The organism is Caldimonas thermodepolymerans (assembly GCF_015476235.1).
GTDB classification, from domain to species: domain Bacteria; phylum Pseudomonadota; class Gammaproteobacteria; order Burkholderiales; family Burkholderiaceae_C; genus Caldimonas; species Caldimonas thermodepolymerans.
Window position 1 is genome coordinate 607,579 of record NZ_CP064338.1, and the last position, 896,670, is coordinate 1,504,248.

Below are 896,670 nucleotides of genomic sequence, written 5' to 3' on the forward strand. Positions count from 1 at the left end.
CCAACCAGCGCACCGACCGCTGGGGCGGCAGCTTCGAGAACCGCATGCGCTTCGCGGTCGAGACCGTGCGCCGCACGCGCGCCGCCGCGGGTCCCGACTTCATCCTGGTCTACCGACTGTCGCTGATCGACCTGGTCGAAGGCGGCAGCACCTGGGACGAGGTGGTCATGCTGGCGCAGGCCATCGAGGCGGCCGGTGCGACGCTGGTCAACAGCGGCATCGGCTGGCACGAGGCGCGCATCCCCACCATCGCGACCATGGTGCCGCGCGCGGCCTTCGTCGACCTGACCGCGCGGCTGAAGGCCTCGCTGCGCATCCCGCTGGTGGCGAGCAACCGCATCAACGACCCGGCCGTGGCCGAAGGCATCCTCGCCCGCGGCGAGGCCGACATGGTCTCGATGGCGCGCCCGTTCCTGGCCGACCCGGCCTTCGTGCGCAAGGCCGCCGAAGGCCGTGCCGACGAGATCAACACCTGCATCGGCTGCAACCAGGCCTGCCTGGACAACATCTTCTCCGGCCGGATCACGTCCTGCCTGGTCAACCCGCGCGCCTGCCGCGAGACCGAGCTGGTCGCCCGGCAGCCTGCGGCGCCGCGCCGCGTCGCGGTGGTGGGCGCCGGCCCGGCGGGCCTGGCCTGCGCGGTGACCGCCGCCGAGCAGGGCCACCAGGTCACGCTGTACGAGGCCGGCGCCGACATCGGCGGGCAGTTCAACTACGCGCGGCGCATCCCCGGCAAGGAAGAGTTCGACGAGACGCTGCGCTACTTCCGCACCCGGCTGGCACGCCTGGGCGTGCAGCTGCACCTGAACCGGCGCGTGGGCGCCGACGAGCTGCGCGCGGGCGGCTACGACGACGTGGTGGTCGCCACCGGCGTGACCCCGCGCGTGCCGCCGATTCCCGGCATCGACCATCCCAAGGTGGCGGGCTACGTCGACGTGATCGAGGGCCGCAAGCCGGTCGGCGCGCGCGTGGCCATCATCGGCGCGGGTGGCATCGGCTTCGACGTGGCCGAGTTGCTGACGCATCGCGACCAGGGGGGCTCGCCGGTCGAGGCGTTCCGCCGCGAGTGGGGCATCGACGCCTCGGTGCGCGAGCGCGGCGGGCTGGTCGCACCCGACGAGGCGCCGCCGCCGCGCCAGGTGTGGCTGCTGCAGCGCAAGGCCGAGCGGGTCGGCGAACGCCTGGCCAAGACCACCGGCTGGATCCGCCGCACGCTGCTGGGGCGCCGCCAGGTGCACATGCTGGCCGGCGTGGAATACGAGCGCATCGACGATGCCGGGCTGCACCTGCGCGTCGGCGGCGAGCCGCGCGTGCTGGAGGTCGACACCATCGTCGTCTGCGCCGGGCAGGAGCCGCTGGCCGGGCTGCACGAGGCGCTGGCCGGCAGCGGCGTGCGCACCCACCTGATCGGCGGGGCGCGCCTGGCGGCCGAGCTGGACGCGGTGCGTGCGATCGAGGAAGGCACGCGCATCGCGCTGACGCTCTGAGCGCCGCGCCCGCCTGCGGAGAAGTCCGCAGCGTGCCCGTGCGGCCGGCGCGGTATCGTGCGCGTCGACACACCAAGGAGCATCCATGGAGCTGGAAACCATCGCCGTCCGCCAGGAGGGCCATGTCGCCTACCTCGACCTGAACCGCCCGGACAAGGCCAACGCGATCAACGAACGCATGTGGCAGGAGCTGCGCCAGGCCATGCAGTGGGTCGACCGCACCGACGCCGTGCGGGTGGCCGTGCTGGGGGGCGCGGGACGCCACTTCTGCGCCGGCATCGACCTGTCGATGCTGCACGCGCTGCAGCGCTACGCGGGCATGGAGTGCCGCGGCCGCGCGGCCGAGCGGCTGCGCCTGATGATCCTGGACCTGCAGGACACGGTGACCTCGATCGAGCGCTGCCGCAAGCCGGTGATCGCGCGCATCCACGGCGCCTGCGTGGGCGGAGGCATCGACGTCAGCAGCGCCTGCGACATGCGCTACTGCAGCAGCGACGCCTACTTCTCGGTCAAGGAGGTCGACGTGGGGCTGACCGCCGACGTCGGCACGCTGCAGCGCCTGCCCCGGCTGATCGGCGAGGGCATGGCGCGCGAGCTGGCCTACACCGCGCGCCGCTTCGACGCCGACGAGGCCGCGCGCATCGGCCTGGTCAACCGGGTGTACGGCTCGCAGGACGAGCTGGTGGCCGGCGTGCGCGCGATCGCCGGGGAGATCGCCTCGAAGGCGCCGCTGGCGGTGCGCGGCACCAAGGAGATGATCACCTACGTGCGAGACCACTCGGTGGCCGACGGACTCAACTACATCGCCACCTGGAATGCCGGGATGCTGGTGTCCAGCGACCTCGAGGAGGCCCTGGCCGCGGTCAAGGAAAAGCGGCCGGCGAAGTTCCTCGACTGAGGCCGGGCGCCGGCGCGGCCTTCAGCGCCGCGTCAGCGGCACCACCAGCTCGCGCACCGGGCCGCTAGCCAGCGCCGGGTAGGGCGGCTTGGGCCAGGCCCAGCGGTCGCCCGGGAACAGCGCGCGCATCGCGTGGATGTCGCAGTGGTAGGGCGGCCCCTTGATGAAGCCCTGCGCGGATTCCTCCGCGCGCGCCTGCACGAACAGCGCGAGCAGCCGCCCGCCCGGTTGGATCCAGGCGTGCAGCTGCTGCGCATAGCGCTGCCAGTGGTCCGGGTGCAGCGCGCACAGGCAGGTCTGCTCGTAGACCACGTCCACCGGCGCGTCCGGCTGCCACTCCAGCACGTCGGCCTGCACCAGCGGGGCCTGCAGCCCCTGCCGCTCCAGCAGCGCGCGGCACGCCTCGATGGCCGCCGGCGCGTAGTCGATGCCCGTGACCGGCACGCCGCGCCCGGCCAGCAGTGCCACTTCCCAGCCGCGCCCGCAGCCCGGCACCAGCACGCGGTGCTGCGGGCCGACCAGGCCCTCGTCCAGCCACTGCTGCAGCTGCGGGTTGGGGCCGCCCCGGTCCCAGGGCGTGGTGCCGGTCGCGAAGCGCTCCTGCCAGAAGCCCACGTCGGGTCCTGCCATCGGTCGTCTCCTGTGGTTCGGTTCGTGCGTCGACCTGCATCATGCCCGGCTTCGCGCCGGCTGTCTTGCGCCAGCCTGCCGGGGCCGCCCGCGGTTTGCGTCAACCTGCTGTATCGGCGGCGGTGCCCGGCCTCGTGCCTACAGTCGTCCACGAGACAACGTGGAGGACGAACGCCCCATGCAAAGGAGTAGGGCATGAGCGCCAGCACGGCGCAGACCGCCGGCCTGCCGCCGGGTTTCGACGTCGGGCGGCTGGAGCAGTACCTGCACGCCCACGTGGAGGGCTACGCGGGTCCGCTGCAGGTGCAGCGCTTCCCGGACGGCCAGTCCAACCCCACCTACCTGCTCGCCACCCCCACGCGGCGCTACGTGCTGCGCAAGAAGCCGCACGGCCAGCTGCTGCCCTCGGCGCATGCGGTCGAGCGCGAGTACCGCGTGATCCGCGCGCTGCACGGCCGCGGCGTGCCGGTGGCGCGGCCGTACTGCCTGTGCGAGGACGACGCGGTGGTCGGCACGCCGTTCTACGTGATGGAGTACGTGCACGGGCGCGTGCTGTGGGACCCGACCCTGCCCGGCATGCAGCCGGCCGAGCGCACCGCGCTCTACGACGAGATCAACCGCGTGGTCGCGGCGCTGCACGCGATCGACCCGGCGTCGGTGGGGCTGGCCGACTACGGGCGCCCCGGCAACTACTTCGAGCGGCAGATCGCGCGCTGGACCAGGCAGTACCGCGCCTCGGAGACCGAGCCGATCCCGGCGATGGACGCGCTGATCGAGTGGCTGCCGCAACACATCCCGGCCGTCGAGGAAAACGCGATCGTGCACGGTGACCTGCGGCTGGACAACCTGATCTTCCATCCGACCGAGCCGAGGATCCTCGCGGTGCTCGACTGGGAGCTGTCCACGCTGGGCCACCCGCTGGCGGACTTCGCCTACCACATGCTGACCTGGCGGCTGTCGGCCGACGAGTTCCGCGGCATGCGCGGCGCGGACCTGGCGGCGCTGGGCATCCCCGACGAGCGCACCTACCTCGACCTGTACTGCCGGCGCACCGGACGCGCTCCGGTGCCGGCGCACGAATGGGATTTCTACCTCGCCTACAGCATGTTCCGCCTCGCGGCCATCCTGCAAGGCATCCTCAAGCGCGCCTACGACGGCAACGCCTCCAGCGCGCACGCCCTGGAGACCGGGCGCCGCGCCCGCCCCATCGCCGAAGCCGGCTGGCGCCAGGCCCAGGCCGCAGTGACCCGCTGACACCCCACCGACAGGAACTGCCATGGATCTGTTCACGCTCTCGCCCAAAGTCCAGGACCTGAAGGCACGCCTGCTGGCCTTCATGGACCAGCATGTCTACCCGAACGAGGAACGCTACTTCCGCGAGTCCGCCGAGCACGGCCCGTGGGGCGTGCAGCCGGTCGTCGAGGAGCTGAAGGCGCTGGCGCGCGAGCAGGGGCTGTGGAACCTGTTCCTGCCCGACTCCGAACACGGCGCGGGCCTGAGCAACCTCGAGTACGCGCCGCTGTGCGAGATCATGGGCCGCTCGCTGCTGGCGCCCGAGGTGTTCAACTGCTCGGCGCCCGACACCGGCAACATGGAGGTGCTGGCGCGCTACGGCACCGAGGAGCAGAAGCGCCAGTGGCTGGTGCCGCTGCTCGACGGCCGCATCCGCAGCGCCTTCGCGATGACCGAGCCGGCGGTGGCTTCCAGCGACGCGACCAACATCCAGGCCTCGATCCGACGCGAGGGCGACGAGTACGTGATCGACGGCCACAAGTGGTTCACCACCGGCGCCACCGACCCGCGCTGCAAGATCATCATCTTCATGGGCAAGACCAACCCGGATCACCCGGACAAGCACAAGCAGCAGTCCATGATCCTCGTGCCCAAGGACACCCCGGGCGTCAAGGTGATCCGGCCGCTGCCGGTGTTCGGCTTCGCCGGCGTGCCCGACCGCGCCGCCGAGGTGGTGTTCGAGAACGTGCGCGTGCCGGCGTCGAACATCCTGCTCGGCGAGGGGCGCGGCTTCGAGATCGCGCAGGGCCGCCTCGGCCCGGGCCGCATCCACCACTGCATGCGCCTGATCGGCCTGGCCGAGCGCGCGCTCGAGAAGATGTGCCGCCGCACCAAGGAGCGCGTCGCGTTCGGCAAGCCGGTGGCCGAGCAGACCGTGACGCTGGAGCGCATCGCCGAGGCGCGCATCATGATCGACCAGTGCCGCCTGCTGACGATGCACGCGGCGCACATGATGGACACGGTGGGCAACAAGGCGGCCAAGGCGCAGATCGCGATGATCAAGGTCGCCGCGCCGAACATGGCGGCCAAGGTGGTCGACTGGGCGATCCAGGCGCACGGCGGCGGCGGCGTCACGAACGACTTCGGGCTGGCGGTGGCCTACGCGACCGCGCGCCTGCTGCGCCTGGCCGACGGGCCGGACGAGGTGCACCGCAACCAGATCGGCAAGCTGGAGCTGCGCAAGTACGCGTAGCCGGTTGGCGCAAGACTGCGCCGCCGCAGCCTCCTACGCTCGATCCAGGACTTCCGACCACACTGCCATGACTGACAACCTGCTGCTGTCCGCCGCGCGCAACTCCAACTACTACACCCCGGAGCACGAACAGTTCCGCGACACGGTGCGCGACTTCGTCGCGCGCGAGATCACGCCCCACGTCAACGCCTGGGACGAGGCGGGCGAATTCCCCCGCGAGCTGTACCGCAAGGCCGCCGAGGTGGGGCTGCTCGGCGTCGGCTACCCGGAGGAATATGGCGGCACGCCGGCCGACGTGTTCTACCAGCTGATCATCCCCGAGGAGGTCGCGCGCGCCGGCTGCGGCGGCGTCAGCGCCTCGCTGTTCTCGCACACCATCGGCACGCCGCCGATCCTGCACGCGGGCAGCGACGAGCTCAAGGCGCGCGTCCTGCCCGACATCCTGGCCGGGCGCAAGATCTCGGCGCTGTGCATCACCGAGCCGGGCGGCGGCTCCGACGTGGCCAGCCTGCGCACCACCGCGGTCCGCGACGGCGACCACTACGTCGTCAACGGCGAGAAGACCTTCATCACCTCGGGCATGCGCGCCGACTGGTTCACCGTCGCGGTGCGCACCAACCCCGAGGTCAAGGGCGCCGGCGGCGTGTCGCTGCTGCTGATCCCGGGCGACACGCCGGGCATCACGCGCACCAAGCTCGACAAGATGGGCTGGTGGGCCTCCGACACCGCGCACCTGCGGTTCGAGAACGTGCGCGTGCCGGTCGGCCACCTGCTCGGCGTCGAGAACGAGGGCTTCCGCATCATCATGCGCAACTTCAACAGCGAGCGCCTGTTCATGGCCGCCGGCGCCTACGGCTTCGCTAAGGTGTGCTTCGCCGACGCGCTGGACTGGGCGCGCGAGCGCAAGACCTTCGGCCTGCCGCTGGTCGAGCGCCAGGTGATCCGCCACAAGCTGGTGGACATGGCGATGAAGATCGAGTCGGTGCGCTGCATGATCGAGGACCTCGCCTGGCGCGTGCAGCAGAAGTTCGGCGACCCGCGCCTGCTGGTCGCGCAGACCGCGATGCTCAAGAACCTCGCGATGCAGACCATGCAGTTCTGCGCCGACGAAGCGGTGCAGATCCTGGGCGGCATGGGTTTCATGCGCGGTACCCGTCCCGAGCGCATCTACCGCGAGGTCAAGGTCAACATGATCGGCGGCGGCTCGGTCGAGATCATGAAGGACCTGGCGGCCAAGCAGCTGCAGCTGTGAACGGCCGGCACGCCGCCCCGGCGGCGTCCTGACCCCCGGGCGGGACCGCGCCCCGCATCCCCTGTTCCGTCACCCCATCCGGTTTCCCGTGGAGTGCCATCCATGCTGCAAGAACGCATCCAACGCCACGACTGGTACCACCGCACCATCCCGCAGCTGTTCGCCGAGACCTGCGCGGCGCTGCCGGACAAGCCCGCGATCGTCTTCGAGGGGCGCACGACGAGTTTCGGCGCGCTGCAGGCCGAGGTCGACCGGGTGTCCCAGGCGCTGCTGGACCTGGGCATCCGCAAGGGCGACGTGGTCACGACCCTGCCGAGCCCGACGCCGGAGTTCGCGGTGCTGTACTTCGCGACGCTGCAGGTCGGGGCGGTGGTCAACCCGCTGAACCTGCTGTGGGGCACGCTGGAGTTCTCCGGCGTGCTGCCGCGCAACGCGCCCGCCGTGATCGTCACGGTCGACCAGTACGGTGGCCGCGACTACCTGCAGCTGCTGCGCGAGTCGCTGCCGGACCTGCAGTTCCACGGCGCGGGCAAGGTGTCCTCGGCCAGCGTGCCGTCGCTGCGCCAGCTCGTGTGCGTCAGCCGCGAGGGGCGGCGCCACGAGGGCGTGCTGGACTTCGACGACTGGGTGGCCGCGGTGCGCGAGGTGGATGCCGGTCGCATCGCGCAGCTGCGCGACGAAGGCCACGCGACCGACATCCAGTTCATCTGCCAGACCTCGGGCACGACCGGGCTGTCCAAGAGCGCGCTGTGGGACCACCGCCCGCCGCTGGCCACGGTGAACTTCGCGGCCAAGGCGCTGGCCTACACCGAGGACGAGCGCTACATCAACCTCTCGCCCTTCTATCACAACAGCGGCATCTTCGCGCTCAACCTGAACCTGGTGCTGGCCGGCACCACGCTGTACCTGATGGAGGCGTTCCGCCCCGCGCCGGCGCTGGACCTGATCGACCGCGAGGGCATCACCGCGACCTTCGGCTTCGAGGCGCACTGGCAGGGCCTGCGCCGCGTTCCGGGCTTCGAGCAGAAGCGCTTCACGGTGCGCAAGGCGCTGCTGGCCGGCGAGCCGACCACCATCGACCTGGTGCGCAGCATGTGCCCGCCGGGCGCGGTGATCAACAGCCTGTACGCGCAGACCGAAAACGGCCCGCTGATCTCGCTGTCCGAGCACGACTGCGTCGACGCGCGCATCAACCGCTCCACCCACGGCCGGCCGCTGCCCGGCGTGGAGGTCGTGATCAAGGACATCGACACCGGCGAGCGCGTGCCGCAGGGCCAGGCCGGCGAGATCTGCTACCGCAGCCCGTACATGTTCCGCGGCTACCTCGGCCAGCCGGACGAGACGCGCCAGGCCTACGATGCCGAGGGCTACTTCCACAGCGGCGACTACGGCAACTTCGACAACGGCTACATCACCTACCTCGGCCGGCTCGGCGGGGTGGTCAAGTCCGGCGGCGAGAACGTCTCGACCACGCGCGTCTCGACGCTGCTGCTGGAGGTGTTCGCCGACCGCTTCGAGGACGTCAAGACCGTCGGCATCCCGGACGAGTACTGGGGCGCGCGCGTGGTCAGCCTGGTGCGCACCCGCGACGGCGCCCCGCTGGCCGACGACGCCGCGCTGCGCGAGGCCTGCAAGGGCAAGATGGCGGCCTACGAGATCCCGCGCAACTTCCTCGCCTGGGAAGGCGAGTGGCCGGTCTCGCCCGAAGGCAAGATCAACTTCAAGGCCCTGCAGGCCTGGGCGCAGGAGCAGCTGGCCAGGACGTGAGGCATGCCGGGCGCCATGCCCGGCATGCGCTCACATGTTGCGCCGGTACTGCCCGCCCACCTCGAACAGCGCGGCGGTGATCTGGCCCAGCGAGCAGACCCGCACCGCGTCCATCAGCACCTCGAACACGTTGCGGTTCTCGATCACGGCCTGCTTCAGGCGCGCGAGCATCGCCGGCGCCTCGGCGGCGTGGCGGGCGTGGAAGTCCTGCAGGCGCTTGAGCTGCGACTGCTTCTCCTCCTCGGTCGAGCGCGCCAGCTCGAGCGATTCGGGGATCGGGTCGCCGTGCGGGTTGCGGAAGGTGTTGACGCCGATGATGGGCAGCTCGCCGGTGTGCTTCAGCGTCTCGTAGTGCAGGCTTTCTTCCTGGATCTTGCTGCGCTGGTAGCCGGTCTCCATCGCGCCCAGCACGCCGCCGCGCTCGGCGATGCGCTCGAACTCGGCCAGCACCGCCTCCTCGACCAGCTCGGTCAGCTCGTCGATGATGAAGGCGCCCTGGTTGGGGTTCTCGTTCTTCGCCAGGCCCCACTCGCGGTTGATGATCAGCTGGATGGCCATCGCGCGCCGCACCGATTCCTCGGTCGGCGTCGTGATCGCCTCGTCATAGGCGTTGGTGTGCAGCGAGTTGCAGTTGTCGTAGATCGCGATCAGCGCCTGCAGCGTGGTGCGGATGTCGTTGAACGCGATTTCCTGCGCGTGCAGCGAGCGGCCGGAGGTCTGGATGTGGTACTTGAGCTTCTGGCTGCGCTCGTTGGCGCCGTACTTCTCCTTCATCGCCACCGCCCAGATGCGGCGCGCCACGCGCCCGAGCACGGTGTACTCGGGGTCCATGCCGTTGCTGAAGAAGAAGCTCAGGTTCGGCGCGAAGTCGTCCACGTGCATCCCGCGCGCCAGGTACGCCTCGACGTAGGTGAAGCCGTTGGCCAGCGTGAAGGCCAGCTGCGAGATCGGGTTCGCGCCGGCCTCGGCGATGTGGTAGCCGGAGATCGACACCGAGTAGAAGTTGCGCACGTTGTGATGGACGAAGTACTCCTGGATGTCTCCCATCACCTTCAGCGAGAACTCGGTCGAGAACAGGCACGTGTTCTGGCCCTGGTCCTCCTTGAGGATGTCGGCCTGCACCGTGCCGCGCACGTTCTGCAGCACCCAGGCCCGGATCTTCTGCGCCTCGTCGTCGGTCGGCTCGCGGCCGTTGTCGGCCTTGAACTTCTCGATCTGCTGGTCGATCGCGGTGTTCATGAACATCGCGAGGATGGTCGGCGCCGGGCCGTTGATCGTCATCGACACCGAGGTGGACGGGTCGCACAGGTCGAAGCCCGAGTACAGCACCTTCATGTCGTCGAGCGTGGCGATGCTCACGCCCGAGTTGCCGACCTTGCCGTAGATGTCCGGGCGCAGGTCCGGGTCGTGGCCGTACAGCGTCACCGAGTCGAACGCGGTGGACAGCCGCTTGGCCGGCATGCCGTCGGACAGCAGCTTGAAGCGGCGGTTGGTGCGGAACGGGTCGCCCTCGCCGGCGAACATGCGGGTCGGGTCCTCGTTCTCGCGCTTGAAGGCGAACACGCCGGCGGTGTAGGGGAAGGAGCCGGGCACGTTCTCCAGCATCAGCCACTGGAGCAGCTCGCCGTGGTCCTCGTACTTCGGCAGTACCACCTTGCGGATCTTGCTGCCAGACAGCGTGGTGTGGGTCAGCCGCGTGCGGACCTCCCGGTCGCGGATCTTCACGACGTACTCGTCGCCGGCGTAGGCCTTCTGCATGTCGGGCCACTGGGCGAGCAGCTTGCGCGCCTGGGCCTCGAGCTGCGCCTCGCGCTCGTCGGCGGCGCGCAGCAGGTGCTCGACCGGTGCCTGCGGGTCCTGCTCGCGCAGCATGCGGGCGGACTCGCGCAGCTGCTGCACCTCGCGCGCGAGCTTGGCCTGGCGCCGCACGCGCGCCTTGTAGCCACGCACGGTCTCGGCGATCTCGGCCAGGTAGCGCGTGCGCTGCGGCGGCACGATGGGCGTCTGGTGGGTGCTGTGGCGGGTCGAGACGCGCGGCAGGCGGCCTTCCTGCACGGGCAGGCCCAGCGACTGCAGGCGCGGCAGCAGCGCCTGGTACAGCGCCGTGACGCCGTCGTCGTTGAAGCGGCTGGCCATGGTGCCGAACACCGGCATCTGCTCCGGCGGCGTCGTGAAGGCCTCGCGGTTGCGCTGCACCTGCTTGGCGACGTCGCGCAGCGCGTCCAGCGCGCCCTTGCGGTCGAACTTGTTGATCGCGACGAACTCGGCGAAGTCCAGCATGTCGATCTTCTCGAGCTGGCTGGCCGCGCCGAACTCCGGCGTCATTACGTACATCGGCACGTCCACGTGCGGCACGATGGCGGCATCGCCCTGGCCGATGCCCGAGGTCTCCACGATCACCAGGTCGAAGCCGGCCACCTTGCAGGCGGCGATCACGTCGGGCAGGGCCTGGCTGATCTCGCTGCCGAAGTCGCGCGTGGCCAGGCTGCGCATGTACACGCGCGGGCCCTGCTGCCACGGGCCGATCGCGTTCATGCGGATGCGGTCGCCCAGCAGCGCGCCGCCGCTCTTGCGGCGCGAGGGGTCGATGCTGATGACCGCGATGCGCAGGCGGTCGTCCTGGTCCAGGCGCAGGCGCCGCACCAGTTCGTCGGTGAGGCTGGACTTGCCGGCGCCGCCCGTGCCGGTGATGCCGAGCACCGGCACCTTCAGCGCGGCGGCCTGCTCGCGCAGGGCCTGCACCAGCGCCGGGTCGGCGCTGCCGTTCTCCAGCGCCGTGATCAGTTGCGCGAGCGCACGCCAGGCGGCCTCGCCGTGGCCCTGGATCGCCTCGACGCGTCGCGGCGCATGTTCGCTCAGGTCGCGGTCGCAGCGCATCAGCATCTCGCCGATCATCCCCTGCAGGCCCATGCGCTGGCCGTCCTCGGGACTGTAGATGCGGGTGACGCCGTAGGCCTGCAGCTCGCGGATCTCGGCCGGCACGATCACGCCGCCACCGCCGCCGAACACCTGGATGTGCTCGCCGCCGCGGCGCCGCAGCAGGTCCACCATGTACTTGAAGTACTCGACGTGCCCGCCCTGGTAGGAACTGATCGCGATGCCGTGCGCGTCTTCCTGCAGCGCGGCCGTGACCACCTCGTCGACCGAGCGGTTGTGGCCCAGGTGGATGACCTCGGCACCCATGCTCTGCAGCAGGCGGCGCATGATGTTGATCGAGGCGTCGTGCCCGTCGAACAGCGAGGCCGCGGTGACGAAGCGCACCTTGTGCTTCGGGCGGTACTCGGCGAGGGCCTTGACTTCGGACAGGTCGGTCATCGGGCGGTCTCCTGGTGTCCTGGGGGAAAGGGCGCGAGGCCTGTCTGCTGGACGTGACGTTCAGGGAATTGACGTTTACGTCAACGTCAATCATGCCATAGGGCCCCGGCGCTGACGAGGCGGAAGACCCCGTATCCGCCTGGCACGGCACGTGCCAAGGGAGCTGGGAGGCGACCGCGACCCGCCGTCGCTCCAGGACGCTGCCGATGCATCCCTTGCCTGCCCATCGCGAACCCCCGCTCGGTCCCGGCGTGCCACCGCCCGACCCGGCCGAACCGCCCGAACCCGCGCCGCTGGATGCGCCGCCCGGGCCGGACCGCGACCACCCGGTGCTGTGGCGCAGGGCGCGGCGGCGCTTCGGTGCGGGCAATGCCTGGGTCTACAGGCTGCACCGCACCGGTGCCGGCGCGGTGCGCGGGCCGGTGGGCAGCTGGAACCCGCTGGCGCGCGGGCGCCTCGGCAACTGAGGGGAGTCGCCATGGCCAGGTGCGAGACCTGCGGCAACGACTATCACCTGTCCTTCGACGTGGTGATGGCCGGACGCCGCCATACCTTCGACAGCTTCGAATGCGCGATCCACAAGCTCGCCCCGGTGTGCAGCCACTGCGGCTGCCGCATCGTCGGGCACGGGATCGAATCGGTGTCCGGCTTCTTCTGCTGCGCCCACTGCGCGAGCGAGGCCGGCGTCAGCGGCGCGGTGGACAACACCCGCGCGGGGGAGGGCGCCGGTCCCTGAGCGCCACGGCTGCAAGACCGGTGCGGCGTGCGCGCGCCAGCGCGCGCCGGCGGGCGAGTTTCGGGATAATGGCCCGAACATGTTTCTCGCCATCGACATCGGTAACACGCGTCTGAAATGGGCGCAGTTCGAGGCAGCCCATCCCGGCGCGCGGATGGTGGCGCATGGCGCGGCGTTCCTCGAGACCATCGACCAGCTCGCCGATGGCGAGTGGAAGCACCTGGCGGTGCCCACCAGCGTGCTCGGCTGCTGCGTGGCCGGCGAGGCGGTGCGTCACCGGGTCGAGGAGCAGCTCGAGCTGTGGGACGTGCACCCGAGCTGGGTGATTGCCAGCGCCCAGGAAGCCGGCGTGCTCAACGGCTATGACCATCCGGCGCGGCTGGGCGCCGACCGGTGGGTGGCGATGATCGGGGCGCGCTGGCACGTCCTCAACGAAGGCCCGCCGCGCCCGACGCTGGTGGTGATGGTGGGTACCGCCGTCACGGTCGACGCGGTCGATGCGCAGGGCAAGTTCCTCGGCGGCCTGATCCTGCCCGGGCACGGCATCATGCTGCGCGCCCTGGAAAGCGGCACCGCCGGGCTGCACGTGCCCACCGGCGAGGTGCGCGACTTCCCCACCAACACCAGCGATGCACTGACCAGCGGCGGCACCTACGCGATCGCCGGCGCGATCGAGCGCATGTACCGCAGCCTGGAGCAGCGCTGCGGCGCCGAGCCGGTGTGCCTGCTGACCGGCGGGGCCGGCTGGAAGATGGCGCCGTACCTGACGGTGCCGTTCCGGCTGGTCGAGTCGCTGATCTTCGACGGCCTGCTGCGCATCGCGGAGCAGCGCGCCATCGAGCGGGTGCGGCGCTGAGGGGGTTGCCCGCAGAAGGTGCGGCGGTTGCGGATAATCCGCAGCCATGAACATCCTGATCCTCGGCGCCGGACGCGTCGGCGAGAGCGTCGCCGAAAGCCTGGTGTCCGAGCGCAACGACATCACGGTGATCGACACCGACCCGCGGCGCGTGCGCGAGCTGCAGGACCGCATGGACCTGCGCGGCGTGGTGGGCAACGGCATCCAGCCTTCGGTCCTGCAGGAAGCGGGCGCCCAGGACGCGGACATGCTGATCGCCTGCGCCCCGCTGGACGAGACCAACCTGGTCACCTGCAAGATCGCGCACGACGTCTTCGGCATCCCGAAGACCATCGCGCGGGTGCGCTCGCCCGAGTTCGTCGACGGCTCGCCGCTGATGGGCCGCACCGGCTTCGCGGTGGACCGGGTGATCTGCCCGGAAGCCTCGCTGACCCGCTACATCCGCAAGCTGATCGAGTACCCCGAGGCGCTGCAGGTGCTGGAGTTCGCCGACGGGCTGGTCAGCCTGATCGCGGTGCGCGCGATCTCCGGCGGCCCGCTGGTGCGGCACACGATCTCGGAGCTGCCGAGCCTGGTGCCCGACGTCGAGATGCGCATCGTCTCGATCTACCGGCGCGAGGCCGAGGGGCCGGACCGGCAGATCGTCTGCGAGGGTTCGACGCGCATCGAGCCGGGCGACGAGGTGTTCGTGCTGGCCGACACCCGCCACATCCGCACGGTGCTGGAATCGCTGCGGCGCCGCGAGCGCCCGGTGCGGCGCCTGATGATCGCCGGCGGCGGGCGGGTCGGCCTGCGCCTGGCGCGCCTGCTGCAGAAGGACTACCGCGTCAAGCTGATCGAGCAGGACCCGCTGCGCTGCGAATACCTCGCCTCGCAGCTGTCGGCCGACACGCTGGTGCTGCGCGGCGACTCCACCGACGAGGAGCTGCTGGTCGAGGAGAACGTCCAGGACATGGACCTGTTCCTCGCGCTGACCAACGACGACGAGGACAACATCATGTCCTGCCTGCTGGCCAAGCGCATGGGCGCGCGCCGGGTGCTGGCGCTGATCAACCGCAAGGCCTACGCCGACCTGGTGCAGGGCACCGAGATCGACATCGCGCTGTCGCCCGCGCAGGCGGTGATCGGCGAGCTGCTCGCGCACGTGCGGCGCGGCGACGTCGAGGCGGTGCACAGCCTGCGGCGCGGCGCGGCCGAGGCACTGGAAGCGGTCGCGCGCGGCGACCGGCACGTCTCCAAGGTCGTGGGCCGCAGCGTCGGCGAGCTCAAGCTGCCCAAGGGCGCGCAGATCGGCGCCATCGTGCGCGGCCTGCCCGGGCCGGAAGGCGAGATGCCGCCGGAGGAGCGCGAGAAGCGCCGCCGCGAGGCCCGCGTGCTGATCCCGCGCAGCGACACGGTGATCGAGTCCAACGACCACGTCATCGTGTTCCTGCCGCGCAAGCGCGACGTGCGCGAGGTCGAAAAGCTGTTCCAGGTCAGCGCCACCTTCCTCTGACGGGTTGTCCTTCCTCGATCTATGCAATCGCTGCTGCCCGTCCTCGGGATCCTAGGCGTCATCGTCATGTACTTCGGCCTCGCGATGCTGGTGCCGCTCGGCGTGGCATGGCGCGGCGACGAGCACGCGCTGCAGGCCTACTACTGGTCCGCCGGGATCACCTTCGCCTGCGGCCTGGCGATGTGGATCGTCACGCTGCGCCAGCGGCGCGAGCTGCAGCCGCGCGACGGCGTGCTGCTGGTGTCACTGGCGTGGACGCTGCTGCCGCTGTTCGCCAGCATGCCGCTGCTGCTGTACTTCCGCCGCGCCGGCCTGCCGCTGTCGTTCACCGACGCCTACTTCGAGGCCATGTCGGGGCTGACGACCACCGGGGCGACCGTGCTGACCGGGCTGGACCGGCTGCCGCCCTCGATCAACCTGTGGCGCTGCTTCCTGCAATGGCTGGGCGGCATGGGCATCCTGGTGCTGGCGGTGGCGATCCTGCCGCTGCTGGGCGTGGGCGGCAGCCAGCTGTTCAAGGCCGAGGCGGCCGGGCCGCTGAAGGACGCCAAGCTCACGCCGCGCATCACCGAGACGGCCAAGGGGCTGTGGACGGTGTACCTGATCCTGTCGCTGGCCTGCGTGAGCGTCTACCGGCTCGGCGGCATGTGCTGGCTGGATGCCTGGATGCACATGTTCACGACGGTCAGCCTGGGCGGGCTGTCGTCGCATGACGCGAGCTTCGCCCACTTCCGCTCGCCGCTGCTGGAGTGGGCCGCGGTGGTGTTCATGCTGATCTCCAGCTGCAACTTCGCGCTGTACTTCATCGCGCTGCGCAAGCGCTCGCTGGAGCGCGTCTTCGGCGACGTCGAGGTGCGCGCCACGATCGGCGTGCTGGTCGGCGCGAGCCTGGTCGTCGCCGCGCTGCTGCTGGTCAAGGGCACCTACGGCGACCCGTGGCTCGCGCTGCGGATGGCGTTCTTCAACGTGGTCTCGGTCGGATCGACCACCGGCTTCGCGTCCACCGACTACAGCCGCTGGCCGATCTTCGCCCCGGTGCTGATGCTCATGCTCTCGGGCGTGGCGACCAGCGCCGGCTCCACCGGCGCGGGCATCAAGATGATCCGGGTCATCATCCTGGTCAAGCAGGCGTTGCGCGAGATGTCGCGCATCGTGCACCCGCGCGCGGTCAACCCGGTGATGCTGGGGGAGACCCCGGTGCCCAACACCACGATCTTCGCGGTGCTGGCCTTCATGCTGGTCTACGGCGCGACCATCGTGGTGCTGACCATGGTGCTGCTGCTGACCGACCTGGACGTGGTGTCCGCCTTCACCGCGGTGGTGGCCAGCGTCAACAACATGGGCCCCGGGCTGGGCGTCGTGGGGCCGGCCGGCACCTACGCCGGGCTCACCGACTTCCAGACCTGGGTCTGCACCGCGGCGATGCTGCTGGGCCGGCTGGAGATGCTGTCCTTCATGGTGCTGCTGACGCCCTCGTTCTGGCGCAAGTGAATGCCCCGCGGGGGACGGGCGGCTGCCAGGGCAGCTGTCGTTCAGCTTGATTTAAGCTGTTTTTAAGCTTCGGCCGCCAGTGACGCGCACGGCCCTGCGCGGCGCGGGCGGATACGGGTTTTTTCCTGTCTCCATAGCCCGCAGCGGCGCGGGTTTTCGCTAGCCCCCCCTCTTGCGTCGCTGTCTACGATGGCGACGACCCACCCGTCCGGCAGAGACGAGGGGCCGTCCCATCCACCTCAAGAGCAGGAGACAGCCGTGAGTCAGACTTCCTCCCAACGCCGTCGCTTCCTCAAGCGCGCCGGTGCGGGCGCCGTTGGTGCCGGTGCCGCGGCCTTCCCGGCGATTTCGACCGCGCAGACCGTCACGATGCGCTTCCAGAGTACCTGGCCGGCGAAGGACATCTTCCACGAGTTCGCGCTCGACTTCGCCAAGAAGGTCAACGACATGGCGGGCAACCGCCTGAGGATCGACGTGCTGCCTGCCGGTGCCGTGGTGCCGGCGTTCCAGCTGCTCGATGCGGTCGGCAAGGGCACGCTCGACGGTGGCCACGGCGTGGTGGCCTACTGGTACGGCAAGAACCCGGCCGTGGCGCTGTGGGGTTCCGGGCCGGCGTTCGGCATGGACCCGAACATGGTGCTGTCCTGGCACTACTACGGCGGCGGCAAGGAGCTGCTGGACGAGATCTACAAGAGCCTCAACCTCGACGTGCAGTCCTTCCTCTACGGGCCGATGCCGACGCAGCCGCTGGGCTGGTTCAAGAAGCCGGTGGCGCGCGTCGAGGAGCTCAAGGGCCTGAAGTTCCGCACCGTGGGCCTGGCGGTGGACGTGTTCACCGAGATGGGCCTGGCGGTCAACCCGCTGCCCGGCGGCGAGATCGTGCCGGCGCTGGACCGCGGCCTGATCGACGCGGCCGAGTTCAACAACGCCTCCAGCGACCGTGCCCTGGGCTTCCCGGACGTGGCCAAGAACTGCATGCTGCAGAGCTTCCACCAGTGCAGCGAGCAGTTCGAGGTGCTGTTCAACAAGACCAAGTACGACTCGCTGCCCGCGGAGCTGAAGGCGGTGATCGACTATGCCGTGCAGGCGGCCTCCGCGGACATGAGCTGGAAGGCCATCGACCGCTACTCGAAGGACTACTTCGAGATGCAGGAGAAGGACGGCGTGAAGTTCTACAAGACGCCTGACCCGATCCTGCGCGCGCAGTTGGCGGCCTGGGACAAGGTGACGTCCAGGAAGGCGGCCGAGAACCCGATGTTCAAGCGCGTCATGGACTCGATGCGTGCCTTTGCGCAACGCTGCGGCCGCTGGCAGAACGACACCATGGTCGACTACAAGATGGCCTACAACCACTACTTCTCGGGCAAGCGCTGACGCGCTGCCGCCGTGCACGAGGGCGCCTGGGCGGCGCCCTCGTGTTGTCCCGCTTCCCCAGGCACGAAAGATCACATGCAGAAGTTGCTGCTTGCGGTCGACGCGCTGTCGACCTGGCTGGGAAAGGTTGCCGCCTGGGCCGTGGTGCTGCTGACCCTGCTGATCAGCTGGGAGGTGTTCTCCCGCTACGCTCTGAACCGCCCTCACGCCTGGGTGTTCGATGCCCAGATCATGCTCTACGGCACGCTGTTCATGCTGGCCGGCGCCTACACGCTGTGCAAGAACGGCCACGTGCGCGGCGACGTGCTGTACGGCTTCTTCTCGCCGCGCACGCAGGCGGCGGTGGACCTGGTGCTTTACATCGTGTTCTTCCTGCCCGGCATCGTCGCGCTGACCTGGGCCGGCTGGACCTACGCGCAGGAGTCGCTCGCGATCCGCGAGCAGACCTTCTCGGCCGAGCCGCTGCCGCTGTATCCGTTCAAGTTCGTCATCCCGGTGGCCGGCCTCGCGCTGCTGCTGCAGGGTGCCGCCGAGATCGTGCGCTGCGTGCTGTGCCTGCGCGACGGGCAATGGCCCTCGCGTGAACCCGACGTCGAGGAAGTCGACGTCGACAAGCTCAAGGAGATGGTGCACGCCGACGACACCGCCAGCGAAGGAGGCCGGCCGTGAAGATCCGCAAGGAACTGTGGTTCGGCCTGGGCCTGATGGCCCTGGTGGTGCTGTCGGCCGTGGTGATGCTGCTGGGCGTCGAGCGCATCACCCACGGGCACCTCGGCCTGCTGATGCTGTCGATGGTGGTGGTGGCCATCATGCTGGGCTTTCCCACGGCGTTCACGCTGATGGGCATGGGGATGATCTTCACGTGGCTGGCCTACGACGGCAACACCCAGCGCACGCTGGACCTGATGGTGCAGGCCGCGTACCGGACGATGGCCAACGACGTGCTGATCGCCATCCCGCTGTTCGTCTTCATGGGCTACCTCGTCGAGCGGGCCAACCTGATCGAGAAGCTGTTCCGCAGCCTGCACCTGTCGATGGCGCGCATCCCGGGGTCGCTGGCGGTTGCCACGCTGGTGACCTGCGCCGTGTTCGCCACCGCCACCGGGATCGTCGGCGCGGTCGTCACGCTGATGGGACTGCTGGCGCTGCCAGCCATGCTGCGCGCGGGCTACAGCGTGCCGCTGGCCGCGGGCTCGATCACCGCGGGCGGCTGCCTGGGCATCCTGATCCCGCCGTCGGTGCTGCTGATCGTCTACGGCGCGACCGCAGGCGTGTCGGTGGTGCAGCTGTATGCCGGGGCCTTCTTCCCCGGGCTGATGCTGGCCGGGCTGTACGTGCTGTACGTGATCCTGATGGCCAAGCTGCGGCCGCACACGGCGCCGCCGCTGTCGGCCGAGGCGCGGCGCGTCGAGCTGCCCCCGCCGCTGGCGCGGATCGCCGGCAACGACGGCCGCCGGCATGCGCTGCCGCGCCTGCTCGGGGCGCTCAAGGGCCCGCGCAACGCCGAGGTGCCGCTCGGCTACCTGCTGCGCCAGCTGGTGATCGTCGTGATGCCGGGGCTGCTGTTCCTCGTGCTGGCGGTGACCACGTACCGCAGCGCGACCGCGCCGGTCGAGGTGGTGGAGTACGACATCCAGCCGATCGGGTTCTCGACCCCCGGCCCGGCGGAATCCTCCGGCCTCGCCGAGCCCCCGGGGGCCGACGGCGGCCTGGCCGAACCACCGGGGGCCGACGGCGTGCAGGAGCCTCCCGGTGCGCAGGGCGTGTCGGAGCCGCCGGGGGCCGAAGAGGAAGAAGCGGCCGGCATGCCGGCCGAGGGCGTGGCCGAGCCGCCGGCGGCCACCGAGCCCGCTGCGGGGGCGGCGCCCGAAGCCCGGCCCCTGCCGAACTGGTGGTGGTGGACCTTCGGGGTGCTGGGGGTGGTCGTGCTGGCGTTCTACGCCGCGCTCAGCTTCACGCGCCTGGAGGTCTACAAGATGCTCCTGGGCTCGTTCTTCCCGCTGCTGGTGCTGATCCTGGCGGTGCTGGGCTCGATCGTGTTCGGCCTGGCCACGCCCACCGAGGCGGCGGCCATCGGCGCGCTGGGCGGCTTCCTGCTTGCCTTCGCCTACAAGCAGATGACCCTCTCGGTGGTCAAGGAGTCGGTGTTCCTGACCGCCAAGACCTCGGCGATGGTGTGCTGGCTGTTCGTCGGCTCGGCGATCTTCTCGTCGGCGTTCGCCCTGCTGGGCGGGCAGGAGCTGGTCGAGCGCTGGGTGCTGGGGCTCAACCTCAGCAAGGTCGAGTTCATGGTGCTGTCGCAGGTGCTGATCTTCCTGCTCGGCTGGCCGCTGGAGTGGACCGAGATCATCGTGATCTTCATGCCGATCTTCATCCCGCTGCTGGACCACTTCGGCGTCGATCCGCTGTTCTTCGGCCTGCTGGTGGCGCTGAACCTGCAGACCGCGTTCCTCAGCCCGCCGGTGGCGATGTCGGCCTTCTACCTCAAGGGCGTGGCGCCGCCGCACGTGACGCTGAACCAGATCTTCCTCGGCATGCTGCCCTTCATGGGCATCCAGATCCTGGCCATCTTCCTGCTGTACGCGTTCCCGGCCATCGGGCTGTGGCTGCCGCAGCTGCTCTACAAGTAAGTGGCGCGCGACCGGGGCAGCGTCCCCCGCGGCCTGCGCTGTGCGCACGGCGCAGGCCGCAAGCCCGGGTTAACGCTAGGTCCTCGCCGGCGGCCTCTGTCTAGCATGGCGGATTCCCCTGCACCCTGCAGGGATGCGGATGCCGCAACTGCAGTACAAGTGAGCCATGCCGTCACCGATCGACTTCTACTTCGACTTCTCGTCGCCTTACTCCTACATCGCCTCGGAATGGATCGACGCGCTGGCGGCGCGCCACGGGCGCACCGTGCGCTGGCACGCGATCCTGCTGGGCGCCACGTTCCGTGTCTCCGGCCTCAAGCCGCCGGTGGAGCACCCGCTCAAGCGAGAGTACGTGCTGCGCGACTTCGCCCGCTCGGCGCGCGCCGAAGGCGTGCCGTTCCGGCAGCCGTCCCGCTTCCCGATCGCGACGCAGAACGCGGCGCGGGTGTTCTGGTGGCTGTGCGGCAGCGATCCGGCGCGTTCCACCGCCTGGGCGCGCGCATGCTTTCGTGCCTACTTCGGGCGCGGCGTGGACCTGTCCGACCCCGAGGCGCTCAAGGGGCTGGCGGCCGAGTTCGGACTCGACCCGCAGGTGGCCGAGGGCGTGTGGAACGATCCGGTGTGGAAGGAGCGGCTCAAGCAGGCCAACGAGGCGGCGATCGCCGCCGGGGTGTTCGGCGCCCCGTTCTTCGTGATCGACGGCGAGCCGTTCTGGGGCAACGACCGCAAGGCACAGATGGAGCGGTGGCTGAGCCAGGGGCCGTTCTGAGCGGCAGGCCGTCATCGTCGAGACAGGAGACCGCGATGGGACTGAAGAAGGGCTACAAGGCCCTGGTCGACGAGGCCATGGCCGTCGTGAAGACCTACAGCGTCGAGGAAGCGCGCGCCCGGCTGGGCGACCCGTCGGTGCAGTTCGTCGACGTGCGCGACGTGCGCGAGCTGGAGCGCGACGGGGTGATCCCCGGAGCGGTGCACGCGCCGCGCGGCATGCTGGAGTTCTGGGTCGACCCCGAGTCGCCCTACCACCGCCCGGTGTTCGCCGAGGACAAGGAATTCATCCTGTTCTGCGCGGCCGGCTGGCGCTCGGCGCTGGCGACGAAGACGCTGCAGGACATGGGCCTGCCGAAGGTGGCGCACATCGACGGCGGCTTCACGGCCTGGAAGGCCGCCGGTGCCCCGGTCGAGGCCAAGGCGAAGAAGGGCTGAGCGCGCGCCTCACTCTTCTTCGCGCGGCAGCGGCAGGTAGCTCGCCATCGCCTCGCCCATGCGCACCGGTCGCTCCGGCGCCCAGTCGGCGTTGAAGCGCAGGCAGTCGCGCGGGAACAGCATCACCACCGTCGAGCCGAGCAGGAAGCGGCCCATCTCCTCGCCCTGCCGCAGCCGCACGTGTCCGTCGTAGTGCCACTCGCGCACCTCGCCCGGGCGGGGCGGGTTGACCATCCCGTGCCAGACGGTGGCCATGCTGCCGACGATGGTCGCGCCTATCAGCACCATCACGAAGGGCCCGCGCTCGCCGTCGAACACGCACACCACGCGCTCGTTGCGCGCGAACAGCCCGGGCACGCCGCGCGCGGTGGTCGGGTTGACCGAGAACAGGTCGCCCGGCACGTGGATCATGCGGCGCAGCCGCCCGCTGCAGGGCATGTGGATGCGGTGGTAGTCCTTCGGGCTCAGGTACAGCGTGGCGAACTCGCCGTCGAGGAACATCGCGGCCAGCATCGGGTCGCCGCCCAGCAGCGCGGGCACCGTGTAGTCGTGGCCCTTGGCCTGCAGGATGCGGTCGTGCCGGATGCGGCCGAACTGGCTGATGGCGCCGTCGACCGGGCAGACCAGGTCGGCACGCGCGATCGGCCGCGCCCCGGGCTTCAGCGGCCGCGTGAAGAACTCGTTGAAGCTGCGGTAGGCGGCCGGGTCCGGCTCGGCCGCTTCGCGCATGTCCACGCCGTAGCGCTTGATGAACCAGCGGATCGCCGCGGTGGTGAGCGCACCGCCTTCGGCGGCAGCCAGTCGGCCGGCCAGCGTGGTCAGCGCGCGTTTCGGGAGCAGGTACTGGGGCAGGACGGCAAGGCGTGGCGACACGTGGGCAGTGCAGGGCAAAACCACAAGTGTACCGAGGGGCTTGCGCCCTGGCGGCGGCAGGGCCGCGCGGGCCGGCCGCCTACAATCCGCCCCCTTCAGCCTGGAACTTGCCGCCATGTTCAAGAACGCCATCGTCTTTCGCATCCACCAGTGGGAGCGCCCCGAACTCGCGACGCTCGAGGCGCGGCTGGCCGGCGCGCGCTTTGCCGAGTGCGGCGCGACGCAGCAGGAGTCGGCCGGCTGGGTCGAGCCGCGCGGCGAGAAGCACGGCGCGATGATCGAGAGCGTGGGCGGGCAGTGGATCCTCAAGCTGTGCACCGAGACGAAGTCGGTGCCGGCCTCGGCGGTCAAGAGCCGCCTCGAGGAGCAGCTCGACCGCATCGAGCAGGAGACCGGCCGCCGCCCGCGCGGCAAGCGTGCCAAGGAGCTGAAGGAGGAGATCGTGCGCGAGCTGCTGCCGCGTGCCTTCCCCAAGCGCGGCACGACCACCGTGTGGATCGCGCCGGCGCAAGGCTGGGTGGTGGTCGAGGCCTCGGGCATCAAGCGTGCGGACGCGGTGGTGACGCGGCTGGTCGAGCTGTTCGACGGCGCCCTGAGCATGAGCCCGCTGCAGACCGAGACCGCACCGGCCACCGCGATGGCGCAGTGGCTGCGCAGCAAGGAGGCACCGGCCGGCTTCACGATCGACCGCGAATGCGAGCTCAAGCAGCCCGACAGCGAGAAGGCCACCGTGCGTTACACCCGCCACACGCTGGACATCGACGAGGTCGCCCGGCACATCGAGCAGGGCAAGCTGCCCACGCAGCTGGCCTTGACCTGGGACAACCGCGTGTCCTTCGTGTTGACGGAATCGCTGGTCCTCAAGAAGATCAGGCCGCTTGACGTGGTGCTCGAAGGCGCGCGCAGCGACGAGGATGGCGGCTTCGACGCCGACGTCGCGCTGATGACCGGGGAACTTGGCAAGCTGATCCCGGATCTGGTCGAGGCGCTCGGCGGCGAGCTCGATCGTGAGAAGTTGTACCGTGCGGCCGCCGCACCGCAGGCGAGCGCCGACGCGCACGCCGGCGTGCCGCCGTGGGAGGAGCCGGCCGCGGCCTGAGTCCCGCGGCGTGCGCGTGTGCGCCTTGTTTCAAAGGGTGTGTCCAACCGCGTTACCCTTGCGGGTGCTGCGACCCGCACCACCCCTGTTCTGCTGAGAAGAATTCCTTTCCATGTTCGGAAGACCCAAGCCCGTCGTGCTCGACCGCTACGGTTCACGACGTTCCCGTGCCGTGATGCCACGGTGGCTCGTGCTGTTGCTGATCGGCGCCGGGCTCGGCATCGGCGGCGTGTTCTACGTGCAGCAGCGCGTGCTGCCTCCGCGCCTGTCGATGGAAGAGTCGGCCCGGCTGCAGCGCGCCTATGAAGAAGCCGAGGCCGAGCGCCAGCGCCTGCAGGGCGAGCTGGGCAAGACCGGCGAGCAGCTCGAGGCCGCGCTGGCCGACAAGGAGCGCCTGAGCCGCGAGCTGGCCACCAGCCGCGAGACCATCGCCCGCCTGCGCGAGGACATGGGCGCGCTGGTCGCCGCGCTGCCGCCCGATCCGCGCGGCAGCGCGGTGGCGGTGCGCGCCGCGCGCTTCCAGCAGGAAGGCAACGCGCTGACCTACGACATCGTGCTGTCGCGCGATGCCAGCGGCAAGCGGCCGTTCCAGGGCGTGCTGCAGTTCGTCGTCGCCGGCTCGCCGATCGACGGCCCCGAGCGCACCATCCGGCTCGACCCGGTGCCGGTGACCATCGAGCGCTTCGAGAGCGTGCGCGGCAGCGTGCCGCTGCCCGAAGGCTTCCGGCCGCGCCAGACCACGGTGCAGGTGCTCGACCGCCCGGGCGGCACGCTGTCCGGGATGCGCGTGCTCTACGTGCGCTGAGGCGGCCGGCCCGCTCAGCGGTCGTAGACGCTGTCCAGCGACCGGAAGCCCTTGACCTCGATCGGGTTGCCCGAGGGGTCGCGGAAGAACATCGTCCACTGCTCGCCGGGCTGCCCCTCGAAGCGCACCTGCGGCTCCATCACGAAGGCCACGCCGGCCTCGCGCAGGCGCTGCGCCAGCGCCTGCCAGTCGGGCAGCTCCAGCACCACGCCCAGGTGCGGCATCGGCACCAGGTGGCCGTCGACGCGGCCGGTGTCCGTGGTGGGAAACGGCTCGCCCAGATGCAGCGAGATCTGGTGGCCGAAGAAGTCGAAATCGACCCAGGTGTCGGTGCTGCGGCCTTCGCGGCAGCCGAGCACGCGCCCGTAGAAGTCGCGCGCCGCGTCCAGGTCGTGCACGTGGTAGGCGAGGTGGAACAGGCTTTTCATGGTGCGCCCGATGTTACGCCGCGCCGTGTTCCCGTGCGCGGAACTCGCTCGGCGACAGCCCGGTCCAGCCCTTGAAGGCGCGCGCGAAGCTCTTTTCGTTGGCGAAGCCCGCGGCCAGCGCCACCTGCTTGACCGGCCGCGCGGTGCGGCGCAGCAGCTCGATCGCCTGCTCGCGGCGCGCCTCGTCCTTCAGTGCCTGCAGCGACACGCCCTCGTCGCGCAGCTGGCGGTGCAGCGTGCGCACCGACAGGTGCAGCGCCTCGGCCAGCGCTTCGGCGGTGCGCAGCCCGGCACCGCGCGTGCGCAGCAGCTCGCGCACCCGCTCGGCCAGCAGCCGGTCGCGCCGGTAGGGCAGCACGATCAGGCGCACGCCGTGCTGCAGCATGGCCTGCAGCGCGCGCTCGTCGCGCCGCTGCGGCAGCGCCAGGTAGCGCGCGTCGAAGCCGAAGCCGGCCGGCCCGGCGGCAAAGCGCACCGGCCCGGACGGGAACAGCAGCGGGTAGACGTCGGCATGCGGCGGCGCCTCGAACGGGAAGGTGGTCTCCAGCAGCGGGATGCGTGAATCGATCACCCAGGACGCGTAGCCGTGCAGGTTGCGCAGGCTGGTCAGCAGGCACAGCTCGCGCATCGGCGGCACCAGCGCGCGGCGCTCCTCGATCTGGATGCGCGCGGCGCCGTCCTGCACCGACAGGCGGAACAGGATGTCGTCGGTCAGCAGCGCGTGGTGGCGGCACCAGCGCTTGAGCGCCACCTCCAGCGTCGGCGCGCTCAGCGAGGCGCGGCTGAGCATCCCGTAGCTGCCCCAGGGCAGGCGGCGCGAGAACCAGCCCAGCGCCTCGTCGTCGAGCTGCTGCATCGCCAGGCGCGAGAAGGTCTCCATCTGCACCGCCGTGATGCGCGCCTGCGGCTGGCGCAACAGGGCTGGCGTGATTTGTGCCTGTCTGAGCGCCTCGGACGGGTCCGCGCCGTAGCGCTCGAAGGCCAGCAGCATGGCACGGATGAAGGCCACCGGCGTGACCGCGGCAGGGGGCTCGGAGGGACGGGGGGCGCGCACCCTGCAAGTGTGGCAACGGATGGCAGGATTTGCAACCTGGTTGACTTGTTCTGTGCGGTGCGGCTGCCTACCCTTGGCGTTTTACGGCGACCCCCTTCGTGCCTGCGCTGTGGTGGTTGCCTGCAGGAGACGCACCCATGCCCATGCTCGAATCCCGCCTCAATCCGCGCAGCGAGGAGTTCCGGCACAACGCCGACGCGATGCGGGCGCTGGTCGGTGACCTGAACGCGCAGCTCGAGCGCATCGCCCAGGGCGGCGGCGAAGCCGCGCGGGCCAAGCACCTGGCGCGCGGCAAGCTGCTGCCGCGCGAGCGGGTCGAGATGCTGCTTGACCCCGGCACGCCCTTCCTCGAGATCGCGCCGCTGGTGGCGCTGGACATGTACAACAACGAGGCGCCCGGCGCGGGGATGATCGCCGGCATCGGGCGGGTGTCCGGCGTCGAGTGCGTGATCGTCTGCAACGATGCCACCGTCAAGGGCGGCACCTACTACCCGATGACGGTCAAGAAGCACCTGCGCGCGCAGGAGATCGCGCAGCAGAACCGGCTGCCGTGCATCTACCTGGTCGACTCGGGCGGCGCCAACCTGCCCAACCAGGACGACGTGTTCCCCGACCGCGAGCACTTCGGGCGCATCTTCTACAACCAGGCCAACATGAGCGCCCAGGGCATCCCGCAGCTGGCGGTGGTGATGGGCTCGTGCACCGCCGGCGGCGCCTACGTGCCGGCGATGAGCGACGAGACCATCATCGTGAAGAACCAGGGCACGATCTTCCTCGGCGGCCCGCCGCTGGTGAAGGCAGCCATCGGCGAGGTGGTCAGCGCCGAGGAGCTGGGCGGCGGCGACGTGCACACCCGGTTGTCGGGCGTCGCCGACCACCTGGCCGAGAACGACCTGCACGCGCTCGCCCTGGCGCGCGCGGCGGTGGCGCGGTTCAACTGGCGCAAGTCGAGCCCGCTGGCATGCATCCCGCCGCGCGAGCCGAAGTACCCGGCCGAGGAGCTGTACGGCGTGATCCCCACCGACACGCGCAAGCCCTACGACGTGCGCGAGGTGATCGCGCGCATCGTCGACGGCAGCGAGTTCGACGAGTTCAAGGCCCGCTACGGCACCACGCTGGTGTGCGGCTTCGCGCACATCGAGGGCATGCCGGTGGGCATCGTCGCCAACAACGGCATCCTGTTCATCGAGAGCGCCGAGAAGGGCGCGCACTTCATCGAGCTGTGCTGCCAGCGCAAGATCCCGCTGGTGTTCCTGCAGAACATCACCGGGTTCATGGTGGGGCGCAAGTACGAGAACGCCGGCATCGCGCGCGCCGGCGCCAAAATGGTGACCGCGGTGGCCTGTGCGCAGGTGCCCAAGTTCACCGTGATCATCGGCGGCAGCTTCGGCGCCGGCAACTACGGCATGTGCGGCCGTGCCTACAGCCCGCGCTTCCTGTGGATGTGGCCGAACGCGCGCATCAGCGTGATGGGCGGCGAGCAGGCCGCCAGCGTGCTGGCCACCGTCAAGCGCGACGGCATCGAGGCCAAGGGCGGTCAGTGGAGCGCCGAGGAGGAGGAAGCCTTCAAGGCGCCGATCCGTGCCCAGTACGAGCGCCAGGGCCATCCGTACTACGCCTCGGCGCGGCTGTGGGACGATGGCGTGATCGACCCGGCCGACACGCGCCGCGTGCTGGCGCTGGGCCTGTCCGCCGCGCTCAACGCCCCGATTCCTGACGCGCGCTTCGGCGTGTTCCGCATGTGACGCGCGTTGCCGTGCACCAACCAGGCGAAAGGACAGCCGACATGCAGACTCCGCTGGAACTGCGCATCGACGGGCCGGTGGCCCGCGTCTACCTCAACCGTCCCGAGGTGCGCAACGCCTTCGACGACGAGACCATCGCGGCGCTGACCGCGACCTTCACGCGGCTGGGCCAGGACCCGACCGTGCGCGCCATCGTGCTCGGCGGCCACGGCAAGGCCTTCAGCGCAGGGGCCGACCTCAACTGGATGCGCAAGATGGCCGGCTACACCTGGGACCAGAACCGCGAGGACGCCTCGCGCCTGGCGCAGATGCTGTGGACGCTGTACAGCTGCCCGGTGCCGGTGATCGGCCGCATCCACGGCGACTGCTACGCGGGCGGCGTCGGGCTCGCCGCGGTGTGCGACGTGCTGGTCGCGGCCGAGGGCGTGCACTTCTGCCTGTCCGAGGCGAAGCTCGGCCTGCTGCCGGCCACCATCAGTCCCTACGTGATCCGCGCGATGGGCGAGCAGGCCGCGCGCCGCTACTTCGTCACCGCCGAGCGCTTCAGCGCCGCCGAGGCGTACCGCCTCGGCTTCGTGCACGAGGTGTGCGCGCCCGAGGCGTTCGACGCGAAGGTCGACGCCATCGTGCAGACGGTGGTGGCCAACGGGCCCGAGGCGGTCAAGGCCTGCAAGCGCCTGGTGCAGGACGTCGCCGGCCAGCCGATCACCGCCGGGCTGCGCGACGACACCGCGCGCCGCATTGCCGACATCCGCGCCAGCGACGAGGGGCGCGAGGGCGTGCGGTCCTTCCTCGACAAGCGGGCACCGGCCTGGGCCGTGTCGCAAGGGGGTTGAGATGTTCGACGAGATCCTGATTGCCAACCGCGGTGACCAGCCGGCGCGAGCCGGCGCAGCGGCGCAGACAGAACGCATGGCACGCGTAGCGTGCGCAGGCGATCTCACCGCGGGAGACTGACATGTTCGACAAGATCCTGATCGCCAACCGCGGTGAGATCGCCTGCCGCGTGGCGGCCACGGCGCGGCGCCTGGGCATCCGCACCGTCGCGGTCCACTCCGATGCCGACGCGCAGGCCAAGCACGTGCTGGCCTGCGACGAGGCGGTGCACATCGGGGGGGCGGCGCCGCGCGACAGCTACTTGCGCTGGGAGCGCATCATCGAGGCCGCGCGCCGCACCGGTGCTCAGGCCATCCACCCGGGCTACGGGTTCCTGAGCGAGAACGAGGCCTTCGCCGCGGCCTGTGCCGAGGCCGGCTTGGTGTTCATCGGCCCGCCCGCCTCGGCGATCGCCGCGATGGGCAGCAAGTCGGCCGCCAAGGTGCTCATGGAGCGCGCCGGCGTGCCGCTGGTGCCGGGCTACCACGGCGACCGGCAGGATGCCGACTTCCTGCTCGGCGAGGCCGACCGCATCGGCTACCCGGTACTGATCAAGGCCAGCGCGGGCGGCGGCGGCAAGGGCATGCGGCGCGTGGACCGCGCCGAGGACTTCATCGAGGCGCTGGCCTCGTGCAAGCGCGAGGCGCAGGCCAGCTTCGGCAGCGACCACGTGCTGGTCGAGCGCTACGTCACGCGCCCGCGCCACATCGAGATCCAGGTGTTCGGCGACACGCACGGCAACTACGTCCACCTGTTCGAGCGCGACTGCTCGGTGCAACGCCGCCACCAGAAGGTGCTGGAGGAAGCGCCCGCGCCGGGCATGACCGAGGCGCGCCGCCGCGAGATGGGCGAGGCCGCGGTGGCCGCCGCGCGCGCGGTGGGCTATGTCGGCGCGGGCACGGTGGAGTTCATCGCCGAGCAGGACGGGCGCTTCTACTTCATGGAGATGAACACCCGCCTGCAGGTCGAGCACCCGGTGACCGAGGCGATCACCGGGCAGGACCTGGTCGAGTGGCAGCTGCGCGTGGCCGCGGGCGAACGCCTGCCGCGCCTGCAGGACGAGCTGCGCATCGAGGGCCACGCGATGGAGGCGCGCCTGTGCGCCGAGAACCCGGAGGCGCAGTTCCTGCCGGCCACCGGGCGGCTGCGGGTGTTCCGCACCCCCGAGGCGGCCGAGTTCCGCGTCGCGCCGGTGCGGCTGGATGCCGGCGTGCGCGAGGGCGACGAGATCACGCCGTACTACGACTCGATGATCGCCAAGCTCATCGTGCACGGGGCCACGCGCGAGCAGGCGCTGGCGCGGCTGCAGGCGGCGCTGGCCGCGACCCATGTCGTGGGCCTGCACACCAACGTGGCCTTCCTGCGCCGGGTGGTGGCCAGCCGCTCGTTCGTGCAGGCCGACCTCGACACCGCACTGATCGAGCGTGAACGCGAGGCGCTGTTCGACGTGCCGGGGCTGTCGCTGCCCTGCGCGGTGGCCGGGGTGGCGGCCTGCGTGCTGGCCGAGGAGGCCGCCCTGCAGGACGACGACCCTTGGTCGCGGCGCGACGGCTGGCGCCTGCACGGTGCGGCGCGCCGGCGCATGGAGCTGGACGTGGGCGGGCAGCGCCACGTCGCCTACCTGGCCTACCAGCACGACGGTTCGCACCTGCTGCAGCTGGGCGAGCTGCAGCTGCCGCTGCAGGCGCGCGCGCTGGGCGGCGACCGCCACGACGTGCGGCTGGGCGAGCAGCGCTGGACGCTGTCGGTCTACCGCCACGGCGAGTCCTTCGCGGTGTTCGGCGCCGACGGCCACCTGTCGTTGACCTGGATCGACCCCATCGTCCATGCCGGCGAGGGCGGCCACGACGCCGGGCGGCTGACCGCACCGATGCCGGGCAAGCTGATCGCGCTGCACGTGCAGCCCGGCCAGCGCGTCGCCAAGGGCCAGGCGCTGGCGGTGATGGAGGCGATGAAGATGGAGCACAGCATCGTCGCACCGGCCGACGGGGTGGTGCAGGAGCTGCTCTACGGCGTGGGCGACCAGGTCGACGAGGGCGCCGAGCTGCTGCGCCTGCAGCCGGCGGACTGAGCCGGTGCCGGCCGCGGCGGCTGCAGCGCGCCGCGCGGCAGGTCACAATGAAGGGTCACGACGAGGAGTCCCGAGAGATGTTTCCACAGCGAGTCACCCTGGTCGACGTGGGGCCGCGCGACGGCCTGCAGAACGAGAAACAGGCCGTCAGCGCCGCGCACAAGGTCGAGCTGGTGCATCGCCTGCAGGCCGCCGGCCTGCGCGAGATCGAGGTCACCAGCTTCGTCAGCCCCAAGTGGGTGCCGCAGATGGCCGACAACGCCGAGGTGATGGCCGGCGTGCAGCGCCAGCCCGGCGTGCGCTACTCGGTGCTGGTGCCCAACATGAAGGGCCTGGAGGCGGCGCTGCCCACGCGCCCGGACGAGATCGTCGTGTTCGGCGCGGCGAGCGAGGCCTTCAGCCAGCGCAACATCAACTGCTCGATCGAGGAGTCGATCGAGCGCTTCCGCCCGGTGGTGGAGGCCGCACGCGCCCAGGGGATCAAGGTGCGCGGCGCGGTGTCCTGCGCGCTGGGCTGCCCCTACCAGGGCGAGGTCAGCCCCGACGAGGTGGAGCGCGTGGTGCGGCTGATGAAGGACATCGGCGTGCAGCACGTGGGCATCGCCGACACCATCGGCGTGGGCACGCCCCGGCGCGTGCAGGCGGTGATGGAGCGCGCGCTCAAGCACTACCCGATCGCCGAGGTGAGCGGCCATTTCCACGACACCTACGGCCAGGCCATCGGCAACGTCTACGCCTGCCTGGAGATGGGCATCCACACCTTCGACGCGAGCGTCGCGGGCCTGGGCGGCTGCCCGTATGCCAAGGGCGCGACCGGCAACGTCGCGACCGAGGACGTGGTGTTCCTGCTGCACGGCCTGGGCATCGAGACCGGCATCGACCTGGACCGCCTGGTCGACGCGGGCAAGTTCATTTCCGACGTGCTGGGCCGCAAGCCGGTCTCGCGCGTGGCCAACGCGGTGCTGTCGAGGCGGGGGGCTGCATGAGCGAGGATGCCGTGCTGCTGCAACGCCCCGAGGGCTTCCGCCGCGTCACGCAGGTGCTGCGCGAGGCGGGCCACCCGCACGCGCCGGTGTTCCTCGAGGTGCCCGCGCGCACCGCGCAGGAAGCCGCCGACGCGCTGGGCATCCAGCTCGGGCAGATCGCCAAGAGCATCGTGTTCCGCCGCAAGGACGACGACCGGCCGGTGCTGGTGATCACCTCGGGCGACAAGCGGGTCGACGAGAAGAAGGTCTCGGCCCTGGTCGGCGCGCTGGGCCGCGCCGACGCGGAGTACGTGAAGGCGCGCACCGGCTTTGCGATCGGCGGCGTCTCGCCGGTCGGCCACCTCGAGCCGCCGGTGCTGCTGATCGACCGCGAGCTGTTCCGCTTCGACGAGGTCTGGGCCGCGGCCGGCCACCCCAACGGGGTGTTCCGCGTCACGCCGCAGGACCTGGCGCGCCTGACCGGCGCCCCGGTCGAGGACGTCACCGCCGCCTGAGTCCGGGCGGCATGCCGCTCACGTCAGCTGGGCCAGCGCGGCGCGGCGTGCGTCGCGCAGCGCGCGCTCGAGCCGCTCCAGCTGCTCCTGCACCAGCGGCTGGCCGGCGCGCGCGGCGAGTTCCAGCTCGCGGGCCAGTTCCGACAGCGCCGACATGCCCAGCGTCGCTGCCGCCCCCTTGAGGCTGTGCGCCTCCCGCTGCTGGGTGTCGGGCGGGTCGCCGGCACGCACCGGACTGCGCTCGTACACCTCGGCGAAGCGCCGCAGCGCGCGCTTGTAGATCGCGGCGTTGCCGCCGCAGGCGCGCAGCCCCAGGTCCACGTCCAGCACCCGCAACGGGCCAGCCGCCGGCGGCGGGGGCAGGCGCGGCGGTGCCGGCGGATGCGTCGGGCCGGCGTGGCGCCCGCGGCCCCAGCGCAGCAGCGTGCGCAGCAGCACCGCCGAGTCGATCGGCTTGGCCAGGTGGTCGTCCATGCCGGCGGCCAGCGAGCGTTCGCGGTCGCCGGCCATCGCATGCGCGGTCATCGCGATGATGGGCACGAAGGCGCGCGGCCCGCCCAGCGCGCGCACGCGCCGCGTCGCCTCGAAGCCGTCCATGTCCGGCATCTGCACGTCCATCAGCACCACATCGAACTCCTGGCTCTGCACCGCCGCCAGCGCCTCGGCGCCGGTGCTCGCGGTGCTGACCTGCACCCCCGCGCGCTGCAGCAGCTCGATCGCCAGCTCGCGGTTGAGCGGGTTGTCCTCGGCCAGCAGCACCTTCATGCCGCGCAGCGAGGGCGGGGCCTGCAAGGGGGCCGGCGCGGTGTGCTGCGCCTCGGCGCTGCCGTCGAACAGGCTGGTCAGCTGTGCGGGCAGCAGCGGCTTGGCCAGGCAGGCGTGGGCGGCCACCGGCGGCGCGTGGGCGCGCAGCGCGTCGTATTCGTGCGGGCGGCAGGTCAGCACGATGTGCGGGCGGGGCGTGGTCCCGGCGAGCTCGGTGGCAAGCGCCAGGCCCGTGCCCTCGGGCAGGCCGGCGTCGATCAGCACGGCGGTGGCCTGCTGCGGGGCTTGCGCGCGGGCGAGCGCCCAGTGGCGGCGCGCCTCGTCGACATCGGCGGCCTCGGCCACGGTGTGCCCGGCCGCGCGCAGCTGGCGCGCCAGCGCGGCGCGGGTGGCCGCGTCGTCGTCGACCACCAGCACCCGGCGTTGCCGGCCGGGCGGCAGCGCCGGCACCAGGGGTTCGGCGGTCGCGCCGCGGCCCAGCGGCAGCTCGAACCAGAACAGCGATCCCTGCCCGGGCTGCGAGCGCACGCCGATCTCGCCGCCCATCAGCTGCAGCAGGCGCCGGCAGATCACCAGCCCGAGGCCGGTGCCGCCGAAGCGCCGGGTGGTGGACGCATCGGCCTGCGTGAAGGCCTCGAACAGGCGCGCCTGCTCGGTGTCGCTGAGCCCGATGCCGGTGTCGGCCACCTCGAAGCGCAGCCGCAGGTCCTGCGCCAGCGGCTGCACCGCCGAAGGCGCGACGCGCACGATCACGCGCCCGGCCTCGGTGAACTTGACGGCATTGGCCACCAGGTTGGTCAGCACCTGCGCGACGCGGGTCGGGTCGCCGACCAGGCGCGCCGGCAGCGCGGGGTCGACGTCGACCACCAGCTCCAGGCCCTTTTCCCCGGCCTGCAGCGCCACCACGTCGGTGACGCGCTCGAGCACCTCGTGCAGCACGAACTCGGTGCGTTCCACCTCGAGCCGGCCGGCCTCGATCTTGGAGAAGTCGAGGATGTCGTTGAGCACGCCCAGCAGGCTGCGCGCCGCGGCGTTGGCCTTGGCGATGTACTGGTGCTCGCGCGGCGGCAGCGCGCCGCCCAGGGCCAGCTCGGTCATGCCGATCACCGCGTTCATCGGGGTGCGGATCTCGTGGCTCATGTTGGCGAGGAACTCGCTCTTGAGCCGGTTGGCCTCCTCGGCGGCCAGGCGGGCGCGCTCGATCGCCTCGGTGGCGCGCTTCTCGGCGGTCACGTCGAAGGTGGCGCCGACCACGCGCTGCACGCCGGCCTGCGGATCGCGCACGTGGCTGAGGATGGTGCGCACGTGGCGCACCTCGCCGTCGGGACGCACGACGCGGTATTCGTTGACGTCCGAGTGCTGCCCGGTCCAGGTGCGCATCGCGGCGTTGAGCACGCGCTCGCGGTCGTCGGGATGGATGCGCTCCTCCCAGGCATGGACACTGGGGGGTACCTGCTGCGGGTCCAGGCCGAAGATGCGGTAGAGCTCCTCGTTCCACTCGCTGCGGCCGGTGTGGAGGTCCAGCATCCAGATGCCCAGGCGCGAGACCGAGATGGCCAGCTGCAGGCGGCTGGCCAGTTCCTCGGCGTGGCGCGCGGTCTGGCGTTGCGGCGTGACGTCCAGGTCCAGGCCGACGGTGCGCACCAGCCGCCCCTGGTCGTCGCGCTCGTTGCGGCCCACGCAGCGGATGTAGCGCAGGCCGCGCTGCGAGTGGCGGATGGTGTACTCGAGCTCGAAGGTCAGGCAGGCCGGGTCGCGCAGGTGGGTGCGCAGCGTCTCGACGGCCTGCCGCGCGCAGTCGGGCGTGAGCACCTGTTCCCAGGCGCGCAGGCCGCCGTTGGGGTCGACGCCGAACAGCTCGGCGCCGTGCTCGTCCCACTGCAGGCGCCCGGTGCGCGCGTCGTACTCCCACACCGAGGCGTGCACCGCCGACAGCGCGATCATCAGCCGTTCGTTGACCCGCCGCAGCGCGGTCTCGGCCATCACGTCGGCGGTGATGTCCCAGCTCACGCCGAGCAGGCGGTGCAGCCGCCCGTGCTCGTCGAGCTCGACCCGCCCGGCGCTGCGCAGCCAGCGCAGCCGCTCCTCGGTGCCGGCGCGGTAGCGCACCTCGACGTGCTGCGCGCCGTTCTCGACCGCGGCCAGCGCCTTCTCCAGCTCGGGGCGGTCCTCGGGGTGCACGAAGGCGAGCACCTCGTCCCACTGCGCTGCCGGCGCGTCGCCCATGCCTAGCTGCTCGCGGCCGATCGCGTCGATGTCGAAGCGTCGCGTGCGGAAGTCGAAGGCCCACACGCTCAGTCGGCCGGCCTCGGTGGCCAGGCGCAGCGTCTCGGTCAGCGCGCGCATGCGCTCGCGCGTCTCGACCTCGCCGGTGACGTCGATGTTGATGCCGGTGGCGCGCAGCACCCGGCCGTCGGCGTCGCGCTCGACCAGCACGTGCAGGCGCAGGTGGCGCAGCGAGCCGTCGCGGTGGTAGAAGGGCAGCACCTCTTCGATCAGCGCGTCCGGGCCGCGGCGGATGCGCTCGATGAAGCGCCGGCAGGCCTCGCGCGAGCCGGGCGGCACCTGGTGCAGCATCTCGTCGAGCGTGCGGATGCCTTCGTGCGGCGCCAGCCCCAGCAGCGAGGCCGCGCGCAGGTCGCGCGTCACGCGGCCGGTCACCGGGTCGTATTCCCAGACCATGCCGCGCATCGCGCGCACTGCCAGGTCGTGGCGCTGCATGGCCTGCTGCAGGCGCTGGCGGTTGAGTTCCTCTTCGGTGACGTCCTGGTCCTGGCCGACCACGCGCACCGCCTGGCCGTGCCCGTCGCGTTCGACCTTGCCGACGCTGCGCAGCCAGTGGATGCTGCCGTCCGGGTGCATCACCCGGAAGCGCATGTCGTAGATGTGGCCCTGCAGCAGCGCGTCGTCGAAGCGGGCCTCCAGCTTGGGCAGGTCTTCGGGGTGCACCCGTTCCTTCAGCCAGGACGCCGGCAGCCAGCGGCCCGGCCCGGGCTCGCCGTACAGCATGCAGAAGCGCTCGTCCACCAGGAAGCGCTGCTGCGCGACGTCGTACTCCCACACCCCCAGGTCGCCGATGCCGGCGGCCAGCTCCAGCCGGCTGGTCAGCAGGCTGAGCTCGGTGTCGTGCGCGTCGTCGGGCGTTCCCGGGCTGCGTGGCCGTTGCAGCGGGGCGCGCAGCGCCAGCCCGAGCAGGCAGGTCGCGACGGGCGGCAGCAGCAGGGCCGCCGCCCCCGTGCCGGGCGGCGCACAGGCCCAGCCGGCGGCCACGGCGACGATCGCGGTCAGCCAGCCGGCGCGCGCGCCCAGCAGCAGCGGCAGCGCGACCAGCACCGGCAGCGCCAGCATCCAGCGCAGCAGCGCGGGGCTGGTCGTGGCGGTGCTCCAGACGGCGCAGGCCACCAGCCACAGGCAGGCGGCGGCAGGAGGCAGCCAGCCCGGCTCGTGCCGCCGGGCGAGCCGGTGCAGCGCGTACAGCGCGGCCGCGGCCAGTGCCGCCACCGCGGCCGGAAGGACGGGAGCCGGCGTCAGCCCCCAGGCCGCAGGCGCGCCGCACAGCGCCAGCGCGGCGAGCACCGCGCAGCCGCCGGTCCAGAACGGCGCGAGGTCGCCGGCCGGCAGCAGCGGGGTCGCGTTCCACAGCCAGCCCCACGCGCGCGACGGGGCCGCCTCGCGCGACGGGAGGGGGGTGGGCAGGGAGGTGCGCATGGTGTGCGCAAACGTAACACGGGGGGCCTGCGCATGGTGAAGGGGAAACACGGTGGCGGACGGGGACCGGTCAAAGTTGGCCCGGCTGTGGTCCCGGCGCATCGCCGGTGCCGGGCGCCTGCGCCAGGCCGGGCATGGCCATGCACCAGCATGTGGCGGAAGGCACGGGTAAACTCCCTGGCTCCCCTTTCGAGCGCCCGGGCCAGGGCGCTCCTGTTGTCTCGGAGTTGGAAGACCGCAATGAACATCAAGCAGTTGCCCTGGAAGCCTCTCGGCGCCCTGACCCTGGCCCTGGCGGCCATGACCCCCGCGCTGGCGCAACAGAAGTCCGTCGCCGTGACGGCCATCGTCGAGCACCCCGCGCTGGACGCGGTGCGCGACGGCGTGCAGGCGGCGCTGAAGGAAGCCGGCTTCGAAGCCGGCAAGAACCTGAAGTGGCAGTACCAGAGCGCCCAGGGCAACACCGGCACCGCCGCGCAGATCGCGCGCAAGTTCGTCGGCGACAAGCCCGATGCGATCGTCGCGATCGCCACGCCTTCGGCCCAGGCCGTGGTCGCCGCGACCAAGACCGTGCCGGTGGTGTTCTCGGCCGTGACCGACCCGGTGGCCGCGAAGCTGGTGCCGAGCTGGGAAGCGTCCGGGACCAACGTGACCGGCGTGTCGGACCTGCTGGCGCTGGACAAGCAGATCGAGCTGCTGCGCCAGGTCGTGCCGAACGCCAAGCGCGTGGGCATGGTCTACAACCCCGGCGAGGCCAACTCGGTGGTGGTGGTCAAGCAGCTGCAGGCCCTGCTGCCCAAGCTGGGCATGACGCTGGTCGAGGCCGCCGCGCCGCGCTCGGTGGACGTGGGCAGCGCCGCGCGCAGCCTGATCGGCAAGGTCGACGTGATCTACACCAACACCGACAACAACGTCGTGTCGGCCTATGAATCGCTGGTCAAGGTCGGCCAGGACGCCAAGATCCCGCTGGTCGCCTCCGATACCGACAGCGTCAAGCGCGGCGCGATCGCTGCGCTGGGCATCAACTACCGCGACCTGGGCGAGCAGACCGGCCGCATGGTGGTGCGCATCCTCAAGGGCGAGAAGCCCGGCGACATCAAGCCCGAAGTCAGCACCAAGCTGGAGCTGTACGTGAACCCGGGCGCCGCCGAGAAGCAGGGCGTCAAGCTCTCCGACGAGCTGATCAAGTCCGCGGCCCAGGTCGTGCAGTGACCTGAACCGCCACGGGGGCCGCCGCGCGCGGCCCCCGCGTGTTTCCTGCCATCCCTTCGTTCTTTGCCCTGCCCGCCATGTCCCTGTTCTCGCTGCTCGGCGCCGTTGAGATCGGCCTGATCTTCAGCCTCGTTGCGCTCGGCGTGTTCATCTCGTTCCGCCTGCTGCGCTTTCCCGACCTCACGGTGGACGGCAGCTTCCCGCTGGGCGGCGCGGTGTGCGCCATCCTGATTTCCACCGGCACCAACCCCTGGATGGCCACGGCGGCCGCGACCGCCGCCGGTGCGGTGGCCGGCCTCGTCACCGGCTGGCTCAACGTCAAGCTGCGCATCATGGACCTGCTGGCGAGCATCCTGATGATGATCGCGCTGTACTCGGTCAACCTGCGCATCATGGACGGGCCCAACGTGCCGCTGATCAACGACCCGACGCTGTTCACCCAGCTGCAGCCCGAGAGCCTGGACGACTACGTCGCGCGCCCGCTGATCCTGCTGGTCATCGTGGTGCTGGCCAAGCTGCTGCTGGACTGGTTCTTCGCCACCGAGCGGGGCCTGGCGATCCGCGCCACCGGTTCCAACCCGCGCATGGCGCGCGCGCAGGGCGTCAACACCGGCGCGATGGTGCTGCTGGGCATGGCGATCTCCAACGCGCTGGTGGGGCTGGCCGGCGCCCTGTTCGCGCAGACCCAGGGGGGCGCGGACATCTCCATGGGCATCGGCACCATCGTGATCGGCCTGGCCGCGGTGATCGTCGGCGAGAGCATCCTGCCCTCGCGTCGCCTGGTGTGGGCCACGCTGGCGGTGGTGGTCGGCGCGATCGTCTACCGCTTCTTCATTGCGCTGGCGCTCAACAGCGACTTCATCGGCCTGAAGGCCCAGGACCTCAACCTCGTCACCGCCGTGCTCGTGGCCGTGGCGCTGGTGGTGCCGCAGCTCAAGCGCAAGCTGGCGCGGCGTGCGTCCTGATCGCTGCCGGGAGCCCCGACATGCTGAGTGCACAGAACCTTGCCATCACCTTCAACCCCGGCACGCCGATCGAGACCCGCGCGCTGCGCGGGCTGTCGCTGGAGATCCCCAGCGGCCAGTTCGTCACCGTGATCGGCTCCAACGGGGCCGGCAAGTCCACTTTCCTGAACGCCGTCTCGGGCGACCTGGCGGTCGACAGCGGCCGCATCGTGATCGACGGCACCGACGTGACCCGTGCCCCGGTGTGGGAGCGTGCGCAACGGGTGGCGCGGGTCTTCCAGGACCCGATGGCCGGCACCTGCGAGGACCTGACCATCGAGGAGAACATGGCGCTGGCGCAGCGGCGCGGCGCCTCGCGCGGGCTGTCGCTGGCGGTCAAGCCGGCGATGCGTGAGTTCTTCCGCGAGCGCCTGGCCACGCTGGGCCTGGGCCTGGAGAACCGGCTGAGCGACCGCATCGGCCTGCTGTCGGGCGGCCAGCGCCAGGCGGTGAGCCTGCTGATGGCGGCGCTGCAGCCCTCGCGCATCCTGCTGCTGGACGAGCACACCGCGGCGCTGGACCCGCGCACCGCGGACTTCGTGCTGCAGCTGACCGCGCGCATCGTGACCGAGAACAAGCTCACCACGATGATGGTCACCCACAGCATGCGCCAGGCGCTGGACGTGGGCGACCGCACCGTGATGCTGCACCAGGGCCAGGTGGTGCTGGACGTCTCCGGCGAGGAGCGCCGGCGCATGGACGTGGCCGACCTGCTCGCGATGTTCGAGAAGGTGCGCGGCGAGAAGCTCGCCGACGACGCGCTGCTGCTGGGCTGAAGGCGCCCGCGCGCCGCACGATGAAGCAGGGAGGCCGCGGCCTCCCTTTTTCGTTTCAGTCGATCAGCTCGTAGTGGAAGTCGGTGATGCGGCCTTCCGGCTGGTCGCGGAACACCACCTTCACCCGCGTGCCCGGCTGCAGGCGGCGCGCCGCGGCCGGCACGTCGGACAGGTCCAGGCCCTGCACGAAGTTGATCAGCGCGGTGTCCACGCCGTCCAGGCGCACGTAGGCGATCGCGTAGGGCGGCGGGGGCAGGTTCTCGAACGCGGCCGTCACGATGGTCGCGCATTCGATGGTGCCGGTGGTGCCGGCCTCGACCCATTCGTCGCAGGGCTGGAAGCTGCGCTCGCAGTAGGCGCGCGGCGGCAGGTAGCTCAGCCCCGAGGCGCTGCAGCGCGTGGCGAGGATCTTCTTCTCGCGCAGCGCGCTGAAGAAGCGCGTCCCGGTCTCGCCGACCGGGTAGTTGTAGCGCACCCGCCATTCGGCCGGCAGGATCATCGGTTCTTGAGTGGCAGTGGTCACGGCGGACTCCGTCGTCGAAAGTGGGTGGGAGGCTCAGGCCAGGGCGGCCTGGCCGCGCGGTTCGTCGGACAGCAGCGTGCAGGCGAAGAACTGCGCCGACCCGCCCGCGGCGGTGGCCAGCGCATTGCGCACGCCGCTGACCTGCATCGCGCCGGCGCGGCCCATCACCTGCAGCGCGGCGTCGGCCACGCGCACCAGGCCGGTCACGCCGATCGGGTTCGTGCACAGCGTGCCGCCCGAGGGGCCGACCGCGACCATGCCGTCGGGGTCGAAGGCGCCTTCGTCGCTCAGGCGCGCCGCGCTGCCGCGCGGGCAGAAGCCCATCGATTCCAGCTCCGGAAACTGGAAGGAGCTGAACGGGTCGTACATCTCGACCACCCGGATCTCCTTGGCCGGGTTGGTGATGCCGGCCTGGCGGTAGCACTCGTTGGCGGCGATCGCGATCTCGGCGTGCTCGGCGAAGTCGCAGTCGGCCGTGGGCACGCAGCGGTCGCCCTGGAACACGGTGTTCGAGATCGCGCCCACGCCGGTCACGAAAGCCGGCCGGTCGCACACCTCGCGCGCGGTGGCCTCGTCGGCCAGCACGATGGCCGCCGCGCCGGCCGAGCGCGGGCAGATGTCGAACAGCTTGTACGGCCAGGCGATGCGCGGGGAGTTCATCACGTCGTCCACCGTGATCTCGCCCTTGAGGTGCGCGTTGGGGTTGTGCATCGCGTTGCGGCGCGCGCGCACGACCACGCGGGCGTACTGCTCCTCCGTGACGCCGTAGCGCGCCATGTAGCGCTGCGTGGACAGCGCGGTCATGGTCACGGTGTTGAGCGCGAAGTCCTGCTCGTACAGCGGGTCCCAGATCAGGTTCAGCACGAACTGCGCGTCGGGCGTCTCGGTGATGCGGTCTGCGCCGATCACCAGCACGCGGCGGTACTGGCCGCTGGCCACGTGGGCCCAGGCGGCATGGAAGGCCGAGCCGCCGGTGGCGCCGCCCGTGTGCACGCGCATGAACGGCTTGCCGCGCGCGCCGATGAAGTCCACGGCCCACTTGTCGCAGTCGGCCACGCCCATGAAGTGCGTGGGCGCCATCGAGAAGACGACCGCGTCGATGTCGTCCGGCGTCAGCCGGGCGTCGGCCAGCGCGCGCAGCGCGGCCTGCTGGGCGAGCTCGACGTAGGTCATCGAGTCCCACCGGGCGCGGAAGCCGGTCTGGCCCACGCCGATGACGGCAACGTTCTGGCTCATGCGGCAACCCTTTCGAAAGCGACGAAGGTGTGTCCCTGCTGGGCGTAACCGTGGCTGCCGTGCGCGACGGCGAAGTGCACGTCCTCGACCTGCACGTCCCCGGCGCGGCCGGCGACCTGCAGCGCCGCCTCGGCGGCGTTGACCAGGCCCATGCAGAACAGCGGGTGCTGCGCCCAGGCCCCACCCGAGGGGCTGAGCGCACGCACGTCGCGGCCGGCCAGGTGGTGCTCGATCGCGGCCTCGTGCCAGCCGGTGGGGGCCTCGGCCTCGAACACGTCGATCGCGGCGTGATCGCGGCCGGCGCGGCGCAGCAGGTCCTCGAGGCCCGCATCGAAGCCGGCCATCGCGCCGACGCGCCCGGCGTCGAGCCGGTAGCTGTCGATGTGGCTGGTCACCGCGGCGATGCGTGCCAGCGCGCGGTGCTGCGGGTGCGCGCGCAGCCAGGCGCCGGAGGCGAGCACGAAGGCCACGCAGCCGTCGCTGGCCGGCGCCTGGTGGGCGCGCCGCAGCGGGTAGGCGTCGTAGCTGGAGGCGCGGATCGCCTCGGCCGACTGCGGTGCGCGTCGCAACCCGCGCGGGTTGCGCTGCGCCACTTGCTGGCGTAGCACGATGCGCGCGGCGACGGCGTCCTCGTCGACGCCGCAGCGGCGCTGCACCTCGCCGGCGAACAGCGCGTCGGCGATCGCGCCGTTCATGCCCACCGGGCGCAGCGTGAACGGTTCGGCGCGCATGCGCATCACGTCCTGCACGTCGATCTGCGAGGTGTGGTTCCAGCTCACGACCAGTCCCAGGTGGTAGCGGCCGGTCGCGACGCGCAGCGCCCCGAGCACCAGGCCGGTCAGGCCCGAGTCGGTGACGCGGATCTCGTCCTTCAGGTAGGCGCCGGACGGGGCGGCCATCAGCATGCTGCTGATGCTGCGACCGTCCATCTCGTCGCTGGTGGCCAGCGTCACGGCGTCGACCTCGGCGCGTTCGACGCCGGCGTCGGCCAGGGCGGCGCGCACGGTCTGGAAGGCGAGTTCCTCGGTGCGCAGTCGGCGCTGCGCCGGGTGGGGCGGGCTCATGCCCAGGCCGATGACGTAGGTCTCCATGAGGCTGTCTCGGTGGTCAGGGTGAAGTCATCGTAAGCGACAACAATCCGACAAGTCAATCGAGTGACCGACTGGTCGGTTTTATCGCGCTACAATGCGCCCCACGCACAAGGAGCTCCGACATGAGCACATGGAAGGGCGCCGTCCCGGGCGCCGATGCACAGTTCGTGGCCAAGCGCCAGGCCATCCTCCGCGAGGCCGCGGCCAGCTTCAACCGCAAGGGCTACCACGGCACCTCGCTGACCGACATCGCCGAGACGCTCGGGGTCAGCAAGGCCGCGCTCTACACCTACGTCAAGAGCAAGGAGGAGCTGCTGTACTTCTGCCATGACGTCGCCATGGGCGCCGCGGAGGAGAGCGTGCGCCAGGCGCGCGAGGCGGGCGGCACGCACCTGCAGCAGTTCTGCGCGGTGATGCGCAACTACCTGCGCCGCATCCTCTCGAACGAGGCCTGCTACGTGGTGCTGCTCGAGGAACACGCGCTGCCGCCGGACAAGGTGGCGCTGATCATCGAGCGGCGCGACCGCTTCGAGGCCGAGCTGCGCAGCATGATCGCCGCCGGCATCCAGGACGGCAGCGTCGCGCCGTGCAACCCCAAGCTGGCGGTGTTCGCGGCACTGGGGGCGCTCAACTGGGTGCAGAAGTGGTACGTGCCGGGCGGCGAATGGAGCGGCGAGCAGGTCGCGGTGGCGCTGGTGCAGTTCATCGAGCGCATGCTCTCGGCGCACCCGGCGCCGGCACTCAACGTCGATCCCTCGCTGATCCTGGTGGGGGCCGAGGGCGTGCCCGCGCCGGCGTCCGCTTGACGGCGTACGTGTTTTCCCTGGTTCGAAAGGCCGGCTTTGCCGGCCTTTTTCATGCCTGTTGGGGTAAGTCCTGAGGCGCTGACCGTCCAGTCAGTCGGTTTACCTACTTGACAGCGTGTGGCACGAATTCCAACATGACGCCATCCCATGAACCCGGTCCGCTGATGGCGGGCCGCCAGCCCGGAGGCATCGACCTTGGACTTCGTACTCACTCCCGACCAGCGCCGCCTGCAGGATCTCGTCGCCGAATTCGCGCGCGAGGAGGTGGAACCCCGCGCCGAACAGCTCGACCGCGACGGCGTCTTTCCCGTGGACCTGTTCCGCAAGGTGGGCCAGCTCGGCATCACCGCGATCCCGTTCTCGCCCGAGTATGGCGGCATGGGCCTCGGCGTGTTCGACATGGCGCTGGCCATCGAGCAGCTGGCCATCGCCGACCAGTCGCTGGCCGTGACCACCATGGTCAGCGTCGCCGCCGGCCTGATCGTGCAGCGCTTCGGCACGCCCGAGCAGAAGGCGCGCTACCTGCCCGCGCTGATCAAGGGCGAGGCGCTCGCCGCGCTGGCCGGCACCGAGCCGCAGGCCGGCTCCGACACCGCCTCGTTCACCACGCGCGCGAAGCGCGTGCCCGAGGGCTGGTGCATCAATGGCCAGAAGGCCTACATCACCAACGCCGGCACGGAGATCTCCAGCTTCGCGCTGACGCTGGCCGCCACCAACGAGCCCGACGCCGAGCGCAAGAGCTTCACGCTGTTCATCGTGCCCAAGGACGCCAAGGGCTACACGCAGGGCGAGCCCTACCGCAAGATGGGCTGGCGCTCCAGCGACACGCGCCCGCTGTACTTCGACGACTGCGTGGTGCCCGACAGCGCCGTGGTGGGCAACATCAACGAAGGCCGCTACCTCATGCACAAGGGTTACCAGCAGGCGCGCGTCTTCCTCGCGCACTGCTCGCTGGGCCTGGCCGAGGCGGCACTGCGCCGCTCGGTGGCCTATGCCAACGAGCGCAAGGCCTTCGGCGCCACCATCGGTCGGCTGCAGATGATCCAGGAGATGGTCGCGCAGATGGCGGTGAAGGTGGATGCGGCACGCCTGCTGGCCTACCGCGCCGCGTGGATGGGCGACCAGGGCATCGACTGCCAGCGCGAGCTGGCGATGGCCAAGTACTACTGCACCGAGATCGGCACGCAGGTGGCCGACACCGCGATCCAGGTGCATGGCGGCTGGGGCTACATGGACGACTGCCCGGTATCGCGCTACTACCGCGACAACCGCGTCTGCACGATCGGCGACGGCAGCAGCCAGATCCAGCAACTGCTGATCGCCCGCTCGCTGGGCCTGGACGTGCGCTTCGGGAGCTGAGCGCCATGAACGCCGCCGCTGTCGCGTTCGAGAACGAGGCCGTGCGCCTCACCGAGGCCGAGCCGGGCATCTGGCTGTTCCGCATGACGCGGCCGCGGGAGATGAACACGCTGACCTCGGAGCTGCTCGACGGCCTGCAGGCCACGATCGCGCACTGCCGGAAGGTGCGCACCCGCGCGCTGATCCTCACCGGCGAAGGCCGCGCGTTCTGCTGCGGTGCGCACCTGCGCTACTTCGCCGGGCCGCAGGCGATCTTCCACGATCCCCAGTCGGCCCGTGACCGGTACCTCGTGCGCATCGCCGAGCTGTTCGACGAGCTGGAAGCCTGCGCCTTCCCGACCATCGCGGCGGTCAACGGCTACGCGCTGGGCGGCGGCTGCGAGATGGCGCTGTCCTGCGACCTGCGCGTGCTGTCCAGCGAGGCCCGCATCGGCCTGCCGGAGACGAAGCTCGGCGCGATCGCCGGCGCGGGCGGCGTGCAGAAGCTGATCCGCCACGTGGGCCGCTCCAAGGCGCTGGAGTGGATCCTGCTTGCGCGCCATGTCGACGCCGCCACGGCCGATGCCCACGGGCTGGCCGCCGCCGTGGTGCCGCCGGACCAGGTCCTGCCCAGGGCGCTGGAGCTGGCGCGTGAGCTGCGCGCGCTGGCGCCGCTGGCGGTGAGCCAGAGCAAGGCGACGATCTACGCGAGCGAGGATGCCGACCTGCGCAGCGCGCGCCGCTACGGCGTGGACGCGCTCGCGATGCTGGTGGGCGGACGCGAATGGCGCGAAGGCATGAGCGCCTTCCTCGAGAAACGCGCGCCGGAGTTCGAGGCATGGTGAACACGCAGGTGCAACGCACGCAGGCGCTCGCGCGGCTGGTGCAGCGGCACCACGGCCGGGTGCCCGACCTGACCGCGCGGCTGGAGGCCGCCGGCTTCTCGGCGGACAACCCGCCGGACTGGACCGCGCTGGCGCGCGTGCCGGTGCGGGCCAAGGCCGAGCTGCCCGAGCTGCAGCGTCGCGTGCCGGACTTCGGCGGGCTTGCGCCGACCGGCCTGGTGCCGGGCGCGATGTTCTGGTCGCCCGGCGGCCTGCGCGAGCCCATGGTCGCGGCGGCGGTCGCGCGCCTCGCGCAGCTGCTGGAGGACGCGGGCTTGCGCGCCGGCGACCGGGTCGCCAACGGCTTTGCCTACCACTTCACCCCGGCGGGGCTGCTGTGCCATGCGGCGCTGGAGCGCCTGGGTGCGACGGTGCTGCCGATCGGCCCGCAGCAGACCGCGCTGGCGGCGGAATTCATGGTGCACGCCGGCGCCACCGGCTTCGTCGGCACCGCCTCGCACCTCAAGGCGCTGATGGAAGCGATCGACGCGCTGGTGGCCACGCAGGGCCTGCCGCGCCCGGCGCTGCGCTGCGCGCTGGCCGGGGCCGAACCGTTTGCCTCCACGCTGCGCGACGAGATCCGCCAGCGCTGGGGCATCGCCTGCCGCGACTTCTACGGCAATGCCGAAGGAGGCGTGTTCGCGCTCGAATGCGGGCAGCACCGGGGCCTGCACCTGCACCCCGACGTGCTGTGGGAACTGCTCGACCCCGTGACCCACGAGCGCGTCGACGGCGCGGTCGGCGAGCTCGCGATCACGCTCGATGCCGACGAGCTGCCGCTGCTGCGCTTCGCCACCGGCGACCTGGTGCGCATCGACGCCGCGCCCTGCGCCTGCGGCCGCGAGACCGCGCGCGTCACGGTGCTGGGCCGCACGGCCGACAGCGCCCGGGTGCGCGCGATGCTGCTGCACGCCTCGCAGGTCAAGGCCTTCGCGCAGGCCGCAGGCCTGGCCGCCTGCCGCGTCGTGCTGACGCGCCAGGCCGGGCGCGACCACATCGAGGTGCGCTGGCGCAGCGAGCAGCCCGCCGCGGTGGACGAGGAGCGCCTGGCCGCGCAGTTCCGCGACCACTGCCGGCTGCGCGCCGACGTGTTCCAGGCCGACGACGGCCTGGCCTTGCAGGACATTGCGCTCAGCGACGAGCGCCAGGACGGGCAGCCATGACCCACGCCGTGCTCGAAGCCTCCGGACTGACGTTGTCCTTCGGCGCGATCAAGGCGCTGGACAACGTGAGCTTCCGCGTTCATCCGGACGAACTGCTGTCCATCATCGGGCCCAACGGCGCCGGCAAGTCCAGCCTGCTGAACTGCCTGTCGGGCTTCTACCGCCCGCAGGCCGGCTCCGTGCGCTTCCTCGGCCAGGACATCACGCGCCTGCCCACGCACCGCTACGCCGAGCTCGGCGTGGGCCGCACCTTCCAGGGCATCCAGACCTACGCCAGCATGACGGTGCGCGAGAACATCCTGTGCGGCTTCCACACCCGCATGACGAGCGGGCTGTTCTCGGCCTTCCTGTACTGGGGCCGGGTGCGCCGCGAGGAAGACCGCTACGTGCGCGAGGCCGAGGCGATCATCGAGTTCCTCGAGCTGGAGGAACTGCGCCATGCCAGCGTCGGCGAGCTGCCCTACGGCCTGCGCAAGCGCGTGGACCTGGGCCGGGCGCTGGCAATGCAGCCCAAGGTGCTGATCATGGACGAGCCCATGGCCGGCATGAACCCCGAGGAGAAGTCCGACCTGGCGCGCTACATCCTCGACATCAAGGAGGGGCGCCGCATCCCGGTCGTGCTGGTCGAGCACGACATGGACGTGGTGATGGACATCTCCGACCGCGTGATGGTGATGGAGTGGGGCCGCTCCATCGCCGAGGGCACCCCCGAGGAGGTGCGCAACGACCCGCGCGTGATCCAGGCCTACCTGGGGGTGGAGGCATGAACGCTCGCGTCGAGGAGCCTGTCGTGGCCGAAGTGGCATCCGCATCGGCGCAGCCGGTGCGCCGCGTCAGCGGCAGCCACGGCACCGACCCGCGTTCGGGCCGGCGCCGCACGCTGCCGCAGCTGCTGCTCGCCCAGGCCGAACGCTATGGCGACCGTCCCTTCCTGCGCGCCAAGCGCCACGGCATCTGGCAGTCGACCAGCTGGAAGCAGGTCGTCGCGACGGTGCTGCAGCTGTCGCACGCGCTGCGCCAGCGCGGCGTGCGCGAGGGCGACGTGGTCGTGATGCTCAGCGAGAACCTGCCCGAGCTGTACCTGCTGCAGTACGCGACGCAGGCGCTGGGTGCGGCGGTGACCTGCCTGTACCCGGACGCGGCGCCGCACGAGCTGGACTACATCGTCGGCCACAGCGGCGCGCACCTGGTGGTCGCACAGGACCAGGAGCAGGTCGACAAGGCGCTGGCGCTCACCGAGCACGCGCAGCAGGTGCGCACCATCGTCTACCTGGAAGACCGCGGGCTGTGGAACTATGACGACCCGCGCCTGACGCCCTACCCGTCCCTGCTGGCCGAGGGCGCGCGCGCCACGCCCGAGGACGGGCGTGCGCTGCGCGAGCACATCGCGCAGGCCAGCGACGAGTCGGTCGCGGTGCTGTGCTACACCTCCGGCACCACCGGCAAGCCCAAGGGCGTGATCCTCACGCACCGCTACCTGACCGACAACGCCTACCGCGTGATCGCGAGCTTCGGCGTGCCCGAGCACACGGTGTACCTGAGCTACATCTCGCCGGCCTGGGCCGCCGAGCAGATCACCGGCCTGGCGCTGGGCCTGATGGCGCCGAGCATCATCCACTTCAGCGAGAAGCCCGCGACGGTGCAGGCCGACCTGCGCGAGATCGGCCCGCAGTTCCTGCTGTTCACGCCACGCCAGTGGGAGATGATGGCCTCGTCGGTGGCCGCCGCGATGCTGGATGCGAAACCCTGGCGGCAGCGCCTGGTGGACTGGGCGCTCAAGGCCGGCGCGCGGCGCGGCAGCTGGCGCGCGCGGATCGCCGAGGTGCTGGCGCTGCGCGCGATCCGCGACAACCTGGGCCTCAAGCACGCGCGCATCGCGCTGTCGGCCGGCTCGGGCATGTCGGCCGAGGTGTTCCGCCGCTTCCACGCGATGGGCGTGCCGCTGCGCAACCTGTACGGCTCCACCGAATACGGCCTGATCACCGCGCACTGGGGCGGCAGCTTCCATCCGGCCACGCTCGGGCGGCTGCTGCAGGTCGACCCGCAGGTGGGCGCGCCGCTGGAAGTCGAGGTCGGCGCCGACGAGCAGCTGCTGGTGCGCGGCGCGAGCGGCTTTGCCGGCTACTTCCGCGACGCCGCCGCGACGGCGGCCGTGCTGCGCGACGGTGCCTTCGCCACGGGCGACGCGATCCGCTTCGACGAGGGCGGGGAGTTCATCTTCCTCGACCGCGTCAAGGACCTGCGCCGGCTGGCCGGCGGCCGCCCGTTCCCGCCGCAGTTCATCGAGAACCAGCTGCGCGCCTCGCCGTACATCCGCGACGCGATCGCGATCGGCGACGCCAGCCGTCCCCACGTCACGGTGCTGATCAACATCGACCAGGCCATCGTCGGCCGCTACGCCGAAGGCCGGAGCCTGGCCTGGAGCACCTTCGCCGACCTGAGCCAGCTGCCCGAGGTGCACGCGCTGCTGCGCGAGACGCTGGTGGCGATCAACGAGCAGCTCGACGGTCATGCGCGCGTGCGCTGCTTCGCCACCTTCCCGAAGGAGCTGGACGCCGACGACGACGAGCTGACGCGCTCGCGCAAGCTGCGCCGCGACGTGATCGAGCAGCGCTACGCGGCGCTGATCGACGCGATGTATGCCGGCGCGTCCTCGTGCCCGCTGGACGTGGTGGTGCAGTACCGCGACGGCACCCGGGCGCGCGTGCACCAGGAGGTGCGCATCACACCGATCGAGGCAAGCTGAGATGGAACTGCTGCAAACCCTGTGCAACGGCGTGCTCACTGGCCTGGTCTACGGCGTGGTGGCGCTGTCCTTCGTCGTGATCTACCGCGCCTCGCGCATCGTCAACCTGGCGCAGGGCCAGGTGGTGATGGCCAGCGCCTTCTTCGTCTGGCTGTTCGTGCTCGAGCTGGGCTGGCCGCTGGGGCTGGGCCTGGTCGCGGCGCTGGCGGCCAGCGTGGCGCTGGGCGCGCTGATCGAGCGCACCGTGTTCCGCCGCCTGATCGGCCAGCCGGTGTTCACCGTGGTGATGGCCAGCATCGGCCTGCTGATCCTGCTGCAAGGCTCGGCGCAGCTGTTCTTCGGCGCGCAGACCCGGCCCTTCCCGCAGATCTTCCCGGAAGGCGCCTGGAGCGTCGGGCCGCTGCTGTTCAACAAGGCGCTGCTGATCGGCGCGGTGCTGACGCTGGTCACCAGCGAGGCGCTGCACCGCTTCTTCACGCACAGCCGCCCCGGCCTGCGCCTGGCGGCGGTGGCCGAGGACCATGTCACCGCGCTGTCGCTGGGCGTGTCGGTGCGCCAGGCCACCGCGATCGCCTGGATGCTGGGCACGGCGCTGGCGATGCTGGCCGCGGTGATCCTGCTGTCGGGCACGGTGCTGGGCCTGCAGGCTGCCGAGATCGGGCTGCGCGCGCTGCCCGTGGCGCTGCTCGGCGGGCTGGAGAGCGTGCGCGGCGCGAGCCTCGCGGGCGTGCTGGTCGGCGTCGGCGAGGCGCTGGCCTCGCGCTACCTCGACCCCCACACCGCCGGTGCCGCGTCGCTGGTGTTCCCCTACGTGCTGATGATCCTGGTGCTGCTGTTCCGTCCCCAGGGTCTGTTCGGCTGGAAGAAGATCGAAAGGCTCTGACCCATGAGTGCCGTCCTGCCCTCCGGTGTCTTCTTCGAACGCTACGCCGCCGAGCGGGCGCTGGTGCGCACCGGCCCGCAGTGGGTGGCGCTGGCGCTGTTCCTCGCGGGCCTGGCCGCGGTGCCGTGGCTGGCCAGCGACTACGTGCTGGGCGTGCTGACGCTGGCGGCCATCACGCTGGTGGCGGTGCTGGGCCTGCAGATCACGGTCGGCATGGCCGGCCTGCTCAACCTCGGCCAGTCGGCCTTCGTCGGCGTGGGCGCGTTCACCGCGGCGGCGTTGGCGGCCAAGGGCTGGAGCCCCTGGGTGTGCATCCCGGCCGCGGCCTTCGCCGCCGGCGCGGTGAGCCTGCTGTTCGGGCTGCCGGCCCTGCGCATCAAGGGCTTCTACCTGGCGCTGACCACCATCGCCGCGCAGATCATGTTCCCGATCGTGATGATCCGGCTGCCCGAGGACTGGTTCGGCGGGCTGGCGGGCCTCGCGGTCGATCCGCCGGTGCTGTTCGGCATCACGGCCGGCACGCCCGCGGCGATGTACGCGCTGTCGGTGGTGGTCGCCGCGATCGCCTTCGTCGCGACGATGAACCTGCGTCGCAGCCGCGTCGGGCGAGCCTTCCGCGCGATGCACGACAACGACATCGCCAGCTCCGTGATCGGCGTGAACCTGGCGAAGACCAAGCTGCAGGCGTTCTTCGCGGGCGCCTTCTTCGCCGGGGTCAGCGGCGCGCTGTATGCCTACTTCGTGCGCTACGTGTCGACCGAGCAGTTCACGCTGTGGCTGTCGGTCTGGTACGTGGGCATGCTGATCGTCGGCGGCCTGCACACGCCGCTGGGCGCGGTGCTCGGGGTGCTGGCGATCACCGCGCTGCACGAGCTGGTCCACGCCGCGGGCAACGTCGCGCTGGCGGGCCTGACCAACGTCAGCGGCGGCACCGTGTTCGCGATGACCAACGTGGTGCTGGGCGGCGTGATCTTGCTGATGCTGCTGTTCGAGCCGCTGGGCCTGGCACACCGCTGGGCCCTGCTGAAGGCCAGTTACCGGATGTGGCCCTATCCGCACGGCTAGGGCGACCGGGGGGAGCGTGCCGACCGGCAGCCGACAGAGCGGCCGGCGGCGGTGATCGAGCGCGGGCCCCGCGGCCCGCACGCCAAAGAGGAGACACGACGTGATGAACCTGCCTATCCCGAGCGTGGCCCGCCACGCCTTCGCTGCCGCCGCGCTGGCGGCCGGCCTGTGCGGTGCGGCGCAGGCGCAGCCACACCAGTACACGATCTCGGTGTCGCTGGACTACACCGGCCCGTTCGCCAACGTGATGGACAGCTGGTGGGGCGGCCAGCAGTCGGTGTTCGACTGGTGGAACGACACCCGCGGCAAGCAGCTCGGGGTCAAGCTCAACGTCAAGACCCACGACATGCGCTATGACCCCAGCATGGTCGCGCGCACCTGGCCGCAGGTACTGTCGCAGGACAAGCCCATCGTCTTCCTCGGCATGGGCACGCCGGACCTGATCAGCCTGATGAAGCGCCTGCCCAACGACAAGGTGCCGATGATCATGGGCACCGCGATGCTGGGCCCGCTGTGGACGCCCGACGGCTGGCACTTCTCGTACCGGCCGACCTACTCGCACGAGTTCGCGGGCCTGTTCGCCCACCTGCAATCGAAGCTGGGCGAGAACCGGCCGCTGCGCATCGGCACCGTCAGCACCCAGGGCCTGGCCGGCTGGGTCGACCAGGTCAACGGCGTCGTGGCCCTGGCCAAGACCTATCCGGACCGATTCCAGGTCGTCAGCTCCCAGTGGGTGGATCCGCAGCCGATCTCGGTGACCAACCAGGTGCGCGAGATGGCCAAGGAAAAGCCCGACGTGATCCTGGTCGGCACCAACACCGCACAGGTGGTCGCGACCGCCAAGGCGCTCAAGGAGCTGGGCCTGAAGATCCCCATCGTCACCTCGTCGCACAACGGCCTCAACGAGGCGGCCAAGGCCATCGCGCCGGCCGACCTGGAGGGCAGCTATTCGGTGTTCGCCTTCGCGCCGTACAACGACCCGAGCGTGAAGGTGGCCGAGATCTTCGCGAAGTACAACAAGACCAAGGGCACCTGGGGCATCACCTCGGCCCAGACCGCCGGCCAGGCACTGCTGGCGCTGGCCGCGATCGAGCGAGCGGTCGCCAAGGTGGGCGCGGACAAGCTCAGCGGCCAGGCCGTCTATGACGCGCTGCTGGCCGGGCCCTTCGAGGCGGACCAGTTCCTCGGCCTGCTGCCGCCGGTGGCGCTGACCCGCGAGGCGCCGTTCCCGACCGAGCGCCTGGCGGTCAAGGCCATGACGATGAAGAACGGCCAGCTCGAGGCCGTGTCGACCGACTGGATGCCGGTGCCGGCGCTGGCGAAGTGGTGAGCATGACGGCCCTCGATGCCGCCGCAGGGGCGCCGCCCGGACCCCTGCTGGCGCTGCGCAACGTCGACGTGGTGTTCGACGGCGTGATCCAGGTGCTGCGCAGCCTGAGCCTGGAGGTGATGCCGGGCCAGGTGGTCGCGCTGATGGGCGGCAACGGCGCGGGCAAGACCACCACGCTGAAGGCCGTCTCCAGCCTGCTCGCGGCCGAGCGCGGTGCGGTCACGGGCGGCCACGTCTGGTTCGCCGGGCAGGAGATCACCAACGGCGACCCCGGCGCGGTGGTGCGCGCCGGCGCCGTGCAGGTGATGGAGGGGCGGCGCGTGCTGCACCACCTCACGGTCGAGCAGAACCTGCGCGTCGGCGCGCACTTCCGCACCGACCGGGCCGAGGTCGCGGCCGACCTGGAGGCGGTCTACCGCTACTTCCCGCGCCTGAAGGACCTGCGCGAGCGCACCGCCGGGTTCCTCTCGGGCGGCGAGATGCAGATGCTGCTGGTCGGCCGCGCGCTGATGGCGCGTCCCGTGCTGCTGCTGCTCGACGAGCCCTCGATGGGGCTGGCGCCGCGCATCGTGCACGAGCTGTTCGAGCGCATCGCCGAGATCCGCCACGAGCGCCGCATGAGCGTGCTGCTGGTCGAGCAGAACGCGCGTGCCGCGCTGCGCATCTCCGACTACGGCTACGTGATGGAGAACGGCCGCATCGTGCTGCACGGCACGCGCGAGGACCTGGAGCGCAACGAGGACATCCGCGAGTTCTACCTCGGCCTGGGCGGCGCCGACGGCCGGCGCAGCTACCGCGAGGTCAAGCACTACAAGCGCCGCAAGCGCTGGCTGGGCTGATGGCGCGGCTGCACGAGTTCCTGCGCGGGCTGCGCGTGGTGGACCTGTCGCGCTACCTGCCCGGGCCGCTGGCCAGCCTGCTGCTGGTGGACCTGGGCGCCGAGGTCGTCAAGGTCGAGCCGCCGGGCGGCGAGCCGATGCGCCAGCTCGGCCCGCGCACCGCCGACGGGCAGGGCGCCTGGCACGCGGCGCTCAACGCCGGCAAGCGCATCGTCGAGCTGGACCTGGCCACCGGGGCCGGGCGAGATGCGCTGCTGGACCTGCTGGCCGGCGCCGACGTGCTGATCGAATCGTTCCGCCCCGGCGTGATGGCGCGCCTGGGGCTGGCGTTCCCGATGCTGCGCGAGCGCTTCCCGCGCCTGGTGTGCGTGTCGCTGTCCGGTTACGGACAGGACGGGCCGCTCGCCCAGGCCGCGGGCCACGACAACAACTACCTGGCGCAGGCCGGCCTGCTGGCGGGCGTGGGCCCCGCGCCCGAGGTGCCGACGCTGGTGTGGCCGCCGCTGGCCGACTGCCTGGGTTCCATGTTCGGGCTGTCGGCGCTGCTGGCCGCGCTGCTCGCGCGCGAGCGCAGCGGCCAGGGCTGCCACATCGACATCGCGCTCGCGGACGTGGCCTCGCCCTGGCTGACGCTGGGCCTGGCCAGCCTCGCCGCCGGCGAGCCGCCGCGCCGCGCGCAGGGGTTGCTGGACGGCGGCTGGGCCTGCTACGGCATCTACCGCACGGCCGACGGCCGCGAGGTCAGCCTGGGCGCGGTCGAGCCCAAGTTCTGGGCCGCGTTCTGCCAGGCGGCCGGCCGGCCGGATTGGATCGCGCGCCAGGACGAGCCGCTGCCGCAGCAGGCGCTGCGCGCGGAGGTGGCGGCCTTCTTCGCCGGCCTGAGCGCGGAAGACCTCGAGCGGCGCTTCGCGGGGGTGGACTGCTGCCTCGCGCGCGTGCTGACGCTGGAGGAAGCCTGCGCCTCGGCGCACGCCCAGGCGCGCCAGCTGGTGCGGCGCGGCCAGGACGGCGGGCTGCAGGCGCTGTTCCCCGCCTGGGTGGATGGCGCGCCGCCCGAGGCGCGCGGGGCGATGCGGCGCGGGGAACCGGGCTAGCGGGACGCCCGGGCGCGCGCGGGGCTCACTCGCCCTCGCCGAACTTGTCGTTGATCAGCGCGACGAGCGCGTCCATGCAGGCCTGCTCGTCGGGGCCTTCGACCTCGATCTCGACCTCGCTGCCCATGCCGGCGGCCAGCATCATCACGCCCATGATGCTCTTGGCGTTGACGCGCCGGCCGTTGCGGCTCATGAAGACGTCGCTGCGGAAGCTGCCGGCCAGCTTGGTGAGCTTGGCCGAGGCCCGGGCGTGCAGGCCCAGCTTATTGCTGATGGTGATGGTGGTCTTGATCATGTCCGGGAGGGAGGGCCTGGTTCTGCGGGCGCGGGGCTGCCACCTGCATCACGCCCTGGGTGGCGCCGGTGACGGCGCGCGCGACCAGGGTGTCCAGCGGCTCGCGCTGGTAGCACAGGGTGCGCCACAGCATCGGGACGTTCGCGCCGGCGACGACCTTGACCGACACGCCGTCGGCCAGGCGCAGCGCGATGTTGCAGGGCGTGGCGCCGAACACGTCGGTGAGGATGAGCGCGTCCGGGTTGCGCACCTTGGCCAGCAGGGTGCGCGCCTGGGCTTCGACCTGCTCCAGCGGTGCGTCGGACGGCACGTCCAGCGCCTCCAGCGTGGCCGCGCAGTCGGGATAGGTGTGCGACGCGCAGGCCTTGAGCGCGCTGGCCAGCGGAGCGTGGGCAATGATCAGGATGCCGGACATGGAACGCGGATTATCGTTGCACTGCACAAGTCCGGGGAGTTACGTAGGCGACACGCCACACGCGCGTGCGAAAGGCGTCGCGTTCAGGGGCGTCGCAGCCCGGCCAGGAAGGTGGCGACCGGCTCGTCCTCGGGCTGCGCGCCGATCACGCTGGCCTGGAACACCCGGGTGCCATGGGCGAACAGCACCAGCTGCTGGGCCAGTGCGCCGCCGTCGGGGCGCCGGCCCTGCACCGACAGGCGCAGTGCCGCGGGGTTGGGCGTCATGCCGGGCACCTCGGCCGGGCCGAGCAGGGTTTCCTGGCCGTCCAGGTTGGCCGAGGCCGCGGCGCGCAGCGCCTCCAGCGCCGGGGTGACGCGCGCCGGGTCGTCCAGCTCGGCGTAGGTCAGCGCGAAGGTCATCCCGCCGGTGGTGCAGGCATACAGCATCATGCGCGTCGGCGTCCCGGCCAGCGGCACGGTGCGGGCGTGGGTCAGCGGCTTGCAGGGGAACAGCGCCTCGATGCCGCTGTCTTCCGGGCGCACCTGGCGCCAGTCCAGCGTGGGGCTGCAGGCGGCCAGCAGCAGCGCGGCGGCCAGCGCCGCCGCCCGGCCGGTGGGGGCAGGTTTCATCGGCGTGATTATCCCCGCGTGCCGGCCGACAATGCGCTGGGCATGGCGATGCGGGGCCCTGGCCCCGCGGGACACACGAGGAGGACTGGACATGGCCGATTTCGTCCTGGTGCACGGCGCCTGGCACGGCGCGTGGTGCTGGCAACGGGTGCTGCCCGGCCTGTGGCGGGCCGGGCACCGCGCCTGGGCGGTCTCGCTGACCGGCGTCGGCGAGCGCAAGCACCTGATGGGCCCGTGGATCACGCTGGCCACGCACGTGGAGGACGTCCTCAACGTGCTGGAGGCCGAGGAACTGCGGGATGCGGTGCTGGTGGGCCACAGCTACGCCGGCATGGTGATCACCGGCGTGGCCGACCTCGCCCCCGAGCGGGTCGGGCAGCTGGTCTACCTGGATGCGGTGGTGCCGCTGCCCGGCGAGAGCTGGTCCAGCGGCCACGGCCCCGAGACGCAGCAGCAGCGCCGCGAGCAGATCGCCCGCCAGGGCCTGCTGCCGCCGGCCGACCCGGCGTTGTACGGGCTGCAAGGCGAGGACCACGCCTGGGTCGCGCGGCGCCAGACCCCGCAGCCGGGCGGGGTGTACGACAGCCCGCTGCATTTCGATCCGCAGCGGGTGTCGGCGCGTCCCCGCACCTTCGTCGACTGCACCCGCCCGGCGCTGCCGACCATCGACACGTCGCGTCGCCGGGTGCGCAGCGAGCCCGGCTGGCGGGTGGTCGAGCTGGAGACCGGGCACGACCCCATGGTCAGCGCGCCGCAGGCGCTGCTGCAGGTGCTGTTGTCGCTCGCGTGAGGCGCCCCTCGCGGTGCGATCTGTACCGTGCGCCACTTGTTCGGGGGATGGTGGCCGGAGGCGGGGTGTCGAATACTGTCACATCTGTAGCAATTTATTTCGGCGCCTGTCATGGATCTTTCCGAGCTGTCCCCGCATGAGGTGGCTGCGCTGACCCCGCCCGGCGGCAAGGAGGCTGCGCCTTCGGGCCAGCCCTGGACCGCGCTGGTCGCGCAGGTGGGGGAGGAGATCGCCGGGCCGCTGACCGCGGTGCTCGAGCGGGTCGATGCCTTCGCATCGACCGGCGCGATCGACCGCCAGGGCCTGCGCCGGCTGCGCGAGGAGGTCGAGCAGGCGCGCCGGGTCGGCATCGCCTGCCAGCAGATCGCCCGCTTCGCCTGCGGCAGCGTGCGCCAGGCCCCGGAGCGGCTGCACCTGACCCAGGCCCTGCAGGCCGTGCTGGCGCAGCGCAGCGGCGACCTGCACGCGCACGGCATCGAGATGCGGCAGGCGTTGCAGCCGATCGAGGTGATCGTCGACCCCACCTTGCTGTCCACGCTGCTGGACACGCTGGTCGACTGGATGCTGGCGCACGCGAAGTCCGCGGCCGAGCTGCGGCTGGACATGAAGCCGTGGCCGGCGCAGGCACGCTTCGTGTGCCGCTTCCACCACATGCCGCCGGACCTGCATGCCGACCTTGCCGCGCTGGCGGGGCCGGGCCGCGAGGTGCTGGACGACATGCACTGGCAGCTGCTGCGCCACGCCGCCGCGGCGATGGGGCTGGTGGTGCGGCGCAGCGTGCGCGAGGCGCGCGTCGAGCTGACGCTGGAGTTTCCCCGCACGGTGGCCGACCAGCTGCCGGGCCTGACGGTGCTGGAGGACGACGAGAAGGCCTTCCCGTCGACGATGAACTCGCAACCGCTGGCGGGCAGCCACGTGCTGGTCGTCGCCTCGCGGCGCGAGGTGCGCGTGCAGGTGCGCGAGGCGCTGCGCCACATGGGCCTGCTGCTCGATTTCGTCAACTCGGTCGGGGAGGCCGCCGCGTTCTGCAGCGAGGCGGTGCCGCACGCGGTGATCTTCGAGGCGCTGCTGCGTGGCGAGCGCTTCAACCGGCTGCGCGCCGACCTGCTGCGTCAGGCCCCGGACCTGGTCTTCATCGAGATCATCGAGGAAGGCGCGATCTTCGAAGTCTCGGGCGTGGGCAACTCGTCGGTGGCGCGCATCGGGCGCGACGCGGTGCCGACCTCGCTCGCCTCGGCGGTCGAGTTCGAGCTGCTCAAGGCCCAGCAGTGAGCGCCGGCGCCTACAGGGCGCCGAACACCTTGCGCAGGATCGCGCTGCCGGTGCCCACCGGGTCGCGCCGGATCTTCTTCTCTTCCTCGCCGATCATCAGGAACAGCCCGTCCAGCGCCTTGCCGGTGACATAGGGCTCGATGCGCGAGGACTGCGCGTCGACGATGCCGAAGCGCCCGGCACGCTCGACCACCTCGTTGTACTGGCGCGCCAGCCCGACCTTCTGGGTCGCGCGGGTCACGACGGGCAGGAACTTCTCGCCCAGCGGCTCGCGGGTCTTGCGCGAGAAGAAGTCGGTCACCGAGGTTTCGCCCCCGGTGAGGATCTGCTTGGCGTCGGACACGCTCATCGACTTCACCGCGTTGACCAGCAGGGCCTTGGCCTCCGGCACCGCGGCCTCGGCGGCGCGGTTCATCGTGGTCTCCAGCTCGTCCAGCCGCTTGGACAGGCCGAAAGTGCGCAATATGCCCGCGGCATCCTGCAGGTAACCGGGCAGCGGGATGCGAACTTTCGGGTTGCCGAGGAATCCATCCGTGCGTCCCAGCAGGTTGACGGCGGCCACGGCCCCGCGCTCCAGCGCCGTGCGCAACCCGGCCGTGGCGTCTGCATCGCTCAGGTCGGCCAGCGACAAGGCCCAGGCCGGCAGCGTGGCCGTACAACCCCAGCCGGCACCGGCGGCCAGCATCCACGTAAACTTGCGTCGATCCACGGAGTGCTCCATGAAGAAAACCACCTATCTTGCCGCTGCGGCCGTGGCCCTGGCAATCGGCGCCGCAGGCTATTTTGCCCTCGGCCAGCGCGAGACCGCGCCGGACGTGAGCTACGTGCTGCTCGACGGCACGCGGCAGAACTTCAGCGACCTCAAGGGCCAGGTGGTGCTGGTCAACTTCTGGGCCACCAGCTGCGTCACCTGCGTCAAGGAAATGCCGCAGATGGTGCAGACCTACCAGAAATACCGCGACCGCGGCCTGGACTTCGTCGCCGTGGCGATGAGCTACGACCCGCCGGCCTACGTCGACAACTTCGCCAAGACCCGCCAGCTGCCGTTCAAGGTCGCGATCGACAACACCGGCGAGATCGCCAGGCGCTTCGGCGACGTCAAGCTCACCCCGACCACCTACCTGCTCAACAAGCGTGGCGAGGTGGTCAAGCGCTACGTCGGCGAGCCGGACTTCGCCGCGTTGCACCAGCTGGTCGAGCAGCTGCTGGCCGAGACCTGAGCCCTCAGCCCTCGGCTCGCACGCCGACCACCGCGGCCCCGACGATCAGCGCCGCCGCCGCGGCGATCCAGCCGCTGAAGCCGCGCCCGGTGGCCAGCACCAGCAGCACGGTCGACGCCAGCGGCGTCAGGTAGCTCAGCACCCCGATGCGGCGCGGGTCGCCGCGCTTGAGCGCCACGTCCCACAGGAAGAAGGCCGCACCCAGCGGCCCCAACCCCATCGCCGCCACCAGCGCCCAGTCGCGCGCCGACAGGCTGGCCGCCGGCTCCAGTGCCACGTGGCAGGCCAGCGACAGCACCCCCGACACCAGCCCGAACAGCCCGATCGCCGCGGTCGGGAAGGCCGCCACCCGCTTGGTCAGCAGCGAGTAGCTGGCCCAGATGAAGGCCGAGCCCAGCGCCGGCAGGTAGCCCCAGGACCACGCCCCGGACAGTTCGCGCCCGCCGACGATGGCCAGCGCCGCACCGGCGAAGCCGGCCAGGGCCGCCACGACATGCACCGCGCGCAGCCGCAGGCCGGGCAGGAACAGCGGCGCCATCACGACGATCAGCAGCGGCCACAGGTAGTTGACCAGGTTGGCCTCCACCGGGGGCGCGTGGCGCAGCGCGATGAACAGCAGGAAGTGGAAGCCGAACAGGCCGTAGACGCCCAGCAGCAGGGTGGGCGCCGGCACGCGCCAGTCGCGCCAGCGCGGCCAGGCCGGCACGCTGCCGACCAGCAGCGCCAGCCCGGTCAGCAGGAAGGGCGGCACATGCGACAGGGCCACGCCGAGCGTGGCCAGCAGCGCCCACAGCGCGATCGCGCCCAGGGCGCAGAGGGTGGAGCGGGTCTGCGACGGGTTCGACATGGGCCGCGAGCATACGCGCGCGCGGGGCTTGGCGTCGTCGCGCGGCACCGGCGCATCGTCGCGCGGCGCCGGTCGTGCGCGCCCTTCAGCCCGCGCGCCGCAACGCCGCGGTCAGCGCCGAGGGCGAGCGGTAGCCGCAGCGCTCGGCGATGCGCTGCACCGGCCAGCCCGCGGCGCGCAGCCGGCGCGCCAGCGCCAGGCGCCTGCGGCGCACGTAGGCGATCGGCGCGAGGCCATGGGCCTCGACGCAGCGCGCCGCGAACTGCGAGGGGCTCAGGCAGGCCAGCGCGGCCAGCTGGGCGACCGCGATCGGCGCGCCCAGGTGGGCGTCGATCCAGGCGTCGATCGCCTCCCAGTCGATGCGCCGCGCCGTCGTGCGCGGCAGCGCCTGCGGGGCCGCGGGCAGGGCGGCCAGCAGCATCGCGGCGGCCGGGGCCTGCCAGGCCTCGGGCAGCGCCGGCTGCGCGGCGAGGAAATGCAGCAGGTGCTGCGCCGGCGCGTCCAGCGCCAGCGCGCGGCCGGCCAGGGCGGCGAGCGCGGGGTGCTGGTCTGCCGCGCAGTCGAGCACCAGGCAGGCGCTGCCGGCGGCCGACCAGAAGTCGTGGCGTTCGCCCGGGGCGATCACGACGGCGTCGCCGCGCCGCACCCGCAGGCCGCGGCCGCCCACCTCGAGGTCCAGCGCGCCCTGCCAGCCCCACAGCACCTGGACGTGCGCGTGGGCGTGGCTTCCCTTGGAGTGGCCGTAGCGGCGCAGGCTGAGGGCGGGGGTGGACACGGCGGCAGGCGATCGGGCGGATGCGCCACTGTAGCGCGGCGCGCCCGCGTCCGGGAGGGCCCGGGCGCGTCGCCGGGCGGGCCTCAGCGGCCCTGCAGCACCCCGTGCGCCTGCTGGTCGGCGTGGTAGCTCGAGCGCACCAGCGCGCCGACGGCGGCGTGGGTGAAGCCCATCTCGTAGGCCTTTTCCTCGAACATCCGGAACGTGTCCGGGTGCACGTAGCGGCGCACCGGCAGGTGGTGGCCGCTGGGGGCGAGGTACTGGCCGATGGTGATCATGTCGATGTCGTGGGCGCGCATGTCGCGCATCACCTCGAGGATCTCCTCGTCGGTCTCGCCCAGGCCCACCATCAGGCCGCTCTTGGTCGGCACGTGCGGGGCGAATTCCTTGAAGCGCTTGAGCAGGTTCAGGCTGTACTGGTAGTCCGAGCCGGGGCGCGCTTCCTTGTACAGGCGCGGCACGGTCTCGAGGTTGTGGTTCATCACGTCCGGCGGCGCGGCCTTGAGGATCTCCAGCGCGCGGTCCATGCGGCCGCGGAAGTCGGGCGTGAGGATCTCGATGCGGGTCTGCGGAGACCGCTCGCGCACCTGGCGGATGCACTCGACGAAGTGCGCCGCGCCGCCGTCGCGCAGGTCGTCGCGGTCCACGCTGGTGATCACGACATAGCTCAGCTTGAGCGCGGCGATGGTCCGGGCCAGGTTGACCGGTTCGTCCGGGTCCAGCGGGTCGGGGCGGCCGTGGCCCACGTCGCAGAACGGGCAGCGGCGGGTGCACTTGTCGCCCATGATCATGAAGGTGGCCGTGCCCTTGCCGAAGCATTCACCGATGTTCGGGCAGGAGGCTTCCTCGCAGACCGTGTGCAGCCGGTGCTCGCGCAGGATCTGCTTGATCTCGTAGAAGCGCGTGGTCGGCGAGCCGGCCTTGACGCGGATCCAGTCCGGCTTCTTCAGCTGTTCGGCCGGGACGACCTTGATCGGGATGCGCGCCGTCTTGGCCTGGGCCTTCTGCTTGGCGGTCGGATCGTATTCGGCCGCAGCCTGCGGCTGGTGCACGACGTTCGGGGTGGACATCACGGGATCTCCGGTCTCGCCCCGGCAGGCTGCCGGGCGTCAGGGGCTCAAGTGCGTCGCCAGGCGCTCGCCCAGGCGAGCGGCGGCGGTGCCCCAGTCAGTGGAAACCCCGAGTGTATCCAAGTCGATGGTCTTCAGCCCCGCATACCCGCAGGGGTTGATGCCGTCGAAGGGGCTCAGGTCCATCTTCACGTTGAGGGCGACGCCGTGGTAGGTGCAGTGCTGGGTGACCTTGATGCCCAGTGCCGCGATCTTGCCCAGCCCGGCGAACGGGTCCAGGCCGGGGCCGGTCGGGAGGGCGTGCCCGCGCGGGTCGGCCAGGTTCACGTAGATGCCCGGCGCGCCGGCCACGCGGTGCCCGGTGATGCCGTAGCTCTCCAGGGTCTGCAGCACCGCCTGCTCGAGGCGGAACACGTATTCCTTGACGTAGATGCCGAGCCGGCGCAGGTTGAGCAGCGGATAGGCCACCACCTGGCCGGGGCCGTGGTAGGTCACCTGGCCACCGCGGTTGGTCTGCACCACCGGGATGTCGCGCGGGTTCAGCAGGTGCTCGGCGCGGCCGGCCAGGCCCAGCGTGTAGACCGGCGGGTGCTCGCACAGCCACAGCTCGTCGGGCGTGTCGTCGGTGCGCGCGGCCGTGAAGGCGCGCATGGCGTCGTAGGTGGGCTCGTATTCCACGCGGCCCAGGACTCGGATCTGCATGCGGGAGGCGGCGGACATGTCGCGTAGCCGGGCAGTCTACCCGTCCCGGCAAAACCCCCGGTCGGCGCGGCGAACCCGGCGCGGCCGCGGCGCTCCAAGCAGGATCCCCCTTTCCGGAAGGAGCCGCCATGGAGACGCGTTCCGTCCCCGCGCGCTGCGGCGCGCTGATCGCCGGCCTGCTGGCTGCGGGCGCCGTGCAGGCGCAGGTGGCCGGGCCCGGTGCCCCGCCGCCCTCGGGCGCGGGCATCACGCCCCAGGCGGTGCAGCAGTTCCTGGCCGAGCGCCAGGAGGTCGAGGCCGCACTGGCCGCGCATGCCGCCGGCCGGCTGCGCGAGGCCGAGCAGCGCTTCGGCGCGCTGGCGCGCCAGGGCAACGCGCTGGGCCGCTACAACCTGGCGATGATGCACGTGCTGGGCGAGACGGCGCAGCCCGACCTGCAGGCCGCGGTGCAGCTGCTGGAAGCCTCGGCGCAGCAGGGCTTCGTGCGCTCCGAATACGCGCTGGCCCAGATCTACGAGCTGGGCGTGACCGGTGCGCCCGACCTGCCGCGCGCGGTGCAGTGGCTGCTGCGCGCCGCCGAGCACGGGCACCCGGACGCGCAGCTGGCGCTGGCCACGGCCTACTACCTCGGGCGCGGCACGGCGCAGGACCTGCCGCAGGCGGCGCGCTGGTACCGCATCGCCGCGCAGGGCGGCGACGTGGGCGCGCAGTACCTGATCGCGTCGATGTACGAGGCGGGCTACGGCGTCGCGCAGGACCTGCGCCTGGCGCGCTACTGGTACGAGGCCGCGGCGAGGAACGGCGACGCCGCGGCGCCGCACAAGGTGCGCGAGATCGACGCGCGCCTGAAGGCCGCGGCGGACGAGTGAGCCGGCCGGCTCAGAGCACGACCTTGACCAGCGGGTGCGAGGTCAGCGCCCGGTACAGGTCGTCGAGCTGCTCGCGGCTGGTGGCCGTCACGGTGAGGGTCAGGCCCAGGTAGTTGGCGCTGCGGCTCGGGCGCATCTCGATGGTGGCCGGGTCGAACGCCGGGTCGAAGCGCATCGCCACCTCGGCGATGGCCTGCGCGAAGCCGTCGACGTTGGCGCCCATCACCTTGATCGGGAAGGCGCTCGGGTACTCGATCAGCGACTGGTCGGGGGGAATGGGGCGGTTCATATCGATTGCACGGCCTTGGCGTGCTGGTAGGCCTCGTACAGGCGGGCATAAACCGGGCCCGGCTTGCCCCGGCCGGCGCCGTGGCCGACCGGCTCGCCGTCCAGGCGCGTGACCGGCAGCACTTCCTTGGTGGCCGAGGACAGGATGATCTCGTCGGCGACGTTGACCTCGGTCTCGGTGATCGGGCGCAGGTTGAAGCCGATGCCCAGCTCCTCGCACAGCTCGGCGATCAGCTCGTAGCGGATGCCTTCGAGCACGTGCTCGCTCTTGGGCGGGCCGAGCACCGCGCCTTCGTGGACGATCCACACGTTGCTCGACGAGCCTTCGGTCAGGTAGCCGTTGCGGAACAGGATGGTCTCGACGGCACCCTGGTCGGCCGAGATCTGGCGCGCCAGCACGTTGCCCAGCAGCGAGATCGACTTGATGTCGCCGCGCTCCCAGCGGAAGTCGCGCGCGGTGACACAGGCCACGCCGTGATGGCGCTGCTCGGGGCTGGGCGGCTTGAGCGGGCTGGTCATCATGAACACGGTGGGCGTGAGCCCGGTGGGCATCACGTGGTCGCGCATCGCCACGCCGCGCGTGACCTGCAGGTACAGCAGCTGGTCGGGCGCGCCGAAGCGCTGGGCGTGGTCGGCGATCAGCCGGCGCATGCGCTCCAGCCACTCGGCCTCGGTGTGCGGGTTGGGGATGCGCAGCTTGGCCAGCGAGCGCTCCAGCCGCACCAGGTGCTGGCGCAGCCGGAACAGCCGTTGCCCGTAGACCGGCACCACCTCGTAGACCCCGTCGCCGAAGATGAAGCCGCGGTCCAGCACCGAGACCTTGGCGTCGCACAGGCGCAGGTAGTCGCCGTTCAGGTAGCACAGGCTGTCGGGCAAGGCTTGCATGGGCTTCCTCCACCGGGGCGGTCTGCCCGCAGGTTACTTGATCCAGAGCCGGATGGCATCCCAGGCACGCCCGAAGATGCCGGCTTCCTTGACCGGATCCAGCACCACCAGCGGCACCTCGGCCAGCAGGTTGTTGCCGTAGACGACCTTCAGCTTGCCGACCGACTGGCCCTTGGCGAGCGGCGCGACCAGCGGGTCGATGCGCTCGACCTGCGTCTTGACCTTGTCGGCGTCGCCCTTGGGCACGGTGACGTACACCGGCGCCGGGCTGCCCAGCTTGACCTCGGAGTCGGTGCCCTTCCAGACCGGCGGCGTCACGATGGCCTGGTTGGCATCGAACAGCTTCAGCGCGTCGAAGGCCTGGTAGCCCCAGTTGAGCAGCTTCTGGCTCTCGCTGGCGCGCGCTTCCATCGAGGTGGTGTTGAGCACCACGGACAGCAGGCGGCGCTTGCCGTTCGGGAATTCGCGCTGCGCGGTGGCGATCAGGCAGTAGCCGGCCGCGGCGGTGTAGCCGGTCTTCATGCCGTCGACCGACGGGTCGCGGCGCAGCAGCAGGTTGCGGTTGGGCTGGGTGATGTTGTTGAAGCGGTACTCCCGCATCGAGTAGAGCGGGAAGAACTCGGGGAAGTCGGTGATGATGCGCGAGGCGATCGTCGCCAGGTCGCGCGCCGTGCTCACGTGCCCGGGTTCGGTGATGCCCGTGACGTTCTTGAACGTGGTGTTCTTCAGGCCCATGCGCTGGGCCTCGCGGTTCATCATCTCGACGAAGGCTTCCACCGAGCCGGCCACGCCTTCGGCCAGCGCGACCGCGGCGTCGTTGCCCGAGACCACGATCATGCCCTTGAGCAAGTCCTCCACCGAGACCTGCATGCGCGGCTCGATGAACATCACCGAGGCGCCGCCCTTGCGCTCGTCCCAGGCGCGCACCGACACCGGCAGCCGCTGCTCCAGCGAGATCTTCTTCTCGCGCACCGCGCCGAATACCACGTAGGCGGTCATCAGCTTGGTCAGCGAGGCGGGGTCGGCCGGGGCATCGGGGTCGCGCGCGGCGAGGATCTGGTTGCTCGTCATGTCGAGCAGCAGGTAGGAGCGCGCCGCCACCTCGGGCGGTTGCAGCTGGGCCCGGGCGCTGGCGGCCGTGCCCAGGCCGATGGCCACGGCCAGGCAAAGGGAAAAGAGTCGTTTCATTCGTTCAGCAATGACGGGACAGTGGGGGCGGCGGCCGGCTCAGGCCAGCGCGCGCACCACGAGGTTCTTCAGCAACGGCAGCTGCCCGTGGAAGAAGTGCCCGACCCCGGGCACCACCACGACGGGAAGGCTCTGCGGCCGCGCCCAGTCGAGGGTGGCCGCGAGCGGCACGACATCGTCCTGCTCGCCGTGGATCACCAGCGTCCGGGCGGGGACCTCGGCCACTTCGAAGTTGCGCGTGGCCGGGCCGACCAGCACCAGGTGGGCGACCTGGTCGTGCCCGACGCGCCGCGCCGCCTGCGAAGCGACATAGGCCCCGAAAGAGAACCCGGCCAGCGCCAGAGGTTCCCCGTCGCGCCGGTAATGCACGATCACGGCCATCATGTCGTCGATCTCGCCGCGTCCTTCGTCCCACTGGCCGGCCGATCCACCGACGCCGCGGAAGTTGAAGCGCGCGGTCCGCCAGCCCTGCTGCACGAAGGCACGCGCCACGGTCTGCACGACCTTGTTGTCCATCGTGCCGCCGTGCAGCGGGTGCGGGTGGGCGATCACGGCCAGCCCGCGGGCGCCCTGGCGCGGGCCGTCGAGCGCGCATTCCAGCGCGCCGGCCGGCCCGGCGATGGTCTCGCGTTCGGTCTGCGCGTTCATCGGCTCAACGCCCCAGGTGCGGCGGGGTCAGCAGGCGCTCGACCACCTGGCCGTTCTTGAGGTGGGAATCGACGATCTCGTCGATGTCGTGCGTGTCGACGTAGGTGTACCAGACCGCTTCGGGGTAGACCACCGCGACCGGGCCGCCGGCGCAGCGGTCCAGGCAGCCGGCCTTGTTGACCCGCACCTTGCCCGGGCCGGCCAGGCCCTCGGCCTTGACGCGGCGCTTGCAGTGATCGAAGGCTTCCTGGGCGTGGTGGTCGGCACAGCAGGCTTCGCCGTTGTCGCGCTGGTTGAGGCAGAAGAAGATGTGGCGCTCGTAATAGCTCATTGGAGGATTCTAGGCCGCGGCCGGCGGCGTCCCCCGCTCAGGGCTTTTCGGCGCGCGCGACGGTGCGCCCGATCAGGTACAGCAGCACCGCGTACGGCCACAGCCAGCCGACCCACTGCGCGATGCCGTGGAAACGGATGAAGCGGCCCTGTTCCCAGTTCTGCAGGCTGGAGGCGAAGTACGGGTCGGCCGGCGCCTCGTGGACCAGCGCGATCATCGCGGTCACCGCGACCAGCCCGAGCGCGGCGGCCAGCCGGCGCGGCACCGCGACCAGCAGCAGCGCCGCGACGAGGCCGACGATCCAGCCCGCCGGGGTGGCCAGCGTGACCCAGGCCAGGGCGTGGTCGGGCCCGAAGCTCAGCGCCGTCGACAGCGTGGTGGCGCCGAAGCCCAGCAGCGCGGCGCCGGCCACCAGCACCAGGCGGCGCCAGCCGCGCGGCGTCACCGCGTAGGCCAGCAGGCAGGGCACCAGCAGCCCGAGCGCGATGCCGACCATCTCGACCCCCGGCGGCAGCGGCGGGGCGATCGCGTCGTCCGGGGGGCCGATCCAGCCGTCCCAGGGCGTGCCGGCCAGCGCGCCGAGCAGCGCCTCGTGCAGGAGGTTGCCGACCCGGCCGAGCCCCAGCGGCACCGGGGTCGGGAACAGCAGCGCGGCCGGCCAGGACACCAGCAGCGCCAGCCCGCCCGCGCTCTGCGGCACGAACCAGCGGTCACGCAGCTGCTGCCAGCGACCCACCCAGCCGAGCGCGGCGACCAGCACCGCGAGCAGCGCCCCGGCCAGCGTGCCCAGGGCGTTCAGCCCCCAGTCGACGTTGGAGGGCACGCGCGCGGGCAGGTAGTTCTGCAGCAGCTCCATCGTGCCGGACAGCAGCGTGCCGGCCAGGGTGGCGAGGCCGGCCGCGGCCCAGCGCGGGCGGCCGGTGCGCAGCAGGGCGCCGCAGGCCAGCGCGCCGAAGGGCAGGTAGCCGAGCAGGTTGGAGATCAGGTCGAAGCGGGTCCACCAGCGCGGCCAGGGGGCGACGACGAAGGCGAAGGGGCTGATGGCGGGGACGCGCCAGCCGGTGAACGGGTACAGGCTGGCGTAGACGATCAGCGCGGCGTACAGCGCGGCCAGCGGGGCCAGCGACGTGCGGTGCGGCGCGGTCGTCATGGACGGCCGGCGGCGCTAGAAAGGCTTGACCACCACCAGCACGACCGCCAGCAGCAGGGCGATGACCGGCGCCTCGTTGAACCAGCGGTACCAGACGTGGCTGCGGCGCTGGTTCAGCTGCTCGAACTCGCGCAGCAGCTTGCGGCAGTAGTGGTGGTAGCCGACCAGCAGCACGACGATGGCCAGCTTGGCGTGCATCCAGCCGCTGCCCGGGCCGCGCCCGATGCCGTAGCCCAGCCACAGCCACAGCCCGAACACCAGCGCGGGGACCATCAGCAGGGTCATGAACCGGTAGAGCTTGTGCGCCATCAGCAACAAACGCTCACGTTCGGCGTGGCTGTCTGCGGGCACCATGGCCAGGTTGACGAAGATGCGCGGCAGGTAGAACAGGCCGGCGAACCAGCTGACCACGAAGACGATGTGCAGGGCTTTGATCCAGAGCATCGCGCGATGATAACGAGCCGGCAGTCCCCGCCGCGACCCGCCCGGGAGCGGTTTCGTCAAGAAAAAAGCCCCAGTCGACGACTGGGGCTGCAAAGCCTTAACGCTGTCATCACGGTAAGGCACCTGCTCAGGGAGGAAAAGCAGGGAATGACGCGCCTGGCGGCGTATCATTCACATGTAACTTTACCAGAACACAGATTTCATTTCACAACCGGCGCCACGCCGGTGGGGTATGGAAAACACCAGCTTTTTCCTGCCCTTGGCTGCTGTTACAGGACGGTTCCCTTGCGCACTCCCCCCGCTTTTCCCGCTGCCCGGCCGCGCCGCCTGCGCCGTGACGAGTTCACCCGCCGGTTGGTGCGCGAGGCCTCGCTGTCGGTCGACGACCTGATCTACCCCGTGTTCGTGCTGGACGGCCAGAAGGTCGCCCAGGACGTGCCTTCGATGCCGGGCGTGCGCCGCCTGAGCCTGGACCTGCTGCTGCCGGTGGCCGAACAGTGCCTGGAGCTGGGGGTGCCGGTGATGGCGCTGTTCCCGGCCATCGATCCGGCGCTCAAGACGGACGACGGCCGCGAGGCCTGCAACCCCGACGGCCTGGTGCCGCGCGTGGTGCGCGCGCTCAAGGAGCGCTTCCCCGAGCTGGGCGTGCTGACCGACGTGGCGCTGGACCCGTACACCACCCACGGCCAGGACGGCTTGGTCGACGCCACCGGCTACATCCTCAACGACGAGACCGTCGAGGTGCTGGTGAAGCAGGCCCTGGTGCAGGCCGAGGCCGGCGTGGACATCGTCGCGCCGAGCGACATGATGGACGGGCGCATCGGCGCGATCCGCCAGGCGCTGGAGGCCGGCGGCCACATCCACACCCGCATCATGGCCTACAGCGCCAAGTACGCGAGCGCCTTCTACGGGCCGTTCCGCGACGCGGTGGGCTCGCGCAGCAACCTGGGCCGCAGCAACAAGAAGGTCTACCAGATGGACCCGGGCAACAGCGACGAGGCGCTGCGCGAGGTCGCGATGGACATCGCCGAGGGCGCCGACATGGTGATGGTCAAGCCCGGCCTGCCGTACCTGGACATCGTGCGCCGCGTCAAGGACGAGTTCCGCGTGCCCACCTTCGCTTACCAGGTCAGCGGCGAGTACGCGATGCTCAAGGCCGCCGCGGCCAACGGCTGGCTGGACCACGACGCCGTGATGATGGAGTCGCTGCTGGCCTTCAAGCGTGCCGGAGCCGACGGCGTGCTGACCTACTTCGCGCTGGAAGCGGCGCGCCTGCTGCGCCGCGGCTGACGCCTGCGTCCCGCCCCGGCGCCCCTCAGCGGGCGCCGTCCGCCCAGCCGTCGGGCACGACGAAGCCGCGCCCGACTTCCTCCCATCCCCCGTCCCCGGCCGGCGCCATGCGCGCGACCAGCTGCGCGCTCGGCCAGCGCCGCACCCCGGGCGGCGGCGGGGCCTGCCAGGCCGCGGCGATCGCCGCGCCGATCTGCGCGCGCGTGCACAGCGCCGCCGCGTCCCCGCAGCGCGCCGGGGCCATCCAGCGCGAGCGCGGCAGGCCGAGCCAGGGGCCCTCGGGCAGCTCCGCCAGGCGCCCATGCTCGACCCACCAGCCGTGCAGGTGGCCGGGCGCGAGCGCCGTGCAGGCCGGCACGGCCTGGTCATGCCGGTAGAACATCCAGCCGCGCGCATAGGCGGCCGGCCGCCAGTCGCGTCCGTCCCAGGGCGGCGGGGGCGTCAGCGCGAGCTGCCGGCCGAACAGCCTGTCGAGCTTGCCGGGCAGCGTCTCGGCGCGGTCCGGGCCGACGAAGTCCGCCGGCCGGGCCACCGGGCCGGCGGCCGTGCAGAGGAAGAACTTCACCGCCAGCTCCCAGTGCCAGCCCTGTCCGGCGCGGTCCTCGAGCAGGAAGTCGATCTCGCCGCGCGTGGTGTGGTCGATGCCGGGTTGTTCGTCCGGGGCGTGGCGCAGCTGCAGGTTGGCCGCCACCAGCCGGTGCGTCGGGCCATGGCGCAGGAAGAACTCCAGCAGCCGCTCAGCGCGCCGTCCCAGGCGCAGCGGCGCGGGGCCGATCTGCTCGAGGAAGGCGGCCAGCGGCGCGGGCTGCCGCGCCAGCGCGTCCAGCCAGGCCGAGATGGCCTGCGCGTCGTCCGCATCGAAGCGCTGCACCGCGGCGGGATGCCGGCCCGGCGCCAGCAGCGGCGGCGACAGCAGCAGCCAGCGCAGGTCGCGCAGCGCGGCGTCGATGCCCGCGTCGGCCCTCAGCCCTGCTGCCGGAAGGTGTCCAGCGCCAGGCACAGGTCCTCCCAGCTCCTGGCCTTGTCCGGCAGGTTGCGCAGCAGGTAGGCCGGGTGGTAGGTGACGATCACCGGGATGTCGCGGTAGCGGTGCACCCGGCCGCGCAGCCGGCCGATCGCGTCCTGGCTCTGCAGCAGCGACTGCACCGCGAAGCGTCCCATCGCGAGGATGATGCGCGGCTGCGCCAGCTCGATCTGGCGCTTCAGGTAGTGCTCGCACTGCGCGATCTCTTCCGGCTGCGGGTTGCGGTTCTGCGGCGGGCGGCACTTCAGCACGTTGGCGATGAACACCTGCCGCTCGGGCGGCGCCTCGCTGCGCGTCAGCCCGATCGCGGCGAGCATGTTGTCGAGCAGCTTGCCGGCCGGGCCGACGAAGGGCTCGCCCTTGCGGTCCTCCTGCTCGCCGGGCGCTTCGCCGACGATCATCCACCGCGCCTGCTCGTTGCCGACGCCGAACACCGGGTTGCGCCGGCTGCTGCACAGCTTGCAGGCGGTGCAGCCGGCCACCGCGGCGCGCAGCGCGGGCCAGTCCATCTGCCCGATGCCGGCGGGGCGGCGGCCCGGCTCGGGGGCGGCCGGTCCGGGTTCGCCGACATAGGAGAAGCCGTCTTCCTGGACCCCAAGCGGCGCGTGCTCCGCGTCCGCGTACGCGGGAGGCGCCGCGGGCGGCGGTTCGGGCGCGGCGGCCTCGGCCGAGGCGTCCTCCGCCGGCGCGGCGTCGCGCGGGGTCCAGGCCGTCAGGCCCATCTCCCGCAGCATGGCCAGTTGGCGCTCGTCCCAGCTCATAGGCTCAGGCTCATCACGATGGCGTCCTCGCGGCCCTGCGCCGCGGGATAGTACCCCTTGCGCAGGCCGACGTTGCGAAAGCCGTAGCGTTCGTAGAGGTGGCGTGCGCGGGCGTTGCTGACGCGCACCTCCAGCCACAGTTGCGCGGCATGGCGCGAGCGCGCCAGCGCCTGCAGCGCGTCGAGCATGTACAGCGCATGGCCGCGCCCCTGGTGGGCCGGGGCCACGGTGAGGTTGAGCAGGTGCATCTCGTCGACGCCGGACATCGCGAGGAAATAGCCGAGCAGCTCGTTGCCCGCGCCGCGCAGCAGCAGCGCCGCGTACCCGGCGTGCAGCGAGTCGATGAAGTTGCCGCGCGTCCAGGGGAACTCGTAGGCGGCCTGCTCGATCGGCAGCACCTCGTTGAGCGAGGCCACCGTCATCGGCACGAGGCGGCGCTCGTCCTGGTGCACCGCCGCGTTCATGCGGCCTCCCTGGCGAGCTTGAGGGCCTCGCGCTCGGCGGTGGTCAGCGCGACCTTGTCGCGGATGTACAGCGGCAGCGCCAGCGCCGCGTCGACCGCCTCACCGCGTCGCCAGGCGGCGCGCCCCAGCTCGAGCAGCGCCGCGGCGTGCGGGCCGGCATGCGGCAGCGTGGCCATCGTGCCGACCTCCAGCGCATGCACCTGCAGCGCGTTGCCGGCCACGCAGTCGCCGCCGTCGCGCCGCAGGCGCTGCGACAGGGCCTCGGCGCTGTACAGCGCCGGCGGGGTCACCGTGTGCCAGTCCCCTCCGTCGTGGCGGTAGCGGGCGGCGTAGATCTCGTCCATGCGCGCGTCGAGCACGGCCCAGACGTCCTGCCCGGCGTCGGCGGCGCGCGCCGCTTCGGCGACCACCAGCAGGGTGTCGACCGGCAGCACCGGCTTGCCGGCGCCCAGCGCCAGCCCCTGGGTCACGGCGCAGGCGGTGCGCAGCCCGGTGAACGCGCCCGGCCCACGGCCGAAGACGATCGCGTCCAGGTCCTGCACGCGCAGCCCGCCGGCGGCCTGCAGCAGGTTCAGCACCACGGGCAGCAGCCGGGCCGAGGCCTGGGGGCCGCCCGGGCTTTCTTCGGTCAGCACGCGGCCGTCGACCGCGATGCCGACGTTCATGCTCTCGGTCGCGGTCTCGATGGCCAGCAGGGTGGGAAAACGGGTCACGGCGTCGTCGTCTGGTGCAAGGTCAGTCAGTTTAGCGGCCGGGCGATGACGACGGCCGCGCCAGGGGATGCGCCCGCGGGTGCCGCCGCCGGGCGGGGCCGGGATAATGAGCCCATGCGGATGCGTTCGATCTGGGCCTGGTGCTGCCGGGCCTTGTGCATGGTGGCCCTGGCCGGCCACGCGGTGGGGACGGCGGCGGCGACAGCGGACCTGCCGCCCGCGGTGCAGGCGGCGCTGGCGCGCGCGCGGGTGCCGGTCGAGGCGATCGCCGTGCAGGTGGTGGACGTGGGCGGGCGCACGCCGCGCCTGGCGCACCGGGTCGACGCAAGCGTCAACCCGGCCTCGCTGATGAAGCTGCTCACCACCTACGCGGCGCTGGACCTGCTCGGCCCGGCCTACACCTGGAGCACGCCGGTCTACGCCGACGGCCCGGTGCAGGACGGCGTGCTGCAGGGCAATCTCTACATCAAGGGCTCGGGCGACCCCCGCCTGGTGCTCGAGCGCCTGTGGCTGCTGCTGCGCCGCGTGCGGCAGCTGGGCATCGTCGAGGTGCGCGGGGACATCGTGCTCGACCGCAGCGCCTTCAGCGTGCCGCCGGCCGACCCCGGCGCGTTCGACGGCGAGCCGCTGCGCCCGTACAACGTGCAGCCCGACGCCCTGTTGGTCAACTACCGCGTGCTCGCGCTGGGTTTCGTGCCCGATGCGGCGCGCGGCATCGCGCGCGTGGTGGCCGACCCGCCGCTGGCCGGCGTGGCGGTCGATCCGGCCGTGCCGCTGGACCTGATGGCGCCCTGCGGCGACTGGCGCGCGGCCCTGAAGGCGGACTTCGCCGACCCCGGCCGGGTGGCCTTCCACGGCGCGTACAACGCGGCTTGCGGCGAGATGACCTGGCAGGTGGCCTATGTCGAGCCGGACACCCACGCGCAGCGCGCGGTCGCCGGGCTGTGGGCCGAGCTGGGCGGGCGGCTGGGCGGCACGGTGCGCGACGGCGTCGCGCCGGCCGGGCTGGCGCCGCTGGCGGTCAGCACCTCGCCGACGCTGGCCGAGGTGGTGCGCGACATCAACAAGTTCAGCAACAACACGATGGCGCGCCAGCTGTTCCTGACCCTGGGCCTGGCCGTGGGCGGGCAGGGCTCGCCGCAGGCGGCCCAGGCGGTGGTGCGGCGCTGGATGGAGTCGCGCTGGGGGCCGGTGCCCGAGGTGGTGCTGGACAACGGCGCCGGCCTGTCGCGCGAGGCCCGCCTGACGGTGCGGTTCCTGACCCGCCTGCTGCAGGCGGCCTGGGCCTCGCCGGTGATGCCGGAGCTGGTCGCCTCGCTGCCGGTGTCGGGGCTGGACGGCACCTTGCGCCGCTTCGGTGCCGGCCGGGGCATGGCGCACCTGAAGACCGGCTCGCTGCGCGACGTGCAGGGCGTGGCCGGCTACGTGCTGGGCGCCAGCGGCCGCCGCTACGTGCTGGTGGCCATCGTCAACCACCCCAACGCGCCGCAGGCGCGCGCGGCGATCGAGGCGCTGATCGACTGGACCGCCCGGGACCAGCCGTGAGGGCACGGCGCCGGCCGGCGCCGCAGCGTCAGAACGGGAAGTCGTCGATCAGGCCCACCGCCACGTCGCCGAGGATGTGGTTCATCGCCGGCGTCAGGTAGCGGTCGGCCGAGAAGATGTACTCGCGCCGGTTCGGGTTGGGATCGAAGTCCGGGCGCAGCGTGTGCTGCGTGCAGTCGGTCGCCGGCGAGACCGTGCAGCCGGCCGCGCTACGGTTGTCGAAGTTGTACTGGTCGTCGTCGACGGCCACCTGGACCCGGTCGTTCGCGCGCAGGAACGCGATGCGCCGGTTCGCCACGTCGGCCACGCGCTGGCGCAGCCCCTTGTTGAATTCGCTGGTCAGCTCGCGCAACCGGGTGCGCGCGTTCGACACCGTCTGGGCGACCGCGCCCGCCTCGGGGGTGGAGCCCTGGTTGATCACGTCCAGCACCAGGATGCGTGCGCCCCGGCGGGTCCATTCGTCGATGCGGGTCCCGAGGTCGCGGCCGCGCGTGCGGGCTTCTTCCGCCAGGGCGGTCCAGGATTCGCCGTTGACGCCGCGCTGGAACAGTTCCCACACGTCGTTGGCACCGACCTGGACGAGGATCAGGTCGCCGTCGCGGAAGCCGCCGAAGTTGTCGACCTGGGCCTGGATGTCGGCCGCCAGCGCGCCCGGCTGGGCCAGGACCTGGCCGCGCGTGTCGGGGTTGCGGTCCGGCGGGGTGCACTGCTCGAAGCGGATGCCGTAGTCGGCCGCGACGATCTGGTTCCACAGCAGGTACTCGTCGCAGTTGTAGGAGCCGTCGCTGCGGGCGCGGTTGACGCTGTACTTGGCCCCGGTGGCCGGGTCGATGTAGCTGTACTCGTCGCCGACCGAGAGGATGCGCGAGGGACGGAACCGGTCGTGGACGTCGCCGCCACAGGCGGTGAGGGCGGCCACCATCGCGACGCCGAGCACGGCGCGCTTGAGCCGGGGCAACCAGGGACGGGAACGCAGGGACATGGACACTCCGTTTCGGAAAAGGTGAGGGGGCCGGCCGGGCTCAGGCCGCGGCGGCCCGCGCCAGCCGGTCGCGCACGCCGTCCCACGCGGGATCGGGCGGCGGGCTTTCGACCCAGATGAGAGAGACGCCTTCGGCATCCAGTTCCCGCAGCACGGCGAACAGCTGCTGCGCGGCCTGGGCGGCGTCGTCGGGCATGCGACGGTACAGCATCCCGCGCGGCGCCTTCACGGTGCGCGCGTACAGCGCGAGCTGGGGCAGGTCCTGGTCGAGCACCTGCAGGGCGGTCTGCAGCACGTCGGTGCTCATCAGGCGCACTTTGGCGCGCGGCGCGTAGTGGGCGTCCAGCGTGCCCGAGGCGCGCGGCGCCGCGGCGTCGCGGTCGTGCAGCGGCTCGTCGATCGCGGCCTCGATCTCGGCGCGCGTCAGGATGCCCGGGCGCAGCAGCACCGGGTGGCCGCGCGAGCAGTCGATGATGGTCGACTCGATGCCGACCTGGCATGGCCCGCCGTCGAGCACCAGCACCTCGTCGCCGAACTCCGCGGCGACGTGCGCGGCGGTGGTCGGGCTGACCCGGCCGAACAGGTTGGCGCTCGGCGCGGCCAGGCCCACCAGCCCGCGCCGGGCGCAGGCCTCGAGCAGCGCCTGCGCCACCGGATGGGCCGGGCAGCGCAGGCCGATGGTGTCCTGGCCGCCGGCGGCCGCGGCGGCCACGCCCGGGCGGCGTGGCACGATCACCGTCACCGGGCCGGGCCAGAAGGCCTGCATCAGCTTCTGCGCCACCGGCGGGATCGCGCTGGCCAGGCCGTAGGCGCTTTCGGCGTTGGGCACGTGCACGATCAGCGGGTGGTCGGCCGGGCGTCCCTTGGCCTCGAAGATGCGCCGCACCGCGGCATCGTTGCCGGCGTCGGCGCCCAGCCCGTAGACCGTCTCGGTCGGGAAGGCGACCAGCCGCCCGGCCGCGAGCGCGTCCACGGCCTGTTGCAGGTGTTGCGGGTCCTGTCCGTCGAGTACGCGTGCCACGGGTCGATGCCTGTCGTCCGGTCAGAAGGGGTCCAGCCCCAGCAGCTCGCTGCAGCGCAGCGCGACCTCGCGCACCTGGGCGGCGCTGGCGCCGGTGACGTTCAGGTGGCCCATCTTGCGGCCGCGCCGGGCCGAGACCTTGCCGTACAGGTGCAGGTGCGTGCCGGGCAGCGCCAGCACGGCGTCCCACGGGGGCGTCGTCTCGGCCTCGCCGTGGCGGAACCACAGGTCGCCCAGCAGGTTGAGCATGATGGCCGGCGAATGCAGCCGCGGTGCCGGCAGCGGCAGCCCGGCCATCGCGCGCACCTGCAGCCCGAACTGCGAGACGTCGCAGGCGTCCAGCGTGTAGTGACCGGAGTTGTGCGGGCGCGGGGCCATCTCGTTGGCCGCCAGCGTGCCGTCGGCCAGCACGAAGAACTCGACGCACAGCACGCCGACGTAGCCCATCGAGGCGGCCACCGCCTCGGCCGCGCGCACCGCCTGCGCCTGCAGCTCGGGCGTGACCTGCGGCGCGGGCACGCTGGTGACCGCCAGGATGCCGTCGCGGTGCAGGTTCTGCTGCAGCGGGAAGTGCACCAGCTCGCCCTGCGCGTTGCGCGCGACGATCACGCTGACCTCGAAGGCCAGGTCCAGGCGCTTCTCGAGCACGCAGGGCACGCGCTGGAGCTCGTCCCAGGCGGCGGCGAGCTCCTCGGGCGTGCGCACGCCGACCTGGCCCTTGCCGTCGTAGCCCAGCCGCGCGGTCTTCAGGATGCCGGGCAGCAGGCCGGGGTCGACCGCCTGCAGCTGCGCCTCGTCGGCGATCACCGCGTGCGGGGCGCAGGGGACGCCGCAGGCGGTGAAATGGGCCTTCTCGCGGGCGCGGTCCTGGCAGATCGCCACCGCCTCGGCGGCGGGCGCGACCGGCAGGGTCCGCGCCAGGCGGGCCAGCGCCTCGGCCGGCACGTTCTCGAATTCGGTGGTGACCGCGTCGCACAGCCCGGCCAGCTCGTCCAGGCCTTGCGGGTCGAGGTAGTCGCAGCGCAGGTGACGGTGCGCCACCAGCCCCGCAGGGCTGTCGGGGTCCGGGTCCAGCACCACGGTGCGGTAGCCCAGCTCCTGTGCCGCGTGCACGAACATGCGGCCCAGCTGGCCGCCACCCAGCACGCCCAGCGTGCCCGCGCCGGGAAGCACGGTGCGGCGGCTCATCCCGGCTGCCCCGGCAGGGGGCCGAGCGTCATCGCCCGGGCCGTTTCGGTCTGGCGGGCGCGGAAGTCCTCCAGGCGCTGGCGCAGCGCGGCGTCCTCGTTGGCCAGCATCGCCACCGCGAACAGCGCGGCGTTGGCCGCCCCCGCCACGCCGATCGCGAACGTGGCCACCGGGATGCCCTTGGGCATCTGCACGATGGAGTGCAGCGAGTCCACGCCCTGCAGGTGGCGGCTCGGCACCGGCACGCCCAGCACCGGCACCGTGGTCTTGGCTGCCAGCATGCCCGGCAGGTGGGCCGCACCGCCGGCGCCGGCGATGATGGCCTTCAGGCCGCGGCCGGCCGCGGCTTCGGCGTAGCGGAACATGTCGTCGGGCATGCGGTGTGCCGAGACGACCCGTGCCTCATACGGCACGCCGAACTCGGCGAGAATCTGGGCAGCGTTCTGCATGACGTCCCAATCGCTGTTGGAACCCATGACGACGCCGACGAGGGGCGACTGACTCAAGTGAGCGCTCCGGTGCGGGAAAACTGCGATTTTAGGCGGGCTTGTGTCCAGGGCCCGACGACCTCATCTGGCATCCGAAGGATTTGCCTCCATGATCGACATCACTCTCCAGAATTTCGAAGCCGAGGTCCTGCAGGCCTCCCTGAAGCAGCCCGTGCTGCTCGACATCTGGGCGCCCTGGTGCGGTCCCTGCCGCACGCTGGGGCCCATCCTCGAAGCGCTGGAAGCCGAGTATGGCGGGCGCTTCGTGCTCGGCAAGCTCAACGCCGACGAGCAGCAGGAGATCGCCGGCCAGCTGTCGGCGATGTTCGGCGTGCGCAGCATCCCGTTCTGCGTGCTGTTCAAGGACGGCCAGCCGGTCGACGGCTTCGTCGGCGCGCTGCCGCGCGAGCGCATCCAGCAGTTCCTCGACAAGCACGTGCCGGCCGAGGCCCAGCTGGCGGCCGACGAGGCGGCCGACGAGGCCGGGCTGCTGGCCGACGAGGGCAATGTCGACGCGGCGCTGGAGCGGCTGCAGGAAGCGATCGCGATCGACCCGTCCAACGATGCCGCGCGGCTGGACTACGTCAAGCTGCTGCTGCAGGCCGGCCGCACCGCCGAGGCGCGCGTGGCCTACGAGCCGGTGGCGGGCAAGGCGTTGGGCGACACCCGCGTGGCCGCCTTCGGCCAGTGGATCGAGGCCTGCGAGAAGGCCGCCACGGCGCGCCCGGTAGAGGCGCTGCAGGCGGCCATCGCGGCCAACAAGCGCGATTTCGAGGCGCGCTTCGAGCTGGCGCAGCGCCTGTTCGCCGCCCAGCAATGGACCGCCGCGATGGACGAGCTGCTCGAGATCATCATGCGCGACAAGAAGTGGAACGACGAGGCCCCGCGCAAGGCCTATGTCGCGATCCTCGAGCTGATGGCCAAGCCTGCCCCCAGGACGGCCGAGCCGGCGCCGCAGTCGGGCACGCTGGAGATCGCCGGCAAGGCGGTGGCAGCGCCGGCCGACCCGGTGATCGACCAGTACCGGCGCAAGCTCAGCATGGCCCTGTTCTGAGCGGAACGGGGCGTTTCCGGGGCCGCGTCGCGCGCCCCGGGCAGGCGGCCGTCAGGCCGCCGCGGTCAGGCGCGTCAGCGCCTCGCGGTACTTGGCCGCGGTCTTCTCGATCACGTCGGCGGGCAGGGCCGGTGCGGGCGCCTGCTTGTTCCAGGGCTTGCCGTCGACCTGGGCCTGTTCCAGCCAGTCGCGCACGAACTGCTTGTCGTAGCTGGGCGGGTTGATGCCTTCCTGGTAGCCCTCGACCGGCCAGAAGCGCGACGAGTCGGGCGTCAGCACCTCGTCCATCAGGGTCAGGCGGCCCTGCTCGTCCAGCCCGAACTCGAACTTGGTGTCGGCGATGATGATGCCGCGCGTCAGTGCGTACTCGGCCGCGGTGCGGTACAGCCGGATCGAGACGTCGCGCACCTGCTCGGCCAGGTCGCGGCCGACGATCGCCACCATGCGCTCGAAGCTGATGTTCTCGTCGTGCTCGCCGACCTCGGCCTTGGTGGCCGGGGTGAAGATCGGCTCGGGCAGCTTGCTCGCGTTCTTCAGCCCGGGCGGCAGGGCGACGCCGCACACCGCGCCGGACTGCTGGTATTCCTTCCAGCCGCTGCCGGCCAGGTAGCCGCGCACCACGGCCTCCACCGGCAGGGGCTTGAGGCGCTTGACCAGCATCGAGCGGCCGCGCACCTGCTCGACCTCGTCGGGCGCGACCACGCTCTCGGGCGCCTCGCCGGTCAGGTGGTTGGGCACGATGCCCGCGAGCTTGTCGAACCAGAACAGCGCCATCTGGGTCAGCAGCGCGCCCTTGCCGGGGATGGGCTCGCCCATCACGACGTCGAAGGCGCTCAGCCGGTCGCTGGCGACCATCAGGATGCGGTCGTCGCCGACGGCATAGTTGTCGCGCACCTTGCCGCGGGCGAGCAGGGGCAGGGAGCGGATCGAGGAATTCAGCAGGGCAGCGGTCACGGCGCGTTCTCCGGAAACGAAAAAGCCCGCTGCGCGAGCGGGCTCCTGGGATCAGGGCTTGTCGGCTGCAGCGGGGGCAGCCCCGGGCGTCACTGGACGATCTGCGCCAGCTCGCCGGAGGCGTAGCGCTTGGCCATCTCGGCCAGCGCAACGGGCTTGATTTTAGCGCCCTGGCCTTCGCAGCCGAACTCGAGGTAGCGCTGCTTGCAGATCGCCTTGGCGGCCTCGCGCGCGGGCTTGAGGTACTCGCGCGGGTCGAACTTGGACGGGTTCTCGTGCAGGAACTTGCGGATCGCCGCCGTCATCGCCAGGCGGATGTCGGTGTCGATGTTGACCTTGCGCACGCCGTACTTGATGGCTTCCTGGATTTCCTCGACCGGCACGCCGTAGGTTTCCTTCATGTCGCCGCCGTACTTGCGGATCTCGGCCAGCAGCTCCTGCGGCACCGAGGACGAGCCGTGCATCACCAGGTGGGTGTTGGGGATGCGGGCGTGGATTTCCTTGATGCGGCTGATCGCCAGGATGTCGCCGGTGGGCTTGCGGGTGAACTTGTAGGCGCCGTGGCTGGTGCCGATGGCGATGGCCAGCGCGTCCAGCTGGGTCTGCTTGACGAAGTCGGCGGCCTGCTCGGGGTCGGTCAGCAGCTGCTCGCGGGTCATCGTGCCCTCGGCGCCGTGGCCGTCCTCCTTGTCGCCCTTCATCGTTTCCAGCGAGCCCAGGCAGCCCAGCTCGCCTTCGACGGTCACGCCCAGCTTGTGGGCCATCTCGACCACCTGGCGCGTGACCTCGACGTTGTACTCGTAGCTGGCGATGGTCTTGCCGTCGGCCTGCAGCGAGCCGTCCATCATCACCGAGCTGAAGCCCAGGTCGATGGCGCCCTTGCAGACGTCCGGGCTCTGGCCGTGGTCCTGGTGCATCACCACCGGGATGTGCGGATAGGACTCCACCGCGGCCTGGATCAGGTGCTTCAGGAAGCCTTCGCCGGCGTACTTACGGGCACCGGCCGAGGCCTGCATGATCACGGGCGCGCCGACTTCGTCGGCGGCGCTCATGATGGCCTGGACCTGTTCGAGGTTGTTGACGTTGAACGCCGGGATGCCGTAGCCGTTTTCGGCGGCATGGTCCAGCAGTTGGCGCATCGAGACGAGTGGCATGGCAAGGCCCTCAGGGAAGTTGGACAACCGGGAGGGCTGCGTGAAGGATTCCGCAGCCTGACTGGGGCCGATTCTACCGGCCGCCCCTGCAAAGCTCGCGATCCTGCAACGCGGGTGTTGCACCCGTCACCGGTGCACACGGGCGGAAAAAGCTCGGAACCGCGCAGGGACTAACGAATCGCAACACCCCCGGCCGGCGCTGCGCCTAGAGTCGGCCGGTTCGACGCATTGCCATCCAGGACAGAACAAGGAGTTCCCCGCCCATGTCCCGTTCCCTGCTCGTCGCCGTGCTGGCCGCCGCCTTGCCGGCGCTGGCCTGGTCCCAGGTCACCGTCAAGCCGGACGGCCGCTGGCGGCACCTGTTCGGCGCCGGCGCCAGCCTGTCGTCCGGCAACAGCGAGGCCTCGAGCTTCAACCTGAGCGCCGACAGCGTGCGCGCCACCGACCACGACAAGTGGATGGTCACCGCGCGGGCCCAGTACGCCAAGGTGGCCGGCGAGACCTCGGCCCAGCGCTTCGGCGCCGGCACCCAGTACGACCGCGACTTCTCTGCGCAGTGGTTCGGCTTCGGCCGGCTGGAGCTGCTGCACGACCGTCCCGCCAACCTGGCGCTGCGCCGCTTCGTCGGCAGCGGCGTCGGCCACCACTTCTTCCGCGACGACACCGGCTTCTGGGACGCCACCGTGGGCCTGGGCTACACCCACGACCGCTTCGACGAGCCGTCCGAGGTGGAGGGGCGCCTGCGCCGCAGCTACGGCCGTGCCGAACTGCTGCTGGCCGAGGAGTCCAGCCACACGCTGACGCAGAGCACCAAGTTCCGCCAGAAGCTGACCGTGCTGCCGGTGCTGGAGGAATCCGGCGCCTGGCGGGCCGAGTTCGACACCAACCTGTCGGTGGCGATGACCGAACGCCTGAGCCTGACCGCCGGCTTCACCTATCGCTACAACAGCCACCCGGGGGAAGGGCTCAAGCGCGGCGACGCGCTGTTCGTCACCGGCGTGTCGCTGCGCCTGGACTGAGGCCTGGCGTTCAGCCGCCGACGCGGCAGACCTTGAGCATGTTGGTGCCGCCCGGGTAGCCCATCGGCTCGCCGCAGGTGATCGCGTAGGTATCGCCCGGGCGCAGCAGCCCCTGCTCGACCAGCAGCGCCTCGGCCTTGGCCAGCGCGGTGTCGCGGTCGGTGCAGCTGGGCATCAGCATCGGGTGCACGTTGCGGTACAGCGCCATCTTGCGCTGCGACAGCGGCTGCGAGGTCAGCGCGTAGATCGGCACGTGGATCTTGTGGCGGCTCATCCACAGCGCGGTCGAGCCCGATTCGGTCAGCGCGACGATGGCCTTGCAGCCCAGGTGGTGGGCGGTGAACAGCGCGCCCATCGCGATCGACTGGTCGATGCGGCCGAAGCGCTTGTTGGTGAAGTCCGCGTCCAGCGAGATGTCCTCGGCGCGCTCGGCTTCCAGCGCGATCAGCGCCATGTGCTCGACGGTCTCGACCGGGTACTTGCCGGTGGCGGTCTCGGCGCTGAGCATCACCGCGTCGGTGCCGTCCAGCACCGCGTTGGCGACGTCGCTCACCTCGGCGCGGGTGGGCACCGGGTTGACGATCATCGACTCCATCATCTGCGTCGCGGTGATGACCACCTTGTCCATCTCGCGCGCCATGCGGATCATGCGCTTTTGCAGCGCCGGCACCGCGGCGTTGCCGACCTCCACCGCCAGGTCGCCGCGCGCGACCATGATGCCGTCGCTGGCCTTGAGGATGGCCTCCAGCTGCGGGATGGCCTCGCTTCGCTCGATCTTCGCGATCAGCCCCGGCTTGTGGCGCCACGGCTCGCCGGCCACGTTGGCGAGCTGGCGTGCCATCTCCATGTCGGTGGCGTTCTTCGGGAACGAGACGGCCAGGTACTCGCACTGGAAGCTCATCGCGGTCCTGATGTCTTCCATGTCCTTGGCCGTCAGGGCCGGGGCGGTCAGGCCGCCGCCCTGCTTGTTGATGCCCTTGTTGTTGGACAGCTCTCCACCCAGCCGGACGACGGTGTGCACCTCGTCGCCGACCACGCGCTCGACGGTCAGCACGATCAGCCCGTCGTTGAGCAGCAGCGTGTCGCCCGGCTTCACGTCGCGCGGCAGCTCCTTGTAGTCCAGCCCGACGCGCTCGTTGTTGCCCAGGTCGGTCCAGGCGGCGTCGAGGATGAAGCGCTGGCCGGGCTCCAGCTGGGTCTTGCCTCCTTCGAAGCGGCCGACCCGGATCTTGGGGCCCTGCAGGTCGGCCATGATGGCCACCTGCCTGCCCGCGCGCTCGGAGGCCTCGCGCACCAGGCGGGCGCGGTCGATGTGGTCCTGCGCCGTGCCGTGGGAGAAGTTCAGCCGGACGACGTCGACCCCGGCGAGGATCATGCGTTCCAGCACCTCCGGCGACGAGGAGGCGGGGCCCAGCGTGGCGACGATCTTGGTGGCGCGCGACATGTGCGGGAGTCTCCGGTGGGTTTGTAACTTTGTTCCGTATTGTCGGCCAGAATGCGTTTCAGAGTTACATCCTGCGTGCCGCCCGTGCGGCGTCTTCGTCCCCGAGCATAGCCAAGCCGCCTGCCCGTGCCCGGGCCGGGGGCGCAGGCGCGGCTGCAGCTGCGGTTTCCCGGCCACGAAAAAGCCCCGGGGGCCTGGCGGCCGCCGGGGCGGGGACGGGGCGCCGGGCCGTCAGCCCGCGGCGCGCTTGCTGAGGATCTCGAAAGCGGGCAGGGTCTTGCCTTCCAGCACCTCCAGGAAGGCACCGCCGCCGGTGGAGATGTAGCCGACGTCCTTCTCGATGCCGTACTTGGCGATCGCCGCCAGGGTGTCGCCACCGCCGGCGATGCTGAAGGCGCTCGACGCGGCGATCGCGCGGGCGATGGTCTCGGTGCCCTGGGCGAAGGCGTCGAACTCGAACACGCCCACCGGGCCGTTCCAGACGATGGTGCCGGCGGCCTTGAGCTTGTCGGCCAGGGCCTGCGCGGTCTGCGGGCCGATGTCGAGGATCATCTCGTCGTCGGCCACGTCGGTGGCGGCCTTCACGGTGGCCGGCGCGTCGGCCTTGAATTCCTTGGCCACCACCACGTCGGCCGGGATCGGCACCTCGGCGCCGCGCGCCTTCATCGCCTCGATCACGGCCTTGGCCTCGCCCACCAGGTCGGGCTCGGCCAGCGACTTGCCGATCTTCAGCCCGGCGGCCAGCATGAAGGTGTTGGCGATGCCGCCGCCGACCACCAGCTGGTCCACGTTCTTCGCCAGCGACTGCAGGATGGTCAGCTTGGTCGAGACCTTGGAGCCGGCGACGATGGCCACCAGCGGGCGCTTCGGGTTGTCCAGCGCCTTGGTGATCGCGTCGATCTCGGCGGCCAGCAGCGGGCCGGCGCAGGCGACGGGCGCGAACTGCGCGATGCCGTAGGTCGAGGCCTCGGCGCGGTGCGCCGTGCCGAACGCATCGTGCACGAAGATGTCGCACAGCGCGGCCATCTTCTTCGCCAGCTCCTCGTTGTTCTTCTTCTCGCCCTTGTTCAGGCGGCAGTTCTCCAGCAGCACGACCTGGCCGGGCTGCACGTCCACGCCGTCGACCCAGTCGGACACCAGCGGCACCTCGCGGCCGAGCAGCTCGCCCAGGCGCGCGGCGACCGGGGCCAGCGAGTCTTCCGGCTTGAACTCGCCTTCGGTGGGGCGGCCCAGGTGCGAGGTGACCATCACCGCGGCCCCCGCGTCCAGCGCCATCCGGATGCAGGGAATCGATGCGCGGATGCGGGTGTCTTCGGTGATGCGGCCGCTGTCGTCCTGCGGGACGTTCAGGTCGGCGCGGATGAACACCCGACGCCCCTGGACCTTGCCTTGGGCGATCAGATCGGAAAAGCGCAGTACGTTCATGGTGGTCTTGCTTGTGCTCGGAGTTGGGATCTCGAAACCCCGGATTGTGCCCCCTGCGGCGCTGCCGCCCCGTGTCGGGCGGCAACGGCGGGCGATGCGTCACCAGCCGAGGCCGATGTGCAGCGGCAGGTAGACCGCCATGCCGGTCACGATGGTGCCGAGGATGCCGCGGCGCCAGAAGTAGTAGGCGCTGGCCGCCACCACAGCGGGCAGGCGCGCGTCCTGCCAGGTGGCGATGAAGTCGCCCTGGGTCATCAGCACCTCGGGCGCGATGACCGCGATCAGCGCCGCCAGCGGGGCGTAGCGCAGCCCGCGCTTGACCCAGTCGGGCATCGGCAGCTCGCGGTCGGGCAGCATGAAGAAGCCGCGTGTGACCACGGTGATCACGGCCAGGCCGAGGATCGTGACGATGATCTCCCAGGTGGCCATCAGGCGCGCTCCCGGTCCTGCGCGTCGCGCCGGGCCTGGCGCCGGGCGCGCTCGACCGCCTCGATGCCCAGGCCCACGGCCACCGCGGCGGCCACGGCCAGCAGGATGTTCATGCGCAGCGGCAGCGCGTAGGCCGCGATCGCCGCAGCTGCGGCGGTGCCGCCGGCCAGCCAGGTGACCTTGTCCTGCAGCAGCGAGCAGGTGATGCCCAGCAGCGCCAGCACGCCGGCAAAGCCCAGCCCCCATTCCAGCGGGATCACGTTGGCCAGCACGATGCCCAGGATGGACGAGGCCTGCCAGCCGAACCAGTTGATCGCCACGCCGCCCCAGAAGTACGGCAGGGCGTCCGGGTGCGGGCCGGGATCGGGGAAGCGCTTCATGAACAGCACGTAGTTCACGTCCCCGGTGAAGTAGCCGATCACCGCACGCTGCCAGCGCGGGTACGGGGCGAAGTAGGGCCGCCACATCGCGCTGAAGATCACGAAGCGCAGGTTCACGCAGGTGGCGGCGACCCACACCACCCAGATCGGCGCGCCGGAGGCGATCAGCGGCAGGGCGGTCAGTTGCGCGCTGCCGGCGAACACCAGCAGCGACATGAACAGGGCCATCGGCACCGACAGCCCGCTCTTGACCATCGCCACGCCCGTGACCAGGCCCCAGGCGGAAATGCCCAGCGCCACGTGGCCGATGTCCAGCGCGCCACGCCGGAACTCCGGGTGGCGCAGCGTGCGGCGCAGGGCCGGGCCGAGGGCGAAGCGGGCGGGGGTGGTGACGGACGACATGGGGCAGGCCAAGCCGACATTGTCGTCAACTTGCCTGCCCCGCGCAGGACCTGGCCTCGTTCAGCCAGGATTCAGTTTGGAGGGTGTGGCGGCGCGGCACTCAGAAGCGCATGCCGACGCCCACGCCGACCAGCAGCGGGTCGACCTTGAGCGTGCCGAGCTTGGTGCCGCCGGCCTTCACGTCGGTGCGGATCTGCACCTTCTTGACGTCGAAGTTGAGGTAGACGTTCTTGGTCAGCTCGTAGTCGACGCCGGCCTGCAGCGCCAGGCCGTAGCTGTCCTTGTCGATGCTCACGCCCGCGGGCAGGTCGACGCTGGAGAAGCGCGTGTAGTTGACGCCCGCGCCGACGTAGGGCTTGAACGCGCCCAGGTCGGTGAAGTGGTACTGCAGCGTCAGCGTCGGCGGCAGGTGCTTGAGCGAGCCGATCTTCGCGCCGGCCGAGCGCACGTCGTGCTTCTGCGGGTAGGTCAGGATCAGCTCGGCGGCGATGTTGGGCGTGAAGAAGTACGAGATGTCGACTTCGGGGATGACCTTGTCGTTGACGCTGAGGTCCAGGCCGGTGCTGTCCTTGTTGACGCTGTCGATGTTGACGGCGCGCACGCGCACCATCCACGGCGTCGTGTCGTCCGCCTGGGCGGCGACGGGGGCAAGGGCGGCCAGGCCGAGCAGCGAGGCGAGGAGGTACTTCTGCTTCATGATGGTTCTTCGGTGTCCAGGGAGCACGGGAACATTCCCTGCGTCCATTCGACACCCCGCCTCGCGCGGCCGGTTTGTCGCATCGCAAGCTCCGCGGCGCCGCGCCGCCCGGCGCACACGGTCTTTGCGCCGCGTCAGGGAAACGGCGCGACCGTGCGCTCAGAGCAACTGCAGGCGCCGGCAGATCTCCAGCGTCGCGCCGGCCTGGTTCATCGTGTAGAAGTGGAAGCCCGGCGCGCCACCGGCGCGCAGCCGCTCGCACAGCGCCGTGACCACGTCCAGCCCGAAGGCCTGGATCGAGGCCTTGTCGTCGCCGAAGCTTTGCAGCCGGTTGCGGATCCAGCGCGGGATCTCGGCGCCGCAGGCGTCGGAGAAGCGCATCAGCTGCGACGAGTTGGTGATCGGCATGATGCCGGGGATCACCGGGATCTCCACGCCCAGCCGGCGCACGTCGTCGACGAAGCGGAAGTAGGCGTCGCCGTTGAAGAAGTACTGCGTGATGGCCGCGTCGGCGCCGGCGCGGACCTTGGTCGCGAAGGCCTGCAGGTCGGCTTCGGGCGAGCGGGCCTGGGGGTGCATCTCGGGGTAGGCGGCGACCTCGATGTGGAAGTGGTCGCCGGTCTCGGCGCGGATGAAGGCCACCAGGTCGCTGGCGTAGCGGAACTCGCCGAAGCCGCCGTAGCCCGAGGGCAGGTCGCCGCGCAGCGCGACGATGCGCCGCACGCCGGCGGTCTTGAACTGCTGCAGCTTCTCGCGGATGCTGGCCTGGTCCGCGCCGATGCACGAGAAGTGCGGCGCGGCATCGACGCCTTCGGCGAGGATGGCCTGCACGGTCTGCAGCGTGCCGTCCTGGGTCGAGCCGCCGGCGCCGTAGGTCACCGAGCAGTACTGGGGCGCCAGCGCGTACAGCTGCTGGCGCACCGCGGCCAGCTTGTCGACGCCTTCGGGCGTCTTGGGCGGAAAGAACTCCAGGCTGACCGGCAGCCTGGTGGTGGGTGTCGTCGTCATTGCGTCCTCACGCATCGGGCGCTTGCGCCCAGATGAAGAATTCCCGGTTGCCGTCCCCGCCGGCGATGGGGCTGTCGAACCAGCCGCGCACGCGCCAGCCGAGCGCGGCGCAGGCCTCGCGCAGGCGCTGCTCGACGCGCGCGTACTGCGACGCGTCGCGCACCAGCCCGCCCTTGCCGACATGCTGCGGCCCGACCTCGAACTGCGGCTTGACCAGCAGCAGCGCCTGCCCGCCAGGCCGCAGCCACGGCGCCAGCGCCGGCAGCACGCGTTCCAGCGAGATGAAGGACAGGTCGCCGACGACGAGGTCGAAGCTGTGCCTCGCGGTCTCGCGCCCGAACGCCGAGTCCTCCAGCGCCCGCGCGTTGACGCCCTCGTACGCCGTCACGCGCGCATCGCCGCGCAGCTTCCCGTGCAGCTGCCCGTGCCCGACGTCCACACCGACCACGCGCGCGGCGCCGCACTGCAGCAGCACGTCGGTGAAGCCGCCGGTGCTCTGCCCGACGTCCAGGCAGGTCCAGCCCCGCACGTCCAGCCCCGTGGCGGCGAGCGCGCCTTCCAGCTTCAGCCCGCCGCGCGAGACGTAGCGCAGCTCGGCGTCGTCGGTCACGCGCAGCGGCACGCCCTCGGGCAGTTCCTCGCCGGCCTTGCGCAGCACCGTCCAGCCGCGCGGTCCCTTCCACTGCGCCGCGCCGCGCTCGATCAGCCGCTGCGCGGCCGACCGGCTCGGGGCCAGTCCGCGCTGTACCAACAACTGATCCGCTCGCGTCATCTCGAACCGCAGTGCAACGGGCCGCCCGGCGTCCCTGCCGGGCCGCAGGGCATGCTCGGCCGGGCGGGCGCCGTGGATCCGGCGTGGCCGGCCCACGCGTGTCGCCCCCTTTTCCAAGGGGCGGCCGCCAGGCCGTAGGGGGTTCAGTACCGGTACGTATCGGGCTTGTACGGCCCTTCCTTGGGCACGCCGATGTAGCGGGCCTGCTCGTCGGTCAGCTCGGTCAGCATCGCGCCCAGCTTCTTCAGCTGCAGGCGGGCCACCTTCTCGTCCAGGTGCTTGGGCAGGGTGTAGACCTTGCCGACGTCGTAGCCGTCAGGGTGCGTGAACAGCTCGATCTGCGCGATGGTCTGGTTGGCGAACGACGAGCTCATCACGTAGCTCGGGTGGCCGGTGGCACAGCCCAGGTTCACCAGGCGCCCCTTGGCCAGCAGGATGATCCGCTTGCCGTCCGGGAAGATCACGTGGTCGACCTGCGGCTTGATCTCCTCCCACTGGCACTTGGCTTCCAGCGCGGCGACGTCGATCTCGTTGTCGAAGTGGCCGATGTTGCACACGATGGCCTGGTCCTTCATCTTCGCCATGTGCTCGAAGGTGATGACGTGCTTGTTGCCGGTGGCGGTGACGAAGATGTCGGCCTTGTCGCAGGCGTAGTCCATCGTCACGACGCGGTAGCCTTCCATCGCGGCCTGCAGCGCGCAGATCGGGTCGATCTCGGTGACCCACACCTGCGCCGACAGCGCGCGCAGCGCCTGCGCCGAGCCCTTGCCCACGTCGCCGTAGCCGCACACCACGGCGATCTTGCCGGCCACCATCACGTCGGTGGCGCGCTTGATGCCGTCGACCAGCGACTCGCGGCAGCCGTAGAGGTTGTCGAACTTGCTCTTGGTGACGCTGTCGTTGACGTTGATCGCGCGGAACATCAGCTCGCCGCGCGCGGACATCTGCTTCAGGCGGTTCACGCCGGTGGTGGTCTCCTCGGTGACGCCGATGATCTTCGCGCTCTTGCGCGAGTACCAGGTCGGGTCCTGCGCGAGCTTGGCCTTGATCGCGGCGAACAGGATGCGCTCTTCCTCGCTGCCCGGGCTGGCCAGCACCGAGGGGTCGGACTCGGCACGCTTGCCCAGGTGCATCAGCAGCGTCGCGTCGCCGCCGTCGTCCAGGATCATGTTCGGGCCTTCGGCCTCGCTGCCCTGCGCGCCGAAGTCGAAGATGCGGTGGGTGTAGTCCCAGTATTCCTCCAGCGTCTCGCCCTTCTTCGCGAACACCGGCGTGCCGGTGGCGGCGATCGCCGCGGCGGCGTGGTCCTGGGTCGAGAAGATGTTGCACGAGGCCCAGCGCACCTGGGCGCCCAGCGCCTGCAGCGTCTCGATCAGCACCGCGGTCTGGATGGTCATGTGCAGCGAGCCGGCGATGCGCGCGCCCTTGAGCGGCTGGCTGGCGGCGTATTCCTCGCGGATGGCCATCAGGCCCGGCATTTCCGTTTCGGCAATGCGGATTTCCTTGCGGCCCCAGTCGGCGAGGGAGATGTCGGCGATGGCGCTTTCGGCCGGCGCGGAGGGTTTGAGGACAGCGTTCATGGTGACTCCGGGAACGTGAGGGTGGATCCGCCCACGCTTCCGGAGGGCACTCACCGCACGGAAGCGTGGGTGAGCGTCGTTGCTTGATGCCGAGCCTGGCGTCCGTGGCGGACGCTGCAACGCTCCTCGGTTGGGGGCGGATTATACGGCCGCCGTTTCCCCGGAGGGCCGGTCGGCCGCAGTGTCCTCGGGGCTGTTGGCGATGCGCTGGAACCAGGTGGCCACCAGCCCGCCCGAGATGTTGTGCCAGACGCTGAAGATCGCGCTGGGCACGGCCGCCAGCGGCGAGAAGTGCGCCGCCGCGAGCGCCGCGCCCAGGCCCGAGTTCTGCATGCCGACCTCGATCGCGAGCGTCTTGCGCCGGGCGATGCTGCGGCCGGTCAGCTTGCCGAGCAGGTAGCCCAGCAGCAGGCCCAGGCCGTTGTGCAGCACGACCACCGCGAAGATCAGCGCGCCGCTTTCGGCGATGCGGGCCTGGTTGGCCGCGACCACCGCGCCGACGATGGCGACGATCGCCGCCACCGACACCAGCGGCAGCACGTCCACCGCGAGCTTGACCTTCTCGCGCAGCAGCGACTGCGCGACCACGCCCAGCGCGATCGGCAGCACCACCACCTGCACGATGGACCAGAACATCGCGCCGGCGTTGACGTCCAGCCAGGCGCTGGCCAGCAGCCAGATCAGCGCGGGGGTGACGAGCGGCGCGAGCAGCGTGGTCACCGAGGTGATCGCCACCGACAGCGCCACGTCGCCGCGGCCCAGGTAGGTCATCACGTTGGAGGCGGTGCCGCCCGGGCAGCAGCCGACCAGGATCACGCCCACGGCGATCTCGGGCGGCAGCCCCAGCAGCTGGCACAGGGCCCAGGCCAGGCCCGGCATGATGAGGAACTGGCCCAGCACGCCGATCAGCACGTCGACGGGCCGGCGGAACACTTCACGGAAGTCGTCCTTCGACAGGGTCAGGCCCATGCCGAACATGACGATGCCCAGCAGCACCGTGATCCACGGCGCGATCCAGCGGAACTGGGCGGGGGCGAAATAGGCGAGCACGGCGAACAGCAGCACCCAGGCGGCAAAGGTCTTGCCGACGAACTGGCTCAGGCGGACGAGGGCCTGCATGGCGGATTCCTTGCGAGTGGCGAAACGGCGGTGAAGCCGGCGCCTCGCGGGGGCCGGGTGCGGTCACGGGCGGACGTCGGGCGGTGCCGCGCCTGGTGGGCGCAGGACCTGGGGTTAACCCTGATTCTAGGCAGGGGGACATGCCCCGGGCCGCGGCGGGGATACTGAAGATGTGCAGTTTTCCCTTCGTACAAACCCCTTCGGCGCGGCCGGGGCGGGTGCGCGCCCGGCACCGCCCGGGCAGGGGCGTGGGAAAATGCGGGCCTGCCGGCGGCCGTGCGACGACACGGCCGCAGCTACTTGTACCGGAGCCCGTCCCTTGTCTGCCTCACCTCATGCCGCCGAAGTCCGGCGCCGCCGCACCTTTGCCATCATCTCGCACCCCGACGCGGGCAAGACCACGCTGACGGAAAAGCTGCTGCTGTTCTCCGGCGCGATCCACATCGCCGGCTCGGTCAAGGCCCGCAAGGCCAGCCGCCATGCCACCTCGGACTGGATGGAAATCGAGAAGCAGCGCGGCATCTCGGTGGCGAGCTCGGTGATGCAGATGCTGTACCGCGACCACGTCATCAACCTGCTCGACACCCCGGGCCACCGCGACTTCTCCGAGGACACCTACCGCGTGCTGACCGCGGTGGACTCGGCGCTGATGGTGATCGACGCGGCCAACGGCGTGGAAGCGCAGACCCGCCGCCTGATCGAGGTGTGCCGCCAGCGCGACACGCCCATCATCACCTTCATCAACAAGATGGACCGCGAGGGCCGCGACCCGATCGCGCTGCTCGACGAGATCGAGGCGGAACTCGGCATGCCCTGCGTGCCGATGACCTGGCCGGTCGGCCAGGGCAAGGCCTTCGGCGGCATCGTGGACCTGCGCGCGCGCCACATGCGGCTGTTCCGTGCCGGCGAGGACCGCGTCACCGACCAGCAGATCGTGCCGCTGACCGAGGCCGCCGCGCTGCGCGAGCGCTTCGGCCACGACTACGAGCTGGCCGAGCAGAACATCGAGCTGCTGACCGAGGCGGCGCCGGCCTTCGACCGCGAGGCCTTCCTCGCCGCGAAGCAGACGCCGGTGTTCTTCGGCTCGGCGGTCAACAACTTCGGCGTGCAGGAGGTACTGGACGCGCTGGTGGACCTGGCGCCCGCGCCGGGGCCGCGCGCCTCCACCACGCGCGTGGTCGCACCGGACGAGGAGCAGTTCTCCGGCGTGGTGTTCAAGGTGCAGGCCAACATGGACCCGTCGCACCGCGACCGCATCGCCTTCGTGCGCGTCTACTCCGGGCGCTACACGCAGGGCATGAAGCTCAAGGTGCAGCGCACCGGCAAGGAGCTGCGGCCCACCAGCGTGGTGACCTTCCTGTCGCAGCGCCGCGAGGCGGTCGACGAGGCCTACGCCGGCGACATCATCGGCTTCACGACCCACGGCGGCGTGCAGCTGGGCGACACCATCACCGAAGGCGAGGCGCTGCAGTACACCGGGCTGCCCTTCTTCGCGCCCGAGCTGTTCCAGGCCGTGGAGCTGGCCAACCCGATGAAGAGCAAGCAGCTGCAGGCCGGGTTGCTGCAGCTGGGCGAGGAAGGGGCGATCCAGGTGTTCCGCCCGCACGAAGGCGGGCCGATGCTGCTGGGTGCGGTCGGCCAGCTGCAGTTCGAGGTCGTCCAGCACCGCCTGAAGACCGAATACGGCGTCGAGGTGCGACTGATGCCATCGCGCTTCGTCGGCGCGCGCTGGATCACGGCCGACACGCCCGAGGAACTGAAGAAGTTCACCGACGCCAACGCCAGCAAGCTCGCGCTCGACGCGGCCGACACGCTGGCCTACCTGATGACCTCGCCGTACGACCTGCGGCTGACGCAGGAGCGCTTCCCCAGGGTCCGCTTCCACCCGCTGCGCGAGCACGCCGGGCTGGTGCTGGAAAAGGCCGCGTGAGGACACGGAGGACCGGCCCGATGCAGCCGCTGCAAGCGTGGCCCGTGGACGCGCGCCGGCGCATCCGGGGCGTCTTCACCGACATCGACGACACGCTGACGACCAACGGCGCGATCACCGCCGACGCGCTGCAGGCGCTGGCCGACCTGCAGGCCGCCGGCTTGGTCGTGATCCCGATCACCGGCCGGCCGATGGGCTGGTCCGAGCCGTTCGCGCGCAGCTGGCCGGTCGCGGCCATCGTGCCGGAGAATGGCGCGATGGCGCTGCTGCCCGACGGGCGCACGCTCTACGTGCAGGACGAGGCTACGCGTGCGCGCAATGCCGAGCGGCTGCGCCAGGTCGCGCAGCGCGTGCTGCGCGAGGTGCCCGGCGCGACGCTGGCGCGCGACAGCGCCGGGCGCGTCACCGACATCGCGATCGACCACGGCGAGTTCGCCCACCTGCCGCCCGAGCGCATCGAGCAGGTGGTCGCGCTGATGCGCGCCGAAGGCATGGTCGCCACGGTCAGCTCGATCCACATCAACGGCTGGTTCGGCTCGCACGACAAGCTCAGCGGCGCGCGCTGGATCGTGCGCGAGCTCTACGGCCGCGACCTGGACGCCGAGATCGACCAGTGGGTCTACGTCGGCGATTCCACCAACGACCAGCGCATGTTCGAGCACTTCCCGCACAGCGTCGGGGTGGCGAACATCACGCGCTTCCTGCCGCAGCTGCAGCACCGGCCTGCCTACGTCACCCAGGGCGAGCGGGGGGCAGGTTTTGCCGAAGTGGCGCGTGCCCTGCTGGCAGCGCGGGGCTGAGGCCTCAGGCCGGGCGGGCCGGTGGCCCCGCCCACAGTTCGTCCAGGTGGCGGAAGCCCCAGTCTTCCGGGTTCTCCTGACTCACGATGCGGTCGCGCACCAGCGACGACGCCAGGTCGATTTCTTCCGGCGGGATGTGGAGGTTCGAGCGGGTCGAGAAGAAGACCTTCACCCGCGGCGTGAGCAGCGAGGATTCGCGCTGCTCCAGCACCACCGCCAGGCGGCCTGACTGCAGCTTCACCAGCGAGCCGGTCGGGTAGATGCCGATGCACTTCACGAAGGCCTGGAACACGCGTTCGTCGAAGTGGCCTTCCTTCGTCCACTGCGCCATGCGCCGGATGGCCTCGGCCGGGTGCCAGCCGGCCTTGTAGGGGCGGTCGGAGGTGATGGCGTCGTAGACGTCGCAGACCGCCCCCATGCGGGCGTGCAGGCTGATGGCCTCGCCCGCCAGCCCGTCCGGGTAGCCGCGGCCGTCGATGCGCTCATGGTGGTGCAGGCAGACGTCCAGCGCGCTGTCGGAGGTCACGCCGGCGTCGCTCAGCATGGCATGGCCGGCGCGCGGGTGTTCCTTGACGAGGGCGAACTCCTCGTCGGTCAGCCGGCCGGGCTTGTTGAGTATTTCCAGCGGGATGGCCGCCTTGCCCAGGTCGTGCAGCAGCCCGGCCAGGCCCACTTCGCGCAGTTCCGGTTCGGGCAGCCCGAGCTGCCGGCCGAGCGACACCATCAGGGCACACACGGACACCGAATGCAGGTAGGTGTAGTCGTCCTTGGTCTTCAGGCGCGCCAGGCTCACCAGGGCGCTGGGACTGCGCAGCACCGAGGCGGTGATGTCCTCCACCAGCTCGACGACCGGGGCGGTGCGCAGGGCCTGCCCCATGCGGGCCTGCTGGAACAGCCCGCCGACCTCCCGGCAGGCGCGCATGCAGATCTTCCGGGCGCGGCCGATCTCCTCTTCCAGGGGGACCTTCTCCGGCACGGTGCGCACCGGCTTGACCGGCGGCGGAGGAGCCGCGTCGCCGCGCGCCGGGGCCGGTGCTTCCGGGGCCACGTCCAGGCCGCGCGCGATGTCGATCCACACCTCGCGGACGGGACTCTGGCGCAGCCGCTCCAGGTCGGCCTGGTCCTTGAGCAGGAAGGAGGTCCGCCAGAACGGGTGGTCCAGCCAGGCGCCGCACAGCTCGAGCACGAACATGCCCGGCCGCAGCTGTTCGACGCGGACCTTCTTGCGGGTGGGCGAGGGAGCCGACAACGACATCGGGGGTGGTTGAAGCAGGGGGACACGGGACCCCGGTGATCCTAGGGAAGGTCGGGGGCGGGTGGTGATGAAAAAAGCACGCTTGTGCGCGCCCAGTAGGGGTGATCAGGGGCGGGGCGGCGGCCTGCCGGGCGCGACGGCCCGGCTGCGGCGTACGGTGGGGGGGCGTGCGCACCTCGCTGGCGCGATGTGGGCGTCGCCCGCAGCGGCGTGTGGTCTCGACTCGCATTGCCGGCGCAATGCGAGCGTCACCCGGGAACGGCCCCCTGCGGGCGCAGTGCCGCCGCCTTGTCCGTTCTTTGGTCTGCGCTCACCTTGCTGGCGCAACGTGAGCGTCGCCCGCGCACCGATGCCGGGCGTTCCGCACGCCGGGGCTTACAGCCCGGCCGCTGCGCGCAGTGCAGCGGCCTTGTCGGTGCGCTCCCACGAGAATTCGGGTTCCTCGCGGCCGAAGTGGCCGTAGGCGGCGGTCTTGGAGTAGATCGGGCGCAGCAGGTCCAGCATCTGGATGATGCCCTTCGGGCGCAGGTCGAAGTGCTCCTGCACCAGCGCGGCGATCTGCTCGTCGGGGATCACGCCCGTGCCTTCGGTGTAGACCGTGATGTTGATCGGGCGCGCCACGCCGATCGCGTAGCTGACCTGGATCTGGCACTGGCGCGCCAGGCCTGCGGCGACGATGTTCTTCGCGACGTAGCGCGCGGCGTAGGCGGCCGAGCGGTCGACCTTGGTCGGGTCCTTGCCCGAGAAGGCGCCGCCGCCGTGCGGGCAGGCACCGCCATAGGTGTCGACGATGATCTTGCGCCCGGTCAGGCCGCAGTCGCCCTGCGGGCCGCCGATCACGAAGCGGCCGGTCGGGTTGATCAGGTACTTGGTGTCCTTCAGCCACTCCTTGGGCAGCACCGGCTTGATGATCTCCTCGATGCAGGCCTCGATGAACTCGGGCTTCATCTTGGAGCCGTCGCTCATCTCGGGGCTGTGCTGGCTGGACAGCACCACGGTGTCGATGCTGTGCGGGCGGCCGTCCACGTAGCGCATCGTGATCTGGCTCTTGGCGTCCGGGCGCAGGAAGGGCAGGCGCCCGTCCTTGCGCAGCTGGGCCTGGCGCTCGACGATGCGGTGCGCGTAGTAGATCGGCGCGGGCATCAGCTCGGGCGTCTCGTCGCAGGCGTAGCCGAACATCAGGCCCTGGTCGCCGGCGCCGGTGTTCAGGTAGTCGTCGCTGGCGTGGTCCACGCCCTGCGCGATGTCGTTGCTCTGCTTGTCGTAGGCCACGAGCACCGCGCAGCCCTTGTAGTCGATGCCGTACTCGGTGTTGTCGTAGCCGATGCGCTTGATCGTGTCGCGCGCGACCTGGATGTAGTCGACATGCGCGTTGGTGGTGATTTCACCGGCCAGCACCACGAGACCCGTGTTGCACAGCGTCTCGGCGGCCACGCGCGACCGGGGGTCCTGCTCGAAGATGGCATCCAGGATCGCGTCGGAGATCTGGTCGGCCACCTTGTCCGGGTGGCCTTCGGAGACGGACTCGGATGTGAAGAGGAATTCGTTCGCCACTTCGTTGACTCCAAACAAAAAGACCCTGGCCTGCGTTGCCGGCCCGGGTCTTGAGGAGGTGCGGCGAACGCTTTAGCGGCATTTGTCGGACCCGGTGGTCCAGCAGGAGCTCGCTATGCTTCGCTCCTGCGTCGCCCCGCAAGTTGTTCCTTAAACCGGCGACCGCGCGATTATAGAAAAGATGCTCACGCTGTTCCGTCTGCTGTCACGTTGGCCCTTGGGGCTATTGCACGTCCTTGGTGCAGGACTGGGCTGGCTGACCTGGCTGCTGTCGCCCACCTACCGCCGACGGCTGCACCGCAACGCGGCGCAGGCGGGCGTGGCGCCGGCGCAGGCGCGCGCGGCGGTGGCCGAGGCCGGACGCATGGTGATGGAACTGCCCTGGCTGTGGATGCGCCCGGCGGACCGGCCGCTGGGGGACAAGCTGCGCTGGCAGGGCGAGGCCTGCATCGAGGAAGCCCATCGGCGCGGCAAGGGCATCGTGTTCCTGACCCCGCACCTGGGCTGCTTCGAGGTGACCGCGCAGGGCTATGCCGAGCGCTACGGCGCGACGCACGGTCCGATCACGGTGCTGTACCGGCCGCCACGCAAGGCCGCGATCCGGCCGCTGGTGGAGGCGGCGCGGCGCCGCCCGGGGCTCGCGACCGCGCCGGCCACGCTGGCCGGGGTGCGGCAGATGATCCGCGCGCTGCGCCAGGGGCAGGCGGTCGGCCTGCTGCCCGACCAGGTGCCGCCCGAGGGCATGGGCGTGTGGGCGCCGTTCTTCGGCCGGCCGGCCTACACCATGACGCTCGCCGCGCGGCTGGCGCAGCAGACCGGCGCGAGCATCGTGCTGGCCTGGGGCGAGCGGCTGCGCCGCGGCGCGGGCTACGTGATCCACCTGGAGCCATTTGACGAACCCTTGCCGGACCTGGCCGCCGATCAAGGACAATCGGCCGCCACCGCCATCAACCGCGCCATGGAACGATTGATCCTGCGATGCCCCGGGCAGTACCTGTGGGGCTATCACCGCTACAAGCAACCGCGTCGCGAGGCTGCGCCCGCCGGCGCGGCGGAGTCGTCCTGATGGGCTCGCGGCTGCTGCTCGCCCTGTTGTGGCTGCTGCACTGGCTGCCGCTGCCGGTGCTGGCCGCGCTCGGCCGCGGCCTGGGCCGTGTGCTGTACCCGCTGGCGAAGTCGCGCCGGCAAATCGCGCTGCGCAACCTCGAGCTGTGCTTCCCCGAGAAGTCGCCCGCCGAGCGCGAGGCGCTGGCGCGCGAGCATTTCCAGTGGCTGACGCGCAGCCTGCTCGAGCGGCCGATGCTGTGGTACGCGAGCGAGGCGCGGCTGCGGCGCCTGATCCACGTCGAAGGCGACGTGGGCTTTGCCGACCGCAGCGACAAGCCGGTGATGTTCCTGGTGCCGCACTTCCTGGCGCTGGACGTGGCAGGGGTCGCCGAGCAGCTGTACGTGCAGCGGCCGGCCGCATCGATCTACCAGACCCAGAGCGACAAGGTGTTCGACGCCGCGGTGCGGCGCGGGCGGCTGCGCTTCGGCCGCGCGACGCTGTTCTCGCGCCAGGAATCGGCGCGGCCGCTGATGCGCTGCATCCGCCAGGGCCATGCCTTCTTCAACCTGCCGGACATGGACTTCGGCCGCCAGGACTCGGCCTTCATCCCGTTCTTCGGCGTGCCGGCCTCGACGCTGCTGGCGCCGTCGCGCATGGCGCGTGCGCTGGGCATGGTGGTGCAGCCGGTGGTCGGCGAGATCCTGCCGGGCGGGCGGGGCTACCGGGTGCGCTTCCTCGAGCCCTGGGAGCATTTCCCGACCGACGACCCGCAGGCCGATGCGCTCGCGATGAACCGCTGGATCGAGTCCGAGATCCGGCGCAACCCGGCGCAGTACCTGTGGGTGCATCGCCGCTTCAAGACGCGCCCGAAGGGCGAGCCGTCGCTGTACCGCAAGCGCGCGGCGCGATAATCCCGCCCATGAAGCTGCGCTTTACCAAGATGCAGGGCGCGGGCAACGATTTCGTCGTGCTCGACGCCACGCGCGCACCCCTGGACCTGTCCCCCGGGCAGTACCGGCACCTGGCCGACCGACGCTTCGGCATCGGGGCCGACCAGATCCTGATCGTCGGCCCGTCGCCTGCGCCCGGCGTGGACTTCAGCTACCGCATCGTCAATGCCGACGGCGGCGAGGTCGAGCAGTGCGGCAACGGCGCGCGCTGCTTCGCGAAGTTCGTCCACGAGCGCGGCCTGACCGACAAGCGGGCGATCCGCGTGCAGACGTTGTCCGGCGTGATCGAGCCGAGTCTGCAGGATGACGGCCGCGTCACGGTGGACATGGGCGAGCCTGTGTTCGAGCCCGGGCGGGTGCCGTTCGACGCGCAGGGGCTGGTGCCCCGGCCGGTCGGCGACCATGTGCAGTGGCCGCTCGAGCTGGACGGCACCACGGTCTACGTGGCGGTGGCGTCGATGGGCAACCCGCATGCGGTGCAGCGTGTCGACGACGTGGACACCGCGCCGGTCGCGCAGCAGGGGCCGATGATCGAGTCGCACCCGCGCTTCCCGCGCCGCGTCAACGCCGGCTTCATGCAGGTGGTCGCGCGCGGCCACATCCGCCTGCGCGTCCACGAGCGCGGTGCCGGCGAGACGCTGGCGTGCGGCACGGGCGCCTGCGCGGCGGTGGCCTGCGGCATCCGCCTGGGCTGGCTGGATGCGCGCGTGGACGTCGACACCCGTGGCGGGCGGCTGACCATCGAATGGGCCGGCCCGGGCCACACGGTGCGCATGACCGGCCCGGCCGTCACGGTCTTCGAAGGCGAGATCGAGCTATGAGCCGCCGCGCGCACCTCGGAGGGGCCGCGCGCTGAAGGCGCGGACCATGGACACGGCCGCGACCCGGCCGGGCAGCGACACCAACAGGCACCTCACACCATGAGCATCCAGGGCATCACCGAAGACGACATCGCCAACTACCTCGTGCAGACGCCCGGGTTCTTCGAGCGGCATGCCGAGCTGCTGGCCACCATCCGGCTGACCAGCCCGCACGGCAACCGCGCCGTTTCGCTGCAGGAGCGGCAGATGGAAATGCTGCGCGAGAAGATCAAGGGCCTGGAGCTGAAGATCGTCGAGATGATCCGGCACGGCCAGGAGAACATGGCCATCGTCGACAAGCTGCACCGCTGGACGCGCGCGATCATGCTGACCGCCGACCCGGCCGACGTGCCGTCGGTGATGGCCGAGGAACTGAAGAACCAGTTCCTGATCCCGCAGGCCGCAGTGCGCGTCTGGGGCGTCAAGCCCGAGTACGCCGACCGCCCGTTCGCGCAGGGCGTCAAGGAGGACACCAAGTCCTTCGCGACCAGCCTGACCATGCCCTACTGCGGCGTCAATTCCGGCTTCGAGCCGGTGGGCTGGCTGCAGGACCCGGGCACGGTGATGTCGCTGGCGCTGATCCCGCTGCGCCATGCCGAGTCCGCCCCGGCCTTCGGGCTGCTGGTGCTGGGCTCGCCCGACCCGACCCGCTACACCGCCGACATGGGCACCGACCTGCTGGTGCGTGTCGGCGAGCTCGCCAGCGCCGGGCTGGCGCGGCTGGTGCCGGCCGCCTGAGCCTGCGCATGGACGCGCCGGTCGAGCGCTACCTGGAGCACCTGCGCGTCGAGCGGCGCATGGCGGCGCTGACGCTCGAGACCTATGCCCACGACCTGCGCCTGCTGCAGGCCCTGGCGGCCGACGGCGGCGTCGCGCTGGAGGCGGTGCAGGTGCATCACGTGCGCCGCTGGTCGGCCACGCTGCACGCGCAGGGCCGCACCGGGCGCACGCTGGCACGCATCCTGAGCGCCTGGCGGGGCTTCTACCGCTGGCTGGGCCGGCAGGGGCAGGTCAAGCTCAACCCGGTCGAGGGCGTGCGCGCGCCCAAGGCGCCCCGGCCCCTGCCCAAGGCGCTGTCGGTCGAGCAGTCGATGCAGCTGGCCGACCTGCAGTGCGACGACACCGACCCGGTGCTCGAGGCGCGCGACCGCTGCATCGTCGAGCTGCTGTACGGCTGCGGGCTGCGCATCAGCGAGCTGGTCGGGCTGGACGTCGCGGCGAGCGCGACGGCACGCGGCTGGATCGACCTCGACGCGGCCGAGGCGCAGGTGCTCGGCAAGGGCAGCAAGCGCCGTGCGGTGCCGGTCGGCCGGGCCGCCGCCGAAGCCCTGCGGCAATGGCTCGCGGTGCGCCCGCGGCTCGTGAAGGACGATCCCGCGCCGCTGTTCCTCGGTGCGCGTGGCACGCGCCTGACGCCGCAGCAGGTCCGCCAGCGCCTGAAGGCGCGTGCGCTCGCGGCCGGCGTGCCGACCCACGTGCATCCGCACATGCTGCGGCATTCGTTTGCCTCGCACCTGCTGCAGTCCAGCGGCGACCTGCGCGCGGTGCAGGACCTGCTCGGCCATGCCAGCATCTCGACCACCCAGGTCTACACGCGGCTGGATTTCCAGCACCTGGCCAAGGTCTACGATGCCGCCCACCCCCGCGCGACCAAGCGCAACACCTGAATCCCCGTTTCCGTTTCCGTCATGAAAGTCATCACACTGCGCGAAGGCAAGGAGCGCTCGCTGCTGCGCCGCCACCCCTGGGTGTTCCAGGGCAGCATCGCCCGCGGCAAGGCCGACGCCGGCGAGACCGTGCGCGTGCAGGCCCACGACGGGCGCTTCCTCGCCTGGGCTGCCTACAGCCCGACCTCCATGATCCGGGTGCGTGCTTGGAGCTTCGACGAGGCCGAGCGCATCGACGAGGCCTTCTTCGCGCGCCGCATCGAGCAGGCCGTCGCGGTGCGCCGGCGCCTGCCGATCGCCAGCGACGCGGTGCGCCTGATCCACGGCGAGGCCGACGGGCTGCCGGGCCTGATCGTCGACCGCTACGGCGACACGCTGAGCGCGCAGTTCCTGTCGGCCGGCACCGAGCGCTGGAAGCAGACCATCGCCGACCTGCTGCTGCAGGCCACCGGGCTGCAGCGCCTGTACGAACGTTCCGACTCGGGCGTACGCACGCTCGAAGGCCTGCCTGCGGCGACCGGCTGGCTGCGCGGCAGCGGCGCGACCGAGCTCACCATCCGCGAGCACGAGTGGCAGCTGACGCTGGACGTGGCCGAAGGCCACAAGACCGGCTTCTACCTGGACCAGCGCGACAACCGCAAGCTGTTCGCCGACACCGTGCGCCACTTCGGCTGCCGGCGCGTGCTCAACTGCTACTGCTACACCGGCGGCTTCAGCATCGCCGCGCTGGCCGGCGGCGCCGAGCAGGTGGTCAGCGTCGACTCGTCGGCACCCGCGCTGGCGCGCGCGAGCGCGCACGTCGCGCTCAACGGCTTCGACGCCGGCCGCCACGAGGCGCTGGACGCCGACGTCAACGACACGCTGCGCCGCTACCTGAAGGAAGGTCGCCGCTTCGACGCCATCGTGCTCGATCCGCCCAAGTTCGCGCCCACCGCCTCGCACGCCGAGCGCGCCGCGCGCGCCTACAAGGACATCAACCGGCTCGCGTTCAAGCTGCTCGAGCCGGGTGGCCTGCTGTTCACTTTCTCGTGCTCGGGCGGCATCGGCGCCGAGCTGTTCCACAAGATCGTGGCCGGCGCCGGGCTGGACGCGGGGGTGGACGGCTTCATCCAGGCGCGGCTGGGCGCCGCACCCGACCATCCGATGACCATCACCTTCCCCGAGGGCGAATACCTCAAGGGGCTGGTGGTGCTCAAGCGCGCCGGCTGAGCGTTCAGCCCAGGAGCCGCTCCCCGCGGAACAGCTCTTGCGGCGTCTCGCGCTCGCGGATGAGGTGCGCCTGGCCGTCGATCACCATCACCTCGGCCGCGCGGCCGCGCGTGTTGTAGTTGCTCGCCATGCTCATGCCGTAGGCGCCGGCCGACAGCACCGCGATCCGGTCGCCCTGGCGCACCGCCAGCAGGCGGTCGCGCGCCAGCCAGTCGCCCGATTCGCACACCGGGCCGACCACGTCGTAGCGCTGCGGCGGCTCGTCGCGCAGGCGGCAGGCGGCAGTGGCCATCCAGGCCTCGTACATCGCCGGGCGCATCAGGTCGTTCATCGCCGCATCGACGATGCAGAAGTTCTTCTCCTCGCCGGGCTTGAGGTAGAGCACCTCGGTGACCAGCACGCCGGCATTGCCGACCAGCGAGCGGCCCGGCTCGAACAGCAGCTCGCGATGCCCGTGCCCGCGCGCGTCGATGCGCTCGAGCAGGCGCGCGATCAGCTCGTCGGCCGCCGGCGGGGTCTCGTCGGTGTAGGTGATGCCCAGGCCTCCGCCGAGGTCGACGTGGTGGATCGGGATGCCCGCGGCCTCCACCGCCTCGACCAGGTCCAGCACGCGGTCCAGCGCGTCGAGGTAGGGTGCGACCTCGGTGATCTGCGAGCCGATGTGGCAGTCGATGCCGGTGACCTGCAGCCCCGGCAGCGCCGCGGCGCGCCGGTAGGCCGCGACGGCGCGGTCATGGGCGATGCCGAACTTGTTGTCGCGCAGGCCGGTGGAGATGTACGGATGGGTCTTCGCGTCGACGTCCGGGTTGACGCGCAGGCTCACCGGCGCCCGGCGCCCCAGCGAGGCGGCGACTTCCGACAGCACCTCCAGTTCGGCCTCGCTTTCGACGTTGAAGCAGCGCACGCCGGCTTCCAGCGCGCGGCGCATCTCGGCGCGGGTCTTGCCCACGCCCGAGAACACCACCCGGTCGGCACGGCCGCCTGCGGCCAGCACGCGTTCCAGCTCGCCGGCCGAGACGATGTCGAAGCCGCAGCCCGCGCGCGCGAAGGTCTGCAGCACGGCCAGGCTGGAGTTGGCCTTCATCGCGTAGCAGACCAGGTGCTTGCGGCCGGCCAGCGCCCGCTCGTAGGGCGCGAGCGCGGCCAGCATCGCGGCCTGCGAGTAGACGTAGAGCGGGGTGCCGTACTGGTCGGCCAGCGCGTCGAGCGCGCAGCCGTCCACGTGCAGCTGGCCGTCGCGGTACGCGACGAAGGGGGAGCCGGGCAGGGTCATCGGGAGGCAGCAGGAGCAGGTGCGGAAGCCGCCCCGGCGGGGGCGGTGGCGGCGGGCCCGGGCAGGTACAGCGGGCCCTTCTGCCCGCAGCCGCTCACACCCACGGCCAGAAGGGTGGCCGCACCGAAGACTAGAATCGATGCGCGTGCAAACATTTCACGATTGTAGGTTCTGGCAACGATGACTCTGACCCCCACTCCGTTGAGCGACAGCGAATACCACGCCCGGGCGCATGCCGTGCTGGCCGCCGTCGAGGCGCGCGTCGACGAACTGCTGCAGAGCGACGTGGTGGACATCGACACCAGCCGCACCGGCGGCCTGCTCGAACTGACGCTGCCCAACCGCAGCAAGATCGTGATCAACACCCAGCCGCCGCTGCACGAGATCTGGCTGGCCGCGCGCCGTGGCGGCTACCACTACAAGTATGTCGAGGGCCGCTGGCTGGACACCCGCAGCGGGCGCGACTTCTTCGAGATGCTGTCCGAGTGCGTCAGCGAACAGGCCGGGTGCCCGGTGAGCTTCACGGCACCGGCGGCCTGAGCACGCGGCGCAGGCCCGGCAAGCGAACAAGGCGGCCCGAAGGCCGCCTTTGTGCTTGGGGAACGCCGAGGGTCAGTTCCTGAACAGGTCCAGGATGCTGCGGCGCTCGTCCTCGGTCGGCGTCACCGGCAGCTGGTCTTCCAGGCCGAGGCTGGCCACGCCGGCGCCCTGGCTGAACTCCTCGTAGAACCACTCGCCGCCGATGTTGACCACGCCCGGCGGGGGCGAGGGCTCCTGCACCGGCACGCCCTTGAGCGCGTGCGCCATGTAGCTGATCCAGATCGGCAGGGCCAGGCCGCCCCCCGTCTCGCGCGAGCCCAGCTTGCGCGGCGTGTCGTAGCCGATCCAGACGACGCCGACCAGGGTCGGCTGGAAGCCGGCGAACCAGGCGTCCATCGAGTCGTTGGTGGTGCCGGTCTTGCCGTACAGGTCCGGGCGCTTGAGCAGGGCCTGCGCGCGCGCGGCGGTGCCCGAGCGGGTCACTTCCTGCAGCAGGCTGCTCATCACGAAGGCGTTGCGGGCGTCGATGACGCGCGCCGATTCGTCCGCCGGCTTGGGCGGACGGTCGACCAGCACGTTGCCCTTGCTGTCGGTCACGCGGGTGACCAGGTGCGGCGTGACGCGCAGGCCGCCGTTGGCGAACACGGCGTAGGCCGTGGCCATCTGCAGCGGCGTGGTCGAGCCGGCGCCGAGCGCCATGGTCAGGTAGGGCGGATGCCGTGCCGGGTCGAAGCCGAAGTTGCTCACCCACTGCTGCCCGTAGTCCGGGCCGATGGCCTGCAGCAGGCGGATCGAGACCATGTTCTTCGACTTGGCCAGCGCGCGGCGCATCGACATCGGGCCGTCGAAGGTGCCGTCGTAGTTCTTCGGCTCCCAGGGCTGGCTGCCGGTGGTGCCGGCATCGAAGAACAACGGTGCGTCGTTGATCACCGTGGCAGGCGTGAAGCCCTTCTCGAGCGCGGCCGAGTAGATGAACGGCTTGAAGCTGGAGCCGGGCTGGCGCCACGCCTGCGTGACGTGGTTGAACTTGTTCTTGGCATGGTCGAAGCCGCCCACCAGCGCGCGCACGGCGCCGGTGCGCGGGTCCAGGGACACCAGTGCGCCTTCGACCTCGGGCAGTTGCGTGATCGACCACTTGCCCTTGGCGTCCTGCACCACGCGGATCACCGCGCCGGGACGGATGCGCACCTTGGGATTGGCCTTTTCCGACAGGCCCGATTCGGCGGGCTTGAGCCCGGCGCCGGTGATCGTGACGTCCTCGCCGTTCTGCAGCACCGCGACCACCTTCTTGGGGCTGACCTCGATGGCCACCGCGGCGCGGATCTCGTCGTTGTCGGGATAGTCGGCCAGCGCCTCGGCGATGCGCGTGTCCAGTTCCGTGGCGTCCTTGGGCAGCTCGACGTAGCCTTCGGGGCCGCGGTAGAACTGGCGCCGCTCGTAGTCGATGATGCCTGCACGCAGGGCCCGGTAGGCGGCGACCTGGTCGTCGGTCTCGATGGTGGTGTAGACGTTCAGCCCGCGCGTGTAGGCCTCTTCGCCGTACTGCTCGAAGATCAGCTGGCGGGCTGTCTCGGCCACGTATTCGGCGTGCACCGGCGGCGGCACGTTGCGACGGTAGGTCAGCTTCTCGGCCAGCGCCGCGTCGTGCTGTTCCTTCGTGATGAAGCCGTGCTCCAGCATGCGCGAGATGATGTAGCGCTGCCGCGTCGCCGCCCGCCGCGGATTGACGATCGGGTTGTAGGCCGACGGGGCCTTGGGCAGGCCGGCCAGCATCGCCGCTTCGGCGACCGTCAGCTCGTCCAGCTCCTTGCCGAAGTACGTCTCGGCGGCGGCCGCAAAGCCGTACGCGCGCTGACCCAGGTAGATCTGGTTCATGTAGAGCTCGAGGATCTGGTCCTTGGTCAGCAGGCTCTCGATCTTGAGCGCGAGCAGGATCTCGTAGATCTTGCGCGTGAAGGTCTTTTCGGTGGACAGGTAGAAGTTGCGCGCCACCTGCATCGTGATCGTCGAGGCGCCCTGGCTGCGCGCCTCGCCGAAGTTGCGCAGCCCGGCGCGCAGCACGCCGATGTAGTCGACGCCGCTGTGCTGGTAGAAGCGCGCGTCCTCGATCGCGAGCACAGCGTGCTGCACCACCTTCGGGATGTTGCGGATGGGCACGAACTTGCGCCGCTCCTCGCCGTACTCGCCGATCAGGACGTTGTCGGCCGAGTACACGCGCAGCGGCAGCTTGGGACGGTAGTCCATCAACCCGCTGATCTCGGGCAGGTTGGGATAGGCGACGGCCAGCGCGATGGCAGCCACCATCAGCGCCGCCGCCACGCCGGCCAGCGCAAGGCCGAAGGCCCAGGTCAACCCTTTGAGCAGCCAGCGCGTCCAGGCAGGCATTGCAGCGCTGGCCGCGCCGCCTTTCGGGCGTTGGCGCGCAGATTCGGTCATGTCGTTCCTAAGAGACAACGCGCATTATAGAAACCGGGTCCGTGGCAGTTCCGGCGCGTTCCGGCAAGGGCTTCGAGGGGCTTCGACACGAGTTGTTTCACTTCAGGGAGGGTGTATCAGGGTCTACCCCGAAACGGGTGTCGCGAACACGTTTCACGCCTCTGAAAGAAACGGCCAAAGCGTGAAAAAATCTTTGTTGCTCAATGGGCTTGCTGATAGCATTGAAGTAACTTATTAACAATCCGGCGCACCTTCTTGCGCGTGGGGGACCCGTGAGTTTTCTTGACGTTTTGTTAGGCCGCAAGCATGCGCCGCTTGTCGGGCTCGACATCAGTTCGTCGAGCGTCAAGCTGGTCGAGTTGTCCCAGAACGCCTCGGGCGAGTACGTCGTCGAGCGGTTTGCCTCGGAGAGTTTCGAGAAGGGCTGGATCGCCGACGGCCAGATCGAGAAATTCGACGAAGTGGCCAACGCGGTGCGTCGCGTCGTCGTCAAGAGCGGCACGCGCACCAAGCACGTCGCGATGGCCATGCCCCAGTCGGCCGTGATCACCAAGAAGATCATGCTGCCCGCGGGCCTGCGCGAGGAGGAGATGGAGGTCCAGGTCGAGGCCGAGGCCAACCAGTACATCCCGTTCTCGCTCGACGAAGTGAGCCTGGACTTCTGTGTCATCGGCCCGAGCCCGACCTCGGTCGGCGACGTCGAGGTGCTCATCGCCGCCTCCCGCAAGGACCGGGTGCAGGACCGCCAGGGCCTGGCCGAAGCCGCCGGCCTGAAACCCGTGGTGCTGGACATCGAATCGCATGCGTCGCGCCTGGCCATCGGGCGCCTGATCGCCAACCTGCCCAACGAGGGCAAGGATTCGCTGGTCGCCCTGTTCGAGATCGGGGCCGAGACCACCAGCCTCAAGGTGCTGCGCGACGAGGAACTGCTCTACGACCGCGACCAGGCCTTCGGCGGGTCGCAGCTGACGCAGCTGATCTCGCGCCAGTACGGCTTCTCCTTCGAGGAGGCGGAGCAGAAGAAGCTCTCCGGCGACCTGCCGGAAGACTACGAGCAGACCATCCTGGCGCCGTTCGTCGACAGCCTGGCGCAGGAGGTGGGCCGCGCGCTGCAGTACTTCTTCACCAGCACGCCGCACCACAAGGTGCACTACGTGATGCTGGCCGGCGGCAGCGCGACGCTGCCGGGCCTGAAGGAGCGCGTGACCGAACAGACCGGTTTCGCCTCAATGGTGGTCAACCCCTTCGAGGGCATGAAGCTGGGCCCCAGCGTGCGTGAAAGCAAGCTGCGGCGCGAGGCGCCCTCGTACCTGACGGCCTGCGGTCTGGCGATGCGGAGATTCCTGCAATGATCCTGATCAACCTCCTTCCTCACCGGGAAGAGAAGCGGCGTCGCCGCAAGCAGGCGTTTTTCGTCGCGCTGGGCGTCTCGGCGGGCGTCGGTGCGCTGGTGGTGGCCGGCTGGTATGCCGTGCTGCAGCAGATGATCGCCAACCAGCAGGAGCGCAATGCCTTCCTGACGGCCGAGATCCGGAAGCTCGACGAGCAGATCAAGGACATCGCCACGCTGCGTGCCGAGATCGAGGCGCTGAAGGCGCGCCAGCGTGCGGTCGAGGACCTGCAGACCGACCGCAACATGCCGGTGCACCTGCTCAACGAACTGGCGAAGCAGACGCCCGAGGGCGTCTACCTGCGAGAGATCAAGCAGACCGGACAGACGGTGGTGGTCAGCGGGGTCGCGCAGACCAACGAACGGGTGTCCGAGCTGCTGCGCAACACGGCCTACCACTCGCCGTGGCTGGAACGTCCCGAGCTGGTCGAGATCCGGGCCACGACGCCGAAGCCCGGCGACCGCAATCCTCAGCGGCTGTTCGAGTTCTCGATGCGCGTGTCGCTGAAGCGTCCGCAGGACAACCAGCCGCAGGAAGGCGCTGCCAAGCCGGCCGCCGCCGCGGCGCGCAAGCAATCCTGATCGGGGTTCGACATGGCGAAGGGAACGCTGAACATCAATCTGTCCGAGCTGTCGGAGGAGGTCGCCTCCCAGTTCCGTGACCTGGACCTCAACGAACCCGGCCAGTGGCCGGTGCTGCCCAAGGCCCTGGCCTGGGTGCTGGCAGCCGTGGCCGTGGTCGTCATCGGCTGGTTCCTGGTGCTGTCGCCGGAGGCCGAGACGCTGGAGGCGGAGCGCAACAAGGAACCGCAGCTGAAGGAAAGCTACCGCAGCAAGCTGGCGCAGGCCGTCAACCTGGGCGAGCTGCGCAAGCAGCGCCTGCAGGTGCAGGAGTACGTCACCCAGCTCGAGAAGCAGCTGCCGGGCAAGGCCGAGATGGACGCCTTGCTGTCGGACATCAACCAGGCGGGCCTGGGCCGCGGGTTGCAGTTCGAGCTGTTCCGCCCGGGCCAGGTGATCGTGAAGGACTACTACGCCGAGCTGCCGATCTCGATCAACGTCGCAGGCCGCTACCACGAGATCGGGGCGTTCGCGGCCGACATCGCCAACCTGTCGCGCATCGTGACGCTGCATGACCTGCACATCAGCCTGCCGAAGGACGGCGGGCCGACCTTGGGCATGCAGGCCGTGGCCAGGACGTACCGGTACCTGGACCAGGCCGAACTGGAAGAGCAGCGCAAGGCCCGGGCGGCTGCGGCGAAGGCCAAGGGAGGCAAGAAGAAGTGAACGCGTTGACATCTCTGCGCACCGCTTCTGCGCTGTGCCTGGCGCTGACGGCTGTCCTGTTGAGCGGATGCGAGAGCAGCCAGGACGAACTGCAGGCCTGGATGGAGCAGCAGAAGCGGGAGGTGCGCCCGAACGTGACCCCGCTCGAGCCGCCCAAGAAGTTCGATCCGCAACCGTATGAAGTGGCCGACACGGTCGAGCCGTTCAGCGTCCAGAAGCTCACCGTGGCGCTGAACCAGCAGGTGAGGCAGGCCAGCTCGCTGCTGGCCAGCGAGCTGAACCGCCGGCGCGAGCCGCTGGAGGCCTATCCGCTCGACAGCATGACCATGGTGGGCAGCGTGTCGCGCAACGGCCGGCAGTACGCGCTGCTGAAGGTCGACCAGCTGCTCTATCAGGTCAAGGTGGGGGACTACCTGGGTCAGAACTACGGTCGGATCACGAAGATCAGCGAGACGGAGGTCGCTCTCCGGGAGATCGTCCAGGACGCTGGAGGCGAGTGGGTCGAGCGCTACAGCACCCTGCAGCTTCAGGAGAACGCGCGATGAATGGCAAACAAGAGAATCGAACGATGAACATCTTCAGGGCTGTGACGCTCGGACTGTCCATGCTGGCCGCGCCGGTGCTGGCGCTGGCGCAGAACGCCATTCAATCGATCAACAGCACGCAGCAGGCCGGTGCCCAGGTGGTGCGCATCGAGCTGGCGCAGCCGCTGTCGCAGGTGCCTGCCGGCTTCACGATCCAGACGCCCCCGCGCATCGCGATCGACCTGCCTGATGTCGGCAACGCGATGGGCCGTTCCTCGATCGAGCTGAACCAGGGCAACCTGCGCTCGGTCAACGTCGCCCAGGCCGGGAGCCGCACGCGCGTGGTGCTGAACCTCAAGCAGCCCTCGGGCTACAAGGCGCAGCTGGACGGCCGCACGCTCCTGCTGGTGATGGAGAACCAGGCGGGCGCCGCAACGGCCGAGGCCGGCGAGACCGTGCACTTCGCCGAGAGCGCGAACCCGACCCAGCTGGCGCTCAAGGACATCGACTTCCGCCGGGGCCAGGACAACGCCGGGCGCGTGGTCGTCGAGCTGCCGAACAACCAGGTGGGCGTGGACATCCGCCAGCAGGGCAAGAGCCTGGTGGTGGAGTTCCTGCGCTCCACGCTGCCCGACCACCTGCGCCGTCGCCTGGACGTGACCGACTTCGGCACGCCGGTGCAGACCGTGACGACCACCCAGGACGGTGACCGCGTGCGCATGGTGGTGGAGCCCACCGGCAACTGGGAGCACAGCGCCTACCAGAGCGACACGCAGTTCGTGCTGGAGGTCCGCCCGATCAAGGAGGACCCGAACAAGCTGGTGCAGGGGCCAGGCTACCAGGGCGAGAAGCTGTCGCTCAACTTCCAGAACATCGAAGTGCGCGCGCTGCTGCAGGTCATCGCGGATTTCACCAACTTCAACGTCGTGACCAGCGACACCGTCACCGGCAACGTGACGCTGCGCCTGAAGGACGTGCCCTGGGACCAGGCGCTGGACATCATCCTGCAGGCCAAGGGCCTGGGCATGCGCAAGTCGGGCAACGTGCTGTGGATCGCGCCGAAGGACGAAATCGCGGCCAAGGAGAAGCTCGACCTGGAGGCGAAGGCACAGGTGGCACAGCTCGAGCCGCTGCGCACGCAGTCGTTCCAGCTGAACTACACCAAGGCCGAGGAAGTCGCCAAGGGCCTGTTGGGTGAAGGCGTGGGTTCCAAGGCCAAGCCGATCCTCACGCCGCGCGGCAGCGTGATCTTCGAATCGCGGACCAACCAGATCTTCGTGACGGACATCCCGTCCAAGCTGGAAGAGATCCAGCAGCTGATTGCCAAGATCGACATCCCGGTGCGCCAGGTGATGATCGAGGCGCGCATCGTCGAGGCCGACGACAAGTTCGGGCGCCAGCTGGGCGTCAAGCTGGGGGCGGCCGACCTGCGCGGCCTGCGCGGCGGCACGCCGGGCTGGGGCATCGGCGGCAACAACCGCGTGGCGGTGACGGGCAACTACCTCGGCGTGGGCGAACAGACCCGCCAGGCCGAGGTCACCGAGGAAAGCTACATCCCCAACACGCAGTTCATCAACCTGCCTGCCGCGACGCTCAACGGCCAGTCGCCGGCGACCTTCGCGCTGTCGCTGTTCAGCGCGACCGCCAACCGCTTCCTGAACCTCGAGCTGTCCGCCCTGGAAGCCGATGGCCGCGGCAAGATCGTTTCCAGCCCGCGGGTCATCACGGCCGACCAGGTCAAGGCGCTGATCGAGCAGGGCACCGAGATCCCGTACCAGTCGGCGACGTCCAGCGGCGCGACCTCGATCGAGTTCCGCAAGGCCAACCTGAAGCTGGAGGTCACCCCCCAGATCACGCCGGAAGGCAACATCATCCTGGACGTCGACGTGAACAAGGACAGCGTCGGCATCACGACGCCGGCAGGTCTCGCGATCGACACCAAGCACGTCAAGACCCAGGTGCTGATCGAGAACGGCGGCACGGTCGTGATCGGCGGCATCTTCACCCAGCTCGAGCGTGACGAGACCGCCAAGGTGCCGCTGCTGGGCGACATCCCGGTGCTGGGCAACCTGTTCAAGCATCGCGGTCGCACGGCGGAGAAGAGCGAGTTGCTGATCTTCCTGACCCCGCGGGTGATCACCGACCGCACGGCTGTCCGTTGAGCGGTGCCGTGTGAGTCGTGATGTGAAGCTGGCATTGGTCGGGCTGCCAGGCTCGGGCAAGAGCACCATCGGCCGGCAGCTCGCACAACGCCTGGGAGTGCCCTTCCTCGACTCGGATGCCGAAATCGAGGCCCGCCTGGGGACCTCGATCCGTGCCTACTTCGAGCAGCACGGAGAGGCTGCTTTCCGCGACATCGAAGCGCAGGTGCTGCAGGAGCTGTGCGAGCGGGATGCGTTCGTGCTCGCCACCGGCGGCGGCGCGGTGCTGCGCGAGGCGAACCGGCGCACCCTGAAGCAGGCGTGTACCGTCGTCTACCTGCGCGCCAGCGTCGACGACCTCTGGCGGCGTTTGCGGCATGACACCAAGCGCCCGCTGCTGCAAGTGCCTGACGCGCAGGCGCGCCTGCGCCAGCTGCATGCCGAGCGGGCCCCGCTCTACGAGGAGATCGCCGACATCGCCGTCGACACCGGCCGCCCCTCGGCCCGGGCGGTGACCCGCATCATCGCGATGCAGGTCGAGCTGGCCGACCAGGGGACCGACGCCGCGCCACCCACCGATTCCTGAACGACCCGCCGCCTTCGAGGGGGCGTGACCAGAACAAGCCAAAGAGGGAAACCAGTCCATGCACCAGACATCCGTTCGTTCCGTCCGACGCCCTCTGGCCGTCGTGTTCGCGGCCTTCCTGATGGCCTCCTGTGGCGGAGGCGGTGGTGATCCCGGAAGTCCCCCGTTTGACGGCCCGGGCGCCGGCTCGCCGCCGTTCGGCGGCGGTGGCGGGGGCGGGGGCCAGACCGGGGACGGCCAGCGCCCGCGACCCGACGAGACCATCGTGCCGACCAGCGATGCGCTGCAGGTGACCGTGCTGGGGGCCGCGTCGGGTGCGCCGGTCCAGGGCGCCACCGTGGTGGCCGGTGCGCTCACCCGCACGACGGACGGGAACGGACGGATTTCCATTGCGAGCTTCACCCCCACGCCGCGGCTGGTGATGGAAGCCACGGCCGCCAACTACGAGACCGCCTACCGGGTGACCCGGGTGGTGGCCGGCGTGCCGAGCCTGTCGGTGATCAAGCTGATCGCCTTCGGCACGACCGAGACGATCGACGCGGCCGCAGGTGGCGTGGTGGAGGCAACGGACTCCCCGCTGCGCCTGTCGGTGCCGCCTTCCTCGCTGGAGAACGCCGATGGCAGCGGCGCCAACGGCGACGTGGAAGTCCGCGTGACCGACTTCGCGCCCGGCTCGGACAGCAGCGTGCTGTCGGGCGACTACACCGACGCTGCAGGCGACGCGCTGGAGAGCTTCGGCGGTGCGATCATCGCCGTCGGGAACGACCTGCGTGCGGCCGCGGGCGCGCAGCTGGAGCTGCGCATCCCGGTCAGCACGCGCAGCAGCTCCGCGCCGACGACGGCCAACCTCTACCGCTTCGACCCGGCCACGGGCCGTTGGGAGCCGCGCGGACAGGCGACGCTCACCGCCGGCTCGCCGGGCTACTACACCGCCGTGGTGGACGAGTTCGGGCAATGGATGGTGGGCCTGCCGCTGGCCGGCGGTGCCACCGTGACCGGCTGCGTCCAGGACGAGGCGGGTGCGCCGGTGGCCGACGTCAGCGTCGAGGCCGAGGGCATTTCCTACACGGGCATCAACCAGGGAGTGACCGGCGCCGACGGCCGCTTCACCCTGTCCGTGCGTCCGGGCAGCACCGTGATGGTGTCGGGCCACCATGGCGCGGCCCAGACCAACGCGGTGTCGGTCGCGACGTCCACCGGCGCGACCAACATCCCGACCTGCCTGACGCTGCCGGCGCGCAACGCGGTCACCGTGCGCCTGACCTGGGGCCAGAGCCCGGCCGACATCGACTCGCACCTGAAGATGCCCGGCGGCACGCACATCTACTACGTCAACAAGGGCTCGCTGACGGCCGAGCCGTACGCCAGCCTGGACGTGGACGACACCAACGGCTACGGCCCGGAGGTCACCACGATCCGGAATCCGAAGCGCGGCATCTACCGCTTCTACCTGCACAACTACTCGGGCACCTTCTCGCCCGGCATGACCGGCTCGCCCACCCGGGTGGAGCTGAACTACCTCGGCCGGGTGGTGGTCTTCACCCCGCCGGCCGGCGAGGGCACGTCGCGGTACTGGCACCTGTTCGACCTGGAGATCGGCGAGAATTGCTCCATGACGCTTTATCGCTACAACCGCTGGCGCGCCGACGAACCCGGGAACCCGAACTCGGGGACCACCGCGCAAGCGTGCGTGCCCCAGTGAAATGGGGGCAGGTCTTCTTGAGGTCACGGTCGACCTGGGCGACCGTGACTACCCCATCCTGATCGGCGCCGGCCTGATCGGCGCATCGCAGACTTACGAGCGGGCCCCGGCGGGCGGCACGGCGGTGGTGGTGACCAACACCACCATCGCGCCGCTGTACGCCACCCGGGTGGCCGAGACGCTGCAGCGACGCCATGCGCGCGTGCTGCAGGTCGTGCTGCCCGACGGGGAAGAACACAAGAACTGGGTGACGCTGAACACCCTGTTCGAGGCGCTGCTGTCACAGGCGTGCGACCGCAAGACCGTGCTCTACGCGCTGGGCGGTGGCGTGATCGGCGACATGACCGGCTTTGCCGCGGCGTGCTACATGCGCGGCGTCCCGTTCGTGCAGATCCCGACCACGCTGCTGGCGCAGGTGGACTCCTCGGTCGGCGGCAAGACGGCGATCAACCATCCGCTCGGCAAGAACATGATCGGCGCGTTCTACCAGCCGCGGCTGGTGGTCGCCGACCTCGATGTCCTGGACACGCTGCCGGACCGCGAGCTGTCGGCCGGCCTGGCCGAGGTGATCAAGTACGGCCCGATCGCCGATGCGGACTTCCTCGCCTGGATCGAGGCCAACCTCGACGCGCTGCTGGCGCGCGACAAGGCGGCGCTCGCGCACGCGGTGAAGCGCTCCTGCGAGATCAAGGCCTGGGTGGTCGGCCAGGACGAGCGCGAAAGCGGCCTGCGCGCCATCCTCAACTTCGGGCACACCTTCGGCCACGCGATCGAGGCGGGCCTGGGCTACGGCGAATGGCTGCACGGCGAGGCGGTCGGCTGCGGCATGGTGATGGCCAGCGAGCTGTCGGCGCGCCTGGGCTTGATGCCCGCAGGCTTCGTCGACCGGATGCGGCGCCTGGTCGAGCGCGCCCGCCTGCCGGTGCAGGGGCCGGCACAGCTGTCGGCGCCGCGCTACCTGGAGTTGATGCGCATCGACAAGAAGGCCGAGGCCGGCGCGATCCGCTTCGTCGTCATCGAGGACCTGGGCCGGGCCGGCGTGCGCACCGCGCCGGACGAGCTCGTGGCGGACGTGATCGAGGCGCACACCGCCGCCTGACTGGAGGGCCCTCGCGATGCTCGCGCCTTACGCCTGCAGGCCTGAGCAGTCCCGGGGGCGTCGCCACCCCGAGCCTCCGGCGCCGACGCGCAACGCCTTCCAGCGCGACCGCGACCGCATCGTCCACAGCACCGCGTTCCGGCGCCTGGTCTACAAGACCCAGGTGTTCCTGAACCACGAGGGCGACCTGTTCCGTACCCGCCTGACGCACTCGCTCGAGGTCGCGCAGCTGGCGCGCTCCATCGCCCGCACGCTGGGGCTGCACGAGGACCTGGTCGAGGCGATCGCGCTGGCGCACGACCTGGGCCACACCCCGTTCGGCCACGCCGGCCAGGACGCGCTGCACGAATGCATGCGCGAGCACGGCGGCTTCGAGCACAACCTGCAGAGCCTGCGCGTGGTCGACCGGCTCGAGGAGCGCTACCCGGACTTCGACGGCCTGAACCTCACCTTCGAGACGCGCGAGGGCATCCTCAAGCACTGCTCGCTGGAGAACGCGCGCAAGCTCGGCGACGTCGGGCAGCGCTTCATCGAGCGCACCCAGCCCAGCCTCGAGGCACAGCTGTGCAACCTGGCCGACGAGATCGCCTACAGCACGCACGACATCGACGACGGCGTGCGCTCGGGGCTGCTGACGCTGGAGCAGCTCGACGAGGTGCCGCTGTTCGCGCGCTACCACCGCAAGGTGCTCGTGGCGCATCCGCAGCTGGCCGGGCGGCGGGTGCTGTTCGAGGCACTGCGCCTGATGCTGTCGGACCTGGTCTACGACGTGATCGGCGCGACCCGCCAGGCGCTGGAGGCGCACCGACCGCAGGGCGTCGACGAGGTGCGCCGCCTGCCACCGCTGGTGCGCTTCAGCGACGCGATGCGCGAGGAGCTCGTCGTGCTCAAGCGCTTCCTGTTCCGCGAGCTGTACCGCCACCCGCAGGTGGTCGACAGCACCAGCCGCGGCAAGCAGGTCGTGCGCGAGCTGTTCGCCGCCTACGTCGAACGCCCGGGGGAGATGCCGGCCGACTACCAGGCCGCGGCCGACCGTCACCGTGCGGTGGCGGACTACATCGCCGGCATGACCGACCGCTTCGCGATCCGCGAGCACGAGCGCCTGACCGGCCAGCGGCTGTTCTGACCCCGTAAACTGGGGCCGGAGTCGACTACCGCCCCGCTGCGGGCTTTCCCATGGCACGTCTGCCTCGCCTGGCCGTTCCCGGCCATCCGCACCTGGTCGCGCTGCGCGGCCACAACCGCCAGGTCGTGTTCCAGAACGACACCGACTACCAGGTCTTCCTCGACACGCTGCGCAACTACGCCGTCACCGCGGGCCTGGCGGTGCACGCCTACGTGCTGCTGCCCGCGGAGGTGCGCCTGCTCGCCACGCCGGCCGACGCAGGCGCGCTCAGCCGCACGATGCAGTCGCTCGGCCGCCGCTACGTCGCCTGGTACAACCGCCAGCACGGCCGCAGCGGCGCGCTGTGGGAGGCGCGCTTCCGGGCCGGGGTGGTGGAGGCCGACCCGTACGTGCTGCGCTGCACCGTGCTGCTGGAGAGCCTGCCGCTGCGCCACGGCCTGGTGCTGCCGGGCCAGGACTGGCCGTGGTCCAGCCTGGGCCACCACCTGGGACACCGGCGTGACCCGCTCGTGAGCGAGCACGGCTGCTGGTGGGCGCTGGGCAACACGCCGTTCGACCGCGAGGTGGCCTACCGGCGCCTGTTCGAGCAGGGGCTGGGCGAGCGCGAGGTGCAGCACATCGAGCAGACCGCCCTGCAGGGCTGGGCCCTGGGCAGCCCGGCGTTCCTGGCGGCCCTGGCGCCGGTCGTGGCCCGGCCGCTGCAGCCGCGCCCGCGCGGGCGGCCCCGCAAGCACAACCCTGTCCCCATTTAACATCGACCCAGAATGGTGCATCGGTTTAAATTGAATCTGACCCTATTTATTCTTCCTTGACATAGGGTTATGCGCACGTATGCTCCGTGTTATCCCTAACGATGACACGGAGTGCGCCATGAACAAGGCCGCCCTGGGGACGGCGTCCCCTGAAGAAATCGCGTCGCTGGCCGAAGGCGGCCTGTACGACCCGACCCGGGAAAAGGATGCCTGCGGTGTCGGCTTCGTCGCCCACATCAAAGGCCAGAAGGCCCACAACATCGTCCAGCAGGGCCTGAAGATCCTCGAGAACCTGGACCACCGCGGCGCGGTGGGCGCCGACAAGCTGATGGGCGACGGCGCCGGCATCCTGATCCAGATCCCGGACGAGTACTTCCGCGCCGAGATGGCCAAGCAGGGGGTGGAACTGCCGCCGCCCGGCGAGTACGGCGTGGGCATGATCTTCCTGCCCAAGGAACACGCCTCCCGCCTGGCCTGCGAGCAGGAGCTGGAACGCGCCGTCAAGGCCGAAGGCCAGGTGCTGCTCGGCTGGCGCGACGTGCCGGTGGACCGCGACATGCCGATGTCGCCCACCGTGCGCGAGAAGGAGCCGGTGATCCGCCAGATCTTCATCGGCCGCGGCCCGGACATCATCGTGCCCGACGCGCTGGAGCGCAAGCTCTACGTGATCCGCAAGACCGCGTCGGCGGCGATCCAGAAGCTCAAGCTCACGCACAGCCGCGAGTACTACGTGCCGAGCATGAGCTGCCGCACCATCATCTACAAGGGGCTGCTGCTCGCGCACCAGGTCGGCCAGTACTACAAGGACCTGCAGGACCCGCGCGTGGTCTCCGCGCTGGCCCTGGTGCACCAGCGCTTCTCGACCAACACCTTCCCCGAGTGGCCGCTGGCGCACCCCTACCGCATGGTCGCGCACAACGGCGAGATCAACACCGTCAAGGGCAACTTCAACTGGATGCGCGCCCGCGAGGGCGTGATGAAGTCGCCGGTGCTGGGTGAGGACCTGCAGAAGCTCTACCCGATCAGCTTCGAGGGTCAGTCCGACACCGCGACCTTCGACAACGCGCTGGAGCTGCTGGTGATGGCGGGCTACCCGCTGGCCCACGCGGCGATGATGATGATCCCCGAGGCGTGGGAGCAGCACACGCTGATGGACGAGCGCCGCCGCGCGTTCTACGAGTACCACGCCGCGATGCTGGAGCCGTGGGACGGCCCGGCCGCGATGGTGTTCACCGACGGCAAGCAGATCGGCGCGACGCTGGACCGCAACGGCCTGCGCCCGGCCCGCTACATCGTCACCGACGACGACCTGGTCGTGATGGCGTCGGAATCGGGCGTGCTGCCGATCCCCGAGAACAAGATCGTCAAGAAGTGGCGCCTGCAGCCCGGCAAGATGTTCCTGATCGACTTCGAGCAGGGCCGCATCGTCGACGACGAGGAGCTGAAGAACCTCTACGCCTCGGCCAAGCCGTACCGCCAGTGGATCGAGAACGTGCGCGTGCGCCTGGACGAGATCGAGCCGTCGGGCAGCCGTCCGCAGCCGGCCGAATCGCTGCTGGACCGCCAGCAGGCCTTCGGCTACACGCAGGAGGACATCAAGTTCCTGCTGACCCCGATGGCCCAGGCCGGCGAGGAAGCGGTCGGCTCGATGGGCAACGACTCGCCGCTGGCGGTGCTGTCGGACCGCAACAAGCCGCTGTACAACTACTTCAAGCAGCTGTTCGCGCAGGTCACGAACCCGCCGATCGACCCGATCCGCGAGTCGATCGTCATGTCGCTGGTGTCCTTCATCGGTCCCAAGCCCAACCTGCTGGACATCAACGCGGTCAACCCGCCGATGCGCCTCGAGGTGTCGCAGCCCGTGCTGGACTTCGACGACATGGCGCGCCTGCGCGGCATCGAGAAGCACACCGGCGGCAAGTTCCGCAGCTACGAACTCAACATCACCTACCCGCTGTCGTGGGGCCATGAAGGCGTCGAGGCCAAGCTGGCCTCGCTGTGCGCCGAGGCGGTGGACGCGATCAAGGGCGGCTACAACATCCTGATCATCACCGACCGCTACATGGATCGCCACCATGTCGCGATCCCGGCGCTGCTGGCGCTGTCGGCGATCCACCAGCACCTGGTGCGCGAGGGCCTGCGCACGACCGCGGGCCTGGTGGTCGAGACCGGCTCGGCGCGCGAGGTGCACCACTTCGCCGTGCTGGCCGGCTACGGCGCGGAAGCCGTGCACCCCTACCTGGCGATGGAGACGCTCGCCGAGCTGCACAAGGACCTGCCAGGCGACCTCAGCCCCGAGAAGGCGATCAAGAACTACATCAAGGCGATCGGCAAGGGCCTGTCGAAGATCATGTCCAAGATGGGCATCAGCACGTACATGTCGTACTGCGGCGCCCAGATCTTCGAGGCCATCGGCCTGAGCAAGGAGCTGATCGAGAAGTACTTCCGCGGCACGGCCAGCCAGGTCGGCGGCATCGGCGTGTTCGAGGTGGCCGAGGAGGCCATCCGCATGCACCTGGCCGCCTTCGGCGACGATCCGGTGCTGCGCAACATGCTGGATGCCGGCGGCGAGTACGCCTGGCGCGTGCGCGGCGAGGAGCACATGTGGACCCCCGACGCGATCGCCAAGCTCCAGCACAGCACGCGCGCGGGCAAGTTCGACACCTACAAGGAATACGCGCAGATCATCAACGACCAGTCGCGTCGCCACATGACGCTGCGCGGCCTGTTCGAGTTCAAGGTCGACCCGAGCAAGGCGATCCCGGTCGAGGAGGTCGAGCCGGCCTCCGAGATCGTCAAGCGCTTTGCCACCGGCGCGATGTCGCTCGGCTCGATCTCGACCGAGGCGCACACCACGCTGGCGCTGGCGATGAACCGCATCGGCGGCAAGTCCAACACCGGCGAAGGCGGCGAGGACCCGGCGCGCTACCGCAACGAGCTCAAGGGCATCCCGATCAGGCAGGGCACCAAGGTCTCCGAGGTGCTGGGCCAGAAGGTCATCGAGGTCGACTACGAGATGCAGGAAGGCGACTCCCTGCGCTCGCGCATCAAGCAGGTGGCCTCGGGGCGCTTCGGCGTGACCACGGAGTACCTGGTTTCGGCCGACCAGATCCAGATCAAGATGGCCCAGGGTGCCAAGCCGGGCGAAGGCGGCCAGCTGCCGGGCGGCAAGGTGTCCGAGTACATCGGCTTCCTGCGCTACTCGGTGCCGGGCGTGGGCCTCATCAGCCCGCCGCCGCACCACGACATCTACTCGATCGAGGACCTGGCACAGCTGATCCACGACCTGAAGAACGCCAACCCGCGCGCCGACATCTCGGTGAAGCTGGTCTCGGAAGTGGGCGTGGGCACGATCGCCGCGGGCGTGGCGAAGGCCAAGGCCGACCACGTGGTGATCGCCGGCCATGACGGCGGCACCGGCGCCTCGCCCTGGTCGTCGATCAAGCACGCCGGCACGCCGTGGGAGCTGGGCCTGGCCGAGACGCAGCAGACCCTGGTGCTCAACCGCCTGCGTGGCCGCATCCGCGTGCAGGCCGACGGCCAGATGAAGACCGGCCGCGACGTCGTCATCGGCGCGCTGCTGGGTGCCGACGAGTTCGGCTTCGCGACCGCGCCGCTGGTGGTCGAAGGCTGCATCATGATGCGCAAGTGCCACCTCAACACCTGCCCGGTGGGCGTGGCCACGCAGGACCCGGTGCTGCGCCGCAAGTTCCAGGGCAAGCCCGAGCACGTCGTCAACTACTTCTTCTTCGTCGCCGAGGAAGTGCGCCAGATCATGGCGCAGCTGGGCATCCGCAAGTTCGACGACCTGATCGGCCGCAGCGACCTGCTCGACATGAAGAAGGGCATCGCGCACTGGAAGGCCAGGGGCCTGGACTTCTCGCGCATCTTCCACCAGCCGCAGGTGCCGGCCGACGTGCCGCGCCGCCATGTCGAGTCGCAGGACCACGGCCTGGAGCGCGCGCTCGACGTGCGCCTGATCGAGAAGTCGCGCCCGGCGATCGAGAAGGGCGAGAAGGTGCAGTTCATCGAGACGGTGCGCAACGTCAACCGCACGGTCGGTGCGATGCTGTCCGGCGAGGTGATCCGCCACCATCCCGACGGCCTGCCGGACGACACCATCCACATCCAGATGGAGGGCACCGGCGGCCAGAGCTTCGGTGCGTTCCTGGCCAAGGGCATCACGCTGTACCTGATCGGCGACGCCAACGACTACACCGGCAAGGGCCTGTCCGGCGGCCGCGTGGTGGTGCGCCCGAGCATCGACTTCCGCGGTGACGCGACGCAGAACATCATCGTCGGCAACACGGTGCTGTACGGCGCGACCAGCGGCGAGGCCTTCTTCCGCGGCGTCGCGGGCGAGCGCTTCGCGGTGCGCCTGTCCGGCGCGACCGCGGTGGTGGAAGGCACCGGCGACCACGGCTGCGAGTACATGACCGGCGGCACGGTGGTCGTGCTGGGCAAGACCGGCCGCAACTTCGCGGCGGGCATGTCCGGCGGCATCGCCTACGTCTACGACGAGGACGGCCAGTTCGCTTCGCGCTGCAACACCGCGATGGTGGCGCTGGAGAAGGTGCTGCCTGCCAGGCGGCAGGAGGCCGAGGTCGATCCGGCCATCTGGCACAAGGGCCAGACCGACGAGGCGCTGCTCAAGCAGCTGATCGAGGACCACTTCCGCTGGACCGGTTCGGCGCGCGCCCGCGAGATCCTCGACCGCTGGAACGAGGCGCGCGAGAAGTTCGTCAAGGTGTTCCCGCACGAGTACAAGCGGGCGCTGGGCGAGCTGAACGCGAAGAAGGCTGCCGACGAGACCATCGCCAAGGCAGCGGGCAAGCCGGAGAAGTCCGGCAAGAGCAAGGCCAAGGCCTGACCGGATCGAGGAGTACGCAATGGGAAAAGTCACTGGCTTCATGGAGTACGAGCGGGTCGAGGAGTCCTATGAACCCGCCCCGGTCCGGCTCAAGCACTACAAGGAATTCGTCCACGGCCTGAAGGAAGACGAGGCGCGCGTGCAGGGCGCGCGCTGCATGGACTGCGGCATCCCGTTCTGCAACAACGGCTGCCCGGTCAACAACGTCATCCCGGACTTCAACGACCTGGTCTACCGCGGCGAGTGGCAGCGCGCCATCGAGGTGCTGCACTCGACCAACAACTTCCCGGAGTTCACCGGCCGCATCTGCCCCGCGCCGTGCGAGGCGGCCTGCACGCTGAACTTCAACGACGTCGCGGTGGGCATCAAGTCGATCGAGCGCGCGATCATCGACCGCGCCTGGAGCGAGGGCTGGGTGCAGCCGCAGCCGCCCAAGGCCAGGACCGGCAAGAAGGTCGCCATCGTCGGCTCCGGCCCGGCCGGGCTGGCCGCGGCGCAGCAGCTGGCGCGCGTCGGCCACGACGTGACGGTGTTCGAGAAGAACGACCGCGTCGGTGGACTGCTGCGCTACGGCATCCCCGACTTCAAGATGGAGAAGTCGCTGATCGACCGCCGCATCGAGCAGATGAAGGCCGAAGGCGTGACCTTCCGCACCGGCGTGCTGGTCGGCCGCATGCCCGAGGGCTCCAGGGTCACCAACCTGGCCAAGGAAACCGTGTCCGCCGAGCAGCTGCAGGCCGAGTTCGACGCCGTGCTGCTCGCCGGTGGCGCCGAGCAGCCGCGCGACCTCCCGGTGCCGGGCCGCGAGCTGGACGGCATCCACTTCGCGATGGAGTTCCTGCCGCAGCAGAACCGCGTCAACGCCGGCGACAAGCTCAAGGACCAGATCATGGCCACCGGCAAGCACGTCATCGTCATCGGTGGCGGCGACACCGGCAGCGACTGCGTGGGCACCTCCAACCGCCACGGCGCCAAGAGCGTGGTGCAGTTCGAGCTGATGCCGATGCCGCCGGAACAGGAGAACAAGCTGCTGACCTGGCCGTATTGGCCGTACAAGCTGCGCACCTCGTCCAGCCACGAGGAAGGCTGCCAGCGCGAGTTCGCGATCGCGACCAAGGAGTTCATCGGCGAGAACGGCCGTGTCACCGGCGTGAAGACCGTGCGCGTCGAATGGAAGGACGGCCGCATGGTCGAGGTGCCCGGCTCCGAGCAGGTGCTCAAGGCCGACCTGGTGCTGCTGGCGATGGGCTTCGTCAGCCCCGTGGCCAGCGTGCTGGACGCCTTCGGCGTCGAGAAGGACGCCCGCGGCAACGCGCGCGCCAGCACCGACTTCATGGGCGGCTACCAGACCAGCGTCGACAAGGTCTTTGCCGCCGGCGACATGCGCCGCGGCCAGTCGTTGGTCGTGTGGGCAATCCGCGAGGGCCGGCAAGCCGCCCGCGCGGTCGACGAGTACCTGACGGGTCGCAGCGACCTGCCACGCTGAGCCCTCGCGGATCGCCCTGACGGGCGCCACGGGAAACGACTGGCGGGCCGCCAGTCGTTGCGCGAGGGCCGGCAAGCCGCCCGCGCGGTCGACGAGTACCTGACGGGTCGCAGCGACCTGCCACGCTGAGCCCTCGCGGATCGCCCTGACGGGCGCCACGGGAAACGACTGGCGGGCCGCCAGTCGTTGCGCGAGGGCCGGCAAGCCGCCCGCGCGGTCGACGAGTACCTGATGGGTCGCAGCGACCTGCCACGCTGAGCCCTCGCGGATCGCCCTGACGGGCGCCACGGGAAACGACTGGCGGGCCTCCAGTCGTTGCGCGAGGGCCGGCTGCGCGGCTGCAGGTCACCCCCAGGGGCGCGGCGCAAGGCCGTGGTCCGCGGGGCGGATTGTTGGCTGGTTGCGACAACGCGGCTGCGGCGTGCCGCCCGTGCGACAGGCGCGCGGGTCAGCCGCTGCGGTGTTTTCCCCTATCATCGGGTGAACCGGTTGCCTGCTGACACCGGTTTTTTGTTGATTGGACAGCCCGTCGCCCATGTCGTCTCCCGTTACCGAAGTCGCTGCTGACGTCCCGCCGCTGGTCGAGCTGCGCGGGGTCACGTTCGGTTATGGCGAGCGGCGCATCCTCGAAGACATCAGCCTGGTCGTGCCGCGCGGCAAGGTGGTGGCGCTGATGGGCGCCTCGGGCGGCGGCAAGACCACGGTGCTGCGGCTGATCGGCCGCCAGGTCTCGCCGCAGGCGGGGCAGGTGCTGTTCGACGGGGCCGACATCAACCAGATGGACGCCGACGCGCTGTTCGCGGCGCGGCGCCGCATGGGCATGCTGTTCCAGTTCGGTGCACTGTTCACCGACCTGTCGGTGTTCGACAACGTCGCGTTCCCGTTGCGCGAGCACGCCAGGCTGCCGGAAAGCATGATCCGCGACCTGGTGCTGATGAAGCTGAATGCGGTCGGCCTGCGCGGCGCGCGCGACCTGATGCCCAGCGAGATCTCGGGCGGCATGGCGCGCCGCGTGGCGCTGGCGCGCGCGATTGCGCTCGATCCGGACCTGATCATGTACGACGAGCCCTTCGCGGGGCTGGACCCGATCTCCATGGGCGTGGCCGCGCGCCTCATCCGCCAGCTCAACGACACGCTGGGCGTGACCAGCATCGTGGTCTCGCACGACGTGGACGAGACCTTCCTGATCGCCGACCACGTCGTCTTCCTCGCCAACGGCCGCATTGCCGCGCAAGGCACGCCGGCCGAGATGCGTGCCTCGACCGATCCGCTGGTGCGCCAGTTCGTCGATGCCCAGGCCGACGGCCCGGTGCGCTTCCATTACCCGGCCGCCCCGGTGGCCGAAGACTTCCGCGTGGGGGGGTGAGCATGCTGGGATGGCTGCATCCGGCACGCGTCGGGCAGGCCGTGCGCCTGAAGCTGCAGGACGTCGGCTGGTCGGCCCGGCTGCTGCTGCGCCTGCTGGCCTCGGGCAGCAAGACGTTCCGCCGTGGCGGCCTGGTGGTCGACCAGCTCCACTTCCTGGGCAACTATTCGCTGGCCATCATCACCGTCTCCGGGCTGTTCGTCGGCTTCGTGCTGGGCCTGCAGGGCTACTACACGCTGCAGCGCTACGGCTCGTCCGAGGCGCTGGGGCTGCTGGTCGCGCTGGCGCTGGTGCGCGAGCTCGGGCCGGTGGTCAGTGCGCTGCTGTTCGCCGGCCGGGCCGGCACGTCGCTGACCGCCGAGATCGGCCTGATGAAGGCGGGCGAGCAGCTCGCCGCGATGGAAATGATGGCGGTCGATCCGGTGCAGCGCGTGCTGGCGCCGCGCTTCTGGGCCGGCGTGATCGCGATGCCCCTGCTGGCGGCGGTGTTCAGCGCCGTGGGCATCATCGGCGGCTGGGTCGTCGGCGTGCTGATGATCGGCGTCGACGAGGGTGCCTTCTGGTCGCAGATGCAGGGCGGCGTGGACGTGTGGGCCGATGTCGGCAACGGCATCATCAAGAGTTTCGTGTTCGGAGTGACCGTCACCTTCGTGGCCCTGCTGCAGGGCTACGCCAGCAAACCGACGCCCGAAGGCGTCTCGCGCGCGACGACGCGCACGGTGGTGATGGCCTCGCTGGCAGTGCTGGGGCTGGATTTCGTGCTCACCGCGCTGATGTTTTCTATCTAGCCGAGGATGGCAGCGATGCAGAAATCTCGTCATGACGTGTGGGTCGGGCTGTTCGTGCTGATCGGCGCGGCCGCGGTGCTGTTTCTCGCGCTCAAGGCCGGCAACCTGGTCAGCTTCTCGTTCGAGCCCACCTACTACGTCGACGCCCGCTTCGACAACATCGGCGGGCTCAAGCCGCGCGCGCCGGTCAAGAGCGCCGGCGTGGTCGTGGGCCGGGTGCACTCGATCACCTTCGACGACAAGATGTACCAGGCGCGCGTGCGGCTGGAGCTGGAGCAGCGCTACGCGTTTCCCAAGGACACGTCGGCCAAGATCCTGACCTCGGGGCTGCTCGGCGAGCAGTACATCGGGCTGGAGCCGGGGGCCGAGGAAACCAACCTTGCCGCCGGCGACATGATCACGCAGACCCAGTCGGCCGTGGTGCTGGAGAACCTCATCAGCCAGTTCCTCTACAACCGCGCGGCCGACGCCGCACCTTCTGGAGGGAGCAAGCCGTGATGCGACACCCCCCCCGGTCGGCCCTCAAGGGCGTGGCCGTCGCGGTGCTGGCGGCCGGCCTGGCCGGTTGTGCCAGCACGCCGGGCGATCCGCGCGACCCGCTGGAGCCGATGAACCGCAAGATCTTCGCGTTCAACGAGGCGGTCGACCGGGCGGTGCTGAAGCCGGTGGCCACCACCTACCGCGACGTGGTGCCGCGCCCGGTGCGCACGGGCGTGTCCAACTTCTTCTCCAACATCGGCGACGCCTGGTCGGCGATCAACGCGTTCCTGCAGTTCAAGGCCGAAGCCGGACTGCGCAACACGATGCGCGTGGCGGTGAACACGGTGCTCGGCCTGGGTGGCCTGCTGGACATCGCCACCGAGGCCGGGCTCGACCCGCATCCGGAGGACTTCGGCCAGACGCTGGGGCACTGGGGCATCGGCGCCGGGCCGTACCTCGTGCTGCCGTTCCTCGGCCCCTCGACGCTGCGCGACACGGCCGCGCTGCCGGTGGACCTGAAGGCCACGGCCTATCCGTTCCGCCATGACACGCAGACGCTGTACGGACTCGCCGGGCTGCGCGTGGTCGACCTGCGCCATCGTGCCCTCGGCGTGACGGACGTGATCGACGATGCGGCGCTGGACTCCTACCTGTTCGTGCGCGACGGCTTCCTGCAACGCCGGCGCAACCAGGTCTACGACGGCAACCCGCCGGACGAGGGCGGGGATGAGGACGACTACTACTACGACGAAGAAGAAGACGACCAGGCGGGTGACGACGCCGGGGCTGCCGCACCCGCCGGGGCGCCGGCCGCTGAACCAAAGCCGCCCGCCTCGGTCTCAAACGACTGACCTCCTCGGGGTCGATCGTTTCCGAATGAAAGGAAAGCCATGAACTTTCGAGGTTTTGTTGCCGCGTGTCTGTCGGGCCTGCTGTTCGTCTGTGCGAGTGCGGGCGCGCAGCAACAGGCGCCGGACGCGCTGATCGAGCAGGTGTCCAAGGAGGTGCTCGAGACGGCGCGCAACGACCCGGCCATCCAGGCTGGCGACCTGCAGCGCATCACGACGCTGGTCGAGGAGAAGATCCTGCCGCACGTGAACTTCCGTCGCATGACGGCTTCGGCGGTCGGCCGCTACTGGCGCCAGGCCACGCCCGAACAGCGCCAGCGCCTGGAAGCCGAGTTCAAGCAGCTGCTGATGCGCACCTACGCGGGGGCGCTGGCCCAGGTCCGCAACCAGCAGGTGCACATGAAGCCGTTCCGCGCCGCGCCGGAGGACAAGGAAGTCATCGTGCGCACCGAGGTGCGCGGCCAGGGCGAGCCGGTGCAGGTGGACTACCGCCTGGAGAAGACCGAGCGCGGCTGGAAGATCTACGACGTCAACGTGCTGGGCGTGTGGCTGGTCGAGAACTACCGCAGCAGCTTTGCCCAGGAGATCGGCCAGGTCGGCATCGACGGGCTGATCCAGAAGCTGGTCGAGCGCAACAAGAACGCCGGCAGCGGCCAGAGCTGAACACCGGGGACCCGCCGCCATGCTGCTGCTGCCGGAACGCCTGACCGTCCACGAAGCCAACGACACCCTGCGCATGCTGCAGCAGGGGTTGCGCGGCGAACCGGCGGACCGCGTGGTCGTCGATGCCGGCGCCCTGGCCGCGTTCGATTCGTCGGCCCTGGCCGTGCTGCTGGAGTGCCAACGCATCGCCCGCGCGTCGGGCCGGCGCTTCGAGGTGCAGCAGCTGCCGCCCAAGCTGCGCGCGCTGGCGGTGCTCTACGGCGTCGCCGAGCTGCTGCCCGAGGCCGTCACGCCGTGACGGGGCCGTGGCAGCGTCGCGGCGTTCCGTGCCGCTGCGCGCCCCGGGCGGACGCCTTGCCTCACTGCGCGTCGCTGTAGCGCTTGAGCCGCAGGTTGCGCTTGATCTCCTGCAGCATCGGTCGCAGTTCCTCTCCCATGCGCAGCGCGACGCCGGTGGTCAGGATGTCGATGATGGTCAGGTGCAGCAGCCGCGAGACCATCGGGCTGTAGCGGTCGTAGTCCTCGGGGTGGTCCGCGGCGAGCAGGATGTGCGCCTTCTGCGCCAGCGGCGAGCCGCTCGCGGTGATGGCGACGGTGGTTGCGCCCTTCTTGCGCGCGATCTCGGTGGCATCGAGCAGGTCGCGGCTGCGGCCCGAGTTCGAGATCACCACCACGCAGTCGCCGGACCTGAGCATGGTCGCGCTCATGACCTGCACATGGCCGTCGCTGCATGCCACCGCATTGACGCCCAGGCGGAAGAACTTGTGCTGCGCGTCCTGCGCGACGATGCCGGAATTGCCGACCCCGTAGAACTCGATGCGCCGCCCTTCGCGACCTGCCGTCGCCAGCGCGTCCAGCGCACGCTCGAAGGCATGGCTGGCGGCATCGTTGCGGAACTTCAGCAGCGCCGAAATCGCGTTGTCGATGACCTTGACGATCAGGTCGGCCGGCTTGTCGTCCTCGTCGACCGCGCGGTGCACGAAGGGCACGCCTTCGTTGACGCTGCCGGCGAGCTTGAGCTTGAAGTCGGCCAGGCCGTCGTAGCCCACGCTGCGGCAGAAGCGCACCACGGTCGGCTTGCTCACATGGGCGCGCTCGGCCAGCTCGGCCACCGGCAGGCTGGCAAAGCTGCGCGGGTCGGCCAGCACCAGCTTGGCCACCCGCTGCTCGGCCGGGGGCAGGGCGGGCATCGAGGCCCGGATGCGGTCCAGCATGTACGTCACTCCTTTGCGCACCGCCGGCGGGCGCGCTTGTTCTTCTACTGTTCCTCGGGCCAGGTGAATCCGTCGCGGGCCACCAGCGCGCTGGCCGCCGGCGGGCCCCAGCTGCCGGCCTTGTAGCTGCGCAGCCCGCTGTCGTCGCGGCGCCAGGCCTCGAGGATGGGCTCCACCCAGCGCCAGGCCTGCTCCTGCTCGTCGGAGCGCACGAACAGGTTGAGCCGCCCGGCGATCGCATCGAGCAGCAGGCGTTCGTAGGCACCGACGCGGTCGGTCGGGAAGGCCTTGTCGAAGTCCAGGTCGAGGAACACCGGCGACAGCGTCTCGTGCTGCCCGTCGGTGCCCTTGGCCGCCAGCAGGTGCAGCTCCAGGCCGTCCTCGGGCTGCAGCTTGATGACCAGCTTGTTGGGCTGGTTGATGCCCGGGAAGATGCTGTGCGGCGTGGGACGGAAGTTGACCACGATCTGCGCGTCGCGCGCGGCCAGGCGCTTGCCGGTGCGCAGGTAGAAGGGCACGCCGGCCCACCGCCAGTTCTGCACCTCGGTGCGCAGCGCGACGAAGGTCTCGCAGCGGCTGTTCGGCGGCACCTTGGCCTCCTCCAGGTAGCCCGGCACCGGTTGGCCGTCCACCGTGCCGGCGCGGTACTGGCCGCGCACCACGTCGCGTGCGACGCTCTCCGGCGTGAAGGGCTTGAGCGAGCGCAGCACCTTGAGCTTCTCGTCGCGGATCGCGTCGGCGTCGCTGCTCGACGGCGGCTCCATCGCGATCATGGTGAGCAGCTGCAGCGCATGGTTCTGGATCATGTCGCGCAGCGCGCCGGTGCGGTCGTAGAAGTCGCCGCGGGTGCCCACGCCGATGCTCTCGGCCAGCGTGATCTGGATGTTGGCGATGCACTCGCGTCGCCACAGCGGCTCGAACAGCGCGTTGCCGAAGCGCAGCGCCATCAGGTTCTGCACCGACGGCTTGCCGAGGTAGTGGTCGATGCGGAACGCCTGGTTCTCGGTGAACACCGAGCGCACCACGCGGTTGATCTCCTGCGCGCTCCTGAGGTCGTGGCCGAGGGGCTTTTCCAGCACCACGCGCACGTGCGGGCCGTTCAGGCCTGCGGCGCCGAGCTGCTCGCAGATCACCGGGAACAGGTGCGGGCTGGTGGCGAGGTACAGCACGGCGGTGTCCGCGTTGCGTTCGGCCAGCCAGGACTTCAGCGCCTGGTAGTGCGCCGGCTGCGACAGGTCCACGCGCCGGTAGAAGATCAGCTCGGCGAAGCGTGCGAATTCCTCGTCGGTCGGACGCTTGGGCGTGTCGACTTCCTGGAAGCGCTCCTTCAGCCAGGCGCGGTAGCGTTCGTCGGAATGGTCGTCGCGTGCGACCGCCAGGATGCGGCCGTTCGGCGGCAGCTTGCCATGCCGGAAGGCCTGGAACAGCGCCGGCATCAGCTTGCGCCAGGTGAGGTCGCCCGTGCCGCCGAAGAACACCAGATCGAAGGACATGATCGTGTAACCGTAACCGTTGGAAAAACGCCGAGGCGGGGAATCGGGCGCGGGGAGTTGTAATAAAGTTTCAAGCGATGATGCCGCCAAAGTCCGGTAGCGTCAATGCGAAGGCGTCCTGCCGGCAGGCGAGCCGGGACCGCCCGTCGGGCCGGGTGGGTCGCATCGGCCCGGGTAATCTTGTTACGATGCCGGGTCCGGGGTGCGTGCCGGCCCGAAGCGGGTGCCGCCGCACCGTCATCTCCAGCGCCGACAATCGGTCTTGTTTCTTGCTCCTGGATCGACCATGACCTCACTCGAAGCGCTCAAGCAATACACCACCGTCGTTGCGGACACCGGCAACTTCAAGCAGCTTGCGCAGTTTGCGCCGCAGGACGCCACCACCAACCCGTCGCTGATCCTCAAGGCCGTCCAGCAGCCCGACTACCAGCCGCTGCTGGCCGAGACGGTCGCGGCCCATCGCGACGAGCCGCTGGACCAGGTCATCGACCGGGTGCTGGTGCGCTTCGGCCTGGAAATCCTCAAGGTGGTGCCCGGGCGGGTGTCCACCGAGGTCGACGCGCGGCTGAGCTTCGACACCGCCGCGACCATCGCGCGCGCGCAGCGCATCATGGCGATGTACGAGGACGCGGGCATCCCGCGCGAGCGCGTGCTGATCAAGATCGCCTCGACCTGGGAGGGCATCCAGGCCGCCCGCGCGCTGGAGCACGAAGGCATCCACTGCAACCTGACGCTGCTGTTCTCGTTCTGCCAGGCCGTGGCCTGCGGCGAGGCCGGCGTGCAGCTGATCTCGCCCTTCGTCGGCCGCATCTACGACTGGTACAAGAGGCAGGCCGGCAGTGCCTGGGACGAGGCGGCCAACGCGGGCGTCAACGACCCCGGCGTGAAGTCGGTGACCCAGATCTACAACTACTACAAGCACTTCGGCATCGAGACGGAGGTGATGGGCGCGAGCTTCCGCAACGTCGGGCAGATCCTGGCGTTGGCCGGCTGCGACCTGCTGACCATCAGTCCCGAGCTGCTGGCCCAGCTGCAGGCCAGCAACGAGCCGGTGACGCGCAGGCTCGACCCCGAGGCCGCCCGCGCGGCCAGCATCAAGGCGGTCTCGTACAACGAGGCCAGTTTCCGCTATGCACTGAACGAGGACGCGATGGCCACCGAGAAGCTGGCCGAGGGCATCCGGCTGTTCGCGGCGGACGCGGTCAAGCTCGAGGGCCTGGTGCAGGCCCTGTGAGAGCGTCCGGGGAGGAAACGACATGATCGACGCACCGCGCTGCGACCGCACCACGGCGTGGGTGGCCCTGCAAGGCCACTACGAAGCGCATGGACGGGACTTCGACCTGCGCGAGGCCTTCGCCCGGGATCCGGGGCGCTTCGACACCTTCGCGTTCGAGGCGCCGGAGATCCGCGCCGACCTGTCGAAGAACCACATCGACCTCGCCACGCTGCGGCTGCTGCTCGAGCTGGCGCGCGAGTGCCGGCTGCCCGAGCGGCGCGACGCGATGCTGGCCGGCGAGCCGGTCAACCACACCGAGGGGCGCGCCGTGCTGCACACCGCGCTGCGCGCGCCCAAGGGGCAAGGCCCGTACAGCGAGCAGGTGCACGGCGTGCTCGAGCGCATGCTGGCGTTCGCCGAGCAGGTGCGCGACACCGCGCGCAGCGGCATCCGCCACGTGGTGAACATCGGCATCGGCGGCTCGGACCTGGGGCCGCAGATGGCGGTGCCGGCGCTGGATGCGTTCGTGCACCCGGGGTTGCAGTTCCACTTCGTCTCCAACGTCGACGGGCACGACATCGCGCCCGTGCTGCGGCGCCTCAAGCCCCAGGAGACGCTGTTCATCGTCGCCTCCAAGACCTTCACGACGCAGGAGACCATGGCCAACGCGCATGTGGCGCGGCAGTGGTTCCTGCAGCACGGTGGCACCGACCTCGCGCGGCACTTCGTCGCCACGACCACCAACGTGCAGGCGGCGGCCGAGTTCGGCATCACGACCACCTTCGGCTTCTGGGACTGGGTCGGCGGCCGCTACTCGATGTGGTCGGCCATCGGGCTGCCGATCGCACTGGCCATCGGGGCCGACCACTTCCGGGCGCTGCTGGCCGGCGCGCATGCGATGGACCGGCATTTCGCCGAGGCGCCGCTGGAGCGCAACCTGCCGGTGATCCTCGGGCTGCTGGACGTCTGGTACCGCAACTTCCACCGCTACACCAGCCGCAGCATCGCGCCGTACCACCAGGGGCTCAAGCGCCTGCCGGCCTACCTGCAGCAGCTGGAGATGGAGTCCAACGGCAAGCGCGTGGACCTCGACGGCGAGCCGCTGCCGTACGGGACCGCGCCGGTGGTCTGGGGCGAGCCCGGCACCAATGGCCAGCATGCCTACTTCCAGATGCTGCACCAGGGCACGGACGTGATCCCGGTGGAGTTCATCCTGGTGCGGCACCCCACGCACGGCCATGCCGACCTGCACGCCAAGCTGCTGGCCAACGGGCTGGCGCAGGCCCAGGCGCTGATGCTGGGCAAGACCACCGAGCAGGCGCTGGGCGAGAAGGCGCCGACCGCGTCGGCCATGCTCGATGCGGCGATCATCGCGCGCCATCGCACCTTCCCCGGCAACCGCCCGAGCACCACCTTGCTGCTGGAACAGCTCACGCCGCGCAGCCTGGGCGCGCTGATCGCGCTGTACGAGCACCGCGTGTTCACCAGCGGCGCGCTGTGGCGCATCAACAGCTTCGACCAGTGGGGCGTGGAGCTGGGCAAGGCCTTGTGCAACGACCTGCTGCCGCGCCTGGCCTCGAAGGACACCAGCGGCCTGGACGCGTCCACCGCCGGGCTGCTGCGCTGGCTGACCGCATGAGCCGGCCCATGATCCGCCGCGTGATCTTCGACCTGGGCGGCGTGGTGCTGCGCTGGCGACCGGCCGTGCTGCTGGCGCAGCAGCTGCCCCGGCACACCGCGACCCCGCAGGCGCTGGCGCAGCTGCAGGCCGGCTTCTTCGGCCCGGACTGGTGGGACTTCGACCGTGGCACCGTCAGCACGGTGGATCTGGCCGACCGGCTGGTCCGGCGCCTGGCTCTGGGCGTGCCCGAGGTGCTGTCGGTGATCGAGGCCGGGCCCGAGGAGCTGCAACCGGTGGAGGCGACGCTCGCGCTGATGCGGCGGCTGCGCGAGGCGGGCTGCCGGCTGTACTACCTGTCGAACATGCCGCTGCCGTATGCCGAGCACCTGGAGCGCCGCCACGACTTCTTCCGCTGGTTCGAGGACGGCGTGTTCTCCTCGCGCGTGCAGTGCATCAAGCCCGAGCCCCGCATCTTCGAGCTGGCGCTCGAGCGCTTCGGCTGCGCGCCGCAGGAGGCGGTGTTCCTGGACGACCACCCGCTGAACGTCGAGGCCGCACGGGCGCTGGGCCTTCATGCCGTGCAGTTTCGCGATGCGGCGCAGGCCGAGGCGGAACTGCAGGCGCTGGGCGTGACGCGCGGGGGCTAGGGCGCTGGCGCGTCGAGGCGCCGGGGGCGGCGCGGGGCGCGCGCATCTCGCGGGGTGCCGGCGGCACGGCCCTTCCAGGCGCGCCGCAGCGCCAGCTCCGAGCCGAAGCCGGCCTGTTCCGCCGCCTGCGCGACGCTGGCGCCCTGCGCGAGCGCCTGGCGTGCACGTTCGACACGGATGCCCTGCAGGTAGGCCAGCGGCGCGATGCCTGCGTGCAGCGTGAACAGCCGGTGCAGGTGGCGTGGCGTCACGTGGGCCAGACGCGCCATCGCCTCCACGCTCCAGTCGGCCGTCGCATCGCTGCAGATCGCATCCTGCACGCGGTGCACCGCAGGGTGCAGGTGGTGACGATGGGCCAGCAGCGGCGACAGCTCCGGGTCCTGCACGCCGCGGCGCAGGTAGACCACCATGGTCTGCGCCACCGCGGCGGCCACGGCCTCGCCCGCCTCGCCGGCGATCAGGTGCAGCGCGAGGTCGATCCCGGAGGTGATCCCGGCACTGCTGGCCAGCGGCCCGTCCTCGACGAACACCCGGTTGCCGAGCACCTCGGCGCATGGTGCGGTGTGCTGCAGCAGCTCGAGCAGCTCGTGGTGCGTGGTGCAGCGGCGCCCGTCGAGCAGGCCGGCGTCGGCGGCGAGCAGGGTGCCGGCGCACACGGTCAGCAGCCGGCAGCCGCAGGTGCCGTCCAGCAGCCAGGGCCGCACCGTGCGACCCAGCCAGTCGCGCGCCGCCAGCCAGTCGGGCGTCCCGCGCTGCCGGGCGGCCTCCGCACGGCCGGCCAGCACGAACCAGGTGCGCGCCGCCTGGCGCGTCGTCGGCAGCGGTTCCAGCTGCGCCAGCGCCAGGCCGACCGAGCTGGCCGCCTCGGGCAGCGGCCCGGCGAAGCGCAGCCGGAAGCGCGGCGGGCGCCCCTGCAGCTGCAGGCGCTGGTTGGCAAGCCGGAAGGCCTCGGCCGGTCCCGCGATGTCCAGCAGCAGCGTGCCCGGCAGCACGACGAACACGACGTCGATGCGGCCGGGGGTGGCCGGGTCACTGCGCGCGTTCAAGCGCCTGCTCCACGGTGCAGAGGGTGGCGAACCGGTCCTTGAGCACGGTCTCGGTGCGCAGCATCAGCTCGCGCGGCGACAGCACGCTGCCGTCGGGCTGGGTCATCGCGAAGGTCAGCGTCGCCTCGGTCACGTAGTCCACCTCGTAGCCTTCGTCGCTGGCGTGCCGGGCAGTGGTCTCGCAGCACTGCTCGGTGCGGATGCCGGCGATCATGAGCCGGCGGATGCCGTGCTGGTGCAGCCAGACCGGCAGGCCGGTGCCGACCAGCGCGCTGTGCCGCGACTTGACGAACTCGGCCGCGGGCCCGTACCCGGCCAGGCCCTGCAGCGGCCGCACGTGGCCGGACGTGCGCGAGAAGGGGTTGCCCGCCACCTCCGGGCCGTCGGCGTGGAGGATGCGCACGATGGGCACGCCGCGTCGCCGGCAGCCCTCGATCAGCGCGTTGGTGCGCGCCAGGAAGCGCGGCAGCTCCTCCTCGTTCCAGTAGGGCCGGTGGCGGAAGGACTCCTGGACATCGATCAGCATCAGCGCGGTCTGCATGGCGGGCTCCTGTGGATGATGTCCACATGCTAGCGGGGCGGATGCCCGGTCGCGCGCTGGAAACGGCCGAAGACCGATCGGTTTCGGACCGAAGGTGACGGGTCAGCCCTGCAGTCCGGCCAGGGCCTGCAGCGCCGCCTCGCGTGCCTGGTCGTAGAGCTGGCGCTTCCAGTCGTCGGCGTCGACGTAGAACGCGTCGAGCAACTGCCGCTTGATGGCGGCGGCCAGCGCCGGGTCGGCTTCCGGGTGCAGTTCCAGCCAGTGGTCGGCGCGCAGCGCGTTGAGCACGTCGAACAGCGGCAGCGTGCCGTACTCGAGCGCGATGCCGGTGTAGCGCACCTGCGGGCATTCGTCGAACACCGCGAGCCACATCATGCCGGTCAGCAGCGCGGAGCTGGACGAGCCATCGTAGATGGAGGTGACCTCCGGCCCCCACCAGGCGCGGGCGCGGGCCAGCTCCTCGGCGTTGTCGCGCGAGGCGAAGATGCGCTCGCCATGCCCGCGCGGGCCCAGGCCCGTGTGCAGGTCGATCCAGGCGAGGTCGCGCGTGTGGCGGGTGTGCTCGCGCAACACGTGCCGCAGCGTGATGTTGCTCCAGGTCGGGTTGCGCCCGCCGTAGTACATGCCGGTGTCGTGCGTGTGCTGGCCCTGCGAGACGGCGGCCTGGAAGGCCGGCACGCCGTGCGTGTCGATGTAGGCCTGCAGCGCGCGCTCGTTCTCCGCGGTGGGCGGCCAGGTGGCCGGCAGCAGCAGCGGGTGGATCTCGGCGTAGGCGTCGTTGGCGGGCAGCGGGCGCGAGAAGTCGTGGAAGTTGCGGTTGAGGTCCACGTTCTCCTGCGTGACCCGGCGCAGCCACGAGAAGCCGTAGGGGTTCAGCGCGTGCAGGTACAGCACCGCCACGCCGCTGTCGCGCACCGCGCGGTGCCATTCCGCGTCGCCCAGCAGCGCGACCTGGATGCCCGAGCCGGCGAAGCCCTCGACGCCGTGGCAGCCGCTGCTGAGGATGAGCAGCTGCTGCGCATCGCGCGGGCCCTCGAGGCAGGCGTCGAGCGCCAGCGTCTCGCCGTCGCGCCCGAGCAGCGGGTGCACATGGTGTTCGACGTCCAGGTCTGCCGCGTCGCAGGCCCGCAGGAACTTCTGCCGCGCTTCGGCATAGCTGCGGGAGTAGGCTGCCACCACACGGTCCATGTCTGCCTCCTTGCCCGTGACGTCAGGCCGCCCCTTGCGGCGCGAGCCAGCGCTCGGCCAGGCGCACCCACAGCGTGGCGCCCAGCGGGATCAGCTCGTCGTTGAAGTCGTAGCTCGGGTTGTGCAGCATGCACGGCCCCATGCCGTGGCCGCTGTCGCGGTGGTCGCCGTCGCCGTTGCCGATCACGAAATAGGCCCCCGGCTTCTCGAGCAGGAAGTAGCTGAAGTCCTCGGCGCCCATCGTGGGCTCGAACTCCAGCACGTTCTCGGGGCCGACCACCTCGGCCATCACGCGGCGCGCGAACTCGGTCTCGGCGGGATGGTTGATCGTCGGCGGGTAATTGCGGGCGAACTCGAACTCGCACTCGCACTCGAAGGCCGCCGCGGTGTGCTGCGCGATGGTGCGCATGCGCTGCTCGATCAGGTCCAGCACCTCGATCGTGAAGGTGCGCACCGTGCCCTGGATCTCGCAGTAGTCCGGCACCACGTTGGTGGCCTCGCCGGTGTGGATCATGGTCACCGAGATCACGCCGGCGTCGATGGGGCGCTTGTTGCGGCTGATGATGGTCTGGAAGGCCTGCACCATCTGGCACGCTACCGGCACCGGGTCCACGCCCAGGTGCGGCATCGCGGCATGCGCGCCCTTGCCGCGGATGCGGATGCAGAACTCGTTGCTCGACGCGAAGCAGGGGCCGTTGCGGATCGCGAACTGGCCGACCTTCAGGCCGGGCCAGTTGTGCATGCCGAACATCGCCTCCATCGGGAAGCGCTCGAACAGGCCGTCGCGGATCATCTCGCGCGCGCCGCCGCCGCCTTCCTCGGCCGGCTGGAACACCAGGTAGACGGTGCCGTCGAAGTCGCGGTGCTGCGCGAGGTATTTCGCCGCCGCCAGCAGCATCGCTGTGTGGCCGTCGTGGCCGCAGGCGTGCATCTTGCCGGGATGCCGGCTCGCGTGGGCGAACTGGTTGTGCTCGGTGATCGGCAGCGCGTCGATGTCGGCGCGCAGCCCGATCGCGCGCGGCGAGGTGCCGTTCCGGACGACGCCGACCACGCCGGTCTTGCCCAGGCCCCGGTGCACGGGGATGCCCCACTCGGTGAGCTTCGCGGCGATCAGGTCGGCGGTGCGCTCCTCTTCGAAGCACAGTTCCGGATGGGCGTGGATGTCGCGCCTCGTGGCGGCAATGGCGGCCGCATCCTTGAGGATCGATTCGATCAGCTGCATGACGTAACTCCGGTCGCAGCCGGCGGGCCGTCGGGCCGCCGGCGCCAGGCGGGCAGGAGGGCGGCGGGACGCGGCCCCGCCTCGATCGGAGTCAGTGTAGCCGCGCCCTGCGGGCAAGGCACTAGCGGCGAACCCGACCGTCCTCGGTCAGCATCGACAGGTCGACGAAGGTCGATCCGGTGTGCTTGCGCGGCCCGAAGCTGACGTTGAAGCCGCCGAACGAGGTGTCGATGGACTCCAGGCCCGCGATCAGCCCGTCGGGCGTCAGCTTGGGCGCGCGCTTGAGCCCCTCGACCAGCACCTTGGCCGCGATGTAGCCCTCGATGCTCGAGTAGTTGGGCTGCGCCTTGCCGCCGCCATGGGCCTTCAGCGCGTTGAGGTACTCCCGCACGATGGCCATGGTCGGGGCGTAGGGGTAGGGCATGACCTGGCTGATCATCACGCCCTTGCCGTCGGGGCCCAGTTCGTCGGCCAGCGCCTGCGTGCCGACGAAGGAGACGTTGAAGAAGGTGCCGCCGAAGCCGGCCTTGCGCGCCGCGCGGATGAACGCCGCGCAGCTCTGGTAGGCGCTGATCTGCACGATGGCCTGCGGCTGCGCGGGCAGGATGGACTGCACGGCAGCGGCCACGTCCACCGAGTTGCGCTGCACGGTGCCCAGCGAGGCCGGCGCCAGGTTGCGGGCCGCCAGCGCGCGCTGCACGCCGGTCAGGCCGGCCATGCCGTAGCTGTCGTCCTGGTAGAACACCGAAATCCGGGTCAGGCCCAGCGAGGTCAGGTTCTTGACGATCAGCTTGGTCTCGTCGAAGTACGAGGCCCGCACGTGGAAGGCGTAGCGGCTGAACGGGTCGCGCAGGCCTTCGGCGCCGGTGAACGGCGCGATGAAGGGCGTGCGGGCCTCGTTGGCCAGCGGCAGCGCCGCCAGCGAGGTCGGCGTGCCCACGTAGCCGAACAGCGCGAACACGCCGTCGCGCAGGAACTTCTCGGTGTTGGCCTTGCAGCGGTCGGGCTCGTAGCCGTCATCCGCGGTGCGCAGCTCGATCTGGCGGCCGCCGATGCCGCCGGCGGCGTTGACCTGGTCGATCAGCACCTGCGCGCCGATGTTCATCTGGATGCCCAGCTGGGCGGCCGGGCCGCTGAACGCGGCCGACTGGCCAAGCACGATGCGTTCGGCCTGGGCCAGTGCAGGAAATGCAACGGATGCGGCGGATGCCCCCAGGACCTGGAGGGCCCTGCGGCGGGACAGGGAAGTCGAATGCATGGCAAAGTTGTTTGGTCAGGGCGTCACGCCCACACAGGCATACCGGGAAGGTATGCGTCCCTCGAATAGCGGAGATTAAAGCAATGCAAGGGCCAGGTGCGAGCGCAATACCTCACGGCAGGACCGCGGTCGTGCGCGGCGCGTGTCCGCATGACTGCCCGGACACCTGCGCGCTGCGGGTTACCGTGGTTGACGGACGCGCCATCAAGGTGCAGGGGGACCCGGACCATCCGCCCACGCATGGTGCGTTGTGCCGCAAGGTATCGGCCTATCCCGAGCGCACCTACCACCCCGAGCGCGTGCTGCAGCCGCTGAAGCGCGTCGGCCCCAAGGGCAGCGGGCGGTTCGAGCGGGTGAGCTGGGACGAGGCCCTGGCCGACATCGCCGCGCGCCTGTCGGCCATTGCCGCGCGCGATCCCCAGGCCATCGTGCCCTACAGCTACGCCGGCACGATGGGCCTGGTGCAGGGCGAGAGCCTGGCCGCGCGGTTCTTCCACGCGCTGGGTGCCTCGCGGCTGGACCGCACCATCTGCGCCAGCGCGGGCAGCGAGGCGCTGGCGCTCACCTACGGCGGCAAGGTCGGCATGCATGTCGAGCACTTCGCCGAAAGCCGCCTGATCCTCATCTGGGGCAGCAACTCGATCGCCTCCAACCTGCATTTCTGGAGCGTCGCGCAGCAGGCCAAGCGCAACGGCGCGAAGCTGGTCTGCATCGACCCGCGCCGCACCGAGACGGCCGAGAAATGCCACCAGCACCTGCAGCTGCTGCCCGGCACCGATGGCGCGCTCGCGCTCGGCCTCATGCACGAGCTCATCGTGCACGACTGGCTGGACCACGACTACGTCGCGCGCCACACCGAGGGCTGGCCGGCGCTGCGCGAGGAGGCGCTTGCATGGACGCCCGAGCGCACCGCCGCGGTGTGCGGCCTGACGGCCGACGAGGTCCGGCAGCTCGCGCGTGACTACGCGACGCTGGCGCCCGCGGCAATCCGCCTCAACTACGGCATGCAGCGCACCCGCGGGGGCGGCAACGCGGTGCGGCTGATCGCGGTGCTGCCCTGCCTGGTGGGCGCCTGGCGGCACCGTGCCGGCGGGCTGCTGCTGTCCAGCTCGGGCTGGTTCCCGGTCGACCGCGCGGCCCTGCAGCGGCCCGACCTGCTGGGCGGGCGCGAGCCGCGCATCCTCAACATGAGCACCATCGGCGCGGACCTGCTGCGCGAGGCCTCGCCCGGGTTCGGGCCGCGCATCGAGGCCCTGGTGGTCTACAACAGCAACCCGGTCGCGGTGGCGCCGCAGTCGCCGCAGGTGGTGCAGGGTTTCGCGCGCGAGGACCTGTTCACCGTGGTGCTCGAGCATTTCCTGACCGACACGGCCGACCACGCCGACTACGTGCTGCCGGCCACCACGCAGCTCGAGCACCTGGACGTGCACGCCAGCTACGGCCACACCTACGCGCTGCTCAACGAGCCGGCGATCGCCCCGCTCGGCGAGGCGCGGCCCAACACGCAGATCTTCCGCGAGCTTGCGGCCCGCATGGGCCTGGACCATCCCGCGCTGCGCGAGGACGACGAGACGGTCGCTGCCCAGGCCTTCGGCGGGCGCATCACGCTCCAGGAGCTGCGCGCACGCGGCTGGGTGAAGCTGCCGCTGCCCGAGGCGCCGTTCGCCGAGGGGGGCTTCCCGACGCCCTCGGGCCGCTGCCGCATCGCCGCGCCCGGGCTCGAGGCGCCGCGCCACCTGCCCGGTCACGAGAGCCCGGCCGCCGCACCGGAGCTGGCGGCGCGCTACCCGCTGGCGATGATCTCGCCGCCGGCGCGCAACTTCCTCAACTCCACCTTCGTCAACGTGCGCAGCCTGCGCGACATCGAGGGCGAGCCGGTGCTGGAGATCCATCCGCAGGACGCCGCGCCGCGCGGCATCGAGGACGGCCGGCCGGTGCGCGTCCACAACGACCGCGGCGAGTACTGGTGCATCGCGCGGGTCAGCGAACGGGCACGCCCGGGCGTGGTCAACGGCCTGGGCATCTGGTGGCGCAAGCTGGGCCTGCGCGGCACCAACGTCAATGAGCTGACGCACCAGCGCCTGACCGACATCGGGCGGGCGCCGTGCTTCTACGACGTGCTGGTCGAAGTCGAGGCGGGGGCATGACGGCACGCACGGGCAGGCCTCGCACGTGGCGGCGCCTTGCGGGGCGGGCGGGCCTGGCGCTGGCCGGGTTCGCGGTCGCGGGGCTGGCCGGTTGCGGCTCGGTGGGCTACCTGGCGCAGTCGGTGCGCGGCCATTTCGCGCTGCTCGGCGAGGCGCGCCCGGTGGCGCAGTGGCTGGACGCGGCCGACACGCCGCAGGCGCTGCGCGAGCGCCTGGCGCTCAGCCAGCGCATCCGGGACTTCGCGGTCAGCGAGCTGAAGCTGCCCGACAACGGCAGCTACCGGCGCTATGCCGACCTGGGCCGGCCGGCGGCGGTGTGGAACGTGGTGGCCGCGCCCGAGCTCTCGCTCGAGCTGAAGACCTGGTGCTTCCCCGTGGCCGGCTGCGTGGGCTACCGCGGCTATTTCGACCAGGCCGACGCCGAGGCCATGGCCGCGCAGCTGCGCGCCGAGGGCTACGAGGTGGCGGTGTACGGCGTGCCGGCGTACTCGACGCTGGGCTGGTTCGACGACCCGCTGCTCAACACCTTCATCCACTACCCCGAAGGCGAGCTGGCCCGGCTGATCTTCCACGAGCTCGCGCACCAGGTGGCTTACGCCAAGGGCGACACCACCTTCAACGAATCGTTCGCGACCGCGGTGGAGCGCCTGGGCGTGCAGCGCTGGCTGGAGACGCAGGCCGACGCGCAGGCCCGCGAGGAGTACGCGCGCTTCGAGGCACGCCGGCAGCAGTTCCGCACCCTGACGCTCGGCTACCGCGAGCAGCTGCAGGCGCTGTACCGCAGCCGGCTGGCGCCGGAGGCGATGCGCCGCCGCAAGGCCGAGCTGATGCAGCGCCTGCGCGACGAGTACGAGACGATCAAGCGCGAGCAGTGGGGCGGTTTCACCGGCTACGACGCCTGGTTCGAGCGGGCCAACAACGCCTCGCTGGGCGTGCTCGCGGCCTACCACGACCTGGTGCCGGCGTTCGAGCGGCTGTTCGAGGCCGAGGGGCGGGACTTCGCGCGTTTCTATGCCGCGGTCGGGCGGCTCGCGCGCCTGCCGCAGGAGGAACGGCGCCAGGCCCTGCTGCAGCAAGCGGCGCCGGCGCGGGCCAGCGCCTCAGCGGCCGGGCGCTGAGGCCGCGTGCGGCCCGGGCCTCACTTGAGGCTTTCGATCAGGTCGATGTACTCCTGCATCGCTTCCTCGGCCGACTTGCCCTTCAGCGCGTTCCACGCGTCCCACTTGGCGCGCGCGACGAAGTCGGTCATGCCGGGACGCTCGCCCTCGACGTCGCCGGCGGTGGCCTGCTTGTACAGCGCGTAGATCTTCAGCAGGGTCATGTTGTCCGGCTTCTCGGGCAGGGTCTTCGATTCGGCAACGGCTTGCTCGAAGCGGGCTTTCAGATCGCTCATGTCGGGTCCTGGGGTGTCAACGTCGATGGATGCCGCACGTGCAGGACGTGCTGCGGGTCGCCAAGCATAGACGATGATCGCGGCCCGGCCCCCCGCGTGTCAGAACAGCTCGACCTCGCCGACCCGCGCGTCTTCCTGACCGGCCTGACCCAGCAGGACCAGGTCGTTGTAGCTCACCACGCGGTTGCGGCCGTGTTGCTTGGCGTGGTAGACGGCCTTGTCTGCGCGGCCGAAGGCACTGCTCGGGGTGTCGCCGGGCAGCACCTGGGCAAATCCGATGCTCACCGTCACGTGCCCCACCTGCGGAAAGGCGTGATTGGCCATGCCCTCGCGCACGCGCTCGAGCGCGCGGCGCGCGTCCGCCTCGCTGCCGCAGCGCAGGAGCACGACGAATTCCTCGCCGCCGAAGCGGTACAGCCGGTCGTGGTGGCGCAACATCTCGCGCAGCATGCGTGCAGCCAGCAGCAGCACCTCGTCGCCGATCAGGTGCCCGAAGCGGTCGTTGACCGACTTGAAGTGGTCGATGTCCAGCACCGCGAGCCAGCAGCCGCCGCCGGCCGGGGCCTCCAGCGCCGACGGCGGGCGCGGCAGCGCCAGGCTGATCTTGAAGAACGTGTCGTCGAAGGTCTTGCGGTTGAGCAGGCCGGTCAGCGTGTCGCGCTCGCTTTCGTCGACCACGTTCCAGAAGTTCTGGAACACGCGCAGGATGCCGCTGACCATCTGGACGTCGGCTTCGCCCAGCGGTTGTGCCGATTGCACCTCCAGCACCGCCACCGGGCCGCGGCCGGACAGCAGCGGGAACAGCGTGACCGCCGCGCCTGCCTCGGCCGTCAGGTGCTGCACGCAGCCGGTGTCGATGCAGGCCTTGTGGGCCGGCAGCGCCGCCAGCTCGGGCAGCTCGTCGTCGAACGGTCGCACCGGCAGGGGGCGCCCGGTCCACGCGACCAGCGGGCCCAGCCGTGCGCTGAGCGTCCAGTGGCTGGGCTGCTGGCGCAGCCCGACGAGGCGGTGGATCGCGATCGCCTGCGGCTGCAGCAAGTCCGCCAGTGCGTGCACGAGCGCCGCGTCGAGCGCGTCGAGGTCGCGGTGGACGGTCAGGCTGGCAAGCGATTCGACTGGATCGGACATACCGGGCAGCTCGCGCCGTCAACCCGCAGCAGGCCAGGCCCCCGGGGCTGTCGGCAGGGACAGATGTCCGGCATATCGGCGCCATTCCGGGCGTCTTGAGCCGGGACTGGCCCTGCCCCCCGATTCGAGGGGGTATCCTGCCGGGCATCGGCTGTGCCGCCGGCCGGCCGGGCGATCGGCGCCGGCGCGCGGTTTCCGCGTGGTTACACTTCGCCCTCGATGGAAACCAAGTGGCTCGAAGATTTCGTCAGCCTCGCCGAGACGCGCAGCTTTTCCCGTTCGGCGCAGCTGCGGCATGTGACGCAGCCGGCGTTTTCGCGTCGCATCCAGGCGCTGGAGGCGTGGGTGGGCACCGACCTGGTCGACCGCTCGTCCTATCCCACCCGGCTGACGCCCGCGGGCGAAACCTTCCTCGCCCAGGCGCTGGAAATCCTCGGGACCCTGCAGGCGACCCGCAACATGATGCGCAGCCACCGCTCGGCCGCGCAGGACATGATCGAGTTCGCCGTGCCGCACACGCTGGCCTTCACCTTCTTCCCGCACTGGGTGATGGGCTTGCGCAAGAGCTTCGGCGCGGTCAAGAGCCGGTTGATCGCGCTCAACGTGCACGACGCGGTGATGCGGCTGACCGAAGGCAGCTGCGACCTGCTGATCGCCTACCACCACCCGTCCCAGCCGCTGCAGCTCAACCCGGACCGCTACGAGATGCTGAGCCTGGGCGAGGAGACCCTGGCGCCCTACGCCCGGGCCGGCGCCGACGGCGAGCCGCTGTTCCGGCTGCCGGGACACGCCGGCGAACCGGTGCCCTTCCTTGGCTATGCGCAGGGCGCCTACCTGGGCCGGCTGGTGGACCTGATCGTCAAGCGCTCGCCGCAGCCGCTGCACCTCGACCCCATCTACGAGACCGACATGGCCGAAGGGCTGAAGGCGATGGCGCTCGAAGGCCATGGCGTGGCCTTCCTGCCCTCCAGCTCGGTGCGCAAGGAACTGCGCGCGAAGCGGCTGGTGCTCGCCGCCGACCCGCAGGCCTACGAAGTGACGATGGACGTGCGGATTTACCGCGAACGGCCCGAAGTCGCCAAGCACGTGCGTCCCGGCGTCCAGGCCTTGTGGGAGTATCTGCGCGAGACGCGCAGCAGCAGCTGATCCACCCGGCCCGCGCGATGCCGGGGGGCGCGTCCGTCACGAGGAGGAACCGATGAGCGGGTGGGCGCTGACCGCCGCGATCGTCTTGCTGGCCTGGCTGGCCCCGATGGTGGCGCGCCTGCGCGAGCTGGCCTCGCTGCGCCTGCCCGGGCGCATCGAGCGCCGGGTCGCCCCCGTGCGTGCGCAGCCGGCGGTCGACGACCTGTTCCAGCCGCTGGAGGCCGAGCTGCTGGCGCTGGGCTTCCGCTTCTCGCACGCCACGCAGTGGCGCGCCGTCCCGCGCGAACTCACGCCCTGGCGACCGGTGCGCGTCTACGTCCATGCGCAGTACCCGATCCTCGCGCAGGTGATGGCCCCCGGCCTGCTCGAGCTGCCCAACCTGCACGCGCTGGTGATGCTGGCCCAGGTGCGCGAAGGGCTGATGGTGGGCTCGTCCAACCTGCCCTGGTCGGTGGTGCCGCCGGATCCGCAGCTGCTGCGCACCGCGGGCGAAGGCCATGCGAGCGTGAAGGAGCAGTACGAGGCGCAGCTGGCCGCGATGCGCGCCGAAGGCCTGCCCGACTTCCTGCCCTGGGGCGAGCCCGAGCAGATCGAGGCGCGGCTGACCGACTACGAGAACCGCACGATCCAGGCCGCGGTCGGGCAGGGCTGGTGCCGGCCGGACGGCGAGGCGCTGTGCGTGTCGCTGCGGCGCCTGCCGGAGCTGTTCGTGTGGACCGCCAGGCGGACGCGCCTGCTGCGCCGGACCCTGGCGGCGCTGCCGGACGACAGCGTGGCGCTCAAGCGCGCCGCGCCGCTGGAGCGCAGCCTGCTGATCTACGCGGCGGGCAAGCTCGCCCCCCGGCCCGCGCCCCTGCCGCCGGTGCAGTGGGCCCTGTACGGCGGCAGCTGCCTGCTGTTCCTGCTGCTGGCCTGGCTGGTGTTCGACCTGACGCTGGCCGCGTGCCTGCTGGTGGTGGTCGCGCTGCATGAGGCCGGCCACTACCTCGCGATGCGGGCCTTCGGCTACCGCCGCACCCAGATGCTGATGCTGCCGCTGGTGGGCGGCGTCGCGTTCGGCGAGGCCAGCCGGCCCGACGCCTGGCACCGCGCCCTGGTGGCGCTGGCCGGGCCGGTGCCGGGGCTGCTGCTGGGCCTGGCGCTGCTGTGGGCGGTGCCGGCCGGCGGTGCCACGGCCCTGCTGGCCTGGCTGCTGGTGTTCATCAACGCGCTGAACCTGCTGCCCTTCGCGCCGCTGGACGGCGGGCAGGTGCTCGAGGCCCTGCTGCCGGCCCGCCATGCGGCGGTGCGCATCGGGCTGGAGGCGCTGGCCGCGTGCGGCCTGCTGGCACTGGCCTGGTGGTTCGGGTCGCCCCTGCTGCTGGTCCTGCTGGTGCTGCGCGTGCTGGGCTGGGGCGGGCTGTGGCGGCAGCTGCAGTTCGAGCGCTGGTACCGGCGCGCGGCGGCACGCATGCGCCCGGCCGATGCCAAGGCGGCGGTGCGCCTGTCGTTCCAGTTGCTGGAGCGCCTGCTGCCGGCACGGGCCTCGCTGGCCCAGCGGGTCCGCATGGTCGACGAGTGGCTGGACCGCCTGCGCGACAAGCCGATGGCCGTGCCGCGCAAGGCCGGTCTGGCGGTCCTCTATGCAGTGCTGCTCGCCCTGCCGGTGGCGGGGCTGCCACGCCTGCTCGCCCATGCGCAGCTGAGCTTCCTCTCGGAGGAGGAAAGGCTCGTGCAGCCGGGGCTGGAGCGCGCGCGCCAGGCGCGCGAGATGGACATCGCCGCACTGGCGCGCGCCGTGGATGTCGCGGCGGGCACGCGTGCGCCCGCTTCATCGCTGGCCCTGGAGTCCCTGGCCACGCGCACCGGCCGTGCGCTGCCCGACGAGGTGCACGCGCTCTACCAGTCCGGCGACGGCCTGCGCGCGGCCGATGGCCTGGAGCTGCATGCGGTGGCCGACGTGCGGCCGCTGCGGGACAACCGCCCGCGCCTGGTCGCGCAGCTGACACGTGAACTGCGCGAGCGCCACCCGCAACGACCCGGTGCCGTGCCCATCGCCTGCGAGACCGACCCGGATCGACCATGCTTCCTGCCGCTCGACCAGGTGGCGCAGTGGCTGCAGGTCGGCAGCTGGCAGGGCGATCCGCTGCTGCTGCATCCGCAGCCCCATCCCGACGGCCGCTGGCGCCTGGTCCTGCTGGCTGCCGACGAGGCGCGGCTGACCGAGCTGCCGGCGCTGCGCGTCCTGCTCGAGAGCAGCTACCTGCGCCAAGGGGGGCCTGCCGTCCCGGCGCGCTGACGATCTGCGGAAAAAGACACACCCAATTCCTGGTGTTAACCCTGATCGCTCATGCGCGAGGCGCATAATCTCCCGCGCAATCAGCATTGGCACCGGAATTGCGTAGGCCCTACAGTCGCGCGCAATTCTCCGGACCGACTCCCTGTTCATGCACGTCCCCGCTTCCCGGATCGCTCCTGCCGCCGGCCCTTTCCTGGGCCAGGCCACAGCCCGTGACGGCGTCGTCGCACCACCGGCGCGCATCGGCGTGCCGGGCCGGTCACGCTGCCAGCTGACAGGGGGCTGAACGTGCGGATGCCGGTGCAGGAGGGCCTGCAGCCGCAGGCCAGGCCGTCGGGCGTCGATGCCGCCCGCGTCGTCGCGGCCCGCTGCCTGGCGACCTCCTGAAGCCGTTGAGTCGTAGAGAACAGAACATGCTTTTCCGTCGTTGGGCTGCGCGTGCTGCACGTGGGTTCGCCGTGGCGTCCTGCGCGCTGGCCGTGCTCGTGCCGTCGCTCGCCGAGGCCGGTCCCGTGGTGGACCACGTGCGTGCCAGCGGCAAGATCCGCCTCGCCTACCGTGAATCCGCGGTGCCGTTTTCCTACCTGGATGCGCAAGGCCGTCCCGTGGGCTATGCACTGGACCTGTGCCTGAAGGTGGCCGAGGCCGTACGCCGGCAGCTCGGCCTCGACCGGCTCGAACCCGAGTTCGTGCCGGTCACGCCGGCCAGCCGCATCCGGGCCATCGTGGAAGGACGCGCCGAGCTGGAATGCGGCTCGACCACCAACAACGCCGAACGCCGCAAGACGGTGGCCTTCACCGTGCCGCACTACATCACCGGCGCGCGCTACGCGGTGCGCCCCGACAGCGGCATCGACGACCTGCCGCAGTTCGAGGGCCGCAAGCTGGTCTCGACCCGGGGCACCACGCCGCTGAAGGCGGTCGACCAGGCCAACCGCGAGCGGCTGCTGCGCATCACGCTGCTGGAGGCGCCGGACCATGCGCAAGCCATCGAGATGGTCGAGCGCGGCGAGGCCGACGGCTTCGTGATGGACGACGTGCTGCTCTACGGCCTGATCGCCAACCGTCCGGATCCGGCGAAGCTGAAGGTGGTCGGCAAGTTCCTCACCATCGAGCCGCTGGCCATCATGCTGTCGAAGGACGATCCGGGGTTCAAGAGGATCGTCGACGACGAGATGCGGCGGCTGATCCGCAGCGGCGAGATCGAGGCCCTCTACGAACGCTGGTTCCTGCGTCCCATCCCGCCCAACGACGTGTCGCTCAACCTGCCCATGAGCTACCTGTTGAAGGACTTCTGGAAATATCCGACCGACCAGGTGCCGTTCTGATGGGATGATGCCGTAGGCCACCCGGGGGCGGGGTATACCGGAGACCGCTGTCAGCACCGATCTCTAGAATCGCGTTCCTCGACATTGACCCGACTGGGGTTTTAGCTCAACCACTAGGAGCCTCTATGAAGAAGTCTCTGCTCGTCCTGGCCGCTGCCCTGCTGGCAGCCGGCGCAGCCCAAGCCGACACCCTGAAGAAGATCAAGGAGACCGGCAAGGTCGTGATGGGCGTGCGTGAATCGTCGTCCCCGCTGTCCTTCACGGTCGGCAGCGGCAAGTACGTCGGCTACCACGTCGAGCTGTGCGAGCGCATCATCGGCGACATCGGCAAGCAGCTGGGCATCAATCCGACCATCGAGTACACCCCGGTCACCTCGCAGAACCGCATCCCGCTGGTGCAGAACGGCACGGTCGACATCGAGTGCGGCTCGACCACCAACAACGAGGCGCGCCAGCAGCAGGTCGCCTTCGCGCTGACCACCTACGTGACCGAAGTGCGCATGGCCGTGAACAAGAAGTCGGGCATCAAGTCGATCGCCGACCTCAAGGGCAAGACCGTGGTGACCACCACCGGCACCACGTCCGTGCAGCACCTGCGCAAGCACCGTCGCGCCGAAGGCGTGCAGTTCAAGGAGATCTTTGGCAAGGACCACGCCGACTCCTTCCTGACGCTGGAATCGGGCCGTGCCGACGCGTTCGTGATGGACGACAACCTGCTGGCCGGCAACATCGCCAACGCCAAGAATCCGGCCGACTTCGAGATCGTCGGTGAGGTGCTGTCGGTCGAGCCGATCGCGATCATGATCCGCAAGGACGACCCCGCCTTCAAGAAGGCGGTGGACGACTCGATCCGCGCGGCCATGCAGAGCGGCGAGCTGGCCAAGCTGTACGACAAGTGGTTCATGCAGCCGATCCCGCCCAAGAACGTCAGCGTGAACCTGCCGATGGGCGCCACGCTCAAGGAGCTGATCGCCAACCCGAACGACAAGCCGATGGAAGCCTACGCCGCCAAGTAAGGCGCGGGCCGGCTCACGACCCACTTGCTGCACGCGGGTGGGTTTTTTTTAACCATCGCCACGAGAGAAGCACGAGAATCCGGGGCAGCCGCACGGCCAGCGGCGGCGTGCTCCGGAGGAGAACGACATGAGTTACCAATGGGACTGGGAAGTCTTCCTGCGGGACACAGGGGCGGACGAAACCTACTTCGACTGGATGATGTCGGCCTGGGGCTGGACGCTGTCGGTGGCAGGTTGCGCCTGGGTCATCGCCCTGGTCGTCGGGGCGCTGATCGGCACCATCCGCACGGTGCCGCACAAGGGGCTGCAATGGCTCGGCAACGCCTGGGTCGAGCTGTTCCGCAACATTCCGGTGCTGGTGCAGGTCTTCCTCTGGTACCACGTGATCCCCGCGCTGGTGCCGCCCCTGCAGGGCCTGTCGACCTTCGTGCTGGTGATCTTCGCGCTCGGCTTCTTCACCTCGGCGCGCGTGGCTGAACAGGTGCGCGCCGGCATCCAGGCCCTGCCGCGCGGCCAGATGATGGCCGGCTCGGCGCTGGGCCTGACGCTGCCGCAGACCTACCGCTACGTCATCCTGCCGATGGCGTTCCGCATCGTCATCCCGCCGCTGACCAGCGAGGCGATGAACATCATCAAGAACTCGTCGGTCGCCTTCGCGGTGTCGATCTCCGAGCTGACCCTGTTCGCGATGCAGGTCCAGGAGGAGACCTCGCGCGGCATTGAGGTGTACCTCGCCGTCACCACGCTCTACATCATCTCCGCCTTCGCCGTGAACCGCGTGATGGCCTTCATCGAGGCGCGCGTGCGCGTGCCCGGCTACGTGGGAGGCGGCAAATGAATCTCGACTGGTCCTTCTACAACTGGGATCTGATCAGCAGCTACGTGCTCAAGGGCTTCGCCTTCAGCGTCCAGCTGACGCTGATCGCGATGATCGGGGGCATCGTGCTGGGCACGCTGCTGGCGCTGATGCGCCTGTCGGGCCTCAAGGTGCTGGAGATTCCCGCCACCATCTACGTCAACGGGATGCGCTCCATCCCGCTGGTGATGGTGATCCTGTGGTTCTTCCTGCTGGTGCCGTTCGTGCTGGGCCGCCCGATCGGTGCCGAGCTGTCGGCCATCATCACCTTCACGCTGTTCGAGGCGGCGTACTACTCCGAGATCATGCGCGCGGGCATCCAGTCGATCCCGCGCGGGCAGGTGTTCGCCGGCCAGGCGCTGGGCCTGACCTACGGGCAGAACATGCGCTACGTGATCCTGCCGCAGGCCTTCCGCAACATGCTGCCGGTGCTGCTGACGCAGACGATCATCCTGTTCCAGGACACCTCGCTCGTCTACGCGATCGGCGCCTACGACACGCTCAAGGGCTTCGAGATCGCCGGCAAGAACATGGGCCGGCCGGTGGAGGCCTACCTGGCTGCGGCCCTGGTCTACTTCGTGATCTGCTTTGCGCTGTCCCAGCTGGTCAAGCGCCTGCAGAAGAAAATCGCCATCGTCCGCTGACGTTCCTGCCTGCAGGACAGCGGCTTTGAATCAGGAGACGACGACATGTCGGCAATGATCGAAATCAAGAACGTCAGCAAGTGGTATGGCTCGTTCCAGGTGCTGACCGACTGCAGCACCACCGTCAACAAGGGCGAGGTGGTGGTGGTGTGCGGACCGTCCGGCTCGGGCAAGTCCACCCTCATCAAGACGGTCAACGCGCTGGAGCCGTTCCAGCAGGGCGAGATCCTGGTGGACGGTGTCTCGATCGGCGACCCCAAGACCAACCTGCCCAAGCTGCGCTCGCGCGTGGGCATGGTGTTCCAGCACTTCGAGCTGTTCCCGCACCTGAGCGTGACCGAGAACCTCACGCTCGCGCAGGTCAAGGTGCTCGGCCGCAGCAAGGACGAGGCGCGCGCCCGCGGCCTGAAGATGCTCGACCGCGTGGGCCTGATGGCGCACAAGGACAAGTTCCCGGGACAGCTGTCGGGTGGCCAGCAGCAGCGCGTGGCCATCGCCCGCGCGCTCAGCATGGACCCGATCGTGATGCTGTTCGACGAACCCACTTCGGCGCTCGACCCGGAGATGGTCGGCGAGGTGCTGGACGTGATGGTGCAGCTGGCCCAGGAAGGCATGACCATGATGTGCGTGACCCACGAGATGGGCTTCGCGCGCAAGGTCAGCCACCGCGTGATCTTCATGGACCAGGGGAAGATCATCGAGGACTGCAAGAAGGAGGAGTTCTTCGGCAACCCCGAAGCGCGTTCGCCGCGCGCCAAGGACTTCCTCTCCAAGATCCTGCAGCACTGAAGCGGGTGTCCCCGGCCGGAAGGCCGGGCAAGGGGGCGCGGCCCGTGGCGGGCCGCGCGCGTGACGCTCAGGCCTTGCTGGTGAGCGCCGCCAGCTGCTTGCGCGTGCGGGCCACGGCCCGCTCGATCAGGTAGGCCTGCTCGAAGGCGCGGAAGCGGCCCGTCTCGCACAGCTTGGTCAGCATGCGCCCGGTCATCGAGACGATGCTCTGGTGCTTCTTGCCGTAGCTGAAGATGAAGAAGGTGCGGCCCGGGCTCACCCAGTTCAGGCGCACCTTGCGCCACTCGCCCTCGACGTGCATCTGGTAGGCCACGCCTGCCTGCACGTACTGCGCCAGCTGTGCGCCGCGGGTGGGCGTCTCCGGGGCCATCTCGGGGCCCAGGCCGTCGAGGTTGATGTCCAGCTCGCCCGAGGAGGAATCGAGCTGCTCCAGGTCGATGTCGACGTTGCCGTCCCAGTTGATCGCGGCGTCCTCGACCAGTCCCACCTGGGCCGCTTCTTCGGCCGAGAACCCGGTGTCGGCCTGCTCGGCCAGCGTCGCCGACGGCGGCGCGAGCGGCACGTCCTCGGCCGCAGGCACCACCAGCCGGTCCAGCGCCTGCAGGTGGGTGTCGAGCTGGCGGTATTCGAAGTCGGTCAGCGGCTGGCCCTTGAGCGACTGTGCATGGCAGGGCAGCAGTTCGCCGAAGAAGGCCTTCTTGCGCTCCTCGGGCCAGTGGATCAGCGCCAGGCCTTCGTTGAGCGTCTTCATCAGGCCGGGCAGCGCGAGGATGAATTGCTTGCGCTCGGCCGGCGTGCCCTTGGGCAGGACGCTGAGGATGAGCTGGCGCGGCACGCCGCGCAGGCGCCTGGCGATCTCGGAATCCGCGCCATGGCGCCAGGTCGCCTCGACCTGGGCGTGGGTCCAGGTGTCCAGCAGGAAGCGGCGCACGAACTCCGGCGCCAGCGTGACCGACTGCAGCACCGCCTGCATCAGCTCGGCATGGCGCGCCTGCACGCGCAGCTGGGTTTCCTTCTGCGCCAGCAGCTCGACCGCTTCCGCGTGCGCCTGGGCCTCGTCGCGCGTCTGTTCCTGCACGAAGTTCTCGAGCGCGCGCAGCTTGCTCTCGTACAGGCTCATCTGGTCGAAGTCGCCGTCGACCACCTGCTGCACCAGCTCGCGCACCAGCTCGAGGAAGCGCTTGCCCGGGCCCTCGTCGAAATCCTCGAACGCGCAGGCGATCGAGGCCATGCGGTTGACGAAGCGGCGCACCGGGTGGCTGCGCGACGAGAAGAACTGCACGTCCTTGAGCGCCGCGCGCAGCACCGGCAGCTGCAGCCGCGCGATCTGGCGCGCCATCTGCGGCGGGACCTTGCTGTCCGAGAGGATCTGGTCGAACAGCGAGGCGACGATGTCGATCACCATGTGATCGAGCGCGCCGCTGGAAGCGCGGATCAGCTCCTCGCGGTGCGCGCGGATCAGGTTGACCGCCATCAGGCCGCTCAGCCCGCCGTTGCCGCTCGCCGGGGCGCCGAGCGCGCCGGGGGACGAGTTCGTGCCGGCGCCGGCCAGCGCCTGCGAGGCGCTGGACGACCAGCCGCTGCCGGCGTCCAGCGTGCCGGGCGAGCTGGCGAGGAAGGCCAGGCGCCGGATCACCTCCAGCATGTGGGCGTCGCTGGCCGTGGTGGGAGGCGCCGCCACCGCCGCGGCGCTGCCCGGGCCGGTGTTCGGGAACGAGGAGGTCGGTGCGAAGCCGCCGGACAGCAGGCCCGGGCCGCTGCTGCCCAGGCCCGCCGGCACCGAGATGCCGAACATCGCGCTGAGCGCTTGCGCGGCATGGTTCGGGTCGGCGGCCGGGGCGCTGGCGGGCGCGCGCGGATGGAGGCCGCCGGGCGCGGTCAGCGGGCCGTGCACGGAGGCCGCCGGCGCCGGCGGGGCGGCCCGCACGGTCAGCCCGACCGGCTGGATGCCCTGCGCGACGAAATCGCTGACGATGGCGCTGTAGCAGGGGCGCATGGCCTTGGCCAGGCTGCGTCCGAGCTCGGACGACAGCGTCTTGCGCACCGCGGTGTCGGTGGTGACCGCCTCGATGGCGCGGAACAGCGCCTTGCCGAGGATCTCCGGGCGGATCGGGTTGCGCTCCGGGTCGGCGCGGCCGATGCCGAGCAGCGAGCCGATGTAGGCGTCCAGCTCGCGCAGTTCCCACTCGCACTCGTGTTCGATCTCCAGGCCGAGCCGGTGGGCGGTGACCTGTTCCTCGACCTCCGAGTCGCCCACCAGGCTGAGCGAGGCCCAGTCGGTGGCCGCCAGCGGCCGGCTGCCGGTGCGCGGATGCAGCTCCTGCGCCACCTTCTCGTTCAGCACCGTGGCGAACGTCGTGTTGAACACCGGCAGCTTGCGGTGCAGGTCGAACTGCGCCGACATGTAGGACTGGCGCTGCGCATTGCTGGTGGCCGACAACGCCAGCATGCCCAGGGCATCGACCAGTCTGCTCGAGGCGGTCGACACCGTGGACAGGATCTTCTGCACCGCCGACTGCATGGCGGTGTGGAGTCGCGGGTCGGGAAGGCTCATCTCACCTGGCGTCGCAAGGACGGACAGTATGGCCCGAAAAGTGCTGTGGGCCGACGCGGGCGGACGTGGCGAAGTGCGCAGTTCGCCAACCTTTTCCCGGTCCAAGGCGACGTGGCGGGCAGTCCTCCGCACGGGAGGTGCCCGCATGGTTACGTGTTGTTACTTGCGCAGCGAATCCCGGATCTCGCGCAGCAGCACGACCTCTTCGGGCGGGGCGGCCGGCGCCGGGGGCGGGGCGGAGCGCTTGAGGCGGTTGATCTGGCGCACCATCACGAAAATGATGAAGGCCAGGATCAGGAAATTGAGCGCGACGGTGATGAAGCTGCCGTAGGCGAACACCGCCCCGGCCTGCTTGGCTTCGGCCAGGGTTTCGGCGGTCTGGCCGGCCAGCGGGATGAAGTAATTCGAGAAATCCAGCCCACCAAACAGCTTGCTGACCACCGGCATGATGATGTCGTTGACCAGCGCATCGACGATCTTGCCGAAGGCGCCGCCGATGATCACGCCGACGGCGAGATCGATCACGTTGCCTTTGACGGCGAATTCCTTGAATTCGGACATGAAACTCATGAGGGGCTCCTGGTTAGCGTAGGGTGCGTTGCCGCGGCGGCTGCGCGCGGCCCGGCGAGAGTATTGCCGAGCCCTTGCCCTTGCTCAAGCGCTGCGCGGGCCGGGAATGCGCCGCAGGGCGCCGGTTCGCGCCTGTCGAGCGCAGATCGCACCACGTGGCACTGGTTTCGCGTTGCGCCCGTGGGCTAGAATTAAGGGTTGCCCTAATCGTAGAAGAGCTTTCCGAGGATCCCCATGAGTGACCAGCAAGTGGACAAAGGCCGCCGCACGTGGGTAGCCATTGCCTGTGGCGCGGGTGCCGTCGGCGGCGTGGCCACCGCAGTTCCCTTTGTCAGCAGCTTCCAGCCTTCGGAGAAGGCCCGGGCCGCCGGTGCGGCGGTGGAAGTCGACATCAGCTCGCTGCAGCCGGGCGAGAAGATGACGGTGGAATGGCGCGGCAAACCCGTGTGGATCATCCGCCGCACGCCCGAGCAGCTGGAGGCCCTCAAGAAGCTCGACGACCAGCTGGCCGATCCCAATTCCGATCGCAAGCAGTACCCGACGCCCGAGTACGCGAAGAACCAGTACCGCTCGATCAAGCCCGAGATCTTCGTCGGCGTGGGCATCTGCTCCCACCTCGGTTGCTCTCCCGTCGACAAGTTCACCCCCGGCGCGCAGCCCTCGCTGCCTGACGACTGGCCGGGCGGCTTCCTCTGCCCCTGCCACGGCTCGACCTTCGACCTGGCCGGCCGTGTCTTCAAGAACAAGCCTGCGCCGGACAACCTGGAAGTGCCGCCGCACATGTATCTCTCCGACACCGTGCTGCTGATCGGCGAGGACAAGAAGGCCTGAAGGGCCGCAGAGTATTGAGGTGACACTCCATGGCTGAATTCAAAGAAGTCCCCGCCGACGCGCCCGCCGCGCAAAAGCTGCTCAACTGGATCGACAACCGCTTCCCGCTGAGCAAGCTCTACAACGAGCACATGGGCCAGTACTACGCGCCCAAGAACTTCAACTTCTGGTACATCTTCGGCTCGCTGGCCCTGGTCGTGCTGGTCATCCAGATCGTGACCGGCATCTTCCTCGTGATGCACTACAAGCCGGACGCCAACCTCGCGTTCGCGTCGGTCGAGTACATCATGCGTGACGTGCCCTGGGGCTGGCTGATCCGCTACATGCACTCCACCGGGGCGTCGGCGTTCTTCGTCGTCGTCTACCTGCACATGTTCCGCGGCCTGCTCTACGGCTCGTACCGCAAGCCGCGCGAGCTGGTGTGGATCTTCGGCTGCCTGATCTTCCTGTGCCTGATGGCCGAGGCCTTCTTCGGCTACCTGCTGCCGTGGGGCCAGATGTCCTACTGGGGCGCCCAGGTGATCGTGAACCTGTTCGCCGCCGTGCCGTTCATCGGTCCGGACCTGGCGCTGCTGATCCGCGGTGACTACGTCGTCTCCGACGCCACGCTGAACCGCTTCTTCAGCTTCCACGTGATCGCGATCCCGCTGGTGCTGCTGGGCCTGGTGGTGGCGCACATCATCGCGCTGCACGAAGTCGGCTCGAACAACCCGGACGGCGTCGAGATCAAGGAGCACAAGGATGCCAGCGGCCGCCCGCTGGACGGCATCCCGTTCCACCCGTACTACACGGTGCACGACATCTTCGGCCTGTCGATCTTCCTGATCGTCTTCTCGGCCATCGTGTTCTTCGCTCCCGAGTTCGGCGGCTACTTCCTGGAGTACAACAACTTCATCCCGGCCGACCCGCTGAAGACCCCGCCGCACATCGCGCCGGTGTGGTACTTCACGCCGTTCTACTCGATGCTGCGTGCCACGACCGACCAGATGGTCAACGTGCTGCTGGTCGTGCTGGCGCTGGCGGCCATCCTGGCCGTGCTCAAGGGTGGCTTCGGTGCCAAGGGCAAGCTGGGCATCGTGGTCGGTGCCGTGATCGCCGCCTTCCTGCTGAAGGTGTTCGACGCCAAGTTCTGGGGCGTGGTCGTGATGGGCGGTGCGGTCATCATCCTGTTCTTCCTGCCCTGGCTGGACCGCAGCCCGGTCAAGTCGATCCGCTACCGTCCCGGCTGGCACACCTGGCTGTACGCCGTGTTCGTGATCTTCTTCTTCGTGCTGGGCTATCTCGGCATCCAGCCGCCGTCGCCGGTCGGTGAAAAGATTTCCCAGATCGGTACGCTGTTCTACTTCGGTTTCTTCCTGCTGATGCCGTGGTGGAGCCGCCTGGGCACCTTCAAGCCGGTGCCGCAGCGTGTGGTCTTTGCAGCCCACTGAGCCCCGCCGGAGTCAACCACGATGAAAAAACTGATTCTTACCCTGGTGGCCACCTTCGGCCTGGTGTTGGGTGCTGCCCCCGCGCACGCGGCCGAGGGCGGCATTGCCTGGGACAAGTTCCCGGCCGATCGCGTGACGGACATCGCGGCGCTGCAGAACGGCGCCAAGCTGTTCGTCAACTACTGCCTGAATTGCCACTCGGCGGCCTTCATGCGCTTCAACCGCATGCGCGACATCGGCCTGACCGAGCAGCAGATCAAGGACAACCTGATGTTCACCACCGACAAGGTCGGCGAGACCATGAAGGTGGCGATGGACCCGAAGCAGGCCAAGGAATGGTTCGGCGCCACCCCGCCGGACCTGACCGTGATCGCGCGCTCGCGCGCCTCGCACAGCGGCACGGGCGCGGACTACCTCTACACCTACCTGCGCACCTACTACCGCGACGACACCAAGGCCACCGGCTGGAACAACCTGGCGTTCCCGAGCGTGGGCATGCCGCACGTGATGTGGGAGCTGCAGGGCCAGCGCGTGGCGAAGTTCGAGGAAGTCACCGATCCGCATGATCCGAGCAAGGTGACCCATGTGTTCGCCGGCTTCGAGCAGGTCACCCCGGGCAAGCTGACGCCCCAGGAATACGACAGCGCCGTGGCCGACCTGGTGGCGTTCCTGCAGTGGATGGGCGAGCCCGTGCAGAAGGAGCGGGTCCGCCTTGGCGTGTGGGTGCTCATCTTCCTGTCCCTGTTCACCGTCATCGCCTGGCGCCTGAACGCTGCGTACTGGAAAGACGTGAAGTGATCCGGCGCAGCGCTGCCGGCGTGACGCCCCAGGCGCTGCATCGATCGGAGTGGGTGGCCCGAGGGGTGCCCACTCCGTTTGTATTTGTCAGGGCGCGCTGCCCTCAACCTCGACAATCAAGGAGCACGCCATCATGATGGTGCTTTACTCCGGAACCACCTGTCCGTATTCCCACCGTTGTCGCTTCGTCCTGTTCGAGAAGGGCATGGACTTCGAGATCCGCGACGTGGATCTGTTCGCCAAGCCCGAAGACATCGCGTTGATGAATCCGTACAACGAGGTCCCGATCCTCGTCGAGCGCGACCTCATCCTGTACGAGTCGAACATCATCAACGAGTACATCGACGAGCGCTTCCCGCATCCGCAGCTGATGCCGGGGGATCCGGTGGCCCGGGCCCGCGTGCGCCTGTTCCTGCTGAACTTCGAGAAGGAACTGTTCACCCACGTCAACGTGCTCGAGTCGCGCGGCGTCAAGCCGAGCGACAAGCAGCTCGAGAAGGCGCGCTCCCAGATCCGCGACCGCCTGACCCAGCTGGCGCCGATCTTCCTGAAGAACAAGTACATGCTGGGCGAGGATTTCTCGATGCTGGACGTGGCGATTGCCCCGCTGCTGTGGCGCCTGGACTACTATGGCATCGAGTTGTCCAAGAACGCCGCCCCGCTGCTGAAGTACGCCGAGCGCATCTTCTCGCGGCCGGCCTACATCGAGGCGCTGACGCCTTCCGAGAAGGTGATGCGCAAGTGATCCGCCAACCATGACGAAGCTCCAATCGACCGGCAGCGCAGGCAGTTCGACCCGGCCCTACCTGATCCGGGCGCTGCATGACTGGTGCACCGACAACGGCTACACGCCGTACCTGGCCGTGTACGTCGACCGCTCGGTGCAGGTGCCGATGGAGTACGTCAAGAACAACGAGATCGTCCTCAACGTCAGCTTCGAGGCCACCAGCGGGCTGCAGCTGGGCAACGAGTTCATCGAGTTCCGCGCCCGCTTCGGAGGCGTGCCGCGCGACATCGTCGTGCCGGTCGACCACGTGATCGCGATCTACGCCCGCGAGAACGGCCAGGGCATGGCCTTCCCGGTGCCGGCCGCCGCCGAGCCGGCCGACGAGGCCGAGTCGCCCGCCCCGGCCGAGGCGGGCGGCCCCGGCCTGAAGCTCGCCCCGACCGCGGGCGACGGCCCGTCGCCGGCATCGCCCGCCGAGGAGGGCGACACGCCGCCGCCCGAGCCGCCCACCCCGACCCCCGGGGCGCGGCCCTCGCTGAAGCGGGTCAAGTAGAATCGCGGCGTTCCTTTCTTCGGTGTCCGCGCCGACAAGCCTGCCGGCTTAGCTCAGTTGGTAGAGCAACCGCCTTGTAAGCGGTAGGTCATCCGTTCGAGTCGGATAGCCGGCACCACCGACCATCCCCTATCCCTTGGGCGTGAAACCTTACCGGTTCGCCCGCCGGCGTGACCCCTTTGCGGTTCAGCCGGATTGAACCTTCACCCTGATCGCGCTAACCTGCCAGCCTCGCTGGCGCAAGGCTTCCTCGAGGCGTGGTTGCAGCTGCCGCAGTTTGGCGGCCGCGGCCCCGTTCGGAGCCAGCAGGGACCATCCCTGCTCGTCCACAGGCCCGGGTTTGACATGGGCAGCCAGCGCGGGAGGGAGCAAGGGTCGAACCACTTCGAATCGGGCGCTGGACTCGCGCATGAGCTGCTGCAGCCGTGCCAGTCCGGCATGGCGGTCCAGGGCTTCCTGGATCGGCAAGGTGTGCGGTGCGCGCTGGTTCATGCAAGGAGTGTAGCGATGCAGATCATGATCACCCACGGGCGCCTGGCGAAAACCCATGTGCTGCAGCTCGGACGCTGGCAGCTGCTGGGCCTGGCGCTGGGCCTGCTCGCCGGCATGCTGGTGCTGTCCGGGGTGGTCTACCACCTGATCTTCGTGAAGGCCGCGCGCGAGGGCTGGCCGGTGGTCAGCCAGGTGGTCAAGCTGGTCGTCAAGGACGAGTTCGCGCAGCGTGACCGCTACATGCGCGAGAACCTCGAGGCGATGGCCCGCCGCGTCGGCGAGATGCAGGCCCGGCTGGTGCAGCTCGAGGCCATGGGCGAGCGGGTCTCGGGGCTGGCCGGGCTCAAGCCCGAGGAGATCAAGCTCAGCGAGAAGCAGCCCGGCGGCCAGGGGGGGCCGTTCGTGCCGATGCTCCCGCCCGAGCAGCCGACCGTGCAGGACATCCTCCAGGCCATCGACTGGCTGGACGAGCTGACCGCGCACCGGGCCGACGTGTTCACGCTGATCGAGTCGCGCCTGTTCGAGGAGCAGATGCAGGCGCTGATGGTGCCCAGCACGAAGCCGGTCGACGGGCCGACCAGCTCGGCCTTCGGCTTCCGTTCCGACCCGTTCACCGGCCGCAGCGCGCTGCACACCGGCCTGGATTTCCCCGCGGCGCCCGGCACGCCGATCAAGGCCGCGGCCGGCGGCGTGGTGATCGCCGCCGAACACCACCCGGCCTACGGCCAGATGATCGACGTGGACCACGGCAACGGGCTGGTGACCCGCTACGCCCATGCCTCGAAGCTGCTCGTGCAGCGCGGCGACATCGTCAAGCGCGGCCAGGTCATCGCCCAGGTGGGTTCCACCGGCCGGTCCACCGGCCCGCACCTGCACTTCGAGGTGCTGATGAACGGCGTGCACCAGAACCCGGCCAAGTTCCTGGCTGGCGACGGGCGCACCCCGCAGCGCCGCGTGGCCGGGGCGGCCCGCACGGCCGGCACCCACGCCCATTGACCGTGCCGGCGACGCGGGCCGGCACCACGCTGGCGCGCCGGCCCCGGTGCTAAACTCCAAAGCTTTTGGGGCAGCCTGCCTGCCCGGCCTCCAGGCCCGGCGCCAGACGACCGAGCGGCCGGGTGTCCCCGACGAGCAGCACACTCCACGTCCTGGCCTGCCGTGCCGGGCGGGCCCAGACGCCTGCCGCGGCCGGATGCGGGCTGGCCGACCCTTCACCTAGAACCGAACTCCATGTTGCCCAAGCTTCTTACCCAGATTTTCGGCAGTCGCAACGACCGTCTGCTCAAGCAATACCGGCGGGTGGTGGAGAAGATCAATCTGCTGGAGCCGCAACTGGAGGCGCTGAGCGACGAGCAGCTGCGCGCCAGGACCGAGGAATTCAAGGCACGGCTCGGCAAGGGCGAGACGCTGGACGACCTGCTGCCCGAGGCGTTCGCGACCGTGCGCGAGGCCAGCAAGCGCACGCTCAAGATGCGCCACTTCGACGTCCAGATGCTGGGCGGCATGGCGCTGCACTACGGCAAGATCGCCGAGATGCGCACCGGCGAGGGCAAGACGCTGACCGCCACGCTGCCGGTGTACCTGAACGCGCTGGCCGGCAAGGGCGTGCACGTGGTCACGGTCAACGACTACCTGGCCCGCCGCGACGCCGAATGGATGAGCCGGCTGTACAACTTCCTCGGCCTGACGGTGGGCGTGAACCTGCCGCAGATGTCTCGCGAGGAGAAGCAGGCGGCCTACGCGGCGGACGTCACCTACGGCACCAACAACGAGTTCGGCTTCGACTACCTGCGCGACAACATGGTCTACGAGGCCGGCGACCGGGTGCAGCGCGGCCTGAACTACGCGATCGTCGACGAGGTGGACTCGATCCTGATCGACGAGGCGCGCACGCCGCTGATCATCAGCGGCCAGGCCGAAGACCACACCGAGCTGTACGTGCGCATCAACAAGGTCGTGCCGCTGCTGAAGAAGCAGATCGGCGAGGCCGACCCGCGCACCGGCGAAGGCATCATCGAGCCGGGCGACTTCACGGTCGACGAGAAGACCCGCCAGGTCTACCTGACCGAGCAGGGCCACGAGAACGCCGAGCGCATCCTCGCCGAGGCCGGCCTGCTGGCCGAAGGCGCCAGCCTCTACGACCCGTCGCACATCGCGCTGCTGCACCACCTGTATGCGGCGCTGCGTGCGCATCACCTGTACCACCGTGACCAGCACTACGTGGTGCAGAACGGCGAGGTGGTCATCGTCGACGAGTTCACCGGCCGCCTGATGCAGGGCCGCCGCTGGTCCGAGGGGTTGCACCAGGCCGTCGAGGCCAAGGAAGGGGTGCAGATCCAGGCCGAGAACCAGACGCTGGCCTCGATCACCTTCCAGAACTACTTCCGCATGTACGCCAAGCTGGCCGGCATGACCGGCACGGCCGACACGGAAGCCTACGAGTTCCAGGAAATCTACGGGCTGGAGACGGTCGTTATCCCGCCCAACAAGCCCACGCGCCGCAAGGACGAGCTGGACCTGGTCTACAAGACCGCCAAGGAGAAGTACGACGCGGTCATCAAGGACATCCGCGACTGCTACGAGCGCGGCCAGCCGGTGCTGGTGGGCACCACCTCGATCGAGAACTCCGAGCTGATCTCGCAGCTGCTGACCCAGGCCGGGCTGCCGCACCAGGTGCTCAACGCCAAGCAGCACGCCAAGGAAGCCGAGATCATCGCCCAGGCGGGCCGCCCGAAGATGATCACGATCGCGACCAACATGGCCGGTCGCGGGACCGACATCGTGCTGGGTGGCAACGTCGAGAAGCAGATCCAGCTGATCGAGGAGGACCCGTCGCTGTCCGACGAGGAAAAGCGCGCCCGCGCGCAGCAGCTGCGAGACGAATGGCAGAGCCTGCACGAGCAGGTGGTGGCGCTGGGCGGGCTGCGCATCATCGCGACCGAACGCCACGAGTCGCGCCGCATCGACAACCAGCTGCGCGGCCGCTCGGGCCGCCAGGGCGACCCCGGCTCGTCGCGCTTCTACCTGTCGCTGGAAGACCCGCTGATGCGCATCTTCGCCGGCGACCGCGTGCGCGCGATCATGGACCGCCTGAAGATGCCCGAGGGCGAGGCCATCGAGGCCGGCATCGTCACGCGCTCGATCGAGAGCGCGCAGCGCAAGGTCGAGGCACGCAACTTCGACGTGCGCAAGCAGCTGCTGGAGTACGACGACGTCGCCAACGACCAGCGCAAGGTGATCTACCAGCAGCGCAACGACATCCTCGACGCGCAGGACCTGACCGTACAGATCGCCAGCCTGCGCGAAGGGGCGCTGACCGACGTGGTGCGCACCTACGTGCCGGCCGACAGCGTGGAAGAGCAGTGGGACCTGCCCGGCCTGGAGAAGGTGCTGCGCGAGGAGTGGCAGCTCGACGTGCCGCTGCAGGCCGAGGTCGAGAAGAGCGAGGCGATCACCGACGAGGACATCGTCGCCAAGGTGGTCGAGGCCGGCCACCGGCTGTACCAGAGCAAGGTCGACCTGGTCGGCAAGGAGCGCTTCATGCAGTTCGAGCGCATGGTGCTGCTGCAGTCGCTCGACACGCACTGGCGCGAGCACCTGGCCGCGCTCGACTACCTGCGCCAGGGCATCCACCTGCGCGGTTACGCGCAGAAGAACCCGAAGCAGGAGTACAAGCGCGAGGCCTTCGAGCTGTTCGCCCAGCTGCTGGACGTCGTGAAGATGGAGGTCACGCGCATCCTGCTGACCGTGCGCATCCAGTCCGAGCAGCAGGTCGAGGAAGCCGCCGAGGCGATCGAAGGCCGGGCCGAGCAGATCTCCAACGTCACCTACACGCACCCGAACGAGGACGGCAGCGTGGCCAGCGAGGTCGACCAGGCCACGGCGCGCCAGGCGGTGCCCAAGGTCGGGCGCAACGAACCCTGCCCGTGCGGCAGCGGCAAGAAGTACAAGCACTGCCACGGCAAGCTGGTCTGAGCCGCGTGCGGCGCGACGATCCGGGGCTCCTGCGGGAGCCCCGTTTCGTTCCGGTCCGGCCCGCCGGCTGCCTACAATGCCGGATTCCGTCCATCACCCGCGTTTTTCCGAGGCCGTCATGCCCGTCAATCTCCAGGCTCCCGACCCGTCCGCACTGCATCCCGTTCCCGGCGTCCGGCTGGGCATCGCCATGGCCGGCATGCGCAAGGCCAACCGGCGCGACCTGACGGTGATCGCCCTCGACGAGGGCAGCGCGGTCGCCGGCGTGTTCACGCAGAACCGCTTCTGTGCCGCCCCGGTGCAGGTGGCGCGCGAGCACCTGGCCCTGGGCGCCGGCACGCGTGCGCTGGTCGTCAACACCGGCAACGCCAACGCCGGCACCGGCGAGGACGGCCTGGCGCGTGCCCGCGCCACCTGCGCGGCGCTGGCGCAGCTGATGCAGCTGCGGCCCGAGCAGGTGCTGCCGTTCTCCACCGGCGTGATCATGGAGCCGCTGCCGGTCGAGCGCATCGAGGCCGGGCTGCCGGCGGCGCTGGCCGACCTGAAGGCCGACAACTGGGCGGTGGCGGCCGAGGCCATCATGACCACCGACACGGTGCCCAAGGCAGCCTCGCGCCAGATGCAGGTCGACGGCCACACCGTCACCGTGACCGGCATCAGCAAGGGCGCCGGCATGATCCGGCCCAACATGGCGACCATGCTCAGCTTCGTCGCCACCGACGCCAACATCGAGCCGGCCGCGCTGCAGGCGCTGGTGCGCGAGGCGGCCGACCTGTCGTTCAACCGCATCACGGTGGACGGCGACACCTCGACCAACGACAGCTTCGTGCTGATCGCCTCGCGCCGTGCCGGCCATGCGCCGATCACCGCGCTGGACACGCCGGCCGGCCGCGCGCTGCGCGACGCGGTGGTGGCGGTGGCCGAGCAGCTGGCGCAGGCCATCGTGCGCGACGGCGAGGGCGCCACGAAGTTCATCACGGTGCAGGTCGAAGGCGGGCGCAGCGTCCAGGAGTGCCAGCAGGTGGCCTACGCGATCGCCCATTCGCCGCTGGTCAAGACCGCCTTCTACGCGAGCGACCCCAACCTGGGCCGCATCCTGGCCGCGGTGGGCTATGCCGGCATCGCCGACCTCGACCAGGGCCGCATCGAGCTGTACCTGGACGACGTGCACGTCGCGACCCGCGGCGGCCGCCATCCCGACTACCGGGACGAGGACGGCCAGCGGGTCATGAAGCAGAGCGAGATCACGGTGCGCGTGGGGCTGGGGCGTGGCGAGGCGCAGGCCGTGGTCTGGACCTGCGACCTGTCCCACGACTACGTCAGCATCAACGCCGACTACCGCAGCTGAGGCCGCGCCGCGGCGGCGGGGTTCACTCGCCGCCGGTCTTGCGCGTGCGGCGGCGCCTGGCCGCGGCAGGTGCGGCCGGGGCCTGCTGTTCCAGCGTGTCCTGCAGCCGCTGCACGGTCTGCGTCAGCGCCTCGATGCGCGCGCCGAGCGCGTCCAGTTCCTCGCGGCTGGGCAGGCCCAGCTTGTGCAGGGCCTTGGCGACGCGCTGCTCGAACAGCGATTCGAGCTGGTTCCACGGCGGGGCGGCCTTGCCGGGCCAGTCGCCGGCCATCTCGCTCATGCGACGGGTCACCCCGGCGAGCTTGTCCTCGGCCGCCGCCTGGGTCTTGCGCTGCAGCGTCACGCCTTCCTTGACCAGCGTCTCGAAGACCTTGCTGCCTTCTTCCTGCGCCTTGGAGAACGCGCCCAGCCCGGCCAGCCAGATCTGCTGGGCCGAGTCGCGGATCGTCCCGGTGAACTCCGCGCCGGGGGCGTCGGCGGCGCTGCTGCGCCGGCCGGCGGTCCTCTGCTGTTTCGTGACCATGCTGCGGCTCCTTGTCCTGTCGGGGAGCCTTCACTATAGGCGCCGCGCGCCGCGGCGGCGAGCCCCGGGGCGGACCCGGGCGCAGCGCATCACTTGCGCACTTCGATCGCGGTGATGGTGTAGGTGCCGCCGACCTTTTCGGCGTGGAAGCGCACCTTGTCGCCGACCTGCACCTTGTCGAGCAGCTCGGGCGGCTGGGCGCGGAACACCATCTGCATCGGCGGCACGTCCAGGTTCCGGATCTCGCCGTGCTTGATCGTGATCTTGCCGGCCGCGCGGTCGATCTTGCGCACTTCGCCGTCGGTGTCCTGCGCCAGCGCGGGGCTGGCCAGCAGGCCGGCCAGCAGGGTCAACAGGACGGGGAGCTTGTTCATGTCGGACATTCCTTTCACGCGTGGGGCGTCAGCGGTAGCGTTGGTACACGCGGGCCTGGCCGTCGCGCAGGACCAGCAGCACGTCGTACGGATCACGGCGGTCGCCCATCTCCATGCCGGGCGAGCCGACCGGCATGCCGGGCACCGCCAGGCCCAGGGCCGCGGGCTTTTCCTGCAGCAGCCGGTGGATCTCGCGCGCCGGCACATGGCCTTCGATCACGTAGCCCTGCACGACCGCCGTGTGGCAGGATCCCCAGGCCGAGGGCATGCCGAGTCTCTCACGGTGCTCGGCCGGGCCCTGCACCTCGTGGACCCGCACCCGGAAGCCGTGCTGCTCCAGGTGCGCCACCCACTGCCCGCAACAGCCGCAGGTGGGCGATTTCCAGACCTCGACCAGCGGGGCCGCGGCGGCGCGGGCCGGGCCGGCGCCGCCCAGCAGGCTGCCGCCCAGCGTGGCGGCCATCAGTTCGAGACAACGTCGACGGGACGGCATCGGTGCTCCTTGGTCACCCGGGTCAGACCGGCGGCGGCGCCGGGAGTTCAGACTCAAGGGCGCGGGCCGGGCATCCGTCACGCGGCGGCGCGACGGCGTGGCAGCGCACTATAGCGTTGCCGCGACGCCACCAGGTCCGGGTCCGGTCAAACGGAGGGCCCGGGCAGCGGCCGGGGGGCAGGCATAGAATCCCGCCTTGTCTTTCGTCAGTACCGCCCGGAGTCACGTTCCATGCCCAGCGAGCCCCCCTCTGCACCGGCCCAGCAAGCGGCCGACCTGTCCCACATCGCGCCGCGCGAGAAGGCCGAGATCCTGTCCCAGGCCCTGCCGTACATCCGCAAGTTCCACGGCAAGACCATCGTCATCAAGTACGGCGGCAACGCGATGACCGACCCGTCGCTGCAGCAGGACTTTGCCGAGGACGTGGTGCTGCTGAAGCTGGTCGGCATGAACCCGGTGGTGGTGCACGGCGGCGGTCCGCAGATCGACGAGGCACTGGCCAAGGTCGGCAAGAAGGGCACCTTCATCCAGGGCATGCGCGTGACCGACGAGGAGACGATGGAAGTCGTCGAATGGGTGCTGGCCGGCCAGGTCCAGCAGGACATCGTCGGCCTGATCAACGCCGCCGGCGGCAAGGCCGTGGGCCTGACCGGCCGTGACGGCGGCATGATCCGCGCGCGCAAGCTCAAGATGGTCGACAAGGACGACCCGTCCAAGGAGCACGACGTCGGCCAGGTCGGGCAGATCGTCTCGATCGACCCCTCGGTGGTCAAGGCGCTGCAGGACGACCAGTTCATCCCGGTGATCTCGCCGCTCGGCTTCGGCGAGAACAACGAGAACTACAACATCAACGCCGACGTGGTCGCCGGCAAGCTGGCCGAGGTGCTCAAGGCCGAGAAGCTGGTGCTGCTGACCAACACCCCCGGCGTGCTGGACAAGAATGGCCAGCTGCTGACCGACCTGTCGGCGCGCGAGATCGACGAGCTGTTCGCCGACGGCACGATCTCCGGCGGCATGCTGCCCAAGATCAGCTCGGCGCTGGACGCGGCCAAGAGCGGCGTGAACTCGGTGCACATCATCGACGGCCGGGTGCCGCACTCGATGCTGCTGGAGATCCTGACCGACCAGGCCTACGGCACGATGATCCGCTCGCACTGACGCGATGACCGTCGTTGCGTTGACGTTCCGGGCCGCCGCGTGCGGCCCTTTTGCCGTCCTGCCGTCATGACCCGCGCCGCGCGCCGTCCGGTCTGGCTGTTCGACCTGGACAACACCCTGCACGACGCCTCGCGGGCGGCCTTCGGCATGCTCGACGTCTCGATGAACGCCTACATCGAGCGTGAGCTGCAGCTGCCCGCGCCACAGGCCGACGCGCTGCGGCGCGACTACTGGCGCCGCTACGGCGCCACGATGCTCGGGCTGGTGCGGCACCATGGCGTCGATGCACGCCACTTCCTGCATCACACCCACCTGTTGCCCGGTCTGGAGGACCACGTCGAAGGCCACGCCCATGACAAGGCGGCGCTGCGGCGGCTGCCCGGTCGCAAGTACGTGCTGACCAATGCGCCGGCCCGCTATGCGCGGCGCGTGCTGGGGGCGCTGGGGCTGGCGCGCTGCTTCGACGGCGTCATCAGCATCGAGCAGATGCGCATGTTCGGGCAGTTCCGTCCCAAGCCCGACCGGCGCATGTTCCAGGCGCTGGTGGCGCGCCTGCGCGTGCCGGCGACGCGCTGCGTGCTGGTCGAGGACACGCTGGCCCACCAGAAGGCCGCCCGCCAGCTGGGCATGCGCACGGTCTGGATGCAGCGCTACGTGCGGCGCAGTTCACACGGTCCCGAAGTAGGTGTTTACCTGCACCGGAAACCGACGTACGTCCATGCGAGAATCCGTTCGCTACAGAAGTTACGTCGGTTGTGATGTCCGAGACTCCCGCCCCCTACGACGCCACCGGTGCCGCCGAGCCGGCGCCGGCTGCGGCAGACGCCGCACCCGCCGGCGCGGCGACGCGCAAGCGACCCAAGCCCGGCGAACGCCGTATCCAGATCCTGCAGACGCTGGCCGCCATGCTCGAGCAGCCGGGTGCCGACCGCATCACCACGGCGGCGCTGGCGGCGCGCCTGGACGTCAGCGAAGCGGCGCTGTACCGCCATTTCGCCAGCAAGGCGCAGATGTTCGAGGGCCTGATCGAGTTCATCGAGCAGAGCGTCTTCACGCTGGTCAACCAGATCGTCGAGCGGGAGCCGCAAGGCGCCGCCCAGGCGCAGAAGATCGTGGCCGTGGTGCTGCAGTTCGGCGAGAAGAACCCGGGCATGACCCGCGTGATGGCCGGCGACGCGCTGGTGTTCGAGAACGAGCGCCTGCTGGTGCGCATGAACCACTTCTTCGACCGCGTGGAATCGCAGCTGCGCCAGAGCCTGCGCAGCGCCGCCGACGAGGGCGGCTCGATCACGCCGACGGTCGATGCCACCGCGATGGCCTCGGTGCTGACCAGCTTCATCATCGGGCGCCTGCAGCGCTATGCGCGCTCCAACTTCAAGCGGCTGCCGACCGAGCACCTGGATGTCGGCCTGCGCCTGCTGCTAGGCTAGGCCCCTGGCCCGGGCCGACGCGCCCGGGACTGCGGCGCCGGCCCGCTGGGCGGCCGGCCGCGACCTGCACCCATCCCGCCATGCTCGAGACCGATTGCGCCGGGCACCGCCTGGTCCTGTTACCCGACAAGGCGGCCTGCCTGCCCGAGGCGCAGACCCTGCTGGTGGCCGACGCCCACATCGGCAAGGCCGTGTCGTTCCGCCGCTGGGGCGTGCCGGTGCCGCAGGGCACGACCAGCGACACCCTTGCGCGGCTGACCCGGGCGGTCGAGGCCACGGGCGCGCGGCGCGTCGTCTTCCTGGGCGACTTCCTGCATTCGCCGCGCTCGCACGCGGGTGCGACGCTGGCCGCGCTGCACCGCTGGCGCGAACACCATGCGGGTCTGGAGCTGGTGCTGGTGCGCGGCAACCACGACCGTCGCGCCGGAGACCCGCCCGCGGGACTGGGCATCGCCTCGGTCGCGCAGCCCTGGATCCTCGGTGGCCTGGCGCTGTGCCACGAGCCGCAGGCGGTGCCGGGCCACTACGCCCTGGCCGGGCATCTGCACCCCTGCATCCGCCTGGACGGCCCGGCGCGCGACCGCCTGCGGCTGCCCTGCTTCTGGCTGGGGCGCGAGGTCGGCGTGCTGCCGGCGTTCGGCAGCTTCACCGGCATGCACCCGGTGCAACCGGCCGAGGGCGACCGCGTCTACGCGGTGACCGACCACGCCGTCGTGCCGGTGCCGGATCGCTGAGGCCGTTACACTGCGGGCCCCACCTCAGGTTCTCCGCGTTTTTTCGAGATGTCTGCTTCCCTGGATCAACTGATTTCCCGCGCCGAACGTCTGCTCTCCCGTCTGGAGGCCATCCTGCCGCAACCGCTGACGGCCCCTGACTGGTCGGCCTCCGTGGCGTTCCGCTACCGCAAGCGCGCCGGCCGCCCGGTGATCGAGCCGGTGCGCCACGTGGCCTCCATCCGCCTGGCCGACATCCGCGAGGTCGACGGGCAGAAGGAACGCCTGGTGCGCAACACCGAGCAGTTCGTCGCGGGACGCAGCGCCAACAACGCGCTGTTGACCGGGGCGCGCGGCACCGGCAAGTCCTCGCTGATCAAGGCCTGCCTGAACGAGTTCTCGGACCGCGGCCTGCGCCTGATCGAGGTCGACAAGGCCGACCTCGTGGACCTGCCGGACATCGTCGACCTGGTGGCCGGCCGGCCCGAGCGCTTCATCATCTATTGCGACGACCTGAGCTTCGACGAGGGCGAGCCCGGCTACAAGGCGCTGAAATCCATCCTCGACGGCTCGGTGGCGGCGGCCACGGCCAACGTGCTGATCTACGCCACCTCCAACCGGCGCCACCTGCTGCCGGAGTACATGAAGGAGAACCTGAGCTACCAGCACACCGAGGACGGCGAGGTGCACCCGGGCGAGGTGGTCGAGGAGAAGATCTCGCTGTCCGAGCGCTTCGGCCTGTGGATCAGCTTCTACCCGTTCAGCCAGGAGGAGTACCTGACCATCGCCGCGCAGTGGCTGCGCCACTTCGGCGTTTCCGAGGAGGCCATCGCCGCGGCGCGCCAGGAGGCACTGGTGTGGGCGCTGGAGCGCGGCTCGCGCTCCGGTCGCGTCGCCTACCAGTTCGCGCGCGACTACGCGGGCCGGCAGGCGGGGGCGCCGGCATGAGCGAGGCGTGCCAGCCGGTGGACGTGGCCGTCGGCGTGCTGATCGACGCGGCAGGACGCTTCCTGCTGACCTCGCGGCCCGCGGGCAAGGTCTACGCCGGCTACTGGGAGTTCCCGGGCGGCAAGCTGGAAGCGGGCGAAAGCGTCGAGGACGCCTTGCGTCGCGAGCTGCAGGAAGAACTCGGCATCACGATCGGCGCGGTGCACCCGTGGAAGGTCGAGATGTACGACTACCCCCACGCGCTGGTGCGCCTGCACTTCTGCAAGGTCTACGACTGGCAGGGCGAGTTCGAGATGCGCGAGGCGCAGCGCATGGCCTGGCAGACGCTGCCGGTGGAGGTCACGCCGGTGCTGCCCGGCACCGTGCCGGTGCTGCGCTGGTTCGCCGAGGAGCGCGGCTTCGAGGGGCCCACGCACCGCGGCTGAACGCGGCCGCGGCGGTCCGCACGTCAGTGCGGGCCGTTCGGGTCGTCCGGGTTGGCCTGCGCGTCGGGCGGGGCGGGCACGCGGTAGCTCTCGCTGGCCCAGGCGCCCAGGTCGATGTTCTTGCAGCGCTCGCTGCAGAACGGCCGGTAGGGATTGGCGGTGGAGTACACGTGCTCGCTCCCGCAGGTGGGGCAGCGCACGGTGGGGCCGCTCGGCTGGTTCATGGTGGTTGGATCCCGTTCAGCACAGCGTGAGCTCGAAGCTCACGTCCTCGTCGCCGGCCGGACGCAGGCGCCCGTCGGGCTCCTGGCGCATCATGCGGATCGACACCATCAGGCGGTGGCCGCTGATCTCCGGGATCACGCCCAGCGCCGGGTCGATGCGCACGCGCAGCAGCTGGAACGTGCGGCCGGCCGGCAGGCTCTGTTGGTACTGCCCGTGCGGGGCCACCACCTTGTGCGGCGTGCCCGAGTCGCGCAGCAGCCCCAGCAGCACCTTCAGCGCCTCGGCCAGCGGGGTCAGCGTGGCGATCCATTGCGCGAGGTCGGCCTGGCGGCGCGCCGCGGGCAGCTGCTGCCACGCGTAGTAGGCCGGCAGGTCGAACTCGCAGGTGCCGCCCGGGATGCTGATGCGGCTGCGGATGCTCATCAGCCATTCGTTGGTCGTCAGCGACTGCCCGGCCTTGCCCGGCAGCTCGTTGAGGCCCTGGAACGCGTGGTCGATGCGCGCGATGACCTCGTCGAGCACGCGCTCGGAAATCGACGGGTTGCCGCGGAAGGCGTTCAGCTGCGCCTTCTGGCGCTCCAGTTCCTTCAGCAGGTCGGACTTCAGGTCGGCCCGCGAGGCCACGTCCATGATCTCGAACATCGTCGCCAGCGCGTAGTGGTGGTCCACGGCGGCTTCGCGCGGCATCAGTTGCCCCAGGCGGTCGAACAGGTGCTCGAGCCGGAGCATGGTCCGGATGCTCTCGTTGAAGGGGTATTCGTACAGAGTCAAGGCAGGATTCCTCGGCTGCGCCCGTTGCATCATGCTGCGAGTGCAGATTCGCGGCATTGTTTCACAGCCCGGGGGGCGTGACCAAGGGCGCGACAGACTCGGTTACGGTCTGGCGGGGTACCACGCGCGCCACAGGGTGGCCACGTCCTCGCGCAGCTGTTCCAGCGTGACGCCGTCGTTGCACAGCACTGCGTCGGCCGCGGCCAGGCGCTGCGCGCGTGTGGCCTGCTGCGCGATGATGCGCTCGACTTCTTCCGGCTGCAGCCCGGAGCGGCGCGTGACGCGCTCGACCTGCGTCTCGGGACGACAGTCGACCACCAGGATGCGGTCGACCAGCGTGCGCCAGCGGCCGGATTCGACCAGCAGGGGCACGTCGAACACCACCGGCTGGCCCGGTTGCGCGAGCGCGGCGCGGCGCACCGTCTCGGCGCCGATCAGCGGGTGCAGCAGCTGCTCGAGGCGCCGCCGCGCGGCCGGGTCGCGGAACACCAGGTCGCGCATGCGGGCCCGGTCCAGCGCGCCGTCGGCGTCGATGTACGCCGGGCCGAACTGTTCCGCGATGGCGGGGATCGCGGCGCCGCCTGCGGCGGTCAGCTCGCGGGAGATCGCGTCGGTGTCGACCACCCAGGCCCCCAGCTCGGCGAGCATCTGGCACACCGTGCTCTTGCCGCTGCCGATGCCGCCGGTCAGTCCGATGCGCAGGCCGTTCATCGCGGGCCCCGGTGGTGCGTCAGTACCAGCCCAGCCAGGCGAGCACGGCGTCCGGGCCGATCAGGAACACCGCGATGCCGGCGCCGGCGAGGAACGGGCCGAAGGGCACGTAGCGCCCCTCGCGCAGGGCGCCGCTGGCCTTCATCACGACGCCGACCACGGTGCCGATCACCGAGGCGCCGACCAGGATGGGCAGCAGCATGGCCGGGCCGAGCCAGGCGCCCAGCGCGGCGAGCAGCTTGAAGTCGCCGTAACCCATGCCTTCCTTGCCGGTGGTCAGCTTGAACAGCCAGTACACGCCCCAGAGGCTGAGGTAGCCCCCCACCGCGCCCCACAGGGCCGACGACAGCGGGATGGTCCAGCCCAGGCCGGCGACGACCAGGCCGGCCCACAGCAGCGGCAGCGTCAGGTCGTCGGGCAGCAGGGTGGTGTCCCAGTCGATGAAGGTCAGCGCCACCAGCACCGCGATCGCGGCGCACCACAGCAGCGCGACGGGTTGCGGCCCGAGCTTCCAGGCCGTGGCGGCGAACAGCGCGGCCGTCAGCAGCTCGACCAGCGGGTAGCGGGGCGAGATGCGCGCCTGGCAGCTCGAGCAGCGGCCCTTGAGCATCAGCCAGCCGAGCACCGGGATGTTCTCGTGCCAGCGGATCTGGTGCCCGCAGTGCGGGCAGCGCGAGCGCGGGCGCGACAGGCTCAGCGGCTCGCCGGCATCTTCGGGCACGGGCTGGCCGAGCATCTCGGCGCTGTCACGCTTCCACTGCCGCTCGAGCATGAGCGGCAGGCGGTGGATCACGACGTTGAGGAAACTGCCGATGCAGGCGCCCAGCACGCCCAGGACGGCCGGTGACAGCCACCAGCCCCAAAGTTCGTTGTTCATCAGGAACGTTCAGACCACCTGGCCGAGCTTGAAGATGGGCAGGTACATCGAGACCACGATGCCACCGATCAGCGTGCCGAGCACGACGATGATGATCGGCTCCATCAGGCTGGACAGGCCCTTGACCGCCTCGTCGACTTCCTGCTCGTAGAACTCGGCCGCCTTGTTCAGCATGTGGTCCAGCGAACCCGATTCCTCGCCGATCGAACACATCTGCAGCACCATCACCGGGAACAGGCCGGTGGTGGTCATCGACATGGTCAGGCTGGAGCCTGTCGCGACGTCCTTCTGGATCTTCTCGGTGGCTTCGGCGAACACCGCGTTGCCCGAAGCCCCGCCGACCGAGTCGAGCGCCTCGACCAGCGGCACGCCTGCGGCGAACATGGTGGCCAGCGTGCGGGTCCAGCGCGCGACCGCCGACTTGTAGACCAGGTCGCCGAACACCGGCACCTTCAGCAGCAGGCGGTCCATCGTCTTCTGCATCTTCTCCGAGCGCTTCCACGACTCGAAGAAGAAGTAGGTGCCGCCGATGACGACGCCGAAGATGGCCCACCAGTACTCGACGAAGAACTCCGACATCGCGATGACCAGCAGCGTCGGGGCGGGCAGGTCCGCGCCGAAGGACGAGAAGATGTCCTTGAACGCGGGAATCACGAAGATCATGATCAGCGCGACGACCACGAAGGCCACCACCAGCACCGCCACCGGGTAGATCAGGGCGGACTTGATCTTGGCCTTGATCGCCAGCGTCTTTTCCTGGTAGGTCGCCAGGCGCTCCAGCAGGGTCTCGAGGATACCGCCGGCCTCACCGGCCTCGACCAGGTTGCAGTACAGCGCGTCGAAGTACAGCGGGTGCTTGCGGAAGGCGGCCGACAGGCTGGTGCCGGTCTCGACGTCGGCGCGGATCTCGTTGAGCAGCCGCGTCATGCGCGGGTTGGTGCTGCCGCGGGCGACGATGTCGAAGGACTGCAGCAGGGGCACGCCGGCGCGCATCATGGTCGCCAGCTGCCGGGTGAAGATGGCGATGTCCTTCTGCTTGATGGCCTTGCCGCCGCTGGTGCGGCGCTTCTTGACCTTGGTGACCAGCACGCCCTGCCGGCGCAGGCTGGCGCTGACCATCGCTTCCCCGCCGGCGCGCATTTCGCCGCGCACCGGCTTGCCATTGCGGTCCTTGCCCTCCCACTCGAAGATGTAGTCCTGAATCTTTTTCGCCGCAGCAGCAGTTGCCATAGTGCCTCCGGGGGCTCACCGTCCCCAACCGTCGGTTTCCTCTTGTCTATTCGTTCGTGACGGAAATCACTTCTTCCAGCGTCGTCACGCCCAGCTTGACCTTCAGCAGCCCGGCCTGTCGCAGGTCGCGCACGCCCTCCCTCTGGGCTTGCGCCGCGATGTCCATCGAACTGCCGTCGGCCAGGATGATGCGCTGGATCTCCTCCGAGATCGGCATGACCTGGTACAGGCCGACCCGCCCCTTGTAGCCGTTGTTGCAGGCCGAGCAACCGACCGCCCGGTAGGGCTTCCAGCTGCCGTCCAGTTCCTCTTCCTTGAAGCCGGCGCGCAACAGCGCTTCGCGAGGATACGTTGCGGGGGCCTTGCAGTTCTCGCACAGGCGCCGCGCGAGCCGTTGCGCCGTGATCAGGATCACGCTGGACGCGATGTTGAAGGGGGCCACCCCCATGTTGCGCAGACGCGTCAGTGTCGACGGTGCGTCGTTGGTGTGCAGCGTCGACATCACCAGGTGACCGGTCTGGGCGGCCTTGATCGCGATGTCGGCGGTTTCCAGGTCCCGGATCTCGCCGACCATGATGATGTCCGGATCCTGGCGCAGGAAGGCCTTCAGCGCGGCCGCGAAGGTCAGGCCCGCCTTGTCGTTGACGTTGACCTGGTTGATCCCGGGCAGGTTGATTTCCGCCGGGTCTTCCACGGTGGAGATGTTCACGCCCGGCTGGTTCAGCAGGTTCAGGCAGGTGTACAGCGACACGGTCTTGCCGCTGCCGGTCGGGCCGGTCACGAGGATCATCCCGTAGGGGCGGTGGATCGCCTCCAGCAAGCGTTCCTTCTCTTCCTTCTCGTAGCCGAGCGCGTCGATGCCCAGCTTGGCACTGGACGGATCCAGGATACGGATCACGATCTTCTCGCCGAACAGCGTGGGCAGCGTGCTGACGCGGAAGTCGATCGGCCGGTTGCCGAACTTCAGCTTCATCCGGCCGTCCTGCGGCACGCGCTTCTCGGCAATGTCCAGGCGGGAGATGACCTTGATGCGCGAGGCCAGCTTGTCCTTGATCGCGATCGGCGGCTGGGCGATCTCGCGCAACTCGCCGTCGACGCGGAAGCGCACCCGGTAGTTGTACTCGTAGGGCTCGAAGTGCAGGTCCGAGGCGCGCATGTTGATCGCATCGATCAGCATCTTCTGCAGGAAGCGCACGACCGGCGCGTCCTCGACGTCGGCAGTGACGTCGGCCGACTCCTGCTGGGTGTCCTCCTCGGAGACGTCGAACTCGAACTCGCCGCCGACGATGTTCTCCAGCGCCTCGCTCGCGGAGGCATTGGTCGCCTCCAGCATGCGGGTCAGCTTGTCGTGCTCGACGATCACCCACTCGGGCGTCAGCTGGGTCGCGAACTTGATGCGCTCCAGGGCTTCCTGGTCGGTGGGGTCGGCCCCGCCGACGAACAGCCGGCTGCCGCGCTTGCCCAGCACCACCACCTGGTACTGCGCGCTGAGCTTGTTTTCCAGCAGGCCCTTGGGCAGGCGCTGCGGATCCACCGCCGACAGGTCCATCAGCGGCAGCGAGAGCGCATTCGACAGCGTGTGGGCCAGGTCGCTGGCCGAGACCGCGCCTGCCGCGATCACGGCCGACACGAAACTGATGCGTTTTTCCTGGGCCTGTTTGGCCAGCTCCTCGGCCGTCTTTGCGTTGAGCTTGCCCGCATTCACGAGCACCCGCGCAACGCCAGACAGGGTCGGATTCGGGGCCTCAGCCAGTGTGCTGTCCATGGATCAGGAAATCTCGGGGCAAGGCGAGCATTACTGCTCAGAAACCGCCTTGTTCAGGCACCAAAAGCCGGCGAATCATCGCTGATTCACCAAGTACTGTAAACCTGCCGAAAACGGGAAGCGCGTGCAAAAACCGCAGCCGGGCGGCAAATCATGCACGAATGAGGAAGGAAGTCTGGTCGGGGTGAGAGGATTCGAACCTCCGGCCTCTACGTCCCGAACGTAGCGCTCTACCAGGCTAAGCTACACCCCGTGGTTGTCTTCCGGCAGCCACCAGCCCTGGTGTCCAGGACCGGCTTCCGCCGCGCTCTGACCGGATCAGGAAGATCGGTCGACCGAGCGAACGCATAATTCTAGCAGAGCTTCGCGAAATGGCGAAGGGGGAATCAAATCGAGTGCGCTGCGCGCACGCTGCGCCTCGGCGCGGGCCGCTTCGCGCGTGGCCTCCAGCGCGCCGGTTTCCGTGACGATGCGGATGATCTCGGGCAGGCGCTCGACCTCCCCGTGCTCGATGGCCTTGCGCACGAGTTCGCGCTGCTCGGGCGTGCCGCGCTCGATCGCGATCAGCAGCGGCAGCGTCGGCTTGCCTTCGCGCAGGTCGTCGCCGACGTTCTTGCCCAGCGTGGCGGTCGAGCCTTCGTAGTCGAGCGCGTCGTCGATCAGCTGGAACGCGGTGCCGAGCGAGCGGCCGTAGTCGGCGCAGGCTTCCTCGACGGCCGCCGGCGCGTCGGCGAGCACCGCGCCCAGGCGGGCGCTCGCCTCGAACAGCTTGGCCGTCTTGTAGCGGATCACCTTCAGGTACGCCGGCACGTCGATGTCCGGGTCGTGCATGTTCATCAGCTGCAGCACCTCGCCCTCGGCGATCACGTTGGTCGCGTCGGCGAGGATCTGCAGCACGCGCATGCGGTTGACCGACACCATCATCTGGAAGGCGCGCGAGTAGAGGAAGTCGCCGACCAGGACGCTCGGGGCATTGCCGAACAGCGCGTTGGCGGTCTCGCGGCCGCGCCGCAGCTCGGACTCGTCCACGACGTCGTCGTGCAGCAGCGTCGCGGTGTGGATGAACTCGACCACCGCGGCCAGCTCGTGCCGTTCCGGGCCGCGGAAGCCCAGCGCGTTGGCGACCAGCAGCACCAGCATCGGACGGATGCGCTTGCCGCCGGCGGAAACGATGTAGTGGCCGATCTGGTTGATCAGTGCCACCTCCGAGGACAGGCGCTTGCGGATCAGGGCATCGACCTCGGCCATGTCGGGGGCGATGATCGCAAGGGCGCTGTGGGCGTTCTGGGTGGCAGGAGGAGAGGAGGTGGCAGACACGAGTGGACAAGCAGAGGAATCCCTGAATTATAGGGAGGGGGCCGTCACCCGGCTGCGGCGCGGCCGGGCCGGTGCGCCGGGCCGCCGGCGGGGTGGCAGGGCGCCTGTGCGATCCGTGCTACAATCTCGGGCTCGGTCCAAAAGGCCGGGATTGACTATTGTCTATTCAAGGAAGCCGGCCCGTCGGGGCGGCTGTCATCGAGAGAGAGGCTGATATGTACGCGGTCATAAAAACCGGCGGCAAACAGTACAAGGTTGCTGCTGGCGAGAAGATCAAGGTAGAACAGATTGCTGCGGACGTCGGCCAAGAGATCGTGATCGACCAGGTTCTCGCCGTGGGCAACGGCGCCGAGCTGAAGGTGGGCACGCCCTTGGTTGCCGGTGCAAGCGTCAAGGCCACGGTGGTGGCGCATGGGAAGCACGACAAGGTGCGCATCTTCAAGCTGCGCCGTCGCAAGCACTACAAGAAGCAGCAGGGCCATCGTCAGGCCTACACCGAGCTGCAGATCAGCGCGGTCAACGCCTGATCCCGCCGGCCATAGTTTTTCAGGAGCTCATCAACCATGGCACAGAAAAAAGGCGGCGGTTCCACCCGGAACGGCCGCGACTCCCAACCGAAGATGCTGGGCGTGAAGGTGTTCGGCGGCCAGGTCGTCCCGGCCGGTTCGATCATCGTGCGCCAGCGCGGCACCCGTTTCCATGCCGGCACCAACGTCGGCTGTGGGCGTGACCACACGCTGTTCGCCCTGGTGGACGGCAAGGTCTCGTTCGAGGTCAAGGGTCCGCTGAACCGCAAGGTCGTGACCGTCACCCCGGTCTGACCGCCCGGATGCGCCTTGCGCACGTGAAGCCCCGGCCCGCCGGGGCTTTGTCGTTTGCGGCAGGTGCTGAAGTACCATGCCCCGTGTCGTCCACCGGCGCGAGGCTGTCCATGAACAAGAGCGGCGTCCTGCTGATCGTCATCGGCCTGGTCCTGCTGGCCCACAACCTGGGCTGGCTGAGCTGGCAGTGGCTGTCGGTGTGGTGGCCGCTGATCCTGGTGGTCGCCGGCGCGTGGTCGATCTTCGCGAACCGCAGCGCGGACTCCGACAGGCACAAGGCCCGAGGGCCTGACAGGCAACCATGAAATTTGTAGACGAGGCTTACATCGACGTCGCTGCCGGCAACGGCGGCGCCGGCTGCGTGAGCTTCCGGCGCGAGAAGTTCATCCCCTTCGGCGGCCCGAACGGTGGCGACGGCGGCCGGGGCGGGCATGTGTTTGCCGTCGCGGACCCGAACCTCAACACGCTGATCGACTTCCGCTACGCGCGTCGCCACGAGGCGCGCAACGGCGAGCCGGGCCGCGGCTCGGACCAGTTCGGCGCGGCCGGCGACGACGTGGTGCTGCGCATGCCGGTGGGCACGATCATCAGCGACGCCGACACCGGCGAGCAGATCGCCGAGCTGATGGTGCCGGGCCAGAAGGTGATGCTCGCCAAGGGCGGCGACGGTGGCTTCGGCAACCTGCACTACAAGTCCAGCACCAACCGCGCGCCGCGCCAGCGCACCCTCGGCTGGCCGGGCGAGCAACGCCGGCTCAAGCTGGAGCTGCGCGTGCTGGCCGACGTGGGGCTGCTGGGCATGCCCAACGCGGGCAAGTCGACGCTGATCGCCGCGGTGTCGAACGCCCGTCCCAAGATCGCCGACTATCCGTTCACCACGCTGCACCCCAACCTGGGCGTGGTGCGCGTCGGCCCCGAGCAGAGCTTCGTGATGGCCGACATCCCCGGGCTGATCGAAGGTGCGGCCGAGGGCGCCGGCCTGGGCCACCAGTTCCTGCGCCACCTGCAGCGCACGCGGCTGCTGCTGCACCTGGTCGACCTGGCACCGTTCGACGAGGGCGTCGACCCGGTCGCGCAGGCCCGCGCCATCGTGGCCGAGCTGAAGAAGTACGACCCCGGGCTGTACGAGAAGCCGCGCTGGCTGGTGCTCAACAAGCTGGACATGGTGCCGGCCGAGGAGCGCGCCCAGCGCGTGAAGGACTTCGTCAAGCGCTTCAGGTGGAAGGGGCCGGTGTTCGAGATCTCGGCGCTGACGCGCGAGGGCTGCGAGCCGCTGATCCGCGCGATCTACCAGCACCTGGAGGCCACGCGCGAGCAGGCGCCCCAGGCGCCGGACGTGCGCTTCCAGCCGGCCGAGGACGCCCCGCCGGCCCCCGACCCGGACGATCCGCGCTTCCGCTGAGCCGCCGGGGCCTCCTGTTCCGTTGACGTATCGGTTTTGAGTCCATGAGTGACGTGCTCAAGAACGCGCGACGCATCGTCGTGAAGGTCGGCTCCAGCCTCGTGACCAACGAGGGGCGCGGGGTCGACGCGCAGGCGATCGGGCAGTGGTGCGCGCAACTGGCCGAGCTGTCGCGGCGCGGCCGCGAGGTGGTGATGGTCTCCAGCGGCGCGATCGCCGAAGGCATGCAGCGCCTGGGCTGGAGCGTGCGCCCGAAGGAGATCCACGAGCTGCAGGCCGCTGCCGCGGTGGGCCAGATGGGCCTGGCGCAGATCTACGAGAGCAAGCTGCGCGAGCACGGCCTGGGCAGCGCGCAGGTGCTGCTCACGCACGCCGACCTGGCCGACCGCGAGCGCTACCTCAATGCACGCTCGACGCTGCTGACGCTGCTGCGCCTGAAGGTGGTGCCGGTCATCAACGAGAACGACACCGTGGTCACCGACGAGATCAAGTTCGGCGACAACGACACGCTGGGCGCGCTGGTGGCCAACCTGGTCGAGGCCGACGCGCTGGTGATCCTGACCGACCAGAAGGGGCTGTACTCGGCCGACCCGCGCAGGGACCCGAACGCGCGCTTCATCCACGAGGCCGAGGCCGGCAGCCCCGAGCTGGAACAGATGGCCGGCGGCGCCGGCTCCAGCATCGGCAAGGGCGGCATGATCACCAAGGTGCTGGCGGCCAAGCGGGCCGCGGGCAGTGGCGCGTCCACCGTCATCGCCTGGGGGCGCGAGCCGCAGGTGCTGGTGCGCCTGGTCGACGGCGAGTCGATCGGCACCCTGCTGTACGCCTCCACGCCCAAGCTGGCGGCGCGCAAGCAGTGGATGGCCGACCACCTGCAGCTGCGCGGCGCGGTGGTGGTCGACGACGGCGCGGTGGCCAAGCTCCGCGAGGAGGGCAAGAGCCTGCTGCCGATCGGCATGGTGCAGGTGATCGGCGAGTTCGCGCGCGGCGACGTGATCGCGGTGCAGTCGCTGGCCGGCGAGGAGATCGCGCGCGGCCTGGCGAACTACTCCAGCAGCGAGGCGCGCCTGATCGCGCGCAAGCCCTCCAGCGAGTTCGAGCGGCTGCTGGGCTTCACCGGCGAGCCGGAGATGATCCACCGCGACAACATGGTGCTGACCTGAGCCGGCCGCGGCGGCTCAGGTGCGGCCGCGCGGCTTACTCGGGGTCGGCAGGGTCGTCGTCGGGCTGCACCGGTGCGGGGCGGTGGCGCTCCTCGCGGGAGGCCTCACGCTGGTGCGGGCGGGCGCCGCCGCGCAGGTAGCGGTTGTGGTGGTTGACCCGCGGCAGGAAGCGCGCGAGCTCGGTCAGCGCCATCTGGTAGACGTCGCGCTTGAACTCGATGACCACGTCCAGCGGCACCCAGTAGTCGTTCCAGCGCCAGGCGTCGAACTCCGGGTGGTCGGTGGCGCGCAGGTTCATGTCGGAGTCCCGGCCGGTCAGCTGCAGCAGGAACCAGATCTGCTTCTGCCCCTTGTAGTGGCCGCGGGCGTCGCGCCGGATGTAGTGTTCGGGCACCTCGTAGCGCAACCAGTCCTTGGTTCGGGCGATGATGCGCACATGCTCGGGCTTCAGGCCGATTTCTTCGTGCAGTTCACGGAACATCGCCTGCTCGGGAGTCTCTCCGTGTTTGATGCCCCCTTGGGGGAACTGCCAGGAGTGCGTGCGGATGCGCTTGCCCCAGAAAACCTGATTCTTCTGGTTGAGCAGGATGATGCCGACGTTGGGCCGGAAGCCTTCCCTGTCGAGCATAATCGAACCTCGAATTCGTCAATTGAAACCATTATTGCACCGACCGGTGCGGTTTCAACCCCTCGAAAGCCCACACCTTTCCCGGCTCGAGGCCGGGCGTGGCCGTTGACATGAAAGCCTCCCAGTTCTTCATTTCCACCCTCAAGGAAGCGCCCTCGGACGCAGAGATCGTCAGTCACAAGTTGATGATGCGCGCCGGCCTCATCAAGCGGCTGGGCGCCGGCATCTACAACTACATGCCCATGGGCCTGCGCGTGATCCGCAAGGTCGAGCACATCATCCGCGAGGAGATGAACCGCGCCGGCGCGATCGAGCTGCTGATGCCGATCGTGCAGCCGGCCGAGCTGTGGCAGGAGACCGGGCGCTGGGACAAGATGGGCCCGGAGCTGCTGCGCGTGAAGGACCGCCACGACCGCGACTTCGTGATCCAGCCCACCTCGGAGGAAGTGATCACGGACATCGCGCGCCAGGAGCTGCGCAGCTACCGGCAGCTGCCGAAGAACTTCTATCACATCCAGACCAAGTTCCGCGACGAGCGCCGGCCGCGCTTCGGCGTGATGCGCGGGCGCGAGTTCACGATGAAGGACGCCTACTCCTTCGACCGTGACCTGGAGTCGGCGCGCGCCAGCTACCAGACGATGTACGACGCCTACGTGCGCATCTTCCAGCGCATGGGGTTGCAGTTCCGCGCAGTCGCGGCCGACACCGGCGCGATCGGCGGGCAGGCCTCGCACGAGTTCCAGGTGATCGCCGACACCGGCGAGGACGCGATCGTCTACTGCGAGCAGTCGGACTACGCGGCCAACATCGAGCTGGCCGAGGCGCTGCCGCTGATCGCCGAGCGCGCCGCACCGGCCCAGCCGCTGGCCAAGACGCCGACGCCGGGCAAGTCCACCTGCGAGGACGTCGCCGAGCTGCTGCAGCTGCCGCTGTCGCAGACGGTGAAGTCGCTGGTGCTGGCCACCGACGAGAAGAACGAGGCCGGCGAGGTGGTCAGGACCACGGTGTGGCTGCTGCTGGTGCGCGGCGACCACGAGCTCAACGAAGTCAAGGCCGGCAAGATCGAGGGCCTGAAGGACGGCTTCCGCTTCGCCACCGTCGCCGAGATCGAGGAGCATTTCGGCTGCAAGCCGGGCTACCTGGGCCCGATCGGCCTGAAGAAGCCGGTCAAGGTGGTGGCCGACCGCACGGTCGCGAACATGAGCGACTTCGTCTGCGGCGCCAACGAGGCCGATTTCCACTACACCGGGGTCAACTGGGGCCGCGACCTGCCCGAGCCGGACCTGGTGGCCGACATCCGCAACGTGGTGGCCGGCGACCCCTCGCCGGACGGCAAGGGCGTGCTGTCGATCCAGCGCGGCATCGAGGTCGGGCACGTGTTCCTGCTGGGCACGCGCTACTCCAAGGACATGAACGCCACCTACCTGGACGAGTCGGGCAAGCCGCAGCTGCTGGTGATGGGCTGCTACGGCATCGGCGTCACCCGCATCCTGGGCGCGGCGATCGAGCAGAACCACGACGAGCGCGGCATCATCTGGCCGGACGCGATCGCCCCGTTCCGCGTGGTGATCTGCCCGATCGGCTACGACCGCTCGGCCGAGGTGAAGGCCGCGGCCGACCGCCTGCACGACCAGCTGGCCGACGCCGGCATCGACGTGATGCTGGACGACCGCGGCGAGCGCCCCGGCGCGATGTTCGCCGACTGGGAGCTGATCGGCGTGCCGCACCGCGTGGTGATCTCCGACCGCGGGCTGAAGGATGGCAAGGTCGAGTACCAGGGGCGCCGCGACAGTGCCGCGACGCCGCTGGCAGCCGACCAGGTGTTCGACTTCCTGCGCGAGAAGTTCTTGGCATGAACCGCGCCGGCCTGACGCGCCGCCAGTGGGCCGGTGGCGTGGCCGGATGGCTGGCGCTGGCGTTCGCCCCCGTGGCGCGCGCCGGCGCGCAGATCGAGGAGCCGCTGGCGGACTCGGTGCGCACCGCGCTGTCGGCGGTGATCGCCAACTCCGCGCCGCCCAAGCCCACCTTCGCCCACATCGAGGAGCGGCTGCGCTACCTGCGCTGGCTGGGCGCGATGAGCGACCGGCTGAAGCGGCGCAAGCCCGACATGCAGACCCGCATCGAGTTCCTCGAGACGGTCTGGTACGAAAGCCGCCGCGCCGGGCTGGAGACGGCGCTGGTGCTCGGGCTGATCCAGGTCGAAAGCGGTTTTCGCAAGTACGCGATCAGCAAGGCCGGCGCGCGTGGCTACATGCAGGTGATGCCGTTCTGGAGCCGCCTGATCGGCGACGGCGATGCCAGCAAGCTGTTCCACATGCAGACCAACCTGCGCTTCGGCTGCGTGATCCTGCGCCACTACCTCGACCTGGAGAAGGGGGACCTCTTCATGGCGCTGGGCCGCTACAACGGCAGCCGCGGCCGCCCGGAGTACCCGAACGCGGTGTTCGCGGCGCGCCGGCAGTGGGAGTACGCCGACCCGCCGCAGGGCTGAGGCGGGGGCCTCAACCGCCCAGCCCGCCCCAGGGGCGGGGCCTTGCCTGGCTCACGCCCAGCAGCGCGAGCGCGCGCTCGACGGTGTCGTCCACCAGCTCGTCGATGCTCTGCGGGCGGTGGTAGAAGGCCGGCAGCGGCGGGAACACGATGCCGCCCATCTCGGTGACCGCGGTCATGTTGCGCAGGTGGGCCAGGTTGAACGGGGTCTCGCGCACCATCAGCAGCAGCCGGCGGCGCTCCTTGAGCGCCACGTCGGCGGCGCGCGTGAGCAGGTTGTCGCCGAGGCCGTGGGCGATCGCGGCCAGCGTCTTCATCGAGCAGGGGGCGACGACCATGCCGTCGCAGGCGAAGCTGCCGCTCGCGATCGCCGCGCCGATGTCCGACGGCGAGTAGGCCACGTCGGCCAGGGCTTCGAGTTCGCGCCGGTCCAGGCCGAGTTCATGGTGCACGTTGAGCACCCCGGCCGGGGTCGCGACCAGGTGGGTCTGCACCCCCGCTTCGCGCAGGCGCTGCAGCAGGCGCAGCCCGTAGACCGCCCCGGTGGCGCCCGTGATGCCGACGACGAGGCGGCTCATGCGCGCTCGTCGTTCAGGCCTGGGACGTGCCGAGCACCTGCTGCAGTTCGCCGGCTTCGTACATCTCCATCATGATGTCCGAGCCGCCGATGAATTCGCCGTTGACGTACAGCTGGGGGATGGTCGGCCAGTTGGAGTATTCCTTGACGCCCTGGCGGATCGCATCGTCCTCCAGCACGTTGACGGTCTTGAAGTCGGACACGCCGCAGGCCTTGAGGATCTGCACGGCGCGGCCGGAGAAGCCGCACATCGGGAACTGGGCCGTGCCTTTCATGAAGAGCACCACCCGGTGGTTCTTGACGATGTCGTCGATGCGTTGTTGAACGTCGCTCATGGTGTGTGGTTCGGTTCGGGGAGACAGGAGGTCGAACCCCTCTTTATAGAGCAAAAGCCGACCCCCCGTGTCCGCCCCGGGTCATCTCCCGGCCAGGCCGCTGCGGTTCGGTGCGGCGCGCTCAGAAGGCGTAGGACAGGCCGAACTGGATCACGGGCGACAGGCGCCAGTCGCCCAGCGGCCCCGGCAGGTCCATCTCGCCGACGCGCCGGCCCTCGTCGCCGTTGAGCCAGGCCCCGCCCGCGGCGGCCCCGAGCTTGACGGTCGAGCGCGGCTTGAGCATCACCATCCCCACGTCGGCGAAGAAGCTCCAGTTGCTGCCGCGCCAGGACGGTTCGGTGTAGCCCATGCCGATGTAGGGCAGGGGACGCGTGTGCAGGTCCAGCGTCATGGGCGTGCGCAGGCCCGTCAGGCCCAGGCCGGAGCCCGGCGCGCCCAGCGCGGCAAGGCCGGCGTGATCGCCCAGCCGCTCGCCGGCCAGCAGGCCCCCGCTGGCGCGAAAGCCACCCTGCCGGTCGAAGTAGTAGTCGCCCATCATGCTCCAGTTGCCCAGCGCCGTGCGGGCGTTGCCGTCCAGCCGGGTCTCGTACACCCGCAGGCCACCGAGGCGCACGCGGAACCGGTCGATGCCGAAGTCGGGCATCTCCTCCAGGGGCACGGCATAGCTCAGGCGCACCTTGGGGCCGTCGATGCGCAGCTGCAGGACGCCGTCGGCACGGGCGGGCGCGAATGCCGCCAGCAGGACGAGGGCAATGGCACCGTGAACGTTGCTGAGCGTCTTCATGGCCTGACTCCCTGAAAACGGGCGGCCGCCCGGGGCGGCAGCGCCGGATGGGCCCATGCTAGACCGGTCCCGGCGGTCCGCCAAGCACCGCGATCGAGGGGAAGGCCGCGGCCGCCGTGACCGAAGACGCACCTGATGCAGGTGATACGTCTTGAAACGATTGGACGGCGACGCCGGTCTTCAGTTCCACCGGCCGCCGGTGCAGCGCGGGCGGTGACCCAGGTCGTGGCGGGTCTGGATGCGCTGAAAGCCCGCCTCGCGCAGCAGGGCCTGCACCGCCTCGGCCTGGTCGTGACCGTGCTCGAGCAGCAGCCAGCCGCCCGGCAGCAGGTGGTGCGGGGCGGCGGCCACGATGCGGCGCAGGTCGTCCAGGCCGTCGGGGCCGGAGGTCAGCGCTCGTTCGGGCTCGTGCTGCAGGGCCGGAAGGTGCGGGTCACCGTCGGCGATGTAGGGCGGGTTGCTGACGATCATCTCGAGGCGCCGGCCGGCCAGCGGTTCCAGCCACGAGCCGTGCAGCCACTGCACCGCCAGTCCGAGGCGCTCGCCGTTGGCGCGTGCCACCGCCAGGGCCTCGGCGCTCAGGTCCACCGCGCTGACCTCGGCCTGCGGCAGGCTGTGCTTGAGCGCCAGCGCGATCGCGCCGCTGCCGGTGCCCAGGTCCGCGACGCGGGGGGCGGGCAGCGGGCGCAGCAGCTCGACCGCCCAGTCGACCAGCGTCTCGGTGTCCGGGCGCGGCACCAGCACCGCGGGCGTCACCGCGAGCGTCAGGCCGTAGAACTCGCGCGTGCCGACCAGGTAGGCAAGCGGCTCGCCGGTCGCGCGGCGCTGCACCAGCGCCTCGTAGCGGGCCAGCTGTGCGGGGGGCAGCGGGTCGGTGTCGTGCGCGAGCAGCCAGGCGCGGGCACGCCCGGGCGGCAGGTCCAGCACGTGGGCCAGCAGGGCCTGGGCGTCGATGCGCTCCAGCCCGCGCTGCACCGCGGCCTGCCAGGCCTGCGCGACGGTGGTGCGGGCGCGGGCGTCGTCGTTCATGCGCGGCCCCGCTCCAGCTCGTCGAGCTGCTCGGCCAGCTGTTCGGCCTCGCGCGCGGCGATCAGCGCGTTGACCACCTCGTCCAGCTCGCCGTCCATCACCGCCTGGAGGCGGTACAGCGTCAGGTTGATGCGGTGGTCGGTGAGTCGCCCTTGCGGGAAGTTGTAGGTGCGGATGCGGTCGCTGCGGTCGCCGCTGCCGATCAGGCTCTTGCGCGTGGCGGCTTCCTTGCTCAGGCGCTCGTGGCGTTCCTTCTCGCGCAGCCGCGCGGCCAGCACCGCCATCGCCTTGGCCTTGTTGCGGTGCTGCGAGCGGTCGTCCTGGCACTCGGCCACGATGCCGGTGGGCAGGTGGGTGATGCGGATCGCCGATTCGGTCTTGTTGACGTGCTGGCCGCCGGCCCCGCTGGCGCGGAAGGTGTCGATGCGCAGGTCGGCCGGGTTGATCGCGATCTCCTCGGCCTCGTCCGGCTCGGGCATCACGGCCACGGTACAGGCGCTGGTGTGGATGCGCCCCTGGGTTTCGGTGGCCGGCACGCGCTGCACGCGGTGGCCACCGGATTCGTACTTCAGGTGCTTGTAGACGTCCTCGCCCTCGATGCGCACCACGGCTTCCTTGTAGCCGCCGAGGTCCGACTCGCTGCACGACATCATCTCGGCCTTCCAGCCGTGGCGCTCGGCGTAGCGCAGGTACATGCGCAGCAGGTCGCCGGCGAACAGCGCCGACTCGTCGCCGCCGGTGCCGGCGCGGATCTCGAGGAAGGCGTTGCGCGCGTCGTCCGGGTCCTTGGGCAGCAGGGCGCGCTGCAGTTCGTCTTCGAGGCGCAGCAGCTCGGCCTCGGCCGCGGCGATCTCCTCGCGGGCCATCTCGGCCATGTCCGGGTCGGACAGCATCTCGCGTGCGCCGGCGAGGTCGCGTTCGCGCTGCAGGTAGCGTTCGTAGCGCTGCGCGACCGCGGCCACCTCCGCGTGCTCGCGCGTCAGGCCGCGAAAGCGCGTGATGTCGCTCAGCACGTCGGGTGCGGCCAGCACGGCGTCCAGGTCCTTCAGGCGCTGCAGGTAGCGGTCGAGCTGGAGACGCAGGGAGGGTTTCATCGGCGGCAGGTGGGGGCAGGAACGGCTCGGGCCGTGGGCAGGCGGGCGCCTCCGCGGCGGAGGCGGGCCGGGGCCTGCGCTAACGGCGGCCGCAGGGGCGGGAGGTGCCGCGCAGGAACAGCCGCGCGACGGTGTCGGCCAGCTGCTCGCGGTGTTGCGCATCGGCGCTGCGCAGTTCGGCCAGCGCGCCGTGCAGCATCTTCTGGGTCAGCCCGCGCGACAGGGCTTCCAGCACGGTGTCGATGTCCTCGCCGCGTGCCAGGGCCTTGCGTGCACGCGCGAGCTCGATGTCGCGCCAGGCATCGGCCTGGGCGTTGAGTGCCTGGATCAGCGGCACGGTGGCGCGCTGGTCCAGCCAGTGGACGAAGCTCTGCACTCCGGTCTCGATGATGGCTTCGGCCTGGGCGACGGCCGCCTGGCGCTTCTCGCCGGCGGTCTGCACCACCGCGGACAGGTCGTCCACGGTATACAGGTAGACGTCGTCCAGTTGCGCGACCTCGGGCTCGATGTCGCGCGGCACGGCCAGGTCGACCATGAACATCGGGCGGTGCTTGCGGGCCTTCAGCGCCCGTTCGACCGCGCCGAGGCCGATGATCGGCAGCGAGCTCGCGGTGCAGGAGACCACCACGTCGAACTCGGCCAGGCGCGACGGCAGGTCGGCCATGCGCATCGCCTCGGCGCCGAAGCGGGTGGCGAGCTTCTCGCCGCGCTCCAGCGTGCGGTTGGCCACGGCCATGGCCTTGGGCGACTTGGCGGCGAAGTGCGTGGCGGCCAGCTCGATCATCTCGCCGGCGCCGACGAACAGCACCTTGACGTCGCGCAAGTCCTCGAACAGCTGCCCGGCCAGCCGCACCGCGGCGGCGGCCATGCTGATCGAATGCGCGCCGATCTCGGTGGAGGTGCGCACTTCCTTGGCCACCGCGAAGGAACGCTGGAACAGCTGGTGCAGCGTGGTGCCCAGCGTGCCGGCGGCGTCGGCCTCGCGCACGGCCTGCTTCATCTGGCCGAGGATCTGCGGCTCGCCCAGCACCATCGAGTCCAGCCCGCTGGCCACACGGAACGCGTGGCGCGCCGCCTGGCCATCCTCGAGCACGTAGGTGTGCCGGGCCAGTTCGGTGCCGGAGATGCCACCCAAGCCCGCCAGCCAGTCCATGGCCGGGCGCACCAGGTCGGACGGAGCCGCGCAGTACAGCTCGGTGCGGTTGCAGGTGGAGATCAGCGCCGCTTCCGGGCGCAGGCTGAAGCGCTCGCGCAGGCTGCGCAGCGTCGGCCCGAGCTGGTCGAGCGTGAACGCAAACCGCCCCCGCAGGTCGACGGGAGCGGTCGTGTGGTTCAGGCCGAGGGCGAAGACGCTCATGCCCGGATTATAAAATTTCGAAGTCTTTCAAGCACTTAGTGTCCGGCTATGGGCTTGATGGATGTCAACCTCGCCACACGCTTCCTCCATGGGTCCCCTCGACGCCTTCTGGCACCTGACCAACTTCTTCGCCCCGGCCGTCGGTGTCGGCCTGCTGAGCGCGTCACTGGCCAAGCTGGTCTGGCGCCGGGCACTCGCCGGGGTGGGCTGGCGGCGCCTGGCCGCCTGGGCCTGCGCAGGGGCGACCGTCGCGCTGGTGGGCGGGGCCGTGGTGCTCGGGCGCGACGGCCGCATGGCGACCTACCTCGCGATGGTGCTGGCCACGGCCCTGGCGCTCGGCTGGGCCGGGTTCGGGCCGCGCCGGCGCGCCTGAGCCGCCGTCAGGCCGCGACCTGCTCCTTGACCACCACCTCGCCGCGCAGCGAGTGCGGCAGGGCCTGGGTGATGCGCACGTCGATCATCTGGCCGACCAGGCGCTGCGCGTTCGGGCCGCCGGGGAAGTTGACGATGCGGTTGCACTCGGTGCGGCCCATCAGCTCGCCCGGGTCCTTCTTCGACGGGCCCTCGACCAGGATGCGCTGCACGGTGCCCACGCGGCTTTCGCTGATGCGGCGCACGTTGGCCTCCAGCGCGGCCTGCAGCTGTTGCAGGCGGCGCAGCTTGACCTCCTTGGGCGTGTCGTCGTGCAGCGCCGCGGCCGGCGTGCCGGGGCGCGGGCTGAAGATGAAGCTGAAGGAGCTGTCGTAGCCGACGTCCTCGACCAGCTTCATCAGCTTGGCGAAGTCCTCCTCGGTCTCGCCGGGGAAGCCGACGATGAAGTCGCTCGACAGGCTGATGTCCGGGCGCACGGCGCGCAGCTTGCGGATCGTGCTCTTGTACTCGAGCGCGGTGTAGCCGCGCTTCATCGCGGCGAGGATGCGGTCGCTGCCATGCTGCACCGGCAGGTGCAGGTGGTTCACCAGCTGCGGCACCTTGGCGTAGACGTCGATCAGGCGCTGCGTGAACTCGTTCGGGTGGCTGGTGGTGTAGCGGATGCGCTCGATGCCGGGGATCTCGGCGATGTACTCGATCAGCAGCGCGAAGTCGGCGATCTCGTCGGTGTCGCCCATCTTCCCGCGGTAGGCGTTGACGTTCTGCCCCAGCAGCGTCACTTCCTTGACGCCCTGGTCGGCCAGGCCGGCGACCTCCACCAGCACGTCCTCGAAGGGGCGCGAGACCTCCTCGCCACGGGTGTAGGGCACGACGCAGTAGCTGCAGTACTTGGAGCAGCCTTCCATGATCGAGACGAAGGCCGAGGCGCCCTCGACCTTGGCCGGCGGCAGGTGGTCGAACTTCTCGATCTCGGGGAAGGAGATGTCCACCTGCGGGCGGCCCTGCTGTTCCCGCTTGGCCAGCATCTCGGGCAGGCGGTGCAGGGTCTGGGGACCGAACACCACGTCCACGTAGGGCGCGCGCTCGATGATGGCCGCACCTTCCTGGCTGGCCACGCAGCCGCCGACGCCGATCTTCACGCCCTTCTTCTTTAGGTGCTTGAAGCGGCCGAGGTCGCTGAACACCTTCTCCTGCGCCTTCTCGCGCACCGAGCAGGTGTTGAACAGGATCAGGTCGGCTTCCTCCGGGTCCTGCGTCGGCTCGTAGCCCTGCGCGGCGGCGAGCACGTCGGCCATCTTGTCCGAGTCGTACTCGTTCATCTGGCAGCCGAACGTCTTGATGTAGACCTTCTTGCTCATGGCCGCCTCCTTCAGCGCTTGACCCAGACCTGGGCGATCGGGTCGAAGCTCCAGCGCGCCGCTTCCTCGCGCGTCTTGGGCCAGACCTTCTTTGCCTCGTCCTCGCGCAGCACCCAGACGTCCTTGACCTGGCCGAGGTTGTCGACGGTGTAGTTGACCACCAGCGGCGTGCCGACGATCGCGCCGGACATCACCAGCAGGTTGTTCTGGCCGCGGATGCGCGCGCCGGGCGACAGCCGCGCCGGCCGGCCGTTGAGCCGGACGTCCGGCGGCTGCACGACGACGAGCTCGCCGCGCAGGGTGTCTTGCGGGAACTGGCGCTGGACCAGGTGCTGGGCGTGGACCGCCAGCGGCATCGAGAGGGCGGCGGCCAGGGCGGCGCCGAACAGTACACAGCGGGACATGGTGTAGATCCAGGGGCTGTTGAGGAATGACGGAACGCGCGGGCGAGGTCGGCAGGGCGACGGCCGGCAACGCCGGCAAGTGTACCCCGGCCCCCGCCTGCGGCCAGCGGGCGACGCACCGGGCGCCGCCGCGAGGCGGACCTAGGTCACGGCCGGACGGGGCGCAAGGCGGTACAGGGCGGCGGACGCCGCGAGCAGCGACAGCGCCAGCACCAGGATGCCGGTGGCGAGCCCGTGCGCGCTCCAGCGGTCGATGCCGTGACCGAAGGCCACCGGCGCCACGGCCGACAGCGCCAGCGCGGGCTTGAGCATCAGCCCGACGGTGCGGCCGTACTTCGCCGGATCGAACAGCACCAGCGGCATCGCGCCGCGGGTGTAGGTGGCCGTGCCGTTGCTCAGGCCGTAGAGGAACGCGAAGGTCGTCGCCCCGGCCATCAGCCCGCCGCCGCCGAGGTAGGTGGCGATCGAGACGACCAGCAGCACCGCGGGCACCAGGTTCAGCGCCACCGGGTTGAAGCGGAAGGCCCACAGGGCGATCGTCGCGCGGCCGCAGAACTGGCCTGCGCCGAACAGCGTGGCCAGCCAGACCGCATCGCCGGCGCTCCAGCCGGCATGCCGCAGCAGCTCGATGAAGTGGGCCGCCATGCCGGTCTGCAGGAACACCACCCCCGCGGCGCAGTAGGTGTAGAGCCAGGCGACGGCCGGCTGCGTGGGCGGATGGCTGGCCACGGCGCCCGTGGCCGGGCCGGCCTGCGCGGGCCGGCGCGCGACCTTCGGCACCGCCAGGTGCAGCAGCGAGCAGGCGAGCAGGAAGCCGGCGTAGCACAGCAGCGCGCCGCGCCAGCCGAAGCGCTCCAGCAGGTGCTGGCCGAGCGGCCAGAACACGGTGGAGGCCAGCCCGCCCATGATCGTCACCACCGAGATCGCGCGCTGCGCCGCCGTCCCCGCGATGCCGGCCAGCGTCGCGAACACCGCGTCGTACAGCGCCAGCCGCATGCCCAGCCCGATCAGGACCCAGGCCGACAGGTACACCGGGTAGCGGTCGACTGCCGCCAGCACGGTGCAGCCCAGCGCGCCGATCCAGCAGCCGCTCATCAGCGGCAGTCGCCCGCCGCGCTCGTCGATCCAGCGGCCCACGGTATAGGAGCAGGCCGCCATCACCAGCATTGCCAGGGCGAAGCCGGTCTGCACGCGGGCGCTGCTCCAGTGCATCTCCGCGGCGATCGCGGCAGCGAACACCGCGATCAGGTAGTGCAGCGTGCCCCAGGCGATCAGCTGCGACAGGCCCAGGGCGGCCAGCAGCCGCCAGGTCAGCGCGTGGTAGGGGTGGCCTGCGGCCGGCGCGGCGAAGGAGGTGCTCATCGCCTGCGCATCGTACGGTGCGCCGCGCGCCGCGGGAAGGGCAGGCACAGGGGCTGCGTCAGCGCTCCGGGCGTCCGGCCTCGCCGGTCGCCCAGGCCAGGGCCTGCTCCAGGCGGTCGTTGCCCCAGAACATCTCGTCCGCGACGAAGAAGGTCGGCGCGCCGAAGATGCCGCGCGCCTGCGCTTCCTCGGTCTGGCGGCGCAGGCGCAGCTTGACGTCTTCCTGCTGCGCGCGCTCGATCCACACGCCCGAATGCTGGCCGACGGCCGACAGCACCTCGCTGACCGCCTCCATGTCCTCGATGTCCTGGTCGGCGGCGAAGTTGCGCAGGAACAGGGCCTGGCAGAACTCCGGCAGCCAGGGCTGGCCGTCGGCCGCCACGGCGACGCGGTGCGCGAGCAGCGCGGCGCGCGGGAACTGGCTGGGCCGGCGAAACGGCAGGCCCAGGCGGGCGGCTTCGCGTTCCATGTCGCGCCAGACGTAGCGGCCCTTCTCGCGCTGCACCACGGAGGGCGAGGAGGGCCATCCGAGCGCACGGAACACGGGGCCGAGCAGGAACGGCTTCCACGCGACCTGCACGCCGGCCCGGGCGGCCAGCCGGTCGATGCGCATTGCGGCCAGGTAGCTGTAGTTGCTGCCGAAGTCGAACCAGAACTCGAGCACGGGACGTGGCGTCATGGCTGCCTCCACTCCATCACGACCAGGATGCGCGCCTCGATGCTCTGCCGCGGCGGGGTGCCCGGCGGGATGTCGGGCAGCTCGAACGCCGCATGCGGGGTGTAGCGGGCCACGCCTTCGGCGGAGTCGTACTGCTTGAACACCAGCGTCTCGTGCGGGCGCATCCCGGGGTAGTAATACCAGCGGTGCCGGGCCGCGTGCCGGTACAGGTAGATCTCGCCACGCCGCCGCGGGTAGCGCACCTCGCCGACCACGGCGTCGCCGGGGGTCACCGAGCGGGCGTCGCACACCGCCAGCGGCGCATCGAGCACCGGGTGCGCCAGCGGGCGCCAGACGTTGACGATGCAGTAGCGCGCCACGGCCCCGGCCAGGGCCTCGTCGGCCAGCACCAGCCTCAGCCGGCGTTGCCCGGAGGCTTCCGTGTAGTCGTTGTGCACCCGCCCGTTGGCGGTCGGCGCGCTGCCGCGCACCGTGCGGCCGAAGCTGAGCGTCGGCTGCGCGGGGTCGCGCTTGCGCACCAGGTGGTCGAACACCCAGGCCGCACGGCCCTGCGTGGCGGCCAGGGCCAGCTCGACCAGCTCCGGCTCGTACCGTGCACGCAGCTCGGCCGGGTCCTCGAAATCGCGCACCGCGCTGGGGGCGTCGAACAGCGCGAACCCGCATTCGTGCAGCGAGGGCAGCCCGGCTGCGCGGCGCGCGTCGGCGATGTGCATGGGCACGTCCTCGAAGCGCGCACTTTCCCACGGGTGCCCGTCGGGCGGGGGATAGGCGTACGACACCGGGGTGGTGCCATCGGGCAGCACGTAGCTCAGCCGGGCGACGACCCCGCCATGCCCGGTCGTCGCGTGCCGCCGTTCCTCCAGGATCGATGTCATCGGTACCTCCAGGACCATCTGCTAGACCCGGGGTCCATTGAAGAGGAGCGACGCGCCGGCTTCAAACGATCAATGGGGCCGCCGCGCACGACGGAATTTCATGTGAGCGGCCCGCTTGCCGCGCCGGCGCGCAAAATCGGACCGGTCTCGCATGACGACCGTGCATGCGAGGGCGCCGCGGAAGTCATCCCGTGCGGGCGCCGGGGACGGTAGAACGCAGGCTGTGCCAGCAGGAGGTGGCCGTATGTCCGATGAAACGCGCATGTCGCTGCCGCTGGTCCGGCTGCCGTCGCTGGACCTGATCAAGGGCTTCGTCGCGGTGGGCCGGCAGATGAGCATCACGCAGGCGGCCGACGAGCTGTGCCTGACCCAGTCGGCGGTGTCCAAGCAGATCCGCACGCTGGAGGAGGCGCTGGGCGTGCCGCTGTTCCATCGCGGTTACCGCAGCCTCGCGTTCACCGAGCACGGCGAGCTGCTGTTCAAGGTGGCCGATGCCTGCGTGCAGCAGCTGCAGTCGGTGGTGGGGCTGATGGCCGTGCAGCGACCCAGGCCGGTCACCGTCACGATGAGCACCAGCGTGGCGGCGCTGTGGATGCTGCCGCGGCTGGGCGACTTCCTTGCCGCCCATCCGGACGTGGACGTGCGGTTTGCGGCCACCAACACCGTGCTGGAGGTGGGCGGCGACGTGGACCTGGCCATCCGTTACTGTGCCCCGCGGCATGCGCCGATCGGCGCGATCCGGCTGTTCGGCGAGACCATCGCGCCGGTGGCCCATCCGGCGATCGATCCCCGTTGCCTGGACACGCGCGAGGCGCTGGCGGCGGTCAACCTGCTGGAGTTCGACTACCCCGGCCGCCCCTGGCTGCACTGGGCCGACTGGCTGGCCGCGCGCGGCTGGAGCACCGCCAGCGCCAAGGCGGTGCTGCGCTTCAACCAGTACGAGCAGATGGTGCAGGCGGCGTTGGCCGGGCAGGGCGTGGCGCTGGGGCGGCTGGAGCTGCTGCAGGCGCCGCTGCGCGCCGGCCAGCTGCGGCTGCTCGAGGGGCCGCGCGTCGCGCCGTTCGACAGCGGCCAGGCCTTCTGGCTGATCGGCGCAGGCGACGACGTGCCCGACCCGGTGCGACGCGTGGCCGACTGGATCCTCCATTGCGCGCAGGAGGTGCGCACCGCCGCCTGGGCGCCGTTGCCATGAACGGGCGTCCGCTTCGCGCGCCCGAAGTTTCAAGTGACAGGGCTTGGGCGCGTGCCCAGCATGGAAGCACCAACGTCATTGCGGGGCATCCATGCGTTTCCTTTCCCTTGATCTGTGGTCCCTGCCGTCCTGGCTGGGGCGGGGCGCGCGCCGCACGGCGCGGCCCGAGGTCCGTGCGGCGACGCTGAGCTACGAGGCGTGGAACCGGGCGGGCCCGGGCGGGCGCCGCACGACGCCGTTGCCGGCCGGCTTCACGTTCGAGCCGCACGGCTGCCGGGTGCTGGTGCTGCGCCCGTCCGTCGCGCTGGTGCTGGGCTGCACCCAGGGCACGTTGTGGGTGACGCGGCACCTGGACGTCGAGGACCACGTGCTGCACGCCGGCGCGACGCTCGCGGTGCGCGCCGGCGACGTGGTCGTCGTCACCGGCACCCGCGCGCGGCTGTCGGTCACGGCCGCCGGAGGGAGGCGCACATGAGCGCCGCGTCCTCCCGCCTGTCCGGCGCGCTGGTGGCGACCCTGGTGGCGGCCAGCTTCATCTCGCTGATGTCCTTCGGCGTGCGCGCGGCGTTCGGCCTGTTCACCGCGCCGCTGCCGCCGGACCTCGGCATCACGCGCGAGGCGTACTCGCTCGCGATCGCGGTGCAGAACCTGTGCTGGGGCGTGACGCAGCCGTTTGCCGGCCACCTGACCGACCGCTTCGGGGCGCGCCGGGTGATGCTGGTCGGCGCGCTGCTGTACCTGGCCGGCATCCTCGGGTTGATGGTGTCCGGGACCGCGCTGCACGTGCTGCTGAGCGCGGGCGTGCTGGTCGGCGTCGGCATGGGCGGGGCCTCGTTCTCGACCGCGCTGGCCGCGCTGGGCCGGGTGATGCCGGAATCGCACCGCTCGTGGGCGCTCGGGGTCGGCACCGCCGCGGGATCGCTGGGGCAGTTCGTGATCGTCCCGCTGGTGCAGGCCTGCATCGACCTGGGTGCGCACTGGTCCGCGGGCGCGGGCTGCATGGCCGCGGGCATCGCTTCCATCCTGGTGGCCGCGTGGTTCGTCCGCGAGGTGCCCGCCGCGGGGGGCGCCGCCGCCGTGCCGGCGGCCTCGGCGCGGACGGTGCTGGGCGGGGCGTTCGCGCACCGCAGCTACGTCTGGCTGGTGCTGGGCTTCTTCGTCTGCGGCTTTCAGCTCGCCTTCATCACGACGCACTTTCCCGCCTACCTCGGTGACCTGGGTGTCTCGGCCAGCCTGTCGTCCTGGGCGGTGGCGATGATCGGGCTGTTCAACGTGCTGGGCGCCTACCTGGCCGGCACGCTGGGCGGCCGCTGGGGCAAGAAGCCGCTGCTGGTGTGGATCTACCTGGTGCGCGGCGCGCTGATCGCCGGCTTCGTGCTGCTGCCGGTGTCGACCGCGACGGTGCTCGGCTTCGGCGCAGGCATGGGGCTGCTGTGGCTGTCGACCGTGCCGCTCACCTCGGGCCTGGTGGCGACCTTCTTCGGCACGCGCTACATGGGCATGCTGTTCGGCATCGCCTTCTTCAGCCACCAGGTCGGCTCCTTCCTGGGCGTGTCGCTCGCGGGTGCGGTGTACCAGCGCACCGGCTCGTACGACGCGATGTGGTGGGGCTGCGTCGCGCTGTCGCTGCTGGCGGCGGTGGCGAACCTGCCGGTACGCGAGCAGCCTGCCGAGCGCTTCCTGCGCCTGGCGGGTGCGCGCTGAACCGGAGGAGCGCCATGCGGCGGCATGTGATGGTGCCCCTCGTGCTGCTGGGCGTGCTGGCAGGCACGGCGCTCGCCGTCGATGCGCTGGCGCGCCGCAGCGACGCAGGCGGCGCGGTGCTCGTCTGGACGACACGGCCGGCGCGCCTGCTGCGCACCCTGCCACCCTCGGTGCGGGTGGTGCGCACCTGGGATGACGGGCGGCTGGTCCAGCTGCATGCGGCCTCGCTGCGGGCGCTCGACGGCGCGATGCTGGACGCCCCGCTGCGCCTGCACCTGTCGGGCTGGGCCGTTGCGCTGGCCGGTTGCGGGTGAACCACGCGTCCTTCCTGTTGGCCTGTCGCCGACCTGCAACAACCGGTGCGCGTTGCGGACGGCACCGCGTCGTGCGCCGGTTCGCGCATCGCGCGCCGGCGCCGTCATCCGGGCCGGCTTTGCGACAGGTTGTCGCGATCCCTCGAGACACCCCGGCGCAAGGTGCGACAACTTGTCGCGACGGGCTGCCACGACACCTGTGCATTTCGTTTCATAGGGGAAACAGTGGAGCGACCGCGGGTTCCCACTCGGGTCCAATCCACACGCACAGTCAGGTCCGGTGCCGCGTGCGGCCCCCCTAGCCACACAGGAGTGACATCGATGGACATGAACCGGAGGCAGTTCTTCCGGGTCAGCGCCGCCGGGCTGGTTGGGTCCAGCCTGGTCGCGATGGGCTTCTCGCCCACCGCAGCGCTGGCCGAGACGCGCAACTTCAAGCTCGCCCGTACCACCGAAAGCCGCAGCATCTGCCCGTACTGCTCGGTCAGCTGCGGGCTGGTCATCTACACGCTGGGCGACAAGGCCAAGAACGTCAAGTCGTCGATCATCCACATCGAAGGCGACCCGGACCACCCCGTCAACCGCGGCACGCTGTGCCCCAAGGGCGCGGGCGTGATGGACATGATCCAGTCGCCGAACCGGGTGCTGTACCCGCAGGTGCGCGAGCCCGGCAGCAACGAATGGAAGCGGATCACCTGGGATGAGGCGCTCACCCGCATCGCGCGCCACATGAAGGACGACCGCGATGCCAACCTGATCCGCACCAACGACAAGGGCGTGACGGTCAACCGCTGGAACTCGGTGGCGTTCCTGATCTCGTCCGCCTCGTCCAACGAATCAGGCTACCTGAGCGTGAAGGTCGCTCGTGGCCTGGGGATGGTCGCACTCGATACACAGGCACGCATCTGACACGCGCCGACGGTGTCCAGTCTGGGCCCGACTTTCGGTCGCGGAGCGATGACCAACTCGTGGACCGACATCCGCAACACGGATCTGGTCCTGATCATGGGCGGCAACGCCGCCGAGGCACACCCGTGCGGTTTCAAGTGGGTGACCGAGGCGATGCAGCACCGCAAGGCCAAGCTCATCGTGGTCGACCCGCGCTTCACGCGCTCGGCTGCGGTGGCGGACGTCTATGCCCCCATCCGCGTGGGGACCGACATCGCCTTCCTGGGCGGCGTCATCAACTACCTGCTGAGCAACGACAAGATCCACCTCGAGTACGCCAAGTTCAACACCGACCTCACGTTCCTGCTGAAGCCGGAGTTCTCGTTCGACAACGGCCTGTTCAGCGGCTACAACGAGGAGCGCCGCGCCTATGACAAGTCGACCTGGGGCTACCAGATCGGCGAGGACGGCTACGTCAAGGTCGACGAAACCTTGCAGGACCCGCTGTGCGTGTACCAGCAGCTGAAGAAGCACTACAGCCGCTACACGCCGGAGATGGTCAGCCGCATCTGCGGCACGCCGCAGGACAAGTTCCTGCAGATCTGCGAGATGATCGGGGAGACCTCGGCGCCGGACAAGGTGATGACCATCATGTACGCGCTCGGCTGGACCCAGCACTCGGTGGGCTCGCAGAACATCCGGACGATGGCCATGATCCAGCTGCTGCTGGGCAACATGGGCCGTCCGGGCGGCGGGGTCAACGCGCTGCGGGGCCATGCCAACGTGCAGGGCATCACCGACATGAACGCCTACTCGGACGTGCTGTCGGGCTACATGAGCGCGCCCACCGACGCGGACACCAACCGCGCCGAGTACCTGGCGCGCCGCACGCTCAAGCCGCTGCGGCCGAACCAGATGTCGTTCCCGCAGAACTTCCCGAAGTGGCACACCAGCCTGATGAAGGCGTACTACGGCGACGCCGCGACGGCGGAGAACGACTACTGCTACGACTGGATCCCGAAGCGTGATGCAGGCTACGACGTCCTGCACATCTTCGAGCTGATGCACCAGGGCAAGATCAACGGCTTCCTCGTGCAGGGCTTCAACCCGATCGCGGCGGTGCCCAACAAGAAGAAGCTGTCGGCGGCGCTGAGCAAGCTGAAGTACCTGGTCATCATGGACCCGCTCGAGACCGAGACCAGCGAGTTCTGGAAGAACTACGGTCCGCTCAACGACGTGGATCCGGCCACGATCCAGACCGAGGTGTTCCGGCTGCCGACCGCCTGCTTCGCAGAGGAGGCGGGCACGTTCACCAACTCCAGCCGCGTCATCTCGTGGAAGGAGAAGGCGGTCGACCCGCCGGGCGAGGCCAAGCCCGACTCGGAGATCATCGCGCGCCTGTTCATGAAGCTGCGCCAGCTGTACGCCAAGGAAGGCGGCACGCTGCCCGAGCCGATTGCGGCGCTGACCTGGCCGTACCTCAACCCGAACGTGCCGTCGCCCGTCGAGCTGCTGCGCGAGATCAACGGCCGTGCGCTGCGCGACGTGCTCGCGCCGCCCGATCCGAAGAACCCGGACGCGCCGCGCGCCGTGCTGGTGAAGGCCGGCGAACAGCTGCCGGGCTTCGCGCTGCTGCAGGACGACGGCTCGACCGCGTGCGGCAACTGGATCTACAGCGGCTGCTTCACGCAGGCGGGCAACATGACCGCGCGGCGCGACACGTCCGACCCCAGTGGCCTGGGCGTGTACCCGAACTGGGGCTTCGCGTGGCCGGCCAACCGCCGCATCCTGTACAACCGGGCGTCGGCCGACCCGTCGGGCAAGCCGTGGGATCCGAGCCGCACCTACCTGTACTGGAACGGCAGGTCCTGGGCCGGTGCGGACGTGCCCGACATGCGGCCCAACGCGAAGCCCGAGGAGGGCGTGGGCTCGTTCATCATGAACCCCGAGGGCGTGGCGCGCCTGCATGCCGTCGGCATGGCCGACGGGCCGTTCCCCGAGCACTACGAGCCCTTCGAGACGCCGGTGGGCGTGAACCTGATGTGCCCGGACAACCCGAAGGCCGTCAGCAACCCGGCCGCGCGCGTGTTCAAGGGCGACCTCGAGGCGTTCGGCACCAAGGAGGAGTTCCCGTACGCGGCGACCACCTATCGCCTGACCGAGCACCACCACTTCTGGACCAAGCACGCGCGCAGCAATGCGGTCGTGCAGCCCGCGCCGTTCGTCGAGATCGGCGAGGAGCTGGCCCGCGAGAAGGGGATCCGGCAGGGCGACAAGGTGCGCGTGCGCAGCAACCGCGGCGAGGTCATCGCCGCGGCGGTGGTCACGCGGCGCATCAAGGGGCTCCATGTCGACGGCAAGGTCATCCACACCGTCGGCATCCCGATCCACTGGGGCTTCAAGGGCGTGACGCAGAACGGCTACCTCGCCAACTCGCTGACGCCGTTCGTCGGGGATGCGAACTCGCAGACCCCGGAGTTCAAGGCGTTCCTCGTGAATATCGAGAAGGTGTGAGGAGGTAGGGCATGGCCAGTCTGCAATCGCTCGACGTGGTGGCCCGCTCGGCCACCACCACCCCGACCCCGCAGGTCCGCAACGCGGTCCCGCAGGTCGCCAAGCTGATCGACGAGTCCAAGTGCATCGGCTGCAAGGCCTGCCAGGTCGCCTGCATGAACTGGAACGACCTGCGCGACGAGGTCGGGCAGAACATCGGCGTCTACGACAACCCGGCGGACCTCACGCCGAGCTCGTGGACGGTGATGCGCTTCTTCGAGGTCGAACCCGAGGAGGGCAAGCTCGAGTGGCTGATCCGCAAGGACGGCTGCATGCACTGCGAGGACCCCGGGTGCCTCAAGGCCTGCCCGTCGCCGGGGGCGATCGTCAAGTACGCCAACGGCATCGTCGACTTCATCAGCGAGAACTGCATCGGCTGCGGCTACTGCGTCAAGGGCTGCCCGTTCAACGTGCCGCGCATCAGCGCCAAGGACAACAAGGCGTACAAGTGCACCTTGTGTTCCGACCGCGTCGGTGTGGGGTTGGAGCCGGCCTGCGTGAAGACCTGCCCGACCGGGGCGATCGGCTTCGGCACGAAGCCGGACATGGTCGCCTACGCGCAGAAGCGGGTCGGCGAGCTCAAGGAGCGCGGCTTCCAGAACGCGGGGCTCTACAACCCCGAAGGCGTGGGCGGCACCCACGTGATGTACGTGCTCAAGCATGCCGACAAGCCCGAGCTGGAAGGCCTGCCGGCCAACCCGACCATCAGCTCGCTGGTGGCGCTGTGGAAGGGCGTGGCCAAGCCGCTGGCGCTGGCCGGCATGATCGGTGCCGTGCTGGCCGGGTTCTTCCACTACATGAAGGTCGGGCCGGTCGAGGAGAAGGCCGACAGCGACGAGAAGGCGGACGCCTGAGGAGGCCCCATGAGCAAGCTGATCCGACGCTACAGCGACGGCGAACGCCTGAACCACTGGGCGCTGGCCATCTTCTTCTTCCTGGCCGGCCTGTCGGGCCTCGCCTTCTTCCACCCGAGCCTGTTCTTCTTCAGCCACCTGTTCGGCGGCGGGGCCTGGGCGCGCATCCTGCACCCGTTCCTCGGGGTGCTGATGGTGCTCAGCTTCCTGGGCCTGTTCTTCCGGCTCTGGAAGGACAACCTCTTCGACGAGCGCGACCGGGAATGGCGCCGCAACGCCGGCCGGATGCTGCGTGGCGACAAGGCCGGCATGCCGCCGGTGGGCAAGTACAACGCCGGGCAGAAGACGGTGTTCTGGCTGATGGTGCTGAGCCTGCTGGTGCTGCTGGTCACGGGCTTCATGTTCTGGCGGCCCTGGTTCGCCCCGTACTTCACCATCGGCGTGATGCGCGTGGCGGTGCTGCTGCACTCGATTGCCGCGGTGGTGCTGGTGCTGACCGTCATCGTGCACATCTACGCGGCCATCTGGGTCAAGGGCACGGTGCGCGCGATGACGCGCGGCACGGTGTCCGAGGCCTGGGCGCGGCAGAACCATCCGCTGTGGCATCGCGAAGTGACGCAGGGCAAGTGAGGCGGGCCATGGGGTGCCGGTTGCACGCAAAGGAGACAATGAACGCATGACAGCCACGGGAACGGTGCGGGTGATGCCCGTCGAGGAGATCGTCGCGCGCGGTGGCGGCAACGTGCCGTACCTGGCGCCGCCGGCGCGCGGGACCGTCTTCGCCGAACGGGGCATGCGCCTGCGCCAGCTCGCCGCCTCGCACGCGATGGGCGATTTCCTGCGCTTCATGGCCGACGTCTCGCTGGCGCAGCAGGAGCTGCTGAACCGCCATCCCGAGGTGCCGCTGCCGGATGCGCAGGCATTGGACGATGCGGCGCGCTGCGGGGTGCCGCCGCTGTCGGCCACCGACTGGCCGCGCGATGCGGCCTGGCGCCAGGTGCTGCGCGACCTCGTCACCAAGGTGCGGGTTGCCGCGCCCGAGGCTGCACGGCCCGTGATCGACCGCCTGCTGCAATGGGACGACGTGCAGCTCGAGCGGCAGGCCGACGGCCTGCTGCACGGCGTGATGCACGGGCTGGACCTGGCCACCGCACCGCTGGTGGCCGCCGCGCTACAGGTGCACTGGACGCACCTGGTCATTGCCACCCAGGAACGGCACCAGGGCGGCGGGTCGGCCTTCGGCCGGCTCGACGACCACGGGCGCTGTCCCTGCTGCGGCAGCCGGCCCACCGCCAGCGTGGTGCGCCCGGCCGGTGATGCGCCGGGCCAGCGCTACCTGCACTGTTCGCTGTGCTCGATGCAGTGGCACATGGTGCGCGCGCGCTGCACGCACTGCGGCGCCACCGGGCACATTGCCTATGAATCCCTGGAGGCGGCCGACGCGCCGGGCGACGAGCCGCCGCGCCTGGCCGCGGTGCAGGCCGAGACCTGCGACGACTGCGGCCATTACCTCAAGATCGTGCACACCGAGCGCGATCCGTTCGCGGAGCCGGTGGCCGACGACCTGGCGACGCTGACGCTGGACCTGCTGGCCTGCGAAGCGGGCCGGCAACGCTACGGCGTCAACCTGATGCTGCTGTACGGCGAACCCGAACCACCGGGAGACTCGCCTCCCACGCCGGGAGGTCATTGATGGCCCGGCCCAGCGAGTCCGTCGTGTACGGTTCCCAGGCCAGCCCCAAGGACCTGCCCTCCGTGGACCGTCTGTTGCGCCAGCCCGCCGTGGCGGCGCTCGTCGACACCCATGGCCACACGCTGGTCGCCGCGGAAGTGCGCGCGATGCTCGACGCGCTGCGCGCCCGCGCGGTGGCGGGCGAGCTGACGCAGGCCGAGGTGGAGCCCGGGGCGCTGGCTGCCCGGCTGGCCGGACGCGTCGAGGCGCGCCTGGCCCCCCGCATGCGCGCGGTGCTCAACCTGACCGGCACGGTGCTGCACACCAACCTCGGCCGCGCGCTGCTGGCCGACGAGGCGCTGCAGCACCTGATGGCGATGATGTCCGGGCCGAACAACCTCGAGTACGACCTGGCCTCGGGCGGGCGCGGCGACCGCGACAGCGTGGTCGAGGAGCTGCTGTGCACGCTCACCGGCGCCGAGGCGGCGACCGTGGTCAACAACAACGCCGGCGCGGTGCTGCTGACCATCGCGGCGCTGGCGCGCGGGCGCGAGGTGGTTGTCTCGCGCGGCGAGCTGGTCGAGATCGGGGGCGCGTTCCGCATGCCCGACGTGATGGCCAGCGCCGGCGCGCAGATGGTCGAGGTCGGCACCACCAACCGCACCCACCCGCACGACTACGAGCGTGCGATCAACGAGCGCACCGCGCTGGTGATGAAGGTGCACACCAGCAACTACGCGGTGCAGGGCTTCACCGCGAGCGTCAGCGAGGCCGAACTGGCCGAAATCTGCCGCGCCCGCGGCGTGCCGCTGGCCACCGACCTGGGCAGCGGCGCACTGGTGAACATGGAAGACTACGGCTTGCCGCACGAGCCAACCCCGCAGGAGATGCTCAAGGCCGGCTGCGACGTGGTCACCTTCAGCGGCGACAAGCTGCTCGGCGGCCCGCAGGCCGGGCTGATCGTCGGCACGCGCGAGGCGGTCGGGCGCATCCGCAAGTTCCCGATGAAGCGGGCCCTGCGCATGAGCAAGCTGCCGCTTGCGGCGCTGGAGGCGACCCTGCGGCTGTACCTGCGGCCCGAGCGGCTGACCCGCGACCTGCCGACGCTGCGCCTGCTGACCCGCCCGGTGCAGGAGATCGAGGCGCTGGCGCGTGCGCTGCAGGCCGAGGTGGCCGCGGCGGTGGCGCCGCACTACGCGGTCGAGGTGGTGGCGTTGATGGGGCAGATCGGCTCGGGTTCGCTGCCGGTCGAGCGCCTGCCCTCGGCGGGGCTGGCGATCGCGCCGCTGCAGCGCCAGGGCATCGGCCGCGCGCTCGACCGGCTGGCCGAGGCCTTGCGCGGGCTGCCGGTGCCGGTGATCGGCCGCATTGCCGACGACCGCCTGTTGCTGGACCTGCGTTGCCTGGAAAATCCGGACCTTTTCGTGCGCCAGCTTCCAGCGCTGCGCGAGGTGCTGGCCTGAATCCGTTTTCCGTCACGACAAGCCCACAAGGAGTACACATGTCGCTTGATCGACGCCACTTCCTCATCGGCGCGGCCGCCGCGTCCACCGGCTGGCTGTCCGGCTGTGCCAGCCCGGCCGGTTCCTCGTCCCCGGCGGCCACGACGCTGCCGCCCATGATCGGCCTGCCCGGCCAGCAGCTGATGCCCAAGGGGCGCGCCCCGCGCGTGGTGGTGGTCGGCGGCGGCTGGGGCGGCCTGACCGTCTCCAAGCAGCTGCGCCTGAAGGCGCCGCAGGCCGAGGTGGTGATGCTCGAGCGCAACCCGGTGTTCTTCTCCTGCCCGTTGAGCAACAAGTGGCTCAACGACATCGTCGACGACAGCTTCCTCACGCACGACTACCTCAAGGTGTCGCAGGCGCACGGCTACAAGTACGTGCAATGCGAGGTCACCCATGTCGACCGCGCGGCACGGCGGGTCTACACCAGCCAGGGGCACCTGGACTACGACTACCTCGTGCTCGCGCCCGGCATCCGCTACAACTACGAGGCCTGGTTCGGCAACGACCGCGCGGCGGCGGATGCGACGCGCACCCGCTTCCCGGCCGCCTACATTCCCAACGCCGAGCACTTCACGCTCAAGCGCGCGCTGCAGTCCTTCAAGGGCGGCGACTGGGTCATGACACTGCCGCCGCCGCCGCAGCGCTGCCCGCCCTCGCCCTACGAGCGGGCCTGCATGATCGCCTACTACTTCAAGAGCCACGGCATCAAGGGCCGGGTCACCATCCTGGACCACAAGCCGCGCATCATGCCGATCGGCCCGGGCTTCCGTGCCGCCTTCGAGGAGCTGTACAAGGACTACATCACCTACGTGCCCAATGCGCACGTGCAGGAGGTGGATCCCTTCAACAAGCGCATCCGCACCTCGGCCGGCGACATGAAGTTCGACCATGCGACGCTGATGGCGCCGCACCAGGCCGGCGACATCGCCTGGAAGGCCGACGCGATCGCGCGCGGCCCGGACGGCAAGCCCACCGGCTGGACCGACGTCGACCCGCTGAAGCTGCACCTGCGCGGCGACGACCGCGTCTACGTGATCGGCGACGCGGTGGGCCGGGTCGCGCCGACCTTCGGCTTCTATCCCAAGAGTGCGCACGTCGCCAACGCGCTGGGCCACATCGTGGCCGGCTACATCGGCGAGCGCCTGGCCGGCCGCAGCCCGAAGGACGAGTTGCCGGACAACCTCTGCTACATGATGGTCAATGGCAACCCGCGCGAGGCGATCAGCGTGCAGTTCGACTACGTCGTCAACTCGAAGGGCGAGATCGAGCAGACCCAGATCGACGACAACGAGCGGCGCGAGGAACTCGTCACCGAGAACTTCCGCTGGGCGTCGCTGAAGTTTGACGACATGTTCGCATGATGACGAGGGCACGGCGCCTTTCTCGCAGTCCCTCGCCCGACTTGCACGGGCCGGGCGGCATGCCTCCCGGCGGCCTGGGCGGGGAGGGCGCCGTCGCCTTCGTGCCGGCGCGGCGCCGGCTGGTGGCCGCGCTCGCGCTCGGCCTCGCGCTGCCGGAACTGGCGGCGCAAACCGAGGGCGGGCCGCTGTACCGGCCCTGGCCCCGGGGCCGCGCGACGCCCGGGCTGGACCTGCCGGCCTGGGAGGGCGGCCGCTGGTCGCTGGCGCACTCGCGCGGGCGCGTCGTGGTGCTCAACTTCTGGGCCAGCTGGTGCCCGCCGTGCGTCACCGAGCTGCCCTCGCTGGAGCTGCTGGCCGCGCGCCACGAGTCCGACGGGGTCGAGGTGCTGGCGGTGAACTTCCGCGAGACCGACGCCGCGGTGCGGCGCTTCCTCGAGCGCCAGCCGCTGACGCTGCCGGTGCTGCGCGACGCCGACGGCGCGGCGGCGAAGGCGTTCGGCGTGCGCGTGTTTCCCACCACGGTGGTCGTCGGCCGCGACGGCCGGGCCGCCTTCACCGTGACCGGCGAGTGCGACTGGGGCGGGCCGCAGGCCCGCGCCTGGATGGCTGCCGTCGTCTGACTTCGTCCTCTCCTTCGCTGCACAAGGAACCTGCCATGACCTGTCGTCTCACCCGCCGTCACCTGCTGCGCACCGGCGCCGCCGCCGCGACGCTGCCCTGGCTCCCGCGGGTCGCCAGCGCCCAGGAGCGCCGCTTCGCACCACAACCCGACGGCTGGCGCACCTTCGAGGTGACCACCACCGTCACGGTGGCCGACGTGCAGGGCACCACGCGCCTGTGGCTGCCCATCCCGGACCTCGACACGCCCTGGCAACGCAGCCTGGACCACAGCTGGACCGGCAACGCGTCGCGCGTGGCGATCGTGGCGGATGCGCCGCGCGGCGTGCGCATGCTCTACGCCGAGTTCCCGCCGGGGGTCGCCGAGCCGACCCTCGCGCTGACCAGCCGCGTGCAGACCCGCAACCGCACGGTCGACTGGAACCGCCCGGCCGGCGTGCGCGAGGACCCGGCCGTGCTGCGTGCCGCGCTGCGGCCGACCGAACTCAAGCCGCTGGATGGCATCGTGCGCAAGACCGCGCTGGAGGCGACCCGCGGCGCGCGTACCGACTTCGACAAGGTGCGCGCGATCTACGACTGGGTGGTCGCCAACGCGCACCGCGAGCCCAAGGTGCGCGGCTGCGGCACCGGCGACATCGTCACGATGCTGGAGACCGGCAACCTGGGCGGCAAGTGCGCCGACCTGAACGCGGTGTTCGCCGGCCTGTGCCGTGCGGTGGGCGTGCCGGCGCGCGACGTCTACGGCCTGCGCGTCGCGCCTTCGGCGTTCGGCTACAAGGAGCTGGGGGCCAACCCGGCCAACCTGACCGGCGCGCAGCACTGCCGCGCCGAGGCGTACATCGCCGGCCACGGCTGGGTCGCGATGGACCCGGCCGACGTGCTGAAGGTGATGCGCCAGGAAACCCCCGAGTGGATCCGTGACACGGACCATCCCGTGGTCGCGCCGGTGCGCGCCGGCCTGTTCGGCAACTGGGAGGGCAACTGGATCGGCTGGAACACCGCCAACGACCTGATGCTGCCCGGCAGCGCGGGCAAGGCCAGCCTGCCGTTCCTGATGTACCCGAACGGCGAGAACGACAGCGGCCGCTTCGACGAGCTGTCGCCGGACACCTTCCGCTACCGCATCCAGGGACGCGAGATCACGGCCTGACGCATGATCATCGGCACCGCAGGACACATCGACCACGGCAAGACGACGCTGGTGCGCGCGCTCACGGGCGTGGACACCGACCGGCTGCCCGAGGAGAAGAAGCGGGGCATCAGCATCGAGCTGGGCTACGCCTTCCTCGACGTCCCGCAGAGCACGCAGCGCATCGGCTTCATCGACGTGCCGGGCCACGAGCGGTTGGTGCACACCATGTTGGCCGGCGCCACCGGCATCGACTTCGGCCTGCTGCTGGTGGCCGCCGACGACGGCGTGATGCCGCAGACGCGGGAGCACCTCGCGGTGCTGTCGCTGCTCGGCGTGCAGCGCGGGGCGGTGGTGATCACCAAGGCCGACCGCGCCGACGCGGACCGCCTCGCCGCCGTGCGGGCCGATGTCGGGCAGCTGCTGCAGCACAGTTCGCTGCAGGGCGCGCCGGTGTTCGCGCTGTCGGCGCACACCGGCGAGGGCGTCGAGGCCCTGCGCGAGCACCTGTACGAACAGGCGCGCCAGCTGGGCGAGCGCGCGCCGGACGGTCGCGCGTTCCGCCTCGCGGTGGACCGTGCCTTCACGCTCGACGGCGTCGGCACCGTCGTGACGGGCACCGTCCATGCCGGCCGCGTGGCGGTCGGCGACGAGCTGGTGCTCTCGCCGGGCCCCGGCGCCCGGGTGCGCGTGCGCAGCCTGCATGCGCAGAACCGGCCGGTCGAGCAGGCCGCGGCCGGACAGCGCTGCGCCGTCGGTCTGGCCGGCATCGCCAAGCAGGACATCGAGCGCGGCCAGTGGTTGGTGCATCCGGCCTGCGCGTTGGCCACCGACCGCATCGACGCGACGCTCACGCTGTGGCACGAGGAAGCGAAGGCCCTGCGCAGCGGCACGCCGGTGCATGTGCACATCGGCGCCGCGTCGGTGCCCGGTTCGGTGGCCGTGCTCGACCGCGAGACGCTGCCTCCGGGCGAGACCGCACGCGTGCAGCTGGTGCTGCGCGCGCCGGTCGGCGCCTGGCATGGCGACCGGGTGGTGCTGCGCGACGCCTCGGCCAGCCGCACGCTGGCCGGCGGCACCGTGCTCGACCCGTTCGCGCCGGTGCGCTACCGCCGCACTGCGCAGCGCCTGGCCGAGCTCGACGCGCTGGCGCAGCCCGGGCTGGCCGGGCGGGTGGCAGGGCTGCTCGCGGTGGCGCCCTACGGTGTCGACTTGCGGCGGCTGGCGGCTGCGCAGGGCCTGGAGTCGACGCAGCCGCTGGCCGACGTGCTGCCGGCCGCGGCGCTGCACCTGCACGATGCCCGCGCCGACCTCGCGCTCGGCGAAACCCAGGCCACGGCGGTGCGTGCCAGCGTGGTCGAGGCCCTGTCCGCCTACCACCAGCGCCACCCGGACGAACTCGGGCCCGATGCGGCGCGCCTGCGCCGGCTCGCGCAGCCACGCATGCCCGAAGCCCTGTGGCGGCACCTGCTCGTGCTGCTGCAGGCCGACGGGACGCTCGCGGTGCGCGGCGCCTTCGTGCACCTGCCGGCGCACGGCGTGCGCCTGTCCGCGGTGGACCAGCGCATCGCGCAGAAGGTGGCACCCCGGCTTGCGGAATCCGGTTTCGAGGGGTGCTGGGCGCGTGACCTGGCGCGCGACTGCGGCGAGTCCGAACCGCTGATGCGCACGACGCTCGCGCGGCTGGCACAGCGCGGCGAACTCCATCAAGTGGTGAAAGACCTCTACTACTCGGTCGAGACGATGGCGAAACTGGCGGCCCTGGCGCGACAGCTTGCCGGGCAGAGCGAGCGGCTCGCGGTCACGGCGGCCGCGTTTCGCGACGCGACCGGGCTGGGCCGCAAGCGCGCGATCCAGATCCTCGAATACTTCGATCGCATCGGCCTGTTGCGCCGGGTCGGTGACGAGCATCGCCTGCGCACCGACAGCACGCTGTTTGCCGAGGAAGCGGCATGAATGCCGGTTCCTGCAACTCCGCGGAGGGGAGACGATCCTGGTGGGTCGGCCGGGCTTCAAACCCGGTGGGTGACGCCATGCGTCGCTGGGTGGGTTCGACTCCCATTCCCCTCCGCCATCCCGTTCACCCATGAACATCTGCGGCTTCGAGTTTCCCGACGAGCTCTGGATCCTGGTCGAGCACCAGGTGTGGGCACGCCTGCACGAGGACGGCGCCGCCACCGTCGGCATCACCTCGGTGGGGGCGCGCGAGGCGGGCGAGATCTACATGTGCCGGCCCAAGCCGGTGGGCACGCGGGTCGAGCGCGGCCGCTCGGTCGCGGTGGTGGAGCTGGCCAAGTCCATCGTCTCGGTCAAGTCGCCGGTGGGCGGCGAGGTGGTCGAGGTCAATCCCCGGCTGGCGCAGGAACCCGAACTGGCCTACAAGGACGTCTATGGCGACGGCTGGCTGGTGCGCCTGCGCGTGTCCGACTTCGAGGCCGACCGACCTCACCTGCGGCGCGGCGCGGCGCTGCGCGGCGCCGTCGAACACTACCTCTGGCTCAACAAGGTCGAACGTCCATGAGCGATGCCGGTCACGAAGCCGAAGGCGTGGCGATCCTGCTGTGGGCCACCGACCCCGCGGCGCCGCACCGCCTGGTGACGCCGTTCTTCCATGCCGCGGCCGCCGCGGCGATGGACGTGCCGGTCGAGATCTACTTCACCGCGCGCAGCGTGCACCTGCTGGTGCCTGGCGTGGCCGACGCGCTGCGCGCCAGCCCGCACCATCGCAAGACCGTCGGCGACGCGATGCGCGAAGCGGTCGCGCATGGGGCGAGGCTCTACGCCTGCACCGACGCGCTGCACGCGCAGGGCCTGGACCCGCAGCAACTCATCCCCGAATGCGCCGGGCACGGCGGCGCGGTGCAGTTCATGGCACGGGCCTGCGACCTGCGCTGGCGCACGCTCGTGTTCTGAGCCCCGAACCCGGCGGGCTCCGGCACGGCGACCGGATGCTTCCTCGCGGCGTTGGCGTGCCGACTTGCGGCCGGTAACGATCGCTTTCGATTTCCCCGCATCCTGGGTGTGCGGCAGCGGTGTCAGGCTGTGCGAGACTGCCGCCCGGCTCAAGGCGCGTGCACGAACGACCACAGAAGCGACGCGCGCCTGCAGCGAGGCCCGCACCTGCCGGGATGCGGTCTCGCGTCGCCAAGAAGAACAAGACGATCGGGGAGGTGATCTGCATGACACACGGGGCCGATGCCACCCTGGAGGCCATGGCGCGCGCGTCGGGCGTGGCCTTCAGCGCCGAGACCCGCCTGTACGAGCTGGAAGGCCGCGCCGCGGACGGTCTGCTGCTCGAAGCCTACAGCGGCCACGAGGCGCTCAACGAGGTCTTCGAGTACCGCCTGACGGTGCTCTCGACCGACGCGCACCTCGACCTCGCTGCGCTGCTCGGCCAGCCGCTGCGCCTGCGCATCCGGCTGGCCGACGGCCGCAGCAGTCACCGCAGCGGCCTCGTGACGCAGGCGGTGGCCTTGCACAGCGACGGGGGCCTGGCGCGCTACGAACTGATCCTGCGGCCCTGGCTCGCGGCGCTGGATCTCACGTGGCGCAGCCAGACCTTCCTCGAACAGGACGCGTTGCAGATCGCCGAGCACCTGTTCCGGTCCTGCCAGCCTCTGGCCTCGTGGCGCCTGGCCGACGAAGTCGCTTCGTTCATCGCCGAAGCCGGCCCGCGGCCGTGCTGCAACCAGTTCCGCGAGACCGACCTGCAGTTCCTCACGCGGCTGTTCGCGGAAGAAGGCCTGGGGTGGTACGTCGAGGAGGACCCCGAGGCCCCTGCGCAGCACCGCCTCGTCTGTTTTGCCGACAGCACCCGGTTGCCGCGCGATCCCACCGACGCTGCCGACGGCGGGCTGCGCCACCACCGCGCCAGCAGCCAGCCCGCGCGCGACACCATCCAGTGGCTCGCGTGCAGCGAGCACCTGCATCCCGGCCTGGTCACCGTGCTGGCCTGGGACCCGCAGCATCGCCGCAGCCACACTGCCAGCGTCCCCATCCAGGCACAGGGTCCACACGCCACACGGCTTGAGCACTACGCCCCCGGCACCGGCCTGGCCGTGCACGGTGCTGTCCCGCACCGGGCGGTGCAACGCCATGCCTGGTTGCAGGCCCAGGCCTTCGAGGCCGCCGCCTGCCGCTACCAGGGCCGTTCCACCGTGCGCAGCCTGCGTGCGGGCCGGCGCATCACCGTGCACGACGCTCCGCAGGCCGCCGGCGAACCCCTGGAACTGCTGGTGACCGCGGTGACCAGCGCTGGCATCAACAATCTCCCCAGGGAGCTGATCGAAGCCGTGGCGCGCCGCCTCGGTCCCTGCTCCCTGAGCGGCGAGCTGCCCGATGCCGTGCGCCGCGAGGCCGCCGTGCACGGCCATGCCAACGTCTTCCAGGCCATCGATGCGCGTCGTCCCTGGCGCCCGCAGCCCGTCACGCGGCCGACGGTCTCCGGTCCGCAGAGTGCGCTGGTGGTCGGTCCCGATGGAGAGACCGAAGGCGAGGGCATCCACACCGACCGCTACGGGCGCATCCGCGTGCGCTTCCACTGGCAGGAGGCCGGTCACCCGGGGGCCAGTGCCCACAGCCTGTGGGTGCGCGTGGCCCAGCCCTGGGCCGGTGCGGGCATGGGCAGCCAGTTCCTGCCTCGCATCGGACAGGAGGTGCTGGTCGACTTCGAGGAGCGCGACATCGACCGCCCCATCGTGCTGGGCGCGCTCTACAACGGTCGCGGCGAAGCCGGTGTTCCACCCACACCGGGTGGAGCCACCGCCACGGCGCACACCGAGGTCCTGCACCACAGCACCGACCACCGGCCGAGTGCCCAGGGCAACCTCTGCGACGGTGGACACGCACCGGCCTGGCATGGCGCGGCGGCGCAGGCCCAGCACAACGCCGCGGCACTGGGCGGCATCAAGAGCTGCGAACTCGAGGGTACGGGGGCCAACGAACTGCGCTTCGACGACAGCAACGCCCAGCTGGCGCTGCGTGCGGCCACCACCCAGCATGCGAGCTGGTTGCAGCTCGGCCACCTGCTGCACTATGCCGACAACCACCGTGGCAGCCTGCGCGGGCTGGGGCTGGAGCTGCGCACCGATGCCTACGGGGCCATCCGCGGCGGCCGGGGGCTGATGCTGAGCAGCTATCCGGCCCAGCCCGCCACACCCGCAGGGGATGCCACGCCGGCCGTTGCGCTGGCCCGGCAGATGGTCGGGCAGGCCGCGCAGTTCAGCCACGCGGCGCGGACCCATGGGAGCGTCCCTCTCGCGGGTCACGAAGGCAGCGATGAACCTGGCAGCAGCCGCCTCCGCGACCAGGCTGCGCCGCTCGAGGCGCTGCAGCAGGCCTTGCGTGGCACGGTCGACGCACAGGACTTCGCGCGGGCCTGCGACGACGCCGACCGGCGTCACACCCGGGCTGCCGACGACAAGGTGCCGCACGTCACCGACCCGCTCGTCGCGATCTGCGCGCGGGCCGGCCTTGCGCTGACTGCGGGGCAGGACGTGCTGCTGGCCGCAGGCGAGGTGCTGCACACGGCGGCGGGCCGCGACGTGCACCAGGCCGTGGGTGGACAGGCCCGCCTGCACACCGGCCAGGCCATCGGCGTGCTCGCCGGGGCCGTCGGGCCAGGGGAGGGGGCTGCAGGCACCGGGCTCACGATGGTCGCCGCGCAAGGTCCGGTGGAATGCCAGGCGCAGGACGGTCCGATGCAGCTGGCCGCCCACGGGCTCGTCGACGTGCGCTCGCGTCATGCGCACATCGACTGGGCGGCCGCCACGCGCGTCGTGCTCGCCACCGCAGGCGGCGCGTGCATCACGATCGACGCACAGGGCATCACCTGCCAGTGCCCCGGAAAGTTCACAGTGCGTGCGGCGCGCAAGCGGTTCGCCGGGCCCAGCACGGTGGCGGCCGAGCTGAACGCCTGGCCCGGGCCGCTGCCGCTGGACGAGGAGTTCAAGCTGGTCTGGCCGTTCGACGAGACCCCGGTCGTCGGCCGCCGGTTCGAGATCACCCGCCAGGACGGCACGACCGTGCGCGGCGTCACGGACGCGCACGGGCGCAGCGGCCTGCAGCGCAGCCTGTTGCCCGAGGGGGTGGGATTGCGGATGCTGGACGAGGTCTGACCATGGCCGAAACGCTGGAGCGCAACGAAACCGTACGACGCATCGAACCCGAGTTCGACGGGCGGGGGCGACCCGTCTGGCACTCGCAGCTCACCCCACCCGACGAGAGCTGCGCACAGTGCGTGATGGTGCCCGACCGCGTCATCCCGGTGATCTTCGTGCCGGGCGTGATGGGCAGCAACCTGAAACCCAAGGGCGACGACGGGCCCCGCTGGCGGATGGACGGGGCGCTGTCGGCCCTGGCGTGGATCTTCCGTGGTCCCAAGACACGGAAGAAGTTCCTGCAGCCGGGCGTCATGGAGGTCGACCAGGACGGCAAGGTTCCCAAAGACATGGCCGTGCCGGCGGAAGAGCTGCGGCGTCGCGGCTGGGGGGAGATCTCCGCGATGAGCTACAGCGGCGCGCTGCGCTGGCTCGAGGAGCACCTGAACGACTTCTCGCGGGCCCGCGAGGGCCTGAGGGTGCGGCTGATGCAGGAGGCGCTGGGCGCCGAGGTGGGCGAAGCGTGCCTCACCCACGAGGAGGTCCGGCTCAGCTACCGTTACCGCTTCCCGGTGCATGCGTGCGGCTACAACTGGCTGGCCGACAACGTTGATTCTGCGCACACCCTGGGGGCACGCATCGACGAGATCATCGCGCGCTACAACCAGACCGACCGCATGCGCTGCGAGAAGGTGATCCTGGTGACGCACAGCATGGGCGGCCTGGTGGCGCGGTACTGCTCGGAGGTGCTCGGCTACCGGGACCGGATCCTTGGCATCGTGCACGGGGTGATGCCGGCCATAGGCGCTGCAGCCGTCTACCGGCGGATGAAGGCGGGTACCGAGACCAACGGGTCCCTGGCAGGCTGGGCGGCGGCCCAGGTCATCGGCGCGAATGCGGAAGAAATGACCGCCGTGCTGTCGACCGCGCCGGGGCCGCTGCAGCTGTTGCCCAGCGCCGAGTACGGCGATGGCTGGCTGAAGATCCGCGGAGATGGGCAGGAGGTGGCGCTGCCGCGGAGTGGCAACCCTTATCAAGAGATTTATTCCGCTCGAGGGGTTTGGTGGGCGCTGTGTGATCCGGCATTGATGAATCCCGTCAACGAGGAGCGCGACCCGGTCAAACGGGCACAGCAGGTTGAGGATGAATGGAGAGGCTACGAGCGGCTGATCCTCGAACGCGTAAGGGTTTTTCATCGAAGGATCGCTCATCGCTACCACGCACAGACCTATGCGTTCATCGGCGACAGCAACCGCCACAAGGCCTATGGAAGCGTTGCATGGGTCATGCAAGCGGGACCGCCGGTCGAGCCGGTGGACCGTTGGTTGGAAGGCGATGCACCTCCGGATCAACTGGATAACGGGATCGTCCTGCACCAGAAGAAAGACCGCCGTTCCGTACGACTGAATGGCTCAACCGTGGATCAGGCGGAGTTCGTCATTTCGCCACCCGATGCGCCGGGGGACGGGACGGTGCCCAGCCACTCCGGGCTCGCGCCCAAGCCACATTGCCAAGGCTTCATGCGTGTCGAAGTGGAGCACGAACCGGCGTTCAATCCGAAGGGCGAGGGGAGTGCCAAAGCATTGCTGTTCACGCTGCGAGCCATCGTCCGGATCGCACAGCGTGTGCGCGAATCCCAGTTCATGATGTACGAGGACCTTGGATGACGATGCATCGAAGAAACCTGATCAAGTCCGCCTTGGCTTTGCCGCTGTTTCCGTGGTCTTCTGGATGCTCCGCACGAATTGAAGCCATGTCTGCTGAAGAAGCTCGATTCGTAGAACGACTCACCGCAAGAATGCGGACCCGATGCGTAGGGCGTTACCTCATCGATGTGCCCGAAGAGTTCGTTCTGAATCCGGTACATCGATTCACTATCGGCAAATCGGAGATTCAGGTGAGCACGCAGCCGATGGATCGGGCTGGGTTCCGGGGATTCCTGAGAACGCTGCAGCAGCGCTATGAAGCACAGCGACTCGTTGCAACGGACGAGAAGTTTCCCTTCCTGTCCCAGGTGTGGCCGACCGCGGAAGGTCTGATCTTCAACATCTCCGAGAGCCCGGCGACGCCAACGCGCGCACGCAGGAATCTGGAGGCAAGATGGTGGGATGGCGGTGTCGCATTCTGTGCGGAGATCAAGGCGTTTGACGGCACCTACCCGGAACTGCAGGACGACAGCTTCTACCGCAGACAGGGCAGCGACGTCCCGGCGAAGCTGGAGGAGCTGCGCTCGGTGATCAGCCGCTTGCGTGGGCGGAGCGAGGACGAGATTCCCACCGAACCTGGCGACTGCTTCCCTCATGGGTTCTTCCGCGGCGGGCCGATGCGGGACGTGGACGTGGTGGCGAACTTCCACCTGCAAGGCACGCCGGACGTCTACCTGTTCTTCAAGCAGACCACCTCCGTGTGGGAGGACGAGACGATGCTGCAACGTTCCGGCAGCATCATGAAGTGGATGGTGTTCGCCGGCATGAGGACGCTGCGCAAGGGCGAGCGGGTGATCCACGGCCAGCCCTACGAGGAGTGGCTGGTGCGCGAGCCGGCCGATGTCACTTCGGCGCGTGTTCCCGGTCATGGCCTGCGCCTGCATGGCAACGAGACCTCGCACGATCCGGCTCGCCCGAGCATCGAGCTGTACCTCTACAACGGCCACTACATCCCTTCTCCGCCCAAGAGCCTGGAGGAGCAGGCAAAGACCCCCTTCTTGAAGCGTGCGACGCTGAGCGAAGCGCAAGTCGTGGCACTTTGGGATGCGATCACGCCCACCTTGCGGCTGCGTCCCGGTGCGTTCTGATGGATCGATGGCGATGCAGGCTGGAAAGCGGGGCGGTCAGCTGTTCGCGACCCTGGGGGCTGGGCCTACCGCCGCAAGCGTGACGGTGCTCCCTACGGACTGATCCGGCAGCTTCGCGGACCTCAGGACATGCTGAACAAGCAGATGAGCAAAGCGCAGTGGCGGATGTCGGTCAACCAGATCCGCGTCGAGAAGTCGGCGCTGGACCGCGAGGTCATGGACCGCGAGGAGCTGCGCGAGGAGGCCGCAGCGTAAGCTTCCCCGTCAAGCAGGCATTTCAAAAGTAGAACTTCCGGCGACGCGTTGGCGGTACTCGGCCGGGGTCAGATCGCCGAGCGAATCGTGGGGACGCTCCTCGTTGTACTCGAGCATCCACCAGTACGCGGCCTCGCGCACGTCGTCGAGGCGGGTGAACAGGTGCTGGTCCAGGACCTCCTCGCGGAAGGTCCGATTGAAGCGTTCGATGTAGGCGTTCTGGTTGGGCTTGCCGGGCTGGATGTACCGGATGGCCATGCCGTTGAGCTTGGCCCACTGCACGAAGGCCTCGCCCAGGAACTCCGGGCCGTTGTCGGTACGCAGGACCTGCGGCAGGCCGTGGTCGCGCTTGAGCTGCTCGAAGATGCGGACCAGGCGCGTGGACGAGATCGAGGTGTCGACCTCGATGTGCAGCGCCTCGCGGTTGAAGTCGTCGACCACGTTGAAGGTCCGGAAGCGGCGGCCACACGCCAGCGCGTCGGCCATGAAATCCGCTGACCAGACGGCATCGGGCAGCAGGGGAACGTAGAGCGGTACGCGTTCGCGCTTGGGCAGCCGCTGCTTGGCCTTGCGGCGCAGATCGAGCTTCATCGCCTTGTACACTCGGTAGATTCGCTTGTGGTTCCAGTCCGGACGCGCACGGCGCAGGACCTTGCAACACTTCCAGAAGCCGCGGCTCGGGCGATTCTCGACCACCTCGGCCAGGGCCGCGATGATCTCGGCATCCCGTACCGTCCAGTGCACCGGCGGCTGGTACCACGCTGCCCGCGACAACCCAACGCAATCACAGGACCGGCTCAGGGGCCGCGTGCGCACCTCGACCAGGTACCGCACGGCCTCGCGCTTCTGCTCCGGCCCTACAGTTTTTTTGCGATCAGATCCTTCATCGCGGCGTTGTCGAGCGCCAGCTCGGCGTACATCCGCTTGAGCCTGGCGTTCTCCGCTTCCAGGTCCTTGACACGCCGCAGCTCGGAGGCCTCCAGGCCGCCGTACTTCGACTTCCACTTGTAGTAGGTCGGAACGCTGATGCCGGCCTGCCGGCAGATGTCCTTGACCGGCACGCCGGCGTCGGCCTGCTTGAGGATCGAGACGATCTGGGTCTCGGTGAAACGGGACTTCTTCATGGAACCTCCTGGCTGGGGAAAACATGCCAGAAAGTTCTACTTATGGGGTGTCTGCGGATCGGGGAAGCTTACGAACAACGCCAAGCTCGCCAACATGGGCAGCGGGACCCTGAAGGGCCGCGCCAGCGCCGGCACCGGTGACCCGGAAGACCTCACGGCCGAGCAGGTCCGCACCCTGCTGAACGTGGCTGACGGCGCCACGGCCAACGCCTCGGACACCTACCTGCTGAACCGCGCCAACCACAGCGGAACCCAGGCCATCAGCACCGTGGCGGGCCTTCAGGACGCGCTCGACAGCAAGGCGCCTGCCGCGCTGGGCGTCAACACGCAGACCGGCGCGAACTACACGCTGCAACTCACCGATCGCAACAGCGTCGTGAACCGCAACAGCGGCAGTTCCAACACCACCACGGTGCCGCCGAACAGTGCGGTGGCATTCCCCGTCGGGAGCACCGTCGTGATTCACCAGCTCGGCACCGGTGCGTCGAGCATCGTCGCGGGCGCGGGTGTGACGATCCGCAAGCGCGCGAACCGCAACCTGACGTTGTCGGGCCAGTACGCCCTGGCGACGCTGGTGAAGATCGGCACCGACGAGTGGGTCTGCAGCGGCGACCTGGAGGCGGTCTGATGATCGGAGCGCTGATCGGGGCCATCGCGGCTGCCGCGCAGATCGGGCCGGGTGGGGGAGAAGGGCCGACGCCCACGGCACCGGCCATCCTGGGCTACAACCACGGCGAGGTCGCCGATGCGTCGCAGGTGACGACGACCATCAACGGCGTCAATGCCGGGGATCTCCTGCTGGTGTTCGGCGCGGTGTACCACTACGAGGGCAGCCCGCCGGGTGCCGTGGTGGTCGACACGATCCTCGGGGACTACAGCGACTCCAACACGTACACCTCGCGCGCCGGCCCGGTGGATGCCACGCCACCTTCGACAGCCGGCTACCTGCACCTGGAGGCCTGGACGGCCGTGGCGCAGGCCAGCGGGAACGTGACCTTCAAGCTGACCGGCGGCCGCTGGATGTCGATCGTCGCGCTGCGCATCAGCCCGTTCCATGCCGCGATCCTCGACGTCTCCCCGGCCACCCTCGACGTCTACCAGGGCAGCGGAGCGGAGCTGCTGATCGACCTCGCCACCACGACCTACTCGCACTGCCTGGTCGTGGGCTGCTACACGTGGTGGGACAGCTCGCGCATGCCGACGTACAGCGCGGAGTGGCCGCTCATCACGGGCCGCAATGACGGCAACAACGACTACGTGCAGATGGTGGCGGTGGGCAAGCAGGTCACCGCCGTCGGCAACTGGGATCCGGTCATCATCGCCGACAGCGTGGGCAGCGAGTACGCGGGCATCGGCCTGGTCATCCGCGGAAAGGACGTCTGATGCTGCGCCACCACGTCGCTACCGTCATCGCCTGCAGCCCGATGGCCATGCGCGCGCCGGCGGACGCACCCGCCCCGCCGCCCCCGCCGCCTCCACCTCCGCCCCCGCCGCCACCGCCGCCCCCACCGCCGCCGGCCAACATCGAGACGACGTTCGACGAGTACTACGATCCGAGCTTCCAGCTGTCGCAGAGCACGGCGAACCGCACCTACGCCCTGGCCAGCAAGCCGGCGAAGTCCAGCAGCATCGCCACGCCTGGCTACATCGACGCCTTGCACGGCACGCGCGTCTACCGCCTCACCGTCGCCGGCAGCGAGGGCAACGGCTCGGCGCGCCTGCGCCACGAGTACAGCCGCCGCAACCCGTTCAACTGCGACAGCACGCGCTACCTGGTGCAGACCACGAACGGCTACTGGTACGTCTTCGACGCCAACACGTTCCAGCAGATCAACCAGGGCGGGGTGAACGGCTCGATTCCGGGCATGGCCGGCGACTGCGAAGCGTTCTGGCATCCGACTGACCCGAACAAGCTCTGGTTCACCGCGCAGAACGGGGGCATGTCGTTCAGTGAGTACGACCTGACGACTGGCACCTCGAAGACGCTGTTCAACCTGACCGGCAAGCTGCCTCCGGGATTCGAGGCCACGGGCCGGTGCTCGACGCTGTCGGAGGGCCGGCCGAGCAACGACGGGCGCTACTGGGCGCTGGCGTGCCGGCAGTCGGTGAGCTTCGCCTACATCGGCACCATCGTCTATGACCGCGAGGAGGATGAAGTCATCGGCTGGGCGCTGGGAGGCAACTGGCCGAACAACGTCACCATCAGCCCGCGGGGCAACTACGTGGTGTTCGGGGCCGACTTCTCCAACGGCGGCGCATCGTCCGGCAACTACGTGATGCCGCGTGACGCCAAGAGCAATTCCGGCTACGTGCCGGTAAGCCACAAGGCGTTCAACCAGCCGCAGCACATGGACACGGCGCTCGGGCCGAACGGCGAGGAGTTGCTGGTCTACCTGGCCTACGACGAGGACGCCGGCTACCTCCGGGCCTACGACATGGCCACGCAGGCGTCGTTCCGCCTGCCGTTGACGCTGTACCCGACCAGCGGCGAGGCCTGCGGTGCGCACATCAGCGGGATCATCAGCGAGAAGCGGCCGGGCTGGGTCATCGTGTCGACCTACGCCTCCTACGCCAACTACGGCAGCCAGCGGCCAGCCGCGACCTGCCGGTACATGTACGACCGCGTGATGGCTGTCGAGCTGAAGCCGGCGGGCCGGGTCCTGCACATCGCGGAGCACCACAGCAGCGGGGGACCGTACTTCAACGAGCCGCAGGCCACGTCCAACAGCGATGGCACGCGCATCGTCTGGGCCAGTGCCTTCGACGGTCGCGCGGGGGCTGGATCCGACAACACCGAGTCCTTCATGGTGGGGCTGCCGAGCTTCGCCATTCCTGACGCCTGACGAGAGGGGGATGCCGTGAACGAGCAACATGAGGCAAGGGTGGGGATCATCAAGGTCTTCGTGGCCTGGGCAGCCACGCTCGGCGGCATGAACCTCGCCGAACTGCTGCAGATCCTCGTGCTGACGGCGACGCTGCTGTACACGGTGCTGCAGACCTACGTGCTGGTGCGCGACAAGATCGTCAAGCGGCGCCGCGAGCGCCGGCAGGCCGGCGACACCGCAGCGGGGGGCCTGTGAGCGCGGTCCCCTCGGTCCTGCGCAGCCGATTGCTGGGCGTGATGCTCGTCATCGCGGCCGGTGGTGCCGGCATCGGCACCTACGTCGCCACCCGCGACGCGCCGTCGCCGGCCGTGCTGCTGGCGATGGAGATCGGCGCGTACTACGAGAGCGGTGGCCGGCACATCGGGACGCCCTACGTCGACAAGCTGGGCAAGGGGCAACCGTGGACGGTCTGCGCCGGCATCACCGGGCCGGAAGTCGTGCCAGGCCGGTACTACACCGCCGAGGATTGCAGGCGTCTGGAGCTGCCGCGCTACCTGGAGGCCGAGCGTCAGGCCGCGTCAGCGCTGCGGCACTGGGACTCCTACAACGACTTCGTGAAGGCCAGCTTCATCGACATGGTGTTCAACCTCGGGCCGGCCGCGCTGCAGGGCACAACGATCCAGCGGCTGGCCAACGCCGGCGACCTCGCCGGTGCATGCGCGCAGATGCCGAGGTGGGTCTACGGGACCGTCAACGGGCGCAAGGTCGTCCTGCAGGGCCTGGTGAACCGGCGCGCGACAACCGCCGAGCTCTGTGCGGAGTGGGGGCGGTCGGGGCATTTCAGCGTCGCGGAGGTGCAGCCATGAAGGCGGCTGTCTTGGTGGTCTTCACGACCACGGTGCTGGCATCAGCGGAACCCCAGGAAAGCCACATCGTCATGACACCGGACGACGCGCAGCGCTGCGCGGCCGAGGGCGGATGCGGCGTCGTCACCCGCGCGTGGCTTGAGCAGCAGCTGCGCCGGGCCTATGAGGCGGGCGCGGTCGCTTGCCAGAACTCGATCTGAGAGGATGGACTGATGGAAGCTCTGAACCCGGCCAAGGTATTCGAGAAGAAGGCCATCTTCGCGGCGACGGTCTTCATCGTCGCCACCGTCCTGCTGCTGCTCGGCGATCTGTCGCAGGAGCTCTGGGCGGACATCGTGAAGTGGGACCTCGGCCTGTTCCTGGCGGCTGAGGTTGGCGGGGCGTTCGCCGGCAATCTTGCGGCGCCGAGGTGACCATGCGCACCTTCGGGCTGCAGGGCTTGGCGCTCGGCGCCGTGCTGGGCTTCGCGGCGGGCGTCGCAGCTGCCTGGTGGCACTACAGCCCCAGGCTCAAGGTCGCAGAGCAACGCGCCGAGCACCTCGGCGACCTCGTGCGCGAGCAGAACCGAGCGGTGGAGGCGCTCAAGACCGCAACGGACAACCGGATCGCGGCGGCTCGTGCGGCAGCTGAACGCGCACGCGGGGAGGCAGAGGCTCATCGGAAGGCAGCGGACCGGATCCTGTCGCAGCGGCTGCCGGTGGGCCTCGACGCCTGCGCCGCGAGCTGCATGCTGATCGACGCGGAGGTGCGCCCATGACGCGGCAGATCTGGCTGCTCGGCGCGGTGGCCCTGCTGGCTGGCTGCGAATCGCTGCGGCCGGTGCGCGTCGAGATCCCGGTGGCTGTGCCGTGCGTGCACGAGAGGCCGCAGCGACCGGCGCTGGCCACCGACCAGTTGCCGGCAGATGCGACAGTGCATGACAAGGCCCGCGCGCTGCTGGCAGAGCGCCACCAGCTCCGCGGCTACGTCGCCGAGCTCGAGGCCGTGATCGATGCCTGCGAGGTGGCTCGATAAAAAACAGATGTCCTTGTAGTCGTCGAGGCGGCGGAAGCGGGCCGTGCGGACATGCCGGTGCAGGTCGCCGTCGTAGGCCTCGGTGACCCTGTATGGGCATACAGTGTAGTGTGCTACGGTCCCCGACCGGGAGGCATGGCCTTGGAGCTGTTGGGCGAGCCAAATATCAGACAACTGTCTGATATCCACGGCCCCGAAAATGAAAACGGGCTACGCCTTGCGACGTAACCCGTTGATTTGTCTGGTGGCGCTTCAGGGACTCGAACCCCGGACCTGCGGATTATGATTCCTCGAAAGCGGCCTACGCCGTAATCATAACGGCTGCGCCGTACTGCTACGCACTACGACGGCGCCGGCCTGCGGTCTCGGGACAACTCCTACCGATTCCGCCCTCCTGCTACCAAAGACCATAGCATTCCGCTGACACCGCGCCCGGCAAGGCGCCGGTGTAGGTGCACCCCGCGACGGCGGCAACCGTCCGAGGTGCGTGGTCAACCTTCCTGTCAACGAGGACGGTCAACGTGTCTATTGTCTCTCGGGCGCTCGCGCTCGTCATCTCGTCGCGCCCATCCGCGCGAGTCTCCGGCGCCTGCATGGCGCCCCTCAACCTCGATCCCTACGCCACCGCCAACGCGGCAGCTGACCACACCTTGCGGTCACTGCTCGCCGAGGCCACGGCCCGGATTCCCGCCCTACCGGTGTGTCGCCGGCGCAACACTTGCCCGCTTTGGTGCGATGCCAGGACCGCCCAGTTGCAACCATTCAACCGTTGTGGTGAAATTCGTCTGCCATATCGGGCTTAACCCGCCACCTCAACCCGCAACCAGCCCGGAGGACTCAATGCTCACTGAATTTGGAAAGAAGGTACGGAAGGCAAGGATCGACGCAGGAGTGACGATGATGCAGATGGCTGATGCGCTGGGCACGACGCCCTCGTTCCTGAGCGCGATGGAGACCGGCAGGAAGAAGGTGCCCACGGAGTGGGTCGCCAAGATCGAACACTACTTCGCCGTCCACGGCGTCAACGTCGCCAACCTCGGCGCCGCTGCGGACGCGTCGAACCAGTCCGTGTCGTTGGAGGGCCTGTCGCGTGAGCACCAGATGCTCGTCGCCGGCTTCGCCCGCGTCCAGTCGTCGTCCTTGAGCACCGAGGACGTGGACGCCTTCAAGCGGCTGCTCCAGGGCCTGCAAGGGGGTAAGAAGAAATGACGATCGTGGGACATGGCCCCCGCAACGGGTTCAAGGTGGCGGCGCGTAGCACGGCCGACATCCGGCTCCACGCGATGCGGCTGCGGCAACTGTTCGGGATCACCGGGCCGCGCTTCAACGCCGAGCGGACGCTGGAGGATCTGACCAAGTATGGCGTTACCGTGGATGTCGTCGATGACAACGACCCCGAGTTGCCGCGCGGCGTCGAGGCGTGCTGGGTGCCCGACACCGTCACGCTGACCATCAGGCTCAGCGTCTACAAGGCGGCATGCCGGGGCGAGCCTCGCGCGCTGTTCACCATCGCGCACGAACTCGGGCACCTCGCACTGGCGCACCGCCGCGCCTTCCACCGGGACGCCAGTGGGACGTGCAGGATGTTCGAGGACTCGGAGTGGCAGGCCAACACGTTCGCCGCCGAGTTCTTGATGCCCCTCGACCAGATAAAGCATCAGCGCGTCGCGAGCGCGGTGCACATCGAGCTGATGTTCGGCGTCTCGGCGCAGGCTGCGGAGACGCGGTTCAACAAGCTCAGGGGGAAGGGTGAGATCTGAAAAGGCGAAACGGCCAAGCGCCAACTTGACCGTTTCTGGGGAAAAGACTTCTGAACAGGCTCCAGAAGTCTCTCGTGTGCTTTGCGGAAAGCTTTGGGATTCTAAGGCCGCTGGCCTGCGATTTCAAGATCACGAGTTTGGTGTTCGAGCCGTCTCCTATGGAGGCGAGAACCATGTCGCAGCAACAGCAAGACATGTTCGGCTCCTCGGGCGAAGAGGGCGAGGTTATCTACACAATGACCATCCGCCTCAAGTCCGGGAAGGTGATCCGGCGGCCTAACGGTCGTCCGTTTCGCATCGTCGTTCGTCGCAAAAGCAAGCAGTAAGCGCGCGTGACGAACAGGCCGGCGCCGCGAGGCGCCGGCATCTCGAACCTTAACTCGTGAGTTCAACAATGGCATCGAACAGCAAACTGCCGCCCGGCACCAAAGCGCCCGCATCCGGGCAGTACCGCAACAACACGACCCGCACCGAGGTCACCGTCGTGCGTGGTGAGCCGCTGCCCCCGACCCCCAAGTCGGGCCAGACGTACACCATCGCCGACAAGACGAAGCACAAGCGTTGAAGTGGCCGGCGGGGCGCAGGCCCCGCCGTGCCCGATACGGCCAACAAAAAGCCCGGCGCTCGGCCGGGCTGCTGGTGCTTGTTGAACAGGTTCAGGCCGCGTGCTGCTCCTGGCTCGGCAGCCGCGCGGCGCGCCAGCGGTAGAACGCGATGCCGGCGCTGGTGCGGTTCAGGCCCTCGGCCTCGGCGAGCGCCTGCGCGAAGTTCAGCGGCAGGGCTTCGACGCCAACCTGATCGAACAGTGACCACAGGCGCTCGGTCACGTTGGGCTGCTTAGCGGGCTGGGTGGCGTCCTTCGACATGGCGGCTCCGATGAAGTGTGGCTACGGGACCGCCAGTGTGTTTTCGTCGATGAGGCGAGGTCTACGAACGTCACACGAGCGCAGAGGGACTCTGCCGCAGCAGGGCGGCCGGCCAGTGCGGCGAGGCGGGCAGGGTGCAGGCGCCGTGCGCTGCGGCTGACGCCAGCGCTGACACGGCGCCTGCAAAGCAAAAGGCACCTAGCGGACGATGCGCGCTAAGTGCCTGCTGCGTAGGAGAAAATTTGGTGGCGCTTCAGGGATTCGAACCCCGGACCTGCGGATTATGATTCCGTCGCTCTAACCGACTGAGCTAAAGCGCCAAGAGCCCGCGATTATAGCGTGGTTTGTCCGGTCCTTGGCAAGCCCCCTGCCGGCGCTCCTGTGGGCGGGGGCGGTGCCACATGCGGTTTTCAACCAACCTAAGGCGAAATCGTTCGTTCGCGGCGGCGTCGCGTCCCTCTATCGTTCGCTCCTGTCATCACGGTATGGACCAGCCACAGGGAGCTTCAATGAACGTCGTCGGCTTGCTCGCCCGTCCGTCATTCCCGTCCCCCCAGGTGCCGGGGCACTCGCTGCCCGACGTCCTGGGCCTGGCATCTCGCGCGGCGTCCTGCATGCCGGCCGGCCGATGTTCCTGATGCCCTGATACCCGTCACCGGGTTGTCTCCTCGGCGCCTCGCGCGCCGTTCCGCTCCCTCGCTGCACAGACCGATTCCGGGGTTCGCCACGCGTGGCGAGGGAGCTTCTTTTTTCTCATACGGCAGGGAGGAAAGCATCATGGATCGATCGAACGCCACGACGCCGCCGGAAGCGGCTTCGCGCCGCCGCTGGCTGCACAACGTGGCCGCGGTGCTGTCGGTCACGATCGCCGCGTTCGCGTCGGGTGCCGCCGTGGCGCAGCCGGCTGCGCAGCTGCGCATCGGCTACCAGAAGTCGGCCAGCCTGCTGGTGCTGCTGAAGTCGCGCCAGACGCTGGAGCAACGGCTCGCGCCGCTGGGGTTGAAGGTCCGGTGGGTGGAGTTCCCCGCCGGGCCGCAGCTGCTCGAAGGGCTGAACGTCGGTTCGGTGGACCTGGGCTACGTGGGCGAGGCGCCGCCCATCTTCGCGCAGGCCGCGGGCGCGGACTTCGTCTATGTCGGCCATGACCCGGCCGCACCTCAGGCCGAGGCCATCCTGGTGCCGAAGGACTCGCCGCTGCGCACGGTGGCCGACCTGAAGGGCAAGAAGATCGCGCTCAACAAGGGCTCCAACGTGCACTACCTGCTGGTGCGCCTGCTGGAGGAGCACGGGCTGACCTACCGCGACGTGCAGCCGGTGTTCCTCGCGCCGGCCGATGCGCGGGCGGCCTTCGAGCGCGGCAGCGTCGATGCCTGGGCGATCTGGGATCCTTTCCTCGCGGCTGCGGAAAAGCAGGTCGACGCCCGCGTGCTGGCCGACGGTACCGGGGTGGTGAAGAACTACGCCTACTACCTCGCCGCGCGGCGCTTTGCCGAGCAGCACCAGGAGGCGATTGCCGTGCTGTTCGAGGAGCTGGTGGCGCAGGGCCGCTGGCTCAAGGCCCACCCGAAGGAGGCCGCGCAGCTGATCGCGCCGCTGCAGGGGCTGGACCCGGAGGTGGTCGAGCGCAGCCTGTCCCGCTACAGCTTCGGCGTGGTGCCGGTGTCGCCCGAGGTGGCGGCCGAGCAGCAGCGCATCGCCGACGTGTTCCTGGACCTGAAGCTGATCCCCCGGCCGATCCGCATCGTCGACGCGCTGCCGCGCACCGCGACGGCGTCGGCGCGCTGAACCGCACGGCAAGGAGATCCACCATGGACGATCGCCATACGTTCACGCGCCGCCGGCTGCTGGCCGGCACCGCCGCCTCGCTTGCACTCGTCGCCACGGGCGTGCGCGCCGCAGCGGCTCCGAAGGAGCTGCGCATCGGCTTCCAGAAAGGTTCGCTGAACCTGCTGCTGCTCAAGCAGCGCGGCCTGCTGGAACAACGCCTGCCCGACACGCGGGTGTCGTGGACCGAGTTCCCCGCCGGGCCGCAGCTGCTCGAGGGGCTCGCGGTGGGCAGCATCGACTTCGGCGCCACCGGCGATTCGCCGCCGGTGTTCGCGCAGGCGGCCGGCAAGGACCTGCTGTACGTCGGCGCCGAGCCGCCCAAGCCGGACAGCTCGGCCCTGCTGGTGCGCCAGGACTCGGGCCTGAACGCGCTGGCCGACCTGAAGGGCCGCAAGATCGCCTTGCAGAAGGGCTCGAGCGCGCACTACCTGCTGGTGCAGATCGTGCGCAAGGCCGGGCTGCAGTGGTCCGACATCACGCCGGTCTACCTGGCACCGGCCGACGCGCGCGCGGCCTTCGAGCGCGGCAGCGTCGACGGCTGGGTGATCTGGGACCCGTACTACGCGGCCGCCGAGGTGGGTGGCGGCGTGCGCGTGCTGGTCACGAGCCGCGGGCTGACCGGCAACCACACCTTCTACCTCGCCGCGCGCGGCTTCGCGAGCCGGCATCCCGGGACGCTGACCGTGCTGTTCGACGGCCTGACCGAGGCCGACGCCTACGCGCAGGCGCACCGCCAGGAAACCGCGCAGCTGTACGCGCAGGTCACCGGCCTGCCGGTGGACACGGTGCTGCGCGTGCTGGCGCGGCGCAACCCCTCGCCGGTCGCACCGCTGACGCCCGAGCTGGTGGCCGAGCAGCAGCGCGTGGCCGATGCCTTCCGCGAGCTGGGACTGATCCCGCGCCGCATCGAGGTGGCGCAGGCCGTCTGGCAGCCCGCCGGCAACCCGGCGGCGCATCGCGCCGGTTGATCCGTTCATCGAACGTTGCAGGAGGAGGACGTGACGCCATGAAAGTCTTCTGGTTCATCCCCACGCACGGCGATTCGCGCTACCTGGGCACGGCCCGGGGCGCGCGCGCCGCGACCTACGACTACTTCAAGCAGGTGGCCGTCGCGGCCGACAGCCTGGGCTATGAAGGCGTGCTGATTCCCACCGGGCGGTCCTGCGAGGACTCCTGGGTGCTCGCGTCGAGCCTGATCGGCGCGACGCGCCGGCTCAAGTTCCTGGTGGCGCTGCGCCCGGGCCTGATGCAGCCGGCCCAGACGGCGCGCATGGCCGCGACGCTGGACCGCCTCAGCGGCGGGCGACTGCTGGTGAACCTCGTCACCGGCGGCGATCCCGAGGAGCTCGAGGGCGACGGCCTGTTCCTCGACCATGCCGAACGCTACGAGCTGTCGCGCGAGTTCCTGACGATCTGGCGCGAGATCCTGGCGCGCAGCCACGACGGGCAGGACTTCGACTTCGAAGGCAAGTACCTGCAGGTCAAGGGCGCCAAGGCGCTGTTCCCGCCGGTCAGCCGCCCGTACCCGCCGCTGTTCTTCGGCGGCTCGTCGGAGGCGGCGCACGAGCTGGCCGCGCAGCAGCTCGACACCTACCTCACCTGGGGCGAGCCGCCTGCGGCGGTGGCCGGGAAGATCGCCGACGTCAAGCAGCGCGCCGCGCGCTACGGGCGCACGCTGCAGTACGGCATCCGCCTGCACGTGATCGTGCGCGAGACCGAGGAGGCGGCGTGGCAGGCAGCGGCCGAGCTGGTGTCGCACCTCGACGACCGCGTGATCGCCGCAGCGCAGGAGAAGTTCGCCCGCATGGACTCGGTCGGCCAGCGCCGGATGGCCGAGCTGCACCGCGGGCGCTTCAACCGCGACAACGTGCGCGAAGGGCTGGAGATCTCCCCCAACCTGTGGGCCGGGGTCGGCCTGGTGCGCGGCGGGGCCGGCACGGCGCTGGTGGGCAACCCGCAGCAGGTCGCCGAGCGCCTGAAGGAATACGCCGACCTGGGGCTGTCGCACTTCATCCTCTCCGGCTACCCGCACCTGGAGGAGGCGTACCGCTTTGCCGAGCTGGTGTTTCCGCTGCTGCCGTTGCAGCATGGCGACGGGCAGGCGCCGCAGCGCGTGCTGACCGGGCCGTTCGGCGAGATCGTCGCCAACAGCATCGTGCCGGGCCAGGCCGCCCCGCAGGTCAGCGCGAGCTGAGTCATCGCAGGAGTCGTCATGACCGAAGCCATCCGCAGCCTGGACCACATCCAGTTGCCCATCCCGCCGCGCACCGCGCCGGTCGCGCGCGCCTTCTACGAAGGCCTGCTGGGCCTGAAGGAGGTGCGCGACCCGGGGCTGGACTACCCCGGGGTGCTGCGCTATTCGCTCGGCTGGCAGCGCCTGGACCTCAGCGAGGGCTACTACACCGGCGTCGCGCCGCAGGCGCACCTGGCGCTGCGCGTGGTCGACGTCGCGCGCCTGGCCGACGCGCTGGAAGCGGCCGGCCACCGCGTCGACCGCTCGGCCTTCACCGACGGCCGCGTCTACGTGGAAGACCCGTTCGGCAACCGGCTCGAGCTGGTCGAGCCGCCCTCAACCTCGATCGACACTCCGGTCCGCGCCCATGTCCAAGACCTCCTCATCGCCGTCTGACGCGGCCTGGCGCGCCCGCCTGCACCGCGGGCTTGCCTGGCTGGTGCCCGTGCTGGTCCTCGTCGCCTGGGAGCTCTCGGCACGTGCCGGCTGGCTGTCCAGCCGCGTGCTGCCCGAGCCGTGGGCGGTGATCACCGCCTTCTGGGCGCTCGCCACCTCGGGTGAACTGTGGACGCACGTCTCGGTCAGCACCGGCCGCGCCTTCGCGGGGCTGGCGATCGGCGGCGGACTGGGCCTGGCGCTGGGCCTGCTGACCGGCACCTTCCGCATCGCCGAGACGCTGCTCGACTCGACGCTGCAGATGGTGCGCAACATCCCCGCGCTGGCACTGATCCCGCTGGTCATCCTGTGGTTCGGCATCGACGAGGCGGCCAAGCTGTTCCTCGTCGCGGTGGGGGTGTTCTTCCCGGTCTACCTCAACACCTTCCACGGCATCCGCTCGGTGGACCGCGGCCTGATCGAGATGGCGCGCAGCTACGGGCTCAAGGGCTGGTCGCTGTACCGCGAGGTGATCCTGCCCGGCGCGCTGCCGTCCATCCTGGTGGGGCTGCGCTTCTCGCTGGGGCTGATGTGGGTGCTGCTGATCGTGGCCGAGACCATCTCGGCTCAGGAGGGGATCGGCTACATGACGATGAACGCGCGCGAGTTCCTGCAGACCGACGTGGTGGTCGTGGGCATCCTGCTCTACGCCCTGCTCGGCAAGCTGGCCGACGTGCTGGCCAAGGCGCTGGAGCGCTGGTGGTTGCGCTGGCATCCTGGCTACCGCAGCGCCGCGGCATGAGGAGAGGGCGATGCATGTGACCAACGAACTGGAGCTGCCGGTGTTCCTGGACCGCACCGCCGCCGACCCTGTCGCCGCGGCCCGCGTCCCGATCGCGCGCAGCGGCGCGGCACGCGGCACCGAGGTGTGGGCGCAGGGGCTGTCCAAGTCCTATGGTGGGCGGCAGGTGCTGGACCGCATCGACCTGCGCATCGCGCCGGGCGAGTTCGTCGCCATCGTGGGCCGCAGCGGCTGCGGCAAGAGCACCCTGCTGCGCCTGGTCGCTGGCCTGGAGCGGGGCGACGACGGGACGGTGAGGCTCGACGGCGTGCCGCAGGGCGAAGCCGGTGCGGATGGCACGCGCATCATGTTCCAGGACGCGCGCCTGCTGCCATGGAAGCGCGTGCTGGACAACATCTCGCTGGGCCTGTCCGGGCCCGATGCGCGCGAGCGTGCCCGCGAGGCGCTGGCCCAGGTGGGCCTGGCCGAGCGCGCCCAGGAGTGGCCGGCGGTGCTGTCCGGCGGGCAGCGCCAGCGGGTGGCGCTGGCGCGCGCGCTGGTGCACCGGCCGCGCCTGCTGCTGCTCGACGAGCCGCTGGGCGCCCTGGATGCGCTCACGCGCATCGAGATGCAGCAGCTGATCGAGCGGCTGTGGCGCGAGCACGGCTTCACCGCGCTGTTGGTCACGCACGACGTGGCCGAAGCCGTGGCGCTGGCCGACCGCATCGTGCTGATCGAGGAGCATCGCGTCGCCTTCGACGAGCGCGTCGCGCTGCCGCGCCCGCGTGCGCGTGGCGCGAGCGGCTTCGCGGACATCGAGGCGCGCATCCTGGAGCGGGTGCTGCGGCAGCCCGCGGCGCAGGAGGCCGCCCCGCCGCAGCCGCTGCCGCAGGCCCCGCTGTGGCGCTTCGCGATCTGAGCGGCCGGTCCGGTGCCGGGGCGCCCGCCCCCCGGGGCCGGAAGCGTCTATATTTGCGGCCTCGTCAGTCAACCGAGGACGCACCGCGATGGGCGAGGCCAAACGCAAGAACGCACAACTGAAGCAGAAGCAGGACACGCTGCAGCGCCGCCTCGCCGCGGGCGAGTTCGGCCCGGACGGCGCGCGCTACTGCATCGTGCTCGACAAGTCCGAGGCCGGCCGTGGCGTGCTGCTCGCGGTGCGCGCGCTGGCACCGCGTTTTCCGGGCCTGGCCGAGCTGCTCGCGGCCGAGCCGGTGCAGGTCTGGGAGGCGTCCTCGCTGTTCCGCTTCGTCGCGCTGGTCGGCGGGCCAGGCAAGGCGGAGGAACGCAGCTTCCTCGGCGCCGACCTCGACCGGCTGCTGGGCGACACCCTGCCGCGCGCGCTGCGCCGCGCGGCGCGCGAGGGCGGCTCGGTCGGCATGGTGCTCGGCGTCGACGGCGACGCCGAAGCGGCCATCCAGGCTGCGATCGCGGCCGCGCGCTGACCCCGCGCTTCCCGGGCCTGGCGGCGTGCCCCTGCGCCGGGGGCACGGGCAGGCCTCCTGCATCTGCGCCGTGCGCATGAGCTGCCTCGGAAATCTTCCTTCCTGAGCGGCGGCAGGCCGGCTACCTTGTGCTGACGCCGCGCATCCGCGCGGCATCCCCATCGCGCAAGAGGAGCCTGCATGAGCATTTCCGCCATCAACGTCCGCAACCAGTTCCGCGGCAAGGTCAAGGAGATCATCGAGGGACCGGTGGTCTCGGAAATCGACGTCGAAACCCCGAGTGGCCTGGTCGTCACCTCGGTGATCACCACGCGCTCCGTCAAGGAGCTCGGGCTGGTGGTCGGCAAGGAGGTCATCGCGCTGGTGAAGTCGACCGAAGTGTCGATCGCCGCGCTGTGACGCGGGGAGGCGCGTCCATGGCTTACCAAGGCAGCAAGGTGCGGCTGCTGGTCGTCCCCGGCCTCGGCAACAGCGGCCCGGGCCACTGGCAGACCTGGTTGCAGCAGCGCTGGCGGCACAGCGTGCGCGTCGAGCAGGACCACTGGGACACGCCCGACCTGGACCGCTGGGCCGACCGCATCGGCGAGACCCTGCAGGCGCACCCCGGGCACACCTGGGTGGCCGCGGCGCACAGCTTCGGCTGCCTGGCCCTGGCGCGCTACCTCTGCCGCTTCTCCTGGAACGACAGCCCGGTGCGCGCGGCGCTGCTCGCCGCGACCGCCGACCCGGACAAGTTCGGCGTGGCCGCGCTGCTGCCGCAGCGGCCGCTCGGCCTGCCCAGCTACCTGGTCGCGAGCGACACCGACCCGTGGATGAGCGCCACCAAGGCGCGCGACTGGGCGCACCGCTGGCGCAGCCACTTCATCAACCTGGGCGACGTCGGCCACATCAACGTGGAGGCCGGCTTCGGGCCGTGGCCGCAGGCGCACAGGCTGGTGCAGCTGCTGCGCCAGCAGGTGCATCGCACGCAGCGCTGGCACTGGGCGCACCCGCTGGAGCTGTCGTTCGCCGTCTGACCGCAGGGCCGCTTTCTCGTTTTGCGCATAAGCATCGGCGCATCCATTCGTTCCTTGTCCGGGGCGGCCTCCCTAGCATCCCTGCATCGCATCACCGCAACTGGATCCGCACCATGACCCTACGCCGCAGTTTCATCCGCAGCCTGGCTGCTGCCGTGGCCCTGGCGGCCGCCGTGCCGGCCGCGCTCGCCAAGGACGTGACCCTGCTCAACGTCTCGTACGACCCGACCCGCGAGCTGTACGTCGAGTTCAACAAGGCCTTCTCGGCCCACTGGAAGGCCAAGACCGGCGACAACGTGACCATCAAGCAGTCGCACGGCGGTTCGGGCAAGCAGGCCCGCTCGGTCATCGACGGCCTGGAAGCCGACGTCGTGACCCTGGCGCTGGCCTACGACATCGACGCGCTGCACGAGAAGGCCAAGCTGCTGCCGGCCGACTGGCAGAAGCGCCTGCCGCGCAACAGCACGCCGTACACCTCGACCATCGTGTTCCTGGTGCGCAAGGGCAACCCCAAGGGCGTCAAGGACTGGGACGACCTGGTCAAGCCGGGCATCGCCGTGATCACGCCCAACCCCAAGACCTCCGGTGGCGCGCAATGGAACTACCTGGCCGCCTGGGAATACGCCAAGCGCAAGTACGGCGGTGACGACAAGGCCAAGGACTTCGTGGCCCGCCTCTACCGGAACGTGCCGGTGCTCGACTCCGGTGCGCGCGGCGCCACCACCACCTTCGTCGAGCGCGGCATCGGCGACGTGTTCATCGCCTGGGAGAACGAAGCCTTGCTGGCGCTGAAGGAACTGGGCCCGGGCAAGTTCGAGATCGTGGTACCGTCGCTCAGCATCCTGGCCGAGCCGCCGGTGGCCGTGGTCGACAAGGTGGTCGACAAGCGTGGCACCCGCGAGGTGGCCCAGGCCTACCTCGAGTACCTGTACACGCCCGAAGGCCAGGACATCGCCGCGCGCAACTTCTATCGCCCGACCGACCCGACCGTGGCCGCCAAGTACGAGAAGCAGTTCCCGAAGCTGACGCTGTTCACGATCGACGAGGCGTTCGGCGGCTGGCAGAAGGCCTCCAAGACCCACTTCCAGGACGGCGGTACCTTCGACCAGATCTACGTCAGCAAGTAAGCGGGCACTCCGGACCGGCGCGGCAGGTGCCGGTCCACCTGCCCTGGCACCTGCGAGCCCGCCCGGGCAGCTCCGGGTGGGCTTTATTTGTTTTTCTCATTTGGATCAAAAGAAGTATTTGTTCTTTTTAGAAGCGCGGGGGCCTAGCATCCCCGCATTGACTCAATGGGCTGTACATGACTGACTTCCGCGCTTCCCTGATCCGCCGCCGCCTGCTGGCCTCGCTGGCCGCCGCGGCGCTGGCCGCTCCGCTGACTGCCGCCGTGGCCGCCGGCCCGACGCTGCTCAACGTCAGCTACGACGTCTCGCGCGAGTTCTACAAGGACTACAACGCCGCCTTCCAGCGCTACTGGAAGCAGACCGCCGGCGAAGACATCACGATCAACCAGTCGCACGGCGGCTCCAGCAAGCAGGCGCGCAGCGTCGCCGACGGCCTGCAGGCCGACGTGCTGACGATGAACCAGGCCAACGACGTCGACATCCTGCACCTGCGCGGCAACCTGATCCCGGCCGACTGGGCCAAGCGCCTGCCGGACAACAGCGCGCCGACCACCTCGACCTCGGTGATCCTGGTGCGCAAGGGCAATCCCAAGGGCATCAAGGGCTGGGAAGACCTGGCGCGCCCGGGCGTCTCGGTCGTGATCCCCAACCCGAAGGTGTCGGGCAACGGCCGCTACACCTACCTGGCCGCCTGGGGCTCGGTGATCAAGACCGGTGGTGATGCCGCCAAGGCCAAGGAGCTGGTGCGCCGCATCTTCGCCAACGTGCCGGTGTTCGACGGCGGCGGTCGCGCGGCGACCACCACCTTCGCGCAGCGCGACATCGGCGACGCGCTGGCCACCTTCGAAAGCGAGGTGCCGCTGATCATCCGCGAGTTCGGCGACAAGTTCGACGTGGTCTACCCGTCCTGGAGCATCCTGGCCGAGAACCCGGTGACCGTGGTCGACAAGGTCGTCGACAAGAAGGGCACGCGCCGCCAGGCCGAGGCCTACCTGAAGTACCTGTGGTCCGACGAAGGCCAGGAGATCGCCGCCAAGCACCACCTGCGCCCGCGTTCCGAGAAGGTCCTGGCCAAGTACGCCAGCGTCTTCCCGAAGATCAACTTCTTCACGGTCGACGAGGTGTTCGGTGGCTGGACGCGCGCCCAGAAGGAGCACTTCGACGACGGCGGCGTCTACGACCAGATCCTCTCCGCGGCCAAGCGCTGAACCCCGACAGGCGTCGTCCATGATCCTCTCGCGCACCCTGCTGCGGCGGCACAGCGTGCTGCCGGGCTTCGACATTGCCCTCGGGTTCACGCTGCTGTACATCAGCCTGATCGTGCTGATCCCGCTGTCGGCGGCGTTCCTGAAGTCGTTCACGCTGACCTGGCCGCAGTTCTGGGAAGCGGTCAGCTCGCCGCGCGTGGTGGCCTCGTACCGGCTCACCTTCGGCGCCTCGTTCGGCGCGGCCCTGATCAACGCGGTGTTCGGCCTGCTGGTGGCCTGGGTGCTGGTGCGCTACTCGTTTCCCGGGCGGCGCTTGGTCGACGCACTGGTCGACCTGCCGTTCGCGCTGCCGACCGCGGTGGCCGGCATCGCGCTGACGGCCATCTACGCGCACAACGGCTGGATCGGCCAGTGGCTGCCGTTCAAGGTCAGCTTCACGCCGCTGGGCGTGTTCGTCGCGCTGACCTTCATCGGCCTGCCGTTCGTCGTGCGCACCGTGCAGCCGGTGCTCGAGGACCTGCACAAGGAACTCGAGGAAGCGGCCGCGACGCTGGGTGCTTCGCGCTGGCAGACCTTCAGCCGCGTGATCCTGCCGATCCTGATGCCGGCGCTGCTGACCGGCTTCGCGCTGGCCTTCGCCCGCGCGCTCGGCGAGTACGGCTCGGTGATCTTCATCGCGGGCAACATGCCGATGGTCTCGGAGATCACGCCGCTGTTGATCATCACCAAGCTGGAGCAGTACGACTACGCCGGTGCCACGGCCATCGCGGTGGTCATGCTGGTGATGTCCTTCGTGATGCTGCTGTGCATCAACCTCCTGCAGGCCTGGACCCGCAAGCGCCAGGGCAAATGAGATGAGTTCCGCGACCTTGCCTTTGAATTCCCGCACCGACGCGGCCGTGCCGCCGCCCGACGCGCGCTCGGCGACGCAGGAAGCGCGCTGGGTGCAGTGGACGCTGATCGGCGTGGCGCTGCTGTTCCTCACGCTGTTCCTGTTCGTGCCGCTGGTCACGGTGTTCGTCGAGGCCTTCAAGAAGGGCGTCGACGTGTACCTCGCGGCGATCACCGACGACGACGCGGTCTCGGCGATCAAGCTGACGCTGCTGGCCGCCGGCATCTCGGTGCCGCTGAACCTGGTGTTCGGCATCGCCGCGGCCTGGGCGATCGCGAAGTTCGACTTCCGCGGCAAGAACCTGCTGCTGACGCTGATCGACCTGCCGTTCTCCGTCAGTCCGGTGATCGCCGGCCTGATCTACGTGCTGGTGTTCGGCCTGCAGGGCTGGTTCGGTGAATGGCTGCGTGACCACGACCTGAAGATCATCTTCGCGGTGCCGGGCATCGTGCTGGCCACCGTGTTCGTCACCTTCCCGTTCATCGCCCGCGAGCTGATCCCGCTGATGCAGGCACAGGGCCAGGAGCAGGAGGAGGCCGCCCGCGTGCTGGGCGCCTCGGGCTGGCAGATCTTCTGGCGCGTGACGCTGCCCAACGTGAAGTGGGCGCTGCTGTACGGCGTGATCCTGTGCAACGCGCGCGCGATGGGCGAGTTCGGCGCGGTGTCGGTGGTCTCGGGCCACATCCGCGGCGAGACCAACACCATGCCGCTGCACATCGAGATCCTCTACAACGAGTACCAGTTCGCGGCCGCCTTCGCCGTGGCGTCGCTGCTCGCCGGCCTGGCCCTGGTGACCCTGGTCCTGAAATTCATCGTCGAGCAGCGCATGAAGCGCGACATCCAGCTCGCAGGAGAAAGCGCATGAGCATCGAAGTCCGCAACCTCAACAAGCGTTTCGGCCAGACGGTCGTCTGCGACAACATCAACCTCGACATCCCGTCGGGCGAGCTGGTGGCCCTGTTGGGTCCTTCGGGCTCGGGCAAGACCTCGCTGCTGCGCATCATCGCCGGCCTGGAAGTCCCCGACAGCGGCAGCGTGCTGTTCCACGGCAAGGACGCCACCTTTGCCGACGTGCGCGAGCGCCAGGTCGGCTTCGTGTTCCAGCACTACGCGCTGTTCGGCCACATGACGATCTTCGAGAACGTGGCCTTCGGCCTGCGCGTGCGCCCCAAGGCGACGCGCCCGTCCGAGCGCGAGATCCGCGCCAAGGTCAACGAGCTGCTCAAGCTGGTGCAGCTGGACTGGATCGCCGACCGCTACCCGCACCAGCTCTCCGGCGGCCAGCGCCAGCGCATCGCGCTGGCCCGCGCGCTGGCGGTGGAGCCGCAGGTGCTGCTGCTGGACGAACCGTTCGGCGCGCTGGACGCCAAGGTGCGCAAGGAGCTGCGCCGCTGGCTGCGCCGCCTGCACGACGAGATGCACGTCACCAGCGTGTTCGTCACCCACGACCAGGACGAGGCGATGGAAGTCGCCGACCGCATCGTGGTGATGAACCAGGGCCGCATCGAGCAGGAAGGCAGCCCGGACGAGGTCTACGACCATCCGGCCTCGCCCTTCGTGCTGCAGTTCCTCGGCGACGTGAACCTGTTCCACGGCCGTCTGGGCCATGCGCCGGGCGCGGCCGACGGCGAGGTGACCTACGTGCGCCCGCACGAGCTGGAGATCGTCGAGCGGCCCGAGGAGGGCAGCCTCGCCGTGACCCTGTCGCAGACGCTGACCGTGGGCCCCAACACCCGCATCGAGTTCAAGCGCCTGGACGACGGCGGCTATGTCGACGTGGAACTGCCGCGTGCCGAGTTCAGCGCACTGCGCGAGCGGCTGCAGCTGCGCCCCGGCGCCCAGGTGCACCTGCGGGCGCGCCGCGTGACGCGCTTCCACCAGTCGCAGCACTGAGCGCCGTCGCTCAGCGCACCAGGCGTTCGATCAGCCCGCGCGCCGCGGCCGGCGCGCGTTCCTTCGCGCCGTCGATGAAGAAGACGTAGACGTCGCGCGCCTGCACGGGCGCCGGCGTCGCGCTCACGCAAGGCAGCCCTTCGGGGCGGGCGCCCGCGCTCCAGGCCCGGGCCCGGTCGGCCCAGCGGTCGAGTGCCTCGTCCGGATAGCCGGATGCCAGGTCCGGGCGCGCGTTCATCAGGCGCGCGTAGACGAAGGGGCCGGTGATGTCGGCCAGGTTCGGGTACCTCGGGGAATCGGTGCAGACGGTTGCCACGCCGTGGGCACGCGCCAGTGCGACGTAGGCCTCGCACAGGAAACTCTCGTGCCGCACCTCCAGCACGTGCCGCAGCGGCCGCCCGCCGGCTTCGGCCGGCAGCGCGTCGAGGAAGGGGCCGAGCACGCCGGCATTGAAGGTCCGGGTCGGCGGCAGCTGCCACAGCAGCGGGCCGAGCCGGTCCTCCAAGTGCAGCGCGCCGTCGATGAAGCGCCGGGCGGCTTCGCCCGCCTCCGCCAGCTGCTTGCGGTGGGTCACGTGGCGCGGTGCCTTGACGGAGAACACGAAGCCCTCCGGCGTGTCGGCGCGCCACTTCCGGTACGTCCCCGGTGCGGGCGCACGGTAGAAGGTGCTGTTGATCTCGATGGCGGTCAGCTGGCGGCTGGCGTGGTGCAGTGCGAGCCGTTGCGGCAGCCCCGGCGGATAGAAGGTCTCCCGCCAGGGTTCGTACGCCCAGCCACCGATGCCGACGCGGATGGCGCCCGTGCGTTGCCTGCCCATGCGTGGTCTCCCCGGTCGGGCAGACTCTACGCCAACAGGCAATGCCTCAGATCTCGAAGCTGGTACCCGGGTCGGCTGCCAGTGCGCGGTCGACCACGGCGCGCGTCAGCGGCGGGGCGAAGCACTCGATGAAGGCGTAGACGTAGGTGCGCAGGTAGGTGCCGCGCCGGATCGCCAGCCGCGTCATGTTGACCGCGAACAGGTGGCGCGCATCGAGCGCGCGCAGGTGGCGGTCGCGCTCCTCGTCGTAGGCGATCGAGGCGACGATGCCCAGGCCCATGCCGAGCTCGACATAGGTCTTGATCACGTCGGCGTCCATCGCCGTCAGCACGATGTCGGGCTTGATGCCGGCGCGGTTGAACGCGTCATCGATGTGCGCGCGGCCGGTGTAGCCCTCGTCGTAGGTGATGACGGGGTGCTGGGCGATGCGCTCCAGGGTCAGCGGCCGGCCGTCGAGCAGCTCGTGCCCGGGCGGGACCAGCACGCAGTGGGTCCAGCGGTAGCAGGGCAGGGCGATCAGGTCGTCGTAGCGCGACAGCGCCTCGGTCGCGATGCCGATGTCGGCCTCGCCGGTCAGCAGCATCTCGGCGACCTGCTTGGGCGAGCCCTGGTGCAGGTTGAGCGTCACCTCGGGGAACTGGCGGCGGAACTCGCTGACCGCCGGCGGCAGCGCGTAGCGCGCCTGCGAGTGGGTGGTCGCGATCGACAGCTTGCCGCGCGACTGCTGTGCGTAGTCCTCGCCGGCGCGCTTGAGGTTCTCGGCGTCCAGCAGCATGCGCTCGATGATGGGCAGCACCTGCGCGCCAGGCGGGGTCAGGCCGGTGAGCCGCTTGCCGGCGCGGACGAACAGCTCGATGCCGAGCTCGTCCTCCAGCTCGCGGATCTGGCGACTGACGCCCGGCTGCGAGGTGTGCAGCACGTTGGCGACTTCGGTCAGGTTGAAGCCACGGCGCGCGGTCTCGCGCACCGAGCGCAGCTGCTGGAAGTTCATTGCGGCTTGTTCGGTTGCGGCGTCAGGCGCAGGTATGGCGTGACCGCCTTGTAGCCCTGCGGGAACTTCTGCTTGATCACCTCGGGGTCCTGCAGCGACGGCACGATCACCACGTCGTCGCCCGGCTTCCAGTTGCCCGGCGTGGCCACGCTGTGGTGGTCGGTCAGCTGCAGCGAGTCGATCACGCGCAGGATCTCGTCGAAGTTGCGGCCGGTGCTGGCAGGGTAGGTGATGATCAGGCGCACCTTCTTCTGCGGGTCGATCACGAACAGCGAACGCACGGTCAGCGTGGCGTTGGCGTTCGGGTGGATCATGTCGTAGAGCGTGGCCACCTTGCGGTCCGCGTCGGCGATGATCGGGAAGTTGACCGTGCAGCCTTGGGTGCGGTTGATGTCCTCGATCCACTTGTGGTGCGAGTCGACCGGGTCCACCGACAGTGCGATCGCCTTGACGTTGCGCTTGGTGAACTCGTCCTTCAGCTTGGCGGTCAGGCCCAGCTCGGTGGTGCACACCGGGGTGAAGTCCGCGGGGTGGGAAAACAGCACGCCCCAGCTGTCGCCCAGCCACTCATGGAAACGGATCCGGCCTTCCGTCGAGTCCTGCTCGAAATCGGGGGCGATGTCGCCCAGACGCAGACTGGCCATGGCACTTCCTTTCGACGCAAGTAGGGGAGTGGCCATGATGCGAGCGGTCTTCCATAAAAACAACGAATAAAAAGTTGTTTCTTACAGCGCTGAGTGCATAAAGAAGGCGCCCGGGACATCCCTAGGCGCGTCGGACGAGGCGATTTGTATGATGACCTGATGACTCGCGAGGCCGCTGCCGAACCGCTGCTGACGCCCCACCGGCTGTCCGACCGGCTGGCGGAGTGGCTGCGCCAGCGCATCGAGCAGGGGGCCCTGCGCCCCGGCGAGCGCCTGCCGACCGAGCAGGAACTGGCCGAGCAGCATGGCGTCTCGCGCACCGTGGTGCGCGAGGCGGTCAGCCGGCTGCGGTCCATGGGGCTGCTGGTGTCGCGCCAGGGCTCGGGCGTCTATGTCGCGCCGCTGTCGGCGGCCCGGCCGCTGGCCTTCGATCCTGCCGTGCTGAACTCGCTGGAGGCGGTGCTGCAGGTGGTCGAGGTGCGCCGCGCGCTCGAAGGCGAGGTCGCCGCGCTGGCGGCGCAGCGCGCCACGCCCGAGGACCTGCAGCGCATCCGCGCGGCGCTGGCCGCGATCGACGAGGCCAGTGCCGCCGGACGCGACGGCGTGGAGGAAGACCTGCGCTTCCACCGCGCGATCGCCGAGGCCACCGGCAACCCGCAGTTCCGCCTGCTGCTGGGCTTCCTCGAGCAGTACCAGCGCGACGCGATGAAGGTCACGCGCGCCAACGAGGCCACCAGCGAGCTGCTGATGGACGAGGCGCGCCGCGAGCACCACGAGCTGGCCGAGGCCATCCTGCGCCGCGATGCGGCGGCCGCGCGCGAGGCGGCGATCCGCCACATGGTCAACGCGGCGCGGCGCATCGAGGAGGCCGACGCCGACGTGCGCGCGGCCCTGCGCGCGGCGCTGCAGGCGCACCACCAGGGGCAGGTCCGATGAGCGCGTCGCGCCTGGTGCTCGGCGTGGTCGCCGACGACTTCACCGGCGCGACCGACGTCGCCAGCATGCTGGTGCGCGCCGGCATGCGCACCGTGCAGGCCATCGGCGTGCCGCAGGGCCCGGTGCCGGACGATGCCGACGCGGTGGTGGTGGCGCTCAAGTCGCGCACCGCGCCGGTGGAGCAGGCCGTGCGCGAGTCGCTGGCCGCGCTGCGCTGGCTGCAGGCGGGCGGGGCGCGCCAGTTCTACTTCAAGTACTGCTCGACCTTCGATTCCACCCCGGCGGGCAACATCGGGCCGGTGGCCGAGGCGCTGCTGGAGGCGCTGGACAGCGACTTCACGATTGCGTGCCCGGCGTTCCCGGAGAACGGCCGCACGGTCTATCGCGGGCACCTGTTCGTCGGCGACCGGCTGCTGTCGGAGTCCGGCATGCAGCACCACCCGCTGACGCCGATGACCGATGCCAACCTCGTGCGCGTGCTGCAGGCGCAGTCGCGCGCTCGGGTCGGGCTGGTGCGCCGCGACACGGTCGCGCAGGGGGCGCAGGCGTTGCGCGCGGCCTTCGAGGCCCTGCGCCGCGACGGCGTGCGGCTCGCGGTGGTCGACGCGATCGAGGACGACGACCTGCGCCACATTGCACAGGCCTGCGACGGGCTGCCGCTGGTCACCGCGGGCTCGGGCGTCGCGCTGGGCCTGCCCGCGGTGTATGCCGCGCGCGGCTGGCTGCAGCCGGACGCGCAGGCGGCGGCGTGGCCGCCGGCCGGCGGCGCGGCGGCGGTGCTGTCGGGTTCGTGCTCGGAGGCGACGCACGCTCAGGTGGCGCACTGGATCGAGGCCGGGCGGCCGGCGTGGCGCATCGACGTGCGCCAGCTCGCTGCCGGTGCGCCGGTGGCGGCGCAGGCGCTGGCCTGGGCGCGCGAGCGGATGGCGCAGCAGCCGGTGCTGGTCTATGCGACCGCGCAGCCGGAGGTGGTGCGGGCGGTGCAGGCCGAGCTCGGCGCGCAGCGCGCCGGCGCACTGGTGGAGCAGGCCCTGGCCGCGATCGCGCAGGGGCTGGCGGAGGCCGGCGTGCAGCGCCTCGTCGTGGCCGGTGGCGAGACCTCCGGCGCGGTGGTGCAGGCGTTGGGCATCGCGCGGCTGCGCATCGGCGCGACCATCGCGCCGGGCGTGCCCTGGACGCGGGCCGAAGGCCGTCCGCTGTGGCTGGCGCTGAAGTCTGGCAACTTCGGCGCGCCGGCGTTCTTCAGCCAGGCCTTGCAGGAGGCGCCCTGATGGACGTCACGAGCCTGCGCCTGGAGATCTGCCGCGTCGGCCGCTCGCTGTTCGAGCGCGGCTACGTGCACGGCACGACCGGCAACATCAGCGCGCGCGTCGACGAGGCCGACGGCGGCGGGTTCCTGATCACGCCCACCGACGCCTGCCTGGGGACGCTGCATCCGCAGCGCCTGGCCTGGGTGGACGCGCACGGCGAGCAGCGCAGCGGCGACCGCGCCAGCAAGACGCTCGCCCTGCACCGTGCCATCTACGAGGCCGAGCCGGAGGCGCGCTGCATCATCCACACGCATTCCACGCACCTGGTCGCGCTGACGCTGCAGGGCGTCTGGCGCGAGGACGACATCGTCCCGCCGATCACGCCGTACTACGTGATGAAGGTCGGCCACGTGCCGCTGGTGCGCTACCACCGGCCCGGCGACCCGGCGGTGGCGCAGCAGGTCGCGCAGCGCCTGCGCGAGGCGCGCCAGCGCGGGTTGCCGCTGCGCGCGGTGATGCTGGAGCGCCTGGGCCCCAATGTCTGGCACGAGAGCCCGTCCGCCGCGATGGCCGTGCTGGAAGAACTGGAAGAGACCGCGCGGCTGTGGCTGACGACCCGCGCCGCGCCCCTGGACGACACGCAGATCGAAGAACTGCGCCGCCACTTCGGCGCGCGCTGGTGAATGCCATGCCCCGTTTTGCTGCCAACCTTTCGCTGATGTACACCGAGCTGCCCTTCCTGGAGCGGTTCGCCGCGGCCGCGGCGGACGGCTTCGAGGCGGTGGAGTTCCTGTTCCCCTACGAGCATGACCCGCAGGAGCTGGCGCTGCGGCTGCGCGTGCACGGCCTGCGCCAGGCGCTGTTCAACCTGCCGCCGGGCGACTGGGCCGCGGGCGAGCGCGGCATGGCCGCCATCCCCGGGCGCGAGGCGGAGTTCGATGCCTCGGTGCAGCTGGCGCTGCGCTACGCGCAGGCGCTGGGCTGCCCGCGGCTGCACGTGATGGCGGGCATCATGCCCGCCGAGGCCGACCGGGCCGCATGGCACCGCACCTACGTGGACAACCTGCGCCGCGCGGCGGCCGCCGTCGCACCGCACGGCATCACGCTGCTGATCGAGCCGATCAACACGCGCGACATGCCGGGCTACTTCCTGAACTACCAGCAGCAGGCGCACGACATCGTCGCCGAGGTGGGCGCGCCCAACCTGAAGGTGCAGATGGACCTGTACCACTGCCAGATCATGGAGGGCGACCTCGCCATGCGGCTGCGGCGCTACCTGCCGCAGGTCGGCCACGTGCAGATCGCGGGCGTCCCCGAGCGCCACGAGCCGGACGTCGGCGAGGTCCATTACCCGTACCTGTTCCGCCTGATGGACGAGCTGGGCTACGAGGGCGACGTGGGCTGCGAGTACCGTCCGCGCGCCGGCACCTCGGCCGGGCTGGGATGGTTCCGCGCGGCGCGCAAGGAGGGCTCATGAGGGTGCTGATCACCGGCGGCGCCGGGTTCCTGGGCACGCGCCTGGCGCGCACGCTGCTGCAGCGCGGCCAGCTGTGCGGGGCGCCGCTGGCCCGGCTGGTGCTGGCCGACCTCGGCCGCCCGGCCGACGACCTGTGTGCCGACGCGCGCGTGCAGGTGCGCACCGGCGACCTGCTGGCGCAGCTGGATGCGCTGATGGCCGAGCCGTACGACGTGGTATTCCACCTCGCCGCGGCGGTGTCGGGCGAATGCGAGGCCGACTTCGACCTCGGCCTGCGCGCCAACCTGGACACCACGCGCGCGCTGCTGGAGGCCTGCCGCCGCCAGGCGGCCCGCGGGCGCGTGGCGCGCTTCGTGTTCTCGAGCTCGGTGGCGGTGTTCGGTGCCGACCCGGCGCTGCCGCTGCCCGAGGTGGTGGACGACCGCACGCTGCCCACGCCCCAGTCCAGCTACGGCATCCAGAAGTTCATCTGCGAGCAGCTGGTCGCCGACTACACCCGCAAGGGCTACGTCGACGGGCGCGCCGCGCGGCTGATGACCGTCTCGGTGCGGCCGGGCCGGCCCAACGGCGCGGCCTCCGGCTTCCTCTCGGGCATCGTGCGCGAGCCGCTGGCCGGGCTGCTGGCGGTCTGCCCGGTGCCGCCCGAGACCCGGGTCGCGCTGGCTTCGCCCGCCACCACGATCGCCGGGCTGCTGGCGGTGGCCGAGGCCAGCCGCGAGGACTTCGGCGGGCGCACCGCGCTGAACCTGCCGGCGCTCACCGTCACCGTGCAGCAGATGCTCGACGCCCTGCACGCGGTGGGCGGCGACGAGGCGCGGTCGCTGGTGCGCTTCGAGCGCGATCCGCACATCGAACGCATCGTCGGCGGCTGGCCGGCGCGTTTTTCCAGCGCGCGGGCGGCCCACCTGCGGCTCATCCCGGATGGCGATTTCCGCGAGGTCGTGTTGCAGTACGTGCGTGACCACCCGCAGGCCGTCACCAACCGCCAGGCACTGCGCCTGGCCGGCTGACAGAAACCTGAAAAACCGTTCCGTTCGACAAACCCAACAGGAGACAAGACCATGAAGTTGAACCGCAGCCTCGCCCTCGTGCTTGCCGGCCTCGGTCTGGCGGCTGGCGTGCACGCACAGACCGTGCTGAAGATCGGCTATGCCACGTCCAAGGAATCGCACTACGGCGTCGGTTCGACGGTGTTCTGCGACGAGATCGAGAAGGGCACGCAGGGGCGCTACAAGTGCCAGCACTTCCCGAACTCGGCCCTGGGCGGCGAGCGCGAGCAGATCGAGGCGGTGCAGCTGGGCACGCAGGACCTGGTCAACACCTCGACCGGGCCGCTGGGCAACTTCGTGCCCGAGGTCAAGATCGTCGACATCCCCTTCCTGTTCCGTGACTACGACCACGCCCGCAAGGTGATGGACGGCCCGATCGGCGAGGAGCTGCGCAGGAAGATGGCCGAGAAGGGCCTGATCAACCTGGCCTGGACCGAGAACGGCTTCCGCCACATGACCAACTCGCGCCGCGCCATCGTCAAGGCCGAGGACGCCGCCGGCCTGAAGATGCGCACGATGGAGAACAAGGTCCACATGGACGGCTACAAGACCTTCGGCATCCTGCCCACGCCGATGCCGTTCCCCGAGCTGTTCACCGCGCTGCAGCAGGGCACGGTGGACGGCCAGGAGAACCCGATCCCCGTGATCCTGGCGGCCAAGTTCTCGCAGGTGCAGAAGCACCTGTCGCTGACCGGCCACGTCTATTCGCCCGCCGCGCTGATCCTGTCGCCCGCGGTGTGGAACAAGCTGTCCGACGCCGACAAGCAGGTGTTCCTCGCGGCCGGCAAGAAGGCCGCCGAGGCGCAGCGCCGCAAGGTCAACGAGGACGAGGCCAACGGCATCGCGCAGCTCAAGCGAGAAGGCATGCAGGTGGTCGAGAAGGTCGACGGCGACAGCTTCCGCAAGGCGATCGCGCCGGCCTACCAGGCCTATGCGCGCGAGTTCGGGGCGGATCGCATCGCCGCGATCCAGGCCGTGAAGTGAGCGCCGTGCCGTCCTCGTCCGGCTCCACGCCGTCGGCGGGACGGCCGGGTGTCCTGCAGGGCGCCCGTGCCGTCCTGCTGGCGGTCGACCGGGTGCTGACCGGGACCGCGATGTCGCTGGCCTGCGCGCTGCTCGCGGTGATCGCCTGCCTGGGCCTGTGGCAGGTGATCGCGCGCTTCATCCTGTCGCAGCCGTCCACCTGGACCGAGGAGTCGATGCGCCGCCTGCTGATCTGGATGGTGATGCTCGGCACGGTGGTGGCGTTCCGCCGCGGCGCGCTGGTCTCGGTGGACCTGATGCTGCGGCTGTCGCGCGGCGCCTGGCGGCGCTTCGTGCGCACCTTCATCACCGTGGCCAGCGTGGCCTTCCTTGCGACTTTGGTCTGGTACGGCATCGACCTCGTCTGGCGCGTGCGCTTCCAGACCTTCGCCAGCCTGGACCTGTCCATGTCCTGGGGCTATGCCGCGCTGCCGGTCGGTGCGGCGCTGGCCATCGTCGCGGTGCTGGCGCACCACGTCGACCCGCTCAACGAAGAGCTCGAGAACGCGCACTAGCGCTGCGAAACCCCTTCCATCATGCCCTTCACCCTGTTGTTCACGATGCTGGTGGGCTTCGCCCTCAGCGTCTCGATCGCGGTGTCCATCGGCGGCGCGGCCGTGCTCGGCATGGCGCTGTTCGAGCCGAGGCAGCTGATCCTCGCGCCCAAGGAGATGTTCACCGCGATCGACAAGTTCCCGCTCGCGGCCATCCCGTTCTTCATCCTCGCCGGCAACCTGATGGAGACCGGCGGCATCTCGCGCCGCCTGGTCGAGTTCGCCAAGTCCATCGTCGGCGGAGTGCAGGGCGGCCTGCCGATGACCTGCGTGCTGACCTGCATGATCTTCGCGGCGGTCTCCGGCTCGTCGGTGGCCACCACCTTCGCGATCGGCGCGATCCTGATCCCGGCGCTGGTGCAGCACGGCTATCCGAGGACCTATGCCGCGGCCCTGCAGGCGACCTCGGCCGAGCTGGGGGTGGTGATCCCGCCGTCCATCCCCATGATCCTGTTCGGCGTCTCGGCCGAGGTGTCCATCGGCGAGCTGTTCATCGCCGGCGTGCTGCCCGGCATCCTGATCGGCTCGGTGCTGATGCTGTTCGTGCACCTGTACTGCCGCTGGAAGGGCTGGGGCAAGAACGACGGCGAGGGCCGCAGCCCGGTGCTCAAGGCCGCGGCGAACGCCGGCTGGGCGCTGCTGATGCCGGTGATCATCCTCGGCGGCATCTATGGCGGCGTGTTCACGCCCACCGAGGCCTCGGTGGTGGCGGTGTTCTACGCGCTGCTCGTCGGCTGCTTGATCCACCGCGAGCTCGGCTGGCGGGACCTGCTGCCGGTGCTGCGCAAGTCGGTGATCTCCAGCGCGGTGATCATGTTCATCATCGCCAACGCCGGGCTGTTCGCGTTCCTGATCACGCGCGCGGGCATCCCCGAGGCGATCGGCCAGTGGCTGACCGAGGTGCTGCAGTCGCCGGGCTGGTTCCTGCTCGGCGTCAACGCGGCGCTGTTCGTGATCGGCATGTTCATCGAGACCTCGGCCGCCATCATCGTGCTCGCGCCCATCCTGGTGCCGGTGGCCGCCCACTTCGGCATCGACCCGGTGCACTTCGGCATCATCATGGTGGTCAACCTCGCCATGGGCATGATCACGCCGCCCTTCGGCGTCAACCTGTTCGCCGCCTGCACCGTGGCGCGCGTCTCGCTCGACCAGATCATCCGGCACCTGGTGCCGTTCGTGCTGGTCGTGCTGTCCTGCCTGATGGTGATCACCTACGTGCCCTGGCTGAGCCTGTGGCTGCGCGACCTGGTGTTCGCCGCCCCGGCCATCGGCCCGGTGATCGGGCCGCAGTGAAGGAGTCCGTGATGAGTACGCTGCCCGTCCACCTGCATTTCATCGGCCACCGCAGGCTGCCTTCGGCCAGTGGCGAGACCATTCCCGTGATCGACCCGTCCGACGGCCAGCCGTATGCCGCCATCGCGCGCGGCACCGCGGCGGAGGTCGACCTGGCCGTGCAGGCCGCGCGCCGCGCCTTCGACGAAGGCGCCTGGGGCCGCATGCCGGCCGTCGAGCGCGGGCGCGTCCTGGCGCGCGCCTGCGCGCTGGTGCAGGAGCATGCCGACGAGCTGGCGCAGATCGAGTCGCGCGACTGCGGCAAGCCGCTGACCCAGGCGCGCAACGACGTGACGGCGATCGCGCGCTACTTCGAGTTCTACGCCGGCGCGGCGGACAAGGTGGGCGGCCAGGTGCTGCCCTACCTGCCCGGCTACGCGGTGCTGGCCGACCGCGAGCCGCACGGCGTGACCGGCCACATCATTCCCTGGAACTACCCGCTGCAGATCTTCGGCCGCTCGGTCGGCGCGGCGCTGGCCGCGGGCAATGCCTGCGTGGTCAAGCCGGCCGAGGACGCCTGCCTGTCGTTGCTGCGCGTGGCCGAGCTGCTGGCCGAGGCGGGGCTGCCGGAAGGGGCGCTCAACATCGTCACCGGGCTGGGCAGCGAGGCCGGCGCGGCGCTGGCGGCCCACCCGGGGCTGGACCACATCTCGTTCACCGGCTCGCCCGCCACGGGCACGCGCGTCGCGCAGGCCGCCGCCGAGCACCATGTGCCGGTGACGCTGGAGCTGGGCGGCAAGTCGCCGCAGGTCGTGTTCGACGACGCCGACCTCGACGCCGCCGTGCCGGTGATCGTCAACGCCGTCGTGCAGAACGCCGGCCAGACCTGCTCGGCCGGCAGCCGCCTGCTGGTGCAGCGCGGCGTGCACGACGCATTGATGGAGCGGCTCGCGGCGGCGTTCGCCGCGCTGCGCGTCGGGCCGGCCGGGGCCGACCTTGCCTGCGGGCCGCTGATCCGCGCCTCGCAGCTCGCGCGCGTGCGGCAGATGGTGCAGGAAGCGCGCGAGGCGGGCATCGCGGTCGCGGCCGAAGGCCGCATCGAGCCCGACGCGCCGGCCGGCGGCTACTACTTCGCGCCGACGCTGTTGCGCGACGTGCCGCCCGGGCACCGCATCGCCCAGGAGGAGGTGTTCGGCCCGGTGCTGGCGGCCATGCCGTTTGCCGACGAGGCCGAGGCCGTGGCGCTGGCCAACGGCACGCGCTTCGGCCTGGTGGCCGGCGTGTGGACGCGCGACGGCTCGCGGGCGCTGCGCGTGGCGCGGCGCATGCGCTGCGGCCAGGTGTTCGTCAACAACTACGGGGCGGCAGGCGGGGTCGAGCTGCCGTTCGGCGGCGTGAAATCCAGCGGCCACGGGCGCGAGAAGGGCATCGAGGGGCTGCTGTCGTTCACCCGCATCAAGACCATCGCGATCAAGCACGACTGACAGACCGACATCCAGGAGACCGCATGAGACTTGCCGACAGGATCGCCATCGTGACCGGGGCCGGCTCGGGCTTCGGCGAGGGCATCGCCAAGCGTTTTGCCGAGGAAGGCTGCAAGGTGATCGTCAACGACCTCAACGCCGCCGGCGGCGAGCGCGTGGTGGCCGAGATCCGCGCCGCGGGCGGGCAGGCCAGCTTCGTGCAGGCCGACGTGTCCAAGGACGCCGACGTGGAGCGCCTGGTGCGCAGCGCGCTGGACACCTACGGCGGGCTGGACATCATCGTCAACAACGCCGGCACCACGCACCGCAACCGGCCGATGCTGGAGGTCACCGAGGAGGAGTTCGACCGCATCTACGCGGTCAACGTCAAGAGCCTGTTCCTCACTGCCCGCCATGCAGTGCCGCACTTCCGCCGGCAGCGCCGCGGCTGCTTCATCACGATCGCCTCGACCGCCGGCGTGCGCCCGCGCCCGGGGCTGACCTGGTACAACGGCAGCAAGGGCGCGGCCATCACCACCAGCCGCTCGATGGCCGCCGAGCTCGGCCCGGACGGCATCCGCGTCAACGTGATCAACCCGGTGGCCGGCGAGACCGGGCTGCTGGCGCAGTTCATGGGCGAGGACACGCCCGAGCGGCGCGCGCAGTTCATCGCGACCATCCCGCTGGGGCGCCTGTCGCGCCCGCTGGACGTGGCCAACGCGGCGCTTTATCTCGCCTCGGACGAGGCCGAGTTCATCACCGGGGCCTGCCTGGAAGTCGACGGCGGCCGTTGCGTCTGAGCCGGTGGCGTGCCGCCGTCAGCCGTGCAGGCGGCTGGTGCGCGGCACGCTGGCGAGCAGGAACTCCATCTGGTCGGCCAGGATGCGCCGGCCGCGCAGGATCATGTCCTCGTGCAGGCTGGGCACGTAGGGCAGGTACAGCAGCGTCATGTGCGCTTCCTCGGGCAGGCGGTTGCCCTTGCGTCCGTTGCAGCTGCGGCAGGCGGTGATGCAGTTCATCCAGGTGTCCTCGCCGCCGCGCGAGGTCGGCACGATGTGCTCGCGGGTGAGGTCCTCGACGTGGAACTGCTGGCCGCAGTAGGCGCACAGGTAGCGGTCGCGCGCGAACAGCTTCAGGTTGGTCAGTGCCGGCACCTGGCGCCAGGCACGGCTGGGGATGGCTCCCCGCACGGCGACGATGGGATGCAGATCGATGCGCGATTGCCGGCCGCTGGCGCGCTGGATGCCCCCCCGGAAGGTGATGAAGGGGTTCCCCAACGTCCACGCGATGCCGTCGGTGGCGTACAGGATGGCCGCTTCCTTCGGCGAGATCCACGCCTGCGGGCGGCCGGACACGTCGAGCTGCAAGATCTCCATGGCGTCGCCAGAGTTGCCTGTCATTGAGCCTGTGGCGAAATCGCACGCGCTCCGCATCGCGATTTCGTCACAACCCGTCTGCGGCAACGCCGGCTACGGCGCAGCGACGATCCGTGCAGCATATTGCAAATCACGTGCCCCGCTCAAGACGTCCGTGTCGCAGACGCACAGGAACCGCCACTCGGACAGCGGTCTGCCGGGCAGGGCGCCCACCGGGCCGGCGGCAGGCGGGGAAGGCGGTCGGCTCCTCGGGTGCAGCGCACCGCTGGCCGGCCGCCCGCAAGGCGTCCTCGGCGCCTCAGAGCTTGAGGATCTTCAGCGCCTTGGCCAGCGTGTCGACCGACTCCTGGTGCTTGCCTTCCTTGTGCAGCCGCTCGCCATCGGCGCGCAGGCGCAGCACCTCGGCCTTCTGTGTGTCGTCGAGCTGGGCGGTCGGCAGGGCCTCGTCGATCTTCTTCATGTCGGCCGGGCAGTGGAAGGCCCAGGCGGGCAGGCCGACGAAGGCCAGGGCGGTCAGGAGCGTGCGCATCGTCTTCATGACGGTCTCCTTGCAGGCGGCAGACGAGCGGCGTCGCGCAACCGCGTGCGCGGCGCTGCGGGACTGACGATTCTGCGCCTGTGCACCCGGTTTGAACAGGCGCCCGGGGCGTCCCGCCGATGCCCCGTCGGGATGCGCCGCGCCGCCTTCCTACAATGGCCCGCATGAGCGTCGACCTTTCGTGCCTGCGTGCACCGGATCGCCGGCCGCACCGCTGGTGGGGCCTGCTGGCGTGGCTGCCGCTGGCCGCCGCGCTGGCGCAGCCTGCGCCGGTGCCGCCCGCGGCGTCCGAAGCCGGTGCCGCACCGGTGCCCATGCAGCCGGCACCGCCGGTGTCGGCCTCGGCGCAGCGGCTCTACGAACGCACCCGCGCACAGCTGGTGCAGGTGCGCACGCTGCTCAAGGGCCAGGCGAGCCAGTCCACCGTGGGTTCGGCCTTCCTCGTGAGCGGCGGCGGGCACCTGATCACCAACTACCACGTCGTCAGCCAGGTGGCGCTGCAGCCGCAGCGCTACCGGCTGGTCTACACCACCGCCGACGGGCAGGAAGGTCCGCTGGAACTGCTGGCCTTCGATGCGATCCACGACCTGGCGCTGGTGCGCGCGGCCGACGGCGGGCTGGCGGGCCGCAAGCCGCTCGCTTTCCGGCCGGCCAGCCAGGGGCTGGCCAAGGGCGAGCGCATCTATTCGCTCGGCAATCCGCTCGACGTGGGCTTCGCGGTGCTGGAGGGCAACTACAACGGCCTGGTCGAGCGCAGCTTCTATCCGAACATCTTCTTCGCCGGCGCGCTCAACCCCGGCATGAGCGGCGGGCCGGCGCTGGACGAGGACGGGCGCGTGATCGGCGTCAACGTGGCGACGCGGCGCGACGGCCAGCAGGTCAGCTTCCTGGTGCCGGCCGAGTTCGCGCAGCAGCTGCTCGAGCGCAGCCGCGACGCCACGCCGCTGACCCAGCCGGTCTATCCGCAGCTGACCGAACAGCTGCTGCGCCACCAGCAGCTGCTGGTCGAGCGCTTCCTGCAGCAGCCGTGGCGGCCGGCGGGCCATCCGCGCTACGCGATCCCGGTGCCGCAGGAGAGCTTCATGCGCTGCTGGGGCACGACCACGCCGGCCGACACCAAGGGACTGGAGTTCGAGCGCTCGGACTGCCAGATGGACACCCACATCTTCATCACCGACTGGCTGCACACCGGTGGCATCGCGGTGCGCCACGAGGCCTACGACGGGCGCAAGCTGGGACGCTGGCGCTTCGCGTCGATGTACTCGCGCAGCTTCGCCAACGAATCGTTTCCCGAGCGCACCACGCGCCACCGCACCGCGGCGCAGTGCCGCGAGCGCTTCGTCGACCGCGACGGGCTGCCGCTGCGCGCGGTGGTCTGCATCTCGGCCTACCGCAAGCTGCGCGGGCTGTACGACCTGAGCGTGCTGGTCGCCACGCTGGACCATCCGACCATGGGCGTGCAGGGCCGCTTCGACGCGCGCGGCGTCGACTATGCCAACGCACTGAAGCTCACCGAACACTATCTCGCGGGGTACGCATGGACAGGATCGCACTGATCGAGGTGTTCGGGCGGGACGGTGCGGTCTGCCAGGTCGTGCCGGTGCGGCAGTGGCCGGTGCGCGTGGGCCGCGCGCTGGACTGCGACGTGGTGCTCGACGACCCGCACGTGGCGCCGCACCACCTGAGCATCGGCGCGGAGGACGGTCGGCTGCACGTGATGGTGGGTGACACCGTCAACGGCCTGCGCTGCGGCGGCCAGCACCTGCCGGCCGGCAGCGCGGCGGTGCGCCCTGCCGGCGAGGACTGGATGGTCGGGCGCACCCGCCTGTGCGTGCGCCTGCCCGGCGAACAGCTGGCGCCCGAGCAGCCGCTGCCGCTGCAGGGCGGGCGGCTGGTGCCGCTGGCCCTGGCGCTGGCCGGGCTGTTCGCATGGACGGCATGGTCGCACTACCTCGACACCGAGCCCGGCGAGTTCCTGACCAGCTTCGCGGCGCTGCTGATCACCGTCTCGGCGTTGCTGGCGGGCTGGAGCTTCGCGTGGGCGCTGGGCTCCAAGCTGTTCCAGCACCGCTTCGACTACTGGACCCACGTGCGCATCGCCGCCACCGGGCTGCTGGCCTCTGGCGTGCTCGGCGCGACGCTGGGCGTGCTGGCCTTCGCGACCTCCTGGGTGCTGCTCAGCCGCGTGCGCGATGCCGCCGAGACGCTGGTGCTGGCCGGCGCGGTCTATGCCCACCTGGGAGCGGTGCTGCCGCAGCGCCGCAAGGTGTTCGCCTGGGTGGTCGGCTCGGCGGCGGTCGCGGGGCTGGTGACGATGAGCGCCTTCCAGTACCAGCGCACCGGGCGCCTGAGCTCCGAGCTCTACCTCACCACGCTGCCGCCGCCTGCGTTGCGGCTCGCGCCGGCGGTGCCGCCGCAGGCCTTCCTCGAGGAGATCGCCGCGATGCAGGCCTCGCTCGACGCCAAGGCGCGGGAAAGCGACGAGGACGCGGTGCTCGAGGAAGAAGAGGAGTTCCTCGACTGACGCCTCCGGCCCGGCCGGGCTCGGGCCGGGTCTCACCTCTTGCCAGGGGGCGCGGCGGGCGCCAGACTCGCGGACGCGGCGGCTTTCCTGCCGCAAGACCTAGGGAAAACCCTCGATTTCGCGGCCTTCTGTCGTTTTCCCGTCACGGGAACTCCCTATGGTTTCCCCCTACTGTTGGCGGGAGGGCGGATTCCTGCAAAATAGCACGACCGTTCGTTTTATTTCGGGGGTTTCGTGAGCGCGAACACTGCCGCGATCAAGCCGGCGCGCGAATCCGCACGCACGCTGCAGAAAGGCCAGCAGACCCGGGCCGCCATCCTCGATGCCGCATTGCGGCTGGCGTCCCAGGTGGGGCTGGAAGGGTTGTCGATCGGGGCATTGGCCGAGGTCACCCGCATGAGCAAGTCGGGCGTGTTCGCCCACTTCGGCTCGCGCGAGGAGCTGCAGATCTCGGTGATCCGCGAATACCACAACCGCTTCGAGGAGGAAGTGTTCTTCCCGGCGCTGGTCGAGCCGCGCGGCCTGCCGCGCCTGCGTGCACTGTTCGAGCGCTGGGTGCGGCGCGTCTCGGTCGAGATCGATTCGGGCTGCATCTACATCAGCGGCGCGGTCGAGTTCGACGACCGGCCCGGCCCGGTGCGCGACGCGCTGGCCGCGATGGTGCGTGCCTGGCACCAGGCGCTGGGCCGCGCGATCGCCATCGCGATCGAGGAAGGGCATCTGAAGCCGGACACCGATCCCGCGCAGATGCTGTTCGAGATCCATGGCCTCATTCTTGCCCTGCACCACGATGCCCGCTTCCTGCGCTCGCCCGGCTCGATCGACCGGGCCCGTCGCGGCTTCGAGTTCATCGTGAGCCACTACGCGACCGACCCGTCGCTGGCGCGAGCCGACGGCGCCCCCGCCCGCAAGACGACCCGATCCACCCGTTGATCCGCGATATCCATATCCCTCAAGGAGACCACTGATGGCCCAGTACACCCCGCCGCTGCGCGACATGCAGTTCGTGATGCACGAAGTGCTGAACGTCGTCGACGAGCTCAAGCAGCTGCCCAAGCATGCCGACATCGACGCCGACACCATCAACGCCGTGCTGGAGGAAGGCGGCAAGTTCGCCGCCGAAGTGGTCTTCCCGCTGAACCAGGTGGGCGACCAGGAAGGCTGCACGCTGGACCGGCAGACCCACGAGGTCAAGGCTCCCACCGGCTTCAAGGAAGCCTACAAGCAGTATGTCGAGGGCGGCTGGCCGGCGCTGAGCTGCGATCCGGAATACGGCGGCCAGGGCCTGCCGGTCACGGTCAACCAGTGCTTCTACGAGATGCTGAACTCGGCCAGCCAGGCCTGGACCATGTATCCCGGCCTGTCGCACGGCGCCTACGAGGCCCTGCACGCGCACGGCACGCCGGAGCAGAAGCGCCTGTACCTGCCCAAGCTGACCAGCGGCGAGTGGACCGGCACGATGTGCCTGACCGAGCCGCACTGCGGCACCGACCTGGGCCTGCTGCGCACCAAGGCCGAGCCGCTGCCCGACGGCACGTACAGGATCACCGGCCAGAAGATCTTCATCTCGGCCGGCGAGCATGACCTGGCCGAGAACATCGTCCACCTGGTGCTCGCGCGCCTGCCGGATGCGCCGGCGGGCAGCAAGGGCATTTCGCTGTTCGTCGTGCCCAAGTACCTGGTCAATGCGGACGGCAGCCTGGGCGAGCGCAACAAGATCTACTGCGCGGGCCTGGAGCACAAGATGGGCATCCACGGCAACGCGACCGCGCAGATGGTGCTCGACGGCGCGATCGGCACGCTGGTGGGCGAGCCCAACCGCGGCCTGCAGGCCATGTTCGTGATGATGAACGCCGCGCGCCTGGGCGTGGGCGTGCAGTCGCTGGGCCTGACCGAGGTGGCCTACCAGAACGCGGTGGCCTACGCCAAGGACCGCCTGCAGATGCGCGCGCTGTCCGGCCCCAAGGCGCCGGACAAGCCCGCCGATCCGATCATCGTGCACCCGGACGTGCGCAAGATGCTGCTGACCGCCCGCGCCTACGCCGAAGGCGGCCGCGCGCTGACGATCTGGACCGCGCTGCAGATCGACAAGGAGCTGTCCAGCGACGACGAGCAGGTGCGCAAGGACTGCGCCGACCTGGTCGCGCTGGTGACGCCGATCGTCAAGGCCTTCCTGACCGACAACGGCTGGATCGCCACCTCGCACTGCCTGCAGGTGTTCGGCGGCCACGGCTACATCCGCGAGTGGGGCATGGAGCAGTTCGTCCGTGACGCCCGCATCAACATGATCTACGAGGGCACCAACACGGTCCAGTCGCTGGACCTGCTGGGTCGCAAGGTGCTGGCCGACAACGGCGCCAAGCTGAAGAAGTTCGGCAAGCTGGTGCAGGAGTTCGTCGAGGAAGAAGGCGTCAACGAGGCCATGCAGGAGTTCGTCAACCCGCTGGCCGACCTGGGCGAGAAGGTCACCAAGCTGACCATGGAAATCGGCATGAAGGCGATGGGCAACCCCGACGAGGTGGGCGCCGCGGCGGTCGACTACCTGCGCGTGTGCGGCCACCTCGTGTTCGCCTACTTCTGGGCCCGCATGGCCAAGGTGGCGCTCGCGAAGGCCGATTCGGGCGACCCGTTCTACAAGGCCAAGCTGGCCACGGCGCGCTTCTACTTCGCCAAGCTGCTGCCCGAGACCGCCGCGCTGATCCGCTCCGCGCGTGCCGGCCTCAAGCCCCTGATGGAGATGGACGAGGCGCTGTTCTGATGGCCCTGAGCTGCCCCGTCCCGGTGGGGCCGGACGTCGCTGCCGGCCCCGGCCTGTCACCCCCGACCAAGGAGACCCGGATGAAATCGCTGCTGGCCATCGTCGCACTGCTTGTCGCCGGCGCCGCCTGGGCCCAGCCCACCCCGGTGGGCCTGTGGAAGACCATCGACGACGAGACCAGGAAGGAGAAGTCGCTGGTGCGCATCACCGAGGCCGACGGCGTGATCGCCGGCCGCATCGAGCAGCTGCTCGATCCGGCCACCCGGCCCGACGCGGTCTGCGAGAAGTGCAGCGACGAGCGCAAGGGCCAGCCGCTGGTGGGCCTGGAGGTCATCCGCAACGTGCGCAGGAACGCCACCGACCCGCAGCTGTGGGACGGCGGCACGATCCTCGATCCGAACAACGGCAAGGAGTATCGCGTGCGCCTGAAGCCGGTCGAGGAGGGAAAGAAACTGGAAGTGCGCGGCTACATCGGGGCGCCGCTGCTGGGCCGCACGCAGGTCTGGCAGCGCGTCGAATGAAACACCCCTGCTGGCGTGCCGGGCACCCGGCGCAAGCATCCTTCTGAGGAGAACGTTCGTGAGTCGATTCCAAGTTCGCAAAGTCGCCGTGCTCGGTGCCGGCGTGATGGGCGCGCAGATCGCCGCCCATCTGGTCAACGTGAAGGTGCCGGTCGTGCTGTTCGACCTGCCGGCCAAGGAAGGCCCGAAGAACGGCATCGTCACCAAGGCGGTGGAGGGGCTCAAGAAGCTCAAGCCCGCGCCGCTGGGCGTGGCCGAGGACGCCGCGCTGATCCAGCAGGCCAACTACGAGGAGCACCTGGAGCTGCTCAAGGAGTGCGACCTGGTGATCGAGGCGATCGCCGAGCGCATGGACTGGAAGCTCGACCTCTACAGGAAGGTCGCGCCCCACGTCGCGCCGCACGCGATCGTCGCATCCAACACCTCGGGCCTGTCGATCACGAAGCTGTCCGAGGCGCTGCCCGAGGAGATCAAGCCGCGCTTCTGCGGCATCCACTTCTTCAACCCGCCGCGCTACATGTACCTGGTGGAGCTGATTCCCACCCCCACCACGCGCGCGGACATCCTCGACCAGCTCGAGACCTTCATCACCACCAGCGTCGGCAAGGGCGTGGTGCGTGCCAAGGACACGCCCAACTTCATCGCCAACCGCGTCGGCATCGCCGGCATGCTGTCGACGATGAAGGAGGCCGAGAACTACGGCCTGACCTATGACGTGGTCGACGACCTGACCGGCAAGAAGCTGGGCCGCGCCAGCTCGGGCACCTTCCGCACCGCGGACGTGGTGGGCCTGGACACGATGGCGCACGTCATCAAGACCATGCAGGACAACCTGGCCGACGACCCGTTCTATCCCAGCTACGCCACGCCGCCGGTGCTGGCCCGGCTGATCGAGCAGGGCGCACTGGGCCAGAAGAGCGGCGCCGGCTTCTACAGGAAGGTCGGCAAGGACATCCTGCGCTTCGACCCGGCCAAGGGCGACTACGTGCCCGCCGGCGCCAAGGCCGACGAGATCGTCAGCCGCATGCTGAAGAAGGCCCCGGCCGAGCGCCTGAAGCTGCTGCGCGAGTCGAGCAACCCGCAGGCGCAGTTCCTGTGGGCCATCCTGCGCAATGCGTTCCACTATGCCGCGGTGCACCTGGGCGAGATCGCCGACTCGGCGCGCGAGGTGGATCTGGCGATGCGCTGGGGCTTCGGCATGAGCCAGGGACCGTTCGAGCTGTGGCAGCAGGCCGGCTGGAAGCAGGTCGCCGAGTGGGTGAAGGCCGACATCGAGGCCGGCAAGGCGCTCTGCAGCGCGCCGCTGCCCGACTGGGTGTTCGACGGCCGTGACGGCGTGCACACGCCCGAAGGCTCGTGGAGCGCCTCGCAGGGCAAGTACCTGCCGCGCAGCACGCTGCCGGTCTACCAACGCCAGCACTTCCCCGAGTCGGTGTACGGCTCCGGCGCGGCCGACCCGCTCAAGGCAGGCACCGAGGAGTTCCGCAACGACGAGATCCGCGTCTGGACGCTGGACGGCGAGGTGCTGATCGCCACGATCACCGCCAAGCTGCACCTGATCAGCCCGACCGTGACCGAAGGCCTGATGAAGGCGGTGGAGCTGGCCGAGGCCAAGTACAAGGGCCTGGTGATCTGGTCGCCCGACGACGTGTTCTCCGCTGGCGCCAACCTGGAAGCGCTGATGCCGGTGTTCATGGCCAAGGGCTCCAAGGGCATCGCGCCGGAGGAGAAGAAGCTGCAGGACGCGATGCTGCGCATCCGCTATGCCCAGGTGCCGGTGGTCTCGGCGATCCGCGGCATGGCGCTGGGCGGCGGCTGCGAGCTGGCGATCCACTCGGCGCGCCGCGTGGCCGCGATGGAAAGCTACATCGGCCTGGTGGAAGTGGGCGTGGGCCTGATCCCGGGGGCGGGCGGCCTGACCTACATCGCGCGCCGCGCCGCCGAGATGGCGCAGGCCGGCAACGCCGGTGCGGACATCCTGGCCTTCCTGAAGGACGGCTTCACCAGCGCCGCGATGGCCAAGGTCGGCACCAGCGCGCTGGAGTCGCGCAAGCTGGGCTACCTGCTCGACAGCGACGTGATCGTGCCGAACAAGGACGAGCTGCTGCACGTGGCGCTCACGCAGGCCAAGGCGATGTACGACAGCGGCTATCGGCCGCCGCACAAGGCCGTCTTCCCGGTGGCCGGCCGCTCGGCCAAGGCGACCATCGTCGGCCAGCTGGTGAACATGCGCGACGGCGGCTTCATCAGCCAGCATGACTTCCACCTGGCCAGCCTGATCGCCGACGTGGTCTGCGGCGGCGACGTCGAGGCCGGCTCGCTGGTGAACGAGGAATACCTGATGGGCCTGGAGCGCAAGCACTTCTGCGCGCTGCTGGACCACCCCAAGACCCAAGAACGCATCATGGGCATGCTGCAGACCGGCAAGCCCGTGCGCAACTGATCGGAGTCAATCGACATGAGCAAGCAAGTTCAAGAGGCCTACATCGTTGCCGCCACGCGCACTCCGATCGGCAAGGCCGGGCGCGGCTACTTCAAGAACACCCGCCCGGACGACCTGCTGGTCAAGGCCATCCAGGGCGCGCTGGCCCAGGTGCCCAACCTGGATCCGCAGGCGATCGAGGACGCCATCATCGGCTGCGCCATGCCCGAGGCCGAACAGGGCATGAACGTGGCGCGCATCGCCGCGCTGCTGGCCGGCCTGCCGAACACGGTGGGCGGCGTGACGATCAACCGCTTCTGCGCCTCGGGCCTGACCGCGGTGCAGATGGCTGCCGACCGCATCCGCGTCGGCGAGGCCGACGTGATGATCGCCGGCGGCACCGAGTCGATGAGCATGGTGCCGATGGGCGGCATCAAGCCCTCGTTCAACCCGGCCGTGTTCGCCCGTGACGAGAACGTCGGCATCGCCTACGGCATGGGCCTGACGGCCGAGAAGGTGGCCGAGCGCTGGAAGGTCTCGCGCGAGGCGCAGGACGAGTTCTCGCTGCAGTCGCACCAGAAGGCGCTCAAGGCGATCCAGTCCGGCGAGTTCAAGGACGAGATCACCCCGGTGGAAATCGTCGAGCGCTTCCCCGACCTGGCCACCGGCGAGGTCGTCACGCGCACCCGCACGGTCGACGTCGACGAGGGCCCGCGTCCCGACACCTCGCTGGACAGCCTGGCCAAGCTCAAGCCGGTGTTCGCCGCCAAGGGCAGCGTCACGGCGGGCAACAGCTCGCAGACCTCCGACGGCGCCGGCTGCCTGATCCTGGCCAGCGAAGCCGCGGTCAAGCGCTTCAACCTGCAGCCGCTGGCGCGCTTCGTCAGCTTCGCGATCAAGGGCGTGCCGCCCGAGATCATGGGCATCGGCCCGATCGAGGCCATCCCGGCGGCGCTGAAGTACGCCGGCCTGACCAAGGACCAGCTGGACTGGATCGAGCTGAACGAGGCCTTCGCGGCGCAGTCGCTGGCGGTGCTGAACACGCTGGAGATCGACCGCAGCAAGGTCAACCCGATGGGCGGCGCGATCGCGCTGGGCCACCCGCTGGGCGCGACCGGCGCGATCCGCTCGGCCACGGTGGTGCACGCGCTGCGCCGCCACAACCTGAAGTACGGCATGGTGACGATGTGCGTCGGCACCGGCCAGGGCGCGGCGGGCATCTTCGAACGGGTGTGATGCCGACCCGGTGAGCGCGCAAGGGCCGCCATCCGCAAGGGGCGGCCCTTGTCGTTTGGGGGACATGCAGCCGGTGCGGTCCTGCCGCAGCATGTCCGACAATGTCCACCCCCATCCCTCAGGAGACAGCATGAGCATCAAGACTGCCGTCCTCAACGGCGTGCAGACCATCGAGATGGCGCGGCCGGAGAAGAAGAACGCACTGACCATCGCGATGTACCAGGCCATGGCCGACGCGCTGAAGGCGGCGCAGGCCGACGCCGCGGTGCGCGCGGTGCTGATCACCGGCCAGCCGGGCATCTTCACCTCGGGCAACGACCTGGAGGACTTCATGCAGCGCCCGCCGCAGGGCGCCGACTCGCCGGTCTTCCAGTTCATGGAGGCGCTGCGCGGCTGCGACAAGCCGGTGGTGGCGGCCGTCACCGGCGCGGCGATCGGCATCGGCACGACCATGCTGATGCACTGCGACCTGGTCTATGCCTCGGACGAATCGCGCTTTGCGATGCCCTTCACCGGCCTGGGCCTGGTGCCGGAGTTCGCCTCCAGCCTGCTGCTGCCGCTGCACGCGGGGCGCCTGAAGGCCGCGGAGAAGCTGCTGCTGGGCGACCCCTTCGGCGCCGAGGACGCGCTGGAGATGCGGCTGGTCAACGCCATCCTGCCGGCCTCGGAAGTGGTGAATCACGCGCGCCGCATCGCCGAGCGCTTCAACGCGCTGCCGCCGGCAGCGGTGCGCGAGACCAAGAAGCTGCTGCGCCGCGGGCTGGAGCAGATGGTCAAGGAGGCCATCGCGACCGAGGGCGAGCTGTTCGCGCAGCGCCTGCGCAGTCCGGAGGCGCGCGAGGCCTTCCAGGCATTCTTCGAGAAGCGCAAGCCGGACTTCAGCCAGTTCCAGTGACACCGCCTGCACGCGCGGCATGGCCGGCACCTTCACCAAGCTGACGCTGGGCCCGCTGCTGCTGGCGCAGGGGGCGCGCACCCGCAGGCGGGCACTGCAGCTGCCCGAGGCGGCCGGCCCGCGCCAAGGGCTGGCAGGCGACGCGCAGGCCGGTGCGTCGCCGCTGCGGCTGCTGATCGTCGGCGATTCCTCCGCCGCGGGGGTGGGGGCGCCCACGCAGGACGAAGCGCTGGCCGGGCAGCTGGCGCAGGCCCTGGTGCGCCAGCTCGGGCAGCCGGTGGCCTGGCAGCTGGTCGCCCGCACCGGGCTGACCACGCAGGGGGCGATCGCCTGGCTGCAGGAGCGGCCGCCCGCGCCGTGCGACGTGGTGCTGGTGGTGCTGGGCGTCAACGACGTGCTGGCCCAGGTGCCGCCGGCGCGCGCGGTGGCCGAGCGCGAGGCCCTGTGGCATCACCTGCGCGAGCGGTGCAGGCCGCGGTTGTGCCTGTGGTCGGCGGTGCCGCCGCTGGAACAGTTTCCGTTGCTGCCCTGGCCCCTGCGCAGCGTGCTGGGGCACGACGCACGCCGGCTCAACGAGGCGCAGGCGCGCTGGGCTGTCGAGCGCGGCATCATGCACGTGGCGCTGCCGGGCACGCTGCCGGACGGGCGCCCCGCGGTGGCGGAGATGGCCGAGGATGGCTTCCATCCCGGCCCGGCGCTGTACCGCCGCTGGGGCGAGGCGCTCGCGGCCCTGATCGCGCAGCGCTGGCAGCCGGCCGGGCCGGGGTTGTCGGCCGGGGCCCACCTGCCCACGCTGGCGCTCGCCCGGCGCACCTGACGGGCGCGTGGCGGCTCAGAGCGTCATGCGCACCGCGACGTCGCCGCTCTTGCGCGTGACCTCCACGCCGACGTTGTTGTCATAGCGCTGCAGCAGCAGGTCGATCGACGCGTCGCCGAGCGGCAGCTGGCGGATCTGCAGCCAGTCGATGAAGCGCGGCAGGCGCGCGCCCTGCAACGAGACCTCGCGCCGGCTGGCCGACACGCCCAGGCCCAGGCAGGCCTGCACCATCGCGAACACCGCCGCGGCGGCCCAGGCCTGCGGCGCACAGGCCACCGGGTACAGCGTCGGGCCTTCCGACGGCCGGCGCGGGAAGCCGCAGAACAGCTCGGGCAGGCGGTGCTGGCCGAAGTAGTGGCTGGCATCGAACAACCCGCTCATCACCTCCAGCGCCGCCTCGGTGTGCCCGTAGCGCGCCATGCCGGCGGCGATCAGCGCGTTGTCGTGCGGCCAGATCGAGCCGTTGTGGTAGGACATCGGGTTGTAGCGCGCCTGGCCGCCCGCGACCGTGCGGATGCCCCAGCCGGAATAGAAGTCCGGCTGCAGGAAGCGTTGCGTCATGCGCGCGGCATGCTCGGGCGAGGCGATGCCGGTCCACAGCGCGTGCCCGGCGTTGGAGGTCGCGATCCGGCAAGGCCGCTTTTCGCCGTCCAGCGCGAGCGCGTAGACGCCCAGCTCCTCGCACCAGAACTGCGCCTGGAAGCGCTGCTTCAGCTCCGCGGCCTCGTCGCGCAGCCGCGCGGCCAGCGCCTCGTCGTCCATCAGGACCGCCAGTTCGGCGGCGCGCAGCTTGGCTTCGTAGACGTAGCCTTGCACCTCGCACAGCGCGATCGGCGCCACGGCCGGGCTGCCGTCGGCGTGGAACACCGAATCGCTGGAGTCCTTCCAGCCCTGCTGCGACAGGCCATCCTTGCTGCGCTGGGCGTATTCGACGAACCCGTCGCCGTCGCGGTCGCCGTAGCGGTCGATCCACTGCAGCGCAAGCAGGATGTGCGGCCAGATCGTGCGGATGAACGCCAGGTCGCCGGTGCGCTCGTGGTAGGCGCCGGCCAGGCTGACGAACAGCGGCGTGGCGTCGACGGTGCCGTAGTAGCGGTCGAACGGCACCTCGCGCGTGTGCGCCATCTCGCACTTGCGTGCCTCGTGCAGGATCTTGCCCGGCTCGGCGTCGCGCTCGGGCTGCTCCTCGGTGGCCTGGGTCGATGCGAGGAAGGCCAGCACCCCGCGCGCCAGCGACGGGTCCATCCACAGCATCTGGCGCGCGGTCAGGATGCCGTCGCGCCCGAACGTGGTCGAATACCAGGGTACCCCGGCGTACGGGTAGGGCCCGGTCTTCAGCTGGGTGGTCAGCATCGCCAGGTCGGCCGCCGAGCGCCTGAACCACAGGTTCATCAGCGGGTTGGACGATTCCAGCGTGCACTGGCGCAGCAGCGTCGAGTGCCGGGCCTCGGCATTGTCCCGGTAGGCCATCTCGTAGCTGGGCAGGTGGCGCTCGACGTCGTCGGGCTCGCAGCTGACGCACAGGTAGAAGTGCGCCTCCTCCTTGGGATGCAGCTCCACCTCGAACGCGGCCTCGGATTCGCTGATCGCCACCGGCTGCGGGCGCAGCAGGATGCGGGTGCGGCGCACCCGGCCATCCAGCCCCCGGTAGCCCAGCACCACCTCGCTGCGGCCCACCTGTGCGGGCAGGTGCTCGCCGTGGCGGCTGCGCGCGGTGCCACGCACCTCGAACAGGTCGGTGAAATCGGCCCCGTAGCGCAGCGACAGGCGCAGCCGGGCCGGCTCGGTGCCGTGGTTGGTGAGCCGGATGTGCTCGTGGCAGGCGCCCTGCCACAGCACCTTGGCGCGGAAGACGTGCACCGTCCCCTTGAGCACGCCGTGGCGGGGCAGGTCCGGGTTCATCAGCTCGACGATCAGCAGGCTGTTGTCGTCCTTGACCGCCGAGCCCAGGAACAGCGGCCGCATGCCCTCGACCAGCAGCTCCAGGTGCGAGAGGTAGCGCGTGTCCTCGTGGTACAGGCCCTGCTCGCCCTGGCCCAGGGTGCGGATGTCGCCGTAGCGGTCCAGCAGCAGGAAGGTGTCGTCGTGCTTGAGCACGTGGGGCTGCGCTTCGGCACGGGCGGCCTGGGCCGCCACGTACCATTTGTCGCCGACACGGATGGCGTCCACCATGGTCCTCGCTTTCTTACCGGCAGTTCGTTCATGTGCGGGCGCTGCGGCAGCGGCAGCTGCACCCGATGCAGCTGCCAGCAGCACAAAACGCGCCCGAAGCGGCGGTCAGTCGACCATTTCCGCCGCGCGGGGGGCCGAGGGGCGTTGCGAGCGGCTGTCGAGCAGGCTCTGGTAGAGGTCCACGTAGCGCGCGGCCATCGTGTCGGAGGTGAAGCGGCGCTCGAACTCCGCGCGGATGCGCCGGCGGTCGAGCTCGCCGACGCAGCGCGCCGCCGCGATCGCGGCCTTGACGTCGTCGACGATCCAGCCGGTCACGCCGTCGGTCATCACCTCGGGCACCGAGCCGTGGCGGAACGCGATGACCGGCGTGCCGCAGGCAAAGGCCTCGATCATCACCAGGCCGAACGGCTCCGGCCAGTCGATCGGGAACAGCAGGGCGCGGGCCTTGCCGATGAAGTCGTTCTTCTGCGCATCGTCGATCTCGCCGACGAACTCGATCAGCGGATGGTCCAGCAGCGGGCGGATCTCGTGCTCGAAGTAGCGCCGGTCGGCCTCGTCGACCTTGGCGGCGATGCGCAACCGCGTGCCGCAGGCCTTGGCGATCTCGATGGCGCGGTCGACGCGCTTTTCCGGCGAGATGCGGCCGACGAAGGCGAAGTAGTCCTCCGGCTCGTCGTGGAAGCGGTACAGGCTGCCGGGCAGGCCGTGGTAGACCGTGCCGATCCAGTGCGCGTGCGGCAGGGGCCGGCGCTGGTGGTTGGAGATCGACACCACCGGCATGTCGTGGAAATGGCGGTGCAGCGGCGCCAGGTCCGGCAGGTCCAGGCGGCCGTGGAAGGTGGTCACGCACGGGGTGGTGCTGCGCCGCGCCAGCGGATAGTGCAGGAAATCGACGTGGAAGTGGATCACGTCGAACTGGTCGGCGCGGCGGAACACCTCGTCCACCATCATCGTGTGCCAGGGCAGCCAGTCGGGCCGGCGCGGGTCCAGCCGCAGGCTGCGCTCGACGATGGGCACCAGCTCGGCCGAGGTGACCGAATCGCCGCTGGCGAACAGGGTGACGTCGTGCCCCAGCGCGATCAGCGCCTCGGTCAGGTAGGAAACGACACGTTCGGTGCCGCCGTAGGCTTTGGGCGGCACGCTTTCGAACAAGGGGGCGACTTGCGCGATCCTCATGCAGCCTCCGTCTTTGCAGTCGGTCAAAGCCGCCGGGATCATGGGGGCGCATCGCCGGATTTCAAGGGGGGTACCGGCGCCGCACCGCGCAGGTTCAGCCCTTCGGGATCTCGCGCGGCTTGCCTTCCTGGTCGATCGCGACGAAGGTCAGGTTGGCCTCGGTCACCTTGACCACATGCAGTGCGGCCGGATTGCGTTCCGCATAGACTTCGACGTGGACCGTGATGGAAGTCCGGCCCACTCGCTCGACGCGCGCGTAGAACGACAGCAGGTCGCCGATCGAGACGGGCTGCTTGAAGACGAACTGGTTGACCGAAACGGTGGTCACGCGCCCCTTGGCAATGCGGGCGGGCAGCACCGAGCCGGCCAGGTCGACCTGCGCCATGATCCAGCCGCCGAAGATGTCGCCGTTCGCATTGGCGTCGGCAGGCATGGGCATGACGCGCAGGACGAGTTCCATGTCCTTGGGCAAACTCACAGGTGCGTCCTTGCGGGACGCAGGGCTCGAGGGGTCGGTCATCGGCTCCAGGGCTCCAGACAGAAGTCAAGAACGAGATTCTCCACGATGCGCCGTGTCGCCATGACCTTGCCCGAGCCCGCCGAACCGGCCGGCCCGGGCGTTGCCCCTCCGCGCTCCGACTGGGCCACGCTGCGGCGGCTGTTGCCTTACCTGTGGCAATACCGCGTTCGCGTCATGGTTGCCCTGGCCTTCCTGATCGGGGCCAAGCTCGCCAACGTCGGCGTGCCGCTGCTGCTCAAGGAGCTGGTCGATGCGCTGTCGATCCCGCCCGGGGACGCGCGCGCGCTGCTGGTGGTGCCGGTGGGGCTGCTGATCGCCTACGGCGCGCTGCGCCTGTCGACCTCGCTGTTCACCGAGCTGCGCGAGCTGGTGTTTGCCAAGGTCACCGAGGGGACGGTGCGCAGCATCTCGCTGCAGGTGTTCCGCCACCTGCATTCGCTGAGCCTGCGCTTCCACCTGGAGCGCCAGACCGGCGGCATGACGCGCGACATCGAGCGCGGGGCGCGCGGCGTGCAGTCGCTGATCTCCTACTCGCTCTACAGCATCTTCCCGACGCTGGTCGAGGTGGGGCTGGTGCTGGCGCTGCTGGGCGTGAAGTTCGATGCGGTGTTCGTCTGGATCACGGTGGCGGCCCTGGCCTGTTACATCGCCTTCACGGTCGTCGTGACCGAGTGGCGCACCCAGTTCCGCAAGGCGATGAACGAGCTCGACTCGAGCACGCACACCAAGGCCATCGACTCGCTGCTGAACTACGAGACGGTCAAGTACTTCAACAACGAGGACTACGAGGCGCAGCGCTACGGCGAGAGCCTGGAGCGGCTGCGTCGCGCCAAGCTCAAGTCGCAGTCGAGCCTGTCGCTGCTCAACACCGGGCAGCAGCTGATCATCGCCACCGCGCTGGTGGCGATGCTGTGGCGCGCCACCGAGGGCGTGGTGGCCGGCACGCTGACGCTGGGCGACCTGGTGATGGTCAACGCCTTCATGATCCAGCTGTACATCCCGCTCAACTTCCTCGGCGTGGTGTACCGCGAGCTCAAGCAGTCGCTCACCGACCTGGAGCGCATGTTCGCGCTGATGGAGCGCGAGCGCGAGGTGGACGACCCGCCTGGTGCGCCGGACCTGGTGGTCATGCACGGCGAGGTGCGCTTCGAGCACGTGAGCTTCGGCTACGACGCGAACCGGCCGATCCTGCACGACGTGAGCTTCGAGATCCCGGCCGGGCACAAGGTGGCCGTGGTGGGCTCGTCGGGGGCGGGCAAGTCGACGCTGGCGCGCCTGCTGTTCCGCTTCTACGACGTGAACGCGGGCCGCATCACGATCGACGGGCAGGACATCCGCACCGTCACGCAGGCCAGCCTGCGCCGGCAGATCGGCATCGTGCCGCAGGACACGGTGCTGTTCAACGACACGGTCGAGTACAACATCGCCTACGGGCGTCCCGGCGCGACGCGCGAGGAGGTCGAGGCCGCCGCGCGGGCCGCGCACATCCACGACTTCATCGCCTCCACGCCCAAGGGCTACGACACCATCGTCGGCGAGCGCGGGCTCAAGCTCTCGGGCGGCGAGAAGCAGCGCGTGGCCATCGCGCGCACGCTGCTGAAGAACCCGCCGATCCTGATCTTCGACGAAGCCACCTCGGCGCTGGACTCGGCCAACGAGCGCGCGATCCAGGCCGAGCTGGCGTCAGCGGCGCGCAACAAGACCGCGCTGGTGATCGCACACCGGTTGTCGACCGTGGTCGACGCCGACGAGATCCTGGTGATGGACGGCGGCCGCATCATCGAGCGCGGCACCCACGCGCAGCTGCTGGCCGCCGGCGGCCGCTACGCGCAGATGTGGGCGCTGCAGCAAAGCAGCAGCGAGTAGGCCTCAGGGCTGGCCGGCCGGAGGCTGCGGCGGCGGGTTCTCGTCGCCCGGCGCGTCGTCCGCCTGAGGCGGCGCGCCGGGGGTGCGCTGCTCCAGCTTGCGCTTGAGCTTTTCTTCCTTCTTGCGTTTCTTGGCCAGTTCGCGCTGGCGCTTCTCGTAGGCGTAGTTGGGCGTGGCCAAGGGCGGTCCTTTCGACGTCGCAGGCAGGCGACCGGGTGGATGATGTGCCCATCCTACTCCCCCGGGCCGGCGCCGCTGTGGGAGACTCTCGCCCCATGGCGCTCAAATCCACGATTTTCAAGGTCGAGCTGCAGGTGGCGGACATGGACCGGCATCACTATGCCGACCACCAGCTCACGGTCGCCCAGCATCCTTCCGAGAACGACGAGCGGATGATGGTGCGCGTGCTGGCCTACGCCCTGTTCGCCGAGGAGGGGCTGGCGTTCGGCCGGGGCCTGTCGACCGACGACGAGCCCGACCTCTGGCAGCGCGATCTGACCGGTGCCATCGAGCGCTGGATCGACGTCGGCCAGCCGGACGAGAAGCTGGTGCGCAAGGCCTGCCATCGCGCGCGGCAGGTGGTCCTGCTGACCTACGGCCGGGTGGCCGGGGTGTGGTGGGCACAGAACAAGGGTGCGCTGGAGCGCCTGCCGCAGCTGCGCGTGCTGCACGTGCCGGGGCCGGCGGTCGAACAGATGGCCGCGCTCGTGCAGCGCTCGATGCGCCTGCAGTGCACGGTGCAGGACGGGCTGGTCTGGCTCGGCGACGGCCAGCGCAGCGTCGAGATCCCGCTGGAGACCTGGAAGGCAGGCGCCTAGCGCGTCAGGCGCGCTGCAGGCGTTGCCGGGTGCGCAGGCGGTGCAGCACGCGCCAGCCGAGCAGCACGGCAATGACCGCGGCATAGACCATCACCTCGGCATGGTCGTTCTTGCCGGAGCGCATCCACCAGAAGTGCAGCAGGCCCAGCAGTGCCACCGCGTGGACGCTGCGGTGCAGGGCCTGCCAGCGTGCCGCCCCCAGCGCCCGGATCGCGCGGTTGAACGAGGTCGCCGCCAGCGGCAGCATCAGCGCCAGCGCCGCGAAGCCGACGAGGATGAACGGACGCTTGCCAAGGTCGCGCGCGATCTCGCCGACGTCGAAGCCCATGTCGAACCAGGCGTAGGCCAGCAGGTGCAGTACGCCGTAGCCGAAGGCGTACAGCCCCAGCACGCGGCGAAAGCGCGCCAGCGCCGCCCAGCCGGTCCACTGCCGCAGCGGCGTGACGGCCAGCGTCGCGCACAGCAGGCGCAGCGTCCAGTCGCCCAGCGAGCGGATCAGCGCCTCGGCCGGGTTCGCCCCCAGCGTGTCGGTGGCGGCCCCGTGCAGCAGCGCGGCCAGCGGCAGCGCGCAGGCGACGAACAGCGCGGGCTTGGCCGCCGGGTGCAGCAGGGCCTTCACGGGCTCAGTAGTGCTTGCGCAGGTCCATGCCGGCGTAGAGCTGCCCGACCTGGGCCTCGTAGCCGTTGAACATCAGCGTCGGGCGCTTGCGCTGGAACAGGCCGTTCTCGCCGATGCGCCGCTCGGTCGCCTGGCTCCAGCGCGGGTGGTCGACATGCGGGTTGACGTTGGAATAGAAGCCGTACTCGTGCGGCGCGGCGGCCATCCAGGCGGTGGTGGGCTGCTTCTCGACGAAGCGGATCCGCACGACGGACTTGCCGCTCTTGAAGCCGTATTTCCAGGGCACGACCAGGCGCACCGGCGCGCCGTTCTGCTTGGGCAGCACCTCGCCGTACAGGCCGAAGGCCAGCAGCGTCAGCGGGTGCAGGGCTTCGTCCAGGCGCAGGCCTTCGACATACGGCCACAGCAGCACGCGCGAGGCGAGTCCGGGCATGCTGGTCTTGTCGGCCACAGTGTGGAACTCGACGTACCTGGCATTGCCGGTCGGCTCGACGCGGCGGATCAGCTCGGCCAGCGAGTAGCCCACCCAGGGCACGACCATCGACCAGCCCTCGACGCAGCGCAGCCGGTAGATGCGCTCTTCCATCGGCGCCAGGCGCAGCAGGTCTTCCAGCGCATAGGTGCGCGGCTTGTGCACCTCGCCTTCGACGATGACCGACCACGGCTGCGTGCGCAGCGCGCCGGCATGACGGGCCGGGTCATCCTTGTCGGTGCCGAACTCGTAGAAGTTGTTGTAGCCGGTGACGTGCTCGTAGGCGGTCGGCCGGTCCATGGTCATCGCGCCCGGCACGGTGCTGCTGCCACCTGGCAGCGGGGCCAGCTTGCCGGGGCGGGCGACACCGGCCAGTGCATCGCGCCCGGCCCAGGCCGCCAGCGCGGCGCCGGCGCTGCCTGCGGCCATGCGCCGCAGCAGCTCGCGCCGTCCTTCGTAGACGGCGCGCGGGGTGATCTCCGAGGGGATCGGGTGCTCGAAGCCGCGGTCCTTGCGTGATGGCATGGCAAGCCTCCGTGCGCTGGCAGCAATGCACGGTTCGAGCCGTGCCTGCGCCGATGGTTCCTCCCCGCCGGGCAGGACCTTCCCGCAGTCGCGTCGGCACCAGGGCTGCCGGCGTGCCCGGCGGCCGCCGGCGGGTCACAGCTCGCCGTAGGAATGCAGCCCGGAGAGGAACATGTTGACGCCCAGGAAGGCGAAGGTGGTCACCACCAGGCCCACCAGCGCCCACCAGGCGGCCACCGTGCCGCGCAGCCCCTTGATCAGGCGCATGTGCAGCCAGGCGGCGTAGTTCAGCCAGACGATCAGGGCCCAGGTCTCCTTCGGGTCCCAGCTCCAGTAGCCGCCCCAGGCCTCGGCGGCCCACAGCGCCCCCAGGATGGTCGCGATCGTGAAGAAGGCAAAGCCCACCGCGATGGACTTGTACATCACGTCGTCCAGCACTTCCAGCCCCGGCAGGCGCTCGGCGATGCGCCGGCGCGCCAGCAGGATGCCGCCGACCACCAGCGCCGAGATGCCGAAGTAGACCGCCCAGTAGGCGCTGCCGCCGTCGGCTCCGGACTGGCGGAACACCAGCGGTTCGAAGCACAGCACCACGCCCAGTGCCCACAGCGGTGCGAGCTTGTACCAGCGCGTCTCGCCGGCCTGCTGCTTGATCAGGTACGCGAAGGCGACCATCGCGGCCAGCGCGAAGGTGCCGTAGCCGATGAAGTTGGCCGGCACGTGCAGCTTCATCCACCAGCTCTGCAGCGCCGGCACCAGCGGCTGGATCTCGTGGGCGCCGCGCACCAGCGTGTACCACAGCAGGAAGCCGACCGCGGCGCTGACGATGAGCATCACGAAGGCACCCAGCGCACGGGTGCGGTACTGGTCCTCGTAGTAGAGGTAGAAGGTCGTGGTCAGCCAGCAGAACAGCACGAACACCTCGTAGAGGTTGCTGACCGGGATGTGGCCGATGTCCGGCGCGATCTGGTGGCTTTCGAACCAGCGCACCAGGGTGCCGATCAGGGCCATCGCCACGGCCGCCCAGGCCAGCCTGGAGCCGATGCGCTCGGCCGTGCCCGCGCTGCCGCGCGAGAAGAAGCCGATCCAGTAGAACGCCGTGCTCATGAAGAACAGCACGCTCATCCACAGGATGGCGCTCTGGCTGGACAGGAAGTACTTGAGCAGGAACACGTTCTCGCCGGCGGCGAGGTCCGCGCCGAAGTCGTCGGTGGTGCGCAGGTACAGCGCGATGGCCAGCAAGGCCGCGGCGCCCACGCCCAGCATCAGTCCGCGCAGCGGCTTCCAGAACCAGCCCAGCCAGATCGCGGCCGGCACGGCCCCGACCAGGATGGCCTTCTCGTAGCCGTCCATCGACCCCGCATAGCGGCCGAAGGCAGTGATCGCGCCCGCGACCACCAGGGCGGCGAACAGCCAGTCGAACCAGGTGCGCCGGGCAAAGTAGCCGGGCGTGTTGAGCGAAAGGGTGGTGGTGTTCATCGTGCAGCCTCCTCGGCAGGCACGGCCGGCAGCAGCGCGGCCTTGAGGGATTCGAATTCGCGGTCGGTGTCCAGCGTCTTGCGCGTGGACGACAGGGCGGCGGTCAGCCGGGTGCGGCCCGCGCCGGCGGGTTGCAGCCAGATCCACAGCCGCCGCTCGCGCACGTACAGCATCGCGAACACGCCGATGACCAGCAGCAGGCAGCCCAGGTAGACGAGGTACTTGCCCGGCGCGCGCGCGACCTGGAAGACGCTGGCCTGCACGTGCTCGAAGTCCTGGAGCTGCAGCAGCAGCGGCGCCGGGTACAGGCCGGCGTCGGACAGCGACAGCACCGCCTGCGTCATGAAGGCCTGGGTCTTCTCGTCGCCCGGCAGCGGCGGCAGGCCGGCGGCCTCGCGCGTCATCTGGGTCAGCTCGTACAGCACGCCGTTGAGGATGCGGATCAGCACGTCGGAGGTGCGGGCGCGGTCGGCCTCCGGCACGTTGGCCTGCATGAAGTCGGCCAGCGCCTGCAGCCCGCCGGTGAGCGGCCCGCCGGGCTCGACCGGCTCGGCGCCGGCGAACAGGTTCAGCCCGCGCCGGGCGGAAATGGTCAGCTGCTGGGCCAGCTCCGGCTTGTCGCCGTCGATCGCCTTGGCGACGTAGCGGGTGATTGCGCGTTCGCGCAGCGCCGGGTCCTGCAGCGCGGCATGCAGCCGCATCCAGGTGTCGATGCTGTCGCTGTCGTCGGCCGGGATGCGCAGGTAGCGGAACGGCTCGGCCAGGTTCTCGCGCACGCCGGCCAGGAAGACGCGCTGGCCGTCCAGCTCGACCGGCAGCATGTAGTTGTGGAACTCGCGCGCCTGGCCGCTCGCGTCGCGCAACCGGTAGGTGACCGACGGGCCGACGTTGCGCAGCGTGCGCTCGCCGGGCGCCTTGGCGCCCGAACCGAGGTGCTGCTGCAGGCTGTCGACCAGGTTCACCTTGCGCACGTCGGTGGCGTCCTGCGGCGTGCCCAGGTTCTCGACGTTGATCACGCGCAGGCCGGCGAGCTCGAGCGTGTACTTCTCGTCGCCTCCGGACAGCGTGGTGGCGCCGCCCACCGTGCCGCTGACGTCGAAGGCCTCGCCGCGGTGGTTCATCGGGTAGGCACGCAGCCGCAGCTTCGAGCCGCCGTCGTCGAAGCTGGACTGGTAGATCGCCACGCCGCGGTGGAAGGCCGGCTCGTTGACCTTCACGGTGGCCGGCACGGCCTGCCCGGTCTCGTGGTCGTGGATCACGATCTCGCTCGCGAAGAGCTTGGGCATGCCGGTCTCGTAGTACTCGACGATGAACTTCTTCAGCTCGATGTCGAAGGGCAGCGGCTGCAGCAGCACGCCGTCGGACTGGTTCAGCAGCACCACGTTCGAGCGCGCGCCCTCGGGCACCAGCAGGTTGCCGCGGAAGGTCGGGTTGGCCAGGCTCAGGCGGTGCTTCTCGGGCACGTCGGCGATGAAGCCGCCGCCCGTGTAGGGTTCCTTGCCGGCCAGCCACATCTGCGCGCGCACCACCAGGTCGCCGTCGAACAGGCCGCCCAGGCAGATCAGCACGATGGCCGCGTGCGCGGCCAGGTAGCCGATGCGGTTGGCGCCGCCCTTCCTGGCCGCGACCATCACGCCGCGCACTGCGTCGCCGTCCTGGCGGACCTGGGCCTTGGCCTTCCAGCCGTTGCGCTGCATCAGCTGCGTGACGCGCGCCAGCGCCGCCTCGTGGCCCTCGGCCAGCTCGCCGCTGGTCTTGTGGTGGAACGCCTGCAGGCTCTGCTCGCGGATGTGTTCCTTGTAGGTCTTCAGGTCGTGCAGCACCTTCGGCGTGTTGCGCGCGATGCACAGGCTGGTGGAGATCACCAGGAAGGCCAGGATCAGCAGGAACCACCAGGCGCTGTAGATCGAGTACATGCCCACCGCGCCGAACACCTCGGCCCAGAACGGACCGAACTGGTTGACGTAGTTCACGAACGGCTCGTGCTGCCGGATCACGGTGCCGATGACCGAGGCGATGCAGATCACGGTCAGCAGCGTGATCGCGAAGCGCATCGAGGAAATCAGTTCCACCGCGTCGCGCAGCGGGCGCGAGCCGGAGCGAACTTCGAGGCCGGTGGTGGCGGAGGAGGACATGGGCAGGATTATCGGACGCCGGGGCAGGGCGCGCCGTGCATCAAAGACAAAAGGCGGGTACCCCTGCGAGGGACCCGCCTTTTGCCGGTTCGGTTCAGCGCGAGGGAATCAGCGCAGGCCGGCGATGTAGTCGGACACGGCCTTGATCTCGCGGTCGGACATCTTCTCAGCGATCGCGGTCATCTGCGGGCTGTTGGTGCGCTCGCCGTTGCGGAACGCCACCAGCTGGGCCTCGGTGTAGTCGGCGTGCTGGCCGCCCAGGCGCGGGTACTGCGCCGGGATACCGGCACCGGTCGGGCTGTGGCAGCCGGCGCAGGCCGGCACCTGCTTGCCGGCGATGCCGCCACGGTAGATCTGCTCGCCCAGGCGCACCAGATCCTTGTTCTTCGCAAAGCCTGGCTTGGCCTCACGCGTCGCGTAGAAGGCCGCGACGTTCTTCATGTCGGCCTCGCTGAGCGCGCTGGCAAAGCCCTGCATGACCGGGTTCTTGCGCTTGCCGTTCTTGAACTCGGTCAGTTGCTTGACCAGGTACTCGGGGTGCTGGCCGGCGAGGATGGGGTTGGCGGGGCTGCCACGCGAGCCGTCGACCGCATGGCAGGCCGAGCAGACCTGGTTGGCGATGGCCTGGCCCTTGGCCAGGTCGGGCTTGGCAGCCGCCGGCGCATCGGCCGCCAGAGCAGGAGTCAACGCAAACGCAGCAAGCAGCAGGGTAGCGATCGATTTCATGTCGTGGGAAAAGTTGTGTGGCCGGATGCAAAACCGCGGGATTTTACAATGCTCCCCAAATGTCCGATACCCAAGCCTCCAGCTCACCTGCTCCGTCTGCCTCGCAAACCGGCAAAAAAGCACTCGCGTGGGCCCACACCGCCCGCTTCCTGACCACGGCGAGCCGGCTGGACCAGCTGCCCGCGATCGAGCTGCCGGAGATCGCCTTCGTCGGTCGCTCCAACGCCGGCAAGTCCACCGCGATCAACACGCTGACGCAGCAGCGCCAGCTTGCGTTCGCCTCCAAGACGCCGGGGCGCACGCAGCACATCAACCTGTTCGAGCTGGGCCCCAAGGGCGCGCCCGACGCGGTGTTCGCCGACCTGCCGGGCTACGGCTACGCCGCGGTGGAGCGCGCGGCCAAGCTGCGCTGGCAGGAGGTGATGGCGCAGTACCTGGAGGTGCGCCGCAGCCTCAGCGGCGTGGTGCTGCTGGTCGATTCGCGCCACGGGCTCAAGGAGCTGGACCACCAGCTGCTGCGCTTCGTCGCGCCGCGCGTCGGCTCGGGCCAGGTGCGCCTGCTGGTGGTGCTGACCAAGGCCGACAAGCTCAACCGCAAGGAGGCCAACGAAGCGCTGCGTGGGGCCGGGGCGGCGCTGGGCGAGTTCGTCACCGACGAGGCCGACATCGGCATCACGCTGTTCTCGGCGCTGAAGAAGACCGGGCTGGAAGACCTGGCGACCACGCTGTACGACTGGGCACACCCCGAGGCGCCGCCGGGCGCAGCCGAGGACTGAGCGGGCGTTTCCTCGGCGCAGCCCGCACCTGTCCGGACCTGCCTGCCTGAAATGCCCTGGCCGCCGCGCGGCCGGGCAGGTGCGCCGCCCCGGCCGCACGCATGCGGCCTTTGCGAGGGGCCAAAGAAAAGGCCGCCTTGCGGCGGCCTTCCTGGCGAAAGTTCGGCGTGTGGCCGGACCGATTACATGTCCATGCCCATGCCGCCCATGCCGCCCGCACCGGGGGCCGGGGTCTCGTCCTTCGGCGCTTCGGCGACCATGCACTCGGTGGTCAGCATCAGCGAGGCGACCGAGGCGGCGTTCTGCAGCGCGGTACGGGTCACCTTGGTCGGATCCAGGATGCCCATCTCGATCATGTCGCCGTAGGTGTCGTTGGCGGCGTTGAAGCCGAAGTTGCCCTTGCCTTCCAGCACCTTGTTGATCACGACCGAGGGCTCGCCACCGGCGTTGGCGACGATCTCGCGCAGCGGGGCTTCGATGGCCTTCAGCACCAGCTTGATGCCGGCGTCCTGGTCCACGTTCTCGCCCTTCAGCTCGCCGACGGCCTGGCGGGCACGCAGCAGGGCCACGCCACCGCCGGGCACGATGCCTTCTTCAACGGCAGCGCGGGTGGCGTGCAGCGCGTCTTCCACGCGGGCCTTCTTCTCCTTCATCTCGACTTCGGTGGCGGCACCGACCTTGATCACCGCCACGCCGCCGGCCAGCTTGGCCACGCGCTCCTGCAGCTTCTCGCGGTCGTAGTCGGAGGTGGCTTCCTCGATCTGGACGCGGATCTGCTTGACGCGGGCTTCGATGTCGGCCGCAGCACCAGCGCCGTCGATGATGGTGGTGTTTTCCTTGGCCACTTCGACGCGCTTGGCCTGACCCAGGTCAGCCAGCTGCACCTTCTCGAGCGTCAGGCCGACTTCTTCCGAAATCACCTTGCCGCCGGTCAGGATGGCGATGTCTTCCAGCATGGCCTTGCGGCGGTCGCCGAAGCCCGGGGCCTTGACGGCGCAGACCTTCAGGATGCCGCGGATGGTGTTGACCACCAGGGTGGCCAGCGCTTCGCCTTCGACGTCCTCGGCGATGATCAGCAGCGGACGGCCGGCCTTGGCGACCTGCTCCAGGGTCGGCAGCAGGTCACGGATGTTGCTGATCTTCTTGTCGTACAGCAGGACGAACGGGTTCTCGAGGATCGCGGCCTGCTTGTCGGGATTGTTGATGAAGTACGGCGACAGGTAGCCGCGGTCGAACTGCATGCCCTCGACGACTTCGAGTTCGTTCTGCAGCGACTTGCCGTCCTCGACCGTGATCACGCCTTCCTTGCCGACCTTGTCCATCGCGTCGGCAATGATCTGGCCGATCGAGGAGTCGGAGTTGGCGGAGATCGCGCCGACCTGGGCGATTTCCTTGGAGGTGGTGGTCGGCTTGCTGATCTTCTTCAGCTCGTCCACCAGGGCGGCGACGGCCTTGTCGATGCCGCGCTTCAGGTCCATCGGGTTCATGCCGGCGGCCACGTACTTCATGCCCTCGCGCACGATGGCCTGGGCCAGCACGGTGGCGGTGGTGGTGCCGTCACCGGCGTTGTCGCTGGTCTTGGAAGCGACTTCCTTGACCATCTGGGCGCCCATGTTCTGGAGCTTGTCCTTCAGCTCGATTTCCTTGGCGACCGACACGCCGTCCTTGGTCACGGTCGGGGCGCCGAACGAGCGCTCCAGGACCACGTTGCGGCCCTTCGGGCCCAGGGTCACCTTGACGGCGTTGGCCAGGATGTTGACACCCTCGACCATGCGGGCACGGGCGTCACCGCCGAAGACCACGTCTTTTGCTGCCATGTCTGATTACTCCGAATGCTTTGAAACTTGTAAGGGGAACCGTTCAGCGACGCCGACGATCACTTCTCGATGACGGCGAAGAGGTCTTCCTCGCGCATCACCAGCAGCTCTTCGCCATCGACCTTGACGGTCTGGCCGCTGTACTTGCCGAACAGCACGCGGTCGCCCACCTTGACGTTCAGGGCCACGAAATCGCCCTTGTCGTTGCGCTTGCCCGGGCCCACCGCCAGGACTTCGCCCTGGTCAGGCTTTTCGGCGGCGTTGTCGGGGATCACGATGCCCGCAGCGGTCTTGGTTTCTTGTTCGAGGCGCTTGACGATCACGCGATCGTGCAACGGACGAAGTTTCATTGCATCTCCTTGAAGAGGAAGGCACGTCTGGAATAAGAATGAGCGCACGTGAGCGCTCATTAACTTTCAGGATGAGCCCCGGGAATGCGGCTCGTCCGAAACTACTAGCACTCTCCGGCAGAGAGTGCTAACAGCCTCATTATAGGGGTGGTCGGAGGCCTTTCAAGGGTGACCATCAGGGACGACGGGGCCGGCGTGGCCGGCCCCGCCCGGGGCTCAGCCGGCCTCGGGCTGCACCACGAGCAGCGGCTTGCCGGTGGACCGGCGGTGCTCCAGCCGTTCCAGCCCTTCGGCCAGGGTGTCGAAGGAATGGCGCGCGGCGATCACGATGTCGAGCGAGCCGTCCAGCAGGCTGGCGAAGACCGCATCCGCACGGGACTGCACCACCGGCTGCGACTCCATGTGGTCGGCCAGGCGCGGGCGGGTCAGGAACAGCGAGCCGGCCTCGCCCAGCTCGATCGGGTCGAGGTCGTCCAGCGGGCCGGACACCGAGCCGAAGTTGACCACCAGGCCGCGCTTGCGGGTGGCCCGGAAGCTGTCGCGCAGGGTCTCGCGGCCGACCGCGTCGAACACCACGTCGACCCCGTGGCCGCCGGTGGCGTCGCGGACGGCGTCGGCGAAGCGGCCGCCGTCATAGTCCAGCACCTGGTCGGCGCCGAGGGCACGGATGCGTCCGGCGCGGGCGGCCGAGCTGGTGGTGGCGAACACTCGCACGCCGAGGCGGCGCGCCATCTGCACCAGGATCTGCCCGATGCCGCCGGAGGCCCCGTGGACCAGGCAGCTCATGCCGGGCGCAAGGCGCGCGACGTCGTACGCCAGGTAATGCGCGGTGCAGCCGTGGAACATGCTGGCCGCGGCCATGTCCAGCCCCAGCCGGTCGGGCACGCGGGCCAGCAGGCGCGCCGGCACGCAGGCGTACTCGGCGAAGCTGCCCCAGGCGATGCACCAGGCGACCCGGTCGCCCGGGGCGAAGCCGGCGACCTCCTGCCCGGTGGCGACCACCCGGCCCGCGCCCTCGATGCCCAGGGTGCAGGGCAGGCGGACCGGGTAGGTGCGGGATTGCCGGTACTTGCCCTGCCGGGTGTGGATGTCCATGAAGTTCATCCCGGCATGGCTGACCTGCACCAGCACTTCGCCCGGGCCCGGCGCCGGCACGGGGATGTCGGCCAGCACCATCACCTCCGGGCCGCCGTAGGCCTCGATGCGGACGCACTTCACCGCGCGGCCTCCCGGTCGCGGAAGCTGCGGCCGGTGCGGGCCAGTTCCAGCAGCAGCGGTGCGGGCTGCCACCAGTAGCCGTGCTCGGCATGCATGCGCTGCACCGTCTCGGCCACGCGTTGCAGCCCGATCCGGTCGGCGAAGTACATCGGGCCGCCTCGCTCGGCCGGGAAGCCGTAGCCGGTGACGAAGGCGATGTCGATGTCGCTGGCGCGCAGGGCGACGCCCTGCTCGAGCAGGCGGGCGCCCTCGTTGACCATGCTGAACAGGCAGCGTTCCAGGATCTCGTCCTCGCCGATCGGGCGCCGGGCGATGCCCATGCGCGCGGACCGCTCGACGATGTAGGACTCGACCTCGGGGTCGCGGTGCGGGGTGCGGTCGCCCGGCTCGTAGCGGTACCAGCCCTTGCCGGTCTTCTGGCCCATGCGGCCCATGTCGCACAGTTCCAGGATCAGGTCGTTCCAGCGCCGGTCCTTCGGGCGGGTCGGGATCTGCGCCTTGCGCGCCTGCCAGCCCACGTCGTTGCCCGCCATGTCGTGCACCGCGAATACGCCCATCGCGTAGCCGAAGCACTCCAGCACGGCGTCCACCTCGTGCGGCAGGGCGCCGTCCTCGACGAGGAAGTGCGCCTCGCGGATGTACTGCCGGAACAGCGCGTTGCCGATGAAGCCGGGGTAGACGCGCGAGACCACCGCGACCTTGCCCAGCCGGCGGCCGAGGTCCATCAGGGTGGCGACGACGTCCGGCGCGGTGGCGGCGCCGCGCACCACCTCGAGCAGCTTCTGCACGTGCGCCGGGCTGAAGAAGTGGGCCCCGGCGACGTCGGCGGGGCGGCCGGTGGCGGCGGCGATCTCGTCGATGTCCAGGCCCGAAGTGTTGGTCGCGAGGATCGCGCCCGGCTTCACCAGCGCGTCCAGCTTCGAGAAGATGTCGCGCTTGAGGGCCATGTCCTCGAACACCGCCTCGATCACGAGGTCGACGCCGGCCAGCGCGTCGAGCGAGGTGGCGCCCTGGATGCGCGCCAGGCGCTCGGCCACGGTGGCCTCGTCGAGCCGGCCGCGGCGCACGCTGAAGGCGTAGTTGTCGCGCACGCGCTGCAGGCCCCGCTCGAGGGCGGCCGCCTCGACGTCCACGAGGATCACCGGCAGGCCGGCGTTGGCCATCGCCATCGCGATGCCGCCGCCCATCGTGCCGGCGCCGATCACGCCCACCGAGCCGATGGGGCGCAGCGGCGTGCCGGGCGGGATGTCGGGAATGACGCCGGCCTCGCGGCGGGCGCGCTCGACGTGGGCCAGCGCGAGCTCGCGCGCGCTCGCGTCGACGGGAGTCAGGAGGGTGCTCATCTCGCCGCTCTCCTCAGGCCTGGCCGGGCTTCGGGGCGAGCGGCCTGGCCCGGCCCTCGAGGAAGGCGCGCAGGCGCTCGGCCGCCTCGGGCGGGCGCTGCATGCTCGAGCTGAGGTACTCGATGAACAGGCCGTCGTCGTGCGAGGCGTCGGCGACGCGCGGGAGCACGTTGATGATGCGCCAGTTGGTGTCGGGCGTGTTGGAGGCGACCCGTGCCGCCAGCTCCATCGCCTTGTTCAGCGCCTCGCCCTCTGGCACCACGTAGCGCACGATGTGCACGCGCTCGGCCTCGTCGGCGTTGAGCAGGCGGCCGGTCAGCATCATGTCTGCCATCACGGTGAAGCCGACCACGCGCTGGATGCGCACCGACCCGCCCCCACCGACGAAGATGCCGCGCTGCCCCTCGGGCAGGCCGAAGAACGCGGTGCGGTCGCACACCCGGATGTGGGCCGCGGTGGCCAGCTCCAGGCCGCCGCCGACGACCGCGCCGTGCAGCGCCGCGATCCACGGGATCGGGCCGCGCGCGATCTGGTCGAACACCTCGTGCCACGAGTGGCGCCGGCGCTTGCGCGGCGGCACCTGGTTGGTGGCCCGGGCCAGGGCCTCGTTGAGGTCCAGCCCGGCGCTGAAGTTCGGCCCGTGGCCGTGCAGCACCGCCACGTCGGCTTCCTCGTGCGCGCGGGCGATCGCCTCGCGCAGCGCGTTGATGACGGGCTCGTTGATCGCGTTGCGCTTCTCCGGCCGGTTCAGGCCCACGAGGGCGATGTTGCCCTCCAGGCGGTAGGTGACAAGTTCCTGGGTCATGGAAATGGGTGCGAAACGGGAGGGAGGGCGGCTCACTGGGGCTTGAAGCCGGAGGCCTTGATGACCGGTGCCCACTGCTCGAAGTCGGCCTGCAGGCGCTTCTCCGTCTGGGCGGCCGGGCGGAAGTCGGGCTGCATCGCGAACTTCTCGATCAGCGACTGCTGCACCTCGGGTGTGGCCAGAGCCTTGCTGACCGCGTCCTGCATCTGTGCGACCTCGCCGGCGCTGGCGCGCGCGTGGGTCCACACGCCATACCAGGCTTCGCCGGCGGTGACCGGGAAGCCGTGCTCGGCGAAGGTCGGCACGTCCGGCATCAGCGGCGAGCGGTTGGCGGTCAGCACGCCGACGATGCGCAGCTTGCCGTCCTTGACGAAGGGCGTGACTTCACCGGCGACCATCAGGCCGGCGGCGACGTGGCCGGGGATCAGGTCGGTGATCAGCGGGCCGTTGCCCTTGTACGGGACGATGGTGGCTTCCACGCCGATCACCTTGGCGAGCTGCAGCCCCAGGAAGTGGTTGTGGCCGCCCGCGCCGGCGGTGCCGAACTGGGCATCGCCCGGGGCGGCCTTCAGCGAGTTGACCAGGTCGGTGGGGGTGCGCACCTTGGAGTCGCCGCCGACGACGAGGCCCAGCGGATAGGACGTCACGCTCGCGACCGGTTTCAGGTCCTTGAGCGGGTCGTAGCCGGAGGCCATGCCGGTCAGGGCAGGGAACACCACGGCACTGAAGGGCATGAGCGCGAACACGGGCTTGCCCGCGGGGGTGTTGGCGAGTTCGCGCAGCGCGATGGTGCCGAGCGCGCCCGTGCGGTTCTCGACCACCACCGGCTGCTTCAGGTACTCGGGCAGCTTCTGCGCGAGCACGCGGGCCACGGCGTCCGACGTGCCGCCCGGCGCGAACCCGACCAGCATCGTGACCGGGGTCGGCTGCGACTGCTGCGCGAGGGCCGCGCCGCCGCACAGCGCGATGGCGTGCGCGAGGGCGAGCCGGAAGAGCGGCTTGAGCTTGGAAGGCATGTTTGTCTCCTGTGTCTAGGGATGTGTCGGCACGTCGCCGTGGGTCCAGGCGGTTGGAAATCCGGACGCTGTGCGAAGTGGACCACTGCACGGGCGGTCGACATAGCCGCTGGCGGAGAACCCATCCATCTCCGAACGAGATCGATGCCTGGGGTTTACCCATGGACGCACAGCATGACACGGCAGCGATGCCGGGGCGGTGCGGGGGGTTCTCTTTTCGAGATGGCTCGGATCTCCGCTGCCGCCTTTCTGGCGGACCTTGCGGCTGCTCTACTGACGCCGGTTTCGAGACATGGCTGACGCCACCGGCGCAGCAGGCAAGGAGCAACATGAAGATCGTTCGATACAACGGAGGCCACGTCGGCATCTCCGACACGTGCAAGGTCGTCGACGTGAGCCACCTGTGCGGGGCGGGCCCGGACGAGTGGCCGCCCGTGGGGATCAACCGCCTGATCCGCGACTTCGACGCGCTGCGTCCGCAGCTGGAGCAGCTGCTCGCATCGGAGCCGGGCGTGCCGCTGGAGTCGGTGCGCCTGGAAACGCCGGTGCCGTGGCCGAACAAGCTGGTCGCCTACCCGGTCAACTACCACGACCACGCCAGGGAGATGGCCTCCAGGGGGCTGGCCAACATCCAGGGCTACTTCCTGAAGGCGAACTCCTCGCTGGTCGGCCCGGCGGACCGCATCGAGCTGCCCGCGCTCAGCGGCCGCGAGATCCACCACGAGTGCGAGATCGCACTGATCATCGGCAAGCAGGGGCGCCAGATCCCGCTCGAGCGGGCGCTGGACCACGTGTTCGGCTACGCCTGCCTGATGGACATGACGGTGCGCGGCAAGGAAGAGCGCGTGTTCCGCAAGTCCTACGACACCTTCACGCCGGTCGGCCCGTGGATCACCACCGCCGACGAAGTGCCGGACCCGAAGGATATCGGCATGAAGCTGTGGGTCAACGGCCAGCTGCGCCAGCAATCCAACACGCGGGACCTGATCGTCGACATCGCGAACATGGTCGCGATCGCGTCGTCGGCGTCGACGCTGTACCCCGGCGACATCATCGCCACCGGAACGCCGGCGGGGGTCGACAAGGTGCTGGCGGGCGACGAGGTGACCATCGAGGTCGAGCACGTCGGAAGGATGTCGCTGCCGGTGGTGCAGGGCACGCACGGGGCCAACGTGGTGTTCGACAAGCCCTACGAATTCGTCCGCCATTCCTGATCCCCGGAGGCATCCATGAACGACAACAAGCAACGCCTGCAGGCCGCCACCAACCTCGACGAGCTGTACCCGGTGCTCGACGCGCTGCGCATGACGCCGGGCTGGCACAAGAAGCGCCCCTCGCTGTGGCCCGAGCCGCGCACCCGGTTCCAGCCGCTGCACTGGAGCTACGACGTGGGCCGCGTCGCTCTGGACCAGGCCGGCCGCTGGATCGGCATGGAGCTGGCCGAGCGCCGCAACCTGCTGCTGTTCAACCCGGTCGGCGACAACGACTACGACTCGGTGCGCACCCTGGTGGTCGCGTTCCAGATGCTCAAGCCGGGGGAGCACGCCCGCGCCCACTGGCACACCCCGAACGCGATGCGCTTCGTGCTCGACGCCGAGGACGGTTGCTACAGCATCGTCAACGGGGTGAAGGTGCCGATGCGCACCGGCGACGTGCTGCTGACGCCGGCCTACGCCTGGCACAGCCACTACAACGAGGGCCAGGGCAACGCCTACTGGATCGACATCCTGGACGTGCCGCTGGTGCACCTGCTGGAGCCGATGTTCTGGGAGGAGCACCCGGAGCGCTACCAGCCGGTCACTGCCGAGCCCGAGGAGCACCCGTTCTACCGCCCGCATGCACGCAACCGCGAGCTGCTTGCGGCCGCGGCGCCGCAGGACGGCGTGCGGCGCGTCCTGCTGGACACCGCCAACGAGATCAAGACCTTCGACATCGGCTTCACCGCGATCGAGGCGGGCTCGCGCCGCGTGCAGCCGCGCACCACGGCCAGTCGGATCATCGCCGTCGGCCAGGGGCGCGGCACCGCGCGCATCGGCGGGCTGACCACGCAATGGGCGCGCGGCGACGTGCTGGCCGTGCCGAGCTGGACACCGTACGAGATCGAGGCGCACGAGGATGCCGTGCTGCTCGAGGCGACCGACACCCCGGTGATGAAGGCCCTGGGTTACTACCGGGAGCAATGAGATGAGCCAGAAAGCGTTGGTCGCAGGCGGCGGCATCGGCGGACTGGCCGTGGCCATCGCGCTGCTGCAGCGGGGTATCGACGTCGAGGTCTACGAGCAGGCCGGCGAGCTGCGCGAGGTCGGCGCCGGCATCCAGATCAGTCCGAACGGCAACCGTGCGCTGCACTCGCTCAACGTGTTCGAGACGCTGCGTGCGCTGTCGTGCGACGCGGACGAGAAGGAAATCCGGCTGTGGAACACCGGGCGCACCTGGAAGCTGTTTTCCGACGGCGACGAGGTGATGCGCAGGTACGGCTTCCCGTACATGACGGTGTTCCGGCCCGACCTGCTGCGCGTGCTCGGCGACGAGGTGCGCCGGCTCAAGCCGGACGCGATCCGCCTCGGTGCGCGCTGCACGGGCGTGACGCAGGACGCCGACGGCGTGACGCTGGAGCTGGCCGACGGCAGCCGCGTGCAGGGCGACTTCCTGGTCGGCGCCGACGGCGTGCATTCGAAGGTGCGACCGGCGCTGTTCGGCGAGGACGAGATCCAGTTCACCGGCATGGTGGTGTGGCGCTCGCTGATCCCGATGGACGTGCTGCCGGACCACATGAAGCGCAACGTCGCGGTGAACTGGGTCGGGCCCGGCGGGCACCTGGTGCATTACCCGGTGCAGGGCGGAAAGATGATGAATTTCGTCGGCACCAAGGAGGGCAACCAGTGGAGCGGCCCCCCGTGGAACGAGCCGTCCAGTCGCGAGGAATGCGCAGCCGCGTTCGAGGGCTGGCACGAGGACATCCACACGATGATCCGCCACGCTCCGGCGGTGCAGAAGTGGGCGCTGTGCCTGCGCGAGTTCCTGCCGCACTGGTCAGTGGGGCGCTGCACGCTGCTGGGCGATGCCTGCCATCCGACCACGCCTTTCCTGGCCCAGGGGGCGGTGATGACCCTCGAGGACGCGGTGGTGCTGGCGCGCTGCGTCGACGCCCACCGCGACGACATCCCGGCCGCGCTGAAGCGCTACGAGGCGCTGCGCATGCCGCGCACCTACGACATGGTGCGCCGCGCGCTGGAGAACGGCCGGCGCATCCACGCGCGGGAGCTGGGCGATCCGGCCAGCGCCGAGATCTTCGGCGCACGCGAATGGTCACAAGGCGCGGTCGGCGACCGCTACGAGTGGCTCTACAGCTATCAGGCAGAAACGGTGGCGATCTGACATGCGGACACTCAAGGCAATCGTGGTAGGGGGTGGCATCGGCGGCCTCGCGGCAGCCATCGCGCTCCTGCAGCGGGGCATCGACGTCGAGGTCTACGAGCAGGCCGGCGAGCTGCGCGAGTTCGGCGCCGGCATCCAGATCAGCCCGAACGGCAACCGCGCGCTGCACGCGCTGGGCGTGTTCGAGGCGCTGCGGGCACTGTCGTGCGACGCCGACGGCAAGGAGATCCGCCTGTGGAACACCGGTCGGATGTGGCCGCTGTTCAACCTGGGCGACCAGGCGATCCGCAAGTACGGCTTCCCGTACATGACGGTGTTCCGGCCCGACTTGCTGCGCGTGCTCGGCGAGCGGGTGCGCCGGCTCAAGCCGGATGCGATCCACCTGAACGCGCGTTGCGTGGGCTTCGCGCAGACCGGCGATGGCGTGTCGGTGCAGCTGGCCGACGGCCGCTGGGTGCATGGCGACCTGCTGCTGGGCGCCGACGGGGTGCACTCGGTGATGCGCGGGCTGCTGCACGGGCCCGACGAGATCCAGTTCACCGGCATGGTGGCGTGGCGCGCCCTGATCCCGATGGAGGCGCTGCCCTCGCACCTGGTGCGCAACGTGGCGCTGAACTGGATCGGCCCGGGCGGGCACCTGGTGCACTACCCGGTGCAGGGCGGGCGGCTGATGAACTTCGTCGGCACGCTCGAGGGCGACCGGTGGGGCGGCCCGCCGTGGCAGGAGCCGTCCACGCGCGAGGCCTGCGCGCAGGCGTTCGCGGGCTGGCACGAGGACATCCACACGATGATCCAGGCCGCCCCTTCGGTGACGCGCTGGGCCATGTGCCTGCGGCCGTTCCTGGAGCGCTGGACGGTGGGCCGCGCGACGCTGTCCGGCGACGCCTGCCATCCCACGCTGCCGCTGCTGGGGCAGGGGGCGGTGTCGTCCATCGAGGACGGCATCGTGCTGGCGCGCTGCCTCGAGAAATACGACGACGTGCCGACCGCCCTGCAGCGCTACGAGGCGGTGCGGCGCCCGCACACCTACGCGATGGTGCACGGCTCGTCGGAGAACCTCTACCGCTTCCACAACCCCGTGCTGGCCACGCCGGAGACGGCCGAGCCCTTCATCAGCCGCGAATGGCAGACCCAGGCCATCAGCGACCGATACGACTGGCTGTTCACCTACGACGCCGAGGCGGTCGAGATCTAGCCCCACCCGTCGGCCTGCATGGGCAGGCCGCACACCACAACGACACAGGAGACAAGACATGCTGAAAGCGACCAGGCGCATCCTGCAGGCCAGCTTGCTGGCCGCGACGGTCCTGTGGGGAGCGGGGGCCGCGGCCCAGGGCTACCCTGAGCGGACCGTCCGCCTCGTGATTCCCTATGCCCCGGGCGGTCCGACCGACGTGCTGGGCCGCGCGCTCGCCGAGCAGCTCGGGCGTGAGCTCAAGCAGAGCGTGGTCGCGGAGAACCGCCCCGGCGGGGGCGGCGTAATCGCCATGTCGGAGGTGGCGCGCGCGACGCCGGACGGCTACACGCTGCTGCTGGGCGACATCAACCTGTCGGTCAGCCCCGCGCTGCACAAGTCGCTGCCGTTCGATCCGTCCATCTCGTTCACGCACATCGGCATGGCGGCCAACGCCCCGATGCTGGTGCTGGTGCCGGCGAACTCGCCGATCACGGACATGAAGGACCTGGTGCGCCGCGCCAAGGAGGCACCCGGCACGATCGCCTACGCGCACGGCGGCGTGGGCAGCCCCACGCACCTGGGCCCCGAGGTGTTCCAGAGCCGCTACCAGCTCAAGCTGATCTCCGTGCCCTACAAGAGCTCGGGCGAGTCGCTCACCGCCGTGGCCGCCGGGCACGCGCAGGTGGTGTTCACCGGCCTGAGCGCGGCCAAGGGGCTACTGGACGGCGGCAAGGTGCGCGCGCTGGCGGTCGCCGGCAGGCAGCGCTCGCCGGTGCTGCCGCAGGTGCCGACGATGGCCGAGGCCGGCGTGCCGCTGCCCGAGCTGGACGTCGGCTCTTGGTGGGGTCTGCTCGGCCCGGCCAACCTCCCGCCGGCCATCGTCACCCGCCTGCACGCCGCCCTGCAGGGCGCGCTGTCCTCGCCCGAGCTGTCGCAGCGGCTGGCCATGCTGAACTTCACCCGCGCCACCGGCGGTCCCGACGAGATGCGCGAGTGGGTCGCCACCGAGACCCGGGTCTGGGGCGACGTGCTGCGCAACGCCGGCATCCGGCCCGAGTGACGCAACCCTCCTGTTCCTGAAGAAAGAACACTGGCTGTGACTTCATCCCTTACCTCCCTGCTTCAGCCGCGGTCCATCGCGATCGTCGGCGTGTCCGCCGAGGCCCGGTCGCTGGGCGGCTTCGTGCTCGACAACCTCGAGCGCTTCGGCTACGCGGGCGACATCCACCTGGTCAGCCGCAACGCGACCGAGGTGCGGGGCCGTCCCTGCGTGAAGAGCGTGTCCGAACTGCCCGAAGGCGTCGACGTGGCCGTCCTGACCATCCCGGAAAGCGCGGTACTGGCGACGCTGCACGAGTGCGGCGCCCGCGGCGTGCGTTCGGTGGTGGTGTTCGCCGCCGGCTATGCCGAGGCCGGCGAGGAGGGGCGGCGCAAGCAGGACGCGCTGGCCGCCGCCGCCGCCCGGCACGGCATCGCGCTGGCGGGACCCAACTGCATGGGGCTGACCAACTTCAGGGACGGCATCCCGTTGACCTTCGAGACAGTCGACCGCTACCCGGGCAGCGAGGTGCCGGGCGTGTCCATCGTGGCCCAGAGCGGCGCGATGGCGAACAACATCCGCGAGTCGCTGATCGGCCGCGGCCTGCCCATCACCTGCGCGGTGTCCACCGGCAACGAGGCGGTGCTCACGCTCGAGGACTACATCGAGCACTTCATCGCCGACCGCTCCACCCGGGTGATCGCGGTCTATGCCGAGCAGATCCGCCGCCCGCAGAAGTTCCTCGAGCTGGCGCGCCAGGCCCGCGAGGCCGGCAAGCCCATCGTGCTGAGCATGATCGGCCGCAGCGAGCGGGCGCGCGAGGCCGCGCAGTCGCACACCGGCGCGCTGACCGGCGACTACGCGACGGCCTGCGCGCTGCTGCGCGCCGAGGCGGTGGTGGTCACCGAGACCATCGACGAGCTGTTCGACGTGCTGCCGATCCTGCTGCGCCACCCGCAGCCGCCCGATGCCGGCCTGGCCTTCGTGACCGGCTCCGGGGCGATGAAGAACGTCGCACTGGACCTGGCACAGGACCTGGGCCTGGACCTGCCGGCCTTCACCGATGCCACGGTGCAGGCGCTGCAGGCCATGCTGCCCGGCTACGCCGTCAGCGAGAACCCGCTCGACTACACCACCGTCGCGGTGCGCGACCCGGCCCTGATGGGCACGCTGATCGACGCGGTCGCGGCCGACCCGCAGTGCGGCTGCCTGATCGTCTCGCAGATGGGCGGCTCGGCGATGAACCAGCGCGACAAGGCGCAGTACATGGTGCCGGCCGTGGCACGCGCGGACAAGCCGGCGGCGCTGGTCATCATGGGGGACGACGGCCCGCTGGCGCCGGAGCTGCTGCAGGCCGCGCGAGACAGCGGCGTGCCGTTCTTCCGCTCGCCGGACCGCGCGATGCGCGCGATGGCGCTGGTGCGCGCCTACGGCCGCGCCCTGCAGGAACTGCGGCAGGAGGGCCGGCGCACCCAGGCCGCGTCGCTGCCGCCGGTGCGCGAGGCCTTTCCCGAAGGCGGCACGGTGGCCGAATACCGCGGCAAGGCCTGGCTCGCGCAGGCCGGGCTGCCGGTGCCCCGGGGCGCGCTGGCCACCGACGTCGAGGCGGCGGTGCACATCGCACGCGACATCGGCTACCCGGTGGTGATCAAGGCGCAGGCCGCCGCACTGCCGCACAAGAGCGACGCGGGCGGCGTGATCGTCGGGATCGCCGACGAGGCCGCCCTGCGCGCCGCGTGGGACCGGCTGGTCGCCAACGTGAAGCAGGCGCGGCCCGGCCTGGTCCTCGACGGCGTGCTGGTCGAGGCGATGGGCCGCAAGGGCGTCGAGCTGGTGGTCGGCGCGCGCCGCGACCCGTTGTGGGGCCCGGTGGTGATCGTCGGGCTGGGCGGCGTCTGGATCGAGGTGCTGAAGGACGTGCGCCTGCTGCCGGCCGACGCCGACGAGGCGCAGGTGCTGCGCGAGCTCGACCGGCTCAAGGCCGCCGCGATGCTCAAGGGACTGCGCGGCCAGCCGCCGGTCGACCTGCGCGCGGTGGCGCGCGTGGTGACCCTGGTGGGCGACGTGATGCGCACCGTGCCGCAGGTGCGCGAGATCGACATCAACCCGGTGATGGCCAGCGAGGACGGCGTGGTGGCGCTGGACGCGCTGGTCGTGTGCGACCCGGGCGAGGAAGGCCAGGCATGAAGCTGAAGTATTCGCCGCAGGACGAGGCATTCCGCCAGGAGGTGCGCGACTTCGTCGCCACCGAGCTGCCGGCCGGGGTGCGCCGCAAGATGCAACGGGGCGAGCGCCTCGAGCGCGAGGACCTGGTGGCGTGGTACCGCCGGCTGTACGAGAAGGGCTGGGCCACGCCCGGCTGGAGCCGCGAGTGGGGCGGCACCGGCTGGACGCCGGTGCAGCGCCACCTGTTCGACGAGGAGATCCTGCTCGGCGGCGCGCCGCGCATGGTCTCGAGCGGCATCATCATGCTGGGCCCGGTGCTGATCGCGTTCGGCACCGAGGCGCAGAAGCGCCGCTACCTGCCCGACATCCAGCGCAGCGCGGTGTGGTGGTGCCAGGGCTTCTCGGAGCCGGGCTCCGGCTCGGACCTGGCCTCGCTGCGCACGACCGCGGTGCGCGACGGCGACCACTACGTCGTCAACGGGCAGAAGATCTGGACCTCGTACGCGCAGTTCAGCGACATGATGTTCTGCCTGGTGCGCACGGACCCCAACGCGCGCAAGCCCCAGGAGGGCATCAGCTTCCTGCTGATCGACATGAAGGCCCCCGGGTTGACGGTGCGTCCGATCGCGACGCTGGACGGCGGGCGCGACCTCAACGAGGTGTTCCTCGACAACGTGCGGGTGCCCGTGGAGAACCTGGTCGGCGAGGAGAACCAGGGCTGGACCTGCGCCAAGTACCTCCTCGGCCACGAGCGCGGCGGCATCGCCGGCATCGGCGCGGCCAAGCAGCAGCTCGGGCGCCTGCGCCGGCTGGCCGGGCCCCGGCTCGGCGACCCGGTGTTCGCGGCGCAGGTGCACCGCCTGGAGATCGAGCTGCTGGCGCTCGAGGCGACCGCCCTGCGCCTGCTGGGCGCGGGACAGCGCAGCCTGGCCCCCGCGGCGCAGACCTCGATGCTCAAGGTACGCGGCACCGAGCTGCGCCAGTCCATCTACCGCCTGATGCTCGAGGTGGCCGGCCCCGAGGCGGCGCTGTGGCCCGGTGCGCACGACGACGACGCACTGGCGGAGCTGCGCGCGCTCGCGCCCGACTACCTCGATGCACGCAAGTTCTCGATCTACGGCGGCACGAACGAGGTGCAGCGCAACCTGATTGCCAAGGCGCTGCTGGCTGCCTGAAGGACACGTCTATGGATTTCTATCTGGATGAGGAGCAGGTCGCCCTGCAGGACGCGGTGCGACGCTACTGCGACCAGGCCCTGCCGCTGCACCGGCGCGGCGCGCCCGCCACGCCGGCCGAGCAGGCCGCGCGCTGGCGCGGGCTGGCCGAACTGGGCGTCATTGGCTGGGGCTTCGGCGAGGACGTCGGCGGCAGCGGCGGCACCGCGGTGGAGACCTGGCTGGTCGCCGAGGAGCTGGGCCGCGCGCTGGACGCGAGCCGCTACATCGAATCGGCCGTGCTGTGCGGCCGCCTGCTGGACACGCTGGGCGACGCACGGCAGCGCCAGCGCTGGCTGCCGCCGCTGGCCGAAGGGCGCTCGCTGGTCGTGCTGGCCCTGCAGGAAGGCCAGGCAGGCACGCCGGCGCAGGTCGCGATGCGTGCCATGCAGGCCGCGGACGGCTGGCGGCTCGACGGCATCAAGACGCACGTGATGCACGCCCCGGCAGCCGACGTGTTTCTGGTCGCCGCGCGCACCTCCGGCGCGCCGGGCGGGCTCGACGGCCTGAGCCTGTTCGCCGTGCCGGCGCAGCAGGCGGGCCTGTCGCTGGAGGCCGGCGCGACGCTGGACGGGCAGCAGGCTGCCACCCTGAGGTTCGATGCCGTGAGCGTGCCCGACGCGTGCCGCATCGGCGCGGCAGGGCAGGCCGGCGCGGCGCTGGAGGCGGCGCTGGACGCCGCCCGCGCGGCGCTGTGCGCCGAGAGCGCCGGAGCCTTGTCGATGCTGCTCGAGATGTGCATCCAGCAGCTCAAGGACCGGCGCCAGTTCGGCCGCCCGCTGGCGGACTTCCAGGCCCTGCAGCATCGCCTGGCCGACCTGTACGTGGCGGTGGAGCAGGTGCGCGCGATGAGCGCGCTGGCCGCGATGGCGGTGCACGAGTCGCGGGCGGGCGAGCGCGCCCGGCTGGTCTCGGCTGCGCGCGTCACCACCGACGAGGCGGCACGCTTCGTCGGCGAGTGGGCGGTGCAGCTGCACGGCGCCATGGGCATGACCGAAGAGTGCCTGGTGGCCCACTACGTGCGCCGCCTGCTCGTGGCCAGCGCGCGCTACGGCACCACCGGACAACACCTGCAGCGCTACGCTGCGCATCGCGAGGAGGAACTGGCATGACGCCGAGCACCGCCTACATCGTGGGGGCCTACGAGCACCCGACCCGCAAGGCCGACGACCTGTCGGTCATGCGCCTGCACGCCGACGTGGCGATCGGCGCGCTCAAGGACGCCGGCCTCGGCAAGGACGACATCGACGGCTACTTCTGTGCCGGGGACCTGCCCGGACTGGGCCCGGCCTCGATGGTCGAGTACCTGAACCTCAACGTGCGCCACATCGACGCCACCGAATGCGGCGGCTCTGCCCCCATCGTGCACGTCATCCACGCCGCGCAGGCGATCGCCGCCGGGCACTGCAACGTCGCGCTGGTGACGCTGGCGGGCCGTCCGCGCGCCGCGGGGGCCTCGCTGGCGCTGCGCCCGCCCGACCCCGATGCCCCGGAAGTCGCGTTCGAGCTGCCGTACCGGCCGATGACGCACAACGTCTACGCGATGGCCGCGCGCCGGCACATGCACGAGTTCGGCACCACCAGCGAGCAGCTCGCGTGGATCAAGGTCGCTGCCTCGCACCATGCGCAGCACAACCCGCACGCGATGCTGCGCCAGGTGGTCACGGTGGAAGACGTGGTCAACTCGCCGCTGGTGGCGGATCCGCTGCACCGGCTGGACTGCTGCGTCGTCAGCGACGGCGGCGGCGCGGTCATCGTGGCGCGGCCCGAGATCGCGCGCTCGCTCAAGCGCCCGCTGGTCGCGGTGCGCGGTACCGGCACGGCGCCCAGGAACGCGATGGCCGGCCAGCTGGACCTGACCTGTACCGGCACCGTGTGGTCCGGCCGCCGTGCGTTCGAGGAAGCCGGCGTGACGCCGCAGGACATCCAGTACGTCTCGCTGTACGACAGCTTCACGATCACCGCCCTGCTGCAGATCGAGGACCTGGGCTTCTGCGCCAAGGGCGAGGGCGGGCGCTTCGTGATGGACGGCAACCTGATCTCCGGCGTGGGCCGCCTGCCGTTCAACACCGACGGCGGGGGCCTGTGCAACAACCACCCGGCCAACCGCGGCGGCATGACCAAGGTCATCGAGGCGGTGCGCCAGCTGCGCGGCGAGGCGCATCCGGCGGTGCAGGTCAAGGACTGCAGGCTGGCGCTGGCCAACGGCATCGGCGGGACCATCAGCCGCCACACCGCGGCGACGCTCATCCTCGAGAGGCAGTGACATGCAAGACAAGGCAACTCCCGGCATCCTCGGCACCGAGGCGTACTGGCAGGCGGCGTCCGAGGGGCGCCTGCTGATCAAGCGATGCAGGGCCTGCGGGCAGGCGCACTTCTACCCGCGCGACATCTGTCCCCACTGCCTGAGCGCGGACACCGAGTGGATCGAGTCCGGCGGGACCGGCAGCCTCTACTCGTACAGCCGCGTCGTGCGCGGCAGCGACGACTGGACCATCGCCTTCGTGCGGCTGGACGAAGGCGTCACGATGATGAGCAACGTCGTCGATTGCGACCCCGCGCAGCTGCGCGTCGGGCTGCCGGTGTCGGTGGTGTTCCGCCCTGCCGCGGGCGGGCACGTGGTGCCGATGTTCAGGCCGGCCGAGCAGGTATAGTGGCCGCACCGATCCGTCGTCACGGGACCGGCGGGCCGGCGGGGGCCTTGCGCCCCACGGCCGCCATCCCGGCGGCGGGCATCCCGGCCGTCGGGACAGTGCAGTAGGCAACCGCCTTGATATTCGAGGATCTGAGCGCTTTCGTCGCGGTGGCGCGGCATGGCAGTTTCGCCCGCGCGGCCGTCGACCTGTGCATCGCGCAGTCGGCGCTGAGCAAGCGGGTGCAACGGCTGGAACAGCGTGTGGGCGTGCCCCTGCTCGAGCGGCGCGCGCGCGGGGTGGCGCTGACCGAGGTCGGGCAGGTGTTCCTGGCGCGGGCCGAGCGCGTCGTCGCCGAAGTGGCCGACATGGAGCGCAACCTGTCGGCCGTCACGCACACGCCCTCGGGCGAGGTGCGCGTCGCGATGCCGCAGCGCTCCTGCGCGCTGCTCGCGCCGCCGCTGATCGAGCGCTGCCGCGCCGAGCTGCCGCTGGTGGACCTGCAGGTGCTGGAAGGCACGCCAGCCCACGTGCATGCCTGGCTGTTGAGCGGCGAGGCCGACATCGCGCTGGCCTACAACCCGGAGCTCGGCGCCGAGTTCTGGATCAAGCCGGTGCTGGTCGAGCCGCTGTACCTGTTCGGCGCCAGCCCGGCCGTGGCGCGCAAGCGGGGCACGCCGTTGCCCGAAGTCTGCTCGCTGTCGGACCTGGCGAACTACCCCCTGATCCTGCCGAAGAAGCCGCACAGCATCCGCGTGCTGATCGACCGGCTGTGCGCCGGCCACGGCGTGCGTCCCAACATCATCTACGAGGCCGAGGGCACCCACACGATCCGCGGCATGGTCGAGCGGGGCATGGGCTACACCGTGTTCAGCAAGAGCGGCTGGAAGTACGCCGTCGATTCCGGCGCGCTGGCGGTGGCCCCGTTCAGCTCGCCGCTGGTGAACTGGAGACTGTGCATCGTGCGGCACCGCAAGGACATCAGCGCCGTGGCGGTCAACCGCGTCAACGAGATCCTGGAACAGGAGCTGGACGCGCTGGTGGTCAGCGGCGCCTGGCCGTACGCCCGGCGCGCCGCCGAGTGAGGCGCGTTCAGTCCGCGCGGGCGGCGCGCCAGGCCTGCCCGCCGAACCACAGCGCGCTGCCCAGCACGGCCGAGGCCAGCATCGCCAGCACCATGGGCCAGGTCGTGCCGTTCTGGGCCGCGGCCACCGCGCTGCTGACCGCGAACGCACAGCCGAACTGCAGGATGCCCACCAGCGCCGAGGCGGTGCCGGGGTAGGCGCCCGAGGCGGCCATCGCGATCGCTGCCGAGTTGCCGGCCACCAGGCCCAGCGTGGCGATCACGAACCACAGCGGCAGCATCAGCACCAGCGGATGCGGGGTCTGCGCCACCGCCAACAGCGCGACGGCGGCGGCGAGGTTCACGCCCAGCGCCAGGCCGAGCAGGCGGGCCACGCCGAAGCGGCGCAGCGCGATGCCGTTGAGCTGGGCCCCCGCGACCAGCCCGAGCGCGGTGCCGCCGAACACCCAGCCGTACTGCTGCTCGGACAGGCCGAAGTGCCCCATGAAGACGAACGGCGATCCGGTGATGAAGGCGAACATCGACGCCCCGGCGATGCCGCCGGCCAACGCCGGCACCATGAAGCGCGGCGAGCGCAGCAGCGTGGCGTAGCCCGCCAGGATCGAGGCTCCGTCCAGCGGCCTGCGGCGCTCGCGCGGCAGGGTCTCGGGCACCCACAGCGCCACCAGGATCGCGCACAGCGCCGCGAACGCCAGCAACAGCACGAAGATCGCGCGCCAGTCGGACACCGCGAGGATCCAGCCCCCCAGCAATGGCGCGACGATGGGCGCCAGGGTCACCAGCGTCAGCAGCAGCGACAGCACGCGGGCGCTGTCGCGCGGCCCGTACAGGTCGTGCACCACCGCGCGACCGATGATCATGCCGGCGCAGCCGCCGATGGCCTGCACGAAGCGCAGCCCGGTGAACAGCGCGATGTCGCGCGTCAGCAGGCAGCCGAGCGTGGCCAGGGCGAACAGCAGCACCCCGGCCAGCATCGGGCCCTTGCGGCCGTAGCGGTCGATCACCGGCCCGTACAGCGCCTGCCCGCACGCCAGCCCCAGGAAGAAGGTCGACAGCGTCGCCTCGATGTGCCCGTGGTCGGTCCGGTAGGCTGCGGCCAGCTGCGCGAAGGCGGGCAGGTACATGTCCGTCGAGAACGGCGCGAAGGCCGTCAGCATCGCCAGCACGAGGATCAGCCGGCCGGCGCCGGCCTGGGGGATAGCGGTGGTGGGGTGGGTCATCGGGCAGGGAAAGGCAGCGGCTGCCGTCGGCAGCGGCGCCCGTGGGGAGGGCGGCCGGCGCAGGGGCCGGCCGGGGCCGCACTGCCGGCACGTGGGCCAGCGTGCGGCGCGACGGGGACCCGCGGGTCCCGCGGGCGGTCAGACGTTGAAGAGGAAGTGCAACACGTCGCCGTCCTTGACGACGTAGTCCTTGCCTTCGGCGCGCATCTTCCCGGCGTCCTTGGCGCCCTGTTCGCCGCCGTAGGCGATGAAGTCCTCGTAGGAAATGGTCTGGGCGCGGATGAAGCCGCGCTCGAAGTCGGTGTGGATCACGCCGGCGGCCTGCGGCGCGGTCGCGCCGATGGGGATGGTCCAGGCACGGACTTCCTTGACGCCGGCGGTGAAGTAGGTCTGCAGGCCCAGCAGCTTGAAGGCGGCGCGGATCAGGCGGTTCAGGCCCGGTTCGTCCTGGCCCATTTCCTTCAGGAACATCAGCCGGTCCTCGTCGCTCATGTCGGCGAGCTCGGCCTCGGTCTTGGCGCAGATCGCCACCACCGGCGCGCCCTGCTGCTCGGCGTAGGCCTTCAGGCGGTCCAGCAGCGGGTTGTCCTCGAAGCCGTCCTCGGAGACGTTGCCGACGAACATCGCGGGCTTGGCGGTGATCAGGCACAGCGGCTTGAGCACGGCCAGCTCTTCCTTGCTGAAGTCGATGGTGCGCACCGGACGGCCCTCGTTCAGGGCCGCCTGGCACTTCTGCAGCACATCCACCAGGCGCTGCGCTTCCTTGTCGCCGCCGGCCTTGGCGACCTTGGTGTAGCGCTGCAGGCCCTTCTCGACGGTGGCAAGGTCGGCCAGGCACAGCTCGGTCTGGATCACCTCGATGTCGGCGATCGGGTCGACGCGCCCGGCCACGTGCACGACGTTGTCGTCCTCGAAGCAGCGCACCACGTTGACGATGGCGTCGGTCTCGCGGATGTGGGCGAGGAACTGGTTGCCCAGGCCTTCACCCTTGGAGGCACCGGCCACCAGGCCGGCGATGTCGACGAACTCGACGATGGCCGGCACCACCCGCTCGGGCTTGACGATCTCGGCCAGCGCCTGCAGCCGCGGGTCCGGCAGTTCCACGACGCCGACGTTGGGCTCGATGGTGCAGAACGGATAGTTCTCGGCCGCGATGCCCGCCTTGGTCAGGGCGTTGAACAGGGTGGACTTGCCGACGTTGGGCAGGCCGACGATGCCGCACTTGAGACTCATGAAATGTCCTTTGGAATCAACCCCCCCTCTGCACCATGGGTGCCCGGTGCGGGCGTGATCGAGGGGCCCGACCCGCGCGCCTGGTGCGAGGTCTCGGGGGGGACACCGGCGCATGGCGCAGGAACGCCCGGGACACCGGTGCCTGGTCCTCGTTTTGCCTGGGGAAAACTGCTGCCGATTGTACTGGTCGGTGAATCCGGTCGCGCCGGCGGCGCCGACGCAGTGCCCGGCGGGCGAGGCCCGCTGCCGTGACCGGAAGATCGGGCCGTCCGGCTGCCGCGTTCAGCCCCACCGGAGCGTGCCCCACGCCGTGAGCACGAGGATGCAGACCAGGTTCAGGGCGATGCCGGCGCGCAGCATGCTGCGCTGGGGCACCATCCCGGTGCCGAACACCATGGCGTTCGGCGGCGTGGCCACCGGCAGGGCAAAACCGAACGAGGCGGCCAGGGCCACCACCACGACCAGTGCCTCGGGCGGCAGCCCGATCTGCGCGGCCACCGCGGCAAAGATGGGCACCATCAGGGCGGCTGCCGCGGTGTTGCTGGCGAACTCGGTCAACGCCACCATGAAGGCGGCGACCGCCAGCAGGACCAGCGTGGGGTGGGCGCCCTGCAGGGCGTCGGCGGTGGCGCGGCCCAGGGCCAGGGAGGCACCGGACACGTCCAGCACCCGGCTCAGGGCCAGCCCGCCCCCGAACAGCAGGAGGACGCCCCAGTCGGTGTGCCGGACGACGTCTTGCCAGCTCGCCAGCCGCAAGGCCACCAGGGTCACGACCGCCGCCATGGCCACGAAGGTGTCGGGGCCCTCGATGCCCCAGGCCTTGAGCGGGGTGGCACCGAAGATCCAGCCCAGGACCGTCAGCCCGAACACCACCAGCGTCACCACCCTGCGCGGCGTCCAGGGCTGCGGCACCATCTCGGGCACGAAACGCCGGTGCAGCGTCGGCCGCAGCACGCACCACAGGGTCACGAACATCAGCGGCAGCAGGATGGCGGCCAAGGGCAGGCCGATGAGCAGCCAGCCGGCATAGTCGATGCCGGCGGCCCGCGCGGCGATCGCGTTGGGCGGGGTGGCCACCACGGTGCCGATGCCCGCGATGCTGGTGGAGTACGCCACGCCCAGGAGCACGAAGGCCTGTGTGCGGCGGTCGCAGGCCGGGCCCAGCGATCCGAGCATGCCCAGGGCCAGCGGCAGCATCACAGCGGCGGTCGCCGTGTTGCTGATGCCCTGGGACAGGAGGGCCGTCGCCAGGAACAGCAGCACCACCGCCCGCCCGAAGTGTCCGCCGGACAGCGAGAGCAGCCACGCGGCCATCTTGAGGTCGAGCTTCTGCGTCCGCAGTGCCGTGGCCAGGGCGAACCCACCGAGAAACAGGAACACGATCGGGTCCGCAAACGACGCCAGCGCCGACGTGGTGGTGACGCCGGGGATGCGCAACACCAGCGCGCCCAGCGGCACGAGCATCGCCGTGACGGCCAGGGGCAGGGCCTCGGTGAGCCAGAGCGTGCCGATGAAGACGAGCAGTGCCAGGCCTTTGCGGGCGGCTTCGTCGAACGGGGCCAGGGCGTGGACGAGGCAGGCCAGCGCCACTGCGCCGGCCATGCTCACGCCGCGGCGCATGGCTCCTGGCGGCCGGTCCCGACCCGGTCCGGCGACCTCGGCCGTGCCTTCGGGGGCCTGCGATGTGGTGCCTCGGTCGTTCATGTCAGCATCCCGTCAAACGGCCGGATTCGACCGGGGCCGGCATCCACCCGTGTGCCGCTGCGGCACGGTTTTCCGGCCCCCGGCGGCAGTGCCGAAACGGGTCGCGTGGCCGCAGGATGGGTGGCCCGGCCGCCACGAACGACCAAGGCCGCCCGGGGTGACCCCTCCCCTCATGCGCCGGGATCCGGACCGGCCGGCTCAGAACTTCAGCGTCGCCGAGCCGGTGGCGCCGCGCCGCAGCAGGTGCTCGATGCCGTCCAGGATGATCGCGTTCATCCCGAAGGTCAGCGCCCCGTCCAGCCGCGCATCGGCGCGGTAGGTCGCCAGCGTGTCCAGCGGCTCGGTGCCGGGCTCGCCGGTGGCCGGGTCGACGTTGGGGATGGGACAGCGCGGGCAGGGCTTGACCAGCTTCAGGTGCACGCGGCCCTGGTCGGTGTCGATCCACAGTTCGTCGAGGAAGTCCTCGGCGTGCGGGTCGAGCGGCGCGTCGAGGCCCGCGATCACCAGGTTGGGGCGGAAGCGCTCGATGCCGACCGGCGCGGCGCCGCGCGCGGCAAGCCGTTCGTTCAGCCCGTCCAGCGAGGACTGCGACAGCACCAGCAGCGGGTAGCCGTCGCTGAACTGGTTCTCCGCCTCGAGGCCGCCGGTCCAGCGCGTGCTCGACAGCCGCTTCTGCTCGGGGTCGAAGCGCACCAGGCGCACCGGGCGGCCGAGGAAGTCGCTGAACCACTGGGACGCGAGCCGCCCCATGTCGTAGGCGCGCACGGTGTCGTTCCAGACCTGCACGGTGACCGGCTCCTCCACGGTGTCGTAGGCCACGTGCAGCGCCAGCATCCCGGGCGCGCGCAGCACCATGTCCTGGTGGCGCAGCTCGGGCCGGATCAGCGCCATGCGCGGCAGCTCGCGCTGGGTCAGGAAGCGGCCGTCGGGGTCGACCACCATCCAGGCCCGGTCGAACTCCAGGCCGGTCTCGACCAGCAGCGCTTCGTCCAGCGCCACGCCGGCGCAGGACTTGACCGGGTAGACGTACAGGCCGCTCAGCAGGAAGTGGATGTCGCTCACGTCGATGGCTCCGTCTGGCGCTCCAGGGCTCACTTCAGCAGCCCCTTCAGCTTGTCCTTCAGCAGGTCGCGCGGCTTGGCCGCAGGCGGCTCCTGCGTGGCCGAGGCGGCAGAGTCGGCCGGCTTGACGCCCAGTTCCTTCTTCAGCCGGTCCTCGAGGCGGTTCTTGAGGGTGTTCTCCGCCGCGCCGATCGCGACCGCCGACCATTGCACCTGCCAGTCGATCGCCTCCAGCGGGCCGGTCAGCCGCACCGGCACCGTCACGCCCTTGAGCGCGGCGAGGTCGGCGCCGCCCTGGCCCTTGGCGGTGGCCGTCACGGCGGCACGTGCGGTGTAGTCGATGCGGTTGCGGCCGATGTCGATCGCGCCGTCGCCGGTGACCCGAAGGAACGGGCTCTTGACGTCCAGGTCCTTGTTGCGCGCCACGCCGTCGGCGATCTGCACGCTGGCGCTCATCTCGGAGAAGTCGGTCTTCTCGGTCTGGCGGGCCTGCTGCACCGCGTCCTTGCGCAGCGTCAGCGCCGCCTGCGCCTCGCGCAGCACGCGCGCCAGGTTGATGCCCTTGACCGCGCCGTCACGCAGCTGCACGGCCGCCTGGCCTTCCAGGCGCGACTTCATCTCGGCGACCGTCTTGCCGGCCGAGGCCAGGTCGAAGGTGACCCGGCCGCGGCCCTCCAGCAGGTCCTTGTCCGCGACGTCGCGCAGCGCCGCATGCACGTCGATGTCGGTGGCGGTGCCCTTGAGCATCACGCGCTGGGCACGTGCGTCGGCGAACGCGTTGGCCGCGATGCTGCCACCCCAGATCCGGCCGGACAGGGTGTTCACGCGCAGCATGCCGCCTTCCAGGGTGGCCTGCACCTGGGCGTCGTCGAGCTGGTAGGGCCGGTAGATCAGCGTCTTGGCCTTCAGCGCCAGCGAGCCCTGCAGCGCGCGCAGCGGCGCGAAGTCGATCGTGCCCTCGGTGCCGCCGGCGGCCGCGGGCTTGCCCGTGCCGGTGGACGAGGTGTCGGCCAGCACGGTGTTGAGGTCGAGCCGGTCGAATTCGCCCTGCGCCTGGACCGTGGGCACCGTGCCGGTGAAGGCGGCGTTGCCGCGGGTCGCGAAGGCGTTGTTGTTCAGGGCCCCGGACAGCTGCCACTGCGCGGCCTGCGACGAGGCCTGGGCGCGGCCCTTGACGGCGATCTGCAGCGGCTTGAGCGAGGGGTCCTGCACCTGCGCCTGCAGGTCCAGCTGCTCCAGCACGACCGCCGTCTTCGCCGGCTGCAGCGACAGGTCGGCGCGCAGTGCGCCGGCGACCTTGCGTTCGCCGCTGCCGCTCAAGGTGGCCTCGAAGCCCGGCAGGCGCACCTCGTCGAAGTTGCCGCTCGGCGCGTCGGAACGGAAGTTGGCGGCCCAGCCTTGCGCGCCGCCCAGGGCGACGCGGCCCTGCAGCGCGCTGCCCTTGAGCGAGGCACCTTCGGCCTGCAGCTGCGGCCAGCTCAGGCGCGCCTCGATGGGCTGCTTGTTGTGCACCGCCTTGAGGTCCAGCGTCAGCTGCTCGACCGCCAGCGAGCGCCGCTCCGGTTCATAGGCGAAGCGCTGTACCGCCACGGTCGAGGGTTCCAGCTTCAGCGCGCCCAGCAGCGCGCTGCTGCTCAGGCGCAGGTTCTCGGCGTGCATCGCGCCCTGGCGGCTGTCGTAGGCCAGCTGGCCCTCGATGCGCGTGTCCAGCGCGTCCACGCCCAGCGCGTTGCCCTGGTAGCCGAGCTTCATGTCGCGCAGCGTGACCGAGCCGTCGGCCAGCGCGAGCAGCACCCGGGTCTCGCCGCGCAGGTCGCCGTGCAGCGAGGGCTGGGCGAAATCGAAGTTGGCGTCCAGCGTCACGGGGGCCTCCACGCCGTCGGCCAGGCGGCCGGTGGTGAGGCTGCGCAGGTGGATGTCGCCGAGCAGCCGGGCCTTGGCGTCCTGCACGGTCAGGCGCAGGTCGCGCAGCTCGACGCTGCGCACGTTGAACTGCGGGGCGGGCGAGGCGTCGTCCCGCTCGTCGGGCCGGTCCTGCCCGTCGTCGTCCGCGGCGAGCAGGTCGTCGATGTTGCTGCGGCCCTGGCCGTCGCGCGTGTAGCGCACGCGCAGTCCGCTGGCCTGCACGCGCTCGACCACCAGCTGGCGGCGCAGCAGCGGCAGCACCTCGACCGCCAGCGCGGCTTCCTCCAGGCGCAGGAACTGCTCGTCGCTGCGGTGCTCGCTCAGCGAGACCTGGCGCAGGCTGACCTCCAGGCGCGGGAACACGCGCAGCGACACCGGGCCGTCGATCGCCAGCGTGCGCTGCTTGTGCTCCTGGACCCAGTCGATCAGCGCCCCCTTGTAGCGGTTGGCGTCGAAGGTGGCGACCAGGTAGGCGGCCACGGCCGCGAACAGGACGATGAGGGCAGCGATGGCGAGCGCGCCGTAACGGATCCAGCGTCGGACGGAGTGGTTCATGGTCGGACTATTGTGCCGGCTCCGTCGCGCCGATGCCGGCTTCTACAATGCGTTGCATGGTTCGCTATGACGTCTACATCCGGGGCAGCGGCATCGTCGGCAAGACCCTGGCCCTGGCGCTGGCGCGCGCCGGCCTGGGCGTGGCGCTGCAGCGCGCGCCCGGGCGTCCCGCCGGCCAGGACGTGCGTGCCTACGCGCTGAGTGCGCGTTCGGTGGCGCTGCTGCGCTCGGTCAAGGCCTGGGACGCCCTGCCGCCCGATGCGGCCACGCCGGTCTACGACATGCACATCGAGGGCGACGCGCCCGGCCACCAGCTGCTGCCCGGCGTGCTGGAGTTCTCGGCCTGGGAGCAGCAGCTCGGCGAGCTGGCCTGGATCGTCGACGCCCAGGCGCTGGAGGACGCGCTGGCGCAGCTGGTGCGCTTCCAGCCCCATGTCAGCGAGGTGGACGCCCCGATCGAGGCGGCGCTGACCGCGATCTGCGAGGGCAAGGCCTCCGCGGCGCGCGAGGCGCTCGGCGTCGAATGGGTCCGCCATCCCTACGGCCACACGGCGATCGCCGCGCGGCTGGCCAGCGACCGTCCCCACAACGGCGTGGCCCGGCAGTGGTTCCGCTCGCCGGACGTGCTGGCGCTGCTGCCGTTCGACCGGCCGGACGCAGGGCGCTCCTACGGGCTGGTGTGGTCGCTGCCCGAGGCGCGCGCGCAGGAGCTGATGGCGCTCGACGAGGCGGGCTTCATGCAGGCCCTGCAGGAGGCCACCGGCGATGCGGCCGGCGCCCTGGCGCTGCGCAGCGAGCGCGCGGCCTGGCCGCTGGCGATCGCCCGCGCCAGCCGCTGCAGCGGCGAGGGCTGGGTGTTGCTCGGCGATGCCGCCCATGTGGTGCACCCGCTGGCCGGCCAGGGGCTGAACCTGGGGCTGGCCGACGTCGACGTGCTGGCGCGCGTGCTGCGCGAGCGCGAGCCGTGGCGGCCGGTCGGCGATGCCAAGCTGCTGCGCCGCTACGAGCGCACGCGTGCCGCGCCGACCTGGGCGATGGGGCAGCTGACCGACGGATTGCTGCATTTGTTCGCGGCTTCGGCCCCCGCGGTGCGGGAACTTCGCAACCGCGGCCTGGGTCTGGTGAACCATCTGAGCCCGGTGAAACGCTGGCTGACGCGCCGCGCGCTGGACTCCTGAGCCTTGCAAGGACGAATCATGAAACATCACAAGGTGGCCGCAGCGGCCGTGACCCTGGCCCTGGCGGCCGGCGCCTGGGCACAGGAAGCGGCGATCCGCAGGAACCTGGCCGACCGCATGCCCAACCTGCCGGCGATCGACGAGGTCAGCAAGACCCCGATCCCCGGCATCTACGAGGTGCGCATCGGCACCGAGCTGGCCTACACCGACGCCGAGGGCAACTACCTGATCACCGGCCAGATCATCGACCTGAAGGCGCGCCGCAACCTCACCGAGGAGCGCCAGGCGAAGTTCAAGCTCGCCCCGATCGATTTCGCCAGCCTGCCGCTGAAGGACGCCATCGTCTGGAAGAACGGCAACGGCAAGCGCAAGATCGCCGTCTTCGCCGACCCGAACTGCGGGTACTGCAAGCGCTTCGAGCAGGACCTGCAGGCGGTCAGGGACGTCACGGTCTACACCTTCCTGTACCCGATCCTGTCGCCCGACTCGACCGTCAAGTCGCAGGCGATCTGGTGTGCCAAGGACCGCACCCGCGCCTGGCGCGACTGGATGCTCAACGGCGTCGCCCCCGCGGCCGCGCCGGCCAACTGCGACACCCCGCTGGCGCGCAACACCGCCTTCGGCCGCAAGCACGGCATCAACGGCACGCCGGCCCTGATCTTCGAGGACGGCACCCGGGTGCCGGGCGCGCTCAACACCGAGCAGATCGAGGCCCAGCTGGCCGAGGTCCGGGTGCGCTGAACCACCCGGCGCCCAAACAAAAAGCCGCGCATGGCGCGGCTTTTTTCATCGGAGCAGGTGACGCTCAACGCACGATCGCGGTGTCCGGCTTGGTCGCCAGGCGGGTGGCCTGTTGCTTGGCGGCCAGCTGTTCGAACGCCACGACGTCGACGGCCTCGGCGTTGATCAGCGCGTATTCGCCGCTTTGCTGGGCCTGGCGCAGTTCGGCGACGACTTCGGCGCGGCTGCGGCTGCTGTTGACCGTGGGGATGTAACCGGCGGAGTACACCTTCAGTTCGCCGGCGGCCTTGGCGCGCTGGTACTCGGCGCGCACTTCGGCGCGGGTGGCCGTCGACTTGATGTCCAGGTCCGGGGTGGGCGTGGCTTCCTGGGCGGCAGCGCCGAAGGACACGAAGGCGGCGGCGGAAACGATGGCGGTGGCAAGAAGCTTGTTCATGGCAATTCCTTTCAGGGGTCCGTTGCGTTGATGACGTTCGGACTGCCCGAGCTGCCTGCCGCGGAGGAGGTCTTCCGCTGCGCTGACGAGTTCGTTCGTCCGATGTCGCAAGATTAGGGTTTCCACCAGTTCCTAAAAAGGCGATCTCGCTCAACGCACTGTTGCAGGGCCGGGAACAATCGAGGGGGGCCGGGCCCCGGCCGGTGCAGGGGCGACAATCGGCCTGTCGCCTGCCGTCTGCGCCCGCATTTGCCGATGTCCCGTCCCGGTTCTTCCCTTCCGCCGCCGCCCGTGGCCCGTTGGCTGGTGCATCTCGGCCTGCTGCCCTTCGTGTCCGGGGCGCTGCTGGTCTGGCTGGTCCATCCCGAGGTGCAGCCGCATGTCACGCTGGCCCTGGCCGGCCATGCGGCGGTGGTGCTGTCCTTCCTCGGCGGGGTGCAGTGGGGGCTGGCGGTGCGCCAGCCGGTGCCGTCGCCCGTGCCCTGCACCTGGGGCGTGGTCCTGGCGGGGGTGGCCTGGGTCGCGGTGGTGATGCCGCCCTATGCCGGGCTGGTGGTGCTCGGCGCGATGCAGCTGCTGGCCTGCCTGGTCGACCGGCGCCTTTACCCGGGCCTGGGCGCGCGCGGCTGGCTGGTGCTGCGCTTCCGCCTCGCCGCCGTGGCGAGCCTGTCCTGTTTCCTGGCGGCCGCGGGGGTCTGAGCCCGCCGGCCATGCAACGAGTCCTGCCCATGATTGCCTACCGTATCGAGCCCCTGGACCTTCACGCCCACCTGTACCGGGTGCGCCTGCGCATTCCCGCCCCTGAGGCCGTGCAGCGGCTGTCGCTGCCGGTGTGGATCCCCGGCAGCTACCTGATGCGCGAGTTCGCCCGGCACCTGCAAGGGCTGACGGCCCGTCAGGGCGGCCAGGCGCGGCCGGTCGAGCAGCTGGACAAGGCCAGCTGGCAGGTGCGCTGCCAGGGGCGCGCGGCGCTGGAAGTGAGCTACGAGGTCTACGCCTTCGACAACTCGGTGCGGGCGGCCTGGCTGGACGCAACGCGCGGCTTCTTCAACGGCACCAGCGTGTTCCTGCGCGTCGAAGGGCGCGAGGACGAGCCGCACGCGGTGGAGATCCGCCAGCTGCCGCGCGGCTGGCAGGTGGCGACCGCCCTGCCGGCCGTGCAGGTCGACGCGCGCGGGCAGGGGCGCTACGAGGCTGCCGGCTATGACGAGCTGGTCGACCACCCGGTCGAGCTCGGCGCGTTCTGGCGCGGCCAGTTCCGCGCAGCCGGGGTGGCGCACGAGTTCGTCGTCGCCGGGGCCCTGCCGGGCTTCGACGGCGAGCGCCTGCTGGCCGACGCGAAGCGCATCTGCGAGGCGCAGATCCGCTTCTGGCACGGGCGGCGCAAGCCGCCGTTCGGGCGCTACGTGTTCCTGCTCAACGCGGTGGACGACGGCTACGGGGGGCTGGAGCACCGCGCCAGCACGGCGCTGATCTGCTCGCGCCGCGACCTGCCGCGCCGCGGCGAGGCGGGCGCGAGCGACGGCTACGTGACCCTGCTGGGCCTGATCAGCCACGAGTACTTCCACACCTGGAACGTCAAGCGCCTGCGCCCGGCCGAGTTCGCGCGCTACGACTACGCGCGCGAGAACTACACCGAGCTGCTGTGGTTCTTCGAGGGCTTCACGTCCTACTACGACGACCTGTTCCTGGTGCGCACCGGGCTGGTCGACGAGGCGCGCTACCTGAAGCTGCTGGCGCGCACGGTCGGCAACGTGCTGGCCACGCCGGGCCGCCGGGTGCAGAGCGTCGCGCAGGCCAGCTTCGATGCCTGGGTCAAGTACTACCGGCAGGACGAGAACACGGTCAACGCCACCGTCAGCTACTACACCAAGGGCTCGCTGGTCGCGCTGGCGCTGGACCTGACGCTGCGCGCGCAACGGCGCGGCACGCTGGACGACGTGATGCGGCTGCTGTGGGCCCGCTCGGGCGGCGGGCCGGTCGGCGAGGCCGACATCGCCGCGGCGCTGAAGGAGGTGGGGGGCCGCCCGTACACGCGCGAGCTCTCGCGCTGGGTGCACGGCACCCAGGACCTGCCGCTGGAGGCGCTGCTGCGCGAGGTCGGCGTGCAGTGGAGCGTGCAGCCACCGCCCTGGCCGCTGCGCCTGGGCCTGCGCACGGCCGACGGCAACGGCAGCGTGAAGGTGCGGGCGGTGATGCGCGGTCAGTGGGCCGAGCGGGTCGGGCTGGCGGCGGGCGACGAGCTGCTGGCGGTCAACGACTGGCGGCTGCGCAAGCTGGACGACCTCGAGCTGTACGCCGTCGAGGGCGAGCCGGTCGAGCTGCTGGTCGGGCGCGACCAGCGCCTGCTGCGCCTGCGCGCAGTGTTGCCGGGGCGCGACGAGGCGCGGGCGAACGTGGCGTTGGCGGTGCAGGAGGGGGCCCCCGCGGCCGCGGTGGCACGCCGCAAGGCCTGGCTCGGCGCACGCTGAGGTCCGTCCCGCCGGCCGGCGCGGGACGGAGCGTGGCGGGACGCTCCCCGGTCAGCCGAGGAAGGCCGCCTTGAAGGTCTCGGCGGTGGCGTTGCCGCGGTGGTCGGCGATCGCGCGGTGGGCCATCACGAGCAAGGGGTGCAGGTCTTCCCAGGTCTTGCTCTTCTCGATCTTCACCGCGAGCATGTCGCCGAGCGGGCCGAGCTGCTCGTTCATGAAGCGCACCGCCTGGACGCGGATCTGCTCCACCGGCTTCAGCGGCGGCGGCACGCTGGGCGGTCCTTCGCTGGCCGCCGGCTTGGCCGCCGCCGCCGAGCCGTTGCGCGTTGCCGTCACCGCGATCACCTCGATGTAGCCCTCGGCCTGCAGGGTCTGCAGGATCTCCTCGGCCGCGGGGCCGATCATGCGCTGCAGCTCCTCGTCGGTGCGCTTGCCGTCCACCATGATCAACGCCGAGCGCAACTTGACGGCCAGCTGGTTCTGGCGGGTGGCGATCTCGGCTTGTCCCTTCTCCGTCTTCCGGTATACCGTTCCCATCGCTCGTGCTGCTTTCGGTCGTTATGCTGTGCAGCTTAGCGCCAGCAGCGCTGCCGTGCCATCCTGACTAGCACCGCGGTGTGTGCCGTCTTACCGGTTCCGCACCGCCCGGAGGGGGGATGGCGCCTTGCATCCTTGTTGTTCACCCTAGGAGTTTCCCTGTGAGCGATCCACTGATCCTGACCGACGTGCGCGGCGACGGGCCGCTGAAGGTGGCCGTGATCACGCTGAACCGGCCCAAGCAGCTCAACGCGCTGAACGACGCGCTGATGGACGAGCTGGGGGCGGCGCTGAAGCGCTTCGACGCCGACGAGGGCATCGGCTGCATCGTCATCACCGGCAGCGAGAAGGCCTTCGCGGCCGGCGCCGACATCGCGGCGATGGCGAAGTGGAATTACATGGACGTCTACAAGTCCGACTACATCACCCGCAACTGGGAGACGCTCAAGACCGTGCGCAAGCCGGTGATCGCGGCGGTGGCGGGCTACGCGCTCGGCGGCGGCTGCGAGCTGGCGATGATGTGCGACTTCGTCATCGCGGCCGACAGCGCCCGGTTCGGCCAGCCGGAGATCAAGCTGGGCATCATCCCCGGCGCGGGCGGCACGCAGCGCCTGCCGCGCGCGGTCGGCAAGGCCAAGGCGATGGACATGGTGCTGACCGGGCGCATGATGGACGCGGCCGAGGCCGAGCGCGCCGGGCTGGTCTCGCGCGTCGTGCCGGCCGACAAGCTGATGGAGGAGGCGCTGGCCGCGGCGGACGCGATCTGCGGCTACTCGCTGCCCAGCCTGATCGCGGCCAAGGAATCGGTGAACCGGGCCTTCGAGGCGCCGCTGAACGAAGGCATGCTGTTCGAGCGCCGTGCCTTCCACGCGCTGTTCGCGACCGAGGACCAGAAGGAGGGCATGGACGCCTTCCTGAACAAGCGCAAGCCGGCGTTCCGGCACCGCTGAGGGCGCCCCCCGGCCACCGCCTCAGGGCTGCAGCCAGCGCGCCCCGTCTGCGTCGAAGCGGGCGCGCCGGTGCCCCTCGGCGTGCAGCTCCAGCCAGTCGAGCGACAGCACCTGCGCGACCAGCACCGCGAAATGGTGGCGCCCGTCGCGCGGCGGCAGCGGGGGCGGGGCGTCCACCGCGGCGCCGGGCGGCAGCGGCGAGAGGTAGTCCTGCGCGGCCGGCGACAGGCGCAGCCGGGCCCAGCGCGAGGACACGTCCAGCCCGTCGGTCTGGACCGACAGCCGCACCCGGCAGCGCAGCTGCCAGCCCGGGTCGGCCGCCCACATCGCCACCGTGGCCAGCGGGGCCAGCCCGGCCTGCACGACCTTGGCGGAGCGGGCGTCGGTGTAGAACAGCAGCTCGCGCTCGGCCGTGCGCACGTCGCGCAGCACCATGAAGCGTGCGTCGGCCAGCTCGCCCTCGCGGGTGGCGAGCACCGCGGTGCGCCAGGGGTGGCCCCGGGTGCGGGCGGCCCGCTGCAGCTCGTCCCAGACCGCGGACTCGATCCGGGCCAGGTCCTGCAGGCGGGCGCCGGTGGTCATTGCTCCTTGCGCAGCGCGGGAAACAGGATCACGTCGCGGATGTTCGGCGAATCGGTCAGCAGCATGATCAGCCGGTCGATGCCGATGCCGCAGCCGCCGGCCGGCGGCATGCCGTACTCGAGCGCGCGGATGTAGTCGGCGTCGAAGTACATCGCCTCCTCGTCGCCGGCGTCCTTGGCCGCGACCTGGGCCTGGAAGCGTGCCGCCTGGTCTTCGGGGTCGTTCAGCTCCGAGAAGCCGTTGGCGATCTCGCGGCCGGTGATGTAGAGCTCGAAGCGCTCGGTGATGGCCGGGTTGGTGTCGGAGGCGCGCGCCAGCGGCGAGACCTCCACCGGGTGGTCGACGATGAAGGTCGGCTCCCACAGCTTGTCCTCGACCAGCTCCTCGAAGCAGGCGAACTGCAGCTGCGGCAGCTCCCAGTGCGCCGGCGCCTCCTTGCCGAGGATGCGCAGCTGCTCGCGCAGGTAGGCCGGGTCGTCGATCTGGGCGTCGTCGCTGCGCGGCGCGTAGCGCAGCAGCGCGTCGCGGATGCTCAGGCGGGCGAACGGCTGCTCCAGGTCGACCACCTTGCCCTGGTAGGTGAGGGTGGCCGAGCCGGTCGCGTCGCGCGCGGCCTGGCGCAGGATGGACTCGGTGAAGTCCATCAGGTCGTGGTAGTTCCAGTACGCCGCGTAGAACTCCATCATCGTGAATTCGGGGTTGTGGCGTACCGAGATGCCCTCGTTGCGGAAGTTGCGGTTGATCTCGAACACCCGCTCGAAGCCGCCCACCAGCAGCCGCTTCAGGTACAGCTCCGGCGCGATGCGCAGGAACATCTCCTGGTCCAGCGCGTTGTGGTAGGTCTTGAACGGCTTGGCGTTGGCACCGCCCGGGATCGGGTGCAGCATCGGCGTCTCGACTTCCAGGAAGCCATGCTGGGTCATGTAGTTGCGGATCGAGGCGAGCGCCTTGCTGCGCGCGACGAAGCGCTTGCGCGCGCCCTCGTCGGTGATCAGGTCGACGTAGCGCTGGCGGTACTTCTGTTCCTGGTCGGTCATGCCGTGGAACTTGTCCGGCAGCGGACGCAGGCTCTTGGTCAGCAGCCGCAGCACGGTGACCTGCACCGACAGCTCGCCGCTCTTGGTCTTGAACAGCACGCCCTCGGCGCCCAGGATGTCGCCCAGGTCCCAGTGCTTGAAGGCGGCGTAGGCCTCGTCGCCGACCTGGTCGCGCGTGATGTAGAGCTGGATGCGGCCGGTGCCGTCCTGCAGCGTGCAGAAGCTGGCCTTGCCCATCACGCGCTTGAGCATCATGCGGCCGGCCACCGAGACGTTGATGTGCAGCGGCTCGAGCTCCTCGTTGGAGCGCCCGTCGTACAGGCGATGCAGTTCCTCGGCGTGGTGGCGCGGCTTGAAGTCGTTCGGGAAGGCGACGCCCTGCTGGCGCAACGCGGCGAGCTTCTCGCGGCGTTCGGCGATGAGCTGGTTGGTGTCGGGAGCTGCTTGCGGCTCGGCGGGGGCGGCAGGCGTCGCACGTTCGGTCATGACGGACTCGGGAGGGCGTGGAAAAGGGGCCGATTTTACCGGGCCGGCCAGCGGCGGCCGGCGCGCAGCCCCGGCGGACGTATCATCGCGCCACCTTCGCGCGACCCGTCCTTCCGCGTCCTCCGCATGCCAGTCCCTTCGATTTCCCGCGGCGCGATCAGTCATTTCGTCGCCAAGTTGCTCGCGGTCGCGCTGGGCATGGCGCTGATCGCGATCGTCGCGCGCCAGGGGGCGCAGCACCAGGGGGCGTTCTCGCTGCTGGTGGCCACCGAGGCGGTCTATGCCGCGCTGTTCTCGGGCATCGGGCTGGCCGTGGCGCGCCGGGTCTCCCACCACGGCGACGAGGCCGGCACCTGGCTGGCCGGCGCGCTGCTGTGGTGCCTGCTCGCGGGCCTGGCCGGCGCCGCCGTGCTGGGCCTGGCGGCCGCGCGCTGGGGTGACGACCCGGCCTACCGCTACCTGCCGCTGCTGGCCGCCGCCGCCCCCTTCCTGCTGCTGACCCCCACGGTCTCGGGCCTGTACCTGGGGCTGGGCCGGATGGGGCCGATCAACCTGCTGACGCTGGCGCCGCCGCTGCTGGCGCTCGTGCTGCTGCCGCTGGCCACGGCGGCGCAGCCCGGCGTGACCGGCGCGATGCTCGCCTGGCTGGGGTCGCGCGCGCTGGTGGGCGTGGCCGCGGCCCTGCATGCCGCGGCGCGCTTCGGCCTGCGCTACGTGGACCTCGCGCGCTGGGCGCCGCTGGCCGGGTTCTGTGTCGTGGTCGGGCTCACCAACCTGGTCAGCTGGCTGAACTACCGGGTCGACTTGTTCCTGGTCGAGCACCACGCCGGGCTGGCGCCGGCCGGCGTCTACTCGGTGGCGGTGACGGTGGCCGAGCTGCTGTGGTTCGTCTCGTCCTCGGTCAGCGTGGCCGCGTATGCGCGCATCGGCCAGCCGGACCGGACGCAGGCCGCGGCGCTGACGGTGCGGGTGGTGCACCTGAACCTCGCGGTGCTGCTGCTGGCCTCGCCGGTGCTGCTCGCGCTGGCCGGCTGGGGGTTGCCCGGCCTGCTGGGCCCGGAGTACGCCGCCTCGCTGCCGCTGCTGGCGCTGCTGCTGCCGGGGGTGTGGGCCTACGCGGCCGCTTCGACGCTGTCGGCCTTCTACACCAACTACCTGGGGCGCCCGCACCTGTCGGCCGCGGTGGCCTCGACCTCGCTGGCCGTCAACGTCGCGCTGTGCCTGTGGCTGGTGCCGCGCACCGGCGCAGCCGGGGCGGCGCTGGCGACCTCGGCGTCCTACCTGCTGGCCATCGGCTGGGGGCTGGCCCTGTTCCGCGCGCACGCCGGGCTGGCCTGGCAGGCGGTGCTGTGTCCGGACTGGCGGCAGCTGCGGCACGACCTGGCCGCACCGCTGCGCTGGCTGGGCCGGTAGACTCGTCGGGCCCATGGTCAAGTCCTTCGTCCACTCGCTGCTGCGGCGCCTCGTCGGCCCCCGGATGCTGTACGGCTACCGGCGCGCCGACGGCACCTGGCTGCCGCACACGCGCATCAGCACCGCGACCGAGCTGCAGTGCCCGCAACGCCTGCAGATCGAGGACCACGTCTACATCGGGCACTTCAACTTCATCGACGCGGCCGGTGGCCTGGCGATCGGCGAAGGCACGCAGATCACCAGCCATGTCTCGGTGCTGAGCCACTCCAGCCACGTCGCGGCGCGGCTGATGGGGCGGCGCTACTGGGGCCATCCGGCGCCGGCCGGGATGCGGCTGGCCGCCACGTCGATCGGGCCGTACTGCTTCATCGGGCCGGGTGCCGTCATCGCGCCCGGCAGCCGGCTGGGGCGCGGCGTGCTGGTGCGTGCGCACAGCTACGTGGACGGCGAGTTCCCCGACTACGCCATCGTCGGGGGCCAGCCGGCGCGGGTGCTCGGCGACGTGCGCGAGATCGACGCGCCCTGGCTGGAGCAGCACCCCGAGGCGGCTGAACACTATTGCGGCATCGGCTGGCAGCAGGCACGGCGATGAACGGGCACATCCTGTTCTGCGCCGACGCGCAGAGCGTGCACACGCAACGCTGGGTCGCGGCGATGGTGCAGCGCGGCTGGCGCTGCACGGTGCTGTCGCGCCAGTTCCAGCGCATCGAGGGTGCCGAGGTGCACGCGCTGCACACGCCGGACGGCAACTGGCCGTGGTTCTCGGCCCTGCCCACGGTGCGGCGGCTGGCCGCCCGGCTCGCCCCGGATCTGGTGCATGGCCACTACATCACGTCCTACGGGTTGTGGGCCGCGGCCTGCGGGCGGCGGCCGCTGGTGCTGACCGGCTGGGGCTCGGACATCCTCGTCTCGCCGCGGCGCAGCCGGGCGGTGCGCTGGCTCACCGGCTGGATCCTGCGGCGCGCCGACCTGATCACCGCCGACAGCCAGGACATGCTGGACGAGATCGCGCGCTACCGGCCGCGCGCGCCGCTGCACCAGGTCTACTGGGGGGCGGACACCGAGAAGTTCCGCCCCTACCCGAGCACCGACCCGGTGTTCCGCATCGTCAGCCTGCGGGCCTGGGAGCCGAACTACAACATCGACGTGATCCTGGACGCGACCGCGCGCCTGCGCGCCGCGGAGCCGGGCGCGGCGATCGAGCTGCACCTGCTGGGCGGCGGTTCGCTGGAGCCGCGCCTGCGCTCGACCGCCCAGGCGCTGGGCCTGGCCGACGTGGTGCACTTCCACGGCCGGGTCGACGAGGACCGGCTCGCGCAGCTGGTCAACCGCGCGCATGTCAGCGTCTCGATCCCGACCAGCGACGCCACCTCGGTGGCGTTGCTCGAGTCGATGGCCGCCGGCTTGCCGGTGATCGTCTCGGACCTGCCGGCCAACCGGCAATGGGTGGACGCGCAGGGCGGCTGGCTGCTGGCGCCGCGCGACCCGGTCGCGCTGGCCGAGGCGCTGCGCGCGCTGCTGCACGACCCGGCGCGCGCGCTCGAGATGGGGCGGCGCAACCGCGCCCGCGTTGACCCGGAAGCCGCGCGGCGCACGCAGATGGACCGCATGGACGCGCTGTACCGCGGCCTGCTGGCCGGGGAGCGGGCATGACGCGCCTGGTGTCGGTGCTCGTGCCCTGCCGCAACGAGCGGGCGCACATCGAAGCCTTCTGCGCCGACGTGCTGCGGCAGCAGCTGCCGGCCGGCTGGGCGCTGGAGGTGCTGGTCGCCGACGGGCGCAGCGACGACGGCACGGCCGAGCTCCTGCAGCGGCTGGCCGCGGCCGATGCGCGCCTGCGCGTGATCGACAACCCGGCGCGCATCGTCCCGGCGGGGCTGAACCGGGCGCTGGAGCAGGCGCGCGGCGAGGTGCTGGTGCGCATGGACGTGCACACCCGCTACGCCCCGGACTACGTCGCGCGCTGCCTGGAGGCGCTGGCCACCAGCGGCGCGGACAACGTCGGCGGCCCCTGGCGCGCCGAGGGCGAGACGCCGATGCAGCGCGCGGTCGCCGCGGTGTTCCAGTCGCGCTGGCTGGCCGGCGGGGCCCGCTCGCGCCAGCTCGACTACGACGGGCCGGTCGACACCGTGTACCTGGGTTGCTGGCCGCGCCGCACCTTCGAGCGCTTCGGCGGCTTCGACGAGGCGCTGGCGCGCAACCAGGACGACGAGCACAATCTGCGCATCGTCAAGGGGGGCGGCCGGGTCTGGCAGTCGTCGGCGATCCGCAGTGCCTACCGCCCGCGCGGCTCGCTGCGCGCGCTGTACCGCCAGTACCTGCAGTATGGCTACTGGAAGCCCTTCGTGATGCGCAAGCACGGCCAGCCCGCCGCGCTGCGCCACCTGGTGCCGGGGGCCTTCGTGCTCGCGCTGGCGGGCAGCGTCGCGGCGCTGCCCTTCGGGGCGCCGGCGGCGCTGCCGGCCGTGCTGGCCGGCGCCTATGCTGCGGCGGTGCTGGCGGCGAGCCTGGCGATCGCCGCGCGCGCCGGCTGGGGGCTGTGGTGGCGCCTGCCCGGCGTGATCGCGGCCTACCACTTCGGCTACGGCATCGGCTCGCTGTGGGGCTGGTTCGACGTGCTGCGGGGGGCTGCTGCCGGCCGCGAGCGCTTCGCGCGGCTGACACGATGAAGGAGGGGCTGGCCATGTCGTCGCACGATCCGACCTCCGCGCCGCACGACGAAGCCGCGGCCGTGCGGGAGCGCTACGCGCGCCGTCCTGCGGGCGACTGGCGCTACAGCCTGCTCAATCCGCCGGCGCTGCTGGCCGCGCAGGAGCGCCAGCGCGCGATCGCGCGCCGCCTGCTGGCCCAGGGCTGGCGCGATCCGGCGCCGCTGCGGCTGGTCGAGGTCGGCTGCGGCAACGGGGCCAACCTGCTGGAGCTGCTGCGCATGGGCTTCGTGCCGGAGCACCTGTTCGGCATCGAACTGCTGCCCGACCGGGCCCGCGAGGCGCGTCACGTGCTGCCGCCGGCGGTCGAGGTCCACTGCGCCGACGCCACCGAGGCGCCCGACCTGCTGGCGCAGGACAGCCAGGACATCGTCTACCAGGCCACCGTGTTCTCTTCGCTGCTCGACGACGACTACCAGCAGCGCCTGGCCGACGTGATGTGGCGCTGGGTGAAGCCGGGCGGTGGCGTGCTCTGGTACGACTTCACCGTGGACAATCCGCGCAACCCGGACGTGCGCGGAGTGCCGCTGCCGCGCGTGCGGGAGCTGTTCCCGCAAGGGCGGCTGCAGGCCGAACGCCTGACGCTCGCCCCGCCCGTCGCCCGCGCGGTGACCCGCGTGCATCCCGCGCTGTACACCCTGTTCAACCGCTGGCCGCTGCGCACCCACGTGCTGGCCTGGATCGAGAAACCGAGATGAGTGCCGAGCCCTTCCTCCCCTTTGCGCTGCCCGAGATCGGCGAGGAGGAAATCGCCGAGGTCGTGGACACGCTGCGCTCGGGCTGGATCACCACCGGTCCCAAGGCGCGCCGCTTCGAGGCGGCCTTCGTCGACTACCTGGGCGGGCCGGGCACCGGGCTGCACGCGATCGCGGTGAACTCGGCCACCGCCGGCCTGCACCTGGCCCTGGAGGCCCTGGGCATCGGCCCCGGCGACGAGGTCGTCACGACCACCCACACCTTCACCGCCACCGCCGAGGTGGTGCGCTACCTGGGGGCCGACGTGGTGCTGGTCGACATCGACCCGGCCACGCTGTGCATCGACCCGGCCGCGGTGGAGGCGGCCATCACGCCGCGCACCAAGGCCATCGTGCCGGTGCACTACGGAGGGCTGGCGGCGGACATGCCGCGGCTGCTGGACATCGCCGCGCGCCACGGCCTGAAGGTGGTCGAGGACGCGGCGCACGCGCTGCCCGCGACGGTCGGCGGGGCGCTGGTCGGCACGCTCGCGTCGGACGCCACGGTGTTCAGCTTCTACGCCAACAAGACCATCACCACCGGCGAGGGCGGCATGCTGGTGACGCGCGACGCGGAGCTGGCGCGGCGTGCGCGCGTGATGCGCCTGCACGGCATGAGCCGCGACGCCTTCGACCGCTTCACCGCCAAGGTGCCGAGCTGGTACTACGAGATCGTCGCCCCGGGCTTCAAGTACAACCTGACCGACATCGCCGCCGCGCTCGGCCTGCACCAGCTGCGCCGCGCCGACGCGTTCCAGCAGCGCCGCGCGGCGATCGCGCGCCGCTACGGCGAGCTGCTGCAGGGGCTGCCGCTGCGCCTGCCGCCGCAGGCGCCGCCGGGCGAGCGCCATGCCTGGCACCTCTACCCGGTGCGCCTGGCCGACGACGCGCCGCTGCCCCGCGACGCCGTGATCGAGCGGCTGTTCGAGGCCGGCATCGGCTGCAGCGTGCACTACATCCCGCTGCACCTGCAGCCGTACTGGCGCGACCGCTACGGCCTGGTGCCCGAGCAGTTCCCGCACAGCCAGCGCTTCTACGAGCGCACGCTGAGCCTGCCGATCTACACCCGCATGAGCGATGCGGACGTGCAGCGGGTGGCGCAGGCGCTGCACCGCATCCTGGGTTGAACGCCGCCGCATGGGCAAGCGCCTGTTCGACCTCGTCGTTGCCGCGGCCGGCCTGCTGCTGCTGTGGCCGCTGTTCGCGCTCATCGCGCTGGCGATCAGGCTGGACAGCCCCGGGCCGGTGTTCTTCCGCCAGGAGCGCGTCGGGCGCCACGGCGTGCCGTTTCGCATCCACAAGTTCCGCACCATGGTCGCCGACGCGCCGGTGCGCGGCCGCGAGCTGACCGTCGGCGACGACCCGCGCATCACCCGCGTCGGGGCGGTGCTGCGCCGCTACAAGCTCGACGAGCTGCCGCAGCTGATCGACGTGCTGCAGGGCACGATGAGCCTGGTCGGCCCGCGTCCCGAGGTGCCGCGCTACGTGCAGCTCTACCCGCCCGCGCTGCGCGAGAAGGTGCTGTCGGTGCGGCCCGGCATCACCGACCTGGCCTCGATCGAGTACCGGCGCGAGAGCGAGCTGCTGGCGCGCTCGGACGACCCCGAGCGCACCTACGTGCAGGAGGTGCTGCCGCACAAGCTGCAGTACGCCGCGCAGTACGTCGAGCATGCGACGTTGTGGACCGACCTGCGGCTGCTGGCGCGCACGCTGCGGGTGCTGTGGGGAGGCGGGACATGACGCGCCTGTGGTTGCGGCTCGATGCCCTGCTGGCCCGCCTGCGCCGCTGGCGGCAGCCGCTGGTGATGGCGGTCGACGGCCTGGTCGTCGCGCTGTGCTGGAACGTCACCTACCTGTTCCGGCTCGGCTTCGAGCGCTGGATCAGCGCCCGCCCCGGTTACGACCCCTGGGTGATGCTGGGGCTGGTCGTGCTGTACCTGGCGGTGTTCCGGCTGTTCGGCGTGCCGCGCGGCATGTGGCGCTTCTCGGGCTTCGGCGAGGTCAAGCGCCTGGCCCTCGGCTGCTTCGTCGCCGGCCTGGTCGGCGCGGTGGTGGTTCTGATGGCGCAGCTGCGCGAGGTGCCGCGCGCGGTGCTCGCGCTGCACCCGGTGGTCGCGCTGATGGGGCTGTGCACCGTGCGCATCGGCTACCGCATGCTGTACGAGCACATGCGCGCGCGCCTCGCCGGCCCCCAGGGGGAGCCGCGCCGCGCGCTGGTGCTGGGCGCCGGCGAGGCGGCACGGCTGCTGCTGGCCGGCGTGCAGCACCAGGGCTACCTGATCCTCGGGCTGCTCGACGACGACCCGGCCAAGCAGCAGGCGCGCATCGGCGGCGTGCCGGTGCTGGGGCCGCTGCGCGACCTGCCGCGCCACGCTGCGCGGCTGGGCGCGACCCACGTGATCGTCGCGATGCCTTCGCTGCGCCTGGCCGAGCGGCGCCGCGTGATCGAGCAGGCGGCGCAGACCGGGCTGCCGGTGCTCACCGTGCCCTCGGCCGAGGAGCTGCGCGAAGGCTCGCAGGTCAGCCGCGTGCGCGAGATCGAGCCGGAGGACCTGCTCGGCCGCGAGCCGGTGACGCTGGACGAGGGTGGCATCTCGGAATGCCTCAACGGCCGCACCGTGCTGGTCACCGGCGCGGGCGGCAGCATCGGTGCCGAGCTGTGCCGCCAGGTGGCGCGCTACGGGCCGGGCCGGCTGGTGCTGTACGAGCTGAGCGAATACGCGCTGTACACGATCGAGCAGGAGCTCGGCCGGCAGTACCCGCACCTGGACCTGGTGCGGGTCATCGGCGACGTGAAGGACCTCGCCCACCTGCGCCGCACCTTCGCCGCCTGGCGCCCGCAGGTGGTGTTCCATGCCGCGGCCTACAAGCACGTGCCGCTGATGGAGGAGGAGCACAACACCTGGGCCGCGCTGCAGAACAACGTGCTGGGCACCTGGCGCACCGCGACCGCCGCGGCCGAGGCAGGCGTCGAGCGCTTCGTGCTGATCTCCACCGACAAGGCGGTCAACCCCACCAGCGTGATGGGCGCCACCAAGCGCGCGGCCGAGATGATCGTCTCGCACTACGCCGGCCAGGTGCCCGGCACCCGCTACATCGCGGTGCGCTTCGGCAACGTGCTGGGCTCCAGCGGCAGCGTGATCCCCAAGTTCAAGGAGCAGATCGCGCACGGCGGCCCGGTCACCGTGACCCACCCGGACATGATGCGCTACTTCATGACCATCCCCGAGGCGGCGCGCCTGGTGATCCAGGCCGCGGCGATGGGCGAGGGCGGGCAGGTGTTCGTGCTCGACATGGGCGAGCCGGTGCGCATCGTCGACCTGGCGCGCCACCTGATCCGCCTGGCCGGCCACGCGCCGGAGGACATCCCCATCGTCTACACCGGGCTGCGTCCCGGCGAGAAGCTCTACGAGGAGCTGCTGGCCGACTCCGACGCCACCGTGCCCACGCCGATCGCGCGCCTGCGCATCGCCCGCCTCGAGCACCGGCCAAGCGAGGCGCTGCCCGCGGCGCTGGAGGAGGCCGCCGGGCTGGTGTCGGACGCGCAGGTGCGGCGCTGGCTGTGCCGGATCGTGCCGGAATACCGGCCGTCCCGGGTGCCTCCGGGGTGAACTGCGCGGTTTCCAGGCGTTTGTCAAGCGGGTGGACGATAATCATCGGCTTATGACCGAAGTGACCCCACAAGCTCCCGTTCCGGGCGGAGACTTTTCCACCCTCCCTCTCGGCCCTGCGTTGCAGCGTGCCATCGCCGAGATGGGCTACACCAGCATGACGCCGATCCAGGCCAAGGCCATCCCCGTGGTCCTGAGCGGTCGCGACGTCATGGGCGCGGCGCAGACGGGGACCGGCAAGACGGCCGCCTTCTCGCTGCCGCTGCTGCAGAAGATGCTCCGGCACGAGAACACCAGTGCCTCGCCGGCACGGCACCCGGTGCGTGCGCTGGTGCTGGCGCCCACCCGCGAGCTGGCCGACCAGGTCGCCGTCAACGTGAAGGCCTACGCCAAGTACACCCAGCTGCGCGTGGCCTGCGTGTTCGGCGGCATCGACATGGCGCCGCAGACGGCCGAGCTGCGCCGCGGCGTCGAGGTGCTGATCGCCACCCCCGGCCGCCTGCTGGACCACATCCAGGCGCGCAACTGCACGCTCAACCAGGTCGAGTACGTCGTGCTCGACGAAGCCGACCGCATGCTGGACATCGGCTTCCTGCCCGACCTGCAGCGCATCCTGAGCTACCTGCCCAAGCAGCGCCAGACGCTGCTGTTCTCGGCCACCTTCTCGCCCGAGATCAAGAAGCTGGCGCAGAGTTACCTGCAGGACCCGGTGCTGGTCGAAGTCGCGCGTCCCAACGCCACCGCGACCACGGTCGAGCAGCGCTTCTACAGCGTCGACGACGACGACAAGCGCCGCGCGCTGCGCCAGCTGCTGCGCGAGCGCTCGCTGTCGCAGGCCATCGTGTTCGTCAACTCCAAGCTGGGCGCCGCCCGCCTGGCGCGCGCGCTGGAGCGCGACGGCCTCAGGACCGCCGCGCTGCACGGCGACAAGTCGCAGGACGAGCGCCTGAAGGCGCTCGAGGCCTTCAAGCGCGGCGAGGTCGAGCTGCTGGTGGCCACCGACGTGGCCGCGCGCGGCCTGGACATTGCCGACCTGCCGGCGGTGTTCAACTTCGACATCCCGTTCAACGCCGAGGACTACGTGCACCGCATCGGCCGCACCGGCCGCGCGGGCGCCTCGGGCCTGGCGATCTCGTTCGTCACGCGCAGCGACCAGCGCCAGGTCGCCGAGATCGAGAAGCTGACCAAGAAGAAGATCGAGATCGAGCCGCTCGAGCTGGAGGACGACCGCCCGCGGCGTCCGCGCCGGCGCGAGGACGAGGCCGAGGGCGAGGGCGAGCGCTCCGAGCCGCGCCGCAGCAGCCGCGCGCCGGTCGTGCCGGCCGCGCCGCCTGTGCCCGACGACCCGATCTTCTCGCGTCCCTACGAGGCCGATCCGGCCGCCGCCCCCGGCTGGGAGAAGCAGCCGGCCACGCCGGCGCCGGCGGTGACGCGCTCGCTGTCGCCCTACATCAAGCCCAAGCGCAAGGTGCCGGTGCTGCTGGGCGGCGCCGGCCGCAAGGTCTGAGGCGCTGAGGCAGCGCCGCGGCGGCCCTCAGCCGCCGTGGATCGCGAACACGGCCGGGATGTCCGCGGGCAGCCCCGGCCGTTCCAGTTTCCAGCGCTGCACGCTCTGGCTGCGGTTCCAGCCGCCGGCCAGCGTCAGCCCGCAGGCGACCGACAGGCGCGTGTCCGGCCGCAGGTGCGCGAGCAGCGCCTGCATCAGCGCCGGGTTGCGGTAGGGCGTCTCGATCATCAGCTGGGTCTGCCCGGTGCGCCGCGCCAGCGCCTCCAGCTCGCGGATGCGCGCCGCGCGGGCGCCGTCCTCGACCGGCAGGTAGCCCACGAAGGCGAAGCTCTGCCCGTTCATCCCGCTGGCCGCCAGCGCGAGCAGCAGCGAGGAGGGCCCCACGAGCGGCACCACCGCGATGCCCAGCTCGTGGGCGCGCCGCACCACCTCCGCGCCGGGGTCGGCCACCGCCGGCATGCCCGCTTCCGACACCAGCCCGACGTCCTGCCCCTGCACGGCCGGGGCCAGCAGCGCGTCCAGCACCTCGGGCGGGATCGTGCGGGTGCCCCCCTTGGGCGGGCGCGGCAGCTCGCGGATCGCCAGCGTCTGCAGCGGCTGCTGCAGCGGCACGACCGCGTGCACGCGCTTGAGAAAGGCGCGTGCGGTCTTCGCGTTCTCGGCGATCCAGGCCGGCAGGCGCGCGGCGGTCTCCAGCACCTGCTGCGGCAGCACCTCGGTCAGTGGCGGCGGGGACGCGTCGGCGCGCAGCGTCCCGAAGTCCAGCGGGACCGGCACCAGGTACAGCCGCCCCGTCATCGCGCGGCCGGGGCGGCGAGCGCGTCGATGCCCGCTTCGCGCAGCATCGCGCAGGTGCGGATCAGCGGCAGCCCGACCAGCGCGGTCGGGTCGTCCGACTCGATCGCCTCGAGCAGCGCGACGCCCAGCCCTTCGGACTTGGCACTGCCCGCGCAGTCGTAGGGCTGCTCGGCGCGCAGGTAGTTCTCGATCTCGGCGTCCGACAGCGCGCGAAAGCGCACCGTCACCGGTGCCAGCTGGACACGCTCGAAGCCGGTGGCCTGGCAGACCACCGCCACCGCGGTCTGGAACACCACCGCCTGGCCGCTCATCTCGCGCAGCTGGCGCACCGCGTTGTCGTGCGTGCCCGGCTTGCCGATCGGCCGGCCGGCGAGGTCGGCCACCTGGTCGGAGCCGATCACCACCGCATCGGGGTGCAGGGCCGCCACCGCGCGGGCCTTGGCCAGCGCAAGCCGCTGCGCCAGCGCCGCGGGCGCCTCGCCGTCGTCGGGGGTTTCGTCGACCTGCGGCGAGACCACGTCGAACGGCAGGCGCAGGCGCTCGAGCAGTTCGCGGCGGTAGCGCGAGGTCGAGCCGAGGATCAGGCGCCGCGGCGTCGCCGCGGCGGAAGCAGAGTGCAACACCATGGCCGCGATTGTCTCGCACGGCCGCGGGGAAGGCGTCGCCCGCTACACTGCCCGGACATGAAAGCGAAGGAATTCAATCCGCTGCGGCTGGACGTGCAGGTGTTCGCCCGCGAGGGCGGCGCGCTGCAAGGTCAGTGGCCGCTGGAGGAACTGCCGCGGCTGGCCTCGTCGCAGCACGAGGAGGCCGCGCCTGCCGGCCGGCAGGTCGCCTGGTCGGCCGAGGGCGAGCGCGTCGAGCGGCTGGGGGCCGAGGCCCAGACCTGGCTGCACCTGAAGGCCCGAGCCACGGTGGCGCTCGAATGCCAGCGCTGCCTGCAGCCCGTGGAGGAAGCGCTCGAGGTCGAGCGCAGCTTCCGCTTCGTGCACGGCGAGGCCGAGGCCGAGGCGCAGGACAGCGACAGCGAGGAGGACGTGCTCGCGCTCACGCGCGCGCTGGACCTGCGCGAGCTGGTCGAGGACGAGCTGATCCTGGCGCTGCCGATCGTGCCACGCCACGACGCCTGCCCGGTGCCGCTGCCGATGGCGGCGGAGGATGACCCCGAGCCCGAGGCGCCTGCCGAATCCGAGGCCCGGCCCGAACAGCCCAACCCGTTCGCGGTGCTGGCGCAGCTGAAGAAAGGCCGCTCGTCGTCCTGAGTCCTCGCCCCCGGGCCGGCAATGCCGGTCGTGACGAAGCGGGATGCGACTTTCGTCGCCGCCCCGCGCCGCACAGCAACCCCCGACTGGCCGGGCGCCCGCGCGCAATGCTAGAATCGCGGGTTTTCCCAAGGAGCGAGCCATGGCCGTTCAACAGAACAAGAAGTCGCCGTCGAAGCGTGGTATGCACCGTGCCCACCAGCACCTGGTCAACCCGCCGACCGCGATTGAGCCCACCACCGGCGAAACCCACCTGCGTCATCACATCAGCCCGACCGGCTTCTACCGCGGTCGCAAGGTGCTGAAGACCAAGGCCGACGCCTGACCGGTTCGTCCGTCGTGACGGCCGGGCGGCGCGCTGTCGCTGCCTCGCGATGCCGAGGAGGTTGCCGCGGTGCGGCCGCCTGCGCTGTCGTTGCCTGGCTGCGCCGGGCTGCCTTAAGCTGCGGCCCCGTCAGCGCCGGCAACGAGCGTCGGCCCTGCGTCACAAGCGATGAATCTCTCTGCTGATCAGTCTGCGCGGGCGGCGTCGCGCGTCGTCCGCATCGCCGTCGATTGCATGGGTGGCGACCACGGTCCTTCCGTGACGCTGCCGGCCTGCCGGGCCTTCCTGGCCGCCCATCCCGAGGCGGAGCTGTTGCTCGTCGGTCGTCCCGAGGCCCTGGAGGCCGCGCGGGACTGGCCGCGCTGCACCATCGTGCCTGCCAGCGAGGTCGTCGAGATGGACGACCCGGTCGAGATCGCCATGCGGCGCAAGAAGGATTCGTCCATGCGCGTGGCGATCAGCCAGGTCAAGCCGGGCGAGGACGGCACCGCTGCTGCCGACGCCTGCGTCTCGGCCGGCAACACCGGCGCCCTGATGGCGGTGTCGCGCTACGTGCTCAAGACCCTGGACGGCATCGACCGCCCGGCGATCGCCACCGTGATGCCGAACCAGAAGGACGGCTACACCACGGTGCTGGACCTCGGCGCCAACGTCGATTGCGAGCCGGAACACCTGCTGCAGTTCGCCCTGATGGGCAGCGCGCTGGTGTCGGCCGTGCAGGGCAAGTCCCAGCCCACGGTGGGCCTGCTCAACATCGGCGAAGAGGTCATCAAGGGCAACGACACCATCAAGAAGGCCGGCGAACTGCTGCGATCTGCGGCCAACCGCGGCCATCTGAACTTCTGCGGCAACGTCGAGGGCAACGACATCTTCACCGGCCGGGCCGACATCATCGTCTGCGACGGCTTCGTGGGGAACGTGGCGCTGAAGACCGCCGAGGGGCTGGCGGCGATGCTGTCCAGCTTCATCAAGCAGGAGTTCACCCGCAACATCTTCACCAAACTTGCGGCGATCGTTGCGCTTCCTGTCCTAAATCGCTTCAAAAACCGGGTTGACCACCGCCGCTACAACGGCGCCGCGCTGCTCGGCCTGCGCGGCCTGGTGTTCAAGAGCCACGGTTCGGCGGACGCGTTCGCGTTCGAGCAGGCCCTCAATCGGGCGTATGATGCGGCCCGAAACCGGTTGCTCGACCGGGTCCATGACCGGATCGTCGAAACCCTGCAGGCCTTGCCCGCCGTGGCGCCTGCCGACTCCCAGATCCCGGTCGCCAAGACTGCATGACCGATTTCACGCCCAGATATTCCCGCATCACCGGGACCGGCAGCTACCTGCCCCCCCGGCGCGTGACCAACGCCGAATTCGCTGCCGAACTGGCCCAGCGCGGGATCGAGACGTCCGACGCCTGGATCGTCGAGCGCACCGGCATCCGGGCGCGCCACTTCGCCGATGCGCACGTCACGTCCAGCGACCTGGCGTTGCAGGCCGCGCGCCATGCGCTGGAGGCGGCAGGCCGCCGCGCCGACGAGATCGACCTGATCATCGTTGCGACGTCCACCCCCGACATGGTGTTCCCGTCGACCGCCTGCCTGCTGCAGCAGAAGCTGGGCGTGCACGGCTGTCCGGCGTTCGACGTGCAGGCGGTGTGCTCGGGCTTCGTCTACGCGCTGACGGTCGCCGACGCGATGATCCGCACCGGGGCGGCCAGCAAGGCCCTGGTGGTCGGCGCCGAAGTGTTCTCCCGCATCCTGGATTTCAATGACCGCACCACCTGCGTGCTGTTCGGCGACGGGGCCGGCGCGGTCCTGCTGGAAGCCAGCGACACCCCCGGCATCCTGGCCACCGAGCTGCATGCCGACGGCCGCCATGTCGGCATCCTGTGCACCCCGGGCAACGTGTCCGGCGGCAAGGTGCTGGGCGATCCGCTGCTCAAGATGGACGGCCAGGCCGTGTTCAAGCTTGCGGTGCGCGTGCTCGAGGAAGCCGCCCGTGCGGTGCTCGCCAAGGCCGGCCGCAGCGACGCCGACATCGACTGGCTGATCCCCCACCAGGCCAACATCCGCATCATGCAGGGCACCGCGAAGAAGCTGCACCTGCCGCTGGAGAAGCTGGTGGTGACGGTGGACGAGCACGGCAACACCTCGGCCGCCTCGATCCCGCTGGCGCTCGACCAGGCCGTGCGCAGCGGCCGCATCCAGCGCGGCGACACCCTGATGCTCGAAGGCGTGGGCGGCGGCTTCACCTGGGGCGCCGTGCTGCTCGACTGGTGAACGCGGTGGCAGCCGCCCGCGCAGCGCCCTGACTCCGATTTCCCATCCTCAGATCCGAAACCCGAGATGAGTGCATTCGCGTTCGTGTTCCCCGGCCAGGGGTCCCAGTCGGTCGGCATGCTCGATGCCTGGGGCGACCATCCGGTCGTGCGCCAGACCCTGCAGGAGGCCTCCGAGGCGTTGGGGCAGGACGTCGCCCGCCTGATCGCCGAAGGTCCGAAGGAAGAGCTGGACCTGACCACCAACACCCAGCCGGTGATGCTGGCCGCGGGCGTGGCCTGCTACCGTGCCTGGCTGGCGGAGACCGGCCGTGAGCCCGCGGTCGTGGCCGGCCATTCGCTCGGCGAGTACACCGCGCTGGTCGCCGCCGGCGCGCTGCGGTTCGCCGACGCGCTGCCGCTGGTGCGCTTCCGCGCCCAGGCGATGCAGGAAGCCGTGCCCGTGGGCGCCGGCGGCATGGCCGCGATCCTGGGCCTGGACGCCGCCGAGGTGCGTGCCGGCTGCGAGGAGGCCGCCGCCGCGGCCGGCGAGCCGGTGGAAGCCGTGAACTTCAACGATCCCAAGCAGACCGTGATCGCCGGCACCAAGGCCGCGGTCGAGAAGGCCTGCGAGGTGCTGAAGGCGCGCGGCGCCAAGCGCGCGCTGCCGCTGCCGGTGTCGGCGCCGTTCCACTCCAGCCTGATGAAGCCGGCCGCCGAGCGGCTGCGCGAGCGCCTGGCCATGACCGCCTTCGAGGCACCGCGCCTCCCGGTCGTCAACAACATCGACGTCAAGGTCGAGACCGATCCTGCGGCGATCCGCGACGCCCTGTACCGCCAGGCCTTCGGCCCGGTGCGCTGGGTCGAGACCGTGCAGGTGCTCAAGGCGCGCGGTGTCACGACGGTGGTCGAGTGCGGGCCGGGCAAGGTGCTGGCCGGCATGGTCAAGCGCATCGACGGCGAGCTGCAGGTCGGCAACGTGTTCGATCCGGCCTCGCTGGCCGAGGTGAAGGGGCTGCTGCAATGAACGAGATGCAATTCGAGGGACAGGTCGCGCTGGTCACCGGCGCGAGTCGCGGCATCGGCCGTGCCATCGCGCTTGAACTGGCGCGCAAGGGGCTGAAGGTCGTCGGCACCGCCACCACCGAGGCGGGCGCGCAGGCCATCAGCGAGGCGCTGGCCGCCCATCCGGGCTGCAAGGGGGCCTGCCTGAACGTCAACGACGCCGCCGGCGTCGAGGCGCTGGTCGAGGCGATCGGCAAGGAGCACGGCGCGCTGCACGTGCTGGTCAACAATGCCGGCATCACGCGCGACACGCTGTCCATGCGCATGAAGGACGAGGACTGGGACGCGGTGCTCGACACCAACCTGAAGGCCGTGTTCCGCCTCAGCCGCGCCGTGATCCGCCTGATGATGAAGCAGCGCTACGGCCGCATCGTCAACATCACCTCGGTCGTCGGTGCCAGCGGCAACCCGGGCCAGGCCAACTACGCGGCGGCCAAGGCCGGCGTGGCCGGCATGACCCGCGCGCTGGCGCGCGAGCTGGGCAGCCGCGGCATCACCGTCAACTGCGTGGCGCCCGGCTTCATCGAGACCGACATGACCAAGGCGCTGTCGCAGCAGCAGACCGACGCCCTGATGGCGCAGATCCCGCTCGGCCGCCTGGGCCGCCCGGAAGACATCGCGCACGCCGTGGCCTACCTGGCCTCGCCGCAGGCCGGCTATGTCACCGGCGTCGAGCTGCACGTCAACGGCGGCATGTACATGAATTGATTCCCGAGGCCGCGATTTGCGCGGCATCGGCCGGTTGGTGCCCGTTCCGGAATGCCGGCAGGTGGGGGTTTAGAAGTTCGCTCCCCATCGGTCGTAGAATCACGGGCTGTTTTCTGAAACCCCTCCTGGAGGAGTCATGAGCGATATCGAAGCACGCGTCAAGAAGATCATTGCCGAGCAACTCGGCGTGGCCGAGTCGGAAGTCACCAACGAGAAGGCTTTCGTGGCCGATCTGGGCGCTGACTCGCTCGACACCGTCGAACTCGTGATGGCGCTGGAAGATGAATTCGGCATCGAAATTCCCGACGAGGAAGCCGAAAAGATCACCACCGTCCAGCTCGCCATCGACTACGCCCTGAAGCACCAGAAGGCCTGATCGGCTTTCCTGGTTTCTCCCCGCTCCCTTTTCATCCCTTCGCATGAGCCGTCGTCGTGTCGTCGTGACCGGCCTGGGACTCGTCACCCCTGTGGGCAACACGGTGGCGGAGTCCTGGTCGAACCTGCTTGCCGGCAAGTCCGGCATCGACCACATCACCAAGTTCGATGCATCGAACCTGGCCTGCCGCTTCGCCGGCGAGGTCAAGGGCTTCAACATCGAGGAGTACATCCCCGCCAAGGAAGCCCGGCACATGGACACCTTCATCCATTACGGGCTGGCGGCGTCCATCCAGGCGATCCGCGACGCGGGCCTGCCGACCGGTGACGCGCTGAGCGAGGAGATGGCCGAGCGCATCGGCTGCCTGGTGGGCTCCGGGATCGGTGGCCTGCCGCTGATCGAGGAGACGCATGCCGAACTGATGCAGCGCGGTCCGCGCCGCATCTCGCCCTTCTTCGTGCCGGCATCGATCATCAACATGATCTCCGGCCACGTGTCCATCATGTACGGCTTCAAGGGGCCGAACCTCGCGATCGTGACGGCCTGCACGACGGGCCTGCATGCGATCGGCGAGGCGGGTCGCCTGATCGAATACGGCGACGCCGACGTGATGATCGCGGGCGGGGCCGAATCCACCGTCTCGCCGCTGGGCATCGGCGGCTTTGCCGCGGCCCGCGCGCTGTCGACGCGCAACGACGATCCCAAGACGGCCTCGCGCCCCTGGGACAAGGACCGCGACGGCTTCGTGCTCGGCGAGGGCGCCGGCGTGGTGGTCCTCGAGGAATACGAGCACGCGAAGAAGCGTGGCGCGAAGATCTACGCGGAGCTGGCCGGCTTCGGCATGAGCGCCGACGCCTACCACATGACCGCCCCCAACGTCGACGGCCCGCGCCGCTCGATGCAGGCGGCGCTGCGCAACGCCGGGGTCCATCCCGACCAGGTGCAGTACCTGAACGCACACGGCACGTCCACGCCGCTGGGCGACGTCAACGAGACCAACGCCATCAAGCTGGCCTTCGGCGACCATGCCCGCAAGCTGACCGTCAACTCGACCAAGTCCATGACCGGCCACCTGCTCGGCGGCGCGGGCGGCATCGAGTCGGTGTTCACGGTGCTGGCGGTGTATCACCAGGTCTCGCCGCCCACCATCAACATCTTCAACCAGGATCCGGAGTGCGATCTCGACTACTGCGCCAACACGGCGCGCGAGATGCGCATCGACGTGGCCCTGAAGAACAACTTCGGCTTCGGCGGCACGAACGGCTCGCTGGTCTTCAAGCGGGTCTGATCCTTCCTTCTTCCGGCGCCGCATGCGCACGGCCCCCGCTCTGCAGGTGACCGTCGCTCGCTACGGCCTCTGGCGCGGCGCGCTGCTGGGGCTGGCGGTGGCTGCGACCGCCGCGGTCGCCCTGTGGTGGGCCACGGCCGGCGTGCCGGCCGCCGCCGGCGCGTCCGTGCTGCTGGGCACGCTGCTGTTGTCCGGCTGGCTGCTGCGCGCCGAATGGCGCCGCCCGCCCTGCGTGCTGCGCTGGGACGGCCAGTGCTGGCACTGGGGGACGCCCGGCGCCCCGGCCGCCCGGCACGGCAGCGGCCGCGTCGTGGTGACGCTGGACCTGGGATCCTGGATGCTGCTGCGGCTGGTCCCCGACGGGGCTGACCGCCGCCGGCGCGCCCGCGCTGCCTGGCTGCCGGTACAGGCCCGGGGCCTGGAGCCTCACTGGCACGCCCTGCGCTGTGCGGTATATTCGCCCACGCCCGCGGCCACCTCGGCCGGCCCCGCAACTTCCCCCCACGCATGAGCGCTGACGCCGATGCCCTGCTGATTGAGCGCGTCAAGCGCGGTGACCAGAAAGCCTTCGAGCTGCTGGTGATCAAGTATCAGCGCAAGATCGAGCGTCTGATTGCCCGCATGGTGCGTGACACCGACCTGATCCAGGACATCGCCCAGGAGACCTTCCTGCGCGCGTACCGGGCCTTGCCGCAGTTCCGGGGGGACAGCGCCTTCTACACCTGGCTGTACCGGATCGCCGTCAACACGGCCAAGAAAGCCCTGGTCGAGCTCAAGCGCGACCCGCTCGTGACGGAATCCGCACGTTCTGCCGGCGGCGACGAGGAGGAAACTTCCCGGGTGGAGCGCGAACTAAGCGATGGTGAAACGCCGGAGGCGGTGATGGCCAGCAAGGAGATCGCGGCCACCGTCAACGCGGCGATCGAAGCCCTGTCGGAGGACCTCCGCCAGGCCATCACGCTGCGCGAGATCGAAGGCCTGAGCTACGAAGAGATCGCGGAAGTGATGAATTGCCCGATCGGCACGGTGCGCTCGCGCATCTTCCGCGCGCGGGAAGCCATTGCCGAGCGGCTGCGTCCCCTGCTGGACACGCCGGACGGCAAGCGTTGGTGACTTGAGGAGTTGGTGATGACGACCGAACGGTGGGGTGATTCCGGTGTCGACCTGCAACGCAGGCAGCTGCTGTCGGCCCTGTGCGACGGCGAGGCTGGCGCCGAGGACCTCCAGGCCGTGCTGGCTGCCTGGCGCAACGATCCTGCGGCCCGGGCGGCCACCTGTGAAACCTGGCACGCCTACCACCTGATCGGCGACGTGATGCGTTCCGAAGACCTCGCGGGCACCGGACGTGACGACGTGTTCCTGAGCCGCCTGCGCGAACGCCTGGCGGACGAGCCGGTGGTGATCGCGCCGGCGGCGGCCGAGCGTGCGGCCGGCCGCACGGACGCTGCCGCGCGCGTGCGCCGCCGTGCATGGACGGCGCCGGTGGCGGCGGCTGCGGGCGTGGTCGCCGTGGCCGGCGTGCTGGTGGTGACCCGGATGGCGGACACGCCGACCGCAGCCCCGGCGGCCACGACCGTGGTGCAGGCCGCGCCCGCGGCCACCGCCGTGACGGCCGTCGCCGCGTCGGCGGCGGCCCCTGCGGCATCGAGCGGCGCCGAGCAGATCGTCGTGACGGCCAACGGGCCGCTGATCCGCGATGCCCGCCTGGAGCAGTACCTGACCGCGCACCGGCAGTTCGGTGGCAGCTCGGCCCTGGGCGTGCCGTCGGGCTTCCTGCGCGGCGCCACCTATGAAGGCCCGGATCGCTGATCGGATGAAATACATGCAATGGCGCTGGTTGGCCCCGTGGCTGGGGTGGGGGATGCTGGCCTTCGCGAGCTGCGCCGCGATCGCCCAGCCGCAGGAGCCGGCGGTGCTCGACGGCAACGAGGTGCGCACCTGGTTGCTGCGCATCCATGACGCCTCGCAGAAGCGTAACTTCCAGGGCACCTTCGTCGTCAGCGCCGGCGGGCAGGTGGCCAGTTCCCGCATCGCGCACTACTGCGAAGGGGCCAACCAGTACGAGCGCATCGAATCGCTCGACGGCCAGATGCGCCGCGTGTTCCGCCACAACGACCTGGTCGCGACGCTGTGGCCCAACTCCCGGGTCGCGGTGCTGGAGCACCGCGAGACGCTGGGCACCTTCCCGGCGCTGCTGCACCACGACGGCGACCGGCTGGCCGAGCACTATGAGGTGCGCCGGCTGGGCGTGGACCGCGTGGCCGGCCACGAGGCCGACGTGCTGCTGGTCAGCGCCCGCGACCCGTACCGCTACGGCTACCGCCTGTGGGCCGAGAAGGGCAGCGGCCTGCTGCTGCGTGCCGAGGTGCTGGGCGAGGCCGACGAGGTGCTCGAATCCTCGGCCTTCTCGGAGGTGTCGATCGGCGTGAAGCCGCAGCCGCAGGCGGTGATCCGCTCGATGAAGAAGCTCGACGGCTACCGCGTCAACCGTCCGGTGCTGAGCAAGACCCACCACGAGGCCGAAGGCTGGACCTTCCGCCAGCAGGTGCCCGGGTTCCGCCACGTGCACTGCGTCAAGCGCACGCTGACGAGGCCGGATGCCGCCTCGGGCGAGGAGGTCGAGCGCGAGATCCTGCAGACCATCTTCTCCGACGGGCTGGCGCACGTCTCGGTGTTCGTGGAACCCTATGACCCCGCCCGGCATCGCAAGGAGATGCAGATGAGCATGGGCGCCACGCAGACCCTGATGCGCCGCCACGGGGACTGGTGGGTGACGGCGGTCGGGGAAGTGCCGCCGGCCACGCTGCGCATGCTGGTGCAGGGCCTGGAGCGCAAGCCCTGAGCCTGCCTGCGCATTCCGGTGCCGCGCTCGTCGCGGCATCTTTCCGTTGAGGTGATCGATGACTGCAAGAATCCATACAACTGGACGGTTTCGTCATGTGCTGACCGCGCTGCTGGCCGGGGCCTGCCTCGCGCTGGCGCAGCCGGCGCCAGCCCAGTCCACCGGCCGCGACCTGCCCGACTTCACGGTGCTGGTCGAACAGGTGGGCCCCTCGGTCGTGAACATCCGCACCAGCGCGCGCGTGAGCACGCGGCAGTACCCGGGACCGCAGATGGACGAGGAGATGCAGGAGTTCTTCCGGCGCTTCTTCGGCATCCCGTTTCCCGGCCCGCGGGTCGACCCGCGCCGCCAGCAGCGGCCCGAGCAGGAAGAGCTGGTGCCGCGCGGCGTGGGCTCCGGCTTCGTGATCACCTCCGACGGCTACATCATGACCAACGCCCACGTCATCGAGGGCGCCGACGAGGTCTACGTCACGCTGACCGACAAGCGCGAGTTCAAGGCCAAGGTGGTCGGCTCGGACAAGCGCACCGACGTGGCGGTCGTGAAGATCGACGCGACGGGCCTGCCGGCGGTGAAGATCGGTGACGTCGGCAAGCTCAAGGTCGGCGAGTGGGTGATGGCGATCGGCTCGCCGTTCGGGCTGGACAACACCGTCACGGCCGGCATCGTCAGCGCCAAGCAGCGCGAGACCGGCGACTACCTGCCGTTCATCCAGACCGACGTCGCGATCAACCCCGGCAACTCCGGCGGCCCGCTGATCAACCTGCGCGGCGAGGTGGTGGGCATCAACTCGCAGATCTACAGCCGCTCGGGCGGCTTCATGGGCATCTCGTTCGCGATCCCGATCGACGAGGCGATGCGCGTGGCCGACCAGCTGCGCACCACCGGCCGCGTGATCCGCGGACGCATCGGCGTGCAGATCGACCAGGTCACCAAGGAGGTGGCCGAATCCATCGGCCTGGGCAAGCCGGTCGGCGCCCTGGTGCGCAGCGTCGAGGACGACGGCCCGGCGGCCAAGGCCGGCCTCGAGGCAGGCGACATCATCACGCGCTTCGACGGCAAGACCATCGAGCGGGCCTCCGACCTGCCGCGCATCGTCGGCAACACCAAGCCGGGCAGCAAGGTCACGGTGCAGGTGTTCCGGCGCGGCAGCTACCGCGACATCCCGGTCACGGTCGGCGAGTTCGAGCCCGAGCGCAGCGCCAGCGCCGGCACGCCCGAGCCGCGCCCGGGGGGCGCGCCGCTGGCCGCGGCGCAGGACCTGGGCCTGGCAGTGGCCGACCTCACGCCCGCGGAGCGGCGCGAGCTGGGCCTCAAGGGCGGCGTGCGCGTCACCGCCGCCGACGGCCCCGCCGCGCGTGCCGGCCTGCGCGAGGGCGACGTGATCCTGGCGGTGGCCAACGTCGAGGTGCAGGACGTCAAGCAGCTCGAGGCCGTGCTGCGCAAGCTGGACAAGGGCAAGCCCTTCAACGTGCTGTTCCGGCGCGGGGAATGGGCCCAGTACGCCGTGATCCGGCCGGCGCGCTGACCGGTCCGCAAGGCCCCTGCGCAGGGGTCCCGGGAGAACCCGGCAACCAACTAGGTTGTCGGGTTTTTTCATGTGCCAAAAAGTGCGCGCGACAGGCGGGGTCTGGGCGGTGTTGATAAGTCTGTCCGTGAGCGCCCACAAACATCGGGTCGATGCCGGCGATTGCCGGTACATTTCGATAAAATCCGGGCGTCGCGCAGCCCTTTGTCGTTGGACCGCGACGGTAGTCCCGCCCGTTTGAAACTATCCCCAGGCCATCCACATGCGTCTGTGGATAAACTGTGGAAAGTTTTCCCTGTTGGCACGGTGCAACGTCGGCGAAGCAAGCACTGGTGCGGTTTTCAGCGGGGGGTATTTGGCTACAATGGAGGTCCAACAAAGCAGTTGCCATACCTTTTTGTTGGAAGGCGCGTCGCCGGTTGACGCGCCTTTTTTTTAGGCTCCGGCCCGCCTGTGGCGCGAAGGCAGGGCAGGGGCCGCACGGCATGGCGCACCGCCGCGGCCGCATCGACGATCGATGCCGCAGCGGCGGTGGAGCACTCGACCCGCTTTCATGAACCACATCCGCAACTTCTCCATCATTGCCCACATCGACCATGGCAAGTCGACGCTCGCCGATCGCCTGATCCAGCGCTGCGGGGGCTTGAGCGACCGCGAGATGGAAGCGCAGGTGCTCGACTCGATGGACATCGAGCGCGAACGCGGCATCACGATCAAGGCACAGACCGCGGCGCTGCAGTACACCGCACGCGACGGCAAGGTCTACAACCTGAACCTGATCGACACGCCGGGGCACGTGGACTTCAGCTACGAGGTCAGCCGCTCGCTGTCGGCCTGCGAGGGCGCGCTGCTGGTGGTCGACGCCAGCCAGGGCGTCGAGGCGCAGACGGTGGCCAACTGCTACACCGCGATCGAGCTCGGCGTCGAGGTGGTGCCGGTGCTCAACAAGATGGACCTGCCCCAGGCCGACCCGGACCGGGCCAAGGGCGAGATCGAGGACGTCATCGGCATCGACGCGAGCGACGCCATCCCCTGCTCGGCCAAGACCGGCGAGGGCATCGACGAGATCCTGGAGGCCATCGTCACGCGCATGCCGCCGCCGCGCGGCAACCCGGACGCCCCGCTGCGCGCGGTGATCATCGACTCCTGGTTCGACAACTACGTCGGCGTCGTGATGCTGGTGCGGGTGGTCGACGGCCAGCTGAAGAAGGGCGACCGCATCAAGATGATGGCGACCAACGCCGCCTACAACGCCGAGCAGCTGGGGGTGTTCACGCCCAAGTCGGTGCAGCGCGAGTCGCTGCAGGCCGGGGAGGTGGGCTTCGTGATCGCCGGCATCAAGGAGCTGCAGGCGGCCAAGGTGGGCGACACCCTCACCCACGAGAAGAAGACGCCCAACTGCCTGGGACCGGCCAGCGAGCCGCTGCCCGGCTTCAAGGAGATCCAGCCGCAGGTGTTCGCAGGCCTGTACCCGACCGAGGCGAGCGAGTACGACCAGCTGCGCGACGCGCTGGAGAAGCTCAAGCTCAACGACGCCTCGCTGCGCTTCGAGCCGGAGGTCTCGCAGGCGCTGGGCTTCGGCTTCCGCTGCGGCTTCCTGGGCCTGCTGCACATGGAGATCGTGCAGGAGCGCCTGGAGCGCGAGTTCGACCAGGACCTGATCACCACCGCGCCCAGCGTGGTCTACGAGGTCGAGCTCAACGACGGCACGGTGATGCAGGTCGAGAACCCGTCGAAGATGCCCGACCCGGGCCGCATCCGCGAGATCCGCGAACCCATCGTCACGGTGCACCTGTACATGCCGCAGGAGTACGTCGGCCCGGTGATGACGCTGGTCAACCAGAAGCGCGGGGTGCAGGTCAACATGGCCTACCACGGCCGCCAGGTCATGCTGACCTACGACATGCCGCTGGCGGAGATCGTGCTGGACTTCTTCGACAAGCTCAAGAGCGTCTCGCGCGGCTACGCCTCGATGGACTACGAGTTCAAGGAGTACCGTGCGGCCGACGTCGTCAAGGTCGACATGCTGATCAACGGCGAGCGCGTCGACGCGTTGTCGCTGATCGTGCACCGCAGCCAGGCCCAGCACCGCGGCCGCGAGGTGGCGGTCAAGATGCGCGAGATCATCCCGCGCCAGATGTTCGACGTGGCCATCCAGGCCGCCATCGGGGCGAACATCATCGCCCGGGAGACCATCAAGGCGCTGCGCAAGAACGTGCTGGCAAAATGCTACGGCGGTGACATCACCCGCAAGCGCAAGTTGCTGGAAAAACAAAAAGCCGGCAAGAAACGGATGAAGCAGATCGGCACCGTGGAAGTGCCGCAGGAAGCCTTCCTGGCCATCCTTCAAGTCGACGACTGATCCCCTTCACTGGAGTCCGGATGGGACTGCTGACTGCAGCTTTGTATGCCTGCCTGATCGTTTACCTGGGCGGCTGGTATGTGGACGCGTGGCACGGCAACTTCTCGCTGCTGCTGTTCCTGCTCACGCTGGTGACCTTCGCCTTCTGGCTGGCCGAGCGGTTCCATTTCCTGCCGGCGCGCCGGCGCGCCGCGGCGCAGCTGGAGGCGCAGCACGCCGCCCGCCGCGAGGAGCTGGCCCGCCAGGGCATCACGCAGGTGGACGGCGACGTGCAGGCCGCGCGCGAGAAGATCCTGATGCAGCCCTGGTGGCTGGACTGGACCGCCGGCCTGTTCCCGGTGATCTGCATCGTCTTCCTGCTGCGCTCGTTCCTGTTCGAGCCGTTCAAGATCCCGTCCGGCTCGATGGTGCCGACGCTGCTGGTGGGCGACCTGATCCTGGTGAACAAGTTCCACTACGGCGTGCGCCTGCCGGTGCTCAACACCAAGATCATCGAGAACCACACCCCGCAGCGCGGCGACGTGGTGGTGTTCCGCTACCCCAAGGACACCCGCATCGACTACATCAAGCGGGTGGTCGGGGTGCCGGGCGACGAGGTGGCCTACCTCAACAAGCGCCTGACGATCAACGGCCAGCCGGTCGAGATGGCGCCGCTGGGCGAGTACTACAACGAGGACCGGCGCCGCTATGCCCAGATGTATTCCGAGAAGCTCGGCAACGTCGAGCACCGGGTGCTGAACTACAAGGAGGCGCCGCCGTTCATCATCGCGGCCGACGACTTCCCGTTCCGGGAGAACTGCCGCTACAGCGCCGAAGGCGTGACCTGCAAGGTGCCCGAAGGTCACTACTTCATGATGGGTGACAACCGTGACGATTCCCAGGATTCGCGCTACTGGGGCTTCGTGCCGGACGAGAACATCGTCGGGAAGGCCTTTTTGATCTGGATGAATTTGGGTAATCTCGGCCGTATCGGTTCGTTTCAGTGAATAGCAGGCGATGACTTTCATTGGATCCAGGAGCTATGCGATGACCCCCGTTTCCCGGCGCGCCCAGCGCGGCATCACCCTGATCGGTCTGCTGTTCTGGGCCGTCGTCGTGGGTGCCGTGGCGCTGGTGGCGATGAAGGTCTTCCCCACCCTGAACGAGTACTGGACCATCCAGCGCACGGTCAACAAGATCGCGATGGAAGGCGGCACCACGGTGCCGGAGATCCGCGCGGCCTTCGAGCGGCAGAAGCAGATCGAATATTCGATCACCTCGATCTCGGGCCAGGACCTCGAGATCACCAAGGAGAACGACCGCATCGTCGTCAGCTTTGCCTACGACAAGGAAATCCCGCTGATCGAGCCGGTCTACCTGCTGATCAAGTACTCCGGCAGCTCGCGGCGATGACGGGCCGCGGTGCCGGGCGGTCGGCCCGTTGAAGATGTCGGCGTGAGCAGCGATTCCTCCTTGCGGGCGCTGGAGCAGCGGCTCCGGTACCGCTTCCACAATCCCTCGCTGCTGCGGCGGGCGCTGACCCACCGCAGCTTCGGCGCGGACCACAACGAGCGGCTCGAGTTCCTGGGCGACTCGGTGCTGGGCCTGGCGATCTCGGGCCTGCTGTACGAGCGCTTCGCCGGCTCGGACGAGGGCGACCTCTCGCGCGTGCGTGCCAACCTGGTCAAGCAGGGCTCGCTGCACCGCATCGCGCTGGCGCTGGAGCTGCCGGCCTGCCTGCGCCTGGGCGAGGGCGAGGCGCGCAGTGGCGGGGCGCAGCGCCCGTCCATCCTGGCCGACGCGCTGGAGGCGGTGTTCGGCGCGGTCTACCTGGACGGAGGCTTCGAGGCCGCCCGCGCGCTGGTGCAGCGGCTGTTCGGCCCGGCGCTGGACGAACCCGAGCTGCACAGCAGCGCCAAGGACGCCAAGACCGAGTTGCAGGAATGGCTGCAGGCGCGCAAGCTGCCGGTGCCGGTCTACGCCATCGTCGAGACCCGCGGCCACGCCCACCAGCAGCAGTTCCTGGTCAGCTGCAGCGTGCCGGCCCTGTCGGCCAGCGAGCAGGGGCTGGGGCCGTCGCGCCGTGCCGCCGAGCAGGTGGCGGCCCAGGCGATGCTGGCTAAACTCAAGGCCATGGGCCGCTGAGCGCGGCGGCTTCCGTATTGCGATGCAGCATCCGCTGCGAGGGAAGAAAACTGAACGTGGACGCCACCCCCATGCCGCCCGAGGAGTCTGGCGCGGCGCCTGAAGGCCCGCAGCGCTGCGGGCTGATCGCCATCGTCGGCCGCCCCAATGTCGGCAAGTCGACCCTGCTCAACGCCCTGGTGGGGCAGAAGGTCAGCATCACCTCGCGCAAGGCGCAGACCACGCGCCACCGCATCACCGGCATCCGCACGCTGGGGGACACGCAGTACGTCTTCGTCGACACCCCGGGCTTCCAGACCCGCCACAGCAACGCGCTGAACCGCACGCTCAACCGCACCGTGCTGTCCTCGGTCAGCGACGTCGACCTGGTGCTGTTCGTCGTCGAGGCCGGCCGCTTCGGGCTCGACGATGCCAAGGTGCTGGCGCTGATCCCGCCGGACAAGCCCACCGTGCTGGTGGCCAACAAGCTGGACAAGGTGGTGCGCCGCGCCGAGCTGGCGCCCTGGCTCAAGAGCATGCAGGAGCGCCACCCGTTCGTGGAGTTCGTGCCGCTGTCGGCCAAGCGCCCGGACCAGGTCAAGCGCCTGCTGGAGATCGTGCGCCCCTACCTGCCCGAGCAGCCGTGGTGGTACGAGGAAGACGCGCTGACCGACCGCAGCGAGCGGTTCCTGGCCAGCGAGATCGTGCGCGAGAAGCTGTTCCGCCTCACCGGCGACGAGCTGCCCTACAGCTCGACGGTGATGATCGAGAAGTTCGAGGAAGAGGGCCGGCTGCGCCGCATCGCGGCGACCATCATCGTCGAGCGCGAGTCGCACAAGGCCATCGTGATCGGCGACGGCGGCGAGCGCCTCAAGCGCATCGGCACCGAGGCGCGCCAGGAGCTGGAGAAGCTGCTCGACGCCAAGGTGTTCCTCGAGCTGTGGGTCAAGGTGCGCTCCGGCTGGGCCGACGACGAGGAGCGCCTGCGCAGCTATGGCTACGAGTGAGCCGGGCTGAACGACGATGGCGACCTCCCGCGGACGCGGGCCGGGCGCGCGCGCGGCGCACCGCGTGCAGGGCGAGCCGGCCTATGTGCTGCACCGCTACGACTGGAGCGAATCCAGCCTGATCCTGGACCTGTTCACGCGCGACCACGGCCGCGTCGCGGTGGTCGCCAAGGGGGCCAAGCGCCCCTATTCTCAGCTGCGCCCGGTGCTGCTGCCGTTCCAGCGCCTGGTCGTGGGCTACAGCAGCCGCGAGGAAGAGGGCGGCGAGGTGCACACGCTCAAGAGCGCCGAATGGGCGGGCGGCAGCGCGATGCTGACCGGCGCGCCGCTGCTGACCGGCTTCTACCTCAACGAGCTGCTGATGAAGCTGCTCGCGCGCGCCGACCCGCACCCGGTGCTGTTCGACGTCTACGCGCGCACGCTGCCGTACCTGTCGGCGGCGGACGACCTGCGGGTGCAGGCCGCGCTGCGCGCCTTCGAGCTGCTGCTGCTGCGCGAGCTGGGCGTGCTGCCGCAGCTGGACCTCGCGACGCTGACGCACACGCCGGTGCAGCCCGAGGCGCGTTACCTGCTGCACGGCGAGGCGGGGGTGGTGGAGGCCGACCGGCCGGAAGGGGCGCTGTCCGGGCGCACGCTGCTGGCGCTGCAGCGCGCGCTGGAGGCCGACGGCCTGGAGCCGCTGCAGGCCGCCTGCGCGACCGCCTTGCCCGAGCTGAGGACGGCGCTGCGTGCCCTGCTTCACTATCATGTCGGTACGCCGCAGCTGCGCACGCGCCAGATGATGATGGACGTGCAGCGGCTGCTCGACCGCAACCAGCCGCCTGCCCGATGAACCCGCTCGTCGCTCCCGAACCGTCCGCCCGCCACGGCGTGACCGCCTTGTCGGTCAACCTCAACAAGGTGGCGCTGCTGCGCAACACGCGCCACCTGGGCATCCCCAGCGTGACCCGCGCCGCCACCCTGGTGCTGGAAGCCGGGGCCCAGGGCCTGACCGTGCATCCGCGTCCCGACGGGCGGCACATCCGCGCGCACGACGTGCACGAGCTGGCCGAGCTGCTGCAGGACTGGCCGCACGTCGAGTTCAACATCGAGGGCAACCCCTTCCACAACCTGATGGACTTCGTGCGCGCGGTACGGCCGCACCAGTGCACCTTCGTGCCCGACGACGTCGGCCAGTTCACCTCCGACCACGGCTGGAGCTTCCCGCAGGACGCCGAGCGGCTCAAGCCGCTGATCGCCGAGGCCCAGGCGCTGGGCGTGCGGGTGAGCCTGTTCATGGACCCGGTGCCCGAGGCGATGGCCGCCGCGGCCGCCTGCGGTGCCGACCGCATCGAGCTCTACACCGAGGGCTATGCGCGTGCCCACCTGAACGGCCAGGCCGCGCAGGCGCTGCCGGCCTACGTTGCCGCGGCCGAGGCGGCGATGGCCAGCGGGCTGGGGGTCAACGCCGGGCACGACCTGAACCGCGACAACCTGACCGACTTCCTGCGCGCCGTGCCCGGCGTGCAGGAGGTGTCCATCGGCCACGCCTTCATCGCCGACGCGCTCGAGCTGGGCTATGCCGGGACGGTGCGCGACTACCTGCGCTGCATCCAGCGGGCCTACGCGCCCCAGGCGCGATGATCTACGGCATCGGCACGGACGTCTGCGACATCCGCCGCATGCGCGAGACCTGGGAGCGCCGCGGCGAGCGCTTCGCGCTGAAGGTGCTGGGCCCGCACGAGATCGAGGTGTTCCGCACCCGCTACGCCAAGGTGCCCGCGCGCGGCATCGCCTACCTGGCGACGCGCTTTTCCGCCAAGGAAGCGTTTTCCAAGGCCATCGGGCTGGGCATGCGCATGCCGATGACCTGGCGCGCCTGCGAGGTGGTCAAGGCGCCGAGCGGCAAGCCCGAGATCCGCCTGCACGGCGCGCTGGCCGAGTGGTTCGCGGCGCGCCGGCTGCGCGCGCACGTGAGCGTCACCGACGAATCCGACTACGCGGCGAGCTTCGTCGTGGTCGAAACCGAGGATTGATCCCATGAGCAAGACCCATCATGCCGTGCACGCCCCGGTGGTGCTCGACATCGCCGGCACGGCGCTCAGCGACGACGACCGCCGGCGCCTGCAGCACCCGCTGACGGGCGGACTGATCCTGTTCTCGCGCAACTGGGAAAGCCGCCGCCAGCTCACCGAGCTGACCGCGGAGATCAAGTCGCTGCGCCCGGACGTGCTGATCTGCGTGGACCACGAGGGCGGCCGCGTGCAGCGCTTCCGCACCGACGGCTTCACGCACCTGCCGCCGATGCGGGTGCTCGGCGAGCTGTGGATGCAGGACGCGATGACGGCCACCGACGCCGCCACCGCCTGCGGCTACGTGCTGGCGGCCGAGCTGCGCGCCTGCGGCGTGGACTTCAGCTTCGCGCCGGTGCTGGACCTGGACCACGGGCCCAGCGGCGTGATCGGCGACCGCGCCTTCCACCGCGACGCGCGCGTGGCGACGCTGCTGGCCAAGAGCCTGATGCACGGCCTGCTGCTGGCGGGCATGCAGTCCTGCGGCAAGCATTTCCCCGGCCACGGGTATGTCGCGGCGGACTCCCACGTGGAGGTGCCGGTGGACCGCCGTGCGCTGAAGACCATCCTGGAAGACGACGCGCGTCCCTACGAGTGGCTCAGCACCTCGCTGGCCGCGGTGATGCCGGCGCACGTGATCTATCCCAAGGTGGACGACCGGCCCGCAGGCTTTTCCAGCCGCTGGCTGCAGGACATCCTGCGCACCCGGCTGGGCTTCACCGGCGCGATCTTCAGCGACGACCTCAGCATGCAGGGCGCGAGCGTGGCCGGCACCCCGGTGCAGGCGGCGATCGCCGCGCTCAACGCCGGCTGCGACCTGGTGCTGCTGTGCAACCAGTCGACCGTCGACGGCGGTGCGCCGTGCGATGCGCTGCTCGAAGGCCTGGAGCGCGCCCTGCGTGACGGGCAGTGGCAGGCCAGCGAGGCCAGCGAAGCCCGGCGCCTGGACCTGCTGCCGCAGACCGCGCCGCTGGCCTGGGACGAGCTGATGATGCACGCGCCCTACCAGCAGGCCCTGGCGCGGTTGCCCTGAACGCCGGCGCGGGCAGGCGCCGGCCCCGAAAAAACACAAGGCCGTTGCGGGCATCGCCTGCAACGGCCTTGCTGTCGGGCCTTCGGGTGGCGGCCGCGTTCCCGGCGGCCGCCTGCGGGGATCAGGCCACCGGACGGGCGGTGTCGGCCTGGCCGCCTTCCAGCGGCAGCGCGAACTGGGCGAGGTCCTTGCGGGTCTCGACCAGCACCAGCGGGCCGTCGTCGATCGCGGCCACGGGCTTGGGCTCGCGCGGCACGCGCACCGGCGGCGGCTCGGCCGCGATGGCGGCCTGCGCGGCGCGCACCTTCTCGTCATCCGACTGGATCCACTCCAGGCCGGCATTGCTGGCGACCTGGCGCAGCTCGTCGCAAGGCAGCACGTAGGGCGCCACAGCGGCCGGCTCGGCTGCGGCCTCGGCGACCGCTTCGACCGGCGCGGCCACGGGCTCGGGCTGGACCTGGGGTTGCACCTCGGGCGTGGCCAGCGGTAGCGGCGTGGCGGCGCCTTCGACGACGGCCGCCTCGGAGACGAAGTCCTCGCCCGCAGCAGGGGCGGCACCGTTGGCGTCGCGTTCGCGGCGGTCGCGACGGTAGCGGTCGCGGCCGCGCCGGCGGCGGCCTTCGCCTTCGCGCGGCGCCTCGGCGTCGCTGGCGGCATCCCCGGCGGTCGAGCCCAGGTTGTCATCACCTTCGGCGGCCACGGCGGCGGTCTCCACTGGCACCACGGCGTCGGTCACCGGCGGCTCGGCGCGTGGCTCGACCGGTGCGGCTTCAGCCGCGGCCTCGGCCGGCGCGGTGTCGGGCGTGCCCTCCTGGCCGGTCACGGCTTCGGCGGCGGTGTCGCGGTCACGGCGTCCACGGCCGCCGCGGCGGCGGCGGCGACCCTCGCGCTGTTGCTGCTGGCCTTCGCCGGCGTCGCCGCCGTCCTGCGGCACGGTGTCGGCAAACCCGACGTCGGCCGGCGCCTCGTTGGCCACCGCGGCCGCAGCGGCCAGGGCGGCCGCCTCGGCGCGTTCAGGACGCGGGCGGCGTTCCTGGCGCTGGCGGTTGTCCTGGCTGCCGGCCTCGCGCTGCTGCGCGTCGCGTGGCTCGCGTTCCTTGCGCGGCGTCTCGGCGCGGGCTTCGGTCGTGGCGGCCTCGCCCTGCCTGTTCGCGCCGCGGTTGCGCTCGCGGCCGTCCTTGCGGCCGTCGCGGTTGCCGTCGCGGCCGTTGCGGCGCTGTTCGCCTCGGCGGCGTCCCTCCTGGCCCTCGCGGGCGGCCGGCGTGGCCGGCGCAGGCGCCGGGGCGGGCGCGGGCACCGGTTGCGGCTCGCCGACGAACAGGCGCTTGAGCCAGGCGAAGAAGCCGCCGCTCGCGGGCGCGGCAGGCGCCGGCGCGGGCGCCGGGGCCGCCACCGGGGCGGGCGCGGGTTCGGGCTTGGGCGGGGCGACCGGGGCCGGCTGGTCGGGCAGGATGCCCTTGATCACCGGCTCCTGCTTGGGCTTGCTGCTGCGGTCGCGCCGGGTGATGCCGACCTCGTCGTCCGGCTCCTCGATCATCGTGTAGCTGGCCTGCAGGTTCTCCAGGCGCGGGTCGTCGTGGCGCAGGCGTTCCAGCTTGTAGTTCGGGGTCTCGAGGTGCTTGTTCGGCACCAGCAGCACCGTGACGCGCTGCTTGAGCTCGATCTTGGTGATCTCGGTGCGCTTCTCGTTGAGCAGGTAGGAGGTCACTTCGACCGGCACCTGCACGTGCACGGCGGCGGTGTTCTCCTTCATCGCCTCTTCCTGCACCATGCGCAGGATCTGCAGCGCCGAGGACTCGGTGTCGCGGATGTGGCCCGTGCCGTTGCAGCGCGGGCAGGTGATGTGGCTGCCTTCCGAGAGGGCCGGGCGCAGGCGCTGGCGGCTCAGTTCGAGCAGGCCGAACTTGCTGATCGAGCTGAACTGCACGCGCGCGCGGTCCTGGCGCAGCGCCTCGCGCAGCCGCTGCTCGACCTCGCGGCGGTTCTTGGACTCCTCCATGTCGATGAAGTCCACGACGATCAGGCCGCCCAGGTCGCGCAGGCGCATCTGGCGGGCGATCTCGTCGGCCGCCTCCAGGTTGGTGCGGGTGGCGGTTTCCTCGATGTCGCCGCCGCGCGTGGCGCGGGCGGAGTTGACGTCGATGGACACCAGCGCCTCGGTGTGGTCGATCACGATGGCGCCACCCGAGGGCAGCTGCACGGTGCGCGAGTAGGCCGACTCGATCTGGTGTTCGATCTGGAAGCGCGAGAACAGCGGCGCGTCGTCGCGGTAGCGCTTCACGCGATGCTCGTTGTCGGGCATCACGTGGTGCATGAACTGCTTGGCCTGCTCGTAGATGTCGTCGGTGTCGATCAGGATCTCGCCGATGTCCGCGGTGAAGTAGTCGCGGATCGCGCGGATCACCAGCGAGGATTCCTGGTAGATCAGGAAAGCACCCTTGCCGGCGTTGGCCGCGTTCTCGATCGCGGCCCACAGCTGCAGCATGTAGTTCAGGTCCCACTGCAGCTCGGCGACGCTGCGGCCGATGCCCGCGGTGCGGGCGATCAGGCTCATGCCCTTGGGGTACTGCAGCTGGTCCAGCGCTTCCTTGAGCTCCTCGCGGTCCTCGCCCTCGATGCGGCGCGAGACGCCGCCGCCGCGCGGGTTGTTGGGCATCAGCACCAGGTAGCGGCCGGCCAGCGAGATGAAGGTGGTCAGCGCCGCACCCTTGTTGCCGCGCTCTTCCTTCTCGACCTGGACCAGCAGTTCCTGGCCCTCGCGGATCACGTCGGAGATCTTGGCGTTGCGGACGTCGACGCCTTCACGGAAGTACTGGCGCGAGATTTCCTTGAAGGGCAGGAAGCCGTGGCGGTCCTCGCCGTAGTCGACGAAGCAGGCTTCCAGCGAGGGCTCGACGCGCGTGACGACGGCCTTGTAGATGTTGCCCTTGCGTTGTTCGCGACCCTCGATCTCGGTCTCGAAGTCGAGCAGCTTCTGGCCGTCGACGATGGCCAGGCGCCGCTCTTCCTGCTGGGTCGCATTGATCAGCATGCGTTTCATGTGCACTCCTTCGCCCGCGCCCCTGCCCGGGGGCGGGCGTACCAACACGTCACCCGGAAAAGCCGTGGCTTCAGGGGCGACTCATCGATGCACGAGAAACGAGGAGGAACCGGAAGGAATCGCCCTGGACTGCCGTGATCGCGACGGATCAGTACGGCAGCGTTGGCGCGTGCGCCACCATGGCCGCGCCCTTCGGACGAAGGGCTGCCCTTGCCAGCTGCCAGGTCCGCAGCGTGCCGCCGGCGCCGGGCGCCGCGGCACGTCCAGGCTGGCAGGCTGCCGGTCGGCGTCGGGCCGGACGGGCAGGCGATGCCAGCGATCGCGCGGGGGAAAAGGGCAACAGCCGCAGGGGGGTCATGGGACGCGGACAACAGGCTCGGCCGGGGTGAGGGACAGACGACGAAGTGCGCCTGCATGTCTCCGGACAAGGACGGCCTGTTGCCTTGAAACCTTGTTCTATGGTTCTTTCGACGTTTGCTCTTCCACCAGCCCTGCCACCCTGCCGCCTCACCTTGGGAAGCGGCCCGAGCCACCGGACCGGCGTTGCATCACCGTTGGCCGTCCCGTCGCGCGCTCTGTACCACCTGGCGCCACGGACCGGCCGCTCCCACCTTGCTCGTTCGTGTTGCCGTCACTCCTTCGATCAGGGTCGGAGGGTGCCGGGTAAACTCTTGCAAATCAAACACTTACAACGCAAACGTGGTGCAACGGATTATAGGTGCGAAAAGGGCCCGACAGGTGGATCCGCTTGAAACTGCCCGTCGCCGGCCCGGCACCGATCCGGGAAAGCAGACGAAGTCAGTGGTTGCTTCTGCGCAGCCCACGGTCCGGCGCGTGGTGATCGACGAAGCCTCGGCCGGACAGCGGCTCGACAACTTCCTCCTGAAAATCCTCAAGGGCGTGCCGAAGACGCATGTCTACCGCATCGTGCGCAGCGGCGAGGTGCGGGTGAACAAGGGGCGCGCCTCGGCCGACACCCGGCTGGCGGCCGGCGACGAGGTGCGCGTGCCGCCGGTGCGCGTGTCCGAGGCGCCGGCCCCGGCGCCGGTGCCGGCGCGCGAGTTCCCGGTGCTGTTCGAGGACGACCATGTGCTTGCCGTGGACAAGCCGGCGGGCGTGGCGGTGCACGGCGGCAGCGGGGTCAGCTTCGGGGTGATCGAGCAGCTGCGCCGCGCCCGCCCGCAGGCGCGCTTCCTGGAGCTGGTGCACCGGCTCGACAAGGAAACCTCGGGCATCCTGCTGCTGGCCAAGAAGCGCAGCGCGCTGACCGCGCTGCAGGACCAGTTCCGCCAGCGCCAGACCGGCAAGACCTACGCGGCGCTGGTCACCGGCACCTGGCCGGCCAACCGCAAGGTGATCGACCTGCCGCTGTACAAGTACCTGGATGCCGAGGGCGAGCGCCGCGTGCGCGTCGTGGCGCCCGGCACCGAGGAGGCGCGGCGCTCGATCACGCTGGTCAAGGTGGTGCGCAGCTACGCCGGCTTCACGCTGCTGGACGTGACGATCAAGACCGGGCGCACGCACCAGATCCGCGTGCACCTGGCGCACGAGGGGCATCCGATCGTCGGCGACCCCAAGTACGGCGACTTCGCGCTCAACAAGGCGCTGGCGCGCGGCGAGCGGCTGGGCGGCCACCGCTTCTCGCGCATGTTCCTGCATGCCCGCCGGCTGAGCTTCCTGCACCCGGCCACCGGCGACACCATCGAGCTCGAGGCGCCGCTGCCGCCCGAGTGCACTGAACTCCTGGACCATCTATGACCCTGCGACCCCGCCAGTTCGACCTGGTCGTCTTCGACTGGGACGGCACGCTGTTCGATTCGACCGCGCTGATCGTGCGCTGCATCCAGTCGGCCTGCGCCGACCTGGGCCTGGCGGTGCCGAGCGACCGCGACGCGTCCTACGTGATCGGCATGGGACTGCACGAGGCGCTCGCGCATTGCGTGCCGGGCCTGCCGACCGAGCGCGTGGGCGAGCTGGCGCTGCGCTACCGCCACCACTATTTCAACCGCCAGCATGAGCTGACGCTGTTCGAGGGCGTGCTGCCGATGCTGGACGACCTCAAGCGCCGCCACCACTGGCTGGGCGTGGCCACCGGCAAGTCGCGCCGGGGGCTGGACGAGGCGCTGGCCACCGTGCAGCTGCGCGGGCTGTTCGACGGCACGCGTACCGCCGACGAGACCCGGCCCAAGCCGCACCCGCTGATGCTGCAGGAGCTGATGGCCGAGTTCGGCGTCGAGCCCGAGCGCACGCTGATGATCGGCGACACCACGCACGACCTGCAGCTGGCGGCCAACGCCGGCGCGGCCAGCCTGGCGGTCAGCTACGGGGCGCACGAACCGGCGGCCTTCGGCGAGTTCGCCCCGCAGGCGGTGGTGCATTCGGTCGCCGAGCTGCACCGCTGGCTGGAGGATCACGCATGAGTGCCGGGGTGGAGCTGTGCGCCGCGACGGCGCTGGAGGAGCGTGGCTCGGCGGTGGGCTTCGACGTGCTGCTGTGGGGCGAGACCGCGCGCGCCTTCGTGCTGCGCTTCGACGGCCGGCCGGTGGCCTACGTCAACCGCTGCGCGCACGTGCCGGCCGAGATGGACTGGCAGCCTGGCGAGTTCCTCGACGACAGCCGCGAGTGGATCGTCTGCTCGATCCATGGCGCGGTCTACGACCCGCGCGACGGCCAGTGCGTCGGCGGTCCCTGCATGGGGCAGCGGTTGATCCCGTTGCAGGTCGAGGAGCGGGACGGCAAGGTCTATTGGTATCCTTCCGAGGACGTCCGGCCCGCGTTCGGCGACTGAGCGGGCATCGCGCCTGCGGCCCCGCGGCCCTCTCTACCCGATTCGATCCGTTCCATGAGCTCCATCGATCCCGGCCAGCCGTCCGGCCTGCGCGACGGCACCCCGGGCGCGCCCGCGCCCGCCGCTGCCGACACTGCGGTGCTGGCGCAGCTGATGCGCGCCTACCTTGACGAGCGCCGGCGCGAGCGGCGCTGGCGCATCTTCTTCCGCTTCCTGTGGCTGCTGGTGGCCGTGGCGGTCGCCTCGGTGCTGCTGTCGCAGCGCGCGGCGACCAGCGCGCCGGCCGGCCCGCATACCGCGCTGGTCGAAGTGCGTGGCGAGATCGCGCTCGATGCCGAGGCCAGCGCCGAGAACCTGCTGTCCGCGCTGCGCAACGCCTTCGAGGACCCGGGGTCGCAGGCGGTGGTGCTGCGCATCAACTCGCCGGGCGGCAGCCCGGTGCAGGCGGGCATCATCAACGACGAGATCCGCCGCCTGAAGGCCCTGCATGGCAAGAAGGTCTACGCGGTGGTCGAGGAGATGTGCGCCTCGGGCGCCTACTACATCGCGGTGGCGGCCGACGCGATCTACGTCGACAAGGCGTCCATCGTCGGCTCGATCGGCGTGCTGATGGACAGCTTCGGCTTCACCGAGCTGATGCAGCGCCTGGGCATCGAGCGCCGGCTGCTGACCGCAGGCGAGCACAAGGGCTTCCTCGACCCGTTCTCGCCGCAGTCGCCGCAGCAGCGCGCGCACGCCCAGGCCCTGCTGGACCAGATCCACCGGCAGTTCATCGCGGTCGTGAAGCAGGGCCGCGAGGGCCGGCTGAAGGACGAATCGCCCGAGCTGTTCTCCGGGCTGTTCTGGAACGGCGAGCAGGCGGTCGAGCTGGGCCTGGCCGACGACTTCGGCACGCTCGACTACGTCGCGCGCGAGGTGGTCCAGGCCGAGGAGGTCATCGACTACACGCCGCGCGAGAACGTGGCCGAGCGCCTGATCAAGCGGCTGGGGGCCTCGATCGGCGAGGGCGCGGTGCGCTCGCTGCGCGCCGCCGGCGTCTCGCTGCGCTGAGCGCTCAGCGGCGGAAGCGCTCGCCGTTGTAGTAGGTGAGCTCGACGAAGCTCGAGCCGTCGTGCTGGTTCGGGCCGAAGTTGAACTCGAAGCCGCCGAGGTCGTAGGGCCGCATCGTGTGGAACGCGGCGATGAAGCGTTCGCGGCTGGCGCCGCGCCCGGCGCGGCGCAGCCCCTCGATCAGCAGCCGGGCACTGATGTAGCCCTCCAGCGACGAATAGCTGGCCTCGGCGAAGCCCGCCTTCTGCATCGCCTGCCGGTAGGCCTTGACCACCGGCAGCGCGAGGTTCTCCGGATGCGGCACCACCTGCGCCACCGCGATGCCGCGCGCCGCGTCGCCCAAGGCGTCGAGCAGCGGCTTGGTGCCGAGGAACGAGATCGAGAACGGCGCCGCCCCCGCCACGCGCGGGCGCAGGCCGCGGTAGAACGGGATGCCGTTGGCGCCGATCGCGAACGAGATCAGCGAGTTGGGCCGCCAGCGTGCGATCTCCTCGATCAGCGCCGCCATGTCTTCGGGCGCGTCGCCCAGGCGGAACGCCTTCCAGTCGGCGTTGCCGTAGTGCCTGGCCGCGGCGTCGAACGCGGAGAGCGCCGCCTGGCCGAAGGGATTGTCGGCATAGGCCACCGCACAGCGCGTCTGGCCGGTGGTGCGCAGGTGCTGCACGATCTTCGCGATCTCCTGCGCGTAGCTGGCGCGGGCGTGGATCACCAGCGGGTTGTGCGCGCGCAGCGCATCCGCGCCGGAGGCCGGCGCGATCAGCGGCACCTTGGCCTGCATCGCCACCGGCAGCATGCCCAGCACGCTGGTCGTGCCGCCGCAGGCGAAGAAGGTGAACACGTCGGCGGCCACCAGCTGCCTTGCGTTCTCGGTGGCGCGCGGCGGCTCGCCGGCATCGTCGAGGCTGCGCAGCTCCAGCGGCCGGCCGTCGACGCCGCCGCGCTCGTTGGCCTCGTCGAAGGCGGCCTGGATGCCCTTGTTCATCTCGACGAAGGGGTAGGCCAGCGGCCCGGACAGCGCGGCGGTCTGTCCGATCAGCCAGGGGGCGGATTGCGCGCGCAGCCAGCGCGGGGCCGCCAGTGCAGTTGTCGAGGCGACGGCGGCCTGCAGCAGCAGCCGTCGGGAGGCCAGGCGGGGCGGTCGGTTCATCGCGCGTCTCCTCACGAAGGGCCGGGAACAGCACCCTTGCGGGGTGTCGCACTAGACTAGGTGGCTGCTGCAAGCCGCCACTGTCCTTTGCGTGACAGACACGCCCCGGGAAAACGCTCAACGGCGTGAGGGATGTCACGCCGCGCTCAGGCGGCGTTCAGCAGCCCCTTGGTCTCGATGAAGCGGATGACCTCGGCCAGGCCCTCGCGGGTCTTCAGGTTGGTCATCACGAAGGGCCGGGCGCCGCGCATGCGCCGGGTGTCGGCTTCCATCACCGACAGGTCGGCGCCGACGTAGGGCGCGAGGTCGGTCTTGTTGATCACGAACAGGTCGCTCTTGGTGATGCCGGGGCCGCCCTTGCGCGGGATCTTCTCGCCGGCGGCCACGTCGATCACGTAGATCGTCAGGTCCGACAGCTCCGGGCTGAAGGTGGCGGCCAGGTTGTCGCCGCCGGACTCGATGAAGACGATGTCCGCGTCGGGGAACTTGTCCAGCATGCGGTCCACCGCCTCGAGGTTGATCGAGGCGTCCTCGCGGATCGCGGTGTGCGGGCAGCCGCCGGTTTCCACGCCCATGATGCGTTCGGGCTCCAGCGCGCCGGCCACGGTCAGCAGGCGCTGGTCTTCCTTGGTGTAGATGTCGTTGGTGATGACGACGAGGTCGTAGGTCTCGCGCATCGTCTTGCACAGCATCTCGACCAGGGTGGTCTTGCCCGAGCCGACCGGGCCGCCCACGCCCACGCGCAGCGGAGGAAGTTTCTTGGTGCGCCCGGGAATGGCGTGCAGGGGAGTGCTCATGATCGGAACAGTCGGGAGTATTGGGTTTCGTGGCGGGACGACAGGATCGCCAGCATCGGCGTGAAGGCCTGCCGTTGCGTGGCGGGCAGGCGCAGCGCCTGCAACACGGCGTGGGGGATCTCCGCCGCCAGCGCTGCGAGGATGCGCTGGCCGGCGCTCTGGCCGAGCGGCACGGCCTTGATCGCGGCCTGCACCATGTTCTCCGCCCAGCCGAAGGCATAGGCGAGCAGCGTTTCCTCGGGCGTGGCCTGGGTCTGCGCCGCGGCCAGGGCGTAGGCGACGGGGTAGGTGGGGGCCGGCTTCAGCGCGGCCAGCACGGCCAGCCGCGCGTCGTCGCTGCGGTTGCGCAGCCACTCGAGCAGCGAGCGGCCCATCTGCTCGGCCTGCTGGCGCAGCTCGGCCGATTCGCGGGTCCGCACGACCCAGTCGTTCAATGCCGTGATCCGGGCGGCGTCCCCGTCACGCCAGGCCTCGACGGCCTGGGCCAGCACCGCGAGCTCACCGCGCCCGAGGCCGAGCGCGAGCTGGTCGAGCAGCCAGGCCTGGGCCTGGGCCTCGGAGGTGATGCGGCCGTGGTCGACGGCGGCTTCCAGTCCTTCGGAGTAGCTGAAGCCGCCCACCGGCAGGGCCGGCGAGGCCAGCCACATCAGCTGCAGCAGCGTCGCGGAGGAGGTCATCGGTGCTCGTGCTTTCGGCCCGGCGCGTGGTCGTGGTGGTGATGGCCGTGCCCGTGGTCGTGGTCATGTCCGCGACCATGGTCGTGCGCGTGGCCGTGCCTATGGTCATGCCCGTGTCCATGGCCATGGTGGTGGCCGTGGCCGCCGGCGTACGCGCCGGCCTCGGGTTCGAACGGCGCCTGCGTCTCGGTGACGACCAGGTGCATCTGCCGCAGCATGTCGGCCAGCACGTGGTCGGGCTCGAGCTTGAGGTGGTCGGGCTGCAGCTCCAGCTGCACGTGGCGGTTGCCGAGGTGGTAGGCCGCGCGCAGCAGGTCGAACGGCGAGCCGTGCTCGGTGCAGTGGCGCACCACCAGCACCGGCTGGGGCGCGGCGATCACGCGGACCAGCGAGCCGTCCTCGGCGACCAGCACGTCGCTGCCTCGCACGACGCTGCCGCGCGGCAGGAACACGCCCAGCGTGCGGCCGGTGCTGTCGGTGGCGTCGAAGCGGCTCTTCTGGCGCACGTCCCAGTCGAGCTCGACGGTGGCGGCGCGCTTGAGCAGCACGGAGGCCAGGCCCTGGCCCCGGGGCAGGAGTTTGTTGACGGTCAGCATGCGGTTCAGCCTGTCCTGATGGAAGGGCGGGGCCGGGCGGCCCCGCCGGGTGTCAAAACAGGAAGTATCGCTGCGCCATCGGCAGCACCCGGGCCGGCTCGCAGGTCAGCAGCTGGCCGTCGGCGCGCACCTCGTAGGTCTGCGGGTCGACCTGCATCGCCGGCGCGTGGCCGTTGTGCACCATGTGCTGCTTCTGCACGCCGCGGCAGCCCCGCACCGCCGCGACCGTCTTCTGCAGGCGGTACTTGTCCGCCACGCCCGCGGCGAGCGCCGGCTGGCTCAGGAAGGTGAGCGAGGTGCGCGCCAGCGCGCCGCCGTAGCTGCCGAACATCGGCCGGTAGTGCACCGGCTGCGGGGTCGGGATGGAGGCATTCGGGTCGCCCATCGCGGCCATCGCGATGAAGCCGCCTTTCATCACCAGCGCGGGCTTGACGCCGAAGAAGGCGGGCTTCCACAGCACCAGGTCGGCCCACTTGCCGGGCTCGATGCTGCCGACCTCGTGCGAGATGCCGTGCGCGATCGCCGGGTTGATCGCGAGCTTGGCGAGGTAGCGCTTGACGCGTGCGTTGTCGTGGCGCTCGCTGTCGCCAGGCAGCTTGCCGCGCTGCTGCTTCATCTTGTGCGCGGTCTGCCAGCAGCGCAGGATCACCTCGCCGACGCGGCCCATGGCCTGAGAGTCGGAGCTGAACATGCTGATCGCGCCCAGGTCGTGCAGGATGTCCTCGGCGGCGATGGTCTCGCGGCGGATGCGGCTTTCGGCGAAGGCCAGGTCCTCGGCGATGCCGGCGTCGAGGTGGTGGCACACCATCAGCATGTCCAGGTGCTCGTCGATGGTGTTGACCGTGTACGGCCGCGTGGGGTTGGTCGAGGAAGGCAGCACGTTGGCCTCGCCCACCACCTTGAGGATGTCCGGCGCGTGGCCTCCGCCCGCGCCCTCGGTGTGGAAGGTGTGGATGGTGCGGCCCTTGAACGCGGCGATGGTGTCCTCGACGAAGCCGCTCTCGTTGAGCGTGTCGGTGTGGATGGCGACCTGCACGTCGGTGTCCTCGGCCACCGTCAGGCAGGTGTCGATCGCCGACGGCGTGGTGCCCCAGTCCTCGTGCAGCTTCAGCGCGATCGCACCGGCCTCGACCTGCTGGCGCAGCGCGTCGGGGCGGCTGGCGTTGCCCTTGCCGAAGAAGCCCAGGTTCATCGGGAAGGCGTCGGCCGCCTGCAGCATGCGCGCGATGTTCTCGGGGCCGGGCGTGCAGGTGGTCGCGAAGGTGCCGGTCGCAGGGCCGGTGCCGCCGCCCAGCATGGTGGTGATGCCGGACGCCAGCGCTTCCTCGATCTGCTGCGGGCAGATCCAGTGGACGTGGGTGTCGATGCCGCCGGGGGTCACGATCATGCCTTCGGCCGCGATCACCTCGGTACCGGGGCCGATCACGATGTCCACGCCGGGCTGCACGTCCGGGTTGCCGGCCTTGCCGATGCGGAAGATGCGCGAGCCCTTGATGCCGATGTCGGCCTTGACGATGCCCCAGTGGTCGACGATCAGGGCGTTGGTCAGCACGCAGTCGACCGCCTCGCCGTCACCGGGGCCGTTGACGCGCTGGCCCTGGCCCATGCCGTCGCGGATGGTCTTGCCACCGCCGAACTTCACTTCCTCGCCGTAGCCGCCGGCGGCCAGCGTGTAGTCGCGCTCGACCTCGATGACCAGGTCGGTGTCGGCCAGGCGCACGCGGTCGCCGACCGTGGGGCCGAACATCTCGGCGTAGGCACGTCGTTGCACGGTCGCCATCTCACAACGCTCCCTGGACTTGTGCACGGAAGCCGTAGACCACGCGGTCGCCAGCGTAATCGACCAGCTCGACGGTGCGCTGCTGGCCGGGTTCGAAACGCACCGCGGTGCCCGAGGCGATGTTCAGCCGCATGCCGCGCGCGGCCTCGCGGTCGAACTTCAGGGCGCCGTTGGTTTCGGCAAAGTGGTAGTGCGAGCCGACCTGGATCGGCCGGTCGCCGGTGTTCTCGACCACCAGCGTGATCGTGCGGCGCCCGGGGTTGAGCACGTGGTCGGGGCCGTCGGTGAGCAGTTCGCCCGGAATCATCGCGTCCTCCTGGCTCAGCCGAGCAGCATCGGCGCAAGCAGCACCGCCCCGAAACCCGCCACCGCCGCACCGGCGGCGCGGGGCCACCAGGCGCTGCGCGTGCGCACCGCGGAGCCCGCCGCCATGCCGGCCAGGTGCAGCACGACGGTGCCGGCCAGCATGCCGGCCAGCGCCGCGGCCGCGCCGTCGCCGGCCAGCTCGACGCCGTGTGCCGCGCCGTGGAACAGCGCGAACAGGCCGACCAGCGCCGCCGCGGCCGCTGCCGGCAGCTGCGGGCGCGCGGCCACCAGCAGCCCGACGGCCACCAGCGAGGCGGCGATCATCGGCTCGATGGCCGGCACGGCGATGCCGGTCAGGCCCAGCAGGGCGCCGACCAGCAGCATCGCGGCGAACGCCAGGGGGGCGGCCCAGGGACGGCGGCCGCCCAGCACGCTCCAGAAGCCGATGGCCAGCATCGCGGCCAGGTGGTCCAGCCCGGTGAACGGGTGCGCCAGTCCGGCGGCGAAGCCATGATGGACGCCGGCATCGGCGCCGGCATGGGCCCAGGCAGCGCCGCTGGCGAGTGTCAACGCGGCGGCGGCCAGGGACGGCAGGGTCTTGGAGGGGGTCGTCTTCATCTCAGCTCTCGTCAGGGTGCTGGTGCGCGATGCACCAAAGTGGTGTCTTTCGTGGAGGTGTGGCGAAGTCATGCAATGGGTTGGTGCACGGTCACCAACTTGGTGCCATCGGGGAACGTGGCTTCGACCTGGATCTCGGGGATCATTTCGGCGACGCCTTCCATCACGTCGGCGCGCGTGAGCACGGTCTTGCCCTCGCTCATCAGCTCGGCGACGCTCTTGCCGTCGCGCGCGCCTTCCATGATCGCGGCGGTGATCAGTGCCACCGCCTCCGGGTAATTGAGCTTCAGCCCGCGGGCCTTGCGGCGCTCGGCCAGCAAGGCGGCGGTGAAGATCAGCAGCTTGTCTTTCTCTCGGGGCGTCAGTTCCATGGTCCGTCCTGGCAAGGCATCGAAATTGCGAAAAGTCCGCGCCTATTGCCGGACTCAATGCAAAAGATGGACCCGATGACTTCCGCCGCTTCCGCCGCCGTGCCGCCCCCGGCCGGCGAGGCGCCGCAGCGCGTCATCAAGGTCCGGCGCGACTACAACAGCTGGGTGGCCAGCGAGACGCTGGAGGACTACGCGCTGCGTTTCACGCCGCGCTCGTTCCGGAAATGGTCGGAGCTGCGCGTCGCGCAGACCGGCTTCGGCGGGGCGGCCTCGTTCCTGGTGCTGGAGGCGGTGGGGGCGACCTTGCTGGTGGAGTACGGCTTCCTCAACGCCTTCTGGGCCATCATCGCCACCGGCCTGATCATCTTCCTGGCTGGCCTGCCGATCAGCCTGTACGCCGCGCGCCACGGCGTGGACATGGACCTGCTGACCCGCGGGGCGGGCTTCGGCTACATCGGCTCGACGATCACCTCGCTGATCTACGCGAGCTTCACCTTCATCTTCTTCGCGCTCGAGGCGGCCATCATGGCCTACGCGCTGGAGCTGGCCTTCGACATCCCGCCGGCCTGGGGCTACCTGGTCTGCGCGCTGCTGGTGATCCCGCTGGTCACGCACGGGGTGACGATGATCAGCCGGCTGCAGGTGTGGACCCAGCCGCTGTGGCTGGTGCTGCTGGTGCTGCCGTTCGTCTACGTGTTCCGCGAGGAGCCGGACGTGCTGCGTGGCCTGGTGCAGTACGGCGGCCAGGAGGGCGGGCCGGCGCGCTTCGACCTGCTGCGGTTCGGCGCGGCGATGACGGTGGGCATCGCGCTGATGACGCAGATGGGCGAGCAGGCAGACTACCTGCGCTTCATGCCCGAGAAGACCGCGCGCAACCGCGGCCGCTGGTGGGCCGGCGTGCTGCTGGGCGGGCCGGGCTGGGTGGTGCCGGGCATCGTGAAGATGCTGGGCGGCGCGCTGCTGGCGTACCTGGCGATCAGCCATTCGGTGCCGGTGGACCGCGCGGTCGACCCCAACCAGATGTACCTGGTGGCCTACGGCTACGTGTCCTCCAACGTCGGCTGGGCGGTGGCGGCCACCGCGGTGTTCGTCGTGATCTCGCAGCTCAAGATCAACGTCACCAACGCCTACGCGGGCTCGCTGGCCTGGTCCAACTTCTTCGCGCGCGTCACCCACAGCCACCCGGGGCGGGTCGTGTGGGTGGTGTTCAACACGCTGATCGCGCTGATGCTGATGGAGCTCAACGTGTTCCAGGCGCTGGGCAAGGTGCTGGGGCTGTACTCCAACATCGCGATCTCGTGGATGATGGCCGTGGTGGCCGACCTGGTGGTCAACAAGCCGCTGGGGCTGTCGCCGCCGGGCATCGAGTTCAAGCGCGCGCACCTGTACGACGTGAATCCGGTGGGCGTGGGCGCGATGGGCATCGCCTCGGTGCTGTCGGTGGCGGCCAACCTGGGCTACTTCGGCCCGACGCTGGAGGCCTTCTCGGCCCTGATCGCGCTGGTTACCGCCTTCGTCGCGGCGCCGACCATCGCCTGGCTGACGCGCGGGCGCTACTACCTGGCGCGTCCACCCGAGCCGCCGCAGCCGCAGCGGCAGGGCCTGAAGGCGGTGTACCGCTGCACCGTCTGCGAGGGCGAGTACGAGCGCGACGACATGGCGCGCTGCCCGGCCTACCAGGGAATGATCTGCTCGCTGTGCTGCTCGCTGGACGCGCGCTGCCACGACCTGTGCAAGTCGCACGCGCACTGGTCGGCGCAATGGCTGGCCGCGGCGAAGGCGCTGCTGCCGCGGCCGGTGTGGGCGCGGCTGAACACCGAGCTGGGGCACTTCCTGCTGCTGATGATGGCCATCGTGCCGGCGCTCGGGGTGCTGCTGATGCTGGTGTACCACCAGGAGCTGCGCGGGCTGGGGCCGAGTGCCGCCGAGCTGGAGCCGGTGCTGCGGCTGGCCTTCGTGAAGGTGTATGCGGCGCTGGTGGTGGTCAGCGGCGTGGTCGCGTGGTGGCTGGTGCTGGCGCACAAGAGCCGCCAGGTCGCGCAGGAGGAATCCAACCGCCAGACGCACCTGCTGATGCGCGAGATCGAGTCGCACCGCCGCACCGACGAGCAGCTGCAGCAGGCCAAGCGCCAGGCCGAGCAGGCCAACCAGGCCAAGAGCCGCTACATCTCGGCGATCAGCCACGAGCTGCGCACGCCGCTCAACAGCATCCTGGGCTATGCGCAGCTGCTCGACGAGGATGCCAGCCTGCCGCCGCACCGCCGCCAGGCCGTGACCGTGATCCGCCGCGCCGGCGACCACCTGCTGTCGCTGATCGAGGGCACGCTGGACATTGCCCGCATCGAAAGCGGCAAGCTGACGCTGGAGGTGCGGCCGATGCGTTTTGCCGAGTGCGTGCAGCAGATCGCGCGCATGTTCGAGCTGCAGGCCGCGGGCAAGGGCATCGCCTTCGAGACCGAGTTCGTCGGCACGGTGCCCGAGGTGGTGCGCGCCGACGAGAAGCGGCTGCGCCAGATCCTGCTCAACGTGCTGGGCAACGCGGTCAAGTTCACGCGCACCGGGCGGGTGGTGTTCCGCCTGAAGTACGCGCGCGAGATCGCGCTGTTCGAGATCGAGGACACCGGCCCCGGCATCGCGCCGGAGGAGATCGGCCGCATCTTCGAGCCCTTCGCGCGCGGCTCGGCCGCCGGCACCGGCCCGAGCGGCGGCACCGGCCTGGGCCTGACGATCAGCAAGATGCTTACCGACCTGATGGGCGGCGAGATGACGGTCAGCAGCGAGGTCGGGCGCGGCACGCTGTTCCGCATCCGCCTGTTCCTGCCGCAGCTGCACGCGGCGGTGGCCGAGCAGGTGCTGCCGCCGCCGCGCACCGGCTACCTCGGCGCGCGCCGCCGCATCCTGGTGGTCGACAACGAGGAGGACGACCGCGGCCTGCTGCTGCACCTGCTGCAGCCGCTCGGCTTCGAGCTGGCGCAGGCCGAAAGCGGCGACGCGTGCCTGGCGCTGCTGCGCCGCGGCGACTTCGCGCCGGACGCGATCTTCATGGACCTCGCGATGCCCGGCATCGACGGCTGGGAAACGATCCGCACCATCCGCCGCGAGGGGCTGAGCGACGCGCATGTCGCGATCGTCTCGGCCAATGCCTTCGACCAGGGGCTGGACAACGACGTCGGCATCACGCCGGCCGACTTCTTCGTCAAGCCGGTGCGCATCGGCGAGCTGCTCGACTGGCTCGGCCGGCGGCTGCAGCTCGAGTGGACCGAGGCGCCGCGGGTGGAGGGGCCGGGCGCACCCGCCCCCGCGGCCGCCGCGCAGCCGGTGGTGCCGCCGGAGCCCAGGCTGCTTGCCCTGCAGGAGGCGATCGACCTCGGCTACTTCCGCGGCATCCTGAAACTGCTCGACGAGATCGAGGCCGAAGATGCGCGCCATGCCCCCTTCGTGCAACGCCTGCGCGAGCTGGCCCGGCAGTTCCAGCTCGACGCGATGACCCACGTCCTGAGACAGGCCCGCCATGACCGTCTTGCTGCCTGAACCCGCCATCCGCATCGACCGCAGTGCGAGCGACGTGGTGCTGATCGTCGACGACGTCCCCGACAACCTGTCGGTGCTGCACGACGCGCTGGACGAATCCGGCTACACGGTGCTGGTCGCCACCAACGGCGACGGCGCCCTGCAGCGCGCCGCCCAGGCCGTGCCGGACATCATCCTGCTCGACGCGGTGATGCCCGGCATGGACGGCTTCGAGGTGGCGCGCCGCCTCAAGGCGCAGCCCGAGACGGCGCACATCCCCATCGTCTTCATGACCGGCCTGACCGAGACCGAGCACGTGGTGGCCGCCTTCCAGGCCGGCGGCGTGGACTATGTCACCAAGCCGATCAAGCCCAAGGAAGTGCTGGCGCGCATCACCACCCACGTGCAGGGGGCACGGCTGGCGCGCCAGGCGCGCAACGCGCTGGACGCCTTCGGCCACGCGACCATGGTGGTGCGCCTGGCCGACGGGCGCGTGGTCTGGCAGACGCCGCTGGCGCGCCGCTTCCTGCAGGACTACCTGGGCTGCGCCGAGCCCGTGGTGCCGGCCTCGGTGCTCGAGTGGGTGCGCGCGCACGCGGCGGCGCCGGCCGGGGCGCAGGAGCCGCCGAAGATGAGCATCGTGCAGGGGCCGCGCCGGCTGGTGCTGGCGCTGCACGAGCCGACCGGCGACGACGAATGGCTGCTGGTGATGCGCGAGACCTCGGACGCCGCCGCGATCGAGGCGCTGACGCACGCCTTCCGGCTCACGGCCCGCGAGGCCGAGGTGCTGTACTGGGTGGTCAAGGGCAAGACCAACCGCGACATCGCCGACATCCTCGGCGCCAGCCCCGCGACGGTGAAGAAGCACCTGGAGCACGTGTTCGAGAAGCTGGGCGTGGAGACGCGCACCGCGGCCGCGGGCCTGGCGATCAGCCGGGTGGGGCAGCTGGGGCACCGCTAGGGCCGCCGCGCCGGCGCCGGCCCCACAATGCCGCCAGGACCGTGACCGCTTCCCCCCGGTCGTTCTGCCGATGCGTCGCACCTCCGTGCCATGGATGCCCTGATCGCCGCTGCGGCCCGCGCGCTGGCCGCGGGCGACGTGCTGGGCGCGCTGCAGCGCGTGGCGCTGCGCGAGGCGCCGGCGGCGCTGGCCCTGCGCGGCATCGCGATGGCGCAGCTGGGCGAGTACGCACGCTCGCGCGAGCTGCTGCGCCGTGCGGCCCGGGCCTTCGGTGCCCGCGAGGCGCTGGCGCGGGCGCGTTGCGTGGTGGCCGAGGCCGAGGTGGCGCTGGCGATGCGCGACCTGGCCGGTGCCCCGCGCACGCTGGCGGCGGCCGTCGCGGTGCTGGAGGCGCACGGCGACCGCGCCAACGCCTTGCAGGCGCGCCTGGTCGCGTTGCGGCGCCTGCTGCTGCTCGGCCGGCTGGTGCCTGCGGCGCAGGCCCTGGCCGCGCTCGACCTGCGCGGCGCCCCGCCGGCGCTGCTCGCGGTGGCCGAGCTGGCAGCCGCCGAGCTGGCCTTGCGGGGCCTGCGTCCTGCGGTGGCGCAGGCGGCCCTGGCGCGGGCCGAGGCCGCCGCGCAGCGCGCCGGCATCGTCGCCTTGCAGCGCGAGGTTGCCGCTGCCAGGGCGGCGCTGGAGCATCCTGCGGCGCGCCGCGTGCAGGCCGGGGAAGAGCAGCCCTTGCGGCTGGCCGAGGTGGTTGGCGTGGATGGCTTCCGACGCGCTGGTGGTCGACGGCTGCCGGCGTGCCGTGGTCGTGGGCGGTCGCCGGGTGTCGCTTGCGCGCCGGCCGGTGCTGTTCGTGCTGCCGCAGGCGCTGGCGCGCGCCTGGCCGGGCGATGTCGACCGGCGCGTGCTGATCGAGGCGGCATTCCGGCTGCGCGATCCCGACGCGACACATCGCGCCCGGCTGCGCGTGGAGATCGGCCGGCTGCGGGCGCTGGTGGCCGGGCTGGCCGGCATCGAGGCCACCGCGCGGGGCTACCGCTGGCAGCCGCCGGCCGGGCGCGAGGTCGTGCTGCTGGCCCCGCCGGTCGACGGGGCGCAGGGCGCGCTGCTGGCCCTGCTGGCCGACGGGATGGCCTGGTCCACGTCGGCGCTGGCGCTGGCCACGGGGCGCAGCCAGCGCAGCGTGCAGTGCGCGCTGGCGGAGCTGGCCGCCGCCGGCCGGGTGCATGCGGCAGGGCAGGCCCGCGCGCGGCGCTGGCTGGCGCCGGGGCCGGCGGGTTTCGCGACGATCTTGTTACTCCCGGTCGTGGCGTCGCCTGACTAGAGTGGCCGTGACGGGCACGCCGACGGGCGGCGTGCCGCAGCCCTGAAGGAGCAGGCCATGACCCTCGACACCTCACTGGATGCCACCGTGCCGACCGCCGAGATCGTGCGCGAGTACGGACCTTTCCCCGACGCCGACGGCGTGCACGGCGTCTCGTACGACGGCCGGTGCATCTGGGCCGCGTTGGGCACCGCGCTGGTGGCCGTCGACCCGCACAGCGGAGACGTCGTCCGCACGCTGGAGCGGGCCTGCCGCGCCGGCACCGCGTACGACGGCCGGCACCTCTACCAGATCCACGGCACGCGCATCGACAAGATCGACCCGCAGACCGGCGAGGTGTGCGCCTCCATCCCGACGCCGGGCCCCGACAACTCGGGGCTGGCCTGGGCCGAAGGCAGCCTGTGGCTGGGGCAGTGGAGCGAGCGCCGCATCCTGCAGCTCGACCCGCAGACCGGGCGCGTGCTGCGCACCATCGAGTCCGACCGCTACGTCACCGGCGTGACCTGGGTCGACGGCGAGCTGTGGCACGGCACCTGGGAAGGCGAGGCCAGCGACCTGCGCCGCGTCGATCCCGCCACCGGCGAGGTCGTCGAGCGCGTGCAGATGCCGGCGGGCACCGGCGTCAGCGGGCTGGAGGCCGACGGCAACGGGCTGTTCTATTGCGGCGGCGGTCCCAGCGGCATGGTGCGGGCGGTGCGCCGCCCGCAGCGCCGGCGCGCCTGAGCGGCGTTCAGGGCTGCTCCCCGCCCGTCGCGGCAGGCGGCTGGCGGCGGATCACCAGCTCGGGGTGGCCGGTCGCATGGTCCATCATGCGCCGGAACTCCCATTCCGGCAGCAGCCCGAGCAGCACCTCGGCGGTGGTGCGCACGGTGCAGCCCGGTGCGACATGGCCGCCGATGACGCGGCCGTCGGCCAGCGCGATCGTCGCGTGCAGGTGCGACTCGCGGTCGGAGAGGCTGCCGGCCAGCGTGAGGACCTCGATCGGCCCCTCGAAGGTGTCCGGCCGCTCCCTGCCGGCCAGGCGCAGCTGCGCGCCCGACAGGCTGCCGATGCCCGACAGCACGAAGGCCGCGCGTGCACCCTCCACCGCGAGCGCGGCTTCCAGGGCCCGGCGCAGGTCCTGGCCGGGGCTCAGGCGTAGCGGTAGTGTCTCCATGGGCCCACAGGGTAGCCGATCCCGGCGCGTTTGCCACCCTCCAGATCAACCCGGCGCCATCCGGCGGTGGCCATCGCCTTCGCCCGGCCTACGCCACTTGGCGTATTTCTCGTTCGGGCCGCGCTCCGTAACCTGCGTCCATCCGTCGGGCCCGTGTGCCGGCGGAGACGACACCGGTCGCACCTTCGTTCATTCCTCAGTCCCCTTACCAGGAGCGCAACCCATGAGCCTTTCCCGCCGCAGCGTCGTCAAGACGCTTTCCGCCGTCGCCCTCGGCGTGGCTGCCCTCGGCCTGCCGTCGGCTTATGCCGCCGACACGATCAAGGTCGGCATCCTGCACTCGCTGTCCGGCACGATGGCGATCTCCGAGACCGTGCTGAAGGACGTCGCGCTGATGACCATCGAGGAAATCAACGCGCAAGGCGGGGTGCTCGGCAAGAAGCTGGAGCCGGTGGTGGTCGACCCGGCGTCCAACTGGCCGCTGTTCGCCGAGAAGGCCAAGCAGCTGATCTCCCAGGACAAGGTCGCCGTCGTGTTCGGCTGCTGGACCAGCGTCTCGCGCAAGTCCGTGCTGCCGGTGTTCGAGGAGCTCAACGGTCTGCTGTTCTACCCGGTGCAGTACGAAGGCGAGGAGTTGTCCAAGAACGTCTTCTACACCGGCGCCGCGCCCAACCAGCAGGCCATTCCCGCGGTCGAGTACCTGATGAGCAAGGACGGCGGCTCGGCCAAGCGCTTCGTGCTGCTGGGCACCGACTACGTCTACCCGCGCACGACGAACAAGATCCTGCGTGCCTTCCTGAAGTCCAAGGGCATCCCCGACGAGGACATCATGGAGGAGTACACCCCGTTCGGCCACAGCGACTACCAGACCATCATCGCCAAGATCAAGAAGTTCGCCTCCGAAGGCAAGAAGACCGCGGTGGTCTCGACGATCAACGGCGACTCCAACGTGCCGTTCTACAAGGAGCTGGGCAACCAGGGCCTGAAGGCCACCGACGTGCCGGTGGTGGCGTTCTCCGTGGGCGAGGAAGAGCTGCGCGGCGTGGACACCAAGCCGCTGGTCGGCCACCTGGCGGCATGGAACTACTTCATGAGCGTCAAGAACCCGACCAACGACGAGTTCATCAAGAAGTGGAGCGCCTACGCCAAGGCCAAGAACATCCCGGGCCACAAGGACAAGCCGCTGACCAACGACCCGATGGAAGCCACCTACATCGGCATCCACATGTGGAAGCAGGCGGTCGAGAAGGCCCAGAGCACCGACACCGACAAGGTGATCGCCGCGATGGCCGGCCAGACCTTCAAGGCGCCGTCGGGATTCGTCGCCAAGATGGACGAGAAGAACCACCACCTGCACAAGCCGGTGTTCATCGGCGAGGTCAAGGCCGACGGCCAGTTCAACATCGTCTGGAAGACCAAGGGCCCGATCAAGGCCCAGCCGTGGAGCCCGTACATCCCCGGCAACGAGAAGAAGAAGGACGAGCCCGAGAAGGCGCTCTGAGCTGAAGGGGGCATGTCGCCCCCGACCATCGTCGCGGGGCCTGCCCGGCCGGTGCTGCGCGTCCGCGCAGCCAGGCCGGTCGGCCACGGACCCGGTACGAGTCGTTGCTGAGGGACCCGAGAGTGAGATTCCCCCCTTCCTGGATGCGGCTGGGCGCCGCCTTGCTGTGGCTGTCGTGCCTGCTGGCCGGCGCCGGCACGGCCCGGGCCCTGACGCCCGAACAGGTCCGGGTGCTGGCCACCGGCGACAACGATGAACGCATCGAGGTGCTCAATGCAGCGGTGGCGGCGGCCGATCCGGCGCTGCAGCCGCTGGTCGAGGCGCTGCTCGGCGACGAGGTGAAGACCTCCGGCGAGCAGGTCTACATCGTGCGCGGCGATGCGGTCACCGATGCCGTGACCGGCGCGCCGGCGACGCTGCCCGACGACGCCGAGGACGTGGTCAACAGCAACCGCATGCGCCGTGCGTTGCAGGGCGCGCTGGCGGGGCTGAAGCTGCTGTCGACGCAGGTCGACGAGCGCCGCCGCGCGGTCGCGCAGTTGCGCGACGACCTGGACGAGGAGCAGCTGCCGCTGATCGAGCGCGCCTACCAGGCCGAGACCGATGCCGGCCTGAAGGACGAGCTGGCGCGGCTGAGGGCCACGCTGCTGATCGCCTCCGACGACAGGGCGCAGCGGCTGGAGGCTGCGCAGGCGCTGGGCGGCAGCGCCCAGCCCGCGGTCAAGTCGCTGCTGCTGGCGCGGCTGGCCCGCGAGGGCGACGCCTACGTCGAGCCTGACGCCGAGGTGCGTGCGGCGCTGCAGGCGTCGTTGCGCGCGGTCGAGTCGCGCCTGGCATGGGGCGAGCGGCTGGGCGTGGTGTTTTCCGGCGTCAGCCTGGGCTCCATCCTGCTGCTGGTCGCGCTGGGCCTGGCCATCACCTACGGGCTGATGGGCGTGATCAACATGGCGCATGGCGAGCTGATGATGATCGGCGCCTATGCGACCTACGTGGTGCAGAACCTGTTCCGCGCGTACCTGCCGGCGGCCTGGTTCGACTGGTACATCGTCGCCGCGGTGCCGGTGGCGTTTGCCGCCTCCTTCGCCGTGGGCGCGGTGCTCGAGCGCAGCGTGATCCGCTGGCTGTACGGCCGCCCGCTCGAGACGCTGCTGGCGACCTGGGGCATCAGTCTGGTGCTGATGCAGGCCGTGCGTTCGATCTTCGGCGCGCAGAACGTGCAGGTCGAGAACCCGTCATGGCTGAGCGGCGGCGTCAGCGTGATGAGCAACCTCACGCTGCCGTACAACCGCATCGCGATCATCGCGTTTGCCGGCCTCGTGCTGCTGGGCGTGACGCTGCTGATCGCGCGCACCCGCCTGGGCCTGTTCGTGCGCGGCGTGACGCAGAACCGCCCGATGGCCGCCTGCATGGGCGTCAACACCGCCCGCGTGGACATGTACGCCTTCGCGCTCGGCGCCGGCATCGCCGGCCTGGCGGGCTGTGCGCTGTCCCAGGTCGGCAACGTGGGGCCGGACCTCGGCCAGAGCTACATCGTCGATTCCTTCCTGGTGGTCGTGACCGGCGGGGTCGGCCAGCTGGCCGGCACGGTCTACGCCGCGCTGGGCCTGGGCGTGATCAACAAGATCCTCGAGGGCTGGCAGGGCGCGGTGCTCGCCAAGATCATGGTGCTGCTGTTCATCGTCGCCTTCATCCAGAAGCGGCCGCAGGGGCTGTTCGCGATGAAGGGTCGCAGCGCGGAGGCATGAGCATGCGCACCTCCTGCGACCACATGCTGCCGCACGGTGCGGCTACCCGCGTGATCCCCCACCCGACCCGGGCGTTCCTCCTGCCGCGACGCCCTGCCCTGAATGGAGTGCCTGCATGAGCGCCGTCCTTCCGACGCCGACCTCCACACCGACCCTGTCGATGCCGGCTGCCCGCCGCCCGTCCTTCCTCGGCGCGCGGGGCCGCATCGGCCTGCTGGCGGCGCTGATCGCCGTCACCGTCGTCGTGCCCGTGCTCAACCTGGCGGTGGCGCCGGGCAGCGCGCTGCACCTGCCCGAGTACTACGTGACCCTGATCGGCAAGATCATGTGCTACGCGATCTGCGCGCTGGCGATGGACCTGATCTGGGGTTACACCGGCATCCTGTCGCTGGGCCACGGCCTGTTCTTCGCGCTGGGCGGCTACGGCATGGGCATGTACCTGATGCGCCAGATCGGCCGGGACGGCAACTACCAGTCGGACCTGCCGGACTTCATGGTCTTCCTCGACTGGAAGGAACTGCCCTGGCACTGGGCGCTGAGCGATTCCTTCGTCGCACAGATGCTGCTGGTGGTGCTGGTGCCGGGGCTGCTGGCCTTCGTGTTCGGCTATTTCGCGTTCCGCTCGCGCATCAAGGGCGTGTACTTCTCGATCATCACGCAGGCGATGACGTTCGCCGCGATGCTGCTGTTCTTCCGCAACGAGACCGGCTTCGGCGGCAACAACGGCTTCACCGACTTCAAGCGCATCCTCGGCATCCCGATCGCCACCCCGACCACGCGCGTGGCGCTGTTCGTGATCACCGGGCTGACGCTGATCGGCTGCTACCTGCTCGCGCGCTGGCTGGTCAACACCAAGTACGGGCGCGTGCTGCAGGCGATCCGCGATGCCGAGTCGCGCGTGATGTTCTCCGGCTACGACCCGCTCTGGTACAAGCTGAGCATCTGGGTGATCTCGGCGGTGATGTGCGCGATCGCGGGTGCTTTGTACGTGCCGCAGGTCGGCATCATCAACCCGAGCGAGATGTCGCCGGCCGCGAGCATCGAGATCGCGATCTGGACCGCGGTGGGAGGGCGCGCGACGCTGATCGGCCCGATCGTCGGCGCTTTCTTCGTCAACGGCGCCAAGAGCTGGTTCACCGTGGCGTTCCCCGAGTTCTGGCTGTACTTCCTCGGCGCGCTGTTCATCGCGGTGACGCTGTTCCTGCCGCAGGGCATCGTCGGGCTGTTCCGTCAGCGGCGCCGCGACGACGACGCGCAAGCAGGCAAGGAGGAGCGGGCATGACCCCCGAACTGATGGAGCAGGGCGCCCGGCTGCGCCGCCGGCACGAGGCCCGCGAGGCCGGGCTGCAGGGCTCGGGCGACCGCGGGGCGAGCTACGGCCGCGTGGTGCGGCCCGGCGAGGTGGACACGGCGCACGGCGCGATCCTGTACCTGGAGGACATCACGGTCAGCTTCGACGGCTTCCGCGCGCTGAACCGGCTGTCGCTGAGCATCAGCGCCGGCGAGCTGCGCTGCATCATCGGGCCCAACGGCGCGGGCAAGACCACGATGATGGACGTCATCACCGGCAAGACCCGCCCCGACGAGGGCAAGGCCTGGTTCGGCTCGACCATCGACCTGCTGCGCCTGCGCGAAAGCGAGATCGCGCAGATCGGCATCGGCCGCAAGTTCCAGAAGCCCACCGTCTACGAGCAGCTGACGGTGTTCGAGAACCTGGAGCTGGCGCTCAAGGCCGACCGGCGCGTGCGCGCGTCGATGTTCTCGCGCCTCGGCGGTGAGCAGCTCGACCGAATCGGCGAGGTGCTGGCGCTGATCCACCTGAAGGACCACGCGCAGCGCACCGCGGGCAACCTCTCGCACGGCCAGAAACAGTGGCTGGAGATCGGCATGCTGCTGATGCAGGACCCCAAGCTCCTGCTGCTGGACGAGCCGGTGGCCGGCATGACCGACGAGGAAACCGAGCGCACCGCGGAGCTGTTCCTCTCGCTCGAGGGCAGCCACTCGCTGGTGGTGGTCGAGCACGACATGAAGTTCATCGGCGAGCTGACGCAAGGCGGCCGCAACGGCAAGCGCGTGACGGTGCTGCACGAGGGCAGCGTGCTGGCCGAAGGGACGCTGGCCGACGTGCAGGCCAACGAGAAGGTCGTCGAGGTCTACCTGGGCAGGTGAGCCATCATGCTGAAAGTCGAAGGCGTCAACCAGTATTACGGCGGCTCGCACATCCTGCGCGACGTGAGCCTGGACGCGAAACAGGGTGAGGTCACGGTGATCCTCGGGCGCAACGGCGTGGGCAAGACCACGCTGCTCAAGAGCCTGATGGGGCTGGTGCCGGTCAAGACCGGCACGATCACGCTCGACGGCCAGCCCATCACGCGCGACACGCCCTACGAGCGGGTGCGCAAGGGCATCGGCTACGTGCCGCAGGGGCGCGAGATCTTCGGCCGCCTGACGGTGGAGGAGAACCTGCGCATGGGGCTGGCCTACAAGCCGGCCAGCACGCCGATCCCGGCGGAGCTGTACGAGCTGTTCCCGGTGCTCAAGCAGATGCTGCATCGCCGGGGCGGCGACCTCTCAGGCGGCCAGCAGCAGCAGCTCGCGATTGCGCGCGCGCTCGCGGCCGGCCCCAAGCTGCTGATCCTGGACGAGCCGACCGAGGGCATCCAGCCCTCCATCATCAAGGACATCGGCCGCGTGATCCGCATGCTGGCCGACCGCGGCGACATGGCCATCGTGCTGGTCGAGCAGTACTACGACTTCGCCGCCGAGCTGGCCGACCAGTACCTGGTGATGGAGCGCGGCGAGGTGATCCGGCGCGGGCGCGGCAAGGACATGGAAGCCGACGGCGTGCGGCGCCTGATGTCGATCTGACCCGCGCCGCCGCGGCGGCTGCAGGCCATGCCCTGGCGGCATACCCTGCGCCGCATTCGGCAATCGACAGGCACTCCCGGGCTGCCTAGACTGGGCTTTTGCCGTTTCGGGGAGTGATGTCATGCATGTGGTGGTGATCGGTGCCGGGATCGTCGGCCTGGCGACGGCACGCACGCTCCTCGATGCCGGCCACCAGGTCACGCTGGTGGACCGAGCCGACCAGCCGGCCTCGGGCACCAGCGGGCAGAACGGCGCGCAGCTGAGCTACGCCTACGTCGCGCCGCTGGCCAACCCCTCGGTGCTGAAGGACCTGCCCAAGCTGCTGCTCGACGCCGAGTCGCCGCTGCGCCTGCAGCTGCGCGCCTCGCCGGCGTTCCTCTCGTGGGGCCTGCGCTTCCTGTGGGCCTGCCGCAGCGCGCAGGTCGAGCGCACCACCGAGGCCCTGCTGCAGCTGGCCGAGCTGAGCCGCGAACGCCTGCACCGCTGGCTGCAGGGCGGCAGCGCCGCGGCGATCGAGCACCGCGGCAACGGCAAGCTGGTCGTCTACCGTTCCCGGGCCGCCTTCGAGGGCGCGCTGGAGCAGCTCGCCCTGCAGGCGCGCTACGGCAGCCGCCAACAGGCACTGGACGCCGCCGCCTGCATCGAGCGCGAGCCGGCGCTGGCGGGGCAGTCGCTGGTCGGCGGCATCTGGACGCCGGACGAGGAGGTGGCCGACTGCCGCAAGCTGTGCCACGTGTTGTTCGAGGAGCTGCGCGAGCACCCGCAGTGCACGCTGCGCATGTCCACCGAGGTGATGCGCTGGGAGACCGGCGAGGGCCGGGTGCGCCGGCTGGTGCTGCGCAGCGGCGAGACGCTGCACGACGTGCAGCCCGATGCGGTGGTGGTCGCCGCCGGCATCGGCAGCAATGCCTTGCTCGCGCCCCTGGGGGTGCGGCTGCCGGTCGAGGCGCTCAAGGGCTACAGCCTGGAGATCCCGCGCGCGGCGCTGCAGCGCTTCCCGGAGTGCAGCGTGACCGACAGCGCCCGCAAGGTGGTGTTCGCGCCGCTGGGCGAGGGCGCCCAGGCGCGGCTGCGCGTGGCGGGCATCGCCGAGCTGGGCCGGCGCGACCTGTCGCTCGACGCCGAGCACCTGCAGCGGCTGCGCCGTGCGGCCGACGATGTGTTCGGCCTGGACCCGGCGCTGGACGTCGCGGCCCTGCAGCCCTGGGCCGGGCTGCGCCCGATGACGCCCACCGGGCTGCCGTGCATCGGCCGGGTGCGGCGCTGGGGCAATGTCTACGCCAACACCGGGCACGGCGCGCTGGGCTTCACCCTGGCGTTCGGTTCCGCCGCGCTGCTGGCCGGGGCGCTGGCGACGCGGGAGCCGGCGCCGCTGCTGCGCCCCTTTGCGCATGGTCCGCTGGCTGCGGCGTGAGGCTGGCGGCCGTCGCGAGCACGCGGCCCATCGCGTCGACCAGGTGCCGCACCAGCGCGCTGCCGGGGGCATCGTGCAGCCGCATCGCGTGCACGGTGACCGGGATCTCCGGCTCCACCACCGCCATCTCCAGCGGCAGCGTCGCCCGGGCTGCGCTGCCGGTGAAGGAATCCACCAGCGCCAGCCCGATGCCCTCGCGCGCCAGCGCGATCGCCGCGTGATGGCTGTGCGCCAGCATGCGCGGCGCCCACTGGATGTCGTGCAGCTCGCGCGCGTGGTGCAGGCGGCGCCCGAGCGGGTCCGAGGCATCCAGGTCGATCACCGGCAGCGTCGCCAGCTCGGCCAGCGGCAGCTGGCTGCGGCCCAGCCTGGGGCCGACGCACACCAGGCGCGCCTGCGCCAGCGGCTCGGCCAGCAGCGCCGGGTGCTCGGGCGCGTCGAAGGCGAAGCCGATGTCGGTTTCGCGCAGCACCAGGCTGTCGACGATCTGCCGCGAATGCAGCGTGCGCACCGACAACCGCAGGTGCGGGTGGCGCTGCATCAGCGGCGCCAGTGCCTTGGGCAGCCAGTCCTGCGCGAGGCTGGGCACGCAGGCCACGCGCAGCATGTCGCCCTGGCCGTGCGCGAGGTTGTCGACCAGCTGCCGGATGCCGTCGAGCCGCACGTACAGCTGCTCGACCTCGGGGTACAGCGCACGCGCCTCGCGCGTCGGCACCAGGCGGCCCTTGACGCGCTGGAACAGCGGGAAGCCGGCCTGGCGCTCGGCCTGCTGCAGCAGCCGGGTGGCGGCGGGCTGGGTGATGTGCAGCATGTCGGCGGCGCCCTTGACCGTGCCGCACTGCATCACGGCGTGGAAGATCTCGATCGAGCGGATGCGCATGCGCCGATGGTAGCGGCGCGCGTCATGTGCGGGCCGATGCACGGTTTGCATGCCGTCCCCGGGAAAACCCGGCGGCGCAGCGATTGAAACGAGTGATTCACGGCGCCTAGAATGAAACAATCGTTTCATGCCTGCATGCCCTTCGCGTCTCGCGCCGTGACCCCCCGCGACATCACCCGCCTGATCGACCGCCACTTCGATGCCCTGAGCCCAGAGCTACAGCGCGCGGCGCGCTGGGCCCGGCAGCATCCGACCGAGCTGGGGCTGCAATCGATGCGCGCCTCGGCCAAGCGCGCCGGCGTGGCGCCGGCGACCATGACGCGGCTGGCGCAGACGCTCGGCTTCGACGGCTTCGAGGGCTTCCGCCAGCCGTTCCGCCGTGCGCTGGCGCGCGCCGGGCGCGACACCTACGTCGAGCGCCTGGCGCTGCAGCAGCAGGGGGGCGGCGAGGGCAACCGCCTGGCGCGCCTGAACGCGGCGCAGCGCAGCAACGTCGAGTCGGTGCAGACGGCCAACGACGGCGCCCGCATCGACGCCGCGGCCGACGCGATGCTGGCCGCGCGCACCGTGCTGTTCATCGGGCTGCGCGCCAGCCTCGGGGTGGCCCACCACCTGCACTACACCTACGGCATGCTGATGCACAACGGCGTGCTGGCCTCCGACTCCGGCGGCACCCTGGTCGACCAGCTGGTGCAGCTGGGCCCCGAGGACGTGCTGGTCGCCGTCGGGCAGGCACCCTACACGCGGCAGACCGTCGAGGCCGTGGCGCAGGCGCGTGCGGCCGGCGTGCCGGTGGTTGCGCTGACCGACAGCCCCTTGTCGCCGATCGCGCGCGGCGCGCGGCACGTGCTGCTGTTCCAGTCCGATTCCCCTTCCTTTTTCCAGTCCATGACCGGTGCGCAGGCCATGGCCGAAGCCCTGGTCGCCGCCGTGGCCGTGCGCGGCGGCGAGCGGGTGCAGCAGCGCCTGGCCGCCAGGCAGGAGCAGCTGCGGGCCGTGCGTGCGTACTGGGAGCGTCCCCTGCAGAAGGCCCAACCGTGACACACGTCTTCCATCGCCAGCTCAACACCACCTACCCGCGGGCGGTCGCCGCCCAGGGCGTCACGATCACCGACGCCGACGGCCGCACCTACATCGACGCCTCGGGCGGGGCGGCCGTCTCCTGCCTGGGACACGGCCATCCCGACGTGCTCGCGGCCATGCACCGGCAGATCGACCGCATGGCCTATGCGCACACCAGCTTCTTCACCACCGACGTGGCCGAGGAACTGGCTGACGAGCTGGTCGCCCGTGCCCCCGCTGGCATGGGCCGTGCTTACTTCGTCTCCGGCGGCTCCGAAGCAGTGGAGGCCGCCCTCAAGATGGCGCGCCAGTACTTCGTCGAGATCGGCCAGCCACAGCGGCGGCACTTCATCGCACGCCGCCAGAGCTACCACGGCAACACGCTGGGGGCGCTCGCGGTGGGCGGCAACGAGTGGCGCCGCCGCCAGTTCGCGCCGCTGCTGATCGACGTCACGCACGTCTCGCCCTGCTACGAATACCGCGACCGACGCGCCGACGAGACGCCCGAGCAGTACGGCGCGCGGCTGGTGCGGGAGCTGTCCGAGGCGATTGACCGCCTGGGCGGCGAGAACGTCATCGCCTTCGTCGCCGAGACCGTGGTCGGCGCCACGGCCGGCGCGCTGGTGCCGGTGCCCGGCTACCTGAAGGGCGTGCGCGAGCTGTGTGACCGGCACGGCATCCTGCTGATCCTCGACGAGGTGATGTGCGGCATGGGCCGCACCGGCACGCTCTACGCGTGCGAGCAGGAAGGCGTGGTGCCCGACCTCGTGACCATCGCCAAGGGCCTGGGCGGCGGCTACCAGCCGATCGGCGCGGTGCTGGCGCAGCAGCGCCTGGTCGAGGCCTTCGAGCGCGGCAGCGGCCTGTTCCAGCACGGCCACACCTACATCGGCCACCCCGTGGCCTGCGCCGCGGCGCTGGCGGTGCAGCGCGTGATCCAGCGCGACGGGCTGCTGGAGGCAGTGCGCCGCCAGGGCGCCGGGCTGCGCGAGCGCCTGCAGGCCGCCTTCGGAGCACACCCCCACGTGGGCGACATCCGCGGCCGCGGCCTGTTCCAGGCGCTCGAACTGGTGCGCGAGCGCACCAGCAAGGCGCCGTTCGACCCGCAGTGGAAGCTGCATGCGCGCATCAAGCGCGAGGCGATGGCGCAGGGCCTGATGGTCTACCCGATGGGCGGCACGATCGACGGCCAGCAGGGTGACCACGTGCTGCTCGCGCCGCCCTTCATCGTCGGTGATGCCGACCTGGATGCCATCGTCGAGCGGCTGTCGAGGGCCGTCGACAACGCGCTGGCCTCGCTGCCGGCCGGGAGCCGTTGACGATGGACGCGACCACGCCTGCCACCTGGCCCGACGCGACGCGCGTGATCGCGCCGGTGCCGATCGGCGTCGCGCCCAACGGCGCGCGCCGCACGCAGCGCGACCATCCGGCGCTGCCGATGACCGCGGCCGAGCTGGCCGAGTGCGCCGCCGCCTGCGAGGCCGCCGGCGCGAGCTGGTTCCACGTGCACGTGCGCGATGACGCCGGTGCCCACACGCTGGACGCCGCACGCTACCGCGAGGCCTTTGCGGCGATCCGTGAACGCGTCGGCACGGGCATGGTCCTGCAGATGACCACCGAGGCCGTGGGCCGCTACAGTCCGCAGGAGCAGATCGCCGCGGTCGAGGCGGTGCAGCCCGAGGCGGTGTCGGTCGCGGTGCGCGAGCTGCTCGCCGACGACGCCCTGCTGCCGCGCGCCTGTGCCTTCCTCGAGGCGCAGCGCGAGGCAGGCACCGCGGTGCAGTTCATCGTCTACGACCCGGCCGACCTGCAACGCCTGGTCGCGCTGCACGGGCCGCAGGGGCGCCTGCACGGCGCGCCGGAGGTGCTGTTCGTGCTCGGCTCCTACGCGCAGCGCCGCGCCGGCGATCCGCGCGAGCTGCTTGCGATGCTGGCGGTGCTGCCGCCCGGGTGGGGTTGGTCGGTGTGCGCGTTCGGCCCGACCGAGTTCGCCTGCCTGACGGCCGCCGCGGCGCTGGGCGGCGGCGTGCGCATCGGCTTCGAGAACAACGTGCACCTGCCCGACGGCAGCCCCGCCACGGACAACGCCATGCAGGTGAGTCGCATGGCGCAAACGCTCGACGCCCTGGGCATCCCCCGGGCATCATGGCGTCAGGCGCGCGAGAGGTTCTTTCGCCGCTGACACTTCCGTTCCTCTTGTTCCACCAACCACCAGGAGACTCAAGTGGCTCTGCAACACAAGAAACTGCTACGCAACACGCTGGCCACCGTTGCACTGGCATCGCTGGCGATGCCGTGGAGCGGCGCGATGGCCCAGCAGAAGTTCGTGACCATCGGCACCGGCGGTGTCACGGGGGTGTACTACGCGGCAGGCGGTGCGATCTGCCGTCTCGTCAACAAGGACCGCGCCAAGCACAACATCCGCTGTTCGGTGGAGTCCACCGGAGGTTCGGTGTTCAACGTCAACACCATCAAGGCGGGCGAGCTGGACATGGGCGTCGCGCAGAGCGACGTGCAGTACAACGCGATCAAGGGCGTGGGCCAGTTCAAGGACAGCGGCGCCTATGCCGACCTGCGCGCGGTGTTCTCGCTGCACCCCGAGCCGATGACCGTCGTGGCGCGCAAGGAAGCCAACATCAAGAAGTTCGAGGACTTCAAGGGCAAGCGCTTCAACGTCGGCAACCCGGGTTCCGGCACGCGCTCGTCGATGGAGGAGCTGCTCGACGCGATGGGCTGGAAGCTGAGCGACTTCGGCCTGGCCGCCGAGCTGAAGGCCGACGAGCACGGCCCGGCGCTGTGTGACGGCAAGATCGACGGCTTCCTCTACGCCGTGGGCCACCCGTCGGCCAACATCCAGGACCCGACCACCAGCTGCGGCGCGCAACTGGTGCCGCTGACCGGCCCGGCGGTGGACAAGCTGGTCGCCGAGAAGCCGTACTACGCCAAGGTCTCGATCCCGGGCGGCCTGTACCCCGGCAACCCGAACGACACCCCGACCTACGGCGTGCTGGCCACCTTCGTCACCTCGGCCAAGGTGCCGGCCGACACGATCTATGCGGTCGTGAAGGCGGTGTTCGACAACTTCGAGGACTTCAAGAAGCTGCATCCGGCGCTGGCCAACCTGAACCCGGAAAACATGATCAAGGACGGCCTGTCCGCGCCGCTGCACGAAGGCGCCGTGCGCTACTACAAGGAACGCGGCTGGATCAAGTGACCGGCAGCGACGCCTTGTGACCTCCTGGGGCGACGCCGCGTGCCGGCGTTGCCCGGGGGCACGTTCCTGGCCGGCCCGCCGAGGCCGGCCGCCCCTCCCTCCAAGGAACGATCATGAGTGATCTCGACAAAGCGTCGCCGGAGCTGCAGCAGCTGGTGGCCGACGCTGACACGGGCGGGCGAGACGCGCGCGGCTTCGGCGGCAAGGTGGTGTTCGGCGTCGCGCTGCTGTGGGCGCTGTTCCAGCTCTGGTACGCCTCGCCGCTGCCGTTTGCGCTGGGCTTCGGCTTGCTCAACGACACCGAGGCGCGCGCCACCCACCTGGGACTGGCGCTGCTGCTGGCCTTCCTCGCGTATCCGGCGAGCAGGCGCGCCGCGCGCGACCGGATTCCGCTGGTCGACTGGGTGCTGGCGATCGCCGCCGCCTTCGCCGGCGCCTACCTGCTGCTGTTCTACCGCGAGCTCGCGACCCGGCCGGGACAGCCCACGACCTTCGACGTGGTGACCGCCAGCGTCGGCCTGGTGCTGCTGCTCGAAGCCACCCGCCGCGCCGTCGGCCTGCCGATGGCCATCCTGGCGGTGGTCTTCCTCGGCTACGCCTTCCTCGGGCCGTACCTGCCCGACGTGATCGCGCACAAGGGGGCGTCGCTGGAGCGCCTGGTGTCGCACATGTGGCTGACGACCGAAGGCGTGTACGGCGTCGCGCTGGGCGTGTCGGTCTCGTACATCTTCATCTTCGTGCTGTTCGGCTCGCTGCTCGACCGCGCCGGCGCCGGCAACTACATGATGCAGGTGTCGTTCGCGCTGCTGGGTCACCTGCGCGGTGGTCCCGCCAAGGTGGCGGTGGTCTCGTCGGGGCTGAACGGCCTGATCTCCGGTTCGTCCGTCTCCAACGTCGTCTCGGGCGGCATCTTCACGATCCCGCTGATGAAGAAGGCCGGCTACGGCGGCGTCAAGGCCGGCGCGATCGAGACGGCCTCCTCGGTCAACGGCCAGATCATGCCGCCGGTGATGGGCGCGGCGGCCTTCCTGATGGTCGAGTATGTCGGCATCCCGTACACCGACATCGTCAAGCACGCCTTCCTGCCGGCGTTGATCTCCTACATCGCGCTGTTCTACATCGTGCACCTGGAGGCGCTGCGCCTGGGCCTGGAGCCGATGGCGCGCGCGCGCGACCGCACCGTGCGGCAGAAGCTGACCGCGTGGGGGCTGGGCATCTCCGGCACCATCGTCGTCTGCAGCCTGATCTACTGGGTGGCGCTCGCCACGCGCCACGTGTTCGGTGCGGCGGCGCCCTGGATCCTCGGCGTGCTGCTGGTTGCAGGCTACGTGTGGCTGGTGCGCGTCGCGAGCCGCTACCCGGACCTGCCGGACGAGATCGACGTCAACAACCCGGTGCTGCCGCCCACCTGGCCGACGGTGCGCGCGGGCCTGCACTTCCTGATCCCGATCGGCATCCTGATCTGGTGCCTGATGATCGAGGAGATGTCGCCCGCGCTGTCGGCCTTCTGGGCCACGGTGACGCTGATCGGGCTGATGCTCACGCAACGGCCGCTGCTGCGCTGGTTCCGCGGGCAGGGCGACATCGCGCAGGCTTGGCGGCAGGGCTGGAACGAGCTGGTCGAGGGCCTGCACAGCGGCTCGCGCAACATGATCGGCATCGGCATCGCCACCGGCACCGCGGGCATCATCGTCGGCGGCATCACGCTCACCGGCCTGGGCCTGCGCATGACCGACTTCGTCGAGGTCGTGTCGCAGGGCAACGTGGTGCTGATGCTGCTGTTCACGGCCTTCGTGTGCCTGGTGCTGGGCCTGGGCGTGCCGACCACCGCCAACTACATCCTGGTCGCGTCGCTGATGGCGCCGGTGATCGTCGAGCTGGGCGCGCAGTCCGGGCTGGTGATCCCGCTGATCGCGGTGCACCTGTTCGTCTTCTACTTCGGGATCATGGGCGACATCACCCCGCCGGTGGGGCTGGCGTCGTTCGCGGCGGCGGCCATCTCGGGCGAGGACGCGATCAAGACCGGCGTCCAGGGTTCGATCTACGCGCTGCGCACGGTGGTGCTGCCGTTCGTGTTCATCTTCAACCCGGTGCTGCTGCTGATCGACGTGCACGGCTGGTGGGAGGTGGCAGTGGTCGCGTTTGCCTCGACGGTGGCGTCGCTCGCCTTCGCCGCGGCGACGATGCGCCACTTCCGCATCCGCTGCCGCTGGTGGGAGACGCTGCTGCTGCTGCTGGCGACCTTCATGCTGTTCCGGCCCGACTGGTTCATGGACCGCATGTATGACCCGTACCAGGAGGCGCCCGCCAGCGACATCTACAAGGTGGCCGAGCAGCTGGGCGAGGGGGACCGGCTGGTGCTGCAGATCGCCGGCACCAACATCGAGGGCGACGAGATCCGCAAGACCGTCGCGGTGCAGCTGCAGGAGCCCGGCCCCGGGCGCGAGCGGCTGCAGAAGGCGGGCCTGACCATCACCGCGCTGGGCGACATGGTGCAGGTCGCCAACGTGCGCTTCGGCAGCCCGGCGAAGAAGGCGGGTTTCGAGGTCGGATGGGACGTGGTGGCCGTGATGGTGCCGGCCGACCGGCCGTCGAAGCACTGGATCTACCTGCCCGGGCTGGCGCTGGTCGCGTTCGTGTGGTTCATGCAGCGCGCTCGCGCCGGGCGCGAGGCGCGACGGCTCGCGGCCGCGGCACCCTGAAGGCGCGCCTTCAGGTGCGCCAGACCCGCGGCGGGCAGGCCGGCCGTGCCCAGGCCGCCTGCCGCCAGCGCGCCCAGGCATCGGCCAGCAGCGCGAAGGCCGGCTCGGTGCGCCGGGCCAGGGCGCGCAGCACCACGACCCGCCCGTCGGGCGAGGTGGCGCCGGCCGCGAGCGTCGCATCGGCCGCCTCGATCGCCTCGCGCGCTGCCGCCAGCAGCGCGTCGCGGCGCGCCGGCGTCATCGCGCTGCCGCTCGCGAACCACAGGGTCGCCAGCGTGCTGCGGCCGTCCCAGCCCAGGGGGCTGGCGAGCAGGCGGGCGGACAGCGGGTCGTCCATGTCCAGGAGGCCGCGTTCCAGCCAGGCGCCGGGCAGCTCGATCTGCTGCTCGAAGCGCCCGCGGCGTAGCGGCTCGCCGGCCGCGGGCAGCCCCAGCGCCAGCAGGTCCCAGCCGATCATCTCGGCGCCGTCGTCCAGCTCGAAGCGCATCGCGTTGACGGCACGCACGCCGTCGTAGGCGATGGTCTCGAGCGGCAGCCACTCGAGCCGTGCGCCAGAGGCCACGCGCGCGCGCAGGTGCTGCCGTGCGGTGGGGCCGGCGCTGCGGTAGAAGCGCGTCGCCCCGGGCGTGCTGATGAGCGCGTGCGCCCCTGCTTGCACCTCCACGTCGATCTCCAGCACGTCGCCGCCGACGATGCCGCCCGGCGGGTGCACCAGCACGTGGTGGCACACGCCGGGGCCCTCGGGATGCAGGCTGGCGAGCACGCGCAGCGGGCCGTCGTGGCGGTCGTGGCCGACGGTGCGCCGGCCTTCGGGATCGTGGCGGTAGCGGAGTTCGAGGCGGCCGTGCCAGCTCATGGGGGACGTGCCGGCACCAGGCCCGGCCGTGGCAGTGGATAGGCCGCCAGTGTAGCGACGGGCCGGGCGGTCCCGGACGGGGATGCCGTTCATGCCGCGTGCGAGCCGCGATGCGCCCAGGCGGTGGTGCGCTTCTCGATCCAGGCGAACAGCTCGTACATCACCATCGCCATGATGCCCACCGCGACCAGGCCGGCGAAGGCCAGCCCCATCTGCATGGCCGAGCCGGCCGACACCAGCAGGTAGCCGATGCCCTCGTTGGCCGCGTTCATCTCGGACACCGTGGTGCCGACGAAGGCCAGCGTGATCGCCACCTTCAGCGAGCCGTAGAAGTGCGGCAGCGAGCGCGGCAGCCCGACCTTGACCAGCACGTCCCAGCGCTTCGCGCCCAGCACGCGTAGCACGTCCTCCAGCTCCGGCTCCAGCGTCGCCAGCCCGGTGGCGATGTTGACCGTGATCGGGAAGAACGAGATCAGGAAGGCGGTCAGCACCGCCGGACCCACGCCGATGCCGAACCACACCACCAGGATGGGCACGAAGGCCGCCTTGGGCAGCGCGTTGAAGGCGGTCATCAGCGGGTACATCGCGGCATAGGCCAGCCGCGAGCTGCCGATCACGAAGCCGAGCAGCACGCCGACCACGATGGCCAGCCCGAAGCCCACCATCGTGACCCAGAAGGTGCGCCACGAGTGCCGCAGGATCTCGCCGCGGAACTCGAGGAACTGGTCCCAGATGCGCAGCGGGCTCGGGAAGATGAACTCCGACACCTCGAAGGCCGAGCACACCACCTGCCAGACGATCACCACCGCCAGCAGCAGCACCCACGGCGCCCAGCGCTCCAGTCGTTTCTGATGCTTCATGGTTCAGCCGCCCCGCACGGCGCCGATGTGCGAGCGCAGTTCGTGCACGATGTTCACGAAAGGTTCGGTGTAGGTGATGTCCAGGTCGCGTGGGCGCGGCAGGTCGATCTCGCGCCGCATCAGGATGCGCCCGGGGCTCTTGCTCATCACGTAGACCGTGTCGGCGAGGTACACCGCCTCGCGCAGGTCATGCGTGACCAGGATCACGTTGAATTGCTGCTGCGTCCACAGGTCGCGCAGCGTGTTCCACAGCTCCTCGCGCGTGAAGGCGTCCAGCGCGCCGAACGGCTCGTCCAGCAGCAGCATGCGCGGCTCGTGGATCAGCGCGCGGCAGATCGAGGCGCGCTGCTGCATGCCGCCGGACAGCTGCCAGGGGTACTTGTCCTCGTAGCCGGCCAGGCCGACGCTCTGCAGCAGCGCGCGGGCGCGGGCCTCGTACTCGGCGCGCTTGGCGCGGAAGTTCGAACGGTAGGGCTCGACGATTTCCAGCGGCAGGAGCACGTTGTCCACCGTGGTGCGCCACGGCAGCAGCGAGGGCGCCTGGAAGGCCATGCCGGTGAACTTCAGCGGGCCGGTGACGCGCTCGCCGCCGATGCGGATGCTGCCCATCGAGGGCAGCTTCAATCCGGTGGCGAGCTTCATGAAGGTCGACTTGCCGCAGCCCGAGGGGCCGACGATGGCGATGAACTCGCCCTCGCGCACCGACAGCGTGATGTCCTCGACCGCGAACTGGTTCTTCGCCAGCAACTCCTCGTTGTAGGCGAGCCAGACGCGGTCGAACTCGACGAAGCCCTGCGGGGCGCCGGCCGTCATCTGCTGCGCCGTGCTCACTTGCCGGCCGGGAAGATGTCGCGCTCGGCCGCCGGAGGCAGGAAGGCCGGGGTCCACACCGCGTCCGGGTCGATGCGCGACTTGGTCGCGAAGGCATCGGCCACCTGGCTGGCCATCAGCGCCAGGCGCGGCGGGTGCACGGCGCCGAAGCCTTCGGCGCGCGCGTCGGGCGTGGCCACAGCCGAGTCGATCGCCAGGCGCAGGCGGCGCTCCTCCAGCGCGACGTTGATGATGCCGTCACGCTGCTTGACGTAGGCGATTGCGGCCTTGGGGTCGGCGATCACTTCCCGAGCGCCCTTGGTGAAGGCGCGCAGGAAGGCCTTCACGGCTTCCGGGTTCTTCTTCAGGAACTCCTGCGAGGCGATGATCGCGTTGCCGTACATGCGCACGCCGTGCTGCGGGTAGAGCATCACCGAGATGTCCGCAGGCTTCACGCCGCGCGCCTCGAGGTTGAGCAACGAGGTGAAGTAGAAGCCGGTGATCGCGTCGACGTCGCCGCGTGCGAGCATGGTCTCGCGCAGCGCCGGCTCCATGCTGACCCATTCGACGGCGCCGACGCCGTTGGCCTTCTGGAAGATCGGGAAGGCGCGGCGGCCCGCGTCGAAGGCCGGGGCGCCGAGCTTCTTGCCGGCCAGGTCCGCCGGCGCCTTGATGCCGCTCTTCTTGAGCGAGAACACCGCCGCCGGCGAATGGTTGTAGACCATCATCACCGCCACCGGCTTGTTCGGCGCAGTCGGGTTGTTGGCGTGGAACTCCATCAGCGCCGCCATGTCGGCGAAGCCCATGTCGTAGGCGCCCGAGGCGACCCGGTTCACCGCATTGCCCGAGCCGTTGCCGGCATCGACCGTCACGGCCAGCTTCTCGGCATGGAAGTAGCCCTTGGCCACCGGCAGCAGGAAGAAGGCCGACGGCCCTTCGAAGCGCCAGTCGAGCTGGAACTTGATCGGCGTTTCCTGCGCATGCGCCAGGGGGGCGGCCAGGGCGCAGGTGGCGGCAAGAGCCGCGGCCAGGAAGCCGCGGCGCGGGGACAGGGACAGCGTCATGGGATCCTCCAGTCAACAGACGGAGGCCCCAGGCAGCAAGATCCGTGCGCAGCGTTCCGGCAGCGCCGTGTCGGCGCGCGTTGCCGCCGGCCGAGGTGCAGGCGGCCGCGCCCCGGGCTGGCGCATGCCGGTGCGCCGCCCGGCGGATTGCACCGTTGCGGTGCAACCGGTTCAGGACAGCAGGTCCAACAGCGTGCGCGCCACCACCTTGGTCGCGCGGCGCAGGTCCTCCAGCACCAGGTGCTCGTCGGCGCGCTTGGCGTTGCTCTCGCGCACCGTGCGCGGGCCGGCGCCGTAGATCGCGGCCGGGATGCCGCGCGCACCGAACAGGCGCACGTCGGTGTACAGCGGCGTGCCCGAGGTGGGGATGGGCTCGCCGAACACCGCCTCGCCGTGGCGCTGCAGCGCCTGCACCAGCGGCGCGTTGCGCTCGTCGGGCTTCCAGGCGTCGGCCAGCAGCAGGCGCCTGACTTCCACGGTGATGCCGGGGAAGCCCGACGCCGCGTCGGCGATGGTGCGCCGGATCGAGGCCTCGACCTCGGCCGGGTTCTCCTCGGGGATCATGCGCCGGTCGAGCCTGAACACCACCTTGCCGGGCACGACGTTGGTGTTCGTGCCGCCCTCGATGCGCCCGACGTTGAGGTAGGGGTGGTTGATGCCCGGCACCTGCGAGCGCACCTGGCGGTAGCCCTCGTTGAGCGCGTACAGCGCGTCGAGGATGCGCACCGCGCCCTGCAGCGCGTCGATGCCGGTGTCGGGGATCGCCGCGTGCGCCATCACGCCGTGCACCGTCACTTCCATCTGGAGGCAGCCGTTGTGCGCCGTGACCACCTGGTAGCTGAAGCCCGCGGCGAGCAGGTAGTCGGGGTGCGTGAGACCCTGCTGCAGCAGCCAGCCGGGGCCCAGCTCGCCGCCGAACTCCTCGTCGTAGGTGAACATCAGCTCGACGCCGCCCTTGAGCGGGGCGCCCAGGGCCTCCAGCGCGCGCACCGCGAAGGTGTAGGTCGCGAAGTCGCTCTTGCTGACCGCCGAGGCGCGGCCGTAGAGCTTGCCGTCGACCACCTCGCCGCCGTACGGGTCGTGGATCCAGCCCTCGCCGGGCGGCACCACGTCGCCGTGCGCGTTGAGGCCGACCACCGGACCACCCTCGCCGTAGCGGCGCCGCACGATCAGGTTGGTGATCGACTGCAGGCCGTAGTCGCGCACCGCGTCGGCGGGCACCGGGTGCTTCTCGGCGGGCAGGCCGAAGCCGGCGAGCAGCTCGGCGGTGCGCTCGGCGTGCGGGGCGTTGTTGCCCGGCGGCGTGTCGGTGGGCACGCGCACCAGCTCCTGCAGGAAGCGCACCTCCTCGTCGAAGTGCTGGTCGATCCAGGCGTCGAGCGCCTGGTAGCGGTCGGGGTGGGAAGTCGTCGTCATGGCTGCGGCTCTGCGGCTAGCTGCTCGAGCAGCTGGGTGTAGGCGTCGACGCACAGCTGCGCGTCGTCGGCGGTGATGGTTTCCAGGGGGTTGTGGCTGATGCCGGCGTTGCCGCCGCGCACGAACAGCATGGCCTGCGGCATGACCTCGTGCAGCTTCATCGCGTCATGCCCGGCGCCGCTGGGCATGCGGTACACCGGCAGGCCCAGCGCTTCGACGGCACGCTCCCAGCGCGCCTGCCATGGCGGCGCGCTCGGTGCGGCGGCGGCGCGCATCGCTTCCTCGATGCGGTACTGCACGCCGCGCCGCTCGCAGATGCGTGCCAGCTCGGCCAGCACGTCGGCCGCGAGCCGGTCGCGCTGCGCGTCGTTGGGCGCGCGCAGGTCCAGGCTGAAGCGGCAGCGCCCGGGCACGACGTTGATCGAGCCGCCGGGCACCTCCAGCATGCCGACGGTGCCGACCGAGTCGCCGTCCTGCGCGGCGCGGCGCTCGACGTACAGGCACAGCTCGGCCGCGGCGGCGGCCGCGTCGCGGCGGCTGCCCATCGGCGTGGTGCCGGCGTGGCTGGCCATGCCGACGATCTCGCCGAGGTAGCGCACCCCGCCGTTGATCGAGGTGACCACGCCGAGCGGCAGGTCCAGCTCGTCCAGCACCGGGCCCTGTTCGATGTGCACCTCGACGAAGCCGAGGTAGCGTGCCGGGTCGCGGCGCAGCGCCGGGATGTCCTCGATGCGCAGGCCGGCCTGGGTCATCGCCTCGTGCAGCGTGATGCCGTCGGCGTCGGTCTGGTCCAGCCAGGCCATGTCGAACTGGCCCACCAGCGCGCCCGAGCCGAGGAAGGTCGCCTTGTAGCGCTGGCCTTCCTCCTCGGAGAAGGCCACCACCTCGATGCCGAACGGCAGCCGCCGCCCGGCGCGGTGCAGCGCCTGCACGCAGGCCATCGGCACGAAGATGCCGAGCCGCCCGTCGTAGCGGCCGCCGTTGCGCACCGTGTCGTAGTGGCTGCCGGTCAGCAGCATGCGCGCGTCCGGGTCGGTGCCGTGGTAGCGTCCGACGACGTTGCCCACCGCGTCCTGGTGCACCTCGTCGAAGCCGCACTCGCGCATCCAGACTTCCAGCTGGCGCGCGCAGGCGCGGTGCGCCGCGGTCAGGTAGGTGACGGTGAGCTGCCCCTGCTCCGCGAAGCCGGGGTCGGAGTGCCGGGCCAGCTGCTCGGCCCAGTCCCACACCTGCTCGCCCTGGCGCGGCACGAAACCGAACCGGTCGTTGAGGCGGATCTCGGCGATGCGGTGGATGTTGCGCAGGCACTCGGCGAACTCGAAGTCCGGGTGGTTGGCCAGCCGCCGCTCGAAGGTCGCGATGATCTCGGCGCGCGTGAGCCCCGTGCCGCGCGGCCCGCGCACGGCCAGGATGAAGGGCCAGCCGAACTTCGCGTTGTAGTCGGCGTTGAGCTGCTGGAGCCTGGCGAACTCTTCCGGGGTGCAGTGGGTCAGCCCGGCGCGCGACTGCTCGCCGGTCGACTCGGCGGTGAGCTCGCCGGCGACGGCGGCCTTGCCGGCCAGTTCCGGGTGGGCGCGGATCAGCGCCAGCTGGCGCTCGCGCCCGGCCTCGCGCACCGCCACCACCAGCGCGCGCTTGAGCTGCGCCAGCGTGCGGAAGGGCCGCATCGGCGCGGCGGCCTGCGCGACCCACGGCGAGTGCTCGTAGATGCCGTCCAGCAGCGCGACGAACTCGTCGGGTGCGGCGGCGTTGAGGCGGTCCAGGGTCAGCACGATCACTCCCAGGTGAAGGCGGTGTTCGGGTCGAACGGGTGCACCTGCTTCCAGTGCCGCGCGATGTCGATGCGCCGCGTCACCCACACGCGGTCGTGCGCCTCGATGTGGTCGAGGAACTTCTGCAGCGCCTTGAAGCGGCCCGGGCGGCCCAGCAGCCGGCAGTGCATGCCGATCGACATCATGCGCGGGGTTTCCTCGCCCTCGGCGTACAGGACGTCGAAGGTGTCGCGCAGGTAGGTGAAGAAGTCCTCGCCCTGCGAGTAGCCCTGCGGCAGCGCGAAGCGCATGTCGTTGACGTCCAGCGTGTACGGCACGACCAGGTGCGGCTTGAGCTCGCCGGCGCTGGTGCGCACCTGCATCCAGAAGGGCAGGTCGTCCCCGTAGTAGTCGCTGTCGTACTCGAAGCCGCCGTAGTCGGCCACCAGGCGGCGGGTGCTGGGGCTGTCGCGGCCGGTGTACCAGCCCAGCGGCCGCTCGCCGGTCAGGCGCTCGATGATCTCCATGCCGATGCGCATGTGCTCGCGCTCGGTGGCCTCGTCGATGTTCTGGTAGTGGATCCAGCGCCAGCCGTGGCAGGCGATCTCGTGGCCCAGCTCGACGAAGGCCTGCGTGACCTCGGGGTGGCGCTCCAGCGCCATCGAGACGCCGAACACCGTCAGCGGCAGCGCACGGCGCTCGAACTCGCGCAGGATGCGCCACACCCCCACGCGCGAGCCGTACTCGTAGATCGACTCCATGCTGAGGTGGCGCGCCGGGTACGACGCCGGGTTGAACATCTCGCTGAGGAACTGCTCGCTGCCGGGGTCGCCGTGCAGCACGCAGTTCTCGCCGCCTTCCTCGTAGTTGAGGACGAACTGCACGGCGACGCGCGCCTGGCCGGGCCAGGCCGCATGCGGCGGGTGTTCTCCGTAGCCGATCAGGTCGCGGGGGTAGCGGGTCGTGGTCATGTGGGTCACTCCAGGGCTGTCAGCGCGGCCTCGAGGTCGGGCACGCGGGGATCGAGGCGCAGGTTGTGCTCGACGTGGTGCAGGTGGCTTTCCATCAGGCGCACCGCGGCGCGGGCGTCGCCGCGCTCCAGCGCGTCGACGATGGCCACGTGCTCGTCCGAGGAATGTTCGGCCGAGTGGGCGGACTGGTACATCAGCGAGATCAGCGAGCTGCGCGACACCAGGTCCCGCAGCATCTCGGCCAGCACCTCGTTGCCCAGCAGGCGCGCCAGCACCACGTGGAACTCGGCCAGCAGCCGGGTGCGCCCGGGCACGTCGGTGCGCTGCACCGCGGCCTGCTCGCGCCGCAGGTGGTCGCGCAGCTGCGCCACCTGCTGCGGCGTGATCGAGGCGGCCAGCCGCCGCACCATCGCGGTCTCGATCATGTTGCGCACCTCGAACACCTGGCGCGCCTCCTCGACGCTCGGGCGCGCGACGAAGGCGCCGCGCCCGGGGTGCAGGGTGATCAGCTTGTCGCGGCTGAGCTGGTTGAGCGCCTGGCGCACCACGGTGCGCGAGACCTTGAAGATGTCTGCGATCTTCTGCTCCGCGAGCTTGGTGCCTGGCATCAGCCGGCGCTCGACGATCGCCGTGGTGATCGACTCGACGATGCGCTGCGTGGTGCTGCCGGCAGCAGCGGCAGCGGGGGCGGCGGGGTCGCGCGAGCGGGCCATGGCGGGGTCGGGATGCAAAACAGGTCTTGATGTGTACGCAGAACTGTATACACTTTGGCGTCAATTTCAAACCTTTTCTGCAAGGCGCTGTTCGATGGGCCGCTTGACCACTCATGTACTGGACACCGTGCACGGCTGTCCGGCCGCCGGCATGGCGGTACGCCTGTACCGCCTGGACGGCGACCGGGCCGACCTGCTGAAGTCCGTCACCCTCAACGCGGACGGCCGCGCCGACGAGCCGCTGCTGCAGGGCGAGGCGTTCGTGTCGGGGCGCTACCGGCTGGTGTTCGCGGTGGCGGCCTATTTCCGCCAGCGCGGCGTCGCGCTGCCGGACACGCCGTTCCTGGACGAGGTGCCGCTGGAGTTCGGCATCCCCGATGCCGGCCAGCATTACCATGTGCCGCTGCTGGCGAGTCCCTGGGCGTACTCGACCTACCGGGGCAGCTGAGCAGCACACCGTGACAACGTCGCCGCGGAGCCCGGCGCATGCGCACCGAACGCGTCATGCCCCGGTTGCGACGGTCGCCCTTACAGAGCCCGCAGTGGTAAGGTGAACCGGCCCGGCCTGCCCGGGCCTCAAAGAGAGATCGAGGCATGGACGCCTATCTGCTTGACTGGGCCAACCTGCTGCTGCGCTGGGCCCACGTGATCACCGCGATCGCGTGGGTCGGGTCTTCCTTCTACTTCGTCTTCCTGGACAACAGCCTCACCCCGCCGACCGACCCGGACCTCAGGGCCAAGGGCGTCGACGGCGAGCTGTGGGCGGTGCACGGCGGCGGCTTCTACCACCCGCAGAAGTACCTGGTCGCGCCGAAGCAGCTGCCCGAGAAGCTGCACTGGTTCTACTGGGAGAGCTATTCCACCTGGCTGACCGGCTTCGCGCTGTTCACGGTGCTGTACCTCTTCAACGCCGGCACCTTCCTGGTCGACAAGACCGTGCACGACTGGTCGCCGGGCATGGCGGTGGCCGGCGCCCTGGCCTTCCTGGTGGTGTTCTGGCTGGTCTACGACGCGGTGTGCCGCCTGTTCGGCCAGCGCCGCCACGGCGACCTGATCGTCGGCGTGCTGGTGTTCGCGGTCGTGGTGCTGGCGTCGTGGCTGGCCTGCCAGCTGTTCGCGGGCCGTGCGGCCTTCCTGCTGGTCGGCGCGATGATGGCCACGGCGATGAGCGCCAACGTGTTCTTCTGGATCATTCCCGGCCAGCGCAAGGTGATCGCGCAGATGAAGGCCGGCCAGCCGGTCGACCCGATCCACGGCCAGCGCGGCAAGCAGCGCAGCGTGCACAACACCTACTTCACGCTGCCGGTGCTGGTGGCGATGATCAGCAACCACTACGGCATGCTCTACGCGCACGAGCACAACTGGCTGGTGCTGGTGCTGGTGATGCTGGCCGGCGCGCTGATCCGCCACTTCTTCGTCGCACGCCACCAGGCCAAGGTGCAGGGCGTGCGCCCGCCCTGGGGCGCGGCGCTGGCCGGCGTGGTGCTGCTGGCGGGCGTGGCGGCGTGGATCGCGCCCGAGCCCCGCACCGAAGCCACGGTCTCGCTGCCGCCGCCGTCGTACGCCGAGGTGCGCACGGTGATCGACCAGCGCTGCGTGCTGTGCCACAACGAGCAGCTGCAGAACAAGAACGTCGCGCTGCACACGGCCGAGCTGCTCGGGCGCCATGCGCAGTCGGTGTACCAGCAGGTGGCGGTGCAGCGCACCATGCCGCTGAACAACGCCACCGGCATGACCGACGAGGAGCGCGCGCTCGTCGCGCGCTGGTTCCAGGCCGGCGCGCCGACCGAGTGAGGCCGCCGCGGGGCGGGCGGCCCCTTCAGTAGGTGCGCCCGCCCTTGTAGTGCCCGTGCGTGCGGCGGTTGAGCTGGCCGCCGGCACGGGTGAGGGCTGCGAACGAGGCACCCGCGTGGGCGTGGCAGATCGCCAGCCCCAGTGCGTCGGCCGCGTCCTTGCTGGGCAGGCCGGGCAGCTTGAGCAGCCGCGCGACCATCTCCTGGATCTGCTCCTTGCGCGCCAGCCCGTGGCCGGTGATGGCCTTCTTCATCTGCAGCGCGGTGTATTCGTTGACCGGCAGGTCGCAGCTCACCAGGCCGGCCAGCGCGGCACCGCGCGCCTGGCCGAGCAGCAGCGTCGACTGCGGGTTGACGTTGACGAACACGATCTCGACCGAGGCTACGTTGGGCTGGTAGCGGTTCACCACCTCGCGCACGCCCTCGAAGATGATCTTCAGCCGAGCCGGCAGGTCGCCCTGCGCGGCGTCGCGCGTCTTGATCGTGCCGCTGGCCACGTAGTGCAGGTGCGGGCCCTCGACGTCCACCACGCCGAAGCCGGTGGTCTGCAGGCCGGGGTCGATGCCGAGCACGCGCAGGGCCTGGATTTCCGTGGGCGGGGTGCGGGGCATCACAGCTTGAAGTACCAGCGTACGGAATGGAAGAACACCGGGGCAGCGAAGCAGATCGGCGCGACCCGGTCCAGCAGCCCGATGCCGCCGGTGACCAGCCGGCCCTCGCCGCCGAAGGAATGCACGCCCGCGTCCTTCTTCAGTGCCTTCATCACGAAATGCCCCAGGGTGCCGGCGGTGCAGGCGATCAGCGCCATCGCGAAGGCCTGCCCGGCCTTGAACGGGGTGATCCAGTAGAGGAACGCGCCGATCACGCTGCCGCCGAGCACGCCGTTGAGCGCGGCGCGCCACGAGAACGAGGCGCTGATGCGCGGCGCCACCGGCGCCAGCCGGTAGTGTCGCGCCACGTAGCTCATCAGCAGCATGCAGGATTGCACCACCATCACCAGGAAGAACAGCAGGAAGGCGCCGCGTTCCTCGTACTTGGGGAAGTCGAGCAGCAGCAGGGCGGGGGCGTGGCTGAGACCATACACGCACACCATGATGCCCCACTGGATCTTGGCGTTGCGTTCGAGGAAACGCTCGGGGTCGTTGGCCAGCGCGCTGATCACCGGGATCACGAAGAACACGTAGACCGGGATGAACACCGAGAACAGGTTGAAGTAGCGCGCCGCCACCAGGTAGTACTGCAGCGGCAGCACGATGAAGAAGGCCAGGATCAGCCCCCGGTGGTCGCCGCGCCGCGTGTGCGCCAGCGTGATGAACTCGCGCAGCGCGAGGAACGACACCAGCCCGAACAGGATCACCGAGCCGACGCTGCCGGACACCCAGGCGATCCAGAACACCGTGACCATCACCCAGGAGGTGCGCAGCTGCTTCTTGAAGCGGTCCACGCGCGCCAGCGCGGTGGCGTCGGCGGCGCGCAGGCTCATCACCATGCCCGCCACGGTGGCGAGCAGCAGCAGCCCGAACACGATCACGAACAGCAGGGCGATCTGCTCGCTGGCCGACCAGGCCCGCATCTGCCGGAACAGGTTCATCTCACGCCGCCCTCTCGATGCGCCGCAGGGCGATCACGGCCTCGCGGGCCCGCTCCAGGAAGGCGCGCTTGTCCTCGCCGGGCAGCAGCTGCATCGGCGCGCCGAAGGTCACCGAGCACAGGATCGGCACCGGCACCACCTCGCCCTTGGGCATCACGCGCTGCACGTTGTCGATCCAGGCCGGGATCAGCTGCACCTCGGGGAACTGCTGCGCCAGGTGGTACAGCCCGGACTTGAACGGCTGCGGCTCGTCGAGGTGGCCGCGCGTGCCCTCGGGAAAGATCACCAGCGAGTCGCCGTTCCTCAGTGCGGCGACCAGCGGCTCGAGCGGGTCCTGGTCCTCGGTGCGGTGGCGGTCCACGTAGACCGCGTTGAACACCTCGCGCGTGATCCAGTGGCGCAGGCGGTTCGAGGTCCAGTAGTCCTTCGCGGCGATCGGGCGCGTGCGCGCGCGCAGCTCGGCCGGCAGCGCGCACCAGATCAGCACCCAGTCCAGGTGGCTCTGGTGGTTGGCGAAGTAGATGCGCTGTTCGGCGGTGGGGACCGAGCCGTGCCAGTGTCCCTGGGCACCGGTGATCAGGCGCACGAGAAAGGACAGCAGCAGGCCGACGGCTTCGGGCAGCGTCATGCGCTGAATGGTAGCGGGTGCGGGGAAGGGGGCGCCGGGCGGGCCGGCGCCCCGTCGGCGGCGTGCCCGCGGCCTGCCCCTCGCGGGCGCGCCGCAGGCCGCCGGCCGGGACTCAATGGCGGAAGTGGCGCGTGCCGGTGAACACCATCGCGATGCCGCGCTCGTTGGCCGCGGCGATCACTTCCTCGTCGCGCACGCTGCCGCCCGGCTGGATCACGCAGGTCGCGCCGGCATCGGCCACCACGTCCAGGCCGTCGCGGAACGGGAAGAAGGCGTCGCTCGCCACCGCCGAGCCCTGCAGCGACAGGCCGGCGTTCTCGGCCTTGATCGAGGCGATGCGGGCCGAGTCGATGCGGCTCATCTGGCCGGCGCCCACGCCCAGCGTCATGCCGCCGGCGCAGAACACGATGGCGTTGCTCTTGACGAACTTGGCCACCTTCCAGGCGAACAGCAGGTCTTCCATCTGCTGCGGGGTCGGCTGCCTGGCGGTCACCACGCGCAGCTCGCCGGCGGCCACGTTCTTCGCGTCGGCCGACTGCAGCAGCACGCCGCCGCCCACGCGCTTGAGGTCGAACGGGTTCGGCTCGTGCGCCAGGGGCACTTCCAGCAGGCGCACGTTCTGCTTGGCCTTGAAGACGGCCAGCGCCTCGGGCGTGTAGGCCGGGGCGATCAGCACCTCGACGAACTGCTTGGCCACCAGCTCGGCGGCCGCGCCGTCCAGCGGCTGGTTGAACGCGATGATGCCGCCGAAGGCCGAGGTCGAATCGGTCTTGAAGGCCTTGGCGTAGGCCTCGGCGACGTTGGCGCCCACCGCCACGCCGCAGGGGTTCGCGTGCTTGATGATCACGCAGGCCGGCGCGTCGAAGGTCTTGACGCATTCCCACGCGGCGTCGGCGTCGGCGATGTTGTTGTAGGACAGCTCCTTGCCCTGCAGCTGGCGGTAGTGCGCCAGCGCGCCGGCCACGGGGGCGGCGTCGCGGTAGAACGCCGCGCTCTGGTGCGGGTTCTCGCCGTAGCGCATGTCCTGCGTCTTGTGCAGCTGCAGGTTGAACACCGCCGGGTACTCGCTGCGCTGAGGCACGGCCGCGGTGGCGTTCTCGGCGCCTTCGGCCAGCGAGGTCAGGTAATTGGTGATCATGCCGTCGTAGGCGGCGGTGTGCGCGAACACCTTCTTGGCCAGCATGAACTTGGTGCTGCGCTGGATCTGCCCGGCCTTGAGCTCCTCCAGCACGCGCGCGTAGTCGGCCGGATCGATCACCACCGCCACGTCCTGCCAGTTCTTCGCCGCGGCACGCAGCATCGCCGGGCCGCCGATGTCGATGTTCTCGATCGCGTCTTCCAGCGTGCAGTCGGGGCGCGCGGTGGCCTGCTTGAACGGGTACAGGTTCACGATCAGCAGGTCGATCGTGTCGATGCCGTGCTGCTGCAGCGCGGCCATGTGCTCGGGCAGGTCACGCCGGGCCAGCAGGCCGCCGTGGATGCGCGGGTGCAGCGTCTTGACGCGGCCGTCCAGCATCTCGGGGAAGCCGGTCACCTCGGACACCTCGGTCACCGGCAGGCCTTTTTCGGCCAGCAGCCTCGCGGTGCCGCCGGTGGACAGCAGCTTGACGCCGAGCGCGTGCAGCGACTGGGCGAATTCGACGATGCCGGTCTTGTCGGATACGGAGAGCAGGGCTTGCATGTTCGTGGTCTCGGGTTTCTTGGGGGATTCGGGGAGGGCGGGGCCGGGTGTGCCGCAGGCGTCCCGGGCCGCCGGCGGCCATCACTTCAGCAGCTTGTGTTCCACCAGCTTGCGGCGCAGCGTGTTGCGGTTGATGCCGAGCCACTCGGCCGCGCGCGACTGGTTGCCGTCCGCATGTTGCATCACGGTTTCCAGCAGGGGCTTTTCGACCACGTGGATGATCATTTCGTACATCGAGTGCGGCTCCTCGCCGCGCAGGTCCTTGAAGTAGGCCTCCAGGCTGGCGCGGATGCACTCTTCGATGTTCTTCTTGCTCATGCTGCTTCCAGGGTCAGGGCATCGTCGTCGGCGGGCTGCGGCTCGGGCAGCCGTTCGTGCGACGCGGCCAGTTGATCGAAGTAGTCGTGGACGGCCTGCAGCTGTCCGTCGCAGGTCTCGAGTGCGTTCATCGCGCGGCGGAACGCTTCGCCGCCGGGCAGGCCGCGCACGTACCAGCCGATGTGCTTGCGGGCCGTGCGCACCCCGGCGTACTCGCCGTACAGCGCGTAGTGGTCATGCAGGTGCTCGACCAGCCACTGGCGCACCTCCGGCACGCGCGGCGGCGGCAGGTGCTCGCCGGTGGCGAGGTAATGGGCGATCTCCCGGAAGATCCAGGGCCGTCCCTGCGCCGCACGGCCGATCATCAGCGCGTCGGCGCCGGTGCGCTGCAGCACCTCGCGGGCCTTCTGCGGCGAGTCGATGTCGCCATTGGCCACCACCGGGATGCGCAGCGCGGCCTTGACCGCGGCGATGGTGTCGTACTCGGCCCGGCCCTTGTAGCCCTGCTCGCGCGTGCGGCCGTGGATGGTGACCATCGCCACCCCCGCGGCCTCCGCGGCGCGCGCGATCACGAGCGCGTTGCGGTGCTGCTGGCACCAGCCGGTGCGCATCTTCAGCGTCACCGGCACGCCGTGCGGCGTGCAGGCCGTGACCACCGCCTCGACGATGCGCGCGGCCAGCGCCTCGTCCTGCATCAGCGCCGAGCCCGCCCACTTGTTGCACACCTTCTTGGCCGGGCAGCCCATGTTGATGTCGATGATCTGCGCGCCGCGCTCGATGTTGTAGACCGCGGCCTCGGCCATCATGATCGGCTCGGTGCCGGCGATCTGCACCGCGATCGGCGCCGATTCGCCGTCATGGTTGGCGCGGCGCGAGGTCTTGAGGCTGTTCCACAGGTCGCGCCGCGAGGTCACCATCTCGCTGACCGCATAGCCCGCGCCGAGCCGCTTGCACAGCTGCCGGAATGGCCGGTCCGTCACCCCGGCCATGGGCGCGACGAAAAGCGGATTCGGCAGTTCGAACGGGCCGAGGCGCATGGGAGGAACGGCGTGGGAAGGGGTGCTGAAAAAGGAGGCAAAGTATAGCCGTCGCACCTTTCAACAGATGAAATGCATCTCCCGTCGGCACCGGCATGCGCCGTGCCGCGCTGCGGTCGGGGTGTTCCAAGGATCGCGGCAACGAAGGGCGCCGGGGCCGCGCCGCATGCGGTTGCGGCCCGTCGCGATAATCGCGCCCCATGGAATGGTGGCTGCAACGACTGCTCGACCTGCTGGCACTGCCCGAGTACGGGCTGACGACGCTGTTCGTCGTCGCGACCATCTCGGCCACCATCGTGCCGGTGGGCTCCGAGCCCGCGCTGTACGGCCTGGTGCGGCTCAACCCTGCCATGCTGTGGCCGGGCATCGCGGTCGCCACGCTGGGCAACACCCTGGGCGGGGCGATCTGCTGGTGGATGGGCTACGGCGCCGAGGTGGCCTACGAGCGCATGACGCACCGCACGGTGCAGCACCGCGTGCTCGGCTGGCTGGAACGCTTCGGCCCGCGCGCCTGCCTGCTGTCCTGGCTGCCGGTGCTGGGCGACCCGCTGTGCGTGGTTGCCGGCTGGCTCAAGCTGCCGTTCTGGCCCTGCGTGCTGTACATGGCGATCGGCAAGTTCCTGCGCTACGTCGTGATGACGTTCGCGTTGATGTGGGTGTTTGCGCGTTGAAACCGGGCCCGTGCGACGCCGTTGCCGCTGCCACGGTCAGGGCGGTCGCCGTTGCAGGGCCTGGACACCGGATCGACCCGGCACCGGCACGACGATCGCCTCGTGCGCATGGAAGTCCTGCAGTGCCTGGCTGCCGGCGTACCGTTCCCCGGCCGGCACGCAGGGGTGGCGATGCCCCGGGTGCGGCGGCATGTCGAACGCCGTGGAGCGCAACACGTTCGCTTCGACCGAATAGGGGCGCAAGGCAACAGCCTTTCCGAAGCTTTCGTGAGCCCGTTCCCGATGGCCCTGCCCGAGGAGCGCCAGTCCCATCAGCAGGTGGCCCTCGAAGGCGCGGGGATCCACCGGGTCAGGATGCGCAAAGGAGGCTGGCTCCTTGCGCGACGCCACCAGCAGGGACGCTGCCGCTTCGCGCGCCCCCGCGTGATCGCCGCGGGCCAGGGCGCGCCGGCCTCGCTCGGCCACGATCCAGGGCACCCGGTCAGCGAGGGGGTCGAGTTCTGCCCGGGGAACGGCTGGGCGGTCGACGAAACCGGGCGTGACGGAGGACGCGGCAGCGGCGCGGCAGGTCACGCCCATCGCCCACAGCCGGGCCGACGCGCTGCCCTCGTCGGACCCCGGGCCTGCCAGCCGGAGCAGGTCCGCGACAGTGCGCCCGTCGGCACCCAGGTGCAGCCCCGCCCACGCCGCGCCGCCGAAGAGCGTCTCGCGTGCGACCGGCGCGTCGAGGAGGCCGAACTCGTCCTGCCGCGCTGCAGCCTGTGCCGCCATGGCCTGCTGGAACCAGCCCCAGGCGACGTCCACGCGGCCCAGCTTCCAGTGGGCTCCCGCCAGGCACACCGGTGCCAGGTCTTGACCCGGGCGTGCGACCAGCGACACGGTGCATTTCACCAGCGCGCTTTCCGGCGCAACGAACAACGTCGTCAGGTCGTCCGGCACCACGGGGTCCACCTGCGCGTCCGGTGCGAGCCGGCAACGCGCATCGGCAAACGACCACGGTTCGTCCGTCGCCAGTCGGCAGGTGGGGCCGAGCTGTAGTTCGGCCTGTCGCATCTGGAGGCGCTCGAAACCGGCTTGCAGGGAGGTCGTGTCTGCGGCCGAGGCCCCGGACACGCTCCCCATGGCGGTCGTCTCCATGCCCCAGGCCTCGAGATCGGCGAGTGCGGCCCGCACCGTCTCGTCGGTGATCAGGGCCTTGGCTGCCTCGCGGAAGCGCTGCTGCGCCGGGTCCGCCTGGCCGGGCCGCACCAGCAATTGGGCCGTGACGAGGTAGGGCAGTTCATCTCGCCAGGCAGACCCATCGATGCCACGTGGCCCGCCCCGTGCGTGCAGCTGCCGCAGGGCTGCCAGGTCCTGCGCGCTCGCAATGCACTCGGCCACATGGACGAGCCCCCTGGTTCCGTACAGTGCCTGGTCCCGCCGTGTGCCGGCCAGCCGCTGCAGCTTGTCTGCCATCGCCAGGCAGTCGGTCCCTGTCGACTGGACGCTGAACCGCGCCTGCCGGGTGCTTGCGGCCTCGCGCCAGGGCGCTTCCGGCAGGCGCAGGCGTGCGCGGAGCACCAGCCGCGCCAGGTCCCCCTGCTCGCTCGGGTCGAACTGCAGTAGCGTGGCGGCATCGGGCAGCCGGAACGCCTCGATGTACTGGACCAGCTGGAAGAGTTCGAAGTCGCCCAGCCCGTCGAAATGCTGCTGGATGCGCTCGACGGTGGCGGGCGAGACGCAGCGGCACCGGTGCCAGTCGCGCGCCATCAGCAGCTCGATGGCGCGGAAGGGATGGAAGTGCAGCAACACCTCCATGGCGAGCTGCTGCAAGGGCGCGCCGCGCTCGTCCAGCAGCCCGAAGCCTTCGCGCACCGACATCCGCCAGAACCGGTCCTCGCCCTGCGTCGGGCGGTAGTGCACGTGCAGGTCCAGCCCGTCGCGCGCTTCGGCCACCCGCAGCGTGACCATCGCCTGCAAGCGGCCGATCCCGAGAAAGCGCTGCACCTGGAACGCCGCGCGGCGGGTCGAGATGAACTGCCCGGCGATCACCACCTCCGTCCCCTGCCGGTGGAGCAGGGACACGGGGTCGCGCAGTTTCAGCACGTCAGGGGCACGGCCACTTCCTTCCGGGCTTCCGATGGCCTCCTGCTGCACGAGCCGTTCGAGCGCCGCCTGCACCGCCAGCTCGACCCGTTCGGACGACATCCCGGCCTGCACCAGGCGTTCCGGCAGGTCCACCTTGTCGATCTGCAGCTTCTCGGTCGACAGCCCGGACAGCACCCCGGCGACGATCAAGCCGAGGGCGACCAGCGGCAGCAGGAGCAGTGCGCCGGCCGTGATCCAGCGCGAGAGCGCATCCAGGCCGACGACCACCCGAGGCCCCAAGGGCCCGGTGCGGGGCGTGTCGCAGTCCCCGCCGGACGCGTCCGCGGCAGCCACCGGGGCGGCCCGCCGGAACCGGAACGTCGGCTTTTCGATGTCGGCCTTGCGACGACGGTACCTGGACACCACGGCCACGCCCTCCTGTGTCGGGCAATGATGACCACCGACGGCCGGATCGGCAAGCCGGGCCGGGCGAGCACCGAAGGCCGGTCACGTGGGGGCTGGGCTTCGATCCTTAGCTGAGGGGGGCTGCGGCGTGACCGTTCGGTCTGGTCGGCACAGGGGGGCGCCTCCCGCACCCCTTCGCTGAGGCAAACGCAGCTCTTGTGCAAGACGGCCGCGACGCATTCCAGCGCGAACACCTCGCACCGCGCGGGCGCGCAGTGCAGAGCGCTTGGGCGAAAGATCAATAGCGGCAGATCTGGCGCTCTGGTGGTGCCGAGCCCGCCCTCCTGTCGGGTGCGTGACCCCAACGGGTCCCTGCTGGGGCGGTGCAGCCCCTCCCCGGCACAAACGGCCTTCAAGATTGTCCCCTGGGCCTGAGCGCCTCGGCCAACCCCGCCAGCAGATCCACCGGCATCGGGAACACGATCGTGTTGGTCTTGTCGTGCGCGATCGAGCCCAGCGTCTGCATGTAGCGCAGCTGCATGGCGCCGGGCTCGCGCGCCAGCATCTGCGCGGCCTGCATCAGTTTTTCGGAGGCCTGCAGCTCGCCTTCGGCGTGGATCACCTTGGCGCGCCGTTCGCGCTCGGCCTCGGCCTGGCGGGCGATCGCGCGCACCATCGATTCGTCCAGGTCCACGTGCTTGATCTCCACGTTCGAGACCTTGATGCCCCAGGCGTCGGTCTGCGCGTCCAGCACCTGCTGGATGTCCATGTTGAGCCGCTCGCGCTCGGCCAGCATCTCGTCCAGGTCGTGCTTGCCGAGCACCGCGCGCAGCGTGGTCTGCGCGAGCTGGCTGGTCGCGTTGGCGTAGTTCTCGACCTGGATGATGGCCTTCTGCGGGTCGACGACGCGGAAGTAGACCACCGCGTTGACCTGCACCGAGACGTTGTCGCGCGAGATCACGTCCTGCTTGGGCACGTCCAGCACCAGCGTGCGCAGGTCCACGCGCACCATCTGCTGGATGCCCGGGATCACGAACACCAGTCCCGGGCCCTTGACCTTCCAGAAGCGGCCCAGCTGGAACACGACCCCGCGCTCGTATTCCCGCAGGATGCGCAGGGCCGAGACCAGAAGCGCGAGAAGCGCCAGGATCACGATGCCGCCGAAACCGAAGTTGAAGATCATGGTCTGCCTCCTGTCGTGCGTGTCGGGGAGTGGTCGCCGTCGAGCGGCTCGACCTCCAGCACCAGCCCGCGCCGGCCGAGCACCCGGGCCTGCTGCCCCGGCCGCAGCGGGGCCGTGCCATGCGCGCGCCAGCGCTCTCCGGCGTGCAGCACCCAGGCGCCTTCCGCGTCGGTTTCCAGCACCTCGGCCAGGCTGCCGGCCAGCGCCTCGTCGCCGGTGACCACCGCGCGGCGACGCGCCTTCAGCGCCATGGTCGCGATCGCGCCGATCACCAGCGCGCTGACGGCGGCCAGCGTGACGATGAAGGCAAGCGGGATGCCGAAGCCGGGCGCGTCGGTGTCGATCAGGATCACCGCGCCGATGCCGAAGGCCAGCGCCCCGCCCAGGCCGAGCACGCCGAAGCTGGGCGCGAAGGCCTCGGCGGCCATCAGCGCGACGCCCAGCAGGACCAGCCCCAGGCCGGCGTAATCGACCGGCAGCAGCTGCAAGGCGTACAAGGCCAGCAGCAGGCAGATGCCGCCCAGCACGCCCGGGATGCCGACGCCGGGGTTGGAGAACTCGAAGAACAGGCCGTAGATGCCGATCATCATCAGCATCAGCGCCACGCTGGGGTGGGTGAGGGCCGCCAGCAGGCGCACCCGCCAGTCGGCCTCGTGCGGCACGACCGTGGCGCCGGCGGTCTCCAGCTTCACCTCGCGGCCCTGCACCTGCACCGTGCGCCCGTCGACCTGCCGCAGCAGGCTGTCGACGTCGGGGGCGACGAGGTCGATGACCCGCTGTGCCAGGGCGTCTGCCGCCGGCAGGCTGACCGCCTCGCGCACCGCGCGCTCGGCCCAGTCGGCGTTGCGGCCGCGCAGTTGCGCCAGCCCGCGGATGTAGGCCACCGCGTCGTTGACCTGCTTGCGCTCCAGCGCCGAGCCGGGGGCCGAAGCGGGCGCCTGTGCCGAGGCAGGCGGCGCGGACGGGCGCGGTGCTTCGCCGCCCGGCGGTCCGCCGATCGCCACCGGGGTCGCCGCGCCCAGGTTGGTTCCCGGGGCCATCGCGGCGACGTGGCTGGCGTAGAGGATGTAGGTGCCTGCGCTGGCCGCCCGGGCGCCGCCGGGGGCGACGTAGCTCGCCACCGGCACCGGCGAGGCGAGGACGGTCTTGATGATCTCGCGCATCGAGGTGTCCAGGCCGCCCGGCGTGTCCATTTGCAGGATCACCAGGCGGTGGCCGTCGCGCGCGGCGTGCTCCAGGCCGCGGCGCACGTGCTCGGCGGTGGCCGGGCCGATCGGGCCGTCGATGGTGACCTGGGTGACGGTGCCGGGGGCGCCCCAGCCCGGTGCCGGCAGGGCGGCGATGCAGGCCGGCGCGCAGCACAGCAGCCACGCCAGTGCGCGGCGCAGGGCCGGCCGGGGCAGCAGCGCGGACAGGACTGCCAAGCGCATCTCGATCGCCTTTCACGGCGCACCGCCGCCGGTGCGGCAGGTCGGGGCGCCGCCAGTCCCTCACCGCTGACGATTAGGACATGCATGGCCGCGCGCGTCCAGCGCGCCCCGGCATAGGGCGGCGTCGCGCGCGGGTACTTGCGGGTGCCTGTCGGGGGAGGGGACGGCTCAGTCGAGCACGGTGGTGCCGGGCGAGAAGCGGTCCACCGCGTCGGTGATCAGCCCGGTGATGCCGGCAGCCAGCAACCGCTGCGCCTCGCAGGGATCGTTGACCGTGTAGGCCAGCGCGCGGCAGCCCAGTGCGTGGACCTCGGCGATCGTGGCCGCGTCCAGCATGCTCCAGTGTGCGACGACGGCCACGCACTCGAGCGCGCGCACCTCGTCGCGCCAGCCGTCGCGCCAGTGGTCGAGCAGCAGGCCGCGCGGCAGCTGCGGCTGTGCGGCGCGGGCCGCCTGCAGCGCGGCGGGCTTGAAGGAGGTCAGCAGCGGCAGCGCGGCGGGCGGGTGGCGGCTGTCGCGCCACCAGCGCGCGCAGGCCTCGGCGACGGCGCGGCCGGTGGCCTCCTCGTGGCCGGGCGTGGGCTTGATCTCGATGTTGAGGAAAAAGCCGTTGCGCAGCACGTAGCGCGCCAGCGCCTCCAGCGTCGGCACCGGCTCGCCGGCATAGCGGCGGCCGTGCCAGCCGCCGGCGTCCAGCCGGCTCAGCTCGGCCCAGGGCCGGTCGCCGGCCACGCCTTGGCCGTCGGTGGTGCGCTCCAGCGTCGCGTCGTGCAGCAGGAACAGGGTGCCGTCGGCGCTCAGCTTGGCGTCGCACTCGAACATGCGGTAGCCGTGCGCCGCGCCTTCGCGGAAGGCAGCCAGCGTGTTCTCGGGCGCCAGCTTGCCGGCGCCGCGGTGGGCGATCCACAGCGGGTAGGGCCAGGGCTCCAGCTTCGTCGTCATGCGGCGGGCTCTATGCGGGTGTGACGTTCGGCGTCGAACCAGTGCAGCTTGCCCGGGTGCGGGCGCACGTGCAGGGTCTGGCCGACCTGCGGGTGCAGCTGGCTGTCGTCGGTGCGCACGACGACCGCCCACGGGCCCAGCTTGCCGTAGACCAGGCGCTCGGCGCCCAGCACCTCGACCATCTCCACGGTCACCGGCCAGCCGTTGCCGTCGGCCTGCACCGACAGGTGCTCCGGGCGCACGCCGAGGATGGCGCGGCCGGCGGGTGTCGGGGTGCCGGCCGGCAGCTCCAGCGCCGTGCCCTCGCCGTGGAAGCGGCCGCCCTCGGCGGCGCCTTCCAGCAGGTTCATCGGCGGCGAGCCGATGAAGCCGGCGACGAAGGTGGTGGCCGGGCGGGCGTAGACCTCCTCGGGCGTGCCGAACTGCTCCATGCGGCCGGCGTTCATCACGATCATGCGCTGGGCCAGCGTCATCGCCTCGACCTGGTCGTGGGTGACGAACAGCGAGGTGATGCCCAGCTCGCGGTGCAGCTTCTGGATCTCCAGCCGGGTCTGCACGCGCAGCTTGGCGTCCAGGTTGGACAGCGGCTCGTCGAACAGGAACACCTGCGGCTCGCGCACGATGGCGCGGCCCATCGCGACGCGCTGGCGCTGGCCGCCGGAGAGCTGCCGCGGCTTGCGGTCGAGCAGGTGGCCCAGCTCCAGGATCGCGGCGGCCTTCTCGACGCGGCGGCGGATCTCGTCCTTGGGCAGGCGCTTGATCTTCAGGCCGTAGGCCATGTTGTCGTACACCGTCATGTGCGGGTACAGCGCGTAGTTCTGGAACACCATCGCGATGTCGCGCTCGGAAGGCTCCAGGTTGTTGACCACGCGCGAACCGATGGCGATCTCGCCTTCGGTGATCTCCTCCAGCCCGGCCACCATGCGCAGCAGGGTGGACTTGCCGCAGCCCGACGGGCCGACGATGACGATGAACTCGCCGTCGGCGATCTCGGCGTCGACACCGTGGATGACCTGATTGGCCTTGGGGCCGGTGCCGTAGCGCTTGATGACGTGTCGCAGCGAAATGGATGCCATGAGTGAAGCAACGATGGGTTATTTCTCGGAATCGACCAGGCCCTTGACGAACCACTTCTGCATCAGCAGCACCACCAGCGCGGGCGGCACCATCGCGAGCATCGCGGTGGCCATCACGACGTTCCACTCGGTGTAGGCCTCGCCGGCCACCAGGCGCTTGATGCCCATGACGATGGGCGTCATGTCCTCGCTGGTGGTGACCAGCAGCGGCCACAGGTACTGGTTCCAGCCGTAGATGAACTGGATGACGAACAGTGCCGCGATCGAGGTGGCCGACAGCGGCACCAGCACGTCCTTGAAGAAGCGCATCGGCCCGGCGCCGTCCATGCGCGCGGCCTCGACGAGCTCGTCGGGCACGGTGAGGAAGAACTGCCGGAACAGGAAGGTCGCGGTGGCCGAGGCGATCAGCGGCACCGTCAGGCCCGCGTAGGTGTTGAGCATGCCCAGGTTGCTGACCACCTCGTAGGTCGGGCCGATGCGCACTTCCACCGGCAGCATCAGGGTGACGAAGATCATCCAGAAGCACAGGCTCCGCAGCGGAAAGCGGAAGTACACCACCGCGAAGGCCGACAGCAGCGAGATCGCGATCTTGCCGATGGCGATCACCATCGCCATCACGAAGCTGACCCACAGCATCTGGCCGACCGGCGCCTTGGTGCTGCCGTAGTCGCCCTTGCCGCCGAAGAAGGCGCGGCTGTAGGTCTCGATCATGTGGTCGCCCGGCAGCAGCGACAGCGGGCGCGACTGGGCGATCTGCTCGGCGGTCTGGGTCGACGCGACGAAGGTCACGTAGACCGGGAAGGCCACGATCAGCACCCCGAGGATGAGGATCAGGTGCGACAGCACCGTCAATGCCGGACGCCGCTCAACCATGCCGGTCTCCTGCAGCGATCGTCAACGTGTTCATCGGATGGAAGCTCCATGCGTGGGGCAGGCCGGGGGCCGTCGTGCGGCCCGGCCGGCCGCCGGGTTCTTGCTCAGTAGGTCACCTTGCGTTCGATGTAGCGGAACTGGATGACGGTCAGCACGATCACGATGACCATCAGCACCACCGACTGCGCGGCCGAGCCGCCCATGTCCAGCGCCTTGAAGCCGTCGTAGTACAGCTTGTAGACCAGGATCGCGGTCTCCTTGCCCGGCCCGCCCTGGGTGGCGGCATCGACGATCGCGAAGGTGTCGAAGAAGGCGTAGACGACGTTGATCACCAGCAGGAAGAAGGTGGTCGGCGACAGCAGCGGGAACACGATGGTCCAGAAGCGCCGCCAGGGCCGTGCGCCGTCGATGGCCGCGGCCTCGACCAGCGAGCGCGGGATGGACTGCAGCCCGGCCAGGAAGAACAGGAAGTTGTAGGAGATCTGCTTCCAGACCGCGGCAATGACGATCAGCGTCATCGCATCGCCTGCGTCGAGCAGGTGGTTCCAGTCGTAGCCGAGCGACTGCAGCGCGTAGCTGATCACGCCGATCGAGGGGGCGAACAGGAACAGCCACAGCACCCCGGCCACCGCCGGGGCGACGGCGTAGGGCCAGATCAGCAGCGTCTTGTAGACGGCGGCGCCGCGCACCACGCGGTCGGCCATCACGGCCAGCAGCAGCGCGACCGACAGGCCGCACACGGCCACCAGCACCGAGAACAGCGCGGTGGTCTTGAACGAATCGATGTAGGTCGGGTCGTCCAGCAGGCGCTGGAAGTTCTCCAGGCCGACGAACTCGACCGACATCCCGAAGGCGTCCTGCTGCAGCACGCTCTGGTAGAGCGCCTGCGCCGCAGGCCAGAAAAAGAACACCAGCACGATGGCCATCTGGGGCGCGATCAGCAGCCAGGGCAGCCACCGGGAGCGGAAACGGACGCGTTTTTCCATGAGGCGGGCGACGGGCCGGGTGACGGCCCGTCAGCAATCGAAAAGCCCTCCCGGGGGTACCGGGAGGGCACACAGGATACTCGGGTGAGCGCAGGTCAGAGCTTGGCGGACCGCTGGAAGCGCTCCAGCTGCTCGTTGCCGCGCTTGACGGCCGCATCCAGGGCTTCCTTGACGGTCTTGCGGCCGGCCCAGATCTGCTCGGTTTCCTCGTCGATGATGGTGCGGATCTGCACGAAGTTGCCCAGGCGGATGCCGCGCGACTTGTCGGTCGTCTTGCGGATCATCTGCGTGACGGCCACGTCCGTGCCGGGGTTCTCCTTGTAGAAGCCGCTCTTTTCGGTCAGCTCGTAGGACGCCAGCGTGACCGGCAGGTAGCCGGTGCGCTGGTGGCTGGCCGCGGCCACCTCGGGCTTGGACAGGAAGGCGAAGAACTGCGCCACGCCCTTGTATTCCTCGGGCTTCTTGCCGGCCATCACCCACAGGCTGGCGCCGCCGATCACGGTGTTCTGCGGCGCGCCGGGCACGTCGGGGTAGTACGGCAGCGCCGAGGTGCCGGAGGCGAACTTGGCGTTGCGCTTGATGTTGCCGTACAGGCCGGAGGAGCCGGTGATCATCGCGCACTCGCCCGAGACGAAGGTGCCGTCGGCCGAGTTGCCGCGGCCCTTGTAGACGAACAGCCCCTGCTTGGCCATGTTGGCCAGGTTCTCGAAGTGGCGCACGTGCAGCGGCGAGTTGAACGACAGCCGGGTGGCAGTGCCGCCGAAGCCGTTGTTCAGCGTGGCGAACTCGACGTTGTGCCAGGTCGAGAAGCTCTCCAGCTGGGTCCAGCTGATCCAGCTGGTCGTGAACGGGCACTTGTGGCCGGCGGCCTTCAGCTTGGCGGCGGCCAGGGCGACTTCAGGCCAGCTCTTGGGCGGGTTCTCCGGGTCCAGGCCGGCTTCCCTGAAGGCGTCCTTGTTGTAGTGGAAGACGGTGGTCGAGCTGTTGAACGGGAAGCTCAGCATCTCGCCGTTCGGGGCGGTGTAGTAGCCCGCCACGGCCGGGATGTAGGCCTTCGGGTCGAACTTCAGCCCGGCCTGGCGCATCACCTCGCCGACCGGCTTGATGGCGCCCTTGGAGGCCATCATCGTGGCCGTGCCGACCTCGAACACCTGCAGGATGTGCGGGGCGTTGCCGGCGCGGAAGGCGGCGATCGCCGCGGTCATCGATTCGTCATACGAGCCCTTGAAGGTCGGAACGATGCGGTACTCGTTCTGGCTTTCGTTGAACTGCTTGGCCAGATCGTTGACCCATTCGCCGAGGGCACCGCCCATGGCGTGCCACCACTGGATCTCGATCTGGGCGTGGGCAGGCGCGCACCACACGGCGGCGGCGAGGGTCGAAGCCAGCGCAACAGATTTCACTTTCATGCTCACTCCAAATAGGACGCAGGCGGGTACGGGAGCCCTGCCTGCACAGTCTGGTACCGATGTATGACAGCGACGTTTCTCACACAGATGCGGGGTGGCGAACAACCGGGTTAGCCCCACTTGGAAGCATTTCGGGCGCCATTCGCACGGCCGGAGGTTTCCCGGGGCGGCCGGGCGGAAAAAGCGCCTGCGATACCATCACGGTTTAAGCGCAGTTACAACCCCCCACGAGCCTTTGCGCCCGGCGCCCATGAACGCACCGCTTCCCCTGAAGGACATCGCGGCCGATCCGAACGGCCTGCAGGACGCGCACGCCGCGCCCCGCCTGCGCGAGATTCCTTACAACTACACCTCGTTCTCCGACCGCGAGATCGTCATCCGCATCCTCGGGCCGCGCGCATGGGAGGTGCTGAACCGGCTGCGCGAGGAGCGCCAGACCGGGCGTTCGGCGCGCATGCTCTACGAGGTGCTGGGCGACATCTGGGTGGTGCAGCGCAATCCCTACCTGCAGGACGACCTGCTGGACAACCCCAAGCGCCGCCGCCTGCTGATCGAGGCCCTGCACCATCGCCTGCAGGAGATCGAGCGCCGCCGCACGCCGGGGGCCGACGCGGCGCGCGACGCCCTGGTCGGCGAGCTGCTGGATGCCGCCCGGGCCGCGGTGCAGGCCTTTGCCGACCAGTTCGACCAGATCGCCGAGCTGCGCCGCCGCACGGTGAAGGTGCTGAGCCGCCACACCGCGCGCGACAACATCAAGTTCGACGGCCTGAGCCGCGTCTCGCACGTGACGGACGCGACCGACTGGCGCGTCGAGTACCCCTTCGTCGTGCTGACGCCCGACAGCGAGGCCGAGATGGCCGGGCTGGTGCAGGGCTGCATCGAGCTGGGCCTGACCATCATCCCGCGCGGCGGCGGCACCGGCTACACGGGCGGCGCGGTGCCGCTGGTGTGGCAGTCGGCCGTCATCAACACCGAGAAGCTCGAGCGCATGTCCGAGGTCGAGTTCGTCTCGCTGCCGGGCGTGGACCGGCCGGTGCCGACGATCTGGACCGAGGCAGGCGTGGTCACCCAGCGGGTGGCCGATGCGGCCGAGCGCGGCGGCTTCGTGTTCGCGGTGGACCCGACCTCGGCCGAGGCCTCGTGCATCGGCGGCAACATCGCGATGAACGCCGGCGGCAAGAAGGCCGTGCTGTGGGGCACCGCGCTGGACAACCTGGCCTCCTGGCGCATGGTCACGCCCGAGGCGCAGTGGCTCGAGGTGGTGCGCCTGAACCACAACCTCGGCAAGATCCACGACGTCGACGTGGCCAGCTTCGAGCTGCGCTACTACGAGGCCGACGGCAAGACGCTGGTGCGCACCGAGCGGCTGGACATCCCGGGCCGCAAGTTCCGCAAGGAAGGCCTGGGCAAGGACGTCACCGACAAGTTCCTCGCCGGCCTGCCGGGCGTGCAGAAGGAAGGCTGCGACGGCCTGATCACCTCGGCGCGCTGGGTGGTGCACCGCATGCCGGCGCACACCCGCACGGTGTGCCTGGAGTTCTTCGGCAACCCCAAGGATGCGGTGCCCGCCATCGTCGAGATCAAGGACTACATGTTCGCCGAGCAGAAGCGCGGCGGCGCGATCCTGGCCGGCCTGGAGCACCTGGACGACCGCTACCTGAAGGCGGTCGGCTACGCGACCAAGTCCAAGCGCGGCACGCTGCCCAAGATGGTGCTGATCGGCGACATCGTCGGCGACGACCCCGATGCGGTCGCGCGCGCCGCCTCGGAGGTGGTGCGCATGGCCAACAGCCGCTCGGGCGAGGGCTTCGTGGCCGTCTCGCCGGACGCGCGCAAGAAGTTCTGGCTGGACCGCAAGCGCACCGCGGCGATCTCCAGGCACACCAACGCCTTCAAGATCAACGAGGACGTGGTGATCCCGCTGCCCCGCATGGGCGAGTACACCGAGGGGATCGAGCGCATCAACATCGAGCTGTCGCTGCGCAACAAGCTGCAGCTGCTGGACGCGCTGGAGAAGTTCTTCTCGGCCGGCCACCTGCCGTTGGGCAAGACCGACGACGCGAGCGAGATCCCCAGCGCGGAGCTGCTGGAGGACCGCGTGCACCAGGCGCTGGACCTGATCCGCGCCACGCGCGAGCTGTGGCATGGCTGGATGGTGCAGCTGGACGTGCCGCAGCCGGACGGTCGCACCTACTTCCAGCAGCTGCAGGACCACAGCCTGCGCGCCTCGTGGAAGACCCAGGTGCTCAAGCCGCTGCAGGCGCTGTTCGCCGGCGCGGCCTTCGCGCCCGTCATCGAGGAGTGCAAGCGCATCCACAAGGAGGTGCTGCGCGGGCGCGTCTGGGTGGCGCTGCACATGCATGCCGGCGACGGCAACGTGCACACCAACATCCCGGTCAACAGCGACAACTACGAGATGCTGCAGACCGCGCACGAGGCGGTCGGCCGCATCATGAAGCTGGCGCGCAGCTTGGGCGGCGTGATCTCGGGCGAGCACGGCATCGGCATCACCAAGCTCGAGTTCCTGAGCGACGAGGAGCTGCGCGACTTCATCGACTACAAGAAGCGCGTCGACCCGCACGGCCGCTTCAACAAGGGCAAGCTGATGCGCGAGCCCGGCATGTACGCGGACCTGACCAATGCCTACACGCCGAGCTTCGGGCTGATGGGGCACGAGTCGCTGATCATGCAGCAGAGCGACATCGGCGACATCGCCGCGTCGATCAAGGACTGCCTGCGCTGCGGCAAGTGCAAGCCGGTGTGTGCCACGCACGTGCCGCGCGCCAACCTGCTGTACAGCCCGCGCAACAAGATCCTCGCCACCTCGCTGCTGATCGAGGCCTTCCTCTACGAGGAGCAGACGCGCCGCGGCGTGTCGATCCGCCACTGGGAGGAGTTCGAGGACGTGGGCGACCACTGCACGGTCTGCCACAAGTGCGTCACGCCCTGCCCGGTGAAGATCGACTTCGGCGACGTGTCGATGAACATGCGCAACCTGCTGCGCAAGATGGGCAAGAAGAGCTTCCGCCCCGGCAACAAGGCGGCGATGTTCATGCTCAACGCGACCAACCCGCAGACCATCAAGCTGGCCCGCACGGCCATGGTCGGCGTCGGGTTCAAGGCGCAGCGGCTGGCGCACGACCTTCTCGGCGGCCTGGCCAAGCGCCAGACCGCGCACCCGCCCGCGACCGTGGGCACCGCCCCGATCAAGGAGCAGGTGATCCACTTCGTCAACAAGAAGCTGCCGGGCGGGCTGCCGACCAGGACGGCGCGCGCGCTGCTGGACATCGAGGACAAGGAGTACGTCCCGATCATCCGCGACCCGCAGCGCACCAGCGTCGACAGCGAGGCGGTGTTCTACTTCCCCGGCTGCGGCTCGGAGCGCCTGTTCTCGCAGGTCGGCCTGGCCACGCAGGCGATGCTGTGGCATGCGGGCGTGCAGACCGTGCTGCCGCCCGGGTACCTGTGCTGCGGCTACCCGCAGCGCGGCTCGGGCCAGTTCGACAAGGCCGAGAAGATCATCACCGACAACCGGGTGCTGTTCCACCGCGTGGCCAACACGCTGAACTACCTGGACATCAAGACCGTGGTGGTCAGCTGCGGCACCTGCTACGACCAGCTGCAGGGGTACGAGTTCGACAAGATCTTCCCCGGCTGCCGCATCGTCGACATCCATGAGTTCCTGCTGGAAAAGGGCATCAGGCTGGAGGGCGGTGGCGCGTACCTGTACCACGACCCCTGCCACAGCCCGATGAAGCAGCAGGATCCGATGAAGACGGTCAAGGCGCTGGTGGGCGAGCAGGTGCTCAAGAGCGACCGCTGCTGCGGCGAGTCGGGCACGCTCGGCGTCACGCGCCCGGACATCTCCACGCAGATCCGCTTCCGCAAGGAAGAGGAGATCCGCAAGGGCGAGGCGGCGCTGCGCGCCAGCGGCGCGGTCGGCGAGCGCGACAACATCAAGATCCTGACCTCCTGCCCGAGCTGCCTGCAGGGCCTCTCCCGCTACGGAAACGACCTGGACAACGGCCTGCTGGAAGCCGACTACATCGTGGTCGAGATGGCGCGCCGCATCCTCGGCGAGGACTGGCTGCCGCAGTACGTGGCGCGCGCCAACGCCGGCGGCATCGAGCGCGTGCTGGTCTGAGGCCGGCGCCGGCCCCGCGCCTTCAGGGGGCGGGGCGGACCAGCTCCTGGTCTTCCACCGTGAACGAGGCCGGCGGCAGCCCGGCGCGGTGGCGCTGCCAGGCGTGCAGCAGCAGTGCCTCCCACCAGCGCGCGTGGCGCGCCGGGTCCAGGCTCGGGCTGAGCGGCCCGCGGCCGCCCGGCCGGCGCGCCTCCAGCACCTCGCGCCAGCGCCGGCGCACCGCCGGGTCCTGCGCCCAGCGCACCACCGTCTCCACGTAGCCTGCCGCGTCGGCGCAGCAGCCCTCGCGCAGGCCGAACGCGTCCAGCAGCGCATGGCCGATGCGCCCGGCCGGCCCCGGGCCGTGCAGCGTCACCGCCGGCACGCCCTGGCGCAGGGCCTCGAGCAGCGTCGTGTGCCCGCCCATCGGGGTGGCATCGAGGAACAGGTCGGCACAGGCCAGCCGCGCCTGGTGCTCGGCCCAGCCGACCGGTGGGGTGACGATCTGCCGTGCCGGATCGACCCCGTGCGCCTGCAGCGCCTGCGCCCAGTGCCGTTCGGCCAGCGCCGGCCCCTGCACGCGCCACAGCAGCGCATCCGGGCAGCGCCGCAGCACCGCCGACCACAGCGCGGCGCATTCCGGCGACAGCTTGTAGGCCTGGTGCGGCGCCGCGAGGACCAGCCGGTCCTCGGGCCAGCCCAGTGCGGCTCGCGTGGTCGTGACCGGCGGCTCGGCCGGCACCGGCCCGAGCACGTAGGCCGAGGCGGGCAGCAGGACCAGCGCCTCGCGCCAGTGGGGGCGCACCGTCGGCGGCACGGTCAGCGGGTCGATCACGGTGTAGTCGACCAGCGCCGGGCCGTGCGGGTAGTACGAGGCCAGCCCGTTGATCGCCAGCGGCGCCGGCCGATGCACCAGCACCTCGGCCACCGGGGTCTGCTGGAAGCTGCCCAGCACCCAGACGATGTCGAAGCCGCGCTCGCGCATGGCCCGGGCGGCCGCGGCCGGGTCGGGTTGCGGCCAGTGCAGCCAGTCGTCGCACAGGCTGCGCAGGTCCTCGGTGTGGTGGTCGGTGACCGGATCCAGGTGGATGGCGGTCAGGTGCAGCCGGCGGCGGTCGAGGGCGGCGACCAGGTCGCGGTGCAGCATGCAGGTCGGGTGGCGGCGCCATTCGCCGGACAGCAGCGCCACCCGCACGCGCCGGCCGTCGTCCGGCAGGGACTTCGCCGGCGGCGGGGGCGGGCGCGCGCCGCGGTCCTCGGCGAAGCGGGCGCTCAGCGCCGCGACCAGCGCGTCCGGCTGGCCGAACGAGAAGGCGTCGAACACCAGCGAGCGGTGCAGCGGCACGCCGGCACGCATCCCGGCGATGGCGTGCAGCGCCTCGACGAAGCCGGCCCGGTACCCCCATCGGCCCATGCGCATCGCGTAGGCGCACAGCAATGCCTGCACCTGGTGGGCGTCCCAGCCCACCGCGAGCACCTCGGCCAGCGCCCGGTCGGTGCGGGGATCGCGCAGCAGCGCGTTGCGCGCCGGGGCGGCGATGCGCCGCACGACGTCGGTGGACTCCCGCAGTGCACCGGTGGCCGCCAGCGCACAGGCCAGGGCGAGTCGCATCGAGGCGGACGGTTGCAGCCCGGCCGGCAGCGCCTGCATCGCGGCCTGCAGGTGGTCCGCCGCGGCGCGGAAGTCGGCCGCCGCCAGCGCCTGGCGGGCGAGCGCGAGCCGCTCGCTCCCGGCCCCGCCCTGCGCCGATAATGGCGCTCCTTGCGTCCTGCCCGCCTCCTCGACCATGTCCGTCGCTTCCCCTCTTGCCACGCGTCCCGATTGTGAACTGTGCCGGTCCCCCGGCGGGCGGCTGATCCTGCAGACCGCCGCCTGGCGCGTCGTGCGGGTCGACGACGAGGACTTCCCGGCCTTCTACCGCGTCATCTGGCAGGCCCATGTCGCCGAATGGACCGACCTGGACGAAGGCGGGCAGCAGCAGTGCATGCGTGCCGTCTCGGCGATCGAGCGGGTTCTGCGTGCGCGGCTCGCGCCGGCCAAGGTCAACCTGGCGACGCTCGGCAACGTCGTGCCGCACCTGCACTGGCACGTGATCGCCCGCTTCGACTGGGACAGCCACTACCCGAACCCGATCTGGGGCAACCGCCTGCGCGAGGTGCCCGGCGGCGCGCGTGCGGCCCTGGCCTGCCCCCTGGAAACCCTCGACGAGGCGGTGCGCACGGCCCTGCAGGCGCTGCCGGCAGGCTGACCGGCCCTGCGCACATATCCCTAGGACGAGGGTTACGCAGGATCGCGCAACGATGATGTAATCGCCAAGCTCCGGACAGGGGATTGGCGTCAGGACCTTGCGCGGCCGTCTCGGGCGGTGGTTTCCCTGCTGGTTCCGGAGGGTGCTGTACCGGTCCGCGGCTGTCGGTGGCGCGCGGAAGGGGAGACCTCAATGACCGCACGCATGTCCTTTTCCACCGTGCCGCGGGTCGACGTCCCGTCCGCGGCGGCGTCCCGTCCCGTCCGCCAGGCGCGACGTGGCACGGCCCCCGTTCCACCCGCCGCCCGCCGGGGCTTCCCGGTCCGGCCGCTGGCCGCGGCGCTGGCGCTGGGCTTCGCGGTGCCGGCCGCCCACGCGCTGCCCCAGGGCGCCCAGGTCGTGCGCGGTTCGGCGCAGATCAGCCAGCAGGGCTCGCACCTGCAGGTGACCAACACCCCGGGGGCGGTGATCCACTGGCAGAGCTTCGGCATCGGCGCCGGGCAAAGCGTCTACTTCCAGCAGCAGAACGCCAGGAGCGCGGTGCTCAACCGTGTCGTCGGCGGCAGCCCGAGCGAGATACTCGGCACGCTGGGCTCCAACGGCCGCGTGTTCCTGATCAACGGTGCGGGCATCGTGTTCGGCAAGGGCGCGGTCATCGACACGGCGGGCTTCACCGCCTCGACGCTCAACATCAGCGATGCCGACTGGAAGGCCGGCCGGGTGCGACTGCAGGCCGAGGGGGTGCCCGGGGGCATCGCGATCACCGATGTCGTGCAGGTGCACGGCGACGTCTACCTGGTGGCGCCGCAGATCACCAACACCGGCGCGGTGAAGGTCGAGAACGGCCACGCCGTGCTGGCGGCCGGCCAGTCGGTCGCGATCACCGGCCGCGGCCTGGAGGGCATCCAGCTCGAAGTGGTCAACCCGGGCGACCAGGTGCTGAACCTCGGCTCGATCGAGGCCGGCGCGGTCGGCCTGTTCGCCGGCACGCTCAAGCACAGCGGTGCGGTGCAGGCCAACGCCCTCGAGACGGTCGACGGCAAGGTGTGGCTCAAGGCGCACGACGGCGTCGAGGTCTCCGGCCAGGCCACGGCGCGGCAGGGCAGCCTGGGCGGCGAGATCGTCGTCACCGGTGCCGACACCCGCGTCACGGCCTCGGCGCGGCTGGATGCCTCCGGCGCCCGTGGCGGCGGCGCGGTCTACGTGGGCGGCGGCTGGCAGGGGCAGGATCCGGCCATCGACAACGCCCGGACCACGCGGGTCGAGCAGGGGGCGCAGGTCCGCGCCGACGCGATCGAAGTCGGCGACGGCGGCACCGTGGTGGTGTGGTCGGACGGCCAGACCAGCACCCTCGGCCACCTCAGCGCCCGCGGCGGCGCGCAGGGCGGCAACGGCGGCCGGGTCGAGACCTCGGGCAAGACGCTGGTGCGCAGCGGCCTGCCCGACGTCGGCGCGCCGCAGGGGCGCGGCGGCACCTGGCTGCTCGACCCGGACCAGGTCCTGATCCTGCCCGGCTCCGGCAGCTTCAACTTCAGCGGCCAGATGGACGCGGACGACCCCGGGCCCACCCAGATCTACCAGGAGGAAATTGAGAGCTTCTCCGGGGTGGACATCCGCATCGAGGCACGGCAGGGCATCACGGCTTCGGGTTGGGGTTCCGGCAGCCAGCTGATCATCAGCGAGGGCTCGTCGCTGACCCTGCGCACGACCGATGCCAGCTGCCCGACCACGGTGGCCTGCGGCATCGACCTGGCGACGAGCGGTCCCGACCAGATCGTGGCTTTGTCGGGCAGCACGAGCACCTCTGCTGGCACGATCACGATCCTCGCCGGGGTGCAGAACCCGGCCGTGCCGGGCCAGCAATCCGCCCAGGTCCGGGTGAACGACATCGTCACCTACGGTGGCGACGTGACGATCCGCGCGGCCGGTAACATCACCGTCAACAGCATCGAGACCAGCGGAGACAACGAATTTTTCAATCCCGCCCTGTTCAATGCCGGCAACGTGACGGTGGCGAGCGAGAACGGTGCGGTCGACCTGGGGGCGGTGGTCGCGGCGGGCGCGCGTGCCGACACGCCGGGCCGGGGCGGCGACATCCTGATCGAGGGCCGCCAGCAGGCCGACGGCACGCCCGCGGTGCGCATCCGGGAGGGCGTGGCGAGCATCGGTGGCGATGGCGACATGGACGGCAACGGGGCCGACGGGGGGAACATCGAGGTGGTCCTGAAGGGGGCGACCAACGGCGACGCGGGGGTGCTCCACCTGGAGGACAACGGCCTGTTCCTGCCGGATTACTTCCCGAACTACAACCGCGGCGGGCTGCACTCCATCGGCGGCAGCGCCTTCGAGGCCAATCCCGGCGCCGGCGATGGCGGCAACGGGGGCAACGTCACCGTGCGCGGGGCCGATGCCGGCACCGACATCCGCATCGTGATGGAGGACCGCGCGACGATCACCTCGCGGGGGGGCTGGCCGGCGGTCGGCTCCGGGTCCAGCGGCAACGCCGGGAGCATTTCGATCGAGGGCCGCAATGTCACCCTGGACGGAGGCGTTTACGTCGGGCTGCGCAGCGACCAACCCGGGGCCGACTTCGCGGTCGGCGAGGGCAGCGACGTCAGCGTCCAGGCCGGCGGCGACCTGACGCTGACCGGCGACGTGGAGCTCGCGGCCGAGACCCTCTCCCTGACCGCCGGCGGTGACATTGCCGGCATGGCGGGGGCCGCCACGCCCCAGCTGAGGAGCGAGGTCCTGGCGCTGCAGGCCGGAGGGAACATCACCGCCACGATGGACACCGACGTGCTGCTGGCCGCCAGCGACTCCAGCGGCAGGACCGTGCGGCTCACGAACACCGGCTCGGGCACGCTGTCGGTCTGGAGCGGTCTCAACCCGGGCGGCGACTTCGTGCTGGACACGGCCGGTGTGTTGGAGGTGCGGGCCACTTCCGACGGTTCCCGCATCCAGGCACGCAACGTCACGCTGACCGCCCAGGGTGGCATCGGCGTCATCGGGCAGGCCGCAAACCCGCAGCAGCCGATGGCGGTGACGCCCGGGCCTGCCGGCAGCGCCGCCATCGTGGCCAGCAACAACCTCACGCTCAATGCCAACGGTCCGCTGTGGCTCATCGGCGGCTCGACCGCCGCCCACGTGGCGGGCGAGCATGTCGCGATCAACGCGACCTCGCTGTCGCTGACCGGCGGCACCGGCAACAACGCCTATGCGGCCATCCAGTACGGCTCCGACCTCGCGCTGGGGCTGCCCGGCGGCGCCACCCTCAGTTTCTCGCCTGGCAGCGGCGCCAATGCCGACGCGGTGATCTACACCACCGCCTCGCGGCCGAGCTTCGTGGCGATCGATCCGAGCTGGATCTGCACCCCGGACTGCGCGCCCGACTTCCGGCACAGCACCGGCGGCCCGCTCGGCGACGGCGTGGCCAACCGTGGCCTGACGCAGGGGCTGCCGGCCGAGGAGACGCAGGCCGACATCCCGGTGATCCAGGTGCTGGTGCAGCTGCAGCGGATCCTCGAGTCCGAGCGTTTCGGCGAGGTTGCCTTGGAGGCTGAAAATGTCTGTCGTTGAACTTCGCTCCGAGGCGGATCGCCACAAGGCGCGCAGGCTCTGGGGGTGGCTGGCCGCGCTGGCGCTGGCCCTGCTCGCCCTCCCGGCGCTGGCGCAACAGCCCGTCGGCCAGGTGGATTTCGTGCGCGGCGTGGGGTTTGCGCAGCTGCCGGGCCAGGTGCCGCGCACGCTGGGCAAGGGGCTGCCGCTGCACGAGGGCGACCGGATCACCACCGCGGCCTCCTCGTTCGCGATCGTGCGGCTCGACGACGGCACGCGCATGACGCTGCGGCCCAATTCCGACCTGGTGCTGCGCACCTACCGCTACCGCGAGAACGCCAGCGACAACTCGCTGGTGATGCAACTGTTCCGCGGCGGCTTCCGCGCGATCACCGGGCTCATCAACAAGAACGCCCCCAACGCCGCGCAGGTGCAGACGGCCACAGCGACCATCGGCATCCGTGGCACCGACTTCGATGCCCGCCTGTGCAGCGGCGGCGACTGCGCGCAGGAGTCCTCGCAGGTCTCGCAGCCGACGCGGCCCAACAGCGTGCAGGCCAGCGCCAAGGTGGCGGTGCTGCGCGGCGAGGTCTACGCGCACGACGGGGGCGGCGCGAGCCGGCTGCTGGCCACCGGCGGCGCGGTCTACGCCGGCGAGCAGGTCGAGACCCGCCCGGGCGCGTTCGCGTTGCTGGCGTTCCGCGACCGCAGCCGCATGGCGCTGGGGCCCAACAGCCGGATGAAGATCGAGAACTTCGTGTTCGATCCGAAGACGCCCGCCGAGGGCTCGTTCCTCGTGCGCCTGGCGCGCGGCACGCTGCGCGGCCTGACCGGCCTGATCGGCAAGGCCGACCCGCGCCGCGTCGGCATCGCCACCGCGACGGCCACCATCGGCATCCGCGGCACCGGCTTCGACCTCAGCTGCACCGGTCCATGTGCCGAGGAGGGCGGCCCGCCCGACAGCGGGCTGTACCTGTTCACCTGGGAGGGCACGGTGGTAGTGACGCCCGAGGGCGGCGCGCCCGAGGAGGTCGTCGAGACCGGACAAGGCCTGTACATTGCACCGGGTGTCCTGCAGCGTCTCGTGCAGGGCTTCGAGATCGACGCGCCGCGCCCGGACGGCGTCGAGATCGACGAGGATGCGCTGTTCAGCGTGGCGCCGATGGGCGACCAGGAAGGGTTGTACGTGTTCGTGCGCGACGGCCACGTCGAGATCATGACCGCCAGCCAGGTCCTGCACCTGGGCCGCGGCGAGGCGGGCTTCGCGGGCCTCCACGGCGAGGTGGTGCGGCCGGCCGACATGCCGCTGTTCATCGAGTTCGATCCGGTACCCTTGCCCGATGTCGAGAACCCCGCGTTGTACAGCCTGCTGCGCGACCTGCTGCCGGCCGGTGCGGGAATCTGTCGCTGATGGGGCGCCTGCCGTCCGAGTTCAGAGGGATGCCTTGATGAAGCCGTATTTCCAGTCTCCCCGGGTGCCGCGGCCCCGTGCGCTGCCGTGCGCCGTGCTGGCGCTGGCAGCCGCCTGCAGCGCTGTCCGGGCCCAGCAGGCACCGGCGCCGATGCCGCCGCAGCCGCCCCAGGCCGTGTTCCCGATCAAGGGGTTCGCGATCAACGGGGAGAACCCGCTGGGCAGCGGCGAGACCAGCGCGATCCTGGCGCCGTTCCTGCGCGCCGATGCGACGCTGGACGTGCTGCAGCGCGCCACCGCCGCGCTCGAGAAGGCCCTGCACGACCGCGGGTACTCGCTGTACCGCGTGGTGCTGCCGCCGCAGCCGCTCGCCGACACGATCACGCTCAACATCGTCCGCTTCACGCTGGCCAAGGTCCAGCTGCAGGGCAACGGCACGCATTTCGACGACGACAACGTGCGTGCCGCGCTGCCCGAGCTGCGCGAGGGCACCTCGCCGAACCTGCGCCGCTTGGCGCGCGAGACCGCCGTGGCCAACGAGAACCCCTCGCGCCAGCTGGTCGTCGCGCTGCGGCAGTCCGAGGCGGAGGACAGCATCGACGCGACGGTGCGCATCACCGAACAGGCGCCCTGGTCGTTCGGGGTGGGCTGGAACAACCACGGCACCTCCGAGACCGGCCGCGACCGCTTCACCGTCAGCGGCAGCTACAACAACCTGTTCAACCGCGACCACGTGCTGGGCATGGCCTACACCACCTCGCTGCAGCACCCCTCGCGCGTCAAGCAGGTCGGCCTGACCTACCGTGCCCCGCTGTACCGCTGGGGCGGGGTGGCGTTCGCCAGCTACGTCGATTCGGACGTCACCGGCACCTTCGGGCTGGACGCCACCAACACGCAGTACGACACCTTCCGCAGCACGGCCGCGGGCCACGTCTTCAAGCTGGGCTATTCGTACTACTTCGTGCCCGATGGCGGCTACCGCTCCTACCTGACCCTGGCCTGGGAAGACAAGGTCTACAAGGCCACCGAGATCGAGGGGGTCGCCACCGACCAGCGCGACCGGCGTTCGCGCCCGCTGTCGATCGCCTATGTCGGGCGCATCGAGGCCGAACGCCAGCTGCTGACCTACAGCGCCGAGCTGGCGGCCAACCTGGGTGGCGGCAGCGGCAACACGCTGTCCGCGTATCGCACGGAAAACGACCAGATCGACACGATCCACTGGAAGGCCCTGCGCGGCAGCGCGACCTTCTTCCGCGCGATGGCCTCGGGCTGGCAGTTCCTGGCCCGCGGGCAGGCGCAGTGGAGCCCGGACCTGCTGCTGGCCGGCGAGGCCTTCGGCCTGGGCGGCGTCGGCTCCATCCGCGGCGTGCCCGACCGGGTGCTGTACGGCGACTCCGGCGCCTCGCTCACGCTCGAGGGCATCACGCCGGCGTGGATCGCCGGCCTGCGCGGGCTGGCCTTCGTCGATGCCGGCCTGATCCGCAGCGACCTGGCCGATCTGCCGACGCGCCGCCGCAAGGACCGCCTGGCCAGCGTGGGGCTGGGCCTGCGCTACGAACACCCCAGAGGCCTGCACGTCAGTGCGGAATACGGCTACGTGGTCAGCGGCAGCCGGGCGGATCCGGATGAAAATCCGTCCGTTCCGGAGAAAGGCGACGACAAGCTGCACGTCAACCTTTCGCTCGTTTTCTGATGCCCACGAAGCTTTCCATGGCCGGCCTGCAACCCGACACCCCGACGCCCACCGCCATCACCGTGCACCAGCAGTCACGACAGCTGGAAGTGCAGTTCAGCGACGGGGCCTCCTTCCGCATCCCGTTCGAGCTGATGCGGGTGTATTCGCCCTCGGCCGAGGTCCAGGGCCACGGGCCCGGCCAGGAGGTGCTGCAGACCGGCAAGCGTGACGTCGGCATCGTCGCGCTGGAGCCGGTCGGCAACTACGCGGTGCAGCCGACCTTCAGCGACGGCCACGACTCCGGCATCTACACCTGGGAGTACCTCTACCGCCTCGGCGCCGAGCAGGACCGCCTGTGGCGGGAGTACCTCGAGCGCCTCGAGGCCGCCGGCCTCGACCGCGACGCGCCGATGCCGCCGGCTGCCGGCCCGGCGTGCGGCCATGCTCACTAGGGCGCGCTGTCGGTTTTTCGCCTCACATCCGCTTCGCACGCGTGCCATGTCCCGCACCTGTGCGGGGTTGTGAGGGCGCACGGACATCCCCTCCACGTACGATCACGCCATGAGTACCACCCATTTCGGTTTCCAGACCGTCGAAGAATCAGAAAAGGCCCGCCGCGTGCGTGGGGTGTTCGATTCCGTCGCCTCGCGCTACGACCTGATGAACGACCTGATGTCGGCCGGCCTGCACCGGGCCTGGAAGGCCTACACGGTGGCCGTCTCCGGCGTGCGCGAGGGACACCGCGTGCTGGACATCGCTGCCGGCACCGGCGACCTGACCCGCGCCTTCGCACGCCGCGTCGGCGCGAACGGCTGCGTGGTCCACACCGACATCAACGAGAACATGCTGCGCGTCGGGCGCGACCGCATGCTCGACGAGGGCCTGGTGCTGCCGACGGCCATCTGCGACGCCGAGACGCTGCCGTTCCCGTCCAACAGCTTCGACATCGTCAGCGTGGCCTTCGGCCTGCGCAACATGACGCACAAGGACCGCGCCCTGGCCGAGATGTGCCGCGTGCTCAAGCCGGGCGGCAAGCTGCTGGTGCTGGAGTTCTCCAAGGTCGTCAAGCCGCTCGAGAAGGCCTACGACTGGTATTCGTTCAACGTGCTGCCGCGCCTGGGGCAATGGATCGCGGGCGACGCCCAGAGCTACCGCTACCTGGCCGAGTCGATCCGCATGCACCCGGACCAGCAGGAGCTCAAGCGCATGATGAAGGCCGCGGGCTTCGGCCACGTCGACGTGCACAACCTGACCGGCGGCGTGGTGGCGCTGCACGTCGGCATCAAGTGTTGATCGAGTCCGCCCGGGGCGGGGCCGGGCGCCCTCCGTCCCGTTCGTCGCTGTAGTCTGCAGGTCCTGTCATGATCACCTCCAAGCTTGCCGCCTTCTGCCTGGCCGCCCTGATGGCCCTGGCGTCGGCGGTGCAGGCCCGGCCGGCGGCCGGCCAGGAAACCGATGCGGCCGGTGTGGTGCGCGAGGCGGAGGTGCAGCGCCAGGACGTGCAGGCCCTGCCGCCCCTGGCACGCACGGTCGACGGCGAGCCCGGCATGGTCGCAGGGCTGGCGACCGGGCTGGGGGTGGCCGGATGGCTGCACGGCTTCGGCGTCGGCCCGCAGGCGGCCGGCTGGTTCTCGATGGCGCTGGGGGCCGTGCTGCTGCTGTCGCTGGCCTGGGGCGTGTGGCGCTACGTGCGGCGCCCGGCACTGCGCGCCGCGTCGTTGTCGTTCCCGTCGGCGGGGACCGGGACGGCCCGCACCTCCTCGTTTGCCTCGAGCCATTACGAGCCGGCGACGCTGGCACCGGAATCGACCGTGCACTACGGCCCCGAAAGCGTCGCCGACGTGGCCGGACAGACCGGCGAGTTCCGCTGGGGCGTGCCCGAGGGCTTCGACACCGATGCGTTCCTGCGCACGGCAAAGCGTAACTTTGTGCTGTTGCAGGAGGCCTGGGACCACGCCGACCTCGAGACGCTGCGTTCGCTGATGACCGACGAGATGCTGGCGCACATCCGCCAGCAGCTCGCCGAGCGGGGCGACCAGCCCAACCGCACCGACGTGGTGACGCTGAGCGCCGAGATGCTCGGCGTCGAGGACGTCGGCGCGGGCTACATCGCCAGCGTGGAGTTCTCCGGCATGATCCGCGAGGAGATCTCCGCCGGCGCTTCCCCTTTTCGCGAGATCTGGAATCTCACCCGGCCGAAGGACGGTTCTACCGGCTGGCTGCTGGCGGGCGTGCAGGCGCTCGACTGAGCGCGCGGCGACCGCTTCACGACGACCTGCAACGGGTCGTCGCGGCAGGCGTGATTCGTGCCTGCCATGTGCGCATGGGTCTCAAGATCTAAGCCTTCTGCCGCGCGCAGTCTGAGACTTTTTGTTTCTGCAAGGCCCCTTAACCAGGGGTTACTTTGCCGCCTACCCCCACCAGTACACTGGACTTCAACTTTGCAGCACCGATGGTGCGCACGCGGAGTTGTCCATACGCGCAACAGCCCAGTACATGCCCGGTGGCGCCGGGCCGGCAAGGCGTCCTCGAGACGCAAAGGGAGCAGTCCAAGAATGAATACGACATGCCGTACTACTGCGTTGGTCACGATGCGCCGTGCTGCCGTGGCAGCCGCCGTGATCTCCGCGCTGTTGGCCGCCGGGTGTGGCGAGCGTGGCAGCGACAAGCCCGCGAGCCAGGTGGCGGCGAAGGTCAATAAGGGCGAGATCTCCGTCCACCAGATCAACTTCGTCCTGCAGCGCCAGCACGGCCTCAAGCAGGAGCAGGCCGAAGCCGCAAGCAAGGCGGTGCTGGAGAAGCTGATCGACCAGGAGCTCGCCGTGCAGCGGGCCGCCGAGATGAAGCTCGATCGCGACCCGCGCGTCGTGCAGGCCCTGGAGGCCGCGCGGCGCGAGATCCTCGCGCGCTTCTACCTGGAGAAGGTGGCCGAGGCGGCGGCAAAGCCCACGCCCGAGGAGATCAAGGCCTACTACGACAACAAGCCGGCGCTGTTCCGCGAGCGGCGCGTCTACAACCTCCAGGAGGTGGCGATCAAGGCCGAGCCGGACCGCCTGCCCGAGATCGAGCAGCGGCTCAAGGCCGCGACGTCCAGCGCCGAGTTCCTCGAGTACCTGAAGGCCAGCGGCATCGACTTTGCCGTCAATCAGGCCGCGCGTGCGGCCGAGCAGCTGCCGCTGGGCCTGCTGGATGCGTTCCACGAGCTCAAGGACGGCCAGGCGCTGATGGTGCCGTCCCCCTCCGGCGCGCAGGCCATCTTCGTGCTGGCCTCGCGCGAGATGCCGGTCGACGAGGTGCGCGCGCGTCCGGCGATCGAGCAGTTCATCCTCAACGAACGCAAGCGCAAGCTGATCGAGGAGGACATGAAGGCGCTGCGCGCCAGCGCGCAGATCGAGTACCTCGGCAAGTTCGCCGATGCAGGCGCGGCAGGCGGGGCCGCCGCAGCGGCGCCTGCGGCACCCACGGCGACCGATGCCTCCCGGGTGACCACCACCGACGCCGACGACGATGCGGCGGCCATCAACAAGGGACTGTCGGGGATCAAGTAAATGACCACCACGCTGTTTCTGTTTCGTCGATGGATGGCGGCCGTGCTGCTGCTGGTGATGGCCGGCAGCGCGGCGGCCCAGCCGGCCAACACGCGCGAGTACGTGCTGGGGCCCGGCGACGTGATCCGCATCACCGTGTTCCAGAGCCCGGACCTGTCGCTGGAGACCCGCGTCTCCGAATCGGGAACCATCACCTATCCGCTGCTCGGCCAGGTGCAGGTGGGCGGCATCACGGTGGTCCAGGCCGAGAAACGCATTGCCGACGGCCTGCGCTCGGGCAACTACGTCAAGCAGCCACAGGTCTCCATCATGGTGGTGCAGGTGCGCGGCAACCAGGCATCGGTGCTCGGGCAGGTGAACCGCCCCGGCAAGTACCCGCTGGAGCTGGCCAACACACGGCTCACGGACCTGATCGCGATGGCCGGCGGGGTGGCGCCCGCGGGAGCGGACGTGGTCGTCGTCACCGGCACGCGCAACGGCAAGCCCTTCCGCAAGGAGGTGAACCTGCCCAGCATCTTCATGGAGGGCCGGACCGACGACGACATGGTCATGGAGAACGGCGACGTGGTCTACGTCGACCGCATGCCCACCATCTACATCTACGGCGAGGTGCAGCGTCCGGGCGCGATCCGGCTGGAGCGCGACATGACCGTGATGCAGGCGCTGGCCACGGGCGGCGGGCTCACCCAGCGGGGCACCGAGCGCGGCCTGCGGGTGCACCGGCGCGGTCCTGACGGCAAGGTGCAGGTGATCCAGCCGTCGATGGAGGACAAGCTCCGCGACGGCGACGTGGTCTACGTGCGCGAGAGCCTGTTCTAGCAAGGAGTCGTCATGACGCTCGGTCAATTCTTCTCCATCCTGCTGGCACGGTGGAAGGTGGCGCTCGCGGTGCTCGTGCTGGCGATCGGCGCGGCCGTGGCCATCAGCCTGCTGTTGCCCAAGCAGTACCGCGCGACGTCCACCGTGGTGGTCGACGTGCGCTCTCCCGACCCGGTGGCCGGCATGGTGCTGCCCGGCGCCCAGGGCTACCTGCTCACCCAGCTGGAGATCATCCGCAGCGAGCGGGTGGCCCTGCGCGTGGTGCGCAACCTCAAGCTCGCCGACAACCCGCAGACCCGCGAGCAGTGGCGCGAGTCCACCGGCGGCAGCGTGGACATCGAGTCCTGGCTGGCCAAGGCGCTGTTGCGCAACCTCGAGGTCAAGCCGTCAGGCGACTCGCAGGTGCTGGCGGTGAGCTACACCTCGGTCGACCCCCGGTTCTCGGCGCTGATCGCGAACGCCTTCGTGCAGGGCTACATCGACACCCAGGTCGACCTGCGCAAGGAACCGGCCAAGCAGTACGCCTCCTTCTTCGACGAGCGTGCCCGCGAGCTGCGTGAACGGCTCGAGGCTGCGCAGGCGCGCCTGTCCGAATACCAGAAGCAGCATGGCCTGGTGGCCACCGACGAACGGCTCGACATCGAGAACGCGCGCCTGCAGGAACTGTCCTCCCAGCTGGTGGCGATCCAGGCGGTCACGGCCGAATCGAGCAGCCGGCAGAGCCAGGCCGGTGCGGCGGCCGACCGCATGCAGGAGGTGCTGCTCAACCCGCTGATCTCCAGCCTCAAGGGCGACCTCAACCGCCAGGAGGCCCGCCTGCAGGAACTGAACGCGCGCTACGGCAGCAACCACCCGCAGGTGATCGAGGCCCAGGCCAGCATCGCCGCCTTGCGCGAGCGCATCGCGGCCGAGACGCGGCGCGTCACCAGCGGCGTGAGCGTGAGCAACACCATCAACCGCCAGCGCGAGGCCGAGATCAAGGCGGCGCTGGAGGCGCAGCGCGAGCGGCTGCTGAAGATGCGCGAGCAGCGCGACCAGGCGGCGGTGCTGGTCAACGACGTGGCCAACGCCCAGCGGGCCTACGATGCGGTGCTGGCGCGGCTGAACCAGACCAACCTGGAAAGTCACGCCACGCTGACCAATGCATCGATGTTGAGTCCGGCGGTCCCGCCGACGGACCCGTCCTCGCCCAACCTGATCCTCAACGTCCTGCTGGCGACCAGCGTGGGGCTGGTGCTGGCGGTGGCCGCGAGCGTCCTGCTGGAGCTGCTGGACCGCCGGGTGCGCACCTTCGCCGACGTCGTGCAGCTGCTGGGCCTGCCGGTGCTGGGCGTGATGCCCAAGCCGGTGCGCCGCGGCATGCTGTCCGGTCGCCGTGACCGGCCGCTGATCGCGCGGCGCGTGCTGGGGCAGCTCCCGCGCCCGAAGGGGGTCTGATGGCCATCTTCCGTGAAGCCAGTGCGGCACCGCACCTGCATCCGGTGCCGAACGACGTGGAGGACATCAAGCCGGCGGCCATCCACGACCGACCCATTGGCGACATCATCCGGCGCAGGAAGAAGCTGTCGGCGGAACAGGTCGACCAGATCCTGCAGTTCCAGCGCGAGAAGGGACTGCGCTTCGGCGAGGCGGCGGTCGCGCTGGGGCTGGCCACGGACGACGACGTCCTGTTTGCGCTGTCGCAGCAGTTCCACTACCCGTACGCGCCGGACCCGCGGCGCGAGATGCGCTCCGAGCTGGTCACGGCGACGCAGCCGTTCTCGCACCAGGCTGAAGCCTTCCGGGCCATCCGCAGCCAGCTGATGATGCGGCTGTTCACCGCGGAAGAGCCGCGCCGCGCGCTGGCGGTCGTCAGTCCCGACCCGGGCGACGGCAAGACCTTCTTCGCCGCCAACCTTGCGGTGGTGCTGTCGCAGCTGGGCGGGCGCACGCTGCTGGTCGACTGCGACATGCGGGGACCGAGACAGCACGAGGTGTTCGAGCTGGACGCCAGCTCGGGGCTGTCGGGCATCCTGTCCGGCCGCGCCGAGACCAATGTCATCAAGCAGATCCCGGCACTGCCCAGCCTCTACGTGCTGCCGGTCGGGATCACGCCACCCAACCCGCTGGAGCTGGTGGAGCGACCGGCCTTCGGGCTGCTGATGCGCGAGCTGCTCAACAAGTTCGACCATGTGGTAGTCGACACGCCGGCTGCGGCCTACGGCTCGGATGCCAGCGTCATTGCCGCCCGTTGCGGTGCCGCCCTGGTGGTGGCGCGGCAGGGCCGCTCGCGCGTGGATCGCCTGCAGGACCTGGTCGGTACCCTGACGGGCAGCCCGGCGAAGCTGGCCGGCGTGATCATGAACGAGTACTGACGATGCAGACCGCCATGCCCATCGCCGACACCCGCCGGCCGTGGCTCATGACCGCCGTTCCGCTGGTCGCGGGGTTGCTGCTGATGTACACGCCGACGGTGCTGGAGCTGTGGCGCACCATCTGGCAGAGCGAGGAACAGGGCCACGGGCCGCTGATCCTGGCGGTGTCGCTGTGGCTGTTCTGGCAGAAGCGCGAGGAGTTCGCGGCCGTCGCGCAGGACGGGGGCAGGACGGCGCTCGGCTGGGTGGTGCTGGCCTTCGGGCTGCTGCTCTACGTGTTCGGGCGTTCGCAGGACATCATCCTGTTCGAGGTCGGCTCCCAGATCCCGCTGCTGGCCGGCGCCTGCGCGGTGCTGTTCGGCTGGCGCGCGGTGCGCGTCGTCGCGTTTCCCATCCTGTTCCTCGTGTTCATGGCGCCGCTGCCGGCGGCCATCATCGATTCGATGACCGGGCCGCTGAAGCGCTCGGTGTCGGTGGTGGCCGAGGTCGTGCTGTACGAGCTTGGCTACCCGATCGCGCGCAGCGGGGTGGTGCTGCAGATCGGACAGTACCAGCTGCTGGTGGCGGACGCATGCTCCGGCCTCAACAGCATGTTCAGCCTGTCCGCGGTCGGCCTGCTGTACCTGTACCTGATGGGGCATGCCAGCCGCTGGCGCAACGCGCTGATCGTGCTGAGCATCCTGCCGATTGCCTTCGTGGCGAATGCCCTGCGCGTGATGATCCTGGTGCTGGTGACCTACCACTTCGGCGACGAGGCCGGGCAGGGCTTCATCCACGGCACCGCCGGCATGGTGCTGTTCGTCATTGCGCTGGCGCTGCTGTTCGCGTTCGACAGCGTGCTGGGCCTGTTCGACCGGCGCGGCGGCCAGCGGAAGGGGGCGGCATGATCCGGCTGCGCGTCTGGATCGTGGCCGGTCTGATGTGCCTGGCATCGGCCATGGCGGTGGTGGCGCGCCCGTCGATCCGCATGGCCGACCAGGGCCCCGCGATCGACCTGGAAACCGTGTTCCCGCGCCAGTTCGGCGACTGGCGCATCGACGAGCGGGTACCGGTGGTCGTGCCGTCACCGGACGTGCAGGCGCAACTGGACAAGATCTACAGCCAGGTGCTGGCTCGCACCTACGTCAACAGCCGGGGCGAGCGCGTGATGCTGTCGGTGGCCTATGGCGGCGACCAGTCCGACAGCATGCAGGTGCACCGGCCGGAGGTCTGCTACCCGGCGCAGGGCTTCCAGGTGCTGTCGGTGCAGCGCGACGCCCTGTCCGGCGTGGCGGGGCGCGACATCCCGGTGCAGAAGGTCCATACCCGGCTGGGCAGCCGCAACGAGCCGGTGATGTACTGGGTGGTGGTCGGCGAGCGGGTGGTGGGCACCAACACCGAGCAGAAGCTGGCCCAGCTCAGCTACGGCCTGCGCGGCCGGATTCCGGACGGCATGCTGGTGCGCGTCTCCAGCATCCATCCGGACAACCAGGCCGCCTACGCCGCGCAGGAGAGGTTCCTGCGCGAGATCGCGCAATCGATTGCGCCGCAGTACCAGTCGCGCGTGTTCGGCTCCACCGACCTCTGACGGTGCACCCCGGGCACGCTTTCCGCAACGCTGGAGGGACTCGACCGAGATGACCCAGATGCCCCGGAAGAAAATCGCTCTCATCACCGGCGTCACCGGCCAGGACGGTGCCTACCTCTCGGAGTTCCTGCTCAAGAAGGGGTACGAGGTGCACGGCATCAAGCGCCGCACGTCGCTGTTCAACACCGACCGCATCGACCACCTCTACCAGGATCCGCATGTCGACAACCGCGACTTCATCCTGCATTACGGCGACCTGACCGACTCGACCAGCCTGATCCGCGTGGTGCAGAAGGTCCAGCCCGACGAGATCTACAACCTCGCGGCGCAAAGCCACGTGGCCGTGTCCTTCGAGGAGCCCGAGTACACCGCCAATGCCGACGGGCTGGGGGCGCTGCGCCTGCTCGAGGCGATCCGCATCCTGGGGCTGGAGAAGAAGACCCGCTTCTACCAGGCCAGCACCAGCGAGCTGTACGGCCTTGTCCAGGAGGTGCCGCAGAAGGAGAGCACGCCCTTCTATCCGCGCAGCCCCTACGCGGTGGCCAAGCTCTATGCCTACTGGATCACGGTGAACTACCGCGAGGCCTACGGCATGTATGCCTGCAACGGGGTGCTGTTCAACCACGAGAGCCCGGTGCGCGGCGAGACTTTCGTGACACGCAAGATCACGCGGGCCCTGGCGCGCATCGCGCTGGGCCTGCAGGATTGCCTCTACCTGGGCAACCTGGGCGCGCTGCGTGACTGGGGCCATGCGCGCGACTATGTCGAGATGCAGTGGATGATGCTGCAGCAGGAGCAGCCCGAGGACTTCGTCATTGCCACAGGCCACCAGTACAGCGTGCGCCAGTTCGTCGAGCGGGCCGCCGCCGAGCTCGGCATCACGGTGGTGTTCGAAGGCGAGGGAGAACGCGAGGTGGGCATCGTCGCCAAGGTCGAGGGCAAGCGGGCCCGCTGCAAGGTCGGCGAGGTGATCGTGCGCGTCGACCCGCGCTACTACCGGCCCACAGAAGTCCAGACCCTGCTGGGCGACCCCTCCAAGGCGAAGGAGAAGCTCGGCTGGATGCCGCGCACCAGCTTCGACGAACTGGTGCGCGAGATGGTCGAGTGCGACTACAACGCCGCGCGGCGTGACTCGATGGTCAAGATGGCCGGATTCCAGGCGTACGACTACCACGAATGAACGAACTGACGCATCGCTCCTTCGAGGCCCTGACGGGCCCGCACCGGGTCGAGGAGGCACCGCTGCGCGCGGTGGCTGGCGGGCCGGTCCCGGAGGTCGCCTACCTGATCCTCGCGCATACCGACCCGGCCCAGGTGGCCAGGCTGTGCCGGGCGATCGACGACCATGCCGACATCTACCTGCACATCGACGCCAAGTTCGACATCGGGCCGTTCCGGGACCAGGACCTGCCGCGCTGCGTGCACTTCGTGGAGCCGCGCGTGCGGGTGTCGTGGGGGGCGTATTCGCCGGTCGAGGCGACGCTGCGCGCGATGCGTGCCGCACTGGACAGCGGCCGGCCGTACCGGCACCTCATGATGCTGTCGGGGCTGGATTACCCGATCCGGCCCACCGCGGAGCTGCGCGCCCTGTTCGCGCAGCAGCCCCAGCACGAGTTCATCCGCTTCATCGACGCCTCGGTGCCGCCGCATTTCCGCATCTTCCACGAGTACTACTGGTTCATGGAGGAGATTCCCTGGCTGCCGTCCGGATGGCTGCAGACCAAGGTGCGGCGCGGCTTCGGCCGCCTGCTGCGGCAGGTGGTGAAGAAGCGGCGTCCCACCGGCATCGTGCCGGCCTGGGGCAGCGCGTTCTGGGCACTGACGCGCGAATGCTGCGAGTTCGTGATGGAGTACATCCAGCAACGCCCGGACGTGGTGCGCTGGATGCGCACCTCGTTTGCGCCTGACGAGCACTTCTTCCACACCATCGTCGCCAACTCGGACTTCCTGTTTCGCAGCGACGGCTTCGTGCCGTACCAGGCACCGTCGGTGCACCTGCTGTCCAACCTGCACCTGATCCCGCCGGGCTTGCGCAAGGTGCACACCGAGAGCGATTTCGAAGCCTTGCGCGCCTCGCAGAAGTTCTTCGTCCGCAAGGTGACGTCGCAGGCATCCGGTGCGCTGCTCGACCGCATCGACCGCGAGCTGCTGCGCCTGCACGAGCGTCGTCCCCTGGTCGCGTGAACGGATGCGCAGCTCACCGAGGATCCCATCGAGATGACCACTTCGACTGCCGTCGTCAACCGCTCCAGCAAGGTGTTCGTCGCCGGAGCCCGGGGCATGGTCGGTTCGGCCATCGTCCGGCGCCTGCGGGCGGCGGGCTACGACAACCTGCTGACCCCCGGCCGCGAGGAGCTGGACCTGCTCGATGCGCGTGCCGTGCACCAGTTCCTGCAGGCCGAGCGGCCGGACTACGTCTTCGTCGCAGCCGCCAGGGTGGGCGGCATCCTTGCCAACAACACCTATCGTGCGGACTTCCTCTACGAGAACCTGATGCTCGAGTGCAACCTGGTGCACGGGGCACACCAGGCCGGCGTGCAGCGGCTGATGTTCCTCGGGTCGAGCTGCATCTATCCGCGCGACTGCCCGCAGCCGATCCGAGAGGAGTACTTGCTGACCGGGCCGCTGGAGCCGACCAACGAGCCGTACGCGATCGCCAAGATCGCCGGCATCAAGCTGTGCGAGAGCTACAACCTCCAGCATGGTCGCCAGTACGTCAGCGTCATGCCGACCAACCTCTACGGGCCGAACGACAACTACGACCTGCACAACAGCCACGTGCTGCCGGCGTTGATCCGCAAGGCCCAGGAGGCCAAGGAGCGCGGCGACCGCACATTGCCGGTGTGGGGCAGCGGCCACCCGCGCCGGGAGTTCCTGTACGTCGACGACCTGGCCGATGCCTGCGTGTACCTGATGGAGCAGGGTTATGACGGCCCGCTGGTCAACATCGGCACCGGGCAGGACGTGACGATACGCGAACTGGCCGAGACCGTGATGCGGGTGGTCGGTTTCGAGGGGGAGATCACCTTCGATGCCTCCAAGCCTGACGGCACGCCGCGCAAGCTGCTCGATGTGTCGAGGCTGCACGGACTCGGATGGCAGGCCACCACGACGCTGGAAGAGGGGATACGCCGGAGCTGGACCGACTTCTGCCAGCGGCGCTCGGCGGGCCTGCTGCGCTGAGGCAGACGGCCGGCGCCGGTGAGGCCCGGGGCGCCGATCCTGGTGGTTGCGGTGTGTAGAGGGGAATGCGAGAAATGCCCAAGGAACTCCTGCTCGTGTCGCACGGCTTCCAGTCGCACTACGAACTGGGGGTCGCGAACGGGCTGACGGAAAACGGGGTGCCGGTGCGGCTGCTCGGCTCCGACACCACGCTGGTGGACAGGCTGCATCCCGGCGTGCGCTTCCAGAACCTGCGCGGATCGCAGGACGAGAAGCGTCCGCGATGGGGCAAGGCGCTCGGCCTGCTGCGCTATCACGTCAAGCTCGTTGCCCTGGCGCTGCTGCGCCCCCGGCACCCCATCATGATCATCGGCATGCTGCGGCCCGAGTGGATCGTCGGCCTGGTCGAATGCGCGCTGCTGCGCTGCACCGGCCGGCCCCTGTCGCTCACGGTGCACAACCTGCTGCCGCACGATCGCCACACCGCGGCGATGCGCCGCCTGTACTGGTGGATCTACCGCATCCCGAGCCGGTTGCTGGTGCACACGGAGAGCACGCGGCAGGGGCTGATCGAGCAGTTCGGCATCCGCCCCGAGAAGATCCTGCTGGTGCCGCACGGCCTCAACGACGCGGTGGCGCCGCTGGACTGCAGCAAGGCGCAGGCCAAGCGGCTGCTCGACCTGCCGGCCGATGCGCGCACCGTGCTGTTCTTCGGCCACGTGTCGCCCTTCAAGGGGGTCGAGTTGCTGATGGATGCCGTCGAACGCATGCCGGAGGTGACCCTGCTGATGGCCGGCCGCTGCACGCCCGACAGCTACGGCAACGCGATCCGTGCGCGCCTGGTGGCGTTGCGGCAGACCGGCCGGCTGCGCTGGTTCGACGGCTACGTCGACGAGGCCACGATCGCCCGGGTGTTCGCCGCTGCGGACCTGGTGGCGCTGCCGTACCGCCACATCGACCAGAGCGGCGTGCTGCTGCAGGCGCTTTCGCTCGGCGTCCCGGTGGCGGCTACCCGGGTCGGCGGATTCAATGAACTGGTGAATCCGGACAACGGCGTGTTCATCGAGGCCCTGACCGGCGAGGCGGTGGCCGATGCCGTGCGGCGCTACTTCGCGCGCGAGGCCCCGCTGGACGCCGAGACCGTGCGCGGCACCGTCAAGGCATATGCCTGGAAGCGCACGCTGGCACCGTACATCGAATGGCTGGGCCAGGTGCAACCGACGCTTGCGTTCGGCCCCGCCCGCCCCGACGGGCAGTCGGCACCATGAAAGTCAGCGTCTACCTCCCGACCAGGAACCGGCTCGAGCTGCTGCAGCGCGCGGTCCGGTCGGTGCTGGAGCAGAGCCACCAGGACTTCGAGCTCATCGTCGTCAACGACGCCTCGACCGACGGCACCAGGGCCTACCTCGACGCCCTGGCGGCGGCCGATGCGCGCGTCATCGTCGTCCACAACGAAACGCCGGGCGGGGCTCCCGCGGCACGCAACAAGGCCATCCTGCGGTCCACGGGCGACTTCGTCACGGGGCTGGACGACGACGACTACTTCCACCCGGAGCGACTGAAGTCGTTGCTGGCCTACTGGGACCTGCTGGGACGTACCGGAGAGCGCTTCTCCTGCCTGTACACGCAGGACGTCGTGATCGGTCGCGGCCCGGCGTTCACCACCCGCCGTGCCGGCTCGGTCAGCGTGGAGCAGATGTTCACCGCCAACCTGATCGGCAACCAGATCTTCGCGCCGCGGCAGACCTACATCGACGCGGGGCTGTTCGACGAGGAGATGCCGGCGTGGCAGGACCTCGACTTCTACGTGCGCGTGCTGATGACCCATGGCCCGGGACGGTTGCTCGACGCGGGCCTGTACTACTTCCTGGATGCGCCGCGCCCGGACCGCATCACCAAGGCCTCGCGCGAGAAGATCATGGCCGCTTACCTGCGCATGTCGGCCAAGTACGCGGACCAGCCGCCCGCCCTGCGGCAGCGGCTGTTCCTGCAGATGTTTTCCAGGGTGTACGGCTTGCGGCCCCGGCTGCGCGACGTGGCGCATTTCTTCAGCCTGGGGTTCGATCCGATGTCCTGGCTCAAGATGGTCGCGTTGCTGCTCGGGGTGCGCCGGCCCATGGGACGCTAGGGTGAGGCTCGACCGCTGGCACCATCAGGGAGGAACACGATGAACGACGAAGTGAGGGCGGGTCGCTGGCGCGGGCGTGCGCGCGATCGGCGGGCCACGCCCGTTGCGGCATGGCATCGCGCGAAAGCGCATGGGCGGATCACCACCGATGCCGGGGACGTGCCGCCCCGCATGCCGGGCCGGCCGGGGCCCCGGGCGGGGCGTGCCGCCGGCCAGCCGCGCAGGAGTGCCTTGCGGGCGGACGCGCTGTCCAGATGAGTGCACTGAGCAACGCACGCTGGCTGGGGCTGGCGCAGGCCGCGCGCATCGTCTTGCAGATCGGCGGCGTGCTGGTGATGTCGCGCCTGCTGAATCCGCGCGACTATGGCCTGGTGGCCATGTCCATGGTGGTCGTCAACCTGGCGGTCATCGTCCGCGACCTGGGCACGGTGCAGGCCGTGATCCAGAAGAAGGAGCTCGACGAGGAAACCAAGCACACGGCCTTCTGGTTCGCCTGCGTGATGGGTTCGGCCGTCGGGGCCGCGGTGATGCTGATCGCTCCCTGGCTGGCGGCCGGGTACCGCACCCCGGAGGTGGCCGGCATCCTGATGCTGCTGGCGCTGCCGTTCCCGATCGGTGCCTCGGCCAGCGTGCACCAGGCCCTGCTGGAGCGGCAACACCGCTTCGCGACGATTGCCCGCATCGAGGTCAGTTCGCAGGCGATCGGCCTGCTGGTGGGCATTGCCGCCGCGCTCAACGGCTTCGGCGCCTACAGCCTGGTGATGCAGGCGCTGGTGGCGCCCATCCTCGGCACCTTGCAGATGTGGCACGCCTCGCCGTGGCGACCCAGGTTCCGGTTCAGCCGGGAAGCGCTGCGCGGGCTGTGGGGCTTCAGCGGTTACCTGGTGGGTTTCCAGCTGATCAACTACTTCTCGCGCAACGCCGACAGCTTCATCATCGGCCGCATGCTCGGGCCGGCCAGCCTGGGGCCGTACACGCTGTCCTACCGGCTGATGCTGTTCCCGATGATGAACCTGACGCTGGTGGCCTCGCGTGCGTTGTTCCCGGTGATGAGCCGGCAGCAGGACGACCGGGAGGCGATGGGCCGGCTGTACCTGCGCGTGCTGTTCGTCATCGCCTGCATCACCGGGCCGCTGATGGCCGGGCTGTTCGTGCTGCGCGAGGAGTTCGTCGACACGGTGCTGGGCAGCAAGTGGCACGAGGTGGCCGGCATCGTGGCCTGGCTCGCGCCGGTGGGCTTCATCCAGTCGCTGGTGGCGACCACAGGCACCGTCTTCATGGCCACCGGCCGCACCCGCCTGATGTTCTTCCTGGGCCTGTACAGCGCGACGTTGATGGTGTCGTCGTTCGTGATCGGCGTGCACTGGGGGGTGCTGGGCGTGGCCCAGGCGTACTTCGTCGCCAACGTGCTGAACGCGTTGCCGTGCCTGCACATCGCGCTGCGCCAAGTCGGCCTGGGGCTGGCCGACCTCGCGAAGACCCTGGCGCGGCCGTTGGGGGTGACGGTGCTGATGGCGGTGGCGGTCGGGCTGGCCGGCGAGCCGCTGTCGTCGACGCTGCATTCGATGCTGTTGCGCCTGGTCGGCGGGGTGCTGGTCGGGGTGGCGGTCTATGCCGTGCTGACGTTCGTCCTGAACCGCACCGCGATCCAGGAACTCAGGCGTTTCGTCGCGCGGTAGCGCGGGCGGCGCTCGGCCACAGGCAAAGAAAAAGCCGCCCGAAGGCGGCTTCTTGCCGAAGGTGGTGCCACCACCTCAGGGCTTGAGCATCACGGGCTCGATGCCGATGGTCAGCTGCCGCGAGGAGGGGATCGCGGCTTCCGTGCCGGCGAGCGTGCGCATCTTGTAGACGCTCCAGCTCGACGGCAGGTTCACCACCGTGCCGGGGGTCGTGGACCACAGGATCACGTAGTTGTCGGCGCCGCGGTTCATGCGGAACACGTAGACCTTGTCGTTCACGCGGTAGCCGTCGACCATGCGGGCTCCCTTCATCCAGCTGACGACCTCCTTGTAGGCGATCGCCGCCGCGGTCGGGGTCTTGTAGTCGTTCTCGACGAGTCGGGACAGCGCCTCGGTGCGCTCCCAGAAGTAGTAGTTCTGGTTGCTCACGCCCTTGGCCCACATCATCAGCAGCGCACGGGCGGTGGTTCCCCGCTTCTGCTCCTGGGTCGGCACGAAGGTCGAGCAGGTGTAGGTCAGCGCGTCGCAGCCCGGGGCGCCTTCGGTGTTCCACAGCTCCTTGTTGCCCACGCCGTAGGTGGTCATCAGCTGGCGCACGTTCTCGATCGCCGGGCCCAGCTTCTCGGGCGAGGTGTCGAAGTACCAGTGGAAACCGATGATGTCCACGTGCTGGCCGCCGCCGGCAGCCAGGAAGTTGTTCAGCCACGGCATGCCCTGGCCGGCCGTCAGGCCAGGCGACACCAGCTTGTTGTTCGGGTCGGCCGCCTTCAGCTCTTCCTTCGCGATGCGCGCCATCTCGATCATCTCTTCCACCGTGCCGTTGAAGTGCGGCGGGTAGTCGGGCTCGTTCCACAGCTCCCAGTAGCGGATGCGACCGGCGTAGCGACGGGCCAGCGTGCGCACGTAGTCACGCCAGTCGGCCATGTTGGCCGGCGTGCCGCTTGCGCCCGGACCGTACAGGCCGCTGACGTTCGGCGTCTTGGAGGCCCACTGCGGCGTCTGGCCCAGCGTGTACAGGATCTCGGCCGACGGGTCGTGCTTCTTCACGTAGTCGACCAGCATGTCGAGGCGGCGGCCGGCCGTGCTGGTCGTGAAGTTCCACGCGCCGTTGGAGGGCTCCAGGTCGCGCCAGGTCGTGCCGGTGTTCCACAGGCGGACGATGCCGTGGCCGAGGCCCGGCCAGTTCTGGTGGACGCCGAACTTGTTGATGTGGATGCCGAACAGCGTGCTCGGGACGGGGTTGGTGTTCACCGGTGCCACCGGGTTCTCGATGACCTCGGAGATCGTCACGTCGTCGATCCACACGGTGGCGCCCATCGTCTTCGGCGCGATGCGCAGCGTGCCGCCGACGTCGGCCAGGTAGGTGCCGGTGATCTCGACCTTCTGCCAGGTCGGCGTCACGGCGACGGTCTTGCTCGCGAACGGATCCCACGGGTGGGCGTCGCGGCGCATGAAGACCTGCACGGTGGCGTTGACGCTGGACTTGATCCACACCGAGGCGCGGTACTTCTTGCCCTTCTTGAAGGCGAAGGGGTAGGTGAGGTGGACGTCGCCGTCACCGATGGCGTTGACCTGGTACATCTGCGAGGACGAACCGGAACGCACGTGCTCGGGGCGCGTTTCGCGCTGGACGATCCACCGCGGCATGGGGTTGCCCCAGTAGTTGACCCGCCAGCCGGGTGCGGTGGACGAATAGCTGCCTTCCAGGTCGGAGGTGGCGAGCGTGTTGACCTGGACCGCCGAGCCGCCCGATGCCGGCAGCGCGATGCCGCCCGCGGAGCTGCCGGAGCCGTTCGGCACTTCGCGCAGCGTCATGTTGTCCATGTAGACGTCGACGTTGGTCGAGCCCACGACCAAGCGGACCGAACCGCCGCCGCGCTGGGTGTAGACGCCTTCGACCTCGACGCGCTGCCAGCTGGTGGTCAGGTCGACCTTCTTGGCGCCGAACACCGTGTACGGCGGCAGGTCGTAGCGCATCTGGATGGTGGCGGAGGTCGGGGCGCTGGCCTTCAGGTAGACCGCCGCGCGGTAGGTCTTGCCGTTCTCGAAGCCGTAGCTGCGGATCAGGTGGGCGTCCGCGCCTGAGGCGCGCCGGGTGACACGGAAGCGCTGCGAGCTGGAGCCGGCGTAGACGTTCGCGGGCGTGGCTTCACGTGCGACGACGAACCCGACCTCACCCCAGTAGTTGACCGTCCAGCCGGGGGCCCGATCGGTGTAGGTGCCCTCGAAGTCGCTGCTGGCGACCAGGGTGGGATCGCTCGCGTCGCCCGCGGCCATCGCCGTCTCGATCCCGGCGCCTTCGGCAGGGCCCATGTCGGGCGTGCGGTCGACGGTGACGGGGCCCATCATCTCCGGGCTTTCCTCGGCAGGCACGTCGCCTGCTGCATCACCTGGGTAGGTTTCCGACAGCGCGAGGTCGTCGGACGCCGGTTCGAGGCTGGTTTGGGAGCCGCCGCCGTTGCCTCCACAGGCGGCGAGCGCGAGCACGGGCAAAAGCAGTGCCCAACGATGAAGGAACGAAGTCATTCTTGGTCCTGACAGTCTGGTTTGCACGTCGAAGCCAAGCCCGGGCGCGCCTGGGCGGCGCGCGGACACGAGTGTTCGAGCGAAGAAGCGGGGTGCAGCAAGCCACGGCACCGGCCGGGAGCCGGTGCGACGTCAGCGTCCGTGTAAGGCCCTTCCCCGCGTGTGGCGTTGTCAGACTGGGATCTGAGCGCTGGGCGCCATCAGCGATACCCGTCTATACGGGCATGCACGGGTCGGGCTTCACCCCCTAAATGCAACGCGGCTGCGTCAAAAGTAAGTAAAAGAAAGTCGTTGCCCTCGTCGTGTGATCAAATCCGCACCCGAAGGCGCGGATCCGCCGGTCTCTCTCCTGCACCTGACCGGCGTGGTTGCTACTCGATCAGCACCGGTGCCCCGGTAACAACTACACGCTGATCTGTCGAAATTTCACCGGTCGACCCATCCAGCCGCGCGATGCGGCGGGCCTGCCACGCCTCGGGCAGGCGCACCGTGACGGGCTCGGCGGCCGACCACAGGAACCGGAAGGTGCGTGCACCGCGCTCCATCCGGACCACGTGCACGCCCTGCGGCGTGCGATACCCGTCGACCATGCGGGCGTCCTTCAGCCAGCCGGCCGCGCGCAGGTAGGCGCGACCCGACTCCGTGTAGTGCTTGAAGTCGTTCGTCAGCATCTTCTCGCCCGGCAGGCGGCCTTCCCAGAAGTAGTAGGCGAAGCCGCTGACACCGCGTGACCACATGGTCAGCAGGGCGCGCAGGGTCAGGCCGCGCTGCTGTGCCAGCGTCGGATGCACCGGCTCGCCGTCCTGGTCCTTCGCAGGAAAGCCGAGCGCGCCCTCGGTGTTCCACAGCGGCTTGTGGTCCACGCCATGCGCGCGCATCACGCCGCGCACGTTGTCGATGAAGGCGGCGAGGCCCTCGGGATGGAACGAGTAGTACCAGTGGAAGCCGATGACGTCGACGTAGCGCCCGCCGCCAGCGGCCAGGAAGCGGTCGAGCCAGCGCAGTCCCTGGCTGGCGGTCAGCCCGGGCGAGACGATGGTGTTGCGCGGGTCCGCGGCCTTGAGCTCCTCGTGCGCGATGCGGGCCATCTCGACCATGGTCTCGACCGAGCCGAGGTAGAAGATGCGGTAGTCCGGTTCGTTCCACAGCTCCCAGTGGGTGATGCGACCGGCGTAGCGGCGCGCCAGCGTGCGCACGTAGTCGCGCCAGTCCTCGAGGTCGCGCGGCGGCGCGGCGTGACCTTCGCCGTACGGGCTGTGCGACTGTGGCGCGCTCGAGGCCCATTGCGGGGTCTGCCCCAGCACGTAGAGGATCCTGGTGGCCGGGCTGTGCTTGCGGATGTGGTCGACGTACAGGTCGAGGCGCCTGAAGCCCGTGTTGGAGAAATCCCAGCGATGCGGCTCGGGCTGCAGGTCCTTCCACATCGTGCGGGTGTCCCACAGGCGCACGAGGCCCGGGTCGAACTGCGGCCAGTTCATGTGCATGCCCAGCCGCATCAGGTGCAGGCCGAACATCTCCGGTGCAAAGGGCTGCTCGAGCACGGGACGGAAGTCCTGCGGCGGGCCCGGCTCCACGCGCACGTCGTCGATCCAGACGTCGACGCCGGTCTCGAGCGGCGCGATGCGCAGCGAACTGCCGCCTTCCGAGATCGGTCGGCCTTCGAGCTGCACCTGCTGCCACTGCGGGCCCACCTGCACCGTCGCGAGGGCATAGGGATCGTAAGGCGGTCCCTCGCGGCGCAGCATCACCTCCACGCGCGCCGGCCTGTCGGCACGCAGCTTCAGCGATGCGCGGTACAGCCGGCCGCGTTCGGGCGAGAAGGCGTAGGCCAGCTGGGCATCGCCCTGGGCGCGGTCGATGACGTGAAAGCGCTGCCCGCGGCCCGTGCCCTGCGGTGCCGTGCCGACCGTCTCGGCCCGGGTGCGGTCGCCATCGTCATGGGCGTAGCGTGCGTTGCCCCAGGCGTTCACCCGCCGGGCCAGCTGCGGTGCGGGCGGGCGAGGGGCGGCAGCGAGTTCCGCGGACGAGGCGGGCAGCGGGACCGCCGCATCTCCCGCGGGCCGGGAGCCCTCCTGCGCCGCAGCGAAGGACGCTGCCATGCCGCATGCGAGCACCGTGGCGGCCATCGCGAACACCCGGCGGCACTGGCGATGCAGCAGAAGCGGGGCAGGACACGGCGGGCGCGACACGGCGCAGGACCTCCTGGAACGGGGTTGAGGAAGTGGCTGCTCGATCCTCCGCGCCACGACGCTGGAGGGAACACCTTCGGAAAAAGTGAAGTCGGGTGAATCCTACCCGCGGGTGAGGGGGATGTTCTCGTTAAACATGAAACGCAGTGTGTGCTGCCCACCCGTCACTGGCGCGGAAAATGCTTCAATGGGGATCGGGACCGCCACGCTGCCTGCCATGCGGCCCCGCCAGGGAGGAAAACACATGAACACGAGATGGCCGGAGCCCCGGTCCATGCGGTTCGCGCACGTGCGCGTCATCGTCATCGCGCCGCGCGCGCCGTCGTCTGCCTGCAGGACCTCGACGGAGCTTCGATGAGTCCGATCCCGCACGTCGTTGTCGTCGACCAGTCGCCGACGTCGGGCAGCCCTGCGGGCAGCTGCGTGCTGACGCAGGTGCAGGGGCTGCTGTCCGACCACCGCGTCACGGTGTTCGCCGACCAGTGCGAGCTGCCGGTGGGCGAGCGGCTCGCCTGGAAGCGCGTGCCGGTGCCGCGCAAGCCGCTGTTCCTGCGCTACGTCGCCTTCCAGTGCCTGGCCAGGCTCAAGCTGCTCGCGTGGCGTCTGGCCGGCGGCCGCGCGGCGCTGGTGCAGGCCACGCAGGGCCAGTTCGTCGGTGCCGACATCGTGTACGCGCATTTCTGCCACCGCGCCTACCTGCAGGGGCCGTGGAAGCAGTCCGGCGTCCGCGGTCCGCGGCGCTGGGCGCGCTGGATCAACCACCGCTTCAATGCCTGGACCGAAGCGCGTGCGGTGGCCCGCGCCACGCGCGTCGTGGTGCCGTCGCTCGGGCTGGCGCGCGAGGTGGCAGCCTGCTATCCGGGCAGCGAGTCCAAGCTCGTGACGATCCCCAACCCGGTCGACACCGACCGCTTCCGTCGACCCCCCGGCTTCGATCGCGCCGCCGCACGCGCCGGTTTCGGCCTGCCGCAGCACGCCTTCGTGTTCGCCTTCGTCGCGCTCGGCGACTTCTCGCGCAAGGGCCTCGGTCTGGTGATCGAGGCGCTGGCCGGGCTGGAACCACGCCTGCGCGAGCGGGCCCGGCTGCTGGTGGTCGGCGGGCAGCCAGGCGAGATCGAGAGTTTTCGCCAGCTCACGCTGCGCCACGGCGTGGACGGCAGCGTCCGTTTCCTCGGGCTGCAAGCCGACGTGCGTCCCTGCCTGTGGTGCGCCGACGGCTTCGTGTTCCCGTCCACCTACGAGACGTTCTCGCTGGCGGTCCACCAGGCGGCCGCAGCGGCGCTGCCGCTGGTCGTCACGCGCGGCCTGTACGGGGTCGAGGAGCTGGTGCACGACGGCGTCAACGGCTGGGCCGTGGAGCGTCGCGCGCAGGCCATCCGCGCCGCGATGCAGGCCCTGCTGGAGCTGCCCGCCGACGAGCTCCACCGCATGGGCGAGGCGTCGCGGCGTGCGGTGCAGCGCTGCCACCCGGGGGCCTTCGTGGACAGCTGGCGGCGGCTCTATGCCCAGATGCTGGGCACCGGCGACGCGGTGGCACCCCGGACCGCGACCGGGGGAGGTGCGGCATGAGCAGCGTGCCCGAGGTCGTCATCGTGCAGCGGCGCCTGACCAACTACCGCGTGCCCCTGTTCGAACGCATGCGCACGCTGATGTCGCAGCGCGGCATGAAGCTGCGGCTGCTGCATGGTGACCCGACGCCGGTCGAGGCGACCAAGCGCGACGGGGGACAGGTCGGGTGGGCCGAGCACCTGCCGACGCGCTACCTGGCCGGCGGCCGCCTGTGCTGGCAGAACTTCGGCCCGCGCGTGCGCGACGCCGACCTCGTCATCGTCACGCAGGAGAACAAGCTGCTGTACAACCTGGTGGCGCTGACGGTCCGGCGTCCGCCGCGCATCGCGTTCTGGGGCCATGGCGGCAACCTGCAGTCCGACCGGCCCGACGGCTGGAAGGAGCGCTTCAAGCGCTGGACCACGCGGCGCGTCGACTGGTGGTTCGCCTACACCGACCTGAGCGCGGACCTGGTCCAGGCGCAAGGCTATGCGCCCGAGCGCATCACCGTGCTCGACAACGCGGTGGACACCCAGGAGCTCATCGAGTGGCGCCGCCAGATCGACGCAACCGCTGTGGAGGCGGCGCGCGCGAAGCTCGGCCTGACCGGCCACCACGTCGGCGTGTTCGTCGGTTCGCTGTATGCCGACAAGCGCATCGACTTCCTGCTGCAGGCTGCTGGGGCGATCCGTCGCCGCGTGCCGGACTTCGAGCTGCTGATCGTCGGCAGCGGACCGCTGGCCCCGATGGTGGAGCAGCACGCGGCCCGGCACCCCTGGGTGCACTACCTGGGCGTGCGCACCGGGCGCGACAAGGTGGAGGCCGTCGCGCTTGCGCAGGTCATGCTCAACCCCGGGCTGGTGGGGCTCGGCGTGCTCGACGCCTTCGCCTGCGGCGTGCCGATGCTGACCACCGACTGCCGGCTGCACAGCCCGGAGATCGCGTACCTGCGGCACGGCCACAACGGCCTGATGACGCCCGACACGCTGCACGACTATGTGGACGCCGCCGTGATGCTGCTGGCCCGGCCCGAGGTCGCGCAGCGGCTCAGGCAGGGCTGCGCGGACGCGGCCGGGCGCTACACCGTCGAGAACATGGCGCGCCGCTTCACCGAGGGCATCGGCCGCTGCCTGGACGCCCCCCGGCTCGGCGAGACGGCGCCGGAGTGGAAGACATGAAGGTCGAGCGCGACGACGGCTGCGCGCCCCGCGTGCTGATGGTGCACAACGCCTACCAGCAGCGCGGCGGCGAGGATGCGGTGTGCGAGGCCGAGTTCGCGCTGCTCGCGCAGCGCGGGCACGCGGTGCGGCTCTACGCTCGCCACAACGACGAGATCGCCGCGCAGTCGCGGGTGAAGCTGGCGGCGCAGACCGTCTGGTCCAGTCGCACCACGGAAGAACTGGCACGCGTGATCGAGGCGTTCCGGCCTGACGTCATCCATGCGCACAACACCTTCCCGCTGGTGTCGCCCTCGTTGTATTGGGCCGCCGACCGCGCGGGCGTGCCGGTGGTGCAGACGCTGCACAACTTCCGGCTGATGTGCCCCCAGGCCATGCTGCTGCGCGAGGGCCGCGTCTGCGAGGACTGCGTGGGGCGCCTGCCGTGGCGTGGCGTGGTGCGCGCCTGCTATCGCGGCTCGATCGCGCAAAGCGGCGTGCTGGCCGGCACGGTGGTGCTGCACCGTGCCTTCGGCACCTATCGGCACAAGGTCACGCGCTACGTGGCGCTGAACCGCTTCTGCCGCGACAAGTTCGTGCAGGCCGGGCTGCCAGCCGAGCGCATCCGCATCAAGCCCAACTTCATCGACAGCCCCGAACGCCCCGCGTGGACCCAGCGCGAAGGCGGCCTGTTCGTGGGGCGCCTCTCGCCCGAGAAGGGCCTGGACGTGCTGGCGGCCGCGGTGCGCCAGCTTCCGCATCCGCGGGTGTCGGTGGTCGGCGACGGCGAACTGGCGCCGCTGGCCCGGCAGACCTTTGGCGGAGGCTACCTGGGCTTCCGTCCGGTGGACGAGATCCTGGCGCTGATGCGCCGCGCGCTCTATCTCGTGGTGCCGAGCCTCTGGTACGAGAACTTTCCTCGCACCATCGCCGAGGCGTACGCATGCGGCCTGCCCGTGATCGCCAGCCGCATCGGGGCACTGGCCGAGATCGTCGAGGACGGGGTCACGGGCCTGTTGTTCGAGCCGGGCGATGCCCAGGACCTCGCCCGCCGGCTGCAATGGGCCGAGGCACACCCCGAGGCGATGCGCGAGATGGGGCAGGCCGCGCGTGCAGCCTACGAGGCGCACTACACGCCCGAGCGCAACTACCAACAACTGATGGAGATCTATGCCGACGCCATCGAGCATGTCCGCCAGGGTGCCCGCCAGGCCGCGTGAGGGTGCACCCGTGCTGGGCTCGTTCATCGACGCGGTGAGCTGGGACGATGCGGTCGGTCGCCTCGTGCAATGGGGCGAGCGGCGCGAGTCGCGCTACGTCTGCATCTGCAACGTGCATTCGGTCGTCACCGCGACGCAGGATGCCGCCTTCCGCACCGTCCTCGACGAGGCCGACATGGCCACGCCGGACGGCGCGCCGGTCGCCTGGGCCTTGCGGCGCGCGGGCTTCGCCGGCCAGGAGCGCATCAACGGCCCGGACCTGATGTGGAGGTACCTGGCCGAAGCCGAGCGCCGCGGCCAGGTGGTGTTCTTCTACGGCGGCACCGAGGACACGCTGGCGAAGCTGCAGGCGTCGTTGCTGCGGGCGTTCCCCCGGCTGCGGATCGGAGGACTCGTCTCGCCGCCGTTCCGGCCGCTGTCGGCCGAGGAAGACGAGGCATACGCGCGGCAGATCAACGCCGCCGGCACGGCGGTGCTGTTCGTGGGCATCGGGTGCCCCAAGCAGGAGAAGTGGATGGCTGCCCACCGCGGCCGCATCCAGGCGGTGATGGTCGGCGTCGGTGCGGCGTTCGACTACCACGCCGGCACGATCCGCCGCGCACCGACGTGGATGCAGCGCTGCGGGCTGGAATGGTTCCATCGGCTGCTCAGCGAGCCGCGTCGCCTGTGGAAGCGCTACCTCGTCACCAACAGCATTTTCGTGATGCGCATGCTGCCCTGGCTGCTTTCACGTCGTCCCGTGGCCCGCAACCGTTGAGGCGGGCGCTTGCGCAATTCCCCCATCCCTGATCGCTCGAGGTTCAACGCATCATGAAAGTCACGGTCATTGGCACCGGTTATGTCGGCCTCGTCACGGGCGCCTGCCTGTCCGAGATGGGCAACCACGTGGTCTGTCTCGACGTCGACCCCGAGAAGATCCGCATCCTGAAGGAAGGCGGCATCCCGATCCACGAGCCCGGCCTGCTGGAGATCGTGCAGCGCAACGTGGCCGGCGGGCGGCTGGAGTTCACCACCGACGTCGAGGCGGCGGTCGCCCATGGCACGATCCAGTTCATCGCCGTGGGCACGCCGCCCGACGAGGACGGCTCGGCCGACCTGCAGTACGTGCTGGCCGCGGCGCGCAACATCGGTCGCACGATGACCGACTTCAAGGTCATCGTGGACAAGAGCACGGTGCCCGTGGGCACCGGCGACAAGGTCAAGGCCGCCGTGCAGGACGAGCTGGACCGGCGCGGCATCCGGCTCGACTTCGCTGTGGCCTCCAACCCGGAGTTCCTCAAGGAAGGCGCTGCGGTGGCCGATTTCATGCGTCCTGACCGCGTGGTGGTCGGCGCCGACGACGAGCGCGCCATCCTGCTGATGAAGGCCTTGTACGCGCCATTCATCCGCAACCACGACCGCATGATGGTGATGGACCTGCGCAGTGCCGAGTTCACGAAGTACGCGGCCAATGCGATGCTCGCGACCCGCATCAGCTTCATGAACGAGCTGGCGCTGGTCGCGGAAAAGCTGGGCGCCGACATCGAACTGGTGCGCCAGGGCATCGGCAGCGACCCGCGCATCGGGTTCCACTTCCTCTATGCCGGGTGCGGCTACGGCGGCTCGTGCTTCCCCAAGGACGTGAAGGCACTGATCCGCACCGCCGCCGATGCCGGCCAGCCGCTGCAGCTGCTGCAGGCGGTCGAGGCGGTCAACGACCGCCAGAAGCTGGTGCTGGTGGACAAGGTGGTGGCGCGCTACGGCGAGCAGCTGACGGGCAAGACCTTCGCCGTCTGGGGCCTGGCGTTCAAGCCCAACACCGACGACATGCGCGACGCGCCGAGCCGCGTGGTGATCGCCGAGCTGGCGCGCCGCGGGGCCAAGCTGCAGGCCTACGACCCGGTGGCGGTCCCGGAAGCGCAGCGGGTGCTGGCCGGCACCCCCGGGCTGAGCTATGCCGACTCGGCGCGGGCCGCGCTGGAAGGTGCCGATGCGCTGATCATCGTCACGGAATGGAAGGAATTCCGCACGCCGGACTTCGAGGCCCTGCGCGAGTCGCTGGCCGACCGGACGGTGTTCGACGGCCGCAACCTCTACGAGCCGAAGCTGATGCGGTCGCTGGGCATCGAGTACCACGGCATCGGGCGTCCCTGAGCGCAGCCGAGGGCGCTCGCCGGTTCCGAAGGCGGTCCGGCGCTCAGCGTCCTCCGGTGGCCAGGGCCATCAGCCGGGGCAGGCTGCGCTTGAGCGGGAAGTACAGCGCCGCGAGCACGGCGATCAGCGCCAGCGGGATCGCGAAGTACAGCGCGATGGTGGCAGCGGCCGTCTCCGGCGCGAGCAGGCGGTAGGCCAGCTTGCGTGCCAGGGTCAGCGCCGGCTCGTGCATCGCGAAGACGAAGAAGCTCGCCGCCGACAGCGAGATCAGCCATTGCTCCAGCCGTCCGCCGCGGCGGATGCGGCCTGCCGCATGGAGTGCGGCGGCCACGCCGGCCAGGATCATGAGCTTGTGCAGGGGGCTGCTGGCGACGCTGCCCTTGGTCGCCGCATCGGCCAGTGCCAGCAGCGCGAAGGCGACCACCAGCAGCGTGCCGAAGCGGTCCACGCGGCACAGGTCGGCGCGGCGCACGCCCAGCCACGCCCCCAGGTAGAAGAAGAACACGCCTTCGATCGACGGGATGGCCAGGCCGATGCCGGCGCTCCAGCAGGCCCCGAGCGCGAGCGCGCCGGCGACCGGGATGCGCATGACCGCCAGGTGCACCAGCGGGGCCGCCAGCACCAGCAGGAACAGGTCGCGGATGAACCAGAACTGGTAGGCAATCGGCGGCTGCGTCAGGCCCAGCAGCGCGTCGAGCCACTGCCGCAGGCCGTAGGCGGCCACGGGCGGCTTGCCGCTGTTGAACAAGGCCGCCGTCCACGGCAGCGCCTGCGCGAAGGCGAACAGCGCGAGCACCGCCACGTTCCAGAACAGGAAGGGCACCAGCAGCGTGCGCACGCGCGACTTCAGGCGCGAGAGGTAGCCTGCTGCGCTGCCGTCGAACCCGAAGAACAGCAGGTAGGCCGCCATCAGGAAGAACAGCGGCACGCTGACCCGCGCAACGCCCTGGGACACGAAGTCGCGCACGAACTGCGACCAGGCCGCCTGGCCGGCCGCGGCCACCGCATACCCGCTCAGCCATACCGTCGTCTCGTAGGCGTGGATGAACACCACCCCGACGATCAACGGAAAGCGCAGCAGGCCCAGCCGGCGCGAGACCTCCGGATCCAGGGCGGCCGAGGTGCGTCGCGTCCCGGTCGCCGCGGCCGGGGTCAGCGGGGCGGCCGCCCCCGGGCTATGGGCTGTTCGCATTGCGGATCGGCGGGCGGTTGAGCTGCGCGCCGACGGTGGCGTTCGACGTGTACAGCGACGACATCATGCCTTCGGTGTCACCCAGCTCGCGCCGGGCGCACATGCTGCACAGGCCCAGCACGAACACCAGGTACTGGTAGTTCAGCGCGTTGTCGGTGAGCATGATGATGTTGAAGTACAGCCAGAACATGCGCGCGGCCAGGGACTTGAACCGGTACGCGAACCAGAAGTACAGGAAGAAGACCAGGCCACCGTACTCGAGCAGCAGCTTCATCAGGTCGCTGTGCAGCTGGTACTTGCCGCTGTAGCCGGCCTTCTGCATCAGCACCTGGTAGACGTGGCCGGCACCGTCGCCGATGAACAGCAGCCCGGGCATCGAGTCGACGATGTCGCGGGCCGGCCAGTGGTAGAGCCAGCGCCGGCCCATGCTGACGTGGTTGCTGCTGGTGCCGAAGGTCTCGTACACCCAGCGGTCGAAATAGCCCAGGCCGTACAGGATGGCGAGCGACAGCAGCAGCACGTTGGCCGGGATCATGAACCAGGGGCGCAGCACCCGGTCGACCAGGCCGCGCGGCATCAGGTAGACCAGCCCGCAGACCACCGTGGCGATGACCGCGATGCGCTTGAGCGTCAGGATGGCCAGCACCAGCGCGAGCAGGAAATGCTTCCAGCGCCGGGTCACCGCGGCCCACACGGCCAGCACCCCGAAGGCGTGCCCGTAGGGCGACTCGAAGCTGGATTGCGACAGCAGCGGGTTGAACTGCACGCCGCCTTCCAGCGGGCTGCGCCCGAACAACTGGACCACCGCCAGCCCCAGCACCGTGCCGATCACGAAGCCCCAGAACACCTGCCACCACGTGAGCCGGGGACGGTAACCCAGGCAGAACGGCATGATGCCGATCAGCACCAGGTAGAGGTCCTGCCAGCCCCAGAGGGTGGCCAGCGGGGCGGTCGCGATGCCGCCGACCACCAGCACCAGCATGGGCCGGTAGATGTCCGGCATGTGGATGCCGCCCATCGCCATCGCGAAGGCCACGCCCAGCACCGGGATCAGGTAGGTCAGGTAGCGGATCGGCGAGCCGAAGGCCACCCCCAGCCAGATCGTGACGAAGCAGAAGAGCGCGAACAGCGCGTCGACGTGCAGCGCGCCCCGGTGCTCGACGGCGGGGGGAAGGTATCGGGGTCGGTGGAACATGCGGAACATCCTCGCGCTGTTCGGGCCGCAAGCGGCGGGGGGCGGCGCGGGGATCAGGCCGCGGCGGTCGGTGCCGACGTGCGCCCGTAGCTGTCCTCGAAGCGCACGATGTCGTCTTCGCCCAGGTAGGCCCCGGACTGCACCTCGATGATCTCCAGCGGGATGGTGCCCGGGTTGGCCAGGCGGTGGACCTCGCCCAGCGGGATGTAGGTGCTCTGGTTCTCTGTGATCAGCTGCTTCTTCTGCCCGCAGGTGACCTCGGCCGTGCCGGACACCACCACCCAGTGTTCCGCCCGGTGGTGGTGCATCTGCAGCGAGAGGCTGGCCCCGGGCTTGACCATGATGCGCTTGACCTGGAAGCGCGGGCCGCAGTCGATGCTGTCGTACCAGCCCCAGGGGCGGTGCACCAAGCGGTGCAGGGTGCACTCGCTGCGTTCGCGCTGCTCCAGTTCGGCGACGATCTTGCGGACTTCCTGGCTGCGGTTGCGGTCGGCCACCAGCACCGCATCGGAGGTCTCGACGACGACCACGTTGTCCAGGCCCACGGCGCTGACCAGCCGGCTGGTGGCGTGCACCAGCGTGTTGCGGCAGGCCGCGGTGATCGCGTCGCCGTGGACCACGTTGCCGTCGGCGTCCTTCTCGCTGACCTGCCACACCGCTTCCCATGCGCCCAGGTCGGACCAGCCGGCATCGAGCGGCACCATCTTGACGGTGAAGCCGCAGTGCGGGTCGGCGGGGCAGCGCTCCATCACCGCGCAGTCGACCGATTCGGCCGGCACCGCGGCAAAGGCGTCGTGGCCGGGGCGGATGAAGCCGTTGTCGGCCTGGCGTTGCCGCCAGGCGTCCTCGGTCGCCGTGGCGATGTCGGGGCGGAAATGCGCCAGCGCCTTCAGCCAGACCGAGGCGCGCAGCACGAACATGCCGCTGTTCCAGTAGTAGTGGCCTTCGGCCAGGTAGCGCCGGGCGGTTTCCAGGTCGGGTTTCTCGGCGAAGGCAGCGACCGGCCGCACCGCGCCGTCGCCGCGCGCGTGGATGTAGCCGAAGCCCGTCTCGGGCCGGTCGGGCCGGATGCCCAGGATCACGATGCTGCCGTCGCCGGCTGCGTCGACCGCGCCGCGCAGCGCCGCGGTGAAGGCGGGCAGGTCGGTGACGGTCTGGTCGGCCGGCGTGACGACCAGCACGGGATCTTCGGCGTCGTCCAGCTCGTCGCGCGCGAACAGCGCGGCAAGCGTAAGTGCCGGCGCGGTGTTGCGGCCGACCGGCTCGAGCAGGACGGCCGAGGCGCCCACCTTGATCTCGCGCAGCTGGTCCAGGGTCAGGAAGCGGTGCTCCTCGTTGCCGACGATGCAGGGGTCGGCGAGCCGGATGTGGTCGTCCGACAGGGTCTTCAGGCGCCGCACCGCCTGCTGGAACAGCGTGTCCTTGCCGGACAGCGCCAGGAACTGTTTCGGATAGAGGGCGCGGCTCAGCGGCCACAGCCGGGTGCCGGATCCGCCGGCCATCACGACCGGCAGCACGTTGTTCTGATGCATGTCGTACTCTCCCTGAGGTGTGGACCGTGCAGGTCAGCCGGGGGCGCTGCCCCCGAAGCCCTGCGGGTTCATGCGCTGCCAGCGCCAGGAATCGGCGCACATCGCATCCAGGTCGCGCGTGGCCTGCCAGCCCAGCAGGGTGCGTGCCAAGCCGGGGTCCGCGTAGCAGGCGTCGACGTCGCCCGGGCGGCGCGCGACGATCTCGTAGGGCACCGGGCGGCCGCTGGCGCGCTCGTAGGCGCGGATCACCTCCAGCACGCTGTAGCCGCGGCCGGTGCCCAGGTTGACCGTGAGCGACTGCTGCCGCTCGAACAGGTGGCGCAGCGCCGCCACGTGTCCTTCGGCGAGGTCCACCACGTGGATGTAGTCGCGCACGCCGGTGCCGTCGGGCGTGTCGTAGTCGCTGCCGAACACCTGCACCTTGGGCCGCTGGCCGACCGCCACCTGCGCGACGTAGGGCATCAGGTTGTTCGGCACCCCGCGCGGGTCCTCGCCGATCAGGCCGCTTTCGTGCGCGCCCACCGGGTTGAAGTAGCGCAGGCAGGCGACCTGCCAGCGCGGGTCGGACTGCTGCAGGTCGTGCAGGATGCGCTCGCTCATCAGCTTGGTCGCGCCGTAGGGGTTGGTCGCCGACAGCGGCGCATCCTCGCGGATCGGCAGCGACCGGGGCTTGCCGTACACCGTGGCCGACGAGCTGAACACCAGCCGGTGCACGCCGAAGGCGGCCATGGTCTCGCACACCGTGAGCAGGCTGCCCAGGTTGTTGCGGTAGTACATGAGCGGCTGCGCGGTCGATTCGCCCACCGCCTTGTAGGCCGCGAAGTGGACCACCGCGTCGATGCGGTGCTGCTCGAACACCGCGCGCAGCGCGGCCGGGTCGCCCACGTCGAGGCGGTGGAACACCGGGGCGCGGCCCGACAGGCGTGCCAGCCGGTTCAGCACTTCGGGCGAGCTGTTGGCGAAGTTGTCGGCGCCGACGACGTCATATCCGGCTTCTTGCAGCGACAGCCAGGTGTGGGAAGCGATGTAGCCGGTGGCCCCGGTCAGCAGGATGGTGGGCATGGAATGCAGTGGTCGTGGTGGTGGGTCAGTTCAGCGTGAGCCGCGCCAGGCAGCTGGCCGTGCGGGAGGAGTAGTCGTAGCTGACGCTGGCGGCGCCGCTGCTGGTGTCGCGCTGCACCCAGCCGACGTTGCAGCCGAACAGGATGCTGCGCGTGATCGCGTAGCTCGCGCCGAGCTCCGCGGTGGTCGTGCGGTCGTTGCCGCGGCCGTCGGTGACGCGGATGTTGCGGTCGACGTGGCGCACGCCGCCGGTGAGCCGGATCTTGGCCGTGGCGGCCCAGGTGGCGCTCAGGCGTGCCGAGTGGATCAGCTTGGTCTCCTGCAGCGTGGCCAGCTGCGGCGGCTCGTCCGGCGTTTCCGGTTCGGCCAGGTAGAAGCCGGTCTCGTCGTTCGTCTCGCGCACCAGGTGCAGGTTCAGCGTCAGCTTGCCGGTGGGCTGGTAGCGCCAGCTGATCGCGCCGGTGACACCGTCGAAGTCGCGCGCCTCGGCCAGGTCGTGGTCGGTGGACGTCAGGCTGACGCGTGCATTGAGCGTGCTCAGGCCCGTCGGCACCCAGGTCGCGGTGAGGTCCAGGTCGCGCCGCTTGTACTTGTCGCCTTCGGTGGGGGTGTAGTGCGGGATGCGTCCGCGCGTGTAGCGTCCGGCCAGGCCGAAGCCGACCAGGTCGCTGGGGCGGTAGCGCACCCCGGCCTGCACCGTGTCGGACCGCTGCTCGCGGTTCTGGAAGGCGTCGGCCGAGTACTTCTGGTCGCGGTGGACGTAGCCGGCCTCCAGCGTCAGCAGCGACATGCCGCCGTACTGGATGCGCGCGCCGTAGTCCTGGCGGCGGATCATGTTGCGTTCGGTCAGGTGCACCGAGCCGGTGTAGGTGTCGAAGCTGGCCAGGTTGCGCTCGTGGTTGTAGTGCAGGCCGCCCGAGATGCGGTTGACGGTCTCCAGGTCGGCGCGCACGCCCACGCCGTAGCTGGTGTTGTCGAGGTGGTCGTTGTCGCGGAACCGGTTGCGCTCGACGTGCGCCCGGGCGCGCAGGCGCTGCCGGCTGATCGGCTGGTCGAGGCCGACCTCCAGGCCGGTGGTCGAGATCAGGTCGCTGTCCTCCTGGCCGTCGCGTTCGCGAAACAGGTTGGTGTCGTGCGTGAACGACTGCTGCAGCTGCAGGTAGTAGGGATTGGCCTGGGCTGCCGCCCCCAGGGACAGGGCGGCGCAGGCGGCGGCGACGGGCAGACGGCGCACGAGTGCACGACGGACGGGCGGGTGGGACATGCGACCTCCTCAGCGTTGTTGGTGGTGGCGGCGGAAACGGGCCCGCCTTCAGTAGGCGTGCCGGTCGAACAGCATGAGCCGCGCCGTGCGCGCGATGATCAGCAGGTCCAGGCCCAGCGACCAGTTGCGCAGGTACTCGAGGTCGTACTCGACGCGCGCCTCCATCTTCTCGATCGTGTCGGTCTCCCCCCGGTGTCCGTTGACCTGGGCCCAGCCGGTGATCCCGGGCTTGACCTTGTGGCGCACCATGTAGGCCTTGATCATCTTGCGGTACTGTTCGTTGTGCGCGACCGCATGAGGGCGCGGCCCGACGATGCTCATGCGTCCCTGCAGCACGTTGAAGAACTGCGGCAGTTCGTCCAGCGACGTGCGGCGCAGGAAGGCACCGAACCGGGTGACGCGCGGATCGTCCCGGGTGGCCTGCTTGATCACCGGGCCGTTGTCCATCGTACGCATCGTGCGGAACTTGTAAACGGTGATTTCCTCCCCGTCCAGGCCGTTGCGCTTCTGCTTGAAGATGACCGGTCCGGGCGAGCTGAGCTTCACGCCGATGGCGATGAGCAGCATCAGCGGCGAGATCAGCACCAGGATGAGGGTGGACAGCACGATGTCGGTGATGCGCTTGACCAGCGCGTTGGTGCCGGTGAAGGGCGTCTCCAGGATGCCGACCACCGGCACCCCGTTCACGTCCTGCAGGCGGCCCTGGATGATGCTGATGCCGAACACGTCGGGCACGAAGAACAGCGAGGCGGTGGTCTCCTGCAGCGACTCCAGCAGCGCCTTGATGCGCGGTTGCGTGGTCAGCGGCAGGGTGATGTAGACCTCCTTGATGCCGTGCTGCATCACGTAGGAGGACACGTCGCCCAGGCGTCCGAGCACCTTGTCCGAGGCGTCAGGGTGCACCCGCATGTCGGTGCGGTCGTCGAAGAAGCCGACGAAGTCGATGCCGAAGCCTTCGTGGCCCTGCAGCGCCCGGGACACCTTCACCCCCAGCGGGCCGGCGCCGACGACGATGGCCGAGCGGCGCGCCTCCGGCCGGCGCGCGTGCATCTTGACGATCTCGCGCCCGACCACCACCGCGGCCAGCTGGACCACCGGGGTCAGCACCGCCCAGGCGATCAGCACCTCCTCGTCGAACAGGTCCAGGCTGCGCGTGGCGTAGCCGCACAGCGCCAGGATGGCCAGCAGGCTGGCCCACGAGGTGGAGATGTCGACGATGGCGGTGAGCTTGGGGTCCTTGAACCGGTTGCGCCCCGGAAAGGACAGCGCGAACACCAGCAGGCACAAGGTCATGGCGGCGCCGTCGACCGGCAGGTCGTGGTAGTCCAGCACGGCCAGGAAGCAGCCGACGGTGATGGCCGGCTCCAGGAAGGCCGCCACGAACGACGTGACCGATTGCGGAGCGCTGTAGAAGGTTCTCGTATAGGTCCGGTCTTCAAACATGGATGGGCACGCCCCCCCCTGTGACGCTTCCAGCGAACCTGCCGGCGTGCCGGCCCGCGGCCCGCACGTGCGCCCAGGCCCGACACCGAAGCATGCGCGGGTGTGGCGAGGAAAACCGCAGCCTCCCTGGCTGCACGGGACACCCGGCCATGTCTGCGCCACGACGCCATGCGGCACAGGCGGTTGATCACGCCGTACCAGTGCCAGATCATTGTCCCAGAGCACCCCGTGATTTTGGTCACGCAAACGCGGGGTCGACAGTCCCGCTGTCCCTACAATCGTTGAATGCTGAAACAACTTTCCGAGCTGGTCGGCCCCGTGCTGATCGAGCGCCTGACCCTCGCGCTCAACCACGTCCTTGCCTCTGAGGCCGAGGCCCAGGCGCGGCTGCGTCCGCATGCCGGCCGCGTGCTGCAAGTGTTACCAAAAGGGCTGCCGGCGCTGTTGCAAGCGCCTGAATTTCTTGCGTTTCGTATCACGCCCGCGGGGCTGCTGGAGGCGCTGGACGAGCCGGCGGCGCCCGCGGCCGACCTGCGCCTCGAGCTGGACCTGTCCCAGCCGGCGCGGCTGGTCGAGGCCGCCCTGAGCGGGCGGCGCCCCTCGGTCAACATCCAGGGCGACGCGCAGCTGGCGACCGACATCGGCTGGCTGATGGACAACCTGCGCTGGGATTACGAGGACGACCTCGCCCGCCTGCTGGGCCCGGTGCCCGGCCACCAGATCGCGCAGGTCATCCGCATGGCCAGCGGCGCGGTCCGGCAGGGCCTGGCCGCGCTGGCCCGCCTGATTCCCGACCGGCCCGCCCCATGAGACGGCTGCTGCGGCTGGTCTACATCAGCGTCGTCGTCCTGCGCTACGGGGTCGACGAGATCGCCTTGGGCAGCCTGCGCCAGCCCTGGCTGCGGGCACTGGCGCGGGTGGTGGCGTTCGGCCGCCGGCTCGACGCACCGCGCGGCGCCCGGCTGCGCATGGCGCTGGAGCGCCTGGGGCCCATCTTCGTGAAGTTCGGCCAGGTGCTGTCGACCCGGCGCGACCTGCTGCCGGCGGACGTGGCCGAGGAGCTGGCGCGGCTGCAGGACCGGGTGCCGCCGTTCGACGGCGACGTGGCGGTGCGCATGGTCGAGCAGGCCTTCGGCCGGCCGCTGGACGCGGTGTTCGAGAGCTTCGATCGCACCCCGGTGGCCAGCGCCTCGATCGCCCAGGTGCACCTGGCGGTGCTCCAGGACGGCCGCGAGGTCGCGGTCAAGGTGCTGCGCCCGGGCATGCTCAAGGTCATCGACGAGGACCTGGCGCTGCTGCGCATGCTGGCCGGGGTGGTCGAGCGGGTCTGGGCCGACGGCAAGCGGCTCAAGCCGCGCCAGGTGGTGGCCGAGTTCGACAAGTACCTGCACGACGAGCTGGACCTGGTGCGCGAGGCGGCCAACGCGGCGCAGCTGCGCCGCAACATGGAGGGGCTGAACCTCGTCATCGTGCCCGAGATGATCTGGGACCTGTGCACCGAGCAGGTCATCGTGATGGAGCGCATGAAGGGCGTGCCCATCAGCCAGGTCGAGCGGCTGCGCGAGGCGGGGGTGGACATCCCCAAGCTGGCGCGCGACGGGGTGACGATCTTCTTCACCCAGGTGTTCCGCGACGGCTTCTTCCACGCCGACATGCACCCGGGCAACATCCAGGTCAGCCTCGACCCGGCCACCTTCGGGCGCTACATCGCGCTGGACTTCGGCATCATCGGCACGCTGACCGAGTACGACAAGGAATACCTGGCGCAGAACTTCATCGCCTTCTTCCGGCGCGACTACAAGCGTGTCGCCGAGCTGCACCTCGAAAGCGGCTGGGTGCCGCCCAACACCCGCATCGACGAGCTGGAAAGCGCGATCCGCGCCTGCTGCGAGCCGCACTTCGACAAGCCGCTGAAGGACATCTCGCTCGGCCAGGTGCTGCTGCGCCTGTTCCAGACCTCGCGCCGCTTCAACGTCGAGATCCAGCCGCAGCTGGTGCTGCTGCAGAAGACGCTGCTCAACGTCGAGGGGCTGGGGCGCCAGCTCGACCCGGACCTGGACCTGTGGAGCACCGCCAAGCCCTTCCTCGAGCGCTGGATGAACGAGCAGATCGGCTGGCGCGGGATGTGGGAGCGCCTCAAGAACGAGGCGCCGCGCTACGCCAAGCTGCTGCCGGAGCTGCCGCGCCTGACGCACCACGCGCTGGTGCAGCTGCCGCAGATGCAGGCGCGCCTGGACCAGCTGGTCGCCGAGCGGCGCCGCACCAACCGCGCGCTCAAGGTGGTCGGGCTGCTGCTGGGCGCGCTGCTGCTGGTGGCCGTCGCGCAGCTGCTGCACGGCGCCGGCGTCTGGTGAGGCTGGCGCCGCGGTCCCGCGCCGCGGCCCGCACCCGGCCCGGCCGCGCCACATCCGCCAGAAAGCACGACGGCCCGGCGCCATCGCGGCGGCCGGGCCGGGCTTCGGCCCCGATCAGGCCGTGCGGCGCTGCGGGGCCGGGCCGGTCAGCCCGCCGATGACCATGCCCACGGCGCTGGCGAACAGGCCGAACAGCTGCGGCTCGACCGGGTCGTCGATGCCCAGGATCTCGAGCACCAGCCAGGTGCCCAGGCCGAAGACCAGCGCCAGCACCGCACCACGGTTGTTCGCGCGCTTCCAGAACAGGCCGAACGCCAGCGGCACGAAGGCGCCGGCCAGCGTGATGCGGTAGGCGTTCTCCACCATCGTGTGGATGCTGGCGTCGGTGGCCACCGCGTAGCCGGTCACGATGATCGCGAAGGCGGCCACGATCACGCGCGTCATGTTCAGGAAACGGTCGTCGCTCTGGCCCTTCAGGTAGGGGCGCAGCACGTTCTCGGCGAAGGTGACGGCCGGCGCCAGCAGCGTGCCCGAGGCCGTGCTCATGATCACCGACAGCAGCGCGCCGAAGAACACGACCTGCAGCCACACCGGCATGCGCTCGAGCACCAGCGTCGGCAGCACCAGTTGCGAGTCGACCTCCATCAGCCGGGTCACCAGCTCGGGGTCGATCAGGTGGGCGCTGTAGGCGAGGAACAACGGTACCGCCGCGAAGAAGAAGTAGGCCACGCCGCCCAGCGCCGTGCTCCAGACCGCGACGGTCTCGTTCTTCGAAGAGTTGACGCGCTGGAACACGTCCTGCTGCGGGATCGAGCCCAGCGCCATGGTCACCAGCGCGGCGATCCAGCCCAGCATGTCCACCGGGTCGGCGGTGGGCAGCCATTCGAACTTGCCGTCCTCGGCGGCCTTGGCGACCACGTGCGTGATGCCGCCGGCCTGGGTGGCGGCCTCGCCGGCCACCAGCAGCAGGCCGATCACGATCACGATCATCTGCACGAAGGTGGTCACGGCCACCGACCACATGCCGCCGAACACCGTGTAGGCCAGCACCACGCCCATGCCGATCAGCATGCCCTGCTTCATCGAGATGGCCTCGGCCGACAGCACGTTGAACACCAGCCCCAGCGCGGTGATCTGCGCTGCCACCCAGCCCAGGTAGGAAATCACGATGCAGATCGAGACGGCCAGCTCCACCGGGCGGCTGTAGCGCACGCGGAAATAGTCGCCCAGCGTCAGCAGGTTCATGCGGTACAGCGGCCGCGCGAAGACCAGGCCGAACAGCACCAGGCACAGCGAGGCGCCGAGCGGGTCGGAAATCAGGCCGCGGAAGCCTTCCTCGAGAAAGGTCGCCGAAATGCCCAGCACCGTTTCGGCGCCGAACCAGGTGGCGAACACCATCGCCATCACCAGCGGGAACGACAGGTTGCGGCTGGCCGTGATGTAGTCCCGGGCGCTGTGCACGCGCCGCGACGCGTACACCCCGATGCCGATCGACAACGCCAGATAGATGAAGACCAGGGTCAACAGCATTCGAGACTTCCTTCCCGGGAAAAGGGGGGTGAATTCGTGGGCGCGGATTATAGGTGTCCGCGGGGGCCGTGCGGATGCAGGAACCGTGCCGGGCGGCGGCCATTTATAATCGTGGGTTTTGCGTTTCCTACTCTTTCCCGTTTTGGTGTCGGTATGCCTATCTACGCTTACAAATGCGAGTCCTGCGGGCATGGGCAGGATGTGCTTCAGAAGATTTCCGATCCGGTGCTGACCGACTGCCCCCAGTGCGGCCAGTCCTCCTTCCGCAAGCAGATCACCGCCGCCGGCTTCCAGCTCAAGGGAACGGGCTGGTACGTGACCGATTTCCGCGGCGGCGGCTCGTCGTCGTCCTCGTCCGGCAGCGCCTCGTCGTCCGGCAACGGGTCGTCCGAGACGTCGGCCAAGAGCGAAACCAAGGCGGAAGCCGCGTCGTCCGGCGGCGCGTGCGGCAGCTCCTGTGCCTGCCACTGAATCCCACGGGGCGGCGCCGTCGCCGGGTCCCCGCGGCCGCCTCGGGCACACGGTGCGCACCTATGTGATCACCGGCCTGCTGGTGTGGCTGCCGCTGGCCATCACCGTCTGGGTGCTGCTGTGGATCGCCGGGTTGCTCGACGGCGTGTTCGCCTGGGTGCTCGCGGCCCTGCAGGCGGTGCTGCCGGCCTCGGCGCACCCGCTGCTGCAGCGGCTGGCCGGCATCCCGGGGCTCGGGGTGGTCCTGATGCTGGCCGGCATGTTCCTGACCGGCCTGTTCGTCGCCAACATGTTCGGGCAGTGGTGGCTGCGCCAGTGGGACCGCCTGCTGTCCAGCATCCCGATCGTCAAGTCGATCTACACCTCGGTCAAGCAGGTCTCCGACACCCTGTTCTCGAGCAGCGGCAACGCCTTCCGCGAGGCGGTGCTGATCCAGTACCCGCGCCACGGCGCCTGGACCATCGCCTTCGTGACCGGCCGCCCGGGCGGGGAGGTCGGGCAGCACCTGCACCCGGCCGACTACCTGAGCATCTACGTCCCGACGACGCCCAACCCGACCTCCGGCTTCTTCCTGATGGTGCCGCGGTCCGAGGTCATCGAGCTGAAGATGAGCGTCGACGAGGCGCTGAAATACATCATTTCGATGGGGGTGGTGGCCCCGCCGGCGATACTCGACAGCAACGCCAAGCCGCTGGTCGAGGTGCCGCGCGGCCCCCAGGCCTGACTGGCCGGCGCGAGTCCGATCAGGGGATACTTGCCCGCCAGTGCCCAGCCACCGGTGCCGCCGCCGACGGCACGTGCCCGAACCCGTATTTGGAGTGCATCCATGAGAACGACCTATGCAGGCCTGGTCAGCGAAGCGCTGATGGGGCAGACCGTGACCCTGATGGGCTGGGCCCATCGTCGCCGCGACCACGGCGGCGTGATCTTCATCGACCTGCGTGACCGCGAAGGCCTGGTGCAGGTGGTGTGCGATCCGGACCGGCCCGAGATGTTCAAGGTCGCAGAGGGTGTGCGCAACGAGTACTGCCTGAAGGTGGTCGGCAAGGTGCGCGCGCGCCCGGCCGGCACCGAGAACCCGAACCTGCACAGCGGCAAGGTCGAGGTGCTGTGTCACGAGCTGGAGGTGCTCAACCCCAGCGTGACCCCGCCGTTCCAGCTGGACGACGAGAACCTGTCCGAGACCACGCGCCTGACGCACCGGGTGCTGGACCTGCGCCGCCCCTACATGCAGAAGAACCTCATGCTGCGCTACCGCGTGGCGATGGAGGTGCGCAAGTTCCTCGACGAGCACGGCTTCATCGACATCGAGACGCCGATGCTGACCAAGAGCACGCCGGAAGGCGCGCGTGACTACCTGGTGCCCAGCCGCGTGCACGACGGCCACTTCTTCGCGCTGCCGCAGTCGCCGCAGCTGTTCAAGCAGCTGCTGATGGTCGCCGGCTTCGACCGCTACTACCAGATCACCAAGTGCTTCCGCGACGAGGACCTGCGCGCCGACCGCCAGCCCGAGTTCACGCAGATCGACATCGAGACCTCGTTCATGTCGGAGCAGGAGATCCGTGACCTGTTCGAGGAGATGATCCGCCACGTCTTCCGCAAGGTGATGGACGTCGACCTGGGCAAGTACCCGGTGATGACCTACGCCGACGCGATGCGCCTGTACGGCTCGGACAAGCCGGACCTGCGCGTCAAGCTCGAGTTCACCGAGCTGACCGACGTGATGGCCGACGTGGAGTTCAAGGTGTTCTCCGGCCCGGCGACGATGAAGGGCGGCCGGGTGGCCGCGCTGCGCGTGCCCGGCGGCGGCGAGATGAGCCGCGGCGAGATCGACGCCTACACCGAGTTCGTGAAGATCTACGGCGCCAAGGGCCTGGCCTGGATCAAGGTCAACGACCTGGCCAAGGGCCGCGAGGGCCTGCAGTCGCCGATCGTCAAGAACCTGCACGACCGCGCGATCGAGGAGACCCTCAAGCGCACCGGCGCGCAGAACGGCGACCTGATCTTCTTCGGCGCGGACAAGGCCAAGATCGTCAACGACGCGCTGGGCGCGCTGCGCGTGAAGATCGGCCACAGCGACTTCGGCAGGAAGCACGGCCTGTTCGAGGACCGCTGGGCCCCGTTGTGGGTGATCGACTTCCCGATGTTCGAGTACGACGAGGAGGAGCAGCGCTGGAACGCGGTGCACCACCCGTTCACCGCGCCCAAGGACGGGCACGAGGACTGGATGGAGAGCGAGCCCGAGCGCTGCCTGGCCAAGGCCTACGACATGGTGCTCAACGGCTGGGAGCTGGGCGGCGGCTCGGTGCGCATCCACCGCGCCGACGTGCAGAGCAAGGTGTTCTCCGCGCTCAAGATCGGCCCCGAGGAGGCGCGCGTCAAGTTCGGCTTCCTGCTCGACGCGCTGCAGTACGGTGCGCCGCCGCACGGCGGCCTGGCCTTCGGCCTGGACCGCCTGGTCACGCTGATGACCAAGGCCGAGTCGATCCGCGACGTGATCGCCTTCCCCAAGACCCAGCGTGCCCAGTGCCTGCTCACCGGCGCGCCCAGCATGGTCGACGAGAAGCAGCTGCGCGAGCTGCACATCCGCCTGCGCAACCCGCAGCCGGCGGGCGACGTGTCCAAGGCCTGAGGCCGCCGGACACCCCGGCCCGCAAGGCGGCTTCGGCCGCCTTTTTCTTTTTGTGGCATGTCAAGGCCGTCAGGCATCGGCCTTGCACCGACCGTCGACCGCCCCCATCTGGGACACAATCGGCGCAGCGATGCCGATGGCCCCGAGCCCCTGGAGACCGACTTGAGCGCGCGTCCGTACAAGATTCCCGAATCCGTGCTGGTGGTGATCCACACGCCCGACCTGCAGGTGCTGCTGCTCGAGCGCGCCGACCAGCCCGGCTTCTGGCAGAGCGTGACCGGCTCGAAGGACCGCGCCGACGAGGCGCTGGCACTCACCGCGGTGCGCGAAGTCGGCGAGGAAACCGGCATCCGCGTCGTCGCGGCGCCGCGCCCCGGCGAGCCGGAGGTGGGGCTGGACCGGCTGCGCGACTGGGGCCTGCGCAACGTCTACGAGATCTACCCGGTGTGGCGCCACCGCTATGCCCCGGGGGTGACGCACAACACCGAGCACGTGTTCGGGCTGCAGGTGCCGCGCGACATCCCGGTGCGGCTGGCGCCGCGCGAGCACCTGCGCCATGAATGGCTGCCCTGGCGCGAGGCGGCGGACCGCTGCTTCTCGCCGTCCAACGCCGAGGCCATCCTCCAGCTGCCCCGTTTCGTCTAGCGTTGTACCGACCATGACGACCAATCCGCTCAACTCGACCCTGCTGCCCTCCGGAGAGACCACCGGCGCCGCGGCCGACGACGGCGTGCTGCGGGTGGCGACCTACAACATCCACAAGGGCGTGCGCGGGATCGGCCCGGCCAAGCGCCTGGAGATCCACAACCTGGGCCTGGGCGTCGAGGCCCTGGACGCCGACCTGGTGTTCCTGCAGGAGGTGCGGCGCTTCCACGAACTGGAGGCGCGCCGCTTCCAGCGCACCTGGTTCGGCTGGCCCGAACAGCCGCAGGCCGAGTTCCTCGCGCCCGAGGGCTACGAGGTGGCCTACCGCACCAACGCCGTCACGCGCGGCGGCGAGCACGGCAACGCGCTGCTGTCGCGCTGGCCGATCGGCGACATCGGGCACTATGACGTCTCGGACCACCGCTTCGAGCAGCGCGGCCTGCTGCACGTGCCGGTGCGCTGGCAGGGCATGGAGGTGCACGCCATCGTCGCGCACTTCGGGCTGATCCACGCCAGCCGGGTACGCCAGGGCGAGCGGCTGGCGCAGTTCATCGAGGAGAAGGTCCCGCGCGGCGCGCCGGTGGTGGTCGCCGGCGACTTCAACGACTGGAGCGAGAAGCTCGACCAGCTGATCTGCAGGTGCGGCCTGCGCCGCGCGATGCCGCCGAACGGCAAGCGGGCGCTGACCTTCCCGTCGCGCGTGCCGGTGTTCGCGCTGGACCGGGTCTACACGCGCGGCCTGCGCTGCGTCTCCACGTTCGTGCCGCGCGGCACGATGTGGGCGCGCATGTCGGATCACCTGCCGCTGGTGGCGGAGCTCCAGCTGGACGGGTAGGCCGATGACGCCGCCACAGGACCCCCAGCTCCTCGAGCACGTGCGGGCCAGTCCCCTGGCGTGGTATGCGCAGTCGCGCGCGCAGTTCGTCGGCGGCAACGCCGTGCGCCTGCTGCGCGGCGGCTGCGAGCTGTTCCCGGCGCTGGTCGCGGCGGTCGACCGCGCACGCCACGAGGTCTGGTTCGCGACCTACATCTTCCATGACGACGCCACCGCGGTCGGCGTGCGCCAGGCGCTGGAGCGCGCCGCCGCGCGCGGCGTGCGGGTGCGCGTGGTGGTCGACGGCTTCGGCTCGCTGGCGACGCTGCCCGGCCTGCTCAAGCACCTGCGCGAGGCCGGCGTCGGCGTCGTGGTGTACCGCCCGATCAAGGGCTGGTGGAGCTGGCTCAAGCCCGGGCTGCTGCGTCGCCTGCACCAGAAGCTGTGCGTGGTCGACGGCGAGGTCGCCTTCGTCGGCGGCATCAACGTGATCGACGACATGCTGGACCTGCACCACGGCTGGTGCGAGGCGCCGCGGCTGGACTATGCGGTCGAGGTGCGTGGCCCGGTGGTCGCGCCGATCGAGCAGATGGCGCGCGCGGTGTGGACGCGCGCCTGCTTCGGGCGCGACTGGCGCGACGAGCTGATCGGGCTGGCGCGCTCGCCGCACCGCGTCGCGCGCGCGCGGCGCTTCCTGCGCCGCATCCGCACCACGCGCTGGGCCGGGCAGGAGCGCAACCTGGCCGACATGCGGCCGGTGCGCGCCGCGTTCGTCGTGCGCGACAACCTGCGCCAGCGGCGCACCATCGAGCGCAGCTACATCGAGGCGATCCGCAATGCGCGCACGCGGGTCGACCTGGTCTCGCCGTACTTCTACCCGGGGCGCGCGTTCCGGCGCGCGCTGCAGCAGGCGGCACGGCGCGGCGTCCGGGTGCGCCTGCTGTTGCAGGGCAAGCTGGACTACCGCATTGCCGGGCTGGCCGCGCGCGCGCTGTACGAGGAGCTGCTGGCCTACGGCGTGCACATCTACGAGTACATGCCGGCCTTCCTGCACGCCAAGGTGGCGCTGGTCGACGACGACTGGGCCACCGTGGGCAGCTCCAACATCGACCCGCTGTCGCTGCTGCTCAACCTGGAGGCCAACGTGATCGTGCGCGACCACCGGTTCGTCGCCGAACTGGCCGACGAGATCGACAAGGCCATCGCCGCCTCGCGCGAGGTGACCAGCGGCACCGAGCCGGGCGTGCCGGGGTGGCTGAACCGCCTGCGTCGCGGCCTGGTCGCCTGGTGCGCGCATGTCTACCTGCGCGTGGCCGGCGCCACCGGGCGCTACTGAGGCGAGGGGGCGGGCGTGGCGGACCTGGTCGTCGAACGCCCCGAGGGGCTGTACTGTCCGCCTGGCGACTTCCACATCGACCCGTGGCGGCCGGTGCACCGCGCCGTGATCACCCACGCCCATGCCGACCATGCCCGCGTCGGGCATGCGCACTACCTGGCCGCCGCACCGGCCGAGGGCGTGCTGCGCGCGCGGCTGGGCGACATCTCCCTGCAGCCGCTCGCCTACGGCGAGACGGTCGAGCACCGAGGCGTGCGCGTCTCGCTGCATCCGGCCGGGCACGTGCTCGGCTCGGCCCAGGTGCGCATCGAGCATCGCGGCGAGGTGTGGGTGGTCTCGGGCGACTACAAGGTGGAGCCTGATGCGACCTGCGCACCCTTCGAGCCGGTGCGCTGCCATTGCTTCATCACCGAATCGACCTTCGGCCTGCCGATCTACCGCTGGCCGCCGCAGCAGGAGGTGTTCGCCGAGATCAATGCCTGGTGGGCGGCCAACGCCGCCGCCGGCCGCCCCAGCCTGCTGCTGGGCTACAGCTTCGGCAAGGCGCAGCGGCTGCTCAGCGGCGTGGACGCCTCGATCGGGCCCATCGTCGTGCACGGCGCGGTGGAACCGGTGAACCGGGCCTACCGTGCCGCCGGCGTCGCGCTGCCGGCGACCCGGCTGGTGTCGGAAGTGGCGGACAAGGCCGATCTGCGGCGCGCCCTGGTGCTCGCGCCGCCCAGCGTGCAGGGCAGTGCCTGGCGGCGCCGCTTTGCCAGTGCCAGCGACGCGTTCGCCAGCGGCTGGATGCGCCTGCGCGGCACGCGGCGGCGGCGCGGCGTCGACCGCGGCTTCGTGCTGTCCGACCATGCCGACTGGCCGGGGCTGATGCAGGCCATCGCGGCCACCGGCGCCGGGCGGGTCATCGTGACGCACGGCTACGAAGCGGTGCTGGTGCGCTGGTTGCAGCAGCAGGGGCTGCAGGCCGGGGCCTTCCGCACCGAGTACGGCGACGACGCGATCGAGGAGGCCGCGGCCGCCGGCACCGGGGAGGACGCCACGCCATGAAGGCCTTCATCGAAGCCAGCCGGCGCCTGCGCGCCGACTACCAGCCCGGCTTGTGGATCGGCGCGATCCGGCCCGCGTTCGGGGCCGGAGAGGTCGAGCAGGACGGCCGCATCGAGCGCTACCCGCCGCACTACCTGGTGGCGTTGTGGCCTCCGCTGCCGGCGGCGCACCCGGTGCTGCCGCGCTGGCCGGCGGTCGCGGCGATCGCCTCGCCCGACGGGCAGGCCGCGCTGCTCGAGCTGATGCGGCACGTGCCGGCCGATGCGCGGGTGTGGCTGGCCGACGAGGCGGTCGACTGGGCGCTGGTGGCCGACATCGTGCGGCTGAGCGACCGCCACCTCGCGCCTTACCACCACCGGGAGCTGGAGCGCTTCATCGCCGCGCGGCGTGCCGAGGACGCGGCGCGCATCCGGGCCGAGTATTCCGACATCGATGCCGGCTTCCAGGCGCTCAAGCGCCGCCTGCTGCCGCCGCAGGAGGGCGGCGCGGGATGAAGCGCTTCGCGCGCCTGTACGCCGAGCTGGATGCCTCGACCGGCACGCTGGAGAAGGTCGCGGCACTGAAGCGCTACTTCGCCGAGGCCGACCCGGCGGATGCCGCCTGGGCCGTGTACTTCCTTGGCGGCGGCCGGCCGCGCCAGCTGGTGCCGACCCGCCAGCTGCGCGCGCTGGCCTGCGAGGTCGCGGGCATCGACGACTGGCTGTTCGAGGAGTGCTACCAGGCGGTCGGCGACCTGGCCGAAACCATCGCCCACGTGCTGCCCCCGGGGCACGGCGAGACCGCGCTCGGCCTGGCGCGCTGGGTCGAGGAGCGGCTGCTGCCGCTGCGCGCTTTGCCGCCCGAGGAACAACGGGCGCGCATCCGCGGCTACTGGGACGAGCTGGACTGGGCCGGGCGCTTCCTGCTCGCCAAGCTGATCGGGGGCGGCTTCCGGGTCGGCGTCTCGCGCCTGCTGGTCACGCGGGCGCTGGCCGAGCATGCCGGCATCGACCCCAAGCTGGTCGCGCAGCGCATGATGGGCTTCACCGGCATGGTGGGCGAGGGCCGCGAGCGGCCCGGCGCCGAGCGCTACCTGGCGCTGCTGTCGCCCGGGGCGGGCGGTCCGGCCGACGGCGGCCAGCCGTACCCGTTCTTCCTCGCGCACCAGATCGAGCTGCCGGTCGAGCGTTTCGAGGAGCGCCTCGGGGCGCCGTCGCAGTGGCTGGTCGAATGGAAGTACGACGGCATCCGCGCGCAGCTCGTGCGCCGGGCAGGCCGGACCTGGATCTGGTCGCGCGGCGAGGAGCTGGTCACCGACCGCTTCCCCGAGGTGGTGGCGCAGGCGGAGGCGCTGCCCGACGGCACGGTGCTCGACGGCGAGATCCTGGTCTGGAAGGCAGGGCGGCCGGCGTCGTTCGCGCTGCTGCAGCAGCGCATCGGCCGCAAGACGCTGACGAAGAGGGTGCTGGCCGAGGCGCCGGTCGGGTTCATCGCCTATGACGTGCTCGAGTGGCAGGGCGAGGACGTGCGGGCCCGCCCGCAATGGCAGCGCCGCGCGCTGCTGGAGCAGCTCGAGGTGCCGCGGTCGCCCCTGGTCGAGGGCGCGGACTGGGCGACGCTCGCGGAGCTGCGCGCGCAGTCGCGCGAGCGCGGCGTCGAGGGCTTCATGCTCAAGCACCGCGAGGCCGCCTACGGCGTCGGGCGCACCAAGGCCGACGGCACGTGGTGGAAGTGGAAGATCGAGCCGATGCGCGTGGACTGCGTGCTGGTCTACGCGCAGCGCGGCCATGGCCGGCGCGCCAGCCTCTACACCGACTACACCTTCGCGGTGTGGAACCGTGCGCCCGCCGACGCCGCCGAGGCGCAGGCGGTGGTCGAGGCGATCGCCCGGCGCGAGCCGCCGGCACCGGGAGGTCTGCAGCTGGTGCCGTTCGCCAAGGCCTATTCGGGCCTGACCGACGAGGAGTTCCGCCGGGTCGACGCGACCATCCGGCGCCACACGCTGGAGAAGTTCGGCCCGGTGCGCAGCGTGCGGCCCACGCTCGTGTTCGAGCTGGGTTTCGAGGGCATCCAGCGCAGCAGCCGCCACAAGAGCGGCATCGCGGTGCGCTTTCCCCGCATGCTGCGCCTGCGTCCGGACAAGCCGCTGCACGAGGCCGACACCCTGCAGACGCTGGAGGCGCTGCTGGGCGGCTGATGCCCCCGCCGCCGTGCCGGCCGGGCAAGGCTGCTAGCATCGCCGGCATCGACAGGACCCCGCAAGCCATGAAAGCCGTTTCTCCCGCGAATGCCGCCGTGACCGAAGACGAAGGCGTGCCGGTGTCGCAGCGCATCCGCGAACGCCTGCGCGCCGCCAAGCGGCGCTTCCACGCCAACGACAACATCGCCGACTTCATCCGCCCCGGCGAGCTGGAGGCGCTGCTCGACGAAGTGGAGCAGCGCGTCAAGGGCGTGCTCGAGAGCCTGGTGATCGACACCGAGAGCGACCACAACACCCAGGACACCGCGCGCCGCGTGGCCAAGATGTACCTGCAGGAGGTGTTCAAGGGCCGCTACGTGCCGATCCCGAGCGTCACCGAGTTCCCCAACGCCGAGCGGCTCAACGAGCTGATGATCGTGGGGCCGGTGACGGTGCGCAGCGCCTGCTCGCACCACTTCTGCCCCATCCTCGGCAAGCTGTGGATCGGCGTGATGCCCAACGAGCATTCCAACCTGATCGGCCTGTCCAAGTACGCCCGTCTGGCCGAATGGATCATGAGCCGCCCGCAGATCCAGGAGGAGGCCGTGGTCCAGCTGGCCGACCTGCTGCAGGAGAAGATGCAGCCCGACGGGCTGGCCATCGTGATGGAGGCCGACCATTTCTGCATGCAGTGGCGCGGCGTCAAGGACATGGACTCCAAGATGGTCAACAGCGTGATGCGCGGCTCGTTCCTGAAGGACGCGACGCTGCGCCGCGAGTTCCTGTCTCTGCTGAACCACCGCAAGTAAGTCTTCCCGGGAGCCCACGCCATGATGATCCGCCTGCTCTATGCCAGCCGCGCGGCCCAGCCGGTGAGCCAGGAGGTGATCGACGAGATCCTGTCGCGCGCGCGGGCGCGCAACCCGGCGCTCGGCATCACGGGCATCCTGTGCCATGGGGGCGACATCTTCATGCAGGTGCTCGAGGGCGGGCGCGAGGCGGTCAACGAGCTGTACAAGGAGATCGTCTGCGACCCGCGCCACCGCGACGTGGTCATCCTGCGCTACGAGGAGATCGCCGAGCGGCGCTTCGCCGGCTGGACCATGGGACAGGTCAACCTCGCCAAGATCAACCCGTCGCTGCTGCTGAAGTACTCCGAGAAGCCGGTGCTGGATCCGTACCGGGTCTCCGGGGCCGCCTCGATGGCGCTGCTCGAGGAGCTGATCGCGACCGCCTCGATCGTCGGCCGCACCTGACGGCGGGCGGCGGTCAGCGGCCGAACAGGCCCTTGACCATGTTGCCCACGCCCTCGACCACGCCGCCCACGCTCACGCCCAGCGAGCGCGCCAGGCCCGAGGCCACCTGCACCGCGAGGTTCTCGTTGAGCGAGAACTTCGGGTCGTCGAGGCGGCCTTCCAGCGTGAAGTCCAGTTCCAGCCTGCCGTTGCGGCTCATCGCGGCGATCACCGCCTGGCGCGGCACGCCGGCGAAGGTGCCGAGCACGCCCGAGCTGTGCAGCTGCAGGTCCGACAGCGTCAGGTGGCCCGGCGCGCGCAGGCGCTGGTCCTTCACCTTGGCGTCCAGCCGCAGGTCCAGCGTGCCGCGCCGCACGCCGGTCTCCGAGACCTTGATCAGGTAGGGCTGCAGGGCCACCAGGTCGACGCCGGCAAAGCGCGCGCGGATGTCGGCGTCCTGGGTCGCCAGCGTCACGCGGCCGGCCACGTGCAGGCGTCCGTCGCGCTGCACGCCCTTGAGCACGCCGTCGAGCTCGACCTGCGTCGCGCTGTCGAGCGCGGGCAGGTCCAGCGGGCCGACCCCGGCCTGCAGCCGTTCCAGCCGCAGCTTCAGCGCCGGGCGGCGCACCGAGGCGTCGAAGAACTCCAGCGTGCCGTCGTGCAGCTCGATGCGGCCGATCGACACCGCCGGCGCGCTGCCGTCCGCGGCGCCGGGATCGGCACGCCGTTCCTCGGTCAGCGCCGGCAGCACGCGCAGGCGGCCGTCGCGGGTGCGCAGCATCGACACGTAGCCGCCCTCGACCCGCACCCGGTGGATGCGCAGCGTGCCGCCCAGCAGGCTGCGCAGGTCAGGCACCACCAGCACGCGCTGCGCGCGCAGCTCGTCCTCGGCCGGCCACTGCCGGTTGCGGTCGCCACGCACGCGCACGTCCAGCGCCTCGACGCCGTTCCAGCCGACCCGCAGCTGCGCGACCTGGCTGCGCGGGCCGAGCGCGGCCTCGAGCTGCCGTTGCAGCTGGTGCACCGCGACGCGGAAGCCGACGACGCCGAGCGTGGCCAGCGCGAGCAGCACCGCCAGCGCGATGACGAGCGCGCGCCGCGCACGCGGCCGGGAAGCGGGAGCAGGGGAGGGATCGATGCGGTCCATGGCCATCGCAGCCGTGAATTCTGCGCGACGCGAAGCGGCGCTGCACGCGGCACGGGCCATCCGTCACACAATGCCGTGATGGATGTGTTACCTGTTGCCGGCTGGAGCGTGGTCGGCGTCGACTTCACCAGCCGGCCCACGCCGCGCAAGCCCATCACCGTCGCGCGCGGCGTTTGCCGCGACGGGGCCGTGCAGCTGCAGGAGCTGCTGACGCTGCCGAGCGATGCGGCGTTCGCCGCCTGGCTGGCCGGGCCAGGCCCGTGGGTGGGCGCGTTCGACTTCCCGTTCGGCCTGCCGCGCGAGCTGGTCGAGCAGCTCGGCTGGCCGACCGAGTGGCTGCCGCTGATGCGCCACTACGCCGCGCTGTCGCGGGAGGCGATCCGAACCACCTTCGCCGCCTTCTGCGCGGCGCGCCCGGCCGGCGCCAAGTTCGCGCACCGGGCCTGCGACCGCCCGGCCGGCTCGTCGCCGTCGATGAAATGGGTCAACCCGCCGGTCGCGTACATGATGCATGCGGGCGTACCCCGGCTGCTCGAGGCCGGCGTGCACCTGCCCGGCCTGCACGACGGCGACCCGCAGCGCGTCGCGCTCGAGGGCTATCCGGGGCTGCTGGCGCGTGAGCTGATCGGCGCGCGCAGCTACAAGGCCGACGCGCGCGCGAAGCAGACGCCCGAGCGGCTGATCGCCCGCAAGGACTTGCTCGAGGCACTGGAGCAGGGCCGCACGCGCCTGGGCCTGCGGCTGCGCCTGACGCACGCGCAGCGCGACCGGCTGGTGGCCGACCCGATGGCCGACAGCCTGGACGCGGTGCTGTGCATGATGCAGGCCGCCTGGGCGGCCCGGCAGCCACGCTGGGGCCTGCCGGACGCGGTGGACCCGCTGGAGGGCTGGATCGCCAGCGCCTGAGCGCGGCCCGGGGGCCTTTGGGCCGGCCCGGAATAATGTCCGCCATGGACGAACCCATCACGGTCGCCGAGGACTGGTTCGCGTCGCGCGGCTGGCAGCCGTTCCCGTTCCAGCGCGAGGTCTGGCAGGCCATGCAGCGCGGTGCCAGCGGCCTGCTGCACGCGACCACCGGCGCGGGCAAGACCTACGCGGTGTGGCTCGGCGCCCTGCTGCGCGCGCGCCGGCATCCGGCCGCGGCGCGCGGGGCGCCTCCCTTGCAGGTGCTGTGGATCACGCCGATGCGCGCGTTGGCGGCCGACAGCGTGCGCGCCTTGCAGGCCCCGCTGGCGGCGCTGGCCCCGGGCTGGTCGGTGGGCATGCGCACCGGCGACACGCCGGCGGCCGAGCGTGCCCGGCAGGACCGCCGCTGGCCCGCGGCGCTGGTCACCACGCCCGAGTCGCTGAGCCTCATGCTCACGCGCGAGTCCGCGCGCGAGCAGCTCGCGCAGGTGCACACCGTGATCGTCGACGAATGGCACGAGCTGCTCGGCAACAAGCGCGGCGTGCAGGTGCAGCTGGCGCTGGCGCGCCTGCGACGCTGGAATCCGTCGCTCGCGGTCTGGGGCCTGAGCGCGACGCTGGGCAACCTCGGCCAGGCGATGGAGGTGCTGCTGGGCGGCCCGGGCGGCACGCTGGTGCAGGGGCGCATCGACAAGGCGCTGGTGATCGACACCCTCATCCCGCCCGAGCCGGGGCGCTTCACCTGGGCCGGGCACCTGGGCCAGCAGATGCAGCAGCCGGTGATCGACGAGATCGAACGCTCGTCGACCACGCTCGTGTTCACCAACACGCGTTCGCAGGCCGAGCTGTGGTACCAGATGCTGATCGAGGCCCGGCCCGACTGGGCCGGCCTGGTGGCGCTGCACCACGGCTCGCTGGACCAGGCGGCGCGCGAGTGGGTGGAGCTGGGGCTGAAGGAGGGACGGCTGAAGGCGGTGGTGGCGACCTCGTCGCTGGACCTGGGCGTGGACTTCCTGCCGGTCGAGCGCGTGCTGCAGATCGGCTCGGCGCGCGGCGTGGCGCGCCTGCTGCAGCGGGCCGGGCGCAGCGGCCATGCGCCGGGGCGCCCCAGCCGCGTGACCCTGGTGCCCACGCACACGATGGAGCTGGTCGAGGCGGTGGCCGCACGCCGTGCCGCGCAGGCCGGGCGCATCGAACAGCGCGTCTCGCCGGACAAGCCGCTGGACGTGCTGGTGCAGCACCTGGTGACGGTGGCGCTCGGGGGCGGCTTCACGAGCGACGATCTCTACGACGAGGTGCGCAGCGCCTACGCCTACCGCGGCCTCACCCGCCAGGAGTGGCGGTGGGCGCTGAACTTCGTCGAGCGCGGCGGCGACAGCCTGCACGCCTACCCGGAATACCACCGCGTCCGGCCGGTCGACGGCGTCTACCGCGTGACCGACCGCGGCATCGCGCGCCGCCACCGCCTGCAGGTCGGCACCATCGTCGGCGATGCGACGATGCAGGTGAAGTACCTCGGCGGCAGCCGGATCGGCACCATCGAGGAAAGCTTCATCGCGCGCCTGAAGCCGGGCGACTGCTTCCTGTTCGGTGGGCGGCTGCTCGAGTTCGTGCGGGTGCAGGACCTGGTCGCCTACGTGCGCCGCGCCGAGCGCAGGCGCGGCGCGGTGCCGCGCTGGAACGGCGGGCGGATGTCGCTGTCCAACGAGCTGGCCGACATGATGCTGCAGGTGCTGCGCGGCGTGCAGCAGGGCGATGTCCTCGATGGCGAACTGCAGGCGGCGCAGCCCATGCTGGCCGTGCAGCAGCGCCTGTCGCGGCTGCCGTCGCCCGAGACCCTGCTGGTCGAGCGCTACCGCTCGCGCGAGGGGCACCACCTGTACCTCTACCCGTTTGCCGGGCGCGACGTGCACATGGGCCTGGCCAGCCTGCTGGCCTGGCGGCTGGCGAAGGACCGGCCCAACACCTTCAGCCTGTCGTTCAACGACTACGGCCTGGAGCTGCTGAGCGCGCTGCCGGTCGACGTGAGCGCGGTGCTCGACGGCCGCGCGTTCTCGTCCGGGCACCTGCTGGAGGACGTGCTGGCCAGCCTCAATTCGACCGAGCTGTCGCAGCGGCGCTTCCGCGAGATCGCGCGCGTGGCGGGCCTGGTGTTTGCCGGGTATCCCGGTGCCCCCAAGAGCATGAAGCAGCTGCAGGCGTCCAGCTCGCTCTTCTTCGAGGTGTTTCGCAAGTACGATCCGGGCAACCTGCTGCTGGCCCAGGCCGAACGCGAAGTGCTCAGCCAGGAGCTGGACATCGCGCGCCTGCGCGCCACGCTGGGCGCGATGCGCCGCAAGCGCATCGAGGCGGTGGTGCTGCGGCACCCGAGCCCGATGTCGCTGCCGCTGATGGTGGAGCGCTTCCGCGAGCAGCTGACGACCGAGAAGCTGGCCGACCGCCTGCAGCGCATCCTGCGGGCGGCCGAGAAGACCTTGCAGAAGACGCCATGAAGCTGACCAAGCTGGTACGCGCCGCCCACACCGCGCGCCTGGCCACCCACCTGATCGCGCTGTGGAAGCTGTTCCGCGACCGGCGCATGCCGCGCGCCGCGCGCCTCGTGGCGATCGTCGTGCTGGCCTACGCGGTGAGCCCCATCGACCTGATCCCGGACTTCATCCCGGTGCTGGGCCAGCTCGACGACCTGGTGCTGATCCCGCTCGGCATCGCGCTGGTCGCGAAGCTGGTGCCGCAGCCGGCATGGCAGCAGCTGCTGCGCGAGGCCGAGGTCTCGCGCGAGAAGCTGCCGCGCCTGCTGTGGGGTGCGGCGCTGGTCGTGCTGCTTTGGCTGGTGATGCTGGGGCTGTTCGTCTGGTGGCTGCTGGGCGGGAGCGGCGCATGAGGCGGTTCGTCATCGCGTCGTGGCTGGCCCTGTGTTGCCTGCCGGCCTGGGCCGACGGGACGCGCGTGGTCGGCAGGGTCACGCGCGTGACCGACGGCGACACGCTGTGGCTGCGCGTCGAGGGCGAGAACCGCAAGCCGCTGAAGATCCGCATCGAGGGCATCGATGCCCCCGAGGCCTGCCAGCCCTGGGGCCGCGAGGCCACCGAGGCGCTGAAGGCGCGCGTGCTCGGCCGTCGCCTGGAGGCCGTGCTGCGCGCCCGGGACAGCTACCAGCGGTGGCTGGGCACCTTGTGGCTGGACGGCGAGGACGTGGCCGCCTGGATGGTCCGCGAGGGCCATGCCTGGAGCTACCGCTTCCGCCGCGACGACGGGCCCTATGCGGCGCTGGAGCGCGAGGCGCGGCAGGCCCGGCGCGGCCTGTTCTCGCAGCCGGACCCGATGCTGCCGCAGGTGTTCCGCCGCTGGCACGGCCCCTGCCCGCCTAGAGCGGCCAGCTGAGGCCGAGCGTCCAGCGACGCGGCGCGCCCGGCTCGAAGTAGCGCCGGTTGCCCTCGTTGACGATCACGCTGCCCACATGGCGGCGGTCGAACAGGTTGTCGATGCGCGCGAACAGCTCCGGGCCCGAGGCACCACCCAGGCGCACCCGGCTGCGCAGCGCCAGCACGCCGTAGCCGGCGGCGAAGTCGCTGTTGACGTCGTCGACCGCGGTGCGTCCCTGGGCGCGCCACTCGGCGGCCAGCTCGTGCCCGTGGCCCGGTCGCCAGGCCAGTTCGAGCCAGGCGCTGCGCGGCGTGGTGCCGGCGATGCGGTTGCCGGGCGCGACCGGCACGGTCGGCTCGGTGCACGGCGCGCCGTCGCAGGCCAGGAAGGCGTCGCGGTAGGTGGCGTCCAGCCAGGTCAGCGCCAGGCGCGCCTGCAGCGTGCGCTGCCAGCGCCAGTGCAGGGCGAGCTCAGCCCCCTGGCGCACCGTGCGGCCGACGTTCGCGTAGCTGGAGCGCCCGCCGGTGTTGGTGCGCACCGCCAGCTCGTCGCGCGTCTCGGCGCGGAACAGCGCCACGTCCAGCCCTGCCGCACTGTCCGGCGCGCGCCACTTCGCGCCCAGCTCGAGCTGGCGGCTGCGCTGCGGGTCCAGCGTGTCGTTGAAGCCGCCGCTGCCGTCGCCGCGGTAGGCCAGCTCGTTGAGCGTGGGCGCCTCGAAGCCGCGCCCGACGCTCGCATACAGGTTCCACTGCGGCGTCGCGCGCCACAGCAGGCCGGCCACCGGGTTGGCATAGCGGAAGCGGGCGTGGCCCGAGTCGTCGCCGTTGGCCAGGAACCGGTCGTCCGAGCGCTGTCGCAGCCGCCCGGCGCGCAGCCCCAGCGTCGCGACGACGCGTTCGCCGAGGTCGACCTCCGCCTGGGTGTAGAGGTCGGTCGTGTCGGCCGCGTTGACCTCGTTGCGGCGCAGGGCACCGGCCACCCCCAGCCGCTGGCCGGCGCCGCTGCCGGCGTGGTTCTCGTAGCCCTTGCGGCGGTCGCGCTGGTGCTCCCAGGCGATGCCGGCGACCCAGCGCACGGACGCGAAGCGCCACACCGCGCGCGCGTCCAGGCCGTGGTAGCGACGGTCCAGGTCGATCACGCCGCCCGAATGCGTCGGGTTTGCCTGCGCGGCGGGCGGCACGGCCAGCCACTGCTGCACCTCGCGCTGGCCGAGGTAGGCCGTGAGGGCCGTCTCGCTCAGGACGCCACCGTGCTCGCGCCTCCACTGCGCGCCGAGCTGCCGTTGCCGCGTGGTCTTGCGGGTGTCGAAATCGAGCGCCTGCGGCGTGGTCTGCCCGGGATCGTCCTCGTACTGGGCGCGCGTCAGCCCGAGCGGGTCGTCGGCCTTCTGGTGCAGCGCGTGGGCATGGACCACCATGCGATCGGCGCCATCGTGCCAGCCCAGGCGCAGGTTGCCGAGCAGCCGCCGCGCACCGGCATGCGGGCGGAAACCGTCGGTCTCGAAGGCCGAGGCGGTGGCGCGCAGGTCCCAGCGCTCGTCGAGCGGCGCCTCGTAGCGGCCGCGCAGCTGGCGCGCGCCGTGGCTGCCGATCACCACGCCCGCCTCGGCGCGGCGCTCGCGCACCGGCGCGCTGACCAGCGCGATCACGCCGCCCGAGCCGTGGCCGTACAGCGCCGAGAACGGACCGCGCAGCACCTCGACGCGCTGCGCGCCGAGCAGGTCGAAATGCGAGACCTGCCCGGAGCCGTCCGGCATCGTCGCCGGGATGCCGTCGGTATAGAGCCGCAGGCCGCGCACGCCGAAGCCGGCGCGCGCACCGAAGCCGCGCGAGCTGACCTGCAGGTCCTGCGCGTGGTTGCCGCGATGCAGCACCGACAGCCCCGGCACCGCGGCGAGCGACTCGGACAGGTCCACCAGCCAGCCGCCGGCGCGCAGTGCCTCCTCGTCGACCGTGCCGATCGCGTAGGGTGCGTCGAAGGCGCGCAGCTCGGCCACCGAGCCGGTGACGACGAGGGGTTCGAGCGCGGGTTCGGCCGCGGGCGCGGGCTGCGCCCGCAGCGTCGCGGCCAGTCCGGCGAGCAGGCCCGCCAGGCCGTGGGACAGGAAGCGGGCAGCGGGCCTCACCGGCGCATCAGGGTGGACTTGCCGAACAGGCTGGCGATCAGGTCCACCGCCACCTCGGCCGTCTGGTTGCGCACGTCCAGCGCCGGGTTCAGCTCCATCACGTCCAGCGAGGCGAGCCGGCCGCTGTCGGCGATCATCTCCATGCACAGCTGGGCCTCCCGGTAGGTCGGCCCGCCGCGCACCGTGGTGCCCACGCCCGGGGCAATTTCCGGGTCGAGGAAGTCCACGTCGAAGCTGACGTGCAGGTGGGTGCGTTCGTCGAGCATCGCCAGCGCCAGCTCCATCGTGTGCCGCATGCCCATCTCGTCGATGTAGCGCATGTCGAACACTTCCAGCCCCATCTCGTGCACGAAGCGCTTCTCGCCTTCGTCGACGCTGCGGATGCCGATCTGGCGCACCATGTTCGGCTGGATCGCCGGGACGTGGCCGCCCAGGCGGACCAGCGGCTCGGGACCGTGGCCGCACAGGCAGGCCACCGGCATGCCGTGCAGGTTGCCGCTCGGGGTGATCAGGCTGGTGTTGAAGTCGGCGTGCGCGTCCAGCCACAGGATGCGCAGCTTCTTCCCCTGCTCGCGGCAGTGGCGCGCCACCGCGCTGATCGAGCCGATGCCCAGGCAATGGTCGCCGCCCAGCAGGACCGGCAGCCGCCCCTGCTGCAGCTCGCCGTAGACCGCCTCGTGCACCGCGCTGTTCCAGGCCACCACCTCGTCGAGGTGGCGGTAGCCGTCGACCGGCGGTTGCCAGGGGTTGGGCGGCCCGGAGAGGTTGCCGCGGTCGATCACCTCGCAGCCCAGGCCCTCCAGCGTGGGCTGCAGCCCCGCCACGCGCAGGGCCTCGGGGCCCATCGACACGCCGCGCGCGCCGGCCCCGACGTCGGTGGGCGCGCCGATCAGGCTCACGGGTATCGGCATGGTGGTTCTCCCTCCTCCAGGGCGCGTCACTCCTCGGCGAGCGCGCCGTTGGCGTGATGTGGGGCGTCCAGCGCGTAGGCCGCGCAGATCGCCGCCCAGGCTTCCTCGGCGGTTTCGACGTACTGGAACAGGTGGACGTCCTCGGGCGAGATCATGCCGGTCTCGACCAGCACGTCGAAGTTGATCACGCGGCTCCAGAACTCGCGGCCGAACAGCAGGATCGGGCGCTTGCGCGACTTGCCGGTCTGCGTCAGCGTCATCGCCTCGAACAGCTCGTCGAGCGTGCCGAACCCGCCCGGGAAGCACACCAGCGCGATCGCGCGCATCAGGAAGTGCATCTTGCGCAGGCCGAAGTAGTGGAACAGGAAGCACAGTTCCGGCGTGACGTAGGGGTTGGGCTCCTGCTCGTGCGGCAGCACGATGTTCAGCCCGATGCTCTTGCCGCCCGCCTCGAAGGCGCCGCGGTTGCCGGCCTCCATGATGCCGGGGCCGCCGCCGGTGCAGACGTAGATCGGCGGGTCCAGGCGCTTCGACGCCTCGGTGACGATGGCGGCGAAGCGGCGCGCCTCCTCGTAATAGCGGGACATGCGCACGCGCGCCTCGGCGTGCTGGACGAGCACCGGGTTGTTCGACTTGCGCGCTTCGGCCAGCAGCTCCTGCGCGACGTCGGCCGGGGGGATGCGCGCGCTGCCGAAGATCACCACGGTCAGCTCGATGTTGTGCTCGCGTTGCACCAGCTCGGGCTTGAGCAGCTCCAGCTGCATGCGCACCGGGCGCATTTCCTCGCGCAGCAGGAACTTCTCGTCGGTGAAGGCGAGCCGGTATGCGCTTTCCGGGCCGCCGTAGCGCGGCAGCGTCGAGGCTGCGATCACATCCTCGTGGGCAGAAGGGAAATTGCGCGCCGTCAGCTTCTGACGCTTGTTGGTCATCTTCGGGTCTACCCTTGTTGTCTGTGTGCGAGGGGCGCCAGCTTATCCGACGCCGCGGCCGCTGCCGTGCACCGGGCTCAGGAGGTTGTGACAAGGTGCGGGGTTTCCCGCCATGCCGCACAGACGGAGCAGCCGGCGTGCCGGCCGATGCGGATCTCGCTCCATTCCATCGACCGGGCGTCCAGCATCTGCAGCCGTCCGGCGAGCGAGCTGCCCACCCCGGCCAGCAGCTTGAGGGCCTCGGCGGCCTGGACCGTGCCGATGATGCCCACCAGCGGGGCGAACACGCCCATGGTCGCGCAGCGCACCTCGTCGACCTGCTGGTCGGGTGGGAACACGCAGGCGTAGCAGGGCGCCTGGGGCTGGCGCGTGTCGTAGACCGAGACCTGCCCGTCGAAGCGGATCGCCGCGCCCGCCACCAGGGGCTTGCGGTGCTGCACGCAGGCGCGGTTGATGGCCTGGCGGGTGGCGAAGTTGTCGGTGCAGTCGAGCACCACGTCGGCCTCGGCGACCAGCTCCGACAGCAGCGCCTCGTCGGCCCGGCGCACCACGGGGCGCACCCGCACGTCGGGGTTGATCGCGGCGATCGTGGTCGCGGCCGATTCCGCCTTGGGGCGTCCCAGGCGCGACATGTCGTGGATGATCTGCCGCTGCAGGTTGGTCAGGTCCACCTCGTCATGGTCGACCAGGGTCAGGCGGCCGACGCCGGCGGTCGCCAGGTAGTAGGCCACCGGCGAGCCCAGCCCGCCGGCACCCACCACCAGGGCGTGGCCGGCCAGGATGCGCTCCTGCCCCTCGACGCCGAGGTCGTCGAGCAGCAGATGCCGGCTGTAGCGCAGGAGCTGTTCGTCGTTCATCGCACCAGCATACCGAATCCGCCATGGCCCCGGAGGCGGCCCAAAATGCCGACGCCCGCGGCAGGCGGGCGTCGGCGGGAGGGCTGGCGGGCGGCGATCAGTTCGCGCCGGTTTCCTCGGGCTTGCGCTCGACCGCGGTCCTGGACACCAGCACCGGCTTGCCCTTGAGGCGGTTGAGCGCCTGCTGCAGCTGGAAGTCCTCGGGGCTGCCGTACTCGGGCAGCGGCTTCGGGCCGGCGCCTTTCTGCTGCTTCAGCGCTTCTTCTTCGAGGCGGCGCAGCGCTTCCTCGCGCGCCTTCTCGCGTGCCGGGTCCTTCTCGTCCTTCTCGTCGCCGTTCTGCAGGTGCTTCTGCAGGTCGGCCTCGCGCATGCGCAGCGCGGCGTAGACGTTGCCCTCGGGCGTTTCGTCCAGCATCACGTCCGGCACGATGCCCTTGGCCTGGATCGAGCGGCCGCTGGGCGTGTAGTAGCGGGCCGTGGTCAGCTTGAGCGCCGTGTCGGGCGTGAGCTGCCGCACGGTCTGCACCGAGCCCTTGCCGAAGGTCTGCGAGCCCATGATGACCGCGCGCTTGTGGTCCTGCAGGGCGCCGGCGACGATCTCGCTCGCCGAGGCCGAGCCCTCGTTGACCAGCACCACCAGCGGCACGTTCTTGATCGCCTCGGGCAGGCGCTTGAGCGGGTCGCCGCCGCCGCGGCGCACGTAGAACTCGGGGCTGGCCTTGAACACCGCCTTGGATTCGGCGATCTGGCCGTTGGTCGAGACCACCACCGCCCCCTTGGGCAGGAAGGCCGAGGCCACCGCGACCGCGCCCTCGAGCAGGCCGCCGGGGTCGTTGCGCAGGTCCAGCACGATGCCCTTGAGGGCCGGGTCCTGCTTGTACAGCTCTTCCAGCTTGCGCACGAAGTCGTCGACCGTGCGGTCCTGGAACTGGCTGATGCGCAGCCAGGCGTAGCCGGGCTCGACCATCTTGGCGCGCACGCTCTGCACGCGGATCTCCTCGCGCGTGATGGTCACCGGGAAGGTGCGGCTTTCCGACTTGCGGAAGATGGTCAGGATGACCTTGGTGTTCGGCTCGCCGCGCATGCGCTTGACCGCCTGGTCGATGGTCAGGCCCTTGACCGCGGTGTCGTCGATCTTGGTGATCAGGTCGCCGCTCTTGAGGCCGGCGCGGTAGGCGGGCGAGCCCTCGATCGGCGAGACGATCTTGACCAGGCCGTCCTCCATCGTGATCTCGATGCCCACGCCGACGAAGCGGCCGGTCGTGCCCTCGCGGAATTCCTTGAAGGACTTCTTGTCGAAGTACTGCGAGTGCGGGTCCAGGCCCGCGACCATGCCGCTGATCGCGTCGGTGATCAGCTTCTTCTCGTCGACCGGCTCGACGTAGTCCGACTTGACCATGCCGAAGACCGCGGCCAGCTGCTGGAGTTCCTCCAGCGGCAGCGGGGCAAGCCCGTTCCTGGCCGTCGCCTGCAGCTGCATGGTGGTCAAGGCGCCCGCGACCGCGCCGAGCGAGATCCAGCCAGCAATCTTCAATTTGGCACCCATGTGCGCGCAGTCCTTTCGCTTGCCCTGTCCTGGGAAAACTGGAGTCAGTATAGGCTGACCGCCAGCCCCTTCGATGCCCGAAACCGCCAGAAAGTTGCAGGGCTTCCCGGCGGACGGGGGCGCCGTCAGCCGGCGGTTTCCTTCGGGAAGGTCACGACGTGGTCGACGTCGGGGCGGATCCCGATCCACTCGCCCAGCGCGTGGTCGTGGTGGGACGGCACGTGCGCCAGCACCTGCTCGCCGGACTCCAGCCGCAGGGTGTAGAGGAACTCCGAGCCGCGGAAAGCCTTGCGCTCGATGCGGGCTTTGACCGGGCTGGCGTCGTCGTGGACGATGTCGTCGGCGCGCAGCAGCACCTCGCATTCGCCGTCCGGATAGGCGGTCGGCAGCGGGCATTCCTCCAGGTCGGTCAGGTCGCCCAGGGGGGTGCGCACCACCGGCCCGTGGACCGATTCGACGATGCGCGCCGGCGCGAACACGCCGTGGCCGATGAAGTCGGCGACGAAGCGCGTGGCCGGGCGGTGGTAGAGGTGGTAGGCGTCGTCCCACTGCTCCAGGCGGCCGTGGTTCATCACGCCGATCAGGTCGCCCACCGCGAACGCCTCCATCTGGTCGTGGGTGACGAACAGCGCGGTGGTGGAGGTCTGCTTGAGGATGTTGCGCAGCTCGTGCGCGAGCCGCTCGCGCAGGTCCACGTCGAGATTGGAGAACGGCTCGTCCAGCAGCAGCAGGCGCGGCTGCGGCGCCAGCGCCCGCGCCAGCGCGACGCGCTGCTGCTGGCCGCCGGAGAGCTGGTGCGCATAGCGGCGCTCCATGCCGGCCAGGCCGACCAGCGCCAGCATCTGCGCCACCCGGGCGCTGCGCTGGGCCTTGTCCATCTTCGGCAGGCCGAAGGCGACGTTGTCGTGCACGTTCAGGTGCGGGAACAGCGCGTAGTCCTGGAACACCATGCCGATCTGCCGGCGCTCCGGCGCCAGGTGCACGGTGGCGTCGGGGGTGGCGGCGCTCAGCACCTGGCCGGCGATCAGGATGCGCCCGCCCTGGATGCGCTCCAGCCCGGCGATGGCGCGCAGCAGCGAGGTCTTGCCGCAACCCGACGGGCCGATCAGCACGCCGATCTCGCCGGCGTTGAGCGTCAGGCTGACCTGGTCGACGGCCGGGTGCTGCGATGCACTGCCGGGGTAGCGGATGGTGACGTGATCGAGCTGGAGGAACATGCTGGGACCGCAACGGAAAAACGACGTCGCGCGGCCTTCAGGGGCCGCGCGAAGCCACGAACTATGCCCGAATTCCCGGCCTGGGCCGACGCGCAGGCGGGCGCCGGCGTGCCGTAATGCCGTGGCCTGGCCTGGTGCGTCCCGGATCGGGAAGGTTTCGAGAGAGAATAATTTGATTTCTCATTCCTTCCGTCTTGATGGTCGTCAAGGCGGCAGCCGACGCGCTGCACCTGCCGGCGCTCTTGCTGCGCCGTATTGCTGTACTCATGCGCCTGCTTTCCGTCCTGACCCTGCTGCTCGCCCTGCCGGTGCTGGGCGTTGTCGGCTCCTGGGCCGTCTTCAACGCCGACAGCTTTGCGGTCATCGCACACCAGTTCACCACCGTGCTGCCGGGCTACGCCTGGACGTCCTTCCTGCTGTCGGCCTGCGTCGCGCTCGGCGTGGCGGTGGTCGGGGGGCTGACCGCGGCCACGGTGACGCTGTTCGACTTCCCCGGCCGGCGCGTCTTCGAGTGGGCGCTGCTGCTGCCGCTGGCGATGCCGGCCTACGTGATGGCCTACGCCTACACCGACTTCCTGCAGTACAGCGGGCCGCTGCAGACCGCGCTGCGCGCGCTGACCGGCCGCGAGGGCGCGATGCTGCCCGACGTGCGCAGCCTGGGCGGGGCGGTGCCGATGTTCATCTTCTCGTTCTACCCCTACGTCTACCTGCTCACGCGCGCGGCGCTGTCCGAGCGCGGCGTGCACCTGATGGAGGCGGCCCGGCTGCTCGGCGCCGGCACTGCCCGCCGGGTCTGGCGCGTGGCGCTGCCGCTGGCGCGCCCGGCGATGGCCGCCGGCGTGGCGCTGGCGCTGATGGAGACGCTGGCCGACTACGGCGTCGGTTCGTACTTCGGCCTCAACACCTTCACGACCGGCATCTACAAGGCGTGGCTGTCGATGGACGACCGCATCGCCGCGGCCCAGCTGGCCACCGTGCTGCTGGCGGTGGTCGCGCTGCTGCTGTGGTTCGAGCACCGCGCGCAGCGGCGCCTGCGCTTCGCGACCGGGCGCGGCGGCCACGGTGGCGGCCAGGAGGCGCGCCCGGTGCCGCTGGCCGGCCGGCACCGCTGGCTGGCCTGGACCGTGTGCACGGTACCGGTGCTGCTCGGCTTCGTGCTGCCGGTGCTGGTGCTGCTGCGCCTGCTGTGGGCCGAGATGCACTACTCCGAGTTCGGCATGCCCTGGGACCGCTTCGCGCAGTGGAGCTGGGCCAGCTTCCGGCTGGCGGCGATCGCCGCGGCGCTGGCGGTGCTGCTGTCGGTGGCACTGGCGTTCGCGATGCGCACCAGCCCGCGCCCCGGGCTGCGCTTCGCGGTGCGCGTGGTCTCGCTGGGCTATGCCGTGCCGGGGGCGGTGATCGCGGTGGGCATCCTGCTGCCGCTGGGCTGGCTGCAGTCGGTCTGGCCCGACAGCGGCCTGACCGCGCTCGTGACCGGCACCGCCTTCGGCCTGCTGTACGCCTACCTGGTGCGCTTTTCCGCGGTGGCGCTGCAGTCGGTGGAATCGGGCTATGCCCGCATCCCGGTGACGCTGGACGAGTCCGCCCGCATGCTGGGCACGCCGCGCTGGAAGCTGCTGGGGACCGTGCACGTGCCGCTGCTGCGGCGCTCGGCGCTGGCCGCCGGTCTGCTGGTGTTCGTCGACGTGATGAAGGAACTGCCCGCCACCTACGTGCTGCGGCCGTTCAACAGCGATACGCTGGCCGTGGTGGCCAACCAGCTGGCGCGCGACGAGCGGCTCGGCGAGGCGGCGCTGCCGTCGCTGGCCATCGTGCTGGTCGGCCTGCTGCCGGTGGTGCTGCTGTCGCGCGCGATGCGCGCCCAGCGCGGCTGAGGCACGCGGCAGGCTCGAGCGGTGCCGGTGCGGGCCGACACGAGAGGGGCAGAAGGCGTGCGTGCCCCGGAGACCGCAGGCGCGCCGGAGAGGGGGCGGACAGTGGATGTATCGGTGGAGCAGTTGCCTCGGCGCGGCCATGCGTACAAGGCGTTGGCATGGGCGGTGCTGGTGGCCAGCCTCGTCACCACGCTCTTCCTCTGGCGCGACGCGGCCGAGCAGCTGCGGCAGCAGTCCGACGCCTCGCTGGACCGCTTCGCGGCCCGCACCGCGGCGGCGATCGACGAGGGCTTCGACCTCCATACCCAAGTGCTGCTGAGCTTCCGCAGCCTGTTCCAGGTCGGCGACCATGTCAGCGCGGAGGTGTTCCGCCACCATTTCGAGGCGTTGTCGGTGGGCGAACGCTTCCCGGCAGTGCAGGCGGTGCAGTACTCGGCGCTGGTGCCGCATGCCGCGAAGGCCCGCTTCGAGCAGGCCATGCGCGAGCGCCTGCTGGCCGAGGCAGGCATCGCCGACTACGCGATCAAGCCGGCCGGCGAGCGGCCGCTGTACACGCCGGTGGTCTACACGGAGCCGCTGGCGGGCAACGAGGTGGCGCTCGGCTTCGACAGCCTGGGCAGCCCCGCGCACCGCGAGGCGGTCGAGCGGGCGCGCGACAGCGGCCGGCCGGGGGTGTCGGCCCCGGTGATGCTGCTGCAGGGCGACCCCGGCATCGTGATCCGGGTGCCGGTCTATGCGCCGGGCATGCCGCTGGAGACGGTCGAGCAGCGGCGTGCGGCCTTCGTCGGGCTGGTCTCCGGGGTGTTCCGCGCGGTGCGCGTGATGGCCGAGGTGATGACCAACGAGGCGCTCGGCTACCGCCTGCGGGTGGAGGACCTGGGGGCCCTCGACGAGCCCCCGGACCCGCCGGGCGCCCCGGTGCGCCTGCTGTTCGACAGCCTGGCCGGGGCGGGGCCGTTCGCCCCGGCGCTGGACGACCTGCGGGTGCACGTGCGCATCGTCGCCGGCAGGCTGTGGGCGATCAAGGTGGCGCGCACGCCGAAGGCGTTCCACTGGCAGGCGCATCCGCTGATGATGCTGCTGGGCGGCGTGTTTGCCTCGCTGGTGAGCTTCGCCGCGGTGATGGCCTTCGCGGTGCGCTACGACCAGGCGGCCAAGATCGCGCGCCGCCTGGGGCGCGAGGCACAGGCCTACGCCTCCCGGCTCAAGGCCGTGATCGACAGCGCGGTCGACGGCATCCTCACGCTGGCCGGCGACGGCACGGTGCTGAGCGCCAACGTCTCGGCGCAGCGCATGTTCGGCCTGGCCGAGCAGGACATGGTCGGGCGGCCGATCGGGGATTTCGTCCCCCGTGCGTTCGGCACGGCGTCCGGCCCGGTGGTGCAGGAAAGCAGCGGACGGCGCGCCGACGGCAGCGAGTTCCCGGTCGACGTGGCCTTCACCGAGATGCAGCTGGGTGACGAGCGCCAGTACGTCGGCGTGGTGCGCGACATCTCCGAGCGGCGCCGCACGGAGGAGCGCATCCGCCACATGGCGCTGCACGACGCGCTCACCGGCCTGCCCAACCGGACATTGCTCGAGGAGCGCCTGGCACACGCGACGGAGCGCGCCCGGCGCGAAGGCCGCATGATGGCGCTGCTGTTCGTCGACCTGGACCGCTTCAAGAACATCAACGACTCGCTCGGCCACCACGTCGGCGACCAGGTGCTGTGCGAGGTGGCGCACCGGCTGCGCGGCGCGGTGCGGCACAGCGACATCGTGGCGCGCATGGGCGGCGACGAGTTCGTCGTGCTGCTGCCGGACATCGGCAGCCAGGCCGATTGCGAGGCGGTGGCGCGCAAGATGCTCGACGCGCTGACGCCGCCGATGGTGGCGGCCGGCCACGAGCTGCGCGTCACTGCCAGCATCGGCGTGGCCGCCTATCCGGACGCCGGCCACGACCCCACCCACCTGATGCGCCATGCGGACCGCGCGATGTACCTGGCCAAGGACGCCGGCCGCAACACCTACCGGCTGTTCACGCCCGGCGGGGACGCGGCGATCGCCGCCGACCTGCAGATCGAGAACGACCTGCACCGGGCACTGGAGCGCGACGAGCTGGTGCTGTATTTCCAGCCGCAGTTCGAGTGCCACAGCGGGCGCCTGGTCGGTGCCGAGGCGCTGGTGCGCTGGCACCGCGACGGCCGGCTGGTGGCTCCGGAGGAGTTCATCCCGGTGGCCGAGGACACCGGCCTGATCGTGCCGATCGGCGAATGGGCGCTGCGCGAGGCCTGCCGGCAGGCGGCAGGCTGGCAGCAGCGCCTGGAATGGCCGGTGCGAGTGGCGGTCAACCTCTCGCCGCGGCAGCTCGAAGACGAGCAGGTGGTCGAGCGCATCGCGCAGACGCTGCAGGCCAGCGGCCTGCCGGCGCAGCTGCTGGAACTGGAGATCACCGAGAACGCCGTCGTGCGCGACACCCGGCAGGCGGCCTTCCGGCTGCAGCGGCTGCGGGCGCTGGGCGTGAGCATCGCGATCGACGACTTCGGCGTCGGCTACTCCAGCCTGTCGTACCTGCAGGAGCTGCCGGTCGACAAGTTCAAGATCGACCACTCGTTCGTGGCCCGGCTGCAGGGGCCGGGCAGCGACGCGCGGCTGGTGCGGGCGCTGATCGCGATGGCGCACAGCCTGGATGTCGGCATCGTCGCCGAGGGCGTCGAGACGCCGGCGCAGCTGCGCCAGCTGCAGGCGCTGGGCTGCGACGAGGCGCAGGGCTACCTGCTCGGCCGGCCGGTGCCGGCGGCGCAGTTCCTGGCCCGGATCGTCGCTTTGCAGCGTGCCGGCCACATTCCGGTGCCGCCCGAGGCGGTGCCGTAAGCTGGAACGGGCCCCGCGCCGGGTAGCATCCGGGGTTGCGAAATCCGCGCGCTTGCCACCCAGCCCTCGTGACCGCCAGCCTCGCCGATCCTGCCGCTGCCGACGCCGCGGCTCCCGATCCCGCCTCCCGGCACCGGCTCTACCGCCGGCTGGCCGACGCCGTGCTGGCGCTGGGTCTGGCCGCGAGCCTGCTGGTGTGGCACCTGACCGCGTCCAGCCTGAACGCGCGGGAAGACCGCAACTTCGAGCAGCACTTCACCGTGCTGGTCCAGCAGATCGGCACCGCGCTGGACCGCTATGCCGACCTCGCGGTCGGCGTGGCGGCGATCTTCCAGTCCGGCGGCGATGTCGGCCGCGAGGCGTTCCGCAAGCATTTCCTGTCGCTGCGCATGCTCGAGCGCTATCCGGCCCTGGTGGCGCTGGACTATGCCGAGCTGGTCCCGGCTGCCGAGCGGGACCGCGTCGAGGCCGCGGCTCGGGCCCAGGGACTGACGGGCTGGCGCATCCATCCCGAGGGCGAGCGCGACGTCTACCTGCCGGTGCTGTACAGCGAGCCGAGCGAGCAGCGACAGGCCCACCTGGGCTTCGACGCGGCCGCCGATGCGGCGGCGCGGCGCGACATGGAGCGCGCGCGCGACTCCGGGCAGGCCGTGCTCTCCGCCCCCCAGCCGCTCCCCGGGGAATCGGCGGCGCGGGTGCTGCTGGTGCGCGCTCCGGTGTACGACTCCGTGCCGGTGGGCGACAGCGTCGAGGCGCGCCGCCAGGCGCACCGCGGGCAGGTCAGCATGGTGGTGCGGGCGGCCGACCTGATGCGCGACGCGCTGACGCAGGACGACGCGCGCCGCTACCACGTGCACGTCGTGGACGTCGGCGAGGACTCGGCCCCGCGATCGGGCGAGACGGTCGTGCCGCTGTTCGAGGGACCGCAGCGCGCCGAAGCGGCGGCCGCGGTCGAGGCCGGGCGGGCGCACGCGCAGGTGGTGCAGGTGGGCGGGCGGCTGTGGGAGGTGCGCGGCATCCGCGAACCGGTGGCCTACCACCAGCTGCCGGCCGCGCTCGCGGTGCTGGGCGGCGCGCTGTTCAGCACGGTGGCGCTGTGGATCGCGCTGCGCGTGTTCGCCGGCCGCTACGGCCGCGCGGCCGAACTGGCCGAGCGCCTGAGCCGCCAGGCGCGCGAGAGCGAGGCGCGGCTGCGCAACGTGATCGACAGCACCGTCGACGGCATCATCACGATCGACGAGCGCGGCACCATCATCGGCATCAACGCGGCGGCGCTGCGCATGTTCGGCTACCGCGAGGACGAGATGCTCGGGCGCAACGTCTCGATGCTGATGCCGCTGCCCGAGGCGCAGCAGCACGACAGCTACCTCAAGCGCTTCCAGCAGACCGGCGAGGGCGCGGTGTTCGGCAGCGGCCTGGAAGTGACCGGCCTGCGCCGCGACGGCACGCTGTTCCCGATCGACCTGGGCGTCAACGAGGTGCTGCTCGACGGCAAGCGCCACTTCGTCGGCATGCTGCGCGACATGAGCGAGCGGCGCGCCGCCGAGCTGGCCTACGAGGAAACCCAGCGCCAGCTGCGCCGCGCCGACGCGCTGCGCCGCAGCATCTACGACAGCGCCCCGTTCGCGATCATCGCCACCGACCTGCGCGGCGTGATCCAGGCGCTCAACCCGGCCGCCGAGATGCTGCTCGGCTACAGCCCCGACGAGCTGGTCGGGCGCCAGACGCCGGTGCTGTTCCACGACCCGCAGGAGCTGTCGCTGCGCGCCACGCAGCTGAGTGCCGAGCTGGGCGAGCCGATCCAGGCGGGCTTCGATGCACTGGTCGCGCGCGCCCGCCACGGCCGCCCGGACGAGCGCGAATGGACCTACATCCGCAAGGACGGCCGTCGCGTGCCGGTGGTGCAGGTGGTCACGACCATGTCCAGCGACACCGGCGAGCCGGTCGGCTATCTCGGCATGGCCTACGACGTGACCGAGCGCAAGCGCGCCGAGGAGCACATCCGCCACATGGCGCACCACGACGCGCTGACCTCGCTGCCCAACCGCGTGCTGCTGCAGGGGCGGCTGGGTGCGGCGCTGGCGCGCGCCAAGCGCGAGGGCGACTGCATGGCGCTGATGTTCATCGACCTGGACCGCTTCAAGAACATCAACGACTCGCTCGGCCACCACGTCGGCGACACCATCCTGAAGATCGTCGCCGAGCGGCTGCGCTCGGCGGTGCGCGCCTCGGACACCGTCGCGCGCATGGGTGGCGACGAGTTCGTCGTGCTGCTGCCCAAGGTGACGCGGGTCGAGGACTGCGAGGTCGTCGCACGCAAGGTGATCGCCGCGCTCGGCGAGCCGATGCCGGTGGGCAGCTACGAGCTGCGCGTCACGCCCAGCATCGGCGTGGCGACCTACCCGCAGGCCGGCGACGACCCGGTGACGCTGATGCGCGCGGCCGACGCCGCCATGTACCACGCCAAGGCGCAGGGCCGCAACACGGTGCGCATGTACGACGAGAGCATGACGCGCGACTCGGCGGTGCGCCTGCGCATGGAGAACGACCTGCACCAGGCGCTGGACCGCAAGGAGCTGCGCGTGATGTACCAGCCCCAGTTCGACGTGGCCACCGGCCGCCTGGTCGGCGCCGAGGCGCTGGTGCGCTGGCGCCGCCCGCTGCACGGCATGGTCTCGCCGGCGGACTTCATCCCGATGGCCGAGGACACCGGCCTGGTGGTCGCGATCGGCGACTGGGTGCTGCGCGAGTCCTGTGCCCAGGCGCGTGCCTGGGAGGAGCGCACCGGCATGGCGCTGCGCGTGGCGGTGAACCTCTCGCCGCGCCAGCTCGAGACCGACCACCTGGTCGAGCACATCGCGCAGGCCCTGGAGGCGAACCGGCTCGCCCCGTCGCGGCTGGAACTGGAGATCACCGAAAGCGCCATCGTGCGCGACACCCTGTCCACCGCCTCGGTGCTGTCGCGGCTGCGCGCGCTGGGCATCAGCATCGCGATCGACGATTTCGGCGTCGGCTACTCCAGCATGTCCTACCTGCGCGAGCTGCCGGTGGACAAGTTCAAGATCGACCGCGCCTTCCTCGAGGCCGTGCCAGCTTCGGAAAGCGACTCGCGGCTGGCTGCCGCGCTGATCGCGATGGCCCACACGTTGCAGGTCGGGTTGGTGGCCGAAGGGGTGGAGACGCGCGAGCAGCTCGAGTTCCTGCGCCAGCACGGCTGCCACGAGGCGCAGGGCTACTACCTGGGTCGGCCGATGGGGCCGGAGGAGTTCGAGGCGCTCATCCTCGGGCAGCACCCCGAGGCCGGCATCGCGCGCTGAAGCGCCGCCGGCCCGCTCAGACGGTGGTCACGAGGTGGCCGGGGCGGGTGGTGTCGCCGAACGCGCCCGGGCGCAGTGCCGCCAGTTCGGCGCGGCAGCGCAGTCGCGGCAGCGTCACGGCCAGCCAGGGCGGCAGCGCGGTCCAGCCCATGCAGACCGGCCGCGCGTCGGCCGACGGGCCGGGCCCGGTGGCCGGCCAGGGCACCGGCTGGTTGCCCACCAGCGCGACCAGCGGGGGACGCACGACGCACTGGACCCATTGCAGCAGCGGCTCCAGGCGGTCGGGGCGGTCCCCGTCGGACTCCATCAGCAGCAGGTCGGGCGGCTCCGACAGCATCAGCGGCGGCACCTCGGCCGGGTGCTCGGCCGCGAGGATCTCGGCGTGCGGCTCGAAATGCAGGCAGGCGCGGGCGAACAGCTTGCGCGCGTGGATGCTGTCGGCAATGACCAGGATGCGCGGTGCCCAGCCGGCAGCGCGCGGGCGGGAGGAAGGCAAGGGAGATGGCGACATCGTGAGGGCAACAGGCCCGAGCGTAACGCGAGTCGCCTGACAACGCCCTTGCGGGGGCATTGCGCTCAGTCCGGCCCGGGGTGGTCCCGGTATTGCGTCACGACCCGGTGCACGAAGTGCAGCTTGTCCACGGCCGGCGCCGACAGCACGAAGGGGTAGAAATCCGGTTGCCCCATGCTGCGCGACAGCTCGTTGAGCACGCAGGTCAGTTCCATCCAGGCGTTGACGAAGGAGAGGAAGCCTGCCGTGGTGGCGTCGGCCGGCTGCTGCAGCGTCTCCGGGGTGTAGGGTGCATGGGAGGGCTCCACGCTGTCGGCGTCCAGCCCGAAGCTGAGCGCGGTGTCCAGCGTGTCCACCATGTGCAGGTAGTGCGCCCAGGTCTCGGCCCAGTCTTCCCACGGGTGGGCGCTGGCGTAAGCGCTCACGTGGCGCGACTGCCAGTCCGCCGGTGCGCCCTGTTCGTAGTGGCGGCGCAGTGCCGCGGCGTAGTCCTGGCGCTCGTCGCCGAAGGTCCGGCGGAACGGCTCGAGCCAGGGCGTGTGCGCGACCAGCCGGTCCCAGTAGTAGTGGCCCACTTCGTGTCGCAGGTGGCCGAGTACGGTGCGGTAGGGCTCCTGCAGGTGCTCGCGCGTGCGCTCGCGGTAGGCCGGGTCGGCCTCCTCGGCGTTCAGCGTGATGATCCCGTCGGCATGGCCGGTCATCACCGGCGGCCCGCCGGGCAACGCGCGCAGCAGGTCGAAGGCCAGCCCGCGCGCCGGGTCCTCGCCCAGGCGAGTGCGCACCGGCAGGCCCAGCCCGATCAGCTGCGACACCAGCCGGCGCTTGGCCGCCTCGATGCGGCCCCACAGCACCTGGTTCTCCGGCAGCGACAGGTCGGGGATGACGCGGTTGAGCCGGCAGGAGCGGCACAGTGCCTGCGCATCCTCCACCAGCCAGTTGCAGCCGGCCGCGCTGTCGAAGTTGCCGCAGCGCCGGTACAGCGGGCGCGGCTCGCCTTCGGGCAGCTCCGCCGCCGGCTGCCAGGTGCCGGGCTGCGGGCCCGGCTGCAGCGCCAGCACCCGCCCGAGCCGGGGCTCGTAGCCGAGCGGCCGGCCACAGTTCAGGCACAGGCTGTTGTCGAAGAACACCGGCCGCCCGCACACGCAGCGGCTGGCGCGGCTCGCCGCCGGCGCCTGGCCCCGCTTCCAGAGGTCCTGCAAGCGGGCGGACATCGATTCGAACAACGGCCTCATGGCTGGTCTCCGCTGTGCCGGCTGCACGTGCCATGCCCGGCGTGCAGCCCCATTGTGGTGCACCGACCGGTGCGCCGGCCATGGTCCCATGGCCTGGAACTTGCAGAACGCCGGCCAGGAGACAGTTGCCCATGATGCCCACTTACGACGAGATGCACGCCAGCAGCGCGGTGGTGCGGGAGCACTACCGGGTGTACGACCGGTGGCTGGCCAGGCAACCGCGGGACGTGATGCGCTCGCGGCGAGAGGAAGCCGAGGTGATCTTCCGGCGGGTGGGCATCACGTTTGCGGTGTACGGGGCGCAGGACGAGGACGGGGCGGGCACCGAGCGGCTGATCCCGTTCGACCTGATCCCGCGCATCATCCCGGCGCACGAGTGGCAGGTGCTCGAGCGCGGGCTGGCGCAGCGCGTGACGGCGCTCAACCGCTTCATCCACGACGTCTACCACGAGCAGGAGATCATCAAGGCCGGGGTGGTGCCGGCCGAGCAGGTGTGCGGCAACGGGCAGTTCCGCGCCGAGATGCTGGGGCTGGAGGTGCCCGGGGGCGTGTACGCGCACGTTGCCGGCATCGACATCGTGCGCGCGGCCAACGCGGACGGCAGCGGCACCTACTACGTGCTCGAGGACAACCTGCGGGTGCCCAGCGGGGTGAGCTACATGCTGGAGAACCGCAGGATGACCATGCGGCTGTTTCCGGAGCTGTTCAGCGAATACCGCGTCGCGCCGGTGGCGCATTACCCCGACCTGCTGCTGGAGTCGCTGCGGGCGGTGGCCCCGCCCAGCGTCAACGATCCCGTCGTGGTCGTGCTCACGCCGGGCATGTACAACTCCGCGTACTTCGAGCACGCGTTCCTGGCGCAGCAGATGGGCGTGGAGCTGGTGGAGGGGCAGGACCTGTTCGTCAAGGACCAGTTCATCTACATGCGCACCACCCAGGGGCCGAAGCGGGTGGACGTCATCTACCGGCGCGTGGACGACGACTTCCTCGACCCGCTGGCGTTCCGGGCCGACTCGGTGCTGGGCTGCGCGGGGCTGCTGTCGGTGTACCGGGCGGGCAACGTGACGCTGGCCAATGCCATCGGCACGGGCATCGCGGACGACAAGTCCATCTACCCGTACGTGCCGCAGATGATCGAGTTCTACCTGGGGGAGAGGCCGCTGCTCGACAACGTGCCCACCTGGGTGTGCCGGCGCGAGGAGGACCTGAAGTACGTGCTGGCGCACCTGCCGGAGCTGGTGGTCAAGGAGGTGCACGGGGCGGGCGGCTACGGGATGCTGGTGGGCCCGGCGGCGACGAAGGAAGAGATCGAGGCCTTCCGCGAGCGGCTTGTCGCGCAGCCGGGCAACTACATTGCGCAGCCGACGCTGTCGCTGTCGACCTGCCCGACCTTCGTGGAGTCCGGCATCGCGCCGCGGCACATAGACCTGCGGCCCTTCGTGCTGAGCGGGCGCACGGTGCAGATGGTGCCCGGGGGCTGACGCGGGTGGCGCTCAAGGATGGGTCGCTGGTGGTCAACAGCAGCCAGGGCGGCGGGACGAAGGACACGTGGGTGCTCGAGGAGTGAAGAAGGAGGCCGGCCATGTTGTCACGCACCGCGGATCACCTGTTCTGGATGGCCCGGTACATGGAGCGTGCGGAGAACACCGCGCGCATGCTCGACGTGAACTACCAGATGAGCCTGCTGCCCCATTCGGCCGAGATGGCCGAGCAGGGCTGGCGCAGCCTGCTGGGCATCAGTGACCTGACCGAGGACTTCGCGCGCCGCTACCGGGGCTTCTCGGCGCGCGAGGTGATGGACTACATGGTGCGCGACGAGAGCAACCCGTCGAGCATCGCGAGCTGCCTGCGCGCGGCGCGCGAGAACGCCCGGGCGGTGCGCGGCGCCCTGACCACCGAGGTGTGGGAGACACAGAACCAGACCTGGCTGGAGTTCCACCGGCAGTTCGACGGCAACCGTTTCCTGCGCGACCCGGGCGAGTGCTTCGAATGGGTGAAGTTCCGCTCGCACCTGTCGCGCGGCGTGACGCTGGGCACCATGCTGCAGGACGAGGCCTTCCACTTCCTGCGCATCGGCACCTTCCTCGAGCGCGCCGACAACACCGCCCGCCTGCTGGACGTGAAGTTCCACGGCGTCAGCGACGAGTTCTTCGGCAGCACCGGCCCGCGCGAGAAGGACGTGGAGTTCGACTTCTACTACTGGTCCGCGGTGCTGCGCTCGGTCTCGGGCTTCGAGGTCTACCGCAAGGTCTACCGCACCGTGCTGCAGCCGGAGAAGGTGGCCGAGCTGCTGATCCTGCGCCCGGACATGCCGCGCTCGCTGATGGCCTGCGTCAACGAGGTGGTGCACAACCTCGCGGCGGTGGCCAACGAGCAGTCCGGCGAGACCCAGCGGCGCGCCGGGCGCCTGCAGGCGGACCTCAAGTACGGCCGCATCGACGAGATCCTCGCCACCGGCCTGCACGCGTTCCTGACGCAGTTCCTCGACCGCGTCAACGACCTGGGCGCGGGCATCAGCCGCGACTTCCTCGTGCCGGTGCGGCACTGAAGCGCCCGTGGCGATCAAGCCGTTCCGTTCCATGGCGTCCTGAGCCCTTCCCCCTTTCGTGAAACCGCCATGCGTCCCGCCGCGGGGTGCATGGCAGACTGCCGCCATGTCCCTGTCCCTGCTCGACGGCTACCGCGCGTCGCCCCAGCGTTACGACGAGACCTTTGCCGCGCCGGGCGAGCTGCGTCCGCACTGGCGCCGCTTCATGCAGACGCTCGCGGCCGCCGCGCCGGCGCAGCTGGCCGAGCGCATGGCGCTGGTCGAGCGCGAGGTGCGCGAGAACGGCGTGACCTACAACGTGTACGCCGATCCGCGCGGTGCCGACCGGCCGTGGCAGGTCGATCCGATCCCGCTGCTGGTCTCGCCGCAGGACTGGGCGCAGATCGAGGCCGGCATCGCCCAGCGCGCGCGCCTGCTCAACGCGCTGCTGGCCGACATCTACGGGCCGCAGGCGCTGCTGCGCGAGGGGCGCCTGCCGCCGGCGCTGGTGTACGGCCACCGCGGCTACCTGCCGCCGGCGCAGGGCATCCGGCCGCCGGGCGGCATCCACCTGCTCCTCTACGCGGCCGACCTGGCGCGTTCGCCCGACGGGCGCTGGTGGGTGTTCTCCGACCGCACCCAGGCACCCTCGGGCGCGGGCTATGCGCTGGAGAACCGGCTGGTGGTCTCGCGCATGTTCCCGGAGCTGTTCCGCGAGCTCGACGTCGAGCACCAGGCGCCGTTCTTCGCCGCGCTGCGCGCATCCATCGCACGCCACGCACCGCGGGGCGACGGCCCGCACCTGACCGTGTTGCTGACGCCCGGGCCCTACAACGAAACCTACTTCGAGCACGCCCTGATCGCGCGCTACCTGGGCTTCCCGCTGGTCGAGGGCAGCGACCTCACGGTGCGCGACGGGCGCGTCTGGCTCAAGACCGTCGAAGGGCTCAAGCGCGTGCATGCCATCGTGCGCCGCCAGGACGACGACTACTGCGACCCGCTCGAGCTGCGCGCCGACTCGGCGCTGGGCGTGCCCGGCCTCACCGAATGCGCGCGCCGCGGCAGCGTGCTGCTGGCCAACAGCCTGGGCAGCGGCGTGCTCGAGTCCGGGGCGCTGTACGGCTACCTGCCGGCGCTGTGCGAGCAGCTGCTGGGCGAGCCGCTGCGGCTGCCTTCGGTGGCGACCTGGTGGCTGGGCGAGCCTGCCGCGCTCGACGACGCGTGGCAGCGGCTGGACGAGCTCATCGTCAAGCCGGTCGGCACGAGCGCCTCCCAGGACGGGCCGGTGTTCGGGCGCGAGCTGTCGGCCACCCGGCGCGCCGCGCTGCGCGAGCAGGTGGCGCAGCAGCCGCACCGCTACGTCGCGCAGGAATGGGTGCGGCTGTCGCAGGCGCCCGCGCTGGACCGTGCCCGGCCGCGCCAGCTGATGGCCTGCGCGGTGGGCCTGCGCGTGTTCGCGGTGGCCACCGGCGACGGCTATGCGGTGATGCCGGGCGGGCTCACGCGCATGGCCGCCGCCCCGGACGCCGACGTGATCGCGATGCAGCGCGGCGGCGGCTCCAAGGACACCTGGGTGCTGCCGGAGCGGCCGACGGCGTCCTCGTTGTCGCTGCTGCGCACCACCATCACCTTGGCGGACCTGAAGGCGCCGCGCGCGCACCTGTCCTCGCGCGTCGCGGAGAACCTGTTCTGGTACGGCCGCTACGCCGAGCGCAGCGAATGCACCGCGCGCCTGCTGCGCGTCGCGCTGTCGCGCTGCGCGGCCGAGGCCGAGGAACAGGACGAAGGCAGCCAGCCGGTGCTGGCGCTGGCGCAGGCCTGGTGCCTGGTCGACGACCCGCAGGGCGATCCGGTGCCGCAGTTGCTCGCGGCCGCCACGCAGCCGGAACGCGGCCTGGGGGCGGTGCTGCAGCAGATGGGGCGTGCGGCGTTCTGCCTGCGCGACCGGCTCTCGATCGACAACTGGCGCACGCTCAACCAGCTGGTGCACGACCCGGTGCTCCAGCGCCCGGCCTCGCTGCCCGATGCCTTCCGCTGGCTGGACCGCGCCGTCACCACGCTGGTGACGCTCTCGGGCTTCGCGCTCGACGGCATGACGCGCGGCATCGACTGGCACTTCATGTCCATGGGCCGGCACATCGAGCGGCTGGACTTCCTGGCGCTGGCGATCGACAACGCCATCGCGTCGGGGCAGGGCGGGCTCGACTGGCTGCTGGACCTGTGCGACTCCACCGTCACCTACCGCTCGCGCTACCTGGTGCCGCCCGAATGGCTGCCGGTGCTGGACATGCTGGTGCGCGACGACACCCACACCCGGTCCATCGGCTTCCTGCTGCCCAAGCTGCTGGCGATGGTGCAGAAGATCGAGCAGCTGCACGGCCCCTTCGCGAGCCCCCTGCTGGAAGGCCCGCATGCCGCGCTGCGCGAGCTCGCGCCCGAAGACCTGGCGCCGGACCACCCCGCGCTGCGCCAGCTGCTGCGCGACGTGCGCCGCGCGGTCCATGCCGCCTCGGAAGCCGCGACGCACACCTTCTTCACCCATGCGCAGCCGCGCAGCCAGCTCCCCGCATGAACGCCGCCTTCGCCAGCTACCGCATCGAGCACGACACGCGCTACGACTACGGCGCACCGGTCTCGGCGTCCTGGCAGCTCGCGCGCCTGACGCCCCGCGCGCTGCCGTGGCAGCACACGCTGTGGCACACGCTGGTGCCCGACCCCACGCCGGACGAATGCACCACCGGCCTCGATGCCTGCGGCAACGCGGTCACGCGCTTTGCGCTGCACCGCAGGCACACCCACCTCGAGGTGCGCATGGCCTGCCAGGTGGAGGTGGCCCCGCGCCCGGCATGGGCCCCGGCCGTGCCCGAGCCGTGGGAGGCCGTGCGCGAGGCGTCGATGCGTGGTGGCCTCGACGCGGCCCTGATGCGCGAGACGACGCCGGGCCTGCCCTGGTCGCAGGCGGCGCGCGACTACGCCGCCGCGAGCCTGCACCCCGGGCGCGACTGGCTCGAGGCCGTGCTGGAGCTGATGCAGCGCATCCACCGCGAGTTCGAGTTCGTGCCCGGGGCCACCACGGTCAGCACCCCGGTCGATGCGGTGCTCGCCGAGCGCAAGGGCGTGTGCCAGGACTTCGCGCAGCTGATGATCACCTGCCTGCGCACCCACGGCCTGCCGGCGCGCTACATGTCCGGCTACCTGCTGACCCATCCGCCCGAGGGCCAGCCGCGCCTGGTCGGCGCCGACGCGACGCACGCCTGGGTGGCGGCGCATTCGCCGCAGCACGGCTGGGTGGAACTCGACCCGACCAACGGCTGCCTGGCCGACACGCGCTACGTCACGCTGGCCTGGGGGCGCGACTTCGCCGAAGCCGGACCGCTGCGCGGGGTGATCCTGGGGGGCGGGGAGCAGCGGCTGGAGGTGAAGGTCAGCGTCTGGCCGCTGGACAGCGGCGGTCGATGACCTAAAGTGGCTTTCCGTACAGTACGCGGAGGGCCTGGCGATGCCGACCTCACCTACCGTCTCGACTCCGGGCAGCCGGGGCTCGATCCCCGACAGTGATGTCTCGACCCCCGGGGGCCCGGGGGCTGCCCATCACCCGTAGGCGGTCGTGGGGGAAGCGATCGGATTGCTGGTCAGTGCGTTGGCCGCGGGCAAGTCGGCCGCGGACATCGCTTCCGCGGTCCTGCCGCTGCTGAGGTCCAGCACCCCCCTGGTGACCCACGTGCTGCGCAGCCGGCAGGAAGGCAGCCAGCATGTCGTGGAACTGCACCTGATCAATGCGACGCCGCACGGGATGTATCTGATGGGCGCCAGCCTCGCCCGGCCCAAGGGGGTTCCATTGACCTGCAGGAAGGCCGAGGTTTCGGGAAGCGGCCTGGGGCTGGGCACCTCCCCATCCGGCCAGGGAGCGATCGTGTGGCCCTACCGCCTGGTCCCGGGCACGCATCTCGATTGCGTGCTCACTTTCGACGCACAGGCCACCCGGCAGATCATCGCCAATTGGGGCTACGGGACACTGCGGGTCGACTATCGCCTCCTGTCCGCGCGGGATCCGAGCTACACGGAGGCGGACTTCGCGATACGGAACGAGGCACCGTGAAGAAGTCTGGTCGGTGACGGGAGTCGAGGGATGGCGGAGGCGGTGAGATTCGAACTCACGGAAGGGTTTCCCCTTCGCTGGTTTTCAAGACCAGTGCCTTAAACCACTCGGCCACACCTCCAGGGCTGGTCCGGCAGAGCGCCGCGGGCGCGGCGTGCGGACAGACGTCGGGCGATTCTACCTGCGGGGCCGTGCAGGAACGGGGAGGATGCCCGCGCGCGGAGCGCCGCGGATCGCACCCGTCTGGCGGAGGCGGTGGGATTCGAACCCACGAACGGTCGCCCGTTGCCGGAGTTCAAATCCGGTGCCTTCAACCACTCGGCCACACCTCCGTCGGCCGTCCGTGCCAGCGGACGATGCCGCGATCCTACCCCGGGCCGGCCGGCGCCGTCACGCGGGCGGGGCTTAGGCCCTCAACCCGGCTTCTGCGCCTGCTGGCAGGGCACCTGGATGATCTCGCGCCGGCCGCCGTCGATGCGGGCGGCGGTGAGCTGCCCGCCCCAGACGCAGCCGGTGTCCAGCGCCAGCAGGTCGGGGCGGTTGATGAGGCCGAGCGTCGACCAGTGGCCGAAGGCGATCGGCACGCCGGCGGTCTTGCGGCCGGGCACCTCGAACCAGGGCAGGTGGCCGGGCGGGGCCTGGTCGGCGCCGTCCTTGGCGGCGAAGTCCATGTGGCCGTCGGGCGTGCAGAAGCGCAGCCGCGTCAGCGTGTTGACGGCGTTGCGCAGGCGGTCGTGGCCCTGCAGGTCGTCGCTCCAGCGGGCCGGCTCGTTGCCGTACATCGCGTGGAAGAAGTCGCCGGCCTCGGGCGAGCGCAGCGCGGCCTCGACCTCGCCGGCCAGCTGCAGGGTCAGCGCCGCGTCCCAGGCCGGGGCGACGCCGGCGTGCACCATTAGCCAGCCGTGTGCCTGCACCGCCATGCGCTGCTGGCGCAGCCAGTCGAGCAGCTCGTCGCGGTCGGGCGCGTCGAGGATGTCGCGCACCGTGTCGCTGCGGTGCAGCGGGCGCACGCCATGCGCGACGGCCAGCAGGTGCAGGTCGTGGTTGCCGAGCAGGCAGGTCGCCGCGTCGCCGAAGCCGCGCAGCACATGCAGCGTGCGGCGCGAACAGGGGCCCCGGTTGACCAGGTCGCCGAGCACGTAGAGGCGGTCGCGCGACGGGCTGAAATCCAGCGTGGCGAGCAGGCGGTCCAGGGCGTCGCAGCAGCCCTGGAGGTCTCCGATGAGGTAGATCATGTCCCGATTCTGCTACGCTGGCAGGGTTTTCGACTTTTCTCCGGAGTTTCTTCGGCCGCGCATGGACGCTGCGTTACTGATCTTCCTCATCCTGCTCAATGGCGTGTTCGCCATGTCCGAGATGGCCCTGACGGCGGCACGCAAGGTGCGGCTCCAGGTGATGGTCGAAAACGGTGAGGCCGGCGCGCAGGCGGCGCTGGACCTGCACGAGAACCCCACCAAGTTCCTCTCGGTCGTGCAGATCGGCATCACGTCGATCGGGGTGCTCAACGGTATCGTCGGCGAGAGCGCGTTCGCCGGTCCGCTGGCGGTGTGGCTGCTGGAGATGTTCCCGCTGGCAGAGGCGGCCGCCGGCATCCTGGCCACCGGCCTGGTGGTGGCCTGCATCACCTTCCTGACCATCATCTTCGGCGAGCTGGTGCCCAAGCGCCTGGGGCAGATGTACCCCGAGACGGTCTCGCGCATCGTCGCGCGGCCGATGAACTGGCTGTCCTACGTGGCCAAGCCCTTCGTGGTGGTGCTCACCGGCGCGACGCAGGCGGTGCTGGGCCTGCTGGGGCTGAAGGACATGCCGGTGCGCATGGTCACCGAGGAGGAAATCGCCGCCAGCCTCGAGGAAGGCCTGGATGCGGGCGTGATCGAGGCGCACGAGCACCAGATGGTGCGCAACGTGTTCCGCCTCGACGAGCGCCAGATCACCTCGATGATGATCCCGCGCGGCGACATCGTCTGGCTGGATGCCTCCGAGCCGCCCGAGAAGGCGCTGGCGATCGTCGCGTCCACCGAGCACTCGCGCTACCCGGTCTGCCGCGGCGGGCTGGACGACGTGATCGGCGTGATGACCGCGCGCCAGCTGCTGCAGCAGCTCGCGCACGGCCGCGAGGTGAACCTGGAGGCCGGCCTGCAGACGCCGGTGTTCGTGCCCGAGACGCTGACCGGCATGGAGCTGCTGGAGAGCTTCCGCGCCTCGGACATGCAGATGGTGTTCGTCGTCGACGAGTACGGCGAGATCCAGGGCATGATCACCCTGCAGGACGTGCTGGAGGCCATCACCGGCGAGTTCGCCTCGGCGGTGCCGGGCGAGGCCTGGATGGTCAAGCGCGACGACGGTTCCTGGCTGGTCGACGGCCTGATCCCGGTGCAGGAGCTGAAGGACCGCCTGCTGCTCAAGGAGCTGCCCGACGAGGACCGCGGCCGCTACAACACGCTGGCCGGCATGCTGATGCTGCTGCTCGGGCGCCTGCCCAAGACGGCCGACGTGGTCGAATGGGAAGGCTGGCGCTTCGAGGTCGTGGACCTGGACGGCAAGCGCGTCGACAAGGTGCTGGCCACCCAGCTGCCCCCGCCGCCGGCCGAGCCGGAAGCCTGAGCTCGCGCGGGGCACCGTTCAGCCGGACGGCGCGTCCTCCGGTGCCGGCGCCTGTGCCCGCGGCCGGCGCGCGAAGCCCACGCTGCGGCTGTCCAGCGCCACCGACTTGACCATCGCCCACACGGTCTGCCCGACCGCGAGCTTCAGGCGGTCGCACGATTCGCGCGTGATCAGCGCGCGCACCTGCGTCGAGCCCAGGCCGATGGCGACGTCCATGTAGGGGCCGTCGCGCGGGGTCAGGGCGAGCACGGTGCCTTGCAGCCGGTTGGTCAGGCTCACGTCGGTGGGCGGCGACAGCGCCACGCCGACGTCGCGCGCGCGCAGCCGGGCGCGCACCGGCGTGCCTTCGGGCAGGTCCACCAACGGCACGCGCAGCTCGCCGTCGGCAAAGCGCAGCGTGGACAGCTGGTAGTGCGGGTCGTGCCGCGCGACCTGGCAGTCCAGCACCACGCCCGCCTCGAAGCGGCCGATCAGCGGCGCGTGCTCGGGGTTGGACATCACCTCGGCCAGCGGGCCGTGGGTCACGGTGCGGCCTTCGCTGACGATCACCAGGTGGTCGGCCAGGCGCGTGATCTCGTCGACCGAGTGGCTCACGTACAGCGCCGGCAGCGCGAACTCCTCGCACAGCTGCTCGATGTAGGGCAGCACCTCGGCCTTGCGCGGCGCATCGAGGGCGGCCAGCGGCTCGTCCATCAGCAGCAGCTGCGGCTGGCGCAGCAGCGCCCGGCCGAGCGCGACGCGCTGGCGCTCGCCGCCGGACAGGGCGTGCGGGCGGCGTTGCAGCAGGTGCCCGATGCCCAGCACCTCGACCACCGCGTCGAAGCCGATGCGCGGCGCGCCACGCCAGCGCTTGAGGCCATAGCGCAGGTTGCCCTCGACGCTCAGGTGCGGGAACAGCCGGGCGTCCTGGAACACGTAGCCGATGCCGCGCTGCTCCATCGGCAGGTCGATGCGCCGTGCCGCGTCGAAGAACACCCGCTCGCCCACCCGGATGCGCCCGGCATCCGGGCGCAGCAGGCCGGCCACGGCATTGATCAGGCTGGTCTTGCCCGAGCCGCTGCGGCCGAAGATCGCGGTGATGCCCTGCGAGGGCAGCTGCACCTGCACCTGCAGCTGCAGGGGGCCGAGGTCGCGGCGGAAGGCGAGCTCGATCATGCGCGCCCCAGCCAGCGGCGGGTGCGCCGCTCCAGCAGCCCGGACAGCACCAGCGCGCCCAGCGCCAGCGCCATCGACAGCGCCACCAGGCGCAGTGCCAGCGCGTCGCCGTCGGGCGTCTGCGTGGCGGTGTAGATCGCCAGCGGCAGCGTGCGCGTCTCGCCCTCGACGTTGGAGGCGAAGGTGATGGTGGCGCCGAACTCGCCGAGGCTGGCGGCGAACGCCATCATGCAGCCCGACAGGATGCCCGGCAGCATCAGCGGCAGCGTGACCGTGGCGAAGGCGTCCCAGCGCCCGGCGCCGAGCGTGCGCGCGGCGACTTCCAGCCCGCGGTCCACCGCCTCCAGCGACAGGCGGATCGCGCGCACCATCAGCGGGAAGGCCATCACCGCGGCGGCGACCACGGCGCCCTCGGTCGTGAAGATCAGCTGAATGTCGAACTGCTGGTGGAGCCAGCGCCCGAGCGGCGCGCGCGTGCCCAGCGTGATCAGCAGCAGGTAGCCGACCACCACCGGCGGCAGCACCAGCGGTGCATGCACCAGGGCTTCCAGCAGCGCCTTGCCGGGCAGCCGGCTGCGCGACAGCAGCCAGGCCACGCCGATCGCGGGCGGCAGGCACAGCAGCGTGGCCCAGGCCGCCACCTGCAGGCTCAGGCACAGGGCTTCCCGTTCGAGGTCGGTCAGCATGGGCGGCAGGTCCCGGCGGGGAATCGGCAGGGCAGCAGGCAGGTCATCGGCGTCGCAGCGGTCGGCGACCCGAAGTCTATCCATTGCCCGCGGCGCGTGTGCGGCCGGGGCGCACGAAGGCGTGCCCGCCCGCGCCCGCCGCGGGGGACGGCCATTCCTGCCGCCGCACGGCAGCCCGTGCAGGAGTCGCCTGGCGGGGCTCAGCGCATCATGAAGCCGGCGCAGCGCGCGCCGCGGACCGCCAGGATGACCAGCAGGTCGTCGTCGCTGCGGTCGGGGTCGACGCGGTACAGGTGCACGTCCATGCCGCCCTTGCGGTAGCGGCCAAGGTAATCGGATCCATAACCCGGGCCGAGCACCGGCTGCACCGCCTTGCTGACCTCGGCCAGCGTCTCGGGCGTGACCGCGGCGCGCACGTCCTCGTGGCAGACGCGGTGGAAGTCTTCCACCTTGTTCTGCACCGTGGCCTGCATCAGCGTCTCGTACATGCGCTGCACGTCGGCGGGGGCGGTCGGCCCGCCCTGCGCGGTGGCGGCACCGGCGGCGGCGAGGGTCAGGACGGCGGCGGCGAGGCCGCGTTTCATGGGGGATGCGGTTCGTGAGCTCATGCGGATTCCCCCAGCAACCGGCACGCCCGCGCACGTGCCACCGGTGTATTTGCTGCGCCTGAATGCAACAAGGGCCTGGCGGTTGCCCGTCAGGCCCTTGGGGAGGTGTCTCATGGTGCCGGTGACCGGATTCGAACTGGTGACCTTCGCATTACGAATGCGCTGCTCTACCAACTGAGCTACACCGGCAAAGAGACAGCGATTCTAGCAAATTTCGCCGTCGTCGCGGAAGGGGCTCATTGCGCGGCTTCGCGGTGGTAGGCGGTGACGCGCTCGACCTCGTTCTTCGAGCCTAGGATCACGCTGACGCGCTCGTGCAGCTTGGTCGGCTGGATGTCCAGGATGCGCTGCAGGCCGTTGGTCGCGGCGCCGCCGGCCTGCTCGACGATGAAGCTCATCGGGTTGGCCTCGTACATCAGGCGCAGCTTGCCGGGCTTGTCGGGCTCGCGCTTGTCCCAGGGGTACATGAAGATGCCGCCGCGCGTGAGGATGCGGTGCACGTCGGCCACCATCGAGGCGATCCAGCGCATGTTGAAGTCCTTGCCGCGCGGACCTTCCTTGCCGGCCAGGCACTCGTCGATGTAGCGCCGCACGGGCGGGGCCCAGTGGCGCATGTTGCTCATGTTGATCGCGAATTCCTTGGTGTCCTCGGGGATCGTGACCTGGTCCTGCGTCAGCACCCAGGAACCCTGCTCGCGGTCCAGCGTGAACATCGCAACGCCGTCGCCCACGGTCAGCACCAGCGTGGTCTGCGGGCCGTAGATGCAGTAGCCGGCGGCGGCCTGCTGGCGGCCGGGCTGGAGGAAGTCCTGCTCGCTGACGCCGGCGTGGTCGTCGGGCTTCTTCAGCACCGAGAAGATCGTGCCGATGCTGACGTTGACGTCGATGTTGGACGAACCGTCCAGCGGGTCGAACAGCAGCAGGTATTCGCCGCGCGGGAAGCGGTTGGGCACCAGGTAGATGCCTTCCATCTCCTCCGACGCCATCGCGGCGAGGTGACCGCCCCATTCGTTGGCCTCGATCAGCACCTCGTTGCAGATGACGTCCAGCTTCTTCTGGACCTCGCCCTGCACGTTCTCGGTGCCGGCGCTGCCCAGCACGTCGCCGAGCGCGCCCTTGTTGACGCTGATCGCGATGCGCTTGCACGCGCGCGCGACGACCTCGATCAGCAGGCGCAGCTGGGCGGGGATGTGCCCGTGCAGGCGCTGCTGCTCGACCAGGTACTGGGTGAGGCTGATGCGTTTACCCATGGCAAAGCTCCGTGATGGTGGAATCTCAATCGGCCAGCGCGCGGGTGACGATCTCGCGCACGTCGTCGCTCAGCTCGGCCTTGGCCGCCACGCGCGCGATCGCCTCGCGGGCGGCGCTGCGGTAGGGCTCGGCCAGCTGCTTCCAGCGGTCCAGCGCACGCGCCAGGCGCGCGGCGAGCTGCGGGTTGATCGCGTCGAGCTCGAGCACGCGGTCGGCCCAGAACACGTAGCCGGCAGCGTCGGTGCGGTGGAAGGCCGCCGGGTTGGAGAAGCACAGCGCCGTGACCAGGCTGCGCGCGCGGTTCGGGTTGCGCAGCGAGAAGTCGGGATGCGACATCAGCTGCTTCACCCGCGCGAACACGCGACCCTCCTTCTCGGGGGCGGTGGCCTGCAGCGCGAACCACTTGTCGACCACCAGCGCCTCGTCCTTGAACTGGGCGTGGAAGCGCTCCAGCGCCGGCTCGGCCAGCTCGCTGTGCGAGCCGACCAGCGCGCTGAGCGCGCCCAGGCGGTCGGTCATGTTGCCGGCGTCCTTGAAGCGCTGGTAGGCCTTGCCCGGCCACACCGGGGCGTTGGACGGCACGGCGGCCAGGCACAGGTAGGCCAGCGCCAGGTTGGCCAGGGCGCGGCGGCCGGCCGAGACCGGGTCGGGCGCGTAGGCACCGGTGTCCTTGTGCGTCTCCCAGGCCCATTCCCAGTCGGCCTGCAGCGCGGTGGCGAACTGCAGGCGCATCGACTCGCGCACCGCGTGGATGCGCTGCGGGTCGACTTCCTCGAGCTGCTCGGCGATGTAGCTCTCGCCGGGCAGGGTCAGCACCAGCTCCTTGAAGGCCGCGTCCAGCGTCGGATGGCGCAGCACGGCGCGCATCGCCTCGACGTAGGCGGCATCCAGCTGCAGCGTGCCGTCGCCCTTGATGGCGGCGAGCAGGCGGTTCAGCGCCAGGCGCTGGCCGGCCTCCCAGCGGTTGAACGGGTCGCTGTCGTGCGCCAGCAGGGTCAGCAGGTCGGCGTCCGAGAGGCTGTCCTCGAGGATCACCGGGGCCGAGAAGCCGCGCAGCAGCGAGGGCACCGGCTCGGCTTCGACGTTGGCGAACTCGAAGCGCTGCACGGCCTCGTGCAGCACCAGCACGCGCTCGGTGCCCACCGGGGCGTCCTCGCCGACCAGCTGCAGCGGCAGGGCCTGGCCGTCGCGGCCGACCAGGCCCAGCGCGACCGGGATCACGAAGGGCTGCTTGACTTCCTGCCCCGGGGTGGGCGGGCAGGACTGGCTGAGCTCCAGCGTGTAGGTGCGCAGCTCGGCGTTGTACAGGCCGCGCGCCTTGACGCGCGGCGTGCCGGCCTGGCTGTACCAGCGCTTGAACTGCTCCAGTCGCTGCGCCAGGGGGCTGCCGGGGTTGGCGTCGGCGATGGCCTGGGCGAAGTCGTCGCAGGTCACGGCCTGGCCGTCATGGCGCTGGAAGTACAGTGTCATGCCGCGTGCGAAGCCGTCGCGGCCCACCAGCGTCTGCATCATGCGCACCACCTCGGCGCCCTTGTCGTAGACCGTGGCGGTGTAGAAGTTGTCGATCGCGAGGTAGCTGTCCGGGCGCACCGGGTGGGCCATCGGGCCGGCGTCTTCCGGGAACTGGTGCGCGCGCAGCACCCGCACGTCCTCGATGCGCTTGACCGCGCGCGCGCTCGGCGAGCCGGCCAGGTCCTGGCTGAACTCCTGGTCACGGAAGACCGTCAGGCCTTCCTTGAGCGAGAGCTGGAACCAGTCGCGGCAGGTGACGCGGTTGCCGGTCCAGTTGTGGAAGTACTCGTGGCCGACCACGCTCTCGATGCCGGCATAGTCGGCGTCGGTGGCGGTCGCGGGGTTGGCGAGGACGTACTTGGTGTTGAAGATGTTCAACCCCTTGTTCTCCATCGCGCCCATGTTGAAGTCGCTGACCGCGACGATCATGAAGCGGTCCAGGTCCAGCGACAGGCCGAAGCGGCGCTCGTCCCAGGCCACCGCGGCCATCAGCGAGCGCATCGCGTGCTCGGTCTTGTCCAGGTCGCCGGCGCGCACGTAGACCTGCAGCAGATGCTCGCGGCCGCTGGCGGTGCGGATCTTCTGCTCGCGGCACACCAGGTTGGCGGCCACCAGCGCGAACAGGTAGCTGGGCTTGGGGAAGGGGTCGTGCCATTTGGCGTAGTGGCGGCCGTTGTCCAGCTCGCCGGTCTCGACCAGGTTGCCGTTGGACAGCAGCACCGGGTACTTGCTGCGGTCCGCGCGGATCGTGACGGTGTAGACCGCCATCACGTCCGGGCGGTCGAGGAAATAGGTGATGCGGCGGAAGCCCTGGGCCTCGCACTGCGTGAAGAAGCCGCCGCCCGAGGTGTACAGCCCCGACAGCTGGGTGTTCTTCTCGGGCGCGCAGGTGTTGCGCAGCTCCAGCGTGAACGGCTCCTCGGGCAGGTTCTCGAGCACCAGCTGCTGGTTCTCGACGCGGAACGAGACCGACTCGCCGTTGACCAGCACGCGCAGCAGGTTCAGGTCCTCGCCGTCCAGGCGCAAGGGCTGCGGCGCGACGTCCGGGTTGCGCTCGACCTGCATGCGGTTGGTCACGAGCGTCTTGACCGGGTCGAGGTCGAAGCACAGTTCGACCGAGCGGATCCAGTAGGCCGGCGGGGCGTAGTCCTCGCGGCGGATCACGGTGGCGGTGCCTTCACGCATGGTGTTGTCTTCCTGTGGTCGGCCCGGCCCCTCGCGGAGGCCGGGCGGGTTCTTAGATGCCCTGCTTCAGCGCGGCCTCGATGAACGCGTCGAGGTCGCCGTCGAGCACCTTCTGCGTGTTCGAGATCTCGACGTTGGTGCGCAGGTCCTTGATGCGGCTCTGGTCCAGCACGTAGCTGCGGATCTGGTGGCCCCAGCCGACGTCGGTCTTGGAGTCCTCCAGCTTCTGCTGCTCGGCCATGCGCTTGCGCAGCTCGTGCTCGTACAGGCGCGAGCGCAGCATCTGCCAGGCTTCCTCGCGGTTGCGGTGCTGCGAGCGGTCGTTCTGGCACTGCACGACGATGCCGGTCGGGATGTGGGTCAGCCGCACCGCCGAGTCGGTCTTGTTGATGTGCTGGCCGCCCGCGCCGGAGGCACGGAAGGTGTCGGTGCGCACGTCGGCCGGGTTGATCTCGATCTCGATCGAGTCGTCCACCTCGGGGTAGACGAACACGCTGGCGAACGAGGTGTGGCGCCCGCCCGAGGAGTCGAACGGGCTCTTGCGCACCAGCCGGTGCACGCCGGTCTCGCTGCGCAGGTAGCCGTAGGCGTACTCGCCCTCGACCTTGATCGTGGCGCTCTTGATGCCGGCGACGTCGCCTTCGGACTCCTCCATCACCTCGGCCTTGAAGCCCTTGCGCTCGCAGTAGCGCAGGTACTGGCGCAGCAGCATGGCGGCCCAGTCGCAGGCCTCGGTGCCGCCGGCGCCGGCCTGGATGTCGATGAAGCAGTTGTTCGGGTCGGCCGGGTTGCTGAACATGCGGCGGAACTCGAGCTGTTCCACTTCCGCGGTCAGCTGCTGGACCTCGGCCTCGATCGCCTCGAGGCTGGCCTCGTCGCCTTCCTCGCGCGACATCTCATAGAGCTCGGTGTTGTCCTTGAGCTCGGATTCGAGGCGGCTGATGGTCAGCACCACCGCCTCGAGCGACTTCTTCTCGCGGCCCAGATCCTGGGCGTGCTTGGGGTCGTTCCAGACCGCCGGATCCTCGAGCGCGGCGTTGACCTCGCTCAGGCGATGGGACTTGTTCTCCCAGTCAAAGATACCTCCGTAGTTCGGCGGTCCGGCGGGTCAGGTCTTCGAGCTGGGCCCCGAGGGCATTGATGCGTTCTGCGTCCATGGTGTGCTGTCCTTGTCGAAACCTTCGATTTTCTCATGCGCCCGCCGCATGGGCATCGGTCAGTCCCCGGGGGCGTCGAGGAAGGCCTCGATGCGCCGCGCCAGCGCCTCCGGCTGGTCGTGGTGCAGCATGTGCCCGGCCGGGCTCAGCACGTGCCGCTCGACGCGCGGCACCACCGCCAGGCGCGCCTCGAACTCGGTGCGCGGGTAGCGGTCGCCCCACCACCGGGCGACGTCGGTGCGGTCGCCCTCGACCCACAGCACCGGCGCGCCGATGCGCTGCCAGCAGGCCAGCACCTCCTCCTTGCGGTAGAGCACCGGGTTGACCCGCTTGTGCGCCGGGTCGCCCAAGATGACCCATTGGCCGCTGGCCTCGTCGCGCCGCGCCCAGTGCTGCGCGAGCCAGGCGGCGCGGTCGGGGCGCAGCAGGGGGTTGTTGCGGCACAGGCGCTCGGCCACCGCCTGCGGCGAGTCGTAGCTGCGCAGCCGCTGCGGGACCTTCAGCTCGTCCAGCCAGCGCCGGTAGCGCGACGGCGCCTCGTCCGGCGTGTTGCCGGGCATGCCGAAGCCCTCCAGGTTGACCAGCCGCCGGATGCGCTCCGGCCGGATGCCGGCATACAGCATCGCGACGTTGCCGCCCATGCTGTGCCCGAGCAGGTCGACCGGCTGGCCGGGGGCGAGCTGGTCCAGCAGCGCGTCCAGGTCGGCCAGGTAGTCGGCGAACCAGTAGGTGTCCGTGCCGGGCGCCTCGGTCAGCCCGAAGCCGCGCCAGTCCGGCGCGACCACGTGCCGCGGCGCGGCCAGCGCGTCGACGACGAACTGGAACGAGGCGCCCACGTCCATCCAGCCGTGCAGCATCACCAGCGGCGGACGTTCGGCACAGGCCAGGGCCGGGTCGCCCCAGCGGCGGACGTGGTAGCGCAGGCCGCGCACCGGCACGGTCTGGCTGGTGGACGGGCACAGGGGAACGTAGGGCTCGAATGGCGTCATGGTCGTGACATGTTGACCGAAAACGGCGCATCGTGCCGGCGGCCTGCTCCCTATAATGCGCCGCCGCTTCGACCAGAACCAGACATGCCGGGATTGAAGAAGTTGTTGCGCCGGTGGCGAAGCCCCAGGGTCCGCGAACACAGCATCGATGCTCCGATCACCTCGCGCGAGGACGTCGAGAGATGGGCCATGTGGAGCCGCCACGGCGAGAAGGTGGTCCTGCATGTGCCGGTCGAACGCCTCGTGATGCAGGGGGCGCTGCGCTACGCGGACACCGCCTCGCATCCGTTCCTCAGGGCCCTGGACGAAGGGGCCAGTGCGCTGCAGGCGTATTACGCCCAACGGCAGCCGCGCTCGTTCTGCGAGTTCTACGGCGTGTCGCCCACGGTGGCGGCGGACGAGCAGGTGCCCTGTTGGGAGCTGCCGTGGCTGCACCGCCTCCGGCGGGTGCCACCCCCCGGTGAGGCCGGCCTGGGTGCCGAGCACGGGGTGTCCTACTACGGGCCGGCGAGCCCCCGGAAGGTGGAGGTGGAATACCAGCGGCTGGCCTCGCTGAAGCAGCGCGTGCTCCGGATGGGGTACCTGCCGGAGGTCTACGGCCACATCGTCGGCTTCTTCATGCTGGACGATGCGGGCGAATACCGGTTCTTCGTGCGCGGGGGCAAGCATCGCACCGCGGTGCTGGCGCACCTGGGGCACCGTTCCATCCCGGTGACGTTCAAGCCCGACTGGCCCCGGATGGTGCGCGAGCGCGACGCCGCGTACTGGCCGCTGGTCGAGGACGGGGTACTGTCGGAGACCGTCGCGCGGGCTGCGTTCCGCCGCTACACCGGCCCCGGGTGGCCGTGGGCGACCACCACCGAGCCGGAACGTGCCGTGGAGATGGCGTAGCTGCCCGTTCCCGCAGGTTCCAGTACCCCGCTGCCGACCCGAGGAGGGCGGCCCGGCGCGTGGTCGTGACGCGGCCGTGTGTGCATCAGGAGCAGTCCGGAAGAACGGCGAGAGACTGAGCCGGCTGGGCCCTTGCCAGGGAGGAGTCCATCTTCTTTCCCCCCGCGAGGGAACACCGCTTCCTGTCCCTCGGCCGGATCGCCGCGTCAGGCCTGGCGGCCGGGGCCGCCCAGCCATTCGCGCTTGAGTTCCCGGGTGGGTACCGGCGAACGCCAGCGTCCGTGGGCCCAGTCGCGCAGGCGTATGCGCCAGAAGTGGTGGAAGGGGTCGAATGCCTCGTGCATGCGCGGCTCGCCGTGGAACTTCACGATCACTGCCTCGTCGACCATCCGGCGCGCCAGCCCGGGATCGCGCCGGCCGGTGCGCACCGCCTGCTTGTAGCTGATCACCTGTCCCGCCGGGAACAGATCGACGCGCGCCTGTGCGCCCCGCCGGGCGATCACGGCGTGCAGGAACTCCTGGTCGCCCAGGACCTTCTGCGGGTACCGTTCTCCGGCGACGAAGGCGTCGTAGACGAAGCGCAGCGGCTGCGGCCGGATGCGCATCACGCTGGAGTTGTAGCCCTCGTGGTGCCAGTCGTCGACGATGACCAGATCCTTGTCGCTGCCCGTGGCGAACTCGAGCAGCGGCCGCATGGCGCTCCGGATCACCAGCGTGAGGTCGAGGTAGAGGAACTCCTCGAAGGGCAGGTAGGCCGGGTTGAACAGCCCGAGCTTGCGGGTGGTGGTCCGCATGCCGGGCCGGTCCAGCTCGCTCCAGCCGGCGCAGTCCCGGGTCTCCACGGCCGCCGGCAGCCGACGCGCGCGGTCGGTGTAGCAATAGAGCTGGAACGGGCGGTCGCAGTGCCGGCCGAGCATCTCGTACATGCGGCTGACGTACTGGTCGCCCAGACCGTAGAAGTCACCCAGTGCGAGGCAGACGATGGGAAGCGTGGACACGGGTGCAGTCTAGCGGGAGGCTTGCAACGATTCCTGCCGCAGGCGCTGCAGGTCTTCGGGGCGGTAGGTGGCTGCGAGCTGGCGGTCGTTGCCGCCGCCCTGGACGTTGTGGCGGTTCAGCGCACTTTTCTGGGTGCCGCGGATCTCCACGAAATGCACCGCCTGTTCGCGGACCTGGCGCACGCGGTAGCCGTGGCGCAGCGCCTGCGCGTGCAGCCAGATGTCGTCGGCCGAGGGGCACAGGTCGACGAAGGCGTCGCCCGCCTCCTTGAGCACCTGCTGGAACGCCGGGGGATGGACCACGCCGGAGACGCCGGTGGCGAAGTGCAGGTGGCTGGGCTGGCTGCTGCTGCATTCGGGCCAGTCGTCGTACGGCGCGAAGCCGGTGTCGGTGAGGCGGATCCGCTTGGCGCGCAGGCAGTTGATCACGTCCGGATGCGCCGCGTAGGCCCGCATCAGCTCGGCCAGCCAGTACTTCGCGTAGATGACGTCGTCGTCGGCGGTGACCAGCGGACGGTCGAAGCCGCCGTGCCCCTGCACGTAAGGGTAGTACTTCTTGTGCGGCCCGTAGTTCCTGCAATAGCGGATCTCCAGCCCGCGCCTGGCGAGCCGCTGCAGGCTCACCGGCAGGCCGAGGTCCCGCTCGGCTTCGTCGATCCACAGGATCAGGCGCGAGGGCCGCAGGCGGCCGCGGCCGATCGATTCGATGGCCTTGTAGACGATGGGGATGCGCGGGCCGAAGGTGGTCAGCGAGACCACCGGCCCGGCGGGATCCAGCAGCGGGTCGTTGCACGTCAGGTTGCGGTGGAACATCCGCACCGAGCCGATGTGCGAAAGCAGCCTGTTTTTCTTGTGCAGGGCAAACGGGTTTCTCATCTTTTTCGAACGGATCGGTCCACCCGCTCCGTGTCCGGCGACTCAGGCAAACACGTCGCGCCACAGCGCGGCGACGGCGTCCTGCTGTTGCCGGAGGTAGTCGTCGAGCCGCTCCGACTCTTCGGGGCTGTAGGCGGCGGCCTGGACGACGTCCTGGGCGCGCAGGCCGAGCCGCAGCACGTCGGGCAGCCCGGTGACCTTGCGCCTGGCGATGTCCAGGCCCGCATCGGCCAGCACGTAGTCGATCTTGCCGGTGTTGGACGCGCGGTAGAGGAAGGGCACGCGGTTGTGCAGGCAATACATCACGGCGTGGAAGCGTCCGGTGATCACGACACCGGCCCGGCGGACGGTGTCGTGGAACGTGGCACGGGACTGGTGCCGCACCAGGTCGAGCAGCAGGCCGGGGCGGGGCTGCAGGCGGACCACGCTGCGCGCGAAGGCGCGTGCAGCGGCGCGCAACGGCAGGTTCTTGCGCGAGCCGAAGCGGAACTCCTTGACGCAGGCGTAGCGCGCGTTGAAGTGTTGCCCGATCTCGACGAGTGCCGCGGTGGCGTCTTCCAGCACCGAGTCGGTGATCACGATGTCCGTGGCCGAGGCCGGGCGTTCGATGCGGGGGAACGACTGCAGGCTGAGGTCGCCGACCACCCGAGTCGACACCTGCGGGCACTGCCGCGCGAAGGTCCGTTGCGCCTGGGACTCGCGGAAGCACAGCAGGTCGCAGCGGGCGAGCAGGTTGGCCGTCACCTGCGAATTCGCGTCGTAGCAGCTGTTGAGCAGCACGACGCGCTTGCCCCATTCCTTGGCGACCGCCGCGAAGTGCGCGAGGTTCTTGCACCCCCGGCTGTCACCGTGCATCGTGCCTTCACCGTTGATGAGGACGAGGTCGGCGCGCGCCAGCAGGCGTTCGTAGTCCCGGCCGGTGATCTCCGTGCTGACCGGGTGACTCGCCACCTCGGTGTAGCCGTGCCGCCGGGCGGCTTCGCGGATGGTGCGCATCACCGCGTCGCTGCCGACGTGCAGGTCCGGGGTGGTGTCATTGACGATGCAATAGGACTTCATGAGACGACGTGATGCCGGGGTCACCGCTCCAGGAAGACCAGCCGGCCTTCCCGTTCGAGCTGTTCGGCGTAGGCCCGCTCGGCGGACCAGGGGTGGCCTTTCCAGCCCTGGAAGCCGAACCCTGCCAGGGCGATCCGGTGTTCGGCCAGGCGCGGGTCGCGCACCATGTGCGCGAGGGCCATCCCCCCGGAGCTGGGCACCCACAGCGGCATGGCCCGGGCCAGTTCACGGTAGCCCGGCCGCGCGCGCACGTAGGCCCGTACCTCCTCGTAGACACGGGCCGGCATGGGCTGGCATGTCAGGCCGTGGCGGGCCAGCACGGCGGCCAGGGCGCGCGAACGGTCCACGCCGGTGCCGCGCTTGCCGCGCAGCAGGCAGTGCAGCTGGCGCCACAGCGACACGGGCGGATAGCTGAAGACGATTTCCTTCGCCCCGCAGGCGGCCAGCGTGCGGTGCAGCTCCTCGGAGCGGATGAAGCGCCGCGCGACGCCGCCGGTGTTGCACAGGTAGACCCGGTCCGTGCGCGTGCCGTACTCGGCGCCCCAGGCGGCGCAGGTGTTGATGCGCGCGACGAAGTCCGCCCGGTCGATGTCGTCAGACAGGTCCCGCCGCGCCGGGGCATTGCCGACCAGAACCGCCCACTTCATGGCATGTGCTCGCAGCAAGACGCCGGGGCGCGCCCGGGCGCGGGACGCGGGTGGCTGCAGCGTCGCCGGGCGGCCCGGCCGATGGCTCCGGAGGCACCGGTGGGAAATGCTTGCATGGATCGGCAGAGGAGGTCGGTGGTCCGCGATTGTGCCTGTTCCGTTCAGTGGACCAGCACGCCGGCGGCCCGGAACGCCGCGGCCATGTCGCGTCGCTCGCCGTTGGACTTGAAGCGCACCCGGTCCCAGCCGAACGCGGCGACGGTCGTGCCTTCGCCGTAGAGCTGCTTGGCGAACAGCAGGGCCGAGGAGCGCACCCCGGCGACGGCATCGAAGCGCTCGTGCGCAAGCCACAGCTCGAGCGGCTCGTCCAGCTCCAGCACCTCGTAGCCGGGGCGCCACAGCTCGCGCTGCGGGTCCTTGGGGTGGCCCTTGTAGCAGACCTGCTCGATTCCCTGCGCCTGCATCCAGCGCTCGATCTCGGTGCTGACGGCCTGCATCGCGGCGGTGTCGAGCAGGCCGGTGCCGGTGAGCGGCTGGCCGATCACCAGGCCGCGGCGCAGCCGCGGGGCGCCGGCGTCCGGCGCGGCGGCGGTGGCCAGCGGCGCGAGCGTGACCACCTTGTCGGCCGGGTACTCGTGCGGCAGGCCGGGCAGCACGTAGATGCGGTCGCAGAACGGCGCGTCCGAGCCGATGCGGTCGCCGGAGAAGGGCCAGTAGTCCAGCTCGGGGGCGGCCAGGCGGCGCAGCCGGCGCAGGTGCTGCGCGACGCGCTTGGCGGGCGAGAGCGGGTAGCGGCGCACGCTGATGATGCCGTCGGGCAGGATGCGCGCATGCATGGTGCGCGCACCGCAGGCGCGCGGCAGGGCGCGCAGGAAGTAGTTGATCGCCTCGGTGTCGAACACCGCGCTGTGCAGGTGCAGTTCGTCGCAGGGGCCGACCAGGTCGGCGACGAGGCGGATGTTGTCGCGCAGCCGCCGGTGACGGCCCAGCGGGCCGGGCAACGGGTCCCAGCGCGGCCAGGGCAGGTAGGCGCTCGCGTCCCAGTGGTCCGGGCGCACCACCGGTCCGACGCCCGGCTTGTACCAGAGCAGCACCTGGCGCGCGCCGGCCTCGAAGCGCGCGGCGATCTGCCGCGCAGCCAGGTACTGCAGCGGCGAGGCGACGAAGTAGACCGCGACGGTGCCCATGGACGCTTCAGCGCCGGCGCGTGGCGAGCACCTGCTCGTAGACGGCGCGGTTGCCGCGCACCATCGCGTCGATCGAGAACTCTTCCAGGGCCAGGGCGCGGCCGGCCTGGCCATAGGTGCGGCGCAGCGCTTCCGAGCCGAGCAGGGCGTTGACGCCCTGCGCCAGCGCCTCCGCGTCGCCGGGCGGCACCAGGATGCCGGTGCGGCCGTCGACGACGATCTCGGGGATGCCGCCGGCGCGCGCGGCCACCATCGGCACCCCGCAGGCGGCCGATTGCAGCAGCGCCACGCCCAGGCCTTCCATCAGCGCCGGGTGCACCACCACGTCGATGCAGGGCAACACCTTGTCCAGGTCCTTGCGGAAACCGGCCAGCGAGACGCTGTCGCCCAGCCCCCGCGCGGCGATCAGCTCGCGCACCGCCTGCTGCTCGGGGCCCTGGCCGAACAGCAGCACCCGGGTGCGCGGGTGTGCGGCGAGGATGGCCGGCATCGCGTCGAGCAGCGTGCGGTGTCCCTTGCGCGGGATGAACTGCGCGACCATGGCCAGCACCGGTGCGCCATCGGGGATGGCGAACTCGCGCTGGAACCAGGCGCGGTCGTGGCAGCCGGGGCGGTAGCGCTCGGTGTCGACCGAGCTGTGCACGCACACCACCTTGTCGGCCGGCACGCCGCAGGCCAGCAGCACCTCGCGGATGCCGTGCGAGATCGCGATCACGCGGTCGTAGAGGCGGTATTTCCAGCGCGCCCAGGCGCGCGGCTCGGGGTTGTCGACGCGCCGGCTCAGCACCACCGGCACGCCTTCGAGCCTGGCCGCCACCCCGCCCCAGACGTCGCTGCCGCGTCGGCTGTGCAGGTGCACGAGGTCGGGGCGTTCGGCGCGGATCAGCCGGCGCAGCCGCCCGACCAGGCCGACGTCGGCGTCGCCGCCCATCGGCAGCTCGTGCACGCGCGCCGCATGCGGGCGCGCGGCCTCGGCGATCGCGCTGCCTTGCGGGCAGGCGAGCACGTGCTCGTCGCCGGGCCGCTGCAGGCCGCGCAGCAGGAATGCCACCTGCAGCGCGCCGCCGTAGAGGTGCATGCCGGATTCGAGGTGCAGCACCTTCATGGCGCGTCCTCCATCAGCTGCAGCGCCTCGGCGAAGACCGCGTCCACCTCGTGACTGCGCATGCAGTCGAAGCGGCCACCGCAGGTCGGGTGGCGCCGGCAGGGCGAGCAGGGCAGCGCCTCGTACATCACCCGCGTCGGGGCCTGCGGCACCTGCAGGTACGGACGCGTCGAGCCGAACAGCGCCACGGTGGGCACGCGCATCGCGGAGCCGATGTGGGTCAGGCCGGTGTCGACGCCGACCAGCAGCGCCGCGCCCTGGATCGCTGCGGCGCTTTCGTCCAGGCGCAGCTCGCCGACCAGGCTGGCCGCGGGCGTGTCCGGATGGGCCAGGATCTCCTGCGCGGCGGCGCGGTCCGAGGGGCCGCCCAGCAGCACCGGCGTCAGGCCGCGCGCCTTCAGCCGTGCGGCGAGTGCTGCCCAGCGGTCCGGGAACCAGTGCTTCTGCGGGCGGGTCGTGAACGGGCACAGCGCCGCGTAGGGACCGGTGACGCCGGCGCGCGCCAGCGCGGCCTGCGCGGCCTGCCGGGCCGCGTCCGACGGCACCACGTCCATGTGGAAGGCACCGGCCGGCGCGCCCAGGTGCAGGGCGACCTGGCGGTACTCCGAGCCAATTTCCGGGCGCTCGACCGCGCGGGGTTCGAAGCGCTCGGTCACCAGCCACTGGCTGCCTTCGCGCGGGTGGATGCCGATGCGCCGCGGCGCGCCGGTCCACCAGGCGCACAGCCCGCTCTTGAGCAGGCCCTGGGCGTCGATGACCAGGTCGTAGCGGCCGGCACGCAGGCGCTGGCGGAACTCGCGCCAGGCGCGCCACAGCTCGGCGTGGCGCCGTTCCTGCCACAGGCGCCGCCAGGCGGGGCGGTCCCAGACCAGCAGTTCGTCGAGCCGCGGGTTGGCGCGCAGCAGGGGCGCGGCGGCCGGCTCGGTCAGCCAGGACAGCCGCGCGTCCGGGTAGGCGGCGCGCAGCGCCGGGATCAGCCCGGAGGCCATCGCGACGTCGCCGAGGGCCGACAGGCGGATCACGAGGATGGAGGCGGGCGTGCGGGTCATCGCGCACCTCCGCCCTGCAGGGCGCGGCGGTAGACCGCCTCGGTCGAGGTCACCATGTGTTCGAGCGTGAACTGCCCGGCGTACAGCTGGCGCGCCTGCCGGCCCAGCGCGTGCGCCCGGGCGGGCTCCCGGGCGAGGCGGGCCAGCGCGGCGGCGAGCGCCTGTGCGTTGCCGGGCGGGACGAGCACGCCGGTCTGGCCGTCGCGCACGATCTCGGCCACGCCGCCCACGTCGGTCGCGACGATGGGCAGCCCGGCGCAGGCGGCTTCCACCAGGGACAGCGGGAAGGCCTCGCGGTACGAGCTGGACGCGTAGGCATCGAAGGCGGGCAGCAGGCGCCGCACGTCGCCGCGGTAGCCGAGGAAGGTGACCTCGGCGCGGCCGCGCGCCGCTTCCTGCACGCCGCGGCCGTAGTCGGTGGCGGGGTCGCCCGCGAGGTACAGGCGCGCGCCGGGCACCTGGCCGATCGCCTCGACCAGCAGGTGCTGGCCCTTGTCCGGGATGAAGCGCCCGGCGTTGAAGACGGCGAACTCGTCCTCGCCGATGCCCAGCTCGCGCCGCAGCGCCGCGCGGTCGCCCCCGGGCTGGTCGGCCACGCCGTTGTGGATCACGGTGATGCGGCGTGCGTCGTAGCCGGCATCGACCAGCGTGCGGCGGACCGCTTCGGCCACCGCGATCAGCTCGCGGCAGTCCTGCATGTGCTTGCGTGCGGTGGTCGCGTGCGCGGTGCCGACCGCCGCGGCACGGCCGCAGGCCCAGCCGGCATAGCGCGCGCCGCGCAGCAGGTGGCCGTGGACGATGTCGGCACGCCAGCGCGCGACGAGGCGCCGCAGGCGCAACCACGACACCACGTCGTACATGCCGACCATGGCCAGGTGCTCATGGTCGATGCCGGCTTCGGCGCAGCGCCCGGCCAGCCACGAGTCCGACGGGCCGGCATACAGCACCTCGTGGCCGCGCTCGCGCAGGCCTTTCATCAGCGCGAGCGCGTGCTGCTCGGCGCCGCCGTAGCCGTGGCTGTGCAGCACCTGCACGATGCGCAGGGGGCGGGCGTCGCCGGTCGGGGCAGGGGTGCGGCTGTCCGGCCGCATGCGTTGCTGTTCAGGGCTCACGAATAGACGTTGCTGGTCGCGCCCGGCCGGCCGCCCTTGCGCTCGTGCTTCATGTGCAGCTTCCACAGGAAGCCGACCAGGTTGTCGCCGTAGGAGATGGCCTTGCGCGGCAGCTCGTAGGCGTTGTCGGCGGTGTTCGCCGCGCCGCGGATGCAGGTCAGGCCGGTGCGGTAGCCGGCTTCGGCGACCAGGTCGCGTGCACGCAGGTCATAGTCGCCGTAGGGGTAGCAGAAGTCGGGCACGGCCTCGCCCAGCACGTCTTCCAGCGCGGCCTTGCTGTCGAAGATCTCGCGCCGCATCTGCGCCGTCTCGAGTCGCGACAGGCGCGGGTGCGACAGCGTGTGCGAGCCGAACGAGACCCCTTCGGCGCGCAGCTGGCGGATGCGCGCCGCGTTCATCAGCGGCGGCTGGGCCATGCCTTCGCCCAGCCAGCGCGCCGGCTGGCCGAGCAGGTCGGTGACCAGGAACACGGTGGCGGGAAAGCCGTGCCGGCGCAGGATCGGCCAGGCGTGCTCGGCGAAGTTCTCGTAGCCGTCGTCGAAGGTCAGCACGACCGCGCGCGGCGGCAGCGGCTTGCCGTGGAACAGGCCCTGCCAGGCCTCCTCGAGGCTGATGACATGGTAGCCGGCGCGCTTGAGCCAGCCCATCTGCCAGGCGAAGCGGCCCACGTCGCAATAGACGGCACGGTGCGCCTTGGGGCGCGGGAAGCGCCCGACCTGGTGGTACATCAGGATCGAGACCGGCGGCTGGCCGGAAACGGGCGGTTGCATCATGGGCGTTCCTTCTGGATGCGCTCGACGATCGAGGTGGTCGACTTGCCCTCGACGAAGCGCAGCACCCGCACCTCGCCGCCGCGGGCCAGCACGCTCTCGTGGCCGGCGATCTGGTCGGTGCGGTAGTCGCCGCCCTTGACCAGCACGTCGGGCTGCACCGCCTCGATCAGCCGGGCGGGGGTGTCTTCGGAGAACGGCACGACCCAGTCGACGGCGGCCAGCGCGGCCAGCACCGTCATGCGGTCTTCCAGCGGCACGATCGGGCGCGTGGGGCCTTTGAGCCGGCGCACCGACGCGTCGTCGTTGACCGCGACGACCAGGCGGTGGCCGAGCGCACGCGCTTCGGCGAGGTAGCGCACGTGGCCGGCATGCAGCAGGTCGAAGCAGCCGTTGGTCATCACGATGCGCTCGCCGCGTTCGCGCGCCTGCTGCACGCGCTGCAGCAGCGTGGCCTCGTCGACCACGCCGTGGTCGTCGCGCCGGCCGTGCGGCTCGGCGGCCTGGGCCAGCTCGGCGCGCGAGACCGTCGCCGTGCCCAGCTTGCCGACCGCGATGCCGGCGGCGACGTTGGCCAGGCGCGCGGCAGCCTCCCAGCTCGCGCCGGCGGCGCGCGCCGCGGCGAGCACGGCGACCACGGTGTCGCCCGCGCCGGTCACGTCATAGACCTCCTGTGCCTGCGCCGGGATGTGCACCGGTTCGCGGCCGCGCTCGAGCAGGGTCATGCCCTTCTCGCTGCGCGTGACCAGCAGGGCCTCCCAGCCCAGGCGCTGCACCAGCTCCAGCCCCTTGGCGACCAGTTCCTCGTCGCTGGCGCAGGGGCCGACGGCGCGTTCGAACTCGGCGCGGTTGGGCGTGAGGATGCTGGCGCCGCGGTAGACCGACAGGTCGGCCTGCTTCGGGTCCACCACCACCGGCTTGCCGGCGCGGCGCGCGGCCTCGATCAGCGCCGCGACCTGGGCCAGCGCGCCCTTGCCGTAGTCCGACAGCACGACCGCATCGGCCTCGGCCAGGCGCGGCGCGAGCTGCGCCGGCGTCAGCGCGGCGGCGGGGCTGGGCGGGTCCTCGAAGTCCAGCCGGATCATCTGCTGGTGGTGGCTCAGCACGCGCAGCTTGGTGACGGTGCGCAGCGAGGCGTGGCGCTCGAAGGCGCACTCGACGCCGTGGCGGGCGAGCAGCTCGGCAAGGATCTGCGCCGGCTCGTCCTCGCCGACCGGGCCGAGCAGCGACACCCGCGCGCCCAGCGCGGCCAGCCCCAGCGCCACGTTGGCGGCCCCGCCGGCGCGGTGGTCGGCGGTGCGCACGTTGACCACCGGCACCGGCGCCTCGGGCGAGATGCGCGAGGTGCTGCCCGACCAGTAGCGGTCGAGCATCACGTCGCCGGCCACGAGCAGGCGCAGCTGCGAGAAGTCGGGAAGGCGCATGGGGGGTTATTCCGCGTTGGCGAACTGCAGGCGGTGCAGCCGGGCGTAGATGCCGTCCTGGTCGAGCAGCTCCTGGTGGGTGCCGCTTTCCGCTATTCTGCCCTGATCGAGCACCACGATGCGGTCGGCATTGACGATGGTGGAGAGCCGGTGCGCGATGATCAGCGTGGTGCGGCCGCGCTTGAGGTTGTCGATCGCTTCCTGCACCGCGCGCTCGGATTCGGTGTCCAGTGCCGAGGTGGCCTCGTCGAGCAGCAGGATCGGTGCGTTCTTGAGCAGGGCGCGCGCGATCGAGATGCGCTGGCGCTGGCCGCCCGACAGCCGCGCGCCGTTCTCGCCGATCAGGGTGTCCATCCCTTCGGGCAGGTTCCGGATGAACTCCATCGCATGGGCCGCCTCGGCGGCGCGGGCGATCTCCTCGGGCTCCACGCGGCGCTGCGCGCCGTACGCGATGTTGGCGGCCACGGTGTCGTTGAACAGCACCACGTGCTGGGTCACCAGGGCGATGTGCGAGCGCAGGTTGGCCAGCTTGAGCTCGCGCGTGTCCACGCCGTCGAGCAGGATCGCCCCGTCGTCGAGCGGGTAGAAGCGCGGGATCAGCGACATCAGCGTGGACTTGCCGCTGCCGGAGGAACCCACCAGAGCGACCGTCTCGCCCGGGCGGATCTCCAGCTGGATGTCGGTGAGCGCGTTGCGGTCGGCGCCGGGGTAGCGGAAGCTGACGTGGCGGAATTCCAGCCGGCCATCGACGTGGTCGAGCGTGCGCGTGCCGTGGTCGGGCTCGCCCGGCATGTCCAGCACCTCGTAGACGCTGGCCGCTGCCACCAGCCCGCGCTGCAGGTGCTCGTTGACGTTGGACAGGCGCTTGAGCGGCGCCAGCAGCAGGGCCATCGCGCCGAAGAACGAGACGAAGCCGCCCACCGTCAGGTCGTTGGCCTGCGACTCCAACGCCGCGTAGTAGATGATCGCCGCCAGCGCGACCACCGCGATCGCCTGCACGACCGGGCCGTTGGCTGCCGAGGTCGCGACCACCTTCATCGCGTAGCGCCGCAGTTCGCTGGCGACCTTGTAGAAGCGCTGCGATTCGTAGGCCTCGCCGCCGAAGATCTTGATCTCGCGGTGCCCGCTGATGGCCTCCTTGACCACATGGTTCATCGTGCCCATCGAGGTCTGCTGCGCGCCGCTGAGCCGGCGCAGGCGGTGGCTGACCTTGCGGATCACCCAGCCGATGACGGGCAGCACCGTGAAGAACAGCAGCGACAGCTCCCAGTTGAGGTACAGCATGTAGCCGAGCAGGCCCAGCACCGTCAGGCTGTCCTTGACGATGGTGATCAGCGCCGTGGTGATGATGGGGCTGATCTGCTGCACGTTGTGCGAGATCTTGGACATCACCCGGGCGCTGGGCTCGCGGTCGTAGTAGCTGGTCGGCAGGTGCAGCAGCTTGTCGAACACCGCCCGGCGCGTGTCCAGCACGATGCCGGTGGCGACCCGGTTCAGCGAAGTGACGTGGAAGTAGTCCGACAGGCCGCGCACGATGAACAGCAGCACGATCAGGATCGGCGCCAGGTGGATCACGCGCGGGTCCTTGTCGACGAAGCTGCCGTCGAGCAGCAGCTTCAGCAGGGCGGGCAGGGCCGCCTCGGTGGCGGCGTAGACGACCATCGCCGCCACGCCGAGCGCGAAGGTGCCCCAGTAGGGACGCGCCCCCCGGAGCACACGCATGTAGAGATCGAACTGCTTGTTTTGGGTCATCACTGCCTTCGGGCAAGCCAAGGAGCGGATTTTCCACTGTTCCGCGCCGACCCCGCTGCGCCGGGCGCGCCGGGCGCCCATAATCGCCGCCCATGACCCTGCAGATCCGACCCGCGACACCGGCCGACGTGCCCGTGCTGGTGCAACTGATCACGGCCTTGGCCGAATACGAGAAGCTCACCCACCTGCTCGAGATCACGCCCGAGAAGCTCGAGACGCAGCTGTTCGGACCGCGCCCGCCGGCCGAGGCGGTGCTGGCCGAGGTGGGCCCGCCCGAGGCGCGCCGGGTGGCCGGCTTCGCGCTGTACTTCACCAACTTCTCGACCTTCCTGTGCAAGCCGGGGCTGTACCTGGAGGACGTGTTCGTGCTGCCCGAGCACCGCGGCCAGGGCATCGGCAAGGCCCTGCTGCAGCACCTGGCGGCGCTGGCGGTCGAGCGCGGCTGCGGCCGCTTCGAGTGGAGCGTGCTGGACTGGAACGAGCCGGCGATCCGGTTCTACCAGGCCATGGGCGCCTCGGTGCTGCCCGACTGGCGCATCTGCCGGGTCACCGGGGAGGCCCTGGAGCAGCTGGCCGGGCGCCGCTGACGCGGGTGTTCGCCAATTGCGGCTGCGCGGGGGCGGCCCGTAGCATCGTTTCCCGGGCATCCGACTGCCCGTCCGAGGAGACGACGATGACCGGGGATCACCGCCTCTACGAAGCCCTGTACAAGGAGTTCCGCTGGCACGTGCCGGCGGTGTTCAACATCGCCGAGGTGTGCTGCGGACGCTGGGCGCGCCAGGCGCCACAGCGCGTGGCCATCCTGTACGAGAACGAGGAGGGCCACCGCGCCCAGCTGCGCTACGGCGAGCTGCAGGCGCGCGCCAACCGGCTGTCGCACCTGCTCGAGCGCCTGGGCGTCGGCCCCGGCGACCGCGTCGCGATCGTGATGCCGCAGCGCTTCGAGACGGCGATCGCGCACATGGCGGTCTACCAGCTCGGGGCGGTGGCGATGCCACTGTCGATGCTGTTCGGCCCGGATGCGCTGGCCTACCGCCTGCAGGACAGCGAGGCCAAGGTCGCGATCGCCGACGCGGTCTCGGTCGGCCCGCTGCGCAGCGTGGCGGGCACCTGCCCGGCACTGCAGCACCTGGTCGTCGCCGACCGCGCGGCAGCTCCCGGCGAGGTGGACTGGGAGGCGGCGCTGGCGCGCGAATCCTCGGTCTACGTCGGGCGCGCCACCCATGCCGACGACCCGGCCGTGCTGATCTACACCAGCGGCACCACCGGCCCGCCCAAGGGCGCGCTGATCCCGCACCGCGCGCTGATCGGCAACCTGCCCGGCTTCGTGGCCAGCCAGAACTGGTTCGGCTTCCCGCTGCCGCAGGAGCTGTCGTCGCCCTCGGCCACGCCGGCCGACGACCAGGTGTTCTGGTCGCCGGCCGACTGGGCCTGGACCGGCGGCCTGATGGATGCGCTGTTGCCCACGCTGTACTTCGGACGCAGCATCGTCGCCTTCCACGGCCGCTTCAACGCCGAGCGCGCCTTCGAGCTGATGCAACGCTACCGCGTCACGCACACCTTCCTGTTCCCGACCGCGCTGCGCGCCATGATGAAGGCCGTGCCCGAGCCGCGCCGGCACTTCGACCTGGCGCTGCGCGCGATCATGAGCGCGGGCGAGGCGGTCGGCGACGCCGTGTTCGCCTACGGCCAGCAGCAGCTGGGCATCACGATCAACGAGATGTTCGGCCAGACCGAGATGAACTACGTGGTCGGCAACTGCAGCGCCTGCTGGCCGGCGCGGCCCGGCAGCATGGGGCGGCCCTATCCGGGGCACCGCGTGGCGGTGATCGACGACGAGGGCCGCGAGTGCCCGCCGGGCACGCCCGGCGAGGTCGCGGTGCATCGCTGCGACATCCACGGCGACCCCGACCCGGTGTTCTTCCTCGGCTACTGGCGCAACGACGGTGCGACGCGCGCCAAGTTCACCGGCGACCCGGACAACTCCTGGTGCCGCACCGGCGACACCGCGGTGATGGACGAGGACGGCTACCTCTGGTACCAGGGCCGCAGCGACGACGTGTTCAAGGTGGCCGGCTACCGCATCGGGCCGAGCGAGATCGAGAACTGCCTGGTCAAGCACCCGGCGGTGGCCAATGCCGCCGTGGTCCCCAAGCCCGACCCGGAGCGCGGCGCGCTGGTCAAGGCCTACGTGGTGCTGGCGCCCGGCCACACCGGCGACGAGGCGCTGGTGCAGGCGCTGCAGCAGCACGTGCGTGGCCGGCTGGCGCCGTACCAGTACCCCAAGGAGATCGAGTTCATCGACGCCTTGCCGATGACCACCACCGGCAAGGTGCAGCGCCGCCTGCTGCGCCTGCGCGAGGAGGAGCGGGTTGCCGCCGCATCATCCGCCCGTTGAGGGGCCGGTGCACGGCGCGCCGGCTTGCGGCACACTGGGGCCTTTCGCGTTCCCGCAACTCCCCCGCGACAGGAGGACCCGACGAGATGGAATACACCGAGCTGGGCCGAAGCGGCCTCAAGGTGGCGAAGATCTGCCTGGGCACGATGACCTTCGGGCGACAGGTGAGCGAGGCCGACGCCCATGCCTTGATGGACCATGCGGTGGCCCGCGGCGTGGACTTCCTCGACACGGCCGAGATGTACCCCGTGCCGCCCAGCGCCGAGACCCACACGCACACCGAATCGATCATCGGGCGCTGGCTGGCCGCGCGCCCGGGCATGCGCCAGCGCATCGTGCTGGCGTCCAAGGTGGCGGGCCCGGTGCGCGGCTACCAGTGGATCCGCAACGCGAGCCCCGACCTGACCGGCGAGGACATCATCCGCGCCTGCGAGGACAGCCTGCGCCGCCTGCAGACCGACTACCTGGACCTCTACCAGATCCACTGGCCGGTGCGCAACGTGCCGATGTTCGGCGCGATCTACTTCGACCCGGCGCGCGACAGGCCGGTCAGCTCGATCCATGAGCAGCTCGACGCGCTGGGCCGCCTGGTGCGCGACGGTAAGGTGCGCGCGATCGGGCTGTCCAACGAGACGCCGTACGGCGTGGCCGAGTTCGTGCGCGTGGCCGAGCAGCACGGCCTGCCGCGCATCGCCAGCGTGCAGAACCCGTACTGCCTGATCAACCGCAGCGTCGAGAACGGGCTGGACGAGACCATGTACCGCTACGGCGTGTCGCTGCTGGCCTACTCGCCGCTCGGCTTCGGGCTGCTGACCGGCAAGTACGACGACAGCGGCATCGAGCCGCAGGGAGGCCGGGCCCCCGGCCGCATGGCGCTGTTCGAGTCGATGCGCAAGCAGCGCTGGGGGCGTCCCGAGGCGCTGGCAGCGGCGCGCCGCTACAACGCGCTGGCGCGCGAGCACGGCATGACGCCGGCGCGCATGGCGCTGGCCTTCTGCTACACCAAGTGGCAGGTCGCCAGCACGATCATCGGCGTGACCAACCGCGAGCAGCTCGACGAGGACATCGACGCCTGGGGCACGACGCTCAGCCCCGAGGTGCTGGCGGAGATCGACCGCATCCGCTGGGAGATCCGCGACCCGGCGCAGTGAGGGCAGGCGAGCGATGTCGCGCAAGGAACATGCCGGCGAGACGCCGGCCACCGTCTTTCTGCGTCAGCACGGCGTGGCCTTCGAGCCGCACCTGTACGAGTACGAGGAGCACGGCGGCACGCGCGTGTCCGCGCGCGAGCTGGGGGTCGACGAGCACTGCGTGATCAAGACCCTGGTGATGGAGGACGAGCGGCGCCAGCCGCTGATCGTGCTGATGCATGGCGACCGCACCGTCTCGACCAAGCAGCTGGCGCGCGAGGCCGGGCTGAAGAAGGTGCAGCCTTGCCAGCCGGAAGTGGCGCAGCGGCATACCGGCTACCAGGTCGGCGGCACCTCGCCGTTCGGCACGCGCAAGGCGCTGCCGGTGTACATGGAAGCCAGCATCGCCGAGCTGCCGCGCATCTACATCAATGGCGGGCGGCGCGGCTTCCTGGTCGCGATCGACCCGAAGGAGCTGGTGCGGGTGCTGCAGCCCATGCCCGTGAACGTCGCGCTGGAGGGCTGACGCCCGCCCGCGCAGGCAGCAGGGGCCGTCTCAGGACGACTCGGGCGTGCTGCCCCTGTCCTGCGAGTACTCCTTGAGCCGGTTGTAGAGCGTCTTGAGGCTCACGCCCAGTGCCGCGGCGGTCTTTTCCTTGTGCCCACCGAAGTGCTGCAGCGTCGCGAGGATCAGCGAGCGCTCGACGTCCGCCAGCGGCGTGCCCACCCGCACCGTGAGGTAGGGCCCGCGCTGCTCCTGCACGGCCGGCGTGTCGAACACCAGCCATTCGTCGCCGATGACGTGGCCTTCCTCCATCACGTAGGCGCGCTGCACCACGTTGCGCAGCTCGCGCACGTTGCCGGGCCAGCGGTAACTGCGCATCTTCTCGAGCGCCTGCGGCGCGAAGCGCTTGTTCTCGCCCTCGCGCTTGCAGATGTCCTGCAGGAAGTGCTCGGCCAGCAGCGACACGTCCTCGGGCCGGTCGCGCAGCGGCGGCAGGTGGATGGGGAAGACGTTGAGCCGGTACAGCAGGTCCTCGCGCAGCTTGCCCTGCTGCACCGCCTGTTCCGGCACGCGGTTGGTCGCCGCGATCACGCGCACGTCGGCTTCCATCGACTGGGTGGATCCGACCCGCATGAAGGTGCCGGTCTCGAGCACGCGCAGCAGCTTGACCTGCAGCTCCAGCGGCATCTCGGTGATCTCGTCGAGGAACAGCGTGCCGCCGTGGGCGCGCTCGAAGAAGCCCTGGTGCAGGCGGTCCGCGCCGGTGAAGGCGCCTTTCTCGTGGCCGAAGATCTCGCTTTCGATCAGCTGCGGCGAGATCGCGCCGCAGTTCACCGCGAGGAACGGCTTCTTGCGGCGGCGGCTCAGCTCGTGGATGGTCTGCGCCACCACCTCCTTGCCCGTGCCGCTTTCACCCGTGATCAGCACCGTGACCGCGGTGCCCGAGACGCGGGCCACCTGCTCGTAGACCCGCTGCATCGCCGCCGAGCGGCCCCACAGCAGGCCGAAGCGGCCGGTGCGCTCCAACTCGGCGCGCAGGTTCGCGATCTCGGCTTTCAGCGTCGAGGGGCGCATCACGCGCGACAGGATCCCTTGCAGCTGCTTGATGTTGACCGGCTTGATGAGGTAGTCGGCCGCCCCCAGGCGCAGCGCCTGGATCGAGGTCTCCAGGCTGGCGTGGCCGGTGATCAGCACCACCTCGGTGTTCGCGAGCGTCTCGGGCTCGTTGAACAGCTCCATGCCGCTGCCGTCGGGCAGCACCAGGTCCAGCAGCACGATGTCGGGCTCCTGCAGCGCCAGTTGCCGGCGCGCGTCACGCAGGCTGGTCGCGGTGGCGGCCGTGAAGCCCTCGCTGGCGATCAGCGCCGCCATCATCTCGGCCGAGTCTGCATCGTCTTCGACGATGAGTGCGTGCCCCATCTTCTTCCTCCAAAAGCGCAGACGATGCCGGGCTTGGTGTCTGCGCGTCGTGTGCCGGTCGATGCAGTGAAGCCTGCGCAACCGATGGACATCCCCGCATCGCTGCCGGCGCAGGGGTACAAAGGCCGGCGGGCATCATGCCCCGCTGGCTGTTCCGTCTCCTCGGCGGCTTCCCGAACGGTCGGGATGGTTGTCGTGCAGGTACGGGTCGCCGTGGCACCGTGACGGCCTTTGTCCCCAAGGCACGGGCGACGGGCCGCGTGCAGGACCGCTGACACTGCAGGCATTGCCGGGCGCCGTTGCACGCCTCGTACCTCCTGGCGTGCAGCCCGTGAGTGACACCCATTATGGGCCTGCAATGTCTCATTGCAATGGTTTCACCCTGCGCCGGCCCTGACAGTTATGACGGGGAGGCCGCCGGCCCGGAGTGCGCCGGGCAGAGGCGCATTCCGCGTGCCCGGCATGGCTATCCTGCCTCACGAACGCCGCGGGAGTTGCAACAGCGTGTCAATCCGCGGGAGGCCTTGCTGCGGGGGGCTCTGCGCAAAGCGGCAGCGAGACCACGAAGCCGGTGTCCTGACCACCCCCCGTGCCCGGGGGATGCAGTTGTCCCCCGTGCAGCTCGACCAAGAGCCGGGCCAGCACCAGTCCGATCCTCGGCGCGACCGAGGGCGAGCCGAGGCCGGCGCCGGCGGCGTGGCCCGTCGACCCCTGCGTCTGCGTGGCGAGGTCGCAGGGGCACACGGCGATCTCGATGCCCTGCGCCGCCATGCGGGTGCGGATGGCGATCTCGCCATGCTCGGGCGTGAACCTCGCGACGTGCGCGATGAGCCGGGCCAGCGCCTGGTGCAGCCGCTGGCCGTCCGCATGCAGGCGGACCATGGAGGGAGGGCGTTGCAGCACCAGCTTCTGGTGCCGGGCCTCGGCCTGCGGCCGGCAGGTGGCGACGGCCCCTTCGAGCAGGGAGGCCAGCGGCACCTCGTGCAGGTCCAGCCGCAGCGCGCCCTGCAGCACCCGCTGCACGTCGAGCAGTTCGTCGATCAGGCGGGCCTGGGCCTGGACGCTGCGCTCGATCGCCTCGAGGGCGCGCAGCTGCGCGGCAGCGTGCCCGCCGCCATGGCGAAGCACATGGGTCCAGCCGTGGATCGCGTTCAGTGGCGAGCGCAGCTCGTGCACGATGACGGCCAGGAACCCCTCGCTGGCGGGCATCCGTGCGGCATCGCGATGCGCGGCGTCCTGCCTGCGCGCGGTCACGTCTTCCGCGATGCCGCCGACGCGCACGACGTGGCCGGCCGCGTCACGCCAGGCGAAGCGCCGGTCGCGGATCCAGCGCACCGCGCCGTCGGGACGCCGGATGCGGTAGTCGAGCTCCCGCGACGCGTCCCCGGGCCGGCCGGCAAAGAACGGCTCGGGCAGGCGCGGGCGGTCGGCGGGCAGCAGTGCCTCGTTCCATCGCGACGGCGCCTCATGCAGGGCTTCGCAGGGGATGCCCCAGACCGCCTCGAAGGCGGGGCTGACGTACAGCAGTTCCCCGCGTTCGGGGTCGGCGAGCCAGAACACGTCGTCCAGGCTTTCGGCGAACGGGCGCAGGTCCGGCAGGCCGCCGGCAGCGTCGGCGGATCCGGCGACCAGCGGCGAAGCCCGTCTGCTGCTGCCAGTGCCAGGCAGGGGCGTGTGCATGGGTGGATCTTCCCCGGGTGCGGTTCCCGTGCGTGAAATCAACAGGAGGGCCAGGCAAGCGCGCGATGCTCGAGGCGCCGGGCGTCTTCCGGCGCGGCGCAGGACGGCGGCGCCGGCGCTGGCGGCCCGACGGCGGACCGCCCGGGTCATCGCAATCCGCGTGCCCGACGGCGCGGACGGGGGTGGCACCCCCCGTTCCGGCCGAGCGGCACGCCGGTTGCTGGACCAGCCTGCGTGAGCGGTGCGTGTCCCGACGCGGGGATGCCGGTCGTTCACTTGTTCGTCCACCCACTTGACAGGAGCATGCCCGTGATCAACTTCATCGTTTGGTTAGTCGTTGGCGGCGTGATCGGCTGGATCGCCAGCATGATCATGCGTACCGACGCCCAGCAGGGCGTCATCCTCAATGTCGTGGTCGGCATCATCGGTGCGGCGCTGGGCGGCTGGTTGATCTCGCCGCTGGTCGGCGTGCCCAGCATCAACGAGAACGCCTTCAGCATCGGCGCCTTGCTGGTGTCGCTGGTGGGCGCTATCGTGCTGCTTGCCATCGTCAACCTGCTGCGACGCGGCAGCGTGCGGTAGGCAGCGCCCCTGGCCGGACCCGGAGCCGGCGTGCGGCTGCGTCGCGATCTGTGCGACCATGTCCTCGCGCCGCTGCCGGCCCGGTGCAAATCGCGCTGCAATTCCTACTAACCCGGCGGGTCTTGTCCCGTGAGCCTCAGGCTCGGTGACGCCGCACAACAAGGAGTCATTCACCATGGAAAACCAGACTGGAACGACGGCAGGCACCCCAGGCACCGGCGCCACGACAAGCAATGGCGTCGGTGCGACCGACGACGTGGTGGACCGTGTGGCGGCACGCGCGCATGAAACCATCGACCGCGTGGCGGCGAAGGCCGGCCCGGCGGTCGAGAAGCTGCGCGAGAGTGCGAGCACCTATCGCGAGCAACTGCACGCCAAGGCCGACCGGCTCGGCGCGCTCGAGGAGCAGTGGATCGATTCGGCACGCAGCTATGTGCGCGAGCATCCGTTCACGTCGCTGGCCGTCGCGGCCGTGGCCGGCATGGTGATCGCGAAGATCTTCTCGTCCAGCCACCACCGTTGACCATGGCCGACAGCACGTCTGCCGACGCCGCCGCGCGCGCCGACGAGGCGTCTGCTGCGGCGGCGCATGCCGGCGCGCCGCCGGCTTCGTTCGGCGAAGCCGTCGGGGCCCTGTGGGGCGAGCTGCGCGCCAGCCTGCACGAGCGCGTGCAGCTGTTCTCGCTGGAGACGCAGCGCACCGGCCTGACGCTGGTGCAGCTGATGCTCTATGCGGTGATGGCCGCGGTGCTGATCGTCACCGCCTGGCTGGCGCTGGTGTGCGGCCTCGGTGCCTGGCTGGTGCTGCACGGCAACGTGCACTGGGCCGTCGCGGTGGCGCTGCTGATCGTGCTCAACCTCGCGATGGCGGCGTGGCTGGGCTGGTCGATGCGCTCGCTGGTCCATCGCCTGGGATTTCCGGCGACCATCCGCCAGCTGCAGTCCCTGGGGCAGCAGCCGCCCCCGTCATCCTGACCCGCGCCCCGAGGAGCCCCATGCTGCGGTCCACGCTGGAACAGATCGAGCAACGCATCCGCGAGACCGAGGCGCGGATCCGCCAACAAGATGCCCGCACGGTCGCCACGTGGCAGCAGCTGCGCGCCGCCGGCCGGCAGCGCCTGCGCACCGCCCTGGTCGGCGCGGCCACCACGCTGGCGGGCGGCTGGCTGCTCGGCCGCCTGGGACGACGCCGGCGCACGGCCGCAGGTGCCGGGCCGCGCCGCCGCCGTCGCGCCCGCCACGGCCTGCTGCGCCCGCTGCTGACACCGGTACTGCTGCCACTGGTCACCTCGTTCGTCGCACCGCTGGTCGGGCGCAAGGGCGGGGCGTTCCTGGCCGGGTTCGGCCTGCCGTTTCCGGTGGTCGAACCGCCCGAGCTTTCCGTCGTGCCGGTCGACCTGCAGCGCTATGCGGGGCTGTGGTTCGAGGTGGCTCGCCTGCCCAACCGCTACCAGGACGAGTGCGCCAGCGACGTGCAGGCGCTGTACGAGCTGCAACCTGAAGGCGGCTTGCGTGTCGTCAATCGCTGCGTGCGCAGCGACGGCACACTGCAGCAAGCGGAGGCGGTGGGGCGTCCGGCCGCCAGGATGCCGCCGGGCTGGCTGGAGGTCTGCTTCGCCCCCGCCTGGCTGCACTGGTGGCCGGGCGTGTGGGCCGACTACTGCGTGATGGCCGTGGCACCCGACTACAGCAGCGCGCTGGTGGGCACGCCGGAACGCGATGCGCTGTGGATCCTCTCGCGCACGCCGCAGCTCGCCGACGAGGTCTATGCCGGCTACGTCGAAAAGGCGCGCGGGCAGGGCTTCCCGGTCGAGAAGCTGGTGCGTACCGCCCACACCGCCCCTGACGAGGGCGCGGCGATGCCCCGGGTGCCTGCGCAGGCTGCGGCGGCCGCGGCGCAGGCGACGGCCCTGCACTGAGCCGGCAGCCGGGGCACCCCGCTTGCTGGCAGGTGAAGACGGCCCTCGGCCGAGCGAAGGAGTCATGGCATGGCACAAAGCAGCGTGGTGGGCGGACGCCGGGTCCCGCAAGCGGGCGAAGGCCGGCAGGGCGGGCCGCTCGGCCCGAGCGACAGTTCCGACAGCGGCAGCGACCTGCTGGGCGGACCCGGGCTGACCGATGCGCAGGCCGAAGGGCTGGATGCCGGCACCACCTCGGGGCTGGATCGCTCGCCCGGGGCAGGCGCCGACCAGGGGGATCCGGAACTCGACGACGGCAGCGATGCCGCGGGCACCGGGTCGCGGGCGCTGGCCGACCGCGATGGCGGCGTGACCGGAGGGGCCGACATCGCCCCGGACCGCGTCGTGCCGCTCGATCCCGAGCTGTTGCAGGAGCTGGGCGAGGACGGGCTGGAGGCGATCACCGGCGAGAACCTGGTCGTCGACGACGACGAAGAGGCCGACGAGGACGACGCGGCCGGACGGCCCGAGGACTGAGCCACCGCACCGGGCCGGCTTCAGGTGCCGGCCAGGATGTTCTGCAGCATCGCCACGTCGATCGGCTTGACCATGTGCGCATCGAACCCCGCGGTCAACGCGCGTTCGATGTCGTGCGGCTGCCCGTAGCCCGACAGGGCGATCAGGCGCGTGCGGTGCCCGACCGCGCGCAGGCGCTGCGCCACCTCGTAGCCGTTCAGCCCGGGCAGGCCGATGTCGATCAGCGCGACGTCCGGCGTTTCCTCCAGCACCTTCTGCAAGCCCGTCTCGCCGTCCGGTGCGGTCGTCACGCGGTGGCCGGCGAGGGTGAGCAGGTTCTCGATCGCGGCTCGGGCGTCCTCGTTGTCCTCCACGACCACCACATGGCGCCGGGAGGCCAGCGGGGCCTGCGGGCGAGAGACGGCCATCACCGGCGGCGTCGCGCGCTTGAGCCGCACGGTGAAGGTGCTGCCCAGGTTCGGTCCGGGACTGGCGGCCTGCACCGTGCCGCCGTGCAGCTCGACCAGGCGCCGCACCAGGGTCAGCCCGATGCCCAGCCCGCCCTGGCGGCGGTCCAGCGTGCGCTCGCCCTGCACGAACAGGTCGAACACCCGGGGCAGCAGCGCCTCGGGGATGCCCGCGCCGGTGTCGCGCACCTCCAGGACCGCGTCATTGCCGTCGATGCCGACACGCACGTGGATGCTGCCGCCATCCGGGGTGTACTTCACCGCGTTGGTCAGCAGGTTGGTCACCACCTGCTCGAAGCGCATCGCGTCGACCATCACCCAGGCGTCCTGCAGGTCCACGGTGACGTGGTGATGCTTGAGCGCGCCGGAGACTTCGAGCGCACCGAGCGGGCGTTGCACCAGCTGGACCAGGTTCATGCACTGCCGGTTGAGGTTGATCTTGCCGGCCGTGGCGCGCGCCATGTCGAGCAGGTCGTTCATCAGGTTGGCCAGGTGGCTGGTCTGGCGGCTGATGATGCGACGCGCGCTCTGCGCGGTGTCGTTCTGTGCGCCCACGCGGTTGAGCACCTCCACGGCCGCGGCGATGGCGCCGAGCGGGTTGCGCAGCTCGTGGCCCAGCATGGCGAGGAACTCGTCCTTGGCGCGGTTGGCGTTCTCGGCGTCGCGCCGCGCGGCCTGTTCGCGCGCGATCAGTTCGGCACGCGCCTGCTCGGCCAGCTTCTGGTCGCTCACGTCCACGCTCACGCCGATCATGCGCGAGGGCCGGCCGTGCTCGTCGTAGGACAGCAGCACGCGGCTGGCGAGCCAGCGGATCGACCCGTCGGCGCGCTGCGCGCGGAACTCGAAGGTGGCCTGCCCGGCCTGCTGGGCAAGCGCCGCGTCGACCGCCTGGCGCACCGCGCGCGCGTCGTCGGACACCACGTGCTGTGCCCAGCCGTTCCAGCGCGGGTCGATCTGGTCCTGCGGGATGCCGAACAGCTTGGCCAGCCCCGAAGTCCAGACCATGCAGTCGTCGGCGAAGTGGTAGTCGAAGAAGCCGACATGGCCGGCTTCCTGCGCCAGCTCGACCAGGTTCTGGCTCTCGCGCAGCTGCCGCTCGGCGTCGATGAGGCGCTGCTCGGCACGCTTGCGCTCGGTGATGTCGGCAAAGGCCGCGATGGCACCGCGCGGCCGGCCTGCGGGGTCCAGCAGCGGCACCGCGTAGGCGAGCACGTTGATCGTGCGGCCGTCGGCGTGGACGATGTCGAGCTCCACGTCGCGCAGCTCGACGCCCTCGCGGCAGGCCTGCTGCAGCGGGCGCTGCTCGGCCGGCAGCTCCTGCCCGCGGCGGAACACCTGCGGCAGTCCGGCGGGCGAGGTGCCAGAGGGCTCCATGCGCGAGGCCTCCCGTGCAGGCGCGTCATCGAACATCGCCGCCAGCGCCGGGTTCATCAGCACCACGTTGCACTGCGGGTCCTGGGCGATCGCCAGCCCGATCGGGATGGTGGTGAACAGCGCCTCGAACTCGTCGGCCTTGGCCTGCAGGCGCGCGCGCGCCACCTCGCGCTGTTCGGCCGAGGAGACTAGTGCATCGCGCAGCGTCGCGATCTCCCGCACGACGATCTTGCCGGGGGCGGACTGCGGGCCGTCCTTGGCCAGCTGCTGCAGCGGGCCGGTCACCTGGCGCGCCACCAGCAGGGCCAGCGCCAGTCCCAGCGAAAGCGACAGCAGGCCCGCACCCATGGCGGCCGCCACGGCAGCCAGCTGCGAGCGCTCGAACGGTTCGGCGGCGATGCCCACGCCGACGCCCCATCCGGCGGGCGGCACGCGGTGCCAGGCAGCGTAGGTGGTGCCGGCGACCAGGGGCGCATCGCGCAGCGGCGTGCCGTCGGCTCCGGCGTGCGCGGGGATCGTCTCGTGGCCGAGCGCCGGTGCGGCGTCGAGGCTGTGCGCGATGACCCGGTTGTTGGCGTCGAACAGCGACAGGAAGCCGCCCTTGGGCACGCTGGCCTGGCGCATCAGTGCCTGCCATTCGTGCGTGGTGATGCGCGCGCCCAGCACGTACCTCAGTTCGCCGCGCACCAGCACCGGCACCTGGATGCCGGTGACGAGCTGGTCGGTGTCGTGGCCCAGCACGAGGTCGGTCACCACCGGCTCGCGGGTGCGCTTGATCTGGTCGAACTCCGGCGAACCGTCGACGTTGCCGAGCGGCGCGCCATACGGGCGGTCGGTGGAGAACAGCAGGGTGCCGTCGGAGGCGACCAGGTAGGCGCTGCGCCAGGTGTCGCGCATGGTCGGGCGGCGTGTCAGCGTGAGGTAGAAGCGGCGCACGTCGCCGGCCTGCAGCGAGTCGGACTGCGCCAGGATGGACAGCGCGTCGATGGACGACACGATCTCGCGCTCGACCGCCAGCGCGAAGGTGTGGGCGGTGCGGCGCAGCCCGTCCTCGATCTGCGAGCGGGCGCGCACCGTCTCCTGGTAGATCAGGTAGGAGACGAAGGCCGCCTGCGGCACCGTGGCGACCAGGATCACGATGACGAAGTAGGCGCGCAACGAGGCGGCCGGCCACTTCAGCCAGCCGCGCCCGGCCTCGCGGGCGCGGTCAGCAGGGCGCGCGCGTGCATCCTGCAGGCGGCGTGACGGTTCGGACATGGCGTTCAGCGCGATCGATCGGACGGGCCGGGGCGTGCTCTTGCAGGCCGGGGCGCTGCAGTGCGTAGTCTGCCCCCATCTCGCTCACAGGATGTAACTGATGCATACAAGTTGGGCGACGATGCGCCGGCGTCCGCGCTCGCGCCGGGACGGCACGCCGCCGGTGCCTCGGGCACAGGGGTTGCCGACCATGGAGGGGCCCCGGCGTTGCGGGTCAGCTGCCCGGAACGGGGGGCACTCCGTTTCATTCCCTTGAAGTCACGACAGAGAGCAAGGAGACCGACGATGGCCAACATCACACCGGGCGAAGGCGCCCGCATCGACATCAACAGCAGCGGCCCCGGCCCCCGTCTGATGACGGCCGACACGCTGGAAGGCGACAAGGTGGTCAACCGCCAGGGCGAGACGCTCGGCAAGGTCACCGAGATCATGCTGGACGTGCCGCGCGGGCGCATCGCCTACGCGGTGATGTCCTCCGGCGGCTTCCTCGGCATGGGCGACAAGCTGTTCGCGATCCCGTGGGGGGCGCTCACGCTGGACACCGAGCGCAAGTGCTTCGTGCTCGACGCCGACAAGGAGGTGTTCGAGAGCGCGCCGGGGTTCGACAAGGACCAGTGGCCCAGCGATGCCGACATGGGCTGGCACCAGAGCGTGCACCAGCACTACCACTCGCGCCCGTTCTGGGAGTGAGCCTCCCCGGCCCGACGGCCGCACGTCCCTGCCGGGGCGTGCGGCCTTCTTCTTTGGCGCGCCGGGAAGTTTTACCGCGCTGCGGCGCGCAACTTACATGCAAGCCGCTTGAAGCTGCGCACGCCGCTGCCGGCGCGGGTCGCGACCGTGCGAGGCACGCCGATTGCCGGACCGGGGCACTGCCTTGCCGGCATCCGCCCGCAGTCCCCGGAGGTTCCGCATGAAGATGGCCCGGATCAGCGAACACGCTTCGCCCCTGGCGACCCTGGGGGGCGTGGATGCAGGCGGACAGAACATCTATGTGATGCACATGGCGCAGTGCCTCGCACGCGCCGGACACGAAGTCGACGTCTACACGCGCCGCGACGATCCGGCGCTGCCGACCGTCGTGCACCTGCGGCCCGGGCTGCGCGTGATCCATGTCGACGCGGGACCCGCCTGCTTCGTGCCGAAGGAGCAGTTGCTGCCGCACATGCAGGAGTTCGCGCAGGCCTGCGAGACGCGCTGCCGCCATGGCGGCGGCTACGACGTGGTGCATGCGAACTTCTTCATGTCAGGCTGCGTCGCGCTGCACCTCAAGCGCACCTTCGGAACGCCGTTCGCGATCACCTTCCATGCGCTCGGCCTCGTGCGGCGCGAACACCAGCGCGCCGCCGACGGCTTTCCCGACGAACGCATCGGCATCGAGCGCGAGCTGGTCGCGCAGGCGGACTGCGTCGTCGCCGAGTGCCCGCAGGATCGCCTGGACCTGATCCGCCTGTACGGCGCCGACCCCCGGCGCATGGTGACCGTGCCGTGCGGCTTCGACCCTGCCGAGTTCGGGCCGATGGACCGCACCGCAGTGCGCCGCGAGCTGGGGCTGGATCCCGACGAGTTCATCGTGCTGCAGCTGGGCCGGCTGGTGCCGCGCAAGGGCATCGACAACGTGATCCGGGCGATGGCGTACCTGGGCGAGGGGATGCCGTCGCGCCTGCTCGTGGTGGGCGGCGAGTCCGACACCCCGGACGAGCGCGTCACGCCCGAGATCGCCCGCCTGCGCGACGTCGCGCGCGAGGCCGGCGTGGACGGGCGCGTGGTCTTCACCGGACGGCGCCAACGCGAGCGCCTGCGGCTGTACTACGGCGCCGCCGACGTGTTCGTGACCACGCCGTGGTACGAGCCCTTCGGCATCACGCCGCTGGAGGCGATGGCCTGCGGCAGGCCGGTGGTCGGCAGCGCGGTGGGCGGCATCCAGCACACCGTGATGCACGGCGTCACCGGCTTCCTCGTGCCACCGCACGACCCCGTGGCGCTGGGACGTCGCCTGGCCGCATTGCGCGACAACCCGGCACTGGCGCGCGCGCTCGGGCGCGCCGGCATCCGCCGCGCACGCTCGCTGTTCACCTGGGAGCGGGTGGCACGCCAGCTGGCCGGCGCGCTTGCGGTGCTGCGGCCCTCGCCGGTGCAGCACACGGCGGACGTCGTGCCCCTGCCGCGCGGTCGCTCCGCGCCGCTGGGCCTGGTCCATTCCGCGACCCACTGAGCGCACGAAGGAGGGCAGGCATGGTCACGTCGGCATCACCCGCGATGACCCCGCTGGAGGGCCAGGTGGCGCTGGTCACCGGCGCCGGGCAAGGGCTGGGTGCGGCCATCGCGCGCACGCTGGCCGCCGGCGGTGCGCGCGTCGTGGTCGCCGATCTCCGGGGGCCGGGCTGCGAGCAGGTGGCCGGCGAGATCGAGGCGGCCGGCGGGCAGGCCCTGCCGCTGCAGCTCGACGTGGCCGACGCGGGCTCGGCCACCGCCGCAGTGGAGCACGCCGTGCAAGCGTTCGGCGCGCTCGACATCCTGGTCAACAACGCAGGCATCGATGTCACCAAGCCGGTCGACGAGCTGACTTTCGCCGAGTGGGACCGGGTGATCGCGACCAACCTGCGCGGGCCGTTCGTGATGAGCAAGTGTGCGCTGCCTGTGCTGCGCGAGGGCGACCGCGGTCGCGGCGGGCAGATCGTCAACGTCGCCTCGACCGCGGCGCGGCGGGCCTGGCCGAACGCGAGCGCCTATCACGCCAGCAAGTGGGGCCTGCTCGGGCTGTCGCACGCGCTGCATGCGGAGTTCCGTCCGCACGGCGTGCGCGTGTCGGCGCTGATCGCCGGCGGCATGCGTACGCCGTTCCTGCTCGACCGCTTCGAAGGCATCGACCCGGGCAAGCTGCAGGACCCGGCCAACGTCGCGGTCGCGGTGCGCTTCCTGCTGACGATGCCGCGCGAATCGGTGATTCCCGAGATGATGGTGTTGCCGCTGATGGAGACATCATGGCCCTGAACCCCGATGCAACGGGCGGTGCGCCCGCGGTGTTCCTCGACAAGGACGGCACGGTGGTCGAGAACGTGCCCTACAACGTCGACCCGGCGCAGCTGCGCTTCACCTCGCGCGCCGTCGCCGGGCTGCAGTGGCTGGCCGAGGCCGGCTACCGCATGGTGATGATCAGCAACCAGCCCGGTGTCGGCCTGGGACTGTTCGACGAACGCGCGCTGGCGCGCCTGCAGGAGGCCTTGATGCGCAGGCTTGCCGTGCATGGCGTCTTGCTCGACGGCTTCTACGCCTGCACGCATGCGCCCGGCCTGGACCCGTCCCGCCCGGGCTGCACCTGCCGCAAGCCCGCCCCCGGCCTGCTGCTGCGCGCGGCCGAGGAACTGCACCTCGACCTGTCGCGCTCGTGGATGGTGGGCGACATCCTGGACGACGTGGAGGCCGGCCGGCGTGCCGGCTGCCGTACCGTGATGCTGGACGTCGGCAACGAGACGGTGTGGCGCACCTCGCCGCAGCGCATGCCGCACCACACGGCGCCCGACCTGCTCGCAGCGGCATGGCACATCACCGCGGCCGACGGCGTCGCGGTCGCGACCCGTACGGCCGCGCGCCTGCCGGCCGCCCAACCCCGACCGTGAGGCCCACCGATGCCATTGGCCGAAGGCTGGCGGGACGTGCGGCGGGTGCTGGCGGTGCGCCTGGACCACCTGGGGGACGTGCTGATGAGCACCCCCGCGCTGGGCGCACTGCGCGAGAGCCTGCCGGAAGTGCACCTGGCGCTGTGGTGTTCGCCCGCGGGCGCGGCGCTGGCGCCGCACCTGAGCGACGTGGACGAGGTCATCGTCTATGACGCACCGTGGGTGAAGGGGACCGCATCGCGCGTCGCGGAGGCCGACGGCCAGATGCTCGCGCAGCTCGCCGGCCGGCACTTCGATGCCGCGGTGATCTTCACCGTCTGCACGCAAAGCGCGCTGCCCGCCGCCCTGATGTGCCGGCTGGCCGGCATCCCGCTGCGCCTGGCGCACAGTCGCGAGAACCCCTACGAGCTGCTGACCCACTGGGTGCCCGATCCCGAACCGCAGCAGGCGCAGCGCCACGAGGTGGAGCGCCAGCTGGCCCTGGTGGGCAGCGTGGGCCTGCGCACGCGCGACGAACGCCTGCGCTTTCACTGCCGGGAGGCCGACCGCGTCGCGGTGCGGGCGTTGCTGTCCGGCATCGGCCTCGCCGACGGCGAGCCGTACGTCGTCGTGCACCCGGGCGCGAGCGCCGCGTCGCGGCGCTGGCCGGCGGCGCGCTTCGGTGCCGCGGCCGATGCGATCGCGCGCGAGACCGGCTGCCTCGTGGTCTACACCGGCAGCCGGGCGGAGGCGACGCTGGTGGGCGAGGCGCAGGCGGCGATGCGGCAGCGCTCGGTCTCGCTGGCGGGGCAGCTGGCCATCGGCGAGCTGGCCGCGCTGCTGGAGCAGGCCCGCGTGCTGGTCTCGAACAACAGCGGGCCGGTGCACCTGACCGCGGCGCTCGGGACGCCCGTGGTCGACCTGTATGCCCTGACCAATCCGCAGCACACCCCATGGCAGGTGCCGCACCGCGTGCTCAACCACGACGTGCCGTGCCGCGACTGCCTGAAAAGCGTCTGCCCGCAGGGCCATCACGACTGCCTGCGCAAGGTGGAGCCGCAGGCGGTGGTGGCCGCGGCGTTGCAGCTGATGGGGGCGGACCGTCCGACCACCGCCACCGGCCACCCCCGGCCGACGGAAGCCGCCTGGGCATGATCACGCTGGGCATCAACGCAGCCTTTCACGACAGCTCGGCCGCGCTGGTGCGCGACGGCGAGCTGGTCGCCGCCGCCGAGGAGGAGCGCTTCACGCGCATCAAGCACGCCAAGCGACCGGTGCCGTTCAGCACCTGGGAGCTGCCGTTCCACGCCATCGACTACTGCCTGGCCGAGGCCGGCCTGACGCTGGCCGAGGTCGACCACGTCGCCTACAGCTACGACCCGCAGCGCTTCCTCCGCGAGCGCGTGCCCGGCGAGACGGTGACGCTGCCGATGCAGCCCTCGGCCGGGCCGGCAGGCGAATGGGAAAGCGTCTGGGACCCGCTGTTTGCCAGCTACATCGTCAATGCGCCGCGCCAGCTGGCCGCCGGCGCGCCGCACCACCTGAAGCGGCGGTTTGCCGGCGTGCGGCACGACGGGCCGTTCCGCTGGCACTTCGTCGATCACCACCTGTCGCACCAGGCCAGCGCGTTCCTGGCCGCTCCCTTCGAGCGCTGCGCGGTGATGACGCTGGACGGCCGCGGCGAGGAGGTCAGCACCACCTACGGGCGCTGGCGCGACGGCCGCTACGACGCGCTCGGCGAGGTGCGCATGCCGCATTCGCTCGGCATGCTCTACGAGCGCATCACCGGGCACCTGGGCTTCCTGCATTCGAGCGACGAGTACAAGGTCATGGCGCTGGCCGCCCTCGGCCGCCCGCGCTGGCTGGACGCCTTCCGCCGCATCGTGCAGGTCGGCGCGCAGGGCGGCTACGCGGTGGCGGACTTCGACCCTGTGGCGCTGTTCGGGCCGGCACGCGAGCGCGGCGCGCCGCTGGAGCAGCACCACCTCGACCTGACGGCCTCGCTGCAGTCGGTGCTCGAGGACACCGTGCTGGCACTGGCCACCTGGCTGCGCGAGCGCAGTGGCGAGCACCAGCTGGCGATGGCCGGCGGCGTCGCGCTCAACTGCGTGATGAACGCGAAGCTGCGCGATGCCGGCATCTTCGACGAGGTCTGGGTGCAGCCGGCCGCAGGCGACGCGGGCACGGCGCTCGGCGCGGCCCTGTGGACCGACTGGCGCGAGCGCAGCGTGCAGCGCGGCGCCCCGGCCCCGCGGGTCTGGAGCATGCAGCATGCGTACTGGGGGCCCGGCTACGACGACGAGGCGATCGAGGCCCTGCTGCGCTGGGCCGGGCTGCCGTACCGGCGCCTGGTCGACGTGCCGCGCGAGACCGCCCGGCTGCTCGCCGACGGCGCCGTGATCGGGTGGTTCCAGGGCCGGATGGAGTTCGGCCCGCGTGCGCTGGGGGCGCGCTCGATCCTGGCCTCACCGGTCGACCCGGCCATGCAGGCGCGGCTGAACGAGTTGAAGGACCGCGAGGATTTCCGCCCCGTCGCCCCGGCGGTGCCGCAGGAGGACCTGGCGCAGTGGTTCGAGCCGGCCGACGCCAACCGCGGCGAGGCGCCGTTCATGCTGTTCGTCTACCGGGTCCGACCCGGGCAGGCTGCGCGCATTCCCGCAGTCTGCCATGCCGACTGCACGGCACGCGTGCAGACGGTGCGGCGCGAGACCAACCCGCCGTACCACGACCTGCTGAAGGCCTTCGGCGCACTGAGCGGCGTGCCGGTGCTGGTCAACACCTCGTTCAACGTGCGGGGCGAGCCCGTGGTGTGCACGCCGCAGGACGCGCTGCATGCGTTCTACAGCACGCCGCTGGACGCCCTGGTGATCGGCTCCTTCCTGCTGGAGAAACGACCATGAGTTCGACGCACGCCAGCCCGCTGGACCCCGCCGGGGGGGCGGGTTTCGGGCCGGAGGCTGCACCGGTGGCGCGGCAGCGCGACGGGCGGTCCGAGGTGTCGCCGCCGGCCGCCGGTGCGGCCGGGACGGCCGACGCCGCGGCCCGGATGCCGCTGGCGCAGGAGGCGGCCGCGCTGCGCGTGTCGGTCGTCGTGCCGACCTGCCGGCGCCCGGCGTTGCTGCGCCGCTGCCTGGAAGCCCTGCTCGAACAGCGCTTCGACCCGACCGCTTACGAGATCGTGGTCGTCGACGACGGCTGCAGCGAGGACAGCGAGGACGTGGTCGCCGCCATCGCCGCGCAGGCCGGCGGCACGCCGGAGGTGCGCTACCTGCGTGCCGAGGACACCCGGGGGCCGGCGGCCGCGCGCAACCGCGGCTGGCGTGCGGCCCGTGCGCCGGTGATCGCCTTCACCGACGACGACACCATTCCCGACCCCGACTGGCTGCGCTACGGCCTGCTGGGCATGAGCGTGGGTCGCGTGGCGGTGTGGGGCCGCATCGTCGTGCCGACCTCGCCGGTGCCGACCGACCATGAACGCAACACCCAGGGGCTGGAGAGCGCCGAGTTCGCCACCGCCAACGCCTTCGTGCTGCGCGAGGCGCTGGAGGCGGTGGGCGGGTTCGACGAACGTTTCCAGCGCGCCTGGCGCGAGGACGCGGACCTGTACTTCACCTTGCTGGAGCGCTTCGGCACCGTGGCCCACGTGCCCGCCGCGCTGGTGGTGCACCCGGTGCGCGAGGCGCCTTGGGGCGTGAGCCTGCGCCAGCAGGGCAACATGCGCTTCGACGCGCTGCTGTACAAGAAGCACCCGCAGCATTACCGCGAACTGATCCGGCGCCTGCCGCCGTGGCGCTACTACGTCGTGGTGCTCGCCACGCTGGCCGCGCTGGCCTGTGCGCTGGGCGGCGCCGGCGGCTGGGCGGCGGTGTTCGCGGCGGTCGCGGCCGGCTTCATCGGCGAACTCGCCTGGCGGCGGCTGCGCGGCACCTCGCACGCGCCGCGCCACGTGGCCGAGATGGTGGTCACCTCGATCGCGATTCCCTACGTGGCGGTGTTCTGGCGCCTGGCCGGCGCGGTGCGCTACCGCGTGCCGTTTCTCTGACGCCCAACCCAGGGAGGGCAGGCATGACGACCCACACCTTGCCGCCTGCGCCGGACACGACGCTGCCGCCGCTGCCGCGCTTCGCGCAGATCGAGCCGACCGGCCTGTGCAACCTCGCGTGCCCGATGTGCACCGTCAACCACCGTGCCGATGCGCCGCGCCATCTCACGTTCGAGCGTTTCCGGCAATGGATCGAACAGCTGCCGCAGCTGCAGGAGCTGCACCTGCAGGGCCTGGGCGAGCCCATGCTCAACCCGCAGTTCTTCGAGATGGTGGCGTGGGCCAGCGCGCGCGGCATCCGCGTCTCGGCCAACACCAACCTGACGCTGCTGACGCCGCAGCGCGCGCAGCGCTGCATCGACAGCGGCCTGCACGCGCTGTCGATCTCGATCGACGCGGCCGATGCGCAGCTGTACCAGTCGGTGCGGGTGCGGGCCTCGTTCGACAAGGTGCTGCGCAACCTCGCGCGGCTTGCCGCGTTGCGCGACCGGGCTGCAGGGCGCGGCCCGGAGGTGCGGTTGGTGATGGTGCTGATGCGCCGCACGCTGGACCAGCTGCCGGCCGTGCTGCGGCTGGCGCAGCGCTTCGGCGTGCACGAGGTGCAGGTGCAGCGCCTGTCCAGCGACCTGGAGCAGCCGGACCTGCCCGAGCGCTACATCCCGATCCGCGAGCACGTGCGCCAGGCCGAGCTGGCGCCCGAGGACCTGGCCCACGCGCGCGCCGTGTTCGCGCACGCCTCGCGGCTTGCCGCGGCGCTGGGCGTGACGCTGCACCTGCCGCGGCTGACGCCCAACCCGCAGGCGGCGCGCTGCACCTGGCCCTGGGACGGGCTGTACCTGACGGCGGGCGGCGAGATGCTGCCCTGCTGCATGGCGGGCACCCCCGACCGGGCCAGCTTCGGCAGCGTCGACGACGGCGGCGTGCTCGCACGCTGGCACGGCGAGGCGGCGCGGCAGTTCCGCGCGCGCCTGGCGAGCGAGGAACCGCCCTCGGTGTGCCGGCACTGCGCGCTGTACCGCGGCGCGTTCTGAAAGGGCATGCGATGCGGCCGCTCGATGCCGGCGTGCGACGCATCGCGCTCTTCCGCGCGCTGGTGCTGGGCGACGTGCTGTGCGCGGTGCCGGCCTGGCGGGCGTTGCGTGCAGCCTGTCCTGCGGCGCGCCTCACCCTGGTCGGGTTGCCGTGGGCGCGCGAGCTGGCGCAGCGCCTGTCCTGCCTGGACGACTTCGTCGCGTTTCCCGGCCACCCGGCGCTGCCGGAGGGGCGCTGCGACGCCCGGGCCTGGCCGGCCTTCCTCGCGCGGCTGCGGGCGCAGTCCTGCGACGTGGCGTTGCAGATGCACGGCAGCGGCACCGTCACCAACCCGCTGGTGCGGCGCTTCGGCGCGCAGCGCACGGTCGGCTTCTGCACCGGCGGCGATGGCGGGGAAGACCCGGCGGACTTCATGCCGTGGCCGCAGCAGGGCCACGAGATCGACCGCCTGCTGTCCTTGACCGACGCGCTGGGCGTGCCGCGCCGGGGCCGGGCGCTGGAGTTCCCGCTCGGCGAGGCCGACCGTCGGGCGCTGCGGCAGCGCGGGCTCGTGCCCCCGCGTTCTTACGTGGTCGTGCACCCGGGGGCGCAGTTGCCGTCGCGGTGCTGGCCGGCTGCGTGCTTCGCCCGCGTGGCCGATGCCCTGGCCGGTGCAGGACATGCCGTCGTGCTGACCGGCACGAGCGGGGAAGCCCCGCTGGTCCGGCAGGTGCAGGCCGCGATGCGTGCGCCTGCGACCGACCTGGCCGGTCGCACCGGGCTGTTCGAGCTCGGGGCCCTGGTCGAGCGGGCGCGGCTCGTGGTGTGCAACGACACCGGCATCTCGCACGTGGCCGCGGCGCTGCAGGTGCCCAGCGTCGTGATCAGCTCGGGCGGCGACGTGGCGCGCTGGCGGCCGCTCGATGCGCAGCGCCACCGCGTGCTCTGGCGCGACGCGCCGTGCCGGCCGTGCGCCCACCCGGTCTGTCCGTACGGTCACGAATGCGCCCGCGGCGTGCCGGTCGAGGCCGTGCTCGATGCTGCGCGGGCCCTGCTGCGGAAGGAACCCCATGCCACGTAGACGACTGAGGGTCCTGACCTGGCACGTGCATGGCAACTACCTGTACTACCTCACGCAGGTGCCGCACGATTTCCACCTGGTCACCGACGACGGACGCACTCCGCACCACAGTGGCTGCAGCGGCGCGTTGCCCTGGGGCGACAACGTGCACGAGGTGCACGTCAGCCGCATCCGCGAGATGGAGTTCGACGTCATCCTGTTCCAGTCCCGCGACGCCTGGGAGAGCGAGCAACACCAGCTGCTGGGCGCTGCGCAGCGCGCGCTGCCGCGCATCTACCTGGAACACGACCCGCCGCAGGAACACCCGACGAACACGCGCCACTGGGTGCAGGACCGCAATGCCCTGCTGGTGCACTGCACGCACTTCAACGCGCTGATGTGGGACAGCGGCATCACGCCCGTGCGGGTGGTGGAGCACGGCGTGAAGCTGCTGTCGCCGGCAGCCTACCGCGGCGAACGCGCCGAGGGCCTCGTGGTCGTCAACCACCTGCTGAGGCGCGGACGCCGCCTGGGCCTGGATGTCTACCTGCAGGTGCGCGAGCAGGTGCCGCTGAGCCTGGTGGGCATGGGCTCGCTGGAACTGGCACATGCCGGCGGGCGGGGCGAGGTGGAGAACCACCGGCTCGCCGAGGTGATGGCCGGCTACCGCTTCTTCTTCAACCCGATCCGCTACACCAGCCTGGGACTGTCGGTGATCGAGGCGATGATGGTCGGCGTGCCGGTGGTGGGGTTGGCCACCACCGAGCTGGCCAACGTGATCCGCAGCGGCGACAACGGCCTGGTCGACACGCGCCTGCCGGTGCTGGTCGAGGCGATGCAACGGCTCATCGACGACCCCGGGCTGGCGCGCGCCTGGGGCGAACGGGGGCGGCGCACTGCGCTGGAGCGCTTCGGGATCGAGCGCTTCGTGCGCGACTGGCTGGCGGTGTTCGACGAGGTGACGGGCTGAGGCCGCCCGTCAGCCCGAGCGCGGACGCAGCTCGACCTGCAGCAGCCAAGCCTGACCCTGCAGCCAGGCGTGCCCCAACAGCAGGTCGTCGGTGCGGCGCGCCAGTTCGGCCACCTTGCGGTGGTTGCCGAACAGCATCGGCAGGTAGGGGCGCAGCAGCGCGTGGTGGCGGATCTTCACGTCGACATGTTGCTGCAGCTGCTCGATCGAACGGCGGTCGAACGGCATTTCGCCCGGGGTACGCAACGACGGCGTCAGCCGACGGAACAGCCGCAGCAGCGCGTTGCCCTGGGCCGGCTCGACGAAGCGTGCCAAGCCGCCCGGCGCGAGCTTGCGCGCTAGCGCAGGGGCGAAGCGGGAGAGCTCCAGATGATGCAGCACCCCCTGGCCGAAGGCATGGTCCACGCTGCCGTCCTCGACCGAGTCGAGCACGTTCGCGTCGTCGACGCGGAACTCGAAATGCGCCGGCAGGCCCAGCGACTGGCAGTGACGGATCGCGGCCGGGCTGATGTCGATGCCGAGATAGTGGCCCTGGAAATCGGGCGCGCGGCGGGGCTGGTCCCCGAGGAAGCAGCCGACTTCCAGCACCCGCTTGCCCCGGTGCTCGACCGGCGACAGCGTCGCGAACTGGTAGACGTCGGCCACGCTGGCATAGACATAGCTCAGGCGCTCGCCCTGGTCGTGTTCGATGCGCTCGTCGTGGAAGCGCGCTTCCTCGTGCAGGCTGGCACCCATGCGCTCGGCTTCGCGACCCGTCCCACCTTCGTGCTGGACCTGCATGGCGTGCTCCTGCGAAGAACAGCACTGTCGGACGCCCCCGGAGCAGGGACAAGCCCCCGTTCGACGGGGCGGATCGCGTCGTCCGGCGCGCGGCCCGGCGTCAGGGGTACAGGCCGCGTTCCTGGCGCGCCATCAGGATGCGCTCGCAGGCCACCGCGAAGGCCGCGGTGCGCAGCGGGATCCTGTGGCGCTCGGACGTCTCCCAGATCTTCTTCAGGGCGTCGACCATGATCTTGTCCAGGCGCACGTTGATCTCGTCCTCGCTCCAGAAGAAGCTGGAGAAGTCCTGCACCCACTCGAAGTAGCTGACCGTCACGCCGCCGGCGTTGCAGATCACGTCGGGGACGACCAGGATGCCGCGCTCGTTGAGCACGTCGTCGGCGGTCGGCAGCGTCGGGCCGTTGGCGCCTTCGAGCACCAGCCGGGCCCTGATGCGGTTGGCGCGCTCGGCGGTGATCTGGCTTTCCAGCGCGGCGGGGATCAGGATGTCGCAATCGACGTCCCAGAACGATTCGTTGTCGATGCGGTCGGCCTGCGCGAAGCCGCCGATGCCGCCGTCGCGGCGCAGCGTCTCCATCAGCCCGGCCATGTCCAGGCCCTGCGCGTTGACGATGGTGCCGGTGTGGTCCTGCACCGCGACGATCTTCGCCCCGGCACCGGCGAACAGCTCGGCTGCCGCGCTGCCCACGTTGCCGAAGCCCTGCACCGCCACGCGCGCACCGTCCAGGTTCAGCCCGATGCGTCGCGCCGCCTCGCGGCCGGTGACGAACACGCCGCGGCCGGTGGCCTTGACGCGGCCCAGCGAGCCGCCCAGGTGGATCGGCTTGCCGGTCACCACGCCGGTGGCGGTGGCGCCGACGTTCATCGAGTAGGTGTCCATCATCCACGCCATGATCTGCGCGTTGGTGTTCACGTCCGGCGCGGGGATGTCCTGCTGCGGGCCGATGATCAGCCCGATCTCGCTGGTGTAGCGGCGGGTGATCTTCTCGAGTTCCTTCATCGACAGCTGCTTGGGGTCGACGCGGATGCCGCCCTTGGCGCCGCCGAACGGGAGGTTCACCGCGGCGTTCTTGATCGTCATCCACGCCGCCAGCGCCATCACCTCCTCGAGGGTGACGTCGGGGTGGTAGCGCACGCCGCCCTTGCCGGGGCCGCGCGAGAGGTTGTGCTGCACGCGGAAGCCCTCGAAGTGGCGTACGGTGCCGTCGTCCATCTCGATCGGGATGTCGACGATCAGCGCGCGCTTGGGTCGCTTCAGCGTCTCGGCCCAGCGCGCCAGCGGGCCGAGGTAGGGGATCACGCGGTCGATCTGGGAGAGGTAGGTGCCCCAGGGACTGTCCGCGCTCGGGGGGACGTAGGACAGACTGCTCACGCTTGTTTCCTTTCGATGGTGACGGGGTACGTCGTGGCCTGCGATCCAGCGGGCAAGTCAGCTCGTGGCTGTGCCCTGGACCTGTGCCTTGAACTGTAGGCGCGAAGTGCCGCCCAAACTATGCGTAATGTGCATGACGGGGGTTATCGCGCGCCGTGCCCGGTCCCGCGCCTGCGGCGCTCACAGCTGCAGCAGCCCCATCAGCCTGCGCTCCGGCGCACGCAGCGCGGCGGGCACCCGCGCCCCGTGGCGGCCGGCCGCACAGGCCAGCGAGTCGGCCAGCGTGCCCTCGACGAAGCAAGCGAGCACGCGCGGGTGCACGTAGGACTTGCGGCACACCGCGACGGTGTTGCCCAGCTGGCGCGCCACGTGCGCCAGCGCCTCGCGCACCAGGCGGCGCGCCTCGGCCGGCGAGCCGGCCGTGCAGCGCGCGAGCCGTTCGAGCGCCTGCACGCTCGCATGCCAGGTGCGGAAATCCTTGGCGGTGAAGTCGGCGCCGGCCGCTTCGCGCAGGTAGTCGTTGACGTCGGCCGAGCCGATGCTGCGCGGCGTGCCGTCCGCGTCCAGGTACTGGAACAGCTCCTGGCCCGGCAGGTCCTGGCAGCGACGCACGATGCGCACGATGCGCGGGTCGTCGACCTCGATCTCGTGCACCACTGCGCTCTTGCCCTTGAACTTCAGCCGGAGCGCCCCGCCGAGGAACCGCGCATGGCGGTCGCGCAGCGTCGTGAGCCCGTAGGAGCCGTTGAGGCGCGCGTACTCGTCGTTGCCGATGCGCACGAAGGTGGTGTCGAGCAGGTGCACCAGCGTCGCGATGACCTGCTCGCGCGCCAGGCCGCCGGCGGCGAGGTCGCGCCGGATGCGCGCGCGCAGGCGCGGCAGCGCCCGGCCGAACTCGAGCATGCGCTCGAACTTGTCGGCATCGCGCTGCGCCTGCCAGTCCGGGTGGTAGCGGTACTGCTTGCGGCCGCGCGCGTCGCGGCCGGTGGCCTGCAGGTGGCCGTTCGCTTGCGGGCAGATCCACACGTCGGTGTAGGCCGGAGGGATCGCCAGGCGGCGGATGCGCTGCAGCGCCTCGCGTTCGCGCAGCGGCCGGCCTGCGGCATCGAGGTAGGCGAAGCCACGGCCGCGCCGCACCCGCTGCCAGCCCGGCTGCTCGTCGCTGACGTAGACCAGCGCCGGCTGGAGGGTGCGGGCCAGGGCCCGGGCGGTGCGCCGTGCCGGGCCGCGCAACGGGGCCTGCGCCTTGGACGACATGCTGCCGGCCATCGCCGATGCGTCCGGTCAGCGGCGGCGAACCGGCTCGCCGGCGGGCGGTTCGACCGGGTGGAGGGTGGGGCGGCCTTGCATGTGCTGCTCCTTCGGAACCTGTGCCGCCGCACGTCCGTCGAATGCAGCGGCCTGGCATGCCGGCAGGCGACGTGCCTGCCGCGGGCATGGCGCTTGCCGCGCCAGCGCCACGGCGCCCCGTGGGCGCCGCGATGGTGCGAGGGCCGGCATGGCCCCCGGGGGCGAGGGCCACAGACGGCGTCGTCCCGCGACGCGGGCGGACCGCGAGCCAGCAGGGAGGTCGGACGATGAATGCGAGACAGGGGCCGCACCTGGCCGACGTCACGATGTTCTGGAGCGCCAACAGCGGTGGCGTGCGGCGCTACATCCAGGCCAAGCGCCAGTGGCTGATGCGGCACACCGACTGGCGCCACACGATCGGCGCGCCGGTGACCGACGCCGAGCGCATGGTGCGCATGCCCGGCGTGCCGCTGCCGTTCTCGCAGGGCTACCGGGTGCCGGTGGCGCGCGCGGCATGCGCGGAGATCCTGCGCCGCCTGCGGCCCGACCTGATCGAGGCCGGCGACCCGTACTGCCTGGCCTGGGCGGCGCTCGACGCGGCGCGCTCGCTGCACGTGGCCAGCGCGGCGTTCTGCCACAGCGACCTGGAGGAGCTTGCGGTGCGCACCTTCGGCCGGTGGGCCGCCCGGCCGGTGCGCGCCTACGTGCGCAAGCTTTACAGCCGCTTCGACCTGGTGCTCGCGCCCAGCGAGTCGATGCGCCAGCGGCTGCTCGACAGCGGCGTGCCGGCGGTCGAGCGCCAGCCGCTCGGCGTGGACACGCAGGTGTTCCACCCGCGCCGGCAGGACATGATCTGGCGCGCCTCGCTGGCGCTGCCGCCGCGTGCGCGCCTGCTGGTCTACGCCGGCCGCTTCGCGCCCGAGAAGCGCCTGGACCTGCTGTGCCAGGCCGTGGCCCGCCTGGGCAGTCCGTACGTGCTGCTGGCGCTGGGGGCGGGCCCGACGCCGCCGTCCGGGCCGCGCGTGATCGTGCGCCGCTTCGAGCACGACAGCCTGCGCCTCGCGCACGTGCTGGCCAGCGCCGACGCGTTCGTGCATGCTGGCGACCAGGAGACCTTCGGGCTGTCCGTGCTGGAGGCCATGTCCTGTGGGCTGCCGGTGATCGCCAGCGCGCGCAAGGGGCTGGGCGAGCTGGTCGACGAGCAGGTCGGCATCGCGGTGCAGCGCCAGGATGCCCAGGGCTATGCCGAGGCGATCGAGGCCTGCTTCGCGCGCGACCGCCGGGCGCTGTCGGCGGCGGCACGGCTGCGCGCCGAACAGTACGACTGGCAGCACGTGATGCCGCAGCTGATGGGCCGCTACCGGCGCCTGCTCGGCCGGCGCGCCGAGGACGAGGCCGTGTCCGGGCGGTTGCCGCTGCCGGCCGGGCCGGCCTGAACGCATGGACCCGCGCCTGTGCATCGTGCTGCACGACGTGGCGCCGACCACCTGGGCGGCGTGCTGCCGCGTGCTCGATGCGGTGGGCGAGCTCACGCCCGGGCCGCTGACGCTGCTGGCGGTGCCGCGCCACCACGGCGCGCCGCGCAGCCTGGCGTTCGACACCCAGCTGACGGTCCGGCTGGAGGCGGGCGACGAACTCGCGCTGCACGGCTACACGCATCGCGACGACGGGCGCCCCCTCGGCCCGGTGGACTGGCTGATGCGGCGCTGCTACACCGCCGGCGAAGGCGAGTTCGCGGCGCTCGGGCACGAAGCCGCCCTGCAGCGCCTGGTCGCCGGCGCGCGCTGGTTCCAGGCCAACGGCTGGCCGCTGCACGGCTTCGTCGCGCCGGCCTGGCTGCTCGGGCGCGGCGCCTGGTCGGCACTGCGCGCGATGCCGCTGCTGCGCTACACCGCGACGCTGCGCCACCTGCACGCGCTGCCGCAGGGGCCGGCGCTGGCCGCGCCCTCGGTGGTGTACTCGACGCGCGCTGCGTGGCGCCGAGCGACGTCGGTGGCCTGGAACGCGTGGCAGGGCCGCTGGATGCAGCAGGCGCTGCTGGTGCGCTTCGAGCTGCACCCGCATGACGCGGACCACGCGGCGGTGCGCCGTTCGTGGCAGCAGCTGCTGGCGCGCGAGCTGGCATACCGGCGCGTCGTCACGGTGGCGGGTTTCGTGGACGCCTGGCTGGACGGGTTGCGGCCCGCCGCGGCGGGGGTGCCGGGCGGCGGCGCCGGCGCGGGTCAGAACAGCGCCAGTACCCCGAACGCCATCAACGCGCCGATGCCGGCGCCGGCCAGCACGTCGCTCGGGTAGTGCAGGCCGAGCACCACGCGCGACAGCGCCACCAGCAGCGTGAACGGCACCAGCACCCAGGCCGTGCCCGGGAAGTACTCGATCAGCACGATCGAGAAGGCCACCGCGTGCAGCGTGTGCCCGGAGGGGAAGCTGAACTGGTCCAGCGCGCGCACGCAGGCGCGGATGTCCTGGCAGGCGACGTAGGGGCGGGGCCGGCTGGCCCAGCGCTTGAGCAGCAGGTAGATCGTCAGGTTCAGCAGCCCCAGCACCATCATGCGCAGCGAGCAGGCCCAGCCGCGCGCGCCGGCCACGAGCGGCAGCACGGCCATGCCGGCGTACCACAGCAGGCCGTCGCCGAGGCGGCTGACCACCGCCAGCAGCAGCACCAGCGCGGGGAAATCCGCGCCGCGGTGCAGGCGGCGGGTCCACGACAGTTCGCGCGCGGCCCACGATGCGCGGCTCGCGCGCAGCAGCAGCCCCGGGTCAAGCCGGGCAGGCGCTTCGGGCGTCCGATGTTTCCACAGCATGGGCGGCTTCCCTCAGGTGGGCCTCGAAGCGGTCGAACACCGCCGGCCAGCTGGCGTGCAGCGCCGCCTGGCGCGCGCGCGTGCGCATCCAGTCCAGGCGCGGGTGCTGCAGAGCCAGCGAACGCGCGGCGTCGATGAAGGCGGCTTCCTCGCCGGGCGGGGCGAGCAGGCCGTTGTCGCGGTCGTCCACGTGCTCGCTGGCGGCACCGGCGTCGTAGGACACCACGGCCAGCCCGCTGGCCATCGCCTCCAGCACCACGTTGCCGAAGGTGTCGGTCAGGCTGGGAAACAGGAAGATGTCCGCCGAGGCGTAGTGGCGTGCCAGCGCCTCGCCGCGCAACGCGCCGACGAAGCGGGCGGCCGGGAACTCGCGCTCCCAGCGCCGCCGCATCGGCCCGTCGCCCACCACCACCATCTGCGCGTCGGGGCGCTGCCGGCGCACCGCCTCGAAGGCGCGCAAGGCCAGCGGCACGTTCTTCTCGGCGGCCAGCCGGCCGACGTAGAGCAGCACCGGGGTCCCGTCGCGTGCGCCCCATGCGGCACGCAGCGCCGCGCTGCGGTGCTGCGGCGAGAAGCACCGGGCGTCGACGCCGCGGCCGACCACCACCAGCCGCTCGAAGCCGCAGCGCGCGAGCTCGCGCCGCACCGCCTGGGTCGGCACGAGGGTGCGATGGGTCCGGTTGTGCAGCCCGCGCAGGTAGGCGCAGACCAGCGGCTCGACCCAGCCGAGGCCGTAATAGTGACTGTACTGATGGAAATTCGTGCGGAAGTCGCTCGTGACCGCGATGCCCAGCGAGCGCGCCGCGCGCACTGCCGCCCAGGCCAGCGGCCCGGGCGTGGCCACGTGCACCAGCTGGGGCCGGCGCCCTTGCCACTGTGCGCGGAAGCTGCGCGCCAGCGCCAGGCCGAAGCGCAGGTCGCGGTACATCGGCAGCGGCGCGCCACGCGTGCGCCACTCCTCGTCGTCGCGGCGCGCCAGCTCGCCCGGCTGGCGCGGGCGCACGAGCTGGACTTCGTGGCCCCGCGAACGCAGGTGCCGCACGGTCCGCTCGACGGTCAGGGCGACCCCGTTCAGTTCGGGCGGATAGGTCTCGGTGACGTAAACGATGCGCACGGTCAGGTTCGCAAGACGGATGCGTCACAAGAGGGCAAATGCCATGCCCGTGCCGGTTTGTCAACGGCGCGCCGGCCCGGGCGGAGGTGCTAGGCTGCGCCGGTTCTTCCGTTTGCCATTGACTGCAAAGATGAGCTGGGATTCCCTGCAGAACGCCTTGCACGACATCGACGTGCGCCTGTTTTCGTTCGGCGGCACCGACTTCACGCTGACCTCGCTGCTGAAGCTGACGCTGGCGCTGGTGCTGCTGTTCATGCTGGCGTCGCGGTTGCGCCTGTGGATGATCAACCGCGTGCTGCTGCGCCTGCACATGGACCTCGGCACCCGCCAGGCGTTCGGCTCGATCGTGCGCTACCTGGTGCTGATCGTCGGCCTGCTGGTGATCCTGCAGAACGCGGGCATCGACCTCACTACCTTCAACGTGGTGGCCGGTGCGCTGGGCGTGGGCGTGGGCTTCGGCCTGCAGAACGTGTTCAGCAACTTCATTTCCGGCCTGATCGTGATGTTCGAGCGCCCGATCAAGGTCGGCGACCGCATCGAGGTGGGCGGCGTCGAGGGCGTGGTGCAGGAGATCGGCGCGCGGCGCACGACGGTGGTCACCAACGACAACATCGCGATCCTGCTGCCCAACCAGCGCTTCATCACCGACAACGTGGTCAACCTGGTGCACCTGGAGCGCCCGGTGCGGCTGCGCGTGCCGGTCAGCGTCCCGTCCGGCACCGACATCGGCCTGGTACGCCGGCTGCTGGAGGAGGCCGCCCGCAGCAACCCGCGCGTGCTCGGCGAACCGGCGCCCGCGGTGCTGCTGCTGTCGATCGGGGGGGCCGCGATGAGCTTCGAGCTGGCGGCCTGGTACGACCCTTCCGGGTGCAGCCGGCAGCAGCTGCACAGCGAGCTGAACTACGCCATCGTCGAGCGGCTGCGCGCCCACGGCATCGCCGGCGCATAGCACGGGCGCCGGCCCGCCGGCGGGGCACAGGGCTTGCTGCGCGAGGCCCACACCTCCACAACGCAAGCGAGCCGCCATGGGACCTCGAGACGTCACCGTTGCCGGCGGGGCCGGCTTCCTGGGCAGCCACCTGTGCGACCGGCTGCTGGACGCGGGCCACCGCGTGCACGCGCTGGACAACTTCTGCACCGGCTCGCCGCTCAACGTCGGGCACCTGCGCCGCCATCCGCGCTTCGCGTTGACGGTGCACGACGTGATCCGCACCTGCCGGCTGGACGCGGACGGCATCTTCAACTTCGCCTGTCCCGCCAGCCCCGAGCATTACCAGCGCGACCCGGTGCACACCACGCTGTCCAGCGTGGCCGGCGTGCACCACCTGCTGGATGCGGCCCGGCGCTGCGGGGCGCGGCTGCTGCAGTCGTCGACCAGCGAGATCTACGGCGACCCGGAGATCCACCCGCAGGTCGAGGGCTACCGCGGCTGCGTCAGCGTGCTGGGTCCGCGGGCCTGCTACGACGAGGGCAAGCGCTGCGCCGAGACGCTGTGCCTGGCGTACCACCGCCAGTACGGCGTGCCGGTGCGCATCGCCCGCATCTTCAACACCTACGGCCCGCGCATGCAGCCGGGCGACGGGCGGGTGGTCAGCAACTTCATCGTGCAGGCGCTGCGCGGCGAGGACATCACCATCTACGGCGAAGGTCAGCAGACGCGCAGCTTCTGCTACGTCGACGACCTGGTCGAGGGCATCGTGCGGCTGATGGACGCCGACCTCGTCGGCCCCGTCAACCTGGGCAACCCGGTCGAGCACACGGTGCTGGAGCTGGCCGAGGCGGTGCTGCGCCTGACCGGCAGCCGCTCGCGCCTGGTGCACCGGCCGCTGCCGGCCGACGACCCGCGGCGCCGCTGTCCGGACATCGGCCTGGCCCGCGAGCGGCTCGGCGGCTGGCAGCCGGCCGTCACGCTGGAAGACGGCCTCAAGGAGACCGTGGCCTGGTTCCGCCGCCGCCTGGGGCTGCAAGCGCCTCGCGTGGCGGCCCCCGCGCGCGTGCCTGCGACCACGGGCTGAAACCGAAGGCGGCGGCACGCGGCTTGCCGGTCCCGGGGCATGCCAACCACCGTCCGCACCGCCACAGGGTGCGGCAAGGAGCCGAAATGAGCCAACGTCGTCTTCGCCGTTCGGCCTGCGCCTGGGGGCTTGCCGCCCTGGCGCTGCCGGCAATGGCCCAGGACGGGCAGGGCCTGCGCGTGCAGGAGCGCCCCTCCTGGATTCCGCACACCACGCATGGCTACCTGGGGATCAACCTCGGCCGCAGCGACTTCGACGTTTCCTGCAGCGGGGGCTTCCGCTGCGACCGCACCGACTGGGGCGGCAAGATCTCCCTGGGCGGCATGGCCACGCCCAACTTCGGCGTGGAGGTGGGTTACGTCAACGTCGGCGAGGCCGACCGCGATGGCGGATCGACCGAGGCACAGGGCATCAACATCAGCGCCGTCGGCGTGCTGCCGCTGTCGACCTCGTTCAGCCTGGTGGGGCGGCTCGGCACCACCTACGGCTGGACCGACACCAGCGCCTCGTCGCAGTCCGGGGCCGACACCGGCAGCGCGCACGGCTTCGGCCTGAGCTACGGTGCCGGACTGTCGCTGGACCTGTCGCGCGACTGGGCTGCGGTGCTGGAGTGGGACCGCTACCGCTTCCGCTTCGAAGGCGGGCGCGACGACGTGGACCTGTACTCGATCGGCCTGAAGTACAAGTTCTGAGATCGGGCCGCGAGGAGATCCGCGATGCACACGACCTGGCGGCACGCCGCGATCGGTTGGGTCTGGGCCGGCGCCGCGCTGGCCCAGCCGGTGTCCTCCCCCGTGACGGGCCGCCCGCCGCCGGAGGTCGGGCCGGCACCGGTGGTGCAGCCCGATGCGGTGCGCCACGCCGAGGGCAGCGAAGGCGCCCGCCCGCGCAGCGACCCGTTCATGGACTTCAACGACCCGCGCCTGCGCGACGAGATGTCGCGCTGCACCGCGCAGGCCCGCGAGGCGCGCGGGGACTGCGTGCGCGGGCTGGGGGCGGGCCCGCCCGCCGACGCGCGCGAACCCGCGCCGGCGGCACCCCGCGACCCGGGGCGGCCGCTGCGCGATCGCGACCCGGGCCTGCGCCTGCCGCGCTGAAGGCGCTCAACGCGGCGGGCGGCGCGCCAGCAGCGGCCCGAACGGCTGCGGCGGGGTGTCGACCTCGTTGATGAAACCGCACAGCACGCGCAGCCGCGGCACGCGCCGGCACACGGTGCGCAACGCCAGCAGCATCGGCACGGCGATCAGCGCGCCGGCCATGCCCCAGATCCAGCCCCACAGCAGCACCGACAGGAACACGAACACCGGGTTCAGGCGCAGGCGCCGGCCCATCAGCCAGGGGCCGACCAGGTTGCTCTCCAGCGCGTTGAGCGCGAGGTAGGCCAGCGCCGGCGCGAGCATCAGCCCGGCGTGGTCGAACGTGGTGATGCCGGCCATCAGCAGCAGCACGGCCATCAGCACCGGGCCGATGTAGAAGACGAAGTTCAGCAGCGCCGCCAGCGTCCCCCACAGGATCGGGTTGGGCAGGCCGATGGCGTGCAGCACCAGGCCCGTGCCGATGCCCAGCCCGATGTTGAGCAGCGTCATCGTGGTCAGGAACCGGCCGATGTCGCGCTGCGCCTCGCGGATGCCCGACAGCACCAGGGCCCGCACCCGCGGGCGCCCGATCGCCAGCATCGTGCGCCACACCAGGTGGTACTCGGTGCACAGCAGGAAGAACAGCAGGATGACCGTCGCGGCGGCGGAGACCACGAAGTACCAGAACTGCCCCAGCACGACGCGCGTCAGCGCCATGCCCTCGTGGCGCAGCTGTTCCTGCAGCTGCGCGTCGTCCAGCGGCGAGGCGGCAGGGGCGGCCGGCTGCCCGTTGCCGAACAGGGCGGCGCGCAGCCGCTCCAGCGCCTCCATCAGCTGCTGCAGGTTGGCCGGGGCGCGCTCCCACCAGGTCGCCGCCGGCGTGACGAGCGTGCTGCCGAACAGCAGCAGCGCCGCGACCAGCGACACCAGCACCAGCCCGGCGCCGGCCGGCGCAGGCAACCCGAGGTCGCGCAGGCGCCGCACCGCCGGGGCGAGCACGAAGGTCAGCAGCACGGCCAGCGTCACCGGCAGCAGCACCAGCTTGGCCGCGCGCAGCAGGAAGACGGTGGCGACGACCAGCAGCGCCAGCCCGACCCAGCGCGGCACGCCGCGCGTCCGGGGTGCGGTCGGCGTGCCCATCAGCACGCGGCGGCCGGCCCCGGGCGGCGGGGGGCGGAGGGCGACCGCGCGGGCGTGCGGATGCGGGTGGCGATGGGACGCAGCGGACGGGGGAACATGCCGGGCCTCTCCAGGGTGTCGTGCGGGGAATCGCAACCGCGGCAGCAGTTTTCGTTCCCGCGCGCGGCTGGGGGCGGCCTGCGACAATCGGGTGCATGTCCGACCTGCTGTCCTTCGCCGATCCGCCTGCCGCCCCCGACATGCCCCTGGCCGAGCGCCTGCGTCCGCGCAGCCTGGACGAGGTCATCGGCCAGCAGCACCTGCTCGGGCCGGGCAAGCCGCTGCGCGCCGCGTTCGAGTCGGGGCAGCCTCACTCGATGATCCTGTGGGGCCCGCCCGGCGTCGGCAAGACCACGCTGGCGCGGCTGATGGCCGACGCCTTCGACGCGCAGTTCATCCAGATCTCGGCGGTGCTGGGCGGGGTCAAGGACATCCGCGACGCGGTGGAGCAGGCGCAGGTGGCGCGCAGCCAGGGCCGGCGCACCATCGTGTTCGTCGACGAGGTGCACCGCTTCAACAAGGCCCAGCAGGACGCCTTCCTGCCGCATGTCGAGTCGGGGCTGTTCACCTTCATCGGCGCGACCACCGAGAACCCGTCGTTCGAGGTCAACTCGGCGCTGCTGTCGCGCGCCACCGTGCACGTGCTGCAGGCGCTGGGCGACGAGGACATGCGCGCGCTGCTCGAACGCGCCCGCGCGCTGCTCGGCTCGCCGGGGCTGACCGACGCCGCCCGCGACCGCCTGATCGGCTATGCCGACGGCGACGCGCGCCGCCTGCTCAACACCTACGAGAACCTGGTGCGCATGTGCGGCCCGCAGGGCGTGCTGGAGATCGACGAGGCGATGCTGGAGCGCTCGCTGGGCGAGCAGCTGCGGCGCTACGACAAGGGTGGCGAACAGTTCTACGACACCATCTCGGCGCTGCACAAGTCGGTGCGCGGCTCCGACCCGGACGCCGCGCTGTACTGGCTGGTGCGCATGCTCGACGGCGGCGTCGACGCACGCTACATCGCGCGCCGCCTGATCCGCATGGCCTGCGAGGACATCGGCCTGGCGGACCCGCGCGCGCTGCGCCTGACCCTCGATGCGGCCGAGACCTACGAGCGGCTCGGCTCGCCCGAGGGCGAGCTGGCGCTGGCCGAGGCGGTGGTCTACCTGGCCGTCGCGGCCAAGTCCAACGCCGTCTACGCCGCCTACAACGCCGTGCGCGCCTTCGTGAAGCGCGACGGCACGCGGCCCGTGCCGCTGCACCTGCGCAACGCCCCGACCCGCCTGATGAAGGACCTGGGCTACGGCAAGGGCTACCGCTACGCGCACGACGAGGAAGACGCCTTCGCCGCGGGCGAGCGTTATTTCCCCGAGGGTATTCCCGAGGACCTGCGTTTCTACGAGCCGGCGCCTCGCGGGCTGGAGATCCGCATCGGTGAAAAACTCGAAGAATTGCGCAAAAGGAACGAGGAATCGCGTAAAAGGCGATGATTCTCCCGAATCGTTGTTGGATTCACGGAGAAAGAAGGGTAAACCCCGAATTTTTCACCACATGACCCGTGGATACAATCCGCGCCACTTTGCGGGTCGAAGAGGGGAAGATTCGGGTTAACCCGTAAATCCTCTGTGTCGGTCTGCTCGAGCCGGCAGCGGGACTCTCGTTGCCGGCTCGCTGTTTGGGCCTAGAGTGGGAATCGTGCCCGACGCATGCCGTGCCGTCCGTCGGCGCGCGGGGGTGGGTCCGGTTTTTGCTCCGCCCCGCGTTCACTTTTCCTGGAGACCGACTGATGGACATCTTTCTCCAACAGATCATCAACGGTCTGGTGCTCGGCAGCATGTACGCGCTGGTGGCACTGGGCTACACGATGGTCTACGGCATCATCAGCCTGATCAACTTCGCGCACGGCGAAGTGCTGATGGTGGGGGCGATGACCAGCTGGACCGTGGTGACGTTCCTGCAGGAGCTGGCGCCCGGCATGCCCGGCTGGCTGATGATGCTGATCTCGCTGCTGTGCGCGATCGTGGTCTGCGCGGTGCTCAACTTCACGATCGAGAAGGTGGCCTACCGGCCCCTGCGCGGCGCGCCCCGCCTGGCGCCGCTGATCACCGCGATCGGCATGTCCATCCTGCTCCAGACGATCGCGATGATCATCTGGAAGCCCAATCCCAAGCCCTACCCGCTGCTGCTGCCCACCGAGGTGATCCCGATCGGCGGGGCGGTGATCACGGTGACCCAGGTGCTGATCCTCTCGACCACCGTGGTGCTGCTGTGCGGCCTGCTGTGGCTGGTGCATCGCACCAAGCTGGGCCGCGCGATGCGCGCCACCGCCGAGAACCCGCGCGTGGCCGCGCTGATGGGCGTGCGTCCCGACATGGTGATCTCCGCGACCTTCGTGATCGGCGCCTCGCTGGCCGCGGTGGCCGGCGTGATGTGGGCCTCCAACTACGGCACCGTGCAGCACACGATGGGCTTCCTGCCCGGCCTGAAGGCGTTCACCGCGGCGGTGTTCGGCGGCATCGGCAACCTGGCCGGCGCGATGCTCGGCGGCGTGCTGCTGGGCCTGATCGAGGCCATCGGTTCCGGCTACCTGGGCGACCTGACCGGCGGCGTGCTGGGCAGCCACTACGCCGACATCTTCGCCTTCATCGTGCTGATCCTCGTGCTGACCCTGCGTCCCTCGGGCCTGCTGGGCGAACGCGTGGCGGACCGCGCCTGATCGCCGGGAGACACTGACATGCTGCAAAAGAACAAGCTGCTGAGCTTCGTGCTGATCGGGGTGGCCCTGCTGGTGCTGCCGCACGTGGCGCTCTACTTCGGCCAGGGCTGGGTGCGCATCATCGACCTGGCGCTGCTGTACGTGATGCTGGCGCTGGGCCTGAACGTGGTGGTCGGCTACGCCGGCCTTCTGGACCTGGGCTACGTGGCCTTCTACGCGGTCGGCGCCTACATGTTCGCGCTGATGGCCTCGCCCCACTTGTGGGAAACCTTTCCGGCAGTCGCACAGATGTTCCCCAACGGGCTGCACACGCCGATCTGGGTGGTCGTGCCGCTGGCCGCGGGGCTGGCGGCGCTGGCCGGCGTGCTGCTGGGCATGCCGGTGCTGCGCCTGCGCGGCGACTACCTGGCGATCGTGACGCTGGGCTTCGGCGAAATCATCCGGGTGTTCATGAACAACATGGAATACCCGATCAACATCACCAACGGTCCGCGCGGATTGAGCGGCATCGATTCGATGCGCCTGTTCGGGTTCGATTTCGGAAAACCGATGCGCATCGGCGAATATCTGATACCGCCGGTCGTCAAATACTATTACCTGTTCATGTTCCTCGTGCTGGTCAGCATCTGGATCTGCTACCGGCTGGAGAACTCCCGCATCGGCCGCGCCTGGATGGCGATCCGCGAGGACGACGTCGCCGCCAAGGCCATGGGCATCAACGTGCGCAACGTCAAGCTGCTGGCCTTCGCGATGGGCGCGACCTTCGGCGGCGTGGCCGGCTCGATGTTCGCCGCCTTCCAGGGCTTCATCTCGCCCGAGTCGTTCAGCCTGATGGAGTCGATCATGATCGTCGCGATGGTCGTGCTCGGCGGCCTGGGCCACCTGCCGGGCGTGGTGCTGGGTGCGCTGCTGCTGGCCGCGCTGCCCGAGGTGCTGCGCTACGTGGCCGGTCCGCTGCAGCACATGACCGACGGGCGGCTGGATGCGGCCATCCTGCGCCAGCTGCTCATCGCGCTGGCGATGATCATCGTGATGCTGCTGCGTCCGCGCGGCCTGTGGCCCGCGCCGGAACATGGCAAGGCTGCCGCGCAGCCGGCGACGAAGTGAGGGGCACGGCATGAGCGAACAACGACAGGACATCATCCTCAGGGTCAGCGGCGTTTCCAAGCGCTTCGGCGGCTTGCAGGCGCTCAGCGACGTCGGCCTGGAAATCAAGCGCGGCCAGGTCTACGGCCTGATCGGCCCCAACGGCGCCGGCAAGACGACCTTCTTCAACGTGATCACCGGGCTGTACACGCCCGACTCGGGCACCTTCGAGCTGGAGGGCAAGCCCTACAAGCCGGAGGCGGTGCACGAGGTGGCGCGCGCGGGCATCGCGCGCACCTTCCAGAACATCCGCCTGTTCCCGGAGATGACCGCGCTCGAGAACGTGATGGTCGGCCGCCACATCCGCACCCGCTCGGGGCTGATCGGCGCGATCTTCCGCACCCGCGCGTTCAAGGAGGAAGAAGAGCAGATCCGCGAGCGCGCGATGCAGCTGCTCGAGTACGTGGGCATCGCCAAGTACGCCGACTTCCGCGCCCGCACGCTGAGCTACGGCGACCAGCGTCGGCTGGAGATCGCACGCGCGCTCGCCACCGACCCCAAGCTGGTCGCGCTCGACGAGCCGGCCGCAGGCATGAACTCGACCGAGAAGATGGTGCTGCGCGAGCTGATCGACCGCATCCGCAAGGACGGCCGCACCATCCTGCTGATCGAACACGACGTGAAGCTGGTGATGGGCCTGTGCGACCGCGTCACCGTGCTCGACTACGGCAAGGCGATCGCCGAGGGCACGCCCTACGAGGTGCAGCGCAACGAGAAGGTGATCGAGGCCTACCTCGGCGCCGGCCATGCGGCGCATTGAGGCACCGACCGGTGCGACGTCCGGCATCCCGGCCCGCGGTCACAGGCGCGCGCCGGGCACCGGACACTGACGATCAAAGATCTGGAAGAAGCGCAAGATGAGCGAGACCATCCTCAAGATCAGCGGCCTGCGCGTGGCCTACGGCGGCATCCAGGCCGTCAAGGGCGCGTCGCTCGAGGTCCGGCAAGGCGAGCTCGTGAGCCTGATCGGTGCCAACGGTGCCGGCAAGACCACCACGCTGAAGGCGATCACCGCGACCCTGCCGGTGGCCGACGGCTCGATCGAATACCTGGGCCAGCCGACCAGGGGCAAGGGGGCCTGGGACCTGGTGCGCCAGGGCCTGGTGATGGTGCCCGAAGGCCGCGGCACCTTCACCCGCATGACCATCACCGAGAACCTGCTGATGGGCGCCTTCACGCGCAACGACAAGAAGGAGATCGAGGAGGACATCGAGAAGGTCTTCGCGCTCTTCCCGCGCCTGAAGGAACGCCGCAACCAGCTCGCCGGCACGATGTCCGGCGGCGAGCAGCAGATGCTGGCGATGGGCCGCGCGCTGATGGCGCGCCCCAAGCTGCTGCTGCTGGACGAGCCGTCGATGGGCCTGTCGCCGATCATGGTCGACAAGATCTTCGAGGTCGTCAGCGACATCCACCAGCAGGGCGTGACGATGCTGCTGGTCGAGCAGAACGCCAGCCGCGCGCTGCAGCTGGCCGACCGCGGCTACGTGATGGACTCGGGCGAGATCACGATGAGCGGCGACGCCAAGGCCCTGCTCAACGATCCCAAGGTGCGCGCCGCCTACCTGGGCGAGTGAGGCCTGCCGGCCGCTCCTGAACGCACAAGGGCCGCCTGCGGGCGGCCCTTGTTCATGGCAACGGGTGCCGGAGCTGGCGCGTCACTCGATGCGCGCGCCGCTGAGCTTGACCACCTGCTCGTACTTGGCCAGCTCGGCCTTCACGAACTCGCCGAACTGCTGCGGCGTGGTCGGCGAGGGCTCGGCCAGGAAGGACGCGAAGCGGGCCTTGACGTCCGGCGCGTTGAGCACCGCGACGAAGGCCTGGTTCAGGCGCTCGATGACCGCCTGCGGCGTCTTCGCCGGCGCGAACAGGCCGAACCAGGTGTCCACCGCGAAGCCGGGCAGGCCGGATTCGGCGATGGTCGGCAGCTCGGGCATCGCGCTGGAGCGCTGCGGCGTCGTGACCGCCAGGGCCTTGAGCTTGCCGGCACGGATGTTGGCCGACGCCGTGGCCAGGTTGTCGAAATTGAGGTCCACCTGGCCCGACAGCAGCCCCATCTGCGCCGGCGCGCCGCCGGCGTAGGGGATGTGCACCATGCTGATGCCGGCCTGCTTCTTGAACATCTCGCCAGCCAGGTGCCCGGCGCTGCCGTTGCCGCCCGAGCCGTAGTTCAGGCGTCCCGGGTTGGCGCGAGCGTAGGCGATCAGCTGCTGCACCGAGTTGATGTTCAGCCGCGCGGCCGTCTCGGCGTTGAGCACCAGCACGTTGGGCACGCGTGCCACCAGCGTGATCGGCGCGAAGTCGCGGATCGGGTCGTAGGGCACGCGCGCGTACAGCCAGGGGTTGATCGCGTGCGTGGCCACCGCGCCCATCACGATGGTGTGGCCGTCGGGCGCGGACTTGGCGACATGGTCGGCGCCGAGGTTGCCGCCGGCGCCGGGCCGGTTCTCGACGATCACGTTGCCCAGTGCGTCACGGGCCTTCTCGGCCAGCAGCCGCGCGATCGCATCCAGCGGCCCGCCGGGCGGGTAGGGCACGACCAGCTTGATCGGCGGGTCGGACTGCGCGTGCAGCAGCGCGGGAAAGGCCAGGGCGCCGGCCAGGGCGACGTGGGTTTGCAGCCAGAGTCGTCGGTTCATCGTGGACAGGGCGCGCGAGCGCCCGCAGGAAGCGGAACACAGTCCGCCAGTATGGCGCGTCCGGCGCCCGCCCGCAGGGAGGGTGTGCCCGGAGTCCGCCGCCCCGGCACGGGCCTCAGTGCTTGTCCGCCTCGCTGGTGAAGGCGTCGGCGTAGAACTCCTCGGCCGGCAGGCCGGCGTGGGCGACGAAGTCGCGCTGGGCAGCCTCCACCATCACCGGCGCGCCGCACGCGTAGACCTGGTGGCCGGACAGGTCCGGCAGGTCCTGCAGCACGGCCTGGTGGACGAAGCCGGTGCGGCCGCTCCACTGGTCCTCGGGCTTGGGCTCGGACAACACCGGCACGTAGGTCAGGTTGGGCATGGCCGCGGCGGCCTGCTCGGCCCACTCGTGCAGGTACAGGTCGGCGCGGCTGCGGCAGCCCCAGTACAGCACCGCGGGGCGGGTGATGCCCTTGTGCTGCATGTGCTCGATGATGGCCTTGATCGGCGCGAAGCCGGTGCCCGAGGCCAGCAGCACGACGGGCTTGTCGGAATCCTCGCGCAGGAAGAAGCTGCCGAACGGGCCTTCCAGGCGCAGGATCTCCTTTTCCTTCATCGTGTTGAACACGTGGTCGGTGAACTTGCCGCCGGGCATGTGGCGGATGTGCAGCTCGATGCCCGGCTGCTCGGCCTGGGTGTGCGGCGCGTTGGCCATCGAGTAGCTGCGGCGCGTGCCGTCGCGCAGGATGAACTCGATGTACTGGCCGGCGTGGTACTGCAGCTGGTCGTTGGCCGGCAGCTGCAGGCGCAGCACGGCCACGTCCGGGGCGCGCTTCTCGATCGCGGCGACGCGGCAGGGCATCTTGCGCACCGGGAACTGGCCGGCCCCCACCACCTCGCGCGACTCGATCACGATGTCGGTCTGCGGCGTGGCGCAGCAGGTCAGCGTGTAGCCCGCTTCTTCCTCGGCCGGCGACATGGCCTTCACCTGGTGGGCGCCATGGATCACGCGGCCTTCGAGCAGGCGGCTCTTGCAGGACCCGCAGGCGCCGTCCTTGCAGCCGTAGGGCAGGCCCACGCCCTGGCGGATGGCGGCGGCGAGCACGGTCTCGTCGCGTTGCACCTCGAAGGTGTGGCCGCTGGGCTGCACGGTCACGGTGAAGGTCATCGGAGGCTCTCCTGGCTCATAAACTGCGAAACCCGACATTTTGCCCCGGAACCGGGCCGGCCCCCGGATGACACCGTGAGCGACGCATGACCCAGACGTCTTCCACCCTGCGGCGCCGCCCGCGCCTGCTGATCGTCGGCTGCGGCGACATCGGGCGGCGCGTGCTGCGCCTGCTCGCCTCGCGCTGGCGCGTCTGCGCGCTGACCTCGCAGCCACGGCGTTGCGCCGAGCTGCGCGCGCTGGGCGCGGTGCCGCTGGTCGGCAACCTGGACGATCCGGCCACGCTGCACCGCCTGGCCGGGCTGGCCGACGCGGTGCTGCACCTCGCGCCGCCGCCGGCCGAGGGCGACACCGACCCGCGCACCGCGGCGCTGTTGCGGGCGCTGGCGCGCCGCGGGGCCCCCGGCGTGCTGGTCTACGCGAGCACCACCGGGGTGTACGGCGACGCGCAGGGCGCGCGCTTCGACGAGACGCGCCCGGTGGCCCCGGCCACGGCGCGCGCGCGGCGCCGCGTCGATGCCGAGCAGCGGGTGCGCTGGTGGGGCCGGGCGGTCGGCGCGCGGGTGACCATCCTGCGCATCCCCGGCATCTACGCGCCGGAGCGTCCCGGCGGCGACCCGCGCGAGCGGCTGCGGCGCGGCACGCCGGTGCTGGTGCCCGAGGAGGACGTCTATACCAACCACATCCACGCCGACGACCTGGCGCGCGCCTGCGCGGCGGCGCTGTGGCGCGGCCGCCCGCAGCGCGTGGTGCACGTGTGCGACGACACCGAGCTGAAGATGGGCGATTACTTCGAGCTGGTGGCCCGGCTGTGCGGGCTGCCGCCGCCGGCGCGCATCGGCCGCGCCGAGGCGGCGCAGCGGCTGTCGCCGGCGCAGCTGTCGTTCCTGGCCGAGTCGCGGCGGCTGCGCAACGACCGGCTCAAGCGCGAGCTGCGCCTGCGGCTGCGTTACCCGACGGTGCGCGAGGGGCTGGCCTGAGCGGGCGCCGGCTCAGATGCCCCGCGCGCGGCGCAGCGTCTTCATGCGGTCGGCGGTGCGCGCGGTGAGCGTGAGCAACCCGGCGCCGCGGCCGACCTCCAGCGTCACCTCGCGTTCGGCGCGGGGGTCGCTCCACAGTCGCCGGTAGAACGCCTCCAGGCGGCCGACCGGCTCGCCGTCGAGCTTGAGGATCACGTCGCCCGGCTGCAGGCCGGCGGCTTCGGCCGGGCTGCCGGCCTGCACCCGCACCACGCGCACCAGGCCCTGGTGGTCGACGCAGTGCGCCCCCAGCCAGGCGCGCGTGCTGCGGCGCGAGGCGCCGTGGCGGCGCAGCTCGTCCTGCACCGCCTTGTACAGGTCGACCGGCACGAACATGTTGCCCGGCTGGTGGCGCCCGGGGCCGAGCGCCTCCATCACGAACAGCGAGCCGATGCCCAGCAGCTCGCCGCGCGCGTTGAACAGGCCGGCGCCGCTGTGGTCGGGGCGCGGCGGCACGGTGAAGATCGCGTCCTCGACGTGGTACTCCCAGTAACCGGAGAACGGCCGCTGCGACACCACCTGCGCGACGCTCATCGCGCCGTCCGGGCCGCCGGTGGCGATCACGTAGGGCTCCTCGGTGTCCAGCCCGCCGGACTGCCCCAGCGGCGCGGGCACCAGCTGCACCGGCACCACCGGCTGCACCAGGGCGAAGCCGGTGGCCAGGTCGTACGCCACCACGCGGCCGGGCAGCGCGCGCCCGTCGGGCAGCAGCAGGTCGACCTTGTCGGCCTCCAGGACCAGGTAGCCGATCGTCAGCACCAGCCCCTGCGCGTCGATCACGACGCCCGAGCCCTGGCGTACCTGCCCGAGGCTTTCGCTGGAGGCCGCATCGGGCGCGGCCAGCGCGCGCACGCCGACCACCGAGGCGCTGACCTGGCGCAGCACCCGGGCCTGCTCGACCACGGCGGCTTCCTCCTCGTCGCCGGCGGGTGGTTGCTGCGCCGCCGCCGGCAGGCCCGCCCCGAGCAGCAGGCCCAGCACCAGGCCGGCGAAGCGCCGCCGGCGGGGGCGGGCAGGGCGCAGGCGACGGCGGAGCATGGCGGCGGCAGAGACTGGCAGCATGGCACCCCCGGCGGCGGTCGATCGGGCGCAGCATCGCGCGTCCACCTTTTCCCGGCGCGCGGCAGGGACAAGCGCGGGCGCGTTGCATCGAAGCGGTGCGGCCCCGTGCCGCCGGTGCGCCGGGAACGGGCCGGGCAGGCACCGGACTGGGGCGAGGGCGGGGCGGCCGGCCGGGTTCGTGCTGGCATCGGGGTTGCTTGAACGGGCGCAAAGTTGACCATCCGGTCAGGTTCCGGGCGCAGGGCCCGGGGCGGCGGCCGGGTCGTCGGAGGAGGAACCCATGTCCGCCCACATCGTCCTGACGTCCCACCCCCGGCGCGACGCCTCGTCGCTGGACATCCGCTGGGGGGCTCCCACGGCGAAGGAGCGCGGTCCGCTGGTGGCCAGCCTGACCAACCCCGCGCACCGCAACGTGATCGGTTCGCACTCGGGCTCCTACGCGGTGTACCGGGCGCTGGCGGTGGCCTCGGGGGCGCTGAGGCGCGACCACAGGCCCGACCTCACCAACACCGCGCCGGCGGTCAACATCGGCCCCTTCCCCCAGTGGAGCGACCCGGACCTGATCGTCTCGCTGGACCCCTGGGGCCACATGGTCGCCACCGAGTTCGCCGAGCCGCTGGCCGCAGGCGTGGACGTGCGGCCGACCATCGCGGTCACGCGCGCCCACATCAACATGCCCGAGCTGAAGGACGCGATCGCCGCGGGCCGGCTCAAGCCCGACGGCGAGATCCTGATGGCCAACGGCGACGTGCGCGTGACCAAGGCCGCGATCGAGCCGGTGTGGTACCTGCCCGGGATCGCCAAGCGCTTCGGCGTCAAGGAAAGCGCGCTGCGGCGCTGCCTGTTCGAGCAGACCGCGGGCATGTTCCCGGAGCTGGTGACGCGGCCCGACCTCAAGGTCTTCCTGCCGCCCATCGGCGGCATGACGCTGTACATGTTCGGCGACGTCACGCGCCTGGGGCGGCCGCAGACCCGCATCGCCTGCCGCCTGCACGACGAGTGCAACGGCTCGGACGTGTTCGGCTCGGACATCTGCACCTGCCGCCCGTACCTGGCGCACGGCATCGAGGTGTGCATCGAGATGGCGCAGCAGGGCGGCGTGGGCCTGGTGGTCTACAACCGCAAGGAAGGCCGCGCGCTGGGCGAGGTCACCAAGTTCCTGGTCTACAACGCGCGCAAGCGCCAGGAAGGCGGCGACCGCGCCGAGACCTACTTCCTGCGCACCGAGTGCGTCGCGGGCGTGCAGGACATGCGCTTCCAGGAGCTCACGCCGGACGTCTTCCACTGGCTGGGCATCACGCGCATCGACCGCTGGGCCTCGATGAGCAACATGAAGCACGGCGCGCTGACCGCCGCCGGCATCGAGGTGGTCGAGCGCGTGCCGATTCCCGAGGAGCTGATCCCGGCCGATGCGCGCGTCGAGATCGACGCGAAGAAGGCCGCGGGCTACTTCTCGACCTACACCCCCGACCCGTCGGAGCTGGCCGTGCCCAAGGGGCGCGGGCTGGACGAATGAGGGAGGCGGGATGAGCCACACCCCCCACGCGCTGGCCCACGGCCCGGGCTGGCACACGCCGGTGCCGCCGCAGCACCCCGCCGCGCCGCTGCTCGGCGCCGAGGCGGTGCGCACGCACTGCGCCGAGGTGATGGCCTGGGTGGAAGCCGGGCATTCGGCCCATTTCAGCTGGCACCCCGAACGGCTGGCCGACACCGCGGCCTATGTCGTCGACACCATCCGGCGGCACTACCCGTCGCTGGCGGTGCCGTACCACAGCCGCTGGCGCCACTTCGAGGCAGGCGGCGTGGACCGCTGGGCGCGGCTCGCCGGCGAGGCCGGGCTCGACGCGGACGTGCGCGAGCGGGCGCGGGTGCGCATCGACCTGGTGATCCCGAGCGTGCTGCTCGATGCCGGCGCCGGCCCGGACTGGCGCTATGTCGACGCCGTGGCCGGCCAGACGCTGGCGCGTTCCGAAGGGCTCGCGGTGGCAAGCCTGGACCTGTTTGCATCCGGGGCGTTCTCGGCGCATCCCGCGCAGCCGCTGCGCAGCGAGGCGGCGGCGCTGGCGCGCATGACGCCGCAGCGCCTGGCCGCCGGCTTCCAGGTGCGCGAGGACAACCCGCTGGTGGGGCTGGAAGGCCGCGCCGCGCTGTTGCGCCGGCTCGGCGAGGTGGTACAGGCCACGCCCGCCGTGTTCGGCCCGGCGGGGCGGCTCGGGCACCTGCTGGACTTCCTCGAGGCCCACGCGACGGACGGCCGCATCGAGGCGGGCCTGGTGCTGGCCACGCTGCTGCGCGCGCTCGGGCCGGTGTGGCCGGGCCGCATCGGGCTGGACGGCGTGTCGCTCGGCGACTGCTGGCGCCATCCGGCCGCCAGCGGCGGGCTGGTGCCTTTCCACAAGCTGACCCAGTGGCTGACCTACTCGCTGCTCGAGCCGCTCGAGGACGCGGGGTTGGTGGTCACGGGGCTGGATGCGCTGACCGGGCTGCCCGAGTACCGCAACGGCGGCCTGCTGCTGGACCTGGGCCTGCTGCAGCCACGCGATCCCGGGTTCTTCGAGGCGACCTGGACCGTCGACAGCGAGGCCGTCGTCGAATGGCGCGCCGTGACCGTGATCGCGCTGGACCGCCTCGTCGCCGAGGTGCGCCGCCGGCTGGGCCTGACCGAAGTGCAGTTTCCGCTGGCGCGGGTGCTGGAAGGCGGCACTTGGGCGGCCGGGCGGCGTGCCGCGGCCGAACGCCGCCCCGGGGGCGGCCCGCCCCTGCGCCTCGTCAGCGACGGCACCGTGTTCTGACCCACAGGAGCAAGCATGACCTTCGTCCACGTCGTCGACCACCCGCTGCTGCAGCACAAGCTCACCTACGTGCGCAGCGAGGACACCACCACCGACAACTTCCGCCGCCTGGTGCGCGAGATCGCCGCGATGCTGGCCTACGAGGTGACGCGCGACCTGCCGACCGAGCGGATCACGATCCGCACGCCGGTGGCCAGCTGCGAGGCACCGGTGATCAGCGGCAAGAAGCTGTGCCTGGTCTCCATCCTGCGCGCCGGCAACGGCATGCTCGACGGGATGATCGAGCTGCTGCCCGGCGCCCGCATCGGCCACATCGGCCTGTACCGCGACCCCGAGACGCTGGAACCGGTGGAGTACTACTTCAAGGTGCCCGACGACATCCAGGACCGCCTGGTCATCGTGGTCGACCCGATGCTGGCCACCGGCAACTCGGCCATCGCCGCCCTCAGCCGCCTCAAGGAGGTGGGCGTGACCAGCCTCAAGCTGGTCAACCTGCTCGCCTCGCCCGAGGGCATCGAGGCGGTGCGGGCCGCACATCCGGACGTGCCGATCGCGGTGGCGGCGATCGACGAGCGGCTCAACGAGCACGGCTACATCGTGCCGGGCCTGGGTGATGCGGGCGACCGCATGTTCGGCACCAGGTAGCCCCGGGCGACCGCGATGAGCCAGGCCGCACCCGCACCGCGACCCGCCGCGTCCTCGCCGCACCGCGGCGGGTCGCACGCGCACGCCGGGACCGGGCGGCGCCCACCGCGCGAGGGCGGGGCGGCCGCGCCCAAGGGCCGCATCCGCCAGGCCGCCGAGGCCGGCATCCTGAAGGCCGCCGAGACGGTGTTCGCGCGGGCCGGCTTCGGCGGCGCGACGATGGCCGAGATCGCCGCGCGCGCCGGGCTGCCCAAGGCCAACCTGCACTACTACTTCCGCAGCAAGCAGGCGCTGTACCGCGCGGTGCTGCTCAACATCCTGGCGCTGTGGCTGTCCGACACCGACCGCATCACCGAAGACGCCGACCCGCGCGAGGCGCTGTCGCACTACGTGCGCGCCAAGATGCGCTGGACGGCCGAGCGGCCGGACGCCTCGCGCACCTTCGCCAACGAGCTGCTGCACGGCGCCGGCGAGATCGGCGACATCCTGCGCACCGAGCTGCGCGCGCTCGTCGAGGCAAAGGCCCGCGTGATCGATGCCTGGATCGCGCAGGGGCGCATGGCCCCGGTGGACAGCACGCACCTGTTCTTCACGATCTGGGCGGCGACCCAGACCTATGCCGATTTCGAGTCCCAGGTGTGTGCGGTGCTGGGCACGGCGCACCTGGACGAGGCGCAGCTCGAGCGCGCCACCGACCACGTGCTCGGGTTCGTGCTGCGCGGCTGCGGGTTGACACCGCTGCCGGCGGGCGGCTGAGTGGGTACGCTTCTTGCGCTCGTCCGGCCCCGACATCTTCCTCCCCACCCCCGAAAGGACCCAGCGATGACCACTTCCACCCGTCGTACCCTGCTTGCCGCCGGCCTGGCGCTCGCGGCTGCCTGTTCCGGACTGGCCACCTTGCCCGCCCATGCCCAGGCGAAGCTCAAGGTGGCGGGCATCTACACCGTGCCGGTCGAGCAGCAATGGGTCTCGCGCATCCACAAGGCGCTCAACGCCGCCAAGGCACGCGGCGAGATCGAGTACGTGTTCTCCGAGAACGTCGCCAACGCCGACTACGAGCGCGTGATGCGCCAGTACGCCGAGGCCGGCCACCAGCTGATCCTGGGCGAGGTGTTCGGCGTCGAGGCGGCGGCCCGCAAGGTCGCGCGCGACTACCCGAAGACCGCCTTCCTGATGGGATCGTCGGGCAAGCCGCAGGCGCCCAACTTCTCGGTGTTCGACAACTACATCCAGGAGCCGGCCTACCTCACCGGCATGATCGCCGCCGGCATGAGCAAGACCGGCCACATCGGCATGGTGGGCGGCTACCCCATCCCCGAGGTCAACCGCCTGATGCACGCCTTCATGGACGGCGCGCGCGAGATCAACCCCAACGTGAAGTTCACGGTGAGCTTCATCGGTTCCTGGTTCGACCCGCCCAAGGCGAAGGAAGCCGCCTTCGCGATGATCGACAAGGGCGCCGACGTGCTCTACGCCGAGCGCTTCGGCGTCTCGGACGCGGCCAAGGAGCGCGGCAAGCTCGCGATCGGCAACGTCATCAACACCCAGGACCAGTACCCCGAGACCGTGGTGGCCTCGGCGCTGTGGAACATGGAACCCACCGTCGATGCCGCGATCGCCAAGGTCAAGGCCGGTCAGTTCACCGCCGAGGACTACGGCCCGTACTCGATGATGAAGCACAAGGGCTCGGAGCTCGCCCCGCTGGGCACCTTCGAGGGCAAGGTGCCGGCCGAGGTGATGGCCAAGGTGCGCGCCCGCGAGAAGGCCATCCTCGAGGGCAAGTTCACCGTGAAGGTCAACGACAGCGAGCCGAAGTCCTCCAGGTGACCGCCACGACCTCCGCGGCCGCGCCGGTCCTGCGCCTGCACGGCATCACCAAGCGCTTCGGCGCGTTGGTGGCCAACGACGACATCTCGCTGGACCTCGGGCCCGGCGAGGTGCTCGCGCTGCTCGGCGAGAACGGCGCGGGCAAGAGCACGCTGGTGTCCATCCTGTTCGGCCACTACGTGGCCGACGCCGGGCACATCGAGGTGTGCGGCCGGCAGCTGCCGCCCGGCCAGCCTAAGGCCGCGCTGGCCGCGGGCATCGGCATGGTGCACCAGCACTTCACGCTGGCCGACAACCTCAGCGTGCTGGACAACGTGCTGCTCGGCACCGAGCCGCTGTGGCGGCCGTCCTCGCAGCGTGCGGCGATGCGCGAGCGCCTGCTCGATGCCGCGCAGCGCTTCGGCCTGCAGGTGCGGCCCGAGGCGCGCGTGGGCGACCTGTCGGTGGGCGAGCGCCAGCGCGTCGAGATCCTCAAGGCGCTGGTGCGCGGCGCCCGCATCCTGATCCTGGACGAGCCCACCGCGGTGCTCACCCCGCAGGAAAGCGAGTCGCTGTTTGCGACGCTGCAGCAGCTGGTCGCGCAGGGGCTGTCCATCGTCTTCATCAGCCACAAGCTCGACGAGGTGCTGCGCGTCTCGCATCGCGTCGCGGTGCTGCGCGCAGGCCGGCTGGTCGCGGTGCGCGAGGCGGCCGGCTGCAGCAAGGCGGAGCTGGCCGAGCTGATGGTGGGCCGCAGCGTGCGCATGCCCCGGCGCGAGCGCCGCGCCCCCGGCGACGAGGTGCTGGTGCTGGAGCGCGTGAGCGTGCCGGGCCACCCGCCGCTGCACGAGGTGGACCTGCGCGTGCGCGCCGGCGAGGTGGTCGGCATCGCCGGCGTGGCCGGCAACGGGCAGGAGACGCTGGCCGGGCTGCTGTGCGGCCTGCTCCCGCCCCGGCAGGGGCGGCTTGCGGTGGCCGGCCAGGCGCTGCCCGCCACGCCTTCGGCCTGGGTGCGCGCCGGCGTGGCCCGCATCCCCGAGGACCGCCATGCGGTCGGCGTGGTCGGCGACCTGCCGCTGTGGGAGAACGCGATTGCCGAGCGCCTGCACACGACGGCCTTTTCCCGCTTTGGCTTCGTGCGCCAGCGCGCCGCGAGGCAGTTCGCCGCCGACCTGGTGCAGCGCTTCGACGTGCGCGGCGGCGGGCTGGACGCGCCGGTGCGGGCGCTGTCGGGCGGCAACATGCAGAAGCTCATCCTCGGCCGGGCGCTGGCCGTCGGCGGGCCGCGCCCGCCGGTGCTGGTGGTCGCGAACCAGCCCACCTGGGGCCTGGACGTGGGCGCGGTGGCCTACGTGCACCAGTGCCTGCTCGACGCGACCGTGCAGGGCGCGGCCGTGTTGCTGATGTCCGAGGACCTGGACGAGATCCTGGCCCTGTCCGACCGCGTCGCGGTGATCCACCACGGGCGGCTCGGCCCGGCGCGCCCGACCGGGGACTGGACGCTCGCCGCGCTGGGCCTGGCGATGGCCGGCGCCGATGCACCCTCGGCGCAGGAGGTGCGCGATGCGGCTTGAACTGCGCCCGCAGCCGTCGCTGGCCTGGCAGCTGGCCGCGCCCTTCGTCGCGGTGCTGGCCACGCTGCTGCTCGGCGCCGGGCTGGTCACCTGGGCGGACGCCCCGGTCGGTCGTGCCTACGCGCTGCTGTTCGAAGGCGCCTTCGGCAGCCGCTTCGCGATCACCGAGACGCTCACCCGCGCCACGCCGTTGATCCTCACCGGGCTGGCCGCGGCCGTGGCCTTCCGCGCGCGGCTGTTCAACATCGGCGCCGAAGGGCAGCTGTACGCCGGGGCGCTGGCGGCGATCGCCGTCGGCGGCCAGCATGCCTCGGGCGCGATCGACCTGCCGCTGGCGCTGCTGTTCGTGCTGATGGTCGCGGCCGGGGCGCTGGCCGGCGCGCTGCTGCTGCTCGGGCCTGCATGGCTCAAGGTGCGGCTGGGGGTCGACGAGGTGGTGACCACGCTGCTGCTCAACTTCATCACGCTGCTGTTCGTCTCGATGATGCTGGACGGGCCGATGAAGGACCCGCTCGCGATGGGCTGGCCGCAGAGCGTGGCGATGATCCCGGAGCTGGAGTTCTCGCGCCTGCTGGAGCGCTCGCGCGTGCACAGCGGGCTGCTGCTGGCCTGCGCGCTGGCGGTGATCCTGTGGGCGGTGAACCGCTACACCACCTTCGGGCTGGCGATGCGGGCGGTGGGCGCGAACGCGCGCGCCGCCGCCTTCGCCGGCTTCGACGTGCGCAGCGTCATGCTGCGCACCGCGCTGCTGTCCGGCGCGCTCGCGGGCCTGGCCGGCGTCGGCGAGGTGGCCGGGCGCACCAGCTACCTGACGCTGGACATGTCGCCGGGCTACGGCTACTCCGGCATCGTGATCGCGATGCTGGCCGGGCTGCATCCGCTCGGCGTCGTGGCCGCGGCCGTGTTCGTCGCCGGCGTGCTGGTGGGCGCCGACAGCATGAGCCGCGCGATCGGCGTGCCCACGTACCTCTCGGACGTGATCGTCGCGCTGGCGCTGCTGTCCATGCTGGTGGCCTCGCTGCTGGTCCGCTACCGCGTGAAGTGGGGGCGGGCATGAGCGAGTTCTTCGACATCCTGGCCTCGGCCCCGTTCTGGATCGCGGTGCTGCGCGTGGCGACGCCGCTGATCCTGGGGACGCTCGGCGTGCTGCTGTGCGAGCGCGCCGGCGTGCTCAACCTCGGCATCGAGGGCATCATGGTGGCCGGCGCGTTCGCCGGCTGGTTCGCGGCCTACCAGGGCGCGGGCCTGTGGGGCGGGGTGCTGGCCGCGGCCGTGGTCGGCATGGCCTTCGGGCTGCTGCACGCCGCGCTGACCGTGGGCCTGGCGCTGTCGCAGCACGTGGCCGGCCTGGGCGTGACGCTGCTGGCCACGAGCCTGTCGTACTTTGCCTACCGCGTCAGCTTCCCCAAGGTGGACACGCCGCCCACGATCACGCCGTTTGCGCCGCTGGAGGCGCTGTCCGGTATCCCGGTGCTCGGGCCGGTGCTGGGCGCGCAGACGGCGCTGACGCTGCTGGCGATCGCGCTGGTGCCGGTGGTGGCCTGGGTGCTGTACCGCACGCCGGTGGGCCTGGCGGTGCGCATGGTCGGCGAGAATCCGGCCGCAGCCGAAGGGCAGGGCCTGAGCGTGCTGGGCCTGCGCACCGGCGCGGTGGTGGCCGGCTCGGCGCTGATGGGCGTGGCGGGGGCCTTCCTGACCCTGTCGGCCTTCAACGCCTTCTTCATCAACATGGTCAACGGCCGGGGCTGGATCTGCGTCGCGCTGGTGGTGTTCGCCTCGTGGCGGCCGGGCAAGGCGCTGCTCGGGGCGCTGCTGTTCGCCGCGTTCGACGCGCTGCAGCTGCGCCTGCAGCAGGGCGGCCAGACGCTGGGCGGCTGGGCCGTGCCCTATCAGGTCTACCTGATGCTGCCCTATGCGTTGTCCATCCTCGCGCTGGTCGTGATGGCCCGGCGCGCGTCGTATCCCCAGGCCCTGATGAAACCCTATCGCAAAGGAGAGCGCTGATGCTCGACCTCATCCTGCGTCGCTGCACCCTGCCCGACGGCCGCACCGGGCAGGACGTCGGCATCGCCGGCGGCCGCATCGTCGCGGTCGAACCCGCGCTGGCCGCCCAGGCCGGCCAGGAGATCGACGCGGCCGGACAGCTGGTGACGCCGCCCTTCGTCGACGCCCACTTCCACATGGACTCCACGCTCAGCTACGGCATGCCGCGCGTGAACCAGTCCGGCACGCTGCTCGAAGGCATCGCGCTGTGGGGCGAGCTGAAACCCCTGCTCACCCAGGAGGCGCTGGTCGAGCGGGCGCTGGCCTACTGCGACTGGGCGGTGGCGCGCGGGCTGCTGGCGATCCGCTCGCACGTGGACGTCTGCGACCCGCGGCTGCTCGCGGTGGAAGCTCTGCTGCACGTGCGCGAGCGCGTGAAGCCCTACCTGGACCTGCAGCTGGTGGCCTTCCCGCAGGACGGCGTGCTGCGCTCGCCCGGCGCGTTCGACAACCTGCGCCGCGCGCTGGACATGGGCGTGGACGTGGTCGGCGGCATCCCGCACTTCGAGCGCACCATGGCCGACGGCGCCGAGTCGGTGCGCCTGCTGTGCGAGCTCGCCGCCGAGCGCGGGCTGCGCGTGGACATGCACTGCGACGAGTCCGACGACCCGCTGTCGCGCCACATCGAGACGCTGGCCTGTCACACGCAGCGCCTGGGCCTGCAAGGCCGGGTGGCGGGCTCGCACCTGACGTCCATGCACTCGATGGACAACTACTACGTCTCCAAGCTGATCCCGCTGATGCGCGAGGCGGGCGTGGCCGCGATCGCCAACCCGCTGATCAACATCACGCTGCAGGGCCGGCACGACACCTACCCTAAGCGCCGCGGCATGACCCGCGTGCCCGAGCTGCTCGCCGCCGGCATCCCGGTGGCCTTCGGCCACGACTGCGTGATGGACCCGTGGTACGGCCTGGGCAGCGCGGACATGCTGGAAGTGGCCCACATGGGCCTGCACGTCGCGCAGATGACGGGACAGGACGCGATGCGCCAGTGCTTCGAGGCCGTCACCACCGTGCCGGCCGCCATCCTGGGGCTGGAAGGCTACGGCACCGCCCCCGGCTGCCGCGCCGACCTGGTGCTGCTGCAGGCCGGCGACCCCATCGAGGCGATCCGCCTGCGCGCCACGCGCCTGGCGGTGATCCGCGCCGGGCAGGTGGTCGCGACCACGCTGGCGCAGACGGCCAGCCTCGCGCTGCCGGGGCGGCCGGCGCAGGTGGATTTCCGTCGTGCAGTCTGAGGCCCGGGCGGCCTCAGAAGCGGCGGCGCCGGCTGAACGGCGGCTGGCCGCGCCAGTAGCGGATCATCAGGAAGCCGCCCAGCATGCCGCCCAGGTGGGCGAAGTGCGCGATGCCCGAGGCCGTGCCGGTCACGCCGAAGAACAGTTCCAGCGCGCCGTAGACCGCGACGAACACCTTGGCCTTCATCGGGATGGGCGGGAACAGCGGCATGATGGTGCGGTTCGGGAACAGCATGCCGTAGGCCAGCAGCAGGCCGAACAGGCCGCCCGAGGCGCCGATGGTGGGCACGAACGAGCCGGCCAGGAAGGTCACCAGCAGCTGGGCCGCCGCGGCGGTCAGGATGCTCGCGCCATAGAACTGGATGAAGCGCTTGTCGCCCCACAGGCGTTCCAGCTCGCTGCCGAACATCCACAGGCCCAGCATGTTGAGGAACAGGTGGCCGATGTTGCTGTGCAGGAACGCGTAGGTGACCACCTGCCAGGGCATGAACAGCCCGCTTTGCAGCGGCCACAGGGCCAGGGCCTGCATCAGCACCGGTCCCACGATGGCCTGCAGGCAGAACGCAGCGACGTTGATGAGCAGGAGCGTCTTGATGATCGGTGGAATGGGCGGCATCGTCTCTCGCGGCGTCAGGTGCCCCGCAGGGCAAGAGCGGGGATGATAGCCGCCGACTGCCCCGGGCGGGAGCGGCCGCCCATGAAAAACGGGCACCCAGGGTGCCCGTTGCCGGAGGCGGGGCCACCGTCACTGCAGGACGGCAGCCGGTGCGCGGCGACTCACTTGATGTTGCGGTCGCGGATCAGGTACCAGATCAGGCCCGCCCAGGAGCCGGCGAAGGCCACCAGGTCGTAGTTGCGGATGGGCCGGAACGTGGTGTAGAACAGGCCGGTCGAGCCGATGTAGGCCGCGGCGGTCAGCAGCACGCAGATCACCACGGCAAGCCATTTTTGCTTGGTCATAAGTCAGCTGTCCTTCGTACTTCGTGTTCAGCAGGGTCGTGCGTCGCTGCGGGTTCAGCCGCGCGGGTCGAGCGTGCCGGCCTTCAGCTCGGGCACGTAGGCCTTGGCGCCGTCCCAGATCGGCAGGGGCTCCAGCTTGGGCCGGATCGCGCCGTACATCCATCCGCTGTAGGCCAGCAGCAGCACGCCGTTGAGGAACAGTTCCTGCGGGCCGGTGAACAGCTGGCGCGGCATTTCGGGGCCGCCGACGATGAAGGTGTTCAGCCAGAAGATGTTGACGGTGGCCGGGAATTCCAGGATCAGGCCGAGCAGCGGGAAGCGGTTGAAGAACAGCATCGCGCCGGTGACGATTTCCAGGTACTTGATGGCCTGGTAGAGGTAGATGTTGGCGTTGGCCTGGACCCATTCGCCCCCGATGCCGGGAATCTCCGGCACGTAGCCGGTCATGGCGTAGCGGATGCCGGAAAACAGCAGGTGCGCGCCGAAGTAGAACCTTATCCAGTGGATGACGTAATACCAAGTTGACCCACGGGTCATGCCAAGCTCCTAGTCTTTCGAGTTCATGGAACGCATGGCCGCGCCCTGCGGCGACGGTCACGCTTTTTCGCCGGCAAGCCGGCGAAGGCTTCCCCGTTGGGGGAAGCACGGCGCGACCGGGACGGGGCAAGGCGGCGCGAGCCGACCTGCACCAAGGACGCACCGCAGTGTCTCCTCGTGTGGGTTGTTCTTGTGCGGGCGAAGGATGCATGAGCGCCGGGGCTACAGCAATCGCAGCGCCTGCAACACAGTTATGGGGTTTCGGTATGGAGGCGCAGCGGCCGTTCGGGGCGAAACGTCCTTTCGCCGGCGACATATATCGATGTAATTTCTCTGTCTGATCGGACCGGCGCATGCCCGAACCGGACCTGCCGCCGCCGGCGCCTTGCGAGGCCCGGAAGGCCCGTCCGTGGCCGGCTGCGGCAGGGTGTGCGCAGGCTTGGCGCCAGGGCTGCTATGACATAATCGCGCCTCGTTCCGTTTCACCTGCCCAGGTGGCGAAATTGGTAGACGCAAGGGACTCAAAATCCCTCGCCAGCGATGGCGTGCCGGTTCGAGTCCGGCCCTGGGCACCAGCCGTGCGGCCCCGCGCCTTGCCGCGATGCCGGCCGCCCTTTCCCGTGTCGACCGCGCCGGCCTCACCCCGGCGGCCGCAAAGGTACTCCAGCCGCTCCACCGCTTTGGCGCGAGGCTGCGACAATGCGGGCAGGCCATCCCTGGGAAACGAGTTCACATGCCCCGATACAAAACCATCGAAGACGTCATCGGCCAGACCCCGCTGGTCAAGCTGCAACGGCTGCCCGGTCCCGAGAACGAGCAGCGCGGCAACGTGATCCTGGGCAAGCTGGAGGGCAACAACCCGGCCGGCTCGGTGAAGGACCGCCCGGCCATCAGCATGATCCGGCGCGCCGAGGAGCGCGGCCAGATCAAGCCGGGCGACACGCTGATCGAGGCGACCTCGGGCAACACCGGCATCGCGCTGGCGATGGCCGCCGCCGTGCGCGGCTACCGCATGCTGCTGATCATGCCGGAGGACCTGTCGATCGAGCGGGCGCAGACGATGAAGGCCTTCGGTGCCGAGCTGATCCTCACGCCCAAGGCCGGCGGCATGGAGTACGCCCGCGACCTGGCCGAGCAGATGCAGCGGGACGGCAAGGGCGTGGTGCTGGACCAGTTCGCCAACCCGGACAACCCGCGCATCCACTACGAGACCACCGGCCCCGAGATCTGGGCCGACACCGAGGGCCGGGTCACGCACTTCATCAGCGCGATGGGCACCACCGGCACCATCACCGGGGTGTCGCGCTACCTGAAGGAACAGAACCCCGACGTGCGCGTGATCGGCGCGCAGCCGAGCGAAGGCTCGCGCATCCCGGGCATCCGCAAGTGGCCCGAGGAGTACCTGCCCAAGATCTACGACCCGACCTGGGTCGACGAGCTGGTCTACGTCAGCCAGGCCGATGCCGAGGACATGGCGCGGCGCCTGGCCGCCGAGGAAGGCCTGTTCGCGGGCATCTCGGCCGCCGGGGCCTGCTGGGTGGCCCTGCAGATCGCCAAGCAGGTCGAGAACGCGACCATCGTGTTCGTCGTCTGCGACCGCGGCGACCGCTACCTCTCCACCGGCGTGTTCCCCGCCTGAGCCACCAGCCGCACGAGCGCATGGCCGCTCGCGCGGTACTTGCGTTCGAACGGCGTGAGCGGCGGCGCGTCGTCGCGCACCGCTTCCATCTCCGACGCGATGCCGGCCCAGGCCAGCGCGGCCTGGAACTCCTCGGCGTACAGCCGCCAGTTGGTGCGCAGCTCGATGCGCCCGCCCAGCGCCAGCAGTTCCCGCAGGCGCGGATGGCCGTGCCAGCGCCGCTGCAGGTGCTCGGCCTTGGGCCAGGGGTTGGGGTAGAGCAGGTAATGCCGCGCCAGGCGCACCCCGTCCTGCACCAGCAGCGCCCACAGGTCGGTCACGTCGGCGCGCAGCAGCAGCGCGTTGGGCGGCAGGCCGGCGCCCAGCTTGCGCAGGCCCCGGCCGATGCGCTCGGCCGACTGGTCCACCCCCACCACCAGCGCCTGCGGATGCCGCAGCGCCAGCGCCGCGGTGCTCTCGCCGGTGCCGCAGGCGCTGTCGAGCACCAGCGGGCCGCCGTGCGCGGCCAGGCGCGCGGCCAGCGCGGCGTAGGCTTGCCGGCTGTAGGGGGCGGGCGGGCGCCGGAACGGCGTGGCCAGGTGCTTGCGCACGGTGGCTTCCAGCCGGGGATGGAGCCCCTCCTGGTTGCTGGTCACGGGCCGGGATCGTCCCGGCAGCGCCGGGGACGGTTCCCCGTTAGGATGGCTGGACTGGATTGCGGAGTGCATGGTGAGCGAATTCCGATTCTGCCCGTGCTGCGCGACGCCGTTGCAGTGGCTCACGCTCCCCGAGGACGGCGGCGAGCGCAAGCGCCTGCGCTGCGTGGCCTGCGGCTACACGCACTGGAACAACCCGACGCCGGTGCTGGCGGCCATCATCGAGATGCCCGAACGCGAGGGCCGCATCCTGCTGGCCCGCAACGCGGCCTGGACCGGGCGCATGTTCGCGCTGATCACCGGCTTCATGGAGGCCGGCGAGTCGCCCGAGGACGGCATCCGGCGCGAGATCCACGAGGAAACCTCGCTGACCGTCTCGAAGCTGACACTGCAGGGGGTGTGCGACTTCCAGCGCATGAACCAGGTCATCATCACCTACCACGCGCTGGCGCACGGCGAGATCGTGCTGTCGCCGGAACTGGCCGAGTACCGGCTGTTCCGTCCCGAGGAGATCAAGTGCTGGCGCTCCGGCACGGGGGTGATGCTGGCACAGTGGCTGCGCTCGCGCGGCTACGAGCCGCAATGGATCGACGTCCCGCGCGCGGAGTCGGCAGCCTAAAATCCTTGCGTACAAAGGACGTCCCCATGGAAATCAGCAAGGAACTCGACACCCGCGGCCTGAACTGTCCGCTGCCCATCCTCAAGACCAAGAAGGCGCTGGCCGAGATGCAGAGCGGCGAGCTGCTGAAGGTCGTCGCGACCGACCCGGGGTCGGTGCGCGATTTCCAGGCCTTCGCCAAGCAGACCGGCAACGAGCTGGTCGAGCAGCAGACCCTGGACAAGGAATACATCCACATCCTGCGCCGCCGCTGAAGGCGCCCGGCGGGGCCCATTGCCCTCGCCCGGCATGTCGGACCCGTGGCCCCGTCGTGGACCCGGGCGCCGCGGGGCGGCGTGCAGCAGGCCTGGGCGGCTTACAGGTCCAGGCTCTTCAGGTATTCGCGGAAGCTGGCCCCCAGCTGCGGGTGCGCCAGCGCCAGCTCGACGGTGGCCTGCAGGAAGCCTTCCTTGCTGCCGCAGTCGTAGCGCGTGCCCTCATAGCGGTAGGCAAACACCTTCTCGCGACGCAGCAGCCCGGCGATGCCGTCGGTGAGCTGGATCTCGCCGCCCACGCCGCGCGGCTGGCGACGGATCTCGTCGAAGATGCCGGAGGTCAGGATGTAGCGGCCCGCCACGCCCAGGCGCGACGGCGCGGCCTCGGGGGCGGGCTTCTCGACGATTTCCTGCACGTCCACCAGCCGGTCGTTGACCTGGTGGCCGGCGACGATGCCGTAGCGGCGGGTGTGCTCCGGCGGCACTTCCTGCACCGCGATGATGGTGGCCTTCCAGTCGGCGAACTGGTCGACCATCTGCTTCATGATGGGCGGCTGGCCGACCATCAGGTCATCGGCCAGGATCACCGCGAACGGATGGCCGTTGACCAGGCGTTCGGCGCACAGCACCGCGTGTCCCAGGCCCAGCATCTTGGGCTGGCGCACGAACACGCATTCCATGTCGTCGGGCTTGATCGACTGCACGATCTTCAGCAGCTCGTGCTTGCCGGCGGCCTCGAGCTCGGTCTCCAGCTCGTAGGCCATGTCGAAATGATCCTCGATGGGACGCTTGGTGCGGCCGGTGACGAAGATCATCTCGCGGATGCCGGCCTCGTACGCTTCCTCCACCGCGTACTGGATCAGCGGCTTGTCGACGACCGGCAGCATTTCCTTCGGTTGGGCCTTGGTCGCAGGCAGGAATCGGGTGCCGAGTCCTGCCACCGGGAACACGGCCTTGGTGATATGCATGGTTTTTCCTCCTGGAACTGAGCGATCCTGCCCTGCAAGCTTCAAGCCAGCCGGGCGAGCTGATCGCGGACCCGGGCGAGGGTAGCAGTGAAGTCGGACAGGCGCGCGCGCTCCTGTTCCACGACGTTAGCAGGAGCGCGTGCGACAAAACTTTCGTTACCAAGCTTCGCTTGCGCTTTGGCGATTTCCGTCTCCAGGCGCTTGATTTCCTTGGCGAGGCGCTCGCGTTCGGCGGCCACGTCGATCTCCACGTGCAGTGCCAGCCGCGTCTGGCCCTGCACCGAAACGGGGGCCAGGCGGGTGGCGGCGGCAAATTCTGCTTCGTCGTGGAAGACCTTCACCTCGCTGAGCTTGGCCAGCGCCTGCAGCACCGGCGCCGCCTCGCTGACGAAGTCCGCGCCGCCGATCACGTACAGCGGCACGCGCGTGGCCGGCGACAGGTTCATCTCGCCGCGCAGGTTGCGGCAGGCGCCCACCAGCGCCTTCAGTCGCTCCATCCACGCGTCGGCCTTGGGGTCGACGCGCTCCAGCTGCGCCTTGGGGTAGGGCGCCAGCATGATGGAGTCGTCCGAATCGGGAGCCTTGCGGCCGGCCACCGGCGCGACCTTCTGCCACAGCTCCTCGGTGATGAAGGGCGCGATCGGGTGCAGCAGGCGCAGTACGGTCTCCAGCACGCGGATCAGCGTGCGGCGCGTGGCGCGCTGCTGGGCCGCATCGCCGGTCTGCAGCTGCACCTTGGCGATTTCCAGGTACCAGTCGCAGTACTGGTCCCAGACGAACTGGTAGATCGCGTTGGCGACGTTGTCGAGGCGGTATTCGGCAAAGCCCTGCTCGACCGCGGCCTCGACGCGCTGCAGCTCGCTGGTGATCCAGCGGTCCGCCGGGCTGAAGCTCAGGTAGCCGTGGAACGGTCCGCCGACGGCGCATTCTTCCTTGGTGTGCTCCTTCAGGCCGCAGTCCTGCCCCTCGCAGTTCATCAGCACGAAGCGGGTGGCGTTCCAGAGCTTGTTGCAGAAGTTGCGGTAGCCCTCGCAGCGCTTGCTGTCGAAGTTGATGTTGCGGCCCAGCGTGGCCAGCGCCGCGAAGGTGAAGCGCAGCGCGTCGGCGCCGTAGCCGGGGATGCCGTCGGGGAATTCCTTCTTCGTCGCCTCGCGCACCTTGGGCGCGGTCTCGGGCTTGCGCAGGCCGGTGGTGCGCTTTTCCAGCAGCGGCTCGAGCGCGATGCCGTCGATGAGGTCCACCGGGTCGAGCACGTTGCCCTCGGACTTGCTCATCTTCTTGCCCTGCGAGTCGCGCACCAGGCCGTGGATGTAGACGTGGCGGAACGGCACCTTGCCGGTGAAGTGCACCGTCATCATGATCATCCGGGCGACCCAGAAGAAGATGATGTCGAAGCCGGTGACCAGCACCGAGGAGGGCAGGAACAGGTCCAGCTCCTTGGTCTGCGCGGGCCAGCCCAGCGTCGAGAACGGCACCAGCGCCGAGGAATACCAGGTGTCGAGCACGTCCTCGTCGCGGGTCAGCTCGCCGGTGTAGCCGGCCGCCTGCGCCTTGGCGCGCGCTTCCTCCTCGCTGCGGGCGACGAACATCTCGCCGTTCGTGCCGTACCAGGCCGGGATCTGGTGGCCCCACCAGAGCTGGCGCGAGATGCACCAGTCCTGGATGTTCTTCATCCACTGGTTGTAGGTGTTGACCCACTGCTCGGGCACGAACTTCACCGAGCCGTTCTCGACCACCTCGATGGCCTTCTGGGCGATGGACTTGCCGTCCGGGCCCGGCTTGGTCATCGCGACGAACCATTGGTCGGTCAGCATGGGCTCGACGATCTGGCCGGTGCGCGCGCAGCGCGGCACCATCAGCTTGTGCTTCTTCACCTCGACCAGCAGGCCCTGGGCCTCCAGGTCGGCGACCACCTTCTTGCGCGCGTCGAAACGGTCCAGGCCGCGGTAGGCCTCGGGCACCTCGTCGTTGGTCTTCGCGTCCAGCGTGAAGATGCTGATCATCGGCAGGCCGTGGCGCTGGCCGACCGCGTAGTCGTTGAAGTCGTGCGCCGGCGTGACCTTCACGACGCCGGTGCCGAACTCGCGGTCCACGTACTCGTCGGCGATCACGGGGATGGTGCGGCCGGTCAGCGGCAGCTGCACCTGCTTGCCGATGAAGCGCTGGTAGCGCTCGTCTTCGGGGTGCACCATCACCGCGGTGTCGCCGAGCATGGTCTCGGGACGGGTGGTCGCGACCACCAGCTCGCCCGAGCCGTCGGCCAGCGGGTAGCGGATGTGCCACAGCGAGCCGTCCTCCTCCTCGCTCTCGACCTCCAGGTCGGAGACGGCGGACTTCAGCACCGGGTCCCAGTTGACCAGGCGCTTGCCACGGTAGATCAGGCCCTGTTCATACAGCTGCACGAAGGTGTCGGTGACGACCTTGGACAGCTTCTCGTCCATCGTGAAGTATTCGTGGTCCCAGGCCACCGACGCGCCCAGGCGGCGGATCTGCTGGGTGATGGTCGAGCCGGACTGTTCCTTCCACTCCCAGACCTTGGCGACGAAGTTCTTGCGGCCCAGGTCGTGGCGCGAGACGCCCTGCGCCTGCAGCTGGCGCTCGACGACGATCTGCGTCGCGATGCCGGCGTGGTCGGTGCCCGGCACCCACAGGGTGTTGAACCCGCGCATGCGGTGGTAGCGCGTCAGCGAGTCCATCACGGTCTGGTTGAACGCGTGGCCCATGTGCAGCGTGCCGGTCACGTTGGGCGGCGGCAGCTGGATGGCGAACGAGGGACGGGTCTCGTCGAGCGTCGGCTCGTACAGCCGGCGGCGCTCCCATTCGGGGCCCCACTTCGCTTCGATGGCTTTCGGTTCAAAGGACTTCGCGAGTTCGGACATGGTGCCGGGGATGGATGGATGTGCGAATGACGAACGGCGGCGTTCCACGAGGACGCCGCCGTCTGGAATGCCGCAATTTTAGGCGTCCCGTCAACCCCGCGCTTCGTCGAACAGCCGGCAGCGCCGCAGCAGGGCCTTTTCGGCCTCCAGCACCAGCATCAGCGCCACCCCCGCGGCGATGATCACCAGGCCGTCGACGAAGGGCACCGGGGCGCTGGCGAACCAGCGCTGCATGGTCGGGGCGTAGGTGAACGCCAGCTGCGCGACCACCACGACCACCAGGGCGATCAGCACCGCCGGGGTGCCGAGCACGCCCTGCCAGGTCAGCGACCCGCCGTGGAGGTAGCGCACGTTGAACAGGTAGAAGATCTCGAACACCACCAGGGTGTTGACCACCATCGTGCGGGCCTGCTCGAGCGAGTGGCCGCGCCAGCCGGCGTAGCCGAAGATGCCCAGCACGCCGATCACGAACAGCACCGCGACGAAGATGCAGCGCCAGACCATGAACGGCGACAGCAGCGCGGCGTCGCGCGGCCGCGGCGCGCGGGCCATCACCCCCGGCTCGGCCGGCTCGAAGGCCAGCGCCAGGCCCAGCGTGACGGTCAGGATCAGGTTGATCCAGAGGATCTGCGCCGGCGTCATCGGCAGCGTCAGGCCGAGCAGCAGCGCGACGATGATGGCCAGCACCTCGCCGCCGTTGGTCGGCACGGTCCAGGCGATGACCTTGCGGATGTTGTCGAACACGACGCGGCCCTCGTGCACCGCGTCGACGATGGAGCGGAAGTTGTCGTCCAGCAGCACCATCTCGGCGGCTTCCTTGGCCGCCTCGGTGCCCTTGCGGCCCATCGCGACGCCGACGTCGGCCTGCTTGAGCGCCGGCGCGTCGTTGACCCCGTCGCCGGTCATCGCGACCACGTGGCCCTGCGCCTGCAGCGCGCGCACGATGCGCAGCTTGTGCTCGGGGCTGGTACGGGCGAACACGGTGGTCTCGCGCACCACGTCGCGCAGCTCCTCGTCGCTCAGCGCGTCGACCTGGGCCCCGGTGCGCACCGTGGGATCGGGCGCCAGCTGCAGCTGCCTGGCGATCGCCGCGGCGGTCTGCGCGTGGTCGCCGGTGATCATCTTGACGTCGATGCGGGCGCTGCGGCATTCGGCCACCGCGGCGACGGCTTCCTCGCGCGGCGGGTCGATGAAGCCGGCCGCCCCCAGCCAGGTCAGCCCGTGCACCACGTCGAAGTCCAGCGCGGCGGGCGCCTCAGCGAGCCGCTTCATCGCAAAGCCGAGCACGCGCTCGCCGTGGGCGGCGCAGCCCTCGATGCGCGCGCTCCACGCCCCCGGGTCGAAGGCGGTCTCGCCGTGGTCGCAGAGCTGCACGCTGCACATCGACATCACGGTCTCGGGCGCGCCCTTGACATACAGCACCGCGCCGCCGTCGGGGTGGCGGTGCAGCGTGGCCATGTAGCGGTGCTGGGCGTCGAACGGGATCTCGTCGAGCCGGCCGGCCTCGCCGCGCAGCGCGCCGGGCTCTTCCTCGGCCTTGATCGCCAGCGCCAGCAGCGCGCCTTCCATCGGGTCGCCGTCCACCTGCCACTGCCCGCCGGCCTCGCGCAGCATCGCGTCGTTGCACAGCGCGCCGGCACGCACCAGCTCGCGCGCGGTGGCCGGCAGCGCCCCGGGCGGCACCGGCTCGCCACTGGCGCGGGTCCACCCGCCGACGGGGGCGTAGCCGGCGCCGCCGATCTCCAGCTCGTGGTCGTCGACCAGCAGGCGGCGCACCATCATCTCGTTGCGCGTGAGCGTGCCGGTCTTGTCCGAGCAGATCACCGAGGTGGCGCCCAGCGTCTCGACCGCGGGCAGGCGGCGGATCACCGCGTTGCGCGCGGCCATGCGCTGCACGCCGATCGCCAGCGTGATGCTGATGACCGCAGGCAGTCCTTCGGGCACCACGCCGACGGCCAGCGACACCACCACCATCAGCGCGTCCAGCCAGCCGTAGTCGCGCACCAGCACCGCGTACAGGTACAGCAGCGCCGCGGCGCCGATGGAGAGCCAGGTGAAGCGCGCGCCGAAGCGGTTGACCTGCTGCAGCAGCGGGGTCGTGAGGGTGTCGATGTGGCGCAGCATCGCGCTGATGCGGCCGATCTCGGTGGCGCCGCCGGTGGCGACCACGACGCCCGCGCCCTGGCCGGCCGTCACCAGGCTGCCCGAGTAGGCCATGCAGCGCCGGTCGCCCAGGGCCGCGTCGGGGGCCACCGGATGCTCGGCCTTGCCGGCGGCCACCGATTCGCCGGTCAGCAGCGCCTCGTCGATCAGCAGGTTGCGCGCCTTGATCAGCCGCAGGTCGGCCGGGACCCGGTCGCCCGCCTCGAGCAGTACCACGTCGCCCGGCACCAGTTCGTGCGCCGGCACCGCGGTGCGGCGGCCGTCGCGCAGCACCTGGGCCTGCGGCGAGATCAGGCTGCGGATCGCGGCCAGTGCCTGCTCGGCCTTGCCTTCCTGCAGGAAGCCCACGATCGCGTTGACCGTGACCACCGCGACGATCACGGTGGCGTCGATCCAGTGGCCCATGATCGCCGCCGCCACCGCGGCGGTGAGCAGGAAGTAGATCAGGGTGTTGTGGAACTGCGCCAGGAAGCGGCGCAGCGGGTGCGGGCGGGGCGGCTCGGGCAGGCGGTTGGGGCCGTGCTGCTGCAGGCGCCGCTGCGCCTCGGGGACGTCGAGGCCGTCGGGGCTGGTCCGGTGCGCGTCCAGCACCTCGTGCACCGGGCGGTGGTGCCAGTCCTGGCGGGTCGTCCCGGCGGGACGGCGGGCATCGGCGGGGGTGGGGGTCAGGGACATCCCGGGCAGCTCCTGCGTGTCTGGGCCCCCGAAGTGTGCAGGAAGCACGCCGCTTTGCCGACCGCCGGCCCGCCGCCCGGGACTTTGCTTGACTTACATCAACAGGTGTTCGCCGGCGTTGTCGCCGCCGAGGATCACGTAGTTGACCTTGCGGATGTCGGCGAGCACCCGGCCGCCGGCGTAGCTGATCGAGCTCTGCAGGTCTTCCTGCATCTCGCGCAGCGTGTCGGCCAGCCGGCCCTTGATCGGCTCGAGGATGCGCTTGCCCTCGACGTGCTTGTACTCGCCCTTGTTGAAGTCGCTGGCCGAGCCGTAGTACTCCTTGTACAGCTTGCCGTCGACCTCGACCGTGCGGCCGGGCGATTCCTCGTGGCCGGCGAACAGCGAGCCGATCATCACCATGGTCGCGCCGAAGCGCACGCTCTTGGCGATGTCGCCATGCTCGCGGATGCCGCCGTCGGCGATGATGGGCTTGGTCGCCACGCGGGCGCACCACTTGAGCGCCGAGAGCTGCCAGCCGCCGGTGCCGAAGCCGGTCTTCAGGCGGGTGATGCAGACCTTGCCCGGGCCGATGCCGACCTTGGTCGCGTCCGCGCCCCAGTTCTCCAGGTCGATCACGCCTTCGGGCGTGCCCACGTTGCCGGCGATCACGAAGGTGTCGGGCAGCTTCTGCTTGATGTGGGCGATCATCTTCTGCACGCTGTCGGCGTGGCCGTGGGCGATGTCGATGGTGATGTAGTCCGCGCCCACGCCCTCGGCCGCCAGGCGGTCGATCACGGCATAGTCGTGCGGCTTGACGCCCGAGCTGATCGAGACGAACAGCCCCTGCTCGCGCATGCGCTTCGCGAACGCGAGGTTGTCGACCTCGAAGCGGTGCATCACGTAGAAATAGCCGTTGGCGGCGAGCCACTCGCAGATGGACTCGTCCACCACCGTCTTCATGTTGGCCGGCACGACCGGCAGCTTGAAGCGGCGGCCGCCAAATTCCACCGAGGGGTCGCATTCGCTGCGGCTTTCCACGCGGCACTTGCGCGGCAACAGCAGGATGTTGTCGTAGTCGAAGATTTCCATGGTTCCAGGCTCCGTTGCAGTCCGTCCAGGAAGCGGTGGGACGGGATCACGGGGTGGCGCGTTGAAGCAGTGCGCGACCCAATGGCTGCGAGCGCTTGACTTGGTGGAACCGGCGTCGCGGGGAAGGGGGTGCGAGGGCCGGACACCAAAATTTGGGCCCGGTGGCGCATTCTAGCCGGTCGGGCAAGACCGGGCCGGACGTCCGACAATGCCCGCAGCGCGGGCCACGCGATGCGAGACTGTGGCCCCGCCGACACCGACATCCCCGTACATCCCGATGCCCCTGGATCCCGCGACCCGACGCGCGCTGCCCTGGCTGGTGGCCGTGGCCCTGTTCATGCAGACGCTGGACGGCACCATCCTGAACACCGCGCTGCCCAGCATGGCCCACGACCTGGGCGAGAGCCCGCTGCGCATGCAGTCGGTGGTGATCGCCTACATGCTCACGGTGGCACTGCTGATCCCGGCCTCGGGCTGGCTGGCCGACCGCTTCGGCACCCGCCGCGCCTTCCTGGCCGCGATCGCGCTGTTCAGCCTGGGCTCGCTGCTGTGCGCGCTGTCGCCCTCGCTGCCGCTGCTGGTGACGGCGCGGGTGGTGCAGGGCGTGGGCGGCGCGCTGCTGATGCCGGTGGGTCGGCTGGCCATCCTGCGCGGCTTCCCGCGCGAGGAGCTGCTCAAGGTGATGACCTTCGTGACGCTGCCCGGGCTGCTCGGGCCGCTGATCGGGCCGACGCTGGGCGGCTGGTTGACCGAGGGCGCGAGCTGGCACTGGGTGTTCCTGATCAACCTGCCGGTCGGGCTGGCCGGGCTGATCGCCGCGCGCCGCTACATGCCCGACCTGCGGCCGGACGCGGTGAGCCGCTTCGACCTGGGCGGCTTCGTGCTGTTCTCGTGCGGGCTGGTGCTGGTGACGCTGGCACTGCAGGGACTGGGCGAGCATGCGATCGGCCGCGCGGTGGCCCTGTGGATGCTGGTGGCCGGGCTGGCGGCGATGGTGGGCTACTGGCTGCACGCGGCACGCACCGAGCACCCGCTGTTCAGCCTGGCGCTGTTCCGCATCCCGACCTTCGCGATCGGCATCGCCGGCAACCTGTTCTCGCGCCTGGGCACCGGGGCGATGCCCTTCCTGCTGCCGCTGTTCCTGCAGGTGGGGCTGGGCTACTCGCCGTCGCATGCGGGCATGAGCCTGATCCCGATGGCCGCGGGCATGATGCTGTGCAAGCTGTTCGCCGAGCGCGTCATCGAGCGCCTGGGCTACCGCACGGTGCTGGTGGGCAACACGGTCGCGCTCGGGGTGATGATCGCCGCCTTCGCGCTGGTCAAGCCGGACACCCCCTACGGCCTGCTGCTGGCGATGCTGGCCGTCTTCGGCGTCATCAACTCGCTGCAGTTCACCGCGATGAACACGCTCACGCTCGGCGACCTGGGTCCGGACACCGCCAGCGGCGGCAACAGCCTGCTGTCGGTGGTGATGCAGCTGTCGATGAGCCTGGGCGTGGCCGTGGCCGCGGCGCTGCTGTCGGTGTTCAGCGGCGTGACGTTCAACGCCGGCGGCGACGCCGTGCTGGGCAGCTTCCACGCGACCTTCGTCGGGGTGGGGCTGATCTCGGTGCTGGCCGCCTGCATCTTCCTGCAGCTCGGCCGCCGCGAAGGGCCCGCGGCGCCGGGCACGGTGGTCGACGAGGGCTGAACGGCCGGCCCCGCGCCGGGGCCGGCCGCGTTGACGGCCGCCGGTGCCCGCGCCTAAAGTGGCCGCGTCTTCGCGCACCGCACGCCCGCATGCCCGCTGCCTGGCCGCCATCGGATGCACGACCCGCCGGCTGGCCGGCGAGGCGGGACGGTGCCGCGTCCGGGCGACGGGGCGGGGCCGCGTGAACGCCATGCTGCGCCGCCATCCCGTTGCGACCATCGTCGTCGCCCAGCTGTTCGGGACCTCCCTGTGGTTCAGCGCGAACAGTGCGGCCGACGACCTGGCGCGGGTCTGGCAGCTCGGCAGCGCCGAGCTGGGCCACCTCACCAGTGCCGTGCAGTTCGGCTTCATCGCGGGCACGCTGTCGCTGGCCGCCTCCGGCCTGGCCGACCGCTTCGCGGCGAGCCGCATCTTCATGGTCGCCTGCCTGCTGGGCGCGGCCTTCAACGCGATGTTCGCGCTCCTGGCCGGCAGCCTTGCGCAGGCGCTGGTGCTGCGCTTCCTCGTCGGCGTGTGCCTGGCGGGCATCTACCCCCTGGGCATGAAGATGGTCATCGGCTGGACCCCGGGTGCGTCTGGTGCGACGCTGGGCCTGCTGGTCGGCATGCTGACGCTGGGCACGGCCCTGCCGCATGCGGTGCGGGCCGCCGGCGCCGAGCTGCCCTGGCAGGCGGTGGTGCTGACCTCCTCGGCGCTGGCGCTGGTGGCGGCGGCCGCGGTGGGCATGCTGGGCGACGGGCCGTTCCTGGCACGCCGTGCGGCCGCCCCGGCGCTGCGCTGGGGGGCGGCCTTCAGGGCCTTTGGGGTGCGGCGCTTCCGCACCGCGGCGATCGGCTACTTCGGCCACATGTGGGAGCTGTATGCGTTCTGGACGGTCACGCCGTTCCTGGTCGCGCAGGTGGTGCGCGACGGCGGGCTGGCGCCGCAGGCCCAGCCGGCGCTGACCTCGCTGCTGTCCTTCTGCGTGATCGGCATCGGCGCGGCCGGCTGCATTGCGGGCGGCCTGCTGAGCCGGCGCTGGGGCAGCGCCCGGGTGGCCGCCGCGGCCCTGCTGGTCTCGGGGGCCATGTGCTGCCTGTACCCGCTGCTCGATGCGCTGGGCGCGGCGCTGCGCCTGCTGGCGCTGCTGGTGTGGGGCCTGGCCGTCGTGGCCGACTCGGCCCAGTTCTCGGCGCTGTCGGCCCGGGCCTGCCCGCCGGACCTGGTCGGCAGCGCGCTGGCGATCCAGAACAGCCTCGGGTTCCTGATCACCGTGGCCTCGATCACCTGGGCCACCGCCGGGATCGGCGACTGGGGCAGCCGCGTCGGCTGGCTGCTGCTGCCCGGCCCGGTGATCGGGCTGCTGTGCTTCTGGCCGCTGGTGCGGGAAGTGCCCGAAGCGCCGCCGGCACCCGCAGGCGCCGGGCGCTGACCCGCCTGCCGGCGGGGCCGGCGCCGGTGGCCGGCGTGGCGGGCTCCTTAGAATTCGCCAATGACTCCGCACACGCCCGATCCGGTCGACGCCTCGGCGTCCGGCAATCCCCTGCTGCGCCACCTCAACCCCGAACAGCTCGCCGCGGTCACGCTGCCCGCGCGCCATGCCCTCATCCTGGCCGGCGCCGGCTCGGGCAAGACCCGCGTGCTGACCACCCGCATCGCCTGGCTGGTGCAGACCGGCCAGGTGTCGCCGGCCGGCGTGATGGCCGTCACCTTCACGAACAAGGCGGCCAAGGAGATGCTCACGCGCCTGGGCACCATGCTGCCCATCCCGGTGCGCGGCATGTGGATCGGCACCTTCCACGGCTTGTGCAACCGCTTCCTGCGCGCGCACTGGAAGCTGGCCGGCCTGCCGCAGAGCTTCCAGATCCTCGACGCGCAGGACCAGGTCTCGGCAGTGCGCCGCGTCATCAAGGCGATGAACCTGGACGAGGAGCGCTACGTGCCCAAGCAGGTGGCCTGGTTCATCGCCGGCAGCAAGGAGGAGGGGCTGCGCCCCAGGGACGTGAGCGTGCGCGACGAACAGACGCGCAAGCTGGTGGAGATCTACCAGGCCTACGAGGACCAGTGCCAGCGCGAGGGCGTGGTCGACTTCGCCGAGCTGCTGCTGCGCACCTACGAGCTGATGCGCGACAACGCCGCGCTGCGCGAGCACTACCAGCACCGCTTCCGCCACATCCTGGTCGACGAGTTCCAGGACACCAACCGCTTGCAGTACGCCTGGCTGAAGCTGTTCGCCGGCCCGGGCAACAGTGTGTTCGCGGTAGGCGACGACGACCAGAGCATCTACGCGTTTCGCGGCGCGCAGGTCGGCAACATGTCCGACTTCGAGCGCGAGTTCCACGTCGAGCACGTCATCAAGCTGGAGCGCAACTACCGCAGCTACGGCAACATCCTCGACGCGGCCAACGAGCTGATCTCGCACAACCGCCGTCGCCTGGGCAAGAACCTGCGCACCGAGGCCGGCCCGGGCGAGCCGGTGCGGGTCTACGAGGCCACCAGCGACTTCGCCGAGGCGCAATGGGTGCTGGAGGAGGCGCAGCAGCTGCACCGCGAGGGCACGCCGCGCAGCGAGATCGCGATCCTGTACCGATCCAACGCCCAGTCGCGCGTGCTCGAGAGCACGCTGTTCAACGCCGGGATCCCGTACCGCGTCTACGGCGGCCTGCGCTTCTTCGAGCGCGCCGAGATCAAGCACGCGCTGGCCTACCTGCGCCTGCTGGAGAACCCGAACGACGACACCAGCTACCTGCGCGTGGTCAACTTCCCGACGCGCGGCATCGGCGCGCGCACGCTCGAGCAGCTGCAGGACGCCGCGCGCACCAGCGGCCGCAGCCTCTACCAGAGCGTGGGTGCGGTCGCCGGCAAGGGCGGCGCGAACCTGGCGGCCTTCAACGCGCTGGTGGATGCGATGCGCGAGGCCACCCGCGGGCTGACGCTGCGCGAGATCATCGAGCACGTGCTGGAAGCCTCGGGGCTGCAGGACTACTACCGCAACGAGAAGGAAGGCCGAGAGCGGCTCGAGAACCTGGACGAACTGGTCAACGCCGCCGAGGCCTTCGTGACCCAGGAGGGCTTCGGCAAGGACGCGGTGGCCCTGCCCATCGACGAACAGGCCGGCGCCATTGCCGACGGCGACCCGCCGGCCGTGGCGCTGGCGGACATCGTGCCCGACGCCGAGACCGGCGAGATCATCTCGCCGCTGGCCGCGTTCCTGACGCACGCCGCGCTGGAGGCCGGCGACAACCAGGCACAGGCCGGGCAGGACGCGATCCAGCTGATGACGGTGCACGCGGCCAAGGGCCTGGAGTTCGACTGCGTGTTCATCACCGGCCTCGAGGAAGGCCTGTTCCCGCACGAGAACGCGCTGTCGGACTTCGACGGGCTGGAGGAGGAGCGGCGCCTGATGTACGTGGCGATCACCCGCGCGCGCAAGCGGCTCTACCTCAGCCACAGCCAGACCCGGATGCTGCACGGGCAGACCCGCTACAACATCCGCAGCCGCTTCTTCGACGAGCTGCCCGAGCACGCGCTGAAGTGGATCACGCCCAAGGTGCAGGGCTTCGGCGGCGGGCGCGGCGCGCAGTCCGGCTGGGGCAGCGCGCCGGCGACACCGCCATGGAGCGCGGCGCCGGCGAAGATCGAGCCCAGGGTGGCCACGTCCGACGGCGTGGCGCTGCGCGTGGGCCAGTCGGTGTTCCACAACAAGTTCGGCGAGGGGATGATCGTCACCCTCGAAGGCAGCGGCAACGATGCGCGCGCGCAGATCAACTTCGGCCGCCACGGCCTGAAGTGGCTGGCGCTGAGCGTGGCCAAGCTCACGCCGATCGAGTGAACGAACGCCCGTGCCGGTGTCCCGGCGCGGGCGCTTCCCGTCGGGGGGCCTGCGGTCAGACCAGCGCGAGCGACAGCGCCGGGAACAGCGCCACCAGCACCAGCACCAGCAGCATCGCGGCCACGTAGGGCAGGGAGCCGGCGAAGATCGATTCCACCGACACCGCGGGATCGTTCAGGGTGGACTTCACCGTGAACACCGAGATGCCGAACGGCGGGGTCAGCAGGCCCATCTCCACCGCCAGCACGGTCAGCACGCCGAACTGGATCAGGTTGAAGCCGAGGTCGGTGGCGATCGGCACCGCCACCGGGGTCATGATCAGCAGGATGGAGCTGGAATCCAGGATCATGCCCAGGAACAGCAGGATCACGACGTAGATCGCGAGGAACCCGTACGGCCCGAGCCCGGCGTCCTGCACCAGCGCGCTGATCGCCTCGGGAATGCCCGCCACCGACATCATGCGGCTGTAGAAGCCGGCCGCGATCAGCAGGATCAGGATGGTCACCGAGACGCTGCCGGTCTCGTGCAGCACGCGCCACATCCGGCCTTCGCCCAGGCTGCGCCGCGCCAGCGCCACCAGCAGCGCGCCGAAGGCGCCGATGCCGCCGGCTTCGGTGGGCGTGAAGAAGCCGGTGTACAGGCCGCCCAGCACCAGCACCACCAGCGCGACGATGGGCACCAGCTTGCGTGCGATCTCTCCGCTGCCCAGGGCAGGCACCAGGCGGCGCTGCATGTCGGCCGCCTCGCGCCGCCGCAGGTCGTAGACCAGCTGCGGGCGGAACGTGGCCAGCGCGACGATGGTGACGACGAACATCGCCGCGAGCAGGAAGCCCGGGATGATGCCGGCGATGAACAGCGTGCCGATCGACTGCTCGGCGAGCACGCCGTAGATGATCATCAGCAGGCTCGGCGGGATCATCATGCCCAGCACCGAACTGCCGGCCACGGTACCCGCCGCGAAGGCGGTGCGGTAGCCGTGGCGCACCATCTCCGGCACCGCCACGCGGGTGAACACCGCGGCCGAGGCGATCGACACGCCGGTGACCGCCGCGAACACCGTGTTGGCCGCGACAGTGGCCACGCCCAGTCCGCCGCGCAGCCGGCGCAGCAGCGACTCGGCCACGTCGAAGGTGTCCTTGCCGACGTTCGAGACCGACACCAGCAGGCCCATCAACACGAACAGCGGGATGGTCGCGAAGATGTAGTCGGCCACGCCGTTGTAGGCCGACAGGTACAGCAGCCGCATGGCCATCTGCACGTCCTCGCGCACCAGCCAGATGCCGATGAAGCCGATGCCGATCAGCGCGACGGCGATGTGGATGCCCAGCAGCACCAGCACGACCAGCGCGCCGATCAGCAGCGCACCCAGGCTCAGGTCGCTCATGCGGGATCTCCCTGCTCGAACTCGCCGCGCCACAGCGCCGGCAGCTGCAGCGCATATGCGAGCGCCGCGATCAGCGCGCCCAGCACGATGAGGGCGCGAAACGGCCAGGCGGCCACGGTGTAGACGCCCTGCACGCCGATGAACTCATGCTCCTGCCACGACTGCGCGAGCTCCGGCCAGGCCATGAAGGCCAGCGCCAGGAACAGCAGCGCGCCCAGCGCCGCGTTGCCCACCTCCAGCACGCGCAGGGCGGTGCGCGAGCGCGCGCCGATCAGGCGCAGCAGGAAGTCGCTGCGCGTCATGCGGCCGGAGCAGATCGCCGCGGCCAGCTGCAGGAACACGATGGAAGCGACCGAGCGAGCCGCGAACTCGGCCACGCCGGTGATCGGGCGGTCCAGGAAGTTGCGCCCGGCCACGTCGGCCACCACGACCAGCATCAGCACGAAGATCCAGACCGTGCCGATCGCGGCCAGCACGCGCGCCACGCGCTGCAGCGGGTGGGAGCGGCCCGGATGGGAAGACTCTTGCACGTTGCACTCCGCAGACGGCCGCCGCGCCCGTGGCGCGGCCGGCCCTCACAGTCCGGTCACAGGTTCTCGCGGTCCCAGTCGCGCAGCGGCTTCACGCCACGGGCGCGCAGTTCGTCGAAGTAGGCCTTGAGCACCGCCTTGCCGTTCTCGCCGGTGGCCTGCAGCCAGGGCTGCACGATGTTGGGCAGGCTCTTGACCCACTTCTGCTTCTCCTCGGCAGACAGGTCCGAGAGCTGCAGGCCGGCAGCCTTCATGGTCTCCATCGCGGCGTTGGCGACCTTGGTCACGTGCTCGCCGTGCGCCTTGGAGGTGGCGCGGCCGGCCTGGACGAAGGCGTCCTGCACTTCCTTGGGCAGGCGCTCGAAGAACCGCTTGTTGACTGCCACCGCGCCGAAGTACATCGAGCCGATGTCGATGCGCGTCAGGTGCTTGGCGACCTCGTAGACGCGTGCCGGGCCGATGCCGCTGGCGAACGACAGCGCGCCCTGGGTCACGCCGGTCTGGATGTTGGTGTAGTAGGTGGTCAGCGCGCCGTCGACCGGGGTCGCGCCGGTGCCGTTGAGCCAGTTCGCCGAGGTGCCCGGGGCGTTGATCTTCTTGTTCTGGAGATCGGCCATCGTGCGGATCGGGAACGTGGCGTAGATGTCGTAGCTGTCGGTGATCAGCGACGACAGCGGCACCATGTTCTGCGCGGCCCAGCTGTCACGCAGTGCCGGCACCGTCGTGTTGAGCTTGTCGAAGATCTCGATCAGCAGCTCGTGGTTGGTGGTGGCGAACGGCGTGAAGTAGGTGACGTTCTGCAGCGGCATCGCCGAGTTCTCCCACAGCGTGCCGACCATGCCGACGTCGACGATGCCGTCCTTCACCGCGGCGCGGGTGTCGGTGAACTTGTACAGCGTGCCGCCGTAGGCCTCGCGCCAGCGGATCTCGTACTTGCCGCCGGCTGCCTTGAGGATGCGGTCCACCTCGGGCTGGAACACCTCCTTCATCGCGTAGGCCCAGATGTTGGTGGTCGGGTGGCTCGAGCCGATGTTGACGTTGATGCGTTGCTGGGCCAGGGCGGACGTGGCGGCCAGCCCCAGGCCCAGGGCCAGCAGGCAGTGCTTGGCGCGGTGCGTGAGTTTCATGGTCTTGTCTCCTTTGGTGTGTCGTGCCGGTGGCCCCGTGTGCCGGGGTCTGAGGCTCCTCTCGGAACGGACTCCCTACGCTTTGGTTCTTTTCCGGGATGACGATCCGGTCGCGGTGCGCGGCGCGCGTGCCGGCCGTTCGTCGGCGAACAGCTCGCGGCTGCTCGTCAGGTAGCTGCGCACGCGGTCGCGCACCAGGGCTTCGTCGCAGGTCTCGTGCATCGCCTCGCTGTGCACGTCCTGGCCGTAGATCCAGCGCCGGATCGCGATGTAGTACATGCCGCCGTGCAGTCCCATCAGCAGCTCCAGCTCGCGTTCGCTGGGGCGTGCACGCGAGGTGCTGCCGCGGAAGCGCCGCGTCTCGCGGATCAGGCGCGGGAACAGGCGGTCGCGCAGCATCGCGAAGAAGCGGTCGGTGATGGTGTGGTCCATCAGGCCCGAGAACATCAGGATGCGCACGAACTCGCGTGACAGCCCGTTGTTCACGTAGTCCGTGTAGAACGCGGTGAGCTTGTCCTCGATGTCCATGCGCGGGTCGTCGAGCACCTGCTCCCAGCTGTCGCGCCAGCGGCCTTCGAACACCTCCACGTAGACCCGGTCGATCAGCGCCTGCTTGGTGGGGAAGTAGTGGTAGAGCAGGGCGTGCGTGACGCCGATGCTCTTGGCCAGGTCGCGCAGCTGCCCGCCCAGCCCGTTTTCCGCGAAGAACTGGATCGCGCCGTCGACGATCTGGCGCTCGCGCTCCGACACGCTCAGACGCCGGCGCGCAGGGGCGGGCGCCGCCTCGGCCTTGCGGCGGCCGGGCTTCGAGGGTTCAGGGTTTTTCAGGATGGGCACTCTATTTACCAACGGGTCAATGAGCCATAGCATTGTTGAACGATTGGTAAACAAGTGCACCCGTGAAAACCCGGGTGCTGCACCGGATGGAACTGAACGGAGACGTCCTCGTCGCGGCCCCGCGCGACCAGGTCTGGAATGCCCTCAACGACACGGCGGTGCTGGCGCGCTGCATCCCCGGCTGCGAGGAAATGGAGGCGCTCGGCGAGACCGAGCGCCGTGCCCGGGTGGCTGTGAAGGTGGGGCCGGTGCGCGCGCGCTTCACCGGCCACGTGCGCCTGCTCGACGTACGCCCCGGCGAGGGATGCACGCTGCAGTTCGAGGGCTCCGGCGGCGCGGCCGGCATGGCGCGCGGCCAGTCCACGCTGCAGCTGTCGGACGACCCCGAAGGCACGCGGGTGAGCTACACCGCGCAGGCCACGGTGGGCGGCAAGCTCGGGCAGGTGGGCGGCCGGCTGATCGATGCGGCTGCGATGCAGATGGCCGACCAGTTCTTCCAGGCGCTGCGCCGCGAGTTCCAGCCGCCGGCGGCCGAACTGGCGGCACCGGCTCCTGCCGTGGACGCCGCGCCCGCGGCGCCCGAGGCCGCCGCCTTGCCCGCGCCGGGCCCTGCGGCCGCCGCGGTGCCGGCCGCCTTGGCGGCGCCGTCCACGACGCCGGCCTCCGAAGGGGTGCGCGTGCTGTGGTTCGCCATGGGCGTGCTGTCCACCGCCATCGGCGTGTGGCTGGGCGCGACGCTGTTCGGCTGAGGCCAGGCCAAGGAGAGGAACGTGAAGGCAGCTGCGTTCGACTATGTGAAGGCGGACTCGGTCGCGCAGGTGATCGAGCTGCTGCAGCAGCACGGGGACGACGCGCGCGTGTTGGCCGGAGGGCAGACCCTGCTGGCCACGCTCAACATGCGCCTGTCCGAGCCGGCGCTGCTGATCGACATCAACGGCCTGGCGGCGCTGCGGGGCATCGAGCGGCAGGGCGAGGTGCTGCGCATCGGCGCGCTCGTCACGCATGCGGAGATCGAGCGCAGCGAGCTGGTGGCGCGCCATGCACCGCTCCTGGCCCAGGCGGCACCGCACATCGCCCACCGGGCGATCCGCAACCGCGGCACCTGGGGCGGATCGCTGGCCTATGCCGACCCGGCCGCCGAATGGCCGGCCTGCCTGCTCGCGCTGGGCGGCACGGTGGTGGTGCAGGGGCCGGGCGGCGTGCGCCGCATCGCGGCCGACGACTTCTTCCTCGGGCTGTACACCACGGCGCTGGCGCCGGACGAGATCGTCATCGCCGGCGAGGTGCCCGTGGCCCGCGAAGGCCAGTGGCAGGGCATGACGCAGCTGGCGCGCCGGCACGGCGACTATGCGGTCGTGGGGCTGGCCGCCACCGCACAGCGCCGCGGCGCGGCGTTGGCCTCGGTGCGGCTGGCCTTCATGGGCGTGGCCGCGACGCCGTGGCGTGCGCGCCGCACCGAGGAGCTGCTCGAGGGCCGCGAGCCCGACGACGCGACGCTGGCGATGGCCGCGGCCAGCCTGCGCGCCGAGATCGAGCCGCTGCCCGACCTCACCCATTCCAGCGAGACCAAGCGCCACCTGGCCGGCGTGCTGCTGCAGCGCCTGCTGGCCTGTGCGCGCCGCGATTCCGAAGGCTGATTCCATGGCAGACACCCGCACCATCCAGGTCACCGTCAACGGGCGCCCGCACCGTTGCCAGGTCGAACCGCGCACGCACCTGGTCGACTTCCTGCGCGACGAGCTCGGCCTCAAGGGCAGCCACCTGGGCTGCGAGCATGGCGTCTGCGGCGCCTGCACCGTCGAGCTGGACGGCCGCATCGTGCGCGGTTGCCTGACGCTGGCCGTGCAGGCCGACGGCGCGCAGGTGCAGACCATCGAGGGCGTCAGCGAGTCGGGCGTGATCCGCGACCTGCAGCAGGCCTTCGTCGCGCACAACGCGCTGCAGTGCGGGTTCTGCACGCCCGGCATGCTGATGGCGGCCAAGGAACTGGTCGAGACCCGGCCCGAGGCGACGCGCGCCGAGGTGCGCGAATGGATTTCCGGCAATTACTGCCGCTGCACCGGCTACCACGCCATCGTCGACGCGGTGTGCGACGTGCTGCACCAGCGCAAGGAGGCACGCTCATGAAGCGCGACGTCGTCAACCTGGAGCCCGGGGTCGAGTCCACGCCGCCGATCGCGCCGGTCACCGAGGACCCGCGCTACATCGGCGCGCGCCTGCCGCGCCACGGCATCGAACGCCTGACGCAGGGGCAGGGGCAGTACGTCGACGACATCGAGCTGCCGCGCCTGGCGCACGTGGTGTACTGGCGCAGCCCGGTCGCGCACATGCGCATCAAGGGCATCGACGACCGCATCGCGCGCTCGATGCCGGGCGTGCTGATGGTGGCCACCGGGCAGGACCTGGCCAAGGTGTGCAAGCCCTGGGTCGCGGTGCTCGGGCACCTGACCGGCATGAAGTCCGCCCCGCAATACCCGCTGGCGGTGGAGCGCGCCTGCTGGCAGGGCGAGCCGGTGGTCGCGGTGGTGGCCGAGACGCGCGCGCAGGCCGAGGACGCGCTGCAGCACCTGGTGGTCGACTGGGAGGAACTGCCGCTGACCGTGGAGATGGAGCGCGCGCTGGCCCCGGACGAGCCGGTCATCCATCCCGAGCTGGGCGACAACGTCTGCTTCAGCCGCCGGCTGGACGTCGGCGAGGTGGACCGCGTGTTCGCCGAGGCCGACGTGGTGGCCGAGACCACCTTCGAGTTCGGCCGCCACACCGGCGTGACGCTGGAGCCGCGCTCGCAGATCGCGCACTGGCAGCCGGCCGAGCAGCGCCTGACGGTCTACCACTCGTGCCAGGCGCCGCACATGATGCAGGACCTGTACGCGCGGCAGTTCGACCTGCCGGCGCACGCGGTACGCGTGATCTGCAAGGACGTCGGCGGCTCGTTCGGCGTGAAGGTGCACGCCTACCCGGACGACTTCGCCACCGTCGCGCTGTCCATGCTGCTGGGGCGCCCGGTGAAGTTCGTCGCCGACCGGCTGGAGAGCTTCACCAGCGACATCCACGCGCGGCACCACCGCGTCAAGGGGCGCATCGCGGTCAACCGCGACGGGGAGATCCTCGGCTTCGAGATCGACGACCTCACCGGCATCGGGCCGTACTCGATGTTCCCGCGCACCAGCGCGATCGAGGGCAACCAGGTGGTCAACCTGGTCGGCGGGCCTTACCGGCACCAGCACTACCGCGCGCAGCTGCACGTGGTGTTCCAGAACAAGACGCCCACCTGCCAGTACCGCGGCGTGGGCCACCCGATCGCCTGCGCGGTGACCGAAGGGCTGGTGGACCTGGCCGCGCAGCGCATCGGCATGGACCCGCTGGAGATCCGCGCGAGGAACGTGATCCCGGACGATGCCTACCCGGCCACCGGCGCCTCGGGGATCAAGCTCGAGGTGCTGTCGCACGAGGCCTGCCTGCGCAAGCTGCGCGAGATGATGAACTACGACGCGCTGCGCGCCGAGCAGGCGGCGCTGCGCAAGCAGGGCATCTGGCGCGGCATCGGCCTGGCCACCGTGATCGAGCTGACCAACCCGAGCGCAGCGTTCTACGGCATCGGCGGCGCGCGCATCGCGTCGCAGGACGGCGCGACCGTGCGGCTCAACCCCGAAGGCCACGTCACCGTGCTGGTCGGCGTGGGCGAGCAGGGGCAGGGCACCGAGGCGATCTACCGCCAGATCGCGGCCGACGCGGTCGGGGTGGACATCGACCAGGTGCGCGTGATCACCGGCGACACCGACGTGACGCCCTACGGCGGCGGCACCTGGGCCTCGCGCGGCGCGGGCATCGGCGGCGAGGCGGTGCTGCTGGCCGGCCAGGCGCTGCGCGGGAACATCCTCAAGACCGCGGCGGTGATCCTGAACCGCGAGGCGGGGCAGCTCGGCCTGCACCGCGGCCAGGTGGTCGACGCCGTCACCGGCGAGGCGCTGCTGCCGCTGTCGGAGGTCGGCCGCATCGCCTACTTCCGCACCGACACGCTGCCGCAGGGCTTCACGCCCGAGCTGATGGTCACGCGCCACTACGCGCAGCGCGACTACCCGTTCATCTTCACCAACGGCGTGCAGGCCTCCTACGTCGAGGTGGACCCGGACACCGGGTTCGTGACGCTGCTCAAGCACTGGGCGGTGGAGGACTGCGGGCGGGTGCTGAACCCGATGCTGGTCGACGAGCAGATGCGCGGCGCGATCGTGCAGGGCATCGGCGGCGCGCTGTACGAGGAGTGCCTCTACGACGAGCAGGGGCAGATGCTCAACGCCAACATGGCCGACTACCTGGTGCCGATGGCCGCCGAGATGCCCGACATCGAGGTCGCCCACGTGATGACGCCCACGCGCAGCTCGCGCCTGGGTGCCAAGGGGGCCGGCGAGGCCGGCACCGCGGGGGCGCCGGCGGCCGTGATGAACGCGATCAACGACGCGCTGGCCCCGTTCGGTGCGCACGTGCACTCGCAGCCCATCACCCCCGAGAAGATCCTGCGAGCGCTGGGCAAGGTGAAGTGAAGGGGGCAGGCCGCGCCTCGTGCGCCGGCCCGGATGCCGTGGCCGCCCCTGCAAGGGGGCCTGAGCGCGTCACGATCGCGTCATGCGACTGACACCGGTGCGTCACACGCGCTGCCTAGCATCGGCTGCGCTTGTGAACCACGACACCAGGAGAGTCTGTCCATGTCCCATCTCACCGACCGTGCCCGTGCCGCTGCTGCCGCGGCCCAGGGGCGTCCCGACCATGTCACCGTGCCCGGCCAGATGTTCGACGAGGTGCTGGCCTCGGCCCGCGTCCGGCGCCGTACGCTGCTGCGCGGCGGGCTCGGCGCATCGATGGCGGCGATCTTCGGCGGCGGGCTGCTGAGCGCCTGCGGCGGTGGCGGCGATGACACGCCCGAAACCTCCTACGCGGTCGGGTTCCGCGCGGTGCCGCCGCAGGTCGGCGACCAAGTCCGGGTGCCCGAGGGCTACACCGTCGACGTGCTGTTCTCGGCGGGCGACGCCGTGCTGGCCGGCGCGACCGGCTATGCCGGCCCGTTCCTCGGCGCGGCGGAGGCGGAGCAGGTCGCCGGCGGCAACCACGACGGCATGCACTACTACGAGCTGCCCGGGCAGGACCCGAATCGCCGCGGGCTGCTGGCGATCAACCACGAGCTGCCCGACTTCGGGATCCTCTTTCCCGGCGGCAGCTACGACGCGGCCAGCGCGACCGACGAACAGAAGCTCATCGCGCTGTCGGCCGTGGGCGTGTCGGTCATTGAGGTCGAGAAGGACGCGGACGGGCACTGGCGCGTCGTCGCGGACTCGCCGTACAACCGCCGCTACACCGGCAACACGGTCTACCGCGTCAGCGGCCCCGCCGCCGCGGTCGTCGGCCCCACGGTGGTGGGCACGCTGAACAACTGCTCCAGCGGCCCGACGCCCTGGGGCACCTACCTCACCTGCGAGGAGACCACCGACAACTACCTCGACCCGACCCAGGCGCCGGAGGGCTACGGCTGGGTGGTCGAGATCGATCCGTACGGCGAGCTGGACGGCCTGCCGGTCAAGCGCACCGCGCTGGGCCGCTTCGACCACGAGAACACCGCCTGCCTGCTGGGCCGCGACAACCACCTGGCCTTCTACATGGGCGACGACGGCACGCCGGGCTGCATCTACAAGTTCGTGCCCCGTGGCCGCTACGACCCGGGCCGGCGGGCCGCCAATGCCATGTTGCTCGACGAAGGCACGCTGTACGTCGCGCGGTTCAACGCCGACGGCACGGGCGAGTGGATCGAGCTGGTGCAGGGACGCAACGGGCTGGTGCCTGGCGCGGTCGACCCGGGCAACGTGACGCAGGGGGCGCAGGCGCCGGCGACCATCGACTTCCACTCCCAGGCCGACGTGCTCGTCCACACCAAGGCGGCGGCCCGGGTGGCGGGCGGCACGCTGATGGACCGGCCCGAATGGATCACGGTGGGGCCGGACGGGCGCATCTACGTGACGCTCACCAACAACGGCGGCCGCCAGGTGACCGACGCGGCCAACCCGCGTCCGGGCAACCGCCACGGCCACATCATCCGCTGGACCGAGCAGGACGGCTCGCCGCTGGCCACCCGCTTCGAGTGGGAGATCTTCCTGCTCGCCGGCGACCCGCGGCTGGCCGACGAACACCTGCAGGGCGACATCCAGGGCGACACCTTCTCCAGCCCGGACGGCATCCGCGTCGACCCGCAGGGGCGGCTGTGGGTGCAGACCGACGCGAGCACCGGCAGCTCGATCACCGGCACCTTCGGCAACAACGCGATGTACTGCATCGACCAGGCCACGCGCGTCTCGCGCCGCTTCCTGGTGGGGCCCGACGGCTGCGAGATCACCGGGCTGGCCTACACGCCGGACCTGAAGACATTCTTCGTCAACATCCAGCATCCGACCGGTGCCTGGCCGTCCAACCAGCCGGGGCAGGACCCGGGGCTGCCGCCACGCTCGTCGACCATCGTCGTGCAGCGCAGCGACGGGCGGCCGGTGGGCGCCTGACCGCGGGCCTGCGGCGAAGGCGGCCTCAGCCCTGGCCGCCTTCGCCGGCGGGCAGCTCGAAGCAGTCGGCGAAGGTGTAGTACAGCGACACGTAGAACACGGTCGAGAACATCAGCGCCGCGGGCAGCGCGGCCAGCGAGGCGAGCTGGGGCGTCGACAGCAGCGAGAACACCAGCGTCGACATCACCGCGAACAGCGCCACCACCGCGGCCCAGGTCAGGCCGTAGACCAGGAAGGCGCCGCGGTTGCGCCAGCAGGCGACCAGGCTGAAGAAGACCGACTTGCCGGGCGAGACCCCGCCCCAGTGCACCAGCGCCGGCGCGTGCCAGAACGCGATGCTCAGCGGCAGTGCCAGCAGCAGGCGCAGCAACAGCCCGCCGGGCGGCTGAGCCACCTCGGCCGTCTCTTCTGCACCGCCGAGCACGCCGGGGCCCGGCAGCTCGGTGAAGCTGCTGCCGTCGATCAGGTCGGCCAGTCCCATCAGCAGCACCGAGGCGACCGCATAGCCCGCGCCCAGCTGGATCAGGCCGCGGGTGCGCTCGCCCGGCCCGCGAAAGGGCTGCAGGAAGACGTTGGGCAGCGGGAAGCGTCCGGCCTCGGACTGCCGGGTCGCGATCATGAAGCCCAGCGTGGCGGCCGGCAGCAGCGTCAGCATCACCACCATGCCGACGTAGGACAGCATCAGCAGCAGGAAGACGGCGATGACGAACAGGAAGAACAGCGCCGAGAAGGCCAGCGGCTGGCGGAAGAACACGCGGAAGGCCTGCCGCACCCAGAGCGCACCCTGGCGGGCCGGCACCAGACGGAGTTTCATCGGGGAGGTCGGTCGAGCGGGCTGCACATCGGCCGGATGATAGGGGACGGCAGGCGGACCGCCCCCGGTCAGCCGCGCAGGTAGTGCCAGGGCTGGGCGCGCCGCTCGCGCAGGATGCGCTCGAAGTGCGCCGGGTCGTGTGCCTTGAGCATCTGCGCGTCGCGCGGCAGGTGGTAGTCCCACAGCCGCGAGATCCAGAAGCGCAGCGCCCCGGCGCGCATCAGCGCCGGCAGCAGCCGGCATTCGTCGTGGGTGATCTCGCGCACGCGGTCGTAGGCGTTGCAGAAGGCCTGCGCGCGCTGCTCGTCCAGCCGGCCGGTGGCGAGGTCCACGCACCAGTCGTTCAGGCACACCGCGATGTCGAACAGCCAGGTGTCCACGCCGGCGAAGTAGAAGTCGAAGAACCCGGTCAGGGTGTCGCCCTCGAACATCACGTTGTCGCGGAACAGGTCGGCATGGATCGGCCCGCGCGGCAGCTGGGCGTAGGCGGGGGAGGCCGCCAGCGCCTGCTGGAACGCCAGCTCGTCCTGGATCAGCTCGGCCTGGGCCGGTTCCAGGTAGGGCAGCACCACCGGCACGGTCTCGGTCCACCAGGCCAGCCCGCGCAGGTTGGGCTGGTGGCGCGGGTAATCCCGGCCCGCCAGGTGCATGCGCGCCAGCATCGCGCCGACCTGCTCGCAATGGCGCTGGTCCGGGGCCAGCTGGTGCTGGCCGCGCAGCTTGTCCACCACCGCCGTCGGCTTGCCGTACAGCGCATGCAGGATCTCGCCGCTGGCGTCGCCCTTGGGCTCGGGCACCGGGATGCCGCGCTGCGCCAGGTGCTTCATCAGGTGCAGGTAGAACGGCAGCTGCTCGAAGGTCAGGCGCTCGAACAGCGTCAGCACGTACTCGCCGCGGTCGGTGGTGAGGAAGTAGTTGGTGTTCTCGATCCCGGACTGGATGCCGCGCAGCTCGGTGAGCGTGCCGAGGTCCAGGCGCCGGGCGAGCGCGGCGGCGTCGTCGGGGGTTACGGGCGTGAAGACAGCCATGACACGGGGCGCCGGCAGGGCGGCAGGGAGATCGACGTAGTAGCTGGGTTCAGAACGAGAACAGGTGCCATACGCGCTGGCCGGCGGCGCCGCGCGTGGACTCCGAGGACATGTCGCGGCTGCCGTCGGCCGGCAACACCTCGTAGGGCTTGCCGCCTTGCTTGGGCTGCACGGTGATGCGCTGGTTCTGGCCGCGCACGCGCAGTTCCTCGATGCGCGCCCGGTCGTCCTCGATCACCACGTGCTGCACGGCGGGTTCGGGCGGACCGGAAGGCGCGGCCTCCTGCGCGCGGGCCGTGGCGGACCACAGCACGAGCAGGGCGGCACCGGCGGCCAGGCAAGGAAAGCGCGTCATGACGGCAATTCTAGGCGAGCCGGGCTGCCCGGCAGCTTTCCCGGCGGCCATCCTGCAAAATCGCTCCATGAGCGACAACCTCCTGCTGCTGGTCGACGGCTCCAGCTACCTCTATCGTGCCTTCCACGCGCTGCCCGACCTGCGCGGGCCGGGGGGCGTGCCCACGGGCGCCATCCACGGGATGATCGGGATGTTGCGCAAGCTGCGCGAGCAGTTCCCCGCACACCGCGCCGCCTGCGTGTTCGACGCCAAGGGCGACACCTTCCGCAACGAGTGGTACGCCGACTACAAGGCCCACCGCCCGCCGATGCCCGAGGCGCTGGCGGCCCAGATCGAGCCGATCCACGAGGTGGTGCGGCTGCTCGGCTGGCCGATCCTGGAGGTGCCCGGCATCGAGGCCGACGACGTGATCGGCACGCTGTGCCGCGCCGGGCGCGAGGCCGGCTACAAGGTCGTCGTCTCCACCGGCGACAAGGACCTGGCCCAGCTGGTCAACGACGACGTCACGCTGGTCAACACGATGAGCAACGAGACGCTGGATGCGGCCGGCGTGCTGGCCAAGTTCGGCGTGCCACCCGAGCGCATCGTCGACTACCTGACCCTGGTGGGCGATGCGGTGGACAACATCCCGGGCGTCGACAAGGTCGGTCCCAAGACGGCGGCCAAGTGGATCCAGGAGCATGGCTCGCTCGACGGCGTGATCGCCGCGGCGGAGCGCATCAAGGGCGTGGCGGGCGAGAACCTGCGGCGCGCGCTCGACTGGCTGCCGCTCGGCCGGCGGCTGGTCACGGTGGTCACCGACTGCGACCTGTCCGGCCACGTGCCCGGCTGGCCGGGGCTGGACGGCCTGCAGCTGCAGGACGTCGACGCCCACGGCCTGCTGGACTTCTACACGCGCTACGGCTTCCGCACCTGGAAACGCGAGCTGGAGCAGAGCCTGGGCGTCAGCGCCGCGCCCGCGCCGGCGGCCCCGGCCGGCCAGACCGGCGACCTGTTCGGCGGCGAGCCGGCCGCGGCGCAGCCGCTGGGCGAGCTGCGCTACGAGACGGTGCTGAGCTTCGAGGCGCTGGACGCCTGGATCGAACGCCTCGAGCAGGCGCCGCTGGTGGCGCTGGACACCGAGACCGACTCGCTGGACGGGATGCGCGCGCAGCTGGTCGGCATCTCGTTCGCGGTGCGCCCGGGCGAGGCCGCCTACGTGCCGCTGCGCCACAGCTACGCCGACGCGCCGGCGCAGCTGCCGCTGCAGGAGGTGCTGGCGCGCCTGAAGCCCTGGCTGGAGGACGCCAGCCGCCCGAAGGTCGGCCAGCACGTCAAGTACGACATGCACGTGTTCGCCAACCACGGCATCACGGTGCGCGGCTACGTGCACGACACGATGCTGGAGAGCTACGTGCTGGAGGCGCACCGCCCGCACAGCCTGGAAAGCCTGGCCGACCGCCACCTGAACCGCCGCGGCCTGTCGTACGAGGACCTGTGCGGCAAGGGCGCGAACCAGATCCCGTTCGCCCAGGTCGACGTGGCGCGGGCGAGCCGGTACTCGTGCGAGGACAGCGAGATGTGCCTGCACGTGCACCAGGCGCTGTGGCCGCGCATCGAGGCCGACCCGGGCCTCAGGCGCGTCTACGAGGAGATCGAGATCCCGGTCTCGGCGGTGCTGCAGCGCATCGAGCGCAACGGCGTGCTGATCGACGCCGCCCTGCTGGCGCGCCAGAGCCACGAGCTGGCGCAGCGCATCCTGGCGCTGGAGGCGCAGGCGCACGAGCTGGCCGGCCAGCCGTTCAACCTGGGCAGCCCCAAGCAGATCGGCGAGATCCTGTTCGGCAAGCTGCAGCTGCCGGTGGTCAAGAAGACCGCCAGCGGCGCGCCGTCGACCGACGAGGAGGTGCTGGAGAAGCTCGCGCAGGACTACCCGCTGCCGGCCAAGATCCTCGAGCACCGCGGGCTGTCCAAGCTCAAGAGCACCTACACCGACAAGCTGCCGCAGATGATCAACCCGGCCACCGGGCGGGTGCACACGAACTACGCGCAGGCGGTCGCGGTGACCGGGCGGCTGGCGAGCAACGACCCCAACCTGCAGAACATCCCGATCCGCACCGCCGAGGGCCGGCGCATCCGCGAGGCCTTCATCGCGCCGCCTGGCCACGTGATCGTCTCGGCCGACTACTCGCAGATCGAGCTGCGCATCATGGCGCACATCTCGGGCGACGCGAACCTGATGCGCGCCTTCCAGGAAGGGATGGACGTGCACCGTGCCACCGCGGCCGAGATCTTCGGCATCGCGCCGGAGCAGGTCACGAGCGAGCAGCGCCGCTACGCCAAGGTCATCAACTTCGGCCTGATCTACGGCATGAGCGCGTTCGGGCTGGCGAGCAACCTGGGCATCGAGCAGAAGGCCGCGCGCGACTACATCGACCGCTACTTCCAGCGCTATCCCGACGTGAAGCGCTACATGGACGAGACGCGCGCGCTGGCCAAGGACAAGGGCTATGTCCAGACCGTGTTCGGGCGGCGCCTGTGGCTGCCCGAGATCAACAGCCCCAACGGCCCGCGCCGCGGCGCCGCCGAGCGCGCCGCGATCAACGCGCCGATGCAGGGCACCGCGGCGGACCTGATCAAGCTGTCGATGATCGCAGTGCAGCGTGCGCTGGATGCAGCCGGCAAGCGCAGCCTGATGATCATGCAGGTGCACGACGAACTGGTGTTCGAGGTGCCCGAGGACGAGCTGGAGTGGGTGCGCAGCGAGGTGCCGCGCATCATGGCCGGGGTCGCCGAACTGAAGGTGCCGCTGGTCGCGGAGGTGGGCGCCGGTCCCAACTGGGAACAGGCACACTGACGGCCACTGCGGAAACATCGACACGACGACCCTACTCACTGCCGAGGGCGACTCATGGCCTATGACTACAGCTCCGAGAACAAGCGACTGGAGCTCCCCAACCCGTACCGGCTGCAGAACCTGTGGCTGTGGCTGTGCGCGCTGCTGCTGATCGCAGGCGGCGTGCTGTGTTTCTGGTGGACCCGCCAGCTGCTGCAGGCCGAGGCGGTGCCCTCGGGCATCGTGCCGCTCCTGGCCGGCGTGGTGCTGCTGGGCGGTGGTCTGACCAGCGCGGCGGTGGCCGCCAAGCGGCTGCGCTTCTTCTTCGGCCGCGGGCGTCCCGTGTCGCTGGCCGACGAGCTGCAGCCCGGCATGACCGGCGGCTCCAAGCGCGCCAACGCGCTGAAGGAGATCCTGCGCCAGGGCGGCCTGACCTACCCCGAGCCGCAGGGGGCGCTGGACGGCATCCTCTACCACTGGCTGCCGCAGCTCATCACCGCGCCGCTGGAAGTGCAGGCGCGGGCACGCCGGCACTTCTTCAACCTGGTCGCGCTGATCGCCACGACGCTGAGCTTCGCGGTGTCCTGGCTGGTGCTGGGCGATGACCGCACCCGGCCCTGGATCGGCGTGCTGTACTTCGTGTTCGGCGCGGTGTTCCTGCTGCGGCCGGTGCTGCGCGACAGCCGCGCCAGTCTGTCGATGGCCTCGGTCATCGGCCTGTTCGCCGCGGCCATCCTGGCACCGGTGCTGATCGGCCTGGTCGGGCATGCCCTGCCGCCGATGGACCGCTTCTCGCTGAGCCTGCAGGCCGCCGTGATGCTCGGCACCGGCCTGGTTGCGGTGGTGCTGATCGCGTTGGCGGTGCGCGCGCAGATCGGCACGCCGCCTGCGGTGCAGTCGCGCGGCGAGCAGCACAAGCTGTCGATGAACGCGCCGCCGGGCATGCTGCTCGACGAGCTGGAGCGCAAGCTGCAGGACGAGTGGACCGAAGGCATCCCGAACCGCCGCTACGCGCGCCTGGAGCCGCTGATCGACCCCGCGCGCTCGACCGGCCCCTTCGCCGGCGAGCTGCTCGAGGAAACCCAGCCGCTGCCGCTGAGCGGCACGGTCGCGCCGACGCTCGGCTCCGCGCTGGCCAACCCGATGCACCGCTGGCTGCTGGTGGTCGACATCTACGCGACGCTGCTGGTGGCCACCGCGGTCGGCCTGATGCTCTACTTCGTCAGCCACTTCCACCGCTGGGAGCACGCGCTGCATCCGCTGTCGCTGGCGAGCACCTCGGTGATCCTGCTGCTGATGGCGGTGTTCTGCTTCAAGGGCTCGGCCGCGCTGTGGGGTCGCTTCAACTTCGAGTCGGTGCTGCTGTGGGTCGAGCTGGCGGGCACCTTCCAGCGCTCGCGCGTGGGCACCGGCAACCAGCTGACCAGCCGCCTGAACACCGACAGCGAGGTCATCCGCACCGAGGCGATGACGCTGCGCGTCTGGCGCGCCCGCATCGAGTCGGTGGTGTTCGGCAAGGACGGCCAGCGCCAGATCACCGCGATGTTCTCGACCACCCAGGAGGCGCGCGACCTGGTCGGCCACCTCGTGGCCTTCGCGCGCAGCCAGAGCGTGCTGGTGGCGCCCGGCAGCGCCGAGGACGAGGTGCGCATCCAGGCGCTCAATGCCGGCGAGCGTGCGCTGGCGGTGCCGGCGGCCCCCGCCGCCCAGCTGCACCATGACATCCAGGCGATGGCCGCGCTGACCCAGGCACCGGCGGAGCCGGCCGGCACGGCACCCGCCGCGGCCCGGTTCTGCACCGAGTGCGGCGCGGCGCTGCCCCCTGGCGCGCGCTTCTGCGCCTCCTGCGGCGCACCGGTCGCGGCCGGCTGAGCGCCGGCGCCGGGCACGCGGCCTGCCGAGCCAGGACCATGGAGTTGCAGAGCTTGCCCGCCCGCCTGTGGGCGCGGGTGCCCGCGCCGCTGCAGCGGCCGCTTGCGCTGGGCGCGGCGGCGGTGCAGACCTGGCTCGACGAGCTGGGGCCGCAGCTGGGCGCCTCGATCGCGTTCTACGCGATGTTCGCGATGGCGCCGCTGCTGGTCGTCGCGATCACGCTGGCCGGGGCCTTCTTCGGTCCGGAAGCGGCGCGCGGGCAGATCGTCGAGCAGATCCAGGAGCTGGTCGGCCGCGATGCGGCGCGCTCGATCGAGATCATGATCGCCTCGTCGTGGCGCGGGCAGGGCCGCGGGCTGGCCGGCGCGCTGGGCGTCGTGGCCCTGCTGGTGGGCGCCAGCGGCGTGTTCGTCGCGCTGCGCAACGCGCTGAACCGGCTCGGGCGCATCCCCGAACTGCCCAAGGGCGTGAGCGCCTTCGTGCGCGCACGGCTGGTGGCCTTCGCGCTGGTGCTGGGCTTCGGGTTCCTGGCCATCGTCTCGCTGATCGCCAGCGCCGCGCTGGCGGCGGTCGGTGCCTACCTGTCGCGCCGGCATCCGGCGCTGGCGCCGGCGATCTCGGCGATGGACATCGTGATCTCCACCGTGGTGCTGACCTTCGGCTTCGCCGCGCTGCTGCGCTGGCTGCCCGAGCGGGCGCCGGGCTGGCGGGCCGTGTTCACCGGTGCCGTGGCAAGCGCGCTGCTGTTTGCCATCGGCAAGCACCTGATCGGGCTGTACCTGGGCCGCGCCGGCGTGGCGTCCAGCTATGGCGCGGCCGGCTCCTTCGTGGTCGTGATGCTGTGGGTCTACTACTCCTCGCAGATCCTGCTGCTGGGGGCGGCGCTGGCGTGGACCGTGGACGGCGTGCAGCAGCGGCCGCACCCGCCTCAGCCGCGCGGCGGACCGGGGGCCTGAGCGCCCGGGGCACGGCCCGGGTCGCCCCCCGGGCGCCGGCGGTCGCGGGTCGCGTAGGCCTCCAGCCGGTTGTAGAGCGTCTTGAGGCTGATGCCGAGCACCTCGGCGGCACGGCGCTTGACGTTGCCGCAGCGCTCCAGCGTGGCCATCGTGACGCGGCGCTCCACCTCGGCCAGCGGCGTGCCGATGCGGATGCAGACCACGTCGGGGCCGGATTCGGCCGGGGGCTCGGGCGCTTCGGCCTCGAAGCCGTCGATCACGTCGTCGGCCAGGATGTAGGCGCGCTGCACGCAGTTCCGCAGCTCGCGCACGTTGCCGGCCCAGGGACGCGCGTAGAGGCGGGCGATGGCCTGCGGCGAGAAGGTCTTGCGCGTGCCTTCCTGGCGGTTCAGTTCCGCCAGGAAATGGCGGGCCAGCAGCTCGATGTCCTGGCCGCGCTCGCGCAGCGTCGGCAGGCGGATCGGGAACACGTTGAGCCGGTGGTAGAGGTCCTCGCGCAGCTTGCCCTCGGCCACCGCCTGGTCCGGACGGCGGTTGGTCGCGCCGATCACGCGCACGTCGGTGGTGATCGGCTTGGTGGTGCCCACGCGCACGAAGGTGCCGGTCTCGAGCACGCGCAGCAGCTTGACCTGCAGCTCCATCGGCATTTCGGTGACCTCGTCGAGCAGCAGCGTGCCGCCGTCGGCACGTTCGAAGAAGCCGACGTGCTGGCGGTCGGCACCGGTGAAGCTGCCCTTCTCGTGGCCGAACAGCTCGCTTTCGATCAGCTGCGGCGAGATCGCGCCGCAGTTGACGGCAAGGAAGGGGCCGTGGCGGCGCGGGCTGAGCTCGTGCACCGTCTGGGCCGCGAGTTCCTTGCCGGTGCCGCTTGCGCCGATCAGCAGCACCGTGGCCGAGGTGGGTGCCACGCGCGCCAGCTGGTCGTAGAGCGACTGCATCGCGGGTGAGGCCCCGAGCAACCGCCCGAAGCGGCCGGCCTCGCGGCGTTGCTGCGGCGAGGGCACGGGCGGGCGGGGGGCAGGGCCGTCCTGCGAGCGGCGGCGCAGCAGTTCCTGCAGCTTCGGCACCTCCAGCGGCTTGAGCAGGTAGTCGCTCGCGCCGGCGCGCAGGGCCTGCACCACGCTGTCGACCGAAGCCTGGCCGGTGACGACGATCACCTGGGTCTGCCCGGGCCGCTCGAGGTCGTCGACCAGCTGCAGGCCGCTGCCGTCGGGCAGCTGCAGGTCGGTCAGCAGCACGTCCGGCTGCTGCCGCGCCAGGTGGACGCGCGCGGCGCGCAGGGCCTCGGCGGTGGCCACCGTCCACCCTTCGCCCGCGGCGACTTCGGCCATCCAGGCCAGCTCGTCGGGCGAGTCCTCGACGATCAGCACATGTGGCACGGCCCGCCGTCAGTTGCTCGGTGGCCGCACGATGATGTCGTTGCGCACGCCCTTGACGTGCGGCACCGCCCGGGCCAGTTCGGCGGCCTGCGCCCGTTCGGCCTCGCTCGCGGCGAAGCCCGAGAGCTGGACGACGCCGTTCTGCGTCTCGACCTGGGTGCGCATCGCGCTGGCCACCGGATCCTGCGCGAGGCGGGCCTTGACACGGGTGGTGATGGTCGCGTCGTCGACGTACTCGCCGACGCTGCTCTGTCCGCTGGTGACGGCGCAGCCGACGCTGGTGCAGGCCGCGGCGGCTGCGATCAGCAGGGCAAGGAGGCGGGGTTGGCTGTTCATGGTCGCTCCTGGGCGTGGAAGGGGCCGACGTGGACGACACACCGGCCCCTCATGAACGCAACCGGCGTGCCCGGGAGGCCGGGCAGCGTGCCTCAGGCCCGGCGGGCGGCCTTGGCCTGCGTGCGGCCCTGGGCCTGGCGCGCCGCCAGCGCCAGGTCGGCCGCGGCCTCGTCCTCGGCGTCTTCGGCCGCGAGGCCCAGTTCCGCCTCGAGCTCCATGCGATGCGCCAGCATCTCCTCCAGCACGCCTTCCCAGTCCACCTTGGCGCGGCCCAGCTGTTCGAACATCTCGTTTTCCTCTTCCTTCACGTGGTGCTTGATGTACTCGCCCAGCACCGTGAAGGTCGCGGCGAACTTGGGGTCGTCGCCCGACAGCGCCTGCATCTTCTCGATCAGCGCCTTCGCGCTGCCGTGCTCGACCTCGGCTTCCTCGACGAGGTCCTCTTCCTTCAGGCCGGCACGCGCGGCCGGGTAGAACACGTCCTCCTCCAGCCGCATGTGCAGCTGCAGTTCCTTGCAGGTGCGGGCCGCGAGGGCTTCGCACGCCTGCGTGTCGCCTTCCTCGTCGAGCTTGGCGAAATCGCGGAACGCCTTCTTCGCGCGCTTGTGGTCTTCCTTCAGCATCTCGAAGATCTCGTTGCGAGCGCTGGTGCGGGTTCTGGCCATGGATGCTCCTTCATTGCGTGGGGCGCGCGGGGATCACGCGCGTGGCCACGTCATGTAGCAACCGCCGTTCCCTGTCCGCGCCGCGGGGCATGGCGCTTGCCGCCTGGCAGGAGGACGCTTACAAAGGAGACACCCCATGGGATCGAGCAGCCCCCCGCGGCGCACCGCCGCACCGGTGACCCGCCGCAAGACGGGGGAGACGACCGCCAACGCCGCGCAGCGTCGCCTGCCGCGCCTGCCTCACGAGCGCGACGAATCCTCCGACAGCCAGGACCAGCTGGCCCCCGAGCAACTGGAGCGCATGCAGCAGGCCGGCGAGGACCTGGCACGCGGCCTGGAAGACACCGACCGCGGCCCGGTGATGGACAAGGTCTATCGCGAACAGCTCAAGCGCCCGCAGCGCCGCTGACCAGGCGGGCGCCGCGCAGCATTTCTTGCGGCAAAGCCCACATGGGCAGCCGCATGCGGGCAGGCGCCGGGGCAGGTCGCCGGTGCCATGGCCGCCTGCGGCCGGAACGCCTGTACCGGTGGCCCTGCCCCGGCTGATTTCGCCACGTTGCAGGCCGCCGACTTTCCATGATGCGACACGGCCGAATCTTCTTGTAGCGCACTCGTGCAGACGTAACGCGCACGGGCGCTCAAGATGGGCACGTGCGGTGCTGGCACACCCGTTGCTCCAACGGGTGTCGCTTGTCCGCGATGCAGTTGCGGCTTTTCGCTGTGCCTGGCACACGTCCTTGCATCATGACGACCACCACCATCGATACAGAAGTCACCGGTTCCGACAGGTCGGCGCCGGGGCCCTGCCCGCCAGGGCATGCGGTGGCTCGCGTCGGCATACGTTCATCCACATGCGTGGTTCGTCGAAGCGCAAGCGACGGGCTTGTTTCTTCCGGGAGGATTGAATGAACGCACCGGTCATCCGGCTCGAGCACCGGCAACACCAGACCTTGACGCCCAGACTGCAACAGGCCGTGCGCCTGCTGCAGCTGTCGTCGCTCGACTTTGCGCAGGAAGTGCAGCAGGCCGTCGGCAGCAATCCCTTCCTCGAGGAGGACCCCGAGGCCCATACCGCCGCGGCGGTGGTGGCGGACAACACGCCGGCCGATGCGACGCCGACCTGGAACGAGGTGACGCCGGTGTCGGCCCCGGCGGCGGACACCCCCTGGGACCGCGAAAGCTGGGGCTCCCCGGGTAGCGGCTCGGGCCGTGGCAGCAGCGGCGACGGCGACCTGGACCTGGTCGAGATGGTCGCGGCCGACGTCTCGCTGCGCCAGCACCTGCACGGCCAGATCAACGTGCTGCCGCTGTCGCCGCGCGACCGGCAGCTGGCGGCCACGATCATCGAGGCGCTGGACGACGACGGCTACCTGCGCCTGGGGCTGGACGAGTTGGTCGGGCTGTGCGAGTGCGCGCCGCCGCCGGAGGAGAGCGAGCTGAACGTCGCGCTGCGCCTGGTGCAGTCGCTCGACCCGGCGGGCATCGCCGCGCGCGACGTGCGCGAGTGCCTGCTGCTGCAGCTGAAGGACATCGCCCCCGAGGCCGAGCGGGAACTGGCCTGCCGCATCGTGCGCGAGCACCTGGACCGGCTCGCGATGCGCGACGTCAACGGACTGGCGCGCATGCTGGGGGTCGGCGCCGCGCAGGTGGAGGCGGTGTGCGAGCGCATCCGCCACCTCGACCCGCGCCCGGGTTGGCGCTTCGGGCCGTCGAACACGCAGTTCGTCACCCCTGACGTGATCGTGCGCAAGATCCGGGGCGTGTGGACAGCCACGCTGAACCCGGACGTGATCCCCAAGGTGCGGCTGAACCAGGTCTACGCCGAGCTGTTCCAGCGCCATCGCGACGCCGGCCATGCGGAGCTGGCGGCGCACCTGCAGGAGGCGCGCTGGACCGTGCGCAACGTCGAGCAGCGCTTCGCGACCATCCTGAACGTCGCGCAGGCCATCGTGAAGCGGCAGCGGCATTTCCTCGAGTACGGCGCGCTGGCGATGAAGCCGCTGGGCCTGCGCGAGATTGCGGAGGAGCTGGGCCTGCACGAATCGACGGTCTCGCGCGTGACCAACAACAAGTACATGGCCACGCCGCTCGGCGTGTTCGAGCTGAAGTACTTCTTCTCGCGCGCCTTGCCGACCGTCAGCGGCGGCTCCTGCTCGGCCACCGCGATCCGGGGCGTGATCAAGGACATGATCGAGGCGGAGAACCCCAACGACCCGCTCTCCGATGCGCAGATCGCGCGGCAGCTTGCGCGCCAGGGGCTGACCGTGGCGCGCCGCACGGTGACCAAGTACCGGCAGATGATGAAGCTGCCGTCGGTCGAGAAGCGCCGCCGCCACAGCTGAAGCCCGCGCAACGCCGCGCGCGCGGCGCTCCCCGGGGCTACTTGCCCCGCGGTGCCGTGCCCGCCGGGGCGGCGCCGTGGCCGGTGTCCGCGTCGCTGCCGGCCTGGCCCGTGCCCGAGGTGCCGGTGCCCGTGCCGACGCTGCTGTCGCTGCCCGACGAGGCCGCAGCCGTGCCCGCGGGCTGCTGCTGGCGCGCGCGGCGCCACTGGTCGAACTCCTCGGAGAACTTGCGGTAGCGCTCCTGGCGCCACTGGTGGTAGTCCTCGTCGAGCGCGCGCATCTGCTCGGTGCGCCATTGGTGGTAGTCGGGGTCGAGGTGGCGCTGGCCTTCGTAGGTGTAGCCCTGGTAGTCGCCCGAGCCACCGTAGTTCTGGCCGTAGGTGCCGCGCGAGCGCTCGTCATACGACTGCCCGCCGTAGCCGCCGCTGCCGCGGCCGGCCCGGCCGCGGCCCTCGTCCCAGCCGCCGCCGTAGCGGGTCTCGTGCGGGCCGCCCCAGGGGCCGCGTCCGCGCGGGCCCGGGTCACCCTGGTAGCCGCCGTACTGCTCGCCCCGGTAGAACGGGTCGCGCCGCGGGGCGCTGCGTTCGTCCGCGTCCGGGTCGCGGCTGTCGTACGACCCGCGCGGGTCGCCGTCCCAGCCTTCGCCACAGGCGCCCGGGGGGCGGGCGACCGGGCCGCCGGCGCCGGGGCTGCCGCGCCAGCCGCCGGTGTAGTAGTCGCCCATCGAGCCGCGGCTGGCTTCGATGTCGCGTTCCGAACCGTAGTCGTCACGGTCCGGCCCGCCGCGCGGCCAGGAGTCGTCCGGCGCGCTGCCGTAGGGGCCGGGCGTGCGTTCCTGCCAACGGTCGCGGGCCTGGGGCTGGCGGCTGCGCCGGGCCTCGTCGTCCTCGGGGCGCGGGCGTGGCCCTTCGTGTCGGTGTGGCATCTGGCTGTCCTTTCCTCGGGGTGCGGCCGGGCCGCACCCGCATCGTCGTTGCGCATGGCGGTGCAGCCGCTGGCCGCGCCGTCGCCGGCCCGTTGCCGGGCCTCCCCGTTCCCGCCAGCAACGCCTGTACCCGTCGGCAGGGGAACACCGCTGCCGGGCCCAGGGTGCGTGCGTGCACAATGCAGGATCCTCAAGGCATCCAACCACAGCTGAGCATTTCATGGACACGATGTACGCGGCCGTCGCGGTACTGGGCGGCTATCTGATCGGCTCCCTGTCGTTTGCGGTGATCATCAGCCGCCTCATGGGCCTGAGCGATCCCCGCACCTACGGCTCCGGCAACCCCGGGGCGACCAACGTGCTGCGCTCGGGCAACAGGAAGGCCGCGGCGCTGACCCTGGTGTTCGATGCGCTCAAGGGCTATGTCCCGGTGGTGCTGGTGCTGCTGTACGGCGAGCGCTTCGGGCTCGGCGAGGGCGCGGCGGCAGTGGTGGGCCTGGCGGCCTTCATCGGCCACCTGTTCCCGGTGTTCTTCCGCTTCCAGGGCGGCAAGGGCGTGGCCACCGCGGCCGGCGTGCTGCTCGGCATCAACCCCTGGCTGGGGCTGGCGACGCTGCTGACCTGGCTGATCATCGCGGTGTTCTTCCGCTACTCGTCGCTGGCCTCGATCATCGCCGCGGTGTTCGCGCCGTTCTACCAGCTGCTGATCTGGGGGGCCGGCCCGGTGCTGGGCGCGATCCTGTTCATGAGCCTGTTGCTGATCTGGCGTCACGCGCCCAACATCCGCAAGCTGATCGCCGGACAGGAGAGCAAGATCGGGCAGCGCGCCGCGCCGCCGGCCGGCGCCGCGGCCCGTCCCTCCACCCGCACGAAAGGACATTGACCATGGTGCAGCGCTTCCACGTCGGCCGGCGCCTCTCGGAAATGGCGGTGCACAACGGCACCGTCTACCTGGCCGGGCAGGTGCCCGAGGACCTCGGCAAGGACATCCGCGGCCAGACCGCCGAGGTGCTCGGCATGATCGACCGCCTGCTGGCCGAGGCCGGCACCGACAAGACGCGCATCCTGATGGCGCAGATCTTCCTCGCCGACATGGCCGACTTCGACGGCATGAACGAGGTCTGGGACGCCTGGGTGCCGCCGGGCAACGCGCCGCCGCGCGCCACGGTGCAGGCCCGCCTGGCCAACCCGGGCTACCGCATCGAGGTGGTGGTGACGGCCGCCGTTGGATGAACGCGCGAGCGCGCCGGCTGGCCGGCCTGCTGGTGCTGGGCGTGGCGGTGCTGGGGCTGTCGCAGCTGGCCGCCCGCTGGCAGGCCGGGCGCCTCGGCGCGCAGGCGGCGCGGGCGCAGCCGGGCGACATCGTGATGTACACCACCACCGACTGCCCGTACTGCGCCCAGGCGCGCGCGTGGTTCGGCAGGCACGGCGTGCCCTACGCCGAGTGCAACACCACCGTCGACGCGGCGTGCCGGGCGGTCTTCCAGGCGCTGGCCTCGCCCGGCGTGCCGACGCTGGTGGTCCGGGGCGAGCGCCAGGTGGGCTTCCAGCCCGAGCGCGTGGTGCAGGCGCTGCAGCGCTGAGCCGGCGCCGTCTCAGGCCAGGCCCAGCCGCTTGAGCGGGCCGCGGCCGGAGCGCACCAGCACCGGCTCGGGGCCGCTGAGGTCGATCACCGTGGTCGGCTCCATCGCGCAGGCCCCGGCGTCGATCACCAGCTGGATCAGCTTCTCGTAGCGCTCGCGGATCTCCTGCGGATCGTTGAGCGGGTCGGCCTCGCCGGCCGGGATCAGCGTCGTGGCCAGCAGCGGCTCGCCGAAGATCTCCAGCAGCCCCTGCGTGACGCCGTGTTCCGGCACGCGCAGGCCGATCGTGCGGCGCGACGGGTGCGACAGGCGCCGCGGCACTTCCTTGGTCGCCTCGAGCAGGAAGGTGTAGGGCCCGGGCGTGCCCAGCTTGAGCAAGCGGTACTGGCGGTTGTCGACGATCGCGTAGGTCGCCAGCTCCGACAGGTCGCGGCACAGCAGCGTCAGGTGGTGGCGCTCGTCGACCGCGCGCAGGCGGCGCAGCTGCTCGGCGGCGGCCTTGTCCTCGAGCCGGCAGACGAAGGCGTAGCTCGAGTCGGTGGGGATCGCGGCGACGCCGCCGGCCTGCAGGATCTGGGCGGCCTGCTTGAGCAGCCGGGGCTGCGGGTTGTCGGGGTGGACTTCGAAGTACTGGGCCATGGTGCGATTGTGCGTGCGATGCGCCGGCGTGCGCAGCGGCCGCGCGATCGCCTTCGCTGGCGACAGGGGCGTGTGCCCCGGCAGGCGCGTCACGCCGGGCGGTGGATGCGGTCTTCCAGCGCCGCCCAGACGGGCGAGAGGTGCCCGGCCAGCGGCGGCAGGGCGCCCAGGTCGGTGTGGCTTTCGCAGGGGGAGTGGAAGTCCGAGCCGCGCGAGGCCAGCAGGCCGAATTCGCGCGCCGCGTCGGCGTACTTGACGTAGTCCTGGCTGCTGTGGCTGCCGGTGACCACCTCGACCCCACGGCCGCCGTGCTCCTTGAACTCGGAGAACAGCGCGTATTCCTCGTTGGCGGTGAACTTGTAGCGTCCCGGGTGCGCGATCACCGCGATGCCGCCGGCGCCGGTGATCCAGCGCACCGCGTCGCCCAGCGTCGCCCAGCGGTGGGGCACGTAGCCGGGACGGCCTTCGGTGAGGTAGTTGCGGAACACCTCCTGGGTGTCGCGGCACACGCCGATCTCGACCAGGTAGCGCGCGAAATGGGTGCGCGAGATCAGGTCCGGGTTGCCGACGTACTTCAGCGCGCCTTCGTAGGCACCCGGGATGCCCGCGCGTGCCAGGTCGTCGGCCATCTCGCGCGCGCGCAGCTCGCGCCCGCCGCGGGTGCGGCGCAGGCCCTCGACCAGCGTGGCGTCCTCCGGATCGAAGCCCAGACCGACGATGTGCACCGTCTCGCCCGCGAAGGTGACGGAGATCTCGGTGCCGGTCAGGTAGGGCAGGCCCAGCGCGAGCGCCGCCTCGCGAGCCCGTTGCTGGCCACCGACCTCGTCGTGGTCGGTCAGCGCCCACAGCTGCACGCCGTTGGCCTTGGCGCGCGCGGCCAGTGCCTCGGGCGACAGCGTGCCGTCCGAGACGCTCGAATGGCAGTGCAGGTCGGCGTTGAGGTGGTTCACGCGACCATTGTAGGGGGACGCCCCGGACCCGCACGGCGCCAGGGCCAAGCCGGCCGGCGAGGCCGTGCAGGCGTCACGTGCAAAGTGCGCGGTCAGCGTTCCAGGCGCAGCACCTTGCCGTCCACGTTGTCGGTGAGGATGTACAGCCAGCCGTCCGGGCCCTGCACGACGTGGCGGATGCGCTCGTTGAGCGTGGTCAGCAAGCGCTCTTGGCGTACGACGCGCCGGCCGTCCAGCTCCAGGCGCACCAGCACCTCGGCGCGCAGCGCGCCGATGAACAGGCTGCCGCGCCAGCCGGGGTAGCGCTCGCTGGTCAGGAAGGTCATGCCGCTCGGCGCGATCGACGGCACCCAGTAGGTGAGCGGCTGCTCCATGCCCTCCTTGGCGGTGCCTTCGCCGATCCTGAAGCCGGTGCCGTACTCGCGGCCGTAGGTGATGACCGGCCAGCCGTAGTTCCGGCCCGCCTCGACGACGTTGAGCTCGTCGCCGCCTTGCGGGCCGTGCTCGTGCGCCCACAGCTCGCCGGTCTCGGGATGCAGTGCCGCACCCTGCACGTTGCGGTGGCCGTAGCTCCAGATCTCGGGGCGCACGCCCGGGCGGCCGACGAAGGGGTTGTCCGGCGGCACGCTGCCGTCCGGCGCGATGCGCACGATCTTGCCGATGTGGTTGGACAGGTCCTGCGCATCGTCGCGGCGGCTGAAGCGGTCGCCCAGCGTGACGAACAGGCGCCCGCCGCGGTCGAACACCAGGCGCGAGCCGAAGTGGGCGCTGCTGCCGTGCTTGGGCTGCTGGCGGAAGATCACGGCCACGTCGGTCAGGCGATGGCCCTGCAGGCGGCCGCGCGCCACCGCGGTGCCGTTGCCGCCGTCGCCGGCCTCGGCATAGCTGAGGTAGACCCAGCCGTTGTCGGCGAACTGCGGATCCAGTGCGACGTCCAGCAGCCCGCCCTGGCCGCGCGCGTCCACCGCGGGCACGCCCTGCACGGCGGGCCCGACCGTGCCCTGCGGCGTGACGATGCGCAGCCGCCCGGGCCGTTCGGTGACCAGCATGCGGCCGTCGGGCAGGAAAGCCAGGCCCCAGGGGTGCTGCAGGCCCTTGGCGACGGTCACCGGGCGCAGCGACGCGGACTGCGCACGGGCGGCCAGCGGCAGGGTCAGCAGCAAGGCGGACATCTGGCGGCGGGTGAGCTGGGTCATGTCGGGCTCCTCGTCGAGCGCCCCCAAGTCTAGGCCCGTCGGCTCCGGAACGGGTCAGGCCTCGAGCCGGTAGATGGTGGCCGGCGCGCCGTCGGTCAGCAGGTAGATGCGGCCGTCCGGTCCCTGGCGTGCGTCGCGCAGGCGCTGGCCGAGCGATGCGAACAGCGGCTCGCGCTGCACCACGGTCGGCGCGGTGGCCGGCCCGCGCAGCACGATGCGCCACAGCGCCATGCCGGCGAGCGCGCCGACGAGCAGGTCGCCGCGCCAGCCGGGGTAGCGGTCGCCGTCATAGATGAAGCAGTTGCTCGGCGCGATGGACACCGGGGCCCACCAGGTCAGCGGCTGCTCCATGCCTTCCTTGGCCGTGCCTTCGCCGATCGGTGCGCAGGTGTCGTAGTCGCAGCCGTAGGTGATGACCGGCCAGCCGTAGTTGCGCCCGGCGCGGGTGATGTTGACCTCGTCGCCGCCGAAGGGGCCGTGCTCGCAGGTCCAGACCTCGCCCGACGTGGGGTGCAGGAAGATGCCCTGCGGGTTGCGGTGGCCGTAGCTCCAGATCTCGGGCCGCGCGCCCGGGGTCTGCACGAAGGGATTGTCTGGCGGCACGCTGCCGTCGCGGCGGATGCGCACCACCTTGCCGTGGTGGGTGGACAGGTCCTGCGCCTTGACGCGCTCGGCCTCCTCGCGCCGGTCGCCGAGCGTCAGGAACAGCATGCCGTCGGCGGACTGCGCCAGGCGTCCGCCAAGGTTCTCGCCGCTCTGCACCTTGGGCGCCTGGCGGAAGATCTCCTCCACGTCGTCCAGCGTGCGCGCGTCGCCGTCCAGCCGGCCGCGCGCCACCGCCACGCCGTTGCGACCGGCGTCGGCACCGCTGCCGGCTTCGGTATAGCTCAGGTAGACGTAGCGGTTGGCGGCGAACTCGCGGTCGACCAGCACGTCCAGCAGGCCGCCGTGGTCGCGATGGTCGACCGCCGGCACGCCGGCGACACTCCACGGCTCGAGCTCGCCCCGCGGGGAGACCACGCGCAGCCGGCCGGGGCGCTCGGTGACGAGCAGCCGCCCGTCGGGCAGGAAGCCCAGCCCCCAGGGCAGTTCCAGTCCGCTGGCGACTCGCACCGGGCGGGGCGTGGCGGTGGCCGGTCCCGGCAACGCGCAGCCGGGCAGCACGAGGGACGGGACGGCGGTCGAGGCACCGAGGGCGGCGAGGCGGCGCAGCGTGTCGCGGCGGGCGGGGCAGGGCGGGCGCGGGGGCTGGCGTTCGGGCATCGGGTACAGCAAGGCGTGGATGACGAGGGCCGAAGCCTAGCGGCATCCCGCGCGGCTTGCCCGCGCGGATGGCAACAGGATGAAAAGGCCCTCCGGCCGGGCCGCCTCAGTCGGCCACGCCCTCGACCACCATCTGCACGCGCCGGTTGCCGTTGAACTCGTCCAGCGACAGGCGGTAGGCCAGCAGCGCGCGCGGCGGCAGCGGCTCGCTGCGGCCGAACCAGATCGCCTCGCGCAGCATCCCGGCATGGCGCACGGTGAGCTTCAGGTGGCGCTCGCCGACGATGCGCTGCGAGACGATCTCGACCTCGTCGCTGAACACCGGGGCCTCGAAGGCCTGGCCCCAGACCTGCTGTTCCAGCACCTGCACCACCTCGGGCACGAACCACTGCGGCTCCAGCGGCCCGTCGGTGGCCAGCGTCCGGTGCAGCTGGTGCGGCTCCAGCCATTCGTCGGCGACCTCCTGGAAGGCCCGTTCGAAGGTCGGGAAATGTTCCTCGGCCAGCGTCGCGCCGGCTGCCATCGCGTGGCCGCCGAACTTCTTCAGCACCTGCGGGTGGCGCTTGCTGACCAGGTCCAGCGCATCGCGCAGGTGGAAGCCCGGGATCGAGCGCCCGGAACCCTTGAGCAGCCCGTCCTGCCCGAGCGCGAACACGAAGGTCGGGCGGTGCAGCTGGTCCTTGAGCCGCGAGGCGACGATGCCGACCACGCCTTCGTGGAAGTCCGGGTCGAAGATGGCCAGCGCCGCGGGCGGCTCGCCGGCCGGCATCAGGCGCTCGAGCATGGCCTCGGCCTGCTCGCGCATGCCCGCCTCGACGTCGCGCCGCTCGCGGTTGATCGCATCCAGCGTCTGCGCCAGCTCGGCGGCGCGCTGCGGGTCGTCGGTCAGCAGGCACTCGATGCCCAGCGTCATGTCGGCCAGGCGCCCGGCGGCGTTGATGCGCGGGCCGAGCGCGAAGCCGAAGTCGAACGCGGTGGCGCGCGCCGGGTCACGCCGCGCGGCGGCGAACAGGGCCGCGATGCCGGCGTGCATGCGCCCGGCGCGGATGCGCTTGAGCCCCTGCGCGACCAGGCGGCGGTTGTTGGCGTCGAGCTTGACCACGTCGGCCACCGTGCCGAGCGCGACCAGGTCCAGCAGCGCATCCAGGCGCGGCTGCGCGCCGTCGGCGAAGGCGCCGCGGGCGCGCAGCTCGGCGCGCACCGCGAGCAGCACGTAGAACATCACGCCCACCCCGGCCAGCGACTTGCTGGCGAAGCCGCAGCCCGGCTGGCTGGGGTTGACGATCACGTTGGCCTCGGGCAGCACGACGCGCTCGCCGACCATGGCCGGCAGGTGGTGGTCGGTGATGATCACGTCCAGCCCGTGCGCGCGCGCCGCGGCCACGCCCTCGATGCTGGCGATGCCGTTGTCCACCGTCACCAGCACGTCCGGGCGCTGCTGGCGCGCCAGCTCGACCACGGCCGGTGACAGCCCGTAGCCGTGCACCGCGCGGTCGGGCACGACGTAGCTCAGCGTTCCGGGCCGGGCGCCGAGCAGGCGCAGCCCGCGCAAGGCCACGGCGCAGGCGGTCGCGCCGTCGCAGTCGTAGTCGGCGACGACGCACAGCCGGCGGCCCTGCTGGATCGCATCGGCCAGGAAGCGCGCCGCCTCGGTGGCGCCGCGCAGCTCGGTGGGGGGCAGCAGGCGGGCGAGCGAGTCGTCCAGCTCGTCCTTGCTGGCGATGCCGCGCGCGGCGTACAGCCGCGCCAGCAGCGGGTGGACGCCCGCCTGTTCCAGCGCCCAGGCGGCGCGCGGCGGACATTCGCGCAGGATGATCTTCATGGGCGGGTGCTCACAGGCCGCACAGCAGCGCGGCGGTGTCCACCGCACGGAAGCGGGCCCGCAGGCGCTCCAGCCAGTGGCGGCTGACGCGCTCGAAACGTTGCCAGTGGCGCTCGCCGCACAGCGTGACGCTGACCGGCTCGCCGCGCTGGCTGGCCAGCAGCGCCTCGCGCACGGGACCCGCGTCCAGGCTGCGCCAGGCCTCGGCCCAGGCGGGCCAGTCCCCGGCCAGCAGCGGGTCGCGCAGGCGTTCGTCGACCACCAGCCCGGGCGTCGGGCGTTCGGGCTGGCTCGGGCCGCAGCCGCTGAGCCAGAAGGTGTTGACCGGCAGCCGGCCCTGCTCGACGCGGCGGTCGGTGCACGGGTGGGTGTAGAGCAGCATCTGCACCTCGTTCTGCAGCCGGCGCACCAGGCGGGCCTGGGGGTGGTCGGGCATCCAGAGGTCGACGTTGCGGCCGATCACCCGGTCCGGCGAGGCCGTGGGCAGGTCGGCCAGGGATTCGTGCGCGCCGTACCAGCGCGTCGGCGCGCCGTAGATCAGCAGCCACCCCTCGGACTCGAACAGCGGCCGCACCGCCTCGAGCAGCTCGCGCGACTCGGCCTCGTCCAGCTGCAGCGCCTGCGGGTCGACCATCGTCACGTGGTCGGCGCCGACATGCCAGTGCATCGGGGTCAGCAGGCCCCAGCACAGGTCCTGGGTCTCCACGCCGTCGCGGGCCGCGAGGTAGGCGGCCCAGGGCAGGCCGCCGTCCGGGCCGGCGAAACCGAGCGCCTGCGCGAGCGCGCGCTCGTGCGGCGGCGACAGGCTGTATTCGTCTGACTCGTTGCGTTCGGTCGGCGACAGGCGCCTCAGCAACTGCGTCAGGTGGGGCAGCTGCAGGTCCTTCAGCGTCTGGGTGCAGGCCTCGGACAGCGAGGAGGCATGAGGGATCAGCAGGTGCATGGACCATCATTATCAACCGGGTGCGGCGCCGTGACGCGGTCGCCGACGGCGGCCTCGGGTAGCATCGAGCGCTCGGCTGACGCGCCGCGTGTGCGGCGGCCCCTGGCGGAGTGCAACCCAACGTCCATGAACTGGCCTTACGAACTGCAGATCGGCTGGCGCTACACCCGCGCCGGCCGCGCCACGCGCCGCAACGGCTTCATTTCCTTCATCTCGGGCGTCTCGATGCTCGGCATCGCGCTCGGGGTCGCGGCGCTGATCATCGTGCTGTCGGTGATGAACGGGTTCCAGAAGGAGGTGCGCGACCGCATGCTGTCGGTGATTTCCCATGTGGACGTGTTCGCGCCGCAGGGCCAGGCGGTCGACGACTGGGAGCGCATCGCCCGCGAGGCGCGCCGGCACCCGCAGGTGGCCGGCGCCGCCCCGTACGTCGCGGCGCAGGCGCTGCTGGCGCGCGGCGACGACATGAAGGGGGCGATGATCCGCGGCATCTCGCCGCAGCACGAACCCGAAGTCACGCCGCTGGCCGCCGAGCTGAAGGACGGGCCGCTGCAGCGCCTGGTGCCGGGCGAGTGGGGCATCCTGCTCGGCAGCGAGCTGGCGCGCTCGCTGGGCGTCGCCGAGGGCGACAAGGTCACGGTCGTCTCGCCCAGCGGGCAGATGACCCCGGCCGGCGTCGTGCCGCGCCTGAAGCAGATGACCGTGGTCGGCACCTTCCACGCCGGGCACTACGAATACGACAGCGCGCTGGCGCTGATGCACCTGGACGACGCCGCGAAGCTGTTCCGCGTCGGCGGCCCCACCGGCGTGCAGCTGCGCCTGCACGACGTGCACCAGGCGCGCACGGTGGCCGCGGACCTCGCCCGGATGCTCAGCGGCGACCTCTACATCAGCGACTGGACGCGCACCAACGCGAACTGGTATGCAGCGGTGCAGCTCGAAAAACGCATGATGTTCATCATCCTGACCCTGATCGTCGCGGTGGCCGCGTTCAACCTGGTCTCGATGCTGGTGATGACCGTCACCGACAAGCGCGCCGACATCGCGATCCTGCGCACGCTCGGCGCGTCGCCGGCCTCGGTCATGGTCATCTTCATGGTGCAGGGCGCGCTGGCCGGGCTGATCGGCACGCTGGGCGGGCTGGTGCTGGGGCTGGCGGTCGCTTTCAACATCGACGTGATCGTCCCGGCGCTGGAGCGGCTGTTCGACACCGCCTTCCTGCCCGGCAGCATCTACCTGATCAGCCGCATGCCGAGCGACCCGCAGGCCGGCGACATCGTGCCGATCGCGCTGATCTCGCTGCTGCTGGCTTTCCTCGCCACCCTGTACCCGAGCTGGCGCGCCAGCCGCGTCAAACCTGCGGAGGCGCTGCGCTATGAGTGAGGTCGTGCTGCAGGCGCGGGGCCTGCACAAGCGGTTCCACGAAGGCCCGCTCGACGTGCACGTGCTGCGCGGGGTGGACATCGAGGTGCGCGCCGGCGAGACGTTGGCCATCGTCGGGGCCTCGGGTTCCGGCAAGAGCACGCTGCTGCACCTGCTGGGCGGTCTGGACGAACCCACGGCCGGCCGCGTCGAGCTGGCCGGCTACAGCTTCGCCGACATGAGTCCGGCGCAGCAGGGGGCCTGGCGCAACGCGCACCTGGGCTTCGTCTACCAGTTCCATCACCTGTTGCCGGAGTTCACCGCGCTGGACAATGTCGCGATGCCGCTGCGCATCCGCCGCGTGCCCGAGGCCGCGGCGAAGGAACAGGCCCTGGACATGCTCCGGCAGGTGGGCCTGGGCGAGCGCGCGCTGCACCGCCCGGCGGAACTCTCCGGCGGCGAGCGCCAGCGCGTGGCGATCGCCCGCGCGCTCGTCGGCCATCCCTGCTGCGTGCTGGCCGACGAGCCCACCGGCAACCTGGACCGCGCAACCGCGGACGGCGTGTTCCGCCTGATGCTGGCGCTGGCGCGCGAGCGCGGCACCGCGTTCGTCGTCGTCACGCACGACGAGTCGATCGCGCAGCGCTGCGACCGGGCGGTGCACCTGGTGGCGGGGGTGCTGGCGTGATGGTGCAGGAAGGCTTTCCAGGCAGGCCACATTGACCTTCCCATGTGGATCGACACCCACGTCCACCTCGACGCCCCCGAGTTCGCCGCCGACCTGCCGGCGGTGGTCGGGCGCGCCCGGGCGGCCGGGGTGGCGCAGATGGTCATTCCTGCCATCGGCACGGTCGACTTCGATGCGGTGCGCGAGCTGGCGCACCGCTACCGGCTGACCTATGCGCTGGGCATCCACCCGCTGCTCTCAGGCAGCGAGCCCGACGACGCGCTGGAGCGCCTGCAGCAGGCGCTGCAGGTCCACCGGGACGATCCGCGCCTGGTCGCGGTCGGCGAGATCGGGCTGGACTTCTTCGTCGAGGGGCTGGACCGCCAGCGCCAGGAAGACCTCTACACCGGGCAGCTCAAGCTCGCGCGGCATTACGGCCTGCCGGTGCTGCTGCACAGCCGCCGCGCGGTGGATGCGGTCCTGAAGCACCTGCGCCGCATCGAGGTGCCCGGCGGCATCGCGCACGCCTTCAACGGCAGCCTGCAGCAGGCCACCCGCTTCGTCGAGCGGGGCTTCAGGCTCGGCTTCGGCGGTGCGCTGACCTTCGAGCGCGCGCTGCAGATCCGCCGGCTCGCGCAGCAGGTGCCTGTCGAGGCGATCGTGACCGAGACCGATGCGCCGGACATCCCGCCGCAGTGGCTGTACAAGACCGCCGAGCAGCGCGCCGCCGGGGCACGCAGCCGCAACGAACCGGCCGAGCTGCCGCGCATCGCCGGGGTGCTGGCCGCGCTGCGCGGCCTGCCGGTGGACGAGCTGGCCGCGCGCACCCGTGACAATGCGGGCGCGGTGCTGCCGCGCCTGCTCGCCGTGACGGACGCCGACGACGCATGACGACGCCACGCACGACCCGCGACCGGCTCCAGGGCCTTGCGCCGGTGATCGCGCCCCGCACCCGCCTGGTGGTGCTGGGCAGCTTCCCCAGCGTGGCCTCGCTGCAGGCGCAGCAGTACTACGCGCACCCGCGCAACCACTTCTGGCCCATCCTCTCGGCGCTGTGGGGCGTGGACCTGGTGCGCATGCCCTATGTCGCGCGGCTCGACGTGGTGCGCGAGCGCGGCCTGGGCATCTGGGACGTCTACGCCAGCTGCCGGCGCGAGGGCAGCCTGGACAGCGCCATCGAGGAGGCCGAACCGAACGACCTCGCCGGACTGGGCGCGCGCCTGCCGCTGCTGCAGGCCTTCGCGCACAACGGCGGCGAATCGGCACGCTCGATGCGCATCACCCGCGCGCTGGGCCTGGCGGTCTACCGGCTGCCTTCGACCAGCCCGGCGAACGCCTCGTGGAGCTTCGAGCGCAAGCTCGCCGCCTGGCGCGAGGTGTTCGCCCGACACGATCTTCTATGAAAGCGACGAAACGAAAGACCCAGGACATGGCGCCGGTCACCGTGTCCGAAGCGGGGGGCGTGCGCTACCTGCACCTGGGCACGCCCTGGGTGCAGGGCGCGATGCGCCTGCGCAAGCCCTACGAGATCGAGCTCGAATACGTGCGCCGCATGATGGCCTGGATGCTGCTGCGGCCCGAGGACGAGGTCACGCAGGGGCACGCCGTGCAGCTCGGCCTCGGCGCGGCGGCCATCACCAAGTTCTGCCACCGGCAGCTGAAGATGCGCACCACCGCGGTCGAGCTGAACCCCGAAGTCATCGCGGTGTGCCGCGGCTGGTTCCACCTGTCCGAGGACGACGAGCTGCTGCGCGTGGTGCGCCAGGACGCCGCCACCTGGGTGGAGGACCCGCGCCACGAGGCGACGGCCGACGTGCTGTGCGTGGACCTGTACGACCACGAGGCCGCCAGCCCGGTGCTGGACGACGCAGACTTCTATGCGGCCTGCCACCGCGTGCTGGCGCCCGGCGGCGTGATGAGCGTCAACCTGTTCGGGCGCGACGCCAGCTTCGAGCGCAGCGTGCGCCGCATGGCGCGCTCGTTCGGGCCGCAGGCGCTGTGGACGGTCACGCCCACCAAGGAGGGCAATACCGTCGTGCTCGGCACCAAGGCCGCCCTGCCGGTTGACCGCGACACGCTGCTGGCGCGGGCGGATAACATCGAGGCTCGCTTCCGCTTGCCGGCACGCAAGTGGGTGCGCATGATCAAGCCGCTGGCGGCCTGAGCCGTCCGGCATCCGAGGGCAACGCCGCAGGGACCATCCGATGAGCACCAAGACGGCCGCATCTCCTGCTTCCCCGCGCCGCACCGCCGCCGCGCCCGCCTTTCGGGGGCGGCTGGACTGGCGCGTGCTGGTGGACTGGCTGCGCGAGGACGGCATCGTCGCGCCCGCCGAAGCGCAGCGCATCGGCCAGCGCCTGTCGGCCGACAGCGTGCAGCACCCGCTGGTGCGCCTGGCCCACGTCGGCGTGCAGCACGCGGTGACCGGCAAAGCACTGGACCTGGAGGCGCTGACCGAATGGCTGGCCGGCCGTGCCGGGCTCGAGTACCTGCGCATCGACCCGCTGAAGGTCAACGTCGCGCGCATTGCCGACGTGATGTCGATCAGCTATGCCGAGCGGCGCCGCGCGCTGCCGGTGCAGATCGGCACCCACGAGATCACCATCGCCACCTGCGAGCCGTTCGACACCGACTGGGTGGCCGAGATCGAGAGCCACACGCGCCGCAAGATCCGGCTGGTGGTGATCAGCCCCAACGAGCTGCAGCGCTACACCACCGAGTTCTACACGCTCGCCAAGTCGGTGCGCGCCGCGCAGAAGAGCGGCGAGGTCAGCGGCCCGGCCAACTTCGAGCAGCTGGTGGAGCTCGGCAAGAGCAAGCAGCTGGACGCCAACGACGCCGGCGTGGTGCAGGTGGTCGACTGGCTGTGGCAGTACGCCTTCGACCAGCGTGCCTCGGACATCCACCTCGAGCCGCGCCGCGAGACGGGGGCGATCCGCTTCCGCATCGACGGCGTGCTGCACACCGTCTACCAGCTGCCGCTGTCGGTGATGGCGGCGATGATCAGCCGCGTCAAGCTGCTCGGCCGCATGGACGTGGTCGAGAAGCGCCGGCCGCTGGACGGGCGCATCAAGACGCGCAACCCGGCCGGCGAGGAGGTCGAGATGCGCCTGTCGACCCTGCCGACCGCCTTCGGCGAGAAGCTGGTGATGCGCATCTTCGACCCGCAGTCCTCGGTCAAGTCGCTCGAGGCGCTCGGCTTCGCGGCGCACGACGCGCAGCGCTGGGAGCAGCTGGTCGCGCAGCCGCACGGCGTGATCCTCGTGACCGGCCCGACCGGCTCGGGCAAGACCACCACGCTCTACTCGACGCTCAAGCGCCTGGCCACCGACGAGGTCAACGTCTGCACGATCGAGGACCCAATCGAGATGATCGAGCCGGCGTTCAACCAGACCCAGGTGCAGCCGCAGCTCGACCTGAACTTCGCCAACGGCCTGCGCGCGCTGATGCGCCAGGACCCGGACATCATCATGGTCGGCGAGGTGCGCGACCTGGAAACCGCCGAGATGGCCATCCAGGCCGCGCTGACCGGTCACCTGGTGTTCACGACTCTGCACACCAACGACGCGGCCTCGGCGATCACCCGGCTGCAGGACCTGGGCGTGCCGTCCTACCTGATCAATGCCACGGTGCTGGGCGTGCTGGCCCAGCGGCTGGTGCGCACGCTGTGCCCCCATTGCAAGCAGCCCGACGAGGAGTTCAAGCGCGAGATGCTGGACGAGGCCATCCGCCCGTGGCGCATGACCGGCAGCTTCCGTCCGTACAAGCCGGTGGGGTGCATCGAATGCCGCATGACGGGCTTTCGCGGCCGCACCGGCCTGTACGAGCTGCTGACCGTCTCGGAAGCCCTCAAGGCGCTGATCACGCCGGCGCCCGACCTGTCGCGGCTGCGCCACCAGGCCACCCAGGACGGCATGCGCCCGCTGCGCCTGGCCGGCGCGATGAAGGTGGCCGAAGGCGTGACCACGCTGGAGGAGGTGCTGCGCGCCACGCCGGCGTGGGACACCTGAGCGCGTCGGCGCGACTGTCAGCTACGTGTAATCCACACCCTCGGGCCCGAGGGGCGTCCCTAGAATCCCCCCGAACTTGAGGAGACTACTCGCATGAAGATCAAGAGTCAGCGGGACTTCGTCGCAGGCCTCGCTTTCATCGTCGTGGGTCTGGCGTTCGCCTGGGGCGCCACGAACTACTCCTTCGGGTCGTCGGCCCGACCCGGTCCCGGGTACTTCCCGTTCGGGCTGGGGATCATCCTGGCCATCATCGGCGCGGTCATCACCTTCGAGGCACTGACCATCGAGACCGAGGACGGCGAGCCGATCGGTGACATCGCCTGGCGCCCCCTGCTCATCATCCTGGGCGCGGTCGGCGTGTTCGGCTTCCTGCTGCCGCGCGCGGGCATGGTCATCACGATCCCGGTCCTGATCACGATGGCCTCGGCCGCCGCAGGACGCATCCGGTGGCTGGACGTCGCGATCCTCAGCGTGGTGCTGACGCTCGGCTCCTACATGGCGTTCGTCCGCGGCCTGGATCTCGTGATCCCCGTGTGGCCCAGTTTCCTCCAGTGACGCGCTGGTCAATCCTCCAACTAGAAGAGCAGTCAGATGGATCTTCTGCAAAACCTGGCGCTGGGCTTCGAGACCACGCTCACGCTGACCAACCTGATCTACGCCTTCATGGGCTGCCTGCTGGGCACGCTGGTGGGGGTGCTGCCGGGCCTCGGCCCGACGGCCACGATCGCCATGCTGCTGCCGTCGATCTACGCGCTGGACGCTACTCCGGCGCTGATCATGCTGGCCGGCATCTACTACGGCTCGCAGTACGGCGGCTCGACCACCGCCATCCTGATCAACGTGCCTGGTGAAGCCGCCTCGGTGGTGACCGCGCTGGACGGCTACCAGATGGCCCGCCAGGGCCGCGCGGGTCCGGCGCTCGCCGTCTCCGCGCTGGGTTCGTTCTTTGCCGGCTGCGTGGGCACGATCATCATCGCCGCCTTCGCGCCGCCGCTGACCGAGCTGGCCTTCAAGTTCGGCCCGGCCGAGTACTTCTCGCTGATGGTGCTGGGCCTGATCGGCGCCGTGGTGCTGGCCTCGGGTTCGCTGATCAAGGCGGTCGCGATGATCATCCTGGGCCTGCTGCTGGGCCAGATCAACACCGACGTGATCTCCGGCGTGCCGCGCTTCTCGTTCGACGTCCCCGAGCTGAGCGACGGCATCAACTTCGTCGTGATCGCGATGGGCCTGTTCGGCTTCGGCGAGATCATCGCCAACCTGGGCCAGCCGGCCGAGCAGCGCGAGGTGTTCACCAAGGACGTGAAGGGCCTGTGGCCGTCCAAGGAGGACTTCAAGGAATCTGCCCCTGCGGTGCTGCGCGGCACGGTGCTGGGTTCGCTGCTGGGCGTGCTGCCGGGCGGTGGCTCGCTGCTGGCCTCGTTCGCCTCCTACACGCTGGAGAAGAAGCTCTCGCCGACGCCGGAGAAGTTCGGCAAGGGCGCGATCCAGGGCGTGGCCGGTCCCGAGTCGGCCAACAACGCCGGCGCACAGACCTCGTTCATCCCGATGCTGACGCTGGGCATCCCGCCCAACGCGGTGATGGCGCTGATGGTCGGTGCCATGACCATCAAGGGCATCCAGCCCGGCCCGCAGGTGATGTCGAGCAATCCGGAACTGTTCTGGGGCCTGATCACCTCGATGTGGATCGGCAACCTGATGCTGGTGATCCTGAACCTGCCGCTGATCGGCATCTGGATCCGCCTGCTGACCGTGCCGTACCGCTTCCTGTTCCCGGCCATCCTGCTGTTCTGCTGCATCGGCCTGTACACGCTGAACAACAACAACTTCGACGTGTACCTGTCCGTGCTGTTCGGCCTGCTCGGCTACGTGTTCTACAAGCTCAAGTGCGAGCCGGCGCCGCTGCTGCTGGGCTTCATCCTGGGCCCGATGATGGAAGAGAACCTGCGTCGCGCGCTGCTGCTGTCGCGCGGCAACTGGGGCGACTTCGTCACCCGCCCGCTGTCGGCCACGCTGCTGGGCATGGCGGTGCTGATGCTGGTGATCATGGCCTTGCCGAACCTGCGTCGCAAGCGCGAAGAAGCCTTCCAGGACGCCGAGTAAGCGGCATCCTGCCGCACCACCTGCAAGGGCCGCCACGTGCGGCCCTTTTTGCTGGCGCTTGCGGCCACGCGTGGCGGACGGCACGATCCGTGCGACGGGCGCGGCTACCATCGCCCGCACGGAGGAGAAGTCTCGATGTCGATGCCCCGCCCGCATCCCTTGCGCGAACGGCTGCACAACGAAGTCCATGCCCGTCCCTACGAGCGCCTGCAGGCGCCGCTGGCGCTGTCGCACCTGGCGCTGCTGACACCGCCCGGCGAGCGCGACAGCCGCGAGCACCTGCATGCGCTGCTGCGTTCGCGGCACCTGCCGCTGCCGGCCAGCGACGCGGGCCACCTGAGCGTCGACCTGGGCGGGCTGTGGCTGCGCTGGGAGCAGCACACCGAGTTCCAGACCTACACCTTCTGGCGCCAGCTGCCGCAGGACCCGACCAGCTTCGAGCCGGCCGCGGTCTCCGAGGTGCCGCAGGACTGGCTGGCCCAGGTGCCGGGCCAGTGGCTGGTGGGCCTGCACGTGCTGGTCGCGGCCTCGCGCGAGGACGGCAGCGACCCGCTGGTGCGCGGCGCGCTGGACGAGACCAGCCTGGTGGGTGCCATCGTGATGGACGGGCAGGCCGAGGTCTACACCGACTTCCGCCTGCACGGCGACGGTTTCGGGCGCGTCGTGGTGGTCGCGCCCAGCATGCAGCCGCGCCGCCTCGGGCGCACCGTGCAGCGCCTGCTGGAGGTGGAGACCTACCGCATGATGGCGCTGCTGGGGCTGCCCGTCGCGCGCGAGGTGACCGCGACGCTGGCCGACGCCGAGCGCGACCTGGCCCACATCGCCGGCCAGATCCGCAGCGCCGAACAGGACCGCGAGCCCGAGCTGCTGCGCCAGCTGACGCAGCTGGCGGGCCGTGTCGAGAGCCTGTACGCCAGTACCCATGCGCGCTTTTCCGCCAGCGCCGCGTACTTCGAGCTGGTGCAGCGGCGCATCGAGGAACTGCACGAGCATCGCCTGGCCGGCCTGCAGACCATCGGCGAGTTCATGGACCGGCGGCTCGGCCCGGCGATGCAGACCTGCGCCTGGGCGGCGCGGCGCCAGCAGCAGCTGTCCGAGCGCATCTCGCGCACCAGCAACCTGCTGCGCACCCGCGTCGAGATCGAGCAGCAGCAAAGCAGCAAGGAGCTGCTGGACGCGATGAACCGCCGCCAGGCGGTGCAGCTGCGCCTGCAAAGCGCGGTCGAGGGACTGTCGGTGGCCGCGATCACGTACTACGGCGCGGGCCTGGTCGGCTACCTCGCCAAGGGCGGCAAGGAAGCCGGCTGGCTGCCGCTGTCGCCCGAGCTGGTGGTGGCCGCGGCCATCCCGGTCATCGCGCTGGCGGTGTGGTCGGGCCTGCGCAAGCTGCACCGCATGGCGCACGGCGTGGCCGACGCCAGGCACTGAGCCGCGGCCGCGGGCCTGCACGGCAGGCGCGGTGCCCGGATAATCTCCAGCCAGCGCGGGCGTGCCGCCTCGCGTACCATGGGCCGCGCCGCACCTGCCAGCCATGAACCACTTCCAGTACGACTTCCCGTACGCGTCGAAGCGCCTGCCGCTGTTCGCGCGCAACGTTGTAGCCACTTCCCACCCGGCCGCCGCGACGGCGGGCCTGCGCATGCTGCTCAAGGGCGGCAACGCGGTGGACGCCGCGATCGCCGCGGCCGCGGCGATGACGGTCTACGAGCCGGTCAGCAACGGGCTGGGCAGCGACGCCTTCTGCATCCTCTGGGACGGCCACAGGCTGCACGGCCTCAACGCCTCGGGGCGCGCGCCGCAGGCCTGGACGCTGGACTACTTCCGCCGCAAGTACGGCGACGGCGCGAAGGCGCCGCCGAAGCGCGGCTGGGACGCGGTGACGGTGCCGGGCGCGGTGGGCGCCTGGGTGGCGCTGAGCGAACGCTTCGGCAAGCTGCCGTTCGCCGACCTGATGGAGCCGGCGATCGAAGCGGCCGAGCGCGGCTATGCGGTGCCGCCGGTGGTGGCGCACAAGTGGGCGGCCGCCGTGGACGAGCTGCGCGACCTGCCCGGCTTCGCCGACGCCTTCCTGCCGCACGGGCGCGCGCCGCGCGTGGGCGAGTGGTGGCAGTTCCCGGCTGCGGCGCGCACGCTGCGGCTGATCGGCCAGACGCGCGGCGAGGCCTTCTACCGCGGCGAGGTCGCGCAGGCCACCGAGCGCTTCGCGCGGGAGCACGGCGGCGCGATCACCGCGGCCGACTTCGCGGCCTACCAGCCCGAGTGGGTCGAGCCGATCGGCAAGAGCTACCGCGGCTACACGCTGCACGAGATCCCGCCCAACGGGCAGGGCATCGCGGCACTGATCGCGCTGGGCATCCTCGGGCAGTTCGACCTGTCGGCGCTGCCGGTGGACAGCGCCGACGCGCAGCACCTGCAGATCGAGGCCATGAAGCTGGCCTTCGCCGACGTCTACCGCTACGTGTCCGATCCGTCCAGCATGGAGGTCACGCCGGCGCAGATGCTCGACGACGCGTACCTGGCGCGGCGTGCGCGGCTGATCGACCCGAGGCGGGCGCAGGACTTCCAGGCCGGCAACCCGGCCACCGGCGGCACGATCTACCTGACCGCGGCCGACGAGCGGGGCATGATGGTCAGCTTCATCCAGAGCAACTTCGCCGGCTTCGGCTCGGGCTGCGTGGTGCCGGGCTACGGCCTGTCGCTGCAGAACCGCGGCCACGGCTTCTCGCTCGACCCGAAGCACCCCAACGTGGTGGCGCCGGGCAAGCGGCCGTTCCACACCATCATCCCGGCCTTCCTGACCCGCGACGGCCAGCCGATGATGAGCTTCGGCGTGATGGGCGCACACATGCAGCCGCAGGGCCACGTGCAGACGCTGGTGCGCATGCTGGACTTCCACCAGAACCCTCAGGCCGCCTGCGACGCGCCGCGCTGGCGCTACAACGGCGGGCTCGAGCTCAATGTCGAGGCGTCGATGGACCCCGCGGTGGTGCAGGCGCTGGCTGAGCGCGGGCATCGCCTGGCGCTGATCCAGGACCCTTACCAGGACTTCGGCGCCGGCCAGTTCATCTGGCGGCTGGGCGACCCGGGCAGGGAAGGCTATGTGGCCGCGAGCGATCCGCGGCGTGACGGACAGGCGGTGGGATTTTGAGCAGCTCGGCATCTTCTTCCGTACCGGCGCAGGCGGGCCAGCCGCTGGCCGGCGGGCTGATCCTGGCCCTGCTGGGCTCGGTGGCGTTCTCCGGCAAGGCGATCATCGTCAAGCTGGCCTACCGCTACGGCGTCGACGCGATCACGCTGATCATGTACCGCATGCTGTTCGCGCTGCCGTTGTTCGCGCTGATCGCCTGGTGGTCCGGACGCGGCAAGGCGCCGATGAGCCGGCGCGACTGGGCGGGCATCGTCGGGCTGGGCATCAGCGGCTACTACCTCGCCAGCTTCCTCGACTTCCTCGGCCTGCAGTACATCAGCGCCAGCCTCGAGCGGCTGATCCTCTACCTCAACCCGACCCTGGTGCTGGGGCTGAGCCTGCTGCTGTTCAGGAAGAAGGTCAGCTGGCGCCAGCTGGTGGCCATCGGCGTGAGCTATTCCGGCGTGCTGCTGGTGTTCGGCCAGGAGATCGACTTCCAGGGCCCGCACGTGGTGCTGGGCGGCGTGCTGGTGTTCGCCAGCGCGCTGTCGTACGCGATCTACCTGGTCTACAGCGGCGAGCTGGTGCAGCGCCTGGGTTCGCTGCGGCTGGTCGGCTGGGCGAGCCTGGTGGCCTGCGTGCTGTGCATCGGGCAGTTCCTGCTGATGCGGCCGCTGTCGGCCGCGCTGGTCGCGCCCGAGGTGATCTGGCTGTCGGTGCTCAACGCGACGGTGTGCACCGTGGCGCCGGTGCTGATGGTGATGCTCGCGATCGAGCGCATCGGCGCGACCATGGCCGCGCAAAGCGGCATGATCGGCCCGCTGTCCACGCTGATCCTGGGCGTGTTCATCCTGGGCGAGCCGTTCACGCCGGGCATCGCGGTCGGCACGGTGCTGGTGCTGGCCGGCATCTGGTTGCTGGCCAGGTGGAAGAACTGAAGGGAAGCTGCATATGGATCTCGGGATCAAGGGGCGCTGGGCCCTGGTGTGCGCCTCGAGCAAGGGTCTGGGCAAGGGCTGTGCGCGGGCGCTGGTGCAGGAGGGCGTCAACGTGGTGATGACCGCGCGCGGCGCCGAGGCGCTGGAAGCCGCCGCCGCCGAACTGCGCGCGCTGGGCACGGCCGAGGTGCGCACGGTGGTCGGCGACATCACCACCGAAGCCGGACGGGCGGCGGCGCTGGCGGCCTGCCCGCAGGTGGACATCCTGGTCAACAACGCCGGCGGCCCGCCGCCCGGCGATTTCCGCGAGTGGTCGCGCGAGGACTGGATCCGTGCGCTGGACGCCAACATGCTCACGCCCATCGAGCTGATCAAGGTCACGGTGGACGGCATGATCGCGCGCCGCTTCGGGCGCATCGTCAACATCACCTCCGGGGCGGTGAAGGCGCCGATCGACGTGCTGGGCCTGTCCAACGGGGCGCGCTCGGGGCTGACCGGCTTCGTCGCCGGCCTGGCGCGCAAGACCGTGCAGCACAACGTGACGATCAACAACCTGCTGCCCGGCGCGTTCGACACCGACCGCCTGCGCAAGACGCTGGAGGCCTCCGCGAAGCAGCAGGGCGTCACGACCGAGGTGGCCGCGCAGGCGCGCCTGAAGACCATCCCGGCCGGCCGGCTGGGCACCCCCGACGAGTTCGGCGCCGCCTGCGCCTTCCTGTGCTCGGCGCAGGCCGGCTACATCACCGGCCAGAACTGGCTGATCGACGGCGGCGCCTACCCGGGCACGTTCTGAGGCCGCCGCGGCCTCAGCGCCGCGACGAGACGACGATGCCGGCGACGATCAGCGCGAAGGCCACCGCGTGGTACCACGCCGGGGCTTCGCCGAGCAGCGCGGCCGACAGCACCGCCGCGAACACCGGCATCAGGTTGCTGAAGAAGGCCGCCACCGCCGGGCCGACGCGCGCCACGCCCACGCCCCAGCAGCGGTAGGCCACCAGCGAGGCGGCGATCGAGACGTACAGCAGCGTGCCGACCACCGGCCAGCCCAGCTCGAACGAGATGTCGCGCAGCTGCGACTCCACCCCGGTCGCCAAGCCCGACCACAGGATGCCGAACACCAGCTGCCCGAGCAGGAACTCGGACCAGTGCCACTCCTGCGCCGAGGCGTCGCTCGGGCGCGCGAGCATCCAGCTGTACAGCCCCCACAGCAGCACCGCGAGCAGCATGTAGAGGTCGCCCGCGACCAGCCGCACCTGCAGCAGCGTGTCCCAGCTGCCGTGCGAGATCACGAACAGCACGCCCGCCAGCGACAGCGCCGCCCCGAGCAGCTGCCTCGCGTTCGGGCGCTCGCGGTACAGCAGCACGCCGATCGCGATCATCCACACCGGCATGCTGGCGGCGATCAGCGTCACGTTGATCGGGGTGGAGGTCTGCAGCGCGAGGTACTGCAGCGAGTTGTAGCAGCCAATGCCGTACAGGCCCAGCAGCGCGAAGCGCCGCCAGCGCGACCACAGCGGGCTGCCGGGGCGCAGCACGCGCCAGCCCAGCGGCAGCAGGATCAGCGCGGCCAGCACCCAGCGCAGGAAGTTCAGCGTCAGCGGCGCCACCGTGCCGACCATCATGCGCCCGATCACGGCGTTACCCGCCCACAGCAGGGGCGGCAGGGTGAGCAGCAGGGCGGTGCGGGCGTCGATGCGGGTCATGCGTGCGGGCCTCAAAGGCCCGGCATGTTAGCGCCGCAATTCCAGCACTGCTCGAAGGGGCCTTCGATCAGCTCGTTGCAAGCTTGGCAGACCCGGCGCCGTTCGCGCGGGTGCTGCAGCTCGTGCAGCAGGGCGCGTGCGGCATCCAGCTGTCCGTCGTCGGCGATCCAGACCTCGGGCAGGCTCTGGTCGGGCGGGATCTCGCCGGCGATGCCGCTGGCATAGAGGCGCTGCACGCTGGCCTCGATGCCGGCGCGGTTCAGGCAGTCGGCCCAGACGGTGGCGATGGCGAGGTTGGGGGCCTGCGTGAGCTTGCGCATGCGGCCATGCTACTGCGCCGGCACCGCGGTGCGGTAGGCATGCCACGAGGCGTGCCCGAGCACCGGGCCGACCACCAGCAGGCCGAGGAACCAGGGCAGCATCGCCAGCACCACCAGCGCCGTGATCAGCGCGCCCCAGCACAGCATCACGAACGGCTGGGTCAGCACCAGCCGCAGGCTGGTCAGCGCGGCGGTGATCGCGTCGACCTGGCGGTCCAGGATCATCGGGATGGCCACCACGCTGACCGCGAAGATCAGCCCCGCGAACAGGCTGCCCACCGCGACATAGGCGACCAGGAACTCGAGGTGCTCGGCCGCCAGCAGCTGGCGGATCGAGCCCTGGAAGTCCGGCATGCCCTCGAAGCTGACCGCGAACACGATCAGCGAGGCGCGGCCCCACAGCATCTCCAGGATCAGCAGCACCCCGCCGAAGATGGCCATGGTGCCGATGCTGTGCTCCCAGGCGAGCAGCGAGCTGCCGAGGTCGGGGTGCTCGCCGCGCTCGAGCACGCGGCTGGCCTCGTACAGCCCGAGGCACAGGAACGGGCCGACCAGCAGGAAGCCGGCGCTCAGCGCCAGGGTCCAGGCCGGGGCGTGGCGGAACACCAGCAGCAGCGCCCAGCCCATGCCGGCGAAGCAGGTGCCGTAGAACAGGCCGATGCCGGGGCAGCGGAGGAAGTCGCGCCAGCCGCGCGCCAGCCAGCGCAGCGGGTCGGCCGGCGCCAGGCGCTGCAGCGGGAGCTCGAAGGCCGACGGGGAGGGCGCCGGCGGCCCCACGGGCGGATCGGGCTGGGCATCCATCGTGCGTCGCAGCGTAGGACCAATCGCGCCGCCGGCGTACGCGGGAGAACGCGCATTCCCGCCTTGCCGCAGATCAAGAGGGGCGGCGGACTGCAGGTTTTTCCGTGTCGTCGTATGGTGTCGCCTGTTTGACCTACCGAACCCAGGAGAAGGAGACTGCCATGCCACTTGCCGTCCAGATCCGCCGCAACGGCGGGCCCGAGGTGATGGAGCTCGCCGAGGTCGCCGTCGGCGATCCCGGCCCGGGCGAGATCCGCATCCGCCACCATGCCTGCGGCCTCAACTTCATCGACGTCTACCAGCGCAGCGGCCTGTACGCGCTGCCGCTGCCGCTGACCCTCGGCATGGAGGCCGCCGGCGTGGTCGAGGCGGTGGGCGAGGGCGTCACGCACCTGAAGCCCGGCGACCGCGCCGCCTACGCCAGCCAGCCGCCCGGCGCCTACAGCGAGGTGCGCGTGATGCCGGCCAAGTGCGTCGTGCAGCTGCCCGATGCGATCAGCTTCGAGGAGGGCGCGGCGATGATGCTCAAGGGCCTGACCGTGCAGTACCTGCTGCGCAAGACCCAGCCGCAGGGCGGCCTGCAGCCCGGCGACCATGTCCTGTTCCACGCCGCAGCCGGCGGCGTGGGCCTGATCGCCTGCCAGTGGGCGCGCGCGATGGGGCTGGAGCTGATCGCCACCGCCGGCTCCGACGACAAGTGCCGGCTGGCGCTGGAGCATGGCGCGGCGCACGCGATCAACTACCGCCGCGAGAACTTCGTCGAGCGGGTCAAGGAGATCACCGGCGGGCGCGGCGTGAAGGTGGTGTACGACTCGGTCGGCAAGGACACCTGGGACGGCTCGCTTGACTGCCTGCAGCCGTTCGGCCTGATGGTCAGCTACGGCAACGCCTCGGGCCCGGTGCCGCCGGTGGCGCTCGGCACGCTCGCGGCCAAGGGGTCGCTGTACGTGACGCGGCCGACGCTGTTCTCGCACATCAGCAGCCGCGAGGCGACCCAGGCCATGGCCGACGACCTGTTCGGCATGGTCACCAGCGGCCAGGTGAAGATCCGCGTCGAGCGCCGCTACGCGCTCAAGGACGTCGCCCAGGCGCACATCGACCTGGAAGCGCGCCAGACCATCGGCTCCAGCGTGCTGCTGCCCTGACGGGCGCGCATGCGTCCCGGCGTCGCCCGCGCCGGGGCGCGGTTCAGCGGCTGCGCCGCACGCGCAGCAGCTCGTCCAGGATCAGCAGGGCCGCGCCGACGGTGATCGCGCTGTCGGCGATGTTGAAGGCCGGGAAGTGCCGGCCACCCCAGTGGAAGTCGAGGAAGTCGACCACGTAGCCGTGCAGGGCGCGGTCGATCACGTTGCCCAGCGCGCCGCCCAGGATCAGCGCCAGCGCCCAGGCGAACAGGCGCTGGTGGCCGTGGCGGCGCAGCATGAAGACGATGAACGCCGCCGCGGCCAGGCCCAGCCCGATGAAGAACCAGCGCTGCCAGCCGGAGGCGCCGGCGAGGAACGAGAACGCCGCGCCGGTGTTGTGCACCCGCACGATGTTGAAGAACGACGTGACCGGCGTGCCCTGCCCCGGCGTGTAGTAGCCGAGGATCAGCGTCTTGGTGAACTGGTCCAGCAGGATCACGACCAGCGCGATCCCCAGCCAGGGCCAGACGCTGGCTGCCCCCTTGCCGCCCGCCATCAGGCCGCCTTCCGGTCTTCGCCGTCGCCGTACAGGTTGCTGGTGCAACGGCCGCACAGCGTCGGGTGCGCCGCGTCGTGGCCGACGTCGTCGCGGTAGTGCCAGCAGCGCTCGCACTTGGGCGCGGTGGCCGGGCTGACGGTGATCTTCAGCTCGTCACCGGGCACCACCTCGACGGCCGAGGTGATGAAGACGAACTTCAGGTCGCTGCCCAGGCTCTCGAGGATGCGGCGATCGGCCTCGGGCGCGGCGATGGTCAGGTTGGCCTGCAGCGAGGGGCCGACCTTGCCTTCGGCGCGCACCGCCTCGATCTCCTTGTTGACCGCGTCGCGGATTTCCAGCAGGCGCGTCCACTTGGCCTGCAGCGCCTCGTCGCGCTCGGCGAACTGCCAGAAGGTCTCGATGAAGATCGATTCCGACTGGCCCGGGGCGAACACCTTCCAGGCTTCCTCGGCGGTGAAGCTGAGGAACGGTGCCATCCAGCGCAGCATCGCGTGCGTGATCTGCCACAGCGCCGTCTGCGCCGAGCGGCGCGCCAGCGACTTGGGCGCCGTGGTGTAGAGGCGGTCCTTCAGCACGTCGAGGTAGAACGCGCCCAGGTCTTCCGAGCAGTACACCTGCAGCTTGGCGACCACCGGGTGGAACTCGTAGACCTCGTAGTGCGCCAGGATCTCGGCCTGCAGCGCCGCCGCACGGGTCAGCGCGTAGCGGTCGATCTCGAACAGCTGCTCCTGCGGCACCATGTCCTTCTGCGGGTCGAAGTCGCTGGTGTTGGCGAGCAGGAAGCGCAGCGTGTTGCGGATGCGGCGGTAGGCATCGACCACGCGCGCCAGGATCTTGTCGTCGATCGCCAGGTCGCCGGAGTAGTCGGTGCTCGCCACCCACAGGCGCACGATCTCGGCGCCCAGCTTGTCGCTCACCTCCTGCGGCACCACCGTGTTGCCGAGCGACTTGCTCATCTTGCGGCCCTGGCCGTCGACCGTGAAGCCGTGCGTGAGCAGGCCCTTGTACGGCGCGCGGTCGTACATCGCGCAGGCGGTCAGCAGCGAGGAGTGGAACCAGCCGCGGTGCTGGTCGTGGCCTTCCAGGTACAGGTCCGCCGGCCAGGTCGACTGGTCGGCATGGCTGTGCTTGAGCACGTGGAAGTGGGTCGTGCCCGAGTCGAACCACACGTCCAGGATGTCGTTGCTCTTGACGTAGTGGTCAGCCTCGTCGCCCAGCCACTCGCGCGGGTCGAGCTTGGACCAGGCCTCGATGCCGCCCTGTTCGACCAGGTCGGCGGCGCGGTCCATCAGCGCCATGGTGTCCGGGTGCAGCTCGCCCGTCACCTTGTGCAGGAAGAAGGGCAGCGGCACGCCCCAGTTGCGCTGGCGCGAGATGCACCAGTCGGGCCGCCCGGCGATCATGTCGCGCAGGCGCGCCTTGCCGTTCTCGGGGTAGAAGCTGGTCTGCTCGATGGCGTCCAGCGCCATCTGGCGCAGCGTGCGCGGGGCCTTGTCCTTGGTGAACACGCCCTCGCCCTCGTCCATGCGCACGAACCACTGCGCGGCGGCGCGGTAGATCACCGGCGTCTTGTGGCGCCAGCAGTGCGGGTAGCTGTGCACGAGGCTGGAGGAGGCGAACAGGCGCCCGGCCTCGCGCATGGTCTCGATGATCTGCGGGCCGGCCTTCCAGATGTTCTGGCCGCCGAACAGCGGCAGGTCGTCGGCGTAGACGCCGTTGCCCTGCACGGGGTTGAGGATGTCCTCGTACTTCAGCCCGTGCGCGACGCAGGAGTTGAAGTCGTCCACGCCGTAGGCCGGCGCGGAGTGCACGATGCCGGTGCCGTCCTCGGCGGTGGCGTAGTCCGCCAGGTAGACCGGCGAGAGGCGGTCATAGCCCGGGTGCACGTGCGCCAGCGGATGACGGAACTGGATGCGGTCCAGCGCCGCGCCCTTGGTGGTGGCCACCACGCGGCCCTGCAGGCCGTAGCGCTCCAGGCACTTCTCGACCAGCGCCTGCGCCAGCAGCAGCAGGCCGCGCTCGGTGTCGACCAGCGCGTATTCCAGCTCGGGGTTGAGGTTGAGCGCCTGGTTGGCCGGCAGCGTCCACGGCGTCGTGGTCCAGATGACGGCGAAGGCATCCTTCTCCAGCTTCGGCAGGCCGAAGGCGGCAGCCAGCTTCTCCGGCTCGGCGCACAGGAAGCCCACGTCCAGCGTCAGCGACTTCTTGTCGTTGTATTCGATCTCGAACTCGGCCAGCGACGAGCCGCAGTCGAAGCACCAGTAGACCGGCTTGAGGCCGCGGTAGACGAAGCCGCGCTCCATGATGCGCTTGAGGGCTCGGATCTCGTTGGCCTCGTTGCCGAAGTCCATCGTGCGGTAGGGACGCTCCCAGTCGCCCAGCACGCCCAGGCGCTTGAAATCGACCATCTGCTGGGCGATCTGCTCGGTCGCGTAGGCGCGGCTCTTGGCCTGCACCTCGTCGCGCGACAGGCCGCGGCCGTAGGTCTTCTCGATCTGGTTCTCGATCGGCAGGCCGTGGCAGTCCCAGCCCGGCACGTAGATCGCGTCATAGCCGGCCAGCTGCCGCGCCTTGACGATCATGTCCTTGAGCACCTTGTTGACCGCGTGCCCGATGTGCAGCTTGCCGTTGGCATAGGGCGGGCCGTCGTGCAGCACGAACTTCGGGCAGCCGCAGCGCGCCTCGCGCAGCTTCCGGTAGATGCCCTTGTCTTCCCATTCCTTGACCCACTTCGGCTCGCGCTTGGGCAGGTCCCCGCGCATCGGGAAGGGTGTGTCGGGCAGGTTCAGGGTCGATCGATAGTCGGGGGTGTCGCTCATGGTCTCGGGGCACGCCGGGCGTGCCATGTGGGGTAGGGCAGACCGCCAGGGTGATGAGACGCGGCCCGGTCTCGCGGCAGTCGAGCGGGCGTCAAATTCGGTCGCGCGTGGTCTGGCGGCGCGTTTGCTGGTGCAGCGACGCGAAGTAGGCGCGTGCGTCGGCCGCGTCCTGACGGATCGCCGCCGTCAGGGCGTCCAGCCCTTCGAATCGGACTTCGTCGCGCAGTTTGTGCAGCAGTTCCACGCGCACGATTTTACCGTAGCCCCCTTCGGCCCCCAGTTCGGCCGGCCACTCCAGGCAGTTGACCTCCAGCAGGATGCGGTCGGTCTCCTCGACCGTGGGGCGCAGCCCGAGGCTGGCCACGCCGGGCAGCGGCTCGGGGATCAGCCCGTGCACCCGCACGACGAAGATGCCGGTCGCAGCCGCCCGGCGGTGCCGGAAGCGCAGGTTCAGCGTGCGGAATCCGAGCTGGCGCCCCAGCTTGCGGCCGTGGACGATGTGGCCGCTGATGCTGTAGGGGCGGCCCAGCAGGCCGGCCGCGGCTTCCATGTCGCCGCGCGCGAGCGCCTCGCGCACCGCGGAGCTGGACACGCGCAGCCCGTGCACCTCGTAGCTGTTCATGCGCGCCACGTCGAAGCCGAGCTGCCCGCCGGCGGCGTCCAGCATCGCGTAGTCGCCGGCGCGGCGCGCCCCGAAGCGGAAATCGTCGCCGACCAGGATGTATTTCGCCCCCAGGCCGTCGACCAGCACCTGCTGGATGAATTCCTCGGGCGACAGGCGCGACAGCCGCTGGTCGAAGCGCAGCACGACGACCTGGTCGATGCCGCAGCGTTCCAGCTCGGTGAGCTTGTCGCGCAGCGTCGCGATGCGCGGCGGCCCCAGTTCCGGCTTGCCGGACTGCCGGGCGAAGAAGTCGCGCGGGTGGGGCTCGAAGGTCAGCACGCAGCTGGGCAGGCCGCGGTGCTGGGCTTCGCTCTTGAGCAGCGCCAGCATGGCCTGGTGCCCGCGGTGGACGCCGTCGAAGTTGCCGATGGTCAGGGCGCAGGCCGGGGCCAGAGCAGCATGGTGAAAGCCGCGAAAGACATGCATGGGAGCGGATTATCAGGGTGCCGGCCCGAGGATGTCTTGCGGCCCGTCCAGCCAGCGCCATTGGCCGGGCGCCAGGTCGGGCGGCAGCTCCAGCGCGCCGAAACGGCTGCGGTGCAGCGCGACCACCCGGTTGCCGACGGCGGCCACCATGCGCTTGACCTGGTGGTACTTGCCTTCGGTGAGCGTCAGCCGCAGGCCGTGGGCATCGGTGGCCTCGCAGGCCGCCGCGCGCACCGGCGCGGGGTCGTCGCGCAGCACCACGCCCGCGAGCAGCCGTTCGACCTGCGCGGGCGTCACCGGGTCGGCGGTGGTCACCTCGTAGACCTTGGCGACATGCTTCTTCGGCGAGGTCAGGCGGTGGATCAGGGGGCCGTCGTCGGTCAGGACCAGCAGCCCGGTGGTGTCCTGGTCGAGCCGGCCGACGGCCTGCACGCCGCGCCGGCGCAGCGGTGCGGGCAGCAGCGTGTAGACGCTGGGCCAGGCCGAGGGCTTCTGCGAGCACTCGTAACCGGCCGGCTTGTGCATCACGAGGCAGGCGCGCTCGTGGTAGGGCCAGTCCTGGCCGTCGACGCTGAACACCAGGCCGCCGGGATCGACCTCGTGGTCCGGGTCGGCATGGACCGCACCGCCGATCGCGACGCGGCCGGCGAGGATCAGCCCCTCGCATTCGCGACGGGTGCCGAAACCTTGCGAGAACAGCAGCTGGGCCAGGCGCATCGCGGCAGGGGAGGGACGGCAAACGCAAAGGGCCGCCCGCAGGCGGCCCGGGAGGGCAGCAGTCTACACCCCGTGCGTGCCGCTCAGGCGAACACGCCGGCGGTGTCCTGCATGCGTGCCGAGACCTCGCCGAGGTGGTGCAGCGTGTCGCCGAAGCTCAGCTCCAGGCAGGTCAGCCGCTTGAAATAGTGGCCGGCGACGTACTCGTCGGTGATGCCGATGCCGCCGTGCAGCTGGATCGCCTGCTGGCCGACGTAGCGCATCGACTGCCCCAGCTGCACCTTGGCCTGCGAGACGGCGCGGCGGCGCTGCGCCGGGTCGTCGCCCAGCTTGAGGGTCGCGAAGTAGCTCATCGAGCGGCCCAGCTCGAGCTGCATCTTCATGTCGGCGACGCGATGGCGCAGCGCCTGGAAGGTGCCGATCGGCACGCCGAACTGCTTGCGGGTGTTGAGGTAGTCCACCGTCACCGCGAACAGCTGCTCCATCGCGCCGACCGCTTCGGCGCAGCCGGCGGCGATCGCGACGTCGACGGCTTCCTCCAGCGCGAAGTGGCCGTCCTCGGGGCCGACCAGCAGCGTCGCCGGCGCCTCCTCGAAGCGCACCTCGGCGGCGCGCCCGCCGTCCTGGGTCGGGTAGCCGCGCGTCGTCACGCCCGCCGCGCCGCGCTCGACCAGCAGCAGTGCGATGCCGCGCGCGTCGTCGACCTGGCCCGAGACGCGCGCCGGCACGACGTACGCGTCGGCCTGGTCACCCACCGGCACGATGCTCTTGGCGCCGCTGACGCGCCACTGGCCGCCGTCCTGCCGTGCGGTGGCGGTCACGTGGCGCAGCATGTAGCGCGCCTCGCGTTCCTGGTGGGCCAGCACGACCAGCGCCTCGCCGGCGGCGATCCTCGGCAGCCATTGCTGGCGGACCGCCTCGGGGGCGTGGCGCGCCAGCACGCCGGCGGCGACCAGCGCCACTGCCGCGTACGGCTCGACCACGATGCCGCGGCCCAGCTCCTCCATCACCACCATCGCCTCGACCGGGCCGAAGCCCATGCCGCCGTGCGCCTCGGGGATCGCCAGGCCCATCAGGCCCAGTTCGGCCATCTCGCCCCAGGCCTCGCGCGAGAAGCCGCCCGCCTTGACGATGGCACGTCGGCGCTCGAAGGCATAGCTGCGTGCCACCCACTTGCGCACGGCGTCGCGCAGCTGCTCCTGTTCCTCGGTGAAATCGAAATCCATGCTCAGACTCCCAGGGTCATCTGCGCGATGATGTTGCGCTGCACTTCGTTGCTGCCGCCGTAGATGGTGGTCTTGCGGTAGTTGAAGTAGGTGCCGGCCACCGGCGCGCAGTGCATCGCGCCGACGTAGTCGCCCTGCCAGCCGGCCTCCATGGCCTCGAAGATGAAGGGCAGGGCGTAGGGGCCGCAGGCCTGCATCATCAGCTCGGTGTAGCGCTGCTGGATCTCCGAGCCGCGGATCTTCAGCAGCCCCGCGACGTCCAGCGCCTTCTTGCCGCCGCGCTCGGCCGACAGCACGCGCAGCACCATCATCTCCAGCGCGACGATGTCGACCTCCAGCTGCGCGACCTGGTCGCGGAAGCGCACGTCGTCGATCAGCGGGCGGCCGCCCGAGCGCTCGGCGCGGGCGATGCGCTTGAGGCGCTCCAGCTCGCGCTTGGCGCGGTTGACGTCGGCGATGTTGGTGCGTTCGTGGGCGAGCAGGTACTTGGCGTAGGTCCAGCCCTTGTTCTCCTCGCCGATGAGGTTCTCCACCGGCACCTCGACGTTGTCGAAGAACACCTCGTTGACCTCGTGCTCGCCGTCGATCGTGATGATGGGCCGCACCGTGATGCCGGGCGACTTCATGTCGATCAGCAGGAAGGAGATGCCGGTCTGCGGCTTGCCCTCGGTGGAGGTGCGCACCAGGCAGAAGATCCAGTCGGCATGCTGGCCGAGCGTGGTCCAGGTCTTCTGGCCGTTGACGATGTAGCGGTCGCCGCGCCGCTCGGCGCGGGTCTTGAGCGACGCCAGGTCGGAACCCGAGCCCGGCTCGGAGTAGCCCTGGCACCACCAGACGTCGCCGCTCATGATGCCGGGCAGGAAGCGCTGCTGCTGCTCGGGCGTGCCGAAGGCCATGATGACGGGCGCCACCATCACCGGCCCGAAGGGGATGATGCGCGGCGCGCCGGCCAGGGCGCATTCTTCCTCGAAGAGGTGGCGCTGCACGGCGTTCCAGCCCGGGCCGCCGAACTCCTTCGGCCAGGCCCAGCCGTGCCAGCCCTTCTTGCCGAGGATCCTGGCCCAGCGCTGCATGTCGTCCTTGGTCAGGCGCAGGGCGTTCTGCACCTTGTAGCTGATGTCGCGGGGCAGGTTCTCCCGCACCCAGGCGCGGATCTCGGCCCGGAACGCCTGCTCCTCGGGCGTGAAGTTCAAGTCCATCGGGGCTCTCCTGGTTCGGTGCGGTCTGCCTCGCACCGTCGCATGCCACCGGTTGTAGCACCAACGCCAGGCCCCGGATGTCTCAGCGGCGACATCGCGGCAGGGTCGCCGCCGCGGGCGCTCAGAAGCGCCGGTCCAGGGTGAGCTGGTCGTTTTCCTGGCGCAGCTGGAAGCGGCTGAGGAAGCTGTTGCCGAGCAGGATGTAGGGCATCTCGCGCGGCGCGACCACGCCCTGCACGTTGTGCACCTCGACGTCGCCGACGCGCACCGAGGACAGCAGCACGACGTAGCCCTGCACCACGCCGTTGGCGGTGTTCATCTGCACCGGGCGGCCCGAGCGGTAGTCGATGCCCAGGCGCTCGGCGTCGCGCACCGACATCGAGACGCTGGTGGCACCGGTGTCGACCAGGAAGCGCACCGTGCGGCCGTTGATCTGGCCGTCGGTGACGAAATGGCCGCCGCTGCCGGCCTTGAGCACGATGCGCGAGCCGCCCGCGGGCCCCGGGCCGCCGACGCTGACCTGCGAGCCCCCCAGCACCAGGGTCTGGCGCTGTCCGTCGATCTCGACCACGGCCTGGCCGTTGGCGAGGCTGACCAGGCGTACGCCGTCGACGGTGGCGCCGACAGCGACGGTGCGCGGCGTGCCGTTGATCATCAGCAGCGCCTTGTTGCCGAAGCTGCCGGTCAGCGCGACCGTGCTGGCCGCGGCCGGCAGCAGGGCGAACGCCCCGAGGGAGACCACCATCGTGCGCCACACCTGCTTCACGGCCGTCCTCCCTCGATGCCTGCCGGACGTGCTCAGTCGCGGAAGTTGGTGAACGACAACGGAACTTCCGTCACTTCCTTGCGCAGCAGGGCGATCACCGCCTGCAGGTCGTCGCGCTTGTTGCCGCTGACGCGCACCGTGTCGCCCTGGATCGTGGCCTGCACCTTGAGCTTGCTGTCCTTGACCAGCTTCTGGATCTTCTTGGCCAGGTCGGACTCGATGCCGGCCTTGACCTTCACGCCCTGCTTGACCTTGTCGCCGCCGATCTTCTCGATCTTGCCGAAGTCGAGGAATCGCACGTCGACCTGGCGCTTGGTCATCTTGGCGGTCAGCACGTCGCGCGCCTGACCCAGCTGGAACTCGCTGTCCGCATAGAGCGTGAGCTCCTTGTCCTTCTGCTCGACGCGCGCGTCCGAGCCCTTGAAGTCGAAGCGGGTGCCGATCTCCTTGTTGCTCTGGTCGACCGCATTGCGGACTTCGACCATGTTGGGCTCGAGGACGGTGTCGAAACTGGGCATGACGCGAGGGGTCGTGGGGGGTGGAAAGGGAATCGGCGAAAATTCTGCCATGCAAATCGAGACGGGCGTCAGCCTGAAACCCTACAACACCTTCGGCCTGCCCGCAGTGGCACAGACCCTGGTGCGCATCACGAGCGATGCGGATGTCCGGCGCGTGCTGGACCATCCGGAGCTCGGCCGTGCGCCGAAGTTCGTGCTCGGTGGCGGCAGCAACATCGTGCTGACGCGCGACGTCAGCCAGGTGGTGCTGAAGGTGGAGGTGAAAGGGCGGCGCATCGTCGAGGAACGCGAGGACGCCTGGATCGTCGAGGCCGGCGCCGGCGAGAACTGGCACGAGTTCGTCACCTGGACCCTGGAGCAGGGCCTGCCGGGGCTGGAGAACCTGGCGCTGGTGCCGGGCACGGTGGGTGCCGCGCCGGTGCAGAACATCGGCGCCTACGGCGTGGAGCTCAAGGACCGCTGCCACGAGGTCGATGCGGTCGACCTGGTCACCGGGCGCAGCGTCACGCTGGATGCGGCGCAGTGCCGCTTCGGTTACCGCGACAGCATCTTCAAGCACGAGCTGGCCGGCAAGAGCCTGATCACGCGGGTGCGTTTCCGCCTGCCCAAGCCGTGGCAGCCGGTGCTGGGTTACCTCGACCTGGAGCGCAAGATCGCCGAGACCGGCATCACCGCGCCCGACGCGCGGCAGGTCCACGACTGGATCTGTGACATCCGTCGCAACAAGCTGCCGGACCCGCAGGTGATCGGCAACGCCGGCAGCTTCTTCAAGAACCCGGTGGTCACGCAGGAACAGTGCCGCGACATCATCGGCCGCGATCCGGAGATCGTGCATTACCCGATGCCCGACGGCAGCTTCAAGCTGGCCGCGGGCTGGCTGATCGACGCGTGCGGCTGGAAGGGCAAGTCCATCGGGCGGGCCGGCGTCTACGAGAAGCAGGCCCTGGTGCTGGTCAACCGGGGCGGCGCGATCGGCGCCGAGGTCGTCACGCTGGCGCGCGCGATCCAGGAAAGCGTCTACGGCCGCTTCGGCATCCGGCTCGAACCGGAGCCGGTGGTGGTCTGAGCGGCGCGGCCCGCCCATCCCCCTAATTTGAAGTGCCGCGGCACCCTGTTCTAGGGACAGCCAGCGCGCCCCGGGATCCGTACGATCCGCCGCCGGAGGGTGGTCGCGACCGTGACGGCTGCGGCCCGTTCGACCTGCAGGAGCGCGGAAGTATGAAAGCACTGACCATCATGACGGTCCCGGTGGCGGCACTGGCCCTGGCCGGGTGCATGGCGACCAACCCCACCATGGGCAGCGGCGAGGCCAAGACGGCCGTCACCGGTGCCACTGCCGGGGCGAGCGCCGAGAACGCCAACCCGGCGCTGGAGCGTTGCAACGAGACGATGGGCACCGTGGCGCTGGTGGAGGACCAGGGGGCGTCGTGGTACCACCAGGCGCGCAGCCACCAGCTGCAGTCCACCATTCCCGTGCTGCGCATGCTGGTGCAGCAGTCCAACTGCTTCGTGGTCGTCGAGCGCGGCCGCGCGATGAACAACATGCGCCAGGAGCGCGCGCTGCAGGACAGCGGCGAGCTGCGCAAGGGCAGCAACTTCGGCAAGGGCCAGATGGTGGCGGCCGACTACACGATGAGCCCCAGCATCACGTTCAGCCAGAAGGGCACCGGCGGCCTGGGCGGCCTGCTCGGCGGACGGCTGGGCAGCATCGGCGCGGTGCTGGGGGGCAGCATGAAGTTCAACGACGCCTCGACCGTGCTGACGTTGGTCGACAACCGCTCCGGCGTGCAGCTGGCCGCGGCCGAGGGCAGTGCCCGCAACACCGACTTCAGCGCGGTGCTGGGTGCGCTGGGCGGCGGCATCGGCGGCCTGGGCGGCTATGGCAACACGCCCGAAGGCAAGGTCGTGGTCGCGGCGTTCGCCGATTCCTACAACCAGCTGGTGCGCGCGGTGCGCAACTACCGTGCGCAGGAAGTCAAGGGCGGGCTGGGGACCGGCGGCCGCCTGAAGGTCGGCAAGTAACCGGCCGGGTCGTCCCGTCCACGGGCCGCTGCGGCGGCCCGTGGCTTTTCTGGCGCGGCAACCGTCAAGGCCGGAGGCGGTCGTCCGGCCCCCTGGCCGTTCCCGCTGGGCCACCCGCAGGCGGCCGGTGCCGGCCCAGCGGACGCCGCGGATCCGGCACAGGCCGGTCCGCTGGCGTCGCCCCCTCCCCAGGAGGGGGCCGGCGCAGCCGGTAGGGGGAGGTTCCCTGCGTGCGCCCGAGGTGGCTGCGGGCCGTCGCATGCCGGCGCCGATGCCGGAGGCAGTTGCTGCGCAGGCGGCCGGTGCCGGCCCAGCGGACGCCGCGGATCCGGCTCGGCCGGTCCGCTGGCGTCGCCCCCTCCTCAGGAGGGGGCCGGCGCAGCCGGTAGGGGGAGGTTCCCTGCGTGCGCCCGAGGTGGCTGCGGGCCGTCGCATGCCGGCGCCGATGCCGGAGGCAGTCGCTGCGCAGGCGGCCTGTGCCGGCCCAGCGGACGCCGCGGATCCGGCTTGGCCGGTCCGCTGGCGTCGCCCCTCCTCAGGAGGGGGCCGGCGCAGCCGGTAGGGGGAGGTCAACCGTAATGACAGATGTAGTGGTACGGCTCCCCCTCGACCTTGATCTCGAAGCTCGAGTTGGCCGGCACGTCGAAGGACTGGCCGGCGGCGTAGCGGGTCCATTCGGTCTGGCCGGCCAGCCGGATCTGGCAGGCGCCGGCCACGGTCTCCATCACTTCGGGGGCGCCGGTGTTGAAGGTCAGCGTCGAGGGCAGGATCACGCCGACGCTCTTGCGCGTGCCGTCGGCCAGCGTGACGGTGTGGGAGATGCACTTGCCGTCGAAGTAGACGTTGGCCTGCGGGTTGACGGAGACGTTGTTCAGGACGGTGGTCATGACGGGGGATGAAAAGGTCGTTGCAGGCCGCGATGGTACCTGCACGGCAGGCCGTGCCACGCACCCCGGGACCGCGGCCAGCCCGTGCTGCTTCCCGGACATGCCGCCGGCCCCGGATCCCGGCGCGCCGCCAGCCCGGACCCCGGCGGGACCGGCGGTTCCGGTTCGGGGCAAAATACAAGGTTTCGCGGCCGCCCGCCCGGGGCGCTGCACCACCTCGACCGTTCTCCACCCCCGACATGGCAACCATCCTGCAATCCCTCCCCACCGGCCAGAAGGTCGGCATTGCGTTCTCCGGCGGCCTGGACACCAGCGCCGCGCTCCACTGGATGCGCAAGAAGGGGGCCATCCCGTACGCCTACACCGCCAACCTGGGGCAGCCGGATGAGCCCGACTACGAGGACATCCCGCGCCGTGCCCTGCAATACGGGGCCGAGAAGGCGCGCCTGATCGACTGCCGCGCCCAGCTGGCCGCCGAAGGCATCGCGGCGCTGCAGTGCGGTGCCTTCCACATCTCGACGGCGGGCGTGACCTACTTCAACACCACGCCGCTGGGCCGCGCCGTCACCGGCACGATGCTGGTGGCCGCGATGAAGGAGGACGACGTCCACATCTGGGGTGACGGTTCGACCTTCAAGGGCAACGACATCGAGCGCTTCTACCGCTACGGCCTGATCGCCAACCCGTCGCTGCGCATCTACAAGCCCTGGCTGGACCAGGCCTTCATCGACGAGCTGGGCGGCCGCGCCGAGATGTCGGCCTTCCTGCAGGCCTCGGGCTTCGAGTACAAGATGTCCGCCGAGAAGGCCTACTCGACCGACTCCAACATGCTGGGGGCGACGCACGAGGCCAAGGACCTGGAGCACCTCAACAGCAGCATCCGCATCGTGCAGCCCATCATGGGCGTGCCGTTCTGGCGCGAGGACGTCGAGGTCAAGCCCGAGGAGGTCACGGTGCGCTTCGAGGAAGGCGTGCCGGTGGCCCTCAACGGCGTCGAGTACCGCAACCTGGTCGACCTGATCCTGGAGGCCAACCGCATCGGCGGCCGCCATGGCCTGGGCATGAGCGACCAGATCGAGAACCGCATCATCGAGGCCAAGAGCCGCGGCATCTACGAGGCCCCGGGGATGGCGCTGCTGTTCATCGCCTACGAGCGCCTGGTGACCGGCATCCACAACGAGGACACCATCGAGCAGTACCGCATCAACGGCCTGCGCCTGGGTCGCCTGCTGTACCAGGGCCGCTGGTTCGACCCGCAGGCCATCATGTTGCGCGAGACCGCGCAGCGCTGGGTGGCGCGCGCGATCACCGGCGAGGTGCGCATCGAGCTGCGCCGTGGCAACGACTACTCGCTGCTGGACACGGTCTCGCCGAACCTGACCTACAAGCCCGAGCGCCTGACGATGGAAAAGGGCGAGCTGAGCTTCACGCCGGCCGACCGCATCGGCCAGCTGACGATGCGCAACCTCGACATCGAGGACACGCGCGGCAAGCTGCAGATCTACAGCTCGGTCGGCCTGCTGACGCCGGGCGAGGGCAGCAGCCTGCCCCAGCTGAAGCACGGCGACGGCAAGTAATCCGCGCTGTCCGGCAGGCCAGGCGCCGCCTCCGGGCGGCGCTTTTCTTTTGCCGTGCGATGCCTGCCTGCCGTGTGGCGGGCAGGGGCTGGAGGGCGCAACGGGCGGCGCGGGCCTTCCCCGCGCGCCAGCCCCCTGGGGGCCAAGCCGCGCAGCAGGACGGCGACGGCCGCGGCGATCATGGCCAGGCAGACGAGGGCTGGCCGCATGGCTCCCCGGAGGCGACGCCGGCAGGCCGGCCGGCACGGTCGCCACCAGTGGCGCCATGACCATGCCGATGTCCTCGACGAGGAGCACGCCGCCTGCGAGCAGGCTGAACATGGCCCCCGACGCGAGCGGCGTCATCCCCGGCCCCGGCTGCAGGGATCGCGCCAGCACGAAGTCGCAGGGGGGCGTTTCACGCGTAGAACCCCGGCACCGTGCACGTGCCGGCCGTGGAGGACCGGTTCGTGGCCTTGGCGGAGCCTGCTGCCGCGCCTTGCCCGTGTGGCTCAGAGGTCGGTGCGCAGCTTCCAGATCTCCGGGAACAGCACCACGTCGAGCATCTTGCGCAGGTAGCCCACGCCCGAGGTGCCGCCGGTGCCGCGCTTGAAGCCGATCACGCGCTCCACCGTCGTCAGGTGGCGGAAGCGCCAGAGCCGGAACGCGTCCTCCAGGTCGGTCAGCTCCTCGCCGAGCTGGTACAGGTCCCAGTGGCGCTGCGGGTCGCGGTAGACCGCGAGCCACGCCTGCTCGACCTCGGCGCTTTCGACGTAGGGCTGGGTCCAGTCGCGTTCGACGTACGTCGCCGGCACCGGCAGGCCGCGGCGCGCCAGCAGGCGCAGCGCCTCGTCGTACAGCGAGGGCGCACGCCAGGCCGCATCCACTTCCGCGAGCCGCTCGGGGCGGTGCGAGTGGGGCTTGAGCATCGCGGCGTTCTTGTTGCCCAGCGAGAACTCGATGCAGCGGTACTGCCAGCTCTGGAAGCCGCTGGAGTTGCCGAGGTAGGGCCGGATCGCCGAGTACTCGGGCGGCGTCATCGTCGCCAGCACGTCCCAGGCGTGCACCAGCTGCTCCATGATCCTGGACACGCGCGCCAGCATCTTGAACGCCGGCGCCAGCTCGTCGTTCGCCACGCAGCCGATCGCCGCACGCAGCTCGTGCAGCATCAGCTTCATCCACAGCTCGCTGGTCTGGTGCTGGATGATGAACAGCATCTCGTTGTGGTCGGGCGACAGCGGATGCTGGGCGCTCAGCACCTGGTCCAAGTGCAGGTAGTCGCCGTAGCTCATGTCCCGGGAGAAGTCGAGCTGGGCCTTCTCGGTGCGGACGATGTCTTCGGGGGTCGGGGTACTGCTCATGGGGTCGGTCTTCCTCAGGTCACCGCATGACGGCGGTTGAACTCGGGGCGCTGCCACTCGCCGCTTTCCATCACCTCGCGCAGGTGCTCGACCGCATCCCACACGTCGACGTAGCGCGTGTACAGCGGCGTGAAACCGAAGCGCAGGATGTCGGGCATCTGGCTGTCGCCGGCGCGGAAGTCGCCGATCACGCCGCGCGCGATCAGCGCCTGCACGATGGCGTAGCCGCCTTCGCTGCGGGTCAGGCACACCTGGCTGCCGCGCTGCGCCGCATCGCGCGGCGACACCACCGACAGGCCATGGCCCGCGCAGCGTTCTTCCACCAGCTGCGCGAACAGCTCGGTCAGCTCGACCGACTTGGCGCGCAGTGCCGCCATGCCGCCGTGGGCCTCGGCGGCCAGCACGGTGTCAACGCCGCACTCGAGCGCGGCCATCGACAGGATCGGCGGCGTGCCGCACAGGTAGCGCGCGATGCCGGGCGCGGGCTGGTAGTGCGGGATGAACTCGAACGGCGCGGCGTGTCCCATCCAGCCCGACAGCGGCTGCGAGAACGCGTCGGCGTGGCGCGGGTGCACCCACACGAAGGCCGGCGCGCCGGGGCCGCCGTTGAGGTACTTGTAGCCGCAGCCGATCGCGAAGTCGGCGTCCGCGCCCTTGAGGTCCACCGGCACCGCGCCGGCCGAGTGGCACAGGTCCCAGACCGCGAGCACGCCGGCCGCGTGGGCGGCGGCAGTCAGGCGCGCCATGTCGAACATGCGGCCGGTGCGGTAGTTCACCTGGGTGAGCATCAGCACCGCGACCTCGGGGCCGAGGTGGGACTCGACCTCGTCGGCCTCCAGCAGGCGCAGCGTCCAGCCCAGCTCCTTGCACAGGCTCTCGGCGATGTAGAGGTCGGTCGGGAAGTTGCTGCGCTCGGAGAGGATGGCGCGCCGCTGCGGGTCGCGCTCGCGCTGGATGCGCGCGGCGGCGCTGAGCACCTTGTACAGGTTGACCGAGGTCGAGTCGGCGACCACCAGCTCGTTCTCGCCGGCGCCGACCAGGCGGGCGATCTTGTTGCCCACGCGCTGCGGCAGGTGGATCCAGCCGGCGGTGTTCCAGCTGCGGATCAGGTCGGTGCCCCACTCGTCGTGCAGCACCTGCTGCATGCGCTCGGTGGTGGCCTTGGGGCGCACGCCCAGCGAATTGCCGTCGAGGTAGATCACCCCATCGGGCAGGTGGAACTGCTCGCGCAACGGGGCGAGCGGGTCATGTCGGTCGCGGACGACGCAGTCCTGTCTCGTGGTCATTGAGGGTCCTTCCATGTCCTCGTCAAGCGCCGGCGTCACAGCTCGCGCAGCACCGCACGCACCGGGCTGGCATCGGCCTGCACCAGCTTCAGGGGCAGGGCGATCAGCTCGTAGTCGCCTTCCTCGACGTCGTCGAGCACCAGGTTCTCCAGCACGCGCAGGTCGCGCCGCAGCAGCACCTGGTGGGCGTCCAGCGTCTTGCTGGGCGCCGGGTCCACCGAGGCGGTGTCGATGCCGACCAGCCGCACGCCGCGGTCGGCCAGCCATTCCAGCGTCTGCGGCGCGAAGGCGGTGAAGTCGTCGACCCAGCGGTCGACCGGGGCCTGGCGGCAGGTGCGCACCAGCACGCGCGGCGGCAGGCCGTCGGCGGCGTGCCGCAGGTGCTCGGGCAGCACCAGCGGGCCGACGTCGATGCAGTGCACCACGCGGCAGGGGCCGAGGAAGGCATCCAGCGCGACGTTGCCGATCGCCGGGGCACCGGCCGCGTAGTGCAGCGGGCCGTCGGCGTGCGCACCGGCATGCGGCGAGAGGGTGAGCTCGCTGACGTTGACCGGGCAGCCCGGGCCGATGCTGGCGGCCCAGCGCTGCCGGTAGGGCGTGTCACCCGGAAAGACCGGGCTGCCGGTGTGCAGGGGGGGCGAGATGTCCCACAGGCGCTTCATGAGGTTCAACGTGAACGTCAGGGAGCGCCGTTTCTAGCACCCGGGAAAAACCCATGGTGTCGGTTATTTCCAACGCCTCGTGATTTTCCGGAGGGGTTCAGCCTTCGGGCAGCTCGCGCGGCGCGCGCCGGGCGGCCCGCTGCACCAGCGTGAGGAACTCGCGCCGCTGTCCGTACGGGTCGGCACCCAGGCCGGAGCGGGCCAGCTCCAGCACCTGCGGCCAGCCGAAGTCGCCCAGGTAGGGCGAGCCCTGCAGCAGCTGCCCGTAGGCGGCCACCGCGGCGGCGAAGCGGACGTCCGCGCCGGCCTCGGCCAGCGGCTTCGGCGCGTTCGCGACGGCTTGTTCCAGCAGCCGGCTGCGCGCCTCGCCGGGACGCTTGTAGCGGATCTTCAGCCAGCCCAGTTCGCCGGCCCGGGTGTCGCCGGACGCGGCGGCCGGGCGGTTGGCGGGGTAACGTTCCTCGTCGAGCAGGCCGGGCCGGCCCTGCAGCGTGAGCTCGTACAGCGCGGTCACGCGGTGGCCCGCGCCGACGTCGCCCGCATCGACCCGGTCGTTGTTGAAGTCCTCGCGCGCGAGCTGCCGGTTGTCGTAGCCGATCAGCCGGTACTCCTTGACCACCGCCGGGTTGAACTCAAGCTGCAGCTTCACGTCGCTGGCGACGGTGGCCAGCGTCGAGGTGAACTCCTGCACCAGCACCTTGCGGCCCTCGGCCACCGAGTCGAGGAACGAGTACTTGCCGTCGCCGGCGTCGGCGATCTGCTCCATCAGCGCGTCGTTGTAGCGCACCAGGCCCACGCCCAGCGTGGACAGCCCGATGCCGGACTTGCGTTCGGCCGCGACGATCTGCTTGAGCTGGTCGATGCCGGTCACGCCGACATTGAAGTCGCCGTCGGTGGCCAGCAGGATGCGGTTGATGCCGCCCGGGATGTAGCTGCGGCGCGCCTGCTGGTAGGCCAGGCGCAGCCCGGCGCCGCCGGCCGTGCTGCCGCTGGCGTGCAGCGAGCGGATCGCCTCGCGGATCAGCTCCTTGCGGTCGCCGGGGACCGATGCCAGCAGCACGCGGGTGGTGGCGGAGTAGGTGACGATGGAGACGCGGTCCTGCTCGCGCAGCTCGTCGACGAAGGCCAGCAGCGACTGCTGCACCACCGGCAGCGCCTGCGGCACGGCCATCGAGCCCGAGACGTCGACCAGGAACACGAGGTTCGCCGGCGGCAGCGTGTCCTTGGCCGGGTCGGCCGCCTGGATGCCGATCTTCAGCAGGTGGTTGTGCGGGTTCCAGGGGCTGGGCACCAGCTCGGCGTGCACGCTGAACGGGTCGGCGGCGCCGGCGGCCGGGCGCGGGTAGTCGTAGCTGAAGTAGTTCAGCATCTCCTCGACGCGCACGGCCTCGCGCGGCACGGCCAGGCCCCGCTGCAGCAGGCCACGCACACTGGTGTAGGAGCCGGTGTCCACGTCCACCGAGAAGGTCGACACCGGGTCGGTGGCCACCCGCCGCACCGGATGCGGTGCCGCGCCCTGCGTGATGACGTGGCTGTAGGGCAGGTCCTGCACCCGCGGCGGCAGCGGCCGTGGCACGGGCGCTGCCACCTGGCCCGGCGCGGTGCCCTGGCGCGCGCGGGCGAGCCGGCGCTCGGCGGCGATGCGCGCCTCGGCTGGCGAGGGTGTGGCCACCGGCACCGGCGGCGTGGGGACGGCAGGGGCGGGGACCGGGCCTGCGGGCACCGGCGCGGGGGCGGCGGCGACGTCCCCGGCGGGCGTGTCGCGGGTCTGCGGTGCGGTGCAGGCCGCCAGGGCCAGCGCCAGCAGCGCAGCGGTCAGGATACGACCCGGCCGGGGGCCGGCGGAGCAGGGGAGATGCATGCGTGCCTCGCTTTCCTCGTGTTCACGGCGCCCGCGACGGCAGGCGCTTGCCCGTGTGAACGAGGCAGCGGGGCGGCCGGGGTCAAACGGGGGCGGACAGCGGCGGCAACCCGTGGCGGGCGCGGGCCCGGCTGCAGGCGTCGTCGCCCACGCCCATCGCGGCCCAGGTGCCGAACTCGCGGCACGGCGAGGGGCGCCACTCGTAGATGCCGCAGCGCGCATCGACGCCGACCGTGCCGACCAGCGCGGCGCAGCGCGGGCGGGCGTGGTCGGTGCCGCGCATGCGGCAGGTGTTGTCGGTCACGTCCACCGCCAGGCCGGAGGGCACGCAGCCGCCGTGCTCGTCGAGCTCGTCGCGGGCGAAGTCGACCCGGAAGCTGGCGCAGCAGGCGCCGCAGCCCAGGCAGGGGTTGTCGGTGGGCGTGCTCATCTCGGTGCGGGGGCGTCCAGCGCGGCCAGGGCGCGGCGCAGGTTGTCGCGCGCCGGGGTGTCCAGCCGCGCGTGGAACCAGTCGGTGGCGTACAGGCGCGGGCGGTCGAGGAAGCCCTGCAGCACGCGGCGGCGCGCCGCCGCATAGGTGGCGGCGGGCATCCAGCGGTACTCGCGCCGCACGCCCTGCTCGTAGGCGTCGTACACCTCGGGCGGCTGGCCGAGGATGGCGAGGTCGATGTCCACCACCCAGCGGTCGTCGCCCTGCAGGGCCCCGGCCGCGTGGTGCTGCGTCGCCATGACGTGGCGTTCGACGCGCGCCGCCAGCTCCTGCGCGCGTCCGGGCGGCAGGCCGCCGCAGCCGAGCACGAAGCGCCGCGCCCAGTCGGCGCTGCGCCGTTCGTTGGCCTTGGACCAGGGCCAGTAGACCGCGTCGTGGAACCACAGTGCCAGGGCGACCGCGTCCGGGGCCTCGCACAGGGCGGCCACCTCGCGCGCGTGGCGCAGGCAGGCGAGCAGATGGGTGGCGTCGTGGTAGCGGCGCGGCCAGCGGCTCCAGGCCTGCACCAGCGCCTCGCCCACGCCGGTGGAGGCGCGTCCGGCCAGCCCCAGGCGTTCGCACAGCCGGTGCCAGTCGTCCAGCAGTTCGCGGTGTGGGTCGGGGCTCAGTCGCATGGCGGGCAGGGACGGGTCTGTTCGGGTGGGGCTGCGTGCCGCACACTCGCATCATGCTCTACCGGATGCTGGCCGATGCGCTGGTGCTGCTGCACCTGGGCTTCGTGGCGTTCGTCGTGCTGGGCGCCCTGCTGGTGCGGCGCTGGCCGTGGCTGGCCTGGGCGCACCTGCCGGCCGTGGCCTGGGGCGTGTGGATCGAATGGAGCGCCGGGCTCTGCCCGCTGACGCCGCTGGAGCAGCGCCTGCGCCGCGCGGGCGGCGAGGCCGGGTACGCGTCGTCCTTCGTCGAGCACTACGTGCTGCCCCTGCTGTATCCGCTCGGACTGACCCCGGCGATCCAGGCGGGGCTGGCGGTGTGCGTGCTGGCCCTCAACGCGGGGCTTTATGCCGGGCTCTGGCGTCGCCGCCGCAGGCCCCCGCCGGCCCGGCGCTAGCCGTTCCTCGCCGGACGGCCCGCCTTCACGTCGCTGGCGCGCCGTGAGCCTGCGCCGGAACCGCATGCAGGCTTCAGCCGATCCTCCCGAGCAACAGGTATTCCATCAGCGCCTTCTGCACGTGCATGCGTTCTGGCTGCGGCCGGCGCTGCGCGCCTTCACATCGCTGCGCGATGTGAGCCTGCGCCGGAACCGCATGCAGGCATCAGCCGATCCTCCCGAGCAACAGGTATTCCATCAGCGCCTTCTGCACGTGCATGCGTTCTGGCTGCGGCCGGCGCTGCGCGCCTTCACATCGCTGGCGCGATGTGAGCCTGCGCCGGAACCGCATGCAGGCATCAGCCGATCCTCCCGAGCAACAGGTATTCCATCAGCGCCTTCTGCACGTGCATGCGGTTCTCCGCCTCGTCCCAGACGACGGATTGGGGGCCGTCGATCACCTCGGCGGTGACTTCCTCGCCGCGGTGGGCGGGCAGGCAGTGCATGAACAGCGCATCCGGCCTGGCCACGGCCATCATCTCGGCGTCGACGCACCAGTCGGCGAAGGCCTTGCGGCGCTGCTCGTTCTCGGCCTCGAAGCCCATGCTGGTCCACACGTCGGTGGTCACGAGGTCGGCGCCGCGGCAGGCGTCCATCGGGTCCTTGAAGGTCTTGAAGCAGGACAGGTCGGTCACGCCGGCGAGCTTCGGGTCGACCTCGTAGCCGGTCGGCGAGCTCAGGTGCACGGTGAAGCCGAGGATCTCCGCCGCCTGCAGCCAGGTGTTGGCCATGTTGTTGCCGTCACCCACCCAGGCCACCACCTTGCCCTGGATCGAGCCGCGGTGCTCGATGTAGGTGAAGATGTCCGCCAGGATCTGGCAGGGGTGGAACTCGTTGGTCAGGCCGTTGATGACCGGCACGCGCGAGTGCGCCGCGAAGGCCTCGATCTTGGCCTGCTCGAAGGTGCGGATCATCACCAGGTCGACCATGCGCGAGATCACGCGCGCGCTGTCCTCGATCGGCTCGGCGCGGCCGAGCTGGCTGTCGCCGGTGGTCAGGTGCACCACCGAGCCGCCCATCTGGTACATGCCGGCCTCGAAGCTCACGCGGGTGCGCGTCGAGGCCTTCTCGAAGATCATCGCCAGCGTGCGGTCGACCAGCGGGGTGTACTTCTCGTAGTTCTTGAAGCGCTTCTTGATGATGGCCGCGCGTTCGAACAGGTAGGCGTATTCCTCGGCTCGCAGGTCCTTGAACTGCAGGTAATGCTTGATCAGCGAGTTTCCGGGTTTCATCGGCGTGTTCCTCGTCATGCGGCGGGTTCCGAAAGGAATTGCTTGATCAGCGGGCACAGGATCGCGACGATCTGGTTCGCCTCGTCCTCGCTGAGGATCAGCGGCGGCACCAGGCGGATCACCTTGTCGGCCGTGACGCTGACCAGCAGCCCGGCCTCGGCCGCGCGGCCGAGCAGCACGCCGCAGGGGCGGTCCAGCTCGATGCCGATCATCAGGCCCTGGCCGCGCACCTCGGTGACGCCGGCCACGCCCGCCAGCTCGCGCTGCAGGCCGGCCTTCAGCGCTGCGCCGACGCGCGCCGCGTTCTCCACCAGGCCGTCTTCCTCCATGATGCGCAGCGTCTCGACGCCGGCGCGCATCGCCAGCGGGTTGCCGCCGAAGGTGGTGCCGTGGTTGCCCGGCTGGAACACGTCGGCCGCTTTCGGGCCGGCGACCACCGCGCCGATCGGCACCCCCGAGCCCAGGCCCTTGGCCAGCGGCATCACGTCCGGCACGATGCCGGCCCACTGGTGCGCGAACCACTTGCCGGTGCGGCCGATGCCGCACTGCACCTCGTCGATCATCAGCAGCCAGCCGCGCTCGTCGCAGATGCGGCGCACCGCCTGCAGGTACTCGGCGCGCGCGGGGTTGATGCCGCCTTCGCCCTGGATGGTCTCGAGGAACACCGCGACCACGTTCGGGCGGGTGCGCGCGACTTCCTCGATGGCGGCGGCGTCGTTCAGCGGCACGCGCACGAAGCCCGGCACCAGCGGCTCGAAGCCCTTCTGCACCTTGGCGTTGCCGGTGGCCGACAGCGTGGCGATCGAGCGGCCGTGGAAGGCCTTCTCGTACACCACGATCTCGGGCGACTCGATGCCCTTCTCGTGGCCGTACTTGCGCGCGATCTTCAGCGCCGCCTCGTTGGCTTCCAGCCCCGAGTTGCAGAAGAACACGTTGCTCATGCCCGACAGCTCGACCAGCTTGGCCGCCAGCTGCTCCTGCAGCGGCACCTGGTAGTAGTTCGAGCAGTGGATCAGCCTGGCGACCTGGTCCTGCAGCGCCGGCACCAGCTTCGGGTGCGCGTGGCCCAGGGTGTTGACCGCGATGCCGCCCAGGCCGTCGAGGTACTTGCGGCCCTCGGTGTCCCAGACCCAGCAGCCTCGACCGTGCGACAACGCGATCGGCAGACGGCCGTAGGTGTTCATCACATGAGGCATGGGCACGGGCGCTTTCTCAGGGGCGTTCATCGCAGGCTCCAAAAAACAAAAATCGCGAAAGAAGCCCGGGTGTCGCGCCCGGGTCCAACTTCCGCGTGTTGGCGCTCCATTCTATCGGTGCGGAAACGAAAGCCAGCTGACAGCTGGCACTGCGATCATGCGGGCCGCGGCCGCAGGCACGAGGGCTGCCCGGTGCGTACGGGGCAGGGACACGCGACGCGCGCGAGAATGCCCTGCCGAGTCCGTCAGGAAGTCCTCTATAAGATATTATTTGCAGGACTCATGTTGCGCTGCAGCGAACTACACTTCCTGCTGCGCAGGCCGCCACCAGCGGCCCCATTTTTCCCGGTCACCGCCGCATGACGACAGCCAAACCCCGCGAGATCTTCATACAGGGGATCACCAAAGACGGCCGCACCTTTCGCCCTAGCGACTGGGCCGAGCGACTGGCAGGGGTCATGGCCCGGTTCCGTCCCGGCGGGCAGTCCGGCCCCGACGGCCACCTCGGCTACTCGCCCTACTGCGTGCCGACCGTCATCAACGGGGTCAAGTGCGTGGTCGTCAGCGAAGCGATACGCGACATCGAACCGATGGCCTGGGACTTCGTGCTCAACTTTGCCAGGGACAACGAGTTGCAGGTCGCCGAGGCCTGCCTGCTGCCCGATCCGCCCGCGAGAAGCTGACCCTCCGCGGGCTTCTTTTTTCCGGCTTCCGGCGCTGCGGTGGCAGCCACCCGAGCCGGTCCCGGAAATGAAAAAGGGCTCGCGCTTGCGAGCCCTTCGTGTTGCCAACCCGGCCGTCGTCTTCAGGCAGACAGCGACTTGATCGCTGCGGACAGGCGGCTCTTGTGACGAGCGGCCTTGTTCTTGTGGAAGATGCCCTTGTCGGCGATGGAATCGATGACCTTCTGGGCGGTCTTGTACAGCTCGGCGGCCTTGGCCTTGTCGCCGGCCTGCACGGCCTTCTGCACGTTCTTGATCACCGTGCGAAAACGCGAGCGCAGGGCGGTGTTCGCGGCATTGAGCTTGACGTTCTGGCGCGCGCGCTTGCGGCCAGAGGCGATGCGAACGGTTTTCTTGGCTTTGGAAGAAGTGGCCATGGGTGTTCTGTTTCCGGGTTGGGAAAAGACTGCGAGTATAGCATCACCCGAGAGCCGAGTCCATGCGCCAGCCGCACAAGCACCGCAGCTTCCTATAATCGCGCGTCTTTGCGCATCCGCCGGCTGGGGCGGTCGTCCATGAACCTGCTTCGCGCTGCTTCGACCGTCTCGCTGTTCACCCTCGCGTCGCGCATCACCGGGCTCCTGCGGGAGCAGCTGGTCGCCGCCAGCTTCGGCTCCAGTGCCTGGACCGACGCGTTCAACGTCGCCTTCCGCATTCCCAACCTGCTGCGCCGGCTGTTCGCCGAGGGCGCCTTCTCCCAGGCCTTCGTGCCGGTGCTGGCGGCCAGCCGCGAGCGCGACGGCGATGCGGCCACGCGGGACCTGGTCGATGCGGTGGCCACCGTGCTGTTCTGGGCGCTGCTGGCCACCTGCGTGGTCGGCGTGCTGGGGGCGCCGCTGCTGGTGTACCTGATGGCCGCCGGCCTGCGCGAGACGCCGGGCAGCTTCGAGGCGGCGGTCACGATGACCCGCTACATGTTCCCGTACATCGGCTTCATGTCGCTGGTCGCGCTCTCGGCCGGGGTGCTGAACACCTGGAAGCGCTTCGCGGTGCCGGCGGCCACGCCGGTGCTGCTCAACCTCGCGATGATCGCCGCGGCCTGGCTGCTCGCGCCGCGCCTTGCGGCCTGGGGCATCCCGCCGATCTACGCGATGGCCGCGGGCGTGATGCTCGGCGGGCTGCTGCAGTTCGGCATCCAGGTGCCGGCGCTGGCGCGCATCGGCATGCTGCCGCGGCTGCGCTCGCCGCGCGCGGCGCTGCAGCACGAGGGCGTGCGGCGCATCCTCGGGCTGATGGCGCCGGCGCTGCTGGGCGTGTCGGTCGCGCAGCTGTCGCTGCTGATCAACACGCAGATCGCCTCGCACCTGGGGCCCGGTGCGGTGTCCTGGCTGACCTATGCCGACCGCCTGATGGAGTTTCCCACCGGCCTGCTGGGCGTGGCGCTGGGCGTGGTGCTGCTGCCGCAGCTGTCGGCCGCCCAGGCGCAGCAGGACACGGCGCGCTATTCCGGGCTGCTGGACTGGGGCCTGCGGCTGGTGGTGCTGCTGGCGCTGCCGTCGGCCGCCGCGCTGTTGCTGTTCGCGCGCCCGCTGGTGGCCGGGGTGTTTCACTACGGCGCCTTCACCGAGCGCGACGTGCAGCAGACCATGATCGCGCTGATGGGCTACGGCGTCGGCCTGCTGGGGCTGATCGCGATCAAGGTGCTGGCCCCGGGCTTCTACGCCCGGCAGGACGTGCGCACGCCGGTGCGCATCGCGATCACGGTGCTGTGCCTGACCCAGCTGATGAACCTGGCCTTCGTGCCGCTGCTCGGCCATGCCGGGCTGGCCCTGTCGATCGGCATCGGCGCGCTGGTCAACGCGGGCTGGCTGCTGTGGGGGCTGCGCCGGCGCGGCTCGTACCGCCCGGCGCCGGGCTGGCTCGGCTTCCTGTGGCGGGTGGCGCTGGCCACGCTGGTGATGGGCGCCGGGCTGTGGTGGGCTGCCCATGCGCTGGACTGGACCGGGCTGCGCGCCACCCCCTGGCTGCGCGCGGCATGGCTGGCCGCCGCGGTGGGCGCCGCCGCCGCGGTGTACTTCGCGGTCCTGCTGGCGCTGGGGGTACGGCCGCGCCAGTTCGTCAAGCGCGCCTGAGCGGACTACACTGCCTGCATGCAGTTCGAGGCCCCCTCCGCCCTGGAGTACTTTTCTTCGCTCGTCGCCGAGGACGAAGGCTTCCCGCTCACCGAAGTGGCGGCCTCGCTCGCGCTGGACGAGTTTCCCGAGCTGGACCTTCAGTCGGTGCTGGACGAGATCGACCAGCTGGGCGAGCGGCTCAAGCGCCGGCTGCCGGCCGACGCCGGACCGATGCAGCGGCTGCGCATGCTCAACCGCTACTTCTTCCAGGAGCTCGGCTTCGGCGGCAACGTCAACGACTACTACGACCCGCACAACAGCTGCCTGAACGCCGTGCTGCGCACCCGGCGCGGCATCCCGATCTCGCTGGCCGTGATCTACATGGACCTGGCGCGCCAGATCGGGCTGAAGGCCCACGGCGTGTCGTTCCCGGGCCATTTCCTCGTGAAGCTGCGCATGCCGCAGGGCGAGGTGGTGATGGACCCGTTCTCGGGGCATTCGCTGTCGCGCGAGGAGCTGGACGAGCGGCTCGATCCCTACAAGCGCCAGCAGGGGCTGGTCGGCGAGTTCGACCTGCCGCTCGGGCTGTTCCTGCAGTCGGCCACGCCGCGCGAGGTGATCGCGCGCATGCTGCGCAACCTGAAGGAGATCTACCGGATGCGCGAGGACGGGCCGATGCTGCTGGCGGTGCTGGACCGGCTGGTGGTCCTGCTGCCCGAGGACTGGGAAGAGCGGCGTGACCGCGGGCTGGTGCGCTCCGAGATGGGGCTGCTCGACGAGGCGATCGCCGACCTGGCGATCTACGTGCAGGAGGCCGAGGACGCCGACGACCGGCTGGAAATGGCCGAACGCCTGGAAGGCCTGCGCGCGCTGCGCGGCGACGGGCCGCCGCGCCTGCACTGAAGACGGTGCGCGCGGCCGGCGGCCGTCAGATCACCTGGGTCTGGTGCTCGTCGCCCTGGCGGGCCTCGATGCGGCCGATGCGGTAGACGGTCTGGCCCTGGGCCTGCAGGATCTCGGTGGCGCGGGCCGCGTCGGCCTCGGCCACGATCACGACGAAGCCGATGCCGCAGTTGAAGGTGCGGTGCATTTCCGACTCGGCGACGCCGCCTTCGCGCTGCAGCCAGCTGAAAATCTCCGGCCGCGGCCAGCTGCCGCCGTCGATGACGGCCTTGGTGGTCTCGGGCAGGCAGCGCGGGATGTTCTCCACCAGGCCGCCGCCGGTGATGTGGGCCATGCCCTTGATCGCCACCTGCTGCAGCGCGGCCAGCACCGGCTTCACGTACAGGCGGGTGGGGGCCATCACGCGCTCGCGGAACGGCTGGCCGTCCAGCGTCGCGGGCAGGCGCTCGGCGGCGCGCTCGACCACCTTGCGCACCAGCGAGTAGCCGTTGGAATGCACGCCGCTGGAGGCCAGCCCCAGCACCACGTCGCCGGGGGCGATGCTGCGGCCGTCGACGATGCGGCCCTTCTCGACCACGCCGACGCAGAAGCCGGCCAGGTCGTATTCGCCGGGCGGGTACATGCCGGGCATCTCGGCGGTCTCGCCGCCGATCAGCGCACAGCCCGATTCCTCGCAGCCGCGCGCGATGCCGCCGACCACGCGCGCGGCGGTGTCGACATCCAGCTTGCCGCAGGCGAAGTAGTCGAGGAAGAACAGCGGCTCGGCGCCTTGCACCAGCACGTCGTTGACGCTCATCGCGACGAGGTCGATGCCGACGGTGTCGTGCATGCCCCATTCGAAGGCCAGCTTGAGCTTGGTGCCCACGCCGTCGGTGCCGCTGACCAGCACGGGTTCCTGGTAGCGCTTGGGCACCTCGAACAGGGCGCCGAAACCGCCGATGCCGCCCAGCACGCCTTCGCGCAGCGTGCGCTTGGCCAGGGGCTTGATGCGGTCGACGAGGGCGTCGCCGGCATCGATGTCGACGCCGGCATCACGGTAGGACAGGGGGGTGTTGGACATGATGGGTCTGCCGGGCAGGGTGTGCCGGGCCTATAGAATTTGCGCGATTTTACCGGCCGGTCCCGACCGGCGCCTTCCTCCGGCACCTCCTGCACTGCCTTCATGACTCTCACTGCGGCTCAACGACGTACCGTCGCCTGGCTCGGCATCGCGGCGGCGGCCCTGCTGCTGCTGTGGCTGCTCGCGCCGGTGCTGCTGCCCTTCCTGCTGGCGGCGGTGCTGGCCTATGCGCTGCATCCGGCCGTCGAATGGCTGGTGGCGCGCCGGCTGCCGCGGCTGCTGGCGGTGCTGCTGCTCGAGGCGGTGGCGATCCTGGCGGTCCTGGGCCTGTTGCTGCTGATGGTGCCGATCCTGTCCAAGGAGCTGCCGCTGCTGCGCGAGCAGATCCCGGTGCTGGCCGCGCGCCTCAACGAGGTCCTCGCCCCCTGGCTGGCGCAGCACGGCGTGAACCTGTCCCTGGACATCGCCAGCATCAAGGCCTTCGTCGTCAAGTACCTCAACGCCAACCTGGAGGACTGGCTGTCGACCGCGCTCAGCTCGGCGCGCATCGGCGGCAGCTTCGTGCTGGCGATCGCCGGCCATGCGGTGCTGGTGCCGGTGGTGCTGTTCTACCTGCTGATGGACTGGCCCGAGGTGGTGCGGCGCACGCTGCAGTTCGTGCCGCCGCGCTTCGAGGCCGGGATGACGGGCTTCCTGGCCGAGTGCGACGAGGTGCTCGGGCAGTACCTGCGCGGCCAGCTGCTGGTGATGGTGATCCTGGCCGCCTACTACAGCGTCGGGCTGGCGCTGTTCGGTTTCGACCTGGCCGTGCCGGTGGGCGTGTTCACCGGGCTGGCCATCTTCATTCCCTATCTGGGCTTCGGGCTCGGCATGGTGCTGGCGCTGCTGGCCGGCGTGCTGCAGTTCGCGAGCTGGTACGGCGTCATCGGCGTGGCGGTGGTCTACGGCATCGGCCAGCTGGTCGAGAGCTTCTACCTCACGCCGCGGCTGGTGGGCGAGCGCATCGGCATGCACCCGATCACGGTGATCTTCGCGCTGCTGGCCTTCGGCCACCTGCTCGGCTTCGTCGGCGTGCTGATCGCGCTGCCGGTCAGCGCGCTGCTGGTCGTGGCGGTGCGGCGGCTGCGCCGGACCTACCTCGAGAGCCGGTTGTATCTGGGCTGACATGAAACAGCTACCGCTGGGCCTGGGCCCGGACGAACCCCCGGGTTTCGAGAATTTTTTCCGCGGTCCGAACGCGGCGGCCGTGGAACATGTGCGCACGCTGGCCGGCCAGGCCCGGCCGGCGCCGGTCTACCTCTGGGGCCCGGGCGGCTGCGGCAAGACGCACCTGCTGCTGGCGCTGGCCCACGAGGTGCAGGCGCAGGGCGGGCGGGTCGGCTGGTTCGACCCTTCGGCGCCGAGGGACCTCGAATTCGACGACACTTGGCAGGCGCTGGTGCTGGACGACTGCCAGCGCTACGACCCCGACCAGCAGCACCGCGCCTTCGTGCTGTTCGTCCAGGCGACGACGCAGGGCCTGCCGATCGCGGCGGCCGGCGACGCGCCTCCGGTGGACCTGCCGCTGCGCGACGACCTGCGTACCCGGCTCGGCTGGGGCCATGTCTTCCAGTTGCTGCCGCTGTCCGAGGCCGACTGCCGTGCCGTGCTGCGGCGCGAGGCCGACCGGCGCGGGATCTTTCTTTCGGACGAGGTGATGAGTTACCTGCTGACGCGCTTCTCGCGCGACCTGGGCAGCCTGATGCGGCTGCTCGACCGGCTCGACCGCTTCGCGCTCGCGACGCACCGTGCCGTGACCGTGCCGCTGCTCAAGCAGATGCTGGTGGAGGAGGGGCCATGAGCGGCGACGCGGTGCGCAACCTGTGCCTGTTCGACCTCGATCACACGCTGCTGCCGATCGATTCGGACCACGCCTTCGGCGACTTCCTTGTGCGCATCGGCTGGGCCGACGCGCAGGAGTTCCGTCGCGGCAACGACCACTACTACGCCCAGTACCAGGCCGGGCGCCTGGACCTGGACGAATACATCGACTTCACCACCCGGCCGTGGCGCACCCGCTCGCCCCAGGAGCAGGCCTGGGTGCAGCAGCGCTTCGTCGAGGAAGTGGTGCACCCCAACCTCAAGCCGGCCGCGCTCGACCTGGTGCGCTCGCACCAGTCGCAGGGCGACCTGGTGGCCATCGTCACCGCGACCAACGAGTTCGTCACCGCGCCGATCGCCGCGGCGTTCGGCGTCGAGCACCTGCTCGCGGTGCAGCTGGAGCGCGACGCCGAGGGCGCCGTCACCGGGCGCATCCGCGGCGTGCCGTCCTACCAGGCCGGCAAGGTGACGCGGGTCGACCAGTGGCTGGCGTCGCTCGGCCTGCGCTGGGAGGACTTCGGTCGCACCAGCTTCTACAGCGATTCCCCCAACGATTTGCCCCTGCTCGAGCGCGCCAGCGACCCGGTGGCGACCAACCCGTCGCCGGCCCTGGAACAGACCGCCGTGGCGCGCGGCTGGCGCATCCTGAAGCTGTTTCCATGATCAAGAAACTCATCAGCAAGCTGCTCGGCAAGTCCGCGCCCGCCGCGGGCAAGACCGCCGGCAAGCGCCATCTCGGCAAGCGCGTGGAAGTGCCCAAGAACGAGCACGGCATCGACCGCTCGCTGGTCGACGAACGTGCCGTCAAGGTGGTGCAGACGCTCACCGACGCCGGCTACGAGGCCTACATCGTCGGCGGGGCGGTGCGCGACCTGCTGCTCGGCAAGCGTCCCAAGGACTTCGACGTGGCCACCAACGCCACGCCCGAGCAGGTCAAGGCGCTGTTCCGGCGTGCCTTCATCATCGGCCGGCGCTTCCGCATCGTGCACGTGGTGTTCGGGCGCGGGCGCGACCACGAGGTGATCGAGGTCTCCACCTTCCGGGCCCAGGTCGATGCCTCCGAGGCCGAACAGGTCAACGGCAACGAGAAGACCGCCAAGTCCGAGCTGGCGGGCAAGTCCCACGTGGTCGACGCCAGCGGCCGCGTGCTGCGCGACAACGTCTGGGGTCCGCAGATCGAGGACGCGGCGCGCCGCGACTTCACGATCAATGCGATGTACTACGACCCGCAGCGCGAGATCGTGGTCGACTACCACCACGGCATCCGCGATGCGAAGAAGCGCCTGCTGCGCATGATCGGCGATCCGGAGCAGCGCTACCGCGAGGACCCGGTGCGCATCATCCGCGCGGTGCGCTTCGCCGCCAAGCTGGGCTTCGAGATCGAGGGGAAGACGCGCGAGCCGATCGCCCGCATGGCCCCGCTGCTGGAGAACGTGCCGGCCTCGCGCATGTTCGACGAGATGATCAAGCTGCTGCAGACCGGCCATGCGCTGGCCTCGCTGGAGCAGCTGCGCGCGCATGGCCTGCACCGCGGCGTCTTCCCGATCCTCGACGTGGTGCTGGACGAGACGCGCCGCCACGACGGGCGCGAGAAGTTCGTGCGCCTGGCGCTGGCCGACACCGACCGCCGCGTCGCCGAGGGCAAGCCGGTCGCCCCGAGCTTCATGCTCGCGGCCATGCTGTGGCATGACGTGCTGGACCGCTGGGAGCGCCGCCGCCAGCAGGGCGAGCATCCGTTCCCGGCGCTGCAGGCTGCCATCGAGGAAGTGTTCGACGCGCGCATCGGCGACATCTCCGGCCGCGGCAAGCTGGCCGCCGACATGCGCGAGATCTGGATGATGCAGCCGCGCTTCGAGAAGCGCGCCGGCAATGGCCCGATGGTGCTGGTCGAGCAGCCGCGCTTCCGCGCCGGCTTCGACTTCCTGCGCCTGCGCGCCGAGGCGGGCGAGGTCGACGAGGCGCTGGCGCGCTGGTGGGAGGAGTTCTCGCTGGCCGAGATGCCGCGCCGCCGCGAGCTGCTCGAGCTGGCCCGCCAGCAGGACCAGGCACGCCGCACCGGCGACAAGCCGGGCGAGGCCGCCCCGGCGAAGAAGCGCCGCCGCCGTCGCCGCAAGCCGGCCGGCGAGGGCGCGGCTGCTGCCGCGGACGGGGCCGTTCCCGCCAGCGACTGAGCCGCACGCCACCGACAGGACAACGCACATGGTCGTGGCTTACGTGGGCCTGGGGGCCAACCTCGGCGACGCGCTGCAGACGCTGCGCGGCGCGGCACGCGCGCTCGCCGGCCTGCCGGGCGTGACGGCCGCCGCCGGCTCGTCGGTCTACCGCACCGCGCCGGTCGACGCCGGCGGCCCGGATTTCCTCAACGCCGTCGTGCGGCTCGAGTGCACGCACGACGCCCGCACCCTGTTCGGCCAGCTGCGCGAGATCGAGCAGCGCTACGGCCGCGAGCGCCCGTACCGCAACGCGCCGCGCACGCTGGACCTGGACCTGCTGCTGTGGGGCGACGCGGTCATCGCCGAGCCCGACCTCAGCGTGCCCCATCCCCGCATGCACCAGCGCGCCTTCGTGCTGGTGCCGCTGTCCGAACTCGACGCCGCGGTGCGCATCCCCGGCCACGGCACGCTGTCCTCGCTGCTGGCGGCCGTGGCTGCGCAGGACGTCGAGCGCACCGCCGACTCCCTCTACTGAACCCTGCCACATCCCGTGAGCCCTGCCGCCGTTCCTTTCCAGACCGTCGGGCTGCTGATTGCGTCCAACGTCTTCATGACGTTCGCCTGGTACGGTCACCTGAAGCACCTGGCCAGCAAGCCGTGGTACGTGGCCGCGCTGGTCAGCTGGGGCATCGCCCTGTTCGAGTACCTCCTGCAGGTGCCGGCCAACCGCATCGGCTATTCCAGCGGCATGTTCAGCCTGGCGCAGCTGAAGATCATGCAGGAGGTCATCACGCTGGCGGTGTTCGTGCCGTTCGCGATGGTCTACATGAAGGTGCCGTTCAAGCTGGACTTCGTCTGGGCCGGGTTGTGCCTGGTCGGGGCGGTGTACTTCATCTTCCGCACGCCATGACCGCGTTTTCCCTCGATGCCTGCCGGCACATCGTCGTCGAAGGCCCCATCGGCGTGGGCAAGAGCACGCTCGCGCGCCTGCTGGCCGCCGAGCTGGGCGGCGAGCTGATGCTCGAGAAACCGCAGGAGAACCCGTTCCTGGAGCGCTTCTATGCCGACGCGGCGCGCTACGCCTTCCAGACCCAGGTGTACTTCCTGTTCCAGCGCATCGAACAGTACCGCGAGCTGGTGCAGCCGGGCATGTTCGCCGGGCCCGTGGTCAGCGACTTCATGTTCGCCAAGGACGCGCTGTTCGCGCGCCTGACGCTCAGCGACGACGAATACGAGCTGTACATGCAGATGTACCAGCGCATGGCGCCGCAGATGCCCGAGCCGGACCTGATCATCTGGCTGCAGGCCGGGCCGCCGGTGCTGCAGCAGCGCATCGCGCGGCGCGGCATCCGCATGGAGCAGGGCATCGGCGATGCCTACCTGCGCGAGCTGTGCGACGCCTATGCCGCGTACTTCGAGCATTACGACGGTGCGCCGGTGCTGGCGCTGGAGACCACGCACTTCAATCCGGTCGACCGTCCGGACGATTTCCGTCGCTTCATGACGCACCTGCGCCGCTATGGCGGATCGCGTGAAGTGCTCACGCTGCAGCCGCAGGAGGGCGCATGAGCACATTCCGAATCCCCGTGCCGCCGGTGGGTCGTGGCCGGCTGCTGTCACAATAGCGACACTTTTTGCCAGTTCCGGGGGGCGTCCCAGGCGCCAGCCCGACGGACGTCCAGCAACTACAGACATTCTTTCCATGATCTTCGGCAAACTGCTGCCTCGCGAGGGCAATTTCTTCGAGCTGTTCAACCAGCATGGCGCGAAGATCGTCGAAGGCTCGCGGGCCTTCATGGCGATGGTCGAGAACTATTCCGATGCAGGCCTGCGCGAGCGCCATGCGGCCGAAGTCGACAAGGCCGAGCGCCAGGCCGACAGGACGACCGCCGAGGTCAACCGCCTGCTGCACAAGACCTTCATCACCCCGATCGACCGCGAGCAGATCCATTCGCTGATCAACGCGATGGACGACGTGCTCGACCTGCTGCAGGATGCCAGCGAGACCATGTCGCTGTACGACATCCGCGAGATGACCGACGAGGTCATCCAGCTGGCGGCGCTGAGCGTGCGCTGCTGCGAGCGCGTCGCGCATGCGGTGTCGTTGCTGCCGCGCCTGAACAAGGACGAGACGGCCGAAGCGGCGATCAAGGCCTGCGAGGAGATCGACCAGCTCGAGTCCGACGCCGACCGCGTGATGCGCGCCGCGATGTCCAAGCTGTTCCGCGAGCAGGCCGACGTGCGCGAGCTGATCAAGCTGAAGGCGATCTACGAGCAGCTCGAGTCCATTTCCGACCGTTGCGAGGATGTGGCGAACCTGATCGAGGGCATCGTCCTCGAGAACTCCTGAAACCCGTCGGACAGTCAGGAGGGTTCGCTCCATGGACGCTGTGCAAGCGGGTTTCTGGGTGGTCGTGCTGCTCGTCGTGCTGGCCATCCTGTTCGACTTCATGAACGGGTTCCACGACGCCGCGAACTCCATCGCGACCGTCGTCTCGACCGGGGTGCTCAAGCCCCACCAGGCGGTGGCCTTCGCCGCCACCTTCAACTTCATCGCGATCTTCATCTTCCACCTGAGCGTGGCCGCGACCATCGGCAAGGGCATCGTGCAGCCGGACGTGGTGGACCACCAGGTGGTGTTCGGGGCGCTGATCGGGGCGATCTCGTGGAACGTGATCACCTGGTACTACGGCATCCCGTCGAGCTCGTCGCACGCGCTGATCGGCGGCATCGTGGGCGCCACGATCGCCAAGGCCGGCTCGGGCGTGCTGATCGCCTCGGGCATCTGGAAGACGGTGGCCTTCATCCTGATCTCGCCGGCGCTGGGCTTCCTGCTCGGCTCGCTGCTGATGGTGGCGGTGGCCTGGATCTGCCGCGGGGCCTCGCCGCTGCGGGTGGACAACTGGTTCCGCCGCCTGCAGCTGCTGTCGGCCGGCATGTACTCGCTCGGCCACGGCGGCAACGACGCGCAGAAGACCATCGGCATCATCTGGATGCTGCTGATCGGCTCGGGCTACGCCTCGGCCAACGACCACATGCCGCCTGCCTGGACCATCTGGTCGTGCTACATCGCGATCGCGCTGGGCACGATGTTCGGTGGCTGGCGCATCGTCAAGACCATGGGCCAGAAGATCACCAAGCTCAAGCCGGTGGGCGGCTTCTGCGCCGAGACCGGCGGCGCGCTGACGCTGTTCCTGGCGACCCTGCTCGGGGTGCCGGTGTCGACCACCCACACCATCACCGGCGCCATCGTCGGTGTCGGCTCGGTGCAGCGTGCCTCGGCGGTGCGCTGGGGCGTGGCCGGCAACATCGTGTGGGCCTGGATCTTCACCATCCCGGCCTCGGCCTTCATCGGCGGGGTGTTCTACCTGATCGGCCACGCCCTGCTGTGAGTGCCGCGGGCCGGCCGGACCGGGCGGGGACGCCGCGGCACCGGCTGGCGTCCGCACCCCGGGCCCGGCGGTGCGCCGGGGCGCGGGCGGGACGCGCGTGCTTCCCGTGCCCGGCCTACTGGCTGATCTTGCGCGCTTCCTCGATCTGCACCTCGAAGTAGCGCTGCATGCCGTAGGCGATGGTGGCCATCAGGATGCCGGCGCCGACCATCAGCGCGACGATCACGCCGATCACCGCGGCCCAGCCGGTGCGGTGCTGGCGGCCCGAGGGATTGAAGCGTGCGTTCCAGCGCTCGTCCGGCGTCAGGCCGTAGATGATCGCGCACAGCATGGCCTGCACCAGCATCAGGCCGAGCAGCGGCACCAGCACCCAGGACAGGCGGTCGTCCTGCCCGTAGGCCAGCATGCGCAGCACGCCATGCACGCCGGCCAGCGTGGGCCAGGGGTGCAGCCAGGCGAGCAGGTCGCGGAACCCGTGCAGGTAGAAGCGGTGCAGCCCGAGGCTGCCCAGCAGCAGGGCCAGCCAGGTGGCCAGGGTCTTCGACTTGTAGCGTTGCGTGGAGGTCGTCATCGGGGCGCTACTGTAGCTGCTTCCTGCATGGCCGGGCGAAACGCTATAATTTCTGGTTCTCGACGCTGGCCGGCTGAGGGCTGGCGTGTATCTAACGGCGTCGAACAACTGTCCCGGATGCTTTGCGCCTGTGTGTCTCCTGGTGCGGCGGACCCAAGAAGCAACTCAAAGGAAACATCATGGTCGTGATTCGACTCGCACGCGGCGGCTCCAAGAAGCGCCCGTTCTACAACATCGTCGCCGCTGACTCGCGCCATCGCCGCGACGGCCGGTTCCTCGAGCGCGTGGGCTTCTACAACCCCATGGCTTCCGGCGCGGCCGAAACCCTGCGCCTGGCGCATGACCGCCTGGAGTACTGGGTCGGCCAGGGCGCCCAGATGTCGCCGACGGTGGCCCGCCTGGTCAAGCAGGCCAAGAAGGCCGCTGCCTGACGAAGGTGCGCGCCACGCCCGATCCAGCCGCAAGCCGGCCCGCCTCGCCTGACGACGAGGGCGTGGCCTGGCCCGACGATGCGGTGGAGGTCGGGCGCGTCATCGACGCCTGGGGCGTCAAGGGCTGGATCAAGGTCCAGCCGTACTCGGCCGATCCCCAGGCGTTGTTCTCTTCCCGGCGCTGGTTCCTCCAGCCGCCCGATTCCCCGAATCCCCGTGCTGCCGCGGCGGGCCTGCGCTGGCCGCTGCTGCTGTGCATCACCCAGGCGCGCGACCACGGTGACGTGATCGTCGCGGCCGCCCGCGAAGTGCCCGACCGCACCGCTGCCGAGGCGCTCAAGGGCGCGCGGGTGCATGTCCCGCGCTCCAGCTTCCCGACTGCCGATCCCGACGAGTACTACTGGGTCGACCTGATCGGCCTGGAGGTGGTGAACCGGCAGGGCGAACGGCTCGGCACGGTGGCGGACCTGATGGACACCGGTGCCCACGCCATCCTGCGCGTGGTCGACGAGGCCGGCGGCAAGCCGGCCGAGCGCCTGATCCCCTTCGTCGGCGCCTACGTGGACGAGGTCGACCAGGGCGCGCGGCGCATCACGGTCGACTGGGGCCTGGACTACTGAGCCGGCGGGAGGGCCGTCCCGTGCGCTTCGACGTCGTCACGCTGTTCCCGGACCTGTTCCAGCCCTTCCTGGGCCTGGGCGTGACCCGGCGCGCCTTCGAGAGCGGGCAGGTCGACGTGCGGCTGTGGCAGCTGCGCGACTTCGCCGACGACAACTACCGCCGCGTCGACGACCGTCCCTATGGCGGCGGGCCCGGCATGGTGATGCTGGTCGAGCCGCTGGAGCGCGCGCTGGCGGCGGTGCGGGCCGAGCGCCAGGACGACGCCCCGGTGGTGCTGTTCACGCCCACCGGCCGGCGCATCGACCAGGCGCTGCTGCGCGAATGGGCCGAGGGGCCCGGCGCGACGCTGGTGTGCGGCCGCTACGAGGGCATCGACCAGCGCTTCATCGACCGGCACGTGGACGTGGAGCTGAGCCTGGGCGACTTCGTGCTGTCCGGCGGCGAGATCCCGGCCCTGGCCCTGCTGGACGGCATCGCCCGCCTGCAGCCCGGCGTGCTGAACGATGCCCAGTCGCACGTGCAGGACAGCTTCAGCGACGGGCTGCTCGACTGCCCGCACTACAGCCGCCCCGAGGTGCTGCAGACCGAGGCCGGGCCGCTGGCGGTGCCACCGGTGCTGCTGTCGGGCCACCATGCCGAGATCGCCCGCTGGCGGCGCGAGCAGTCGCTGCGCCTGACCGCCGAGCGCCGGCCCGACCTGATCGCCGCGGCGCGGGCCGCCGGGCAGCTGTCGGCCGCGGACGAGAAGTTTCTCGCCTCGCTTGGGCTATAATCCCCGGTTTTGCGATCCTCTGCCAAGCCGGCTGCAGCCGCGGCCACTTCCCGAGATGGCGTTGGCACGATCATGTTGGAGAAACCATGGACCTGATCCGTCAACTCGAGCAAGAAGAGATTGCTCGCCTGAACAAGAACATTCCCGAGTTCGCGCCCGGCGACACGGTCGTCGTGAACGTGAACGTCGTCGAAGGCAACCGCAAGCGCGTGCAGGCCTACGAAGGCGTCGTGATCGCCAAGCGCAACCGCGGCCTGAACTCCAGCTTCATCGTCCGCAAGATCTCCAGCGGCGAAGGCGTGGAGCGGACCTTCCAGCTGTACAGCCCGCTGATCGCCTCGATCGACGTCAAGCGCCGCGGCGACGTGCGTCGTGCCAAGCTGTACTACCTGCGTCAACGCAGCGGCAAGTCGGCCCGCATCAAGGAAAAGCTGGGCTGATCCCGTGCCGGCGCAGCGACGGGCCGCGCGAGCGGCTCGGTGCTTACCCGCAGAACGGGCAAGGCTGCGCACGATTCAACAGCTCGAAACCGGCCGCCTGGCGCATCATGCGCAGGCGGCTTTTTCATTGCTTGCGCCATGTCGTTGATCTTGCACCCCGAGGAGCTGCCGGTCGTCGGCATCGATGCGCACCTGCCGCCAGTGGCGAGCGATCGCCTGCATCCCGACGCGCTGCGGCAGCGTTTCCGCTCCCCGCCGGCATGGGAGCCCGAGGTCAGGGCCGAGCGCCGCATGGCCGGCCGCGAACCGGCGCATGCCTCGGTGCTGGTGCCGCTGGTGATGCGCGACGAGCTGACCGTGCTGCTGACGCGGCGCACCGAGCACCTGCGTGACCACGCGGGCCAGATCAGCTTCCCGGGCGGGCGCGCCGAGCCGCACGACCCGGACCCCGCCGCCACCGCACTGCGCGAGGCCGAGGAGGAGATCGGCCTGCCGCGCGAGCATGTGGAGGTGCTCGGCACGCTGCCCATCTACCGCACCGTCACCGCCTTCATGGTCACCCCGGTGGTTGCCCTGGTGCGCCCGGGGTTCCAGCTGCAACCTGATCCGTTCGAGGTGGCCGAGGCGTTCGAGGTGCCGCTGCAGTTCCTGATGCAGCCCGCCAACCACCGGCGTCATGCGTTCGAGTTCGGCGGCGAACGGCGCGAGTTCTTCTCGATGCCGTGGGAGTCGGGCGCGCAGCGCTACTTCATCTGGGGCGCGACCGCGGGGATGTTGCGCAACCTGTACCGCTTCCTGTCCGCCTGAGGCAGCGACCGGCGGCTATCATGCCGCCCATGAGTTTCTTCTCGGTTCTCTTTGCGCTGCTGATCGAGCAACTCAAGCCCCTGCGGGGCGGCAACGTGGTCCACGACTCGCTCGTGGCCTGGGTGCGCTGGACCGGGCGCAACTTCGACGCCGGCAAGGACGTGCATGCCTGGGTGGTCTGGTGCATCACGGTCATCGTGCCGGCACTGCTGACCTGGGGTGTCCATGCGCTGGTCGCGCACTTCAGCGTGCTCGCCGCGCTGGCCTGGAACGTCGCGGTGCTCTACCTCACGCTGGGGTTCCGCCAGTTCAGCCACTACTTCACCGACATCCGCGACGCGCTGGAGCGCGGCGACGAGGCCACCGCACGCCGCCTGCTGGCCGAGTGGCGCCACCTCGATGCCAGCGACCTGCCGCGCCGGGAGATCCTGCGCCACGTGATCGAGCATTCGCTGCTCGCGGCGCACCGCCACGTGTTCGGCGTGTTCTTCTGGTTCGTGCTGCTGGCCACGCTGGGCCTGGGGCCGGCCGGTGCGGTGTTCTACCGCATGGCCGAGTTCTCCAGCCGCTACTGGGCCTACAGGAGCCGCACCATCGGCGTGCCGAGCAACGCCCGCCTGATGGAGCTGGCGCAGCAGCTGTTCGGCTGGCTGGACCACGTGCCGGCGCGCCTGACCGCGTTCGGCTTCGCGGTGGTCGGCAACTTCGAGGAGGCGGTCGACAGCTGGCGCCGCCACAGCGAGCTGTGGCGCTACGCGAACGACGGCATCATCCTGGCCGCCGCGGCCGGGGCGGTCGGCGTGCGGCTGGGCGGCAGCAGCGCGCCCGGCGTGACCCCGGACCGGACCAAGACCTTCGAGGCGGGCGCGGCGGCGCAGGCGGGCGACGCGGAGGGTTCGACCTCCGGCATGCCGCCCGAGCTCGGGCACTTGCGCAGCATCGTCGGGCTGGTCTGGCGCTCGGTGGTGCTGTGGATGCTGCTGCTGGCGCTGCTGTCGCTGGCCAACCTGATCGGCTGAGCCCGCCGCCTCAGTAGGCCGGGCGCGACAGCTCCTCGTGGATCTCGCCGTAGATGCGGTAGCGGCTCGCGCTGACCTCGCCGCGCTCGACCGCCGCGCGCACCCCGCAGCCCGGCTCCTGCCGGTGGGTGCAGTTGTAGAAGCGGCACTCGCCGACATGCGCGCGCAGGTCGGGCATGTAGGCCGGCAGCTGCTGCGGGTCGATCTGGCGCAGGCCGAATTCCTGGAAGCCGGGCGAATCGATCAGCCCCGTGGTGCGCGCCGCATCGACCCAGTACCACTGCGTGCTGGTCGTCGTGTGGCGGCCGGAGTTGAGCGCCTGCGAGATCTCGCCCACCTGGGCCTGCGCGGCGGGCACCATCAGGTTGATCAGCGTGCTCTTGCCCGTGCCCGAGGGGCCCAGCACCAGCGTCGCGCGGCCGTCCAGGCGCGGCGCGAGCGCGGCGCGCGCCTCGTCCGGCGCCGCCTGCAGCGACACCTCCTGCACGTCGTAACCCATCGCCCGGTAGGGCGCCAGGCGCTCGCGGGCCGCCGCGGCCTGCGGCAGGTCGACCTTGTTGAGCAGGATGCACACCGGGATGCCGGCGGACTCGGCCGCGATCAGCGAGCGGCTCAGCTGCGACTCGCTGAACTGCGGCTCGACGGCGACCATCACCAGCAGCAGGTCCAGGTTGGCGGCGAAGGACTTGGTGCGCCACTCGTCCTGCCGGAACAGCAGGTTGCGGCGCGGCTCGATCCGTTCGATCACGCCTTCGTCGGTGCCGCTGGCGACCGTGCGCATCCACTGCACCCGGTCACCGACCACGCATTCGCTCTTCTTGCCGCGGGGGCGGCAGACCACGCGCCGGCCTTCGGGCGTCTCGACCAGGTAGTGGCGGCCGTAGCCGGCCACCACCAGCCCGCGTTCCAGCTCGACAGCTCGGGTCATCGGCGAGTCAGCCCAGCAGCGCGTCCGCCTTGGCGGCACAGATGAAGTCGTTGATCGAGATGCCGCCGACCGAGTGCGTGCTGTAGCGCACCTGGCAGCTGCCGTACTTCACCAGCAGGTCGGGATGGTGGTCTTCCCGGTGCGAGATCCAGGCCAGGGCGTTCACGAAGGCCATGGTGTCGTGGTAGTTCGCAAAGGCGTAGGTCTTCTCGAGCGCGCCGTCGCGGACCGTCCAGCCCGGCACCTCGCGCAGGTGCGCCTCGAGTTCCTCGGCCGACATCGGGGTGCCGCCTTCCAGCGGCCGGCATGTCTGATTCAGCAGGGTCGTCATGGTTCAACCACCGAACTGGGCTTGCATGGCCGCCAGGCGCTGCGTGGCCGGCGGGTGGGAATAGTAGAACCGCACGTAGACCGGATCGGGCGTCAGCGTGGAGGCATTGTCCTCGTAGAGCTTGAGCAGCGCGGCAGCGAGGTCGCGCCCGTCGGCCTGCTGGCAGGCGTAGGCGTCGGCCTCGAACTCGTGGCGGCGCGACAGGCTCGCGGCCCACGGCGAGACGAAGAACATGAACACCGGCCCGGCGAGCAGGAACAGCAGCAGCGCCAGCGCATGGTTGGGCGCGCCCATGTTGGGCGACACGCCCAGGCCGGCGTAGAACCACGCCTGGCCCGACAGCCAGCCGAGCAGCGCGAAGCCGAGCAGGCTCACGCCGAAGATCGCGACCATGCGCTTGAGCACGTGGCGGCGCTTGAAGTGGCCGAGTTCATGCGCCAGCACCGCCTCGACCTCGCCGGGGGTGAGCTTGTGCAGCAGGGTGTCGAAGAACACCACGCGCTTGGCCGCGCCGAAACCGGTGAAGTAGGCGTTGGCGTGGGCCGAGCGCTTCGAGCCGTCCATCACGAACAGGCCCTTGGCCTGGAAGCCGCAGCGCGCCATCAGCGCCTGCACGCGCTCGCGCAGCGGGCCGTCGCCGAGCGGCTCGAAGCGGTTGAACAGCGGCGCGACGACGGTGGGGATCACCACCAGCATCAGCAGGCTGAACGCCACCCAGGCAGCCCAGGCCCACAGCCACCAGGCGGGGCCCGCGGCCTGCATCAGCCACAGGATCAGCGCCGCCAGCGGCAGGCCCAGCAGCGCGCCGACGACCAGCGACTTGAGCAGGTCGCTGAAGTACAGCCCCCAGGTCATGCGGTTGAAGCCGAAGCGCTGCTCGATGCGGAAGGTGCTCCACAGCTCGAAGGGCAGGTCCAGCAGCCCGCCGATCAGGGCGAAGGCGGCCAGCAGCGCGAGCTGGTAGGCCATGTCCCCCCAGGCCGGCTGCACCGCGTCGCGCACCGCGACGTTGAGCGCGTCGAGCCCGCCCAGCAGCGTCCAGCCCAGCAGCACGGCGGTGCCGAAGGCGGTGGACAGCAGCCCGAAGCGCAGCTTCGCGATGGTGTAGTCGGCGGCGCGCTGGTGGGAAGCCAGCGAGACATGGCCCTCGAAGGGCGCCGGCACTGCGTCGCGGTGGCGCGACACGTGGCGGATCTGGCGGCTGGCAAGCCAGAACTTGGTGACCAGCATCGCCAGCATGGCGGCGGCGAAGACCAGGGTCAGGATGAAGGCGGACTGCATGGGACCCAAGTGTAGGCCGCCGCGGGGGACCGCGCGGATCGCGGAAAATCTCCCGATCACAGGAGCACGCATGACCCCAGACCCCGCCACCATTCCACCTGCCTTGCCGTTCAACGACCAGAACCTGATCTGGATCGACCTGGAGATGACCGGGCTGTACCCCGACCGCGACCGCATCATCGAGATCGCCGTCGTGGTGACCGACGCGCAGCTGACCACGCGCGTCGAAGGCCCGGTGTTCGCGATCCACCAGAGCGACGAGGTGCTCGACGCGATGGACGCCTGGAACAAGGGCACGCACGGCCGCTCGGGCCTGATCGACCGCGTCAAGGCCTCGACCATCACCGAGGCGCAGGCCGAGGAGCAGACCATCGAGTTCCTGCGCCGCTTCGTGCCGAAGAACACCTCGCCGATGTGCGGCAACTCGATCTGCCAGGACCGGCGTTTCCTCGCCAACTACATGCCGCGGCTGGAAAGCTTCTTCCACTACCGCAACCTGGACGTCAGCACGCTCAAGGAACTGGCCAAGCGCTGGAAGCCCGAGGTCGCCGCGTCGTTCAAGAAGGCCCAGAAACACACTGCCCTGGCCGACATCCACGAATCCATCGATGAGCTCGTCCACTACCGGGAGCACTTCCTGCAACGCTGACGATGCTGCGGGCGCCGGACCCGCGGAGGCCTCCAACCCCTGCCTGACCTGCGGCGCGTGCTGCGCGCGCTTCCGGGTGTCGTTCTACTGGTCCGAGGCCGACGACGCGCCGGGCGGCTGGGTGCCGTCCGGCCTGACGGTGCGCATCTCGCCGCACCTGCGCGCGATGCGCGGCACCGAGGCCGGGCAGCGCCGCTGCGAGGCGCTCGAGGGCTGCCTCGGCGAGCGCGTGGCCTGCCGCATCTACCTGCAGCGGCCGTCGCCCTGCCGTGATTTCCCCTGGCACGGCGAACACGGGCGCGCCAACCCGCGCTGCAACGCGGCGCGCGAGGGGCTCGGCCTGCCGCCGCTGCCGGATCCGGCCTGGGAAGGGCCGCTCGCTGCCTGAGGCCGCGAGCCGTCCGTCAGGCGCCGGGCGGGCCGGGGCGCGCGTCCAGGTCGCGCAGCAGCCGCCGCGCCAGCCACGCCAGCAGCCCCACCGCGACGACGAGCACGCCCCACAGCAGCCAGCGGCGCCGCTGCTGCGGCGTGCTGGCGGCCAGCCGTTCGACGAGCGACAGGTCCGGTGCGGCGAGCGTCGTCAGCGCACCCAGCGAGGCCTGCGGCAGCCGCCACTCGTCGCCTTCGCGGTAAGCCGGCACCAGCTGCGCGATCGGCAGGTCGTCGGGCCGCGCCTCGGCGGCGCCGACGCGCAGCATGAAGGGGGGCTCGCCACGGGCGGCGAACACCAGCTGCGGGGCGGGCCACTGCACCTGCGCATCCAGCGCCGTGGGGCCGAGGTCCGGCCCGCGCCCGGTCAGCTGCAGGCGCCAGTGCCGCGTCGGCGCGACCGGCGGCAGCTCCACCGGAGGGGCGAGCAACTCGCGGCCGTCGCGGTGCAGCCGGTAGCTGGTGAAGCTGGTCACCGGCTGCCAGGGCGTGCGCCCTTCGACGCGGCGCTCGAGCCGGAAGCTCGCGACCGTGTTCGGCTGGGGCAGCTCGATCTGCAGGCGGCGCAGCGGCACGGGACCGCCCAGGTCCAGGGTCCAGCGGCGCACGGTGCCGTCGCCGTCGGGCTCCGGCTCGAAACGGACCACGGTGCGCTCCAGCGCGGCGACCGCCTCGTCGCTGCGCTGCAGGCGGGCGTCGACGCCCTGCAACGCGACCGCCGGCGACAGCCGCAGGCGCAGGTAGGCCGGGGCGTGGGTCGAGGCGGGCAGGTCGATCTCGCGCAGCGACAGGCGCTCGCCGCTGGCCGCCCCTGCGCCCGGCGCATCGAGCAGCATGGCCTCGGTGAGCCTGCGCCATTGCCGCAGGTCCTCGCTGGCCTCCACGGTGACGTGGACCTGCGCACCCTGCGGCGGGGCGTCCCAGTGCACGCGCAGGCCGGCAAGCCGCTCGCGGCCGTCCGGTGTGCGGTGCGGCGCCTGGCTCAGGTCCAGCAGCCAGGTCCCCTCCGTGCCCTGCGTGGTGCCCGCGGCCCCGGCATCGATGCGCACCACGGCACCCTGGGCGTCGACCTGCACCTGGACCGACGGTTCGCTTCCTGCAGCGGCGGGCGGTGCCGGCCAGGCGAAGCGGGGCACCTCGACGTAGCGGAGCCGGGGCCGCCCCTGGGGCGGCGGAGCCCAGGCCAGCGGCGCGGCGCGGCCCCGCGCATCGACGATGCGCACGTCGGCCAGGTCCTGGCGCTGGACATGCTGCAGCACCTGCAGCGGCAGCGTCAGGCGGTGCAGCCCGTCGTCGGAATGCAGCTGCACTGGCGCCTGCGCGGCAAAGTGCGGCTCGGGCTGGGCGCCGGCTGCCCCGGCACAGGCCAGCGCGGCGGCGAGCAGGACACGGTGCGGCATCTTCATCCTCATGCTTGCGGCTCCCGGGACGGCGCAGCGGGCGGCAACGGCGCGACGTAGCCGATCACCAGCATCAGCAGGCCCACGCCGAGGAAGGACACGATGCGCTGCAGGGTGCCCAGGTGGGACAGGTCGACGAAGAACAGCTTGAGCACCACCGCAGCGAGCAGCACCGCGCCGGCCACCCAGACGCTGCGCGCACGCGCCGGAGCGGCGCGGCGGGTGGCGACCAGCATCAGCACCAGCGCGGTGACGGTCCACAGGATGGTCAGGCTCATTTGCACCAGGTCGTCGCGCAGCGCCCCGTGGTCCCACATCGGCGTGCCGGCCCAGTGGTGCAGGCTGCGCACCAGCAGCGCGTTGAGCCACCAGAAGGCCGCGGCCAGCGCCAGCACCAGCAGCGGCTTGCCCCAGCGCGCCTGGCGGCCGTGGCAGACCATCCACAGCCGCACGCCGTACAGCAGCGCCAGCGCGTGTCCCAGGTCCACCGGATTGACCAGCGGCACATAAGGCAGCGGCGCCATGCCGGCCGCGGCGTAGCGGTTGACCAGCGCCGTCCACAGCAGCAGCACGCCCATCCAGGGCAGCAGCACCGTGCGTCGCAACGCGGTGGCATGCCGGTCGGCCGGCCAGGCGGCCCAGGCGGTGCGGTGCAGCACCCACCAGGCCACGGCGGTCGGCAGCACGATGGGTGCCAGCGCGGTCCAGGCCTGGTGCCGGCCGATCAGCGTGCCGGTCGCGGCGTAGAGCAGCACCGCCCCGTGCAGCATCGCGTACCACGCCAGGGCTCCATGCTCGACGCCCGTGGCCCGGTGCAGCCAGGTGGGGCCCTGCAGGCGGCGCAGCAGCCACAGTCCGCAGGCGAGCACCGCCAGCACCTCGAACCAGACGGCCTCGTGCACGTAGCGCTGCCATTGCAGCGAGACGCTGAACAGCACGCCGGTCATCCCGATGAGCGACACGGCCGCGGCGGCGCCCCACAGCAGGCGCGCAGGCAGGCGCAGCTCGGGCCAGGCCAGGCGCCGGTGCAGGACCTCGTGCAGCAGCGCGAAGGCGAGCAGCAGCAGGGCCAGGCGCACCGACAGCGCGAGTGCCGGCCAGTCGGCCGCCTCGAGTTCCTCGCCCCAGCCGGCCAGCAGCTGCAGCAGGCCCACGGCGAGCATGAAGCCGTGCAGCGCCTGCCAGGCCGGGCGCGGCAGGCGGTTCCACGCCGGCGCGTCCTGGCCGGCCGCATCCGCCTGCTGGCGCAGCAGGCGCGCCGTCACCCAGGCCGAGCCGCCCAGCAGCAGGGCCGACAGCAGCGCGGCGTTGAGGAACGGCACGGCCTCGGCCGGGCGCACGTGATGCTCCCAGTACACCACCGCGGCGATGCACTGCAGCAGCACGCCCAGGGCCGCGGGCCACAGGCGTCCCTGGCGCAGCCCGACCCAGACGATGCCCGCGCCCTGGGCCGCCCACGCCGCGCCGGTCCAGCGCGCGTCCAGCGCCAGCGGCGTGACCAGCAGCAGGAAGATCACGCCCAGCGCGAACAGGCCTTCGACCAGCAGCCGCAGCTGCTGGCCGCTGCGCCGCCACAGCCAGCGCCCGAGCAGCAGGTAGACGGCCGACAGCACGGCGCTGGAGATCGCGAGCGCGTAGGGCATGTCGCGCACCAGCGCCGCCTGCAGGCCGAAGGCCACGACGGGCAGGCCGAACAGCAGGCCGCCGTCCACGTAGGGCAGGCCGCGCGCCTCCGGCGCCGTGACCAGCTGCCGGCTGTACTGGACCGAGATGTAGAGGTAGAGCAGGAAGTGCGCGACCAGGAACGGCTCGGTGGTCGTGAAGTGCTCCGGCTGCCACGAGCGCAGCCCCCAGACGGTCGCGATCGAGAAGGTAAAGAAGAAGCCGACCAGGTTCAGCAGCTTCCACGCCTGGCGCGAGGCGATCCAGGCGATGGCGAGGTTCAGCACCAGGAAGTAGCCGAACAGCGCGACATGGCTGCCTTCGCCGGTGGAGGCGAACACCGGTGCCAGAAAGCCGCCCGCGAAGCCGAGCACCGCCAGCGGCAGCGCCTGCTGCGCGACCGCAAGCAGCGCGGCGACGGCCGACAGCGCCACCAGCAGCGCGAAGGCGAGGCCCGCCGGCACCAGCCCGTAGAGCCGGAACGCCGCGAAGATCGTCAGGTACAGGATGCCCACGCCAGCGCCTTGCAGGGTCAGGCCGTAGCCGCGGCGCCGCTCGCGCAGGCGCCAGCCGAGCCCGGCCAGCACCACGCCGCCCGCGGCCACGCCGGCGATGCGCAGCTCGACCGGCAGCAGGGCGTGTTCGGCCGCGTAGCGCAGCAGGAAGGCCACGCCGAGGAACAGGATCAGCACCCCGATGCGCACGATGGCGTTGCCGCCGCGGAACCAGGCCAGCACGCTGCGGCCGAGCGACGCGGTGATGCGGTGCGACTGCTCGTCGACCTCGGACGCGGCGGCCGGCGGGGAGGGGGCCGGCGGTGCCGCCGCGGGCCCGGGCGGCACGGGCGCCGGGATGACGGCGGCCGCGGCGGGCGCGAGCCCCTCCTTGACGCCGGGGGCTTGCGACGGCGGGACTGCCGGCGCTGTGGCAGCCGGGGGCGCGGCGACGGGGGCCGGTACCGGAGTGGACTGGACCTCTGCCAGCAACGCCCCGGCACGCAGCTGCGCCAGCTCGGCTTCCAGGCGGCCGACCCGGCGGTACAGCCGGGCCAGCAGCATGCCGACCAGCGCGCCCAGCACGACGAGCCCGGCTTCGGGACCGAAGATGTCCGCGCAGACCCAGGCCACGGCCAGCCCGATGAAAAACCCGATCCACGCCATCTGCCGCTCCCTCCTGTGGATGTTGTCAGGGTGCGGGGCATTGTAGGCAGCGGACACCCGCGGCCTGCCGGCCGTGCCGGACCGGCGGGCGTCTCAGTCGGCGGGTCGGTACGGCCACTGCCGCACCGCCTGCGCCAGCGCCTCGGCCAGCGTCGGGGCGTCCAGCCGCAGGCCGAGCACGGCGGCCGCCTCGCGCACCGCATGCAGCGGGTCGGCCAGGTCCAGCGGCCGTGCGCCGTTCTGCTTGGACAGCTTCTCGCCGTTCGGGCCCAGCACCAGCGGGGTGTGCAGGTAGCGCGGCGTGGGCAACCCGAGCAACCGCTGCAGGTGGATCTGGCGCGCGGTGTTGTCGGCCAGGTCCTCGCCGCGCACGACGTCGGTGACGCCCTGCGCTGCATCGTCGACCACCACCGCGAGCTGGTAGGCCCACAGGCCGTCGGCGCGTCGCAGCACGAAGTCGCCGACTTCGGCCTCGACATCCTGGGCCTGTGCGCCGAGCCGCCGGTCCTGCCAGTCGATGCGCACCGGCTCCCAGGCGTCGGGGCCGAGGCGCCGCGCGGTCAGCACGCGGATGGCACGCGCCGGGCGGCCCTGCAGGCCGTTGCGGCAGGTGCCCGGGTAGACCAGCTCGCCATGCCGCGGGCGGGCGCGCTGCCGGGCCGCCAGCGCCTCGGCCACGTCCTTGCGCGAGCAGGCGCAGGGGTAGGCCCAGCCGGCCTCCAGCAGTCGCTGCAGGGCCTGCTCGTACAGCGCGCCGCGCTGCGACTGCCACACCGGCGGCTCGTCCGGGTGCAGGCCGCAGGCGGCCAGCTGCTGCAGAATCACCCGGTCGGCACCCGGTACGCAGCGCGGGCCGTCGACGTCCTCGATGCGCACCAGCCAGCGCCCGCCGTGCGCGCGCGCGTCGACCCAGCTGGCCAGCGCCGCGACCAGCGAGCCGGCGTGCAACGCGCCGGTGGGCGAGGGGGCGAAGCGCCCGGTGTAGCCACTCATGCCAGCGAGCGCGACGGCAGGCCGCCGTGCCGTTGCAGCAGCGCGGTGCGGGTGGCCGGCCGCTCGAGCTGTTCCAGCCACCACTGCAGCGCCAGGCCCAGCCGTTCACGCCCGCGCGCGGGCCCGCCGTTGCCGCCGGCGCGCCAGGCGTACCAGAGCCGCACGCGCTGGCTGGCGCGGCGCACCTCCTTGCGCACCAGCCGGCCGGCCTGGACATGCTCGTCCACCAGGCTGTCGGGCAGGAAGCCGCCGCCCAGGCCGCGCAGCACCGCCTCAAGCTTGGAGCCGACGCTGGGCACGGTCAGCACGTCCTGCCCGGGCAGCAGGTTCACGGTGATCGGCGCGAGGCGCTGGGCCGAGTCCGCCACGGCGATCGCGCGGTGCCGCACCAGGTCGGCCTCCGACAGCGGTTCCGGCGCCTGGGCGAGCGGGTGGTGCGGCGCGACCACGTAGACCATGTGCAGGTCGCCGAGCGGTTCCATCTTGATGCCGGGCGGCAGGCTGTGCTCGCCCGAGACCCCCAGCGCCAGGTCGGCCTGGCCGTTGACCAGCGCCTCCCAGGTGCCGGCCAGCACCTCGGAGCGCAGCCGCAGCCGCGTGCCGGGCCCGTGCGGCGGGTTGAGCGCGTAGAACGCCTCGCACAGCTCGAACACGGTGAGCGTCGAGAGGATGCTGTCGACCGCGATGCTCAGCTGCGTCTCCCAGCCCGAGGCGACACGCCGCACGCGGTTGGCGACCGCGTCCATCTCCTGCAGCAGGCGGCGGCCTTCGTGCAGCAGCTCCTCGCCGGCGGCGGTCAGCCGTGCCTGGCGCGAGCGGCGGTCGAACAGCAGCACGTCCAGCGCTTCTTCCAGCTGGCGCACGCTGTAGGTGAGGGCGGACGGCACCTTGCCCAGCTCGCGCGCCGCCGCGGCAAAGCTGCCCGTGCGCGCGATGGCATCCATCATCGCGAGGGCTTCCGGGGTGAGGACGTTGCGACGTTCGCTCATGTTCAAGGGTCTTGAATGATGCCACCAAGCCACCCGGCCCGACGGCGCTGTGGTCCCGGCGCGCGCGGGGCGCGCCAGGCCGGCGGCGTCGCGGGGCGAGGCTTGCTACAGTGCCGGCCATGGACGTCTCCGACCTGCGCATCCTGAGCCTGCTGCCCTGGACCGACTGGCTCGCGCTCGCCTGGTTCTTCGCCGCCTGGGCCGGCTATGCGACGTTCGCGCGCCGGCGCGCGAACGAGGTCATGACGCTGCTGGCGGTGACCAACCACTACCGCCGGTTGTGGATGCTGCGCGTCACCGGGCGCGAGGTGCGCGTGGTCGACGGCGTCGTGATCCAGAGCCTGTCGACCAGCCCGTCGTTCTTCGCCTCCACGACCATCCTGATCATCGGTGGCCTGCTCGCGGTGCTCGGTGCCACCGACAAGGCAGCCGAGCTGGTCAAGGAGATCCCGTTCGCGGCGCGCACCTCGGTACTGGTGTTCGACCTCAAGGTGCTGCTGCTGCTGGGCATCTTCGTCTATGCGTTCTTCCGCTTCACCTGGTCGATGCGGCAGTACACCTTCGGTGCGCTGATGGTCGCCTCGGCGCCGGAGCCGCGCGAGTTCGAGCGCGGCGAGGCCTCGCGCGAGGAGTTCTCGCAGCGTGCCGGGCGCATCGTCGGCATGGCCGCCGAGACCTTCAACGACGGGCTGCGCGCCTACTACATGGCGTTCGCGGTGATCGCCTGGTTCTTCTCGCCGCTGTGGTTCGCGATCGCCACCGCCGGCGTGATCTACATCCTCTACCAGCGCGAGTTCCACTCCGAGGTGCTGGCCGTGCTCAAGTCATGAGCCGGTGCGCGGCGCAAGGCTCGCATCCAGCGCCTCGCGCTCGTCGAACACGAAGCAGCTGCCGCGGAAGTGGCGCCCGCCGGTTTCCTCGAAGTACTTGAGGATGCCGCCGTCGAGCTGGTAGACGCGCTCCAGCCCGGCCGCCTCGCGCATGAAGATCGCCGCCTTCTCGCAGCGGATGCCGCCGGTGCAGAAGCTCACCACGGTCTTGCCCTGCAGCTCGTCGCGGTGCTCGAGCACCGCCTGCGGGAATTCGCTGAACTTGCGGATGCGCCAGTCGATCGCGCCCTCGAAGGTGCCGTAGTCCACCTCGAAGGCGTTGCGGGTGTCCAGCGTGACCACCGGGCGGCCCTCGTCGTCGTGGCCCTGCGCGAGCCAGCGCTCCAGCGTGCGCGCGTCGACCGCCGGCGCGCGGCCCTCGTGGGGGCGGATCGCCGGGTGGTTCATGCGGATGATCTCGCGCTTGACCTTGACCTGCAGCTTGCGGAACGGCACGTGCGCGGACCAGCTTTCCTTGGGCGCCAGGTCCGCAAAGCGCGCGTCGGCCTGGAGCCAGGCGACGAAGCCGCGCACGGCCTCGGGTGCGCCGGCCAGGAACAGGTTGATGCCTTCCTCGGCGAGCAGCACCGTGCCCTTGAGCCCGCGTTGCACGGCTTGTGAGCGGATGCTTTCGCGCAAGGCCGCGCAGTCGTGCAGCGGGACGAACCGGTAGGCGGAAATGTTGAGTACGGGATGCACGCCGGGATTCTAGGGGGCGGCCGGCTGCCTACAATGCCGGCCATGCCCTTCGTACACCTGCGCACCCACACCGAATATTCCGTCGTCGACGGCACCCTGCGGATCGACGACATGGTCGCCGCGGCGGCCCAGGACGGGCAGGTGGCGCTGGCGATCACCGACCTGAGCAACCTGTTCGGGGCGATCAAGTTCTACAAGGCCGCGCGCGGCAAGGGCATCAAGCCCATCATCGGCGCCGACGTCTGGCTGGAGCCCGAGGACGCCGCGGCCAGCCCGGGCGACCGGCAGCCCAGCCGCCTGCTGCTGCTGATCCAGAACCGCGAGGGCTACCTGAACCTGTGCGAGCTGCTCGCGCGCGGCTGGACGCAGAACGTCAACCGGGCGCAGGCCTGGCTCAAGTGGGAGTGGCTGGAGCGCCTCAACGGCGGCCTGATCGCGCTGTCCGGTGCCGAGCAGGGCGCGGTCGGCCAGGCCCTGATGAACCGCGACCCGCGCCGTGCCGAGGCGGTCGCGCAGCGGCTGGCGGGCCTCTTCCCGGGGCGCTTCTACCTCGAGGTGCAGCGCGCCGGCCAGCCGGGCAACGAGGCGCACGTGCGCGCGGTCGTGCCGCTGGCAGCCAGGCTGCAGCTGCCGGTGGTCGCCACGCACCCGGTGCAGTTCCAGACGCCCGAGGACTTCGAGGCGCACGAGGCGCGCGTGTGCATCGCCGAAGGCGAGACGCTGGCCAACCCGCGGCGCATCAAGCGCTTCACGCGCGAGCAGTACTTCAAGACGCAGGCCGAGATGGAGGCGTTGTTCGCCGACCTGCCGAGCGCGCTCGCCAACACCGTCGAGATCGCGCGCCGCTGCAGCCTGACGCTGGTGCTGGGCAAGCCGCGCCTGCCGGACTTCCCCACGCCCAACGGCATGCCGATGGAGGAGTACTTCCGCTACGCGGCGCACGAGGGCCTGAAGGCGCGGCTCGAGCACCTCTACCCCGACCCGGAAGAACGCGAACGCCAGCGCCCGCGCTACGTCGAGCGGCTGGACTTCGAGATCAACACCATCCTGCAGATGGGCTTCCCGGGCTACTTCCTGATCGTGGCCGACTTCATCAACTGGGCGAAGAACAACGGTTGCCCCGTCGGCCCCGGCCGGGGCTCGGGCGCGGGCTCGTTGGTCGCCTACGCGCTGAAGATCACCGACCTGGACCCGCTGCGCTACAACCTGCTGTTCGAGCGCTTCCTGAACCCGGAGCGGGTGTCCATGCCCGACTTCGACGTGGACTTCTGCCAGAGCAACCGCGACCGGGTCATCGACTACGTCAAGGAGAAGTACGGCCGCGACGCGGTCTCGCAGATCGCCACCTTCGGCACCATGGCGGCCAAGGCCGCGCTGCGCGACGTGGGCCGCGTGCTGGGCATGGGCTACGGCCACGTGGACGGCATCGCCAAGCTGATCCCGGCGCCGCCGGGCAAGACCGTCACGCTCAAGCGCCCCGGCGACAAGCCCGACCCGGGCCTGATCTATGCGCGCAAGGAAGCGCCGGAGATCGAGGAGCGCGAGAAGAACGAGGAAGAGGTCGCCGAGCTGCTGGCGCTGGCCGAGCGCGTCGAGGGCCTGGTGCGCAACATCGGCATGCACGCCGGGGGCGTGCTGATCGCCCCGGGCAAGATCACCGACTTCTGCCCGCTGTACATGCAGCCGGGCAGCGACTCCGTGGTCTCGCAGTACGACAAGGACGACGTCGAGGCGATCGGCCTGGTGAAGTTCGACTTCCTGGGCCTGGCCACCCTGACCATCCTCGAGATGGCCAAGGAGTTCATCGTCAAGCGGCACCCCGACCAGAAGGACTTCGACTTCGCGAAGATCCCGCTGGACGACAAGCCCACCTTCCAGCTGCTCTCCGAAGGCAAGACGGTGGCCGTGTTCCAGCTGGAATCGCGCGGGATGCAGGGCATGTTGCGCGACGCCAAGCCGAGCGTCTTCGAGGACATCATCGCGCTGGTGGCGCTGTACCGCCCGGGCCCGATGGACCTGATCCCCAGCTTCGTCGCGCGCAAGCACGGCCGCGAGGAAGTGGTCTACCCGCACCCGCTGATGGAGGAGGTGCTCAAGGAGACCTACGGGATCATGGTCTACCAGGAGCAGGTGATGCAGGTGGCACAGCGCCTGGGCGGCTACTCGCTCGGCGGCGCCGACCTGCTGCGCCGCGCGATGGGCAAGAAGAAGCCCGAGGAGATGGCCAAGCACCGGGTCATCTTCGCCGAGGGCGCGGCCAAGAACGGCATCGACGCGGACAAGGCCAACGAGATCTTCGACTTGATGGAGAAGTTCGCGGGCTACGGCTTCAACAAGTCGCACGCCGCTGCCTACGCGCTGCTCGCCTACCACACGGCGTGGCTGAAGGTGCACTACCTGGCCGAATTCGTCGCCGCCAACATGAGCGTGTCGATCGACGACACCGACAAGCTCAAGGTCTTCTACGACGACGCGGTGCAGCTGGGCATCCGCTTCGAGCCGCCCGACGTCAACACCGGCGTCTACCGCTTCGAGCCGGTGGCCGACAAGGTGGTGCGCTACGGCCTGGGCGCGATCAAGGGCACCGGCCAGAGCGCGATCGAGGCCATCGTGCAGGCGCGCGAGCAGGGCGGCCCGTTCCGCAGCCTGTTCGACTTCTGCTGCCGCGTCGACCGCAGCCGCATCAACAAGCGCACCGTCGAGGCCCTGATCAAGGCCGGCGCGTTCGATGCGATCGAGCCCAACCGCGCCGCGCTGCTCGACAGCATCTCGCTGGCCTTCGAGTACGCCGACACCCAGGCGGCCAACGCCGACCAGGGCGGGCTGTTCGACTTCGGCGACGAGCACGGCTCGTCGACCCGCGAGCCCGACCTGGCCGCCACGCCCGAGTGGAGCATCAAGGAGCGGCTCGGCCACGAGAAGACCGCGATCGGGTTCTACCTCTCGGGCCACCTGTTCGATGAATACCAGGACGAGGTGCGCCAGTTCGCCAAGCGCAAGATCGTCGACCTGATCGACAGCCGCGAGCCGCAGCTGCTGGCCGGCATCGTCAGCGACCTGCGCATCGTCAACGGCCAGCGCGGGCGCGTGGCGATCTTCAAGCTCGACGACAAGAGCGACGTGATCGAGGCGGTGGCCAGCGAGGACCTGCTCGATGCACACCGCGAGCTGTTCAAGGACGACGAGCTGCTGATCGTGCAGGGCAAGGCCCAGCCGGACCGTTTCTCGGGGGGCCTGCGCCTCAACGTCGTGCAGGTCTGGGACCTGGCCAGCGCCCGTTGCCGCTTCGGCAAGTACCTGCGCGTGGCGGTCAACGGTTCGGCACCGCCGATCGGCGAGCTGCTCCAGCAGTTCCCGCCCAGGCGCGTCGACACCGAGCATGGCGACCTGCTGCAGGGGCTGACGGTGCGCCTGGAGCTGCACCGCGAGTCGGCCTACGGCGAGCTCGACCTGGGGGACGCGGCGCGCTTCTACCCGAGCGACGAGGCGCTGCGGCAATGGAAGCGCGAAGCGCATGGCGGCCGGGCGCAGGTGGTGTACGAATAGTCACAACTGGGCGCGCCGCGGCATGCGGAAACGCCCCGTGACGCGGCACACTCCGGGCGTTCCTTCATGCGGACCGGCCCGCCCGCCGAGTGGGCGACCGGGCCGCGCAGCAGTGCAGATCCCGTCATGCCAGTGAAACACCAGTTGTTCTGTGCCGCCGTCCTGGCGGTGGCCGCTGCGGTGGCGCACGCCACCGACGTCGGCGTCTCGGTCTCGGTCAGCCAGCCCGGCGTCTACGGGCGCATCGACATCGGCCACACCCCGCCGCCGGTGATCTATCCCCAGCCGGTCATCATCGTCCAGCCGGTGCATGCCGTGCCGCAGCCGGTCTACATGCGCGTGCCGCCGGGCCATGCGAAGAACTGGGCCAAGCATTGCCACAAGTACAACGCGTGCAGCACGCCGGTGTACTTCGTCAAGGACGAGCCCCACCACCCGCACAAGCCCAAGCCGCACCATCACCATGATCACCGCGGCCCCGGCAAGGGCCACGGGCACCACTGAGCCCCCGTCGTGCCGCCGGCGCGGCCGACCCGGCAACCATGCACGCCGTGCCGGGCATGCCGCGAGGCCCGGGCCGGCGCGCCTGACTACACTCGGCGCATGGGGCAGGGCTCGACGAACGCGACAGGGTTGGTGCTGACGGGGGGCGGGGCACGCGCGGCCTACCAGATGGGCGTGCTGCAGGCCATCGCCGACCTCTACGAGGAGGCGGGGCGCCCGGGGTCCAATCCGTTCCCGATCCTCACCGGTACCTCGGCCGGGGCGATCAACGCCGCAGGGCTGGCCTGCGGTGCCGACGATTTCGTCGGCACCGTGCGCACGCTGGCCGGCGTGTGGGCGCAGCTGCACGCCGAGGACGTCTACCGCGCCGACTCGATCGGCGTGATCCGCACCGGTGCGCGCTGGCTGTCGATGCTGTCGCTCGGCTGGCTGATCGCCCGCTGGGGGCGGGCCCGGCCGAAGTCCTTCCTCGACAACCGGCCGTTCGAGGCGCTGCTGTCGCGCCTGCTCGACCCCCGTCGCATCGACTACGTGATGCGCCAGGGGCTCCTGCGCGCGCTGGCCGTGACCGCCTCCAGCTATTCGTCGGGCGACCACGTCACCTTCTACCAGAGCCGCGAGCCCATCGTCCCGTGGACCCGCTCGCAGCGCCAGGCGGTGCGCGGGCGCATCACGCGCGAGCACCTGCTGGCCTCGGCGGCGATCCCGTTCGTGTTCCCGGCCGTCGCGTTGCCGATGCACGGGGCGATCGAGTACTTCGGGGACGGGTCGATGCGCCAGTCGGCGCCGATCTCGCCGGCCGTGCACCTGGGCGCCGGGCGCATCCTGGTCATCGGTGCCGGGCGCATGCAGGAGCCGCCCGGGCAGCGGCTGGTGTCGCAGGACTATCCGACGCTGGCGCAGATCGCCGGCCATGCGCTGTCCAACATCTTCCTCGACGCGATGGCGGTGGACATCGAGCGCGCGCAGCGCATCAACCACACGCTGTCGCTGATGTCGCCCGAGGCGCGCGAGCGTACCGGCCTGCGGCCGCTGGAGCTGCTGGTGATCGCGCCCAGCCAGCGCCTGGACGACATCGCGAGCCGCCATGTCGGCGCCTTGCCGCTGCCGGTGCGCACGATGCTGCGGGCGCTGGGCATGACCAGCGACCCCGACGATGCACGCGGCGCCGCACTGGCCAGCTACCTGCTGTTCGAGCCGGGCTACACCACCGAGCTGATGGCGCTGGGCCGGCAGGATGCGCTGGCGCGCCGCGACGAGGTGCGGCGCTTCTTCGGCTGGGGCGATCCGCAGGCGGCGTCGCAGCCGCTCGGCGCGGTCGCGGCCTGAACGTCCCCGGGGCCCTCACGAGCATGCCCCGCGAGGGCGGGGCATTCATTCCGTCGGGCCGCTGACGATGGCGGGCTTACTGCTTGCGGTCAGCCGGCCGCGCCGGCGGCTTGGCCGCGACCTGCTGCTTGGCGGCCGGCTGGGCGCCCGGATAGCTCGTGCCGTTGACCGTCAGGCCTTCCCTGGACAGCCGTGCCGCACTGGCCGGACCGACGCCCTGCACGCGGGTGATGAAGTCGTTCCAGTCCTTGAACGGCGCCTTCTGGCGCTCGGCGACGATGCGCCCGGACAGGGCACTGCCCACGCCCTTGACCGATTCCAGCTGGGCCCGGTCGGCCTTGTTGGCTTCCACCGCGGCGAACACCGAGGCCGACACCAGCGCCAGCAGCGCGAACGCGATCTTGCGGATGAAATGGCTCATGGTTTCCTCTCCTGTGTGGTTGTGGGATGGCCTGCGGGCTGCGCCTTCGCAGGCAGGCGCAGTCTAGGAAACCACGGGAGAGGGCGCTTCCCTCTTGGGTGGGAAGCGCGGGGGCGCAGTGGTAACGCGAGGTTTCGAGGCTTCAGTAGTCCTCGATGCGGCGCGGCGGGTAGCTGTCCCAGCTCTGGCAGCCGGGGCACTGCCAGAAGTAGTGCGAGGCCTCGAAGCCGCAGGCGGCGCAGCGGTAGCGCTGCAGCGGCTTGGCCGACTGCGCCAGCACCTGCTGCAGGCGCTGGGTTTCCTGGGGCGAGAGGGGCTGGCCCTGCGCGATGGTCTCGTCCAGCAGGTCCAGCGCCGCCGAGATCGAGGGCTGCCGGGCCAGGTGCTGGCCCAGCCAGTCGCGCCGCACGACGGGATCGGCTTCCAGCTGGCGCAGCGCGGCCAGCAGCTCCACCGACGGCGCGCGCTCGTACAGCGCGCGCAGCTTCCCGATCGCCGCGGCCTGCTGCCGGGCGGCGGTGGCGCTGGCGGCGTACTCGCGCGCCACCAGCGCGAAGGCGCCCGGGTTGGCGGTGATCAGCTCGTTCCACACCTGCAGCGCCTCGGCGTGGCGGTCCTGGCGGGCCAGGCGCTGGCCGGCGATCACCAGCGGGCGCGCGGCCTGGGGCATCGCGGCGCGTGCCTTGGCGAGTGCCTCGTCGGCGGTCGCCGCGTCGCCGCGCGCATCGGCGTCCAGCGCGATCTCGCACCAGCAGTGCGCGATGCGGTTGGAGAACGAGCCGGCACCGGCGTCTTCCAGCTTGCGCGCCACCTCGATGGCCTTGCCCCAGTCGCGCGAGCGCTCGTACAGCGTCAGCAGGGCGAGCCACGCGTCGGTGCGGAAGCGCGTGTTCTCCAGGGCCTGGTAGGCGGCCTCGGCGCGGTCGAACAGGCCGGCCTTGAGGAAATCCTGCGCCAGGGCGTACTGGGCGCGCTCGCGCTCGGCGCGCGGCAGGTCGCCGCGGCTGAGCAGGTGCTCGTGCACGCGCACGGCGCGCTCGTACTCACCGCGGCGGCGGAACAGGTTGCCCAGCGCGAAGTGCAGCTCGGTGGTGTCCGGGTCGTGCTGCACCGCCTCGATGAAGGCGTCGATGGCCTTGTCCTGCTGCTCGTTGAGCAGCAGGTTCAGCCCCTTGAAGTAGGCGCGCGGGGACTCGCGTTGCGCCGAGCGCCATTGCCTGAGGTCGATGCGCGAAGCCAGCCAGCCCAGCGCGAAGGCCACCGGGAGCCCCAGCAGCAGCCACTGGAAATCAAAGTCCATCGCGCGGCGGCATCAGGGGGGGAGTTCCTCGGTCGCTTCCGCGGGCGCCGGTGCCGGCGCGGGCGGCGGGGGGGCACTGGCCTGGCGGCGCGCGGCGCGGCGCTGGCGCCACCAGCTGGGCACCATGGCCAGCACGCCGAAGACGGCGCCGACCGCGAACGCGCCGAGCACGATGAAGACCATCGGCGCACGCGACTCGTAGCCGAAGAACCAGTGCAGCGTCGCTTCGTGCTGGTTGTTCAGCGCGAAGGCGAACAGGACGAAGAAGATGGCGGCTCGGAACAGCCAGATCAGGCCTTGCATCGCGGCGATTCTAGCGTCGCGCCGGGCGTTGCGGCCGGCCGGAGCGGGGACGGGGCCCGCAAGGGGCGGAAAAGAAAAAAGCCGCTGCTCACGCAGCGGCTTCCTGTCGGGCGGCGTCCTGCGCCGCAGCCTCGGCATCCGGCTCGGGCGGGGTGCGGGCGTCGACCGCCTCGCGCAACGCCTTGCCGGGCTTGAAGTGCGGCACCAGCTTCTCGGGGATCACCACCTGCTCGCCGGAGCGCGGGTTGCGCCCGATGCGCGGCGGGCGGCGGTTGATCGAGAAGCTGCCGAAGCCCCGGATCTCGATGCGGTGCCCGCGCGCGAGCGCGTCGGACATCGCGTCCAGGATGGTCTTGACCGCGAACTCGGTATCGCGGTGCGTCAGCTGGCCGAAGCGCTCGGCCAGCTGGTTCACGAGATCGGATCGGGTCATTGCGTCCTGTCGTGTCGATCGGGGCTACGGTGGGCGTCCAGCAACGTGCGGCGATCAGCCGTTGTTGTTGTTCTGCTGGTCGCTCAGCTTGGCCTTGAGCAGCGCGCCGAGGCTGGTGGTGCCGGCGTTCTCGCGGTTCTCGGCGGACAGGCGTTGCAGCGCTTCCTGCTGCTCGGCGTTGTCCTTGGCCTTGATCGACAGCTGGATGCTGCGGGTCTTGCGATCGATGTTGATGATCAGCGCGGTGACCTCGTCGCCTTCCTTCAGCACGTTGCGGGCGTCTTCCACGCGCTCGCGGGAGATCTCGGAGGCACGCAGGTAGCCGGTCACGTCGTCGGCCAGCTGGATCTCGGCGCCGCGGGCATCCACGGACTTGACGGTACCGGTGACGGTCGCGCCGCGGTCATGGACGGCCGTGTAGTTGCTGAACGGATCGGCGTCGAGCTGCTTGATGCCCAGCGAGATGCGCTCGCGTTCCACGTCGATGGCCAGCACGACGGCTTCGACTTCCTGGCCCTTCTTGTAGTTGCGCACCGCGGCTTCGCCCGGCTCGTTCCAGGACAGGTCGGACAGGTGCACCAGGCCGTCGATGCCGGCGGCCAGGCCCACGAAGATGCCGAAGTCGGTGATCGACTTGATCGGGCCCTTGACGCGGTCGCCGCGCTTGAAGTTCTGCGCGAACTCTTCCCAGGGGTTCGGCTTGCACTGCTTCATGCCCAGGGAGATGCGGCGCTTGTCCTCGTCGATCTCCAGGACCATGACCTCGACCTCGTCGCCCAGCGCCACGATCTTGGACGGCGCGACGTTCTTGTTGGTCCAGTCCATCTCGGAGACGTGCACCAGGCCTTCGATGCCCGGCTCGATCTCGACGAACGCACCGTAGTCGGCGATGTTGGTGACCTTGCCGAACAGGCGGGTGCCGGCCGGGTAGCGGCGCGAGACGCCGACCCAGGGGTCGTCACCCATCTGCTTCAGGCCCAGCGAGACGCGGTTCTTCTCGGCGTCGAACTTCAGGACCTTGGCGGTCAGCTCCTGGCCGACCTGCACCACCTCGCTCGGGTGGCGCACGCGACGCCAGGCCATGTCGGTGATGTGCAGCAGGCCGTCGATGCCGCCCAGGTCGACGAACGCACCGTATTCGGTGATGTTCTTGACCACGCCGTGGACGATGGCGCCTTCGGTCAGGGTCTCGAGCAGCTTGGCGCGCTCTTCACCCATCGAGGCTTCGATGACGGCACGGCGCGACAGCACGACGTTGTTGCGCTTGCGGTCGAGCTTGATGACCTTGAACTCGAGCGTCTTGCCCTCGTAAGGCGTCATGTCCTTGACGGGGCGGGTGTCGATCAGGGAGCCGGGCAGGAAGGCGCGGATGCCGTTGACCAGCACCGTCAGACCACCCTTGACCTTGCCGGAGACCGTGCCGCTGACGAAGTCGCCGGATTCCAGCGCGCGCTCGAGCTGCAGCCACGAGGCCAGGCGCTTGGCCTTGTCGCGCGACAGAATGGTGTCGCCATAGCCGTTTTCGATGGAGTCGATCGCCACCGAGACGAAGTCGCCGACCTGGACTTCCAGTTCGCCCTGGTCATTGCGGAACTCGTCGATGGGGATGTAGGCCTCGGACTTGAGGCCGGCGTTCACGACGACGAAGTTGTAGTCCACGCGGACGACTTCGGCCGTGATCACCTCGCCGGAGCGCATTTCCGAGCGCTTGAGGGACTCTTCGAACAGGGCGGCAAAGGATTCCGACCCTTCGGCTGCGGCGGTTTGGGTGGTTTGAGACATTGAGGATTCCTGGGAACCAGCGATCGCTGGTTGTTGGGTTGCAGCCGCAAGGCTGCGGGTTAGGTTGTCGAACCGGCCCTTCGGGCGCCCAGCGACGCAGGTGGGGAAGGGACGGGCCCAAAAACAAATGCCCCGCTCACGCGGAAGCCCTTCGGCTGTCCAGCCCGGCGGCGGCGACCGAAACCGTCGCCACCGGCCATCAGAACGGCCTGCGCTGCTGCCACCAATCCAGCACCTGCTGCACCGAAGCCTCGATGGACAGGGCCGAATTGTCTAGCGACATCGCATCCTCTGCGGGCTTCAAGGGCGCCGTGCTGCGGGAGCGATCCCTCGCATCGCGCGCCTCCAGATCCTGCAGAAGGTCGTCTATGTTAGCCGAAAAGCCTTTAGAAATCAATTGCTTATGCCGACGCTCGGCGCGGGTGGCGGCGCTGGCGGTCAGGAACACCTTCAGGGGGGCGTCCGGGAAGATGACCGTGCCCATGTCGCGGCCGTCGGCGACCAGGCCGGGCAGGCGCCGGAACGCCAGCTGCAGGCCGGTGAGCGCGCAGCGCACCGCCGGGTGGGCGGAGATCTGCGAGGCCAGCGCGCCGACTTCCTCGCGGCGCAGCGCGTCGGTGACGTTCTCGCCGTCCAGCCACACCCCCTGCTCGTCGAAGTGCAGCGGCAGCGCGGCGGCCAGCGCCGCCAGGCGCGCCTCGTCGTCGGCCGGGATGCCGGCGCGCTGGGCCGCCAGCGCGGTGGCGCGGTACAGGGCGCCGGAGTCCAGCAGGTGGTAGCCGAGCTTTTGCGCCACCCCGCTGGCCAGCGTGCCCTTGCCCGAGGCGGTCGGCCCGTCGATCGTGATGACCGGGATGTCCGCAGGGTCGGTGGTCACCACGCCGAACAAGGTCTCGAAGTAGTCCGGGAAGGTCTTGGCGACGCACTTGGGATCGAGGATGCGCACCGGCACCGGCGGCCTGGCGCCGGCCAGGCCGTTGAAGGCCGCCAGCGAGAAGCACATCGCGATGCGGTGGTCGTCGTAGGTGCGGATCGCCGCCGGCTGCCAGGCGGCCGGTGGCGTGACCTCGATGAAATCAGGGCCTTCGCTGACCCCGGCGCCGAGCTTGCGCAGCTCGGTGGCCATCGCGGTGATGCGGTCGGTCTCCTTGACCCGCCAGCTGGCGATGTTGCGCAGCCGCGTCGGGCCGCTGGCATACAGCGCCATCACGGCCAGCGTCATGGCCGCGTCGGGAATGTGGTTGCAGTCCAGGTCCAGGGCCTTCAGCGGCCAGGCACCGCGCCAGACCTCCAGCCAGTTCGGCCCCTGGCGCACCTGCGCCCCCATGGCCTCGGCCGCCTCGACGAAGCGGATGTCGCCCTGGATCGAGTCGGCGCCCACGCCCTCGATGCGCAGCGGCGCGGCCGCGTCGGCGGCCAGCGCCCCCAGCGCGATGAAGTACGAGGCCGAGGAGGCGTCTCCCTCGACGTGGATGTCGCCGGGCGAGCGGTAGCGGCTGTGCGCCGGGATCGTGAAGCGGCTCCAGCCGTCGCGCGCCACCTCCACGCCGAAGCGGCGCAGCAGGTTCAGGGTGATCTCGACGTAGGGCTTGGAGATCAGTTCGCCCTCGACCTCGATGACCAGCTCGCCCTGGTGCGACAGCAGCGGCAGCGCCAGCAGCAGCGCGGTCAGGAACTGGCTGGAGACGTCGCCGCGCACCCGGATCGGGGCGCCGACGCGCGGCTGCCCGCCGGCCAGGCGCAGCGGCGGGTAGCCCTCGTTGCCGAGGTAGTCGATCTGGCAGCCGATCTGGCGCAGCGCGTCGACCAGGTCGCCGATCGGGCGCTCGTGCATGCGCGGCACGCCGCCCAGCTCGAAGCGGCCGCCGTGCAGGCCGGCCAGCAGCGCCAGCGAGGCAGCCAGCGGGCGCATCGCGGTGCCGGCATTGCCGAGGAACAGCTGCGCCTCGCGCACGGCGAGCCGGCCGCCCAGGCCGGTGACGCGCAGCGCCTCGCCCTGCGGCTCGACGGCGCAGCCCAGCTGCTTGAGCGCGGTGATCATCACGCGCGTGTCGTCGGAGTCCAGCAGGTCGTGGATCAGCGTGGCGCCGTCGCTGAGCGCGGCCAGCAGCAGCACCCGGTTGGAGATGCTCTTGGAGCCGGGCAGGCGGACGGTGCCGGCGGCGGCGCGCAGCGGCGGAAGGTCGAGGAATTCGGTGGCGTACATGGAGGGATGGCGCAGCCTAGCGCGAGGACGCGGGCTTGGGGGTGGCCATCTGCCAGTTGGCGCGGCCCTCGGCGGCGCTGCGGATCAGGTCTTCCAGGGCTTCGGCGTTGCCGCTGCGGATCACGTGCTCCATCGCGTCGAGCGTGTGGCGAAAGCGCATCGACTGCTTGAGCACCTCCTCGCGGTTGGCCAGCAGGATGTCGCGCCAGACCGCCGGATCGCTCGCGGCGATGCGGGTGAAGTCGCGGAAGCCCGGCCCGGCCAGCGAGAGGAAATCCTTGCCGGCCGGCTGCTTGTAGACCGAGCTGAAGAAGGCGAAGGCCAGCAGGTGCGGCAGGTGGCTCACCGCGGCGAAGGCCGCGTCGTGGTTCTCCGGCGTCATCTTCAGCACCTGGCAGCCGATCGCCGACCAGACGTCGATGGCCTTCTGCAGCAGCTTGGGGTCGGTCTGCGGCAGCGGGGTGAGGATGACCTGGCGGCCCGAATAGAGCAGGGCGTCGGCGTGCTCGACGCCGGCGACTTCCTTGCCGGTGATCGGGTGGGCCGGCACGAAGTACTCGACGCGCTCCTTGAGCACGCGGCGGGCGGCGTCGACCACGTCGCGCTTGGTGGAGCCCACGTCCATCAGCAGCACGCCCGGCTCGACCAGGTGGCGGATGGCCTTGAAGGTGGCCTCGGATGCCGCCACCGGCACCGCGATCAGCACGATGTCGGAGCCGGAGACGGCCAGCAGGGCCGACTCCGCGGCCAGGTCGATGACGCCCAGGCGGCGGGCCTTCTCCGTGGTCGACGGCGACTTGCTGTAACCGACCACCCGCTTGACCAGCCCGGCGCGCTTCATCGCCAGCGCGAACGAGCCGCCCATCAGGCCGCAACCGATCAAGCCCAGTTGATTGAACATCTGCACGGTCTCCGGCGGCTCAATGGACGTCGATGGGGTAGGTCCCGAGCAGCTTGAAGAAGTCGCAGGCGGCGCGCAGCTCCTTCAGCGCGGCGGCCACGTGGGGCTCGTCCGGGTGGCCCTGCAGGTCGATGTAGAAGTAGTACTCCCACTGACCGGAGCGCGCCGGACGGGATTCGAAGCGGCTCATCGAGACGCCGTGCGCCTTCAGCGGCACCAGCATGTCGTGCACGGCGCCGGGGCGGTTGACCACCGACACCACCAGGCTGGTGCAGTCGTGGCCCGACGCCTTGGGCTGCGGGTGGCGCTCCGGGTGGGCGACGATCGCGAAGCGGGTGCGGTTGTGCGGGTCGTCCTGGATCGCCGGGGCGATGATGTGCAGGCCGTATTCGCTGGCGGCGCGCTCGCTGGCGATGCCGGCCAGGCGCGGGTTCTCGGCGGCCAGGCGCGCGCCCTCGGCGTTGCTCGCCACCGGGCGGCGCTCGACGTGGGGCAGGTGGTTGCTCAGCCACAGGTGGCACTGGGCCAGCGCCTGCGGGTGGGCGCACACGGCCTCGATGTCCTGCAGGCTGTTCTCCTTGCGCAGCAGGTTGTGCCGCACCAGCAGGCTGGTCTCGCCGATGATGAACAGCGGCGTGGTCAGGAACAGGTCCAGCGATCGGGCCACCACCCCCTCGGTGGAGTTCTCGACCGGCACCACGCCGAAGTCGGCCGCCCCGGCGGTGGTGGTGCGGAACACCTCGTCGATGCTGGCGCACGGCACGCGCACGATGGACGAACCGAAGAAGCCCAGCGCCGCGAGCTCGCTGAAGGTGCCGGCCGGGCCCAGGTAGGCGACCCGGGTCGGGGTTTCCAGCGCGCGACAGGCCGACATGATCTCGCGCCAGATCGGCGCCACCGAGTCGGTCTTGAGCGGCCCGGGGTTGAAGGCCTTCAGCCCGTCGATCACCTGGGCCTCGCGCTCGGGGCGGAACACCACCGAGCCTTCCTTCTTCTTCAGTTCGCCGACGGCCTGAGCCAGCGCCGCGCGGCGGTTGAGCAGCGTCAGCAGTTCGCGGTCGACCGCGTCGATCTGGGCGCGCAGCGCCTGCAGATCCTGGGGGGGAGTCAGTTCGTCAGCCATGGCGAGCTGCAAATTCTCGCATGTAGTCGACCAGCGCCTGCACGCCTTCGAGCGGCATCGCGTTGTAGATGCTGGCGCGCATCCCGCCCACCGACTTGTGGCCCTTGAGCTGCAGCAGCCCGCGCTCCTTCGCCCCGGCCAGGAAGGCCTCGTTGAGGCGGTCGTCGGGCAGGAAGAACGGCACGTTCATGCGCGAGCGGCAGGTCGGGTCCACCTTGTTGACGTACCAGCCGGATGCGTCGATGTAGCCGTACAGCAGCTCGGCCTTGGCGCGGGCGCGCCGCTCCATCTCGGCCACGCCGCCCTGGCGCTTGAGCCACTGGAACACCAGGCCGGCCGTGTAGATCGCGTAGGTCGGCGGGGTGTTGTACATCGAGTGGTTCTCGGCGACGGTCTTGTAGTCGAACGCCGAGGGGCAGATCTCCAGCGCGTGGCCGACCAGGTCCTCGCGCACGATCACCAGGGTCAGGCCCGCCGGGCCGATGTTCTTCTGGGCACCGGCGAAGGCCAGGCCGACGCGCGACCAGTCGATCGGGCGCGAGGCGATGTGCGAGGAGCAGTCGATCACCAGCGGGGCGTCGCAGCCCAGGGCCTTCAGGTCGGGCAGCTCCTGGAACTCGACGCCGTGGATGGTCTCGTTGGTGCACACGTGCACGTAGGACGGGCGCTCGCTGAGCTGCCACTGCGCGGGGATGCGGGTGTAGCCGTCGGCCTCGCTGCTGGCGGCCACGCGCGCCCGGCAGTAGCGCTTGGCTTCCTTGTACGACTTCGCTGACCAGCCGCCGGTGACGACGAAGTCGACCGTGCCGCCGCGCGACAGGTTCAGCGGCACGATGGCGTTCTCGGCGATGCCGCCGCCCTGCATGAACAGCACGTGGTAGTGCGAGGGCACGTCGAGCAGCTCGCGCAGGTCGGTCTCGGCCTGGTCGCGGATGGACATGAACTCGCGGCCGCGATGGCTCATCTCCATCACGCTCATGCCGCTGCCGTGCCAGTCGAGCATCTCGGCGGCGGCCTGCTCGAGCACTTCCTGCGGCAGCGCCGCGGGGCCGGCAGAGAAGTTGTAGGGGCGCTTCATCTCGTCGGGAGGAGGGGTGTTGTCACTTCGGGGATTTCTTCGGGGCGGGCGGCACGAACGGCGCCAGCTGCTGGTCGATCTCCGTGCGCACGCGCTCGATCTGGGGCGAGAGCTTCGTGCGCACGTCACCGAGCACGGCCTCGTGGAGCGAACCATACAGCTGCGGCATCAGTTCCTGGTGCTTGCGGTACAGCGGCGATTCCACCCAGGCGATCAGCTGCTTGAGCTCGGCCTCGGTGAAGCGTTCGGCGAGCACCGGCGCCCACTTGGCCTTGACCTGTTCCTCGGCGATCTTGCGCACTTCGGGCAGCATGGTGTCGACGTACTTCCTGACGTCCGTCCTGATGGCATCGGCCACGGCGTCCCGCTTGTCGGCCGGCACGCGGGCCTGCAGCGCGGCGCCGGCCTCGGACAGCAGCACCGACGCATCGGTGCGCACCAGCTCCACGGTGACGGCCTCGGCAGGGCGTTGCAGCTGGATGAGCCTGTCCACCAGTTCCGCCTTGGATTGTGCGGCGGCGGGGGCGACATGGGCAAAGCCGGCCAGGGCCAGCAGGCTGGTGGCGAGGGCAAGGCGGGTGGTGTGCATGGCGGTCTCGATCTGGGGCAGCGGTCGGAACCGCCAGAAAGGACGCTGCACCCGAAGGTGCAGCGTCGCGGGTCGTCAGGGCGCGCGTGCCGGGCCTCAGTTGTCGGCGCCCCCGGCCGGCGGGGTGTCGTCGGCTGCTTCGTCCTCGGCCTTGTCGCCCGCGTCGTTCTCGACGATGCGCTGCAGGCCGCTCAGCTTGGAGCCCTCGTCCAGCGAGATCAGCGTCACGCCCTGCGTGGCGCGGCCCAGCTCGCGGATCTCGGCCACCCGGGTGCGCACCAGCACGCCCTTGTCGGTGATCAGCATGATCTCGTCCTCCGGACGCACCAGCGTGGCGGCGACCACCTTGCCGTTGCGCTCGGACTGCTGGATCGCGATCATGCCCTTGGTGCCGCGGCCGTGGCGGGTGTACTCGGTGATCGGGGTGCGCTTGCCGTAGCCGTTCTCGGTGGCGGTCAGCACGCTCTGGGATTCGTCCTCGGCCACCAGCATCGCGATCACGCTCTGGCCTTCCTCGAGCGTCATGCCCTTGACGCCGCGCGCGTTGCGGCCCATCGGGCGCACGTCGTTCTCGTCGAAGCGCACCGCCTTGCCGCCGTCGGAGAACAGCATCACGTCGTGCTTGCCGTCGGTCAGCGCCGCGCCGATCAGGTAGTCGCCCTCATCCAGGTCGACGGCGATGATGCCGGCCTTGCGCGGGTTGCTGAACTCGTCCAGCGCGGTCTTCTTGACCGTGCCCTGCGCGGTGCACATGAAGACGTAGTGGTCTTCGGGGAAGCTGCGGAACTCGCCGGTCAGCGGCAGCACGACGTTGATCTTCTCGCCCTGCTGCAGCGGGAACATGTTGACGATGGGCTTGCCGCGGCTGTTGCGCCCGCCCTGCGGCACCTCCCAGACCTTCAGCCAGTAGACCCGGCCGCGGTTGGAGAAGCACAGGATGTAGTCGTGCGTGTTGGCGATGAAGAGCTGGTCGATCCAGTCGTCTTCCTTGGTCGCCGCCGCCTGCTTGCCGCGGCCACCGCGGCGCTGCGCGCGGTACTCGGCCAGCGGCTGGCTCTTGATGTAGCCGGCGTGGCTGAGCGTGACGACCATGTCGGTCGGGGCGATCAGGTCCTCGGTGTCGAGTTCCTGCGCGTTGTGCTCGATCTCGCTGCGCCGCGCGCCCAGCTTGGTCTGGCCGAACTCCTGCTTCAGAGCGACCAGCTCCTCGGCGATGATCGCGGTGACCCGCTCGGGGCGCGCCAGGATGTCCAGCAGGTCGGCGATCTGGGCCATCACGTCCTTGTACTCGCCGATGATCTTGTCCTGCTCCAGCCCGGTCAGGCGTTGCAGGCGCATCTGCAGGATCTCGCTGGCCTGGTCGTCGGACAGGCGGTACAGCCCGTCAGGCTGCAGGCCGTACTGTGGCGGCAGCCCTTCGGGGCGGTAGGCGGCGCGACCGCCCGGGGTGTCCTGCTCGGCGCGCGCCAGCATCTCGCGCACCAGCGACGAATCCCAGGCGCGGCTCATCAGCTCCTGCTTGGCGATCGGCGGGGTGGGCGAGTTCTTGATGATCTGGATGAACTCGTCGATGTTGGCCAGCGCCACCGCCAGGCCTTCCAGCACGTGGCCGCGCTCGCGCGCCTTGCGCAGCTCGAACACCGTGCGGCGGGTGACGACCTCGCGCCGGTGCTCGAGGAAGATCTCCAGCAGGTCCTTCAGGTTGCACAGCTTCGGCTGGCCGTCCACCAGGGCGACCATGTTGATGCCGAAGGTGTCCTGCAGCTGGGTCTGCTTGTACAGGTTGTTGAGCACCACCTCCGGGACTTCGCCGCGCTTGAGCTCGATGACCACGCGCATGCCGGACTTGTCCGACTCGTCCTGGATGTGGCTGATGCCCTCGATCTTCTTCTCGTGGACCAGCTCGGCGATCCGCTCCAGGAGGTTCTTCTTGTTCACCTGGTAGGGGATCTCGTCGATGATGATGGCCTGGCGCGCACCCTTGTCGATGTCCTCGAAGTGGCACTTGGCGCGCATCACCACCTTGCCGCGGCCGGTGCGGTAGCCCTCGCGCACGCCCGACAGGCCGTAGATGATCCCGGCGGTGGGGAAGTCCGGCGCCGGGATGATCTCCATCAGCTCGTCGATGCTCGCCTCGGGGTTCTTCAGCAGGTGCAGGCAGGCGTCCACCACCTCGTTGAGGTTGTGCGGCGGGATGTTGGTCGCCATGCCCACCGCGATGCCGGCCGAGCCGTTGACCAGCAGGTTGGGCAGGCGGGTGGGCAGCACCAGCGGCTCTTTCTCGGAGCCGTCGTAGTTGGGGCCGAAATCGACCGTTTCCTTGTCGATGTCGGCCAGCATCTCGTGGGCGATCTTGGCCAGGCGGACTTCGGTGTAGCGCATCGCCGCGGCGCTGTCGCCGTCGACCGAGCCGAAGTTGCCTTGGCCATCGACCAGCATGTGGCGCAGCGAGAAATCCTGCGCCATGCGCACGATCGTGTCGTAGACCGCCGAATCGCCGTGCGGGTGGTACTTACCGATGACGTCACCGACGATACGAGCAGACTTCTTGTAGGGCCGGTTCCAGTCGTTGTTCAGCTCGTGCATCGCGTACAGCACGCGCCGGTGCACCGGTTTCAGACCGTCGCGGGCATCGGGCAGGGCGCGTCCCACGATCACGCTCATCGCGTAATCGAGGTACGAACGCCGCATCTCTTCTTCGAGGCTGATCGGGAGGGTTTCTTTGGCGAACTGAGTCATGCGGTCCCTGAATACGGCGGCGGCACAGGCCGTCCATCGGCGCGCGTGCGCGGTGAAACCGCGATTCTACGGCGCCCGGTGTGTCGTGCCTGCGCAACAGGGAAGAACGCAGTGCGCCACCCTATAGACAAAAACTTGTCCATGTGACGCGGTATGGCAGAATCCTTCCGGTCGGTAGCGGAACTGCGCGTAACCGCGTGTTTCCTGATTCCGTCTTTTTTCTGGACGCTTACGCAGTCGTTCTGCGGCTTTTCTTGAGAGGAGAAACATGAACAAACTCAACAAGGTGGCGATGCTGTTTGCCTCGGCCGCGATGGCTTCGGGCGCGCTCGCTCAGTCTGTCGATAACTGGCGCAACGTTGACGGCACCGTTTGGAAGAACGGCACCAACGAACTGTGCTGGCGTGATGCCACCTGGACGCCGGCCACCGCCGCCGCGGACTGCGACGGCGCGCTGAAGCCCGCTGCCGCACCGGCCCCCGCCCCCGCGCCCGCCCCGGCCGCTGCCCCGGCTCCTGCCCCCGCCCCGGCCCCGGCGCCCGTCCCGCCCGCGCCTACCAGCGAGAAGGTGACCTTCGCCGCTGACGCGTTCTTCGACTTCGACAAGGCTGTCCTGAAGCCCGAAGGCCGCGCCAAGCTGGACGACCTGGTCAGCAAGATGGAAGGCATCAACCTCGAGGTCGTGATCGCCGTCGGCCACACCGACTCGACCGGCCCCGACGCCTACAACCAGAAGCTGTCGGTGCGTCGCGCCGAAGCCGTGAAGGCCTATCTGGTCAGCAAGGGCATCGAATCCAACCGCGTCTACACCGAAGGCAAGGGCGAGAAGCAGCCGGTGGCTGACAACTCCACCCGCGAAGGCCGTGCGAAGAACCGCCGCGTCGAAATCGAAGTGGTCGGTACCCGCACCGTCCAGAAGTAATCTCTCCCGCCTCAAGACAAACCCCGCTGCGGCGGGGTTTTTTTCTGCCCGGCGCCAGGCCCTGCCTGCGACCGTTGCGTGCACAATTTCGAGCCATGACCGAAGCACCGAACGCCGACCCTCAGGAACTGGCCAAGTTCAGCCAGCTGGCCCACCGCTGGTGGGACCCGGACAGCGAATTCAAGCCGCTGCACCAGATCAACCCCCTGCGCCTGGAATGGATCGACCGCCATGCCCGCCTGCAGGGCAAGCGGGTGCTCGACGTCGGCTGCGGCGGCGGCATCCTGGCCGATTCGATGGCGCGCAAGGGCGCGCAGGTGCTGGGCATCGACCTCGCGACCAAGGCGCTGCGCGTGGCCCAGCTGCACGCGATGGAGGCGCAGACCCCCGGCATCGAGTACCGCGAGGTGGCGGTCGAGACGCTGGCCGCCGAGCAGCCGGAGAGCTTCGACGTCGTGACCTGCATGGAGATGCTCGAGCACGTGCCCGATCCGTCCTCGGTGGTGCGCGCCGCCGCGACGCTGGCCAAGCCGGGCGGCTGGGTGTTCTTCTCGACCATCAACCGCAATCCCAAGGCCTTCCTGTTCGCGATCGTCGGGGCCGAGTACGTGCTCAAGCTGCTGCCCCGGGGCACCCACGAGTACGCCAAGTTCATCCGCCCGAGCGAGCTGGCGCGCTGGTGCCGCGAGGCCGGGCTGGACCTGGCCGACACCCGCGGCATGGAGTACAACCCGCTGACCCAGCGCTACTGGCTGTCGGGCGACACCAGCGTGAACTACCTGCTGGCCTGCCGCAAGCCATGAGCGCCGCCGCGATCCCTCCCGCACCGTGGGCGGTGCAGGCCGTGCTGTTCGACCTGGACGGCACGCTGGCCGACACCGCGCCCGACCTGGCCGGGGCGGTCAACCGCATGCGCATGCGCCGTGGCCTGCCGGCGCTGCCGGTGGCGCAGCTGCGCCCGGTGGCCTCGTTCGGGGCGCGCGGCATGCTGGCCGCCGGGCTGGGCGTCTCGACCGACGACCCCGGGTATGCGGCGCTGCGCGACGAGTTCCTCGCCGAGTACGAAAGTGCGCTCGACGCCGAATCGCGCCTGTTCGACGGGGCGCTCGTGCTGCTGGAGGCGCTGGAGGCCGCGGGCGTGGCCTGGGGCGTGGTCACGAACAAGGTGATGCGCTACACGCAGCCGGTGCTGCAGGCGCTGGGCGTGGCCTCGCGTGCCGCGGTGGTGATCGCCGGCGACACCACGCCGCACCCCAAGCCGCATCCCGAGCCGTTGCTCGAAGCCTGCCGCCGCCTGGGGCTGGCGCCGGCGCAGGCGCTGTACGTCGGCGACGACCTGCGCGACGTGCAGGCGGCGCGGGCGGCCGGCATGCCGGTGGTGGCGGCCGGCTACGGCTACCTCGGCGAGTCGCCCGACCTGGCGGCCTGGGGCGCCGACGCGGTGATCGACAGCCTCCTGCAGCTGCTCGGGCTGTTGCACCTGGGCACGGCAAGGCCCTCTTGAAACGCGCGATCGCGGCCCGATCTACAATGCATCGAAAGGGGCCGACCTGGTTTCGACGTGGGTGCGGAATCAGAGCGGTGCATGCCGAGCACCAGTACGCTCGTAAATCCACTGGAACAAAGTAACTGCGAACGACGAACGTTTCGCTCTCGCCGCTTAATACCGGTGAGCCTCGCAACGGTTGGCCGATGGGCCGGGCCCGCAAGGGCTGCGAGGTCATGCACATCGGCTGGTTGCTTGCCGGGTCACTCGGCAGGTAACGAGATCAAGTGACTGGCGTCGCTGGCAGCGTGCTCCTGCGCGGCTGGCGGCGTGAGATCCAAACCAGAGAGCTAAGCATGTAGAACTGCCTGAGGATGGCTTGCGGACGCGGGTTCGATTCCCGCCGGCTCCACCAGACACGCCAAGCAAGAAAAAGGGTTCGATGAGCGATCATCGAACCCTTTTGCCTTGGGGCGGCGCCGCTTCAGCGCATCTGGAACGCTTCCTGGTGCACGTGCCAGCCGCGGCGGCGTTGCGCCGCCTGGCGCATCACCTTGCCCAGGCCCGCAGGGCCGCAGACCCACAGGTCCAGCTGGCGCCCGTAGGGAGTCAGGTGTTCCGGCGTGAGGATCTGGCCCTTGGCCGCGTCGTGCACGGTCAGGCTCACCGGGGGCTGCGCGGTCGCGCACAGGGCTTCCACCTGGGGCAGCAGGGGGTCGCGCGAGGCGTGCCGCGTGCAGTAGTGCAGGTGCGCGGGCTGCGCGTCGGCCATGGCCGGCATGCCGGGCTGGCGCGCCTGCAGCAGGGCGAGGAAGGGCGTGATGCCCACGCCGCCGGCGATCCAGACCTGCACCTTCTGCGCGTCGCCTTGCGCGTCGAAGCAGCCGTATGGGCCTTCGATGCGCACCGGCTGCCCGGGGCGCAGGCGTTCGTGCAGCGCGCGGGTGTAGTCGCCCAGCGGCTTGATCACCAGCCGCAGCAGCGGTTCGCCCTGGGGCGTCCGCCCGCAGCCTTCAGGGGCGCTGGCGATCGTGAACGGGTGCGGTCCCTCGAGGCCTTCGAAGCTGGCGAACACGAACTGGCCCGGGCGGTGTCCCGGCCAGCGCGCCGGCATCGCGCACAGCACTTCCAGCGGGTCCGTGCCCGCCTGCGTGCCGAGCACCTGCACCGCATGGATGCGCCCCACGTGGCTGTTGCGGCCGCGGCCGATGCGCCCGGCCAGCGACCACAGCGCCGCCGCGCTGCCGATGGCCAGCAGCACCGCCACCAGCACGCCGAGCGGGCCCTGCCAGAAGGCCAGGGGCATCAGCGCTGCGGCGTGGAACACCAGCATCAGGTACAGCGCCGGCATCAGGCGGTGCAGGAAGCGCCACGGGCGGTAAGGCAGCAGGCGCTCCCACACGGCCAGCACCACCATCACCAGCACCGCGTAGAAGGCCCATTCGCCCAGGTCCTTGGCGGTGCCGCGCATCGGCGTGGCCCAGTCGAACACCGCGTCGCGCGCCGGACGGCCCGCCATGCCCCAGGCCGCGCGGACCCAGCGGCCCGACTGCTCGGCGCCCCAGTGCAGCGCGGCGAACGCGGCGGCCGCGATGCCGGCCCACTTGTGCAGGCGGTAGACCTGGTCCATGCCGCCCAGCAGCCGGTCCATCCAGCGCTGCCGCAGCGCGAGCAGCATGACCAGCGACATCATGCCGATGCTCCAGATGCCGCTCACATACACCCCGTGCCGGCGCAGCTGCCACCAGAAGGCGGCATCGGTGGCACGGGACAGGTCCGTCCACGGCTGGGCGGCGGCGGCCCACGCCAGCGTGAGCAGCAGCCACCACGCGCCAAAGGCCCATCGGATACGCATCATTCACTCCTGTGATCGAGGGGCGCCGGCATCCTTGCGGCGCGGCGCAGGTCCGTTCTGGTTCTCCACCAGCCTCAGGTGCCGGTGCTCGTGTGCTGCCGTGCGGGCACGGCAGTGCTCCATCCACCCGATCCCAAGACGTCCGCAGTCGTGCGCTGCGTTCACGCCATGGTAGGTCTCGCCAGGCGGCGCGGCGGGTGCACTGCTTGTCGCAGCGCAAAGGTCGGGCAGAAAAACCCGGTGGCTGCGTCAGGCGGGCAGGTGCCGCGCACCGGCTCAGCGCTTGACGCGTTCGCGCAGCACGGCGCCGGTGCGGGCGTCCACCTCCAGCTTCACGCGCTCGCCACGGGCATTGCGGCCTTCGACCTCGTAGCGGCCATGCGACCATTCGATCTCGCGGATGTCGCGGTAGCCGGCGGCGTCCATCAGGTCGTAGACCTGCCGGATGTTCAGCTGCGGGCCCTGCGGGGCCGGGCTGGTCTGGGGGGCCGGCGCGGCCGGGACAGAAGGGGCCGGCGCCTGTGCGCCGGCGCCGGTGGCCAGGGCGGCGAGCAGGCCGGCGACGGCCAGGCCGCGGGTGAGGGAAACGGTGGGAATGCGGGACGTGTTCATGATGAGGATTCCTGCGTGGTTCGGGATGAGCGGGCAGCTTCGACTGCCCGGGACGCATTGTTCGGGCCGGTGCGTGAATGCAGCCTGAAGCGCGCGTTCATCTGCCGTTCATGCGACCTCTGCTACATCTGCGGGCATCCGCTTGACCTTCATCACGGCACCATGTCGCTTCCTCGTCCATCTTCCTCCCTGCGGCTGCTCGCCGGCTTCGGCGTGGCCCTGGCGTGCACGTTGTGGTCGGGGCCTGCGGTGCAGGCGCACGACCACGACCATGAACGCGCGCGCCAGGCGCTGCAGCAGGGCAAGGTGCTGCCGCTGCGCACGGTGCTGGACCAAGTGGAACGCAGCCAGAAGGGCCAGGTGATCAAGATCGAGTTCGAGGAGGACGACGGCCACTTCATCTACAAGCTGCGCCTGCTGCATCCGAACGGCGAGGTCAGCAAGCTCAAGGTGGATGCGGTGGACGGGCGGGTGCTGGGCATCCGCAGAAGGGGACGCGACTGATGCGCATCCTGGTGGTGGAGGACGAGCCGGTGCTGTGCGCCCAGCTCGCCGACGCGATCCGCGCGGCGGGGCACACGGTGGAGGTGGCCGCCGACGGCGCCACGGCGCGCTACCTGGGCGACGAGGAAGCCTTCGACGCGGTGGTGCTGGACCTCGGCCTGCCGGTGGTGGACGGGCTGAGCGTGCTGCGCCACTGGCGCGCGCAGGGGCGCAACATGCCGGTGCTGATCCTCACTGCGCGCAACGCCTGGCACGAGAAGGTCACCGGCATGGATGCCGGCGCGGACGACTACCTGACCAAGCCGTTCCACATGGAGGAGCTGCTGGCACGGCTGCGGGCCCTGTTGCGGCGGCTGTCGCCGCACCACAGCGCGCTGTGGCAGTGCGGTGCGATCCGGCTGGACACGCGCCAGGCCAAGGCCTCGGTCGACGGCCGGCCGCTGTCGCTGACCAGCCACGAGTACAAGATCCTGTCGATGCTCATGCAGCGGCCGGGCGAGGTGCTGTCGCGCACCGAACTGTCCGAGCACCTGTATCCCGGCGACAGCGAGCGCGACTCCAACACCATCGAGGTCTTCGTCGGCCGACTGCGCAAGAAGCTGCCGCCCGGCAGCATCGAGACCGTGCGCGGGCTCGGCTACCGCCTGCTGCCCGTGGAGACCGGCGCGTGAAGCTGCCCGAGTGGCTGTCGCTGCGGCACGGCTCGCTGCGCGTGCGGCTGCTGATCGGCGCGCTGGTGTGGATCGCGCTGGCGCTGGCGGTGGCCGGCTGGGGACTGCGCGACCTGTTCCGGCAGCACACGCGCCAGCAGCTGGAGGTGCAGCTGGTGCACCAGCTGGACCGGCTCAGCGCGGCGGTCAATCCGGGGCCGCAGGTGCAGGTCGACCTGGATCGCATGGCCGGCGAGACCCGCTTCGACACGCCGCTGTCAGGCCTGTACTGGCAGGTGGACGTGATCCCGCCGGGCGGGGCGCCGCAGCTCGGCGCGGCCCGCTCGCGTTCGCTGTGGGACGAGGTGCTGGCGCTGCCGCCGGAGGGCGCGGTGCGCCTGCCCGCGTCGCAGGGGCACGCGGTGCTGCAGCTGCCGTTTCCGCCGGACCGGACGCTGCTGGCGGTCAGCCGCCCCCTGCAGCTGCCCGATGCGGGGGCGCCGCTGTTGCGCGTGACGGTTGCCGCCGACGAGGCCCTGCTGGCCGAGCCGGTGCAGCGCTTCACGCGCATGCTGTGGGTGGCGCTCGGGCTGCTCGCCGCGGGGCTGGTGCTGGCCGTGGCGGTGCAGCTGCAGCTGGCCCTGCGTCCGCTGAACCTGCTGCGCGAGCAGCTCGGGGCGGTGCGCACCGGCGTGGCCACGCGCCTCGAAGGACCGTTCCCGCGCGAGCTGCAGCCGCTGGTCCACGAGTTCAACCACGTGCTCGGCGCCAATGCCGACATCGTGCAGCGGGCGCGCACGCAGGCGGGCAACCTGGCCCATGCGCTGCACACGCCGCTGAGCATCCTCGGCAACGCGGCCGCGCAGGAGCGCTCGCCACTGGCGCAGCTGGTGCAGGAGCAGGTCGCGACCGCGCAGCGCCAGGTCGACTACCACCTCGCACGCGCCCGGGCCGCCGCGGCGATCCGCGCCACGGGCCTGCGCACGCCGGTGCGGCAGCCGGTCGAGGCGCTGCTGCGCACGATGCGGCGCCTGCATGCGGGCCGGCCGCTGGAGTTCGTGCTGGCCGGGTGCGACCCGGAGCTGGCGTTCCGCGGCGAGCCGCAGGACCTGTTCGAGACGCTCGGCAACCTGCTGGACAACGCCGGCAAGTGGGCGCGTCGCCGGGTCGAGCTGCAGGTGCACCGGGAGGGCGACCAGCTGTGCTTCACGGTCGACGACGACGGCCCGGGCATCCCGCCTGCGCAGCGCGAGCGCATCTTCGAGCGCGGCGAGCGGTTGGACGAACAACGCGCCGGCGCCGGCCTGGGGCTGGACATCGTGCGCGAGCTGGCACAGACCTACGGCGGCCGCGTCAGTGCGGAGGACGCGCCGCTGGGCGGGCTGCGCATGCGCCTGCACCTGCCGGCCGCGGTGCAGGCGTGAGGGGCCGTGCGCGGGGGACTGCTACAGGTAGGACGTGACGGCCGGCACCAGCGCGGCCCAGAAGCGCGACTTGGCGCAGATCGAGCAGTTGCAGCGCATGGTGCCGGCCTGCAGGTCGGCCTCGGCTTCGAACTGGACGGCGCCGCAATGGCAGCGGCCGCTGTAGGTGGTCAACGTCACGGTGGTGAACTCCGGGCAAGAAACCTCGAACCAAGCAGTGGTTTCAAGACTAGACCGACGCGTTGCCATGTCTACCGGGACTTCCTCGCATGCCGGCGACCACGGCACGGCCGGCCCGTCGAGCCGCGACAATAGGGCGCCATTCCCGACGGAGCCCCACTTGAAGACCCGCCTGCGCAAACTCCTGCGAACCTTCCTGACCGGCCTGGTGGCCGTGCTGCCGCTGGCACTCACGGTGGCCGTGGTGCTGTGGATCGTGCAGCTGCTGCTGGCCTGGATCGGGCCGCAAAGCCTGCTGGGCGGGATGCTGGTGGCCATCGGCGTGGGCGTCACGGGGTCGGAGGTGATCGCCTACCTGCTCGGGGTGCTGGTGGTCGCGGCGGCCGTGTTCGGGCTGGGCGTGCTGGTCGAGTCCGGCCTGCAGAAGGGTGCCCGGCGGGCCGTGGAGTCGGTGCTGCTGCGCATCCCGGTGATCCGCACGCTGTACGACTTCACGCGCCGTTTCGTGGACCTGCTGACCAAGCGCGACACCGACGACGGCCTCAAGTCGATGAGTCCCGTGTGGTGCCACTTCGGCGGGCGAGGCGGGGTGGCGGTGCTGGGCCTGCTGTCGACGCCCGAGCCCTTGCAGCTTGGCGACCGGGCCTACCACGCGGTGCTGGTGCCGACCGCACCGGTGCCTATCGGCGGCGGGCTGCTGTACGTGCCCGCGGACTGGGTCGAGCCGGCCACAGGCATCGGCGTGGAAGCCCTGACCGGCATCTACGTCTCGATGGGCGTGACCTCGCCGCAGTACCTCCGGCCCGCCACGCCGCAGCGCCCGGACCCCGGCTGAGCGGGCGCCGGGTATGGCGGTTGCAGGCGCTGGGGGAATCCGGTCCGCAGGCCGGGCATGCGATCCACCATGAGCCAGGCCGCTTCATCCCGCATCGTGCTGGGCACGCTGACGCTCGGCGAGGGCCGCAGTGCGAGTTTCGAGCTGCGCGATGGTCGCTGGCTGGCCGACGACCCGGGCCGTTGCCTGCGCTGGCACGACGGTCCCTGTGTAAGCGACGGGCGCGACACGCTGCTGCTGGTCTCGGTGGATCAGGGCGCGGCGCTGCGCCTGTACGGGCTGGAGCCACTGGCGGCGCGCAAGGGCGACTGCGGCACGGGCCTGCTCATCGAAGCCGGCGACCAGGCGAGCCCGCAGGCGCGCGTGGAGTGGTGCATCACGAGCGTGATGGACTAGCGCCGGCGGGTCTCACCAGTCCGCCAGGCGCCAGCACCACAGCGCCAGCGCCGCCTCGCTCGCGCCGGTGGCGTGCGCGACGCGGCGCTTCAGGGCGTCCGGCGCACGGCAGGGCGCGCCGGCCTTCATCAGGTCTTCCACGACGTCTTCGTCATCGCCGAGTTCGGCGAGGTAGTCGTGCCGGGGGCCGAACAGCAGGGCGCGGGGCGCCTGGGACGTGCCGACGAGGACGAGGTACTTGCCGCTATTGGTTCGTTGCATGGTCTGGCCTGGAAGGTGGGAAACGGGTTTCTCCGCGGGTTCGGTGCGCACCCAATGTACGCAGGCCGGTACGGGCTGGGCAGCCCCGGGCGTCCGACCGGGCCGTAGGACGGGTCCTACGCCGCCTGCCCGGTGGCCGGGCAGGTACGCCGTATGCCTCCCTGGCCACGTGTGACCGGCACCGGCGTGTTCCGCCGGCGCAAGGGGTCGCACGCCTTCCCCAGGACGCCCATGAACCCGACCCAAACCGAAACCCTGGACATCCTCCAGCAGGTGCTGCGCCAGGCGCTGCTTGCCATGGCCGCGGCCACGAAGTGCAACTACGCGACCTTCGCCTCCGCGCTGGAGGCCGCGTCGCACAACGAGTCGCTGAGTCCGGTGGCGCGCGCGATGCTCGCGGAGCTGGCCGAAAGCGCCGGCGTGGTGGCACCGTTTTCGGCCACCAAGCAATGAGCAGTCAGGCGCCGCGGCGCGCGCGGGCTTCCAGCCCGAGGTAGAGCAGGCCGGCGGCGGCCAGCGGTGCCAGGTAGTACAGCGCGCGGTAAGCCAGCAGCGCGGCAAGCAGTTGGCCATGCGGCACTTGGGAGCCGAGCAGCGCGATGAACACGGCTTCCAGCACGCCGAGCCCCGCCGGGATGTGGGTCAGCACGCCGGCCACTGCGCTGACCATCATCACCGCGACCACCAGCGGGTAATCGACTTGCCGTTGCAGCAAGACGTACACGACGCCGGCGATCAGCAGCCAGTTCAGGCACGACAGCAGCACCTGCACCAGCGCCAGGCGCCACGGGGGCAGCTCGATCTCGTGCCCGCGCAGGCTGAACTGCCGGCGCCGCAAGAACGCGCAGGCGGCCAGGTACGCGAGCAGCACCGCGAGCAGGGCTGCGCCCACCGCCTGCAGGCCGGCACCGCCGATCTTCCAGGCGGGTGGCACCCGGATCAGCCCGGAGCTGAACACCGTCCCGGCCAGCGCCAGGTAGCCGAGCCAGTTCGTCAGCACGCTCATGCCGAGCACGCGGGTGATGGTGCCGTTGTCCAGCCCCAGCCGCGAATACAGCCGGTAGCGGAACGCGACGCCGCCCACCAGGGCGCCCAGGTTGAGGTTGACCGCGTAGCTGATGAAGCCCACCCGCATCACCTGCCTACGCGGCAGTCCGTGCCCGGTGTAGTGGCGGCCGAACAGGTCGAAGCAGCTGTAGGTCAGGTGGCTGAACGCCCCCAGCGCCGCGGCGAGCGCCAGCGTGGCCAGCGGGTAGCCGCGCAGCGCCTGCAGCACGTCCGGCCAGTCGACCTTGCGTGCGTGCGAGACCAGCAACGCGAGCACCGCGGCGAAGAAGAGCCAGGTCAGCCCCTGCTTGATACGTGCGCCGTGGCGCTGCCACCAGCCGCCGCGGCCGGCCGCGGCATCGGCGTCGTCGACGGCGGGCAGTCGTGCGGGCGAGGCGGCGCGCATGTCAGCCCCCCTTGCCGGCGGCGCGGGGCGGCGGCGTTTCCGGATGCGGGGCGGGTTCCCCGGCGGCGGCGGGCAAGGGCGGGGGCGCAATGCGCGGCCGGTGTGCAGGCAGCCAGCCGGCCCAGGCCGGGAAGCGCCGCAGCACGTGGAACACGACGGTGCCCACGGTGAGCTGCCACCAGCGCGGCCGCGGCCGGTGCTGCGGGCCCATCTCGCGGCAATGGTGGTGGATCAGCTCGGCCAGCCTGCGACGCAGGTGGTGGGCAAAGCGTGCGTCGCGGATCACGACGTTGGCTTCCAGGTTCAGCGACAGGCTCAGCGGATCGAGGTTGCTGGAGCCCACCGTCACCCACTCGTCGTCGATCACCGCGACCTTCGCGTGCAGCGGCCGGCGGCAGTACTCATAGACGCGCACGCCGTCGCGCAACAGGTAGTCGTACAGCGTGCGTCCGGCGATCTGCGCGATCGCCATGTCGGGTTCGCCTTGCAGGATCAGGCGCACGTCCACGCCGCGCCGGGCCGCGTTGCGCAGCTCGCGCAGCACGCGGTAGCCGGGGAAGAAGTACGCGTTGGCGATCAGCACCTCGCGCCGTGCGCCGCGCAGGGCCGCCAGGTACTGCTGTTCGATGTCGGTGCGATGGGCGGTGTTGTCGCGCGTGACGAAGCGCACCATCGCCCCGTCCAGCGAGTCTTCGGGGGGGGCGGCGCGCTGCACCAGCCGCAGGCGGCGCGGGGGCAGTGGCTCCAGCCCGGCGGCATCGAGCATGAAGCGGTGGATGTCCTGCACCACCGGGCCTTCGAGCTGCACTGCGTAGTCCTGCTTGGCCGCAGCGCCGAACTCCGCCAGGTGCTCGAGCGAGAAGTTGATGCCCCCGACGAAGGCGATGCGTTCGTCGATCACGACCAGCTTGCGGTGCAGGCGCCGGAACAGGTTGGTGCGCATGCCCAGCAGCGGCGGCTGCGGATCGAAGACCAGGAACTGCACGCCGGCCTCGGTCAGGCCGTGCACGAACTCCTCGCTCAGGTCCGGCGAGCCGTAGCCGTCCACCGTCACCGCGACCCGCACGCCGCGCCGGGCCGCGTCGATCAGCACCTCGCGCAGCTCGCGACCGACCTTGTCGTCGAACAGGATGAAGGTCTCGAGCAGCACCTCGCGCTGCGCGGCGCGGATCGACTCGAACACGCGCGGGTAGAAGCTCTCGCCGTTTTCCAGCAGCTCGAGCTGGTGGCCGGACTTCCAGGGACGGACGGGGGACATGCTCATAGCAGCACCTCCGCTGCCAGGGGGGCGTGGTCGGACAGGTGCGACCAGGGCCGCGGCGGCAAGGCGAGCGGCCGGTGCGCCCGTGCGTTGCGCACGTAGATGCGGTCCAGCCGCAGGATCGGCCAGCGCGCCGGGAAGGTGCGCGCGGCACGGCCGTGCGCGGCCACGTGCACCTCGCGCAGGCCGCCGCACTGGTCCAGCACCTCGTGCGCACGCAGGCGCCAGTCGTTGAAGTCGCCGGCGATCACCAGCGGCGCTTCGGGAGGCACCTCGGCCTGCAGCAACCCGCACAGCAGCTGCAGCTGCTGCCGCCGGTGCGACTCGCGCAGGCCCAGGTGCACGCACACCACGTGCACCTCCATCGCCCGGTCGGGGATGGTCAGCACGCAGTGCAGCAGGCCGCGGCGTTCCTTGCTGCGCTCGATCGACACGTCGCGGTTCTGGTAGCGCACGATCGGAAACTTCGACAGCACCGCGTTGCCGTGGTGCCCGTGCGGATAAACCGCGTTGCGTCCGTACGCGAAGTCGCTCCACATCGAATCGGCGAGGAACTCGTACTGCGGCGCGGCCGGCCAGTCGGCCACGCGCGTCGAGTAGCGCGCGTGGGTGCCCAGCACTTCCTGCAGGAACACGATGTCGGCCGACACCGAGCGCACGGCGTCGCGCAGCTCGTGCAGGATGAAACGCCGGTTCAGCGGCCCGAAGCCCTTGTGGGTGTTGACCGTCAGCACGCGCATCGTCAGCGGCGCGGCCGTCAGCGTCGCGTCCTGCTGCCCGAGCGGCGCGGCGTGCGACGTGGGCGGGGCGGTGACCGAGCGTTCGAACAGGGTTTCGGTGGACATGTGCAGGGCGTCGGGTGTTGGGGCGGCCGCTTCGTGTCGCGGCAAGCGCGGGTCCCGGTCGCGGCGGGCATCACGGGAAGCATGTGGATGTCTGCATGCTAGGCAGCGGGCGGCGCACCGGGCACTCCCGGTGCACTGACCGCGCTGTCAGCGCATTCCGACACCGGCGTCGCGGTCGGTGCGCGGCAGGCGGGCATGGCATGTGCCGCGTAAGGGAAACACCCCCGTCCCGACGGTCGCGCCGCGCCGCGAGGTCCCGCGCCCGCATGGCGGCACCGTCCACCCATCCCAGGAGGAGCTCCCGATGAATGCACAGCAACGCATGCTCGCACTGACTGCCATCGCCACGGCTGCGGCGTTTTCGCTGGGCGGTTGCGACCGGCGCGAGGAGGCGCCGCCCGTGGTGCCGAGCGAGCCGGCGCCTGCGGTCCCCACGCCGCCGGTCGACGGAGCCCCCGCACCGGATGCGCCGGCCGACTCCGGTGCACCGGCAGGCACCACGATGCCGGGCAACACGCCGGGTGACGACCCGAGCGGCAACACGAGCGCCACCGGCAGCGGCGTGCCCGGATCGACAGGCACGACCGGCACGCCGATGACCGAGGAAGAGCGCCGGCGCCTGCAGGAGCAGGGGGCCAGCCCGGCGCCGGGTCAATGAAGCAGCAGGACGCGCGCCTGTGGCTCGCCGCGCGGCGAGCTGCGCTTGGTGCAGGGCGGAGGTGGCGTTGCTCAAGCGCGTGTGCAAGCGCGCGCCGCGCGCTTGTCGCAGCGCTTTGGTGCGGTAAAGCCACTCTTTCCGTCATGTGGTTGGAAAGGGAGTACCATACGCGTCGTAGGTATGCACAAGACCGTCTTTTCGTAGGTCTCTTCACAGATGTCCGTCACCCTGCTGGCTGGCGGATTCCGGTCGATTCTCCCGTTGATGACTTTCTTGGCGTCTCTGCACTGCGCCGGCATGGGCTGTGCGCTCCATCAACTTGAAAGGAATCAACATGACGACTCAAACCGGAACCGTGAAGTGGTTCGATGACGGCAAAGGCTTCGGCTTCATCACGCCGGACGACGGCAGCAAGGACCTGTTCGCGCATTTCAGCGAGATCCAGGGCAACGGCTTCAAGAGCCTGGCCGAAAACCAGCGCGTGAGCTTCGAAGTGACCCAGGGCCGCAAGGGCCTGCAGGCCTCGAACATCCGCCCCGCCTGAGGGCCGCCGCCGCAAGGCGGCTGCACCATGGGCCCGGTGCGCACATGCCGCCGGGACCCGCCGAGCGCCAGCGTGCATGACCTGCCTCTGCCAGGCGGAGTGCGGCTGCGCCCACACGACCAGAAGAAGGACAACGGCCCGGCACCGCATGAAGCGCTGCCGGGGCCATTGCATGGAGAGATTTATCAATACGTCGATACGAGTTGGCAAGTACCTGATTTCACCGCTGTCGCGCGAGCAGCGCGACGGCCGCCATGCCGCATCGGTCTCGATCCGCAGCGGCACTGGCAGCGCCACGCATGACCGCGTGCTTCGCCTCGTCCCGGTGTTCGACACACAACAGGCGGCCTTGCGCTACGCGACCGAACAAGGTCTGCAGTGGATCGCCAAGGCGTCCGTTCCCTATCCGCATTGATTGAAGGAGCAACAGACATGGCCAAGGAAGAACTCATCGAAATGCACGGCGTGGTCAACGAAATCCTGCCCGACTCGCGCTATCGCGTGACGCTGGACAACGGTCACCAGCTGGTGGCCTACACCTCCGGCAAGATGCGCAAGCATCACATCCGCATCCTCGCGGGCGACGCGGTGTCGCTCGAACTGTCGCCTTACGACCTGAGCAAGGGGCGCATCACCTTCCGTCACCTGCAGCGCCGCAACTGAAGCAGCTGCGGTGCGGCAGCAGCGCCTGCTGGCGCGCTGCGCCCCGTACGCCGGGCCGACGCACCGCGAGGTGCGCCGGCTTTTTTCTTTTCCGTCGCGTGCAGCCGGGGAACCGACTGCCGCTGCTCGCGCTGCGTCCTCAAGCGCCCCGGCACGGCGGGGCAGGTGTCAGCGGCGGCGCACCGTGCCCGGCGCACGGCCGGTGCAGCGCTTGAAGGCACGGCTGAACGCGGCCTCGGAGCGATAGCCCAGCCGGCTCGCCACCGTGGCGACGCTGGCTCCCGGTTCCTTCAGCCAAGTTTCGGCCAGGCACATGCGCCAGCGGGTCACGTACTGCATGGCCGGCTCGCCGACAACGCGGGTGAAGCGCTCGGCGAAGGCCGAGCGCGACATCGCGGCCCGGGCGGCCAGGGTGTCGAGCGTCCACGGATGTGCCGGGTCGCGGTGGACGAGGGCGATCACCCGGCCCAGCTGGCGGTCCTGCAAGGCGCGCAGCCAGCCGGCCCGCGCGGTGCCCTCGCCACGTTCCAGCCAGGCGCGCAGTGCCTGGATCACCAGGATGTCGGCCAGCCGCGTGACCACCGCCTCGCCACCGGGACGCATCAGCCGGGCCTCGGCCGCCATGAAGCGCAGCAGGCCCTGCAGCCATCCGGAGGACGTGTCCTGCGCGGTGTCGATCGCGATCACCGGCGGCAGCATCGCGACCAGGTGGCGTGCGGCGGCGTCCTCGAAGCGCACCGCGCCGCACACGAGCTGGGTGGGCGCACCGCCACCGCCGTGGCGCAGCACTTCATAGCGGTCGCCGGCGAACTCGCGCGGCAGGTCGAACAGCCCGACCGGGAGCACGCCCGGCTCGCTCAGCAGCGCGTGGCCGCGGCCGTGCGGCACCAGCACGAGGTCGCAGGGCTGCAGCCAGCGCGGCGGCTGTCCCGGCACGTCGAGCCAGCAGCGCCCGTGCGTGACGACGTGGAACATCAGGCAGTCGGGCATCGGTGGCAGGGCCAGTCCCCAGGGGGCGGTGAAATCCGAGCGGCAATAGAAGGTGCCGCTCATGCGCAGGAAGTGCAGTGCTTCTCCGAGCGGGTCGGCCGTGGGCCAGGCGGTGGAGGCATCCATGCGGGCATGATCGCCGGGGTGGCCCCCGCCGTCCAGGGATGCCGGACGATCGGGCATGAAATCCGTCCGGACAGGCATGCAGGACGCGAACGCCGGCTCCGATACTGGACGACAGGTCAACACGCCCAAGGAGCCCAGGATGCCGAACCTTCCCTTGAACGTGCTCGTCGTGGGTGCCAGCCGCGGCTCGGGGGCCGCGGCGGTGCAGGCGTTGCTGGCGGCCGGCCACCGCGTGACGGCGCTGTCACGCCAGGGCCGGGTGCCGCTGCCCCCGATGCCGGGCCTCACCGTCGTGGCCGGCGATGCGCTGCGCGCCGCGGACCTGGACCGGGTGCTGCCGGGCCACGACGCGGGAGTCGTGACGCTGGGCATCAGCGAGCCGGCATGGCGGGTGCGCCTGCGCGGGCCCCGGCACACGCCGTCGGACGTGCGCTCGCGCGGCACGCAGTGCGTGGTCGATGCGATGCAGCGGCACGGCGTGCGCCGCCTGGTGGTGCAGACCAGCTACGGCGTGGGCGAGACGCGTGCCCACCTGCCCGGCCTGTACCGCCTGATGTTCGCGCTGCTGCTGAAGCCGCAGATCGAGGACACCGAACGGCAGGAGCAGGTGGTGCGCGCTAGCGGCCTGGACTGGGTGCTGGTGCAGCCGGTGAACCTGACCGACCGGCTCGTGCGGGCACCGGCCTTCGCCTCGGCCGCGGGCGAGGTGCGCGGCATGCAGGTCGCGCGCGGCCAGGTGGGGCGGTTCCTCGCGCAGGCGGTGGCCGTGCCGGACTGGGTCGGCCGCACGGTGGCCCTGTCGGCACCCGGTTGAGCCGCGGCCTCAGTTGGGCGCGCTGCCGGGCTCGGTGAAGTCCGCCGCGGTGGCGCGGCCGAGCGCCACCTTGGCCATCTGCAGCGCACCGGTGGCCACCGGCCCGTCGAACAGCACGATCAGCTGTTCGACCGCCTCGGCATCGGAAATGCCCTCCGGGCGCGGCTGCTGCGTGGCGGCCAGGATGCGCTGGGCTTCCGCCACCAGGTCCATGTAGGCGAGCAGGGCCATTTCCTCGGAGCCCACGGCCCCGTAGCTGGTGTCGAGCTGTCCCATGGTGGTCTCCTCAGGTCATGTCGTGGGGTGTTCTCCCGGAGGCAAATGCCGCACCCGGCCCGGTCGGCCCTCCGAGCAGGCGTTCGACAGGCGCACAACCCCTGGATTTCGATCAGCGGCACCGGCAGGACGGCATGGCAAGATGAAAGCCCGTGATGTCCGAGCCGCCGTATTCCGCTGCGACTGCCGCCCAGGTCCAGGCGGCGCCCGACCGTCCCCGCCTGGATGCGAAGACGCGCATCCGGCTGCGCACCACCGGCCTGGCCGCGATCGACTACGCGCTCAACGTCGTCATCCTGTGCTGCTACGCGGCGGTCGGCACCATCGCGGCCTTCGTGCCGTGGGTGGTGCTGGGCATCTCCATCGTGCTCAACGTCATCTTCCTGGGCGGCATCGCCTCGGGCTGGTCCAAGCGCCTGCGCGACCCGTCGATGACCGCCTGGCAGGTGGGTGCTGCCTGCGGCATCAACATGCTGGCCCTGATCATGGCGCCGCAGATCGGGTACATGTTCCTGATCAACGTGTTCGTGCCGCTGTGCTACGGCAGCCTGTACTTCGAGCGCCGGGCCTTCCTGGCCGCCTGGGTGCTGCTGTCGGCGGCGATCGCGCTGGCCCTGTGGGCCAACGGGTTCCAGGTCGGCGTCGCGCTGGGCTCGCCGGTCGAGAAGGGGCTGTTCCTGGTCAACGTGGCGCTGGCCCTGGGACGCTTCCTGACCATCAACGCCGAGGTGTCGCACCTGCGCGCGCGGCTGCAGCAGCGCAACCGCGAGCTGGCCGAGGCCTCGGTGCGTGCCGAGCGGCTGGCCACGCGCGACGAACTGACCGGCCTGCCCAACCGGCGCGAGGCACTGCGCGTGCTGCAGGTCGAGTGCGAGCGGGCCGACCGCGCCGGGTCGCGGGTGTGCATCGCGATGGTCGATGCCGACCACTTCAAGCGCATCAACGACAGCCACGGCCATCCGGTCGGCGACGAGGTGCTGTGCGAGCTGGGCCGGCTGCTGCAGACCGCGCTGCGTACCGCCGACCACGTGTTCCGCTACGGCGGCGAGGAGTTCATGGTGCTGCTGGTGGACTGCGACGCGGACGATCCGGTCGCTCCGTTCGAGCGCGCGCGCGAGGCGGTCGAGGTGCATGGCTGGGAAGCGCTGGCGCCGGGCCTGCAGGTCACCGTCTCGATCGGCACCACGCAGCGCCAGCCGCGCGAGCCGGTCGAGCAGGTGCTGCGGCGCGCCGATGCCGCGCTCTACGAGGCCAAGGCGCGCGGGCGCAACCGGGTGCAGTTCGGCGCCTTGCGCTGACGCGCCTTCGCACCGGCTGGGCATCGCGCTTGCTGCCCGCTCTTCATGCCGCTGGCGTTGGAACCCGGGACCGCACCGGGGGCGTCGGCAGGGAGCGAACGGCATGCGAGCGCTTTGCTGGCACGGCAAGAATGACATCCGCTACGACACCGTGCCCGATCCCGGCATCGAGCACGGGCGCGACGCCATCATCAGGATGAGCTGCTGCGCGATCTGCGGCTCCGACCTGCACCTGTTCGACGGCTTCATGCCGGGCATGCAGTCGGGCGACATCATGGGCCACGAGTTCATGGGCGAGGTGGTCGAGGTCGGCCCCGACAACCACAAGCTGAAGGTGGGCGACCGCGTGGTGGTGCCGTTCACCATCACCTGCGGCGAGTGCGACCAGTGCCGTCGCGGCAACTACTCGGTGTGCGAGCGCAGCAACCGCAACAAGGCGCTGGCCGACCAGGTGTTCGGCCACACCACCGCAGGGCTGTACGGCTACACCCACCTGACCGGCGGCTACCCGGGTGGCCAGGCCGAATACGTGCGCGTGCCGTATGCCGACACCGGCCCGGTCCGCATCCCGGACGGCCTGGACGACGAGCAGGTGCTGTTCCTCGGCGACATCTTCCCGACCGGCTGGCAGGCGGCAGTGCAGTGCGACATCGAGCCGACCGACACGGTGGCCATCTGGGGTGCCGGCCCGGTCGGCCAGATGGCGATCCGTTCCGCCGTGCTGCTGGGGGCGAAGCAGGTGATCGCGATCGACCATCTGCCCGACCGCCTCAGCATGGCCCGCGCCGGCGGCGCGATCACCATCGACTTCGAGGAGGAAAGCGTCGTCGACCGGCTCAACGAGCTGACGCAGGGCAAGGGCCCGGAGAAGTGCATCGACGCGGTGGGCCTGGAAGCCCACGTCACGCGCTCGGTCGACTCGATCTACGACCGCGCCAAGCAGGCCGTGATGGCCGAGAGCGACCGCCCGCACGTGCTGCGCGAGATGATCTACGTGTGCCGGCCGGCCGGGACGATCTCGGTGCCGGGAGTCTACGGGGGCCTCGTCGACAAGATCCCGTTCGGTGCGTTGATGAACAAGGGCCTGACGCTGCGCACCGGGCAGACCCACGTGAACCGCTGGACCGACGACCTGCTGCGGCGCATCGAGGACGGGCAGATCGACCCGTCCTTCGTCATCACGCACCGCGCCACGCTGCAGGACGGACCGCAGATGTACCGGACCTTCCGCGCCAAGGAGGACGGCTGCGTGAAGGTCGTCATGCGCCCTTGAACCCCGCCAGCCCGACAGGTGCAACCATGGATCCGCTTCCCCGCAACCCCTTTCCCCGCCGGCCGTCGGCCCGTGCGGTGGCGCGCGGCCTCGGCCTGTTCAGCCTCGCGCTGGGCGCGGCCGAGGTGCTGATGCCGCAGGCGATCGCGCGTGCGCTCGGCATGCCTGGCCGCGCCGGCCTGGTGCGTGCCTTCGGTTGGCGCGAGATCGTCGCCGGCGCCGGCCTGCTGATCGCCGGCAACCCCCGCTTCTGGGTCTGGAAGCGGGTCGCAGGCGACGCGCTGGACCTGTCGGTGCTGGCGGGGGCGGTGCATGCGGCGAACCCGCACCGCGCCACGGCGCTGGCCGCGTTCGCCGCGGTGGCGGGCGTCGCCGCGCTCGACCTCGGCTGCGCCCGCGCCCTGCAGGCCGAGGAGCGTCGTCGCACGATGCGCTGGGCCGACTACGGCGACCGCAGCGGCTGGCCGCGCGAGGCCGAGGCGATGCGCGGCGCCGCGGCCGGCTTCGAGACCCCGCGCGACATGCGCGCGCCGCAGGCGCTGCGGCCGTACGGCACGCTGCACTGAACCGAAGCGGCCGACCCCTTCGCGGGGTCGGTGTGAGCGCTTCCTTCGAGGGCATCGACGGAAGGTCGACCGGCGTTTCCGCGGGTTCCCCTGCTCCTTGCGCGCGCGGGGTTTCCACCATAATCCCCGGCATCACGCTTGGAGGGAAGACCGAGATGGCCCATCGCGCAAACCGGGCTCAGCGGCTGGTGGCGCTGTTCCTGCTCGGCTGCCTGTTGTTCAGCTACCCGCTGCTGTCGATCTTCAATTCCGACGGCACGGTGTTCGGCATCCCCGTCCTGTATGCCTATCTCTTCGGCGCGTGGGCGCTGCTGATCGTGCTCGCGATCCTGATCGTCGAGCGGCACAGCTGAGATGACATGCTGCTCGGTGGTGTCATCCTCCTGACGTCGTTCGCCTACCTGGGCATCCTGTTCGCGATCGCGTACTGGGGCGACAAGCGGGCCGACGCCGGGCGCTCGATCATCGCCAACCCGTACATCTACGCGCTGTCGATGGCGGTCTACGCGACCTCGTGGACCTTCTACGGCAGCGTCGGGCGCGCCGCGGCCAGCGGGGTCGGCTTCCTGCCGATCTACCTCGGGCCGACGCTGATGGCGGCGCTGTGGTGGGTGGTGCTGCGCAAGATGATCCGCATCAGCAAGGCCAACCGGATCACCTCGATCGCCGACTTCATCGCCGCGCGCTACGGCAAGAGCACGGTGCTCGGCGGGCTGGTCACGGTGATCGCGGTGGTGGGCGTGATCCCGTACATCGCGCTGCAGCTCAAGGCCGTGTCGACCAGCTTCCTGATCCTGCTGCAGTATCCCGAGGTGGTGATGCCGCCCAAGGGGCAGGCCGTGGACCTGTTCAAGGACACGGCGCTGTACGTGGCGCTGCTGCTGGCCGCGTTCACGCTGCTGTTCGGCACGCGCCACCTCGACGCCACCGAGCGGCACGAGGGCATGGTCGCGGCGATCGCCTTCGAGTCGGTGGTCAAGCTGCTGTCGTTCCTCGCCGTCGGCGCCTTCGTGACCTTCTGGCTCTACGACGGGTTCGCCGACGTGTTCGCCCAGGCGCGCACGCTGCCCGACATCGAGGAGCTGCTGACGCTGGGCGGCGTGGCCGGCACCTACGGGTCCTGGGCCTCGCTGATCTTCCTGTCGATGCTCTCCATCCTGTTCCTGCCGCGACAGTTCCAGATCAGCGTGGTCGAGAACGTCAACGAGAACCACCTGGCCAAGGCGATCTGGCTGTTCCCCGCCTACCTGTTCGCGATCAACGTCTTCGTGCTGCCGATCACCTTCGCGGGGCTGATGCAGTTCGGCGACGGGCAGATCGATGCCGACACCTTCGTGCTGACGCTGCCGATGGTGCACGGGCGCGAGGCGCTGGCACTGTTCGTGTTCATCGGCGGCCTGTCGGCCGCCACCGGCATGGTGATCGTCGAGACCATCGCGCTGTCGACGATGATCTGCAACGACCTGGTGATGCCGGTGCTGCTGCGCTGGAAACGGCTCGCGCTGGCGCAGCGCGCCGACCTGTCCGGGCTGCTGCTGGGCATCCGGCGCGGCGCGATCGTGCTGCTGATGATGCTGGGCTACGCCTACTACCGGCTCGCCGGCGAGGCGTACGCGCTGGTGTCGATCGGGCTGGTGTCGTTCGCCGCGGTGGCGCAGTTCGCGCCGGCCATGCTCGGCGGCATGTACTGGAAGCAGGGCACGCAGGCCGGCGCGCTGACCGGCCTGACGCTGGGCTTCGCGCTGTGGGTGTACACGCTGCTGCTGCCCTCGTTCGCCAAGTCGGGCTGGCTGCCGATCTCCTTCGTCGAGGACGGTCCCTGGGGCATCGCCTGGCTCAAGCCGCTGGCGCTGTTCGGGCTGGAAGGGCTGGACGACATCAGCCACTCGCTGTTCTGGAGCCTGCTGGCCAACGTGGGCGGCTACGTGACCGTCTCGCTGCTCGGGCAGCAGAGCATCCGCGAGCATGCGCAGGCGCTGCTGTTCGTCGACGTCTTCAAGGTCGCCGGCGGCAGCTCGGGGCTGTGGCGCGGCAGCGCCTCGGTGCAGGACATCGTGACCCTGGTGGGCCGCTTCATCGGCCCGGCCCGGGCGGCCGAGGCCTTCAACGGCTACGCGATGCGCCAGGGCCTGGGCTCGGTGGCCGCGCTGACCCCGGACGCGGCCTTCGTGCACTTCGCCGAGAGGCTGCTGGCCGGTGCGATCGGCGCGGCCTCGGCGCGGGTGATGATCGCCTCGGTCGCGAAGGAGGAGCCGCTCAGCATGGAGGAGGTGCTCGGCATCCTCGACGAGGCCTCGCAGCTGATCGCCTACAGCCGGAAGCTGGAGCAGAAGTCGCGCGAGCTGGAGGCCGCCACCGCCGAGCTGCGCGAGGCCAACGAGCGGCTGCAGGAGCTGGACCGCCTGAAGGACGACTTCATCAGCACCGTCACGCACGAGCTGCGCACGCCGCTGACCTCGATCCGCGCGTTCTCCGAGATCCTGCAGGGCCAGCCGGACATCGATCCGGAGCGCCGCCAGCAGTTCATCACCATCATCGTCAAGGAAAGCGAGCGGCTCACGCGCCTGATCAACCAGGTGCTGGACCTGGCCAAGCTGGAATCGGGCAAGGCCGAATGGCACACCAGCGAGCTGGACGTGCGGCAGGTGATCGAGGATGCGGTCTCGGCCACCAGCGCGCTGATGCGCGAGCACGGCGTGACCCTGTCGCTGCGCCTGCCCGAGCAGGTGCCGCCGGTGATGGCCGACCGCGACCGGCTGATGCAGGTGATGGTCAACCTGATCGCCAACGGCGTGAAGTTCTGCGACCGCAGCGACGGGCGCATCGAGATCGCGCTGCACGTGCTCAGCGACCGGTTGCGGGTGGACGTGCACGACAACGGGCCGGGCATCGACCCGGCACACCACGAGAGCATCTTCGAGAAGTTCCACCAGGTCGGCGACACGCTCACCGGCAAGCCCCAGGGCACGGGCCTGGGCCTGCCGATCAGCCGGCAGATCATCCAGCACCTGGGCGGCACCCTCTGGGTGGACAGCGTCCCCGGGCAAGGTGCGACCTTTTCGTTCACACTACCGCTGGACGCGCACCGGGCGCGCCCGCCGTCGACGGCACCGCAGGAGACAGGCATTTCATGAACAACACGGTGTCCCAGAAGACCATCCTCATCGTCGATGACGAACCGAACATCGTCATCTCGCTGGAGTACCTGCTGGAGCAGGCGGGCTACCGCGTGCTGGTCGCCCGCGACGGCCAGGAGGCCCTCGAAACCATCACCCGCGAACGGCCCGACCTGGTCCTGCTGGACGTGATGCTGCCGCGCCTGAGCGGCTTCGACGTGTGCCAGAAGGTGCGCGAGAACCCCGCGCTGCAGATGGTGCGCGTGCTGATGCTCACGGCCAAGGGCCGGGAGGTGGAGATCAGCAAGGGGCTGGCCCTCGGGGCCGATGCCTACATCACCAAGCCGTTTTCCACCAGGGAGCTGCTGGCGCAGATCGCCGAGCAGCTCGGCACGACGCCCGGGCCATGAGGTTGCGCACCCGTTTTGCCCTGTGGCTCGCCGTCTGGTATGGCGGGGTGCTGCTGGCGGTCGGGCTGACCGCGGCAGCCTTCTGGGCCGACCTGGCGGGCTGGGAGCGCGACACCCTGTGGCCCATGGTCGAGGCGCGCCTGACGCTGCTGGTGCTGGCGGCGCTGCTGCTGCCGTTCGCGCTGGCCGTGCTGCTGCGGCTGTGGTTCGCCGACTATCCGGTCGCCGCCCGCCGGCTGGCCGAGGAGGTGCGCGTGCTGCGCACCGTCAACCCGCAGTACCGCGTCAAGGCCCAGGGCGGGCCGGAGCTGGCCGAGCTGGCCGGCGAGGTCAACGCGCTGGCCGAGGCGCTCGAGGCACTGCGCGCCGGCGTCGAGGAGCGCGTCGAGGAGTCCAACCGGCGCCTGGAGCGCGAGAAGAACCGGCTTGCCGCGCTGATGTCCGAGCTGGCGCAGAGCGTGCTCGTGTGCAATGCCGAAGGGCGCATCCTGCTCTACAACGCGCGGGCCACCGAGCTGCTCGGGCCGCCCGACAACGCCCAGGGCGGCTCGCCGGTCGGCCTCGGGCGCTCGGTGTTCGGCGTGCTCGACAAGGGGGTGGTCGAGCACGCGCTGGAGAAGCTGCGCCGCCGCCTGAGCCAGCCGTCGGTCCATTCCAGCGCGCACTTCATCACCTCGCGCGGGCCGCGCCTGCTGCGCGCGCAGATGGCGCCCGTGCTCGACGCCTCCGGCGGGCTGGACGGCTTCGTGCTGGTGCTCGAGGACGTCACGCGCATGATGCAGCTGGCCGGGCGCCGCGACGTGGTGCTGCAGATGCTCACCGAAGGCACGCGCGCCTCGCTGGCCAACATCCGCGCCGCGGTCGAGACGGTGCGCGAGTTCCCGCAGATGGACGCCGGGCGGCGGGCGCGGCTGATCGAGGTGATCGAGGACGAGGCGCAGCGCCTGTCCGAGCGACTCGACGAGACCATGCTGCACCACGGCGAGACGCTGCGCGCGCCCTGGCCGCGCGAGGACATGCAGGCCTCGGACCTGGTGCTGACGCTGCAGCGCAGCGTGGAGACCTCGCTGGGCCTGACCGCGCGCGTCGCGGGCGGCGGCGAACCGCTGTGGCTAAGCGTGGACAGCCATGCGCTGGTGCAGGCGCTGACCTTCATCGCCGGGCGGGTGCAGGCGCACGCCGGCGTGCAGGAGGTGACCCTGGAGCTGGCCGAGCAGGGGCACCACGCGGTGCTGTCGCTGCGCTGGGAAGGCGAGCCGCTGGACCCCGCGGTGCTGCACGACTGGGAGGAGCAGCCCTGGGCGCCCCCCGCCGAAGGCCGGCCCTCGACGCTGCGCGACGTGCTGCACCGCCACGACGGCGAGATCTGGTGCCAGAGCGACCGCCTGATGGGGGTGAACCGCATCTCGCTGCAGCTGCCGGTCACGCAGCCGGACCGCACGGCGATCCTGCCGACCGGCGGCGAGCAGGGGCGCCCGGTCTACTACGACTTCGACCTGTTCAACCAGCCGGGCCAGACCCCCGAGCTGGACGAGCGGCCGCTGGCGGAACTCTCCTACACCGTGTTCGACACCGAGACCACCGGGCTGTCCCCCTCCGAGGGCGACGAGATCATCTCGATCGGCGCGGTGCGCATCGTCAACGGCCGGCTGCTGCGCCAGGAGTTCTACGAACAGCTGGTCGACCCGCGCCGGCCGATCCGCAAGGAGTCGCAGGCGGTGCATGGCATCACCGAGCAGATGCTGGCCGGCCAGCCCACCATCGACCAGGTGCTGCCGGTGTTCCACCGCTTTGCCGAGGACACGGTGCTGGTGGCGCACAACGCGGCGTTCGACATGCGCTTCCTGCAGCTCAAGGAGGCCGCCACCGGGGTGCGCTTCATCCAGCCGGTGCTGGACACGCTGCTGCTGTCGGCGCTGGTGCACCCCGGCCATCCCGAGGAGGAACACCGCCTGGAGCGCATCGCCGCGCGGCTGGGCGTGCCGGTGGTCGGGCGGCACACGGCGCTGGGCGACGCGATCGTCACCGGCGAGGTCTTCCTCAAGCTGCTGCCGCTGCTGGCCGAGCGCGGCATCCACACGCTGCGCCAGGCGCGCGAGGCCTCGCAGACCACGCTGTACGCCAAGGTGCGCTACTGAGGCGCCGCCAGGCCGGGCGGCGCTCGGCGTAGGGCAGGCCGAGTTCCTCCAGCGCCCAGCGCATGCGCATGTCGCGCGCCAGGCCCCGGCCGCCGTCGGGCGAGCGTGCGAAGGCGGTGATCGTGGCGGTCATGGCGGCCTCCTGTCAGCGGCGCACACGAGTCACGACGATCCGCACGGCGGATCTCGACGCGGTGGTCCGTCGTTCTTGACGCAGATCGAGCCCGATGCCGCGCTGTGCGGCATGTGCGTATTGCACGAAGTTCACATGTGCAGGGACCGGGCAGTGGTGGGACACTAGCGGGCTGCCGGGCCCGCGGCCGGAAGCCGCGCGCCCCCATCCTTGCAGAGGTTCCGATTGGCGAATCCGTCTCCTTCCACCCCACCGGTCGGCAAGTCGTCGAAGCTGGGCGACACCGCCCTGGCGCCGTTGCGCCTTCCCGTGTTCCGCATGCTGTGGGGCGCCTGGCTCACGGCCAACATCTGCATGTGGATGAACGACGTGGCGGCGGCCTGGCTGATGACCTCGCTGACCACCTCGGCGGTGATGGTGGCGCTGGTGCAGTCCGCCTCGACGTTGCCGGTGTTCCTGCTCGGGCTGCCCAGCGGGGCGCTGGCCGACATCCTGGACCGGCGGCGCTACTTCATCGTGACGCAGTTCTGGGTCGCGGCGGTCGCGCTGGTGACCTGCGTGGTGCTGCTGTCAGGGGCCATGACCGCGCCGCTGCTGCTGGCGCTGACCTTCGCCAACGGCATCGGCCTGGCGATGCGCTGGCCGGTGTTCGCGGCGGTGGTGCCGGAGCTGGTGCCGCGCCCGCAGCTGCCGGCCGCGCTCGCGCTCAACGGCGTGGCGATGAACGCCTCGCGCATCATCGGCCCGCTGGTGGCCGGCGCGGTGATCGCCGGCGCGGGCAGCGCCTACGTGTTCGTGCTGAACGCGGTGATGTCGGTGCTGGCCGGCTTCGCGATCATGCGCTGGAAGCGCGAGCAGAAACCCAGCGCGCTGCCCGGCGAGCGCTTCGTCGGCGCGATGCGGGTGGGCCTGCAGCATGTCTGGCAGTCCAACCCGATGCGCACGGTGCTGCTGCGCGTGGCGGTGTTCTTCCTGCAATCCACCGGGCTGCTGGCGCTGCTGCCGCTGATCGCCCGCGGCCTGCCGGACGGCGGCGCCGGCACCTTCACGCTGCTGCTGGCCTCGCTCGGGGGCGGCTCCATCGCCGCCGCGCTGGCGCTGCCGCGCCTGCGGCGCTACGCGAACCGCGACCAGCTGCTCAACCGCGGCACCCTGGTGGTCGCCGCGGCGTCCGTGGTGGTGGCGTTCGCGCCCAACGTCTGGGTCGCGATGCCGGCCATGGTGATCGCCGGCATGGCCTGGATCTCGGCGGCCAACTCGCTGGTGGTCTCGGCCCAGCTGGCGCTGCCCAACTGGGTGCGCGCACGCGGCATGTCGATCTACCAGATGGCGCTGATGGGCGGCAGCGCGTTCGGCGCCGCGCTGTGGGGGCAGGTGTCCAGCCTGACCGACGTGCGCACCGGGCTGCTCGCCTCGGCCGCCTTCGGGGTGGTGGTGCTGGGGTGGATCCGCCGCTACCGGCTCGAGACGCAGGCCGAGGAAGACTTCACCCCCTCGCCGCGGCCGCTGCCGCCGGAGATGCACGTCCCGGTCGATCCCGATGCGGGGCCGGTGCTGATCACCGTCGAATACCGGATCGACCCGGCGCAGGCCGAGGCCTTCCTCGAGGTGATGGAGGAGACGCGCCGCGCGCGGCTGCGCCAGGGCGCGCTGTCGTGGGAGCTGTTCCGCGACACGGTGGACCCGTCGCGCTACATCGAGTACCTGGTCGACGAGTCCTGGGTCGAGCACCTGCGCCGCTTCGACCGCTACACCGCGGCCGACGAGGCGCTGCGCGAGAAGCGGCTGCGCTTCCACATCGGCGACGAGCCGCCGGTGGTGCGGCGCTGCATCGCGCAGCCGACCCGGCGCTGACCGTGCGCTGCGCGCGCGAAGATGCCCGAAAACGTGCGATGCCCGGGCAGGTGGCCCTGCGATGCACCCGGTTGAGGCGCGGTGCGGCGTGGACGCTGGTATCGTTCGCGGGTTATGTCTCCCACGATACCGAACCTCCTGCTGGCCGCGACGATGCTGGCCGGCGCCAGCGCAGCCGTGGCGCAGTCACCCGGCTCCACCGTCCCCGACACCATTGCCGAGCGCGTGCGCGCCTGCACCGCCTGCCACGGCAAGGAGGGCCGCGCCACCAACGAAGGCTATTTCCCGCGCATCGCGGGCAAGCCGGCCGGCTACCTGTACCAGCAGCTGCTGAACTTCCGCGAAGGCCGTCGCCATTACGGCCTGATGACCTACCTCGTCGAGCACCTGAGCGACGAGTACCTGATGGAGATGGCGCAGTACTTCGCGTCGCTGGACCTGCCGTACCCGCCACCGCAGACCACTGCCGCACTGCCTGCCGTGCTGGAGCGCGGGCAGGCGCTGGTGCGCCAGGGTGACCCGGCGCGCCAGCTGCCCGCCTGTGCGCAATGCCACGGCGAGGCGCTGACCGGCGTCGCACCGTCGATCCCGGGCCTGCTGGGCCTGCCGCGCGACTACATCAACGGCCAGCTGGGGGCCTGGAAGACCGGCCAGCGCCGTGCCGCCGCGCCGGACTGCATGGCCCAGGTCGCCGCGGCGCTGACCCCTGACGAGATCGCTGCCGTGTCCACCTGGCTGTCCGCACAGCCCGTGCCGGCCGATTCCAGGCCGGCCGCGGGCCTGCCGGGGCCGCTGCCCGTGCCGTGCGGCGGCGTGACCGACCAGGAGGTGGCGCAATGAAACCCTGGTTGCGCAAGAGCCTGGCCGGCGTCGGGCTGGTCGTCGTGGTCGCGGCGGCCGTGGTGTGGGCTCTCAACCGCCGCGGCGAGGCGCCCATCCGCGAGGACGTCACCTTCACGCCGACGCCGCAGCAGATCGAACGCGGTCGTTATCTCGCCCAGGTCGGCAACTGCATCGCCTGCCACACCACCCGCGGCGGCGCGCCGTTCGCCGGCGGGCGGGGCATCGAGACGCCGTTCGGCACCATCTACGCGAGCAACCTGACACCCGACGCCGAGACCGGCCTGGGGCGCTGGACGCCGGACCACTTCTGGCGTGCGATGCACAACGGACGCTCGCGTGACGGGCGGTTGCTGTACCCGGCCTTCCCGTACCCGAACTACACGCTGGTGACGCGCGAGGATGCGGACGCGCTGTTCGCCTACCTGCAAAGCCTGCCGCCGGTGCGCCAGGAGAACCGCCCGCACGCGCTGCGCTTCCCGTACAACACGCAGGCCGCGCTGGCGGTGTGGCGCGCGCTGTTCTTCTCGCCCGGCGAGTTCCAGCCGCAGGCCGGCAAGTCGGCGCAGTGGAACCGTGGCGCCTACCTGACGCGCGGCCTGGGCCACTGCACGGCCTGCCACGGCGCGCGCAACTTCCTGGGCGCGACCAGCGGCGGCCTGGAGCTGGGCGGCGGCCTGATCCCGATGCAGAACTGGTACGCGCCGTCGCTGGCGGCGGCCCACGAGGCCAGCGTGGCCGACTGGGACGAGGCCGACGTGGTGCGCCTGCTCAAGACCGGGGTGAACCGCCGGGCCTCGGTGATGGGGCCGATGGCCGAGGTGGTGTTCCGCAGCACGCAGTACCTGAGCGACGAGGACGCGCATGCGATGGCGGTGTTCCTGAAGGACCTGCCGCAGGCACCGCTGCCCGCGCCGCGCGACGAGCCGATCCGGCGCGACGCGCAGCAGATGGCGCTGGGCGGGCGCATCTACGAGGAGCACTGCGCGCAATGCCACGGCAAGCAGGGCGAGGGGGCCGCGGGCGGCTACCCGGCGCTGGCGGGCAACCGCGCGGTGACGATGCCGGTGCCGGCCAACCTGATCCGCGTGGTGCTGAGCGGCGGCTATCCGCCCTCGACCGCCGGCAACCCGCGTCCCTATGGCATGCCGCCGTTCAGCCACCTGCTGAGCGACGTGGAGGTGGCCGCCGTCACCACCTACATCCGCGGCGCCTGGGGCAACGACGCCGAGCCGGTGTCGCACTTCGACGTGCACCACTACCGCCGCGGTGGCCGCTGAACGCCGGGGCGGCCGGCACGCCGCCGGCCGCCTGGCGCTAGGATGCGGCGTTCGTCCACCTCCGAGGAACGCCGCACGATGACTCTCCCTGCCATGAAGATCGCCGTGATGGGCGCCGGCGCGGTCGGTTGCTACTACGGCGGCATGCTCGCGCGCGCCGGCCACGAGGTCGTGCTCGTCGGCCGGCCCCTGCATGTCGATGCGGTGCGGCGCGACGGCCTGCGCCTGCAGGCCCTGGCCTTCGACGAACGCCTGCCGGTGCAGGCCAGCACCGACGCCGCGGCGCTGCAGGGGGCGCGGCTGGTGCTGTGCTGCGTCAAGTCCGGCGACACCGAGACGGCGGCCGCGCAGATGCGGCCGCACCTGGCGCCCGACGCGCTGGTGCTGAGCCTGCAGAACGGCGTCGACAACGCCGAGCGGCTGCGCCGGGTGCTGCCGCAGGAGGTGGTCGCCGCGGTGGTCTACGTCGCCGCCGAGATGGCCGGGCCCGGGCACGTGCGCCACCACGGCCGCGGCGAGCTGGTCCTCGGGCAGTGCAGCCGCGGCGAGGAGCTGGTGCAGCTGCTGGCTGCCGCCGGCGTGCCGGCCGAGGTGCACCCCGACGTGCGCGGGGTGCTGTGGGGCAAGCTGATCATCAACTGCGCGTACAACGCGATGTCGGCGCTGGCCCAGCGGCCCTACGGCGAGCTGGTGCAGGGGCAGGGCGTCACCGCGGTGATGCGCGACGTGGTCGCCGAATGCCTGGCGGTGGCCGCGGCCGACGGCGTGCCGGTGCCGGCCGACATCGAGGCCACGGTGCTGCGCCTGGCCGCGACCATGCCGACGCAGCATTCCTCCACCGCGCAGGACCTGGCGCGCGGCAAGCCTACCGAGATCGACCACCTCAACGGCTACGTGGTGCGCCGCGGCGAGGCGCTGGGCGTGCCGACCCCGGCCAACCGGGTGCTGCACACCTTGGTGAAGCTGGTCGAGGGCCGCGGCCCGGACGGCTGAGCGGCCGGTCTGTCCTCTCCGTTTCACCCTTGTTGCCTGGGACCGCAGGGCGGCGCCAGCCGTGCCTTGGGGGCCGCCCACGCCTCTGTTACGTCTGTTTGCAAACGTTTTCCCACGCTTCAAGGTAAACCCTGAAGGCAAAAAATTTCGCCTAAATAGAATGGTCCAATCAAATTGAGTCGTGTATGGCCCGTTTGCAGTCCCGACAGATCTCCCACCTGCACCAGTACCAGGTGCTGCACACCGTCCGGCTGGCCGGCGCACCCGTCTCGCGTGCCGAGATCGCCGAAGCCACCGGCCTCAGCCAGCCGGCGGTGTCCTCGCTGACGCGCCGGCTGATCGAGACCGGCGCGCTCAAGGAAGCGGGGGCACGGCCGTCCAACGGCATCGGCCGGCGCGAGCGCGAGCTGGAGATCAACGGCGACTTCGCCTGGGTCATCGGCGTCAAGCTCTCGATGGACCACTTCACGATCACCGTCACCGACTTCGCCGGGCGCATGCGCCGCAGCGAGGACGTGGCCTGGAACACGCCGGTGGCCACCGCGGGGCTGCTCGACGCGCTGGCCGCGGCGGTGCAGCGCTGCCTGGAGGCGACGCCGGAGCTGGAGCGCAGCCGCCTGGCCGGCGTCGGGGTGGCGGTGCCGGGCTTCGTCGACTCCATCCACGGCCGCGTGCTGTGGTCGCCGGTGCTCACGCCCGAGAGCACCGGGCCGCATACCCCGGCGCTGGACCAGGCGCTGGCCGCGCGCCTGGGCGTGCCGGTGTTCGTCGAGAACGACGCCAACATGCTGGCGCTGGCCGACCAGTGGTACGGGCGCTCGGGCCATGCCTCGCACGTCGCGGTGGTGACGCTGGAGCACGGGCTCGGCCTGGGCCTGGTGGTCAACGGCGAGCTCTACCGCGGCCACTCGGGGCTGGCGGCCGAACTGGGCCACGTGCAGATCGAGCCCGAGGGGCGCGCCTGCCGCTGCGGCAAGCGCGGCTGCCTGGAGGCCTACGTCGCCCACTACGCGGTGGCCGCGGCCGGCGCCGAGGCCGGGCTGATCCCGCGCTGCGAGCCGGCCAGCGGGGCGCCGGAGCGCGCCTACTTCGAGCTGGCGCAGCTCGCGCATGCCGGCAATGCGCGGGCGCGCGAGATCTTCGAGAAGCAGGGGCGCCTGCTCGGCCAGTGGATCGGCAACGTCGTGAACCTGATGTCACCGCAGCTGGTGATCCTGTGCGGCGGCCCGCCGCTGGCCTCGGACCTGTTCCTGCCCAGCCTGCGCCAAGCCATGGAGCAGGCCATGGCGCTGCCGCATCGCGGCGAGGTGCCGCTGGTGATCGACCACCAGGGCGACGAGATCTGGGCGCGCGGCGCGGCTTCGCTGGTGCTGCAGCGCGTGGACGAATCGGCGGAAATTATCGAGTCGGTGGCGCGCCACGCCTTCGACAGCCTCAACCACGGGAGACGGCCCGCTTTGTGAACCTTGCCGTCGGTCCGTTTGCCGCCGGCACATACCTAGATCGACCAGGAGACAAGCATCATGTGGAACAAGACCCGGGTGGCTGCGGCCCTGCTGGTGGCCGGCCTGAGTGGCGCACTTCATGCGCAGACGGTGGTGGGGGTGAGCTGGTCGAACTTCCAGGAGGAGCGCTGGAAGACCGACGAGAAGGCCGTGAAGGAGGAGCTCGCGCGGCTGGGGGCCACCTATGTCAGCGCCGACGCGGGCGGCTCGCCCGAGAAGCAGCTGGCCGACATCGACGGCCTGATCGCCAAGGGCGCCAAGGCGCTGATCATCCTCGCGATGGACAAGGACGCCATCGTGCCCGCGGTCGCCAAGGCGCGCGCGCGCAAGATCCCGGTGGTCGCGTACGACCGCCTGATCGAGGAGCCGGGGGTGTTCTACATCACCTTCGACAACCGCGAGGTCGGCCGCATGCAGGCGCGCGAGGTGTTCAAGGTGCGCCCCAAGGGCAACTACGTGATGATCAAGGGCTCGCCGACCGACCCGAACGCCGACTTCCTGCGCGCCGGCCAGCAGGACGTGCTGGAAGACGCGATCAAGCGCGGTGACATCCGCATCGTCGGCGAGGAGTACACCGAAGGCTGGAAGCCGGAGGTCGCGCAGAAGAACATGGAGCAGATCCTCACCCGCAACGGCAACAAGGTCGATGCGGTGGTGGCCTCCAACGACGGCACCGCGGGCGGCGTGGTGGCGGCGCTGTCCGCGCGCGGCCTCAAGGGCGTGCCGGTGTCGGGCCAGGACGGCGACCATGCGGCGCTGCGGCGCGTCGCGATGGGCACGCAGACCGTCTCGGTGTGGAAGGACGCGCGCGAGCTGGGCCGCAAGGCTGCCAATGCGGCGGTGGCGCTGGCCGCCGGCAAGCCGGTCGAGGGCGCGACCACCTGGTCCGAGGGCGAGAAGAAGGTGCCGATGCAGGCCATCTTCCTGAAGGCCGTGCCGATCACGCGCGACAACCTGCACGTCGTGGTCGAGGCCGGGCACATCAGCAAGGAAGAGCTGTGCCGCGGGGTCGACAAGGCCACCGGGCCGGCCGTGTGCAAGTGATCATGGCCCCCGGCCGCACCGCGTCGGACGTCGCGCCGGCCGCCGCCGGCGCGGCGCCGGAGGCGCCGTCGCTGCAGATCAGCGTGCAGGACCTGCGCCTGGCCATCATGGCCGGCGTGCTGGTGGTGATGGCGCTGGTGTTCCACTTCGCCACCGACCGCTTCCTCACGCCCGAGAACCTCTACAACATCGCGCAGCAGACGGCGGTGGTCGGCATCGTCTCGACCGCGGTGGCGCTGGTCATCGTCGCGCGCCAGATCGACCTGTCGGTCGGCTCGGTGATGGGCGTGGTGGGCGTGCTGATCGCCTTCATGATGTACACGCACGGCTGGCACTGGACGGCCGCGTCGCTGGCGGGACTGGCGCTCGCGCTGTGCATCGGGCTGTACCAGGGCTGGCTGACGGCCTACGTCGGCGTGCCGTCCTTCGTCGTCACGCTGGGCGGGCTGATGTCGTTCCGCGGCGCGGCCTTCCTGGTCGCCGACGGCAAGACCCAGCCGATCAGCGACCCGGTGTTCCTGATGCTGGGCGGCGGCATCGACGGCGCGCTCGGCCCCACGCTGTCCTGGGTGCTGGGCTTCGCGCTGGCCGCGCTGCTCGTGTGGCGCATCGCCGGGCGCCGGCGCAGCGCGCGCGAGCATGGTTTCCCGCAGCGCCCGCTGTGGTGGGACGTCGCGGTGGGCGGCTTCTTCGTCGCGCTGCTGCTCGGGCTGGTGGCCACGCTCAACGCCTACCGCATCACCGACGACATGCCGGGGCAGGGCGTACCGATCCCGGTGGTGATCTGGGCGGCGGTGGTGATGATCGTGGCCTTCCTGGTGCGCCGCACCCGCTTCGGACGCTACGTCTACGCGATCGGCGGCAACCCGGAAGCGGCGCTGCTGGTGGGCATCCCGGTGCGGCGGGTGATGCTGAAGCTGTTCCTGCTGCTGTCGGTGCTGGTGACGGTGGCGGCCATCGTCTCGGTGGCGCGGCTCAACGCCGGTACCAACTCGCTGGGCACGAACATGGAGCTGTACGTCATTGCCGCGGCGGTGATCGGCGGCGTGGCGCTCAGCGGCGGCAGCGGCAGCGTGCTCGGCTCGGTGCTGGGCGCGCTGATCATCCAGTTCCTCGACAGCGGCCTGCTGCTGATGGACGTCAGCATCGGCAAGCGCATGGTCATCATCGGCCAGGTGCTGATCGCCGCGGTCGTGTTCGACGTGCTGTACCGGCGCTGGAGCGGAGAGCGCGTGGCATGAGCAACAACCCGGTTCCATTGGTGGAGATCCGCGGGGTCTCCAAGGCCTTCGGCGGCGTGCAGGCGGTGGCCGACGTGCACCTCAAGCTCTACCCGGGCGAGGTGGTCGCGGTGCTGGGCCACAACGGCGCGGGCAAGTCCACGCTGATGAAGATGCTCGCCGGCGCCTGCCCGGTCGACAGCGGCGAGATCCGCGTCGACGGCAAGCCGGTGCGCATCGACACGCCGGCGACGTCGCAGGCGCTGGGCATCGAGACCATCCACCAGACCCTGGCGCTGGCCGACAACCTCGACGCGGTGGCCAACCTGTTCCTCGGGCGCGAGTACGTGACGCGCTGGGGCACGCTGGACGAGTACGCGATGGAGGCCAAGGCCCGCGAGGTGTTCCGCCGTCTCAACCCCAACTTCCGCAACATCCGCGTGCCGGTGCGTTCGCTGTCGGGCGGGCAGCGCCAGGTGGTGGCGATCTCGCGCGCGCTGACCTTCAACGCCCGCGTGCTGATCATGGACGAGCCCTGCGCGGCGCTCGGCCCGGAGGAGACTCGCATGGTGCACGACCTGGTGCGCACGCTGAAGGCCTCGGGCGTGGGCATCTTCCTGATCACGCACGACATGCCGGACGTGTTCGCGCTGGCCGACCGGCTGTGCGTGATGAAGAACGGTCGCACCGTCGGCACCTACCGCACCGCCGACGTCAACGAGGACGAGGTGCTGGCCATGATCATCGGCGGCCGGCCGGTGAGCCGGGTCGAGCAGTGCCACGAGGCGATGGTGCCGGCATGAGCACGCAGTCCCTCTCGACCGAGGCGGTGATCGGGCTGGACCTCGGCACCTCGGGGGTCAAGGCGGTGCTGCTGACCGCCGCCGGCGAACTGGTCGCCGAGGCCGGCGCGCCGCTGGAGGTGTCGCGGCCGCAGCCGCTGTGGTCCGAGCAGGCGCCGGCCGACTGGTGGCAGGCGGTCGATGCCGCGCTGCTGCGCCTGCGCGAGTCCGCGGGTCCGCACTGGTCGCAGGTGCGTGCGCTGGCGGTGGCCGGGCAGATGCACGGCGCGGTGCTGCTCGACGCCGCGGGCGAGGTGCTGCGCCCGGCCATCCTGTGGAACGACGGGCGCAGCCAGGCCGAATGCGACGAGCTCGAAGCCCGCGAGCCGGCCACGCGACGCATCACCGCCAACCGCGCGATGGCCGGCTTCACGGCGCCCAAGCTGCTGTGGGTCGCGAAGCACGAGCCGGACGTGTTCGCGCGCACGGCCAAGGTGCTGCTGCCCAAGGACTGGCTGGTCTGGCGACTGTGCGGCCAGATGAGCACCGACACCTCGGATGCGGCCGGCACGCTGTGGCTGGACGTGGCGCGCCGCCAGTGGAGCGAGGCGATGCTCGCTGCCTGCGGCATGCGCGTGCAGCAGATGCCGGCGCTGCACGAGGGCCCGGAGCCGGTCGGCACGCTGCGTGACGAGTGGGCGAGCCGCTGGGAGCTGCCCCGGGGCGTGCAGGTCGCGGCCGGTGCCGGCGACAACGCGGCCGGCGCGATCGGCGTCGGCGTGGTGCGCCCGGGGCAGGCGCTGCTGTCGCTGGGGACCTCGGGCGTGATCTTCACGCCGGTGGCCGAGCCGCTGGCGGCACCCGAGCGGGGCGTGCACACCTTCTGCCATGCGCTGCCCGGGGTGTGGCACCAGATGGCCGTGATGCTCAACGCCGCGAGCGCGCTGGCCTGGTGGAGCCGCATCACCGGCGCCGAGCCGGCCTCGCTGCTGGCCGAGCTGCCCGACGCGCCTGCGCGCGAGGCGGCGCCGCTGTTCCTGCCGTACCTGAGCGGCGAGCGCACGCCGCATGCCGATCCGGGCGCGACCGCGACGTTCCTGGGGCTGACCGCGGCGCACGACCGGCCGGCGATGAGCTACGCGGTGATCGAAGGCGTGGCCCACGTGTTCGCCGACGGCCTGGCGGCGCTGCAGGCCGCGGGCAGCCGGCCCGAGCGGCTGCTCGCGATCGGCGGCGGTGCGCGCTCGCCGGCCTGGCTGCAGCTGATCGCCGACACCCTGCAGCTGCCGGTCGACCAGCCGGCCGGGGCCGAAATGGGACCGGCGCTGGGCGCGGCGCGCCTGGCGCTGCTGGCGCTCGGCCATCCGTTCGAGGCGGTGGTGCAGCCGCCGCGCATCGCGTGCAGCTACACGCCCGATGCGCAGCGCGTGCCGGCCTGCCAGCGCCGCCTGCAACGCTTCCGTGCGGCCTGGGCGCCGTTGCGCGCGCTGTCCTGAGCCGCTTCCCTTCCACCTCACACACCCTCAACGAAAGCCAGCCATGACCTCCGTCTTTTCGGGCTTCGGGCCCATCCGCTACGAGGGGCCCGACAGCCGCAATCCCCTGGCCTACCGCTGGTACGACGCCAAGCGCGTCGTGCTGGGCAAGACGCTCGAAGAACACCTGCGCCCGGCGGTGTGCTACTGGCACAGCTTCTGCTGGCGCGGCGAGGACCCGTTCGCGCTGGCCACGCCGCTGTTCCGCAGGCCCTGGTTCGACGAGCCCGACCCGATGCAGGCCGCACGGCTCAAGATGGATGCGGCGTTCGACCTGTTCACCTGCCTGGGCGTGCCGTTCTGGTGCTTCCACGACCGCGACGTCGCGCCGGAAGGCACGACGCTGCGCGAATCGAACGCTCGGCTGGACCAGATGCTGGAACTGGCCGCACGCAAGATGCAGGACAGCGGCGTGCGCCTGCTGTGGGGCACGGCCAACCTGTTCACGAACCCGCGCTACATGGCCGGTGCCGCCACCAACCCGGACCCCGAGGTGTACGCCTATGCCGCCGCCCAGGTGAAGCACGTGCTCGAATGGACGCACCGGCTGGGCGGCGCCAACTACGTGCTGTGGGGCGGGCGCGAGGGCTACGAGACCCTGCTCAACACCGACCTGAAGCGCGAGCTGGACCATTACGGCCGCTTCCTCGCGGCAGTGGTCGAGCACAAGCACAAGATCGGCTTCAAGGGCACGATCCTGGTCGAGCCCAAGCCGCAGGAGCCGACCAAGCACCAGTACGACTACGACACCGCCACCGTCTACGGCTTCCTGAAGCGCTACGGGCTGGAGGACGAGGTCAAGGTCAACATCGAGGTCAACCACGCGACGCTGGCCGGCCACAGCTTCGAGCACGAGGTGGCCGTGGCCTGCGCGCTGGGCATCTTCGGCTCGATCGACGCCAACCGCGGCGACGAGCAGCTGGGCTGGGACACCGACCAGTTCCCCAACAACCATGTCGCGCTGGTGCCGGCGCTGCTCGAGATCCTGCGCGCCGGCGGCTTCACCACCGGCGGGATGAACTTCGACGCCAAGGTGCGCCGCCAGAGCATCGACCCGCAGGACCTGATCGAGGCGCACATTGGCGGGCTGGACACGCTGGCGCGCGCGCTGCTGTCGGCCGCGGCGCTGTACGAATCGCAGGAACTGTGCGACGCACGCCGCCAGCGCTATGCCGGCTGGGACGGCGAGCTCGGCCGGCGCATCGAGGCCGGTGCCGGCCTCGACGAGCTGGCGGCGCTGGTGCATGCGCAGTCGCTGGATCCGCAGCCGGTCTCGGGTCGGCAGGAGCGGCTGGAAAACCTGGTCAACCGCTACGTCTGATGTCGTCCGAGGTCATCCGGCTGCACCGCCCGCAGGGCCTGGAGGTCGAGCTGTGCACGCTGGGCGCGGCGTGGCTCGGCTGCCATGTCCCGATGCCCGACGGCTCGCGGCGCAACGTGGTGCTCGGCTGCCCGACGCTGGCGCAGCAGGCCGCGCAGCGCGCCTACCTGGGGGCCACGGTCGGCCGTTTCGCCAACCGCATCCGCGAGGCGCGCTACCGGCGCGGCGGGCGCGAGGTGCGGCTGGCGCCCAATGCCGGCTCGCCCCACCAGCTGCACGGCGGCGACGGCGGTTTCCACGCGCGGACGTGGACGCTCGAGGCCTGCGACGACACCTGCGTCGTCATGTCGCTGGTGTCGGCGGACGGGGACCAGGGCTATCCCGGCGAGCTGCAGGTGCGCGTGACCTACGCGCTGGTCGAGCCGATGGCGCTGGAGGTCCGCTTCGAGGCGACCACCACGGCCGAGACCCCGGTGAGCCTCAGCCAGCACGCCTACTTCAACCTGGACGGCGACGCGCTCGACATCCGGCACCACCGGCTGCGCATCGCCGCGCAGCACTACCTGCCGGTCGACCGCGACCTGCTGCCGCTCGGCTGGCTGGCCCCCGTGGCGCACACCAGCTACGACTTCCGCACGCCCAAGCCGATCGGGCAGGACTGGCTCGCCGACGCGGGGCAGGTGGCGGGCCGCGGCTACGACCATGCCTTCCTGCTCGAGCCGCACTGCGCCGCGGCCGCCGAGCCGGCGGTCGAGCTGACCTCTGCGGACGGCGCCCTGTCGATGACGCTGGCGACCAGCCTGCCGGCCCTGCAGTTCTACGGGGGCCAGCTGCTGCGCGACATCCCGTCGCGCCACGGCGGGGTCTACGGCCCCTGCGCCGGCGTCGCGCTCGAGCCGCAGTTCCTGCCCGACAGCCCCAACCACCCGGAATGGCCGCAGCCCTCGTGCTGGCTGCGCCCCGGCGAGGTGTGGCGGCACCTCATCCGCTACCGCTTCGGCGTGCGCTGAGCGCGAGGCCGGCGCAGCAGGGCGCGCCCTGCGGCATCGTCAGTAGTGCATCGTGGCCGGTGCCCGGGCCTCGGCCGGCACGATGCCCGCCAGCGGCGCGCTGCGCAGGCTTTCCATGTCGCGCCGCGGCGGCACGCCGAACAGGCGCTTGTACTCGCGGCTGAACTGCGAGGGGCTCTCGTAGCCGACCCGCGCGGCGGCGGTCGAGGCATCGCGGCCTTCGACCAGCATCAGCCGGCGCGCCTCGTTGAGCCGCAGCCACTTCTGGTACTGCAGCGGGCTCATCGAGGTGAGCTGGCGGAAGTGGAGGTGGAAGCTGGAGACGCTCATCTGCACCCGCGCGGCGAGTTCCTGCACGCGCAGCGGCTCGGCGTAGTGCGCCTTGATCCAGTCGATCGCGCGCGCGACGCGGTGCCCGTGGCTGCCGGCCGAGGCGATGTGGCGCAGCCGCGCCCCCTGGTCGCTCATCAGCAGGCGGTAGATGATCTCGCGCTGCACGAGCGGGGCCATCACCGCGATGTCCTGCGGGGCATCGAGCAGCGACAGCAGGCGGTGGAAGGCGTCCAGCAGGGCCGCGTCGGCGTGGCCGACCTCCAGGCCGCGCCCGCCCGGCTGCTGGGTGCGCTGCTGCACCTGCCGGCTGTCCAGCACCATCTCGGCCACGCTGCGCAGGTCCAGCCCGAGCCGCATGCCCAGGCACGGCCGCTCCGGGCTGGCCTCGACCACCTGGCTGAGCGCCGGCAGGTCCAGCGAGGTGATCACGAACTGGTGCGCGCGGTAGTCGTAGCACTCGTCGCCCAGCAGCACCCGCTTGGCCCCTTGCAGCACCAGCGCGACGCCGGGCTCGTACATGCAGTTGATCGGCCGGGTCGGGGCGTCCTGGCGGAACAGGAACAGCCCGGGAATGTCCGTTGCGACCACCTCGCGGTCCAGGGTGTGCCGCATCGCCAGCCGCACCAGCGAGGCCTGCAGGTCCCGCACGCGTTCGGTCCCCGGGGGTGTCAAGTTCGCGATCCGTGTGTCCAAAGCGCGACTCCCTGTGTGTGGCTGCAACGGTAAACCAGCGGCAAAGCCATCGTCCAGCGCCGCGGAGGATCAGGCAAGAAATCGAGAGGACTGGTCTACCCGGGGTCCACGGCGCGCGGGAAGAATCTGCAGTCACCGGCTGCCGTAGACCGCCGGGCCTGCACACCATGGAAGGAGTGTCCCGCGATGATCAGCCTGAACGTCAATGGCCACACGCACCGCGTGGAGGCCGACCCCGACACCCCGCTGCTGTGGGTGTTGCGCGACCACCTGCACCTGACCGGCACCAAGTACGGTTGCGGCATGGCGATGTGCGGTGCCTGCACCGTGCACCTGGATGGCCAGGCGGTGCGCTCGTGCAGCCTGCCCGTTTCCGCCGCCGCGGGGCGGCGCATCACCACCATCGAAGGTGTGGCCTCGGCGCGCGTCGGCCAGGCGGTGCAGGACGCCTGGCGCCGGCTGGACGTGGTGCAGTGCGGCTACTGCCAGTCCGGCCAGATCATGAGCGCGGTGGCGCTGCTGGAAAGCAATCCGCGCCCCAGCGACGCCGACATCGACGCGGCGATGGGCGGCAACCTGTGCCGCTGCGCGACCTACCTGCGCATCCGCGCAGCCATCCACGAGGCCGCCCGCGCGCTGGCCTGAGGGGAGACCGCCATGAGCACGACCACACTCGAGAACCCCGCGCGCCGGCGCGTGCTGCAAGCCGGCGCCGGGCTGACGCTGGCGCTGTACCTGCCGGTGCACGCGGCCCGGGCGGCCGCCGGGGGGCAGGAGGCCGCCACGCCCTTCGTGCCGAACGCCTTCCTGCGCATCGGCGAGGACAACCGCGTCACCGTGATCGCCAAGCACCTGGAAATGGGGCAGGGCAGCTACACCGGGCTGGCCACCATCGTCGCCGAGGAGCTGGACGCCGCCTGGTCGCAGGTGCAGGTCGAAGGCGCACCCGCCGATGCGCGGCGCTACAACAACCTCGGCTGGGGGCCGGTGCAGGGCACCGGCGGCAGCACCGCGATCGCCAATTCGTGGCAGCAGCTGCGCGAGGCGGGCGCCACCGCGCGCGCGATGCTGGTCGCCGCCGCAGCGGCGCAATGGGGCGTGCCGGCTGGCGAGGTCACCGTCTCGGAAGGCGAGGTGATCCACGCCGCCTCGGGTCGCAAGGCCAGCTTCGGGCAGCTGGCACGTGCCGCGGCGCAGCAGCCGGTGCCGCAGCAGGTGCAGCTGAAGGACCCCAAGGACTTCAGGCTGATCGGCAAGCGCGTGCCGCGCGTCGACGGCGCGGGCAAGACCGACGGCTCGGCCCGCTTCACGCAGGACGTGCAGCTGCCCGGCATGCTGGTCGCGGTGGTTGCCCACCCGCCGCGCTTCGGCGCGACGCTCAAGTCGGTGGACGACCGCAAGGCCCGCGCGGTGCGGGGCGTGGTCGACGTGGTGCGCATCCCGAGCGGGGTGGCGGTGTTGGCGCGCGACACCTGGAGCGCGAAGAAGGGCCGCGACGCACTGGAGATCGAATGGGATGACAGCCGGGCGTTCCGGCTCGGCTCCGCGGAGATCCTCGCGCGCTACCGCGAGCTGGCCGCCACGCCCGGCGTGGTGGCGCGCCGCGAGGGCGACCCGGACCGTGCGCTGGCGAACGCGGCGCGCACGCTGGAGGCGGCCTACGACTTCCCGTACCTGGCGCATGCCGCGATGGAACCGATGAACTGCGTGATCCGGCTGGATGCCGATGGCTGCGAGGTCTGGAACGGCGAGCAGTTCCAGACCGTCGACCAGGCGGCCGTGGCCCAGGTGCTGGGCCTCAGGCCCGAGCAGGTGCGGCTGCACATGCTGTACGCCGGCGGCAGCTTCGGGCGGCGTGCCAGCAAGACGTCCGACTACCTGGTGGAGGCCGCGCACATCGTCAAGGCGATCGGCGGTCGTGCGCCGGTCAAGCTGGTCTGGCTGCGCGAGGACGACATGCGCGCCGGCTACTACCGGCCGGCCTTCCACCACCGGCTGTGGGCCGGGCTGGACGCCCGGGGGCGCCTGGTCGGCTGGCGGCACCGGCTGGTCGGCCAGTCGATCCTCGCCGGCTCGCCGTTCGAGCCGATGATGGTCAAGGACGGCATCGACCCGGTCTCGGTCGAGGGGGCGGCCAACCTGCCTTACGCGATCCCGAACCTGGTGGTGGACCTGCATTCCCCGCAGGACATCGGGGTGCCGGTGCTGTGGTGGCGCTCGGTCGGCTCCACGCATACCGCGTTCTCGACCGAATGCTTCATCGACGAGCTGGCGCAGGCGGCGGGCCAGGACCCGGTGGCCTGGCGGCTGGCGCTGCTGGCGCAGCACTCGCGCCATGCCGGCGTGTTGCGGCTGGCGGCCGAGCGCGCCGGCTGGGGGCGGCCGCTGGCACCCGGGGCGGCGGGCGAGCGGCGTGGCCGCGGCGTGGCGGTGCACGAGTCGTTCCACAGCTACGTCGCGCAGGTGGCCGAGGTCACGGTGCGCGAGGATGGCAGCTACCGGGTCGACCGGGTGGTCTGCGCGGTCGACTGCGGCATCGCGGTCAACCCGGACGTGATCCGCGCCCAGGTCGAGGGTTCCATCGGCTTCGCGCTGTCGACCGTGCTCCACGGCGAGATCACGCTGCGCGATGGCGAGGTGCAGCAGTCGAACTTCCACGACTACCTGGTCGCGCGCATCACCGACATGCCGCAGGTGGAAGTGCACATCGTGCCCTCGGCCGCCAACCCGACCGGCATCGGCGAGCCGGCCGTGCCGCCGTTGGCCCCGGCGGTGGCCAACGCGCTGGCCGCGGCCACCGGACGGCGCCTGCGCCAGCTGCCGATCCGCCCCGAGCTGCTCAGGGTCTGAACGCGGCGCCGGTGCGGGCTCTAGAATCGCCCGCCATGTCCCTGTTCGTCCTTCTGGCCCTGCCATTTCTCGGCAGCCTCGTCGCTGCGCTCCTGCCGACCACCGCGCGCAACCTCGAATCGCTGTGGGCGGCGGGCATCGCCGCCGCGATCGCGGTCCCGGTCGCCCTGGCGTTCCCGGAGGTGCGTGACGGCGTCGTCCTGACCGAGCGGCTCGCGTGGATGCCCAGCCTCGGCATCGACCTGGTGCTGCGGCTGGACGGGTTCGCGTGGATGTTCGCGATGCTGGTCAGCGGCATGGGGCTGCTGGTCATCATCTACGCACGCTATTACCTTTCGCCCGACGACCCGGCGGCGCGCTTCTACTCGCTGCTGCTCGGCTTCATGGGCGCGATGTTCGGCGTCGTGACCGCCGGCAACCTGATCCAGCTGGTGGTGTTCTGGGAGCTGACCAGCGTGTTCTCCTTCCTGCTGATCGGCTACTGGACGCACCGCAAGGACGCCCGGCGCGGGGCGCGCATGGCCTTCACGGTCACGGCCACCGGCGGGCTGGCGCTGCTGGCCGGCATGCTGCTGCTCGGGCACATGGTCGGCAGCTTCGAGCTGGAGGCCGTGCTGCAGTCGCGCGAGCGCATCGTCGGCCACGCGCTGTACCCGGTGATGCTGGTGCTGGTGCTGCTGGGGGCGCTGACCAAGAGCGCGCAGTTCCCGTTCCAGTTCTGGCTGCCGCACGCGATGACCGCGCCGACCCCGGCGTCGGCCTACCTGCACTCGGCCACCATGGTGAAGGCCGGCGTGTTCCTGATGGCCCGGCTGTGGCCGGTGCTGGCCGACACCGACCTGTGGTTCTGGATCGTCGGCGGGGCCGGGGCGATCACGCTGCTGCTGGGCGCCTACGCGGCGATGTTCCAGCATGACCTCAAGGGCCTGCTGGCCTACTCGACGATCAGCCACCTGGGCCTGGTCACGCTACTGCTGGGCATGAACAGCCCGCTGGCGGCGGTGGCGGCGGTGTTCCACATGATGAACCACGCGACCTTCAAGGCCTCGCTGTTCATGTCGGTGGGCATCATCGACCACGAGACCGGCACGCGCGACATGCGGCGGCTCAACGGGCTGTACCGCCACATGCCGATGACCGCCAACCTGGCCATCGTCGCCTGCGCCGCGATGGCGGGGGTGCCGCTGCTCAACGGGTTCCTCTCGAAGGAGATGTTCTTCGCCGAGACCGTGTTCGTGAGCGCCAGCCCCGCGGTCGAGTACGGGCTGCCGGCCATCGCGACCATCGCCGGCCTGTTCGCGGTGGTCTACTCGCTGCGCTTCGGCCACGACGTGTTCTTCGACAAGGCGCCGCTGGAGACGCCGCGCAAGCCGCACGAGCCGGTGCACTGGATGCGCGTGCCGATCGAGCTGCTGGTGCTGGCCTGCCTGGTGGTGGGCATCTTCCCCGAGTGGTCCATCGGCCCGATGCTGGCCACGGCCGCGGGCCCGGTGGTCGGCGGCGAACTGCCCGAGTACAGCCTGGCGATCTGGCACGGCTTCAACACGCCGCTGGCGATGAGCCTGGTCGCGATGCTGGGCGGCATCGCCGTCTACATGTTGTTCGGCCACCGGCTGAAATACCGCGCGCGCCGCGGCACGCCGGTGATCCGCCTGTTCGACGGGCGCCGCATCTTCGAGGCCGCGCTGACGCTCTGCACCGCGTTCGCCCGCCTGATGCTGCGCTGGTTCGGCACGCGGCGCCTGCAGGCGCAGATGCTGTGCCTGGTGGTGATCGCCGGGCTGGCGGGGCTGGCCTCGGCGCTGATCGTGCCGCTGGCCTGGGGCGACCGGGCCCGGGTGCCGGTCACGCCCGAGTTCGTCGTGCTGTGGGTGCTGGGCGGCGTCTGCGCGATCGGTGCGGCGTGGCAGGCCAAGTTCCACCGGCTGGCCGCGCTGACCATGCTGAGCGTGGTCGGCCTGGTGCTGTGCATCACCTTCGCGTGGTTCTCGGCGCCGGACCTGGCGTTGACCCAGCTGGCCGTCGAGGTGGTGACCATGGTGCTGTTCCTGCTCGGCCTGCGCTGGCTGCCCAAGCGCGTCGAGCAGGACGCGCCGGCGGTCGCGCTGCGCGCCTGGTGGCGCCGCCGGCGCGACCTGCTGCTGGCCGTGGCGATCGGCGTGGGGCTGGCCGCGCTGTCGTACGCGCTGCTGACGCGCAACGCCCCGCAGTCGATCTCGCCGTTCTTCATCGAGCACGCCCTGCCGCAGGGCGGTGGCACCAACATCGTCAACGTGATGCTGGTCGACTTCCGGGCCTTCGACACGCTGGGCGAGATCACCGTGCTCGGCGTGGTCGGCGTCACCGTCTACGCGCTGCTGCGGCGTTTCCGGCCGCCGCGCGAGGTGATCGACCGCCCGGCCCAGCAGCACGTGGTGCCCGAGGGCGTGTGGAGTGACCTGATGAGCCGCGAGGGCGAGAACCAGGTGCAGCGCTTCCTGGAGGTGCCGGCGGTGCTGGTGCGCCTGCTGCTGCCGCTGGCCGGCGTGTTCGCCTTCCACCTGTTCATGCGCGGCCACAACGAGCCGGGCGGCGGCTTCGTCGCCGGGCTGGTGGTCGCGATCGCGTTCATCGCGCAGTACATGGTCAGCGGCACGCGCTGGGTCGAGACGCGCATGCACCTCCTGCCGCCGAAGTGGATCGCCGTGGGCCTGATGATCGCGCTGCTCACCGGTGCGGGGGCCATGGCGGTGGGCCATCCCTTCCTGACCACGCACACCGCGCACGTCGAGCTGCCGCTGGTCGGCGAGGTGCACCTGCCCAGCGCCGCGCTGTTCGACCTCGGGGTGTTCTCGGTGGTGGTCGGGTCGACCCTGCTGCTGCTGACCGCCATCGCGCACCAGTCGCTGCGCGCGCGCCGCCGTCCGGCGGACGAGCATCAACATGGAGAGCATTGAATGGAAGTGGTGGTGTCCATCGCCATCGGCGTGATGGCCGGAGCCGGGATCTACCTGGTGCTGCGTCCGCGGACGTTCCAGGTGCTGATCGGGCTGTCGCTGCTGTCCTACGCGGTGAACCTGTTCATCTTCAGCGTCGGCAGCCTCTCGATCGGCAAGGAGCCGATCTACAAGCCCGGCCTGCCGACCGACCTGGCCCACTATGCCGACCCGCTGCCGCAGTCGCTGGTGCTCACGGCCATCGTGATCGGCTTCGCGACCACCGCGCTGTTCCTCGTGGTGCTGCTGGCGCTGCGCGGCCTGTCGGGCAGCGACCATGTCGACGGCCGGGAGGAGCGTGCATGACGCCGGACCACCTGGTCGTCGCCCCCATCCTGCTCGCGCTCGGCACCGCGGCGCTGATGCTGCTGCTCGGCGAAGGTCGCCGGGAACTCAAGTCGGTGCTCAACGTCGTCTCCACGGCCACCGGCCTGGGGCTGGCGATCGCGCTGCTGCGCGCGGTCGACGCCAGCGACGCGCCGGCCGCGTTCAGCGTCTACCTGCCCGGCAACTGGCCGGTGCCGTTCGGCATCGTGCTGCTGGCCGACCGGCTCTCGGCCATGATGCTGGTGCTGGCCGCCAGCCTGGGGCTGGCCTCGCTGCTGTACGCGCTGGCGCGCTGGCAGCACGCCGGGGTGTACTTCCATCTGCTGTTCCAGCTGCAGCTGATGGGCCTGTACGGGGCCTTCCTGACCGCCGACCTGTTCAACCTGTTCGTGTTCTTCGAGGTGCTGCTGGCGGCCAGCTACGGCCTGCTGCTGCACGGCGGCGGGCTGGCACGCGTGCGCGCGGGGCTGCACTACATCTCGGTCAACCTGTTCGCCTCGGTGCTGTTCCTGATCGGCGTGGCCATCCTCTACGGCGTGACCGGCACGCTCAACATGGCCGACATCGCCCAGAAGCTGCCCGACGTGCCGGTCAGCGACCGCGGCCTGCTGCATGCCGGGGCGGCGATCCTCGCGATTGCCTTCCTTGCCAAGGCGGCGGTGTGGCCGCTCAACTTCTGGCTGCCACCGGCCTACGCCTCGGCCAGCGCGCCGGCGGCCGCCTTGTTCGCCATCCTCACCAAGGTCGGCGTCTACGCGATCCTGCGGCTGTGGACGCTGTGCTTCCCGGCCACCGCCGGCGCCTCGGCACACTTCGGCAGCGACGTGCTCGTGTGGGGCGGCATGGCGACGATGATGTTCGGCGCCTTCGGGATGCTGGCCTCGCAGCAGGTGGCCCGGCTGGCCGGCTTCAGCGTGATCACCTCGTCGGGCACGCTGATCGCGGCGATCGGCTTCGATGCCGAGGCGCTCAGCGCCGGCGCGTTGTTCTACCTGGCCAGCTCGACGCTGGCCGGCGGGGCGATCTTCCTGCTGGTCGAGCTGATGGAGCGCGCCCGCGACGTCGAGATGGGCCCCGAGGAGATCGACGACGGCAAGGATGCGCTGCCCGCGTTCATCGACGGCGAGCCGTTGCCCGGCACCAACCTGGACGACGACGAGGAGGCGCTGATCGGCCGCGCGATCCCCGCCGCGGTGGCCTTCCTGGGCGTGTCCTTCGCGATGTGCGCGATGATCATCGCGGGGCTGCCGCCGATGTCCGGCTTCGTCGGCAAGGTCGCGATGCTGTCGGCGCTGCTGGAGCTGGAAGGCACGGCCGCGTGGAGCATGTTCGTGGTGCTGATCGTCTCCGGGCTGCTCGCCGCCACCGGACTGGTGCGCGTGGGCATCCGCCATTTCTGGACCTCGCAGGACCGGCCGGCGCCGCGGCTGCGGGTCGTCGAATGCCTGCCCATCGCCGGCCTGCTGGTGGCGGCTGCGGTGATGGTGTTCCAGGCCGAGGCGGTGCTCGGCTACGGCCGCACCACGGCCCGCGGCCTGCATGAGCCGACGCTGTACATCGAGGCCGTGACGGGCACGAAACCCGTCGAACCCATGACGAAAGGCACGCCGTGAGAAAGAAGCTGCTGCCCTCGCCGGGCCTGTCGTTCGGCATCTTCTGCGGCTGGCTGCTGCTGGCGCGCAGCCAGAGTGCCGGCCACATCGTGCTGGCCGCGCTGCTGGCGGTCGTGATGCCGTTGCTGATGTCGCCGCTGCGCCCCACGCCGGGCTCGATGCGCCACCTCGGGGTGCTGGTGCGTCTGATCCTGCGCGTCGGCGGCGAGGTGGTGCGCTCGGCAATCGACGTCGGGCAGGGCGTGCTCCAGTCGCGCCGGCAACCGCCGCGCGGCCGCTTCGTCGTGATCCCGCTGGAGCTGCGCGACGAGCATGCGCTGGCGGCGCTGGCGATGATCTCGGCGGTCATCCCGGGCACCGTGTGGTCCGAGCTGGCGCCCGACCGCAGCGCCTTGCTGATGCACGTGTTCGACCTGGACGACGAGGTGGAGTTCGTGCGCACCTTCAAGGCGCGCTTCGAGCATCCCCTGAAGGAGATCTTCGAATGAGCGAGATGCTGTCCATCGTCATCACGATCACGCTGATGATGTACGTCGCCGGCATGGCCATCGGCATGCTGCGGCTGTTCCACGGCCCCACCGCGCAGGACCGCGTGCTGGCGCTGGACTACCTGTACGTCGCCGGCATGCTGGTGATGCTGGTGCTGGCGATCCGCTACAACAGCGAGATGTATTTCGAAGGGGCGCTGCTGATGGTGCTGTTCGGCTTCGTCAGCTCGATGGCGCTGGCGAAGTTCCTGCTGCGAGGCGAGGTGATCGAGTGATGCCGCCCTGGACCGAATTCGTCGTCGCGGCCCTGCTGCTGGCCAGCGGGGTGATGGTGCTGCTGTCGGGGCTGGGCCTGGCGCGGCTGCGCGACTTCTTCCTGCGCATGCACGCGCCGGCGCTGACCTCGACGCTGGGCGCCTGGCTGGTCACCTTCGCGTCGATCACCCACTTCAGCTCCACCGGCCAGGGCCTGAAGCTGCACGTGTGGTTGATCATCATCGTGCTGTCGATCTCGGCGCCGGTGACCACCGTGGTGCTGGCGCGCGCCGCGCTGTTCCGCCGCCGCCAGGCCGGCGACCCCCTGCCGCCGCCGCTCTACGAGCGCGCGCGCGGGCCGGAGAAGGGGTAGGGCAGCCCCAGGCGCCTGGCCGGGGCCCGCGGGCACCGGCCGCCAACACGGCCAGCAGCCAACAAAAAAGCCAGGCACTGGCTGCCTGGCTTTCGTGATTCTGGTGGAGACGAGGAGGATCGAACTCCCGACCTTCGCATTGCGAACGCGACGCTCTCCCAGCTGAGCTACGTCCCCGGAAAGATCGCCATTCTAGCGCATTTTTTTGGCGTTTGACCAGGGGGTCAGCGCATCCCGTTGCGGCGCGCCAGCTCGCGGAACAGGCCGCTGTGGTCCAGCTCGCCGAAGCCGTGTTCGGCGGCGCTCGCGTAGAGCGCCTCGAACAGGCCGGTGATCGGCGCCTCGAAGCCCAGCTCCCGCGCGGTGTCCAGCGCGTTGCGCATGTCCTTGAGCTGCACGGTGAGGGCGGCCCGCTTGGCGAAGTCGCGCTCGACCATGCGCTGGCCGTGCACTTCCAGGATGCGGCTTTCGGCGAAGCCGCCGCGGATCGCCTCGCGCACCTTGGCCATGTCGGCGCCGCCCTTTTCGGCCAGCAGCAGGGCCTCGCTGACTGCGCCGATCGTGATGCCGACGATCATCTGGTTGGCCAGCTTGGCGAGCTGCCCGGCACCGTGCGGGCCGACATGGGTGGCGCGGCCCAGCGGCGCGAAGACCGGCTGCGCGCGCTCGAAGTCGGCAGCCTCGCCGCCGGCCATGATCGCCAGCGTGCCGGCCTCGGCGCCGACCGTGCCGCCCGAGACCGGCGCGTCCAGGTGCGCGACGCCGCGTTCGGCCAGGCGCTGCGCGTGGCTGCGTGCCTGCGAGGGCTTGATCGAGCTCATGTCGATCACCAGGCAGCCGGGCTTGAGCGCGGCGTCCACGCCGTGGCCGAACAGCACGCTTTCGACCACGTCGCCGTTTTCCAGCATCGTGATGACGACGTCGGCGTCGTGCACCGCCTGCGTGGCGGTGTGGGCGACGCGCGCGCCGTGCGAGGCCAGCCGCAGCGCCTTCTCCAGCGTGCGGTTCCAGGCGGTGACTTCGAAGCCTGCTTCGCGCAGGCGCTTGGCGATGGGCAGGCCCATCATCCCGATCCCGAGGACGGAGACGTGCATCGTGGGTGTACCTCTGGCGCAGACGAGACCGGCAGTATAGAAACCGTGGCTGGACCCCACCATCACCGTTGGAGATCGCCGCATGTCGACTTCCCTGCAGGATCCGGCCTGGCTCGACGCGCAGTACAACAACCGAGCGCGCATTCCCGAACACCCGCAGATCTTCGCCCGCTGGGCCAAGGCCTCGCGCGAGGCCCGGCAGGCGTTGGAGCCGCTGCTGGACCTGCGCTACGGCCCGGCCGAGGAGGAGACGCTGGACCTGTTCCCGGCCCCCGGCCCGCGTGCCCCGGTGCTGGTGTTCATCCACGGCGGCTGGTGGCGCTCGCTGGACAAGTCCGACCATTCCTTCATCGCGCCGGCCTTCGTGCGGCGCGGCGTGACGGTCGTGGTGCCGAACTACACGCTGTGCCCGAAGGCGAGCATCGCCGAGATCGCGCTGCAGATGGTGCGCGCGGTGGCCTGGACCGCGCGCCACGTCGAAGGCCTGGGCGGCGACCCGCGGCGCATCGTCGTTGCCGGCCACTCGGCCGGCGGGCACCTGGCGGCCATGCTGGCCTGCTGCCGCTGGCGCGAGGTCGGCCCCGACCTGCACGAGCGCACCGTGCAGGGGGTGCTGTCGATCTCGGGCCTGTACGACCTGGAGCCGGTCAGCCGCACGCCGTTCCTGAAGGCCGACCTGAGGCTCACGCCGCAGGACGTGCTGCGCCTGAGCCCCGCCGGCTTCCCGGCCCCGGCGGTGCCGCTCGCGGCCGTGGTCGGTGCCGACGAGAGCGAGGAGTTCCGGCGCCAGAACGCGCTGATCCGCTCGGCCTGGGGGCCGCGGGCGGTGCCGGTGTGCGAGGAGATCCCCGGGCGCCACCACCTGGACGTGCTCGACACGCTGGCCGACCCGGCCGGGCGGCTGCACGCCCTGGCGCTCGAGCTGCTCGGCGTGCGCTGAGGTGCTGCCGCGCCAGCCGCCCCCGACGCGCCGCGGCACGCCGGGCGATCGCTCCCGCACGAAAGGTGCGTCGGCCGCAGGCGCCGAGTGCAGCCACTGGCAATGGGGTCATTGGTCGCAAGCCGCGTGAAACGTGTCACGCTTGTCCCGAGCCTTCTCCTTCAATCTCTTCCTTCTGCCCTCAGGAAAGGAGTCGTGGATGAAAACCATCGGTGACAAGCTTGAGCCTTTCTCCGTGGTCGGCGTGAAGCCCGGTTTCAACCACCACGAGGAAAACGGCGAGTCCGCGTTCGAGACGATCACGGAGAGGTCGTTTCCGGGCAGGTGGAAGGTCATCTACTTCTATCCGAAGGACTTCACCTTCGTCTGCCCGACCGAGATCGTCGGTTTCGCGAAGCTGCAGAGGGATTTCGCCGACCGCGACGCGGTGCTGATGGGCGGCTCGACCGACAACGAGTTCTGCAAGCTCGGCTGGCGCCGCGAGCACAAGGACCTGTCCAAGCTGAACCACTACCAGTTCGCCGACACCACCGGGTCGCTGGTCGACCAGCTGGGCATACGCGACAAGGAAGCCGGGGTGGCGCTGCGCGCGACCTTCATCGTCGACCCGGACAACACCATCCAGCATGTCTCGGTGAACAACCTGAACGTCGGCCGCTCGCCGGAGGAGATCCTGCGGCTGCTCGACGGCCTGCAGACCGACGAGCTGTGCCCGTGCAACCGCTCGGTCGGTGGTGAAACGCTGAAGTGACCCGACCTCCCGACCCGCTGCGGCGGGTTTTTTCGGCGCGGGTATTTAGGAGGAATCTATGGAGTTTCTGGGCTCTATCAAGGACCTGATTCCGGACTACGCGAAGGACATCCGCCTGAACCTGGATGCGGTGATCGCCCGCTCCAGCCTGCCGCCGGAGGATGCGCTGGGTTGCGCGCTGGCCGCGGCGTTCGCGGCGCGCAGCAAGCCGCTGGTCGAGGTGCTCCAGGCCCATGCGCCGCAGGCCGAAGCCCAGGCGGCGCTGACCGCGGCGGCCCTGATGGGGATGAACAACGTCTGGTATCCGTACGTCGAGATGGCTGCGGACGACGAGCTCAAGACCATGCGCGCGGAGCTGCGCATGAACGCCTACGCGAGCAGCGGCGGGGTGGAGAAGAAGAAGTTCGAGGCCTATGCGCTTGCCGCGTCCGCCATCGGCAAGTGCCATTTCTGCGTGCGTTCGCACTACGACCTGCTGAAGAAGGAGGGCTACACCGTGCAGCAGCTGCGCGACATCGGCCGCATCGCGGCGGTGGTCAACGCGGCCGCGCAGGTGCTCGCGGCACGGTGACCGGCTGCGCGCTGTTCGCGCGCGGAAGGGGTCGGGCTAGGGGTTTACCCTGGTTTTCGACCCCTTCGGCCGTGGTGGGGTAGGGATTGAAAGCGATCGGAAAGGACGGCTTCCGTAGTCTGCCCGCCAGCCGTGCTGACGGCTCGCCGGCGGGTGCCGGCGCCCTGCATCCACAGGAGACACACGCATGATCAAACGCACCGTCCTGCGCCTGGGCGCAGCCACGCTGGCCGCCACCGGGCTTCTCGCTTTCGCGCCGGCGAGCCTGGCCGAGCCGCCGCGTCCCGAATGCATCGCGCCCGCCAAGCCCGGCGGCGGCTTCGACCTGACCTGCCGCCTGGCGCAGACCGCGCTGAAGGAAAGCGGCGCGCTGAAGGATCCGCTGCGCATCGTCTACATGCCCGGCGGCATCGGCGCGGTGGCCTACAACCACATCGTCGCGCAGCGCCCGGGCGAGCCCGGCACCATCGTCGCCTACTCGGGCGGCTCGCTGCTCAACCTGGCCCAGGGCAAGTTCGGCAAGTACACCGTCAACGACGTGCGCTGGGTGGCCTCGATCGGCGCCGACTACGGCGTGGCCGTCGTGCGGGCCGACTCGCCGTACAAGGACCTCAAGAGCCTGATGGAGGCCTTCAAGCAGGACCCGACGAAGATCGTGCTGGGTGCCGGCGGCTCCATCGGCAGCCAGGACTGGATGAAGGCGGCGCTGACCGCGCGCGCGGCCGGCGTGGACTACAAGCGCATGCGCTTCGTGGCCTTCGAAGGCGGCGGCGAGGCCGTGACCGCGCTGCGCGGCGGCCACATCCAGGCCTACATGGGCGATGCGGCCGAGGCGGCGACGATGCTCGAAGGCGGCGCGCCGATCCGCGTGCTGGCCGTCTATCACAAGGAACGCCTGCCGGGCAAGCTGGCCGACGTGCCGACCGCGGCGGAGCAGGGCTACGACATCCAGTGGCCCATCATCCGCGGCTTCTACGTCGGCCCCAAGGTCAGCGATGCCGACTACCAGTGGTGGGTCGAAGCGTTCAACAAGACCATGGCCCACCCGGCCTTCGCGAAGCTGCAACAGCAGCAGGGCCTGTTCCCGTTCAACATGACCGGCCCCGAGCTGGAGGCCTACGTCAGGGAACGCACCAAGTTCTACGGCGAGCTGGCGCAATCCTTCGGCCTGGTGAAGTAACCGCATTCCCGCGTCGCCACCGCGCTGGCGACCCCGGCCCGCGGCATGCCTGACGTGCCCCGGGCCGTTTCCCGATCGAGCATTCCTCTGGTGTGTGCGGTGCCCGTCGTGGGCACGGCCTGGAGATCCCCATGACACTCAATGACCGCCTGCTGGGCGTGGCGGCGCTGCTGCTGGCCGCCTTCCTGACCTGGAAGGGCTGGGGGCTGGAGGCACCCTTCGCCTACGAACCCGTCGGCCCGAAGGCCTTTCCGCTGCTGCTGGCCGCGGTGATCGGCCTGTGCGGCGCCTGGCTGCTCCTCAAGGGCGGTGATGCGGCCGGGCCCAACCCGCCCGGCGCCAACGCGCGCATCGTGCTGCTCGTCGGCCTGCTGGCCGCCTACGCGCTGCTGTTCCAGTGGCTGGGCTTCGTGATGGCGACCGCGCTGATGGTGGTGGCCGTGGGCCGCCTGTTCGGCGGCAGCTGGCGCCAGTGCGTGACCGGCGGCATCGCGATGGGCGTGCTGTTCTTCCTGTTGTTCGACAAGGTGCTGGACGTGGTGCTGCCGCCCGGCATCCTGGGAGGCCTGCTGTGAACGTGCTGGAACACCTGGGCCTGGGCTTCGGCGTCGCCCTGGCCCCGATCAACCTGCTGGTGGCGGCGCTGGGCGCCTTCTTCGGCACCATCGTCGGCGTGCTGCCGGGCCTCGGGCCCATCAACGGCGTGGCGATGCTGGTGCCCATCGCCTTCGCGATGGGCCTGCCGCCCGAGACCGCGCTGATCCTGCTCGCGGCAGTGTACGTCGGCGCCGAGTATGGCGGGCGCATCACCTCGATCCTGCTCAACGTGCCGGGCGAGGCGGCCGCGGTGATGACCACGCTGGACGGCTACCCGCTCGCGCGCCAGGGCCTGGCCAGCGTGGCATTGTCGCTGTCGGCCTGGGCCTCGTTCGTCGGCTCGACCATCGCGACGCTGGGCATCATCCTGCTTGCGCCGATGCTCGCGAGATGGGCCATCGCCTTCGGGCCGGCCGAGTACTTCGTGCTGATGGTGTTCGCCTTCTGCGCGCTGACCAGCCTGCTGGGCGACAAGCCGGTCAAGGGCGTGCTGGCCGCGGCGATCGGCCTGGCCATCTCGACGGTCGGCGTGGACGCCAACTCGGGCGTGTACCGCTACACCTTCGACCTGCCCGAGCTGGCCGACGGCATCGACTTCGTCGTGGTGGTGATCGGCCTGTTCGCGATCGCCGAGATGATGCAGATGCTGGAAAACCTGCTGACCGGGCAGAAGGTCGAGGTGCCGCCCAGCCAGCGCAAGCTGTTCAACTTCCGGGAAGTGCTGTTCACCTGGTGGAGCACGCTGCGCAGCGGCGTGATGGGCTTCTTCATCGGCGTGCTGCCGGGGGCGGGTGCCAGCGTGGCCTCGGCCGTGGCCTATGCCAACGAGAAGCGCCTGTGCGAGGGCAGAGACCCGGATGCGAAGTTCGGCCGCGGCGACATGCGCGGCCTGGTGGCGCCGGAGTCGGCCAACAACAGCGCGGCCACCGGCTCGTTCATCCCGATGCTGACGCTGGGCGTGCCGGGCTCCGGCACCACCGCGGTGATGATGGGCGCGCTCACGCTCTACAACATCACGCCCGGCCCGGCGCTGTTCGACGCCCAGCCGCAGCTGGTGTGGGGCCTGATTGCCTCGCTGTTCGTCGCCAACGTGCTGCTGTTCGTGATGAACGTGCCGATGGTGCGCGTGTTCGCGGCCATGCTGTCGATCCCCGGCTGGCTGCTGGTGCCGGGCATCCTGTGCATCAGCTTCATCGGCGTCTACGCGATCAGCGCCTCGACCTTCGACCTGCTGTTGACGGTGGGCATCGGCGTGATCGGCTACTTCCTGCGCAAGCTCGACGTGCCGATGGCGCCGATGGTGCTCGGCGTGGTGCTGGGCGACATGATGGAGCAGAACCTGCGCCGCGCGCTGTCGATGACCGACGGCGAGCTGCACATCCTCTGGTCCAGCCCGGTCACCGTGGCGCTGTGGCTGCTGGCCGCAGCCGTGGTGGTGGTGCCGGCGCTGCTGCGCCGCCTGCGTGCCGCGCGCCCGGCTACGGCGTGAGGCCGGGTTCGGCCCGGTCCCAGCGCCAGCCGGGCAGGGCGCACAGCCGGCGCCAGTGGGCGTCCGGCGGCGCCTCGATGCGCAGCGGCTGCCCGCTCCACGGGTGCGGCAGCTCCAGCCGCTGCGCATGCAGCCACAGCCGCGCGATCCCCAGCTGCCGCGCCCACCAGCGGTTGTGGTCGCCCTTGCCGTAGGTGGCGTCACCGATGATGGGGTGGCTGGCGTGCTTCAGGTGCCGGCGCAGCTGGTGCTGCCGGCCGGTCTCGGGCACCAGCGACAGCAGCGCGTAGCGGTTGGTCGGGTGCGGGCCCAGGCCGTTTTCCACTTCCAGCGTCGCGAGGCGCTCGTAGCGCGTCAGCGCCGGCTGCGGGGTCGTCACGACGCCGCGGTCGGTCTGCGGGGGCGGCTCCTCGTCCAGGCGGCTGAGCGGGTGGTCGATCCGGCCGGCCGCGTCGGTCCAGCCGCGCACCAGCGCGAGGTAGCGCTTGTGCGTCTCGCGCGCGGCAAAGTGTCCGGTCAGGCGGTGCGCCGTGTCGGCATCCAGCGCGAACAGCAGCACGCCGGAAGTGCCCCGGTCCAGCCGGTGCACCGGGTAGACGTGGCGGCCCAGCTGGTCGCGCAGCGTCTGCAGCACGAAGCGCTCGTCGCGCCCGGCCAGCGGCGTGCGGTGCACGAGCATGCCGGGCGGCTTGTCGACCGCGACCAGGTGCTCGTCGTGCAGGAGTATCGGCAACAGATCCATGTCGGGGCGCATTGTGACGGTGCGCGTCCGGTTTACAGTGCAAGGTCGAAGCTGTGATGATGGGACCCACCGCAATGCGCATTCTGCTGGCAGAGGACGAACATGCCCTGGGCGTGTGGCTGTCCAAGGCCCTGGAGCAGGCCGGTTTCCGGGTCGTGTGGGTGGACGACGGGCGGCTCGCCGAGCGCTCGCTGGCCGAGCACGACTTCGACGCGATGATCCTCGACCTGGGCCTGCCGGGCCGCGACGGCCACGAGCTGCTGCAGCGCCTGCGCGCCCAGGACAAGCGCCTGCCGGTGCTGATCCTCACCGCGCGCGACTCGCTGGCCGAGCGGGTCAGCACCCTCAACGAGGGCGCCGACGACTTCCTCGCCAAGCCGTTCGCGATCGAGGAACTGGAGGCTCGCCTGGTCGCGCTGGTGCGGCGTGCGCGCGGCGTGGAGCACCCGCGCTTTGCCTGCGGGCCGCTGGTGTTCGACACCGTCACGCGCCAGTTCACCCTGCACCAGGAACCGCTCGCATTGTCGCCGCGCGAGCAGGCGGTGCTCAAGACGCTGATCCAGCGCAGCGGCGAGCCGCTGTCCAAGCAGCAGATCCTCGACCGCGTGTTCTCCGACGACGAGGACGTGCAACCCGAGGCGGTCGAGGTGCTGATCCACCGCCTGCGCAAGCGCCTGGAGAACACCGGGGTGCGCATCGTCACGCTGCGCGGGCTGGGTTACGTGCTGGAAGGCTGATGCGGCTGCGGCTGAGCCTCAAGCAGAGCCTGTTGCTGCTGCTGGTGCCCACGCTGGCGGCGGTGGCGACGGTGGAGCTGTGGCTGACGCGGCGCCACGCGCTGGAAGCCGCCAACGCCGCCTACGACCGCTCGCTGCTCGGTGCGATCAAGTCCATCGACGCCAACGTCTCGACCGCCTCGGGCGGGCTGTCGGTGGAGCTGCCGTACGCGCAGCTGGAGTTCTTCCAGCTCACCGCCAGCGGCTCGGTGTACTTCCGCGTCGCCACCACCGACGGGCTGGTCGAGGTCGGCAACGCCGACCTGCCGCTGCCGCCGGCCCCGCTGGCGCTGAGCGTGCCGGTGTTCTACGACGCGGACTACTTCGGCGAGCCGCTGCGCCTGGGCGCCTACATGCGCCCGCTGGAGCGGTCGCTGTCCAGCAGCGGCGCGCAGCACCTGGTGATCCAGGTGGCCGAGGGCACGCTCTCGCGCGAGGAGTTCACGCGCAGCTTCGTCGCGCGTGCGGCGTTGCGCGACGGGCTGGCACTGGTGCTGACCGCGATCGCGATCGCGGCGATGGTGGCGCTGGCGCTGCGGCCGGTGTCACGCCTGGCGGAGCAGGTGCGCAGCCGCAAGCCCACCGACCTGACGCCGCTGGAGGCGCGCGGCCTGCCGGCGGACATCCAGCCGCTGGTCGACGCGATCAACCAGCAGCTGGAGCGCACCCAGGAGCTGATGCGCCAGCAGCGCGTGTTCTTCGACGACGCCTCGCACCAGCTGCGCACGCCGCTGGCGACGCTGCGCACCCAGGTGGACTACGCGCTGCGCGAGTCCGACCCGGCGCGGGTGCGCGAGACCCTGCAGGCGCTGTCGCGCCAGATCGACCACGCCACCCGCGCCACCAACCAGCTGCTGACGCTGGCGCGCAGCGACACGGCGCACCTGCAGCGCGTCGAGTTCGACGCCGTCGAGCTGGTGCGCGAGGTGGCGATGGATCTGCTGCCGCGCGCGCGGGCCCGCGCCCAGGACTTCGGCATCGACGTGCCGGGCGAGCCGGTACGGGTGCTGGGCGACCGGCAGCTGCTGCGCGAGGCGCTGGCCAACCTGGCCGACAACGCGATCCGCCACACGCCGGAAGGCGGCGTGGTGACGCTGGGCCTGGCCGCGGACCGGCTCGGCTGCAGCATCACCGTGGTCGACACCGGTCCCGGCGTGCCGGAGGCGGAGCTCGCGCGCCTGGGGCAGCGCTTCGTGCGCGGCCGCCACAGCACCGGCTCGGGCCTGGGGCTGGCGATCGCGCGCGGCATCATCGAGCGGCACGGCGGGGCGCTGCGCATCGAGCGCTGCAGCCCCGGTCCCGGACTGCGGGTGGCCCTGTGGTGGCCCGGCGTCGTGCCCGAAACTGCCTGATCTTCCTCAAAAGCCCAGGTCTGCCCGGGTGGCAAAGCGCCCGCGCCCACCGCACAATACACCTACGTCAACTAGGGGAATTCGCGCGTGGCCGATCGACGGTGGCTTGCTGCGCTGTGGTGGCTGGGGGTCCTGTTCCTGGTGCAGGGGCTGGGGGGGGCCGCGCGCGCGCAGGCGCTGCCGACGCCGCCGGCCGCCTCGGAACTGGTGCTCGATGCGGAGTTCCTCGCCTGGCGTGACGCCCGCGCGGCGGTGCGCGTCGGCGTCAGCCGCGACTGGCGCCCCATCGACGTGCTCGACGAGCAGGGGCGCTACACCGGCCTGTCCGGCGACCTGCTGCGCACCCTGGCCGGCATGCTCGGCCTGCGCACCGAGGTGCGCGGCTTCGGGGACTACAGCGAGCTGATGGCCGCGGCGCGCCGCGGCGAGATCGACCTGCTGCCCTCGATGGCGCGCTCGCCCCAGCGCGAGGGCGAGCTGCTGTTCACCGACAGCTACGTCGAACTGCCGGTGGCCTACGTCGGCCGGCGCGGCGTGACCGACTTCTCGGTCGAGCACGGCTTCGGCGGGCGGCGGGTCGCGGTCGAGCGCGGCAGCCCCGTCCACGAGCTGCTGCGCACCCGGTATCCCGATGCCGAGCTGCTGGTAGTGTCGGACACCGCCACCGCGCTCAAGGCCGTCTCGATCGGCGAGGCCGACGTCTATCTCGGCGCGCTGCCACCGACGCATCATGCGGTCGAGGCGCTGCGGCTGGACAACCTCGAGGTGCTGGAGACCACCACGTCGGAACTGGGCCGGCTGCATTTCGCCGTGTCGCCGGCGGCCGCCCCGTTGCGCGATGCGCTGGATGCCGCGCTGCGCCGCCTCGACCCGCAGTGGCTGGCCCAGCTGGCGGCCGCCTGGCAGCCGCGCTACCTGTTGCTGTCGCCGCAGCGCGCTTCCGGCGAGGCGCTGTCACCGGCGCAGCGGGCCGAGGTCGCCCGGCTCGGGGAGCTGCGCGTCGGCTTCGACCAGGGCTTCAGCCCGATCAACGCGGTCGGCGCCGACGGCCAGCCCGCGGGTTTCGCGATCGAGCTGTTCCGCCGCGCGGCCGGACATGCGGGGGTGCGCTACCGTTTCGAGCCGCAGTCCACCTTCGCGGCCGGGCTGGAGGCGGTGCGCCAGGGGCGCCTGGACGTGATGCTGTCGGCGGTGCGCACCGACGATCGGCTGCAGTTCGCACGCTTCGTCGGGCCGTACTACTCGGCGCCGTCGGTGCTGGTGACGCGCCTGGAAGACGGCTGGTCCACGCTGGAGGCACTGGCGGGGCGCACGCTCGCGATCGACCGCGCGCACTACCTGATTCCCGCGATCCGGCGCGAGATGCCGTCGGTGCAGGTGCGCGAGGTGGACAGCGTCGAGGCCGCGTTGGAGGAGGTCGCGCAGCGGCGCGCCGAGGCGATGATCACCAACCTCGAAGTGGCGGCCAGCTACATCAACCGCAGCTACCTCGGGCAGCTGCAGGTGTCCGGCACGGTGCCCGGCCGCCCCAGCGAGCTGTACTTCATGGTGCGGCAGGACCTGCCGCTGGTGGCGCAGGCGCTGCGCGCCGGGCTGGACGCGATCCCCGAGAACGAGCGGGCCATGCTGGCCAACGCCTGGCTGCGCGTGCAATACCGCAGCGGCCTGGACTGGCGCGACATCGCGGTGGTGGTGGGGCCGGGCCTGCTGTTGCTGGTGGCGGTGCTGGTATTCAGCCTGTTCTACAACGCCCGCCTGCAGGCGCTGGTGCGCGCGCGCCGCCAGGCCGAGCGGATGCTGCAGCTGGAGCGCGATGCCGCACGCGCGGCCACCGCGGCCAAGGCCGACTTCCTGGCCGAGATGGGGCACGAGATCCGCACGCCGGTGTCGGCCATCGCCGGCGGCCTGGAGCTGCTGCAGCGCGAGCCGCTGCCCGCGCACGCGCGCGACCTGGTGCGCGCCATCGGCCGTGCGGCGGACCGGCTGGTCGAGCTGCTCAACAACCTGCTCGACATGGCCAAGCTCGAGGCGCACAAGATCGCGCTGCACCCCGCACCGACCGACCTGGGCGCGCTGGTGCGCGACCTGGCCGAGGAGTTTGCGCCGGCGGCGCGCGCCAAGCAGGTCGCGCTGGTCGCGCGCGGCACCGAGCACTGGCGGCGCCCGGTGATGGCCGACGCGATGCGCGTGCGCCAGGTGCTCGGCAACCTGCTGTCCAACGCGATCAAGTTCACCGCGCACGGCAGCGTCGAGGTGCGCATGCTGCCGCCGGAACACGTCAGCGACGGCGTGCGCAAGCTGGTGCTGCAGGTGCAGGACACCGGCCGGGGCATGTCGGCCGACGTGACGGCGCGCCTGTTCACCCGCTTCGAGCAGGCCCCCGGCACCGCGACGCACTACGGCGGCACCGGCCTGGGCCTGACCATCGTGCGCGAGCTGCTCGGCCTGATGGGCGGGCAGGTCTCGGTGCACAGCGTCCCGGGCCAGGGCAGCTGCTTCACGGTCGAGATCCCGCTCGTGCTGGCGCCGTCGGCAGGGGAGCCGGGGGCCGCGGCGCGCCGGCCCGTCGCGCGCCTGCTGCTGGTCGAGGATGGCGAGGTCAACCAGCTGCTGTACGCCGAGCAGCTGCGCCAGCGCGGCTTCGACACCGCGGTGTGCAGCTCGGCCGAGGCGGCCTACGAGCTGCTCGAGCGCGAGCCGGCCGACCTGGTCATCACCGACATCCACCTGCCCGGCATGTCGGGGCAGCAGTTCGCCCTCGCGCTGCGCGGGCGCTGGCCGGACCTGGCCGTGGTGGCTTTCACCGCCGAGGACGACCCGGACCTGCATGCGGCCTGGGCGGCGGATTTCGAGATGGTGCTGGACAAACCTCAGCGCGTCGACGACACGCACTGGATCGACATGCTGTGCGAACGCTTCGAGCCGGCGCCGCGTTCGCCGGCGGCCACGGCGCCGCGCGCGGCGGTCAGCGTGTGGGGCGAGCTGGATGCGGCCGCCGGCTAGCTGCGGGGCGCGGCGTCAGCGGATGTCGCCATCGACGTAGTACCAGCGCCCGTGCTCGCGCACGAAGCGGCTGCGCTCGTGCAGGCGGTGGGCGCGGCCGCCCAGCTTGCTGCGCGCGACGAACTCCACCGTCGCGTGGTCGGCGTCCTGCTGCTCGTGGCGCTTCACGTCCAGGCCCAGCCAGCGCAGGCCCGGTTCGGAGGGCTCCAGCGTCGCCGGCCGCGTGCTCGGGTGCCAGGTGTCGAGCAGGTAGTCCCGCAGTCCCAGCACGAAGGCCGCGTAGCGCGAGCGCATCAGCGCCTCGGCGGTCGGGGCCTGCAGCCGGGTCGCGCCGGCGTGCCAGCGGCCGCAGCAGTGGGCATAGGGCCGCGCAGAGCCGCACGGGCAGTCGGCAGGAACAGGGGCGGGCGTGTCCATCAGGGCCGCCATGTTAGCGGAGCGCAAGGCGCGAGGCCGAAGCCCGTCGCGTTCCGTCCGCGGCGTCCCGCTGGTAACCTTGGGCTGTTTGACCCCCACGCACGTCCATGCTGTTCCTCCTGTCTCCTGCCAAGACCCTCGACTACGACACCCCGGCGCACGTCGCCACCCACACCAAGCCGCTGTTCGTCAAGCAGTCCGCCGAGCTGATCGAGGTGCTGCGGCAGAAGACCCCGGCCGAAATCGCCAGCCTGATGGGCATCAGCGACGCGCTCGCGCAGCTCAACGTCGCGCGCTACGCCGCCTGGTCGCCGCGCTTCACCGCCGGCAACTCCAAGCAGGCCGTGCTGGCCTTCAACGGCGATGTCTACGAAGGGCTGGATGCGCGCAGCCTGAGCGCCGAGCAGCTCGACTGGGCACAGCAGCACCTCGTGATCCTGAGCGGCCTGTACGGCGCGCTGCGCCCACTGGACTGGATGCAGCCGTACCGGCTGGAAATGGGCACGAAGCTCGCCAACGCGCGCGGCAAGGACCTGTACGCCTACTGGGGCAGCACGATCGCTGCCTACCTCAACGAGCGCCTGGCCGAGGACGCCACCCCGGTGGTGGTCAACCTCGCGTCGGAGGAGTACTTCAAGGCCGTGGACCGCAAGACGCTCAAGGCACGTGTGATCCAGTGCGTGTTCGAGGACTGGAAGGGCGGCGCCTACAAGGTCATCAGCTTCCACGCCAAGCGCGCGCGCGGCCTGATGGCGCGCTACGCGATCGAGCAGCGCGTCACCTTGCCCGCGCAGCTCGAGCAGTTCGCCAGCGAAGGGTACGCTTACGATGCCGGCGCTTCGGCACCGGACCGGCTCGTGTTCCGCCGGCGCGCGGACTGAGGCGGCTTTTCATTCCGGCACCACCGCGATCGATCGAGCGACGACGACCATGAGCACGCAGCAGATCACTCCGGAACTTCGACAGTGGATCATCGAGCAGGCCACCGCCGGGCATTCGGCGCATGCCCTGCTCAAGGCCATGGTGGAACGCGGCTGGGACGAGGACGTGGCCACCGACGCGATGGAGGAGGTGCTGCAGGCCTACCTGCGCGAACGCGGCCTGACCGTGCCGGCGGTGCCTGCCGCGACCCAGCCGCCGCCGGCGAGCCTGGTGCCCGAGCCCGACCTTGCCGGTTCGCCGAGCACGGTGTGGGCCGGTGACCGCGAGGTGCAGGTCGTGATGTCCATGCATGACCCGCGCGTGGTGGTGTTCGGCGGCTTCCTCAGCGACGAGGAATGCGACGAGCTGATGGCGCTGGCCGCACCGCGCCTGGTGCGCTCGGAGACGGTCAAGACCGACACCGGCACCAGCGAGGTCAACGAGGCCCGCACCAGCGACGGCATGTTCTTCCGGCGCGGCGAGAACGCGCTGTGCGAGCGCATCGAGCAGCGCATCGCGACCCTGCTGCGCTGGCCGGTGGAAAACGGCGAGGGGCTGCAGGTGCTGCGCTACCGGCCCGGCGCGGAGTACAAGCCCCACTACGACTACTTCGACCCCGCCCAGCCCGGCACGCCGACCATCCTGCGCCGCGGCGGGCAGCGCGTGGGCACGCTGGTGATGTACCTCAACACGCCGGCCAGGGGGGGCGGCACCACCTTCCCGGACGCCAGGCTCGAGGTCGCGCCGGTCAAGGGCCACGCGGTGTTCTTCAGCTACGCCCGCCCGCACCCGTCGACGCGCACCCTGCACGGCGGCGCGCCGGTGCTCGAAGGCGAGAAGTGGGTCGCGACCAAATGGCTGCGCGCCGGCCGCTTCGAATGAGCCGCTGCCGCCCATGCCGATGAGTACGCCGCCATCCGGGGATGACCTGCCGCTGGCCGGCGTGCGGGTGCTCGACCTGACGCGCCTGCTGCCCGGCCCGTTCGCGACCCTGCACCTGCGCCGCATGGGGGCCGACGTGCTGAAGATCGAGGACCCGGGCGAGGGCGACTACGCCCGCACGCTGCTGCGCACCCCGGCCGAGGCCGCGCAGGGCGAGCCCAGCCTGTTCTTCCGCCTGCTCAACGAGGGCAAGCGCCTGCACCGCATCGACCTCACGCAGGCGGCCGGCCGCGACGAGCTGCTCTCGCTGGCGCGCGACGCCGACGTGCTGGTCGAGGGCTTCCGCCCCGGCGTGATGGACCGGCTGGGCGTGGGCTGGGACGCGCTGCACGCCGCCCACCCGCGCCTGGTGATGTGCTCGATCAGCGGCTATGGCCAGACCGGCCCGTATGCGCGCATGGCCGGGCACGACATCAACTACGTCGGCTATGCGGGCGTGCTCGAGCAGATCGCCACCCGCGACGGGCAGCCGGTGATCCCCAACTTCCAGATCGGCGACCTGTTCGGCGGCACGCAGGCGGCCGTCAGCGGCATCCTCGCCGGGCTGTATGCCGCGCAGCGCACCGGCCGCGGCCGGCATGTGGACGTGTCGATGACGCACGTCGTGCACGAGCACAACTTCCTCGCCCGCCTGGCGGTGGCCCGCGACGGCCACAGCCCGCCGCCCGCGCGCTCGCTGCTGACGGGCGGCGTGCCCTGCTACAACGTCTACCGCACCCGCGACGACCGCTGGATGGCCGTCGGCGCGCTGGAGCTGAAGTTCTGGCGCAAGTGCTGCGAGGTGCTGGGCCACCCCGAATGGGGCGAGCGGCACTGGATGCTGGGGCAGGAGATCGGCGGTGCCGACGCGCTGGCCCTGCAGGCCGAGGTGGCGGCGGTCTTCGCGCAGCAGACGCAGGCGCACTGGACCGCGCGGTTCGAGCCGGCGGACTGCTGCGTCACGCCGGTGCTGAGGATGGAAGAGGCGATGCGGCATCCGCTGTTCGCCGGGGGCTGACGCCGGCGCCTGCTCCGGCGTGGCCCTGTTCCCGGGGTCTGGCGGGCACAAAAAAGCCGGCGTGTGGCCGGCTTCTTTCATGGTGCGCACGGGCCTTGCGGCCCGCACGGGGCGTCAGCCCTCGCGCCGCTTGCCGCCGAACGGCTTGCCGCCGAACTTCGCGCCCGCAGCGGCAGGCTTGCCGAACTTCTTCGGTGCGCCCGGGCGGCCTTGGCGGTCACCCTGGGGCTTGCCGCCGAAGCCGGCCTTGGGGCCGTGGCCGCGGGCCGCGTCGCGGCCGTGCGTGGCGGCCTCGAAGCTGCGCACCGGCTCGAACCAGTTCTCGTCGCGCTGGCGGCGTGGGGCCTGCGCGCGGGCCTCGAAGGGGCTGCGGTCGCGCGGGGCGCCGCTGCCGGAGGGCGAGCGGTCGCCGTCGGGGCGCGGGCCACGCGCGCCGAAGTCGCGGCGCGGCTTGAAGCCGGGCTTGCCCTTGCCGCCACCCATGCCGGGCTTCCAGCCGTCGGCCTTCTTGCGCTCGGTCGGGGCCGGGGCCTTGGGTTCCAGGCCGGCGATCGTCGCGGCGGGGATGCGCTGCGTCGTGAAGCGCTCGATGCGGCGGATCATCGGCACGTCGCGGCGCTCGGCCAGCGTGATCGCCAGGCCGTCGCGCCCGGCGCGGCCGGTGCGGCCGATGCGGTGCACGTAGTCCTCGGCCTTCATCGGCATGCCGTAGTTGATCACGTGCGTGATGGTCGGCACGTCGATGCCGCGCGCGGCGACGTCGGTGGCCACCAGCACGCGCAGCTGGCGCTGGCGCAGGCCCTGCAGCACGCGGTTGCGGCGGCCCTGCGGCATGCCGCCATGCAGCGCGGCGACCGCGTGGCCCAGCTCGGCCAGGTGGTCGGCCAGCCAGTCGGCGTCGCGCTGGGTGCTGGTGAACACGACCGCCTGGTCCAGCTCGCGCTCGGCCAGGATGTGCTCGAGCAGCGAGTTCTTGTGGCCGGGGTTGTCGGCCCAGTGCAGGCGCTGCTCGATGTGGGCGTGCGTGTCGGTGTGCGAGGCGACGTCGATGCGTTGCGGCTCGCGCGTCAGGCGCTGGGCGAGCCCGCCCACGTGCCCGGCGAAGGTGGCGCTGTACATCACGGTCTGGCGCTGCTCGGGCAGGGCCTCGGCGATCGCGGTGATGTCGTCGATGAAGCCCATGTCGAGCATGCGGTCGGCCTCGTCCAGCACCAGCATCTCGACGTGGTCCAGCACGGCCGCGCCGGTGCCCAGGTGGTCGAGCAGGCGGCCCGGGGTGGCGATCAGCACGTCCAGCGGGCCGCGCAGCGCCTTCAGCTGCGCGCCGTAGGGCACGCCGCCGACCACGGTGGCCACGCGCAGGCCCTGCACGTGGCGGCCGTAGGTGATGCACGAGCGCGAGACCTGGATCGCCAGTTCGCGCGTGGGCGCCAGCACCAGGATGCGCGGGCCGTGCACCACGCCCTTGGCGCGGCGCTTGGTGTTGTCGCCGCGCGCGGCGAGGATGCGCTCCAGTGCGGGCAGCACGAACGAGGCGGTCTTGCCGCTGCCGGTGCTGGAGGAGACCATCAGGTCATGGCCCTCGAGCGCGGCCGGGATGGCGCGCGCCTGCACGGGCGTCGGTTCGGTGTAGCCGGCGGCCTCGACGGCCTGCAGGATGGCGGGGGCAAGGCCCAGGGGAGCAAAAGTCATCAGGATCTTTCGTCAGGCAAACGAACGGCGCCCGTTGGCCGGATGTGGAGGCCACGGCAAGGCACCGCTTGCGCCACCGGCCGGCACGAAGCCGGCGCCGGAGCGCGGGGTGGGGTCGCTTGATCGAGGAAGGCCGCGAGGACGGACCGAGATGAACTGGGCACCCGGTGCACTCGCCAGACCGCGTCGGTGGCGCGACGGCATCGCCGCCAACCGGGACTCAAGATGCGGTGGGAATGCAGCCCGCCGTGGGGATGCCCGCCTTGAAAGGGTCAGAGGGGATGAACGACAGGCGTTCTTCCGTTTCGGGAATCAGCGCCTGGAAAACCCGCCATTGTGCCCGAAATCCGGCCCTGTTGCCAGCAAGGGCGTTCCGGCGTCGCTTCAGCGCCCGCCGTGCGCCTCGATCAGCCGGGCCAGTTCGTCCTGCCCGCGCCGGCGGGCGTGCTGCAGCGGAGTGACCCCGTCGGCATCCGCGGCATTGGGGTCGGCGCCGGCTTCGAGCAGCAGGCGCGCCACTTCGACCTGATCCGGGCGGCCGTCGCCCTGCAGCACCAGCGCGAGCAGCGCGGTGCGGCCCCGCGCGTCGCGCGCGTCGGCGGCGGCGCCGGCATCGAGCAGCGCGCGCACCCGCTCGACCTCGCCGCGCAGCGCGGCCTGTTGCAGCCGGGGTACTGCAGGCCGGGGCGGTGCGGCGGCCAGCGGCGCCGCCTCGGGGGCGCTCGCCCTGAGCGGCGGCACGTCCTGCGTGGCCGCAGCGCCGCCGGGCGGTGCGGTGGCCGCTTCCGGCAGGCTCGCCGCAGGGCGGGCCATGTGCGGCGCCGGGGCGGCGGCCGGCCGCGGCGGCTCGCGCAGCGCGCGCTCGGCGCGGGCGCGTTCCCGTGCCCGCTCCGCCTCCCGGCGGGCAACCGTTTGGGGCGGCGGTGCCGCGCGGGCGGTGGCATCGGCAGCCGGTGCTGCGGGCGCCGGCATCGGCGCGGCGGCGGGGGCCGGCGTCGGCGAGGGGGCCAGCGCCACGGTGGGGCCATCGCTGCCGTCGTCGGCCCGCTCGACCTGCCAGGCGAGCAGGGCCACGAAGCCGACCAGCAGCACCGAGGCGACGGCGCGCCAGCGCCAGCGCCCGTCGTTGGCGGCGGGCCGGTCACCGGGTGCGACCTGCTGCACCGGCTCGGCTTGGCGGGCACGGGCCTGGTCGGCCGCATGGGCGAGGATCGCCGCCCGGGTCGCGTCGGCCGGGCGCGCGTCCTCGCCGGCCAGGCGCACCGCGTCCCGGTAGCGGCGGGCCAGCGCGTCGTCGATGGGGGTGGGCGGATCGCTCTTCACGGCAGGGTCCTTCAGGATGACCAGGCGGCCAAGGCCTGGCGCAGCTTGGCGCGCGCGTAGCGCAGCCGGCTCTTGACGGTTTCCGCGCCGACGCCGGTGGCGGCCGCGATCTCCTCCAGGCTCAGCCCGGCCTCGGCCTGCAGCAGGAACGCCTCGCGCTGCTCGGGCGGCAGCTGCTCGACGGCGTGCAGGAAGGCCCGCGCCTGCTCGCGCGTCTCCAGCTGGCGCAGCGGCTCGTGCACCTCGGCGGCGGGCAGGTCCTGCACCGGCGAGCCGCCCTCGGCGTCCTCGTCCAGCGAGCGCATCGCGCCGCCCGCGCCCTGCTGGCGGCGCACGTGGTCGATCACCCGGCTGCGGGCGATGGTGTAGAGCCAGGTCGTGAAGCGCGCGGTGGGCTGGTAGTGCGCCGCCTGGCGCGCCACCGCGAACCAGGTGTCCTGGTGCAGCTCCTCGGCCACGCCGTCGCCGGCCTGGTGGGCGATGCAGCGGCGGATGAAGCGGAACACGCCGCCTTCGTGCCGCTCGTACAGCTGAGCGAAGGCCTGCACGTCGCCGCGCGCATAGGCCAGCATCAGCGCCTCGTCGGTCGGGGCGCTGGCGTGCGGTGCGGCGGGGGCCCGGGGTTCGCGCATGGGGCGCCATTGTGCGCGCAGCACGGCGTCCGCGGGGGCGAGGGTGCAGGTTCCGTTCATCGGCAGCGTCCGCGGTCCATGCCGTTGTCAACGCAGCCGGGCCGCCGGCGGGGTTGCGATGCCCGTGCGCATTCCCGTGACAACCGGCCGGAGTGACAATCACGGGATGTCCCAGGATCCCGTCCCAGACGACCAGACGCCGCACCCCGGCCAGCTCGGGGTGCAGGAGTTCGCCCAATACGCGCGCGTGATCGATGCGCGCTCGCCGCACGAGTACGAGGAAGACCACATCCCCGGCGCGATCAACCTGCCGGTGGTCGACGACGCCGAGTACGCCGAGGTCGGCACGCTGCACCGCACCGACCCGCACGCGGCCTACCTGATCGGTTCGCAGTACGCGCTGCGCAACATCGCGCGCCACGTCGGCGAGGTGATCGCCCGGCATCGGCCGAGCGACCGGCTGCTCGTGTACTGCTTCCGCGGCGGCAAGCGCAGCCGGATCTGGGCCGAGACGCTGCGCACCATCGGCTTTCGGGTCGACGTGCTGCCCGGCGGCTGGAAGAACTACCGCCGCTGGGTGCGCGAGAGCCTGGAGCAGCTGCCCGCACGGCTGCGCTTCCAGGTGATCTCGGGGCCGACCGGCTGCGGCAAGACCCGCCTGCTGCATGCGCTGCGCGACCAGGGGGCGCAGGTGCTGGACCTCGAAGGCCTGGCACACCACCGCGGCTCGCTGCTGGGCGCGCTGCCGGGCGACCCGCAGCCGAGCCAGAAGTGGTTCGACAGCCAGCTGCTGGACGTGTTGCGCCGTTTCGACCCGGCCCGCCCGGTGTGGGTCGAGGCCGAGAGCAAGAAGATCGGCAACCTGCAGCTGCCGCAGGCGCTGCACGACGCGATGCACCGCACCGTGCCGCTGCAGGTGCTGGCACCGATGGCCGCGCGCGTGCAACTGCTCAAGGAGGATTACCCGCACTATGCGGCCGACCCGCTGGCGATGGTCGCGCGCCTGCAGCCGCTCAAGCCGCTGGTGGGCGGCGAGGAGCTGGCGCGTTGGCAGGCGCTGGCGGAGCAGCACCGGGTCGACGAACTCTTCGAGCGCGTGATGGTGGCGCACTACGACCCGTGCTACGCGCGCTCGACGCGCCGGCACTACGCGCAGGACGACGGTGCGCCGCCGTTCGAGCTGAAGGGGCTGGACGCGGACAGCCTCGCCGAGGCCGCACGCACGCTGATGACCCGCTCAGAGCGGTGAGGGCGGCAGCGCGACCCGCAGCAGGGCGCGCACGAAGCCGAGGTCCGAGCGCTCCCGCTCGCGCCCTTCGTGCCGGTGGCCGTCGACGCGCTCGACGCGTCGCACGTCGCCGTGTGCCGGTCGTCAGGACAGCGTGCCCATCACCGCGGCGACCGCCCAGGCCCACAGCGTGCTGGCCAGCAGGCTGGCGCCGACCGCGGCGGCATAGCGCGGGCCGCCGGCCACCGCCGCGACCACGGTGCGCGAGCCGGCGTTGCAGCTGAGCGCGAGCAGCACGCACAGCACCAGCGTGGCGGCCCCGATGCTGCCGGCGCCGAACAGCGCGGCGGTGGAGGCCACCGGCGCGTGGGCGTCGGCCAAGGCCGCCAGCGCGATGCCGGCATACAGGCCCGAGGCGCCGAAGTGCTCCTGCGCCCACGACACGAGCAGCGCGACCAGCGACAGCAGCCCGGCGACCACCAGCGCCTCGCGCAGGCGCAGCGCCTGGCTCTCGACCGGCACTGCCTCCAGCTTGCCGTGCCCGGCGTGGCGCATCAGCAGCAGGCCGCCGGCCAGGGCTGCGACCGCGCCGGCCGCGCACACCGGCGCCAGCAGCGGCACCGCGCCCGGGGCGATGGCTGCCGTCATCACCAGCGCCTGCACCCACGTGGCGGCGGTCGACATCACGCCCGCGGCCGCGTAGGGCCAGGGGTGGTCGGGCTGTGTGCGTGCCTTGGTGCCCATGGTCGCCACGGTCGCGGTGCTCGAGACGAAGCCCGAGAAGAAGCCCGCCGCGGCGAGCCCGGGGTGCTGGCCCAGCCAGCGCGTCGCCACGTGCCCGGCGCCCTGCAGCGCCAGGATCAGCACGACCAGCACCGCGAGCGAGCGCAGGTTCATGTGGCCCAGCCAGGGCATGGCGCGGTCGGGCACCAGCGGCACGACCACCAGCGCCAGCGCGGCCAGCATCACGATGTCGCGGACCTCGCGGTCGCTGAGCAGCTCGGTGCTGAGCCGGTGCAGGCGCTCGCGCGAGGCGAGCAGCGCCGCCACGGCTGCCGCGCAGCCGGCGCCCAGCGCCGGCGAGCGCACCGCCAGCACGCCGATCAGGTAGGTGGCGAACAGGCTCAGCTCGGTGATCAGGCCCGGGTCCTGGGTGTAGCTGCGCCAGTAGGCGATGGCGGCCAGCATCAGCACCGACAGCGCGCCGATCGCCACCACCAGCGCATCGCCCTGCGTCTGCGCCATCGCGCCGGCCAGCGCGGCCAGCGTGAAGCTGCGGATGCCGGCCGGCTCCTGGTGGCCGCCCTGGTCCTTGTCGCGTTCGCGGTCGATCCCGATCAGCATCCCGCTGCCGAAGGCCACCGCGAGGCCGGCCCAGACTTCTTCCAGCATCTCAGACCCTCACTGTCGAACGGTGTTCGGGCACGTGCACGTGCGGCCAGCCCAGTTCCTCCTGGATGCGCCGGCGCAGCGCGTCGGCCGCCTGCGGCTCGCCGTGCACGACGAAGGTGTGTCGTGGCGGGCGCCCGAAGCTGCGCAGCCACTGCATCAGCTCGTCCGCATCGGCGTGGCCGGAAAAGCCCTCCAGGTGGCTGACGCGCGCGCGCACCGGCACGTAGCTGCCGTGGATCTTCACCTCGCGCGCGCCGCCCACCAGCGCCGCGCCGCGGCTGCCCGGCACCTGGAAGCCGGGAAACACGATGTGGTGCTTCGCGTGCGGCGCCATCGCCTTGAGGTGGTGCAGCACCCGCCCGCCGGTGGCCATGCCGCTGGACGACAGGATGATGCGCGGGTAGTGCGAACGGGTGAGTTCTTCCGAGGCTTCCGGCGCGGTGACCATCGTGACGCCTTCGCACATCGCCTGCACCTCGTCGGGGGAGACGCGCAGCAGGTCCTGGTGCCCGGCGTAGACGCGGGTGGCCTCGGCGGCCATCGGGCTGTCCAGGTACACCGGCACCTGGCGCGGGATGCGCCCGGCCTGCTTGAGCCGGTGCAGCGCCAGCATCAGAGCCTGCGCGCGCGCCACCGCGAAGGTGGGCAGCAGCACGCTGCCGCCGTGGTCCAGGGTGCCGGTGATGATCGCGGCCAGCTGCTGCATCGGGTCGTCGTCCGGGTGCAGCCGGTCGCCGTAGGTCGATTCGACCAGCAGCACGTCGGCCTGGCCGATGCGCTCCGGCGGGGCCATCAGCAGGTCGCCCTGGCGGCCGAGGTCGCCGGAGAACACCAGCGTGCGCTCGCCCACCGTCAGCCGCACGCTGGCCGCGCCGAGCAGGTGGCCGGCGGGGATGAACTCGAGCGTGGTGCGCTCGTCCAGCGCGAGCGGCTGGTGGAACGCACGCGGGCGGAAGCGCTGCAGCGCGCGGCGTGCGTCTTCCACCGTGTACAGGGGCCGGGCCGGACGGTGTTTGGAATAGCCGTGCACGTTGGCGTGGCGCGCGTCCTCTTCCTGGATGTGCGCGCTGTCGAGCAGCAGCAGTTCGGCCAGGTCGCAGGTGGCCGGCGTGGCATGGACGTGGCCGCGAAAGCCCTGCCTGACCAGTGCGGGCAGGTAGCCGCTGTGGTCCAGGTGCGCGTGGCTGAGCACCACCGCATCGATCTCGCGCGCGGGCACCGGCAGCGGGGCCCAGTTGCGCTCGCGCAGCTGCTTGTAGCCCTGGAACAGCCCGCAGTCGAGCAGGATGCGGCTCGAGCCGGTATCGATCAGGTGCCTGGAGCCGGTGACGGCATCGGCCGCACCGAGGAAGGTGATCTGCATGACGCCTCCTGTGAGGCGCCATGCTAGCCGAAGGGCAGGGCCCTCCGGGGTGCGGTCCGCCTCAGCGGCGCGGCTTGCCGCCCAGCAGGGCGGCCCCTTGCGCGCCCTGGCGTGCGCCCGGCGTGCCGTGCTGCGGATGGCCGTGCGCAGGCCGCGCGTTCGCGGGCCGGCCGTCGTGGGCCTTGCGCTGCGGCGCGGCCGCGGCGGGCTGCTGCGGGCGCGGGGCGCGGGCCTGCGACGGCTGCTGCTGCGCCTTGCCTTGGCCCTGGCGTGCGCCGCCTTGCGACGGGCGCGACGCACCGCCACGGCCCTTGCCGCCGGCGTTGAGGCCGCCGTGCAGGGTCATGCGGCCGAGCTTGATCGGCTCGGGCCGGGCGTTCGGGTCGGGCTCGAAGCCGGGGACCACCTCGCGCGGGATCTCGCGCTTGATGAGCTTCTCGATGTCGCGCAGGAACCCTTCCTCGTCGACGCACACCAGCGAGACCGCCTCGCCGCGCGCGCCCGCGCGGCCGGTGCGGCCGATGCGGTGCACGTAGTCCTCCGGCACGTTGGGCAGCTCGTAGTTGACCACGTGCGGCAGCTGGTCGATGTCGATGCCGCGCGCCGCGATGTCGGTGGCCACCAGCACCTGCAGCTCGCCGCTCTTGAACTCCGACAGCGCCTTCGTGCGTGCGCCCTGGCTCTTGTTGCCGTGGATCGCCATCGCGGTGATGCCTTCCTTGAGCAGGAACTCGACCAGCCGGTTGGCGCCGTGCTTCATGCGCGTGAACACCAGCACCTGGTGCCAGTCGTTGTCCTTGATCAGGTGCGCGAGCAGTTCCTTCTTGCGGTCGCGGTCCACCGGATGGACCTTCTGCGCGATGGTCTCCGCGGTGGTGTTGCGGCGCGCCACCTCGATCACCTGCGGCTTGTTCAGCAGGCGTTCGGCCAGCGCCTTGATGTCGTCGGAGAAGGTCGCCGAGAACAGCAGGCTCTGCTTCTGCGCCGGCACGATGGCCAGCACCTTCTTGATGTCGTGGATGAAGCCCATGTCCAGCATGCGGTCGGCCTCGTCGAGCACGAAGTACTGGACATGGCTGAGGTCCAGCGTGCCCTGCTGGTGGTGGTCCAGCAGGCGGCCGGGCGTGGCGACCAGGATGTCCACGCCGCGCCGCAGCGCGTCGATCTGCGGCTGCATGCCCACGCCGCCGAACATCACCATGGACTTCAGCGGCAGGTACTTGCCGTAGGTGCGCACGCTTTCCTCGACCTGGGCGGCGAGTTCGCGCGTGGGGGTGAGGATGAGGGCGCGGATCGCGACGCGGCCCTTGGCGTCGCGCGCCGGCTTGGCCGCGGCCAGCTTGTGCAGCAACGGCAGCGTGAAGCCGGCGGTCTTGCCGGTGCCGGTCTGCGCGCCGGCCAGCAGGTCGCCGCCGCCGAGCACGGCCGGGATGGCTTGCGCCTGGATGGGGGTGGGGGAGACGTAGCCCTGCTCGCGCACGGCACGGACGATGGGCTCGGCAAGGCCGAGTTCAGCAAAAGTCATGTGGGAGTCGCTCCTGCCAGGGAGCGCAAGATCGGCCTGCTGCCGCTCGCGTCGAGGGCACCAGTCGTAGGCAGACGGTTCGGGAAAGAGGTCGGAAACGACTGCGGCGCCACGACTGGAAGCGGCGCCGCAAGGACCATTCTACGCGCATTTGCCGTCGCGTCCCAGGAAAGGGTCGCGACGGCGGCACGGGGCGGTCAGCGCCGCAGGATCGCCGCGTGGTGCGCGAGGTGGTCCTCGACGAAGCTGGCGACGAAGTAGTAGCCGTGGTCGTAGCCCTCGTGCCGGCGCAGCGTCAGCGGCTGGCCGACGGCCGCGCAGGCCGCCTCGAACAGGTGCGGGTGCAGCTGCTCCTCGAGGAACCTGTCTGCCAGCCCCTGGTCGACCAGGATGCCGTCGGGGTAGGGCGGCTGCGCCTGGCGCGACATCAGCTCGGTGGCATCGTGCGCGGCCCAGCCGTTGCGGTCCTCGCCCAGGTAGCCGGCAAACGCCTTCTCGCCCCAGGGGCAGCGCGTGGGCGCGCAGATCGGCGCGAAGGCCGACAGCGAGCGGAAGCGCCCGGGATGGCGCAGCGCCAGCGTCAGCGCCCCGTGCCCGCCCATCGAGTGGCCGAACAGCCCGCAGCGGTCGCCGTCGAGCGGCAGCTGCGCCACCGCGCCGGGCAGCAGCTCGTCGAGCAGGTAGCTCTCCATGCGCCAGTGCCGTTGCCACGGCTCGCGCGTCGCATCGAGGTAGAAGCCTGCGCCGACGCCGAAGTCCCAGGCATCGGCCTCGCCCGGCAGGTCCGCGCCCCGCGGGCTGGTGTCGGGCGTCAGCAGCGCCAGCCCCAGCTGCGCCGCGACGCGCTGCGCCCCGGCCTTGATCGCGAAGGTTTCCTCCGTGCAGGTCAGCCCGGCCAGGTACACCAGCCATGGCACCGGCCCGGACGCTGCCTGCGGCGGCAGGTACACGCCGAAGCGCATCGGCAGGCCGACGACCCGCGACGCATGCCGGTAGAAGCGCTGCACCCCGCCGAAGCAGCGGTGCTCGCTGATCAGTTCAAGTTCGTCCATCGTGTTCGCTCCATGTCGATCAGGCGCCGCATGCGGCCGTGCCGGCCCGGCGGCCGCGGTGGCCCCGGCTGCGCCGGCCCGCTCGCGGCGCCCCTTGCTCCGGAGGGCCGGCAGCCGCCGGCAGCGGGAGGGTCAAAACACGACGACGGATCGGATCGACTCCCCGCGCTTCATCAGCTCGAAGCCCTCGTTGATCTGCTCCAGCTTCAGCGTGTGGGTGATCAGGTCGTCGATGTTGATCTTGCCTTCCATGTACCAGTCGACGATCTTCGGCACGTCGGTGCGGCCGCGCGCGCCGCCGAAGGCCGAGCCCTTCCAGACCCGGCCGGTGACCAGCTGGAACGGCCGCGTGCTGATCTCGGCGCCGGCCTCGGCCACGCCGATGATGATGCTCTGGCCCCAGCCCTTGTGGCAGCACTCCAGCGCCTGGCGCATGGTCGTCGTGTTGCCGATGCACTCGAAGCTGTAGTCGGCGCCGCCGTCGGTCAGCTGCACGATCGCGTCGACCACGTTGTCCACGTCCTTCGGGTTGATGAAGTGGGTCATCCCGAACTTGCGCGCCAGCGCCTCGCGTTCCGGGTTGATGTCGATGCCGATGATCTTGTCGGCGCCGACCATCTTCGCGCCCTGGATCACGTTCAGGCCGATGCCGCCCAGGCCGAACACCACGACGTTGGCGCCGGCTTCCACCTTGGCGGTGAAGATCACCGCGCCGATGCCGGTGGTCACGCCGCAGCCGATGTAGCAGACCTTGTCGAACGGCGCGTCCTCGCGGATCTTCGCCATCGCGATCTCGGGCGCCACGATGTGGTTCGAGAAGGTCGAGGTGCCCATGTAGTGGAACAGCGGCTTGCCGTCCAGCGAGAAGCGGCTGGTGCCGTCGGGCATCAGGCCCTTGCCCTGGGTGGCGCGGATCGCCTGGCACAGGTTGGTCTTGCGCGACAGGCAGAACTTGCACTGGCGGCACTCGGGCGTGTAGAGCGGGATCACGTGGTCGCCGGGCTTGAGCGTGGTCACGCCCGGTCCGACGTCGACCACGACGCCCGCGCCTTCATGGCCCAGGATGGCGGGGAAGATGCCTTCCGGGTCGGCGCCGGAGAGGGTGTAGTAGTCGGTGTGGCAGATGCCGGTGGCCTTGACTTCCACCAGCACTTCGCCGGCGCGCGGGCCGTCGAGCGTGACGTCTTCGATGGTCAGCGGCTGGCCGGCCTTCCAGGCCACGGCGGCACGGGTCTTCATGGGGGACTCCTCGGTGATGTGGGGATGCGGCATTGTTCCCACTCGGCGCCGGGCCGGCCCGCATAACCCCTGAAGGCGTCGGTCTTGGGGCGCTGTGCGCGCATGGCCGGGCCGTTCATGCACGATTGGCGATAATCCCGCTCTTTGGCGACGCACCGTCGCTGCGGGCCGGTGTCCCCCACCGCCCATCCCACCACACTCAGGACACGCGATGGCTCAATACGTCTACACGATGAACCGCGTGAGCAAGATCGTCCCGCCCAAGCGGCAGATCCTCAAGGACATCTCGCTCAGCTTCTTCCCCGGCGCGAAGATCGGCGTGCTTGGCCTCAACGGCGCGGGCAAGTCCACGCTGCTCAAGATCATGGCCGGCATCGACAAGGATATCGAAGGCGAAGCCGTGCCCATGCCGGGCATCAAGATCGGCTACCTGCCGCAGGAGCCGCAGCTCGATCCCGAGCAGACCGTGCGCCAGGCGGTCGAGGAAGGCATCGGTGGCGTGCTGGCCGCCAAGAAGCGCCTCGAGGAGGTCTACGCTGCCTACGCCGAGCCCGATGCCGACTTCGACAAGCTGGCCGCCGAGCAGGCCGAGCTGGAGGCCATCATCGCCGCGGCCGGCAGCGAGAACACCGACCTGCAGCTGGAGCTGGCTGCCGACGCGCTGCGCCTGCCGCCCTGGGACGCGCAGATCAAGAACCTCTCCGGCGGCGAGAAGCGCCGCGTCGCGCTGTGCCGCCTGCTGCTGAGCCAGCCGGACATGCTGCTGCTGGACGAGCCGACCAACCACCTGGACGCGGAGTCGGTGGAATGGCTGGAGCAGTTCCTGCAGCGCTTCCCGGGCACCGTGGTGGCCGTGACCCACGACCGCTACTTCCTCGACAACGCCGCGGAGTGGATCCTGGAGCTCGACCGTGGCCATGGCATCCCCTGGAAGGGCAACTACAGCTCGTGGCTGGAGCAGAAGGAAAAGCGCCTGGAGCAGGAGCAGAAGGCCGAGGACGCGCGCATCAAGGCGATGAAGAAGGAGCTCGAGTGGGTGCGCCAGAACCCCAAGGGGCGCCAGGCCAAGAGCAAGGCGCGCCTGGCCCGCTTCGAGGAGCTGTCCGACGTCGAATACCAGAAGCGCAACGAGACCAACGAGATCTTCATCCCGGTGGCCGAGCGCCTGGGCAACGAGGTCATCGAGTTCCGGAACGTCACCAAGAGCTTCGGCGACCGCGTGCTGATCGACGACCTGAGCTTCAAGGTGCCGCCGGGCGCCATCGTCGGCATCATCGGCCCGAACGGTGCCGGCAAGTCCACGCTGTTCAAGCTGATCACCGGCAAGGAGCAGCCCGACTCGGGTGAGGTCATCATCGGCCCGACGGTGAAGATCTCCGCGGTCGACCAGACCCGCGAGAGCCTGGAAGGCGACAAGACCGTCTGGGAGGACGTCTCGGGCGGGCTGGACAACCTGGTGGTCGGCAAGTTCGTGATGCCCTCGCGCGCCTACCTGGGCCGCTTCAACTTCAAGGGCAACGACCAGCAGAAGCTGGTGAAGAACCTCTCCGGCGGCGAGCGCGGGCGCCTGCACCTGGCCAAGATGCTGGCCACCGGCGGCAACGTGCTGCTGCTCGACGAGCCCTCGAACGACCTGGACGTCGAGACGCTGCGCGCGCTGGAGGAAGCCCTGCTGGAGTTCGCAGGTTCGGTGCTGGTGATCAGCCACGACCGCTGGTTCCTGGACCGCATCGCGACCCACATCCTGGCCGCCGAAGGCGACTCCAAGTGGGTCTTCTTCCACGGCAACTACCAGGAGTACGAGGCCGACAAGAAGAAGCGCCTGGGCGAGGAGGGCGCGCGCCCGCAACGCCTGCGCTACAAGCCGATCACGCGCTGAGCACGTGCCGCGGGCGCGGCCTCGACGCGCGCCCGAATCCGCCTGCACGGCGCCTTCGCGCCGCGGCCGGGCCGGCAGGCGCCGCCTCTGCCCGGCCCGGGCACCGCGGGGCTCACGCGACCCCGCGCGCCTCCACCTGATCCAGCCAGTCGGCCAGCTGGTCCAGCAGGTCCTGCTGGCTGAAGGAGCAGCTTTCCTCGCTGAACAGCGCGCTGGACTCGAGCTGCATCAGCACCGACTCGAGCACCTGGCCGAACCGCTCGGGCAGGCCTTCGAGCAGCGTTGCGTGCGAGCGGAACAAGGGCACCAGTTCGCCGACCGGCAGCTGGCGCAGGCTGGCGGCATCCAGGGCCTGACGCATGGCCGCGATGCTGTCGTTCATGACCCGTCCTCCTGTGATGGTGACGCAGCGGGTGGTGCTTCCACCACCACGCGCGCATGACGCTGGAAGGTCCAGTATGCCCAAGCCCAGTCGACCAGCACCATCAGGCGATTGCGAAACCCGATCAGGAAGTAGATGTGCACGAACAGCCAGAACACCCAGGCCGGGTAGCCGCTGAGGCGCAGCTCGCCGAGCAGGGGCAGCTCGACCTGCGCGACCGCGGCCTTGCGGCCGATGGTGGCCAGCGACCCGTAGTCGACGTAGCGGAACGGCTGCGCGGGCTCGCCGCGCAGCCGGCGCTGCAGGTTGGCCGCCGCGTGCCGGCCCATCTGCTTGGCCGCCGGGCTGACGCCGGGCACGGGCGTCGGCTCGCCGTCGCGGGGGTGGCTTTTCGCTGCGGCCAGGTCGCCGATCACCTGGATCTCCGGATGCCCGGCGATGCCGAGGTCCGGCTCGACGACCACCCGGCCGGCGCGGTCCAGCGCGACGCCGGTGGTCGCGTGCAGGGCGCGTCCGAGTGGCGAGGCGGCCACGCCCGCGGCCCACACCACGGTGCGCGCGTGCAGCCGCCACGGGGCTTCCTGGCCTTGCACCTGCGCGGTGACGCCCTGCGCGTCGACGTGGGTCACGCGGCAGCCGGTGCGCACCTCCACGCCCAGCCGCTCCAGCTGGGCCTGCGCGCGTCGCGACAGGTCGGGCGGCAGCGCGCCCAGCACCCGGTCGGCGCCTTCGATCAGCACCACCCGCGCCTGGCGCGAGTCGATATGCCGGAATTCGTCGTGCAGCGTGTGGTGCGCGATCTCGGCCATCGTGCCGGCCATCTCGACGCCGGTCGGCCCGCCGCCGATCACCGCGAAGGTCAGCCACTCCTCGCGCTGCCCGGGGTGGCGCTCGGCATGCTCGAAGGCCTTGAGCACCCGGTTGCGCAGCTCGAAGGCGTCGGCCAGGGTCTTGAGCCCCGGCGCGTGGCGTGCCCACTCGTCATGGCCGAAGTAGCCGTGCGTCGCGCCCGCGGCGACGATCAGGTGGTCGTAGGGCACGCGCGTGCCGTCGTCGAGCCGCACCTGGCGCCGTGCGGCATCGATGTCCTGCACCTCGGCCAGCAGCACGGTGAGCCGGCCGGCGGCGATCTGTCGCCGCAAAATATGGCGGATCGGCGCCGAGATCGCCGGGGCCGCCAGTCCCGCGGTGGCGACCTGGTACAGCAGCGGCTGGAACAGGTGGTGGTTCGTGCGGTCGATCAGCGTGATGTCGACGTCCGCGCGCGCCAGCGCCCGGGTGGCTTCCAGTCCGCCGAAGCCGCAACCGACGATCACGACGCGGGGACGATGGGCAATGTCGGGCATCCTGGGATCCTTGCTCGTTGTGGCCGGAGGAAGAACCGGGTACCTTGCGGCCTGGCTCGCCAGTGCTGTGCAGCGGGCGACGCGGTCAGGCGCCCGTGCGTACCCGGACCAGTGTAAACAGGCATCGAGCGGTCACGGAGGAGGGACAGCAAAGGACATGAGGCGAGGCGATGTGGGAACTCTGACACGGTCTGCCGCGGTGGCAGGCCTCTTCTGCAGTGGTGGCGGTGCTACAAAGAGCGCTGCCTGTGCCGCGTCCCGCCGGCGGCAGGGGAGTTCGCTGTCGTGACCGCTACGCAACCGTCCACCGTCGTGCCGATCGGGGCTCCCCCTTCGGCGTTGCCTCACGCGCCCGTGATGCGCGCGCTGGAGCACAGCCGCAGCCTGGTCCTGGTCACCGACGCCCACGGAAAGGTGGTGTGGCGCAACCGTGCCTGGGCCGCGGCGCCCGGCGTGTGCGACCCGCTGCACCGCGACTGGCGCGAGCTGCTGGTCTCGGTCGGGCAGCAGGAGCCGCCCGCCGAGGTGCTGGCCGCGCTGGCGGCGCGCGAACATTTCAACGTCGACATCGAGCAGCAGCGCCCCGACGGCCTGCCCTGGTGGCTGCGCGTGGAGGCCACGCCGATGACCGACGATGCCGGTGCCTTCTGCGGCTACCTGGCCGTCTCCAACGACATCAGCGCGCTCAAGCTGGCCGAGGAGTCCGAACGCCACACCGCGCGCCGCTACTGGCGCGTGATGGAAAGCACCCACGACGGCATCTGGGAGCGCGACCTGATCACCAACGTCAGCTGGTACTCGCCGCGCTTCAAGCAGATCCTCGGCTACGCCGACCACGAGCTGCCCAACGACCGGGCGATGATGGAGGAGCGCATCCATCCCGAGGACCTGCCGGTGTTCCGGCATCGCTACCAGACCGCGGTCGAGGAGGGCGGCCAGTGGAGCTACCAGGTGCGCGTGCGGCACCGCAACGGCGAGTACCGCTGGGTGCGCGGGCGCGCTCGCGCCTGGCCGGGCGAGGACGGGCGGCCGGCGGTGCTGGTCGGCGCGGTGACCGACGCCCACGAGGAGATCCAGGCCGCCGAGGCGCTGCGCAACTACCAGGTGCACCTGGAGGACCTGGTGCGCGAGCGCACCGCCAAGCTGGAAGCGGCGCGCGAGGAGGCCGAGCGCGCCAACCGCGCCAAGTCGCTGTTCCTCGCCAACATGAGCCACGAGATCCGCACGCCGCTCAACGGCGTGATGGGCATGACCGAGCTCGCGTTGCGCGCGGCCACCACCGACACGCAGCGCCGCTACCTGGAGCTGGCGCAGAGCTCGGGCGCGACGCTGCTGGCCATCATCAACGACGTGCTCGACTTCGCGAAGGCCGAGGCCGGCAAGATCGCGCTCGAGTCGGTGGAGTTCGACCTCGGCGAGGTGCTCACGCTCACCGCGCGCGCGCTGATGCCCATGGCGCACGAGAAGGGCCTGGCGATGCTGTTCGACTACCGCGGCAACTGCTCGCAGGTGGTCGGCGACCCGGCGCGCCTGCGGCAGATCGTCACCAACCTGCTGTCCAACGCGATCAAGTTCACCGTGGCCGGCGAGGTCAGCCTGCTGGCCGACGTCCAGGCCGAGGGGCCGGACCGCTGCCGGGTCGTGATCCAGGTGGCCGACACCGGCATGGGCATGGACGAGGTCACCGCCGCGCGCGTGTTCAAGCCCTTCGAGCAGGGCGACCCGACCGTCTCGCGCCGTGTCGGTGGCACTGGGCTGGGCCTGTCCATCGTGCGCAGCCTGTGCGAGCTCATGGGCGGCAGCGTCTCGGTCGACAGCCGCCTGGGCGAAGGCTCGGTGTTCCGCGTCGAGCTGGTGCTGCCGCGCTCGGCGCCGGAGGGTGAGGTCGACGAGCCGGAGGCGCTGGCGCCGGGCCTGCCGGTGTGGCTGATCGCGGAATCGACCATGGGGCTGGACCTGCTGGGCCAGCGCTTCGCCCGCCAGGGCTGGCAGCCGCGGCTGTTCGATTCGTTCGACGCGGTGCGCGAGCATGTCGAGGCGCCGGACGAGGAGGGCGGGGAGCGCCCGGCGCTGGTGGTGGTGGTCGAGCAGTCGCCCATCGCGCAGGAACAGCTGCTCGAGCTGCGCAACTGGGTGCCGCGCGAGGCCGAGGTGATCCTGCTGGTCGACGCGCGTTCGCCGGTGTCGCCGCAGCGCAGCAGCGAGCTGGGCGTCAAGGTCTACGTCGCGCCGTTCAGCCCGGCCGACATGCGCCAGCTGGCGCTGACGCGCCGGCTGATGAAGCGCGAGCGCACCGGCAACACCGCGCCGGCACCGCTGAGCATGTCGCGCGGGCGGCGCTTCCTGGTGGTCGAGGACAACCCGGTCAACCAGCTGCTCGCCGAGGAGATGCTGCGCATGCTGGGCTTCGAGGTCGCGGTGGCCGGCGGCGGCGAGGAGGCCATCGCCCACTGCCTGGAGGAGCCCCCCGACGCGGTGATGATGGACGTGCAGATGCCGGGCGTGGACGGCCTGGAGGCCACGCGCCGGCTGCGGGCGCTGCAGGCCGAGGGCGTGCTGCCGCCGTTCCCGATCATCGCGGCCACCGCGCACGCCAGCGAGTCCGACCGCGCCGCCTGCCTGGAGGCCGGCATGGACGGGTACATCTCCAAGCCGCTGGACCTGCGCGCGATGCGCTCGGAGATCCGCCGCGCGCTGCGCCGCGCCGACGGCGACCTGGCCGACGCGCACGAGACGCGCTATTGACCGGCTGCGGCGTCCCGCGCCGCGGGACGTCCTACACTGGCGGCATGTCCCCACTGCTCGATGATGACCGGGTGATCGCCGACACGGGCCGCTGGCTGGAGCGGGCGGTGATCGGCCTGAACCTCTGCCCGTTCGCCAAGTCGGTTTACGTCAAGGACCAGGTGCGCTACGCCGTCAGCCATGCGACCACGCCCGAGGCGCTGCGCGAGGACTTGGTGCGCGAGCTGCAGTGGCTCGCCGCCGAGGACCCGCAGCGCACCGACACCACGCTGCTGATCCACCCGCACGTGCTGCAGGACTTCCTCGACTACAACGACTTCCTCGACGTGGCCGATGCGGTGCTGGACGAGCTGGACCTCGAAGGCGTGCTGCAGGTCGCCAGCTTCCACCCGCACTACCAGTTCGCCGGCACCGCCGAGGACGACGTCGAGAACTGCACCAACCGCTCGCCGTACCCGACGCTGCACCTGCTGCGCGAGGACAGCATCGAGCGTGCGGTGCAGGCCTTCCCCGAGCCCGAGGCCATCTACGAGGCCAACATCCGCACCCTGCGTGCGCTCGGCCGCGAAGGCTTCGAGCGCCTGCTGAACGACGACGCCGCGCCCGGGCGGTAAGCTCGCCACCCATGACCCTGCTGCTCGATGCGTTCTGGCGCGCGGTGGCCTATTGCCTGCACCCGCGCGTGATCCTGCTGTCGCTGCTGCCGCTGGTGCTGATCGCCGGCGGCGCCTTCGTGCTGGGCTGGTTCTTCTGGGAACCGGCGGTCGACGCCGTGGCCGGCGCGCTGGTCGAGTGGGAGCTGCTGCGCACCGCGCGCCACTGGCTGGAACGCATCGGCGCCGCTGGCTTCTACGCGGTGCTGCCGCCGTTGATCGTCGTCGCGCTGGCGGTGCCGTTCATCGTGGTGGCCTCCCTGCTCGCGGTGGGCGTGCTGATGACGCCGGCCATCGTCAACCTGGTCGCGGCACGCCGCTTCCCGCGCCTGGCGCGCGAGCGCGGTGCGAGCTTCTGGCACAGCCTGGGCTGGATGCTGGCGTCCACCGCGGTCGCGCTGGTCGCGATCGTCCTGAGCATGCCGTTGTGGCTGATCCCGCCGCTGGCGCTGCTGTTGCCGCCGCTGATCTGGGGGTGGCTCACCTACCGGGTGATGGCCTACGACGCGCTGGCCGAGCACGCGAGCCGCGAGGAACGCCTGGCGCTGATGCGCACGCACCGCTGGCCGCTGGTCGCGATGGGCGTGCTCTCCGGTTATGCGGGCGCGGCGCCGTCGCTGGTGTGGGCGTTCGGCGCGGCCACGCTGATCCTTGCCCCGCTGCTGATCGTGGTCTCGGTGTGGCTGTACACGCTGGTGTTCGCGTTCTCCTCGCTGTGGTTCACGCACTATGCGCTCGCGGCGCTGCACGCACTGCGCGAGCGGCGCCGCGCCGAACAGCCGCTGCCGGGCGGCTATGCGCGCCACGAGCCGGCACCGCTGCTCGTCGAGCCCGAGCGGCCGGCCGCGTCCTCCTCCGACTGACTTTCCCGTTTGCCTCCATGCCCTCCTTCGGTCTCATCATCGTCGGCGACGAAATCTTGTCCGGCAAGCGCCAGGACAAGCACCTGCCCAAGGTCATCGAACTGCTCTCGGTGCGCGGGCTGGCGCTGGCCTGGGCGCGCTACGTCGGCGACGACCCGCCGCGCCTGGAAGCCGCGCTGCGCGACGCGCACGCCAGCGGCGACGTGGTGTTCTGCTGCGGCGGCATCGGCGCCACGCCCGACGACCACACGCGCCAGTGCGCCGCGCGGGCGCTGGGGCGCGAGCTGGTGCTGCACGAAGGGGCCAAGGCGCTCATCATGGAGCGCATGCAGGATATGGCGCGCGAGCGGGGCGAGGTGTTCGACCCGGAGCGCCCGGACAACGTGCACCGCCTCAACATGGGCGTCTTTCCTGCCGGCGCCGAGCTGATCCCCAACCCGTACAACAAGATCCCGGGCTTCTCGGTCGGCACCATGCACTTCCTGCCCGGTTTCCCGGTGATGGCCTGGCCGATGATCGAGTGGGTGCTGGAGCAGCGCTATGCCCACCTGTTCCACCAGGAAGGGCGAGCCGAGCGCTCGGTCATCGTCTACGGCTCGATCGAGGCGACGCTGACCCCGCTGATGGTGGAGGTCGAGGCCCGCTTCGCCGGGGTCAAGGTGTTCAGCCTGCCCAGCGTCGACCACCCCGAGCACGGCCGCCACATCGAGCTGGGGGTCAAGGGCCCGGCCGGGGCGGTGGCCGAGGCCTACGCCGTGCTGCTGGACGGGCTGCGCGGCCTGGGCGTGCCGCTGGGCCCCGAACTGGTGCGCTGAGCGCCGCGCAGATTCCCTGGATTGGTGCCAGCGCAGGCACTATATTGGTGCATTCATCCGGTGCACCGAGCCGGGTCGTCGGCTCACCCCCGATTTGTGCGCCGGGGGCCCCAATCGGCCGTGCGGGCCCACGCAGGTGCCTGCCTCGGTGCACGCGGGTCGCCCGGTTCCCGGTCGCTGGCATGGTTTCTGCTACATTGCAGTGCGTTTTTGGCGGCACCGGCCGCAAGGACCTCGGAAAAGGGCTGGCGCCGGGGCGTCACCCCAGTCATTCATCAATCACCACTACCGTCTGCTAGGAGTACCTGATGGCCAACAAGACCGTCGCCGACGTGATGAAGATGGTCAAGGACCACGAAGTGAAGTTCGTGGACTTCCGTTTCACCGACACCCGCGGCAAGGAACAGCACGTGACCGTGCCGATCTCCGCTTTCGATGAAGACAAGTTCACGTCGGGTCACGCGTTCGACGGTTCGTCCATCGCCGGCTGGAAGGGCATCGAAGCCTCGGACATGCTGCTGATGCCCGACCCCAACACGGCCAACATCGACCCGTTCTTCGAAGAGCCGACCCTGTTCCTGACCTGCGACGTCATCGAGCCGGGCGACGGCAAGCCCTACGACCGTGACCCGCGTTCGCTGGCCAAGCGCGCCGAGGCCTACCTGAAGTCCTCGGGCATCGGCGACGCCGCCTACTTCGGTCCGGAACCCGAGTTCTTCGTGTTCGACAGCGTGCGCTGGCAGGTCGACATGTCCGGCAGCTTCGTGAAGGTGGAATCCGAAGAGGCCGCCTGGAACACCGGCAAGGACTACGAGCACGGCAACACCGGCTACCGTCCCTCCGTCAAGGGCGGCTACTTCCCGGTGCCCCCGGTCGATTCCGGCCAGGACCTGCGCTCCGAGATGTGCCTGATCCTCGAGCAGCTGGGCATCCCGGTCGAAGTGCACCACCACGAGGTGGCCACCGCCGGCCAGATGGAAATCGGCACCAAGTTCTCGACGCTGGTGCAGCGCGCCGACTGGCTGCAGCTGCAGAAGTACGTGGTGCAGAACGTCGCGCACGCCTACGGCAAGACCGCGACCTTCATGCCCAAGCCCATCGTCGGCGACAACGGCTCGGGCATGCACGTGCACCAGTCGGTCTGGAAGGACGGCAAGAACCTGTTCGCCGGTGACGGCTACGCCGGCCTGTCCGAGTTCGCGCTGTACTACATCGGCGGCATCATCAAGCACGCCCGTGCGCTGAACGCGATCACCAACCCGACCACCAACAGCTACAAGCGCCTGGTGCCGGGCTTCGAAGCCCCGGTGAAGCTGGCCTACTCCAGCCGCAACCGCTCGGCCTCGATCCGCATCCCGTACGTGGCCAACCCGAAGGCTCGCCGCATCGAGGCGCGCTTCCCGGATCCCATGGCCAACCCGTACCTGTGCTTCGCCGCGCTGCTGATGGCGGGCCTGGACGGCGTGGAGAACAAGATCCACCCGGGCGAAGCCGCCACCAAGGACCTGTACCACCTGCCGCCGGAAGAGGACGCGAAGATCCCGACCGTCTGCCACAGCCTGGACCAGGCGCTCGAGTACCTGGACAAGGACCGCGCGTTCCTGACCAAGGGCGGCGTGTTCACGGACAGCTTCATCGACGCCTACATCGAGCTGAAGATGCAGGAAGTCACCCGCTTCCGCATGACGCCCCACCCGGTCGAGTTCGACATGTACTACGCGCTCTGATCCTTCGGGGATCCGGCAAGGGAAGGGGACGGCCCGGGGCCGTCCCCTTTGCTTTTGGGCGCCCAAGCGTCGCGGCCGGAGCGTGCAGAATTGGCGCTTGGGCGGAATTGCTCGATACTCCCCCCTGTTTCCGGCGAACCGAGCCGGCCTTCCTGCGGTCCAATGGCGGCTGCTGGAACCACGAGCACCAACCCCATCATGCGCCGCTTGCAAGTCTTCATCGCTGCTGCTTTGAGCGTCATGGCCGCCGGCACTGCGCTGGCGCAGGGGCAGGTCTACCGCTGCCCCGGCAACAACTTCACCAACTCGATCACCGCCAAGGAAGCCGAGCAACGGGGCTGCAAGGTCGTCGAGGGCGGCAACGTCACCGTCGTGCAGTCGCCCCGCCTGCCGGTGGCCAAGGCCCCCGCGGCCGCACCTGCCGAGCGCCCGGCCGGCAGCCGGGTCAGCGATGCCGAACAGCGCGCGCGCGACAGCGACGCGCGCCGCATCCTCGAGAGCGAGCTGCAGCGCGAGGAGGAGCAGCTCGCCGCGCTGCAGAAGGAATACAACAACGGCCAGCCCGAGCGGCTGGGCAACGAGCGCAACTACCAGAAGTACCTCGACCGCGTGGCCGAGCTGAAGGCCAGCATCGCGCGCAAGGAAGCCGACATCGAGGCGATCCGGCGCGAGCTGGCGAAGCTGCCGCCGGCGCAGTAGGGGCGCTTTTCTTTCCGATTCGCAGGACGCCGCCTTGAGCATGTCGTCGCCGGAGCGCTTCGCGGCGTCTTCCCCTTACGTGGCCTTCGACCACCTCGCCACCATGGTGGCGCTGGTGCACGCCGACGGCACCTGCCTGTTCGTCAACTCGGCCTTCGAGAACGTGCTGGGGCTGTCGCGCCGCAGCATGCTGCGCGGCTCGCTGTTCGACTGGATGGTCGAACCGGCCACGCTGCGCGACGTGGTCGGCGCGGTGCTGCGCAACGAGTTCTCCATCAGCCGCTTCGAGGCCCAGCTGCGCCGTCCGCCCGGCAGCAGCGGCGACCCGCTGCCGGTGCACGTGATCGTCACGCAGACCGACGAGCCGGACCTGGCCCTGGTCGAGCTGGTCGAGATCGAGCAGCAGACCCGCCAGGACCGCGAGGAGCGGGCGCTCGACCAGGCGCAGGCGACCAAGGAACTGATCCGCAACCTGGCGCACGAGATCAAGAACCCGCTGGGCGGCATCCGCGGCGCGGCGCAGCTGCTGCAGATGGAGGTCGAGTCGCGCGGGCTGTCCGAGTACGCCCAGGTCATCATCAACGAGGCCGACCGCCTGCAGGCGCTGGTCGACCGGCTGCTCGCGCCGCACCGCAAGCCGCACGTGGTCGGCGACGTCAACATCCACGAGGTCTGCGAGCGGGTGCGTGCGCTGATCCTCGCGGAGTTCCCCAAGGGGCTGGCGGTGGTGCGCGACTACGACACCTCGATCCCCGAGTTCCGCGGCGACCGCGAGCAGCTGATCCAGGCGGTGCTGAACATCGCCCACAACGCGGCCCAGGCGCTGCATGAACGCATCCAGGCGGGCGATGCCTGCATCCGCCTGAAGACCCGCATCGCGCGCCAGGTGACGGTGGGCAAGCAGCGTTACCGTCTGGCATTGGAATTGCATATCCTGGACAACGGCCCGGGCATTCCGGAGTCGATCCGCGATCGCATCTTCTACCCGCTGGTGTCGGGGCGCGAGGGCGGGTCGGGTCTGGGACTGACGCTGGCGCAGACCTTCGTGCAGCAGCATCACGGCACGATCGAATGCGAGAGCGTGCCCGGAAACACGGACTTCAAGATCCTGATTCCGCTTCCATGAGGTGATCCCTCACCGGATGGGACGCAGGGGTCCGGGAGCACAAGGACTACAGGCGGCGCATGAAACCCATCTGGATCGTTGACGACGACCAATCCATCCGCTTCGTGCTGGAGAAGGCACTGGCTCGCGAAGACCTGCCGGTGCGCAGCTTCACCAACCCCAAGGACGTGCTGGCGGCGCTGGACGACGACGAGCCGCAGGTGCTGGTCTCCGACATCCGCATGCCCGGCGGCTCGGGCATCGACCTGCTGACCCGCGTCAAGGAGCGCCACCCGGGGCTGCCGGTCATCATCATGACCGCGTTCTCGGACCTCGACAGCGCGGTCTCGGCCTTCCAGGGCGGCGCCTTCGAATACCTGCCCAAGCCCTTCGACCTGCCCAAGGCGATCGAGCTGATCCGCCGCGCGGTCGAGGAGAGCGTGCGCGAGCAGGTGCGCGACGAGCGCATGGCGCAGATGCCCGAGATGCTGGGGCAGGCGCCGGCGATGCAGGACGTGTTCCGCGCCATCGGGCGCCTGAGCCAGAGCAACGTGACGGTGCTGATCACCGGCGAATCCGGCGCGGGCAAGGAACTGGTCGCGCGCGCGCTGCACAAGCACAGCCCGCGCGCCAGTGGACCCTTCGTCGCGATCAACACCGCGGCGATCCCCAAGGACCTGCTCGAGAGCGAGCTGTTCGGCCACGAGCGCGGCGCCTTCACCGGCGCGCAGACCATGCGGCGCGGCCGCTTCGAGCAGGCCGACGGCGGCACGCTCTTCCTCGACGAGATCGGCGACATGCCGTTCGACCTGCAGACCCGGCTGCTGCGCGTGCTGTCCGACGGCCAGTTCTACCGCGTCGGCGGCCACCAGCCGCTCAAGAGCAACGTGCGCGTGATCGCCGCGACGCACCAGAACCTCGAGGAGCGCGTCAAGCAGGGCCTGTTCCGCGAGGACCTGTTCCACCGCCTCAACGTGATCCGGCTGCGCCTGCCGCCGCTGCGCGAGCGGCGCGAGGACATCCCGGCGCTGGCGCGCTACTTCCTGCAAAAGAGCGCCAAGGAGCTGGGCGTGGAGGCCAAGCGCATCTCGGATTCGGCGCTGGCGCGCCTGTGCGCCTTCGACTTCCCCGGCAACGTGCGCCAGCTGGAAAACGTCTGCCACTGGCTGACGGTGATGGCCCCGGCGCAGGTGATCGAGGAAAAGGACCTGCCGCCCGAACTGCTGGGCGGCGCGCCGGTGCTGTCCGTCAGCCCGGCGGCCCATGAGGCACCGGCCGCGCCCGAGCCGGCGGCGAGCTACTGGCCTGCTACGCCGGCGGTGCCGTCCTACGAGCCGCCGGCCTCGGTGGCCGATCCGCTGGCGGCGCTGTCGCTGCCGGCGGCGGTGTCCACCACCTGGGTGCAGGAACTGGAGCGCGAGGCCCGCGCCCTGCTCGAATCCGGCCAGCCGGAGGTGTGGGACACGCTGACGCGCCAGTTCGAGGCCTGCCTGATCCACACCGCGCTGGACCTCACGCGCGGGCGTCGCATCGAGGCGGCGATGAAGCTGGGCATCGGCCGCAACACCATCACGCGCAAGATCCAGGAACTGGGCCTGGACGACTGAGGCCCGCCGCGGCCGGCCCCGTCTGCGGGGCCGGTCAGTCCAGCGTGAGGATCACCGGCGCGTGGTCGCTCGGCTTGGGCCACTTGCGTGGCGCCCGGTCGATCGTGCAGGCGCTGACCTGCGGGCGCAGCGCCTCGCTGACCAGGATGTGGTCGATGCGCAGGCCCCGGTTCTTCTGGTAGCCGAGCATGCGGTAGTCCCACCACGAGAAGCTCTTCTCCGGCTGTTCGAACAGCCGGAAGCTGTCGACCAGGCCGAGCTGCAGCAGGGCACGGAAGTGCTCGCGCTCCGCGGTCGTGTGGTGGATGGTCTCGCGCAGGCCCTCGGGGTCGTAGGAGTCGCGGTCCTCCGGCGCGATGTTGAAGTCGCCCAGCAGCACCAGGCGCGGGTGCGCGGCCAGCTCGTCGCGCAGCCAGCGCTGCAGCCCCTCGAGCCAGCGCATCTTGTAGTCGAACTTGGGCGAGCCCGGCTCCTGCCCGTTGACGAAGTAGCCGTTGACCAGGCGGATCGGCCCGCCCGGGCCGTCGACGGTGGCCGCGATCACGCGCGCGTGCTCGTCCTCGAAGCCGGGGATGTTGCGCACCACGTCGCGCACCGGCGTGCGGCTGAGCACGGCCACGCCGTTGTAGGTGCGCTGGCCGAAGGTGGCGGCCTCGTAGCCCGCGGCGCGCAGCGGCTCGTGCGGGAACTTGTCGTCGGTGAGCTTGAGCTCCTGCAGGCACAGCACGTCGACCGGATTGGCGGCCAGCCAGTCCAGCACGTGCTGCAGCCGGGCGGTGAGGGAGTTGATGTTCCAGGTCGCCAGTTTCATGGCGCGGGTTTCCTGCGGTGGTAGGTGACGAAGTGGTAGGTCCAGCCTGCGGGCGCCTGGTGCGTTTCGCGCGAGACCTCGTCGAACTCCTCACGGTTCCACTGCGGGAAATACGTGTCGCCCTCGAACTCGTGGTCGATCTCGGTCAGGATCATCTCGTCCACGAGCGGCAGCGCCTCGGCGTACACCTGGGCGCCACCGATGACGAACACCTTGCTCGCGTGCTTGAGCAGCTCCAGCGCGGCCGGCAGCGAAGGGGCTTCCTCGATGCCGGGGGCGGTCCAGTGCGGGTCGCGCGTGATCACGACATTGCGCCGGCCGGGCAGCGGCCGGCCGATCGACTCGTAGGTCTTGCGCCCCATCAGCACCGGGCAGCCGAGGGTGACGCGCTTGAAGTGTTTCAGGTCCTCCGGCAGGTGCCAGATCAGGCGGTTGTCGCGCCCGATCACGCCGTTGCGGGCGACGGCGGCGATGATGCTCAGCTGAGGCAGGTCGGGCGTGTCCATGGCGGTATTGTGGCGTGGTTGGCCGGGATGCGTGCGCGTTCGCCGCGCTGCCTTTCGGGGGCTAGCGCCGGGGCAGCAGGGCGCTGGCGATGGCGCCCATGATCAGCAGCGCCGCAGCCCAATCCTGCCACTGCGGCACCTCCCCGACGATCACCGTGGCAGCCAGCGTGCCGACCAGCGGCACCGCCATCACAGAAAAGGCGCTGGCGGCCGGCGGCAGGTCGCGCGCCATGCCGAACCAGATGATCTGCGCGAAGCCGTAGTTGATCGCCGCACCCCAGGCGAGCGAGGCCCACATCGGCGCGCTGAAGTGCCAGTGCGGCGCGGGCTCGGTGAGCGCGGCCAGCGTCCAGAACACCACCGAGCCCAGCAGCATCATCCACACCGTGAGTGCCTCGGTGGGCAGCTCGGTGCGGGTACGGCGCATCAGCAGGGTGCCCAGCGCCCAGGAGACGGCCGCGACCTGCATGTAGACCACGCCCACCGGCCGGCCCATCAGGGCGTTCAGCTCCTCGGCCACCAGCAGCGCGACCGCCGCGGCGCCGCACGCGACGCTGAGCCACACGCGGGCGTCCATGCGCTCGCGGAACAGCAGCGCGCCGGCGAGCACGGTCCAGATCGGCATCGTGAAGCCGAGGATCGCGGCGCGCCCGGAGGCCAGCTCGCGCACGCCCAGCACCGAGAACAGGTGCCAGCCGAGGATGTTGGGCAGGGCCAGCCATGCGACGGTGGCCAGCTCGCGGCCGCGCACCCGCACCGGCACGCCGCGCGCGAGGTAGAAGGCCAGCAGCATCAGCGCGCCGCCGCTCATCGTCGTGGCACGCAGGTACAGCGGCGTGATCTCGCGCAGCGAGAACTTCATCATGGGCCAGTTGGTGCCCCACATCAGCGTGAGCAGGGCGAGGCCCCAGAACTGGCGCCGGGTCAGCATGCGCCGCGTCAGACCGCCACGGGTGCCTTGATGTGCGGGTGGTGCCGGTAGTCGAGGATCTCGAAGTCCTCGTACTCGTAGTCGAAGATCGAGGGCGGACGCCGCTTGATGTTCAGCACCGGGTAGGGGTAGGGCTGGCGCGACAGCTGCAGCTCGACCTGCTCGAAGTGGTTGTTGTAGATGTGGCAGTCGCCGCCGGTCCAGACGAAGTCGCCCACCGCCAGGTCGCACTGCTGCGCGACCATGTGCGTCAGCAGCGCGTAGCTGGCGATGTTGAACGGCACGCCGAGGAAGATGTCGGCGCTGCGCTGGTAGAGCTGGCAGCTGAGCTTGCCGTCGGCCACGTAGAACTGGAACAGCGCGTGGCAGGGCGCCAGCGCCATCTTCGGCAGCTCGGCGACGTTCCAGGCACTGACGATGATGCGGCGCGAGTCCGGGTTGGTCTTCAGCGTGCGGATGACCTCGGCGATCTGGTCGACGTGGCCGCCGTCCGGCGTGGGCCAGGAGCGCCACTGCACGCCGTAGATCGGGCCCAGGTCGCCGTCCTCGCGCGCCCATTCGTCCCAGATCGTCACGCCGCGCTCCTGCAGCCACTTCACGTTGCTGTCGCCGCGCAGGAACCACAGCAGCTCGTAGATGATGGACTTCAGGTGCAGCTTCTTCGTCGTGACCAGCGGAAAGCCTTCGGACAGGTCGAAGCGCATCTGGTAGCCGAACACGCTGCGCGTGCCGGTGCCGGTGCGGTCGGTCTTGGCCGTGCCATGCTGGTAGACATGGCGCATGAAGTCTTCGTACTGGGAGCGGACCGGGCGGGGGCTGGCGGAGGTCATGAGGGTGATGCGGTGAACCAGGGGGGGATTATGCGGCGGCAGCCTGGGCGTCGAACTGCAGGGCCGCCAGCCGGGCGTACAGGCCGTCGCGGGCGATCAGCGCGGCGTGCGTGCCGGTCTCGACGATGCGGCCATGCTCCATCACGACGATGCGGTCGGCGCGCTGCACGGTGGCCAGGCGGTGCGCGATCACCAGCGTCGTGCGGTGCGCCATCGCGGCTTCCAGCGCGGCCTGCACCATGCGCTCGCTCTCGGCGTCCAGCGCGCTGGTGGCCTCGTCGAGCAGCAGCAGCGGCGGGTTCTTCAGCATCGCGCGCGCGATCGCGATGCGCTGGCGCTGGCCGCCGGACAGGCGCACGCCGCGCTCGCCGAGGTGGGTGTGGTAGCCCTGCGGCAGCGCCGCGATGAAGTCGTGCGCGAACGCGGCGCGCGCGGCGGCGACGACCTCGTCGTCCCTCGCGTCGGGGCGGCCGTAGCGGATGTTCTCCAGTGCCGAGGCCGAGAAGATCACGCTGTCCTGCGGCACGATGCCGATGCGCGCGCGCAGCTCGGCCAGGGACGCCTCGCGCACCGGCACGCCGTCGACCTCGACGCGCCCCGACTGCGCGTCGTAGAAGCGCAGCAGCAGCTGGAACACCGTGCTCTTGCCTGCGCCGCTCGGGCCGACCAGCGCGACGGTCTCGCCCGGGCGCACCTCGAGCGAGAAGTGCTGCAGGGCCGGCGCCTGCGGCCGCGAGGGGTAGCAGAACGTGACGTCGTCCAGGCGCACCGACGAGCCGCGCTCGACGCGGGGCAGCGGCCGCGGCTGCGCGGGGGAGGCGATGGGCGAGCGCGTGGCCAGCAGCTCCATCAGCCGCTCGGTGGCGCCCGCGGCGCGCAGCAGGTCGCCGTAGACCTCGGCCAGCACCGCGACGGAGCTGACCAGCAGGATCACGTAGACCACCGTCTGGCCCAGGTGGCCGGCGCTGATGTGCCCGGCCAGCACCGCCTGCGTGCCCTGGTACAGCCCCCACAGCAGCGCGCCGAAGGTGGCGCTGATCACGAAGGCGACCAGCACCGCGCGCATGCGCGTGCGGCGCACCGCGGTGGCGAAGGCCCGCTCGGTCGAGGCGTCGAAGCGCGCCGCCTCGTGGTCTTCCTGGGTGTAGCTCTGCACCACCGGCACCGCGTTGAGCACCTCGGCGGCGATCGCGCTGGAGTCGGCCACGCGGTCCTGGCTGGCGCGCGAGAGGCTGCGCACGCGCCGGCCGAACCACAGCGTGGGCAGCACCACCAGCACCAGGATGCCCAGCACCTGCGTCATCACGTAGGGGTTGGTGACCACCAGCATCACCAGCGCGCCCGTGCCCATCACCAAATTGCGCAGGCCCATCGAGAGGCTGGAGCCGACCACGGTCTGCACCAGCGTGGTGTCGGTGGTCAGGCGCGACAGCACCTCGGCGGTCTGGGTGGTCTCGAAGAACTCGGGGCTTTGCCGGATCACGTGGCGGTAGACCGCATCGCGCAGGTCGGCGGTGATGCGCTCGCCCAGCCACGAGACCATGTAGTAGCGCGCCGCCGAGAACACGCCCAGCGCCGCACCGACCGCGAACAGCGCGAGGAAGTGGCCGCGCAGCGCCAGCAGCCGTTCGCCCGGCTCGGCGGCCACCAGGCCCTGGTCGATCAGCCCGCGCAGCGCGAGCGGGAACGCCAGCGTGGTCAGTGCCGCCAGCACGAGGAACACGACGGCCAGCGCGATGCGGCCGCGGTAGGGCAGGAGGAACGGGCGCAGGCCGGACAGCGAACGCACCGAGCGCCCGCGCGCGCTCTCGCGGCGGGCGGCCAGGGCGGGGCCGGGAGGGGAGGGGGCGGGCATGGCGCGCAGTGTAGGCGAGGGGCCGCCGGCACACCGGGCGCAGGGCCGGGCGGCGGGTCGGCGCACCATTTCGGTGCCTTGACAATATTTGCCTGGGCAACTAGATTGCAGGTTTGCCGTCCGCGATCCTGCCATGTCCCAGCCCGATTCCGCGTCGCCCTGCGTCTTCTACAGCCCCGGCACCTACGGGCAGGAAGACAGCGTGGGCTTCCTGATGAAGCGGGCGCTCGGCCTGGTGCTGCAGGAGACCGACCGGCGCCTGGCGCCGCACGGGCTCACCAACGCGCAGTGGGGGCCGCTGTTCAAGATCCGCAAGCTGGGCACCACGACGGTGGCCGAGCTGGCGCGCCAGATGAACATGGATGCCGGGGCGATGACGCGCATGCTCGACCGGCTGGAAGCCAAGGAGCTGTGCCGGCGGGTGCGCTCGACGATCGACCGGCGCGTGGTGCGGATCGAGCTGACCCCGGAGGGCGAGCGCATCGCCGACGAGGTGCCGGCGGTGCTCTCGGACGTGATGAACGAGCTGCTCACCGGGTTCTCGGTCGACGAATGGGAGAACCTCAAGAGCTACCTGCGCCGCATGATCGCCAACGGCGAGCGCTTCCGCGGCGAGGGGGCGGGATGAGGCGGGCGCCAGGGCGCCCGTTTTTTGGTCTCATTTATTTGCCTAGGCAAATTTAGATGCAGCAAGATTTGACGACAATCAAGCGACGGTCCGCAGCGCGGCTCCTCGGGGCGCTGCCGGCGGCCGCGCTCGTGGCGGTGCTGGCCGGCTGCGCGAGCCCTGCGGGCATCGAGCCGCAGGCCCGGCCCCTGGACGGGGCGGAGGTCGGGCTGGCCGGCACCGAGGCGGCTCCTGCCATCAGCCTCGAGTGGTGGCGCGAGCTGGGCGACGCGCAGCTGGACCGCCTGGTCGAGCGAGCCTTGCAGGACCATCCCGACCTGAAGGTGGCGCAGGCGCGGCTGGCGCGCGCCGCCGCCGGGGTGGAAGGCGCCGACGCGGCGCGCTGGCCGCAGGTCAATGGCTCGCTCGACCTGACCCGCCAGCGCTACACCGAGAACGGCGCCGTGCCCGCGCCGCTGGCCGGCTCGATCCGCAACAGCGCTACCCTGCAGTTGTCCGGCGGCTGGGAGCTGGACTTCTTTGGCCGCCACCGCGCCCAGCTGGAAGCCGCGCTCGGCGCACGGCGCGCCGCGCAGGCCGAGGTGGCCGCGGCGCGCGTGGTGCTGGCGGCCAACGTGGTGCGCCAGTACGTGCAGCTGGGCCGGTTGTTCGAGCAGCGTGCGATCGCCGAACGCACGCTGGCGCAGCGCCAGGAGATGCTGGAGCTGGTCCGCCAGCGCGTGGCCGCCGGCCTCGACACCCAGGTGGAACTGCGCCAGGGCGAGGGCGCGCTGCCGGAGATCCGCCAGCAGATCGAGAGCCTGGACGAACAGATCGCGTTGGCACGCCACGCGCTGGCGGCGCTGACGGCCCAGGCGCCCGGCGCGCTGGACGACCTGCGCCCGGCGTTGCCCGCGCTGCGCGACGTGCCGGTGCCGCAGCAGCTGCCGGCCGACCTGCTGGGCCGCCGCCCGGACGTGGAGGCGGCGCGCTGGCGTGTCGAAGCGGCCGTGCGCGACGTGCAGGTGGCCCGCACCGAGTTCTACCCCAACGTCAACCTGACTGCCTTCGTCGGCCTGTCGTCCATCGGGCTGGACCGCCTGCTCGAAGCCGGCAGCCGGCAGTACGGCGCCGGCCCGGCGCTGCGCTTGCCGGTCTTCGAGGCGGGCCGCCTGCGCGCCCAGCTGCGCGGGCGCACCGCCGACCTGGATGCCGCGATCGAGAGCTACAACGCCGCGGTGCTCGGCGCGGTGCGCGACGTGGCCGACCAGCTGGCCTCGCGCCGCTCGGTCGAGCGCCAGCTCCGCGAGCAGCAGCAGGCCCAGGCCGCGGCCGAGGCCGCCTACGACTATGCGGTGCAGCGCTACCGCGCCGGGCTGGGCAGCTACCTGACGGTGCTGACGGCCGAGCAGGCCGTACTCGCGCAGCGCCGCCTCGGCGCCGACCTGAAGGCGCGCACCCTGGACACCCACATCGCGCTGATGCGCGCGCTCGGCGGCGGCCATGCGGCCGACGCGACGCTGGCACGGCGCTGAACGACCGGACTTCCTGCACAGGACGATTCCCACCATGAGCAACGAACAACCGACTCCCGCACCTGCCGCGACCTCGATGGGGGCGCGCCGCCGGAAAGGACTGACGCTGATCGCCGTGGCCGTGCTGCTGGCCGGCCTGGGCTACGGTGCCTGGCACGTGCTGCACGCCAGCCGCTACGAGACCACCGACAACGCCTACGTGCAGGCCGACCTGGTGCAGGTCACGCCGCAGGTGGGCGGCACGGTGCTCGCGGTGCACGTGAGCGACACCGACTTCGTGCGTGCCGGCCAGCCGCTGGTGCAGCTGGACCCGGCCGACGCGCGCGTCGCGCTGGAGCAGGCCGAGGCGCAGCTGGCGCAGACCGTGCGCGAGGTGCGCCAGCTGTTCGCCAGCCACGCCGCGCTGCGCGCCCAGGTGGCCGCGCGCGAGGCCGAGCTGGCGCGCGCGCAGGCCGAGGTGGCGCGCGCCCAGGACGACGTGCAGCGGCGCATGCCGCTGGTGCAGACCGGCGCGGTGGGCAAGGAAGAGTTCGAGCACGCCAACGCGCAGCTCGCGGCGGCGCGCAGCGCGGCGGCGGCGGCGCAGTCGGCGGTGCTGGCGGCACGCGAGCAGCTCGCGGCCAGCCAGGCGCTGACCGAGGGCACCACGGTCGAGCAGCACCCGAGCGTGCAGCGGGCCGCGGCGCGCGTGCGCGAGGCGTGGCTCGCGCTCAGGCGCGCCGAGCTGCCCGCGCCGGTGGACGGCTACGTGGCGCGCCGCAGCGTGCAGGTCGGCCAGCGCGTGGCCGCCGGCGCGCCGCTGATGGCCATCGTGCCGCTCAAGCAGGTCTGGGTGGACGCCAACTTCAAGGAAGGCCAGCTGCGGCGCCTGCGCATCGGCCAGCCGGTCGAGCTCAAGGCCGACGTCTACGGCGACGCGGTGACCTACCACGGCACCGTGGTCGGCCTGGGCGCGGGCACCGGCGCGGCGTTCTCGCTGCTGCCGGCGCAGAACGCCACCGGCAACTGGATCAAGGTGGTGCAGCGGGTGCCGGTGCGCATCGAGCTGGACCCGAAGGAGCTGGATGCGCATCCACTGCAGGTCGGGCTCTCGATGGAAGCGCGCGTGGACGTGCGCCGCCAGGACGGCAAGGTGCTGTCCGACGGCCCGCGCCGCAGCTCGGCGGTGCGCACCGAGGTGTTCGGCGACCTCGACCGCGAGGCGCAGGCGCATGTCGAGCGCATCATCTCGGCCCACCTGGGGCGGCCGCAGGCCGCGGCGCGCTCGTAAGAGGGCGGTGCAGGCATGAATGCTCCCGCTGCGCCCACGCCGGCGCCGATGCAGGGCCGGGCCCTGGCGCTCGGCACGCTGGCGCTGTCGCTGGCGACCTTCATGAACGTGCTCGACACGTCGATCGCGAACGTGTCGCTGCCGGCCATCGCGGGCGACCTGGGCGTCAGCCCCGACCAGGGCACCTGGGTCATCACCAGCTTCGGCGTGGCCAACGCGATCTCGGTGCCGCTGACCGGCTGGCTCACGCAGCGCTTCGGCGCGGTGCGGCTGTTCACCGCCAGCGTGCTGCTGTTCGTGCTGGCCTCGTGGCTGTGCGGGCTGGCGCCGTCGCTGGAGCTGCTGATCGCCTTCCGCGTGTTGCAGGGGCTGGTGGCCGGGCCGATGATCCCCCTGTCGCAGACGCTGCTGCTGTCGAGCTACCCGCGCTCGCGCGCCGGCTCGGCGCTGGCGATGTGGTCCATCACGACGCTGGTCGCGCCGGTGGTCGGCCCGCTGCTGGGCGGCTGGATCACCGACAACATCTCCTGGCCGTGGATCTTCTACATCAACGTGCCGGTCGGGCTGGTGGCCGCCGTCATCACCTGGGTGCTGTACCGCGACCGCGAGACGCCGACGCGGCGCCTGCCGATCGACACGGTGGGCCTGGGGCTGCTGGTGCTGTGGGTGGGCGCGCTGCAGGTCATGCTCGACAAGGGCAAGGAGCTGGACTGGTTCCACTCCGGCCAGATCGTCGCGCTGGCGGTGGTGTCGCTGATCGGCTTCGCGGTGTTCCTGGTCTGGGAACTGACCGAGAAGCACCCCATCGTCGACCTGCGCCTGTTCGCGCGACGCAACTTCGCGCTCGGCGCGGTGACGCTGGCGGTGGGCTACGGCCTGTTCTTCGGCAACGTCGTGCTGCTGCCGCTGTGGCTGCAGCAGTACATGGGCTACACCGCGACCGCGGCGGGCATGGCGCTCGCGCCGGTGGGCATCCTGGCGATCCTGCTGTCGCCGCTGGTGGGGCGCAGCGTCGGCCGCATGGACCCGCGCTGGCTGGCCACCACGGCGTTCGTGCTGTTCGCCGTCGTCCTGTGGATGCGTGCCAACTTCACGCCGCAGGCCGACCAGTGGAGCATCCTGCTGCCCACCATCGTGCAGGGCGCGGCGGTGGCGTTCTTCTTCATCCCGCTGATGAGCATCACGCTCTCGGGGCTGGGGCCGGAGCGCATCCCCGCGGCCTCGGGGCTGAGCAACTTCGTGCGCATCACCGCGGGCGCGTTCGGCACCTCGATCGCGACCACGATGTGGTCGGACCGCGCCGCGATGCACCACGCACACCTGGTCGAGCACCTCACGCCGGCCGACCCGGTGGCGATGGAGGCGCTGGGCCGGCTGACCGCCCAGGGCCTGACGCAGCAGCAGGCGCTGGAGTACCTCAACCGCATGGTCGACCTGCAGGCCTACACGCGGGCGGTGGACGACATCTTCCTCGCCTCGGCGCTGCTGTTCCTGGCCCTGGTCGGGATGGTGTGGCTCGCGCAGCGCCCGGCCCCGTCGGCCCCGAAGCCGGCCGATGGCGGCGGTGCGCACTGAACGCGGCTACAGCCGCAGCCGCGCCGCGTAGCCGGTCATCTCGAGGTAGCCGCGGCCGACACGGTGGCCGCCGGCGTCGAGCAGGTCGCTCAGGCCTTCCCAGTACACCGCGCCGCTCGAGGCGCGGCTGTCCAGTTCCTGCGCGTCGAGCCGGGCGCGCACCGCGAAGCGCCCGGCCGGCGTGTCGACCTGCCATTCGACCGGATAGGTCGCGCCGGTGGCCGGGCTGGTCCAGCGCCGCCCCGGCGTGAAGCGCACCTCGCCCGGCGCGAAGCTGCGCGCCGCCTGCCCGGGCACGCGGAAGCTGCCGCCGGCCCACAGCGCGCCGCCGTCGCGCCGGCGCAGCTGGAAGGCGGTCAGCGCGCTGCCGTCGTCCAGGTTCATGCCGATCCAGTCCCAGCCCAGCGCCTCGGCGTCGAGCAGCTCCTCGCTCCACTCATGGTCCAGCCAGGCACGGCCCTGCACGGCGTGCGCCTCGCTGCCGAGCAGCAGCCGTCCCTCGACGGCCAGCTGGGGCTGCGAGTAGTAGTAGCTGGCCTGCCCGGGGCGCGGGCCCTTGCGCGACCAGCCGGCCTCGCCCTGCAGCAGCACCGGCTGGGTCTCGCGCAGCGCGAAGTCCATCGCGAAGCCCTGCGCCGGCAGCTGCGCGAGGTAGCGGCTCGCCTCGGCGGGGCCTTCGCGGCGCAGGAACCAGTCGCGCAGGCTCACGTCGGTGTCGGCCTCGGCCGCCTGCGCGATGCCGAAGCCGGCGCGCGCGATGCGCTGGTCGTGCAGCAGCCGGCCCCCCTGCAGGTCGGTGACGGCGGCATGCGCGAACAGCAACTGGTGGGCCGCGAAGCGGCTCGGGTTGCCCTGCGCGGTGTCGATGCGCGAGCGGAAGAACGTGATCTGGAAGCCGAACTCGCGCTGCTGCGGCGTCTGCAGCGCGCCGGTGACGTACCACCACTCGGTGCGGTGGTCCGGGTGCGCGCCGAAGTCGCGCGGAAAGACGAGTGCTCGGCCCGGTTGCACCACCGGGGCGGCGCGCAGCGCGAGCGGCCAGGCCGCGGCCAGCAGCAGGAGCGGGCGCCTGCGCATCTTCATCACCAGTCCTCCTTGACGGCCAGCACGGCCGAGGGGCTGGCCGCCGCACGGCCGGCGAGGCAGGCGGTGACCGTGCCCGCGACGACCACCGCGGCAGCGAGCGCAAGCAGCCGGGCCCAGGGCAGCAGCAGGTCCATGCTCCAGTGGAAGCTCTGCGGGTTGACCACGTGCACCAGCACCACGCTCACCGCCAGGCCCAGCGTGACGCCCAGCAGCGCGCCGACCGCGGTCCAGGCCGCGCCTTCGCCGGCCACCACCGCCAGCACCTGCGCGCGGGTGAAGCCCAGGTGGCGCAGCAGGCCGAACTCCTTGCGGCGCGCCAGCACCTGCGCCGAGAAGCTCGCCGCCACGCCGAACAGGCCGATGCCGATGGCCACCGCCTGCAGCCAGTAGGTCACGGCGAAGCTGCGATCGAAGATCTGCAGCGAGCGCGCGCGGATCTCGCCGACCGAGGCGAAGTCGAGCAGCGCCGGATCGTCGGCCAGCGCGCGCAGCCCGGCCTGCACCGCGGCCAGGTCCGCATCGTCGGCCAGCCACAGCGCCAGCTCGTTGACGCGCCGGTCGCCGGTCAGGCGCACGAAGTCGTCGTGGTCCAGCACCACCGAGCCGTGCTGGCGCGCGTAGTCGCGCCAGACCCCGCGCACGTGGGCCGTCACCGGCGGGCGTCCGGGCACCAGCGGCAGCGCCAGCACGGTGCCGGGCCGGGCACCGTACAGGTCCACCATCGCCTCGCTGACGAACACCGCCAGCGCACCGGGCGGGGCCGGGCGCAGTTCGCCGGCCAGCGGCAGGCGGCGCTCCGGTTGGTCGAGCGGGCGCGCGATCAGCGCCACGCCCGGGCGGGCCGGGTCCAGCGCCAGGGTGGTCACGCGCAGCGCCTCGACCCGCGCGACGCCGGGCAGGGCGGTCGCCGCCTGCACCATCTCCGGCGGCAGGTGCACCGCATCGGCCGTGGCGCCGGCACTGGTGCGCACGTAGAGGTCGGCCGGCAGCACGGCGTCCAGCCAGCGCGAGACCGAATCGCGGAAGCTCGCGACCATCACGGTCAGCGCCACCGCGAGGCTGAGGCTGGCGACCACGCCGGCCACGGCCACCGTCGCGGTGTGGCGCATGCGCCGCGCCCGCTCCAGCGCGAGCAGCGCCTGCGCCGAGCGCGGCGCCGGCCACAGGCGCAGCAGCAGCGCTACGGCGTCGGGCACGCAGGCGATGCCGCCGATCAGCAGTGCCGCGACCGACAGGTACGCGAACACCGGCATGCCGGCCACCGGAGGCAGCAGGGCCAGGACCACGCCGGTGGCCAGCAGCGCCGCGCCCAGCCCGCGCCGGTTGGCCGCCGACAGCCGGCCGCCCAGTCCCTTGAGGGCCTGCGCCGGGGCGATGGCCTGCGCGGCGCGTGCCGGCACCCAGCCGCCCGCGAGTGCCGCGAGCAGCCCGAGCGCGCCGTAGGCCAGCGCCGCGGTGGCGGAGAACTGCAGCGACGGTGCCACGCCCGGGAAGTAACCTCCGCCCAGGTCGCCGCCCAGCAGGCGCAGCGCCAGCGCCGCCAGCGCGGTGCCGGCGGCCAGGCCCAGCGTGCTGCCCAGCAGCCCGACCAGCGCGGCTTCCGCGAGCACCAGCTTCAGGCGCTCGTGCGCGGCCAGCCCCAGCACGCCGAGCAGCGCGAGCTGCTGCTGGCGCCGCGCCACCGACAGCGACAGCACCGAGAACACCAGGAAGCCGCCGGTGAACAGCGCCACCAGCGACAGCACCGTCAGGTTGACACGGTAGGCGCGCGAAACGTTGGAGACACGCTGCGTCGCAGCATCCGGCTCGGCCGCGCGCACGTCGGCCGGCAGGTCCAGCGCGGCGAGCGCCTGCGCCGGGTCCGTTCCCGGCACGAAGCGCAGGTCCAGTCGCGAGAGGCGTCCCAGCCTGCCGAGCAGCCACTGCGCGGCGCCGATGTCCATCACACCGACCGGCGTGCCGGCCGCGCTGACGCTGCCGACCACGCGCAGGCGCCGCCATTGCAGGCCGACCTGCACCTCGACCGTCTCGCCCGGTGCGACGCCCAGCGCCTGCTGCGCGGCGGCGTTGAGCGAGATCGCGTCGTTGGCGAACAGGTCCAGCCGGTCCTGCCCGTCGGCCAGGCGCGGCACCAGGGCCGGGGCCAGCGGGCCGGCGGCCAGCGCGTCCACGCCCAGCAGGCGCAGGCGTTGCCGCTCCCCGCCCGGGCGGCGCGCCAGGGTGCCGGCCTCGATCACCGGGCTGGCGTGCTCGACGGTGGGATGCGCCGCGACGCGGGCGTAGAGGTCCTCGTCGAGGTCGCCGGCTGCGCCGCGCAGCTCGAGGTCGGGCTGGCCGTTGACCGAGCGCACCGCGGCGCTGAACTCGCTGAGCGCCGACTGGTTGATCAGGTGCACCGCGAACGACAGGGCCACGCCCAGCAGCACCGCCAGCACGGCCGTGGCGTGCCGCCAGGGATGCTGGCGCCATTCCCCGGCCGAGTAGACGCGCAACAGCGCGGCCAGCGGCATGCGGGGCGGGCGGTGGACGGACGCAAGGGACTTCATGGGCACACGGGTGAAAGCGCCATTGTGCGGGTCCAGGGCGTTCGCGTATGCTTGACCGTTTCGGTGTGGGGGCCCGGCCGGCCGCGTCGGCGCACCCCCACCGCATGGCTCGCGCCGCTCCTGTTCCCGGTCCCCCATCGTGAATCCTCCAGCCATCTCCGGCGGGACGTCTGCCCGTCGTGCCTCGTCGGGCGCCGTGCATGCATGGCTGCTCGGGCTGGGCCTCGAGCGCGCGCTGGCGGTGCTGATGCTCGTGGCCTGGGCCGCGGCGCTGCTCGTCACCTGCGCGGTGCTGACCTTCTCCTCGCAAGGCTCGCTCGCGCTCGGCCTGACGATCGCGTCGGTGTGCGTGCTGACGATCACGCCGGTGCTCGGCTACGTGGTGCTCAAGCTGGTCTACGAGCTGGAGGCCTCGCGCGAGCAGATCCGGCTGCTGGCCATCACCGACGACCTGACCGAGAGCTACAACCGGCGCCACTTCATGGACGTGGCCGAGGCCGAGTTCGTGCGCTCGCGCGTGCAGCGCCTGCCGATGGGGCTGCTGCTGATCGACGCGGACCACTTCAAGCGGGTCAACGACACCCACGGGCACCAGTGCGGCGACACGCTGCTGCGCGAGATCGCGCTGGCGTGCCGCGGCGCCCTGCGGGGCAGCGACGTCATCGCCCGCTTCGGCGGCGAGGAGCTGATCGTGCTGCTGCCCCACACCGACCTGGCCGGCGCGATGGCGATCGCCGAGCGCATCCGCCGGCGCGTGGCGCGGCTGTCGATCGACTGGCGGACCGAGCGGGTCGAGGCCACGGTGAGCCTCGGGGTGGCCGCGCTGCGGCCGGACACGCCGTCACTGGACGCGCTGATCCACGAGGCCGACCAGGCGCTCTACGACGCCAAGCGCAAGGGCCGCAACCAGGTGGCCAGCCGGCCGTCCGCCGTGCACGAGGTGATCGAGGTTCAGGCGACCTGACGCAGCGTGGCGCGCGGCACGCGGTAGTGCTCGTCGGTCATCAGGTCGATGCCGCAGCTCAGGCCCTGCACCCACTCGATGAACTCCTGCACCGCCGCACCCTTCATCGGCGCGCCGTGCTGCGGGACGATCATGTCGATGCGCAGGTTGCGCACCATGTTGGCCCACAGGCGCAGGATCTTGTTCGACACCATCAGCCGGCGGTGGAACTTCTCCATGCGCGGGATGTGATCGGCCAGCGAGGTGACGAACTCGGCGGGCTTGACGTCCGTGCCGAGCGAGGCGCCCAGGTCGCCGGAGAACAGGATGCGGCTGATCGGGTCGTAGAACTGGAAGTTGCCCTCGGCGTGCATGAAGTGCGCGGGCAGCGCGATCAGGTGGGAATTGCCGATCGGGATGTACATGCCCTCGTCGGGGATGCCGATGATGCGGCCTTCGGTCTTGCCCGGCTTGCAGAAGTGCGGCGCGAAGCGTTCCCACACGCGCGAGATGTAGAGCGTGGCCTCGGTGCCGGTCATCCAGCGGTCCAGCGAGGCGATGATGTCCGGGTCGGCGTGCGAGGCCAGCAGCGCCGACAGGCGGCTGGGCGCGAAGTGGCGCGACATGCCCAGGTACAGCTCGCTGTAGGCGAGGTTCCCGCCCGGGTCGAGGATGGCGCCCGTGTCGTCGTTGACGATCAGGAACTGGTTGGCCTGCACGGCCTCTCCGCCCTCATGGGAGAGGTCGCTGAACATCAGGCATTTGTGGCCTTTGTGGTTATAGAGCTCGATGGGCATGGCGGCACACGTTTGAGATGGATCAGGCGATGGCCCCACTCTAGAGGCCTCGATCTGGTGCACCCTTGATGCCGATCAACGTGTCCGGGTCAGTGCGGCGCCCTTGCGACATCGTTCATGCCCGAAACCGTGAGTTCCATCACACGGTCGGCCACGCCGGCCGCGGCCCGCGAGTGCGTGACCAGCACGCAGGCCGCGCCGTGCTCGCGGGTCTGCTCGCGCAGCGCCTGCAGCACCTGGCGGGCACTGCCCGGGTCGAGGTTGCCGGTCGGCTCGTCGGCCAGCAGCAGCGCCGGGCGGTGGATCAGCGCGCGGGCGATCGCCACGCGCTGCACCTGTCCGCCCGAGAGCTGCTGTGGCAGGCGCGACCCGAGCCCGGCCAGCCCCACCGATCGCAGCGCCTGCTCGACGCGACCGTCGTCGGGCTCGCCCAGCAGCATCAGCGGCAGCGCGACGTTCTGCGCCACCGTCAGGTGCGGCAGCACATGGAAGGCCTGGAACACGAACCCCAGGTGCCGGCGGCGCCAGTGCGCCTGCTGCGCCTCGTCGGCATGGGTGATGTCGAAGCCCAGCACGCGCACTTCGCCCGCATCGGGCCGGTCCAGCCCCGCGATGCAGTTGAGCAGGGTGGACTTGCCCACGCCGGATTCGCCCAGGATCGCGACGAACTCGCCGCGCGACACCTGCAGGTCCACGCCCTGGAACACCGCCGCTTCGCCGTAGCGGCGCGCCAGCCCGCGCACGTCCAGCACGACTTCGCTCATGCCGCCTCCGCGGCGGCGCGCACGCGCTGCACCACCTGCTCGACCGCGTCGGGGGCGTCGCAGGCCACCACCTGCCGGTAGGGCATGCCACGCAGCCAGGTCAGCTGCCGCTTGGCGAGCTGGCGCGTGGCGGCGATGCCGCGCTCGGGCAGCTCGTGCGGCGGGAACAGCCCGTCGAGCATCTCCCAGGCCTGCCGGTAGCCCACGCAGCGCATCGAGGGCATTGCCAGCGACAGGTCGCCGCGCGCGCGCAGGCGCTGCACCTCGTCGACGAAGCCGGCGGCGAGCATCTGCTCGAAGCGCTGCGCGATGCGCCGGTGCAGCCAGGCCCGGTCGGCGGGTTCCAGCGAGACCAGGGTCACGCCCTCGGGGGCCGCGCGCGTGCCGCCGAAGCGGTCGGTGTGGAAGGCCGACAGCGGGCGCCCCGAGACGCGGTACACCTCCAGCGCGCGCTGGATGCGCTGCGCGTCGTTGGGCGACAGGCGCGCCGCGGTGACTGGGTCGACCTCGGCGAGGCGGGCGTGCAGCGCCGGCCAGCCCAGGCGGGCGGCCTCCGCGTCGAGCGCGGCGCGGATGGCCGGGTCGGCCGCCGGCAGGGCGTCGATGCCATCCAGCAGCGCCTTGAAGTACAGCATCGTGCCGCCCACGAGCAACGGCAGCCGGCCGCGCGCGCGGATCTCGCCGATCAGCCGTTGCGCGTCGGCGACGAACTGCGCAGCCGAGTAGGCCTCGTCCGGTTCGATGATGTCGATCAGGTGATGCGGCACCAGCGCGCGTTCCCCGGCGCTGGGCTTGGCGGTGCCGATGTCCATGCCGCGGTAGACCAGCGCCGAATCGACGCTGACGATCTCCACCGGCAGCTGGCGGGCCACCGCCAGCGCGGCGGCCGTCTTGCCCGAGGCGGTCGGCCCCGCGAGACAGACGTAGCGGGAACTCATGAGGCAGCAGAAGGCGTCGGTTCGCCGTGCCGGCGCACCAGCACCCACGCGGCGTAGCCGACCAGCAGCGACCAGAATGCGATGGTCAGCGCCAGCGGATAGACCGTGCCGTTGTGGCTCCAGCCGATCCAGCTGCTGACGCCGAACGCCAGCACCATGCACAGGAAGCCCGACAGCGCGGCCGCGGTGCCGGCGCGCGCCGGGAAGGGGCCCACCGCGCCGGTGTGGGCGCAGGGCTGGTGGATGCCGTGGGCCATCATGTAGACGAACTGCGGCACCAGCAGCGCCAGCGGGTGGCGCACGCCCGCCAGTGCCAGTGCCGCCATCGACAGCCCGCCGGCGAGCGACAGCCCGGCGGCCAGCCGCACGGTGCGCACCACGCCGCGGCGGGGAATCAGCCGCTGGCACCAGGACGAGCCGATCACGTAGCCCGAGACGACCAGCGAGAACGCCACGCCGAACTGCGCGCGCGTGTATCCCAGCACGTCGACCAGCACGAACGGCGATCCCGCGATGAAGGTGAACAGCCCGGCGTAGGTGCTGCCGGCCAGCACCGTGTAGGCGCGGAACGTCGGATGGCGCAGGATGTCGGCGCTGCTGCGCAGCAGCGGCGCCAGGCGCAGCGCATGCGGGTCGCGCTGCCCGAGGCTCTCGGGCACGCGCAGGCCGATGAACAGCAGCCCCGCGGCGCCGAACAGTGCCAGCACCGTGAACGTGCCGCGCCAGCCGAACGCGGTCTCGAGCAGGCCGCCCAGCATGGGGCCGAGCAGCGGGATGACGCTCATCCAGGTCATCGCCTTGGCCAGCACCCGGGCGCCGTCCTGGGGCAGGTAGAAGTCCCGCAGCATGGCGCGCGCGCCGACCACGCAGGCGGCCATCGCGATGCCCTGCATGAAGCGGCAGGCCACCAGCCAGGCGATGTGCGTGGCCGGCAGGGCCAGCGCGCTGGCCGCGGTGTACAGCAGCAGCCCGCCCAGCAGCACCGGGCGGCGGCCGTAGCGGTCGGCCACCGGTCCCAGCACCAGCTGCGCCGCGCCGAAGCCGACCACCAGCGCGCTCAGGGTCAGCTGCACCGTGGCGATCGACACGCCGAAGATGCCGGGCAGCGACGGCAGCGAGGGCAGGTAGAAATCGGTCGACAGCGGCTGGGTGCCGAGCAGCAGCGTCAGCGCCAGCACGATGGTCTGGTTCCCCGGGCGGGACCGTTCGATCGGCGCAGCATCGGAAGGCGTGACGGTGGACGGCATCCCGTCAGCGTAGCAGACGCCCGCGCGCGTGCGTGCGTGCAGCGCACCGCCGGCCGCGTTTACGCTTGTACACAGTCGTGCGCGCCGAGCCCGGCGGCAGCCGCCGGTTTGCTTTCACAATGCAGTGCCGCCGCGGCGGCGCCGCTTGCCGGCCGGTCGCCGCGAGCACCACCATCCACATCGCAGCAAGGAGAGCGTTCATGTCGTATCCGTTCCCCGTCTCGCGTTGGCTGCGCAGCATCGCCTGCGCCGTGTCGGTCTGCTTCGGCGCCTCGGCCTTCGCCCAGCCCGTGCAGGCCACCCTGATCACCACCGAGCAGGTGGCCCAGGAGGTCGCCCTGCAGGCGCGCAGGGCCGAGGGGCAGGCGCATCGCGATGCGCTGGCCGCCCACCTGGACCGTCCGGAACTGCAGGCCAGGCTGCAGGAGTGGGGCGTCACGCCGGAGCAGGCGCGCGAGCGCGTGGCGGCGCTGACCGACGAGGAGGCCGCCGAGCTGGTGGCGCGCATCGACGCCGCGCCGGCCGGCGGCGACGTGATCGGTGCGATCATCTTCGTGTTCGTGCTGCTGCTGATCACCGACATCCTCGGCTTCACGAAGGTGTTCCCGTTCACCCGTTCCGTCCGTTGAATTGAACCCCTTGCCTTTTCCCTTCCCGGCGCGCTTCTCGCCGGGCCGCCGCCGCGTGCTCGCCGGCGTCGCCGCGCTGGGCGCCGGCGCGCTGGCCGGCTGCGCGACCCAGACCGCCGCGCTGCTCGAGGCGCCCGGTGCCGACCTGCCGCGGCGCGTCGAGCTGGCCGACACCCCGTTCTTCCCGCAGGACCAGCGCTTCCTCTGCGGGCCCGAATCGCTGGCGGCAGTGCTGCACGTGGCCGGCCGGCCGGTGACGCCGGCCGAGCTGGTCCCGCAGGTCTACCTGCCCGGGCGGCAGGGCTCGCTGCAGACCGAGATGCTGGCCGCGGCGCGCCGGCAGGGCGCGGTCGCGGTGCCGCTGCCGACGCGGCTGGAGGCGGTGTGCCGCGAGCTGGCCGCCGGCACCCCGGTGGTGGTGCTGCAGAACCTGGGGCTGTCGGTCTCGCCGGTCTGGCACTACGCGGTGGCGATCGGCTACGACCTGGACGAGCGGATCATGCTGCTGCGCTCGGGGCGCGAGCGGCGCGCGGTGATGCCGCTGCGCACCTTCGAGCACACCTGGGCCCGCTCGGGGCACTGGGCCTTCGTCGCGCTGGCGCCGGGGCGCCTGCCGGCCAGCGCCGGCGAGGCCGAGGTGACGCGTGCGCTGGTGGCCTTCGAGCGCGTCGCGCCGCCCGAGGCGGCCCTGCAGGGCTACCTCGCGGCGCTGCAGCACTGGCCCGGCAACGTGACGCTCGCGATGGGGCGCGGCAACACGCTGTATGCGGCCGGGCGCAAGCGCGAGGCGGCGGAGGCGTTCCGCGCCATTGCGCAGGCGCACCAGCACGGCGCGGCCTGGGTCAACCTGGGCTGGGTGCTGCTCGAGCTCGGCGAGGTGGCGCAGGCCGAGGAGGCGGCGCGCCAGGCGGTCGCGCTGGGCGGCCACTGGCGCGACCAGGCGCAGGCGCTGCTGCGCCGGGTCGAGGCGGCCAGGCAGCCGGCGTCGTGACCACAGGCGCGGGCGTGCGCCGCCTCAGAAGCGTTCGTCCGGCCCCAGGTAGCGCCACTGCCCGGGCGGGAGGTCGCCGAGCAGCACGCGGCCGATGCGGATGCGCTTGAGGCCGATCACCTTCAGCCCGACCGCCTCGCACATGCGCCGGATCTGGCGCTTGCGGCCCTCGCGCAGCACGAAGCGCAGCTGGTCCTCGTTCTGCCACCAGACCTTGGCCGGCAGCAGCGGTTGGCCGTCCAGCGACAGGCCGTGGTTGAGCCGTTGCAGGTCCGCGGCCGGGAACCGGTCGCGCGGCGCGCCGGCATGGTCGCCGTACTGCACGCGCACCAGGTATTCCTTGTCGATTTCCGAGTCGTGGCCGATCAGCTGCTTCGCGACGCGGCCGTCCTGGGTCAGCACCAGCAGCCCGACCGAGTCGATGTCCAGCCGCCCGGCCGGCGCCAGCCCGCGCAGGTGCTCCCGCGCGAAGCGCACCCGGCTGCGGTCGCCGCTCCAGTGGTTCTGCGGCGTGACCAGCGTGACGGCCGGCTGGTAGCCGTCCTCGGCTTGGCCGCTGACGTAGCCGACCGGCTTGTGCAGCAGCACCGTGACGCGCTGCGCCTGCTGCTGGCGCGCCGCCGGGTCGATGGTGATGCGCTGCCCGGGATGCACGCGCGTGCCGAGCTCGCTGACCACCACGCCGTCGACCGACACCCAGCCGCGCGCGATCCACTCGTCGGCCTCGCGGCGCGAGGCAAGACCCAGTTCGCTGATGCGCTTGGACAGGCGGGGCAGGGCGTCCGGGTCGGACGGGGCCGGAGACGGCTTCGGACGGGCGGCGGCGGGAGGTGCGGCGGGAGCGGGCGGCGGCGCCTTGGGCAGCGCACGCGAGCGCGGCGCGCTGCCGGGGCCGCGCACCGGCGGCCGGTCGCGGCGCTTCTCGGCACGCTGGGCCGACGCGGGCAGGGACAGCTTGGGACGCGGGTTCATGATCGCCCGGATTGGACCACAGCGCCGGGGCTCACCGGGTCCAGCCGAACAAGTCCCTGAGCGCTTCCTCGTAATGTCCGAGCGCGATCGCGTTGGTGCTGTGGTGCGTGCCGCCCTCGACCAGCACCCAGCGCTTCGGCCCGGGCGCGCGCTCGTACAGCGCGCGGCCCAGCTCCGGCCGGATCAGGGTGTCCTCGCTGCCGTGCACCACCAGCACCGGCGCGCGCACGCGGCCGATGTGCTGCGCGGCGTCGAAGCGCTGCGTGATCAGCCAGCGCACCGGCAGCCAGCCCCAGCGCATGGTGGAGAACACGTCGGCCACCGAGGTGAAGCCGTTCTCGATCATCAGCCCGCGCACGCCGTCGGCCTCGGCGGCCAGGTGCACCGCGATCGCCGCGCCCAGCGAATGGCCAAACAGGTAGCGCGGCCGCCCCGGGTGATGCCGCGCCAGCCAGTCCCAGGCGGCACGGGCGTCCTCGAGCGCGAGGGCCTCCGAGGGCAGCGCCGGCGTGCTGCGGCCGAAGCCGCGGTAGTCCACCGCCAGCACCGAGAAGCCCAGCGACTGCATGCGCCGCATGCGCGGGGCGCTGCCGGTCACGCCCCAGCGCGCCCCGTGCAGGTACAGCAGCAGCGGCGCCTCCGGGTCGGGATGCGGATGCCACAACGCGTGCAGCCGCACCGGTTCGCCGGTGACCTGCGAGGTGAACTCGATCCAGGCGTCCTCCATGCCTTCGGCGGCGTACAGCCCGCCCTGCCAGGCTTGGGTCTGCGGCTGGAAGATCCAGCGGCGCTGCTGCTGGTCCAGCACGTGGCAGCCGCCCAGCAGCGCGAAGGCCAGCACGAGCAGCAGCGCGAGGCGCCAGCGATGGGCCAGGAGGAGCTTCATGGCATGCGATGACTCCCGGGCGCGGGAGAAAGTTTCAGCGGGGCGCGGCCGGCCATGCGTCGTCGATGCCGGGGCGCTCAGCGCCCGCGCAGGAACAGCGCATCCAGCTCGCGCAACGTCAGCTGCCGCCAGGTCGGGCGGCCGTGGTTGCACTGGTCGGCGCGTTCGGTGCGCTCCATGTCGCGCAACAGCGCGTTCATCTCGTCCAGCGTCAGGTGCCGGTTGGCGCGCACCGCGCCGTGGCAGGCCATGGTCGCGAGCAGCTCGTGCTGGGCGCGCTCGATCACGTTGCTGGCGTCGTATTGCGCCAGCTCGGCGAGCACGCTGCGCGCCAGCTCGACCACGTCGGCGTCGGCCAGCGCCGCGGGGCGCGAGCGCACCGCCAGCGTGCCCGGGCCGAGCGGCGTGACGTCCAGCCCCAGCGTCAGCAGCGCCTCGCGCTGCGCCTCGGCGGTGGCCACCTCCTGCGGCGTGGCGGCGAAGGTGGCCGGGATCAGCAGCGGCTGCGCCTCGATGCGCTGCGCCGCGAGGTTGCTCTTGAGCCGCTCGTAGACGATGCGCTCGTGCGCCGCGTGCATGTCGACGATCACCAGCCCGTGGGCATTCTCGGCCAGCACGTAGATGCCGCCGACCTGCGCGATCGCGCGTCCGAGCGGCCAGGCGTCCGGGTCGGACCAGCCGGGCTGCGGGGCTGCCGTGGCGGGGGCGGGCGCGGGGGACGCGGCAGCGCCCACGGCCCAGGCGGGCGGGGCCTCCTGCGCATACAGCAGCGCGGCCTGCTGCAGGCCCAGGCTGCCTTGCACGGCAGGCGGCGCCCAGGCCGCCTGCGGGGCGCGTCCCGGCGCGCCCGCAGGCTCACCGCGGCCCGCGGGCCAGGCCAGGGTGGGTGCGGCGCTGCCGTCGCCGGCCGGCACCGCACGCGAGGCCGCCAGCGCGGCATCCACCGCATGGCGCACCGCCTGGTGCACCTCGCGCGACTCGCGGAAGCGCACCTCGATCTTGGTCGGGTGCACGTTGACGTCGACCCGCTCGGGCGGGATCTCGACGAACAGCACGTAGGTCGGCTGGCGGCTGCCGTGCAGCACGTCCTCGTAGGCCGAGCGCACGCCGTGCGCGAGCAGCTTGTCGCGCACGTAGCGGCCGTTGACGTAGCAGTACTGCTGGTCGGCGCGGGCGCGCGCGGCATCGGGCACGCCGGCGCGGCCGGTGATGCGCACCGGGCCGACCTGCGCGTCGACCGTGCGGCTCTGCGCGATGAAGTCCTCGCCAAGCACGTCCTTCAGGCGTTGCTCGGGGGTGCCGCGGCGCCATTGCTCGACCAGCTTGCCCTCGTGCCAGACGGCGAAGCTCACGTCCGGGCGCGCCAGGGCATGGCGGCGCACCGCCTCGATGCAGTGCGCCAGCTCGGTGGCCTCGGTCTTGAGGAACTTGCGCCGCGCCGGGGTGTTGAAGAACAGCTCGCGCACCTCCACGCTGGTGCCGCGCCCGCGCGCGGCCGGGCTCAGCTCGCCCGAGCGTGCATCGAGCCGCCAGGCGTGCGCGGCCTCGGCGGTGCGGCTGAGCAGCGCGACCTCGGCCACCGAGGCGATCGCCGCCAGTGCCTCGCCACGGAAGCCCATCGTGGCGACCGACTCCAGCTCGGGCAGCGAGGCGATCTTGCTGGTGGCGTGGCGGCGCAGTGCCATCGGCAGCTCGTCGGCCGGGATGCCGCAGCCGTCGTCCTCGACCACCACGCTGCGGATGCCGCCGGCCAGCAGCTTGACGGTCACCTCGGTCGCCCCGGCGTCGAGCGCGTTGTCGACCAGCTCGCGCACGACCGAGGCGGGACGCTCGACCACCTCGCCGGCGGCGATCTGGCTGATCAGCTCGTCGGGCAGTTCGCGGATCGGGCGGCGCGGGGCAGGGGCGGGGGCGGCAGACATGGCGGCATTCTAGAAAAGCGTTCCCCGCCCCCGGGCGGCAGGGGCTTGTCGGGGCGGACCGCGATAATCCGCCGGATGGAACTGGTTCTCTTCCTCGTCGATTTCATCCTGCATGTGGACCGGCACCTGGCCGAGTTCGTCCAGCAGTACGGCACCTGGGTGTACGCGCTGCTGTTCGCGGTCGTGTTCGTCGAGACCGGGCTGGTGGTGATGCCCTTCCTGCCGGGCGACTCGCTGCTGTTCGTGGTGGGCACGATGTGCGGGGCGGGGCACATGGACCTGCCGCTGTCGATCGGCCTGCTGCTGGCCGCGGCGATCCTGGGGGACCAGCTCAACTACAGCGTCGGCCGCTACTTCGGTCCCAAGGTGTTCCGCTGGGAGCAGTCGCGCTTCTTCAACAAGGCCGCGTTCGACCAGGCCCATGCCTTCTACGAGCGCTACGGTGGCATCACCATCGTGCTGGCGCGCTTCATGCCGTTCATCCGCACCTTCGCGCCCTTCGTGGCCGGCGTGGCCGAGATGACCCGCACCAAGTTCACGTTCTACAACGTGATGGGCGGCACGCTGTGGGTCGTGGGCCTGACGGTGGCAGGCTACCTGTTCGGCAACCTGCCGTTCGTGCAGCAGCACCTGAGCAAGATCATCTGGGGGCTGATCCTGATCCCCGGCCTGGTCGCGATCTTCGGCGCCTGGAAGAGCCGGCGCAGCGCGCCGCAGGCCTGAGCACCGCGGCGCCTCAGATCTGCCGGTTGCGCGCCAGCGGCGGGTTCTTCGAGAAGTAGCGCTTGATGCCGGTCATCATCGCGTCGACCAGCTGGTCCTGGTAGGCGGCGCTGCGCAGCTTGGCCTCTTCCTCCGGGTTCGAGATGAAGGCGGTCTCGACCAGGATGGAGGGGATGTCCGGGGCCTTGAGCACCGCGAAGCCGGCCTGCTCGACCTGCTTCTTGTGCAGCCGGCCGACCCGGCCGATCTGGCCGAGCACCTCGCTGCCGATGCGCAGGCTGTCGTTGATCTGCGCGGTGGTGGACATGTCCAGCAGCGCGCGCACCACGTGCTGGTCGGTGTGCTTGATGTTGACGCCGCCGACCAGGTCGGCCGCGTTCTCCTTGTTGGCGATCCAGCGTGCCGCGGTGCTGGTGGCGCCGCGCTCGGACAGCGCGTAGACCGAGGCGCCGCGCGCCTTGGGCGTGATGAAGGCGTCGGCGTGGATCGAGATGAACAGGTCGGCCTGCACCCGCCTGGCCTTCTGCACGCGCTGGTGCAGCGGCACGAAGAAGTCCGCGTCGCGGGTCATCATCGCGCGCATGTTGGGCTCGGCGTTGATGCGGTCGCGCAGCTTGCGCGCGATCGCCAGCACCACGTCCTTTTCCTTCAGGCCGCTCGGGCCGATCGCGCCCGGGTCCTCGCCGCCGTGGCCGGGGTCGAGCGCGACGATGATCAGGCGGTCGATCTTCTTCAGCGTGCCGGGGTCGACCTCGCTCTTGCGCGTGATCGGCGCAGCGGGCGCCGGGGTCGGCACCTCGGGCGCCGGCGCCGGGGCGGCGGCCACGGGCGGGGGGGCCGGGGCGCGCTCCATGCGATTGATGAAGTCGCCCAGGGCATCCTCCATCGCGGCGCGGGCCTGCTTCTCGGCCTGCTCCTTCTCGCGGATCAGCGCCAGCAGCGGGTCCGGCGGCACCAGCGGGTAGAGGTCGAACACCAGGCGGTGCTGGTAGTCGGCCACCGGCGCCAGCGTGAACACCTGCGGCGTGACGGCCTGCTTCAGGTCGATCACCAGGCGCACCACGCGCGGCTGGTTCTGGCCCACGCGCACGCCGGCGATGTGCGGGTCGTCGGGCTGCACCTTGCCGACGATGTCGCGCAGCGTCGGGCTCAGCTCCAGGCCGTCGATGTCGATCACGACCCGGTGCGGGTCGGCGATCACGAAGTGGCGCGCGGCCAGCTGGGTGTCGCTCTCGAGCGTGACGCGGGTGTAGTCGGTTGCGGGCCAGACGCGCACGGCCACGATGGTCGCGCCGTGGGCGATCCGGGGGGCGGTCAGCAGCAGCACCAGGCTGCCGGCGCCGTGCAGGAACGTGCGGCGCTTGAGCGTCGGCCTCGTCGTCATGGCAGCAACGCGGCTCCGGCGGGAGTCAGGGCAGTCAGGGTCACGTGGCGTTCGTCGCGGTCGCCCACCAGAAGTTCCATGCGCAGGTCCGGCGCCGGCAGCAGGTCGCCCACCTGTTCGGGCCATTCGGCCAGCTTCAGTCCCGGGCCGGCGAAGATGTCGCGCAGGCCCGCGTCTTCCCATTCGCGCGGGTCGTCGAAGCGGTAGAAGTCGAAGTGCCAGGCCTGCAGCGAGGGCAGTTCGTAAGGCTCCATCACCGCGTAGGTCGGGCTCTTGATGCGGCCGGTCGCGCCCAGCGCGCGCAGCAGGTGCCGCACGAAGGTGGTCTTGCCGGCCCCGAGCGCGCCGCGCAGCTCGATGAAGGCGTTGCGGATCTCCGGCCGGACGGCGAGCGCGCGCGCAAAGGCCGCGCAGTCGTCCTCGTCACGCCACTGCAGCTGCCGGGTTCCTAGAATCGGTGAATGCATCAATCCAAGGTCGTCGATCATGCGGCCCTGCTGGACGACATCCGCCAGTGGGCGCATGAGCTCGGATTCTCACAGATCGGGGTGTCGGGCGTCGACCTGCGCGAGGCAGAGCCCGGTCTGCTGGCATGGCTGGCCGCAGGGTTTCACGGCTCGATGGACTACATGGCGGCCCATGGCCTCAAGCGCGCGCGCCCCGCGGAGCTGGTGCCGGGCACCGTCAGCGTGATCACCGCGCGCATGGACTACCTGCCGCGCGGCACCCCGTCCGGCTGGCAGGCCGTCGAGCTCGCGCGCCTGCAGCGCCCCGGCGAGGCGGTGGTGTCGATCTACGCCCGCGGGCGCGACTACCACAAGGTGCTGCGCCAGCGCCTGCAGAAGCTGGCCGACCGCATCGCCGGGCGGCTCGGGCCGTTCGGTCACCGCGTGTTCACCGACTCGGCCCCCGTGCTGGAGGTGGAGCTGGCCAGCCGCAGCGGCCTCGGCTGGCGCGGCAAGCACACGCTGGCGCTGCACCGCGAGGCGGGTTCGATGTTCTTCCTCGGCGAGATCTACGTTGACCTCGCGCTGCCGGCCTCCGCAGCGACCACGGCCCACTGCGGCTCGTGCACGGCCTGCCTGCAGGCGTGCCCCACGCAGGCCATCGTCGCGCCGTACCGGCTGGATGCGAGGCGCTGCATCTCGTACCTGACCATCGAGCATGACGGGCCGATCCCGCCGGAGCTGCGCCCGCTGATCGGCAACCGCATCTACGGCTGCGACGACTGCCAGCTGGCCTGCCCGTGGAACAAGTACGCGCAGGTCGCGACGCTGCCCGACTTCGACGCCCGGCCGGCGCTCACCGGGCGCAGCCTGCTGGAGCTGTGGGCCTGGAGCGAGGCGGACTTCCTGCGCCACACCGAAGGCAGCGCGATCCGGCGCATCGGCTGGCGCCGCTGGCGGCGCAACCTCGCGGTGGCGCTGGGCAACGCGCTGCGCCATGAGCCGTCTGCGGCCATCGTGCAGGCCCTGCAGGCCGCCCGCGACGACGCCGACGCGCTGGTGCGCGAGCACGTCGAGTGGGCGCTCGCGCAGCGCGCGCAACCTCAGGCGAGCTGACGCAGCGCCGCGAGCCACAGCGGGATCGAGGCCATCCCGAGCAGCGTGGACACCGTGACCAGCCCGGCGACGTAGGGCCCGTTGCCGCCCATGCGCATCGCCAGCACGTAGGCGCTGGAGGCGGTGGGCAACGCGGCAAACGCGACCACCACCGGCTGCTGGGCCGGCGGCACGCGCAGCAGCTGCACCGCGGCCAGCGCCACCAGCGGCAGCAGCACGTGGCGGATGCCCAGCAGCCCGGCGGCCAGCCGCGGGCCGGCCCACAGCCCGCCGAGCTTGAGCCCGGCGCCCACCGCCATCAGGCCGAGCGGCAGGGCGGCCTGCCCGATGCGGGCAAGCGCCGGCGCGAGCGGGTCCACGATGCGGATGCCCAGCAGGTTGGCCACCAGCCCGGCCACGGTGCTGAGGATCAGCGGGTTGCGCAGGATCTCGCGCCAGAAGTGGTGGCCGCCGTGGCGCGCCAGCGGCCAGACCGCGGCGAAGTTGCACAGCGGCACGCACAGCGCCACCAGCAGCGCGGTCCAGGCCACGCCCTGGGTGCCGCCGAGCTTTTCCGCCAGCGCCAGCGCGACGTAGGAGTTGAAGCGGAACGCCACCTGTGCACCAGAAGCGTGCAGCGTCGGGTCCACCCCCGGGCAGCGCCGCAGCGCGTAGCTGGCCGCGATGCCGCAGCCGACGATGAGCAGGCCCGCGGCAGCCAGCGGCAGCGTCGCGCCGATGGCCAGCGGGCTGCGGATGATCGAGTTGAACAGCAGGACCGGGAACAGCAGGTAGTACACCAGCCGTTCCACCGCGTCCCACACCGGACGCCCCAGGGCGCTGTAGCGGCACAGCAGGAAGCCGAGGACGATCAGCAGGAAGTCGGGCAGCAACAGCAGGGCGTCGGACATCTGACTTGGCGCAAGGACACGTCCCGGAGTGTGCCAGCGCGGCAGGGGAATCCGTGCAGACCCGGGTGGTAATTCCCACAATCGCTGTACCGGGCCGGATGCTCGACCATTCCCGCGTCACCGCCCGTCCGGTCCTGGCGCCGTGCCACCCACGCGCCTGCTGCGGACGCGGTACCGACTCGTTCCAACCAGGAGAGAAGAAGATGCAGCGTAGACACTTGCTGGCCGCGGCAGCGGCCGTTCCTCTGGCCCTGGCCGCGGGCACGGGCTGGGCACAGCAGGCCTACCCGGCCAAGCCCGTACGCGTGATCGTGCCCTTTGCGCCGGGCGGCACCACCGACATCATCGCCCGCGTGGTGGCCGACAGGATTGCGGCCCACTTCGGGCAGCCGATGATCGTCGAGAACCGCGGCGGCGGCGGCGGCATCATCGGGGCAGCCGAAATCGCCAAGGCCAACCCGGACGGCTACACCCTCGGCGTGGCGACGGTCTCCACGACTGCATCGAATCCGGCGATCAATCCCAAGACGCCGTACAACCCGGTGACCGACTTCACGTCCATCATCAACATCGCGGCCACGCCCAACGTGATCGCGGTGCATCCGTCCTTCCCGGCGAAGGACTACAAGGGCTTCGTCGAAGAGCTCAAGCGCAACCCCGGCAAGTACAGCTATGCCAGCTCCGGCACCGGCGGCATCGGCCACCTGCAGATGGAGCTGTACAAGTCGCTGTCGGGCACCTTCGTCACCCACATCCCGTACCGTGGCGCCGGCCCGGCGCTCAACGACACGGTGGCCGGCCAGGTGCCGATCATCTTCGACAACCTGCCCTCGGCGCTGCCCTTCATCAAGGACGGCCGCCTGATCCCCATCGTCGTCGCCGCACCGCAGCGCCTGGAGGTGCTGCCCAACGTGCCGACCTTCAAGGAGGTCGGCCTGGAGCCGGTCAACCGCATGGCCTACTACGGCTTCCACGGTCCGAAGGGGCTGCCGCAGGAGGTCGTCAACAAGGTCTACGAGGCGACCAAGAAGACGCTGGAAGACCCGGACGTGCGCAAGCGCATCGAAGGCACCGGCTCGCTGATCGTGGCCAACACGCCGGACGAGTTCGCCGCGCAGACCCGCGCCGAGTTCGAGGTCTACAAGAAGGTGGTCGAGCAGCAGAAGCTCAAGCTCGAGTGATCGCAGGGGCCGCCTGCCAGGGCCGCCATGCCCGCGCACGCGGGTGGCGGCCTTTTTCGTTGCCCGGCCCGCATCCTGTCCGGGGCGAGGTGGCGGCGCGCCGGCTTCGGGTACGCTAGCGGCGGTTTTTCCGTGCCCGCCGCTTTCCGTGCATCCCGACAGCCAGGCTTCCATCGACCGCTTCATCGACGCCCTGTGGATCGAGGAGGGGCTGTCGCCCAACACGCTGGCCGCCTACCGGCGCGACCTGACGCTGTACGCGCAGTGGCTGGCCGAAAGCACCGGCAAGGCGCTGGACCAGACCGGCGAGCCGGATCTGCTCGCCTATGCGGTGGCGCGCGCGTCCACCAAGGCCACCTCGGCCAACCGGCGCCTCGCGGTGTTCCGGCGCTACTTCCGCTGGGCGCTGCGCGAGCGGCTGGTGAGCGCCGATCCCACCCTGCGGCTGAGCACCGCGCGCCAGCCGATGCGCGTGCCCGGCACGCTGAGCGAGGCGCAGGTGGAGGCGCTGCTGGCGGCGCCGGACGTGGACACGCCGCTCGGACTGCGCGACCGCACCATGCTGGAGCTGATGTACGCCAGCGGCCTGCGCGTGAGCGAGCTGGTGACGCTCAAGACCGTGCATGTCGGGCTGGACGAAGGCGTGCTGCGCGTGATGGGCAAGGGCAGCAAGGAGCGCCTGGTGCCGTTCGGCGAGGAAGCGCACGCCTGGCTGCGCCGCTACCTCGCGCAGGCGCGCGGCGAGATCCTCGGGCCGCGCACCGCCGAGGCGCTGTTCGTCACCCACCGCGGCGAAGGGATGACGCGGCAGATGTTCTGGACGCTGATCAAGAAGTACGCCCGTGCGGCCGGCATCACGACGCCGCTGTCGCCACACACGCTGCGCCACGCCTTCGCGACCCACCTGCTCAACCACGGCGCCGACCTGCGCGTGGTGCAGCTGCTGCTCGGGCATGCCGACATCTCGACCACGCAGATCTACACCCACGTGGCGCGCGAGCGCCTGAAGGACCTGCATGCCCGCCACCATCCGCGCGGGTGAGGGCGGCTGGCGCTACCGGGCAGGCCCTGCGGCCTGAGACAATCGGGCATGGACCATACCTTCCTGTCCGCCTTCATCCTGCTGCTGCTGGTGCTGGACCCGCTGGGCAGCCTGCCGATCTTCATCTCCATCCTGCGCAACGTCGCGCCCGAGCGCAAGCGGCGCGTCGCGGTGCGCGAGGTCACGCTGGCCTTCATCGTGCTGGCGGTGTTCATGGTCGCGGGCGATGCCTTCCTGGGGCTGATGCACCTGTCCGAGCGTTCGCTGGAAGTGGCCGGCGGCGTGATCCTGCTGATGATCGCGATCCGCATGATCTTCTCCTCCGGCGAGTCGATCTACGCCGCCGACGTCGAGCGCGAGCCGTTCATCTTCCCGCTGGCGGTGCCGCTGATGGCCGGCCCTTCGGCGATGGCCACCGTGCTGCTGCTGGCCTCGCGCCAGCCCGACCGCATGACCGAGTGGTTCGCCGCGCTGTTCTGCGCGATGCTGGTCTCCGGCGTCGTGCTGCTGGCGGCCGACCGGCTGCACCGCCTGCTTGGCGATTCGGTGGTCAGCGCGCTGGAGAAGCTGATGGGCCTGGTGCTGACGGCGATCGCGATCGAGATGATGCTGGCCGGCCTGAAGCGGTACTTCATCGGCGACCTGTGAAACGAACGTGAAGCGGCTGCCTGAACCCCGGACCTTCGACGCGCTCACCGAGCGCCACGGCGAGCGCTACAAGTGGCTGCTGCTGCTGGTGGTGGGCATCGGCACGGTGGCCGGGGTGCTGTCGACCTCCGTGTTCAACGTCGCGGTGGTGGCGCTGAGCAGCGAGTTCGGCCTGGGGCAGGACCGCGTGCAGTGGGCGATGACCGGCTTCATGGCCGCGATGACGCTGTCCATGCTGCCCGCGGCCTGGCTGCTCGACCGCATCGGCTTCAGGCGCACCTTCATCGGCTCCATCCTGCTGCTGGCTGCGGCGAGCCTGGCCGGCAGCCTGGCGACGGCGTTCTGGTTCGTCGTGGTCGCGCGAGTGTTGCAAGGGCTGGCCACCGGGGTGCTGCAGCCGCTGGCGATGCTGGTGGTGCTGCGCATGTTCCCGCCGCAGGTCCAGGGGCGTGCCTCGGGCGTGCTGGTGCTGGGCATCTCGAGCACGCCGGCGATCGCGCCGGCCATCGGCGGCGTGCTGGTCGACCGCTTCGGCTGGGAAGCCATCTTCCTGCTCAACCTGCCGTTCTGCGCCGTCGCGCTCGCGATGGGCCTGTTCCTGCTGCCGCTGCCACGCGAGATCAGGAAGGGGCGCTTCGACTTCCTGGGCGCGCTGCTGCTGTCGGTGGCGACGCTGGCGCTGGTCGAGGGCGTGGCCAGCCTGCAGGGCAACGGCCTGCTCGACCCGTGGACGCTGGGCCATTTCGCGGTGGCATTGGTGCTGACCGGCGGGTTCGCGGCCTATGCGCGGCGCGCCGAGGCCCCGCTGATCGACCTCAGCCTGTTCCGCCAGCGCACCTTCTCGATGGGGACCATCGTCGCGTTCAGCTACGGGTTCGGGCTGTTCGGCTCGACCTACCTGATCCCGGTGTACCTGCAGCACGCGCTCGGCTACTCGGCGGCGGCGGCTGGCGGCGCGCTGATCCCCAGCGGCATCGCGCTGACCGCGACCACGCCGGTGGCGGGCCGGCTGGCCGACCGTTTCCCTCCCAAGTGGATCACCACCATCGGGCTGGTGCTGTTCGGCAGTTCGTTCTTCCTGTTCTTCCTGTACGACGGGCGGGTCAGCTATGCCGAGCTGATCGCCATCACCCTGGTCGGGCGCATCGGTCTGGGCATGATCCTGCCGGCGCTGAACCTCGCGACGGTGCGCGAGCTGCCGGCGCACCGGCTGGCGCAGTCGACCGTGGTCGTCAGCTACGTGCGCCAGCTGGGCGGCGTGATCGGCATCGCCGCGATGGCGGTGTTCGTCGAATGGCGCGTCGCGGTGCTGGGGCCCTCGGCCGTCCTGCAGGCGTACGCGCAGAGCTTTTGCTTCCTGGGGCTGGTGATCCTGGCCTCGGTGGTGGCGGCCTGCCTGATGCAGCACCAGCCGGCCGAGCAGCGGCGCTGACCGCGGCACCGGCGGGGCGCCATGCCCCGCGTGCCGTCCTTCACCATCAGCATGTGACCCAGCGGTTGCGTCCGCCGCCCTTGGCCGCGTAGAGGGCTTCGTCGGCGCGCTTGAGCGCCGCGTGCACCGTTTCCTCCGGCCAGATGAAGGCCAGCCCGGCCGAGCAGGTGTAGCGGAACTGCGGCTGCTGCGGCAGCGGCGCGCTCGCGCGCACGGCCTGGAAGATGCGATCGAGGATGGGCTCGGCGGCCGCCGGCGTGGTGTCGCGCAGCAACAGCAGGAACTCCTCGCCGCCCCAGCGGCAGGCCAGGTCCTTCTGGCGCACCTCGCCCTGCAGCAGCCGGGCGAACTGCTTGAGCAGCAGGTCGCCCTGGTCGTGCCCGAGGGTGTCGTTGACGCGCTTGAAGTGGTCGATGTCCAGCAGCACGATGGCCGCCGGGTGCAGCTGCTGGCTGGCGTGCAGCGTGGCCAGTGTCTCGTGCATGTGCCGGCGGTTGCTGAGCCCGGTCAGCGGATCAGACAGCGCCGCGCGCAGCGCCAGGTCGCGCTGCTGGCGCAGCGTGCGCTCGTCCGCGCCCAGCTCGGTGATGTCGGTCAGCACGCACAGCATCCAGCCGTTGGGCAGGGTGGTCTCGGTGACGTGCACCCAGCGGCCGTCGTGCAGGTCCGCCTCGAAGGCGCGGAACGGCAGCTTGCCACGCCGCGAGGCGGCCGAGGCCAGCCAATCGTCGAAGTCCTGCGTCTCGATGCGGGTGCCGCTCTGCTCGCGATGGTTGGCGCGCAGGATGTCCTTCCAGGTCGGGCGCCCGTCTTCCGGCACGTGCAGCAGCTCGCGGTAGAAGCAGTTGGCGTAGACCAGCGTGTCGGTCTCGTCGAAGATGCCGACGCCTTGCCGGGCCGAACCGATCAGTTCGAGCAGCCGGTCGGGCGACAGCGGCGGGGACGCGGGGGGCGAGGCAGCGGACATGGACGGGAACAGCCCGGCAACAGTCGGGGCGTCCACCCGCGGCTCCGGCGCGGCCGGCTTCGGGCGAGGCGCACCGGGGACTGGGCGCCGGCATCGGTACCGGCGTGCCGTGGAAGGGCAATGACCTCAGGAAACGGAACTGGAGCGGATTCTAGGCGGCCGGGCGGCGGCGTGCTCGACGGGAAGCCATCCGGACCCGGGCCGTGCGGCATGGTTGGCAGCCGGGCCGGCGCGCCTCCCGTGTGAATGAGGGGCGGGTCGGGGATCAGGCGTCGTCCAGCGCGTCCAGCTCGGCCTGGTCGAAGCCGGCAGCACGCCGCGCTTCGAGGTTGAACGGGCCGCGCAGCCTGGGCGCGCCGTACTGGCGCGCCAGCGTCGCGTAGGTCGCCACCGGCTCCAGCCCGCGCTGCGTGCACAGGTGCCGGAACCAGTGGTTGCCGATCGCGACGTGCCCGACCTCGTCGCGCAGGATCACGTCCAGGATCTCCACCGCACGCTGGTCGCCGGCCTTGCGCAGCTTGACCTGGATCAGCGGCGCGGCGTCCAGCCCGCGCGCCTCCAGCGTGCGCGGCACCAGCGCCATGCGCGCCAGGAGGTCGTCCTTGGTTTTCTCGGCCATCTCCCACAGCGCGTCGTGCGCGGGCAGGTCGCCGTAGTCGGCACCCAGGCCCACCAGGTGCTCGCGCAGCAGCTGGTAGTGCAGGGCCTCCTCCTGGGCGACGCGCAGCCAGTGGCGGTAGTACAGGTCGGGCATCCCGGCGAAGCGCCACACCGCATCCAGCGCGAGGTTGATCGCGTTGAGCTCGATGTGCGCCAGCGCGTGGATCAGCGCGATGCGCCCGGGCAGGGTGTGCACCGAGCGCTGCTTCAGCTCGGCCGGCGGCACCAGCGGCGGACGTTCCAGCCGCCCGGGCACGCCCGCGGGCTCCTCGTAGGTGCGGTCGGGGTCGCAGGGGGCGTGCGGGTCCAGCGCGCGCGCGGCCAGGGCTTTCTCGTTGGGGTCCCGGACCCGGATCACGTCCAGGGCCAGGGCACGCAGGTCTTGGGTCATGTCGGAATGATGGCGCAGCCGGGCCGCCAGGCGCGCCCCGTGCAGACCGTATATGATAGTTTGCATGCAAACTAACCTGTCGTCCGCGGGCGCCGGCGAGGTCGACCTCGACGTCGTGCGCTCGCGCTTCGGCCTGCTCGTGGCGGGTATCTACCGCAAGTGGCGGCGGCAGGTGGATCACAGCTTCCGCGACCTGGGGCTGTCCGATGCCACGCGCACGCCCCTGCTCGCCCTGTACGCGCAGCCGGGCGGCATGCGGCAGAAGGACCTGGCCGAGGCGCTGTCGCTCGACACGTCGTCGCTGGTGCGCGTGCTGTCGCAGCTGCGCGAGCGCCGGCTGGTGGACTGGGCCTGCGACCCGGCCGACCGCCGCACCAAGTGCATCGCGCTGACCGCCGAAGGCCGGCGCATCGCCGCGCAGATCCTCCAGCGCAGCCTGGAGATCGAGCGCGCGCTGCTGGCCGACCTCGACCCGCAGGAGCTGGCCGTCACGCGCGCGGCGCTCGAGAAGATCTCGCAGCGCTTCGAGCAGCTGCCGCCCAGCGACGTGCAGCCGGGAGGACGGGCATGAAGCTGCGTCCGACCCCCTACGTCTGGGTCAGCTTCGCGATGATCGTCGGCGTGATGGGCACGGCGCTCATCAGCCCGCTGTACGGGCTGTACCGCGACGCCTGGGGCCTCAAGCCGAGCGACGTGTCCATGATCTACGTCGTCTACATGTTCGGCGCGCTGTGCGGGCTGTTGACGCTGGGCCGCCTGGCGGACCGGCTGGGCTTCCGCCCGGTGATGACCGGCTCGCTGGTGCTGGTGCTGGTCGGCACGCTGATCAGCCTGGCCGCGCCGGACATGGCGGTGCTGTCGGTCGGGCGCTTCATCGTCGGCGTGGCCTCGAGCATGATGACCACCTCGGCCACCGTGGGGCTCACCGCGCTGTCGCCGTTCGGGCGCCCGCAGCGCGCGGCAGTGATGGCCGGGCTGCTGATGGCGGTCGGCTTCGGACTCGGGCCGCTGCTGGGCGGCATCATGGGGCAGTGGGCCCCCGCACCGCTGGTGACGACCTACGTGCCCACGCTGGTGCTTGGCGCGCTGGGCCTGTGGGCCTTGCGGCGGGTGCCGCTGCCGGCAGAGGGGGGCGGGCCGTCGCGGCGCCTGCACTGGCGCGATCTGCTGCCGCACCTGACCTGGCCCGAGGCGAGCGCCTCCTCGACCTTCCTGCTCACCTGCATCCTGCCGTTCCTGGTGTTCGGCGTGTTCGGCCTGTACGCGGCGATGTCGCCGCTGTTCCTCGACAAGCTGGTGCCCTGGCACGGGCCGGTGGTCAGCGGCACGGCGATCGCGCTGATCCTGTTCATGTCCGCCGCGGTGCAGAACCTGGTCAGCCACATGAAGACCTACCGCTGCGGCTCGCGGGGCATGGCCGTGCTGGTGCTGAGCAACGCCCTGCTGATGGTCAACCTGTTCGTCGGCTCGGGGCTGCTGTTCGTGATCGGCGTGGTGTGCACCTCGATCGGCCACGGCATGGGCTCGGTGGCCGGCATGAGCGTGGTCACGCGCATCGCCGGGCCGCACAACCGCTCGGGGCTGGTCGCGACCTTCCTGCTGGTCGGCTACATCGGCAGCATGCTGCCGATGATGGCGATGGGCTGGATCGCCGACCACTGGGGCCTGCCGGTGGCGGTGTGCGCGTTCTGCTCGATGGTGATCGTGCTGGGCACCGTCGTCGGCGTGCTGTTCCACCGCCATCCGCGCATCCGCGCCGTCGCGGGCTGAACCCCGTGCTTCCCTGCATGGCCCCGCGCGCCGGACGGGCGCATGATTCTTCCTAGAATCACACGTTCTTCAGGAGTGCTGCATGGCGATCTACCAGCTCGGCGACATCCGCCCCGTCATCCATGAAACGGCCTGGGTGGCCGACAGCGCCGAGGTGATCGGCAACGTGGAGATCGGCGAGGACGCCAGCATCTGGTTCGGCACCGTGGTGCGCGGCGACACCGAATCGATCCGCATCGGGCGCGGCTCCAACGTGCAGGACAACTCGGTGCTGCACGCCGACTTCGGCAAGCCGCTGGTCATCGGCGAGAACGTCACCGTGGGCCACCAGGTGATGCTGCACGGCTGCACGATCGGCGACGGCTCGCTGATCGGCATCCAGGCCGTGGTGCTCAACGGCGCGAAGATCGGCCGCAACTGCGTGGTCGGCGCCGGCGCGGTGGTCACCGAGGGCAAGGAGTTCCCCGACGGCTCGATGATCCTCGGGGCGCCGGCGCGGGCGGTGAAGCAGCTCACCCCGGAGCAGATCACCGCCTTCCAGTTCGGTGCGCGGCACTATGTCGAGAATGCCCGCCGATTCAAGGCCGAGCTGAAGAAGATCGGCTGACCCCCAACCTGGACCCATCTTGAGCGCAACCCTTTCCCACAGCGAACTGCACAAGTTCATCTTCGAAGGCCTGCCCGTGCGGGGCATGATCGTGCGCCTGACCGACGCCTGGCAGGACATCCTGCAGCGCCGCGAGCAGTCGGGCGGCTACGCGCGGCCGGTGCGCGAACTGCTCGGCGAGATGGCCGCCGCCGGCGTGCTGATGCAGTCGAACATCAAGTTCAACGGCGCGCTGGTGCTGCAGATCGCCGGCGACGGCCCCGTCAAGCTCGCGGTCGCCGAGGTGCAGCCGGACCTGAGCCTGCGCGCCACCGCGAAGGTGATCGGCGAGGTCGACGAGGCCGCGCAGCTCGAGGCACTGGTCAACGTGCACGGGCAGGGGCGTTGCGCGATCACGCTGGACCCGCGCGACCGCCTGCCGGGCCAGCAGCCCTACCAGGGCGTGGTGCCGCTGCACGGCCCGCAGCACGAGCCGCTGCAGCGCCTGAGCGACGTGCTGGAGCACTACATGCGGCAGTCCGAGCAGCTCGAGACCACGCTGGTGCTGGCCGCCAACGACACCGTGGCCGCGGGGTTGCTGATCCAGCGCCTGCCGGTCGAAGGCGAGGCCAACCTGGGCGGGCGGGCCGGCGAGGAGACCGCCGAGCTGGACGAGGCCTACCACCGCATCTCGCACCTGGCCGCGTCGCTGACCCGCGAGGAGCTGCTGACGCTGGACGTGGACACCATCCTGCGCCGCCTGTTCTGGGAAGAATCGCTGCGCCGCTTCGAGCCGCTGACCGGCGAGCACGGGCCGCGCTTTGCCTGCAGCTGCTCGCGCGAGCGCGTCGGGCAGATGCTCAGGGGCCTGGGCCGCGAGGAGGTCGACGGCATCATCGCCGAGCAGGGCCGGGTCGAGATCGGCTGCGACTTCTGCGGCGCGCTCTACCACTTCGACGCGGTCGACGTGGGCGGCCTGTTCACCGAAGAGCGCAATCAGCCGCCGTCCTCGTCGTCGATCCAGTGACCGCGGGGCACCTGGCGCGGCAGCCGGAACAGCCGGTGCTCGCATTCGGGCACCAGGCATTCCGGACAGCACCAGGGGCGCAGGCGAGGGGCCGACTCCGATGACGTCCCGGGACGCCGTGACGGGGGCGCGAGCAGGCGGCAGGCCGCCTCGAGGCGCTCGGCCGGGGTGCGGCCGTAGACCACGCCGTAGGACCATCCGGCGCGCTGCAGCGCCTCGCGCAGGCGCTGGTCCAGCGCCTCGGCCGCCGGGCGCTGTGCCGGCGGCAGCACGTCCAGGCCGGCGAGCAGGCAGCGGGCCGGCGCGGGCAGGGCGGCTGCCGCGCCCTCCAGCAGGGCCTCGGTGACGTCGAGCACCTGCCAGGCCGTGCCGGATGCGAGCCGCTCGCGCAGGCCGGCGCACAGGGCCTGCACGTCGGCGCCGGTGGCCCCGGCCACCGCCAACGTGAAGCCGCCCGGCAGGGCCGGGCGGACGGGGGCAGGCGGAAGAAACGAAGCGCTCACCGCGGCGGTGGCGTCAGCTGCACGTAGATCTCGTCGGGCTTGATCATGCCGAGGTCGTAGCGGGCCTTTTCCTCGACCATCTCCAGCCCTTCCCTGAGGTCGCTGACCTCGGCCGCGAGCTGCTGGTTGCGCTCGCGGCTGCGGTCGTTCTTCGCCCGCTGTTCGGCCAGCCGCCCCTGCAGCTCCATCACGCGGTGCACCCCGTGCTTGCCGAACCACAGCTCGGCATGCACGAGCACCAGCAGCCCGGCGAGCACCAGCGTGAGGAGGCGGGCCGACATGGCGCCGATCAGCGCAGGTTGTAGAACGCGGCGCGGCCGGGGTAGCTGGCGACGTCGCCCAGGTCTTCCTCGATGCGCAGCAGCTGGTTGTACTTGGCGATGCGGTCCGAACGCGACATCGAGCCGGTCTTGATCTGGCCGGCGTTGGTGCCCACGGCGATGTCGGCGATGGTCGAGTCCTCGGTCTCGCCCGAGCGGTGCGAGATCACCGCGGTGTAGCCGGCGCGCTTGGCCATCTCGATCGCGGCGAAGGTCTCGGTCAGCGTGCCGATCTGGTTGATCTTGATGAGGATGGAGTTGGCGATGCGCTTCTCGATGCCCTCACGCAGGATCCTGGTGTTGGTGACGAACAGGTCGTCGCCGACCAGCTGCACCTTCTGGCCCAGCGCCTGGGTCAGGTGGGCCCAGCCGTCCCAGTCGCCCTCGGCCATGCCATCCTCGATGCTGATGATCGGGTACTTGTCGCACCAGGTGGCCAGCACGTTGGTCCATTCCTCGGCCGTCAGCGTCAGGCCTTCGCCTTCGAGGTGGTACTTGCCGTCCTTGTAGAACTCGCTGGAGGCGCAGTCCAGGCCCAGCGCGACCTGCTCGCCCGGGGTGTAGCCGGCCTTCTCGATCGCTTCCAGGATCAGCTGGATCGCGGCCTCGTGGCTGGCGACGCTGGGGGCAAAGCCGCCTTCGTCGCCGACTGCGGTGCTCATGCCCTTGTCGTGGATGATCTTCTTCAGCGCGTGGAAGACCTCGGCGCCGTAGCGCACCGCCTCGCGGAAGCTGGGCGCGCCTACCGGCAGGATCATGAACTCCTGCAGGTCGAGGTTGTTGTTCGCGTGCGCGCCGCCGTTGATGACGTTCATCATCGGCACCGGCATCTGCATCGAGCCCGAACCGCCGAAGTAGCGGTACAGCGGCAGGCCGGATTCCTCGGCCGCGGCACGCGCCACCGCCATCGAGACCGCCAGCGTCGCGTTGGCGCCCAGGCGCGACTTGTTGTCGGTGCCGTCCAGGTCGATCAGCGTGCGGTCGAGGAAGGCCTGCTCGGAGGCGTCCAGGCCCAGCACGGCCTCGGAGATCTCGGTGTTGATGTGCTCGACGGCCTTGAGCACGCCCTTGCCCAGGTAGCGGTTCTTGTCGCCGTCGCGCAGCTCGATCGCCTCGCGCGAGCCGGTGGAGGCCCCCGACGGCACGGCCGCGCGGCCCATCACGCCGGATTCCAGCAGCACGTCGCACTCGACGGTCGGGTTGCCGCGGCTGTCCAGGATCTCGCGGCCGACGATGTCAACGATGGCACTCATGAAAGGTCCTCTTCCTTGAAGTCAATGAATCTGTCTGTCGTGGGGGCGGCAGGGCGTCGACCGCGGACGGCACCCCGCAGGCGGGGTGACCCCTGCCGGCGCCTCAGCTGAAGTTGTTCTCCAGGAACCCGTTGCGCTTGGTGATGCGGTCGAGCTCGACCAGCGTGGCCAGCAGGTCCTTCATGCGCTTGAGCGGCACGGCGTTGGGCCCGTCGCTGAGCGCCTTGCTCGGGTCGGGGTGGGTTTCCATGAACAGGCCCGCCACGCCGACGGCCACCGCGGCGCGCGAGAGCACCGGCACGAACTCGCGCTGGCCGCCGGAGCTGGTGCCCTGGCCGCCGGGCAGCTGCACCGAGTGGGTGGCGTCGAACACCACCGGGGCACCGGTCTCGCGCATGATCGCCAGCGACCGCATGTCGCTGACCAGGTTGTTGTAGCCGAAGCTGGCGCCGCGCTCGCAGGCCATGAAGTTGTCCTCGGGCAGGCCCTTCTCGCGCGCGGCGTCGCGGGCCTTCTGGATGACGTTCTTCATGTCGTGCGGCGCGAGGAACTGGCCCTTCTTGATGTTGACCGGCTTGCCCGACTGCGCCACGGCGCGGATGAAGTCGGTCTGGCGGCACAGGAAGGCGGGCGTCTGCAGCACGTCGACCACCTGGGCGACCACCGGGACCTCCTCCTCGGTGTGCACGTCGGTCAGCACCGGCACGCCCAGTTCGCGCTTGACCTTGGCGAGGATCTCCAGGCCTTTTTCCATGCCGGGGCCGCGGAACGAGCTGCCCGAGGAGCGGTTGGCCTTGTCGTAGCTGGACTTGAAGATGAACGGGATGCCCAGCTCCGAGGTGATCTCCTTGAGCGTGCCGGCAGTGTCCATCTGCAGTTGCTCGGACTCGACGACGCAGGGGCCGGAGATCAGGAAGAAGGGTTGGTCGAGACCGACCTGGAAGCCGCAAAGCTGCATGCTGTGACCTCGTGTTGCAAAAAAGCCGCGTCGCCGCGGCATCGGTTCAGCGTTCCGCTTTCTCGCCGCGGCGCTGCTGGTGGGCCAGCGCCGCCTTGATGAAGGAGGTGAACAGCGGATGCCCGCCCCATGGCGTGGACTTGAATTCCGGGTGGAACTGTACGCCCATGAACCACGGGTGCACGTCGCGCGGCAGCTCGACGATCTCGGTCAGCTTCTCGCGCTGCGTGATCGCCGAGATGACCAGGCCGGCATCCTCCAGCTGCTTGAGGTATTTTTCGTTGGCTTCGTAGCGGTGGCGGTGACGTTCCGTGACGACGTCACCGTAGATCTCGTGCGCCAGCGTGCCGGGCTTGACGTCCGAGCTCTGCGCGCCCAGGCGCATCGTGCCGCCCAGGTCCGAGTTGGCGTCGCGGCGCTGGATCGTGCCGTCGGCGTCCTGCCATTCGTCGATCAGGGCGATCACCGGGTGCTCGGTGTGGGCGTCGAACTCGGTGCTGTTGGCGCCCTTGAGCCCGGCCATGTGGCGGGCGAACTCGATCGTCGCGACCTGCATGCCCAGGCAGATGCCCAGGTAGGGGATCTTGTTCTCGCGCGCGAACTTGGCCGCCAGGATCTTGCCTTCCACGCCGCGCTTGCCGAAGCCGCCCGGCACCAGGATGGCGTCGTACTTGCCGAGCCGGTCGACGTTCTCGGGCGTCAGTTCCTCGGAGTCGACATACTCGATCCTGACGCGCGCATGGTTGTGGATGCCGGCGTGGCGCAGCGCCTCGTTGAGCGACTTGTACGAGTCGCTCAGGTCGACGTACTTGCCGCACATCGCGATCGTGACCTCGTGCTGCGGGTGCTCCAGTTCGTAGACCAGCTTGTCCCAGCGCGACAGGTCGGCCGGCTTGGTCGACAGGTGCAGCTTGGTGCAGATCAGCTGGTCCAGGCCCTGCTCGTGCAGCATGCGCGGCACCTTGTAGATGGTGTCCACGTCCCACACCGAGATCACGCCGTACTCGGGCACGTTGGTGAACAGCGAGATCTTCTCGCGCTCGTCGTCCGGGATGCGGCGGTCGGCGCGGCACAGCAGCGCGTCGGGCTGGATGCCGATCTCGCGCAGCTTCTGCACCGTGTGCTGGGTCGGCTTGGTCTTGAGCTCGCCGGCCGCGGCGATCCACGGCACGTAGGTCAGGTGCACGAAGGCGGTGTTGGTGGGGCCGAGCTTCAGGCTCATCTGGCGCACTGCCTCGAGGAAGGGCAGCGACTCGATGTCGCCCACCGTGCCGCCGATCTCGACGATGGCCACGTCGACCTCGTCGGGCGTGCCGACACCGGCGCCGCGGCGCACGAATTCCTGGATCTCGTTGGTGATGTGCGGGATCACCTGCACCGTCTTGCCCAGATAGTCGCCGCGCCGCTCCTTCTCGAGCACGCTCTTGTAGATCTGGCCGGTGGTGAAGTTGTTGGTGCGCTTCATCTTGGTGGTGATGAAGCGCTCGTAGTGTCCGAGGTCCAGGTCGGTTTCGGCCCCGTCGTCGGTCACGAACACCTCGCCGTGCTGGAACGGGGACATCGTTCCAGGGTCGACGTTGATGTAGGGATCGAGCTTGATGAGGGTGACTTTGAGGCCGCGCGATTCGAGGATCGCGGCCAGGGAGGCCGAAGCGATGCCCTTGCCGAGGGAGGACACCACACCGCCAGTGACAAAGACGTACTTGGTCATTGTGTGCAGCGGCCGCTTAACGATCACGGCCGCTGTGGTGGTAAAGAGGCATTATATCGACGCCGCCTGCGCGGCGGCCTCGAAGCGCCGCAGCCAGTCGACGACCGCATCCACGGTCTCGTCGGGCTTCTCGAACGGGTACAGGTGGGTGCCCTCGATCCAGGAAATGCGGCCCTGGGTGAGGCGCTGCGTGGCGCGCATGCCGACCTGCCGCACCTCCTTGGATTGGGTGCCGCCGATGAAGGCGACCGGCCGCTGCGGCGGGCGACGGCGCAGCAGGCGCGGCAGGTGGTGCGGCAGCGAGTTGTAGATGTCGGTCTCCACCTCGCGCCGGAAGCTCAGCGCCTGGCCCTCGCCGGTGCTGTAGGTGCCGGCGGCGATGTAGTCGCGCAGCACGTCGGGCCGCCAGCGGGCGAACGCGGGCTTGGAGGCGAAGTGCGCATAGGCCTCCTCGGCGCTGGTCCAGACGTTGCGGCGCTGGCGCGAGATGCGGCCCGGCGAGACCTTGTGGATCCAGCCGGTGGCCTTGGCCAGCTGCACCGCGGTGGCCTTGAAGCCGTACAGCACCGGGGAGTCGAGCAGCACGACGCCGCGTACCAGCTCGGGCCGGGACAGGCAGGCCAGCAGGCTCAGGTAGCCGCCCAGCGAGTGCCCGACCAGCCAGGCCGGGCGGCCGGGCACCTCGGCCTCGATGAAGCGGACCAGCTGGTCGCGCAGGTAGGGCCAGTTGTCGGTGACCGGAAAGCGCGGGTCGTGGCCGAACTTCTCGACCGCATGGACTTCGTAGCCATGCTGGCGGAAGCGCTCGAACAGCACGCGGTAGGTGCCGGCCGGGAAGCCGTTCGCGTGCGAGAACACGATCGGGGCAGGGGAGGAGGTCGGCTCAGCCATCGGGCGCATGGATCTTGCGCAGGGGGTTGAGGGATTCCTGCTGCTGGGGGGCGGCGGCGTGCAGCGTCGGCTCGGCCGCGCCGGCGTCCCAGGTGGGGTTGGGCAGCGAGACGAACGCCTCGCGCAGCCGCTGGCCCCAGCTGTCGCGGATCTGGCGGAAATACGGGTCGCGCTCGTCGATGTGCACGATGCGTTGCGCGTGCAGCGTGTCGGCCTCGTAGACCAGCAGGTCCAGCGGCAGGCCGACCGAGAGGTTGGAGCGCAGCGTCGAGTCCATCGACACCAGCGCGCACTTGACGGCCTGGTCCAGCGGCGTGGCGGGGGTGACGATGCGGTCGATGATGGGCTTGCCGTACTTGGACTCGCCGATCTGGAAGTAGCACACGCCGTCCACGCCCGCCTCGACGAAGTTGCCGGCGGCGTAGACGTTGAACAGCCGCATCGGCTCGCCGCGGATCTGGCCGCCGAAGATCAGGTTGACGTTGAACTCGATGCCGAAGTTGCGCAGCGCCGCGGCGTCGCGCTCGTGGACCTTGCGCACGCAGGCGCCGACGATGCGCGCCGCGTCGTGCATGCTGCGGCAGTTCCAGATCGAGACGCTGCCGTCGTCTCCGTCGATGGTCTCGGTGCGCAGCAGCTGGCGCACCGCCTGGGTGATCGCGAGGTTGCCGGCCGACAGCAGCACCATGACCCGGTCGCCCGGCTGCTCGTAGACCGACATCTTGCGGAAGGTGCTGATCTGGTCCAGGCCGGCGTTGGTGCGGGAGTCGGACAGGAACACCATCCCGGCGTCCAGCCGCATGGCGACGCAGTAGGTCATGAGGCTTTCCCTTGCAGTTCCTTGAGCCGGTACAGCGCGTCCAGCGCCTCGCGCGGGGACATCGCGTCCGGCTGCAGGGCGGCGAGCGCCTCCTCCACCGGCGACGGGGCGCGCTGCTCCTCGGACGGCGGCGGGGGCGGGGCGAACAGGTCGATCTGCGCGTCGTGCGCGCGCTGCTGGGCTTCCAGCGCCTCCAGCGTCGCGCGCGCCTGGCGGATCAGCGCGGGCGGCATGCCGGCCAGGCGGGCGACCTGCACGCCGTAGCTGCGGCTGGCCGGCCCGGGCTGGATCTCGTGCAGGAACACGATGTCGTCGCCCGACTCGGCCGCCGAGACGTGCACGTTGATGGCCCGCTCGTGCTTCGCGGGGAACTCGGTCAGCTCGAAGTAGTGCGTCGCGAACAGCGTGAACGAGCGGTTGCGGTCGTGCAGGTGGGTGGCGATCGCGCTGGCCAGCGCCAGCCCGTCGAAGGTCGAGGTGCCGCGGCCGATCTCGTCCATCAGCACCAGCGACTGCTCGGTGGCGCCGTGGATGATGGCCGCCGCCTCGGTCATCTCCAGCATGAAGGTGGACTGCGCGTTGGCCAGGTCGTCGGCCGCGCCGATGCGGGTGTGGATGGCGTCGATCGGACCGAGGCGGCAGCTCCTGGCCGGCACGTAGGAGCCCATTGCCGCGAGCAGCACGATCAGCGCCACCTGGCGCATGAAGGTCGACTTGCCGCCCATGTTCGGGCCGGTGATGACCAGCATGCGGCGGTTGGCGTCGAGCCGGCAGTCGTTGGGCATGAACGGGCCGTTGCCGGTCTCCAGCAGGCGCGCCTCGACGACCGGGTGGCGGCCCTGCTCGATCTCGATGCAGGGCTCCTTGACGAACTGCGGCTGGCACCAGTTGAGCGTGGTGGCGCGCTCGGCCAGCGCCGCCAGCGCGTCCAGCCCGGCCAGCGCCCGTGCCAGCGCGGTCAGCGCCGGCAGGTGCGGCTGCAGCGCGTCGAGCAGCTGCTCGTAGAGCATCTTCTCGCGCGCCAGCGCACGGTCCTGCGCGGACAGGGCCTTGTCCTCGAAGGCCTTGAGCTCCGGCGTGATGAAGCGCTCGGCGTTCTTCAGCGTCTGGCGACGCTGGTAGTCCAGCGGCACCTTGTCGAGCTGGCCCTGCGTGACCTCGATGTAGAAGCCGTGCACCTTGTTGAACTGCACGCGCAGGTTGGCGATGCCGGTGCGCGCCCGCTCGCGCGCCTCCAGGTCGATCAGGAAGGCGTCGCAGTTCTGGCTGATTGCGCGCAGCTCGTCCAGCTCGGCATCGAAGCCGGGGGCGATCACGCCGCCGTCGCGCACCATCACCGCCGGTTCCTCGGCCAGGGCGCGCTGCAGCTGGTCCAGGATCTCGGGCGGCGGGGTGAGGGCGGCGGACAGCTCGACCAGCAGCGGCGCGGCCTGCGCCGGCAGCGTCGCGCGCAGCGCGGGCAGCGCCTGCAGCGTGGTGCGCAGCCCGGCCAGCTCGCGCGGGCGCACCTGGCGCAGCGCCAGGCGAGCGGCGATGCGCTCGACGTCGCTGACCTGCTTGAGCGCGTCGCGCAAGGGCTCGAAGCCGTGCCCGATCAGCGCGGCGATCGCCTCGTGGCGCTGGCGCGCCTGGGTGCGCTCGCGCAGCGGGTAGACCAGCCAGCGGCGCAGCGCCCGGCTGCCCATGCCGGTGCGGCAGGTGTCCAGCACCGACAGCAGGGTGGGGCTGTCCTCGCCGCGCAGGGTCTGGGTCAGCTCCAGGTTGCGCTGGGTCGAGGGCGGCAGCTCGAGCAGGTCGCTGGCGCGCTCGACCGACAGCGTGCTCACGTGCGCCAGCGCACGGCCCTGGGTGTGTTCGGCGTAGCTCAGCAGCGCGGCCGCGGCGGCATGCGCGACCGCGAGGTCCTGCGCGTTGTAACCGGCCAGGCTCGCCACGCGCAGCTGCTCGCACAGCTTGCGCGCCCCCAGCGCGCTGTCGAACTGCCAGGCCGGGCGCTTGGTGACGGCGGCGCGCGCCTGCTGCACCGCAGGCGGCAGCTCGTCGCCGCAGACCAGCAGCTCGGCCGCGTTCAGGCGGGCCAGCCAGGTGTCGAGCTCGCGCGCCGAGCATTCGGTCAGGCCCAGCTGTCCGCTGCTCAGGCCCAGCCAGGCCAGGCCGTAGGTGGCGCCCTTGTGGTGCAGCGCGACCAGCAGGGTGTCGCGCTTGTCGGCCAGCAGCTCGGTGTCGGTCACCGTGCCGGGGGTGACCACGCGCACCACCTTGCGCTCGACCGGGCCCTTGGCGGTGGCCATGTCGCCGACCTGCTCGGCGATCGCCACCGCCTCGCCGAGCTTGATCAGCTTGGCCAGGTAGGCCTCGACCGAGTGCACCGGCACGCCGGCCATCACCACCGGCTGGCCGGCGCTCTGGCCGCGCGTGGTGATCGTGATGTCGAGCAGCCGGTTCGCCTTGACGGCGTCGTCGTAGAACAGCTCGTAGAAGTCGCCCATCCGGTAGAAGACGAGCGTGTCCGGGAACGCCGCCTTGATGCGCAGGTACTGCTGCATCATCGGCGTGTGCTGGCTGAAGTCCTGCATGGGCTGAGCCGGGCGGTCCATCGCGGCAGGGGCGCAGGGTCAGCGTGCGGGGCCGGTGTCCTTGTCGCCGGCCAGGTCGACCTTGCGGATGCGCACCGGGCCCTTCTTCTTGGCGGCCGGTTGCGCGCCGGCCTCGGGCTCGCCGGTGGCCGGGGCGGGCGCCGGGGCCGGTGCGGCGGGCTCGTCCACGTCCTTGATCACGCGGGTGAAGGGCGACAGCAGCTGCACCATCTGGCTGTAGATGCGCGGCGTGGCGGCCACCACCTCGCGCTGGTGCAGGAAGTCCGGCTCGCCGGTGAAGTTGCCGATCAGCCCGCCCGCCTCGGTGACGATCAGCGAGCCGGCGGCCACGTCCCAGGGGTTCAGGCCGGTCTCGAAGAAGCCGTCGTAGTAGCCGGCGGCCACGTAGCACAGGTCCAGCGCGGCCGCGCCCGGGCGGCGCAGGCCCGCGCACTGCGTCATCACCGCCTCGAACATCTTCATGTAGCGCTTGAAGTTGTCGCCCTTGCGGAACGGGAAGCCGGTGCCGATCAGGCTGTCGGACAGGCGGGTGCGCTTGGACACCCGGATGCGGCGGTCGTTCAGGAAGGCGCCGCGGCCCTTGGAGGCATAGAAAAGGTCGTTGCGCGCCGGATCGTAGACCACCGCCTGCTGGATCTGGCCGCGCACCTGCAGCGCGATCGACACCGCGTAGACCGGGAAACCGTGGATGAAGTTGGTGGTGCCGTCCAGCGGATCGATGATCCACAGGTAGTCGCTGTTCTTCGCGCCGTGGGCGCGCCCCGATTCCTCCGCGAGGATGCCGTGGCCGGGATAGGCGGTCAGCAGGGTCTCGATGATGGCCTGCTCGGCGGCGTGGTCCACCTCGGTGACGAAGTCGTTGGTGGACTTGGCGGTCACGCGCAGCAGGTCCAGGTCCATCGAGGCGCGGTTGATGATGGCGCCGGCAGCGCGGGCGGCCTTGACGGCCGTGTTGAGCATCGGGTGAAGCGCTTGTTGGGACATGGCAATACCTGCGGCGATGGCGTACGGGGAGCTTGGGGGGAGCAAGAGCGACGCGAGGCCAGCCGGATGGCGGGCCTCGCAAAGATAATGTCGGATTCTATCTGCCCGGGTGCGGCCGCGCTGGCCCCGGGGCGAGTGTCCCGACGCCAGGCCCGCCGTGGGCCGCACTTTTTCCCGCATGACCGCCGATCCGACCCGCTTCATCCTGCTCCACACCAGCCATCCCGGCAACGTCGGCGCCGTCGCCCGGGCGATGAAGGTGATGGGGTTCTCCGACCTGGTGCTGGTGGCGCCGCGCCACGCGGACGTGCTGGTGCAGGAGGAGGCCGTGGCCATGGCCAGCGGCGCGGCGGACATCCTGGTGCGCGCCCGCGTGGTGGGGACGCTGGCCGAGGCGCTGGACGGCGTCACCTACGCCTGCGCCACCGCGATGACGCCGCGCGACTTCGGCCCGCCGACCCACGCGCCGCGCGAGCTGTTCGCGGGCTTGGCGGGCAGCCGTCACCGCGTGGGCTTCGTGTTCGGCTCCGAGCGCTACGGCATGAGCAACGAGGACGTCTATCGCTGCCACGCGACGCTTTCCATCCCGACCAACCCGGCTTACGGTTCGCTGAACCTGTCGCAGGCGGTGCAGGTGATCGCCTATGAATGGCGCCAGGCGCTGGGCGGCTACGGGGCGCCGGCGCGCGCGCCCGATCCGGCGCTGGCCAGCGCGCAGGCGGTTCAGGGGCTGCTGGCGCACTGGGAGCAGGCGCTGGTGGAGATCGGCTTCCTCGATCCGGCGGCGCCGAAGAAGCTGGTGCCGCGGCTGAACCAGCTGTTCAACCGCGCCCAGGTGACCGAGGAGGAGGTCCACCTGCTGCGCGGCATCGCCAAGGCCATGCAGCAGGCCGCCCGCAAGTAAGGCTTGCGGCGCGCCGTTACACTGCCCGCTTTTCCAACCGCCCTGGAGCCCTGCTGCATGTTCCGGCACCTGCGAGAAGACGTCGCCTGCATCCTGGAGCGCGATCCTGCGGCGCGCACGACCTGGGAGGTGCTGACCTGTTACCCCGGCCTGCACGCGCTGGTGATGCACCGCTGGGCGCACTGGTGCTGGACCCACGGCCTGCGCTGGCTGGGGCGCTTCATCTCGCATGTCAGCCGCTTCCTCACGGGCATCGAGATCCACCCGGGCGCGCGCATCGGCCGGCGCGTGTTCATCGACCACGGCATGGGCGTGGTGATCGGCGAGACCGCCGAGGTGGGCGACGACTGCACCATCTACCAGGGCGTCACGCTGGGCGGCACCTCGCTGAACCGGGGCGCCAAGCGGCATCCGACGCTGGGACGCGGCGTGATCGTCGGCGCCAACGCGCAGGTGCTGGGTGCCTTCACGGTGGGCGACGGCGCGCGCATCGGCTCCAACGCGGTGGTGGTCAAGGAGGTGCCGCCGGGGGCGACCGCGGTCGGCAACCCCGCGCGCATCATCCAGAAGGACAGCGACGCGCAGCGCGAGGCGGCCGCCGCGCGCATGGGCTTCTCGGCCTACGGGGTGACGCAGAGCGACGACCCGGTCTCGCAGGCGATCCGCGGGCTGGTCGACAACGCGGCCAGCCAGGAGCACCAGATCGCGCTGTTGTGGCAGGCGGTCGAGCGGCTGTCGCAGGGCACGGTGCCGACCGAGGCCCACACCACCGAGCAGTTCGACCCCGAGCCGTTGAACCGGCTGGTCAGGTAGCGGTGCGCGGCGGGCGCTGCGCAGACTTGGGTCGGAACGCCTTGCAGACCGACTCGTCGGTCTCGATGTAGGGGCCGCCGATCAGGTCGATGCAGTAGGGCACGGCGGCGAAGATGCCGTGCACCACCGGGTTGCCGTCGGCGTCCTTCAGGCCCTCGAGGGTTTCCGCGATCGACTTGGGCTGGCCGGGCAGGTTGATGATCAGCGCGCGGCCGCGGATCACGGCGACCTGGCGCGACAGGATCGCGGTGGGCACGAACTGCAGGCTGATCTGGCGCATCTGCTCGCCGAAGCCGGGCATGACCTTGTCGGCCACCGCCAGCGTCGCCTCGGGCGTGACGTCGCGCGGCGCCGGGCCGGTGCCGCCGGTAGTCAGCACCAGGTCGCAGCGGGCCTGGTCGACCAGCTCGCGCAGCGTCGCGCTGATGCGCTCCTGCTCGTCCGGCACCAGCCGGGTCTCCCAGTGGATCGGGTTGCGCACGGCGCGGCCCAGCCAGTCCTGGAGGGCGGGGATGCCCTTGTCCTCGTAGACACCGCTGGAGGCGCGGTCGCTGATCGAGACCACGCCGATGCGCACGGGGTCGAAGTCACTCATCCTGAGGCTCCTGAAGCAATGGCTTGATGAACTGGAACAGCTCGCGGTAGGCGCGCCCGTTGCGCTGCTCGGGCGAGGCGGCGGCGTCCTTGCGCGCCGCGCGCACCAGGCTGCGCAGCTGCTGCACGTCGCAGCCCGGGTGCTCGGCGATCCAGCGCGTCACCGCGTCGTCGCTGGCGATCAGCTCGGCCCGCCAGTGCTCGGCCTGGTGCAGCACCAGCGTGTCCATCGCATGGCCCAGGCGCATCTCGGCGATGGCCTCGCGGATCGGCTCCGGGTCGACGCGGCGCATCAGCTTGCCGATGTACTGCATCTGGCGGCGGCGCCCCTCGTGCGAGCGGGTGCGATGGTACTCGCGCAGCGCGTCGCGCAGGCTCTCGGGCAGCTCCAGCCGTTCGAGGCGCTCGTCGGGCATCTCGGCGAGGGCCTCGCCGAGCGCCTGCAGCTCGTGCATTTCCTTCTTGCGCTGGGTCTTGCTCGGCCGCGCGTCGCGGCCGTCGTCGTCGAAATCGTCGGTGAGGTCGGATGACATGGGAGGCAACGGGTCGCCGTCTGGCGTACAGGTCCCCTGGGCGACTTCGGCGGGCGCGGCGCGGCCGGGGAGCGCAGCCGTCGGGCTGGTGCGGGCCGACAGGCCGCGACATTGTTGCACAGCGCCACCGCGGCACCGCCCGGCCATGCCCCTGCATGCGGCGGCGCCGTGGCACGCTGCGGCGCCTTGCCATCGGGCAGGCCAGTATCATAGGTCCGCACTCCGGACCCACCAGATCGACACCCGTACATGCCCCACACTTCCAGTTCCACGCCCGCACAGGGATTCGCCTACACGCAGGACCAGTTCCGCGAACTCGTCGAGGAGGCGCTGGCGTGCGCCCGCCGGCTCGGCGCCAGCGATGCCGCCGTGGAGGTTTCCGAAGGGGCGGGGCTGTCGGTCTCGGTGCGCAAGGGCGACATCGAGAACGTCGAGCGCAACCGCGACAAGTCGCTCGGCGTGACGGTCTACATCGGCCAGCGGCGTGGCAACGCCAGCACCTCGGACTTCTCGCGCGCGGCGCTGGAGCAGACGGTGCAGGCCGCCTACGACATCGCGCGCTTCACCGCCGAGGACCCGGCCGCCGGCCTGCCCGACGAGCAGGACCTGGCGCTGGGCGAGGCCGCCACGCGCGACCTGGACCTGTTCCACCCCTGGGCCATCGAGGCCGCCGAAGCCGCCGAGCTGGCGATGCGCTGCGAGGCTGCGGCGCTGCAGACCGATGCGCGCATCACCAACTCCGAGGGTGCCGCGGTGTCGGCCCAGCAGTCGCACTTCTTCGCCGGCAACACGCGCGGCTTCCGCGGCGGCTATGCCAGCTCGCGCCATTCGCTGTCGGTGGCGCCGATCGCCGGGCGCGGCGACGACATGCAGCGCGACGCCTGGTACACCTCGATGCGCGACCCGCGCGACCTGGCCTCGCCCGAGGCGGTCGGCCGCTATGCCGCCGAGCGGGCGCTGTCGCGGCTGAAGTCGCGCAAGATCCCCACCTGCACCTGCCCGGTGCTGTTCGAGGCGCCGCTGGCCGCGGGCCTGCTCGGCAGCTTCGTGCAGGCCACCAGCGGCGGCGCGCTGTACCGCAAGGCCACCTTCCTGGCCGACAGCCTGGGCCAGCAGGTGTTCCCCGAGCATGTCGACATCCACGAGGACCCGCACCTGCCCAAGGGCAAGGGCAGCGCGCCGTTCGACGACGAAGGCGTGGTCACGCGCGCGCGCGACGTGGTGCGCGCCGGCCGGGTCGAGGGCTATTTCCTGTCCAGCTACTCGGCGCGCAAGCTGGGCATGCGCACCACCGGCCATGCGGGCGGCTCGCAGAACCTGTTCCTGACCAGCCGCCTGACCCGGCCCGAGGACGACCTGCCGGCCATGCTGCGCAAGCTGGGCCGGGGCCTGCTGGTGATCGAGCTGATGGGGCAGGGCGTCAACTACGTGACCGGCGACTATTCGCGCGGCGCGGCGGGGTTCTGGGTCGAGGACGGCCAGATCGCCTACCCGGTGCACGAGATCACCATCGCCGGCAACCTGCGCGAGATGTTCCGCCAGATCGTCGCGATCGGCGCGGACGCCTACACGCTCGGCTCCAAGACCACCGGCTCGGTGCTGGTCGAGCAGATGAAGGTGGCCGGCAGCTGAGCCTTTTCCCGTTCCCGCGACCGCCTGTGCGTACATCGAACCCGCAGGGGTGGCATGCGGACAATCCACAAGACCACGCCGAGCCGGCGCCGGGGAGAATCGGTGACTCTCCCGCGTCCTTGCAAGCGCGGCGAAGCCCTGAACACATTGGAGACCACAGTGATGGAACGTCGATCTTTTCTACGCAACACGGGCCTGGCCGGCGTGCTTGCCGCCGGGGCGGCTCCGGCGGTCGTGCACGCGCAGGCCAACGTGCGCTGGCGCCTGGCGTCCAGCTTCCCCAAGTCGCTCGACTCGCTGTACGGCGGGGCCGAGACGCTGGCGAAGAAGGTCGCCGACATGACCGGTGGCAAGTTCCAGATCTCGGTCCATGCCGCGGGCGAGCTGGTGCCGGCGCTGGGCATCGTCGACGCGCTGCAGAACAACACCATCGAGGCCGGCCACACGGTGGCCTACTACTACTTCGGCAAGGATGACGCCTGGGCGCTGGGCGCGGGCATCCCGTTCGGCCTGAACTCGCGCCAGATGACGGCGTGGATGTACGACGGCAACGGCCTGAAGCTGATGCGCGAGTTCTACTCGAACTACAACATCATCAACTTCCCGGGCGGCAACACGGGCGCCCAGATGGCCGGCTGGTTCCGCAAGGAAATCAAGTCCGTCAACGACCTCAAGGGCCTGAAGTTCCGCATCGGCGGCTTCGCCGGCCGCGTGATGGAACGCCTGGGCGTCGTGCCGCAGAACCTGCCGGCCGGCGAGGTCTACCAGGCGCTGGAGAAGGGCACGATCGACGCGGCCGAGTTCGTCGGCCCGTACGACGACCTGCGCCTGGGCCTGTACAAGGTGGCGCCGAACTACTACTACCCCGGTTGGTGGGAAGGCGGCCCGCAGGTCGACTTCTACATCAGCCAGAAGGCCTACGACTCGCTGTCGAGCGAGTACAAGGCCGTGCTGGAAGCCGCCGCGGCGCTGGTGCACTCCGAGATCCAGGCCAAGTACGACGCCCGCAACCCGGAAGCGCTCAAGCAGCTGGTGGCCCAGAAGGTCAAGCTGGTGTCCTTCCCGAAGTCGGTGATGGACCAGGGCTTCAAAGTCTGCCAGGACCTCTATGCCGAGCTGTCGGCCAAGAACCCGGCCTGGAAGAAGATCTACGGCGACCTGGAGAAATTCCGCCGCGACCTGTACCTCTGGTGGCGCTTCAACGAGGCCCAGTACGACCGCTACATGCAGGGCGTCAAGCTCTGACCGCCGCAGGTCCCGGCCTGCGAGCCACCAAGGAAAAGCCCCGCGTCGCGGGGCTTTTTTGTTGCCTGCCTTCAGGCGGCCGCACGGGCGGCCAGCAGGCGCCGCAGCAGGCGCTCGAGCGCCTGCTGGTCCTCCGGGGCAAGCGCGCCGGTCAGCGGGGCCAACGCCTCGCGCCCCTGCGCGTGCAGGCGCCGCACGAGCTTCGTCCCTTCGGGCGTCAGGAACACGTCGGTGGCGCGGCCGTCGTCCGGATTCGGCGCACGTGCTACCCAGCCCTTCTTTTCCGCCCGGGCCACCAGGCCGGACAGCGTCTGCTTCTCCAGGCCGAGGTAGTCGGCCAGCTCGGTCATGCGCGGACGCCGGTCCGCGAGGATGCCCAGGAGCCGGACCATGGACAGCGAGAGGTCGTGCTCGGCCCCCAGCCGGCTGACGACGGCCATCGTGACGAAGGCGCTGGTCACCAGCGCGTCGGCCAGCCCGCCGTCCGGGGCCGAGGCATGGTTGATCGATCGGTGCTTCTGCATGGCGTGGCGATCTTGACATAGTTCGCATTACGAATCAAAAATAGATCGTAATGCGAACTTTATCGTCGCCTGTCCAGGGAGCATCCCCATGTCAGCTGCTGTCGTCACGTCGTTTCGCGTGCCGCCTCGCACGGGGCGGGGAGGGGGAGGTCTTCGCGGGCGGATCGCCGCAGGAGTGCTGGTCCTGCTGCTGGCTGCCTGCGCCGGCACGCCGCCGCAGGGGCCGGCGGCGGTCGATCTGCCCGAAGCCTGGCGCGCGCCGCTGCCGCACGGCGGCTCGGTCACCGCGCTGGCCGGCTGGTGGCGCGCCTTTGCCGATCCGCGGCTGGCCGCACTGATCGAGCGGGCGCAGGCCGCCAACCCGGACCTGCAGGCTGCTGCCGCCCGCCATCGCCAGGCGCGTGCCTGGGTCCGCGAAGCGCGTGCCGCCCTGTTGCCCCGGCTGGACGCGAGCGCGACGGCGAGCCGGGGGCGCAATCTCGACAACGTCCCCGGGGCCTCGGCCCAGTCGGACACCCGGCTCGAGGCCAGCTGGGAGATTGACCTGTTCAGCGCGCGGCGTGCCGCCGCGGACGAACAGGCGGCACAGGCCGAGGCCACCCGCCACGACTGGCATGCGGCGCGCGTGACGCTGGCGGCCGACGTGGCGGCGGCCTACGTGGACCTGCGGCTGGCCCAGGCGCGCGAGGAGGTGGCCGAGCTCGACGCGCGGCTCGCGGCCCGGCTGGCCGACTGGGGTCGCCAGCAGCAGGCGGCAGGCCTGGCGTCCGCCAGCGATGTCGCGCGACTGCAGGCCGAGGCGGCGCAGGCCGCGGCCCGCCGCAGCGTCGAGCATGCCGAGGCTGAAGTGGCCCTGCAGGCGCTGGCCTTGCTGCTCGGGGTGCCGGCGGCCACGCTCGCTGCCGAGCTGCAGGCACCGCCCCTGCCGGCCGACGACGGCCTGCCGCGTCGCGCGCTGCCGGAGGTGCCACCCTTTGCGGTGGAGACGCTGCCCGCGCGGCTGCTCGGCCAGCGGCCGGACGTGGCCGCGGCCCACCAGCGCTGGCTGGCCGCGGTGGCCCGCCAGCGCAGCGTCGATGCCGAGCGCTACCCGCAGCTGAGCTTCGGCGCGCTGGCGGGACAGGCGCGCGTGAGCGTCGGCGGGCAGACCGCGGTGAGTTCGCTGTGGTCGATCGGCCCCAGCCTGAGCCTGCCCCTGTTCGACGGCGGGGCCCGCCGCGCGCGCAACGAGGCGGCACTGGCGGCGATCGACGAAGCGGCCGCGACGTTGCAGGCGAAATGGCAGGCCGCGGTGGCGGAGGTCGAGGAGGCGCTGGAGCGCGTGCAGGCGACCCGCGAGCGACGGCACGCCGCGGCCGGGCAGGCGCAGGCGTGGCAGGGCATCGCGCGGCGCACCGAGCGGCAGGCGCAGGCGGGCCTGTCCAGCGGGCCGCAGCGGCTGGCGGCCTGGCGCGACGCGCTGGCCGCGTACGACGAGCAGCTGGCCGCGCAGGCCGCGCACGCGCAGGCCTGGATCGGCCTGTACCGCAGCCTGGGCGGCGGCTGGCAGGCCGAGGCCGCCGTCGTGGCCGGCGCGGGGGAGGGGCAGCGATGAAGCGCCGAGCCCTCCTGCTCGTCGCGGGCCTGGTCGTGGCGGCCGTCGCCGGCCTGGGGTGGTGGGCGGCCGGTCGCGAGGCGGCTCCTGCGACCACGTCCGAGGCCCCGGCGCCGGCCCTGGCGGTGCGGCCCGTGTGGCCCGCGCGCGAGTCCTGGCCCCAGGCCCTGCCGGCGGCGGGCAGCATCGCCGCCTGGGAAGAAGTCGTCATTGCCCCGGAGATCGGTGGCCTGCGCCTGGCGCAGCTGCACGTGTCGGTCGGCGACCGGGTCCGCAAGGGTCAGCTGCTCGCTCGGCTGAGCCCCGGCACGCTGGAGGCCGACGTGGCTGCCAGCCGGGCGGCGCTGCATGAAGCCGAGGCGGCCGCGGCCGAGGCCCGCCGTGCCGCCGGGCGCGCGCTGTCGCTGCAGGGCACCGAGGTGCTGTCCGCGCAGGCTATCGACCAGGCGGTGGCGGCGGCCCAGGCGGCCGAAGCGCGCCTGGCGGCTGCCCGGGCCCGCGCGCAGGGCGACGCGCTGCGCCTGGCCTACACCCGGGTGCAGGCGCCGGACGACGGCGTGATCAGTGCCCGCCCGGCGGTCGAGGGGGCGCTGGTGCAGGCCGGCGAGGAACTGATGCGCCTGCAGCGCCACGGCCGCCTCGAATGGCGTGCCGAGCTGCCCGGCCCGGACCTGGCGCAGGTGGAGCCCGGCCAGGCGGCCCGGGTCCTGGTGGGCGCGCAGGCCGTGTCCGGCCGCGTGCGCCAGGTGGCGCCGCAGGTCGACCTGCAACGCCGTACCGGCATCGTCCACGTCGAGCTCGATCCGGCCCCCGGGCTGCGCGCCGGCCTGTTCGCGCGCGGCGAGATCCTGGGCGCGCCGCGCCCGGTGCTGACGCTGCCCGACACTGCGCTGCTGCTGCGCGACGGGCAGGCCTACGTGTTCCGCATCGAGGGCGACACCGTGCGGCAGCAGAAGGTGACGCCGGGCGCACGACGCGGGGACCGTGTCGAGATTCGCGCCGGGCTGGCGCCGGATGCGGCGGTGGTCGAGTCCGGGGTCGGCTTCCTGGCCGACGGCATGACGGTGCGCGTGGTCGATGCACCACCCTCGTCGAAGGAGCGGCCATGAACGTCTCGGCCTGGTCGATCCGCCATCCGGTGCCGGCCCTGTTGCTGTTTGCCACGCTGACCGTCGTCGGCCTGTGGGCCTTCCTGCAGGCCCGGGTGCAGAACTTTCCGGACGTGGACCTGCCGCTCGTCACCGTCGAGGCCCGACTGCCCGGTACCGCGCCGGCGCAGATGGAAACCGAGGTGGCCCGCAAGCTCGAGAACGCGATGGCCACGCTGCAAGGGCTGCGGCACCTGCACACGGTGGTGCAGGACGGCGTGGCCACGGTCTCGGCCGAGTTCCACCTCGAGAAGTCGCCGCAGGAGGCACTGGACGACGTGCGCGCCGCAGTCGCCCGGGTCCGGTCGGACCTGCCCGCGGCCTTGCGCGACCCGGTGGTGCGCCGGATCGAGTTCAAGAACGATCCGATCCTGGCCTACACGGTGGCTTCGTCGCGCCTGGACGAGGAGGCGCTGTCCTGGTTCGTCGACGACCGCATCACGCGGCGCCTGCTCGCCGTGCCGGGGGTCGGGGCGGTCACGCGCGTCGGGGGGCTGGACCGCCAGGTGCGCGTCGAGCTGGACCCGGACCGCCTGCTGGCCTGGGGGCTGAGCGCGGCCGAGGTGTCGCGCCGTGTCGTGCAGGCGCAGCGCGAGGCGCCCGCCGGGCGCGTGCTGCTGGGCAGCGGCGAGCAGGCGGTGCGCACGGTGGTCGCCGCGCCGTCGGCCGAGGCCCTGGCGGCATTGGAGATCCCGCTGCCCGGCGGCCCGGTGCTGCGCCTGGACCAGCTGGCCACGGTGCACGACGGTCATGCCGAGCGCCGCAGCGCGGCGTTGCTCGACGGCCGGCCGGTGGTCGGCTTCGAGATCCGGCGCAGCACCGGCGCCAGCGACCTGGACGTGGCCGCAGGCGTGCGCCAGGCGCTGGCCGAGCTGCAGGCACTGCACCCGGAGCTGGAAATCTCCGAGGCCTGGAACGCGATCGACCCGGTGGTCGAGAACTTCGAGGGCAGCCTGTCGCTGCTGCTCGAAGGCGCGCTGCTGGCGGTGCTGGTGGTCGGCATCTTCCTGCGCGACGCGCGCGCCACCTTCATCAGTGCCGTGGCCCTGCCGCTGTCCATCCTGCCGACCTTCCTGGTGATGGAGTGGATGGGGTTCACGCTCAACCTGGTCACGCTGCTCAGCCTGTCGCTGGTGGTGGGCATCCTGGTCGACGATGCCATCGTCGAGGTCGAGAACATCATGCGCCACCTGGCCCAGGGCAAGTCGCCGCTGGAGGCTGCACGCGAGGCGGCCGACGAGATCGGCATGGCGGTGATCGCCACCACCTTCACGCTGATCGCGGTGTTCCTGCCCACCGCGTTCATGAAGGGGCTGGCGGGGCGCTATTTCGTGCAGTTCGGCTGGACGGCCTCGATCGCGGTGTTCTTCTCGCTGGTGGTGGCGCGCCTGCTGACCCCGATGATGGCGGCCTACCTGCTGCGCCGGCCGGCGCGGCCGCAGGCCGAGCCGTTCTGGATGCCGGCCTACCTGAAGGCCGCGCGCTGGGCCTTCACCCACAAGGGGGCGACGCTGGCGGCCACCGCGGCGTTCGGCGTGGCGTGCGCGCTGCCGCTGCTGGCGGGCGCGATCCGCGGCGACTTCATGCCGCCCGAGGACGGCCACCAGATCCGCATCGGGGTCGAGCTGCCGCCCGGGGCCACGCTGGCGCAGACGCAGGCCGTGGCCGAGGCGGTGCGCGCGGCGGTGGCCACGCACCCGCACGTGCGGCAGGTCCATGCCGCGATCGGCGGCGGCAGCCGCGACGACCCCCTGGGCGGGGCGGCGGAAAGCCGCACGGCCACGCTGACGCTGAGCCTCGTGCCGCGCCGGGAGCGTCGCGGCACGAGCCAGCAGCAGATCGAGCAGGCGCTGCGGGCGCGCCTGCAGGACGTGCCGGGCGCCCGCATCACGCTCGCGGCGAGCGAGGCCTACACCTTCGCCCTGTCCGGCGAGGACGCCGAGCTGCTGGCGCAGCATGCGGCGCGCATCGAGCAGGAGCTGCGCCGCCTGCCGGGCATCGGCCAGGTCGCGAGCAGCGCCAGCCTGCAGCGTCCGGAGCTGGTCGTGCGTGCCGATGCGGCGCGTGCGGCCGACCGGGGCGTGAGCGTCGAGGCAATCGCCGAGACGGTGCGCGTGGCGACGCTGGGCGACCACGAGCAGTTCCTGCCGCAGCTGAGCCTGAGCCAGCGCCAGGTGCCCATCGTGGTCCGGCTGCCCGAGGCCGCCGCGCGCGACCCGGACCTGCTGGGTCAGCTGCCGGTGCCGGGCGAACGCGGCCCGGTGCCGCTGCGCGAGGTCGCCACGCTGGAGGTGGCCAGCGGCCCGGCGCGCATCCAGCGGCTCGACCGGTTGCGCACGGTGAGTTTCTCGGTCGAGCTCGACGGGCGGCCGATGGGCGAGGTGCAGCAGCGGGTCGCGGCGCTGCCCGGCCTGCAGCAGCTGCCGCCCGGGCTGTCGAAGCTGGACGTCGGCGAGGCGGAGACCTCCAACGAGCTCGGCCGCAGCTTCCTGCTCGCGATGGGCACCGGCGTGGCCTGCATCTACATGGTGCTGGTGCTGCTGTTCGGCGCCTGGGCGCAGCCGCTGACCATCCTGGGCGCGCTGCTGCTGTCCGTTCCCGGGGCGCTGCTGGCGCTGTACCTGACCGGCACCCACCTCAGCATGCCGGCGATGATCGGGATGATCATGCTGATGGGCATCGCGACCAAGAACTCCATCCTGCTGGTCGAATACGCCATCGTCGCGCAGCGCGATCGCGGCCTGCCGCGGCTGGATGCCTTGCTCGACGCCTGCCGCAAGCGCGCGCGCCCCATCGTGATGACCACGCTGGCGATGGGGGCGGGCATGCTGCCCATCGCGCTCGGCTTCGGCGCCGACCCGAGCTTCCGCGCGCCCATGGCCATCGTCGTGATCGGCGGCCTGCTCACCTCCACCGTGCTGAGCCTGCTGGTGATCCCGGTGCTTTACGAGGTGGTGGACGATGCCGTCGCGCGGTGCAGGCGAGGCCGCCGGCAGGAGGCCGCGGCATGAGCGATCCTGCCGCGGGGCCGCTTCCCGCGCGGGCAACAAAAAAGGGCCGCGAGGCCCTTTCTTGTTGGCGGACGATGCGCCGGGTCATTCGGCCGGCGGTTCGTCGAAGCCGCGCATCGGATCGTCCTCCTCGGGCGGCGCGACCTCCGGCGCCTGCATCTCCAGCCCCGCGCCCGAATCGGCCTCGGCATCGCCCGCGTTCGGGATCATCAGCTCGCGCATCACTTCCTCGTCGCTGAGCTTCTCGATCTGGCCGATGTTGCCCGTCACCAGGCCCGGGAAGGCGATGACCGCGGCCACCATCGTGAGCTGCAGGATGATGAAGGCGATCGAGCCCTTGTAGATCTGCGGCGTCGTGACGGCCGGGATCAGCTTGCCGGTGACGCGGTCCACGTAGTCCTCGCGCGGCGCGACGCTGCGCAGGAAGAACAGCGCGAAGCCGAACGGCGGGGTCAGGAAGGACGTCTGCAGGTTCATCGCGACGATCACGCCGAACCAGATCAGGTCGATGTCCATCTTGGCCGCCACCGGTGCCAGCATCGGGATCACGATGAACGCGATCTCGAAGAAGTCGATGAACATGCCCAGGATGAACACCAGCACGTTCACGACGATCAGGAAGCCCAGCTGGCCGCCGGGCAGCTGGTCGAACAGGTGCTCGACCCAGATGTGGCCGTCGGCCGCGTTGAAGGTGAAGCTGAAGATCGTCGAGCCGATCAGGATGAACAGCACGAAGCACGACAGCTTCGCGGTGTTGTCCAGCGCCTGCTTCATCATCGCGAAGCTGAGCTTGCGGCGCGAGAGCGCCATCACCAGGGCCCCCACCGCGCCCATCGCGCCACCTTCGGTCGGCGTCGCGATGCCGAGGAAGATGGTGCCGAGCACCAGGAAGATCAGCACCAGCGGCGGGATCAGCACGAAGGTGACCCGCTCGGCCAGCCGCGACAGCAGGTTCAGGCGCAGCAGGCGGTTCAGCAGCGCCAGGCCCAGCGCCAGGAACGAGGCCACCGTCATCGACATGATGACGACCTCGTCGCCGGGCGAGGCGGTGGTGCGCTCGAGCAGCGCCTTCATCGCGGCGTCGTGCACCTGCGACCAGGCATAGCCGACCGCGCCGCAGATCAGCATCAGCACCAGCAACGACCGGTGGCCGCTCGAGCCGTTCGGCTCACGATAGATGCGCGCCTCGGCCGGCAGCGCCGGCACCCACTTGGGCCGCACCACGGCCACGGTCAGGATGAACAGCAGGTACAGGCCCACCAGCATCAGGCCGGGCACCAGGGCGCCGGCATACATGTCGCCCACCGAGCGGCCCAGCTGGTCGGCCATCACGATCAGCACCAGCGAGGGCGGGATGGCCTGCGCCAGCGTGCCAGACGCTGTGATCGTGCCCATCGCGATGGTGCGGTTGTAGCCGTAGCGCAGCATGATGGGCAGCGAGATCAGGCCCATCGAGATCACCGCGGCGGCCACCACGCCGGTGGTGGCGGCCAGCAGCGCGCCGACCAGGATCACCGCGATCGCCAGGCCGCCGCGCACCGGGCCGAACACCTGGCCGATGGTCTCGAGCAGGTCCTCGGCCATGCCGCTGCGCTCCAGGATGATCCCCATGAAGGTGAAGAAGGGGATCGCCAGCAGCGTGTCGTTCATCATGATGCCGATCACGCGCAGCGGCAGGGCCTGGAACAGGTTGGAGCCGAACAGGCCCAGTTCCATGCCGAGGAAGCCGAACAGCAGCCCGGTCGCCGCCAGGCCGAACGCCACCGGGATGCCCGACAGCAGGAAGAACAGCAGTCCACCGAACAGGACGGGGACGAAGTTTTGGGTCAGGAATTCGGTCATTGCTTGGCGCCCGGCTGTTTCTGTTCGACTTCGCGGGCCAGTTCCTCGGCCAGCGCTTCAGCTTCGTTCTTCTCTTCGACGTGGCTGAACGGCTGGTCGCGCAGGCCGAGCAGGAAGGCGATGCGCTTGACCAGCTCGGACAGGCCCTGCAGCACCAGCAGCGCGAAGCCCACCGGCATCAGCAGGTACACCGGCCAGCGCACCAGGCCACCTGCGTTCTGCGACATCTCGCCGCTCTGGTAGGCGTTCATGAACACCGGCCAGGAGAGGTCGATCATGATCAGGCAGAAGGGCGCCAGGATCGCGACGATGCCGATGATGTCGATGATGGCGTTGGTGCGCCGGCTCAGCCGTGCGGAGATGAAGTCGATGCGCACGTGGGCATTGCGCAGCAGCACGTAGCCCGCGCCGAGCATGAAGACGCCGGCAAACAGGTACCACTGGATTTCGAGCAGGGCGTTCGAGCTGGTGTCGAAGGTCTTGCGCACGATCGCGTTGCCGGCGCTGATCAGCACCGAGCCCAGCACTAGCCACATGATCAACTTGCCTATGCGCTCGCTGATCCAGTCGATCGCGCTCGACAGCTTGAGTAGAGCAGACACGTTGTCTCCGATCGTTTCGTTCGTCCGAAGAGGCGCAGGGGTTGAAAGCTTACAGGCAGCTGAAAGTGCGTTCCAGGACGCTCGTTCCGGGACGTCCCCTCAGTCGGCTTTCATGGAGGGTCTCTGCGCATGGAGGGAGATGGACAGGCCGGGCGGGGAAGCCCGCCGCCGCTGCCCGGCGCACTGTACGTAACGCACGCTGAATTGCGGCTGAACAAAAGCCCCGGCCTAGGGAAAGTCCGGGGCTGATGCAGCGCAGTCGTGGCAATTGCACGGGGGCGGACGGGCCGCCGCCAGGGCCTCAGCCCTGCTGCAGGCCGGTGGCGGCCTGGTACAGCCGGGTGCTGCGCGCACCTGAACGGCAGAACGCCAGCACGGGCTTGGGCAGGGTCTGCAGCAGCTCGGCAAAGCGCGCGATCTGCTCGGGGGTCTGCACCGCGGATTCGACCGGCAGGTGCACATAGGCCAGGCCCGCGGCCTTGGCGGCTGCCTCGATCTGGGCGCTGGTGGGCTGCTCCGGGCCGCCCTCGAAGTCGGGACGGTTGTTGATGACGCTCCTGAAGCCGGCGGCGGCGGCTTCCTGCATCGCCTCGGGCGTCAGCTGCGGCGCGACGCACACGTCGGGAGCGATTTGCCGGATCGGCAGACTCATGGCGGTTCTCCTTCAGGCTTTCTGGCTCAGCGCCTGCTTGACGGCGGTCGAGACCAGGCCCATGTCGGCCTTGCCGGCCAGGCGGGTCTTGGCCACGCCCATCACCTTGCCCATGTCGGCCGGGCTGCTGGCGCCGGTCTCGGCGACGATTTTCGCCACTTCGGCGGCGATCTCCCCGGCGCTCAGGCGCTGCGGCAGGTAGGCTTCCAGCACCTTGATCTCGGCGGCCTCCTTGGCGGCCAGGTCGGCGCGCCCGGCCTGCTCGTAGGCGGCGAGCGAATCCTTGCGCTGCTTGATCAGCTTGTCGACGATGCCTATCACGGCCGCGTCGTCCAGCGTCACGCGCTCGTCGACCTCCTTCTGCTTCATCGCCGCCATCAGCATGCGGATGGTCGACAGGCGGTCGGCGTCCTTGGCGCGCATGGCGCTCTTCATGTCTTCGGTGATCTGGTCTTTGAGGCTCATGATGTCCTGTGCAGAGGAGGGATCGGGAGATGGTACGGGCGGCCCGCCGCGCCGGCCGGAGACAACAAAGCCCGCGTGGGCGTCCCCAGGCGGGCTTGGTCGAAAAGTTCGCGGTGCAGATCCGCTGCGCGAGGCTCAGTAGAGCTTCTTCGGCAGCTGCATGGCGCGCACGCGCTTGTAGTGGCGCTTGATCGCAGCAGCCTTCTTGCGCTTGCGCTCGGCCGTCGGCTTTTCGTAGAACTCGCGGGCACGCAGCTCGGTCAGCAGGCCCAGCTTTTCGATGGTGCGCTTGAAGCGGCGCAGGGCCACGTCGAACGGCTCGTTTTCTTTGACGCGAATGGTAGTCATTGAGAAATGGGATCCTTCGTTCATCAGCAGCGCCGGGCCGAAGCTTGACGGATTCGCCTTCCGGCCCGGGCCCAGTTGTACGGGCTGGGCACCAGCGCTGCCAGGTGCTAGCAAAGACGGCGATTATAGACCGAAAATCGCACGATGCAACGGGCCGCACCCTAGGCCGGGCCGGAGCGCGGGGCCAGGGACGCGGCCAGGGCCCGGGCGCAGGCGGCCGCGCTGGCCCAGGCCCACTGGAAGTTGTAACCCCCCAGCCAGCCGGTCACGTCGACCACCTCGCCGATGAAGTGCAGGCCGGGCACCCGCCGGCTTTCCATGCTCTGCGAGCTGAGCTCGCGGGTGTCGACGCCGCCGGCGGTGACCTCGGCCTTGCGGTAGCCCTCGGTGCCGCCGGGCACCAGCTGCCAGCGGTGCAGCCGCTGGGCGAGCGTCTCCAGGTCCCGGTCCCTGGCTTCGGCCACCGGGCGCGCCGCCAGTTGCGGCACCGCCTCCAGCCAGGCTTCCGCGAGGCGCGCGGGCAGGGCGGCCGCCAGTTCGTTGCGCAGCAGCCGGCGCGAGCCGGCCGCCTTGGCCGCGCGCAGCACCTCGGCCAGCGCCCGCCTCGGCGACAGGTCGATCTCCACCGGCTGCCCGGGCGTCCAGTAACTGGACACCTGCAGCGTGGCCGGGCCGCTCAGCCCCCGGTGGGTGAACAGCAGGTCCTCGACGAAGGCACCGCGGCCGCGCCCCTGGCCGCAGGCGATGCCCACCTCCAGCGACACCCCGGCCAGCGGCGCGAACGGCGCCCAGGTGGCGGCGTCGAAGGTCAGCGGCACCAGCGCCGGCCGGGTCTCGACGACGGCATGGCCGAACTGCCGCGCCAGCCGGTAGCCGAAGTCGCTGGCGCCGATCTGCGGGATCGACAGGCCGCCGGTGGCGACCACCAGCCGCGCGGCCCGGACCGGGCCGGCCGCGGTGTCCAGCTCGAAGCGGTCGCCCGCCTGGCGCACCCCGGCCACCGCGCACGGCTGCCAGCGCGTCACCCCGCCTTGCTCGCATTCGCGCAGCAGCATGCGGATGATGTCCTCGCTGGAGTCGTCGCAGAACAGCTGCCCCTTGTGCTTCTCGTGGAAGGGGATGCGGTGGCGCTGCACCAGCGCGACGAAATCCTGCGGCGTGTAGCGCGCCAGCGCCGAGCGGCAGAAGTTCGGGTTGCGCGACAGGAAGTTGGCCGGGCCCGCGTCCCGGTTGGTGAAGTTGCAGCGCCCGCCACCGGAGATGCGGATCTTCTCCGCGACCTTCTTTGCATGGTCGAGCACCAGCACCTTGAGCCCCAGCTGGCCGGCCAAGCCGGCGCAGAACAGGCCGGCCGCGCCGGCCCCGATGATGACGACGTCGAACCGGTGCATGGGCGCGGATTATCCGCGTCCTCCGCGTCGGGCCTGTGGAATGCACATGAGGTTGCAGCACGCGAGCAGGCGTGTTCCTAGAATGTCCGCTGGTTGCGGCACGCCAGCCGCGGCACCTCCATCCTCCATTGCGCATCCCATGTCTCTGCCTGCCAGCGAGCCGCTTGCTCGCGACGAGCAGTCCTTGTCTGCCGCCCGTTGGGGCACGCGCACGCAGTTCTTCTGCAGCGGGTTCCTGTTCGCCACCTGGGGGGTGCACATCCCCACGGTGAAGGCGCATTACGCGATCAGCGAAGGGGCGCTGGGCCTGGCGCTGCTGGCCGCCGGCATCGGCGCGCTGCTCGGGCTGTCGCGCGCCGGCGTGCTGGTCGGGCGGTTCGGCGCGCGCGGCGTCGCGCTGATCTGCGGCCTGCTGGCCGCGCTGGTGCTGGGCCTGCTGCTCGGCCTGCCGGGCTACCCCGGGCTGCTGGCGGCGCTGGCCGTGTTCGGCGCGACCAGCAGCGTGTTCGACGTGGCGATCAACGCGGAAGCCTCGGAGATCGAGCGCCGCCAGGGCTACCCGATCATGAGTCACTTCCACGCGATGTTCAGCCTGGGTGGCATGGCCGGCGCGGCCGCCGGCAGCCTGCTGCTGGGTTGGCAGGTGGGGGCGGTGACGCACCTGGTGGGCGCGGCGCTGGCCGGGGCGCTGGCGATCGGCTGGGCCTGCCTGCAGATGCTGCCGCCGCAGCCGGCCGCGGGCGACGAGCCGGGCTTTCGCCTGCCGCGCGGCGTGCTGCTGCTGCTCGGGGTGCTGGCCGCGCTGGGGCTGATTTCCGAAGGCGCGATGTACGACTGGAGCGTGCTGTACCTGCAGAAGGAGCTGGGCAGCCCGCAGGACGTGGCCGCGCTCGCCTATGCCAGCTTCTCGGGCGCGATGGCGGCGGCTCGCTTCGGCGGCGACTGGGTGCGCGCACGCACCAGTCCGGTGATGCTGATGCGCGCGAGTGCCTCGCTGTCGGCCCTGGCCATGGCCGCCGTGCTGCTGGTCGGCCATCCGGTGGTGGCGCTGGTGGGCTTCGCGCTGGTCGGCATCGGGCTGGGCAACGTGGTGCCGGTGCTGTTCAGCGCCGCGGCCCGCGTGCCGGGCACCACGCCGGCGCACGGCATCGCGGCGGTGTCCTCGGTCGGCTACCTGGGGTTCATGGCCGGCCCGCCGCTGATCGGGGGGCTGGCGCAGGGGTCGTCGCTGACGGCGGCGCTGTTCGTCGTCGTCCTGTTCGCCGCCGTGCTGGCCGCGCTGTCGCGCCGGGCCCTGCCGGCGGGCTGAACGCAAGGAGCAACACATGGCATGGGACGTCTGGCTGGCGTATTTCTTCGCGGCCTGGGCGATCGCGCTGTCGCCCGGCTCGGGGGCGGTGCTGTCGATGAGCCACGGGCTGTCGTACGGCGTGCGCCGCACCACGGTCACGATCCTGGGGCTGCAGGTCGGGCTGCTGTTCGTGCTCGTCGTGGCCGGCGCCGGGCTCGGGGCGCTGCTGGTCGCCTCGGAGACCGCTTTCACGGCGGTCAAGGTGGTCGGTGCGCTCTACCTGATCTGGCTCGGGGTGCAGCAGTGGCGTGACACCGGCACGGTGGCCGGCGCCGTGCAGGTGGCGCCGATGTCGGCCCGGCGGCGTTTCCTGGCCGGCATGCTGACCAATGCGACCAACCCCAAGGGCATCGTCTTCATGGTCGCGGTGCTGCCGCAGTTCATCGACCCGGCCCGGCCGCTGCTGGCGCAGCTGGCCATCCTCGCCGTGACGACCTGCTCGGTGGACCTGGTCGTGATGCACGGCTACGCGGCGCTGGCCGCGAACATGCAGCGCTGGCTGCGCGGCCCGCGCGTGGCGCGCTGGCAGAACCGCTTCTTCGGCGGCGTGCTGATGGTGATGGGCGCGCTGCTGTTCTTCGTCAGGCGGCAGCCGCACTGAGGCGCGCGGCCGGCTGCACCGCCTGCAGGCCGCGCAGCACGTTGCCGACGATGATGACCGCCGGGCTGCCCAGCCCTTCGCGCTGCAGCATGGCCTGCAGGTCCGCAAGCGGCGCGACCGCATGGCGCTGCTGCGGCAGGCTGGCGTGCTGGACCACCGCCACCGGCGTGTCCGGGGGCAGCCCTTCGAGCAGCCCGGCCTGGATCTGCGCCGCCTGGGCCACGCCCATGTAGATCACCAGCGTGTAGCCGTCGGCGGCCGTGGTCGCCAGGCGCCGCCAGTCCAGCGGCGTGCTGCCCGCGCGGGGGTGGCCGGTCACCAGGATCACGCCGTGCGCGTGGTCGCGGTGCGTCAGCGGCACGCCCAGTCCCGTGGCGGCGGCCAGGCCCGAGGTGATGCCGTTGATCACCTCGACCTCGATGCCGTGCGCGCGCAGGTGCTCCACCTCCTCGCCGCCGCGCCCGAACACGCCCGGGTCGCCGCCCTTGAGCCGCACGACACGTTCGCCCTTCAGGGCTTCGGTGGCCATCAGGCGTTCGATGAAGTCCTGCGGGGTGCTGCGGCAGCCGCCGCGCTTGCCGACGTCGACGATGCGTGCATGGCGGCGGGCGTAGCGCAGCACCTCACGGCCGACCAGGTCGTCGACCAGCAGCACGGTGGCGGCGCGGATCGCCCGGATCGCCTTGAGGGTCAGCAGCTCGGGGTCGCCCGGGCCGGCCCCGACCAGGGTGACACGCGGGCGCGGCGAGGGGGCGTCAGGCGGCGGGTTCATGGGGCGTGAGGGCAGCAGCGGGCAGGTGCTCCAGGGCTTGCAAGAGGCATTCCACCTGCTGCACCAGGGCGGCCGGGGCCGGCTTCTCGCCGCTGGCCACCGACTGGATGTACATCGCCGTCGTCGCCGCATCGCATTCGCGCGGCAGCAAGGGCATCTCGGTGAGCACGCCCTCGCGCGCCGCGACGCCGAGCGCCGGCTGCGGCACGCCGCCGAGGAACAGCTCCATCTTCGGCGTGCGCCGCGGGTCGGCCACCGGCTCGCCCTCGGTGCCGCGCATCAGCAGCGCGTTGGCGCGGGTGCGCTGCAGGAACTGGGTCAGCGTCTGGCCGTATTCCGGGTGGGTGTAGTTGACCACCCGCAGGGCCTGGCCGGGCGGGCAGGGGTCGAGCAGCTTGGCCACGGTGTGCGCCGGGTTGCGCAGGCCGATCACCCAGCGCGCGTCGAGCAGGCGCGCCAGCGGCGGGCACAGGTGCTCGGTGCGGATGAAGGCCGGCTCGCGCCGCCGCCAGGCCTGCTCGATGCCGGCGAGGTCGTGCACCACCGGCAGGCCGAGGCCGTGGAAGATCTGTGCGGTCGTCACGCGCCCGGGGTCGTGCGCCATGCCGTGCACCAGCACCGGCACGCCTTCCTGGGCGAGCATCTGCGCGAGCAGCGGGGTCAGGTTGGGCAGTTTGCGTGCGCCGTTGTAGGACGGCAGCACCACGGCGGGGCGCGGGCAGTCGACCGGCAGGCAGCGTTCGACGGTGGCGGCAAGGAAGCCTTCCAGCTCGTCGAGCGACTCGCCCTTGATGCGCATGGCGATCGCGAACGCGCCGATCTCCAGGTCCGAGACCTGCCCCTCGAGCACCTGTGTCATCAGGTCGTAGGCCTGTTCGCGGTCGAGCGAGCGGGCGCCTTCCCTGCCGCGCCCGATGTCCTTGATGTAGCGGGCAATGCTCATCGCGCGGCCACCTTGGCGGGACGGGTGGCGGGCGAAGGTTGCCGTCGTGCGTCGCGGTTCATGAGTCTCCTTCACAAGTCCCGCACCGCGGGGGCGGTGCTCCAGGTCGCTCAGGGAACCGCAATTCTCACGCCAGCCCGCCGCGAGGGGCAGGGTCCCTCCTGCCGTCATGCCGCGGCGAGCTGCAGGCGCACCAGCCGCTTGAGTTCGGGCCCGCAGGAACCGCACTGCGTGCCGCAGCGCAGCCGCTGCTGCAGTTGTGCGAGACGCGCATCGGCGTCGCCATCGCAGTGCGCGAGCACCTCCAGGATCTGCGGCTCGCGCACGTCGTGGCAGGTGCAGACCTGGCGGCCGGCGGCGGGCGGCGCGCCCGGTGGCTGCGCGCCCGGCGCGAGCAGCAGGTGCCCGTAGGACTGGGCCGGCAGGCGTTCCTGCAGCAGGGTGCGGATCCAGGTCCCGGCGCGGGTGTCGCCGGCGAGCAGGCAGGCCTCCAGCGTGCGCGTGCCGTCGGCGGCGCAGGCGAGCCGCATCGCCCGGTGCTGGCCGCGCCGCGCGTCGGCGTAGCGCAGCGTCTGCGGCCCGGCCAGCCCCAGGACCTGCTCGATCCCGGCGAGCAGCGCCGCCGGCGCGGGCTCGTGCGCGGCAGCGCGGAACAGCAGGCCGGTTCCTTGCGGTTCGCGCCCGAACGGCGTGCAGCTGGCGAACGCGAAGCGGCGCATCAGCACGCGCAGCTGCTCGCGCGCCTGGAGCGCCTCGTCCTGAGGCAGCCAGGCCAGGGCCAGCAGCTGCCAGGGCAGCTCGGCCTTGGCGATGCGCACCGCCGCGTGCTTGAGCTCGGGCTGTCTCGAATGGGGGCAGCAGGCCGGCGTGGTGAGTGCGTTGACACCGTAGACCGGCTCGCCGGACTCGCTGCACCCCGAGAGGAACTCCTCGCCCCAATGCATCGGGATCCACGCCTGGGCCGGGGCGACCTCGCCGCTCGTGCGCGCGGGCAGCACCAGTGCGCCGCGCCGCGAGGCCACATGCACCAGGTCGCCGTCGCGCAGGCCCAGGCGCGCCATGTCGCGCGCGTGCAGCTCGACGGCCGGCTCGGCGACGTGGCCGAACAGCCGGCCCAGCATGCCGGTGCGGCTCATGCCGTGCCACTGGTCGCGCAGCCGGCCCGTGGTCAGGCTGAACGGGTAGCGCGCATCGCGCGGCTCGGCCACCGGCGCGTACTTCACGTCGGCAAAGCGCGCGCGCCCGTCGGGGGTCGGGAAGCGCCCGTCCTCGTACAGCCGGGCCCGGCCGTGCGAGGCGCCCTCGGGCAGCGGCCACTGCTGCGGCGCGCGCTCGAGCATCGCATAGCTCATGCCGGTGATGTCCAGGTCGCGGCCGCGGGTGGATTCGCGGTGCTCGTTCCAGATCGCTTCGGGCGTCTCGTAGGGAAACAGCGTGGCGCCGTCGGTGCGGCGGCGCGGCAGGCGCGCCTCGAGCCGGCGGGCGAAGTCGACCGCGACCTGCCAGTCGTGGCGTGCCTGCCCGGGCGGCGGCACGGCCGGGCGCACGCGTGAGATGCGCCGCTCGCTGTTGGTCACGGTGCCGTCCTTCTCGCCCCAGGTGGTGGCCGGCAGCAGCAGGTCGGCGTAGGAGGCCGTGGCGGTGCCGGCAAAGGCTTCCTGCACGACGACGAACTCGCAGCGCTCGAGCGCGCGGTGCACGGTGCGCTGGTCGGGCAGCGACTGCGCCGGGTTGGTGCAGGCGATCCACAGCGCCTTGATCTCGCCGCGCGCGGCGGCCTCGAACATCTCGACCGCGGTCCGGCCCGGCGTGGCCGGCACGTCGGGCACCCCCCACAGCCGGGCCACCTCGGCGCGGTGTTCGGGGTTGGCCTGGTCGCGGTGGGCGCTCAGCAGGTTGGCCAGTCCGCCGACCTCCCGGCCGCCCATGGCGTTGGGCTGCCCGGTCAGCGAGAACGGGCCCGCACCGGGCCGGCCGATCTGGCCGGTGGCCAGGTGCAGGTTGACCAGCGCGGCGTTCTTGGCGGTGCCGCTGGTGCTCTGGTTCAGCCCCTGGCAGTACAGCGACAGCGTGGCGCGCGAGGCGCCGAACCATTGCGCGGCCTGCACAAGCGCGGCTTCGTCGATGCCGCAGATGCGGGCCACCTCGCGCGGCGTGTAGTCGCGCACGGTGGCCTTGAGCGCCTCGAAGCCGTGCGTGTGGCGTTCGATGTAGCCGTGGTCGATGCGCCCGTCCCACAGCAGCAGGTGCAGCAGGCCGTGGAACAGCGCGACGTCGGTGCCGGGCAGCAGCGGCAGGTGCAGGTCGGCCATCGCGCCCGTCTCGGTGCGGCGCGGGTCGGCGACCACCAGCCTGAGCTGCGGATTGGCCCGGCGCGCGTCCTCGATGCGGCGAAACAGCACCGGGTGCGCATGGGCCGGGTTGGCGCCGGCGATGAAGATCAGCTCGGCGTGGTTCACGTCGTCGTAGCAGGCCGGCGGCGCATCTGCACCCAGCGTCTGCTTGTAGCCGGCCACCGCGCTGCTCATGCACAGCCGCGAGTTGGTGTCGATGTTGTTGGTGCCTATCAATCCCTTGGCCAGCTTGTTGAAGACGTAATAGTCCTCCGTCAGCAGCTGGCCCGAGACGTAGAACCCCACCGCGTCGGGCCCGTGGCGGCCGATGAGGTCCGCGAAGCGGTCGGCCGCCTCGTCCAGTGCCGCGTCCCAGCCCACGGGCTGTGGCGTCGCGCCGCGGTGCGCGCGGCGCTGGGGGCCGAGCAGGCGCGCCTGCCGGATGACCGGGGCGGCCGCGGTCAGGTGCAGGGTGCTGCCCTTGGTGCACAGCCGCCCGAAGTTGGCCGGGTGCTCGGGGTCGCCGCGCACGCCGGTGATCCGCGCACCATCGCTTTCGATGACGACGCCGCAGCCGACGCCGCAGTACGGGCAGGTCGATCGGGTCTCGCGCGCCGTCATGCGCACCCTCCGGGCAGGGGGCGCGGGCGGCGTGGCGTCCGGGCAGCGAAGCGCCGGCTCATGCGGCGTCCTTCACCGCGTCGACCGCGACCGTGCGCAGCTCGTCCAGGTCCAGGTAGACCTGGACGGCCTCGACCTTCACGCTGAAGCTCGGGGTGCAGCCTTCGTCCGGGGCCTGCGCGCAGCCGCTGTCCAGGCCGATGGTCCAGTTGTGCAGTGGGCAGGCGACGCTGCGGCCGAACACGATGCCCTGCGACAGCGGCCCCCCCCTGTGCGGGCAGCGGTCCAGCAGCGCGAAGACCTGGTCCTCGGCATTGCGGAACACGGCAACGGGGTCGCCTTCCGGGCGCACGACGCGGCGTGCGCCGGTCACGGGGATGTCGTCGAGACGGCAGACGGCTTTCCAGGTGGTCATGGCGGGCTCCTTGCGGTCAGACGGTCAGCGGGTCGAACTGGCGCGTGTCGACGCGCGCCTTGTCGAACTCGGACCAGGGATCGGGCTCGCCGTCGAGCGCGAACTGCAGGCGCTCCCACAGCGCCTTGCGGCCCTCGTGGTCCTCGAGCACGCGCCGCTTGACGTAGTCCAGCCCCACGCGGGCAATGAAGTGCACGGTGCGTTCCAGGTACCAGCCTTTCTCGCGGTACAGCTGCAGGAAGGCGCCGCAGTACTCCAGCACCTCGGCGGGCGTCCGCACCTTGCAGAAGAACTGCGCCACCTCGGTCTTGATGCCGCCGTTGCCGCCGACGTGGATCTCCCAGCCCGAATCCACGCCGATCACGCCGACGTCCTTGATGCCGGCCTCGGCGCAGTTGCGCGGGCAACCGCTGACGGCCAGCTTGACCTTGTGCGGGGCGTACATGCGCCACAGCGCGCGTTCCAGGTCCTTGCCCATCTGCGTGCTGTCCTGGGTGCCGAAGCGGCACCATTCGCTGCCCACGCAGGTCTTCACGGTGCGCAGCGCCTTGGCGTAGGCGTGGCCCGAGGGCATGCCCAGGTCGCGCCAGACATGCACCAGGTCCTCCTTCTTCACGCCGAGCAGGTCGATGCGCTGGCCTCCGGTGACCTTGACCGTGGGGATGCGGTACTTCTCGACCACGTCGGCGATGCGGCGCAGTTCGTCGGCCGTGGTCTCGCCGCCCCACATGCGCGGCACCACCGAGTAGCTGCCGTCCTTCTGGATGTTGGCGTGCGAGCGCTCGTCGATGAAGCGCGACTGCGGGTCGTCCTGCGCCTCCTTGGGCCAGGTGCTGATCAGGTAGTAGTTCACCGCGGGGCGGCAGCTCGCGCAGCCGTCGGGCGTGCGCCATTCGAGGAAGCGGTAGACATCGGCGATGGTCAGCAGCCGGTGCTCGCGGATCGCCCGGCGCACCTCGTCGTGGCTGCGGTCGGTGCAGCCGCACATGGCCTTCTTCGTCGGAGTGGCGGAATAGTCGCCCCCGGCCGTGAACATCAGCAGCTGCTCGACCAGGCCGGAGCAGGAGCCGCACGAGGCGCTGGCCTTGGTGTGCCTGCGCACGTCCTCCAGCGTGAACAGGCCCTTCTCCTTGATCGCCTTGCAGATCGTGCCCTTGGTCATGCCGTTGCAGCCGCACACTTCGTCGCTGTCGGCCATCGCCGCGGCCCGGTTGTGGCCTTCGTGGCCGGCATCGCCGATGTGCGACTCGCCGAACATCAGCCGGTCGCGGATGTCGGCCACCTTGCGGCCCTCGCGCAGCAGCTTGAAGTACCAGGCGCCGTCGACCGTGTCGCCGTACAGGCAGGCGCCGACCAGCCGGTCGTCCTTGAGCACGAGCTTCTTGTACACGCCGCCGGCCGGATCGCTCATCACGATCTCCTCGGTGTCGGCGCTGCCCATGAAGTCGCCCGCCGAGAACAGGTCGATGCCGGTCACCTTCAGCTTGGTCGAGACCTGCGATCCGGTGCAGCGGCCGATGCCGAACTCGGCCAGGTGCGTCGCGCACACCTTGCCCTGCTCGAACAGCGGCGCGACCAGCCCGTAGGCGATGCCGCGGTGCGCCGCGCATTCGCCGACCGCGTAGATGCGCGGATCGGTGACGGTCTGCATCGTGTCGGTGACGACGACGCCGCGCTGGCAGTGCAGCCCGATCTTCTCGGCCAGTTCGGTGTTGGGCCGGATGCCCGCGGCCATCACCACCAGGTCGGCCGGCACTTCGCTGCCATCCTGGAAGCGTACCGCCTTCACGCGGCCGGCCAGGCCACCGTCGCGGTCGCCGATCAGCGCGGCCGTCTGCGTGCCCATGCGGAACTCCAGCCCGCGCGCCTCCAGCGACTGCTGCAGCAGTTTCGCGGCCGTCTCGTCGAGCTGGCGTTCCATCAGCCAGGCGTGCAGGTGCACCACCGTGACCTGCATGCCGCGCCGCAGCAGCCCGTTGGCCGCCTCCAGCCCCAGCAGGCCGCCGCCGATCACCACCGCGTGCCGGTACTTGCGCGCCGCCTCGATCATCGCGTGGGTGTCCTCGATGTCGCGGTAGGCCATCACGCCTTCGAGGTCCTTGCCCGGTACCGGCAGGATGAAAGGCGTGGAGCCGGTGGCCAGCAGCAGCCGGTCGTACGCCGCCGTGGTGCCGTCTTCGGCGATGACGATGCGCCGGCGACGGTCCACGTCCACCACCTTCCTGCCCAGGTGCAGCGTGATGCCGTGCTCGTCGTACCAGGCTAGCGGGTTCAGCACGATCTCGTCCAGCGTCTGTTCGCCGGCCAGCACCGGCGACAGCAGGATGCGGTTGTAGTTGGGATGCGGTTCGGCGCCGAAGACGGTGATCTCGTAGAGGTCGGGTGCGATCTTCAGCAGTTCCTCGATCGTGCGCACGCCGGCCATGCCGTTGCCGACCATCACCAGTTTTCTCTTGTCCATATACGCTGAGCTCCAGATAGCGCGCGAGGCGCGTCATGCCATGCACGGTCCGGTGGCCCGCACATGCCATCCACGGGTCCTGCCCTTCCTCGCCGGGCGGCGGCCAGGGCAGGGGGGCCAGGCCTGCGCACCGCGTTGTGCGCATGACCGGCGCAGCCGGTTGCCTGGTCGGGGTGCAGCGTCACACCCGGGGCGGTTCAAGCAACGTCCATGCCACCAACGCCCCATGCGGGCACATCCATGCGCTGCCAAGGGGCGGCCTGCGGGCGTGCCGTGCCGCGCTGGTGAGGCGCGCGCCGGCGACACACCGACCTGGTGCCGGGGTGTGCCGTGTCGTGGTGCAGCCTGGCCAAGGGGGTGGCGCCGTCGCACCGTCCTGGGTCACGGTGTCGCGTGCAGCGCCGCTTGTGCGCTATGCGTAGCACACCCCTGGCCTGCGGGGGCAAAGCCCGTGCGTTTTTTGCGCCGCGGGCGGGGGGGCGTGTGCGAATGCGGTGGCTTGGGGAGAAAATCACTGCCGATCATGCCCCACGATAGTGAACTCCTTCCGGACTGCGCGGCCGCCACGCGGACGCTGCGGACCTGCTGATCGACATGGAACAGCCGCTACGCCTCTCGCCCCACGAGGACGCACCGCACGGCGGTGGGGACGGCCGTTCCCGCGTTTCCGGCCTGCCTGATCAGGAGTTGCTCGGCGCCTTGCTGGCCGCTGCCGAACAGATCCCTTCCGGCATCTACGTGAAGGACGATCAGGGCCGCTACCTCTACGCCAATGCGGCGGCTGCCCGGCTGCTCGGCACCACGCCGGCACAGGTGCTGGGACGCACCGACGGCGAGCTGCTGCCCGACGAGCATGCCGTCGCGTTGCGGGCCGCCGACCAGGCGGCCCTGTCGCAGCAGCGGCTCGTGCTGCGCGACGACAAGCTGCCCGAAGCGGGCGGCGGCGTGCTGGAAGTGCAGGCGGCGCGCCTGCCGCTGGCCGACGGACGGCTGTGCGGCGTGTGGACCGACCTGACCGAGCTGCGGCGCGCCCAGGGCCAGCTGCGCCGCGCGCTGAACCAGCTCGAGATCCAGCAGCGCCAGAACGAGGAGCTGCGCCAGGAACTGCGCGACCAGGCCGTGCGCGATCCGCTCACGGGCGTCTACAACCGCCACCACTTCGACGAGCAGCTGCGTCGCGAGGTCGACCTGTCGATGCGCGAACACCGCGAGTTCGCGCTGGTCTATGTGCAGGTCGATGCCTATGCGGATTTCGTCGCCCGGCACGGCATGGCCGCGGGCGAGCGGGTGCTGCAGGCGGTGGGTCAGCTGCTGCGCAGCAACACGCGAGCGATGGACGCGCCGTGTCGCCTGGGCGAGGACCGCTTCGCGGTGCTGCTGTCGGGCGTCGGCCTGGCGACAGCGCACACCCGCATGGAGAGCGTGCGGCGCCAGTGCGAGGCGCACATCGTGATGCTGGAAGGCGCGGAGTTGCGCTTCACGGTCTCGATGGGCGTGGCGAGCTTCCCGCACACCACGCAGGACCGCGAAGCCTTGCTCAGGGCCGCCGAAGGCGCGCTCGAGCAGGCCCGGCGTCGCGGCAGCAACTGCGTGATGCCGGCGACGATCCCGTTCACTCAGCCGGCCAGGCCCTTGTAGAGCATGTAGGCGGCCAGCAGGTACAGCACGCAGGCGAAGGCGCGCTTGAGCTGCCTGACGTTCATCGCGTGCGCGGCCTTCGCCCCGAGCGGCGCGAACAGCACGCTGGCCACCACGATCACGCACAGCGCCGGCAGGTAGAGATAGCCCATCGCGCCGGGCAGGGGGCTGGGCAGGTTCCAGCCGCCCACCACGTAGCCGACGGTGTTGGCCAGCGCGATCGGGAAGCCCAGAGCCGCGCTGGTGGCCACGGCGTTGTGCATCGGCACGTTGCACCAGGTCATGAAAGGCACCGAGACGAACCCGCCGCCGGCACCCACCAGCCCGGACAGGAAGCCGATGCCGCTGCCCACCGCGGTCTGGCCGAGCGGTCCCGGCATCTGGCGCGACGGCGCCGGCTTCTTGTCGAGCAGCATCTGCGTGGCCGAGAAGCCCACGAACAGCGCGAACAGCAGGGCCAGCCACGCGCCCTTGAGTGCGGCAAACACGCCGGCGCCGGCGATCAGACCGCCGATCACGATGCCCGGGCCCATGCCGCGCACCAGGTCCCAGCGCACCGCACCGCGCTTGTGGTGCGCACGCACGCTGGAGATCGAGGTGAACAGGATGGTCGACATCGAGGTGGCGATGGCCATCTTGACCGCCAGTCCGTCGGCCACGCCGCGGTGGGACAGGATCAGCGTCAGGAACGGCACCATCAGCATGCCGCCACCGATGCCCAGCAGGCCGGCCAGGAAGCCGGTGAACGAACCGAGCACCAGCAGCTCGGCGACAAACTGCCATTCGAGATTCAAGCGGACTCCAGCAAGGACAGCACGGCACGCCATTCCTCGGGCGTGACCGGCGTGATCGACAGACGGTTGCCCGGGCGCAGCACCTGCATCGTGGCCAGCGCAGGCGTCGCACGCATTTCCTTGAGCGGCAGCAGCCGGGTCTTGCGCACCAGCTTCACGTCCACGTGCACCCAGCGCGGCGCTTCAGGCGACGACTTCGGGTCGTGGTAGGGACTGCCGGGATCGAACTGCGTGGCATCCGGATAGGCCGTGGAGGCGACCTCCGCGATGCCGGCAATGCCGGGCTCGGGGCAGGAGGAATGGTAGAACAGCACGCCGTCGCCGATGCGCATCGCATCGCGCATGAAGTTGCGCGCCTGGTAGTTGCGCACGCCGGTCCACGGCACCTGCTGGCCCGGGGCGCGTGCAAGATCGTCGATCGAGCACTCGTCGGGCTCGCTCTTCATCAACCAGTACCGGGGGGAGGGCATGCCAGGGAAACAGGTGTCCGTCACGAGCCGAGAGCCGCATTCCTGAACCCAGGGGTTCAGGTGGGCGAGGTCAGTCCGACTTCGGGTTCGTCTGACGCGAGACGATCGCACCAGAAGGACGATGTTCCAAGCCCTTGCTCACAGGAGCATCGGTTCAAGGAAATATAAAGCTCCCGCGAACGCGACGGACAGGATGCATTCTACGCCCGCGGGCGTCGCTCAGAGCAGTTGCCCGTCCTGCCCGAGGGCTTCGTCGATGCGACGGATCAGCGCCGCGATATCGTGCTGGGTGGTCGTGCCGGCCGCCGCGGTGTCCTGGGCCGGGGCCGGCGCGCGCGGCGGCGTGGGCCGCTCGGCCAGCTCGTAGGCGATGTTGAGCGCCGCCAGCACCGCGATGCGTTCGCGCGCCTTGACCTTGCCGGCATCGCGGATCGCGCACATCTCGCGGTCGACATGGTTGACCGCTTCCAGCAGGGCCGCCTCGCCTCCCTCGGCGCAGCCGAGGATGTAGCTCTGTCCCATGATCGTGACTTCGATCTGCTTCATCCGGCCTCCTTGTCGCTGGGATCGGGAACGGCGAGCGGCTCGGGCAGGCGCTCGAGCAGCGCGTCGATGCGGGCCCGCGCGGCGTTCAGGCGCGAGCGCAGGCTGTCCCGCTCGGCCGTCATGCCCGCGAGCTGCTGTTCCAGCAGGGCGTTGGTCCGCTGCAGTTCCTCGTAGCGCACCAGCAGGCGTTCCACGCGTTCCACGAGTTCGTCGATCTGTGACATGGCAGGCCGTCCTCTGCGGCCATTGTAGAGCGCGCTTTCCCGGCCCGGCCGTCGGGGCTCGCCCGCATGCCGGCCTGGCCCGACCGACGGCCCCGCCGACCGGACGGGCTCAGGCGTCGGGCGGCGGCGTCTTGGGCTTGAAGTCGCAGTAGCGCGCCACCTGGCATTTCCAGCACTGCGGCTTGCGCGCGAGGCAGACGTAGCGCCCGTGCAGGATCAGCCAGTGGTGCGCGTGCACCAGGTACTGGGGCGGCACGCGGCGCAGCAGCTTGAGCTCGACCTGCAGCGGCGTCTTGCCGGGCGCCAGCCCGGTGCGGTTGCTGACCCGGAAGATGTGGGTGTCCACCGCCATCGTCGGCTCGCTGAACGCGACGTTGAGCACCACGTTGGCGGTCTTGCGGCCCACGCCGGGCAGCGCCTCCAGCTCCTCGCGGGTGCGCGGCACCTCGCCGCCGTGCCGCTCGATCAGGATGCGGCAGGTCTCCAGCAGGTGCTTGGCCTTGCTGCGGTACAGCCCGATGGTCTTGATGTACTCGCACAGTCCGTCGTAGCCCAGCTCGAGGATCTGCTGCGGGGTGTTGGCCACCGGGAACAGCCGCCGCGTCGCCTTGTTGACGCCGGCGTCGGTGGCCTGCGCCGACAGCAGCACCGCGGTGAGCAGCTCGAAGGGGGTGCTGTACTCGAGCTCGGTCCGGGGTTCGGGGTTCGCCGCCTGGAGCGTGGCGAAGAAGGGTTCGATGTCCTGCACGCGCATGGCCGCGCAGTGTAGCGGCGCTCAGCCGGCCTTGCGCATGCGCTCGCGTGCGCGGGCCAGCGCGGCCTCGATGACGGCGCGCTTGCGGTCCAGCTCCTGCGGGTCGGTGAGCTTCGATTCCTCCGCCAGGTGCTCCAGCTTGTGCTGCGCCTTGGCCGCCAGGCGCTCCTCGTGCTCGCGCCGGTCGCGTTCGACGCGCTGGCGATGGAAGGCGTAGCGCTCGCGGGCCTGCGCGGCCTGTTCCGGACTCCAGGCCTGCCAGCCGGTGCGTCCGGGCGTCGCGTCCACCAGCGCGATGCAGTCGACCGGGCACACCGGCACGCACAGCTCGCAGCCGGTGCACAGCGGCCCGACGACGCTGTGCATCAGCTTGTTCGCGCCGACGATGGCGTCCACCGGGCAGGCCTTGATGCACAGCGTGCAGCCGATGCACCAGGCCTCGTCGATCACCGCCAGCTTGCGCGGGCCTTCCTGCCCGCATTCCGGGTCGAGGTCCGCGACGGGGCGCCCCGTCAGTGCCGCGAGCCGGGCGATGCCTTCCGCGCCGCCGGGCGGGCAGCGGTTGATCGCCGCCTGCCCCTGTGCGATGGCTTCGGCGTAGCTGCGGCAGTCGGGGTAGCCGCAGCGGGTGCACTGCGTCTGGGGCAGCAGGGCGTCGATCGCGTCGACACTGACGGGAGGCTGGGACATCGGGAGGTTCTGAAACGACAAAGGCGCCACGACGGGCGCCAATGTACCGCGTCCGGGCCGCTCACCTGTCGTGTCGGGCGATGAAGTCGCGCACCACGGGGTAGACCTTCTCGCGCCAGCGCCGGCCGGAGAAGATGCCGTAGTGGCCGGCGCCTTCGACCACGTAGTGCGGCTGCTCCTTCTTCGGGATGCCGGTGCACAGGTCGTGCGCCGCGCGCGTCTGCCCCGCGCCGGAGATGTCGTCCAGCTCGCCCTCGATGGTCAGCAGCGCGGTGGCCTTGATGTCCTGGGGGCGCACCAGCTCGCCGCGCACGCGCCAGGTGCCGTTGACCAGCGCGAAGTCCTGGAACACCGTCTTGATGGTGTCGAGGTAGTACTCGGCCGGCATGTCGAGCACCGCGTTGTACTCGTCGTAGAACCTGCGGTGGGCCTCGGCGCTGTCGCCGTCGCCGCGCACCAGGTCGAGGAAATAGTCGTAGTGCGAGCTGACGTGCCGGTCCGGGTTCATCGCGACGAACCCGGTGTACTGCAGGAAGCCCGGGTAGACGCGCCGGCCGGCACCGGGGTAGTTCGGCGGCACCCGGTAGATCACGTTGTTCTCGAACCACTCGTAGCTGCGCGTCGTGGCCAGGTTGTTGACCGCGGTCGGGCTCCTGCGGGCGTCGATCGGCCCGCCCATCATGGTCATCGAGCGGGGCGTCTGCTCGCCGCGCGTGGCCATCAGCGAGATCGCGGCCAGCACCGGCACGGTGGGCTGGCACACCGACATCACGTGCACGTGCGGGCCGATGTGGCGGATGAACTCCTGCACGTACTCCACGTAGTCATCCAGGTGGAAGGGGCCGACCTCCGCCGGCACCATGCGCGCGTCGATCCAGTCGGTGATGTAGACCTTGTGGTCGCGCAGCAGCATGCGCACCGTGTCGCGCAGCAGGGTCGCGTGGTGTCCCGATAGCGGCGCCACCACCAGCACGGTGGGCTGGTCCTTCATCTTGGGCAGCAGCTTCGGGTCGTCGGTGAAGCGCTTGAAGCGCAGCAGCCGGCAGAAGGGCTTCTCCAGTGCGACGCGTTCCTGCACCGCCACGTCCACGCCGTTGACCTGCACCGAGGTGATGTCGAACGGCGGCTTCTCGTACTCCTTGGCCAGCCGGTGCAGCAGGTCGAAGCCCGCGGCGATGCGCTCGGCCCCGAAGGCGTGCGTGAAGGGCGACAGGGGGTGGCTGTAGAGCTTGGCCGAGGCGCTGGCGAACTCCGAGAACGGCGTCAGCAGCGCGCGCTGGGTTTCGTAGATCTGGTACAGCATCGTCGGTCCCTTTCCAGCCCCAGGGCTGCAGCACGGATTCGGGCTCATGCAAGACGCATGCGCGGCCCGTGTGCATTTGTTGCAATGCACCATTCTATGGAGGCTGCGGCCCCCGTGCACTCCGGGTCGGGCGCAGAAACCCTCGATTCCGGGAATTTCCCAGGGGGGGGGGATGGTGGCGGAGCGTCCGGGCATGAAAAATGGGGCCGAAGCCCCATTTCCCGATCCGGTGCGGTGCGCCGTGCTCAGCAGACCTTGGCGATCGCCTGGGCGACGTAGTCCAGGTTCTTGCTGTTGAGCGCCGCCACGCAGATGCGGCCGGAATCCACGCCGTAGACGCCGAACTCGCTGCGCAGGCGCTGCATCTGCTCCTTGGTCAGGCCCGAGTAGCTGAACATGCCCTTCTGCTGGGTGATGAAGCCCATGTCCTGCTTGACGCCGGCGGCCTTCAGCTTCTCGACCAGCGCCGCACGCATCTGCTTGATGCGCTGGCGCATGCCGGCCAGTTCCTCCTCCCACAGCTGGCGCAGCTCGGGAGAGGTCAGCACGGTGGCGACCACCTGGGCACCGTGGGTCGGCGGGTTGGAGTAGTTGGTGCGGATCACGCGCTTGAGCTGGCTCAGCACGCGGTCGGCCTCTTCCTTGCTGGCTGCGACCACGCTCAGGGCGCCGACGCGCTCGCCGTACAGCGAGAAGCTCTTGGAGAACGAGGTCGAGACGAAGAAGTCCAGGCCGGCGTCCAGGAACAGGCCGATCACCGCGCCGTCTTCCGCGATGCCTTCGCCGAAGCCCTGGTAGGCCATGTCGAGGAAGGGCACCAGGTTGCGCGCCTTGATCGCCTCGACGACCTGCTTCCACTGCTCGGGGGTCAGGTCGTAGCCGGTGGGGTTGTGGCAGCAGGCGTGCAGCACGACGATGGTGCCGGCCGGCGCGGCGTTCAGCGCGGCCAGCATGCCTTCGAAGTTGATGCCGCGCTTGGCCGCGTCGTAGTAGGGGTAGGTGCCGACGGCAAAGCCCGCCGCCTCGAACAGCGCGCGGTGGTTTTCCCAGCTCGGGTCGCTGATCAGCACCTGCGCGCCGGGGTTGATCTTCTTGAGGAAGTCGGCCCCGACCTTCAGGCCGCCGGTGCCGCCCAGGCCCTGCACGGTGGCGATGCGGCCGCCCTTGACCGCCTCGCTGTCGGCGCCGAACACCAGGCCCTGCACGGCCTTGTCATAGGCGGCGATGCCGTCGATGGGCAGGTAGCCGCGCGCCTTGGGGGCCTCCAGCAGCTGCTTTTCGGCCGCGGCCACGCACTTGAGCAGCGGCAGCTTGCCGTTGTCGTCGTAATAGACGCCCACGCCCAGGTTCACCTTGTTGGGGTTGGGATCGGCGTTGAATTGTTCGTTCAGGCCCAGGATCGGGTCGCGAGGGGCCATTTCGACCGCGGCGAAAAGCGAGGCCATGGGTAGTCAGTCCTTGTCAGTGGAGTGGCGCGGGCAGTTGGGCTAATCTAGTCGGCTTCCCTTGCCGCCCGTGGGCAAGGGATAACCCGCATTTTAGGCGCATGCCCAGGACTCCATGACAGAAGCTCTGACGGAAGTCGTGTCACTGGACGAGAACAAGTTCGTCCGCTTCCCGGATTCACCGTTCCAGCTCTACCAGCCGTATCCGCCGGCCGGCGACCAGCCCACCGCGATCGAGCAGCTGGTCGAGGGGGTGCGCGACGGGCTGTCGTTCCAGACCCTGCTGGGCGTGACCGGCTCGGGCAAGACCTACACGATGGCCAACGTGATCGCCCGGCTGGGCCGTCCGGCCATCGTGTTCGCGCCGAACAAGACGCTCGCCGCGCAGCTGTACAGCGAGTTCCGCGAGTTCTTCCCGCGCAACGCGGTCGAGTACTTCGTCAGCTACTACGACTACTACCAGCCCGAGGCCTACGTCCCGCAGCGCGACCTGTTCATCGAGAAGGACAGCTCGATCAACGAGCACATCGAGCAGATGCGGCTGTCGGCGACCAAGAGCCTGCTGGAGCGCCGCGACGTGGTGATCGTGGCCACGGTCAGCGCGATCTACGGTATCGGCAAGCCCGAGGACTACACGCAGATGCGGCTGATCGTGCGCACCGGCGACCGCCTGGGGCAGCGCGACCTGATCGCCCAGCTGATCCGCATGCAGTACACCCGCAACGAGATGGACTTCGGACGCGGCACCTTCCGCGTGCGTGGCGACACCATCGACGTGTTCCCCGCCGAACACTCGGAGCTGGCGCTGCGCATCGAGCTGTTCGACGACGAGATCGAATCGCTGGCGCTGCTGGATCCGCTGACCGGGCGCATCGTGCAGAAGATCCCGCGCTTCGTGGTCTACCCGTCGAGCCACTACGTGACGCCGCGCGAGCAGGTGCTGCGCGCGATCGAGGGCATCAAGGAGGAGCTGCGCCAGCGCCTGGACGAGCTGGTCAAGGCCGGCAAGCTGGTCGAGGCGCAGCGTCTGGAGCAGCGCACCCGCTTCGACCTGGAGATGCTGCAGGAGGTGGGGCACTGCAAGGGCATCGAGAACTACTCCCGGCACCTCTCGGGTGCCAAGCCTGGCGAGCCGCCGCCGACCCTGGTGGACTACCTGCCGCCCGACGCGCTGATGTTCCTCGACGAAAGCCACGTGCTGATCGGCCAGCTGGGCGGCATGTACAACGGCGACCGGGCGCGCAAGGAGGTGCTGGTCGAGTACGGCTTCCGCCTGCCGTCGGCGCTGGACAACCGGCCGCTGAAGTTCGAGGAGTTCGAGCGCAAGATGCGCCAGGCAGTGTTCGTCTCCGCGACCCCGGGCGACTACGAGAAGCTGCACGCCGGGCAGGTGGTCGAGCAGGTGGTGCGCCCCACCGGCCTGGTCGACCCGGTGGTCGAGGTGCGCCCGGCCACTCACCAGGTGGACGACGTGCTGCAGGAGATCCGCGAGCGGGTCGAGGCCAACGAGCGGGTGCTGATCACCACGCTGACCAAGCGCATGGCCGAGCAGCTGACCGACTACCTGGCCGACAACGGGGTCAAGGTGCGCTACCTGCACTCGGACATCGACACCGTCGAGCGTGTCGAGATCATCCGCGACCTGCGCCTGGGCACCTTCGACGTGCTGGTGGGCATCAACCTGCTGCGCGAGGGCCTGGACATCCCCGAGGTCTCGCTGGTGGCCATCCTGGACGCCGACAAGGAAGGCTTTCTGCGCGCCGAGCGCTCGCTGATCCAGACCATCGGCCGGGCCGCGCGCAACGCCAACGGCAAGGCCATCCTGTACGCCGACCGCATCACCGACTCGATGCGCCGCGCGATCGAGGAGACCGAGCGCCGCCGCGCCAAGCAGCTGGCCTACAACCAGGCGCACGGCATCACCCCGCGCACCGTGCAGAAGCAGGTCAAGGAGCTGATCGACGGCGTCTACTCGCAGGACGCGTCCCGCGGAGCGGCCCGGGCGGCCGAGGAGGTGGCGCGGGTCGAGGCGCTGTCCGAGAAGGACCTGGGCAAGCGCGTCAAGCAGCTCGAGAAGCAGATGCTCGAGTACGCGCGCAACCTGGAGTTCGAGAAGGCCGCCCGCGTGCGCGACCAGCTGGCCATGCTCAAGCAGCAGGCCTTCGGTGCGGGCGGCGGGGACAACGTCGCCGCCGCCGGTTGAGGCCGCCCCGCTCCGGCGCGGCCCCGCACCTGCCGGGCGCAGCGGCTGGCCCCTTGAACTCTGGCGTGGTTGCCTTACCTTGAAGGGTTGGACCGTCACGCGGTTCGCAGCCGCGCAGACCGGGGACGCCGATGAGGGCACCGCAGACGACCACGTCGGATTTGGCCCGTACGCCTGGCGCAGGGCGCCGGCAGCCTAGACTTGTGCCCCATGAAGTTGTTCAAGCCGTCTTCCCGCGTTTCCGTCCTGTTTGTCTGCATGGGCAACATCTGCCGCTCGCCGACCGCCGAAGGGGTGTTCCGGCGCCTGGTCGAGCAGGCAGGCCTGCGGTCGCAGGTGCTGGTCGATTCGGCCGGCACGCACGACTACCACGTCGGCGAGCCGCCGGACGAGCGGGCCCAGCAGCATGCGGCCCGGCGCGGGTACGACCTGCGCGGGCTGCGGGCCCGGCAGGTCTGCGCCCGGGACTTCGAACGCTTCGACCTGCTGCTGGCCATGGACTGGGCCAACCTGGCCGTCCTCGAAGCGGCCTGCCCGCCCGAGCACCGCCACAAGCTGCGCCGCCTGATGGAGTTCGCCACGCGGCACCGGCACGACGTGGTGCCCGACCCCTACTACGGGGGGCCGCAGGGCTTCGAGACGGTGCTGGACTACCTCGAGGACGCCTGTGCCGGGCTGCTGACCCACCTGCTGGAACGCCGCGTGCTGGTCTCAGGAACTTCCTGACCAAAACTTGACCAAAAAACTAGGCTTCAGGTAAAATTCGAGTAAATCAGTCGGAAACAACCGAGGGTTCACCCGGGCCACAAGCTGTTTGGGTTCAACACTTCAGCGCGCAGCTGAAAGCTTTAAGGAGCTTGCCATGCGTCTCACCACCAAAGGCCGCTTTGCCGTCACCGCCATGATCGATCTAGCCCTGCGGGAGCATCAGGGGCCGGTGGCGCTGGCCGCGATCAGCCAGCGGCAACAGATTTCGCTGTCCTATCTCGAGCAGCTGTTCGGGAAGCTGCGTCGGCACGAGCTGGTGGAGAGCACCCGAGGTCCTGGCGGCGGGTATTCGCTGGGCCGCAAGGCCGAGGAGATCACCGTGGCCGACATCATCGTGGCGGTGGACGAGCCGATCGACGCCACCGGCTGCGGCGGCAAGGAAAACTGCATGAGCGACCAGGGTCGTTGCATGACGCACGACCTGTGGGCGAGCCTGAATGCCAAGATGATCGAGTACCTGGACTCCATCACGCTGAAGAAGCTGGTGGAGGACCAGCTGGCCCGCGGCATCTCGATCGAGGAGCAGCCGGTCAAGCGCGCGATTTCCAGCCAGCCGGTGGTCAAGCCGATCAAGGTCAACGCGCCGAACTCGGTGTTCGCGCTCGGCAACGCATTTTCCAAGTAAGGGCTCGCGGCGGTGCGATCCGCCGCGTGCCGTTTTCGGGTTTTCTGCTTTTCTGCCAGCCGGGGCCGCAAGGCTCCTGACGCAAGCAACATGGACATGACGCCTCACTTCCCCATCTACATGGACTACGGCGCCACCACGCCGGTCGATCCGCGCGTGGTCGACGCCATGATTCCCTGGTTGCGCGAGCATTTTGGCAACCCGGCCTCGCGCAGCCACGCCTGGGGATGGGAGGCGGAGGAAGCCGTCGAGAAGGCGCGTGCGCAGGTCGCCGACCTGATCGGCGCCGACCCGCGCGAGATCATCTGGACGTCCGGCGCCACCGAATCCGACAACCTGGCCCTGAAGGGGGCGGCGCACTTCTACAAGGGCAAGGGCAAGCACATCATCACGGTCAAGACCGAGCACAAGGCGGTGCTGGACACCTGCCGCGAGCTCGAGCGCCAGGGCTTCGAGGTCACCTACCTCGACGTCCAGGAAGACGGCCTGCTCGACCTCGACCGCTTCCGGGACGCGCTGCGCCCGGACACCATCCTGGTGTCGGTGATGTTCGTCAACAACGAGATCGGCGTGATCCAGGACATCGCGACGATCGGGGCGATGTGCCGCGAGCGCGGGATCATCTTCCACGTCGATGCGGCGCAGGCCACCGGCAAGGTCGAGATCGACCTGTCGAAGCTGCCGGTCGACCTGATGAGCCTGGCCTCGCACAAGACCTACGGCCCGAAGGGCATCGGCGCGCTGTACGTGCGCCGCAAGCCGCGCGTGCGCCTGGAACCGCAGATGCACGGCGGCGGCCACGAGCGCGGCCTGCGCTCGGGCACGCTGCCGACGCACCAGATCGTCGGCATGGGCGAGGCCTATCGCATCGCCAAGGAAGAGATGCACACCGAGCTGGAGCGCATCCGCGGCCTGCAGCGCCGCCTGCTGGACGGCATCATGGGCATCGAGCAGGTGTTCATCAACGGCAGCCTGGAACACCGCGTGCCGCACAACGTCAACGCGTCCTTCAACTTCGTCGAAGGCGAGTCCCTCATCATGGGCATCAAGGGCATCGCCGTCTCGTCCGGTTCGGCCTGTACCTCGGCCAGCCTGGAGCCCAGCTACGTGCTGCGCGCGCTCGGCCGCAGCGACGAACTGGCGCACTCGTCGCTGCGCATGACCATCGGCCGCTTCACGACCGCAGAGGAGATCGACTACGCCGTTGCCACGCTGAAGGACCGTGTTGCCAAGCTGCGCGAGCTCTCCCCGCTGTGGGAGATGTACAAGGACGGCATCGACCTGAACGCCATCCAGTGGACCGCGCACTGATCAAGCAGTAGTAGGAGATTGACATGGCATACAGCGAGAAGGTGATCGACCACTACGAGAACCCCCGCAACGTCGGTTCGTTCGACAAGAGCGACGACACCGTCGGGACCGGCATGGTGGGCGCGCCTGCGTGCGGCGACGTGATGAAGCTGCAGATCAAGGTGAATCCCGAGACCGGCGTCATCGAGGACGCCCGCTTCAAGACCTACGGTTGCGGGTCGGCGATCGCCTCCAGCTCCCTGGTGACCGAATGGGTCAAGGGCAAGACGCTGGACGAGGCGATGCAGATCAAGAACACGCAGATCGCCGAAGAGCTGGCCCTGCCGCCGGTGAAGATCCACTGCTCGATCCTGGCAGAGGACGCCATCAAGGCGGCCGTGCAGGACTACAAGGCCAAGAAGGCGGTCGCTTGATGAACGGGTCGGACGCCATGGCGGTGACATTGACCGAAGCGGCAGCGCGACATGTGCAGAAGTACCTCGCCAAGCGAGGCAGGGGCATCGGCGTGCGTCTGGGCGTGAAGACCACCGGCTGTTCCGGCCTGGCCTACAAGCTCGAGTACGCCGACGCCGTGGCGCCCGAGGACCATGTCTTCGAGGGCCACGGGGTCAAGGTGCTGGTCGATCCCAAGAGCCTGCCGTACCTCGACGGCACCGAACTCGATTTCGTGCGCGAAGGGCTGAACGAGGGCTTCCGCTTCAACAACCCCAACGAGAAGGACCGTTGCGGATGCGGCGAGTCGTTCCGCGTGTGAGGGGATGGGGCCGGCTGCTGCAGGAGCGGTCGTGACTGGCTCGCTCCGGCTCGATCTCGACGATTTCGAACTGTTCGACCTGCCGCGGCGCTTTGCCGTCGAGCCGGCGCTGCTGGACGAACGGTGGAAGGCGCTGCAGGCGCAGGTGCACCCGGACCGCTTCGCCGCGCAGGGCACGGCCGCCCAACGGGTGGCGATGCAATGGGCCGTGCGCGTCAACGAGGCCTACCAGCGGCTCAAGCACCCGCTCAAGCGCGCGGCGTACCTGTGCGAGCTGAACGGCGCGCCGGTGCAGGCCGAGAGCAACACCGCCATGCCGGCCGACTTCCTGATGCAGCAGATGGCCTGGCGCGAGGCCCTGGACGAGGCGCGGGACGAGGACGCCCTTGACGCGCTGGCCGCCCAGGTGCGCGCCCGGCGCCGCGAGATGCTCGAGGCCCTGCGCGAGTGCATCGACGAACGCCACGACTACGCGGCGGCGGTGCAGCAGGTCAGAGCCCTCATGTTCATCGAGCGCTTTGCCGAAGAGGTCGATCGCCGGCTCGACGCCCTGGGACAATGAAGCGGTAAGGACCCGGCCGGCCCCGGCCGCGCGAAGCACAAGATCATGGCATTGCTACAGATTTCCGAGCCCGGACAGTCGCCTGACCCGCACCAGCGGCGCATCGCGGTCGGCATCGACCTGGGCACCACCCATTCCCTCGTCGCGGCCATCCGCAACGGGGTGCCCGAGTGCCTGCCCGACGACCGCGGCCGCGTGATCCTGCCGTCCGCCGTGCGCTACCTGGGCGAGGGCCGGCGCCAGATCGGCTTCGACGCGCTCGCCGAGCAGGCCAACGACCCCGAGAACACCATCGTCTCGGTCAAGCGCTTCATGGGGCGCACCGTGGCCGACGTGCAGGGGCGCGAGCGCCTGCCGTACCGCTTCGTCGACGCACCGGGCATGCTGCAGATCGACACGCGCGAAGGGCCCAAGTCGCCGGTCGAGGTGTCGGCCGAGATCCTCGCGACGCTGCGCTACCGTGCCGAGGACACCTTCGGCGAGGACCTGTTCGGCGCGGTGATCACGGTGCCGGCCTACTTCGACGACGCGCAGCGCCAGGCGACCAAGGATGCGGCCCGGCTGGCCGGCCTGGAGGTGCTGCGGCTGATCAACGAACCTACCGCCGCGGCCATCGCCTACGGCCTGGAGAACGGCTCCGAGGGCCTCTATGCGGTGTACGACCTCGGCGGCGGCACCTTCGACATCTCGCTGCTGCGCCTGACCAAGGGCGTGTTCGAGGTGGTCGCCACCGGCGGCGACTCGGCGCTGGGCGGCGACGACTTCGACGCCGCGCTGGCCCAGTGGGCGCTGCAGCAGGCCGGCGTCGAGGTGCAGTCGCCCACCGACAAGCGCGCGGTGCTGGTGGCCGCGCGCGCCGTGAAGGAAGCACTGTCGTCCGCCACGTCCGCGCCGATGGCCTTCAGGATCGGCGAGCGTGACGTCGAGCTGACGGTCACGCGCCAGCAGTTCGAGCAGCTCACCGCGCCGCTGGTGCAGCGCACGCTGGCCGCGGTGCGGCGCGTGCTGCGCGACGCCCAGGTCGGGCGCGACGAGGTGCAGGGCGTCGTGATGGTCGGCGGCTCGACCCGCATGCCCTGCGTGCAGGTGGCGGTCGGCGAGTTCTTCGGCCGCGAGCCGCTCACCAATCTCGACCCGGACCAGGTCGTCGCGCTCGGCGCGGCGGTGCAGGCCAACGCGCTGGCCGGCAACAAGGAAAACGGGGAGCTGCTGCTGCTCGACGTGATCCCGCTGTCGCTGGGGCTGGAGACCATGGGCGGGCTGGTCGAGCGCATCGTGCCGCGCAACAGCACGATCCCGACCGCGCGTGCGCAGGACTTCACGACCTACCAGGACGGCCAGACCGCGATGGCGATCCACGTCGTGCAGGGCGAGCGCGAGCTGGTGTCCGACTGCCGTTCGCTGGCGCGCTTCGAGCTGCGCGGCATCCCGCCGATGGCCGCCGGCGCGGCGCGCGTGCGGGTCACCTTCCAGGTCGATGCCGACGGGCTGCTCAACGTCTCGGCGCGCGAGCTGACCTCCGGCGTCGAGGCCTCGGTGGCGGTCAAGCCGAGCTACGGACTGAGCGACGAGGAGATCGCCCGCATGCTGCAGGACAGCTTCTCGACCGCCGAGGAGGACATGAAGACGCGCGCGCTGCGCGAGGCGAGGGTGGAGGCCGACCGCCTGCTGCTGGCCACGCGCACCGCGCTGGAGCGCGACGGCGACCTGCTCACGCTCGAGGAGCGGCACAAGATCGACCGGCTGATGGAAGAGCTGGGTGCGCTGGCGGGCCAGGACGACCACCGGGCCATCGAGGCGGCCACCGAGCGGCTGGCCAAGGGCACGGAAGCGTTTGCGGCCGAGCGCATGAACCGCAGCATCCGGCAGGCCCTGGCCGGCCGCCGCGTCGAAGAAGTCTGAGGCGCCAGGCCACGCACGCCGCGGCGCGATCCACGAGAACCCCACATGCCCAAGATCAAGATCCTGCCTCACAGCGAGTACTGCCCGCAGGGCGCGGAGATCGAAGCTCCGGCCGGCACCTCGATCTGCGAGGCGCTGCTCGACCACGACATCGAGATCGAGCACGCCTGCGAGATGAGCTGCGCGTGCACCACCTGCCACGTGATCGTGCGCCAGGGCTATGAGTCGCTGAACGAGCCCGACGAGAACGAGGAGGACATGCTCGACCGCGCCTGGGGGCTGGAGCCGCAGTCGCGCCTGTCGTGCCAGGCCATCCTGGCCAACCAGGACGTGACGATCGAGATTCCCAAGTACTCGATCAACCACGCCAAGGAAAAGCACTGAGCCGCGCCGCCCGCACCCGATAATCGCGCCATGACGCGACAGATCTTTTTCGACACCGAAACCACCGGCCTGAGCCCCGAAGGGGGTGACCGCATCGTCGAGATCGGTTGTGTCGAGATGGTGGACCGGCGCCTGACCGGCAACAACAAGCACTACTACCTGAATCCGGAGCGGCCCAACAGCGAGGACGCGGTGAAGATCCACGGCCTGACCGACGAATTCCTGGCCGACAAGCCGGTGTTCGCGGCGATCGCCGACGAGCTGCTCGAGTACCTGGCCGGCGCCGAGATCATCATCCACAACGCGAGCTTCGACGTCGGCTTCCTGGACGCCGAGCTCAGGCGCCTAGGCAAGCCCAAGTTCGAGACCTACGTCGCGGGCATCACCGACAGCCTGCTGATGGCCCGCGAGATGTTCCCGGGCAAGTCGAACTCGCTGGACGCGCTGTGCAAGCGGCTGGAGGTCGACAACTCCAACCGCACGCTGCACGGCGCGCTGCTGGACGCGGGACTGCTGGCCGAGGTCTACATCAAGATGACCCGCGGGCAGGAGTCGCTGGTCATCGAGGCCGAGGAAGACGCCACCCAGGAAATCGTGGTGGAGAAGATCGACCTCACGCAGTTCAGCCTGCCGGTGCTGTGCGCGAGCGACGCCGAGGTGCAGGCCCACGAGGCGGTGCTGGCGGACCTGGACAAGTCCTCCGGCGGCAAGACACTGTGGAGGCAGTTGCCGAGCGAAAAAGTTATGGCATAATCTTGGTTTTCCTGATCTGTGCGACGACGCAATCGTCGCCGAACGGAAAACCGGATCAGGGTGGTTAGCTCAGTGGTAGAGCACTGCCTTCACACGGCAGGGGTCGCAGGTTCGAACCCTGCACCACCCACCAACAAGATCAAGCACTTGGACGGCCCTTCGGGGCCGTTTTTGTTTGCTGGTGCAAATCCTGGTGCATGGCACCGAGGCGCTCACGTGGGCGCCGAGCCCGATCGCCTCGGGGAATGCCAATCAGGGGGGCGGGTGCGCGCGCGCTGCAGGCACGCCGCCGCTGTACAGGTGGCGGGCGGTGACCACGTCGCGCAGGGTGACGCGGCGGACGTCGGAAGTGCTGTACAGGTCAGGTGGGCGTTGATCGCCGGCGCGACGGCCAGCCGGTCGGCCGGCATCGTGCGGACTTGCTCGGCAGGTGAGTGACGACGCACCTTTGTCTCCTTTCGGGGTGTCGGATCGCTTTAAACGCCGTGTTTGTCAGCAAGTCAACACAGTGTGTACATTTGGTGCGGCAGCGAGGCGTCCATAGAATCCCGTGACGACCGTGTGCGCCTTGCGCCCGGCGTCGTAAAGGAGGGTCCATGCGCCGACTGCTGATGTGCGCCAGCGCTGTGTTGGCATCGCTGATGATGGCCGCCTGCGGTGGCGGCGATGACTGCGAGGCGGGCACCCCGCCTTTTGCCAGCGTGGACCCGCCGGTCTGCGATGGTGGTGACAGTGGTGGTGGCGGTGGCGGCGGATCGTCGCAGTCTGCCGAGGGCTTCTGGGTGGGGAACGCCGGGCAGTACGCCTTCCGGGCGCTGGTCACCGAGGACCGCCAGATCTGGGCCTTCTACGCGCGCGGCGGTGTCGTCGAGGGCGTGGTTCAGGGGACGGTGACCTACTCGCCAAGCGGCTTCTCGGGCAACGGTTTCGACTACAACCTGCCCCTGGTGGCGCGTACAGGCGTGACGATCTCAGGCACGGCGCGCGAGCGGCAGAGCATGGAAGGCGCGGTGCGGCTGCCGAGCTCGACGATCACCTTCTCGGGCTCCTACGACAGCAGCTACGACTCGCCGCCGGCCGATGCCACAGGCACCTGGCAGGTCCGCGCGGCCTCGGCGTCCGGCACCGTGACGACGACGGTGACGGTCGGCTCGGATGGCTCGGTCAGCGCGACGACGCCGTACTGCTCAGGCACGGGCACGCTCACGGTGCGCAGCTCGGGCAAGGGGGTGTACAACCTGGCGGTGACCTTCGACGGCGCGTCGTGCGAGTTCGATGGCCAGACGCTCGGTGGCGTGGTGGTCGTGCGCAACACGGGATCGGGGCAGGAGATGGTCGCCGCGGCGCTGCTGCCTGATCGATCCACCGGCTTCTTCGCGATCGGCACCCGCTGATCGCATCTGCCGCCGCGGTTCTCAGCGCCTGGCGCGTGGCGCTTCGCGCTGCGTGCAGGCTTCGTGCGCCTCGGCGAGCTTGTCGAGTGCGGCCAGAAACCTGTCTCGCCGCGCCGAGATGTGTGGGCCGGTGGCGCGCTCGATCTTGTAGCGGATGTACTCAAGCACCTCGTGCCTGGCCTCCGGTCCGAGGCTGCGCAGTGCTTCGTCAATGACCAGCGCCTGACCTGCCAGCGGCTGGGCCGTCGACGCGTGCGCATCGCCTTCCCCGGTCAAGATCCACTGCGCCGAGCACCCAAAGGCAGCCTCGGCTTGCAGGGCGCCTTCCTTGGACACGCCGCGGCGCTTCCAGTTGGTGAGCGTCTGCCTTGACACGCCCATGCGGCGGCCCAGGCCAGCAAAGTCGATCACCGGTTGTTGATCGAACTGCGTGACCTGACGCGCGTACTCGAGCAGCCGCTTCACGGATTCGTGCATGCCCGGGATTGTTCTCCATCTGAACAGTCAACAGCTTGTTTATACACGCCATGTTTACAACCGCATAAACGCCGTGTTTAGATTGTGGGGAGCGTGACCACGCAGCACTCATCGATCGGCTGAGCGGCCCCGCCAAGGTCGCAGAGGCGCTCGGCCTGGACAAGCGGAGAGGGGCGGGGTACCCAGCGCGTGGTCAACTGGAAGGTCCGGAGCATCCCTGCACGGGTCAAGCTCGAGCCCCCGACCTGTTCCTGGTGACCAAGGACGCGCCCGCTGACCATGCGGCGGTAGTCCAGCCTGCACATGCGGAGTGAGCGCGTCATGTGCATGTCCGCAGGTCAACTCGCTGCCAGCCGGGCGCGCACGGCGTGCCGAGCCGATGCGCTCGCGCCACACCTCGACGCGCCGTTCGGTCGGGTTCGGCCACTCATGGATGACCGTGATCACGGCCCACGCGGACGTGCTGGCGGCAGGTAGCTGGTGCTCGATGGCGCCGCGGCAGGAAACGTCGCTGCACCACCCGCCAGACACCTCAGCACGAACGGCCCGCAACAGCGGGCCGTTCGTCCTTCTGCGGCGGGCGTTGGCCGGCACCTGGCGACACCCGGGTGCGTTCGAATCGCGTCTTCTTCCTTTTGCGGATCGCGACGGTGTGCGCCAGGCGCCGGCGTCCCGCGTCGCGGGCAGCGGGCGGGGTGACGCCCCATCGGCCTGCGCAGGTGCAGTGCTGGTGCGGGCTGGCGGGCCGCGGCCGGCGCACGGGCGCGTCCTTGGCGCGATGGAGAACCCCTTACCTGAGGGGGGCACTACACCCATTCGCAGGATTGTCCCTCCTGACCGGATAGGCAGAATCAGTTGCATCGGTTGCACCTGTTTACCAGGTGAGTACGCGCTATCCGCCATATCCCGGGAGGACACGATGAAGGTGTTCCGGCTCTTTCATCACCACGTTGCCCTGTCCACGCTGTTGGAGCTGTTTGCCGACAGCCTGCTGTGTTTTCTGGCGGCGCTGTTCATCGCGTCCGCCCTGCACATGGTGCCCAACGGTGGTGATGCCCTGGCCCAGTCCGGCATGGTCTGGCTGGCCGGCGGGTTTGCCGCGGTGATGCTGCTGCTGTATGCGTCGGTCGGCCTGTATCGTCGCGGCACCCGCTCGATGGGCCTGGGCACGCTGATCCAGCGCGCCATGCTCGCCATCGCCCTGGGGGCCTGCATCACCTACCTCCTGTTCGATTCGGTGGCCGGCGAGGCGTCTCCGGGCTACGTGGTCGGCCTGGCCATGGTGTACCTGCTGGTGGGCCTGGTCGTCGTGCGGGCCGTGATCTACATGGTGCAGAAGGCCGTCGGCGTGCCGCGCGTGCTGATCATCGGCACCGGCGAGGATGCCCAGGCCGTGGCGCGCGACCTGGCGACCCACAGCCGCATCGAACGCCAGGTCGTCGGCTTCTATCCGACCACCGAACGCACCGAAGGCATGCGCCCCGACCAGCGCGTGTTCTCGCGCGACCGTTCGATCGAGGAGATCGTTGCCGAGCACGACATCGACGAGATCATCGTCGCGGTGCGTGAGCAGCGCGGTGGCGCGCTGCCGATGGACCAGCTGCTGGCCTGCCGCATCGCCGGCACGCCGATCCTGGACCTGGCCGGCTTCTACGAACGCGCCCGTGCCGAAGTGCCCATCGACAGCCTCAAGGCCAGCTGGCTGATCTACAGCCAGGGCTTCGTGCAGGGGCCGGCGCGTCGCTTCGCCAAGCGCGCGTTCGACATCGTCACCTCGGCGACGCTGCTGCTGCTGACCTCGCCCATCATGCTGCTGACGGCGATCGCGATCCGCCTGGACAGCCCGGGACCGATCATCTACCGCCAGGAGCGTGTCGGCCTGGGCGGCCGCACCTTCATGTGCCTGAAGTTCCGCAGCATGACGGTCGACGCCGAAAAGGACGGCGTGGCGCGCTGGGCCTCGCAGAACGACTCGCGGGTCACGCGCGTGGGCGCCTTCATCCGCAAGACCCGCATCGACGAGTTGCCCCAGCTGCTGAGCGTGCTCAAGGGCGAAATGAGCATGGTCGGTCCGCGCCCTGAGCGTCCCAGCTTCGTGCAGCAGCTGCGCGAGCAGATCCCCTTCTACGACCTGCGTCACAGCGTCAAGCCGGGCGTGACGGGCTGGGCCCAGGTGCGCTACAGCTACGGCGCTTCGGTGGAGGACGCGCGCCGCAAGCACCAGTACGACTTGTACTACGTGAAGAACAACTCGCTGTTCCTCGACATCCTGGTGCTGATCGAAACGGTCAGCGTGGTGCTGTTCCGCGAAGGGTCGCGCTGATCGCGACGCCCGCGTGACGGTTGCGACGTACAGGCTCCGGCTCAGAAAGGTTGCTTTCCCATGGTTACCCCACAACGTTCACTGACTTCCATGCGTGCAGGTCTCATCGCTGTTCTTGCTGCCTTCATCGCCCTGCTTGCCGGCTGCGGCAGCATCGGCAACTACCCGCCGG

The 896,670-nt window shown here is 70.7% G+C and carries 834 protein-coding genes, 10 tRNA genes, 2 other RNA genes, 3 pseudogenes and 1 riboswitch (2 of these 850 cut by a window edge); of the genes and pseudogenes, 502 read left to right on the plus strand and 347 right to left on the minus strand.

The window, feature by feature from the left end; genetic code table 11:
• A protein-coding gene (locus IS481_RS02980) for an NADPH-dependent 2,4-dienoyl-CoA reductase (protein ID WP_104357140.1) crosses the window boundary here: on the plus strand, window positions 1–1,487 show its 3' portion. 532 nt of this gene lie to the left of the window's left edge; only the last 1,487 of its 2,019 coding nucleotides appear in the window; its start codon lies off the left edge, out of view; the stop codon is at window positions 1,485–1,487.
• A gap of 85 nt (window positions 1,488–1,572) precedes the next feature.
• Window positions 1,573–2,385 (plus strand): crotonase/enoyl-CoA hydratase family protein, encoded by an 813-nt coding sequence (locus IS481_RS02985; protein ID WP_104357141.1) that lies wholly within the window; start codon window positions 1,573–1,575, stop codon window positions 2,383–2,385.
• A 21-nt stretch (window positions 2,386–2,406) separates the two neighbouring features.
• Here the strand turns inward: IS481_RS02985 and IS481_RS02990 are convergent, their stop codons facing one another.
• Window positions 2,407–3,015 carry a methyltransferase domain-containing protein gene (locus IS481_RS02990; protein ID WP_104357142.1) on the minus strand — a complete coding sequence of 203 codons (609 nt, stop codon included), beginning with the start codon at window positions 3,013–3,015 and terminating at the stop codon, window positions 2,407–2,409.
• 195 nt (window positions 3,016–3,210) lie between these two features.
• Here IS481_RS02990 and IS481_RS02995 point away from each other — a divergent pair, with 195 nt between their 5' ends.
• The 4 genes from IS481_RS02995 (at window position 3,211) to IS481_RS03010 (ending at window position 8,519) form a co-directional block, all read left to right on the plus strand.
• A complete protein-coding gene (locus IS481_RS02995; RefSeq protein WP_104357143.1) occupies window positions 3,211–4,269 on the plus strand; it encodes a phosphotransferase in 1,059 nt (352 codons plus the stop codon).
• A gap of 22 nt (window positions 4,270–4,291) precedes the next feature.
• Window positions 4,292–5,500, plus strand: a complete 1,209-nt coding sequence (locus IS481_RS03000) for an acyl-CoA dehydrogenase family protein (RefSeq protein ID WP_104357144.1) — start codon at window positions 4,292–4,294, stop codon at window positions 5,498–5,500.
• 67 nt (window positions 5,501–5,567) lie between these two features.
• Window positions 5,568–6,752: an acyl-CoA dehydrogenase family protein gene (locus IS481_RS03005; protein ID WP_104357145.1), complete on the plus strand. Its 1,185-nt coding sequence runs from the start codon at window positions 5,568–5,570 to the stop codon at window positions 6,750–6,752.
• Between the two features lie 102 nt (window positions 6,753–6,854).
• A complete protein-coding gene (locus IS481_RS03010; protein WP_104357146.1) occupies window positions 6,855–8,519 on the plus strand; it encodes a class I adenylate-forming enzyme family protein in 1,665 nt (554 codons plus the stop codon).
• A gap of 30 nt (window positions 8,520–8,549) precedes the next feature.
• On the opposite strand, the gene icmF is transcribed toward IS481_RS03010, so the two are convergent.
• Window positions 8,550–11,834, minus strand: coding sequence for a fused isobutyryl-CoA mutase/GTPase IcmF (icmF, locus tag IS481_RS03015; protein WP_104357147.1), 3,285 nt, complete (start codon window positions 11,832–11,834; stop codon window positions 8,550–8,552).
• Window positions 11,835–12,040: 206 nt separating this feature from the next.
• Here icmF and IS481_RS03020 point away from each other — a divergent pair, with 206 nt between their 5' ends.
• The 10 genes from IS481_RS03020 (at window position 12,041) to IS481_RS03065 (ending at window position 21,622) form a co-directional block, all read left to right on the plus strand.
• Entirely contained in the window at window positions 12,041–12,301 is a 261-nt protein-coding gene (locus tag IS481_RS03020) for a hypothetical protein (RefSeq protein ID WP_104357148.1), read from the plus strand.
• A gap of 11 nt (window positions 12,302–12,312) precedes the next feature.
• Window positions 12,313–12,570: a hypothetical protein gene (locus IS481_RS03025; RefSeq protein WP_104357149.1), complete on the plus strand. Its 258-nt coding sequence runs from the start codon at window positions 12,313–12,315 to the stop codon at window positions 12,568–12,570.
• A gap of 79 nt (window positions 12,571–12,649) precedes the next feature.
• A complete protein-coding gene (locus IS481_RS03030; protein WP_104357150.1) occupies window positions 12,650–13,426 on the plus strand; it encodes a type III pantothenate kinase in 777 nt (258 codons plus the stop codon).
• Between the two features lie 46 nt (window positions 13,427–13,472).
• Window positions 13,473–14,921, plus strand: coding sequence for a Trk system potassium transporter TrkA (gene trkA / locus IS481_RS03035; protein WP_104357151.1), 1,449 nt, complete (start codon window positions 13,473–13,475; stop codon window positions 14,919–14,921).
• Window positions 14,922–14,942: 21 nt separating this feature from the next.
• Window positions 14,943–16,412 carry a TrkH family potassium uptake protein gene (locus tag IS481_RS03040; RefSeq protein WP_104357152.1) on the plus strand — a complete coding sequence of 490 codons (1,470 nt, stop codon included), beginning with the start codon at window positions 14,943–14,945 and terminating at the stop codon, window positions 16,410–16,412.
• A 258-nt stretch (window positions 16,413–16,670) separates the two neighbouring features.
• Window positions 16,671–17,786, plus strand: a complete 1,116-nt coding sequence (locus IS481_RS03045) for a TRAP transporter substrate-binding protein (protein ID WP_232529442.1) — start codon at window positions 16,671–16,673, stop codon at window positions 17,784–17,786.
• A gap of 75 nt (window positions 17,787–17,861) precedes the next feature.
• Complete coding sequence (locus tag IS481_RS03050; protein WP_104357154.1) at window positions 17,862–18,455, plus strand: TRAP transporter small permease subunit; 594 nt, start codon at window positions 17,862–17,864, stop codon at window positions 18,453–18,455.
• Window positions 18,452–20,416: a TRAP transporter large permease subunit gene (locus IS481_RS03055; protein WP_104357155.1), complete on the plus strand. Its 1,965-nt coding sequence runs from the start codon at window positions 18,452–18,454 to the stop codon at window positions 20,414–20,416. Before IS481_RS03050 ends, IS481_RS03055 begins: the two co-directional genes overlap by 4 nt.
• A 166-nt stretch (window positions 20,417–20,582) precedes the next feature.
• Complete coding sequence (locus tag IS481_RS03060; RefSeq protein WP_104357156.1) at window positions 20,583–21,185, plus strand: 2-hydroxychromene-2-carboxylate isomerase; 603 nt, start codon at window positions 20,583–20,585, stop codon at window positions 21,183–21,185.
• 35 nt (window positions 21,186–21,220) lie between these two features.
• A complete protein-coding gene (locus tag IS481_RS03065) occupies window positions 21,221–21,622 on the plus strand; it encodes a rhodanese-like domain-containing protein (protein WP_104357157.1) in 402 nt (133 codons plus the stop codon).
• 9 nt (window positions 21,623–21,631) lie between these two features.
• Here IS481_RS03065 and asd read toward each other — a convergent pair whose 3' ends face one another.
• Entirely contained in the window at window positions 21,632–22,495 is an 864-nt protein-coding gene (gene asd, locus IS481_RS03070) for an archaetidylserine decarboxylase (protein WP_104357158.1), read from the minus strand.
• Window positions 22,496–22,610: 115 nt separating this feature from the next.
• Between asd and IS481_RS03075 the strand changes: the two genes are divergently transcribed.
• Together IS481_RS03075 and IS481_RS03080 are read left to right on the plus strand one after the other, a co-directional pair.
• The gene (locus tag IS481_RS03075) at window positions 22,611–23,594 is read left to right on the plus strand and encodes a recombination-associated protein RdgC (RefSeq protein ID WP_104357159.1); all 984 of its coding nucleotides are present in this window, start codon (window positions 22,611–22,613) and stop codon (window positions 23,592–23,594) included.
• Window positions 23,595–23,706: 112 nt separating this feature from the next.
• Entirely contained in the window at window positions 23,707–24,399 is a 693-nt protein-coding gene (locus IS481_RS03080) for a DUF6776 family protein (RefSeq protein WP_104357160.1), read from the plus strand.
• A gap of 14 nt (window positions 24,400–24,413) precedes the next feature.
• On the opposite strand, the gene IS481_RS03085 is transcribed toward IS481_RS03080, so the two are convergent.
• Window positions 24,414–24,827 (minus strand): VOC family protein, encoded by a 414-nt coding sequence (locus IS481_RS03085; RefSeq protein ID WP_104357161.1) that lies wholly within the window; start codon window positions 24,825–24,827, stop codon window positions 24,414–24,416.
• A gap of 13 nt (window positions 24,828–24,840) precedes the next feature.
• Window positions 24,841–25,881: an AraC family transcriptional regulator gene (locus IS481_RS03090; RefSeq protein WP_419186846.1), complete on the minus strand. Its 1,041-nt coding sequence runs from the start codon at window positions 25,879–25,881 to the stop codon at window positions 24,841–24,843.
• A 137-nt stretch (window positions 25,882–26,018) separates the two neighbouring features.
• On the opposite strand from IS481_RS03090, the gene IS481_RS03095 reads away from it, so the two are divergent.
• The 5 genes from IS481_RS03095 to IS481_RS03115 all read left to right on the plus strand — a co-directional run bounded on the left by IS481_RS03095 (window position 26,019) and on the right by IS481_RS03115 (window position 32,053).
• Window positions 26,019–27,626 carry a carboxyl transferase domain-containing protein gene (locus IS481_RS03095; RefSeq protein ID WP_104357162.1) on the plus strand — a complete coding sequence of 536 codons (1,608 nt, stop codon included), beginning with the start codon at window positions 26,019–26,021 and terminating at the stop codon, window positions 27,624–27,626.
• Between the two features lie 41 nt (window positions 27,627–27,667).
• Window positions 27,668–28,462, plus strand: a complete 795-nt coding sequence (locus IS481_RS03100; protein WP_104357163.1) for an enoyl-CoA hydratase/isomerase family protein — start codon at window positions 27,668–27,670, stop codon at window positions 28,460–28,462.
• A 122-nt stretch (window positions 28,463–28,584) separates the two neighbouring features.
• Window positions 28,585–30,573 carry an acetyl/propionyl/methylcrotonyl-CoA carboxylase subunit alpha gene (locus IS481_RS03105; protein ID WP_104357164.1) on the plus strand — a complete coding sequence of 663 codons (1,989 nt, stop codon included), beginning with the start codon at window positions 28,585–28,587 and terminating at the stop codon, window positions 30,571–30,573.
• 77 nt (window positions 30,574–30,650) lie between these two features.
• The gene (locus IS481_RS03110) at window positions 30,651–31,559 is read left to right on the plus strand and encodes a hydroxymethylglutaryl-CoA lyase (RefSeq protein WP_104357165.1); all 909 of its coding nucleotides are present in this window, start codon (window positions 30,651–30,653) and stop codon (window positions 31,557–31,559) included.
• Window positions 31,556–32,053, plus strand: a complete 498-nt coding sequence (locus tag IS481_RS03115) for a YbaK/EbsC family protein (RefSeq protein ID WP_104357166.1) — start codon at window positions 31,556–31,558, stop codon at window positions 32,051–32,053. Before IS481_RS03110 ends, IS481_RS03115 begins: the two co-directional genes overlap by 4 nt.
• A gap of 18 nt (window positions 32,054–32,071) precedes the next feature.
• Here the strand turns inward: IS481_RS03115 and IS481_RS03120 are convergent, their stop codons facing one another.
• Window positions 32,072–36,526: a PAS domain-containing protein gene (locus IS481_RS03120; protein ID WP_104357167.1), complete on the minus strand. Its 4,455-nt coding sequence runs from the start codon at window positions 36,524–36,526 to the stop codon at window positions 32,072–32,074.
• A 240-nt stretch (window positions 36,527–36,766) separates the two neighbouring features.
• Between IS481_RS03120 and IS481_RS03125 the strand changes: the two genes are divergently transcribed.
• The 3 genes from IS481_RS03125 (at window position 36,767) to IS481_RS03135 (ending at window position 39,518) form a co-directional block, all read left to right on the plus strand.
• On the plus strand, window positions 36,767–37,738 hold the full coding sequence (locus tag IS481_RS03125; RefSeq protein WP_104357168.1) for an ABC transporter substrate-binding protein: 972 nt from the start codon (window positions 36,767–36,769) through the stop codon (window positions 37,736–37,738).
• Between the two features lie 77 nt (window positions 37,739–37,815).
• Window positions 37,816–38,703 carry an ABC transporter permease gene (locus IS481_RS03130; RefSeq protein WP_104357253.1) on the plus strand — a complete coding sequence of 296 codons (888 nt, stop codon included), beginning with the start codon at window positions 37,816–37,818 and terminating at the stop codon, window positions 38,701–38,703.
• Window positions 38,704–38,723: 20 nt separating this feature from the next.
• The gene (locus tag IS481_RS03135; RefSeq protein WP_104357169.1) at window positions 38,724–39,518 is read left to right on the plus strand and encodes an ABC transporter ATP-binding protein; all 795 of its coding nucleotides are present in this window, start codon (window positions 38,724–38,726) and stop codon (window positions 39,516–39,518) included.
• Window positions 39,519–39,573: 55 nt separating this feature from the next.
• Here the strand turns inward: IS481_RS03135 and IS481_RS03140 are convergent, their stop codons facing one another.
• From IS481_RS03140 to IS481_RS03150, 3 genes are read right to left on the minus strand one after another with little or no spacing between them, the layout of a single operon-like run.
• Window positions 39,574–40,041 (minus strand): Zn-ribbon domain-containing OB-fold protein, encoded by a 468-nt coding sequence (locus tag IS481_RS03140; RefSeq protein ID WP_232529443.1) that lies wholly within the window; start codon window positions 40,039–40,041, stop codon window positions 39,574–39,576.
• A 33-nt stretch (window positions 40,042–40,074) separates the two neighbouring features.
• Window positions 40,075–41,277 (minus strand): thiolase family protein, encoded by a 1,203-nt coding sequence (locus IS481_RS03145; RefSeq protein ID WP_104357171.1) that lies wholly within the window; start codon window positions 41,275–41,277, stop codon window positions 40,075–40,077.
• Window positions 41,274–42,368 carry a thiolase C-terminal domain-containing protein gene (locus IS481_RS03150; RefSeq protein ID WP_104357172.1) on the minus strand — a complete coding sequence of 365 codons (1,095 nt, stop codon included), beginning with the start codon at window positions 42,366–42,368 and terminating at the stop codon, window positions 41,274–41,276. The genes IS481_RS03145 and IS481_RS03150 overlap by 4 nt, the downstream gene beginning before the upstream one ends.
• 122 nt (window positions 42,369–42,490) lie before the next feature.
• Here IS481_RS03150 and IS481_RS03155 point away from each other — a divergent pair, with 122 nt between their 5' ends.
• The 11 genes from IS481_RS03155 (at window position 42,491) to IS481_RS03205 (ending at window position 54,516) form a co-directional block, all read left to right on the plus strand.
• Window positions 42,491–43,174 carry a TetR/AcrR family transcriptional regulator gene (locus IS481_RS03155; RefSeq protein WP_104357173.1) on the plus strand — a complete coding sequence of 228 codons (684 nt, stop codon included), beginning with the start codon at window positions 42,491–42,493 and terminating at the stop codon, window positions 43,172–43,174.
• A gap of 195 nt (window positions 43,175–43,369) precedes the next feature.
• Window positions 43,370–44,533, plus strand: coding sequence for an acyl-CoA dehydrogenase family protein (locus IS481_RS03160; protein ID WP_104357174.1), 1,164 nt, complete (start codon window positions 43,370–43,372; stop codon window positions 44,531–44,533).
• Window positions 44,534–44,538: 5 nt separating this feature from the next.
• Window positions 44,539–45,357: an enoyl-CoA hydratase/isomerase family protein gene (locus IS481_RS03165; protein WP_104357175.1), complete on the plus strand. Its 819-nt coding sequence runs from the start codon at window positions 44,539–44,541 to the stop codon at window positions 45,355–45,357.
• Window positions 45,351–46,559: a phenylacetate--CoA ligase family protein gene (locus IS481_RS03170; protein ID WP_104357176.1), complete on the plus strand. Its 1,209-nt coding sequence runs from the start codon at window positions 45,351–45,353 to the stop codon at window positions 46,557–46,559. The genes IS481_RS03165 and IS481_RS03170 overlap by 7 nt, the downstream gene beginning before the upstream one ends.
• Window positions 46,556–47,326, plus strand: coding sequence for an ABC transporter ATP-binding protein (locus IS481_RS03175; protein WP_104357177.1), 771 nt, complete (start codon window positions 46,556–46,558; stop codon window positions 47,324–47,326). Before IS481_RS03170 ends, IS481_RS03175 begins: the two co-directional genes overlap by 4 nt.
• Before the next feature lie 23 nt (window positions 47,327–47,349).
• Window positions 47,350–49,305 carry an AMP-dependent synthetase/ligase gene (locus tag IS481_RS03180; RefSeq protein ID WP_165908649.1) on the plus strand — a complete coding sequence of 652 codons (1,956 nt, stop codon included), beginning with the start codon at window positions 47,350–47,352 and terminating at the stop codon, window positions 49,303–49,305.
• Window position 49,306: 1 nt separating this feature from the next.
• A complete protein-coding gene (locus tag IS481_RS03185; RefSeq protein ID WP_104357179.1) occupies window positions 49,307–50,188 on the plus strand; it encodes a branched-chain amino acid ABC transporter permease in 882 nt (293 codons plus the stop codon).
• A gap of 3 nt (window positions 50,189–50,191) precedes the next feature.
• Window positions 50,192–51,253 carry a branched-chain amino acid ABC transporter permease gene (locus IS481_RS03190; protein WP_104357180.1) on the plus strand — a complete coding sequence of 354 codons (1,062 nt, stop codon included), beginning with the start codon at window positions 50,192–50,194 and terminating at the stop codon, window positions 51,251–51,253.
• A gap of 103 nt (window positions 51,254–51,356) precedes the next feature.
• Window positions 51,357–52,583, plus strand: coding sequence for an ABC transporter substrate-binding protein (locus IS481_RS03195; protein WP_104357181.1), 1,227 nt, complete (start codon window positions 51,357–51,359; stop codon window positions 52,581–52,583).
• A 2-nt stretch (window positions 52,584–52,585) separates the two neighbouring features.
• Window positions 52,586–53,422 (plus strand): ABC transporter ATP-binding protein, encoded by an 837-nt coding sequence (locus tag IS481_RS03200; protein ID WP_165908648.1) that lies wholly within the window; start codon window positions 52,586–52,588, stop codon window positions 53,420–53,422.
• Window positions 53,422–54,516 carry a CaiB/BaiF CoA transferase family protein gene (locus tag IS481_RS03205; protein ID WP_104357182.1) on the plus strand — a complete coding sequence of 365 codons (1,095 nt, stop codon included), beginning with the start codon at window positions 53,422–53,424 and terminating at the stop codon, window positions 54,514–54,516. The genes IS481_RS03200 and IS481_RS03205 overlap by 1 nt, the downstream gene beginning before the upstream one ends.
• A 25-nt stretch (window positions 54,517–54,541) precedes the next feature.
• Here IS481_RS03205 and IS481_RS03210 read toward each other — a convergent pair whose 3' ends face one another.
• The 3 genes from IS481_RS03210 to IS481_RS03220 all read right to left on the minus strand — a co-directional run bounded on the left by IS481_RS03210 (window position 54,542) and on the right by IS481_RS03220 (window position 55,837).
• Entirely contained in the window at window positions 54,542–54,811 is a 270-nt protein-coding gene (locus tag IS481_RS03210; RefSeq protein WP_104357183.1) for an HPr family phosphocarrier protein, read from the minus strand.
• Entirely contained in the window at window positions 54,780–55,226 is a 447-nt protein-coding gene (locus IS481_RS03215; RefSeq protein ID WP_104357184.1) for a PTS sugar transporter subunit IIA, read from the minus strand. The genes IS481_RS03210 and IS481_RS03215 overlap by 32 nt, the downstream gene beginning before the upstream one ends.
• Before the next feature lie 83 nt (window positions 55,227–55,309).
• Window positions 55,310–55,837, minus strand: coding sequence for a hypothetical protein (locus IS481_RS03220; RefSeq protein ID WP_104357185.1), 528 nt, complete (start codon window positions 55,835–55,837; stop codon window positions 55,310–55,312).
• Between the two features lie 91 nt (window positions 55,838–55,928).
• Here IS481_RS03220 and IS481_RS03225 point away from each other — a divergent pair, with 91 nt between their 5' ends.
• Together IS481_RS03225 and IS481_RS03230 are read left to right on the plus strand one after the other, a co-directional pair.
• Window positions 55,929–56,627, plus strand: a complete 699-nt coding sequence (locus tag IS481_RS03225; protein WP_104357186.1) for an alpha/beta fold hydrolase — start codon at window positions 55,929–55,931, stop codon at window positions 56,625–56,627.
• A 111-nt stretch (window positions 56,628–56,738) separates the two neighbouring features.
• Window positions 56,739–57,899, plus strand: coding sequence for a hypothetical protein (locus IS481_RS03230; protein WP_146079527.1), 1,161 nt, complete (start codon window positions 56,739–56,741; stop codon window positions 57,897–57,899).
• Window positions 57,900–57,909: 10 nt separating this feature from the next.
• On the opposite strand, the gene IS481_RS03235 is transcribed toward IS481_RS03230, so the two are convergent.
• Window positions 57,910–58,608 (minus strand): DUF4197 domain-containing protein, encoded by a 699-nt coding sequence (locus IS481_RS03235; RefSeq protein WP_419186847.1) that lies wholly within the window; start codon window positions 58,606–58,608, stop codon window positions 57,910–57,912.
• Window positions 58,609–58,618: 10 nt separating this feature from the next.
• Between IS481_RS03235 and IS481_RS03240 the strand changes: the two genes are divergently transcribed.
• Window positions 58,619–59,119, plus strand: coding sequence for a TlpA disulfide reductase family protein (locus tag IS481_RS03240; protein WP_104357189.1), 501 nt, complete (start codon window positions 58,619–58,621; stop codon window positions 59,117–59,119).
• A 4-nt stretch (window positions 59,120–59,123) separates the two neighbouring features.
• Here IS481_RS03240 and IS481_RS03245 read toward each other — a convergent pair whose 3' ends face one another.
• The 4 genes from IS481_RS03245 to lipB form a co-directional block, all read right to left on the minus strand.
• Window positions 59,124–59,966, minus strand: coding sequence for a DMT family transporter (locus IS481_RS03245; RefSeq protein ID WP_104357190.1), 843 nt, complete (start codon window positions 59,964–59,966; stop codon window positions 59,124–59,126).
• Between the two features lie 85 nt (window positions 59,967–60,051).
• Complete coding sequence (locus IS481_RS03250; RefSeq protein ID WP_104357191.1) at window positions 60,052–60,741, minus strand: helix-turn-helix domain-containing protein; 690 nt, start codon at window positions 60,739–60,741, stop codon at window positions 60,052–60,054.
• A gap of 83 nt (window positions 60,742–60,824) precedes the next feature.
• Complete coding sequence (gene lipA / locus IS481_RS03255; protein WP_104357192.1) at window positions 60,825–61,811, minus strand: lipoyl synthase; 987 nt, start codon at window positions 61,809–61,811, stop codon at window positions 60,825–60,827.
• Window positions 61,812–61,850: 39 nt separating this feature from the next.
• Window positions 61,851–62,513 (minus strand): lipoyl(octanoyl) transferase LipB, encoded by a 663-nt coding sequence (gene lipB, locus IS481_RS03260; RefSeq protein ID WP_104357255.1) that lies wholly within the window; start codon window positions 62,511–62,513, stop codon window positions 61,851–61,853.
• A gap of 128 nt (window positions 62,514–62,641) precedes the next feature.
• On the opposite strand from lipB, the gene IS481_RS03265 reads away from it, so the two are divergent.
• Window positions 62,642–63,382 carry a tetratricopeptide repeat protein gene (locus IS481_RS03265; protein WP_104357193.1) on the plus strand — a complete coding sequence of 247 codons (741 nt, stop codon included), beginning with the start codon at window positions 62,642–62,644 and terminating at the stop codon, window positions 63,380–63,382.
• Between the two features lie 10 nt (window positions 63,383–63,392).
• Here the strand turns inward: IS481_RS03265 and IS481_RS03270 are convergent, their stop codons facing one another.
• The 7 genes from IS481_RS03270 to IS481_RS03300 are packed head-to-tail and all read right to left on the minus strand — an operon-like array spanning window position 63,393 to window position 68,316.
• Window positions 63,393–63,671 carry a DUF493 family protein gene (locus IS481_RS03270; RefSeq protein ID WP_104357194.1) on the minus strand — a complete coding sequence of 93 codons (279 nt, stop codon included), beginning with the start codon at window positions 63,669–63,671 and terminating at the stop codon, window positions 63,393–63,395.
• Window positions 63,668–64,555: a D-amino acid aminotransferase gene (locus IS481_RS03275; RefSeq protein WP_104357195.1), complete on the minus strand. Its 888-nt coding sequence runs from the start codon at window positions 64,553–64,555 to the stop codon at window positions 63,668–63,670. The genes IS481_RS03270 and IS481_RS03275 overlap by 4 nt, the downstream gene beginning before the upstream one ends.
• Before the next feature lie 33 nt (window positions 64,556–64,588).
• Entirely contained in the window at window positions 64,589–65,743 is a 1,155-nt protein-coding gene (locus IS481_RS03280) for a D-alanyl-D-alanine carboxypeptidase family protein (RefSeq protein WP_104357196.1), read from the minus strand.
• 39 nt (window positions 65,744–65,782) lie between these two features.
• Window positions 65,783–66,391 (minus strand): alpha/beta hydrolase, encoded by a 609-nt coding sequence (locus tag IS481_RS03285; protein WP_104357197.1) that lies wholly within the window; start codon window positions 66,389–66,391, stop codon window positions 65,783–65,785.
• A 4-nt stretch (window positions 66,392–66,395) separates the two neighbouring features.
• Window positions 66,396–66,722: a (2Fe-2S) ferredoxin domain-containing protein gene (locus tag IS481_RS03290; protein WP_104357198.1), complete on the minus strand. Its 327-nt coding sequence runs from the start codon at window positions 66,720–66,722 to the stop codon at window positions 66,396–66,398.
• A gap of 37 nt (window positions 66,723–66,759) precedes the next feature.
• Window positions 66,760–67,872 (minus strand): VanZ family protein, encoded by a 1,113-nt coding sequence (locus IS481_RS03295; protein ID WP_104357199.1) that lies wholly within the window; start codon window positions 67,870–67,872, stop codon window positions 66,760–66,762.
• A gap of 15 nt (window positions 67,873–67,887) precedes the next feature.
• On the minus strand, window positions 67,888–68,316 hold the full coding sequence (locus IS481_RS03300; RefSeq protein WP_104357200.1) for a CopD family protein: 429 nt from the start codon (window positions 68,314–68,316) through the stop codon (window positions 67,888–67,890).
• A 285-nt stretch (window positions 68,317–68,601) separates the two neighbouring features.
• On the opposite strand from IS481_RS03300, the gene hemB reads away from it, so the two are divergent.
• Window positions 68,602–69,606 (plus strand): porphobilinogen synthase, encoded by a 1,005-nt coding sequence (gene hemB / locus IS481_RS03305; protein ID WP_232529444.1) that lies wholly within the window; start codon window positions 68,602–68,604, stop codon window positions 69,604–69,606.
• 25 nt (window positions 69,607–69,631) lie between these two features.
• Here hemB and IS481_RS03310 read toward each other — a convergent pair whose 3' ends face one another.
• From IS481_RS03310 to tsaB, 4 genes are read right to left on the minus strand one after another with little or no spacing between them, the layout of a single operon-like run.
• Entirely contained in the window at window positions 69,632–70,606 is a 975-nt protein-coding gene (locus tag IS481_RS03310) for a DUF1853 family protein (RefSeq protein WP_165908647.1), read from the minus strand.
• On the minus strand, window positions 70,570–71,391 hold the full coding sequence (locus tag IS481_RS03315) for a uracil-DNA glycosylase (RefSeq protein ID WP_104357203.1): 822 nt from the start codon (window positions 71,389–71,391) through the stop codon (window positions 70,570–70,572). Before IS481_RS03315 ends, IS481_RS03310 begins: the two co-directional genes overlap by 37 nt.
• Window positions 71,388–71,855 (minus strand): ribosomal protein S18-alanine N-acetyltransferase, encoded by a 468-nt coding sequence (gene rimI / locus IS481_RS03320; protein ID WP_104357204.1) that lies wholly within the window; start codon window positions 71,853–71,855, stop codon window positions 71,388–71,390. Before rimI ends, IS481_RS03315 begins: the two co-directional genes overlap by 4 nt.
• Window positions 71,852–72,568 carry a tRNA (adenosine(37)-N6)-threonylcarbamoyltransferase complex dimerization subunit type 1 TsaB gene (tsaB, locus tag IS481_RS03325; RefSeq protein ID WP_232529445.1) on the minus strand — a complete coding sequence of 239 codons (717 nt, stop codon included), beginning with the start codon at window positions 72,566–72,568 and terminating at the stop codon, window positions 71,852–71,854. Before tsaB ends, rimI begins: the two co-directional genes overlap by 4 nt.
• A gap of 114 nt (window positions 72,569–72,682) precedes the next feature.
• On the opposite strand from tsaB, the gene dacB reads away from it, so the two are divergent.
• Window positions 72,683–74,113, plus strand: coding sequence for a D-alanyl-D-alanine carboxypeptidase/D-alanyl-D-alanine endopeptidase (dacB, locus tag IS481_RS03330; protein ID WP_419186848.1), 1,431 nt, complete (start codon window positions 72,683–72,685; stop codon window positions 74,111–74,113).
• A gap of 28 nt (window positions 74,114–74,141) precedes the next feature.
• Here dacB and IS481_RS03335 read toward each other — a convergent pair whose 3' ends face one another.
• The 4 genes from IS481_RS03335 to purE are packed head-to-tail and all read right to left on the minus strand — an operon-like array spanning window position 74,142 to window position 77,753.
• Entirely contained in the window at window positions 74,142–75,095 is a 954-nt protein-coding gene (locus IS481_RS03335) for an SGNH/GDSL hydrolase family protein (protein WP_132764257.1), read from the minus strand.
• A 40-nt stretch (window positions 75,096–75,135) separates the two neighbouring features.
• Entirely contained in the window at window positions 75,136–76,116 is a 981-nt protein-coding gene (locus IS481_RS03340) for an L-threonylcarbamoyladenylate synthase (protein WP_104357207.1), read from the minus strand.
• A gap of 21 nt (window positions 76,117–76,137) precedes the next feature.
• Complete coding sequence (locus IS481_RS03345) at window positions 76,138–77,304, minus strand: 5-(carboxyamino)imidazole ribonucleotide synthase (protein WP_104357208.1); 1,167 nt, start codon at window positions 77,302–77,304, stop codon at window positions 76,138–76,140.
• The gene (gene purE, locus IS481_RS03350; protein ID WP_232529446.1) at window positions 77,301–77,753 is read right to left on the minus strand and encodes a 5-(carboxyamino)imidazole ribonucleotide mutase; all 453 of its coding nucleotides are present in this window, start codon (window positions 77,751–77,753) and stop codon (window positions 77,301–77,303) included. Before purE ends, IS481_RS03345 begins: the two co-directional genes overlap by 4 nt.
• A gap of 148 nt (window positions 77,754–77,901) precedes the next feature.
• Here purE and IS481_RS03355 point away from each other — a divergent pair, with 148 nt between their 5' ends.
• Window positions 77,902–78,846 (plus strand): tetratricopeptide repeat protein, encoded by a 945-nt coding sequence (locus IS481_RS03355; RefSeq protein WP_104357210.1) that lies wholly within the window; start codon window positions 77,902–77,904, stop codon window positions 78,844–78,846.
• Between the two features lie 51 nt (window positions 78,847–78,897).
• Here the strand turns inward: IS481_RS03355 and IS481_RS03360 are convergent, their stop codons facing one another.
• The gene (locus tag IS481_RS03360; protein ID WP_104357211.1) at window positions 78,898–79,800 is read right to left on the minus strand and encodes a phosphoribosylaminoimidazolesuccinocarboxamide synthase; all 903 of its coding nucleotides are present in this window, start codon (window positions 79,798–79,800) and stop codon (window positions 78,898–78,900) included.
• 89 nt (window positions 79,801–79,889) lie between these two features.
• Entirely contained in the window at window positions 79,890–80,954 is a 1,065-nt protein-coding gene (fba, locus tag IS481_RS03365) for a class II fructose-bisphosphate aldolase (RefSeq protein WP_104357212.1), read from the minus strand.
• A gap of 263 nt (window positions 80,955–81,217) precedes the next feature.
• Here fba and IS481_RS03370 point away from each other — a divergent pair, with 263 nt between their 5' ends.
• Window positions 81,218–81,973 (plus strand): DUF481 domain-containing protein, encoded by a 756-nt coding sequence (locus IS481_RS03370; RefSeq protein WP_104357213.1) that lies wholly within the window; start codon window positions 81,218–81,220, stop codon window positions 81,971–81,973.
• 10 nt (window positions 81,974–81,983) lie between these two features.
• Here the strand turns inward: IS481_RS03370 and pyk are convergent, their stop codons facing one another.
• From pyk to IS481_RS03415, 9 genes are all read right to left on the minus strand, one after another.
• Window positions 81,984–83,417, minus strand: coding sequence for a pyruvate kinase (gene pyk, locus IS481_RS03375; protein ID WP_104357214.1), 1,434 nt, complete (start codon window positions 83,415–83,417; stop codon window positions 81,984–81,986).
• A gap of 231 nt (window positions 83,418–83,648) precedes the next feature.
• The gene (locus IS481_RS03380; protein ID WP_104357215.1) at window positions 83,649–84,842 is read right to left on the minus strand and encodes a phosphoglycerate kinase; all 1,194 of its coding nucleotides are present in this window, start codon (window positions 84,840–84,842) and stop codon (window positions 83,649–83,651) included.
• 99 nt (window positions 84,843–84,941) lie between these two features.
• Window positions 84,942–85,271 carry an AzlD domain-containing protein gene (locus IS481_RS03385; protein WP_104357216.1) on the minus strand — a complete coding sequence of 110 codons (330 nt, stop codon included), beginning with the start codon at window positions 85,269–85,271 and terminating at the stop codon, window positions 84,942–84,944.
• Window positions 85,271–86,053 (minus strand): AzlC family ABC transporter permease, encoded by a 783-nt coding sequence (locus IS481_RS03390; RefSeq protein WP_104357217.1) that lies wholly within the window; start codon window positions 86,051–86,053, stop codon window positions 85,271–85,273. Before IS481_RS03390 ends, IS481_RS03385 begins: the two co-directional genes overlap by 1 nt.
• 100 nt (window positions 86,054–86,153) lie before the next feature.
• Window positions 86,154–86,750, minus strand: a complete 597-nt coding sequence (locus IS481_RS03395) for an OmpW/AlkL family protein (protein WP_104357218.1) — start codon at window positions 86,748–86,750, stop codon at window positions 86,154–86,156.
• 159 nt (window positions 86,751–86,909) lie between these two features.
• Window positions 86,910–87,758 carry a methylenetetrahydrofolate reductase [NAD(P)H] gene (gene metF / locus IS481_RS03400; protein WP_104357219.1) on the minus strand — a complete coding sequence of 283 codons (849 nt, stop codon included), beginning with the start codon at window positions 87,756–87,758 and terminating at the stop codon, window positions 86,910–86,912.
• Between the two features lie 7 nt (window positions 87,759–87,765).
• Complete coding sequence (locus IS481_RS03405) at window positions 87,766–88,530, minus strand: TlyA family RNA methyltransferase (protein ID WP_104357220.1); 765 nt, start codon at window positions 88,528–88,530, stop codon at window positions 87,766–87,768.
• A gap of 143 nt (window positions 88,531–88,673) precedes the next feature.
• A complete protein-coding gene (gene ahcY / locus IS481_RS03410; RefSeq protein WP_104357221.1) occupies window positions 88,674–90,110 on the minus strand; it encodes an adenosylhomocysteinase in 1,437 nt (478 codons plus the stop codon).
• Window positions 90,111–90,174: 64 nt separating this feature from the next.
• Window positions 90,175–90,244, minus strand: a riboswitch (S-adenosyl-L-homocysteine riboswitch).
• 7 nt (window positions 90,245–90,251) lie between these two features.
• Window positions 90,252–91,229 carry a bile acid:sodium symporter family protein gene (locus IS481_RS03415; RefSeq protein WP_104357222.1) on the minus strand — a complete coding sequence of 326 codons (978 nt, stop codon included), beginning with the start codon at window positions 91,227–91,229 and terminating at the stop codon, window positions 90,252–90,254.
• 319 nt (window positions 91,230–91,548) lie between these two features.
• On the opposite strand from IS481_RS03415, the gene IS481_RS03420 reads away from it, so the two are divergent.
• On the plus strand, window positions 91,549–93,159 hold the full coding sequence (locus IS481_RS03420; protein WP_104357223.1) for a peptide chain release factor 3: 1,611 nt from the start codon (window positions 91,549–91,551) through the stop codon (window positions 93,157–93,159).
• 20 nt (window positions 93,160–93,179) lie between these two features.
• Window positions 93,180–93,959 carry an HAD family hydrolase gene (locus IS481_RS03425; RefSeq protein WP_104357224.1) on the plus strand — a complete coding sequence of 260 codons (780 nt, stop codon included), beginning with the start codon at window positions 93,180–93,182 and terminating at the stop codon, window positions 93,957–93,959.
• Between the two features lie 4 nt (window positions 93,960–93,963).
• Here IS481_RS03425 and IS481_RS03430 read toward each other — a convergent pair whose 3' ends face one another.
• Window positions 93,964–95,214 (minus strand): HD-GYP domain-containing protein, encoded by a 1,251-nt coding sequence (locus tag IS481_RS03430; protein WP_104357225.1) that lies wholly within the window; start codon window positions 95,212–95,214, stop codon window positions 93,964–93,966.
• A gap of 375 nt (window positions 95,215–95,589) precedes the next feature.
• Window positions 95,590–96,768, minus strand: coding sequence for a methionine adenosyltransferase (metK, locus tag IS481_RS03435; RefSeq protein ID WP_104357226.1), 1,179 nt, complete (start codon window positions 96,766–96,768; stop codon window positions 95,590–95,592).
• A 181-nt stretch (window positions 96,769–96,949) separates the two neighbouring features.
• Between metK and IS481_RS03440 the strand changes: the two genes are divergently transcribed.
• The 6 genes from IS481_RS03440 to IS481_RS03465 all read left to right on the plus strand — a co-directional run bounded on the left by IS481_RS03440 (window position 96,950) and on the right by IS481_RS03465 (window position 102,502).
• Window positions 96,950–97,834, plus strand: a complete 885-nt coding sequence (locus IS481_RS03440) for a lysophospholipid acyltransferase family protein (RefSeq protein WP_104357227.1) — start codon at window positions 96,950–96,952, stop codon at window positions 97,832–97,834.
• Window positions 97,834–98,727, plus strand: a complete 894-nt coding sequence (locus IS481_RS03445; RefSeq protein WP_104357228.1) for an LpxL/LpxP family acyltransferase — start codon at window positions 97,834–97,836, stop codon at window positions 98,725–98,727. Before IS481_RS03440 ends, IS481_RS03445 begins: the two co-directional genes overlap by 1 nt.
• An 8-nt stretch (window positions 98,728–98,735) precedes the next feature.
• Window positions 98,736–99,587: a diaminopimelate epimerase gene (gene dapF, locus IS481_RS03450; RefSeq protein WP_104357229.1), complete on the plus strand. Its 852-nt coding sequence runs from the start codon at window positions 98,736–98,738 to the stop codon at window positions 99,585–99,587.
• Between the two features lie 99 nt (window positions 99,588–99,686).
• Window positions 99,687–100,364, plus strand: coding sequence for a DUF484 family protein (locus IS481_RS03455; RefSeq protein ID WP_104357230.1), 678 nt, complete (start codon window positions 99,687–99,689; stop codon window positions 100,362–100,364).
• Window positions 100,365–100,372: 8 nt separating this feature from the next.
• Window positions 100,373–101,293 (plus strand): tyrosine recombinase XerC, encoded by a 921-nt coding sequence (xerC, locus tag IS481_RS03460; protein ID WP_104357231.1) that lies wholly within the window; start codon window positions 100,373–100,375, stop codon window positions 101,291–101,293.
• Window positions 101,294–101,314: 21 nt separating this feature from the next.
• Complete coding sequence (locus IS481_RS03465) at window positions 101,315–102,502, plus strand: class I SAM-dependent rRNA methyltransferase (protein ID WP_104357232.1); 1,188 nt, start codon at window positions 101,315–101,317, stop codon at window positions 102,500–102,502.
• Between the two features lie 4 nt (window positions 102,503–102,506).
• Here the strand turns inward: IS481_RS03465 and lysA are convergent, their stop codons facing one another.
• A complete protein-coding gene (gene lysA, locus IS481_RS03470; RefSeq protein ID WP_104357233.1) occupies window positions 102,507–103,775 on the minus strand; it encodes a diaminopimelate decarboxylase in 1,269 nt (422 codons plus the stop codon).
• The gene (gene lptM, locus IS481_RS18570) at window positions 103,772–104,071 is read right to left on the minus strand and encodes an LPS translocon maturation chaperone LptM (RefSeq protein WP_419186849.1); all 300 of its coding nucleotides are present in this window, start codon (window positions 104,069–104,071) and stop codon (window positions 103,772–103,774) included. The genes lysA and lptM overlap by 4 nt, the downstream gene beginning before the upstream one ends.
• Between lptM and cyaY the strand changes: the two genes are divergently transcribed.
• Window positions 103,977–104,315 carry an iron donor protein CyaY gene (cyaY, locus tag IS481_RS03480; RefSeq protein ID WP_104357235.1) on the plus strand — a complete coding sequence of 113 codons (339 nt, stop codon included), beginning with the start codon at window positions 103,977–103,979 and terminating at the stop codon, window positions 104,313–104,315. The genes lptM and cyaY overlap by 95 nt on opposite strands.
• A 72-nt stretch (window positions 104,316–104,387) precedes the next feature.
• Here cyaY and IS481_RS03485 read toward each other — a convergent pair whose 3' ends face one another.
• Window positions 104,388–106,700, minus strand: coding sequence for a penicillin-binding protein 1A (locus tag IS481_RS03485; protein WP_232529447.1), 2,313 nt, complete (start codon window positions 106,698–106,700; stop codon window positions 104,388–104,390).
• A 323-nt stretch (window positions 106,701–107,023) separates the two neighbouring features.
• Between IS481_RS03485 and IS481_RS03490 the strand changes: the two genes are divergently transcribed.
• The 18 genes from IS481_RS03490 to IS481_RS03575 all read left to right on the plus strand — a co-directional run bounded on the left by IS481_RS03490 (window position 107,024) and on the right by IS481_RS03575 (window position 128,157).
• A complete protein-coding gene (locus IS481_RS03490; protein ID WP_104357237.1) occupies window positions 107,024–108,103 on the plus strand; it encodes a pilus assembly protein PilM in 1,080 nt (359 codons plus the stop codon).
• The gene (locus tag IS481_RS03495; RefSeq protein ID WP_104357238.1) at window positions 108,100–108,723 is read left to right on the plus strand and encodes a PilN domain-containing protein; all 624 of its coding nucleotides are present in this window, start codon (window positions 108,100–108,102) and stop codon (window positions 108,721–108,723) included. The genes IS481_RS03490 and IS481_RS03495 overlap by 4 nt, the downstream gene beginning before the upstream one ends.
• A gap of 12 nt (window positions 108,724–108,735) precedes the next feature.
• The gene (locus IS481_RS03500) at window positions 108,736–109,428 is read left to right on the plus strand and encodes a type IV pilus inner membrane component PilO (protein WP_104357239.1); all 693 of its coding nucleotides are present in this window, start codon (window positions 108,736–108,738) and stop codon (window positions 109,426–109,428) included.
• A gap of 14 nt (window positions 109,429–109,442) precedes the next feature.
• The gene (locus tag IS481_RS03505) at window positions 109,443–109,973 is read left to right on the plus strand and encodes a pilus assembly protein PilP (protein ID WP_232529565.1); all 531 of its coding nucleotides are present in this window, start codon (window positions 109,443–109,445) and stop codon (window positions 109,971–109,973) included.
• Window positions 109,970–112,114: a type IV pilus secretin PilQ gene (locus IS481_RS03510; RefSeq protein WP_232529448.1), complete on the plus strand. Its 2,145-nt coding sequence runs from the start codon at window positions 109,970–109,972 to the stop codon at window positions 112,112–112,114. The genes IS481_RS03505 and IS481_RS03510 overlap by 4 nt, the downstream gene beginning before the upstream one ends.
• A gap of 10 nt (window positions 112,115–112,124) precedes the next feature.
• On the plus strand, window positions 112,125–112,679 hold the full coding sequence (locus IS481_RS03515; protein ID WP_232529449.1) for a shikimate kinase: 555 nt from the start codon (window positions 112,125–112,127) through the stop codon (window positions 112,677–112,679).
• Window positions 112,680–112,944: 265 nt separating this feature from the next.
• On the plus strand, window positions 112,945–114,381 hold the full coding sequence (locus tag IS481_RS03520; protein WP_104357242.1) for a hypothetical protein: 1,437 nt from the start codon (window positions 112,945–112,947) through the stop codon (window positions 114,379–114,381).
• Window position 114,382: 1 nt separating this feature from the next.
• Complete coding sequence (aroB, locus tag IS481_RS03525; protein ID WP_104357243.1) at window positions 114,383–115,480, plus strand: 3-dehydroquinate synthase; 1,098 nt, start codon at window positions 114,383–114,385, stop codon at window positions 115,478–115,480.
• A gap of 16 nt (window positions 115,481–115,496) precedes the next feature.
• The gene (locus IS481_RS03530; RefSeq protein ID WP_104357244.1) at window positions 115,497–116,606 is read left to right on the plus strand and encodes a deoxyguanosinetriphosphate triphosphohydrolase; all 1,110 of its coding nucleotides are present in this window, start codon (window positions 115,497–115,499) and stop codon (window positions 116,604–116,606) included.
• A 50-nt stretch (window positions 116,607–116,656) separates the two neighbouring features.
• Window positions 116,657–117,358, plus strand: a complete 702-nt coding sequence (locus IS481_RS03535) for a transposase (protein ID WP_104357245.1) — start codon at window positions 116,657–116,659, stop codon at window positions 117,356–117,358.
• A gap of 118 nt (window positions 117,359–117,476) precedes the next feature.
• The gene (locus tag IS481_RS03540; protein ID WP_104357246.1) at window positions 117,477–122,228 is read left to right on the plus strand and encodes a glutamate synthase-related protein; all 4,752 of its coding nucleotides are present in this window, start codon (window positions 117,477–117,479) and stop codon (window positions 122,226–122,228) included.
• 19 nt (window positions 122,229–122,247) lie between these two features.
• Window positions 122,248–123,714, plus strand: coding sequence for a glutamate synthase subunit beta (locus IS481_RS03545; protein WP_104357247.1), 1,467 nt, complete (start codon window positions 122,248–122,250; stop codon window positions 123,712–123,714).
• A gap of 535 nt (window positions 123,715–124,249) precedes the next feature.
• Window positions 124,250–125,080 (plus strand): ABC transporter ATP-binding protein, encoded by an 831-nt coding sequence (locus tag IS481_RS03550; RefSeq protein ID WP_104358324.1) that lies wholly within the window; start codon window positions 124,250–124,252, stop codon window positions 125,078–125,080.
• 2 nt (window positions 125,081–125,082) lie between these two features.
• A complete protein-coding gene (mlaE, locus tag IS481_RS03555) occupies window positions 125,083–125,868 on the plus strand; it encodes a lipid asymmetry maintenance ABC transporter permease subunit MlaE (RefSeq protein WP_419186850.1) in 786 nt (261 codons plus the stop codon).
• 15 nt (window positions 125,869–125,883) lie between these two features.
• Window positions 125,884–126,366: an outer membrane lipid asymmetry maintenance protein MlaD gene (gene mlaD, locus IS481_RS03560; RefSeq protein ID WP_104358325.1), complete on the plus strand. Its 483-nt coding sequence runs from the start codon at window positions 125,884–125,886 to the stop codon at window positions 126,364–126,366.
• The gene (locus IS481_RS03565) at window positions 126,366–127,199 is read left to right on the plus strand and encodes an MlaA family lipoprotein (protein ID WP_104358326.1); all 834 of its coding nucleotides are present in this window, start codon (window positions 126,366–126,368) and stop codon (window positions 127,197–127,199) included. Before mlaD ends, IS481_RS03565 begins: the two co-directional genes overlap by 1 nt.
• Before the next feature lie 39 nt (window positions 127,200–127,238).
• Window positions 127,239–127,859 carry an MlaC/ttg2D family ABC transporter substrate-binding protein gene (locus tag IS481_RS03570; protein WP_104358327.1) on the plus strand — a complete coding sequence of 207 codons (621 nt, stop codon included), beginning with the start codon at window positions 127,239–127,241 and terminating at the stop codon, window positions 127,857–127,859.
• Between the two features lie 19 nt (window positions 127,860–127,878).
• Window positions 127,879–128,157, plus strand: coding sequence for an STAS domain-containing protein (locus IS481_RS03575; protein WP_104358328.1), 279 nt, complete (start codon window positions 127,879–127,881; stop codon window positions 128,155–128,157).
• Between the two features lie 61 nt (window positions 128,158–128,218).
• On the opposite strand, the gene IS481_RS03580 is transcribed toward IS481_RS03575, so the two are convergent.
• Window positions 128,219–129,073 (minus strand): MurR/RpiR family transcriptional regulator, encoded by an 855-nt coding sequence (locus IS481_RS03580; protein ID WP_104358329.1) that lies wholly within the window; start codon window positions 129,071–129,073, stop codon window positions 128,219–128,221.
• Window positions 129,074–129,117: 44 nt separating this feature from the next.
• On the minus strand, window positions 129,118–130,566 hold the full coding sequence (zwf, locus tag IS481_RS03585; protein WP_104358330.1) for a glucose-6-phosphate dehydrogenase: 1,449 nt from the start codon (window positions 130,564–130,566) through the stop codon (window positions 129,118–129,120).
• Window positions 130,567–130,852: 286 nt separating this feature from the next.
• Between zwf and tal the strand changes: the two genes are divergently transcribed.
• The 3 genes from tal to IS481_RS03600 are packed head-to-tail and all read left to right on the plus strand — an operon-like array spanning window position 130,853 to window position 134,050.
• Entirely contained in the window at window positions 130,853–131,800 is a 948-nt protein-coding gene (gene tal / locus IS481_RS03590; protein ID WP_104358331.1) for a transaldolase, read from the plus strand.
• 22 nt (window positions 131,801–131,822) lie between these two features.
• Window positions 131,823–133,421: a glucose-6-phosphate isomerase gene (gene pgi, locus IS481_RS03595; protein WP_104358332.1), complete on the plus strand. Its 1,599-nt coding sequence runs from the start codon at window positions 131,823–131,825 to the stop codon at window positions 133,419–133,421.
• Window positions 133,422–133,429: 8 nt separating this feature from the next.
• Window positions 133,430–134,050: an HAD family hydrolase gene (locus IS481_RS03600; RefSeq protein WP_232529450.1), complete on the plus strand. Its 621-nt coding sequence runs from the start codon at window positions 133,430–133,432 to the stop codon at window positions 134,048–134,050.
• On the opposite strand, the gene IS481_RS03605 is transcribed toward IS481_RS03600, so the two are convergent.
• The 5 genes from IS481_RS03605 to IS481_RS03625 form a co-directional block, all read right to left on the minus strand.
• Entirely contained in the window at window positions 134,047–135,096 is a 1,050-nt protein-coding gene (locus tag IS481_RS03605; protein WP_232529451.1) for a GlxA family transcriptional regulator, read from the minus strand. The genes IS481_RS03600 and IS481_RS03605 overlap by 4 nt on opposite strands.
• Entirely contained in the window at window positions 135,080–135,637 is a 558-nt protein-coding gene (locus tag IS481_RS03610; protein ID WP_104358334.1) for a cysteine hydrolase family protein, read from the minus strand. The genes IS481_RS03605 and IS481_RS03610 overlap by 17 nt, the downstream gene beginning before the upstream one ends.
• 102 nt (window positions 135,638–135,739) lie before the next feature.
• Window positions 135,740–136,825, minus strand: coding sequence for a M14 family metallopeptidase (locus IS481_RS03615; protein ID WP_104358335.1), 1,086 nt, complete (start codon window positions 136,823–136,825; stop codon window positions 135,740–135,742).
• A gap of 22 nt (window positions 136,826–136,847) precedes the next feature.
• Window positions 136,848–138,047, minus strand: a complete 1,200-nt coding sequence (locus IS481_RS03620) for a M20 aminoacylase family protein (protein WP_104358336.1) — start codon at window positions 138,045–138,047, stop codon at window positions 136,848–136,850.
• Window positions 138,048–138,168: 121 nt separating this feature from the next.
• Window positions 138,169–139,305: an ABC transporter substrate-binding protein gene (locus IS481_RS03625; RefSeq protein ID WP_104358337.1), complete on the minus strand. Its 1,137-nt coding sequence runs from the start codon at window positions 139,303–139,305 to the stop codon at window positions 138,169–138,171.
• Window positions 139,306–139,388: 83 nt separating this feature from the next.
• On the opposite strand from IS481_RS03625, the gene IS481_RS03630 reads away from it, so the two are divergent.
• Entirely contained in the window at window positions 139,389–141,452 is a 2,064-nt protein-coding gene (locus tag IS481_RS03630) for a molybdopterin-containing oxidoreductase family protein (protein WP_104358338.1), read from the plus strand.
• The gene (locus tag IS481_RS03635) at window positions 141,449–142,570 is read left to right on the plus strand and encodes an aminopeptidase (RefSeq protein ID WP_104358339.1); all 1,122 of its coding nucleotides are present in this window, start codon (window positions 141,449–141,451) and stop codon (window positions 142,568–142,570) included. Before IS481_RS03630 ends, IS481_RS03635 begins: the two co-directional genes overlap by 4 nt.
• Window positions 142,571–142,590: 20 nt before the next feature.
• On the opposite strand, the gene IS481_RS03640 is transcribed toward IS481_RS03635, so the two are convergent.
• Both IS481_RS03640 and IS481_RS03645 read right to left on the minus strand, forming a co-directional pair.
• Window positions 142,591–142,845 carry an acyl-CoA-binding protein gene (locus tag IS481_RS03640; RefSeq protein ID WP_104358340.1) on the minus strand — a complete coding sequence of 85 codons (255 nt, stop codon included), beginning with the start codon at window positions 142,843–142,845 and terminating at the stop codon, window positions 142,591–142,593.
• A gap of 99 nt (window positions 142,846–142,944) precedes the next feature.
• Entirely contained in the window at window positions 142,945–143,973 is a 1,029-nt protein-coding gene (locus IS481_RS03645) for a GGDEF domain-containing protein (RefSeq protein ID WP_104358341.1), read from the minus strand.
• A gap of 219 nt (window positions 143,974–144,192) precedes the next feature.
• On the opposite strand from IS481_RS03645, the gene IS481_RS03650 reads away from it, so the two are divergent.
• From IS481_RS03650 to IS481_RS03680, 7 genes are all read left to right on the plus strand, one after another.
• Window positions 144,193–145,119 (plus strand): LysR substrate-binding domain-containing protein, encoded by a 927-nt coding sequence (locus IS481_RS03650; RefSeq protein ID WP_104358342.1) that lies wholly within the window; start codon window positions 144,193–144,195, stop codon window positions 145,117–145,119.
• A 52-nt stretch (window positions 145,120–145,171) separates the two neighbouring features.
• On the plus strand, window positions 145,172–147,397 hold the full coding sequence (locus IS481_RS03655; RefSeq protein WP_104358343.1) for a site-2 protease family protein: 2,226 nt from the start codon (window positions 145,172–145,174) through the stop codon (window positions 147,395–147,397).
• Window positions 147,398–147,810: 413 nt separating this feature from the next.
• Window positions 147,811–148,725, plus strand: a complete 915-nt coding sequence (locus IS481_RS03660) for an amino acid ABC transporter substrate-binding protein (protein WP_104358344.1) — start codon at window positions 147,811–147,813, stop codon at window positions 148,723–148,725.
• Between the two features lie 125 nt (window positions 148,726–148,850).
• A complete protein-coding gene (locus IS481_RS03665) occupies window positions 148,851–149,741 on the plus strand; it encodes a transporter substrate-binding domain-containing protein (protein WP_104358345.1) in 891 nt (296 codons plus the stop codon).
• Between the two features lie 127 nt (window positions 149,742–149,868).
• Window positions 149,869–150,579 carry an amino acid ABC transporter permease gene (locus tag IS481_RS03670; protein WP_104358346.1) on the plus strand — a complete coding sequence of 237 codons (711 nt, stop codon included), beginning with the start codon at window positions 149,869–149,871 and terminating at the stop codon, window positions 150,577–150,579.
• Window positions 150,576–151,241, plus strand: coding sequence for an amino acid ABC transporter permease (locus IS481_RS03675; RefSeq protein WP_104358347.1), 666 nt, complete (start codon window positions 150,576–150,578; stop codon window positions 151,239–151,241). The genes IS481_RS03670 and IS481_RS03675 overlap by 4 nt, the downstream gene beginning before the upstream one ends.
• A 54-nt stretch (window positions 151,242–151,295) precedes the next feature.
• Entirely contained in the window at window positions 151,296–152,030 is a 735-nt protein-coding gene (locus IS481_RS03680) for an amino acid ABC transporter ATP-binding protein (RefSeq protein ID WP_104358348.1), read from the plus strand.
• A gap of 67 nt (window positions 152,031–152,097) precedes the next feature.
• Here the strand turns inward: IS481_RS03680 and IS481_RS03685 are convergent, their stop codons facing one another.
• Window positions 152,098–154,584: a DUF1631 family protein gene (locus IS481_RS03685; RefSeq protein ID WP_165908645.1), complete on the minus strand. Its 2,487-nt coding sequence runs from the start codon at window positions 154,582–154,584 to the stop codon at window positions 152,098–152,100.
• Between the two features lie 159 nt (window positions 154,585–154,743).
• Window positions 154,744–155,154 carry a large conductance mechanosensitive channel protein MscL gene (gene mscL / locus IS481_RS03690; protein ID WP_104358350.1) on the minus strand — a complete coding sequence of 137 codons (411 nt, stop codon included), beginning with the start codon at window positions 155,152–155,154 and terminating at the stop codon, window positions 154,744–154,746.
• 234 nt (window positions 155,155–155,388) lie between these two features.
• Between mscL and petA the strand changes: the two genes are divergently transcribed.
• The 6 genes from petA (at window position 155,389) to IS481_RS03720 (ending at window position 159,611) form a co-directional block, all read left to right on the plus strand.
• Window positions 155,389–155,985, plus strand: a complete 597-nt coding sequence (gene petA / locus IS481_RS03695; protein WP_104358351.1) for a ubiquinol-cytochrome c reductase iron-sulfur subunit — start codon at window positions 155,389–155,391, stop codon at window positions 155,983–155,985.
• A gap of 29 nt (window positions 155,986–156,014) precedes the next feature.
• Window positions 156,015–157,415, plus strand: a complete 1,401-nt coding sequence (locus IS481_RS03700) for a cytochrome b (RefSeq protein ID WP_104358352.1) — start codon at window positions 156,015–156,017, stop codon at window positions 157,413–157,415.
• Between the two features lie 21 nt (window positions 157,416–157,436).
• Window positions 157,437–158,213 (plus strand): cytochrome c1, encoded by a 777-nt coding sequence (locus IS481_RS03705; protein WP_104358353.1) that lies wholly within the window; start codon window positions 157,437–157,439, stop codon window positions 158,211–158,213.
• A 133-nt stretch (window positions 158,214–158,346) separates the two neighbouring features.
• Window positions 158,347–158,958: a glutathione S-transferase N-terminal domain-containing protein gene (locus IS481_RS03710; RefSeq protein ID WP_104358354.1), complete on the plus strand. Its 612-nt coding sequence runs from the start codon at window positions 158,347–158,349 to the stop codon at window positions 158,956–158,958.
• A gap of 10 nt (window positions 158,959–158,968) precedes the next feature.
• The gene (locus IS481_RS03715) at window positions 158,969–159,493 is read left to right on the plus strand and encodes a ClpXP protease specificity-enhancing factor (protein WP_104358355.1); all 525 of its coding nucleotides are present in this window, start codon (window positions 158,969–158,971) and stop codon (window positions 159,491–159,493) included.
• 42 nt (window positions 159,494–159,535) lie between these two features.
• Window positions 159,536–159,611: transfer RNA gene (locus tag IS481_RS03720), tRNA-Thr, on the plus strand.
• Between the two features lie 68 nt (window positions 159,612–159,679).
• Here the strand turns inward: IS481_RS03720 and IS481_RS03725 are convergent.
• Window positions 159,680–159,985 carry a DciA family protein gene (locus IS481_RS03725; protein WP_104358356.1) on the minus strand — a complete coding sequence of 102 codons (306 nt, stop codon included), beginning with the start codon at window positions 159,983–159,985 and terminating at the stop codon, window positions 159,680–159,682.
• A gap of 15 nt (window positions 159,986–160,000) precedes the next feature.
• On the opposite strand from IS481_RS03725, the gene IS481_RS03730 reads away from it, so the two are divergent.
• From IS481_RS03730 to argJ, 3 genes are all read left to right on the plus strand, one after another.
• Window positions 160,001–160,981: a M23 family metallopeptidase gene (locus tag IS481_RS03730; RefSeq protein ID WP_104358357.1), complete on the plus strand. Its 981-nt coding sequence runs from the start codon at window positions 160,001–160,003 to the stop codon at window positions 160,979–160,981.
• A gap of 234 nt (window positions 160,982–161,215) precedes the next feature.
• Entirely contained in the window at window positions 161,216–163,960 is a 2,745-nt protein-coding gene (gene secA / locus IS481_RS03735; protein ID WP_104358358.1) for a preprotein translocase subunit SecA, read from the plus strand.
• Window positions 163,961–164,078: 118 nt separating this feature from the next.
• The gene (gene argJ / locus IS481_RS03740) at window positions 164,079–165,308 is read left to right on the plus strand and encodes a bifunctional glutamate N-acetyltransferase/amino-acid acetyltransferase ArgJ (protein WP_104358359.1); all 1,230 of its coding nucleotides are present in this window, start codon (window positions 164,079–164,081) and stop codon (window positions 165,306–165,308) included.
• A gap of 22 nt (window positions 165,309–165,330) precedes the next feature.
• Here the strand turns inward: argJ and IS481_RS03745 are convergent, their stop codons facing one another.
• The 3 genes from IS481_RS03745 to IS481_RS03755 form a co-directional block, all read right to left on the minus strand.
• Window positions 165,331–165,831 (minus strand): phasin family protein, encoded by a 501-nt coding sequence (locus IS481_RS03745; RefSeq protein ID WP_104358360.1) that lies wholly within the window; start codon window positions 165,829–165,831, stop codon window positions 165,331–165,333.
• An 89-nt stretch (window positions 165,832–165,920) separates the two neighbouring features.
• On the minus strand, window positions 165,921–166,205 hold the full coding sequence (locus IS481_RS03750) for a copper-binding protein (RefSeq protein ID WP_104358361.1): 285 nt from the start codon (window positions 166,203–166,205) through the stop codon (window positions 165,921–165,923).
• Between the two features lie 28 nt (window positions 166,206–166,233).
• Entirely contained in the window at window positions 166,234–166,668 is a 435-nt protein-coding gene (locus tag IS481_RS03755; protein ID WP_104358362.1) for a DUF411 domain-containing protein, read from the minus strand.
• 261 nt (window positions 166,669–166,929) lie between these two features.
• Between IS481_RS03755 and argB the strand changes: the two genes are divergently transcribed.
• The 6 genes from argB to IS481_RS03785 all read left to right on the plus strand — a co-directional run bounded on the left by argB (window position 166,930) and on the right by IS481_RS03785 (window position 171,372).
• Entirely contained in the window at window positions 166,930–167,856 is a 927-nt protein-coding gene (gene argB, locus IS481_RS03760; protein WP_104358363.1) for an acetylglutamate kinase, read from the plus strand.
• A 66-nt stretch (window positions 167,857–167,922) separates the two neighbouring features.
• A complete protein-coding gene (locus tag IS481_RS03765) occupies window positions 167,923–168,615 on the plus strand; it encodes a pyrimidine 5'-nucleotidase (RefSeq protein ID WP_104358364.1) in 693 nt (230 codons plus the stop codon).
• The gene (slmA, locus tag IS481_RS03770; RefSeq protein WP_104358413.1) at window positions 168,615–169,286 is read left to right on the plus strand and encodes a nucleoid occlusion factor SlmA; all 672 of its coding nucleotides are present in this window, start codon (window positions 168,615–168,617) and stop codon (window positions 169,284–169,286) included. Before IS481_RS03765 ends, slmA begins: the two co-directional genes overlap by 1 nt.
• Window positions 169,287–169,366: 80 nt before the next feature.
• Window positions 169,367–170,020 (plus strand): ligase-associated DNA damage response endonuclease PdeM, encoded by a 654-nt coding sequence (pdeM, locus tag IS481_RS03775; protein WP_104358365.1) that lies wholly within the window; start codon window positions 169,367–169,369, stop codon window positions 170,018–170,020.
• A gap of 48 nt (window positions 170,021–170,068) precedes the next feature.
• A complete protein-coding gene (locus IS481_RS03780) occupies window positions 170,069–170,947 on the plus strand; it encodes an ATP-binding protein (RefSeq protein WP_104358366.1) in 879 nt (292 codons plus the stop codon).
• Window positions 170,944–171,372 (plus strand): NUDIX domain-containing protein, encoded by a 429-nt coding sequence (locus tag IS481_RS03785; RefSeq protein WP_104358367.1) that lies wholly within the window; start codon window positions 170,944–170,946, stop codon window positions 171,370–171,372. The genes IS481_RS03780 and IS481_RS03785 overlap by 4 nt, the downstream gene beginning before the upstream one ends.
• 23 nt (window positions 171,373–171,395) lie before the next feature.
• Here the strand turns inward: IS481_RS03785 and IS481_RS03790 are convergent, their stop codons facing one another.
• The 8 genes from IS481_RS03790 to ispB all read right to left on the minus strand — a co-directional run bounded on the left by IS481_RS03790 (window position 171,396) and on the right by ispB (window position 178,199).
• The gene (locus tag IS481_RS03790; RefSeq protein WP_104358368.1) at window positions 171,396–171,596 is read right to left on the minus strand and encodes a DNA gyrase inhibitor YacG; all 201 of its coding nucleotides are present in this window, start codon (window positions 171,594–171,596) and stop codon (window positions 171,396–171,398) included.
• A gap of 16 nt (window positions 171,597–171,612) precedes the next feature.
• Window positions 171,613–172,368, minus strand: coding sequence for a cell division protein ZapD (gene zapD / locus IS481_RS03795; protein ID WP_104358369.1), 756 nt, complete (start codon window positions 172,366–172,368; stop codon window positions 171,613–171,615).
• A gap of 102 nt (window positions 172,369–172,470) precedes the next feature.
• Complete coding sequence (gene coaE, locus IS481_RS03800) at window positions 172,471–173,079, minus strand: dephospho-CoA kinase (RefSeq protein ID WP_104358370.1); 609 nt, start codon at window positions 173,077–173,079, stop codon at window positions 172,471–172,473.
• Window positions 173,080–173,098: 19 nt separating this feature from the next.
• Window positions 173,099–173,956, minus strand: coding sequence for a prepilin peptidase (locus IS481_RS03805; RefSeq protein ID WP_104358371.1), 858 nt, complete (start codon window positions 173,954–173,956; stop codon window positions 173,099–173,101).
• Window positions 173,957–173,965: 9 nt separating this feature from the next.
• The gene (locus IS481_RS03810) at window positions 173,966–175,186 is read right to left on the minus strand and encodes a type II secretion system F family protein (RefSeq protein WP_104358372.1); all 1,221 of its coding nucleotides are present in this window, start codon (window positions 175,184–175,186) and stop codon (window positions 173,966–173,968) included.
• A gap of 46 nt (window positions 175,187–175,232) precedes the next feature.
• Window positions 175,233–176,951, minus strand: coding sequence for a type IV-A pilus assembly ATPase PilB (gene pilB / locus IS481_RS03815; RefSeq protein ID WP_104358373.1), 1,719 nt, complete (start codon window positions 176,949–176,951; stop codon window positions 175,233–175,235).
• A 176-nt stretch (window positions 176,952–177,127) separates the two neighbouring features.
• Window positions 177,128–177,204, minus strand: a tRNA-Pro gene (locus IS481_RS03820).
• A 65-nt stretch (window positions 177,205–177,269) separates the two neighbouring features.
• Window positions 177,270–178,199 carry an octaprenyl diphosphate synthase gene (gene ispB, locus IS481_RS03825; protein WP_232529566.1) on the minus strand — a complete coding sequence of 310 codons (930 nt, stop codon included), beginning with the start codon at window positions 178,197–178,199 and terminating at the stop codon, window positions 177,270–177,272.
• Between the two features lie 284 nt (window positions 178,200–178,483).
• Between ispB and rplU the strand changes: the two genes are divergently transcribed.
• The 5 genes from rplU (at window position 178,484) to proB (ending at window position 181,654) form a co-directional block, all read left to right on the plus strand.
• Window positions 178,484–178,795 carry a 50S ribosomal protein L21 gene (rplU, locus tag IS481_RS03830; RefSeq protein ID WP_104358374.1) on the plus strand — a complete coding sequence of 104 codons (312 nt, stop codon included), beginning with the start codon at window positions 178,484–178,486 and terminating at the stop codon, window positions 178,793–178,795.
• A gap of 36 nt (window positions 178,796–178,831) precedes the next feature.
• Complete coding sequence (gene rpmA / locus IS481_RS03835; RefSeq protein ID WP_104358375.1) at window positions 178,832–179,089, plus strand: 50S ribosomal protein L27; 258 nt, start codon at window positions 178,832–178,834, stop codon at window positions 179,087–179,089.
• Window positions 179,090–179,199: 110 nt separating this feature from the next.
• Window positions 179,200–179,394, plus strand: coding sequence for a LiaI-LiaF-like domain-containing protein (locus tag IS481_RS03840; RefSeq protein WP_104358376.1), 195 nt, complete (start codon window positions 179,200–179,202; stop codon window positions 179,392–179,394).
• Entirely contained in the window at window positions 179,391–180,491 is a 1,101-nt protein-coding gene (cgtA, locus tag IS481_RS03845) for an Obg family GTPase CgtA (RefSeq protein ID WP_104358377.1), read from the plus strand. The genes IS481_RS03840 and cgtA overlap by 4 nt, the downstream gene beginning before the upstream one ends.
• A 44-nt stretch (window positions 180,492–180,535) precedes the next feature.
• Window positions 180,536–181,654, plus strand: coding sequence for a glutamate 5-kinase (gene proB / locus IS481_RS03850; protein WP_104358378.1), 1,119 nt, complete (start codon window positions 180,536–180,538; stop codon window positions 181,652–181,654).
• Between the two features lie 34 nt (window positions 181,655–181,688).
• Here the strand turns inward: proB and IS481_RS03855 are convergent, their stop codons facing one another.
• On the minus strand, window positions 181,689–182,282 hold the full coding sequence (locus IS481_RS03855) for an RNA pyrophosphohydrolase (protein WP_104358379.1): 594 nt from the start codon (window positions 182,280–182,282) through the stop codon (window positions 181,689–181,691).
• Between the two features lie 110 nt (window positions 182,283–182,392).
• Here IS481_RS03855 and IS481_RS03860 point away from each other — a divergent pair, with 110 nt between their 5' ends.
• The gene (locus IS481_RS03860) at window positions 182,393–184,138 is read left to right on the plus strand and encodes a proline--tRNA ligase (protein ID WP_104358380.1); all 1,746 of its coding nucleotides are present in this window, start codon (window positions 182,393–182,395) and stop codon (window positions 184,136–184,138) included.
• Complete coding sequence (locus tag IS481_RS03865) at window positions 184,135–184,773, plus strand: lytic transglycosylase domain-containing protein (RefSeq protein ID WP_104358381.1); 639 nt, start codon at window positions 184,135–184,137, stop codon at window positions 184,771–184,773. Before IS481_RS03860 ends, IS481_RS03865 begins: the two co-directional genes overlap by 4 nt.
• Before the next feature lie 10 nt (window positions 184,774–184,783).
• Here the strand turns inward: IS481_RS03865 and IS481_RS03870 are convergent, their stop codons facing one another.
• The 6 genes from IS481_RS03870 to hemA all read right to left on the minus strand — a co-directional run bounded on the left by IS481_RS03870 (window position 184,784) and on the right by hemA (window position 189,948).
• A complete protein-coding gene (locus tag IS481_RS03870; RefSeq protein ID WP_104358382.1) occupies window positions 184,784–185,350 on the minus strand; it encodes a UbiX family flavin prenyltransferase in 567 nt (188 codons plus the stop codon).
• 13 nt (window positions 185,351–185,363) lie between these two features.
• Complete coding sequence (gene grxD / locus IS481_RS03875) at window positions 185,364–185,684, minus strand: Grx4 family monothiol glutaredoxin (RefSeq protein ID WP_104358383.1); 321 nt, start codon at window positions 185,682–185,684, stop codon at window positions 185,364–185,366.
• 121 nt (window positions 185,685–185,805) lie between these two features.
• Entirely contained in the window at window positions 185,806–186,468 is a 663-nt protein-coding gene (locus IS481_RS03880; RefSeq protein ID WP_104358384.1) for a hypothetical protein, read from the minus strand.
• A 180-nt stretch (window positions 186,469–186,648) separates the two neighbouring features.
• Window positions 186,649–187,497, minus strand: coding sequence for a peptide chain release factor N(5)-glutamine methyltransferase (gene prmC, locus IS481_RS03885; RefSeq protein ID WP_104358385.1), 849 nt, complete (start codon window positions 187,495–187,497; stop codon window positions 186,649–186,651).
• Window positions 187,494–188,591, minus strand: a complete 1,098-nt coding sequence (prfA, locus tag IS481_RS03890; RefSeq protein WP_104358386.1) for a peptide chain release factor 1 — start codon at window positions 188,589–188,591, stop codon at window positions 187,494–187,496. Before prfA ends, prmC begins: the two co-directional genes overlap by 4 nt.
• A 79-nt stretch (window positions 188,592–188,670) precedes the next feature.
• On the minus strand, window positions 188,671–189,948 hold the full coding sequence (hemA, locus tag IS481_RS03895) for a glutamyl-tRNA reductase (protein ID WP_104358387.1): 1,278 nt from the start codon (window positions 189,946–189,948) through the stop codon (window positions 188,671–188,673).
• A gap of 88 nt (window positions 189,949–190,036) precedes the next feature.
• Between hemA and IS481_RS03900 the strand changes: the two genes are divergently transcribed.
• Window positions 190,037–190,321 carry a hypothetical protein gene (locus tag IS481_RS03900; protein WP_104358388.1) on the plus strand — a complete coding sequence of 95 codons (285 nt, stop codon included), beginning with the start codon at window positions 190,037–190,039 and terminating at the stop codon, window positions 190,319–190,321.
• 7 nt (window positions 190,322–190,328) lie between these two features.
• Here the strand turns inward: IS481_RS03900 and miaB are convergent, their stop codons facing one another.
• The 5 genes from miaB to IS481_RS03925 form a co-directional block, all read right to left on the minus strand.
• The gene (miaB, locus tag IS481_RS03905; RefSeq protein WP_104358389.1) at window positions 190,329–191,678 is read right to left on the minus strand and encodes a tRNA (N6-isopentenyl adenosine(37)-C2)-methylthiotransferase MiaB; all 1,350 of its coding nucleotides are present in this window, start codon (window positions 191,676–191,678) and stop codon (window positions 190,329–190,331) included.
• A gap of 11 nt (window positions 191,679–191,689) precedes the next feature.
• On the minus strand, window positions 191,690–192,082 hold the full coding sequence (locus IS481_RS03910) for a hypothetical protein (RefSeq protein WP_104358390.1): 393 nt from the start codon (window positions 192,080–192,082) through the stop codon (window positions 191,690–191,692).
• Window positions 192,083–192,223: 141 nt separating this feature from the next.
• Window positions 192,224–193,444, minus strand: coding sequence for an MFS transporter (locus tag IS481_RS03915; protein ID WP_104358391.1), 1,221 nt, complete (start codon window positions 193,442–193,444; stop codon window positions 192,224–192,226).
• 58 nt (window positions 193,445–193,502) lie between these two features.
• Window positions 193,503–194,123 (minus strand): 2-hydroxychromene-2-carboxylate isomerase, encoded by a 621-nt coding sequence (locus IS481_RS03920; protein ID WP_104358392.1) that lies wholly within the window; start codon window positions 194,121–194,123, stop codon window positions 193,503–193,505.
• On the minus strand, window positions 194,120–194,998 hold the full coding sequence (locus tag IS481_RS03925; RefSeq protein ID WP_194963335.1) for a CmcJ/NvfI family oxidoreductase: 879 nt from the start codon (window positions 194,996–194,998) through the stop codon (window positions 194,120–194,122). The genes IS481_RS03920 and IS481_RS03925 overlap by 4 nt, the downstream gene beginning before the upstream one ends.
• 262 nt (window positions 194,999–195,260) lie before the next feature.
• On the opposite strand from IS481_RS03925, the gene IS481_RS03930 reads away from it, so the two are divergent.
• The 20 genes from IS481_RS03930 to IS481_RS18620 all read left to right on the plus strand — a co-directional run bounded on the left by IS481_RS03930 (window position 195,261) and on the right by IS481_RS18620 (window position 217,932).
• Window positions 195,261–196,190, plus strand: a complete 930-nt coding sequence (locus IS481_RS03930) for a LysR substrate-binding domain-containing protein (RefSeq protein ID WP_104358416.1) — start codon at window positions 195,261–195,263, stop codon at window positions 196,188–196,190.
• Between the two features lie 91 nt (window positions 196,191–196,281).
• Window positions 196,282–196,665: a DUF2917 domain-containing protein gene (locus IS481_RS03935; RefSeq protein ID WP_104358393.1), complete on the plus strand. Its 384-nt coding sequence runs from the start codon at window positions 196,282–196,284 to the stop codon at window positions 196,663–196,665.
• A complete protein-coding gene (locus IS481_RS03940; RefSeq protein WP_104358394.1) occupies window positions 196,662–197,894 on the plus strand; it encodes an MFS transporter in 1,233 nt (410 codons plus the stop codon). The genes IS481_RS03935 and IS481_RS03940 overlap by 4 nt, the downstream gene beginning before the upstream one ends.
• Before the next feature lie 29 nt (window positions 197,895–197,923).
• On the plus strand, window positions 197,924–198,208 hold the full coding sequence (locus IS481_RS03945; protein WP_104358395.1) for a hypothetical protein: 285 nt from the start codon (window positions 197,924–197,926) through the stop codon (window positions 198,206–198,208).
• A gap of 321 nt (window positions 198,209–198,529) precedes the next feature.
• Window positions 198,530–201,610, plus strand: coding sequence for a formate dehydrogenase-N subunit alpha (gene fdnG, locus IS481_RS03950; protein WP_146079557.1), 3,081 nt, complete (start codon window positions 198,530–198,532; stop codon window positions 201,608–201,610).
• Between the two features lie 11 nt (window positions 201,611–201,621).
• Window positions 201,622–202,503 (plus strand): formate dehydrogenase subunit beta, encoded by an 882-nt coding sequence (gene fdxH / locus IS481_RS03955; protein ID WP_104358398.1) that lies wholly within the window; start codon window positions 201,622–201,624, stop codon window positions 202,501–202,503.
• A gap of 9 nt (window positions 202,504–202,512) precedes the next feature.
• Window positions 202,513–203,133, plus strand: coding sequence for a formate dehydrogenase subunit gamma (locus IS481_RS03960; protein ID WP_104358399.1), 621 nt, complete (start codon window positions 202,513–202,515; stop codon window positions 203,131–203,133).
• Between the two features lie 46 nt (window positions 203,134–203,179).
• Entirely contained in the window at window positions 203,180–204,196 is a 1,017-nt protein-coding gene (gene fdhE, locus IS481_RS03965; protein ID WP_104358400.1) for a formate dehydrogenase accessory protein FdhE, read from the plus strand.
• Entirely contained in the window at window positions 204,196–205,638 is a 1,443-nt protein-coding gene (gene selA / locus IS481_RS03970; protein WP_104358401.1) for an L-seryl-tRNA(Sec) selenium transferase, read from the plus strand. Before fdhE ends, selA begins: the two co-directional genes overlap by 1 nt.
• A gap of 38 nt (window positions 205,639–205,676) precedes the next feature.
• On the plus strand, window positions 205,677–207,038 hold the full coding sequence (locus IS481_RS03975) for an NAD(P)/FAD-dependent oxidoreductase (RefSeq protein ID WP_104358402.1): 1,362 nt from the start codon (window positions 205,677–205,679) through the stop codon (window positions 207,036–207,038).
• A gap of 59 nt (window positions 207,039–207,097) precedes the next feature.
• Complete coding sequence (locus tag IS481_RS03980; protein WP_104358403.1) at window positions 207,098–207,658, plus strand: TlpA disulfide reductase family protein; 561 nt, start codon at window positions 207,098–207,100, stop codon at window positions 207,656–207,658.
• A 35-nt stretch (window positions 207,659–207,693) separates the two neighbouring features.
• Window positions 207,694–208,806: a transglutaminase-like domain-containing protein gene (locus tag IS481_RS03985; protein ID WP_104358404.1), complete on the plus strand. Its 1,113-nt coding sequence runs from the start codon at window positions 207,694–207,696 to the stop codon at window positions 208,804–208,806.
• 3 nt (window positions 208,807–208,809) lie between these two features.
• Complete coding sequence (gene selB, locus IS481_RS03990) at window positions 208,810–210,741, plus strand: selenocysteine-specific translation elongation factor (RefSeq protein WP_104358405.1); 1,932 nt, start codon at window positions 208,810–208,812, stop codon at window positions 210,739–210,741.
• 22 nt (window positions 210,742–210,763) lie between these two features.
• Window positions 210,764–210,859: transfer RNA gene (locus tag IS481_RS03995), tRNA-Sec, on the plus strand.
• Between the two features lie 12 nt (window positions 210,860–210,871).
• Entirely contained in the window at window positions 210,872–211,306 is a 435-nt protein-coding gene (locus IS481_RS04000) for a glycine cleavage system protein H (RefSeq protein WP_194963336.1), read from the plus strand.
• Window positions 211,303–211,698 (plus strand): DsrE family protein, encoded by a 396-nt coding sequence (locus tag IS481_RS04005; protein WP_104358407.1) that lies wholly within the window; start codon window positions 211,303–211,305, stop codon window positions 211,696–211,698. Before IS481_RS04000 ends, IS481_RS04005 begins: the two co-directional genes overlap by 4 nt.
• A 266-nt stretch (window positions 211,699–211,964) precedes the next feature.
• Window positions 211,965–214,901, plus strand: a complete 2,937-nt coding sequence (locus IS481_RS04010; RefSeq protein WP_170067482.1) for a type VI secretion system Vgr family protein — start codon at window positions 211,965–211,967, stop codon at window positions 214,899–214,901.
• A gap of 2 nt (window positions 214,902–214,903) precedes the next feature.
• Window positions 214,904–216,550, plus strand: coding sequence for an esterase/lipase family protein (locus IS481_RS04015; RefSeq protein ID WP_104358409.1), 1,647 nt, complete (start codon window positions 214,904–214,906; stop codon window positions 216,548–216,550).
• Window positions 216,547–217,677, plus strand: a complete 1,131-nt coding sequence (locus tag IS481_RS04020) for a T6SS immunity protein Tli4 family protein (RefSeq protein ID WP_132764154.1) — start codon at window positions 216,547–216,549, stop codon at window positions 217,675–217,677. The genes IS481_RS04015 and IS481_RS04020 overlap by 4 nt, the downstream gene beginning before the upstream one ends.
• A gap of 3 nt (window positions 217,678–217,680) precedes the next feature.
• Window positions 217,681–217,932, plus strand: coding sequence for a portal protein (locus IS481_RS18620; RefSeq protein WP_473206046.1), 252 nt, complete (start codon window positions 217,681–217,683; stop codon window positions 217,930–217,932).
• 9 nt (window positions 217,933–217,941) lie between these two features.
• Here the strand turns inward: IS481_RS18620 and IS481_RS04025 are convergent.
• Window positions 217,942–219,056, minus strand: a protein-coding gene (locus IS481_RS04025; protein WP_194963337.1) for an IS3 family transposase whose coding sequence is annotated in 2 segments (ribosomal slippage) — window positions 217,942–218,804 and window positions 218,804–219,056 — 1,116 coding nt in all. Because the reading frame shifts where the segments join, the coding sequence is not laid out codon by codon here.
• On the opposite strand from IS481_RS04025, the gene IS481_RS04030 reads away from it, so the two are divergent.
• The 13 genes from IS481_RS04030 to IS481_RS04090 all read left to right on the plus strand — a co-directional run bounded on the left by IS481_RS04030 (window position 219,055) and on the right by IS481_RS04090 (window position 226,086).
• A complete protein-coding gene (locus tag IS481_RS04030; RefSeq protein ID WP_147280040.1) occupies window positions 219,055–219,684 on the plus strand; it encodes a hypothetical protein in 630 nt (209 codons plus the stop codon). The two genes, IS481_RS04025 and IS481_RS04030, sit on opposite strands and share 2 nt — an antisense overlap.
• Window positions 219,684–220,439: a hypothetical protein gene (locus tag IS481_RS04035; protein ID WP_104355969.1), complete on the plus strand. Its 756-nt coding sequence runs from the start codon at window positions 219,684–219,686 to the stop codon at window positions 220,437–220,439. Before IS481_RS04030 ends, IS481_RS04035 begins: the two co-directional genes overlap by 1 nt.
• Window positions 220,439–221,899, plus strand: coding sequence for a YncE family protein (locus tag IS481_RS04040; RefSeq protein WP_170067426.1), 1,461 nt, complete (start codon window positions 220,439–220,441; stop codon window positions 221,897–221,899). The genes IS481_RS04035 and IS481_RS04040 overlap by 1 nt, the downstream gene beginning before the upstream one ends.
• 15 nt (window positions 221,900–221,914) lie before the next feature.
• Window positions 221,915–222,136, plus strand: coding sequence for a hypothetical protein (locus tag IS481_RS04045; protein WP_132765587.1), 222 nt, complete (start codon window positions 221,915–221,917; stop codon window positions 222,134–222,136).
• A gap of 41 nt (window positions 222,137–222,177) precedes the next feature.
• The gene (locus tag IS481_RS04050) at window positions 222,178–222,747 is read left to right on the plus strand and encodes a lysozyme (RefSeq protein ID WP_104356193.1); all 570 of its coding nucleotides are present in this window, start codon (window positions 222,178–222,180) and stop codon (window positions 222,745–222,747) included.
• Window positions 222,744–222,947 carry a hypothetical protein gene (locus IS481_RS04055; RefSeq protein WP_104355972.1) on the plus strand — a complete coding sequence of 68 codons (204 nt, stop codon included), beginning with the start codon at window positions 222,744–222,746 and terminating at the stop codon, window positions 222,945–222,947. Before IS481_RS04050 ends, IS481_RS04055 begins: the two co-directional genes overlap by 4 nt.
• A gap of 12 nt (window positions 222,948–222,959) precedes the next feature.
• Complete coding sequence (locus IS481_RS04060; protein ID WP_104355973.1) at window positions 222,960–223,160, plus strand: hypothetical protein; 201 nt, start codon at window positions 222,960–222,962, stop codon at window positions 223,158–223,160.
• Window positions 223,157–223,504, plus strand: a complete 348-nt coding sequence (locus IS481_RS04065) for a hypothetical protein (RefSeq protein ID WP_146079505.1) — start codon at window positions 223,157–223,159, stop codon at window positions 223,502–223,504. The genes IS481_RS04060 and IS481_RS04065 overlap by 4 nt, the downstream gene beginning before the upstream one ends.
• Window positions 223,501–223,761: a hypothetical protein gene (locus IS481_RS04070; RefSeq protein ID WP_104355975.1), complete on the plus strand. Its 261-nt coding sequence runs from the start codon at window positions 223,501–223,503 to the stop codon at window positions 223,759–223,761. Before IS481_RS04065 ends, IS481_RS04070 begins: the two co-directional genes overlap by 4 nt.
• 840 nt (window positions 223,762–224,601) lie before the next feature.
• On the plus strand, window positions 224,602–224,970 hold the full coding sequence (locus IS481_RS04075; RefSeq protein ID WP_104355977.1) for a helix-turn-helix domain-containing protein: 369 nt from the start codon (window positions 224,602–224,604) through the stop codon (window positions 224,968–224,970).
• Window positions 224,967–225,521, plus strand: coding sequence for an ImmA/IrrE family metallo-endopeptidase (locus IS481_RS04080; RefSeq protein ID WP_104355978.1), 555 nt, complete (start codon window positions 224,967–224,969; stop codon window positions 225,519–225,521). The genes IS481_RS04075 and IS481_RS04080 overlap by 4 nt, the downstream gene beginning before the upstream one ends.
• Window positions 225,522–225,694: 173 nt before the next feature.
• Window positions 225,695–225,847 (plus strand): hypothetical protein, encoded by a 153-nt coding sequence (locus IS481_RS04085; protein ID WP_170067427.1) that lies wholly within the window; start codon window positions 225,695–225,697, stop codon window positions 225,845–225,847.
• A 68-nt stretch (window positions 225,848–225,915) separates the two neighbouring features.
• Window positions 225,916–226,086, plus strand: a complete 171-nt coding sequence (locus tag IS481_RS04090; protein ID WP_170067428.1) for a hypothetical protein — start codon at window positions 225,916–225,918, stop codon at window positions 226,084–226,086.
• A 91-nt stretch (window positions 226,087–226,177) separates the two neighbouring features.
• Here the strand turns inward: IS481_RS04090 and IS481_RS04095 are convergent, their stop codons facing one another.
• Both IS481_RS04095 and IS481_RS04100 read right to left on the minus strand, forming a co-directional pair.
• Window positions 226,178–226,387, minus strand: a complete 210-nt coding sequence (locus IS481_RS04095; protein ID WP_104355980.1) for a hypothetical protein — start codon at window positions 226,385–226,387, stop codon at window positions 226,178–226,180.
• Window positions 226,388–226,630: 243 nt separating this feature from the next.
• Window positions 226,631–226,707 (minus strand) — tRNA-Met (locus tag IS481_RS04100).
• 457 nt (window positions 226,708–227,164) lie between these two features.
• On the opposite strand from IS481_RS04100, the gene IS481_RS04105 reads away from it, so the two are divergent.
• From IS481_RS04105 to IS481_RS04170, 14 genes are all read left to right on the plus strand, one after another.
• Window positions 227,165–228,172, plus strand: coding sequence for a sulfonate ABC transporter substrate-binding protein (locus IS481_RS04105; protein WP_104355981.1), 1,008 nt, complete (start codon window positions 227,165–227,167; stop codon window positions 228,170–228,172).
• 23 nt (window positions 228,173–228,195) lie between these two features.
• Window positions 228,196–229,182, plus strand: a complete 987-nt coding sequence (locus IS481_RS04110) for a sulfonate ABC transporter substrate-binding protein (protein ID WP_104355982.1) — start codon at window positions 228,196–228,198, stop codon at window positions 229,180–229,182.
• A 38-nt stretch (window positions 229,183–229,220) separates the two neighbouring features.
• Window positions 229,221–230,408: an FMNH2-dependent alkanesulfonate monooxygenase gene (gene ssuD, locus IS481_RS04115; protein ID WP_104355983.1), complete on the plus strand. Its 1,188-nt coding sequence runs from the start codon at window positions 229,221–229,223 to the stop codon at window positions 230,406–230,408.
• 18 nt (window positions 230,409–230,426) lie between these two features.
• Window positions 230,427–230,843: a VOC family protein gene (locus IS481_RS04120; RefSeq protein ID WP_104355984.1), complete on the plus strand. Its 417-nt coding sequence runs from the start codon at window positions 230,427–230,429 to the stop codon at window positions 230,841–230,843.
• The gene (gene ssuC / locus IS481_RS04125) at window positions 230,815–231,624 is read left to right on the plus strand and encodes an aliphatic sulfonate ABC transporter permease SsuC (protein ID WP_104355985.1); all 810 of its coding nucleotides are present in this window, start codon (window positions 230,815–230,817) and stop codon (window positions 231,622–231,624) included. The genes IS481_RS04120 and ssuC overlap by 29 nt, the downstream gene beginning before the upstream one ends.
• Before the next feature lie 10 nt (window positions 231,625–231,634).
• Window positions 231,635–232,522: an ATP-binding cassette domain-containing protein gene (locus IS481_RS04130; protein ID WP_104355986.1), complete on the plus strand. Its 888-nt coding sequence runs from the start codon at window positions 231,635–231,637 to the stop codon at window positions 232,520–232,522.
• An 88-nt stretch (window positions 232,523–232,610) separates the two neighbouring features.
• Window positions 232,611–233,048, plus strand: coding sequence for a hypothetical protein (locus tag IS481_RS04135; protein WP_104355987.1), 438 nt, complete (start codon window positions 232,611–232,613; stop codon window positions 233,046–233,048).
• Between the two features lie 180 nt (window positions 233,049–233,228).
• The gene (locus tag IS481_RS04140; RefSeq protein ID WP_104355988.1) at window positions 233,229–233,447 is read left to right on the plus strand and encodes a TOBE domain-containing protein; all 219 of its coding nucleotides are present in this window, start codon (window positions 233,229–233,231) and stop codon (window positions 233,445–233,447) included.
• A 17-nt stretch (window positions 233,448–233,464) separates the two neighbouring features.
• The gene (locus IS481_RS04145; RefSeq protein ID WP_104355989.1) at window positions 233,465–234,064 is read left to right on the plus strand and encodes an RBBP9/YdeN family alpha/beta hydrolase; all 600 of its coding nucleotides are present in this window, start codon (window positions 233,465–233,467) and stop codon (window positions 234,062–234,064) included.
• A gap of 113 nt (window positions 234,065–234,177) precedes the next feature.
• Window positions 234,178–235,191, plus strand: coding sequence for a sulfate ABC transporter substrate-binding protein (locus IS481_RS04150; RefSeq protein ID WP_104355990.1), 1,014 nt, complete (start codon window positions 234,178–234,180; stop codon window positions 235,189–235,191).
• Between the two features lie 176 nt (window positions 235,192–235,367).
• Window positions 235,368–236,399, plus strand: coding sequence for a sulfate ABC transporter substrate-binding protein (locus IS481_RS04155; RefSeq protein WP_104355991.1), 1,032 nt, complete (start codon window positions 235,368–235,370; stop codon window positions 236,397–236,399).
• A 19-nt stretch (window positions 236,400–236,418) separates the two neighbouring features.
• Window positions 236,419–237,252 carry a sulfate ABC transporter permease subunit CysT gene (gene cysT, locus IS481_RS04160; protein ID WP_104355992.1) on the plus strand — a complete coding sequence of 278 codons (834 nt, stop codon included), beginning with the start codon at window positions 236,419–236,421 and terminating at the stop codon, window positions 237,250–237,252.
• A gap of 1 nt (window position 237,253) precedes the next feature.
• Window positions 237,254–238,156: a sulfate ABC transporter permease subunit CysW gene (gene cysW / locus IS481_RS04165; RefSeq protein WP_104355993.1), complete on the plus strand. Its 903-nt coding sequence runs from the start codon at window positions 237,254–237,256 to the stop codon at window positions 238,154–238,156.
• Window positions 238,153–239,184 (plus strand): sulfate/molybdate ABC transporter ATP-binding protein, encoded by a 1,032-nt coding sequence (locus IS481_RS04170; RefSeq protein ID WP_104355994.1) that lies wholly within the window; start codon window positions 238,153–238,155, stop codon window positions 239,182–239,184. Before cysW ends, IS481_RS04170 begins: the two co-directional genes overlap by 4 nt.
• 10 nt (window positions 239,185–239,194) lie before the next feature.
• Here IS481_RS04170 and IS481_RS04175 read toward each other — a convergent pair whose 3' ends face one another.
• From IS481_RS04175 to IS481_RS04185, 3 genes are read right to left on the minus strand one after another with little or no spacing between them, the layout of a single operon-like run.
• Window positions 239,195–240,001, minus strand: coding sequence for a DUF72 domain-containing protein (locus IS481_RS04175; protein WP_104355995.1), 807 nt, complete (start codon window positions 239,999–240,001; stop codon window positions 239,195–239,197).
• Between the two features lie 46 nt (window positions 240,002–240,047).
• Window positions 240,048–240,992 carry a CysB family HTH-type transcriptional regulator gene (locus tag IS481_RS04180; RefSeq protein ID WP_104355996.1) on the minus strand — a complete coding sequence of 315 codons (945 nt, stop codon included), beginning with the start codon at window positions 240,990–240,992 and terminating at the stop codon, window positions 240,048–240,050.
• Entirely contained in the window at window positions 240,989–241,636 is a 648-nt protein-coding gene (locus IS481_RS04185; RefSeq protein ID WP_104355997.1) for a peroxiredoxin, read from the minus strand. Before IS481_RS04185 ends, IS481_RS04180 begins: the two co-directional genes overlap by 4 nt.
• A 159-nt stretch (window positions 241,637–241,795) precedes the next feature.
• On the opposite strand from IS481_RS04185, the gene IS481_RS04190 reads away from it, so the two are divergent.
• Genes IS481_RS04190 through IS481_RS04235 form a run of 10 tightly spaced genes read left to right on the plus strand, consistent with a single transcriptional unit; the run spans window position 241,796 to window position 251,460 of the window.
• Window positions 241,796–242,572 (plus strand): FadR/GntR family transcriptional regulator, encoded by a 777-nt coding sequence (locus tag IS481_RS04190; RefSeq protein WP_104355998.1) that lies wholly within the window; start codon window positions 241,796–241,798, stop codon window positions 242,570–242,572.
• Complete coding sequence (gene otnK / locus IS481_RS04195) at window positions 242,569–243,843, plus strand: 3-oxo-tetronate kinase (protein WP_194963338.1); 1,275 nt, start codon at window positions 242,569–242,571, stop codon at window positions 243,841–243,843. The genes IS481_RS04190 and otnK overlap by 4 nt, the downstream gene beginning before the upstream one ends.
• Complete coding sequence (locus tag IS481_RS04200; protein ID WP_104355999.1) at window positions 243,843–244,505, plus strand: class II aldolase/adducin family protein; 663 nt, start codon at window positions 243,843–243,845, stop codon at window positions 244,503–244,505. Before otnK ends, IS481_RS04200 begins: the two co-directional genes overlap by 1 nt.
• Before the next feature lie 5 nt (window positions 244,506–244,510).
• Complete coding sequence (otnI, locus tag IS481_RS04205) at window positions 244,511–245,299, plus strand: 2-oxo-tetronate isomerase (protein ID WP_104356000.1); 789 nt, start codon at window positions 244,511–244,513, stop codon at window positions 245,297–245,299.
• Window positions 245,296–246,309: a D-erythronate dehydrogenase gene (gene denD / locus IS481_RS04210; RefSeq protein ID WP_104356001.1), complete on the plus strand. Its 1,014-nt coding sequence runs from the start codon at window positions 245,296–245,298 to the stop codon at window positions 246,307–246,309. Before otnI ends, denD begins: the two co-directional genes overlap by 4 nt.
• A gap of 51 nt (window positions 246,310–246,360) precedes the next feature.
• Window positions 246,361–247,332, plus strand: a complete 972-nt coding sequence (locus IS481_RS04215; RefSeq protein ID WP_104356002.1) for a TRAP transporter substrate-binding protein — start codon at window positions 246,361–246,363, stop codon at window positions 247,330–247,332.
• Between the two features lie 5 nt (window positions 247,333–247,337).
• On the plus strand, window positions 247,338–247,886 hold the full coding sequence (locus IS481_RS04220) for a TRAP transporter small permease (protein WP_232529454.1): 549 nt from the start codon (window positions 247,338–247,340) through the stop codon (window positions 247,884–247,886).
• Window positions 247,887–247,907: 21 nt separating this feature from the next.
• Complete coding sequence (locus IS481_RS04225) at window positions 247,908–249,218, plus strand: TRAP transporter large permease (RefSeq protein ID WP_104356003.1); 1,311 nt, start codon at window positions 247,908–247,910, stop codon at window positions 249,216–249,218.
• Window positions 249,219–249,229: 11 nt separating this feature from the next.
• Window positions 249,230–250,681 carry an aldehyde dehydrogenase family protein gene (locus tag IS481_RS04230; protein ID WP_104356004.1) on the plus strand — a complete coding sequence of 484 codons (1,452 nt, stop codon included), beginning with the start codon at window positions 249,230–249,232 and terminating at the stop codon, window positions 250,679–250,681.
• A 23-nt stretch (window positions 250,682–250,704) separates the two neighbouring features.
• A complete protein-coding gene (locus tag IS481_RS04235) occupies window positions 250,705–251,460 on the plus strand; it encodes an SDR family oxidoreductase (protein ID WP_104356005.1) in 756 nt (251 codons plus the stop codon).
• Between the two features lie 18 nt (window positions 251,461–251,478).
• Here IS481_RS04235 and IS481_RS04240 read toward each other — a convergent pair whose 3' ends face one another.
• Both IS481_RS04240 and IS481_RS04245 read right to left on the minus strand, forming a co-directional pair.
• The gene (locus IS481_RS04240) at window positions 251,479–252,036 is read right to left on the minus strand and encodes an HNH endonuclease (protein ID WP_104356006.1); all 558 of its coding nucleotides are present in this window, start codon (window positions 252,034–252,036) and stop codon (window positions 251,479–251,481) included.
• Window positions 252,037–252,334: 298 nt separating this feature from the next.
• A complete protein-coding gene (locus IS481_RS04245) occupies window positions 252,335–252,574 on the minus strand; it encodes a hypothetical protein (protein WP_104356007.1) in 240 nt (79 codons plus the stop codon).
• A 164-nt stretch (window positions 252,575–252,738) separates the two neighbouring features.
• Between IS481_RS04245 and IS481_RS04250 the strand changes: the two genes are divergently transcribed.
• The 9 genes from IS481_RS04250 (at window position 252,739) to IS481_RS04290 (ending at window position 263,747) form a co-directional block, all read left to right on the plus strand.
• A complete protein-coding gene (locus IS481_RS04250; protein WP_232529455.1) occupies window positions 252,739–254,130 on the plus strand; it encodes a S1 family peptidase in 1,392 nt (463 codons plus the stop codon).
• Complete coding sequence (locus IS481_RS04255) at window positions 254,112–255,098, plus strand: FHA domain-containing protein (RefSeq protein WP_104356008.1); 987 nt, start codon at window positions 254,112–254,114, stop codon at window positions 255,096–255,098. Before IS481_RS04250 ends, IS481_RS04255 begins: the two co-directional genes overlap by 19 nt.
• A 234-nt stretch (window positions 255,099–255,332) precedes the next feature.
• Window positions 255,333–256,031: a TetR/AcrR family transcriptional regulator gene (locus IS481_RS04260; protein WP_104356009.1), complete on the plus strand. Its 699-nt coding sequence runs from the start codon at window positions 255,333–255,335 to the stop codon at window positions 256,029–256,031.
• A 34-nt stretch (window positions 256,032–256,065) separates the two neighbouring features.
• Entirely contained in the window at window positions 256,066–257,856 is a 1,791-nt protein-coding gene (locus tag IS481_RS04265) for an acyl-CoA dehydrogenase C-terminal domain-containing protein (RefSeq protein ID WP_104356010.1), read from the plus strand.
• 80 nt (window positions 257,857–257,936) lie between these two features.
• Window positions 257,937–258,377, plus strand: coding sequence for a DUF2147 domain-containing protein (locus IS481_RS04270; RefSeq protein WP_104356011.1), 441 nt, complete (start codon window positions 257,937–257,939; stop codon window positions 258,375–258,377).
• A 58-nt stretch (window positions 258,378–258,435) separates the two neighbouring features.
• Window positions 258,436–260,820, plus strand: coding sequence for a 3-hydroxyacyl-CoA dehydrogenase/enoyl-CoA hydratase family protein (locus IS481_RS04275; protein ID WP_104356012.1), 2,385 nt, complete (start codon window positions 258,436–258,438; stop codon window positions 260,818–260,820).
• A gap of 15 nt (window positions 260,821–260,835) precedes the next feature.
• On the plus strand, window positions 260,836–262,035 hold the full coding sequence (locus tag IS481_RS04280; protein WP_104356013.1) for an acetyl-CoA C-acyltransferase: 1,200 nt from the start codon (window positions 260,836–260,838) through the stop codon (window positions 262,033–262,035).
• Window positions 262,036–262,165: 130 nt separating this feature from the next.
• On the plus strand, window positions 262,166–262,930 hold the full coding sequence (locus IS481_RS04285) for an enoyl-CoA hydratase (RefSeq protein WP_104356014.1): 765 nt from the start codon (window positions 262,166–262,168) through the stop codon (window positions 262,928–262,930).
• Between the two features lie 19 nt (window positions 262,931–262,949).
• On the plus strand, window positions 262,950–263,747 hold the full coding sequence (locus IS481_RS04290; RefSeq protein WP_104356015.1) for an SGNH/GDSL hydrolase family protein: 798 nt from the start codon (window positions 262,950–262,952) through the stop codon (window positions 263,745–263,747).
• A gap of 15 nt (window positions 263,748–263,762) precedes the next feature.
• Here the strand turns inward: IS481_RS04290 and IS481_RS04295 are convergent, their stop codons facing one another.
• From IS481_RS04295 to IS481_RS04305, 3 genes are all read right to left on the minus strand, one after another.
• Window positions 263,763–265,919 (minus strand): amylo-alpha-1,6-glucosidase, encoded by a 2,157-nt coding sequence (locus IS481_RS04295; RefSeq protein ID WP_104356016.1) that lies wholly within the window; start codon window positions 265,917–265,919, stop codon window positions 263,763–263,765.
• Window positions 265,920–266,024: 105 nt separating this feature from the next.
• Window positions 266,025–267,095, minus strand: coding sequence for a glycosyltransferase family 4 protein (locus IS481_RS04300; RefSeq protein WP_104356017.1), 1,071 nt, complete (start codon window positions 267,093–267,095; stop codon window positions 266,025–266,027).
• A gap of 94 nt (window positions 267,096–267,189) precedes the next feature.
• Entirely contained in the window at window positions 267,190–267,615 is a 426-nt protein-coding gene (locus IS481_RS04305; protein ID WP_104356018.1) for an acyl-CoA thioesterase, read from the minus strand.
• A gap of 45 nt (window positions 267,616–267,660) precedes the next feature.
• Here IS481_RS04305 and IS481_RS04310 point away from each other — a divergent pair, with 45 nt between their 5' ends.
• Window positions 267,661–269,481 carry an ABCB family ABC transporter ATP-binding protein/permease gene (locus IS481_RS04310; RefSeq protein ID WP_104356019.1) on the plus strand — a complete coding sequence of 607 codons (1,821 nt, stop codon included), beginning with the start codon at window positions 267,661–267,663 and terminating at the stop codon, window positions 269,479–269,481.
• Between the two features lie 3 nt (window positions 269,482–269,484).
• On the opposite strand, the gene IS481_RS04315 is transcribed toward IS481_RS04310, so the two are convergent.
• Window positions 269,485–269,661 carry a hypothetical protein gene (locus IS481_RS04315; protein ID WP_165908710.1) on the minus strand — a complete coding sequence of 59 codons (177 nt, stop codon included), beginning with the start codon at window positions 269,659–269,661 and terminating at the stop codon, window positions 269,485–269,487.
• 95 nt (window positions 269,662–269,756) lie between these two features.
• Between IS481_RS04315 and IS481_RS04320 the strand changes: the two genes are divergently transcribed.
• Window positions 269,757–270,299 (plus strand): YaeQ family protein, encoded by a 543-nt coding sequence (locus IS481_RS04320; protein WP_104356020.1) that lies wholly within the window; start codon window positions 269,757–269,759, stop codon window positions 270,297–270,299.
• Window positions 270,300–270,303: 4 nt separating this feature from the next.
• Here the strand turns inward: IS481_RS04320 and IS481_RS04325 are convergent, their stop codons facing one another.
• The 5 genes from IS481_RS04325 to IS481_RS04345 all read right to left on the minus strand — a co-directional run bounded on the left by IS481_RS04325 (window position 270,304) and on the right by IS481_RS04345 (window position 276,252).
• The gene (locus IS481_RS04325; RefSeq protein ID WP_198425452.1) at window positions 270,304–270,918 is read right to left on the minus strand and encodes a protein-methionine-sulfoxide reductase heme-binding subunit MsrQ; all 615 of its coding nucleotides are present in this window, start codon (window positions 270,916–270,918) and stop codon (window positions 270,304–270,306) included.
• Window positions 270,919–270,922: 4 nt separating this feature from the next.
• Window positions 270,923–271,915, minus strand: a complete 993-nt coding sequence (gene msrP / locus IS481_RS04330) for a protein-methionine-sulfoxide reductase catalytic subunit MsrP (protein ID WP_104356021.1) — start codon at window positions 271,913–271,915, stop codon at window positions 270,923–270,925.
• A 135-nt stretch (window positions 271,916–272,050) separates the two neighbouring features.
• Complete coding sequence (gene ccsB, locus IS481_RS04335) at window positions 272,051–273,391, minus strand: c-type cytochrome biogenesis protein CcsB (RefSeq protein WP_104356022.1); 1,341 nt, start codon at window positions 273,389–273,391, stop codon at window positions 272,051–272,053.
• A complete protein-coding gene (locus IS481_RS04340) occupies window positions 273,388–275,526 on the minus strand; it encodes a cytochrome c biogenesis protein ResB (RefSeq protein ID WP_232529456.1) in 2,139 nt (712 codons plus the stop codon). Before IS481_RS04340 ends, ccsB begins: the two co-directional genes overlap by 4 nt.
• Window positions 275,527–275,634: 108 nt before the next feature.
• Window positions 275,635–276,252: a c-type cytochrome gene (locus IS481_RS04345; protein ID WP_104356023.1), complete on the minus strand. Its 618-nt coding sequence runs from the start codon at window positions 276,250–276,252 to the stop codon at window positions 275,635–275,637.
• A 59-nt stretch (window positions 276,253–276,311) separates the two neighbouring features.
• On the opposite strand from IS481_RS04345, the gene yihA reads away from it, so the two are divergent.
• Window positions 276,312–277,028: a ribosome biogenesis GTP-binding protein YihA/YsxC gene (gene yihA, locus IS481_RS04350; RefSeq protein ID WP_104356024.1), complete on the plus strand. Its 717-nt coding sequence runs from the start codon at window positions 276,312–276,314 to the stop codon at window positions 277,026–277,028.
• Between the two features lie 182 nt (window positions 277,029–277,210).
• Here yihA and groL read toward each other — a convergent pair whose 3' ends face one another.
• The 6 genes from groL to IS481_RS04380 form a co-directional block, all read right to left on the minus strand.
• A complete protein-coding gene (groL, locus tag IS481_RS04355; RefSeq protein ID WP_104356025.1) occupies window positions 277,211–278,845 on the minus strand; it encodes a chaperonin GroEL in 1,635 nt (544 codons plus the stop codon).
• Between the two features lie 59 nt (window positions 278,846–278,904).
• Window positions 278,905–279,195 (minus strand): co-chaperone GroES, encoded by a 291-nt coding sequence (groES, locus tag IS481_RS04360; protein WP_104356026.1) that lies wholly within the window; start codon window positions 279,193–279,195, stop codon window positions 278,905–278,907.
• Between the two features lie 216 nt (window positions 279,196–279,411).
• Window positions 279,412–280,413 carry a quinone oxidoreductase family protein gene (locus tag IS481_RS04365; RefSeq protein WP_104356027.1) on the minus strand — a complete coding sequence of 334 codons (1,002 nt, stop codon included), beginning with the start codon at window positions 280,411–280,413 and terminating at the stop codon, window positions 279,412–279,414.
• The gene (locus tag IS481_RS04370; RefSeq protein WP_104356028.1) at window positions 280,410–281,756 is read right to left on the minus strand and encodes a 3-hydroxyacyl-CoA dehydrogenase; all 1,347 of its coding nucleotides are present in this window, start codon (window positions 281,754–281,756) and stop codon (window positions 280,410–280,412) included. Before IS481_RS04370 ends, IS481_RS04365 begins: the two co-directional genes overlap by 4 nt.
• A 13-nt stretch (window positions 281,757–281,769) precedes the next feature.
• Window positions 281,770–282,561, minus strand: a complete 792-nt coding sequence (locus IS481_RS04375) for a crotonase/enoyl-CoA hydratase family protein (RefSeq protein WP_104356029.1) — start codon at window positions 282,559–282,561, stop codon at window positions 281,770–281,772.
• A gap of 32 nt (window positions 282,562–282,593) precedes the next feature.
• Window positions 282,594–283,577, minus strand: coding sequence for a Bug family tripartite tricarboxylate transporter substrate binding protein (locus IS481_RS04380; protein WP_104356030.1), 984 nt, complete (start codon window positions 283,575–283,577; stop codon window positions 282,594–282,596).
• Between the two features lie 329 nt (window positions 283,578–283,906).
• Here IS481_RS04380 and IS481_RS04385 point away from each other — a divergent pair, with 329 nt between their 5' ends.
• The 11 genes from IS481_RS04385 (at window position 283,907) to IS481_RS04435 (ending at window position 296,269) form a co-directional block, all read left to right on the plus strand.
• On the plus strand, window positions 283,907–284,791 hold the full coding sequence (locus tag IS481_RS04385; protein WP_104356031.1) for a fumarylacetoacetate hydrolase family protein: 885 nt from the start codon (window positions 283,907–283,909) through the stop codon (window positions 284,789–284,791).
• A gap of 15 nt (window positions 284,792–284,806) precedes the next feature.
• Complete coding sequence (locus tag IS481_RS04390) at window positions 284,807–285,760, plus strand: cupin domain-containing protein (RefSeq protein ID WP_104356032.1); 954 nt, start codon at window positions 284,807–284,809, stop codon at window positions 285,758–285,760.
• A gap of 1 nt (window position 285,761) precedes the next feature.
• On the plus strand, window positions 285,762–286,955 hold the full coding sequence (locus IS481_RS04395; RefSeq protein WP_104356033.1) for an FAD-dependent monooxygenase: 1,194 nt from the start codon (window positions 285,762–285,764) through the stop codon (window positions 286,953–286,955).
• A gap of 1 nt (window position 286,956) precedes the next feature.
• The gene (locus IS481_RS04400) at window positions 286,957–288,150 is read left to right on the plus strand and encodes an FAD-dependent monooxygenase (protein ID WP_104356034.1); all 1,194 of its coding nucleotides are present in this window, start codon (window positions 286,957–286,959) and stop codon (window positions 288,148–288,150) included.
• Between the two features lie 58 nt (window positions 288,151–288,208).
• Complete coding sequence (locus IS481_RS04405) at window positions 288,209–289,192, plus strand: Bug family tripartite tricarboxylate transporter substrate binding protein (protein WP_104356035.1); 984 nt, start codon at window positions 288,209–288,211, stop codon at window positions 289,190–289,192.
• 36 nt (window positions 289,193–289,228) lie between these two features.
• The gene (locus IS481_RS04410) at window positions 289,229–291,358 is read left to right on the plus strand and encodes an acetate--CoA ligase family protein (RefSeq protein WP_232529457.1); all 2,130 of its coding nucleotides are present in this window, start codon (window positions 289,229–289,231) and stop codon (window positions 291,356–291,358) included.
• Window positions 291,355–292,512: an acyl-CoA dehydrogenase family protein gene (locus tag IS481_RS04415; protein ID WP_104356037.1), complete on the plus strand. Its 1,158-nt coding sequence runs from the start codon at window positions 291,355–291,357 to the stop codon at window positions 292,510–292,512. Before IS481_RS04410 ends, IS481_RS04415 begins: the two co-directional genes overlap by 4 nt.
• A gap of 11 nt (window positions 292,513–292,523) precedes the next feature.
• On the plus strand, window positions 292,524–293,663 hold the full coding sequence (locus IS481_RS04420; RefSeq protein ID WP_104356038.1) for an acyl-CoA dehydrogenase family protein: 1,140 nt from the start codon (window positions 292,524–292,526) through the stop codon (window positions 293,661–293,663).
• A complete protein-coding gene (locus IS481_RS04425) occupies window positions 293,660–294,817 on the plus strand; it encodes a thiolase domain-containing protein (RefSeq protein ID WP_104356039.1) in 1,158 nt (385 codons plus the stop codon). Before IS481_RS04420 ends, IS481_RS04425 begins: the two co-directional genes overlap by 4 nt.
• 1 nt (window position 294,818) lies before the next feature.
• Window positions 294,819–295,205, plus strand: a complete 387-nt coding sequence (locus tag IS481_RS04430; protein WP_104356040.1) for a Zn-ribbon domain-containing OB-fold protein — start codon at window positions 294,819–294,821, stop codon at window positions 295,203–295,205.
• Between the two features lie 116 nt (window positions 295,206–295,321).
• Window positions 295,322–296,269 carry a LysR family transcriptional regulator gene (locus IS481_RS04435; protein WP_104356041.1) on the plus strand — a complete coding sequence of 316 codons (948 nt, stop codon included), beginning with the start codon at window positions 295,322–295,324 and terminating at the stop codon, window positions 296,267–296,269.
• Between the two features lie 7 nt (window positions 296,270–296,276).
• Here IS481_RS04435 and IS481_RS04440 read toward each other — a convergent pair whose 3' ends face one another.
• The 5 genes from IS481_RS04440 to IS481_RS04460 all read right to left on the minus strand — a co-directional run bounded on the left by IS481_RS04440 (window position 296,277) and on the right by IS481_RS04460 (window position 303,946).
• On the minus strand, window positions 296,277–297,488 hold the full coding sequence (locus tag IS481_RS04440) for a multidrug effflux MFS transporter (protein ID WP_104356042.1): 1,212 nt from the start codon (window positions 297,486–297,488) through the stop codon (window positions 296,277–296,279).
• 138 nt (window positions 297,489–297,626) lie between these two features.
• Window positions 297,627–298,721 (minus strand): redox-regulated ATPase YchF, encoded by a 1,095-nt coding sequence (gene ychF / locus IS481_RS04445; RefSeq protein ID WP_104356043.1) that lies wholly within the window; start codon window positions 298,719–298,721, stop codon window positions 297,627–297,629.
• A 282-nt stretch (window positions 298,722–299,003) separates the two neighbouring features.
• Entirely contained in the window at window positions 299,004–300,425 is a 1,422-nt protein-coding gene (locus IS481_RS04450; RefSeq protein ID WP_104356044.1) for an SLC13 family permease, read from the minus strand.
• Window positions 300,426–300,623: 198 nt separating this feature from the next.
• Complete coding sequence (locus tag IS481_RS04455; RefSeq protein ID WP_165908707.1) at window positions 300,624–301,487, minus strand: MOSC domain-containing protein; 864 nt, start codon at window positions 301,485–301,487, stop codon at window positions 300,624–300,626.
• A gap of 29 nt (window positions 301,488–301,516) precedes the next feature.
• Entirely contained in the window at window positions 301,517–303,946 is a 2,430-nt protein-coding gene (locus IS481_RS04460; RefSeq protein WP_104356046.1) for an AsmA family protein, read from the minus strand.
• Window positions 303,947–304,002: 56 nt separating this feature from the next.
• On the opposite strand from IS481_RS04460, the gene IS481_RS04465 reads away from it, so the two are divergent.
• Together IS481_RS04465 and IS481_RS04470 are read left to right on the plus strand one after the other, a co-directional pair.
• Window positions 304,003–305,124: an FAD-dependent monooxygenase gene (locus tag IS481_RS04465; RefSeq protein ID WP_104356047.1), complete on the plus strand. Its 1,122-nt coding sequence runs from the start codon at window positions 304,003–304,005 to the stop codon at window positions 305,122–305,124.
• An 18-nt stretch (window positions 305,125–305,142) separates the two neighbouring features.
• Window positions 305,143–305,865 carry a DsbC family protein gene (locus IS481_RS04470; protein WP_104356048.1) on the plus strand — a complete coding sequence of 241 codons (723 nt, stop codon included), beginning with the start codon at window positions 305,143–305,145 and terminating at the stop codon, window positions 305,863–305,865.
• Between the two features lie 64 nt (window positions 305,866–305,929).
• Here IS481_RS04470 and IS481_RS04475 read toward each other — a convergent pair whose 3' ends face one another.
• Window positions 305,930–306,301 carry a DUF4148 domain-containing protein gene (locus tag IS481_RS04475; protein WP_104356049.1) on the minus strand — a complete coding sequence of 124 codons (372 nt, stop codon included), beginning with the start codon at window positions 306,299–306,301 and terminating at the stop codon, window positions 305,930–305,932.
• A 291-nt stretch (window positions 306,302–306,592) separates the two neighbouring features.
• On the opposite strand from IS481_RS04475, the gene IS481_RS04480 reads away from it, so the two are divergent.
• Window positions 306,593–307,000: a DUF3429 domain-containing protein gene (locus IS481_RS04480; RefSeq protein ID WP_232529458.1), complete on the plus strand. Its 408-nt coding sequence runs from the start codon at window positions 306,593–306,595 to the stop codon at window positions 306,998–307,000.
• Between the two features lie 29 nt (window positions 307,001–307,029).
• Window positions 307,030–308,772 (plus strand): M61 family metallopeptidase, encoded by a 1,743-nt coding sequence (locus IS481_RS04485; RefSeq protein ID WP_194963339.1) that lies wholly within the window; start codon window positions 307,030–307,032, stop codon window positions 308,770–308,772.
• Window positions 308,773–308,823: 51 nt separating this feature from the next.
• Here the strand turns inward: IS481_RS04485 and IS481_RS04490 are convergent, their stop codons facing one another.
• Entirely contained in the window at window positions 308,824–309,309 is a 486-nt protein-coding gene (locus IS481_RS04490; RefSeq protein ID WP_104356052.1) for a hypothetical protein, read from the minus strand.
• A gap of 161 nt (window positions 309,310–309,470) precedes the next feature.
• On the opposite strand from IS481_RS04490, the gene IS481_RS04495 reads away from it, so the two are divergent.
• Window positions 309,471–310,259, plus strand: a complete 789-nt coding sequence (locus IS481_RS04495; protein ID WP_104356053.1) for an enoyl-CoA hydratase — start codon at window positions 309,471–309,473, stop codon at window positions 310,257–310,259.
• Between the two features lie 21 nt (window positions 310,260–310,280).
• On the opposite strand, the gene IS481_RS04500 is transcribed toward IS481_RS04495, so the two are convergent.
• Both IS481_RS04500 and lysS read right to left on the minus strand, forming a co-directional pair.
• Window positions 310,281–310,841 carry a pyridoxamine 5'-phosphate oxidase gene (locus tag IS481_RS04500; RefSeq protein ID WP_104356054.1) on the minus strand — a complete coding sequence of 187 codons (561 nt, stop codon included), beginning with the start codon at window positions 310,839–310,841 and terminating at the stop codon, window positions 310,281–310,283.
• Window positions 310,838–312,364 carry a lysine--tRNA ligase gene (lysS, locus tag IS481_RS04505; protein ID WP_104356055.1) on the minus strand — a complete coding sequence of 509 codons (1,527 nt, stop codon included), beginning with the start codon at window positions 312,362–312,364 and terminating at the stop codon, window positions 310,838–310,840. The genes IS481_RS04500 and lysS overlap by 4 nt, the downstream gene beginning before the upstream one ends.
• Window positions 312,365–312,490: 126 nt before the next feature.
• Between lysS and IS481_RS04510 the strand changes: the two genes are divergently transcribed.
• The 9 genes from IS481_RS04510 to IS481_RS04550 are packed head-to-tail and all read left to right on the plus strand — an operon-like array spanning window position 312,491 to window position 322,337.
• Entirely contained in the window at window positions 312,491–313,777 is a 1,287-nt protein-coding gene (locus IS481_RS04510) for a lipopolysaccharide biosynthesis protein (RefSeq protein WP_104356056.1), read from the plus strand.
• A gap of 13 nt (window positions 313,778–313,790) precedes the next feature.
• The gene (locus tag IS481_RS04515) at window positions 313,791–314,369 is read left to right on the plus strand and encodes an acyltransferase (protein ID WP_104356057.1); all 579 of its coding nucleotides are present in this window, start codon (window positions 313,791–313,793) and stop codon (window positions 314,367–314,369) included.
• The gene (locus IS481_RS04520) at window positions 314,366–315,430 is read left to right on the plus strand and encodes a glycosyltransferase (RefSeq protein ID WP_104356058.1); all 1,065 of its coding nucleotides are present in this window, start codon (window positions 314,366–314,368) and stop codon (window positions 315,428–315,430) included. The genes IS481_RS04515 and IS481_RS04520 overlap by 4 nt, the downstream gene beginning before the upstream one ends.
• Complete coding sequence (locus IS481_RS04525; RefSeq protein ID WP_104356059.1) at window positions 315,427–316,446, plus strand: glycosyltransferase family 2 protein; 1,020 nt, start codon at window positions 315,427–315,429, stop codon at window positions 316,444–316,446. Before IS481_RS04520 ends, IS481_RS04525 begins: the two co-directional genes overlap by 4 nt.
• A 14-nt stretch (window positions 316,447–316,460) precedes the next feature.
• Window positions 316,461–317,183: a class I SAM-dependent methyltransferase gene (locus tag IS481_RS04530; protein WP_104356199.1), complete on the plus strand. Its 723-nt coding sequence runs from the start codon at window positions 316,461–316,463 to the stop codon at window positions 317,181–317,183.
• Entirely contained in the window at window positions 317,180–318,346 is a 1,167-nt protein-coding gene (locus IS481_RS04535; RefSeq protein WP_104356060.1) for a DegT/DnrJ/EryC1/StrS family aminotransferase, read from the plus strand. The genes IS481_RS04530 and IS481_RS04535 overlap by 4 nt, the downstream gene beginning before the upstream one ends.
• 10 nt (window positions 318,347–318,356) lie before the next feature.
• Window positions 318,357–318,959 carry a sugar transferase gene (locus IS481_RS04540; protein WP_104356061.1) on the plus strand — a complete coding sequence of 201 codons (603 nt, stop codon included), beginning with the start codon at window positions 318,357–318,359 and terminating at the stop codon, window positions 318,957–318,959.
• Window positions 318,956–320,830: a polysaccharide biosynthesis protein gene (locus tag IS481_RS04545; protein ID WP_104356062.1), complete on the plus strand. Its 1,875-nt coding sequence runs from the start codon at window positions 318,956–318,958 to the stop codon at window positions 320,828–320,830. Before IS481_RS04540 ends, IS481_RS04545 begins: the two co-directional genes overlap by 4 nt.
• A gap of 52 nt (window positions 320,831–320,882) precedes the next feature.
• The gene (locus IS481_RS04550) at window positions 320,883–322,337 is read left to right on the plus strand and encodes a DEAD/DEAH box helicase (RefSeq protein ID WP_104356063.1); all 1,455 of its coding nucleotides are present in this window, start codon (window positions 320,883–320,885) and stop codon (window positions 322,335–322,337) included.
• 27 nt (window positions 322,338–322,364) lie between these two features.
• On the opposite strand, the gene IS481_RS04555 is transcribed toward IS481_RS04550, so the two are convergent.
• Together IS481_RS04555 and IS481_RS04560 are read right to left on the minus strand one after the other, a co-directional pair.
• Entirely contained in the window at window positions 322,365–323,135 is a 771-nt protein-coding gene (locus tag IS481_RS04555) for an SAM-dependent methyltransferase (RefSeq protein WP_104356064.1), read from the minus strand.
• Window positions 323,132–323,761: a Maf family nucleotide pyrophosphatase gene (locus IS481_RS04560; protein WP_104356065.1), complete on the minus strand. Its 630-nt coding sequence runs from the start codon at window positions 323,759–323,761 to the stop codon at window positions 323,132–323,134. The genes IS481_RS04555 and IS481_RS04560 overlap by 4 nt, the downstream gene beginning before the upstream one ends.
• 57 nt (window positions 323,762–323,818) lie before the next feature.
• Here IS481_RS04560 and IS481_RS04565 point away from each other — a divergent pair, with 57 nt between their 5' ends.
• From IS481_RS04565 to nagZ, 22 genes are all read left to right on the plus strand, one after another.
• Window positions 323,819–324,397 carry a YceD family protein gene (locus IS481_RS04565; RefSeq protein WP_104356066.1) on the plus strand — a complete coding sequence of 193 codons (579 nt, stop codon included), beginning with the start codon at window positions 323,819–323,821 and terminating at the stop codon, window positions 324,395–324,397.
• A 142-nt stretch (window positions 324,398–324,539) separates the two neighbouring features.
• Window positions 324,540–324,722 carry a 50S ribosomal protein L32 gene (gene rpmF / locus IS481_RS04570; protein WP_104356067.1) on the plus strand — a complete coding sequence of 61 codons (183 nt, stop codon included), beginning with the start codon at window positions 324,540–324,542 and terminating at the stop codon, window positions 324,720–324,722.
• A 168-nt stretch (window positions 324,723–324,890) separates the two neighbouring features.
• Window positions 324,891–326,003, plus strand: coding sequence for a phosphate acyltransferase PlsX (gene plsX / locus IS481_RS04575; RefSeq protein ID WP_104356068.1), 1,113 nt, complete (start codon window positions 324,891–324,893; stop codon window positions 326,001–326,003).
• Window positions 326,000–326,989 carry a beta-ketoacyl-ACP synthase III gene (locus IS481_RS04580; protein ID WP_104356069.1) on the plus strand — a complete coding sequence of 330 codons (990 nt, stop codon included), beginning with the start codon at window positions 326,000–326,002 and terminating at the stop codon, window positions 326,987–326,989. Before plsX ends, IS481_RS04580 begins: the two co-directional genes overlap by 4 nt.
• 66 nt (window positions 326,990–327,055) lie before the next feature.
• Window positions 327,056–327,994, plus strand: a complete 939-nt coding sequence (gene fabD, locus IS481_RS04585; RefSeq protein ID WP_104356070.1) for an ACP S-malonyltransferase — start codon at window positions 327,056–327,058, stop codon at window positions 327,992–327,994.
• On the plus strand, window positions 327,991–328,740 hold the full coding sequence (fabG, locus tag IS481_RS04590) for a 3-oxoacyl-ACP reductase FabG (RefSeq protein ID WP_104356071.1): 750 nt from the start codon (window positions 327,991–327,993) through the stop codon (window positions 328,738–328,740). Before fabD ends, fabG begins: the two co-directional genes overlap by 4 nt.
• A gap of 136 nt (window positions 328,741–328,876) precedes the next feature.
• The gene (gene acpP, locus IS481_RS04595; protein ID WP_047196359.1) at window positions 328,877–329,116 is read left to right on the plus strand and encodes an acyl carrier protein; all 240 of its coding nucleotides are present in this window, start codon (window positions 328,877–328,879) and stop codon (window positions 329,114–329,116) included.
• Between the two features lie 43 nt (window positions 329,117–329,159).
• A complete protein-coding gene (fabF, locus tag IS481_RS04600) occupies window positions 329,160–330,404 on the plus strand; it encodes a beta-ketoacyl-ACP synthase II (RefSeq protein ID WP_104356072.1) in 1,245 nt (414 codons plus the stop codon).
• Window positions 330,405–330,450: 46 nt separating this feature from the next.
• Window positions 330,451–330,915 (plus strand): hypothetical protein, encoded by a 465-nt coding sequence (locus tag IS481_RS04605; protein ID WP_104356073.1) that lies wholly within the window; start codon window positions 330,451–330,453, stop codon window positions 330,913–330,915.
• Complete coding sequence (gene rpoE / locus IS481_RS04610; protein WP_104356074.1) at window positions 330,912–331,517, plus strand: RNA polymerase sigma factor RpoE; 606 nt, start codon at window positions 330,912–330,914, stop codon at window positions 331,515–331,517. Before IS481_RS04605 ends, rpoE begins: the two co-directional genes overlap by 4 nt.
• A 15-nt stretch (window positions 331,518–331,532) precedes the next feature.
• Window positions 331,533–332,213: a sigma-E factor negative regulatory protein gene (locus IS481_RS04615; RefSeq protein ID WP_104356075.1), complete on the plus strand. Its 681-nt coding sequence runs from the start codon at window positions 331,533–331,535 to the stop codon at window positions 332,211–332,213.
• A gap of 4 nt (window positions 332,214–332,217) precedes the next feature.
• Window positions 332,218–333,246, plus strand: a complete 1,029-nt coding sequence (locus IS481_RS04620) for a MucB/RseB C-terminal domain-containing protein (RefSeq protein ID WP_232529460.1) — start codon at window positions 332,218–332,220, stop codon at window positions 333,244–333,246.
• Between the two features lie 58 nt (window positions 333,247–333,304).
• Window positions 333,305–334,774 (plus strand): DegQ family serine endoprotease, encoded by a 1,470-nt coding sequence (locus tag IS481_RS04625; protein WP_104356077.1) that lies wholly within the window; start codon window positions 333,305–333,307, stop codon window positions 334,772–334,774.
• A 553-nt stretch (window positions 334,775–335,327) separates the two neighbouring features.
• Window positions 335,328–337,136, plus strand: coding sequence for a translation elongation factor 4 (lepA, locus tag IS481_RS04630; protein WP_104356078.1), 1,809 nt, complete (start codon window positions 335,328–335,330; stop codon window positions 337,134–337,136).
• Window positions 337,137–337,156: 20 nt separating this feature from the next.
• Window positions 337,157–338,122, plus strand: coding sequence for a signal peptidase I (gene lepB, locus IS481_RS04635; protein WP_104356079.1), 966 nt, complete (start codon window positions 337,157–337,159; stop codon window positions 338,120–338,122).
• Window positions 338,123–338,162: 40 nt separating this feature from the next.
• Window positions 338,163–338,528, plus strand: coding sequence for a DUF4845 domain-containing protein (locus tag IS481_RS04640; RefSeq protein WP_104356080.1), 366 nt, complete (start codon window positions 338,163–338,165; stop codon window positions 338,526–338,528).
• Between the two features lie 42 nt (window positions 338,529–338,570).
• Window positions 338,571–339,260: a ribonuclease III gene (gene rnc / locus IS481_RS04645; protein WP_104356081.1), complete on the plus strand. Its 690-nt coding sequence runs from the start codon at window positions 338,571–338,573 to the stop codon at window positions 339,258–339,260.
• 71 nt (window positions 339,261–339,331) lie between these two features.
• Window positions 339,332–340,246 (plus strand): GTPase Era, encoded by a 915-nt coding sequence (era, locus tag IS481_RS04650; protein ID WP_104356082.1) that lies wholly within the window; start codon window positions 339,332–339,334, stop codon window positions 340,244–340,246.
• A gap of 16 nt (window positions 340,247–340,262) precedes the next feature.
• A complete protein-coding gene (gene recO / locus IS481_RS04655; protein WP_104356083.1) occupies window positions 340,263–341,078 on the plus strand; it encodes a DNA repair protein RecO in 816 nt (271 codons plus the stop codon).
• Entirely contained in the window at window positions 341,075–341,869 is a 795-nt protein-coding gene (locus tag IS481_RS04660; RefSeq protein WP_104356084.1) for a pyridoxine 5'-phosphate synthase, read from the plus strand. Before recO ends, IS481_RS04660 begins: the two co-directional genes overlap by 4 nt.
• The gene (acpS, locus tag IS481_RS04665; RefSeq protein ID WP_104356085.1) at window positions 341,866–342,261 is read left to right on the plus strand and encodes a holo-ACP synthase; all 396 of its coding nucleotides are present in this window, start codon (window positions 341,866–341,868) and stop codon (window positions 342,259–342,261) included. Before IS481_RS04660 ends, acpS begins: the two co-directional genes overlap by 4 nt.
• A 4-nt stretch (window positions 342,262–342,265) precedes the next feature.
• Window positions 342,266–343,330 (plus strand): beta-N-acetylhexosaminidase, encoded by a 1,065-nt coding sequence (gene nagZ, locus IS481_RS04670; protein ID WP_104356086.1) that lies wholly within the window; start codon window positions 342,266–342,268, stop codon window positions 343,328–343,330.
• A 121-nt stretch (window positions 343,331–343,451) separates the two neighbouring features.
• Here the strand turns inward: nagZ and IS481_RS04675 are convergent, their stop codons facing one another.
• Complete coding sequence (locus tag IS481_RS04675; protein ID WP_104356087.1) at window positions 343,452–346,370, minus strand: Rne/Rng family ribonuclease; 2,919 nt, start codon at window positions 346,368–346,370, stop codon at window positions 343,452–343,454.
• Window positions 346,371–347,171: 801 nt separating this feature from the next.
• Here IS481_RS04675 and IS481_RS04680 point away from each other — a divergent pair.
• The 4 genes from IS481_RS04680 to IS481_RS04695 are packed head-to-tail and all read left to right on the plus strand — an operon-like array spanning window position 347,172 to window position 350,208.
• Window positions 347,172–348,128 (plus strand): RluA family pseudouridine synthase, encoded by a 957-nt coding sequence (locus IS481_RS04680; RefSeq protein WP_232529461.1) that lies wholly within the window; start codon window positions 347,172–347,174, stop codon window positions 348,126–348,128.
• Window positions 348,125–348,790 carry an HAD-IA family hydrolase gene (locus IS481_RS04685; protein WP_104356089.1) on the plus strand — a complete coding sequence of 222 codons (666 nt, stop codon included), beginning with the start codon at window positions 348,125–348,127 and terminating at the stop codon, window positions 348,788–348,790. Before IS481_RS04680 ends, IS481_RS04685 begins: the two co-directional genes overlap by 4 nt.
• Window positions 348,787–349,158 carry a Rieske (2Fe-2S) protein gene (locus tag IS481_RS04690; protein ID WP_104356090.1) on the plus strand — a complete coding sequence of 124 codons (372 nt, stop codon included), beginning with the start codon at window positions 348,787–348,789 and terminating at the stop codon, window positions 349,156–349,158. Before IS481_RS04685 ends, IS481_RS04690 begins: the two co-directional genes overlap by 4 nt.
• A 54-nt stretch (window positions 349,159–349,212) precedes the next feature.
• On the plus strand, window positions 349,213–350,208 hold the full coding sequence (locus IS481_RS04695; RefSeq protein WP_104356091.1) for a S49 family peptidase: 996 nt from the start codon (window positions 349,213–349,215) through the stop codon (window positions 350,206–350,208).
• Between the two features lie 4 nt (window positions 350,209–350,212).
• Here the strand turns inward: IS481_RS04695 and IS481_RS04700 are convergent, their stop codons facing one another.
• The 8 genes from IS481_RS04700 to ureA form a co-directional block, all read right to left on the minus strand.
• The gene (locus IS481_RS04700; protein ID WP_104356092.1) at window positions 350,213–351,355 is read right to left on the minus strand and encodes an ABC transporter substrate-binding protein; all 1,143 of its coding nucleotides are present in this window, start codon (window positions 351,353–351,355) and stop codon (window positions 350,213–350,215) included.
• 146 nt (window positions 351,356–351,501) lie between these two features.
• Entirely contained in the window at window positions 351,502–352,152 is a 651-nt protein-coding gene (ureG, locus tag IS481_RS04705) for an urease accessory protein UreG (RefSeq protein ID WP_104356093.1), read from the minus strand.
• Window positions 352,149–352,829 (minus strand): urease accessory protein UreF, encoded by a 681-nt coding sequence (locus IS481_RS04710; protein ID WP_104356094.1) that lies wholly within the window; start codon window positions 352,827–352,829, stop codon window positions 352,149–352,151. The genes ureG and IS481_RS04710 overlap by 4 nt, the downstream gene beginning before the upstream one ends.
• The gene (ureE, locus tag IS481_RS04715) at window positions 352,826–353,425 is read right to left on the minus strand and encodes an urease accessory protein UreE (protein ID WP_104356095.1); all 600 of its coding nucleotides are present in this window, start codon (window positions 353,423–353,425) and stop codon (window positions 352,826–352,828) included. The genes IS481_RS04710 and ureE overlap by 4 nt, the downstream gene beginning before the upstream one ends.
• A 52-nt stretch (window positions 353,426–353,477) precedes the next feature.
• Window positions 353,478–355,205 carry an urease subunit alpha gene (ureC, locus tag IS481_RS04720; RefSeq protein ID WP_104356096.1) on the minus strand — a complete coding sequence of 576 codons (1,728 nt, stop codon included), beginning with the start codon at window positions 355,203–355,205 and terminating at the stop codon, window positions 353,478–353,480.
• Between the two features lies 1 nt (window position 355,206).
• The gene (locus IS481_RS04725; RefSeq protein WP_104356097.1) at window positions 355,207–355,512 is read right to left on the minus strand and encodes an urease subunit beta; all 306 of its coding nucleotides are present in this window, start codon (window positions 355,510–355,512) and stop codon (window positions 355,207–355,209) included.
• 14 nt (window positions 355,513–355,526) lie between these two features.
• The gene (locus IS481_RS04730) at window positions 355,527–356,129 is read right to left on the minus strand and encodes a HupE/UreJ family protein (RefSeq protein ID WP_104356098.1); all 603 of its coding nucleotides are present in this window, start codon (window positions 356,127–356,129) and stop codon (window positions 355,527–355,529) included.
• A 68-nt stretch (window positions 356,130–356,197) separates the two neighbouring features.
• On the minus strand, window positions 356,198–356,500 hold the full coding sequence (ureA, locus tag IS481_RS04735; protein WP_104356099.1) for an urease subunit gamma: 303 nt from the start codon (window positions 356,498–356,500) through the stop codon (window positions 356,198–356,200).
• A 75-nt stretch (window positions 356,501–356,575) separates the two neighbouring features.
• Between ureA and IS481_RS04740 the strand changes: the two genes are divergently transcribed.
• The 4 genes and pseudogenes from IS481_RS04740 (at window position 356,576) to IS481_RS04755 (ending at window position 363,006) form a co-directional block, all read left to right on the plus strand.
• Window positions 356,576–360,031 (plus strand): hybrid sensor histidine kinase/response regulator, encoded by a 3,456-nt coding sequence (locus IS481_RS04740; protein WP_104356200.1) that lies wholly within the window; start codon window positions 356,576–356,578, stop codon window positions 360,029–360,031.
• Window positions 360,012–360,971, plus strand: coding sequence for a response regulator transcription factor (locus tag IS481_RS04745; RefSeq protein WP_104356100.1), 960 nt, complete (start codon window positions 360,012–360,014; stop codon window positions 360,969–360,971). Before IS481_RS04740 ends, IS481_RS04745 begins: the two co-directional genes overlap by 20 nt.
• Before the next feature lie 90 nt (window positions 360,972–361,061).
• Window positions 361,062–362,283: pseudogene (locus tag IS481_RS04750) on the plus strand (helix-turn-helix domain-containing protein).
• 57 nt (window positions 362,284–362,340) lie between these two features.
• On the plus strand, window positions 362,341–363,006 hold the full coding sequence (locus IS481_RS04755) for a Vgb family protein (RefSeq protein WP_104356101.1): 666 nt from the start codon (window positions 362,341–362,343) through the stop codon (window positions 363,004–363,006).
• Between the two features lie 7 nt (window positions 363,007–363,013).
• Here the strand turns inward: IS481_RS04755 and IS481_RS04760 are convergent, their stop codons facing one another.
• Window positions 363,014–363,439, minus strand: a complete 426-nt coding sequence (locus IS481_RS04760) for a PPC domain-containing DNA-binding protein (protein ID WP_104356102.1) — start codon at window positions 363,437–363,439, stop codon at window positions 363,014–363,016.
• Window positions 363,440–363,662: 223 nt separating this feature from the next.
• Between IS481_RS04760 and urtA the strand changes: the two genes are divergently transcribed.
• The 6 genes from urtA (at window position 363,663) to IS481_RS04790 (ending at window position 370,967) form a co-directional block, all read left to right on the plus strand.
• Entirely contained in the window at window positions 363,663–364,940 is a 1,278-nt protein-coding gene (gene urtA, locus IS481_RS04765; RefSeq protein ID WP_104356103.1) for an urea ABC transporter substrate-binding protein, read from the plus strand.
• 143 nt (window positions 364,941–365,083) lie between these two features.
• A complete protein-coding gene (gene urtB, locus IS481_RS04770; RefSeq protein ID WP_104356104.1) occupies window positions 365,084–366,685 on the plus strand; it encodes an urea ABC transporter permease subunit UrtB in 1,602 nt (533 codons plus the stop codon).
• Window positions 366,686–366,800: 115 nt separating this feature from the next.
• Entirely contained in the window at window positions 366,801–367,967 is a 1,167-nt protein-coding gene (gene urtC, locus IS481_RS04775; RefSeq protein WP_104356105.1) for an urea ABC transporter permease subunit UrtC, read from the plus strand.
• Window positions 367,964–368,854: an urea ABC transporter ATP-binding protein UrtD gene (urtD, locus tag IS481_RS04780; protein WP_104356106.1), complete on the plus strand. Its 891-nt coding sequence runs from the start codon at window positions 367,964–367,966 to the stop codon at window positions 368,852–368,854. The genes urtC and urtD overlap by 4 nt, the downstream gene beginning before the upstream one ends.
• A 6-nt stretch (window positions 368,855–368,860) precedes the next feature.
• Complete coding sequence (gene urtE / locus IS481_RS04785) at window positions 368,861–369,553, plus strand: urea ABC transporter ATP-binding subunit UrtE (RefSeq protein ID WP_104356107.1); 693 nt, start codon at window positions 368,861–368,863, stop codon at window positions 369,551–369,553.
• 121 nt (window positions 369,554–369,674) lie between these two features.
• The gene (locus tag IS481_RS04790) at window positions 369,675–370,967 is read left to right on the plus strand and encodes an FAD-dependent oxidoreductase (protein WP_104356108.1); all 1,293 of its coding nucleotides are present in this window, start codon (window positions 369,675–369,677) and stop codon (window positions 370,965–370,967) included.
• On the opposite strand, the gene IS481_RS04795 is transcribed toward IS481_RS04790, so the two are convergent.
• Window positions 370,861–371,847 carry a LysR family transcriptional regulator gene (locus tag IS481_RS04795; RefSeq protein WP_170067430.1) on the minus strand — a complete coding sequence of 329 codons (987 nt, stop codon included), beginning with the start codon at window positions 371,845–371,847 and terminating at the stop codon, window positions 370,861–370,863. The genes IS481_RS04790 and IS481_RS04795 overlap by 107 nt on opposite strands.
• 135 nt (window positions 371,848–371,982) lie before the next feature.
• Here IS481_RS04795 and IS481_RS04800 point away from each other — a divergent pair, with 135 nt between their 5' ends.
• The 5 genes from IS481_RS04800 to IS481_RS04820 all read left to right on the plus strand — a co-directional run bounded on the left by IS481_RS04800 (window position 371,983) and on the right by IS481_RS04820 (window position 378,825).
• Complete coding sequence (locus tag IS481_RS04800; protein ID WP_104356110.1) at window positions 371,983–372,888, plus strand: MurR/RpiR family transcriptional regulator; 906 nt, start codon at window positions 371,983–371,985, stop codon at window positions 372,886–372,888.
• Window positions 372,885–374,228: an aspartate aminotransferase family protein gene (locus tag IS481_RS04805; RefSeq protein ID WP_232529462.1), complete on the plus strand. Its 1,344-nt coding sequence runs from the start codon at window positions 372,885–372,887 to the stop codon at window positions 374,226–374,228. Before IS481_RS04800 ends, IS481_RS04805 begins: the two co-directional genes overlap by 4 nt.
• A gap of 2 nt (window positions 374,229–374,230) precedes the next feature.
• Window positions 374,231–375,091, plus strand: coding sequence for a beta-keto acid cleavage family enzyme (locus tag IS481_RS04810; RefSeq protein ID WP_104356112.1), 861 nt, complete (start codon window positions 374,231–374,233; stop codon window positions 375,089–375,091).
• Between the two features lie 63 nt (window positions 375,092–375,154).
• Entirely contained in the window at window positions 375,155–376,123 is a 969-nt protein-coding gene (locus IS481_RS04815) for a TAXI family TRAP transporter solute-binding subunit (RefSeq protein ID WP_419186844.1), read from the plus strand.
• Between the two features lie 110 nt (window positions 376,124–376,233).
• Complete coding sequence (locus IS481_RS04820) at window positions 376,234–378,825, plus strand: TRAP transporter permease (protein WP_419186845.1); 2,592 nt, start codon at window positions 376,234–376,236, stop codon at window positions 378,823–378,825.
• 10 nt (window positions 378,826–378,835) lie between these two features.
• Here IS481_RS04820 and IS481_RS04825 read toward each other — a convergent pair whose 3' ends face one another.
• The 8 genes from IS481_RS04825 to IS481_RS04860 form a co-directional block, all read right to left on the minus strand.
• Window positions 378,836–379,681, minus strand: coding sequence for an urease accessory protein UreD (locus tag IS481_RS04825; protein WP_104356114.1), 846 nt, complete (start codon window positions 379,679–379,681; stop codon window positions 378,836–378,838).
• Between the two features lie 89 nt (window positions 379,682–379,770).
• Window positions 379,771–380,541 carry an ABC transporter permease gene (locus IS481_RS04830; RefSeq protein WP_104356115.1) on the minus strand — a complete coding sequence of 257 codons (771 nt, stop codon included), beginning with the start codon at window positions 380,539–380,541 and terminating at the stop codon, window positions 379,771–379,773.
• A gap of 3 nt (window positions 380,542–380,544) precedes the next feature.
• The gene (locus IS481_RS04835) at window positions 380,545–381,354 is read right to left on the minus strand and encodes an ABC transporter ATP-binding protein (RefSeq protein WP_104356202.1); all 810 of its coding nucleotides are present in this window, start codon (window positions 381,352–381,354) and stop codon (window positions 380,545–380,547) included.
• Between the two features lie 14 nt (window positions 381,355–381,368).
• Complete coding sequence (locus IS481_RS04840) at window positions 381,369–382,415, minus strand: ABC transporter substrate-binding protein (protein WP_104356116.1); 1,047 nt, start codon at window positions 382,413–382,415, stop codon at window positions 381,369–381,371.
• A 171-nt stretch (window positions 382,416–382,586) separates the two neighbouring features.
• Window positions 382,587–383,831 carry a M20 family metallopeptidase gene (locus IS481_RS04845; RefSeq protein WP_104356117.1) on the minus strand — a complete coding sequence of 415 codons (1,245 nt, stop codon included), beginning with the start codon at window positions 383,829–383,831 and terminating at the stop codon, window positions 382,587–382,589.
• Entirely contained in the window at window positions 383,828–385,606 is a 1,779-nt protein-coding gene (gene uraD, locus IS481_RS04850) for a 2-oxo-4-hydroxy-4-carboxy-5-ureidoimidazoline decarboxylase (protein WP_104356203.1), read from the minus strand. The genes IS481_RS04845 and uraD overlap by 4 nt, the downstream gene beginning before the upstream one ends.
• Entirely contained in the window at window positions 385,606–386,553 is a 948-nt protein-coding gene (puuE, locus tag IS481_RS04855) for an allantoinase PuuE (RefSeq protein ID WP_104356118.1), read from the minus strand. The genes uraD and puuE overlap by 1 nt, the downstream gene beginning before the upstream one ends.
• Before the next feature lie 5 nt (window positions 386,554–386,558).
• Window positions 386,559–387,266: a GntR family transcriptional regulator gene (locus IS481_RS04860; protein ID WP_104356119.1), complete on the minus strand. Its 708-nt coding sequence runs from the start codon at window positions 387,264–387,266 to the stop codon at window positions 386,559–386,561.
• A 94-nt stretch (window positions 387,267–387,360) separates the two neighbouring features.
• On the opposite strand from IS481_RS04860, the gene uraH reads away from it, so the two are divergent.
• Both uraH and IS481_RS04870 read left to right on the plus strand, forming a co-directional pair.
• A complete protein-coding gene (gene uraH, locus IS481_RS04865) occupies window positions 387,361–387,714 on the plus strand; it encodes a hydroxyisourate hydrolase (protein ID WP_104356120.1) in 354 nt (117 codons plus the stop codon).
• Window positions 387,715–387,860: 146 nt separating this feature from the next.
• Window positions 387,861–389,060: a urate hydroxylase PuuD gene (locus IS481_RS04870; RefSeq protein ID WP_104356121.1), complete on the plus strand. Its 1,200-nt coding sequence runs from the start codon at window positions 387,861–387,863 to the stop codon at window positions 389,058–389,060.
• A gap of 25 nt (window positions 389,061–389,085) precedes the next feature.
• On the opposite strand, the gene ruvC is transcribed toward IS481_RS04870, so the two are convergent.
• From ruvC to dusB, 6 genes are all read right to left on the minus strand, one after another.
• Complete coding sequence (gene ruvC, locus IS481_RS04875; protein WP_104356204.1) at window positions 389,086–389,637, minus strand: crossover junction endodeoxyribonuclease RuvC; 552 nt, start codon at window positions 389,635–389,637, stop codon at window positions 389,086–389,088.
• A 32-nt stretch (window positions 389,638–389,669) separates the two neighbouring features.
• The gene (locus tag IS481_RS04880; protein ID WP_104356122.1) at window positions 389,670–390,650 is read right to left on the minus strand and encodes a phosphatidate cytidylyltransferase; all 981 of its coding nucleotides are present in this window, start codon (window positions 390,648–390,650) and stop codon (window positions 389,670–389,672) included.
• A 1-nt stretch (window position 390,651) separates the two neighbouring features.
• A complete protein-coding gene (locus IS481_RS04885) occupies window positions 390,652–391,278 on the minus strand; it encodes a lysophospholipid acyltransferase family protein (RefSeq protein ID WP_104356123.1) in 627 nt (208 codons plus the stop codon).
• A gap of 112 nt (window positions 391,279–391,390) precedes the next feature.
• The gene (gene purH, locus IS481_RS04890) at window positions 391,391–392,959 is read right to left on the minus strand and encodes a bifunctional phosphoribosylaminoimidazolecarboxamide formyltransferase/IMP cyclohydrolase (protein WP_104356124.1); all 1,569 of its coding nucleotides are present in this window, start codon (window positions 392,957–392,959) and stop codon (window positions 391,391–391,393) included.
• Between the two features lie 81 nt (window positions 392,960–393,040).
• Window positions 393,041–393,277, minus strand: a complete 237-nt coding sequence (locus IS481_RS04895) for a Fis family transcriptional regulator (RefSeq protein ID WP_104356125.1) — start codon at window positions 393,275–393,277, stop codon at window positions 393,041–393,043.
• Window positions 393,274–394,314, minus strand: a complete 1,041-nt coding sequence (gene dusB / locus IS481_RS04900) for a tRNA dihydrouridine synthase DusB (RefSeq protein ID WP_104356126.1) — start codon at window positions 394,312–394,314, stop codon at window positions 393,274–393,276. The genes IS481_RS04895 and dusB overlap by 4 nt, the downstream gene beginning before the upstream one ends.
• A 200-nt stretch (window positions 394,315–394,514) precedes the next feature.
• Between dusB and IS481_RS04905 the strand changes: the two genes are divergently transcribed.
• Entirely contained in the window at window positions 394,515–394,985 is a 471-nt protein-coding gene (locus IS481_RS04905) for a YqaA family protein (protein WP_104356127.1), read from the plus strand.
• 36 nt (window positions 394,986–395,021) lie between these two features.
• Here IS481_RS04905 and IS481_RS04910 read toward each other — a convergent pair whose 3' ends face one another.
• The 8 genes from IS481_RS04910 to ugpB form a co-directional block, all read right to left on the minus strand.
• Entirely contained in the window at window positions 395,022–397,484 is a 2,463-nt protein-coding gene (locus IS481_RS04910; RefSeq protein WP_104356128.1) for a hypothetical protein, read from the minus strand.
• Window positions 397,485–397,869: 385 nt separating this feature from the next.
• Window positions 397,870–398,640, minus strand: coding sequence for a slipin family protein (locus IS481_RS04915; protein WP_104356129.1), 771 nt, complete (start codon window positions 398,638–398,640; stop codon window positions 397,870–397,872).
• Window positions 398,637–400,070: an NfeD family protein gene (locus tag IS481_RS04920; RefSeq protein ID WP_104356130.1), complete on the minus strand. Its 1,434-nt coding sequence runs from the start codon at window positions 400,068–400,070 to the stop codon at window positions 398,637–398,639. The genes IS481_RS04915 and IS481_RS04920 overlap by 4 nt, the downstream gene beginning before the upstream one ends.
• A 168-nt stretch (window positions 400,071–400,238) precedes the next feature.
• Window positions 400,239–401,012: a glycerophosphodiester phosphodiesterase gene (ugpQ, locus tag IS481_RS04925; RefSeq protein WP_104356131.1), complete on the minus strand. Its 774-nt coding sequence runs from the start codon at window positions 401,010–401,012 to the stop codon at window positions 400,239–400,241.
• A complete protein-coding gene (locus IS481_RS04930) occupies window positions 401,009–402,088 on the minus strand; it encodes a sn-glycerol-3-phosphate import ATP-binding protein UgpC (protein WP_104356132.1) in 1,080 nt (359 codons plus the stop codon). Before IS481_RS04930 ends, ugpQ begins: the two co-directional genes overlap by 4 nt.
• A gap of 18 nt (window positions 402,089–402,106) precedes the next feature.
• A complete protein-coding gene (gene ugpE / locus IS481_RS04935) occupies window positions 402,107–402,961 on the minus strand; it encodes a sn-glycerol-3-phosphate ABC transporter permease UgpE (protein ID WP_104356133.1) in 855 nt (284 codons plus the stop codon).
• Between the two features lie 104 nt (window positions 402,962–403,065).
• Entirely contained in the window at window positions 403,066–403,947 is an 882-nt protein-coding gene (gene ugpA, locus IS481_RS04940) for a sn-glycerol-3-phosphate ABC transporter permease UgpA (protein ID WP_104356134.1), read from the minus strand.
• 95 nt (window positions 403,948–404,042) lie between these two features.
• Window positions 404,043–405,356, minus strand: a complete 1,314-nt coding sequence (gene ugpB / locus IS481_RS04945) for a sn-glycerol-3-phosphate ABC transporter substrate-binding protein UgpB (protein WP_104356205.1) — start codon at window positions 405,354–405,356, stop codon at window positions 404,043–404,045.
• Window positions 405,357–405,606: 250 nt separating this feature from the next.
• Between ugpB and IS481_RS04950 the strand changes: the two genes are divergently transcribed.
• A complete protein-coding gene (locus IS481_RS04950; RefSeq protein ID WP_104356135.1) occupies window positions 405,607–409,500 on the plus strand; it encodes a DUF3683 domain-containing protein in 3,894 nt (1,297 codons plus the stop codon).
• 22 nt (window positions 409,501–409,522) lie between these two features.
• Here IS481_RS04950 and IS481_RS04955 read toward each other — a convergent pair whose 3' ends face one another.
• Complete coding sequence (locus IS481_RS04955) at window positions 409,523–411,268, minus strand: O-linked N-acetylglucosamine transferase family protein (protein WP_132765685.1); 1,746 nt, start codon at window positions 411,266–411,268, stop codon at window positions 409,523–409,525.
• On the opposite strand from IS481_RS04955, the gene IS481_RS04960 reads away from it, so the two are divergent.
• From IS481_RS04960 to IS481_RS05050, 19 genes are all read left to right on the plus strand, one after another.
• On the plus strand, window positions 411,267–411,728 hold the full coding sequence (locus IS481_RS04960; protein WP_104356137.1) for an HIT family protein: 462 nt from the start codon (window positions 411,267–411,269) through the stop codon (window positions 411,726–411,728). The genes IS481_RS04955 and IS481_RS04960 overlap by 2 nt on opposite strands.
• A gap of 204 nt (window positions 411,729–411,932) precedes the next feature.
• Window positions 411,933–415,304, plus strand: coding sequence for a filamentous hemagglutinin N-terminal domain-containing protein (locus IS481_RS04965; protein WP_170067431.1), 3,372 nt, complete (start codon window positions 411,933–411,935; stop codon window positions 415,302–415,304).
• Complete coding sequence (locus IS481_RS04970) at window positions 415,291–416,694, plus strand: FecR family protein (protein WP_104356139.1); 1,404 nt, start codon at window positions 415,291–415,293, stop codon at window positions 416,692–416,694. Before IS481_RS04965 ends, IS481_RS04970 begins: the two co-directional genes overlap by 14 nt.
• 37 nt (window positions 416,695–416,731) lie before the next feature.
• Window positions 416,732–418,387, plus strand: a complete 1,656-nt coding sequence (locus IS481_RS04975; protein WP_165908714.1) for a ShlB/FhaC/HecB family hemolysin secretion/activation protein — start codon at window positions 416,732–416,734, stop codon at window positions 418,385–418,387.
• Between the two features lie 17 nt (window positions 418,388–418,404).
• Window positions 418,405–418,821, plus strand: a complete 417-nt coding sequence (locus tag IS481_RS04980; RefSeq protein ID WP_104356141.1) for a gamma-butyrobetaine hydroxylase family protein — start codon at window positions 418,405–418,407, stop codon at window positions 418,819–418,821.
• A gap of 109 nt (window positions 418,822–418,930) precedes the next feature.
• On the plus strand, window positions 418,931–419,662 hold the full coding sequence (gene ubiE, locus IS481_RS04985; protein WP_104356142.1) for a bifunctional demethylmenaquinone methyltransferase/2-methoxy-6-polyprenyl-1,4-benzoquinol methylase UbiE: 732 nt from the start codon (window positions 418,931–418,933) through the stop codon (window positions 419,660–419,662).
• Window positions 419,663–419,730: 68 nt separating this feature from the next.
• Window positions 419,731–420,618, plus strand: coding sequence for a TIM44-like domain-containing protein (locus IS481_RS04990; RefSeq protein ID WP_194963340.1), 888 nt, complete (start codon window positions 419,731–419,733; stop codon window positions 420,616–420,618).
• A 342-nt stretch (window positions 420,619–420,960) separates the two neighbouring features.
• Window positions 420,961–421,917 carry an EpsD family peptidyl-prolyl cis-trans isomerase gene (locus IS481_RS04995; protein ID WP_104356207.1) on the plus strand — a complete coding sequence of 319 codons (957 nt, stop codon included), beginning with the start codon at window positions 420,961–420,963 and terminating at the stop codon, window positions 421,915–421,917.
• Complete coding sequence (gene epsE / locus IS481_RS05000) at window positions 421,918–422,736, plus strand: polysaccharide export protein EpsE (protein WP_104356143.1); 819 nt, start codon at window positions 421,918–421,920, stop codon at window positions 422,734–422,736.
• A gap of 12 nt (window positions 422,737–422,748) precedes the next feature.
• A complete protein-coding gene (epsF, locus tag IS481_RS05005; RefSeq protein ID WP_104356144.1) occupies window positions 422,749–424,173 on the plus strand; it encodes a chain length determinant protein EpsF in 1,425 nt (474 codons plus the stop codon).
• Window positions 424,173–425,090 carry a polysaccharide biosynthesis tyrosine autokinase gene (locus tag IS481_RS05010; RefSeq protein WP_104356145.1) on the plus strand — a complete coding sequence of 306 codons (918 nt, stop codon included), beginning with the start codon at window positions 424,173–424,175 and terminating at the stop codon, window positions 425,088–425,090. The genes epsF and IS481_RS05010 overlap by 1 nt, the downstream gene beginning before the upstream one ends.
• Before the next feature lie 2 nt (window positions 425,091–425,092).
• Complete coding sequence (gene xrtB, locus IS481_RS05015; protein ID WP_104356146.1) at window positions 425,093–425,977, plus strand: exosortase B; 885 nt, start codon at window positions 425,093–425,095, stop codon at window positions 425,975–425,977.
• Window positions 425,974–426,657, plus strand: a complete 684-nt coding sequence (epsI, locus tag IS481_RS05020) for an exosortase-associated protein EpsI, B-type (RefSeq protein WP_104356147.1) — start codon at window positions 425,974–425,976, stop codon at window positions 426,655–426,657. The genes xrtB and epsI overlap by 4 nt, the downstream gene beginning before the upstream one ends.
• A gap of 58 nt (window positions 426,658–426,715) precedes the next feature.
• Window positions 426,716–427,837 (plus strand): GDP-mannose 4,6-dehydratase, encoded by a 1,122-nt coding sequence (gene gmd / locus IS481_RS05025; RefSeq protein WP_104356208.1) that lies wholly within the window; start codon window positions 426,716–426,718, stop codon window positions 427,835–427,837.
• Window positions 427,834–428,841: a beta-1,6-N-acetylglucosaminyltransferase gene (locus tag IS481_RS05030; RefSeq protein ID WP_104356148.1), complete on the plus strand. Its 1,008-nt coding sequence runs from the start codon at window positions 427,834–427,836 to the stop codon at window positions 428,839–428,841. Before gmd ends, IS481_RS05030 begins: the two co-directional genes overlap by 4 nt.
• A gap of 33 nt (window positions 428,842–428,874) precedes the next feature.
• The gene (locus tag IS481_RS05035; RefSeq protein WP_104356149.1) at window positions 428,875–429,840 is read left to right on the plus strand and encodes a GDP-L-fucose synthase family protein; all 966 of its coding nucleotides are present in this window, start codon (window positions 428,875–428,877) and stop codon (window positions 429,838–429,840) included.
• A 74-nt stretch (window positions 429,841–429,914) separates the two neighbouring features.
• Window positions 429,915–431,087, plus strand: coding sequence for a glycosyltransferase family 4 protein (locus tag IS481_RS05040; protein ID WP_165908715.1), 1,173 nt, complete (start codon window positions 429,915–429,917; stop codon window positions 431,085–431,087).
• Window positions 431,084–431,947 (plus strand): glycosyltransferase, encoded by an 864-nt coding sequence (locus IS481_RS05045; protein ID WP_165908716.1) that lies wholly within the window; start codon window positions 431,084–431,086, stop codon window positions 431,945–431,947. Before IS481_RS05040 ends, IS481_RS05045 begins: the two co-directional genes overlap by 4 nt.
• 254 nt (window positions 431,948–432,201) lie before the next feature.
• A complete protein-coding gene (locus tag IS481_RS05050; RefSeq protein WP_170067432.1) occupies window positions 432,202–433,626 on the plus strand; it encodes an MOP flippase family protein in 1,425 nt (474 codons plus the stop codon).
• 75 nt (window positions 433,627–433,701) lie between these two features.
• On the opposite strand, the gene IS481_RS05055 is transcribed toward IS481_RS05050, so the two are convergent.
• Together IS481_RS05055 and IS481_RS05060 are read right to left on the minus strand one after the other, a co-directional pair.
• The gene (locus IS481_RS05055; RefSeq protein ID WP_170141375.1) at window positions 433,702–436,113 is read right to left on the minus strand and encodes a carbohydrate binding domain-containing protein; all 2,412 of its coding nucleotides are present in this window, start codon (window positions 436,111–436,113) and stop codon (window positions 433,702–433,704) included.
• A 410-nt stretch (window positions 436,114–436,523) separates the two neighbouring features.
• Window positions 436,524–438,251 (minus strand): glycosyl hydrolase, encoded by a 1,728-nt coding sequence (locus tag IS481_RS05060; RefSeq protein WP_146079507.1) that lies wholly within the window; start codon window positions 438,249–438,251, stop codon window positions 436,524–436,526.
• A 444-nt stretch (window positions 438,252–438,695) separates the two neighbouring features.
• Between IS481_RS05060 and IS481_RS05065 the strand changes: the two genes are divergently transcribed.
• Genes IS481_RS05065 through IS481_RS05085 form a run of 5 tightly spaced genes read left to right on the plus strand, consistent with a single transcriptional unit; the run spans window position 438,696 to window position 444,399 of the window.
• A complete protein-coding gene (locus IS481_RS05065; RefSeq protein WP_170067433.1) occupies window positions 438,696–439,910 on the plus strand; it encodes a glycosyltransferase family 4 protein in 1,215 nt (404 codons plus the stop codon).
• Window positions 439,907–441,067 carry a glycosyltransferase family 4 protein gene (locus IS481_RS05070; RefSeq protein WP_170067434.1) on the plus strand — a complete coding sequence of 387 codons (1,161 nt, stop codon included), beginning with the start codon at window positions 439,907–439,909 and terminating at the stop codon, window positions 441,065–441,067. Before IS481_RS05065 ends, IS481_RS05070 begins: the two co-directional genes overlap by 4 nt.
• On the plus strand, window positions 441,064–442,266 hold the full coding sequence (locus IS481_RS05075) for a glycosyltransferase (protein ID WP_104356156.1): 1,203 nt from the start codon (window positions 441,064–441,066) through the stop codon (window positions 442,264–442,266). Before IS481_RS05070 ends, IS481_RS05075 begins: the two co-directional genes overlap by 4 nt.
• 10 nt (window positions 442,267–442,276) lie before the next feature.
• On the plus strand, window positions 442,277–443,023 hold the full coding sequence (locus IS481_RS05080) for a WecB/TagA/CpsF family glycosyltransferase (RefSeq protein WP_232529463.1): 747 nt from the start codon (window positions 442,277–442,279) through the stop codon (window positions 443,021–443,023).
• A 53-nt stretch (window positions 443,024–443,076) separates the two neighbouring features.
• The gene (locus IS481_RS05085) at window positions 443,077–444,399 is read left to right on the plus strand and encodes a UDP-glucose dehydrogenase family protein (protein WP_104356158.1); all 1,323 of its coding nucleotides are present in this window, start codon (window positions 443,077–443,079) and stop codon (window positions 444,397–444,399) included.
• 43 nt (window positions 444,400–444,442) lie between these two features.
• Here the strand turns inward: IS481_RS05085 and IS481_RS05090 are convergent, their stop codons facing one another.
• From IS481_RS05090 to IS481_RS05115, 6 genes are read right to left on the minus strand one after another with little or no spacing between them, the layout of a single operon-like run.
• Window positions 444,443–445,591 (minus strand): acyltransferase family protein, encoded by a 1,149-nt coding sequence (locus IS481_RS05090; RefSeq protein WP_104356159.1) that lies wholly within the window; start codon window positions 445,589–445,591, stop codon window positions 444,443–444,445.
• The gene (locus tag IS481_RS05095; RefSeq protein ID WP_146079508.1) at window positions 445,575–446,786 is read right to left on the minus strand and encodes a hypothetical protein; all 1,212 of its coding nucleotides are present in this window, start codon (window positions 446,784–446,786) and stop codon (window positions 445,575–445,577) included. Before IS481_RS05095 ends, IS481_RS05090 begins: the two co-directional genes overlap by 17 nt.
• Window positions 446,787–446,839: 53 nt before the next feature.
• Window positions 446,840–448,318, minus strand: a complete 1,479-nt coding sequence (locus IS481_RS05100) for a mannose-1-phosphate guanylyltransferase/mannose-6-phosphate isomerase (RefSeq protein WP_232529464.1) — start codon at window positions 448,316–448,318, stop codon at window positions 446,840–446,842.
• A gap of 33 nt (window positions 448,319–448,351) precedes the next feature.
• Window positions 448,352–449,380, minus strand: coding sequence for a UDP-glucose 4-epimerase GalE (galE, locus tag IS481_RS05105; RefSeq protein ID WP_104356161.1), 1,029 nt, complete (start codon window positions 449,378–449,380; stop codon window positions 448,352–448,354).
• Window positions 449,381–449,405: 25 nt separating this feature from the next.
• Entirely contained in the window at window positions 449,406–450,644 is a 1,239-nt protein-coding gene (locus IS481_RS05110) for a porin family protein (protein WP_104356162.1), read from the minus strand.
• Window positions 450,645–450,692: 48 nt separating this feature from the next.
• Complete coding sequence (locus IS481_RS05115; RefSeq protein ID WP_104356163.1) at window positions 450,693–452,087, minus strand: undecaprenyl-phosphate glucose phosphotransferase; 1,395 nt, start codon at window positions 452,085–452,087, stop codon at window positions 450,693–450,695.
• A 285-nt stretch (window positions 452,088–452,372) separates the two neighbouring features.
• On the opposite strand from IS481_RS05115, the gene IS481_RS05120 reads away from it, so the two are divergent.
• The gene (locus tag IS481_RS05120) at window positions 452,373–452,897 is read left to right on the plus strand and encodes a hypothetical protein (RefSeq protein WP_104356164.1); all 525 of its coding nucleotides are present in this window, start codon (window positions 452,373–452,375) and stop codon (window positions 452,895–452,897) included.
• Window positions 452,894–454,441 carry a ubiquinone biosynthesis regulatory protein kinase UbiB gene (gene ubiB / locus IS481_RS05125; RefSeq protein ID WP_104356165.1) on the plus strand — a complete coding sequence of 516 codons (1,548 nt, stop codon included), beginning with the start codon at window positions 452,894–452,896 and terminating at the stop codon, window positions 454,439–454,441. Before IS481_RS05120 ends, ubiB begins: the two co-directional genes overlap by 4 nt.
• Window positions 454,442–454,555: 114 nt before the next feature.
• On the opposite strand, the gene IS481_RS05130 is transcribed toward ubiB, so the two are convergent.
• On the minus strand, window positions 454,556–455,971 hold the full coding sequence (locus tag IS481_RS05130; RefSeq protein WP_104356166.1) for a high affinity choline transporter 1: 1,416 nt from the start codon (window positions 455,969–455,971) through the stop codon (window positions 454,556–454,558).
• A 153-nt stretch (window positions 455,972–456,124) separates the two neighbouring features.
• Between IS481_RS05130 and IS481_RS05135 the strand changes: the two genes are divergently transcribed.
• From IS481_RS05135 to IS481_RS05185, 11 genes are all read left to right on the plus strand, one after another.
• Window positions 456,125–456,442 carry an FmdB family zinc ribbon protein gene (locus IS481_RS05135; protein WP_104356167.1) on the plus strand — a complete coding sequence of 106 codons (318 nt, stop codon included), beginning with the start codon at window positions 456,125–456,127 and terminating at the stop codon, window positions 456,440–456,442.
• Window positions 456,443–456,494: 52 nt separating this feature from the next.
• Window positions 456,495–457,166, plus strand: coding sequence for a DUF502 domain-containing protein (locus tag IS481_RS05140; RefSeq protein ID WP_104356168.1), 672 nt, complete (start codon window positions 456,495–456,497; stop codon window positions 457,164–457,166).
• A gap of 102 nt (window positions 457,167–457,268) precedes the next feature.
• Window positions 457,269–459,074 carry an aspartate--tRNA ligase gene (gene aspS, locus IS481_RS05145; protein WP_104356169.1) on the plus strand — a complete coding sequence of 602 codons (1,806 nt, stop codon included), beginning with the start codon at window positions 457,269–457,271 and terminating at the stop codon, window positions 459,072–459,074.
• 162 nt (window positions 459,075–459,236) lie between these two features.
• Window positions 459,237–459,719 carry a dihydroneopterin triphosphate diphosphatase gene (gene nudB, locus IS481_RS05150; protein ID WP_232529465.1) on the plus strand — a complete coding sequence of 161 codons (483 nt, stop codon included), beginning with the start codon at window positions 459,237–459,239 and terminating at the stop codon, window positions 459,717–459,719.
• A 13-nt stretch (window positions 459,720–459,732) separates the two neighbouring features.
• Entirely contained in the window at window positions 459,733–460,554 is an 822-nt protein-coding gene (locus IS481_RS05155; RefSeq protein ID WP_104356171.1) for an endonuclease/exonuclease/phosphatase family protein, read from the plus strand.
• Window positions 460,555–460,558: 4 nt separating this feature from the next.
• The gene (gene clsB / locus IS481_RS05160; RefSeq protein ID WP_104356172.1) at window positions 460,559–461,869 is read left to right on the plus strand and encodes a cardiolipin synthase ClsB; all 1,311 of its coding nucleotides are present in this window, start codon (window positions 460,559–460,561) and stop codon (window positions 461,867–461,869) included.
• A gap of 15 nt (window positions 461,870–461,884) precedes the next feature.
• Complete coding sequence (locus IS481_RS05165; protein ID WP_104356173.1) at window positions 461,885–462,916, plus strand: ligase-associated DNA damage response exonuclease; 1,032 nt, start codon at window positions 461,885–461,887, stop codon at window positions 462,914–462,916.
• Window positions 462,913–463,410 carry a hypothetical protein gene (locus IS481_RS05170; protein ID WP_104356174.1) on the plus strand — a complete coding sequence of 166 codons (498 nt, stop codon included), beginning with the start codon at window positions 462,913–462,915 and terminating at the stop codon, window positions 463,408–463,410. The genes IS481_RS05165 and IS481_RS05170 overlap by 4 nt, the downstream gene beginning before the upstream one ends.
• A complete protein-coding gene (locus tag IS481_RS05175) occupies window positions 463,407–465,092 on the plus strand; it encodes an ATP-dependent DNA ligase (RefSeq protein WP_104356175.1) in 1,686 nt (561 codons plus the stop codon). The genes IS481_RS05170 and IS481_RS05175 overlap by 4 nt, the downstream gene beginning before the upstream one ends.
• Before the next feature lie 68 nt (window positions 465,093–465,160).
• Window positions 465,161–465,883 (plus strand): GTP cyclohydrolase I, encoded by a 723-nt coding sequence (folE, locus tag IS481_RS05180; protein WP_104356176.1) that lies wholly within the window; start codon window positions 465,161–465,163, stop codon window positions 465,881–465,883.
• A 21-nt stretch (window positions 465,884–465,904) separates the two neighbouring features.
• Entirely contained in the window at window positions 465,905–466,330 is a 426-nt protein-coding gene (locus tag IS481_RS05185; protein WP_104356177.1) for a BLUF domain-containing protein, read from the plus strand.
• A 13-nt stretch (window positions 466,331–466,343) separates the two neighbouring features.
• Here the strand turns inward: IS481_RS05185 and IS481_RS05190 are convergent, their stop codons facing one another.
• Window positions 466,344–467,462: a DUF748 domain-containing protein gene (locus IS481_RS05190; RefSeq protein ID WP_198425456.1), complete on the minus strand. Its 1,119-nt coding sequence runs from the start codon at window positions 467,460–467,462 to the stop codon at window positions 466,344–466,346.
• A gap of 72 nt (window positions 467,463–467,534) precedes the next feature.
• On the opposite strand from IS481_RS05190, the gene IS481_RS05195 reads away from it, so the two are divergent.
• From IS481_RS05195 to IS481_RS05210, 4 genes are read left to right on the plus strand one after another with little or no spacing between them, the layout of a single operon-like run.
• Complete coding sequence (locus tag IS481_RS05195; RefSeq protein WP_104356178.1) at window positions 467,535–468,362, plus strand: DUF429 domain-containing protein; 828 nt, start codon at window positions 467,535–467,537, stop codon at window positions 468,360–468,362.
• Between the two features lie 44 nt (window positions 468,363–468,406).
• Window positions 468,407–470,854 (plus strand): ligase-associated DNA damage response DEXH box helicase, encoded by a 2,448-nt coding sequence (locus IS481_RS05200; protein WP_104356179.1) that lies wholly within the window; start codon window positions 468,407–468,409, stop codon window positions 470,852–470,854.
• Window positions 470,851–471,243, plus strand: coding sequence for a YkvA family protein (locus tag IS481_RS05205; protein ID WP_104356180.1), 393 nt, complete (start codon window positions 470,851–470,853; stop codon window positions 471,241–471,243). The genes IS481_RS05200 and IS481_RS05205 overlap by 4 nt, the downstream gene beginning before the upstream one ends.
• Window positions 471,240–471,743, plus strand: coding sequence for a thermonuclease family protein (locus tag IS481_RS05210; RefSeq protein ID WP_104356181.1), 504 nt, complete (start codon window positions 471,240–471,242; stop codon window positions 471,741–471,743). The genes IS481_RS05205 and IS481_RS05210 overlap by 4 nt, the downstream gene beginning before the upstream one ends.
• Here IS481_RS05210 and IS481_RS05215 read toward each other — a convergent pair.
• The 6 genes from IS481_RS05215 to IS481_RS05240 all read right to left on the minus strand — a co-directional run bounded on the left by IS481_RS05215 (window position 471,727) and on the right by IS481_RS05240 (window position 479,310).
• A complete protein-coding gene (locus tag IS481_RS05215; RefSeq protein ID WP_198425458.1) occupies window positions 471,727–473,850 on the minus strand; it encodes a TonB-dependent receptor family protein in 2,124 nt (707 codons plus the stop codon). The genes IS481_RS05210 and IS481_RS05215 overlap by 17 nt on opposite strands.
• Window positions 473,847–474,761, minus strand: coding sequence for an arginase (rocF, locus tag IS481_RS05220; RefSeq protein ID WP_104356182.1), 915 nt, complete (start codon window positions 474,759–474,761; stop codon window positions 473,847–473,849). Before rocF ends, IS481_RS05215 begins: the two co-directional genes overlap by 4 nt.
• Window positions 474,762–474,787: 26 nt before the next feature.
• Window positions 474,788–475,690 carry an LOG family protein gene (locus IS481_RS05225; protein WP_104356183.1) on the minus strand — a complete coding sequence of 301 codons (903 nt, stop codon included), beginning with the start codon at window positions 475,688–475,690 and terminating at the stop codon, window positions 474,788–474,790.
• 77 nt (window positions 475,691–475,767) lie between these two features.
• Entirely contained in the window at window positions 475,768–476,547 is a 780-nt protein-coding gene (locus tag IS481_RS05230; RefSeq protein ID WP_104356184.1) for a HesA/MoeB/ThiF family protein, read from the minus strand.
• Window positions 476,548–476,644: 97 nt separating this feature from the next.
• A complete protein-coding gene (locus IS481_RS05235) occupies window positions 476,645–478,093 on the minus strand; it encodes a S41 family peptidase (RefSeq protein WP_104356185.1) in 1,449 nt (482 codons plus the stop codon).
• 125 nt (window positions 478,094–478,218) lie between these two features.
• Window positions 478,219–479,310: an ABC transporter ATP-binding protein gene (locus tag IS481_RS05240; RefSeq protein WP_104356186.1), complete on the minus strand. Its 1,092-nt coding sequence runs from the start codon at window positions 479,308–479,310 to the stop codon at window positions 478,219–478,221.
• 266 nt (window positions 479,311–479,576) lie between these two features.
• Between IS481_RS05240 and IS481_RS05245 the strand changes: the two genes are divergently transcribed.
• The 3 genes from IS481_RS05245 to IS481_RS05255 all read left to right on the plus strand — a co-directional run bounded on the left by IS481_RS05245 (window position 479,577) and on the right by IS481_RS05255 (window position 487,354).
• Window positions 479,577–481,184 carry an ABC transporter permease gene (locus tag IS481_RS05245; protein ID WP_104356187.1) on the plus strand — a complete coding sequence of 536 codons (1,608 nt, stop codon included), beginning with the start codon at window positions 479,577–479,579 and terminating at the stop codon, window positions 481,182–481,184.
• 114 nt (window positions 481,185–481,298) lie between these two features.
• Entirely contained in the window at window positions 481,299–484,037 is a 2,739-nt protein-coding gene (locus IS481_RS05250; RefSeq protein ID WP_170067435.1) for a bifunctional diguanylate cyclase/phosphodiesterase, read from the plus strand.
• Between the two features lie 68 nt (window positions 484,038–484,105).
• Window positions 484,106–487,354 carry a bifunctional diguanylate cyclase/phosphodiesterase gene (locus tag IS481_RS05255; RefSeq protein WP_104356189.1) on the plus strand — a complete coding sequence of 1,083 codons (3,249 nt, stop codon included), beginning with the start codon at window positions 484,106–484,108 and terminating at the stop codon, window positions 487,352–487,354.
• A gap of 16 nt (window positions 487,355–487,370) precedes the next feature.
• On the opposite strand, the gene IS481_RS05260 is transcribed toward IS481_RS05255, so the two are convergent.
• Together IS481_RS05260 and IS481_RS05265 are read right to left on the minus strand one after the other, a co-directional pair.
• A complete protein-coding gene (locus IS481_RS05260) occupies window positions 487,371–487,850 on the minus strand; it encodes a PleD family two-component system response regulator (protein WP_104356190.1) in 480 nt (159 codons plus the stop codon).
• 80 nt (window positions 487,851–487,930) lie between these two features.
• A complete protein-coding gene (locus IS481_RS05265) occupies window positions 487,931–489,097 on the minus strand; it encodes a zinc-binding metallopeptidase family protein (protein ID WP_104356191.1) in 1,167 nt (388 codons plus the stop codon).
• 134 nt (window positions 489,098–489,231) lie between these two features.
• Between IS481_RS05265 and IS481_RS05270 the strand changes: the two are divergent.
• The 5 genes and pseudogenes from IS481_RS05270 (at window position 489,232) to IS481_RS05290 (ending at window position 495,723) form a co-directional block, all read left to right on the plus strand.
• Window positions 489,232–490,664 (plus strand): annotated as a pseudogene (locus tag IS481_RS05270) (circularly permuted type 2 ATP-grasp protein).
• Window positions 490,665–490,679: 15 nt separating this feature from the next.
• Entirely contained in the window at window positions 490,680–491,645 is a 966-nt protein-coding gene (locus IS481_RS05275; RefSeq protein WP_194963341.1) for an alpha-E domain-containing protein, read from the plus strand.
• Between the two features lie 106 nt (window positions 491,646–491,751).
• Window positions 491,752–494,196: a circularly permuted type 2 ATP-grasp protein gene (locus tag IS481_RS05280; protein ID WP_104357494.1), complete on the plus strand. Its 2,445-nt coding sequence runs from the start codon at window positions 491,752–491,754 to the stop codon at window positions 494,194–494,196.
• Window positions 494,193–495,083: a transglutaminase family protein gene (locus IS481_RS05285; protein ID WP_104357495.1), complete on the plus strand. Its 891-nt coding sequence runs from the start codon at window positions 494,193–494,195 to the stop codon at window positions 495,081–495,083. The genes IS481_RS05280 and IS481_RS05285 overlap by 4 nt, the downstream gene beginning before the upstream one ends.
• Before the next feature lie 148 nt (window positions 495,084–495,231).
• On the plus strand, window positions 495,232–495,723 hold the full coding sequence (locus IS481_RS05290; protein ID WP_114699285.1) for a hypothetical protein: 492 nt from the start codon (window positions 495,232–495,234) through the stop codon (window positions 495,721–495,723).
• Window positions 495,724–495,754: 31 nt separating this feature from the next.
• Here the strand turns inward: IS481_RS05290 and IS481_RS05295 are convergent.
• From IS481_RS05295 to IS481_RS05305, 3 genes are all read right to left on the minus strand, one after another.
• Window positions 495,755–495,844: transfer RNA gene (locus tag IS481_RS05295), tRNA-Ser, on the minus strand.
• A 123-nt stretch (window positions 495,845–495,967) separates the two neighbouring features.
• A tRNA-Ser gene (locus IS481_RS05300) sits at window positions 495,968–496,055 on the minus strand.
• A gap of 81 nt (window positions 496,056–496,136) precedes the next feature.
• On the minus strand, window positions 496,137–496,958 hold the full coding sequence (locus IS481_RS05305; RefSeq protein ID WP_104357497.1) for a symmetrical bis(5'-nucleosyl)-tetraphosphatase: 822 nt from the start codon (window positions 496,956–496,958) through the stop codon (window positions 496,137–496,139).
• Between the two features lie 61 nt (window positions 496,959–497,019).
• Between IS481_RS05305 and IS481_RS05310 the strand changes: the two genes are divergently transcribed.
• Entirely contained in the window at window positions 497,020–498,327 is a 1,308-nt protein-coding gene (locus IS481_RS05310) for a hemolysin family protein (RefSeq protein ID WP_104357498.1), read from the plus strand.
• Between the two features lie 18 nt (window positions 498,328–498,345).
• Here IS481_RS05310 and modC read toward each other — a convergent pair whose 3' ends face one another.
• The 8 genes from modC to IS481_RS05350 all read right to left on the minus strand — a co-directional run bounded on the left by modC (window position 498,346) and on the right by IS481_RS05350 (window position 506,870).
• Window positions 498,346–499,482 (minus strand): molybdenum ABC transporter ATP-binding protein, encoded by a 1,137-nt coding sequence (gene modC / locus IS481_RS05315; RefSeq protein WP_104357499.1) that lies wholly within the window; start codon window positions 499,480–499,482, stop codon window positions 498,346–498,348.
• Window positions 499,479–500,252 carry a molybdate ABC transporter permease subunit gene (gene modB / locus IS481_RS05320; protein ID WP_247709561.1) on the minus strand — a complete coding sequence of 258 codons (774 nt, stop codon included), beginning with the start codon at window positions 500,250–500,252 and terminating at the stop codon, window positions 499,479–499,481. Before modB ends, modC begins: the two co-directional genes overlap by 4 nt.
• A 116-nt stretch (window positions 500,253–500,368) precedes the next feature.
• Window positions 500,369–500,752, minus strand: a complete 384-nt coding sequence (locus IS481_RS05325) for a hypothetical protein (protein WP_104357500.1) — start codon at window positions 500,750–500,752, stop codon at window positions 500,369–500,371.
• A gap of 137 nt (window positions 500,753–500,889) precedes the next feature.
• Window positions 500,890–500,965: transfer RNA gene (locus tag IS481_RS05330), tRNA-Thr, on the minus strand.
• 47 nt (window positions 500,966–501,012) lie between these two features.
• Window positions 501,013–502,026, minus strand: coding sequence for a class 1 fructose-bisphosphatase (locus IS481_RS05335; RefSeq protein WP_104357501.1), 1,014 nt, complete (start codon window positions 502,024–502,026; stop codon window positions 501,013–501,015).
• A gap of 25 nt (window positions 502,027–502,051) precedes the next feature.
• A complete protein-coding gene (pepN, locus tag IS481_RS05340; protein WP_104357502.1) occupies window positions 502,052–504,724 on the minus strand; it encodes an aminopeptidase N in 2,673 nt (890 codons plus the stop codon).
• 52 nt (window positions 504,725–504,776) lie between these two features.
• A protein-coding gene (gene prfB, locus IS481_RS05345; protein WP_104357503.1) for a peptide chain release factor 2 occupies window positions 504,777–505,881 on the minus strand; the annotation gives its coding sequence in 2 pieces (ribosomal slippage) (window positions 504,777–505,799 and window positions 505,801–505,881; 1,104 coding nt in all).
• A 59-nt stretch (window positions 505,882–505,940) separates the two neighbouring features.
• A complete protein-coding gene (locus tag IS481_RS05350; RefSeq protein WP_104357504.1) occupies window positions 505,941–506,870 on the minus strand; it encodes an alpha/beta fold hydrolase in 930 nt (309 codons plus the stop codon).
• 189 nt (window positions 506,871–507,059) lie between these two features.
• Between IS481_RS05350 and IS481_RS05355 the strand changes: the two genes are divergently transcribed.
• A complete protein-coding gene (locus tag IS481_RS05355) occupies window positions 507,060–507,761 on the plus strand; it encodes a hypothetical protein (RefSeq protein WP_104357505.1) in 702 nt (233 codons plus the stop codon).
• Window positions 507,762–507,967: 206 nt separating this feature from the next.
• Here IS481_RS05355 and IS481_RS05360 read toward each other — a convergent pair whose 3' ends face one another.
• From IS481_RS05360 to msbA, 11 genes are all read right to left on the minus strand, one after another.
• Entirely contained in the window at window positions 507,968–508,759 is a 792-nt protein-coding gene (locus tag IS481_RS05360) for a hypothetical protein (RefSeq protein WP_104357506.1), read from the minus strand.
• A gap of 9 nt (window positions 508,760–508,768) precedes the next feature.
• Window positions 508,769–509,572 (minus strand): hypothetical protein, encoded by an 804-nt coding sequence (locus IS481_RS05365; protein ID WP_104357507.1) that lies wholly within the window; start codon window positions 509,570–509,572, stop codon window positions 508,769–508,771.
• Window positions 509,573–509,677: 105 nt separating this feature from the next.
• On the minus strand, window positions 509,678–510,694 hold the full coding sequence (locus tag IS481_RS05370) for a polysaccharide pyruvyl transferase family protein (protein ID WP_104357508.1): 1,017 nt from the start codon (window positions 510,692–510,694) through the stop codon (window positions 509,678–509,680).
• 20 nt (window positions 510,695–510,714) lie between these two features.
• Window positions 510,715–511,341, minus strand: coding sequence for a hypothetical protein (locus IS481_RS05375; RefSeq protein WP_104357509.1), 627 nt, complete (start codon window positions 511,339–511,341; stop codon window positions 510,715–510,717).
• 161 nt (window positions 511,342–511,502) lie between these two features.
• Complete coding sequence (locus IS481_RS05380) at window positions 511,503–512,528, minus strand: polysialyltransferase family glycosyltransferase (protein WP_104357510.1); 1,026 nt, start codon at window positions 512,526–512,528, stop codon at window positions 511,503–511,505.
• Between the two features lie 7 nt (window positions 512,529–512,535).
• Window positions 512,536–513,633 (minus strand): glycosyltransferase, encoded by a 1,098-nt coding sequence (locus IS481_RS05385; RefSeq protein WP_104357511.1) that lies wholly within the window; start codon window positions 513,631–513,633, stop codon window positions 512,536–512,538.
• On the minus strand, window positions 513,630–514,682 hold the full coding sequence (locus IS481_RS05390) for a glycosyltransferase family 9 protein (RefSeq protein WP_104357512.1): 1,053 nt from the start codon (window positions 514,680–514,682) through the stop codon (window positions 513,630–513,632). The genes IS481_RS05385 and IS481_RS05390 overlap by 4 nt, the downstream gene beginning before the upstream one ends.
• Complete coding sequence (locus tag IS481_RS05395; protein WP_132765543.1) at window positions 514,679–515,794, minus strand: glycosyltransferase; 1,116 nt, start codon at window positions 515,792–515,794, stop codon at window positions 514,679–514,681. The genes IS481_RS05390 and IS481_RS05395 overlap by 4 nt, the downstream gene beginning before the upstream one ends.
• Window positions 515,791–516,567 (minus strand): polysaccharide deacetylase family protein, encoded by a 777-nt coding sequence (locus IS481_RS05400; RefSeq protein ID WP_232529466.1) that lies wholly within the window; start codon window positions 516,565–516,567, stop codon window positions 515,791–515,793. The genes IS481_RS05395 and IS481_RS05400 overlap by 4 nt, the downstream gene beginning before the upstream one ends.
• Entirely contained in the window at window positions 516,564–517,988 is a 1,425-nt protein-coding gene (gene hldE, locus IS481_RS05405; RefSeq protein ID WP_104357514.1) for a bifunctional D-glycero-beta-D-manno-heptose-7-phosphate kinase/D-glycero-beta-D-manno-heptose 1-phosphate adenylyltransferase HldE, read from the minus strand. Before hldE ends, IS481_RS05400 begins: the two co-directional genes overlap by 4 nt.
• A gap of 6 nt (window positions 517,989–517,994) precedes the next feature.
• Entirely contained in the window at window positions 517,995–519,740 is a 1,746-nt protein-coding gene (msbA, locus tag IS481_RS05410) for a lipid A export permease/ATP-binding protein MsbA (protein WP_104357515.1), read from the minus strand.
• 92 nt (window positions 519,741–519,832) lie between these two features.
• On the opposite strand from msbA, the gene IS481_RS05415 reads away from it, so the two are divergent.
• From IS481_RS05415 to ybaK, 4 genes are all read left to right on the plus strand, one after another.
• Window positions 519,833–520,327, plus strand: a complete 495-nt coding sequence (locus tag IS481_RS05415; protein WP_104357516.1) for a GNAT family N-acetyltransferase — start codon at window positions 519,833–519,835, stop codon at window positions 520,325–520,327.
• 86 nt (window positions 520,328–520,413) lie between these two features.
• Window positions 520,414–522,138 carry an acetate--CoA ligase gene (locus tag IS481_RS05420; RefSeq protein WP_104357517.1) on the plus strand — a complete coding sequence of 575 codons (1,725 nt, stop codon included), beginning with the start codon at window positions 520,414–520,416 and terminating at the stop codon, window positions 522,136–522,138.
• Between the two features lie 86 nt (window positions 522,139–522,224).
• On the plus strand, window positions 522,225–523,289 hold the full coding sequence (locus IS481_RS05425; RefSeq protein WP_104357518.1) for an aldo/keto reductase: 1,065 nt from the start codon (window positions 522,225–522,227) through the stop codon (window positions 523,287–523,289).
• Window positions 523,290–523,302: 13 nt separating this feature from the next.
• On the plus strand, window positions 523,303–523,794 hold the full coding sequence (gene ybaK / locus IS481_RS05430; protein WP_104357519.1) for a Cys-tRNA(Pro) deacylase: 492 nt from the start codon (window positions 523,303–523,305) through the stop codon (window positions 523,792–523,794).
• Between the two features lie 30 nt (window positions 523,795–523,824).
• Here ybaK and IS481_RS05435 read toward each other — a convergent pair whose 3' ends face one another.
• Together IS481_RS05435 and IS481_RS05440 are read right to left on the minus strand one after the other, a co-directional pair.
• Window positions 523,825–525,192, minus strand: a complete 1,368-nt coding sequence (locus IS481_RS05435) for a sigma-54-dependent transcriptional regulator (protein ID WP_104357520.1) — start codon at window positions 525,190–525,192, stop codon at window positions 523,825–523,827.
• Window positions 525,193–525,699: 507 nt separating this feature from the next.
• Window positions 525,700–526,872, minus strand: coding sequence for a PAS domain-containing sensor histidine kinase (locus tag IS481_RS05440; protein WP_170067463.1), 1,173 nt, complete (start codon window positions 526,870–526,872; stop codon window positions 525,700–525,702).
• Window positions 526,873–527,184: 312 nt separating this feature from the next.
• On the opposite strand from IS481_RS05440, the gene IS481_RS05445 reads away from it, so the two are divergent.
• The 5 genes from IS481_RS05445 (at window position 527,185) to IS481_RS05465 (ending at window position 529,889) form a co-directional block, all read left to right on the plus strand.
• Window positions 527,185–527,454, plus strand: a complete 270-nt coding sequence (locus tag IS481_RS05445; protein ID WP_104357627.1) for a GlsB/YeaQ/YmgE family stress response membrane protein — start codon at window positions 527,185–527,187, stop codon at window positions 527,452–527,454.
• A 175-nt stretch (window positions 527,455–527,629) separates the two neighbouring features.
• Window positions 527,630–527,977: an ElaB/YgaM/YqjD family protein gene (locus IS481_RS05450; RefSeq protein ID WP_114699286.1), complete on the plus strand. Its 348-nt coding sequence runs from the start codon at window positions 527,630–527,632 to the stop codon at window positions 527,975–527,977.
• 2 nt (window positions 527,978–527,979) lie between these two features.
• Complete coding sequence (locus tag IS481_RS05455) at window positions 527,980–528,429, plus strand: phage holin family protein (protein WP_104357523.1); 450 nt, start codon at window positions 527,980–527,982, stop codon at window positions 528,427–528,429.
• Window positions 528,430–528,449: 20 nt separating this feature from the next.
• On the plus strand, window positions 528,450–529,373 hold the full coding sequence (locus IS481_RS05460) for a lipocalin family protein (RefSeq protein ID WP_104357524.1): 924 nt from the start codon (window positions 528,450–528,452) through the stop codon (window positions 529,371–529,373).
• 69 nt (window positions 529,374–529,442) lie between these two features.
• On the plus strand, window positions 529,443–529,889 hold the full coding sequence (locus IS481_RS05465; protein ID WP_104357525.1) for a hypothetical protein: 447 nt from the start codon (window positions 529,443–529,445) through the stop codon (window positions 529,887–529,889).
• A gap of 20 nt (window positions 529,890–529,909) precedes the next feature.
• On the opposite strand, the gene IS481_RS05470 is transcribed toward IS481_RS05465, so the two are convergent.
• Window positions 529,910–532,966, minus strand: coding sequence for a hybrid sensor histidine kinase/response regulator (locus IS481_RS05470; protein ID WP_104357526.1), 3,057 nt, complete (start codon window positions 532,964–532,966; stop codon window positions 529,910–529,912).
• A 285-nt stretch (window positions 532,967–533,251) separates the two neighbouring features.
• On the opposite strand from IS481_RS05470, the gene IS481_RS05475 reads away from it, so the two are divergent.
• The 10 genes from IS481_RS05475 (at window position 533,252) to IS481_RS05520 (ending at window position 543,645) form a co-directional block, all read left to right on the plus strand.
• Window positions 533,252–533,656: a PRC-barrel domain-containing protein gene (locus tag IS481_RS05475; RefSeq protein ID WP_104357527.1), complete on the plus strand. Its 405-nt coding sequence runs from the start codon at window positions 533,252–533,254 to the stop codon at window positions 533,654–533,656.
• Between the two features lie 220 nt (window positions 533,657–533,876).
• Window positions 533,877–535,178 carry a glycosyltransferase family 4 protein gene (locus tag IS481_RS05480; RefSeq protein ID WP_104357528.1) on the plus strand — a complete coding sequence of 434 codons (1,302 nt, stop codon included), beginning with the start codon at window positions 533,877–533,879 and terminating at the stop codon, window positions 535,176–535,178.
• Between the two features lie 20 nt (window positions 535,179–535,198).
• A complete protein-coding gene (locus IS481_RS05485; protein WP_198425459.1) occupies window positions 535,199–535,957 on the plus strand; it encodes an SDR family oxidoreductase in 759 nt (252 codons plus the stop codon).
• Window positions 535,948–536,583: a D-glycero-alpha-D-manno-heptose-1,7-bisphosphate 7-phosphatase gene (locus IS481_RS05490; RefSeq protein ID WP_104357530.1), complete on the plus strand. Its 636-nt coding sequence runs from the start codon at window positions 535,948–535,950 to the stop codon at window positions 536,581–536,583. Before IS481_RS05485 ends, IS481_RS05490 begins: the two co-directional genes overlap by 10 nt.
• Window positions 536,584–536,592: 9 nt before the next feature.
• Window positions 536,593–537,717 carry a lipopolysaccharide heptosyltransferase II gene (gene waaF / locus IS481_RS05495; protein ID WP_104357531.1) on the plus strand — a complete coding sequence of 375 codons (1,125 nt, stop codon included), beginning with the start codon at window positions 536,593–536,595 and terminating at the stop codon, window positions 537,715–537,717.
• Window positions 537,714–539,462 carry a carbamoyltransferase family protein gene (locus tag IS481_RS05500; protein ID WP_104357532.1) on the plus strand — a complete coding sequence of 583 codons (1,749 nt, stop codon included), beginning with the start codon at window positions 537,714–537,716 and terminating at the stop codon, window positions 539,460–539,462. The genes waaF and IS481_RS05500 overlap by 4 nt, the downstream gene beginning before the upstream one ends.
• A gap of 146 nt (window positions 539,463–539,608) precedes the next feature.
• Window positions 539,609–540,604 carry a glycosyltransferase family 2 protein gene (locus IS481_RS05505; RefSeq protein WP_104357628.1) on the plus strand — a complete coding sequence of 332 codons (996 nt, stop codon included), beginning with the start codon at window positions 539,609–539,611 and terminating at the stop codon, window positions 540,602–540,604.
• Between the two features lie 23 nt (window positions 540,605–540,627).
• Window positions 540,628–541,635 (plus strand): radical SAM protein, encoded by a 1,008-nt coding sequence (locus tag IS481_RS05510; RefSeq protein ID WP_104357533.1) that lies wholly within the window; start codon window positions 540,628–540,630, stop codon window positions 541,633–541,635.
• Between the two features lie 11 nt (window positions 541,636–541,646).
• Window positions 541,647–542,696, plus strand: a complete 1,050-nt coding sequence (locus tag IS481_RS05515; protein WP_104357534.1) for a glycosyltransferase family 9 protein — start codon at window positions 541,647–541,649, stop codon at window positions 542,694–542,696.
• Complete coding sequence (locus IS481_RS05520) at window positions 542,686–543,645, plus strand: glycosyltransferase (protein WP_104357535.1); 960 nt, start codon at window positions 542,686–542,688, stop codon at window positions 543,643–543,645. Before IS481_RS05515 ends, IS481_RS05520 begins: the two co-directional genes overlap by 11 nt.
• Window positions 543,646–543,654: 9 nt before the next feature.
• On the opposite strand, the gene IS481_RS05525 is transcribed toward IS481_RS05520, so the two are convergent.
• The 3 genes from IS481_RS05525 to IS481_RS05535 all read right to left on the minus strand — a co-directional run bounded on the left by IS481_RS05525 (window position 543,655) and on the right by IS481_RS05535 (window position 547,066).
• Window positions 543,655–544,425, minus strand: a complete 771-nt coding sequence (locus IS481_RS05525; protein WP_104357536.1) for a class I SAM-dependent methyltransferase — start codon at window positions 544,423–544,425, stop codon at window positions 543,655–543,657.
• Window positions 544,426–544,525: 100 nt separating this feature from the next.
• Window positions 544,526–545,797 carry a Glu/Leu/Phe/Val family dehydrogenase gene (locus IS481_RS05530; protein WP_104357537.1) on the minus strand — a complete coding sequence of 424 codons (1,272 nt, stop codon included), beginning with the start codon at window positions 545,795–545,797 and terminating at the stop codon, window positions 544,526–544,528.
• Window positions 545,798–545,977: 180 nt separating this feature from the next.
• Window positions 545,978–547,066 carry a DNA topoisomerase IB gene (locus IS481_RS05535; protein WP_232529467.1) on the minus strand — a complete coding sequence of 363 codons (1,089 nt, stop codon included), beginning with the start codon at window positions 547,064–547,066 and terminating at the stop codon, window positions 545,978–545,980.
• A gap of 308 nt (window positions 547,067–547,374) precedes the next feature.
• On the opposite strand from IS481_RS05535, the gene IS481_RS05540 reads away from it, so the two are divergent.
• Together IS481_RS05540 and IS481_RS05545 are read left to right on the plus strand one after the other, a co-directional pair.
• Window positions 547,375–548,523 (plus strand): glycosyltransferase, encoded by a 1,149-nt coding sequence (locus IS481_RS05540; protein WP_232529468.1) that lies wholly within the window; start codon window positions 547,375–547,377, stop codon window positions 548,521–548,523.
• A gap of 4 nt (window positions 548,524–548,527) precedes the next feature.
• Window positions 548,528–549,382 (plus strand): DUF2334 domain-containing protein, encoded by an 855-nt coding sequence (locus tag IS481_RS05545; RefSeq protein WP_104357539.1) that lies wholly within the window; start codon window positions 548,528–548,530, stop codon window positions 549,380–549,382.
• Here the strand turns inward: IS481_RS05545 and IS481_RS05550 are convergent.
• Together IS481_RS05550 and IS481_RS05555 are read right to left on the minus strand one after the other, a co-directional pair.
• Window positions 549,310–549,891 carry a phosphatase PAP2 family protein gene (locus IS481_RS05550; RefSeq protein ID WP_104357540.1) on the minus strand — a complete coding sequence of 194 codons (582 nt, stop codon included), beginning with the start codon at window positions 549,889–549,891 and terminating at the stop codon, window positions 549,310–549,312. The genes IS481_RS05545 and IS481_RS05550 overlap by 73 nt on opposite strands.
• A complete protein-coding gene (locus IS481_RS05555; protein WP_104357541.1) occupies window positions 549,848–551,005 on the minus strand; it encodes a glycosyltransferase family 4 protein in 1,158 nt (385 codons plus the stop codon). Before IS481_RS05555 ends, IS481_RS05550 begins: the two co-directional genes overlap by 44 nt.
• Window positions 551,006–551,135: 130 nt before the next feature.
• Between IS481_RS05555 and IS481_RS05560 the strand changes: the two genes are divergently transcribed.
• The 4 genes from IS481_RS05560 to IS481_RS05575 all read left to right on the plus strand — a co-directional run bounded on the left by IS481_RS05560 (window position 551,136) and on the right by IS481_RS05575 (window position 554,117).
• Entirely contained in the window at window positions 551,136–551,954 is an 819-nt protein-coding gene (locus tag IS481_RS05560) for a mechanosensitive ion channel family protein (protein ID WP_165908701.1), read from the plus strand.
• Window positions 551,955–552,030: 76 nt separating this feature from the next.
• A complete protein-coding gene (locus IS481_RS05565; protein ID WP_104357542.1) occupies window positions 552,031–553,020 on the plus strand; it encodes a UDP-glucuronic acid decarboxylase family protein in 990 nt (329 codons plus the stop codon).
• Between the two features lie 86 nt (window positions 553,021–553,106).
• Entirely contained in the window at window positions 553,107–553,712 is a 606-nt protein-coding gene (locus IS481_RS05570; protein WP_232529469.1) for a porin family protein, read from the plus strand.
• A gap of 24 nt (window positions 553,713–553,736) precedes the next feature.
• Window positions 553,737–554,117, plus strand: a complete 381-nt coding sequence (locus IS481_RS05575) for a hypothetical protein (RefSeq protein ID WP_104357544.1) — start codon at window positions 553,737–553,739, stop codon at window positions 554,115–554,117.
• Between the two features lie 6 nt (window positions 554,118–554,123).
• Here IS481_RS05575 and IS481_RS05580 read toward each other — a convergent pair whose 3' ends face one another.
• Entirely contained in the window at window positions 554,124–555,236 is a 1,113-nt protein-coding gene (locus IS481_RS05580; RefSeq protein WP_132765517.1) for an AI-2E family transporter, read from the minus strand.
• Between the two features lie 194 nt (window positions 555,237–555,430).
• Between IS481_RS05580 and IS481_RS05585 the strand changes: the two genes are divergently transcribed.
• The 5 genes from IS481_RS05585 to IS481_RS05605 all read left to right on the plus strand — a co-directional run bounded on the left by IS481_RS05585 (window position 555,431) and on the right by IS481_RS05605 (window position 560,699).
• Complete coding sequence (locus IS481_RS05585) at window positions 555,431–556,753, plus strand: replication-associated recombination protein A (protein WP_104357546.1); 1,323 nt, start codon at window positions 555,431–555,433, stop codon at window positions 556,751–556,753.
• 296 nt (window positions 556,754–557,049) lie between these two features.
• On the plus strand, window positions 557,050–557,979 hold the full coding sequence (locus IS481_RS05590; RefSeq protein ID WP_104357547.1) for a branched-chain amino acid ABC transporter permease: 930 nt from the start codon (window positions 557,050–557,052) through the stop codon (window positions 557,977–557,979).
• Between the two features lie 18 nt (window positions 557,980–557,997).
• On the plus strand, window positions 557,998–559,086 hold the full coding sequence (locus tag IS481_RS05595; RefSeq protein ID WP_104357548.1) for an ABC transporter permease subunit: 1,089 nt from the start codon (window positions 557,998–558,000) through the stop codon (window positions 559,084–559,086).
• A 10-nt stretch (window positions 559,087–559,096) separates the two neighbouring features.
• Window positions 559,097–559,885 (plus strand): ABC transporter ATP-binding protein, encoded by a 789-nt coding sequence (locus IS481_RS05600; protein WP_104357549.1) that lies wholly within the window; start codon window positions 559,097–559,099, stop codon window positions 559,883–559,885.
• Window positions 559,886–559,982: 97 nt separating this feature from the next.
• Window positions 559,983–560,699, plus strand: a complete 717-nt coding sequence (locus tag IS481_RS05605) for an ABC transporter ATP-binding protein (protein WP_104357550.1) — start codon at window positions 559,983–559,985, stop codon at window positions 560,697–560,699.
• 81 nt (window positions 560,700–560,780) lie between these two features.
• Here the strand turns inward: IS481_RS05605 and IS481_RS05610 are convergent, their stop codons facing one another.
• Together IS481_RS05610 and IS481_RS05615 are read right to left on the minus strand one after the other, a co-directional pair.
• Complete coding sequence (locus IS481_RS05610; RefSeq protein ID WP_104357551.1) at window positions 560,781–561,761, minus strand: Bug family tripartite tricarboxylate transporter substrate binding protein; 981 nt, start codon at window positions 561,759–561,761, stop codon at window positions 560,781–560,783.
• 115 nt (window positions 561,762–561,876) lie between these two features.
• Entirely contained in the window at window positions 561,877–562,908 is a 1,032-nt protein-coding gene (locus IS481_RS05615; protein ID WP_104357552.1) for a CDP-6-deoxy-delta-3,4-glucoseen reductase, read from the minus strand.
• An 86-nt stretch (window positions 562,909–562,994) separates the two neighbouring features.
• Between IS481_RS05615 and IS481_RS05620 the strand changes: the two genes are divergently transcribed.
• Window positions 562,995–563,888 carry an NAD-dependent epimerase/dehydratase family protein gene (locus IS481_RS05620; protein ID WP_104357553.1) on the plus strand — a complete coding sequence of 298 codons (894 nt, stop codon included), beginning with the start codon at window positions 562,995–562,997 and terminating at the stop codon, window positions 563,886–563,888.
• Between the two features lie 12 nt (window positions 563,889–563,900).
• Here IS481_RS05620 and IS481_RS05625 read toward each other — a convergent pair whose 3' ends face one another.
• On the minus strand, window positions 563,901–564,965 hold the full coding sequence (locus tag IS481_RS05625; RefSeq protein ID WP_114699287.1) for a S1C family serine protease: 1,065 nt from the start codon (window positions 564,963–564,965) through the stop codon (window positions 563,901–563,903).
• 304 nt (window positions 564,966–565,269) lie between these two features.
• Between IS481_RS05625 and IS481_RS05630 the strand changes: the two genes are divergently transcribed.
• From IS481_RS05630 to IS481_RS05670, 9 genes are all read left to right on the plus strand, one after another.
• A complete protein-coding gene (locus tag IS481_RS05630; RefSeq protein ID WP_104357555.1) occupies window positions 565,270–566,505 on the plus strand; it encodes a GTP cyclohydrolase II in 1,236 nt (411 codons plus the stop codon).
• Window positions 566,506–566,515: 10 nt separating this feature from the next.
• Window positions 566,516–567,781 carry a DUF1688 family protein gene (locus tag IS481_RS05635; RefSeq protein WP_104357556.1) on the plus strand — a complete coding sequence of 422 codons (1,266 nt, stop codon included), beginning with the start codon at window positions 566,516–566,518 and terminating at the stop codon, window positions 567,779–567,781.
• 15 nt (window positions 567,782–567,796) lie between these two features.
• Complete coding sequence (gene upp / locus IS481_RS05640) at window positions 567,797–568,426, plus strand: uracil phosphoribosyltransferase (protein ID WP_104357557.1); 630 nt, start codon at window positions 567,797–567,799, stop codon at window positions 568,424–568,426.
• A gap of 15 nt (window positions 568,427–568,441) precedes the next feature.
• Window positions 568,442–569,182 carry a TetR/AcrR family transcriptional regulator gene (locus IS481_RS05645; protein WP_104357558.1) on the plus strand — a complete coding sequence of 247 codons (741 nt, stop codon included), beginning with the start codon at window positions 568,442–568,444 and terminating at the stop codon, window positions 569,180–569,182.
• A gap of 66 nt (window positions 569,183–569,248) precedes the next feature.
• On the plus strand, window positions 569,249–570,253 hold the full coding sequence (locus tag IS481_RS05650) for a BMP family protein (RefSeq protein WP_104357559.1): 1,005 nt from the start codon (window positions 569,249–569,251) through the stop codon (window positions 570,251–570,253).
• Complete coding sequence (locus IS481_RS05655; RefSeq protein ID WP_104357560.1) at window positions 570,250–571,806, plus strand: ABC transporter ATP-binding protein; 1,557 nt, start codon at window positions 570,250–570,252, stop codon at window positions 571,804–571,806. Before IS481_RS05650 ends, IS481_RS05655 begins: the two co-directional genes overlap by 4 nt.
• Entirely contained in the window at window positions 571,796–572,863 is a 1,068-nt protein-coding gene (locus IS481_RS05660) for an ABC transporter permease (protein ID WP_104357561.1), read from the plus strand. Before IS481_RS05655 ends, IS481_RS05660 begins: the two co-directional genes overlap by 11 nt.
• Window positions 572,860–573,810 (plus strand): ABC transporter permease, encoded by a 951-nt coding sequence (locus tag IS481_RS05665; protein WP_104357631.1) that lies wholly within the window; start codon window positions 572,860–572,862, stop codon window positions 573,808–573,810. Before IS481_RS05660 ends, IS481_RS05665 begins: the two co-directional genes overlap by 4 nt.
• Window positions 573,810–575,087, plus strand: a complete 1,278-nt coding sequence (locus tag IS481_RS05670; protein ID WP_104357562.1) for an amidohydrolase family protein — start codon at window positions 573,810–573,812, stop codon at window positions 575,085–575,087. Before IS481_RS05665 ends, IS481_RS05670 begins: the two co-directional genes overlap by 1 nt.
• Window positions 575,088–575,100: 13 nt before the next feature.
• On the opposite strand, the gene IS481_RS05675 is transcribed toward IS481_RS05670, so the two are convergent.
• The 3 genes from IS481_RS05675 to IS481_RS05685 form a co-directional block, all read right to left on the minus strand.
• Window positions 575,101–575,703 (minus strand): rhomboid family intramembrane serine protease, encoded by a 603-nt coding sequence (locus tag IS481_RS05675; protein WP_104357563.1) that lies wholly within the window; start codon window positions 575,701–575,703, stop codon window positions 575,101–575,103.
• Window positions 575,704–575,864: 161 nt separating this feature from the next.
• Entirely contained in the window at window positions 575,865–576,047 is a 183-nt protein-coding gene (locus IS481_RS05680) for a hypothetical protein (RefSeq protein WP_104357564.1), read from the minus strand.
• 54 nt (window positions 576,048–576,101) lie between these two features.
• On the minus strand, window positions 576,102–576,584 hold the full coding sequence (locus IS481_RS05685; protein WP_104357565.1) for a hypothetical protein: 483 nt from the start codon (window positions 576,582–576,584) through the stop codon (window positions 576,102–576,104).
• Between the two features lie 488 nt (window positions 576,585–577,072).
• Here IS481_RS05685 and IS481_RS05690 point away from each other — a divergent pair.
• Window positions 577,073–577,159 (plus strand) — tRNA-Leu (locus IS481_RS05690).
• Between the two features lie 158 nt (window positions 577,160–577,317).
• Window positions 577,318–578,223 carry a cysteine synthase CysM gene (gene cysM, locus IS481_RS05695; protein ID WP_104357566.1) on the plus strand — a complete coding sequence of 302 codons (906 nt, stop codon included), beginning with the start codon at window positions 577,318–577,320 and terminating at the stop codon, window positions 578,221–578,223.
• Here the strand turns inward: cysM and trmB are convergent.
• On the minus strand, window positions 578,193–578,858 hold the full coding sequence (trmB, locus tag IS481_RS05700) for a tRNA (guanine(46)-N(7))-methyltransferase TrmB (protein WP_232529470.1): 666 nt from the start codon (window positions 578,856–578,858) through the stop codon (window positions 578,193–578,195). The two genes, cysM and trmB, sit on opposite strands and share 31 nt — an antisense overlap.
• 70 nt (window positions 578,859–578,928) lie before the next feature.
• Here trmB and IS481_RS05705 point away from each other — a divergent pair, with 70 nt between their 5' ends.
• Together IS481_RS05705 and IS481_RS05710 are read left to right on the plus strand one after the other, a co-directional pair.
• Complete coding sequence (locus tag IS481_RS05705) at window positions 578,929–579,477, plus strand: NUDIX domain-containing protein (RefSeq protein WP_104357568.1); 549 nt, start codon at window positions 578,929–578,931, stop codon at window positions 579,475–579,477.
• 26 nt (window positions 579,478–579,503) lie between these two features.
• Window positions 579,504–579,731, plus strand: a complete 228-nt coding sequence (locus IS481_RS05710; protein WP_104357569.1) for a sulfurtransferase TusA family protein — start codon at window positions 579,504–579,506, stop codon at window positions 579,729–579,731.
• Between the two features lie 101 nt (window positions 579,732–579,832).
• Here the strand turns inward: IS481_RS05710 and galU are convergent, their stop codons facing one another.
• The 4 genes from galU to IS481_RS05730 all read right to left on the minus strand — a co-directional run bounded on the left by galU (window position 579,833) and on the right by IS481_RS05730 (window position 587,487).
• Window positions 579,833–580,699, minus strand: a complete 867-nt coding sequence (gene galU / locus IS481_RS05715) for a UTP--glucose-1-phosphate uridylyltransferase GalU (protein WP_104357570.1) — start codon at window positions 580,697–580,699, stop codon at window positions 579,833–579,835.
• A gap of 41 nt (window positions 580,700–580,740) precedes the next feature.
• Window positions 580,741–583,578 carry a valine--tRNA ligase gene (locus IS481_RS05720; protein ID WP_104357571.1) on the minus strand — a complete coding sequence of 946 codons (2,838 nt, stop codon included), beginning with the start codon at window positions 583,576–583,578 and terminating at the stop codon, window positions 580,741–580,743.
• 90 nt (window positions 583,579–583,668) lie between these two features.
• Window positions 583,669–586,416 (minus strand): cation-transporting P-type ATPase, encoded by a 2,748-nt coding sequence (locus tag IS481_RS05725; RefSeq protein ID WP_104357572.1) that lies wholly within the window; start codon window positions 586,414–586,416, stop codon window positions 583,669–583,671.
• A gap of 93 nt (window positions 586,417–586,509) precedes the next feature.
• Entirely contained in the window at window positions 586,510–587,487 is a 978-nt protein-coding gene (locus IS481_RS05730; protein WP_104357573.1) for a GMP reductase, read from the minus strand.
• A gap of 277 nt (window positions 587,488–587,764) precedes the next feature.
• Between IS481_RS05730 and mdtD the strand changes: the two genes are divergently transcribed.
• The 3 genes from mdtD to IS481_RS05745 all read left to right on the plus strand — a co-directional run bounded on the left by mdtD (window position 587,765) and on the right by IS481_RS05745 (window position 592,988).
• Window positions 587,765–589,177 carry a multidrug transporter subunit MdtD gene (gene mdtD, locus IS481_RS05735; RefSeq protein ID WP_104357574.1) on the plus strand — a complete coding sequence of 471 codons (1,413 nt, stop codon included), beginning with the start codon at window positions 587,765–587,767 and terminating at the stop codon, window positions 589,175–589,177.
• A gap of 190 nt (window positions 589,178–589,367) precedes the next feature.
• Window positions 589,368–590,588, plus strand: coding sequence for an MFS transporter (locus tag IS481_RS05740; protein ID WP_194963354.1), 1,221 nt, complete (start codon window positions 589,368–589,370; stop codon window positions 590,586–590,588).
• 60 nt (window positions 590,589–590,648) lie between these two features.
• Window positions 590,649–592,988 carry a UvrD-helicase domain-containing protein gene (locus IS481_RS05745; RefSeq protein ID WP_104357575.1) on the plus strand — a complete coding sequence of 780 codons (2,340 nt, stop codon included), beginning with the start codon at window positions 590,649–590,651 and terminating at the stop codon, window positions 592,986–592,988.
• A 55-nt stretch (window positions 592,989–593,043) separates the two neighbouring features.
• Here the strand turns inward: IS481_RS05745 and IS481_RS05750 are convergent, their stop codons facing one another.
• The 4 genes from IS481_RS05750 to IS481_RS05765 all read right to left on the minus strand — a co-directional run bounded on the left by IS481_RS05750 (window position 593,044) and on the right by IS481_RS05765 (window position 596,866).
• Window positions 593,044–594,372, minus strand: a complete 1,329-nt coding sequence (locus IS481_RS05750) for a TRAP transporter large permease (protein ID WP_104357576.1) — start codon at window positions 594,370–594,372, stop codon at window positions 593,044–593,046.
• A complete protein-coding gene (locus IS481_RS05755; protein WP_232529471.1) occupies window positions 594,369–594,902 on the minus strand; it encodes a TRAP transporter small permease subunit in 534 nt (177 codons plus the stop codon). Before IS481_RS05755 ends, IS481_RS05750 begins: the two co-directional genes overlap by 4 nt.
• Before the next feature lie 56 nt (window positions 594,903–594,958).
• Complete coding sequence (locus IS481_RS05760) at window positions 594,959–596,029, minus strand: C4-dicarboxylate TRAP transporter substrate-binding protein (RefSeq protein WP_104357577.1); 1,071 nt, start codon at window positions 596,027–596,029, stop codon at window positions 594,959–594,961.
• A gap of 75 nt (window positions 596,030–596,104) precedes the next feature.
• Window positions 596,105–596,866 (minus strand): TetR/AcrR family transcriptional regulator, encoded by a 762-nt coding sequence (locus tag IS481_RS05765; protein ID WP_232529472.1) that lies wholly within the window; start codon window positions 596,864–596,866, stop codon window positions 596,105–596,107.
• A 62-nt stretch (window positions 596,867–596,928) separates the two neighbouring features.
• Here IS481_RS05765 and IS481_RS05770 point away from each other — a divergent pair, with 62 nt between their 5' ends.
• From IS481_RS05770 to IS481_RS05790, 5 genes are all read left to right on the plus strand, one after another.
• Complete coding sequence (locus tag IS481_RS05770) at window positions 596,929–597,615, plus strand: SRPBCC family protein (RefSeq protein WP_232529473.1); 687 nt, start codon at window positions 596,929–596,931, stop codon at window positions 597,613–597,615.
• A 21-nt stretch (window positions 597,616–597,636) separates the two neighbouring features.
• Window positions 597,637–598,503, plus strand: coding sequence for an FAD binding domain-containing protein (locus IS481_RS05775; protein WP_104357579.1), 867 nt, complete (start codon window positions 597,637–597,639; stop codon window positions 598,501–598,503).
• 4 nt (window positions 598,504–598,507) lie between these two features.
• Window positions 598,508–598,993: a (2Fe-2S)-binding protein gene (locus IS481_RS05780; RefSeq protein ID WP_104357580.1), complete on the plus strand. Its 486-nt coding sequence runs from the start codon at window positions 598,508–598,510 to the stop codon at window positions 598,991–598,993.
• Window positions 598,990–601,407 (plus strand): xanthine dehydrogenase family protein molybdopterin-binding subunit, encoded by a 2,418-nt coding sequence (locus tag IS481_RS05785; protein ID WP_104357581.1) that lies wholly within the window; start codon window positions 598,990–598,992, stop codon window positions 601,405–601,407. Before IS481_RS05780 ends, IS481_RS05785 begins: the two co-directional genes overlap by 4 nt.
• Window positions 601,408–601,569: 162 nt before the next feature.
• Entirely contained in the window at window positions 601,570–603,405 is a 1,836-nt protein-coding gene (locus IS481_RS05790; RefSeq protein ID WP_104357582.1) for a PhoX family protein, read from the plus strand.
• A 25-nt stretch (window positions 603,406–603,430) separates the two neighbouring features.
• On the opposite strand, the gene IS481_RS05795 is transcribed toward IS481_RS05790, so the two are convergent.
• The 3 genes from IS481_RS05795 to IS481_RS05805 form a co-directional block, all read right to left on the minus strand.
• Complete coding sequence (locus IS481_RS05795) at window positions 603,431–604,219, minus strand: BPSS1780 family membrane protein (RefSeq protein WP_132765499.1); 789 nt, start codon at window positions 604,217–604,219, stop codon at window positions 603,431–603,433.
• A gap of 68 nt (window positions 604,220–604,287) precedes the next feature.
• Entirely contained in the window at window positions 604,288–605,247 is a 960-nt protein-coding gene (locus IS481_RS05800) for a homoserine kinase (protein WP_104357584.1), read from the minus strand.
• A 49-nt stretch (window positions 605,248–605,296) separates the two neighbouring features.
• Window positions 605,297–605,602 carry a DUF2782 domain-containing protein gene (locus IS481_RS05805; protein ID WP_104357585.1) on the minus strand — a complete coding sequence of 102 codons (306 nt, stop codon included), beginning with the start codon at window positions 605,600–605,602 and terminating at the stop codon, window positions 605,297–605,299.
• A gap of 67 nt (window positions 605,603–605,669) precedes the next feature.
• Here IS481_RS05805 and polA point away from each other — a divergent pair, with 67 nt between their 5' ends.
• The 3 genes from polA to IS481_RS05820 are packed head-to-tail and all read left to right on the plus strand — an operon-like array spanning window position 605,670 to window position 611,245.
• On the plus strand, window positions 605,670–608,438 hold the full coding sequence (polA, locus tag IS481_RS05810; protein ID WP_104357586.1) for a DNA polymerase I: 2,769 nt from the start codon (window positions 605,670–605,672) through the stop codon (window positions 608,436–608,438).
• Between the two features lie 54 nt (window positions 608,439–608,492).
• Window positions 608,493–610,289 (plus strand): zinc ribbon domain-containing protein, encoded by a 1,797-nt coding sequence (locus IS481_RS05815; protein ID WP_104357587.1) that lies wholly within the window; start codon window positions 608,493–608,495, stop codon window positions 610,287–610,289.
• Window positions 610,290–610,327: 38 nt separating this feature from the next.
• Window positions 610,328–611,245, plus strand: coding sequence for a YihY/virulence factor BrkB family protein (locus IS481_RS05820; protein ID WP_114699289.1), 918 nt, complete (start codon window positions 610,328–610,330; stop codon window positions 611,243–611,245).
• Here IS481_RS05820 and IS481_RS05825 read toward each other — a convergent pair.
• The 3 genes from IS481_RS05825 to IS481_RS05835 form a co-directional block, all read right to left on the minus strand.
• On the minus strand, window positions 611,218–612,624 hold the full coding sequence (locus IS481_RS05825) for a sigma-54-dependent transcriptional regulator (protein WP_104357589.1): 1,407 nt from the start codon (window positions 612,622–612,624) through the stop codon (window positions 611,218–611,220). The genes IS481_RS05820 and IS481_RS05825 overlap by 28 nt on opposite strands.
• Before the next feature lie 9 nt (window positions 612,625–612,633).
• Window positions 612,634–612,960, minus strand: a complete 327-nt coding sequence (locus tag IS481_RS05830) for a BON domain-containing protein (RefSeq protein WP_104357590.1) — start codon at window positions 612,958–612,960, stop codon at window positions 612,634–612,636.
• Between the two features lie 92 nt (window positions 612,961–613,052).
• On the minus strand, window positions 613,053–613,625 hold the full coding sequence (locus tag IS481_RS05835; protein ID WP_104357591.1) for a hemerythrin domain-containing protein: 573 nt from the start codon (window positions 613,623–613,625) through the stop codon (window positions 613,053–613,055).
• Between the two features lie 136 nt (window positions 613,626–613,761).
• Between IS481_RS05835 and IS481_RS05840 the strand changes: the two genes are divergently transcribed.
• Both IS481_RS05840 and IS481_RS05845 read left to right on the plus strand, forming a co-directional pair.
• Complete coding sequence (locus tag IS481_RS05840) at window positions 613,762–614,034, plus strand: hypothetical protein (protein ID WP_104357592.1); 273 nt, start codon at window positions 613,762–613,764, stop codon at window positions 614,032–614,034.
• Between the two features lie 496 nt (window positions 614,035–614,530).
• A complete protein-coding gene (locus IS481_RS05845; RefSeq protein WP_104357593.1) occupies window positions 614,531–615,967 on the plus strand; it encodes an RNA polymerase factor sigma-54 in 1,437 nt (478 codons plus the stop codon).
• Window positions 615,968–616,004: 37 nt separating this feature from the next.
• On the opposite strand, the gene IS481_RS05850 is transcribed toward IS481_RS05845, so the two are convergent.
• Window positions 616,005–616,892: a hypothetical protein gene (locus IS481_RS05850; RefSeq protein WP_104357594.1), complete on the minus strand. Its 888-nt coding sequence runs from the start codon at window positions 616,890–616,892 to the stop codon at window positions 616,005–616,007.
• Between the two features lie 220 nt (window positions 616,893–617,112).
• Between IS481_RS05850 and plsY the strand changes: the two genes are divergently transcribed.
• The 3 genes from plsY to IS481_RS05865 are packed head-to-tail and all read left to right on the plus strand — an operon-like array spanning window position 617,113 to window position 618,475.
• The gene (plsY, locus tag IS481_RS05855) at window positions 617,113–617,775 is read left to right on the plus strand and encodes a glycerol-3-phosphate 1-O-acyltransferase PlsY (protein WP_104357595.1); all 663 of its coding nucleotides are present in this window, start codon (window positions 617,113–617,115) and stop codon (window positions 617,773–617,775) included.
• A 2-nt stretch (window positions 617,776–617,777) separates the two neighbouring features.
• Complete coding sequence (locus IS481_RS05860) at window positions 617,778–618,125, plus strand: RidA family protein (protein WP_104357596.1); 348 nt, start codon at window positions 617,778–617,780, stop codon at window positions 618,123–618,125.
• Window positions 618,122–618,475, plus strand: a complete 354-nt coding sequence (locus IS481_RS05865) for a glutaredoxin family protein (RefSeq protein ID WP_104357597.1) — start codon at window positions 618,122–618,124, stop codon at window positions 618,473–618,475. The genes IS481_RS05860 and IS481_RS05865 overlap by 4 nt, the downstream gene beginning before the upstream one ends.
• A gap of 12 nt (window positions 618,476–618,487) precedes the next feature.
• Here IS481_RS05865 and IS481_RS05870 read toward each other — a convergent pair whose 3' ends face one another.
• The 6 genes from IS481_RS05870 to IS481_RS05895 all read right to left on the minus strand — a co-directional run bounded on the left by IS481_RS05870 (window position 618,488) and on the right by IS481_RS05895 (window position 625,288).
• Window positions 618,488–619,114: an L-threonylcarbamoyladenylate synthase gene (locus IS481_RS05870; RefSeq protein ID WP_104357635.1), complete on the minus strand. Its 627-nt coding sequence runs from the start codon at window positions 619,112–619,114 to the stop codon at window positions 618,488–618,490.
• A gap of 89 nt (window positions 619,115–619,203) precedes the next feature.
• Entirely contained in the window at window positions 619,204–620,064 is an 861-nt protein-coding gene (locus tag IS481_RS05875) for a 3',5'-nucleoside bisphosphate phosphatase (RefSeq protein ID WP_104357598.1), read from the minus strand.
• 92 nt (window positions 620,065–620,156) lie between these two features.
• On the minus strand, window positions 620,157–621,260 hold the full coding sequence (locus IS481_RS05880) for a PQQ-dependent sugar dehydrogenase (RefSeq protein WP_104357599.1): 1,104 nt from the start codon (window positions 621,258–621,260) through the stop codon (window positions 620,157–620,159).
• Window positions 621,261–621,314: 54 nt separating this feature from the next.
• Window positions 621,315–622,523, minus strand: coding sequence for a PQQ-dependent sugar dehydrogenase (locus IS481_RS05885; RefSeq protein ID WP_104357636.1), 1,209 nt, complete (start codon window positions 622,521–622,523; stop codon window positions 621,315–621,317).
• A 106-nt stretch (window positions 622,524–622,629) separates the two neighbouring features.
• Entirely contained in the window at window positions 622,630–624,345 is a 1,716-nt protein-coding gene (recJ, locus tag IS481_RS05890) for a single-stranded-DNA-specific exonuclease RecJ (protein ID WP_104357600.1), read from the minus strand.
• A 10-nt stretch (window positions 624,346–624,355) separates the two neighbouring features.
• The gene (locus IS481_RS05895; RefSeq protein ID WP_104357601.1) at window positions 624,356–625,288 is read right to left on the minus strand and encodes a hypothetical protein; all 933 of its coding nucleotides are present in this window, start codon (window positions 625,286–625,288) and stop codon (window positions 624,356–624,358) included.
• A 126-nt stretch (window positions 625,289–625,414) separates the two neighbouring features.
• On the opposite strand from IS481_RS05895, the gene IS481_RS05900 reads away from it, so the two are divergent.
• The 12 genes from IS481_RS05900 (at window position 625,415) to IS481_RS05955 (ending at window position 638,285) form a co-directional block, all read left to right on the plus strand.
• The gene (locus tag IS481_RS05900; protein ID WP_104357602.1) at window positions 625,415–626,671 is read left to right on the plus strand and encodes a lipoprotein-releasing ABC transporter permease subunit; all 1,257 of its coding nucleotides are present in this window, start codon (window positions 625,415–625,417) and stop codon (window positions 626,669–626,671) included.
• Window positions 626,664–627,338, plus strand: a complete 675-nt coding sequence (locus IS481_RS05905; RefSeq protein ID WP_104357603.1) for an ABC transporter ATP-binding protein — start codon at window positions 626,664–626,666, stop codon at window positions 627,336–627,338. Before IS481_RS05900 ends, IS481_RS05905 begins: the two co-directional genes overlap by 8 nt.
• 42 nt (window positions 627,339–627,380) lie before the next feature.
• Complete coding sequence (locus tag IS481_RS05910; protein WP_104357604.1) at window positions 627,381–628,208, plus strand: TatD family hydrolase; 828 nt, start codon at window positions 627,381–627,383, stop codon at window positions 628,206–628,208.
• On the plus strand, window positions 628,205–628,720 hold the full coding sequence (locus tag IS481_RS05915) for a DNA-deoxyinosine glycosylase (RefSeq protein WP_104357605.1): 516 nt from the start codon (window positions 628,205–628,207) through the stop codon (window positions 628,718–628,720). The genes IS481_RS05910 and IS481_RS05915 overlap by 4 nt, the downstream gene beginning before the upstream one ends.
• Complete coding sequence (locus IS481_RS05920) at window positions 628,717–629,481, plus strand: spermine/spermidine synthase domain-containing protein (protein ID WP_104357606.1); 765 nt, start codon at window positions 628,717–628,719, stop codon at window positions 629,479–629,481. The genes IS481_RS05915 and IS481_RS05920 overlap by 4 nt, the downstream gene beginning before the upstream one ends.
• A 40-nt stretch (window positions 629,482–629,521) precedes the next feature.
• A complete protein-coding gene (gene tfpB / locus IS481_RS05925; RefSeq protein ID WP_104357607.1) occupies window positions 629,522–631,327 on the plus strand; it encodes a type IV pilus assembly ATPase TfpB in 1,806 nt (601 codons plus the stop codon).
• Between the two features lie 93 nt (window positions 631,328–631,420).
• Entirely contained in the window at window positions 631,421–631,882 is a 462-nt protein-coding gene (locus tag IS481_RS05930) for a tripartite tricarboxylate transporter TctB family protein (RefSeq protein ID WP_104357608.1), read from the plus strand.
• A 36-nt stretch (window positions 631,883–631,918) separates the two neighbouring features.
• A complete protein-coding gene (locus IS481_RS05935) occupies window positions 631,919–633,427 on the plus strand; it encodes a tripartite tricarboxylate transporter permease (protein WP_104357609.1) in 1,509 nt (502 codons plus the stop codon).
• A gap of 135 nt (window positions 633,428–633,562) precedes the next feature.
• The gene (locus IS481_RS05940; RefSeq protein ID WP_419186818.1) at window positions 633,563–634,855 is read left to right on the plus strand and encodes a DUF3422 family protein; all 1,293 of its coding nucleotides are present in this window, start codon (window positions 633,563–633,565) and stop codon (window positions 634,853–634,855) included.
• A 103-nt stretch (window positions 634,856–634,958) separates the two neighbouring features.
• A complete protein-coding gene (locus IS481_RS05945) occupies window positions 634,959–636,575 on the plus strand; it encodes a gamma-glutamyltransferase family protein (protein WP_104357610.1) in 1,617 nt (538 codons plus the stop codon).
• Window positions 636,572–637,492 carry a DMT family transporter gene (locus tag IS481_RS05950; RefSeq protein WP_232529474.1) on the plus strand — a complete coding sequence of 307 codons (921 nt, stop codon included), beginning with the start codon at window positions 636,572–636,574 and terminating at the stop codon, window positions 637,490–637,492. The genes IS481_RS05945 and IS481_RS05950 overlap by 4 nt, the downstream gene beginning before the upstream one ends.
• Before the next feature lie 13 nt (window positions 637,493–637,505).
• Window positions 637,506–638,285: an SDR family oxidoreductase gene (locus IS481_RS05955; RefSeq protein ID WP_104357611.1), complete on the plus strand. Its 780-nt coding sequence runs from the start codon at window positions 637,506–637,508 to the stop codon at window positions 638,283–638,285.
• Between the two features lie 13 nt (window positions 638,286–638,298).
• Here the strand turns inward: IS481_RS05955 and IS481_RS05960 are convergent, their stop codons facing one another.
• The 3 genes from IS481_RS05960 to IS481_RS05970 are packed head-to-tail and all read right to left on the minus strand — an operon-like array spanning window position 638,299 to window position 640,316.
• Window positions 638,299–639,195 carry a DMT family transporter gene (locus tag IS481_RS05960; RefSeq protein ID WP_104357612.1) on the minus strand — a complete coding sequence of 299 codons (897 nt, stop codon included), beginning with the start codon at window positions 639,193–639,195 and terminating at the stop codon, window positions 638,299–638,301.
• An 11-nt stretch (window positions 639,196–639,206) separates the two neighbouring features.
• Window positions 639,207–639,515, minus strand: a complete 309-nt coding sequence (locus tag IS481_RS05965; protein ID WP_104357613.1) for a putative signal transducing protein — start codon at window positions 639,513–639,515, stop codon at window positions 639,207–639,209.
• A gap of 9 nt (window positions 639,516–639,524) precedes the next feature.
• Window positions 639,525–640,316, minus strand: coding sequence for a DUF2189 domain-containing protein (locus IS481_RS05970; protein ID WP_104357614.1), 792 nt, complete (start codon window positions 640,314–640,316; stop codon window positions 639,525–639,527).
• 161 nt (window positions 640,317–640,477) lie between these two features.
• Between IS481_RS05970 and IS481_RS05975 the strand changes: the two genes are divergently transcribed.
• Window positions 640,478–641,461, plus strand: a complete 984-nt coding sequence (locus IS481_RS05975; protein ID WP_104357615.1) for a quinone oxidoreductase family protein — start codon at window positions 640,478–640,480, stop codon at window positions 641,459–641,461.
• A gap of 43 nt (window positions 641,462–641,504) precedes the next feature.
• Here the strand turns inward: IS481_RS05975 and lspA are convergent, their stop codons facing one another.
• The 8 genes from lspA to IS481_RS06015 form a co-directional block, all read right to left on the minus strand.
• On the minus strand, window positions 641,505–641,996 hold the full coding sequence (gene lspA / locus IS481_RS05980) for a signal peptidase II (protein ID WP_104357616.1): 492 nt from the start codon (window positions 641,994–641,996) through the stop codon (window positions 641,505–641,507).
• The gene (ileS, locus tag IS481_RS05985) at window positions 641,996–644,818 is read right to left on the minus strand and encodes an isoleucine--tRNA ligase (RefSeq protein ID WP_104357617.1); all 2,823 of its coding nucleotides are present in this window, start codon (window positions 644,816–644,818) and stop codon (window positions 641,996–641,998) included. The genes lspA and ileS overlap by 1 nt, the downstream gene beginning before the upstream one ends.
• 91 nt (window positions 644,819–644,909) lie before the next feature.
• Window positions 644,910–645,908: a bifunctional riboflavin kinase/FAD synthetase gene (locus IS481_RS05990; protein ID WP_104357618.1), complete on the minus strand. Its 999-nt coding sequence runs from the start codon at window positions 645,906–645,908 to the stop codon at window positions 644,910–644,912.
• Window positions 645,909–645,920: 12 nt separating this feature from the next.
• Complete coding sequence (locus tag IS481_RS05995) at window positions 645,921–646,625, minus strand: pseudouridine synthase (RefSeq protein WP_104357619.1); 705 nt, start codon at window positions 646,623–646,625, stop codon at window positions 645,921–645,923.
• 83 nt (window positions 646,626–646,708) lie between these two features.
• A complete protein-coding gene (locus tag IS481_RS06000) occupies window positions 646,709–647,851 on the minus strand; it encodes an acyl-CoA dehydrogenase family protein (protein WP_104357620.1) in 1,143 nt (380 codons plus the stop codon).
• A 2-nt stretch (window positions 647,852–647,853) separates the two neighbouring features.
• On the minus strand, window positions 647,854–649,050 hold the full coding sequence (locus IS481_RS06005) for an acyl-CoA dehydrogenase family protein (RefSeq protein ID WP_104357621.1): 1,197 nt from the start codon (window positions 649,048–649,050) through the stop codon (window positions 647,854–647,856).
• Window positions 649,051–649,171: 121 nt separating this feature from the next.
• Entirely contained in the window at window positions 649,172–649,816 is a 645-nt protein-coding gene (locus tag IS481_RS06010; RefSeq protein ID WP_336470026.1) for a retropepsin-like aspartic protease family protein, read from the minus strand.
• A 32-nt stretch (window positions 649,817–649,848) separates the two neighbouring features.
• On the minus strand, window positions 649,849–650,334 hold the full coding sequence (locus IS481_RS06015; protein WP_104357622.1) for a YajQ family cyclic di-GMP-binding protein: 486 nt from the start codon (window positions 650,332–650,334) through the stop codon (window positions 649,849–649,851).
• Between the two features lie 49 nt (window positions 650,335–650,383).
• Between IS481_RS06015 and murB the strand changes: the two genes are divergently transcribed.
• Together murB and IS481_RS06025 are read left to right on the plus strand one after the other, a co-directional pair.
• The gene (gene murB / locus IS481_RS06020; protein WP_104357623.1) at window positions 650,384–651,400 is read left to right on the plus strand and encodes a UDP-N-acetylmuramate dehydrogenase; all 1,017 of its coding nucleotides are present in this window, start codon (window positions 650,384–650,386) and stop codon (window positions 651,398–651,400) included.
• A 152-nt stretch (window positions 651,401–651,552) separates the two neighbouring features.
• The gene (locus IS481_RS06025; RefSeq protein WP_104357624.1) at window positions 651,553–652,356 is read left to right on the plus strand and encodes a CsgG/HfaB family protein; all 804 of its coding nucleotides are present in this window, start codon (window positions 651,553–651,555) and stop codon (window positions 652,354–652,356) included.
• Between the two features lie 569 nt (window positions 652,357–652,925).
• Here the strand turns inward: IS481_RS06025 and ppnP are convergent.
• On the minus strand, window positions 652,926–653,243 hold the full coding sequence (gene ppnP / locus IS481_RS06030; RefSeq protein ID WP_104359089.1) for a pyrimidine/purine nucleoside phosphorylase: 318 nt from the start codon (window positions 653,241–653,243) through the stop codon (window positions 652,926–652,928).
• 239 nt (window positions 653,244–653,482) lie between these two features.
• Here ppnP and argG point away from each other — a divergent pair, with 239 nt between their 5' ends.
• Window positions 653,483–654,820 carry an argininosuccinate synthase gene (gene argG, locus IS481_RS06035; RefSeq protein ID WP_104359088.1) on the plus strand — a complete coding sequence of 446 codons (1,338 nt, stop codon included), beginning with the start codon at window positions 653,483–653,485 and terminating at the stop codon, window positions 654,818–654,820.
• 491 nt (window positions 654,821–655,311) lie between these two features.
• Here the strand turns inward: argG and kynA are convergent, their stop codons facing one another.
• From kynA to IS481_RS06065, 6 genes are all read right to left on the minus strand, one after another.
• Window positions 655,312–656,160 carry a tryptophan 2,3-dioxygenase gene (gene kynA, locus IS481_RS06040; RefSeq protein WP_104359087.1) on the minus strand — a complete coding sequence of 283 codons (849 nt, stop codon included), beginning with the start codon at window positions 656,158–656,160 and terminating at the stop codon, window positions 655,312–655,314.
• A 14-nt stretch (window positions 656,161–656,174) separates the two neighbouring features.
• Window positions 656,175–657,446 (minus strand): kynureninase, encoded by a 1,272-nt coding sequence (gene kynU, locus IS481_RS06045; RefSeq protein ID WP_104359086.1) that lies wholly within the window; start codon window positions 657,444–657,446, stop codon window positions 656,175–656,177.
• Between the two features lie 35 nt (window positions 657,447–657,481).
• The gene (kynB, locus tag IS481_RS06050; RefSeq protein WP_104359085.1) at window positions 657,482–658,108 is read right to left on the minus strand and encodes an arylformamidase; all 627 of its coding nucleotides are present in this window, start codon (window positions 658,106–658,108) and stop codon (window positions 657,482–657,484) included.
• Window positions 658,109–658,205: 97 nt separating this feature from the next.
• Window positions 658,206–659,969 carry a vWA domain-containing protein gene (locus IS481_RS06055; RefSeq protein WP_104359084.1) on the minus strand — a complete coding sequence of 588 codons (1,764 nt, stop codon included), beginning with the start codon at window positions 659,967–659,969 and terminating at the stop codon, window positions 658,206–658,208.
• A gap of 82 nt (window positions 659,970–660,051) precedes the next feature.
• Window positions 660,052–660,399 carry a YkgJ family cysteine cluster protein gene (locus tag IS481_RS06060; protein ID WP_104359083.1) on the minus strand — a complete coding sequence of 116 codons (348 nt, stop codon included), beginning with the start codon at window positions 660,397–660,399 and terminating at the stop codon, window positions 660,052–660,054.
• A complete protein-coding gene (locus IS481_RS06065; protein WP_194963342.1) occupies window positions 660,396–661,073 on the minus strand; it encodes an HD domain-containing protein in 678 nt (225 codons plus the stop codon). The genes IS481_RS06060 and IS481_RS06065 overlap by 4 nt, the downstream gene beginning before the upstream one ends.
• 53 nt (window positions 661,074–661,126) lie before the next feature.
• Here IS481_RS06065 and IS481_RS06070 point away from each other — a divergent pair, with 53 nt between their 5' ends.
• A complete protein-coding gene (locus tag IS481_RS06070) occupies window positions 661,127–661,507 on the plus strand; it encodes a DUF2784 domain-containing protein (RefSeq protein ID WP_104359082.1) in 381 nt (126 codons plus the stop codon).
• Between the two features lie 338 nt (window positions 661,508–661,845).
• Here the strand turns inward: IS481_RS06070 and argF are convergent, their stop codons facing one another.
• Both argF and IS481_RS06080 read right to left on the minus strand, forming a co-directional pair.
• Complete coding sequence (argF, locus tag IS481_RS06075; protein ID WP_104357898.1) at window positions 661,846–662,778, minus strand: ornithine carbamoyltransferase; 933 nt, start codon at window positions 662,776–662,778, stop codon at window positions 661,846–661,848.
• A 14-nt stretch (window positions 662,779–662,792) separates the two neighbouring features.
• Complete coding sequence (locus tag IS481_RS06080) at window positions 662,793–663,974, minus strand: acetylornithine transaminase (RefSeq protein WP_232529573.1); 1,182 nt, start codon at window positions 663,972–663,974, stop codon at window positions 662,793–662,795.
• A 359-nt stretch (window positions 663,975–664,333) separates the two neighbouring features.
• Here IS481_RS06080 and IS481_RS06085 point away from each other — a divergent pair, with 359 nt between their 5' ends.
• The gene (locus IS481_RS06085) at window positions 664,334–664,657 is read left to right on the plus strand and encodes a DUF3579 domain-containing protein (protein ID WP_104357900.1); all 324 of its coding nucleotides are present in this window, start codon (window positions 664,334–664,336) and stop codon (window positions 664,655–664,657) included.
• 122 nt (window positions 664,658–664,779) lie between these two features.
• Here the strand turns inward: IS481_RS06085 and rpsT are convergent, their stop codons facing one another.
• Entirely contained in the window at window positions 664,780–665,073 is a 294-nt protein-coding gene (gene rpsT, locus IS481_RS06090) for a 30S ribosomal protein S20 (protein WP_104357901.1), read from the minus strand.
• 138 nt (window positions 665,074–665,211) lie between these two features.
• Here rpsT and murJ point away from each other — a divergent pair, with 138 nt between their 5' ends.
• Entirely contained in the window at window positions 665,212–666,768 is a 1,557-nt protein-coding gene (murJ, locus tag IS481_RS06095) for a murein biosynthesis integral membrane protein MurJ (protein ID WP_104357902.1), read from the plus strand.
• An 18-nt stretch (window positions 666,769–666,786) separates the two neighbouring features.
• The gene (locus IS481_RS06100) at window positions 666,787–667,653 is read left to right on the plus strand and encodes a SirB1 family protein (RefSeq protein ID WP_104357903.1); all 867 of its coding nucleotides are present in this window, start codon (window positions 666,787–666,789) and stop codon (window positions 667,651–667,653) included.
• Window positions 667,654–667,678: 25 nt separating this feature from the next.
• Here IS481_RS06100 and purM read toward each other — a convergent pair whose 3' ends face one another.
• Window positions 667,679–668,713 (minus strand): phosphoribosylformylglycinamidine cyclo-ligase, encoded by a 1,035-nt coding sequence (gene purM / locus IS481_RS06105; protein WP_104357904.1) that lies wholly within the window; start codon window positions 668,711–668,713, stop codon window positions 667,679–667,681.
• A 102-nt stretch (window positions 668,714–668,815) separates the two neighbouring features.
• Between purM and IS481_RS06110 the strand changes: the two genes are divergently transcribed.
• From IS481_RS06110 to IS481_RS06150, 9 genes are all read left to right on the plus strand, one after another.
• Window positions 668,816–669,877, plus strand: coding sequence for an AI-2E family transporter (locus IS481_RS06110; protein WP_104357905.1), 1,062 nt, complete (start codon window positions 668,816–668,818; stop codon window positions 669,875–669,877).
• A 1-nt stretch (window position 669,878) separates the two neighbouring features.
• The gene (gene hda, locus IS481_RS06115) at window positions 669,879–670,553 is read left to right on the plus strand and encodes a DnaA regulatory inactivator Hda (protein WP_104357906.1); all 675 of its coding nucleotides are present in this window, start codon (window positions 669,879–669,881) and stop codon (window positions 670,551–670,553) included.
• Window positions 670,550–671,236, plus strand: a complete 687-nt coding sequence (locus IS481_RS06120; protein ID WP_104357907.1) for a histidinol-phosphatase — start codon at window positions 670,550–670,552, stop codon at window positions 671,234–671,236. Before hda ends, IS481_RS06120 begins: the two co-directional genes overlap by 4 nt.
• Window positions 671,233–672,744, plus strand: coding sequence for a polynucleotide adenylyltransferase PcnB (pcnB, locus tag IS481_RS06125; protein ID WP_104357908.1), 1,512 nt, complete (start codon window positions 671,233–671,235; stop codon window positions 672,742–672,744). Before IS481_RS06120 ends, pcnB begins: the two co-directional genes overlap by 4 nt.
• A gap of 28 nt (window positions 672,745–672,772) precedes the next feature.
• Complete coding sequence (gene folK / locus IS481_RS06130; protein ID WP_104357909.1) at window positions 672,773–673,261, plus strand: 2-amino-4-hydroxy-6-hydroxymethyldihydropteridine diphosphokinase; 489 nt, start codon at window positions 672,773–672,775, stop codon at window positions 673,259–673,261.
• 15 nt (window positions 673,262–673,276) lie between these two features.
• Window positions 673,277–673,636, plus strand: coding sequence for a DMT family protein (locus IS481_RS06135; protein ID WP_259371687.1), 360 nt, complete (start codon window positions 673,277–673,279; stop codon window positions 673,634–673,636).
• Complete coding sequence (locus IS481_RS06140; protein ID WP_104357910.1) at window positions 673,633–674,295, plus strand: deoxynucleoside kinase; 663 nt, start codon at window positions 673,633–673,635, stop codon at window positions 674,293–674,295. The genes IS481_RS06135 and IS481_RS06140 overlap by 4 nt, the downstream gene beginning before the upstream one ends.
• A 133-nt stretch (window positions 674,296–674,428) precedes the next feature.
• Entirely contained in the window at window positions 674,429–675,076 is a 648-nt protein-coding gene (locus IS481_RS06145) for a DUF47 domain-containing protein (protein WP_104357911.1), read from the plus strand.
• A 31-nt stretch (window positions 675,077–675,107) separates the two neighbouring features.
• On the plus strand, window positions 675,108–676,118 hold the full coding sequence (locus IS481_RS06150) for an inorganic phosphate transporter (protein WP_104357912.1): 1,011 nt from the start codon (window positions 675,108–675,110) through the stop codon (window positions 676,116–676,118).
• 115 nt (window positions 676,119–676,233) lie between these two features.
• On the opposite strand, the gene IS481_RS06155 is transcribed toward IS481_RS06150, so the two are convergent.
• A complete protein-coding gene (locus IS481_RS06155) occupies window positions 676,234–676,689 on the minus strand; it encodes an NINE protein (protein ID WP_104357913.1) in 456 nt (151 codons plus the stop codon).
• A gap of 179 nt (window positions 676,690–676,868) precedes the next feature.
• On the opposite strand from IS481_RS06155, the gene rpsP reads away from it, so the two are divergent.
• The 6 genes from rpsP (at window position 676,869) to IS481_RS06185 (ending at window position 680,779) form a co-directional block, all read left to right on the plus strand.
• Window positions 676,869–677,120 carry a 30S ribosomal protein S16 gene (gene rpsP / locus IS481_RS06160; protein ID WP_104357914.1) on the plus strand — a complete coding sequence of 84 codons (252 nt, stop codon included), beginning with the start codon at window positions 676,869–676,871 and terminating at the stop codon, window positions 677,118–677,120.
• Window positions 677,121–677,125: 5 nt separating this feature from the next.
• Window positions 677,126–677,740, plus strand: coding sequence for a ribosome maturation factor RimM (gene rimM / locus IS481_RS06165; protein WP_419186819.1), 615 nt, complete (start codon window positions 677,126–677,128; stop codon window positions 677,738–677,740).
• 20 nt (window positions 677,741–677,760) lie between these two features.
• Complete coding sequence (trmD, locus tag IS481_RS06170) at window positions 677,761–678,513, plus strand: tRNA (guanosine(37)-N1)-methyltransferase TrmD (protein ID WP_104357916.1); 753 nt, start codon at window positions 677,761–677,763, stop codon at window positions 678,511–678,513.
• Window positions 678,514–678,599: 86 nt separating this feature from the next.
• A complete protein-coding gene (rplS, locus tag IS481_RS06175; protein ID WP_104357917.1) occupies window positions 678,600–678,953 on the plus strand; it encodes a 50S ribosomal protein L19 in 354 nt (117 codons plus the stop codon).
• A 138-nt stretch (window positions 678,954–679,091) separates the two neighbouring features.
• Window positions 679,092–679,760, plus strand: coding sequence for a CoA pyrophosphatase (locus tag IS481_RS06180; RefSeq protein WP_104357918.1), 669 nt, complete (start codon window positions 679,092–679,094; stop codon window positions 679,758–679,760).
• Window positions 679,761–679,789: 29 nt separating this feature from the next.
• Window positions 679,790–680,779: a CobD/CbiB family protein gene (locus tag IS481_RS06185; protein WP_104357919.1), complete on the plus strand. Its 990-nt coding sequence runs from the start codon at window positions 679,790–679,792 to the stop codon at window positions 680,777–680,779.
• Window positions 680,780–680,789: 10 nt separating this feature from the next.
• Here IS481_RS06185 and rsgA read toward each other — a convergent pair whose 3' ends face one another.
• The 3 genes from rsgA to IS481_RS06200 are packed head-to-tail and all read right to left on the minus strand — an operon-like array spanning window position 680,790 to window position 683,319.
• The gene (rsgA, locus tag IS481_RS06190) at window positions 680,790–681,707 is read right to left on the minus strand and encodes a ribosome small subunit-dependent GTPase A (RefSeq protein WP_104357920.1); all 918 of its coding nucleotides are present in this window, start codon (window positions 681,705–681,707) and stop codon (window positions 680,790–680,792) included.
• Between the two features lie 7 nt (window positions 681,708–681,714).
• Window positions 681,715–682,038 carry a 4a-hydroxytetrahydrobiopterin dehydratase gene (locus IS481_RS06195; RefSeq protein WP_104357921.1) on the minus strand — a complete coding sequence of 108 codons (324 nt, stop codon included), beginning with the start codon at window positions 682,036–682,038 and terminating at the stop codon, window positions 681,715–681,717.
• A 3-nt stretch (window positions 682,039–682,041) separates the two neighbouring features.
• Window positions 682,042–683,319: a M48 family metallopeptidase gene (locus IS481_RS06200; protein WP_104357922.1), complete on the minus strand. Its 1,278-nt coding sequence runs from the start codon at window positions 683,317–683,319 to the stop codon at window positions 682,042–682,044.
• 70 nt (window positions 683,320–683,389) lie between these two features.
• On the opposite strand from IS481_RS06200, the gene orn reads away from it, so the two are divergent.
• Both orn and IS481_RS06210 read left to right on the plus strand, forming a co-directional pair.
• Entirely contained in the window at window positions 683,390–683,968 is a 579-nt protein-coding gene (gene orn / locus IS481_RS06205) for an oligoribonuclease (protein ID WP_104357923.1), read from the plus strand.
• Window positions 683,928–684,356: a YkgJ family cysteine cluster protein gene (locus tag IS481_RS06210; RefSeq protein ID WP_104357924.1), complete on the plus strand. Its 429-nt coding sequence runs from the start codon at window positions 683,928–683,930 to the stop codon at window positions 684,354–684,356. The genes orn and IS481_RS06210 overlap by 41 nt, the downstream gene beginning before the upstream one ends.
• 16 nt (window positions 684,357–684,372) lie before the next feature.
• On the opposite strand, the gene IS481_RS06215 is transcribed toward IS481_RS06210, so the two are convergent.
• The 4 genes from IS481_RS06215 to IS481_RS06230 all read right to left on the minus strand — a co-directional run bounded on the left by IS481_RS06215 (window position 684,373) and on the right by IS481_RS06230 (window position 690,601).
• A complete protein-coding gene (locus IS481_RS06215) occupies window positions 684,373–685,797 on the minus strand; it encodes a DUF3999 family protein (protein ID WP_165908699.1) in 1,425 nt (474 codons plus the stop codon).
• Between the two features lie 8 nt (window positions 685,798–685,805).
• Window positions 685,806–688,619, minus strand: a complete 2,814-nt coding sequence (locus tag IS481_RS06220; protein ID WP_104357926.1) for a DUF2339 domain-containing protein — start codon at window positions 688,617–688,619, stop codon at window positions 685,806–685,808.
• Between the two features lie 93 nt (window positions 688,620–688,712).
• On the minus strand, window positions 688,713–689,612 hold the full coding sequence (gluQRS, locus tag IS481_RS06225) for a tRNA glutamyl-Q(34) synthetase GluQRS (protein WP_104357927.1): 900 nt from the start codon (window positions 689,610–689,612) through the stop codon (window positions 688,713–688,715).
• Window positions 689,609–690,601: a LysR substrate-binding domain-containing protein gene (locus tag IS481_RS06230; protein WP_104357928.1), complete on the minus strand. Its 993-nt coding sequence runs from the start codon at window positions 690,599–690,601 to the stop codon at window positions 689,609–689,611. The genes gluQRS and IS481_RS06230 overlap by 4 nt, the downstream gene beginning before the upstream one ends.
• Before the next feature lie 119 nt (window positions 690,602–690,720).
• Here IS481_RS06230 and IS481_RS06235 point away from each other — a divergent pair, with 119 nt between their 5' ends.
• Window positions 690,721–691,431: a DUF599 domain-containing protein gene (locus tag IS481_RS06235; RefSeq protein ID WP_104357929.1), complete on the plus strand. Its 711-nt coding sequence runs from the start codon at window positions 690,721–690,723 to the stop codon at window positions 691,429–691,431.
• Here the strand turns inward: IS481_RS06235 and IS481_RS06240 are convergent.
• Window positions 691,426–692,169 carry a sulfurtransferase gene (locus IS481_RS06240; protein WP_104357930.1) on the minus strand — a complete coding sequence of 248 codons (744 nt, stop codon included), beginning with the start codon at window positions 692,167–692,169 and terminating at the stop codon, window positions 691,426–691,428. The genes IS481_RS06235 and IS481_RS06240 overlap by 6 nt on opposite strands.
• Window positions 692,170–692,211: 42 nt before the next feature.
• On the opposite strand from IS481_RS06240, the gene dnaE reads away from it, so the two are divergent.
• From dnaE to IS481_RS06255, 3 genes are all read left to right on the plus strand, one after another.
• Window positions 692,212–695,715 (plus strand): DNA polymerase III subunit alpha, encoded by a 3,504-nt coding sequence (gene dnaE / locus IS481_RS06245; protein ID WP_104358003.1) that lies wholly within the window; start codon window positions 692,212–692,214, stop codon window positions 695,713–695,715.
• A 126-nt stretch (window positions 695,716–695,841) separates the two neighbouring features.
• Window positions 695,842–696,219 carry a hypothetical protein gene (locus IS481_RS06250; protein WP_104357931.1) on the plus strand — a complete coding sequence of 126 codons (378 nt, stop codon included), beginning with the start codon at window positions 695,842–695,844 and terminating at the stop codon, window positions 696,217–696,219.
• Between the two features lie 99 nt (window positions 696,220–696,318).
• A complete protein-coding gene (locus IS481_RS06255; RefSeq protein WP_104357932.1) occupies window positions 696,319–697,548 on the plus strand; it encodes a patatin-like phospholipase family protein in 1,230 nt (409 codons plus the stop codon).
• A gap of 76 nt (window positions 697,549–697,624) precedes the next feature.
• On the opposite strand, the gene IS481_RS06260 is transcribed toward IS481_RS06255, so the two are convergent.
• The 11 genes from IS481_RS06260 to gyrA form a co-directional block, all read right to left on the minus strand.
• A complete protein-coding gene (locus tag IS481_RS06260; protein ID WP_104357933.1) occupies window positions 697,625–697,969 on the minus strand; it encodes a ComEA family DNA-binding protein in 345 nt (114 codons plus the stop codon).
• 142 nt (window positions 697,970–698,111) lie between these two features.
• Window positions 698,112–699,269, minus strand: a complete 1,158-nt coding sequence (gene lapB, locus IS481_RS06265) for a lipopolysaccharide assembly protein LapB (protein WP_104357934.1) — start codon at window positions 699,267–699,269, stop codon at window positions 698,112–698,114.
• A 12-nt stretch (window positions 699,270–699,281) separates the two neighbouring features.
• Entirely contained in the window at window positions 699,282–699,572 is a 291-nt protein-coding gene (locus IS481_RS06270; RefSeq protein WP_104357935.1) for a LapA family protein, read from the minus strand.
• A gap of 88 nt (window positions 699,573–699,660) precedes the next feature.
• The gene (locus tag IS481_RS06275) at window positions 699,661–700,005 is read right to left on the minus strand and encodes an integration host factor subunit beta (protein ID WP_104357936.1); all 345 of its coding nucleotides are present in this window, start codon (window positions 700,003–700,005) and stop codon (window positions 699,661–699,663) included.
• A 54-nt stretch (window positions 700,006–700,059) separates the two neighbouring features.
• The gene (rpsA, locus tag IS481_RS06280) at window positions 700,060–701,787 is read right to left on the minus strand and encodes a 30S ribosomal protein S1 (protein ID WP_104357937.1); all 1,728 of its coding nucleotides are present in this window, start codon (window positions 701,785–701,787) and stop codon (window positions 700,060–700,062) included.
• Window positions 701,788–701,986: 199 nt separating this feature from the next.
• Window positions 701,987–703,993, minus strand: a complete 2,007-nt coding sequence (locus tag IS481_RS06285) for a bifunctional 3-phosphoshikimate 1-carboxyvinyltransferase/cytidylate kinase (RefSeq protein WP_104357938.1) — start codon at window positions 703,991–703,993, stop codon at window positions 701,987–701,989.
• A 16-nt stretch (window positions 703,994–704,009) separates the two neighbouring features.
• On the minus strand, window positions 704,010–704,894 hold the full coding sequence (locus IS481_RS06290; protein WP_104357939.1) for a prephenate dehydrogenase: 885 nt from the start codon (window positions 704,892–704,894) through the stop codon (window positions 704,010–704,012).
• A 19-nt stretch (window positions 704,895–704,913) separates the two neighbouring features.
• A complete protein-coding gene (gene pheA, locus IS481_RS06295) occupies window positions 704,914–706,017 on the minus strand; it encodes a prephenate dehydratase (protein ID WP_104358004.1) in 1,104 nt (367 codons plus the stop codon).
• Window positions 706,010–707,095 (minus strand): 3-phosphoserine/phosphohydroxythreonine transaminase, encoded by a 1,086-nt coding sequence (serC, locus tag IS481_RS06300; protein ID WP_104357940.1) that lies wholly within the window; start codon window positions 707,093–707,095, stop codon window positions 706,010–706,012. Before serC ends, pheA begins: the two co-directional genes overlap by 8 nt.
• A gap of 22 nt (window positions 707,096–707,117) precedes the next feature.
• Window positions 707,118–707,684: a DUF2059 domain-containing protein gene (locus tag IS481_RS06305; RefSeq protein ID WP_132765458.1), complete on the minus strand. Its 567-nt coding sequence runs from the start codon at window positions 707,682–707,684 to the stop codon at window positions 707,118–707,120.
• A 96-nt stretch (window positions 707,685–707,780) separates the two neighbouring features.
• The gene (gyrA, locus tag IS481_RS06310; protein WP_104357942.1) at window positions 707,781–710,423 is read right to left on the minus strand and encodes a DNA gyrase subunit A; all 2,643 of its coding nucleotides are present in this window, start codon (window positions 710,421–710,423) and stop codon (window positions 707,781–707,783) included.
• Between the two features lie 268 nt (window positions 710,424–710,691).
• Here gyrA and ompA point away from each other — a divergent pair, with 268 nt between their 5' ends.
• The 4 genes from ompA (at window position 710,692) to ssrA (ending at window position 713,246) form a co-directional block, all read left to right on the plus strand.
• Window positions 710,692–711,345 (plus strand): outer membrane protein OmpA, encoded by a 654-nt coding sequence (ompA, locus tag IS481_RS06315; protein ID WP_104357943.1) that lies wholly within the window; start codon window positions 710,692–710,694, stop codon window positions 711,343–711,345.
• Window positions 711,346–711,440: 95 nt separating this feature from the next.
• Complete coding sequence (ubiG, locus tag IS481_RS06320; RefSeq protein ID WP_104357944.1) at window positions 711,441–712,148, plus strand: bifunctional 2-polyprenyl-6-hydroxyphenol methylase/3-demethylubiquinol 3-O-methyltransferase UbiG; 708 nt, start codon at window positions 711,441–711,443, stop codon at window positions 712,146–712,148.
• Window positions 712,145–712,849, plus strand: a complete 705-nt coding sequence (gene gph, locus IS481_RS06325) for a phosphoglycolate phosphatase (RefSeq protein WP_104357945.1) — start codon at window positions 712,145–712,147, stop codon at window positions 712,847–712,849. The genes ubiG and gph overlap by 4 nt, the downstream gene beginning before the upstream one ends.
• Window positions 712,850–712,886: 37 nt before the next feature.
• Window positions 712,887–713,246: a transfer-messenger RNA gene (gene ssrA / locus IS481_RS06330) on the plus strand.
• A gap of 69 nt (window positions 713,247–713,315) precedes the next feature.
• Here the strand turns inward: ssrA and IS481_RS06335 are convergent.
• Both IS481_RS06335 and IS481_RS06340 read right to left on the minus strand, forming a co-directional pair.
• The gene (locus IS481_RS06335) at window positions 713,316–714,689 is read right to left on the minus strand and encodes a ferredoxin reductase family protein (RefSeq protein WP_232529476.1); all 1,374 of its coding nucleotides are present in this window, start codon (window positions 714,687–714,689) and stop codon (window positions 713,316–713,318) included.
• Window positions 714,690–714,962: 273 nt separating this feature from the next.
• Entirely contained in the window at window positions 714,963–715,298 is a 336-nt protein-coding gene (locus IS481_RS06340) for a PepSY domain-containing protein (RefSeq protein ID WP_104357946.1), read from the minus strand.
• A gap of 162 nt (window positions 715,299–715,460) precedes the next feature.
• On the opposite strand from IS481_RS06340, the gene IS481_RS06345 reads away from it, so the two are divergent.
• The 3 genes from IS481_RS06345 to IS481_RS06355 are packed head-to-tail and all read left to right on the plus strand — an operon-like array spanning window position 715,461 to window position 717,876.
• Entirely contained in the window at window positions 715,461–715,802 is a 342-nt protein-coding gene (locus IS481_RS06345) for a PepSY domain-containing protein (protein WP_114699301.1), read from the plus strand.
• A complete protein-coding gene (locus tag IS481_RS06350) occupies window positions 715,802–716,473 on the plus strand; it encodes a response regulator transcription factor (protein WP_104357947.1) in 672 nt (223 codons plus the stop codon). The genes IS481_RS06345 and IS481_RS06350 overlap by 1 nt, the downstream gene beginning before the upstream one ends.
• The gene (locus tag IS481_RS06355; RefSeq protein ID WP_232529477.1) at window positions 716,470–717,876 is read left to right on the plus strand and encodes a sensor histidine kinase; all 1,407 of its coding nucleotides are present in this window, start codon (window positions 716,470–716,472) and stop codon (window positions 717,874–717,876) included. The genes IS481_RS06350 and IS481_RS06355 overlap by 4 nt, the downstream gene beginning before the upstream one ends.
• A 21-nt stretch (window positions 717,877–717,897) precedes the next feature.
• Here the strand turns inward: IS481_RS06355 and IS481_RS06360 are convergent, their stop codons facing one another.
• Window positions 717,898–718,056 (minus strand): GFA family protein, encoded by a 159-nt coding sequence (locus tag IS481_RS06360; protein WP_194963343.1) that lies wholly within the window; start codon window positions 718,054–718,056, stop codon window positions 717,898–717,900.
• Window positions 718,057–718,216: 160 nt separating this feature from the next.
• Here IS481_RS06360 and IS481_RS06365 point away from each other — a divergent pair, with 160 nt between their 5' ends.
• Both IS481_RS06365 and IS481_RS06370 read left to right on the plus strand, forming a co-directional pair.
• The gene (locus tag IS481_RS06365; protein WP_232529478.1) at window positions 718,217–718,891 is read left to right on the plus strand and encodes a DUF502 domain-containing protein; all 675 of its coding nucleotides are present in this window, start codon (window positions 718,217–718,219) and stop codon (window positions 718,889–718,891) included.
• Window positions 718,892–718,948: 57 nt separating this feature from the next.
• A complete protein-coding gene (locus IS481_RS06370; RefSeq protein ID WP_132762973.1) occupies window positions 718,949–719,287 on the plus strand; it encodes a hypothetical protein in 339 nt (112 codons plus the stop codon).
• 12 nt (window positions 719,288–719,299) lie between these two features.
• Here the strand turns inward: IS481_RS06370 and IS481_RS06375 are convergent, their stop codons facing one another.
• On the minus strand, window positions 719,300–719,548 hold the full coding sequence (locus tag IS481_RS06375; protein WP_104357950.1) for a hypothetical protein: 249 nt from the start codon (window positions 719,546–719,548) through the stop codon (window positions 719,300–719,302).
• Between the two features lie 231 nt (window positions 719,549–719,779).
• On the opposite strand from IS481_RS06375, the gene IS481_RS06380 reads away from it, so the two are divergent.
• Window positions 719,780–720,001: a hypothetical protein gene (locus IS481_RS06380; RefSeq protein ID WP_104357951.1), complete on the plus strand. Its 222-nt coding sequence runs from the start codon at window positions 719,780–719,782 to the stop codon at window positions 719,999–720,001.
• A 4-nt stretch (window positions 720,002–720,005) separates the two neighbouring features.
• Here IS481_RS06380 and IS481_RS06385 read toward each other — a convergent pair whose 3' ends face one another.
• The 3 genes from IS481_RS06385 to IS481_RS06395 are packed head-to-tail and all read right to left on the minus strand — an operon-like array spanning window position 720,006 to window position 723,107.
• Window positions 720,006–721,001 (minus strand): lysylphosphatidylglycerol synthase domain-containing protein, encoded by a 996-nt coding sequence (locus IS481_RS06385; RefSeq protein WP_104357952.1) that lies wholly within the window; start codon window positions 720,999–721,001, stop codon window positions 720,006–720,008.
• 1 nt (window position 721,002) lies between these two features.
• The gene (clsB, locus tag IS481_RS06390) at window positions 721,003–722,265 is read right to left on the minus strand and encodes a cardiolipin synthase ClsB (protein WP_419186820.1); all 1,263 of its coding nucleotides are present in this window, start codon (window positions 722,263–722,265) and stop codon (window positions 721,003–721,005) included.
• Window positions 722,262–723,107, minus strand: coding sequence for an endonuclease/exonuclease/phosphatase family protein (locus IS481_RS06395; RefSeq protein WP_104357953.1), 846 nt, complete (start codon window positions 723,105–723,107; stop codon window positions 722,262–722,264). Before IS481_RS06395 ends, clsB (IS481_RS06390) begins: the two co-directional genes overlap by 4 nt.
• A 304-nt stretch (window positions 723,108–723,411) precedes the next feature.
• On the opposite strand from IS481_RS06395, the gene IS481_RS06400 reads away from it, so the two are divergent.
• The 4 genes from IS481_RS06400 (at window position 723,412) to infA (ending at window position 724,972) form a co-directional block, all read left to right on the plus strand.
• Window positions 723,412–723,765: a hypothetical protein gene (locus IS481_RS06400; RefSeq protein WP_104357954.1), complete on the plus strand. Its 354-nt coding sequence runs from the start codon at window positions 723,412–723,414 to the stop codon at window positions 723,763–723,765.
• A 334-nt stretch (window positions 723,766–724,099) separates the two neighbouring features.
• Entirely contained in the window at window positions 724,100–724,309 is a 210-nt protein-coding gene (gene cspE / locus IS481_RS06405; protein ID WP_104357955.1) for a transcription antiterminator/RNA stability regulator CspE, read from the plus strand.
• Window positions 724,310–724,481: 172 nt separating this feature from the next.
• Window positions 724,482–724,724 carry a hypothetical protein gene (locus IS481_RS06410; protein ID WP_104357956.1) on the plus strand — a complete coding sequence of 81 codons (243 nt, stop codon included), beginning with the start codon at window positions 724,482–724,484 and terminating at the stop codon, window positions 724,722–724,724.
• A 17-nt stretch (window positions 724,725–724,741) separates the two neighbouring features.
• Entirely contained in the window at window positions 724,742–724,972 is a 231-nt protein-coding gene (infA, locus tag IS481_RS06415; protein ID WP_104357957.1) for a translation initiation factor IF-1, read from the plus strand.
• A gap of 168 nt (window positions 724,973–725,140) precedes the next feature.
• Here infA and IS481_RS06420 read toward each other — a convergent pair whose 3' ends face one another.
• The gene (locus IS481_RS06420) at window positions 725,141–726,088 is read right to left on the minus strand and encodes an AraC family transcriptional regulator (protein ID WP_104357958.1); all 948 of its coding nucleotides are present in this window, start codon (window positions 726,086–726,088) and stop codon (window positions 725,141–725,143) included.
• 139 nt (window positions 726,089–726,227) lie between these two features.
• Between IS481_RS06420 and IS481_RS06425 the strand changes: the two genes are divergently transcribed.
• A complete protein-coding gene (locus IS481_RS06425) occupies window positions 726,228–726,902 on the plus strand; it encodes an NAD(P)-dependent oxidoreductase (RefSeq protein ID WP_198425460.1) in 675 nt (224 codons plus the stop codon).
• A gap of 9 nt (window positions 726,903–726,911) precedes the next feature.
• On the opposite strand, the gene IS481_RS06430 is transcribed toward IS481_RS06425, so the two are convergent.
• On the minus strand, window positions 726,912–727,178 hold the full coding sequence (locus tag IS481_RS06430; protein WP_104357960.1) for a hypothetical protein: 267 nt from the start codon (window positions 727,176–727,178) through the stop codon (window positions 726,912–726,914).
• A 155-nt stretch (window positions 727,179–727,333) separates the two neighbouring features.
• Here IS481_RS06430 and IS481_RS06435 point away from each other — a divergent pair, with 155 nt between their 5' ends.
• From IS481_RS06435 to IS481_RS06465, 7 genes are all read left to right on the plus strand, one after another.
• Window positions 727,334–728,476, plus strand: a complete 1,143-nt coding sequence (locus IS481_RS06435) for a GGDEF domain-containing protein (protein WP_104357961.1) — start codon at window positions 727,334–727,336, stop codon at window positions 728,474–728,476.
• A 103-nt stretch (window positions 728,477–728,579) separates the two neighbouring features.
• A complete protein-coding gene (locus IS481_RS06440; protein WP_104357962.1) occupies window positions 728,580–729,749 on the plus strand; it encodes a zinc-dependent alcohol dehydrogenase in 1,170 nt (389 codons plus the stop codon).
• Window positions 729,750–729,775: 26 nt separating this feature from the next.
• A complete protein-coding gene (locus IS481_RS06445; RefSeq protein ID WP_104357963.1) occupies window positions 729,776–730,315 on the plus strand; it encodes a cyclase dehydrase in 540 nt (179 codons plus the stop codon).
• 155 nt (window positions 730,316–730,470) lie between these two features.
• Entirely contained in the window at window positions 730,471–730,668 is a 198-nt protein-coding gene (locus IS481_RS06450) for a hypothetical protein (protein ID WP_104357964.1), read from the plus strand.
• 6 nt (window positions 730,669–730,674) lie between these two features.
• Window positions 730,675–733,449 carry a sensor histidine kinase gene (locus IS481_RS06455; protein WP_104357965.1) on the plus strand — a complete coding sequence of 925 codons (2,775 nt, stop codon included), beginning with the start codon at window positions 730,675–730,677 and terminating at the stop codon, window positions 733,447–733,449.
• A complete protein-coding gene (locus tag IS481_RS06460; protein ID WP_104357966.1) occupies window positions 733,446–733,841 on the plus strand; it encodes a response regulator transcription factor in 396 nt (131 codons plus the stop codon). The genes IS481_RS06455 and IS481_RS06460 overlap by 4 nt, the downstream gene beginning before the upstream one ends.
• The gene (locus IS481_RS06465; RefSeq protein WP_104357967.1) at window positions 733,838–735,979 is read left to right on the plus strand and encodes a 3'-5' exonuclease; all 2,142 of its coding nucleotides are present in this window, start codon (window positions 733,838–733,840) and stop codon (window positions 735,977–735,979) included. The genes IS481_RS06460 and IS481_RS06465 overlap by 4 nt, the downstream gene beginning before the upstream one ends.
• 19 nt (window positions 735,980–735,998) lie before the next feature.
• On the opposite strand, the pseudogene IS481_RS18340 reads toward IS481_RS06465, so the two are convergent.
• A pseudogene (locus IS481_RS18340) lies at window positions 735,999–736,112 on the minus strand (glutathione S-transferase family protein); the annotation flags it as partial.
• A gap of 318 nt (window positions 736,113–736,430) precedes the next feature.
• Between IS481_RS18340 and IS481_RS06470 the strand changes: the two are divergent.
• The 11 genes from IS481_RS06470 to IS481_RS06520 all read left to right on the plus strand — a co-directional run bounded on the left by IS481_RS06470 (window position 736,431) and on the right by IS481_RS06520 (window position 749,496).
• Window positions 736,431–737,966: an MFS transporter gene (locus tag IS481_RS06470; RefSeq protein ID WP_232529514.1), complete on the plus strand. Its 1,536-nt coding sequence runs from the start codon at window positions 736,431–736,433 to the stop codon at window positions 737,964–737,966.
• Between the two features lie 114 nt (window positions 737,967–738,080).
• Window positions 738,081–738,806: a c-type cytochrome gene (locus tag IS481_RS06475; protein ID WP_104357968.1), complete on the plus strand. Its 726-nt coding sequence runs from the start codon at window positions 738,081–738,083 to the stop codon at window positions 738,804–738,806.
• Window positions 738,803–740,086, plus strand: a complete 1,284-nt coding sequence (locus IS481_RS06480) for a c-type cytochrome (protein WP_104357969.1) — start codon at window positions 738,803–738,805, stop codon at window positions 740,084–740,086. Before IS481_RS06475 ends, IS481_RS06480 begins: the two co-directional genes overlap by 4 nt.
• Window positions 740,087–740,179: 93 nt before the next feature.
• Complete coding sequence (locus tag IS481_RS06485; RefSeq protein ID WP_104357970.1) at window positions 740,180–741,079, plus strand: ketopantoate reductase family protein; 900 nt, start codon at window positions 740,180–740,182, stop codon at window positions 741,077–741,079.
• A gap of 185 nt (window positions 741,080–741,264) precedes the next feature.
• Window positions 741,265–742,542 (plus strand): ROK family transcriptional regulator, encoded by a 1,278-nt coding sequence (locus IS481_RS06490; protein ID WP_104357971.1) that lies wholly within the window; start codon window positions 741,265–741,267, stop codon window positions 742,540–742,542.
• Window positions 742,543–742,602: 60 nt separating this feature from the next.
• Complete coding sequence (gene xylF, locus IS481_RS06495; RefSeq protein WP_104357972.1) at window positions 742,603–743,628, plus strand: D-xylose ABC transporter substrate-binding protein; 1,026 nt, start codon at window positions 742,603–742,605, stop codon at window positions 743,626–743,628.
• A gap of 2 nt (window positions 743,629–743,630) precedes the next feature.
• Window positions 743,631–744,869, plus strand: coding sequence for a sugar ABC transporter permease (locus tag IS481_RS06500; RefSeq protein WP_104357973.1), 1,239 nt, complete (start codon window positions 743,631–743,633; stop codon window positions 744,867–744,869).
• Entirely contained in the window at window positions 744,866–745,651 is a 786-nt protein-coding gene (locus IS481_RS06505) for an ATP-binding cassette domain-containing protein (protein ID WP_104357974.1), read from the plus strand. Before IS481_RS06500 ends, IS481_RS06505 begins: the two co-directional genes overlap by 4 nt.
• Window positions 745,648–747,126: a xylulokinase gene (gene xylB, locus IS481_RS06510; protein ID WP_104357975.1), complete on the plus strand. Its 1,479-nt coding sequence runs from the start codon at window positions 745,648–745,650 to the stop codon at window positions 747,124–747,126. The genes IS481_RS06505 and xylB overlap by 4 nt, the downstream gene beginning before the upstream one ends.
• A 43-nt stretch (window positions 747,127–747,169) precedes the next feature.
• Window positions 747,170–748,486: a xylose isomerase gene (gene xylA, locus IS481_RS06515; protein ID WP_104357976.1), complete on the plus strand. Its 1,317-nt coding sequence runs from the start codon at window positions 747,170–747,172 to the stop codon at window positions 748,484–748,486.
• Window positions 748,486–749,496 carry a galactose-1-epimerase gene (locus tag IS481_RS06520; RefSeq protein ID WP_104357977.1) on the plus strand — a complete coding sequence of 337 codons (1,011 nt, stop codon included), beginning with the start codon at window positions 748,486–748,488 and terminating at the stop codon, window positions 749,494–749,496. The genes xylA and IS481_RS06520 overlap by 1 nt, the downstream gene beginning before the upstream one ends.
• 39 nt (window positions 749,497–749,535) lie before the next feature.
• On the opposite strand, the gene IS481_RS06525 is transcribed toward IS481_RS06520, so the two are convergent.
• The gene (locus tag IS481_RS06525; protein ID WP_232529479.1) at window positions 749,536–750,477 is read right to left on the minus strand and encodes an AraC family transcriptional regulator; all 942 of its coding nucleotides are present in this window, start codon (window positions 750,475–750,477) and stop codon (window positions 749,536–749,538) included.
• Window positions 750,478–750,708: 231 nt separating this feature from the next.
• Here IS481_RS06525 and IS481_RS06530 point away from each other — a divergent pair, with 231 nt between their 5' ends.
• From IS481_RS06530 to IS481_RS06565, 8 genes are read left to right on the plus strand one after another with little or no spacing between them, the layout of a single operon-like run.
• Window positions 750,709–751,167 carry a (2Fe-2S)-binding protein gene (locus tag IS481_RS06530; protein ID WP_104357978.1) on the plus strand — a complete coding sequence of 153 codons (459 nt, stop codon included), beginning with the start codon at window positions 750,709–750,711 and terminating at the stop codon, window positions 751,165–751,167.
• Between the two features lie 12 nt (window positions 751,168–751,179).
• Window positions 751,180–753,372, plus strand: coding sequence for a xanthine dehydrogenase family protein molybdopterin-binding subunit (locus IS481_RS06535; protein ID WP_104357979.1), 2,193 nt, complete (start codon window positions 751,180–751,182; stop codon window positions 753,370–753,372).
• A 35-nt stretch (window positions 753,373–753,407) separates the two neighbouring features.
• Window positions 753,408–756,308, plus strand: coding sequence for a monovalent cation/H+ antiporter subunit A (locus IS481_RS06540; RefSeq protein ID WP_104357980.1), 2,901 nt, complete (start codon window positions 753,408–753,410; stop codon window positions 756,306–756,308).
• Window positions 756,309–756,653, plus strand: a complete 345-nt coding sequence (locus IS481_RS06545; RefSeq protein WP_104357981.1) for a Na+/H+ antiporter subunit C — start codon at window positions 756,309–756,311, stop codon at window positions 756,651–756,653.
• On the plus strand, window positions 756,650–758,287 hold the full coding sequence (locus IS481_RS06550; protein ID WP_104357982.1) for a monovalent cation/H+ antiporter subunit D: 1,638 nt from the start codon (window positions 756,650–756,652) through the stop codon (window positions 758,285–758,287). Before IS481_RS06545 ends, IS481_RS06550 begins: the two co-directional genes overlap by 4 nt.
• Complete coding sequence (locus IS481_RS06555) at window positions 758,284–758,775, plus strand: Na+/H+ antiporter subunit E (RefSeq protein WP_104357983.1); 492 nt, start codon at window positions 758,284–758,286, stop codon at window positions 758,773–758,775. Before IS481_RS06550 ends, IS481_RS06555 begins: the two co-directional genes overlap by 4 nt.
• 35 nt (window positions 758,776–758,810) lie before the next feature.
• On the plus strand, window positions 758,811–759,050 hold the full coding sequence (locus IS481_RS06560; RefSeq protein WP_419186824.1) for a K+/H+ antiporter subunit F: 240 nt from the start codon (window positions 758,811–758,813) through the stop codon (window positions 759,048–759,050).
• Window positions 759,050–759,403, plus strand: a complete 354-nt coding sequence (locus IS481_RS06565; RefSeq protein WP_104357985.1) for a cation:proton antiporter — start codon at window positions 759,050–759,052, stop codon at window positions 759,401–759,403. The genes IS481_RS06560 and IS481_RS06565 overlap by 1 nt, the downstream gene beginning before the upstream one ends.
• A 101-nt stretch (window positions 759,404–759,504) precedes the next feature.
• Here the strand turns inward: IS481_RS06565 and IS481_RS06570 are convergent.
• Window positions 759,505–759,580, minus strand: a tRNA-Ala gene (locus tag IS481_RS06570).
• A gap of 47 nt (window positions 759,581–759,627) precedes the next feature.
• Window positions 759,628–760,497, minus strand: coding sequence for an NAD(P)-dependent oxidoreductase (locus IS481_RS06575; RefSeq protein WP_104357986.1), 870 nt, complete (start codon window positions 760,495–760,497; stop codon window positions 759,628–759,630).
• A gap of 82 nt (window positions 760,498–760,579) precedes the next feature.
• On the opposite strand from IS481_RS06575, the gene IS481_RS06580 reads away from it, so the two are divergent.
• The 6 genes from IS481_RS06580 to IS481_RS06605 all read left to right on the plus strand — a co-directional run bounded on the left by IS481_RS06580 (window position 760,580) and on the right by IS481_RS06605 (window position 766,025).
• Window positions 760,580–761,437, plus strand: a complete 858-nt coding sequence (locus IS481_RS06580) for an alpha/beta hydrolase (protein WP_104357987.1) — start codon at window positions 760,580–760,582, stop codon at window positions 761,435–761,437.
• Window positions 761,438–761,636: 199 nt separating this feature from the next.
• On the plus strand, window positions 761,637–762,188 hold the full coding sequence (locus IS481_RS06585) for a peroxiredoxin (protein WP_104357988.1): 552 nt from the start codon (window positions 761,637–761,639) through the stop codon (window positions 762,186–762,188).
• A 58-nt stretch (window positions 762,189–762,246) separates the two neighbouring features.
• Window positions 762,247–762,759, plus strand: a complete 513-nt coding sequence (locus tag IS481_RS06590) for a carboxymuconolactone decarboxylase family protein (protein ID WP_104357989.1) — start codon at window positions 762,247–762,249, stop codon at window positions 762,757–762,759.
• Between the two features lie 187 nt (window positions 762,760–762,946).
• A complete protein-coding gene (locus IS481_RS06595) occupies window positions 762,947–763,939 on the plus strand; it encodes a Bug family tripartite tricarboxylate transporter substrate binding protein (RefSeq protein WP_104357990.1) in 993 nt (330 codons plus the stop codon).
• Window positions 763,940–764,070: 131 nt separating this feature from the next.
• Window positions 764,071–764,514, plus strand: coding sequence for a tripartite tricarboxylate transporter TctB family protein (locus tag IS481_RS06600; RefSeq protein WP_104357991.1), 444 nt, complete (start codon window positions 764,071–764,073; stop codon window positions 764,512–764,514).
• A complete protein-coding gene (locus tag IS481_RS06605; RefSeq protein ID WP_104357992.1) occupies window positions 764,511–766,025 on the plus strand; it encodes a tripartite tricarboxylate transporter permease in 1,515 nt (504 codons plus the stop codon). Before IS481_RS06600 ends, IS481_RS06605 begins: the two co-directional genes overlap by 4 nt.
• Here IS481_RS06605 and IS481_RS06610 read toward each other — a convergent pair.
• Window positions 766,015–766,767, minus strand: coding sequence for a pseudouridine synthase (locus tag IS481_RS06610; RefSeq protein ID WP_232529481.1), 753 nt, complete (start codon window positions 766,765–766,767; stop codon window positions 766,015–766,017). The genes IS481_RS06605 and IS481_RS06610 overlap by 11 nt on opposite strands.
• 74 nt (window positions 766,768–766,841) lie before the next feature.
• Here IS481_RS06610 and IS481_RS06615 point away from each other — a divergent pair, with 74 nt between their 5' ends.
• The 3 genes from IS481_RS06615 (at window position 766,842) to IS481_RS06625 (ending at window position 771,898) form a co-directional block, all read left to right on the plus strand.
• Window positions 766,842–767,504, plus strand: coding sequence for a response regulator (locus tag IS481_RS06615; RefSeq protein WP_104357994.1), 663 nt, complete (start codon window positions 766,842–766,844; stop codon window positions 767,502–767,504).
• Window positions 767,504–768,895: a sensor histidine kinase gene (locus tag IS481_RS06620; RefSeq protein WP_104357995.1), complete on the plus strand. Its 1,392-nt coding sequence runs from the start codon at window positions 767,504–767,506 to the stop codon at window positions 768,893–768,895. The genes IS481_RS06615 and IS481_RS06620 overlap by 1 nt, the downstream gene beginning before the upstream one ends.
• 87 nt (window positions 768,896–768,982) lie before the next feature.
• Entirely contained in the window at window positions 768,983–771,898 is a 2,916-nt protein-coding gene (locus IS481_RS06625) for a transporter substrate-binding domain-containing protein (RefSeq protein ID WP_104357996.1), read from the plus strand.
• A 15-nt stretch (window positions 771,899–771,913) separates the two neighbouring features.
• Here IS481_RS06625 and IS481_RS06630 read toward each other — a convergent pair whose 3' ends face one another.
• Window positions 771,914–772,315: a YchJ family protein gene (locus IS481_RS06630; protein ID WP_104358011.1), complete on the minus strand. Its 402-nt coding sequence runs from the start codon at window positions 772,313–772,315 to the stop codon at window positions 771,914–771,916.
• Window positions 772,316–772,422: 107 nt separating this feature from the next.
• Here IS481_RS06630 and yaaA point away from each other — a divergent pair, with 107 nt between their 5' ends.
• The 3 genes from yaaA to IS481_RS06645 are packed head-to-tail and all read left to right on the plus strand — an operon-like array spanning window position 772,423 to window position 775,175.
• The gene (yaaA, locus tag IS481_RS06635) at window positions 772,423–773,196 is read left to right on the plus strand and encodes a peroxide stress protein YaaA (RefSeq protein WP_104357997.1); all 774 of its coding nucleotides are present in this window, start codon (window positions 772,423–772,425) and stop codon (window positions 773,194–773,196) included.
• 49 nt (window positions 773,197–773,245) lie between these two features.
• Window positions 773,246–774,118, plus strand: a complete 873-nt coding sequence (locus IS481_RS06640) for a 2OG-Fe(II) oxygenase (protein WP_104357998.1) — start codon at window positions 773,246–773,248, stop codon at window positions 774,116–774,118.
• Between the two features lie 13 nt (window positions 774,119–774,131).
• Window positions 774,132–775,175, plus strand: a complete 1,044-nt coding sequence (locus tag IS481_RS06645; protein ID WP_104357999.1) for a CaiB/BaiF CoA transferase family protein — start codon at window positions 774,132–774,134, stop codon at window positions 775,173–775,175.
• Between the two features lie 114 nt (window positions 775,176–775,289).
• Here IS481_RS06645 and IS481_RS06650 read toward each other — a convergent pair whose 3' ends face one another.
• The 3 genes from IS481_RS06650 to IS481_RS06660 all read right to left on the minus strand — a co-directional run bounded on the left by IS481_RS06650 (window position 775,290) and on the right by IS481_RS06660 (window position 778,822).
• Window positions 775,290–776,867 carry a DEAD/DEAH box helicase gene (locus IS481_RS06650; RefSeq protein ID WP_104358000.1) on the minus strand — a complete coding sequence of 526 codons (1,578 nt, stop codon included), beginning with the start codon at window positions 776,865–776,867 and terminating at the stop codon, window positions 775,290–775,292.
• A gap of 384 nt (window positions 776,868–777,251) precedes the next feature.
• Complete coding sequence (locus IS481_RS06655) at window positions 777,252–778,190, minus strand: ankyrin repeat domain-containing protein (RefSeq protein WP_114699290.1); 939 nt, start codon at window positions 778,188–778,190, stop codon at window positions 777,252–777,254.
• 11 nt (window positions 778,191–778,201) lie between these two features.
• Window positions 778,202–778,822: a sigma-70 family RNA polymerase sigma factor gene (locus IS481_RS06660; RefSeq protein ID WP_232529484.1), complete on the minus strand. Its 621-nt coding sequence runs from the start codon at window positions 778,820–778,822 to the stop codon at window positions 778,202–778,204.
• A 166-nt stretch (window positions 778,823–778,988) separates the two neighbouring features.
• On the opposite strand from IS481_RS06660, the gene mnmH reads away from it, so the two are divergent.
• Window positions 778,989–780,071: a tRNA 2-selenouridine(34) synthase MnmH gene (gene mnmH, locus IS481_RS06665; protein ID WP_104358224.1), complete on the plus strand. Its 1,083-nt coding sequence runs from the start codon at window positions 778,989–778,991 to the stop codon at window positions 780,069–780,071.
• Between the two features lie 123 nt (window positions 780,072–780,194).
• Here mnmH and IS481_RS06670 read toward each other — a convergent pair whose 3' ends face one another.
• From IS481_RS06670 to IS481_RS06690, 5 genes are all read right to left on the minus strand, one after another.
• Window positions 780,195–781,442 (minus strand): MgtC/SapB family protein, encoded by a 1,248-nt coding sequence (locus IS481_RS06670; RefSeq protein WP_104358223.1) that lies wholly within the window; start codon window positions 781,440–781,442, stop codon window positions 780,195–780,197.
• 1 nt (window position 781,443) lies between these two features.
• On the minus strand, window positions 781,444–782,805 hold the full coding sequence (locus tag IS481_RS06675; RefSeq protein WP_104358222.1) for an MBL fold metallo-hydrolase RNA specificity domain-containing protein: 1,362 nt from the start codon (window positions 782,803–782,805) through the stop codon (window positions 781,444–781,446).
• A 61-nt stretch (window positions 782,806–782,866) separates the two neighbouring features.
• Complete coding sequence (locus IS481_RS06680) at window positions 782,867–784,330, minus strand: DEAD/DEAH box helicase (RefSeq protein WP_104358221.1); 1,464 nt, start codon at window positions 784,328–784,330, stop codon at window positions 782,867–782,869.
• A gap of 197 nt (window positions 784,331–784,527) precedes the next feature.
• Complete coding sequence (gene fghA, locus IS481_RS06685; protein ID WP_104358220.1) at window positions 784,528–785,382, minus strand: S-formylglutathione hydrolase; 855 nt, start codon at window positions 785,380–785,382, stop codon at window positions 784,528–784,530.
• A 132-nt stretch (window positions 785,383–785,514) separates the two neighbouring features.
• Window positions 785,515–786,621, minus strand: coding sequence for an S-(hydroxymethyl)glutathione dehydrogenase/class III alcohol dehydrogenase (locus tag IS481_RS06690; protein ID WP_104358219.1), 1,107 nt, complete (start codon window positions 786,619–786,621; stop codon window positions 785,515–785,517).
• 211 nt (window positions 786,622–786,832) lie between these two features.
• Between IS481_RS06690 and ettA the strand changes: the two genes are divergently transcribed.
• Window positions 786,833–788,500: an energy-dependent translational throttle protein EttA gene (ettA, locus tag IS481_RS06695; RefSeq protein WP_104358218.1), complete on the plus strand. Its 1,668-nt coding sequence runs from the start codon at window positions 786,833–786,835 to the stop codon at window positions 788,498–788,500.
• Window positions 788,501–788,612: 112 nt separating this feature from the next.
• On the opposite strand, the gene IS481_RS06700 is transcribed toward ettA, so the two are convergent.
• Both IS481_RS06700 and IS481_RS06705 read right to left on the minus strand, forming a co-directional pair.
• Complete coding sequence (locus IS481_RS06700) at window positions 788,613–788,882, minus strand: hypothetical protein (RefSeq protein ID WP_104358217.1); 270 nt, start codon at window positions 788,880–788,882, stop codon at window positions 788,613–788,615.
• Window positions 788,879–790,228 (minus strand): NAD(P)/FAD-dependent oxidoreductase, encoded by a 1,350-nt coding sequence (locus tag IS481_RS06705; RefSeq protein ID WP_104358216.1) that lies wholly within the window; start codon window positions 790,226–790,228, stop codon window positions 788,879–788,881. The genes IS481_RS06700 and IS481_RS06705 overlap by 4 nt, the downstream gene beginning before the upstream one ends.
• A gap of 285 nt (window positions 790,229–790,513) precedes the next feature.
• On the opposite strand from IS481_RS06705, the gene IS481_RS06710 reads away from it, so the two are divergent.
• The 8 genes from IS481_RS06710 to ntrC all read left to right on the plus strand — a co-directional run bounded on the left by IS481_RS06710 (window position 790,514) and on the right by ntrC (window position 800,442).
• Window positions 790,514–792,973, plus strand: coding sequence for a response regulator (locus tag IS481_RS06710; RefSeq protein ID WP_132763060.1), 2,460 nt, complete (start codon window positions 790,514–790,516; stop codon window positions 792,971–792,973).
• A gap of 44 nt (window positions 792,974–793,017) precedes the next feature.
• Window positions 793,018–793,587, plus strand: a complete 570-nt coding sequence (locus IS481_RS06715) for a DUF1415 domain-containing protein (protein WP_104358214.1) — start codon at window positions 793,018–793,020, stop codon at window positions 793,585–793,587.
• Window positions 793,588–793,598: 11 nt separating this feature from the next.
• Window positions 793,599–794,489 (plus strand): EI24 domain-containing protein, encoded by an 891-nt coding sequence (locus IS481_RS06720; protein ID WP_104358213.1) that lies wholly within the window; start codon window positions 793,599–793,601, stop codon window positions 794,487–794,489.
• 17 nt (window positions 794,490–794,506) lie between these two features.
• Window positions 794,507–795,304, plus strand: coding sequence for a competence/damage-inducible protein A (locus IS481_RS06725; RefSeq protein ID WP_104358212.1), 798 nt, complete (start codon window positions 794,507–794,509; stop codon window positions 795,302–795,304).
• 308 nt (window positions 795,305–795,612) lie between these two features.
• Entirely contained in the window at window positions 795,613–797,031 is a 1,419-nt protein-coding gene (glnA, locus tag IS481_RS06730; protein ID WP_104358211.1) for a type I glutamate--ammonia ligase, read from the plus strand.
• Between the two features lie 240 nt (window positions 797,032–797,271).
• On the plus strand, window positions 797,272–797,730 hold the full coding sequence (locus IS481_RS06735) for a hypothetical protein (protein ID WP_232529486.1): 459 nt from the start codon (window positions 797,272–797,274) through the stop codon (window positions 797,728–797,730).
• A 40-nt stretch (window positions 797,731–797,770) separates the two neighbouring features.
• Window positions 797,771–798,856, plus strand: coding sequence for a nitrogen regulation protein NR(II) (gene glnL, locus IS481_RS06740; protein WP_104358209.1), 1,086 nt, complete (start codon window positions 797,771–797,773; stop codon window positions 798,854–798,856).
• 59 nt (window positions 798,857–798,915) lie between these two features.
• Complete coding sequence (gene ntrC, locus IS481_RS06745) at window positions 798,916–800,442, plus strand: nitrogen regulation protein NR(I) (RefSeq protein WP_104358208.1); 1,527 nt, start codon at window positions 798,916–798,918, stop codon at window positions 800,440–800,442.
• Window positions 800,443–800,476: 34 nt separating this feature from the next.
• Here ntrC and xth read toward each other — a convergent pair whose 3' ends face one another.
• The 5 genes from xth to IS481_RS06770 all read right to left on the minus strand — a co-directional run bounded on the left by xth (window position 800,477) and on the right by IS481_RS06770 (window position 805,375).
• The gene (xth, locus tag IS481_RS06750; RefSeq protein WP_104358207.1) at window positions 800,477–801,253 is read right to left on the minus strand and encodes an exodeoxyribonuclease III; all 777 of its coding nucleotides are present in this window, start codon (window positions 801,251–801,253) and stop codon (window positions 800,477–800,479) included.
• Window positions 801,250–801,744 carry a dihydrofolate reductase gene (locus IS481_RS06755; RefSeq protein ID WP_104358230.1) on the minus strand — a complete coding sequence of 165 codons (495 nt, stop codon included), beginning with the start codon at window positions 801,742–801,744 and terminating at the stop codon, window positions 801,250–801,252. The genes xth and IS481_RS06755 overlap by 4 nt, the downstream gene beginning before the upstream one ends.
• Window positions 801,745–801,820: 76 nt before the next feature.
• Entirely contained in the window at window positions 801,821–802,690 is an 870-nt protein-coding gene (locus IS481_RS06760; protein ID WP_104358206.1) for a DMT family transporter, read from the minus strand.
• An 8-nt stretch (window positions 802,691–802,698) separates the two neighbouring features.
• A complete protein-coding gene (locus IS481_RS06765; protein ID WP_104358205.1) occupies window positions 802,699–803,520 on the minus strand; it encodes a thymidylate synthase in 822 nt (273 codons plus the stop codon).
• A 28-nt stretch (window positions 803,521–803,548) separates the two neighbouring features.
• The gene (locus IS481_RS06770) at window positions 803,549–805,375 is read right to left on the minus strand and encodes an ABC transporter transmembrane domain-containing protein (RefSeq protein WP_104358204.1); all 1,827 of its coding nucleotides are present in this window, start codon (window positions 805,373–805,375) and stop codon (window positions 803,549–803,551) included.
• A 133-nt stretch (window positions 805,376–805,508) separates the two neighbouring features.
• Here IS481_RS06770 and IS481_RS06775 point away from each other — a divergent pair, with 133 nt between their 5' ends.
• Genes IS481_RS06775 through IS481_RS06790 form a run of 4 tightly spaced genes read left to right on the plus strand, consistent with a single transcriptional unit; the run spans window position 805,509 to window position 810,362 of the window.
• Window positions 805,509–806,003, plus strand: coding sequence for a MarR family winged helix-turn-helix transcriptional regulator (locus IS481_RS06775; RefSeq protein ID WP_104358203.1), 495 nt, complete (start codon window positions 805,509–805,511; stop codon window positions 806,001–806,003).
• A 56-nt stretch (window positions 806,004–806,059) separates the two neighbouring features.
• Window positions 806,060–807,517 (plus strand): efflux transporter outer membrane subunit, encoded by a 1,458-nt coding sequence (locus IS481_RS06780; RefSeq protein ID WP_104358202.1) that lies wholly within the window; start codon window positions 806,060–806,062, stop codon window positions 807,515–807,517.
• A 34-nt stretch (window positions 807,518–807,551) separates the two neighbouring features.
• Window positions 807,552–808,787 (plus strand): HlyD/EmrA/EmrK family protein, encoded by a 1,236-nt coding sequence (locus IS481_RS06785; RefSeq protein WP_104358201.1) that lies wholly within the window; start codon window positions 807,552–807,554, stop codon window positions 808,785–808,787.
• Window positions 808,788–808,802: 15 nt separating this feature from the next.
• Window positions 808,803–810,362 carry a DHA2 family efflux MFS transporter permease subunit gene (locus IS481_RS06790; RefSeq protein WP_104358200.1) on the plus strand — a complete coding sequence of 520 codons (1,560 nt, stop codon included), beginning with the start codon at window positions 808,803–808,805 and terminating at the stop codon, window positions 810,360–810,362.
• A 6-nt stretch (window positions 810,363–810,368) separates the two neighbouring features.
• Here IS481_RS06790 and IS481_RS06795 read toward each other — a convergent pair whose 3' ends face one another.
• Together IS481_RS06795 and IS481_RS06800 are read right to left on the minus strand one after the other, a co-directional pair.
• Window positions 810,369–811,445: a lipocalin-like domain-containing protein gene (locus IS481_RS06795; protein ID WP_104358199.1), complete on the minus strand. Its 1,077-nt coding sequence runs from the start codon at window positions 811,443–811,445 to the stop codon at window positions 810,369–810,371.
• Window positions 811,445–813,994, minus strand: coding sequence for an ABC transporter permease (locus tag IS481_RS06800; protein WP_232529488.1), 2,550 nt, complete (start codon window positions 813,992–813,994; stop codon window positions 811,445–811,447). The genes IS481_RS06795 and IS481_RS06800 overlap by 1 nt, the downstream gene beginning before the upstream one ends.
• Before the next feature lie 196 nt (window positions 813,995–814,190).
• Between IS481_RS06800 and IS481_RS06805 the strand changes: the two genes are divergently transcribed.
• Entirely contained in the window at window positions 814,191–814,958 is a 768-nt protein-coding gene (locus tag IS481_RS06805; protein WP_104358197.1) for a GGDEF domain-containing protein, read from the plus strand.
• Here the strand turns inward: IS481_RS06805 and IS481_RS06810 are convergent.
• From IS481_RS06810 to IS481_RS06825, 4 genes are all read right to left on the minus strand, one after another.
• Window positions 814,946–815,734, minus strand: coding sequence for an oxygen-binding di-iron domain-containing protein (locus IS481_RS06810; protein ID WP_104358196.1), 789 nt, complete (start codon window positions 815,732–815,734; stop codon window positions 814,946–814,948). The two genes, IS481_RS06805 and IS481_RS06810, sit on opposite strands and share 13 nt — an antisense overlap.
• A gap of 89 nt (window positions 815,735–815,823) precedes the next feature.
• Complete coding sequence (locus IS481_RS06815; protein WP_104358195.1) at window positions 815,824–816,498, minus strand: ABC transporter ATP-binding protein; 675 nt, start codon at window positions 816,496–816,498, stop codon at window positions 815,824–815,826.
• Window positions 816,495–817,436 carry a tRNA (adenosine(37)-N6)-dimethylallyltransferase MiaA gene (miaA, locus tag IS481_RS06820; protein ID WP_104358194.1) on the minus strand — a complete coding sequence of 314 codons (942 nt, stop codon included), beginning with the start codon at window positions 817,434–817,436 and terminating at the stop codon, window positions 816,495–816,497. The genes IS481_RS06815 and miaA overlap by 4 nt, the downstream gene beginning before the upstream one ends.
• Window positions 817,433–818,683, minus strand: coding sequence for a multidrug effflux MFS transporter (locus IS481_RS06825; RefSeq protein ID WP_104358193.1), 1,251 nt, complete (start codon window positions 818,681–818,683; stop codon window positions 817,433–817,435). Before IS481_RS06825 ends, miaA begins: the two co-directional genes overlap by 4 nt.
• A gap of 200 nt (window positions 818,684–818,883) precedes the next feature.
• Here IS481_RS06825 and IS481_RS06830 point away from each other — a divergent pair, with 200 nt between their 5' ends.
• Window positions 818,884–819,312 (plus strand): PA2779 family protein, encoded by a 429-nt coding sequence (locus IS481_RS06830; protein WP_104358192.1) that lies wholly within the window; start codon window positions 818,884–818,886, stop codon window positions 819,310–819,312.
• A gap of 10 nt (window positions 819,313–819,322) precedes the next feature.
• The gene (locus IS481_RS06835) at window positions 819,323–820,303 is read left to right on the plus strand and encodes a PA2778 family cysteine peptidase (RefSeq protein ID WP_104358229.1); all 981 of its coding nucleotides are present in this window, start codon (window positions 819,323–819,325) and stop codon (window positions 820,301–820,303) included.
• A 24-nt stretch (window positions 820,304–820,327) separates the two neighbouring features.
• On the opposite strand, the gene IS481_RS06840 is transcribed toward IS481_RS06835, so the two are convergent.
• The 3 genes from IS481_RS06840 to mutL form a co-directional block, all read right to left on the minus strand.
• Window positions 820,328–821,275 (minus strand): pseudouridine synthase, encoded by a 948-nt coding sequence (locus IS481_RS06840; protein ID WP_104358191.1) that lies wholly within the window; start codon window positions 821,273–821,275, stop codon window positions 820,328–820,330.
• Between the two features lie 31 nt (window positions 821,276–821,306).
• Window positions 821,307–822,161 (minus strand): alpha/beta hydrolase, encoded by an 855-nt coding sequence (locus IS481_RS06845; RefSeq protein ID WP_104358190.1) that lies wholly within the window; start codon window positions 822,159–822,161, stop codon window positions 821,307–821,309.
• Between the two features lie 77 nt (window positions 822,162–822,238).
• Window positions 822,239–824,083, minus strand: a complete 1,845-nt coding sequence (gene mutL, locus IS481_RS06850; RefSeq protein WP_104358189.1) for a DNA mismatch repair endonuclease MutL — start codon at window positions 824,081–824,083, stop codon at window positions 822,239–822,241.
• Between the two features lie 75 nt (window positions 824,084–824,158).
• Between mutL and IS481_RS06855 the strand changes: the two genes are divergently transcribed.
• On the plus strand, window positions 824,159–824,806 hold the full coding sequence (locus tag IS481_RS06855) for a DedA family protein (protein ID WP_104358188.1): 648 nt from the start codon (window positions 824,159–824,161) through the stop codon (window positions 824,804–824,806).
• A 13-nt stretch (window positions 824,807–824,819) separates the two neighbouring features.
• Here the strand turns inward: IS481_RS06855 and IS481_RS06860 are convergent, their stop codons facing one another.
• Both IS481_RS06860 and tsaE read right to left on the minus strand, forming a co-directional pair.
• Entirely contained in the window at window positions 824,820–826,190 is a 1,371-nt protein-coding gene (locus tag IS481_RS06860; protein ID WP_104358187.1) for an N-acetylmuramoyl-L-alanine amidase, read from the minus strand.
• Window positions 826,187–826,678 carry a tRNA (adenosine(37)-N6)-threonylcarbamoyltransferase complex ATPase subunit type 1 TsaE gene (gene tsaE, locus IS481_RS06865; protein ID WP_232529490.1) on the minus strand — a complete coding sequence of 164 codons (492 nt, stop codon included), beginning with the start codon at window positions 826,676–826,678 and terminating at the stop codon, window positions 826,187–826,189. Before tsaE ends, IS481_RS06860 begins: the two co-directional genes overlap by 4 nt.
• On the opposite strand from tsaE, the gene queG reads away from it, so the two are divergent.
• Window positions 826,652–827,752: a tRNA epoxyqueuosine(34) reductase QueG gene (gene queG, locus IS481_RS06870; protein WP_104358185.1), complete on the plus strand. Its 1,101-nt coding sequence runs from the start codon at window positions 826,652–826,654 to the stop codon at window positions 827,750–827,752. The two genes, tsaE and queG, sit on opposite strands and share 27 nt — an antisense overlap.
• On the opposite strand, the gene IS481_RS06875 is transcribed toward queG, so the two are convergent.
• Window positions 827,740–828,642, minus strand: a complete 903-nt coding sequence (locus IS481_RS06875) for an AEC family transporter (RefSeq protein ID WP_104358184.1) — start codon at window positions 828,640–828,642, stop codon at window positions 827,740–827,742. The two genes, queG and IS481_RS06875, sit on opposite strands and share 13 nt — an antisense overlap.
• Window positions 828,643–828,845: 203 nt before the next feature.
• Here IS481_RS06875 and IS481_RS06880 point away from each other — a divergent pair, with 203 nt between their 5' ends.
• From IS481_RS06880 to IS481_RS06895, 4 genes are all read left to right on the plus strand, one after another.
• The gene (locus IS481_RS06880; RefSeq protein WP_104358183.1) at window positions 828,846–829,823 is read left to right on the plus strand and encodes a tripartite tricarboxylate transporter substrate binding protein BugE; all 978 of its coding nucleotides are present in this window, start codon (window positions 828,846–828,848) and stop codon (window positions 829,821–829,823) included.
• Window positions 829,824–829,971: 148 nt separating this feature from the next.
• Complete coding sequence (gene xerD, locus IS481_RS06885) at window positions 829,972–830,865, plus strand: site-specific tyrosine recombinase XerD (protein ID WP_114699291.1); 894 nt, start codon at window positions 829,972–829,974, stop codon at window positions 830,863–830,865.
• Between the two features lie 48 nt (window positions 830,866–830,913).
• Window positions 830,914–831,513, plus strand: a complete 600-nt coding sequence (locus tag IS481_RS06890; RefSeq protein ID WP_104358182.1) for a MarC family protein — start codon at window positions 830,914–830,916, stop codon at window positions 831,511–831,513.
• Between the two features lie 7 nt (window positions 831,514–831,520).
• Complete coding sequence (locus IS481_RS06895) at window positions 831,521–832,945, plus strand: DHA2 family efflux MFS transporter permease subunit (protein ID WP_104358181.1); 1,425 nt, start codon at window positions 831,521–831,523, stop codon at window positions 832,943–832,945.
• Window positions 832,946–832,991: 46 nt separating this feature from the next.
• Here the strand turns inward: IS481_RS06895 and IS481_RS06900 are convergent, their stop codons facing one another.
• Both IS481_RS06900 and IS481_RS06905 read right to left on the minus strand, forming a co-directional pair.
• A complete protein-coding gene (locus IS481_RS06900) occupies window positions 832,992–833,948 on the minus strand; it encodes a sensor domain-containing diguanylate cyclase (RefSeq protein ID WP_146079552.1) in 957 nt (318 codons plus the stop codon).
• A 229-nt stretch (window positions 833,949–834,177) separates the two neighbouring features.
• Window positions 834,178–834,963, minus strand: coding sequence for a ferritin-like domain-containing protein (locus IS481_RS06905; RefSeq protein WP_104358179.1), 786 nt, complete (start codon window positions 834,961–834,963; stop codon window positions 834,178–834,180).
• Window positions 834,964–835,027: 64 nt separating this feature from the next.
• On the opposite strand from IS481_RS06905, the gene IS481_RS06910 reads away from it, so the two are divergent.
• The 4 genes from IS481_RS06910 (at window position 835,028) to hslO (ending at window position 838,346) form a co-directional block, all read left to right on the plus strand.
• A complete protein-coding gene (locus IS481_RS06910; protein WP_170067479.1) occupies window positions 835,028–835,534 on the plus strand; it encodes a MarR family winged helix-turn-helix transcriptional regulator in 507 nt (168 codons plus the stop codon).
• On the plus strand, window positions 835,531–836,733 hold the full coding sequence (locus tag IS481_RS06915) for an MFS transporter (RefSeq protein ID WP_104358178.1): 1,203 nt from the start codon (window positions 835,531–835,533) through the stop codon (window positions 836,731–836,733). The genes IS481_RS06910 and IS481_RS06915 overlap by 4 nt, the downstream gene beginning before the upstream one ends.
• An 82-nt stretch (window positions 836,734–836,815) precedes the next feature.
• Window positions 836,816–837,340, plus strand: coding sequence for a gamma carbonic anhydrase family protein (locus IS481_RS06920; protein WP_104358177.1), 525 nt, complete (start codon window positions 836,816–836,818; stop codon window positions 837,338–837,340).
• A gap of 19 nt (window positions 837,341–837,359) precedes the next feature.
• Window positions 837,360–838,346, plus strand: coding sequence for an Hsp33 family molecular chaperone HslO (hslO, locus tag IS481_RS06925; RefSeq protein WP_259371689.1), 987 nt, complete (start codon window positions 837,360–837,362; stop codon window positions 838,344–838,346).
• Here hslO and IS481_RS06930 read toward each other — a convergent pair.
• The 9 genes from IS481_RS06930 to IS481_RS06970 form a co-directional block, all read right to left on the minus strand.
• Window positions 838,316–838,849 carry a hypothetical protein gene (locus IS481_RS06930; RefSeq protein WP_146079551.1) on the minus strand — a complete coding sequence of 178 codons (534 nt, stop codon included), beginning with the start codon at window positions 838,847–838,849 and terminating at the stop codon, window positions 838,316–838,318. The two genes, hslO and IS481_RS06930, sit on opposite strands and share 31 nt — an antisense overlap.
• A complete protein-coding gene (gene ftsB / locus IS481_RS06935) occupies window positions 838,846–839,130 on the minus strand; it encodes a cell division protein FtsB (RefSeq protein WP_104358174.1) in 285 nt (94 codons plus the stop codon). Before ftsB ends, IS481_RS06930 begins: the two co-directional genes overlap by 4 nt.
• Before the next feature lie 8 nt (window positions 839,131–839,138).
• The gene (eno, locus tag IS481_RS06940) at window positions 839,139–840,422 is read right to left on the minus strand and encodes a phosphopyruvate hydratase (RefSeq protein WP_104358173.1); all 1,284 of its coding nucleotides are present in this window, start codon (window positions 840,420–840,422) and stop codon (window positions 839,139–839,141) included.
• 103 nt (window positions 840,423–840,525) lie between these two features.
• Window positions 840,526–841,380 carry a 3-deoxy-8-phosphooctulonate synthase gene (gene kdsA / locus IS481_RS06945; protein WP_104358172.1) on the minus strand — a complete coding sequence of 285 codons (855 nt, stop codon included), beginning with the start codon at window positions 841,378–841,380 and terminating at the stop codon, window positions 840,526–840,528.
• 46 nt (window positions 841,381–841,426) lie between these two features.
• The gene (locus IS481_RS06950; RefSeq protein WP_104358171.1) at window positions 841,427–843,091 is read right to left on the minus strand and encodes a CTP synthase; all 1,665 of its coding nucleotides are present in this window, start codon (window positions 843,089–843,091) and stop codon (window positions 841,427–841,429) included.
• Between the two features lie 51 nt (window positions 843,092–843,142).
• On the minus strand, window positions 843,143–843,982 hold the full coding sequence (locus IS481_RS06955) for an alpha/beta fold hydrolase (protein ID WP_104358227.1): 840 nt from the start codon (window positions 843,980–843,982) through the stop codon (window positions 843,143–843,145).
• Window positions 843,975–844,802, minus strand: coding sequence for a proteasome-type protease (locus IS481_RS06960; RefSeq protein WP_104358170.1), 828 nt, complete (start codon window positions 844,800–844,802; stop codon window positions 843,975–843,977). Before IS481_RS06960 ends, IS481_RS06955 begins: the two co-directional genes overlap by 8 nt.
• Entirely contained in the window at window positions 844,799–847,378 is a 2,580-nt protein-coding gene (gene mutS, locus IS481_RS06965) for a DNA mismatch repair protein MutS (RefSeq protein ID WP_104358169.1), read from the minus strand. Before mutS ends, IS481_RS06960 begins: the two co-directional genes overlap by 4 nt.
• A 39-nt stretch (window positions 847,379–847,417) precedes the next feature.
• Complete coding sequence (locus IS481_RS06970) at window positions 847,418–848,383, minus strand: inositol monophosphatase family protein (protein ID WP_104358168.1); 966 nt, start codon at window positions 848,381–848,383, stop codon at window positions 847,418–847,420.
• A gap of 178 nt (window positions 848,384–848,561) precedes the next feature.
• Between IS481_RS06970 and IS481_RS06975 the strand changes: the two genes are divergently transcribed.
• Together IS481_RS06975 and cysE are read left to right on the plus strand one after the other, a co-directional pair.
• Window positions 848,562–849,287: an RNA methyltransferase gene (locus IS481_RS06975; protein WP_104358167.1), complete on the plus strand. Its 726-nt coding sequence runs from the start codon at window positions 848,562–848,564 to the stop codon at window positions 849,285–849,287.
• A 57-nt stretch (window positions 849,288–849,344) separates the two neighbouring features.
• The gene (gene cysE, locus IS481_RS06980) at window positions 849,345–850,100 is read left to right on the plus strand and encodes a serine O-acetyltransferase (RefSeq protein WP_104358166.1); all 756 of its coding nucleotides are present in this window, start codon (window positions 849,345–849,347) and stop codon (window positions 850,098–850,100) included.
• On the opposite strand, the gene mog is transcribed toward cysE, so the two are convergent.
• Together mog and yjgA are read right to left on the minus strand one after the other, a co-directional pair.
• Window positions 850,093–850,695: a molybdopterin adenylyltransferase gene (gene mog, locus IS481_RS06985; RefSeq protein WP_104358165.1), complete on the minus strand. Its 603-nt coding sequence runs from the start codon at window positions 850,693–850,695 to the stop codon at window positions 850,093–850,095. The genes cysE and mog overlap by 8 nt on opposite strands.
• Window positions 850,688–851,227, minus strand: a complete 540-nt coding sequence (gene yjgA / locus IS481_RS06990) for a ribosome biogenesis factor YjgA (RefSeq protein WP_104358164.1) — start codon at window positions 851,225–851,227, stop codon at window positions 850,688–850,690. Before yjgA ends, mog begins: the two co-directional genes overlap by 8 nt.
• A 249-nt stretch (window positions 851,228–851,476) precedes the next feature.
• On the opposite strand from yjgA, the gene pmbA reads away from it, so the two are divergent.
• Together pmbA and IS481_RS07000 are read left to right on the plus strand one after the other, a co-directional pair.
• Complete coding sequence (gene pmbA, locus IS481_RS06995) at window positions 851,477–852,859, plus strand: metalloprotease PmbA (RefSeq protein ID WP_104358163.1); 1,383 nt, start codon at window positions 851,477–851,479, stop codon at window positions 852,857–852,859.
• 162 nt (window positions 852,860–853,021) lie between these two features.
• Window positions 853,022–854,104: a TRAP transporter substrate-binding protein gene (locus tag IS481_RS07000; protein ID WP_104358162.1), complete on the plus strand. Its 1,083-nt coding sequence runs from the start codon at window positions 853,022–853,024 to the stop codon at window positions 854,102–854,104.
• 71 nt (window positions 854,105–854,175) lie between these two features.
• Here IS481_RS07000 and IS481_RS07005 read toward each other — a convergent pair whose 3' ends face one another.
• Window positions 854,176–854,628 carry a MarR family winged helix-turn-helix transcriptional regulator gene (locus tag IS481_RS07005; protein WP_104358161.1) on the minus strand — a complete coding sequence of 151 codons (453 nt, stop codon included), beginning with the start codon at window positions 854,626–854,628 and terminating at the stop codon, window positions 854,176–854,178.
• A gap of 175 nt (window positions 854,629–854,803) precedes the next feature.
• On the opposite strand from IS481_RS07005, the gene IS481_RS07010 reads away from it, so the two are divergent.
• The 3 genes from IS481_RS07010 to IS481_RS07020 are packed head-to-tail and all read left to right on the plus strand — an operon-like array spanning window position 854,804 to window position 860,381.
• The gene (locus IS481_RS07010) at window positions 854,804–856,222 is read left to right on the plus strand and encodes an efflux transporter outer membrane subunit (RefSeq protein ID WP_170067478.1); all 1,419 of its coding nucleotides are present in this window, start codon (window positions 854,804–854,806) and stop codon (window positions 856,220–856,222) included.
• Complete coding sequence (locus IS481_RS07015) at window positions 856,219–857,331, plus strand: efflux RND transporter periplasmic adaptor subunit (RefSeq protein WP_104358159.1); 1,113 nt, start codon at window positions 856,219–856,221, stop codon at window positions 857,329–857,331. The genes IS481_RS07010 and IS481_RS07015 overlap by 4 nt, the downstream gene beginning before the upstream one ends.
• Window positions 857,328–860,381 carry an efflux RND transporter permease subunit gene (locus tag IS481_RS07020; protein WP_104358158.1) on the plus strand — a complete coding sequence of 1,018 codons (3,054 nt, stop codon included), beginning with the start codon at window positions 857,328–857,330 and terminating at the stop codon, window positions 860,379–860,381. Before IS481_RS07015 ends, IS481_RS07020 begins: the two co-directional genes overlap by 4 nt.
• An 84-nt stretch (window positions 860,382–860,465) precedes the next feature.
• On the opposite strand, the gene IS481_RS07025 is transcribed toward IS481_RS07020, so the two are convergent.
• From IS481_RS07025 to IS481_RS07050, 6 genes are all read right to left on the minus strand, one after another.
• The gene (locus tag IS481_RS07025) at window positions 860,466–862,223 is read right to left on the minus strand and encodes a TRAP transporter large permease (protein WP_104358157.1); all 1,758 of its coding nucleotides are present in this window, start codon (window positions 862,221–862,223) and stop codon (window positions 860,466–860,468) included.
• Complete coding sequence (locus IS481_RS07030; RefSeq protein WP_104358156.1) at window positions 862,220–862,825, minus strand: TRAP transporter small permease subunit; 606 nt, start codon at window positions 862,823–862,825, stop codon at window positions 862,220–862,222. Before IS481_RS07030 ends, IS481_RS07025 begins: the two co-directional genes overlap by 4 nt.
• Window positions 862,826–863,126: 301 nt before the next feature.
• A complete protein-coding gene (locus IS481_RS07035) occupies window positions 863,127–863,477 on the minus strand; it encodes a protein tyrosine phosphatase family protein (protein WP_104358155.1) in 351 nt (116 codons plus the stop codon).
• Window positions 863,478–863,489: 12 nt separating this feature from the next.
• Window positions 863,490–863,942 carry a GatB/YqeY domain-containing protein gene (locus tag IS481_RS07040; protein ID WP_104358154.1) on the minus strand — a complete coding sequence of 151 codons (453 nt, stop codon included), beginning with the start codon at window positions 863,940–863,942 and terminating at the stop codon, window positions 863,490–863,492.
• A gap of 135 nt (window positions 863,943–864,077) precedes the next feature.
• The gene (gene rpsU / locus IS481_RS07045) at window positions 864,078–864,290 is read right to left on the minus strand and encodes a 30S ribosomal protein S21 (RefSeq protein WP_104358153.1); all 213 of its coding nucleotides are present in this window, start codon (window positions 864,288–864,290) and stop codon (window positions 864,078–864,080) included.
• A gap of 161 nt (window positions 864,291–864,451) precedes the next feature.
• Complete coding sequence (locus tag IS481_RS07050) at window positions 864,452–865,681, minus strand: BaiN/RdsA family NAD(P)/FAD-dependent oxidoreductase (protein ID WP_104358152.1); 1,230 nt, start codon at window positions 865,679–865,681, stop codon at window positions 864,452–864,454.
• Between the two features lie 184 nt (window positions 865,682–865,865).
• Between IS481_RS07050 and IS481_RS07055 the strand changes: the two genes are divergently transcribed.
• Complete coding sequence (locus tag IS481_RS07055; protein ID WP_232529492.1) at window positions 865,866–866,990, plus strand: MFS transporter; 1,125 nt, start codon at window positions 865,866–865,868, stop codon at window positions 866,988–866,990.
• A 16-nt stretch (window positions 866,991–867,006) separates the two neighbouring features.
• Window positions 867,007–867,633, plus strand: coding sequence for a homoserine/homoserine lactone efflux protein (rhtB, locus tag IS481_RS07060; protein ID WP_104358150.1), 627 nt, complete (start codon window positions 867,007–867,009; stop codon window positions 867,631–867,633).
• Here rhtB and cobA read toward each other — a convergent pair.
• The 5 genes from cobA to nirB form a co-directional block, all read right to left on the minus strand.
• The gene (cobA, locus tag IS481_RS07065) at window positions 867,614–868,405 is read right to left on the minus strand and encodes a uroporphyrinogen-III C-methyltransferase (protein WP_104358149.1); all 792 of its coding nucleotides are present in this window, start codon (window positions 868,403–868,405) and stop codon (window positions 867,614–867,616) included. The genes rhtB and cobA overlap by 20 nt on opposite strands.
• Window positions 868,389–869,348 (minus strand): DNA-binding protein YbiB, encoded by a 960-nt coding sequence (ybiB, locus tag IS481_RS07070; protein WP_104358148.1) that lies wholly within the window; start codon window positions 869,346–869,348, stop codon window positions 868,389–868,391. Before ybiB ends, cobA begins: the two co-directional genes overlap by 17 nt.
• Before the next feature lie 167 nt (window positions 869,349–869,515).
• Window positions 869,516–872,302, minus strand: a complete 2,787-nt coding sequence (locus IS481_RS07075; protein WP_104358147.1) for a nitrate reductase — start codon at window positions 872,300–872,302, stop codon at window positions 869,516–869,518.
• Between the two features lie 58 nt (window positions 872,303–872,360).
• Window positions 872,361–872,717 (minus strand): nitrite reductase small subunit NirD, encoded by a 357-nt coding sequence (gene nirD, locus IS481_RS07080; protein ID WP_104358146.1) that lies wholly within the window; start codon window positions 872,715–872,717, stop codon window positions 872,361–872,363.
• A gap of 16 nt (window positions 872,718–872,733) precedes the next feature.
• Window positions 872,734–875,178 (minus strand): nitrite reductase large subunit NirB, encoded by a 2,445-nt coding sequence (nirB, locus tag IS481_RS07085; RefSeq protein WP_104358145.1) that lies wholly within the window; start codon window positions 875,176–875,178, stop codon window positions 872,734–872,736.
• A gap of 699 nt (window positions 875,179–875,877) precedes the next feature.
• Between nirB and IS481_RS07090 the strand changes: the two genes are divergently transcribed.
• Window positions 875,878–876,816, plus strand: coding sequence for a GGDEF domain-containing protein (locus IS481_RS07090; protein WP_232529494.1), 939 nt, complete (start codon window positions 875,878–875,880; stop codon window positions 876,814–876,816).
• On the opposite strand, the gene IS481_RS07095 is transcribed toward IS481_RS07090, so the two are convergent.
• The 9 genes from IS481_RS07095 to IS481_RS07135 all read right to left on the minus strand — a co-directional run bounded on the left by IS481_RS07095 (window position 876,795) and on the right by IS481_RS07135 (window position 883,042).
• The gene (locus IS481_RS07095) at window positions 876,795–877,643 is read right to left on the minus strand and encodes a sulfite exporter TauE/SafE family protein (protein ID WP_104358143.1); all 849 of its coding nucleotides are present in this window, start codon (window positions 877,641–877,643) and stop codon (window positions 876,795–876,797) included. The two genes, IS481_RS07090 and IS481_RS07095, sit on opposite strands and share 22 nt — an antisense overlap.
• Window positions 877,607–878,080 (minus strand): EVE domain-containing protein, encoded by a 474-nt coding sequence (locus IS481_RS07100; protein ID WP_104358142.1) that lies wholly within the window; start codon window positions 878,078–878,080, stop codon window positions 877,607–877,609. Before IS481_RS07100 ends, IS481_RS07095 begins: the two co-directional genes overlap by 37 nt.
• Before the next feature lie 10 nt (window positions 878,081–878,090).
• Window positions 878,091–878,274, minus strand: a non-coding RNA gene (ssrS, locus tag IS481_RS07105) — 6S RNA.
• A gap of 25 nt (window positions 878,275–878,299) precedes the next feature.
• The gene (locus IS481_RS07110; protein WP_104358141.1) at window positions 878,300–878,626 is read right to left on the minus strand and encodes a cell division protein ZapA; all 327 of its coding nucleotides are present in this window, start codon (window positions 878,624–878,626) and stop codon (window positions 878,300–878,302) included.
• A complete protein-coding gene (locus tag IS481_RS07115; protein ID WP_104358140.1) occupies window positions 878,623–878,850 on the minus strand; it encodes a cell division protein ZapB in 228 nt (75 codons plus the stop codon). Before IS481_RS07115 ends, IS481_RS07110 begins: the two co-directional genes overlap by 4 nt.
• Before the next feature lie 109 nt (window positions 878,851–878,959).
• On the minus strand, window positions 878,960–879,604 hold the full coding sequence (nth, locus tag IS481_RS07120) for an endonuclease III (RefSeq protein WP_104358139.1): 645 nt from the start codon (window positions 879,602–879,604) through the stop codon (window positions 878,960–878,962).
• Window positions 879,605–879,625: 21 nt separating this feature from the next.
• A complete protein-coding gene (rsxB, locus tag IS481_RS07125; protein ID WP_104358138.1) occupies window positions 879,626–880,294 on the minus strand; it encodes an electron transport complex subunit RsxB in 669 nt (222 codons plus the stop codon).
• A 61-nt stretch (window positions 880,295–880,355) separates the two neighbouring features.
• A complete protein-coding gene (locus IS481_RS07130) occupies window positions 880,356–881,597 on the minus strand; it encodes a polyhydroxyalkanoate depolymerase (RefSeq protein ID WP_104358137.1) in 1,242 nt (413 codons plus the stop codon).
• Between the two features lie 245 nt (window positions 881,598–881,842).
• The gene (locus IS481_RS07135) at window positions 881,843–883,042 is read right to left on the minus strand and encodes an amino acid aminotransferase (RefSeq protein WP_104358136.1); all 1,200 of its coding nucleotides are present in this window, start codon (window positions 883,040–883,042) and stop codon (window positions 881,843–881,845) included.
• Window positions 883,043–883,157: 115 nt separating this feature from the next.
• On the opposite strand from IS481_RS07135, the gene uvrB reads away from it, so the two are divergent.
• The 12 genes from uvrB (at window position 883,158) to IS481_RS07195 (ending at window position 893,698) form a co-directional block, all read left to right on the plus strand.
• Window positions 883,158–885,245: an excinuclease ABC subunit UvrB gene (gene uvrB / locus IS481_RS07140; RefSeq protein WP_104358135.1), complete on the plus strand. Its 2,088-nt coding sequence runs from the start codon at window positions 883,158–883,160 to the stop codon at window positions 885,243–885,245.
• A gap of 210 nt (window positions 885,246–885,455) precedes the next feature.
• On the plus strand, window positions 885,456–885,971 hold the full coding sequence (locus IS481_RS07145; RefSeq protein ID WP_104358134.1) for a low molecular weight protein-tyrosine-phosphatase: 516 nt from the start codon (window positions 885,456–885,458) through the stop codon (window positions 885,969–885,971).
• Window positions 885,972–886,107: 136 nt separating this feature from the next.
• On the plus strand, window positions 886,108–886,638 hold the full coding sequence (gene iscR, locus IS481_RS07150; RefSeq protein WP_104358133.1) for a Fe-S cluster assembly transcriptional regulator IscR: 531 nt from the start codon (window positions 886,108–886,110) through the stop codon (window positions 886,636–886,638).
• Window positions 886,639–886,728: 90 nt separating this feature from the next.
• The gene (locus tag IS481_RS07155) at window positions 886,729–887,949 is read left to right on the plus strand and encodes an IscS subfamily cysteine desulfurase (protein ID WP_104358132.1); all 1,221 of its coding nucleotides are present in this window, start codon (window positions 886,729–886,731) and stop codon (window positions 887,947–887,949) included.
• A 23-nt stretch (window positions 887,950–887,972) separates the two neighbouring features.
• Complete coding sequence (gene iscU, locus IS481_RS07160; protein ID WP_104358131.1) at window positions 887,973–888,362, plus strand: Fe-S cluster assembly scaffold IscU; 390 nt, start codon at window positions 887,973–887,975, stop codon at window positions 888,360–888,362.
• A gap of 17 nt (window positions 888,363–888,379) precedes the next feature.
• Complete coding sequence (iscA, locus tag IS481_RS07165; protein WP_104358226.1) at window positions 888,380–888,703, plus strand: iron-sulfur cluster assembly protein IscA; 324 nt, start codon at window positions 888,380–888,382, stop codon at window positions 888,701–888,703.
• Between the two features lie 31 nt (window positions 888,704–888,734).
• The gene (gene hscB / locus IS481_RS07170) at window positions 888,735–889,265 is read left to right on the plus strand and encodes a Fe-S protein assembly co-chaperone HscB (RefSeq protein WP_232529496.1); all 531 of its coding nucleotides are present in this window, start codon (window positions 888,735–888,737) and stop codon (window positions 889,263–889,265) included.
• A gap of 45 nt (window positions 889,266–889,310) precedes the next feature.
• Window positions 889,311–891,167, plus strand: a complete 1,857-nt coding sequence (hscA, locus tag IS481_RS07175) for a Fe-S protein assembly chaperone HscA (RefSeq protein ID WP_104358129.1) — start codon at window positions 889,311–889,313, stop codon at window positions 891,165–891,167.
• Window positions 891,168–891,212: 45 nt separating this feature from the next.
• Window positions 891,213–891,551, plus strand: coding sequence for an ISC system 2Fe-2S type ferredoxin (fdx, locus tag IS481_RS07180; RefSeq protein ID WP_104358128.1), 339 nt, complete (start codon window positions 891,213–891,215; stop codon window positions 891,549–891,551).
• A 30-nt stretch (window positions 891,552–891,581) separates the two neighbouring features.
• A complete protein-coding gene (gene dnaQ, locus IS481_RS07185) occupies window positions 891,582–892,304 on the plus strand; it encodes a DNA polymerase III subunit epsilon (protein WP_104358127.1) in 723 nt (240 codons plus the stop codon).
• 58 nt (window positions 892,305–892,362) lie between these two features.
• Window positions 892,363–892,437 (plus strand) — tRNA-Val (locus IS481_RS07190).
• Between the two features lie 463 nt (window positions 892,438–892,900).
• Window positions 892,901–893,698: a hypothetical protein gene (locus IS481_RS07195; protein WP_104358126.1), complete on the plus strand. Its 798-nt coding sequence runs from the start codon at window positions 892,901–892,903 to the stop codon at window positions 893,696–893,698.
• A 21-nt stretch (window positions 893,699–893,719) separates the two neighbouring features.
• Here IS481_RS07195 and IS481_RS07200 read toward each other — a convergent pair whose 3' ends face one another.
• On the minus strand, window positions 893,720–894,175 hold the full coding sequence (locus tag IS481_RS07200; RefSeq protein WP_104358125.1) for a helix-turn-helix domain-containing protein: 456 nt from the start codon (window positions 894,173–894,175) through the stop codon (window positions 893,720–893,722).
• Between the two features lie 919 nt (window positions 894,176–895,094).
• Between IS481_RS07200 and IS481_RS07205 the strand changes: the two genes are divergently transcribed.
• Together IS481_RS07205 and IS481_RS07210 are read left to right on the plus strand one after the other, a co-directional pair.
• Window positions 895,095–896,498, plus strand: a complete 1,404-nt coding sequence (locus tag IS481_RS07205; RefSeq protein ID WP_165908593.1) for a TIGR03013 family XrtA/PEP-CTERM system glycosyltransferase — start codon at window positions 895,095–895,097, stop codon at window positions 896,496–896,498.
• 90 nt (window positions 896,499–896,588) lie between these two features.
• Window positions 896,589–896,670, plus strand: partial view of an XrtA/PEP-CTERM system exopolysaccharide export protein gene (locus tag IS481_RS07210; protein WP_232529498.1) — the beginning only. It continues 527 nt past the right edge of the window; 82 of the gene's 609 nt are visible here — the first part of the coding sequence; the start codon lies at window positions 896,589–896,591; its stop codon lies off the right edge, out of view.

Excerpts from the sequence above, each read along its gene's own strand:
- IS481_RS02985 (WP_104357141.1), top strand. The coding sequence starts at position 1,573 with ATGGAGCTGGAAACCATCGCCGTCCGCCAGGAGGGCCATGTCGCCTAC.
- IS481_RS02990 (WP_104357142.1), bottom strand. The coding sequence starts at position 3,015 with ATGGCAGGACCCGACGTGGGCTTCTGGCAGGAGCGCTTCGCGACCGGC.
- IS481_RS02995 (WP_104357143.1), top strand. The coding sequence starts at position 3,211 with ATGAGCGCCAGCACGGCGCAGACCGCCGGCCTGCCGCCGGGTTTCGAC.
- IS481_RS03000 (WP_104357144.1), top strand. The coding sequence starts at position 4,292 with ATGGATCTGTTCACGCTCTCGCCCAAAGTCCAGGACCTGAAGGCACGC.
- IS481_RS03005 (WP_104357145.1), top strand. The coding sequence starts at position 5,568 with ATGACTGACAACCTGCTGCTGTCCGCCGCGCGCAACTCCAACTACTAC.
- IS481_RS03010 (WP_104357146.1), top strand. The coding sequence starts at position 6,855 with ATGCTGCAAGAACGCATCCAACGCCACGACTGGTACCACCGCACCATC.
- icmF (WP_104357147.1), bottom strand. The coding sequence starts at position 11,834 with ATGACCGACCTGTCCGAAGTCAAGGCCCTCGCCGAGTACCGCCCGAAG.
- IS481_RS03020 (WP_104357148.1), top strand. The coding sequence starts at position 12,041 with ATGCATCCCTTGCCTGCCCATCGCGAACCCCCGCTCGGTCCCGGCGTG.
- IS481_RS03025 (WP_104357149.1), top strand. The coding sequence starts at position 12,313 with ATGGCCAGGTGCGAGACCTGCGGCAACGACTATCACCTGTCCTTCGAC.
- IS481_RS03030 (WP_104357150.1), top strand. The coding sequence starts at position 12,650 with ATGTTTCTCGCCATCGACATCGGTAACACGCGTCTGAAATGGGCGCAG.
- trkA (WP_104357151.1), top strand. The coding sequence starts at position 13,473 with ATGAACATCCTGATCCTCGGCGCCGGACGCGTCGGCGAGAGCGTCGCC.
- IS481_RS03040 (WP_104357152.1), top strand. The coding sequence starts at position 14,943 with ATGCAATCGCTGCTGCCCGTCCTCGGGATCCTAGGCGTCATCGTCATG.
- IS481_RS03050 (WP_104357154.1), top strand. The coding sequence starts at position 17,862 with ATGCAGAAGTTGCTGCTTGCGGTCGACGCGCTGTCGACCTGGCTGGGA.
- IS481_RS03060 (WP_104357156.1), top strand. The coding sequence starts at position 20,583 with ATGCCGTCACCGATCGACTTCTACTTCGACTTCTCGTCGCCTTACTCC.
- IS481_RS03065 (WP_104357157.1), top strand. The coding sequence starts at position 21,221 with ATGGGACTGAAGAAGGGCTACAAGGCCCTGGTCGACGAGGCCATGGCC.
- IS481_RS03075 (WP_104357159.1), top strand. The coding sequence starts at position 22,611 with ATGTTCAAGAACGCCATCGTCTTTCGCATCCACCAGTGGGAGCGCCCC.
- IS481_RS03080 (WP_104357160.1), top strand. The coding sequence starts at position 23,707 with ATGTTCGGAAGACCCAAGCCCGTCGTGCTCGACCGCTACGGTTCACGA.
- IS481_RS03085 (WP_104357161.1), bottom strand. The coding sequence starts at position 24,827 with ATGAAAAGCCTGTTCCACCTCGCCTACCACGTGCACGACCTGGACGCG.
- IS481_RS03095 (WP_104357162.1), top strand. The coding sequence starts at position 26,019 with ATGCCCATGCTCGAATCCCGCCTCAATCCGCGCAGCGAGGAGTTCCGG.
- IS481_RS03100 (WP_104357163.1), top strand. The coding sequence starts at position 27,668 with ATGCAGACTCCGCTGGAACTGCGCATCGACGGGCCGGTGGCCCGCGTC.
- IS481_RS03105 (WP_104357164.1), top strand. The coding sequence starts at position 28,585 with ATGTTCGACAAGATCCTGATCGCCAACCGCGGTGAGATCGCCTGCCGC.
- IS481_RS03110 (WP_104357165.1), top strand. The coding sequence starts at position 30,651 with ATGTTTCCACAGCGAGTCACCCTGGTCGACGTGGGGCCGCGCGACGGC.
- IS481_RS03115 (WP_104357166.1), top strand. The coding sequence starts at position 31,556 with ATGAGCGAGGATGCCGTGCTGCTGCAACGCCCCGAGGGCTTCCGCCGC.
- IS481_RS03120 (WP_104357167.1), bottom strand. The coding sequence starts at position 36,526 with ATGCGCACCTCCCTGCCCACCCCCCTCCCGTCGCGCGAGGCGGCCCCG.
- IS481_RS03125 (WP_104357168.1), top strand. The coding sequence starts at position 36,767 with ATGAACATCAAGCAGTTGCCCTGGAAGCCTCTCGGCGCCCTGACCCTG.
- IS481_RS03130 (WP_104357253.1), top strand. The coding sequence starts at position 37,816 with ATGTCCCTGTTCTCGCTGCTCGGCGCCGTTGAGATCGGCCTGATCTTC.
- IS481_RS03135 (WP_104357169.1), top strand. The coding sequence starts at position 38,724 with ATGCTGAGTGCACAGAACCTTGCCATCACCTTCAACCCCGGCACGCCG.
- IS481_RS03145 (WP_104357171.1), bottom strand. The coding sequence starts at position 41,277 with ATGAGCCAGAACGTTGCCGTCATCGGCGTGGGCCAGACCGGCTTCCGC.
- IS481_RS03150 (WP_104357172.1), bottom strand. The coding sequence starts at position 42,368 with ATGGAGACCTACGTCATCGGCCTGGGCATGAGCCCGCCCCACCCGGCG.
- IS481_RS03155 (WP_104357173.1), top strand. The coding sequence starts at position 42,491 with ATGAGCACATGGAAGGGCGCCGTCCCGGGCGCCGATGCACAGTTCGTG.
- IS481_RS03165 (WP_104357175.1), top strand. The coding sequence starts at position 44,539 with ATGAACGCCGCCGCTGTCGCGTTCGAGAACGAGGCCGTGCGCCTCACC.
- IS481_RS03170 (WP_104357176.1), top strand. The coding sequence starts at position 45,351 with ATGGTGAACACGCAGGTGCAACGCACGCAGGCGCTCGCGCGGCTGGTG.
- IS481_RS03175 (WP_104357177.1), top strand. The coding sequence starts at position 46,556 with ATGACCCACGCCGTGCTCGAAGCCTCCGGACTGACGTTGTCCTTCGGC.
- IS481_RS03185 (WP_104357179.1), top strand. The coding sequence starts at position 49,307 with ATGGAACTGCTGCAAACCCTGTGCAACGGCGTGCTCACTGGCCTGGTC.
- IS481_RS03190 (WP_104357180.1), top strand. The coding sequence starts at position 50,192 with ATGAGTGCCGTCCTGCCCTCCGGTGTCTTCTTCGAACGCTACGCCGCC.
- IS481_RS03195 (WP_104357181.1), top strand. The coding sequence starts at position 51,357 with ATGAACCTGCCTATCCCGAGCGTGGCCCGCCACGCCTTCGCTGCCGCC.
- IS481_RS03200 (WP_165908648.1), top strand. The coding sequence starts at position 52,586 with ATGACGGCCCTCGATGCCGCCGCAGGGGCGCCGCCCGGACCCCTGCTG.
- IS481_RS03205 (WP_104357182.1), top strand. The coding sequence starts at position 53,422 with ATGGCGCGGCTGCACGAGTTCCTGCGCGGGCTGCGCGTGGTGGACCTG.
- IS481_RS03210 (WP_104357183.1), bottom strand. The coding sequence starts at position 54,811 with ATGATCAAGACCACCATCACCATCAGCAATAAGCTGGGCCTGCACGCC.
- IS481_RS03215 (WP_104357184.1), bottom strand. The coding sequence starts at position 55,226 with ATGTCCGGCATCCTGATCATTGCCCACGCTCCGCTGGCCAGCGCGCTC.
- IS481_RS03220 (WP_104357185.1), bottom strand. The coding sequence starts at position 55,837 with ATGAAACCTGCCCCCACCGGCCGGGCGGCGGCGCTGGCCGCCGCGCTG.
- IS481_RS03225 (WP_104357186.1), top strand. The coding sequence starts at position 55,929 with ATGGCCGATTTCGTCCTGGTGCACGGCGCCTGGCACGGCGCGTGGTGC.
- IS481_RS03230 (WP_146079527.1), top strand. The coding sequence starts at position 56,739 with ATGGATCTTTCCGAGCTGTCCCCGCATGAGGTGGCTGCGCTGACCCCG.
- IS481_RS03240 (WP_104357189.1), top strand. The coding sequence starts at position 58,619 with ATGAAGAAAACCACCTATCTTGCCGCTGCGGCCGTGGCCCTGGCAATC.
- IS481_RS03245 (WP_104357190.1), bottom strand. The coding sequence starts at position 59,966 with ATGTCGAACCCGTCGCAGACCCGCTCCACCCTCTGCGCCCTGGGCGCG.
- lipA (WP_104357192.1), bottom strand. The coding sequence starts at position 61,811 with ATGTCCACCCCGAACGTCGTGCACCAGCCGCAGGCTGCGGCCGAATAC.
- lipB (WP_104357255.1), bottom strand. The coding sequence starts at position 62,513 with ATGCAGATCCGAGTCCTGGGCCGCGTGGAATACGAGCCCACCTACGAC.
- IS481_RS03265 (WP_104357193.1), top strand. The coding sequence starts at position 62,642 with ATGGAGACGCGTTCCGTCCCCGCGCGCTGCGGCGCGCTGATCGCCGGC.
- IS481_RS03270 (WP_104357194.1), bottom strand. The coding sequence starts at position 63,671 with ATGAACCGCCCCATTCCCCCCGACCAGTCGCTGATCGAGTACCCGAGC.
- IS481_RS03275 (WP_104357195.1), bottom strand. The coding sequence starts at position 64,555 with ATGCAAGCCTTGCCCGACAGCCTGTGCTACCTGAACGGCGACTACCTG.
- IS481_RS03280 (WP_104357196.1), bottom strand. The coding sequence starts at position 65,743 with ATGAAACGACTCTTTTCCCTTTGCCTGGCCGTGGCCATCGGCCTGGGC.
- IS481_RS03285 (WP_104357197.1), bottom strand. The coding sequence starts at position 66,391 with ATGAACGCGCAGACCGAACGCGAGACCATCGCCGGGCCGGCCGGCGCG.
- IS481_RS03290 (WP_104357198.1), bottom strand. The coding sequence starts at position 66,722 with ATGAGCTATTACGAGCGCCACATCTTCTTCTGCCTCAACCAGCGCGAC.
- IS481_RS03295 (WP_104357199.1), bottom strand. The coding sequence starts at position 67,872 with ATGACGACCGCGCCGCACCGCACGTCGCTGGCCCCGCTGGCCGCGCTG.
- IS481_RS03300 (WP_104357200.1), bottom strand. The coding sequence starts at position 68,316 with ATGCTCTGGATCAAAGCCCTGCACATCGTCTTCGTGGTCAGCTGGTTC.
- IS481_RS03315 (WP_104357203.1), bottom strand. The coding sequence starts at position 71,391 with ATGAGCTGGGACGAGCGCCAACTGGCCATGCTGCGGGAGATGGGCCTG.
- rimI (WP_104357204.1), bottom strand. The coding sequence starts at position 71,855 with ATGAACGCGGCGGTGCACCAGGACGAGCGCCGCCTCGTGCCGATGACG.
- dacB (WP_419186848.1), top strand. The coding sequence starts at position 72,683 with ATGCGGATGCGTTCGATCTGGGCCTGGTGCTGCCGGGCCTTGTGCATG.
- IS481_RS03335 (WP_132764257.1), bottom strand. The coding sequence starts at position 75,095 with ATGTCCCTGCGTTCCCGTCCCTGGTTGCCCCGGCTCAAGCGCGCCGTG.
- IS481_RS03345 (WP_104357208.1), bottom strand. The coding sequence starts at position 77,304 with ATGAGCCGCCGCACCGTGCTTCCCGGCGCGGGCACGCTGGGCGTGCTG.
- purE (WP_232529446.1), bottom strand. The coding sequence starts at position 77,753 with ATGCAGAACGCTGCCCAGATTCTCGCCGAGTTCGGCGTGCCGTATGAG.
- IS481_RS03355 (WP_104357210.1), top strand. The coding sequence starts at position 77,902 with ATGATCGACATCACTCTCCAGAATTTCGAAGCCGAGGTCCTGCAGGCC.
- fba (WP_104357212.1), bottom strand. The coding sequence starts at position 80,954 with ATGCCACTCGTCTCGATGCGCCAACTGCTGGACCATGCCGCCGAAAAC.
- IS481_RS03370 (WP_104357213.1), top strand. The coding sequence starts at position 81,218 with ATGTCCCGTTCCCTGCTCGTCGCCGTGCTGGCCGCCGCCTTGCCGGCG.
- pyk (WP_104357214.1), bottom strand. The coding sequence starts at position 83,417 with ATGTCGCGCGCCACCAAGATCGTCGCCACGCTGGGCCCCGCCTCCTCG.
- IS481_RS03380 (WP_104357215.1), bottom strand. The coding sequence starts at position 84,842 with ATGAACGTACTGCGCTTTTCCGATCTGATCGCCCAAGGCAAGGTCCAG.
- IS481_RS03385 (WP_104357216.1), bottom strand. The coding sequence starts at position 85,271 with ATGGCCACCTGGGAGATCATCGTCACGATCCTCGGCCTGGCCGTGATC.
- IS481_RS03390 (WP_104357217.1), bottom strand. The coding sequence starts at position 86,053 with ATGTCGTCCGTCACCACCCCCGCCCGCTTCGCCCTCGGCCCGGCCCTG.
- IS481_RS03395 (WP_104357218.1), bottom strand. The coding sequence starts at position 86,750 with ATGAAGCAGAAGTACCTCCTCGCCTCGCTGCTCGGCCTGGCCGCCCTT.
- metF (WP_104357219.1), bottom strand. The coding sequence starts at position 87,758 with ATGACGACGACACCCACCACCAGGCTGCCGGTCAGCCTGGAGTTCTTT.
- IS481_RS03405 (WP_104357220.1), bottom strand. The coding sequence starts at position 88,530 with ATGACGCGAGCGGATCAGTTGTTGGTACAGCGCGGACTGGCCCCGAGC.
- ahcY (WP_104357221.1), bottom strand. The coding sequence starts at position 90,110 with ATGAACGCTGTCCTCAAACCCTCCGCGCCGGCCGAAAGCGCCATCGCC.
- IS481_RS03415 (WP_104357222.1), bottom strand. The coding sequence starts at position 91,229 with ATGCAGGCCCTCGTCCGCCTGAGCCAGTTCGTCGGCAAGACCTTTGCC.
- IS481_RS03425 (WP_104357224.1), top strand. The coding sequence starts at position 93,180 with ATGCAGCCGCTGCAAGCGTGGCCCGTGGACGCGCGCCGGCGCATCCGG.
- IS481_RS03430 (WP_104357225.1), bottom strand. The coding sequence starts at position 95,214 with ATGTCGTTGTCGGCTCCCTCGCCCACCCGCAAGAAGGTCCGCGTCGAA.
- IS481_RS03440 (WP_104357227.1), top strand. The coding sequence starts at position 96,950 with ATGCTCACGCTGTTCCGTCTGCTGTCACGTTGGCCCTTGGGGCTATTG.
- IS481_RS03445 (WP_104357228.1), top strand. The coding sequence starts at position 97,834 with ATGGGCTCGCGGCTGCTGCTCGCCCTGTTGTGGCTGCTGCACTGGCTG.
- dapF (WP_104357229.1), top strand. The coding sequence starts at position 98,736 with ATGAAGCTGCGCTTTACCAAGATGCAGGGCGCGGGCAACGATTTCGTC.
- IS481_RS03455 (WP_104357230.1), top strand. The coding sequence starts at position 99,687 with ATGAGCATCCAGGGCATCACCGAAGACGACATCGCCAACTACCTCGTG.
- xerC (WP_104357231.1), top strand. The coding sequence starts at position 100,373 with ATGGACGCGCCGGTCGAGCGCTACCTGGAGCACCTGCGCGTCGAGCGG.
- IS481_RS03465 (WP_104357232.1), top strand. The coding sequence starts at position 101,315 with ATGAAAGTCATCACACTGCGCGAAGGCAAGGAGCGCTCGCTGCTGCGC.
- lysA (WP_104357233.1), bottom strand. The coding sequence starts at position 103,775 with ATGACCCTGCCCGGCTCCCCCTTCGTCGCGTACCGCGACGGCCAGCTG.
- lptM (WP_419186849.1), bottom strand. The coding sequence starts at position 104,071 with ATGTCCACCACGTCGCTCTGCAGCAGTTCGTCGACGCGCGCCTCGACG.
- IS481_RS03485 (WP_232529447.1), bottom strand. The coding sequence starts at position 106,700 with ATGCCTGCCTGGACGCGCTGGCTGCTCAAAGGGTTGACCTGGGCCTTC.
- IS481_RS03495 (WP_104357238.1), top strand. The coding sequence starts at position 108,100 with ATGATCCTGATCAACCTCCTTCCTCACCGGGAAGAGAAGCGGCGTCGC.
- IS481_RS03500 (WP_104357239.1), top strand. The coding sequence starts at position 108,736 with ATGGCGAAGGGAACGCTGAACATCAATCTGTCCGAGCTGTCGGAGGAG.
- IS481_RS03510 (WP_232529448.1), top strand. The coding sequence starts at position 109,970 with ATGAATGGCAAACAAGAGAATCGAACGATGAACATCTTCAGGGCTGTG.
- aroB (WP_104357243.1), top strand. The coding sequence starts at position 114,383 with ATGGGGGCAGGTCTTCTTGAGGTCACGGTCGACCTGGGCGACCGTGAC.
- IS481_RS03530 (WP_104357244.1), top strand. The coding sequence starts at position 115,497 with ATGCTCGCGCCTTACGCCTGCAGGCCTGAGCAGTCCCGGGGGCGTCGC.
- IS481_RS03535 (WP_104357245.1), top strand. The coding sequence starts at position 116,657 with ATGGCACGTCTGCCTCGCCTGGCCGTTCCCGGCCATCCGCACCTGGTC.
- IS481_RS03540 (WP_104357246.1), top strand. The coding sequence starts at position 117,477 with ATGAACAAGGCCGCCCTGGGGACGGCGTCCCCTGAAGAAATCGCGTCG.
- IS481_RS03545 (WP_104357247.1), top strand. The coding sequence starts at position 122,248 with ATGGGAAAAGTCACTGGCTTCATGGAGTACGAGCGGGTCGAGGAGTCC.
- IS481_RS03550 (WP_104358324.1), top strand. The coding sequence starts at position 124,250 with ATGTCGTCTCCCGTTACCGAAGTCGCTGCTGACGTCCCGCCGCTGGTC.
- mlaE (WP_419186850.1), top strand. The coding sequence starts at position 125,083 with ATGCTGGGATGGCTGCATCCGGCACGCGTCGGGCAGGCCGTGCGCCTG.
- mlaD (WP_104358325.1), top strand. The coding sequence starts at position 125,884 with ATGCAGAAATCTCGTCATGACGTGTGGGTCGGGCTGTTCGTGCTGATC.
- IS481_RS03565 (WP_104358326.1), top strand. The coding sequence starts at position 126,366 with ATGCGACACCCCCCCCGGTCGGCCCTCAAGGGCGTGGCCGTCGCGGTG.
- IS481_RS03570 (WP_104358327.1), top strand. The coding sequence starts at position 127,239 with ATGAACTTTCGAGGTTTTGTTGCCGCGTGTCTGTCGGGCCTGCTGTTC.
- IS481_RS03575 (WP_104358328.1), top strand. The coding sequence starts at position 127,879 with ATGCTGCTGCTGCCGGAACGCCTGACCGTCCACGAAGCCAACGACACC.
- IS481_RS03580 (WP_104358329.1), bottom strand. The coding sequence starts at position 129,073 with ATGCTGGACCGCATCCGGGCCTCGATGCCCGCCCTGCCCCCGGCCGAG.
- zwf (WP_104358330.1), bottom strand. The coding sequence starts at position 130,566 with ATGTCCTTCGATCTGGTGTTCTTCGGCGGCACGGGCGACCTCACCTGG.
- tal (WP_104358331.1), top strand. The coding sequence starts at position 130,853 with ATGACCTCACTCGAAGCGCTCAAGCAATACACCACCGTCGTTGCGGAC.
- pgi (WP_104358332.1), top strand. The coding sequence starts at position 131,823 with ATGATCGACGCACCGCGCTGCGACCGCACCACGGCGTGGGTGGCCCTG.
- IS481_RS03600 (WP_232529450.1), top strand. The coding sequence starts at position 133,430 with ATGATCCGCCGCGTGATCTTCGACCTGGGCGGCGTGGTGCTGCGCTGG.
- IS481_RS03610 (WP_104358334.1), bottom strand. The coding sequence starts at position 135,637 with ATGCAGACCGCGCTGATGCTGATCGATGTCCAGGAGTCCTTCCGCCAC.
- IS481_RS03615 (WP_104358335.1), bottom strand. The coding sequence starts at position 136,825 with ATGGACCGTGTGGTGGCAGCCTACTCCCGCAGCTATGCCGAAGCGCGG.
- IS481_RS03620 (WP_104358336.1), bottom strand. The coding sequence starts at position 138,047 with ATGCAGCTGATCGAATCGATCCTCAAGGATGCGGCCGCCATTGCCGCC.
- IS481_RS03625 (WP_104358337.1), bottom strand. The coding sequence starts at position 139,305 with ATGCATTCGACTTCCCTGTCCCGCCGCAGGGCCCTCCAGGTCCTGGGG.
- IS481_RS03630 (WP_104358338.1), top strand. The coding sequence starts at position 139,389 with ATGCAAGGGCCAGGTGCGAGCGCAATACCTCACGGCAGGACCGCGGTC.
- IS481_RS03635 (WP_104358339.1), top strand. The coding sequence starts at position 141,449 with ATGACGGCACGCACGGGCAGGCCTCGCACGTGGCGGCGCCTTGCGGGG.
- IS481_RS03640 (WP_104358340.1), bottom strand. The coding sequence starts at position 142,845 with ATGAGCGATCTGAAAGCCCGCTTCGAGCAAGCCGTTGCCGAATCGAAG.
- IS481_RS03645 (WP_104358341.1), bottom strand. The coding sequence starts at position 143,973 with ATGTCCGATCCAGTCGAATCGCTTGCCAGCCTGACCGTCCACCGCGAC.
- IS481_RS03650 (WP_104358342.1), top strand. The coding sequence starts at position 144,193 with ATGGAAACCAAGTGGCTCGAAGATTTCGTCAGCCTCGCCGAGACGCGC.
- IS481_RS03655 (WP_104358343.1), top strand. The coding sequence starts at position 145,172 with ATGAGCGGGTGGGCGCTGACCGCCGCGATCGTCTTGCTGGCCTGGCTG.
- IS481_RS03660 (WP_104358344.1), top strand. The coding sequence starts at position 147,811 with ATGCTTTTCCGTCGTTGGGCTGCGCGTGCTGCACGTGGGTTCGCCGTG.
- IS481_RS03665 (WP_104358345.1), top strand. The coding sequence starts at position 148,851 with ATGAAGAAGTCTCTGCTCGTCCTGGCCGCTGCCCTGCTGGCAGCCGGC.
- IS481_RS03670 (WP_104358346.1), top strand. The coding sequence starts at position 149,869 with ATGAGTTACCAATGGGACTGGGAAGTCTTCCTGCGGGACACAGGGGCG.
- IS481_RS03675 (WP_104358347.1), top strand. The coding sequence starts at position 150,576 with ATGAATCTCGACTGGTCCTTCTACAACTGGGATCTGATCAGCAGCTAC.
- IS481_RS03680 (WP_104358348.1), top strand. The coding sequence starts at position 151,296 with ATGATCGAAATCAAGAACGTCAGCAAGTGGTATGGCTCGTTCCAGGTG.
- IS481_RS03685 (WP_165908645.1), bottom strand. The coding sequence starts at position 154,584 with ATGAGCCTTCCCGACCCGCGACTCCACACCGCCATGCAGTCGGCGGTG.
- mscL (WP_104358350.1), bottom strand. The coding sequence starts at position 155,154 with ATGAGTTTCATGTCCGAATTCAAGGAATTCGCCGTCAAAGGCAACGTG.
- petA (WP_104358351.1), top strand. The coding sequence starts at position 155,389 with ATGAGTGACCAGCAAGTGGACAAAGGCCGCCGCACGTGGGTAGCCATT.
- IS481_RS03700 (WP_104358352.1), top strand. The coding sequence starts at position 156,015 with ATGGCTGAATTCAAAGAAGTCCCCGCCGACGCGCCCGCCGCGCAAAAG.
- IS481_RS03705 (WP_104358353.1), top strand. The coding sequence starts at position 157,437 with ATGAAAAAACTGATTCTTACCCTGGTGGCCACCTTCGGCCTGGTGTTG.
- IS481_RS03710 (WP_104358354.1), top strand. The coding sequence starts at position 158,347 with ATGATGGTGCTTTACTCCGGAACCACCTGTCCGTATTCCCACCGTTGT.
- IS481_RS03715 (WP_104358355.1), top strand. The coding sequence starts at position 158,969 with ATGACGAAGCTCCAATCGACCGGCAGCGCAGGCAGTTCGACCCGGCCC.
- IS481_RS03725 (WP_104358356.1), bottom strand. The coding sequence starts at position 159,985 with ATGAACCAGCGCGCACCGCACACCTTGCCGATCCAGGAAGCCCTGGAC.
- IS481_RS03730 (WP_104358357.1), top strand. The coding sequence starts at position 160,001 with ATGCAGATCATGATCACCCACGGGCGCCTGGCGAAAACCCATGTGCTG.
- secA (WP_104358358.1), top strand. The coding sequence starts at position 161,216 with ATGTTGCCCAAGCTTCTTACCCAGATTTTCGGCAGTCGCAACGACCGT.
- argJ (WP_104358359.1), top strand. The coding sequence starts at position 164,079 with ATGCCCGTCAATCTCCAGGCTCCCGACCCGTCCGCACTGCATCCCGTT.
- IS481_RS03745 (WP_104358360.1), bottom strand. The coding sequence starts at position 165,831 with ATGGTCACGAAACAGCAGAGGACCGCCGGCCGGCGCAGCAGCGCCGCC.
- IS481_RS03750 (WP_104358361.1), bottom strand. The coding sequence starts at position 166,205 with ATGAACAAGCTCCCCGTCCTGTTGACCCTGCTGGCCGGCCTGCTGGCC.
- IS481_RS03755 (WP_104358362.1), bottom strand. The coding sequence starts at position 166,668 with ATGGCCGCCACGCTGGGCGGCAGCCTGCTGGGCGGCGCCGGCCCGGCC.
- argB (WP_104358363.1), top strand. The coding sequence starts at position 166,930 with ATGCCCAGCGAGCCCCCCTCTGCACCGGCCCAGCAAGCGGCCGACCTG.
- IS481_RS03765 (WP_104358364.1), top strand. The coding sequence starts at position 167,923 with ATGACCCGCGCCGCGCGCCGTCCGGTCTGGCTGTTCGACCTGGACAAC.
- slmA (WP_104358413.1), top strand. The coding sequence starts at position 168,615 with ATGTCCGAGACTCCCGCCCCCTACGACGCCACCGGTGCCGCCGAGCCG.
- pdeM (WP_104358365.1), top strand. The coding sequence starts at position 169,367 with ATGCTCGAGACCGATTGCGCCGGGCACCGCCTGGTCCTGTTACCCGAC.
- IS481_RS03780 (WP_104358366.1), top strand. The coding sequence starts at position 170,069 with ATGTCTGCTTCCCTGGATCAACTGATTTCCCGCGCCGAACGTCTGCTC.
- IS481_RS03785 (WP_104358367.1), top strand. The coding sequence starts at position 170,944 with ATGAGCGAGGCGTGCCAGCCGGTGGACGTGGCCGTCGGCGTGCTGATC.
- IS481_RS03790 (WP_104358368.1), bottom strand. The coding sequence starts at position 171,596 with ATGAACCAGCCGAGCGGCCCCACCGTGCGCTGCCCCACCTGCGGGAGC.
- coaE (WP_104358370.1), bottom strand. The coding sequence starts at position 173,079 with ATGAACGGCCTGCGCATCGGACTGACCGGCGGCATCGGCAGCGGCAAG.
- IS481_RS03805 (WP_104358371.1), bottom strand. The coding sequence starts at position 173,956 with ATGAACAACGAACTTTGGGGCTGGTGGCTGTCACCGGCCGTCCTGGGC.
- IS481_RS03810 (WP_104358372.1), bottom strand. The coding sequence starts at position 175,186 with ATGGCAACTGCTGCTGCGGCGAAAAAGATTCAGGACTACATCTTCGAG.
- pilB (WP_104358373.1), bottom strand. The coding sequence starts at position 176,951 with ATGGACAGCACACTGGCTGAGGCCCCGAATCCGACCCTGTCTGGCGTT.
- ispB (WP_232529566.1), bottom strand. The coding sequence starts at position 178,199 with ATGGCCGAGGTCGATGCCCTGATCCGCAAGCGCCTGTCCTCGGAGGTG.
- rplU (WP_104358374.1), top strand. The coding sequence starts at position 178,484 with ATGTACGCGGTCATAAAAACCGGCGGCAAACAGTACAAGGTTGCTGCT.
- rpmA (WP_104358375.1), top strand. The coding sequence starts at position 178,832 with ATGGCACAGAAAAAAGGCGGCGGTTCCACCCGGAACGGCCGCGACTCC.
- IS481_RS03840 (WP_104358376.1), top strand. The coding sequence starts at position 179,200 with ATGAACAAGAGCGGCGTCCTGCTGATCGTCATCGGCCTGGTCCTGCTG.
- cgtA (WP_104358377.1), top strand. The coding sequence starts at position 179,391 with ATGAAATTTGTAGACGAGGCTTACATCGACGTCGCTGCCGGCAACGGC.
- proB (WP_104358378.1), top strand. The coding sequence starts at position 180,536 with ATGAGTGACGTGCTCAAGAACGCGCGACGCATCGTCGTGAAGGTCGGC.
- IS481_RS03855 (WP_104358379.1), bottom strand. The coding sequence starts at position 182,282 with ATGCTCGACAGGGAAGGCTTCCGGCCCAACGTCGGCATCATCCTGCTC.
- IS481_RS03860 (WP_104358380.1), top strand. The coding sequence starts at position 182,393 with ATGAAAGCCTCCCAGTTCTTCATTTCCACCCTCAAGGAAGCGCCCTCG.
- IS481_RS03865 (WP_104358381.1), top strand. The coding sequence starts at position 184,135 with ATGAACCGCGCCGGCCTGACGCGCCGCCAGTGGGCCGGTGGCGTGGCC.
- IS481_RS03870 (WP_104358382.1), bottom strand. The coding sequence starts at position 185,350 with ATGAGCCGCCTCGTCGTCGGCATCACGGGCGCCACCGGGGCGGTCTAC.
- grxD (WP_104358383.1), bottom strand. The coding sequence starts at position 185,684 with ATGAGCGACGTTCAACAACGCATCGACGACATCGTCAAGAACCACCGG.
- IS481_RS03880 (WP_104358384.1), bottom strand. The coding sequence starts at position 186,468 with ATGAAGACGCTCAGCAACGTTCACGGTGCCATTGCCCTCGTCCTGCTG.
- prmC (WP_104358385.1), bottom strand. The coding sequence starts at position 187,497 with ATGAACGACGACGCCCGCGCCCGCACCACCGTCGCGCAGGCCTGGCAG.
- prfA (WP_104358386.1), bottom strand. The coding sequence starts at position 188,591 with ATGAAACCCTCCCTGCGTCTCCAGCTCGACCGCTACCTGCAGCGCCTG.
- hemA (WP_104358387.1), bottom strand. The coding sequence starts at position 189,948 with ATGAGCGTCTTCGCCCTCGGCCTGAACCACACGACCGCTCCCGTCGAC.
- IS481_RS03900 (WP_104358388.1), top strand. The coding sequence starts at position 190,037 with ATGGGTCCCCTCGACGCCTTCTGGCACCTGACCAACTTCTTCGCCCCG.
- miaB (WP_104358389.1), bottom strand. The coding sequence starts at position 191,678 with ATGAGCAAGAAGGTCTACATCAAGACGTTCGGCTGCCAGATGAACGAG.
- IS481_RS03910 (WP_104358390.1), bottom strand. The coding sequence starts at position 192,082 with ATGTCCCGCTGTGTACTGTTCGGCGCCGCCCTGGCCGCCGCCCTCTCG.
- IS481_RS03915 (WP_104358391.1), bottom strand. The coding sequence starts at position 193,444 with ATGAGCACCTCCTTCGCCGCGCCGGCCGCAGGCCACCCCTACCACGCG.
- IS481_RS03920 (WP_104358392.1), bottom strand. The coding sequence starts at position 194,123 with ATGACGCCACGTCCCGTGCTCGAGTTCTGGTTCGACTTCGGCAGCAAC.
- IS481_RS03925 (WP_194963335.1), bottom strand. The coding sequence starts at position 194,998 with ATGACATCGATCCTGGAGGAACGGCGGCACGCGACGACCGGGCATGGC.
- IS481_RS03930 (WP_104358416.1), top strand. The coding sequence starts at position 195,261 with ATGTCGCTGCCGCTGGTCCGGCTGCCGTCGCTGGACCTGATCAAGGGC.
- IS481_RS03935 (WP_104358393.1), top strand. The coding sequence starts at position 196,282 with ATGCGTTTCCTTTCCCTTGATCTGTGGTCCCTGCCGTCCTGGCTGGGG.
- IS481_RS03940 (WP_104358394.1), top strand. The coding sequence starts at position 196,662 with ATGAGCGCCGCGTCCTCCCGCCTGTCCGGCGCGCTGGTGGCGACCCTG.
- IS481_RS03945 (WP_104358395.1), top strand. The coding sequence starts at position 197,924 with ATGGTGCCCCTCGTGCTGCTGGGCGTGCTGGCAGGCACGGCGCTCGCC.
- fdxH (WP_104358398.1), top strand. The coding sequence starts at position 201,622 with ATGGCCAGTCTGCAATCGCTCGACGTGGTGGCCCGCTCGGCCACCACC.
- IS481_RS03960 (WP_104358399.1), top strand. The coding sequence starts at position 202,513 with ATGAGCAAGCTGATCCGACGCTACAGCGACGGCGAACGCCTGAACCAC.
- fdhE (WP_104358400.1), top strand. The coding sequence starts at position 203,180 with ATGACAGCCACGGGAACGGTGCGGGTGATGCCCGTCGAGGAGATCGTC.
- selA (WP_104358401.1), top strand. The coding sequence starts at position 204,196 with ATGGCCCGGCCCAGCGAGTCCGTCGTGTACGGTTCCCAGGCCAGCCCC.
- IS481_RS03975 (WP_104358402.1), top strand. The coding sequence starts at position 205,677 with ATGTCGCTTGATCGACGCCACTTCCTCATCGGCGCGGCCGCCGCGTCC.
- IS481_RS03980 (WP_104358403.1), top strand. The coding sequence starts at position 207,098 with ATGCCTCCCGGCGGCCTGGGCGGGGAGGGCGCCGTCGCCTTCGTGCCG.
- IS481_RS03985 (WP_104358404.1), top strand. The coding sequence starts at position 207,694 with ATGACCTGTCGTCTCACCCGCCGTCACCTGCTGCGCACCGGCGCCGCC.
- selB (WP_104358405.1), top strand. The coding sequence starts at position 208,810 with ATGATCATCGGCACCGCAGGACACATCGACCACGGCAAGACGACGCTG.
- IS481_RS04000 (WP_194963336.1), top strand. The coding sequence starts at position 210,872 with ATGAACATCTGCGGCTTCGAGTTTCCCGACGAGCTCTGGATCCTGGTC.
- IS481_RS04005 (WP_104358407.1), top strand. The coding sequence starts at position 211,303 with ATGAGCGATGCCGGTCACGAAGCCGAAGGCGTGGCGATCCTGCTGTGG.
- IS481_RS04010 (WP_170067482.1), top strand. The coding sequence starts at position 211,965 with ATGACACACGGGGCCGATGCCACCCTGGAGGCCATGGCGCGCGCGTCG.
- IS481_RS04015 (WP_104358409.1), top strand. The coding sequence starts at position 214,904 with ATGGCCGAAACGCTGGAGCGCAACGAAACCGTACGACGCATCGAACCC.
- IS481_RS04020 (WP_132764154.1), top strand. The coding sequence starts at position 216,547 with ATGACGATGCATCGAAGAAACCTGATCAAGTCCGCCTTGGCTTTGCCG.
- IS481_RS04030 (WP_147280040.1), top strand. The coding sequence starts at position 219,055 with ATGGAACCTCCTGGCTGGGGAAAACATGCCAGAAAGTTCTACTTATGG.
- IS481_RS04035 (WP_104355969.1), top strand. The coding sequence starts at position 219,684 with ATGATCGGAGCGCTGATCGGGGCCATCGCGGCTGCCGCGCAGATCGGG.
- IS481_RS04040 (WP_170067426.1), top strand. The coding sequence starts at position 220,439 with ATGCTGCGCCACCACGTCGCTACCGTCATCGCCTGCAGCCCGATGGCC.
- IS481_RS04050 (WP_104356193.1), top strand. The coding sequence starts at position 222,178 with ATGCTCGTCATCGCGGCCGGTGGTGCCGGCATCGGCACCTACGTCGCC.
- IS481_RS04055 (WP_104355972.1), top strand. The coding sequence starts at position 222,744 with ATGAAGGCGGCTGTCTTGGTGGTCTTCACGACCACGGTGCTGGCATCA.
- IS481_RS04060 (WP_104355973.1), top strand. The coding sequence starts at position 222,960 with ATGGAAGCTCTGAACCCGGCCAAGGTATTCGAGAAGAAGGCCATCTTC.
- IS481_RS04070 (WP_104355975.1), top strand. The coding sequence starts at position 223,501 with ATGACGCGGCAGATCTGGCTGCTCGGCGCGGTGGCCCTGCTGGCTGGC.
- IS481_RS04075 (WP_104355977.1), top strand. The coding sequence starts at position 224,602 with ATGCTCACTGAATTTGGAAAGAAGGTACGGAAGGCAAGGATCGACGCA.
- IS481_RS04080 (WP_104355978.1), top strand. The coding sequence starts at position 224,967 with ATGACGATCGTGGGACATGGCCCCCGCAACGGGTTCAAGGTGGCGGCG.
- IS481_RS04085 (WP_170067427.1), top strand. The coding sequence starts at position 225,695 with ATGTCGCAGCAACAGCAAGACATGTTCGGCTCCTCGGGCGAAGAGGGC.
- IS481_RS04090 (WP_170067428.1), top strand. The coding sequence starts at position 225,916 with ATGGCATCGAACAGCAAACTGCCGCCCGGCACCAAAGCGCCCGCATCC.
- IS481_RS04095 (WP_104355980.1), bottom strand. The coding sequence starts at position 226,387 with ATGTCGAAGGACGCCACCCAGCCCGCTAAGCAGCCCAACGTGACCGAG.
- IS481_RS04105 (WP_104355981.1), top strand. The coding sequence starts at position 227,165 with ATGGATCGATCGAACGCCACGACGCCGCCGGAAGCGGCTTCGCGCCGC.
- IS481_RS04110 (WP_104355982.1), top strand. The coding sequence starts at position 228,196 with ATGGACGATCGCCATACGTTCACGCGCCGCCGGCTGCTGGCCGGCACC.
- ssuD (WP_104355983.1), top strand. The coding sequence starts at position 229,221 with ATGAAAGTCTTCTGGTTCATCCCCACGCACGGCGATTCGCGCTACCTG.
- IS481_RS04120 (WP_104355984.1), top strand. The coding sequence starts at position 230,427 with ATGACCGAAGCCATCCGCAGCCTGGACCACATCCAGTTGCCCATCCCG.
- ssuC (WP_104355985.1), top strand. The coding sequence starts at position 230,815 with ATGTCCAAGACCTCCTCATCGCCGTCTGACGCGGCCTGGCGCGCCCGC.
- IS481_RS04130 (WP_104355986.1), top strand. The coding sequence starts at position 231,635 with ATGCATGTGACCAACGAACTGGAGCTGCCGGTGTTCCTGGACCGCACC.
- IS481_RS04135 (WP_104355987.1), top strand. The coding sequence starts at position 232,611 with ATGGGCGAGGCCAAACGCAAGAACGCACAACTGAAGCAGAAGCAGGAC.
- IS481_RS04140 (WP_104355988.1), top strand. The coding sequence starts at position 233,229 with ATGAGCATTTCCGCCATCAACGTCCGCAACCAGTTCCGCGGCAAGGTC.
- IS481_RS04145 (WP_104355989.1), top strand. The coding sequence starts at position 233,465 with ATGGCTTACCAAGGCAGCAAGGTGCGGCTGCTGGTCGTCCCCGGCCTC.
- IS481_RS04150 (WP_104355990.1), top strand. The coding sequence starts at position 234,178 with ATGACCCTACGCCGCAGTTTCATCCGCAGCCTGGCTGCTGCCGTGGCC.
- IS481_RS04155 (WP_104355991.1), top strand. The coding sequence starts at position 235,368 with ATGACTGACTTCCGCGCTTCCCTGATCCGCCGCCGCCTGCTGGCCTCG.
- cysT (WP_104355992.1), top strand. The coding sequence starts at position 236,419 with ATGATCCTCTCGCGCACCCTGCTGCGGCGGCACAGCGTGCTGCCGGGC.
- cysW (WP_104355993.1), top strand. The coding sequence starts at position 237,254 with ATGAGTTCCGCGACCTTGCCTTTGAATTCCCGCACCGACGCGGCCGTG.
- IS481_RS04170 (WP_104355994.1), top strand. The coding sequence starts at position 238,153 with ATGAGCATCGAAGTCCGCAACCTCAACAAGCGTTTCGGCCAGACGGTC.
- IS481_RS04175 (WP_104355995.1), bottom strand. The coding sequence starts at position 240,001 with ATGGGCAGGCAACGCACGGGCGCCATCCGCGTCGGCATCGGTGGCTGG.
- IS481_RS04180 (WP_104355996.1), bottom strand. The coding sequence starts at position 240,992 with ATGAACTTCCAGCAGCTGCGCTCGGTGCGCGAGACCGCGCGCCGTGGC.
- IS481_RS04185 (WP_104355997.1), bottom strand. The coding sequence starts at position 241,636 with ATGGCCAGTCTGCGTCTGGGCGACATCGCCCCCGATTTCGAGCAGGAC.
- IS481_RS04190 (WP_104355998.1), top strand. The coding sequence starts at position 241,796 with ATGACTCGCGAGGCCGCTGCCGAACCGCTGCTGACGCCCCACCGGCTG.
- otnK (WP_194963338.1), top strand. The coding sequence starts at position 242,569 with ATGAGCGCGTCGCGCCTGGTGCTCGGCGTGGTCGCCGACGACTTCACC.
- IS481_RS04200 (WP_104355999.1), top strand. The coding sequence starts at position 243,843 with ATGGACGTCACGAGCCTGCGCCTGGAGATCTGCCGCGTCGGCCGCTCG.
- otnI (WP_104356000.1), top strand. The coding sequence starts at position 244,511 with ATGCCCCGTTTTGCTGCCAACCTTTCGCTGATGTACACCGAGCTGCCC.
- denD (WP_104356001.1), top strand. The coding sequence starts at position 245,296 with ATGAGGGTGCTGATCACCGGCGGCGCCGGGTTCCTGGGCACGCGCCTG.
- IS481_RS04215 (WP_104356002.1), top strand. The coding sequence starts at position 246,361 with ATGAAGTTGAACCGCAGCCTCGCCCTCGTGCTTGCCGGCCTCGGTCTG.
- IS481_RS04225 (WP_104356003.1), top strand. The coding sequence starts at position 247,908 with ATGCCCTTCACCCTGTTGTTCACGATGCTGGTGGGCTTCGCCCTCAGC.
- IS481_RS04230 (WP_104356004.1), top strand. The coding sequence starts at position 249,230 with ATGAGTACGCTGCCCGTCCACCTGCATTTCATCGGCCACCGCAGGCTG.
- IS481_RS04235 (WP_104356005.1), top strand. The coding sequence starts at position 250,705 with ATGAGACTTGCCGACAGGATCGCCATCGTGACCGGGGCCGGCTCGGGC.
- IS481_RS04240 (WP_104356006.1), bottom strand. The coding sequence starts at position 252,036 with ATGGAGATCTTGCAGCTCGACGTGTCCGGCCGCCCGCAGGCGTGGATC.
- IS481_RS04245 (WP_104356007.1), bottom strand. The coding sequence starts at position 252,574 with ATGAAGACGATGCGCACGCTCCTGACCGCCCTGGCCTTCGTCGGCCTG.
- IS481_RS04250 (WP_232529455.1), top strand. The coding sequence starts at position 252,739 with ATGAGCGTCGACCTTTCGTGCCTGCGTGCACCGGATCGCCGGCCGCAC.
- IS481_RS04255 (WP_104356008.1), top strand. The coding sequence starts at position 254,112 with ATGGACAGGATCGCACTGATCGAGGTGTTCGGGCGGGACGGTGCGGTC.
- IS481_RS04265 (WP_104356010.1), top strand. The coding sequence starts at position 256,066 with ATGGCCCAGTACACCCCGCCGCTGCGCGACATGCAGTTCGTGATGCAC.
- IS481_RS04270 (WP_104356011.1), top strand. The coding sequence starts at position 257,937 with ATGAAATCGCTGCTGGCCATCGTCGCACTGCTTGTCGCCGGCGCCGCC.
- IS481_RS04280 (WP_104356013.1), top strand. The coding sequence starts at position 260,836 with ATGAGCAAGCAAGTTCAAGAGGCCTACATCGTTGCCGCCACGCGCACT.
- IS481_RS04285 (WP_104356014.1), top strand. The coding sequence starts at position 262,166 with ATGAGCATCAAGACTGCCGTCCTCAACGGCGTGCAGACCATCGAGATG.
- IS481_RS04290 (WP_104356015.1), top strand. The coding sequence starts at position 262,950 with ATGGCCGGCACCTTCACCAAGCTGACGCTGGGCCCGCTGCTGCTGGCG.
- IS481_RS04295 (WP_104356016.1), bottom strand. The coding sequence starts at position 265,919 with ATGGTGGACGCCATCCGTGTCGGCGACAAATGGTACGTGGCGGCCCAG.
- IS481_RS04300 (WP_104356017.1), bottom strand. The coding sequence starts at position 267,095 with ATGAGGATCGCGCAAGTCGCCCCCTTGTTCGAAAGCGTGCCGCCCAAA.
- IS481_RS04305 (WP_104356018.1), bottom strand. The coding sequence starts at position 267,615 with ATGACCGACCCCTCGAGCCCTGCGTCCCGCAAGGACGCACCTGTGAGT.
- IS481_RS04310 (WP_104356019.1), top strand. The coding sequence starts at position 267,661 with ATGCGCCGTGTCGCCATGACCTTGCCCGAGCCCGCCGAACCGGCCGGC.
- IS481_RS04320 (WP_104356020.1), top strand. The coding sequence starts at position 269,757 with ATGGCGCTCAAATCCACGATTTTCAAGGTCGAGCTGCAGGTGGCGGAC.
- msrP (WP_104356021.1), bottom strand. The coding sequence starts at position 271,915 with ATGCCATCACGCAAGGACCGCGGCTTCGAGCACCCGATCCCCTCGGAG.
- ccsB (WP_104356022.1), bottom strand. The coding sequence starts at position 273,391 with ATGAACACCACCACCCTTTCGCTCAACACGCCCGGCTACTTTGCCCGG.
- IS481_RS04340 (WP_232529456.1), bottom strand. The coding sequence starts at position 275,526 with ATGTCCTCCTCCGCCACCACCGGCCTCGAAGTTCGCTCCGGCTCGCGC.
- IS481_RS04345 (WP_104356023.1), bottom strand. The coding sequence starts at position 276,252 with ATGAAATCGATCGCTACCCTGCTGCTTGCTGCGTTTGCGTTGACTCCT.
- yihA (WP_104356024.1), top strand. The coding sequence starts at position 276,312 with ATGTCCGATACCCAAGCCTCCAGCTCACCTGCTCCGTCTGCCTCGCAA.
- groL (WP_104356025.1), bottom strand. The coding sequence starts at position 278,845 with ATGGCAGCAAAAGACGTGGTCTTCGGCGGTGACGCCCGTGCCCGCATG.
- groES (WP_104356026.1), bottom strand. The coding sequence starts at position 279,195 with ATGAAACTTCGTCCGTTGCACGATCGCGTGATCGTCAAGCGCCTCGAA.
- IS481_RS04370 (WP_104356028.1), bottom strand. The coding sequence starts at position 281,756 with ATGAGCACCCTCCTGACTCCCGTCGACGCGAGCGCGCGCGAGCTCGCG.
- IS481_RS04375 (WP_104356029.1), bottom strand. The coding sequence starts at position 282,561 with ATGACCCAGGAACTTGTCACCTACCGCCTGGAGGGCAACATCGCCCTC.
- IS481_RS04380 (WP_104356030.1), bottom strand. The coding sequence starts at position 283,577 with ATGCCTTCCAAGCTCAAGCCGCTCTTCCGGCTCGCCCTCGCGCACGCC.
- IS481_RS04385 (WP_104356031.1), top strand. The coding sequence starts at position 283,907 with ATGAAGATCGTTCGATACAACGGAGGCCACGTCGGCATCTCCGACACG.
- IS481_RS04390 (WP_104356032.1), top strand. The coding sequence starts at position 284,807 with ATGAACGACAACAAGCAACGCCTGCAGGCCGCCACCAACCTCGACGAG.
- IS481_RS04395 (WP_104356033.1), top strand. The coding sequence starts at position 285,762 with ATGAGCCAGAAAGCGTTGGTCGCAGGCGGCGGCATCGGCGGACTGGCC.
- IS481_RS04400 (WP_104356034.1), top strand. The coding sequence starts at position 286,957 with ATGCGGACACTCAAGGCAATCGTGGTAGGGGGTGGCATCGGCGGCCTC.
- IS481_RS04405 (WP_104356035.1), top strand. The coding sequence starts at position 288,209 with ATGCTGAAAGCGACCAGGCGCATCCTGCAGGCCAGCTTGCTGGCCGCG.
- IS481_RS04415 (WP_104356037.1), top strand. The coding sequence starts at position 291,355 with ATGAAGCTGAAGTATTCGCCGCAGGACGAGGCATTCCGCCAGGAGGTG.
- IS481_RS04420 (WP_104356038.1), top strand. The coding sequence starts at position 292,524 with ATGGATTTCTATCTGGATGAGGAGCAGGTCGCCCTGCAGGACGCGGTG.
- IS481_RS04425 (WP_104356039.1), top strand. The coding sequence starts at position 293,660 with ATGACGCCGAGCACCGCCTACATCGTGGGGGCCTACGAGCACCCGACC.
- IS481_RS04430 (WP_104356040.1), top strand. The coding sequence starts at position 294,819 with ATGCAAGACAAGGCAACTCCCGGCATCCTCGGCACCGAGGCGTACTGG.
- IS481_RS04440 (WP_104356042.1), bottom strand. The coding sequence starts at position 297,488 with ATGACCCACCCCACCACCGCTATCCCCCAGGCCGGCGCCGGCCGGCTG.
- ychF (WP_104356043.1), bottom strand. The coding sequence starts at position 298,721 with ATGAGTCTCAAGTGCGGCATCGTCGGCCTGCCCAACGTCGGCAAGTCC.
- IS481_RS04450 (WP_104356044.1), bottom strand. The coding sequence starts at position 300,425 with ATGAACGACCGAGGCACCACATCGCAGGCCCCCGAAGGCACGGCCGAG.
- IS481_RS04460 (WP_104356046.1), bottom strand. The coding sequence starts at position 303,946 with ATGAACCACTCCGTCCGACGCTGGATCCGTTACGGCGCGCTCGCCATC.
- IS481_RS04465 (WP_104356047.1), top strand. The coding sequence starts at position 304,003 with ATGGTTCGCTATGACGTCTACATCCGGGGCAGCGGCATCGTCGGCAAG.
- IS481_RS04470 (WP_104356048.1), top strand. The coding sequence starts at position 305,143 with ATGAAACATCACAAGGTGGCCGCAGCGGCCGTGACCCTGGCCCTGGCG.
- IS481_RS04475 (WP_104356049.1), bottom strand. The coding sequence starts at position 306,301 with ATGAACAAGCTTCTTGCCACCGCCATCGTTTCCGCCGCCGCCTTCGTG.
- IS481_RS04485 (WP_194963339.1), top strand. The coding sequence starts at position 307,030 with ATGATTGCCTACCGTATCGAGCCCCTGGACCTTCACGCCCACCTGTAC.
- IS481_RS04490 (WP_104356052.1), bottom strand. The coding sequence starts at position 309,309 with ATGGGAACGGTATACCGGAAGACGGAGAAGGGACAAGCCGAGATCGCC.
- IS481_RS04500 (WP_104356054.1), bottom strand. The coding sequence starts at position 310,841 with ATGACCACCGGCGCCCGCCTGCAGGACCTGGCCCGGATCGAGTCCGCG.
- lysS (WP_104356055.1), bottom strand. The coding sequence starts at position 312,364 with ATGACCGAACGTGCGACGCCTGCCGCCCCCGCCGAGCCGCAAGCAGCT.
- IS481_RS04510 (WP_104356056.1), top strand. The coding sequence starts at position 312,491 with ATGCCAGTCCCTTCGATTTCCCGCGGCGCGATCAGTCATTTCGTCGCC.
- IS481_RS04515 (WP_104356057.1), top strand. The coding sequence starts at position 313,791 with ATGGTCAAGTCCTTCGTCCACTCGCTGCTGCGGCGCCTCGTCGGCCCC.
- IS481_RS04520 (WP_104356058.1), top strand. The coding sequence starts at position 314,366 with ATGAACGGGCACATCCTGTTCTGCGCCGACGCGCAGAGCGTGCACACG.
- IS481_RS04525 (WP_104356059.1), top strand. The coding sequence starts at position 315,427 with ATGACGCGCCTGGTGTCGGTGCTCGTGCCCTGCCGCAACGAGCGGGCG.
- IS481_RS04530 (WP_104356199.1), top strand. The coding sequence starts at position 316,461 with ATGTCGTCGCACGATCCGACCTCCGCGCCGCACGACGAAGCCGCGGCC.
- IS481_RS04535 (WP_104356060.1), top strand. The coding sequence starts at position 317,180 with ATGAGTGCCGAGCCCTTCCTCCCCTTTGCGCTGCCCGAGATCGGCGAG.
- IS481_RS04540 (WP_104356061.1), top strand. The coding sequence starts at position 318,357 with ATGGGCAAGCGCCTGTTCGACCTCGTCGTTGCCGCGGCCGGCCTGCTG.
- IS481_RS04545 (WP_104356062.1), top strand. The coding sequence starts at position 318,956 with ATGACGCGCCTGTGGTTGCGGCTCGATGCCCTGCTGGCCCGCCTGCGC.
- IS481_RS04550 (WP_104356063.1), top strand. The coding sequence starts at position 320,883 with ATGACCGAAGTGACCCCACAAGCTCCCGTTCCGGGCGGAGACTTTTCC.
- IS481_RS04555 (WP_104356064.1), bottom strand. The coding sequence starts at position 323,135 with ATGACGGGGCGGCTGTACCTGGTGCCGGTCCCGCTGGACTTCGGGACG.
- IS481_RS04560 (WP_104356065.1), bottom strand. The coding sequence starts at position 323,761 with ATGGTGTTGCACTCTGCTTCCGCCGCGGCGACGCCGCGGCGCCTGATC.
- IS481_RS04565 (WP_104356066.1), top strand. The coding sequence starts at position 323,819 with ATGAAAGCGAAGGAATTCAATCCGCTGCGGCTGGACGTGCAGGTGTTC.
- rpmF (WP_104356067.1), top strand. The coding sequence starts at position 324,540 with ATGGCCGTTCAACAGAACAAGAAGTCGCCGTCGAAGCGTGGTATGCAC.
- plsX (WP_104356068.1), top strand. The coding sequence starts at position 324,891 with ATGAATCTCTCTGCTGATCAGTCTGCGCGGGCGGCGTCGCGCGTCGTC.
- IS481_RS04580 (WP_104356069.1), top strand. The coding sequence starts at position 326,000 with ATGACCGATTTCACGCCCAGATATTCCCGCATCACCGGGACCGGCAGC.
- fabD (WP_104356070.1), top strand. The coding sequence starts at position 327,056 with ATGAGTGCATTCGCGTTCGTGTTCCCCGGCCAGGGGTCCCAGTCGGTC.
- fabG (WP_104356071.1), top strand. The coding sequence starts at position 327,991 with ATGAACGAGATGCAATTCGAGGGACAGGTCGCGCTGGTCACCGGCGCG.
- acpP (WP_047196359.1), top strand. The coding sequence starts at position 328,877 with ATGAGCGATATCGAAGCACGCGTCAAGAAGATCATTGCCGAGCAACTC.
- fabF (WP_104356072.1), top strand. The coding sequence starts at position 329,160 with ATGAGCCGTCGTCGTGTCGTCGTGACCGGCCTGGGACTCGTCACCCCT.
- rpoE (WP_104356074.1), top strand. The coding sequence starts at position 330,912 with ATGAGCGCTGACGCCGATGCCCTGCTGATTGAGCGCGTCAAGCGCGGT.
- IS481_RS04615 (WP_104356075.1), top strand. The coding sequence starts at position 331,533 with ATGACGACCGAACGGTGGGGTGATTCCGGTGTCGACCTGCAACGCAGG.
- IS481_RS04620 (WP_232529460.1), top strand. The coding sequence starts at position 332,218 with ATGAAATACATGCAATGGCGCTGGTTGGCCCCGTGGCTGGGGTGGGGG.
- IS481_RS04625 (WP_104356077.1), top strand. The coding sequence starts at position 333,305 with ATGACTGCAAGAATCCATACAACTGGACGGTTTCGTCATGTGCTGACC.
- lepA (WP_104356078.1), top strand. The coding sequence starts at position 335,328 with ATGAACCACATCCGCAACTTCTCCATCATTGCCCACATCGACCATGGC.
- lepB (WP_104356079.1), top strand. The coding sequence starts at position 337,157 with ATGGGACTGCTGACTGCAGCTTTGTATGCCTGCCTGATCGTTTACCTG.
- IS481_RS04640 (WP_104356080.1), top strand. The coding sequence starts at position 338,163 with ATGACCCCCGTTTCCCGGCGCGCCCAGCGCGGCATCACCCTGATCGGT.
- era (WP_104356082.1), top strand. The coding sequence starts at position 339,332 with ATGCCGCCCGAGGAGTCTGGCGCGGCGCCTGAAGGCCCGCAGCGCTGC.
- recO (WP_104356083.1), top strand. The coding sequence starts at position 340,263 with ATGGCGACCTCCCGCGGACGCGGGCCGGGCGCGCGCGCGGCGCACCGC.
- IS481_RS04660 (WP_104356084.1), top strand. The coding sequence starts at position 341,075 with ATGAACCCGCTCGTCGCTCCCGAACCGTCCGCCCGCCACGGCGTGACC.
- acpS (WP_104356085.1), top strand. The coding sequence starts at position 341,866 with ATGATCTACGGCATCGGCACGGACGTCTGCGACATCCGCCGCATGCGC.
- nagZ (WP_104356086.1), top strand. The coding sequence starts at position 342,266 with ATGAGCAAGACCCATCATGCCGTGCACGCCCCGGTGGTGCTCGACATC.
- IS481_RS04675 (WP_104356087.1), bottom strand. The coding sequence starts at position 346,370 with ATGAAACGCATGCTGATCAATGCGACCCAGCAGGAAGAGCGGCGCCTG.
- IS481_RS04685 (WP_104356089.1), top strand. The coding sequence starts at position 348,125 with ATGACCCTGCGACCCCGCCAGTTCGACCTGGTCGTCTTCGACTGGGAC.
- IS481_RS04690 (WP_104356090.1), top strand. The coding sequence starts at position 348,787 with ATGAGTGCCGGGGTGGAGCTGTGCGCCGCGACGGCGCTGGAGGAGCGT.
- IS481_RS04695 (WP_104356091.1), top strand. The coding sequence starts at position 349,213 with ATGAGCTCCATCGATCCCGGCCAGCCGTCCGGCCTGCGCGACGGCACC.
- IS481_RS04700 (WP_104356092.1), bottom strand. The coding sequence starts at position 351,355 with ATGAACCGACCGCCCCGCCTGGCCTCCCGACGGCTGCTGCTGCAGGCC.
- ureG (WP_104356093.1), bottom strand. The coding sequence starts at position 352,152 with ATGAGCACTCCCCTGCACGCCATTCCCGGGCGCACCAAGAAACTTCCT.
- IS481_RS04710 (WP_104356094.1), bottom strand. The coding sequence starts at position 352,829 with ATGACCTCCTCCGCGACGCTGCTGCAGCTGATGTGGCTGGCCTCGCCG.
- ureE (WP_104356095.1), bottom strand. The coding sequence starts at position 353,425 with ATGCTGACCGTCAACAAACTCCTGCCCCGGGGCCAGGGCCTGGCCTCC.
- ureC (WP_104356096.1), bottom strand. The coding sequence starts at position 355,205 with ATGGCGACCGTGCAACGACGTGCCTACGCCGAGATGTTCGGCCCCACG.
- IS481_RS04725 (WP_104356097.1), bottom strand. The coding sequence starts at position 355,512 with ATGATTCCGGGCGAACTGCTCACCGACGGCCCCGACCACGTGCTCAAC.
- IS481_RS04730 (WP_104356098.1), bottom strand. The coding sequence starts at position 356,129 with ATGAAGACGACCCCCTCCAAGACCCTGCCGTCCCTGGCCGCCGCCGCG.
- ureA (WP_104356099.1), bottom strand. The coding sequence starts at position 356,500 with ATGGAACTGACGCCCCGAGAGAAAGACAAGCTGCTGATCTTCACCGCC.
- IS481_RS04740 (WP_104356200.1), top strand. The coding sequence starts at position 356,576 with ATGACTTCCGCCGCTTCCGCCGCCGTGCCGCCCCCGGCCGGCGAGGCG.
- IS481_RS04745 (WP_104356100.1), top strand. The coding sequence starts at position 360,012 with ATGACCGTCTTGCTGCCTGAACCCGCCATCCGCATCGACCGCAGTGCG.
- IS481_RS04755 (WP_104356101.1), top strand. The coding sequence starts at position 362,341 with ATGACCCTCGACACCTCACTGGATGCCACCGTGCCGACCGCCGAGATC.
- IS481_RS04760 (WP_104356102.1), bottom strand. The coding sequence starts at position 363,439 with ATGGAGACACTACCGCTACGCCTGAGCCCCGGCCAGGACCTGCGCCGG.
- urtA (WP_104356103.1), top strand. The coding sequence starts at position 363,663 with ATGAGCCTTTCCCGCCGCAGCGTCGTCAAGACGCTTTCCGCCGTCGCC.
- urtB (WP_104356104.1), top strand. The coding sequence starts at position 365,084 with ATGCGGCTGGGCGCCGCCTTGCTGTGGCTGTCGTGCCTGCTGGCCGGC.
- urtC (WP_104356105.1), top strand. The coding sequence starts at position 366,801 with ATGAGCGCCGTCCTTCCGACGCCGACCTCCACACCGACCCTGTCGATG.
- urtD (WP_104356106.1), top strand. The coding sequence starts at position 367,964 with ATGACCCCCGAACTGATGGAGCAGGGCGCCCGGCTGCGCCGCCGGCAC.
- urtE (WP_104356107.1), top strand. The coding sequence starts at position 368,861 with ATGCTGAAAGTCGAAGGCGTCAACCAGTATTACGGCGGCTCGCACATC.
- IS481_RS04790 (WP_104356108.1), top strand. The coding sequence starts at position 369,675 with ATGCATGTGGTGGTGATCGGTGCCGGGATCGTCGGCCTGGCGACGGCA.
- IS481_RS04795 (WP_170067430.1), bottom strand. The coding sequence starts at position 371,847 with ATGCGCATCCGCTCGATCGAGATCTTCCACGCCGTGATGCAGTGCGGC.
- IS481_RS04800 (WP_104356110.1), top strand. The coding sequence starts at position 371,983 with ATGCCCTTCGCGTCTCGCGCCGTGACCCCCCGCGACATCACCCGCCTG.
- IS481_RS04810 (WP_104356112.1), top strand. The coding sequence starts at position 374,231 with ATGGACGCGACCACGCCTGCCACCTGGCCCGACGCGACGCGCGTGATC.
- IS481_RS04825 (WP_104356114.1), bottom strand. The coding sequence starts at position 379,681 with ATGAGCTGGCACGGCCGCCTCGAACTCCGCTACCGCCACGATCCCGAA.
- IS481_RS04830 (WP_104356115.1), bottom strand. The coding sequence starts at position 380,541 with ATGAAGCATCAGAAACGACTGGAGCGCTGGGCGCCGTGGGTGCTGCTG.
- IS481_RS04835 (WP_104356202.1), bottom strand. The coding sequence starts at position 381,354 with ATGACGGCCGGCGCCCCGCAGGGCTTCGTCGAGTTCGACCGCGTCTGG.
- IS481_RS04840 (WP_104356116.1), bottom strand. The coding sequence starts at position 382,415 with ATGACGCTGTCCCTGTCCCCGCGCCGCGGCTTCCTGGCCGCGGCTCTT.
- IS481_RS04845 (WP_104356117.1), bottom strand. The coding sequence starts at position 383,831 with ATGACGACGACTTCCCACCCCGACCGCTACCAGGCGCTCGACGCCTGG.
- puuE (WP_104356118.1), bottom strand. The coding sequence starts at position 386,553 with ATGACCACGACCCGCTACCCCCGCGACCTGATCGGCTACGGAGAACAC.
- IS481_RS04860 (WP_104356119.1), bottom strand. The coding sequence starts at position 387,266 with ATGGCCCGCTCGCGCGACCCCGCCGCCCCCGCTGCCGCTGCTGCCGGC.
- uraH (WP_104356120.1), top strand. The coding sequence starts at position 387,361 with ATGGGCCGCTTGACCACTCATGTACTGGACACCGTGCACGGCTGTCCG.
- IS481_RS04870 (WP_104356121.1), top strand. The coding sequence starts at position 387,861 with ATGGACGCCTATCTGCTTGACTGGGCCAACCTGCTGCTGCGCTGGGCC.
- IS481_RS04880 (WP_104356122.1), bottom strand. The coding sequence starts at position 390,650 with ATGAACCTGTTCCGGCAGATGCGGGCCTGGTCGGCCAGCGAGCAGATC.
- IS481_RS04885 (WP_104356123.1), bottom strand. The coding sequence starts at position 391,278 with ATGACGCTGCCCGAAGCCGTCGGCCTGCTGCTGTCCTTTCTCGTGCGC.
- purH (WP_104356124.1), bottom strand. The coding sequence starts at position 392,959 with ATGCAAGCCCTGCTCTCCGTATCCGACAAGACCGGCATCGTCGAATTC.
- IS481_RS04895 (WP_104356125.1), bottom strand. The coding sequence starts at position 393,277 with ATGAGCAAGAAGAACATCGAAGAGTGCATCCGCGCCAGCCTGGAGGCC.
- dusB (WP_104356126.1), bottom strand. The coding sequence starts at position 394,314 with ATGCGCCTCGGCCCGTTCGAACTGCCGAATCCGCTTTTCGTCGCGCCC.
- IS481_RS04905 (WP_104356127.1), top strand. The coding sequence starts at position 394,515 with ATGGAATGGTGGCTGCAACGACTGCTCGACCTGCTGGCACTGCCCGAG.
- IS481_RS04915 (WP_104356129.1), bottom strand. The coding sequence starts at position 398,640 with ATGATCTTCAACTTCGGTTTCGGCGGCATCGTGATCCTGGCGCTTCTC.
- IS481_RS04920 (WP_104356130.1), bottom strand. The coding sequence starts at position 400,070 with ATGCGCTTGGCAGTCCTGTCCGCGCTGCTGCCCCGGCCGGCCCTGCGC.
- ugpQ (WP_104356131.1), bottom strand. The coding sequence starts at position 401,012 with ATGACGACGAAGCTGGAGCCCTGGCCCTACCCGCTGTGGATCGCCCAC.
- IS481_RS04930 (WP_104356132.1), bottom strand. The coding sequence starts at position 402,088 with ATGGCATCCATTTCGCTGCGACACGTCATCAAGCGCTACGGCACCGGC.
- ugpE (WP_104356133.1), bottom strand. The coding sequence starts at position 402,961 with ATGGTTGAGCGGCGTCCGGCATTGACGGTGCTGTCGCACCTGATCCTC.
- ugpA (WP_104356134.1), bottom strand. The coding sequence starts at position 403,947 with ATGGAAAAACGCGTCCGTTTCCGCTCCCGGTGGCTGCCCTGGCTGCTG.
- ugpB (WP_104356205.1), bottom strand. The coding sequence starts at position 405,356 with ATGAAAGTGAAATCTGTTGCGCTGGCTTCGACCCTCGCCGCCGCCGTG.
- IS481_RS04950 (WP_104356135.1), top strand. The coding sequence starts at position 405,607 with ATGAACGCACCGCTTCCCCTGAAGGACATCGCGGCCGATCCGAACGGC.
- IS481_RS04960 (WP_104356137.1), top strand. The coding sequence starts at position 411,267 with ATGTCCGTCGCTTCCCCTCTTGCCACGCGTCCCGATTGTGAACTGTGC.
- IS481_RS04955 (WP_132765685.1), bottom strand. The coding sequence starts at position 411,268 with ATGGTCGAGGAGGCGGGCAGGACGCAAGGAGCGCCATTATCGGCGCAG.
- IS481_RS04965 (WP_170067431.1), top strand. The coding sequence starts at position 411,933 with ATGTCCTTTTCCACCGTGCCGCGGGTCGACGTCCCGTCCGCGGCGGCG.
- IS481_RS04970 (WP_104356139.1), top strand. The coding sequence starts at position 415,291 with ATGTCTGTCGTTGAACTTCGCTCCGAGGCGGATCGCCACAAGGCGCGC.
- IS481_RS04975 (WP_165908714.1), top strand. The coding sequence starts at position 416,732 with ATGAAGCCGTATTTCCAGTCTCCCCGGGTGCCGCGGCCCCGTGCGCTG.
- IS481_RS04980 (WP_104356141.1), top strand. The coding sequence starts at position 418,405 with ATGGCCGGCCTGCAACCCGACACCCCGACGCCCACCGCCATCACCGTG.
- ubiE (WP_104356142.1), top strand. The coding sequence starts at position 418,931 with ATGAGTACCACCCATTTCGGTTTCCAGACCGTCGAAGAATCAGAAAAG.
- IS481_RS04990 (WP_194963340.1), top strand. The coding sequence starts at position 419,731 with ATGATCACCTCCAAGCTTGCCGCCTTCTGCCTGGCCGCCCTGATGGCC.
- IS481_RS04995 (WP_104356207.1), top strand. The coding sequence starts at position 420,961 with ATGCGCCGTGCTGCCGTGGCAGCCGCCGTGATCTCCGCGCTGTTGGCC.
- epsE (WP_104356143.1), top strand. The coding sequence starts at position 421,918 with ATGACCACCACGCTGTTTCTGTTTCGTCGATGGATGGCGGCCGTGCTG.
- epsF (WP_104356144.1), top strand. The coding sequence starts at position 422,749 with ATGACGCTCGGTCAATTCTTCTCCATCCTGCTGGCACGGTGGAAGGTG.
- IS481_RS05010 (WP_104356145.1), top strand. The coding sequence starts at position 424,173 with ATGGCCATCTTCCGTGAAGCCAGTGCGGCACCGCACCTGCATCCGGTG.
- xrtB (WP_104356146.1), top strand. The coding sequence starts at position 425,093 with ATGCAGACCGCCATGCCCATCGCCGACACCCGCCGGCCGTGGCTCATG.
- epsI (WP_104356147.1), top strand. The coding sequence starts at position 425,974 with ATGATCCGGCTGCGCGTCTGGATCGTGGCCGGTCTGATGTGCCTGGCA.
- gmd (WP_104356208.1), top strand. The coding sequence starts at position 426,716 with ATGCCCCGGAAGAAAATCGCTCTCATCACCGGCGTCACCGGCCAGGAC.
- IS481_RS05030 (WP_104356148.1), top strand. The coding sequence starts at position 427,834 with ATGAACGAACTGACGCATCGCTCCTTCGAGGCCCTGACGGGCCCGCAC.
- IS481_RS05035 (WP_104356149.1), top strand. The coding sequence starts at position 428,875 with ATGACCACTTCGACTGCCGTCGTCAACCGCTCCAGCAAGGTGTTCGTC.
- IS481_RS05040 (WP_165908715.1), top strand. The coding sequence starts at position 429,915 with ATGCCCAAGGAACTCCTGCTCGTGTCGCACGGCTTCCAGTCGCACTAC.
- IS481_RS05045 (WP_165908716.1), top strand. The coding sequence starts at position 431,084 with ATGAAAGTCAGCGTCTACCTCCCGACCAGGAACCGGCTCGAGCTGCTG.
- IS481_RS05050 (WP_170067432.1), top strand. The coding sequence starts at position 432,202 with ATGAGTGCACTGAGCAACGCACGCTGGCTGGGGCTGGCGCAGGCCGCG.
- IS481_RS05060 (WP_146079507.1), bottom strand. The coding sequence starts at position 438,251 with ATGGCAGCGTCCTTCGCTGCGGCGCAGGAGGGCTCCCGGCCCGCGGGA.
- IS481_RS05065 (WP_170067433.1), top strand. The coding sequence starts at position 438,696 with ATGAGTCCGATCCCGCACGTCGTTGTCGTCGACCAGTCGCCGACGTCG.
- IS481_RS05070 (WP_170067434.1), top strand. The coding sequence starts at position 439,907 with ATGAGCAGCGTGCCCGAGGTCGTCATCGTGCAGCGGCGCCTGACCAAC.
- IS481_RS05075 (WP_104356156.1), top strand. The coding sequence starts at position 441,064 with ATGAAGGTCGAGCGCGACGACGGCTGCGCGCCCCGCGTGCTGATGGTG.
- IS481_RS05085 (WP_104356158.1), top strand. The coding sequence starts at position 443,077 with ATGAAAGTCACGGTCATTGGCACCGGTTATGTCGGCCTCGTCACGGGC.
- IS481_RS05090 (WP_104356159.1), bottom strand. The coding sequence starts at position 445,591 with ATGCGAACAGCCCATAGCCCGGGGGCGGCCGCCCCGCTGACCCCGGCC.
- IS481_RS05095 (WP_146079508.1), bottom strand. The coding sequence starts at position 446,786 with ATGTTCCACCGACCCCGATACCTTCCCCCCGCCGTCGAGCACCGGGGC.
- IS481_RS05100 (WP_232529464.1), bottom strand. The coding sequence starts at position 448,318 with ATGCATCAGAACAACGTGCTGCCGGTCGTGATGGCCGGCGGATCCGGC.
- galE (WP_104356161.1), bottom strand. The coding sequence starts at position 449,380 with ATGCCCACCATCCTGCTGACCGGGGCCACCGGCTACATCGCTTCCCAC.
- IS481_RS05110 (WP_104356162.1), bottom strand. The coding sequence starts at position 450,644 with ATGTCCCACCCGCCCGTCCGTCGTGCACTCGTGCGCCGTCTGCCCGTC.
- IS481_RS05115 (WP_104356163.1), bottom strand. The coding sequence starts at position 452,087 with ATGTTTGAAGACCGGACCTATACGAGAACCTTCTACAGCGCTCCGCAA.
- IS481_RS05120 (WP_104356164.1), top strand. The coding sequence starts at position 452,373 with ATGCTGAAACAACTTTCCGAGCTGGTCGGCCCCGTGCTGATCGAGCGC.
- ubiB (WP_104356165.1), top strand. The coding sequence starts at position 452,894 with ATGAGACGGCTGCTGCGGCTGGTCTACATCAGCGTCGTCGTCCTGCGC.
- IS481_RS05130 (WP_104356166.1), bottom strand. The coding sequence starts at position 455,971 with ATGCTGTTGACCCTGGTCTTCATCTATCTGGCGTTGTCGATCGGCATC.
- IS481_RS05135 (WP_104356167.1), top strand. The coding sequence starts at position 456,125 with ATGCCTATCTACGCTTACAAATGCGAGTCCTGCGGGCATGGGCAGGAT.
- aspS (WP_104356169.1), top strand. The coding sequence starts at position 457,269 with ATGAGAACGACCTATGCAGGCCTGGTCAGCGAAGCGCTGATGGGGCAG.
- IS481_RS05155 (WP_104356171.1), top strand. The coding sequence starts at position 459,733 with ATGACGACCAATCCGCTCAACTCGACCCTGCTGCCCTCCGGAGAGACC.
- clsB (WP_104356172.1), top strand. The coding sequence starts at position 460,559 with ATGACGCCGCCACAGGACCCCCAGCTCCTCGAGCACGTGCGGGCCAGT.
- IS481_RS05170 (WP_104356174.1), top strand. The coding sequence starts at position 462,913 with ATGAAGGCCTTCATCGAAGCCAGCCGGCGCCTGCGCGCCGACTACCAG.
- IS481_RS05175 (WP_104356175.1), top strand. The coding sequence starts at position 463,407 with ATGAAGCGCTTCGCGCGCCTGTACGCCGAGCTGGATGCCTCGACCGGC.
- folE (WP_104356176.1), top strand. The coding sequence starts at position 465,161 with ATGAAAGCCGTTTCTCCCGCGAATGCCGCCGTGACCGAAGACGAAGGC.
- IS481_RS05185 (WP_104356177.1), top strand. The coding sequence starts at position 465,905 with ATGATGATCCGCCTGCTCTATGCCAGCCGCGCGGCCCAGCCGGTGAGC.
- IS481_RS05190 (WP_198425456.1), bottom strand. The coding sequence starts at position 467,462 with ATGGCCATGGACCGCATCGATCCCTCCCCTGCTCCCGCTTCCCGGCCG.
- IS481_RS05195 (WP_104356178.1), top strand. The coding sequence starts at position 467,535 with ATGGATGTGTTACCTGTTGCCGGCTGGAGCGTGGTCGGCGTCGACTTC.
- IS481_RS05200 (WP_104356179.1), top strand. The coding sequence starts at position 468,407 with ATGGACGAACCCATCACGGTCGCCGAGGACTGGTTCGCGTCGCGCGGC.
- IS481_RS05205 (WP_104356180.1), top strand. The coding sequence starts at position 470,851 with ATGAAGCTGACCAAGCTGGTACGCGCCGCCCACACCGCGCGCCTGGCC.
- IS481_RS05210 (WP_104356181.1), top strand. The coding sequence starts at position 471,240 with ATGAGGCGGTTCGTCATCGCGTCGTGGCTGGCCCTGTGTTGCCTGCCG.
- rocF (WP_104356182.1), bottom strand. The coding sequence starts at position 474,761 with ATGCCGATACCCGTGAGCCTGATCGGCGCGCCCACCGACGTCGGGGCC.
- IS481_RS05225 (WP_104356183.1), bottom strand. The coding sequence starts at position 475,690 with ATGACCAACAAGCGTCAGAAGCTGACGGCGCGCAATTTCCCTTCTGCC.
- IS481_RS05230 (WP_104356184.1), bottom strand. The coding sequence starts at position 476,547 with ATGAACGACGAACAGCTCCTGCGCTACAGCCGGCATCTGCTGCTCGAC.
- IS481_RS05235 (WP_104356185.1), bottom strand. The coding sequence starts at position 478,093 with ATGGGTGCCAAATTGAAGATTGCTGGCTGGATCTCGCTCGGCGCGGTC.
- IS481_RS05240 (WP_104356186.1), bottom strand. The coding sequence starts at position 479,310 with ATGTTCCTCCAGCTCGATCACGTCACCATCCGCTACCCCGGCAGTGCA.
- IS481_RS05245 (WP_104356187.1), top strand. The coding sequence starts at position 479,577 with ATGCGCCTGCTTTCCGTCCTGACCCTGCTGCTCGCCCTGCCGGTGCTG.
- IS481_RS05265 (WP_104356191.1), bottom strand. The coding sequence starts at position 489,097 with ATGAGGCCGTTGTTCGAATCGATGTCCGCCCGCTTGCAGGACCTCTGG.
- IS481_RS05275 (WP_194963341.1), top strand. The coding sequence starts at position 490,680 with ATGTTGTCACGCACCGCGGATCACCTGTTCTGGATGGCCCGGTACATG.
- IS481_RS05280 (WP_104357494.1), top strand. The coding sequence starts at position 491,752 with ATGTCCCTGTCCCTGCTCGACGGCTACCGCGCGTCGCCCCAGCGTTAC.
- IS481_RS05285 (WP_104357495.1), top strand. The coding sequence starts at position 494,193 with ATGAACGCCGCCTTCGCCAGCTACCGCATCGAGCACGACACGCGCTAC.
- IS481_RS05305 (WP_104357497.1), bottom strand. The coding sequence starts at position 496,958 with ATGATCTACCTCATCGGAGACCTCCAGGGCTGCTGCGACGCCCTGGAC.
- IS481_RS05310 (WP_104357498.1), top strand. The coding sequence starts at position 497,020 with ATGGACGCTGCGTTACTGATCTTCCTCATCCTGCTCAATGGCGTGTTC.
- modC (WP_104357499.1), bottom strand. The coding sequence starts at position 499,482 with ATGATCGAGCTCGCCTTCCGCCGCGACCTCGGCCCCCTGCAGCTGCAG.
- modB (WP_247709561.1), bottom strand. The coding sequence starts at position 500,252 with ATGGATAGACTTCGGGTCGCCGACCGCTGCGACGCCGATGACCTGCCT.
- IS481_RS05325 (WP_104357500.1), bottom strand. The coding sequence starts at position 500,752 with ATGAAACGCGGCCTCGCCGCCGCCGTCCTGACCCTCGCCGCCGCCGGT.
- IS481_RS05335 (WP_104357501.1), bottom strand. The coding sequence starts at position 502,026 with ATGGGTAAACGCATCAGCCTCACCCAGTACCTGGTCGAGCAGCAGCGC.
- pepN (WP_104357502.1), bottom strand. The coding sequence starts at position 504,724 with ATGCGTGAAGGCACCGCCACCGTGATCCGCCGCGAGGACTACGCCCCG.
- IS481_RS05350 (WP_104357504.1), bottom strand. The coding sequence starts at position 506,870 with ATGACGCCATTCGAGCCCTACGTTCCCCTGTGCCCGTCCACCAGCCAG.
- IS481_RS05355 (WP_104357505.1), top strand. The coding sequence starts at position 507,060 with ATGTGGAGCCGCCACGGCGAGAAGGTGGTCCTGCATGTGCCGGTCGAA.
- IS481_RS05365 (WP_104357507.1), bottom strand. The coding sequence starts at position 509,572 with ATGTTCCACCGCAACCTGACGTGCAACGACCCGCTGCTGGATCCCGCC.
- IS481_RS05370 (WP_104357508.1), bottom strand. The coding sequence starts at position 510,694 with ATGAAGTCCTATTGCATCGTCAATGACACCACCCCGGACCTGCACGTC.
- IS481_RS05375 (WP_104357509.1), bottom strand. The coding sequence starts at position 511,341 with ATGAAGTGGGCGGTTCTGGTCGGCAATGCCCCGGCGCGGCGGGACCTG.
- IS481_RS05380 (WP_104357510.1), bottom strand. The coding sequence starts at position 512,528 with ATGGGCACCGTCGCGGTCTACTTCGTCGCCTCGCCGCTGCAGTACCTG.
- IS481_RS05385 (WP_104357511.1), bottom strand. The coding sequence starts at position 513,633 with ATGAAGGTGCTGCACCTCGAATCCGGCATGCACCTCTACGGCGGCGCG.
- IS481_RS05390 (WP_104357512.1), bottom strand. The coding sequence starts at position 514,682 with ATGACCCGCACGCCCGCCTCCATCCTCGTGATCCGCCTGTCGGCCCTC.
- IS481_RS05400 (WP_232529466.1), bottom strand. The coding sequence starts at position 516,567 with ATGATGCAACCGCCCGTTTCCGGCCAGCCGCCGGTCTCGATCCTGATG.
- hldE (WP_104357514.1), bottom strand. The coding sequence starts at position 517,988 with ATGCGCCTTCCCGACTTCTCGCAGCTGCGCCTGCTCGTGGCCGGCGAC.
- msbA (WP_104357515.1), bottom strand. The coding sequence starts at position 519,740 with ATGACCCAAAACAAGCAGTTCGATCTCTACATGCGTGTGCTCCGGGGG.
- IS481_RS05415 (WP_104357516.1), top strand. The coding sequence starts at position 519,833 with ATGACCCTGCAGATCCGACCCGCGACACCGGCCGACGTGCCCGTGCTG.
- IS481_RS05420 (WP_104357517.1), top strand. The coding sequence starts at position 520,414 with ATGACCGGGGATCACCGCCTCTACGAAGCCCTGTACAAGGAGTTCCGC.
- IS481_RS05425 (WP_104357518.1), top strand. The coding sequence starts at position 522,225 with ATGGAATACACCGAGCTGGGCCGAAGCGGCCTCAAGGTGGCGAAGATC.
- ybaK (WP_104357519.1), top strand. The coding sequence starts at position 523,303 with ATGTCGCGCAAGGAACATGCCGGCGAGACGCCGGCCACCGTCTTTCTG.
- IS481_RS05435 (WP_104357520.1), bottom strand. The coding sequence starts at position 525,192 with ATGGGGCACGCACTCATCGTCGAAGACGATGCAGACTCGGCCGAGATG.
- IS481_RS05440 (WP_170067463.1), bottom strand. The coding sequence starts at position 526,872 with ATGCACACGCCCCTGCCTGGCACTGGCAGCAGCAGACGGGCTTCGCCG.
- IS481_RS05450 (WP_114699286.1), top strand. The coding sequence starts at position 527,630 with ATGGAAAACCAGACTGGAACGACGGCAGGCACCCCAGGCACCGGCGCC.
- IS481_RS05455 (WP_104357523.1), top strand. The coding sequence starts at position 527,980 with ATGGCCGACAGCACGTCTGCCGACGCCGCCGCGCGCGCCGACGAGGCG.
- IS481_RS05460 (WP_104357524.1), top strand. The coding sequence starts at position 528,450 with ATGCTGCGGTCCACGCTGGAACAGATCGAGCAACGCATCCGCGAGACC.
- IS481_RS05465 (WP_104357525.1), top strand. The coding sequence starts at position 529,443 with ATGGCACAAAGCAGCGTGGTGGGCGGACGCCGGGTCCCGCAAGCGGGC.
- IS481_RS05470 (WP_104357526.1), bottom strand. The coding sequence starts at position 532,966 with ATGTCCGAACCGTCACGCCGCCTGCAGGATGCACGCGCGCGCCCTGCT.
- IS481_RS05475 (WP_104357527.1), top strand. The coding sequence starts at position 533,252 with ATGGCCAACATCACACCGGGCGAAGGCGCCCGCATCGACATCAACAGC.
- IS481_RS05480 (WP_104357528.1), top strand. The coding sequence starts at position 533,877 with ATGAAGATGGCCCGGATCAGCGAACACGCTTCGCCCCTGGCGACCCTG.
- IS481_RS05485 (WP_198425459.1), top strand. The coding sequence starts at position 535,199 with ATGGTCACGTCGGCATCACCCGCGATGACCCCGCTGGAGGGCCAGGTG.
- IS481_RS05490 (WP_104357530.1), top strand. The coding sequence starts at position 535,948 with ATGGCCCTGAACCCCGATGCAACGGGCGGTGCGCCCGCGGTGTTCCTC.
- waaF (WP_104357531.1), top strand. The coding sequence starts at position 536,593 with ATGCCATTGGCCGAAGGCTGGCGGGACGTGCGGCGGGTGCTGGCGGTG.
- IS481_RS05500 (WP_104357532.1), top strand. The coding sequence starts at position 537,714 with ATGATCACGCTGGGCATCAACGCAGCCTTTCACGACAGCTCGGCCGCG.
- IS481_RS05505 (WP_104357628.1), top strand. The coding sequence starts at position 539,609 with ATGCCGCTGGCGCAGGAGGCGGCCGCGCTGCGCGTGTCGGTCGTCGTG.
- IS481_RS05510 (WP_104357533.1), top strand. The coding sequence starts at position 540,628 with ATGACGACCCACACCTTGCCGCCTGCGCCGGACACGACGCTGCCGCCG.
- IS481_RS05515 (WP_104357534.1), top strand. The coding sequence starts at position 541,647 with ATGCGGCCGCTCGATGCCGGCGTGCGACGCATCGCGCTCTTCCGCGCG.
- IS481_RS05520 (WP_104357535.1), top strand. The coding sequence starts at position 542,686 with ATGCCACGTAGACGACTGAGGGTCCTGACCTGGCACGTGCATGGCAAC.
- IS481_RS05525 (WP_104357536.1), bottom strand. The coding sequence starts at position 544,425 with ATGCAGGTCCAGCACGAAGGTGGGACGGGTCGCGAAGCCGAGCGCATG.
- IS481_RS05535 (WP_232529467.1), bottom strand. The coding sequence starts at position 547,066 with ATGGCCGGCAGCATGTCGTCCAAGGCGCAGGCCCCGTTGCGCGGCCCG.
- IS481_RS05540 (WP_232529468.1), top strand. The coding sequence starts at position 547,375 with ATGAATGCGAGACAGGGGCCGCACCTGGCCGACGTCACGATGTTCTGG.
- IS481_RS05545 (WP_104357539.1), top strand. The coding sequence starts at position 548,528 with ATGGACCCGCGCCTGTGCATCGTGCTGCACGACGTGGCGCCGACCACC.
- IS481_RS05550 (WP_104357540.1), bottom strand. The coding sequence starts at position 549,891 with ATGCTGTGGAAACATCGGACGCCCGAAGCGCCTGCCCGGCTTGACCCG.
- IS481_RS05560 (WP_165908701.1), top strand. The coding sequence starts at position 551,136 with ATGAGCTGGGATTCCCTGCAGAACGCCTTGCACGACATCGACGTGCGC.
- IS481_RS05565 (WP_104357542.1), top strand. The coding sequence starts at position 552,031 with ATGGGACCTCGAGACGTCACCGTTGCCGGCGGGGCCGGCTTCCTGGGC.
- IS481_RS05570 (WP_232529469.1), top strand. The coding sequence starts at position 553,107 with ATGAGCCAACGTCGTCTTCGCCGTTCGGCCTGCGCCTGGGGGCTTGCC.
- IS481_RS05575 (WP_104357544.1), top strand. The coding sequence starts at position 553,737 with ATGCACACGACCTGGCGGCACGCCGCGATCGGTTGGGTCTGGGCCGGC.
- IS481_RS05580 (WP_132765517.1), bottom strand. The coding sequence starts at position 555,236 with ATGGGCACGCCGACCGCACCCCGGACGCGCGGCGTGCCGCGCTGGGTC.
- IS481_RS05585 (WP_104357546.1), top strand. The coding sequence starts at position 555,431 with ATGTCCGACCTGCTGTCCTTCGCCGATCCGCCTGCCGCCCCCGACATG.
- IS481_RS05590 (WP_104357547.1), top strand. The coding sequence starts at position 557,050 with ATGGACATCTTTCTCCAACAGATCATCAACGGTCTGGTGCTCGGCAGC.
- IS481_RS05595 (WP_104357548.1), top strand. The coding sequence starts at position 557,998 with ATGCTGCAAAAGAACAAGCTGCTGAGCTTCGTGCTGATCGGGGTGGCC.
- IS481_RS05600 (WP_104357549.1), top strand. The coding sequence starts at position 559,097 with ATGAGCGAACAACGACAGGACATCATCCTCAGGGTCAGCGGCGTTTCC.
- IS481_RS05605 (WP_104357550.1), top strand. The coding sequence starts at position 559,983 with ATGAGCGAGACCATCCTCAAGATCAGCGGCCTGCGCGTGGCCTACGGC.
- IS481_RS05610 (WP_104357551.1), bottom strand. The coding sequence starts at position 561,761 with ATGAACCGACGACTCTGGCTGCAAACCCACGTCGCCCTGGCCGGCGCC.
- IS481_RS05615 (WP_104357552.1), bottom strand. The coding sequence starts at position 562,908 with ATGACCTTCACCGTGACCGTGCAGCCCAGCGGCCACACCTTCGAGGTG.
- IS481_RS05620 (WP_104357553.1), top strand. The coding sequence starts at position 562,995 with ATGACCCAGACGTCTTCCACCCTGCGGCGCCGCCCGCGCCTGCTGATC.
- IS481_RS05625 (WP_114699287.1), bottom strand. The coding sequence starts at position 564,965 with ATGCTCCGCCGTCGCCTGCGCCCTGCCCGCCCCCGCCGGCGGCGCTTC.
- IS481_RS05630 (WP_104357555.1), top strand. The coding sequence starts at position 565,270 with ATGTCCGCCCACATCGTCCTGACGTCCCACCCCCGGCGCGACGCCTCG.
- IS481_RS05635 (WP_104357556.1), top strand. The coding sequence starts at position 566,516 with ATGAGCCACACCCCCCACGCGCTGGCCCACGGCCCGGGCTGGCACACG.
- upp (WP_104357557.1), top strand. The coding sequence starts at position 567,797 with ATGACCTTCGTCCACGTCGTCGACCACCCGCTGCTGCAGCACAAGCTC.
- IS481_RS05645 (WP_104357558.1), top strand. The coding sequence starts at position 568,442 with ATGAGCCAGGCCGCACCCGCACCGCGACCCGCCGCGTCCTCGCCGCAC.
- IS481_RS05650 (WP_104357559.1), top strand. The coding sequence starts at position 569,249 with ATGACCACTTCCACCCGTCGTACCCTGCTTGCCGCCGGCCTGGCGCTC.
- IS481_RS05660 (WP_104357561.1), top strand. The coding sequence starts at position 571,796 with ATGCGGCTTGAACTGCGCCCGCAGCCGTCGCTGGCCTGGCAGCTGGCC.
- IS481_RS05665 (WP_104357631.1), top strand. The coding sequence starts at position 572,860 with ATGAGCGAGTTCTTCGACATCCTGGCCTCGGCCCCGTTCTGGATCGCG.
- IS481_RS05670 (WP_104357562.1), top strand. The coding sequence starts at position 573,810 with ATGCTCGACCTCATCCTGCGTCGCTGCACCCTGCCCGACGGCCGCACC.
- IS481_RS05675 (WP_104357563.1), bottom strand. The coding sequence starts at position 575,703 with ATGCCGCCCATTCCACCGATCATCAAGACGCTCCTGCTCATCAACGTC.
- IS481_RS05680 (WP_104357564.1), bottom strand. The coding sequence starts at position 576,047 with ATGACCAAGCAAAAATGGCTTGCCGTGGTGATCTGCGTGCTGCTGACC.
- IS481_RS05685 (WP_104357565.1), bottom strand. The coding sequence starts at position 576,584 with ATGACCCGTGGGTCAACTTGGTATTACGTCATCCACTGGATAAGGTTC.
- cysM (WP_104357566.1), top strand. The coding sequence starts at position 577,318 with ATGCCCCGATACAAAACCATCGAAGACGTCATCGGCCAGACCCCGCTG.
- IS481_RS05705 (WP_104357568.1), top strand. The coding sequence starts at position 578,929 with ATGGTGAGCGAATTCCGATTCTGCCCGTGCTGCGCGACGCCGTTGCAG.
- IS481_RS05710 (WP_104357569.1), top strand. The coding sequence starts at position 579,504 with ATGGAAATCAGCAAGGAACTCGACACCCGCGGCCTGAACTGTCCGCTG.
- galU (WP_104357570.1), bottom strand. The coding sequence starts at position 580,699 with ATGCATATCACCAAGGCCGTGTTCCCGGTGGCAGGACTCGGCACCCGA.
- IS481_RS05720 (WP_104357571.1), bottom strand. The coding sequence starts at position 583,578 with ATGTCCGAACTCGCGAAGTCCTTTGAACCGAAAGCCATCGAAGCGAAG.
- IS481_RS05725 (WP_104357572.1), bottom strand. The coding sequence starts at position 586,416 with ATGTCCCTGACCCCCACCCCCGCCGATGCCCGCCGTCCCGCCGGGACG.
- IS481_RS05730 (WP_104357573.1), bottom strand. The coding sequence starts at position 587,487 with ATGGAAATCTTCGACTACGACAACATCCTGCTGTTGCCGCGCAAGTGC.
- mdtD (WP_104357574.1), top strand. The coding sequence starts at position 587,765 with ATGCCCCTGGATCCCGCGACCCGACGCGCGCTGCCCTGGCTGGTGGCC.
- IS481_RS05740 (WP_194963354.1), top strand. The coding sequence starts at position 589,368 with ATGCTGCGCCGCCATCCCGTTGCGACCATCGTCGTCGCCCAGCTGTTC.
- IS481_RS05745 (WP_104357575.1), top strand. The coding sequence starts at position 590,649 with ATGACTCCGCACACGCCCGATCCGGTCGACGCCTCGGCGTCCGGCAAT.
- IS481_RS05750 (WP_104357576.1), bottom strand. The coding sequence starts at position 594,372 with ATGAGCGACCTGAGCCTGGGTGCGCTGCTGATCGGCGCGCTGGTCGTG.
- IS481_RS05760 (WP_104357577.1), bottom strand. The coding sequence starts at position 596,029 with ATGAAACTCACGCACCGCGCCAAGCACTGCCTGCTGGCCCTGGGCCTG.
- IS481_RS05780 (WP_104357580.1), top strand. The coding sequence starts at position 598,508 with ATGGCAGACACCCGCACCATCCAGGTCACCGTCAACGGGCGCCCGCAC.
- IS481_RS05785 (WP_104357581.1), top strand. The coding sequence starts at position 598,990 with ATGAAGCGCGACGTCGTCAACCTGGAGCCCGGGGTCGAGTCCACGCCG.
- IS481_RS05790 (WP_104357582.1), top strand. The coding sequence starts at position 601,570 with ATGTCCCATCTCACCGACCGTGCCCGTGCCGCTGCTGCCGCGGCCCAG.
- IS481_RS05795 (WP_132765499.1), bottom strand. The coding sequence starts at position 604,219 with ATGAAACTCCGTCTGGTGCCGGCCCGCCAGGGTGCGCTCTGGGTGCGG.
- IS481_RS05800 (WP_104357584.1), bottom strand. The coding sequence starts at position 605,247 with ATGGCTGTCTTCACGCCCGTAACCCCCGACGACGCCGCCGCGCTCGCC.
- IS481_RS05805 (WP_104357585.1), bottom strand. The coding sequence starts at position 605,602 with ATGACGCGCTTTCCTTGCCTGGCCGCCGGTGCCGCCCTGCTCGTGCTG.
- polA (WP_104357586.1), top strand. The coding sequence starts at position 605,670 with ATGAGCGACAACCTCCTGCTGCTGGTCGACGGCTCCAGCTACCTCTAT.
- IS481_RS05815 (WP_104357587.1), top strand. The coding sequence starts at position 608,493 with ATGGCCTATGACTACAGCTCCGAGAACAAGCGACTGGAGCTCCCCAAC.
- IS481_RS05820 (WP_114699289.1), top strand. The coding sequence starts at position 610,328 with ATGGAGTTGCAGAGCTTGCCCGCCCGCCTGTGGGCGCGGGTGCCCGCG.
- IS481_RS05830 (WP_104357590.1), bottom strand. The coding sequence starts at position 612,960 with ATGAACAGCCAACCCCGCCTCCTTGCCCTGCTGATCGCAGCCGCCGCG.
- IS481_RS05835 (WP_104357591.1), bottom strand. The coding sequence starts at position 613,625 with ATGGCCAGAACCCGCACCAGCGCTCGCAACGAGATCTTCGAGATGCTG.
- IS481_RS05840 (WP_104357592.1), top strand. The coding sequence starts at position 613,762 with ATGGGATCGAGCAGCCCCCCGCGGCGCACCGCCGCACCGGTGACCCGC.
- IS481_RS05845 (WP_104357593.1), top strand. The coding sequence starts at position 614,531 with ATGAACGCACCGGTCATCCGGCTCGAGCACCGGCAACACCAGACCTTG.
- IS481_RS05850 (WP_104357594.1), bottom strand. The coding sequence starts at position 616,892 with ATGCCACACCGACACGAAGGGCCACGCCCGCGCCCCGAGGACGACGAG.
- plsY (WP_104357595.1), top strand. The coding sequence starts at position 617,113 with ATGGACACGATGTACGCGGCCGTCGCGGTACTGGGCGGCTATCTGATC.
- IS481_RS05860 (WP_104357596.1), top strand. The coding sequence starts at position 617,778 with ATGGTGCAGCGCTTCCACGTCGGCCGGCGCCTCTCGGAAATGGCGGTG.
- IS481_RS05865 (WP_104357597.1), top strand. The coding sequence starts at position 618,122 with ATGAACGCGCGAGCGCGCCGGCTGGCCGGCCTGCTGGTGCTGGGCGTG.
- IS481_RS05870 (WP_104357635.1), bottom strand. The coding sequence starts at position 619,114 with ATGGCCCAGTACTTCGAAGTCCACCCCGACAACCCGCAGCCCCGGCTG.
- IS481_RS05880 (WP_104357599.1), bottom strand. The coding sequence starts at position 621,260 with ATGACCCAGCTCACCCGCCGCCAGATGTCCGCCTTGCTGCTGACCCTG.
- IS481_RS05885 (WP_104357636.1), bottom strand. The coding sequence starts at position 622,523 with ATGCCCGAACGCCAGCCCCCGCGCCCGCCCTGCCCCGCCCGCCGCGAC.
- recJ (WP_104357600.1), bottom strand. The coding sequence starts at position 624,345 with ATGAAGATCATCCTGCGCGAATGTCCGCCGCGCGCCGCCTGGGCGCTG.
- IS481_RS05895 (WP_104357601.1), bottom strand. The coding sequence starts at position 625,288 with ATGCACCTGCTGATCCCTCATGCCTCCTCGCTGTCCGAGGCCTGCACC.
- IS481_RS05900 (WP_104357602.1), top strand. The coding sequence starts at position 625,415 with ATGAACTGGCCTTACGAACTGCAGATCGGCTGGCGCTACACCCGCGCC.
- IS481_RS05905 (WP_104357603.1), top strand. The coding sequence starts at position 626,664 with ATGAGTGAGGTCGTGCTGCAGGCGCGGGGCCTGCACAAGCGGTTCCAC.
- IS481_RS05910 (WP_104357604.1), top strand. The coding sequence starts at position 627,381 with ATGTGGATCGACACCCACGTCCACCTCGACGCCCCCGAGTTCGCCGCC.
- IS481_RS05915 (WP_104357605.1), top strand. The coding sequence starts at position 628,205 with ATGACGACGCCACGCACGACCCGCGACCGGCTCCAGGGCCTTGCGCCG.
- IS481_RS05920 (WP_104357606.1), top strand. The coding sequence starts at position 628,717 with ATGAAAGCGACGAAACGAAAGACCCAGGACATGGCGCCGGTCACCGTG.
- tfpB (WP_104357607.1), top strand. The coding sequence starts at position 629,522 with ATGAGCACCAAGACGGCCGCATCTCCTGCTTCCCCGCGCCGCACCGCC.
- IS481_RS05930 (WP_104357608.1), top strand. The coding sequence starts at position 631,421 with ATGAAGATCAAGAGTCAGCGGGACTTCGTCGCAGGCCTCGCTTTCATC.
- IS481_RS05935 (WP_104357609.1), top strand. The coding sequence starts at position 631,919 with ATGGATCTTCTGCAAAACCTGGCGCTGGGCTTCGAGACCACGCTCACG.
- IS481_RS05940 (WP_419186818.1), top strand. The coding sequence starts at position 633,563 with ATGTCGATGCCCCGCCCGCATCCCTTGCGCGAACGGCTGCACAACGAA.
- IS481_RS05945 (WP_104357610.1), top strand. The coding sequence starts at position 634,959 with ATGAACCACTTCCAGTACGACTTCCCGTACGCGTCGAAGCGCCTGCCG.
- IS481_RS05955 (WP_104357611.1), top strand. The coding sequence starts at position 637,506 with ATGGATCTCGGGATCAAGGGGCGCTGGGCCCTGGTGTGCGCCTCGAGC.
- IS481_RS05960 (WP_104357612.1), bottom strand. The coding sequence starts at position 639,195 with ATGACCCGCATCGACGCCCGCACCGCCCTGCTGCTCACCCTGCCGCCC.
- IS481_RS05965 (WP_104357613.1), bottom strand. The coding sequence starts at position 639,515 with ATGCGCAAGCTCACGCAGGCCCCCAACCTCGCCATCGCCACCGTCTGG.
- IS481_RS05970 (WP_104357614.1), bottom strand. The coding sequence starts at position 640,316 with ATGGATGCCCAGCCCGATCCGCCCGTGGGGCCGCCGGCGCCCTCCCCG.
- IS481_RS05975 (WP_104357615.1), top strand. The coding sequence starts at position 640,478 with ATGCCACTTGCCGTCCAGATCCGCCGCAACGGCGGGCCCGAGGTGATG.
- lspA (WP_104357616.1), bottom strand. The coding sequence starts at position 641,996 with ATGGCGGGCGGCAAGGGGGCAGCCAGCGTCTGGCCCTGGCTGGGGATC.
- ileS (WP_104357617.1), bottom strand. The coding sequence starts at position 644,818 with ATGAGCGACACCCCCGACTATCGATCGACCCTGAACCTGCCCGACACA.
- IS481_RS05990 (WP_104357618.1), bottom strand. The coding sequence starts at position 645,908 with ATGCATGTCTTTCGCGGCTTTCACCATGCTGCTCTGGCCCCGGCCTGC.
- IS481_RS05995 (WP_104357619.1), bottom strand. The coding sequence starts at position 646,625 with ATGCGCCTGGCCCAGCTGCTGTTCTCGCAAGGTTTCGGCACCCGTCGC.
- IS481_RS06000 (WP_104357620.1), bottom strand. The coding sequence starts at position 647,851 with ATGGATTTCGATTTCACCGAGGAACAGGAGCAGCTGCGCGACGCCGTG.
- IS481_RS06005 (WP_104357621.1), bottom strand. The coding sequence starts at position 649,050 with ATGGACTTGAACTTCACGCCCGAGGAGCAGGCGTTCCGGGCCGAGATC.
- IS481_RS06015 (WP_104357622.1), bottom strand. The coding sequence starts at position 650,334 with ATGCCCAGTTTCGACACCGTCCTCGAGCCCAACATGGTCGAAGTCCGC.
- murB (WP_104357623.1), top strand. The coding sequence starts at position 650,384 with ATGCAAATCGAGACGGGCGTCAGCCTGAAACCCTACAACACCTTCGGC.
- IS481_RS06025 (WP_104357624.1), top strand. The coding sequence starts at position 651,553 with ATGAAAGCACTGACCATCATGACGGTCCCGGTGGCGGCACTGGCCCTG.
- ppnP (WP_104359089.1), bottom strand. The coding sequence starts at position 653,243 with ATGACCACCGTCCTGAACAACGTCTCCGTCAACCCGCAGGCCAACGTC.
- argG (WP_104359088.1), top strand. The coding sequence starts at position 653,483 with ATGGCAACCATCCTGCAATCCCTCCCCACCGGCCAGAAGGTCGGCATT.
- kynA (WP_104359087.1), bottom strand. The coding sequence starts at position 656,160 with ATGAGCAGTACCCCGACCCCCGAAGACATCGTCCGCACCGAGAAGGCC.
- kynU (WP_104359086.1), bottom strand. The coding sequence starts at position 657,446 with ATGACCACGAGACAGGACTGCGTCGTCCGCGACCGACATGACCCGCTC.
- kynB (WP_104359085.1), bottom strand. The coding sequence starts at position 658,108 with ATGAAGCGCCTGTGGGACATCTCGCCCCCCCTGCACACCGGCAGCCCG.
- IS481_RS06055 (WP_104359084.1), bottom strand. The coding sequence starts at position 659,969 with ATGCATCTCCCCTGCTCCGCCGGCCCCCGGCCGGGTCGTATCCTGACC.
- IS481_RS06060 (WP_104359083.1), bottom strand. The coding sequence starts at position 660,399 with ATGAGCACGCCCACCGACAACCCCTGCCTGGGCTGCGGCGCCTGCTGC.
- IS481_RS06065 (WP_194963342.1), bottom strand. The coding sequence starts at position 661,073 with ATGCGACTGAGCCCCGACCCACACCGCGAACTGCTGGACGACTGGCAC.
- IS481_RS06070 (WP_104359082.1), top strand. The coding sequence starts at position 661,127 with ATGCTCTACCGGATGCTGGCCGATGCGCTGGTGCTGCTGCACCTGGGC.
- argF (WP_104357898.1), bottom strand. The coding sequence starts at position 662,778 with ATGAAACCCGGAAACTCGCTGATCAAGCATTACCTGCAGTTCAAGGAC.
- IS481_RS06080 (WP_232529573.1), bottom strand. The coding sequence starts at position 663,974 with ATGCCTCATGTGATGAACACCTACGGCCGTCTGCCGATCGCGTTGTCG.
- IS481_RS06085 (WP_104357900.1), top strand. The coding sequence starts at position 664,334 with ATGACGACAGCCAAACCCCGCGAGATCTTCATACAGGGGATCACCAAA.
- rpsT (WP_104357901.1), bottom strand. The coding sequence starts at position 665,073 with ATGGCCACTTCTTCCAAAGCCAAGAAAACCGTTCGCATCGCCTCTGGC.
- murJ (WP_104357902.1), top strand. The coding sequence starts at position 665,212 with ATGAACCTGCTTCGCGCTGCTTCGACCGTCTCGCTGTTCACCCTCGCG.
- IS481_RS06100 (WP_104357903.1), top strand. The coding sequence starts at position 666,787 with ATGCAGTTCGAGGCCCCCTCCGCCCTGGAGTACTTTTCTTCGCTCGTC.
- purM (WP_104357904.1), bottom strand. The coding sequence starts at position 668,713 with ATGTCCAACACCCCCCTGTCCTACCGTGATGCCGGCGTCGACATCGAT.
- IS481_RS06110 (WP_104357905.1), top strand. The coding sequence starts at position 668,816 with ATGACTCTCACTGCGGCTCAACGACGTACCGTCGCCTGGCTCGGCATC.
- hda (WP_104357906.1), top strand. The coding sequence starts at position 669,879 with ATGAAACAGCTACCGCTGGGCCTGGGCCCGGACGAACCCCCGGGTTTC.
- IS481_RS06120 (WP_104357907.1), top strand. The coding sequence starts at position 670,550 with ATGAGCGGCGACGCGGTGCGCAACCTGTGCCTGTTCGACCTCGATCAC.
- pcnB (WP_104357908.1), top strand. The coding sequence starts at position 671,233 with ATGATCAAGAAACTCATCAGCAAGCTGCTCGGCAAGTCCGCGCCCGCC.
- folK (WP_104357909.1), top strand. The coding sequence starts at position 672,773 with ATGGTCGTGGCTTACGTGGGCCTGGGGGCCAACCTCGGCGACGCGCTG.
- IS481_RS06140 (WP_104357910.1), top strand. The coding sequence starts at position 673,633 with ATGACCGCGTTTTCCCTCGATGCCTGCCGGCACATCGTCGTCGAAGGC.
- IS481_RS06145 (WP_104357911.1), top strand. The coding sequence starts at position 674,429 with ATGATCTTCGGCAAACTGCTGCCTCGCGAGGGCAATTTCTTCGAGCTG.
- IS481_RS06150 (WP_104357912.1), top strand. The coding sequence starts at position 675,108 with ATGGACGCTGTGCAAGCGGGTTTCTGGGTGGTCGTGCTGCTCGTCGTG.
- IS481_RS06155 (WP_104357913.1), bottom strand. The coding sequence starts at position 676,689 with ATGACGACCTCCACGCAACGCTACAAGTCGAAGACCCTGGCCACCTGG.
- rpsP (WP_104357914.1), top strand. The coding sequence starts at position 676,869 with ATGGTCGTGATTCGACTCGCACGCGGCGGCTCCAAGAAGCGCCCGTTC.
- rplS (WP_104357917.1), top strand. The coding sequence starts at position 678,600 with ATGGACCTGATCCGTCAACTCGAGCAAGAAGAGATTGCTCGCCTGAAC.
- IS481_RS06180 (WP_104357918.1), top strand. The coding sequence starts at position 679,092 with ATGTCGTTGATCTTGCACCCCGAGGAGCTGCCGGTCGTCGGCATCGAT.
- IS481_RS06185 (WP_104357919.1), top strand. The coding sequence starts at position 679,790 with ATGAGTTTCTTCTCGGTTCTCTTTGCGCTGCTGATCGAGCAACTCAAG.
- rsgA (WP_104357920.1), bottom strand. The coding sequence starts at position 681,707 with ATGACCCGAGCTGTCGAGCTGGAACGCGGGCTGGTGGTGGCCGGCTAC.
- IS481_RS06195 (WP_104357921.1), bottom strand. The coding sequence starts at position 682,038 with ATGACGACCCTGCTGAATCAGACATGCCGGCCGCTGGAAGGCGGCACC.
- IS481_RS06200 (WP_104357922.1), bottom strand. The coding sequence starts at position 683,319 with ATGCAGTCCGCCTTCATCCTGACCCTGGTCTTCGCCGCCGCCATGCTG.
- orn (WP_104357923.1), top strand. The coding sequence starts at position 683,390 with ATGACCCCAGACCCCGCCACCATTCCACCTGCCTTGCCGTTCAACGAC.
- IS481_RS06210 (WP_104357924.1), top strand. The coding sequence starts at position 683,928 with ATGAGCTCGTCCACTACCGGGAGCACTTCCTGCAACGCTGACGATGCT.
- IS481_RS06215 (WP_165908699.1), bottom strand. The coding sequence starts at position 685,797 with ATGCCGCACCGTGTCCTGCTCGCCGCCGCGCTGGCCTGTGCCGGGGCA.
- IS481_RS06220 (WP_104357926.1), bottom strand. The coding sequence starts at position 688,619 with ATGGCGTGGATCGGGTTTTTCATCGGGCTGGCCGTGGCCTGGGTCTGC.
- gluQRS (WP_104357927.1), bottom strand. The coding sequence starts at position 689,612 with ATGAGTGGCTACACCGGGCGCTTCGCCCCCTCGCCCACCGGCGCGTTG.
- IS481_RS06230 (WP_104357928.1), bottom strand. The coding sequence starts at position 690,601 with ATGAGCGAACGTCGCAACGTCCTCACCCCGGAAGCCCTCGCGATGATG.
- IS481_RS06235 (WP_104357929.1), top strand. The coding sequence starts at position 690,721 with ATGGACGTCTCCGACCTGCGCATCCTGAGCCTGCTGCCCTGGACCGAC.
- dnaE (WP_104358003.1), top strand. The coding sequence starts at position 692,212 with ATGCCCTTCGTACACCTGCGCACCCACACCGAATATTCCGTCGTCGAC.
- IS481_RS06250 (WP_104357931.1), top strand. The coding sequence starts at position 695,842 with ATGCCAGTGAAACACCAGTTGTTCTGTGCCGCCGTCCTGGCGGTGGCC.
- IS481_RS06255 (WP_104357932.1), top strand. The coding sequence starts at position 696,319 with ATGGGGCAGGGCTCGACGAACGCGACAGGGTTGGTGCTGACGGGGGGC.
- IS481_RS06260 (WP_104357933.1), bottom strand. The coding sequence starts at position 697,969 with ATGAGCCATTTCATCCGCAAGATCGCGTTCGCGCTGCTGGCGCTGGTG.
- lapB (WP_104357934.1), bottom strand. The coding sequence starts at position 699,269 with ATGGACTTTGATTTCCAGTGGCTGCTGCTGGGGCTCCCGGTGGCCTTC.
- IS481_RS06270 (WP_104357935.1), bottom strand. The coding sequence starts at position 699,572 with ATGCAAGGCCTGATCTGGCTGTTCCGAGCCGCCATCTTCTTCGTCCTG.
- IS481_RS06275 (WP_104357936.1), bottom strand. The coding sequence starts at position 700,005 with ATGACCCGATCCGATCTCGTGAACCAGCTGGCCGAGCGCTTCGGCCAG.
- rpsA (WP_104357937.1), bottom strand. The coding sequence starts at position 701,787 with ATGTCTCAAACCACCCAAACCGCCGCAGCCGAAGGGTCGGAATCCTTT.
- IS481_RS06285 (WP_104357938.1), bottom strand. The coding sequence starts at position 703,993 with ATGTACGCCACCGAATTCCTCGACCTTCCGCCGCTGCGCGCCGCCGCC.
- IS481_RS06290 (WP_104357939.1), bottom strand. The coding sequence starts at position 704,894 with ATGTTCAATCAACTGGGCTTGATCGGTTGCGGCCTGATGGGCGGCTCG.
- pheA (WP_104358004.1), bottom strand. The coding sequence starts at position 706,017 with ATGGCTGACGAACTGACTCCCCCCCAGGATCTGCAGGCGCTGCGCGCC.
- serC (WP_104357940.1), bottom strand. The coding sequence starts at position 707,095 with ATGAAGCGCCCCTACAACTTCTCTGCCGGCCCCGCGGCGCTGCCGCAG.
- IS481_RS06305 (WP_132765458.1), bottom strand. The coding sequence starts at position 707,684 with ATGCACACCACCCGCCTTGCCCTCGCCACCAGCCTGCTGGCCCTGGCC.
- gyrA (WP_104357942.1), bottom strand. The coding sequence starts at position 710,423 with ATGACTCAGTTCGCCAAAGAAACCCTCCCGATCAGCCTCGAAGAAGAG.
- ompA (WP_104357943.1), top strand. The coding sequence starts at position 710,692 with ATGAACAAACTCAACAAGGTGGCGATGCTGTTTGCCTCGGCCGCGATG.
- ubiG (WP_104357944.1), top strand. The coding sequence starts at position 711,441 with ATGACCGAAGCACCGAACGCCGACCCTCAGGAACTGGCCAAGTTCAGC.
- gph (WP_104357945.1), top strand. The coding sequence starts at position 712,145 with ATGAGCGCCGCCGCGATCCCTCCCGCACCGTGGGCGGTGCAGGCCGTG.
- IS481_RS06335 (WP_232529476.1), bottom strand. The coding sequence starts at position 714,689 with ATGATGCGTATCCGATGGGCCTTTGGCGCGTGGTGGCTGCTGCTCACG.
- IS481_RS06340 (WP_104357946.1), bottom strand. The coding sequence starts at position 715,298 with ATGAACACGTCCCGCATTCCCACCGTTTCCCTCACCCGCGGCCTGGCC.
- IS481_RS06345 (WP_114699301.1), top strand. The coding sequence starts at position 715,461 with ATGTCGCTTCCTCGTCCATCTTCCTCCCTGCGGCTGCTCGCCGGCTTC.
- IS481_RS06350 (WP_104357947.1), top strand. The coding sequence starts at position 715,802 with ATGCGCATCCTGGTGGTGGAGGACGAGCCGGTGCTGTGCGCCCAGCTC.
- IS481_RS06370 (WP_132762973.1), top strand. The coding sequence starts at position 718,949 with ATGCGATCCACCATGAGCCAGGCCGCTTCATCCCGCATCGTGCTGGGC.
- IS481_RS06375 (WP_104357950.1), bottom strand. The coding sequence starts at position 719,548 with ATGCAACGAACCAATAGCGGCAAGTACCTCGTCCTCGTCGGCACGTCC.
- IS481_RS06380 (WP_104357951.1), top strand. The coding sequence starts at position 719,780 with ATGAACCCGACCCAAACCGAAACCCTGGACATCCTCCAGCAGGTGCTG.
- IS481_RS06385 (WP_104357952.1), bottom strand. The coding sequence starts at position 721,001 with ATGCGCGCCGCCTCGCCCGCACGACTGCCCGCCGTCGACGACGCCGAT.
- clsB (WP_419186820.1), bottom strand. The coding sequence starts at position 722,265 with ATGAGCATGTCCCCCGTCCGTCCCTGGAAGTCCGGCCACCAGCTCGAG.
- IS481_RS06395 (WP_104357953.1), bottom strand. The coding sequence starts at position 723,107 with ATGTCCACCGAAACCCTGTTCGAACGCTCGGTCACCGCCCCGCCCACG.
- IS481_RS06400 (WP_104357954.1), top strand. The coding sequence starts at position 723,412 with ATGAATGCACAGCAACGCATGCTCGCACTGACTGCCATCGCCACGGCT.
- cspE (WP_104357955.1), top strand. The coding sequence starts at position 724,100 with ATGACGACTCAAACCGGAACCGTGAAGTGGTTCGATGACGGCAAAGGC.
- IS481_RS06410 (WP_104357956.1), top strand. The coding sequence starts at position 724,482 with ATGGAGAGATTTATCAATACGTCGATACGAGTTGGCAAGTACCTGATT.
- infA (WP_104357957.1), top strand. The coding sequence starts at position 724,742 with ATGGCCAAGGAAGAACTCATCGAAATGCACGGCGTGGTCAACGAAATC.
- IS481_RS06420 (WP_104357958.1), bottom strand. The coding sequence starts at position 726,088 with ATGGATGCCTCCACCGCCTGGCCCACGGCCGACCCGCTCGGAGAAGCA.
- IS481_RS06425 (WP_198425460.1), top strand. The coding sequence starts at position 726,228 with ATGCCGAACCTTCCCTTGAACGTGCTCGTCGTGGGTGCCAGCCGCGGC.
- IS481_RS06430 (WP_104357960.1), bottom strand. The coding sequence starts at position 727,178 with ATGGGACAGCTCGACACCAGCTACGGGGCCGTGGGCTCCGAGGAAATG.
- IS481_RS06435 (WP_104357961.1), top strand. The coding sequence starts at position 727,334 with ATGTCCGAGCCGCCGTATTCCGCTGCGACTGCCGCCCAGGTCCAGGCG.
- IS481_RS06440 (WP_104357962.1), top strand. The coding sequence starts at position 728,580 with ATGCGAGCGCTTTGCTGGCACGGCAAGAATGACATCCGCTACGACACC.
- IS481_RS06445 (WP_104357963.1), top strand. The coding sequence starts at position 729,776 with ATGGATCCGCTTCCCCGCAACCCCTTTCCCCGCCGGCCGTCGGCCCGT.
- IS481_RS06450 (WP_104357964.1), top strand. The coding sequence starts at position 730,471 with ATGGCCCATCGCGCAAACCGGGCTCAGCGGCTGGTGGCGCTGTTCCTG.
- IS481_RS06455 (WP_104357965.1), top strand. The coding sequence starts at position 730,675 with ATGCTGCTCGGTGGTGTCATCCTCCTGACGTCGTTCGCCTACCTGGGC.
- IS481_RS06460 (WP_104357966.1), top strand. The coding sequence starts at position 733,446 with ATGAACAACACGGTGTCCCAGAAGACCATCCTCATCGTCGATGACGAA.
- IS481_RS06465 (WP_104357967.1), top strand. The coding sequence starts at position 733,838 with ATGAGGTTGCGCACCCGTTTTGCCCTGTGGCTCGCCGTCTGGTATGGC.
- IS481_RS06470 (WP_232529514.1), top strand. The coding sequence starts at position 736,431 with ATGCTGTGGGGCGCCTGGCTCACGGCCAACATCTGCATGTGGATGAAC.
- IS481_RS06475 (WP_104357968.1), top strand. The coding sequence starts at position 738,081 with ATGTCTCCCACGATACCGAACCTCCTGCTGGCCGCGACGATGCTGGCC.
- IS481_RS06480 (WP_104357969.1), top strand. The coding sequence starts at position 738,803 with ATGAAACCCTGGTTGCGCAAGAGCCTGGCCGGCGTCGGGCTGGTCGTC.
- IS481_RS06485 (WP_104357970.1), top strand. The coding sequence starts at position 740,180 with ATGAAGATCGCCGTGATGGGCGCCGGCGCGGTCGGTTGCTACTACGGC.
- IS481_RS06490 (WP_104357971.1), top strand. The coding sequence starts at position 741,265 with ATGGCCCGTTTGCAGTCCCGACAGATCTCCCACCTGCACCAGTACCAG.
- xylF (WP_104357972.1), top strand. The coding sequence starts at position 742,603 with ATGTGGAACAAGACCCGGGTGGCTGCGGCCCTGCTGGTGGCCGGCCTG.
- IS481_RS06500 (WP_104357973.1), top strand. The coding sequence starts at position 743,631 with ATGGCCCCCGGCCGCACCGCGTCGGACGTCGCGCCGGCCGCCGCCGGC.
- IS481_RS06505 (WP_104357974.1), top strand. The coding sequence starts at position 744,866 with ATGAGCAACAACCCGGTTCCATTGGTGGAGATCCGCGGGGTCTCCAAG.
- xylB (WP_104357975.1), top strand. The coding sequence starts at position 745,648 with ATGAGCACGCAGTCCCTCTCGACCGAGGCGGTGATCGGGCTGGACCTC.
- xylA (WP_104357976.1), top strand. The coding sequence starts at position 747,170 with ATGACCTCCGTCTTTTCGGGCTTCGGGCCCATCCGCTACGAGGGGCCC.
- IS481_RS06520 (WP_104357977.1), top strand. The coding sequence starts at position 748,486 with ATGTCGTCCGAGGTCATCCGGCTGCACCGCCCGCAGGGCCTGGAGGTC.
- IS481_RS06530 (WP_104357978.1), top strand. The coding sequence starts at position 750,709 with ATGATCAGCCTGAACGTCAATGGCCACACGCACCGCGTGGAGGCCGAC.
- IS481_RS06535 (WP_104357979.1), top strand. The coding sequence starts at position 751,180 with ATGAGCACGACCACACTCGAGAACCCCGCGCGCCGGCGCGTGCTGCAA.
- IS481_RS06540 (WP_104357980.1), top strand. The coding sequence starts at position 753,408 with ATGTCCCTGTTCGTCCTTCTGGCCCTGCCATTTCTCGGCAGCCTCGTC.
- IS481_RS06545 (WP_104357981.1), top strand. The coding sequence starts at position 756,309 with ATGGAAGTGGTGGTGTCCATCGCCATCGGCGTGATGGCCGGAGCCGGG.
- IS481_RS06550 (WP_104357982.1), top strand. The coding sequence starts at position 756,650 with ATGACGCCGGACCACCTGGTCGTCGCCCCCATCCTGCTCGCGCTCGGC.
- IS481_RS06560 (WP_419186824.1), top strand. The coding sequence starts at position 758,811 with ATGATGTACGTCGCCGGCATGGCCATCGGCATGCTGCGGCTGTTCCAC.
- IS481_RS06565 (WP_104357985.1), top strand. The coding sequence starts at position 759,050 with ATGCCGCCCTGGACCGAATTCGTCGTCGCGGCCCTGCTGCTGGCCAGC.
- IS481_RS06575 (WP_104357986.1), bottom strand. The coding sequence starts at position 760,497 with ATGCACGTCTCCGTCCTCGGGATCGGGATGATGGGCCTGCCCATCGCC.
- IS481_RS06580 (WP_104357987.1), top strand. The coding sequence starts at position 760,580 with ATGTCGACTTCCCTGCAGGATCCGGCCTGGCTCGACGCGCAGTACAAC.
- IS481_RS06585 (WP_104357988.1), top strand. The coding sequence starts at position 761,637 with ATGAAAACCATCGGTGACAAGCTTGAGCCTTTCTCCGTGGTCGGCGTG.
- IS481_RS06590 (WP_104357989.1), top strand. The coding sequence starts at position 762,247 with ATGGAGTTTCTGGGCTCTATCAAGGACCTGATTCCGGACTACGCGAAG.
- IS481_RS06595 (WP_104357990.1), top strand. The coding sequence starts at position 762,947 with ATGATCAAACGCACCGTCCTGCGCCTGGGCGCAGCCACGCTGGCCGCC.
- IS481_RS06600 (WP_104357991.1), top strand. The coding sequence starts at position 764,071 with ATGACACTCAATGACCGCCTGCTGGGCGTGGCGGCGCTGCTGCTGGCC.
- IS481_RS06610 (WP_232529481.1), bottom strand. The coding sequence starts at position 766,767 with ATGGATCTGTTGCCGATACTCCTGCACGACGAGCACCTGGTCGCGGTC.
- IS481_RS06615 (WP_104357994.1), top strand. The coding sequence starts at position 766,842 with ATGCGCATTCTGCTGGCAGAGGACGAACATGCCCTGGGCGTGTGGCTG.
- IS481_RS06620 (WP_104357995.1), top strand. The coding sequence starts at position 767,504 with ATGCGGCTGCGGCTGAGCCTCAAGCAGAGCCTGTTGCTGCTGCTGGTG.
- IS481_RS06630 (WP_104358011.1), bottom strand. The coding sequence starts at position 772,315 with ATGGACACGCCCGCCCCTGTTCCTGCCGACTGCCCGTGCGGCTCTGCG.
- yaaA (WP_104357997.1), top strand. The coding sequence starts at position 772,423 with ATGCTGTTCCTCCTGTCTCCTGCCAAGACCCTCGACTACGACACCCCG.
- IS481_RS06640 (WP_104357998.1), top strand. The coding sequence starts at position 773,246 with ATGAGCACGCAGCAGATCACTCCGGAACTTCGACAGTGGATCATCGAG.
- IS481_RS06645 (WP_104357999.1), top strand. The coding sequence starts at position 774,132 with ATGCCGATGAGTACGCCGCCATCCGGGGATGACCTGCCGCTGGCCGGC.
- IS481_RS06650 (WP_104358000.1), bottom strand. The coding sequence starts at position 776,867 with ATGACTTTTGCTCCCCTGGGCCTTGCCCCCGCCATCCTGCAGGCCGTC.
- IS481_RS06660 (WP_232529484.1), bottom strand. The coding sequence starts at position 778,822 with ATGCGCGAACCCCGGGCCCCCGCCGCACCGCACGCCAGCGCCCCGACC.
- mnmH (WP_104358224.1), top strand. The coding sequence starts at position 778,989 with ATGTCCCAGGATCCCGTCCCAGACGACCAGACGCCGCACCCCGGCCAG.
- IS481_RS06670 (WP_104358223.1), bottom strand. The coding sequence starts at position 781,442 with ATGCTGGAAGAAGTCTGGGCCGGCCTCGCGGTGGCCTTCGGCAGCGGG.
- IS481_RS06675 (WP_104358222.1), bottom strand. The coding sequence starts at position 782,805 with ATGCAGATCACCTTCCTCGGTGCGGCCGATGCCGTCACCGGCTCCAGG.
- IS481_RS06680 (WP_104358221.1), bottom strand. The coding sequence starts at position 784,330 with ATGACTTTTGCTGAACTCGGCCTTGCCGAGCCCATCGTCCGTGCCGTG.
- fghA (WP_104358220.1), bottom strand. The coding sequence starts at position 785,382 with ATGGACGAACTTGAACTGATCAGCGAGCACCGCTGCTTCGGCGGGGTG.
- IS481_RS06690 (WP_104358219.1), bottom strand. The coding sequence starts at position 786,621 with ATGAAGACCCGTGCCGCCGTGGCCTGGAAGGCCGGCCAGCCGCTGACC.
- ettA (WP_104358218.1), top strand. The coding sequence starts at position 786,833 with ATGGCTCAATACGTCTACACGATGAACCGCGTGAGCAAGATCGTCCCG.
- IS481_RS06700 (WP_104358217.1), bottom strand. The coding sequence starts at position 788,882 with ATGAACGACAGCATCGCGGCCATGCGTCAGGCCCTGGATGCCGCCAGC.
- IS481_RS06705 (WP_104358216.1), bottom strand. The coding sequence starts at position 790,228 with ATGCCCGACATTGCCCATCGTCCCCGCGTCGTGATCGTCGGTTGCGGC.
- IS481_RS06715 (WP_104358214.1), top strand. The coding sequence starts at position 793,018 with ATGTCCCCACTGCTCGATGATGACCGGGTGATCGCCGACACGGGCCGC.
- IS481_RS06720 (WP_104358213.1), top strand. The coding sequence starts at position 793,599 with ATGACCCTGCTGCTCGATGCGTTCTGGCGCGCGGTGGCCTATTGCCTG.
- IS481_RS06725 (WP_104358212.1), top strand. The coding sequence starts at position 794,507 with ATGCCCTCCTTCGGTCTCATCATCGTCGGCGACGAAATCTTGTCCGGC.
- glnA (WP_104358211.1), top strand. The coding sequence starts at position 795,613 with ATGGCCAACAAGACCGTCGCCGACGTGATGAAGATGGTCAAGGACCAC.
- IS481_RS06735 (WP_232529486.1), top strand. The coding sequence starts at position 797,272 with ATGGCCGCCGGCACTGCGCTGGCGCAGGGGCAGGTCTACCGCTGCCCC.
- glnL (WP_104358209.1), top strand. The coding sequence starts at position 797,771 with ATGTCGTCGCCGGAGCGCTTCGCGGCGTCTTCCCCTTACGTGGCCTTC.
- ntrC (WP_104358208.1), top strand. The coding sequence starts at position 798,916 with ATGAAACCCATCTGGATCGTTGACGACGACCAATCCATCCGCTTCGTG.
- xth (WP_104358207.1), bottom strand. The coding sequence starts at position 801,253 with ATGAAACTGGCGACCTGGAACATCAACTCCCTCACCGCCCGGCTGCAG.
- IS481_RS06760 (WP_104358206.1), bottom strand. The coding sequence starts at position 802,690 with ATGCTGACCCGGCGCCAGTTCTGGGGCCTCGCCCTGCTCACGCTGATG.
- IS481_RS06765 (WP_104358205.1), bottom strand. The coding sequence starts at position 803,520 with ATGACCTCCGCCAGCCCCCGCCCGGTCCGCTCCCAGTACGAAGACTTC.
- IS481_RS06770 (WP_104358204.1), bottom strand. The coding sequence starts at position 805,375 with ATGCCCGCCCCCTCCCCTCCCGGCCCCGCCCTGGCCGCCCGCCGCGAG.
- IS481_RS06775 (WP_104358203.1), top strand. The coding sequence starts at position 805,509 with ATGTCCCAGCCCGATTCCGCGTCGCCCTGCGTCTTCTACAGCCCCGGC.
- IS481_RS06780 (WP_104358202.1), top strand. The coding sequence starts at position 806,060 with ATGCAGCAAGATTTGACGACAATCAAGCGACGGTCCGCAGCGCGGCTC.
- IS481_RS06785 (WP_104358201.1), top strand. The coding sequence starts at position 807,552 with ATGAGCAACGAACAACCGACTCCCGCACCTGCCGCGACCTCGATGGGG.
- IS481_RS06790 (WP_104358200.1), top strand. The coding sequence starts at position 808,803 with ATGAATGCTCCCGCTGCGCCCACGCCGGCGCCGATGCAGGGCCGGGCC.
- IS481_RS06795 (WP_104358199.1), bottom strand. The coding sequence starts at position 811,445 with ATGAAGATGCGCAGGCGCCCGCTCCTGCTGCTGGCCGCGGCCTGGCCG.
- IS481_RS06800 (WP_232529488.1), bottom strand. The coding sequence starts at position 813,994 with ATGAAGTCCCTTGCGTCCGTCCACCGCCCGCCCCGCATGCCGCTGGCC.
- IS481_RS06810 (WP_104358196.1), bottom strand. The coding sequence starts at position 815,734 with ATGCCCATCGAGCTCTATAACCACAAAGGCCACAAATGCCTGATGTTC.
- IS481_RS06815 (WP_104358195.1), bottom strand. The coding sequence starts at position 816,498 with ATGAGCGAAGTCGTGCTGGACGTGCGCGGGCTGGCGCGCCGCTACGGC.
- miaA (WP_104358194.1), bottom strand. The coding sequence starts at position 817,436 with ATGAGTTCCCGCTACGTCTGTCTCGCGGGGCCGACCGCCTCGGGCAAG.
- IS481_RS06825 (WP_104358193.1), bottom strand. The coding sequence starts at position 818,683 with ATGCCGTCCACCGTCACGCCTTCCGATGCTGCGCCGATCGAACGGTCC.
- IS481_RS06830 (WP_104358192.1), top strand. The coding sequence starts at position 818,884 with ATGTCGTATCCGTTCCCCGTCTCGCGTTGGCTGCGCAGCATCGCCTGC.
- IS481_RS06840 (WP_104358191.1), bottom strand. The coding sequence starts at position 821,275 with ATGAACCCGCGTCCCAAGCTGTCCCTGCCCGCGTCGGCCCAGCGTGCC.
- IS481_RS06845 (WP_104358190.1), bottom strand. The coding sequence starts at position 822,161 with ATGAAGCTCCTCCTGGCCCATCGCTGGCGCCTCGCGCTGCTGCTCGTG.
- mutL (WP_104358189.1), bottom strand. The coding sequence starts at position 824,083 with ATGTCTGCCGCCCCCGCCCCTGCCCCGCGCCGCCCGATCCGCGAACTG.
- IS481_RS06855 (WP_104358188.1), top strand. The coding sequence starts at position 824,159 with ATGGAACTGGTTCTCTTCCTCGTCGATTTCATCCTGCATGTGGACCGG.
- IS481_RS06860 (WP_104358187.1), bottom strand. The coding sequence starts at position 826,190 with ATGACGACGAGGCCGACGCTCAAGCGCCGCACGTTCCTGCACGGCGCC.
- queG (WP_104358185.1), top strand. The coding sequence starts at position 826,652 with ATGCATCAATCCAAGGTCGTCGATCATGCGGCCCTGCTGGACGACATC.
- tsaE (WP_232529490.1), bottom strand. The coding sequence starts at position 826,678 with ATGATCGACGACCTTGGATTGATGCATTCACCGATTCTAGGAACCCGG.
- IS481_RS06875 (WP_104358184.1), bottom strand. The coding sequence starts at position 828,642 with ATGTCCGACGCCCTGCTGTTGCTGCCCGACTTCCTGCTGATCGTCCTC.
- IS481_RS06880 (WP_104358183.1), top strand. The coding sequence starts at position 828,846 with ATGCAGCGTAGACACTTGCTGGCCGCGGCAGCGGCCGTTCCTCTGGCC.
- IS481_RS06890 (WP_104358182.1), top strand. The coding sequence starts at position 830,914 with ATGGACCATACCTTCCTGTCCGCCTTCATCCTGCTGCTGCTGGTGCTG.
- IS481_RS06905 (WP_104358179.1), bottom strand. The coding sequence starts at position 834,963 with ATGACCCAAGACCTGCGTGCCCTGGCCCTGGACGTGATCCGGGTCCGG.
- IS481_RS06910 (WP_170067479.1), top strand. The coding sequence starts at position 835,028 with ATGCAAACTAACCTGTCGTCCGCGGGCGCCGGCGAGGTCGACCTCGAC.
- IS481_RS06915 (WP_104358178.1), top strand. The coding sequence starts at position 835,531 with ATGAAGCTGCGTCCGACCCCCTACGTCTGGGTCAGCTTCGCGATGATC.
- IS481_RS06920 (WP_104358177.1), top strand. The coding sequence starts at position 836,816 with ATGGCGATCTACCAGCTCGGCGACATCCGCCCCGTCATCCATGAAACG.
- ftsB (WP_104358174.1), bottom strand. The coding sequence starts at position 839,130 with ATGTCGGCCCGCCTCCTCACGCTGGTGCTCGCCGGGCTGCTGGTGCTC.
- eno (WP_104358173.1), bottom strand. The coding sequence starts at position 840,422 with ATGAGTGCCATCGTTGACATCGTCGGCCGCGAGATCCTGGACAGCCGC.
- kdsA (WP_104358172.1), bottom strand. The coding sequence starts at position 841,380 with ATGCAGCTTTGCGGCTTCCAGGTCGGTCTCGACCAACCCTTCTTCCTG.
- IS481_RS06950 (WP_104358171.1), bottom strand. The coding sequence starts at position 843,091 with ATGACCAAGTACGTCTTTGTCACTGGCGGTGTGGTGTCCTCCCTCGGC.
- IS481_RS06955 (WP_104358227.1), bottom strand. The coding sequence starts at position 843,982 with ATGGCTGAGCCGACCTCCTCCCCTGCCCCGATCGTGTTCTCGCACGCG.
- IS481_RS06960 (WP_104358170.1), bottom strand. The coding sequence starts at position 844,802 with ATGACCTACTGCGTCGCCATGCGGCTGGACGCCGGGATGGTGTTCCTG.
- mutS (WP_104358169.1), bottom strand. The coding sequence starts at position 847,378 with ATGCAGGACTTCAGCCAGCACACGCCGATGATGCAGCAGTACCTGCGC.
- IS481_RS06970 (WP_104358168.1), bottom strand. The coding sequence starts at position 848,383 with ATGTCCCAACAAGCGCTTCACCCGATGCTCAACACGGCCGTCAAGGCC.
- IS481_RS06975 (WP_104358167.1), top strand. The coding sequence starts at position 848,562 with ATGACCGCCGATCCGACCCGCTTCATCCTGCTCCACACCAGCCATCCC.
- cysE (WP_104358166.1), top strand. The coding sequence starts at position 849,345 with ATGTTCCGGCACCTGCGAGAAGACGTCGCCTGCATCCTGGAGCGCGAT.
- mog (WP_104358165.1), bottom strand. The coding sequence starts at position 850,695 with ATGAGTGACTTCGACCCCGTGCGCATCGGCGTGGTCTCGATCAGCGAC.
- yjgA (WP_104358164.1), bottom strand. The coding sequence starts at position 851,227 with ATGTCATCCGACCTCACCGACGATTTCGACGACGACGGCCGCGACGCG.
- pmbA (WP_104358163.1), top strand. The coding sequence starts at position 851,477 with ATGCCCCACACTTCCAGTTCCACGCCCGCACAGGGATTCGCCTACACG.
- IS481_RS07000 (WP_104358162.1), top strand. The coding sequence starts at position 853,022 with ATGGAACGTCGATCTTTTCTACGCAACACGGGCCTGGCCGGCGTGCTT.
- IS481_RS07005 (WP_104358161.1), bottom strand. The coding sequence starts at position 854,628 with ATGCAGAAGCACCGATCGATCAACCATGCCTCGGCCCCGGACGGCGGG.
- IS481_RS07015 (WP_104358159.1), top strand. The coding sequence starts at position 856,219 with ATGAAGCGCCGAGCCCTCCTGCTCGTCGCGGGCCTGGTCGTGGCGGCC.
- IS481_RS07020 (WP_104358158.1), top strand. The coding sequence starts at position 857,328 with ATGAACGTCTCGGCCTGGTCGATCCGCCATCCGGTGCCGGCCCTGTTG.
- IS481_RS07025 (WP_104358157.1), bottom strand. The coding sequence starts at position 862,223 with ATGACCGAATTCCTGACCCAAAACTTCGTCCCCGTCCTGTTCGGTGGA.
- IS481_RS07035 (WP_104358155.1), bottom strand. The coding sequence starts at position 863,477 with ATGAGTCTGCCGATCCGGCAAATCGCTCCCGACGTGTGCGTCGCGCCG.
- IS481_RS07040 (WP_104358154.1), bottom strand. The coding sequence starts at position 863,942 with ATGAGCCTCAAAGACCAGATCACCGAAGACATGAAGAGCGCCATGCGC.
- rpsU (WP_104358153.1), bottom strand. The coding sequence starts at position 864,290 with ATGACTACCATTCGCGTCAAAGAAAACGAGCCGTTCGACGTGGCCCTG.
- IS481_RS07050 (WP_104358152.1), bottom strand. The coding sequence starts at position 865,681 with ATGCACCGGTTCGACGTCGTCATCATCGGGGCCGGCGCGGCCGGCCTG.
- rhtB (WP_104358150.1), top strand. The coding sequence starts at position 867,007 with ATGGCATGGGACGTCTGGCTGGCGTATTTCTTCGCGGCCTGGGCGATC.
- cobA (WP_104358149.1), bottom strand. The coding sequence starts at position 868,405 with ATGAACCCGCCGCCTGACGCCCCCTCGCCGCGCCCGCGTGTCACCCTG.
- ybiB (WP_104358148.1), bottom strand. The coding sequence starts at position 869,348 with ATGAGCATTGCCCGCTACATCAAGGACATCGGGCGCGGCAGGGAAGGC.
- IS481_RS07075 (WP_104358147.1), bottom strand. The coding sequence starts at position 872,302 with ATGACGGCGCGCGAGACCCGATCGACCTGCCCGTACTGCGGCGTCGGC.
- nirD (WP_104358146.1), bottom strand. The coding sequence starts at position 872,717 with ATGACCACCTGGAAAGCCGTCTGCCGTCTCGACGACATCCCCGTGACC.
- nirB (WP_104358145.1), bottom strand. The coding sequence starts at position 875,178 with ATGGACAAGAGAAAACTGGTGATGGTCGGCAACGGCATGGCCGGCGTG.
- IS481_RS07095 (WP_104358143.1), bottom strand. The coding sequence starts at position 877,643 with ATGGCGTGCCGTGCTGTCCTTGCTGGAGTCCGCTTGAATCTCGAATGG.
- IS481_RS07100 (WP_104358142.1), bottom strand. The coding sequence starts at position 878,080 with ATGCCCTCCCCCCGGTACTGGTTGATGAAGAGCGAGCCCGACGAGTGC.
- IS481_RS07110 (WP_104358141.1), bottom strand. The coding sequence starts at position 878,626 with ATGAAGCAGATCGAAGTCACGATCATGGGACAGAGCTACATCCTCGGC.
- IS481_RS07115 (WP_104358140.1), bottom strand. The coding sequence starts at position 878,850 with ATGTCACAGATCGACGAACTCGTGGAACGCGTGGAACGCCTGCTGGTG.
- nth (WP_104358139.1), bottom strand. The coding sequence starts at position 879,604 with ATGCGCGTGCAGGACATCGAACCCTTCTTCGCCACGCTCCAGGCGGCG.
- rsxB (WP_104358138.1), bottom strand. The coding sequence starts at position 880,294 with ATGTCCCAGCCTCCCGTCAGTGTCGACGCGATCGACGCCCTGCTGCCC.
- IS481_RS07130 (WP_104358137.1), bottom strand. The coding sequence starts at position 881,597 with ATGCTGTACCAGATCTACGAAACCCAGCGCGCGCTGCTGACGCCGTTC.
- IS481_RS07135 (WP_104358136.1), bottom strand. The coding sequence starts at position 883,042 with ATGGCCTCGCTTTTCGCCGCGGTCGAAATGGCCCCTCGCGACCCGATC.
- uvrB (WP_104358135.1), top strand. The coding sequence starts at position 883,158 with ATGACAGAAGCTCTGACGGAAGTCGTGTCACTGGACGAGAACAAGTTC.
- IS481_RS07145 (WP_104358134.1), top strand. The coding sequence starts at position 885,456 with ATGAAGTTGTTCAAGCCGTCTTCCCGCGTTTCCGTCCTGTTTGTCTGC.
- iscR (WP_104358133.1), top strand. The coding sequence starts at position 886,108 with ATGCGTCTCACCACCAAAGGCCGCTTTGCCGTCACCGCCATGATCGAT.
- IS481_RS07155 (WP_104358132.1), top strand. The coding sequence starts at position 886,729 with ATGGACATGACGCCTCACTTCCCCATCTACATGGACTACGGCGCCACC.
- iscU (WP_104358131.1), top strand. The coding sequence starts at position 887,973 with ATGGCATACAGCGAGAAGGTGATCGACCACTACGAGAACCCCCGCAAC.
- iscA (WP_104358226.1), top strand. The coding sequence starts at position 888,380 with ATGGCGGTGACATTGACCGAAGCGGCAGCGCGACATGTGCAGAAGTAC.
- hscA (WP_104358129.1), top strand. The coding sequence starts at position 889,311 with ATGGCATTGCTACAGATTTCCGAGCCCGGACAGTCGCCTGACCCGCAC.
- fdx (WP_104358128.1), top strand. The coding sequence starts at position 891,213 with ATGCCCAAGATCAAGATCCTGCCTCACAGCGAGTACTGCCCGCAGGGC.
- dnaQ (WP_104358127.1), top strand. The coding sequence starts at position 891,582 with ATGACGCGACAGATCTTTTTCGACACCGAAACCACCGGCCTGAGCCCC.
- IS481_RS07195 (WP_104358126.1), top strand. The coding sequence starts at position 892,901 with ATGCGCCGACTGCTGATGTGCGCCAGCGCTGTGTTGGCATCGCTGATG.
- IS481_RS07200 (WP_104358125.1), bottom strand. The coding sequence starts at position 894,175 with ATGCACGAATCCGTGAAGCGGCTGCTCGAGTACGCGCGTCAGGTCACG.
- IS481_RS07205 (WP_165908593.1), top strand. The coding sequence starts at position 895,095 with ATGAAGGTGTTCCGGCTCTTTCATCACCACGTTGCCCTGTCCACGCTG.